The following is a 922,746-nucleotide window of genomic DNA, read 5'->3' on the forward strand; positions in this document are numbered from 1 at the left end:
CCGGGGCTCCACGCAGGCACAACACGAGCCGCCGGTCCGGCTCGGCGACGCCGAGGCCACGCACGTACACCCGGGCCCGGCTGCGGCCGGTGGCAATCTCGGCGAGGCGCTCCAGCTCCGGCCAGGTGCAGGGCAGCAGAACGTCCTCCAGCACCGCGTGCGGGGCTGGCCGCCAGGACGCCGCCCGCGGGCTGTGGTCCTCGCGGCGTACCCGTACGCCGATCACCGGCCAGAGCGCGCCGGTCAGCGCCGGGTGCCGGATCTCGTCCCTCGCCACGTGTTCCTCAGCGCCACTCGGATCGTCTCACCGCAGTATCGCCACGAGGTCCGGCCCGGCGGCGCGGTTGGCGAACACCCGCTGTGTGGACGGGCGCAGGGGTTCGCGCTCCCCCGGCGGGGGTTGCAGGTCAGGTGGGGGCGGGCGGCGCGGTCTGGGTCGATGCGGTGTAGTCGTCGGCTGCCTTGACGTCCTCGGGGGCGGCCCACCCGTCGTAGCGGGTGCCCAGGGCGGTGGTGAGCGTTCTGGGGACGAGGCGGCCGTTGAGGACATCGGCGACGAACTCCGTCAGGTCCCGTTCCGCACCGTGGTCCCAGCCGGCGTGGACGGGACCGTGCCAGAAGGGGCTGGGGTCGCAGACTTCCGCGCAGGCCACGATGCTGAAACGGCTGACGAGCGGATGCAGACGGCTCCACGGCCCGTCAGGTGCCGCGGGCCGGTACAGGCGAGCGGCGGGCACGTGATCGAGCCAGCGCGCAGCGCGGTGCGTGAACCAGACGACGCCGACCTTGTCGTCCTGGTAGCGGCGGGTGCGCGCGAGGACGTCGTCGAGGGGTGCGGAGGACAGCTGCGCCTCCAGAACGGTCCGGCGGCCTCCCGCGGCTGTAACGAGGACGTCGGCCCGCCAGCCGCCGTGGGCGGCACCGGCCTCCAGCTGGACCTGGTGGCCGGCCTGGCGTGCGGCAGCGGCCAGGGCCCGCTTCAGGCTGCGGTGCTCTTCCGTCTCGCCGGCGCCCGCACAGGCCGGGGAGCGGCGGTCGTGCGCGAAGAAGCGGCCGCCGCGTGCGGACACCTTCGCGTGCATCGGCCCATCGCACCAGGTGCAGGCCAGAGCGGGGCGTGGCCGCACTCGGTAGACGGCCTCCCAGGCCAGGCCGCACCCCAGAGGGTCGAGGGTCGCATCCAGCGTCCCGTGCTCATGCAGGCGCGCGGTCAGTGGCATCGGCTCGCTCCCCCTTGGCTGTTCGGCCACCCACGTCCCTCCAGCGTGCAGGCCCAGGAGCGGCACAGTCGTTGCGCGCCGACCCGGGAACCGAAAGACGACCAAAAACAGGTGCCGCGCGTCGGCCTGGGCGCCCTTTCCCGCGCGGGCAGCGCGAAATCCACCACCCGGCAAGTCGGCATCCCGTACCCTGGTCAGGCCGACGCGGGGTGGAGCAGCTCGGTAGCTCGCTGGGCTCATAACCCAGAGGTCGCGTGGTTCAAATCCCGCCCCCGCTACCAACACCAATGTCCGGTCCCCTCCAATGCCAGTGGAGGGGCCGGACTTGTGTGCAGTCCCGGCGCAGGTCCGGCGGTCACCGCTCGGCGACCAGGCCGTGGAGCAGGTCGGCCCGGTACGACACCCGCGGTGCGAGCGGGCGCACCAGGTGCCGCATCGACGGATGCGCCGGATACCGGAGCCGGCCGATGGGCAGCTGCAGGTAGAGCGGGGGCCCTGGGACAAGGCCCGCGAGGGCACTGTGAAGGTCCCCAGGGGTCACGTAGAACGCCTGGACGACGGCACCGAAGTCCGGCTGGGGGTGTTCCTGTCCAACACCACACCAAGACCAGCGCGCCAAGCTCACCACCGACAAGCTCGCCGCGCTCGCCGACCTCGACTCGACTGCGTCGGTGCTTGGGCCTGTCCGGCGGATCATGCCGGGGCGGCCCACTGGCGCTGAATCGCTGTAGCGTCCCGCCGGACAAGGAGCTGGGTGGAGCAGGTTGGGTCCGTCGATAAATACCTCGACATCGGTGGCGGTGATCGGGGACGCTTCGCGCGATGACCAGAATCGACGACACCCCGCCCGCGTGGGACGAGCGCACCCAGCTCACCACGTTTCTCGACTACGCACGTGACACCGCCCGCGCCAAGTGCGATGGCGTCTCCGCGGAGAACGCACGCAAGGCGCTCCTGCCGGGCTCACCGCTGATGACCATGAGCGGACTGATCAACCACCTCCGCTGGGTCGAGTACTACTGGTTCCAAGTGGTCTTCCTCGGCGAGGAAGACCGGGGCCCCTGGACCGAGGAGGACCCCGACCGCGAGATGCGTATCGCCGTCGACTTCCCGCTCACGCAGTTGCTCGACGAATACGATGAACAAAGTGCCCGCTACCGCGAACTGGTCGCCGGGAACGGCCTGGACAAGCATGCCCAGCGAGCCGTCCGCAACGGCCTCCACGTCGACCTGCGCTGGATCCTCCTCCACCTCACCGAGGAGACGGCCCGCCACAACGGCCACCTGGACATCCTGCGCGAGATGCTCGACGGCACGACCGGCGACTAGAAGCCTCATGAAGATCTTGGTGGGGGGCTGTCCGGCCGGAGGCCGGGCAGCCCCTGTTGCTATGCGGTTGGCGGGGCGAGTTGCCAGCGGCCGCCGGTGTGGGTGAGTCCGAGGTTGATCAGTCGGCGGAGGTTGAGGGCGGCGGCTCGGGTGTGGAGCCAGGTGTTGTTGTTGATGGTTCCGCGGTAGCGCAGGCGGCGGTTGCCGTGCTGGACGAGCCAGGCGACGGCTCGTTCGACCGGTGGTCTCCAGCGCCGGTAGTCGGCTTGCCAGTCCGGGTCGGTGGCGGCTTGGTGGCGGGCCGCGGCCTGGAGGTCGTGGTGGGGGCGGATGGTCAGGATGCGGCCGGCCTTGGCCTTGGTGCACCGCTCACGCAGCGGGCATCGGGTGCACAGGTCCTTGAAGGCGGCCTTGCGCTGGTGGTGCTGTCCGCCGGGGTCCGACAGGGGGACCGTGTGCCCGGCGGGGCAGGTCACGAGGGCGGCGGTGGTGTTGATGGTGAAGTCGTCCAGGGTGAAGCCGCCGGGGACGGCGGGCCGTAGCGGGGCGGGTTTGAAGAACAGCCGGTGTCCCGCCTGGTGGAGGGCTTGGCGCGTGTCGCCGGCGGAGTAGGCGGTGTCACCGAAGGCGTCCACCGGGTTCTCCTCGTCGGCCAGCAGGTCCAGGCCGACGGTGGCCTCGTGGTGCTCGGCTCCGGCGCCGGGCCGCAGAGCCACGGCGGTGTATAAGCCGGTCTCGGGCTCGATGGCCAGGTGGGCTTTGTATCCGTCCTGCTGGTGGGTGCGGGTCTTGTGGATGTGGCGGGCTTCGGGGTCGACGGTGGACACGACGCGGCCTGGAGCGGTCCCCTGGCTGATGCGCCAGCGTCCGTCGCGGCCGTCGGAGTCCTCGGCCGGCTCGACATCCTGCCCGGCGACCAGGGCCAGCAGGCCGAGTGCGTTGGCCGCCTTCTCGCCCAGTTCCTGCTCGGGCAGGTGGCCCAGCAGCCTGAGTGCGTCGGTGACCAGAGCGTCGACGAGTGCGGCGCGGGCCTGTTCGTCGTTCCAGGCGATACGGGGCTTGCCGGGATCGGTGTAGTCATGCGCGGTGCACTGCACCGCGGCCACCTCGCCGGCCCCGGGGACCTCGCGGATCACCGCGCGGACGGCGGCGATGAGCTGGGTGACGGTGTCCTGGGTGGCGACCGCGTCGTCCAGCACGGTGGAGTCCAGAGCCCGCCGGTGCTTGCCCTTCAGCACGCCGGTGGCCTTCACGACCTCCCGCACCGCCTCGAACACCCGGTTGGGCCGGGGCGAACGCGATAGCCGGCGCCGGAAGTAGGCCAGCAACGACGGATCGAACGCCATGTCATGCAGACCGAGTCCGCAGGCGGCCTTCCATCGCAGGTCACACCGCAGTTCCTGGACCGTCTCGAAGTCCGACAGCCCGTGCAGGGCCTGCAGCGTGATCGCCGCGGCCAGGATCTGCGGCGGCATGCTCGGCCGCCCGTTCGCCGACGGGTACATGTCCGCGAACATCTCAGCCGGAAACAGCGCACCACGGTGCTCGGCCAGAAACGCGAACACACTCCCCGCCGGGATCAACTCCCGGCAGGTCTCCCACACATCCGGTCCGACCGTCTCCCCGGCCCATTCCCCCATCACCACGAAACGAGTCTGGCCCCGCCGCTCACGCGGCGGGGCCAGAACCCCAAGATCTTCATGACCCTTCTAGGGTCTGTTGCGAAAGTGGATCATGGTCGTGAAATGATCACTTGCCGTGGGGCGTGGTGATCTGACGCATGGCCAGTGGGCCCGGCTTGAACCGCTGTTGCCGACTGGTAAGAAGCCAGGACGGCCGCCGACGTGGACCCGCCGGCAGCTGATCGACGGCATACGGTGGCGGACCAGGACTGGTGCGCCGTGGCGGGATCTCCCCGAGCGGTACGGGCCGTGGGATCGGGCCTACGACCTCTTCCGGCGGTGGCAACGCGACGGCACGTGGAAGCGGATCTTCGAGCAACTGCAGGCCGAAGCCGATGCGAAGGGCCTGATCACGTGGGATGTCAGCGTGGACTCCACGATCGCCCGCGCGCACCAGCACGCCGCCGGGGCTCGCAAAAGGGGGATCTGCAGAAGGAGCGTCCTGGTGGTGTCGACGCCGAGCCTGACGACCACGGCCTCGGACGCTCGCGCGGCGGACTGACCACCAAGCTGCACCTTGCGGTCGAGCAGGGACACAAGCCTCTGTCCCTGCTCGTGACCGCCGGACAGAGGCACGACAGCCCGCAATTCCAGCCCGTGCTGGAGGGCATCCGGGTGCCCCGCATTGGCCCGGGCCGGCCCCGCACCAAGCCGGACAAGGTCCGTGCCGATAAGGCCTACGGCTCTCGAGCGAACCGCGCCTACCTACGCAGACGAGGTGTCGCGTGCACCATTCCGGAGAAGGCCGACCAAGTCCGCAACCGCAAGAAGCTCGGGTCCCGAGGCGGCCGACCGCCCAAGTTCGACACGGCCGACTACAAGGAGCGCCACGCGGTGGAATGCGGGATCAATCGGCTGAAGCGCCACCGAGCCGTCGCCACGCGATATGACAAGCTCGCCGTCCGTTACGAGGCAACCGTACTGGTCGCAGCCATCAACGAGTGGCTATGACCAGCAGCCGTACCGACACTCACAGGGCCTGTCCGGTTGATCCTCCGGACTCCCATCGAGTCGGTCACGGACCACCCGAGTCGTCGGGCTCGACCACTCGGAAGCGTTCTGCAACGACAAGAGTGTCGTCATCAATGACCGGGGTGCGTCCCAGGTACTCGCTCACGCCATCGCTCCGGAAGAACTCTTCGTGCGCTGCCCGCCACTCCGCCACGTCGGAGTAGCCGCGTCCCTCTGCTCGTGCGAAGTCGTCATCGATCTCCTTCATGGGAACGACGCGCACGTCGACGAGCTCGATCGTGACGGCCGGACGACCTTCGGAATCAAGCACCCAGAATCGCTGTCCGGTCACCGGTACTGCCTCGCCGGCGTGTTCGTAGATCTCCAGGAGACCCGTGAGCGCGGTCTTCTGGCCGCTCAGGATCGCCGCCACACCACGGTCACGTTCCGGACCCGGGAAGGCGAGTTCAAGAGTCGGAAGGTCGTCATGTCCCATCGAGCGAGGTTATGAAGCCCGGCCGCGTTGATCAAGGGCCACCGCTTCGCTCGCCCCGAACCCACAGCAAGCACTTTCACAACGTGCCCTAACGAGCTCGTGCACGGTAGGCAGTGAGGCGTCGAGGATGGCGGCGGGGCTCGGTGTTCAGACCTGCCGTGCCGACGTCAGGTCCGCGGTCTGCTGGTGGGACAGCAGGCCTGCGACGGCTTGGACGATGTCGCTCATGTGCTCGCGGCGGCCGTGGTGGCGGGCGAGTGCCCGCCAGTTCTTCAGGTGGGCGATGCCGTGCTCGACGCGGATGCGTCGTGAGGAGTGCGCTTTGCGCTGCCGCTCGTGCATTTCCTCGTACCAGTCCGGAGCGTTCTTCTTGAACTTGCGATGCGGAGGTGTGACCACACGTCCGCCGGTCTGGGCTCCCAGGCCCTGGTAGCCGGCATCGGCGAGGATCTCCACGGCGGGACCGTCGGCCAGGAGCTTGACCAGCCCTAACTGGCGGGCGTGGGTGATGTCCGCGCAGCTTCCGGGCATGGCCGGACTGCAGAACAGCACCCGGCCGTCGCCGCCCGTGACGACCATGGTCTTGACGGCGTTCTGCTTGTTCTTGCCGGAGACGAACTTGTCCCGGTCCTTGCGTCCGGCGGCCGGTCGGCGGACCCGGATCTCGGTGCCGTCGACGATGCCGGTCTTCCTGCTGGCGCCGAGATGGTCGACGACCTCGGCCAGAGTCCGCAGCCGAAGGCCAGGGCTGACCGTGCAGCCTCGCTCGGCGAGCAGCGGTCGTATCTCGCCGATGGCGCGGGTGACAGTGGAGCGGTCCACGTCGAACCAGCAGGCGAGCACGTCGTGCGTGACTCCGTGCCGCAGGTGCACGAGGGTGGCCGGGAGCCGGTCGACGAAGACCAGCCGATGCTTCGCTCCGGCGCCCACAGCCCGCTTCCGCGGCCTGGACGCAAGCTTGGCCTGGTGCCGTTCATGCCACAACGGGCCCAACTCGGCGACGAGTTCAGCAATCACGTCAGCCGACAGGCCGGTGATCCTCCGGTCGCTGATGATCGCTGCACGAGACACGTTCCCCACCACACGACCATGATCGCCGATCAGGAAGTCGACGCCTCACTGCCAACCATGCGCGAACTCGTAAACGGTGTCCCGTAAGCAGACGTTGGGGAAGGGCTGGCATGGCCCTTGGCCCAGGTGGGGCTAGCCGGCGAGGGCCAGGTTGTGTAGTCGGGCCACGCCGAGGATGGCTTGGTGAACGCCGTCTGCGCGTAAGCGGCAGTCACGGAGGATCTTGTAGGTCTTCATCCGGGAGAAGGCGCGCTCGACGCGGGCCCTGGCTCGTCGGTGGACCGCATTCTCGGCCTGCTGTTCAGGCGTGAGGGGGCTGTCTTTGCGCGGCCAGTGCGGGATGAGGGCAGGTGTGCCGCGATAGCCGCCGTCACCGAGGACAGGTGCGTTCTTCACCGCGCGGTCGACGCCGGACTCCCGGTAGGCACGGGGCGTCGTGGCGGTTGCCGGGCAGCGGCCGTCCGGCCGCCACGACCAGCCGGGTATTGGCGTCGATGACGACCTGGTGGTTGGTGGAATAGCGGTAGTTCTTGCTGGACGCGGCCACGCTCCTGTCGCGGGTCGGAACCAGAGTGCCGTCCACGATCAGGACCGTGTCGGCCGCGTGCCGGCCCCGCACGGGGGCCAGCGCCAGAAGCGGAGCGATGTGGTCGATCACCCGGTCCGCAGCCGACTCGGAGATCCCGAACAGAGGACCGAGCTGCCGCATCGTGAGGTTCGTTCGCCAGTACGCGGCCACCAGCAGTATGCGGTCCTCCAGAGGCAGAGCCCAGGGGCGGCCACCAGTGGGTACACCCCCGCCCCGACGCCGTACGAGCCCGACGAGCTTGCGGAACTGACGCTCGTTGAGCCCCGCAAACAGACCCACCCACTTCGACTCAGTCGCCGTCACTACAGCACCCACACCAAGATCATCACATGCCTGAACAGGGCTTACGGGACACCGTTTAGGCCGCAGGGTGAACCCTGGCATCTCGGGGCTTGGGAAGGGAAGCAACCGATCATGGGATCCCTTGCACATCCGCAGTTCCACATGCCGTTCGAGTCCCGCCTCAACCCCCATGTTGACCAGGCCCGCGCGCGTGCCAAGGAGTGGGCCCGGCAGATGGGCATGTTCGACGACGAGTACGTGGAATGGCCTCAAAGGTGGAGCGAGGAGAACTTCGATCAGGCCGACTTCCCGTTGTTCATCGCCTTGACCCATCCCGACGCCGATGCCGGCGAGTTGGAGCTGGTCACCGATTGGCATGTTGCTCTGTGGTTCGTTGACGACCTGTTCCTGCCGCTCTACCGGCGTGACCACGACCAGAAGTCGGCTGCAGCTCAGGTGGAACGGCTGATGCCGTTCTTGCCGTTGGACGGATTGCCGCGGCCGCTGAGCCCGGTCAATCCCGTGGAGCGGGCCTTCGCAGATCTGTGGACCGGCACGTCCGCCACCATGAGCCTGGTCTGGCGCGATCGGTTCATCAGCAGTGTGCGGCGCTTCCTCGACGGGGTGCTGTGGGAACTTGATCACGTCGACCATGCCTTGACCGACCTGATCGAATATTTGGGAGCCCGCCGTGACTTCGGCGGCTTGCAGTTCACCGCCGTGCTCATGGAGCACGCGATGGGCGAACTCCATGAGAAGGCAGTTCGATGCAGGGAGTTCCGCACCGCCGTTGACGCGTTCGTTGACGCCGTCAGCCTGCACAACGACATCGTGTCCTACGACCGGGAGGTCGATGAGGGCACGGTCGGCAACAACGGCGTGGAGCTTGCTCGCAAAGCCCTTGGGCTCAATCGGCGCGACGCTGCTGCCGTCGTCAACGATCTGCTGACCGCCAGGGTCGACACTCTGGCCGAGGCCCCGGCGGCCGTACCGCCCGAGGCGGAACAGATCGTCAAGTCGCTGCAAGAGGCTCTGGCAGGCTCGTACTTGTGGCACGAGTTGACCGGCCGCTTCGGCCAGGCAACGGCTAGAACTCTTGGGAGGCCCTGCGGTCTGGGCACATCCGCGGTATATGCCTTTTCAGGGCCGCTCCGGGGCTACTCGGGTTGAACTACGCGGAGTCCGGCGGTCTGATCGCGTCGTCGTCCATGGTCAGACCGGTGGGTGGCAGACAGCCGTCGACCAGGTGGGGCCGGTACTGGATCCATACCGTTCTGCCTGGGTTCACCCCGGTCATTCGTAGGATCGGGAGGCCCAGGGGCGCCGGGTATGGCTGTACTGGATGCGCTGTTGGTTGTGGCTGAAGAAGATTGGCCGCCCGGCGCCCGCGACGACTCGACCGCTACTGCTGGATTCCGCTTTCGGTGGGTATAGCTGCTGGTAGCGGGGCAGTTGCGGGTGCTCGGGGGCGGGTGCTGGATAGTGGTGCTGCGGGCACGGCCGGGCCGTGATGAGAGCGAGCAAGCGGTGGTCCACCGCCTGGCGTCGGCCAGGAAGGCGCCGAAGGTTGTGGTGGAGCGGTGCCGGATGGTGGAGCTGAGCTGGGGCGGGTGACTGGTCCCGCAGATAGCCAGCGAGCTGCGGTGCAGTGAGAAGACGGTGCGCCGCTGGCTGCACCGCTTCAACCGCTGCGGGCTGGAGGGACTGGAGGATCTGGGCGGGCAGGGCCGCAAGCGAAGGATCACCGAGGCCGAGCGCTCGAGGATCGTCGGCCTGGTCAGGCTGACGCCGCCAGGCCGGCTGGAGGTGCAGCCGTCGAACGAGATGTGGGCCGCGGACGAATCAGGACCCTCGGAGTGGACCTTGGACGCGCTGGCCGCAGCGGCCCGGGGCCTGGGCATCGAGGTCAGCCGCTCCCAGGTGCGCCGAATCCTGCTGGCTGAGGGAGTGCGCTGGCGGCGCACACGCTCGTGGACCCGCTCGAAGGATCCGGACTTCGAGGGAAAAGGACGCGGATCGTCGGACTCTACACCAGCCCGCCCGACGGCGCGACGGTGGTCTGCGCCGACGAACTCGGCCCGGTGATCCCCCGCACCTTCCCGCCGGCACCGGGCCGGTCGCCGGACGGACACCGCATCAAGAACGAGATCGACTACTCCCGCGGACCGGAGAAGACCTGGGTCTACGGCGCCTTACGCGTCCGGGACGGCCACGAGGTCACGATGACAGCCACCTCACGCAACAGTGCCTTCTACCAGCAGTTCCTCCAGTTGGTAGAAGACGCCAACCCCGTCGGGGACATCTACGTGATCACCGACAATCTGTCCTCCCACAACAGCGTGTCCACCCGGACCTGGCTCGAGGACCATCCCCGCATCAGGCACGTGTTCATCCCGGTCGGTGCCTGCTGGCTCAACCTTCAAGAGGGCTGGTGGCGTATCTTCCGCAAGACCGCCCTGGCCGGCCGCTCCTTCGGCGATCGCGACCACATCACCCACGCCACCCACGTCGCCACCGACCAGCTCAACACCCGCGCCAGACCCTGGATCTGGGGCAAGCCCGCACCCCCCAACCGAACCCTCAGACGCCGCTACACGTACACCGTTTGAGGAACGCTGCAGTAATAGGCTGGGCGACTGCCTTGCGGCAGCAATGAACAGTAGCGGCCATGTCATTCGCCAGAGCCTCGACCGTTCGACGGATACCGGGTCGACGCCGGGGGATCGCTGAAAATTAAGGGTACGCCCGTCCGAGCGGGCGCAGCACGCGAGTTGACGGCCTTTCCGATCCGACCGGCTGCGACCCGAGACGACACGATGGCCACGTCCACGCTGACCCTTTTCTTGCAGGAGGCACTGGCCACCCCACCCGAAGGAGACCGCGCCGCCGACCTCCTGGCCGTGACATGGAGGAACCGCTCCCCGGGCGGTGTCCAGTGCCCGCCCGGATACGCCGGCATCCCGACGAACATGCTGCCGAAATCGGCGATGGGCAGGACGAGATACCCCCTCGTCCCGCTCCCCGCCGACAGCCGGGACGCCTCGTGGGGGACGGCTGGCAAACCTTGCGTGGCGAGTAGAGTGGATCATGCTGACTGACTTGTCGTGGCCCTGACTCGACGTCACAATCCCGTATGGCTCAATTCAGCGCGCGTAGATGCGCGCGCCCTCGCGCGCCTCCGACACGGGAGTGCCAATGAAGAGATCGAAGAAGTTACTGCTGCCTGGTGTCGCCAGCCTTGCCCTGCTGTTCGGCGGGGTGGAGAGCGTGGCTCACGGCGTCGGGATCGCTGACGCCGCCCACTCCGCGTCGGGCGTCGGCTCGTGCACGCTGAAGGGGTACAACCCGGCGACGCCCCCCCCGAATGCCAAGAACCTGCCGCTCGGCAAGCGTCCGATGACGTACAAGCCGGACGACTTCGACTGCTCCGGGGCGAAGTTCGCCGCGCCCGGCGTGGAGTTCGCGAAGTTCCCGCAGCCCAAGAACTTCAAGATCACCAACAAGAGCGTCGTGCAGAGGGGCGGTGGCCATCAGACGATCATAGGGAAGCCCGCAGCGGCGGTGAACCCACTGGCGCCGTACTTCCCGCCGTTCCAGCACTTCGTGATCATCTATCGCGAGAACCACACTTTCGACGACTACCTCGGCGACTGCGCGACAACGATCGCCGCCGGTTGCAACGGCCAGGTGGAGAGCACCAACCACATGAGTTCCGTTCCGGACCTGCACCAGCTGGCCAAGACCTACTCGCTGTCCGACTCGTACAGCACCGGCGTCCAGCCGCCGTCCGGACCCAACCATTGGTTCCTGTTCTCGGGGCAGTCCTCGTCCAGCAGCCAGCAGCAGTCCTACCCGTCGAACGGCACCCAGTTCGACCGGTTCCTGCAGAGCGACCAGGGCCCCACGGACGAGGGCACCAGCGCCTGCACCGCTCCGTCCGGCACCAGCAGTGGCACCAGCCCGTACTCGATGATCGTGAACGGTGACATCTACTGGATGCTCAACAGTGGCAGCGGCTACTGGAAGAACCCGGCCGACGGCAAGATCGAGGTCCTGCCACCCAACCGTCCGGGCACGACCATCCCCGAAGAGCTGCACACTAACGAGTACACCTGCAACAACCAGAGCATCCCCGACAGCACCGTCTCCGGCGACTACCTCAACTTCGTGAACCAGTACGGGATGCCGGCCTACAACTACATCGAGCTGTTCAACGACCACCCCGGCACCTACCAGGACATCGCCGGCAACGACACCGCGACGAACAACATCGTCAGCTCCATCATGAGCAACCCGACGTACAAGAACAACACGCTGATCGTCGTCACCGAGGACGACACGCAGAACGGCAGCAACGGCCCGGACCACGTCAGCAACACCTACCGCGTGCCGCTGCTCGTCATCGGGAACCCGGCCTACGTCAAGCAGCACTACGTCTCGCACGTGGCGTACACGACGGCCAACGTGCTGGCGGCCATGGAGCGCACGATGGAGAACGTGCACTCCGGCGCCATCGACCCGAACAACAACCTGGGCTCGTCCACCTTCCCGATGACGACCGCGGACCAGGCCGCGCTCGGCGACCCGCTGGAGGACTTCTGGGTCCAGGGCGCGACCCCCCTGTCCGCGAGCGCCAAGGGCTCGCCGACCACCGGCAACGCGCCGCTGACGGAGAATTTCACCGGCTCGGCGACCGGCGGCACGGCCCCGTACACGTACAGCTGGAACTTCGGTGACGGGTCGACCAGCACCTCGCAGAACCCGAGTCACACCTACAGCACCGCGGGTACCTACACCGCGACACTGACCGTCACCGACAGCGCCTCGCCCGCCAACACCGCGACCTCGCAGGTGACGACCACGGTCAGCGCCGTCGGCAACCCGCTGGCCGCAAGCGCCTCGGCCACCCCGACCTCCGGCCAGGTGCCCCTGAACGTCGCCTTCACCGGCACCGGCACCGGTGGCACCCCGGCGTACAGCTACAGCTGGAACTTCGGTGACGGCTCGACCAGCACCTCGCAGAACCCGAGTCACACCTACAGCACCGCGGGTACCTACACCGCGACACTGACCGTCACCGACAGCGCCTCGCCCGCCAACACCGCGTCCTCGACGGTGACCGTCACAGCCTCGCCGATTGCCGCGACGGTACCAGGCGCGCCCACCGGCCTGACGGCGACAGCCGGAACCGGGCAGGTCGCGCTGACCTGGACGCCACCGGCCAGCACAGGCGGCGAGAACATCACCTCGTACAAGGTCTACCGCGGCACCTCCAGCGGCGGCGAGTCGCTGTTGACCAGCGGCGGCTGCAGCGGACTGGGCGCGGTGACCTCGTGCACCGACACCGGGCTCACCACGGGCCAGACCTACTACTACAGGGTCACCGCGGTGAACGGCGTGGGCGAGGGGGCACAGAGCAACGAGGCGTCCGCCACCCCCACCGGAAGCACCGGCTGCCAGGCGAAGCAGCTGCTGGGCAACCCCGGCTTCGAGAACGGCAGCTCCAACCCCGCTCCGTGGACCGCGTCCTCCGGCGTGATCAATAACTCCTCCTCCGAGCCGCCGCACTCCGGCAGCTGGGACGCGTGGTTGGACGGCTACGGGACCACCCACACCGACACCGTGTCGCAGACGGTGACCCTGCCGAAGGGCTGCACCTCGGAGCAGCTGAGCTTCTGGCTCCACGTGGACACGGCGGAGACCTCGACCACGACCGCCTACGACACGCTCAAGGTGCAGGTGCTGAACAGCTCCGGCACGGTGCTGGGCACCCTGCACACCTACTCCAACCTCGACCGCATCACCGGATACGCGCAGCACACCTTCGACCTCTCCCCCTACGCGGGCCAGACAGTCACGCTCAGGTTCACCGGCGCGGAGGACTACGAGTACCAGACCTCCTTCGTGCTCGACGACACCACGATCAACGTGCAGTGACCAGCGCCACTCAGTAACCGGCCCCCGTCCCCCAGCGGAACGGGGGCCCACCTGCTCGCCAGCTGAGGAAGGAACGGATGGACACGACCATCGCAGTGAGGGGCCACGGCATCACCAAGGTCTTCGGTGACGTCGTCGCGCTCGACCATGTCGATGTAAGCGTCGCGCAGGGTCAGATCCACGGCTTGGTCGGCCCGAACGGTGCCGGAAAGACCACGCTGCTGGGCCTGATGCTGGGACTGGCCGTCGCCGACGAGGGGGACCTGGAGATCCTCGGCGCTTCAGTGGGCCGTGGGCTGCCGGCGCCTGACGGTGTATCCGGGTTCGTCGACGGACCCGGCCTCTACCCCACTCTCACCGCGAAGCAGAACCTTGCGACGCTGGTCTGGCTGCAGCCCGACGACTCGCTCGCCGGTGATGTCGGCGAGGCTCTGGAGCAGGTCGGACTCACCGAGGCCGCCGATCAAAAGGTCCGCGGCTTCTCCCTGGGCATGCGCCAACGGCTGGGACTGGCCGCGGCGTTGCTGACCAAACCGCGTCTGCTGGTGCTCGACGAGCCGTCCAACGGCCTGGACCCGGCAGGCAAGAGGCAGGTGCACCAGGTCCTGCGCCGGCTCGCGGCCGAGGGCGTCACGGTCGTCCTGTCCAGCCATCGGATGGACGATCTGGAGGCGCTATGTTCCGAGGTCACCATCCTGGCCAAGGGTCGTGTGGTGTTCTCCGGCCCGCTGAAGAAGCTCACCGATGAGAAGCACGAACTCGACTACCGGCTGCGCGCCCTGGATCCGTCCGCCGCGCACGCTGTCGCGGCCGGAACGCCCGGCGTTCGCGTCGTCGAGGACTCCGACGCCGCGGCGCGATCGGACAACGACGTGGTCGTCGTACGCGCGCGGGCGGCTGCTCTGGACGAACTGGTGGCGCGGATCGTGCGCGCGAACATCCCCGTGCGCGAACTCGCGCCCGTTGTCTCGCCGTTGGAAGCAGCCTTTCTCTCCCTGACGGACCAGCTCGCCATCATCGGGCAGGAGGCCGACCAATGACCACGACTCTCACCGACGCCCCCGCCGCCGGAGCCGGGGCCGGGGGCGGGCTGGAGCCCGGGACGGCCGGCAGACGCCCGGTCCCGGTGGTCCGGATCCTGCGGATGGAGCTGGTCAAGCAGTTCTCTGCCTGGCGAGTGCGCCTGCTGGTGCTGTTGTGCTGGCTCGGTCCGGTCCTGCTGGTGTTCGTGATCGACCAGCAGAGCACCCTGCCGTCCGATACCCTCTTCGGCCGGTGGATGCACGCCACCGGCTGGGCCGGATCGTTGGTGGTGCTCGGCGTCGCCGGCACATGGGCCCTGCCGCTGGTCACGTCCGTGGTCGCCGGCGACGTCTTCGCCTCCGAGGACCGGCTGGGCACCTGGCGCCACCTGATCATCGCCGTCCGCTCGCACCGGCGGATCTTCGCGGCCAAGGCGATCGCCAGCGTCACCGTGATCGGACTGCTGGTAGCCGGCTTGGCCGTCTCCAGCGTGCTCGGCGGACTGCTCGCGGAGCCGAACCAGCCGCTGGTCGGCCTGGACGGCCACCTGCTCACCGGCGGGGACGCGGCCGGTAAGGTCCTGTTGGCGTGGGTCTGCGTGCTGGCACCGACGCTTGCCCTGGCCGCCATCGGTCTGCTCGGGTCGGTGGCCCTGGGCCGATCCCCGATGGGCCTGCTGCTGCCCGTGATGGCCGCCCTCGGGATGCAGACGGCGCAAATGCTGCCGCTGCCGGTCCCGGTGCGCCTGGCACTGCCCGGTTACGCCTTCATCTCCTGGAACGGCCTGTTCACCGATCCCCAGCAGCTGGGGCCGTTGCTGATCGGCATCGGGGTCAGCCTGATGTGGGCGGTCGTGGCGACGGCACTGGCCTGTCTGTTGTTCCTCCGCCGGGACTTCACCAACGTCAACAACGACGGCGCGGGACGCAGGGCGCTGACTTTGGGTGCCCTCCCGCTGGCGGGCGTGCTGGCCGCGACGGTCGGTGTCGTCGCCGTCGGGACCGGGGCGGGCGGTTCCGGCATCACCCAGGCCAAGGTGCAACGGTCGGTGGCCACGGTGTTCTCCCACCTCTACCCGTTCCAGCAAGCACAGATGCGCCAGCCAGCGGTCACCGCAGCGCGACTCCAGACCACAGCGGCTTGCGACAAGAGCGAGGGGCTCGGGGCGCAGGCAGGACCGGGGAATGACTGGCGCTGCACGGTCTCCTGGAACGTCCCGGGCTACAACGTTACCGCTCAGGCCGTCTACCAGGTCGATGTCACCCCGACCGGGCGCTACATCGCCGACGGGGACGGACCGGTGCAGGTGAACGGATACTTCTTGATCATCAATGCCGGCAAGCCGACGCCCAACCCACTGTGGCAGTTTGACGGCAATGTCGACCTGATCTCCGGTCACTGAGTCAGCCGGGCACTGAGTCAGCCGGGCGCGAGGGCCGACCGGGTGGCGACACCCGGTCGGCCCGCGAGCGGATGGTCGCGGTGACGTTCAACGCCGCCTGGGACGACGCCGGCCTGGACAGCGATCTCAGTGAGCTCGCCCGCCGGCAACGCCTGCCACGTGCTTCCTGACAGGCGACGTCGCCGACCGCTACCCCGAGGTGGTCAGGAGGCTTGCCACCGCAGGGTACGGGCTGGGCAACCACTCCTACAGCCATCCCCACTTCAGGGACCTGACCGCCGCCGGGAGGAGCCGGGAGGTCCGGGGAGCGGACCGGGCGCTGCGCGCGGCCGGGGCAGGACGGGCGCTGACCCCTTTCTTCCGGTTTCCCTGCAGCGAGACCAGCCCCACCCAGGTCAGGGAGGTCAACGCGCTCGGATGCGCGGATGTCGAATTCACCACCGACACCAACGGGTGGAAGGGCACCGAGGGCGGCGTGACCGTGGCCCTCGCGGTGCGCCGGGCGCTGGACGCCTTGCGTCCAGGAGCGATCGTGCAGCTGCACGTCGGCGCGTCCGAGGGCGGCACCGAGGTGATCGACGCCCAGGCCCTGCCACGCATCCTCGACGCGATCACCGCCCGCGGCTACAGCGCCATCGACCTACGCACCCTCCTCACACCTTTGGCCCGCCCGGCAGGCAGTGGGGACAAGCTCTGAACGAGCGTGCTTCCGGTCATTCGCCGAAGGTCTGCGGGCCGCTGGGGGTGGATCCGGCACTGTAGCGGTTGGTGGTGCAGCGACGACCAGCACTGCCAACCTAGATCAGCGCGAGCTCGCTCCGGATCAGCTGGCCGCACTGCGGGAGCTGGGAGTGGAGTGGGCATGACGCTCGCGTCGGCAGGTCGTTGATCCCGTCAGCACAGAGAGACCCCGGGCCGCAGAGGCCCGGGGTTTCATACTGTATCGCCGCAACGGCAAGGGGCCGCTGTCGCGGCAGGGCATCTTGGGCTCGGTCTTCTGCCCTCCAGCAGCAGTGCGGCGGCGCTCTATGGTCCGGGTGTCTCTCAGTAGCTGTTGTCGTTCCGATCTTGAGCGGTGTCCGTCGAACGGAAGTCTCGATTGGGTGGTCGCGGGGTGTTCGGCGCATACGAGCAGGGCCTCCTGAACAACTCGTTGGTGTCGAATCACCGAGCAACATCAGGAGGCCCTGGTGCCGAAGTGTTCCGTGTCGACGGCCGGGCAGTCCAGTTCTGTCACGCTGGAGTGTGACTGTCTGGCTCACCGGTTCGGAAACGCCGCCGACAACGGGTTGCGGCAGTCGCGTTATCCGACGGACATGACGGATGCGGAGTGGGCCCGGGTCCTGCCGCTGCTGCCGGTGCCGGGCTGGATGCGCGGCCGCGGAGGGCAGCCGGAGGCGTACTGCCACCGGGCGATACTCGATGCGATCCGCTACCTGGTCGACAATGGCATCAAGTGGCGGGCGATGCCCGCCGACTTCCCGCCGTGGGACCGGGTATACGCGTTCTTCCGCCGCTGGCGCGATCACGCCCTGGTCAAGGAGTGCCACGACCGGTTGCGCGCAAGGATCCGCGAGAGGCTGGGGCGGGATGCGGAGCCGTCGGCCGGGGTGATCGACTCGCAGTCGGTCAAGGCGGACGCCGTCGTCGGGTCGGAAAGCCGCGGCTTCGACGGCGGCAAGCTGATCAACGGGCGCAAGCGGCACGTCGTGGTCGATACGCTCGGCCTGCTGCTGGGCGTGATGGTCACCGCCGCGGACGTCGGCGACCGCACCGCCGCGTGCCAGTGCGGGTGCTGGACACGGGAGACGAATCGGGCGCGGGCACGGGCCGTCACACGCTCGGGCGCAGCGAGGCAGGTGTCGATGAGAGGGAGTTCGTCGTCGAAGGGTTCGACGGCAAGGTCGGTGGCGGCCTGGGCAAGGAGTCTCGTGGCCATGTCAGCGTCCGGCCTCGTGCGCGGCAGGACGACGGCGTAGTAGTTGTCCGTCAACCGGCCGATGACCTCTTGGCGACCACCACGGTACGCCAAGCGGCCAGGCGGTGGGTGCACATCTCCACCGTGTCTGTCTGCCGGGGGTGGCCGCACGAGCCGCTGAACGACGAGTCGGCGCTGCTGGAGTGTCCCGCAGACGCGGACGAGACGGTCGGGTACACGGGCCCCGACGGCAGCCCGACTCACTACGGCTTCCAGAAGGCCGGCGGCGAGCGCGCCGTGACCGACGTCTTCGGAGATGCGGCCGTGTTGCTGCGGCCCGGGGTCATCCTGGGGCCCGGCGAGGGCGGATGCCGCCGTCCTGGCCGAGCACGGCGTCACCCAGTGGACTGAACTGCCGCTGTGGCGCACGCACGGCGGTGTGTGGGCCGTCGACTACAGCCGGGCAGTAGCCGCGGTGGGTGAAGTCCTCGACGCGATCACGCAGTTCGCAGGGAACCGTTGAACCTCGGAACGTCGGTTGCGTCAGGTAGTGCTGAATCTGGCCCGCCCGTACCAGCACGCCGGTCACGCGCTGGTCGGCTGGGATGGCCCACACGGGAGCCAGGGCTTCGCAGGCTGCCTCCACGTCGTTGTCGAGCAGGCGTGCCATGGCCAGGTCGGCGGACGCGCTGCCCAGTACGTGAGCGGACCGCGTTTCTGCCGGCCGCTGTTCGATGAGGGCGAGGGCCTTCCGTGCCGCCTGCTCGGCCAGGGCCGCATCATGGATCAACAGAGCGGTGGAGCTGCTGGACATGGCGAGGCGTTCGGTGCTGAAACCGAACTCGCCGGCGACGTCGTCGTGCAGGCGGTCGCGGGCACCGCTCTCGGCTTCCTCGGACAGCCTGAGCGCACGCCGCGCAGCTTCGATGTCTCCGAGGTAGCCGTGGGCGCGTGCCTCGATGGCGAGGAGACGCCGCCGAGCCACGTCGCCGAGGCCCCCATAAGTTTGCGCACGGCGGGCCTTGGACACAGCCTCGCCGGGCATACCGGTGAAGTACGCGATGTAGGCGAGGATGCCGTCGCAGTAGGCCCGGAGAGGTTCAAAGCGTGCGGTCTCTCCGTAGAGGTCGGCGGAGCGGGCCAGTCGGCGGGCGGGCTCGAACGCCCCGAGGTTGAAGGCACTGGTGGCAAGCAGGGCTGTGGTCTGTCCCAGGAGTTCCAGCAACCGCTGTTGCTGCGCTGGCACCTGGGTACGGTCGCGCTGGTCCTGGAGCTGTAGCTGAAGCGCCTGGCCCCGCTGGAAGGCCTGAATGGGTGCGATGGACGCGTAGTCGCGTGCGAGCGTCACCGCGTCGTCGGCGAGTTGGTCGAGGTTGGTGTCGGAGATGGACGCCGCGGCTGTTGCGCCGGCGTCGTCCTGAGCGTCGCGTGCGGTCATGTCGACTTCTTGCTCCAGGTCGAACGCGGGTGCATGGGGATCGAGCAGCGGCGGCGCAAACAGGTCTGGGACTCGCCGACCGAACATGGCCTCCAGGACACGACGGGTATCCGGAGACAGCACCAAGCCGTCCGGGCCGTCCAAACCATCTCTAGCCGCAGAGGGGGCCTAGTAGGCTGGCGGCCGTCCCATTGCCTGCGAGAGTGTGACAGTGGCTGCTTTCCGCCCCCGCCCGGAACCCGTCGAGGTCGCCCGCGTGACCGCGACGGCCGGAGAGTTGCTGGAAGTCCTGTGGGGTCGGGCGTCCACAGCCCCGGCGTCCGCGTCCCAGATGCGGGTGCTGCTCATGCTGGAACATCAGGACGGTATCAATCTGCACAACCTCAGTGACGCGCTCGCCTCCACGCCCCCGTCCACCAGCCGGCTATGCGACCGCCTGGTCGCCGCCGGCCTCGTCGAGCGTGTGGTCAGTCCGGCCAACCGGCGCGAGGTGCAGCTGCACCTCAGCGGCCGGGGCCGCGCCTTCCTTGACGATCTGCGTGCTCGCAGGGAACGGGAACTGCAGGCGGTGCTGGCCCTCATGCCCGCGGGCAAGCGAACGGCGCTGCTGGAAGGACTTGAGGCGTTCTGCCGCGCGGCGGCTTTGCAGATACACGACAACGCCCGGCAGCCGGACGACCAGACCGCCTGAAGACCTGGCCACCCCACCGGACTCCCCGACGCTGCGGGGCGTCGGCGGCCAGCGCACGGAGCAGCCTCCGCCCACAGGAACATTCCACACTCTTCCCCGTGCAGCACGACACGGCTACTTTCTTGCCCTAGGGTCATTATTGTCAAATGACAACAGACACCTTTAGGGCCCTTCCTGACCCCGGATACCCCGAGACCGCGTCCTATCGGCCTGTGGGCCACGCCTCCGTGGTCGGAAGCACCTGATCGGCGGGCTGGAGATTCCCTTGCGCAAGGCGCCGCCCGTGCGATCGGCCTGAAGACACGACCGCGGGGTAAGCGGACAAAAGCACTGTTCTAGATCCAAGGAGGAAGCGATCGTGCACCCCTTCATGGAGGATGCACACCTGTCCGCGGACAGCCCGCGCACCGCTGAACACGCACGCGAGATCACACGGACCTTCCTCTCCGTGCTGGAACCCAAGGATTCAGCAGGGGCAGAGGCAATTCTCATCACGGTGTCGGAGCTGGTCACCAACGCCATCCGACATGCCGGCGGAGTCACCGGATTCGGGTTGCGAGCGGATGCGGGCACCGTGACCGTATCCGTGGACGACGCCAGCACCGCACCGCCACGGCGGCGCAACACTCCCCTGTGGGAGCCCGGCGGGTTCGGATGGCCCATGGTCCTGGAGCTGGCGGAAGAAGTCCGGGTCAGACCCCACGCGTCCGGTAAGACGGTCCAAGCGGTGCTTTCGCTGGCGCAGTGACCGGGCCTCTCACGGTCACCCATGGTTGCCATTTCTCCGTTCCGGGTCACTCCGGGTGTGCCCTCCGCTATCGGGGGTACGCGCCGAACAAGGCGGCCGACGGGAGAGCGTGCCGGGGCCGAAGGACGACCAGGGAGGGCTTGTGCCGGCGACAGGCGTCAGTGCGACCACGGAAACCGACATGGAGTTGCCCCATATCAGCGAACCGCAGAAGGTCGCACCTGAGGACGCCAGGCAGCTGTCCAAGGCGTTCTTCGACCAGCTCGCGGTCCTCGAAGAGGGCACGGAGGAGCACCAGTACGTCCGCAACACCCTCATTGAGATGAACATGTCGCTGGTGCGCTACGCGGCCAGCCGCTTCCGCACCGCCAACGCCCAGTCGATGGAGGACATCGTCCAGGTCGGCACCATCGGACTGATCAAGGCCATCGACCGTTTCGAGATCTCACGCGAGGTCCAGTTCACCAGCTTCGCGGTGCCGTACATCGTCGGGGAGATCAAGCGCTTCTTCCGCGACACCACCTGGGCGGTCCACGTGCCACGCCGCCTTCAGGAAGCCCGCGCCGAACTGTCCAAGGCCACCGAGGAACTCGCCAGCCGACTGGGCCGCTCCCCCAAGGTCTCCGAACTCGCGGCCTTGATGAACCTCACCGAGGAGGAGGTCGTCGAGGCCCAGATCGCCGCGAACGGCTACACGTCGGCGTCCCTCGACGCTCCCCTCAGCTCCTCGGACGAGGACAACGAGGCGGCGCTGTCCGAAGTCATCGGCCTCGCGGATCCAGCCCTGGAACTCGTGGAAGACTTCCGCTCTCTCGCTCCCCTTCTCGCTGATCTCAGCGAGCGCGAGCGCCTGATCATTCATCTGCGGTTCGTCGAGGAGCGGACACAGGCCGAGATCGGTAAGCGACTCGGCATCTCCCAGATGCACGTCTCCCGCCTGCTCTCCCGGCTGCTGACCCGCCTACGCAGCGGCATGCTCCCCACCACCTGACGGTGCGCCTGTCCGGCGCCAGTCACACGTGGCCGGCTATGTAGGTGCCGTACCTCTCCCGATGAGCAGCCGGTGGCGCCTGTCTGTGGTGGCTGCCTCCGCGGGCGCCACCGGCGTGGCGGAACACGTCCCGAAGCTCCGCCGAGCAGCCCGCGCCGAGGGCAGCCCCCGCCAGGCTGCACAGAGTTCCGCGCCCCACCTTCAGGACAGGGCCGGCTCCTCTCCCTGGTTCTCGCCATAAGGCGCGTCGTGTTCGGCCCGGAGACCTGGGAGTTCGACCTGACACTGCTCTTGGGTGAAGGCATGCTCGGCGAGGGCGTGGCTCGTGGTGGGCACGATGGTCAGCAGCTCGTGCAGGCCGGTGATCTCGATGACGCGGAGTACAGGAGCGGTGACGGCGGCCAAGACGAGACTCCCGCTTGCTTCACGGGTTCCGTTCCACAGCCGGACCAGGGCGTTCAACCCGGCGGAGTCACAGAAGCCGACCCCCGACAGGTCCAGGACCAGGTGACATCGCCCGTCCCGCATAAGGGTGGCCGTGTAGGCGTCCAGACCGGCTGATACGAACCGGGGTACCCAGGTCTCCGAGCTGCTCATGCGCCGACTCTTCCGGTGCATGTGCGATGCCGTCTCCGCGGATCGAGCGCACGATGGAGGAGAGTTCAGCCGCAGGAGGCCGGTGATGTTCGAGGCGGATGACATTCGGGAATGGCGCGGACACGATGTGGTGGATCCCGGCGGCCACAAGATCGGCACACTGGAGTCGGTGTACGTGGACACGGCGAGTGACAGCCCCGTCTTCGCCACGGTCTTCGTGGGACTGCCTACCCGGCGCCGTCTCGTCTTCGTCCCGCTCGACGGGGCCACCGTGGGCCCGGGCTATCTGAAAGTCACCAGCCCCAAGAGTCTGGTCAGGAAGGCGCCGTCGATCGACACAGACGGAGTGCTGCCCGCCGGCGACGAGCCCGCGCTCTTCGCGCACTACGGGCTGGACTACGCCCCCGGTGCCGGCGGCGAACGACGCCTCGCGCGCCGCTGACCTCGCGAAGCACAGGAGAACGAATGAGCCTGTTCCTGCTCCTGGTCATCGTGGCGATCGTCCTGGGCATCATCGGATTCGTCGTCCATGGCCTGTTCTACCTTCTGGTCATCGGCGTCCTCGTCCTGGTCGCCGACCTCGCCTATGGCGCAACTCGGTTCCGCCGCCGAGGTCCGCGGTCTCCGCGGGTCCGCTGAACCCTGGCGCTCCCAGTCAATGCGTCACGAACCGAAACGGATCGAAAATGAACACCAGGGAGGACGAGGACGGCTGCGAAGCCGAGTCGGTCGGCGTGCGGCAGCGCTCAGAGGTCTTGTCCGCCCTCGACGCCCTGACGGATGGGCAGGGGGCCGAATCGCCCCAGTTCCGTGCCGGGGAGGCAGTGGCATACGAGTGGGCGCTGGGCCGAGTCGGCAGTTCCCCGGTCACCGCCCGGGGTGTGCCAGGTCCACCTGACCTCGCGCTGCTGACCGCCGAGTTGGACGCGGCCGAGTATTCCTACGTCCGTAACACGCTGGTCGAACTGAACCTGGCCCTCGTGCACTTCGCGGCTCGGCAGTTCCACTCACGGGCCGAGTCGGCCGAAGACGTGCTGCAGGTGGGCACGATCGGACTGATCAAGGCGATCATCGGTTCGATCCCTCGCACGGGGTCGAATTCGTCACGTTCGCGGTGCCGACCATCTTCGGCGAGGTCAAGCGGTTCTTCCGCGACACCACCTGGGCCCTGCGGGTTCCGCGCAGGCTGAAGGAGCTGCGCCTGACGCTGGAGAAGGCGACTGCGGACCTGGAGCAGTGCCTCGGCCGTCAGCCAACCGTCGCCGAACTGGCCGCGCACCTGAATCTGGACGCCGAGGAGGTGCTGGAAGGACTGGGAGCCGCCAACAGCTACAACACCCTCTCCCTGGACGCCCCCTTCGAAGGAACCGAACCCGATGACGCTCTTGCTGACCAAGTCGGCTTCGAGGATCACGATCTGGAAGTGGTCGAGGAGCTGACCGCTCTGCAGCCGGTGATCGCAGCACTGCCGGAGCGCGATCGGAAGATCCTCGCCATAAGGTTCGGTCGCGAGATGACCCAGGGCGAGATCGCGTCCGAACTCGGTGTCTCCCAGATGCACGTCTCTCGCCTCCTCGCGCGCATCCTGGCCAGGCTCCGATCGCACTTGATCTCAGAGTGACAGGCTGGTGTCTGCACAAGCGAGCGCCTCAGCCAGACCATCCGAGAGGCCGGACGCGCGCCAAGGATCACCGCGCGGTCGGCCTCTGGTGTCAGCAGTAGACCAGGCGGCGGCCGGACGAGCGGACTGCAGGGTTCAGCAGGGCTGAAGTAGGCCCCCCATGAGTGATCCGGGGCGTGGCCACCTGTGCCGGGGGTACACGCCCGACAGGCCGTACTGGTTCGGAAGGCAGCCAGGGGTCAGTGCGTCGGGTTCGTGGGACGACCCGGCTGCGCGCCGCCGGGGGCGGGTATGCCCGCCCCCGGGCGTGGTGCCTGGGCCGGAAGCCGGAAGGCCCCGTAGGCGGAGGCCGAGTGACGCGAACCGCAGCCGGCACGGGTGCGAGACGCCCGGTGGGGTAAAGGGGTTCCATGAGTGATCGAGCCCGGCACCGCATCCGGAACCTGCTACGAGCCGCCGACCAATCGCTGTTCCAGAGCGTGGCAGCGCGCGAGTGGCCCGCGGCCGAAACGGTGCTGCCGAGGCTGAGTCGGAGCGCCAACCACGGTCTGCTGTGGGGCGGCGTCGCTCTCGGTATGTGGGCTCTCGCGGGGGCGCGCGGGCGTCGGGCCGCTGTCCGCGGGGTGACATCACTGACGTTGGCCTCCGTCACGGTGAACACCATCGGCAAACGGTCCGTCGGCCGGTCCAGGCCCGTACTGGACGCCGTGCCGGTCGTTCGGCATCTGCCTCGCCAGCCCTACACCAGCTCCTTCCCCTCCGGGCACGCCGCCTCGGCCGCGGCGTTCGTGGCGGGGGTCGCCCTGGAGTCACCGCGGTGGGGTGCCGCATTGGCGCCGCTGGCCGTATCGGTGGCCTTCTCCCGCATCTACACCGGCGTCCACTATCCAGGCGATGTCCTGGCCGGTGCGGCCCTCGGATTGGGTGCGGCCTACGCGGTGCGCGGCCTGGCGCCGTCCCGCTCGCAGATGCCTCCGCCGGCCAGGCCACGAGCGGACGTACCCGCACTCCCCGAAGGGAAGGGGCTGGTCGTCGTCGTCAACCCGTCTTCCGGGAGCCAGCCCCAATTCGCTGACCCCATCAAGCAGTTGAGGACGACGCTGCCGCAGGCCGAGGTCGTGTTCCACGACGAGGAGGCCGGCCCCCTGTCCAAGGTGCTGGCCAAGGCGGCCCGGGAGGCTGCAAACCAAGGTGGCGCACTGGGAGTGTGCGGCGGCGACGGCACCGTGAACGCAGCCGTAACAGCGGCGCTCGGGGCCGATGTGCCTATGGTGGTGCTCCCCGGCGGTACGTTCAACCACTTCGCCGCCGATCTGGGCGTGGACACGGTAGCCGACGCCTGCACCGCGGTGATGAAGGGCAGTGCCGTCCGTACCGATGTCGGCCGGATCAGACCTCTGCGCACAGCGGGTGGCGACGCCGACCCGGCCTTCTTCCTCAACACCTTCAGCATCGGTGTCTATCCAGAACTGGTGCGGCTGCGCGAGCGATGGGCTCCGAGGATCGGCGGACCACCGGCCACCCTCCTCGGGGTCGCCCGGATCCTGCGCCAGGCCGATCCCATGCAGGTCCAGGTGAACGGACACCGCCGATCACTGTGGCTGCTCTTCGCAGGAAACGGCCTGTACCGCAGCGTCGGCATCGCTCCTGTCCGGCGCCACGACCTGGCCGACGGCATGCTAGATGTACGAGTCGCTCATGCTGGCCGCTTCGCCCGCACCCGTCTGCTGGCAGCAGCATGCGTCGGCCGACTGGCCAGGACACCGTTCTACGCGGCCGCAACGCCGAAGCGTCTCGTGATCTCCGGCCTGCCCGAGGAAGCATGCATGGCCTACGACGGGGAGGTGACCGACGCGCCTCCTGCCCTCCTCATCGACAAGCTCGACGAGGCGCTGACTGTGTACCGCCCGGCAGCAGACGACCTCCCCGGCTCCCTTGCTGCACCTAGGGACACAGGCCGGTGACACCAGCGCTCCAACCGCTTTGGCGCATTCGGGCATTGGTGCACACCCTTCGTGGCCACCGCGCGGGATGACAGGACGGAGTGAGGGGGATCAGCCCGCCTCATGCGGGCTGCCAGCCACGGAGGTCGCTACGCGCGGCAGACCGTCTCCGCAGCTCGACTACCCTGCCTGCGTAGACCGGGCTCGTCCTCGCTGGAGGGCTGCAGGAGGCTGTCGGCCACTTCGAGGAGCGACAGTCCATCACGCGCACTGACCGCTTGCAGCCAGGCCAACGCCTCCGCCCTGGAGCAGTCTTCGCATGCCGCCACGAGCCCGGCAGCCTGATGGATGCGATGCCAACGTGCCGCGCGCGTATCCGACTTCCACACCGGGCGCTGGGAGTCTGAACTCGCGTGGACGCGGCGCCAGCGCAGAAGCGCGTCCAAAGCAACCCCGGCGGCACGTTGCGCCTGGCCGAGCTGGAGAACCGTCACCTGCGTCGAGCGCGTGTAGTAGAGGGACATGACGCCGATCGGCGTGCGGCGTTCGTTCAGCGGGAGCGCCAGCACCTGCTGGACGTCGGGCACCTCGTCAGCCATATGCGAGCCGGCGGTGGAACGGCGGTTCTGCAGGCCGGACACCAGGACTGGCCGCATCTCCAGCGCCGCATTGATCGACGGGCCATCAGCAAGTGTGAACTGCACTGCCTCGCCCAGCAGGGCCGACTCGTCGGTGGCATGCAGCAGTTGCCAGTGATCCAGGCTGGGCAGCAACGACAAAGCTGCCCGCTGGGCGCCCATGCCCTCCGCGAACGCGATGCAGAGTCGGCGTGGCAACGTGCCTCGCCCCACTGCTGCTGCCACCGACACGTCATGCACGATCGAAGGCGTTTCCGGTGTTTCTGACGTTTCCTCCAGCATGGTCATCATTCCTTCATTCGCGCACTGTGTGCGCGTCGGGAGCGCCCTGGGAGTGGTACGGATGGCCGTGCCGGCGCCCACAGGCCGTGAGAGTGCGTTTACCACCCGACGGCCCATCTCATGTGTCGCGCATCGACCTCAGCTGCTTTGGCGACCAAACGGGGTGCTACGTCGGTCCGGCTTCATCGCCTTCGCCACGTGGGCCGTCGACAACAGCCGTTCGGGTGAGCACGGCGTCATATCGAGCGCCGAGGGTAGGCGCGTCACTACAGACAAAAGAACAGGCATCGCTGGGACGACCCGGCGAACTATGGATGTCACACGGGCCGACGCAGCGGCGCGCGATCTCCGCGAGCCGGCCTTCACGTGGCTGACCGGACGGGAAAGAGAAGATGGACAACCTTGCACGACTGATCCAGCAGACGATGCGCCGCCGCCATTTGACGGCAGAAGCCGTCGCCGAGCAGACCGGTATTCGCACTCCTCGGGTTAAGGCGTTCGCAGAAGACGGCGCCAACGGCCCCATCCATCCTACGGACGACGAGCTGAGGGAACTCGCTCACACGCTCTCACTGCCGCTGTCGGCGGTTCTGGGCGTCGCACATCCCTCGGTCAAGTCGAAGGCGGCTTCCGAAGCGCGAAGGCTGCGACAGCACGCCGGTGCTCATAGGACACCAGCCCGGAGGTCTCACTAGCATGGCGAGCTTCCGATCTTGCGTGGCGCCTCATGCCCTAGTCCCGAACAGCGGACCTCCCCCGCGGGCGGATTGGTACGGATGGAGCGTGATGACTTCCGAAGACAACGGCGACAGCGAAGCCCCACCAGTAGGCGTACGCCGATGTGGCGACGTCGAGACCCTGCTCGAAGACATAACAGGCGGACATGGTGCTCGCTCACCGCAGTTTCAAGCGGGAGAAGTGGCCGCATTCGAGTGGGCACTGGGACGTTCCGACAGTTCCCCAGTCACTGGCCGGGGTGTTCCTTGCGCCCCGGACCTGGCGTTGCTGACCGCCGAACTGGACGCAGCGACAGTCCAGCTGGAGAACCCCAGCAACTCGCGCGGCAGCAGCGACTACCTGCGAGGGATCCACTCGGCGCTCAACTGGGTGTGCGGATACGACACCGGGCTGCTCTGACCCCCTGTTGGCTGCACTGCTGATGTAGTGCAGCCAACAGGGGGTCGTGTGCGCCGACCGGACATTCGACGGACGACCATCGCCTCGGACGCCCGCCCCAGATGGCGGCTCCCTGGCGATTGGAGGGTACGAACTCGGTGGCATTGTGGATGGCCGGTTCGGGTTGGTCGATTGCCTCCGGGGACATGGCATGGCCACGCTGCATGCCGACTGAGAGGGCCGAACGAGGGCAGGCCGCAGCTTCAAGAGGGGCCCGCGAACGGCGGGACTCGGCCAGATAGAGAGGCCGGGACACGAACCTCTAGCACGTGCGGTGGCCTGTCGTGCCGACCATGCTGCCTCAGCTCACTTGCGGCGACGCCCCTTGAGCACAGTCGGCTCCGCCTTCATGGTGAGCGCGGAGGCGATGCGGTGCCACCAATGGTGTCGCCGTGGGTGAACGGCTCGGCCGAGGCGGCGGCCCAGCAGCAGGTAGGCCAACAGGGCGCCTGAGGTATTGAGGAGTACATCGTCGATGTCGAAGGCCCGCCCGGTGATCACGGTGCCCTGTATCACCTCCACTAGGAGCATCACCATGGCCGTGACGGCTGCAACGCGGACGAGACCTCGGGCACGGGGAAACAGAACGGGCAGAAGCACGCCAAACGGCATGCCGAGAACGATGTTGCCGCCGAGTTGCTTGACCGCGTCTTGAAAGCCCGGCCGGTTGAGGTACGCGCGAATGGAGTCACCCGGTCGCAGATTGTTGTGCGTCAATGCTGCCGATGCCGGTTGCGGCTCCAGGGTCAACTTGGCCAGCATCACCGCGAAGAGAACCATTCCGGCCAGGGCGATAACCATGACCGCCGCCCGTACCCAGGGAGTAAGTAGCCTGCCTGAATTTCGATGACTTACGGATTTCGCTTTGGCATCCTTCTCGCGCGTCACAGTCCGCGCCATGTCCTACCCCAACCACTGGTCCGGAAAATCTTGACCGTGCACCGACCTGGCAGAGGGTGACGCCTGCTGCCACCCAGGTCGGTTTCGTTTAACACTCAGGCCGGATCCACGCGATCAAAGAGAGCAGCATGGCCCGGCGGAAGCTGCGTCAGGATCCTGCGGAGCAAAGCCTCATCTGCCATGTCAGCCAACGTGCTGAGCACTGCGGCCACGGCACGACGGGCCTGAATCTCGTCAGCGATGTCACGCTCGGCCACTGCCTCGACGAAGCCAGAGGGCGTCAGCGGCTCACTGGCCGGCGCGGATTGTGTCAACCACGGGACGCACTGCGACGGCAGCAGCGTTGCCAGATCGGTCCGGTCGTCACCGACGAGGTGCGAGCCCAGAACTGACAGCACACTGCGCACAGCACGTGCGGCCTCGTCCTGATCGGCGTAGGCCCCTCGTTCACTGACCCGGTCAAGCAGCACTTCCACGGGCTGGTGCATCGGCGCTCCTGTCGTTGCCTGCCGAGGATCTTCCGTCCGGGACGCCAGTCAACCCGGCACGTGAATTCATCTACCCCCATTGATGAAGCGCATTCAATTTCCTACTGATTCTTGGAAGATGGCCAGGTCTGCATAGATGCATGCTCGGGTACGGCAAGGATCCCATGCATACATCTGACGTGAACCACTTTGCGACAAGACTGGTATCTTCCCATACGTCCACGGGCTCAGAAGGACCTCCAACCGCTACGTAGTCAGACTGCACGTATAGCCCTGCCACCGCCCGCGTCTTTCATCCGCACGGCATAGGGTCACCAATTCGGATACAACCAGCTCGGCTGCGGGAAGCCTTGTCACCCATGGGCGGACCGAGCTTTCGATAGGAGACCCCGACAGAGACTGCGGACGTAGACGGGGATCTGCTGGACAGGATGGTGCCGCTCTGCCTCGCGATGCGGGCGACGCCACTGCGTCCGCCTCCACCAAACGACTGTCCAGCCGCCGTGCTCAGCCGCCGACGGCGGGGCGCGAGATGTGCATGACACTCAAGTCCTCGATGTCGACTCGGAATCCAGCCTCCTGAAGTTCCGAGTTCTGGATCACTCCCAGGTCCGAAGCCGTGGGCGATCGCAACAAGCGCGATCACGCACACCCTCAGACGGAATGGACCCGCGATGGAAGCCGAGGAAGCTGCACCCACTACGGACTGAGGTCAATAGCTCACAGTCAGTGGAACAGTTGCACTGTCACCAGCCCGCTCTCAACCGCTGCGAGGGCGTCGAACGGCTACAGCAGGCGCGATGCGGCTGTGGACACGGAAACGGGCGCTACTGTCGGCAGGCGCCGGACGGAATTGGACAGCCACGGGGCCGGCGAATGTGTAGCCGCGTTCGGCGGCATGGCGCCGGATCTGGGTCGCGAGGTGGGGCGCCACCTGTTCGGCGTCAGCCGTGAGCCTACGGTGGATGTCGGGGAGCAACTCGATGACGAACGCGTTGGGCACCAGGATGCGTCGGCGGTCGAGGATCAAGGCGTTTTCATCGCAGTGCCGGTGCAATGTGCCGATGAGCTCCACTGGATCTTTTGGGCGCCGCGGCAGTCGGTCCCACAGGGCTGACGTCCATTGCTCCATGGCGCGTTCGACGATACCGAAAGGATTCATCGTGGGCTCCTGCCCGCCCACCTCAAGACTACGTTCCCCCACACGGGTGCCGCTTCGCCGTATCGCCAGTCGTTTTCAGGTCGTTGGAGCAGGGGTACCGGTCAAGGATGGCTGTCGTGGGCGCTTGGCGGCTATCGCATCGGTGCCCCGTTCTTGCGATCGAGAAGGCGAACTGCGCAATGGCCGATGACGCTTACCTGATTCTCCTCTCTGCCCGTCATCCGCTGCTGGGGGCCGCGGTGGCCGCGGTCGGTACCCTGGAGTGCGCAGAGACTCCAGCCGTACACGGCTGGCTCTCCGCCCACGGTGTACATGCCTCCTCGGAGCTGGTCAGGATCCTGCCGGCCGGCGCGGAGACGCTCATCCCGGAGGACGCGGAGCGGCTGCCTGTGCCCCTGAGCGAGGAAGAAGCCGTGCGCGTACAGCAGGAGTGCGCGCCCCCATCCGTCACGGACATGGAACGGCAGCTTCTGGACTTCCGGGATGCCACCCACGACTGGGAAGCGCTCGTGCACCGGGCACTGACAGTTGGCATCCCTGCGCCGCGTATCGCCCAGCTCGCCGGGCTGGATCCTCAGGAGATCTGCCGCTTGACCCGGAGTTGACGACACGGCCGCAAGCCTCCTCGCCGACGGACCCTCCGGACCGGCGATCGCGGCAGCTCATCAACCTCGTGCACTGCCGGTCGCACAGGCCCGGTCATCACCGCACACCCACGCCAGAGCCGTGCGCACCCCGCGCAGGAAGTCGAGGCTGCCGGGCTGATCCTCAGGGATTTCGAGCAGAGCAGCAGCCGCGCCCAGCTCGGATGTCAGCTGGGGCAGGTCAAGGGTGCCCCGGCCGCCTCGACCGGTTACCGGAGGATTCTCGATACGCCCGAGAGCCCACTCGTATGCCGCGGCCGCTCCGATGGAGAACTGTGACGAGCGCACCCTTCCATGGACCGCCAGGGCGTCAAGTGCACGTTCAACGTCGACGTAGGGTCGCGCGCCCACTCGCGCGACACCGCCCCCGTTCATGTCTTCAGGCAATGTCACATCCTCGACATACCCCTCCACGCCTGCATCCGGTTCCGCCCTTCGGGTGGGCTAGTCCAGACGCGGCGAGTACAGGCGCAGCACCGGCCGGCGATCGGCTCGTCAGGTGCGAACCGGATGGCCGAACAACAGTCCATAGCCGGGAGGCAGTTGGGCGAGAATCTGCTGAACAAGCTGGCTGTCGACGGACTCCGCCACGGTGTTGAGGACCGCGCTGGTATCCCAACGCGCAGTCTCCTCGGTTGCACCGTCGATGAGCAGAGCCACCGCCGCGACGAACTCCGTCGGTGTCATCGGCCTGGTGGCTGGCAGCGGATCGAGCAGGAGTGGCTTACACCTCGGCGGTAGCTGCGCTCCCAAGTCCGTGCGGGCTCCGCCCTCAAGTTGAGCACCCAGCGCAGCCAGAACCGCACGGACGACCCTCTCGGCCTCCTTGTCAGTGGTGTACGCACCGCTCTCACGCACGCGGCCAAGAAAGAGATCCCACGGCTGGCTCATTCGAACGCTCCCTTCGCGCGTCATGTCCGCTGGGTGCGTCGTGTACCCCCCTCAGCCATCACGGATGCCCTGGCTGCGCCGGACGGGTGGCGGAACGATCAGGCGGGATGACCACCACACACTTCACCGTCTTCACGCTGGTGCTGCTGACCTGATCCTGCTGAGCCGGCGGATTCGGCCGGTGCGTCGCCCTGCTCTCCGTGCTCGGTGTCGGCTTCACCCGGGTCGCCCTGAGCGTGCAGCAGTTCAGCGACATTCGGGACGGCCCAACTCCTGGGCCCGGCCGTCGGCGCCCTCACCGACTCGGCCTTCCATGCCTGGCGCGCCGAGGCGGGTCAGAACCACAACCCAGGTGAGTGAGGGCCGCCTGGAGCCAGAACCGACGAGGCCATCCCCGAACGGTTACTCGCGTCCGCGCCGCCGTGAGCCCCGCGTCGAGACCGTCACTTCGCGTCGATGCCGGGAAAGACGTACTCGTCCAGCAGGATGCCGATGGCAACGGCTGCCGGTACGGCGACCAGAGCGCCGATGATGCCCAGCAGAGCGCCACCGACCAGAACCCCCACGACGGTGACCACGGGGTGCACGTCGACCGTACTTCATCGCGCGAGGCATGATCAGGTAGTCCTCGGCGAGGCGGAAGGCGACGTAGAAGCCGGCTGTGGCACCCGCGATCGGCAGGGAGACCGACAGGGCGACCAGGCTCACGGCAACGCCGGCAACCGTTGAGCCGACGACCGGGATCAGATCCATCAGCGCGACGAAGAAGCCCAGGGCGGCCGGGTACGGTACGCCGATGGCCGCGCACCAGGCGAAGGTCGCGAGCCCGGCGATGCCCGACGTCGCGAGGTTGGCCAGCATGAACCGGCCCGTCCGGGTCAGGATCTCGTTCGTCACCGCCTCGACCCGCGCGCGCTTGCTCGCGGTGACGAAGCGGAATCCGAACTGCTTGATCTCGGGCAGGGCGACCATCAGGTAGATGGTCACGACCACGACGATGACCACCGACGTGACCAGGCTGAGCACCATCTTTCCCGCTCCCAGCAGCCCGCCGAGGACACTCGAGCCGCCCGAGGCCAGAGCGCTGCGGACCTTGGAGATCAGGTGGTAGCGGTCTTCGAGGTGGCCGAGGAAGGTGTGCCGGTCGTGCAGCTGGGTCAGCCACTTGGGAATCGTCTTGACCAAGGAGTTGACCTCGTCCGTGACCGGCTGGGCGATCAGCGCGACGAACCCAGCCAGGCACAGCACAAACCCGAGGAGCACGATCAGAACCGCCCAGCCGCGACGTACGCGATGCCTGGCGAGCAGGGCGACCAGCGGCTCCAGGCCGATCGCGACGAAGACGGCCGCCAGGAACAATGACAGCAACTGTCCGATCTGCAGAACGGTGTGCACCAGCAGCCAGGCCAGAGTCGCACCGAGTCCCAGAGCAAACCCCGCTCGCAGCCACGACCCACTCCGTTCTACGGGTCGCGCCCTGTTGCTTTCGAGTCCTCTCCTCCCCTGCCCGCCGATTCTTGGCGCCCTGACAGTGGCCTGAGTTCCACGCGCCGATGTTCTCGCCGCCCGCCCACGACGGCGTACGCGGGCGGCGTAGCTGCGATCCATGAGCAGCCCTCCTCAGCGCGGGTCGGATGGTCTTGATCGACGTGCCGAGCCGCGGCCCGTGCCCGGGCAGTCTTCCCATCCTCCCCGATCCTGCGTCCCTCAAGCCGTACCCGCGCGTAGGAGGCAGGCCGTCGGGGAGGTGCCGGCAGGCGGAGATCCCTGAGAGGTCTTCAGCGTCTGCGGCCGCGGACGGTCCAGCCGCCTCCGAGGCCTGCGAGGTGCAAGGCCAGAACCGTGAGGCCAAGGAGCAGGACGTTGGTTGAGGTGAAGGTGTGGTTGGTCGAAATGTCTGCCGCGTTGATCAAAAAGGCGATGAAGAACAGGACAGCCGAAAAGATGGCCAGCATGGGTTTCAGCCTCCTCGTCGAGCGACGTCTGTGTTGCACTGCACTCCGAATTCCCGCCGCTTGGCAACTCACACCAGGCGGCATCGCACAAGTCCGCCGAGGCTCGTCGGCGATGCGGCGGTTGGGCGGGGACATTTAGGGCAGGCACAACTTCACGGTGCGACCTGCGTGCCGCGGAGAATGACGGGGAGGGCGTCTGAATGTCCAGTGTTCCTTCGGTCGCGAAGACCCGTGTCGGCCGCTGTCTGGTGGCTGCCTTCAGCGGTGACATGGATTACCTGACTGGGCCGATGTTTCGAACCGAGTTCTTGAACCTCATCGATGCCGGCGAACGGTTCATCGTGCTGGACCTCGCCGGTATCCCATTCTGCGATTCAGCGGGTCTGAACGCCCTTCTGACGCCCTTCTGGCCACCCGTCGGCGCGCACATGAGACCGGTGCGAGGTTGGCGCTGGCCAGGGTACAGGGGCAACTACGACAGCTACTGAAGCTCACCGGCGTCGATAGGATTCTTGACGTCTACGACACCACGGAAGACGCCGCGACGAACCTTGCGAGCCACCGCGGCGACAATTCGCGGAATGAGAGAAATACCGGTCCCCAAACAAGGACCGTGTCACCCGGATGACCGAGCAATTCTACATATTATTGACCTCCCGTCCCAGGTCATAGCATTTTCGAACACATAGGCGGGGCTGACGGTCCTTCGGTCGGGTAAGCGCGTACTCAACGGCATCGAGGAAAGGGGAAGCCATGTCAGTGGAACCCGAACGTGCCGAAGCGAGTCCTGCTGCGGAACACGTCGCCGAAGCGATGATCAAGTTGTGGCAGCAGGCCCATGAGGACGTCGCCCCCACGGTTTCCGCGGAGCAGATGCGCGTTCTACTCGCCCTGGGCAGCGAGCCAAACGATCCTGACCGAATCGCCGGAGACCTCTGTGTCAGCGCCTCATGCGCGACCCGGTTGCTCGGCCGCTTGGAGCAGCGCACGCTGGTACGGCGTCTCCCATCAGGCGAGTTCGCTCTCACTGGCACCGGGAAGTGCGTGCTCGAAGCGACACGTCAGCGCCGTCGGCAACTTCTGGAGCAGACACTGGTGACCGCCGCCCCACCAGATCGCCCGGTATTGCGGGACACGCTCAACGAGCTGTACGGGGTTGTGAGCCCCTTGGCGCGGGTGCCTCGTAGCCGCTCGCCGCTCTGATCCTGGTTCTGGTCCCTCAGGCTGCCCCGATGAGGTTGCGGGCAACAGCCCGAGCGCAACGAAACAGCTGTTGCCCGCAGAGACCACTCTTGCGCTGAAAGGCAAACCCCGCTACTCAGGCGCGCCCCTTGGACGCACGCCATGCACAGCCTGCTCAGCCCCAGTCTGCTGTAGCGCCCGATGAGATGCTTCGACTTCACACGCCGTCACCCGCCCCTGGCCGCGCGGGGCAGACCTGCGCGCATGCTCACCGGTGACGCGGGCAAAAGGGAACGACGGGTGCGGGCTGCCCGCCATCCTTGCTGGGGAGGCGCGTGATCATGCGTATATGGCAGGAGAGTACCGAGGTAGGCCCGCGACCGGGTCAGATGTCCCCACTGGGCGCGACGTTCGACGGTGCAGGAACGAACTTCGCGGTGTTCTCCGAGGTAGCGGAGCGCGTGGAGCTGTGTCTCTTCGACGAGGACGGCGCCGAAGAGCGGGTCACGCTGAAAGAGGTGGACGGCTTCGTCCACCACATCTATCTGCCAGACGTCGGACCGGGCCGACGGTACGGGTTCCGGGTGCGTGGACCGTACCGACCCGCGCGCGGTGTGCGCTGCAACCACAACAAGCTGCTGCTCGATCCGTACGCCAAAGCGATCGAGGGCGAGGTCAAGTGGAACGAGACGCTCTTCCCGTACCACTTCGGTGCCACTGGCCGACGGAACAGCCTGGACTCCGCCCCGTACGCACCGAAGTCAGTGGTGGTGAACCCCTTCTTCGACTGGGGCAGCGACCATCCGCCTCGGACGCCTTATCACGAGACGGTCATCTACGAGGCCCACGTGAAGGGCATGACGATGACCCATCCAGCAATACCGGAGGCGATGCGCGGTACGTACGCGGCGCTGGCGCACCCAGCCATGGTCGACTACTTCGTCACGCTGGGCGTCACCGCGGTGGAGCTGATGCCGGTCCACCAGTTCGTCCACGACCACGTGTTGATGGAGAAGGGCCTGTCGAACTACTGGGGCTACAACACCATTGGCTTCTTCGCCCCGCACAACGCCTACTGCTCGTCGGGGCAGCGGGGGGAGCAGGTGCAGGAGTTCCGTTCGATGGTCAAGACCCTGCACGAGGCGGGCATCGAGGTCATCCTCGACGTCGTCTACAACCACACCGCCGAGGGCAACCACCTCGGACCAGTGCTGTCGCTGCGCGGCCTGGACAACGCGGCGTACTACCGCCTGTCCCCGGAGGACCCGCGCTTCTACTGGGACACCACCGGCACGGGCAACAGCCTGCGGATGAACCACCCGCACACCCTGCAGCTGATCATGGACTCGCTGCGCTACTGGGTGACCGAGATGCACGTCGACGGCTTCCGCTTCGACCTGGCAGCCACCCTGGCCCGCCAGTTCCACGAGGTGGACCGGCTGTCGTCGTTCTTCGACCTCGTCCAGCAGGACCCGGTCATCTCCCAGGTAAAACTCATCGCCGAACCGTGGGACGTGGGTGACGGTGGCTACCAGGTCGGCAACTTCCCACCGCTGTGGACCGAATGGAACGGCAAGTACCGCGACACCGTGCGCGACTTCTGGCGCGGCGAGGGCGGCACACTCGGCGAGTTCGCCTCCCGTCTCACCGGCTCCTCCGACCTGTACCAGAACGACGGCCGCCGCCCCTACGCCTCCATCAACTTCGTCACCGCACACGACGGCTTCACCCTGCGCGACCTGGTCTCGTACAACGACAAGCACAACAGGGCCAACGGCGAGGACAACCGCGACGGCGAGAACCACAACCGCTCCTGGAACTGCGGCACGGAGGGCCCCACCCACGACCGCGGCGTCCTCGCCCTGCGCGCCCGCCAGCAGCGCAACCTGCTCGCCACCCTGCTGCTCTCCCAGGGCGTGCCCATGCTGCTGCACGGTGACGAACTCGGTCGCACCCAGCGCGGCAACAACAACGCCTACTGCCAGGACAACCAGCTGACCTGGATCGACTGGCCGAACGTCGCCGAGGGAAGCGAACTGCTCGATTTCACCCGTAAGTTGATCGCGCTGCGTCGCGATCATCCCGTGTTCCGTCGACGCCGGTTCTTCCGGGGACGTGCGGCGCACGCATCCGCCAACGCGACGAAGGACATCGCCTGGTTCACGCCTGCCGGGCGCGAGATGACCGACACCGACTGGGAGACAGGCTTCGCCAGGTCCCTGATGGTCCATCTCAACGGCAAGGCCATCACGGAACCGGACCTACGGGGGCTGCGGGTGGAGGACGACTCGTTCCTCCTGCTCTTCAACGCCCACAGCCAGGCGCTCGCCTTCACGCTTCCCAGAGGGCTCGGGCCGTGGTGGGCGGTGGAGGTGGACACCGCCATCCCTTACACCGAGTACCGGCCACTGATCAAGGGGGGCAGCGAGGTGGAGGTCGACGCCCGTGCCATGCTGGTCCTCCGCGCTCACCAGGACGGGTGAACTCAGCTCACGTGGACGCGCGGCCGGCGCTCCGGGTCCGGCTCGGCGCGGCGCAGTACCTCGCGGGTGACCGTGGCCACCTCGCCGTCACCGAAGACCAGGAAGCGGAGCAGACGGCCCACCGGCCCGCCTTCGGACCAGCTGAAGTACACATGCGGCACCTCGCCGGTGCGGTCCCGCAGCGCCAGCAGGATCGCCGCGATGGTGTTGGGAACCGTCGGACCCTGCACTCGTAGCTGGGCCGCTCCGTCCCTTTCGGTGCCATGGACAGTGACATCTGCAGTGAAGTCCCATGAATCACGCACGGACACTTCCAGGAAGAGGGGCGGTCCGTCGGCGGAGGCTTGGGTGAGCGCCTGCGGCATGAACTCAAAGGGCTGGACGTGCTGCTCGTGCGGCTCATGGGCGACCATGTGCAGTGGTCCGTCCGCGGCAGCTCGGTCGACGATAGGCAGCGGCCGGCTGCCGGCCCCGCGGGTGACCTTCAGCGCCGCGGGTGGCACGGTTCGGGTTGAGGTCTTTCTGGTAGACGTCCTTCGGTACGCACACGCTCACGCCACCGACCACGTCGGTCAGCTTCGCGAACGCCCGTCGGATCGGCCGCGCTCACCGTGCAGCTCAGCGCCGGTCCCGCCCGTCCCGTCAGCACGTCGGCGAGGGTCGTGGCCATGGCCTGGTGCTGTGCGTAGGCTTCTGGGTAGCCGCTGTGCTGGACCTGCTGCGCGGCTTCAGTGACCGGCAGGTTCAGGTAGTCCGGCACCTTGACCAGCGCGTCGAAGAACCTGCCCACCGCGTAGACGGGGTCGCTGATCTGTGCCGGGGTGCCCCAGCCCTGGGACGGGCGCTGCTGGAACAGGCCGAGGGAATCACGGTCGCCGTAGGTGAGATTGCGGAGTTTGGACTCCTGGATCGCGGTCGCCAGGGCGATGGTGAGGGCCCGTTCCGGCAGGCCGCGCGCGTGGGCCACGGCGGCGATGGTCGCGGCGTGGGACGCCTGGTCCAGGTCGAGCATGGCGGTCGTACCGTCCGTGTCGTGTGCCGTGCACTCGTCGGAGGTCGTCGAGCGGATGAACCGGACGGCGAGATAGCCCACGAGCGCCAGGACCACGCCCAGGCCGATGACCACCGGCCACGCCTTGCGGCGCCCCCACCTGCGCGCCCCCACGCCGAACCCTCCTCTTACCCACCCTCGGCTACAGTTCAGTTGCGCTATTGCGCAACCATATAACTCTGGCGGCTGTCTCCCTGAGCGGGTTGCACAGCGGTGTGCCCGAACGAGGACCGAGGGGGGAAGGCATGACTGGTCGGCGTGGCCCGGCGAAACTGGCCGTACGGCCGGGCCGGTCGGGGCGCCTGAGCGACCGGGGCCTGGAGCTGGTCCTGCTGTTCGGCGCCCTCCTCATCTGCTGCTACGGCTACGCCGAGACGGCCCTCGCCCTCACCGGGAAACTGCCGTCCGGCATGGCGGTGACGTGCGCGGGGGCGGCTGTACTGCCGCTGGTGTGCCACGTCGCCGTACGCAGGTTCGCGCCGCACGCCGATCCGCTGATCCTGCCACTGGCCACCCTGCTCAGCGGCCTGGGGCTCGTCCTCATCCAGCGGCTCGACATCGCGTACCAGACCCACTACCGCCACGCGACGGCTGCGGCGCCCGGGCAGCTGATGTGGTGCGCCATCGCGGTGGCGGTGTTCGCCGGGGCGGTGGTGCTGCTCAGGGACCACCGCAGGCTGCAGCGCTATCCGTACGTCACGATCGCCGTGGGCATGGTCCTGCTGATGGCGCCGGCGTTCTACCCCGGCGACGTCTACGGCGCCAAGCGGTGGATCTTCATCGGGCCACTGTCCTTCCAGCCCGGAGAGTTCGTGAAGATCGTCATCGTGGTGTTCTTCGCCGGGTATCTGACGATGCGCAGGGACGCCCTCGCGCTCGCCGGACGGCGCCTGATGGGCATGTATCTCCCGCGCGGGCGGCAGTTGGGCCCGGTCGCGGCCGTGTGGATCCTCAGCCTGCTCGTACTGATCTTCGAGCGGGACCTCGGCACCTCGCTGATCTTCTTCGGCCTGTTCGTGATCATGCTGTACGTCGCCACCGAGCGGACCAGCTGGGTGGTGTTCGGCGTCGTGATGTTCGCCGTCGGGGCCTTCGTCGTCGGCTCGTTCGAACCGCACGTCCACGGCCGTGTCGTCGCCTGGCTGCACCCCATGGACATCTTTCTGCCGCCCGACAAGCGTCCGCCGGGGCTGGTTTCGGACCAGGCGGCCCAGGCGCTGTTCAGTTTCGGCTCGGGCGGCATCTTCGGCACCGGGCTCGGCGAGGGCCATCCGGAACTCATCGGGTTCGCCGGGCGCAGCGACTTCATCCTCACCACGGTCGGCGAGGAACTCGGCCTGGTCGGGGTGACGCTCGTCATCCTGCTCTACGCGCTGCTCGCCGAGCGCGGTCTGCGCACGGCTCTGACCGTGACGGACCCGTTCGGCAAGCTGCTCGCCGGCGGCCTGGCCTCGGCGCTCGTCCTCCAGGTCTTCGTCGTCGTGGGCGGTGTCACGGGGCTGATCCCGCTCACCGGCAAGGCCCTGCCCTTCCTCGCCCAGGGCGGCTCGTCCATGGTCGCCAACTGGCTGCTGGTCGCCGTTCTGATCAAGGTCAGCGACACGGCCCGCCGGCCGGCGCCCGAACCGGCCGCGGACGTCAGTGCCGCTGAGACCCAGTTCGTACGGCTATGAGCCCGTCATCCTCTTCGGCGAAAGGGCGGACCCGCTGATGTTCTTCGACGTGAGCCCCCTGGACCTGCTCGTCCTGGGAATCATGATCATCCTGCTCTTCGGCCCGGACAAGCTGCCCGAAGTCGTACAGAAAGTGGCCGGGTTCCTACGGAAGGTCCGCGCGTTCTCCGAGGCCGCCAAGGAAGACGTCCGCTCGGAACTGGGACCGGAGTTCAAGGACCTGGAACTGGCGGACCTGCACCCGAAGACATTCGTGCGCAAGCACCTCCTCGGCGGCGACGGCCTCGGCATCGAGGAGATCCGCTCCGCCCTGGATCCGAGGGCGGAGCTGTCGGAGGTGACCGCCGCGGTGAACGGCGAGCCGAGCGAGCGGACCGAGCCGACCGGGCGGGCCGAGCAAACCGAGAGCCGGACGGCCTCGCCGCAGCAGGCCCCCGCCCACGCCTACGACCCCGACGCCACCTGAGCCGCCTCGGGTGACCAGGGGAGCCGAACGGGGTCGGAACCGGCCGGACGCGGCGGGACGAGCAACGCGCACATGTTCCTCGACGCCTGGACAGTTCACCGGGCCGATCGAAGGACGGTTGGTGGACCCGGCTCATCGCGTGGATGAAAAGCCCAGCATGAAGTAAGTAGAGGCGCAGCACTGTGCTCGCGTATGGATCGCAGCCAGCGCCCCCGCTGCACGACCGCGAGTTCGGGCGAGGCGAAGCCACCCGGTCGCAGGATGGCCCACTCCAGGCTGGACTCCCGCATTACGTTTTCCACCGCGCGTTGGGGTCTGCTGCACGATCGGGTGACATCACCCGGACGTGCAGCAGACCCCCGAGAAGCGAAACAAGGAGGCTAGGTGCAATACCGGTAACTTACGGGCAATCTCGTCGTTGTTGTTGGTGTGCCAAGAGCGGGTCAACTGAAGTCATCCGGTGAGCGACTGTCGGACCGGGTCGCGGTCGGGGTGCTGACACAGGCGTTTCCTCAGTCGCTTGTGGATGAGGTGCTGGCGGAGACGGGTCGGGTGCAGCAGCGGAACCGGCTGTTGCCGGCCCGACTGGTGGTCTACTTCGTGTTGGCGATGTGCCTGTTCTCCGGGCAGAGCTATGAGGAGGTCGCCCGGCTGCTGACCGCGGGTTTGCAGGGTGCCCGTCGCTGGCGTGGCTCGTGGGTGGTGCCGAGTACGGCAGCGGTCTGGAAAGCCAGGTCTCGGCTGGGGGTGGCGCCGCTGCGGCAACTGTTCGCGCGGGTGTGCCGTCCGGTTGCCACACCGGACACTGAGGGCGCCTTCTACCGCGACTGGCGGCTGATCGCGATCGACGGCACCACGTTTGACCTGCCTGACACGAAGGCGAACGTGGAAGCGTTCGGCCGTCCGCCCCGTTCCGGGCGCGGTGAACAGGACGTCGGCTACCCGCAGTTGTGCATGGTCGGCTTGGTGGAGTGCGGCACCCATGCCGTCTTCGATGCTGCGATCGGAACTGTGCGCACCGGAGAGCAGGCTCTGGCCCGGGCGGCCCTGGGGTCCCTGCGGCCGGGGATACTGCTGCTGGCCGACCGCGGCTTCTACAGCGTGGACCTGTGGCGCACAGCCGCGGCCACGGGGGCGGACCTGCTGTGGTGGGTCCGCAAAGACCTCGTGCTGCCGGTCGTCGAGCAACTGTCGGACGGTTCCTACCTCACCGAGATCTTCGACCGCAGCGACATCCACCACACCCGTCGCGGGGTGCCAGTACGCGCGGTGGAGTACACCATCGCCGGCCATGAGGGCGTCTACCGGCTCATCACCACGATCCTCGACCCGGACAAGGCCCCGGCCGCGGACCTGGCCGCTCTCTACGCCCAGCGATGGGAGTTCGAGTCCACCCTCGACGAAATCAAGACCCACCTCGGCGGGTCGCAGCTGGTACTGCGTTCGCAGCACCCCGTCGGGGCCGAGCAGGAACTCTATGGCTTCCTGCTCGTCCACCACGCCATCCGGCACCTGATGCACCAGGCCGCACGGCAAGCCGACCGGGACCCCGACCGGATCTCCTTCACCCGCTCACTGCGCGTCGTGCGTCGCCAGGTCACCGACCAGGCGGCATTTTCCCCCCGGCAGACTCGCACGCGCGGTCCAAGCCACCCACGCTGAACTCCTCGAACGCCTCCTGCCACGGCGCCGCCGCCGGGCCAACCCTCGCGTCATCAAACGCAAAGTCGCCAACTGGCCGCTCAAACGCGCCGCCCACCGGGCTGCAGACCACCCAGCCACCGCGGCCATCACCCTCGCTGGCGCCACCAAACCCAAACGAGTCAAACGAATACCAAAGCCCTAAGAGGTCATCTCATTTGGCGCATTCGATAGGCTCCGGGTGTGGGGATCGTTGAGCGGCTGGTGCCGGATGAGCTGTGGGAGTTGTTCCAGCGAGTGGTGCCGGAGGCGCCGAGTCGGCCTCAGGGAGGCGGCCGGCGCCGGCACGGTGACAGGGAGGTGCTGGCTGCGATCGTGTTCGTGGCCACGTCGGGCTGTACGTGGCAGCAGCTGCCGGCCGCCTCGTTCGGACCGTCGGGACCCACGGCTCACCGGCGTTTCACCGAGTGGTCGAAAGCCCGGGTGTGGGCGAAGCTCCATCGCCTGGTCCTCGACGAACTCGGCTCCCGGGGTGAACTGGACTGGTCTCGCTGTGCGATCGACTCGGTGAACGTGCGGGCCCTGAAAAGGGGGGCCTGACAGGTCCGAATCCAGTAGATCGAGGCAAGTACGGTTCGAAGATCCACTTGATCACCGAACGGACCGGATTGCCCATCTCCATCGGCATCTCCGGCGCCAACCTGCACGACAGCCAGGCCCTCGAACCGCTCGTTCGCGGCATCCCGCCCATCCGCTCCCGTCGCGGTCCGCGCCGACGACGGCCGGCCAAGCTCCACGGCGACAAGGGCTACGACTACGACCACCTGCGCCGATGGTTACGCCAGCGCGGCATCCGGCACCGCATCGCCCGTAAAGGCATCGAGTCCTCCCAGCGCCTGGGACGCCACCGCTGGACCATCGAACGCACCATGGCCTGGCTCGCCGGATGCCGCCGCCTGCACCGCCGCTATGAACGCAAGGCCGTCCACTTCTTGGCCTTCACCAGCATCGCCTGCACCCTGATCTGCTACCGCAGACTCACCAAATGAGATGACCTCTAAGTTACCGGTATTGAGCTAGGTGTCACGCAGTTGTCGAAGTCCCAGGTCTCGGCCATGGCCCGGCACCTGGACAGGCAGGCCACCGCATTTCGCAACCGGCTGCTGGACCCCGGACCGTATGCGTTCATCTGGGTGGACGCGCTGACCCGGCCGTACGGGGTGCGTTACATGCGGCGCCGCTCTGTTGGCGGCAGTAACGGTCGAAGTCACCCAGCCTGGGGCTACCGTCCGCGGACGGCGGCGCCCCGGGAGACGAAACTCCGCGCGCGCTGAGGGAGACTGGCGGCCTCCAGCGCACTGTATCTCCCGCTCGCCACGAGCTGGAACTTGACACCCTCCCGACCCTCGGGGTGCTCGTAGCCGTCGGGGAGGAACCGCCGGTAGTGCTCGCTGGCGCGTTGGAAGAACTGCGGGCGCTCGGAGCGGGAGAGACATCCCTCGAGATTGAGCAGGAAGAGGTAGTGACGGATCATACGAGTGAAGAGGAAGGGAGCCACAACCTCCAGGGCGCCGCGCTCCTCGAGCAAGTCGAAGCTGTCTTCGTATCGGCCGAAGACGTCGAAGTGGGTGCCGCCCGGTGAGCCTGCGGGGTGTTGAGTGTGCCGACGGCGGATCTGGACGCAGTTCCACTTCAGGACAGCGACCCGGTCGGCGGCGAGCATGGCACGGTGGACGACTGCGACCTCCTCGTGGAGACCGTCAGGGAACGCGAGTTCCTGCCGGATCCACAAGTCGCGGCGGACCAAACGGTCCCAGGAGTAGGCGGGAGCACCGAACAACTCGGGCTGGTCCATCGAGGCGAAGGGCTCACGTCCCTGCCGGGCAAGCAGGCCGGCGGCGGCACCGGGCCATGAGCGGCCGCGATGGAGGCGAGTGTGCCCGAAGAGAAGAACATCCGGTTCGTCTGCCGATTGCAGCCGATCGACCATCGCCTGAAGCGTTTCACCCCCGATGATGTGATCGCTGTCCAGGAACAGCAGGTAGTCACCGGCGGCGCGCTCCGCCCCTCCGTTGCGTATCCGGCCGATGCCCGCGACGCCCGTCAGCCGCACGACCGAGACCCGCCCATCCCGCCGAGCATAGTCATCCACCAAGTCCGCAGGGCATTCAGCAGACTGGTCCAGGACCGCGACAACCTCCACGTCCCGGAAGGATTGGTTCAGTATCGAATTCAGGCAGATCCCCAGCTGTCCCTGAAGGTCGTACGCGGCGACTATGACGCTGATCATCGGCGTGAACTCCGCTCTAAACGCTACGAGATGAACAAGGGGCGGGCCCGCCACGGGGGGTAAACGGGCCGCGCCCCTGTCTTGATGCCGCCCGCGTGCCTCCCCCGGAGATCAGGCGGCGTGATCCCGACCGGGGTCACTGTGTTCAGCGCGTCCCAGGTCCTGCGTGTCACAGGGGGCGACCCATCGTTACAAGATCACCAAGTTTGTGCTCGATCTCCTGCTGCTGACGAACGCGACTTCCGGCGGAGCCAGGAGCAGCCCCCGCAGTCCGCCTGAAACAAAATCACCTGACTCTACGAAAATCGGGGCAGCTCAAGGCGCGGTGAACCCGGCTCCGGTGTCGCAGCGATCCGACTTCCTGCTGTCGTCCTGCGATGTGCATGCCCCGGTCAGGGTGCAGAACGCCGCGGTGAGCGAGGCCAGTGCGTTTGCGGCAGCCGCAGAAGTTCCGCCGTTGGCGAGCGTCTGGTGGCCTGCCTGGGCTGCGGCAGCGGCAGCCACAGTGGCGACCACCTTGAACTTGGACGGGTCGATATTGGGGCTGGCACCGTCGGCTGGCCACTGGGGCGAGCGCCCGGGTTTTCACGCAGACCCATCTGCGCGGTCGGCGGCGGGGGCGGCGGTAGTGCGGGGTGGCTGATCGCGACGAGATCGCGCCCAGCAACATCAACAATATCCGCCTGAAGCTCAAGCGGCTCGCCGAGCGGGGAGTCCTGGCCGAGACCGAGCAGGGCCTGTTCGCCCTGTCACGGCCGTAGCCCTTTCAGCGAGCGCGCAACCAGCCTGCTCAGCTCGGCCGAAAAGGCAAATCGGGCATCGCCTCGTGTGCCCCACCGCCCTCTCAGGAGTGTCTGTGGTAAGCCTTGTTGGCGATACGCCAGTTGTCGTCCGTGCGGACCAGCAGGAAGATGTCGGTGAAGGTGTCCGCGCCGTGCCAGAGCGTCATGGTTGCGGTCGCGACGGTGCCGTGTACGTCGACGGCGTCGATGCGGCGGTGCCGGGTCGGCTCGTCCGGGGCGGGACAGCCGTGGAAGAGAGCGCAGTACTCGTCCAGGCGCCAGGAGACGATTGCGCCGTCCCGGATTCCCTCGATGTGGGCGGTGGGCAGGAACGCGTCGCGGAAGTGGCTGGGGTCGCCGGTGGCGTGTCCGCGGATGTAGGCACGTAGCGGATCGAGCACGGCGTCACCCACGGCGGGGACCGTGGTGGCAACGGCGATGTCGGCCTCGGGGTCGGCCAGAGTGTCGGCCAGTTCGGCCGCGCTGTGCAGAGGGGTGTTTGACGCGGCAGCCAGCAGTGCCATGTCCTTGGCCAGCGCGCCGATGGTGAACTCGGCCGTGGCAGCGGTCGGCTCGCCGGTGAGGAAGGTTCGCTTTCGGGTGACGAGCCCGCCGAGCGGGCCGAGTTCGAGTACGTCCAGCACCTGAGCACGGGGCAGCCGCAGGGCATCGGCCTGCCGCAGTGAGTCACCTAGCGCGAGAACGGCGCCGGCGAGACTGCTGTTCGCGATCAGCTTGAGTGCGGCGGCGGTGGCGGCGTCGTCGACGCGTCGTATCGTGCCAAGCGTTTCCAGGACTGGGTGGACTCGGTCAAGCGCTCCTTGGTCAGCTGCGGTGAGAATCTGGAGGGTGCCGGCGGCGGCAGCCGGCACGGAGCCGAGCACAGGCGCGTGGACGTAGGACGGGCCGAGTTGCCGGGCCAGCTCCGACGCCTCGGCGGGGGCGATGGTGCTGGTGTTCAGGAGGATCGTGTCCGGTCGCAGCGAGCCGCGGACTCGGTCGACGACCTGCTGGCAGGCCTCGCCGTCGAACAACGCCAGGAGTACTACGTCGGCCTTCGCCACAGCGTCGTTCGGATCCCTGGTCGTCTCAACAGCGCCTGCCGGGCGCCCGGAGCGTGTCCAACCCATGACGTCCCAGTCGTGGTCGGCAAGTCGTGTCGCGATCGCGGCGCCCATGCGGCCCAGGCCGAGGACGGCGATCGTGCGCGGTGTGGTCATGTGTCCCACCGTGGCGGCATCACGATGCCTACGACAAGCGCAGATCCAGCAGGCCAGCTATGCGGGACACGCATAGAGCCCAGGCATACTTGCGGCCATGGAGCTGACTGCGTGGCGGACGTTCGTGACGGTGTGCCGGCTCGGGTCGCTGTCGGCCGCGGCCGCCGAACTCGGTTACACACAGTCGGCCGTCTCCCGGCAGATCGCCGGGCTGGAGCGCCAACTCGGGATATCGTTGGTGCAGCGGCACGCGCGCGGGGTACGTCCCACGCCCGCTGGCGAGGTGTTCCGTCACCACGCCCATCTCGCGGTCAACGAAGCCGACCGCGCCGTGCGTGCCGCACGGGACGCTCGTGACGGGGCGCTCAGCCGGCCGCTGGCGGTCGGCGCTACGCCGTCTCTGGCCGCCGGGATTGTGCCCACGGCGATCCGCCGCCTGCTGGACAGAGTCGGCTCCCTCCAGTGGAGCCTGTTGCCAGGGCTGAGCGCACAACTGCACGATCGCGTGATAGCCGGCGATCTCGATGTCGCCGTCGTCACCGATGCGCCACCGGGGCTGCCTCATGACCCGCGTATCGAACGAAGGTTCCTGGGGATGGACGAGATGGTCGTCGTCCTGCCCGCCGACCATCCACGAGCCGGGCACGGGCCGGTACGCATTCAGGAACTGGCCGACCAGACCTGGGTCGAGGACAACGACGGCTCGGCAGCACTGCTGCACCAGCACGCCGCCCGCGCCGGAACCACCGCCCGCATCGACCTCACTGCGGCCGATCTGCCCGGCAAGATGGCCCTGGTCGCAACCGGCCACGCCATTGCCCTCATGCCCGGATTACTGACACGCGCGCTGCGGACCGACGTCACCACAGTGGCCCTCATAGATCCCCCCACGCGCGGCATCTACACGATCACACCACGTCGCGACCCGCACCCATCCGCAACACCCCTGCTCGACCAGCTGGCGGCAACCTTCGGCTCAGTTTGTACCGCCCAAGCCGCACACTGACCGACTGGAACGGACGATTCGCCATTGACCTGAACGCCCGCTCCACATCCAAAGAAGAAGGGACAAAAGCTTACTTTCCGCCCTCTCGTACTGTCTCGCCGCAAACGGCAAGGGCCGCTGTCGCGGCAGGGGATCTTGGGCTCGGTCTCTTGCCCTCCAGCAGCAGTGCGGCGGCGCTCTACGGTCCGGGTCTCTCTCAACGCCGTGCTGACCGATACCGAGGCTGACCGGATCATCGATGCCTGCCGTGCGGCGGTCGACGCGGGACGAGCATCCTCGCGCGCCATGCATGGCGCAGGCTCACCGGACCCAGTACTGGGCCAGGGCTCCTTGCCGGAACGGGGCGGGGCTGACACTGAGGTCGCCGGAGAAGGGGCGGTCCACTCGCGCGTTGATCATCCGTGCGCCGATCTTGAGGTCCCTCGCCCACGACGGCACCAGGCCCCAGCGCAACGGCCGCAGCTCCCTGCCCACCTCCCCGGCGTCGTCGCTGTCGCGCGGGGTGCGCTCGAGAACGGCAGGAGGCAGTCGGACTCCTGGACCATGCCGCCGCAGGCGGCCAGGGTCACGGCCCGGCCCTTGCGCACCGAGAGGATCCCGGCTGCGTCACAGCCCTCGATCAGCTTCACCGCCGATGCCGCGATCTCATCCAGCGTCGCCTGGACCGAGTCCTGGGCCAGCAGATCCCGCGCCAGCCGAGCCATCTGCTCGGCGTACTCACGCCATTCCACCCGCCACCGCCCACCTCGAACCACAGTTGGGCCACACTACCGCCGCCGATGTTCCGGCCCGCTGCCATCACGGGGCGCATGAGGCCCCGTCAGCGGTGTTCCGGCAGGCGCACGTCCGCGTAGCCCGGTATCCCGGCCCTGCGGGTCCGGCGCCACAGGCCAAGGGCACCCCAGATCCGGAAGATCCGTTCGGGACGGGCGCCCCGGCCTTAAGGTGCGCCTACCCCGATGTGCCGCTGGCACCCTGGTCACGACAAGCAGGTGGTCCGGCGGCTCCGCCGGCTGTGATCCGAATCAGGAGAGCCTGGCAAGGACAGGCGCCCGGGCATCTGGCTTTGCTGCATTCGACTGTGGGCGGCCACCAAAGATTCCCCACGTACGGCCAGTTGGAAAGTGACTCTCGGTGATCGAAGCGGCGACTCGGTGAATCTTCGGAAGTGCATTTGTACGTGTGCTCAGGGAACGCGCTGGGCGTCCCCTTCCGGGAATCCCGGAACGGTCTTGCGTCGTGGAGTGTCGCGTTCAGGTGTTGTGCGGGTGCAGGTCGAGGGTGATGTGCGGGGTCAGTGCGTACAGGAAGTTCGGGGCGTCGAAGATCTCGCCGGCGGAGGCGACGCCGACGATCTTGGTGCGGCCGGTCAGGACGCGGTCGAGGGCCTCGACGACCAGGGGCGCGGTGACGGCGTAGATGTCCTGGCCGCTGGCCGTGGCCCGGCGTTCGGCTCCGCCCGAGCGTACGACGACGTCAACGAGGAAGGTCTGGTCCGAACGCCCACTCTCGTCGCTGGCAGTTGGGGCGGGTGTGTGGGGGGAGGCGACGTCGCGGACCGCCTCAGCGGTCATGTAGGTGGTCACATCGGGGATGAACAGGTGCTGGGGGACGGTGACGACGTCCGCCATCGTGAACTCGCCGATCACTTCCCGGACTCCTGTCGGTTCCGGGAAGGTCCACTGAAGGCTGGGCGCGGCGTCGGTGCGCCGCTCCCACTGGCCGCCGCGGTACCGCAGGCGGACGTCGCCGCGCCGCTCGCGAGAGACGGCACCGGACAGGCGCGTGCCGGCGGTGGGGTGCCAGCTGCTGAGCGCGTAGGCGATGTGGGCCTCGTCGGCCTTCGTCCAGTCGCCCATTGCCGCGGTGGCCAGCAGGTCGCCGAGACCTCCGAAGAAGGCCATGGCCGGGATGATCACCGCTCCGGCTTCCTGGGCACGCTTGCGGTAGTGGGTGAAGGTGTCGAGGTTGGCCTCGAGTTCGGCAGCCACGTCCAGGTAGGGGATCTTCGCACGGAGCGCGGCTTCGATCACGGGGCCGGTGGTCGTCGCGAAGGGCCCCGCGCAGTTGATGACCGCCACCGCGCCCGCCAGGGCCCGGTCCAGCGACGTCGCATCGTCGGCCGATGCCACCCGGGCCTCAAGGCCGTGCTCGTCGGCCAGCTCCTGCACAGCCCGCGCGTTGCGGCCGGAAGGCACCGGGACGAACCCGCGCGCGGCCAGCTCAGCGACCACGAACTTCCCCGTGTGACCGTACGCGCCGAACACCGCCACCAGCTGACCTGACCCCATGAGCCTGCTCCCGTGCACTGGAACACCCGCCGCGATGTCGATCCGCCGCGGCCTGACACCCCCATCCTGGCCTCGCGCCAGCACCCCGCACGAGCGTCGGAAACGACATGCCACGTACAGTTTCGGACATGCCCACCGTCGCGCTGGCCGTCACCGACGGCATGCTCCACTACGAACTGTCCGTGGCCGTCGAGGTCTTCGGGGCCGACCTGACCCACATCGTGAACCCCTGGTACGACTTCTCCCTCTGCGGAAACGGCCCGGTACACGTCGACCGCTTCCACCTCGAACCCGACCACGGACTCGACCACCTCACTCGCGTGGACACGGTGATCGTCCCCGGCTGGGCCGACACCGACCGTGAACCGCCCACCGACCTGGTCGAGGCGGTGCGCGCCGCCCACGAGGCCGGCGCCCGCGTAGCCTCCCTGTGCACGGGCGCCTTCGTCCTGGGCGCAGCCGGGCTCCTCGACGGCAGGCGCGCCACCACCCACTGGGCCCACACCCGGGAACTGGCCCGGCGCCACCCGGCGGCCACCGTCGATCCGGACGTTCTTTACGTCGACAACGGCGACGTCCTCACCTCTGCGGGCAAGGCCGCCGCCATGGACCTGTGCCTGCACCTGGTCCGCCTCGACCACGGCTCGGCCAACGCCAACAAGATCGCCCGCCGCCTGGTCATCCCACCCCACCGCGACGGCGGCCAGGCCCAGTTCATCTCCACCCCCCTGCCCGAGCCCGACAACCACCCCCTGGGCGACCTCTTCCCCTGGGCACTGGAACGACTCGACCAGCCACTCACCGTGGAGGACCTGGCCCGTCGGGCCGGCATGAGTTCACGCCACCTCGCCCGCCACTTCAAACACCTCACCGGCACCACACCACTGCGGTGGCTCCACACCCAGCGCATCCGCCACGCCCAGGAACTCCTGGAAACCACCAACGCCACCGTCGACACCATCGCCACGGCCACCGGCATGGGCACCGCCACCACCCTGCGCCGTCACTTCCACCGCAGCGTCGCGTCCCGCCCGACACCTACCGCCGCACCTTCCGCCCCCAAGAGCCAGTCCCAAGCCCGCATCACGGAAGCTGACACTTCACGGTCAGTAGCCATCGGCGGCCAGCTAGCTCCCCACCTACTGGCCGCCGATGGGGAATTTCAACTGGCCACTGTCACTCGACGTTCGGTCCTTGCTGGGCTGGTCGAGCGGTGACATCAAAACTCAACCCGCATTTGCACGCGTCTTTCACAGTCGCCGGGTCTTTGCGCGGCCCGAATTGGCAGGGCCGCCAAGGTCACAACCGCTTGGAGGGTCCGGCTGCTGGGCCAGTTCGTCGGAAGGCGATGTTCTCAGTCGGCGAGGTCGGGCTTGCCGAACAGGAGGGCGTAGCTGGAGGGGAGCTGGCTGATGATCTGGTTCAGCTCGCCGCCGCTGACGGTGTCGGCGACGGTGGTCAGGACGGCGCTGGCGTCCCATTCGGCGGTGCGTGGCCGTGCCCCGATACGTTCCGCGACCCGGCGGTAGAACTCCTCGATCCCGAACCTTTCGGGCTGCTGCTTGGTGTCGGCGAGCATCTGTCCGAGCGGGCCGGGCAACTGGGAGGCGAGGTCGTCGACCTCTCCTGGGGTGATCCGCTGTGCCAGCACGCCCAGGACGGCTTCGGTGATCGCAGCGGCTTCGTCCTGGTCGGTGTATTCGCCGCGCTCGCGTACGCTGGCGAGGAACTCGTCGTACCTCATGGTCACCTCCGACGTGCGTGCATCCCGCGGCACCAGACCTTCTGATGTCACTGGCCCAGTACCCAGGAGAGCGGCGCATGCATCCCCGGCGCGCGCCGGGGGCAAGAGCCGGCATGCCTGTACAAGGGGGTAGCCGGGAAAAGATCGCAGGACAGGACAGCGCGCAGTGTCCGGGTGCGCAGCGGGCGGCACGACCGGCGATCATGAAGGAGGCACGCACGTGGCGGAGCCAGAGCGGACCGCGAGCATGGATCAGCGATCCCTTGAAGCGGCTGACACCACTGTGGGTGGGGCGCTGTCAGCCATCGGCGCGGGGGCGTACGTGGTGGACGAGAAGGGGTGCATCATCGCGGTCAACGCCCCAGCCGAGCAGCTGCTGGCCCGGCCCGCCAAGGACCTCGTCGGCCGTGACGCGCACGATCTGTTGCACCGCGATGCCAGCGGCCAGCCGATGCCGACCAGCCGATGCAGCATGCGGCAGGCCTTCCACGCCGGACGCACCGCCCAGGCCGAAGGAGAGTGGTTCGCCCGCGGTGACGGCACCCTGCTGCCCATCAACTGGGTGATCACTCCCTACGACACTGGTGGCCGGGAGGCCGCCACGCTCATTGTCTTCCACTGCGACCAGCAACCGCAGGAAGCGGGCCAGCGGCCGGAGCCGGTGGCTGAGGCGCTGACCGAACTCGAGCGGCTGGCGCTGCTCGCGGAGACCACGACGCAGCTGACGTCCACCCTCGACACCAACGAGACGCTGCGCCGGCTCGTGGCCTTGCTCGTGCCCCGGCTGGCGGACTGGGTGGTCATCGACCTGATCACGGAGCGCGACGAGGTGTGGCGCACCGCCGTGGTCCACCACGAAGACGGCACGCTGGTGCACCACGAAGAGCTGCAAGGACCGATGCCCCCGGTGCCGGAAGAATCCCCGATGCCCCTGTCCAGAGCGCTGCGCGGGGTCGCTTCCACCCTTGCCGGTCCCACGACCTACCAGCAGCCACCCGATTCCGGCATCGCGGTCGAACAGCGCCACCTGTTCGAGACGACCGGCATCCGCTCCGCGGCCATCGTCCCCATCCGCAGCACCCGGGAGGTCCTGGGGGCCCTGACCCTGGGCCGCGCCGAGAAGGCTGGGGACTTCACCACCGCCGACCTGCCGCTGATCGAGGACATCGCACGCCGGGCCGCCGTCGCTCTGGACAACGCCCGCCTCTACCAGCGTCAGCGCAAGGTCGCCGAGACCATGCAGAACCACCTGCTGCCCCAGCTGCCCCGCGTGCCCGGGCTGGAGATGATCGCCCGCTATCTGCCCGCACCTCACGCCTCACAGGTCGGCGGCGACTGGTACGACGCTTTCCGCCTGTCCGACGGCGCCACCGCCCTGGCCGTCGGCGACGTCGTCGGCCATGACCTGGAGGCAGCGGCCGGCATGGCGCAGGTGCGCAACGTGCTCCGTGCCTACGCCTGGTCCCAGCAGGAACCCCCCAGCCGGATCGTCCAGCGGCTCGACGAGGCGATCACGCACATCACCAACGTGCCCATGGCCACCATGATCTTCGCCCGCCTCGATCAGGCGGACAACGGCCACTGGGAACTGTCCTGGACCAACGCCGGCCACCCGCCACCCCTGCTCGTCAGCCGGGACGGCCTCACCTGCTACCTCACCGACGCCCACGGCATCCTCCTGGGCACCGACACCTGCCCACCCCGCCCCGACGCCACCGCCGTACTGCCGCCCGGATCCACCCTCCTGCTGTACACCGACGGCCTCATCGAAGCAGCCGGACACTCCCTGGACGAGGGCCTGGGCCAGCTGCGCCAGCACGCGGCCGCCCTCGCCCACCGCCCCCTCGCCTCCTTCACCGACCAGCTCCTGCGCCGGGTCCGCCCCGCCGACAACGACGACGACGTCGCCCTCCTCGCTCTGCGGACCCCAGGGAAAACACGCGCGAGATAGGCGACGGTCTGTCGCGAGGAAAGAGTTTCAAACCGCGGCGTCCAAACCTGACCAAGTGCTCCCCCGGCTGCCTGCGGACACACGAGTGCTGACTTGACGTGCTCCCTGGCCTAAAAGTCCAGGGATTCCGGCCTGGGTCGGCTGACCCTTCCGGGGGCTTCCTGCTTCACCGCGCTGGGCCGGGACTTTCGTCCTGGTCTTACCGGCGCTCCACGAGGCGTTTTGCGTCTCCACCCGTCCGGCGGCGACGATTCGGCGTCCTTCGAGGAGGACGTTACGTGCTGCGTTGTGGTCGCGGTCGTGTACGGTGCCGCATTCGCCGCACGTCCACTCGCGGACGTGCAGGGCCTTGGGGCCGTCCCGCAATCCGCAGGCCGAGCAGACCTGCGAGGACGGGAAAGCGCGGTCCACCTTGGCGAAGGTGCGGCCGTGCAGAGCCGCCTTGTACTCCAGCATGCCGACGAACGCGGACCATCCCGCGTCGTGCACGGACTTGGCGAGCCGGGTGCGCCCGAGGCCGGACACCGCGAGGTCTTCCACGTACACCGCTTGGTTGTCGCGAATCTGTGTGGAAGCCTTGTGGTGCCAGTCCCGGCGCCGGTCCGCCACCTTGGCGTGCTGGCGTGCGACCTTCACGCGGGCCTTGGCCCGGTTCTTCGATCCCTTGGCCTTGCGGGACAGCTCACGCTGAAGGCGCTTGAGTTTCTTCTCGGCCCGGCGCAGGAAGCGGGGGCTGTCGATCTTGCTGCCGTCGGAGAGGACGGCGAAGGCGGACAGGCCGAGATCGATACCGACGTCGTCGTCCAGGCCGGGGAGGATGTCCGGCTCGGTGTCCACGACGAAGCTTAGGAAGTACCGGCCGCAGCTGTCTTTGGTGACAGTCAGGGACGTGGGTGCGGCCGGAAGCCGGCGGGACCACTTGACCTTGAGGCTGCCGACCTTGGCCACGTACACCGCGCCGTCGCTGCGGAGGCAGAAGGCGTTGGTGTTCAGGCGGATCGACTGCCGGGTGTCCTTCTTCGATTTGTAGCGGGGAGGGCCGACCTTGCGGCCCTGCCGCTTGCCCTTGACCGAGTCGAAGAAATTCTTATAGGCAGTGCGCTGATCGAGTTGCCGTGGGGGGTGTCGGATGCCGTCGATGCGGGCGGTTCTGGAAGCGCGACGGAAGGCTGCGGTGGTGCGGGTGGAGGCGCTCGCAGCCGAACTCGAGCGGGTGCGGGCGGACTTGGCTGACGCCGAAGAGGTCCTCAGATGCCGGGAGATCGGGCTCGAGCAGTATCTGGAGGCACTGGCCGAGGAGGAATCGCCCGGCCATGGCGGTCGGCGGTCCGTCGGGGAGGAAGACGGCAGGGCCGCGCCGTGCGGTGCCGCATTGGGAGAACACGGCCGGGGTCGAAGACCTGTCGCTCGACTACCAGGCGGTGTGCCCAAGGGCCTCCGCGGCCTCGCTCAAGGCATCATCCGTCGCGGGAGCGCTGAACGCGATCTCGACCCCGCCAGCGTGCCGCGTGATCAACTCTTTCCACATTCGGCGATGATCGTACCGACCCCCGGATAAGGCAACCGCGAGCTATTCGCGATGCGTGCCCGACACGTGCCCGATGCGCGGTGACTCACGCGGGAAGAGCGGAGAAGTCCGGTCAGCACCCCAGGAACGCGCAGGTCAGCATCTCCCCAGCTGACCTCCGATCCGCATCCCGGGTCTTCCAAACTAGCTACGTGGGTTCGTTGCCGCCCGCACTGAACGCCGAAGGCCCAGGCAAGAGGTTGTTTCCCTCTTCCTGGGCCTTCAGCCATTCCTGGGACGGGTTCATGCCTCCGGCAGTACGCTCAGCGCTTGAAGGAGCCCTTGGTCTGCTCCTTCGTGCCCCGCATCTTGCCTCGTGCTTCGAGAGCGGCGCCTTTCGCCGCGAGGGTTTCCTTGTGCATCGCGTGGGCCGCCGTCCGCACGGTCTTTCCGACGATCTGTTCGGCCTTTGCCTTGGCCCGTTCTCCGGCGCTCATCTCGGTACCTCCGTGGGTCTCACTGGCCGTGTGCCCCTTGAGACAAGAGGTCAAGCCAACTTGTGGGGCGTGCTGGTAAGGGACGGCCGAGGTCTCACCCGTCGGGGAGACGCTCGTTGATTCGGGGTTCCAGAGGAGCATCGATTGACGCCGAACCGTGGCGGACAAGACAACGTGTCCACTTCTGCTTCGAGCGCCTCGGCCGCTGCGCTGAGCCCGAAAGTGTGATGTCGGGGTCCTTTGGCTGCCGACCGTGGGGAGAACGGAGTTTGTCCGACGAGGCTGCGGGCTGCTTCGCGCGTCGGTTTGGAGTAGCCCACGGCTGCGCTGAGTTGGCGGTGTCTTCAGGAGTCGCCGGGGAGCAGGCGCTGGTGGATCTGGCGGAAGGTCCACTTGCCGTGAGCGTGTGTAAAGACCCAGACCAGGTCGAAGCGGTCCGGCCACTCATCGGGTACCCCGGTGTCGGATGCGCCAAGGGCATCGACGATGTCCGAAATACGGGAGTGCTCCCAGCAGATCAGCACCGGTTCGGGAGCGGCGACGGCGGCCTTCGCCAGGGCGGCTTCCTGAGACTTGGCGAAGGTCATGTCGAGCTTGATGCCCATCTGCTGGGCCAGCGGTGTCACGGTCTGTCGCATACGGTGGCCACCGGCCAGCGGGCCCCTGTCGGTGGCGGCGTAAATGGTCTTGGGGCGCAGCAGGCCGGGAACCAGAGGGTGGCCCTTCGGTGGGTCGAATAGCTTTGGCAGCGCCTGAGCTCGGGCCCACCCGCGCCGGGTGAGGGAGTGCGGGTCCTGGTGGCCGTTCTCGTCGCAGCCAGGCTGGCTTCCGTTGGGCTTCTCACCATGGCGGATGATCATGATAGTGGTGTCGACCTTGGAACCCGCCAAGTGGAGGGGATCGGAGGAGCCCAGTAGGCCGCAGCCCGCGAATACCAGCGGCGATGCTGCCAGCCCGGCCAGTAGCAGACGTCGGCTCACCGCCGGCATAGGGCCTTCCGTTTCCTGCTCCGCCATGCGAAACCCTTCTCTATGCCGGAATGGCTGTCCATTGCGCGGGGAATCGTACGAGTGCTTCGTAAAAGCGCAAGTGGGGGTCGCTTTCAGCCGCGCACCCAGTGGGGCCGGCGAACGACGTCGCGGCCAACCCCGCGGGTGCGCTGGCGGCGCACGTACGACCGGTTACGGCGGGTGCTCGCGGAGTTGCAGTAGGAGCGGCTGGCTAGGCGTGCCGAAGTTCAGCGTCGGACCGCCACGGCCTCCGTGCGGGATGTCGGTATTCAGTGCCGGGCTGCCCCGGCTGCCGCGGCCGCGGCCAGGATGCGCTGCAGGACGGGGACCGGGATCGCCGGGTTGGTGACCGCTGCGCATGCCGTGTCGCGGGCGTGCAACAGCCCGGCCAGGACGCGGGCTGGCAGCCGCGGGTTGCGCAACGCGGTGCCGCGGACGTAAGCCTCCGGGTCGTTCAGCAGCCGCACCGCGTCGGCCGGTGACAGCCGGGGGTCCTCAGCCGCGCGGCGGCGCACCTCGGCTTCGGGATCCCGGGCCAGGCGTGCGACGTCGGCCGGTGTCGACTTCGGATCGTCCAGGGCCAGGCGGCGCATTCGCCCGCTGGGGTCGGCGGTGTAGCGCAGCAGGCCTGCGCGGGGGAAGTTGGGGTGGCTGTGGGGCCGGTCGGGGTGGCTGAAGCTGCCGTCCCACCAACGCCAGACCTCCAGCAGCAGGTCAGCCGGCGCGTCCTCGCACGATTCTGTGAGGAACAGGCGGACCACCCGGTCCTCGTCCCGTGCCAGGCGCGCCACGGCATCCGGCGGGAGGTGCTGTGCTCGGGCCACACTGCGGCGGACCAGCGGGTGGGACGACGCGGCGAGGCGGCGCATCGCGTCGGCGTCGCCGTGCAGGCCCTCGACCCAGGGCAGGGTGTGCGACATCGACGTCGGGTCGAAGTCGTGGCGCACCGCCGCACGTTGTTCCTCGGTGAGGTCGGGGCGCAGCGCCACCGCGGAGCGGATGTCGTCCTGCGGGTCTTCCGCAAGCATGGCGACGCCGTGCGCGCCCAGGCCCGGGTTGGCGGCCAGCGCCCGACGTACCTCCGGGTCCCTGTCCCGGACCAGCTCCGCCTCCAGCTCGGGCACGAGGCGGCACCGTTCGAGCGCCCGCCGCGGGTCGGGCAGGGCGGCGAACACTTCGCGAGGCATGGGTACGCCGGTGTGGTGGGCAAGGAGTGCAGCCGTTCGCACCGCGTAGTCGGTGTCGGCCAGCAGCCGCTTTCGCAGCGGCGCGGAGAGGTCCTCCCACCGGGCACAGGCGGCCGCCCGAACCCGGGGATCGGCGTCGGCAGCGAGGCCGGGCAGGTGCTGTGCGGGGAGCCCCGGGAGTTCGGCGGCTTGCGCGCGGGACGGGCCGGCGAGGAGGTCGTCGTAGAGGTCCTTGGGGAGTTCGGCGCCCCAGGTGCAGGCGCGCTCCGCCCAGAACACGCGGCGATTCGGCGACGGCTCGGCGCGGACCAGGTGTATCCACTGATCGGACGTGAGTTTCGGCCGGAAGGTGTCGGCGGCCCTTGACCGCACCCGCGGATCGGGGTGCGCCACGGCGGCGTCAAGGACGGCGGGCCGGTCGCATCCGTGCAGGAAGCCATCCTCCACATCCAGCAGCCGGATCAGCACTTCGTCCGTCGCGGCCGGATTGGACCCGATCCCCTCGGCCCAGTGCAGAGGCCACGCACATCGGCCGGGCACCGCCGCCCACACCTCGGCGCGCTCGGCCTCCGTCTCGCGCCCGGCGGCCGCGGCGGCCTCCTCCAGTCGCTCCGGCAGTCGGTCGAGGGCCGTCACCCGAGGCCCGCCCGCGCCGGGCACCTCCGCCAGCAACACCTGCCCGTCGAGGGAGAGCGCCACGAAACCGGGGTCGCCAGTCAACTCCGGCACGCCGCCCCCGGCGTACCGGACCCGGGTCCACCAGGAGTCGTTGCCACCGACCCGATGCTGGAGGACGGCCACCAGGAACTCGCCGTCGGCATCGCAAAGACGGCGCCACCACACGGCATCAAGCGCTTCGAGCGCCACGCCGTCCGGCGCCGCGATCCCCCGCGCGATCCGCCAGCCGGCCTCCGGCGGGAACAAACTGCCCGGGCGTACGTCCTCGACGACCGTGAGGCCGGCGCGTGCGAGTAGATCGTGGAATTTCTCTCGGTGCTGCACGCGGTCATGATCCCCGCCGACTCTCGGTGGGACAAGGCCCTCAGCCAGGCCTAACCGACCCTCACCTGCGTACACTTCATTGACTGCGACGTCGTTCGGGCTGCCTCACCCAGGCGGCTGGAATCGGCCCCCACTTGAGCATCGGCAGCTTTCTCAGACTCCGGCAGAGACCTGCCCATACCGGCACGGAGACCGCTTCGAGCCGCCATGGATCTTCACGAAACGGGGCGGCTTCGAGTCGTCATGCCGGGGCCGAATTACGACGTCGTAGCCAGCGATCTGCTCCACGCGCGTGCGGGGGTGGCGCCTACGTCGCCAAGGTGGTCATCCTTGACTTGCGCTGCTCCGGTCAGGGCAAAGGCAACTCCCCTATCGCTCGGTTTTCATCATGGTGGGCGTTCACGATGTTGGCGATCTCTGCGTTGTCGGTGAAGACAGGACCGGGCCAGTTGCTCGGGACCTTGACTGGCGTGAGGGTGACGTGGGTCCCGTAGATCCGCGCGACGTCAAGGAGGGACTGCAGGCGTTCTATGCCGGCCAGGTCCAGTGCCCCGATGCGCGTCCACCAGGTGTGGGTCTTTGGATCGTATTGGGCGAGTGAACGGAGCTTGTTCCGTTGCTCATCCCATTGTTCATCGGCGGCGCGGGCCGCGGCGATAGTTATCTCTAGAACCCAGGGCGTGGTGGCTATTGACCTCGGCGACGGCGTCATACTTTGACGGTAGGCGTTCCCACTGACGTCCGCGTGCTCCTTGCGAACTCGGACGGATACAGATGGTGGCCGAGGCGTGCTCCTGGCACATCACCGTGAGGCATAGTTCTGGTGTGGCTGCTCCCCGCGCGTGCGGGGATGGTCTCAACACGGCCGGCGGCACGCCGATGAGCCCGGCCTGCTACCCGCGCCCGCGGGGATGGTCTCGAGTCCCGACCGGGCCGCAAGGAGCCATCCCGCCGGCGGCCGGGGCGGCCATGCCGCGCTCGGTCGGCATGGCGATCGCGACGCTGAACTCGAGCGGCCCACGGCCGCCGCGTCGTCGTACGACCTGGCCGGTGCGCCGCTTCGGCTTCGCCTGGCGGGCGCCGCCGGTCTTCCTCGCCTCCTCCCAGGCCGTGGTCAGGGCCTGACGTGCGAGGTCGATGCCGCTCAGCTCGGTACTCACGCAATCACCGCCCGGCCGTGCCGTCGTCCAGCGCCGGGCGGCTGGCAAGGTCAGCCGTACCGCCGTCTGCGCACACAGCTGCTCCAGCCGCGACGCCAGCAGGTACTCGGCAATACGTTCCCGGGCGGCATCGGCGGCCTTCGTCGCCGCCGTGACGGTGTCCGCACCGGTCGGGTTGTGCCGGTACCAGCGGCGGCCCTGCGCGCGGGGGGCAAGGCCACCGGACGCCACTAAGAGGTCGTTTTAAGCTAGTTTATGTCGCTTCACATGCCACAGTTGGATACTCGCGCATCTCACGTGTCGGATTCCTGCACAGGGCGGCGGCAGTAATCGCCGATATCAACTTCCCTTGGAATGAGACAGGCTTCATGGGATGAGACCGGCAATTCGGGCTTCCCTCGCGTCCCGTCAATCGCGCCAACCCCTAAAAACTCCCAAGGGCCCCTCCGTCACGGGAACTTATTGGAATGAAACAGGCTTCACCGATGAAAACGACCTCTAAGAGGTCATCTCATTTGGTGAGTCTGCGGTAGCAGATCAGGGTGCAGGCGATGCTGGTGAAGGCCAAGAAGTGGACGGCCTTGCGTTCATAGCGGCGGTGCAGGCGGCGGCATCCGGCGAGCCAGGCCATGGTGCGTTCGATGGTCCAGCGGTGGCGTCCCAGGCGCTGGGAGGACTCGATGCCTTTACGGGCGATGCGGTGCCGGATGCCGCGCTGGCGTAACCATCGGCGCAGGTGGTCGTAGTCGTAGCCCTTGTCGCCGTGGAGCTTGGCCGGCCGTCGTCGGCGCGGACCGCGACGGGAGCGGATGGGCGGGATGCCGCGAACGAGCGGTTCGAGGGCCTGGCTGTCGTGCAGGTTGGCGCCGGAGATGCCGATGGAGATGGGCAATCCGGTCCGTTCGGTGATCAAGTGGATCTTCGAACCGTACTTGCCTCGATCTACTGGATTCGGACCTGTCAGGCCCCCCTTTTCAGGGCCCGCACGTTCACCGAGTCGATCGCACAGCGAGACCAGTCCAGTTCACCCCGGGAGCCGAGTTCGTCGAGGACCAGGCGATGGAGCTTCGCCCACACCCGGGCTTTCGACCACTCGGTGAAACGCCGGTGAGCCGTGGGTCCCGACGGTCCGAACGAGGCGGCCGGCAGCTGCTGCCACGTACAGCCCGACGTGGCCACGAACACGATCGCAGCCAGCACCTCCCTGTCACCGTGCCGGCGCCGGCCGCCTCCCTGAGGCCGACTCGGCGCCTCCGGCACCACTCGCTGGAACAACTCCCACAGCTCATCCGGCACCAGCCGCTCAACGATCCCCACACCCGGAGCCTATCGAATGCGCCAAATGAGATGACCTCTAAGACGACGTTTCTTATGGGGCTCTTGATCGGTGCCGCATGCACACTTCCGCAGGCGAAAGCCAGAGGCCCTGACGAGAGTCAGAGGGTCATGAAGGGCGAGTGCTCGATGAGCAGGAGCTTGCGCAGTGACGTGCGGATACGCGACAGCATGCTGCGACGCGGCGGTGCGGGTACAGACATGACTCCCCCAGCAGCGGTAAGGTACGTCTGGTTGCGTACCTCTAGGAAGGTACGCAACCAGGCGTACCTTGTCGAGGGGTGAAGTGATGACGGCAGGCGAGTTGGCCCACCCTCGTACTGAGGAGTTGCAGGTGGGTCCCATCCTTTTGGCGCTGGCTGACGCGAACCGGCGTCGAGTCGTGGCCGAACTGGCCGAACGGCCAGATGAAGAGCGGCTGTGCGCTTCCTTCGACCTGCCGGTGGGCAAGTCCAGTCGCACCCGTCACTGGCGAGTACTGCGCGAGGCGGGCTTGGTGTATCAACGCGACGCCGGGAACGGGCTGTACATGCGCCTCCGCAAGGGGGACTTGGACCGCCGATTCCCGGGCCTGATCGAGGCCGTAATCGCCGCAGGCTAGGCGCGTGGAACTGCGTCAACTCGCAGCAAGACGGCGGTAGCTGATGAGGGCTGCGGCTATACCGACAAAGGCGAGGAAGTGTTCGGCCTTGCGTTCGTAGCGGCGGTGCAGCCTCCGGCAGCCGGCCAACCAGGACACGGTGGAGAGTCGGCTCGGGGCGCGGTGGCCGGGTTTCCCCGGCCCCGTTTCCCCGAGCCGCTCACCGAACCGGACGTGCGACTTTCACCGCATCCGGCTCTCCACAGGTCACTCCGGCTGGGGCGATGATCTTATGCGGCCCACGGTGTCGGGATCCTCAGTCCGCGGCAGCGGTAGCGGGTGACCGTCACCGCGGCGATGTTGAACAGCTCGACCCCGTCCAGAGCAATCTGCCGCCAGCCCTGGGGGCCTTTGAACTGTCGGCGCAGGGCCGTCCACTTCATGCGTCGCCGGTATGTGACCATGTTGACCACCCGCCACCACACGAACGAACGCAGTGCGTTGAAGGTGTACTTGGCGACAGCATGCTTGAAGTAGTTGGCCCAGCCGCGAAGGATCTGGTTGATCCTCGACAGCACGGCGGCGAACGGGACCTGCGACTTCCTGTGGGTCAGTGCCCGGATCTTCCGCTTCAGCTCACGGACCGGCTTGTCCGCGATGAAGGTGTAGACGTAGCACTTGTCCGTTCCTCGCTTGCTCATCCACTTGATGTGGAAGCCGAGGAAGTCGAACCCATCGGCCATGTGCACCACGCGCGTCTTGGACTGCGACAGTCCCAGCCCGAGCGGGGCGAGAACCCCTTCGATCTCCGTTCTCAGGGCCTCGACGTGGTGACGTTCGCCCCTGACCAGCACGACGAAGTCGTCCGCATAGCGCACGATCCGCCAGTTGGGCAGTTGCTTGGCCACCCGCGTGACCCGACGAGAACTGCTGGACATCGTCCCGCCCGGCTTCCAGGGCCCCATCACGTGCTCGTCGAGCGTGGACAGGGCGATGTTGGCCAGCAGCGGGGAGAGGATTCCCCCTTGCGGGGTGCCGGTCTCGGACGGTTCCATCGCTCCGGTCTCCCGAAGGATCCCGGCCTTCAGGAACGCCTTGACCAGGGCGAGGACGCGTTTGTCCTTGACTCGTGCGCGCACCCGGTCCATCAGGGCCGTGTGGTCGATCGAGTCGAAGCACGCCTCGATGTCCGCGTCCAGAACCTGGCGGTAGCCTTGGGTGCCCCAGAAGTGGATCTCGGCGATCGCGTCGTGCGCCCTTCGGTCGGGCCGGAACCCGTAGGAAGCCGAGTCGAAGTCGGCCTCGAATATGGGCTCCAGCACCAGCTTCAGTACCGCCTGGACCACGCGATCGGCCACGGTCGGCACGGTCATCGCATAGGGCCGTATCGTCCAGTGATTCCTTGGGTTCGCTGGTGGTCACGCATCCGTTTCACCCGCTGGCGGGCCGGCGTCTGGTGGTGTTGTTCACCAAGCGGCGAGCGGGAGCCGTGGTGTTTGTCTGCGCAAGCGGCGCATCGCGGAGTGTGACCCTGCCCCGGGAGTGGACCGACCGCGCCGGGGAGCCTGTCGGGCACCGGCTCACGGCCGAGGGCCTGAGTGCCGCTCGTGCACTGGTGGATGCGCTGGTCAGCCGTCGCGCCGGTGCGGACGGAGGCGGATCCTGATGACAAGGGACCAGCACCGTGCCGCTGTTGGGCTGCGGGCAGGAACGAGGCGCCATGGCCGGAGCGAGCGGGGTGTGTCGCGAGGCTGTGATGGCGGTGGCCAACATGGTCGAGTCCGTGCTGGGAGGCGGACGTGAACGGCCAGGGGAAAATCCGCAGTTCGCATCTCGAGCGGCTGGCCGTCATTTATCTGCGGCAGTCCACGCTCGTGCAGGTCAGGGAGAACACCGAGTCCACGATGCGGCAATACGGCCTGGCCGACGAGGCGGTCAGGCTGGGCTGGGCCCGCTCGAACGTAGCCGTGATCGACGCCGATCTGGGGGCCTCGGGCCGGTTCGGCGCCGACCGGGAGGGGTTTCGCCAGGTCGTGGCGAAGGTCTGTCTCGGCGAGGCTGGAGCGATCTTCGGGCTGGGTGACGCCGCTACCCGGATTCGCGAAGGGTTCTCAGCGGTGTGCGGGGCGCAGGTACATCGGCAGGACGGTGCGCATGAGCTGTTCGCCGCGGGTGGTGATGACCTCGAAGTCGCTGCGGGCCATGGCGGCGAAGTTGGTCGGGTAGTAGGCGACGGCGCTGCGCGGCACGAGGTCGGCTGGCGGTGCGGGCAGCCGGTCGTCCTTCATGCCGAGGTACGCGAGGGCGAAGCCGTCGATGCGTCCGCTGGCGGCCCATTCGTGGAGGCGGAAGCGGGCGGAGTCCTGGGCCTTGCGGTGGACGGTGGCGAAGGAGCAGCTGAGGCGTCCAAGCATGAAGTGCCGTGCCCTCAAGGCGAGTTCGCCCAGGCCGGCGTCGCAGGAGATGATGAAGGGCACGTCGTAGACGTGCTGGGTGTGGTGCGGTGAGCGTCCGGGTTCGAGGACGGATAGGCCGAGGTTGTCATAGACGCCGCCGTCGGTGAGCAACACGGTGTGCTGCTCGTGGTGTCCGTCGCCGTGCTGGAAGGTGAAGGTGCGTTCCAGGGCCGGTAGGAAGGCGGCGACGGCGGTGGCGACGTGGATGGGTTCGGTGATGGTGCCGTGGCGGGAGCAGCCGCTGCGGGTGCTGCCGAAGCGGACGGCGTTGGTGGTGGCCAGGTCGGTGGCGGTAAGGACGATGTCGAGGCCGGGGTGCATGACGTCGGCCATGGTGGTGGTTCCGAACGCCTTGTGGGTGAGGACGGCGGCCAGGGCGTCGGTGCGGTTGGCGGGGCGGGCGACGCTGACGCCACCGCGACGTGAGAGCAGTCCGCGGGTACCAGCGCGGGCGGCCGCGGTGAGGTTGCGTGCGGCCGCGGAGGGCTTAAACGCCTGGCGTGCGATGCCCAGTTGGAGTCCGGAGCGCAGCAGGTCGGTGGTGCGGGTGTCGAAGTCGGTGAAGTCCGAGGGACCGTAGGCCCACAGGGCGGCGAGGAGGCAGCCGCCGGAGATGCCGGGGACGACACGGATGCGGTCGAGGAGATCGCGGTCGTTCAGGGCGCGCAGGCAGCCGAGGTGGAAGGCGGCCGCGCGGGAACCGCCGTCGGACAGCGCGAGACCGAGGGTGCGGGTCATGAGCGGGAGCCCTTGCGTGGGAGGGGAACAGGACCGTGGGGGCCGGTGGCGCAGCCGCCCGGCCACCACGTCACGGGGCCAAGGCGGGCGAGTGGTTGCGGCGAGGGCGGCTCAGCCGCGGCGGGCACGGTGCGGGTTGCGAGGTGGGTGTAGAGGTGGGGGCCGTCACCGGTGTCGAGCCATTTGCGCCAGACGGGGGCCGGTCCTCCGGCGATGAGAACGAGGGCGCGGGCGGGGGCGTCGTTAAGTGGCAGGGCGTCCGGCGGGATGCGTTCGCGGAAGTGTCATGCTTCCGCGAACGCATCCCGCAGGACACCCTGATGCACCAGACTCACGACCACGGCCTTCGCGCTGATCCACTCTGTGACGGAGCAAAGGATCGGACGAAGGCCGCCTTCATGTCCGCTGAACTGCGAAAACGCTGATCAAGTTCGAGTCGCGTTCGACACCGGACCATAAACGTCAAGGTCAGGGCTTGCACAGTTCGGCGGATGCCTCGTCACATCTCGTTGCTGGGCACGGCGACCAGCCCCGGGAGAAGTCGATCCGGTCCCGGTCGTCTTACGCCGGCCGACGGGGTATCGAGGGAGGACGCCTCGCGGAGGGCCTCACCGAGGGTCCCGAGCGCGCACCGCCACCGCGCACAGCGGGGTGCCTGGCAGCCCGGTCAGTTGCTCGGATGGGAGGCTACCCAGCCGTGTTCGAGCAGCGCGAAGGCTTCGTCGGCGGCTCGGCGCGGTTCGGCGTGCCGCAGGATGAGGCTGCGAGCCTCAAGGGCGAAACGGGCCAGGGCGGCGCAGCTGACGTCATCCTCGGGCGCACCCACCGCCTCGGCGACGGCCCTGGCCAGGGCCGCTTCGTGGCGCGTCCACATGCGGTGGGCGTAGTCGCGCAGTGCGGGGGTCTCCTGCACCAGGCGCGTGAAGTCGGCGAACCGCGGGTCGGTGGCGTGGACCGCGAGTTGGTCCTGTTTCAGCAGGAGGTGCTCGCGCAGCGCCTGCGGGATCGACTGGCCCGGGGTGCGTTCGCGCACGGCGGCGACGAGTTCTGCTTCCAGTTCGTCGTCCTGATCGAAGACCAGGGCTTCCTTGCCGGAGAAGTGTTTGAACAGGGTGGTCACCGAGACGTCGGCACGGTCGGCGACGTCCTTGACGCCGACCTGGTCGTAGCCGCGCTCGAGGAAGAGTTCAAGCGCGGCGTCGGCCAGGGACTGGCGGGTCTGGGCCTTCTTGCGCTCGCGGCGCCCGGTCGGTTCGGTCACTCGCCCACCGTACCTCGAAGTGCAGTCGCTGTAAAAGTTTAGTCATTGCGCTTATTTATCGAGTGTGCTTTCTTGGTCGTGCCGGGTCGCCCCGGCGGCTCACCCACCTCCCGAGGGGCACTCCCATGAACTCTGCTCGTGATCCCCGCATCGCGATCGTCGGCGCCGGCCTCGGCGGCCTCACCTGCGCCCGAGTCCTCCAGCAACACGGCCGCTCCGTCACCGTCTTCGAACGCGAGGCATCCGCCGACGCCCGCCCGCAGGGCGGCTCCCTCGACATGCATCCCGACACCGGTCAGGCCGCGCTCCGTGCTGCCGGGCTCCTCGACCGGTTCCACGCCCTCGCCCGCCCCGAAGGAGACGAGTGGCGCGTGCTCGACTTCGCCACCGCCGCCCTCCTGGCGCAGCAGGGGCCGTCCGCCAATGGCGGCCGGCCGGAGATCGACCGGGGCCAGCTGCGTGGTCTGCTCCTGGACTCGCTCACCGAGGGCACGGTGCGATGGGACCGTGCCGTCACCGGCGTCACCCCGCTGGCGGACGGCACCGGCCGGCTGCTCTTCGGTGACGGCACCGCCGAGGACTTCGACCTGGTGGTCGGTGCCGACGGCGCCTGGTCACGCGTGCGCCCGGCCCTGTCGCCCACCGTACCCGGCTACACCGGTGTCACCTTCGTCGAGACCGGGTTCGACGACTGCGACACCCGCCATCCCACGCTCGCGCGGCTGGTCGGCAACGGATCGATGCTGGCGAAGGGCGCCGGCAGGACCTTGGTCGCCCAGCGCAACAGCAACGGCCACATCCGCGCCTACATCGCGCTCCGCGCGCCCAAGGACTGGCATGAGGCCGCCGGTGTCGACCTCGGCGACCAGCGGGCCGTGCGGACATATCTGTTGAGGTTGTTCAACGACTGGGACGAGAACCTGCGCTACATTCTGCGCAACAGCGACCACGGGTTCATCCACCGGTCCCTGTTCGTCCTGCCCGCCCCGCACACCTGGGATCACGTTCCCGGCGTCACGCTGCTCGGCGACGCCGCGCACCTGATGCCACCCGTCGGGCTGGGCGCCAACCTCGCCATGCTCGACGGTGCCGACCTCGCCCACGCACTGGTCACCGAGTCCAGCGTCGACGACGCCGTCCGCGCCTACGAGAGCATCATGCTGCCGCGCTCGATCGAGGCCGCGACGGGGAGTGCGAAGGGACTCGACAACCTCGTTCCCGCGACGGCCTCCTGAAGCGACTTGTGCCCGACCGACTGTCTGAGCAGGGCAAACAGCCGCAGGCGTCGCTCCGGCCGCTCCACGGCCGGCGCAGCATGGGGGTAGGCGGCCAGGAGTCTGTCGAGACGTTCGTGTCCTGCCTTCTCGGCAGCTCGGGCTTCGCGGCCCCGTTCAGCCCGGTCGTGTACGCCTACCGGCGGGGTTGGTGCTCTGATGCGGGTGCGGACAGCGGCCGGCCGTGCGGCATCGAGGTGGTCCCCTGGACGTATGGATGAAGCGGCCGGACGGGCCGGCTACGACGACGCTCCGCCCATGGCCAGCGCGGTTCGCGCCAGCCCGCGCAGCCAGGCGTGGGCGTGGTCGGTGTCATAGCGCTGATGCCACGACAGGTATACCGGCGCCGACGGCAGTTCGAGCGGGAGAGGGAGCACGACCAGGCCGAGGTCGGCGACCGCTGACCGCGCGGTGGCTTCAGGGACGCTGATCAGGAGATCGGAGCCGCGCGCGAACTCCAGCGCGGCCGCTTCCGTGGGCGCGCTCGCCACCACGCGGCGGGTGAGGCCGAGTTGTGCGAGGGCGTCGTCGACGGCATTGCTGAGGTTTCCACGTCGCGAGACGGTGACGTGTTCAGCGGCGGCGTACCGCTTCGCGGTGACGGTCCTGACACGAGTGAGCGGGTGCCCCTGCCTCACCACGATGACGAGGCGGGTCTCGCCGACCTTCTCGGCACGGATGTCCGGTGCGCTCGGGCGGTTGGCGTTCGCCTCCAGGTCGACCTCGCCACGCCGCAACTCGGGAGTGTCGATGCTCGATTCCGCGACGAAGCGCAACCGCACGCCCGGCGCCTGTCCACGCACGGCCGCGAGCAGCGCGGGACCGCTCAAGGCGACCAGGGAATCGTGCCAGCGGAGTGTGAAGGTGCGTTCCAGCGTTGCCAGATCGAGTTCACGGCTGGGTGCCAGCACTCCTTGGACCTGGTGCAGCAGCTCGTGCACCTGTTCCCGGACGGCGATCGCGTACGGCGTGGGGGTCATCGTGCGGCCGGTGCGCACCAGGATCTGGTCCCCGGTCGTGCGCCGGATCCGCCCCAGGCTGCGGCTCATGGCAGGGGCGGTGACATGCAGGCGTGCGGCTGCCCCGGCCACGCTGCCCTCCTCCAGCAGCGCGTCGAGCGCGGCCAGCAGATTCAAATCCAATTGCATGTGAGTAATCCTAGCCGTGCTTTACATGCATTTGAAGTTAATCAAGGGGCTGTATACCTTCGAGACCAGAGCGCTGAACAGAGCGCGCCTTTCGACTCGAACAGCCTCATCACCTCCTACTCACAGGGGAGTTCACCATGTCCGAAACGCTTCAGATCGCTGACGCCGCCGCCTCCGACGCCGACCTGCTCGCCCAGACCGCGATCGCCGTGCGTGCGGCCGGTTCGGCGCTGCGCGAGCGCTTCGGCAAGGTGGTCCGCCACCAGACCCGCGAAGATCTGATGCGCGCCCTCGCCGCCAATGACGACACGGCCCTCGACATCCTGCGCCCCCGCCTCACGGGCCTGCGCCCGGACGCCGGCTGGGTGGAGGACGAGCTGGACGCCGGGGCGCTGCCGCCCGGCGAATGGTGGGTCGTGGATCCGGCCGAAGGCAACGTCAACCACCTGCACGCCCTGCCGGAGTGGGCGGTGACCGCCACCCTCGTACGCGACAACCAGCCCGTGCTCACCGCGGTCCACCTGCCGTTGACCGGCGAGACCTACACCGCGCTCACCGGCGCGGGCGCCCACCTCGACGGCCGGCCGCTGCACGTCTCCCCGACCGCGGACCTCGGCCTGAGCATCGTGGCCACCAGCCAGGCCCGCCCCGACGAGGACGAGAAGGTCGTTCGGCGCGTCGGCTCCTCGATCACCGCGATGCTCTTCGACGCGCTCGTCGTCCGCGCCGCCGTGCCCGCAACCCTGCACCTCACCAACGTGGCCGCCGGCCGCATCGACGCCTTCTGGCAGTTCGCCGGCGCCCGCGCGGACCTGCTCCCCGGCGCACTGCTCGTCACCGAGGCCGGCGGACAGATCTCCGACGCCGCCGGCCGTCCCTGGACCCCACAGAGCGAAAGCCTCCTGGCCGCCGCCCCTGGCATCCACGCCCAGGCCGTCGCCACGCTCTCACGCTGACCACGCACCACAACCCGCACCCACGAAAAGGACCACATCACCATGACCACGATCGCAGTGCTCGGAAACGGCCGCGTCGGCGGCAACCTGGCCACAGCCCTCACCCGGGCAGGGCATGAGGTGACCGTGACGGACCGCACACCGGGCGCCGCCGCTGACGCTGCCCGGACAGCCCGGATCGTCATCAACGCCACCCCGGGAGCCGGCTCGCTGGACCGGCTCGCCGCCCTACGGGAGGAACTACGCGGCAAGATCCTCGTCGACGTCTCCAACGCCACCGTCGACGGACCGGACGGACTGCCCGCCGACCTGATCTACCCCGGCTCAAGCCTCGCCGAGCAACTCCAGGACGCCCTCCCCGAAACTCGCGTCGTCAAGACCCTCAACACCATGCTCTTCCCGGTGATGACCGCACCGGCCACGCTCACCCAGACACCGACCGCGTTCCTCTCCGGCGACGACCCGCAGGCCAAGCACACTGTCGGTGCACTGCTCACCGACCTCGGCTGGCACAAGGAGTGGATCACCGACCTCGGCGGGATCCAGACCGCCCGCGCCACCGAGGCAGCGATCCTCTTCGTCCCGCACGTGATTCGGACCAGCGGATTCGCGCCCTTCGCGATCTCGATCGCCCGCTGATCCGCACCCAGTGCACCGCTCCCTGCGGGCCCACATCCACAACGGATACGACAGCGCTGCCGGGGTCGGCGATCCAGCGCCGGACGGCATCACGCTGCCGCTGCTCCACTCCTGCGACTTGCAGAGATGGGAACAGTCATTCCAATCCGTGTCGTTTCGCCAGCTCCAGGAAGGTCCTCATCATGTCCCTTGATCCCCAGATCAATGCGCTGCTCGAGAAGTTGGCCGAAGGAGGCGAACCGGCACCGGAGAGTCGAACGGTCGCGGAGAACCGCGACCTCGTGAGCAGCTTCTTAACCCTCGCGGGCGACGTCGAGCCGGTCGGCAGCGTGCACGACGCAGTGGCCGCCGCCGAAGGACTCGAGGTTCCCATCCGTATTTATGCCCCCGCCACCGTGCCGTGCTCCGGGCAGCTGCCCGTGACGGTCTTCTTCCACGGCGGCGGATGGGTGCTCGGAGACCGGAACAGCCAGGATCACATCGCCCGCATCATGGCCAACCGCTCCGGCACGATCGTGGTCTCCGTCGACTACCGGCTCGCGCCCGAACACCGCTTCCCGGCGGGGATCGAAGACGCCTACGCCGCCCTGACATGGGTCGCGGCCAATGCCGGAGGTTTCGGCGGCGACGGGCAAAGCATCGCCGTGTTCGGCGAGAGCGCCGGCGGCAACCTCGCCGCGGCCCTCGTGCAGGAAGCGCAGCGGCGCGGGGGACCTCACATCGCACTGCAGGTACTGGCGTACCCAGCGGTCGACCGGTTCGACGACAGCCCCTCCATGTACGAGAACATGGCCGGACCGCTGTTGAGCCGCAGCTGGCTCGAATGGTTCTGGGGCCTCTACCTCAACACGCCCGACGAAGGCGCCGACCCGCGCGTCTCGCCGGCGCGCTCCGACGAGCTGGCCGGGCTTCCTCCCGCCGTCATCGTCACCGCCGAACACGATCCGCTGCGGGACCAGGGCGACCGGTACGCGCAGAAGCTCGCCGACGCCGACGTGCCAGTCACGCACCTCCCGATCAAGGGTGCCACCCACGCCTTCCTCTCGTTCACCGGGTCCGTGCAGCTCTCACGGGACGTCTTGAATCAACTCGGAGACGCCGTCGCCACGGCGTTCAACAACTGACCCGCCCACCGTCGTGACGATCATCAGGCAGCGGCTGAGTGAGCTACGACGGCGTGCCTTCGCGGGGCGCACCGGTGAGATCGAGCTGTTCCGGTCGATGCTGGGCGCAGGAGGCGTGCTTTTTCTTCACGGTCCCGGCGGCATCGGCAAGAGCACGCTGTTGGATGTTCTGGCCGATGCCGCCGTGACTGCGGGCGCCGATCCGATCACGATCGACGGCCGCCACGTGCCGCCTGTCCCAAGTTCCCTATTTCTCACGCGGCACTGGTGCTCTGGCTCCTGGGATTCCTGGTGCGTGGCACGACCGGCGCCGGCGGCAGTGGGCGCTGGTATCGGTGGTGACGCCGCCGGTCAACGCTGAGCCGCCACCGGTCGTACCGGAGTCACTCACGCGGCAACAGCGGCCCCAGCGGCCCGAGGTCCAGGTTCAGGTCCTCGGGCCGCAGTCCGTAGCGGTCCCGCAGCTCGGCCATGCGGTCCTCCAGGAGCATCAGGGTGAGCCCGATCCGCTCTTCCTGCTGCTCGGTGAGGTCCCCGGTGTCGAAGCGGCGCAGCGCCTGGCGTTCCATCAGCTGGCGCAGCAACTCCACGACGGTCAGCACGAGTTTGACCAAGTCCCGTTCGACGGTGTCCGGGTCGAGGTCCAGCCGGTTGCGTCGCTCGCTCATGTCGACTCCCGCCAGGGTGCGGGCACTTGGGCGTTGACGGAGCTGATCAGCGCGTTGAGGTCGATGCGGACGAGGTCGACGTCGGCGATGCGCAGGGTGATGTCGCCGGTGATGACGACGCCGCCGGCCAGCAGCCGGTCGAGCAGGTCGGCCAGGGCGACCTCACGGCGTTCGACGACGGTCACCGTGCCTCCCCCTGCCGCGCGGGTGCCAGGGGTTCGGTGAAGGAGTAGGCCGCCCAGGGTCCGGTGAGTTCCACCCGCATCCCCGTTGCCTCGTCCTTCGTACGGTCGACCAGTGCCACGAATTCCTCGGAATCCGCGCGTCGGACGAGATAAGCCGCGTTGAGGAGATTTTGTCCGGGTTCTCCGGATAGCGTCGAATTCTGCGCAGGGTGCAGCCGGGAATCCTCGGCGCGCCGGGAAAGCCGCTCGTGCAGGGCGCGGGCGAATTCCTCGGCGGCCTGCCATTTCTCCTCGTGCTTGCGGGCGTGCGCCTGCCGACGCCGGAGATAGTCCCGCCCGCTGACGGGCCGCCCCGCAGGCGTCGTCGCCCGCTCGGGCTGCAGCGGGTCGGCGTACAGCTTGACCCCCCACTCGACCCGCCCTTCGAGCCGGTCGAGGGTGTGCCGGAAGTCGGCCTCGCGGGCCTCCATCATGACCCGTACGCCGCTGTCGTCCCGGAAGACCGTGGCGAGCCGGAGCGGCAGCGGCGTGGTGACCGTCGTGAGCGCGTCGATCACACCCTGGTGGGCGCGGGCGGTCGCGGCCAGCCAGTCCAGGTCCTCCAGATGGCCCCGCAGCGGCTCCTCGGCAAAGTCGCCCTCCGGGACCGTGCTGACGACGGCGACCAGACCGTGGTGTCTGAGCAGTTCGGGCGGGGCGCCGGCCACGCCGGTGAGCTGGGCCTGGAGGGCCGCCGCGAAGGGCCGGCAGACGGCGTACACATACCGGAGTCCGGACTGTGCGGTCATCGGTCCTCCTCGTGCTGTCCGCGACCGGTCTCCAGCGCCTCCAGCGCCGCAAGCCGCTCCCGCAGCTCGTGGTTCTCCCTGGTGAGCTGGTGGCGCCGGGCGCGGGTGGACAGCTCCGGGTCGTGCTCCCACCAGTCGATGCCCATCTCCTTCGCCCGGTCCACGGAGGCGACGATCAGCCGGAGCTTAACGGTGAGCAGCTCGATGTCGAGCAGGTTGATCCTGATGTCACCGGCGATGACGATGCCCTTGTCCAGGACGCGCTCCAGGATGTCGGCGAGGTTGGCGCCCCCGCCGTCACGTCCGTACGGCTCGGGCACTCGGCCGGGTATGGTCATCGACGGCTCCCGGACTCGGCGTACTCGTCCTCGTTCTCGTCGTCCTCGGCGTCCTCCGACTCCTCGTACTCGTCCTCGTATTCGCCCTCAGCCTCGTCCTCGTACTCCTCACCCTCCCCCTGCCCGGCGTCCTCTGCCTCGTCGTACGGCTCCTCGTACGACTCCTCGTCCTCCTCCGCCACCACGTCCTCGTGGCTGCGGACCACCTCGCCGTCGCGGATCTCGCCGCGCCAGCCGTCGTCCACCTCTCCCTTGAGGGAGATGTGGCGGGCGTAGTGCTTGAGGTCGAGGCGAGCCCGACGGCCCGAGGCACGCCAGATGTTGGCGGTCTTCTCGAAGAAACCGCTCGGGTAGTACTCGATCACCAGCAGCACGCGCGTGAGGTTGTCGTCGAGGTGGTGGAAGGTGACGACGCCCTTGTGGGTGCCCTTGGCGCCCTGCGACGACCACTGGATGCGGTAGTCCGGGATCTGCTCGACGGTCTTGCCCTTCCAGCTCCGGCTGGACCACCAGATCTTGCCCTGCCAGTCCGACGTGGTGTCGTCGCCACGGCCGGCGCTCTTCACACCCTTGGCGAAGGTGCTGAAGTCCTGGTAGCGGGTCCACTGGTCGTAGGCCGTGCGCACCGGCACACCGACGTCGACGGACTCCATGATGACGGTCGGCTTCTGGCCCCCTCCCTTTCCCTTGCCCTTCCCTTTGCCGCCCCCGAGGCTCTTCACCTGGTCCATCACGGTGTCCTTGGCGTGGGAGAGGCCGAGCTCCAGCGCGGAGCGCACCGGGCCCTTGCCCTCGGCGACCTTGCGGCCGGCGTCGAGGGCGAGCTTGCCGAAGCCCGGACTGTTGCCCTCGGCGATGTCGTTGAGCACGCCGGTGGCCTCGCCCAGCTTGCGGCCCGCGCCCGTGAGCAGGCGCTCGGTCTGGGCGGTGAGGTACTCCTGCAGCTCAGTCTTCAGGCGTTCGGCGGCCTCGGAACGGGCCGCCTCGCCGATCGGTCCGGTGTTCATCGGTCACCGCCTCCCTTCGGCCTGGCCCGTCCGGCCGTCTTCTTGGCCGCGGCCCTGCCCTGTGCGACCTTCTTGGCGGGCGCCTTCTTGGCAGGAGCCTTCTTCGCCGCCGTCTTGGCCGGTACCTTCTTCGCCGCCTTCTTCACGGGCGCCTTCCTCTGTCGTGCCTCGGCCGGATCGCGCTCGTCCCTCGCCCCTTCGTCGTCGGCACCGGCGTCCTCGGCCTCGTCGTTGTCCGCCTCGGCGTCCTCGTCGTCCCGGCCGCCGTCGAGACCGAGGCCACCAGCAGCCGGTACGACACCGGCCAGTTGATTGCGCACCTCGGCGGTACGGCCATGCAGCCGGTCTGCGAGTGCGTCCACCTGGCGCTCGACCATGGCACCGGAGGCGGCCTTGCCGACCCCGCGCAGGTCGTGGCGCAGCTGGTCGCCGATCTCCTTGAACTGCGGATTGTCGCGTAGTTGCTGGTTGGCCAGGTCCAGCAGTGCCTTCGGGCCCAGGTTCAGCCGTTTGCCCGCCACCAGCGAGCCGACGGCGAAGGCCAGTTTCAGTTTCCTGGTCCGGCCCAGGAGGTATCCGGCCCCGATCGCGAGGCCCAGTCCTATGCGATTCATAGACGTGTCCCTTTGCCGTGCCCGGCGTCGTTGCGCAGAGCGGTCTCCAGCCGGTCGAGAAGCTCGTCCTCGGCCCGGTCGAACTCCTCCTCGTCGATCTCGCCGGCTTCCAGTAGTTCTTCCAGCCGGGCCAGTTCGGCCCGGATCGCGGCGGGGTCGTAGTAGATCCGTTCCGCCTCGTGCACGACCTGCCCGAGGACCCAGGCGCTGCCGCGCACCGGTGCGAACGGCAGGAGCAGCAGCTCCTTGACCAGTCCCATGAGCCTTACTCCTGACCGTCCCCCGCACCGCCGACGGTGGTGCCCGCGGGTTCGGAGGGCCCGGGTTCGACAAAGCTGTATGGCGGGAGCGGTCCGTTGATCCGCAGGTCGAGGTGCGGATGGCTCTTGCGCAGCGCTTCGAACTCGGCGAGGAACTTCTCGGCCCCCGCACGGTCCACCAGGAACGAGACATTGGCGAGCCAGCCGGTCGACTCGGGACCCACGGCCACGGCCGCGGCCTCCCGCTCCAGCGTCTGCCGCACCTCCAGCGCGTCCTCGGCCTCACGGACCTGGACAGCCGTCACCACCAGCTCGCCGAGTTGCAGCCGGCTCTCATAACTGCCGCCTCCAGCCTGCCGGTTGGCCTCGGCCAGGGTACGCAGCGTCGGGTTCTCGGACATCACGCGATGCAGCACGGCCTCTTCCACATGGCTGGCCTTGACGTTGTACTCGACCCGGCCGTCGAGGGCACGCAGCCGCTCCAGGTAGTGGTCGGCGCGCTCGGCCAGGACGCCGGTGACAGTGTCGTCGTCCGGGGCGATGCTGCCGAACCTCATGGGCAGCACGCAGCCGCCGCCCCCGGCCTCCGCCAGCACGTTCTGGTGGGCCAGCAGATCCCGGCGCTTGGGCCGCAGCCCCTCGGGGGCCTCGCTGACCACGGCGGCCAGCTCACCCGCGGTGAGGATGCGCACCTGGCGCGGCGGATCGCCGACCCCGCCCATTCCCTCGGGCAGGGCAGGATGCGTCGCGGCCACGATGCCGTAGACGTACGTACTCACTCCTGCTCCTCCCTCTCCTTGCGGCGAGCCGTCGTCGCCCTACGCGCACGCGGCCGGGACTCGGTTTCGCCCGAGTCGGAACCGGAGTGCTCGTCGCGGGCCTGCTGGAAGGCGTCCGAGATCGTCTCCGCGGCCCCGGACAGCGCGCCCTTCGACTTGCCCCGGGCACCGGACTCCGTGACCTCGCCGACGATCTCGGGCAGGCCCGGGCTCTTGTTCGGGCCCGACTCCAGGTCGAGCCGGTTGCACGCCTCGGCGAAGCGCAGATACGTGTCGACACTGGCGACGACGATCCGTATGTCGATCTTCAGGATCTCTATGCCGACCAGGGAGACCCGCACGAACGCGTCGATGACGAGCCCCCGGTCGAGAACGAGTTCGAGCACGTCGTAGAGGCCGCTGCTGCCGCCGCCTCCGCCGGTCTGCTGTGCCGGTACAACGGTCATGCCTGTCCGACCTCCTTGTCGTGGAATCCGTCCGGGGCCTCCGGAGGGCGGCCTAGCGGCCGCCGAGCCTATGTGCGGTGTCGGCGCGCCCACGCTCGTAGCGGCGCACGCGCCGGTACCCGGTGAGCTGCCCCTCGGGATCGAGGTCGACCCGATAGCTCGCCATCAGGCTCATCGTGTCGGGCACCCTGGGGAGTTCGAGCACCTCGATCTCCAACACCCAGCCGTCCCCGGCCCGTTCGAAGGACGACACGGTCTCGGCAGCCATACCGGTGAGCTCCGCGAGCTGGGCCCGCGCCTGGCGCAGCACCTCCATGGCGCCCGGCCGGTCCTGTGCGGCCGTGTCCGGTTCGCTGCCGCGATTGCGATCCTGATGTGAATTCTGTGTCTTGGACGTGCTGTGTGTGTTCGTCATGGTCACCTCCCAGTCCGAGTGGCCGGAGGCATCACACCCAAACCTTCACACTCGGCCGTACACGTCGCGCGGTTGGACGACGCCCTTCCATGGCGTCCACCCTGGCCGGGCGGGACCAGACTCCGGCCCTGGTCGGCCGTCCCGGCCCAGGGTTTGGTGCGGGGCTGGTCGATGGCGTCGGTGACGGTTCAACGGCACGCGTCGACACAGGGGATGGCGAGCTGGTCCCAGCTGACGGGTACGACGACGGGAGCATCGGGCGTGGCCCGCACGTGTAGGGGGCTACCGCTGTCTGGGCACGGACGTTGCGCCCTACATCGAAAAAGAGCCGGTCACCGCGGCCCGTCGCGCGGCCACGGGCACCACGCCCGTAGCGCAGCCTCCGAGCCGGGCGCCGCCTCCTCCGTCGTCGCCTGCACGAAATGGCAAGGATTCTGTCAGCGAGGCCCTGGGTTTGCGGCTCACACTCAGGGGCAGGCGGAGTCCAGTGCTTCGGACCGGAGGCGCATGCTCAGCGGGAGATCACCCCAACTGTCGGCGCCCTTCTGGGTCCGGGCAGTTCTCCGCTGCGGCAGCCCCTGACAACCCTTCAGGACGTGTCCGGATGCTGATTTCCGGACTTCTGGACAGACCGCTCAGGAGCGATTCCGCATGCCCACCGACCTGTCGACCAGCCGTCCCCGCACGCCCGACCACACGACCCCGGCCGCGTCCCGGCGCAGCCACGACGACGCACCGGACACGGCAGCCCTCTTCGCGCGCCTGGCCGCCCTCGACGACGGCTCCGAGCGGCACGCCCTGCGCCACGAACTGGTCGCCGCCTGGCTGCCCATGGCTCACCGCATAGCCGGCCGTTTCCGGGACCGCGGCGAGTCCGTCGAGGACCTCCGCCAGGTCGCCGCGCTCGGCCTGGGCCAAGGCCGTCGACCGCTACGACCCCTCCCGCGGCGCCTTCGAGAGCTACGCGGTGCCCACCATCACCGGCGAGGTCAAACGCCACTTCCGGGACCGGATGTGGGCGCTGCGCGTGCCGCGCCGGGTGCAGGAACTGCGCAACCGGGTGCGGGTGGCCCGCCGGGACCTCACACAGGTCCCCGGCGCCCCCGAACCAGGCGCCCCCGAACCCGGCTTCGCCGACCTCGCCGCCCACACCGGCCTGACCGAGGAGGAGGTCACCGCCGGCCTGGAGGCACTGGAGAGCTTCAGCACCCTCTCCCTGGACGCCGAACTCGCCACGGGCGAGGAGGGCTACAGCCTCGCCGAAACCCTCGGCCAGAGCGACACCTCCTACGACGACGTCGTCGACCGGGAAGCCGCCAAGGAAGGGCTGCGCCGCCTGCCCGAACACGAACGCGCCATCCTTTACATGCGCTTCTTCGAGGACATGACGCAGAGCCGGATCGCCGACCGCCTCGGCCTTTCCCAGATGCGTGTCTCCCGCCTCATCAGCCGCAGCTGCGCGCGAGTCCGCGCCACGGCCATGGGCCGATGACACGCCCCCTCATTCCGCACGCCCTACAGCCGTTCCCGTCCGGATCCGAGGAGACAGTCCCCATGCTCATGCCCCACCCCACGACCCTGCGCAGACTCGTCAAGGAGTACGAAGCGCTCATCGCGACCAAAGCGCTCGCCGACGACGTCTCGGTGGGCACCCGCCTTCAGGATCTGGCCTACACGCTCTGTGTGTCCACCGGGACACAGGAGGTCTCACACGCTCTTCGTGTGGCACAGGACTACCTTGACCACACCATCGACAGCGTCGACGGCACAGGCGCCGCGTCCGGAACGGGCAGGGCACCGACCATCGTCAGCCCAGGCCAAGTCGCCCGAACGCCGACCCACACCCCAGCCCGCAGTGTCCTGCCGCAAGGCTGACGTGCGATCAAGCGCCGATAGACCCGGTGGAGGCGCTTGTCCTGGCCCGTCCGCTCCGACGGGCCGGGATCAGGGGCACCCCCCGCCCGTTGCCGCCGTCGTCCGCACTCACCAGCTTCTGTGTCCGCAGGACAGGACCTTGTCGTCAATGCTGCCGGCAAGCGGACCTGATCGGCGCGGTCCTCGTGTGTGCGGAGGGGGACCGCCCTGTCGGCGACGATACCGGCCTCTTCACCCTCGGAACGTCCGGGCATCCGGCTCACCTCCGGTCAGCCACCGCGTCGCCGCTATGGCATCAGGCTCAGGGCGAGCCGCTCATGCCGGTGATCATCTCGGTGACCTCCGCAACGCCGCCCCGGGCCAACGCCTGCCGTTGCCGGTCCGCGCCGGTGCCCAGTTGAAGCAGCCGGTGCGCCAGTGCCCTGCCCTCCCGCGCGTCTCCCGCATACTTCAGGGCCCGCCCGACGTGGCGCATCAGACGGCGGACCACGTCTCCGGCGCGCCGTCGTTCGCCGTCCGGGTCGATCAGGTCCCCGGAGAGTCCCTGCCGGGCGGCCTGCCACATCGCCGCATCCAGCAGTTCCGGATCGGGCTGCCATACCGGCGCGCCCTCGGTGGTGTCCCACATCGCGCGTTGCACGAGAGCCCGCACGACGCCGGCGAACATGACAGCCTCGCCGGTACGCAGCTGGACGTCGAAGCAGCGGATCTCGATGGTGGGATAGCGCTCGGACATTCTGGCCTGCCAGTAGAGCTGGCCGGTGTCGGCGATGACGCCGCTGTCCAGGAGGCGTTGGACCCGTCGGCCGTAGTCGGTGTCATCGGCGAAGTACGGTGGCACGCCGCTGACCGGCCACCGGTCGTAGACCGGGGTCCGCCAAGTGGCGAAGCCGGTGTCCTCGCCCTCCCAGAGGGGGGAATTGGCCGAAATCGCGGTCAGTACGGGAAGCCAGGGCCGGATCCGGTTGATCACCTGCACGCCGGTGGGCCGGTCGGGCACTGCGGCGTGGATGTGCATGCCGTTCACGAGTTGCTCGGCCACCAGTTGCGGAGCCTGCCGCTGCATGGCCCGGTAGCGGGGGCAGTCGGTGACCGGAATGGACCGGGTGTGCGACGGGGGGTGCCGCTGGCCAGGACCCGACAGCCGAGCGCTTCAGCCGCCGCGGTGACGGCATGCCGCAGCCGCAGCAGATGGCCACCGCGCTCGTCGAGCGTGCCGCAAACGGGAGTGACCGCTTCCACTTGGGCCTGCGACAATTCCGTGCGGAGTTCCTGGTCGGATACAAAGGGCTTCAGTCCCGCCGCTGTACGCACCTTGTCCCCCTGCGGGGCCAGCCGACCGGTGACCGCGTCGACCAGCAGATATTCCTCTTCGGCACCCAGGGTGATCACATCTGTGGCACCTTCCGTCTCTTGGCAGTGATCGCCGCCCACGACGACAGAGCGTTTTCTCCGGCGCTACCGAAGGCACCGGAGTTCCGTCGCCCCTTCGAGAGGAGACGCAGACCAAGTAGCCGCAAGTGCCGGCGTACAAACGTGGCCGACGTCGACTCGCACCCGGACATTTATGGTTTCCCTGTGGTCGAAATGAGGCATGGCCCGGCCTGTTGTCGGTACGGCGGAGGCGAGCCGCGCGGTCCCGAGGCCGGCGAGCGTCACGCAGGACGGTTGGTGCCGCCGAACAGGGGAGCACACCCGGACGCGACCACCCGCGCCGCCGACTACGCGGACACGTGGGCGGTTCAAGGGCGCATCAGCGGGTCTGGTTGAGCGTCTTGTGCGGATCGCGCCGCGAAGCGTCGGCCCATACCGTCGGCAACTCGCGTTCGCTCCTGTCGGCCTTCGCTTGCTCCTGTCCGTACAACAGGCCCCAGACGAAGGAGGGTTCGTCGGCCGCGTGGGCTGCCAGGGTCATCTTGCGCAGGGCGCCGCGTGTCATGACGCTGTCCTGATGGTCTCCGAGCACCTTCTGGACGGCTTTGACGCGCTTGCCCAGGCGTTTGGCAGGTTTGCCCAGCGTGTCGCGCGTCGGCTCCGTGGCATACCTCGTCTTCTTGGCCGCCTTACGGGCTTCGTGAAGGGCTGTGTCACGTTCTGACCCCGGCGAGAGTTCCAGTGCGTGGGAAACGCGGCCGGAGAGACGGTCGTATTCCTTGAGGATGGCCTTGGCCGTGATGTTCTCCGGCGCCCGGCCGGCCTTGTCGCGTAGCGGGGGCTGTTCCGTGAGCGTTGCCAGCGAGTCCAGGAGGGCCAGGTAACGGGGTGAGTTCAGGGCGTCGAGGGTGCCTTGGTGGGCCTCGGAGCTGTTGTTGAGGTCCCACACCTGGAGCCGGGCGGCGACGGGGCCGAAGACCAGTTCCGGAGGCAGAGCGTCGATGCTCGAACTCAGCCTCTCCAGGAGTACCTCTTGGTCACGTTCGGCGCCCAGCTCGTTTCCCAGCCACTTGAGTTCCTCGCGGACGGGATCGGTGACCTTCCGATCGAGGACGGACCGGTAGGAGCGCAGGACGCTGCGCAGCCGCCGGCATGTGACGCGCATTTTGTGGACCGAGTCGGGCACGTCGCGACGTACCGCGGGGTCCAGGCTCACCAGGGTGTGAATCCTGTCTTCGACATAGCGCAGGACCGCTTCGCCGGCGGATCCGGGCACGACGGTCTCGGCAGTCCGCTCGCCCGGCAGCCTGGGCGCTCCCGCCATCGTCTCCTCCAGAGCCCGGGCCAGCTTGGACGGCGAGTGTGCGCGGTCTACACCGCTCTTGCGCAGTTTCTTGTCCACCACGTCCAAAAGTGCCGGGTCGGTGTCCGGTGCGAGTTCGACCTCCATCTCGGTCCAGGAGGCCCGCGCGTTGGTGCCGAGGAGGGACTCGGCGCGGACCGAATCGATGCTGAGTTCGGCGAGGACGGTGCTTCCGGAACCGACGAGCTGCCGTATGCCACGGGTGGACCGGATCCGGACAACCGGACGCACCTCCGCTCCCCGGGTACGGGAAAGGGTCAGGTCGCGCAGCGTGTCCGGAAGTGCGTCGGACAGCGGGGCCTGTACCTCTTCCCGGCTGTCCGGGGACAGGGGCAGTTTGAGATGCCAGCCAGAATCAGTTCCCCCCGTCCTTCGCCTGAGCACGGCCGAGGTACCGGCCAGGCGCAGGTCGTCCGTGTCGTAGTACACGGCGTCCAAATCCTCGGTGCCCTGATCCACGACGGTCATGATCGGGCCCACACCGGTGAGGTCGGGCAGCCATGTCGTCTCGTCAGCCGACGGGGCTTCGTACTTTCGCTCTGTTTCCTGCTTCGTGTCCGTCATGTCCTCCGCGTACACCTCTGCGCCCCGTACAAACATCGCCGGCCCGGGATCAGGCGGCCCATCAGGCCATTCGCCCCAGGACGGCCTGTCCATTCAGCGCCAGCCCAGGCCAAGCCGTGCGCACACCGACCCGCCACGAGCGCGTGCAGGGCGTCCAGCAGGACCTTTCTCGATCGCGCCGTCGGCGTAGGCGACGGAGTCGCTGATGCGGCAGGTGTCGGCGCCTGCGACATCGACGTGCCGGTCTGCCCGTAGCCACTCGGCGGCGGCCTGCATACCGCTGGTGCTGAGCCGCTGCGAGAAGCTGACGGAGGTGGCGGCAGCAGCAGCCCAGGACCTGTCCCCGGACACGAAGATGATGTGGACCGCGCGGCTGGTGAAGTGCCCCCTTCTTCGCGGAACACATGCGGGGGGCTGATCCTGCACCGCTGGGACCTGACCGGCGACGACCGCACAGTGGTGCAGTCGCTCACCGAGCTGTGGATGACGCAGCACAGCGTGGTCCAGGTCGCCGCCAGCTCCTGGAGATGGGGCGCGGATCTGGGAGTCCTCCCAGCCCAGCGCGACGGCCCGGCCGCGAAGAGCGTACTGCCGCTGGGTGGACTCGCTGTTGTTGACGACCTCCTTGAGCGAAGACTGGCGCACATACAGATACACGTCCCGTCGCAGATGCTCCGCCGTGACCTTCCCACTCTGCTCGATACTCACCGCACCCTCCTTGACGGCGCGTCGCTGTGGTTATCCGCTGCGGCAGCCCCCGGCCGCCGTCCATGCCATGCGCGCCAGCACCTCCACCAACTCACCCGCTACCGCGACCGGCGCCGACGACCCGTGCCGAACGGCTGGTAATGCAACGGGGATCCGGACGACTGCCTTGATCCAGGCGGCCATGCCGCAGCGGGCCAGCACCGCCCAGCCGTGCCGGGAGCCCTCATCGACACCGCCGAGGACCGCGGCCCGCAGGTCCTCATACCTTCCAGCCACCTCGGCCGCACCCACCTTGACTGCCGCCTCGTCAGTAATGGACTTCCTCCGCAGTGCGCGGTTCACGCCGCCTGGCCAGGGCTTTCTCCACCGACCGCGGATGAACGGCGATCCCGAACCGTTCCAAGTCCGCTTCCGCCAGCTGGGCTGACCACATCGTCCGGGTCCAGGAACGCACAAGCGGCGAAATCCTCGTCGGTCACGGCTTCGGGCCGCGGATTGAGCGCCCGGAACTCCTTCAGTGCCGCCTTCTTGCCCGTCGGGTGGCTCATCGCGCCTCCCGGTCGATCCCGATGTCCTCAGAATCAGACCGCCCACCATCGGGGCCAAGAGCGCGAAGGCCGGGCAAAGAAGCAGGTCATGGACCATCCCGAGGCTCCACACGCCCCCAGCGGCACCTGAGAGCGCCCCCGGCAGCGGCCTCAATCCCACGACGATCACGGCGTCATCTCCCCGACACCGTTCCGGCCGCCAGACAGCAGCCCGGCCACCAGGTCCGCCAACTCGACCAGGTCCCCGGTCCGATACGGACAACCGCCGCGGGCCGCCGCGCCGAACGCATCCACCGGCGCCATATCCGTCCACTCCAGCGGAAACGAACACCTGCGGCCCTGGCCGTCCAGGACCAACACCACATCTGCGCGCCAAGAGTTGAGTCGCTCGAGGAACTCGAAAACCTCACCACACCGAGGATGAAACGGATGGATCAACCGCATGCATCCATCGTCAACGCGGGGAACGAGCGCATTCGACGGTGAATCCAACGCGCGCTGGCCGAGTCGTTCTTCGCCACCTTGAAGCACGAGTTGATCGGCACCCAGCCCTGGCCGAGCAGGTCCGCCGCCCACACCGCGATCTTTGAGTGGATCGAGAGCTGGTACAACTTGCACCGACTGCACAGCAGCCTTGGCTCCCGCTGTCCCGTCGACTACGAGGCCGCACTCGCCGCCTGACCACCACACCGACGGTGTCCGTCAAAGCGGAACAATCTCAGATGCACGAGGTACATCGGAGCGATCAGGGACGCATTCGCCATCGCCGGGTCTGCGAGCTGGACGGCCAGGAGGTGGCCTATCAAGACGTGGCGCGGGGCGTGGAGATGCTCGACGGCACCATGGCCGTCCTGGACGACGCCGACCTCGAGCGGCCGCCACTGCCCACACACCGCGCCATCGACGTGCTCGGGCTCGTCCCAGCCGACACGCCCCTGCCTCCTCAGCGCACCGGCCGGCCGCTCATAGCGTCGTTCTGTCCGGTGGCGGCGGGGTCACGGGCACGGGCCACCGCCGTGGACAGGGCCCGGCGCACACCGGCGGGCAGCTGCCCGCCGGACGGCCAGTGCACCAGGCAACGGGCCACCTCTCGGAGTTTGATGTTCGTGTGCTGGGAGACCTCTCTGAGGACGTCCCAGCCCTGCTCGGGCCGGAGCCCGCCAACAGAGAGGACCACTCCGATGGCCTGGTCGATCACGGCGTGCGAAACCACGGCCATGCGCGCAGCTGGGTCACCTCCTCCTGAAGCGCCGCCAGCTCGTCCGTCCTCTCCTCGCCTCCGATCATGCCGCTACCCTCGACGCGACGCCCCCGCCTGCGCCAGCCACCAAGCGAACGACTTCGCAAACATTCGGACGAAAAACGAAAATCACCTGGTCAACGCGACATGCTCGGCTGATTCGGGGACAAGCGCGAGACATGGACACACTCACCTTCGACAGCGCGGACCTGGAGGTCACGGAGGACTTCCTCAGTCGCGCCTACGCCCGGATGCGCATCGGCAGCAGCACCCCCGAAGCCGGCCGGGCCCAGATCCGGCGCACCGCCATCGCCCCGGTGAGTGTCGACGAACTCGCCCTCGACTTCGAGATGAGCTACTCGGTCACGCCGCTCGGGCGGATCTGCCTGTGCGTCGTGCACGAGGGAACCGTGCAAGAGCATCGTTTCCAGGGCGCCGAGGACACCTTCGGGCCGGGTGACGTGGTGCTGTTCGCCCCGCCCGACCTGCCGTACTCCGGGCGCATCTGCCACGCCCGCTACAACATCACCATGCTGGACCCGGAACTGCTCGCCCAGGTGGCCGCCGGCCCCGACGATGCGCGGCCGGTACGGCTGACCGGGCACCGGCCGCGCTCGGCGGCCGCGGCCGGTCACCTGAGCCGTACCATCGCCCACCTGCGGGATTCGGTGCTGGCCGAGCCCGAGACCGCTGACCAGCCGCTCATCGCTGCGACCGCCGTGCAGTACCTGGCGGCGAGTGTCCTGAACGCCTTCCCGAACACGGCCCTGCCCGAGCCGACCGCGGCCGACCGCCGCGACGCGCATCCCGTGATGCTGCGCCGCGCGCTCGCCTACATCGACGACAACGCCGACCAGCCGGTGACGGTCGCCGACATCGCCGCTGCGGCCCATGTGACCGTGCGCGCCCTGCAGTACGCCTTCCGGCGGCACCTGGACACCACCCCGCTGGCCCACCTGCGCCGGGTGCGGCTCGCCCACGCCCACCAGGACCTGGTGGCCGCCACACCGGACAGCGGGGAGAGCGTCACGGCGATCGCCGCCCGCTGGGGTTTCCATCACCCGGGACGCTTCGCCGCCCTGTACCGCGACACCTACCGGCGCACTCCCCACGCCACCCTGACCGACGGCTGAGCGCGAGCGTAGCAGCAAGCGCCGTCAGCGAATGACCATCTCATTCCCCCAAATGCAGTCGTAGCACAACACCTACCAGGCACCTAAGGCCTTCGGCATTGCCCCTACGACGGGTCAGGTCTTCCAGCGCTGCCACTCCAGGGTGAGGACGGCCGCGGAGATTTTGCGGGCTGGGGACGGTCGAGGTGCCCGGCCGCTGAAGGTGCAGGTGGTCGGCGCGACGGTAGGCCAGGGGCAGGTCTGCTCCGGAAGCGGCGGTGATGGGGTGATGGTCGTCCCGGACGGCGGGTGCAGTGTCCGCACAGCGGCGAACTGCGACCATGCAGTTGGTCGAGGCGGACGAGTACCACTCGTGCCGGCGGTCACGGGAGGTGACGGCAACTTCTCCGGCCGTGTAGTTCCCGGCATGGTATGGACTGGGCGCCTGGATGAGCGGGCGCATAACCGTTTTGGTGGAAGATTGCCGAATTGCGAAACGTAAGACAAACCGTGAACTTGCTGCGATAGATGAAGGGTTACTCTGTCGGCGCAGGACGGTCCCGGGGGCGGTCACGCATCCCGGTGGCGCGGTTTGACCTACGCGCGTCATGCACACATCAAAATGCAACTGAACAGGACTGGCGCTCAGGAAATGACAGATAAGACGTTGTCGAACGCCGAGCGAGTCCTCAGAATAGGCCGCGCACCCGACAACGACCTCGTCGTGCCGGACCCCATGGTCTCCCAGTACCATGCGGTACTGGGGCAGACGGCCGAGGGTGAGCCCGAAATAACGGACCTCACCAGCTCGAACGGCACGTACGTCAATGGTCATCGGGTTGTCCGGCACGTGCTCTGCCCGAGTGACATTGTCGCGATCGGTCATTCCAGGTTTCATCTGGCAGACGGTCGGCTGGTGCGCGCCGACGGGGGCGCAGGTTCTTTCATCGCCAGGGACCTGACAGTCCGGGTGCGCCAGCGCAGCGAAACGAAGACCCTGCTCAACCAGGTAAGCCTCGACCTTCCCGAGAAGGCCCTCGTCGGCATCGTAGGCCCGTCGGGTTGTGGTAAATCCACCCTGCTGCGGGCTCTGACGGGCTATCAGCCCGCCGATGAGGGCGAGGTGCTCTACGACGGCCTCAACCTTTATACGCACTTCGCGGAACTCCGCCAGCGCGTGGCCCTCGTCCCACAGGACGATGTCCTTCATCCGCAGCTCACCGTGCGCAAAGCGCTGAGCTACGGAGCCAAACTGCGTTTCCCGCGCGACAGCGATGCCGCCACCCGGGAAGAGCGCGTCAAGGAGGTGCTGGAGGAACTGGGGCTCTCGCACCGTATGGACACCCGGATCACCGCGCTCTCCGGCGGTCAACGCAAACGTGTCTCAGTCGCCATGGAACTGCTGACCAAACCCGCCCTGCTGTTGCTGGACGAACCGACCTCCGGCCTCGACCCGGGCCTGGACAGGCAGGTCATGCAGATGCTGCGGGGTCTCGCGGACGGTGGCCGCCGTGTTGCCGTGGTCACGCACAGCATCGCCAACCTCCATCTCTGTGACCGTCTGTTGGTCCTGGCGCCGGGTGGCCGTACCGCGTATTTCGGTCCGTCGCAGTACGCGTTGGAGTTCTTCGGATACGACGACTGGGCGGACGTCTTCCAGGCCTTCGACCTTCATCCCGACTGGGACTGGGCGGCCCGCTACCACAAATCGATTCACTATCGCACGTACACCACGGTCATGGAGGAGGCGGCGGCCCAGCGCACCGACCCACCCGCCGACGGAACACAGACCGAGAAGTCCGGCGCGGAGGGTTTGAAGAAACACAGGAAGCAGAGGAAACGGCCGAAGGCGGGCGGCGGACTGCGGGAATTCAACGGTGCCGAATCGGTTCGTCCGCCGAGCTGGCGCTCCCAGTTCACCACCCTGATGCGTCGCAACGTGTCGGTCATCGCAGCAGACCGAGGCCATGCGGGTCTGCTGCTCGCACTGCCGCTGATCATGGGGGTGCTCAGCGTGACAGTGCCTGCCCAGTACGGCTTCATGGCCGCCACACAGACCTGCGCGAAGCTGGCGTCCTGCGCTCCGAACTACAACGTCGACGCCCAACCCGTACTGCTGGTGCTGGCAGTGGGTGCCTGTCTGACCGGTACCGCGAACTCGGTGCGCGAGTTGGTCCAGGAACGCGTCGTCTACCAGCGGGAACGCGCCATAGGGCTGGCCCGGTCCGCTTACGTCCTGTCAAAGGTGATGGTCCTGGGGCTGATCACCGCAGTACAGGGATTCGTGGTGGTCGCGATCGGACTGGCCGGCCGCCGGCTGCCGCCGGTGGGACTGGTGACCACACCGTCCGAGATCGAGCTGGTTCTGGTGGTGGTGCTCCTCTCCACCACCTCGATGATGCTCGGCCTGATCATCTCCGCCCTGGTACGCACTGCCGAGAAGACGATGCCCCTGCTGGTGCTCGCCACAGTCGTCCAGGTGATGTTCAGCGGTGCAGTCTTCCCGCTCTTCAATCAGGTGGGTCTGAATCAGCTCTCCTGGCTCGTCCCCTCCCGCTGGGCGGTCGCCGCGCAGGCCGCCACCATCAACCTGAGCCGGATCGGTCCACCCGCGGACGACAGGCACCCGCACTCCGCCGACCCGCTCTGGGTCCACACCGCCCACCAGTGGTGGCTGGATGCAGGGGTGCTGGAAGGCTTGGGGCTGGTTGGCATCATCGTGGTAGTGGTGCTCCTCCGGCGCCACGAGCCGCTGGTCATGCGCCGCGGCTGACGCCAATACCTTCTGGCATCCTGCGACCCGCTGACCGGACAGCCCATCCGTACCGAACGCCGCAGTCATGCCCGCTACGAACGCGCCCGGCCTGGCGACCTCGCCTGCGGGCTGTACGCCATCGCTGCGTCCCGGGACAGCGGTAGGCGCCGCTGTCCCGGGGGCAGCCCCGCGGCCGCAGCCTGCGTACTGCCCCCCTCTTCGGGCCGGGCACTGGCTGCGCGGTGCGGCCGGGGGTGACGAGCACGCGATGCCACTGCCCGACTGGCCGCACCGCGCAGACCACGGGGAAGTACTGGTCGAACTTCTGCCCCAGCAAGGCGCGCCTCCCACGCCAGGGTTGCCATCGCCCACGAGACCTTCACACGATCACACTCACGTGCGCTGTGCTCCGACCGGCGCGGCTACGGCAGTTGACCGCCATCGGGTGGGAGGCGCCGCTGCGGACCGCGCCACGGGCCGGCCGCCCATCTCCCAACCCCACCGTCCTACCCAGCTCGTAGGAGGCGGCCTTCAGGCCCATGGGGGTGAGGTTGCCTGGGCGGGGCCGCCACGCCATTCCACCCACTGCGGGTCGTCCAGGATGGCCTCGGGGTCGGCGATGGCGGCGCCTTCGAGGAACACGACCAGGTCGTGATCGCTGTCGGCGATGCCGAGGATCTCGTCCCGGCCCTGACGGTGCACAGTGACTCTCCGGCCGCCCGTTCCGGCGGGCCGATGCACGATGATCGGTGCGCTGGCCACGCCTCCCAGCGCGCCCTTCACAGGATCGTGGGGCGAGTCGGCCGGTCAGGGAGTGTCGCCACACCAGTCCCAGCGGGTCGGGTCGCCGGGGCGCGGGTCGTACAGCGTCGGCCCGTCGGGGCCGAACTGTCCCAGCTCGGTCTGCAGGGAGACACCAGTGTCGACTTCGTCCTGCGTCCAGCCGGTGAAGTCGAGCAGCAGGCCATCCAGCGGCCCGCCGACCCGCTCGGCGTAGCACCGGTCTGGCCGCGGGCCCGGGTGGTCGTAGTCGGCGCAGACCCGGCCCCGCAGCAGCTGCTCGTCATCACGCTCCATCCGTTCAGCCTTGCAGCCACCACTGACAGCGTCGGCCTGCCCGTGTCAGCCGCGGAGGCGCGAAAGCCAGGTGCCGCCGGCCTTCTGCTCGGGGACAGCCTGGTCCTGGTTGCTCGGCCTCGGGGTGCTCGGCTTGGCGTTCGGCGGTGATGGCGCGCCGCTTGCAGTCGTCGTCGCACAGGTGCGGGTGGGTCTCCCGGGGGACGTCCCATCCGGCGGGCTCGATGGCCTTCCACCGTTCGTCGGTGAACCTGGTGCCACAGCCAGCGCACATGGGACGGCGGGCCTCCCGTTCGGCCCTCTGCTGCTCGGCCGCGCGGCGCAGCTGCTCCTTGTACTCCCGCTCGCGGGCTTCGTACTCGGCCTGCTGACGGGCGTCGTGGGCTTCGCGGCGGGGGTTGCCGATCGCCTCCAGGAGCATCTGGTTGTGCGGCCGGCCGAAGTGCGGAAGACCGCCCCGGCCGGGCCATGCTCCTTCAGCATCTTCATGCCGGTGACCACGATGGGGAGCTTGCCGTCGTACATGTGGAAGCCGTCGTGCGCCTCGCCTTGCCAGTGCTGATGGGTCAGTTCGGCCAGCTGCGCGATGACGGTGTTGGGGTTGCGGAGGCCGACGCGGTTGAAGACGAGCAGCAGCGGCGGGTGCGGCTGATCGCCGTACCGTCCGTCGGGCACCCACCAGCGGGTGCGCCACATCGGCCGCTCGCTGCCGTCGGCGTCCTTCACCTTCACTTCACGGGGCCTGATCATGATCACTGGGCTTCTTCGTGGCCTGAGTGTGGCCGTCGCTCACCGCGCCCAGTAACGCCAGCAGCCGGCGGGCGGAGAGGGGCCTGTGACTATGCGGCTGGCTGCCCCGCCTGCCCGGCCTCGGCGCGCAGCTTGGCGGCCCGCTCGGCAGGGTGGTAGTCCGGTCCGACGCCCTCGATCAGCAGCAGATCGCCCTCAATGTGATCGGTACGCAGCCGCAGGATGTCTCGGTAAGCGGGCGAGTCGTACCAGGCACGGGCCTCGGTCAGGCTGGGGAACTCGATCAGCACCATGGTGCCGGGCCATGTGCCCTCCACCACCTCGGTCGGCGGACCGTGGATGAGGAAGCGGCCTGCGAAGGGGTCGAGGGTGGCCTGGATGCGCTCCAGATACTCGAAGATGTCGGTGTGCTGGCGGCGGCTACGGAGATGGGCGAAGCCATAAGCGGACATGGTCGGGCTCCTTCGTTCCGTTCGTCCCAGGGCGGGGCGCCGACCAGAACGTAGCCGGGGGCGAGGAAGAAGGCGACTACCTCGCAGGTCATTGCCGCCGCCTGCGGTAAGGCCGGCGGGTGACTCCCCAGGTCATGAACACCGACTTCACAGCCGTGGGGGTGCCTCCCACTCTCATCGACAAACGACGTCGCAGCAACTCGCGCGTACAGAGCCAGCCCGCTTGCAGCGCGGGCAGTACGGACGAAACCACCCGCGCCGGGGTCAATGGCTTGCCCAGCCGCACGGTGGGCGACCACGGGCGGCCGCCCCCAGGATCCGGGGTTGTCCCTGCTGCGAGGCAGCGCGCTGACCTGCAGCGGTCGGGGTCGTGGTCGGGGTGCCCCGCGTCGTGGTCGGGCCTGCCGCTCATGCAGGCGGCGGCACGGTCGTCGCCACCGTGCCGCCGCGGGTTCACCTACGCGCGCTGCCTTCGTATGCCCGAAATCAGCCGGGCTCACGCGCCTGTCCTGGGCGCGTGACCTGCGTGGTCGAGGGTCGTTGAGTACGGCGTCGCGCCATGAACATCCGACCCCCCGCGGATGCGCGAGCCCTCGTGAGGGCCCGGACCAGCCCGCCCGGCCCCGGGCCCTCACGCCGGGCACCGAGAGGTGCGGCCGGCCCGGCAGCCGCCCAGGGCGGGCTGGGTCAGCGGTCCTCCTGCCCATGCGTGGATCTGCGCACGAGCCGAGGCCACCGCGAGGAAGTACCCCTTGTCCAGCGTCTGTTCAGTCCTCCCACCGACCGCCACGACAGCTCTTACAGGCCGAACGCGGTGAGGACCACTTCGTGCAACGTCTCGCCGACGAGTTGACGCAGTTCTGGCGCGCGGCACTGGCACCGTCCTGGCCTGGCATCCGGGCCCGTTTGGAGGCCGACGTCACCGCCCGGGCCTCCGCGACAGCACACCACGGGATCGCAGACACCCTCAACCATCTTGCCCGAACCTGGAATGGCACGATGCCGGACTGACCGTCCACCTCCCTCCCGGCAGCCCCCATCGTCTGAATCTGGACGCTGAGGCCGCAAGGTGCCGAGCGTCTTCACCCACCGGGCTGTCTTCTGCGCCGCCGAACCGCCCGCCGCCTCCTACCACTTGCAGATCCTGCACCGCGCTGGTCTCGTCGCTCGCACACGCCGATCCCGCCACGTCCTCTACCAGCGGCTCGGGTCAAGCCCCGAGAGCAGCCCCGCCCCAGCCTGACGCCGGCTGGCTACCGGCTAGGGGCGTGTCTCAACAACCGCCAACCCTCCTACGTTTCGCGATCATTTCCCACCAGGCGACCAAGCAGTAACGGAAGTCTTCCGCGGTACAGGCTCAAGAGCGAGTATCGGACGGCCGATGACGGTGGCATGGAAGCGCGCTCTCTCGCCGCACGCCGTCCTGTCTCCCGCCGTCTGGTGGCCGCCGGACTGCTCGCCGGGGCGTGGGGGGCGGTGGCCGGGCCTCTGGCCGGGACGTCGAGGGCTGCTTCGATTCGCCCGGGAGTAGCAGACGGCCTGCGGGCGCTGTTCGGGTCGGAGAACCGTGTGATCCGTACGCGCGAACGGGTGGTCGCGGTGACGTTCAACGCGGCCTGGAACGACGCCGGCCTGGACAGCATCCGCGGTGCCCTCGCCCGCCGGCACACGCCTGCCACGTTCTGCCTGACAGGCGACCCCACCGGCCGCTACCCCGAGAATGAAGGAGATTGCCTGCCGGCTCCGGTCCCCCGAACACTGGTCGTGGTGCTGTTGCAGAAGGCTTCCCACGGAAGTAGTCGGTGTGCCGGGAGTTCGCCGAAGAGCCCCTTGTCTTGCGGGTCAGAGCCCTGCGTACGGTCGTGCCGGAGGGCGGTCCGCTGCGATCCGAGGCGGGACCAGAGGTGTGACCGGAGCCGCGCCCAGACGCGCGACCGGAAGTGCGACCAGAGGTGCGACCCGGTGGCGCTTCCGCCCCGTCTCGTGGGAGGCGGGGCCGCCGCTGATAATCATTAGCGCACCCGGACACCGCACCTACCCGCAGTCGCTGGTGCGACCGCCGCACTCTTCGCGGTCGACGCCTGGTTCGACATGATGTCGCGCTCGCCGGAACAGACTTGTACACCGCGCTGTCGTTCTGATCGCCGAGGTACCACTCGCTGCCACCCTCCGCCACCATTTCAATCCGCGCCACACGCCGCACCTGAAAGAGGCAGGATCAGGGGCAGTACATGTCCCCGTCGGGTCGTTGACCGGTGGCCAGGAAGCGGGAGACGGCGCGGTCGCCGCAGGCGTTGCCGTTGGCGAGGTAGGCGTTGTGTCCAGTGGAGTCGACGGTGACCATGACGGCGCGTGCGCCGAGGGCCCGGCGGAGTCTCAGGGCGCCGCTGAGCGGAGTGGCCACATCACGGGCGTTCTGCACGAGCAGGATGCCGGACGGCCCTTGGCCGGTGATTCGTACCGGCTGCCGCGGCGGCGGGTACGGCCAGGCGGCGCAGACCATCGCGTTGCGGGGCATGCCCGCGGTGAGCGGATGCAGGCGGCGGCTGTCGGCTACGGCCCTGCGGTAGTCGGCCGTTGACGTCGGCCAGGCCACGTCGTTGCAGATCGTGCCGATGCTGACCGCGGCGAGGTTTTGCAGCGCCTGGTCCGGCGGCTGCATCGGCGCGGGAGGCACCGTGCCGTGCCGGGCGGCCAGCATCAGCTCGGCCAGGACGGGGAAGCGGCTGGGTGCGTAGAGGCTGTCCAGCATGGTCTGGCGCAGCGTGTTGCCGTTCAGCTCCGGGGGGTTGGCGCCCGGCCAGGGCAGCGGTACCCGGTCGAGGCGGGCGGCGAGGCGTAGGAACAGCGGCCGTACCTCGTCTGCGGTCGTCGCCACTCGGTCCGGATTGCCGGCGCTCGCGGCCCACCGGGCGAACTCGGGGAAGGTGTCCTCCACCCCGCTCTCGTAGGCGTGCAGCCAGCCGCGCTCGACCAGGGCGGGATCCGGGTCGTCGTTGCTGTCCAGCACGATGCGGTCGGTGTGCTGCGGGAACAGCTGGCTGTAGACAGCGCCCACGTACGTGCCGTACGAGACGCCCCAGGCGGCGAGCCGGTGCTCGCCGAGCGCGGCCCGGATGCGGTCGATGTCGTAGACCTCGTCAACGGTGCTGATGTGCTGGATCAGCTCGCCCCCGTTGCGTGTACAGGCCTGCGACAGCCGGCGGGCGGTGGCCAGGTTCCCGTTGATCGAACCGTCCGGGGCCGGCCAGGGCCGCAACGTCGACGTGGCAAGGTCGGGGTGCCGGAGGGCGCAGCTGACGGTGGTGGACGGAGCGAGCCCACGCGGGGCGAAGCCGATCAGGTCGTACTGGTCCCGCACGGCCTGCGGCAGCTTCTGACCCTTCCCGGAAGGGTCGGTGAGGCTTGTGTTGCCCGGCCCGCCCGGAATCAGTAGCAGCGCCCCGCGCCGGATGGCCGGTTTCTCGGCGGGGATCCGGGAGACGGCGATGTCGATGGTGCGGCCGCCGGGGTCGGCGTAGTCCATCGGCACCTTGAGCGAGGCGCACTGCTGACGCGCATCGAGCACGTCGCCCGCGCACCGGGTCCATTGGAGGGCGGGCGAAGAGGGTACCGCTGTCGCGGGAGGGGCGACGCTCAGCGGAGTGGCGAGGCCGAGGAGCGCCGCGGAGACGGTGAGCCAGGCGGCTCGTAGACTTCTGCTCTGCTTCATGAGGACGAGCCTCGCGGATCCGGCGGGCCGCTCACATCCGGTGAACCCCCGCGCTGGCAAGGGGGCTTACCTGCTTGCCGAGAGGCCGTCATGAAGTCCGTCCGCCGCTCCCGGCACGGAGTGAAACGAGGGGCCGGCCTCCGCCTGCGCCTGCGCCTCGATGATCTGGATCAATGGGATCCCCGGACCACTCGTTGATCACGACTCGATAGGCAGGCTGGGCGCGGTGGAGCTGCGTCGCACCCGCCTGGCTAAGTGGTCGGCTCCGAAAGTCCTTCGGGGGTTGACATGAGGTCAGGCGGAGGCCGCTTGGAGGAGAGTTTCGGCTGCGGTGGTGCGGGCGTAGAGGACGGAGCGGCCGGCGCGGTGGGCGCTGACCAGGCCCGCGTTGCGTAGCGCGGTGAGGTATTGGGATACCCCGGCTGGGGAGAGTCCGGTGCGGTGGGCCAGTTGTGTGGTGGAGGCCGGGATCTCCAACTCGGTCAGCAGCAGGGTGCGTGAGCGGCCCAGTATGGCGGAGAGGGTGTCGGCTCGTGTGACGGGCCGTGTGTGCCAGAGTGAGCCGATACCGCGTGCCTGATAGGCGAGTTGGGGTGGATCCGGCGGTGTCGTTCGGGTGCGCAGCCCTGGTCCGGTGAAGGCCGAGGGGATCAGCAGTAGTCCCGTGCCTGCCGTCGTGCGGGTCAGTGGCTGCTTTCGGCGGGCCATCCGCAGCACGTTGTTGTCCCAGCTCAGCGACGTGTGCAGGTCGTTGAGGAGGTGGCCGGTGCCGTGCTCGGCGGCCAGACGGGCCCGGTAGAGGATGTCTGCGTCCAGGACTGCCCGAACGCGTGCCCAGTAGGGGGCGAGTGCCAGTTCCCAGTAGGTTTCTATTTCCTCTGTGACCTTGGCCAGGAGGCCCTGTGGGTCGTTGTGCAGGGCTCGTAGCCGGCGACCGAGGGTTCCCTGGTGGCGGGCCAGGTGGTCGAGGTCCTGGCGGACCCGGTCGGCGGGCGCGGCCCGGATCGCGTCCCGCTCTGCCGCCAGGGTGGGGGCCGGGCCGGCGGGGGCCGTGTTGAGGAAGTCGGGGACGTAGCCGCCGGTGGGCGGGATCAACTCGCAGAGCCATCCCCGGTCCAGCCCGGCGGCCACCAGGCGCGGCCGTACCTGGTCGGCCCAGGCCCGGTGGACCGGATGCGTAGTGCCGGACCTCAGCAATCGGAAGCTGGGCGCGACCTCCCACATCGGTGAGACGGCGAACCGCACTTGCGCCAGATCGCTCGTCGAGAACGCCAGCTCCGCCAGGACAACCACTCCTCAATCGATTCAGACATGTATGAATCAATGGCGGGCCAGCCTACCGTGCGGAGATCATCCCGCCATGACCTCACAGACGATCACCGCAGCGGCATCTGGCACCTGGAAGCTCGGCGACCTGACGGTCAACCGTCTCGGTTTCGGCGCGATGCGCCTGCCGCAGCACGGCGAGGCATTCGCGGACGATGCCGTCCCACGCGACCGCGACCAGGCGGTCCGTGTGCTTCGCCGCGCGGCCGAGCTCGGTGTGAACCACATCGACACCGCCGCGTTCTACTTCTCATCGCTGCGCTCGGCCAACGAGCTGATCAACCAGGCGCTGGCCCCCTACCCGGACGACCTCGTCATCACCACCAAGGTCGGGCCGGGCCGCGATCCCTCGGGTCAGTGGCTGCCGCACGCCACTCCCGAGCAGCTGCGCGGCCAGGTCGAGGAGAACCTGCGTCAGCTCGGCCGTGACCACCTCGACGTGGTGAACCTGCGCATCGTCGGCACCGACTCGATCGCCGAACGCTTCGGCGCACTCGCCGAACTGCGCAAGGCCGGACTCATCCGTCACCTGGGCCTGTCCAACGTCCACCTTCACCACCTCACCGAGGCCCAGGCCATCGCGCCGGTGGTCTGCGTCCAGAACATGTACGGCATCGGCTCATCGCGCGAGCAGAAGGAGTTCCTGGACCTCTGCGGTGAACAGCGCATCGCGTTCGTGCCGTTCTACTCGATCGCCGGCACCGGACGCACCGCCGGCGCGAGCACCGACCACAACCCGGAGGTGCACACCATCGCCCGCGCCCACGGCGTCAGCGCAGCCCAGATCCGGCTGGCGTGGACGCTGCACCAGGGCGCCCACGTCCTGGCCATCCCCGGCACCGGCGACCTCGACCACCTCGCCCAGAACGTCGCCGTCGGCTTCCTGCGCCTGTCGGAGGAAGAACTCACCGCCCTGGCCCCCCCACCACGAGACGGCATGAGCAAGACCCCCATGGCATTGTGATCCACTTCTGCTGATCGGTCTGTCTGCCTTGCCTGTTCCTGCCGCCCTCCCCATAACCCTGACGGCCGCCGAGCGGCAACGGCTGAAGAAGGCGGCCTACGATCATAAGACTCCGCACCAAGCCAGGGTCCGGTCGCAGATCGTGCTCATGGCGAGTCGGGGCAGGTCCAACGCACGGATCGCTGTCGAGGTGGGGGTGCACGTGGACACCATGCGCACCTGGCGGCGCCGGTTCGCCGACGGCGGCCTGCCGGCTCTGGCCGACTGCAGGCGCGGCGGGCGCCCGGCCCGCTTGACTCCCGTGCAGGTCGCCGAGGCCAAGGCCCTGGCCTGCCAGCTCCCGGCCGAGACTGGGGTGCCGCTGGCGCGCTGGTCGTGCCCGGAACTGGCCGCCGAACTGACCGCACGCGGCGTCACCGACACCGTCTCGGCGTCCACCGTGCGCCGCTGGCTTCGTCAGGACGCACTCAAGCCCTGGCAGCACCAGTCCTGGATCTTCATCCGGGACCCGGACTTCCGTGCCAAGGCCCAGCGCGTCCTTGGCCTATACGCCCGAACCTACGAGGGCGAACCCCTCGGCCCAGACGAATACGTGGTCTCCAGCGACGAGAAGACCTCGATCCAGGCCCGCTGCCGCTGCCACCCGACCCTCGCACGTAGGAGCGCAGCGGGCTGATGCCCGTGTGGAGGAAGGCTTCCAGCACGAACGAGCTGTAGGCGAGCGCGCCGATCAACCCGAGGACGGCGCCGAGCCCGAAGCCGTAGGTCCGGGCGTGAAGTCCTGGCGTGGTTCCCATGGCTCACCCACCCAAGTCCTGGGGTTGGGGTGCGAGCAGGGGCACGGACACCGGGAGGTGGCCGGCGAGCCAGTCGAACGCGGCTGGGCATGCCTTGGACCACACGGTGAAGTTGTGTCCGCCATCCGGGGACTCACCTGTGGTGATGGCCACGCGGCCCCGTGCAGCGGCCTTCAGATGGTCGATGGCGCGCTGTGCCTCGGGGTCGGCCCGTCCCGCCACGACGTACAGGGGCAGGCCGACGTGCCGGTGTGCGGCCTGCCACTGCGGGTTGTTCCACTGCCGCACACTGTGCCTGCCCCGGTACAGGTCGCCGGTGGAGGCGTCGGTGACCGGGGCGAAGTATCCGGACAGGGCAGCGGCGGCCGCGTACCGTGCCGGGTGGTGGAAGGCGATGTTGACGGCACAGAACCCGCCGGTGGAGTACCCCATCGCCGCCCAGCTGCGGGGCGCGGTAGAGACCCGGTAGCGTGCCGCGAGCTGCGCTGGTACGTCCACCGCCAGGTAGGTCTCGTTGCGTCGGCCGTCCACCGCGTCCACGCACTCGCCGTCGTGGCCCGGCTCGCTGTCCGTCGGAACGACGACGATCACCGGCGGCATGCAGCGCGCGGCGATCTCCCGGTCCAGCACGGCGGTCATGCCCAGGTGGTGCTGCCAGGCGCCTGGTCCGCCCGGGTAACCGTGGAACAGTTCGATCACCGGGAAGTGGCTGTGGGTCGCAGCCGGTGACGCGTAGACGGCCGGGAGGTAGACCAACGCATCGCGTGAGATGCCGGAGACGGAACCGGTCAGCCGAACGTGCTCGATGCGTCCGTGCGCGGGCGCCACGGGCGGCCCGCCGGTGCCGGCGGAGCAGGGCGTCGCGGTGACGGGCGGCAGCCGGCCGAGGAGGTCATCGAACGAGGTGTAGAAGCCAAACTCGCGGTTGACGACATCGGCCGTCACCACGGCGCCCGCCGCCATCAGCAGCAACAGGCACCCCAGTCGCAGCACCGGAGCCCATCCCGTCGGCCAGCGGTTCCACATCACCATCGTCACGGTGATCAGTGCGATCGAGAGCGCGCACAGCAGGGCCAGGAACGGCCAGCCGGTCAGCGCCATCAGCCCGGCGGTGCGGAATGGCCCGGCTGTGGTCATGACGCCGCCGCGGCCGGATGCCGGACCGCGTTCAGCCTCGGCCTGGCAGGAGGGCGGGTCCGCCCCGATGCCGTGGTGGCCGGGCGCCTGTCACGACGGTCGACGACGAGAGGCCGGGGGTCATTCACCAGCAGGCGGGTGGGGCACGCCCCAGCAGCGCCCGCTGGATCCAGGAACAGCTGGTTCCTCACGGCGCCCCCCTTTCCGACCGTAGGGCCTCGCGGGTGGAGCCATACGCTCGTGAGCGCAAGCGGTCGGCCGGGCGATCGCTGGCCGGGTTCGCACCGGCGTGGACCGCTCGGACCGCCGCCACCTGTACCGATACTCCAGTGTGCCTCGGGAAGGGGCAGGAGACGTGCGGTCGTCCTCCAGCGTGCGGAGTGCCTCCTTCACGGGCACCGGCCTGTTTGCCGAGGTCAGCGGCGCAGCAGGCGACTGCTGAACCCGCCGTCGGCCAACCCGATCAGGGGCTGCCGCACGAACTCCGAGACGTCCTGCGGGATCATCAAGCCCTGCTCCGGGGTACTCCATCCCACTCTGCAGCGCGCCCGCCTCATGTCGATGACACACCACGTCCACCTCGGGGCCACGCCTTCTGGAACAGCGTACGCACGACGCTCCTCGTACGGCTTGCCCACCACCAGCACCGGCTCGGGCACGATCCCGGCCTCGGTCGGCACCTGCTGGGACAACGGCGTTCTGCCCGGTGCTCGCCGCCTGCTCCACGACCGCCGCCTGCGCCACGCCGAACTCCGGCACGTACTCGTGGCAGTGCACCGCCTCGCGGCGCGTGAGGCGCGCACCGGTTCGCCGGACGCGGCCGTAGCTCGTGGTGCATCTGGCGGCAGTCCATGATCAGCGCCCCTTTGTCAACGGAAGATGCCTGAGTGACCCAGTGAAGGCAGGGGCGGGCCGTAGTACCGCCGAACTCGTGGCCGACCTGCGTAGTGCCGCCGCCCGGTTCGCCATGGAGTACCGCAGGGTTGTGCGAGGTGCTGATTCATCACGTCGACCTGAACGCCGACTACACGCCTGCCCAGTGGCCAACCGGCTTCGTCCGGGACATGCTCGGCCGGGTAGTGGCGTCCTTCACTGCTCGCGTCGACGCTCCCGCGATGCGGCCGCACACCACCGACACCGAGATCAGCACCGGTCGACGAGTCCATTGCCACAGCGTCATCGCGTGCACTCCGACGTCGGCCCACGTGCTCGACACCGGCGCTGTCCGGCTGAAGCCCGCACTACCAGCTAGCGGTCACCCGCCAGGCGCCGCAGACGTCCTTCCTCCGGTCACCAGGACGGCGCCGGCGTCCTCGTCCTGCATCAGCCGGGCTTATGGGTCACCGACGCCTGCGGTTCGACGCCACGAGGTCGCTCGTCATGATGTCGCGCACATGCTGGGCCAGTGCGGTCCCCTTCTCACTGTTCGCCGGTCTGTGCGGTCGGTGATGGCCGGGTATCCCTGGCACTCGGTGCTTCGCCGGGCTGACGCGAATCCAGGGAGTAGATGTGGAATGCCCGCCCGATGACGGGCTGTGCGACGTTGCGCACCTTCACGCCGCCGCCTGTCATGCCGTGTTCCGTGCCGGCGTGCGCGTGTTCGTGGACGGCGAGGTCGGCGCCGGCGGTGTCGATGGCCTCGGCGAGGAGGTAGCTGCCGAGAAACGGGTAGATCTCCATCGGTTCTCCGGCGAGAGTGTCGGCCACGGGGGCGAAGTGGGTCAGGGCGATCCGCGCGTCGCACTCGTACCGGTGGAGTTCCTCCAGAGCCGCGCGCAGACCGTCGGCGCGATGGCGTGAATACCGTACGAACTCCTTCATGACGGGCTCGACGAACTCGCCGGCGCACCGGCCCACGAACCCGCCGCCGAACCCCTTGGTGCCGGCCACGCCGATCCGTAGACCGCCGTGGCTCACCACGGTCGCCTCGCCCTCCAGGACGTGTGCTCCGCCCTCCCGCAAGATGGCCGTGACCTCGTCTGGGTGGCCGTCGTGATGGTCGTGGTTACCGAGCACGGCGACGACCGGGACGCCGAGGTCCTTGATCTCTCGTGCGACCACCCGGGCCTCCTCGGGCGTGCCGTGCCGGGTGAGGTCGCCGGCCAGCAGGAGGATGTCGGCGCAGTCGGGCAGGGTCTCGAAAGCCGGGCGGAGCACGCCCTGGCTGTCGAGACCCATGTGGATGTCACCGACGGCTGCGACCCGGATCATGCCAGCTCCTCGCAGTGGTCGGGCGGGCGGCTCTCGGCGATGACGAGGTCGCAGTGGACCGGCACACCCGGCAGTTCCTCGTGGGCAACGCGCCGGATGTCCTCGCGGCATCTGGCGGACGGCACCGTGCCCGTCAGCAGGACCGTCTCGCCGCGGATCTCGGCCCGCACCCCAAGCTCGCTGCAGGGCCCCTCCGCGAGCCGCTCGGTGACGTGGGCCACGCGGTATTCGAGGTTCATCGCTGCTCCTGTTCCTGGTCGGGGCCGATGACGTGCAGCCGCTCCAGAAGGTAGAGGAAGGCGGCGGGCATCGGCTCGTCCCCGCAACTGCGGCGCACCTCCTGCCAGTCGACGTGTCACCGGCCGGTGGGCGAACTAGGCCGACGAGGAGGGCACCACCCTGCGTGAGGTCGCACTGGATTCCGGCTCCATCAGCGCCGAGGACTTCGACCGCATCGCCAACCCAGCCGCCATGGCCCGCCCGCCTCATCGATCGCCGTAGGGGAACAGGATCGACCTCAGGACGGCCGGGGGACGGGCCGGAGTCCGTCCATCAGCAGGTTCAGCAGGCGATCGGCCTGGGCTTTCCGATCAGGCCGGGGGGCCACGGTGAAGGTGCCGATGAGAGCGGCGGCGATGTCTTCGGCCGCGATATCGGCGCGGAGGTCGCCCTCCGTACGGCCTGCATCGAGAATGGTGGAGATGGCCGTCAGTAGCTCGGTCCGGGTCTGCGCATGGGCGACCTGGCCCGAGTCGATCATCGCTCGCAGCGTGTCGAGCATGCCGTTCTTGGCCGCTATCCAATCCCCGAACAAATCCATCCAGCGCCGCAGCGACGCCGCGGGGGGCAAATGGTCGAGCAGTTCGCGGGCGCCGCTCGTCAGACGCACGACCTGGTCCTTGTAGACCGCGTCGACCAGCGACTCGCGGGTTGGGAAGTGACGGTAGAGGGTACCGATGCCGACCCCGGCCTCGCGGGCGATCGCGCGCATCGAGGGCTCAGCGTCGGCCGACATGAACACGCGGGTCGCCACCGAGAGCAGCTGGTCGCGGTTGCGTGCTGCGTCCGCCCGTGGCGTGCGGGTTTCCATCTCGCCAGAAACGGAACATGCTCCGTTTGTGTTACGGTCGTTCATGCAAACGGAGCATAGTCCGCTTCGTTGCTACCTTCGCCGTCGAGGAGAGAGGTGCCATGCAGACACAGAACGACCCATCACCCGCAGCCAGTGGCAGGGCGGTACGGATGCACTCCTTCGGCGGCCCTGAAAACCTGGACATCCGGAACGTCCTGGAACCGCAGGCCGGGCCAGGGCAGGTCCGAGTGCGGGTCACTGCGGCCGGTCTGAACCCGATGGACTGGGTCATGACCGCCGATGCAGACACCGCGGCCACGTTCGGCCTGACGCTGCCGGCCGGGTTCGGGACCGACTACGCGGGTGTGATCGACCAGATCGGCGACGGAGTGAGCGGCTTCGCGATCGGCGACCGGGTGTTCGGCGGTGCCCTGTCTCGCGCGGTTTCCGACTTCGTGGTGGTCGACTCGTCCGGTAAGTTCGCGGCGAACGAGGCCCACCACACGCCTGACGGTGTCGACGACCGCACCGCCGCCACCCTCACGATCGCGGGCCGCACGGCATCCGCAGCCCTCGACGCGGTCTCCCCCGGTCCGGACGACACGATCCTGATCGGCGGCGCTGGCGGCGGGGTCGGCGTGTTCGCCGTCCAGCTGGCCCGCATCGCAGGAGCGCGCGTGATCGGGACGGGATCGGCGACGTCAGCCGACCATCTGCGTGACCTCGGAGCTGAGCCGGTCACTTACGGCGACGGCCTGGCTGAGCGGGTTCGAGCCCTCGCCCCTGACGGCATCACCGCCGCCATCGACCTCCACGGAACCGACACAGTAGACGTGGCGAGAGAACTCGAGGTCCCGGACAGTCGCATCTGCACCATCGCCGCGCAGGTCGAGGGAGTGGTGGCCGCCAACGGCGCGAACGCCGCCCCCGGCGCCCTGGAAGAGATCGCCCGCCTGGTCGCGGAAGGCCGGCTGAGGGTGCCCGTCGCGGCGACCTTCCCGATCGATCAGATCCAGGCCGCGGTCGGGCTACAGGCCGGCCGGCACGTGAAGGGCAAGGTCGTCATCGACCTCTGAGGCCGGCTGCGCACGCAGGCAGTACGACTGCGTCAGGGGGCAAACCATCGTGACCAGGATGGCGGCCGATCAGCCCCGGCTCCGCCCGCCCAGGATGAACGGGTTTCCCCGCGCTGCAGCGGTCAGCGCGGCAGCCGCGTGCTCATTGGACATGGCTGTGAGGAGTCCTTCCAGGGGTACCGGTCGGGGGTGATGAGAGGGCCGGAATCCGTGTCGTGCCGGCCCTCCCACTCCCTTTTGCGCGTCAGCCGGGCCAGATTCCGGTCAGATTACGGGTGGCGGTGGCTCCGGCGCGGTCGACAGCCGCCTTGACCGCGGCGAAGATCGCGCCTTGCAGCGTGGCGGCCAGCAGCACCTCAGTCCAGGAGCGCTCTTCGTCGGTGGCGTCCGGGGCGTCATCATCATGGCCGAGCACCTTCCATGTCTGCTTGAACAACGCTCCCGCAGCCATGCCGCTGACGGCGCCGAGCGCGAGCCCGACCGGTTTGTAGGCGATTTTCGATGCCTTCACCAAATTCACCCCTTCCGGTGGCGGCAGGCCAGCCACAGCACGACGGCCACGCCCGCTGCCGCCAGCAACAGGTTGCGGTTGTCCCGCGCCAGCTGCGCCCCCTGGGCCGTCTTGTGCCGCACCGGCTCGGGCGCCTTCTCCTGCCACAACTGACCGGCCTGAGCCGCCTTCGCCCGGGACTGCTCGGCGGCCTGGGCGGCCTTCTCCTTGACCGGGTCGGGCAGCCGGTCCTGCGCCTGGTGGGCCAAATCGGCGCCCTTCGCCTTCAGCTCCCCCGCCTTCAGGGCAACTTGCTCCTTCAGCTCGCCGGCTTTCGCGGCGGCCTGTTCCTTGGCCTCAGCGGCCTTCTCGTGGGCGCGTGCCCTGACATCGGTCTTCGCCGCGATCGCCTCGACCGTCTCACCGAGCTCCTCGCGAGTCTGCTCGACCTGCTCACGCAATTCCTCGGTGCTGGCGGCGGTGGGCTCGTCATGGGGCGGCTGGGTCATCGGTGCGCACTCTCCTTGATCTCGGCCACGTCGGCCTTCACGTTCTCGACCGTCTGCTCCGGCGCGGGCGGCGCGGCCTGGCCGACCTGCTTCTTTCCACTCATGGCCATCACCGCGGCGATCACACCCAGCACCGCCGTAACGATCAGCGCCGCCGCCCACACCGGCAACGGCACCGCCAGCGCCGCGATCACGGTGGCTACCAGCGCCTGCAGCATCAGGAAACCGACGACACCGGCACCGCCGAACAGGCCACCGCCCCTGCCGTAGTGCTTGCCCTTTTCCTTCATCTCCGCCTGCGCCAGCCTCAGTTCGCCGCGCACCAGCTCGGTCAGCTGCTGCGAGGCCCGCTGCACCAGCTCGCCCACCGGGTCCTGGCCGAAGCGGCCCGTGCTGTGGCCGGATCCGGCAGAGTGCGGCTGCGTGCTCGACACGGCGGTCACCTCCCGTCTCTCTCAACATCCTGCAGGCCGGGCCTGCGTCATGCGCCCGACCATCCGATGAACGCGCGAGTACCCCGAACGGGCGAGTTCAGGGCGGCTATGGCCCACTTGCGGCAACGGCCAGGAGGTGGGCCTGCGGGGTTTGACCGCGGATGCATGGGTTAGCCGCATGGTGCGGCTGACAGGTTGCGGCGGCGGCCTGTCCGGCTTGTCCCCGGTGTGCCTGACGGCTCGCCCGCCGGGCACACAGCCGGCCCGCTCGAGCAGGTTCCGAGCGGGCCGGCGCGCCTCTTGCGAGGTGGGCGCGGTCAGGTGCCGCGCCGTTCTTCGTCGTTCACGCCCTCGGCGTCGGCGGCTACCTCGCTGGGATAGTGAGCGCCGCTTTGCACCCGCTCGAGCGCCTCCATGGCGGCCGACGGCGCACACGCAGCGCCGGCGGCTGGCCACGTGGGTGCGACGGCGGCGTGAAGGCCACCGCGGCGGCGGTGTGCCCGGAGGGGAAGAAGGAGGAGCCGGGGCGGTCGTCGACCTCGTCGTGGGGAACCAGTTCTTCGTCGGCCGGGGGCGGTCGGCCAGCTGTTTGCACAGGCCGTGGCAGATGAGCTGGGCCATGACCAGGGAGGCCAGGCCGACCGCCGCTGCCTTGCGGACGCCCAACCCTCCCAGCGATGCCATTGCGGCCGCGGCGGCGGCACCACAGCTTCGTGCTCTCTGCGGCCGACGCGGCGGGATGCGGGAGGCCGCCTGTTCGGTCAGCGACCGATCAGCGTCACGCAACGTGCCAGAAGCCTCATGGTAGGCAAGTATCCCGAGGTCACCGCCCTACACCCGAGATCATCGGGGGGCGGGTCACACGTCGCCCAGGCGGCGTCGGTCCTCCTCGTCCCACTTCCGGGTGTCACGGGGCTGGGTGTACGGCTCCGCCTCGGGCGGCAGGCCGCCCGTGACGGCCCGCTGGCGTACGGTCTCCGCGTCGAATTCCAGGCCCATCAGGATGGCCAGGTTGGTGATCCACAACCAGAGGAGGAAGACGATGACGCCGGCCATGGTGCCGTAAGTCTTGTTGTACGAGGCGAAGTTCGCCACGTAGAACGCGAAGGCGGCGGACGCGAACATCCAGATCACGAGGGCCAGGAAGCTGCCCGGGGTGATCCACCGAAAGCCGTTCACCCTGGCGTTCGGACTGGCCCAGTACAGGATCGCGATCATGACGGTGACCAGGATGACCAGGACGGGCCACTTGGCGATCGACCACACCGTCAGCGCCGTGTTCCCGATCCCGAGCGCGGTACCGGCGTGACGGGCCAGGCCGCCGGTGAACGCCACGATCAGCGCACTAACCACCGCGAGCACCATCAGCACGACCGTCACGCCGATGCGCACCGGAAGGATCTTCCACACCGGGCGGCCCTCCGGCATGTCGTAGACGGCGTTCGCCGCGCGGATGAACGCCGCCACATAGCCGGAGGCCGACCACACCGCCAGCACAATGCCGACAAGCGCCATGACGGAGCCGACCCCGGCGTTGCTCTGCAGCTGCTCCACAGCCCGGGTGATGATGTCCCGGGCCGAGCCAGGAGCGAACTTCTTGATGTTGGCCAGCACCGCGCCGGTCGCCGACTTGCCGGTGATGCCCAGCAGCGACACGAGCACCAGCAGCGCCGGGAACAGCGACAGCACCCCGTAGTAGGTCAGGGCCGCTGCGCGGTCGGTCAGCTCATCGTCCTTGAACTCCCGCAGCGCACCCCTGAGCACGGCACCCCAGGCCCCTTTGGGCAGCTTCGTCGGCGCGTGCGGTGCCCGACGCTCCACCTCAGGCCCGGGCCCGACCTCCTCGGGCCCCGGCACCTCGCGTTCCCGGGCCTCATCGCTGCCGTGGTGCGCATTCCGCCCTGGCAGATGCAGCTTCGCCATAACCCCCGGGTAACCCACCAGGGCCCCGCCTAAAGAAACTCTCCACACTTCGACGGGATTGACAGAGGCGCAACGGGAGCCGGTCGGTAAACGCATCACCGCCCGTATCGCACTACTGGACCAGTCGGGCGGCAGCCTGATCGGCCGCTGCCCCGCCTGACCCCGCCCCGGCTTGGTCCCGCACGCCCGACCTGGTCACCTTCTGCGGGCGAAGGCAGCGTGGAGTTCGGCCAGGATCATCCCGGGCAAGGCGGCAGCCTGCGTGCACGTGATGATCTGCTCGGCGATCAAGGACAGCTTGGTGTTCGTGTGCTGTGAGACCTCACGCAGCACGGTGAATCCGGCACGCGGACTGATCCTCCCTATCGCCACAAGGACCCCGATGGCGTGATCGACAACCGCGTGGGAGACGACCGCCCGCTGCAGCTGCTCGTTTTCCGCCCGCAGCTGTACGACGTCCTGCGCGAGGCCGTCGACGCGGGGACGAGCGCCGGGTTGTCGGGCAGAGACCGCGGCGGAAGTTATGCGTATCACCGTAAGTGTCAGCGGAGCGGGGGACGCATGTTCGCCTGCCCCGCTTCCCCGTGCGCAACCCCGTGACCCTGGAACGTCACGGGACATTGACTGGAACGTGCTGAACTCCCCGAGCCTGACTCGGAGAACTCGAGAGGCTGGCTTCCGAACCCCGCACATGGCGGGTAGCCCGGTGGTCAGCTGTCATGTCGACATGCTCAGGCCGAGTCAAGGTGCCGCGGACCACGTCCGGCCGGACCCCGGTCGGCGGACAGCCGGCCCATGCTGTGGACCAGACGCAGATGAGCGCCCCGGGCATGGTGCGCCACCCGCGGCCGACCCCGCAGCCCCTCCTCAATGCGGTCCATTGCGTACAGCAGCAGGCCCAGCATGGGCAGCAACAACACGGCGACGGCGATCACAGCGCGCATCCCTCCGGCCGGCAACGCCTGACCGGGTTCCCACCCATACCCTGGCCAGCAGCCGTCCCGTGTGAAGGTCTGGTGACCACTCAGGGCGCGGACAGCTGCAGACGGTGGGCCTCCGTCCTCCCGGGGATCATGAAATGCGGCGGTGGAAGCATCCCATAACGGTGACCGAGCGCGGATCTCGGGCCCCCTTCGCCGCGAGCATCCGGCGAGATTCGGCAGGGTCCGACGTCCGCCTCCCTCCGCCGACTGCCCCCGCGGGTTGCGTTCATGCAGGGCCAGGGCGGGAGCCCGCGTGCGGCAGAGGGCGCCGACGGCGCACCCCGTGTGAGCACCTGGGGCACACGGTAAAGCGCGCGGGGTGGGGTACCCGACGGGGAGCGCGGTGACAGCGCCGGGCCCGGGCCTGGAACGGGGGCCGCAATGTGGTGATGGCAGACGGCGAGCTGATCGGCCTGGTCAGCGACTACGATCTGGTCGGTGCCTTCGCGAACGGAGCCGACGCCCGGCGGGGGCCCGTGGCCGAGGCGGTATCCCAGGAGCCGGTCACGGTCCACGTGGACGAAGACATCGACCGCGCCGCGCGGAGGATGCGCGCCTGGTCGGCGCGGTACGCGGCCGTGATCGCCGACGGTGAACCAGCGGGTCTCGTCCGTGCCGATGACGCTGCCGTCGAGGCGCCCTCGGCACCCTCCGGTGGCGCCGACGCCGAATCTCCACGCCAGTGCCGGACCCAGCATGTGACGGCGCCATCGCGACAACCGAAGAACGAGGACGGGAGACATCGGGAAGGAGAGTCGACCGATCATGCGTATCGCGTTTCTGACAGCGCCCGAGGGCGTCGAACAGGTGGAGCTGACCGAGCCCTGGCAGGCGTGTCTTGCGGCCGGGCACGATCCGGTGCTGGTGTCGACCGGTCCCGGCCAGGTCCAGGCCTTCCACCACCTCGACAAGGCGGACACGTTCACCGTGAACGAGGTCGTCGGTGATGTGTCCGCGGAGTCCTTCGGTGGCCTGGTGCTGCCCGGCGGGGTGGCCAATCCGGACTTCTTGCGGATGAACGAGAAGGCCATCGCGTTCGTGAAGGACTTCTTCGACCAGGGGCGTCCGGTCGCCGCGATCTGTCACGCGCCGTGGACGCTCATTGAGGCAGATGTAGTGCGGGGCCGGGAGCTGACCTCGTGGCCGAGCCTGCGCACCGACATCCGTAACGCCGGCGGCACCTGGGGGGACGAGCAGGTGAAGATCTGCGGCCACGGGCCCAACAAGCTCGTCACCAGCCGGAAGCCGGACGACCTGAAGGCGTTCTGCGCGGCCTGTCTGGACGTGTTCGAGCAGGAGGGAGCGAGCCGATGAGCGCGACCCCCGACCGCAAGGACGAACAGCTCGATGCCTTCCGCGCCCCCGACCCCGCTTCCGGGCCGCTGACCACGGACCAGGCCGTGCAGGTCGACCACACGGACGACTCGCTGGCCGCCGGCGAACGCGGGCCGACGCTGATGGAGGACTTCCACGCCCGGGAGAAACTCACCCGCTTCGACCATGAACGGATCCCGGAGCGGGTCGTCCACGCACGCGGCGCGGGCGCGTACGGATACTTCGAACCGTACGAATCCTGCGCCGAGTTCACCCGCGCGGCCTTTCTCCAGGACCCCTCCGTGCGCACGCCGGTCTTCGTACGGTTCTCGACCGTGCAGGGGCCCCGTGGCTCCGCCGACACGGTGCGCGATGTACGTGGCTTCGCCACTAAATTCTATACGACGGAGGGGAATTATGATCTCGTCGGGAACAACTTCCCAGTGTTCTTCATCCAGGACGGCATCAAGTTCCCGGACTTCGTGCACGCGGTGAAACCGGAACCGCAGAACGAGATCCCGACCGGCGCCTCGGCCCACGACACCTTCTGGGACTTCGTCTCACTCCAGCCGGAATCCCTGCACGCTGTCATGTGGCTGATGTCGGACCGGGCGATCCCGCGCAGTTATCGCATGATGCAGGGCTTCGGGGTGCACACCTTCCGCTTCGTGAACGCCGAGGGTCGTGGCACGTTCGTGAAGTTCCACTGGAAGCCGCGGCTCGGCGTGCACTCGCTGGTGTGGGACGAGGCGCAGGAGTGCCAGGGCCGTGACCCGGACTTCAACCGGCGCGACCTGTGGGAGGCTATCGCGGCCGGGGCGTACCCGGAATGGGAGCTGGGAGTCCAACTCGTGCCGGAGGAAGACGAGTTCGCCTTCGACTTCGACCTGCTGGACGCCACGAAGATCATCCCGGAGGAGCAGGTCCCGGTCCGGCCGATCGGCCGTATGGCCCTGAACCGCAACCCGGAGAACTTCTTCGCGGAGACCGAGCAGGTCGCCTTCCACACCGCCAATCTCGTGCCCGGGATCGACTTCACCAACGACCCCCTGCTCCAGGCCCGCAACTTCTCGTATCTGGACACCCAGCTGATCCGGCTGGGCGGGCCCAACTTCAGCGAGCTGCCGGTGAACCGCCCAGTGGTCCCCGTGAACAACAACCAGCGCGACGGCTATCACCAGAGCACGATCCATCGCGGCACGAGTTACTTCCCCAACTCCCTCGGCGGCGGCTGTCCGGCCCCGGCAGGCATGGACAGCACGGCCTACACGCACTACGCGGAGCGCATCGACGGCGCCAAGGTCCGCCGCCGCAGTGCGAGCTTCCAGGACCACTACAGCCAGCCGTCGCTGTTCTGGAACAGCATGGCCGGCTGGGAGAAGCAGCACATCGTGCAGGCGTTCCGGTTCGAACTCGGCAAGGTCGGGCCACAGAACGTGCGAGCCCGGACCATCGGTCAACTGTCCCAGGTGGATGCCGAGTTGGCGAGCCAGGTTGCGCGGGGCATCGGGGTGCCCGAGCCGCAGGACGGTACCGGAGCGGCGTCCAAGCAGTCCTCACCCGCCCTCAGCATCGAGGCGCTGTCTACGGAGGGGTCGATCCGCACCCGCCGGATCGCCGTACCGGCCGCCGACGGAGTGGACGACCGCCAGGTCGCCTCGATACGTGAGTCGCTGGGCCACGAGGGCGCGATCGTGGAGGTGCTGGCCGCGACAGACGGCACCGTGCTGGCAGCCGACGGCGAACCGTGCCCGGTCGACCGTGCGCTGCCCACCGTGGCCTCCGTGCTGTACGACGCCGTCGTGCTCCCCGGCCATGCCATGGACACCTCACCGCTCACCGGCGATCAGGACGTGATGCGTTTCGTACGGGACGCCTACCGCCACGGCAAGCCGGTGGCCGCGCTCGGCAACGGAGTGGACGTACTGACGGTCCTGGAGCCGGAGGGCGTCCGCCTGTCCACGCAGTCCCATCAGTTGGTGGCCGACCAGGGCGTGGTGACCGACGCCGGACCGCACCCCGCGAGTGCCGAGTTCGCACGGGCGCTCGTCGCCGCCATCGGGGCACACCGCCATTGGGGCCGGCCGCCGGCACGCTGCTGAAGCCGACGCGCCAGGTGCCCCTTCGCGCGGCGGACTGCGGGTACTCGCGAAGCGGGGTATAGGAGCGGACGTCCCCCGGTCCTTGTCGTGAGGGAGAAAACCCAGCAGGTTCGCGAGATCATGACGACGGGCATCGTCACGGTGGGCCTCATGACATCGGTGGTCGACGTCGCCCAGCTGATGCGTCGTGGGACGTCGGCGACGTGCTGGTGGTCGACGAGGGCCGGCTGCGCGGAGTGGTGATCGACCGGGACCTGGTCGTCCGGGTCATGGCCGAGGGGACACCGGGGCCAATACCCAGGGTTGACTCAACCGGCCGGGCTGAGGCTCTTCGCCGAAGACCCAGGGCGCCAGTACGACCTGCCAGCCATACGGGTCCTCCAAGAGAACGGCGCTGTGTTCCGGCCAGTAGGGGTTCGCGGCGGGAACCGGGCTGTACCCGAACTCGGCGAGCCGCCGGGTGGCGACCTCGACGGCTTCGGGGCCGCGAAGGTAGAGCACCAATTGGTTCTCCGGGTGCGGCTCGGGGATGCGGGGTGGGTCGCCGTGCTGCAGCAGTTCCATATGCCTCTTCGCCAGTGCATAATCAGCCACACGAGCGGCCTGCTGTCCCCCCGTCGGCGGGCCGCTTCGGCCATGTCCCAGGACACCCGCATCCGCCGTCACCGCTATCCCCCGGATACCGGGAGCGCCGAGTGGACCTCGAACGAACCGCTGCTGCCACGGTCGCCTGCGAGACCACCACAGGCGGCAGGCCGAACAATCGTCCCCGCCGCGAGATCGTCGACGCCCTTCACATGTCACGTCGGCACCGGCTGTAACCGGCCGCTGCCTGCGGACTTCACGCCGTGCGGTGAAGCGAGCCCAGGCAGGCGCAAGACTCTGGGACTCGATCGTCTGCCATGGCAGGCCCAGAGCCCCCCGCCTTCTCGCGGCCCCTGATCCCGAGGCCGGTACACGGTCAGGGGCCGCTGACACGCGTGCGCCGTGTCGCAGCCTTCAACGCCACCACGACGGGCAGGACACGCCAGAGTCAACAGCGGGGGCCTCCCGCAGGAGGCCCCCGCCACCGAGTCAGGCGGTGGCGAAGTCAGGGGCGATACGCGCCGCTGCGGCCGCCGCGTGGCGCTTGACCTGCTTGTCGTCCAGGTAATCCAGGCCGAGGTCGGTCATGAGCCGGTCGGCCTGCTGGCGCGCCAGCGCCTCCAGGGTGTTGGTCAGGTTCTGGCTATCGATCGGCTGCCCGGACTCCTTCAGCTTCCGGGTGGCTTCCCAGGCTGCCGCGTGGCCGGCCTGCTCCTCGGTGACGTTGCGGTCCAGGACGGTGCCGCCGTAGATGACGGTGTGGGCGTCCTTGTACTGCCTGATGCTGTGCTGGGGCACGGTTTCTCCTCGTATAGGGCCCGGCCGATCTCTTGCCTGCCGGCCGGACACCACCCCAGACAAACCCGAATCGACCGGCCCACGCCCGGCGAAGACCTCCGAACGAGTGGCCTCCGGAGTCGGCACGCACCGTGGGTAGGCGATTCTACTGACCGACCTGCCGCCGAAGGGATGACGAGTTCCCTCGCGGCGGGGGCCGCCGGGCACGGTTCGACGTTGATCCGGGCATGGGCAATGCGAACGACCGGGCAACCGTGGCGGGCTTCTCTGAGCGGACTGAGCTGCGTCGTCCCGTGCACAACCGAGCGGCTCCAAATCCCTACGCCGCCGTCCGTGCGGTGCGGACTGGCAGACGCCGAAGCTTCGATCTGGGACTACGTGATCAGGAGGTCGACCGTCCCGGCGACCCCTCACCGATCGCTCTCTGTAACGGAATTACGCCAATTCAGTGACAAGCGCTAGGGGCGAGACAGCCACGGCTGGCGGGAGATCGCGTGGCGCGACCTGCGACTTCGTCGAAGGCGACAGACGTTTCAACGGCTCCCGCCCGACATGCCGCTCCGCCGCTCTCGGGCCAGCCTGAATTCGCGAGCCGCCCGAATGGCCGACTCGCTCCCAGGGAGCAACTCCGACGAATCCAGGAGACCCACAATGAGCATCACCCGAAGGCGCCACGCCCGTGCGCTCGCCGCCGGTGCCATGTCCGCCGCCCTGCTGTCGACCGGTACGGCCGGAGCCGTCGCCGCGACCGGGACGCCGAGCCCCAAGCCCTCCGCGACCCGTACCGGCATGCCGAGCACGAAGCCGACGCGGACGCCGACAGCGATGGGCTCGATCACCGTCGCTGCCAACCGCAAGGCCGTCAAGGTGGGCAACACCGTGGTGTTCACGGGCCGGGTCAGGGGCATCAAGGCCGGTTCCACACTGGTGCTCCAGCACATGCACAACGGCAAGTGGACCACGCTGAAGACCACGGCGGTCGTCAACAAGAACGGCACCTACACGATCAAGCGGACGTTCACCAACAAGGGCACCGAGCGGGTGCGGGTGGCGACCAAGTCCGGCACGTTCCACTCCTCGCCGGTCACCGTGCAGGTCAGCTGACGGTGAACTGAAGCGGTTCTGCAGCCGATCGCAGCGCTTTCGGACCCGCAGCGGGGCTGGACAGGGTCTGTTCCTGTCCAGCCCCGCTGCGGCGTCAGCCGAAGTGAGCTGTCCTGCGGCGACCCAGGAGCGGAGCCGGTTGGCGGCGGCGCAGAAGGGCAACGCACGCAGAAGCGCGGAGCGCCTACCGGCGCTTTCGGTGCTGCTGTTCCGCGGGCGTTGACGCCGCCACTGAGGTCTGGGACCTCCTGTTCTGCTGGGGGAGGATCGGGGCTGCGATGGTGGAGCGTCGGTGGTCGGCTTCGGCGCGGCGGTTGGGTGCTGGGTTTCGGCCGGTGTGCTGGATACGGGTGATCAGCACACGGGCAGGTTGCCGAGCGGTGTCCAGCTCGCGCTGTGCAGCGGCCTCCTCGAGGAGCCGGTGGGGTAGGTGGCCGCGGGCTTCGGCGTCGGCGAGGACGGCGGCGAGCGCGGGCCAGGCCGGATCGGCGAGGATCTGATCGGCGTGGTCGGGGACTGCTGCTCGCACATCACTGGCCAGAAGGTGGCGGGCTTCCTCCCTGGGCGGTCGAGCGGCGAGTTCGGTGAGTGTCGGGGCAAGGGCGTGATCGGCGGCCGACTGGAGGTGCTGGACGGCTTGACGGGCGGCGTCGGCCTGGTGGGCCTGGTTCTTCGTGCCAGCGCCGGGCGACGACGGCAGCCCAGACAAGGGCAGCGAGCAGAGTGGCGAGCGCGCTGCCGTCGGGGCCGGTGGCGGTGTGGACGGTGTCACGGGCCGCGCTGCGCAGCGCCTGGGCGGCTCGGTCTTCGGTCCGGATCTGGGAGCGCTGGGCTCGGGCGAACACCTTGGATGCGGCTTGGAGTTCGGCACGCAGGTTGCCAGTGGCCTTCTGGGCGGTGGCTTCGAGCAGTTCGCCAAGGGCAGCGACGTGGGCCTGGACGTGTGTTTCGTCGGCGAGGTCGGTGTGGAGGATGTCGAGCGTGTCGGTGGCTTTATGCCAGCGGGTGCTGGGGCGGTCGCGGCGGGCGGCGGGGTGCTCTTCGGACCTGCCGGATTCAAGGCGAGCCCTGATCTTGGGCAGGGAGAGATCGGCGATCTTGCCTCCCGGGGGGAAGATCTGCTCATCGTCCTCGTTGAGGTCGCCGGGGCGGCCGACGGCGTAACCGAGGAGATCTCCTGAAGGGCCGCGCCGGACCTTGACCTCGATGCCGGCGGGCGCGATACCGGCCGCTCCCACCGGACTGCCTTCCTTCTCCCCATGCGCCACCGATTCCCGGCCGTGTCCAGGACACAAGAGTAGACAGCCGCCGTCGGCTCGGTCCGAGTGAGCCGAGGCCGCCCATTGCCCGGGCGGCCCCTGCGCCTCCTGCTCGGCGCCGCCTCACTCGCCCAGCACACCGCCCACGGCACCGTCCCGACCGCCGTGCGCGGCAACTTCGAGGGCACCGAGACCCGGATCGGGATCCCCGGCAGCACCCTGTTCGGCGTCTCCGCCACCGCCGACGGCGCGAACGGCGCCACCTACGGCAGCTTCTCCGGCATCGGCGGCGGCGTCCTGCTGCTGGCCATGATGCTAGGTGTCCCCGGGCTTGTGGTCCATCAGGCGAGAGATGCCCTCCGAGTGCACCGAGGCCGAAGGGTGCATGACATCCACGGTCCCTGGCCTCCGAGGGGGAAGAGCCAGGGGCCGTCTGCCATGACAGCACGTCACCGGACCACGAATCCAGCAGCCCCAGCCCAACGCCGGAGTGCACATGGGACCGCTGAACCCTCCGATAGACGCATGTCACCTGCCTCAACTCGTACGTCCGGCTGTGGTTACGGAGTCGTCAACCTCCCCGCCCCGCCCGCGCGTCGACGGACGCGTATAGACCTCGCCTCCTGGCACAATGCCCTGGTGCAACCGCTGCCGGTTCCCTGCCCCGCCCACCTCATCCCGGACGTCACCGGCACCGACGCCTTCCACGACGTCTACCGGAACGCCATGGCGCACAACGCCGTATTCGTCGCTATCGAATCCGAGAAACGTCAGCGGTGGACCGTGAAGGCGGACACGCTCACCGTCGGCTCCGGCCACGCTGTCACCGACGCCGTCAACGAAGCGATCCGGACCACGATCACCCGTCTGATCCAGAGCCACGAAGTCGATCTGGACGCCTACACGGGACCGATCTATTTCATGATGCACGGCGTGGGAAGCGAAGAACGGGCCCGCGAACTCGCCGCCGCACTCCACGCCGCCCTGTACGGAGACCTGGAACCCCTGACCCGCGCCGTCCCTCCCGCCTCCTGACCGCACGCAGCTACCCAGCACCACGCCGTCGAACAGGAGACGACGCAGGGCCGATCCGGGGCGGGCGCCGAAGCCGGCAGCGTGCCGGTCCTAACGCGGCGGCCGCCCTAAGGTGCCCCGATCGCGAGCTTCCGTGCCGTCCTCATCCCCGAAGTGAGCCCAGCACCGCGTCTGTCGGCAAGATCTTCCAGAACCCGTGCGACGACGGGAGAACAGTGCGGCGGATTCGGCATCGACTGGGCCCAACGGGCCATGACGCTTCCCGTACGGCCTATGGCCGCACTATGAGTCGACGCGGATGGTGGAGAAACTGGCATCGGACCCGTATAGATCGATGGAGGGCCTTCCACCATGACTGAGCCGGTTGGCGGCCGCGCCACCCTCCGGGCGGACGACTCTCCGACCGGGTCCGGGGCGTTGCCCGCTGCGATGGGGGCCGGTTCGGTCCGCACCCTGGGAGGACTTCAGCGGACTGGTTCAGTGCCTGGCACTCGTCCCACTCAGTGGTTACTTTCAGTGAGAGGTCTCCGGTGCTCTCCTTGGTTGGACAGTAGTAGCGCGCACTGTGGCGATCCGGCCGCTTACCGCACTCGCTTGGCTGCGCAGCGGCACGAGGGAGGCCGTGATGCGGAATCTGTCTTACCCGCAGTACGGCAGTCACACGGTGGCTTTTCTGTCGCCGATCTGGACCAGACTTCCGGCCGCCGATCGTGTTGGCGTGGCCGCGGCCGTGCTTGCCGTAGCCTTTCTCGCCCTGGTCGTCGGGGTAAGGGTGCGCCAGGCCCTCGACCGGCCACCGAAGCGGCGTACAGAAGCGCAGGACGTCGTGCGGATGGACGCGTCGTGGTTTACCGCGCGCTCCTTGGACGGGCTATCCCGCGGAGGCGGTCCGCACGACTCTGAAGGGGCCGGACGCACCACCTCTTCCGGCACTGGATCTGCCGCCCATGCGGTACGCGTGTAACCGTTCGCCCCCAGGCCCCGGTCGCTGTCCCCCTGCCGGCCGGGAACTCAGGGGCCGAGCACGACCGCCGGTACCTCGCGCTCCACCACGGCGAGCGCCTTGGCGTGGCTCCCCACGGCGTCGTAGTCGAAGGTAAGGGTCACCTCCCGGACCTGGTCGGCCAGCGGCTGGAGCAGCTCCCACTGCCGTATCCGCCGGGCGGGGCAGTTCGGCAGGGGTGCCTCGGTGTCCGTGCTGCGCAGGGTGGTGACGGGGGCGTTGACGTTGTTGTCGGCGACGTTGGCCAGCGCAACCTACAGGTCGTTCAGCTGGGTGCCGTCGGGAGGTGACCCGGTGGCCTCAGGACCAAGTGCCGCTGTACCGATATCCCGAGGCCGAACCCCCACACACTGGGCCTATGCCGGTCCTGCTGGAGGGGCCGGCGGATGCACAGGACCGCCACCAGGGAGAGCAGGAAGCTCAGCGCGTTGTCGGCGAAGGGCAGCGCCCGGCCGATCCCGAACAGCAGGCCGCCCAGCGGCGGTCCGGCCAGCGACACACCATAGGTGCGCGCCTCGTTGCGGGCGACGGCGGTGGTGAGCCGGTCGAGCGATACGAGGTTGCGGACCGCGGCGTGCTCTGCGGTGCTGAACACGGCCGTGGCGGCGGCGCCGGAGACGACCACTGCGAGGATCACCGGCAGCGACGCCGCGCCCGCCACGACGGCCCAGCCGAGCAGGGCCTACCCGGCGAGCCTGAGCACGTCGCACAGAACCATCACTCGGCGCCGGTCGAACCGGTCCACGAGGACCCCGGCCGGCAACCGGCACACCATGGTGGTGACGAGCCCGGCCTGCGCGGCGGACCCCCAGGTCGGACAGGCACTGCCCGGTCCCCAGCAGGTTGAAGTCGCGGTTGCGCGACAGGTCGAGTGAGCCGTCAGCGGTCGGCCCGGCCACGTCCTCGGTGAGCGGCGGCCAGCTCACACCGGGTTCTTGGCGCTCGCCGGGCTGCCGCCGGGCGGCTCGGAGCCGGGCACCGGGCCGGCGGAGGGCTCGGGGCGGGCTGGGGCCGGGGCGGGCACGGTAGCGGCCGGAGCCGCATCCGCCGCTCCGGCGGCCAACGGAGCACGGTCCGCCGCTACGGCCCGGGAGGGCGCCCGGTCCGCTGGCCCGGTGCCCGACCCGGCGTCGGCGGGCAGGGTGGGTACGACCAGCATCTTCGTCACGGAGCCGTCCTCGTCGACGACGTCCCGGACGTGCCGGAAGCCCAGTCGGCGGCACATGGCGAGGCTGGCGGTGTTGTCGGCGCCGACCATGCCGTACGCCTCGGTGAGCCCGAGGTCGTCGGCGGCGTGCCGGAGCAGGCCGCGCACCACCTCGGCCCCCAGTCCGCGGCCCCAGTGGGCGGGGGCGAGCGCGGTGACGAGTTCGTGGCCGTCGACGTTGCCGGTCGGCTTGATCTCGGCGTGGCCGACGTAGGTGTCCGCCAGCCACAGGCCCCACACGTCGAAGCGGCGCTGGGGGTAGACGTCGGTGAGGATGGCGCGGAACAGGGTGCGCAGGTCCACTTCGGGCACCAGATCCTGGCCCATCCAGCGGCACACCTCCTCGTTGCGCAGGAGGGCGACGAAGTGGTCCTCGTCCTCGGCTCTGTAGGGGAGAAACTCCAGGCGTTCGGTGTGGAGTACGGGGATCATGGCGGGCTCCTCGGGATGGTGCGGCACGGTGCTGGGTGGCCGAGGGCGGTGGGGCGCCCGGAGGTGGTGCGGTCGGGGGGCGACGGTGCCGGGCCGGCGGCGGGCCGGCCCGGCGTGCCGTGGTGCGGGCCGGTCAGGCGCCGGCGTTCTCCATGCGCTCGCGCAGGCTCTTGGGCCGCATGTCGGTCCAGACCTCGTCTACGTAGGCGGAGCACTCGGCCTCGGTGCCCTCCTTGCCGACGGGCTGCCAGCCGGCGGGCACCTCGATGTCGGCGGGCCACAGGGAGTACTGCTCCTCGTCGTTGCGCAGCACCTGGTAACGGGTGTTCTCGTCCATGTCGGGCTCCTTCGTCCTGTGGGTGTCGTCAGTACGGGCGTCGTCGTGCAGGTGTCGTCGGGTGGAGGTCGTCCTGTCGCGGAGGGGCGCGGGAGGGGTGCGGGCCGTGCCGGGCGGTGGCCCGGCACGGTGCCCCGCGGCCCGGCAGGGCCGTCACCGGCCTCCCCGGGCGTGCCGGGCCAGCTGCCGCAGGGCCCCGGCGAACTCCTCGGCCACCCGGCGCACGGCCGCCGTGTCGTGGACGCCGGGGCGGTGGTGCCATGTGAAGGCGAGCCGGCCGTGCTGGACCGCGCCCACCACCTCCACCGGGTGCGAGCCGGGGTCCCGCGGGTCGTGGTCCTGTCCGAAGGAACCGTGCTCGGCGCGGACCAGCCCGCCGCCCGCGGTCTCCGGACGGGCGTCCCACTGGCCGAGGTAGTTGAACACCACCTGGCTGTGCGCGCTGCCACCGAGGCGCTCGCGGACCTCGGGCGGACCGAAGGTGCGCAGGGCGCCGAAGCCGATGCCGTTGCCGGGCACCGCGCGCAGCTGGCGGCGCACGGACTTCACCAGGGCCCGCCAGTCGCGGTCGGGGCCCAGGTCGCCGGGGTCGGGGACCTGGACGGCGACCGGGTAGACGGTGGTGAACCAGCCGACCGTGCGGGACAGGTCCACCCCGTCGAGCAGGTCCTCACGGCCGTGGCCCTCCAGGTCCAGGCGGACCCGGTCGTGGCCGGTCCAGCGGGCCAGGGCCAGGGTGAGGGCGGCGAGCAGGACGTCGTCGACGCGGGTTCGGTAGGCGGTGGGCGCGGCCCGCAGCAGGGCGGCGGTGTCGTCCTCGTCCAGTTCCACGCCGACCACGGCGGCCGGTGCCGTCCCGGCCTGCGGTGCGGGGGCGGCCGGGGCCGGCTCGGCGCGCACCGCCTCCTCCCAGTACGGCAGTTCGTGGTCGAGGCCGCCCTCGGCGACGTGCGCGGCCAGCCGTCGCGACCAGGTGCGGAAGCTGGTGCTGCGCTCGCCCAGGCTGACCGGGCCGCCCTCGAGCGCCTGCCGGTACGCGGTCTCCAGGTCGTCGCGCAGGATGCGCCAGGAGACCGCGTCCACGACGAGGTGGTGGGCGACGAGCAGCAGGAACGCCGGCCGGTCCGGGCCCCCGGTGAACAGCGCCGCCCGCAGCTGGGGGCCGCGGGCCAGGTCGAACCCGGCGTGCAGTTCGTCCGCGGTCTTCTCCATGGCCGTGTCGGCCTCCTCGGCGGACAGGCCGGTGAGGTCGTGGCACACCAGGACATCGTGGGCGGCGGGCGGCGGGTTGAACTGGCGCCAGCCGGTGCCGTGGCCATCCGTGCCGGCGGACCGGGTGAACTGCATGCGCAGGGCGTCGTGGTGCTCCAGCAGCGCGTCGAGCGCGGCCCGCAGCGCCCGCTGGTCAGGCGTGCCGTCGAGTTCCAGCAGCGCCGACTGGTTGAAGTGGTGGTGGGCGGCGCGCGGGCTGGTGAGGAACCACTGCTGGATCGGCGTGAGCGGCACCTCGCCGGTCACCGGGCCCTCCCCCGTCCGCTCGGGCGCGCTGCGCACGACGGTGGCGAGTTCGGCGACGGTCTGGTGCGTGAACAGGTCCCGGGTGGCCACGTGCAGGCCGTCGCGGCGCAGCCGGGAGACGACCTGCATGGTCAGGATGGAGTCACCGCCCAGCGCGAAGAAGTTGTCGTCGGCGCCGACCTCCTCGATGCCCAGCACGTCGGCCCAGATGCGGGCGATGCGGCGCTCGGTGTCGGTGCGCGGCGCGGTGCGCGGCGTGTCCCCGGCCTGGGCCGGCCCGGGTGCGGGCAGCGCCCGCCGGTCCAGCTTGCCGTTCGGGGTGAGCGGCAACCGGTCGAGCGGCACGAAGACGGACGGCACCATGTGCGGCGGCAGCAGCTCGGCCAGATGCAGCCGCAGCTCGCCGACGGGCAGCGGTCCCCCGGCCGGCCCGGTGGGCACGACGTAGGCGACGAGCCGGGCCGGGGCGCCCTCGCCCGCGCCCTCGCGGACGGCGACGGCCGCGTCCCGCACCAGGGGGCTGCGGCGCAGCGCGCCCTCGATCTCCCCCGGCTCGATGCGAAAGCCGCGCAGCTTGACCTGGTCGTCGGCGCGTCCGGCGAACCGGAGCAGGCCGTCGGCGGTCCAGCGGACCAGGTCGCCGGTGCGGTACATCCGCTCCCCCGGCGCGCCGAACGGGTCGGCGACGAACCGCTGGGCGGTGAGTCCGGGCCGGCCGAGGTAGCCGCGGGCCAGTCCCGGTCCGGCGACGTACAGCTCGCCGGTGACGCCGGGCGGGACGAGGCGCAGGGCGGTGTCCAGGACGAGGACGCGGGTGTGGCCGGCGGGGCGGCCGATGGGCGGGGCTCCGGTGCCGGGGGTGAGCGGGCCGGTCCAGGTGGCGACCACGGTGGCCTCGGTGGGCCCGTAGGAGTTGATCATCCGGCGGCCGGGTGCCCAGGTGGCCACCAGGTCGGCCGGGCAGGCCTCCGCGCCGACGATGAGCGTGCGCAGCGCGGGCAGGGCGGCGGCCGTCTCCGGCGGGACGGTGGCCAGCGCGGCCGGCGGGATCAGCGTGTGGCTGATGCGCCGTCCGGCGAGCACCTCCGCAAGGCGTTCCCCGATCAGCGGCCCTTCCTCGCCGGTCACCAGCGTGGCGCCGCTCAGCAGGGAGACGCACAGTTCCAGCACGGAGGCGTCGAAGCTGGGCGAGGCGAACTGGAGGACCCGGTCACCGGGGCCGGCGGCGTACCGGTCGGCGGCGGCCGCGGCGAACGAGGCGAGGCCCCGGTGGGTGACGGTGACGCCCTTGGGGGTGCCGGTGGATCCCGAGGTGTAGATGACGTAGGCGGGGTGGTCGGGGGTGAGCGGCGCGGTGCGGTCGGCGTCGGTGGGGGCGGTCTGCGGGCCGTCGGCGGCCCACACCTCGGCCGGGTCGCTGACGACCAGCCGGGCGCCGGCGTCGCGGAGCATGAACTCCCGCCGCTGCGGCGGGTAGTCGGGGTCGACGGGCAGGAAGGCGCCGCCGGCCTTGGCGACGGCGAGCTGGGCCACCACGGTCGCCGCCGAGCGGGGCAGGGCGAGGGCCACCACCTGCTCGGGCCCGGCGCCGTCCCGGATCAGCCGGTGGGCGAGCCGGTTGGCCGCCCGGTCGACCTCGGCGTAGGTGAGCTCGCGGTCGCCGTCGGCGAGGGCCACCGCGTCCGGGGTGCGGGCCGCCTGCCGTTCGAACAGGGCGGGCAGGGTCTCCTCCGGTACCGGGTGGAAGGTTCCCCGGCCCTGGTCGAGCAGGCCCTTCAGCTCGGTGTCGGTGGTCAGCGGCAGCGCGCCGAGCGGGCGGTCGGGGTCCTCGGCGACCGCGCCCAGCAGGGTGGCGAGCTGGCCGGCCATGCGTTCGGCCGTGGCCGCGTCGAACAGGTCGGTGTTGTAGGTGAGCAGGCCGTGCAGGGCCCCCGAGCCGGCCTCGGCGAACTCGAAGGTGAGGTCGAAGGCGGCCTGTTCCGACTCCGGCGGCACGTCGGTGACGTCGAGGCCGGGCAGGTCGAGACCGCTCGCCGGGGTGTTCTGGAGGACGACCATGACCTGGAAGAGCGGGCTGCGGCTGGTGTCGCGGACGGGCTGCACCTCGTCGACGACGCGCTCGAACGGCACGTCCTGGTGGGCGAAGGCGTCGAGGACCGTGCGGCGGACCGTGGTGAGGAAGTCGCTGAAGGACTGTCCGGTCCGCGCGGTCGAGCGCAGCACCAGAGTGTTGACGAAGAAGCCGACCAGGGCCTGCGTCTCGGCGCGGTCGCGGCCGGAGGTGACGGTGCCGACGGCGATGTCCTCGGCGCCGGACAGCCGGGCCAGGTAGGCCTGGGCGGCGGCGACGAGGGTGGTGAACAGGGTGGTGCCCCGGTCCCGGGCGAGCCGGGTCAGCCGCCGGGCGGTCCGGGCGGGCACCACCACGCGGGTGGTCGCGCCGGCGCTGGTGCGCACCGGCGGCCGGGGCCGGGCGGTGGGCAGGTCCAGCGGTGCGGTGCCGGCCAGGTGCTCCTTCCAGTAGGCGAGGTGCTCGTCGTCGCCGGCGCCGGCCGCGGCGCGCTGCCAGTGCGCGTAGTCGGTGTACTGGACCGGCAGCGGTGGCAGGTCCTCCTGCACGACGCCGTGTTCGGCCCGGTAGAAGTGGGCGAGGTCGCCGAGCAGGACCGAGGTGGACCAGCCGTCGGTGACGATGTGGTGCAGGGTGAGGCCGAGCACGTGGTCGTCGTCGGCCAGCCGGACCAGCAGGGTGCGCAGCAGCGGTCCGCGGCGCAGGTCGAAGGGGCGGGTGCGTTCCTCGGCGAGGAGGCGGCGCAGTGCCCGCTGCTGTTCGTCCCCGGCCTCCCCGGTCAGGTCCCGGACGTCCAGCGGCATGTCGTCCTGCGGCGGGTGGACGCGCTGCACGCCGTGCCCGTCGACGCTGTCGAAGGTGGTGCGCAGCGACTCGTGCCGGGCCACGACGGCGGCCAGGGCCGCGCGCAGGGCCCGCAGGTCGAGCGTGCCGCGCAGGCGCAGGGCGAGCGCGGTGACGTACTCGGCGCCGCCCGGCGCGAACTCCTCCAGGAACCACAGGCGTTGCTGGGCGTACGACATCGGGGCGAGCCCGTCGCGGCGGACCGGGACGATCTCCGGCCGGCCGGAGCCCTGGCGCGCGCCGAGCAGCGCGGCCAGCCCGGCCGGGGTCGGGTGGGTGAACACCGCGCGCGGGGTGACGTCGGTGTCGAAGGCCGCGGCGAGGCGGGCGGCGAGCCGGATGCTGAGGATCGAGTCGCCGCCGAGCTGGAAGAAGTCGTCCTGCACGCCGGGCGGTTCGGTGCCGAGCACCTCGCCGAAGACCTCCGCCGTGCGGCGCTCCGCCTCGGTCTGCGGTGCCACCCGCGCGGCCGGTTCGGGCGTCCGGGGCGCGGGCAGGGCGGCCCGGTCGACCTTGCCGTTGCCGCTGAGCGGGAGGGCGGCGAGCGGGACGAAGGCGGTGGGCACCAGGTACTCGGGCAGGCTGCGGGCGGCGCGGGCCCGCAGTTCCTCCTCGTCCTCGCCGGCCGGGCCGACGACGTAGGCCACGAGCCGTTTGGCGCCCGGCCGGTCCTCGCGGGCCAGCACGGCCACGTCGAGGACGCCCGGGTGGGCGGCGAGGACGGCCTCGACCTCGCCGGGCTCCACCCGGAAGCCGCGGATCTTCACCTGGTCGTCGGCGCGGCCGAGGAACTCCACGGCGCCGTCCGGCCGCCGCCGGGCGAGGTCGCCGGTGCGGTACATGCGGGCTCCGGGCGGGCCGGCGGGGTCGGCGAGGAACCGCGCCGCGGTGTCACCCGGCCGGCCCAGGTAGCCGCGGGCCACGCCCTCCCCGGACAAGTACAGCTCGCCCGCGCAGCCGGGCGGCACGGACCGCAGCCGGGCGTCGAGGACCTGGACGCGCATGTCGTCCAGGGGGTGGCCGACGGGGATGGTGTCCGGTACGGCCGCCGGGTCCGTCAGGGCGTAGGAGGTGGCAAACGTGGTGGTCTCGGTGGGACCGTAGCCGTCCACGACGGTCAGGCCGGGGCAGGCGGCCAGGACCCGGCGCACGGACTGGGCGGGGACGACGTCACCGCCGGTCCACACCTGGCCGAGGCCGCGGAAGCAGTCGGGGGCGTCCTGCGCGAGCAGCCGGAACAGCCCCGCGGTCAGCCAGAGCGCGGTCAGTCCGCCGTCGGCGGCGAGCCGGCGCAGCAGGGCCGCGTCCACCCCGCCGGCGGGGGCGACGACGACGCAGCCGCCGTTGAGGAGGGGCGCCCACACCTCGAAGGTGGCCGCGTCGAAGGCGACCGGCGAGTGCAGCAGCACCCGTGCGCACGCCCCGCCGGTGAACCGGCTGTCGGTGGCCAGGGCGGCCACGTCGCGGTGGCGGACGACGACCGCCTTGGGCCGGCCGGTGGAGCCGGAGGTGAACATCACGTACGCCGCCCGGTCGGGGTCGGCGGCCGGCAGCGGGCCGTCCGCGCCGGCGGTGCGGGCGGCGGCGACGTCGGCCGCGGTGAGCCGGACCGCGGCGCCGGCCTGGCCGAGCAGGAGGCGGCGGCGTTCCCCGGGGGCCCGGGTGTCGACGGGCAGGTAGGCGCCGCCCGCCATGAGCACCGCGAGCTGGGCGACGACGAGTTCGGCCGAGCGGTCCATCAGCAGCGCCACCCGGTCCTCGGCGGCGAGCCCGTCCGCCACCAGCCGCGCCGCGAGCCGCCCCGCCCAGTCGGCCAGGTCCCGGTAGGTCAGGTCGCGGTCGCCGTCGCGCACGGCGGTCGCGTCCGGGGTGCGGCGCACCTGTGCGGCGAACAGGGCGACGGGGCTGTGCGGCCGGGCCGGGCGTGCGGTGGTGTTCCAGGCGGCCAGCAGCTCACGGTCGGCGTGGGTGAGCAGGTCCAGCTCGTCCAGGCCGGTGCCGAACCCGTCGGCGAGGGCGGTGAGAAGGGCGGTCAGGCGGTCCGCGGCGCGCTCGACGGTGGCCGGGTCGAACAGGGCGGGGTCGTAGGCCAGGTCGAAGGCGAGCCGGTCGGCGAGGTGGGCGCGCAGGCACCAGGGGAAGGTGGTCGCGTCGTCGGCGCGGACCTCCTCGACGCGGACGCCGGTGCGGGCGGTGGCGGCCTCGTCCACGGGGTAGTTCTCGAAGACCACCATGCTGTCGAACAGCGGCTCGCCGGCCGGGACGCCGGTGACCGCCTGGATGCGCGGCAGCGCGAGGTGGTCGAACCGGCGGGCCTCGCTCTGCCGTTCCTGGAGGCCGCGCAGCCAGGGCAGCACGGGCCCGGACGGGATGCGCACCCGGGTGGGGACGGTGTTGATGAACATGCCGATCATGCCCTCGACGCCGGGCAGTTCGGCCGGGCGGCCGGAGACGGTGGTGCCGAACACCACGTCGTCCCGGCCGCTGGTGCGGGCCAGCAGCAGCGCCCAGGCGCCCTCCACCACGGTGTTGACGGTGAGCCCGGCGCGGGCGGCGGTCTCCCGCAGCCGCTGCGAAGTGGGGGCGTCCAGCTCCTGGTGGACGGCCGCGGCGGACCGGGTGCGGTGCGCCTCGGCGGGGGTGCGGTCGTAGGGCAGGGGGGTGCGGGCGGTGACCCCGTCCAGGGCGTCGGCCCAGTGCCGTTCGGCCGCCGTCTCGTCCTGCGTGGCCAGCCAGTGCAGGAAGTCGGCGAAGGGCCGCCGTGCCGGCGGCGGGGTGTGCGGGCCGCCGGTGAGCTCGGCGTAGCGTGCGCAGACCTCGGTGAGGAGCTGCCCGGTGCTCCAGCCGTCGAGCGCGATGTGGTGGGTGGACCACAGCATCAGCACCTCGTCGTCCGGCAGGGCGGCCAGGGTGAGGCGGGTCAGCGGCGCGGTGGTGAGGTCCATGCCCGCCGCGCGGTCCTCGGCGAGCAGCCGCTCGGTGGCCGCGGCCCGCTCGGCCGGGGCGAGGGTGCGCCAGTCGAGGTGGGTGACGGGCAGTTCGGCGCGGTGGTGGACGACCTGGACGGGGTGGGGCAGGTTCTGCCAGTGGACGCTGGTGCGCAGCGCCGGGGTGCGGTCGGCGACCTGCTGCCCGGCGACGGCGAAGGCGCGCGGGTCGGCCACCCCGGACAGCCGGACGGCCGTGCGGTCGAAGTAGGCGTGCTCGGTGTCGACCAGGCCGTGGAAGAGCATGCCGGACTGCAGCGGGGTGAGCGGCAGCACGTCGGCGACGTGCCGGCCGTCGCCGACGAGCCGGTCCAGCTGGTCCTGGCCGAGGCCGGCCAGCGGGAAGTCGGACGGGGTGCGGCCGCCGGCGGTGGGCGTCGCGCAGTGCCGCACGATGTCGCGCAGGGCGGCGATCGTGTCGTCCGCGAGCCGCCGGACGGTGTCCTCGTCGTAGACGCCCGGCGGGTAGGTCCAGCCCAGTTCCAGCTGTCCCTGCTGGACCACGCCGGTGACGTCCAGGAGGTAGGGGCGGGGTGCGTCGGGGTCGGTGTCCCGGCCGGCCGGGGGCAGCGGGCCGCGGACCGGGCCGTCGCCGTCGGGGGCGCCCGCGTCCCACTGCCCGTGGTAGTTGAAGCCGATCTGCGGGGCCGGGGCGCCGGCGAGCGGGCTGCCGGGCCGCAGGTGGCGCAGGGCGCCGTGGCTGAGACCGTGCAGCGGCACGGCGCGCAGCTGCTCCTTCACCGAGCGGAGGGTGTCGTGCCAGCCGGCGTCCGGGGCGACGCGCAGGGCGAGCGGGAACTCGGCGGTGAACCAGCCCACGGTCCGCGACAGGTCCACGGCCTCGAAGAGGTCCTCGCGACCGTGGCCCTCCACGCCGAGCAGGACGGTGTCGCGGCCGCACCAGCGGGCCAGGGTGCGGCCGAGGGCGCTGAGCAGGACGTCGTTGACCTGGGTGCGGTAGACCTCCGGGACGTGCCGCAGCAGGGCGTCGGTGGTCGCGGCGTCCAGCGTGACGGTGAGCGTGGCGGCCGTGCCGTGGGTGTTCAGGCCGGGCCGGCCCGCGGGCAGCGCGGCCGGGGCGGCGGCGGTGCGCGTCCAGTACGGCAGGTCCGCGTCCAAGGCGCCGGAGCGGGTGTGCCGCTCCAGCCGGTCCGCCCAGTGGCCGTACGGCGTGCTCGCGGCCGGCGGTTCGGCCGGGCGGCCGGCGGCGGCCGCCCGGTAGGCGCTCTCCAGGTCCGCCAGGACGATGCGCCAGGACACGCCGTCGATCACCAGGTGGTGCGCGGTGACGACGAGCTGGCCGGGCAGCTGCGGGCCGCGGTCGAAGAGCAGGACGCGCACCACCCGGCCCGCGGTGGGGTCGAGGCCGGCCTGTGCCTGCTCGGTGCACCGCTGGACCGCCGCCTCCGCCGCCGGGCCGTCGGCGCCGGTCAGGTCGTGGCGGGTGAAGACGGTGTCCGGCGCCTCGGGCAGCACCTGCTGGCGCCAGGTCTCGCCGGTGCGCTGGAAGCGGGTGCGCAGGGCCGGGTGCCGGCGCACGAGGGCGTCGGCTGCCTGCCGCCAGGCGGAGGCGTCGGTGCCGGGGGCGAGTTCGAGGCGCTGGGTCATGGTGAACCGCAGTCGCTCGCCGGGTTCGCGGCCGTCGAGGTACCAGTGCTGGATCGGGGTGAGGGGTGCCTCGGCCGGCCCGGTGGCGTCGCCGGCCGCCGGGCGTGGCGCCGACTCGGTGACCTGCAGGGCGAGTTCGGCGACGGTCTGGTGGCGGAAGACGTCCTTGGTGGTGAGTGCGAGGCCGCACTGCCGGGCGCGGGAGACGATCTGGATGCTGAGGATCGAGTCGCCGCCGAGCGCGAAGAAGTTGTCCCGGGCGCCGACCCGTTCGACGCCGAGGACGTCGGCCCAGATGGCGGCGAGGCGTTCCTCGGTGCCGTTGCGCGGGGCGACGTACGGGGTGCCGCTGTCGGGCTGCTCGGGCGGGGCGGGCAGGGCGTTCCGGTCGGTCTTGCCGCTGGTGGTGCGTGGGATGCGGGCCAGCGGCACGAACGCGGCGGGCACCATGTGGTCGGGCAGGGTGCGGCGCAGCGCGACGCGCAGTGCGTCGGCGCCGGGGCTGCGGCCGGGGGCGGGCACGACGTAGCCGACGAGCAGGAGGCGGCCGGCGTGTTCGCGTGCGGTCACCGCCGCGTCGGCGACGTCGGGGTGGGCAAGCAGGGCGGCCTCGACCTCGCCGGGTTCGATGCGGAACCCGCGTATCTTGACCTGCTCGTCCACCCGGCCGAGGAACTCCAGCAGCCCGCCCCGGTCCCAGCGGGCCCGGTCCCCGGTGCGGTACATGCGCTCGCCCGGCGCGCCGAACGGGTCGGCCGGGAAGCGGGTGGCGGTCAGGCCGGGCCGGCCGAGATAGCCGCGGGCCACCTGCGCTCCGGCGAGGTACAGCTCGCCGGGCACGCCGGGCGGGACCGGGCGCAGGGCGCCGTCGAGCACGTAGGCCCGCAGGTTGCCGCCGGGACGGCCGATGACCGGGCGGTCGGGGCGGTCGGTGGTGCGGGCGTAGGCCGCGTCGACGGTGCACTCGGTGGGCCCGTACATGTTGTACACGGCGATGCCCAGGTCCCGTTCCACCGCGGCGAGTTCGCGCCAGGTGGCGGTGGGCACCGCCTCGCCGCCGACGAGCAGCAGGCGCGGGTGGTGGCGGCCGGGGGCGAGCAGGCCGGCGGCGGTGAGCTCGCGCAGAAACGACGGGGTGACGTTGACCAGGTCGAGACGGTGCTCGGCGACCTGGGCGCAGAACGCCTCGGGGTCGAGCCGCACGTCCTCGTCGACGAGGTGGACCTCGTGGCCGCGGGCGAGGAGCAGGGCGCCCTCCCAGGAGGTGTCGAAGGAGAACGAGGCGCTGAGCGCGGCCCGCAGCCGGCGTCCGTCCGCGGTGTGCGGGGCGAGCAGGTTCTCGCGGTGGTCGTGGCAGAGGTTGACCAGGTGCCGGTGCTCGACGGCGACGCCCTTGGGGCGGCCGGTGGAACCGGAGGTGTAGACGACGTAGGCGGTGTGCCCGGGCAGCAGCGGCCGGACGCGGTCCGCGTCGGACGGGTCGTGGTCGGGCAGCCGGTCCCAGGGCACGTCGTCGAGGCCGGTCAGCACGGTGTGCGGCCGGGCGTCGTCGAGGAGGTACCGCACGCGGTCCTCGGGGAGTCCGGGGTCGAGGCAGAGCAGGGTGGCGCCCGCCTTGAGGACCGCGAGCAGCGCCACCGGCAGCCCGGAGGTGCGGGGCAGCCGTACGGCGACCACGTCCTCGGGGCCGGCGCCTTGGGCGATCAGGTGGTGGGCGAGCCGGTTGGCCCGCCGGTTGAGGGCGGCGAAGTCGAGGGTGGTGTCCCGGGCGACCAGCGCGGTCGCGTGCGGGGTGCGCGCGGCCTGGGCCTCGAACAGGGCGCAGAACGTGGTGTCCGGCCCGGGCAACGGGGTGCCCCGGCCCTGGGCGAGCACCTGCCGGCGTTCACCGTCGGTCATCATCGGCAGGGCGCCCACGGTCTGCCGCGGGTCGGCGGCGGCGGCCTCCAGCACGATGCGCAGCCGCTCGGCCAGCCATGCGGCGGTGCCGGCGTCGAAGAGCCCGGTGTTGTACTCCAGGTGGCCGGTGAGGCCGCCGTCCGTCTCGACGAAGTCGAAGGCGAGGTCGAAGGTGGCGTTGCGGACCGGCGGGGTGACCGGCTCGGCCGTGAGCCCGGGCAGCCGGGGTGCCCGGGCGCCGAGGTTGTGCAGGGCCACCATGACCTGGAACAGCGGGGTGCGGCTGGTGTCCCGCTCGGGCTGGAGGGCGTCCACCACGCGTTCGAAGGGCACGTCCTGGTGGGCGAAGGCGTCCAGGACGGTGCCCCGCACCTCGGTGAGCAGGGCGTGGAAGGACAGCTCGGGGCGGACGCGGGTGCGCAGCACCAGGGTGTTGACGAACATGCCGACCACGTCGTGCAGTTCGGGCCGGTCGCGGCCGGCGGTGACGGTGCCGACGGTGAGGTCCTGCTGGCCGGCCCAGCGGGCGAGCAGCACCTGGCAGGCCGTCACCAGGGTCATGTACAAGGTGGCGTCGGACTCCCGGCCGCGCTCGCGCAGCCGCTCGGTCAGCGCGGCGGGCAGGGTGAAGGTGACCAGGGCGCCGTCGCGGGTGCGCACGGCCGGGCGCGGCCGGTCGGTGGGCAGTTCCAGCGCGGGTACGCCGTCCAGGGCGCGGCGCCAGTACGCGAGGCCGGCCTCGACGCGGTCGGCGCGGCCGCGCTGCCAGGCGGCGTGGTCGGCGTAGCGGACGGGCAGGCCGGGCAGGTCGGGGCGGCGGCCGTCGAGGGCCGCCGCGTACAGCTCGCCGAGGTCCCGGCCGAGCACGCCGACGGACCAGCCGTCGGTGACGATGTGGTGCACGGCCAGGACGAGGACGTGCTCGTCGGGAGCCTGCCGGGCCAGGCGGGCGCGCAGCAGCGGCCCGGTGGCCAGGTCGAAGGGGGTGCCGGCCTCCCGCTCCAGCAGGGCGTCCAGGGCGGCCCGGTCCTGGAGGTCCTCCACCGGCAGGTCGACGGGCCGCGGCGGGTGCACGACCTGCCGGGCCTCGCCGCCGTCCTCGGTGAACGTGGTGCGCAGGGCCTCGTGCCGGGCGACCAGGCCGTCCAGGGCGGTGCGCAGGGCGGCGAGGTCGAGCCGTCCGCGCAGCCGCAGCACGGACAGGGTGGTGTACTCGGTGCTGCCCGGTTCGAACCGGTCGAGGAACCACAGCCGCTGCTGGGCGTACGACAGCGGTGCGGGCGTGTCCGGGTCGGTCGCCGGGATGGCGTCGGCGGCCTCGCCGCGGCCGGCGCCGGTCCCCTCCCGCGGCTCGCCGAGCGCGGCCGCGAGCGCGGAGAGCGTGCGGTGCGTGAACAGCAGCCGGGGCGAGACGTCGGTGCCGAAGGCGGCGCGCAGCCGGGAGGTGACCCGGACGGCGAGGATGGAGTCGCCGCCGAGTGCGAAGAAGTTGTCGTCGGCGCCGACCTCGTCGGTGTCCAGGACGTCCATCCAGGCGGCGGCGACGAGCCGTTCGGCGTCGGTGCGCAGGGGGGTGCGCGGTCCGTCGGCCGCGAAGCCGTCGGGTCCGGGCGCGGGCAGGGCGCGCCGGTCCAGCTTGCCGTTGACGGTCAGCGGCAGGGCGGCCATCGGGACGTAGGCCGCGGGCACCATGTGCGCGGGCAGCAGTCCTTCGAGGTGGGCGCGGAGGGCGGCGGCGGGGGGCGGGGGCGCGGCGCGGTTTCCGGTGCCGGTACCGACGACATGGGCCACCAGCCTGCGGGTGCCGGCGGAGTCCTCGTACACGCCGACGGCGGCCGCGCCCACGTCCGGGTGGGTGTGCAGCGCGGCCTCGATCTCGCCGGGCTCGATGCGGTAGCCGCGGATCTTGACCTGCTGATCGGCGCGGCCCAGGTACTCCAGGGTGCCGTCGGCCCGCCGGCGGGCCCGGTCGCCCGTGCGGTACATGCGGGTGCCGGGGCGTCCGAACGGGTCGGCGAGGAAGCGGGTCGCGGTGAGGCCGGGCCGGTTCAGGTAGCCGCGGGCCAGGCCCGCGCCGGCGACGAACAACTCCCCCACCGCGCCCGGCGGTACGGGGTTCAGGGCGTCGTCGAGGACGTGGACGCGCAGGTCGGGGATGCCGGTGCCGATGGGGCTCGCGGTGCCGCCGCGCGTGCCGCGGTCCAGCGGGGCGTAGGTGACGTGCACGGTAGTCTCGGTGATGCCGTACATGTTGACCAGGCGGGGCGCGTCGTCCGGGTGGCGGGCGTACCAGTCGGCGAGCCGGGTGACGTCCAGTGCCTCGCCGCCGAAGACGATCGTGCGCAGGGCCAGCCGTGCGCCGACGCCGGGGTGTTCGGCGTCCGCGCGGATGAGCGGGTAGAACGCGGACGGCGTCTGGTTGAGGACGGTGACCTGTTCGTCGGCGAGCAGGCGCAGGAAGTCCTCCGGGGAGCGTGCGGTGTCCTCGGGCACGATCACCAGCCGGCCGCCGTGCAGCAGCGGGCCCCACAGCTCCCACACCGAGAAGTCGAAGGCGTAGGAGTGGAACAGTGTCCACACGTCGTCGGGGCCGAAGCCGAACCACTGCCGGGTGCGGGTGAACAGCCGGACGACGGCTGCGTGCGGCACGACGACGCCCTTGGGCCGGCCGGTGGAGCCGGAGGTGTAGATGGCGTAGGCGGGGCTCTCCGGCAGCGCGGGGTCGGCGGGGCCGGTGGCCGGGCGCCGGGCCAGGTCGGCGCGTACGTCCGGGTCGTCCAGCAGCAGAGCGGGCACGGCGGTGCCGGCCGCGGTGCCCGCGGTGGCGCCCGCGGTGGTCACGAGCGCCACCGGCCGGGCGTCGTCGAGCAGGTGCCGGACGCGTTCGGCGGGCAGCGCGGGATCGACGGGCAGGTAGGCCGCGCCGGTCTTCAGCACGGCGAGGACGGCCACGACGAGGTCGGTGGAGCGGGGCAGGGCGAGCGCCACGAACGTCTCGGGGCGGGCGCCGAGTTCGGCGAGGCGGTGGGCGAGCCGGCCGGCCCGGGCGTCCAGGGTGGCGTAGTCGAGGCGGTCGTCGCCGCAGGTGACGGCCTCGGCGTGCGGGGTGCGGGCGGCCTGCGCGGCGAACAGGCCGGTCAGGGTGTCGGCGGGCCGGCCCTCGGCGGTGCCGTTCCACTCGGTCAGCATCCGGTGCCGTTCGGCGGCGGTGGTCCAGGGCAGGGCGCGCAGCGCGCGGTCGGGGTCGTCGGCGAGCCCGGTCAGCAGCAGGCACAGCCGGCCGGCGAGGTCCGCGGCGGTGGCGGCGTCGAACAGGCCGGGGTCGTAGGCCAGGTCGAAGCCGACGTGCGCGCCCTGGTACGCCCGCAGCACCAGCGGGTAGTTGGTGGCGTCCCGGGAGGAGACGTCGGCGAGGCGGATGCCGGTGGCGGCCGAACGGGCTTCGTCGAAGGGGTAGTTCTCGAAGGCGACCATGCTGTCGAACAGGGGGCTGCCCGCGGGCACGTCGCTCAGCCCGGTCAGCTCGGCCAGGGACACCGCGGCGAACCGCCGTGCCTCGGCCTGCGCCTCCTGAAGCTCGCGCAGCCAGTCGGCGGCCCTGCGCCCGCCGTCCACCCGGATGCGGGTGGGCAGGGTGTTGATGAACAGGCCCACCATGGACTCGGCGCCGGGCAGGTCGTCGGGGCGGCCGGAGACGGTGGTGCCGAACAGCACCTCCCGTTCGCCGCTGTAGCGGGCCAGCAGCAGCGCCCAGGCGCCCTGCACCACGGTGCCCAGGGTGAGTCCGGCCGACCGTGCGGTCGCGGCCAGCCGGGCGGAGACCTCTTCGGACAGGGCGGCCGTGTGCACCGCCGCGGAGCGGGTCTCGTGCCCGGGGCGCCGGACGCGGTCGGCGGGCAGCGGGGTGGGGGTGGCCCACCCGTCGAGGACGGCCCGCCAGTGGGCGCGGGCCGCCTCGCCGTCCTGGCCGGCCAGCCAGCGCACGTAGTCGCCGAACGGCCGCCGCGCCGGGGGCCGGTACTCGGTGCCGGCGGTGAGCGCCCGGTACTCCTCGAACACCTCGGTGAGGACCTGGGCCAGGCTCCAGCCGTCCAGGATCAGGTGGTGGGAGGTCCACAGCAGGTGCAGCCGGGCGTCCGGGAGCCGGACGAACGTCAGCCGCATCAGGGGCGCCGCGGTGAGGTCGAGTCCGCGCGCGAGGTCGTCGGCGCGCAGCCGGTCCCAGCGCTCGGCCCGCTCCCCGGCGTCCAGGTCGCGCCAGTCGAGCTGTTCGACGGGGACGGTGACGCGGTGGTGGACGACCTGGAGCGGTACCGGGACGCCCTCCCACACGACGGAGGTGCGCAGGGCCGGGGTGCGGTCAGCGACCCGCTGCCAGGCCACGGCGAGCGCGGTGGGGTCGCTCACGCCCTCCAGCAGCAGGGCGGCCTGGTCGACGTACACGTCGTCGCTCCCGCCGACCAGCCGGTGGAAGAGCATGCCCTCCTGGAGCGGGGTGAGCGGCAGCAGGTCCGCCACGTCCCGGCCGTCGCCGGCGAGCCGGTCCACACCGGCCTGGTCCAGCCGGGCGAGCGGGAAGTCGGAGGGGGTGCGGCCGCCCGCGCCGGGCCGGGCGCAGTGGTCGGCGACGGCGCCGAGCGCCTCCACCATCGCGTCGGCCAGCCGCCGCACGGTGGACGGCCGGTGCACCTGCTCGCTGTAGTGCCAGGTGATCTCCAGCTCGCCGTCGGACACCACGGCGGAGACGTCGAGCAGGTGGTCCAGGGGCTGGGCGGGGTCGGTGTCGCGGCCGGGCACGTCGGCGGCGGGTGCGAAGTCCCCGCCGGCGGCGGCCTCCCACTGGCCGTGGTAGGTGAAGCAGACCTCGGGCAGCGGCAGTCCGGCGAGCGCGGCCGCCTGCGGGCTGGGCGAGCCGAGGTGGCCCAGGGCCTGGTAGCTCAGGCCGCGGCGGGGCACCGCCCGCAGCCGCTCCTTGACGGCCTTCAGGGTCGCGCCCCAGTCGGCTCCGTCCGCTGCGTCCGCGACGGGGAGGGTGACCGGGTACTGGGTGGTGAACCAGCCGACGGTGCGGGACAGGTCGGCGCCCTCCGCGAGGTCCTCCTCGCGGCCGTGGCCCTCCAGGGCGACGGTGACCCGGTCGGTGCCCGCCCAGTCGGCGAGCACCCGGCCCAGGGCGCTCAGCAGCACGTCGTTGACCTGGGTGCGGTACACGCCCGGCACCCGCCGCAGCAGCGCCTCGGTGGTCGTCCGGTCCACGCGGGTGCGCACGGTGCGCACGGAGCCGGCGAGCGGGGTGCCGGGCAGGTCGACGGGGAGCGGGGTGCGCGGCTGTGCGGTCTCCTCGGTCCAGTACGGCAGGTCGTCGTCCAGGTCGCCGGCCCGCACCCGTTCGGCGAGCCGGCGCGCCCAGTCGGCGAACGGGGTGTGCTCGGGCTCCAGCCGGGGCTCCTCGCCGGCCGCGGCCTGCCGGTAGGCCAGCTCCAGGTCGGCGAGCAGGACCCGCCAGGAGACGCTGTCGACGGCCAGGTGGTGCACGGCGAGGAACAGCCGCGGCCGTGCGCCGCCGGTCAGCAGGGCCGCCCGCAGCAGCGCGCCGGTGGCCGGGTCCAGGGCCGCGCGGGCGGCGTCGGCGGCCTCGGCGGGCGGGGTGTCAGGGGCGTGGCGGGTCAGCGGTGCGCCGGCCGGGCCCGTGCCGGGCTCCTGCCGCCAGGTCCCGTCGTCCGTGCGGGTGAAGCGGGCGCGCAGCGCCGGGTGGTGGCCGGTCAGGGCCGCCAGCGCCCGTTCCAGGGCCGCCTCGTCGAGGTCGTGCGGCAGGTCGAGCAGCATCGGCATGCTGAAGTGCCGCAGCGGCCCGTGGGTGGCGAAGAACCACTCCTGGACCGGGGTGAGCGGGGCGGGGCCGTCCTCGTGCGCGCGCCGGGGCGCGGGCACGGCGGCGGTGCGGCGCGCGGCGGCGGCGAGGTCGGCGACCGTCTGGTGCCGGAAGACGTCCTGGGAGCCGATCCGCAGGCCCGCCGCGCGGGCCCGGGAGACGGCCTGGATGCTCAGGATCGAGTCGCCGCCCAGTTCGAAGAAGTTGTCCGTGGCGCCGACCCGGGCCACGCCGAGCACCTCGGCCCAGATGGCGGCGAGCGTCTCCTCGTCCGGGGTGCGCGGGGCGGTGAACTCGCGGTCGCCCTCGGCCGTGTCGGGCGCGGGCAGGGCGCGGCGGTCCAGTTTGCCGCTGGTGGTCAGCGGCAGGGCGTCCAGGGCGGTGAAGGAGGACGGCACCAGGGCGTCGGGCAGGGTGCGGCGCAGGGCCGCGCGCAGGTCGGCGGGGGCCGGCCGGGCCGCGCCGGGCGCGGGCACGACGTGGGCGGCCAGGCGGGTGTGGCCGTGCGCGTCGGGGACGGCGACGACCGCGGCGGCGGCGATCGCGGGCAGGTCCAGCAGGGCCGCCTCGATCTCCCCGGGTTCGATGCGGTGGCCGCGCACCTTGATCTGGTCGTCGGCCCGCCCGAGGTAGTCCAGGCGGCCGTCGGCCGTCCAGCGGGCCAGGTCGCCCGTGCGGTACATCCGGGTGCCGGGCGGCCCGTACGGGTCGGGCAGGAAGCGGGCCGCGGTCAGCCCCGGGCGGCCGGTGTAGCCGCGGGCCAGTTGCGGGCCGGCGAGGTACAGTTCGCCGCCGACGCCGGGCGGCACCGGCTGGAGCCGGCCGTCCAGCACGTAGGCGCGGACACCGGGCAGCGGGCGGCCCACCAGCGGGCGGTCGCCGCCGTCGATGCGGCAGGACAGCGCGTCGACCGTGCACTCGGTGGGGCCGTAGAAGTTGTGCGCGGTCACGTCGGGGTGGGCGGCCAGCTCGCGCCACAGGGCGGGGCCGACCGCCTCGCCGCCGAGCATGAGGACCCGGGGGCGGTGCCCGGGGCCGGTGAGCAGTCCGGCGGGCAGCAGCTGCCGCAGGTAGGACGGGGTGACGTCGAGGAAGTCGATGCGGTGTTCGGCGACGTGGGCGACCAGCGCGGCCGGGTCCATCCGGGTCACCTCGTCGACCAGGTGCAGCGGGTGGCCGTCGGCCATCAGCAGCACGCCTTCGAGGGAGGTGTCGAAGGAGAACGACGCGGTGAGGGCCACCCGCAGCGGGCCGCCGCCGGCCTCGGCGACGAAGCCCGCCCGGTGCGCGGCCAGCAGGTGCACCGCGGAGCGGTGGGCGACGGCGACGCCCTTGGGGCGGCCGGTGGACCCGGAGGTGTAGATGACGTAGGCGGTGTGCAGCGGGTGCAGCGGGGCGCGCCGGTCGGCGTCGGTGGGGTCGGTGTCCGGTGCGGTGGCGGGCACGGCGCGCAGGGCGGCCTCGTCCAGGACGAGCGCGGGGCGGGCGTCGTCCAGCAGGTAGCGGACGCGTTCCTCGGGCAGGGCCCGGTCCAGCGGGAGGTAGCCGGCGCCGGACTTCCAGGTGGCGAGGATCGCCGTGATCATGTCGGCGGTGCGCGGCAGGCGCAGGGCGACCAGCCGTTCGGGGCCGGCCCCGAGGGAGATGAGGTGGTGCGCGAGCCGGTTGGCGCGGGCGTTGAGGGTCGCGTAGTCGAGCCGTTCGCCGCCGGCGACGAGGGCGAGTGCGTCGGGGGTGTGGGCGGCGCGGGCCTCGAACAGGGCGGGGTAGGTGGTGTCGGGGACCGGGTGCGGGGCGGGGTTCCAGTCGTGCAGGACCTGCCGCGCCTCCTCGGCGGACAGCAGGGGTGCGCTGCCCAGGGGCCGGTCGGGCGTGTCGGCGGCGGCCCGCAGCAGGCGCAGCAGCTGGTCGGCGAGGCGGGCGGCCGTGGCCGCCTCGAACAGGTCGGTGCGGTACTCCAGCAGACCGGTCAGGCCCGCGCCGTCGGGCACGAACTCCACGCTCAGGTCGAAGGTGGCCGCCTGCCGGGGCACGGTGACCGGCTCGGTGCCCAGGCCGTGCGGGGCGCGGGCGGCGGGCGGCTCGGGGTGCAGCAGGACCATCACGTCGAACATCGGGTTGCGGCCCGCCTCGCGGGCGGCGCCGGCCGCCTCGACGACCCGCTCGAACGGCGTGTCGCCGTACGCGAAGGCGTCGTTGACCGTGTCGGCGGTCCCGGCGAGCAGGTCCCGGAAGGAGGCGGAGGTGTCCACCGTGGTGCGCAGCGCGACCGTGTTCACGAAGAACCCGACGGCGCGCTCCAGGTCGGTGCGGGAGCGGCCGGGTGTCAGGGAGCCGACGGTGACGTCGTCCTGGCCGGACCAGCGGGCCAGCAGGGCCTGCGTGGCGGCGACCAGGGCGGTGTACAGGGTGGTGTGCTGCTCCCTGGCGAGGTCGCGCAGCCGGTCCGTGACGGCGGCGGGCACGGTGAAGGTGTGCACGGCGCCCGCGCCGGACTCCTCGCCGCTGCGCGGCCGGTCCAGCGGCAGTCCGGGTGCCACCGCCCCGGACAGCCGGTCCTTCCAGTGGGCCAGCTGGCGTTCGAGGCCGGGGCCGGAGAGCCGTTCGCGCTGCCACACCGCGAAGTCCGGGTACTGGGCCGCCACCGCGGGCAGGTCCGGGGCCGCGCCCCGGGCCAGCGCGTCGTAGGCGGTGCACAGTTCGTCCAGGACCACGCCCATGGACCAGCCGTCGGTGACGATGTGATGGGCGGTGAGCAGCAGCACGTGCGCGGTGCCGGACTCTCTCAGCAGCACGGCGCGCAGCAGCGGCCCCCGGCGCAGGTCGAACGGGCGGGCGTACTCCGCGCGCAGGGCCGCGTCGAGGTCCTGCACGTCGCGCACCGGCAGCGGCACCGGCCCGGCCGGGTGGACCTGCTGCACGGGGCGGCCGTCGTGCTCGGCGAACGTGGTGCGCAGGGCATCGTGGCGGGCGACGACGGCGGTCAGCGCCTGCGCCAGCACCTGCCGGTCCAGTGCGCCGGTGAAGCGGACGGCGACCGCGCTGTTGTAGCGGGGGTCGCCCGGCCGCAGCCGGTCCAGGAACCACAGGCGCTGCTGGGCGAACGACAGCGGCAGCGGGCGGTCCCGGTCGGCGCGCGGGATGCCGGTGCGCGCCCCGGGGGCGGCCGCAGGACCGGCGCGTCCGGCCAGCCGTCGGCGCAGCGCCTCGCGCAGGTCGGCGGGCAGGGCCTGGGCGCGGTCGCGCGGGGTGGGGGACCCGGTGCCGGGGCGGTCGTCGGAGTGCGACGGGGTCGAAGACGTCATGGTCGTCGGATCCTCACCGTTCGTCGTGGTCGGGGCCGCCGTGCGCGGCGTCTTCGTCGTGGCCCGCGAGTGCCGCGGCTTCCAGTTCGCTCAGCACCTGCTCCTCCACGCGCTCGGCGAGGGCGGCCACGGTCCGCGCGACCAGCACGTCGCGGGGGGTGAGCGTGACGCCGAACGCGTCGTTGGCGCGGGAGGCGATGAGCAGGGCGCGCAGGGAGTCGCCGCCCAGCAGGAAGTAGTCGTCCTCGGCGCCGACCCTCTGGTGCAGGGTCTCCTCCCAGATCGCGGCCACCGCCTCCTCGGTGGGGGTGCGCGGTGCCACGTACGCGGCCCGCTCGCCGCTCCGCTCGCGTTCCCCGGGGGCGTCGGGGGCCGGGGCGGGCAGGGCGGCCCGGTCGGTCTTGCCGTTCTCGGTCAGCGGGAAGCGGTCCATCGGCACGAACGCCGAGGGGACCATGTAGCCGGGCAGCGAACGGGCGGCCAGGGCGCGCAGGTCCGCCGCGGTGGGCGGTTCGGCACCGGGCGCGGTGAGCAGGTGGGCGACCAGGCGGGGCAGCCCCGGCTCGTCCTCGCGCACGCTCACCACAGCGTCCAGGACGCCCGGGTGCCGTGCGAGGACCGCCTCGACCTCGCCCGCCTCGATGCGGTGGCCGTGCAGCTTGAGCTGGTGGTCGGTGCGGCCCAGGTAGTGCAGTTCGCCGTGGGCGTCGCGGCGCACCAGGTCGCCGGTGCGGTACATGCGGGTGCCGGGCGGCCCGAACGGGTCGGCAACGAACCGGGCCGCGGTCAGCCCGGGCCGGCCGAGGTAGCCGCGGGCCAGGGCCGGTCCGCTGAGCCACAGTTCGCCGGGGACGCCGTCGGGGACCGGGCGCAGCCGGGCGTCGAGGACGTAGGCGCCGGTGGTGGGCAGCGGGCGGCCGATGGGCGGGGCCACGCCGTCCGGCCGCAGCGGGGCGGACCAGGTGGCGACGACAGTGGCCTCGGTGGGCCCGTAGGAGTTGACCATGCGGTGGTGCGGTGCCCAGCGGGCGACGAGTTCCGGGCCGCAGGCGTCGGCGCCGACGGTCAGCGTCTTCAGGTCCGGCAGCGTGCCGGGCGTGTCGGGCGGCAGGGTGGCCAGCGCGGCCGGCGGCAGCAGGGTGTGGGTGATGCGCTCGTCGCGGAGCACGCCGGCCAGGTGGCTGCCGAGCAGCGGGCCGGGCGGGGGGACGACCAGCCGGGCGCCGTGCGGCAGCGACATGCACAGTTCGAGCACGGAGGCGTCGAAGCTGGGCGTGGCGAAGGCCAGCACCCGGTCACCCGCCGTGACCTGGTACTGGGCCGCCTCGGCGGCGGCGAAGGCGGCCAGGCCGCGGTGGGTGACGACGACTCCCTTGGGGGTGCCGGTGGAGCCGGACGTGTAGATGACGTAGGCCGGGTCGTCCAGGTCGAGCGGCCGGGTGCGGTCCGCGTCGGTGGGCCGGCGGCCGGGCACGCCGTCCGGCGGTGCGGCGAGCAGGTCGGCCACCTCTTTCGCGTCGAGGGTGAGGGCGGGGGCCGCGTCGCGCAGCATCAGGGCGGTCCGCTCCTCCGGGTAGGCGGGGTCGACGGGCAGGAACGCGGCGCCCGTCTTCGCCACGGCCAGCTGGGCGAGCACCATGTCCGCCGAGCGGGGCAGCAGCAGGGCGACCAGGTCGCCGGGTCCGGCGCCGCGGGCGATGAGCCGGTGCGCCAGCCGGTTGGCCCGCGCCTCGGCCTCGGCGTAGCTGAGCAGCGTGCCCGGTGCGGCGAGGGCGGGGGCGTCGGGCCACCGGTCGACGGCGGCCTCGACGAGGGCGGGCAGGGTGGCGGGCGGCACCGGGCCGAGCTGCGGGCGGGCCGCGCCGTGCAGCAGCCGGTGCCGCAGCGCGGACGGCAGCACGTCGACGGCGTCGAGGGGGACGGTGCCGTCCGTGCCGGCCAGGGCGTCCAGGGTGTGCAGCAGCTGCCCGGCCAGCGACTCGGCGGTGGCCTCGTCGAAGTACCGGGGGTCGTAGCCGAGTTCGACGGCGAGGTCGTCCCCGGGGGAGACGACGACGGTGAGCGGGTAGTTGGTGGCCTCCCGGGCGTCCAGGTCCCGCACGGTCAGACCGTGTGCACCGGCCGTCGCGTCCCCGACCGGGTAGTTCTCGAACACCAGCAGGCTGTCGAACAGGGCGGTCCCCGACGGCAGTCCGGTCAGGGCGTGCAGCTCGTTGAGGGGCACGTGGTCGTGCCGACGGTCCTCGGCGCGGGCCTCCTGCACGGCCCGCAGCCAATCGGCGCACGGGGCGCCGCCGTCGACGCCGATCCGGGCGGGCAGGGTGGTGATGAACAGGCCGGTGATGGTGTCGGCGCCGGGCAGATCGGCGGGGCGGCCGGACACGGTGGTGCCGAAACAGACCTCGTCCTGCCCGCTCCACCGGGCCAGCAGCAGCGCCCAGGCGCCCTGCACCAGCGTGTTGAGGGTGAGGCGGTGGCGGCGGGCGAACTCGGCCAGCCGCCGCGTGCGTCCGGCGCCGATCCGCTGCGACAGCCAGGTGCCGGAGCGGGCCGTGGCACCGGGCGCGGGCCTGCGGTCGTACGGCAGCGGGGTCGGACCGGTCAGGCCGTCCAGGACGGTGCGCCAGTGCTCCGCGGCCGGGCCGGTGTCGCGGCCGGCCAGCCAGGCGGCGTAGTCGGCGAACGGCCGGCGCTCGGGCAGCCGCGGCTGCTCGCCGCCGGCCAGCGCGGCGTGCGCGGCCATGACGTCGGACAGCACGTGGAAGACGCTCCAGCCGTCCAGCAGGACGTGGTGGAAGGTCCACACGACCCGCACCGCGTCCGGTCCGAGCCGGACCAGCGCCAGCCGCAGCAGCGGGGCCCGGTCCAGGGCGAGGCCGCGGGCCCGCTCGTCGGCGAGCAGCCGTTCCAGCTCGCCCTGGTGCCGGTCGGCCGGCAGCGTGCTCCAGTCGTGCTCGGTGACCGGCAGGGTGACCTCGCGGTGGACGAGCTGGAGCGGTACGGGCACGTCGGTCAGGGCGACGGAGGTGCGCAGGACCGGGGTGCGCGCCACGACGTACCGCCAGGCGTCGGCCAGCAGCCCCGGGTCGCGGGCGCCGTCGGCGACGAAGGTGATCTGCTCGACGTACAGGCCGTGTTCGGCCTCGTCCAGCCCGTGCATCACCATGCCGGTCTGGGTGGGCGTGAGCGGGTACACGTCCACGACGTCCCTCCCGGTGCCGACCAGCCGGTCGACGGCGGCCTGGTCCAGGCCGGCCAGCGGGAAGTCGGAGGGGGTGCGGCCGCCGGCGCCGGGTGCGGCGCAGTGGCGCTCGATCGCGCGGAGTTCGTCGGTCAGCTCGGCCGCCAGGCGGGCCACGGTCTCGCGCCGGTGCACCTCGCCGGAGTACGACCAGGTGAACTCCAGCCGCCCGTCGGTGACCCGCCCGAGCACGTCCAGGAGGTACGGCCGCCGGGCCGCGCGGTCCATGCCGCCGGTGAGGCCGCCGTGCGGGGCGTGCAGCAGGCCGCCCGGCGTGGGCGTCCGGTCCTGCCGGCCTAGGTAGTTGAAGCAGATCTGCGGCAGCGCGGGCAGCTCCCGGCCGGCGCCCGGGTGCAGGTGGCGCAGGGCCCCGTAACCCAGTCCGCCGTGCGGTACGGCCCGCAGGTTCTCCTTGACGGACTTCAGCACGGTGCCGGTGTCCGCGTCCCGGGGGACGTCCAGGGCGACCGGGTACATGGTGGTGAACCAGCCGACGGTGCGGGCGAGGTCGGTGCCGTCGAACAGGTCCTCGCGGCCGTGTCCTTCGAGGGTCACCGCCACCCGGTCCCGGCCCGTCCAGCGGGCCAGGACCCGGCCCAGCGCGGTGAGCAGGACGTCGTTGACCCGGGTGCGGTACACGTCCGGCACGTCCTGGAGGAGCCGGCGGGTCTCCTCGGCGCAGAGCCGGACGGTCACCGTCTCCTCGGCGGCGGTGGTGTTGGCGCCGCCGGGGTGGTCGGCCGGCAGGGCGGGTCCGGTGTCCAGGGCGCTCCAGTGGGCGAGTTCGCCGTCGAAGCCGCCCGCCGCGGTGTGCGCGGCCAGCCGCCGGGCCCAGGTCCGGAAGGAGGTGCTCTTCGCGCCGAGATCGGGCCGCTCGCCGCTGCTCAGGGCGCGGTGGGCGGTGTCCAGGTCCTCCAGCAGCAGCTGCCAGGACACGGCGTCGACGACCAGGTGGTGGGCGGACAGCAGCAGCACCGGGCGCGCGTCGCCGCCGGGGCGGCACAGCGCGGCGCGCAGCAGCGGCCCGTGCGCCAGGTCGAAGCCGGCGCCGAGCGCGTCGGCCACCTCGGGTCCGGCGGGGCCGTCGTGGACCTCCAGGTGCACGGGGGTGTCGCCGGGCGCGGTGCCGTGCTGCCGCCGGCGGCCGTCCCCGTCCGGCCCGAAGCGCAGCCGGAGCGCGTCGTGGTGGTCGAGTACGGCGGCCAGCGCGGCCCGCAGCAGGTCCTCGTCGGGGTCCGCAGCCAGCTCGTAGGACACGGTCTGGCTGAAGTGGGCCGGGTCGCCGTCCAGGGTGTCGAACAGCCAGTGCTGTACGGGGGTGATCGGGGCGTCGCCGGTCACCGGCTCGTCTTCGGGGGCGGCGGTGGGCGCCGCGGCGGACTTCGCGGCCGCCGCGAGGTCCGCGAGGGTCTGGTGGGTGAACAGGTGGCGGGGGGTGAGGGCGAGACCGGCCCGGCGGGCGGCCGAGACGATCTGGATGCCGAGGACGGAGTCGCCGCCCAGGGTGAAGTAGTTGTCGTCCGGGCCTGCTGCGGGCACGCCCAGCACCTCGCACCAGATCGCCGCGAGGATCCGCTCGGCCTCGGTGCGCGGCTCGCGCCCGGCCGTGCCGCCGGCGGACGCGCTCCACTCGGGGTCGGGCAGCGCCCGCCGGTCCAGTTTGCCGGTGGCGCCCAGCGGGAGCCGCTCCAACGGTACGACGAGGGCGGGGACCAGGTGGTCGGGGAGGCTGCGGGCGAGGAAGGCGCGCAGCTCCGCGGGGTCGGGCAGACCGGAGGCGCGGGGCACCGCATAGCCGACCAGCCGGCGGTGGCCGGCGTGGTCCACCACCCGGGCCGCCGCCGCGGCCACGGCCGGGTGCCGGGCCAGCGCGGCCTCGACCTCGCCGAGTTCGATGCGGAAGCCGCGCACCTTCACCTGGTCGTCGCCGCGCCCGAGGTAGACGAGGTCGCCGTCGGCGCTCCAGCGGACCAGGTCGCCGGTGCGGTACATACGGGTGCCGGGCGGCCCGAACGGGTCGGGCAGGAAGCGGGCGGCGGTCAGGCCGGGGCGGCGCAGGTAGCCGCGGGCCACGCCGGTTCCGGCCAGGTACAGCTCGCCGGGCGCGCCGATGGGGACCGGGCGCATCGACCGGTCGAGCACGTAGGCACGGGCGCCGCCGAGCGGGCGTCCGATCGGCGGGTCGCGGTCGGGGTCGGCGGGGTCGCAGGTGAACGCGGTGGCGTAGACGGTGGCCTCGGTGGGGCCGTAGATGTTCATGACCCGGCAGCCGGGGATCGCCTCGCGGACCTGGCGCACGGTGCGGGCGGGCAGCCCCTCCCCCGCGAGGACGACCGTGTCCGCGGTGACGTGCACGGCGTCCTCGGCCAGGAGCCGGTCCAGCGCCGAGGGCACGGCGCTGAGCAGTCCGGCCCGCCAGGGCCCGGGGCGCTCGGCCAGGGCGAGCAGGTCGCGGACGATCTCCACGCAGCCGCCGGACAGCAGCGGCGAGAAGATCTCGAACACCGACACGTCGAAGTTGAGCGAGGTGGAGGCCACCACGTGCGCCAGGGACGGGCCGGCGAACTCGGCGGCGGCCCAGTCGGCCAGCGCCAGCACCGAGGCGTGGCTGACGACGACGCCCTTGGGCCGGCCGGTGGAGCCGGAGGTGTGGATGACGTAGGCCGGGTGGCCGGGCAGCAGGGCGGTGTGCCGCTCGTCGTCGCCGACGGGCGTGTCGGGCCGGCCGGCGGCGGGGTCCTCGTCCAGCAGGATGCGTGTGAAGGGGCCGTCGGGCAGCCGGCCGGCGGTCGCGGCGGTGGTGATCACCGCGTCCGGCCGTACGTCCTCGAACAGGAACGCGACGCGCTCGGCCGGGTACTGCGGGTCGACCGGGAGGTAGGCGGCGCCGCTCTTGAGCACCGCCAGCAGCGCCACCACGAGGTCGGCGGTGCGGGGCAGGCACAGCGCGACGAAGCGCTCGGGCCCGGCGCCGGCCGCCACCAGCAGCCGCGCCAGCCGGTTGGAACGGGCGTCGAGTTCGCGGTAGGTCAGGCTGTCGTCGCCGCTTCGCACGGCCGTGGCACCGGGCGTGCGCAGGGCCTGCCGGCGGAACGCCTCCGGCAGCGTGTCGTGCGGTGCCCGTGCCCCGGTCCCGCCGAACCGGGCGACCAGGTCGCGGCCCTGGGCGGGGTCCAGCAGCGGCAGGTCGGCGAGGCGGCGGTCCGGGTCGGCCGCCATCGCGGTGAGCAGGGTGCGCAGGCTCTCGCCGAGCGCCTCCACGGTCGGGGCGTCGAACGCGGCCGGGTCGTAGTCGAGGTTGACGGCGAGCCGGTCGCCGGGCGCGACGACCACGCTGAGGGGGTAGTTCGTCGGCTCCAGGTCCCGTTCCTGCTCCATGGCCAGGCCGTGGCGGGCCAGCGACCCCTCGTCGAAGGGGTAGTTCTCGAACACGACGATGGAGTCGAACAGGTTGGTCCCGCCGGGCACCTCGCTCCAGGACTGCACCTGGGCCAGCGAGACGAAGTCGTGGCGCCGGGCCTCCGACTGGGCGGCCTGGAGTTCGCGCAGCCAGTCCAGCAGCGGGCGCCGGCCGTCGACTCGGGCCCGGGTGGGCAGGGTGTTGATGAACAGGCCGACCATCGAGGTGACGCCCGGCAGGTCGGCGGGCCGCCCGGAGACGGTCGTGCCGAACACCACGTCGTCCCCGCCGCCGTAGCGGGACAGCAGCAGCGCCCAGGCGCCCTGGAGGACGGTGTTGACGGTCAGCCCGGCAGTCTGGGCCGTCTCCCGCAGCCGGGCCGAGACGTCCCGGCCGAGGGTCACCCGCACCGAGCCGGAGGAGGCGCTGCGGTGGGCCTCGGCGGACCGCCGGTCGCGGGGCAGCTCGGTGGGCGCGGGGAAGCCGGCGAGCATCTCGCGCCAGTACCGCTCCGCCCGGCCGGTGTCCTGCCCGGCCAGGTGGCGCAGGTAGTCGGCGAAGGGCCTGCGCTGCGGCACCTGCGGGCGGCGCCCGGTGGTCAGGGCCGCGTACCGCTCGCACACCTCGTCGAAGACCTGGGCGGCGCTCCAGCCGTCGAGCAGCACGTGGTGGAACGTCCACACCATGCGGACGCGGTCGGCGGACAGCCGGATGAAGGTCAGCCGCATCAGGGGCGCGGTGCCCAGGTCGATGCCCCGCTGCCGGTCCTCGGCCAGCAGCCGTTCGAGGTCGGGCGCGCACGTGTCGTCGGGCCGGCCGGTCCAGTCGTGGTGGGTGACGGGCACGGTGGCCCGGTGCCGGACGACCTGGAGCGGTTCGGCGGTCTCCTGCCAGACCAGGCCGGTGCGCAGGACGGGGTTGGCGTCCGCGGTGTGCTGCCACGCCTCGGCGAGGGCCTGCGGGTCGGTGACGCCCGACAGCACCAGCTGGACCTGGTTGACGTAGGTGCGGCCGTCCGGGTCGAGCAGGCTGTGGAAGAGCATGCCCGCCTGCATCGGGGTCAGCGGCAGCACGTCCGCCACCTCGCGCCCGTCGCCGGCGATCCGGTCGACCGCCGCCTGGTCCAGGCGGGCCAGCGGGAAGTCGGTCGGGGTCCGGCCGCCCGCGTCCGGGCGCGCGCAGTGGGCCAGGATGTCGCCGAGCGCCCGGAGCATCCCCTCGGCGAGGGCGGTGACGGTGTCCTCGCGGTGCCGTCCGGCGCCGTAGTACCAGGTGATCTCCAGTTCGTCGTCCTCGACGCGGGCGACGACGTCCAGCAGGTGCGGCCGTTCGGTGCCGGGTGCCTCCGCGCCGCCGAGTCCGCCGGGCACCGCGCCGACCAGGGTGCCGCCGCCGGGCGACCAGTCGAAGCGGCCCAGGTAGTTGAAGCTGATGCCGGGCATCGGGGTGCCGGTCAGCGCCTCCTCGCGGGCGAGGTGGCGCAGGACGCCGTAGCCGAGGCCCCGGTCGGGGACGGCGCGCAGCTGCTCCTTCACCGCCTTCAGGGCGGTGCCCCAGTCCCCCGCCGGGACGTGCAGGGCGACCGGGAAGAGAGAGGTGAACCAGCCGACCGTGCGGGAGAGGTCGACGTCGTCGAACAGCGCGTCCTCGCGGCCGTGGCCCTCCAGGCCGACGGCGACGGTGTCCCGTCCGGTCCAGTCGGCGAGGACCCGGCCGAGCGCGGTGAGCAGGACGTCGTCGATGCGGGTGCGGTAGACGCCGGGGACCGTGCGCAGCAGGCTGTCGGTGCGCTCCCGGTCCAGCCGTACGGTGACCCCGCGGACGTCGGCCGTGGTGGTGCCGCCGGGGCCGTCCACCGGCAACGGGACGGCGCACGCCCGGGCCGCCTCGGCCCAGTGGTCGCCCCCGCTCGCGAAGGTGCCGGCGCGGTCGCGGAGCCTGCGGGCCCACTCCCGGACGGAGGTGGTGCGGGCGGGCAGCCGTACGGGCTCCTGGGTCACGGCCTGCCGGTAGGCGGTCTCCAGGTCCTCCAGCAGGATCCGCCAGGACACGCCGTCGACCACGAGGTGGTGGACGACCAGCAGCAGCCGGGCGGGCCGGGTGCCGTCGGCGGTGAACAGGCGGGCGGTGAGCAGCGGGCCGGTGTCAAGCCGGAAGCCGGCGTGGGCCGCGGCCGTGACCTGCTCCTCCTCCTGCGGGCCGTGGACCGTCAGCAGCTCGGGGACCGGACCGTCGGCGGGCGGCACGTCCTGGTGCCAGGTACCGTCGGCGTCGCGGGTGAACCGGGCGCGCAGGGCGTCGTGGTGGGTCCACAGGGCGGCGAGGGCGCGGCGCAGGGCGTCCTCGTCCACCGGTCCGGCGGCCTCGACGACGACGCACTGGTCGAAGAAGGCGGCGTGTTCGGGCTGCGGGTCGAGGAACCAGTGCTGGATGGGGGTGAGTTCGCTGGCGCCGCTGACCGGTTCGGTGCCGGCGACGGCGGCCGCGGCGCCGCCCGCGGCGGCCAGCTCGGCCACGGTGGGGTGTTTGAACAGGTCGCGCGGGGTGAGGGCGAGGCCCGCGGCGCGGGCCCGGGAGACCACCTGGATGCTGAGGATCGAGTCGCCGCCCAGCATGAAGAAGTTGTCGTCCAGGCCGACGCGTTCCACGCCGAGCAGCTCGGCCCAGATGTCGGCGAGCAGCCGTTCGGTCTCGGTGCGCGGCGCCCGGTGGGCCTGCTGGGCGCCGGCCGACCAGTCGGGGGCGGGCAGCCGGCGCCGGTCGACCTTTCCGTTGCCGGTGAGCGGCAGTTCGGGTACGGCCACGAAGGCGGCGGGCAGCATGTAGTCGGGCAGCCCGGCCGCCAGGTGGGCGCGCAGTTCGGCGGCGGGCGGCACCGTGGCGCCGCCGGCCGGCACGAGGTGCGCGGCGAGCCGCTTGCGTCCGCCGTCCTGGTAGAGGGAGACGACGGCCTCGGCGACGGCCGGGTGGCCGGTGAGGCGGGCCTCGATCTCGGCGGGCTCGACCCGGAAGCCGCGGATCTTGATCTGGTCGTCCGCGCGCCCGACGAAGTGCAGTTCCCCGTCGGCGCTCCAGCGCACGATGTCGCCGGTGCGGTACATCCGTTGCCCGGGCGGGCCGAACGGGTCGGCGACGTACCGGGCGGCGGTCGCCCCCGGCCGGCCCGCGTACCCCCGGGCCAGCCCGGCGCCGGCGATGTACAGCTCGCCGGGTATGCCCGGCGGCTGCGGCTGGAGCGCGGCGTCCAGGACGTAGACGCGCGTGTTGTCCAGCGGGCGGCCGATGGGCAGGACCGCGGGCAGCGGGTCGCCGGCGCGGAAGACGCGCCGGGTGGCGAACGTGGTGGTCTCGGTGGGGCCGTAACCGTCGACGACGGTCAGGCCGGGGCAGGCGTCCAGCACCCGGCGCACGACGGCGCCCGGCACCGCCTCGCCGCCCGTCCACACCTCGCGGGCACCGCGCAGGCAGCCGGGGTCCTCCTGGGCGAGCAGCCGGAACAGACCCGCGGTCAGCCACAGGCAGCGCACGCCCTGCTCGCCGATGGCGCGGCGTACGGCGGCGGCGTCCAGGTCGGCCGGCGGGGCGAGGACGGCGGTGCCGCCGCGCAGCAGCGGCACCCACACCTCGTAGGTGGCGGCGTCGAAGGCGTGCGGGGAGTGCACGAGCACCCGGTCGTGCCCGGCGAAGGCCCGGTCCAGCGCCAGGGCGACGACGTCCCGCTGGCGCACCGCGACGCCCTTGGGGACGCCGGTGGAGCCGGAGGTGAACATCAGGTACTGGACGTGGTCGGGGTGGACCGCGTCGGCCCGGACGGCGTCGGCGGGGGCCGCGTCGGGGTGTGCGGTGCCGGCCGCCGGGGGTGCGTCGGCGCGCAGGACGCCGTCGCCGGGCAGGAGTTCGCGGGCCGTCTCCTCCCAGGCCGCGTCGGTCAGCAGCAGCCGCGCTCCGGCCTCGGTGAGGATCCGGTGCAACCGCTCGCGCGGTGCCCGGCCGTCCAGCGGCACGTACACCCCGCCGGTGCGGACGAGGGCCAGCTGGGCGACGACCAGGTGCACGGAGCGGTCCATCAGCACGGCGACCGGTCGTTCCGGCCCGATGCCGAGCCCGGCCAGCCGGGCGGCCAGCCGGGCCGACCCGTCGTCCAGTTCGCGGTAGCTGACGCGTTCTCCGCCGGCCTCCAGGGCCACGGCGTCGGGGGTGCGGGCGGCCTGGGCGGCGAACAGCGCGGCCACCGTGGTGTCCGGCAGCTCGGTGCGCGTGTCGTTCCAGGCGTGCAGCACCTGTGCGCGGCGGCCGGGGGTGAGCAGCGGCACCCGGGCGGGCGGCAGTCCGGGACCGGAGGCCATGCCCGTGAGCAGGACGGTCAGGTACTCGGCGGTCCGCTCGGCGGTGGCGGCGTCGAACAGCTGGGGGTCGTAGCCGATGCGCAGGGCCAGCTCGGGACCCGGGTAGGCGGTGAGACTGAGCGGGTAGTTGGTGGTCTCCACGCCGTCGAGGCCGCTCAGGCGCAGTCCGTGCACGGCGGCACTGTCGTCGTCCACGGGGTAGTTCTCGAAGACGACGATGCTGTCGAACAGGCCGGTGCGCTCGGGGAGATCGGTGAAGGAGCGCATCCGGGTGAGCGGCGTGTGGTCGAAGCGCCGGTCCTCGCTCTGCTCGCGTTGGAGGGTGCGCAGCCAGTCGAGCAGGGTGCCGTGGGCGGGCACGGTGACCCGGGTGGGCAGGGTGGTGATGAACAGGCCGGTCATGGCGTCGGCGCCGGGCAGCTCGGGTGGCCGGCCGGACACCGTCGTGCCGAACACCACCTCGTCGCGGCAGGCCTGACGGGCCAGCAGCATCGCCCAGGCGCCCTGCACCAGGGTGTTCAGGGTCAGGCCGGCGCCGCGCGCCAGCTCCTCCAGGGCCCGGGTGGTACCCACGGGAACGGTGACCCGGACGGCGTGCGTGGACTCGGCGCGGTGGCTCTCGCGCGGCTCCCGGTCGTACGGCAGGGGCGTGGCCTCGGTGAGGCCGGTCAGGCGCCGCCGCCAGTGCCGTTCGCCCTCGGCGGTGTCGCGTGTGCGCAGCCAGGCGACGTAGTCGCGGTAGGGCGGGCGCTCCGGTACGGCCCGCGGGTCCGCGGCGGCGTGGCAGGCGAACACGTCGGACAGCACCTGGAACAGGCTCCAGCCGTCCAGCAGGAGGTGGTGGAAGGACCACACCACGCGCACCGCGGTGCCGGAGACGCGGGCGAGCAGCAGGCGCTGAAGCGGGGCGCGGGCCAGGTCGATGCCGTCCGCGCGGTCGCGGGCCAGGACGTCGTCCAGGCGCTGCCGGCGTTCGGCGTCGGTCAGGCCGCGCCAGTCGAGGTGGGTGACCGGCACGGGCGCACGGCGCTGCACCACCAGCAGCGGTTCGGCCACGTCCTGCCAGACGACCCGGCCGCGCAGCACGTCCGTGCGGTCGGTCACGTGTTGCCAGGCCGCGGCGAGCGTCTCCGGGTCCGGCACGCCGTCCAGGACGAAGGTCAGCTGCTGGAAGTAGGCACCGCGGCCGTCCTCGGACAGGCCGTGGAACAGCATGCCCGCCTGGGTCGGCGTCAGCGGCAGGATGTCCTCGACCGCCGCCGGGTCGGCGCCGGTGATCCGGTCCACCGCGCCCTGGTCGAGCCGGGCCAGCGGGAAGTCGGACGGGGTGCGGCCGGCGGCACCGGGCCGGGCGGCGTATCGGGCGAGGTCCGCGAGCGCGTCCCGGTAGCGCTCCGACAGGGCCTGCACCGTCTCCCGCCGGTGCAGCCGGTCGGAGTAGAACCAGGTGAACTCCAGGCAGTCGTCGACGAGCTGCCCGACGACCTCCAGGGCGTGCGGGCGCCGGGCGGCCGGGTCGGCGTCCAGCTCCAGCGGCCGTACGGTGCCCCGGTACAGGCCGTCCGCGCCGTCCTCGCCGTCGGCGAGGCCCATCCGGCCCAGGTAGTTGAAGCTGATCTGCGCGGGGGCGGTGCGCGGTGCCGCGTCCGGTCCGGCCAGGTGGCGCAGCGCGTCGTGGCCGAGGCCGTGCCGGGGTACGGCGCGCAGCTGCTCCTTGACCTGCTTCAGCACGGCGTCCCAGCCGGCGTCATGGGAGACGGCGAGGGCGACGGGGTGGCGGGTGGTGAACCAGCCGACGGTGCGGCTGAGGTCCAGCTCCGCGAAGAGCTCCTCGCGGCCGTGCCCCTCGACGTCGACCACCACCCGCTCCTGCCCGGTCCCGGCGCACAGCGCGCGCCCGAGGGCGCCCAGCAGCACGTCGTTGGCCCGGGTGCGGTAGGTCTCGGGCAGCGTGCGCAGCAGCGCGGCGGTGTCCTGCGCGTCCAGCCGTACGGTGACCGCGCACTGCGACGCGTAGGTGTTGGCGCCGTCGGGCGGGTCGGCGGGCAGGGCGCCGCCGGTGGCGGGCACCGCGCGGGCCCAGTACTCCCGCTCGTCGTCGAAACCGCCGTCCGCCGCGTAGGCGTTCAGCCGGCGCGCCCACGCGCGCACGGGCGAGGACTTGGCGGGCAGGGCGCTGCGGCCGTCCCGGCCGGCGCGGCGGGCCCGGTAGGCGCGGTCGAGGTCCTCCAGCAGCACCCGCCAGGAGACGCCGTCGACCACCAGGTGGTGCACGGCGAGGTGCAGCACGGGGGGCCGGCCGGGGCCGCGGTCGTGCAGGACGGCCCGCAGCAGCAGCCCTTCCGACAGGTCGAAGGGGCCGAAGTGGGGGGTGTCCCCGTCCGGACCGGTGTGCCGGGCGAGCGTGGGCCGGGGCGCCCGGTCCTGGACGGACCAGGTGACCTCGCCGGCCGGGCCGCCGGTGGCGAAACGGGAGCGCAGGGCGTCGTGGTGGGCGACCAGGTCGCCCAGCGCGGCCTCGAGCGCCGCCACGTCCAGGTCGTCGGGCAGCCGGACGGACAGCGCCTGGGCGAAGTGCCCGGCGCGCTCGCCGGCGCTGTCGAACAGCCAGTGCTGGATGGGCGTCAGGGGGGTCTCGCCGGTGGCCGGCCCGGTCTGCGGTGCGGCCGGGTGCGGGACGGCGGCGGCGTCCGCGCAGCGGGCGAGGGCGGCGACCGTCTGGTGCCCGTACAGGTCCCGCGAGGTCAGGCCCAGGCCCTCCTGCCGGGCGCGGGCCACCACCTGGATGCTCAGGATCGAGTCGCCGCCGAGCTCGAAGAAGTTGTCGTCGACGCCGATCCGCTCCACGTGCAGCACGTCGGCCCAGATCGCGGCGAGGGTTCGCTCGGTGGGGGTGCGCGGGGCGACGTGCCGCACGGCGCGCACGGCGGGGCCCGGGTCGGGCAGGCGGCCGCGGTCTATCTTGCCGTTGGGGCTGAGCGGCAGGGCGTCCAGCACGACGACGGCCGACGGGACCATGTAGTCGGGCAGCGTGCGGCCCATCTCCCGGCGCACGGTCTCGGGCACCGGCCGCGCCGCGGGGGCCGGGACGACGTATCCGACCAGGCGGCGGTGGCCGTCGTCCTCGGCGACGGTGGCCGCCGCCTCGGCCACGCCCGGGCAGCGGCGCAGCGCCTCCTCGACCTCGCCCAGCTCGATCCGGAAGCCGCGGACCTTGACCTGCTGGTCGACCCGGCCGATGTACTCCAGCTGCCCGTCGGCGCGGCGGCGCACCAGGTCGCCGGTGCGGTACATGCGCTCCCCCGGCGCGCCGTACGGGTCGGCGACGAAGCGGGAGGCGGTCAGGCCCGGCCGGCCGAGGTAGCCGCGGGCCAGTCCGGCGCCGCCGAGGTACAGCTCGCCGGTCACCCCGTGCGGCTGGGGCCGCAGGGCGCGGTCCAGGACGTAGGCGCGCGTGAGCGCGACCGGACCGCCGATGGGCGGGGCCTGCTCGGGCAGCGGATCGCCGGCGATCCAGGCGGTGGCGTACACGGTGGCCTCGGTGGGGCCGTAGAGGTTGGCGACCCGGCATCCGGGCAGGGCGGCGCGCACGTCGTGCAGCGTCTGCGCGGGCAGGGCCTCGCCGGCCAGGACGACGGTGTCCGCGGTGAGCGGTGCCGTGCCGCCCGCGACGAGGCGGGAGACAACGGACGGCACCCCGCTGAGCAGTCCGGCCTGCCGTCCCGGAGCGTCGGCGAGGGCCGGCAGGTCGGCGACGACCTCGACGGTGCCCCCGGTCACCAGCGGGCACAGCAGCTCGAAGACCGAGACGTCGAAGTTGAGGGAGGTCGAGGCGATCACCGGGCGGTCCGGGCCGGCGGGCGGGAAGTGCGCCCCGGCCCAGGCGGCGAGCGCGGCGACGCTGCGGTGGGTGACCAGGACGCCCTTGGGACGCCCGGTGGATCCCGAGGTGTGGATCACGTAGGCGGGGTGGTCCGGGAGCAGCGGCCGCAGGCGGTCGGCGTCGGTGAGGGCGGTGTCGGGCGTGCCCGGGGCGGCGCAGTCCTCCAGGAGCAGCGGGGTGCAGTCGGCGGGCAGGGCGGAGGCGGTGTCCCGGGTGGCGACGACGAGGGCGGGCCGGGCGTCGGCGAGCATGAGGCGGATCCGCTCGGCCGGGTAGGCCGGGTCCACCGGCAGGTAGGCCGCGCCCGCGGTGAGCACCCCCCACAGCGCGGGCAGGAGGTCGGCGGTGCGCGGCAGGCACAGCGCGACCAGGGTCTCCGGGCCCGCTCCGCGTGCGGCGAACTGCCGGGCCAGGCGGTTGGCGCGCCGGGCCACCTCGGCGTAGTCCAGCCGGACGTCCCCGCAGACGACGGCCGTCCGGTCGGGGGTGCGGGCGGTCTGGTCCCGGAACAGCGCGGGCAGCGTGGCGGCCGCGGTGTCCCGGCCGCGGCGGGCGGGCGGGTTCCCGGCGTCCACCAGCGCGCGCTGCTCCGCCGGGGACAGCATGGGCAGTTCGGCCAGGGGGCGGCCGGGACCGTCCGCCATGCCCTCCAGGAGGCGGTGCAGGTGGCCGGTCAGGCGGGCCACGGTGGCCGCCTCGAACAGGTCGGTGTTGAACTCGACGGTCAGCGCGCAGCCGCCGTCCGCGTCCGGGGTGAACTCCAGCACGAGGTCGAACCGGGCGGCGGGCCGGGGCAGCGGGTGCTCCTCCAGGCGCAGGCCGGCGGCGGTCGGCGGCACCCCGAGGGGGGTCTGCTGGACGACGAGCGCCTGCACCAGCGGGGTGCGGCTGGGGTCCCGGGGCGGTGCCAGCTCCTCCACCACCCGGTCGAACGGCACTCCGTCGTGGGAGAAGGCGTCGAGGACGGTGGTGCGCACGTCCTCCACGAAGCGGTCGACGCTCCTGCGCTCGTCCACCTCGGTGCGCAGCACCAGGGTGTTGGCGAAGAAGCCGGGCACGTCCTCCAGCTCGCGGCGCGCGCGGCCGTTGGTGACGGTGCCGAACGCCACCTCCCGCTGGCCGGAGTACCGGGAGAACAGCAGCGCGGAGGCCCCCGCGAACAGGGTGAACAGGGTCGTGCCGCGCCCGGCGGCCAGGTGCCGCAGCCGGGTCACCAGCGGCGCGGGCAGGTGGTGCCGGTGGGCCGCGCCGGAGGTGGTGCGCACCGCCGGGCGCGGCCGGTCGGTGGGCAGTTCCAGGTGCTGGATCCCGCTCAGGTGCCGCTTCCAGTAGGCCAGGTCGTCGGCGTCGGTGCCGGCGTCGCGGTGTCCGCGTTCCCACACCGCGAAGTCGGGGTACTGCACGGCGGGCCGGGGCAGGCCGTCGGGCGTGCCGGTGGCCTCCGCGCGGTAGAGGGCGGCGAGTTCGCGGGTCAGGACGCCCACCGACCAGCCGTCGGTGACGATGTGGTGCTGGGCCAGCAGCAGCAGGTGGTCCTCGGCGGCCAGCCGGACCAGCAGGGCGCGGGTGAGCGGGCCGGCCGTCAGGTCGTAGGGGCGGCTCAGTTCCTCGGTGAGCAGGTCCTCGGCGGCCGCGGCCCGGCGCGGCGCGGGCACGTCCCCGAGGTCGGCCGTGCGCAGCGGCAGGTCGGGTTCGGCGGCGACGTGCTGGACGGCCTCGCCGTCGACCGTGGGGAACGTGGTACGCAGCGTGTCGTGGCGGGCCGCGAGCCGGTGCAGGGCCCGGCGCAGCGCGTCCTCGTCGAGGGTGCCGCGCAGCCGCAGCGACACGCCGGTGTTGTACTCGGTGCCGCCTGCGGTCAGGTCGTCCAGGAACCACAGCCGCCGCTGCGCGCTGGACAGCGGGAGCGGACCCGTCCGCGGGGCGGGTGCGACGGGCTCGGCCGGGGTGGCGTCGCCGGGGTCGCCGAGCAGCTCGGCCAGGGCGGCGACCGTGCGTGCCGTGAACACGTCGCGGACCGTCAGCCGTGCGCCGAACTCGTCCCGGATCCGGGACAGGGTCCGGGCGGCGAGGATGGAGTCGCCGCCCAGGTCGAAGAAGTCGTCCGTGACCCCGACGGCGTCGTCGCCCAGGACCTCCGCCCAGATCGCGGCGAGGGCCCGTTCCCGGGGCGTGCGCGGCGGCACCCGGCCGGCCGTGGACACCCGTTCCGGGGCGGGCAGCGCCCGCCGGTCGATCTTGTGCTGCGGGGTGAGCGGCATCCGGTCCAGGACCACGATCGCGGCCGGCACCATGTGGGCGGGGAGCACCGCGGCGAGGGCGGTGCGCAGGGCGGCCGGGTCGGGAGCGCGGCCGGGTCCGCCCGCGTCCGCGCCGGAGCCGGCCGGGGTGACGTAGCCGACCAGGCGGCGGTGGCCGGGCTCGTCCTCGCGGACCACGACCACGGCCTCGCCGACCGCGTCGGCACCGGCGCGGCGCAGGGCCGTCTCGATCTCGCCCGGTTCGACCCGGAAGCCGCGGATCTTCACCTGGCGGTCCAGGCGGCCCAGGTACTCCAGTTCCCCGTCGGCGGTCCACCGGGCCCGGTCGCCGGTGCGGTACAGCCGGGCGCCGGACGGGTCGAAGGGGTCGGCCACGAAGCGCGCGGCGGTCAGGCCGGGTCGGCCCAGGTAGCCGCGGGCCACCGCGTCGCCGCCCACGAACAGCTCGCCGTCCGCGCCGGGCGGTACCGGGCGCATCGCGGCGTCCAGGACGTACACCCGGGTGTGCGGCAGGGCTGCGCCGATGGTGGGGGTGCCGCGGCCCGCGGTGAGCGGCCCGGTCCAGGTGGCGACGATGGTGGCTTCGGTCGGGCCGTAGGAGTTGATCATCCGGCGGCCGGGCGCCCAGCGGTCGACCAGCGCGGCCGGGCATGCCTCGGCGCCCACGATCAGGGTGCGCAGGTGGCGTGCGGTCCCCTCCCGCGGGTCGGGCAGGGTGGCCAGCGCGGCCGGCGGGATGAGCGCGTGGGTGATGCGCTGCTCCTCCAGGACGGCGGCGAGTTCGTCGCCGAGCCACGGGCCCTGCGGCGGCACGACCAGCGTGGCGCCGGACAGCACCGAGATGCACAGCTCCAGCACGGAGGCGTCGAAGCTGGGCGAGGAGAACTGCAGCACCCGGTCGCCGGGGCCGACGGCGTAGCGCTCGGCGGCGGCCGCGGTGAAGCCGCCCAGGCCGCGGTGGGTGACCGTCACGCCCTTGGGGGTGCCGGTGGAGCCGGACGTGTAGATGACGTAGGCCGCGTGGTCGTCACCGGCCGCGCCGGGGTTCCCGGCATCGGTGGCCCGGAAGCCGTCCGCGCCGTCGGTCCCGGTGAGCAGCAGGGCGGTCCGCTCGGGGTCGTCCAGGGTGACCGCGGGCGCGGCGTCGGCGAGCATCAGCGCCCGGCGCTCGGCGGGGTAGGTGGGGTCCACGGGGAGGAAGGCGGCGCCCGCCCGGGCGACGGCCAGTTCCGCGGCGATCAGCTCCATGGAGCGCGGCAGGACCAGCGCGACCACCCGGTCCGGGCCCGCTCCCCGGCGCACCAGGTGCCGTGCCAGCCGGTCGGCGCGCGCGGCGAGTTCGCGGTAGGTCCAGGTCCGTCGGCCGTCGGTCAGGGCGGGGGCGTCGGGGGTGCGGGCCACCCACGCGGCGAACAGCTCCGCGAGCGTCGGGTGCGCCGGCGCGCCCGCGCCGTCCGGCGTGCCGCCGGTGCGGCCGGCCTGCGGTAGGGAGGGCGCCGGTGCGGGCTTGTCGTGCAGGTCCGTCATGGGTGTAGTCCTCTGGAGAGCGGTACGGGCGCGTGCTGCGTGGCCGGACGCGGCAGCCTCCGGCTCGGCGGGGAGCGGTGCGGTGCGGTGCGGTGGAACGGCGCCGGACGCGGGGCGGGCGCGCCGGTGCCGGTGGACGGATGACGGCCCCGGGCCGGGGCCGGGGCGACGGGACCACCCAGGAGCGCGGTCGCGCGGCGCGGCCGGCGACGCGGGGGACGGCTCGGGCGGGTGGTCCGGCGGCGCCCGCGGCTCAGCCGTCGTCGGTGCGGCGTGCCGTGCGTCCGGAGATCTGCAGCCGGTCGAACCGGCCGGTGGCCGGATCGCGGTGGAAGCGTCCGCCGGGTTCCAGGCGGCCGGTGGCCGGATCGCGCAGGGCGCACGACAGGTCGTCGTAGCAGACCAGCGGGATGGGCAGGTCGCCGTCGACGGACAGGTGCGGTGCGCCGTCCGGTCCGGGTGCGACGCGGTACGTCGTGGTGCCGTTGCGATAGACACCCAGGCACTCGGGCAGCGGCACGGGGCTGCCGTGGTCGGCATCCTGGGCGGTGGCCGGCACGCGGACGCCGGTGAGCCGGGCGATCTCCTCGGTCAGCTCGCGCCACAGCGCGGTGGCGCCGGAGGCGTTGCCCGTGAACGCGATCACCGTTCCGCTCTCCGGATCGGCGCGCAGGTGGCAGGAGGTGCCCTGGGCGTTGCCGTCGTGACCGCACCAGACGCGGTCGTCCTGACGGTACAGGGCGAGTCCGGCGCCCCAGCCGTCGGCCAGCGCGCCCGGGCGGGCGGCGGTCTCGGGGCGGCGCATCTCCTTGGCGACGGCGGGCGGCAGGACGTCCGACCGGCCGGTCAGCGCGATCCCGAACGCGGCCAGGTCCAGGGCGCTCGCCAGCAGGGCGCCGGCCGGGGCCTCCAGCGGGGCCAGGTTCTGCCGGGCCGGACGGGCCTGTCCGGTGGCGGTGTTGACGGCGTGCCCGGCGGCGACGGGCCGGGCGGGCGTGGCCTCGCCGATGAACGCCGGCCCCGCGCCGAGAGGGTGCAGGAGCAGCGCATCGACCGCCTCGTGCCACGGCATGCCGGTCACCGTCTCCACCAGCCGGCCGGCGGCGACGTAGCCGGCGTTGGAGTAGGAGAAGTCGGTGCCCGGCGCGAACAGCAGGTCGCGGGCGGTGCAGACGGTCGTGAGGTAGCGGGTGGCGGTGGTCGCGGCCGCGGTGTCGGAGTCCGGGCCGGTGGGCAGGCCCCCGGTGTGGCTGAGCAGCTGACGCATCGTCAGCTCTGGTAACGCGCTCAGCTCCGGCAGGTGGTCGGCGACCGGTTCGTCGAGGTCGAGGTCGCCGTCGTCGGCCAGCAGCATGACGAGCGCGGCCGTGTAGGGCTTGGTGAGCGACCCGAGGGGGACGGCCGTCTCGGGGGTGAAGGGCGCACCGGTCGCCGTGTCGGCCGTACCGGTGTGCAGGCCGAGGGTCTCGGTGGCGGTGGCCAGTGCGAGTTGGGCGCCGGGCACCCGGTGGGTGCGGGCGAGGGTGTCGAGCCGGTCCTGTAGTTCCCGGTGCAACTGCGCCGGCGTCCAGGGAAGGGCCAGAGCGGTGGGGACGGTGTACGGCATGGCTGGGGGACTCCCGTTGGGTGGGTCTCGCGTGCGGGTGTGCCGGTCCGGCCCGTGGGTGAGCGGTACGGGGGCCGGTCGGTGTGCGAGCGCCGTGCGCGGTTACGGCCGGGTGACCTCGACGGGCAGGTGCCGTACGCCGATGATCACGGCCGGGTTCTGGAAGACCACGTCGTCGTAGGACGGGACGGCCAGCAAGCGGAATCGTTTATGCAACATCCGCAGGGCGATCCGGGCCTCCAGCCGGGCGAGCGGTGCGCCGATACAGAAGTGGATGCCGTGCCCGAACGTCAGGTGCGGGTTGGGGGACCGCGTCACGTCGAAGACGTCGGGCGCCGGGAAACGCGCCGGGTCCCGGTTCGCGGTCCCCAGGTGAGCCATGAGCAGGGCGTCCTGCGGGAGTTCGTGTCCGCCGAGGACCACGGGGTGGGTGACCCGGCGGCCCAGTTCGGGGAAGGGGGGCAGCCAGCGCAGCACCTCCTCGACGGCAGCCGGGATCCCGGCCGGGTCGGCGCGCAGCGCGGCGTCCGTGCCTGGGCGGCGGTCGAAGGTGACGACGGCGTTGCCCAGCAGGGCGGTGGTGGTGATGTGCCCGGCGACCAGCAGCAGGGCCACGAACCCGACCATCTCCTGGTCGGCGAGGCGCACGCCGTCGACCTCCGCGGCGATGAGTCTGCTGGTGAGGTCGTCACCGGGGCGGGAGCGGCGGGTGCGTATGTGCTCCAGCATGTAGCCGTTCATCTCGCGCACGGTGGGGGCGATGGCCTCCAGCGCCCGCTCCAGATCGGCCATGTCGGGCGCGTCGCCGAGCTGGTCCCCGCTGAACAGGACGCTCGCCCACTCCTGGAAGAGCCGGTGCTCCTCGGCCGGGATGCCGAGGAGTTCGGCGATCACGATGATCGGGAGCGGATAGGCGAGCGCGTCGACCAGGTCGAACCGGTCGCGGTCGGCCACCTCGTCCAGCAGCCGTGCGCAGACCGCCTCGATGCGGGGCTCCAGCCCCCGCACGACCCGCGGGGTGAACGCCTGGCTCACCAGGGTGCGCAGCTTGCGGTGTTCGGGCGGGTCCATGGCCACGAAGTTGCCGCGGGTGAAGGTCTCGAAGTCGGACTGGGTCGGGGCGAGCGCGGAGAGGTCCGAGGAGTACGTCGCCGGGTCGGCGAGCACGGCGCCGACCGTGTCGTGGTCGAGGACCTGCCAGACCTTCTGCGTGTCGTCGAAACGGACGGGCCCGGACTCGCGCAGCTCCTGCCAGTGGTCGGGTAACTGCTCCAACAGGAGCCGGTCGCCCGTCAGTTCCTTACTGATCACCTGTTCTCCTTGGTAACGGTGGGCAGGGCACGCGAGGCGGGAAGCGGAAGGAGGCACGGCAGTCCGGTCGACTCGGGCGGGGCGGCCCCGGGCACGTCACCGGCACCGCACCGGCACGCAACCTGCACCACCGGAACGCGGTCGGGCGGGGTACACACCCGTCGCACGCGCTCCCCTTGGTGCGGCGGGCGGCGCGCCGCCCGCCGGCGGCCATCGCCGCGGGTGCCGTCCGGCGGGGTGTGCCGTCCACTGTCAGGCTCGGGCCGAAGCGGGCGGGAGACTCCTCGGCGTCTCCGCCACAGGACACGGCGGCTGCGCGTCCGGCCACGACCCCACGGCACATCCCGGCGTGTCGGCGAACCCCGCCATCACTCGTCCCCCTTTTGGCGACACCGGCCGCGCGGCGATCTCACGGCCCCTCCCGGCTCGTTGACGGACAGCGGGATTCCGGTTCCCGGCTGTCTGAACTGCGGTGTGAGAATACGCATTAGCTCTCCATGCCGCCCCACGATTGGCCTGATGCGTGGTCCCCAACACCTTCGTTTCGATGGAACTCGGCCGACAGTCTTCACGGTGAGTCACCTGATAGCAACCCCCTGAAGTTGAACGCAGAGTATCTTGGCGATGATCTGGCGTCGATTTTCGGCAACTCGGCGGAGGCCGCCCGCACCTGACGGCACGGCCGGATCGCCGCCCCCGCGGGTGCCCGGCAGTCCGGGCCGCAAACCCCCTTGGAGAGAAAAAACCTGCCGCTGGCCGCCGCCCGTTCCGGCCTGCGCCACCGCCCATCCCCGGTGCGGCGCGCCGGGGGCCGTGGTCCGCGGATGGCCGGACTCGCCCGCTGCCATGGACCGACGATTCGGCCACCGGGCGGAGGACCGCCTCGTCGCCGCCGTCGAGATTCAGCCATCCGGATGTGCGGGGCCCACGTCGTGGAACCTGGGGCCCCAGCAGGAACGGAACAGAGAACCGGCGTAGCTGTCAAAACTTCTGACAGGGTGCGAGCAGGGCTGCCAGGGTAGGGCGGGTGAGTGACGACCCGACGATCGGCTTCCTGAAGGCGGACGTGGCGCGGTTCTGCGCCGGCCTGGATGAATTGGCCCCTGCGATCCGGCTGCGGCTGGTCGTCCAGTTGCGTGCCGCACTGGACGAGGTGACGGATGCGGCCCTGGATGAGGGGACGGCCGCCGCGAAGGCGGAGGGCTGGGGGCTGCGGCAGATCGGTGGCCAGGTGGGTCGGTCGCATGAGAAGGTCCGCTACCGGCTCGCCCAGCGCGCGGGCAGGGACGAGCCGGCCGGGGGCCTCCTGGATCGTGGCGGGCCGTCTCGGCCTTGGCGGTGGATCGGAGCTGTCCGCCCTGGACCTCGACTGGCAGGGCGAAGCTGTAGCGGCCGGCGCGATCAACCTGGAGATCGCGCTGACCAACTTCTTCAACCGGATCAACCGCACCATCAAGGAACCGGCCGGCAAGACCTGGGGCTGAGCCCAGCGTGGCTCTCACCCACTGAGGCGTCGCCAGCGAAATGATCTTCGGGTGAGGCCGCGAAGCAGGGCAGGCGTGAAGCCCTGGTAGGACTGGTTTACCGAGATCATGTCCGCTCGAACCAGAGGCTTCACGTTGGTTACCTATGCTGCCGTACTCGACGTCCCACGCCACATCGTGGAGTTCCGCGCCCGGTTGCTGGCCGCCGAAGCTCCTGATCTGCACGAGGTGTTGGACCTCTGCCGCGCCCAGGGGAGGACACACGTGGTGCCGGACGGCACGCTGATCGCCTGCGACCGGCTGGCCGGGGTCCGGGAGAACGGCAACGACCTGTGGTTCTCCCAGAAACACAAGAGCTTCGGCGGCAACATTCAGTTCCTGGCCGCACCAGACGGCACCCCGTTGTGGGTCTCCGATGTCGAGCCGGGCTCCACCCCGGACATCACCGCGGCCCGTACCCACGTGTTGCCCGCGCTGTACAAAGCCGCCGCCGACGGGCTTCCCACGCTCACCGACAAGGGCTACATCGGCGCCACATCGGCATTCACGTCCCCGTACGCCGCCCCAGAGGCCACTCCGAGACCGCCTTGGACCGAGGAACCCGCGCCACGAATGCGCTGTTCAGACACGTGAGAGCGCGCGGCGAGCGGACCGCGGCGGAACTCAAGGAACGCTGGCGAACCCTCAAGCACGTCACCCTCAACCCCGGCAGAATCGGCGACATAGCCCGCGCCGCACCCGTTCTCAACGGGCACTGGAAATGATCTTCACTGAGAAAACCCCACTGACCGGGGATGCAGCGTTAACTCCTTTCTACATCACTGATTCACAAGCGACTTCACGTCTCACAACCGGTAGTGACAGCTGCCCTCGGGCGGCTGCTCCTGCACCGTGTACGTCTTCTGAGGCCCGCACCCACCGGGATCTCCCCCACCGAACTCGCCACTGGAGCCGAGCCCGACGGCTGACGGCCGACGCACCGTTCTTCCCCGCCGCCCCTCCACCGGAATGCGTCCTGGACGACGGACACCCCCCGCCAGCACAAGGCAGGACAGCACCACCAGCGGAACGGCGCGACGAACTCATGACGACCCCTCACGGACGAGCAGCAGCTGAGCGAATGCTCCCCCACCCCTGCACCCGACTACTCCCCGAGGGCCGGGCGCACAGGCGCGCAACCCTTCATGCGGTCGAGTTCGCAGGGCCACAGGGCCGCGAAGCGCTGTCGCCTGCTCCGGGGTACATGCCAGTCTTGTCCGCCACCAACTGCCACCCCAAGGCTTCCGGTTGGATCCTGTTGGTGGAGCCGTTTCGTCCGCCCCAGCCATTCTGCACACTGGAGCCCTCGCCCCCAGAGAACGGGATAGTCATGAAGCATTCGACGCTGTTCCGGCGCATGGTCGCCGCAGTCGCGCTGGCCGGGTTCGCGGTCGCCGGGCTCGGGTTCACGCACGTCATCCAGCGAGCCCCCGGCGACGTCACCGTCAGCCTGGCCCAGCCTGCCGCAGTGCACGGACCGGGCGACTTCACCGGCGGCTGACCGCTGCACGCAGAAGGCCTCGCCGCCCGACCTCGGCAGCCGGGCTTGCGACGCGGAGGAACCGGCGAAGCCGCACCGCTGTCATCCGTCAGACGATCAAGACTGCCGACTCTTGCTTACGACCAGCTCGAGCACCCCGACGCACGCCACACCAGCCCCTCCGACCAGCGCGTTCGAAGATGGCGAAGGCTCAGAGATTGGTTCTCATTCGCGGTGTCACACGGCTGGTCAGCCGCGGTGTCAGCGGCTGCTGCTCGTCAGATCACGTCTTCGACTGCCAGTTCACGGGGTTCCCACGCCCTCGGTGGCCATTGCCAGCAGGACCAGGGAATCATGCTCGGCCGTGCCAGGCGGGGCCTGGTAGATCAGCATGCGCTGGCCGCCGCCAGCGGGGCTGAGCACCTCGTTGGCGAGGGTGATCGGGCCGATCACCGGGTGCCGGAACGCGGTCTCACCGGCCCGCTTGACCCATACCTCGTGCCGGCGCCACAGAGCGGCGAACTCGCCACTGGCCGCTGCCAGTTCGGCGACCAGCGCGGCGGTCCGCTCCGGGGCGGTCAGTTCGGGTGTGCAGGTGCGCGACGCTGTTGCGTGCCACCCGGTCCCAGTCGGCGAAAAGGGCGCGCGCGGCCGCATGCAGGAAGGTGTACCGGATCGTGTTGCGCCGTGCGGGCGGCCAGTCGCTGAGCCCGGGCATCAGCGCAAGGCCCTCCGGGTTCGCGGCCAGCACGTCGTTGACGTCGTCGAACACATACGCCGGGCTGGGCCGGACCGACTCCAGCAGCAGCCGCAAGCCAGGGCTGGCCGGTCGCGGGTCGGCTGGCCAGCGGCGTGGTGTCCGCCCGGCGGCCTGGTCGGCGAGGCCGAGCAGGTGGGCGTGCTCGTCGGTGGTGAGCCGCAGGGCCCGGGCCAACGCGCCCAGTACCGCGTCGCTGGGCGCTGTCTCCCGCCCCTGCTCGATCCGGATGTAGTAGTCCACGCTCACGCCGGCCAGCGCGGCCAACTCCTCGCGGCGCAGTCCGGGTGTGCGCCGGGCGCCCGGCCCGGTGGGCAGCCCGACGTCGGCCGGGCCGATCCGCCCGCGCCGTATCCGAAGGAACTCGGCCATCGCGTTCACGGCGTCGAGTCTGCCACCGGCCGATTAGCTCCTGGGTGGCCGTGTCACACCCAGGAATCACACGGCCTTCCCGGAACCGGCCCGGCGGCGCAGCCTCGCAACATGACTGACGCGATCATCATCGGTGGCGGCTCCGGCATGGGCCTTGCCCTGGCCCGGACTCTGCTCGCCGAGGACATGAATGTCACGATCGTCGGCCGATCCACGGACCGGCTCACGACAGCCCGGGCGGAACTGGAACGTCCCGGTCACGGGAAGATCAGCACGATCACGGCCGACATGGGGCGGGAGGAGGAGGTGGCCGAACTGTTCGCACAGGTGGAGCGAGTGGAGCACGTGGCGGTCACCGCTGCGGACGCGACCGGCGTGTACGGCCGGACCTCCGACGTCGCCACCGCGACCGCACGTGCCATCATGGATACCAAGTTGCTCGGTGCCTGGCTGGTCGGCAAGCACGCGGCCGGGCGAGTCACCGGCTCGATCACCTATACCTCGGGCATCAACGCGTACCGGCCGAACGGGTCGAACACCATCATGGCCGCGGCCAACGGCGCGCTCGCGTCACTGGCGTGCGGGCTGGCGATCGAACTGGCGCCCGTGCGAGTCAACGTCATCTCCCCCGGCTGGGTGGACACCCCCATCTGGGACCAACTCGGCATGGACAAACAGGCAGCCTTCACCGAGCTGGCCGCGCGACTCCCAGCCCGCCGCGTCGGCACCCCCGACGACATCGCCCAGGCATTCTTGTCGGTGATACACAACGGATTCATCACCGGAACCGTCCTGCACGTCGATGGAGGACACCGCATCACCTGATCCGGTACCCAGACGCCAAGCACCCGCGCCACTCACCCGCTCCTCACGCGCAACGATCTCCACCAACGTGGGAATCCCGCCGCCGCCAAAGACCAACACCCGTGGGTGAAGGCGTTTCGTCGGTGCCCCAGAACCTCACCCGACATCGGCGCGTGGTGCGCGAGGTATGGGACCGATCAACGAGGTACATGTGGCGGAGCCGGGGTGCGATCGAAACATCTCGCGGGCTGCTGGTCGCGGTCCTGCGGACCGGCAAGCGGAAGGTGTTCGCGATCAACCCGCCGGCCGCGGCCCGGTACCGCGACCGGTACTCCGTCTCGCGCAAGAAGTCCGACCCAGGAGACTGACGTCACCCGCGGCGCCGGCTCCCGCGCCGCTGCGCTCGCGATGGTCTTCAAGCTCGTCGAGTCTGCCCAGGCCCGCTGGCGGGCCGTGAACGCACCCCACCTCGTCGCCCTCGTCCGGCCGGAGCCCGCTTCGAACGCGGCCGGCTCGTCGAACGTGCCGAGGCGGGGGCCGCATGAGCCGGCCGTCGCACGGCACGCTGCATCACGTCGAGCTGTGGGTGCCGGACCTCCATCGCGCGCTCGCCTCGCTCGGCAGGCCGCTGGAGGCGCTGACTTTGTTCTGCCTGCGCCAGTACGTGATGGAGTCGGGCACACTGGCCGGGGTCGCGTCCCGCCGTTCTATCTCCAACCTGTGTTGTTCCTAGAATGGCCGGGTGGAGGACATCGACGCGATTGCGGCGTTGCAGGATCCGGTGCGGCGCCGTCTGTACGAGTACGTGGCGGCGCAGGGCCGCGAGGTCGGCCGCAACGAGGCCGCCGAGGCGGCCGGGGTGGCGCGCACGCTCGCTGCGCACCATCTGGACAGGCTGGCCGAGGCCGGGCTGCTGGAGAGCGGCAGCCGCCGCCTGACGGGCCGCTCGGGGCCGGGGGCGGGCCGTCCCGCCAAGGTGTATACGCGGGCGCGGGCCGAGCGGTCGGTTTCGCTGCCCGCCCGCGATTACCGCACCGCCGCCGAGCTGCTGGCCGCGGCCGCCGAGCAAGCCGGGCTGGACGCCGAACTCTGCGCGGCAGCGCGGCGCCGGGGCGAGGCCCTGCGCGGCTCGGCTGCGCCCTGCGGCGGCCTCGAACAGGCCGTGGAGATACTGGCCGCCCGCGGCTACGAACCGCGCCTGGAAGGCGCCGAGGGGGCGACCGGGGCAGCCGCACGCGTTGTCCGTATGCGCAACTGCCCCTTCCATGCAGTCGCCGAACGCTTCCCACCGCTCGTCTGCGGCATGAATCTCGCGCTGCTGGAGGGGTTGCTCGGCATGGACGGTCCCGTCCACGCTCGCATGGACGCCCGGCCGGGTGACTGCTGCGTGGTGGTCGAGACTTCTAAAAACAATGTCGATTGACATAGAAAAGTCGGCCGTGCTGGGATGAGACCATGACCGCATCCACGCATGCCGCCCATCTCGCCCACCTCAACGTCGCCACGCTCCGCCACCCCCTCGACGATCCGCGCACGGCGCCGTTCGTCGAGATGCTCGGCCCGGTCAACGCCTCCGCCGACGCCGCGCCCGGCTTCGTGTGGCGACTCGTGGAGGAGGGGGCGGCCGACGCCACCGGCCTGCGCCCCGCGGGCGAGAACGTCATCGTCACCCTGTCGGTGTGGGAGACCCAGGAAGCCCTATGGCACTTCACCTACCGCAGCGGGCACCTAGGGGCGATGCAGCGGCGCCGCGAATGGTTTGAACGGCACGTCGAGGCGCACCTGGTGCTCTGGTGGGTCCCCGCCGGTCACCTCCCGACCGTCGACGAGGCCCTGGAGCGGCTGGCGGACCTGCGGGCGCACGGGCCGTCCCCCCGCGCGTTCACCTTCGCCTCCCCCTACACCGCGGCCGAGGCCGTCCAGCACCTTCAGGCCGCGCCGCCCACGCAGCCTGAAGCAATCAACTGATCCACAGGTCTTGACGACTACTCGCGTCGTTTGGCGGCGGCGAACAACGGGGGACGGATGTTCGCCGGCTCACCGGTTGCGGTCATGCTTTAATCGCCGGATGACGAAGATCGAATCAGGGCTAATACGACGTTGGCTGGACGGCTGGACCGTCGCCCGCTCTCTGCCCGAGGCCGAGCCTGTCGAGCCCGCCGGGGACGGCCTACGGTCCAAGTGCGACCAACCGGGCCGCGAGGTAGAGGTGTTCGCGCTGCGTGCGGACGAGGAACCCGAGTCCGTAGCACGGCTGGCGGCAGCCGTCGCCGCCGCACGGCAGATCACCTGGCTCACTGTGCCTACGCTGCGCCCAGGCACAGTCGAAGCCATCGTCGGCGCCGCCGGACTGGAGTTGCTCAAGCGGTCAGAGTGGTTCATGACGACCGATCTGATCGGGCACCCGCAGCACGCGCCTGCCGCGCCGTACGAGCGCGAGGTGCGCACGGAGGGACCAGTCACGGTCGTCTCCCTCCATGCCCCCTCCGGAGAGGTGGCAGCGCGCGGCTCCATTGCCGTGGTCGGCGGCGATGCGATCGCCGATCGCATCGAGACGGACACAGCGCACCGCCGACGCGGCCTGGGTCGCGCGATGATGAGCGCTCTGGCGGAGGCGGCCGTGTCCCAGGGTGCCCGTACTGGTCTTCTCATTGCCAGCGAGGAAGGACAGCGTCTCTACCTTTCCCTCGGCTGGCACCACAAAGCCGACGTCCTGATCGCCCGGGGGCCGGTGGTTCCCTCCACCTGGTAGAACGTGTCTCGTTGTGCGGAGGCCCACGTATGACCGGCCGGAATTGGATCACTGAGGCGTCGGGGGGTGGGGCGGCCGTCCCAGCGGCAGCGGCTCGTTGCCCGGCGGATCAGCATGCGGAGCGTGATGAGAGCGGCGGCGAGGTAGACGTAGAGGTCCACGACGCTGCCGCTCTTCCCCCCTGTGCAGCGCCGGAGCTTGCCGTAGCCGTTCATCCACGAGTGCGTGCGCTCGACGACCCAGCGCTTGCTGGCCTGAATCGGGGCTGGCGCTCCCTTACCCGCGATCTCGGCCGTGAGCCCCAACTCGGCTATCAGGGCACGGGTCTTAGAGGTCATCTCATTTGGTGAGTCTGCGGTAGCAGATCAGGGTGCAGGCGATGCTGGTGAAGGCCAAGAAGTGGACGGCCTTGCGTTCATAGCGGCGGTGCAGGCGGCGGCATCCGGCGAGCCAGGCCATGGTGCGTTCGATGGTCCAGCGGTGGCGTCCCAGGCGCTGGGAGGACTCGATGCCTTTACGGGCGATGCGGTGCCGGATGCCGCGCTGGCGTAACCATCGGCGCAGGTGGTCGTAGTCGTAGCCCTTGTCGCCGTGGAGCTTGGCCGGCCGTCGTCGGCGCGGACCGCGACGGGAGCGGATGGGCGGGATGCCGCGAACGAGCGGTTCGAGGGCCTGGCTGTCGTGCAGGTTGGCGCCGGAGATGCCGATGGAGATGGGCAATCCGGTCCGTTCGGTGATCAAGTGGATCTTCGAACCGTACTTGCCTCGATCTACTGGATTCGGACCTGTCAGGCCCCCCTTTTCAGGGCCCGCACGTTCACCGAGTCGATCGCACAGCGAGACCAGTCCAGTTCACCCCGGGAGCCGAGTTCGTCGAGGACCAGGCGATGGAGCTTCGCCCACACCCGGGCTTTCGACCACTCGGTGAAACGCCGGTGAGCCGTGGGTCCCGACGGTCCGAACGAGGCGGCCGGCAGCTGCTGCCACGTACAGCCCGACGTGGCCACGAACACGATCGCAGCCAGCACCTCCCTGTCACCGTGCCGGCGCCGGCCGCCTCCCTGAGGCCGACTCGGCGCCTCCGGCACCACTCGCTGGAACAACTCCCACAGCTCATCCGGCACCAGCCGCTCAACGATCCCCACACCCGGAGCCTATCGAATGCGCCAAATGAGATGACCTCTTAGCACTGTCGTATCCGGGGTCGAGGTTGACATTGACCGTTTCCGGCAGCGGGCCGAGCTGCGCCTTCGCCGCTTGCAGGGTTGGCCCGAGCAGGGGTGAGTCGTTCCGGTTGGCTCCGTCGGAGACGATTCCGAGCGGAATACCGTAGGCGTCGGAGGCGACGGAGCGCTTCCGTCCCTGCTTACCCCGGTCGACCGGCGATCACCCCGCCTTCTCTCCGCCGGTGGGGGCCTGGGTGATGCAGCCATCCACCAAGATCTCATACAGTCCGAGGCCGACCAAACGGTCGCACGCTTTCAGGGCGAGGGCGTGGACCTGTTCCGAAAACCCCTGGCAGACCACTCCTTGACACGACGTCGAATGGTCCGGTCGCGAAGTTTCGGGTGGATCATGATGCACCGCCGCCTCGCCCGTGACTACGAGACCAAACCCGCTCACTCCGAGAGCATGATCCGCCTCGCTATGATCTCCAACCTCGCGAAACGAGCAACCGGCGAAACACCCATAACTTGGCACAGCCAATGAACTATCCTGTCTTCAAACGGAACATCCTCTTAGCTTGTCGTTTAACCTCGTCTCCGTTGGGGGTGGGGATGGAGCAGGCGGTTTTCGAATCTGTCAGGTACTCCGCGGTGTGTCAGGACTGCGGTGCAGCGCTGGAGTGTTGGGGGACTCAGGCCCTCGTGGATGGCCGCTTGCGGTGGGACGTTGAGTCAACGTGTTCTGCCTGTGGATATGCAGTAGCCGTGTGCGGGGGTGACGTGCCGGCGGAACGGCGGGATCAGATGCTCTCCGAGCATGGTCCCGCGAGGCTGCAGGTGAGCAGTCCGTCGGCCAAGGGCGTCGCCATCATGCGGGTGCTGCGGGCTGAGCTCGGTATCGACCTGACGAGCGCCAAGGCCGTGCTGCGCCGCGTGGTGAACGGTGACTACTCAGGAACGCTTCCGGAGATGGAACGCCTGGCCCGCAAGCTGAGAGAGTCCGGCATCACTGCTGTATCGACGCGCCCTTAGACGTCTGATCTGACAGTCCAGTGACGGTCCGCCTGGGCTTGGTGCCCTTCTTGTGGTGGGCGGGGCGGCTGTATGCCTCGCCGGTGGTGAGGACTCTGCCCACGTCATGGCGGGTGGCCGTGCGACGGTTCATCGAACCTGGCGGTCGGCCGGGCCCGGGCCGGCATGGTTTTGGTGCGCCCGCCGGGGAGCCGGTCTTCGTGCGCAGGTTCCTGAACCCGAGCCGGACGCGGGCGGGAGTGAGTCTGTTCGGCGGAGCCGGCTTCTCCCAGGGGCGCCGGAGGTCGGTGGCCAGCGGTCGGGCGAGCCGGAGTTGGGCATAGGCGGCGATCACCAGCCATGTCCACCGGTCGGCCGCTTCCGAACTGCGAAGCCGGGGCTTGGTCCACCCAAGTGTCTGCTTGAACAGGCGAAACGTGTGTTCCAAGTCGAAACGTCGGAGGAAGGACTGCCAGCAGCGGTCGACGTCCGCAGTGCTGGCACCGGTGCCCGACCACCACAGCCAGACCGGCTTGTTCACCCCGCCGGAGGGTAGCTTCTCCACGGCCAGGCGGATGACGGTGCCCTCGATGATGGGCAGCGGTCCGTCGTACTCGATCCAGGCCGCCCGCCGGGTCAGCCTCGGGTGCAGCCGGTCCCACGCCTGCGCGGTCGCCTTCCCGTAGAGGCGGGTGTCCGTGACCGTCACGGCCTGCTCGGTGCCCCAGGTGCTGGGGTCGCCGAAGACGAACTCGCCGCCATGCTTGGGCGGTCGGCCGCCCCTGGGGTCGTAGACCCGCGGCGGTGTCGGTCGCCGCATCACGCGATCGGAACGGAGCCGGCCGAGGATCTCGACGGGCAGGTCACCCAGCAGGTGAGCGATGCGTGGTGCGTCATATCCGGCGTCCAGCACCACCAGGACCTCCGGGTCGCCTGGCTTCCACTGGCCGGCCGCGACGAGCCGCTCGACGACCTCGCGGAGCTGGACCGTGGTCACCGCGGCGACGTCCGCGCCGGGCTCCAGACGGACCGCGTCCAGCACTGCCGTCCACGACGTCCGGCCCGTCTCCAGCGCGGCCACGATCGAATACGGCCAGCCGGGCACCATCTGGTGCTTACCCTCGCCCCGGCCGAACGTGTAACAAAAGGCCCGGTCAGGGCAAGTGTTGGCGTCCGGCCGCAGCCATGGCGAGACGTCCGCAGCCAGCACAATCCGACCGTCCGCCGCCCTCGGCAACGGCATCGAGCCCAGCGCGCGACGCAGCCGAGCCACGTCGATCCGGCCCCGATTGAGACCGCCGTACAGGGCCCCGTGCCCGCGGCGGTGCTCCGGCGCGAGTGCCAGATCGACCAGCGTTCGCACCGGCCCATCCGTACACAGCAGCGCGTCGCACAGCTCGAACAGCGCGTCGCCCCGCGCGGTCAGACACCCGTACAACTCCGTCCGGAAGCGTGACACTTCCGCGAACGCATCCCGCAGGACGTCCTGATGCCCCAAACTCACGACCACGGCCTTCGTGCTGGTTCCTCTGCCTCTGTGACGGAGCACAGGATCAGACGGAGGCCGCCTTCATGTCCGCTGAACTGCGAAAACGCTGATCAAGTTCGAGTCACGTTCGACCCCGGACCTAAAATGACAAGCTTAGAACTCCCAACGAAATGATCTTTGTGGTGGTTGGAACCCTCCAGTGCTTGGGTGCTGGGTTGAGGGCGCCCGGTGCCATCTACTGCAAGGACGTTGGCCAGCGCGGCCAGATCATCCGCTTGGGCACTGAGCGTTGGGTGATGTGGTTGCGGTGAGCCCGGTGGGAGGGGCGATGATGCAGAGGTGCGTGCTGAAGCGGATGAGGTGGAAGAGGCGGTCAGGGGCGAGCTGCGGCCCATGGATCCCAGCGTGCGAACGTCGCGGGCGGAGGCCAGGCAACTGCTGGACCCGGAGTTCGTGGGGGTCGGCGCCTCGGGCCGGCGGTGGTCGTACGAGGAGATGCTGGCCGAGTTGCCGGATCTGCCCGGCAACTCCGAGGAGGGTCCTCGGTATGTGCCTTCAGGTATGACGGGTGTCGTGCTGGCTCCCGGTGTGGTGCACCTGACGTACGAGACCACAATCGGGGGCCGGCGGGCGCTCCGGAACTCGCTGTGGCGCAGGCTGGGCAAGGAGATGGGTTGGCGGATGTACTACCACCAGGCCACGCCTGTCCCGTCCCAGGACGGGGACTACCGGTGGTTTGTTAGCTCGGGCAGTAGAGGTCAAGAGGTCTGCCGCTGCCGACGGTGGTGATCAGTTCCTGGAGTGCTGCGGGCGGGGGCTTCGCCGACCATGCTCGCCAGTAGCGTTGCAGCGTGGACCAGGGCGTCAGCCAGCCACGGACGGCTCGCAGTGCCTGGGGCCAGCAGGCCGGCCGGGGCTGCTGGGACTCGGGTTCTCCCCCTCTCTAACGGGCCTGGCAGGGTGTCAGGCCCGAGTGGCTGCTGGGTTGGTGAGGGCGGGGGCGGAGCGAACCAGGTGTTCCAGCAGAAGCTGAACGCGCAGTTCACGAGGGCCTGGTGGCGGCGGATCGCAGTGTCGGAGCGGACTTGGAAGTCGGCCCAGCCGAGTTCGTCCTTGACTTGTTTGTAGCTCTGCTCGACCCAGTGCCGCAGCCCGTAGATCCGCACCACTTCGGTGAGGTCGGCGGCCGGGTGCCGGCTGCGCTGCTCGCGGGGTGAGCCGGGGCGGGGCAGGTTGGTGGCCAGGTACCAGGTGGAGTTCTCGGGCAGGGTGGCCGGGTCGGTGGTGGCCACGACCAGCCGGATCGCGCCGTCGGGTCCCCACCAGCCCAAGGAAGCATCGGCGGCCCACCAGGTGGTGGTGCGGCCGTCGCGGAAAGCGCGGGTGACCGGCTGCCAGTCGCCGGGCTGCTCGGGACCCCACCAGGCCAGTTCGCGGGCGGCATCCACCGGCCGGAAGGCGTCTTTGTACTGCCAGCTGCCGTGGCCTCGTTTGAGGGCCATCACGAACGGCAGGTGGGCGGCGGACAGTTCGCGGCGGAAGCTGTCGTGGTCGCCGTAGGCACAGTCGGCTGCCACCGCTCTGAAAGACACCCCTGCCTCTGCGGCCTGACGGGCCAGGACTGCCCCGATCTGCAGTTTCGTATGGAACTGGGGATCACTCTCGCCGTGCGGGAAGTGGTGGGCGGGGGTGTAGGGGACGGCGTGCAGTGGGTAGTAGACGCGCTCGTCCGCCCAGCAGGTGGTCACCGTGACCACGCCGCGGTCGATCTTCCCGACCGAGCCGAGGTACTGCTTGCCCACGTGCGCGGTCGCGCTGCCGTCCTTGCGGTCTCCGGAGTCGTCGACGACCAGCACCCCGCCCGGGTGCGGGGCAGTGGCCGGGTCGGCCAGTAGCAGCTCCAGCCGACGGGCGTTGACCGCGTCCTGGTCCCAGGTCGACTCGGAGAGGAAGAACTGCAGCCGCTGGGCTGCCGCATGCTGGGCGCCGACCACGGGTTCCGTACCTGCCAGGCAGGTCAATGTCTTGTTCCGGTCCCGCGGCAGCAGCAGCCCGGCCAGGTACTCGCGAAACCCCCGGCGCTGAGCCAACGTGGAGAAAAGATCGTCAAAGCGGGCGGCGTACGCTTCCAACGGACCCGGCGCGGGCGGACACGGCAACCGCTTCGTCATCTCAAGCCCCCCAGAGCGTAGTTGAGGCCCCTGTCTACGACCTACTCCCACACCCACCCGCCGTCAACAAACCACCGCTAGCACCCGCAGACCGGTCGGCTCTGCGGCATGGGAAAACGTGATGATGCCGTCGGCAACCGGGGTGGCCGGCCGAGACCGCGGCGGGCTGCGGCTGCCGAACGTCGGCGGGCACGATCAGGGCGTGCAACCGCCGGACGGTGCGTCGTGACACAAAAGAGGGCCAACGGGCCTCGACCACCGGCTGCGCGCAGTGAAACGCCCTGGCTGCCATCAGCTACCGACATCATGTCGACAACACAGACTCAAAGCCGGTAAATGCCGTACAGCTTCGCCGTTTCGGTGGCGACTTCCTGCCGGTTGGCAGAAGTACGCCACCCTGCTCATCTTGTGGCGGCTTTGCCAGGTTGAAAGATTCCCCGCAGCGTGGGCGCTGTTCGGGGGCAGCGCCGTGTCTTTGCTTTCCCCGAGTTCGCTTGTAAGAAGTGGAGTGCCCATGAAACGGCGGAGACGAGCGTTGGCTCGCGGCCTCGCCATAGCCAGTGCGGCCGTACTGCTCGCCGCACCCGAGCAGTACGCGTCGGCCACCGGAGCGAAGACTTCTGCGATCGATTCCGGTGCGAAAGGTACGGCTTCGAGGGGCGCGTTGCCCGGCATACCCGGGTCCTCGGCGCTCGGTCCGTGGCGCTCGTTCCAGCAGCCCATGCCCGCACAGTCGGCGAAGAACGGCCCGCACCAGGTCCTTGTGGTGCTCGGCTCGGCCACTCACGTGACCGGCAAGTCGCTGGGCAGGCAGCGCAGTCTGCAGATCCGCACCCCGCTGACCTCGGACACCGCGGTCAACTCCGCACTCCACCGGACTCACGCCGTCTCCATGCGGCCGCTGGTGCCGGGTCTCACCGCCGCCCAGGCCCGGCAGCTGCACTCAGCCGCCCGGGCGAAGCTGGGATCCGCGGCGATCGACCTGTCCAAGGTCCAGGTCGTCCAGCTGGCCGGCGGCGACGCCTCGGCTGCCGCTCATACGCTGGCCGCCGCACCCGGGGTCGTCTACGCCGAGCCCGACCGGACCGTCTCCCCCATGAACACCGGCGCCGTGCCGCTTCCCTCCTCAGTGGGCGCCACCGCAGGGAAGGCCGACTCGTCGGCGAGGGAGCAGGACAGCGGTGCGACCGGCACCGACGGTGTGCCCGGCAACGCGGCTCTCGGCACCTCGCTGCAGAGCTTCCTCAACGCCGGCGGCGTCGACGCGACAGGCGCCTACAGCCTGCTGAAGCAGCAGTTCCAGCAACTGCCCGGCGCCGGTGAGACCATCACCAACGTCTCGGTGGGCGACCTCACAGACGCGTCGACGCCGAACCTCGGCCCCGCGGGGCCGACAACCGTCGTCCAGAACGGCCGGCGATACCTGGACATCCCCACGATGCCCTTGATCCCCACCTACACCGCGGACGCGACCGGCGCGCTCGACCCGACCGGCTCGACCCGGGGGCAGGACTCAGCGCTGGGTGAGGTGCTGCTGGACTTCTCCGTGATGGCGCCGCTTCCGCACGACCTGCAGCGTCCGGGCATGCAGGGCAGCGGGAACTCGGACCTGCTGGGCATCGCCCCGGGGGCCGACTACCGGCTCGTCGTCCCGCAGCAGCCGACGTTCAGTCAGATCGCGGTGGCTCTGCTGGCTGCCGCCCGGCAGCAGCCGCGGCCCGATGTGATCACCGCCAGCCTGGGCTACGGCACCGACGCTTTCGGGTTCGCCGGACGCTACCTGGAGGACGACCCGGTCCAGCAGTCCGTGATCGCGTCGATCGTGCAGCAGTACGGCATCACCATGGTGGTCTCGTCGAACGACGGGACCCGGCTGTTCACCAACGCGGCCGTCGGCCCCGACGGCGGCAGCACCCCGACCGACGTGACGCGCAAGGCCGCCGACACCACCAGGATCGACGACGACCAGCTGTCAACCACACCCAGCAAGGTCCTGGACTCCGGCGCGATCGCCGCGGGCGGCACCACGACCGACGACACACTGGCCGTGCCCCCGCAGAACGGCGCAGCCGCGTCGGGCAACGGGACCTGGGCGACCACCAGGCTCAACGGCTCCGGGATCTTTTCCTCGGGATTCGGCACCCGGATCGACGTCTCGGCGCCCAGTGACGGCATCCCCGCCTTCGAGCATCGAGGCCAGACCGCGCAGTCGGTGACGGAGGTCCTCAGCGGAGGCACTTCGGCCTCCGCACCCGAGATCGCGGCTGCCGCGGCCGTCGTGCTGCAGGCCTCCCGGCTGACCGGGCAGCACCCGTCGACCCAGGACGTCCGCTCGCTGCTGGAGCACACCGGCCGGGCCGTACCGACTGCGCCGCAGATCGACCAGCCGCTGCACGTCGGTCCGCAGCTCGACGTCACCGCCGCGGTGCAGGCGGTCCTGGCGAAGGCGCACGGCAGCCATGTGACCACGGGCACGCCCCGGATCGTCCGGCTCTCCGTGGCGCATCGCCAGACCATCGGCGGGCTCGGTGGCTCCTACCTGGAGGCCACCGACCCCGGGTACATCGACCTGGCCGGACCGGGCACGGGCGCCGGCGCCACCGGTGAGGGCCTGGTGGGACCGGTGACCACCGGCGCCGACGTCACCGGCCTGAGTGACCGGGACGGCGTGAGCTACGCGCTGGGCATCAAGAACCATGTGTTCACCTCCGCTGTGCCGGCGATCCGACTCACCCCCACGCAGATGCTGGCCGCCGCCGGACTTCCGGTCGTCTCCGCGACGGACCGTCAGGTCCCGCTCACCTTCGAGGTGCGCCACGGCAACGAGGTGCTGGCCTCCACCACTCACCAGCTGACCTTCGGCCCCACCGACGGCGGCTACGCCGAAGCACTCGCCCCGGTGGTCCAGCCTGTGGTCGAGGCGGGGCACTCCGTACAGGTGCGCTACGACCTGACCGGCGTGCGGAACGTCAGCTCGCCCCAACTGGTCGTGTCGCAGGTCGGCCACTGGAACCCCGCGTCGGCACCCATCTTCTCCGCCGTCCACACCGTTCCACTGGCGGGACTGCGCGGCACCGTCACCGTCCCGGCCGACGCCTTCTCCGCCGGCGGCGGCATCTACGGCATCGGTGTCCTCCAGAACCCCGCAGGTGGCGCCAAGCGCGGCCCGGTGTACGGCGAGTTCGCCTCGGTCCGGGTCGACGGCGGTGACCCGTCGCAACGCCCGGCGGCGCCGCCCCTGGCTGCGAAGGGATCCCAGGAGTTCGGTCACCTGCTGGAGGTGAACCGGGCTGCGCCGCGATTCTCGGTGCGCTACGACGTGTCGCGGGTCAAGGGCGCCACCGGCACGCTGCTGGAGTTCTCCGCACCCGGACCGAACATGTACAACTCCTACAACATGGTCAGCAACCAGAACGGCACCACCCTCGACCACAACGGAGTGGACAGCCCGGCCACGCTCGACCGCTCACTCACGGGCACGCGAGGCACGGCGGACCTCGACGCCCTCGCGCTCAAGCTCCCTTCCTCGATCGCCTACGACCTGCGGGTGTTCGCCGTCAACCAGCACGGCAAGACAGTCGGGCAGGCTTCGCCGACGTCCCTGCTGGCCTACGACGACGGAACTGCCCCAGACGGCACAAACCTGACCGACTTCGCGATCGTCCCCGGCGGCACGTCCGTCGCGGCGGTCGAAAGCCCCACCGGTGAAGGCTCGGTGTACGACTACGACGCCGCCACCGGAACCTATGGCCGCAACCTGACGAGCGACGCCGCGTACGGCTCCATCTACGAGGTGTTCGGCGTCGACTCCGCCCACCACGCGTTGGTCCTGCACAAGCAGACGACCACCGGCGAGCAGTGGCTCGAGATGTATGACACGAGCACCGGCGACGCGGTCGGCAGCCCCGTCCGGGTCGATGACCAGTACGTCGTGACGGGCGGGCGGGTGGACGCCAAGCGCCACCGCGCAGCGGTACTCGCCCACCGTTCGAGCGACCGGGCAGGCTTCGTCCTGCCCGTGGACACGGCAACCGGCGCAATGGGCACACCGCTCCAGCTCGATCCCACTCCGGACGGGAGAACGTCGTACGGCCTGCTGGACGTGGACGAGTCGACCGGCCTCTTTTCCGCGCAGAAGACTGGCACCACCGTCAACTGCGTGGCATCGATCGGCTCCGGCACGGTGGCAGCGGTCGACCTGGACACCGGGACGGTCACCCAGAGCCAAGGCGGTATCCCCTGCGCCGGGGACCTCGCCGCCGACCAGAAGGGCAACCTCTACGAGACGTGGTACCACTCCTACAGCGTCAACTTCGCCGGCACCGGATACCTCGGGCAGCTCGGCGGCGGTGACCCAGTGAACGTCGGAACGGCTCAGACGCCCCTCGCGCTCGCCGTCGACGGGGAGCACCAGCTGGCGTTGATCGCCTTCCGGTTCCCGGACCTGAGGCCCATGGGCGGCTTCCAGCAGTACGGTTTCACCGACAACAACGCCACCGGACGCATGGCCGTCGTCGACCTGAAGACAGGCAACACGGTGGGTACGGTGACCGGCGTCGAGTACCCCCTGTACGGCTCCTGGAACGGCCGGCTCGAAACACACCGCGAGCGCGTCATGCAGCTCGACCCGGCGACCCGGACGGGCTGGACGTACGCAGGCGACGGAAGCCAGATCCAGCAGTTCTCCTACTGAACCGATCCGCTTGCTCGACACCCGGGTCCGCAGGCGCCAAAGCGCCCGCGGACCCGCGGGCCTTACGGTAACCGGCCACGCCCCCTGGCCCCCGGACCAGGCCCTCCTTGACGACATGGAAAATGTCGACGGGACAGCTGTGGCGCAGGAACAAAGGTGGCCGACATCCGCCAGCCGGCGGGCAGGCGACATGAAGGCGGAAAAGCCATGACATTCAACGTGCTGGGACTGGCAGAGGAGACTGAGCGCGTCTACGCCGTGCTGGTCCATACGCCCCACGCGACGGCTTCGGAGCTCGCCGGCGCCTGTGAACTGTCGGTTCCCTCCACCACGCGGCAGCTGGCCGATCTGGTCAAGGAGGGCCTGGCGACGCGGGCCACCGGCCGACCGCCCCGGTTTACCGCGGTGGCCCCCGACATCGCTGTCACCGCGCTGATCCGCCGCCGTGAGAAGCAGCTCGATGAGGCCCGGTCGCAGGTGCACCGGCTGATGGAGGCACACCGGGAGGCGTCCCGGATCAGCAGCCCGGACCTCGCGGTGGAACTCCTCACCGAACGCGCCGATGTCAGTACCGCGGTGCAGTGCATGACCACCCAGGCACAGCGTGAGATACGGGCCTTCGACCGGCCCCCCTACGTCGACCGGCCTGGCAGCAACCTCGATGAGCAGATCAAGCGGCAGCGCCGGGGCGTCGCCCACCGCGTGATCTACGACCGCGCCGCAGTCGCCTGGCCGGGCCGCCTCGCAGACGACATCCTGCCCAGTGTCCGGGCCGGTGAACAGGCGCGTGTCCGTACCGAGCTGCCACTCAAACTCGTGATCTGCGACAGCCGGGTCGCGATCATCCCCATCAGTTCGGCGCCGGGCGGTCAGTTGGCGGCGTATCTCGTGAAGAGCTCACCGATGCTGGTGGCCCTGGAGGCGCTCTTCGAGGTGGAGTGGGAGCGGGCGGTTCCCCTGCCCCTGACGCACCGCACAGCTACCGAAGGGGGCTTCGAGAGCGGCACCGGCGAACCCGACCAGGAGACCCGGTCACTGGTGTCGCTGCTCGCGGCAGGGCTCACCGACGCCGCGATCGCCCGAGCCCAGGGCTGGAGCGAACGCACCACTCAACGCCGCATCCACCGGCTGATGAGTCAACTCGGGGTGAACACCCGGTTCCAGGCCGGGCTGACCGCCGCCCAGCGCGGCTGGCTGTGACTTTACGCCGGATGGTGGCTGACTCGGGAGTCTCGGAGAGCCAGTTGACGTCGGTCAGCGAGGCGTTGTACGTGTAGCCGGGCAGCCGGGACACGGTCCAAGATCCGGACCATGTGTGAACCAACTCGCCGCCATCGATGAACGCGGGCGCGAACTCGGCAGCCACACCACCGGCACCACCAGCGCGGGCCACCTGCGTCTACTCGCCTGGGCACATCGCTTCGACGAGCACCACGTCCAGAAGCCGGTGCAGGTCATCGATCCTCACCGGGTGGGAGCGGGCGGAAGCTCACCCAGCGCACGCATGAGGGCGATCTGCGCCTGGTCCCGCTGAGTTGCGAGTTCCTCGATGGGTCGGTCTCCGAGGTAGGCCTCTGCCTGCTCGCTCAGGAGTTTGACGGTGGCCTCGTCGAAGGTCGGGCTTCCCAGGAACTTCCAACTCTGTTCCATCGCGGGAGCGAAATGCGAGAGGAAGTGAGCAAATCCGCCGGAACCGCCGCCGAGATGGAAACTCTGGAAGGGCCCCGCAACCGCCCAACGCGGGCCGATCGAAGAAGTGACGAGTTCGTCGAGTTCCTGCTCGGTCACCACTCCCTCGGCCACCAGATGGACGCACTCGCGGAAGAAGGCCGCCTGCAGGCGGTTCGCGACGAAACCCGGAACTTCCTTGTGCAGGACCTGGGGCTTCTTGCCCAGGGCGCTGTAGAAGGCGCGTGCCTGCTCAACGGTCTCCTCCGAGGTGAGCCTGCCCGGAACGATCTCGACAAGAGGCACCAGGTGCGGCGGGTTGAAGGGGTGGCCGACGATCAGGCGCTCGGGCTGCCTGAGGACCGTGGCGATCTCGCTGGCCGGAAGACCCGAGGTCGAGGTGGCGAATAGCGCATGGGCAGGAGCGTTCTCCTCGATGGTGGCCCACATCCGGTGCTTGATCTCCAGGCGCTCCGGGCCGTTTTCCTGCACCACGTCGGCGTGGGCCACCGCGGCGGCCAGATCGGCCTCGAAACGCAGCCGGGCCGTCAGGTCGTCCGTCCGCATGCCCAGCTCTTCCAGCGTGGGGGCGATGTCTGCCAGACCTGCGCGGACCTGGCTCTCCGTCGTGGGAGCCGGGTCGCTGATGGTGACCTCACAACCGTGGGCGAGGCACAGGGCTGCCCACGACATGCCGATGACGCCGGCGCCGACGATGGTGACGTTACGGAACGATTCCGCGTTCGCAGTGTTCATGGTGTGCGATTCCTTACGGGTGGTGAGCGTCGCACCGCGACATTGCATGAAGTGTTTGAGGGCTGCCCGCGGGCCTGCCATGCTGACTGAGGGTGGGCTTGATCTGTGTTGCCGAGAAATCGCAGGCAAAGTATGCATGGCGAAATTTTCCAAGTTCCACGCCTGCCCCTCTCGCGCTTCTCGGGGGTGTCGGCCCCGTACGGGCCGACACCGTCACGTCACTGCGCCGGTACCTGCATGCGCCGGCTCGCGTCGATCACGGCATCACCATGGTCTTTCTCGACCTCGACATCGAGAACGGTGCAGACCCGTCCGAAGGACCAGTAGAACCCGGTCACCTGCATGATCTCGAGGATCTCGCGTGGAGTGAGGCGCTCCTTCACCGCGGAGAAGATCTCGTCGGAAACGGTCGGGGCGGCTATGACCGCGGCCACGAAGCGGATGATTGCGCGGTCGTCGCCGGGGAGTTCCGGGGCGTTGAAGTCCTTGCGCTTGATCGCGTCCCGTACGGCGTCCGACACACCGACAGACGCTGAGATCGGCACGTGCTGGGTGAACTCGTATGCGCAGTCCGTGGCGCTGGCCGTGGTCAGGATGGTCAGTTCACGGTCTCGCGGGGAAAGCGCCAGCTGGGTGAACTGCGCCTGGCCCTGCCGAAGGAAGATCTCGACGGTGGCCTGCGAGTGCGACAGCATGTCGAATGCCGCGTGCTGCGGCAGCTGGTCGAGGAACTCACGCAGTTTCTTGGGAAAGTCCTGCCGGTCGGGGTAGGTAAGACGGGACACAACGGCTCCTTCTGGGAATTCGGCGGTGAAGTGCTGCTCTGCTGCGGCAGTGGATGGGACTCGGTATGCCGGGCCGTCAGGCCGCATGCCATACCGTCTCCGCGTCTTCGAGGTCCACACCATTTCGAATGGTTGGCTGCCCTCGCCGGACTGCGGGGCGATTGCCTGCATTTGCCAATCTAGGCTTGCGTGACCGCGACGCACCGAAGCTCGACTACAAATTCTCGTAGTGCTTACGCCAATCGGCATGGAGTCGCATTCCGGTCAGAGTGCTACCGCGACCGGGCGCGGGCGAGGCTGTTCGGCTCGATGGAATATTCGTGCCGACCCGCCGTTGACCCTCGCCGTGATTGTCGTGAGCGTTCCCTGCGGGCATTACCTGCTGTCAGGTCGGCACCTGTGCGCTCGGTCCGCCCGCATGTCTCGGTCCACATGTGGCGCGCACCCCACGGCAGACAGGGGTGAAGGAATCCTCCGTCACGTCTGATAGAGACGGAGCGCGACCAGGGACGCGACGAGTCCGTCGCCGCTGCGCGGATCGAATCCGGTGAGTTCGTGCCATCGGCCGAGCCGGTATGCCAGCGAGTTCGGGTGCAGGTGCAACCCGCGGGCCGCGGCGGCCACCGACAGGCCGTGGTCTGCGAATGCGACCACGGCCTGGGCCAGGTGGGGGTCCGTGCGCGCCATGGCCACGGCCTTGGTGAACAGCGGAGCCAAGCGGGTGGCCTGCCCGCCGAGGCCGGCGGCGAGCCAGGCGTCGGCGAAGTACACGACACGGCACTGTTCGCCCGTCCGGGACAGCGCCTGGGTCGCGTCGGTGATGCTGTCCGCCGCCCCGGCCAGGCCGGGGCGGGACAGGCCGACGCCGATCGCGGTGGCGTCCCGCCGCGGCGGGATGGCCGCGGCGGCTGCGGCCACGGCGTCCGGGTCGTGCCGCTGCCCCAGGACCAGGAGCCGGGCGCCGGCGGTGGCGCAGTGGAGTTCGCCGGTCAGGGCGGTCAGCCGAAGGCGCAGCTGTTCGGTGCGGTCGTCCTGCCAGTCCTCGGCGGGCAGGCACAGCGCCTGGAACTCGCCGTCGACTCGGTAGCCGAGCGCTTGGGCCAGGGGGGCCGCCGCCTCCACCTGGACGGGGTCGGCGGTGAGCGCGGCGAACAGCCGGTGGGCGAGCGTGACCCGGGTGACCTGAGCGCGCCGGACTTCCTCGCCGTAGGCCTCGGATGCGTTGCCGGTGAGGACCCGGATCCAGGTCCAGATGAGCGTGACCAGATGCGTCAGGTCGCCGACGTGCTCGGGGTGGTCGGCCGTGGCCCGCCGCAGGATCAAGTTCCACGCCTCGCGAAAGGTGACGTGATAGGCCCCGAGCATGAGTTCGATGGGCAGGCCCTGCTCGGCGCGCCGCCGCCCCAGCTCCCGGGCGTGGGCAATCTGCTCCTCCCCCGGCGGCCGCTGCTCGGCGATGCCGGCGAACAGCATGCGGCCCTGGTACAGCACGAAGTCCCGGTGTTCCTCCGTAGGCACGACGGCGTAGTCGGGGATCTCGGCCCGGATTCGCCGGACGACCTCGAGACTGATCGCCGGCAGGTCGTCGGTGATGTGCGCGCAGATCTGAGCAACGGCGTTCCGGGCCGCGCCCGTGAGGGGCGTCGACAGTGCCGGGTTCTCGGATTCCACGAACTCGACCCTAGCATTTCTGGCTTTTCACCGTAGATCCAGAGCGCCGAGTGGTGAAAATCTCAAATCTCGGACAGAAGATCGGCCGGCGGGGAGGTGCCGACACGTGGAACCGTGAGGTCGAAGGGTGAGCGGCGAACGGTTGGCCCGACAGCGCCCAGGCTCGTGGATTCCACAAATCCTGGCTCAGCATCTCCAGGTTTTCGCCGTAGTTTTGTCCGTTATGTAGTGAAATGCTCGAACCGTTAGCGAAAAACCCGTGGAACAGGCGCATCTGCCGGAAACCGAGGTCAGACATGACAGGCGACTACACCGTTGGCGACCACCTTCTTGCCAGGCTCGACGAGATCGGTGTCCAGCACGTGTTCGGCGTGCCGGGCGACTACAACATGGCCTTCCTCGATCGCATCGTCGAGCACGACCGCATCAGCTGGGTCGGCAACGCCAACGAGCTCAACGCCGCCTACGCAGCCGACGGCTACGCCCGCGTCAACGGGGCCGGCGCCTTGCTGACCACCTACGGTGTGGGCGAGCTCAGCGCGATCAACGGGATCGCCGGCGCCTACGCCGAATACGTCCCGGTCATCCACATCGTGGGCGCACCGTCCACGGCGGCACAACAGGCCGGCGCGCTGCTCCACCACACCCTCGGTGACGGCGACTACCGGCACTTCGCCCGGGCACACGCCGAGGTCACCGTGGCCCAGGCCTACCTGAGCGAGGGCAACGCGACCGCCGAGATCGACCGGGTGCTGGCCACCAGCCAACGGGAACGGCGTCCTGGCTACCTCGTACTGCCCACCGACGTGGCCGCGAGCCCGGCCGAGCCGCCGAAGCAGCCGCTTCTCGTACCCGCGCCAGAGGCATCGGCCCGGGTGCTGGAGGAGTTCACCGCCGCCGCACGCACCATGCTGGCCGAGGCCGACACACTGGGTCTTCTCGCCGACTTCCTGGCCGACCGGTTCGGTGTCCGGGCCGAGGTGGCCGAGCTGGCCGCTGCCGGCCGGATCCCGAACGCGACGCTGTCCATGGGCAAAAGCGTGCTCGACGAGAGCGCCCCCTTCTTCACCGGCACCTACTGCGGCGCCGCCAGCGACAAGTCTGTGCTCGCCGCCATCGAGCAGGCCGACGTACTGCTGTCGGTCGGTGTGCGGTTCAGCGACAGCACCACTGCATTCAGCCACCGTATCGACGCGGAGCGGACCATCGACATACAGCCCTGCGCCACCCACGTCGGCGACCGGGTGTTCGCTCCCCTGCCGATGCGCGACGCCGTGCGTGCGCTGACCGTGGTGCTGGCCGAGTCGGGCCGGTCGTGGGCGCGCCCGGATCTTCCGCCGGCCTCAGCCGATGACCTGGCCGACGAGACGCCCTCCGACAGCGCGGAAGCCTTGCGTCACGCGACGTTCTGGCCGGCGATCCAGAGCTTCCTGAGGCCGGGCGACATAGTGGTCGCCGAGCTGGGCACCTCGCTCTTCGGAGCGCAGGCGATGCGGCTGCCGGCCGGGGCGACTTTCATCGGTCAGCCGTTGTGGGCCTCCATCGGGTACACCCTCCCGGCGACCCTCGGCGCACAGCTCGCGGCGCCCGGGCGGCGCACGGTCCTGCTCATCGGGGACGGCTCCGCACAGGTGACCGCTCAGGAGTTCGGCACCCATCTGCGGGAAGGCTGCACGCCGATCGTGCTGCTGATCAACAACGGCCGCTACACCATCGAGAACGTACTCCACGGTGGGGAGCGTCGCTACAACGACATTCCCCGATGGAACTGGAGCCTGCTCCCGGCGGCCATGGGAGGCGAGTCGGCGGCCACCATGCGGGCGAGTACACCGGCCGAGCTGAGCGCGGCACTGGCCGGCGCCGCCGATCCGGCCGACCTGGTGCTGCTGGAGGCCGTACTGCCCCCGTCGGACGTCCCGGAGGTGCTCGTGCGGGCCACGGAGCAGGCGCTCGCCGCTGCCCACGATGCCGACGCGGGCCGCTGAACACCGATGACACCCAGACCGACCATCGAGACACCCCATCGGCGGAAACAGCACTATGGATCATTTTCTCCCCGGCACGCGGCATGGAAGCACGGCGGTAATGCCGCGGGCCTGGACGGCCGCGCTGCGAATGATCAGTACGGTCCGTGCGAGAGAGAGTGAGTACGTCCTGCGCCATGGCGTGAAGAGCCTGGCCGCAGCGGTGCTCGCGTGGCAGCTCATCGCCTTGTGGCTACCGGGGCAGCAACAGTTCCTCGGCGTCGGCACGGCGTTGGTCATGGCCAATGCGTCCACGGTGTACAGCTCGGTGGTCCATGCCGCGCGCCGGGTGGCGATCCAGGTGGCAGGTGTCTCCCTGGCTGTCGCCGCCGCCTGGTTGCTGGGGGCCACCGCCGGAGCCATAGTGGCCGTCCTGATCGTGGTGCTGCTCACCGGTGGACGTCGTAACGGTGAGGACCGGCTTCAAGTCGCTTCGACTGCGGTGATCAGCCTGACGGCCGCCGCAGCGGCTCCGGTCGGGCATGTGGTCGTCCCCGCGGTCTCCACCCTTGCAGGCGCCACGGTGGGAGTCGCGGTCAATGCCTTGGTCTTCCCACCGACGTATCTCAGCCAGTCCGACGCCGCCGTGCGCGGCCTGGCCCGCTGCACGGGCACGTTGCTGCGGGACATGGGCCGTGACGTGAGGGAAGGACGGTCTGCGAGTCACGCGCACCTCTGGCTGGAGAGGGCAGGAGAGCTGGAGCGGCAGGTCTCGGACGCTCGCGACGAGGTGCAGAAGGCTGCTGAGAGCCTGCGCTGGAACGCCCGCGCAGCCGCGCACCGACAGCACATGTCCGCAGTCTGCGAATACACCTTCGAAGCTCTCCACAGGGCGTCGTTCCAGGTGCGAGGCATCGCCAGGACTCTGGCCGACAGCCTCGACCAGGACAGCACCGACCACGGCCTGAAGCAGGGATTCGCAGTGCGATACGGGGAGGCCCTCGAGTTGGCAGGGCAGGTCTTCCTCACATATGCCGCTCTCGGTGTGGCGGCCGACGTACGTCAGGGCGATGCCCGGAGGCAGTTGCGGACAGTGATCGATCGCATGCTGACCTGGCATGCGACGGTGACCGATCTGCTCGAGCGCGGCGCACTGACCGATCTGAACGCGTGGCAGGTCTACGGTTCGCTCGTCGCCGACGTGGAGCGACTCCTCACTGATCTGGACGGCATAGAGCCACCCGAAGAAGCAGATGCGGCTGAAGTTGTCAGCGTTCGTGGCGTACTGAGTCGACGATCGGATCGAGCATATGTCTCGAACGTCTGTCGTGAGCATCTGTCGTGAGACACGGAGAGTAGACATGTCACGTGAGCCGAGAGCGAGGCGCGCAATGTCAGCTGCTGGGTCAACCGATGGCGTCGAAGCCTGGTGGTCAGGGGGCGAGTACGTCTCTCTCCGCCTGCGCGGCGTCGAGCACATGATCTTCGTACGCCGGATGGGCAGCGGGCCCCCGCTCACACTCCTGCACGGATACCCGGCGTCGTCGCACCAGTGGGCCAAGATCGCACCCGAGCTGGCCCGCAACCACACCCTGGTGATGCCGGACTTCCTCGGCTTCGGCGCGTCCGCCAAGCCGCACGAGCACGACTACTCCCTGATGGAGCAGGCCGATCTGGTGGAGGCACTGTGGGCGCACGACGGCTTGAGTGCCACCCGGGTCGTCGCTCACGACTACGGCAGCTCGGTCGGGCAGGAGCTGCTCGCACGACGTTCGGAGGGCTCGCTGTCTGTGGCCCTGGTCGACATGACTCTGATGAACGGCGGCATCTACCCCGAACTGCACCGGCGTACCGACGCGCAAAGCCGGCTCCTGGACCCCCAGTTCGGCCCCGTGCTGAGCGCGCAGGTCGACCTGGACCGATTCATCACCGACCTCGCCGTCACGTTCGCAACCGCCTACGACGCGCTGACCGACAGCGTGGATATGTGGCGGACGTACAGCCGTGACGACGGACATCTGAACTCCCATCTGCTGCTGCGTTATGTCCGCGACCGTGAGACGTACCGCGATCGCTGGGTCGAGGCGCTCGAGGGGACAGACCTTCCGCTTCAGTTCGTGTGGGGTCTTCAGGACCCGGTCTCCGGCGCGCACATCGCCGAGCGGATCCGCGACTGCGTGCCCGGGGCACGGCTGCTCGAGCTGCCGGACGTGGGCCATTGGCCGTCGCTGGAGGCGCCGGAGCGAGTGATCTCGGCACATGAGGACAAGCGCTATTGATCGCGTATCGCGTTACAGGAGGCGACTGGTCCATGATCAATGAACCGGAGGAATGGACCGGCCTCCGACAGGAGATGGCAGTCTGGCGGAACCGGTTCCTGCGGCTGCTCGACCGGTCGCCGGCACCCACTGCGATCAGCCGGCCCGATGGATTGCTGGTGATCACCAATCCCGCATTTTCTGCCCTGTGGGGCCTGACGCCGGGACATATGCGTGATCTCAACCTGCTCGATCTGCTGGTCTCCCCGGACGAGGAGTCACTGCTCAAGATCTCGGAGGGGCTTCGATTCGGGCGTCGTTTCCGCTACCCGATTCGAGTCGAGTGGGACGCCATGGGCGTGACGAGAACCGGCCAACTCACCGTGGAACCGGTCAGCGACGAAGTCATCACTCCGACGCTGCTCATGGTGTTCCTGCACGTCGACCCGACGGCGCACGGGGCAGAACCAAATCTGGTGCAGGAGTTGTCACCGAAAGAAGAACGCATCCTGGCGTTGGTCGCGTCCGGAGCCACCTCCGCGTTGATCGCCCGGGCGGTCGGCCTCACGGCGGACGGCGTCAACTACCATCTCTCCCGGATGTGCCGCCTGCTGAAAGTGCCGAACAGGACCGCACTGGTCGCCAAGGCGTATGTCCTCGGAATTCTGAGCCCCACGTCCTGGCCCCCCGGCTCCGAAGAAGGCAAGTGACGTCTGGCGGCGCCGCCCACTCTGACCGAGCGAAACGGCGGAGGCGCCGGACCATCGCTCGTCATGCCGGAACCGTCCCGCTCAGTCCGCTCAGTACGACGTCGTGGCATCGCGACCTGTCGCCGATCTGAACGATGGCGGCGTGGGGCTGGTGGTCGTCCGCCGTAGCAAGAAGGAGGCAGGCTCCGGATGCCGGCGCATCAATTTCGTAAGAGCCATCGGATTGCGTGCCGATCCGGCCCAGTTGGCTCCCGTTCAGCGAGAGAAGGGTGACGGTGGCCAGGGGCACAACGTCTCCGTAGGAGTTCCGTACCCGGCCGAAGACGCGGGGTGCTGCCTGCGAGGGAGGGGTCGGCTCGGTGGCGTTGCGCCGGTCGGGCGCAGCGGCTCTGGGAGCGGGCTTTCCACCGGATTCGTGCTGCGTACCGCCGGCTGGGGCCACGAGGGAGGCCGTGGAGCGGAAGTGTGCATGTGCGGCGGTGATCTGATGGCTCGTGAGCCGCTGGTGACCGCCGTGATCACGGATCCACGCGACGATCAGGCCCAGGGCCAGGCCGACGAAACACCCCACGGCGATCATGATCCAGCCACGCGTCAGGCCGGCATCGCCCCGGGCGTCGAAGTAGAGGATTGCGCGAACGCCGTCGTCGATCTGCCGCATGGGTTCGAACTGGGCGAGCCACCGGTAGGGGCTGGGAACGGTCTGGAGGGGGAAGCTCCCCCCGGACGAGGGCACCGCCAAAGCGACGAAGAAGAGCATGCCCACCAGCGACCCGAGTCCTCCGACCAGCGAAATGATGGTCTGAGCCGTCACCCCGACGGCGATCGAGGCGCATACGGAGTAGATCCATAGCTGACCGAAGTGGGGTGTATCCATGTGAAGGACGAATTTACACGTGAGCAAAATTGCTGTCGCGGTGACCGGTGACAGGACGGCCGACATGGCGGTCTTGGCCACCAGTGTTTGGGTGCGGGTGATCGGGACGGGCAGTTTGCTGGACCAGCGACGTCCGCGCTCGGCTGACTGATATCCCAGAGCAAAATCGACCGAACTGCTGACGACACCCGCACCCAGATAGGCACCAAGAGTGAGGACGAGGCTGACGTAAAAAGCGCTGAGGCCGAATCCGGAATGGTTGCCGAGAGGGCGATGCTCGCTCGTGTGCAACGTGACGGGGTCGGCCAGCAACATCCTCTCGGCGGTCGGGATCGCCCGGCGGCTCGTGTGGTGCGCGGCCTTCAGGTGCGCAGCCAGCGTCGCGGCGATACGACTCGATACGGTGTGGGTCGTTCGCTCTCCGACGGCTTGAACCGAGGAGGTGGCCACACTGCCGGAACGGGGGTTGGTGAGCAGGTGGACACTCGGCTGCCGCGGAGCCGTCACATGGGGCGCGACGGGGCCGGTCAAGGACAGGACGCCGCTGCTGAAATCCGCCGGAATGATCAAGGCACCGTAGACTGCGTCTTTGTCCATCTCGGCTTCTGCCTCGCGCAGACTCAGCGTCCGCCATTCCACACGTTGGCGGGAATCCGACGCGGTCGTGATGCCCCGGACGATCTGCGGACCGAGGTGCACCTTCCGGCCGTCGACGTGCACCGCCTGGTCCTCGTCGACGATCGCGATCGGGAGGTGGTGGAGGTTGCCCGTGGGGTTGATGATGCCTCCGATGTAGGACAGCGACACCACCACGCTGACCGCGATCATGACGAGCGTCGGGAAGTACCAGAGGTTCGGTCGGCGCAGCAGATGTCGGGCGGTGGCCTTCGGCACGCCGGGAACATTGATCCTCATGGGTGTCGGGTGCCTTTCGGGTTCCAGGTGGAGCTGCGGGACGAGACCTGAATGACGGTCTGCGGCTCGGTTTACGGCGCGGCCTGAGCGACGTCCGTGCGAGCCGATGCCTGTGCGGAAGTGCCGCGTGCGGTCGCCTACCGATGCGTTGCGGTCCGTCTCCGCGAATTGCCGCGCAGCGACTCGATGCGGATCAGGACCGGATTTCGATGATGACGTGCGAAGGGGCCCGATTCGCCGGCACGGCCTACAGGAATTCGTAGTCGAGGGCGCGGAGCGGTCCGCCGCCGCGTTCCCCGGCAGCTGCTCCTCGGGGGCACGGCAGGCGCCGCGTCCGGTCGGAGAGGACGCGGAACGGGAGCGTGGAATCCGGTGTGGTGGACCTCTGCGACGACGTGGTGTCAGTTCTGTGGTTCGGCCCAGATGTCGGGCGTGACGACGCCCGTGGAGCGGCCGTAGGGGTCGAGCAGGCGGCCGAGGAGCTTGTCGTGGCGCAGGGTGATCACACAGTCGACGATGTCGAGGCCGGGGTGGGTGGTGGCGAGCTGGGTCTCAAGGCGTAGGGCGTCGTCCACGGAGTGCAGGCTGGCCTGCACGATGAGGTTGTGGGGGCCGGTGACGGCGGCGCAGTTGCGTGTTTCGGGCAGGCGGATCAGGACGTGTCCGACGGTGGGCAGGTCGGCGGGCGGCACCTTGGCCCAGAAGGTGATGGCGACGGGCCAGCCCCCGAGGGGGCGGGCGAAGTCACAACGGAAACGCAGGACGTCGAGCCTGGTCAGTTGCTCGACGCGGCGCTTGGCGGTGGACAGGCTGACGCCCAGGTCGGTGGACAGGGCCTGGTAGGAGGCGCGGCCATCGTGTGCCAGGCGGGCGAGAAGAGCGCGGTCGAAGGCGGTGATGTCTCCGCCGCCGTGCCGGGCCGGCTGGGGCGCGGCCGGTGCGGTGAGCTGAGCGCGTTGGTCGGGAGCGAGCGCCGCGATGCGCCATCGGCCGCCCTCGGTGAACATGTGGGTGACGATCCGGACGTCGACGGCGGTGATGCCGGGAACGTGCGGGAGCAGGTCGAGGGTGTAGCGGGACAGCGCGGGAAGGTCGATGGTGGCGACGGTGGCGAGGATGTCGTGCCCACCGGCGGAGCGTTCGATGGTGAGCATGTGCGGATGACCGCTGAGGGCCTGGGCGACGGAGGCGGTCGCGCCGGGGGCACAGTCGATCTGGGCGAAGGAGAGGCACATCTGGTCGAACATGCGGGGGCCTGGTGACAGGCCGACCCAGGCCGTGCCGTGCTCAGCGAGGCGGTTGAAGCGACGGGCGACGGTGACCGGATCCACCCCGAGGACCCGGCCGAGCTCGGACCACGAGGCCCTCGGCCGGAGTTGCAGCGCGTGGATCAGCGCGAGGTCGTCCTCGCTCAGCAGCTTGCCATCTTCCTGCATCAGCACTGGCCTCATGGCGAGAATCCTGCGTTCTCCTTGTTCCTGCTGACCAGTCTCGCACTGTGGGCCAATGAGCTCGCATCTGGCGGGCGGGAGCGGGAGGACCGGATCATGGCGTTCGCCGACTATCAGAACGAGATCTACTTCGCCGCACCCGACCTGTGCCCCGCGCCAAAACTTCTGCTGTGGCTGTGCACCCGCCTGGTGCAGCGTCGCCACCCCGTAGGCGCGCAGGGCACTGCCTCGCCATAAGCACCACGGAGGGTGGGAGGCGGGCCGTCCCTCGCTGGCTGTGCGTCCGGTGTGCGACCCCAACTCGGCAGTCCGTGTCGAGACCATCCGCCGTCATCTGATCGTGGGCCTTCTGCGGCTGGGTGATGTCGCGCCCGACCGGCAACGCCCCGCCTCCTTTCACTCTGGTGAGCCAGAGCGCTCGACAACAGCGGGCCGAGGCCGCACGGCGGCAGCACGTCCGACAACTCTCGCAATGTGAGGGAGCGCCACACAGACGCCGGGAGCAGGCTGGATGGTGGAGGTGGGTTGCCATGGCGCAAGACGAAGCCATCTCGCCCGTCGAGGGTGCCGCGGTACTGGAAGCACTGTTCCACCAGTCCCCTACAGGGCTGCTGATCCTGGACACGGAGCTGCGAATCCTACGGATCAACATCACCAGGCCGGTTCTGCACGCCGCGCCCCCTGAACAGATCATGGGCCGACACGTCACCGAGGTGTATGACCTTTCCGCGCCCGGTGAGGTGGAGGCGATGCTGTACGGCGTGCTGGAGAACGGCGCACCCGCGCGGGGGCGCCTTGTGGGGGTGCGCCCGAAGGGCGGCGCACCGGGGCCGGAGTACCTGTTCTCCGTCTCGGCATCTCGCCTGGAGGACGCGCAGGGGAGGATCTTGGGGCTGCTGACGGAGATGCTGGATGTCACCGAACGCGAAAGGTTGGACGCCCGCCTGCGTGTCCTCGGCTCCGTGCGCGAGCACGTGGGACAGACCCTCGACGTGGTGGCCACTTGTGAGGAACTGGTGCAGGCAGTGGTGCCGGACCTCGCTGACATCGCCGTGGTGGAAGTCGTGGACGCAGTGGTACGTGGCGAGGAACCTCCGCTGAGCCCTCTGGGACCGGTGCCCCTGCGCCGTGCCGCCTACGGCCACCGCGACGGCGGCGATCAGATTCAGGCGCATCCCGTGGGCGATGTGCGCGCTCTGCCCTTTCCGACGCCTTACGCACAGACGCTGACCGACCTCAAGCCCCGCCTCGTCGCCCTGAGCCCCGACGCGCCGTGGCTGGCAGCCAACCCGCCCCGCGCCGAGGCGATCCGTGCATCCGGTGCCCGCTTTCTCATCACAGCACCCTTGACGCTGCGGGGAACCGTGCTCGGGCTGCTGAGCCTGTACCGCACCGACCAGGCCGACGCCTACGACGAGGACGATGTCGCCCTCGCCCTCGCAGTGGCCGCACACACCGCGCTGTGCATCGACAACGCCCGCCGCTACACCCGCGAACACGCCATCGCCTCGACCGTCCAGCGCCACCTGCTGCCTCCACACCCTGCGCCCCGGACCACCGTTGAAACAGCGCACGTGCACGTGCCCGCCCTGGTGGGCGGAGGCGGCGGGTTCGACACTCTCGCCCTGCCCGGCGCCCGCACCGCACTGGTGGTCGGCGAAGTCGCCGGCCAAGGCATCTACGCGGCCACCACCATGGGACAGATACGGACCGCCATCCACTCCCTGGCCGCCCTCGACCTGGAGCCCGACGAACTACTCGCCCGCCTCAACGACACCGCCATCAGCCTGGCCCAGGAACGCGCAGCCCTGCCGCCCGACGACCCCATGCCGCTCACGGGGAGCTGCGCGTACGCGGTCTACGACCCGCTCGCCCAGACCTGCACCCTCGCCCTGGCCGGCCATCCCCCACCCGTCATCACCCATCCCGACGGGACCACCGAGATCCCCGACCTGCCTGCCGGACCTCCTCTGGGCACTGCAGAGGGACTTCCTTTCGCCGCCACCACGATCTCCGTCACCGACGGCAGCGTCCTCGCCTTCTACACCGCGTCCCTGTTGCACTCCTCAGCGTCTCCGGACACCCTCCAACGGGTGCTGGCCCATCCTGAGCGGCCACTTCAGGATCTGTGCGATGACGTGCTCTACCGGCTGCGGAACGACATCCGCCACGGCGACGTGATCCTCCTCCTCGCCCGCACCCACCCGTTCCCCGCCGACCAGGTCGCCACGTGGCATCTCGACGACGACCCCAAAACCGTCGCCACGGCCCGCGCCCACGCCCGCCACCAGCTCGTCCTTTGGAGAGCCGATGAGGAAACCACCTACACCACCGAGATGATCGTCAGCGAACTGGTCACCAACGCCGTCCGCTACGGCACCCCGCCTGTCCGGTTGCGGCTCATCAAGGACCGCACACTCACCTGCGAAGTCCACGACAGCAATTCCCTCGCGCCACGGCTGCGCCACGCGAAGACGATCGACGAAGGCGGGCGCGGCTTGTTCATCATCGCCCAACTCGCACAGAACTGGGGTGTCCGCTACACGCTCGACGGCAAGACCGTCTGGGCCGAGCAGACTCTCCCGCCCGCAACCACGGCCCGCCCCCAACAGCGGGCATAGGTTTGTCACGAGGCGCATCACTCCGCGCCCGCCCGGAGTTCCCGCCGGACCGCGCCATTGAGATGCCGGGCTACCCGCACCCGCCAAGCCCACCCGTCGCCGGCTACTCCAGCCTTTGGCCGGGCCTACTATGAGGTGTGGAGCCTGGCGAACGGCATGTGGCTGAGGAACGACACGAGCAACGGTCCGTTCGGTCCCCCGCACAGTCCCAGATTCATCTACGGCCTGCGCGCAGAGCTTGCCAAGGTCGTCACCGAACTCCTCGACGCCTTCGAAGACAAGGATCAGGTCGACATCGTCAGGGCCCTTTATACCCTTCCTGTCGCCCCCGGCTGAACTACCGGCCTCCGCAGTTTCGCGTCGCTGGAAAGTCAGGCCGGCCTGAGCTGTGCGTTGTTGCGGTGCTGGGGGCCGCGAGGCCCGTAGTCGATGTCCGCGCCGGTGTTGCTGCTGGTCATGACCGCGGCGGGAGCGTCGTAGGGATCCATGACCGCTTCGATGAAGATCAGCGTGTCGTTGGGCGCGCTGAGGGCCTCCGCCAGGTCCGCGGTGGTCTTGACGACGAACGATCGCGCCGTGGTGTCCGGGCGGAGCACTCTCGGTAGATCCGCGTAGGCCCAGGTCGCGATGTCGTTGTACTGCTCGGTTTTGCCGAGGTAACCGCGTTCGATGGTGTATCCGCCGTTGTTGATCAGGAAGATCACCGGCTTGTGGTCGTGCCGCAGGATGGTCGACAGCTCCTGCGCGGTCAGCTGAAATGAGCCGTCGCCCAGGAACAGCAGGTGGCGACGGTCTGGCGCTGCGGTCAGCGTGCCGAGCAGGGCTGCGACCGAGTAGCCGATCGAGCCCCAGTTGATGGATCCGACGAAGGTGCAGTCCGGTGGCAGCTGCAGGCCGAGGAGGGCGTACGAGGTGCCGTTGTCGAGGAGGAGCACGTCCCCGGACCGGAGGTAGCCCTGGACTGCCTGCCAGTACGCGGCCTGCGTCAGGTTGGTGGAGCCGCCTGCGGGGGCTCCTGTCGCCGTAGCCCCTCGCTCTGTAGCCCCCCGCTGTGGTGCAGCGCGGCTCGTGACGTCCGGAACGGCGTCCAGTACGCCGCGGATGACTTCCTGGAGCGTCACCGCCTGATAGTTGTCATCGCCGATGTCCACCGAGTGGCTGCGGGCTCGGATCGTGTCGGCGGGCAGCGAAGCCGTGAAGTCGCCCGTCGTCACCTCGATCGGCCGGTAGCCGATGGAGAGCAGACAGTCGCTGGTCTCGATCGCCGCGCGCACGTGCGGCTCGCTTGCCCGGCCGTTGTAGATGCCGACGTAATAAGGAAAAGTCTCGTCGATGACCGCCTTGGCTGTGCTGATCACTGCTACGGGGAGCCGCATCTTCTCGGCCAGACCCATGACGTCGGCTGCCACGCTGAAGCGGTCCGCGTCCAGATCCACCAGGACCGCCGGTGACTTGGCGGCGGACAGGTGGTCTGCGATTGCGGTGATGCACGACCGCAGCCGTTCCGGGTCGCTGGGCGGCTGCGCGAGCACCAGCGGGGCCTCGGGAACCTCGATGTCGAGATAGGCGATGTCGGAAGGCAGTTCCAGATACACCGGGAGCTTTTCCCGCCACGCGGTGAGGATCAGCCTGTCGATCTCGGTGACCGCGTTGTGCGGGGTCAGTCGCGCCTGCGCGGCGGTCACCTGTGCGTAGGCGCCGAGGAAGCGGTCCCAGGTGCCGTCGGCCATCGTGTGGTGCATCCCCAGGCCGCGATCGATGGACTTGAGCGGTATCGACCCGCAGATACAGATCACCGGCACGTGCTCGCTGTAGGAGCCGGCGACCCCGTTGATCGCGCTCAGGGCGCCGACGGCGTTCGTCACGAGGAGCGCGCCCATGCCGTTCAGCCGGGCATAGCCGTCCGCTGCGTACGACGCGTTCAGCTCACTGCAGTTACCGACCCATTTCAGCGTGCCCGCGTCCTGGAGCTGCTGCAGCAGTTCGAGGTTGAAGTCACCAGGGACGCCGAAGAGGTGGCCGACGCCGGCCTCCTTCAGACGCCGGAGCAGGAAGTCGCCGATCGTCATCCATCGGCTCGGGCTGGTGGACATCACCTGTGCCTCCGAATCGCCGATATCGTCTCCGCCGGGAGCGGGAGCGGCTCATATCCATTTTGCGCGCCTCTGTGCGCATTCGTGCTCCCTCTCACGGGCGGATCGACCAGGGAGTTGCGGGCGGTCTCGTACGCAGGTCCCTGTGGTGGCGCAAAGACACGCTGCAACGGCAAGATCGTCGGCAGAGTCTCCTATCGAGCGGGGACGGGTGGAAGCTCACCCAGCGCACACATGACGGCTCGGGCGGCGATCTGGTCGCGGGTCCAGGCCATCAGAAACGTACCGTCAGCCAGGCCGGTGGACCTGCGGGCACCGCACGGTGCCACTGATCTCGCCGGAGTCGCGGGGCACGGGGTGATGCCGCCGCGGCCGGCGAGGCGGTCGTCGGTGCCGCTGACCGAGTTCTTCGCTGCTCCGGGTGACACGTCAGCAGCTCTGGCTCTTCAGACAGGGCCGCGACGCGCATTCGAGTCGCTCTCCTTCGGCAACTTCGATCCCGAAGAAGCTGTGGTCAAGTGGGAGTGCCTGCTTGCCGGCGGCAGCTAAGAGGAACTCGTCGAAGCTGGTGAGCCTCGTCTCGTCGCTGGCCAGGACGATCACGGGGGCGTCGTGTTCGCGATCTCGCCTCGCCTGTCCGCCGCACTCGCCGAGGCCAAGCGGTCCGATTTGAAGGATGCCGCTTCCGGGTGGTCCTTGCAGCGGGCGGAGGACGGCGGCGAGGTCGTCGACACGGAGATCGCCGAAGTGATCGTGAGTGATCTGGCCGCTCTCGTCAGCAGCGCCCGACGCCAGGGCCAAGACGTCTACTGCTGGTTCGCATAGTGATTCACGTTCGGAGCCAGATGGCGATGGACGCCGCGGTCACGGTGCCGAGGAAGACGTAGCCGCGCTTGTCGTAGCGCGCGGCAACCGACCGGGACTGTTTCAGCTGGTTGATCGCCCGTTCGACGGTGTCGCGTTTCTTGTAGCGGTCCGCGTCGAACCCGGGCGGCCGTCCGCCGCGTGAGCCTTTCCGCAGGCGGGCGGCCTGGCTGTCGGTCCTTTCCGGGATCGTGCGGCGGATACTCCGCCGTCTGAGGTATTCACGAACGGGACCGTTGCTGTATGCCTTAGCGGCCGCGAGGCTGTCGGGCTTCACGCGTGGCCTTCCTGGCCCGGATCGGGGGACACGGATCTTCTCCAACACGGCGATGAACTGGGTGCAGTCCGCCCGCTGACCTGGGGTGACGATCAGGGACAGGGGGCGGCAATGGCCGTCCGCACTCAGGTGGAGCCTGCTGGTGAACCCGCCCCGCGAACGGCCCAGGCCCTCACCTCCAGCACCACCAGGCGGGCGACCAGGCTCTGCCACGGTGTCTCGCCCTGGTGTTCCCTTTCTTCGGCCCCCTTTGATGCGGGTGCCGGCGGTGGATCCGTACGGGCGCCGGCCGCATGTTGGTGCGCGCGGACGATAGTGGAGTCGACCGAGACGTCCCAGTCGATCTCGCCCGCCTTGTCGGCTGCGGCCTGGACCTGCTGGAGCAGACGTTCCCAGGTGGTTTTCCATGGGCCGAACCGTTCGGGCAGGTCACGCCACTGCACCCCGGTCCGCACCCGGTGCAGAATCCCGTCGATCACCTGCCGGTGATCCCGCCACCGGCCACAACGCCCGTTGCTGACCGGCAGGAACGGCCGCAGCCGTTCCCACTTGGCATCTGTCAGATCGCCCCGCCCCATCTCCACATCAACGTTGGATTGGGTGGTGGGCCTGCCGACTGGCCCGGGCCGGCGCGTTGCGCTGGCGAAGCACAGGGGCAGGGTCAGGCCGCGCAGGAAGGCGTCAGCGACGACGTCCGCCGCTTGTGGGATCCCCCACGGGAACTGGTGGGCGATGCTGTTCCGCCATGGGACTGTTTTCGGGGTCCTGCCCATCCCACAGGGACGTTACGCGCGCGGCGGCGTCGCGGACCAGGATGCCGTACTGATCGCGGAGTTCGTCGGAGAGCCGGTAGGTCGGCACAGAGATGCTGAGGGATGCGGCCGGCACCCCGGTCGGATCCAGGATCGCCGCAGCGACGGCGCTCACATCGTCGCGCCACATCCCGGTGTTGATGGCGTAACCGCGCTTGCGGACCGTGGCGAGAGTGGCACCCAGCGCCTCGGCATCCGTCACGGTCTGCCTGGTGTACTTGGTCAGCGGGTGGCGGGTGATCGCGTCCGCCGGCAGGTGGGCGAGGATCGCCAGCCCGGAGGCCGACGCGTGGAGGGGAGCGCGACCGCCGACCCAGGAGACGTTGCGGACGGTGTGCGTGCTGTCGATCTTGTCCAGCAGGATCACGCTGTCACCGTCCACGATCGTCAGGTGGATCGTTTCGCGGGTCTGCCGGGCGAGGTCCGCCATCGCGGGCGCTGCGGCCTCACGGAGTAGGCGCTCGTGGCGCAGTACGTGCCCGGCCAACTTCAGGGGCCTGGCCGTCAGTATCCACCGTGTGTGGCCGCTGCTGTCCAGCGGGCGGATCCACCCCACCTCGGCCAGCGTGGTCAGACTCCGTTGCACGGTGCTCTTGGGCAGGTCCAGCTCCCGTGCCAGTGCGCCCACACCGACCGGCTGAGCCTCGGCGAGCGCTTCGAGCACGGAGAAAGTCGTGAAAACGCTACGCATCCGTTGACGCCTCCTGACTGCCCACCTACTTTTGTGTCGCATAGTAGCACAGGCGTGCCGTAATGCGGCACAAATTCACGGCGAGTCCTCAGGAGATGCGATGGCGGGCCCCCTCGACGGCGTGCGGGTTCTGGATGTCAGCCAAGTGATGGCTGGTGCCTATTGCGCGGCGCTCCTCGCCGACGTGGGCGCCGATGTGATCAAAGTCGAACGTCCGGTCGGCGACGAGCTACGTGGCTGGGGAGCCCACTTCCCCGGCGGCCAGTCGCCGGCATACATGGCGGTGAATCGGAACAAGCGCGGGATCGCCCTGGACTTGCGGGACGAGCGGGGAGCCGCCGCGCTGCGCAGACTCAGCGCGGGAGTCGACGTCCTCGTCGAGAACTTCAGGCCGGGCGCCATGGAGCGGCTCGGCTGCGACTATCCCAGACTCGCCACACGGAACCCGGCGCTGGTCTACTGCTCGATCTCGGGATTCGGCCAGGACGGCCCGCTGGCCGGCCGGGGCGGGTACGACCTCGTCGCCCAGGGCATGTCCGGGATCATGAGCGTCACCGGGGAGCCCGGTGGCGCGCTGGTCAAGGCGGGCGTGCCGATCTGTGACCTCACCGCGGGGCTCCTGGCCGCCAACGGTGTACTCGCCGCCTATGTCCACCGTCTGCGTACCGGCGAGGGACAGTACGTGGACACATCTCTGCTGGAGGCCGGTATCTCCCTGATGGTCTGGGAGAGCGCCGTCCTGTTCGCCACCGGGCAGGTAGCCGGCCCGCTCGGCTCGCAGATGCGGCTCGCGGCCCCCTACGAGGCGTTCCGGACTGCCGACGGCTGGCTGACCGTCGGCACACCCAATCAGCGGATGTGGGAACGTCTCGTGGAGGCCTTGGCATGGCCGGGGCTGGGGACGGATCCGCGGTTTGCCGATCCCATGTCCCGCATGACCAACCGCCCGTCGCTGACTGAGGAACTACAGAAGAGGTTCCTGCAGCACACCACCGAGCAGTGGATGGACATCCTCCTCCCGCACGGCATCCCCGCCGGACCTGTGTACGACATCGCTCAGGTCTATTCCGACCCCCAGGTCCGGGCCAGGCGGATGCTCGTCGAGGTGGGACACCCCACGGCGGGGTTGGTGAAGCACATCGGCGTGCCCGTCAAGTTCTCCCGCACTCCGGCCGTCATCGATCGTCCGGCCCCGCTGCTGGGCGAGCACACCACCGACGTGCTGACCGAAGCCGGCTTCGGCCCATCCGAGATCGAGACCCTGCTCGCCGCGGGCGTGGCCAAGGAGGAGAAGTGAGCGCAGTCCAGCTGAGGCACCACACCCCGCACATCGTGGTGATCACGCTCAGCAATCCGCCCGTCAACACGCTCTCATGGGAGAGTCGGGCGCACCTGAAGACGGCCATCGACCGGCTGGAGGAAGAGCCGGAGATTCGTGCGGTCGTCCTCACCGGGGCCGGAGGTGTGTTCACCGCAGGCGCGGACCTGGCCCAGGACCAGCGGATGACCCGGACCGAACTGCCCGCTCTCGTGGCGGACTTCGAGCGGATCGTCGACGGCCTGGAGAGGTTCCGCGCTCCAGTGATCGCCGCAGTCAACGGCCCGGCCGTCGGCGGCGGGTTCGAGCTGGCCTTGGCCTGCGACATTCGTGTCGCGTCGAGCGAGGCGTCCTTCGTCGCGGCCGGTGTCAACGTGGGCCTGATGGCCAACTTCTGGCGCCTCGCCAGGATAGTGGGACTCGGACCGGCCAAGGAGATCCTCCTCACCGGCGAGCGCTACGGAGCCGAGCGGGCCGCGGCCTGGGGACTGGTCACCGAGGTATGCGCACCCGAGGCGCTCATGCACGTAGCGCTGGCGAAGGCGGAGCGGATCGCGACCCGCGCCCCCCTGTCGGTCGAGGCCACCAAGCGGTGCGTGAACGACGCCCTGGAGATGAGCCGGGACGAGGCGCGCCAGCGACAGGTCGACGAGCTGGCCGAGTTGTTCATGAAGGACGACCACAAGGAGGCACTGCGGGCCTTCTTCGGCCGGTCGGTCGGCGAATACCACCGGCACTGATCCTGAGGAGTGACGTTGCACAGCTCTGTCCTGACCACCGTGCTGCTGCCGATCGCCCTGGCGGTCATCATGCTCGGCCTGGGTCTTTCTCTCACCTTCGCCGACTTCGCCCGCGTGATCGGTGCGCCGCGCGCAGTGGGCACGGCACTGGCCTGCCAGCTGGTGTTGATGCCCGCGCTCTGTCTGGCGCTGCTTGCCCTGACCGGAGCCGACCCCGACACCGCGGTCGGGATGCTGCTCCTGGCCGCATCACCCGGCGGAACGCTCGCAGCCGTCTACAGCCACCTCGCCCGCGGTGACATCGCGCTGAACATCACCCTCACCGCGGTCAACTCGCTGATCTCCGTCGTCACACTGCCGCTCGTCATGTGGGGCGTGACCCGCCACTACGTCGGCCACGCCCACAACATCGGACTGCAACCGCAGGGCGTCGTCACACTGATCGCCACCGTCGTGCTGCCGGTGGCTCTGGGAATGGCGCTGCGGCGCCTGCGCCCGGGCCTTGCGCGGACTCTCGGCCAGGCGGTACGGATCGTCTCGCTCATCGTGTTGGTGGTGGTCGTCGTCGGTGCGATCCTGCAGAACGCCGAGCAGCTGGGCCGGTCCCTCGGCTCCGTCCTTCCGCTCACGGCGGCGTTCAGCGTCCTGAACCTGGTCATCGGCTACTGGGTTCCCCGCCTGGCGCGCGTCGAGCGGACCCAGGCAGTCGCCTCGTCCATGGAGATCGGCATCCATAACGGTGCGCTCGCCGTCACCATCGCCCTCAGCCCCGCATTGCTGAACATGCCGGGCGCCGCGGTGACACCCGCGATCTACAGTCTTGTCGCCTTCATCACCGCGGCGGTGGCAGCCTCCCTGCTCGCCCGGCGGTCCCGCACACTGCCCGTAATGGAACCGGCGAGCAGCACCTGACCGCCGCGTGAGGGCCGTGGAGGTGTCCGGCGCAACGGTGGTGTTCTCCTGCATCAGGGACCGCCACTCGCCTCCGAACCGGGTGATCACGGCCCGTGGGCTTCCGGCGCATCGGGCAGTCTGTGGACCTGATCGACACGGGACGGTTCGGAGGAAGGCGCGCATCACTGGTCCGCGCGCGCCGACTGCAACGTTGAAACTCCGCGCCATGGTCCGCCGACGCGGAGTCACCGATCCCAAGTGCTTCCAAGCCGCAACCGTGAACAACGGCAGAATGGGGTTCCGCACCTCGGCCGCGACAGAGATCATTCCCTAACCACCTTGCAGCCGGGCAGAATTGGGCAACCAAGTCCTACGCCATCAGGCCCCGGGCCCCGTATTCATCACGAACGTCACGCCTTCGGCGGGCAACTCGTGGCCGTCGTCGTCGAGGAACCCGACCCGCACGGCCTGACCCGTGGAACGCATTCGCCGCAGAGAGGAGGGTCCAGACGGGCGAGGGCGGTGGTGGTCGCCCCACTGCTGGAGAGCCGCCAGCACGAGTTGCAGCTCCTGCCCAGCCGGAGTCAGGTGGTAGCTCAGCCGATGCCGACTGCCCGGCTCCTGGTACGTCCGCGTGCGCAACACACCGGCCTCGCTGAGAAGCTTGAGCCTGTCACTGAGCAGGTTCGGCGCGATGCCGAGGGACGACTGGATTTCGGCGAACCTGTGCTTGCCCGCGAAGATGTCGCGTAGGACCAGCAGAGTCCAACGCTCGCCAAGCACTTGCAGGCTGCGCTCGATGGAGCAGGCCGGCGAATCGTCCGTGGGACCGGACACCTTCCTCATCGATGGCACTGCCACCCCACCTTCCACATCTCTGCCGGATCCTCACGCATGCCACGCGACCGCATGGCATGACCGAATTGTACACCTGAGTATCGGATCACTATCCAGTATGCCGCTTGAGTGTCCAGAACAACCACTGGCCTGAGACCGGCGTGACGGCGGGACGACGCGCAGGGTGAGTCCGGCTCCGCCCGCACAATGATCGCGGCCCACGCGGCCGGTGGCCACCTCCCCCGCGGGACCGGGGGCGCCCCGCTGCCGTCACCGAGCGGGACACCTCACCACATACGGAACGTCGCTCGTGACGCACTCGTCACCGCGTTCCAGGACGCACAGTCGTGAGCCTGATGCCGACCAGGCGACGGCCCGGTGAAGCCAACCCCCTCGCCTTCCCGATACGCCCGCCCCTGCCCTCCTGGCTGTGCGAGGAGGCGCAATGACCGCATTGTCCACGACCTCGGGCGTGAAGCGCGGCACCATCACCGTCTTCGCCACCGCCACCGCCATCACCGTCTCCAACATCTACTTCACCCAGCCGCCTCTCGAATGGATCGCACAGGGGCTGGGCGCCTCCTCCGCTGCGGCGGGCATCGTCGCCACGGCGGGGCAGGTCGGCTACGCGCTGGGCGTCATGATCGTCCCTCTCGCCGACCGCGCACGACTGCGCAGGATCTCGAGCGTTCTGCCGCCATCACCGCACTGGCGCTGCTCGCAGGAGCACTGGCCCCCTCGATAGCGGTGCTGAGTACGGCGACCTTCGTCCTGTCGGTCACCACCGTGCTCCCGCAGCTCATCATGCCGACCGTCTCCTCGATGGCCGCGCGCGGCCAGGCGGGCCGGGCCCTGGGAGCCGTCGGTACCGGCCTGCCCCTGGGAGCGCTGCTCTCCCGTACCGTCTCCGGGGCCCTCGCCGAAGCAACCGGGACGTGGCGCGCCGGCTACTTCGCCGCCGCGGCCGCCACCGCCCTGCTCTTGCTCGTCCTGCCCCGGTACATGCCGGAACAGAGCCCGCACGGCGGCCAGGACAGGATCAGCTACCTGAAGCTGCTGGCGTCCCTGCCGCGGCCCATCGTCGGGCATGCTTCCCTGCGCCTGTCCGCAGTCCTCGGCCCGACGGGATTCGCTGCCTTTCCGCGTTCTGGGCGACGCTGGCCTTCCATCTGTCCTAGAAGCCCATCGAACTCGGACCGGCCGCGGCAGGCCTTTTCAGTCTCGGCAGCGTGCCCGGCGCACTGGCCGCCCGCTACTCCGGTCGGCTCACCGACCGCTACGGCCCCGACACCGTCAACATCGTCGGCTTGGCGTCCGCCGGCATCGCCTTCGTCGTCTTCGTGTTCGCCGGCGACTCCGTGGTGGCCCTCGTGATCGGTTGCAACCTGCTTGGCTACGGCACCACCAGTGCGCAGATAGTCAACCAGACCCGGATCTTCACCGGGCCCGCCGCCCTACGCGCCAGGCTCAACACCGTCTACATCTTCGCCTTGTTCGCCAGCGGCGCGATCGGCTCCAGCATCGGCTTGGCGCTCCTCGAAGCACACGGCTGGACAGTGATGGTCTGGGAGAAAATGGCCTTCCTCGCCGTCGAAGCGCTGTCCCTGACGGTCCATTCCGTCAGGCAACGCCGCACATCCGGGGTGCAGAACTCCGCAGAAACAGGCCCGTGTGTCGCCGTCGGCCGCCCCGTCGGCAAGGGCGGCTGAAGCCCGTGGCGACGGACGCCGGCCTGCTGGACAACCATCTCGCCGGACCGCGGGAAGCATCCTTGACTTTAAGAAGAAAAGTCAGGTGGAATTGCTACCGCCGACGCCAGACCTCGGCCCACGTGCAACACCGAACGGATAGGACATAGACATGCAGATTCAAGGCAAGGCCGCCTTGGTGACGGGCGCCAACCGGGGGATCGGCCAGGCGTTCGCCCGAGTGCTCGCCGAGCACGGCGCCACGGTCTACGCCGCCGCACGCCGCCCCGAACAGATCACCGATCCCGGGGTGGTGCCGATCCAACTGGACGTCACGGACCCTGCCACCATCGCCAGCGCGGTCGAGGAGATCGGCGACCTCTCCATCCTGGTCAACAACGCCGGCACCGCCTTCGCGGCGTCGCCGCTCACCGCGTCGCTGGACGACGCCAGGCGCGAGTTGGAGGTCAACTACCTCGGCACCTGGGCTGTGACCCAGGCCTTCGCTCCGACGCTGTCCCACAACGGCGGCGGCGCCGTCATCAACATGCTGTCCGCCGCATCCTGGCTGGCCCTGGAGTAGGCGCCCGGATATGCAGCGAGCAAGGCAGCGCAGTGGTCGCTGTCCAACGCGATGCGGTTGGCCCTGCGCTCGCAGGGCACCCGCGTGCTCGGTGTGCACGCCGGGTATGTCGACACCGACCTGTCCGCCAATGTCGACCAGCCCAAGATCAGTCCCGAGGAGGTCGCACGAGCCGCGATCAGGGGACTCCTCACCGGCCAGGAGGAAGTGCTCGTCGACGAATTCAGCCGCCAGATCAAGTCCGCGCTGCCCAACGACATCGCCGCGCTGTACTCGCCCCGGTGACGGACGGCTGACTCACGAGCGACCTATGATCAAGGCTGTTGGCGGCGCCAACGGTTGTGGCACGCTACCGTGCCGCCACCAGTGGCGTAGCGACCGGTGCGCATCATGGGAGTGCGGCTTCACCCCGAATCCCACGTTTACGGCGCGGGAGACCGTCCCGAGAGGTTTTGCACGCATCTCCGTTGTCATCGCCCGCCTGATCCCCGCGCCGGGCAAGACCCAAGAGGTGCTCGACGTGTACCGCGAGCTCGCCCCGCTGGTCCATCAGGAACCGGGATGCAAGCTCTTCGCACTACATACCGATGGCAAGGACGTCTTCATCGTCGAGCACTGGCTCACCTCCGAGGACTTCCAGGCGCACCTGGCCAGCTCGAATCTTCAGCGGATCAGGGACGCGACAAAGCCCCTACTGACCGAACCCAGCGAGATCTGGCCGGTGCAAAGCGTCCCCCTCGGCGACCCCGACAAGGGCGTGATCCACTAGCGACGCACTGTCTGAGCCGTCACAACAGCGTGTCGATGCAATACCGGCGCGAGACTCCATGCGGCCCCACATGGACCTCCTCGTACACGGCCAGACAAGTCTTCCACCAGATTCAGAGGCACCCGCCGGCTGTGGCTCAGTGCTGCGTTACAACGTTCTCCAGTAGCCCTCCGTCGGCGAAGCGGCCAATCTGGGAACACAGCAGCCGCTTTACTCTCGGCAGGAAGGCGGAGGTCTTGTTGCCCATGTGGGGGCTGATGAGCGCCCCCGGAGCATGACATAGCGGGTGGCCCGCGGGCACCGGTTCGGGGTCGGTGACGTCTACCGCTGCACGCAGCCGTCCAGCTTCGGCTCGATGAGCAACGCCTCGGTGTCGACGACGCGGCCGCGCGCGATGTTCACCAGCAGGCTGCCGTTCCACATGCGTGCCAGGAAAGCGTGAGGGGCGTGGCCAGGTTCACCGCGTCGGCGCGTGGGGGCAGGTCGGGTAGGTCAGCAAGGGCCTGAACGGGGCCCAGCGGTGCACTTCGAACGGTTCGTGCGACCCTCAGCACGTCGCACTCGAACGGCGTGAGTACGTGAGTATCTGGACCACATCTCGCCTACCCGACCGACCGCATCCGCCGCTTCGGCGAGTACTCCACCCACCTACTCGGCATCCCACCCGAGGCGTACGACCCGTCACTAGATGTCGACTTCAGCCCGCTGCGCGGCGACGGTCCCGGCGCGAACGACTGTGGCCAGGCGGCCTGACCACGCCGCACCCGGCCACTTCTCCAGCGCCACGCTTACGCACGGTCACCAACACGGCCGACTGGATGTGCTTCTCGCCGTACTCGCGTGGCCTTCGCAGCTGGGGCACTCGGAAGTGCAGCCGGAGGTCGAGCAAGTCGGCGCATTTCATCCGGCTGCACTTCTCGCGCAAGGTGAGGAGGCAACTACCTATCAGGCTGGGCGCTTTGGATTGATGGTCTTGTTGACGATCTCAAGTCGGTTGCCGTCGAGGTCAGTGACATTCGCGGCGTAGTATCCGGGTCCGAAGTGCGGACGCGGACCCGCTCCACCGTCATCCTGGCCGCCGGCGGCCAGGGCGGCAGAATACGCAGCGTCTACTTCGGCCGGACTGTCGGCGACGAGGCCGAGGTAGAGGCCGGTCTCACCTGGCTGCCGCTCACGCAGCCAGATGCTGGCACCGACAGCTTTACCCGATCCATAGACTTGATCGCAGAGTCCGAAGAGGCTGGGGACACCCGGAGTGTCCGATTCGTAGGAACCGATCTCTTTCCACCCAAGCGGCTTGAGCGCCGCGAGATAGAAAGCGCTTGAGCGCTTGAGATCGCTCACCGCGATGTACACGTGATCAATCATTGTGGTGTCTCCTTCGGATGCGTCCCGCAGTCAGCGGGCTTGCTTCGTCTCTCGTGCCACCGGGGCGGCGCCGGGCCCTTGCGAGATCCAGACGTCGGCGTTGCGCTCGGCGAACTCGCGGAACGTGGTGGCCGGCCACCCCGTGACCTTCTCGATGTCGCCGGTGGGCGTGGCTCCGCTGCCCGCGATGATGGCGCCGGTGAGCCAGCGCATCATCACCGCGAAGTCGGCGGGGACACCCGCGGCGAGCGCACCGGAGATCCATGCCTCCTGGTCAATGTCGTGGTAGACGACGGGGTGGCCACTCACGGCAGCAATAGTGCCCGCGACCTCGCGGAAGGTGAGGGCCTGCGGGCCGGTGAGCGAGTAGGTGGCGCCGGCGTGGGTTTCGGGTGCCAACAGCGTCTCGGCCGCGACCGCCGCGATGTCGGCCGCATCGACGAAGGCCTCCCTGCCGCCGGTGCTCGGGGCCGTGATCACTCCGCCGATGACCGGGAGGTGGTCGTCGGTGAAGTTCTGCATCACCCATGCGGGGCGCAGGACCGTGTGGGTGATGCCAGGCCGGGAGGCCAGGTCGGCCTCGACGGCCGCGATGTCGATCCCGGCCGGCGCCTGGTCGGCGTTGTGAACGCTCAGATAGGTGACGTGGCGCACGCCGGCCGCCTCGGCGAGGTCCAGGAAGGCGCCGACCTGGTCGGCGTAGCTGACTCGCATGGTAGGTGTCACCAGGTACAGGCGGTCGACGCCGACCAGGGCGCCGGAGTGGGTGGCCGGGTCGTCCCAGTCGAACCGAACGTCCGCTCCGGTGCGTGCCGCGGTACGGGGAGCGACCCCTCGCTGGGCGAGGCCCTCGGCCAGCAGCGAACCAGTCCGGCCCGTACCGCCCAGAACGAGTGCGGTGGGGCGTGTTTCGTTGTTCATGACTCCACGCTAGAAGTCCTGAGCAAGACACTCCATGCGCGTTCCGCTCGATTCTTTACTTGATGCTCTCGCGTCTTGACCCTGATACTCCTACTGGCCAAGCTGACCCCATGGACCTGCTGTCTGACCACCTGGTGCGGGCGCGCGCCACCGGCGCGGTGTTCGCGCGGACGGTCACCGAACCACCGTGGGGACTGCATCTTGGCGGTTCGACACAGCTGTCGGTGCACACCGTCGTCCGTGGCCGCGGCTACCTCTGGCTGGACACCCCCGGCAGCGCCGTGGAACTCATACCGGGAAGCGTCACGCTGGTGCGCGGCGGGCCGCACCACTACATCGGGAATGAGCCGGGCGCCACATGCCTGGAGCCGGAGGAGTTCCGGGCCCGTCACGCCCGGACGAGCCCCGAGGACAACCCACAGGCCACGGTGTTCCTGTGCGGCGCGTACCAGTTCTCCGGCGAGGTCGGCAGCGGGCTGCTGGACGCACTGCCCCAGGTTCTGACCCTATCGGCGGCCGACGACGATCCCCTGCGGGACGTGATCACTTTGCTGTCCCGCGAACTGGTCCGGACCGAACTCGCCCAGCAGATCGTCCTGGATCGCCTCCTGGACCTGCTTCTCGTCCTGGCCATACGCAGCGAATTCCGCCGCAGCACGACCGCGCCCCGCTGGTACCGGGCATCCGCGGACCCCCGCCTTGCCGCCGCGCTACAGGCCATGCACGAGAATGCGGCCCACCCGTGGACGGTCCCCGAACTGGCCGCGATCAGCGGCCTGTCCCGCGCCGCCTTCGCGCGGGTGTTCCGGGAGGCACTCGGTCAGGCCCCCATGCAGTACCTGACCGAATGGCGCATGACCATCGCCCGCGACCACCTGCGCGCCGACGATCTCACACTGCCCCAGATCGCCGACGCCGTCGGCTACGGCTCACCCTTCGCCTTCGCCGCCGCCTTCCGCCGCCACCACGGAGAACCACCCGGAACCTGGCGGCAGAGGGAACGAGGGACCGCAGAGACACGACTGCTCACCAACACCCACCCCGGCCCATGAGCGTCGCCGGAATTTCCGGTCCTGACAGGCGGCGCCCTGCGACCGCCTCCCGGCCCTTCGGCCCGAGTTCGTGGACGCCGTCAGTCTCTGCCCACCCACTTGGGCTGGTGCCTCGCTGCCCAGGCGAGGTCGACGTACCCCGTCCGCATGCCGCGCCGTGCCTCCGGGTCTCTGCACGCCAGTCGCATGTGCCCGACCACGACGAGACCAATCGTCAACGCCACCCAGTCGTGTACGAAGATCGCGTTTGTGCGCGGGATCGGTGGCAGGAGGTTGGTGAACCACATCAGCAGGCCGATGATCATCATGACCGGTACGGCCCCGGCGATCCACCCGGCGTAGAGCTTCTGCCCGGCGTTGAACTTGCCGGCCGGGCGGGAGCGGGCGCCCGACGAGTTCGGAGAGGGGCGGGAAGTACAGACAGGCTGCGGTTGCCACGCAGAGCAGCATCAGCCAGCTGGTAGCGCGGTGGGCCAGACGCTGCGCACGACCGAACCGGTGGATGCGGCCAGGGGGCTCAGACCGTGGATGCGCCGCTTCTCTTGTCGGCTCCGGGGAGCCAGCCGTCGACGTCATATCCGTTCACCTCCCAGTAGCCGGGTATCACCCGGTCGGCGACGGTGATTTTGGAGAGCCACTTCGCGGACTTGTAGAAGTACATCGGGGCAACGTAGAGGCGTACCGGACCACCATGCTCGTAGGTGACGGGCATATCCTGCATCTTCAGTGCCACGAGCACATCAGGACGGCGTGCCTGTTCAAGGGTGAGGCTTTCGCTGTACACACCGTCGAAGCAGGTGAAGCGGATCGCCTTGCCTTCGGCACGAACCCCGGCAGCGTCAAGGATGGGGGAGAGCTGGGGGCTTCCCAGGGGGTGTCGGGCACCCCCAGCCGTCGGTGCACTGCACGTCGTGCACCACCCTGGTGTGCGGAAGGGCCTGCAGCTCGTCAAGTGCGTAGATTCTGGGGCGGTCGACGACGCCGTCGACGGTCAACCGGTAGTTCGTCGCGTCCTTGTGCGGCACCGAGTCGGCGACGCTGTAGTAGCGGAAGCCGCCCGGGCTGAGCAGCAGTTCGGTGAGTTTGGTGGGGTCGTACTGCGATGCCGCACCGAGCGCGCTGTCCCAGCCCCTTTGAAGGGAGGGCGCGGCGGCGATGCCGGCTGCGCCGATACCGAACGTCGCGAGCATCACGCGTCTGGCTATGGGTGCGCCGGCATCCGGTTCACTGTGCTGGTCAGTCATTTCAGTCATTCCTGTTGGAATACTCGCGGCCCAAGGAAAACAGGCGACGAGCTGGTCGGCAGAGTTCACTGCGGTTAGCCCGCAACGAGTAGCGCGGGCCCTGCCGGTACCCGTCATGGAATAGCACCTGCGTTTCATCGAACGCACGCGACTGCGGGACTGTGGGAGCATTTCGCTTAAGACGTGTCTTGCTCTGCTGCGGGTTGAAAGTTGGTTACGGACAAAAGCCTTGGGGTTCAGGTCGCACGCGGTTGCGATCGGGACGTCCGAGGTGCCCGGGCCGGGGAAGTGCACGTGGCCGGCGGGGCCGAGCGGGTCGAGGGCGCGCCCCGCTCGGCCCCGCTGGACGGGGTCATGTGCAGAGGGGCCCGAACCGGTCCTTTACCCCGGATCAGGCGGCGGTGTGCGCTGCGCGGTAGGGGACCAGAAACGGGGTCAGCGCCGCCAGCATCTGCTCGGGTGCCTCTTCGGCGACCCAATGGCCGGTGTCGGGGATGACCACGGTCTGCACGTCGTGTGCAGCAGCCTTCATGGTGACCCCGGCTCCGTCGGCAATGCTGAGCGCTCCGCCGATTGCCAGGACGGGCATGGTGAGCAAGCCGGACTTCTGGCGTTCCAGGTTCTGCGCGAGCGTGGTGTCGAACGCGCGGTAGAAGCTGAAGCTGCCGCGCAGCGCGTCGCGGTCGGAGGCAGTGCTGATGTAGTAGTCGACGGCGTAGTCGGGTAGCTTCTTCGCAGCGTTGATGTCGAACTCGAAGCCGAAGAAGATCCCTTCCCGTCCTCTGACGAGCAGCTCGTTTATCGTGGCGAGGCGGTTGAAGCCGATGTGCCAGATCCGGTCGTTGAGCCACTCGGGGCCGAAGGCCGGCGGCGAGATGCTGATGCCCGGGAGGGGCGCCTCGGCGACGACCAGGCGGTCGACCCGCCCCGGGTGGTCGGCGGCAAGGGCGTAGGCGATCGGCATTCCGGTGTCGTGGCCGACGACGGCGAACCGCTGGTGGCCGAGCTCGTCCATCAGGGCGGCCAGGTCGTCGGCGAGGGTGGCCGTGTCGTAGCCGTCCTGGGGCTTGTCGGTCAGGCCGATGCCGCGTTGGTCGACGGCGATGACGGTGAAGTCCTTGGCCAGGGTGGGCATCAGCAGGCGCCAGGCGTACCAGGTCTCGGGCCAGCCGTGCACGAGCAGCAGCGCCGGCCCGCTGCCGCCGACGACCACGTGCTGGCGCAGTCCATTGGCGTGGACGAACCGGCTGGTGAACGTCTCGGTGAACCCTGCGGGCAGGTGCGGCGCCTGGGAGACGGTGCCGAAGCCTTCCGCACTCGCGCCCGCCAGCGGTCCGCGGCCGGTTCCTCCTTCGGCTGCTACGGCCGACTGGGCGTGGAGCACACCGAGGGATCCGGCGGTCACTGCAGCCGCCGCTGCGGCCGACGTGGCGAGGAACTTCCGCCGAGAATGCGACGGAATCATGTCAGACACAGTAGATCTTGGTGCTCCCGTTTTCGCGGGACAGCCGGGGGCGCCGGCGATAGAAGAGGGAGCCGGTCAGAGCGTCAACGTGGCCGTCAGCAGGGCGTTGGCCGCGGCGATGTCACCGCTGATCCATTCCGGGTTTGCGGGCTGCCGCTTCCACAGGGCGAGCAGCAACTCGGCGGCGGGGGCCTGCACCGTGGCCGCCGCGGCCTCCGAGTCAACCGGCAAGGCCTGCGGCATGTCGCCCGGCTGGATCAGCCAGCTGTGTCCGGTGTCGGTGGTGTGAAGTGCCACGGGCGCCGGCAGCGGCTTCTGCTCGCCGTTCTGCCAGACCCTGGGGACCATCACGGCGAACACCTCGTCCACGCCGTCAGCCGCGATCAGCGGATCGACATGCACGTCGGCCCCGGTGGCCAGTTGGGCATCGACCAGGTGGACCGCGGTGTCCTGGGCCACGCGGCGGAACCAGAGCGCCGCCACCGCGCCTTCGTAGCCGAACGCCCAGGTCGGTGTGGTGGGGTCGGTCTCCTCCAGGGTGGCCAGGATTGCGGCCGCGCCCCCGGCGTACCAGTCGGCAATCTCCTGCCCGGCCGTCGGGGCGAAGTGCTCGCGGGGCACCTGCCCGGTCTGCAGCAGGGCTGCCGCGAAGCGGGACGCCTGGCCCAGATGGATGCCCAGGTCGTACATGCTCCAACTGCCACAGGTGGCCACCGGGGTGGCCGGGTCCGCGATGCGCAGCAGCTGCTCGAGCGCCGCCGCCTCCTCACGCAGGGTGGCCAGATACCCGTCGGTGGCGAGCGGCAAGGGAGCGGGGACTGATTCAAAGTGACCTCCGGTACGACGGGGGACCTGATGACAGCGGTTGCCTCGGCCGCCAGATGACTAGGCCTGCATGCAGGACGCGATCGGGTGAACGCCGCCTCTGGGGCTGGAGGGAAGCATGCACGGCAGACTTGCACTTTATAAGTCAGACTGCTCGACCAGGCATGACGGCATACAGGGAAGGCAACCCCGCCTCCCCCATTCGGCCAGGCCGGGGTTTCGTTCCGCCATGCCGACGCCGACAGGCCACGTCCGCACGATGCGGCCGATGGGACCAGAAGCAGCCACGCAAGTGCCGTATCGCGGCCGCCAGGTGGACAGTTCGACCGATCAGTCAACGGCGGCGGGCGGCATCGAGGCCTCATGAGCACGTAACCCACAAGGATTGACCTTCAGAATTATAGCCAGCCACTCTGCGGCGCATGCCAAGCGCACCGCAGTTCCACGTGTCCGAAGTGTCGTCGTCCTACTGGAACGTGACCTTCTCCAACGGCCCGATCAACCTCATGGACGTGGACACCATCGAGCAGCTCGCCGACCTGGTGGACCGCATGGAGCAGGCTCCCGACCTGACCGTGGTCGTCTTCCGGAGCGACAACCCCGACTTCTTCATGGCGCACTTCGACTTCCTGGCGGATAAATCGCGCATAGTGTCCCCGTACTCGTGTGAGTGCACCGCCAAGTACGGGGATACGTGCACCACTCAGGCCACGTCGGTGTCACGCTCGATGGCCTGGAGCCGGTTCTTGAGCCGGTAGCTGTTGCCGTTGATGGGAACGACCTCGCAGTGGTGCAGGAGGCGGTCGAGGATGGCGGTGGCGAGGACCTCGTCGCCGAAGACCTGACCCCACTCGCTGAAGGCCTTGTTCGAGGTCAGGATGATCGAGCCCTTCTCGTAACGCTTGGAGATCACCTGGAAGACCAGGTTCGCCTCCGCTCGCTCGAGGGGCTGGTATCCCACCTCATCGACCACGAGCACGCCCGGCCGCAGATACGTGCCGAGCTTGCTGGTCAGCCGACCTGCCGCCTCGGCGGCTTTGAGGTTGCGGACCATGTCGTCGAGGCTGGTGAAGTAGATCGAGTAGCCGGCCCGACAGGCCGCGACGGCCAGGGCGACGGCGATGTGCGTCTTACCGACGCCGGGCGGGCCGAGCAGGGCAACATTGGCCTTCTCCTCGACGAAGGAGAGGCTGGCGAGGTCCTTGACCTTGCGGGGGTCGAGCTCGGGCTGGAAGGAGAAGTCGTAGTCGTCCAGCGTCTTGTGGTGCGGCAGCTTCGACAGCCGCAGGCCCTGACGAAAACGCCGGTCGTCCTTGACGGCGAGTTCCTCGGACAGCACCAGGTCGAGGAAGTCGAGATAGCCCATCTTGTCCTCGTCAGCCCGCTGGATGTACTGGTTCAGGACATCGGCCAGGTGAGGCAGGCCGAGCTTGACGGCCGTGGTGCGGATGCGGGTGCCGGTCAGCTCGCTCAACGGGCTTCCTTCGTCGAAGTGTTGGACTTGAACGGGCGGGTGCCGGTCAGCTCGTCATAGACCGACAGCGGACGGCGGCCGACCTCGACGCGGGCAGCAGCGGCCCGGCTCAGCAGGGCCTGCAGCGGGCCGGCCTCCGGCCCAGATGAGAGCTCTCGGCGGGGCGAAGGCGGGCTGTCGCCGGTGGTGACGCGGCGGCCGGCGCCGGTAGGCAGACCGTCCCAGTGCCTGTCGTCGACGATGCGGGCGCCGCGGCCCACAGCCCTCGGATGGGCGGCCAGCAGAGTCTCACCGTCCGAGCCGGGAACCGTCGAGTGCAGCGTGACCTGGGACTTCGTGGCACGGATCTCGACCAGCTGGCGGGGCGGACCCTGCGGGCGGGCACCGAGTAGAGGTTCGCGTCGAAAGCGACCAGGCAATCCTTGCCAACGTGCCGCAGATGCCGTTGGGCGACCACATACGGAGTCTCGGGCAACGGACGCAGAGCCATGTGGTCACGCACCGCCCGATGGCCGATGACCTCGCCATGAGTGCCATGCACCTTCGCACGCCGCAGCGGCACCCAGGCCGCGAAAGCGGCGTTCATCTCCTCGATGGACGCAAAGGCCCGTCCGGCCAGCACGTGATCGCGGACGATGCCGACCTGCCGCTCGACGCGACCCTTGCCCTGCGGCCGGTAGGCGGCCAGCACGTCGATATCGAAGTCGTAGTGCCCGGCGAACGCGACCGCCTCCGGATGCAGCGGGACCGCCTCGCCCGGGGCGACGTGCCGGCGCACGACGGTCTTGGTCCGGTCGTAGACGATCGTCATCGGCACCCCGCCGAAGTGCACGAACGCCTGCCGGTGGCAGTCGAAGAAGGTCGCCAGGTCCTGGCTGGTGGTGAAGCAGCAGAACGGGTCGCGCGAGTACGACAACGTCATGTGGAACGAGTAGACCTTCGGAATGCCGACATGAGCGAGGACCTTGCCCTCATCACCCCAGTCCACCTGAGCCTGAGCCCCAGGCACCACCTCGAACCGGCGGTGCAGACCGGCCAGTTCACCCGGGCTGATCCCGAGTTCCTCGGCGATCCGGGGCCTGGCCTCCTGCAGGTAGAGCTTCACCCGCTGGTAGTTGATCGTGACCCCGTACTCCTGGACCAGGCGCTCGTGGATCACCGCCCCTTTGAGCAGGATCTCCGCCCTGAGCATCGCGTCGATCAGCGGGGCAACCTCGTCCACCACCCGCCGCCGTGGCCGTCCGTTCGGCTCCCGCTGCGGCGGCGCAGCCGACACCTCACCCGACAGGTACTTCGCGACCGTGCGGCGGTTCAGCCCGGTCTCCTTCGCGATCTCCCGCAGGCTCATCGCGCCGGACTCATACAAACCGCGAAACCGCCGAAGCTCCAGCCAGCGATGCGGATCCAAGACCACCGTCAGCCGCCCCTCTGCCACCCCTAACCGACAGCAGCAGACTCGCGACCCTTGCCCCTCACCGCATCAAGAACGGTGCACTCTCATCCGTACGAGGTGGTGCACGTTCACTTGTACGCGGACACATAGCCGCCATGAAGCCCGGCCCCACAGGGCTCCACCCCTACTCGGACAACTTCATCCGCCTCGGCAGGGTCCCAGCCGTCACGATCTCCGCACTCAAGGGCCGCACCCGCGGAGCGGGAAGTGAGTTCGCGCTGGCCACGGACATCCGTTTCGCCGGACTCCGCGCGGTCCTGGGGCAGTTCGGTGTCGGGGCCGTGCCCGGCGGCAACGCGACGGGACACCTGGGCAGGCTGGTGGGCCGGGGCCGCGCGATGGAGATCCTGCTGGGGGCCGACGACTTCCCAGCGAAACTGGCGGCAGAATACGGCTACGTCAACCGCGTCCTCCCCGAGGACGAACTGGATGATTTCGCCGACGCCTTCGCCCACCGTATCGCAGGGTTCGACAAGGTCGCCGTGGCCGGAACCAAGGCCCTCATCGACGAGAGCATCCCGATTTTGGATGAAGAGTTCGGATCCGCCCTGACCACCTACTTCCAAACGGTAGGACGGCCCGTGAACGAACACCGCGTCCGGCGCCGCTTCGAAGGAGGCCTGCAGAAGCCGGACGGCATCGAACTCGACCTCGGCAAGCAGGTCGCAGAGAGCAACCGGAGCTGACGCCTGCGACACAGGGCCCAGAGCGGGACCTGGCCCTCACCGAAGCCGGCGAAAGTCCGGCATGAGTGAGCACGCCGGGCGGCGTGGAAACCACAGCCGGGACGGCACCTCTCCGAGATCGCCGTAACCCGTCCCAGCCGGACTCTGGGCAGCCTCCCACCCGGGGTTCGGTCGGCCGGCGGGACCACCACCGCCCGCGTCCATCCGGACCCACCGTCCTACGCTGACAACGCTCGTCCGGACTCTCCGGGCACATTGGCCTCATCTGCGACGCCCGTGGCCATGAAGTGCCCGTCGTGGCGCCGCCGGGCGGCCCCACGACGGCCTGAGCAGCGAGTCGGAACCCGGCCGCAACTTGCTCGATGCAGCCTGCTCGGTTCGAAGAGCGTCCCCGGGCGTGGATACCGCCGTCGCGGGCCTTGCGTCAACGCCAGTCTCACTCGATAATGGTCCCTATCAGATAGGAATCCATATCCGATAGGGACACCTATCTGGCTTCCGGCATCGTCAAGCGCCTTGACAAAAACAGGTGGGATGCATGACACAGCGCGTGACCAAGAGACGACGTGAGACGAACGAGCGCCTGCTCGACGCGGCCGAGCAGGCGTTCGCCGAGTGCGGGTTTCAGGGTGTCTCGATCGCGGAGCTGTGCGCACGGGCCGGCTACACGACCGGCGCGTTCTATTCGAACTACGACTCCAAGGACGAACTCTTCCTCGCGCTGTTCACTCGACGCTCCGAGATCGTCCTGAAACAGCTGAGTGAGGCGGTGGACCAAGCCCTCGTCTCCGAGCAACCGGTCGCCACGTTCATCGAGCTGGCGAGCGTCGTGGACGAGCAGACGCGAACCTGGTTCCTCATCTCCACCGAGTTCACTCTCCACGCCATCCGCAACCCCGAGGCGGCCCAAGCCCTCGCCCGCCACGACGCGGCGATCCGGGCGGCAATCGCGGAGCTGCTCGCACCACTCCTCGCGACCACACAGCGCCAGGTGACCGAGACGGATCTCGACATGCTGCTGCGCCTCGTCGTCGCCGTCCGGGAAGGCGGACTGGCCCAAAGCCTGGTGGAACCGGCAGCGCTCCCGCACGGCGAGCTGGAACGCCGGTTCCTGCCCGCACTGTTCGGAGGGCTCCGATGACGGTCAGTATCGAGCAATGGTGGTCCGAAGGCGAACTGCTCCCGCTCACCGTCGCGGGAGTCCCGCGCCAGGTGTTCGTCCGCCGCATCGGCAGCGGCCCCGTGATGACCCTGCTCCACGGGTTCCCCAGTTCGTCGCACGACTGGGCCCGGGCGGTACCTGCTCTCGCCGCTCGACACACTCTCCTCATACCGGACTTCCTCGGCTTCGGCGCGAGCGAGAAGCCGGCCGATCACGACTACTCGATCCACGAGCAGGCCGACCTGGTGGTCGCGTTGTGGCAGCACGAGGCGGTGACCTCGACGCATCTGGTGGCACACGACTATGGGGCCACCGTGGCGCAGGAGCTGCTCGCGCGCAGCGCCGACGGGTCATTGAGGAGTCGGATCACGAGCCTGACGCTGCTGAACGGCGGCATCTACCCGGAACTCCACCGGCCGGAAGCGGCCCAGACAGCGCTGCTCGACCCGGAGATCGGCCCCCGGCTCAGCGCATCGCTGACCGGCGAACTCATGGCCACCGCCCTCGCACCGACCTTCGCCGAGCACTACGACTCAAGCGCCGACACAGCCGCGATGTGGAAGTGCATGAGCCACGGTGACGGCCATCTGAACTCCCACCGGCTGATCCACTACATCACCGACCGCACTGCCCACCGCGACCGATGGGTGGAAGCCATGGAGACCAGCGATCTGCCCAAGACGTTCATCTGGGGCCTGCTTGACCCCATCTCGGGTGCCCACATCGCCGAGCGGATCGCCGAACGCATGCCGAACGCGACACTCCACGCCCTTGCGGACGTCGGCCACTGGCCCCTGCTGGAGACGCCGCAACGTGTCGCCTCACTGATCCTCACCACGGGGGGAAGCGGCTGAAGTCCGCACGGCCCCTGTCACCACGCTCACGGCTCGACCACGTCTGCACACATCGAGAGGACCAAAAGGACAATGACGCTCACGCAGCGCCACGCCCCCGAGATGCTTGACCTGATCCGAGCCAACATCGGCCCGATCCCCGACGACTTCGATCTCCCGCTCCCGCCCACGGGGCTTTCGGTCGAGGAGGAGCGCGACGTACGCAAGCAGGAACTCGCCGCCGCCTTCCGGGTCTTCGGGAAGCTGGGCTTCTCCGAGGGAGTCGCCGGGCACATCACTGCCCGTGACCCCGAATTCCCCGACACGTTCTGGGTCAACCCGTTCGGGATGAGTTTCCATCAGATCAAGGTCTCCGACCTGGTCCGGGTCGACCACGAAGGCAATCTGCTGCACGGCAAGCGCCCGGTGAACCGTGCCGCCCTCTGCATCCACGCCGAGGTACACAAGGCCCGCCCCGACGCCGTCGCGGCCGCACACGCGCACTCCCTCCACGGCAAGGCGTTCTCAGCACTCGGGATCCCGCTGGCACCACTCACCCAGGACGCCTGCGCCTTCTTCGAGGACCAGGGCCTCTACGCCGACTATCGCGGAGTCGTGAGCGACTCCGACGAGGGGCGCCGCATCGGCGAGGCGCTCGGCTCGTCGAAGGCCGTCATCCTGAAGAACCACGGCCTGCTGACCGTCGGACAGTCGGTTGCCGCCGCCGCGTGGTGGTTCATCACGATGGAACGATCGTGCCAGGCACAGCTTCTGGCCATGGCCGCGGGCACCCCGCACGAGATCGACCGGGAGACCGCGGAGCAGGTCCGCACGCAGATCGGCGGGCCGCTCGCAGGCTGGTTCCAGTTCCGTCCGCTGTGGGACCAGATCATCGCATCCTCGCCGGACCTGTTCGGCTGAGGCTGCCGACCGAGCCAGACCGGCCCGCCGGGCCACAACCGACCGGGAGCAGGTGGAAAATCACGTGTCGAACTTTGGCGACTACCAGTTCGATATCTACCTCAACGGACTCTCCGGCATCATGCCGAAGTTGCCGATGACCTTCGCAGAGTTGGAGGAGCGAGGATCCAAGGCGTTGGACCCCGGGCTCCTGTCCTACGTCGCCGGCGGGGCCGGCGACGAACGCACCCAGGACCTCAACGTCTCGGTGTTCGACGACTGGGGGCTCATCCCGAGGATGCTCGTCGACGGGGCCCAGCGCGACCTGTCCGTCGAGCTGTGTGGGCTGTCCCTTCCGTCCCCGCTGTTGATGGCGCCCGTGGGTGTGATCGGCCTGTGCGCACAGGACGGCCACGGCGACCTGGCTGTGGCACGAGCCTCGGCGAGGACCGGCGTGCCGATGATCGCCTCCACTCTCTCGGTCGATCCGATGGAGGAGGTCGCCGCGCGGTTCGGTGACACCCCGGGCTTTTTCCAGCTGTACACCCCGAACGACCGGGAGCTAGCCGAAAGCCTGGTGCACCGGGCTGAGCAGGCGGGTTTCAAGGGGATCGTCGTCACACTGGACACCTGGATCCCGGGGTGGCGGCCTCGCGACCTCAGCCGCTCGAACTTTCCCCAGCTGCGAGGGCTGGCCCTGGAGAACTACTTCAGCGACCCGGTCTTCAGGTCCCGGTTGGCCAAGCCCCCGGAAGAGGACCTCCAGGCCGCAGTGGGAGCCTGGGCGACGACCTTCGGCGACCCGCACCTGACGTGGGACGATCTCGCCTGGTTCCGTTCCATGACCGACCTGCCGCTGATCCTCAAGGGAATCATGCATCCCGAGGACGTCCAACGGGCCGTCGACGGCGGTGTCGATGCGATCTACTGCTCGAACCACGGTGGACGCCAGGCCAACGGTGGCCTCGCCTCACTCGACATGCTGCCGGACGTCGTCAATGCGGCAGGCGAAACTCCGGTGATCTTCGATTCGGGTGTGCGTTCCGGCGACCATGTGGTGAAAGCCCTGGCGCTGGGCGCGCGAGCGGTAGCGGTGGGGCGGCCCTATGTCTACGGTTTGGCGCTGGGAGGCGAGGACGGCATCGTTCACGTGTTGCGTTCCCTCCTTGCGGAGGCTGACCTCCTCATGGCGGTCGACGGCTACCCCATGATCGCAGACCTAAGCCCCTCGGCCTTGCGGCGACGGCCGTGACCCGGCGGTTCAGCCTGCGCCGAACACATGCACGCGGGTTTCCCGTTCGAGCCCACTCACTCGTGTTACTGAAGAGCGTTACGAGGCAGATGCACGGCCGCACTGGGTCCGCGCCGACGCGTGATCCACCAGCAAGCCTCGCGGTGGAATCCCAACAGCGCCTGCGGGGCGCCAAGCACAACGAATCTAGTGATCGGGCTTGGGCAGCCGGCTCGCCGGGGCGGACGTGCTGTCCAGCGCGTCAGGCTGCGGGAACCGCTTCGCGGACGGAAGGCACCTGCGGTGTTCACCTTGATGCGACGCAGACCGGCTACGGTGGAGAGCGCGTTGAAATCCCACATTTCCCCGATCCCTGCCATCGTCGTGTCGAGCATGTTCAGTAAGCTGCCGCCAACTCGAAGTCGCAGGTCAAAGGTCTGGCATGACCGGCTTTCGAGGTGCTCGCGCTGATCGCGGGCGGGAACCTGTGGAGTAGATCGACTGGCAGGACATCGTGCGGTGGAATAGACCCTACGGCCAATCCCCCTCTCGCAAGAATCGGATCGCGCTCTGTTCACCTGATGCGTCGTCACCGCGCATCCGTCGGGTTGGCAGGGGGGGTGGCTGTCGTTGTCGTCAGCATCTTTGTGGTTCTGGGACCACTGCGCTGGTGACACGGTGGAGGACCTTCACGGCAAGGACCGGGCCGACGCGCTGAACGCTGTGCGTCAGATGGTCCTGGCCGGGTTCGCTGGAGCCTCCGTACTGCTCGAGCTGAGGTACACGGCTCGCATCTACCAGCTTTCGAGGCGTGGGAAGGTGACCGAACGGTTCAGCAGGGCTGTCGGACAGTTGGCCTCCGAGAGGCTCGAAGAACGACTGGGCGGTACGGGTGTCGTAGCCGTCCCTGAGCTTGTTGGACAGCCGGTGACCGGGCTGGTCGACGGCGAGGACCATAAAGTGCCTGGCCAGCGTCGGCATCATTGGGCGCCAGACGTACCAAGTCTCGAGGTCTCGGGCCAGCCGTGCACCAGGAGCAGTGCCAACCCGCGTGAACGTCCTGGTGAGCCCCTACGAGCGGGGCACCCACTGGACGGCGCCGACGCCTTCGGACGCCGGGGCGGGCGTGGCGCTCGGTGACCCGCCACGAGGTGTCACGGCACCGGTCAGCGTGACACCTCGCCCGCCACGGCCGCGCGCAGCACGTCCCGGCGGGGCATTCGGGCGCCGAACCCGTCCATGGGGTTCTCGTTCGCAGGTTCCTGAGACTCCCATTCGCATCTGGCGGTCGCCTACCCGGTGAGGCACCGATGGCGTCCCACTTTGTGGTGTAGCCGATCAAGGCTAGGGCGTACGCCCCGGGGCGTGTGGTGATGGGGATTCCGCTCCCTGCCCAGCAGGCGGGCCACCTGCAACTCTCCTTGGTGAACGGCCAGTTCAACCCGGGAGGTGCACGGTGGCCCTGTCTCAGTCTGACCTACTCCGCCTGCTGGAGTCACTACGTTCGGCGGACGGGCTCGAACTCGTCCGTTCGGTGGCCGAGCGGATGCTCCAGGAATTGATCGAGGCCGAGGCGAGCGCGAGGATCGGCGCGGAGTGGAACGAACACACCGACACCCGCACCGCGCTGCGCAACGGGCACCGGGACAAGACACTGACCACGCAGGCCGGCGACCTGGACCTGGGCATACCCAAGCTGCGCTCGGGCAGCTTCTTCCCCAGCCTGCTGGAGCGCCGCCGGCGCATCGACCAGGCCCTGTTCGCCGTCGTGATGGAGGCGTACGTCCACGGGGTGTCCACCCGCTCGGTCGACGAGCTGGTCAAGGCCCTCGGTGCGGACAGCGGGATCTCCAAGAGCGAGGTCTCGCGGATCTGTGCCGACCTGGACACCCAGCTGACCGCGTTCCGCACCCGGTCGCTGGACCATGTCCGCTTCCCCTACATGTATCTGGATGCGACGTACTGCAAGGCCAGGGTCGCCCACCAGATCGTCTCCCGGGCCGTGGTGATCGCCACCGGTATCACCGAGGACGGCGGCCGCGAGGTGCTGGGAGTGATGGTCGGCGACAGCGAGACCGAGGTGTTCTGGACCCAGTTCCTTCGCTCCTTGCGCGAACGCGGCCTGAACGGGGTCCGGCTCGTGCTCGGCGACCACCACTCGGGCCTGGTCAAGGCGATCCGCAAGGTGATCATCGGTGCGGCCTACCAGCGGTGCAGGGTGCACTTCCTGCGCAACGTCTTCGGCGTGATCCCCAAGGACGCCGCCGAGATGGTCGCCGCCACCATCCGCACCATCTTCGCCCAGCCCGACCAGGCCGCCGTTCGCCGCCAGCTCGACACGGTCGCCGACATGCTCGGCGCGCAGTTCCCGCAGGTCAAACAGATGCTCCTGGAAGCCAAGGACGACCTGACGGCATTCGCAGCCTTCCCCGAACGACATTGGAAGAAGATCCAGTCCACGAACCCGCTGGAGCGGGTCAACCGAGAGATCAAGCGTCGCATCGATGTCGTCCAGGTCTTCCCCAACGACGACGCGCTGCTGCGGCTGGTCACCGCCGTGCTCTTCGAGATGCACGACGAGTGGATCGCCTTCCCCCGCCGCTATCTCCCCGAGGGCAGCATGGACCAGATCTACCCCGCCGAGCTCCCCGAAAGCGCCCCCGAGCTACCCAACACCACCAACACAACCGCCGATTGATCGGCTACACCACGACAAGGGACACAACCGAGGCACCGGGACCGATCACCTCGTCCGAGGCCGCGCCCACCCGGCGCATGGCCCGGGGTGCCCCCACGGGATGCGTCCACAAGCCCGACGGGCGGATGTGCACCTGGGACGTCCGGCCCATGCTGCGGCGCATACGGCGCTGTCCCATGCCGACGATCGGCCTCGGTGGCATTCCTCCGTGCGGGCCGCTGTACTGAAGGCCCGACGTGGACCTGCACCTCACGACGCGTGTCATCCAGCGCTTCTCGGAAGACCTCAGGGAGACGACGGCTGTTCGGCATGTGCCCGGTTCGCGGGGGGGTGACCGAGCACCTCGGCTGTGACTGCGATGTCGTCCTGCTGATGAGCCTCGTCAGCATCGCGCTGCAGGCCCATCAGGCGGTGTGTCCGTTCGTGGACGCACCGCCCGCGGTGTGCAATTTCCGCCGCGTCACGGTGGTGGACCGCGACAATGAAGCCGTCGTGGCCGGTGCCTGTGCCGCGTTCAGGGACCGGCCTGTACGTGACTTCGTTCCGATCCTCGTCGAGCGCAGGGCGCGGCGGATCCTGGATGGGGCTTCCGAGTGATGCGACGGCTCTGTCCGGCGCCGACGGTCTTACACGGTGATCGACGCCTTCTTCGGCCTCGCCGACACGATCATCACCATCTGTAGCCTGATCGGCCGGGTCTGGACCACCCACCGCCGGGACACACGCCCACAACACCAACCATGACCGGCCGCCTACCTGCGCGGCCCCCTTAGATCGGTGGCCGTCCGGTCGGCCATGTGGGTGTGCGGTCAACTGATGCCGACGATGCCGGTCAGCGGGTGGGGGAGGGACACGATGTCGCGTTCCCCTCGCCCGTCGGCCGGTCCGCCGGGCAGCGGGACGGCGCGGATGTGTCCACCGAGGTCGGACACGTAGGCGGTGTCCGCGTCGGCGTCGACGGCCAGGCCGATCGTCTCGGCGAACCCGCTCGCCAGGATCTGCGGTGTACCGCCGGGGGCGCCCGCGGCCGGAACCGGTGCCCGGTTGAGGGTGTTGCCGGCCGGCGGAGCGCCGCGGTCGGTCCAGTAGAGCCAGTCGCCGTCGAGGTGCAGGTCGATCGGCTCGGGCAGGCCCGTCCAGAGCACTTCGATGTCGCTGCGCCGCTCGGGGCTCTCCCCGGCGAGGAGCTCGAGGCCGCAGCGGAAGATTCGGCCCTGGCCGCCCTTGGCCGGGCCCTTTTGCGTCCAGTAGAGGTGCCCGCGTACGGGGTCCACGGCCACGCCCACGCATTCCTGCGAGATGTCACCGGGCGGGTTGACCACCAGGTCGGACAGGCCGCTGCCGTCCGTCTGGACTCGGCTCACCCGGCAGCCCTCACGGTCGCCCCAGTACAGGAACCCGGCGCCGTCCGACGCCAGTTGCTTACCGGTGGTGATCGCTCCGGGCTCGACCACGTCCCGGCGGCCGCTGCCGTCCAGACGTACCGCGTGTACGCCGCCGTTGCGCCTGGAGAAGTCCTGGGCCGCCTCCCCCGAGCCCTTGGCCGGATCGTGCGTCGCCGTGCCCATGGTGGTCCAGTAGACGACACCGGCCTCGACGACGATCCCGTCCGGGGCGGAACCCGCGTCCTGGACCAGGGTTTCCACCTGGCCGTCCGCGATGCCGACCCGCAGCACGCTCCCCGGTACGGCCGTCAGGGCCAGCAGTTCGTCCCACACCTGGCTCTCCTCGTGTCTCTCGGCATGGCCAGCGGGCGTGCCTTCCATGGCAGTGGGCTCCGCCCGGCGGTGCGACTGCAGATGGGCCGATCGGCGGAACGGATGGATGACACGGGAGAGGCTGTATGCCACCGAGTCCGGCCGCAGCTGAACTCTGCCTCGAACGGTCTTCCCCGGTTTCCGACTGCATGGCGCGCGCTGAGACTGAGGTTCCGAGGCGATTCACCATCGCAGCAATCGCAGCTGCCGCCACGAGAGCAGGAACCAGCATGTCCTTCGCGCTCCCCACGAACATCGAGAGCCGTCCGGTCGCGGTGATCGGCGCAGGCACCCTCGGCCGCAGGATCGCGCTGATGTTCGCCGATCGCGGCGGGCTCGTCCGGATCTACGACAAGTCCGCGCAGGCCGGCGAAGCGGCGCGCGCCTATGTCGAGAAGAACCTGCCCAAGGTCGTCGCGAAGATCCAGGGCGGCAAGCCGGGCTCGGTGGCCGTCACCAGGTCCAGTCCGGTGAGATCGGCAAGCCGGAGATCACCGAGGAGTGGGTGACCGTCCAGGGCGGCCCCACCGGATCAGTGCGGGCCCGCATCGTCCGCCCGGCCGACGCCGACGGACGCTGCCGGTGATCGTCTACCTGCACGGCGCCGGCTGGGTCTTCGGCAACGCCCACACCCACGACCGCCTGGTACGCGAACTGGCCGTCGGCGCCCGCGCGGCCGTCGTCTTCCCCGAGTACGACCTCTCCCCGAGGCCCGCTACCCGGTCGCCATCGAGCAGAACTACGCCGTCGCCCGCTGGATCGTCACCGACGGCGCCTCCAAGGGCCTGGACGCCGGCCGCATCGCGGTGGCCGGCGACTCGGTCGGCGGCAACATGTCCGCCGCGCTGACCCTGATGGCCAAGGAGCGTGGCGACGTCCCCCTGGTGCAGCAGGTGCTCTTCTACCCGGTCACCGACGCCGCCTTCGACACGCCCTCGTACCACCAGTTCGCCACCGGCTACTTCCTGCGCCGGGATGCCATGCAGTGGTTCTGGGACCAGTACACGACCGACGAGCGGCAGCGCGCCGAGATCACGGCCTCCCCGCTGCGTGCCACCACCGAGCAGCTCACCGGCCTGCCCCCGGCCCTGGTCATCACCGGCGAGGCCGACGTCCTGCGGGACGAGGGCGAGGCGTACGCGAACAAGCTGCGCCAGGCCGGTGTCCCCGTCACCGCCGTTCGCTACCAGGGCATCATCCACGACTTCGTGATGCTCAACGCCCTGCGCGAGACCCACGCGGCCGAAGGCGCCATCAGCCAGGCCGTCGCCACCCTGCGCACCGCCTTCGGCACCGTCTGAGCGCGCTCACCTCACCGCACCCGCATTCAGTCCGCCCCCCCCCTCTCACCTCACCTCACCTCACCTCAGCGATCTGGTAGCGCGTACCAGGCGCCACCGGGCCAGGAGCTTCCCCATGCGCACCGTCCCCGTCCGCATCAACCGCAAGATCGCCGTCGCCGCGGCCGTCGCCCTCGTCGCCGGTGCGACGATCGCCGCCGCCGACGCCGACGCCTCGGCCTCCCCCGCCGCGCCCTCCGCCACCACGACCGCCCCGATCCTGGAGAAGGACGCCCGGACGTTCGCCGCCGCGGCGGCGAAGAACCCGCCGATCTACACGCTGTCCTACAACGACGCCCGGAAGGCGCTCGACAGCGCGCAGTCCGGGCCCGTCGACAAGCTGCCGGCCGATGTCAGTCACCGCACGCTCAAGGTGGGACCCACCGGTGAGGTGACCATTCGGATCGTCCGCCCCGCCGGTGTGAGCGGCAAGCTCCCGGCCGTCATGTACTTCCACGGCGGCGGCTGGGTCCTCGGCAACGAGAACACCCATGACCGGCTGGTGCGCCAGATCGCCAACGGCGCCCGTGCCGCGGTCATCTTCGTCGACTACACGCCCTCCCCCGAGGCCCGCTACCCCATCGCCATCGAGCAGGCGTACGCGGCCACCAAGTGGGTCGCCGAGCACGGTGACGAGATCAACGTCGACGGCTCCCGCATCGCCGTCGCCGGCGACAGCGTCGGCGGCAACATGACGGCCGCCGTCACCCTCATGGCCAAGCAGCGCGGCGGCCCCGCCCTGCGCGAGCAGGTGCTCTTCTACCCCGTCACCGACGCCAACTTCGAAACCGCCTCCTACCGGCAGTTCGCCGACGGCCCCTGGCTGACCCGCAAGGCCATGAACCCGCAAGGCCATGAAGTGGTTCTGGGACGCCTACGCCCCCAATGCCAAGGACCGCAAGCAGATCCTGGCCTCCCCGCTGCGCGCGAGCCTCAACCAGCTCAAGGACCTGCCCAAGGCCCTGCTCATCACCGACGAAGCCGACGTCCTGCGGGACGAGGGCGAGGCGTACGCCGCCAAGCTCCGCGCCGCGGGTAACGACATCACCACCGTCCGCTACCCCGGCATCTTCCACGACTTCGCCATGCTCAACGCCCTCGCCAACACCAACGCCAGCACTGCCCGAGCCTGTTCTCGGCATCGAGTGGGTCCGACTTGCCGCGCCGCCGGCGGTCGGCCCGGTCGAACCGGTTCACATCGAAAACGTCCACACCCTGGGCCAGCAGGTAGCGGGACAGGGCTGCCCCGAAGGAACCGGTACCTTCCACTCCGGCCCACCGGACCATAGGACCACCTCCCCCGGCGGCCGACGCCGACGAGGACGCGAAGCGGAGGACGTGCCGGTCATGCTCGTTCCCTTTCAGACCCGACGGCTTGTCCCCTAGCCGGCGCGGGCCGTGCGGACGGTCAGAATCGTGATGACGCCATTCCGGCAAGCCCCTATCGAGACACGTCCATCAACCCGAGATCAACAGTGCACTGTCCCCTGGCCGGCGGTCGACACGGTGTGATCAGGACACCTCGGTCAGAGATCTCAGGAGTCAGACCCCGCCGTAGGACAGGCACCCACCTACGGTTCTCGGCCCAACCGGCCTCCAGCCACGTCAGCCCGCTCGTTCGAGCGAATTGACTCGAAGCACCGGTCGTCTACCACCGGAACTGGCACCCTGCCGCCGTCGTGCGTCACTTCGAGTCGAAGGCGGACCATTGGAACGGCGGGTCAATGAGCGGCAGCTGTCGGTGTTGCAGTGGGTGGGAGCCGGGTGCCCTGCGGGCGTATGGGACACCAGCTCCTACAAGACCACCTGCCAGGCACTCCACAACCGTGGCCTGGTGGCGGTCTCCCGGAAGAGCGGGCAGTGGAGCGTCGCCCTGACAAGCGCCGGTCGGCACTACCTGGCACACGGCACTTACCCTTCCCACGGATCACGCCCGCGGGAGACCCAAGCCACCGCTCCACAACCCCGGTCCACCCGAGCGCAGGAAAAGTCGGCCACCCAGCGGAAGCCAAGCCCTCCCTCACAGCCTCGCGTAACGTTCACAGAGCAGCTGTTACAGGAACTCGCGAAGGCCGGCGGCGGGATCGTCAAGAGTGGCAGCGGTCCCGACTTGGAGAAGTGGCCGTCCCGCGTCGCCGCCGCACGCAGATCCGGAAGGATTCCGGCAACGAAGGAGTTGTACGGAAACTGGTGCAGCGGCGGGTACGAGATCAAGCTCGTCGACATCCCCGCCTGGCGCCTTGCCGTCCTCGACCCCGTCCCCGTGCCCTCGCGGCTCACTCAGCCGCACGCCGTTATCCGGGCCATGCAGAACGAACGCCAGCCGCTCGGCCTGACCAAACCCGTCCAAGGACGCGCTCTCCGCCTCATCCAGGCACTGATCACCACCGCCGAGGCCGAAGGACACACCTGCTCGGCCGGGCAAAGCGGCTTCGCACCCCCGTCTCATCGCCGCCGCAGGGCACATCCCCACTTCACCATCACCGCACAGGGCCAGCCAGTGGGATTTCTCGTCCTCCAGGAACAGGACCGCACCGAGCACGTCGCCACCGAGAAGGAACTCGCCGACGCCAAGAAGAACTCCTGGGGCAGAATCCCCCGCTTCGACTACACCCCGTCCGAACGCCTCCGTATCGTCCTCAGCGGCGGCCAGCCACACCGGGCGAGCGAATGGGCCGACGTTCCCGGCCGCGCCCTCGAAGAGCAGCTCGCCGAGATCGCACAGGAGGTCACGCTTCGCGGCGAAGCCGCCGAACGCAGACGCCAGGACGAGGCCGAAGCGGCACGCCAGAAGCGCATCCGCTGGGAAACCGCCATGGAACAAGCCCGCATCCAGTACGCGGAGGCGTACCGCGTCCGTCACCTAGAAGCTCAGGAAGCGGCATGGCGCCACGCCACCCGACTGACCCAATACGTGAGCGCCGTACGCACGCGAGTCGAGGCCATGCCTCCGGGCCAGGCCAGAACCGAAGCCGAGGAATGGATCAGCTGGGCAGCAGCCAACGTGGAGCGCCTCGACCCATTGAACACACCGCCCCGGCTGCCCGACATTCCTAACCCACGGGCCGACGACCTGAAACCCTTCCTCGGGCACTGGAGCCCCTACGGCCCCACCTACTGAACGCCCGCTCCACGAAAGCGTCCGGCCCGCCGAAGTATCGGCGCGACAGCCACCGCCCTCAGCGGCGCCGGAACCCGGCTGCTTCTCCTTCAGCTCCCGCAAGGACAGCCTGCGGGGGTGCGTCCCTCACCTGGCATGACCTGGGCGACCAGCCAGGTGATGCCCTGTCAGAACGCGCGTCAAGTAAGCGTCATTTCAGTGATCCTCATGCCGCTGCCATGCCAGGCCGGACGTACCGCACAAGGCCGCCGCCGGGGTGCAGCTCGCGACGTACCAGGCCGAACACCATCGGGACCTCAGCAGGGCCGGTCGTGCGTTCCGGTCAGCGTGTACCGGGAGGTAGGCGAGCGCTTCCCTGCACGGCCCGGGCGGCGCGGTCGGCATGGTGAGGGAAGACCGACCCGCCCGGGAGTCATCTGGGCTACAGGCACACGTCGCGGCTGCGGATGTCCTCCAGGGATTCGCGGCGTACGAGAAGGCGGGCGGATCCGTCGCGCACGGCGACCACCGGCGGGCGGCCGACCAGGTTGTAACCGGAGGCCATGGACAGGTGGTAGGCGCCGGACACCGGTACGGCGAGCAGATCACCGAGGCGGACGTCAGCGGGAAGTGCTACATGTGCGGCCAGCACGTCGCCCGCCTCGCAGTGCCGGCCGACCACAGTGACCGGGGCAGTGTCCGCGGCGCTGTGGCCCACCAGTCTGGGCGCGTATCGGACGCCGTACAGGGCCGGGCGCGGGTTGTCGCTCATGCCGCCATCGACGGCTACGAAGACGTGGTCGCCCGTGTGCTTCACGGGCAGGACGCGGTACAGGGCGACCCCTGCTGGGCCCACGATGCCCGGCCCGGTTCGATGATCAGGCGCGGTACCGGAAGTCCTGCGGTGGAGCAGGCGTCGGCGAGTTCCGCGCGGACCTTGCGGGCCAGTGCCGTCAGGTCCAGGGCGTCCTCGCCGGGGCGGTAAGCGATGCCGTGGCCGCCGCCGAGGTCGAGTTCCGGCAGGACCAGGCCGTGCTGCTCGTGCAGACGGGCCATCAGGCCGACCATGCGGCGTACGGCGACCAGGTACGGCTTGACGCTGGTGATCTGGGAACCCAAATGGCAGTGCAGGCCAGTGAGTTCAAGCTGCGGCTGGTCGAGGATGCGGATGATGGCGTGCTGGGCGTAGCCGTCGGAGATGGACAGGCCGAACTTCTGGTCGTCCGTGCCGGTGCGGACCTTCTCGTGACCGCCCGCGCTCATACCGGGCACCACCCGGACCATCACCTTCTGGTGCCCGTCAGAGCCGACGGCGGCGGCCAGCCGCGCGATCTCCGAGGGGCTGTCGATGACGATCCGGCCGACGCCCAGGCGCAGGGCGGTGTCCAGGTCGCGCGGTGACTTGGCGTTGCCGTGCAGCACGATCCGCTCGGGCGGGAAGCCGGCGGTGACGGCGAGTTCGAGTTCGCCGGCGGAGCAGACGTCGAGGCCGAGGCCCTCCTCATCCATCCAGCGGGCCATGGACCGGCACATGAACGCCTTGGCCGCGTATACGACTTCGGCGTCGGGGAACGCGTCCTGGTAGGTGCGGCAGCGGTCGCGGACCTCGGCCTCGTCCAGGACGTAGACGGGCGTACCGAAGCGGTCGGCCAGTTCGGCGAGCGGTACGCCGCCGACGGTGAGGTCGCCGTGGGCGGACTCGGTGGTCGAGGCGGGCCACACCGACAGATCGGTGAACCTGCTGGTCGCGGTGGGTTCGTGAACCGTGGTCATCGTGGCTTTCTCTCTCAGGCGATCCTTGCGATCCGCAGCGCGGGAATCTCGTGGGCGACCGGCGTGGGGGCCGGGGCGGTGAACTGCGGGTCCACCGTGACGGTGGTGACACCGAGTGGGACGGTCAGGGCACGGAGGGCGGGCTCGGCGAGCCGGATCCACGCCTGATCGGGGCCGAGAGTGGCGGTCAGCTGGCACTCGGAGGTGAAGCCGACAGCGGTCCGCTCGCCGAGTGGGGTTCGGAAGAGCCGGGCAGCACATCCGCGGAGACCCGGCCGGACCGGGACGTACAGGGGCCCGGCCGGGAAGCGATCGGAGGGCTCGGGGTCTTCGCCGTACAGAAGTTGTGCCATGGGGTGCCTCCCGAAAGGCAGGGAGTGAGGGATGTGATTACCGCGGACGCGGGAAGGCGGACCGCGACTCGCCCTCGACGTTATGCCCGGTGCCCGCGGGTCCTGGGCATGCCCTGACGGGACGCTGACGACGATCGGTGCGACCTTGACGCAATGCTGATGTCCCAGGTCAGAGGGCGCGGAAAGGGTCGTCAGAAGGGCGTCAGGAACTGGCGTACGGACTGTTCGAATCGCCGGTGCCAGGGTGAGATGGAAGCGGTTCGAAGGAGGATCGCCGGCCGTGAGACCTTCCGTCGGCGTGTGTAGAACGGTGAGAGAGATGTCCGAGTACCGCCCGTCCTCAGCCGCCCGCGTCGTGGTGGGAGTGAGCGGCTCGCTGGGCAGTCTCACCGCGCTGAGCCGGGCGGCCGGGGAGGCCCGGCGCCGAGAGGCCGAGCTGTGGCCGGTGCTGGCGTGGGAGCCGCCGGGCGGGGACCCGGCCACCCTCAGGTCACCGGCCGCGACCGCCATGGTTCCGGAATGGGAACGGCTGGCGCGGGAGAGGCTCGTGGGGGCGCTGCGTGAGGTGTTCGGCGGCGTGGACACCGGTCTGCCCGGTCAGGCGTTCGTCGCGCGGGGCGCCCCGGGGCCGGTGCTCGTGCGGATCGCCGACCGGGAGGACGACCTCCTGGTGGTCGGTGCCGGACGGCGGGGTCGGCTGCACCGGGCGCTGTGGCCGTCGGTCGGCCGCTACTGCCTGGCCCGCGCCGCCTGTCCTGTCCTGGCGGTGCCGCCGTCCCCGCTGCAGGCCGCGCTGGCGGCCGTGCACCGCCGCAACATCTGGCGGCTGCGGCTGGACACCAGGGACATGCGCAGGGAGTTCGAGACGGTGCCGCCCGACGCCTGATCTCCTCAATGGGCAGCGGTGGCCGGCAGGCCCGGCCGTTCCGGTCGTGGCTCCGTTGCCGTCGGTAGGACGAGCACCATGGTGAGGCCGCCGCCGGGTGTGTCCTCGGCGTGCAGCGTGCCGCCGAGGGCTTCGGTGAAGCCGCGGGCGACCGCGAGACCGAGGCCGACGCCGACCCCGCGGGGCGCGTCGCCGTACCGCTGGAAGGGTTCGAAGATGCGGTCCTTGGCCTCGTCCGGGACGCCGGGGCCGCGGTCGACGACCCGTACTTCGACCCGGTCGGCGAGGGCGCTCGCGGAGATCAGGACCCGCTCGTCCGGTGGGCTGTACTTGACGGCGTTCTCGACGACGTTGGCGACGGCCCGCTCCAGCAGTCCCCGGTCGACGTGGACCATGGGCAGGGTCTCGGGGATGTCCAGTTCCACGCACTCCTCCGGGTTGGGGACCCCGCCGAGCGCCATGGGTATTACCTCGTCGAGGTCGGTCTCGCGGATGATCGGAGTGACCGTGCCGGTCTGCAGACGGGACATGTCGAGCAGGTTGCCGACCAGGTGGTCGAGACGGTCGGAGCCCTCCTCGATGGCCTCCAGCAGTTCCGCACGGTCCTGTTCGGACCATTCGACGTCGTCGGACCTGAGCGAGGTCACCGCGGCCTTGATGCCGGCGAGCGGCGTACGCAGGTCGTGGCTGACGGCGGCGAGCAGGGCCGTGCGGATGCGGTTGCCCTCGGCGAGCTCCTTGGCCCGGTCGGCCTCGCTCTGCAGGCGCTGGCGGTCCAGGACCACGGCGGCCTGTGCGGCGAACGCGGCGAGCACCCTGCGGTCGGCGGCGGGCAGCACCCGGCCGCGCAGGGACAGCGCCATGTGATCGCCCACGGGGACGTCGACGTCCGCGTCCTCCGGGACCTCGGCCGGCCTCGGTCCCACGCTGCCCGCGCAGGTCCAGGGAGCGGTCTCGCCGGAGCGCTCCAGCAGGGCCACCGACTCCATGCCGAAGGTCTCGCGGACCCTTTCCAGCAGCGCCTCCAGAGTGGTCTCGCCGCGCAGGACGTTGCCCGCGAGGAAGGAGAGGATCTCGGACTCGGCGCGCAGCCGGGATGCCTGGTGGGTGCGCCGGGCGGCAAGGTCCACCACCGAGGCCACGGACACCGCGACCCCGACGAAGATTGCGATGGCGACGATGTTCTTCGGGTCGGCGATCGTCAGGGTGTGGACGGGCGGGGTGAAGTACCAGTTGAGGAGGAGGGAGCCCACGACCGCCGAGGCCAGCGCCGGGAAGAGGCCGCCGAGCAGGGCCGCCGCCACCGTCAGGGTGAGGAACAGCAGCATGTCGTTGGCGAGGCCGACGTCAGGGGTGGCGCTGGTGAGCAGCCAAGTGAGCAAGGCTGGGCCGAGCACGCCGACAGCCCAGCCCCAGATGACTCGGGAGCGTCCGAGCCGGGCGCCGCGCGCCACCGGCAGTCCCCGTCCCTTGCCCGCCTCGTCGTGGGTGATGAGGTGGACGTCGAGGTCGGGGCCGGAGTCCCGGGCGACGGTGGCGCCGACGCCGGGTCCGAAGACGTACTGCCAGCTGCGGCGGCGGGAGACGCCGAGGACGATCTGGGTGGCGTTGACGCCGCGCGCGAAGTCCAGCAGCGCGACGGGTATGTCGTCGCCGACGACGTGGTGGAAGGTGCCGCCGAGGTCCTCGACGAGGGTGCGCTGGTCGGCGAGTTCCTTCGGTGAGGCTGCGGTGAGGCCGTCGCTGCGGGAGATGTAGACGGCGAGCACCTCGCCGCCGGCGCCCTTCTCGGCGAGCCGGGCCGCACGCCGTATCAGGGTGCGCCCCTCGGGGCCGCCGGTCAGCCCGACCACGATCCGCTCGCGCGAACCCCAGATGGTCGAGACGCGGTGCTCACGGCGGTACTCGTTCAGATACTCGTCGACCCGGTCGGCCACCCAGAGCAGGGCCAGCTCCCGCAGCGCCGTCAGATTGCCGGGCCGGAAGTAGTTGGACAGGGCCGCGTCGACCTTGTCCGACTTGTAGATGTTTCCGTGCGCCATGCGGCGGCGCAGGGCCTGCGGGGACATGTCGACCAGTTCGATCTGGTCGGCGCGCCGTACGACTTCGTCCGGAACGGTCTCCTGCTGGCGGATGCCGGTGATCGACTCGACCACGTCGCCCAGTGACTCCAGGTGCTGGATGTTGACCGTGGAGATGACGTCGATGCCGGCGGCGAGCAGTTCCTCGATGTCCTGCCAGCGCTTGGCATTGCGCGAGCCGGGGATGTTGGTGTGCGCCAGTTCGTCCACGAGGACGACGGCCGGGGCGCGCCGCAGTACGGCGTCGACGTCCATCTCGGTGAAGACGGCGTCCCGGTACTCGATCTCCTTGCGCGGGATCTGTTCCAGGCCGTGCAGCATCACCTCGGTGCGCGGCCGGTGATGATGTTCCACGAAGGCCACGACACAGTCGGTGCCCCGCTCGATACGGCGGTGTGCCTCCGACAGCATCGCGTAGGTCTTGCCGACGCCGGGTGCCGCGCCGAGGTAGATCCGGAGCTTGCCGCGTGCCATGTCATCCTTCGAAGCGATAGCCCATGCCGGGCTCGGTGATCAGATAGCGGGGGTGGGAGGGGTCCGTCTCCAATTTGCGGCGGAGTTGGGCCATGTAGACGCGCAGGTAGTTGGTCTTGTTGCGCTGCGAGACGCCCCAGACCTCCTGCAACAGCTGCTTCTGCGTGATGAGCCGACCGGGGTTGGTCACCAGGATCTCCAGCAGGTGCCATTCGGTCGGCGTCAGCCGGATGTCCTTCCCGTCCCGGAGGACCTTCTTGGCGAGAAGGTCGATGCTGAAGTGCTCCGTCTCGACCAACGTCGTCTCGGGGACGAGCGGGGTGTCCTCGGTACGGCGTACGGCGGCCCGCAGCCGGGCCAGGAGCTCGTCCATGCTGAACGGCTTGGTGACGTAGTCGTCGGCGCCGGCATCGAGGGCGGCGACCTTCTCGTCGGACGCCTGGCGGGCGGACAGGACCATGATCGGCACGCGGGTCCAGCCGCGCAGCGCCTTGATGACGTCGACGCCGTCCATGTCGGGCAGGCCGAGGTCGAGCAGGACGACATCGGGCTGGCGCGCGGCGGCGAGCCGGAGGGCCGTGGCACCGTCGGGGGCGGCGTCCACGCCGTAGTGGCGTGCCTGCAAGTTGATGACGAGGGCCCGTACGAGCTGCGGGTCGTCCTCCACCACGAGCACCCTGGTCATGGGTGTGTGCCTCTCCTGTCATGCGTCGAGCCGTGGGCGCGGGAAGCAGGGCGGCCGACTTCACGGCTGCGGGAGCCGGCGGAACCGGGATGCCTCCCGGGCCGCCGACTCCCGTGTGAATCGCGTAAGGCCGTCACTTCTTGGCCACGAGGTCCTTGAGCGCGATGTTGAGTTCGAGGACGTTCACCTGCGGCTCACCGATGAAGCCGAGGGTGCGTCCCTGGGTGTGGTCCTTGACGAGCTTGTCCACCGCGGCGACGGACAGTCCGTTCTTCGCGGCGACCCGGTGGACCTGGAGTTCGGCGTACTCCGGGGAGATGGCCGGGTCCAGTCCGGAGCCGGACGAGGTGACGGCGTCGGCGGGGACGTCGGCCGGCCTGACCGTGTAGCCGGGGACCGAGTTGTCCTTGACCACGGCGTCCCTGGCGGCGAGCACCTGGGCGCAGAGCGTCTTGTCCGCCGGCTGGGCCGGGCAGACGCCCTTCACCGCGCCGCTGTCCGCGGACAGGTTGGTGGCGCCGGACAGGATCAACGAGTACCGCGTGTTGACGGTGTTCGGGCCGAGGCCGTTCTGCGGGCGGCCCTGGAACCACTTCAGGTCCGGGTCCGCGCTGGTCTGCCCCTTCTTCAGCGGCAGGTTGTACGACTGCCCGATCAGGGACGACCCGACGACCCTGCCGTCCGCCTTGATCTCCGAGCCGTTCGCCTTGTTGCTGAACAGGGCCTGGGCGACACCGGTGACGACCAGCGGGTAGACGACGCCCGTCACCAGGGACAGCACGAGCAGGGCGCGCAGGCCCGCCCCGAGCAACCGGACGGTGTTGGTAACCGAGTTGTTCATGGCGATCAGCCGATTCCGGGGATGAGGGAGATGAGCAGGTCGATGAGCTTGATGCCGATGAACGGCGCGATCAGGCCGCCGATGCCGTAGATCCCGAGGTTGCGGCGGAGCATCTTGTCGGCGCTCATCGGCCGGTAGCGCACGCCCTTCAGGGACAGCGGCACCAGCGCGATGATGATCAGCGCGTTGAAGATGACGGCCGACAGGATCGCGGAGTTCGGCGAGGCCAGGTGCATGATGTTCAGCTTGTCCAGGCCCGGGTAGACCGCCGCGAACAGCGCCGGGATGATCGCGAAGTACTTCGCGACGTCGTTGGCGATGGAGAACGTCGTCAACGCGCCCCGGGTGATGAGGAGTTGCTTGCCGATCTCGACGATCTCGATCAGCTTGGTCGGGTTGGAGTCGAGGTCGACCATGTTGCCGGCCTCCTTGGCGGCCGACGTACCGGTGTTCATCGCCACGCCGACGTCCGCCTGGGCGAGCGCGGGCGCGTCGTTCGTACCGTCACCCGTCATGGCGACGAGCTTGCCGCCGGCCTGCTCCCGCTTGATGAGGGCCATCTTGTCCTCGGGAGTGGCCTCGGCGAGGAAGTCGTCGACGCCCGCCTCCTCGGCGATCGCCTTCGCGGTCAGCGGGTTGTCACCCGTGATCATGACCGTCTTGATGCCCATGCGGCGCAGCTCCTCGAACCGCTCCCGCATGCCCTCCTTGACGACGTCCTTCAGGTGGATGACGCCCAGCACCCGGGCGCCCTGCTCGTCCTTGACCGCGACGAGCAGCGGGGTGCCGCCCGCCTCGGAGATCCGGTTGGCGATGGCGTCGGCGTCCTCGGCGACGGTGCCGCCCTGCTCCTCGACCCAGGCGATCACCGAGGCGGTGGCACCCTTGCGGATCTTGCGGCCGTCGACGTCCACGCCCGACATCCGGGTCTGGGCGGTGAACTCGATCCACTCCGCGCCGGTCAGCTCGCCCTGGTGCCGCTCGCGCAGCCCGTACTTCTCCTTGGCGAGGACGACGACGGAGCGGCCCTCGGGGGTCTCGTCGGCCAGCGAGGACAGCTGGGCCGCGTCCGCGACCTCGGCCTCGGTGGTGCCCCTGACCGGCGCGAACTCGGCGGCCTGCCGGTTGCCGAGGGTGATGGTGCCGGTCTTGTCCAGCAGCAGCGTGGAGACGTCACCGGCGGCCTCGACCGCGCGGCCCGACATCGCCAGCACGTTGCGCTGCACCAGCCGGTCCATACCGGCGATACCGATCGCGGACAGCAGCGCGCCGATCGTGGTGGGGATGAGGCAGACCAGCAGGGCGACCAGCACGACCATGGTCAGGTGGGTGCCCGCGTACGTGGCGAACGGCGGGAGCGTGGCGCAGGCCAGCAGGAAGACGATGGTCAGCGAGGCCAGCAGGATGTTCAGCGCGATCTCGTTCGGCGTCTTCTGCCGGGCGGCGCCCTCGACCAGGCTGATCATCCGGTCGATGAAGGTCTCGCCCGGCTTCGTCGTGATCTTGATGACGATCCGGTCGGACAGCACCTTCGTACCGCCCGTGACGGCGCACCGGTCACCGCCGGACTCGCGGATCACCGGAGCGGACTCACCGGTGATCGCCGACTCGTCCACCGAGGCGACGCCCTCGACGACGTCTCCGTCACCGGGGATGACGTCCCCGGCCTCGCAGACCACCAGGTCCCCGATGGTCAGCGCGGTGCCCGGAACCTCCTCCTCACCGGTGCCGTCCGCGAGCAGCCGGCGCGCGACGGTGTCGGACTTGGCCTTGCGCAGGGTGTCGGCCTGCGCCTTGCCACGGCCCTCGGCGACCGCCTCCGCCAGGTTGGCGAACAGCACGGTCAGCCACAGCCAGGCGCTGATGGTCCAGCCGAACCAGTCGCCCGGGTGCTGGAAGGAGAAGACCGTGGTCAGGATCGAGCCGACCCACACCACGAACATCACGGGCGACTTGACCATCACCCGCGGATCGAGCTTGCGGATCGCCTCCGGCAAGGACTTGACCAGTGCCTTGGGGTCGAAGAGGCCCGCGCCGACACGGCCCTCGGCGGGCTGGTGCCCGGTGGGGACGTCGCTGTGCGGCGCCCGGGTGGGAGTGGCTGTGGACATCGAGTCCTCTTGCTTGTCTATGCCAGTGGTCATGACGCCAGTCCCTCCGCGAGCGGACCCAGGGCCAGGGCCGGGAAGTAGGTCAGACCGGTGATGATCAGGATCGCGCCCACCAGCAGGCCGGTGAACAGCGGCTTCTCGGTGCGCAGGGTGCCCGCGGTGACCGGGACCGGCGTCTGCTCGGCGAGCGAGCCGGCCAGCGCCAGGACGAAGATCATGGGCAGGAAGCGGCCGAGGAGCATCGCGAGCCCGGTCATGGTGTTGTACCAGTCGGTGTTCGCGTTCAGGCCGGCGAAGGCCGAGCCGTTGTTGTTCGACGCCGAGGTGAACGCGTACAGCACCTCGGAGAACCCGTGCGCGCCGGAGTTCAGCATCGAGTGCGGCGGGGTCGGCAGCGCCATCGAGGCCGCCGTGAAGACCAGCACCAGGGCGGGGGTGATCAGGATGTAGCAGGCGGCGAGCTTCATCTCGCGGCCGCCGATCTTCTTGCCCAGGTACTCCGGGGTTCGGCCGACCATCAGACCCGCGATGAACACCGCGATCACGGCCATGATCAGCATGCCGTAGAGGCCGGAGCCGGTGCCGCCGGGCGCGATCTCGCCCAGCATCATGCTCAGCATGGTGATGCCGCCGCCGAGGCCGGTGAAGGAGGAGTGGAAGGAGTCCACCGCACCGGTCGAGGTGAGCGTGGTCGACACCGCGAAGATAGACGACGAGCCGACCCCGAAGCGGACCTCCTTGCCCTCCATCGCCCCGCCCGCGGCCTGCAGCGCCGCGCCGTGGTGCGCGAACTCGCTCCACATCATCAGGAGGACGAAGCCGAACCAGATGGTGAACATCGTGGCGAGGATCGCGTACCCCTGCTTCACGTTCCCGACCATCACACCGAACGTGCGGGTCAGCGAGAACGGGATCACCAGGAGCAGGAAGATCTCGAAGAGGTTCGTGAAGGGCGTCGGGTTCTCGAAGGGGTGGGCGGAGTTGGCGTTGAAGTAGCCGCCGCCGTTCGTCCCCAGCTCCTTGATGGCCTCCTGGGAGGCGACCGCGCCGCCGTTCCACTGCTGCGAGCCGCCCATGAACTGACCGACCTCGTGGATGCCGGAGAAGTTCTGGATCGCACCGCAGGCGACCAGGATCACCGCGGCGACGACCGACAGCGGCACCAGGATCCGCAGCGTGCCACGCACCAGGTCGGCCCAGAAGTTGCCCAGCTCACCGGTGCGCGAGCGCGCGAAACCGCGCACGAGCGCCACGGCGACGGCGATGCCCACGGCGGCGGAGACGAAGTTCTGCACGGCCAGACCGGCGGTCTGCACGACGTGCCCCATGGTCTGCTCGCCGTAGTACGACTGCCAGTTCGTGTTGGTCACGAAGGACACGGCCGTGTTGAACGACTGCGCCGGGTTGACCGACGAGAAGTGCAGCGAACCCGGCAGCACACCCTGCAGCCGCTGGAGCAGGTAGAGGAAGAGGACGCTGACCGCGGAGAAGGCGAGGATGCCGCGCAGATACGCGGGCCAGGTCATCTCGGCGTCGGGGTCGGCACCGATGGCCTTGTAGATCCACTTCTCGACGCGCAGGTGCGTGCGCGATTCGTAGACCCTGGCCATGTAGTTGCCGACGGGGACGTAGACGAGCGCCAGCGCGCCTATCAGGGCGAGCAACTGGAGCACGGCTGCGAGTACGGGACCCATGTCTGTTCTCAGAACCTCTCCGGGAAGATCAGGGCGAGGACGAGATAGCCCAGCAGGGCGACGGCCACGACCAGGCCGACAATGTTCTCGACGGTCACAGCTTCGTCACCCCCTTGGCGACGAGAGCCACCAGCGCGAAACCCGCGAGCACGGCGACGACGAAGGCCAGATCGGCCATCGTGAACTCCTGGAGTGAGGTTCGGTTGAAACGGACGCTTAGAGGAAAGCGCCTCTCTGGCCGGTTCTGGTCGCCCGTTGACGGCCCTCTTACGGCGGGCCCGGCACCTTTGACGGGACTCTTACGGCTCCTGACTCGTACCGGTCAGTAGGCGGTTGTGACAGTCGGTGACCTGGCTCACAGTCGGAAGCGCAGTCGGCAGATCACGGCGTCCGTCTCCCGGCGCACGGCGTGCGCGACGACGGCGCCCCGCTGGTTCTGCAGCAGCCGCTGCCACAACCGCTCCGGCTCGGCCTCCGGGATCAGCACCGTGACCCGGGTGGCCGGTTCTGCGGCGGTGACCTCACGGACGTAGGCGGCTATGGGACGGCCGAGACTGCGCCGCTCGCACGCCAGCCGCACCAGCTCCACACCCGGCTCCCACTCCGCCCAGGAACGCTCCAGGACGTGTAGCTGCGACCGGTCCTCGGGGTCCGGATAGCACACGGTCACCGCGCGGACCTCGTCCCCGAGGGAGGCAGCCGCGGTCAGCGCCTCCGAGGTCAGCAGGGACAGCGTGGACACCGGGACGACCACCAGCGACCGCTGGCGGTGCGGGACCTCCGGGACACGGCCGAGGCCGAGCCGCTCGCCGATCCTGCAGTAGGCGCGGTGCACGATCTCGAAAGCGGCCACCAGCAGCGGCAGAGCGATGACTATCAGCCAGGCGCCGTCCATGAATTTACTCGCGGTGACGACGACGGTCGCGACACCCGTGAGCACGGCCCCGAAGCCGTTCAGCAGCGCCTTCCCGCGCCAGCCGGGGCTCCGCTCGAGCCGCCAGTGCCGGACCATGCCCACCTGGGCGATCGTGAAGCCGACGAAGACGCGCGTAATTGTCACGGGCCATCAGCTTCAGCAGCACCGGCAGCCCGCCGAACGAGGTGTTCGCGGAGAGCGCCAGCAACAGCATCGTCGCGAACGAGGGCGCGCGGATGGCGGCGGACGACGGACTGCTGCTGTGCGGCCAGACCGCGCTGCGCCGCCTTTCGATCCGCATGGACCGCGAGACGGCACGGGCCGTGTTCAAGGCGTCCGGCCTGGACTAGGACGACTCAGTCCCTGCGGTTTGCCGTATGCGGCTGTCCGCCCGTCATGGGTCAGGCAATCCGGCGCGCCCGGCTTCATCGCCTCCGTACTGTTTCCGCGATGTCCGGCCTCATCCACCGCGTACTGGTCCCGCCGTGTCCAGTGCGGCACCCGTCTGGTCGGCCAGGGTGACGGCGACCAGCCGGGCCTGGAGCGGGGGCACCGGTCCCGGGCCGGGGGTAAGCATGAAGCGGCCGAGGTAGTGGCCGTTGCCGTACGCGCGCAGCTCGATCTCGCCCTCCGGCCACCCGTCGGTGTCCGGGTTCCAGGTGCGGCGGCCCACCGTCACGCCGCCGTCCTTCTCCAGACGCGGCGGGCGGCCCAGGAGCGCGCCGTACTCGAAGCGGCAGCCGCGCAGTCCGAGCAGGCCGGTCAGCTCGCCGCGGACGTGGTCAACCACGATGTCCGCCGAGTTGGCGGACTGCACGAGGTCGGCCGTCCGATGGATCCGCGCGAGGTGGTCCGCGTCGGTCACCGTCATGACCTCCAGCCGACGGGCCCAGGCCGCGAGCTGGGCGACGATCACGCCGACGACCAGCAACAGCACCGCCGTTTCGATATCCGCTGAGGCGGTGATGTCGAAGGTCTCGTACGGCCGGGTGAGGAAGAAGTCGAACCAGGCCGCCGCCGACAGTGCCGCGACCGCACCCGCCGTACGGCTGCCCAGGGCAGCCACGGCGACGACCAAGACGACGAGGACAAGGGCAGCGTTCGTGTGCGTGAGGCTCGTACGGAACGGGACGAGCGCCAGGGCCACGAGGAACGGGGCGGCCAGGCCGGCCGTCAGGGCGAGCCGGTCCCGGAGCGGCAAGGGCCGCGCAGACTGGCTTCCTCGCGTGCGGTGCATCTTCCAGGTGCCGGGCACAGTGCTCATCACGCACCTCCTACGCTCTGCTCGGTCGGTTCGGCACCCGCCGTCCGTGCCGCGAACGGCAGCGAGACGACCATGGTCAGGCCGCCGCCAGGGGTGTCCTCGGGGCTCAGGGTGCCGTTCATCGCCTCGGTCAGTCCCCGCGCGAGGGCCAGCCCAAGGCCGAGTCCTGTGGTGTTGTCGGTGTCGCCGAGTCGCTGGAAGGGCTCGAAGAGCCGCTCCCGGCCCTCGGGCGGAAGCCCCGGCCCCCGGTCCACCACCCGCAGCTCCACCCGGCCCGCCAGGGCACTGGCGGTGACCAGCACCCTCTTCCCGGGCGGGCTGTGGCGGGCGGCGTTGCCGACCAGGTTGGCGATCACCCGCTCCAGCAGCGGCGGGTCGGCCAGCACCGCCGGGATGTACTCCACGTCCGCCACCTCGACATCCGACACATCCGCCAGCGCCATCGGCAGCACCTCCTCCAAGGAGGTCTCTCGCAGGTTCAGCGTAAGGGCGCCGGCCTCCAGCCGACTGAGGTCGAGAAGGTTCTCCACCAGCCGGTTGAGCTTGGCCATGGACTCGTCGGCGGTGGCAAGAAGTTCCTCACGGTCCTCCAGGGAGAACTCGACGTCCCGGCTCCGCAGGGAGGTGACCGCGGCCCAGCCGGCGGCGAGCGGGGTGCGCAGGTCGTGGCCGACGGCCCGCAGCAGGGCCGTACGCAGCCGGTCGGCGGCCCTGACCGGCTCCACCTCAGCCGCCGCCTCAGCGAGGCGGGCCCGCTCCACCGCGGAGCCGACGTGCGCGGCGAACGCGGCCAGCACCCGCCGCTCGGAGGCGGAGAGGGTACGGCCGCGCAACACCAGGTACGCGCCGGGGCCCGCTGGTACGGCCATCACCCCGGCCGTCGCGTCCGGTGGCTCGTCCACCAGGTCCGCCGATTCCATGCCGAAGGTCTCGCGGGTCCGCTCCAGCAGGGCCGGGATGGTCGCTTCCCCGCGCACGATGCTGCCGGCCAGGGACGACATGGTCTCAGCCTCGGCGGTCGCCCGGGCGGAACGGCGGCCCAGGCGCAGGGAACGGTCGACGACCGCGGCGACAGTGGCCGCGACGACCGCGAACACCGCCAGGGCCAGCAATGCGTTCGGATCGTCCAGCGTGAAGGCGCCGATGGGCGGGATGAACCAGTAGTTGAGCAGCAGGGACGCCGTCACCGACGCGATCACCGCGGAAGCGACCCCGCCTATGCAGGCCACGCCTACCACGGCCAGCAGGAACAGCAGGGCCTCACTGGTCAGGTTCAGCGTGCCCCGCAATTGAGCCAGGACCGTGGTGAGGAGGACCGGCAGCACCAGTCCGGCCACCGGGCCCGCGATCAGCCGGGCCGTCGACAGCGTGCGACGGCGGGACGGCAGCAGGGTGCCGCGCCCGGCCCGCTCGTGGGTGACCCGGTGCACGTCGATGTCCCCGGACAACTCGGTCACTGTCTCCCCCGTGCCGGGCCCGGTCAGGAACCGCGCCAGGCGTCCCCGTCTGCTGGTGCCGAGCACCAGCTGGGTGGCGTTCTCGGCGCGCGCGAACTCGACGAGGGTGGTGGCCACGTCGTCGCCGACCACGGAGTGGTAGCTGCCGCCGAGGTCCTCCACCAGCCGGCGCTGCCGGGCCAGCGAGGCCGCCGAAACCCCACCGGCCAGGCCGTCGCTGCGGGCCACGTGCACGGCGAGCAGGTCTCCGCCCGCCGACCGGTCGGCGATGCGGGCGGCCCGCCGGACCAGGGTGTCCCCCTCCGGGCCACCGGTCAGGGCGACGACGACCCGCTCCCGGGTCTCCCACACCCCGCCGATGCCGTGCTGCGAGCGGTACTCCTGCAGGGCCTCGTCCACCCGGTCGGCCACCCACAGCAGCGCGAGCTGCCGCAAGGCGGTGAGGTTGCCGGGCCGGAAGTAGTTGGCGAGCGCGGCGTCGATCTTCTCGGGGGCGTAGATGTTGCCGTGTGCCATGCGGCGGCGCAGGCCCTCGGGAGGCATGTCCACCAGCTCGATCTGCCAGGCCCGCCGGACCACCTCGTCCGGCACGGTCTCGTGCTGCGGCACCCCGGTGATCTTCTCGACCACGTCGTTCAGGGACTCCAGATGCTGGATGTTCACCGCGGTGATCACGTCGATCCCGGAGTCGAGCAGGGCCTCGATGTCCTGCCAGCGCTTGGCGTTGCGGCCGTCGCCGGGGACGTTGCTGTGGGCGAACTCGTCCACGATCGCCACCTGCGGGCGGCGGCCCAGGACCGCGGCCAGGTCCATCTCCTGGAAGTCTCCGCCGCGGTAGGTGCAGGACGTGCGAGGGACGACCTCAAGGCCGTCGACCATCGCCTGCGTGTGCGGGCGCCCGTGGCACTCCACGAAGCCCACCACCACGTCCGCACCGCGGGCGGCGCGGCGCCGCCCCTCATCGAGCATCCGGTAGGTCTTGCCGACGCCCGGGGCCGCCCCGAGGTAGACCTTCAGCCGCCCGGGCCGTACGTCACTCATCGCCGTCGACGCGCTCCGCTCACTGATCCAACTCCCCTTCTCGGGAAAGTTCCTCCTCCAAGAAAGCCGCTTCACGGAGCGTTCGGCGTGAGTGTTAGCGATTTCTTGGCGGCGGTGCCGGGGACCTTGACACCGCCTTGACGTGCCCTGGCCCGATGGGGTGAGGGCAGCTGCCCTATGACAGCTCAGCGGAACTCGGCCAGCCGTGGCCGCAGCCCCAGCACGGCCAGGAGCCTCGCCGCGCCCAGCAGGCCGCCCGCCCAGAGCAGCAGGCCGTTCAGCGCTGAGCGGCCCCCGTCGACGGAGGACGTGAAGTGGGCCCGGTTGATGCCCGCCACCCGGTCCAGGGCAGCCATCCACGCGCCGAAGTGGGCGTTGGACGAGCCCGGCGCCCAGTCCATGCAGAACTCGACCGCCTCGCGCTCCTTGCCGGCCGCGAGCAGCGCGCGGATCTTCCGGTCGTCGCGCTGGTAGACGGCGTAGGTGTCCACCGTCTTCTCAGCGGCGGCCCGCTCGCCGGGGAAGGTGATGTTGTCCAGCTCGCGGCGGAACTCGCCGGTGAAGCGCAGGTCGTGGTGGTCGGCCCGGTACGCCCGCCAGGTGGTGGCCAGTTCGTCGTCGTACGTGGACAGCGTGGCGCCCTTCAGACCGTACAGCGCTTGGGACTTGGCGAGGAACGAGTCCTCGTACTGGATGCGGCGCTGCGGGTCGAGCAGGTAGCGGCTCTCGTCGGCGTTGGCGTCGTAGGCGATGGCGCGGGCGCGGGAGAGGGCGACGACGGAGTCGAAGGCGTCGTGCCTGGCCGCGCGCAGGTGATCGGCGGAGGCGGACAGCACCTTGGAGCCGAGTGCCACCGCGAGCAGGGTACAGACGGTGGCGGCCAGCACACCGGGGTTGAGGATGCGCCGGAAGCTGCGCGCGAGGTACCACTGCAGGACGCCGAGCACGGCCAGCAGCAGCACACCCAGGGCGAGCACGGCGGCGAGCTGCGCGGAGAGGGTGGAGCGCGCCGAGGAGTACTCGGCTTCGAAGGCCGCATCGTTGGAGGACACCAAACTGCTTGCAGCTGGCAGGAGTTGGGTGCGCAGCAGGTCCGTGGCGCGCCGGTAGTCGGCGAGGGCGGCCGGTTTGCCGCCGTGGTGGCCGTCGTTCTCCAGGGCCCGGCCGATCAGCTCCTGGTACTCGGCGAAGTCGTCTGTCAGCGACTCCACGGTCTTCTCGTCGGCCTTGCTGCCCTGCGCGGCGACGGCGAGGGCGCGCAGATCATGGCCGATCTCGCGTCGGGCGTCGCCGTAGAAGCCGACGGCCTTGGTGTACGGCGTCTGCAGCCGCCCCTTCCCCGCGTCGCCGTTCGACAGCAGGATATTGGCGGCCTGGGCGTCCATGTCGTTCATGGCCAGGTCGAGGTCGGCGGCGCTGGTGGTGCGGGGCGCGTCGCGGTCGGTCACGCTGCTCCAGGTGCCGAGGGCGGCGAGCCCGGCAACCAGCAGGAGTGTGGCGAGGCCGGCGGTGAGCAGGACCGTGGCCGCGCGCAGAAGGCGCAGCCGTGCGGGCACGGTGGCCCAGTAGCGGCGGCGCAGAGCGGCCCGCGCGGCCTCGGTCCGCTGCCACAGGCGCAGCCCCGGACCCGGTCCGGCCGTCCGCGAACCCCCTCGCTGGCCCGGTCCGGGGCTGCCCCCGGGCTGGACGACCACCTCTTTCCGTGGCGGTGCTCCTTGCTCGGTCCGAGGACCCTGCGCTGATCCGGCCGTGAGAGTCACGGTCCCTCCAACGTCACTGCCACGGACGGTCGCCCGTCCCCCGTTGGTGATCAGTCTGCGGCGGGATTCGGCCATCGACGGCTGACGTTGACGGGTCCCTGATGGTTTCTCGGCTTTGTTTGACGGCACTTTGACGGCGCCGCCGCACGGGCCGTATGAGTGCCGCAAATTCCTCGCCGAGCAGGGCGGTGGCGACGGGGAACGGGGCTAGATTCGCTGTCGGCCGCCGACGGGGGCCGCGGACGTCAGCGGCCGCCACGACTGAAGGAGTCCCCACTCCGAAGCGGCGCGAAGGCGGTCCGGTGCGTGTCCGAGGGGCAAGCACCCGCGCACGGCGTCTGTCGTCGTCCCATCGCCGGCGTCCGTGCGCCGCCGTGCGGTGCCGGGGCCTCGGCACCGCACGGTCCCATGGCCCCGTCCCCGCCGCCGCGTTGTCCCTGTCCCCCGTCGAGACACGAAGGTGTCCATGCTTCCCGCTGCCCCCGAGAAGGCCCCACCGTCACACCCCGAGCGCGGAGCCCGGACCGGACCGGCGCGAAGGCCGAGGCGGCGCGCCCCGAGCGGGCTGTTCGAGCCCGCCCAGCTCCTCCGTTCCTTCCCGGAGGCACTGCGCAAACTGCATCCGCGCGTCCTGGTGAAGAACCCGGTGCTGTTCGTCGTGTCCGTGGGCGCGGTCCTGACCACGCTGTCGGCGTTACTGCACCCGGCGGTCTTCACCTGGGTCATCAGTCTCTGGCTGTGGCTGACGGTCGTCTTCGCCAACCTGGCCGAGGCGGTCGCCGAGGGCCGTGGCAAGGCGCAGGCCGAGTCGCTGCGCAGGGCCCGAACGGACACGGTGGCGCTGCGGCTGGAGCACTGGAGCTACGGCACGAACCTCGCCGCCGCCCGCACCGAGGCCGTCGCCGCCACCGAACTGAAGCCGCTGGACGTCGTGGTGGTGGAGGCGGGCGAGATGATCCCGGCGGACGGCGATGTCATCGACGGGGTCGCCACCGTGGACGAGTCCGCTGTGACAGGTGAGTCGGCGCCTGTGATCCGGGACGCGGGCGGGGACCGCAGCGGGGTCACGGGCGGCACCACGGTCCTGTCCGACCGGATCGTCGTCCGGGTCAGCGCACGCCCCGGGCACAGCTTCCTGGACCGGATGATCGCGCTCGTGGAGGGCGCCTCCCGGCAGAAGACCCCGAACGAGATAGCGCTGAACATCCTGCTGGCCTCGCTCACGATCATCTTTCTGCTGGTCGTGGTGACCCTGCAGCCGATGGGCGAGTACGCGGGCGCCGCCCAGTCCACGACCGTGCTGGTCGCGCTCCTCGTCACGCTCATCCCTACCACCATCGGCGCCCTGCTGTCCGCGATCGGCATCGCCGGCATGGACCGGCTGGTCCAGCGCAACGTGCTCGCCATGTCCGGCCGTGCTGTGGAGGCGGCGGGCGACGTGAACACCCTGCTGCTCGACAAGACCGGCACCATCACCCTCGGCAACCGGGAAGCCGCCGCCTTCGTCCCACTGCCCGGCATCGATGAACGGCAACTCGCCGACGCGGCCCAGCTGTCGTCCCTGGCCGACGAGACACCGGAGGGCCGCTCCGTCGTCGTCCTCGCCAAGAACCGGTACGGGCTACGGGCGCCGGCGGACGGCGAGTTGGCGAACGCCCGCTGGGTCGCCTTCAGCGCGCAGACCCGGATGAGCGGGGTCGACCTGCGCTGGCCGAACGGCGCTGTGTGCGCCATCCGCAAGGGCGCCGCCCAGCAGGTGATCGAGTGGGTACAGATGTACGGCGGCCACGTGCCGTCCGAGGCTCGGCGGCACGCCGATGCCGTGGCCGCCTCCGGAGGAACACCGCTGCTGGTCGCAGTCCACGACTGGGACGGACCGCGAGTCCTCGGCCTGATCCATCTCAAGGACGTCGTCAAGGACGGCATCCGCGAACGCTTCGCAGAACTGCGCCGCATGGGCATCCGCACAGTGATGATCACCGGAGACAACCCACTGACCGCCAAGGCCATCGCCGAAGAGGCGGGCGTGGATGACTACTTGGCTGAGGCGACGCCCGAGGACAAGCTTGCGCTGATCAAACGTGAGCAGGAGGGCGGCAAGCTGGTCGCGATGACCGGCGACGGCACCAACGACGCGCCCGCGCTGGCACAGGCAGACGTCGGCGTGGCGATGAACACCGCTACGTCGGCCGCCAAGGAGGCCGGCAACATGGTCGACCTCGACTCCAACCCGACCAAGCTCATCGAGATTGTCGAGATCGGCAAGCAACTGCTCATCACTCGCGGCGCATTGACGACGTTCTCCATCACCAACGACGTCGCGAAGTACTTCGCGATCATCCCGGCGATGTTCGCGGGTACGTACCCGGGCCTGGGATCGCTGAACGTCATGGGCCTGCACAGCCCGACCTCCGCGATCACCTCCGCGATCATCTTCAACGCCCTGATCATCGTCGCCCTGATCCCGCTCGCCCTGCGCGGCGTGCGCTACACCCCTGCCTCGGCCCACGACCTGCTCCGCCGCAACCTGCTCCTCTACGGCCTCGGCGGCCTCGTACTGCCCTTCGTGGGCATCAAGCTGATCGACCTGCTGATCTCGGAGGTGCCCGGCCTTGGGTGAGCCGCCTCCGGTGTCCTGGCTCGCCCGTCAAGGTCCCGTATGCGCACGTCAGAGCCCCGTCAGAGAACGCGGTTCCGGCTTGCCCAGGATGTGCGGGACGGCTTCCATGGACCTCGTGAACAGCGCCTGGCTCCTCTTCGACCGGCCGCCGAGTCCCGCTCGGCCGTCGCGTCGCGAGCAGCGCTGACCGGAAGCGCCCGCGCCACGCCGGCATCGCGTCCCGCCGACGCCATGCCGCGCTGACGCCGCGTCCCGCCGACGCCGCTTGCCGTGACTCGAGGGGCGCCGTGACCGGCTCCGGCGCCCCTCGTTCCACCTTCCTCACCGCATGCCCACCGCCCTTCGCCGGGCGGCGTCGGCGTGCCCGCAACCCCGGATGGGATCATGTCCGACTCAGCTCTTTCCTCTCGTACCGTCCTGGTCACCGGCGCCACCTCCGGCATCGGGCACGAGACGGCCCGGCAGCTCGCCGAGCGTGGCGCCACCGTGCTGCTGCACGGCCGTACCGCCGAGGAGGCGCAGGCGGCGGCAGACCGCCTGGTCGCCACGTCAGGCATCCAGCCCGCCCAACTGCGGCCGTACGGAGCGGACTTCTCCCGATTGGAGGAGGTCGAGTCACTCGCCCGCACGGTGGTCGCCGAGCGCCCGCACCTCGACGTTCTCGTCAACAACGCCGGCATGGCCGCCCCGGAACGGCACACCGTCACCGCCGACGGCAACGAGATCGCCTTCCAGGTCAACTTCCTCGCCCACTACCTGCTGACCTGCCTGCTGGAGCCGTCGCTCACCAGCGAGCCGGGCGGACGGGTCGTCAACGTCTCCTCCTCCCTGCACCGGACCGGGTCGATCCAGTGGGCCGACCCCCATCGCGCCCGCCGCTATTCCCGCCTCGCCGCCTACGCCCAGTCCCAGCTGGCGCTGACCGTGTTCGCGGCCGACCCGCGCGTCACCGCTGTCTCCGTCCACCCGGGCGTCTGCGACACCGCCCTGCTGCCGCTCTACGCCTACGCGGGCGTCTCCGCCGCCGAGGGCGCCGCGCATGTGGTCCGACTGTGCGACCCGGCCGTCGAGGTCGTCAACGGTGCCTACTTCGACCGCGACGAGTGCGTCGAACCGGCCCCGGCCGCCACCGAGGGCCGCACGATCAACCGCCTCAACAAGCTGGCTGACCTGCTGGTCCGCCGCGCCGCCTGAAGAACGCTCAGCGTAGAGGGAATTGTCCATGTCCAAGCGCGCCCGCAAGAAGAAGACCCGCCGCACGAAGAAGGTCAACCACGGCCACAAGGCCGGCCAGAGCTGAACCAGCCACCAGCGAGGGGGGTGACCGGGAGCAGTGCCCCCTTGGCCGCCCACCCGGTCCCCGTCCCATCCCCTACCTGCGAGGCATTGATGATCCAGATATCGCCGCCGGACCCCAGGGCGCTCGCCCGCTGGATTCCGACCGGCTCACCCGGCTTCGCCACGATCGGCGAACACGTGCTGGCGACGGGCATCGGGCGCTGGTGGGGCGACCGGCCGGTGCAGCCGAGCGCGGTCGCCCACAAGTGCGCGGGCCACGCCGTGCTGCGGGGCACTCCTCAGGAGCTGACGCCGGACCTCCTCGCCCCGCCCGCCGGCAACCGGGTGCAGGCTCCGGCCCGCTTCCTGCCCGCCCTCGGGGCCGCCTTCGACCGGCTCACCCCGTGGGAGCGCATGATCCGCCCACTACGCCGTCGGCAACCCAGTGGGGAGCAGGCGCAACCTCAGCGCCTAACGTGCCCCCTCCCCTATAGGGCGAAGTCGCTCTCCGGGCAAGGGGCAGCCTCAGACCTTGATGTGCGGGCAGCGTTCACCCCACCGGTCTTAACGGAAGATTGACGCCCTCCGGCAAGATGATCCGTGGGCTCAGCTGTCACTCTCCGCTTACGCTGGTGCGGCCGTCCGTGTGATGGCCGAAACCCCACGCTGAGCCGCACATCAGGAGAGCGCGTCGATGGCCACCACCGAACACCCTCCCAGTACCAGCCGCCTGCGGACGTGGATGCTGGAGGGCCTGTCCGACATGGGCAAGAACGGCGGCCACCCGGGGCCCCACGCCCAACCCGAACGCCCCCACCAGGGGCAGCGCTGGTGGCGGGTGATGTGCCTGACGGGTGTCGACTACTTCTCCACCCTCGGCTACCAGCCGGGCATCGCGGCGCTCGCGGCCGGCCTGCTCGGGCCGATCGCGACCATCGTCCTCGTCATCGTCACCCTGGCCGGCGCGCTTCCCGTGTACCGCCGGGTCGCAGTGGAGAGCCCGCACGGCGAGGGATCGATCGCCATGCTGGAGCGGCTGCTGTCCTTCTGGCAGGGCAAACTCTTCGTGCTCACCCTGCTCGGCTTCGCGGCCACCGACTTCCTGATCACCATCACCCTCTCGGCCGCCGACGCCTCCACCCACCTGGTGGAGAACCCGCATCTGACGAACGCTTTGCACGGCCAGCAGATGCTGATCACCCTGATACTGGTGGCGCTGCTCGGCGCGGTCTTCCTCAAAGGCTTCCTGGAGGCGATCGGCGTCGCGACGGCACTGGTCGGCATCTACCTGGCCCTTAACGTCGTCGTGGTGATCGTCGGCCTGTACCACGTGATCACCGCAGGCCATGTGATCACCGACTGGTCCAGCGCGCTGACCGCGCAGCACGGCAACATCTTCGTCATGATCGGCCTGGCGCTGATCGTCTTCCCCAAACTCGCCCTCGGCCTGTCCGGCTTCGAGACCGGCGTCGCCGTCATGCCCCACGTCCAGGGCGACCCGGACGACACCGAGGAGAAGCCGACCGGCCGCATCCGGGACACCAAGAAGCTGCTCACCACGGCCGCGATCATCATGAGCGGCTTCCTGATCACGTCCAGCTTCATCACCACACTGCTCATCCCGGAGAACGACTTCAAGACCGGCGGCCCAGCCAACGGACGTGCCCTCGCCTACCTCGCGCACCAGTACCTGGGCGGCGCCTTCGGCACCGTCTACGACATCTCGACCATCGCCATCCTGTGGTTCGCCGGCGCCTCCGCGATGGCCGGCCTGCTGAACCTGATGCCGCGCTACCTGCCCCGCTACGGCATGGCCCCGCACTGGGCCCGCGCCGTGCGCCCCATGGTCATCGTCTTCACGCTCATCGCCTTCCTGGTCACCTGGCTGTTCGACGCCAACGTCGACGCGCAGGGCGGCGCCTACGCCACCGGCGTGCTGGTGCTGATCAGTTCCGCGGCGATCGCGGTGACGATCGCGGCGCGCAAGGCCGGGCAGCGCAACTGGACCATCGGCTTCGGCGTGATCTCCGTGGTGTTCCTCTACACCACGGTCGTGAACGTCATCGAGCGCCCGGACGGTGTGAAGATCGGCGCCTGCTTCATCGCCGGCATCATCCTCGTCTCGCTGCTGTCCCGCCTCGCCCGCGCCTTCGAACTGCGCGTGACCAGCGTGACGCTCGACCCCTTGGCAGAACGATTCATCCGCGACATGGCCAGCCGCAAGATGCGCTTCATCGCCAACGAGCCCGGGCACCGCGACAAGGCCCAGTACCGCGACAAGATCGAGCAGATCCGCGCCGACAACGACATGCCGGAACAGGAGGACTTCGTCTTCGTCGAGGTCACCGTCACCGACCCCTCCGAGTTCGAGGCGGGCCTGACCGTGCGCGGCGAGGTGCTGCACGGCCGCTACCGGGTACTGACCCTGGAGTCCGCCTCCATCCCCAACGCCCTGGCGGCCCTCCTCCTGCACGCCCGCGACATGACGGGCTGCACGCCGCACATCTACTTCGAATGGACCGAGGGCGGCCCCTTCGCCAACTTCCTGCGCTTCTTCCTCTTCGGCCAGGGCGAGGTTGCCCCGGTCACCCGAGAGGTCCTGCGCGAGGCGGAACCGAACCGCGCCCGACGCCCCCGCGTACACACCGGCTGAGAACGCGGCCAGTCCGCCGCCCGCGTTAGGAATCCGTCAGGATCCACCCGTTCGGCGCTAGGAGCCCGTAAGCAGCGGTCGTCGCACCCCGCACGGCCGCCTAGCGTCGGCGTCATGCGACGGAGCGGACCGCCAGGCTCGGCCGGCGACCGCCACTGGAGTGGCAGCGCTCGGCTCGCGCTGAGCTGCGCTCTGCTGTTCTGCGTCCTGAGCCTTCTCGTCGATTGGGACGCGGGAAGCCTGGACCCCCTGCGCGCCCTGCTCTGGATCACCCTCTCGGCTGCGGTGGGCACCGTCCTGCTTCCCCACCGGGTGAGCGCGGGGCCTGGCTGGCTCGCGGTCCGCACACCTTGGCGTCGGCACTTGGTCCGCACGGACGCACTGGCAGCCGTACGTCAGTACGACGGCCCCTCCTCACACCTTGTCCTACGCGACGTCTACGGCCACCGCCTGGAACTCGACCCACGCATCCTCACCGCCAATCCCCTGCTGTGGCACGAACTCGAAACAGGCGTCCACCGCTCACTGGAGCATGGCACGCTGCGTCAGGGGGCGGAGGTCCTCGAGCGGCTCGGCCACGACATCGACCAGGAGACGGTGCAGGCGGTGCTCCGGGCGTCGGGGCTTACTTGACCTCACGCGAGCGCAGGGCCCGGTCATGCCAGACCGTGCGGCGTCATACCCGCGGCGACAGGTAGCAAGGCCGTCCCAGTGGAGACTCCCGGTTGTTGCGACGACCACTGGAACGGAAGGGCACGGCATCGGTCGGGCCCAAGAGCATCACGCGGATCGGGACGAGGCAGGGGCCTCGGCCGGCCCCAGGACCACGAGCCACCGTGGAAGCCCACACGCAGACACCCTTGAGTCGAAGCGACCCGGCCCCACCTACCGGTATTCGCGCTGATGATCGGTATCGTCCCACGCGCATGGCCTTCAGCACAGCGGCCCGCGAGGAGGAGGACCAGATGGCCGATCACCGGCAGGGTGCCGCACCGGACGACGGGGTCCCATCGCAGTCGCCGGAGGCTCGTCGCGCGAGCGCTCAGGACGCGGCACGTCTCGCACTGGTGATCGGCGCCCTGGGGGTGGTCTTCGGTGACATCGGGACCAGCCCGATCTACACCCTCCAGACCGTGTTCAACCCGAGCGACCCGCACCCCGTCCCGGTCACCACACAGAACGTGTACGGCGTGGTGTCGCTGGTGTTCTGGTCGGTCGTGATCATCGTCCTGGTCACCTATGTGCTGCTGGCGATGCGCGCCGACAACGACGGCGAGGGCGGCATCATGGCACTGATCACCCTGGTACGGCGATGGACCTCGCGGCCGGCCGGACGGACCGCTGCCGTACTGGCCGCGCTGGGCATCTTCGGCGCGTCCCTGTTCTTCGGCGACAGCATGATCACCCCGGCGATCTCGGTGCTGTCCGCGGTCGAGGGACTCAAGGTCGTCCAGCCCTCGCTGGAAAGCGCGGTCGTGCCCATCACCGCGGTCATCATCGTCCTGCTGTTCCTCGTCCAACGCAGGGGAACAGCGGCGGTGGGCCGGGTGTTCGGCCCCGTCATGATCGCCTGGTTCACCGCCATCGGCGCCTGCGGCATCGCCGGCATCGCCGACCATCCGGCCATCCTCAGGGCGCTGTCGCCGACCTACGCCCTGGGCTTCCTGTTCGGCCATTTCGGCACGGCCTTCTTCGCCCTGGCCGCGGTCGTGCTGGCGGTCACCGGCGCCGAGGCGCTGTACGCCGACATGGGGCACTTCGGCCGCCGGGCGATCACCCGCGCCTGGATGTTCCTCGTCTTCCCCGCCTGCATCCTGAGCTACCTCGGGCAGGGCGCGCTGATCCTCGCCGACCCGCACAACACCAGCAGCCCGTTCTTCCTGCTCACACCCGGCTGGGGACGGCTACCGATGGTCGTGCTGGCCACGGCTGCCACCGTGATCGCCTCCCAGGCCGTGATCACCGGCGCGTACTCGGTCACCTCCCAGGCCGCCCAGCTCGGCTACTTGCCGAGGCTGCGCATCGCGCACACCTCCGAATCCACCATCGGACAGATCTACGTCCCCTGGATCAACTGGCTGCTGATGGTCTCGGTCCTCACCCTGGTCTTCGCCTTCCGCAGCTCCGCGGCCCTGGCCTTCGCGTTCGGCATGGCGGTCACCGGCACCATCACCATCACCACCCTGCTGTTCTTCTACGTCGCCCGCGCGAAATGGGGCACTCCCAGGTGGCTGGTCGCCACCGGCGCCACCGTATTGCTCTTCGTGGACCTGCTGTTCGTGGCGGCCAACATGACCAAGCTCGTCCACGGCGCGTGGCTGCCGCTGCTGATCGGCATCACCGCGTTCACCGTCATGACGACCTGGCAACGCGGCCGCGAGATCGTCACCGCTGAACGGGCGCAACTCGAGGGACCGCTCCCCGAGTTCATCGAAGACCTCCGATCGGAGAAGGTGTCTACGCTCCGGATCCCGGGCACGGCCGTGTTCCTCAACCGGGGCAAGCAGACCGCGCCCCTGGCCATGCGGGCCAACGTGGAGCACAACCACGTGCGCCACGACCAGGTCGTGATCCTCTCGCTCGAGACAGAGCCCGTGCCCCGCGTCCCGGCCGACCAGCGACTCGTCGTCGACGACCTCGGCTACACCGACGACGGGATCATCCACGTCACCGCCCGGTTCGGCTACATGGAGACCCCGGACGTACCCAGCACCCTGGCCATGCTCACCCCGGCGCAGACCGAAGGACCGTTGCAGCTCGACCAGGCGTCCTACTTCCTGTCGAAGATCGATCTCCGGCGCGGCAAGTCACCGACGATGGCGCCCTGGCGCAAGCGGCTGTTCATCGCCACCTCCTACATCACGGCCGACGCCGCCGAGTACTTCGGCCTCCCCCGCGACCGCACGGTCATCATGGGTTCGCTCATCGAGGTGTAGACGCGCTCCGGCCGCTGATCATTACGGACGAGTGGCGGGTGCGATCACAAATCAGGCATTCCCAGATCGTCGCAGAAACCCAGACTGCGTGAGGCGCCGACTGCATCGTCCGCGCCAGCGCAGCCGATCTCACGGCGCAGGCGCACCGGACCGATCCGGTGCGCCTGCGCCGTCTCAGGGCTCCGCGGAGAGTCCCGACAGGAAGGACCCCGGCGGGGCCTCGCCGTATCACCCGCCTATCACACTGCCCCTGTGACGAGGGTTGCGGCTGCACAGGTCTGACGAGGTGGAAGACCTCCCGGGCCGCGTAGCGCTTGAGGCTGCGGACTATCTCGCGCCGGGTCTTGCCCTCCTTGCTGCGGCGTTCGTAGTAGTCCTGGGTGCGCGGGTCGACGCGCAGTCGGGTCTGCACGATCCGGTGCAGGGCCGCGTTCGCTTGCCGGTCGCCGCCGCGGTTGAGGCGCCGGAACTGCCGGCGTCCCGAGGAGCGCTCGACAGGACTGGCCCCGCACAGAGCAGCGAAGGACGCCTCAGTGTCCAGGCGTTCCGGGTTGTCCCCCACCGTGATCAGCAACGTGACCGCCGTGTCCGGACCGATCCCCTGACCGATCCGGTGAGCCGGCCAGCCCAACGTGATCCGAGTCGCCTGCAGCACCGACTTCTCACCGGCCTCCTCGTGACCGCTCACTTGCGCGAACCGCGCACAGGTACGGCAGAGTTCTGCATTGCCCAGACCCGACAGTTCCTCCCGCAAGGCGGGGTCAGCAGTAATGAGGACGGACTTGAGCTGGTTGATGGCCTGCGTGCGGGCTTTGACGGCCGACGTCTTCGTGAGTTTGTACATTCTCGCGATCTGCACCGGCCCGTCGCCCGTTTTGGCCCGGGCGCGGGCTCGCCCGCTCAACACGGCTCGCGCGATGGTGTTGTTGTGATGCCCCGGTAGAGGGCGAGTGCCTGGTCGTCGGTGCGGGTCTCGGCGCGGAGAGCCTCCGGGGTGGGGGCGTAGCGGTCGTGGATGTGGGTGCGTTTCGTGTCGTGCGGGAGGTCGCGGAGATCGAAGACGGACAGCCGGGCTCGGCCTGCAGATGCGCCTCACCCGGGCAGCGTGTGCCGGAAGCCGTTACGGCCTCACTGTGGTGAGTGAAGTGGATACGCGGTGGCTGCTGGTGTCGGTGACGACGGCCGGGGCCGCATCGTCCTTGCGAATGCAGGTGTGGCGGAAGCTGAAGGGGCTGGGGGCGCTGTCTGCAGCAGTCCGTGTGTTTGTTGCCGGACCCGCCCGCCGTAGCCACTGCCTTGGACGAGCCGCGGGAACGTGTGCGTACGGACGGTGGGCGAATGCGGGTCGTGCACGTCGAGGTCGGCGACGAGGAGGAGCGCCGGGAACTCGCCGAGGAGATGACCGCAGCCGTCGATGAGGAGTAGGCGGAGGTGCTTGAGCGGCTTCCGTCGTTCTTCGCCGAGCTGGAGATGGAGTCCGGGCGCGGCCGGGCGGTCTTCGCGGAGGTGGAGGAGTCGGAGGCCGATCTGGAGCGGTTCCGGTCCTGGGTGGCGAAGATCGAGGCCCGGGACTACTTCCGGGGGCCGCTGGGCGAGCAGGTGCGCGCTGAGCTGGATCGTGCTGCTGCGACGCTGGCCGCGTTCGAGTCGGCGGCGCTCGAGGGCGAGGGCGCGCACGGCTTCGAGGGATAGCTGCCGTCGCGTATGCGTCAGGGGTCGGTCGACCGGTCCCCTGTCGGCTGGGCTGACGCGAGGGGTGTGCTGGTTACGGAGGCCGCTGCTGTGATGCGGGTACGTCGTTCGACTCGGCCGGTGATCAAGGCGGAGAGCGCGAGCGCGGAGGACGCCGAGATGACGCCGCCCAGGAGCAAGGTGGAGCGGGCGCCGAAGGCGTCCGACAGCAAGCCGACCAGCGGGGCTCCGACGGGGGTGCCGCCGAGGAGGACCAGGAAGTAGACGGACATGACGCGGCCCCGCAGGTGTTGGTCGGCGTGGAGCTGCGTTAGCGCGTTGGCGGTGGTGGTCACGATCACCGCGGCGAATCCGGTGGGAATCAGCAGGCCCATGAACGTGCCGTAGCCGGGCATCAGGCTCTGCGCTGCTTCCAGTGTCCCGAAGACGACCGTGGTGGTGATCAGACGACGTGCGGTGGGGGGCTTGCCGCGGCTCGCCCCGTGGATCGCGCCGATGAGGCTGCCCAGGGCGTATGCGGCGGAGAGGTAGCCGAAGGCGGCGGCGCCCGTGTGGAAGGCCGTGATGGCCACGAGGGAGATGGTGACCTGGAAGTTGAGGCCGAAGGTGCCGACGAAGGCGATGAGGCTGATCGGCAGGAGCAGTTCAGGGGTGGTGGCGATGTGGCGGAAGGCGTCGCTCAGTCGCGTACGGCCCGGTCGGGGCCGGCCAGGGTCCGGCAGGCCGTCTGTATGGATGGTGATCAGGCCATAGAGGACGGCCAGGTACGAGGTCGCGTTCACGAGGAACACCGGTCCCGTGCCGAAGGCGGCGACGGTCAGGCCGGCGAGGGCGGGGCCGAGGGTGCGGGCCACGTTGAACTGGGCGGAGTTCAGGCTGACCGCGGTGGCCACGCGATCGCGGGCGACGAGTTCGGAGATGTAGGCGTTGCGGGCGGGGCTGTCGACGGCGGTGGCGGTGCCGAGGGCGAAGGCCAGCGCGTAGACGGCCCACAGGTTCACCGCGCCGGTGACGGTCAGCAGTCCAAGCAGGAGTGACTGCACTCCCATGGCCGTCTGGGTCAGAAGCAGGATCCGTCGCTTGGGATACCGGTCGGCGAGGATGCCTCCGGTCAGGCCGAACAGGGTCTGCGGCAGGAACTGCAGTGCGGTCACGATGCCGACCGCACTGCCGCTGTTGCCGGTGAGGTGGAGGACGAGCAGGTCCTGGGCGGCGCGCTGCATCCACGTGCCGATGTTGGAGGCCAGCTGCCCGAGCAGGTATCGACGGAAGTTCCGGACGGTGAGCACGGCCTTCACCGGCATGCGGGAGCCCTCGCTCATGACAGCTGATAGGCGCACGCGTCGCCGGTGACGGACACCTCGGCGTCGTCGACGTGGTGGAAGGTCGGGTGGGGGTGCATGAGGAAGGCGTGGTGGGAGATGTTCCAGGCGTAGGCGCCGGCCATGGCGAAGGCGACCCGGTCGCCGACGCGCAGCCGTTTCACCATGACGCGGCGTGCCAGGACGTCCTTGGGCGTGCACAGCTGTCCGACCAGCGTCACAGGCTCGTCGCGGGCCTCCGGTCGGTCCCAGGGCCACGGCCAGTTGTCGTCGGGGATCACCTCGAAGGGCTGATCGTGCTGTTTCGCGGCCGGAGTGCGCAGATGGTGGGTGCCTCCCCGCAGTACGGCGAACGCCTGGCCGCGGCTGACCTTGATGTCCAGCACCTGGGTGATGTACCAGCCGCAGTAGGCGGTGATCGAGCGGCCGGGTTCGATCCGCAGCGTGAGGTGCGGGTGGCGGGCCAGGAGCGGGCGGAGTCCGGCGCCGAAGGCGGCCCAGTCGAACATCTTGTGGGGGTGGGTGTAGTCGACGCCCATGCCCCCGCCGACGTTCACCTCCGGCAGGTTGATGCCGCGATGGTACGCCCAGTCCTCGGCCCAGGTCAGGACCTCCTCGATGAGCGCCAGTTGGGCCGGGGCCGTAAGGCCGCTGGCCAGGTGGAGGTGGAGTCCGCGCAGTCGGATGCGTGCGTTGGCGGCGATCAGGTCCAGGCAGTGGTCCAGTTGCGCGGGGTCCATCCCGAAGGGGCTGGGGTGCCCACCCATGGCGAGGGCGACCTGGCCGAGGTCGACGGGGAGGTTGACGCGTAGGAGGACATTGACCGTCCGGTCGCCCAACAAGCTGGTGAGCAGCAGCAGTTCGTGTTCGCTTTCGATGTGCAGGCGCTCCACCTCGGCATCCAGTGCCCGGGCCAGCTCTGGCGGAGTCTTGCCCGGGCCTCCGAAGGCGAGCGGCGCATCGAGGGCGAGGCCCCGGACGTGACTCAGTTCGCCGCCTGAGGCCACCTCGAAGCCGTCGACGTGCCCGGCCAGTGTCCGCAGGATCCGGGGCTCGGAGTTGGCCTTGGCCGCGTACAGCAACTCGACGCGGTCCGGTAGTGCGGCCCGGATGGCGTGGACGTGCTCGCGCAGGGCCGGGAGGTCGTAGACGTACGCGGGCAGGTCGTCGTCGGTCAGCCGGCCGACGAGGTCGAACAGTGCCGGCCTCACCTGATCACCTCGCGGGGGAAGTCCGCGCCGAGCGGGCTGGGCAGGGGGACGTACGTGGCGTGCCGGTCGGCCTTGCGGGACCAGCGCAGCAGGAGGTTGGCCTTCGCGGGCAGCGGGACGCCGGACAGAAGGGCGCGCAGCCGCGGCGGATGGCCGGCGGTGCGGGCATAGGCGTCGAGGTGATCGCGGACCAGGCCCCACAGGGCGGGTTCCAGGGTCGGGTTGAGGTCGGCCAGGGCGCTGAGCACTTCGGCGGCGTGGTTGACCAGGAGGCAGTACGCGACCCGGTTCCAGCCGCGTTCGGGATCATAGGTGAGGGGACCGCGGACGTCCTCGGGCAGATCGGCGAGGGTGCGCTGGTGATGGCCAGGCAAGAGCTTGGTGCCCTCCAGATCGCGGAAGAGCACCTGTGCCGGCGTGCCGTCGGCGTTCACACCGACGACGACGTTCTGCAGGTGCGGTTCCAGGACGACGCCGTGTTCGAAGTAGGCAGCCAGCACCGGCGGCACCAGCAGCCGCAGGTACGCGTCCCACCAGGCCAGGACGTCCCCGTCGCCCCGGGCTAGCAGGTAGGAGACGTGGGCTGTGCTGATGGGGTACTCGTCCGCGACCGCGGCGGCGAGCAGGGGCGTCACCCCGGGACGCAGGTGCTGGCGCAGGCCGGAGCGGACGATGACGCCGAGGCCCTCCAGGAGGGCGGTGTCGCCGGCGGTGTCGAGGGTGCGATAGCCGGGCTCAGCCAGGAGCGCGCATCCAGGGAAGCGGCCGGCGAACTCGGCGAAGACAGGCTGGAGCAGCCGGTTGAGGGCGACGGCGCCGGGTAGTTCGTAACTGGCGTGTCTGCGCACACAGTTGGTGAGACGGACGTTCAGGCTGAACTTCAGGAACGTATCGGTGTCGGGGTGATACAGCGTGCGCACCGATGCGGTCGGCACCAGCTCCGGTCCACTCACCCCCGTGTCGACGACATCGCCGGCAGCCATCGCCTGGCGGAGCCGGTCATGGCCCTGGAGCAGCCGGTACTGCCACGGATGCACCGGCAGTATGGCGAATCCGGGATCAGCCGTCGGGCACAGGGCCTCCATCTCATCCAGCTCGCCCTCTTCACGCACGAGGTGCCGGCGCACGGCCAGGTAGGGCAGGGGGAAGCGTGCGCCGGTCTCCGGTCCGTACGCCAGCCAGTCCGCCGGATCGCCGGAGCGGGACTTGGGAGTGGGGTGGAAGCGATGACCGAACACCAGGGACTGCTCCGACACCAGGTACGGGTCCGCATGCGGCGAGGCGCCCGCCCGCTCTTCCAGCGCCGTGCGGATCGTCTCCCGGCTGTCGGCGACCTGGGTGAGGAACTCCTCGTTGACGACACCTGTGCGCAGTGCCAGTTCGTCGTGGATGTAACCGGCCAGCTCGTTCCAGCCCACCGCCACCCAGGCGTCGTTTTCGAGCCGCTGCACCGGGCCCTGGAAGCGGTGCGCTCCGATCAGCGAGGCCCGGCGCAGCCGGGCACGCAGCAGGAGGCCCCGGCGTGGCAGACGTAGCAGGAGGTGGTCATCGTCGACCGTCACCTGGTGCTCGGGAGCGGACACCTCGCGGATCATGCAGTTGAGCAGCGTGTGAGCTGTGACGGCGTCGGCTGCCCGCCTCGGTTCGGCGGGCCATGCGGTGACGGTCGCGGCGGGGAGGCGGGTGTGGGGGGCGGTGCCGGTGGTCATACGGTCACTCCAGTGGGACAACGATCGGTGTCGGATGTCAGCGGCACAGGGCCAACGGGCTGGGAATGGAAGTCCATTGCGCTTTGCCCGGGTTCTCGGCCAGGCGCATGGCGACGGTTGCCTTCAGCGGCATCGTTTCGCCGAAGAACGCCGCCGCGTCCTCCTCGTTCGGCAGGCCGGCGTACACCCGGCGGCCGACCTCGGCCACCGCACCCCACAACGCGCGGGGATCAGCCTGATGCGTCTGGCTGAGGGCGGCGACCAGCTCGCTGAAGACTCCGCTGATCAGACCGCCGAACAGCTTGGTGTGCAGCGCCCCCACGTCGTCTCCCGCGCGGGTGCCGAGCAGCGGTGGCAGCGTGAAGCCGCATTGAGCCAGGCGGCGCGGGCTGACGCGTACGCCGTCCAGGTCCCGGTACAGCACCCGCACCGGCCGCCCGTCCCGCAGCACGACCAGGGTGTTCTGGCCATGAGCCTCCAGCGCCACCCCCATGGACAGCAGCGTCAGCGCGGGCGGCAGCACGAGCTGGGCGAACTCCGCCAGCCAGCGCACCGGGTCACCCGACACCACAGCGGCTCCGGTCGCATGGACGGCGGTCAGGGGAACCGCGATCTCCCCGGCGTCGAGGTAACACTCGGTGGACTCCCGGATCATTGCCGCGAGGCTCGCGGAGGGCTGTCCGTCCACGCACACGGCGCCGCCGCCCAGCTCCCGCAGGACGCGCAGGCTGCCGCTGTATCCGGCCTTGTCGATGACGGCCGCGACCAGGTCGGACAGCGGGGGCCCGTCGGCGATCTCAGCTGGGGAGATGGTGCGTCGGTAGTTGGTGACCTGCACGTCGAGGGCGGTCTTGATGTGGCAGCCCGCAAGGACGCCCATCGGTGCGAGGGTGCGCATCGACAGCAGCGGCCGGGCCGGGATCGTCTCCTCTACGACGGCCAGGTCCGGGTGGTGCGCAAGCACGTGGTCACGCTGCCAGGGGTGCAGCGGGAGGAGGATCGTGTCGCCGTCACGCAGTCGCCGCGGCCAGTCGCCGGCCTCCTGCCAGCGGTCGGCCGGGACACGGAGCAGCGCCAGCTGCACGACGGGGTGGTGCTCGGGGGCGTAGGCGAGTACGTCGGCGATCGACATGCCGGTACGTGTCCGGCAGCAGGGATGCTGCGGGTGACCGTCGATGACCGCCTGCTCGGCGTCCGCCGAGTCGTTCGGCGGGACCGCCCGGCCTGCGTTCGCGGCCCTGGCCAGAGCCAGATTGGCCACGCTGTTGTCCAGCTCGGCCGCCAGTCGCTCCGCAGCGGGGGTACGCAGAGCCAGTTGCGCCAGGAGGTGTGCCGGCCCGCTGATCGGCCCCTGCGGCCCGGATACGGAGAAGTCGTCGGGCACCTCGGCGAACGGCTGCGCGCAGGACTGGGGCGCCGAGAGTGCGCCGCCCCGCTGCAACTCGACCACCAGCGTGTCGGACTCCCGGCGGTGCCCGGTCACGCCGGGCAGAGGTTCTCGTACGAAGGCTCCCCACAGTCGGCCCAGTACGGTGGCTCGTGCTCCCGGGAACGCGGTCGTGAAGGGCTCCACCAGGTCCGGGCGCGTGCGGCGTAGTTCATCAAGGGGCATGGGGCATCCCAGGTGCTTGTGGGGGCGCTTGACACGCGGTGCTTCAGTGGCACCGGCCGTGCGACCGAAGCTACGGGAAGACGATCAAGCGGATTGCCAGAGCAGATACAGCAGGGATCCGGGATTCTTCGGATGAAGCGTTTTTCCTCCCCTCCTCTCCAGCCGATTCCGCCGGGAGGGTCTTCATGACACGCGGCCTGGCCTCCAAGCAGGTTCCGGCCCGTCACCTGGGGGGATGGAACACCAGCGCCCTCGGTCTTAACTCTGGGCTTACTCCACGCTGTCAATCTCCTGGATCTCGCCATCGCACCGCACCTACGGGGTTACGCCGACCGTGGAAGATCACCGGCTCGGGGGAGGCTGCGGCGTTTGCGCCACGTCCCCGGGCGGAGGTCTGTGAGCCTTTCGCCATGCGTGTACTGCTGATCGAGGACGACGACCGGGTGGCCGGCCCATTGACGGAGGGGTTGCACCGTTTCGGGTTCACCGTGGAGCACGCCAGAACCGGGGCCGACGGACTCGCCGCGCCGGAGGCGGCGATGGTGCTGCTGGACCTCGGGCTGCCCGACATGGACGGCATCGACGTCTGCCGGGCCATCCGGTCCCGCTCGTCCGTGCCGATCATCATGATCACTGCCAGAGACGACGAGGTCGACCGGGTGCTTGGTCTTGAGCTGGGCGCGGACGACTACGTCTCCAAGCCGTTCGGTGTGCGGGAACTCGTCGCCCGGATCCGTGCCGTCACCCGCCGCGCCCGCCCCGCAGTGCTGGACACGCCATGCATGGAGCCGGACACCTCGGATGACCCGGCACAACCTGCGGGGGCCGACGTCCAGCGAATCGGCCCGCTGACCATCGACCGACGCACCCGGCAGGTGCATCTGCAGCAGGCGCCCATCGCCCTCGCGCCCAAGGAGTTCGATCTGCTCGCCTGCCTCGCCGAAGACCCCGGAGCCGTGTGCTCCCGCCGGCAGATTCTCGACACCGCTTGGGAACCGAACTTCTTCGGCCCCACAAAGACGCTCGACGTGCACATCGCCGCGCTGCGCCGCAAACTCGGCGACTCCTCCTGGATCGAGAACATCCGCGGAATTGGCTTCCGCCTCGTAGTCCCAGCACCCTTCGCTACCACGTCCACCGCAGCGTCGGCGCGCGGCGGAGGGACCCGGTGACACGTCGCATCCTGCTCAGCCATCTGAGCCTCATGCTGCTCGTCCTGCTCGCACTCGAGGTGCCGTTCGGCATCTTCTACGCCCGCAGCGAGCTGTCCCGCTTCTCCCATGCTGCGCAGCAAGGAGCGATGACGCTCGCCGAGGTCTGCGAGGACAAGATGGAGAACGGGCTGACGGCCGACCTGCCCGAACTGGCCCGCGCATACGGGCAGCGCACCGACAGCCGCGTAATCGTCGCAACCCGGAAGGGCACCGTCCTCACCGACACCGCTGCCCGTTCCCTGGTCGGGAGAGACCTGTCCGCCGAGCCGGACATCGCGACCGCGCTCCGCGACCGCCCCTCCGTAGGCGCCGACAGCGACCCGTCCACAGGCGACGAAGTCCTCTTCGTCACCGTGCCGGGCGGCTCCAACGCCACCGTCGCCTGCGTGGTGCGAACGGTGTATGCACTGGGCCCACTGAAGTCCAAGGTCCACGCCACCTGGCTGGTCCTCGCCGTCGTCGGGCTCGGGGTCCTGGCCGCCGTCTCCCTGATCGGCTTCGCACTCGCCCATTCGATCACCCGTCCCGTCCAGGCCCTGGAACGCGCCACCGCGCAACTCGCCGAAGGCCGGATCACCGACCCGCCGGCCACCGATCACGGGCCGCCGGAACTACGTCGGCTCGCCGCGTCGTTCACGCGCACCGCGACCCGCCTCCAGCACCTGCTCCAGGCTCAGCAGGCGTTCGCCTCCGAAGCGTCCCACCAGTTGAAGACTCCCCTGACCTCACTGCGCCTGCGGCTGGAGAATTTCGAGCCGCACCTGGCCCCCTGTGCCCAGGACAGTCTCGACAAGGCACTCGGGGAGCTGGAGCGGCTCGATCGTATGGTGCAGGGGCTGCTCGCGCTCGCCAGGCTGGAGAACTCCGCGATCAAGCCGGAGGCGGCCGACCTGAACGCCGTCGTCGCCGATCGCTCGGCCATCTGGACGGCCTTCGCCGACGAACAGCAGGTCGACATCATGGTCTCCGGAGCCGCATCCTCCAGGGTCTGGGCGGTCCCGGGCGCCTTGGAGCAGATCATTGACAACCTGCTCTCCAATGCGCTGCGCGTGTCCCCGCCAAGAACCGCTATCACGCTGGCGATCATGACCACCCTCAGGGAAGGCAGCCGCACGCCACCCTTGGTCGAGTTGCATGTGATCGACCAGGGACCCGGTATGACCGAGGCCGAACGGCGCAGAGCCTTCGACCGGTTCTGGCGGGGCCCTGATGCCGACCACGACGGCACCGGCCTCGGTCTGCCGATGGTCCGCCAACTCACCCGCGCCTGCGGTGGCGAGGTCACCCTTGAGGCGGCCGCCGGCGGTGGGCTCGATGCCGTCGTGCGCCTCCAATGCGCCGAGAGCCGCACTCACCGGGAACTCCTACCCACTTCTGCCGACGCCGACTTCGCAGGCCGCGCCCGTCGCCGCACCGCCCAAAGCAGCCTGGCAGCGGGGCGTGGATCTTCCTCTGGCTGATCCTGGCGATCGTAGACTGCAGAGGGACGAGTCCGGTGGTGCCGTCTCCTCGATCGCCGCCTCGACATCGGGGTCCGTGATGTACCGGCGTCCTGCGCACCTGGAAGTTCCGTGACCGGCTGTCCGAGGTGCAGTTCGCCAGGCTAGTGGCGATGGTACGGCGCCGTGGCAACGCCGTTCAGCGGCCGCCCCTGGCTACTGCCGCTGCAGGACCGGGTGCTGCTGGTAGCGAAGTACTGGCGCACGAACCTTACGTCGCTGCAGGTGACACCGGTGTTCGGAGTCTCGCGGTCTGCGGCCGACCGCATCCTCGATCACCTCGCACGCTCTTGGCCATCTCGCCGTGCCACCGACCGCGCAAGGACACCGTGTAGATCGTCGACAGCACACTGGTGCCCACCCGCGATCGCAGCATCGCCGCTTCGAGCAAGACGTAGCGGCAGTCGACCAACCTTGGGGTTGTCATCGACGCCAACAGCCGCCTGGTCGTGGCCATCGGCGTGCCTCTTCCCGCAGCCGCAACGACTGCCGGGCCTTCACCGAGTTCGGCGTCGACCGGGTCTGAAGCGGAGATCGCCGATGGCGGCTACCAGGGCACTGGCCTGCTACCGACAGCTCACACCCAAACGGGACGAACTCCACAGCAGGTGGCCGTGATGACGCTCGCGCCACGTCAGCCTGTCCACGCCGAGCACCAGCTCCTGCTTCACTCCGAGCCGCGCACCCGCCTTCACCGACTGGGCGTTCACGTGCCAGTTCGATGCCACCAGCACCACCACATGATCTCCGTCATCCGGCTGCAGCTCGATGCGGCTCCTCGGCACACCGAGCTTCTCCGGCTGGTCCTCGGCGTCCTCGGCGTTCTCGGCGTTCTTCCCGACCAGATTGGGCATGGTCACCGGGCCCGTCGCAACCGGCGTGGGCGCGCCCTTCCCGAAAGCGCCGCACCGGGCCAGCGCCGGCGCCACCGCGAGTACGAGCGCCGCCCAGCAGAAAGGCTCCCGCAAGGATCTGCCTTGCGGGAGCCTTTCGTTGTACCGCCTGCCGACGTGAAGGGCGAGAAGACGATCACGAGGCAGGACGCTCGGGTTGCCTACGCCGTCACGGGTTGAGCAGCAGGCTGTCGCCGCGCTCCTTGGCGGCGGCGTAGCGCCTGGCCACGTCCTGCCAGTTGACGACGGCCCACATGGCCTCCATGAAGTCGACCTTCTGGTTCTTGTACTGCAGGTAGAAGGCGTGCTCCCAGGCGTCGAAGACCAGGATCGGGGTGGAGCCCCGGCCGACGTTGCCCTGGTGGTCGTAGACCTGCTCCACGATCAGCCGTGCGCTCAGCGGCTCGTAGGCGAGCACGCCCCAGCCGGAGCCCTGCGCGGTGGCCGCCGCCTTGGACAGCTGGGCCTTGAAGCCCGCGAAGGAGCCGAACGACTCGGTGATCGCGTCCGCCAGGTCACCTACGCCGTCCTGGGCCAAGGGCTCGCCGCCGCCGTCCTTCGGGCCGGTCATGTTCTGCCAGTAGATGCTGTGCAGGATGTGGCTGGAGAGGTGGAAGGCCAGGTTCTTCTCCAGGCCGTTGATCGAGCCCCACGACCCCTTGTCCCGTGCCTCGGCCAGCTGCTCCAGGGTGTCGTTCGCACCCTTCACGTACGCCGCGTGGTGCTTGTCGTGGTGCAGCTCGATGATCTCCGGGCTGATGACCGGGGCGAACGCCGAGTAGTCTTACGGAAGTTCCGGGAGCGTGTAAAGCGCCATGTCCAACGCCCTCCGACGTTATTGCGAGTCCTGCGCTGAGCTGCGGCAACTGGGCTTGCCGTTCGATCGCGCGACCGTCTACCGGACTCTGGAGACCTTCACGGACGTGGGTCTGGCGCACACCGTGAACGGCCCCGGCCCAAAGCGCTACGGCGTCAGTTCCGAACCGCACCACCACACGGTGTGAGGTGAGTCCCTGTCACGGGTGCGGGACGCCGCCGTTGGAACGGACGCTGTCAAAGGCGTGACGGCGCCCCGCAGGCCAACCGGCGGCTGGTGCTGCTTCGGACGGGGCCCCCTGCGGCAGCTCCGGCATGTCCGCAGACTCCCGTGGGGCGGTCGCTGACCGGATAGCGTCGACCGAATGAGTTCAGACCCTACCGCGCGAACAGGCGCGGGCCAGTCAACTCTTCGTCCCGGCCCCATCACTCCAGCCGCGGCGCTCGAGGCGATAGCCATGCCCCCGGAGCGTGGTGATGTGAGGCAACCGGCACGGGCGGGCGGACTCCTCGGCGGCCTGGGTGAGACGTCGGCGCAGGCCGGCCATGGTGACGTCGAGGGTCTTGGTGGGGCCGAACCAGTTCTCGTCCCACACCTGTGCCATCAGCGTTTCTCGCGAGACGGCGGTGCCGGGGTTCCTGGCGAGCAGGGCGAGGAGGTCGAACTCCTTCGGCCGCAAGGCGATCTCCGTGTCGTGAAGGGTGCAGCGGCGGGACGTGGTGTCGATGACCAGGTCGCCGAGCCGTAGTGGCGGCTGCGGCTGCGACGTGATGGTCTGGCGGCGCAGGTGGGCGCGGAGACGGGCCAGCAGGACGGTGAGGCTGAAAGGCTTGACCAGGTAGTCGTCGGCGCCTGCATCCAGGCCGGCGATGACGTCGATGTCGTCGGTACGGGCGGTGAGGATGACGATCAGCTGGTCGGGGAAGCGGGCGCGCAGGGTGCGGGCGAGGTCCAGTCCGTCGAGGTCGGGCAGGCCGAGATCCAGGAGAACGGCGTCGTAGGCGGTGCGGTCCGTCTCCTCCAGGGCCGAGGCGCCGGTGCGGCTCCAGGTGGGGGCGTAGCCGTTGACACGCAGGCCGGTCTCCAGGTGGCGACCGATGGTGTCGTCGTCCTCGACGACCAGGATGCGCAGATGGTTGCGGTCCGGTGCGGCAGGCGTGCCCATGGCAACAGAGTAGGCAGGCCGCTTCCCTGCAGACGTGCTCACAGGTCGCGGAGTTCCTCCACCGCGGGGCGCCGGGCACCGCGGATGCCGTTCAGGGCTGCGGCCAGTACGGCGATCAAGGCCGCCAGTCCGGTCAGGGTCAGGTAGACGCCGGGCACCGCCAGGGCGGCGGGCAGCGGGTCGAACACGCCGGTAAGTACCTTGACCAGCATCTCCGACAGCGCCCATCCGATGACGGCACCCCCGGCCAGGCCGCCTGCGGCCAGCAGGAGGGCCTCGGTGAGGACCATGCCGCGCAGCTGGCGTGTGCGTGCGCCGAGGACGGTGGCGATGGCGAAGGTCCGGCGGCGTTCGGCGAGGCCAAGGGCGAGGACCAGTCCTCCGGCTCCGGCTGCGAGCAGGACGGCGAAGGCGAGTTCGATGCGGGTGAGTCCGGCCAGGTCGACGGAGGTCAGGCTGGTGCCGACGGTGCCGCGGGTCTGGGTGAGGTCGCTGACGGTGGCGCTGGTGCCGAGCTGCGAGCGCAGGCGCGTGGCGATCTGCTTCTGGTGGGTGCCGCCGGTGTCGAGGAGGAAGGCGCCGACCGCGTCGCTGCCGGTCGCCTTGGCGATGTATGAGGCGTTGGCGACGAAGAAGCTGTCCTTCGGTGCCGTGGGGAACTCCTTGGCGATGCCCGCGTAGTGGAAGGGGACGGTGCGCAGGGCCTTGGTGCGGGCGTCCTGGATGCGCAGGTTGACGGTGTCGCCGGGCGCGAGCTGGAAGTCGTTGACGGTTTCGACGCTGACCAGCAGGTTGTCCGGGCGCTGGGCCAGCTTGTGCATGAGCTGCTGGGTGGTACCGCCGGCGAAGTAGGCGTCCTGGAGTGAGGTGGCCTGGGCGATGGTGTCGGGGCGGACGCCGTAGAGGTCCTGCAGGTCGGAGCCGACGTAGGCGAAGCGGTGCTGGAGGGGTTCGACGTGCCGTACGCCGGAGACTTTCAGCGATCCGGCTGCACTGGGTGAGACTCGGGCGCCGGGTGGTTCGGTGACGGTGACGTCGGCGCCGTTGGTCAGGCGGGCATCGACCTCGGCCTGCTGCCGGTAGGTGGCGTTGAAGACGGCGGTGGAGAGCGCGAAGGACACGGCGAGGGCGAGCAGCACCACCGAGCGGGCCAGGGGGCGGCGGCGCCGGGAGAGGGTGGCGGCGGTGGTGCCGGCGAGGGTCGCGGTCAGCGGGCGGGCCAGCCGGGCCAGGGCGGGGCGGCCGTGGGTGAGGGCGAGGAGCGTGAGCCGCCACAGCAACAGGGCGGCGCCGATCCACAGCAGAGCGGGGCCGAGGAAGGCCCAGTACGACACGGAGATGCTGGGCACGCCCTCCGGGGCGAGGACGAGGGCGTACTGGTTGCCGGAGGAGGCGCGGAAGACCAGCCAGGAGCCGATCAGGAGGGCGAAGTCCAGGCCGTACCGCATCCACCACGGGTTCCTGGTGCTGCGGGCACCGGACTCCTTGCGGGTTTCCGCGACGGTCACCGTGCGCAGGTCACGCAGGGCCGGGACGAGGACGGCTCCCGCGGCGACGGCGGCGCCGAGGACGAATGCGATGCCGTACCAGGCGGCCCAGGTACCCGCGCCCGCTCCGAAGGAAGCGGCACCGAAGGCGAGGCGGCCGCTCAGCGCGGCGACGCCCAGTCCGGCCAGGCCGCCGAGGAGACCGATCAGCGCCGCTTCCAGCCCGGCGAGGGCGGTGATCTGGCGCGGGCGCAGGCCGCGCAGCCGCAGCAGGCCCTGCTCCTGGCGGCGCCGTTCGCTGCCGGCCGAGGCGACCGCGGCGGTCAGGGCGGCGGCCAGGACCGCGCCGGGGACGCCGAGGAAGAGGAAGAGGATCTGGGCGTACAGGGCGTCCTGGCGGGCGGAGTCGACGGCGGCGCCGATGTTGTTGCCGACCAGTGCGGCGCCCGCGGAGCGGGCCTCCAGGTTGTGAGCGGCGCCGGTGACGGCGGTGTAGGCGGCAGCCGGATCGGAGGGCAGGCGGGCGTCGTCGCGCGCCACGTGGATCTGGGTGGTGACCGCAGAGGCGCCCCGAGTCAGCGCGGCGAACCTGGCGGCGGGCAGCAGGACGACGTTGTCCGGGGGTGCGGTCGGCTGGGACTGGCTGGGTGCGCCGACGGTCTGGAAGAGGGAGTCGGCCTGGGGCAGGTCGATCACGCCGTCCACCTTCACCTGTCGCACTCCGATGCCGGGAAACTGGACGCCGATGGTGTCGCCGGGAGCGGCGTGCAGGTTCGAGGCGGTCTGCTGGGCCAGCAGGACGCCGGTCGGGGAGCCGGAGAGGGTGCGGATGGCGTCGGGGAAGAGGGCGCGGTAGCCGTCAGGCAGGCCGAGGGCCATGCCGGGGCCTGTGGTCTGGGTGCTGCCCTGGACGCGCGCGGTGAAGCCGGAGGTGTGGGCGAAACCGACGGGCAGGGCGGCGCGGGTTCCCGGCGCCTTGCGGACCAGGGACATCACCGCGCCGGGGTCGGCGCCTGGCTGTACCTGGACCTGCCAGTCGACGGCGACCGAGCGCACGGCACGCTGGGTCATCGTCGCCTTCGACGCCGTGAGGAACGAGCCCAGCGCGGCGACCAGGGCGACCGCGAGGGCGATCCCTGCCAGCGCGGCCAGCAGGCGTCCGGTGCGGTGGCGGGCCAGGCCGGCCGTCCACGAGCCGATCACGGCACCTCCTCGGGTGCGAGCAGCCGGCCGTCGCGCATGGCGCGCCGGGTGGTGAGGCGGGCGGCCACGGCGGGATCGTGGGTGGTGACGACGAGGGCCGCACCCGTGTCGTCGGCGGCGGTGAGGAGGGCGTCGAGGACACGGCCGCCGGTGGCGTGGTCGAGGCGGCCGGTGGGCTCGTCGGCGAGGATCAGGCGCGGGGACTGGGCCAGTACCCGGGCGACGGCCACCCGCTGGGCCTGACCACCGGAGATCTCCTCGGGCAGCCGGTCCGCCAGGTCGGCCGCGTCGACCAGCGTGAGCGCCGCGAGGGCGGCCTGTTGGGCCTCGCTTTCCGGGCGGTCGGCGAGGACCAGCGGGAGAGCGGTGTTCTCGACGACGTTCAGGGCCGGGATCAGACTGTCGCCCTGGAAGACCAGCCCGATGTCGTACGGCCCCAGAAAGGTGGCCCGCCGCACGGTGCCGCTGGTGGCCTGTTCGAGCCCGGCCAACAGGTGTAGCAGCGAGCTCTTGCCCGACCCGGAGGGGCCGACGACGGCGAGCCGATCGCCGGACCCGATCTCCAGGTCGGCACCGTGTACGGCCACGACCGCCGCTGTGCCCCTGCCGAAGGTGAGAGCCGCGTCGGTGCAGGTCACGAGCGCTTCATCCCGTGACATCGGGCACCCCCTGCGCCGCAGGACAGGAGGCGTCGGTTGCCCTGCCGTCCTCCAGCGTGATCACCCGGTCCGCGCTCCGGACGACTTCCGCGCTGTGCGTCACGATCAGCACCGCGCACCCCTGTGCGGCCCGCTCCCGCAGCATGGCGAGGACCACCCGCTCGGTCTCTCCGTCGAGTTCGCCGGTCGGCTCGTCGGCCAGCAGGACAGCGGGCGCGTTGGCCAGCGCCACGGCCAGCCCGGCCCGCGCCAGCTCCCCTCCGGACAGCTGCCGGGGCAGCGCGTGCATCCGTTCACCGAGACCCACCTGGGTCAGCAGTTCCCTGGCCGAGGCGGCCGGCTTACGGCCCGCGGCGCGCTGCGGCAGGCGGACGTTGTCCCGCACGCTCAGATGGGGCAGCAGATTGCGGGTCTGCAGCAGCACGCCGATGTGCCGGGCGCGCAGCCGTGCCCTCTCGGTCTCGGGCCGGTGGCTGATGCGCACGCCGTCCACGCGGACCTCCCCACCGGAGGGCTCGTCGAGCCCGGCCAGACAGGCCAGCAGGGTGGACTTGCCGGATCCCGAGGGACCCACGACCGCCACCGTCTCGCCTCGCCCGACCCGCAGTGACACCCCGCGCAACGCGAGCGTCTCCTCCTCGCCGGCCCGGTAGAAGCGGTACAGCTCACGGGCAGCCAGCACCGGCTCGGACGCCATGGTGCTCACCGCCAGGCGAAGGAGTCGCTGATGATCCGCCACGGGTCGACGTTGTCGGCGTTGACCGGGCCGGACAAGGTCAGATCCACCTCGTGGCCCGACTTGTAGAAGGCGTACCGCTCGAACCCGTCGCGCACCACCTTGCCCGTGACCGGGTCCTTCGCCGAGTCACCCTGATAGGTCACCCGGACGACACGGCCCGCGTGCCGAGACACCTCCGACACCTTCGGCGCGGCGAACTTCGGCACCTGGGAGCGCAGCTTGGGGACTACCGTCTTGGTGACCGAGTCGACCGTGGGGGCGGTGGACGCCGAGACGGCCGCGATCCTCACGGTGTTCAGCTTGTCGGTGAACACCGTGCTGCCGCCCTGCTCGGTACGGGCCCAGCCCTCAGGCACCTTCACCGTGAATCCGGAGAAGGACCCACCGGCCGGCCGATAGACGACGTACACCTGGTTGTCAGGGATGTCACCGGGCGGATTGGACTCGGTGGGAGCGGGTGCCGGGTTGTTCTGCCCGTTTCCGACACGCGCCGAGGAAGCCGGCGGTGACGACGTCGTCGAACCAGAACCGGAGTGCGAGCCGGAGCCGGAACAGCCCGCGGTCACCACTGCGACGAGCACCAGCCCGACTGTCGCGGACCTCCGTGCGTGTGCTGCCATCACCACTGCCCTCCAAGGGATCCCCCGGACCGGACGGTCATGGCACCCACGCTAGGAAGCGGCAGGTTAACGCCCTGCTCGCCGAGGGTTAGACGACGGCAAAAGCGTGAGTTCAGTCCCGCGCGCCCCGCCGAACCGCCGCATGATGAGGGCATGAGACAGCGCGTGGTGCGAGTCGCCCTCACCGCCGCGTTGGTCGCCGTGGTCCTGCTCGCCGTCCCCCTGGCCCTGGCCATCAGGTCCTCCCTGTACGCCGGGCAGCGGGACACCCTGGAACGCGCGGCCCTCGCCGCGGCCGTACGGGTGAGTCCGGACTATGCGACCGGTGACCCGGTGGAACTGCCCAGGGCGCCGACAGGGGGGCATCTGGGCCTGTACGACCCGCAGCAGGCCAAGCGGGCGGGCAGCGGCCCTGGGACGGCGGACGCGCCGGTCCACCGCGCCTTTGGCGGAGAGGTGGTCCGGGGGCAGTCGGGCGGTGATCTGGTCGCCGCCGTACCGGTCTCCCACGCCGAGCGGGTGATCGGCGTGGTCCGCGCGTCCTCCCCCGCCGGCGCCGTACGCGACCGGGTCCTGGCCGCGTGGGGCGTACTACTCGGCGTGACCGTAGTCGCGCTGACCATCGCGGTACTGGTCGCCCGCCGGCAGGCTCGGGCGCTGGCCGCCCCGCTGGAGGACCTCTCCCGCCACTGCCGGGCCGTCGCCGAAGGGGACCTGAACGCAAGGGCGGCCCCCAGCAGCATCGCCGAGATCGATCAGGTGGCCCGCACGCACAACGCGATGCTTCGCAGCCTGTCCGAACTTCTGCGCCGCGAACGCGACTTCGCCACCAACGCCTCCCACCAGCTGCGCACCCCGCTCACCGGCCTGCAACTCACTCTGGAGGCGGGGCTCGCCCAGGACGACGACACCCGACTACGCCCCGTGCTGACCGAGGCACTGGACACCACCCATCGCCTCCACCACACCGTGGAGGAAGTGCTACGCCTGTCCCGCTCCCCGGACCGGCCCCGCCCGGCCGCCGGGGACATCGCGGTGGCACACCTCCTTCTGGAGACGCAGGAGCACTGGCACGGCCTGTTCGCCGCCGACGGCAGACGCCTGGAGTGCGGCACACATGACGCACCCGCGGATGTCCTGGTCCCCAGCGGCCCCGTTTCGGAGGTGCTCGGCGTCCTGCTGGACAATGCACGGGTGCACGGACGCGGAACCGCGCGACTGGTGGTGCGGGACCTGAACGACGCCCTCGCCTTCGACGTGAGCGACGAGGGAGCCGCGGAGGGCGAGCCGGCGCAGCTGTTCGACCGGGGACACACCGGCGGCGGCCAGGGGACAGGCATCGGACTCGCCCTCGCTTCCGAACTGGCCCAATCCATCGGCGGCCGACTCTCCCTCACCAGAAGGGCTCCGGCCACGTTCACCCTCCTCGTCCCGGTCCGCGGGGCCGGCTCCGAAGGCAACCGGGATCAGCCGTATCGAGGACGGACTTGAGCTGATTGATGGCCTGGGTACGGGCTTTGACCGCCGACGCCTTCGCGAGCTTGTACATTCTCGCGATCTGCACCGGCCCGTCGCCCGCCTTGGCCCGGGCACTCGCCCGCCCGCTCAGTACGGCTCGCGCCGCGTTCTGGGCATCGAGCGGATCCGACTTGCCGCGCCGACGGCGATCTGCCCGGTCCATCCAATTCACGTCAAACACGTCCACGCCCTGGGCCAGCAGACAGCGCGACAAAGACGCCCCGTAAGAGCCGGTCCCTTCCACTCCGGCTCGCCTGACGGCTCCGACTTCATGGCACACTTCAGCAGATCGCGGTATCCCGCCGCGGTGGCCGGGAACTCGCCGGTGGCCAGCACCGTCCCCATCACGGAGAGCACCGCACCCACATGGGCATCCCGGTGCGTGTCCACTCCCAAAACCATCTCCCCCGCAGGGCGGTGACGGCGGGTCTGCACAGCAGGCGGCGTGCTGGACATGGTCAGAATCGTGAGGACGCCACAACGATCGGCAGGCCCCTGACTTGTTGAATCGACTCCAGACGCACGGTCTGCAGCCGTAGTGTCCAGGGTGCCGGTCGGCACGGGCCCGCAGGCTCCTTGCCGCCCCTTCGCGGGCTGGCTCACCGATAGCGTGCCGCCGCCGGCCGGCACCCGCGCGGTGTGGCTCGACAGAGGCATGACGGTGACACGGTGACTTCAAGTCAGGATGCCCACCGCACTCCCTTCCCGATCTCAGCGAGTGCGAGGCCAGCCTGTGATCCTTATCGGTGTCGATCCCCACAAGTCGTCCCACACTGCCGTCGCCGTCGACGCCGCAGGCCACCACGTGGCCCAGCGCCGGTTCGTCGTCAACGCCGGAACCTTCCGCCAGCTGATGCGCTGGTGCGAGCAGTGGCCCGAACGCCGCTTCGCCATCGAAGGCGCCCGCGGCCTGGGTCGAACCCTCGCCCAGCAGCTGGCAGCCACGGGCGAGAACGTAGTCGACGTGCCCTCCACTCTCTCTGCCCGGGCTCGGCTGCTGGCCACCGGAGGCGACCGCAAGACCGACGCCAACGACGCCCGCCACGTGGCCCAAGTCGCACTGTTCCGACAGGACTTGCGGCCCGTCGAACCCGAGGACCAGACCACGATCCTGCGGCTGCTGACCGAACGGCACGACGACCTGGTCCACGAACGCACCCGCGTCCTGAACCGACTGCACGCCGTCCTGCGCGACCTCCTGCCTGGAGGTGCCCCCACGGGGCTGTCCGCCGACAAGGCCGCCGCCGCCATGAAGGGCATCCGCCCCCTGACCGCCACCGATGCCTGCCGCCGGGACATAGCACGCGACCTGCTCGCCGACCTGCGCCGCCTGGACCGGCAGGTCAAGGACAACGAAGCCGAGATGCGTGACGCCCTCGCCGCGACCCACACCACACTCACCACCCTGCCGGGCCTGGGCACCGTCCTGGCCGCCAAGACCATCGGCCACGTCGGCGACATCACCCGCTTCCCCACCGAACACCACTTCGCCAGCTACACCGGCAGCGCGCCCCTGGACGCCTCCAGCAGCAACAACGTCCGCCACCGGCTCAACACCGGCGGCAACCGCGCGCTGAACTCCGTACTGCATGTCATCGCCGTCTGCCAGATCCGTGACGGCGGCGGACGCGGACAGGAGTACTACCTGCGCAAGATCGCGGAAGGCACGACGCCTGCGGAAGCCCGCAGCGCCCTGAAACGGCGGCTGTCCAACGTGGTCTACCGGATCATGAAACGCGATCAACGGAACCGCCTCGCTCAGGCCGCTTGACACACAGAGGCGCTATGGGGACACGCCCTGTGGCTCGGTACCGGCAGTCGCCATCCCGCAACGACAGTCGACAAGCCTGTGACTGGACACTTTGGTCATAGATCTCACGAGTCAGACCCCCGCCCGGGACGGCACTGCGCAACCGTCCCATCGATCCCGGTACAGCGGTGTGACTCGATCACTGCCGGATGACTTCGGCCGAACCGATGCTCAACCTGACTGAGCGGGCTGACAAAGCGTTGACTCTCATCCACTCCTGACCGGTATGGGCAGAGAGACGTCATGCAAGGAGGTGGTGCTCACCGGCTGCGACAGCTGCCGCTCGTCCCCGTGATCAGCACCCCGATGGCCAACTCACCGAAAGAGGACTCCTGGATCTGCTTCGACTGCGGATTGGCTCTGTTCACGTCTTCCGGTTCTGGCGCAACTTCTGTGGTGTCGAGCCGACTCTCAGTGCCCGAGGTCGGAGCACGCCGGGAACCGGCGGGTCAGCGGCTTGTTCTGACGCAGACACGAGCCGGGTCGGCGTAGCTCCACAGAAGTTTTGCCAGAACCGAAACTGCTGCACATAGCCACAGCCCCTCGTTCACTGGTTTGAGCAGCGTCCGCGGTGGGCTGCGATTCGAACAGTGCAGGAGTCTGGGCTGCGTCGCGGCAGCCGATGACGACTGAGGGTCCTGGTGCCGAGGCACTCACACCGTGGCGGCTTGCTGCCTGGACACCGTTCTTGAGTACCAGCCTGCTGACTGACTCCATGCGCCCGACGGCGCGGACCGTCCGAGGAGGGACGTGGCCGCGGGGCGGGGGCTTACTTGGATTCGAGTCGTCCTATCGGATCGGGGTCGGTCGTCAGTGCCTCGCACTCGGCCTGCCACGTGGGGGCACTCGGGCGAAGCCGGGTGTGGAGGTAGGCCGCGGTGAGCCGGGCGAGGGCGGCGACTCGTTCGGGGTTCTCGTCGGTGGTCTCGGCGGCGTCGTATCCGGCGATCCCGCCGAGCCCGTGCTCCGCGCCGAACAGGGTGAGCAGGGTCTTGGGTCCGGGAGCGAGGGTGTAGGGGTCGGCGTGCCAGTCCGGCCCCATGTCCGTGAAGTGCCGGGAGTCGTCCTCGTCGCCGGCGACGACCAGCGTGGGTGTGGTCATGGTGGAGAAGTCGATGGTCCGCAGGACCGGCAGCGCGTCGGCCATCGGTCCGTTGAGGACGTCACCCCTGCCGGGCGCGGCGAGCAGCACGCCCGCCTTGATCCGCGGTTCGAGAAGGCTCACCACTTCCCCCTCGTCGGGGTCGGTGACCCGGGCACCGAGCAGGAGGCTGGAGGTGAAGCCGCCGAACGAGTGCCCGGCAACGGCGACCTTGGTGTGGTCGATCCGCCCGGAGAGCCACGGCACGGCCTTCTCGATCATGTCGAGTCGATCGAGGATGTGCGACATGTCCTCGGAGCGCGAGCGCCAGAAGAACGGCGCCCCGGGGGCGTCGGCGACCAGGTGACTCAGCGTCCTGGAGGAGAGGTGGGTTGGCTGGATGACCACGAATCCGTGGGCCGCCCAGAAGTTGGCGAGCGGCGCGTAGCCGTTGAGCGAGGAGAGGTTGTTCGAGGGGCCGTGGCCGTGAGAGAGGAGGATGACGGCAAGGCCGGTTCCGCTCGCGGGTGCGGAGACGCATACCTGGAGGTCCACGGGACGTCCGGGCACGGAGAGGACTACGGGGCTGAAGGACAAGACCGGGACGGGTGTGCCGAAGGGGTCGGCGCTGGTGACAGTGGATGTGCTCACGGTGTGGGTTCCCTCTCGGTGGCAACCTGCTGTCCGCCGGTCTCCTGCGACCGACGACGGACAAGGTGGGCAGGAGCATCCTGCTTCGGCTAACCTGAAGCGGAGCATCGCTCCACTTAGTATCCGGAGCGACGCTCCGTTTTGTCAATCGGTGTGGAAGGAGTGCGCGATGGCCACCGACAACCCCGCAGGGCAGTCGCCGTCCCGAGGCAAGCGGGCCGACGCACAGCGCAACCGGCAGGCGGTGCTCACTGCCGCCGCCGAGGTGTTCGTCACCTCCGGCGTCGACGCACCGATCCGCCAGATCGCGGCCCAGGCGGGCGTCGGGATGGGCACGATCTATCGCCACTTCCCGACCCGGGCGGATCTCGTCACGGCCGTCTACCGCCATCAGATCGAGGCATGCGCCGAGGCCGGCCCGAACCTGCTGGCCAGTGCCGAATCCCCGCTCGACGCGCTGCGCCGGTGGATTGACCTTTTCGTCGACTTCCTCGTCACCAAGCATGGGCTCGCCGACGCCCTGCAGTCCGACCACGACCGCTTCGCCGCGCTGCACGCCTACTTCCTCGACCGTCTGCTGCCCGTCTGCGCCCAACTGCTCGACGCTGCGGTCGAGGCCGGTGACATCAGGCCCGGTACGCAGCCGTATGAGTTGATGCGCGGCATCGGCAACCTCTGCATCGGACGCGACAACGACCCCCGCTACGACCCCCGACGCTTGATCGCTCTCCTTCTCCAGGGGCTGCAGGGACCTCACGCGTCCTGATACCGACGAGCGGCATCGCGACCTGGTCCCTCCGCGCTTCCATGCGATCCGGTGATCTGTTACCGCCTGTAGCGGAGGGGCTGTAGCAGTGCCGTACGAGCGGGGCCTGGACGCAAGCCTTATCTGCGCCACAAGTTCAACCAGCAACCGCGCACAGAACCGCGCAGCGCCGACGAGGTACTTGGCCCGACCAGCCACCGCAGCGACGCGTCATCTGCCACCCGGAGCGGGGACTCCGGCTATGACGCCGTAGGTTGAGTCCTGCCTATGGGCGGCCAAGCATAGGAAGACTTCCACAGGATGCGCCGCCGGCCAGCGCCCATGGCTGATGGGACCGACGCCTCCGGAGCCGTGTGCGCAGGTGATGAGGATGGCTTGTGCGCCGGGCTGTCGTTGCTGGCCAGATAGAGGGCGAAGCCCCAGGTATGCAGTACGCCGGTGAAACGCAGTCGGCACAGCGGCAGGCTCATTTCGCCGGGCAACTCGGCTGCTACGTAGGCGAATCCGGTGCGGAAGCGGACCGTGATGGCGTCCACGTGGGGCCAGCATGCGCGGGCGTGGCGGTTCAGGCGCTGGCGCAGGTGGTGCTGCATCGATTCCGGGGGGGTTCTTCGGCACGGGCCCATCCTGCCGGGTGCGGCAGCGACCCGCCATGATCGTTGGCCGTGGAGGGTGGGCGACGGGCGGGGACAGCGGTGGCGGTGGCGATCGATTCGCGGGTCCGCGAGCGGCTGGTGCGGACGGTGGCCTCGGCGAAGTCCGAGGTGCGGGCGGTGCTGCGGGCCCGGATCGTCCTCGCGGCGGCGGACGGAATCGCCAATGGTGCGATCGCCAGGGAACTCGAGGTCAGCGTGAACACGGTACGCAAGTGGCGCGGGCGGTTCGCCGCACTGGGCCCGGACGGCTTGCGGGACGCCGAACGGTCGGGGCGGCCGAAGATCTACGGGCCCGAGGTCCGCGTGGCGATCGTGGCCACAGCAGCCAGCATGCCGCGGCATCCGGAGGCGACCTGGTCGCACCGTGCCGTCGCCCAGCACGTGGCCGGTGCCTGCCTGGTGTCGGTCTCCGCCTCCCAGGTCGGCCGGATCCTGGCCGGTCTGGGCCTGAAGCCGCACAAGGTCCGTGGCTGGCTCACCCGCCGGGACACCCCCGACTTCTGGCAGCGAGCGTCCGCGGTGTGCGCCCTCTACCTTGATCCGCCGGAGGGAGCGGTGGTGCTCTCCATCGACGAGAAGACCGCGATCGCCGCCCGTTCACGCCGCCATCCTGGTCGTCCCCCACGCCCCGGTGAACCCGCCCGGCAGGAGTTCGAGTACCGGCGTCACGGCACCGCCTCCCTCGTCGCCGCTCTCGACGTGCGCACCGGTGAGGTCCTCACAGAGGTGATCGCCCGCAACAACGCGGCGACCTTCACCGCCTTCCTGGACCAGCTCGACCAGGCGATCGCTCCTGGCAAGGCGATCCACGTCGTGCTCGACAACGGCTCCTCCCACACCGCCAAGCACACCAAGGCATGTTACGCAGTTCCGCCCCCAGCCTGGTGACCTGCTGCTGGAGCAGATCGCGCTCCTCAAGGAGCTGGGAGGCGTTGGGGTGTGCGGCGGCGAGTTCGTCCTCGCGGCCGCGTTCGGCCTTCCAGTCCGCCTCCAGCTGCGACAGGCGGACTTCCAGGTCGTGGATCCCGTTCGTCCGCTCCAGCAGCGCATCACCCAGGACGTCACCCTGCACGCTGGAGCGCCGGGATCGGCGGTCCGCGTGAGCGAGCTACTCCTCGATCACTTCCATCGCGTGATGCTGCGAGGAGCCGCAGTCGACTGCGGCCCGGTACAGCGCGCGGACCATCCCGACCGCATCTGGCGTGACCGCCGCGCCCCAGTGCTCCCCGAGATCGGCCAGCAGCTCCTGCACGGACTTCCACGGTGGGATCCGGTTGCCGTTGAGGTACCGGGAGAGAATGCCGCGATCCCACTGCCGGCGGGCGGCGTAGCGGCGAACCGAGATGTCCAATCCCTCGAACAGCTCCCTGAGGGCCTGGGTGAGGGCACGCGAAGCCGCGGGTAGATCATTGCCGAGCGGCCTGAACTCACCCACGTCGCTCTCCTCCTTCTTCCCGCTCCGGCACGTGCCGGCAGGAACGCACCGGCTCGTGCTCGATTAGCCGGTTGAAGAACGGCACCGCCAGTGCGGCAGCCCCCAGCCCCGCGAGGGCACTACGGGCTGTGCCCTCGCTGGCCGACAGGGACAGAGCCGTCGCGACGCCACCGGCGAACAGGAGCACGAGAGCAGATCGAGCTGTTGACAAGGGCTTGTCCCTGGTCTCCCCCGCTTTGGTCTCCCCGCTCAGAGCGAGGAAGCCTGTCATCGGCACAACGGCGGCTTGCCGCCCGGGACACAAAGCATGGGGCGTTGCACACCGTGATCCGCAGTGCAGCACCCGCAGCACCATGTTGCAGGCATCAACTCCACTCCCTGGCATAGTGTTTGGCCAGGCCAGGGCACCACACCGGGACACCGTTGCCAGTTGTGTTGCATGCAACGTGGGCTCCTCCCCCGGCGGCCGAGCGGAACAGCTCGGCCTTGTTACTGACGTTGTTGTCGTGATGTCGTCAACGTGAGTCCGGTTCCGGCGAGACATCCATCGATGAGGTTGCTGCGGTACTGGATCTGGCGGAGACCACGTCGGAGCGTGCTGATGAGGTGGTCGGGGTCGGTGAAGGCGATGTTCACCTGGCTGCTGCGCCGCAGCAGTGACCAGATGCCCTCGACAGGGTTGAGGTCCGGTGCGTAGGCCGGCAGGAAATAGCAGGTGATCCAGTCGCGGGTGTGGATGAACTCCCGCAGTCGGCGGTCCTTGTGGACGTTGAGGTTGTCCCACACGAGCACAATGGGTGCGCCGAGCTGCTGGTGTGCGGCGATGAGCAGGTCGCGGTAGTCGGTCCAGGTGAAACTGCGTCTGCCGCCCCGCTTGTGATCGACATGCCGCTTGGGCCGGTAGATCAGCCGTGAGCGTTCACCCTGCTTGTAGCAGGCCAGAGCAGCGATGGAGAAGCGGCGCTGGGAGCGTCCCCTCACCCGGGTGAGGGGTGTGCGTCCGCGCCGGGCCCAGGTCCGTGCGGTGGGCGGCGTCATCGAGAAGCCGGCTTCGTCTTCGAAGCACAGCCAGGCGTCGAGCGCCGCCACGGACCTTCCACCTGCGGCCAGGTCTCCTTCACCCAGCCCGCCACGGCCTCCTCGTCGCGCTCGGTGGCCCGGCGGGCCGGGACCTGGTGGCTGAAGCCGTGCCGGTGCAGCATCCGCGCGATCGCCGACAGCGTCATGCCCTTGTGGAAGCGGCGCCCGATCAGCGTCTTGATCCGCGCCAGCGTCCACGTCTGGTCCGGCCAACCGTGTGCGACCGGCCCCTTGGCGAGCTCCTGCTCGAGCATGGTGACCAGGGCTTCACTCAGCTTGGGCCGTGACACGGGCCCGGCAGAGCGCAGCCCCTCGGTCCCGACGTCGTGCCAGGCTCGGCGCCAGCGCTGCACCGAGCGCACACTCACCCGTAAGTCCTTGGCGACCTCGGCGTTGGAGGCACCCGCAGCGAACCGCTCCGCAGCCTCCAGCCGGATCCGCTCGCGAAACGCCTGCCGTTCAGGCGTCAGCCCACCACCCTGCGGATATCTCACACAACCGGCATACCGCGACGATCACACATCGTCAGCCCCCAACGACAACACGCCGCAAAGGTCAGTAGTGGTCGGATGGCAGGGTGCGGGGTAGGCCGAAGCGGGGTAGGTGGCTGTTTTCGAAGCGGGTCACTGCGGAGATGCGCTCTGCCGCGAGGGTGAGGACCAGCAAGCCGGTGGCGCGCCAAGTGACCGTCTGGCGGTCCAGCAGGTAAACGCCGAAGGCCGGCTGACTGTTGGCCCGGGTCGCGACCAGGCGGTAACTGGTGATCCGGTGGAAGACGGCGGCCAGTAGACGGGCGACCGCTTCGCGGCCGAGGTATTCGACCGGCAGCGGCGGCATCGTGAGGCGGACGTCGTCGGCGAGTAGCGCGACCACGCCGTCGACGTCGCCGGATTCGAAGGCCCGGGTGAGGCCGTCAACGAGCTGCCGCTCACATGGCGAGTCGGGCGGAGGTGGTGGTTGCGTGGCGCCGAATCGGGACGTCTGTGCTCGGACGCCGGCGCGGGCCCGTTTGAGGGCACTGGTGACGGATTCTTCAGTGGTGACAAGGAATTCGGCGACCTCGGCGGCACGGTAGCCGAGTACGTCCCGCAGGATGAGCACGGCGCGCTGACGCGGTGGCAGCAGCTGGACGGCGGTCACGAACGCCAGCGATATCGCCTGTTTCGATTCGTAGCGCGCCTCGGGTCCGGGCGCGCTGTCGGGAACCCCGTCGAGCAGCATGTCGGGATAGGGCTCGAGCCAGACCACCTCGCCGTGGGCAGACGGCTCGGGCAGCTCCAACCCAGCTGCGCTGGTACCGGGGATCGCCATTCGCGGCCTCCTGCTGGCGGCCCGCAACACCTTGAGGCAGCGGTTCGTCGCGACGCGGTAAAGCCAGGTTCGTACCGCCGACCGCGCCTCGAACGCGCTGAGCCCCCGCCAGGCGTCGAACAACGTCTCCTGCAGGGCGTCCTCGGCGTCGTGCATCGAACCGAGGAACCGGTAGCAGTGCACCAGCAGCTCCCGGCGGAACGGTTCAACGAGTTCGCGAAACGCGTCGGCGTCGCCGGCCCGGCACCGGGCGATCAGCTCTGCGGTCACCGCATCGTCCTCTCCTCGGGCCGGTCGAGCGCCGAGGGTTTCGGCTAGCGGATCCGGCCGGACAAGCCGTCAACCAAACCGACCCCGCGCCCCGGAGAAACTGGGCGGCGCGCACCGCCCAGTTTTCGCCGCGACCCGGATCTACCTCGGTGACCTCGAACAATAGGAGCACCCAATGGGACAGATCGCCGTCTTCGAAAACATCACTCTCGACGGTGTCATGCAGGACCCGATCGGCGAAGAGAGCGTCAGCGCCTTCGACTGGCGCAACAACCTGTCGGCGGCCGCCAACGAAGAATGGATCCAACGCATCGTCCACGACACGCGTGGCGTGCAGGCATTGCTGTTCGGCCGCCGCACCTACGAATTCTTTGCCCCCCGCTACGCCGACGGCACCACCCCCGTCGCGGAACTCACCAGGAGCATCCCGAAGTACGTCCTGTCCAGCACATTGACCGACCCGTCCTGGACCAACACCACCGTGCTGAACGGTAGCGCCGCCACCGAAGTGGCCAAGCTCAAGGCCAACGTCGACGGAACGATCATGATCTGGGCCAGCTCCCTGCTGGTGCGTGAACTGGTCGAGCACGACCTGATCGACGAGCTTCGCCTGGTCGTCTTTCCGCTGGTAATCGGCCAAGGTACCCACCTCTTCAGCGACACCGCCGACGCCAAACACTGGCACCTCGCTGCAACCGACACCATCGAAGACCTCGTCTATCTCACCTATCGGCGTTGACCCGAATCTTTCGTCGCGGGGGCGGAGGTCCAGGCTGGCCGAATACCGTCCGCCCGACCTCGGCGTTGACGCCGCCGAGGTCGGGCGGAAGGTCTGGCCCGCGTCCTCGACGAGGTCGCCGCCACCCGCCAGGTGGTGGTCTTCACCCACGACGACCGGCTCGCCGATGCCGTCGGACGATTCAAGCTGCCCGAAGCGATCCGGGAAGCCACCGCAGCGAACGGTGCCACCCCGCCGCCCGGCCAGATGAGAGGCACCGGCAGGATCATCAGGCGCTTTGGTACGGGACGTGGCGGGCCCACCACAGGCGCAGCGCCGTCGGCGGATGGCTCCGTAGCGCCAGGAAAGCACCCAAGACTCGTCGGGGCAGAGGGATCTCGTGACTGTCGGCCAGATCTTGCTTCCAGGAAGTGACCGCGACATGGCGGCCGCAGTACCGTGCGGCGTCGCGATCACAGGCCAGCTCAACCCACCATTGGTAGCCGATGCCGACCGCGGCGAAGACGGCCAGGGCGAGGACAGCGTGAGCGAGCGTGAGGAGCCCGGCGCACAGTACGAGCAGGGCCGCGCGGAACGTCGTGATGCCCAGGTGAGTCCGCGCGTCATTCTGGCGCAGATGGGCGAGTTCGTGTTCCAAGGTGTAGGGCAGAGCGGTGCTGCGGTCGGGCCACAGCCAGAAGTACCCGAGGGCCACGTGCCCGCTGCGTCCTGAGCGGGTCGAGGCTGCTTGGTGCCACAGGCCGATCCGGCCGCCGGTCACAGCCAGCGAGACGTGCTCCAGGTCCGATTCGCGGATGAACTCGTGGACGCGGTCTTCGACCCGCTGCATCTGCCCGATCATGAACTCGTTGTCCTGGTCGAGCGGGCCGTCCCGCCGCACCGGCCCATCAGGGCGCAGGAAGGCGCACCAGGTCATGTCGTGACTCGCCTGGGCCGCCCCCCCCCAGATCGCATTGCTCAGGGGCAGGCCGGTCAGGGCCCATCAGATCACGGCGATTAGGGCCTGTGTCGAAAGTGGATCTTGATGGTGCGATGATCTTGGTTCGTGGCACGTGGAGATCTGACGGACGCGCAATGGGCAGTACTGGAACCGCTGTTGCCGAAAGGCAAGAAGCCCGGACGGCCGCCGGCGTGGGCCAGGAGGCAGCTGATCGACGGCATACGGTTCCGGGTCCGCACCGGCATCCCGTGGCGGGACCTGCCCGCCGAGTACGGGCCGTGGAGCCGGGCTTACGACCTGTTCCGCCGGTGGCAACGGGACGGCACCTGGCATCGAATCTTCACGGCGCTCCAGGCCCGGGCCGACGCGAAAGAGCTGATCACCTGGGACATCAACGTCGACTCCACGGTGTGCCGGGCCCACCAGCACGCCGCCGGCGCGAGGAAAAAGGGGAGCTGCAGAAGGAGCCACCTGGCGGCGTCAGCATCGAACCGGACGACCATGGTCTCGGGCGCTCGCGCGGCGGCCTGACCACGAAACTGCACCTGGCCGTCGAACAGGGTCAGAAGCCCATGTCCATCGTGATCACGGCCGGGCAGCGGGGCGACTCCCCGCAGTTCGAGCCCGTCCTGAACAAGGTCCGTGTCCCGCGTCCCGGACCGGGCAGGCCGCGCACCCGGCCCGATCGGGTGCGCGCCGACAAAGCGTACGCATCCCGGAAGAACCGCGCTTACCTGAGGCGGCGCGGGATCCTCTGCACCATCCCGGACAAGGCCGACCAGGCCCGTAACCGCAAGAAACTCGGCTTCCGCGGCGGCCGGCCGCCGAAGTTCGACCCGCAGGACTACAAGGCCCGGCACGCGGTCGAGTGTGGCATCAATCGTCTCAAGAGGCACCGCGCCGTGGCCACCCGGTACGACAAGCTCGCGGTCCGCTACGAAGCGACCGTCCTCGTCGCTGCCATCAACGAGTGGCTATGACCGGCCACGTCACGATGGCGCTGCGTAACAGAGGATGGCCACAGTCTGGTGCGGGCTCCACTGCTGCTCGACTGTAGCCATCAGCTTCCAGCCCAGCCGCTCATACAGGGCTGCCGCGGCAGTATCGGATGCGACGACGTCGAGCACCGGATGCAGGCCACGACGCCGCGCTTCCTCCACTGCTCGGCCGATCAGCAGCGCACCGATCCCATGTCCCCTCGCCTGCGGGGCAACGAACAGTCTGCCGACCACGGCGGTCATACCCCGCGTCGCCCCGTTCCGCTCACTCCACAACATCGGGGCCAGATCACCTTCGCCGCCTTGCGACAAACTGACATGCCCAATCAGGCGGCCTGCGAACTCGGCAACCCAGGAGCCCAGCACGGGACCGCGTGACAGCCACTCGCCCGGCCGATCAGGCCAGTTCACCGGATAGCCGTCAAGCTGATGGACCTCCGCGAGGACCCGCACACACTCCTCAACATCACCATCAGCCCTCTGCCGGACGCAGAGGCTCGGCCTCTCATCAGGCACCCCGGAGCTCTCGATGTTCACTCCGGAATAGAAACACAGGCCACAGAGTCACGGCCAGCCACTTTCGACACAGGCCCTAGAACGGCGGCCGCAACGACGCCGACGACGGCCAGCGGATGCTGCCAGCGCACAACCACCACCCCGCATACAAGTATGGACTGGAGCAGCAGGTGAAGCGGCTGGTCAATCGTGCCTGCGGCCACGACGATGTGCCAGCGGATCTGAGGGCAAAGGTCTTGATGGGTCTGCACGGGATGCTACGCGGCGGTCATACAGGAAACGACGCCCTTTGCGTGAGCTGCAAAAACGCTAACTACCCGGCCTTGGGGAAGCGTCACCGGTGAGGTTGCTCCCCATCACGCTCTTCCGTCCATTCGTCCTCGCGAGGCTGATGCCCCTGCGACGCGTCGCCACGGCGGGCATCCCGAACACGCCGGAAGACGTGCCGTAGCCCGCTGTGATCAACGCCGACGGCGGGCGGCAGGGCTCGCTCGGTCGCGCCTGAGGTTGGGTACCATGTGGCTGACGTGACTGATTGCCGGGTTTGTCAGCGGCCAAGATCCTTTCCCCGAGTACGGCCAGTTACCGCTCCCCATGAACGACCAGTTCAATGGGCACACGGGGAAGCTGTGTCACAGATCGTGACGTCACCGGCTCGGGCTCGATTTGCTGGTACGGGGTGTGTCGCTTCCGATCGGTACGAGCTTGCCTTGCGCGCCCGGCATGCCGCGGAGGCGGAGGCCCGGGACGGACGTCGCGCCGACGAGCTTATGAATCCTTCGTGAACGCGCTGGCATGGTCGCCGGCCCACTGGCGAAACGTTCGCGGCGCCGTCCCGAGGATGTCGCGCACCGCGGTGGTGACGTAGGCGGGCTGTCCGACCGCCGCGCTCCAAGCGGCGAGCAGCATGTCGACGACCGAGCTGGGCGCCGTGCCCTGCGACAGATCACGGAACTCGTCTGGTGTCATCTCCTCGAATGCGATCCGGCGTCCCAGGGCGTCGCCGATGACGCCCACCTGCGCGGCCTGGGTCAGGGATTCCGGCCCCGTCAGGACGTAGTCCCCTGCGATGTACCCGTCCTGACAGAGCGTCCGTGCCACGACGGCTGCGACGTCGCGGTCATCGACCGGTGCCGTCTCGGCAGCGCCGTAGGGCCAACGGACGGCTTCGCCCGCGCGGATCGCGGGGGCCCACCAGGCCAGCGAGTTCGAGGCGAGCATCCCCGGCCGGATGATCGTCGACTCGAGTCCGGTTGCCGCGATGAGCCGCTCGATATCGGCGTGCAGGGCCGCCATTGGATTGGGCTGCTGGAAGAAGGGGTGCGGGGTCCGGTGCGGGGAGGAGAGGAAGACGACCCGAGGCACGTGGGCTGCCAGGCGCGCCACGACGTCGGCACAGGTCTGGGGCGGAGCGGTCCAGACGAGGAAGACCGCACCGGCGCCGTTCAATGCCGCGTCGAGCGAATCGGGCGCGGTGAGGTCGCCGGTGAAGACCTCGGCCGTCGCCGGCAGCGTCGCAGCCGCCTCCTCAGGACGACGGGCGAGGGCGCGGACCGGCACGCCCGCGTCCAGGAGTTGGTCGATGACGGCGCGGCCGATCCGGCCCGTCGCTCCGGTCACGAGCACGGGAGGACTGTCTGTCTGACTCATGCCGCCCATAAAAACGTTACTCGGTTAAAAAAGCAACCTGGTAATGATTGATGTTACGGTAGTCAGATGAGCGAGCCGACGGGACTGAGGGCCCGCAAGAAGGAGCGGACGCGCGACGCCATTGCCGACGCGGCCGTATCGCTGTTCCTGGAGCACGGCTTCGACCGCGTCTCGGTCAACGACATCGCCGCGGCAGCCGAGATCTCCAAGCCGACCCTCTTTAGGTACTTCCCCGCCAAGGAAGACCTGGTACTGCACCGGTTCACGGACCACCAGGGCGAGGCGGCGCGGGTCGTACGTGACCGCGAGGCCGGTATCAAGCCGGTGACGGCGCTGCACAGGCACTTCCGGGCCGCCCTCGACCGCTACGACCCCGTCACCGGTCTCAACGACCATCCACAGGTGGTGGCGTTCCATCGGCTGGTGTTCACCACGCCGAGCCTGGCGGGACGACTCACGCGGTACCAGCTCGAGGACGAAGAGGCTCTGGCGGCCGTCCTCGGCGAAGGCATCCAGGCACACGTGCGGGCCGCTCAGGTGCTCGCGATACAGCGGGTGCTCGCCCGGGCCAACTGGCAGAAGATCGCTGAAGGGCGGACTGCCAGCGACGTTCACCCTGAGGCCGTGGCCGACGCCGACGAGGCATTCAACCAACTGCAGTGACAGGCGAAGCAGGCCCTGGTCGGTGCTTCCCTCCAGTGTTGACCCCCGATCCATTGATCACGGAAGGTGACGGAGGCGCAGCCAGACGGCTCCCCGTCAGGGGGCCACCGGCGGGGAATGGGCGCAGGCGTTTGTCGTCCGGGTCCAGGGCGGCGGGCGGGGCGACGGTGCCGGTGCCGGTGATCAGGCGGCGGCCCTCGGTGAGCAGCACGTGCACTCGCCAGATCGCTTCCGCGTGATCGCGTGCCGCATCGCCCCGGCGCTGGGACCGGGGCACGGCTACTCGCCTCGCAGCAGTTTCGCCAGTTCCTCGTCCACGTCGACCTCGCCCGTGTCCACGGCCGTGGTGATCCACTCACAGGTGGCCCGTACGCGGTCGACGTTGCGGTGCACGGCTTCCCGCTCGTCCTCGGACAACCGCCGCTCCCGCAGCGACGGCATGATCCGGCCCGCGGCCGCGACGAACCGCTGACAGGCCCCGGCCAGGTCCAAGAACTCCAGCGCGTGGTTGATCCGCCGCACGTCAGGTTCGAACGGGCCCACCGGGCCGGTGAGTTGCTGCTCGTCCGCCTCACGTAGCCGGCGCGCCTGCTCGACCTGGGCGTGGTTGACCTGATGCCGAGCCGTGTGGTCGGTCATGGCCTTGAAGGCGACCGAGGGACGTCGCAGAAGGTCGGTCGCCACCTGGGCCGCGACCTGCTCGTCAACGACCAGGTCGTGCACGGCCTCGATCTTCTCCTGCACCGTCCGGGTCCCGGCCCGTGGTGGCCCCCACCCTTTGCCGGGCCGTCTCCGGCGTCCACCGCCGCTTGCCAGTCCGCACGTCCAGCGGGGGGTTCTTGATCGCTGCCCAGCGCTCCTCGGGATCCGAGATGGCGGCGAGTAACTGGTGGGGTGCCGGCCACCCCTGGGCACCGGTGCTGCTCGGGCCCGTCCCCGGCCCGGGCAAGCCCACGGAATAGAGGAGCACCCGAGCCGGGCCGAGGCGTCCGCCTGCGGTCCCGGCGAGATCGCCGTCGGCGCCGGGTGACAGCGGCACGGACGCGGACGGCCTGCCCTTCGCGTGGCAGCCCACCTGCCGGGCGGAGAGACTGGGAGACCACGGCGCCTGGAGATGGGTGGGCCATGCATACCATCGAGGAAACGATCGAGATCGCGGTGCCAGTGCGCACCGCGTACGACCAGTGGACGCAGTTCAAGAGCTTTCCGCGGTTCATGACCGTGGTGAAACGGGTCCAGCAGGTCAAGCCCAACGTCACCACGTGGGTCGTCGGCATGGGACCGGTGTGCCGTGAGTTCGAGGCGGAGATCGTCGAGCAGGAGCCCGACTCCCATCTCGCCTGGCGCAGCCTGGAGCGGCGTCCCTCCCACCGCGGAGAGGTGTCGTTCCGGTCCACCGAGGAGGGGCGCACGTCGGTCAGCGTGCGGCTGGAGGTCGAGCCGGGCGGCGTGGCCGGCGCGCTCCTCGTCGTACCCGCGCTGACCAGACGCGTCGTGCGAACGCAGCTCGGACACTTCAAGGAGTACATCGAGGGTCTCGGGGAGGCGGGCGGGTCCTGGCGGGGAACGATCCGCAACGGACGTGTACGGCCCGTGGAGCCGGAACCGCCGAGGAGCCGGGTGCCCTGCTGGCCGGTCGGCTGACTTCGTGCGGGACGACGACGAGCGAGAGGCAACCCGATGACCAAGCCCCCCGGCGAACGGCCGAAGGACGAACTCACCGTAACGCCGCCCAAGAAATGGGCCGCGGGCGTACCCGCCGTGGTGCACGCTCTGGAGTACTCCCTGCAGCAGACCTCCCCGCTGAAGACGGGGGTGGACCTGCTGACCATGAACCAGGTGGATGGCATCGACTGCCCCGGCTGTGCCTGGGCGGACCCCTCTCCGGGGCACCGCCATCGCAACGAGTACTGCGAGAACGGCGCCAAGCACATCAACGACGAGGCCACGACGCGCCGCGTCACTGCGGACTTCTTCCGCGAGCACAGCGTCTCGTACCTGAGCCGGCAGTCCGACATGTGGTTGAACCATCAAGGACGGCTCACGGAACCGATGGTGAAGCGGCCCGGGTCCGACCACTACGAGCCGATCAGCTGGAGCGACGCCTTCGGACTGCTCTCCGCCGAGCTGACCTCCCTGGACACCCCCGACGAGGCCGTCTTCTACACCTCGGGGCGGGCCAGTAACGAGGCCGCGTTCGTGCTGCAGCTCTTCGCCAGGGCGCTGGGCACCAACAACCTGCCCGACTGCAGCAACATGTGTCACGAGTCCAGCGGCTTCGCCCTGTACGAGACGCTGGGCACGGGAAAGGGCACCGTCAGCCTGCACGACCTGCACCACGCCGACGTGATCTTCCTGGTGGGGCAGAACCCCGGAACCAATCACCCGCGGCAGCTGTCCGCGCTGGAACAGGCCAAGCTCAACGGCGCTCGCATCATCGCCGTGAACACCCTGCCCGAAGCCGGGCTGCTGAGGTTCAAGAACCCGCAGAAGGCGCGCGGGGTGATCGGGCGCGGAGTGCAGATCGCCGACCGGTTCCTGCACATCCGCGCCGGGGGCGACCTGGCGCTGTTCCAGGCACTCAACAGGCTGCTGCTGGAGGCCGAGGACGCCCGGCCCGGGCAGGTCCTGGACCACGACTTCATCCGCTCCAACACCAGCGGCTTCGAAGGCTTCGCCGCCCACGTCCGAGCGCTGTCCTGGGACGACGTGCTCGCGGCGACCGGGCTGACGCGGAGGGAGATCGAGAAGGTCCGTGACGACGTACTGCGCAGCGAACGGGTCGTTGTCTGCTGGGCCATGGGAGTCACGCAGCACAAGCACGGTGTCCCCACCATCCGGGAGATCGTCAACTTCCTGATGCTGCGCGGAAACCTCGGCAGGGCCGGAACCGGCGCGTGCCCGGTGCGCGGCCACAGCAATGTGCAGGGCGACCGCACCATGGGCATCTGGGAGCAGATGCCCGACTCCTTCCTGGACGCGCTGCAGCGGGAGTTCGGCTTCGACCCGCCGCGCGCCCACGGACTGGACTCTGTGAACTCGATCAGGGCGATGCGTGAGGGCCGTGTCAAGTTCTTCCTCGCGCTGGCCGGCAATTTCGTGCGGGCCGCGCCCGACAGCGAGGTCACCGAGGCCGCCATGCGCAACTGCCGCCTGACCGCGCACATTTCCACCAAACTGAACAGGTCCCACACCGTCTGCGGGCGGACCGCACTGATCCTCCCCACGCTCGGCCGCACCGAACGGGACGTCCAAGCGGGCGGGGAGCAGTTCGTGACCGTGGAGAACTCGATGAGCGAGGTGCACACCTCCCGTGGGCGGCTGAGGCCGGCTTCCAAGCTCCTGCTCAGCGAAGTCGCCATCCTGTGCCGGCTGGCCCGCCGCACCCTGAACGGCAAGCCCGACATCCCCTGGGAGCAGTTCGAGGCCGACTACGGCACGATCCGTGACCGGATCTCCCGCATCGTGCCGGGACTGCACGACTTCAACCGGCGCGTGGCCCGCCCCGGCGGCATCCAGTTGCCGAACCCCGTCAACGAGGGCGTGTTCCCCACCGCCGTGGGCAAGGCGCTGTTCACCCGGAACGCCTGCGAGGCGCCGCACCTTCCCGAGGGGCACCTGCTGCTGCAGACGCTGCGCTCCCACGACCAGTGGAACACCATCCCCTACACGCCCAACGACCGTTACCGGGGCATCCACGGCGGCCGCCGGGTGGTGCTCGTCAACCCCGCCGACCTCGGCGAACTCGGCCTGATCGAAGGACAGCACGTCGACCTGGTCGGCGTGTGGAGCGACGAGGCCGAGCGCCGCGCCGAGGACTTCGAGGTGGTCCCGTACCCGACCAGCCGGGGCTGCGCCGCCGCGTACTATCCGGAGACCCAGGTCCTGGTGCCCCTGGACAGCGTGGCCGACATCAGCAACCAACCGACGTCCAAGGGCGTCGTGGTCCGCCTGGAACCCACGGCACCACGGCCGAGCACCACCCCGCGCTGACCGGGCGCCCGGCACCGGCCTGCCGCCGCGCGTAGCATGTCAGAGGCCGGACGGGAATGGTCATGGGTGATCGAAGCCGCACAGACGGGACCGGCCGGGCACGCCGCGCCGCGCTCACCGGACTGGTCGCCTGGGCCGGACAGCAGCTGCCCGAGCTGATCGACGACGTGTGAGCGGCCGTGTGCGAACGCATCGATCTCTACCGCGAGGACGACGTCGTACCGCGCGACGACCTGCACCGCTCGATCGCCCTCAACCTGAGGTTCATGATCAGCGGCCTCGGCGATCCGCATGTCACACCGGACCTGGCCGCACCCTCGGAGACCGGCCCGCGCCGGGCGCACCAGCGGGCACCGCTGCCCGAGGTGCTGCAGGTCTACCGGATCGGTTGCTCGATGCTCTTCGACGCGCTCGTGGCACACGCACGCCACGACGGCAGGCCGGACCCCATGGATGCGCTGCTGGACGCGGCAAGCACACTGTGGCGGCTCGCGGACGAGCAGGCGCTGGTGCTCATGGAGGCCTACCGGCCGGCGACCGCCGAACTCATGGCCGTGCAGCAACGGCGGCGCTCGGCACTGGTGGAGGCCCTGTTCACCGGCCGGCCGGCGGGGGAGGCCGGGCCGTGGGAAGTGGGCAAGCTGCTCGGTCTGCCCCTGGACTCCAAGCTGGTCGTGGTGGCCGCGGAGACCTGTGGTCTGGCCGAGGAGAGCCTGATCGGGGTGGAGCGGCTCCTCGCCGAGCGCGGCATCGTGTCAGCGTGGCAGCTCACCCCCACCACACAGGCCGGCATCGTGGCGATGCGCGACGAGCAGAGCGCCACCGTGCTGGAGGTCATTCGCGCCGCGCCCGGCGCGCGGACCGGCATGAGCCCCTCGTACGTCTCGCTCACCGAGACACCGCGTGCCCTGCATCTGGCCCGGACGGCGCTCGCCGAGATCCCGGCCGGCAAGGCCGACGTACGCGTGTTCAGCCCCAGCCCGCTGGCCGCCCTCATAGCCCACGACCCGGGCGAGGGACGGCGGTTGGCGCAGCAGGTGCTCGGCACGGTGGTCGACCTGCCGCCGGAGGACCGCGACGCGCTGCTGGACACCCTCGACGCGTTCCTGCACCACGGCGGCTCGGCCGACCGTGCCGCGCGCATCCTGCACTGCCATCCCAACACGGTCCGGTACCGGCTGAACCGGATCCGGGAGCTGACCGGCCGGTCGCTGAACGAGCCGCTCCCCCCTCGCCGAACTGGCGACCGCGGCACAGGCGGTGCGCCTGAACGCCGGCCGGTCGTGACCGGGGCGGCCTGAACGTGGCCTGCTCACGCGGTGAGAAAGAGATGTGCTCACGAGGTGAGGGCGACCACGGCCTCGTCGGTGTACACCAGAAACGTCAGCGTCTGCCGGAAGTACAGCTCGATCTCGTTCGCGTCGTGCGCGGTGTAGCCGATCGCGAGATCCTCGCCCAGACGCAGCTCGAAGTCGCCGCCCCGGGTGGAGAGCAGGAAGGCGCCGTCGAGTGCGGGCGCCCAGATCGGCGGCCCGTCCAGCAGCCGGCCGAGATGTTCCGCGAGGGGATACCCGTGGTCGGACGTCTCGCTCACCGCGGTGTACGCGTCGGCGCCCAGCAGCAGCGCGTACGGGCCGGCCACTCCGGCCAGCCGCAGCGTCGTCAGGGCCCGGCTGACCGCGTCCGGATAGTCGCGTGGCTCCGGCGGCAGGGCTATCACCGGGTTGGAGGTGCGCCCGCGCAGTCCGTCGATGCCCGCTGCCGCGTATCCCCCGAAGACGGCTCGGTCTTCGGCGAACGCCATGGTGCGCGCCGCGTCCTTCACGGGCTGCCAGTCCGAGTCCTGCGCGCCGCGCTCCACGTCGTCCACCGCGTCCCGGCCGACCTTGAACGGCACCCGCAGCTCGACCAGCGGCTGCACCTGGCGCAGCCGCGCGGTGACACCCTGCGCGGGAGGGTCGATGCCGGTGAGGTGACCGGTGCCCACCGCCGCCAGCGCGGGTCCGTCGGGCCCCGTCACGTCCACGACACGACGGCCCCCCAGATTGCGCAGGAAGGTGCGACGGGCCTCGTCCTCGATCTGCTCCCACGCCGCAGGCGTGATCGGGGCGAGATCGCGGTGCAGGTTGTTGCTCTCGGTGGGCGTGGACATGTGATCAGGCTCCTTTGAGGCTGCCGATGCCCAGCGAACCCTCCACCACGCGGGTGCTCACGGGCGGGCCGGGCGGATCGTCGAGGAAGTCGGCGGTCGGCACGTGGAAGAGGGAGCCGGTGACCGCGGTGGAGAAGTCCAGGATCCGGTCGTGGACGTTCGGGCGGTCGCCGAGGAACATGTTGCGCAGCATGTGCTCGATCACCTCGGGCGTGCGGGCGTAGCCGATGAAGTACGTGCCGAACTCCCCGTCCCCGATGCGGCCGAACGGCATGTTGTCCCGCACGATCTTGCGCTCGTTGCCGTCCTCGTCGGTGACCGTGTTGAGGGCGACATGGGAGTCGGCAGGTTTGACGTCGTCGGGCAGCTCCACGTTGTTCAGCTTCGTCCGGCCGATGACCCTCTCCTGTTCCTCGATCGGCAACGCCTTCCAGGCGGTGAGATCGTGCAGGTACTTCTGCACGATGACGTAGCTGCCACCGGCGAACTCCGGGTCCTCGTCGCCGACGAACACCGCGTCGTCGGCGAGTCGGCCCTCGGGGTTCTCGGTGCCGTCGACGAAGCCGAGGAGGTCGCGTTCGTCGAAGGACTTGAACCCGTGCACCTCGTCGACCACGGTGGCCGCCCCGCGCAGCCGTTCGGCGATCAGCTGGGCCAGCTCGAAGCAGAGGTCCATGCGGCGGGCCCGCAGATGGAACAGGAGATCGCCCGGGGTGGACGGCGCGTGGTGGCGGGTGCCCGTCAGCGGCACGAAGGTGTGCAGGTCGCGCGGGCGCGGCCCGGCGAAGAGCCGGTCCCAGGCGGTGGAGCCGATCCCGGCGACGCACGTGAGGCCGGCGTCTGGAGAGCGGAACCCCACCGACCGCCGCAGTCCCGCCAGGTCCGGAAGCAGGTCGCGTACGACGGCCTCGCCCCCGGACGCGATGGTGAAGACGAGGAACACGGCGGACTTGGCCGGCGGGGCGATCACGGTCTGCGACTCGACCACAGGGCCTGCCTCTCCTGGTTGTGCGGAACGTGACGGATCAGTGGAATGAAGCAGTACGAAGAGCGCATGGTCAGGCATGCTGCTCTTCGCTGTGGTTCAGCCAGTCGGCGAGGACGGCGGCTTCGCTGTGGTCGACGTCCTTGGTCGCCGTGAGGAGCGTGACCTTGCCGTGCGCCGCCAGGTGGTGCAGAAGCTCGACGGCCGGCCGGTGATCGCGGTCGTTCAGCTCTGCTGTGTAACGGCGCCGGAACTCATCGAAGAGTCCGGGGTCGTGGTGGTACCAGTGCCGCAGCTCGGTCGACGGCGCGACATCCCGCAGCCACTCGTCCAGATGGGCTTCCTCTTTGCTCACGCCGCGCGGCCACAACCGGTCTACGAGTACCCGCTTGCCGTCCTGCGGCGAGGCGTCTTCGTAAATCCTGCGGTATCCGATCACTCCAGCCATGACAGCCCCTTCGTCAATACGCTGGGCAAGTCTAGATTTTCGTCAGCGCCCCGCCCTTATGCATCGTGACGTGATCCGCCTTGTCGCTCTTGATCTCGTATTGCGGGCCATTTTCCGTGCAGTGACGGACATGTCCTTTGAACTCCACATCGCGGGTGTGTCTCCTGATGATGACTCCCCCGACATATACGGCTTCGGAATTCCATCGCACATGATTTCCGACAGCGAATTGTTTCGTCATCGCGCTCCTGTTGACACCGACGCCCTCTTCGTCACACAGGGAGCAGACGGACACGACGAGTGGCATCGTGGGCATTCGATGCATTCATGGTCCCATGCGGCCGGAGCCCCGGCCACCGCGCACCTGGCCGGAGTAAACAGGCAGAAAGGACCATGCGCCATGACGCACACCGACCGCATCGCGGACCTCTGGGGCCCTCACACCCCGCACTCCGGCGGCACACCGTGGCCCCGGCAGGTCGATCAGTTCCTGGCCGACGCAACCACCGAAGCGGAAGTTCAGGCCTGGGTGCGGGACGCCTGTCTGCTGTGCTCGAACGGATGCGGACTGGAGGTCGCGGTCCGTGACGGTCGGATGGTCGGGGTGCGGGGCCGGGCCGAAGTCTCGGTCGAACGCGTCGGACCCGGCCACGGGCCCGCCCCGGCCCCCACGACCACGGCCTCCTCGCCGGTACGGCCCCTCGGCAGCACCGGGCATGAGTGAGGACGCCATGCACCTGGTCCCCTATGTGGATTCCTCCGGACAGCGGAAGACACCCTTGGCCGCAGCTACCACCTGGTCTCGGACGGTCACGCCGCCGACGCGGACGTGCACTGGACCACCGCCCGCTCCGCCCGCCAGTGCGCCGCGCACTCCGAGGCACTGCGGCCCGTCCTCGCCCGCCTCGGACCGCCGGACGCACCCGCACCCGCACGCCCAAGGACTCACCTCGGCCAGAACCGGCCCGGCCGGTCTGCTGCGTGACCTGCTGGACCTCTACCAGCTCGTCAGCCTCGTCGACGTCACCTGGGCACTGCTCGGCCAAGCCGCCTGCGCCACCCGCGACCGGGAGCTGCTCCACAACGTCGACGACGGCGGCCGCCGAGATCGCCGCCCAGTAGCCGTGCCCCAGGCCCAGCAGAAGTGCCAGTCCACCGGCCACCCCGGTGCCCACGGTCATCCGCAGCGCCGGAATCACCCGGACCGAGTTGTGGCCGGACCCGGCGAGGCGCCGACCCAGCATCAGCTCGGAGGCGCGCCGGACGGCCGTGTCCGCATGCAGCGCGGCCGGCCCCAGGGCGCTGCGGTCCCGGTCACCCGAAGCCGCACAGGACTCCAGCTCGGGCAGCAGCGGCACCGCCCGGCGGCGTCGGTCCGCGAGCAGAAGGGCCTGCCGGCGTAGGTGCTCCGGCGCCACGGGAAGGTCGTCGGGCGTCCGCCGTACGGAGCCGATCAGCAGGAACCACGACATGTCCGTCAGACGCGCGCAGATCTCCTCGTGCCCGCTGTGCCGCAGCTCCATCGGCGGTGCGAGGCCGAGGGAGTGGTACGCATGCAGCACGGCCACCGTCGCCCGGTGCCGCAACCGTCCCGTGGCCTTGGTGCCGGCCCCGTGCAGCAGGTCTGCGAGCGCGCGCAGTGCCGCGGCGACGGCGATGCGCTGGGGGCGGTCCGGATGGACGAGCCAGCCCGCCACGGCCAGCACCCAGGCCACCGCCGACGCCGCCGCGGCCAGCCCGGTTCTCGGGAGGACATCGGCGAGAGCGGTGGAGGTGTTGGCGGCCACCGCGAAGGAGAAGAGCAGCAGCACCGCGCCCAGTCCGCCCAGCCGGGTGGCATCGCAGGCGAACTTGGCCAGCCCGGCGACCACGGCCGTCGCCGCCCCCACCGCGACGGCACCGGCTCCGCCCGCCCGTGGCTGGGCCAGCGCGCCCAGGGCCGCACCGAATCCCACGCACGCCGTCATGGCCACCGCGACCAGCGAGAGCACCCGAGCACGGCGCCCGTACGGCAGATTGCGCCCGAACGTGGTGGTGAAGGAGCCCAGCATGGCGTACACCGCCAGATCGGGCCGCCCGGCCAGCACGATCGGCAGCGCGACGATGGCCATGGCCAGAGCCGCGCGCAGGGCGAAGAGAAAGGCTCCGTCCACCTGGTGCACGGCCAGTGCACCGCGCGGGGAGAGCACCCGCGTGACCCCGGCGAGCGAACGTGGCCGGCCACCCCTGATGACGACGGGGAAACCCCTACGCGAAAGCGGCATAGCCCGTGTATATCCCCTCCTCCGCCCTTCCGTAATCGCCGTATGGGCCCAATGGTCCGAATAGGGGCGGAGCCCCGCGCTGAGCGGAGGGAATGCCGCTAGTGTGATGGCGCATGAGCACCTGCTTGCCGCGCTCCGGAATCCCGCGGCTTGCTTGCGCGGTGATCGTGGGTGCGGTGATCGGCACTACCGTCGCCTTTCCGACCGACATCCCGATGGGCGTCCTGTCGGGCATCGCTGCGATGGAAACCTTTTTCGTGGTGGTGGGCTGGATGGTGCTGTGGCCGATGGATGCGACCGCGACACACCACCATGCCCGGCGCGAGGACCTGCGGCCCGTGGCCGAGGAACTCGTCGTGATCGCGGCCGCCTGCTGCGGACTGCTCGGCATCGTGGTGCTGGTGCTGAGCAACTCGGACCCCGGTCATGCCGCGACGGCGCTCTGCGGCGTGTTCATGGCCTGGTCGGCACTGCATCTGATGTACGCCACGCGCTATGCGTACCTTTACTACCGGACCTCCGAGGGCGGGATCGATTTCAATTCCGAGATCCCGCCCTCGTACCGGGACTTCTTCTATTTCAGCTACAACCTCGGCATGACGTACCAGGTCTCGGACACCAACATCTCGCGTTCGGTGATCCGCGCCATGGTGTTGCGGCACTGTCTCCTCTCCTACGTTTTCGGCACCAGCATTCTGGCAACCGCGATCAACCTGGTCGCGGGTATCCTCTCGCGGTGAGCATCGGCTTCGCCTGCGAGCCTCCGTGTCCGCGCCGTTGCCGTTCGGGGACGGATCCAAACCCGGTCGGCGACAGGCCGGCATTCACCGCGCCCGCCCATGTCGTCTGTGCGAAGCTGAGGCTATGACCACGACTCCGAGAAATACCACGGGCGCCCACGGCACCACACTCTATTACGGGAACCCGGAAACCCGGCACGCGCTCCACGTGTTCCTCGAATTGCGCGACCGGGCGAGCCACCGAATGGCCGACAGCCTCCTCGGCACCATGCGTGAGGTAGCCGACGAGGGCAAGTTCGTCGTGAACTTCCATTTCGCCGCACTGCAGCCCAGAGGAGTTTCTGACCCAGCTCCAGCAGCATTGACGTGCCGGAACCGGGCCACTTACAGGCGGGTCCTGGATGGGCTGGGAATGCCGTCACTCGAAGCACCGTCCACCGCGAAGGGCTGCGAGTACTTCTACCTGTAGTTCGTTAAATCCGGCGGTGGTGTGGGTTGACGGGCAGGTCGGTTGGTCGTGGGCCGGTGGCAGGAGTCAACTACCTTGCTGGGGGCTGAGGATGACCGCTCACCGTCCGTGTCCGCCTGCGCCGGGGCCATTGGAGGACTACGCGGCCCGGTTCGACGACCACTTCTTAAGTCTCGCCCAGCGGCGGGGCTTTCGCGAGTATCCGACCGGGCTGCTGGCGCCGCGGGAGCGGAACAAGACGATCACCTGTCCCGCTGGGACGGAACCGGTGGCCGGTGCGGGGACGCCGGGGGTGCAGCGGCTGCAGTTCTTCCTGTCCGAGTCGCCCTGCGAGGTCGAGCAGGTCAACGACCGGCGGCTCGAGCTGCTGCGCGAGCAGCCGGCGACGGCTCCGCACGACGGTGGGGTCATCGTGATCGACGACTCCGGGGACCGCAAGGACGGCCACGTAACCGCGCACGTGGGCCGGCAGTGGCTGGGCCGGCTGGCCAAGACGGACAACGGCATCGTCACGGTGACCCGGTGCGGACCGACGGCCGCGTGTACCACCCGCTGCAGGCGACTCCCTACACCCCTGCCCACCTGGCCAACTCCCACCACCGCAGCCACCCCGCGCAAACCCAGGCACTGCACCGCTACCTGCGCCGGCGCGATACCAACGACCGCCACCCCGACGTACTCACCGCCCAACGCAAGGAACGCGCCCGCGTCCGTAGCGAGAAGGGCATCCGCTGGGGCGGACACCCCCTCAACACCGCGGCCTGACCAACCGCGAACCGCAGCCCCCGAACGCCGAAGGGAGCAAATTCAGGAGAAGGACAGCGACAGAAGGACGACTCAGGAGGCGGACGGTTCGATCTCCCCCGCAAAGACGATGACCTGGTCGATGAGGCTCCGCCGCAGATGGACGACGTCCGTTCCTGCCAGGCGGGGACCTCCATCCGGCGTGGTGAAGACCCACTGGTACCGGGCCCACTCGTCAGGCATGTCGACCGCTGAGCAGCGCACCATCGTGCCGGTCCCCGCCGGGTGGCGCCGGATGTCCAGCACGAACCGCTCGACCGCCGCGATTCCTTCGCTGCGACCCAACGGCCCCCAGAAGACCACGTCTGAGGTCAGAGCCTGGGAGAGCAGAGCAGTCACATAGCTGTCGTCCGAGGCGTTGAACGCGGAGATGAACGTGTCGATCGCGGAGCGTGCAATCTCTTCCTGCATGCCCCCAGTAATACCAGCTGTTTCGCGTGCGCTCGTCCCGCGAGCCGCCTTCCGATCACGGTGAACCATCCCGGTCACGGCACTAGCATTGCAGGGGTGACGGCGAGAACCAGTGACATCGAGAAGGCGGTCGGGGTGCTGCGTGCCGGAGGGCTGGTGGCCCCTCCCGACCGAGACCGTTTACGGTCTGGGCGCCAACGCCGAGGATCCCGCCGCGGTCTCGCGCATCTTCCAGGTCAAGGGACGTCCGCCCTCCCACCCGCTGATCGTCCACATCGGCGGCGCGGAGTATCTGGACGACTGGGTCCAGGACGTGCCCGGAACCGCGCGCGTGCTGGCCGAACACTTCTGGCCGGGCCCGCTCACGCTAGTCCTGCGGCGCGGTCCCCGCGTGCCTCTGGAAGCGACGGGTGGCTTGGAGACGGTCGCCGTGCGCGTGCCCGACCACCCTGTTGCACTTGCGCTGCTGTCGGCCTTCGGCGGGGGTGTCACGGCGCCGTCCGCCAACCGCTTCGGCTCGGTCAGCCCCACCAAGGCAGACCACGTCCGTACCGAGCTTGGCGATGCTGTCGACTTCGTGCTGGACGGCGGCTCCTGCGAGGTCGGAGTGGAGTCGACCATCGTCGACGTCACGGGCGAGGTCCCGAGCGTTCTGCGGCCGGGCGGCGTGACGCGCGAGGACCTCGAAGCGGTACTGGGGTGCCCGCTTGCGGTTCCTTCGACGAGCCGGGTCCGGGTGCCGGGCCAGCATCCGTCGCACTACGCGCCGCGGGCGCGGGTCGTCCTGGTCGAGCCGGAGAAGGTCTTCGCCGAAGCAGAAGGTGCGCAGGAGTTGGGGCACCGGGTGGGTGTGTTCCTTCCTCCCGCCTTCGTCGGCACTGCGGTGAAGGCGCATGCCGTGGTGCCGGTTCCCGACTCTCTCGCCGCCTACGCGCGCGGGCTGTATGGGTTCCTGCGCGAGTTCGACCAGCAGGGGTGCGACCTCATCGTCGCCTCCTTGCCGGTGGAGGAGGGGCTGGGGCTGGCGATCGCCAACCGGCTCCGCCGCGCTGCGGGGCCCCGGTCCACGGTGTGACCAGCACCGGCACCGTACGGACCGGCTCCGGCCGGGGTGGTCACGATGCGGCAGGGACCGTTGCGTCGAGGCCGCGGGCTGCGACGAGTTGTGCGCTGCCGTCGGCCAGGCGGTAGTGCAGGCCCACCACGGCGGCCTGCCCGGCGGTGACCTTGTCGGCGAGGACTCGGGAGCGGTCCAGCAGCAGGTCGGCGGTGTGCCTTATGTGCTCGGCGAGGATCTGATCGGGCTCGACCTGTCCGGCGGCCCGTGCGGCCAGCACGCTGGGGGTCACTCGCTCCACGACGTCCCGGACATATCCGGCCGGTGTCATGCCGTCCTCCAGCGCGGCGCACGCCGCGCCGACCGCGCCGCACGAGTCGTGACCGAGGACCACGACCAGCGGGCAGCCCAGCACGTCCACGCCGAACTCGATGCTGCCCAGCACCTCCGGGCCCATGACGTGGCCGGCGGTGCGCACCACGAACAGGTCGCCCAGTCCGCGGTCGAAGATGATCTCGGCGGCCAGCCGGGAGTCGGAGCATCCGAACAGCACGGCGAAGGGCTGCTGGGACGGTGCAATCTCGGCGCGGCGGGTAGCGTCCTGGTTCGGGTGCTCGGGGGAGCCCGCGACGAAGCGCTGGTTACCGGCCAGCAGCAGCTCGAAGGCGTCACGGGGCGTCGGGGTCTTGATCTCTGTCATGGCCGAAGCCTACGAGTCGGATCATTCGTCGGCGGTGCGTGGATGCTCACAACGCTGGTGCGGAGCCCTTTGCGGCAGTGCCGACATGCATGAACGCACGGCGAAGCGGCCGTCGTCGTGGAACGGACGCCCGGTGATAGCCGCCATCACGGTGGCCACCGTGATCCTCGCGGTGGTGTCCGCCGTGGTACGTGACCTGCCCAGGTGAGCGCCCATGGGCTGTTTGGAGAACTGGTAGTGCGGAGCCGGCGTGCCGCAGTCGGCCGGTCACCGTCGTCGGCGCCGTGCCCGGACATCCTGACAGCGCCTCCCGGCAGCAGATCCCTCTCGGCGCCGACAGCTGTACCGGTCAAAGCACCGGGTCAGTCGGCGGCGGCGGAGGCGGTGTCGGTGAGGGCGTCGAGCCGGGCGGCGAGGTCGGGGTGGAGGTGGGTCAGGTAGGGGCGAGTGGCGTTCAGCGGGCGGACGAGGGCGGCGGGATCGTCCTGGGCGAGGGCCGCGTCGAGCTGGCTGACGGGGCCGCGGGCGGCGGCGGGGAGCTGGGTGAGGGCGGTGATCTGGCCGGCGATGCGGCGCAGGTCGGCGGCGTTGTTCCGGGCCCAGGCGGTGAGGGCGCGGTCGGCGGCGCGGCGTTCGCGGGTGGCCTGGACGCGTTGTTCGCCGGTGGCGCCGATGGGGCCGGGCCGGCCTCGCAGGTAGCGGCGTTCGGCGGCCTGGCGGCTGGCGACGCCGAGCGGGTGGGCGAGGTCGGCCCAGCTGGCTCCCGCGTCGCGGGCGGTTTCGATCAGGCCGGTCTCCCAGCCGGCGAGCTGCTCGCGAATCTGCCGCAGCAGCAGCAGCGAGGCCAGGGCCTGCTCCGGGCCGGGGCCGGCGTCCGGGGCGTCGCGGGTCTCTTGCCGGGCAGCGTGCAGAGCGTCGTCTATGGCGTGCAGGGCCGCGGCGGCGGCGAGGAACGAGGCCGGGCTGCGGCCGTCGGTGCCGGAAGAGGCCGGGTGGTCGGCTGCTGCCATGGGCACCCCCTTCAGCGTGTCGTCCGTTCGATGACATCGTGTTTGTCATCCATTGGATGACATGTTACAACGGTTCAGTGAGGCGCATTGGCAGCAACTGCCCGAACCTTCTGGAGGTGTTTCACGATGTTGATGCGCACCGATCCCTTCCGTGAGCTCGACCGGCTGGCTCAGCAGATGATGGGTCCGGGCACCTGGTCACGGCCGTCCGCGATGGCGATGGACGCCTACCGCGAAGGTGACCAGTACGTGGTGGCCTTCGACCTGCCGGGCGTCAGCCCCGAGGCGATCGACATCGACGTCGAGCGGAACATGCTGACCGTCAAGGCCGAGCGCCGCCCCGTCGCCAAGGGCGACGACGTGCAGATGGAACTCTCCGAGCGGCCCCTGGGCGTCTTCTCCCGCCAGATCGTGCTCGCCGACACCCTCGACACCGAGCACATCACGGCCGACTACGACGCCGGAGTGCTCACCCTGCGCATCCCGATCGCCGAGCGCGCCAAGCCCCGCAAGATCTCCATCGGCCTCGGATCCGGCCGCAAGGAGATCTCCGGCTGACCGCAGGCGACAGAGGCCGATCAGCAGCGGAGGGCGGGCATCCCCCCACTCCCGCCCTCCGCACACACCGCAGCACAGAAGCCGAAGACAAGGTCCGCCACGAAGGCGCCTACCCCACCCGGGAACAGGCCGAGGAAGCCGTACGTCTCGTCGTTTCCGGACTCGGACGCCAGCTGACCGGCGAGGAACGCGTCGAACTGGCCGCACGCCTGCCCCGGGAGGCCGCACGCATCCTCGCCGAACAGATCCCCGACACCCAGCCACTGACCGGCTGGGCCTTCGTCAAGGACCTCGCCGCCCGCAGCGGCGCCAGCCTGGCCACCACCCGCTGGGACACCGGCTCCGTCCTCGCCGCCGTCGCCGCCTCGTTCGGCCCCGAACTACTCACCCGCATCCTGCGCCAACTCCCCACCGGCTACGCGCTGTTGTTCGGCCGCGCCGAACTCACCCAGGCAGCCTGAACACGCGCCTCGAAGCCTTGATGCCGGTCGGCTTCCCTCGCCGGCGGTCAGTGTTGTCCGCCTGCCGACCGGCGTTGCGATCAGGCCGTGGTCTTCGGCTGTGATTCGCCGCTCTGTGCGCGCAGCTGCTCGTTGATGCGCCGGGCTTCTTCGAGCTGGTCTTCGAGGATGACGATGCGGCAGGCGGCCTCGACGGGAGTGCCCTGGTCGACGAGTTCGCGGGCACGGGCGGCGATGCGCAACTGGTAGCGGGAATAGCGGCGGTGCCCGCCTTCGGAGCGCAGCGGGGTGATCAAGCGGTGTTCGCCCAGGGTGCGGAGAAAGGCGGGGGTGGTGCCGAGCATCTCGGCGGCCCGGCCCATCGTGTAGGCGGGGTAGTCGTCGTCATCGAGATTGTCGACGGGACGGGAACTGCCAGGGGGCATAGACCTCTTCTTTCAGGGGACGCGTCGGGGGGCCCGGGCGCCAGTACCGGCGCCCGGGCCCCGAGCTTTCAACACCATCTACCGGCAACTCGTGCCGGCCTTCTTTGTCCGCAGGTTCCGCCTGGGAGGGCGGGGCTGCGGGGATCGTGATGCGTGACCGGGGACCACCTTCCAATCCGGGGCCTGCAGTACCCGGGCCGACTTCTTCCTCGCCCGGGCGATCCTGATGGCGCTCTGCTCCTTACCTTCGGTTACTTGGTTGTACTGCTGGATACCGCGGGTACTGCCCGCGACCCCTGCGGGCCGCGTCCTGCTTGACCTGTATGCACGGCAGTTCGTGTCTGCCGCACCCTCATCGACTTCCGGGGTACGGCAATACGGTAACCCCGCGACGAGCCAATGTCTACTATTGCCACGACAGATTTTCTTGCAAGTCCATGCATGGAGTTCTACTCCAGATACACCCGGAAGAGTGCTGTCCTGGGTTGAACCCCCGCCGGGCGGGCACACGCTGAGCCTGGCGGCACAGCCGATCCCGGGGCGAGGTGACAGGCCGGCCCACGGTCCGCCGCCTCACCAGCAACGTGACCACCGCGCAGAACCTCCGGCTACCCCAGGAAAGGGCCTCTCACCTGCGCGGTCGATATTCAAGGCTGGCAGCAGGTTGACGACGACGGCCCCCTCGCCGGGCGAGATCAAAGCGCCGTCACCACACGGCTTCCGGCGCGGCCGGAAGGTGCGCGTGTCGCATTCCCCGACTCGCCTCCAAAACTGACGATCATCGTTGACACCTGGGTCTCCGATCACCACGGAGATGCCCATGCCGAAGTCCACGCCCATCACCCCGCCGCTTGACCGTGAGGCCAAGCGGCGCCTGGCCGTCATACGCCACGTCGAAGAGGTCAGCGGGAACGTCGCGATGTCCTGCCGGTACTTCGGGATCAGCCGGCAGGCGTACTACACCTGCTACCGCCGCTACCAGGCCGAGGGCATCGAGGGCCTGCGCACCCGCTCCAAGGCCCCGGAGACGTCCCCGAACGCGACCCACGTCGAAGTGGTCGGGAGGATCCGGTGGTCCCCGCGCCCGCGAGGGTGGTCCCCTGGCGCGGTGCGCCCTATCCGAAGCCTCTCGGTGGTCACCGCCGCTGACGCGACGGCGTCGGAGCAACTGGTCGTAGGGCGTCACCGAGGGCAGTGGCCTGGCGTCCGGCGGAAGGTGGTTCAGCTTCCACTGGTGCCAGAAATGAGCTGGAGTTTCTCCTTCGTCCAGGTGACCAGGCAACCGGTGTAGCCGCCGTCGGCCCACACCAGCGTGATCTTGTGGAACTGTGCCCGCAGGCGGGGCAGCATGACGCGGGCGGCCTGGCGGTCGGTGACGTCGGCGGCATACACCAGCACCATCAGCAGCAGGCCCAAGCAGTCCGTGCGGAAGAAGGCATACACCCGGTCCCAGGCAGGGAAGTCGGCGGGCATAGAACGCCACTTGATGCCGTTGTCGGTGACGTACCGGATCGCATCCAGCATCACGCGGTGGCAGTAGCCCGAACGGGATACTTAGCCTGACCCCGTCCCGTCCAGTCTCTGAAGCGGCGCTGCGCGTGACGTCCGTCGGTGCAGGTGGTGGTGGCGGGCGTCGGACGACCGCAGACCCCGTGCCAGCAGCATGCCGGTGGACAGTGCTGTCACGTGGCCGACGGGGGTGACTGCCAGCGTGGTCAGGCCGCTCGTGATGTGCGGTGCGCGCGCCGTGAGCGCGGCGAGCGCGGTCCACCGGTGCCACCGCCGGGCCCCTGCTGCCACCACGGCGGCCAGGGCCGAGACGATCACGTAGGACGGGCCGACGTCCAGCGTCGCACGCAGCGCCGGGTCTGCTTGGCCCGCCGCGATCCGCGCTGCCAGCAGCCCTTCGCTCACCAGTGTGCCGAGGAGTTGGCCGGCCGCGATCAGCGCGAGGGCCCGCATGTTGCCGAACCGGATGACGAGAAGCGCCAGTATGGCCCCGGCCAGGGCGATGCTGCGCAGACAGGCCCAGGGATCGGCGCCGAACAGGAGGGCGGAGGCGATGAGTGACTCCGCAGGGTGATCTCCCATATTGGCCAGGTTGGTCTATGCCCAGGCGTTCACCGCGTGATCACCGCCGTACGTCAGGGACGCCGCGGCGGCGAGCAGGGCGAAGCCCCAGGGCACGGGGGAAAGCCATCGGCGGGCGGGGGTCCGGGACAGATCCATGTGGCCGACCCTGGCAGAGGGTGCCCGGCCTGCGGATCTGGCCACGGAATGACCCGCTGATCTCTGTCTCTGGACAGAGGCGGATGATCGCCCTCACTGGCTAGGGTCGGATGCGTGCGAGTCATGAGGGTGAGGCATGACGCGGCGTCCTTTGCCCGGAGGCTGACACTGATTCAGCTGGTCGGGCTGGATGTGCTTTTGGCCGTGGTCCTGATGGCGTCGAACGTGTTGTGGTGGACGCTTGACACGCGCCGCGAGGGCTGGCCGGCATGGCAGACCGTGCTGACGTGCTCGTTGGGCGTGGCCGTCGCCGTCCGGCGGTTGCTGCCACTGCCTGCGCTGGCGGTGGGGTCGGTGGTGATGGCTACCGACGGCGGGCTCAGCCTGACGGGGGTGGTGGCGACTGCTTTGCTGGTGTACGGGGTGGCGGTCGCCCGACCCGCGCGTGTCGCGGCGTACGCGGGCGCGGTGGCAGGCGCCGCGCAAATCGCCTTGATGATCCCTATGCAGGGCATAACAGGCCGCCGTCGGCGCACGGCGCGAAGGCGTCAGCCACCCCATCGCCCGCGTCATGCTGGCCGCCGCACCCACCTCCGCTCAGGCCACCCGGCTGACCCGCACCCAGCTGCGGTCGCTGCTGAGAAAGGCCGGCCGCAGGAATACCATCGACGCCGAGGCGGAACGGCTCCAGACCGCGCTCCGCGCCCCGCAGATGCGCCAACTTCCGCTGGTTGAAGAGGCCATGGGCCGTCAGACCCTTGCGCTCCTACGACAACTCGACGCCGCCTGCAGCTTGGGTGGTGTCGGTCAGGGATTCGTCCAGGCCTCGGGGTCCTCCGCAAGGCTCACAACCTCGTCGGGCAGCTTGGCCGCGGCCACGTGGGCCAGGGTGACCTCGCCGAGGATCTTGCGGACGTTGGCGCGTACGGCGATCCACAGCGGCAGCAGCGACTCCGCGGGACCGCAGTACGAGAGTTCGGGTGGGCGCACTCCCCGCACCGAGACCAGGGGGCCGTCCGCGACGCGGATGACGTCTGCGATGGCGATCGACTCCGCCGGGCGGGCGAGCCGGTAGCCGCCCTTGCCGCCCCGCTGACTGACCACAAGACCGCCCCGGCGCAGGTCGCCGAGGATGCCCTCAAGGAATTTGTGCGGGATGCCCTGCGCCGCGGCGATCGCCTCGGCCTTGAGCGAGGCCTCGCTTCCTGCTGCAGCCAGCTCCAGTGCCGCCCGCACCGCATAGTCCGCCCGCGCCGAGATACGCATGCCGAGATTATCCATCAGTGTCGTATCGGCCCCCTGCACGGGTCGCCTTCCCCATCAGGCGGGGAGGACGAAGGGTGGGTGCGCGCCGTTGAGGAAGTAGTCGCCCACCTCGCGCAGTCTGTGGGCGACCGGCTCGCGCAGGGTGTGTGTCCGGGCGTTGCGCCAGAAGCGGTCGAAGCCGTGCCGCGCGGAGGCGGCGTCGGCGCCGATGACGTCCAGGGCACGGGTGGTGATCTCCTGCGCGGCCCGGGAGGCGGCGGACTCGGCCACGCTGGCGAGGACGGCGATCTCCGCGCACTCCTCGTCGTCGACATCCTCGCCCTGTACGAGGCCGCGCACCAGGGCATCCACCGCCTGCTCGGCCAGGGCGGACGCGGCACGTGCGACGACGGTGAGCTCGCCGTACACGGTCAGCGCGTACGGACCTTGCGACGGGCTGTCCGGCCAGGGCTGAGGCGACAAGGGCTGCCGGGGGGACCTCATGCCCCTTCCGCACTCGCGAACCTCGGCCAGCAGGCCCTCTGCCACGCCAAGACAGAACTGGACGGAGACCAGACGCGCGGTCGGCGCGGCCAGAGAGGCGAACGGTGACAGGACGCTCTCGTCCGGCGAGAGGGAGCCGAGCACATCGCCGGCCGCGACCGGCACGGAATCGAACTCCACGCCGCCACCGGCCGCCAGCCGCTGGCCGAAGGCGTCCCCGCTGCTGCCGCTCACGACGCCCGAGCGGGCGGGGTCGACCAGGACGGCCCACGGCTCACCGGTGCCGTACTTGGCGGCTCGAACCACCAGCCGGTCGGCGATCCCGACCCCGGTGGCATACCTCTGGTAGCCGTTGAGGAGATAGCCGCGCGACGTGGGGGTCAGGATGAGTGGTGGTTCATGTGAGGCGATACCGCCTCCCCAGAACCACTGGCCCGCCGTCGACTCCCGCTCGATGCGGGCGGCACGCGTGCGGTCGGCGAAGAACCGGGCGCTGCAGGACAGGAAGTAGTGGTTGCCCAGCAGGTGGCCGATGGCACCGTCGGCCGCGGCGACGGTCCGGATGACCGCGTAGGCCGTGCGCCAGTCCCCGCCGCCGCCCCCGAGTTCGGCCGGGGCCGGCAGTGTCAGCAGTCCCGATTCACGCAACCGCTCCACCTCGTCGAGCGGTGCCTTGCCGGCCTGTTCGCGCTCGACGGCGTCCGTGGCCAGGTCGTCGGCCAACTCACGGGCTATGTGCAGCCAGTCGGCCTGCCCGGCTCCCGCGTCGGTCGCCTCACCCGCCGTCACCGTCATGCCCTCACCCGCTTCATGCGACTGCGACCGTCGCTACAGCTCAGTGCTGTGGTCATGGCGTCTTCCTTCAGGGGACCGAGGACGACGCGGTGCCCGGCGAGGCGATCTGGGAGTACAGCGGTGCGCAGTGACGCGTCGGCTTCATCATCCTCACGCTCCTCTTCGACCACCGTCAACACTTTCCTAGTAATTCGATAGGAAAACTAGGAAAGCCCGGGGTCTTCCGGCTGATTCGCGCTCCCGGATGGCGAGTTCGCGATGGCGGGCGGCCGGGTGGTCGTCCTTGACCCCGGGGGCTGCCGACCGGACCGTGGAGGCGTTCGCGGAGCGTGACGCCGCCGGACGGAGCCGGGATCCTGCCGCGGCTGCGCCGGGACGACGAGGTCGAGGAAGTCGGCGAAGGTGCCGAGGGTGGCGGTGTAGGCGAATTGAAGCCGTCGAACCTCGGCATCGTCGGCGATCACCTAGGTCATCACGCGGTCCCAGCACCGGCGAAGGGGACCTCGGCGGCGGGGGCCACCTGCTGCCCGTACGGGTGCCGCCACAGACCCTGCGCCTGAAGCTTCGGCAGCACGCCCTCGCCGAACCAGTACGCCTCCTCCAGATGCGGATACCCGGAGAAGATGAACTCCTCGATGCCCAGGGCCGCGTACTCCTTGATCCGCTCGGCGACCTCCTCGTGGCTGCCGACCAGAGCCGTGCCCGCGCCGCCGCGCACCAGGCCGATGCCCGCCCACAAGTTGGGGTGGATCTCCAGCCCGTCCCCGCTCCCGCCCCCGTGCAGGGCCAGCATCCGCTGCTGGCCCTCCGACTCACTGCGGGCAAGCCCGGCCTGGACCTGCCGCACGGTCTCCGCGTCGAAGCCCGCCAGCAGCCGCTCCGCCTCGGCCCAGGCCTGCTCGGAGGTATCGCGGGTGATGACGTGCAGCCGGATGCCGAAGCGGACGCTGCGACCCTCCTGCGCGGCGAGCTTTCTGATCCAGGCGATCTTCTCGGCGACCTGGGCCGGCGGCTCGCCCCAGGTGAGGTAGACGTCGACATGCCTGGCGGCGACCTCTCCCGCGATGGGCGAGGAGCCCCCGAAGTACACCTCGGGAACGGGGTCGGGCAGCCGGGCGAGCCTGGCGTCCTCGACCTGGAGGTGCTCGCCGTGCAGATCGACGGTCTTGCCCTGCCACAGCCCCCGGACGATTTCCAGGAATTCGCCGGTACGGCGATACCGCGCGTCCTTGTCCAGGAAGTCGCCGTAGGCCCGCTGTTCGTGGCTCTCGCCGCCGGTTACGACGTTGAGCAGGAGCCGTCCGCCGGTCTGCCGCTGGAAGGTGGAGGCCATCTGGGCCGCGAGCGTCGGCGAGACGAAGCCGGGGCGGAAGGCGACGAGGAACTTCAGGCGCTCGGTGTTCTGGCTGACCATGGCGGTGGTCAGCCACGCGTCCTCGCACCACGCGCCGGTCGGCGTGAGCGCGCCGACGAAACCCAGGTCTTCGGCGGCGCGGGCGATCTGGCTCAGGTAGGCGACCGTCGGCGGCCGGTCCCGCCCGGACTCCGTGGCGGGGGTGCCGTGGCCGCCGCCGACGACGTGGCGGCTGTCGCCGTTGGTGGGCAGGAACCAGTGGAAGGTGAGGGACACGTGGGGGCTCCGATCGGATTTCGTCAGCGTTCGTCAGAGGAGGCCGTGGCGGGGCGGCCTGGTGCCGCCCAGCACATAGCGGCCGATGTGCTGGACCTTCCAGCGGGCCGGGTCGTGCAGGGTGTGGGTGCGCGCGTCGCGCCAATGGCGGTGCAGGCCCAGGGAGTCGAGCGCCGAGCGGGTGCCGGAGACCTCGAACAGGGCGCTGGCGACCTCCACGGCGGCCTCGGCCGCCGTCACTTTCGCGGTGGCCACCGCGATCGAGGCCTCGGCGGCCGAGTCGTCGGTCAAATCGGCGCGGGCGTCGTCCACCGCGCGGGCGGCCTCGCGGAGCAACGCTTGGGCAGCCCGTTGTCTGATCGCCAGTTCGCCGAACCGCTGGATCAGCAGCGGATCCTCCGCGGCGGTCGCGTGCCCTTCGGCGGCGCTCTCGAACCAGGGGCGGCTCTTCGTACGGACGAACTCCACCGCCTCGGCCAGCGCCCCGGAGGTGATCCCGGCATCGATGGCCGCGTGCAGCAACTGAGCTACCGCACCGTGGAGTTGGGGTCCTTGGAAGGTGAGGTGGTGGGGCACCACGCGGTCGGCGGGCACGGGCACCGACTCCAGGCGGACGGTTCCGCTGGCGGTGGTGCGCTGTCCCATGCCGTCCCAGTCGTCCACGACCGTGAGGCCGGGCGCGTCGCGCGGTACGTACGCCACCTGCAGGGTGTCGTCCTCGGTGCGGGCGAGGACGGGGATCCAGTGGGCGAACAGCGCGCCCGTGGAGTAATGCTTGACGCCGTCGAGGACGTACGACCCGTCCGGGCGCCGGGCGAGGCGGGTGCGGATGTCCTGGACGTGTTGGGTGCCCGCCTCGGACTGGGCGTTGCCGAACCGCCTGCCCGCCAGGACCTCGCCGAAGAAGAACTCCTGCTGTTCGTCGGTTCCCTGCCGGCGCAGCACGCCCACGTACACGAAGTGGCTCTGCGGGATCTGGGCCAGGCTGGCGTCGGCGGCGGCCAGCAGTCGGAAGATCTCGGCGAGCGTGTCCGCACGGATGTCCGCGCCGCCGAACCGGGTGGGCACGGTCACGGCGAGCAGCCCGGAGGCGGACAGCCGCTCCAGCTCCGCGTGCGGGAGCCTGCGCCGCGCGTCCCGCTCGGCGGCGCCCTTGCGGAAGTCCCCGGCCAGCTCCGCGGCCACGGCGAGGGCCTCGGCGTCGTCCGCGATGACGTGCGCGGCGCTCATCCGGCGGCCGCCAGCAGTGTCGTCCGGCCGCCCAGCGCGGCCGAGAACTGGTCCGTGACCTGCGCCAGCGCCTCGGCCGATCCCGGCGCGACGGTCAGCGTGCCGTCCTCGCCCACCGTGACGTCCTTGTCGAGGGTGAACCAGCCCGGCGTGATGTGCGCAGGCCCCATGGAGGACAGGACCGGACGCAGGGCGTAGTCGATGGCCAGGACGTGGGCGGTGGTGCCGCCGGTGGCCAGCGGCAGGACCGTCTTGCCCGCCAGGGCGTACTGCGGCAGCAGGTCGAGCAGGGACTTCAGCAGCCCGGAGTAGGCGGCCTTGTAGACGGGAGTACCGATCACCACCCCGTCCGCCTGCTCGAACAGGGCGGTGGCCCGGACGATCGCCGGGTGACCGAAGTCGGCCCCGAGCAGCGCCTCGGCAGGCAGGGTACGAACGTCCAGCGCGATCACCTCGTGTCCCTGCGCGATGAGCCGCTCGTCCAGGTGGCGCAGCAGCCGAGCGGTGCGGGAGGTGGCGGAGGGGCTTCCGGAGACGGACAGGATGGTGGCCATGGGAGGACCTTTCGGTTCGTCGTTTCGTGTGCGGGCCACGGTCAGGCGTGGGCGGCGGCGGGCTCGGACTCGGCTTCCTGTGCCTCCAGTTCGCGCACCAGGGGCAGCACCCGCCTGCCGAAGTACTCGACCTCCTCCAGGTAGTGCAGGAAGCCGAGGAGGAAGAGGTCGACGCCCAGCCGCTTGTAGGCGACGATCCGCTCGGCGATCTGCTCGGGGGTGCCGATCAGACCCGTGCGGAAGCCGTCGTTGTACTGGACGAGGTCCTCGAACGTGGAGTCCTGCCACATGCCCTTGCCGTCGCCGGTGGACGGACCGGCCTGCTGGACGGCGTCGCGGAAGCCGTGCACGGCCTGGGTGTCGGCCTTGGCCACGATTTCGCGGAGAGTCTCACGGGCCTCGGCCTCGGTGTCGCGAGCGATGAGGAAGCCGTTGAGGCCGAACTTCGGCGGGGTACGGCCCGCTTGGGCGGCGGAGGCACGGACGTCCTGGATCTGCTCGGTGACGCCGTCGAAGTCCCTGCCGTTGGAGAAGTACCAGTCGGAGACGCGGCCGGCCATGGCACGGGCGGCGGTGGAGTTGCCGCCCTGGAAGACCTCCGGGTGCGGGCGCTCGGGGGTGTTCAGCGGCTTGGGCTTGAGGGAGAAGTCGCGCAACCGGTAGAAGTCACCGGCGAGTTCGGCGTGGTCCTCGGTCCAGATCTTGCGCAGAGCGCGGATGAACTCCTCGGAGCGCCGGTAGCGCTCGTCGTGCTCCAGCCAGGGCTCGCCAAGAGCGGTGAACTCGCCCTTGAACCAGCCACTGACCACGTTGACGGCGAAGCGGCCGTGCGACAAGTGGTCGGCGGTGGCGCCGAGCTTGGCGAGGACGCCCGGGTGCCACAGGCCTGGATGCACGGCGGCGATGACCTTGAGCCGCTGGGTGGCGAGCAGCAGGGCCAGACTGAAAGTGGTCGACTCGTGCTGGTACTCGGCGCCGTAGCTGGCCATGTAGCGGACCTGGCTGAGCGCGTAGTCGAAGCCGTTGTTCTCGGCGAGGACGGCGAGTTCGCGGTTGTAGTCGTAGCCCCAGTCGGTGCGCTGCTCGATCTTGCTGGTGACCAGACCGCCGCTGACGTTCGGCACCCAGTAGGCGAAGCGGACGGGATCGGATCCGGGGTATGCGGAGGATGCGGGCATGGGAACTCCTGGCAGGGAATGCTGCGCGGGCAGGACGAACGAACTCCGCGGAATTCAGGCACGCTGGAGCGGCGTTTACGAGAAAGCCGTCGTCACGACGGAAATGAGCCGGGACCGGAATTCCCGGAAGGAAGCCACAGAGGGAGCGAGTGGGAGGGTTTCCCTCGGGTGCGCTCAGACCCGACAGCGACAGAAGGCGCTGGAAACACGCGCAAGGTCGACGTGGCGCCGCCGCGTGAGGTCCTGTCGCTTCATGCCACCGATCGAACCAGGTGGGAGTCCGGCCGGTCAAGAATGCCCGGATGTGATTCCACATGGTGAGAGTCGGTATTCACGAGGTTGTGACAGGGATTCCCTTGAACCCGGTCCCGGGAGGGCGCAGTCTCCTGTTCGTGCGTATCGAACAGCTCGAATACATCGCTGCCGTCACACGGCTCGGTTCGCTGCGGCGTGCCGCCGAGGAACTGCACCTGTCCCAGCCGGCGCTCAGCGAGACCGTACGCAATCTGGAGCGCGAACTCGGCGTGGACCTGCTGGAGCGCAAGCGGTCCGGCGCGAAGATGAGCGACGAGGGACGCGAGCTGCTGCCGCACATCATGAGCGTGCTGGACGCGGTCGACCGGCTGCGCGGCGCTGCCGGCGACCAGCACCGCATCAGCCGCATGGTCCGGCTCGGGACGGTGAACACAGCCACCGTCCCGCTGGTCATCCCGACCGTGCGCGAGTTCCGGGCCTCGCACCCGGTCACCCAGGTGGAGTTGGTCGGCGCGCAGCAGGCCGACATCCACCTCGGGCTGTTGGAGGGCGCATTCGACCTGGGACTGGTGAACTACCTCCGGGGCGACGACATGCCGCCCGGCTTCGAGACGACGGAGTTGCTCTGCGGCCGGCCGGTGGTGTGCGTGCGTCCGGACAGTCCGCTGGCGGCCATGGATGCGGTGGACGCGGACAGTCTCCTGGCCGAGCCGCTGGTCGTGATGCGGTCCGGCTATGTGATGCACCGTTTCGTGCACCGGCTGCTGCGCGGCCGGACTCCGTCCTTCTCGTACTCCACCGACGGCGCGGAGATGGGCAAACTGATGGTGGCCGAGGGGCTGGGGGCCACAGTGCTGCCGGACTTCAGCGTCGTCGGCGACCCGCTGGAACGACGGGGCGCGATCACTGTGCGGCCACTCGCGGGGGATGCGACCGACGTACTGCTGGTACTGCAGCGCCGCCATTCCGGCTCCGTTCCGCGGGCGGTCCGCGACCTGCACGAACTCTTCGTGCGCAACGCTCAGGCGCACGGCGCTTCTTCGCGACGGCTGACGGAGGGGTGATCCTGTGCTCATCGTCATGGGTGGCCCGCCCGGCACCGTCTCGGCGTCGGGGCCTTTGGTGACGGCAGGCGCTTTGAGGCTGAGTTCCGTCATGCGGCCACCGCCAGTACGCTGCTGTAGTGCGAGGCATCGCCGACGAGCTGCTCGCTGCAGCGGCCGTCGACACCGGCCGGCACCTCTCCGGCGACCGTCACCCGGTTGAGGCGGCGCGGGTGGTCGTCGTAGTTGTCCACCCCGTAGTGCTGGGTGATCCGGTTGTCGAAGATCAGCAGCTGGTTCGGGGACCAGGTCCAGCGCAGGATGTTCTCCGGACGCGTCACGTACGACTGGAGGAGGCGCAGCAGATCGACCGACTCGCCGCTCGACAGGCCGACGATCCGCTTCGCGAACCCGCCGATGAACAGCCCGCGTTCGCCCGTCAGCGGATGCACCCGCACGACGGAGTGCTCCGCCTCGTACGGCGTCGACACGAAGATGCGGTCGTACTCCTGCCGTTGTGCCGTCGTGGCCGAAGAGCGGGCGTAGTCGTACTGGTTGGTGTGCACGACGCGCAGCGTGTCCCCGAGGGCGCGCAGCGGTTCGGGCAGGTCGCGGTAGGCCGCGGCGGCGTTGGCGATGAGCGTCTCGCCGCCGTACGGCGTGGTCACGATCGACCGGAGCGTGGTGAGCTGAGGCGGGTTGACCACGAAGGTGACGTCCGTGTGCCACTCGTTGGCCTTGGACGTCTCGCTGTCGACGGCGAGCACGTTCGTCGTGCCGTCGGCGGCCGGCACGTTGGGGTGGGCGGTGGTGAGTTCGCCGAACCACCGGCCCACGCGCTCCTGGCCGGCGTTGTCGAGGTTGACGTCATCGAAGACGATCGATCGCCTTGCGCTCGTTGAGGGAGTCACGGAGCGCCGTGACCGTCGAGAGATCGGGGGTCGCCGTGAGGTCGACGCCCTCCACGACCGCGCCGATGCGGCCGGTGAGCTTACGGATGGACACAGGCATGAGGGAGTCCTTCTCGGGAGGAAGTGGGCGCACAGCTGAGAGCTGGGTGCTCCGTGCGGCGATCGGAGAGCGGAGAGCGTGAGTGAACGGCCGACGCGCGAGCCGATCGACGGGAGATCGGGCAGTCGGCGCGATGGCAACGCAGGGGAGACCGAACCTCAGTCTGTGCGGAGCGCGCGGAAGAGGTGAGGCTGGAGGAGCGGTCGCTCAGGAGGCGGACACCGCGATCCCACAGGACGGCGCTGCATTACGGGCGGTTTCGGACCGCCTCCGCACGACGCGCACCGTCGGTGCGCACCGGTTCCCGCCGGGGACCACTTACCGGGTCAGCGACAACAAAACGCGCTGGAGACGTGCGCCAGATCGATGTGGCGCCGCCGAGTGAGCTCCACGCGCGGGTTCACGGCACGGGAGTTCAGCAGAGGTCCACCACGTTGGTCAATAACTTTCCGGACAGGTCTTGCATAGCGGACACGGGACCGGCGTGAACGCTGCGGGCAGCCGTACTTGCCTTTGACGCGCACCTCAGGGGCTATCGTCTGCGCGCCCGCACCGGCCGGTCGTCCCGCTCGGACCGCTTCACTTCTCCCGAACAGGAGCCCCCCATGGCCACTCCCCTGCCGTCCGCCACCCGCGAGATCCGGCTTGTCACTGCCCCTGAGGGGCTGCCCGGCCCCGAGCATTTCGCCGTCGTCACAGCCACTGCCCACGCCCGGCCCCGGTCAAGTCCTCGTCCTCAACCGGTACTTCCTTGTATTCCCTGTGCTGCGCACCCTGTATTCCCTGTGCTGCGCACCCTGATCGGAGGCGCACTCGAGGGAGTACCGCTGCCGCCGGTCAACGCCGGTGACGTGCTTTTCGGCCCCGCTGTCGGCGAGGTCGTCGGCGCGGGCCCGGGCAGTCCGCTGCAGCCGGGAGACACCGTCACGCACCTGCTCGGGTGGCGCGAGCACGCGCTGGTGGCCGCAGGCGACTGCGCCCCGGTCGGCGATGTGCTGTCGGAGGCGGTCGCCCACCTGTCGTCGGGTCGGCCGCCTACGGTGCGCTCACCCGGCTCGCCGACGTCCGTCCCGGCGACACCGTCCTGGTCACGGGGGCGGCGGGCGCGGTCGGGACCCTGACCGGTCCGGTCGCCGGGCTGCTGGGCGCCGGGAAGGTCATCGGCAGTACCCGCTCCCCGGCCAAGGCCGAGCGGCTGCGCACCGAACTGGGCTACGGCTCGGTGGTGGTGTCCGGTGACACGATCTTCACGGGCACGGCCGCCTCGTCGTCGAACCACTGGTCGAAGCAGCCCTCGTCCTGTCCGAGGGCCGCCGCGAGCGCCCGCAGCACCTCACGGCTCACCCGCAGCGCTTGCGCCTGCCAGCGCGACACGATGTCCTTCAGCTCCGGCAGCGTGAAGAAGTGGCGTGCCGCGCTCAGCACCTCCTCCCGCAGTGCTGCGGGGACGCCGTTCCCGGTGACGTAGGACAAGCCCACCTCATGTGCGGCGGAGCGGAGTTCGGCGCGGAAGGCGTCGCGGTCGGCGTCCGGGGCGTGGAAGCGAGAGATGTCGATGACAGACAGGGCTGTGGACTGGGCCATGGGGGTTTCATTCGCGGCAGGGCGGACGCGTGCGCCCCACAACTGCGCCCGGAGAGCGGCTGTCTGAGGGCAAGAGAAAGCTGCAGGCAGAGAGAAGAAGAGCTTGATCGCGAGCCGTCGAACCGCGATCAGCAACAGACCTCGTCGAACTGATCGGCGCGGCGGCTCACCCAGAACGGGTCGAGCAGCACCGTGTGCGCCGGGCCAGTGGTCGTCATGGCCGGATAAAAGCACAACGGGAGAGGTGCGTCCACCACGCGTCCCAGCGCATGAGATGCCCCTCCGCCATGGTCGACCTTGACACTCACAGGGGCGGGCGACGTACGTTGAAGGGGAAAGTTCCTGACAGGTGGAGGCTTTGATGCACGTACTGGGCGCGGCACCGCGCGGTGCGTGCACCGGTGCGCGGCTCATCACCCGGCGGCATGTCGACTACTGCCGTACCTCCTCCGCCGCCTGTCCTTCCGTACACGCCTGACCCCTGCCGGCCGTCCCGTCGGCTGTCTCGTCGTGGCCCTGTGGCCGCGGGTTTCTCGTGTTTCCCGGAAGGAACTCCCATTGTCCGGCCCTGCCCTGCACCTCGCCGTCGAGATCGACGGCGACGGCGCCCACCCCGCGGCCTGGCGCCGCGCCGCCCACTCCCCCGATCAACTGCTCACACCGCGCCGCGTGGCCCAGGTCGCCACCATCGCCGAGAACGCCGGGTTCACGCTGATCACGCTGGACGACGGCGTGCTGCCGCCCGGCGCCTCACCGGATCCGGTGGGCCGTATCGGCGCGGTGGAGCGGGCAGCCTTCATCGCGGCGTCCACGAGCACCATCGGGATCGCGCCCGTCGTCCCGGTCACGTATGCCGAACCCTTCCATGTCTCCGGCCAGCTGGCGTCCCTGGACCACATTTCCGCCGGTCGCGCCGGGTGGGTGGTGACGGAGGAGGAGCGTGCCGAGGCGGCGCGTGCCTGGGGGCGGCAGCTGATCGCCGACGCCGCCGCACGGGCCCGGGAGTCCCGTGACGGCGTGGAGGTGGCCCGCGCCCTGTGGGACTCGTGGGAGGACGACGCGGTCATCCGGTCCGTGGCCACCAGCCGCTACCTCGACCGCGAGCGGCTGCACTACATCGACTTCACGGGCGAGGCGTATGCCGTCAAGGGCCCGGCGATCGTGCCGCGCCCGCCTCAGGGGCAGCTTGTCGTCCTGGGCAGGCCGGACCGGGTTCCCGCCGCACAGCTCGACGTCGCTCTCGTCGAAGGGCGCGAACTCGCGGAAGTCGCCGCGGCCGCTGCCGCCGCCGGTACGCCCCGCGTCTTCGCCGAGGTCGACGTGGCGCTGGACACCCCGCAGGCCTCGGCCGCCGAGCGCGTCGCCGACCTGGAACGGCACGCGTCGTGGACCGACCGGAGGTGGCTGCGTCACGTCGGCTCGGCGGACCAATTGGTCTCACTGCTGGCTGAGTTGAGCCGTCACGTCGACGGCGTACGGCTGCACCCGCTGGTGCTGGACGAGGACCTGCCCGTCCTCTCCCGCCTCGTCCTGCCGGCCCTGTCCGAGCGACGCCTCGTCGCCCGCCCGCTGCCCGGTACGTCCCTGCGCTCGACCCTGGGTCTGGAGCGCCCCGCCAATCGCTTCGCAGCCATGGCCGCGGCCGCCCAGGAGGATGCCCGATGACCCGCACCGACCCCCTCGACGTCCCCCGGCCACACGCCCAGCTGCACTTCGGAGTGTTCTTCCAGGGCGTCAACCACTGGACCATCTGGTCCGCCCCCGACAGCGGCTCCCAGATCGACCCTGCCTCCTTCCGCCGGGTCGCCCAGACCGCCGAACGGGGCCTGTTCGACGCGTTCTTCCTCGGCGAGGGACTGCGGCTGCGCGAGGTCGACGGCAGAATCCATGACCTCGACGTGGCCGGACGGCCGGACGCCATCACCCAGCTCGCGGCGCTGGCCGCGGTCACCCACCAGATCGGCCTGGTCTCCACCTCCAACTCCACCTTCAACGAACCCGCCGATCTGGCCCGCCGCCTCTCCGGACTCGACCTGCTCTCCGAGGGCCGCGCCGGCTGGAACGTGGTGACCACGGACAACGCCTGGACCGGCGCGAACTTCCGCCGCGGCGGCTACCTCGACCACGCCGACCGCTATCGGCGCGCCGAGGAGTTCCTCACCGTCGCCCGCGCGTTGTGGGACGGCTGGGGGGACGGAGCAATCGCCGACTCCGCGGGTGCACGGGAATGGTCGGTGCCCGGTGCCGTACACCGAGTACGGCACCGCGGAGCGCAGTTCGACGTCGACCTCGCCCCGACCCTGCCGCGCAGCGCCCAGGGCCACCCGGTGATCTTCCAGGCCGGTGACTCCGGCGAGGGACGCGACTTCGCCGCCCGCAACGCCGACGTCATCTTCTCCGCGCACGGCAACGTCTTCGACGACGCACTCGCCTTTGCCGAGGACATACGCACCCGTCTGCGCGCCGTCGGCCGACCCGACGACGACCTGCGGATCCTGCCCGGCACCGAGATCATCATCGGCGCCACCGAGGAGGAGGCCCAGGAGAAGAAGCGCTGGATCCGGCTCCAGCAGGTCACACCCGCCACGGCGCTGGGGATCGCCGGACTGCTGTGGGGCATCGACCTGTCCGACCGCGACGCCGACGGCCCGCTGCCCAACGAGGATCCGGTCGTCACCGAGAACGACGGCTCCTTCGGCGCCCGGCGCATCACCGACCCGCGCGCGGTTGTGGCCGAATGGCGGGCGAAGGCGGAGGCGCACGGCTGGTCGCTGCGCGAGACCGTCATCGCGCTCGGCCCACAGCGCGGGCACGTCGGCACCCCGTCCGGCCTGGCCGACAAGTTCGCCCACTTCGTGCGGCACGGCGCGATCGACGGCTTCAACGTCACGCCCTACCTCATCCCAGACGGCCTCGACGACATCGTCGACCTGCTCGTCCCGGAGCTGCAGGACCGCGGGATCTACCGCACCGAGTACAGCGGCACCACCCTGCGCGAGCACCTCGGCCTGCGCGCACCCCTCACCCACAGGTCCGCACCGGACCGACGACAGGCGGGCTGAGCCTCCGAGCCGGCCCTTGTACACATGACTGACAAGAAGCTGTCACACGCCGACCGGAATGCGGGTTCGGACGACGCCCGTTCTGACTGACATGACTGTTGGAGTAGCGCTCAACGCGTCCGACGCGCCGAACCAGGTCGACGCCACCGTCCAACTGGCCCGGGAAGCCGCCGAGTTCGGTGTCACGTCGGCCTGGTTCGGGCAGACCTTCGGCGCGGACTCACCCCAGCTCGCGGGGATCGTCGGGCGCGAGGTGCCCGGACTGCAGGTCGGCACCTCCGCTATCCCCGTCTTCGGTCGACACCCGCTGCTCGTCTCCAGCCAGGCCCAGACCGCCCAGGCCGCGACCCACGGCCGCTATCACCTCGGTCTGGCTCTGGGCACGAAACTGCTGACGGAGACGGGCTTCGGCCTGCCTTTCGAACGACCCATCGCCCGGCTGCGCGAATTCCTCACCGCCCTGCGGCAGTTGACCAAGACCGGTACGGCCGACTTCCACGGCGAGCTGCTCACCGCCACCACACCGATCCCGGCGCGGGTACCAGGTGCCGAGAACGGCGTCCCCCTGCTCGTCGCCGCGATGGGGCCGCAGGCTCTGCGGGCCAGCGGCGAGCTTGCCGACGGAATCCTGCCCTATCTGGCAGGACCGCGCGCCCTGGCGGACCACATCGTGCCCGCCCTGAACGCCGCGGCCGAGGCCGCAGGCCGCCCCGCGCCCAGGATCGTGGCCCTGGTGCCCGGCGTGGTCACGGACGATGTCGACGCGGTGCGGGCCAAGGCCACCCAGAACCTCGCCTTCTACGAACAGATCCCCTCCTACGCGCGAGTCATCGAACTCTCCGGCGGCGGGCGGGCCGCCGACCTGGCCGTGATCGGCGACGAGAAGACGGTCGAGGCCGAGGTACGCCGTTACCGCGACGCCGGCGCCACCGAGGTCGTGTTCTCGGGCACCGAGATCGCGGGAGAAGCCGATCGCCGACGCACCTGGCGACTCCTCGGCGAACTGGCCGGCTGAGTACACCCGTCCGCTCGACAACCCCCTGTATCCCCTGCCCGAAGGCCCCCCGGCACAAAGGAGATTCCCCATGACCACCGAGGCCGCCACCACGGACCTCCACGCCTTCACCGAGACCTGGCTGGAGTGGTACCGAGCCCAGGAGGCCCGGCTCGCCGCCCCTCACGGGTTCCTGGCGATCACCGGCCTGCACTGGCTCGACGACCGACCCCAGCGCTTCCCGGACGCGCCCGGCGCGTGGCGCACCGGCCCCGAAGGCGTCGTCGTAGACCTCGACGACGCCGAGGAATTGGTCGTCGACGGGGCGCCGGTGCGCGGCGAGCACCGCTTCGGCGTGCTTCCCGAGCGCGGCGGCGTCGACGCCCTCTGGGGAGACGCCGTCATCGAGGTCGCCAGGCGCGGCGGCCAGGACATCGTGCGCCCCCGGCACCCGGACGCGCCGCTGCGCACGGCTTTCACCGGAACGCCTGCCTACGCCCCCGACCCGCGCTGGGCCGTGACGGGCCGCTACATCCCCTTCGACACTCCGCGGCCGACCACCGTGGGCGCTGCGGTCGAGGGCCTTGAGCATGTCTACGACGCCCCGGGCAGAGTCGAGTTCGAACTCGACGGGCGCCCGCTGTCGCTGACCGTGTTCCCCGGCCACGGTGCGGGACGGCTGATGGTGCTGTTCACCGACGAGACCTCCGGGGTCACCACCTACGCCGCCAACCGGGCCCTGGCCCTCGATCCGCCCGCCGCCGACGGTACGGTCGTCCTGGACTTCAACCGTGCCACCAACCTGCCGTGCGCCTACACGGACCTGGCCACCTGCCCGCTGCCCCCAGCCGAGAACCGGCTGCCGGTGGCGATCGAAGCCGGCCAGAAGATCCCCCGCGAGCGCGGCGGCTCCTGAGCTGGGCGCACTCTCGCCCCGACTCCCCGTACAAGGCGTCCTTTTGCGCCATTGACGTACCGACAAGACCGCTCCGTACGATCACGAACGGCATTGAGTGTCAGCGTCAAGCCCTGGCTCGCTGACCGGCAACCCTCCCACGCGGTGGGGTGCTCCAGGTGAAAGCCCGGCGGGATCACCGATGATGTCCGCAAGCGCGTGACCCGTGACCGGGGCCGGATATATGGAGGACCGATATGCGGCACGGTGGTGACCTCAGCGCCCGCTTCGCCGGCACCACCGTGTTCTCCCGGCTCTCGCGCCGGCGTCACATCGACCTCAAGCGCTCGACGAGCTGTCTCTGTCAGGCCTGACGGGCCTTCCCGCCGCTGGTCGCAGTACGGCACCTGTCGTCGCCGCACCCGCCTGCGCCTGATCTCCGTCTGTCTTTGATCCCCCCTTTCGCTCTGATCCCCCCTCTGCACAGCGCTCCCCCGGCACCGGCGTCGCGCCGGCCGGGGCCGCACGCCCACGCACGGCCGTGCCCTGCACCACATCCGTGCCTGGTGACACGAGCAGGAGAAGCCCTCCGTGACTGCACTTTCCGATGTCAGAACCTCCCGGTGGGCGGCACTGACCGCCGTCGTGACCACCAGTGTTCTGCTGACCGCCTGCGGCTCCGGCGGCGGCGGTTCCGGCAGCGGCGCCGGGCAGCCCAAGTCCGGCGGCACCCTGACCTTCGCGGTGGGTTCGGACGCCGGCTGCGTGGATCCGCAGCAGGTCGCCAGCAACGAGACCATCTACTCGGTGCGCCAGATCGTGGACTCCCTGACGGACCAGGACCCGAAGACCGCCAAGATCGTGCCGTGGCTGGCGAAGAGCTGGAAGGTCAGTTCCGACGCCACGACGTTCACGTTCCATCTGAGGTCGGGTGTCACCTTCAGCGACGGCTCGAAGCTGACCGCGCAGGCCGTCAAGGACAACTTCGACGCGGTGCCGAAGCTCGGCGCCCTGGGGACTCTCGCCGAGGGCTACCTGAGCGGCGTCAAGAGCACCACGGCAGTCGACCCGCTCACCGTCAAGGTGACGTTCAGCCAGCCCAACTCCCAGTTCCTGCAGGCCACTTCGACCCATTCGCTGGGGATCGAGTCGTCGGCGAGCGTGAGGGAGACCCCGCAGCGTACGGGCCGGAGGCCTCCAGTCCGGCCAGGTCGACGCGATCAGCAGCGTCGGCAAGGCCAACGAGACGGCGCTCAAGGGCGGTCAGGTCACCCTGCAGCGACGGGCCAACCCCGGCGTCGTGTTCGGTCTCGGCCTCAACAACTCACGGCCGGTCCTGAAGGACGCGCGAGTGCGCCAGGCGACCCTGTACGCCGTCGACCGGCAGCAGATCGCGGACACCGTGTTCCCGACCGGCACCCAGCCGGCGACCAGCGTCCTCGCCCACACCACACCCGACTACACCAGCCTCGCCTCCGACCTGGCGTCCGACGCGGCCAAAGCCAAGTCGCTGCTGGACGCGGCCGGCTGGAAGACCGGCAGCGACGGCATCCGCACCAAGGACGGCAAGAAGCTGAGCCTGACCATCGACTGGATACCCAACTCGGCCACCAACCAGCCCGCGTTGGAACTGATCCAGCAGCAGCTCAAGGCCGTCGGTGTCGACGTGTCCCTCAAGCAGCTCCAGGTCACCCAGCTGGCGCCGACGCTCCAGTCCGGCGTCTGCGACGCGGCCTGGGGGAACGTCACCCGTGGCGACCCGGACATAGCACCGGCTTGTCGAAGCCGTACTCGTGCCGCAGGGCGTGGCGTACCTGTTCATCTCGCACGACCTGGCCGTCGTACGGCAGATCGCACACCAGGTCGCCGTCATGCGGGCCGGCCGCGTCGTCGAGACAGGCCCGCCGGAGAAACTGTTCACCAGCCCCCGCCACGAGTACACCCGACAGCTGCTCGCGGCCATCCCCGGCGGCCGCGTCCCCACCCCCGGCGCCGAGACCACCACGAGCTGAGGACCAAGGTCGCATGAGCACACCCACCATCACCTCACTAGCCCTTCTCACCCCGGGCAACTTCGCCGACGACGACCCGTACATCGGCCTGGAGGAGACACTCCAGCTCTTCGAGTACGGCGAACGGCTCGGCTACGACGGCGCCTGGATCCGCCAGCGCCACCTCGAACACGGCGTCGGCTCAGCTGCCGTATTCCTCGCCGCGGCCGGACAGCGCACCGAGCGGATCGAGCTGGGCACCGCGGTCATCCCGATCGGCTACGAGAGCCCCTTCCGCCTGGCCGAAGACCTGGCGCTTGCCGATGTCCTGTCCCGCGGCCGCCTCCAGGTCGGCTTCAGCACCGGCATGCCACACGCCGAACTGCTCGGCGACCTGGTGTACGACGGCGACTGGCGAGGCTTCGACCTGTCGTACGGCAGGATCGCCCGCCTCGTCGACAACCTGCGCGGCGACTATCTCGGCGGCCCGGACACGGTGATCCACTCGCCGGGCAACATCCAGCGGCCGCGGCTGCAGCCGCACAACCCGGGTCTGGTGGAGCGGGTCTGGTACGGCGGAGGCAGCGTGCGCTCGGTCCGCTGGGCCGCCGAGAACGGTCTCAACCTGCTCTCCGGCAACATCGTCTCCGGCGAGAACACCGACGACTTCACCACCGCCCAGCTGAACCTGCTCTCCGAGTACCGGCGCGGCCTGGGCGACGACCGGCCGACGGCGCGCCTAGCGCTCGGACGGGTGATCGTGCCGTTCGACAGCGCCGACGCGGCCACCCGGGCCCGTTACCGGGACTACGCGGCCAGTCGGCACGAGCGCACCCTGAAACCGCAGACCCTGGCGCCACTGGGCCCGAAGCGGTTCCTGTTCGCCCCGGACGTGGTCGGCACCGCGGAACAGATCCTGGAACAGCTGGCGGCCGATCCCGTCCTCACGCAGGTGTCCGAGCTGCGCTTGGAGCTGCCCTACGAGTTCCATCGCGAGGAGTACGAACAGATCCTGCACGACGTACGCCACCTGATCGCACCGGAGTTGGGCTGGCGCTCCGCTTCCCCGACGGTTCACAAGGCGGGCCGGTGAGTCCTGTCCCGGAGCGCCCGGTCCGGCTCGAGGTGCACACCCGCGAGCCGTTCGCCGCAGGCCACCGCTTCCCCGGCACCGGGGCGTACGAAGTGCTCACCACCACCGCCCACTACGCCGTGGACCCGAAGGCAGCCACCAACCGCGCGATCCCCGACCTCGACCTCGTGCCGCCCGACGTCACCGGCAAGGTGTGCTTCAGCGGGGACGTCGAGATCCTACGTCCGGTCGACGGCGGGCGCAGGCGGCTGTTCCTCGACTGGGGCGCTTCGGGATCGTCCGCGCCGACTACGACACGCAGCGGCGCACTCCCAAGGACAGCTACCACTGGTACAGGGCGCTGATCGCGGCACAGAAGGGATGATCGCCAGCCTGTACTTTTCTTGTGCGGCCCGTCCAGTTTTCGTGATCGGCGTCCGCCTCCAACCGTCTTACCGGGACTCCGGCGACCGCACACAGGCGACGTGGAAGTCCTCTTCGACGAGGGCGATCCACCGGGGCTGGTCGACGGCGGCGACCCGCACGCCGTGCGGACGAGGAGGTGCGTCCGGCGGCCGGACAGAACGCTCTCCCATGGCGCGGTACGGGACAAGGCCACGGCCGACTGGTGCACCGGGGAGGACAGGGGTTCTGTCGAGTCGGACGAACGTCAGCTCCGACCGGTACGGCGACCCACGTGTCCCAAGCCCTGGACTGGTTCGCGGCCACTGATCGGCTCCAGGCACCTCGCCTTTCCTCGGCGGCCTCCGGAATTCCGGGCTGCTCTCCCCCGACAGGCCCGCCGAAGGAACACGGGACGCGCCTGACCGCCGTGGCCGTGGCCTCCCCCAGCACGCATCCCAGTATCATCAACGTCCCCTGAGCATGCGAAAGCACGAACAGGTCGAACGAAGCGTGCAACTTCACCCTCGGCCCGTTCCACCGGTCTGTGGGTCGACCTTCGCGCTCGGGGCCTGATGGATGTACCGGCGCGGGCCGGTCGCGGGAGGAGTGCGCGGTGTCTTTGACCGACAAGGCCATCGAACACATCCGTGAGCTGATCCGCAGCGGTGCGCTGCCTCCGGGTTCGAAGCTGCCACCGGAGGCGGACCTCGCCGCCCAGCTGGGTCTGTCCCGCAACCTCGCCCGCGAGGCCGTCAAGGCACTGGCCGTCGCACGCGTGCTGGACGTCCGGCGAGGCGACGGAACGTACGTGACCAGTCTGGAGCCCAGCCTGCTGTTCGAGGGCCTCGTCGGAGCCGTGGAACTCCTCCAGAGCGACTCGGCCGCGCTGCTGGACTTGATGGAGGTCCGCAGGCTGCTGGAGCCGGCGGCGACCGCGCTGGCCGCCACCCGGATCTCCGACGAGCAGCTTGCCGAGGTCAAGCAACACCTGGACGCCATGCGCGAGGCCCGCGACGACGTCGAGCAGCTCAACGCCCACGACGCGGCCTTCCACCGGGCCGTGATCTCCGCGACGGGCAACAGCTCGCTGCTCACGCTCCTGGAAGGCATATCGGGCCGTATGCTGCGTGCCCGGATCTGGCGCGGGCTGGTCGACGATCAGGCCGCGGGCCGCACGCTCGGCGAACACGAGTCGATCTTCACCGCCCTCGCGGCCCGCGACGCCTTCATGAGCCAGGCAGCCGCCCTCCTGCACGTCAACAACACAGAGCAGTGGCTGCGGAAACACCTGCGCTCCTCGGAGTCACCCGTCACCGGCTCAGCGGGACGTCGACGGGGTGCTCCGGCGAAGGCCCGTCATCGCGAGGAGTGAGGAACCCCCAGGGGCCCACCTGTGGACTCCCTACCCAGCCGAAGACGGTCCCCGCCGTTCCCCGGCCAGAACTACACGAGTCGCCCAGGCAGGTGCGACCTCGACGACGCCGCCGTCGAAGGAGCCGCCGACACCGCGGAGTTGGGACCCTCACCGGTGGCACCTCGGCATCGCCGGAGGCGCAGTACTGGTACCGGCGCAGTCTGCCAGGTCAGCCAGTGGGCGCGATCGTCTGACAACAGGTGGATCTTGCTGGTCAGCCCGCCCCGTGAGCGCCCCAGTGCCTGCCGCCCATCCGCTTCCACACGTGCACCACACCCATTTTGCTGCTCGTCGTGTTCAAGACACACTCCGTCACAGAGTCGCAATGGCCCCAGGGCTCGCGCTACGCGACCGGAGCGATGCGTCACGTGCTTTCGAAATTTCGAAGGCGCCGACGCTCAGTGGCGGGGGGCCGGGCTGTGCTGCTGCGCTCGACCAGGCTGGTGGCCAGGTCCACACGCAGCGCGGACGGTGGGTTGCCGCGGGCGAGGTCGATCACCATGCGCGCGGCGACTTCGGCCATCTCGGTCAGCGGCTGGCGGACGGTGGTCAGGGGTGGGCCGACCCAGCGGGCGATGGGCAGGTCGTCGAAGCCGACCACGCTGAGATCCTCCGGGATTCGTAGGCCCAGCTCCCGTGCGGCCTCGTAGAGGCCGAGCGCCTGCAGGTCGTTGCCGGTGAAGATCGCTGTGGGCCGGTCCTTGCGGCGCAGCAGCTCCAGGCCCTCCCGGTAGCCGGTTTCGTGGTGGAAGTCGCCCTCGCGGATCAGTGCGGGATCGAAGGCGACGCCGGTCGTCTCCAGCGCGGCCCGATAGCCGTCGATCCGGGCGCGGCTGCACATCATCCGCCGTGGTCCGGCGACCATGCCGATGCGCCGGTGGCCCAGGTCGAGCAGGTGGCGGGTGGCGGCGAGGCCGCCGTTCCAGTTGGTCGTCCCGACCGCCGGCATGCCCTGACCGGGATCCCCTGCCGGGTCCATCACCACGAACGGGATGTCACGACTGGTCAGTTGCGCTTGCTGGGCCTTGTCGAGCCCGGACAGCACCAGGAGCACGCCCGTGGGGCGGCGGGCGAGCACCCCGTCCAGCCAGGGCTGCCCAAGGCTGAGCTGGCCCGAAGACTCCGACAGGACGACGCTCATTCCCTCCTCGCGGACGACGTTCTCGACCCCGCGGATGACTTCCATCGCCCAGGCACTCTCCAGCTCGTGGAACACCAGCTCCAGCAATGGGCTGGACGGGGCGCTGTTGCCGCGGCGCCGCTGGTAGCCGTACTGGTGCAGCAGTTCCTCCACCCGCTCCCGGGTGGAGGAGGCGACGTCCGGGCGGCCGTTGAGGACTTTCGAAACAGTCGGTGTGGACACTCCCGCCTCGCGCGCGATTTCGGCGAGTGTCGCCGCTCTGGTCACGATCCCTCCTGTGCTGCCCTGGTGCGCGACGTACGAAGTCCTTGCGACTGTACGGGACGAATGCCAGCTGGTCAGGGCATCGCCGTTACGCCCGTATCGAGATGGGCCTGCCAGCTCCTTGACGGCGGTCGATGTGACGCCTAGGTTTCCCGCATCATTCGGAACTTGCTTCGAAACTATCGACGGATGGCGAGCACATGGGTTCTCTTCGCGTGACCGTTCACAACAGTGCAACCCGGAACAGATTCGCCGCGGTAGCGGCAGCGACCGCGCTGGTGCTCGGTCTGACCGCCGCGTGCGGGTCCAGCGGCGGCTCCAACTCCGGGACGATCCACGTCCTCGTCTACGGGGACGCCGCGAACAAGGTCGAGAAGCAGATCGTCGACACGTTCAACAAGACCTCGAAGGTCAAGGCGGTGCTGGACACCATCCCGGGCGCCGACTACCAGCAGAAGCTCAACACGATCATCAACACCCCGCAGGCCCCGGACGTCTTCTTCAACTGGGGCGGCGGCAGCATCGCGCCCTTCGCCAAGAAGAACCTCCTGCTCCCCCTGGACGACATGATCGCCAAGGACCCGGGGCTCAAGTCCAACTTCCTCCCCTCGGTGTTCAACACCGCGGTGGTCGACGGCAAGTCCTACGGTGTCCCGATGCGGGGAACGCAGCCCGTGCTGCTCTTCAACAACAAGAAGGTCCTGGCGAGCGCCGGCCTGAGCGTTCCGCGGACCTGGGACGACCTGATCAACGACGTCAAGGTGCTCAAGGCCAAGGGCCTGACTCCGATCGCGCTCGGCGGCGGCGACCAGTGGCCCAGTCTCATGTGGTTCGAGTACGTCTTCGACCGGGTCGCCGGACCGGGCCTGTTCCAGAAGGCGCTCGCAGGTGACAAGAGCGCGTGGGCCGGCCCGGACAGCCAGAAGGCTCTGGGCATGCTGAAGCAGCTGATCGACGCCGGCGCATTCGGGAACCACTTCGACTCGGTGAAGTTCACCGACGGCGGGTCCCCGGCGCTGCTGGCCAAGGGCAAGGCCGCCTTCGAGCTGATGGGCTCCTGGGAGTACTCCACCCAGCAGTCCAACAACCCCGACTTCGCCAAGAACGACCTCGGCTACAGCGCCTTCCCGACAGTCAGCGGCGGCAAGGGCGACCCGAAGGACGTCGTCGGCAACACCAACAACTTCTATTCCGTCGTGAAGAAGACCCGGCACCCCGATGCCGTGGCGGCCTTCCTCAAGCTCATGTACTCCGACGAGTTCGTGAAGGCACAGCTCGGCATAGGCAACCTGCCGACCACCACCAACACGGCCAACTTCCTGTCCACCTCGGCCAGCCCGGACTACTCGCAGTTCCAGTTCGACCTGGTCAAGGCGGCACCGTCGTTCCAGCTGTCCTGGGACCAGGCCTACCCGCCGGCGGCGGCCACGCCGCTCCACACGGCCGTTCAGAAGTTCTTCGACGGCAAGAGCGACGCCAACGGCTTCATCCAGGCGATGCAGTCGCTGTCCAATTCCTGAGTAGGACCGATGAGTTCACTTTCTCTCGCAGCCGTGTCCGGCCGCCGCTTCAAGGCACGCCCGGCCGGCGTCGGGGTGACCCGCCCGGGCTTCGCCTGGGCGATACCCGCGACCCTCTTCTTCCTGCTGTTCGCGATCCTCCCGCTGGTGCTGGTCGCGGTGCTGTCCTTCACCAGCTGGGACGGCGTCACCGCGCCGCACTTCAACGGCCTTGCGAACTGGACCAAGCTGATCCACGACCCGGTGATGACCCAGAGCGTCTGGCTCACCCTCGTGCTCACCGTGCTCGGGATCGTGACGCAGACGCCCATCAGCATCCTGCTGGGCGTCTGGGCGGCCGGACCCCAGCGCAACCGGGCCGTGCTGTCCGCGATCTTCTTCGTCCCCCTGCTGCTCTCGGCGACCGCGGTTTCAGTCCTGTGGCGCGCCCTGCTCGACCCCAACTTCGGCATCCCGGGCCAGCTTCCCTCCCTGTTCGGCAACGGCAACCTGCTCGGCAGCCAGTCCGGTTCGATCGCGGTGCTGACCTTCGTCGGAATGTGGCAGTTCACCCCCCTGCACGCACTGCTCTACCAGGGCGGCGCCCGCGCGGTTCCGCAGGTGCTCTACCAGGCCGCGGCGATCGACGGGGCCGGCACCGTGCGGCAGTTCTTCCACATCACCCTGCCGCAACTGCGCAACACCATGATCACCTCGATGATCCTCATGGTCGTCGGCGGGCTCACCACCTTCGACACGGTCCTGATCCTCACCCAGGGCGGCCCCGGCACGGACACCACGGTCAGCGCCTACTACATGTACGAGCAAGGCTTCAAGGAATACGACTTCGGCGCCGGCTCGGCCATCGCACTGGTCCTGGTCGTGGTCGCCACCCTCATCTCCCTGGCCGTGGTCCGGCTCTCCGGCTACGACAAGATGCGCAGCACGGCGGAGGGGATCTGATGCGACAGCGCCCCAACTACCTTGCGGGGCTGGGCTCCCTGATATGGCTCGCCCTGGTCGGTCTGCCGCTCTACGTGCTGCTGATCGCGACCCTGCGCACCACCTCCAACTACTCCAGCCAGGGCCCGCTGAGCTTTCCGTCGCAGCTGACCCTGAGCAACTATTTCAACGCGTTCTCCAACGGCTTCGGCCAGGACTTCCTCAACACCCTGATCGTCACCGTCAGCGTCGTCGGCATCGTGCTGGTGGTGGTGCCGCCGCTCGCCTACGCCATCGTGCGCGCCCAGGGCCGGACCATCACCGTCGTCTTCCGGTTCTTCCTGCTGGGACTCGCGATCCCCGCGCAGGCGGTGATCGTTCCGATGTTCTACGTGATCAGCCAGGCCGGGCTCTATGACCACCTGATCGGCGTCATCCTGCCCACCGCCGCGTTCTCGCTGCCGGTATGCACCCTGGTACTGACCGGGGCGATGCGCGACATCACCCCCGACCTGTACGAAGCCATGGCGATGGACGGAGCCTCCCCGCGGCGGGTCTTCAGGCAGCTGGTCCTGCCGCTGTCGAAAGGCGGGCTCTCCTCCATCGTCGTCTTCTCGGCCCTGCAGGCCTGGAACGGCTTCCTCTTCCCGCTGATCCTCACCCAGTCGGACTCGACCAAGGTGATCACCCTCGGTCTGTACAACTTCCAGACCGAACACGGCGTCGACGTCCCCGGACTGCTCAGTGCCGTGGTGCTGTCCATGCTCCCCATCTTCGTCGTCTACCTGTTCGCCCGCCGCGCCCTGGTCCAGGGGCTCATGGGGGTCGGAGGAAAGTGACCGGCAACATGAACCCCGCCGCCGAACTCGCCACCCCCGCGTGGCGGGACGTCTCGCTCGACCCCGCGATCAGGGCCGACGCCCTGATCGCGGCGATGACCCTGCGGGAGAAGACAGCGCAGCTGGTCGGCGTCTGGGTGGGCGCCTCCGACGAGGGCGGCGAGGTCGCCCCGCACCAGCACGAGATGGAGGAGCCGCCGGACCTGGACGAGTTGCTGCCGCACGGTCTGGGCCAGCTGACCCGGCCGTTCGGCACCGTTCCCGTGGACGCCGCCGTCGGTGCGCTCTCGCTCGCCCGCTCCCAGCAGCGCATCGCCGCCGCCAACCGCTTCGGCATCCCGGCGATCGCCCACGACGAATGCCTGGCCGGGTTCGCGGCCTGGGGGGCGACCGCCTACCCGGTCCCACTGTCCTGGGGAGCGACCTTCAACCCCGAGCTGGTGCGCACCATGGCCACCGCCATCGGGACCGACATGCGCGCCGTCGGCGTCCACCAGGGCCTCGCCCCCGTACTCGACGTGGTGCGCGACGCCCGCTGGGGCCGCGTCGAGGAGACCATCGGCGAGGACCCGTACCTGGTCGGCACCATCGCCACCGCCTATGTGCAGGGCCTGGAGTCCGCCGGGATCGTCGCCACGCTCAAGCACTTCGCCGGCTACTCCGCCTCGCGGGCCGGCCGCAACCTCGCGCCGGTCACGATGGGCGCCCGCGAGCGTGCCGACGTCATCCTTCCCCCGTTCGAGATGGCGCTGCGCGAGGGCCGACCACGCTCGGTCATGCACGCCTACACCGACACCGACGGCATCCCCTCGGCCGCCGACCAGGAACTGCTCACCGGTCTGCTCCGGGACACCTGGGGCTTCGACGGGACGGTGGTGGCGGACTACTTCGGCATCGCCTTCCTCAAGCTCCTGCACGGCGTCGCCGGAAGCTGGGACGAGGCGGCCGGGCTCGCCCTCGCCAGCGGCGTCGACGTCGAGCTGCCGACGGTCAAGACGTTCGGACAGCCGCTGCTCGACGCGGTCGAGGCCGGCACCGTCCCCGAGGAACTGATCGATCGTGCCCTGCGCCGGGTCCTCGTCCAGAAGGCACAGCTCGGCCTGCTCGACCCTGACTGGAACCCGATTCCGCAGGCGATCTCCGGGGCGAATCCCGCCGTTCCCGAAGCGCTGCGCGGCAGCGTCGACCTCGACCCCCCGGCCAACCGGCGGCTGGCACGCGAGCTGGCGGAGCAGGCCGTCGTGCTGCTGCGCAACGACGGCACGCTGCCGCTCGGCCGCCCCCGCCGGATCGCGCTGATCGGCCCCAACGCCGACACCCCGACGGCCGTGCTGGGCTGCTACTCCTTCCCTGTGCACGTCGGCTCACAACACCCCGAGGTTCCGACCGGTATCGCGCTGCCCACCCTGCGCGAGACCTTGGCGGCCGAGTTCCCCGACGCCGAGATCTTCTCCGCACCCGGTGCGGCAGTCGACGGCGACAGCACGGCCGGCTTCACCGAGGCGGTCACGGCGGCCCGTGCGGCCGACGTCGTGGTGCTCGCCCTCGGGGACCGCGCCGGCCTGTTCGGCCGCGGCACCAGCGGCGAGGGATGTGATGTCGAGTCGATGCAACTGCCCGGCGTGCAGGAGCAGCTGCTCGACGTCCTGCTGGATGCCGGCACACCTGTGGTGCTCGTCATGCTGGCGGGCCGCCCCTACACACTGGGGCGCGCCGAGACGGAGGCGGCGGCGATCCTGCAGTCCTTCTTCCCCGGGGAGGCGGGCACCGAGGCGATCGCCGGCGTGCTCAGCGGGCGGGTGAACCCCTCGGGACGGTTGCCCGTGAGTGTGCCGCGGCACAAGGGCGTCCAGCCCTCCACCTACCTGGCCGCCCGGCTGGCCCAGGACAGCGACGTGTCCAGCACCAGTACCAGCGCTGCCTACGCGTTCGGCCACGGGCTCGGCTACACGGAATTCGAGTGGTCCGCGCTCGACGTCGGCGTCGCGGAGACCGGCACCGACGGCAGCTTCCGCATCGCCTTCGAGGTCCTCAACACCGGCGGACGCTCAGGCTGCGAGGTGGTGCAGTTCTACCTGCACGACCCGGTGGCCTCGGTGGTCCAGCCGGTGCAGCGCCTCGTCGGCTACCGGCGCCTACCGCTCGAATCCGGGGAAGTCTGCCGGGTCCTCCTGGAACTGCCCGCGGACCTGGCCTCCTTCACCGGCCGCGGGGGCCGTCGCATCGTCGAGCCAGGCGAGCTGGAGCTGCGGATCTCCGCCAGCAGCACCGACCACCGCATCAGGGTCCCGCTGCACCTGACCGGCCCGGTCCGGGAGGTCGACCACACCCGCATGCTGCACCCCGTGGTCACCGTCGAGAGCCTCTGACGCAACGAGAGGCCGCGCGTACGTCGGTTATGGCCGTGGACGAGGGCATGTGCTGGAGAACCCGCTCGGGGGGCCGCCGAGTACGCCCACCAGTCACAGCACCTCCTGGACTCGCTCCACGACGCCAGGCGGCCCGAAAGGAACATATTCTGTGCCTACGTACGACAACCCTGTGATCAGCGGGTTCCACCCCGATCCGAGCGTGTGTCGGGTCGGTGACGACTACTACCTGGTGTGCTCCAGCTTCGAGTACTTCCCCGGGCTGCCGCTCTTCCACAGCAAGGACCTCGTGCACTGGGAGCGCATCGGCAACGTGCTCGACCGGCCCGAGCAACTGCCGCTGCCTCTCCCGGGTGCGAAGGCGTCCGGCGGCCTCTACGCCCCCACGATCCGTCACCACGACGGCCGTTACTGGGTCATCAACACCAACATCGACGGCGGCGGCAACTTCGTCGTCTCGGCCGAGCGGCCCGAGGGGCCGTGGAGCGACCCGGTGTGGATCGACCTGACCGGGATCGACCCCGATCTGGCCTGGGAGGAGGACGGCACCTGCTGGTGCGCCTTCTCCGGGCCCGAAGGCGGCATCAACTTGGCGAGGATCGACCCGGCCAAGGGGGAGGTGCTGGAGGGGCCCTTTGCCACGTGGTCGGGCAGCGGTCTCAAGTACCCCGAGGCGCCACACCTCTACCGCATCGGCGACTGGTGGTACCTGCTGATCGCGGAAGGCGGCACCGAACGCGGCCACAGCGTGTCCATCGCCCGCGGCCGCTCGCCGCGCGGCCCCTGGGAAGGCGCACCCACCAACCCCCTGCTGTCCCACAGCGGTACCGGCCGCTCCATCCAGAACACCGGCCACGCCGACCTGGTGGAGGCTACCGACGGCAGTTGGTGGATGGTGCTGCTCGGCGTCCGGCCCCGCGGCTTCACGCCCGACGTGCACGTGCTCGGTCGCGAGACGTTCCTGACCCCCGTGGAGTGGGACGAGGACGGCTGGCCCGTCGTCGCGCCCGTTCCCGAGAGCCACACGGCCCCGGGCGGGGTCTGGCGCCCCGTTCCGACCCTGCCCGCCCGCGACGACTTCGACAAGTCCGCTCTCGCCCCGCACTGGATCTCGCCATTCACCCGCCCAGAGGGCTCCTGGTCGCTGACCGAGCGCCCTGGTTGGCTGACCCTCAGAGCCACCGGCACCACCCTCGACCGCCCCGGGTACACCTTCGTCGGCCGCCGCCAGCAACACCACGACTGCCGCGTCACCGCTGCGATCGACCCGGGTACGGGACGCGGCGGCCTCAGTGTACGCATGGACGAAGCCCACCACTACGAACTGGAGGTCGGGGACGGACAGGCCGGCGTCGTCGCCCGGATCGGTCCGCTGCGTCAGACCGTGACCAGCCGACCGGTCCCGTCCGGACCGCTGACCCTCACCATCGCGATCCGCACGTCCGACCTCGTGCCCGCGTCGCCCGAACTCACCGGTGCCGGGCCCACCGGCCCTGACACCGTCGCCTTCTGGCTCGGCGACCCCGACGCCCCGGACGCCCAGCCACTCGTCGAACTGGACGGGCGCTACCTGTCCACCGAGGTCGCCTGCGGCTTCACCGGCCGCGTTATCGGCATGTACGCCATCGAGGGCGCGGTCGCCTTCGACTGGTTCGAGTACATCCCGGCATCGGAGCCCCCCGCTTGACGCTCGGCCTTCGGCCACGTGCGACACCTGCGTCCCGTCAAAGGAAGTCGCCGACGCACTCCGCGACCCCGCCGTCGGACGGCCTCGCCGCACTCACCACCCCGCCGCTGTCAGCCGTATCCGGAACGCCCCCGGTGCACCAGCTCCCGCGAGAGCGCCCGCAACCCCCGGCATGTCAGTTCTCCAGGTGCCAGTGCTGGTTCGCACCGCCCGTGCAATTCCACAGCTGGGCTTTCGTCCCGTGCGCGGTCCCCTGGCCGTTGGGGTCCAGGCAGCGCCCCGACTGCTGACCGACGATCTCCTGGTTGCCGGAGGGTGGCGGCGACGGATTCGAGCCGAACCGGGTGAAGAACTGCCACACTGCTGCCGACGTCCAGGTGCGCCAGCCGTCACCGGTTGACCCGTCGATCGGACCGGGGTCGTGGCCCGCCCCGTCGAACGCGGCCCAGACCACCGGGTATCCGGACTTGCATCCGGAGTAGGTGGTGATGATGTGCGTCAGGCTTCCGTACGCCGGCTCGGGCGGGTTCTGCGGGGTGCAGCCGTTCGTCCGGACAAAGGTGTCGCGCAGTTCCCGTCCTGACGAGATGGGCAGCACGTTGTCCCTGATGCCGTGCAGACCCATGTAGGCGATGGGCTGGTTGCCGCCGTTGCATCCGCTGAGGTTCGCGCCGGAGTACACGGCGACCGCGCGGAAGACCGTCGCCCGGGAGCAGGCGAGGGCGTACGACATCGCTCCGCCGTAGCTGAAGCCGGCGGAGAACACCTGGGTGGTGTCGACGCACAGACCTGTTTCGATCTGGCTGACCATGGCGTCGACGAAGGCCACGTCCTGGCCGCCGGAGTTGGCCCAGCCGTTGCCGATGCCCTGGGGAGCGACGAAGATCGTACCGTTGTTCGCATTGTCCGCCAGGCGCCGGAGGCCGTAGTAGGACCAGTTGTATCCGTCCGTTCCGCCCGAGTCGACGTCGCCCGCCGTGCCGCCCCGCCAGTGGAAGCCGAAGATCAGCCGGTAGGGGTGGTTGCTGTCGTAGCCGGCGGGGACCCGCAGTATGTAACTCCGAGTCTGGCCGCCGCGCAGAATCGTGTGTGTACCACTTGTCAGTGTCGGGGCCTTGCCGCAGCCAGCGGTCGCCCGGGCGACGCCGATGGTGGCCGACGCGGGCGCGCCGAGGCCGCTACCGAACGAGGTGCCCGCAGCTGACAGGACGAGAAGTATCGCGGCCGCAATGGACGTCAAGAGCGGTTTGCGTTTCATGCACTCCTTCTTCCCTGGTCGAGGGATGGGGACGGAGCGTCGGTCGCCGGGGGTCACACGCCAGCGATCAGCCACTCGTTGTTGGTGCTGGAGTTCGGAGTCCACATCACCGTCGTCGAGCCCACCGTGGTGCTGCCGCTGCCGTCGAGGGCGGTGCCGGTGCCGCGGTTGACGATCTGGTAGCGGTTGCCCCCGAGGCTGCTCAGCGACCACTGCTGGTTGTTGCCGCCGTTCCAGGCCGCCTGCCGGGCGGGGGCGCCGTTGGCGGAGTCGCCCCAGCTGTCGGCGGCCATGCCGTTGGTGCGGTTCATGATGCGGTAGTAACCATTGCCGAGGTCGATCAGCTGCCATGGCAGGTTGGCGCTGCCGTCGTAGTTCCACTGCTTGAGGTTGGAGCCGGAGGCGACGTCGCCTCCGCCGTCGAGCACCAGTCCGCTGGTCACGTTGGCGATCTTCACCCAGGTCGTGGAGCCGCCCGGTGCGCCCAGGACGGGAATCTCACCGGAGAAGGTCAGTTTGACCGTGTACGCCAGGGCGCTGAACGGTGGGTTCGACGACGGCATGGCCAGGTGCAGACCGGAGGCGTCCTGGGTCGGTGCGGGCAGGTCGACGTAGGTGCCGGCGGCGTTGTCGAGCAGTCGGGCGCCTGCCAGGCTGCTGAGGTTGATCTGGTTCGAGTTCAGCGTGGTGACCGTCATGGTGCCGCCCTGCCATCCCAGCGCGGTGACGTAGAGGACCTTGTTGTCCTGGCTTCGGGTGAACCGGATGTCCTGCGGTTTGCCGGCCACCGGTCCGCTGAACGCGCCTCCCCCCATCTTGGTGGGGCCCTCCCCGTAACTCGTCCAGGAGCGGGTGCCGTAGACCGCCTCTCCGAAGCGGCCGAGCCAGTCGCCCATGCCGAGCAGTATGGACCGCTGCCCGGAGGGGATGGTGCCGTCGGCCATCGGGGCGATGTTCAGCAGCATGGTGCCGCCCTTGCTGACCCGGTCGATCAGTGAGTGGAGCAGTGCCTGGGTGGAGTAGTAGCCAATGCCCACCGTGTAGCACCAGCTGGAGGACGAGATGCTGTCGTCGGTCAGCCAGTAGGGGGTGAGCAGTCCTGCCGGGCCGCCGCGCTCGAAGTCGAACACCTCGCCCTTGTTGTCGAATCCGTCCTTGTAGGTCGCGACGACGTCCTTGTTCCAGGAGACGGCCCGGTTGTAGTAGTACGCGAGGAACTGGAGCCGGTCCGATTCCTGCACCAGGTTGAGGTCGAAGTCCTGCCAGATCAGGTCCGGTTGGTAGCCGTCGACGACCTCGGCCAGCTTGTCGTACCAGAGCTGGTTCTCGGCGGCCGAGCCCTGCTGGCCGAAGAGGATGCGCAGTGTCGGGTCCGACTGGTTCGGCACATGGTCGTAGTAGCCGTTGAAGTGGTAGGCGTGGTGGAGGGAGGCCATGAACTTCAGTCCCTGCCCGCGGATGGCCTGCGCGTGCAGCCCCACGAGGTCGAGCATGGGGCCGTGCCGAACCGAGTTCCACGGGTTGGAGCGGCTGTTCCACATGGAGAAGCCGTCGTGGTGCTCGGCGACCGGGCCGGCGAACCTCGCGCCCGCGGCCTTGAACAGCTGCGCCCAGGCGTCGGGGTCCCAGTTGCCGCCCCGGGAGGCGAGTTTGGGCGCGAACTGCACGTGGTTGCCGGCCTTGTCGCGGGCTCCGTCGATGAAGTTGTTGTACGGCCATACCGAGGGGTCGCCGTAGGTGGCGATGTGGTGCTGGTTCTCGGCCGAGCCGCTGATGTACATGTTGCGCGGATACCACTCGTTGCCGAACGCGGGGACGCTGAAGACGCCCCAGTGGTAGTAGATGCCGAACTTGGCGTCCTGGAACCAGGCCGGGGCGGGGGGGTGCTGGTCCACGGAGGACCAGCTCGCGGTGTAGCTCGCGGGGCCGTCGGTCGCGGCGGCCTCGGGGGCGAAGCGCAGCATGCCGAAGGCTGTGGCCGCGCCGGCCGCCGCCAGCAGCCGGCGCCGGCTGATCGGGAGAGGTGAGGAAGTCATGCGAAGCCTCTCAACGTCGTCGACAGGGTGGGATACTCGGCCGTCACCGGATCAGTTGAACGTCCACTTCTGGTTGCTGCCGCCGTTGCAGGTCCACAGCTGGGCGAGGGTTCCGTCAGCCGAGGCCCCTCCGGTGACGTCCAGGCACAGGCCGGACTGGACGCCGGTGATCGTGCCGTTGGAGTTGAGCGACCACTGCTGGTTGGTCTGGCCGTTGCACGGCCAGATCTCCACCTTGGTCCCCGGCGCGGACTGGTTGTCGTAGGCGTCCAGGCACATCTGGCCGCTGCCGGAGTAGACGGTGAGCTGGTCGGAGGCGGTATGCGTCCAGGTCTGGTTCGCGCCGCCATTGCAGCTCCAGATCTCCACCTGGGTACCTGCGGTCGTGGTGGAGTTCGGTACGTCCAGGCACTTGCCCGCACCCACCGCGTGCAGCTCACCGGTCGCGCCGGTGCCACCGCCGCTGGTGCCGCCCGCGACCCGGTACATCACCGTGCCGTGCGCGGGTACCGAGGCGCTGATCGTGCCGGAGGTGGTCGAGGACGCGCCCGACCACAGGTCGGTCAGGGTGTAGGTGGACGCCCCGGTCTTCCCGACCGTGGCCGCGGTGGTGGTGATGGTCGCCGTCGAGTCCGTCTCGTTGAACAGCGCCACCGACACGTCCCCGCCCGCCAGCGGCTTGGCCAGCACGTCCAGGCCGCCCGAGGACGACACCATGGTCCCCTGCTTGCCGAGGGGGTCCTGGTCGACCGCGATCACGCGGGAGTTGGTCAGCGTGGACAGGGTGTCCGCACTGGCCGAGGCTATGTTGGTGCCCGCGATCAGCGGCGCGGCCATCTCCGCCCACAGACTGAACTCGCTGCGGCTCTCGGTGGCCGTCAGCGAGCCGTTGCCGACCTCCAGCATGTCCGGGTCGTTCCAGTGGCCGGGGCCCGCGTAGGAGGCAAGTCCCACGTTGCTGTGGAAGATCGACAGCATGCTGGAGTACGTGGGGGTGATGTCCCCGGTGGTGCGCCAGCTGTTGCCCACCCCCGCGCCCCAGGTCCACACGTTCTCCTGGCCCCAGTTGCACAGACTGAACAGGATCGGCCGGCCGGTGGCCGCCAGGGCGTCCCGCATTGCGGTGTACCGGTTCTGCGCCGGTGCACCGGTGTTGTTGCAGTTGTCGTACTTCAGGTAGTCCACACCCCACGACGCGAACGACTGCGCGTCCGTGGTCTCGTGCCCCAGGCTGCCCGGGTATCCCGCGCAGGTCTCGGTGCCCGCATCCTCGTAGATCCCGAGCTTCAGCCCCAGCGCGTGCACGTAGTCCGCGGTGCCCTTGATGCCGTCGGGGAACTTGGCCGGGTCCGGCACCAGGTGGCCCCCGGAGTCGCGGCTGTGGGTCATCCAGCAGTCGTCGATGTTGACGTACGAGTAGCCCGCCGCCTGCATGCCATTGGTGTGCATCGCCTGCGCGGTGGACTTGATCAGCGACTCGGAGACGTCGCAGCCGTACGCGTTCCAGTCATTGAAGCCCATCTGCGGGGTCGCCGCGAGCCCGTTGCCGAGCGCTGCGGCGGGATGCGCCGTACCGAGCGAGAGCAGGGGGGTGGCCGCCGTGAGCAGCACGGCCGAGAACGTGAGTGCCAGGGTTCTGCGCAGGGACAGCAGTTGGGGCAGCGGCCGCAGGCGCCTGGCTGTCATGATGGTCGTGGGCATAAGACATCGGCTCCTGTGGCGAGTTGGAAAGCTGACGTAAGCTCAGCGGGAGTCAGCGGAAGTGCCGTCGGCCTGGACCGCGTTGTCGGTCGCGTCGGAGGGGTGGCCGACGACGACTCCCTCGTAGAAGGTGCCGGCGCTCAGGTCGGCGCCGCCGCCGGTCCTGCAGCCGTCGCCGCCGCCCAGGACGGCGGAGCGGATGGAGGCTGCATTCTGTGTGCTCGGATATGCGGGGGAAGGGGACGGAGAGTGCCGAGCCTGTCGGAAAGGGCTCCGATGGGCGCCGAGCGCTCCCGCCAGCGTGGCCGAGAGCCTGCACAGGGAACACTCAGACATCCCATGTCACATAGTGATCCCACAGGAGACAACGCCCTGTCAATAGAAGCAACTTAGCGATTGAAAGCCCATACATCCCATGTCTAGCCTCCGATGAGGCCGCAAGGACGGCATGCCGAAACCCGCGTCCGGATACGGCCGCCGTGCCGGACGCGGATGTTCGTGCCCAAGGTCCCGACCGGTGTGCTTCTCAGCAGCCCGGGGAGCAGGTGCGCGCTGGGCGCCGACTACGTCACCTGAGGGTCCAGTGCTGGTTGGCGCCGCCGCTGGAGTCCCAGACCTGCGTGGGCGACGCCTGCGCGATGTCCAGTTCGGTGATCTGTACGTCCACGCCGAGCGAGGCGAAGTTCGACAACGTGGTCTGGAAGCCGGCGGGCGGTCCGCCGGTGCCGAAGTGGGACTCCGGTGACCGAGGCCAGGACTTTGCCCAGACGGGGCCCTTCGTTGAACCAGGACATGATGGATCGATCTCCTCGTGTGGGGGAAGACGCCGATCACGACACAGCGACTTGTGGAGTCGGTTCACGAGGCTCAGGAGACCGGCAGAGCGGTCCACCGCTGGTTGGCACTGCCGTTGCAGTCCCACAGGATCAGTTGCGTACCGTCGGTCACGGACGCACCGGGGTCGTCGAGGCAGCGGCCGGAGACCGGGTTGCGGTAACCGCCGTTGTACGCCTGCCATTGCTGGTTGGTGCCGCCGTTGCAGTCCCAGATCTCGATCTTCGTCCCGTTGGCGGTACCACCGCCCGTGGCGTCGAGGCACTTCCCGAGCGCCCGCAAGGTGCCGTCCGAGTGCGCGGACCACCACTGCGCGTCGGCGCCGTTGCAGGACCAGATCTGCGCGGCGGTCCCGTTGGCGCTGTTGCCGCCGTTGACGTCCAGGCACTTCCCCGCGACCCCGGAGTGCACAGGCCCGCCCGCGGCGACCGGCGGCTTGATCCAGCCTGCCGCGTCCGCGGCCTGGACCCCGGCGTTGAAGGCGTCCGCCATCTTGGTGTAGCCGTTGTCGTTGGGGTGCAATGGGTCGGACAGGTCCGCGGTGGTCAGCGCGCCCATGTCCACCAGGCGCACATGCCTGCCGGCGTCCTGCTCGGCCTGGACGATGCCGGGCAGCTTGGCGTTGAACGCGGGGCGGGTGGCTTCCTCAGTGCTGTTGGTGGAGACGATCACGGTGCCGACGAGGACGGTCGCGTCAGGGGCGTCGGCCGTGATCTGGTCGATGAGCGCGTGGAGCCGTTCGGCGGCGGGCTCAGCCTGAGAGCCGCCGTTCAGATCATTGGTGCCGATCTCCAGTGTGATCACGTTGGGCCGGTACCGGGCGAGCACGGAGTCCGCGATGCCGGCTATCTGGTCGATGTGCCAGCCGGAGTGACCTTCGTTGTCCGGGTCGGACATCGTGCCGTTACGGCCCGACCCCACGAAGTCCAGGGCATGCCCCTCGGCCGCCAGCCGGTTCCACAGGAAGCCTCGGTAGCCGTCCCCGGACGGGCTGCCGACGCCCCAGGTGATCGAGTCGCCCAACGGCATCAGCCGCAAGGGGGCGGGCGCGGCAGCCGTTACGGCGGACGGCGGCGCCCCGGTGTCGGTGGCAGCCGCGGCGGGCACTGCGGCGCTCACGCCGAGCGCGGCCGTCAGCACTGCGGCCAGAGCTACCGAGTACTTCTTCATGTGCGTTCCTCACGAGTGGGGGAAATAGCGGGGGGTTGAACAAGCTGCCGGTTGCTGCAGTCAGCGGGGAACGAAGTTCCGGTTGGTCCCGGCGGCGTCCTTGCGGGGCCACTCGTCGAGCTGCCGGCCGGGGTCGCGGCCGCCGCCGTGGACGTCCAGACACAAGCCGCTGCCCTGGTTCCGGATGGCGTACGAGCCGTCGGACTGCTGCAGCGGCAGCCGCAGACTGTTGGCCGCTCCGCCCGGAGCCTGCTGCACGATCTCGGGGGTGCCGGCGGCGGTGGAGCTGCCCGACAAGGCAACCAGCTGCCCGGAGTTCCGCGCCCGCAACTGCCCGTGGCCTCCCGCGGCCCGCACGAACTGGAACTGCTGGTTGCTCTGCTCGTTGCAGGTCCACTGGTCGGTCGCGGCGTCGCGCTGCCGCAGTCGCCGTGCACGTCCAGGCACAGGCTGCCGCTGCCGATCACCAACTGGTGGGGATCGGCCGGGAGGCCGTCACCGCCCGACGGCTGGACGCCTGCCTGCTGGATGACCTGCCTCGCGCCATGCGGCCAATGGGTGGCGCTTACCTGGACGTTGCCGGTGAGCACGTTGTTGTGCGGAGGCCCGGTGGCCACGTATGTGTTGCCGCCGTCGTACCAGTTGCCCGAGAAGGTGCTGTCGTCGGTGCGGTTGTTCGCGTTGGCGTTGGTGAACGCCCAGGTACCGGCATCCTGCACCACGTTGTCCGACACCGTCAGGTACCGGGAGCCCTCGTCGAGGTAGAGCGCGGTGGTGTGGTTGTTGTCGTACATGTAGTTGTCGGAGATCACCGAGCCGGGACTCGCGGACAGGTTGTAGATGCTGCCGCCGTCGAACATCGCGTTCTTGGTGTCGTAGATCAGGTTGTGCGCGACGGTGTTGTTCTTCAGCGTCGTGGGGGTGCTGTAGACGGGCTGATAGGTGTACGTGCCCCGGTTGACGTAGTCCTGGCTGCCTCCCGGGTCGTTGACGCCCCAGCCCCAGCCGATGTCGATCCCGTCGTAGGGCAGGTGGTCGCACTGGTTGTGGGTGATCGTCGCGTTGGTGACATAGGTGGACAGAATGGCCGGGGTTTCCTTGTAGTCGTCACCCACCCCGCTGACCTTGTTGTTGCTGACGGTGATGTTCTGGTTGGTCATCTGCGGGTTGCCGGGGTGGTGCGCGTCCGGCTGGATCCCGCCGACCTGGATGCCGCTGCCGGCATCGTCGTTGAAGGTGTTGCCGGTGATGGTGATGCCGTCCGCGCCGAGCCCCGTGCCGGAGGCCGTGGCGGCGCCGTCGTTGCCCACACCCAGTCCGGCCTGGCCGAGTTGGGAGAACGCATCACCGGCGAAGGCGACGTCGGTGGCGGCGGAGACCTGGACGGCTGCGGGCATCTGAGCCCAGTGGTTACGGGTGGCCTCGAACTGTGTGCATCCGGACTTGCAGGTGCTCAGCCAGTTGGCGGGCATCGCGTAGGTACCGGTGATGTGCGCGCCGCTCTGCTGGTCCGCGTAGCCGTCGGGTCCGCTCGGGCCGAGCCAGGAGGTTCCCGTGAAGCGGATGCCGGTGAAGCCCAGACCGGCAGCCGGTGAGCCGTAGCTCCCACTGATGCCGAGCAGGCTCTGCAGCCGGGGCAGTTCGACGTCGAGGCTGTTCGGGTTCTGCCCCGGCTGGGCCCGGTAGTACAGGTCGCCGGTGGAGGAGTCGAGATACCACTGTCCGGCCTGCTGCAGGAACGCGTAGTTGTTCTCCAGGTACATCGTCCCACCAGCGAACGGCGCGTTGATGGTGTCGTAGCCCCAGGAGTTGTTGTTCCACGCGGGCTGCTGCATGGTGATGGTCCTGCCGCTGATCGACCGGACCGGCGCGTAGCGGTCGGTGAAGGAATTGATGCTCTCGACTTCGATGTGGTTCTGGTCCGAAAGGCCGGCCAGGTAGTCGAGGGAGGAATCCGTGATGTTCAGGCCGGTCTGGGTGAAGGTGAAGCCGGAACGGGGCACCTGAATCGCCGCCCGTGGCGCTTCCTTGCCGTTCACGTACAACTGGCGCGTGTTCACGCCGGTGCCGACGTGGACCGACCAGATGCCCTTGCTCCGATCATGCACCTGCCAACCCGATATCTGTTGGGCGCCGGACACGACCGGCTGCTGACCGGACGCGGCCTCGTAGGTGATGGAGTGGCCGTTCTGGCCGCCGTCGCCGGAGCCGAAGGTCAGTGGCTTGGACAGCCGGTACGTGCCGCCGGTGAGATGGACGACGACGTTCGAGTCGGCCGAGAGCCGGTGCGCGGGCTGCTGCGCCTGGTCGATAGAGGCGTACGGCTGCTCGGCCGTGCCCTTCCCGCCGGGGGCCGCATCGGGCGCCACGTACAGGTCGGCGGCCGCCGCTCGGCGCTCCACCGGCCCCCCGTAGCTGACCCCGGCCACGGCGGGACTGCCGGCCAGTAGGGCGAGCAGAGCTGCAGGGGCTGCCCACAGGCCACGGAGCGCTCTGGCTCTGGACATGCTCATCCTCCGGTGCCGGCCGGTGTTGTCCCGTGGTGTCGAGGCCTGGTGGCGAGCGGTTCGTGACCGGCGGTGAGCCGGCCACGAAACCGGAGCCGTCAGGTCAGTTGAGGTTCCATCGCTGGTTGGATCCGCCGTTGCACGGCCACAGTTCCGCGAGGGCGCCGTTGGCCGTGGAGGCACCGGTGACGTCGAGGCAGAGTCCGGACTGGGTGCCGGTGACAGAGCCGTCGGAGTTCAGCTGCCATTGCTGGTTGGCGCCGCCGTTGCAGGGCCAGGTCTCCACCTTGGTGCCGGCGGACGTCTGGTTGTCGTACGCGTCCAGGCACATTTGGCTGCTGCCGCTGTAGACGGTCAGCTGGTTGGACGAGGTGCGGGTCCAGGCCTGGTTGGTGCCACCGCTGCAGTCCCAGATCTGCAGCTGTGTGCCGGCCGCGGTGGACGAATTCGGCACGTCCAGGCACTTGCCCGCGCCCACCGCGTGCAGCGCGCCGGTGCTCGTCCCGCCTCCGGAAGACGAATCGCTGTATCCGGCCGCGGTGATGTTGGCCTGGACGGCGTTCTCGGTCGCGTCCGACGGGTAGCCGGAGGTCATCACCCCTTCGTAGAAGGTACCTTGGGCACCCTTGCTGTTGTCGCCGCCGGTGCCCAGGATGATGGCCCCCTGCTTGCGCATCGGGTTGTAGCCCGAGACGTTGGGACGGGGCCCGTCGTAGAAGGTGGACAGCCCCCCGGACTGCGCGTTGCCGCCACGGATCGCCCAGTGGTTCGCCCCGCCCTTGATGATGGCGGTCGTGTACCGGTGGTTGATGGTCGGATCGCCCGCGTTGTAGTGCTGGTTGACTCCGGAGAACAGCCCGTTCTCCAGGTCGGCCATGATCCACGGGCCGTTGCCGGAACCGTAGCCCCACACCCTGATGTTGCCGAAGTAGATGGCCTCCATGGTGCCGTTGCCGTCGTCGTTGCTGTTCGTCTCGGCGTTGCCGTAGTCGAAGCAGCAGCCGCCGTTGTAGTGCGTGCCGTCGAAGATCGCGTACATGCCCTCGGGGCTGTCCCCGGTGGCGATGCCGTTGGTGTGGTTGTTCCGGTAACCGGTGCCGGGCGCCACGAAGACGCCGTAGGCCTTGTGGCCGCCCACCGTGGTGGGCGCGGCGGTCGCGTTCGCGAGGTTGTCGGGCCCGCCCGCGGCGCCGCCCGCGGGCGCCTGCGTGAGGTTGTTGCCGCGGCCGGACTGGTCGTAGACGATCGTGATCAGGCACGTCGTCCCCGAGCAGAACGAGTCCTGGGCAGCGGCGTCGGCATACCCGCCCGCGCTCAGGACGCCGATGTCCCGGGTGGTGTTGTCCGAGCCGCGCCGGACCTGGTAAAGCGGCCCGTCGTACGAGGCGTACAGCGCTCGCGTCGTGCTGTGTGCCGCCACACAGGGCGTGCCGCCCGCCGCGTAGATGTCGCACGGCCCGGAGGTGGCGGCGCGCGCTGTGCCAGCCGCGGCTGTGGCGCCGACCAGCGTTCCGGCGACGAGCGCGGCCGCGGCCCCCACCCGGGCGACCATGGTCCGCCGAGGGCGTCGAGAGCGGGGCGAGCCTGCGGGCGCAGGGACGTGTGCCTGGTCCGGCACGCCCTCCGGCCTGCCACGGCGTCGTACCGCCGCGAGTAACAGCCGGACGCCACCACGGCCGGACAGCAGCTGACGTCTTGCACGTACGGTGCCCATCTGATCTCCCCACCGTGCCGACGCAACCCGGTCAGGTTTGGTGCTGGTGGCGTCGGCGAATCCGGAAGCGCTTGAATGTGCTGTCTTTGCAGCGAGATTGCAGAGAGGTTTCGGGGGGAGACGGTGCTCCCGACCTCGCGGCGCTGTCAAGCGTGTTGGAGCCTCTCTCACAAACCTTGTCGCGGAATCGATTCGACGGCTGGATTCCAGCGGGTCAGGGTAGGCCGACGCGTCCGCGCGCGCTCCGTATCGTGGCCGGCAGGCGGTGGCGTGTCCGTGGGCCGCGCGGGCAGGAGGGGCGCGCGGGTACCCCCGCCAACGGTCCCAGATGACCTGCCATACCGTCGGTGAACAGGAACGCGGCCAACAGACTCGGATGCCGGGCGACCGGCTCCGGCAGGACCGGCCGAAGCGGCGCAGCGCCGCTCCGCCGTCGGCACGCGGCATCGCCTCGCGGCACGCCATTGACCCCGTACTCCTCCGGTCGTAGTCTCCTTCGTCGAAGCGCTTGCGTGGAACCGGTTCGCACACAGCCTGCGCAAGACGTGAAACGCGTAACCACGGGACGGCCCCGGCCCGACGTCATTCCCCGCGGGCTCATGGCACTCGGACAGTCTTCGTCCACCTGTGCCTTCACGATGCCCGGACGGCTGTGAGGCAACCGCCCGCGCCAGGGTGAAGGGGACGAGTGGGACCTCAACGCGAATGGCACCGTCACCAGCGCCCCGTCCGGCCTGTGCCTGGACGTGACGGGCGCCGCCACCGCCACCGGCAGCCTCGTACAACTGTGGTCCTGCAACGGCGGATCCAACCACCCATGGATGCTCGGATGACGACCGCGCCAGCACATCCGCGGTGCGGTAGCGCGGGCCTCGGCTGATCGAAGAGCCGACAGCGATCCCCGACGGCCACAGCACCGGCCGCAACTCCACCCCCACGCAGGTGGTGAGCGGCGGATCGGCGACCTGGGCTACGGCCAGGTCGCCGAAGCCGACCACCACGACGTCGTCGGGGACCAGCCGCCCGGCCGCGCAAGGCGCGCGGCGCTCCCGCCCCCATGTTGTCGTTGGCGGCGAACACTCCGTCCGCTTCAGGATGTTCGGCCAGCATCGCGGCCATGGCGGCGGCTCCACCGGGCTCGGTGAAGTCCCCTTCACGCGGCGGGTACGGGTCCAGGCCGGCCGCCGGCACGGCGTCCCGGTATCCGCGGTACCGGGCGCGCCCGACCTCGGTGTCCAGACGCCCGCAGACCGCCGCCACACGAGTCCGGCCAAGCGAGAGCAGGTGCTCGGTGGCCTCGCGCGCTCCGCCGACGTGGTCGACGTCGACGTACCACCGGGGAGCCGAACCGACCGGGCGTCCACCGAAGACGACGGGCATCTCCGCCTCCTCGGCCATACGGGCCAGCGGATCGTCCTCGCGCATTGCCATCAGCATGACGCCGTCGGCTCCCTTGGACCGAAGGAGGCCCTCCACCCGCTTGCGGCCCCGGTCGGAGGCCGTCAGGCACAGCATCAGGTGCAGGTCGGCCTCCTCCAGAGCGGCCGACGCCCCCACGATCACCTGGGCGAAGAACGGATCCGCGAAGATGGACGGCTCCTCCCCCGCGACGACCAGGGCGGCCGCTCCCGTCCGGCGGGTGGCCAGCGCGCGGGCGGTCGGATTGCGTACGTAACCGAGCTGCCGGACGGCCCGTTCGACCGACTCGCGTTTGGCGCGGCTGACATGCGGGGCGTTGTTGAGGACGCGGGAGGCCACCGAGCGGGAGACGCCGGCAAGTTCCGCCACCTCGTCGAGCGTCGACTGCCGGCGTGGCGCATCTCCTGCCATGAACCGTGTGCCACTCCCTCTCGGCCGGAATGGCAAGTGGACTGGTGCCGCTGCCAGTTATGAGACTCAGAGCCTCTTTTCCGCCATGTGAAGGGAGGATTGCACCACTCCCTTGACAGCAGGAACAGCTCATCACACGATACCGGCCACATCCCAACTCCTCCGAGCAGTTGGGAGCGCTTCCAAATGGGAGCGCTCCCATAGATACCACCGCACTTCCTCAGCGCGTCGCACGTTCCGGACGAGAGCGAGCGGCGCATCCCTGCCAGGAAAGCCGAGGTACAGCCATGCGCCGCAGACTCCGCGCCTCCGTGGCCGCGTTCTTCGCCCTGCCGCTGGTGCTCGCCGTCGCACCGTCCGCCCACGCCGCCGGCCCGACCACCATGACCAGCGGGTTCTATGTGGACCCCGATTCCAGCGCGAAACGGTGGGTCGCCGCCAACCCCGGCGACGGCCGAGCGTCCGCGATCAACGCCTCCATCGCCGACACTCCGATGGCCCACTGGTTCGGCTCCTGGAGCGGCACCATCGGCACCGCCACGAGCGCCTACGCGGGCGCGGCGGCCTCCCAGCACAAGCTGCCCCTCCTCGTCGCGTACAACATCTACAACCGCGACTACTGCGGCGGGCACTCCGCCGGCGGAGCCGCCTCGCCGTCCGCCTACGCGAGCTGGATAGCCCAATTCGCGGGCGGTATCGCCGACCGCCCGGCAGTCGTCCTCCTCGAACCGGACTCCCTCGCGGACTACGGCTGCATGACCCAGGCTCAGATATCCGAACGCGAAGGCATGATCACCGGCGCCCTCACGCAGTTCAACCGCCAGGCGCCCGACACTTGGGTCTACCTCGACGCCGGCAATCCGGGCTGGGCGAGCCCGGCGACCATGGCCCAGCGCCTCCACGAAACCGGCCTCCGCCAGGCCCACGGCTTCTCGCTCAACATCTCGAACTACTACACCACGGCCGAGAACATCGCCTACGGCAACGCCGTCAACAGCGAGTTGCGGACCCGCTACGGCTACACCAAGCCGTTCGTCGTGGACACCAGCCGCAACGGCAACGGCTCCAACGGCCAGTGGTGCAACCCCTCGAGCCGCCGCATCGGCACCCCGACCCAGCAGGGCGGAGGTGCCGAGATGCTCCTGTGGATCAAGACCCCCGGCGAGTCCGACGGCAACTGCGGCGTCGGAACCGGCTCCTCGGCCGGACAGTTCCTCCCTGAGGTCGCCTACAAGATGATCTACGGCTACTGACCCCGGATCCACGCGACCGACCTGGCGCGCTCCTGCCCCGCCACCGGGCCACGGGCAGCCTCCGCCACAGCCCCGCCGGGCCACCGCTCGTCGTCTTCCGCACAGGCGGCCCAGGGACCGTCCCGGGGCAGACCTGCCCTCGTCCATCCACCGCCCAGGAGCAGTCATGACACCACGCAGCCCACGGCGCCGCGCGGCCTCCGCCATCGCGGCGCTCACCGTCTGCGCCGCCCTCACCGCGACGCAGGCTCAGGCCACGCCCACGTCCACGTCCAGGCAGGACGTGATCACCCCGGCCACGAAGTTCTATGTGGATCCGCACAGCAAGGCGGCGAAGCAAGCACTCGTCGACTTCAGGAACGGCGACATCGAGGACGCCACGAACATGGCCAGACTCGCGAGCTGGCCGCAGGCCGAATGGTTCACCGAGGGTACGCCCGACGCGGTACGCGTCAAGGTGCACAAGCTCGTCCACCGGGCCCGGGCCGTCGGACGGACCCCCGTCCTGGTCGCCTACGACATACCCGGCCGGGACTGTTCCCAGTACTCGAGCGGCGGAGCCGCATCCTCCGCCGCCTACCGCCAGTGGATCGACGCCTTCGCCGCCGGCGTCGGCGACGACAAGGCGGTGATCGTCGTCGAACCCGACGGCCTGGCCAACCTTCCCAGGGACTGCGGGCCCACCACCGACCCGACCGGCGAACTCACCGCCGCCCGCATCGCCGACCTCGCCTACGCCGTCAAGACCCTGAAACTCCGACCGCGCACCGCGGTCTACCTGGACGCCGGCAACGTACAGTGGCGGTCCGTCGGTGACATCGCCCAGCGGCTGCAGGACGCCGGGGTGCAGTACGGCGACGGATTCGCCCTGAACGTGTCCAACAACCACCCCACCGACCACAACGCCAGATACGGCACCTGGATCGCCAAGTGTCTCTGGTACGCCACCGAAGGCCCCGAGCAGGCCCGCGGGCACACCGACTGGTGCGCCAGCCAGTACTACTCGTCCGCCGCCCCCAACGACGGCGCCCCCGGCGACGCCGTCTCCCCCATGGACCCCACCACCTGGCGGTGGACCGACGCCTGGTTCGACCAGAACGTGGGCAACCCGCCGGCCGCCGAGCTGCGTCACTTCGTGATCGACACCAGCCGCAACGGCCGGGGCGCCTGGACCCCGCCACCGGGCAAGTACGGCGGGGACCCGGAGGTCTGGTGCAACGCGCCCGGCCGCGGTCTCGGCCCACGCCCCACGGCCGACACCGGAATCCCGCTCGTCGACGCCTATCTGTGGATCAAGACGCCCGGTGAATCCGACGGCAGCTGCACGCGCAGCACCGGCGGCGCGATCGACCCCGAGTACGGCATCGTCGACCCGCCGGCCGGTGCCTGGTGGCCCGACCAGGCCCACGCACTGGCCCGCAACGCGGTGCCGCGCCTGACGTTCGACCACTGAGCCCGGTCGGACGCCCCGTACGCGCCGGACCGCCGAGCCCGCTTCCTCTCCGAGTCGCCGGTCACCGAGCCGGCGTAGGTGGGAATCGGCTGCTCGTGCTGCTCGCGTACGGGATCACGGCGGGTGAACGGGGGTACGGGGCGGCCTGCGGCCGAGCTGCCGACGTGGGAGGCACAGCGACGGGCGGTGAGAGCCGAGCAACGGCGCGAATCGGAGACAGGACTGGTGAAAACTCGACGGCAACGCTTTCGCTTCCCGCGGCCACTGAGCAGTGCGCCATCGGCTCCATCCTCGAACGGACCGGCATGACGACAAAGACCATGGCAGCGAGGCAGGCCGCGCGACAGCGCCGGCGTGGACACAGGCTGATGCTGGGCACATCCGAGGCGTCGACCGCCGCGGGGGTTCCGGCCGCTCTGGCCGGCGCGGCGGCGAAGCCGGCGGCCACAGACACCCCGCGGCCCTCCGCCTCCCGCACCTGCGCGCCGCACATGTCCGCGCGGACCCGCTCTCCCTGCACCAGCCGGGCCACCACCACCCGGCACCCGGACCCCGGCGACCTCACCCCGACCACCACGCCCTCCACCGTGGTGTTCCGGGTCAGCCGACCGACCCGACCGCCCGCCGAAAGCAACGACGGGTGACGGAGATACGCCTCCCGCACACCACCGCAGTCGCGGGCCCGGGAGCCTGGCCGCCCTGCCCTGAGCCCTGGTTGCCCGCCCCAGCGCCGGGTGACGTCCGTTGATTCATCCGATGTCCCGGAAGAACGACCGAAAAGGAGGGACTACGTTGCCGGAATCCACGTCACGCAGATCGGTACTCGCCACCATGGCGGCCATGACGGTGGCCACCGCGGTCGGTCCCATCACGGTGACGGCACCCGCGTATGCCGCGCCCGACGCACCGCTGCCGCTGCCGGGTTGATGGGCATGGTCCGCAAGCACCAGCCCGGCATCGTCGCCACCTCACCCTCGGGCTGGACGGGCGACTCCGCCAGCGACGATGGCCCTTCTGTCCCGAGCGGGGCGATCCGCACCGGCCTCGTCGAGAAGGTGTTCACCGTCGACGGCACCTGGGGATACAACTCCGGTGCCACTGCGATGGGTTACGTCACCGCCATGGACATCCTGGTCAACTGCTGGGTGCGGAACATGACCGCGATGGTCAACGTCGGCCCGGACCGGCACGGCACGGTGTCCGACGCCCGGGCCGGGCTGCTGCGGCGGATCGGCACCTTCATGGCGTCCTGCGGCCGGTCGGTCTACGGGATTCGCGGCGGCCCATGACACCCGGTCGACGGCCAGTACGGCTTCACCTGCAAGGACGACACGTTCTTCGTGCACCTGCTGCCCGGCTACGGCGGAACCTCGTTCACCACACCGCCGCTCGGCGACGCCAGGATCGTGCGGGCCTTCGATGTGCGCACCGGTGCCGCCCTGGCGTACTCGGCCGGCGGCGACGGCCGGGTGACGATCACCGGCATCGACCGCACCACCCATCCCGAGGACAGCGTCGTCGGCGTCACGCCGGATCGGCCCGTGCACCCTGCCGGCATCGCCGTCGGCCGGACGGCGACGGCCAGCGCCCGGGCCGCCTGCCGCCACGAGCCGTCGTCGGTCCCCCATCTCGGTAGCCGTTCGCGACACCAGCACACCCCAAGGGGCTCTGCAGCGCCAGAGTCAGAGTCAGGGTGTTCGGGCTGCGGCGCTGTCGCGGAGGAGTCCGGCGAAAGTCAGGGCGGCGGGGGTGAGAGGGTGGTCGGCCATGCGGACCAGGAGGATGCGGCGGACGGGGGCCGGCGGCTGGAGCGGCAGTACATGGACGCCGGGTCGAATGCCCTCCAGGGCCAGGGTGGGAGCGAGGGCGACGCCGATGCCGGCGGCGACCATGGCCTGGGCTTCCTGGTAGTCGTGGGCCTCGTAGGCGATGTGGGGTTCGAAGCCGACGGCGCGGCAGCCGCGGACGAGGGCTTCGGCCACCGGGTGGTGGTCGGCGCGGGTGATCCAGGGGTCGTGTGCGAAGTCGGCGAGTGAGGCGGCGTCGCGGCCGGCGAGTGGATGGTGGTCGCTGACGAGAAGGGCCGGCGGGTCGTCGAGGAGTGGGGTGACGACGATGTCCTCCCGGTCGATCCGGTTCCAGTCGTAGTCCCACATGAGCGACATCTCGATCTCCCGGTTCTCCAGCATGGTCCAGAGTCCGGCGATGCGGGCGCTGCGGACGGTCAGCCGTACGTCGGGGTGGGCGTCGCGGAAGGCGATCACGGCCTGCGGGAGGAGCGAGGCGCCGACGGTGGGGAAAGTGCCGATGCGCAGTGTGCCCGCGCGCAGGCCGGCGTAGTCGGCGAGTTCGTTTTCCGCGGCCTGCAGTTCGCGTTCGATCCGTTGCCCTCGTTCGGCCAGCGCCCGTCCGGCGTCGGTGAGGGTGACGCCCCGGGCGTGGCGTTCCAGCAGGGGCTGGCCTGCCTCCGTTTCCAGGCGGCTGATCTGCTGCGATACCGCTGACGGGGTGTAGTTGAGGGCGCGGGCCGTCGCCGTCACCGAGCCGCGCCGGGCGACCTCCGTGAACAGCAGGATGCGCCGGACGTCGAGCATGCCGCCACCTCCAGCGTTCACTTCAGCTTAATAGCCATGCAGATTTTCGAGATTGTACTTCACGCTGCCGTAACCCACCGTGGAGGACACCACGCACGGCGAGACCGTCGGTGGGCTTCCCCTTCCATGGCTGTGAGGAGTCAGTTGTGCTGCGTCTGCAAGGCGAGATGATCCGCGGAGGGACCAGCAAGTGCTGGATCTTCGACCACCGCGACGTGGCCGCCACGGGCGTGGACGTCGACGCCCTGCTGCTCGCCGCCTTCAACGCCGCCGACCCCCGTCAGATCGACGGCGTGGGCGGCGCCTCCTCCACCACCTCCAAGGCCGCCGTCGTACAGGCGTCGACCGAACCCGGTGTGGATGTCGAGTACGCCTTCGCGCAGGTCGGAATCGGCGACGAGCGCGTGGAGTGGGCCAGCAACTGCGGCAACTGCGCCACCGCCGTGGCCCTGTACGCCGTCCACCACTCTCTCGTGCCGATCGCGCCGGACACCACCACCGTCCGCATGCTCAACATCAACACCGGGGCCCGCCTCACCGGCACGATCCCCACCCCCGCGGGCGTGGCCCCGGAGGAGGGCACGGCCATGGTGCCGGGTACCTCGGCACCTGGCGTGCCGGTCCTGCTCGGGTTCCAGGACCCTGCGGGCTCGACGACCGGCCGCGCTCTGCCGACCGGCCGGGCACTGGACGAGCTGACCGGCCCGGACGGCCCCGTCGAGGCGTCCCTGGTCGACGCCGGCGCGCCGGCCGCTTTGTTCGAGGCCAAGGCGTTCGGCCTCGACGGCACGGAATCCCCCACCGCGTTCGCCGCCGCGGTGCCCGCGCTGACGCTGCTGCGCCGCCAGGCAGCGCTGGCCATGGGCCTGGCCCGCGAGGGCGATCCGGTCAGCCACGCGGTGCCGAAAGTCGGCATCGTGGCCCGCCCCGCCCCCTATCGCACCACACAGGGCGTCCTCGTCGACCAGGACGAGTACGACCTGGCCGTGCGCATGGTCTCCATGCACGCGCCGCACCCGGCGATCGGCCTGACCTCCGCCGTGGCCCTGGCCACGGCCGCCGCCACCCCTGGCACCCTCGCCCACCGCGTCGCCCGGCAGACCGCCGACGGCACGCTGCGCCTGGGCACCCCCGCCGGCGTGGTCACCACCCAAGCCGTCCCCGTACCGGACAGCGCGTCCCCCACGGTGCTGCTGCACCGCGCCGCCCGGCGTATCGCCCGAGCCGAACTCCTCGTTCCCGTCCTGGAAGGACGCCCCGCATGAGCCGCAACGACGCCGCCCCGGGTACCGTCACCGCGCCACCGGGCCGCATCCGCCGGATGCTGTCCCACCTCTATGTCCAGTGCCTGATCGCCGTCCTCCTCGGCGCCGCTGTGGGCGGGCTGTGGCCGTCCGTCGGCGCTGACCTCAAGCCGCTCGGCGACGGCTTCATCGCGCTGGTGAAGATGTTCGTCGCGCCGATCATCTTCTGCACGGTCGTCCACGGCATCGCCTCCATGGGCAACGCCCGAGCGGTCGGCCGCGTGAGCCTGAAGGCCCTGGTCTACTTCGAGGTGCTGACCACCGTGGCCATGGTGATCGGCCTGGTCGTCGTCAACGTCGTCCAGCCGGGCAGCGGTCTGCACATCGACCTTTCGACCCTGTCCGCCAAGGGCCTGCCGCCGGAGGCGACCACGACCCACGGGGGCTTCGCCGCCTTCCTCCTCGCCATCATCCCGGCCACCTTGGTCAGCGCCCTGACCGGCAACGAGATCCTGCCGGTGCTGCTGGTGTCCGTGCTGTTCGGCTTCGGCCTGCACGCCAGCGGAGAGGCCGGCCTGGGCATCGCCCGGGGCATCGAGAAGGTCTCCGCTGTCCTGTTCACGCTCATCCGCTGGATCATGCGGCTGGCCCCCATCGGCGCGTTCGGCTCGATGGCCTTCACCATCGGCAACTACGGCCTGGGTACCCTGCGCCACCTGTCGCTTCTGGTCGGCTCGTTCTGGCTGACCGCCCTCTTCTTCGTCCTGGTCGTCCTCGGGACCGTGATGCGCCTGAACGGACTGCGGCTGCTGCCCTTCTTGCGCTACATCAAGGAGGAACTGCTGATCGTCCTGGGCACCTCCTCCACCGAGTCCGTCCTGCCGCGCATGATGGCCAAGCTCCAGCACGCGGGGGCCTCGAAACCGGTCGTCGGCATCACGCTGCCCGCCGGGTATTCCTTCAACCTCGACGGCACGGCCATCTACCTCACCATGGGCTCGGTCTTCCTCGCCCAGGCCCTCGGCATCGACCTCAGCCTCACCCAGCAGCTGACCATGCTCGCTGTCATGCTGCTCACGTCCAAGGGCGCCGCAGGCGTCACCGGCTCCGGCTTCATCGCCCTGGCCGCCACACTCAGCGCCGTCCCGCACGTCCCGGCCGCCGCCCTCGCGTTGATCTTCGGCGTCGACCGGTTCATGTCCGAAGCCCGCGCCCTGACCAGCCTGGTCGGCAACGGCGTCGCCACCCTGGCCGTCGCGCGCTGGGAGGGCGAGCTGGACGAGGAGCGCGCCAAGGCCGTCCTGCGCGGCGACATTCCCTACGCCCCTGCCTCCGCTCCCTCTTCAGTGGCAGTCGAGCCCGATCCGAAGCAGACGCCCGCACCCGACGCGAAGATGCCCGAACCAACCCGCGCCCCCGTCCCCGCCACACGTTGACGCCGCATGGGCGGGTCGGTCCGGAGCAGACGCTCCGGGCCGACCTGCCTGCGGCTCGACGGGACGTCGCACCACTCGCCAGGAGCGCCCGCGGCGACGGGCGGACCACGACCACTGCCTACAACGGGGCCACGGAACGCCCGATGAGCACCTCGGTGACCACCCGCGGTGGGGGGCGGCACCCGTCAGGAAAGACTCCACTGCTGGCTCGTCGAACCGGTGCCCGCTTCCTGGTCCACGGCCGCCCCGCTGGTGGCCGAGGCGCTCGCGACACCGACGTCGAGGTCGCTGCCCACGCCGGCGAGCATGTAGGTGCTGCCGGTGTAGCTACCGACGAGGTCGAGGAACCATTCCTGGTTGGTCCCGCCGTTGCAGGTCCACTGCTCCAGTTGCAGGCCGGCGGCGGTCGACTGGTTCGGCACGTCCAGGCACAGCCCGCTCTTCACGCTCTTCAGCGTGTAGATGTTGTCCGCCACCCGGGTGAGCGTCCACTGCTGGTTCGTGCCGCCGTTGGACGGCCACTGGATGATCCTGGCACCGTCCGCCGGGGAGCCGCTCGACACGTCCATCAGCATGGAGCTGCTGACGTTCTTCAGGGTGTGGACGCCCTCAGCGGGGATCCCGCTGCCGGCTGTCCAGGTTCCCGCTGCGGTGTCGAGTGACCAGGTGGGGTACTGGCCGAGGTTCACGGTCGTTCCCCTGATGGTCAGGGGCAGCCAGATCAGTTTCGACGCGCCGAGGTCGGAGGTGTTCCAGCGGTCGCCGGCGTAGATGTAGGTGGTCCCGGAGGAGCCCTGGACGGTGATGACGTTCGCCGTCTGGCTGCCGTAGGTGTGGGTGCCGGGCGCGGCCAGGTCACGGAACGACGACCAGGGGCCGCCCAGTGACGTGGCGGTGGCGTAGATGTTGTCGTTGAGGCCCCAGCCCGTCAGGTGCGAGCCGAAGACGTAGTAGGTGCCGCCCACCTTGACCATGGCGGGCGCCTCGACGCTGCCGCTGCTGCCGCTGCTGCCGAGCACCGCCACAGCGCTGTCCACGGACAGGTAGTCGGCGGACAGCTTGTCGATGCGCAGGCCGTTGTTGCGGTCCTCGCTCAGCAGATAGGCGGTGCCGTCGGTGTCCTGGAACAGGCCGAGGTCACGGCTGAGGTTGCCCAGCGGCCGGAAGCTTCCCCGGTAGGTGTAGGGACCGCACGGAGTACTGCTGGTCGCCACACCGACCTTGGCCTCCGAGTAGTTGGTGCTGTCGATGTGCATGTACATCACGTAGGTGCTGGTCGAGGCGTTGTAGATGACCTTGGGCCGCTCCACGACGCGGCTCGGCCCCAGGTCGCCGCTGCTCTGCCTGGCCAGGGCGACGCCCCGGTAGGTCCAGTTGGCCAGGTCGGTCGAGGTGTAGCACGGGATGTCCTGGAACGACGTGTCCGACGATGTCTCGCCGGTCTTGTCCTCCCCGAAGCCGTACCAGGTGCCGCCCACCTTGATGATGCCGAGGCCGTGCAGTTGGAGCGCGTTCCCGTTCTGGTCGGTGCGTACGGCGCCCGTGGTGAACGACACCGAGGCCGCGTGCGCCTCGGTCGCCGGAAGCAGAAACGTCGCAAGGGCTCCCAGCAGGGTCAGGAACGCAGCGGCTCTGCGCCGCCATCGGCTGGCAGGCGTCCGAGGAACTCCCTTGAACATGTGCGTCCCTCTCTGTCGAGGTTGACGATCCCTTGATGCCGACGGGGACCAATGAGAGTCGTGACATGTTCGCGGCGTCAAGAATGGCGTTCGAATTTGTTTAATCTTGACCGGCTTGCGATGCACCCAGTTGGGCTCATCAGGGTCGCAAGTAGGCGGGACTGTCCGGGATTTCGGACATGCGAGTGGCGGACACGAGGGGTTGACCCGTGGAACGGGGCGGGCGTAGAAATCCTTGCGACAGTCAGAATCTGTTACTTGATGGTTGAGTTTGTTGGAAACCATACCCAGCGAGGTGGGCCGACTGTGAATATGACGGAGCGCCAGGAACCCTCTCGCCGTAGGGTGCTCAAGGGCGCGGCTGTCGCCGCCGCAACGGCCGCTCTGGGCATCGGCGGCACATATCCGGCCGAGGCCTCCGACGCCTCGGTCACCGCGACGTCGCTCGACGGCACCACCAGCATCACCATGTCGCTGACGGGTGGCTCGCTCCAGTGGTCGGCCCGTCGCAACGGCGCGACAGCCTTCGCCGGCTCGGCCATGGGCCTACGGCTGAGCGACGGAACCACCCTCGGCACCGACGCCGTTCTCACGAACCACCAGCACTGGCACGTCGACAGCGCATGGCAGCCGGTGTACGGCCGCAACGCGACCGTCCTGGACACCTACCAGGAGATGCGCTGGAACCTCCGGGACAACCGCACCTCCATCAACTTCGGTGTCCAGATCCGCGCCTACGCGACCGGCGTCGCGTTCCGCTACGTCCTGCTGGACCCGGGAACCGCCGCCATCGCCGGCGAACTGACGACGTTCGTCTTCCCGGACGGCACACTCGTCTACAGCGCGCGTGACGAAGACGACTACCACCCGGTGGCGCCCGGCTCCATCCCGCTTACCGGGACCTCCTCCACCGACAGCGGACCTCTGACCGACCTCCCTCTCACCGCGACATACAACGGCGAGCTCATCGCATGCGTCTGCGAGTCGGGCCGCGTCAACTACCCGCGCATGATGCTCAGTTCGGTCCCGGGACAGCCCAACGCCCTCGCGGCGTACCTCATGCGGCACACGGCTCGCGGATCTGGATCAGTCCAGACGACCTCCACCGTCACGACGCCGTTCGCCACCCCCTGGCGCGCGGTTGTCATCGGGTCCACTCACGCCGAACTGATCGACAACGCGGAGCTGGTGCTCAACCTGGCCCCGGCCGGCGCCCTCACCGACACGTCGTGGATCAAGCCGGGCAAGGTCTTCCGGTGCAATCTGACCACCGCGGACGGGCTGGCGGGCGCCGACTTCGCCGCCGCCCGCGGCCTGCAGTACATCGAGTACGACTCGGGGTGGTACGGCCCGGAGCACACCTCGACCGACGCAACTCAGCCGATCTCCGCCATCGACCTGCCCAAGGTCATCTCCTACGCCACCGGCAAGGGGATCGGCGTCCTCCTCTACGTCAACCCCATGGCCCTGAGCAGTCCGGACAGCCTGTTCGCCCGGTACCGGAGATGGGGCGTCGCCGGGGTCAAGCTGGGCTTCATCAACGACGGCACACAGGCCATGACGAACCAGATCACCGCCTGGGCCAGGACAGCGGCCAGGCACAGGCTGCTGCTGGACACGCACGACGACGTACGGCCGTTCGGCTATGAGCGCACCTACCCCAACTGGATCAGCCTGGAGGGCGTGCGGGGCAACGAGCACTTCCCGACCGCCACCCACAACGTCACCCTTCCCTTCACCCGCAACATCGGGGGCCCGATGGACTACACCATCTGCTACGGCCAGTCCCGCGACCGGACGACCAACGCCCACCAGATGGCGATGGCCGCGGTGTACTACCAGCCCCTGGACTTCCTGTACTGGTACGGAACCCCCTCGATGTACTCCACCCCGTCCAAGTGGCCCGGGCTGCCCTGGTTCGACGCCATCCCCACCGTCTGGGACCGGAGCAGGACCCTCGCCGGTTCGATCGGCGAGTACGTCGCCGTCGCCCGGCGCAGCGGCACCACCTGGTACCTGGGGGCGATGACCAACGAGACCGCCCGCACCCTTTCGATCCCGCTGTCCTTCCTCGGCGGCGGCACCTACACCGCGACGATCTACGCCGACGGAACACCGGGAAGCAGCCCCTACCAGACCCCCGTCGCGGTGAGCACACAGACCGTGACCTCGTCGACCACTCTGAACGTCGCGATGGCCCCCGCGGGCGGCCAGGCAGTCGTCCTGAGCCATGGATGAGCGGCCGGGACCGGGGATGGTTCGTCTCGGCCCCAGCTCTCCCCCACCACCCATGAACAGATCGGGCTGCCGGGCCCGGGTGGAGGTGTTCCGGGCCTGGGTCGCGTACGTCACCTGTCGTGACGGGGCTTCGCGGCCGTACTGCCCGCTCAGCCCGCCTACGCGGCCACGACCAACTTCTACGTGGACCCCGTCAACGGCAGTGACAGCAACTCAGGAACCAGCACCGTCTCAGCCTTCAAGACCATCCAGGCCGCCCAGACCGCGGCCCGGGCCGTCAACGCGAACATGTCCGACGACATCGTCGTGAACCTGCGCGGAGGCACCTACCCCCTCACCACCCCGATCACCTTCGGCACCAGCGACTCGGGCACAAACGGCCACACGGTCGTCTACCAGGCGTACAACGGTCGAGCCGACCAGCGGTGGGTACGTCATCCGCAACTTCGAGAGCAGGCAGGTCCTGGAGGTCGGCGGCGGATCGACGGCCGACGGAGCCGCCATCAGTCAGTGGATGCCGCTGAACCAGTCCAACCAGGCCTGGACGATCCAGTGACAGGGTGGCCCGACGCGTCGGCGGATCCGCTCGCCCGGACGCATCCGCCCGCCGTCACCACCCCTCAACCCGCCCCCAGCCCCACGACGAACCCGGTTGGGGGCGCGGCTCGCTGTCCCCGTAACGATGAACAAGGGAGTACATGGTGCCTGAACTGCTCATCTTCCGAAGACTGCGCCGGGGGGTGGCTGTCTGCCTGGCTGCGGTGGCGCTCGCCCTCACCGGCCTTGTCGCCTTCACCGGCGCCTCACAGGCCGCTGCACAAGGGCCCTGCGACATCTATGCGGCGGGCGGCACGCCGTGCGTCGCGGCGCACAGCACCACCCGCGCGCTGCTCGCCTCCTACAACGGCCCGCTCTACCAGGTGCAGCGGGCTTCGGACAACACGTTGCAGAACATCGGGGTGCTGTCCGCCGGGGGCGTTGCCAACGCAGCGGCCCAGGACTCGTTCTGCGCGGGCACCACCTGCACCATCACCCGCCTCTATGACCAGACCGGCGGCGGCAACACCCTGGTCTACCAGGGCCCCGGCGGTACCGGCGGCGTCGACACCGCGGCCACCGCGACCACCGAAGCGATCGGCGTGGGCGGCCAGAAGGCGTACGCGCTCTACGTCAACCCCGGCAACAGCTACTTCGCGTACAACTCCGCCGGGGGCGTGCCGACCGGCAGCTCGCCCGAAGGCGAGTACATGGTCACCAGCGGCACCCACGCCAACAACGGGTGCTGCTTCGACTACGGCAACACGGAGATTGACCACAAGGCCGACGGCAACGGCGCCATGGATGCGATCAACTTCGGCACGGAATGCTGGTTCGGCGGCTGCAGCGGAACAGGGCCGTGGGTGCAGGCGGACCTGGAGAACGGCCTGTTCACCGGCGGCGGCAAGGCGTGGAACCCCAACCAGGTCTCCGAGACCAGCCGCTTCGTCACCGCGATGCTCAAGAACAACGGCACCACCCAGATGGCGCTCAAGGGCGCGAACGCCCAGTCCGGGAGCCTGACCCAGCTCTACAGCGGCGCACTGCCCAGCGGATGGAACCCGATGCACAAGCAGGGGGCCATCATCCTCGGCAGCGGCGGCGACTGCTGCCAGACCAACCACAACGCGAGCGCGGGCACCTTCTACGAGGGCGCCATGGTCAAGGGCTACCCCTCCGAGGCCACCGACGCCGCCGTCCAGGCCAATATCGCCGCGGCCGGCTACAGCACCGGCACCTCCAGCCCCTTCGCCCCGGGCGCGAAGGTGTCACTGCAGGCCACCACCTCCTGCTGCACCGGGGACTACCTGCAGCACGACACGAGCGACGACAAGGTCGTGATCGCGCCGGTGACCTCGAGCAGCTCCGTCACCGACAAGGGCAACGCCACCTGGATCGTCCGCGCCGGCCTGGCCGACAGCAACTGCGTCTCCTTCGAGTCGGCCAACGCTTCCGGCAAGTACCTCAGGCACTACGCCTTCCAGCTTCACCTGCAGCCCAATGACGGCTCCAGCCAGTTCGCCGCCGATGCCACCTTCTGCTCCAAGCCGGGCAACAGCGGCACCGGTTACTCCCTGCAGTCCTTCAACTATCCGGCCAAGTACATCCGCCACTACCGATTCACCGGCTACGTGGCAAGCAACGGCGGCCCCAACGCCTGGGACGCCACGTCGTCGTGGGCCCAGGACACCAGCTGGCTCGCCGCAGCCCCCTGGAGCTGACGAACAACGAACGTGTCGACGCACCCCACTCTGTTCACAGAGGCGGACAGTGTCCGAAAAGCCGAACACCGGGGGTTCTTCGATACATCACCGCACAACCCATCTCGTGAAGGAGCATTTCATGATCAAGCCACCGTGGATACGCAGCGTCAGACGCGCGCTCCTCTCGGCCGGTGCCACCGCCGCGCTCGCCGCCGGCCTGCTCACCGCCACGCCCACGACCTCGCAGGCGGCCACCCGGCAGCCATGCGACATCTACGCGGCGGGCGGCACTCCCTGCGTTGCCGCACACAGCACCACCCGCGCCCTGTACGCGACGTACAACGGCCCGCTGTACCAGATCAAGCGTGCCTCCGACAACGCGACCAAGGACATCGGTCTGCTGAGCGCCGGCGGATACGCCAACGCCGCCGCACAGGACTCCTTCTGCGCCGGCACCAGCTGCGTCATCACCGTCCTCTACGACCAGTCCGGCAAGGGCAACAACCTCACCCAGGCACCGGCGGGCGGAGCCGCAAGCGGGCCGGACAGCCTCGCCAACGCCTTCGAAGCGCCGGTCACCGTCGGCGGGCACGAGGCATACGGCGTCTACGTCGCCCCCGGCACCGGCTACCGGAACAACAACACCAACGGCATCGCCACCGGCGACCAGCCGGAGGGCATGTACGCGATCTTCGACGGCACGCACTTCAACGGCGGCTGCTGCTTCGACTACGGCAACGCCGAGACCAACAGCCACGACACCGGCAACGGCCACATGGAGGCCATCTACTTCGGCAACAACAAGATCTGGGGCTCCGGCAGCGGCAACGGCCCCTGGGTCATGGCCGACCTGGAGAACGGCCTGTTCTCCGGCGTGAACCAGCACCTCAACGCGGGCGACCCCACCGTCAACAACCGGTTCCTGACCGCCATCGTGAAGGGCGGCCCGAACCAGTGGGCCATCCGCGGCGGTGACGCGCAGTCGGGCAGCCTGTCCACCTACTACAGCGGCGTGCGCCCCAACGTCTCCGGCTACAACCCGATGCACAAGGAAGGCGCGATCATCCTGGGCATCGGCGGTGACAACAGCAAGGGCGCCCAAGGCACCTTCTACGAAGGCGTCATGACCTCCGGCTACCCCTCGGACGCCACCGAGAACGCCGTCCAGGCCAACATCACCGCCGCCGGCTACAACAGCGGCTCGACCAGCACCGGAACCCTCACCCCCGGCTCCCGGATCTCCCTGCAGGCCACCACCGCCCCCTGCTGCACCTCGCACTACCTCCGCCACGACGACGCCGACACCAAGGTCGTCATCTCCTCCATCAACTCCTCCAGCCCGGCAACCGACAAGGCCGACGCCACCTGGATCGTCCGCGCCGGCCTGGCCAACACCTCCTGCCTGTCCTTCGAGTCCGCCAACAACCCCGGCCAGTTCCTGCGCCACTTCAACTACCAGCTCTACCTGAACACCGACAACGGCGGCAGCTCGTTCGCGCAGGACGCCACCTTCTGCCCCACCGCGGGCAACAGCGGGGTCGGCAAGTCCTTCCGGTCCGTCAACTTCCCGACCAAGTACATTCGCCACTACAACTTCACGGCCTACATAGCCAGTAATGGCGGCTCCAACGCCTGGGACTCCACGTCGTCGTGGGCCCAGGACACCAGCTGGCTCACCCCATCTCCCTGGAGCTGACGAGCAAACCGGCGCGCGCAGCCACCCGGCCTGGCCGGCGGTCCGGCCGGGTGGCTGCGCGCGACTAGCCGGTGTCGCGGTGGAAGGTCCACCGCTGGTTGGAGCCGCCGGTGTCGCGGTACTGGATGAGCGCGGCGCCGTCGGCCGTAGTGCCTCCGCCGACGTCGAGCACCTTGCCGCTGCGCAGGCAGGTGATGGTGTAGTAGCCGTCCGCTGTGGACTGAAAGGCCCAGTGCTGGTTCGGTCTGCCGGTGTCGGGCCACTGCAGCACGGTGGCGCCGTCCGCGAACGAGGCGCCGGAGACGTGGGCGACCTTGCCACTGCGCACGCTGACGCACGTGTAGGCCCTGGTGGGCGCGATGGTGTACTGCACCGAGTCCACGTCGACGTAACCGGCGCCGTTGGGGTTGTAGGTGTAGAGGCCGACCCGGTCACCGCGGTAACCGCCCCAGGTGAGCTGGTAGGTGCCGCCGAACGAGGTGAACGGGCTTCCGTCGGGGCTGTAGGAGAAGCGGCTGACCCCGTTCACATCCCATGAGGTGCGCAGCCACACGGCGTTCTGATTGATCGCCGGACCGTAGGTCAAGCTGCCGCCGACGCTGTAGGCGATCGTGGTGGTTGGTGCCGGAGCGCCGCACGCCCAGTCCGGCGTAGGTGGCCGCGTAGTGGCACAGCCCTGCGTGGTGGCCGTCGGCGAGGCCGGCCAGCACGAGGCGGACGGTCACCGTCGCGCCGCCCGCCGTGCGCAGCACCCGTTGGGTGACGGTCTCGAAGGGGCCGGTGAGGCTGGAGCCGCGGTTCATCATCAGTACCCGGCCCTCGGACTTCACCTCGCTGTACAGCTGGTAGTAGAGACCGTTGATCTTGTACAGCTAGTTGGCCTCGCTGCCCGGCGACTGGTGGATGACCGTGGACGGGCCGACCAGCGACTTGCCGTCCTCGGACAGCTTGAACAGGTGGATCTTGTAGCCGCCCGCGTAGTGCGTGGTGACCAGGTAGCCCTGGCCGTCGTCGTCCCAGAAGGGGCACGGGTCGTCCTGGCCGGAGGTCCGCCACACGCCGTCAGCGGATCCCACGGCCCGCTCGGCGAGGGGGCCGACGTCATGAAGAAACCCTCGTCGGGCTGTTGAAGTACACCCAGTACCGGCCCGCATGGTAACGGATGGCGCCGGCCCACACACCGCGGCCGTAGCGGTTCATCTGGTCCCAGTTCAGCGCTGGTCCGATGCTGGTGAGATCACCCATCGCGCCGCCCAGTGGCGCCAGTTGACCAGGCCCTTCAAGTGCAGAACGGCCACGCCGGGCGAGTACCCGAACGTGCTGGTGATGCCGTAGTAGTCGGCGCCGACCCGGATGCAGTCCCAGTCGCTGAAGTCGCCCGGGAGGACGGGGTTGACGTAGGTGCCGTCGCCCTGATCGCCCCACGTACCGGCGAAAGGTGTGGCTGCCGCCGCCGTGCTGGGGGGGGCAGCAAGCCCGGCAGCAGGAACGCCCCGGTGCCGAACGCGGCGAGCGTTGAGGGGCTGAGCGAGGTGTGCCGATCCCGGCGGCCGGCAGGTCAGTCCACGTTCACCGCCTGCCACAGCTGGCTGTCGACGTTCGTGTCCGTCGTCTGCACAAGCTGAGTCGACGAGCCGGACACCGCGAGCAGCATGCCGCTGTTCACATTCTTGATCTTGTAGTAGCCGTTTCCGGCAGCGGTCAGTTTCCAGTGCTGGCTGTCAGCGTTGTCGTCGGCCTGCTGGATTACGGTCGCGCCGTCCGCGGTGGATGCGCTGGTGACATCCAGCAGCAGGCCGCTGTTCTGGTTGACGATCTCGTAGCTGCCGTCACCCACCGCGACGAACCGCCAGCCCTGGTTCTGCGCGCCGGTGTCGTCCCACTGGATGACGTTCGCCCCGGCGGTCAACGATGCGCCCGAGACGTCGGCCGCCTTGCCGCTGCTCTTGTTGAGAACCTTGTAGAACGCGTTCTTGGCGGGGAAGGGGATGGAGGCGAACGCGTCCAGGGCGCAGACGGTGTTGGACGAGGCCGCGTTCTTCGTTCCGTCGCAGACGACCTTGATGGTGTGCGGACCCGCGGGGAGATCCGTCTTCTCGAACAGCGGCACCTGTTTCGTCACCGTCGGGGCGTAGGCGTCGATGCCCGACTGCGCCAGGGTGCCGTCGATGTAGACGTCGACCTTCCCCATGTTCGGCTGCTTCATGCTGAGATACCGGACGCCCGAGCCGGTGAGCGAGTACTGGGCGTAGTCGCCGGTCTTGTTGGTGTACCTCTCGGATCCGTTGAAGTCCTTCGAGTCGTTCCAGTTCGACCAGGTGGAGGAGTAGGTCAGACCCGAGTCCTTGTCGTCGACGTAGGCCCATCGCTGCCGTACGAGGGACTTTGACGCGGCGGACGCGTTCCCCTGGGCGTCCACGACGTAGAGGCGGTAGTCGCCGACCGTCGGCGGGACACTGATGGTCGTCGCCGTGCCGGACGCCTTGGTCATGGTGGGGCCAGCGGCGAACGTCGTCGTACCCGAAGGAGCCAGCCAGAGCGTCTTCGTCGCGTCGCCGAGGCTGCGGACGGGGATGGACGACACGCCCTTGCCGGTGAAGGTGCTCGCGGGCAGGGCGTAGTCCTGCAGGGCCAGGTTGCTCTGGGGGACGAGGTCTTTGTAGGCGTCCTCCAGACCGGAGTTCACGGCGATGCTGTACGCCTGCGACGGCCACACGTCGTCCGCGTACGCGTGTACGTCCTGGATGGTGCTGTTCGGGACGCTCTTGCTGAAGATCTTGTTGATCGTGCTGTAGGTGTTGGTGATGCTGAGGTCGTGCTGGCGGCCCCATGTGCCGGAGTTGATGGTGTAGGCGACGCCCGGGTCGATGTCGAGCACGTTGTCGTGGAAGTCGAGGTAGGCGGACCCCTCATCGGGGTGCAGTCCGTACTTGTGGCCGGCCGGCACGCCCTGGATGTAGTTGTTGCTGATCACGGTGCCCGGCTGGCTCCCCAGGTCGTAGATGGGAGCGGAGTCGCCCAGCACCTGCATCGTGTCGACGATCTGGTTGTAGCTGATGGTGTTGTTCTTCGCCGTGGTGGTCGGTGTCCCGGGGTTGATGGAGTTCGCCGAACCGTCGAAGTTCCACCATCCCCAGCCGAGGGTGATGCCCGCCCACGGGGACTTCTCGATCCGGTTGTGCTGCACGGACAGCGTGTCGGTGAAGTACGCCGACACGGGGCTGGACCCCTGGAACAACACCGCACTGTCGTAGAGGTAGTTGTCCGTGATCGAGATGTTCTTGCAGAGACCCTCGACGTCCACCGGATACTTCTCGTGGTTGGTCGAGGTGTAGTCCCCGATGTACACGTGCTGCGGGTGCCCCACGGTGATGGCCGATCCGGCTATGTCGTTCGTGACGTTGCCGGTCAACTGCGAGTTCGTCACGTCGTTGGCCATGGTGATTCCGTCGGCGCCGGTGTGCTGCACCGTGTTGCGCTGCAGGACGATCCCGTCGGCGTTCTGGATCTGGATGGCAGCCGGCGGCAGGTCGACGTTGCGGTAGGTGTACGCGTGGAAGTTCTGCCTCGCGTACACGGTCGAGCCGGCGTTGCCCTGTTGTCCCTGCCGGACGACGGAGCCCGCGACATTGACCAGGTTCCAGTCGGAGTGCTCGACCGTGAGCCCGGAGAACGTGATGTTCCGCGCGTGGTCGGTTGTGGACGTACCGGCGATCCTGATGAGGGTGGACACGTTGTTCGGCGCGAAGACCTGCGCCGACGTCATGTCTTCGGAGCCGGACTTGTAGTAGTAGAGCGTGTGGCTCGTCTTGTCGAAGTAGAACTCGCCGGGCTGATCCAGGAATTCGTAAGCGTTCATGATGGTGTGGCTGCCGCTGCCGGCTTTGAAGTTGCCGTTCGGCGGTCCCTGGGCGATGGCCGCGCCCGGCTCCTGGAACAGGGCCACCCGGTTGGCGCCGTCCGAACTCGTGGTGATCTGGCGGACGCCCACGATGGCCGTGGTCCAGGTCGTCGCCGACTGGATCTCCACGTCGTCCTGGTTGGAGGCGATGGCGGGCAGATCGGAGAGGCTGTACTTGGTCCCGTCGCACTGCGAACCCGACTCCCACGCCCAGGAAGCCTGGCCGGCCGTAACGGCGTAGGACCCGTAGCATCCCGCCGAGTTGATCGTCTTGGAGGCCATCTTGGCGCGCTTGCCGTTGACGTAGAGCGAGCGGAGCTTGATGTTGCGGTTGAGTGTGGCCTTCCAGATGTTTCCGCTGTGCTGTGTCCAGCCGGTCACCTGAACGCCTCCGTCCAGCACCGGCTTCTCGTTCTGGTAGGCGGCGTACACGACATGGTGGCCGTTCGTTCCGGAGTCGGCCGGCGTGAAGTCGATGGTGCTGCTCACCGGGTAGTTGCCGCCGCGGAGATAGACGTTGATGTCTCCGGTCATGTTGCTGTCGACCGTGCGCACGACGTCCCGTGCGTGCTGCAGGGTCCTGAACGGCGCGGTGATCGTCCCGGCGTTGGCGTCGTCGCCGTCGGGGGCCACGTAGTAGGTCGCCTGGGTCGCGGCGGAGGCTGGGGCCGGCGTCGTGAGGGATGTCGGCAGCAGCGCGGACAGAGCCACCGAAAGCACTGCTGACACCGTGCGGATGGTGGAGGTGACGGGCTTCATCGTCTGCCCCTCCTGCTGCTGCGGACGGTCCGGATTGCGTTCATGCGGCGGCTCCGGGGTTGTTGTCGGTGCGGTTGACACGGCCTTCAGCACGAGCGCCGACGGTCAGCTGCAGGCGGGAAGGCGGTAGAAGGCGGTCGCGGTGCCGGCGAGGACCGCGTGGATCTCGTTGGCGGAACAGCCGTCGAGCAGTTCGTCCACGGTGGCGGCCCAGCCGTTCCAGCCGCCCGCGAGGTTCGCGACCGGCCAGTCGGATCCGAACATCAGGCGGTCGGGGCCGAAGGCAGTGAGCAGGATGTCCCAGACCGGGCGGATGTCGGCGGTGGTCCACCTCTCGTGGTCCGCCTCGGTGATCAGCCCCGACACCTTGCAGACCACGTGCGGGTGTGCGGCCAGCAGAGACATCTGGCGTTCCCAGTCGGCCAGGTCACCGTCGGCGATCGGCGGCTTGCCTGCGTGGTCGAGTACCTGGGGCAGGTCGGGGAAGCGTTCGGCCAGCCGGATCGCCTGGCCGAGCTGGTGGCTGCGGACGAGCACGTCGTAGCGGAGCCCGCGGTCCCGCATGGCCGCCAACCCGCGTTCGACGTCGGGGCGTTGCAGCCAGTCCGGGTCCGTCTCCCCCTGGACGAGATGACGCAGGGACCGCAGATGTGTCCCGCCCGGCCCGGCGAGCAGTCGGTCCAGCACCTCGCCGATCGTCGGCGACGTCAGGTCGGCCCAGCCGACCACGGCCCCGATCAGCGGTTCCCGCTCCGCGAGCGCGAGCAGGTCCTCCGTCTCAGGCACGTCCGGTATGCACTGCACGGCCACCGTGCTGTGCAGACGGCGGCCCGCGACGGTCCGGGTGGCGGTGGTACGCAGGTCGTCGGGGGTGAAGGTGCGGCGGATCGTTGTCAGGGCGGGGTCGTCGAGCCAGGGTTGCGGACGCTCGTCGAGGTCCCACAGGTGGTGGTGGGCGTCGACGAGGGGCAGATCTGAGGTCACTGGGGGATCCAAGTCGGGTCGGTCCGGTGCGGGCGGGTCAGGCCGCGGCGTCGTCGCCGAGCGGACTCAGGTGCCAGATCTCGGTGAGTTCCGTCCACTGGCGCGCGTCACCCCGGTCGGGCCACGGCTGCTGGCAGGGGTCGGTGAGCTTCCACCACTCCCGGGTTTCGGGGTCGGCTTCGAGGACGGCCATGTCGGCCTGGAAGTCGTCGCCGTGGTACTCGAAGTAGGCGAACAGCACCTCGCCGTGGAGGAAGATGCTGTAGTTGTGGATGCTCGACTGGTGCAGGGCGGCTTCGACGCCGGGCCAGACGGCCGAGTGAAGTTCGAGGTACTCCTCGCGGTGCTCGGGTCGGAGCCTGATGGTCTGGGCGATGCGTTTCATCACGCACCCTCCGGAGAGGTGAAGGGCGTCCGGTAGCTGGGGGTGTTGGCGCGCAGCCGGAGGCACAGGGCGAGCCGGATGCGGGTGGAGGCGGGCAGCCGGACCGTCAGGAAGGTGCTGTCGCAGACCTGCTCCGACTCGGTGACGACCGGCTCCGTGTGGCCGTAGTCGTACATGTCGCCGACCCATCCGTCGTCATGGCAGGTGGTGTACCGGACGCCGGTGATGGTGTGCTCGGCGAAGGCTCCCGCCTGGACGATCACCGTGCGCTCGGCCTCGGGAGAGAGGTTCACCAGCTCGACGGTGGTCTCCTCGGGGTCGATGGAGGTGATCAGCGCGGCCACGTCCGGCGGCAGGCCGGCACGGCGGGCCTCGGTGTCGTGGTAGCGCAGCCGGGCCTGCTGCAGGCCGCCGTTGTAGAGCACCTGGGGGCCACCCCAAGTCAGCTGGACGAGGGCTTCGGTGACCACGGGGTTGCACTGCTGCCAGACGTGGATGTCGGCCTCGGCCACGTCCAGGTCGCGGTAGCGGTCGATGCGCCGCAGGCGGTGGCGGACCTGGGCCTGGGCGGCGGCGAGGATCCGCTCGGGGTAGTCGGGGTCGTCGCCGACGAGGAAGGCGAACCAGGCCTTCTCGTGTCCGGACTCCTCCTTGGCGCGGAACGGCCGGACGGTGCGCCAGTCGACGCCGTCGGCTTCGCGCAGCTTCTCCAGCCGGGCTCGGTCGGTGTCGGAGGCCGTGTGGTGCCACAGGGCCACCGGGACCGGCGAGGTGGCCGGATTGTAGTCGAACCAGCCCGAGTCGTTGTGGCGGAACGGAAGGTGGAGCGTCGGCATGTCGATGTCGGGGCCGAGTTCGACCGCCCACTTGGAGGGGAGGCTGGAGTCCGCCTCCGTGTGGGGCATCACCTTCCCGTGGCCGATGAGGGTGTCGAGGGAGGTAGCGATCATCGAGAGGTAGTCGTCGTCCCCGGTGACCGTGGCTGCCGCGAGTGCCGCCACACAGGCAGCGTGGCCCACGCTGTGCCAGCCGTGCGGCCAGGACCAGCCGTAGTGACCGCCGTACCAGCGGCCTTCCAGGAGGCTGCCGACGACGCCGTCCGGGCCGGCGTTGTCCGGGACGAGACCGCCGTTCGCCTCGGTGCGCTCCCGCCACGCGTCGACGTACTCGACGATCCAGTCGCGGTAGCGCTCCTCGCCGGAAAGGAGCCAGGCGTTGAGGACCAGCCCGGCCGCGGCGAGGTTGACCGCGGTGTCGCCGACGCCCGTCCGGTCCCGCATCTGCGCGCCGAGACGCGGGTCCGCGGAGAGCGGGTAGGGGCCGCCGTCGGCCTCGGGGATCCAGTCGAGCGGGAAGCCGTAGGTCTGCGCTTCCTTGAGCAGCCAGGGATAGACGTCACCGTCGAACAGACCCGTGCGGTCGGGGTCGCTGCCGTTGTGGGGACGGGTGATGACGCGGTGCTCGGAGTCGTAGTTGCCCTTGGCCGGGTCGACGTACAACTCGGCGAAGCGCAGGGCGCGTTCGGACCAGCGGTCGGGAGCGGCCATGCACAGGAAGTAGAGCAGCAGCAGGCTCTCGCCCTGGTGGAACCAGTCGTAGCCGCGCTCGAACTCGTCATGGAGCATGCCGAGTTCGGTGAGCTGCCGGGTCACGCCCTCCCAGTGCTTCTCACTGGCGGGCAGCAGGTCGTCGGCGCCGCCGAGAAGGAACAGCTGGGGCCAGTTGAAGAACGCCTCGTAGAAGTCGTCCACGCCGTCACGGGTGGTCAGCTGGCCGGTGTACTTCAGCCGTCCGTCCGGGCCGGTGAAATCGCGGGCGAAGCGGCGCCAGGCCTGGTCGAGGAGGTCGAACAGCGACCGCTGGGCCACGGCCCAGCCGGGCGGTTCGAGCAGCGGAACCCTCGCCTCGATCTCGGGTGACGCGTCCGGGTGGTCGCAGGGGGCGTCCTCGGCCGGGGTGCGGCCGGCAGGGCTGGAGGACATGGGGATCTCCGTTCGGGGCGGGGGCGGAACGGCGCACGCCGGGGACGACGGCCGCGCGGTCGGGACGGGCCGCTATTCCTTGGTGGCGCCGGCGAGCATCCCGCTGACCAGGAAGCGCTGGGCGAAGAGGAAGACGATCAGCACGGGGGTGATGGCCACGAGCGTCGCCAGGGCCAGCTGCGGCCGCTGGATCGCCAGGTCGCCGACGGTCGGGTTGAACGACGGCACGTTGCTGAGCAGGGTTGCGACCCCCACCTGGATGGGCATCTGGTCGCTCTCGGGGAGCATGACGTAGGGCAGGAAGTAGTTGGTCCAGTTGGCGACGAAGCTGAAGAAGCCCACGAGCGCAATGACCGGGGTCGCCAGCGGCAGCGCTACGTGCCAGAAGACGCGGAACTCCGAGCAGCCGTCCATCCGTGCCGCCGCCAGTAGGTCCTTCGGTACGGAGGTGGTGAAGTAGATGTAGGTCAGGTACACGCCGAAGGGGTAGAACGAGTACGGCAGGATGATCGACCACATCGTGCCGATCAGGTGCACCGCGTTGATCTCCAGGAACAGCGGCACCACCAGGGTGGCGTTCGGCATGAGCATCACGACCAGCGTCGCGACCAGCAGGGTGTGCCGCCCGCGGAACTCGGTCATGGCCAGGGCGTAACCCGCGGGAATGGCGACACCCAGGGTGATGACCAGCGAGATCACCGCGTAGAGGGCCGAGTTGCCCAGCCAATGCATGACGGCGTTGTCCTGGAACGCCGTGAGCGCCTGCCAGTTGGCGTTCAGCGCGTGCCACGACCCGAAGGAGAGCGGGTTGTCGTGGACCAGCTGCTGGTCGGTCTTGGTCGCCGCGAGGACGAGCCACAGCACCGGCAGCACGAAGAAGGCGAGGAACGCGGCCAGTACGGTGCCGGTCAGCAGTTGTGACGCCATGTGCCGCTGGGGACGGGGACGCCGTCGCTGCGGAGCCCGGTGCCGCGTTCGGCTCATGACGCTTGGTTCCCCTTCCGCGTGCGGAGCGGCGGCGACCGGGATGGCAATGGGCTCATTCGGCATCGAAGAACCCCGACCGTGCGACGAAGACGGCGGCGGCGGACACGCTGACGACCAGGAGTTCCACGGAGACCGCGGCGGCGCCGTTCACGTTGTTCATCTGGAAGGCGAAGTCGTACGTCAACTGGTTGAGTGAGTAGTCGCGTCCGGCCACGCCCACGCTGGCGAGGGAGAGCAACTGCGGCTCGACGAAGAGCTGGGCGCCGCCCGCGAAAGCCAGGATCACCATGTACACGATCCACTTGCGGAGCATCGGGACCTGCACGTGCCAGGCGGTCTGCCAAGCACCCGCGCCATCGATGCGCGCGGCCTCCATCACGTCCGTGGGGATGTTGTTGAGTGCGCCGTTCATGACGACGATCCAGCCGCCCGCGCCGGTCCAGAACGCGATGATCGTGAACAGCAGGGGGAGGTTGCCGGGTGCGATCACCTCACCGAAGGTGTGGTATCCCAGCGCACCCAGCAACGAACTGACCGGGCTGACGGTCGGGTCGAGCATGAACAGCCACACCAGCACACTCGCGGCGCCGGCGAGCGCTCCGGGGATGTAGTAGAGGAAGCGCAACGCCCTGCTGGCGGATCCCGAGGCCAGGCGGTGCAGCAGCAGCGCCAGGGCCACCACGAACATCACCAGGGACGCGAGCCAGAAAGCGAGATAGACGGCGACATGGCTCACGGCGTCCAGGAAGCGGAAGTCCCGCGCCGTGATGGTGAAGTTGGCGAAGCCGGTGACCGTGCCCCCGGCGTCGGTGAAGGCGAAGTAGACCGCGTAAGCGGTCGGAAGGACGCCGAAGGCGACCAGCAGGACCACGTAGACGGCGACGAAGGCCATACCGGCCCGGCTCTGCCGGGCGGTGCCGCGACGGCGCCGGGCGGCATAGCCTGCCGGTGAGTGGTTGAGGGTCACTGGGAGACCTTGTATCCGTTGGACTTGGCGTACTTGACGATGGAGTCCTGCCAGGCCGGCAGCATCGCGACGACACTCTTGCCCTGGATCAGACCGGGCTTCACGGTGGCGGCCCAGATCGCCTCCTGGCTGAACTGTCCCGACCCCCAGCCGGGCCAGACCTGGGAGGAGGCTGCCTTGAGGACACTCAGGTCACCGTTGAAGTAGCCGGAGGCGTCCTGCCTCTTCAGCCAGGTGTCGGCGGCGGGCGCGTACGCGGGAAAGCCCGGCGCCTTCTCGCCCTGGTAGGCGTTGTCGGTGGTGACCCACTTCAGGAAGTCGGTGGCGGCCTTGATGTGTGCGGAGTGCTGGGACAGCAGCCAGGTGCCGCCGCCGACGTTACCGGTGGACGGCGAGGTATCCCCCTTCCACTGCGGGATGGGCGCCGCCGCGATCTGCTTGGCCGGCGTCTTGAAGGTGCCCTCGAACAACGCGCCGCCGTACCAGGCCGGACCCGGCATGAGCAGGACCTTGTCGGCCTCGTTCTTGCCGAAGTCAGTGCTGAAGACACCGCTGATGGACATGGACTTGTTCTTGATCAGCACGTCCATGAGCCTGCCCATCTTGGTGCAGGCCTCGCTGGAGGTGTTCACCGACACAGCCTTCGGGCCGGTGACGTGGTTGGCGCCGCACTTGCTCGCCCACAGGTAGATCTCAGGGGTGAAGGAGTCGCCCGCGTCGCCCACCAGGTAGCCGGGGTGCTCCTTGGCCACCTTCTCGCCGAGCTGCTGGTACTCCTCCCATGTGGTGGGCACCGTGTAGCCGAACTTCTTCAACAGCGGCGCGTTGTACCAGAGCACCGCCTGGGAGAGGTCGTTGCGCAGACAGTAGACGGTGCCGTCCGCCGTGCAGACGTCGTTGGCGCCGCCGGCGAAGCCGGTCAGGGTCGCGGTGGGGATCAGGCCCTTGTTGAGCGGAGCGGCGAAGCCCACGTCGACCGCCCAGGTCACCTCGTTGTTCTGGGAACTGAACACGACGTCCGGCCAGCCCTTGCCAGTGCGGTTGAACAGCTGGACCTTGGTCTGGAGGTAGTTCGAGCCGTTGGCATCGCCGTCGTAGGTGACGATGTCCATCTTCGCGTCCGGGTGCTGCCGCTGGTACAGCTTCGCGGCCTCCACGCGGGTCGCGTCCACCCAGACCGTCAACGCACCGTCCTTCTGAGGCACCTGAGCGAAGCCGTCCTTGGTCGTCGTACCCGTGACGCCGCCGCCGCAGGCGGTCAGGGTCAACGCCACGGTGGCCGCGCAGCCGGCCAACGACACCGCACACCTCTTGCGGGGCGCTCTCTCCCGGCCGGACGAAGGCTTGTCGACGGTCATGTGCCACTCCTCTGGTTTCACAAGGCCCCCCGAGCAGATGGGCAGGTGGCGCGAGGATGGGCGACGCCAGGCCGTTCCAGCCCGGGCGTCGGGGACCGCGAACGGCCATCCCGCTTGCCGTCGCGGAAGAAATTAGGCGCCTTATCGAAGGATCCGTCAAGGGTGTAAGCAGTCTTTATGGCCACGATCTGCGATGAGCGCCCTGCAATTAATGGGCGTGAAATCCACATAAACTTCCCATTTAGGTCATTGCGACCACAACTCCTCGACGTAGATATTCCACCTGATGAGTACGACTCATTAGGGGTTGAGAGGTGACCTGGGCGTACGATGAGCGCAGTTCCACAGCGATCAACCGCCCTCGTAGCAGTCATCCCGAAGGCAGGACAGATGAACGACACGCCCGCGACCGATGACGCCTTGCCGGCGCAGGCCTCTCCCACTGCGGCAACAGCGGTGAACGGCTCATACGAGCGGCGTGACTACCGCCCCGGCTACGAAGTCGTGGCGGAGCGCATTCTCGAGTTCATCGCCGAGGCCCGTCTGGCGGCGGGCGATCGCCTGCCCACGGAGAACGACCTGGCCCAGAGGCTGAACACCAGCAGGGCCGTCGTACGGGAGGCCGTGAAGATCCTTTCGGCGCTCGGCCGGGTTAGGGCGCACAAGGGGCGTGGACTGTTCGTCGCGGACGACGAGGGCATGCTCATCACCAGCCGCTGGGGCGGATTCTTCCGCCCCGTCGACCTCGACCATGTACTCATGCTCTTCGAGTTCCGCAGGGTTCAGGAGATGGCCGCGAGCAGTCTGGCCGCCACCCGTGCCACGCCCGCCGAGCTGCGAACCATCGAGGTGGCCGTGGAGCAGTGCCGGCACGGATTCGTCCACGGCCGGGTCGACGAGTTCAACCAGGCGGACGACGACTTCCACGAGGCCGTGGCTACGGCCTCGCACAACGCCTTCCTCGTCAGCGCCGTGCGTGACGCCCGACGTCTGCAGCGGCAGTCCAGCGCGATCGGGATCCATGACATGCTCGGCGATGGCACCGAGTCCGCGGTCCTTGAGCACGAGGTGATCTACCGCGCCATTCGCGACGGCCGGCCGGACGAGGCGGCCGAGGCTACGGCGGCACATCTGGACAGGACACTCGAGGACTACCGGCGGGAGATCCAGCGGCGCCTGTTCGGATAGCGTCGTGTTCGGATCCCACCTGACCGGCTGGAGCCTGGACGGCAATGCGCCACTCGACCGAAAGGGTGCCGGCCGCGTACATCTCCCGAGGCATCGAGGTTTCGGCCCGGAGCCCTCCTCGGCTCTGGCACCTACGGGCACCGGGGGGCCTCGCCGAGTTCTTGGGCCGCCGGGGGGCTGGATCTGCCTCGACCCGAGCCGTCGCGGTGACCGACCGGAAGAGCACGGCCCCGATCCGACCCGGATCCACCAGGCCGAGCCGGATCTCGAAGTCTGCCATCCGCACCCCGCGCGTCACTAGTAGGGCTTGGTCAGCTTCATTCGTGAGTGGCGTGTCTGTTGGGCTCGGGTGTCGTTGTGGTGGTGTGACACCTGGGGAGATGGCCGAGGTCCGGGAGGACCTGGAGGCGTTCACGGCGGAGTTGTTCGACGGGTTCTTCCGTGCTGACCAGCGGCGGTGGGGGCAGGTGTATGTGCGCGGGCTGCTGCTGGACGGGCGGCGCAAGTCGGTGGAGCCGATGGCGGCCCGGCTGGGCGAGGACGGCAACCGGCAGGCACTGGCCCACTTCGTGACAACGAGCCCATGGAATCCGGCGCACGTGCGGGCCCGCCTGGCCTGGAAGATGCAGGACGCGATCAGGCCGGAAGCGCTGATCGTCGACGACACCGGTTTCCTCAAGGACGGGGACGCCTCGGCGTGTGTGTCGCGGCAGTACACCGGGACCGCGGGCAAGGTCACCAACTGCCAGGTGGGAGTGTCGCTGCACCTGGCTACCGACCGTGCCTCGGCCGCGATCGACTGGCGGCTGTTTGTGCCCGCTTCCTGGGATCCGGCCTCGCCGGAGGCGGATGCGGCCAAGGTCGCCCGCCGTAAACGGTGCCAGATCCCCGCCGAGGCCGGTCATGTGGAGAAGTGGCAGCTGGCCCTGGACATGATCGACGAGGCCCGCAGCTGGGGCGTCGACGTCCCCTTGGTCGTCGCGGACGCCGGATACGGCGACGCCACCGCCTTCCGCCTGGGGTTGGAGGAACGGAAGCTGGCCTACGCCGTCGGTATCTCCTCCCGGCTCACCGCTCATCCCGGACATGCGCGGCCGATCACCCCGCCTACCAGGGCATTGGCCGCCCGCCGGTGGCGACGTATCCGGACAAGCCGATGACGGTGAAGGAACTGGTCATCCAGGCTGGCCAGCAGGCGGCCCGGCCGGTGTCCTGGCGCGAGGGCTCCCGGCCGGGAACGGGCCGCAGCGGCTTCAAGCGCATGTACTCGCGTTTCGTCGCCCTGCGCATCCGGCCCGCCGGACGCGAGATCCGCCAGGCCACCAAGGGTGCGGAACTGTCCGAGCGCTGGCTGCTGGCCGAATGGCCCGCCACCGAGCCGGAGCCGGTGCAGTTCTGGCTGTCCAGCCTGCCTTCCGGCATGCCCCTGGCCACACTGGTGCGGCTGGCCAAGCTCCGCTGGCGCATCGAACACGACTACCGCGAGATGAAACAGGCCCTGGGACTTGCCCACTTCGAGGGCCGCACCTGGAACGGCTGGCACCACCACGTCACCCTCGTCTCCGCCGCCCACGCCTTCTGCACCCTCCGACGCCTGGCAGGCGCCCCAAAAGACACGGCGCAGGACTGAGCCTCTACCAAGCAGTCCGCGAGCTGCAGACACTCCTCGCCCTCTGGGCCGGCACCTGCCCCACCTGCCACCGAGACATACCCACCCCAATACGAACCTGACCAAGCCCTACTAGAGGGTCCTCACTCATCGCCGTGTTGTTGTGGATAAAGGGGGTGGGGTGGGTGTGGACCGCGGCGGGGGCGGTCAGGACCGCATGACTGAGGTCCACGGCCGCGTATCGCACCGTCAGGATCGCCGTCGATTTCCACCGCGTCCGCTGACACGCCAGCCTCCGCGCCGCTATCTCCAACGTCACCGGCATCACAAAGACCGCCCCAGATAGCGTCACCCACTCCGCGCATACCAACGGCCCCAACACCGACACACCCTCAAACCGCGCCCCGTCGAACCGGGCGGCGTCGGAGAACTGCGCCCCGCCGAACCAGGCGCTGGAGAACTGCGCCCCGTCGAACCGGGCGGCGCCGAGGGTCGATCCGGCCGAAGGATGGTTGTTCGTGTGGGCGACGCGCCCAGCTGGACAGGACCCCGACGACGCCGAGAAGAGCCTCCGTGTGCCTTCCAAAGGCCCATCGCGCCGTCGCCGACCACCAGTTCGGGGTCGCGCATGCCTCGGCGGCGGCAGCCGTGCAGCAGGTCGGCCCAGGAGTCGGTGGACTCCCGCAGTCCTTCCGCGAGCGCGATCAGCTCCTTGGTGCCGTCCAGTCGGACCCCGAGCAGCACCAGCAGGCAGGAGTGGGCCTGTCCGAGGCGGACCTTAGGGTGCACGCTGCCAGCCCATACGTAGACGAAGTCGCGGTCCGACAGGTCGCGTTGCTGGAAGGCGGCGTGGTCGTCCTGCCATTGCCTGGTCAGCCGGGGCACCGTGGCCGGCGACAGCCCAGCAGCCGATCCGAGGAACTGCTCCAGCGCGGGCACGAAGTCACCCGAGGACAGTCCGTGCAGGTAGGGCAGGGGCAGGACCTCGGAGACCTTCGGGGACTTGCGGCACCACGGGGCCAGGATCCGAGAGGAGAACCGCTTGCGCTCCCCGGTGGCCTCATCCATGCGGCGGTCGTTCACCCGGGGCGCGGTGACCTCGACCGGCCCGGCAGCGGTCGCGACGGTGCGGGGCCGGTGGTGGCCGTTGCGGACCACCAGGCGGCGTCCGCGCTCGTCCCGCTCGCCAGCCAACTCGGCTATGTACTGGTTGACTTCCGCCTCCAAAGCGGCGGCCAGCATCCGCCGGGCGCACGACGATTCGCCTCTCGCCACCCCGTACGCCTGCGGGTCTCTCGCGCTCATCCGTGTCACGGAAGACCTGGGCTGCTTCAGCTCGGCCGGTCTGGACGCGTACGCGGCTACGCTCATGCGGGATGGGCGATGTCACCTGGTCCTGGCCCTGTCGGGGGTCGGCTTCTGTGTCTCTGCCGGGTTGAACGCCCTGGTCCGGCTATGGCACGGAACCCGTGAAGCCAACGGGAGTCTCACCCTGGCCGCTGTCACCGCGCCCGTGCTCCGCGTCATCGAGATCACTGGCCTGCACGAGTTGCTGGCCATCGTGCCCACTGCGGGCGACGCCGTCGACAAGCGCGCCTTCGCCCAAGAGCAGTGTCAGGTTGAACTCCCAGGTCCCCGTGCCGAACACGACGCACCTCATGGCGAGAACCATGGAGAGGTGTCTGCCTTGTCTTGAAGGCTGAGGCGCGATGTGCTCTGCGACGCTGGTGGCGCCCGCGGAGGCAGCCGACGACAGGCGGGCGCCACCGGCTGCTCATCGGGAGAGGCGCAGGACCGACGTCGCCAGCCATCTTGACCGCCTCCGGACAGGCGCACCGTCAGGTGGTAGAGAGCATGCCGCTACGTAGGCGGGCCAGAAGTCGGGAGAGCAGGCGGGACACGTGCATCTGGGAGATGCTGAGCCGCTTGCCGATCTCGGCCTGTGTCCGCTCCTCGACGAACCGCAGATGAATGATCAGGCGCTCCCGCTCGCTGAGATCGGCGAGAAGGGGAGCGAGAGAGCGGAAGTCCTCCACGAGTTCCAGGGCCTGATCCTCAAGGCCGATGACTTCGGACAGCGCCGCCTCGTTGTCCTCGTCCGAGGAGCTGAGGGGAGCATCGAGCGACGCCGACGTGTAGCCGTTCGCGGCGATCTGGGCCTCGACGACCTCCTCCTCGGTGAGGTTCATCAAGGCCGCGAGTTCGGAGACCTTGGGTGAGCGACCCAGCCGACTCGCGAGTTCCTCCGTGGCCTTCGAGAGTTCGGCCCGTGCTTCCTGAAGCCGGCGTGGGACGTGTACCGCCCAAGTGGTGTCGCGGAAGAACCGCTTGATCTCCCCTACGATGTACGGCACCGCGAAGCTGGTGAACTGGACCTCACGTGCGATCTCGAAGCGATCGATGGCCTTGATCAGGCCGATGATGCCGACCTGGACGATGTCCTCCATCGACTGGCCGTTGGCGGTGCGGAAGCGGCTGGCCGCGTAGCGCACCAGCGACATGTTCATCTCGATGAGGGTGTTGCGGACGTACTGGTGCTCCTCGGTGCCCTCTTCGAGGACCGCGAGCTTGTCGAAGAACGCCTTGGACAGTTGCCTGGCATCCTCAGGTGCGACCTTCTGTGGCTCGCTGATCCGGGGCAGCTCCATGGCGGTCTCCGTGGTCGCACTGGCGCCTGTCGCCGTCACAAGCCCTCCCTGGTCGTCCTCGGCCCCGGCACAGTCTCCCGTCGGCCCTTGTCCGGCGCTTACCCCCCATAGCCGAGAGCACACCATCTGTGGTGGTTGTCCGTGCGCGTACGCGGTCGCTTGCTCCCGCACCGTGTACTGGCTGCGGGATGCCGATGACCGCGCCCGTCAGCTCAGGGTCACCGCCAGCGTCGATGCTTCCCCGGACGAGGACACGACTGCGGACGCGGATGCGGTGTGTGTCCAGCCCTGGTCTGACGCGGTGCTGCTCCAGCGCCGGCCGGCGAACGTCACGGAGGTGGCGTGCAGTTCGGTGGCGTGGCAGACCAGCCACAGGGCGAGGGACCAGCCCGTGGCCGTCCGATCGGCCGCGATCGGGTAGCTCACATTGCCGCCGCCGGTCGCGGGCAGGGCAGCCGGCACCCGGCCGAACTCGCGCCGGACGGCCGCCGCGACACCGGCGTGGCCCTGCGGCACCGAGCCCCCCGCGTCCACCGAACCAGCCGCGCCGTTCCCCCCAGCGGGGGCGCTCTCCTCGCTCGAGGCACTCGATTCGGTTCCGGCCGCCGTAGCTCCGTCCGCCATCGCCCCGCTCACCGTGCAGCTCAGCGCCGGCCCGTCCCGCCCCGTCAGCACGTCGGCCAGCGTCGCCGCCATGTCCTCGTGCTGGGCGTACGCCTCCGGGTAGTCGCTGTGCTGGACCTTCTGTGCGGCTACGGTGACCGGAAGACCGAGATAGTCCGGCACCTTGACCAGCGCGTCGAAGAACCGGCCCGACGCGTAGACGGGGTCAGTGATCTGGGCGGGGCTTCCCCAGCCCTGGGACGGGCGCTGCTGGAACAGACCTAGGGAATCCCGGTCACCGTAGGAGAGATTGCGGAGCTTGGACTCCTGGATCGCGGTCGCCAGGCCGATGGTGACGGCACGCTCCGGCAAGCCGCGCGCGTGGGCCACTGCGGCGATGGTCGCGGCGTGGGATGCCTGGTCCGGATCGAGCGTGACCGTCGTACCGTCCGGGCCGTTCGCCCTACACTCGTCGGGAGTCGGCGAGTGGATGTAGCGAACAGCGAGATAGCTCACGAGCGAGAGCACCACACCCAGCCCGATCACCACCGGCCACGCCTTGCGACGCCCCCACCTGCGTGCCGCCACGCCGACCCTCCTCTTACCTGGCCTCGGCTACAGTTCGTTTGCATTGTTGCGCAACCATATAACTCTGTTGGCCGTGTCCCTAATCGGGATTCAAGGCGATGGACCCGATCGAGGGGGAAGGCATGAGGGGTCGGCATGGACCGGCGAAACTGATCGTGCGGCCGGACCGGTCAGGGCGCCTTAGCGACCGGGGGCTAGAACTGGTCCTGCTGATAGGCGCCATCCTCATCTGCATATACGGCTATGCCGAGACGTCCCTCGCCGTCGCCGGGAATCTGCCGCCGGGCATGGCGACGACGTGCGCGGGGGCGGCCGTACTGCCGCTGGTGTGCCACGTCGTCGTACGCCGGTTCGCGCCGCAGGCCGATCCGCTGATCCTGCCGCTGGCCACGCTGCTCAGTGGTCTGGGGCTCGTCCTCATCCACCGGCTGGACATCGCGTACGGGACGCACTACCACCACTCGACGCCCGCGGCACCGGGGCAGTTGATGTGGTGCGGGATAGCCGTGGTGGTGTTCGCCGCAGCGGTGGTGCTGCTGCGGGACCACCGCAGGCTGCAGCGGTATCCGTACGTCACGATCGCCGTGGGCATGGTCCTGCTGATGGCGCCGGCGTTCTACCCCGGTGACGTCTACGGCGCCAAGCGGTGGATCTTCATCGGCCCGCTGTCCTTCCAGCCCGGAGAGTTCGTGAAGATCGTCATCGTGGTCTTCTTCGCCGGGTATCTGACGATGCGCAGGGACGCCCTCGCTCTCGCCGGACGGCGGCTCATGGGCATGTATCTGCCGCGCGGGCGGCAGTTGGGCCCGGTCGCGGCCGTGTGGATCCTGAGCCTGCTCGTCCTGATCTTCGAGCGGGACCTCGGTACCTCGCTGATCTTCTTCGGCCTGTTCGTGATCATGCTGTACGTCGCCACCGAGCGGACCAGCTGGGTGGTGTTCGGCGTCGTGATGTTCGCCGTCGGAGCCTTCGTCGTCGGCTCGTTCGAACCGCACGTCCACGGCCGTGTCGTCGCCTGGCTGCACCCCATGGACATCTTCCTCCCGCCCGACAAACGGCCGCCTGGGCTGGTCTCGGACCAGGCCGCGCAGGCCCTGTTCAGTTTCGGCTCGGGCGGCATCTTCGGCAGCGGCCTCGGCGAGGGCCACCCGGAACTCATCGGCTTCGCCGGGCGCAGCGACTTCATCCTCACCACGGTCGGCGAGGAACTCGGCCTGACCGGGGTGACGCTCGTCATCCTGCTCTACGCGCTGCTCGCCGAGCGTGGACTACGGACGGCCCTCACCGTCACCGACCCGTTCGGCAAGCTGCTCGCCGGCGGCCTGGCCTCGGCGCTCGTCCTCCAGGTCTTCGTCGTCGTAGGCGGAGTCACCGGGCTCATCCCACTCACCGGCAAGGCCCTGCCCTTCCTCGCCCAGGGCGGCTCGTCCATGGTCGCCAACTGGCTGCTGGTCGCCGTTCTGATCAAGGTCAGCGACACGGCCCGCCGGCCCCCGCCCGTCCCGGCCGTCGACGTCAGCGCCGCCGAGACCCAGTTCGTCCGGCCGTGAGCCCCTCATCACTTCCGACGAGAGAGCGGAGCCGCTCATGCCCCTCAACATACGGCTGTCCGGCATGGTGACTCCGCGCTGGGCCCTCTTCGGCCCTGACCGCAATATGCTGCGAGACCAGAGCGGAACGTAGACCGTCCGTCAAACGACGTGCCCGGATCAACGAATCCCCGACGCCGCCGTACGGGCCACTGTGCACGTGGTGTGCGAGCGGCAGTCCGAGACCCACGTGCGGGCCCAGCTGCTGCAGGCCCTCACCACCAGCGCCCTGGCACCAACCGGGCTGCGCGCCCGCCGCGAGGACGACGACCAGGCCACCAGCCTGCGCGCCACCGTCACCATCAGCGGCCAGGTCGCCCCCCGCGCTGGAGCAGGTCATCGCCCGGCTGTCACTGGAGCCGGGAGTGCGTGACCTGCACTGGCACCTGGAGGACGAGGAAACCGAGCACGACCGGCGCCGGGCACTGGCCTGATCACCTGGGCCGGAGCGCGTACGGATTCCGTAAGGGGACGGTCGGCCCCAGGACACGCGGCCCGTGCACAGACCACGATGGAAGACGGAGCAAGGAGGGAGACGGCGATGAGGCACCTGCCCCTCCCGCAGACCGGAGAGGGCGCCGCCTTTCTCGGCGTCCTGCTGCTGACTGCGCTGGAGATGACCGCGCTGGCCACGGCCCTGCGTGCCGACCGGCCGACCCTACGGTCTCCCGCCTCATCGACACACTCGCAGCCTCCGGGGAGAAGGCCCTGCGGGCCATCCGTGCCGCGCGGGCTGAAGTCCGCCAGCGTGTCTGGCGGTTGGCCGACCGGGAAGCGCCTGATGCGGGCGGGACGGTGCCCGTGGACCTCGACGGGGTGCTGGTGATCGCGCACTCGGACAAGGAGGATGCCGCACCCACGTGAAGCGGACCTACGGCCAACATGCGGGCCCTCGCGCTGATCGCGGCCGGCCAACTCCTCGGCACACTGGTGAGCGAAGGGCTGCTGGCAGCGCGGATCGCGGCGGGCCAAGCAGACCCGGCGCTGCGTGCGACGCTGGACGTCGGCCCGTCCTACGTGATCGTCTCGGCCCTGGCCGCCGTGGTGGCAGCAGGGGCCCGGCGGTGGCACCGGCGGACCGCGCTCGCCGCGCTCACGGTGCGCGCACCGCACATCACGAGCGGCCTGACCACGCTGGCAGTCACCCCCGTCGGCCACGTGACAGCACTGTCCACCGGCATGCTGCTGGCACGGGGTCTGCGGTCGTCCGACGCCCGCCACCACCACCTGCACCGACGGACGTCACGCGCAGCGCCGCTTCAGGCCGAGGGGCGTACCAATGGCCGCGTACCTTCTCTCATCCGGCCACCAGCACGGCGTCGGGTCACACCCCACGACAGACTGGACGGGACGGGGGCCAAGCCAATTCTGAGCGGCGTCAGTCGCCGCCGGCGATGAAGCCGGCTATGGCGGCAGCGACGGCTTCGGGCTGCTCATCGGGGATGAAGTGCCCGGCGTCGGGCACGATGACTCCGGTGGTGTTGTCGGCCCACGGGCTGATGGAGGCCGCCATGTCCGGGATGGAGCCGTGGCTGCTGGAGATCCCGAGGATGGGCACGGTCAGGTGCTGCCGCTCGAGCGCCTGGTGGTTCTTGCGCGCCGACTCGGCGGCGTCTCGGTAGTAGGCGAGGGAGGCGCGGAGGCCGCCGTCGGCGGCGAGGGCCGCTGCGTAGTGGTCGAGGTCGGCATCGTCGAATGCTCCGGGAGCGAGGGTTTTCGCCTTCAGGAACCAGCCGACGTACTCCCGTTCGCGGCCGGCCAGCAGCGTCTCGGGCAGGCCGGGCACGAGGTGGAACGCGAAATGCCAGGTCTTCCACGCCCGGTCCGGGTCGGTGGGAATCGTTTCCGGGAGGGTGATGCCGGGAATTCCGGCGTCGAGCAGGGCGACCCCGCGCAGATGGCTTTCGTAGTTGAGGGCGAGCGAGAAGGCGACCCAGGCGCCGATGTCGTGGGCGGCCAGCCAGTAGGCCGGCACTCCGAGAGCGTTCACGGCGGCGTGGACGTGGGCGGCGACCGTGTGGGTGTCGTAGCTGATCTCCGGGCGCTCGGAGTGGCCCTGGCCCGGCAGGTCGATCGCGATGACGCGGAACCGGCCGGCGAGGCTGGGCATGACCTTTCGCCAGGCCCGCCAGGTTTGCGGGAACCCGGCGAGCAGGACGACAGCCGGGCCGTCCGGCTGTCCGCCTTCGACGGCATGCAGGCGGACGCCGTCTGCGCCGACCCAGCAGTGGGTGAATCCGGCCAGGTCGTGCAAGGGCAGGTCGCGGACGGGGTTACTTTCGGAGTCAGCCATGGGATCCTCCATCGGTGTTGGGGTGTGCTGGTCCGGCGGTTCGCCCGAGGGCCAGGCCCGCGAGGGCGATGCAGATGACGAGGGCAGCCAGCGTGGTGCTCGAGATCCGGGTCCCGACGGCCTGATCGACAAGGCCCAGTAGCAGGACGGGGACGACGAGCCCGGAATAGATGAACAGGAAATACGTGGCGCTGAACTCAGCGCGGTTGCCGGGATCGCAGAGTGCGTCCGTGACGCCCAGGCCGTGGCGGAACAGAGTCCCGACAGCTGCCCCGGCGAAGACGGTGCCCACGATGAAGACCGGCGCGGAGCGGATCCAGAGCGCCGCCTCGATGACGATCATTCCGATGGCCAGCAGGGCTGTCCCGGTGCTGCGTCGCAGGATGGCCGGCGGTGCGACGACCTGAGCCAGCAGTGCGCTGATGAACAGGATTCCGACGCCTGCGCCGATGACGGCCAGGTTCGATATGTTCAGGTCGTCGCGTAGGAACGCGGGGGCCAGAGACGAGAAGAAGCCGTTCACGCCGGAGGCGGCAGCGGCGAGCACGCCGCTGGCGAGAAACGAGCGGGCCCGGCCCGCGCCGCGGGGAAGTGCCGGCCGACGAACCCGAGGCTGCCAGCGGGTCCTTCGGACTGAAGTCTCCGGCACTTTCAGCCAGGCAATGCCGGCCGCGGCACAGACGGCCAGGTAGCACCAGAACACGGTGCGGGTCGGTGCCGGGGGCGAACTGCGCGAGCAGACCCGCAGCGATGATGCCGAGGCTCAGGCCGCCGACGTTGGCGGCCGTGGCCAGCACGGATGCGGCCTTGCGGCCGGGCACGATTTCCGCGATTGAGGAGGTCGCTGCTGCGGTGATGAGGCCGGTTGCCGTGCCGCTGAGGACCCGTGAGGCCAGCAGGACGGCCAGGCCGTCGGCGAGCGCGAATCCGAGGGTGCTGAGCGCTGCGAGCGCGAGCGCCAGCGCGAGGACGGGACGGCGCCCGATCGCGTCGGACAGCGAGCCGGCCACGAGCAGCGTGCCGGCGACTCCTATCACGTAGGCGATGAAGACGAGGGTGGTGGTGACGAGCCCGAAGCCGAACTGCGACGCCCACAGGTCGTAAAGCGGGATGGTGAGGTTCCCGCCGGCCATGACGACGGTGTAGACGAGCACGACGGCGGTGGCCGGGGCTGCGTGGTGCGCCTGCCGCGACGTGTCGATGTCAGGGGGACGCCTGGCCTTGATCATGCCCGAAGGCTAGCACATCTTGAACTGATCAGTTCAGGATAGAATGATGGGCAGCATCCGGAACACCGACACATCGGCAAGGAAGTGCCACGTGGCAGGCAAGAAGCAGTTCGACATGGACAAGGCGCTCGATGCCGCGATGACCCAGTTCTGGCGCGCCGGCTACGCCGACACCTCCATCGACGACTTGTCCCGGGCAACCGGCCTGAACCGCAGCTCCATCTACTCCTCGCTCGGCGACAAGGACACGCTGTTCCTGCGCTGCCTGGATCGCTATGCCGCGCGCTACGGCGAAAAGTACGACGCCGCCCTATCGTGTGCGGCCTCCGAGCCCCTTGCCGCTGTCCGCGCGTTCTTCGATGTCACCCTTGAGCGCATCGCCGATCCCGACCTGCCCGATGGCTGTCTGATCGCCCAGTCGGCCATGGCGATTCCGGTGCTGAGCCCGGCCGTCGCGGCGCACGCCAAAGAGGCGCTCGGCTTCCAGCTCATGCGCCTGCGCGCCGCGCTGAAGGCCGGCCGATTGACCGACCAGGACGCCGAGGCTTTCGCCGTGCACGTGGCAGCCGTGAACCAGTCTCTCGCCGTCATGAGCAGAGCCGGGGCGAGTCCAGCACAGCTCCTGGCCGTAGTGGACGTGACCGTCAACGCGCTCTCGCAGACGTTGCGCGCGCACCTGTAGCCAGCCGGACACCCGCGGACCGGACGAGTGCGCCAGCACTACGACCATCGGGTCGAGGACCGCCAGGCAGATGAGCATGGAGACATCCACCCCGTTGTGCGAAGCGGCATTTCGTGCCCTCTTCGACAGGCCCATATGGTCGGATTCATGGAGTGGAACTTTCCGACGGCCGAACAACTCGCGGCTGCCTTGCGTGCCGGTGACGTGACCTCGGCGGAGCTGACCGACGAGGCGATCGCCCGTATCAAGCAGCACGACGATGCGGTCAACGCGATCTGTGTGCCGGACTTCGACCGTGCACGGGCCGCCGCGCGCGATGCCGACCAGGCGCGTGCCCGCGGTGAGGACCGGCCGCTGCTCGGCATTCCAGTGACGGTCAAAGAGTCCTACAACATCGCCGGACTGCCAACGACTTGGGGTATGCCGCCGCACCGGGACTACATGCCGGCCGAGGACGCGGTGCAGGTATCGCGGCTCAAGGCCGCAGGCGCGGTGGTGCTCGGTAAGACCAATGTGCCCTTGGGGCTGCAAGATATACAGAGCTTCAACGAGATCTACGGCACCACCAACAACCCCTGGGACCACCGTCGTACGTCGGGCGGATCCTCCGGCGGCTCAGCGGCGGCCCTGGCGTGCGGATTCGGCGCGCTGTCCATCGGCTCCGACATCGCCGGTTCGTTGCGCACCCCCGCGCATTTCTGCGGCATCTACGCGCACAAGCCGACACTCGGGCTGGCGGCGATCCGCGGCATGGTCCCGCCGCCCGGTCCGGCCCTGCCGGTCGAGCACGACCTCGCCGTCGTCGGTCCGATGGCGCGCACCGCTCGCGACCTCACGCTCCTGCTCGACGTCATGGCCGGACCCGACCCCCTGACGCTCGGTGTGGCGTACCACTTGACGCTGCCGCCCGCGCGCCACGAACGGCTCCGTGACTTCCGGGTCCTGGTCCTCGACGAGCATCCGCTCATTCCGACCGGGTCCGCCGTGCGGGCGGGCGTGGGCCGGGTGGCCGACGCGCTTGTCGACGGCGGTGCCCGCGTCGAGCGGGACAGTCCGCTGCTGCCCGATCTGACCGAAGCCGCGATGCTCTACAGGCAGTTGCTGTTTTCGGGCTCCGTTGCGCGTTTTCCCGTCGAAGCATACGAGCAGCTGCAGGCCCGCGCCGCCGGACTGAGCGCGGACGACCAGAGCCTCGATGCGGCACTGCTGCGCGGCATGGTGTTCAGCCACCGCGACTGGGTCGAGGCGAACAGCCGTCGCGAGCGCCACCGCCACGGCTGGCGGCAGCTCTTCGCCGAGTTCGACGCGGTGGTGTGTCCCATCACGCCCACTCCCGCGTTCCCGCACGACCACAACCCCGATCCGAGGGAGCGCCGGATCGACATCGACGGCGTCGAGTACCCGTACTTCGACCAGCTCGTCTGGGCCGGTCTGGCCACTATGCCCGGCCTGCCCGCCACCGCTATACCAGCGGGCCGGTCGCCCGAGGGTCTGCCGGTGGGAGTGCAACTCATCGGTCCGATGTTCGAGGACCGCACCCCGCTGCGGCTGGCCGAACTGCTTGAGCAGAAGATCGGCGGCTTCCAGGCACCGAAGTAGAGCGTACTACCTGGGTGTCCGTCGAGGACCACCCCGCCACCGCCGAATCACCGATGCACAGGGCCATCACCGATGTGATGGCCCGTCGGCTGACCGGCACCTCGACCCCGGCCCGGCGCGGCTCCTGGAACTGCCCGACACTGGCGCGGAATCCGGCCTACAGGCAGATCATGGCCGTGTTCGCCGAACCCGACCATCCGCTGCGGACACGGAGCGTGTGCGAGGCGATGGAGCTGGAGCTGGAGCTGGAGCTGGAGCGTACCGTCGCTCGGCGCTACCGTGGAATTCTCAGAACCGGCGCGGGCCCGGTAGGGGCGCCAGCGAGTGCAGCGGGGTACGCATGGATGCCAGTCTGACCGCGGCGGAGATCACGCTCTAAAACTGACGTTCATCGTTGACACCTGGGTCTCCGATCACTACGGAGATCCACATGCCGAAGTCCACCCCGCGAGGCCAGGCGGCGCCTGGCGGTGATACGCCACGTCGAAGAGGTCACCGGGAACGTCGCAATGTCCTGCCGGTACTTCGGGATCAGCCGGCAGGCCTACTACACCTGGTACCGCCGCTACCAAGCCAAGGGCATCAAAGGCCTGCGGACCCGGTCCAAAGCCCCGAAAACGTCCCCGAACGCGACCCACGTCGAGGTAGTCGGAAAGATCATCCATCTCCGGCAGAACTACCACTTCGGGCCCGAGAAGATCGCCATGTACCTCAAGCGGTACCACGACGTCACCATCAGCAAGTCCGGCGTCTGGCGCATCCTCAACCGTCTCGACATGGGCCGCCTGCCGGCCTCCCAGCGTTACAAGCGCCACGACCGCAGATGGAAGCGATACGAGAAGCAGCTGCCCGGCCACCGCGTGCAGATCGACGTGAAGTTCATCGAGCCGCTCGCCTCGATGCCACAGGGCCGCCGCGGCGGCCGCAACAAGTACTTCCAGTTCACCGCGATCGACGACTGCACCCGCCTGCGCGTCCTACGGATCTACCCCCAGCTGAACCAGGCCACCGCCATCCAGTTCCTCGACTACGTGATCCAACGCCTGCCGTTCCAGGTGGAAGTGATCCAGACCGACAACGGCGCCGAGTTCCAGTCGGCGTTCCACTGGCACGTGCTCGACAAGGGCATCGCCCACACGTACATCAAGCCGCGTACTCCGCGGCTGAACGGGAAGGTCGAACGCTCCCACCGCATCGACGCCTAGGAGTTCTACCGGCTCCTCGACGGTGTCGTCATCGACGACGCCGAGGTCTTCAACGACAAACTGCGCGAGTGGGAGGACTACTACAACTACCATCGCCCCCACGGCGGCCTCGGCGGCCAGACCCCCTACGAACGCCTCAAGCAGAAGACCACGGCCCAGGCGTAATCGGTGATCGTCAGTGGCACACCGACAGAGCAACCCAGGCAGTCGGGCGGGAAGCCGACTGTGGCCTACTCGGGTTGAGGCGCCGCGGCAATCGGCGCCACCAATAGCACGGGGAGAAACCAGACGATGACCATCCATAAGCGCATCGGCGCGCTGGCAGTGACCGCCGCCCTCACCGGACTCGCGGGCCTGGGACTGACAGTCCCCGCAAACGCCGCAGCCGGCCCCGATTCCAACGCCATGGCCCCGCAGAGCTGGAAGTGCCGTGACACCAGCGCATCCATGACCGGAGCCACGGTGTACGCATCTATCTGCTGGAGCGGCCACACAGCCAAAGCCGCCGGACAGATCTACGACACCAAAGCCGACAGGCACAGCGCCTGCGTCCTCATCATTCACAACACCACGTCCCAAATCACCCGCTGCGACCGCAAGGGCGCGGGTACTTCAACGCACTTCGTCACTGGCTCGTTCCACTTCAGCCACCCCGTTTGGATCAGGGCCTGCACCTTGTACGGGCCCAAGGCCGGACGAGGAGACTGCTCCGGCTGGCACTGACCCGCTCGGCGGGCACTCAGATCTCCAAGACTGAGCCTCCGCCCAAGGTCCTCGGGGCAAGTGGGTCGTGCCATTCACGTGCCAGATCCTGCGGGAAAGCACGACGAAGCTTCCCAAGCCAAGGGCTCAGGCACCGTCATCAGATGCCGGCCGTCGTAGCGGACTGTCGTCGGCTGAGGTTCGTGCCACAACCGTGCCAGCTGCAGGGGTCAGCCGCGGTCAGCACCGGTGCCCTGCGGTCGAGTGGTCGGCCGCTTTCTCGGTCGGCGAAATCGCAGTTGATGCCGCACGGCTGCGAGCATGATGTCCGCGGCGGCGTCTGCATCGGCACCTGCCTGGTGATGCACATGCACTGTGCTCCAGACCGAGCCGAGGCACCCCGCCCTGACGCGTCGGGCCGGCTTCCGGGCGGCCGCCGCGCCGAGCTGGTCGACCGCTGTCACTGTCTACTACCGCGACTGTGACCTCCCGCCCGTTCTTCGCGAAGTTCGAGGATTGGGCCTACACGGTGCACGAGTGCGTTCCGGCCACCGAGTGGAGAGTCCGCCAGGCCGCGGCGGGCAGGCCGGTGCGCCGCTGATCTGGTCCCTGGTCGCGGCTGAAGGCGTTCGTCAAACCAGTGGCCGGTGACGAACCGCCCCGGTACCTACAACGCGCCAACCACCCTATGCGAAAGCCACCATGCCGCTCAGCTCACTGCGCAACACATTCAGCCGGCTCAGCCCACACACACCACCCGCTGTCCCCTCGGCCCCGCAAGACTTCCCCTCAGCAACGAAAACGCGGCCCAGTTCGGCTGAGCGACAGCAGGCCACGAACCGGTTGCGGTGCAACTGCGTGATTACGCCCTTGTCGGGAAGGCGGCGATGCGCTGGAATGCGTGAGCTTGTCGGGACGGGTGTTCCAGCAGCATGCACGTGTCCGGCAACCGAACGCGTGTGTCTGGTGCGCCCCCTGACGTCTTACCAGACGAAAGGATGTCGATGTTCGGCTGGCGGAATCCGCAGCTGGCAGGCGTCACACTGGCCGCCGCGTCCATGGTCCTGGCCTTCGGGACCACCGCGAACGGCACACCGTTGACTTCTGCACCGAACGCACAGGCGCTCTCGGACACCAGAGCGCCGGCACCTGTGATCGTTGTTCTCAAGGACCAGATACCCACCACCCCCGCCGACTCCGGGCACTTGAAGGCCCGGGCCAAGGCGGCCACCGCCGCCCAGGCCCCGCTGCTGGCGAAGGTCAGGGCGAACGGCGGCACGCACATCAAAAGCTTCGTGGTCGGCAACGCCTTCGCAGCAACGGTAAGTCCGGCGCTGCGCGCGGCCCTGACCGCCGACCCCGCGGTCGCCTCGGTCGTCCCGGACGAGACGGTGCGCGTGACCCCGCCGGTCGCCACCGAACCCGGCACGCAGGGCGGTGCCAAGGGACCGAAGTCCGTCACGCCCAGCGCCCGCGGCGACGGCAACGGGAAGAACCCGTACGCCATCTGCCCCAGCGACCCGTCCAAGCCGCTGCTGGAGCCCGAGGCGCTCTACTCGACGCACGTCGAGGGCACCCCGGGTTCGCCCGGCGCCCATCAGATCGCCACCGGCAAGGGAGTGAAGGTCGCCTACATCGCGGACGGCCTCGACCCCGACAACCCGGACTTCATACGCCCCGACGGCACACACGCGGTCGTGGACCATCAGGACTTCTCGGGCGACGGCTGGGACGCGCCGAGCGGCGCCGCGGAGGCGTTCGGTGACGCCTCGGCGATGATTGCGCAGGGCCGGCAGAGCTACGACCTGTCGAAGTTCGTCAACCCCACCCACCCGCTGCCCGCCGGATGCAACATCCGGATCGAGGGTTTCGCGCCCGACGCGTCCCTGGTCGCGCTCAAGGCCGGTGGCACCACGTTCCCCAACTCGGCGATCCTCCAGTCCATCGACTACGCCGTCTCGGTCGCCCATGTCGACGTGCTCAACGAATCGTTCGGCAGCAACGTCACCCCGGACAGCGGTGCCCACGACACCATCTCGCTGTTCAACGACGAGGCGGTGGCCGCCGGTGTCACGGTGACCGTCTCCAGCGGTGACGCCGGCATCAACAGCACCATCGGCACCCCGTCCACCGACCCGCACGTGATCTCCACGGGCGCCTCGACGGACAACCAGAGCTATCTGCAAACCGGCTACGCAGCATCCCAGTTCTCCAACGGCACCTGGGCCGACAACCGCATCTCGGCGCTGTCCTCCGGCGGCTTCACCCAGGCCGGACGCACCGTCGACCTGGTCGCGCCGGGTGAGGCGGACTGGGCACTGTGCTCGCCGAAGACCAGCGAGTACACCGAGTGCACCAACTACAACGGCACCGGCAGCCCGGTCCAGCCGTTCGGCGGCACCAGCCAGGCCGCTCCGCTGACCGCCGGTGCGGCCGCCCTGGTGATCCAGGCGTACCGGGACAGCCACCACGGCCAGTCGCCAACTCCCGCGCTGGTGAAGCAGTTCCTGACCGGCAGCGCCCAGGACCTCGGCCTGCCCGCCCAGGAGCAGGGCGCCGGTCTGCTGAACGTGCGCGGCGCGGTGGAGGCCGCCCGCGGCTACCACAGCCCCTCGGGCGCCACGCAGAGCGACACCCTCGCTGTCACCACCGGCCAGCAGGACATCTCCGGCAACCCGGGATCCAGCCACACCGCCAACGTCACCGTGGTCAACACCGGCCACACCACCCAGACGGTGACCGGCGCCACCCGCACCTTCGCGCCACTGGCGAACTCCCGGCAGACCGTGCGGCTGAACTCCTCCACCGACCCGCAGTTCGCGTACGCCACCAACGGCGCGGCCTGGGCGCACCACGAGGTGAAGTTCACGGTGCCGCCGGGCGCCGACCGGCTGGCCGCCTCGATCGCATGGCAGGGCAAACCGCAGAAGTCGGGCTCGGCCACCGTGACCCCGGTGGTCCGGCTCACCCTGCTCGATCCGTCCGGGCGGCTGGAGACCAACACCCGCCCGCAAGGGGGCCCGGTGTCCGCCGACTTCGGCATCGTGGACGTACCGCACCCGGTTGCGGGCCAGTGGACCGGCATCCTGTACACCCCGGCCGGCAGCAACGGCTTCACCGGTCCGGTGCTGCTGGATACCGCCACCCAGCGCGCGGTGCAGGCCGGTTCGGTCAGCCCGCAGGTGACCAGGCTGGCGCCGGGGCGCAGCACCACCTTGCACGTCCGCCTCACCACCCCGAAGACCAGCGGTGACAGCGCCGAGTCGATCACCGTGGCCGGGTCCAACGGCCACACGACCAGCGTTCCGGTGATCCTGCGCAGCGTGGTCCCGCTCTCCGGCCGGGGCGGTGCCTTCACTGGCACCATCACCGGCGGCAACGCCCGTGACGCCTCGCCCGCGCAGTCGTTCAGCTACGCTTTCGACGTCCCGTCCGGTCACCGCGACATCCGCGCCGGGGTGACCCTCAGCGACCCGAACGTGCTGGTGCAGGGAGCGCTGATCAGCCCCGACGGCACTCCGGTCGACATCGAGAGCAATGCGCTGCTCGGCACCTCCGGTGCGCCGGCCGGTACCGCGCCCGGCGTGTCGGCCACCGCGGTCAACCCGGCGGCCGGGCGCTGGCGGTTCGTGCTGAACGTCCTCAACCCGGTCAGCGGCGCCGAGCTGAACGAGCCGTTCCGCGGCACCGTCGGCCTGGACCTGGACCGCGCGACCGCCACCGGCCTGCCGAACAGCACCAGCGCCAAGCTGGCGGCGGACAAGCCCACCACGATGCGCGTGACGTACACGAACAACACCGCGGCCACCCAGTTGGTGCAGGCCGACGGTCGGCTCACCAAGATGGTGGACGTCCCGCTGGTGCCGCAGGGCGCCTCGGCCACTGTCGCGCTGCCGCTGCACCCGACGTCGACCACCCCCGGCTTCCTGGTGCCCCCGGGCACCGACAGGCTGACCTCGGTCGCGGCCTCCTCGACGCCCGCGCAACTGGAGTTGAGCGCCACCGCCGGTTCCCCGGACTCCTTCGGTGACCTGAGGCAGGCGCAGCACGGTTCCACCGTCTCGGTCGTCAACGCACAGGGCAGCGCCGCGCAGCCGGTGGTCCCGGGCTTCTGGAGCAGCTACGTCCAGCAGATCGGCCCGTTCCCGGCCGCCGGTGCTCCGGCCGGTACGTCGACCATCACCACCAGCGCCCACACCCAGGCATTCGACCCAGCGCTGACCTCCAGCACCAACGACCCGTTCGCGCACGCGGTGAACGCCTCGGCTCCGACGCTCAGCCCGGTCACCGTCAAGCCGGGCGCCACCGGCTCGCTCGAGGTCACCATCACCCCGCGCGGCGCGAAGGGCAGCACCGTGCGCGGCGTGCTGTATCTGGTGACCGCTCCGGGTGGCGTGGCCACCGCCAACAACCAGATCGGCACCACCGGTTCGGTGCTGGCGGCGATCCCCTACAGCTACACCGTCAACTGACCCTCACCAGCCGTACCGCCGAGGCCGCCCCCGAACAGGGGCGGCCTCGGCTGCTGTTCAGGGCAGCGAGAACTGCTGCGCGGTCGCCCCGTATGCCGGCGGCCAGGGTGCGCGGTTCTCGTTGTCCGTCGGGGCGGACATCGGCGAGCCAGACCTCGAGGGCCAGGTGCTCGCTGCGGCGCTCGCGCACCATCGCGGCCAGGTGTCGGGCGTATTCGGTGGTCGTGGCCAGGGCGGGACTGCGTTCGCACAGCTCGCCGAGGCACTCGTGCTCGTTCTGTGACGGCTCCGGGCGGCGCGAAGGACCTGTATGCACCGTGCAGCGGTCCCTCCGGTGTCGGTCTCCACAGCGAGCCTTGTTGTGCCCCTGCCAGCAGCTGCCTACTCTGCGACCGAACCGACTTGCGAGTCTCTCGAGGGGCGATATGCACGGTGATCTGCGTGCGGGCACGGCGGCTGCCGGACGGATTCAACGGGCCGACGACGTGCTGGATATGCAGCGTGCCGCCCGCAAGGGCGGCACCAGGCCGGTGCTTCGCTGGCTGGCGGACCGCATCGGCGCCACCGTCTTTCTGATGGACTCTGCGGGTACTCCGGCCCACCTGCCCTACCCGCCTCACGCTCCCCTCGGCGACGCCGAGCGCGATCTCGCCCTGCGCGGTGCACGAGAGTTGGCTGAGCGGCGCCTGGGATCCGTTGCCATCGACCAGGACGGACTCACCTGCATCGTCCTTCCCCTCGACGGATCGCGGGGTGCCGCCGCGCCCCTTCTCGCTGCCGTCGTGCCCCGGCCGGCACCACATGAACTTCCGCTCCTGCTTGCGGATGCCACGTCCGTGCTGAGTCTGAGCTGGCTGGCGGAACACACCCGGCGCAAGCAGCATCGCCTGAGGATCGCCGAAGCCGGGACGCGCGAAGCAGTCCTGCAATTGCTCCTCAACGGCCATACGTCCACTGCGCGCCAGATCGCGAGGGCGTTGCGCCCGGCCCTGCCCGCGATGGTGCGGGTGTACGTCATCGAGGGCTCGCCGAGGGCTCGCGGCCAACTGCTCAGGGACCTGACCGATGCGGCCGAAGACGCATGGATCGTGACGTGCCCGGTGTACGTCGACCACCTCTTCATGCTTACGCCCGATGACGGCGCCCCGGCACGGGTCTGGTCCTCCGAGCTGGCAGCCACCTGCTGTATCGGAGAGAGCAGTGCCGTGCCCCTGCGGGAAACCGCCACCGGCTACGCCCAGGCCTTCCACGCTCTCGCCGCCGCACGCGGCCGCCCCGAACGGAAGGCCTCGTTCGCGGCCAACCCCGAGCTGGCACCGACCATCGGGCCTGCCGCGGCGGCCTGGGCCGAGGCTTTCCTCTCACCGATCCGTACCCACCGCGCCAGGCGGGCCCAGGACCCCGACAGCGCGGAACTGCTGGCCACCGCCGCGTCATGGCTCAGCTTCTCCTCCCGTGCGACGGCCCACCTGGATATCCACCGCAACACCCTGAGCGCGCGCCTGACATGCATCCAAGAACTGCTCGGCTTAGACCTGCATCGGCTGGCCGACCAAGCCGCGCTGGCACTCGCTCTGCGCACCGTCGCCGCAGACATGCCGCCCCCGCCAGAGGCGGACAGCGCACGGGCGGGGAACATGTTGCCCACCTTGGACGAACTCCTGTCGCTGCCCCGCGTCGCGGTGTGGGCCCAACAACAGTTCCGCCCTGTCACCTCGCCCGACGTCCCTGCATGCATCGCGGAGACCCTCACCACATGGCTGCGCCTCGACGCACGCATCGGCCCCACCGCGACCGCAATGTCCATCTCGACATCCGCCGTACGCAAGCGCCTGACACGCAGCGAAGCACTGCTCAAACGCTCGCTCCTACGATCCCCCAGCGCCATCCATGACCAGTGGCTCGCACTACGCGCCCTCGACCTGGCCGAACCGAGCGAAGTGCCGCGCCACTTCGCCGGCCTCTCCAGGAACACATGATGAGGCTGATGGGGGGCCGAGGCTCGTGCCCTCGCTGCCCCCGGTCCGAGGCTACGCATGGGCGCTGATCACGCCGCCGGCGCTGAGCACGATGTAGACGCGGTCGAGTTCGACACCGGCGTCGTGCCCGTTCGCGTCCAGCGTGGCGGACACGCCGCCTGCATCGCCGAGGATCCGCGCGCGGCAGTGGTCCTCACCGACCTTGGTGACCTTGGTCGTCCAGCCGCCCATGAGCTTGAAGGTGCCCGGTCCCTGGTGTCCTCCGCCCATCCAGGACTGGACCCGGCCGTCCTGCGTGAGCACGATGAACATGTCGTTGGCGTCGAGCCCGGCGGCCCGGTGGTTCGCGTCCATGGTGCCCAGGACGTCACCGCGGTGGACGATCTTGAGGAAGTAGTGCTGGCCACCGACCTTGTAGATCTCGGCCTTGCTGCCGTCGGGCAGGGTCTGGGTGCGGACAGGGGATGTCGTCTTGGGTGCGGTGGCAGGAGAGGTGGTGCGGTGCACGGCGGTCGTCTGCGTCTGCATGCCGGTCCGGGCCCTGTCCCCGCTGGCCTTGGCCCTGTCCTCGCCGGCTTTGGCCCCGGAGAGCCCGCCACCGTCACCTGTGGATGCGGACGCGGAGACGGAGACCTTCTTCCCCGAGCCGGCGGCGGCGTCCTTGCCCCCGCTCTGGCACGCGGTCAACGACAGTGCCGCCGCGGCGGCGACGGCCACCAGGCCGGCACAACGGGCAGTACGGGCAGTACGGCAGGCACGGTGCGCGGTCATGATGAAAACTCCCCCATGGACTGTCAGGCGGCACCTCCCCCTGCTCCCGCAGAGCGACCGACCGCATCGGCTGTTTCACTGCACCCCATGAGATGACGCCGAGGCGGGCATCGTTCACCCGGGTCTGTCCGCATTCGGTAACAAGAATCGCATCGGTGACCGCGCCGCAGGCGGTGGCCCATCTGGTCGGCTGGTCGGCCGGTCGCGGGATGACGACTGGTCCCAGGCCGCATCCGAGACGGGCGGGGTGAGGGCGCAACGAGCCGGACGACCCGCACATTGGGGTCCTGCGGCACGGAGCCGCCACCGCTGCCCGGGACCGTGTGTGCTTCGGATGCGGAGGCAGCGAACGGCGCCCGTTCGGCAGGCGGCGGCACTCGCTGCCGCCAATGTGTGCACAAGGTCGGCTTGTGGTGGCAGCCGGCGGCGTACGGTGCGCCCGGGGTCGGCTCGGGGTGAGTTCGGGGTCGGATCAGGGTTGGTCCCGATGCCTGGCCGGTCGGTTGCCGAGCAGGATTGATCACGTGGATACAGACCCTTCACACAACGCATCTCGGGGAGTCTCATATGAAATCGCTGGCCCGCCACGTCGCCGCCCTCGGCCTCGTCGGCTCCGCTGTCATCGGCATGGGTGCCGGTTCGGCCGCGCAGGCCTTCGCCGTGGGTGACGCCCGTCCCGGCGCTGCGAAGGTCTTCCCGCGGCTGGACCCGGCCGCGCTCCAATCCGCCATCGAGAGCCGGCCAACCGACGGTGCCTCCGGCGCGATCGCCCGGGTCGGCGAGCCGGGCCAGTTGTGGAAGGGGTCCACCGTCGACAGCCAGACCGGACGGAAGATCCCGACGAACGCGCACTTCCACATCGGCAGCATCTCGAAAGTCTTCGAGACCACCGTCGTCCTGCAACTCGCCGCCGAGGGCCGGATCAACCTCGACCGGACCGTTCAGCAGTACATGCCCGGTCTGCTCCCGGACACCTTCCAGCCGATCACCATCCGCGAACTCATCAACTACACCAGCGGGCTTCCGGACGTGGACGAGGGCAAACCCGCGCAGGGAGCCGACGAGACGATCGCCAACCGCTACGAGTACCGCACCTTCGACGACATCATCAGGACCACCCTGCGCCCCGCCGACCGCCTTTGGCCCGGTCCGCACTTCGCGCCAGGGACCGAGCAGGAGTACAACTCCCTCGGTTTCCGGATCGCGGGCAGACTCATCGAGCAGATCACCGGCCACTCGTTCAAGGAGGAGGTCACCGAACGCATCCTGAAGCCTCTGCAACTCGAACAGACCTCGGTGCCCGAGGACGACGCCGTAATGCCCCGGCCCTACCTCCACGGATACGTGACCGACAGTCACGGCCAGGCGGTGGACGTCAGCGAGCAGGGCGGTGATCCCTCCAACATGATCTCCACCCCGGCCGACCTGGACCGCTTCATCACTGCCCTGTTCCAGGGCCGCCTGCTGCCCCCCGCTCAGCTCGAAGAGATGTTCACCCTGCCCAGGGACAACGAGGCAAGGCTCGTCCCGTTCATCGGCACCAGTTGCAACAAGGTGGCTTGCTTCGGCGCCGCCCTGATGTCGACCCCGCTGCCCGGCGGGGGCGTGCTCTGGGGCAAGACCGGCCACGACTTCGGCTACGCCAACGGCATGTTCGCGACCCGCGACCTGTCCCTGCGCGGCATCTACTCGGTCTCCAACCTGAGCCTCGACTTCGGGACGAAGACCCCGCTGGCCAACCGCCTGCTGACGGCGGTCGTAGCACCCGCAGCCGGGCCGCGCTGAGCTGGGCAGAACTGGGTCCACGAGGGGATTCGGGGCTGGTCTTGGCCCCTGGCGTGGTTTGCGAAGCCGGCCACGCGTGTCCCGATCCGCCTCTGCCGGACAGGCTCGGCTGCGACCTGGTGCCGGGCGACGCCATGGTCAGTCCTCACTGTCAGGCGAGGCCGCGCAGCATGAGGTTCCAGTAGAGGAACGGCAGCCCGTACCGCTTGAGGTACCACATGTACCGGCGCTCATGGGTCGTGTCGAGGAGGGGGAAGGTGGGGCGGGGCCGCAGGGTGTAGTCGAACTCGGCGAGCAGCATGCTGTGCCGTGACGTGGTGATCGGGCAGGACGAGTATCCGTCGTACGACGCGGGCAGCGGGCCGGTGCCCGCCAGGCTCACGGCGATGTTGCGCGCGACGACCGGCGCCTGCTTGCGGATGGCGGCCCCGGTCTTGGAGTTGGGCGAGGAACCGGCGTCACCGAGGGCGAAGATCTCGGGGTGGCGCACATGGCGCATGGTGTGCTTGTCGATCTCCACGTAGCCCGCGGGATCGGCCGGATCGGCCAGCGGCGTCGCCTTGAGCCAGTCGGGCGCCGACTGCGGCGGCACCAGGTGCATCATGTCGAACCGGATCGAGTCCTTGGCGCCGGAGGCGTGGTCGACGACGACGGCGGCCCGGCTGTCCGGATCCACCTCGACCAGTTCGCTGTTCGTGCGCACCTCGATGCCGTAGCGGGCCGCGACCCGCTCCAGCTCCTTCGCGAACACGGGAACCCCGAACATGCCCGGCGTGGGCAGCACGAGCACCACCCGTATGTCCTTCAGGACCCCCTGCTCGCGCCAGTGGTCCGCGGCGAGGTAGGCGATCTTCTGCGGCGCTCCGCCACACTTGATCGAGCCCGCCGGCATAGTGAACACGGCGGTGCCCGAGCGCATCGAGCGAATCAACTCCCAGGTCTTGGGCGCCAGTTCAAAGGTGTAGTTGCTGGAGGTGTGTTGTGCGGTGACGGCCTCGGCCATGCCGGGCACCCGGTCCCAGTCGAGCTGGATGCCGGGGCAGACGACGAGCCGGTCGTAGCCGAGGGTCCTGCCGTCGGCGGTGCCGATCGTCCGCTCCCCGGGATCCACACTCTCCACGCGGTCGCGGATCCAGGAGACGCCTCGCGGCAGCACGGACCGCTGCGGGCGGGCGCTCGCCCGGGCGCCCGCCCGGCCGCCGCCGACCAGTGTCCACAGGGGCTGGTAGTAGTGCGTCGCCGACGGCTCGACGAGCCCGATGCCGCCGATGCCGCTGCGTCGCAGGCGGGCCGCGACGCTGATGCCGGCGCTTCCGCCGCCCACGATCAGGACCCTGTGGTGAGCGTCGATCGTCATGTGCGCCTTCCCCCTCGCGTCCATCCGAGTTAATGTACGCACATTAGCTTTCCAAATGTACGTACACAAGAATGATCGCGGGTGAGGGGCATGAGTGAGGAACCCACTCTCTCGGGGGGCCGGAGTGCGGACGCCCGGGCGGGCCGGGGCGGGACTCCGCTGTGGCGGCATGTTCGGGACGACCTCCGGGGCCGCCTGGCGCAAGGGGAGTTCGTCGACTCCTTCCCCGGCGAGAACGAGCTGGCCGCGCGGTACGGGGTGAGCCGGCACACCATTCGCGCGGCGCTGCGCGAGCTGCGGGAGGAAGGCCTGGTCACCGCCGCGCGAGGACGACGGCAGCGACCGGTGGGCGAGGCCGGCATCGAGCAGCCCCTCGGTGCCCTCTACAGCCTGTTCGCCTCCGTCGAGGCGGCCGGGCTCGATCAGCGCAGCATCGTCCGCACCCTCGACATCCGCGCCGACGCCCATGTGGCGGTGCGGCTGGGCATGGAGGAGTCGACGCCCCTGCTCTACCTGGAACGCATCCGCCTCGCCGACGGGGAACCGCTGGCCCACGACAAGGTCTGGCTGCTCGCCTCGGACGCCCGCGCGCTCCTCGACACCGACTTCGGACACACGGGGCTCTACGACGAACTCGCCGACCGGTGCGGCATCCGACTCGTCGGCGGCGAGGAGCACATCCACGCGGTCGTCCCGACTCCCGCCGAGCGGCGGCTGCTCGATCTTCCCGAGGGCGTGGCCGCGTTCTCCATCCAGCGGCTCGGCCGCACCCACGGCCGCACCGTCGAGTGGCGCACCACGCTGATCCGCGCCGACCGCTTCAGCGTCCTCGCGCAGTTCGACGCCCGGGCAGGCTACCGCCTCGACCCGGCGGGATCCCGGTTCACCCGCCCGGCCCGGAGCGTACGGCGACGCGATGCGGTGCGGTGACCGGACCGTGCCGCGCGGCGGATCCGCCGTCGCCGCGACCCTGCGGAAGCTGTGTCCGACTGGAGGGAGTGCCTGACGTGTACTTCGTCGACACGATCGAGGTGGCCGGACTCGGCAACCGCAGCTATCTGGCGGGCGGCCGGCGCATGGCCGTGGCCGTCGACCCGCCGCGCGACGCCGACCGTGTGCTGGCGGCCGCGGCCCGCAGGGGCGTGCGGATCTCCCATGTGGTCGAGACCCACCTCCACAACGACTACGTCTCCGGCGGCCTGCAACTCGCCCGGCTCACCGGCGCCGCCTATCTCGTGCCCGCTGGGGCCGGTGTGTCCTTCTCGCGCATACCCGTGCAGGACGGCGACCGTGCGGTCCTCGACACAGACCTCACCCTGCGGGCCCTCGCGACCCCGGGACACACCCCTCACCACACCGCCTACGTCCTCGAGGAACGCGGCACGGCGGTCGCGGTGTTCACGGGAGGCTCGCTGCTGATCGGCACCGTCGGCCGTCCCGACCTGGTCGAGCCCCGCCTCACCGAGCAACTGGCCCGCGCCCAGCACGCCTCCGCCCACCGCCTCGCCGCCGAACTGCCCGACAGCACCGCTGTGTTGCCGACACACGGATTCGGCAGCTTCTGCTCCGCCGGCCGGGCCGAGGGGACGGAGACCACCATCGGCAAGGAAAAGGCGTCCAACGAGGCACTCACCGAGGGCGCCGACACCTTCGTCTCCCGCATGCTCGCGGGGCTCGACGACGTCCCCGCGTACTACGTGCACATGGGCCCCGCCAACTCCGCCGGACCGGCACCCGTCGACCTCACCCCGCCCGCCGTCGCCGACGCCGGGGAGATCGCGGCACGGCTGGCCGCCGGTGAGTGGGTGGTCGATCTGCGCAACCGCGTCGCGTTCGCCGAAGGGCATGTCACCGGCACCTACAACTTCGAGGCCGAGGGCCAACTCGCCACCTACCTGGCCTGGTTGATCCCTTGGGGCAGGCCGGTCACGCTCCTGGCGGAGTCGCCCGAGCAACTGGCCTGCGCCCAGCGCGAGTTGGTGCGCGTCGGCATCGACCGCCCGGCCGCCGCCGCCACCGGAGACCCGTCCGCCTGGACGACCGGGGACGAGGCCCTGGCCGCCTTCCCCCGCGCCGGCTTCGCGGACCTCGCCGAACGGCAGCCGGCCGAGGGCATGGTCGTACTGGACGTCCGCCGTGACCGGGAACGGGCCGCCGGATTCATCGAGGGCTCGGTCCACATCCCGCTGCACACCCTGCACCGCCGCCTCGGCGAGGTGCCGGCCGGCGAGGTCTGGGTGCACTGCGCGGGCGGCATGCGCGCCGCCATCGCCGCCTCGCTGCTCGACGCGGCGGGCCGGGCCGTCGTCGCGGTCGACGACACCTTCGCCGCGGCCGAGGCGAGCGGGCTCCCCGTCCGCACCGCCTGAGTCCGCCCGGCATCCCGATCCGCACGAGAGGCGAGGAGCGCCCATGGAGTCATCCCCTTCCGGTACAGGCCGGATCACCGTGCAGGAAGCGGCCGAACGCACCGGACACGCCGCGCGGGACACGGCGAGCGGCACAGCCGGCGCGCCCGTCCTGCTGGACGTCCGGGAACCGGACGAATGGAACGCGGGCCACGTCCCCGGAGCCGTCCACCTGTCCCTCGCCACACTCTACGAAGGCATGCCGCTGCCGTTCGAGGTCCAGGGACGGTGCCTGATCGTCATCTGCCGCTCGGGCAACCGCTCCCGGCGGGCCGCCGAACTGCTGGGCGCCCACGGCGTCGAGGCCGTCGACGTGATCGGCGGCATGCGGGCCTGGGCGGAGGCCGGCCTTCCGGTCGTGGACGCGCGGGGCCTGCGTGGCACGGTCGCATGAGCGCCCTGATCCTCGCCGTCGTGGCCGGTGCCGTGATCGGGCTGGCCCTGGGTGCGCTCGGCGGCGGTGGCAGTGTCCTGGCCGTACCCGCCCTGATCTACCTGCTCGGCTTCACTCCGGTGGCGGCCACCACCGCCGCACTGGTGATCGTGGCCCTGACCTCGGGCACCGCACTGACCGCGCACGCCCGGGACGGTCATGTCCGCTGGGGCACGGGGCTGCTCTTCGCGGCAGCGGGCATCGGCCCGGCGATGCTGGGCTCCGCGCTCGCCGGACACCTCCCAACAGGTGCCCTGTCGGCCGGCTTCGCGCTGGTCGCGGCCGCCGCGGCGGTGCGCATGCTACGGCCCCGGGCGGAGGACGGCGCCGTACGGGAGGTACGGCCCGGGCGCGCGGCGGCGGTCGGCGCCGGGCTCGGCGCGGTGACCGGTGTCCTCGGGGTCGGCGGAGGCTTCCTCGCCGTACCGGCGCTCGTGGGAGTGCTCGGCCTGCGCATGCGTGAGGCCGTGGGCACCAGCCTGTTGGTCATAACCGTCAACTCCCTGGCTGCGCTCGGCCTGCGCGGCGGCACCATGGACCACCTCGACTGGGCGGTCGCCGGTCCCTTCGCCGGCGCCGCGATCCTCGGGGCGTGGGACGGCAGACGGCTGGGGGCGAAGGTGAAGGGCGGGACCCTGCGGCAGGTCTTCGCCGTGGTGCTGCTGGCGGTTGCCGCCTTCATGTTCGCCGACGCGGTGATCTGACGTCCCGTCCCCGACACGGTCCCGTGTGGAGGTACTGCCACACGGTGACTGCCTTCGAGCCGGCCGTGAGGTGGACGAGGAGTGGGATTTGCAGGCCTCTGGGACGCGGCATTGTTGTCAACGAACCACCGCCAGGAGTCCCCTGGGCCGGGGCCCAGGGGACTTCGTGGTCAGCGCCGGTAGTACGGCAGCGACGAGCCGGACGCGGTCGCGAGTACGGCTTCCGTGCCGAGGCTGTTGCCGCTGTCCTGGTACATGGACAGTTGGCCGTCGGACCAGCGCACGAGGTAGTCGTTGGACCGACTGTCGGTGCTGGTGAAGTTGCCCGCCGTGGTGAGCGTGGCGTGGGTCCACAGCGTGCTCGGGGCCCGCATGCGCACCTCTCCGTGGAAGCCGTACTGGTCGATGTCCGGGTACTGGGTCAGTTCGCCGTCGGACCAGCGGACCACGAGGTCCGACTCGTTGGTTCCGGCGAGGTCGGCGGACGTGAGGGATGTGGCGTGCATCCAGGTGGAGTTGGCAGGGTTGAGCCGGACCTCGCTGTGGATGCCGGTGGAGTTGAGGTTCTTGTAGAGAGTGGTCTCGCCGTCGGACCAGCGCACGATCAGGTCGTCGGGCCAGTGGTCGTCGGTGGTGTAGCGGCCCGCGGTCATGGCGACCTCGTGCTGCCACAGCGTGCCCGGCTTGACGAGTGTGATCTGGCTGTGCAGGCCGCGCGCGTCGACGTCGGGGAAGAGGGTGAGGCTGCCGTCGCTCCAGCGCACCAGCAGGTCGTAGGTGTTGGTGCCCGTGAAGTCGCCGGCCGTGATGGAGACGGCCTTCGTCCAGGTGGTGTTGGCCGCGACGAGCCGTATTTCCTTGTCGAACCGTCCGTTGCCCCCACCCCGGTACAGCGTCAGCTCGCCGTCCGACCAGCGCACGATCAGATCGCTCTTGTCCGGATCGGGCGAAGGCGAGGGCGTGAAGGAGCCGGAGGTGACGAGGGAGGCATGGGTGAGCGTGGAGGCGCCGGGCAGCACGTTGGGACGCGCGGGGGCGGAGCCGGCGACCGCTGCGTTGTACAGGTTCTGGACGTCGGAGCCGTAGGCGGAGCTGTAGGAGACGTCGTCGGTCGGTCCGCCGGTGTCCCAGCCGCCGATGCTGCCGACCACATCGCCGGTGCCGGTGGTCGGGTCGAAGTTCTCCAGGAACGGGCTGCCGCTGGTGCCGGACGCGAAGCCGTTGCAGGCGATCCGGAGGTACGAGCCGGGGGTGCCGTCGGTCGGGGTGTACTGCGTGGTGTTGTTGTCGCAGGTCAGGGGCTGCGTGGCGGTGCCAGGGTAGCCGACCAGCCGAATGCTGGGGAAGGTGTAGCCGCGACCGGTGGCCAGGTTGTTGCCGCCCACCACGTCCTGCACCTGCTTGCCGTCGCTGCGCGTGCCGACCTGGGCGAACGCCACGTCCCACGGGGCGCCCTGGACATGTCCGCGGTCGTAGTAGCGGGGATCGATCCAGACCCGGCTGCGGCCTTCGGAGTCAGTGGCGACGGGGAAGACACCGTACGGCTGGGGATTGGCCGCGGTCCACTGGGGGACGAACGCGAGCGAGCCGCCGCCTGCCCGCCCGTCCATGCAGTGCCCGGCGGTGAGCACGATGTTGTGGTGCGGGCTGTTGATGACGCTCGCGGTGCAGAAGTACGAGCCGCTGCTGGTCTGCATGTACATCCGGCCGACCATCGGCAGCCCGCCGAAGTAGGAACTGACGGGACCTGTCCCGCCCGTGCTCGAGGGGGACGGGCTGGGCGAGGCGGTGGGGCTCGCCGAGTCCGACGCGCTGGGAGAGGTACTCGGGGAGGCGGACGAGGTGTCCGTCGGCGCGGCGGTCGGGGTGTCCGTGGCGGTGGCGGAGGGGTCGGGGCTCAAGGTGCCGGTGGGTGTGTCCGTCGGGCCGGCGGTGTCGGTCGGCGTGGCGTCCATCGGGCCCTCGCGCAGGTCCTGGGCGTTCAGGCCACCGGACACCGGCGGCTTGGGGAGCCCCTGGAGCGTGGGGTGGGCGGCCTTGCCCGCGGTCCGCGGTTTGGCGTCCGGAAGCGGCTTTGCTTCTGCCATGCGCTGCGCGGTCCAGAACCGCTTGGCCGCAAGGGCTGTCCAGTGCGGCGCGGCCGCTGGGGCACGCGGGGCGGTGTCCGGTATCGCGGACGTGTACGCCGGAGGGGCGTTCGTGGCGCCTGCCGTATCGACCGAGACGACGAGAGTTCCGGCCAGCGCGGTGATCGCGCCGACGGCGGCCACGAGAAGGGCACCGCGTCGACTCGCGCGGTGCCCGGCAGTTCTGCTCACTTTTGGGCTGAATTCCCCCCACTTGGCGTGGCTCTCCGCCACGCAGGCGATAGGACTAGCAGAGAGTACGGCACTGTTGCTCGGTGATCGAACCATAGGGCGAATTCGCCTCGGTGATGAGCCGACGGCCGGCGCCGACTCCCGGACGCACACCGGGATCGGGGTGAGGCGCCGCGCGCGAAGCCTGATCAGCTGCCGCCTGGCCCACGTCGACGGCCGTCCGGGCTTCTCGCCCTTCGGCAACAGCGGTTCCAGAACCGCCGATTGGGCGTCCGTCAGATCTCCACGTGCGCCGAATCGAGGTCACCTCACGTTCAAGATCCACTCTCGACACACGCCCTAAGGTTCGGGAGGTCATGTCTGCCCGTGATGAGGCGAACTGTGCTTCGTCACACGATGAGGACGCCTACCGCCCCTCCGCCTCGCCCCTGCGGGGCCGATCGCAGCGTTCACCGCCTCCTTCACCCTGACGCCATCGACCTGACCGCCACTGCACCGCCGCGCACATCGGCATGGTGCGCCGTGTCCGCGTTCACCTGCCGGGGCAAGGTGGTGGACCCGGGCTTCTTACCAAGGCGCCCTATGGTGCGCTGCCATGACTCGCACACGGCTGTACCGCAACGGCTCCCTGGTCCTGGAGGACTTTCCGACCGCCGACATCTCGGAATACGTGAACGATCCGGACGTTGCTGTCTGGCTCGACCTGTGCGATCCGTGCTCCGCCGACTTCGCGATGATCAGCGAGGAGTTCGGTCTCCATGAACTCGCGGTGGAGGACGCGCGTCATGAGCACCAGCGGCCCAAGCTGGACCGCTACCGAACCCACGCCTTCCTCAGCGCCTACGCCATCAGCACGGACACGACCAGCGGACAGTTCACCACAAGCGAATTGTCGGTATTCATCACACCTACGGCATTGATAACCATCCGCCCCGATCACCGGTTCGACATCGAGAAGGTCGTCGAACGCTGGGACAACAACAGCGATCTCGCCAAGTACGGAGTGGGATTCCTGCTGCACGGACTGCTCGACCACATAGTCGACGGGCACTTCGCCGCAGTGCAGGACCTCGACGATCGTATCGAAGCGGTGGAGGACCTGCTCTTCGACGAGGGGCGCGAGCAGATGGACTCCGTCCAGAGGGACTCCTACGCGCTACGCAAGAACCTGACCAGGCTGCGCCGCGTGGTGTTGCCGATGCGGGAGGTCGTCAACAGCCTTCTCCGGCGGGACCTGCACGTCGTCGCCGAGCCCTTGCTCCCCTATTACCAGGACGTGTACGACCACGTCCTCAGGGCCACCGAGTGGACCGAGTCACTGCGGGACATGGTCACGTCCATCATGGAGACCAATCTCACCGTTCAGGGCAATCGTATGAACCTGATCATGAAGAAGGTCACCAGCTGGGCATCGATCGTGGCCGTACCCACGGCCGTCACCGGTTTCTACGGACAAAATGTTCCGTATCCGGGTGTCAACACCCAAGTCGGCTTCCTTACTTCCACCGGTGTCATGGTCGTCGCATCCGCGCTGCTCTACTGGGTCTTCAAGCGCAAAGACTGGATCTGACGAGAACGCCACAGAACCGGCGGCCACGACGACCTCCCCGACGCTCACGACTCCGTACAGCAGGTGGCCGCCCGCGCCAGGGGTGCACCGGCAGGCCTACGGGTACGGTGCCGGGACCGGCCGCCGGCCTCTCGTCCGGCCGGTTCACGTGCGAAGGAGGACCTCTCATGACGATGGGTGCCGCGGAACCTGCCCCGGACAACGAGCAGGCCACACTGCCCGGACGGGCCGCAGCCCTGGTCGAGTTACTTCGGCGCAATGCCGCCCGCACCGAACAGGACCGCTGTGTCGCTGCGGAGAACATCACGGCACTCGATGAGGCCGGCCTGTTCAGCCTCGCCGTTCCCCGGCGGCTCGGCGGCCACCAGGAGAGCATCCGCACGCTGGTCGAAGTGAGTTCCGAACTCGGCCGAGGCTGCGGATCGACTGCCTGGACCACCAGCTTGATCAACATCTCGGGCTGGCTCATCGGTCTCTATCCCCAACGCGCGCAGCGTGAGGTCTACGCGCAGGATCCCGGCACGCGCGCCTGTGCGGTCCTGCCACCCCATGGCACCGGCGAGACAGCCGACGCAGGCAGCATCGTCACCGGACGGTGGGGCTTCGCCTCCGGCTGTCTCCACGCCCGATGGGCGCTGCTCGGCATGACAGTCACGGGCGAGCGAGGCGACCGCCTGGACCAGGCACTGGCCCTGGTCCCGGTGGACGAGCTGACGATCGAGGACACCTGGCACGTCGCCGGGATGCGCGGTACCGGCAGCAACACCCTCATCGCAGACGGCGTGTTTGTTCCGGCCCACCGCATTCTGTCGGTCACCCATGCGCTCCAGGGCACTTATGCGACCGAGTTCAAGGACGAGACCCTGTACCGCGCGGCGTTCGTCCCCACGCTCGCCCTGTCGCTCGCCGGCCCGCTGCTGGGCCTGGCCCGCGGCGCGATGGAGCTGGTGCTGGCCTCCCTCGCCACGGGCCGGGGCATTTCGCATACGCACTACACACAGGCGCGCCAGGCACCCTCCACCCAGATGCAGCTCGCCGAGGCAGCATCATTGATCGACACTGCCACCCTGCACCTGATGCGTGCCGCGGACGATGTCGACAGCTGGGCGGCGAGCGGCCAGTGCATGCCCGTGGTCAACCGGACCCGGGCGCGCATGGATATCGGCACAGTCGCCCGCTGCTCACGAGATGCACTGGACCTGCTCCTGAGCGCTCAAGGGGCCCGGGGTTTCGCCGACGACAGTCCACTGCAGCGCATCTGGCGGGATCTGGAGACTGGTACGCGGCATGCCATGGTCAACCCCGCCATCGCCACCGAGATGTACGGCCGGGCCCTGCTCGGTATCGAGGACCAGATCACCCCGCTGATCTGAACGGGCGGCGCCCGACGACGGAGGATGGTCAGTGAGGATTTCCAGTCACCGCCGACGGTGCACCTGGCCACGACAGCTCATGGGCACAAGTCAGCCTGCGAGCAGGGTGTCGAGCCAGTCGAAGGTGCGCTGGTGGAACAGGGAGAGCGCGCCCTCGTGGCAGTGCTCGCCCGCGCCCTCGTCCTCCCGGAAGGTGATCAGCTCCTTCTGGCAGGTCAGCTCGTCGAACAGGCGCTGCGGCTGCCCCTTGAAGAACTGGTCGTTCTCGGCGTCGAGTACGAGTGTCGGACAGGTGATGTGGTCGGCGACACCCGCCATGGTGTACGCCTCGGTCGCCTTGACCATCTCGTCGAGACCGGACACGCCGAGGGTCCAGCGGCCGTTGCGCACGATCCACCGCACCTGGGTGTTGTGCGCCATCAACGCCTCGATACCGCCGGGCATCGAGGCTGCGCGACTGGCGAGTGCGGCGATGACCTCGTGGAAGTCCCAGATGCCGTCGTGCAGCACGCACGCAGCCAGGCGGTGCTCGAAGGCGGCCGCCCTCGCGGCGAGGTAGCCGCCCAGGCTCGTGCCGACCAGCACGAGCCGCTCGGAATCCGCCTCGGGCAGGGTGAGGGCGAAGTCGACGACGGGGGTGACCACGGCCTCCCAGTCCGGCCTGAAGTGCAGGCCCTGTTCACGGACGGTGCTGCCCTGGCCGGGGCCGTCGAAGGCGATGACGTTGTAGCCGCGGCGCAGCGCACCTGCGGCCAGCGCCAGGTAGTTCTCCTCCAGTGTGGAGTCGTATCCGCCGTGGTAGAGCAGGGTCGGGCGCGGGGTGCCCGAATCGTCGACGAGGAAAAGGTAGCCAGGAAGCGTGGTGTCCTCGTAGGGGATGCGCAGGGCGCGGGCCGGAGTGTCGAGCAGGGCGGCGGCGTCGGCGAAGGTCTGCTGGGAGGCCTTGGCGAGCCGCGCCGACTCGGCGTCGGCTGCGGGATTCTCGCGGCGGTAGAAGTCGGCGGTGCGGTAGTAGTTGGACGCGCGCAGCAGCGCCTCCCGGGCGCTGACTCGGTGACCGGCGGCCAGTGCGTCCCGGCCGATGCGTTCGATGCGCGCCGCCGTCGCGGCCCACTGGGCCGACCAGGCCTCCTCGTCCGCCTCCGGGATCTGCCGGCAGGTGACCAGGACCTCGCCGAGGTCGGCGCCGCCGTAGGCGGCGTAGCCCGCGGCGCGCAGTGCCTCGAAGGAGAAGGATTCGTCGTCGTAGAGGAATTTCATGATCGGCTCCCTTCCATCAATGGAACGGAACGGTAACGTTCCGTCTCGCTCAAAGCTAACACATGGAACGGGACCGTTCCGTTCGTTATGCTCGGGAGCATGACAGTGCAGGAGAAGAAGGGCCGGTCGGCGACCGGCGGGGCGGTCCTGCGGCAGCAGGTGACCGAGGCGATCACCGACGCAGCCTTCGCCGAACTCGCCGAGGCCGGGTACGCGCGGATGTCGATGGAGTCGGTGGCCCGGCGCGCCGGCGTGGGCAAGGCCGCGCTCTACCGGCGCTGGCCCTCGAAGCAGGCGATGGTCACCGAGCTGGTCCGCAGCAAGGTCACCGACGCGCTCCCGCCCACACCGGCCACCGGCGCCCTGCACACCGACCTGCGCGAGCTGCTCGCCACCTTCCGTGACCAACTGGCTCATCCGCTGCTCGCCCGGATCGCGGCCGGACTGCTCGCCGAAGCCAGTCACGACGGTGCTCTGGCGGAGGGGCTCTACACCGGAGTGACCGCACCGCGGCGGGCGGCGGCTCGCGCGATACTGCAGGGCGCGATGGACCGCGGCGAACTCCCCCCGGCGTTGGATCTGGATCTCGGCACGGACCTGCTGATCGCACCGCTCGCATTCCGCGTACTGGTCATACAGGGCCTCAGTGACGACGAGTATCTGGAAACGCTGACCAACGCGATTGAGGCAGCGCTGAAGGCAGCCGTCCGCTAGTGCCCCGGCCAGTGCCGCCGTGTTCGCGACGATGTCGCCGAACCCGGGTTCTCCGAGCTTTGCCGGCTTCGGCGAGGCAGGTGGTGCAGGTGGCCGGTGTCAGCGTCGGGCGCGCGGGTGCAGCGAGCGATCGGCGACAGTCACGGTGATCAGGGCGGCGCTGATGCCGACCATGATCCAGGCCATCAGGTGGAGGCCGTGATCGGTGACGTGCGTGTGGAACACGATGCCAGTGATGGCCGAGGAGGCGATGGAGCCCATGTAGGCGAAGGTACGCAGCAGACCCGAGGCGGTGCCGAGTTGTTGATGGGGAGCCTGGTCGTACAGGACGGTCTGGTTGCCGGCCGAAGCGGCGCCCATCGAGATGCCGAACACAACGGTCAGGACAACGACCAGGCCGATCCAGGTCGATGAGGTCAACAGGAGAGCGCCCGCCGACCCCGCCACGCACGTCAGCGCGGCGGCGATCAGCGGTCCTCGTACGAGATTGCGTCGCGACACCGGCGAGATGACCACCGCGGACACCAGGGTCATGGGCAGCAGGAGCAGCCCGGATTCGGTCTCGGACAGGCCGCGTACGGCCTCAGTCCATTGCGTGAGTCCGTAGAGCACGATGTAGACGCACAGCATCACCAGGCCGAAACGCAGATAGGTTCGGGTCAGAGCCCGGTTGGCCGCGAGCAGGCGCACGTCGAGGAATGGGGTGGCGGCACGCAACTCCCACAGGGCGAGCGCCGCTCCCGCTGCCACCGCGACGCCCAGCAGGTACCAGTGCACGACGGGCAGGTCGTAGAGGAACACCAGCAGTGCGATCATCGTCGCACCGAAACCGAGGATGCCCGTCACGTCGAGGGCGGAGGCGACGCCACGCGGGGTGCGGCCACGCTCGACGAGGTTGTCACGGGGGATCCAGGCCAGTGTCGAGGCCAGGGCGATCAGTGCTACCGGCACGTTGAGGAAGAACACCGATCGCCAGGTCAATGCGCCGACCAGGACGCCGCCGACGGGTAGTCCCAGCGACGCCGTGGCGGTGCCGGCTATCTGCAGTGCGCCGAGGACGTTGCCCGGTGGTTCGTCGAGGCCGGCGTCGTGGGCTCGGCCGCGGATCAGCACCATCGCTGTCGGGTAAGCACAGGAAGTGCCGAGCCCGATCAGGACTCTGCTGAGGAGCAGGGTGGTCAGGTCCTGCGCGAGGCCGCCCACAGTGCCGCCGACGGCCACCAGCGCAATTCCGGTCAGAAAGACCCGTCGCGGACCGAACACCTGGGCCGCCTTGCCGGCCGTGGGCTGGGCGATGGCGCTGGCCAGATACAGTCCGGTCACCAAGGCTGCGGTCTGCCCGACTCGGACGTGCAGACCGGCGGCGATCGGTACCAGCGCGGTAGCGATCAGTGAGCTGTTGATCGGGTTCAGCGCAGAGCCGATCAACAACGGCGCAGTGAACCGCCAAGAGAACGGACGCGCAGCACCGCCCGCCTCGCTCCGGGCACTTGCGACGACGTCGGACTCCGGCTCAGGCATGGCACACCCTCCGTCCCTTCGGGCCGGGCTCGATGATCACGGTCGCCGATCAGAACAGGTCGGCCAGCCGCTCGATCAGCGGCGCCGCCGCTTCGAGAGTCGCGACTTCTTCGGAAGTGAAGGACGCCGCCATCGCCGCGGCCATCCTGTCGGCGACGGCGCTGCGCTCGGAACTCAGCACGGCCCGGCCGCCATCGGTGACCGTGAGCAGCCAGCGACGCCCGTCAGCGGGATCAGCGGTACGGGCCACCAGCCCACGGCCTTCCAGAACCGCGACCGTGGCACCTATCGCCTGGGGAGTGATCTGCTCACGCCTGGCCAGTTCCGCAGTGGTGACCGGACCCAGCCGTTCGAGCCGCGAGAGGGCCGTCAGCTGCGGGCCCGTCAAGTCTCCTTCGCTCAGCGCTTCGTGACTGCGGCGCCTGAACGCGCTGATGCTGATCCGCAACCGCGTGGCAACCCCGATCAGCGCGGGGTTCGACTCGAGGGTTTCGGCGCGGACGTCCGATGCTCGTGAAACCATATTGGAAGGCTAAGCTTGCAAAGTTCACTTTGCAAGGCTGACCTTCCAATAGAGTCAGCTGTCCGCTGCGGCGTCGTCCGCATCAAGCGGATCCAACAATCACGGAAGCGATGTGGGATGACCCGGTCTGCCGTCGGCGCATCAGAGCGACGCATCAGGTGGTGCGGAAAGCGGCGGCCATCCGGGAGCGACCGACGTCGATCATGCAGCTTCTCGAGGTCACCGTCCGGTCGGGCCGAGGATTCCTGCCACGAGCCCGCGGGCGTACGCGGCGTCGAGCCCGTCCGGGCGGAAGAGGATGCGGTACATCAGCGGAGAGACGACGCGGTCCATGACCGTCTCGACGCCGGGTGTCTCCTCGCCGCGTTCGGTCGCGCGGGTCAGGATGATGTCGATCTGTTCGGCGGCGTAGGCGGAGCACTGGCCGGCGTTGCCGCCGTCCGGGTCGCCGAGCAGGGCGTCCCGGATGTAGGCGCGGCCGGCGGGAGAGGACATCTCGTCGAGGAACTGCTCGGCCCAGGCCGTCAGATCAGGTGTCAGGGCGCCGTGGTCCCTGGGCGCGGTGTCGGGTCGCAGGCGCTCGACCGCCACGTCCGACAACAGCTCCTGCAGGTCTCCCCATCGGCGGTAGATCGTCGAGGGGGTCACGCCCGCGCGTTGGGCGATCATAGGTACGGTCAGGGCGTCCCGGCCCACTTCCGAGACGAGTTCGCGTACGGCGGTGTGCACCGAGGCCTGGACCCGGGCGCTGCGCCCGCCGGGGCGCACCATCTGCCTGCTCATGGAACCCCACCTTAATGCAAATTCGTTGCGTCTAGCGATCCGTCCACCTCCGCGTGACCCACTGGCCGGGCCGGTCGCCCGTCTGCGGGGCGAGATCTGCGGTGCGGTCTGTCCGCTCCATGACTTTGGTGCCGTCACTGCTCGGGCACTCTTGGGAGCCGAGGCGGAGCCGGGCGGCGTCTTCGGCCCGGCCGGAGTGATGCGGCCGCATTCCCGTCATTCGTTCACGCCGCGCGCGCGAGGTCACGGGCGGGCTGGGTCTGCTCGTAGGCGTGGCCGACCCGCAGGAGCACGCTCTCGCCGAAGGGCATTCCGAGGAGTTGCATGCCGATCGGCAGGCCGGCCGCGTCGTGACCGACCGGCAGGGACAGGGACGGCACTCCGGTGATGTTGGCGGGGGACGACAGGCGCACATAGGCGTCGGAGACGCCCTCGATGGTGCCGTCGGCCCAGGTGATGGTGTCCTGGCCGGCTTCGACGGCGGTCGCGGGGACGGTGGGTGCGGCGATCACGTCGACCTCCTGCAGCATGCGGGCCCATTCCTGCCGCATGAGGGCGCGGGAGCGCTGGGCGCGAAGGTAGTCACCGGCGGGCATCAGTTCGCCGGCCTCGAGGAGGATGCGGACGTCGTCCTGGTAGAGCTCGGGGACCGTGCGCAGGGTGCCCTGATGGTAGGCGGTGGCCTCGGGCACCATCAGGCCCCACTGGGTGGCCTGGATGTAGCGGGCCATGGGAACCTCGACCTCGACGAGGCGTGCGCCGAGGGCCTGGAGGCGGTCGATGGCACGTCGGACGGCGGCTTCGATCTCCGGGTCGATGTGGTCGAAGTAGTAGGTGCGCGGCACGCCGACCCGCAGCCCTGTCAGGTCCGTGTCGGCGATCGGCCGGTAGTCCGTGGCGGATGTGGGCAGGGAGGCGGGATCGCGCGGGTCGTGTCCGGCCAGGGCGGTCAGGACCACACCTGCGTCCTCGACGGTGCGGGTGATCGGGCCGACGTGGTCCAGCGACCAGGACAGGGACGTGACGCCGTGGCGGGGTACGAGGCCGTAGGTCGGCTTGAGGCCGACGACCCCGTTGAGCGCGGTGGGTACCCGGATCGATCCGCCCGTGTCCGTGCCCAGGGCGAAGGTCGCCATGCCCGAGGCGACAGCGACGGCTGATCCGCCGCTGGAACCGCCGGCGACCCTGCTCCGGTCCCAGGCATTGCGGGTCTGCGGGGTGGTCAGTCCATAGGCGAACTCGTGGGTGTGGGTCTTGCCGACGAGGACGGCCCCTGCCTCCCTCAGGCGTGCGGCGACGGTGCTGTCGGCCGGCGCGCGGTGGCCGGCGCGGACCCGGGAGCTTGCCGAGGTCGCCGTGCCGGCGACGTCGATCAGGTCCTTCAGGCCCATGGGGATGCCGTGCAGCGGACCGCGGTAGCGGCCGGCCGCGATGTCGCGTTCGGCTTCCTCGGCGGCCCGGCGGGCGTGCTCGGCGACGACGGTCACGTAGGCCTGAAGGTGTGGCTCCAGGTGGGCAATGCACTGAAGGACGGAGTCCGTCAGCTCGACGGAGGACAACTGCCGTTCCCTGATCGCGTCGGCGGCTGCGGTCAGGGACAGTTCATACGGCTGCATCGCGCTTCTCCTCTCCCGCGCGGTAGGCGGAGGCGGGCGGGGTGTCCCCGAAGTCCAGCTCCCGCAGGACCGCGACGACGGAGTGGATGTGATTGGCAACGGCCGCGACCGAGGCGTGGCGATCGGCAGGCAGCGGGAGCCCGGCGCGGGCAGCCCAGCGGGCCGCTTCTGACGTGGTGAGTTCTGCGGCGGACATGGACGTTCTCTCCTCGGGGCTGGAGCGGCGAAGCAAACCCATGACGTCAAAAGCTAAGAGTTTGCGTTAGTCGACTGTAGGGCCTACGGTGACTTAAAGCAAACCCGTTGCGTTTAGCGCCAAGGAGTTCCATGCCCACCGCCACACCACGAGCACCCGCGCAATGTCCCCGCCAAGTCGTCCACAGCCGCACGACCAACCGCGCGGCGCCCTTCGCCCTGAACGCCTCGGTCCTGGCCGCCCTCCTCGCGGCATCCAGCGCACCCACACCGCTCTACCCCCGCTACCAGGACGCCTGGGACCTGTCCGCGCTCACCATCACCGTGGTCTTCAGCGCCTACTCCCTGACCCTGCTGCTGGCCCTGCTCACCACCGGAGCGCTCTCCGACCACCTGGGTCGACGCCCCGTACTGGTGGGCGCCCTGCTGGTGGAGGCCGCCGCCATGGTGCTGCTGGCCTCGGCGGACGGCGCCGGTGCGCTGATCGCCGCCCGTGTCCTGCAGGGAGCGGCCACCGGCACGGCCACCAGCGCCGCGGGCGCGGCCCTCCTCGACCTGGAGAACCCCTGGCGCCCGGGCCGGTCCGCCCTGACGAACAGCATTGCTCCAGTGACGGGCATGGCCGCCGGCGTCCTGGCCTCCACCCTCCTCGTCCATTTCGCACCCGCCCCCACGGTGACTGTGTACGTCGTGCTGGCGGTCCTCTTCGCAGTCCAGGCGGCCGTGATCCCGTTCACCGCGGAGACGGCCCGCCCGCACGCCGGTGCCCTGCGGTCGCTGCGCCCCGCACTCGCCGTGCCACTGTCGGCACGCCGCGCCCTGCTGGCGGCCGGCGCCGGTGTCGTCGCCATCTGGGCCCTGGGCGGCTTCTACTCCTCTCTCGGGCCGGCGCTCGTGCGCCTCGTGGCTCCCGGCGCCCCGCAGGCGGTCGGCGGAATGGTCTTCTTCACGCTCACCGCCGCGGCGGCACTCACGGTGTGGACACTGAGGCGCACTGCGCCGCACGTCGCCGCCACCGGCGGAAGCCTGGCCGTCATCCTGGCCACGGCCTTGACGCTGAGCGGTCTGCACGGAGCAGGCCTGCCCGCCGTCTACGGCGGCGCCGCCCTGGCCGGAATCGCCTTCGGCGCCGTCTCCCAAGCGGCGCTGCGCATGACACTCGCCTCACTCCACGCGCAGGACCGTGCCGCGACCCTGGCCGCCTACTACATCCTCAGCTACCTCTCCATGAGCCTGCCCGCCATCGCCGCGGGCGCCGCCACCCAGCACTACGGGCTGCGCACGACCGCCCACGCCTACGCCATGGCCGCCGCCCTGCTCGCCGTCGCGGCTCTGGCAGCACTGGCCGCGTCGCGGCGCAGAGCAGCCCACAGCACACACAACGACCTTCCGTAACGAGACCAGGAAAGACGACTGATCATGAGCACTCCACCGGCCACCGACCCCACCGCCATCCCCTCCTGGACCGTGGGCGGCATCACTGTCCACCGCATCGACGAGGTTCTCCTGCCGCCCGCGACCGGAGCGTGGCTGCTGCCCGGCGCCACCCCGGGCCTCGTCGCCGAACAGGACTGGCTGCGCCCCCACTTCGCCGACGACGAGGGCGTCCTGCGCCTCGACAGTCACAGTTTCGCGTTCACCGTCGGCGGGCTGCGCGTCCTGGTGGACACCGGCATCGGCAACGGCAAGCAGCGCGCCAACCCCGCCTGGCACGACCTGGACACCGACTACCTTCAGCGTCTCACCGCCGCCGGATTCCCCCCGGACTCGGTCGACCTCGTGATCCTCACCCATCTGCACGCCGACCATGTCGGCTGGAACACGCAGCAGGTGAACGGTGAGTGGGTTCCCACCTTCCCCAAGGCCCGTTACCTGACCTCCCGCACCGAGCGGGAGTTCTGGGCCGGGTACGACATGGAGGAGGCACGCGCGCAGATGTTCCGGGACTCCGTGATCCCGGTGGAGGAGGCAGGGCTGCTCGATCTTCTCGACGTCCCCGCCCGGGGCGCCGACGTCGCCCCGGGCCTGCGCCTGCTCCCCACCCCCGGCCACACTCCCGGCCACATCGCCGTCGAGCTGACCAGCCACGGCCGGACGGCTCTGATCACCGGCGACTGCATCCACCACCCCGTCCAGCTCGCCCACCCCGCCATCGGTGCCTGCGTCGACATCGACCCGCAACAGTCCAAGACCTCGCGTCGCACACTGCTCGCCTCACTCGCCGACACGGACACTCTCGTCCTGGGCACCCATTTCGCACCGCCCACAGCCGGCCATGTCGTCACCCATCAGGGCGCCTACCGGCTCTCGCCCGTCCCCGCCGACTCGCACTGAGCCGACGACGGTCCGGACCGTGCCAGGACAGTGCTCCCGCGCGAGCTGAACTGCTCGCGCTGGGCTCTCTTGGGCCCAGCGGTGTTCTCATCCCCTGGTCTCGCTGTCGGCCTTCACGCCTGCTCCAGGTCCGCGCTTCTGGTCAGTGTCTCGTTGGCATCGATCTCGCCTCGCAACCGGTCCAGGCGAGCGCGGGCGCCGGCGAGCGCATCCGAGCCGAGGAGGAGCCGCAGCGGCGGCCTCTCGGTATCCACGACGGCGGCGATCGCTGCTGCGGCGCGGACGGGGTCGCCGGGTTGGCGGCCGGAGACCGCCAGGGTGGAGGACCGGCGCTTGCCCGCCGTCTCCTCGTAGTCCGGCAGCCGCGTCTTCGACTGCCGCATCGAGGTTCCGGCCCACTGGGTGCGCAGGCCGCCGGGCTCGGCGATGGTGACCGCGATGCCGAGGGGGGCGACTTCCGCGGCCAGCGACTCGGACAGCCCTTCAAGGGCGAACTTGGTGGCGTGGTAGTACCCGGTCGCGGCGAAAGCCGCGAGACCGCCGAACGAGGAGATGTTCACGATCCGCCCCGAACGACGGGCCCGCATGCCGGGCAGCACCGCCTTCAGGACCGTGACCACGCCGTGCACGTTGGTGTCGTACAGGTCCCGGACAGCGGCGTCTTCGCCTTCCTCGATGGCGGCGAGGTAGCCGTAGCCGGCGTTGTTGACCAGGACGCCGATGCGCCCGAACTCCTTCTCGCACGCCTCGACGGCCGCCGTCACCGACTCGGGGTCGGTGACGTCCAGCCGGAGGACGAGCGCGGTCGCCGTAGGGGGCGGCGAGTCCGGTCACGCTCGCCGCGTCGCGGGCGGTGACCGCGACCCGGTCGCCGCGCTTGAGGGCATGCTCGGCCAAGGCCCCGCCCAGCCGCTCGAACATCCGGTGATCAGCCACACCGGCGCCCCCTCGGTGGCGCCGGCGGCAGGGGTCGATGCATCGGGTATTGCAATGGCTCCGTTCGTCATGTCCTGATTGCAGCAGGGCTTCGGTGCGGGTGCCACGCCCCCTTGAGGGTGGCTCTCGGAGGGTCAGGTTCGGCGGTGTCGGCCGCGAGCGGCACGGCACGGGGTGGCATCCGGCGCCGGTAAAGTCCAGCTGGATGGCTCATGACGACAACCAGGACGACAACCGCCTCGGCTCCTTCCTGCGCAGCCGCCGAGAGCGGATCGACGCCTCCTCCGCCGGCGTTGTCAGCCACACACGGCGCCGGGTCAAGGGACTGCGCCGTGAGGATTTGGCGCTGCTCGCGGGCGTGAGTCCCTCCTACTGCACCCGCATTGAGCAGGGCCGCGACCGGCACCCCTCCCGCGAGATCCTCGAAGCACTGGCCCGCGTGCTGCGCCTGGACGACACCGAGCGGAGCTACCTCTGGTCCCTGGTGGCGCCGTACTCGCACCGGCGGCTGGCAGCGGCCCGGCCCCGGTCGACACCCTGCGGCCGGGAGTATCGGTGTTGCTGGAGCGGTGGGTCGACCTGCCCGCCATCGTCGTCGGTCCCCGTCGCGACGTACTGGCCGGCACCGCCCTCGCGGCCCGGGTCAACCCGGCCTGGAGCCCGGGGCACAACCTGATCGAGTTCACCTTCCTCGACCCGCGCGCCCGGGTCGTGTACCTCGACTGGGAGGACATCGCCATTCAGGCCGTCGCCGGTCTGCGCACCACCGCAGCGGGCCGGCCCGCAGAACTCGCTGGATTCGTGGCGAGCATGCGCGAACGCAGCGAGATGTTCCGCGCCATGTGGGACTCGCACGACGTGTACGACCGCGTCGCCGGCCAGAAACGGCTCGCGGTCGAAGACGTCGGTGTCCTCTCCCTCGATTTCGAGACGTTCGCCCTCGCCGGCCCGGAGGGGCACGTGCTGTACGTGTACTTCCCGCGCCCCGGCAGCAAGGACGACGCGGCACTGCGGCTCCTTGCGGCAGAGAGGCGTGCGGCGAAGGAAGACGAGAGTCGGCCGTAGCGCCCGGTCGCCGGGTGTCGGTCATGCCGGCGGCCGCGGTCCGCTCCCACCCGCACCGTTCGTTGATCTTGTCGTAGACCGATCCCGGCTCCGGCCCGCACCCACAACGGACGGCTGAGGCCGGTCCCCTGCCGACCCAGGTAGACGGCCTCCAGCCGCAGCCACGGCCCGGCTGGCGTACGCGCGAGACTTCCCACCAGACGACGGGCAGGGCGCCGTTGGCCTCGGCGTGTGCGGCCGACACCAGACGGCAGCGGATGATGGCACACCGGAGCGGGGCCGGCCTGGGCGTGGTGAGCCGGGCGCTGCCTGCTTCTTCCGTCGAGGACGCCAAGGTCCGGTGCGGATGGGGATACGGCGCGCACAGTGCGGCGCGTGGGCGGGGCAATGGTGGGGCCGGTGACGTTCGGTGCCGCCTGTGCGCGGCACGGCGGTGCGGGGCCGGAGGCGGGTCGTGCGCTGTGCGCCGCGGTGGGATCGGGTGTGCGCGGCATGCGAAGTGGCAACTGGACTCGGACGCCGACCAACCGGCAGTCGTCCGCGACGCTGAGGAGCAGCTGGCTCAGCCGCGCGGGGTACGGACCGGCCCAACCGCCGACATCGGCCCAGGCGCTTGTACGCAACCTCGGGCACGTGCGGGACCGTCAGACAGGCCTGGCAGCGGACCGTTGTGGTGACGGTGAACGCGGGGGTCCCTGGAAGGAGTGGCCCGCAGCTCCCAGTTGACGGTGCCGGCGTCCATCTCGTCCACGCGCGGCGGCGAGTTCGGCCAGCACCTCCGGCAGGCCGGGGTCGTCGATCACGGAGACGGGAGGGGGACGGCTGACCTGGCACTAGGACGAATCTAGGACGGCCGACGGACCCGCGTCCGTAGCGTCACCGTAGCGGTGCTCACCGAAGCCCAGTGGGCGGGCGATGTGTGCGGAGCGTGCCTTCGGATCGCCCCCCTGCGGTCTTGACGCCCTCACCAGGGCGTTTGCACCTGCACGACGAAGCTACCCCTATGCGGGCGTGACCAAGCCCGACCATCGAAGGGACTCAAGACGGTGACCATACGTAGAACGCTGGCAGCGGCGGCAGTCGCCACGGCCGCCCTCTCCACCCTGGCGCTCGGCGCCGGCAGCGCCGATGCGGCGACCTCCGGCACGTACTGCGGCGCGACCCAGCAGTTCGACGGGGACGTCTATGCGCAGGCTTGCCTCACCATCAGCGGCTACTCCGTCTTCCCCTCGCTGCACGTCACCAACCACGGCGGCCACACGATCACCGGCGTCGTCTGGGTGAACCACAACGGCAACTACGAGGACTACACCACCTGCTACGGCATGACCGCGAGCGATCCGGGGTCCTGGTGCAGCTCGGGGTGGGACGGGATCGGTGCGGGCGGCTATGCCCAGGCACAGGCGCAGCTGGTCATCGACGGCAGCTGGTCCGGCAAGATCTACTCGCCCTCCGAGTACATCGGCTAGCCAGGACTTGTCCGGCCGATCACGTGACTGTCTGTTGTTCGGCTCATTGATGCGTGCGTGAGGCGGGGCGGTTCGACGGATACGGAGTGGGCTCGGCCGCGGCTGTTCCTGCCGGTCAGCAACGGGCGTTGTGGCCGGTGGCGGCATCATCGGCGGGTGATCGACGGGATCCTGCCCCGGATGCGGACCGGGGTGCGATGGCGCGATCTGCCGGAGCGGTTCGGTCCGTGGAAGATGGCCATGCAATCAATCGCGGTGAGCCGGCAGGGGCCGACCGGCGAGTACGGGCTTGTGTGGGAAACGAGACTCCATACGGCCCACCCGAGGCAGCCCGATCGGGCCGCTCCGCGCGAAGCCGGCCCAAGCGGCGCACACAACGGGAACCAGCGGCCCCATCACGGGCCGCGACCACACTCAGGGGGAACACATGCTCAAGCCCGGTACGGCCCGACGCGCCATCGCCCGCACCGCCGCCACCGTCGCACTCGTCGGCGGTACCGCACTCACCGGGACCAGCACGGCGCACGCGGCAAGCAACCCCTTCGCCTGGTACATGGGTTACTCGTACACGTTCGCGTCGTGGTACGACCAAGGTTGCCTCGATGACTCGGACGCCTACGGTCTCCGCAGCTACCCATGCAACACTCCCAGCATCGAGAACGGCTACCAGAAGTGGAAGGTGATCAACTGGAGCAGCGGCTACGCCCAGCTCCAGAACCAAGCAACTGGTCGATGCCTGGACTGGTCCCCGGGTGCCGGGCTGCGGACGTTCCCCTGTTACGCCGACAGCTTCACCGGCGGCTGGCAGGAGTGGAAGTGGGTCAACCGGACCACAGCCGACGGCAGGCAGGAGGAGGTGCTGCAAAACGGCCGCTGGCAGGACGGTGAAGCGTGGCAGTGCCTGGACGACTCCGCCTACGGGGTTCGCGGTTACCCGTGCAATGGCCCGTCGCAGGACAACGGGTATCAGGGCTGGAACATCTCCAACTCGACCTGGGCGTGAAGCAAACTGGTGCAGCCTGGTCGTGCTTGCAGCCCACGCCAGAGGTCACCGGCGGCGGCACCAAGAACACCGACGACACCACGGACATCGTGACCGAGGCGCAAGCAGTCGAGGACCAGTCGACCGCCGAGGAGCCACCCGCGGCGGAGACCAGCGAAGTCGAGGCGCCGAGCGAGTGACGTGACAGCTCGCGGGAGGCTGGTGACTACTGCCTCCCCTGCATGCGTGCGACAAGGGAAGTGCCTGCCCGACCTGCCCGGCGTTCGTCACCGACGCTTCCCACCAATCCGCTCCGGAACGGCACGATCACACGCTCTCTTCCCGACGGACGCAGAAGGCACCCGCGGCAGCCGCCAGGACTGCCGCCTCCGCGGCCCGTTTCGGGAGTTGCGGCTCCGGATCGGCACGCAGGAGCACTAGCTGGTGGTAGAGCGGCGCCGTGGCGGCGATCAGCAGGCTCCGCGCGTCCGTGTGCTGTGCGGGGAGTTCACCGCGCTCGATGGCGCGCTCGACGAGGATCTCGCACTGGGCGTACCGGTCCGTCCACAACCGCGTCTGGGCCCGCGCGGCCTCTTCGGAGTGGAACGAGGCGGCCATCAGGGCGATGGCGAACGACGGCTGCAGGACCAGGGATTCCTGGATCTCCTGATTGAGGGCCGTAAGATCGCCGCGCAGCGAGCCGGTGTCCGGCGGCTGCCAGTCGATCTCGCCGGCGGCGTCGATGACGTCGACGAGCAGGCCGCCGACATCGCGCCAACGCCGGTAGACCGTGGCGCGGTGCACTCCGGCCCGCGCCGCGACACGCTCCATCGTGAGTCCTTCGTGACCGCCTTCAGCGAGTTCGGCGCGCACCGCATCGAGAACCTGGGCGCGGATGCGGGCGGTGCGACCGCCCGGACGGCGGTCCGACGTCGTGTCCAGTGGGTCTGTCATCGGCAATCAGTATCCGGTTGATCAAGGCGGCAGGGCTGTGCCAGCATCTTAATGCGACAGTTGTCGCTCTAGGCTCATCCGAGAGGAACCGTCTCCACGATGCCGCCCGCTACCGCCGACCCCACCGTGCTCCACCCGATGCCCGAGCACCCGCGCGTGGTTCTGCTCAAGCCGCTGGTGAAGTCGCCCCTGATCGAGGTCGGTGACTTCTCCTACTACGACGATCCGGAGGACCCGACCGCGTTCGAGACGCGCAACGTCCTGTACCACTGCGGGCCCGAGCGGCTTGTCATCGGCAAGTACTGCGCGCTGGGGACGGGCACCCGGTTCATCATGAACGGCGCCAACCACCGCATGGACGGTCCTTCCACCTTCCCGTTCCCCGTCATGGGGGGCTCCTGGGCGGAGCACTTCGACCTGATCACCGACCTGCCCGGCCGGGGCGACACGGTCGTCGGCAACGACGTGTGGTTCGGCCACGGCGCCACGGTCATGCCCGGCGTACGCATCGGTCACGGCGCGATCATCTCCGCCGGCGCCGTGGTCACCGGCGACGTCCCCGATTACGGCATCGTCGGCGGCAACCCCGCTCGGCTCATCCGCACCCGCTACGACGCTGCGGACATCGCCCGGCTCCTGGCCGTGGCGTGGTGGGACTGGCCCGTGCAGTACATCACCAGGCATGTACGGACGATCATGTCGGGAACCGTCGCGGACCTGGAGGAGGCCGCCGCGCAGATCGACCAGCCCTGACACCGCGGCCACGCATGTCCGGGACTTCGCCAAGCACGACAGCGAACCCTCGCCCGCTCGAGGTCCTCACCAGGAGACTGCTGCTGGACCGGCTGGAGCGCCGGCGAAACCGGTGGCCGAACACCGCGAACCTCCACCTACTGATCAACAACCAGACCGCCACCAGGACCAGCCGCGCCAGCAACCACTGGATCAGCGCCTCGATGCGCGGCAGGCTGGGACGCTGGCGCGGCCCTGTGTCGACCGGCAACTCGAAGAGTCCCTGCCCCGCGGGCCCGACGCGCGCCACCTCGCCGACGTGTTCGGGCTCGGTGAAAGGTCGCACCGTCCTCCGTGCTGCAGTACAGGGCGATCGCCACTCTGTGACGCAGGGCTCCTGTGACTCCGCGCACTCTCCCTTGACCGTAAGGGGGTATTTATCTAATTTCCCACGACATGACCCCCCATGATCCGACCCCTGAGACGCCGCACCGGAACGAGCCCGCTCGCACGCCGGACGCCACCGAGCCGCCCTCGCTCGCCTGCTTCGACCTCGACTTCACCGCCCACGAGATCGAGCGGCGCGCCCAGGTTCTCGCCGCCCTCGGCCCGGACTGGGACCCCGTCGAGGCGCTGCGCGGTGAGGAGCAGGCGTACGACCTGCTGTACGCCGGTCTGAATGCCGAGCAGCAGCGCCTGTACGACGACCTGGTCACGGCGGGGGTGCTGCCGCGGCGCGCGGGCAGCGACGGGCGTGGCGGCAGTGACGGCGATGACCGTGCTGCCGCTTGATCCACAGGCCGATCCCGGCCGCCGCGCGTGGGCGGCCTGCCCGAACTGCGCCGACGAGCGCGGCTGCGAGCCCTGCGCGGCACGCCGCAACTGCGCCGCACACTGGCGCTACCTGCTGTCGAGCACCGGCAGGCTGCTTTGCCTCCAGTGCCCGGCCTGCACCCACGTCTGGGTGCACGACAGCGGCTTCGGCGCGACTTCCTCGTCACTCTAGACCGTGTCGGGCAATCGTTCCCGAGTGGGTTGGTTCTCCAGACACTTGACGTTGTCTCATCCGAGTGACGTCGCGCCGTCTCCCCGCACGCCTCCGAACGGCACCGGAAGACTGCACCAGGAGCCCTCGGAAAGTCCGCGGTGTGGCGTCACATGATGTGACGCCAGCTGCATGGTGCCGACCACACCTGGTGCAGCGGCGGATGCCACGGGACCTGCCGCTGCACCAGTTGACGTTCAGGCGAACTGGCCGCCGAGGTCGTGCCAGCCGGACCAGCCGCTCCTCGTGTCCCACACCTTCTGGTCCGCGTGACCGTTCGAGCCGCGTCCGAAGACCTGGACCTGTTCCCCGTACTGGATGGCGGAGAGGTCGCCGACGATGTAACCGCCGAGGTCGTTCCAGCCGGACCAGCCGGTCCTCGTGTCCCACACCTTCTGGTAGGCGTGGTGGTTCGGGCCGGTGCCGAAGACCTGGACCTGTTCCCCGTACTGGATCACGGACAAGTCGGTGATGAACTGGCCGCCGAGGTTGTTCCAGCCGGACCACCCGGTTCCGGTGTCCCACACCTTCTGGTAGGCGCGGTTGTCCGGGCCGGTACCGAAGACCTGGACCTGTTCCCCGTACTGGATCGCGGAGAGGTCGCCGACGAAGCTTCCGCCGAGGTCATTCCAGCCGGACCACCCGGTCTGCGGATCCCACACCTTCTGGTAGGCGTGGTTGTTGTCGCCCACCCCGAAGACTTGCGCCTGTCCTCCGTACTGGATCGCGGTGACGTCGCCGGCGAAGCTTCCCCCGAGGTCGTTCCACCCGGACCAGCCGGTGCCCGGGTCCCATACCTTCTGGTAGGCGTGGTGGTTGGGGCCGCGTCCGAAGACCTGGACCTGATGGCCGAAGGAGATCGCGGACAGGTCCCCGATCAGGTTGCCACCCAGATCCTTCCAGCCGGACCAGCCGTTCCCCGCCGTCCATACCTTCTGGTAGGCGTGCAGGTTCGGGCCGTGCCCGAAGACCTCCACGTTCCCGTCGACAGCGACCGCGGAGGAGTCGCCGACGATGTATCCGCCGAGATCGTTCCAGCCGGACCAGCCGTGTCCCGTCACGTACCGGTCGGCGGACTCGTGCCGGTTCGTGGCGTCGCCGAAGACGTCCATATCCTGCCCGGCCTGCACGGGAGTGAGACGGCCGATCGGGGCGGTGCCGGGCGAGCCTTCGACGGGGATGAAGAACGGGTCGCCGTCCAGGATGCGGTCATTGGTGTACCAACGGCCGAGCCGCCTTCCCGCTTCGCCGTTGTCTCCGTTCTGGCCGCCGGTGACCCAAGCGGCTGACCACCAGTTCTTGTACTTCAGTGCGTCGTAGCGGTAGCGGGCGGAACCTTCGTAAGTGGAGGCGAAGGGGTATTCGTCGCACTCCCACACGCCCCTCGACGGTTTCGGCTCCATCCACTGGCTCTTGCAGAAGCTGCTGGTCTCGGAACGGTTCGCTCTGGAGCGGTCATTCTGGTACTGCCCCGATCCCGGCGCCAAGCGATGGACAGGGTCGCTGGGCACGGCTCCGGCCAGGTGCTTTTGGGGAGCGTAGGGGTCGGTTGCGGCCGGGTTCGCGCGGGCGCCGCGGATGTGCTCGGCGACATCGTGGATGGCGTTGTCGTCCTCGTTGTAGGACATGCCGGGACGGGCGCGGTCGAAGACCGAACCGAGCTGTTCGGTCGGCGAGTTCGGTGCGAGGTACCAGGCGCTGTCGAACCGCATGCCGCCCTCGGGGCCGTCGGCCTGGCTGACCGGTTCGAAGCCGGGGAGGTCGACGTTGATGTGGATCTGGAAGACGCCGGAGGCGATCTGCGGACCTGCGAACGGGCCTGGGGTGTACGCGTCGGACACCAGGTCCATATGGAACTCGTCGTCCTGCTTCAGCAGGGGGATGAAGGCGGTGCGGCCATTGCCGTCACCGATGTGGCAGGCGCTGTCGTCACGCTCGTGTTTTATGTAGCCCTTGCAGCTCATGGTGATGGTCAGGAAGCCGTCGAAGGTGTAGACGCCGGTGACCTTCAGCGGGGTGAAGTGGATGCTGAAGTGGGCCCATCGGTCGCTTGTGCCCTGATACCCGCCGATCTTGCCGTTGCCGTAGATCCAGGGGGTCGCGACCAGGTGGCCGACGACGTGGCAGCCGCTCAGGTCGTCGCATTCATGGGCGAACCGGACGTAGGCGAAACTGTTGCAGTACGAGTAGCGGTTCTTGATCCACCCGATGGACCGTGTGGCGTCGAAGATGTGGGCCTGGCACTCGGCCGGGGTCGCGTAGTCGTACGGATCGGCAGGCTTTTGTCCGTTGGGGAAGCGGGAGCTGCTGACGACGTACGAGGGGTCTGGTCCGTTGGCCCTGGCTCGAGGTGTGGCGGCAGCACCGGGTTCGCCGACGGCCCGGTAGCCCATCTTCCTCAGCGTGGCCTCCGAGTCGGTGGCGGCGATGAGGTGTTGGGGTGAGCGCAGCAGGCTCGGGTCGGTGATGATGTAGGTACTGACGACCTTGCGGACCTTGTGCACCGTATGCCCGGTGGATGCCGACGCAGCGGTGGGCCAGGCCAGCAGCAGCACCGCGACGAAGATCAATAAGGGTCTCGCGAAGCGGGAACGTAACAAGACTCTCCCCAGTCTGTGTCGGTGTCGTGGCTGGGGCAGGGAGAAAGCAGAAACCCCCAGGCGCCCGGACTCGGGAGGAATTACCGGTGGGGCATGTCCCGCGCGCCATCGTGGGCAGACCGTCAACCCACCACCAGTTGTACCTGTGCGCCGACAAGTATGACCGGGACGATAACCTCCGGCAGAGAACTACCAGGTTCTTTACAAACGGAACCGGGCGATAGGCCCTGGGATCGCACAACCAGTACGATTCTCCATCCGCCCGCGGTTACCGTGATGCTCGTATGTGAGCTTGCACCCACCCGGTGGGTGCAAGCCGATACGTCAGCGGTTGTCGATCCAAAAATCGACCAGCGTCGCGCCGTAGTCAGCGCAATTCCAGCCGAAGGCCCAGTACCCTTGTCCGACCCATGCGCCGTGGTAGATAACACCGTTGGAGCATTCGGTCACGGCCTGGGATTGGCCGTAGTCGACCAGTACATTTGCGCTCCACTTGTAGTCGTCCCAGTAATACGTGGGGACGTTACCCACATGTGCCGAGGCGGACGGCGCGGAAAGCGCAAAGCTCGCAGCGATCAAAGCTGCGCCGACAACCGGCGCTCTGAAGCGCCTGGCATTCGCTGCCATCCTTCGTTTGAGCTGGTGCATTGAGATCCCCTCTCGTCAAGGGCGCGTCGCGGTGAGCCCCGCTACTGTGACGCTACGGACGCGGGTCCGTCGGCCGTCCTGGATTCGTCCTAGTGCCAGGTCAGCCGGAGGATCGGCGCTGATCGCGGCGGCAGGTCGTGCGGAAGCAAGTCCTGCGGAAACAGGTCGTGCGGATGCAGGTCCCGCTGGCAGCCGGTGCGGCCTTGACGGACGAGCGCGTTGACGACCTCCCGCGTCTCGTAGCGGCCCTGGTGGCCGCTGACCCGGACGGTGTGCGGCTTTCCACGCAGCGATCGCCGGGGCGGTGAGTGCTCCTCAGCACATGAGGGCGGCGGAGTACGTGGCGCCGTCCAGCCGGGCGAGTGTGCCCGCGGCCGCGGCGGCCAGGAATGCGACCACGACGACCAGGGCGGCGGCGAGCAGGACGATGGCGATGCGGTTCACGGCGATCTCCCAGGTGATTGCGGGATGTTGACGTGATCGAAGGTCGCGGAAACGGTGTTCACCATGGTCCGGCCGAACGATGATGAACACCGTTGAACACAGGGCTGGGGGTCCATGTGAGCAGGGAAGAAGACGAACGCGCGGCCGCCCTCGTCGAACTGCGCAGGCGGCTGGATGACGGACTGGCTCACAGGAGGCTGACCAAGACCCAGCTCGCCGCCCGGACGGGGCTGGGGCGCACGACCCTCCAGGCGGCTTTCCAGCCCGGCGGGCCCGTTCCGTCCGCCGCGACTGTCGCGGCACTGGCCGGCAAACTGGGCCTGCCGGTGGAGGAGTTGCTGGAGCTGCGACGGGCTGCGGCTGGTGAGGCCGGTCGGGTGCGTGCTGGGCAGGAGGCGCCGGGCAGGCCGATCGGGCAGTGGGATCCTCACGATCTGGAGGTTCATCCCGCCGCGACCGTCAGCGCCACAGCCGGCTCCGGTTCGCGCCCGCAACGGGCGCTGCCCGGTTATGTGTGCCGCGCCCACGACCAGGTCCTGGCGGCGGCGGTGCGGGAGGCTTCGGAGGGCCGCAGCCGCATGCTGGTCCTGGTCGGATCGTCTTCGACCGGCAAGACGCGGGCATGCTGGGAGGCTGTCCAGCCGCTGGCCGCCGAAGGGTGGCGGCTGTGGCACCCCCACGATCCCAGCAGGGCCGCGGCCGCACTCGCCGACCTCGACCGTGTGGCGCCCCGCACGGTGGTCTGGCTCAACGAAGCCCAGCACTACCTCGGCAGCCCCCGGACCGGCGAGCGCATCGCGGCCGCCGTCCACACCCTTCTCACCCACCCCGACCGCCGGCCGGTCCTCGTCCTGGGCACCCTGTGGCCCGAGTACGCCGACTCCTACACGGTCCTGCCCCGACCCGGTGAGCCCGACCCGCACAGCCGGGTCCGCGAGCTCCTGGCCGGACACACCGTTACCGTCCCCGACGCTTTCGGCCAGGAAGCGCTCCGCGCCGCCACCGCCCTCGCTCAAGGAGGCGACCGGTTCATCACGGACGCCCTCACTCGCGCCCACGCCCACGGGCGGCTCACCCAGGAACTCGCCGGGGCACCCGAACTCCTGCGCCGCTACGAACACGGCACCCCGGCCGCCAGAGCCCTGCTGGAGGTCGCGATGGACGCCCGCCGCCTCGGCGTCGGACTCCGCCTCCCGCAGTCCTTCCTCATCGACGCCGCCACCGACTACTTCACCGACCACGACTACGACCAGCTCACCGAGGACTGGGCCGAAGCCGCCTTCGCCCACCTCGCCCGCCCCGTCCACGGCACACAAGCCCCCTTGCGCCGCAGCACCACCCGCCCCGCGCGCCGTCCCCCGGGCGCTCCGGCAGGGGCCGCCACGCCCGTCCCGGTGACAGGACCGGGCTTCCGCCTCGCAGACTACCTCGAACAACACGGCCGCGGCGGGCGCCACAGGCTCTGCCCGCCCGCCTCGTTCTGGCACGCCGCCCACGCCCATCTCACCCACCCCGACGACCTGAATAACCTCGCCACCGCGGCCAACGGCAGACACCGCTTGCAATGGGCCCATCACCTGCGGCACAAGGCCGCCGACGCCGGCCATCCGGATGTCCTGTTCAAGCTGGCGTTGATGAAGGAGGAGGCCGGAGACCGGGAGGGGGCCGAAACCCTCTACCGGCGGGCCGCCGACGCCGGTTTTCCCGAAGGCCTGGCCGAACTGGCGCAGTCGCGGGAGGTGGCCGGCGACCTGGAGGGTGCCGAAACCGTGGCCTGGCAGGCTGCCGAAGCCGGCTACGCCAAGGCCCTGACCGACCTGGCGCGGCTTCGGCATGAACTCGGGGACCGGGAAGGCGGCGAGATCCTGGCCCGGCAGGCTGCCGAAGCCGGCCATACCAAGGCCCTGACCGACCTCGCCCACTTGCGGCAGTTGGCCGGGGACCCGGAAGGCGCCGAAAGCCTCTACCGGCAGGCCGCCGGAACAGGGGACCCGGGCGCTCTGGCCGACCTGGCACAATTCCGGCGCGAAACCGGTGACCTGGACGGCGCCGAAAACCTCTACCGACAGGCCGCTGACGCCTGCGGCCCCGGCGCTCTGGCCGACCTGGCCCGAGTGCGGCACGGGGCCGGGGACTGGGAAGGCGCCTACCTCCTCGCGTTGCAGGCTGTCGACGACGGCTGTCTGGATGCGCTGGACACCCTGGCGCGGATACGGGAGACGGCCGGGGACCAGGAGGGCGCGGAGATCCTGGCCCAAGAGGCTGCCGAAGTCGGCTACCCCAGCGTCTTGTTCGACCTGGCGCGGATCCGGGAGGAGGCCGGGGACCGGGAAAGCGCCGAAGCCCTCTTCCAGCAGGCAGCCGACGCCGGCCGCCTGGATGCGCTGGACACCCTGGCGCGGATACGGGAGACGGCCGGGGACCAGGAGGGCGCCGAGACCCTGGCCCGGCGGGCTGCCGGAGCCGGCCGCTTCGGCGCCTTGTTCGACCTGGTGCGGATCAGGGAAGAGGCCGGGGACCGAGAGGGCGCCGAGCGCCTGGCGAGGCAGGCATTCGAAGCCGGCCGCTCCAGCGCCTTGCTCAACCTGGCGCGGATCAGGGAGACGGCCGGGGACCGGGAAAGCGCCGAAACCCTCTACCAGCAGGCAGCCGACGCCGGCGACCCGGGCGCGCTCGCCGGCCTGGCAAGGATGCGGGAGATGACCGGCGACCTGGCAGGCGCCGAATCCCTCTACCGGCAGGCTGTCGGCGCCGGATATCTGCCTGCCCTGGACATCCTGGCGCGGATACGGGAGGCGGCCGGGGACCCGGCAGGAGCCGAAGCCCTCAACCGGCAGGCAGCCGACGCCGGTCGGCCTCCTCACGACATCAAGAAGAGATGGCCCTACGGACTGGACCCGGACGGTACGCCCACTCCCCCCTGGCCCTGAATGCGAGGTGACGTCGGGGTGTCAACTCTCCCGGTGCTCGCTCAGAAGAGTGCCAGGCCCTCGCCGCTGGTGTCCGCGATGACTGGCCGGGACTGGGCAGGGAGCCCGTCCAGGCGGTCAGGACCGGCTGCGGCGGCCACGGCAGGGGCCGTCTCGGCCAACCAGGCACGAAACCGCTCGGCGGCTTCCCGGTAGGGGACTTGCGCCAGGACACGGTGCTCGCCGGAGGGGCAGAAGTCGACGGCGACAGTGAGCAGGCAGGAACGGGGCGCGTTCTGACTCCCCGTCCAGGACACGCGCAGGACACCGCAGGGCTTGCGCCCACGGGGGGCGCGGTGGGTCGGGCGCAGCGATCGGCAGGCTATGTGGGCGGTCCACGCGGCGAGGTGCGGCAGGGGCAGGGTGGTGCGTGCGCGACAGCCGGGGCAGCGGTGCCAGTGGCGAAGCCAGTGGCCGGTGTCGGTGTCGAAGAGGCGTGTGTAGCGGTTCGCCACGCGGATGTCGTTGCTGTACAGATGGTCGGGGCGTTCCTGTGTGTTGCAGGACTGGCAGACGGGGGCGCGGACGTAGCCGTGTTCGTGGCAGTGGTCGAGGACTGCGGCGGGCGCGGTGCGGCAGACGGCGCACGACCACCCGGCCACCTTGCGGGAGGTACCGGGCTTCCTGCTGAGCACCGAGTACAGCTGGCCTGCCAGCTCTCCGTTGTACGGGCGCGGTGAGGCGGTGGGGCCCTCGGGGTTCGTCGTCCGCCGACTGTCGGTGTCTTGGGCCCGTGGGGGGTGGGAGGGCGGTTCGGTGGCGGCTGCGCTTGCCCGGCGGGTCCGCGCGGCTTGCACCCACTGCGTCTCGGTGTGCTCGGCCGCGTCGAGCAGCCTGACCACAGCGCGCGGCAGCCACCACGTCCGCTGCGTATCGTCGCGGGTCCGCTCCACGAGCATCTGTCGCCAGTCGATCCCCGCCAGGTGGTACGGTCGGCCGGCTTCAGGTCGTGCAGCGCGCTCGGGGCCGCTCAGCCCCTGCAGTTCCCCCATGACGCGCCGGCGCCAACGCAGCAGCGTTTCCTCGCTGCACTCCCCCGTCGGCGCCCCACGAAACGGACCGATGCGGACCAGGTCCTGCCGATCCATCCCCACCGCGTTCAGTTCCGCGGCCGCCCGGCGCACCTCATCCTCCGGAACACTCCACTGACCGCCGCTCGCCCTCACCGTCGCCACCACATGGGCGCCGAGCAGGACGTGCCCCACCCGGGCGACGGCAGGAGAGCAGGTCAACGCCCGGGAAACCGTCGGCACAGCGCTGTCGGCCGTCAAATCGGCCCACAAAGCGTCCGCAGCACCCAGGGGCATCAGGCCGTCCGTACGACCAGGCATGGCACGCTCTGACATACCGACAGGCTAACGGCTACGTAGCCGTGCCTGCCCTGCTCGTGGTAACCAGGGAAGCTGTGCAAGCGAACTCGCCCGCCGGGCCGTCGAACTGCGGCAGATGACCGCGTCGTGAACTCACCGAGGAGTGGCGCCACCGCCAGGCGTGGCTTCAGGCGATCCGGCCGTCCCGCGTCCGGTGCTGAGAACGCGGGCGCGGGCCCGCCGTCGCTCCGCCGGTCCTTGTGTCGTGCCGTGGAGTGTCCGTGCTCGGTGGTGCGCCTATACGGCCATGGCCTCCTGCAGCCAACGCGATACGCGGTAGGGCAGCCACCAGGCGAGGTCGTCGGTCCGCAGGACGAGGTGTTCGGCGGTGAGTTCCTCGAGGATGTCGTGGGGGATGTCGGCGGGGCGGGCGCCCCGGTCGAGCCGCGCGATCGCCGCGGGGTAGCGGGGGTCGTCCGCAGTGAAGCGGCGCAGGTCGCCCCAGCGCCGATCGCGGATCTGCACGAAGCCCGGCCCCTGACGCCAGAGCAGTTTGCACAGGTAGTGGCGTGTGCGCCAGGCGTGGAGGGCGGTCTCAGCGTCGGCGGGGCCGGCGACGGTCCGGGGCGGGTGCAGATGGGACAGTACTTTCCACAGATGATCGGCCTGGTCCGGCGGCAGGCGCAGGTCCCAGTCGATCTGGACGGCTCGGGCCGTGAGGTCGCGGATCAGGCAAAGCCGGTCGATCGCCGATCGGGCGGCCGACGGTCCCGGCGCGGCGAGGTCGACCGGAGCGTCGATCTCGGCCCGCCGTACCCCAAGGTCCCACAGCCGGGGGGCGTCGCTCGCATCGGAGACGAGCGGTATGTGTCCCAGTGACATGCCGGGCAGTGTCCGAATGTGTTCGTCATGGTCGCGCCAGCCCTGGACGGTCGCGCGAGGCGTGGTGAATGGCATGGTCGGTTCCTTGTCGGTGGCCGGAGCAGGTCCGTGGGCCGAGGTCAGGGCAGCGCGGGTGCCGGTACGGCCCGGTCCTCCACGGCCCGTTCCTCCACGGCCCGTTCCTCGGCGGGGTCGGGCAAGGGGCGTGCGTGCACGTGACGCATGTAGTCCAGGCGGAGCAGCTCCTGGTTGACTGCGGCCGGAGCGATGTGGACGTACTGACCGGCGTCGGTGAAGGTCACGCCGAGCGTCGTCCATTCGTCCAGCAGGGCCTGCACGTCCTGCAGGGTGTGATGGGCCGACGCCAGGTCCGCGGTCGCCTTGCGGTGCAGGGCCGTGGGAGAGTGCGGCTGGTCCAGCAGACGGAACACGGCGACGGCGAAGGGGTCCGTCAGGCACAGGGTGTGCCAGGCGAACGAGCGGCGCCGGCTGACCAGCATGATGCGGTCTCCGAGGTCGGCGTGGGTGAGCCTGGCATCGGTGTGGTGCTTCTTCCATGCGGCGATGCCCTCGTTCAGCTGGGTCACCGTGGGTTCGCCGATGCCGCGTTCCGGTGCTTGGAAGACGTAGGCCAGGTCGTGGAGTTCCTCCTCGGGCAGGTCGTAGGTGAACAGGTAGTGCTCCTCGGGGCGTAGCCCGGTGAAGCCCAGTTCCGGCCGGTTGAAGTACGGGCTGAAGCGTTCGATGGCGATCCGGGCGGACAGGTCGACCGGCGGGTTGAGGTGCTCCAGCGCGGGCAGTTGGCGGATCACCGGGGCATAGTCGTCGGCGGTCTCACCGGGGAAGCCGTGCAGGTAGTTCCAGGAGACGGACAGTCCTGTCTCGGCCGCGTCCCGGAGCATCCGCACGTTCTGGCACCCGCTGACGCCCTTGTCCATCAGATCGAGTACTCGGCTGTTGAGGCTCTCGATACCCGGCTGGACGTAGATCAGACCGGCATCGGCGAGGATCTGCAGCTGCGGGCGGCGCATGTTCGCCTTGATTTCGATGTGCATGCGCAGGTCGTAACCGCTGTCGATGATCCGCGGCAGCACGGTGGACAGGTAGCGCATGTCGAGGATGTTGTCGACCACGTACATGTCCAGGACGCGGTGACGCTCCGCCAGGTCCATGATTTCCTGGTAGAAGGTGTCGGGGCTTTTGCTGCGGAATTCCATGAACGAGCCGTTCAGCCCGCAGAACGTGCAGTGGTGCTTCTCCCCCCACCAGCAGCCGCGGGCGCCCTCGACGACCAGTTTCGGCTCGACCCAGTTGCGCGCCACGGAACCGGCGAGGCGTTCGAAGTACCCGCTGTAGTCGGGAGGGAGGATCGCCGTCGGCGGCAAGGGGCCCGCCGGCATCGGGTTCGCGACCGAGGAAGTCCCGTGGGCGCGGTGGCACAGCCCCGCGATGTCGGTGAGGGCAGCGCTCGGCGACCCGTCCCGCAGCGCTTCGAGCAGGCGGGGGAAGGCGTCCTCGCCCTCACCGCGTATCACGAAGTCGACGAAGGGGAAGTTGCGGTGGACGGCTGCCCCCTGCTCGGCGTCGCAGTTGGCGCCGCCCATGACCGTCACGATGTGCGGGGCGAGCCGCTTGATGTGCCGGGCGGCGGCCAGAGCGGCGGTGTTCTGCTGGAAGGTGGACGTCAGCCCCACGACGTCGGGGGCCAGGTCCACCACCCGCCTCGCGACTTCTTCCACGAACTGCGGGACCATCGCGTGCAGTTCACGGGTCACCTGCATCCGCTTGGAACGCAGCTTGCCGGACATCGCCCGGGTGAACTCGGCGTCCTTCCAGGCCGGATCGTCGTACAGCGCGCTGGAGAACACCCAGTCGCCGCAGCCGAGGAAATAGGAGGAGAGCGCGTAGTACTCGTAGTCCTCGGCGGAGAACTCGGTGCGCCGGGTGATCCAGTCGGTGAAGTCCAGGTTGGCGTGCAGCACGTCGCACGTCGCCCCGGCGACGCGCTCGTCGACGCTGCGTTTGAGGATGCCCAGGGCGAGGGAGGGCAGGTCGATCGGCGACCAGGGCATGTTGAGCAGGAGAACGCGCACGGTGGGCTCCTTGTGGCGCGGCGGGGCAAGGTAGTGGCAGGACGGTGGACGGGGGCCCGGCCGGCCCGCGTGCTCGGCGGGCCGGCCGGGCCGTCGGTCACTCCTCGTCGCCGCCCTCGTCGGCGTTGCGGAACGGCACGGTGATGGTGATGCCGATGCCCGGCTTGCGGTTCTCCTCGTCGCCCGCGAGCGGGTCGTTGTGGATGATGTCCTTCTGCACGGTGCTCCTCCTTCTGCGAGTGGGATGGTGCTGTGCCGCCGGTCCCGCTGTTGCCTCAGCGGGACCGGGGTCCTCCCGTCGACGCGGGAGGACGTGTGAGGGCGCCGGGTGCCGGGGCGGGCAGCCGGTCGCGCAGGAAGCGCAGGGACCGACGCAGGACGGCGACGTGCGCCGCGCCGTCGTAACCGTCGTGTCCCGTCTCGAGCCACATGGCCTCGTGCGGTACCTCCGCCGCGGCCAGCGCGGCGAGGTAGCCGCGGATCTGCCCGGGCGGGCACTTGACGTCGCGGGTCGCGCCGACGACGAGGAGCGGTGCCCTGACCGCGGCCGCGTAGGTGTGGGGCGAGCTACTGGCGTAACGTTCCGGCAGCTCGTCCGGGGTACCGCCGAACAGCCGGACGTCCAAGGCGCGCAGCGCCGGGGTGGTGGCGCGGTGGGCGGCGGCCCAGTCGGCGACCGGCTTGACGGCGATACCGGCCTGCCACAGCCAGGGGCGGGTGCCCAGAGCCAGCAGGACCAGGTAGGCGCCCCAGGACACACCCCACAGGGCGCTCGCGGTACGGGCGACGAGGCCGCGGGCGACGAGGTCGGCGCGGACCGCGGCCAGGTCCTCGACCTGCGTGTGGCCGACTCCGGCGGGGAACTCCCGCTGCCAGCGCGGCCCGTAACCGGTGGAGCCCCGGTAGTTGACGCGCGCGACGGCGTATCCGGAGGCCACCAGCGAGTGCACCGTGGCGTCGTAGGCGTCACGGTCGTGATCGGCAGGTCCGCCGTGGATCAGGAAGACGGCGGGTGGCGGCTCGGACCCCGGCCGCTCCGGCAGGCTCAGCAGGGTGTGCACCCGTCCCGAGGACGAGGGCGTCCACAGGTCGGTGTGCCGTCCGGGCACCACGGTCGCGGAACCGCACGGAGGCAGCTCGATGCCGTCCGTGGCGCGCAGAACCGGGGCATGGGCGGTGTCGGTCCACAGGTAGTCGACGGCTCCCACGGCCCGGGGCGCAGCATCCAGCACGCTGCCCGCGGGGGTGGGCACGAGGACCCGTTTGCGCGCGTCCAGATCCACGTGATGCAGCAGGGAGCGGCCCTGCCGGTCCTGACGCACCAGCACCGCGCGTGTCTCCGGGTACCAGCGAGCGCTGATCTCCGTGTCGAAGGGGCACCAGTGATGCGTGCACAGGCCCTCCTCCGGCGTCCACGTCTGGAGGACGTAGCCGTCCATGAGGTCGCGCACCATGAGCAACTCGCGCCGCCCGGGCCGGGGCGAGAAACCCTGACACCACAGCCTGGTGCCGGCCGGCGCCGGGCCCGCCGGGCCCTGGGGCCCTCCCCCGCCGGCGCCGGGTGCGGCGGGTCCGGGCAGGGCGAGAACCGTTCGGCCCTCACGTGACAAGATCCTCACGGCGACAGGGTCGTCGGCGGCGGCCGCCAGGGCGATCAACGTGCCGTCCGGCGTGATGCCACCCAACCGGAGCGACCCCGGAGAGCACCACACCTGTCGCGGCGTCTGACCGCGCCGGCCCACCACGACCGTGGTGCCCTCGGCGTGGGCGATGGCCGCGGCGGCCGTGCCGTCCGCGGTCACCGCCAGTCCGCGCGGCCGTCCGGCCGGCGCTCCGGGCAGGCCCGGCAGGCGGGGGCCGCCGTCGAAGTGCTGAAACCACCAGTGGCCGCTCTCGGTCGCGTCCTCCGCGAACCACCACACGTAGCCGTCGGCGTCGATCGCCCGGTGTGCCGTGCCCTCGGCGCTGTCGGTGACCTGCCGGGTCCGCCGGGCTGCGGCGTCCCACGTGAAGACCTCGCAGCGGCCGCCGGAGTCCGCCGTGAACACCATGCGGCGAGGGTCGGCCGGGCAGGTGTCGGGCAGTGTGGTCACGAACACTCGATAGGAGTTGGTCATCGTGCGCCCCCTGCACGGCTGCTGGTGCGGCCCGTGTCCTGGTCTGCGTGGGCGGGCGTGAGCGGTCGCAGCACGGTGTTCGCCGTGTGCTGCGTGTGGACGGCCAGCAGAGCCAGGATGACGGTGCAGGCCACCGCAGGAGCACCGGGACCGCCCCACGCCATCAAGAGGGCCGCACCTGCCGGCCCGCCGGCGGCGGTCAAGGCGCCCGCCGATCCCAGTACGGCACCGGACCGGGACTGCAGCTCCGCGGGTACCGCGCGCACCGCCGCCGCGCCCAGGACGACCGTGACCACCGGCAGCACCAGGCACAGTCCGCAGAAGCACAAAGTCCACGACCACGGTTCACGGGCCACCGACAGCGCGGCACACGGCGGCAGGAGCAGCCAGGTCGCCACGGTCAGCGACCGGTGGGCACCGAGCCGGCGCACCGCACGCGCCGCCACCAGAGAACCGGCCAGGCCCGCCGCACCGGAGGCCGCGAGTACCCCTCCGGTGGCGATGCTGCCCGCCTCGGTGCCCAGAACGAACAGAGCGTTGTAGAACAACAGGGCCACGGCTCCGCTCGCTGCGGAGGACCACAGCAGGACCAGCCGCAGCACGGGGGAACCGACCACCGCGGCGACGCCGGCCCGCAGGGCTCCGGAACGGACCGTGCCGACGGGCGGGTCCGAGGAGGAGCGGGGCGAGTCCGGGACCATGGCCGAGGTCGCCGGCGGAACGTCTGCGGGATTCCCCGGGGCGTCCGGTCCGTGGGGAGGGCCGGCAGGTGTGCCGTCGAGGGGAGTCCGTACGGCCCTGACGCCGAATGCCGCCGCCGCGTAGGAGCCGGCGTCCACGGCGAACGGCAGGAGAGGGCTCACGCTGAACAGGACCCCGCCGAGCGCCGGCCCCAGCACCAGTGCTGCCTGATCGCCCGCCTGGACTCCGGCCACAGCCCGGGGCAGATCGGCGGCGCCCGCCAGCCGCGACAGGGCACCACGTGCTGCGGCCTCGTACGCCGTCGCGCACAGACGCTCGGTGAGCGCGAGGCCCAGCAGGACCCACAGGGGAGGGTGTCCGAGGCAGCAGGCGGCCAGCCCGGCCATCGCCAGGGACGCCGACACCGATGTGCCGGTCATGAGAGTACGCCGGCGGCCTCGGTCGGCCGGCAGGGCGACGAACGGGCTCAGGACTACCCCGGCGAGGGCGGCGGCGCTGGCGAACGCGCCTGCGGTACCGCGTCCGTGGCCCAGATCGAGGAGCAGCAGGGGGAACACGAGACCGGAGGCCTGGCTGCCGAGTCCGTCGATGAAATTGATCCCCCAGAGAACGGTCAGATCACGTCCGCCCGCCGTGCGGATCCCGGTGTCCGCCGGGGGCGGCGCGGCACCAGGTGTGGTCGACGCCTTGCCGGAGCGCCGCGGTAATCGAGACCTGCCGATGTCCTCCACCCCTCCCTCGTCGTCCGGCGGACCTTGTAGATCCCCGGCGTGATATGCCGCAACGACTGATGAACCGGTGATTCCGGTCTTCGTGTGCAGAAAATGTGTGGGACGTGCGAAAGCGAGCCGGAGCCTAGTCACCGCACGGCGGCCGGAACAAGGGCCCCAGCCCGTCCCGTCGCCCGTGGTCCGAGCCTTGAATGGCCGACGCACGTCTGGCCCGGCAGCAGCCGATGGCCCTATGCGACGCGTCCTGGCTGCGGCCGACTACGCCATGCTGTCGTCGCCGTTCGCGGCCGTGTACGAGCCCGACGAGGAAGGCCCTTGGCCCCGCTGCCGTCAACCGCGCGAAGTGGCGCGAGGCGTCACTGGCACCGGCGCGGTGCAGACGGTAACGTGCCGCCGGGTCCTGCTTTCCGGGCGTTGCGCCACGAAACCGAGGCGCCTCCGGCACGCGGTGCGCACTGCCGCATCCACCGGGTCATGTCCGGCGAGCCGTGAGGCGAGCCGGCCACCGGCCGCCGAGGCGGGCGCGGCAATTGGCTGATAACGCCCCCCGCCCGACCGTCAAAGAGCAGTCAGCTTCGATCGGCCGGAGCGGATCCGCGGACTCCGGTCCGGACCCCACGCAGTTGCGTCCGCGCGGTGTCCGATGTGCCGGTCTCCCCAGGGGTGACTGCCCTGGCGGCGCCCTCAGCCGGGCCGCGTCAGCGCGCATCGAGGACGTCGAGGTCTTCCTTTGTCAGATGCAGCGAGCCTGCCGCCAGGTTGTCGATGAGGTGGTCCGGGCTGCCCGTTCCTGGTATGGCCAGGACATGTCTGCCCTGTCGCAGGATCCATGCCAGACGTACCTGCGCCGACGACACTCCGTGCGCACGGGCGACAGCGAGGATCTGTTCCTGCTCAGCGTGGACGGCGCCTGCTTCGCGTCCCTCGCCGGCGATGGAGAAGAAGGGCACGAACGCGATGCCGTGTGCGGCGCACGTCTGGAGCATCTCGGTGCTGGCGCGTGCGTCGATGCCGTAGCGGTTCTGGACGCACACGACGGGCGCGATCGCTTGGGCTTGGGCCAGGTGAACGGGGCGTGCGCCGGAGATGCCGAGGTGACGGACCAGTCCGGCATCACGCAGCTCGGCGAGGACCCCGAAGTGCTCGCTGATCGAGTCCTGGCCCATGAGGCGCAGGTTGACCACGTCGAGGTGGTCGCGGCCGAGCTGACGCAGATTCTCCTCGACCTGACCACGCAGCTGATCGGGCCGCGCCGGGGCCGTCCACTCACCGGACGCGTCCCGTGCGGGGCCGACCTTGGTGGCGATCACCAGGTCGTCCGGTACGGAGCCAACGCCGAGTTGATCAGCTCGTTGGCGGAGCGCAGCCGCGAGAAGTAGAACGCAGCGGTGTCGATGTGGTTGACGCCGAGTTGCACCGCACGGCGCAGTACGCCTATCACCCGGCTGCGGTCGCGCGCGATGCCCTGGTGGAAGGCGGCACTGCCGGTCAATCGCATGGCACCGAATCCGATCCGGTTGACCGTGAGGTCCCCCAGCAGCCAGGTGCCTGCGGTCCCCGCAGAGACTGTCTCCCACGTCATCTCTTCCATCAGTCCCTTCGCAACAGCCCACGCCCATCGATGATTTGAGGCGGAATAGGCGTGGAGTATGCCCAGGTGAGAGCCGTGACGAGAAGGCGCCTGATGGCGGAGGAATGTCACAGCCGAGACGGGAATCCACGCAGAGAACGCACGGTTGTTACTGGTGTCGCTTTCGCCCCGTGAACTCGGCTCACGAGCGCAGCCCGATGGGGAGAGCGGCGGCGGTGACAGCCGTGCTTGCCCCTGGCGCGCGCTCACTCGTCCGCTCCGGGCCGTGCCGGGCGGCCCGGCCGGCATCGGGAAGGCCCGCGGCCCAGTGGGCGGGGTTGCCGAACGCCGGCGCCGGGTGGGCGCGCGGACATGGTGCCGCCCAACAGCTGGCCCTCGGCGGCGTGGTCGCCGTTCACGGTCAGCAGGACGCGGGCGTATCCGTAGGGCCAGCCCGACAGGGTGAGAAGGATCTTCCCGCCCGGCCGAGCCTGCGCCAGCAGCGCGGGCGGCACGGCCCGGAAGGAGCACGAGGCCACAATCCGGTCGAACGTGGCCTCGTGAAGATGATGTGGGGGACGGCCGGAATTCGCTCGGCCCGCTGCGCCGTCCGGGTGCGAGTACGGAATGCTGGCGCTCCCCTGCTCGGGGGTGATCCCACACCTGCTCAGTGGATCTCGCCCCCCTACGGCACCTGATCTGCGAACGGACGTCACCGTCGCAGTCCGGCCAGCCAGCGGCCGGGGAAGCTGCCTCGCATGCCCTGCCCAGCGGGCACGTGGCCTCTTTGGCTGCTTCGATGGTGGAAGTGTGAAGGGAGACGCCGGTGTCTGTGGCCCGGGCGTTGTCGCCCGAGAGTGTGACCGAGCTGACCAGGGCGCTGGACCTGAGCGGAGTGTTCGCCAACGGCACGCTCGGCGGGGTGCTGGCCCGGGCCCGACGTCTGGACCTGTTCGGCTTCCTGGTCATCGGCATCGTCTCGGGCCTGGGCGGCGGAATCCTGCGCGACACCCTGTTGCAGCACGGCACACCCGTGGCCTTGACCGACTACACGTATCTCACGGTCGCCGTCGCCGGCACCCTGCTGGCCTTCCTGGCCGACCTGAGCCGCCACACCTCCGGTTGGGCCTTCACCCTCCTGGATGCCTCGGCACTCAGCGTATGGGCGGTCGCCGGCGCGCAGAAGACATTCGCTGTCGGCCTGGGCTGGCTGCCGGCCGTGCTGCTGGGCACCATCACAGCGGTCGGCGGCGGGGCCATCCGGGACCTGCTTCTGGCTCGCACGCCTTCCATCTTCGGTGGCACCCCGTTGTACGCGACCGTCGCGGTGCTGGTGAGCGTGGTGATGGTTGTCTGCAGCCGGCTCGGCGCACCCACCGTAGGTGTCCTGGCCGGGATCGCGGTCGGCATCGCGTTGCGTCTGGCCGCGTTCCACTGGGGCTGGAGGCTGCCGGGCAGCCGCGACTGGCGGCCGGGGCCGGTCAAGCGCCGGGGGCCCTGACATGAACCGGCGCTGGGACCACCCGCCGAGAGGGAGGAGTGCACAGCCATGACGCTCAAGGACTCCGCAGATGCTGTGCTGGCCGGGCTCGGTGCTGTCCGGTCCGAACTCGAAGAGGTCTACAAGGACTTGCACGCCCACCCCGAGTTGGGACACCAGGAGCACCGCACCGCGGCCGGTGTGGCGGAACGCCTGAGAAACTGCGGCTACCGGGTGCACGAGGGGATCGGCGGCACCGGTGTGATCGGTGTGCTGGCCAACGGCGAGGGGCCGACCGTTTTGCTGCGGGCCGACATGGACGCGCTACCGGTCCGTGAGGAGACCGGTCTGCACTACGCCAGCACGGCCGAAGCCGCGGACGCCTCCGGGCGGCGGGTGCCCGTGGCGCATGCCTGCGGTCACGACATGCACGTCACCTGCCTGCTGGGAGCGGCACGGCTCATGGCCGCCGCGCCGGAGGCGTGGCAGGGCACGCTGCTGGCCTTGTTCCAGCCTGCCGAAGAGCCCGGGGACGGCGCCGACCGGATGCTCACCGACGGGCTCACCGATCGTGTTCCCCGCCCGGACGTCGCATTCGCCCAGCATGTGCTTCCCTATCCGGCCGGGCAGGTCGGCACCCGCGCCGGGTCCTTTCTCTCCGCGGCGGACAATGTCAAGATCACCGTCCATGGCCGGGGCGCTCACGGCTCGGCACCGCAGGCCGCCATCGACCCGGTGGTGATCGCCTCGATGATCGTCGTCCGGCTCCAGACGATCGTCTCGCGCGAGCTCGCTGCCGCCCAGCCGGCCGTGGTCACCGTGGGCTCCGTCCAGGCGGGCACGAGCGGCAACGTGATTCCGGAGTCGGCGGAACTGCTGGTGAACGTGCGCACGTACGACGAAGAGACCCGCAGGGCGGTCCTGTCCGCCGTGCGGCGCATCGTCCACGCCGAGTGCGACGCCTCCGGGACGACCCGCGAGCCGCAGATCGAGGAGGGCACCCGCTTTCCGCCGACCGTCAACGACGACGCGGTCACCCGCGAGGTCTCCGCCGCTTTCGCCGCAATGTTCGGGGAGCACGCGGTCACTGCCGAACTGCAGAGCGCCAGCGAGGACTTCAGCCGGATCCCGGACGCCTTCGGCACCCCGTATACCTACTGGGCCCTGGGCTGCGTCGATCCGGACTCCTACCAGGCGGCCCGGCAACGCGGCACCGTGGCCCAGGAGATCCCGGTCAACCACAGCCCCCGCTTCGCACCGGTCCTGCAGCCCACCCTGGACACCGGCGTCCAGGCCCTGGTCACAGCCGCACTCACCCACCTCGGGAAACCGGGCCGTACGAGCCGATGAGCCTTCCGGCGCGGGTTCGCCTCTGATGCCGCAGCACAGGGCAATCGACCGCCTCGGCGGCAGTCTGCGCAGCCGGTGCGGCTTCGGTTCTCAGCGCCGCGCTTCACACCTCCGTTAAGGAATGCGGGTGGGCGGTGGTGGACGCACGCGGTCACCTGGACGGATCTGCCGGCACGCGCTCCGCTCCCGGCCGTGGTTTCGTTCCTTGCGGAACTCCCTGCCCGTCGGAGCGCGCGGGACGCAAAAACGGACCTTTGCGCGAGCAAGATCAGAAACGGGCCGCCAGACCTCCGCCGGACCCGGATTCGTTCGCAGAACCCGTTCTCACTCAAAAGTGAAACGGTCCCCCTTCTGAGACTTGCATTGTGCGAAAATCCGGGCTCATGGCGGACCCTCAGCAGCCCTCCCCAACCGACCGGTCGGACGCGGACGACGTCGAACAGCACGCCTGTCCGAAGTGTGACGCTCAGCCCGGCTCGCCGTGCCGCTCACGCGGCGGCGCCGTCGCCTCCGCCTACCACACCCGCCGCTTCACGAAGGTGCCCCGGCTGAAGAAGGCGCTGCGGGTGCCCATCCCGGCCGACCGCGGACCGGGACGGCCGTGGCGGCCGGGCACCCCGCCGCCGGCGCCGATCGACCCGGACCTGCCGAGCGCGGACATTCGCATCGGCTACGCGCGGTGCTCGACCCTCGGGCAGGAACTCGACTCTCAGCTCGACGCGCTCAGCAAGCACGGCATCCCGAGAGACAAGATCTTCAGTGAGAAGATCAGCACCCGGGTGCGGGTCCGCCCGAAGTTCGAGGAGGCACTGAGGACGGCGCGGGAGGTCAAGGCACACGCCCCGCACTGCCAGGTCATCTTCACCGTGTACGAGATGAAGCGGCTCGGTCGCGACGCTGCCGAACTCACCGCACTCGCCGACCACCTAACAGCCCACGGCCTGGTCTTGGAGATGCTCGCCGGGCCCCTGCCCGGCATCTACGACCCCACCGGCCCGGGGAAGCTGCTGTTCGCATTCTTCGCGGCGATGGCGGAGACCGAGCGGGAGAACATCCGCGAGTCGACCCTGGAAGGGCTCGACACCGCGGCACGCAAGGGCAAGCACGGCGGCCGGCCCCCGGTCATCACCGACGACATGCTCCACACCGTGCTCCGGCGCCGCGCGGGCGGCGAGTCCGTCGAGCAGATTCAGCCCGACCTGATCATCCCCACCGGCAAACGCAAGGGCCAGAACCCTTCGGTGGCGAGCATCTATCGGGCGCTGGCCGAGCACGCCAAGCGCGAGGCGTACCCCGAAGCCGTCGAACAGGCCCACGCCGACTTCACCGCCCTCAAGGTCGGCGAAGTCCCCGGACCTCGCCCCGATACCCCTGACCGAGCGTTACTCTGAGTTGCAGAGAGCTACTTGTCACTTCGCCGTAGCTTCGGGAGGACAGGGCCGAGTTATTCACCCTGGGAGACGACAATGCCGCCATCGCCAAGCAGTTACGTGTCAGCGTGCGGTCGGTCCAGCGGTGGCACCAGGCATGAGAGCACGGCGGGGCACCGGCCCTGGAGTCGAAGGGGCAGGCGTCCAGGCCCAAGCTGAGTGAGGCGCTGTTCGCGGTGCTCGAGCAGGAGTTGGCCAGAGGGCCGGTAGCGCATGGCTGGCCGGACCAGACCTGGACGCTGGCTCGGATCAAGACGCTGATCGGGCGCCGGTTCCACAAGAGCATGACGCTGTCGGCCATCGCGCAGATGCTGCACCGGCACGGCTTCAGCCACCAGGTCCCCGCGCGCCGCGCGAGCGAGCGCAGCGAGGAAGCTGTCACCGGGTGGGTGAAGGAGACATGGCCCCAGGTCACTGCTGCGACGCAGCAGCCAGGCCAACACCGCCTTCACCGACCCCAACCACCTCATGAGCGCGCTACGACGCGGCCTCCGCCAGATCCAGTACCGCAGCAACCTCATCGACGGATGTCTCGCCGAAACCGGCCTCACCTTGACGACATCACGGCAACAACTTCAGTAATCCCAGGGTTCGCCCGTGGTGGGGTCCAGGCCCGCCTCCAAGTGACGCTTCTGCTCACGCCAGTTGACGAAAGTGTGCTCCTTCGGAAGGACGACACTGATCGTCTCCTCCTGGAATTCACCATCGGTGAGCAGTCTGCGCAGGAACTCCGCCATCCCGAAAGGATGGACCTGGAAGGTGGGATTCGTGTGCCGACCGCATACAAGCACGGGCCATCGGTCGGGATCGTCGGCAGTGGTCAGCCAGCAGTAGATGTCTGCGCCGCTCGTGACACCCCACGCCACGATGGAATCGAGGTCCACGTCCAGGGCCGTTCTACCACCGAGCATTTCCCATGTGCCGCGGGCGTTGGCTGTCTCCTGCCGCAGGCCGGACCCGTCCGAATAAGCATCGGATCGCGGAACCGGCAACAGTATTCCAACTTCCCTGCTGACGCTGCCTGCCCCGTACGCCTCCATGAAGGCCACATAGTCCGCCGGAAACCCGGTCCCCCAGATCTCCTCGACCGCGCTCCAGTCGATCCGCTCATCCACGCCGTGCGTCGTTGGCAGAACCTTCGCGAGCGCTGTCACCTGGGAATTTTCGCCCACTGTCACTCCTTCTCGCGCATCTTCGAGGAGCCACAACATATGTGATCGCACTCCGTGTCAAGACGGATGGCCTCGGTTGACGTGGACGTCAACCCGGCAAACCATCCCGGTCACGGCACTAGACGGCAGTGTGGCTCGGCGAGGCCGAAGGTCACCAGGTCAGCGTGGCTGGCGCCGAGGAGAAGCTCAGCGGCTCGATCGGAGCCACGGGCAGCATACGGCCGTGGACCTGCCGCATGGCCCTCGACCAAGATCGAGAACAAGTTCAAAGAAGCGTGCGTCAAACACCCTTCAGAACACGATCAAGTGCCGCCCGACCTGCAGGCCCCCAGTTCGGCTTGCCGCCGGGAAGACCCCGGTCTCCGGCCTGCCCCATGAGCATCAGGAAGAGGCTCTTCAAAGCGGCCAGCCCGCGGGCGCGCCGGATCGCCGCCTCGTCCGCATGCGCGTAGACGTCGAAGAACCGTGCGGCCGTGCCCGCGGGTAGCAGCACCCATGCGGCGGCGAGGTCCCAGGCCGGATCGCCGGCGAACATGTCGCCGAAGTCGACGATGCCCGAGAGCGTTCCGTCCGAGACGACGACGTTGGCGGGATGGAGGTCGCCGTGCACCCACACCGGCGGACCCTCCCACGCGGGGGCCGCAACGGCATCGTCCCAGACGGCCCGGACGTCGGCAGCGATGTCGTCGAGGGCAACGGCCTGCAAGAAGTTCTCGAAGCCGTCCGTGCAGTTCCTGGGATGGGCACCGCGGTCCGTAGCGACCGGCGCCTCGGCGGGCGCCTCCACGTGAAGCGCCTGGAGGAAGCCCGCCAGCGTGTCGGCCGCGTGGTCGCCGCGGCTGATCGAGCCGTGGTCCAGCGGCTCGCCGGGAACCCACGTCATCACGGTCCAGTGCTTGGGGAAGCGCGCGGACGGTTCGCCGCACCGAACCGGGACCGGCACCGGGAGCGGCAGGCGCGGGGCCAGCACGGGGAGCCACCGCCGCTCCTTGAGCTGGAGTTCCGGGGTGGGGTCCATGCGCTGCATGCGCACGGCCAACTCGTCCCCGAGGCGCCACATTTGGTTGCCCCAGCCGCCCGCCACCTTGCGGATGGCCAGCCCTGCGAGGTCTGGATGTTGCTCCTGCAGCAGGGCGCGGACCAGGTCTGCGGTGATCTCGAAATCAGTGTCGGTCATGCGAAGTCACAGTACTGAGGCGGCAGGCGGAGCGGTTCACGATCTCCGGAGCATCTCGCTGTGATCCCTCTGACGTCACCAATTCGCTTTTCCGCACTCCTGGCCATGGGCAGGCCCGGGACAGCAGTCGGTCCGCCGGACCGAATCACCCGTCAAGGCCGCGTGACGAGCCATTTTTCATTGCAGACGTGCGGCAAGGAACGCCCGAGCGCGATCGCGTGGAGCATGTCCAGCCGCATCGTACGGTCGGTGTTGAGGTATGCGGCCAGCAGCCGACCTCCGCACCGGGGGCTGGTACGGGGTGCGTCGGTGTCCGCGATGGCCTGAACGAGTTCGCCGCTGACGCGGTTGATCTCGACGCGAATCACCGACAGATCGGGGCTGCCGGTCGGCGCCTTCGACGGATCCGTGTCCCAGATGCGGAACAGCCCGCGCTGGACGATCTTGCTCGCCTCGATCTGGTCCCGGAAGACGGCCACCACCTCATCCGGGTCGGTGCCAAGTGCCCTGGCCTGGGCGGCCACGTCGTCGAGTACCTGCTGCTCGCGGGCGGGATCGTCGATGGGCTGCCCGGTACGGTACTTGGCCGCGGCCACTTGGTCGGCGATCAGGACCCGCTCGGCGGACAGCCGGGTCAGCGGTTCCAGGGACGGACGGGCGGGGGGTTCGGCGGCCGCCGCGGGAGCGACGGCGATAGCCAGGGTGGCCGTCGTGAGCGCTGCAATGATCGTCTGACGCAAAATTCCTCCTCGGTCGAGCCGATCCTACGACCACCCGGAAAACGCGATCGCACCGGAAAGGCATCCCCAATTCCCGTGCATGGCCAGCGACTTGAAAACCCTACGAAGCGCCACCCAACGCGACACCCTCCCACTCGCACGTCCGCGCGTGCGGCCGGGGCCGATTTCAAGGCTCTGAAATCGGCCGGCGATGCTCGCCGTTCCCCAGGTGGTTGCCTTGTCCAATAGGGATGGAATCGCCCGCCGGTGCAGGCTTCGGGTCTACTCAGCTCCGTCGAGGACATCTTCGGTGTCACAAGCGGCGGGCTGCGGCGGCCCTGGACGACTCGCCGTGGCCCGAAGCCCCGCCGGAATGGCTCCAGGCTTGAACGGTTCAGGGGGCGCGAGGGGGTTGTCAGAGGTCAGGCCGCTGAGCTTGTCGGGGTTGACCTGGAATCGGAGGTTGTGGATACGGCCAGCACCTAGGTCGAAGGAGAGAGCACCGATGCTGTGCCCGTCGACGGTTGCCAGGATGCCGAGTTCGCCGTTGATGACGGCCGGCTCCATGGTCAGAGCGGCCAGTTCGGGCTTGGCCAGGAAACCCAGGAGCCAGCGCGCGACATGGTCGATGCCGTGGAGCGGGCGACGGGCCGCGGTGACCTTCCCGCCGCCGTCGGACCAGGCGGTCACGTCGGGGGCGAGCAGTTCCATCACGGCGTTCAGGTCGCCGCCCGCGCAGGCTTCCAAGAACTGAGCGGTGATCTGCCGGCGCCGGTCGGGGTCGGCGTCGAAGCGAGGGCGGCGGGCCTGGACATGCGCCCGGGCGCGATGGGCGATCTGACGGATCGTCGGCTCGGGGCGTTCGAGCGTCTCGGCGATCTCGCTGTGCGAGTAGCCAAAGACCTCGCGGAGCAGGAAGACGGCGCGTTCCACGGGACTGAGGGTTTCCAGCACGACCAGCATGGCAGTGGAGACGGAATCGGCCAATTCCGCCTCCGAGGCGATGTCCGGGGACGTCAGCAGGGGTTCGGGCAGCCACGGGCCGACGTAGGTTTCGCGGGTGGCCCGCGCAGAGGTGAGGCGGTTCAGGGAAAGGTTGGTGACCGTGCGTACCAGGTAGGCCTTGGGGTGGCTGATCGCGTCGTGGTCCGTGGCGCTCCACTTCAGCCAGGCGTCCTGCAGGACGTCCTCCGCGTCGGTGACACTGCCCAGCATGCGGTAGGCGGTGGCGAACAGCAGCCTGCGGTGTATGAGGTACGGGTCCTGCCCGGCGCCGGTGTCGATCACCGGCTCATGCTGCCAGCCTCGCGAAGCGGACGGCAAGGCGTGGATCACGGCGCCGGGAGCGGGTGTGGCGGTCATGCCGCGGGCCTGCGGGTGGCGCGGCCGCCCTTGGAGACGATGGTGGAGACGTTCATGCGCCTGCTGAACCGGTACGTCATGAGCGGGCTGCCGCTGACCATCTCCTTGTACGCGACGGCACCGCGGCCGGCGAGGTGCAGGCGGCGGGGAGTGAAGTCGGTCCTGGTGAACTGGATGACGGCGTCACGGCGGCCGAGGCTGACCGGCTGGTGGTAGTAACCGAAGCGGAACGGCTTGACGGCCTTGCCGCGTACCAGCCGCGCGACGGTGTCGGCGGTGTACTGAGCAGTGGGCAGTCCGCTCTGGCAGGAGCCATGGAGCTGTCCCCAGGCCAGGCGGACGGCCGCCGCGTCACCGATGGCGTGGATCTCCGGGTGGGACACCGACCGCAGCGTGGCGTCGACCAGAATCCGACCGCGGTCGTCCGTGGCGATCCCGGCGTCGGCGGCGAGCGGCGGCACCTTGACGCCGGCGGTCCACAGGCAGGCGTCGGAGCGGATGATCCGGCCGTCGGCCAGCTCGACGGCCTCGGGCAGCACCTTGGTGACGCGGGCACCGGTCTCCCGAGTGACACCGAGGCGGTCCAGCGCGCGGTGGAGGTGGGCGCGGGCCTTGGCGCCCATCATGCCTCCGGGCTCGTCCGGGCTGATCAGCGTGACGTCCAGACCCGGGTGGCTCTCGGCGATCTCGGTTACCGCCTCGATACCGGTCAGGCCCGCGCCGCAGACGGTGACCGCGCCGCCGGCCGCGGCGACTTCGGTGAGCCGCGCGGCGAACCGGCCGGCGATCTCCGGGCTGTTGAGGGTGAACGCATGGAGATCGGCGCCGGGGACGTTGCCGGTGTCGGTCGAGCTGCCCAGCGCGTAAACGAGCGTGTCGTAGCCGAGCGGCTCGGCACCATCAAGGGTGACGCGCCTGGTCTCGGGAGCGATGGCAGTGACGGTGCCCCGGACGAACGCGACGCCCGTACCGGCGAGCAGGTCGGGGATCCTGTGGTCGGCCAGCTGCTGCCCGGCGGCGATCTGGTGCATCCGCAGCCGTTCGACGAACCGGCTCGACGGGTTGACCAGGGTGATCTTCACGCCGGTCCGGCGGGTGCGGTGGGCCAGCCGGATGGCGCTGAACATACCCGTGTAGCCGGCGCCGAGTACGACGACGTGGTGGCCGTTGGTCATCTCGATCTCCCAAGGTCGAGCACCGGCCTCGGTGCCGGTGACACCCGTGGGACAAGCGACCCCCACCGGACGTGACAGGTCGCCGATGTGACCCACACCATACCGAGTGTCATTGTTGGCGAGCCGGCCACGCTGCCCCTTGAGGCCGCCTTCAGTGACGATGTACCCATCGCCGTCGCCGGCAAGGAATCCGATGGCTGCGGCGGGGTAGCCGGGCTGCATCTCCTCGTCCGATGCCTCACGGATCTCCGGCTTGATGTCGACGGCCAGGGTGAGGCGAGTGCCGTCGACGGCGATGTCGAGGTTCATGGCGTCGATCTCGTAGCGGCCGACTACCTGTCGGGCCTGGTCCTCGTCGTACGGGACCGGCTCCGTTTCCTGCTCGACGACGCCGAGGTAGTGCTCCAGCGCCCACTTCACGACGGACTGGTTGAAGGGGTGGCCGTCCGGCCCGGCGTTGGCCAGGCAGACCACGGCGAAGTTGCGTTCCGGCGCGATGAGGAGTTCGGCGAACTGGCCGTTGCCCGAGCCGCCGTGCCCGATCCCGAGGACGCCGTCCCGGTCGTGCAGGAACCAACAGATACCCCAGCCGTCGCCGAGCGTGCTGGCGCGCAGGCCGGCCGGCCGCTCCCGCATGCGGTGCAGCTCCGCGGCGGGCAGCACACCCTCCCCGTTGCCGAGTTGGAACCGTGCCCAGCGCAGCAGATCGCTCACCGAGGAGGCGGGGCCGCCGCCGGGGTTGTCTGCGCGCGCCCTCCTTGCCGGATCGTCCACGCGGCCATCGATCTGCTGGACGACGAGGGACTCGACGGCCTCAACATGCGCAGCCTGGCCAAACGGCTCGGCTCGGCCGCCACAGCCGTCTACTGGCACATCAATACCAAGGACGAGCTGATCCGGCTCGCCGGCGACGCGATCTGGTACGAGATCGGGCAGCCCGATCTCGACGCCACCGGCTGGCGTACGGCCGCCACCATCCAGGCCACCGGCATGCACGCCATGCTCACCCGGCACCCCTGGCTCGGCCAGGCGTTCGACAGCCACCTCATGCATGGCCCCGGCCAGGCCCGCCACGACGATCTCAGCCTCGCCATCTACGAAAACGCGGGCTTCACCGCCGCCGACGCAGACCGGGCAGCCGCCACCGTCTTCCTCTTCGTCCTCGGCAGCTCGCTCGGCCCCGCCGCGGAAGTGTCACTGACGCGGAGGTGTCACTGAAGCGCCGGCTGAACAGGAACGGCGCAGACGCCGAGCAACTGATGACCGACGCCATGGCACGCGCCACCGAGACCGCCCAGATACCCGCGACTGCGCGAACGCCTCGGCACCCCGACGGTGGCCGGGGCGGCACCCAGGACGTCGTTGGAGACGCGTTCCACGATCGTGTGCCGGAGCGGGATCTGTCGAGGTTGGCCGTTCCTCGGTGGGGTCGCCTGGGCAATACGAACGTAACCGGCTCGAGCTGCCTGTGATCCCGTGAGCCCAATCGAGGAGAGCCAGTGATCGTCCCGTTCAGTGTTTCCGACTTCATCGACCGGGCCGTGCAGGTCTACGGCCGGCGCACCGGTGTCATCGACGAGCCGACCCAGCCGGCACACCCTCTTGGCGAGTTGAGCTATGCCGGACTCGGGGCGCTGGCCCGGAGGCAGGCGGCCTTCCTCGAAAACCTGGGAGTCGGGTTCGGCGAGCGGGTCGCGGTGGTCAGCCACAACAGCGCACGGTTGCTGACCTCGTTCTTCGGGGTGTCCGGGTTCGGGCGCGTGTTGGTGCCGGTGAACTTCCGGCTCCGGGCCGACGAGGTGCGCTACATAGTCGAACAATCCGGCGCCCGGGTGCTCTACGTCGACCCCGAACTCGACGAGGCCCTGAAGGACGTGACCGCCGAGCATCGGTTCGTCCTGGGCGATGACACGAACCTCTTCGCCGCCCCGGGCGCCGAGCCCCTGCCGTGGGAACCCGATGAGAACGCCACCGCCACGATCAACTACACCTCGGGTACGACCGCGCGGCCCAAGGGCGTCGAGATCACCCACCGCAACATCTGGACCAACGCGGTGACATTCGCCCTGCACGCAGGCGTGACCGACCGCGATGTGTACCTGCACACCCTTCCGCAGTTTCATGCCAACGGCTGGGGCATGCCGTTCGCGATGACGGGCCTCGGCGTGCCGCACGTCATACTGCGCAAAATCGACGGCGCGGAGATCCTGCGGCGCGTGGAGCGGTACGGCGTCACGGTCATGTGCGCGGCGCCCGCCGTCGTGTCCGCCGTGCTGGACGCCGCACAGACGTGGGACGGCGAGATCCCCGGCCGCGACCGGGTACGGATCATCGTCGCTGGTGCGCCGCCCCCGACGAAGACGGTCATGCGGGTGGAGGAGGAACTCGGGTGGGAGTTCATCCAGATCTACGGGCTGACCGAGACGTCACCGCTGCTGACCGTCAACCGTGTCCGCGCAGAGTGGGACGGCCTCTCGGCCGGGGACCGCGCCGCCAAGCTGGTGCGTGCCGGCGCCCCCGCGCTCGGTGTTCGGCTGAGGGTCGAGAGCCCCGGACAGGAGGAACACCCGACGGGTGAGGTGCTGGCCCGGTCGAACGTCGTCCTCAAGGGCTATTGGGAACAGCCCGAGGAAAGCGCGACGGCCCTCAAGGACGGCTGGTTCCATACCGGTGACGGCGGTGAGATCGGCGACGACGGCTACCTCACCATCAGCGACCGCAAGAAGGACGTGATCATCACCGGAGGCGAGAACGTCTCGTCCATCGAAGTCGAGGACGTTCTCTTCTCTCACCCTGCCGTCGCCGAGGTCGCCGTCATCGGCGTCCCCGACGAGAAATGGGGCGAGACCATCAAGGCTCTCGTCGTCCTGGTACCCGGCCAAGAGGCCACGGAAGCTGACCTGATCCGCTGGTGCAAGGAAAAAGCCGCCGGCTACAAGGCGCCGACCTCCGTGGAGTTCCGCGACGAGCTGGCCCGGACCGCGACCGGGAAGCTGCAGAAGTTCAAGCTCCGCGCACCGTACTGGGAGGGACGCGACCGCGGCGTCAACTGACCCCCGTGCACGTCCTTCTCGCCGTCGGCATGGCGTGGTCATCGGGTTCGCCTGCCGGGGCCCCCTTTTGCGGGCCCCAGCCGCGTGCTGGTGAGCGCGCACGATCGTGGAGTCCACCGAGATTGGCCAGTTGAGGTCCTCGTCGGCTTCGGCCTGGGCCATCAGCGCAGTGAACACCCGCTCCCAGGTGCCGTCGACTGCCCATATCAGCCCACTGCGCATCACTCAACGGCACACCCGGACCAGCGACCAGCTGATCCAAACGAAACCGCCTTGCGGTGCCGCCTCATGGCATTGGTCCCTCGCTGTCAGGCTTGGCGGGCGTAGGACGCGAGGCGATCGGCGAGTTCGATGACGAGGTCGCGCAGTTCATCGGGGCGCTCGATGACGAACGGCCGGCCGAGTGAGGCGAGCACCGGAGGCAACCAGTCGAGCCGCTCCACCCGCAGCTCGACGCGCAGCCAGCGCTCGGTTGCCCGGTCCTCGCCTGCCGCGGGCTCGTGCTCCACCAGGCTCGCGACACTGGCGGGAAGGTGGGCACGGATCTGCTCGACTGTCCCGTGGACCCGCAAGGTCACCTCATGCTGGTACTCGGCCGTGGCGAACCCTGACAACACGCGCTGTGCCGGACCGGGACCCGCCGGTGTTTCGAACGAGCCGGGCAGGGTCCGCGCGTCTGCGATGCGGTCGAGCCTGAAGGTTCGGTCCTCGCCGATCCGGGCGTCCTTGCCCGTGACGTACCACCGGCCCGAGTGGGTGACGATCCCGTACGCGTGCAGTGTGCGCTCGCTGCGCCGTCCGTCGCGGTCGGTGTACCGGATCGAGACCGGTCGGTGGTGGCGCACCGCATCGGCGATGGCGAGCAGGACGCCGGCGTCCGGGGTGTCGAACTCTCCGGGCTTTTCCGTGAAGGCGAGGGATTCCAGGAGCGTGTCGAGCCGTCGGGCGATGTGCTTGGGCAGCACCCGCCGGATCTTGGCCGATGCCGTCTCGTTCGCCGTGTGCTGCGTCGTCGTCAGCCCTGCCCGGCGGCCGGTGAGCAGGCCAAGCAGCACGGCCAGCGCCTCGTCGTCGCTGAGCATGAGCGGAGGCAAGCGGTACCCGGGAGCGAGCCGGTACCCGCCGTAGCGGCCGCGCACGGATTCCACGGGCACGTCGAGGTCGATCAGCTGGTCCACGTACCGCCGCACGGTGCGCCCTTCGACGCCGAGCCGGCCGGCGAGTTCGGCCACCGTCCGGGTGCCGCCCGACTGCAGCAGCTCCAGGAGTGTCAGCACGCGGCCAGTGGGTCGAGACATGTTCGCAGCCTAACGCGAATACAGGACCGATTCTGTCCACTATTTCTCCTAGCCTGCGACGTGCACGCCTCCAGCACAGCCAAGGAGAGTCCCATGGACTTCGTCTCGATCCGCATCATCACCAGCGACGTCGCGCGCCTCGTCGAGTTCTACGAGCGAGCCACGGGGGCGCGTGCGACGTGGGCCACCGAAGACTTCGCCGAACTCAAGACCGCGGGCGCCACCCTCGCGATCGCCGGCACCCGCACCGTCCCGCTGTTCGCCCCGGGCTCTGCCCGCCCGGCGGACAACCACAGCGTGATCACCGAGTTCCTCGTCGACGACGTGGACCGCGTTCACCAGAACCTGACCGGCTTCGTCACCGACATCGTCGCCGGGCCCACCACGATGCCCTGGGGCAACCGGTCACTGCTGTTCCGCGACCCCGACGGCAACCTCGTCAATTTCTTCACCCCCGTCACCCCCGCGGCCATCGCAAAGTTCGCACGCTGACGCCACGCACAGCCGCTCACCGGGAACCCTGAGACCCAGGGCCCCGGTGAACGCGGTCGCCACGTGCTCGGACCCGCTGAGCCATCAGATCCACCTGGCTGCGGACAACCGCTGCCGACCCTTGTGTTCCTCCCTGACTCCCGGCACGGCCTGCACCCCGTGCGACTTTGCCGATCCTTTACAACCTGTGCTGATCCTGTCTCGTCTCTCCGCTCGATCCATCACACAGCCTGCCCGGCCGCCCGCCGGGCCGGCCGACGAAAGAGAGCGATTCATGCGCCGAACAGTCCTCAGCGCCACCGCGGCCGCGTGCGTCGCCGTGCTGGCGAGCACGGTGCCCGCGTTCGCCCACGGGACGAGCGCGCCCGCGACCCCCCGTCCCTCCGCCACTTCCGAGCCGTCGGCCCGGCCGAGCGTGCCGGCGAGCGCGGAACCGAGCGCGGTCCCCACCCGGGCGCCGAGCCGGGCGGCCACCCCCGTGCCGAGTGAGGCGCGGGGCCAGGTCGGCGTCGTACCGAGTGGTGCTCCCAACACCGGCGTGACCACCGGCTCCAACGGCTCCAGCTCGGACGGCATGCTGGTCGGCGGCGGTGCCGCCGGCGCCCTCGCGGTGGGCGGCGCGGCGGTCTTCCTCGTGCGCCGCCGACGGGCGACCGGGGCATGACCCACCTCTCCAGGCGCGCGTTCGTCACCGCGGCGCTGGCCTCGCTGCTCGTGAGCTGCGCCGGCCATGGCGGCGACGGGGCGTCGACCACCCGCCCCAGCGGCACGCACGTCTCCGCCCGGTCCTCCGCAGACCCGGCCAACGAGCCGTACGCGCTGGGCCGTTCGGTCCCGGCACGGCTGCGGATCCCCAGGATCGGCGTCGACACGCCGGTCATGCGACTCGGGCTGGCGCAGGACGGCAGCGTGGAGGTTCCCCCGATCACCGCGCACGACCAGGCGGGCTGGTACCAGCACTCTCCGACGCCGGGCCAGACGGGTCCGTCGGTGATCCTCGGCCATGTCACGGTCGGAGCCTATGGGGACGGCGTCTTCCGCCACCTCGACCGGCTGCGCCAGGGTGACGGGATCACGGTGCGCCTGGAGAACGGCAGATCGGCCGAGTTCACCGTCACCTCCGTACGGACGGTCGCCAAGGCCGACTTTCCGACGAAGGCGGTCTACGGCGACGTCGACCGGCCCGAACTGCGGCTCATCACCTGCGGCGGACCCCGTACCGGCAACGGCTATCTCGACAACGTGATCGTCTTCGCCACGTTGAGCGCCGCGAACCACTGACCGGCCGCCGCCCGCCCCGATCCCGGATCGATGGAACGTACGCCGTCGATCCGGGATCTTTCCCACGGGTGCCCCGCACGCCCGGGGCGCGAAAAGTGCCCCCATCCCCCATGGAGAGCGTTGAAACGGTCCCGCGAGAAGGCGGCAGCAGAGCTGTTCGCCGCTCTCTACCCGCGCCTGGCCGGCTGGTGCCGCCGCCTGGTCGACGACGACGAGACCGCCCACGAGATCGCCTCGGAGGCGTTCACCCGCCTCTGGGCCCGCTGGACGTCCGTGTCAGAGCCCCGGGGCTTCCTCTACGTCACGGCCGCCAACATCGTCCGGGACCACTGGCGCCAGCTGGAGCGCGAACGCAAGGCCATGCGTCGCGCCACCGTGGAGGCGTCCGTCCGCCCGCCCACCGAGCAGACCGATCCCTCGGTCCGCCTGCTCGTCCAGGCGCTCCCCGAACGACTGCGCATACCGACCCTCCTGCACTACTACGCTGACATGCCGATCCGGGAGGTGGCCGTGCTGACCGGGCGCAAGGAAGGAACCGTCAAGGCCGACCTGCACGCGGCCCGCGAACTGCTCCGCGCCCACCTGAGGAGAAGCCTTGATCACATACAATGACGACGGTCCGGACTTCGAACCCGACGACCCCGTCGCCGTCATCATGCGGCCGCCCTCCAAGCTCCTCGCCCCGCCCCCCGGCCGGTACGAGGAGATCCGCCGTGGCGCGGCTCGCCGCCGCATCCTGCGCGCCGCCGCCGCAGCCGGCGCGACCTGCACGGTGGCTGCCCTCTTCGCCGTACCACTGCTGCGCACCACCCACCAGGCCCCCGCCTCCCCGACGGTGCCCCTCGCCCCGCCCCCCGCGAGCAGCCCCACGGCCCCGCCGACCCCGGCCGAGTCGGCTCCCGCGAGTGTCACCGCTCGCCCCAGCGCCCGCCCCTCGACGGGTACGACGACCGTTCCCACCCGCCCTCCGGCCACCGCCGCCGCACCCTCCGCCGTCCCCTCGACAACCCCGACAGGACCCCAGCCCCCCACCCCCACACGCTCGCGCACGGTGGAGCCGTCGACGCACCCGACGCGCTCCGCGCCCCCGTCCGCCGCCGGTACCCGCCCATGACCCCTGGGGCCCGCCACTGCGGAAGGCGGCCGTCCTCACTCGCCTGTTTGAGAGCGTGCACCGCACACGTGCGCACAAGATGTACCGGTCCGCCGGTAATTCGTTGGCCGTTTGGGGGATTCAGGCCCAGGTGGTGTATTTGTCATGGATTCGTAACGGCGTCAGAAGGGGCGCAACGGGCAGCAGCGTCGGCTCATCTGAATGATCAGCCGGGGGCGCAACCGGGCGCCGTCGCGTAGGAGGGTCTCGCATGTGGCGGAGATCCACGGGAGGGAAGTCCATGACCAGGACGAAGAAGACCGGGATGAAGGCGCGGGGCGGTCGGGCGGCCGTGATCGGTGCGCTGGGCGTGGCCGCGGTGACTCTGGCCGCCGTGCCGGCGTTCGCCAAGGGCGATGTGGGCATCACGGCGCCCCACACGGCGCACGTCGGAAGGACCATAACGGTCACGGCGCACGGCGACGACGACAGCGCCGGCTACCTGCACCAGCTGTGCGTGGAGGAGCGCAGCGGCAAGCAGCCGTGGCACCAGGAGACCTGCAGCGCCGCGGTCGAGGCCGACGCGCGGGTCACCGCACACGGCACGGCCGCGCACCGCGGCGACCTGGAATTCCGCGCGGTGCTGTACGGCCTGACCAGCAAGCACGACCACCATCCTGTGCGCCTGCACGCCTCCGACGTGGTGACGGTCCACGTCCGCTGATCCACCGGCCCGGCCGCGGACAGCCGGCACGACCGCTGCCCGCGGGCACTGGCACACGAGGTGCTGAAAGCGCAGGACCGCCGCACCACACTGGTGCGGCGGTCCTGCGGTGCCTCGAAGTTCCAAGTTCCGGGGAGCAGCCTGAGTGCCAGGTCGGGCCTGCACCTGCCGGCGCACCCGGTCAGGGCCTGCCGGACGGCCTCCGGCAGGATGCGGGTGTGGGCGATCTCGGCCAGGACCTCATCCGCCGTGTCGGCTCCTGCAGCACGGCGGTCGAGGCCGACGCGCGGGTCACCGCACACGGCACGGCCGCGCACCGCGGCGACCTGGAACTCGGCGGCGCCCTGCTTCAGGCGAGCCGACGGCACAGCAGGGCAGCGGGCCCCGGGCGGCTGCCCACCCTGGTGGTGAAGGCGATGCCGAAGGCGTACTCGTCGTCGGCGCACTGGCCCTTGTAGTCGCCGTACGCGAAGTCGCCGCCGGAGGCGTCGGCGGGCCGGCTGTCGGACCGGTCGAACCACACGGTGCGACCGGCTCCCGCCAGCGGGATACGCGCGGGCGCGCACAGGGCCGCCGACACGCGCTCGCCGCGCACGCTGTAGCCGATGAGGTAACTGCCGGCGGGACACTGCAACTTGGTGTATCCGGACGCCCAGTCGCCGCCCGCTGGGACATAGCGCTCGTCGGTGACCACCGTCTGGCCGTCGGAGGCCGCGCGCAGGTCGGCCGGGCCGCTGCCGGTGGTGTCGGTGCACAGCCCGCGCCCGCTGGTGTGGCCGAGGCCGATCAGTCGCAGCCCGTCGGGACAGGCGGCCTTGTACGCCCCGGAGTCCCAGTCGCCCGTGGCCCGCACTCGCAGGGACTCCACCGCGTCGCCGTGGTCGACGGCGAGCATCCGCCACGCGGGGACGGGCGCCACCGCGCCGGTGTCGCTCGGCGCCGACATCAGGTGCCGCCACGCGGTCGCGCGCCAGTCGCCGGAGTCGAGGATGCCGGAGCGGTGCCCGGACTCGTCGTAGCTGAGCAGCGCCCAGTCGTCGTGGCCCGCGAAGCCGACCAGCGGCCAGAAGGCGAAGTCGACGTCGTGGTCGGCGAAGTAGTCGGTGATGTTGGTGAACCAGGTGCGGGCGGCCGGGTTCGTCTCGTTCGCGCCGATGCCGAACTCGCTGACCCAGACCGGTGTGGTGTAGTGCCGGCCCGACTCCTCGACGAAGAACGCCTCGTCCTCGAGGGCCGCGTACAGATCGTCACGGCTCAGGTCCTGGTAGCGGGGGTCGTGCGTCTCGCCGATGCCGGTCGCGCCGCTGTGGTGCGGGCCGGTGTACCCGTAGAAGTGCGCGGAGTAGACCAGCTTGTGGGCGTCGACGAGGGTGTGGGACAGGGTGCCTGCGGGCGTGAGCACCGGTCGGCCGTGCGGGAGGCCGTCCGCCGGTATGCCGGTCCAGTTGATGCCCTCGATGACGATGAGGAGCCGGGGGTTGGCCTCGGTGAGGATTCGGTCGGCGGCGAGCTGGGCGGCGGCGTACCAGTCGTGGTTGTCGCCCATGCCCCAGTTCGGATCGTCCAGTACGTCGCGGCGGACCTCGTTGTAGAGGTCGGCTCCCACGACGCGCGGGACACCGGCGTAGCGGCGGGCCATGAACACCCAGTCGTCGGCCCACGCCTGCGTCGACTGCGAGCTGTTCCAGCGCTCGTTGCCGTCGACGCCGCAGCACCAGCGGGAGGTGTTGGTGTGGTTGTTGAGGATCACGGCGAACCCGCTCCCGCTGAGTGCGTCGACCACCGTGTCGTACACCTCCAGCGGTGTCTTTCCGCGCAGTTGCGGATTGGCGGTGACCGCGGTGTCGGGGACGGGGGTCGTGCTGTGGATCATCTCGTCGGAGAACGGCAGCCGTATGGTGTTGATTCCCAACTGATGGAAGTCTGCGAGGAGTTGGGCCATCGGGACGCGGTCCAGGCCGAGCGGGATTCCGTGGGAATCCTGGCCGGCGTGGTGGTTGGCGGGGTCGGTGACGCTGCCGTTGCCCAGCCAGGAGCCCTGCGCGCCATCCCAGTTGGCGCCCTTGAGGCGGAACCTCCTGCCCTGGCTGTCGACAACGTAACGGCCTTCCGTCGACAGGGGAGCTGACCAGGAGGCCGTCTCGGCAGCTCCGGCTGGAGTACTCGCATGGACTGTGGCCGTGGGAGGGGCGGCGGATGCCGCCGTGGTCGGGGCGGCGACGAGCAGGAGGCCTGCGGCTGCGACGGCGAGCCGTAAGGCGACAGGTGCGAACGGCATCTGGGAAGCCCTTGCGTGAAGAGGAGTGGAGGAGAACCGTGCGACCGAGGTGACGACGTCGGCCCGGTGGGCGAGTGTCCACCACAGGACGCGCACAGGGAAGGGGCCCGGCCCCAAAGCCCGAGGGAGCGGACCGACCGGCCCCGCCGAATCCGGGGAACAGCTCCGGCGGCGGTGAGATCGGCGACGCGTGCGTGAACCCGGACGCCTACGAGACCTTGCCGACCGTCACTCGCCGCATCCGCCCCCTCGGCGCAGACCGCCGTGCCGCGTTCGAAAGGATCCTCGCCGCCCAACTCGCCCACATCGAGGCCCGGATCCCCCCGACGTGCCGGATCACGTGTTCGAGGTGTGCTGATCGCGCGGCGGCCGGAGGCCGATGCACGAATACCACCAGCCTCTCCACGGCGGCCCGCTTCCTGAAGGCCGGCTCAGCGGGGCTCGCCGAACCAGCGTCCGAGCGCCGGTTCCAGGTCATCCGCGCCTGCCCAGCACACGTAGCCGTCCGGCCGGATGAGCATCGGCTCGGTCTCGGCGCCCTGGCCCACCCGGTCCACCCGGTCGACCCGGTCCGACCAGGGGCCGGCGACCCTGGCGAATGTGCCGGCCGGGTCCAGGAGGATGCCGTGCCCGGACCGCAGCAGTTCGTGCACCCGGACCGGGCCGAGGTCCAGGTCCGGTACGGGCCGGCCGACTAGCGGATGGGTTTCGGTGCCCGGCATCGGGTAGCGGATGGCCATCCCGGACATCAGGTCGGCGAGATAGTGCTGGACGTCCGGCAGTTGGGCCATGGCCGTGAAGATCTCCCGGGCGGCCAGCACGTCCGGATCACGGGTGCCGGACCAGTCCATCAGCAGACTCTGTGCCCGAACGTTGCGCAATACCGCGGCCCCGGCCGGATGCCGTTCCGCGTGATACGTGTCGAGCAGGTTGTCCGGTGCCCAGCCGTGCACCGCGGCACCGAGCTTCCAACCGAGGTTGAGCGCGTCCTGCATCCCGGTGTTCATGCCCTGCGCGCCGAGCGGAAGGTGGACATGGGCGGCATCGCCCGCCAGGAACACCCGCCCGTGCCGGTACTGCTCGACCTGCCGTGACGCGTTGGTGATACGGCGGGCGTAGCGCAGTTCGAGCAGGTGCACCCGCGTTCCGAACACGGTGCGCAGGCCATGGCGGATTTCGTCCTCGGTGACCGGGATCTCCCTCGGCAGTGACCGGCCCGGCCCGCCGAGGACCAGTCGGCGCAGTTGCCTGCCCTGCGGATCGGTGCCGAGCGGGAACAGGGCCGCCCAGTGCCCGTCCTCGGTCCAGGTGTGCGACGTGGACGGATCGACGCCGCCCAGCCGCACGTCGGCGGCGGTGATCGTCAACGTACCCGGCTGACCGGGAAACTCGGCCCGCAGCAGGGACCGTACGGTGCTGTGGGCTCCGTCGGCGGCGACGAGGTAACGGGAGCGGAGGGCGGCGCCGTTGGCGAAGGTGGCGCTGACCCCGCTGTCGTCCTGGGCGAGGCCGACCAGTTCGTGGTCCCTGCGGGCGTGGAGGCCGTGCGCGGCGAGGTGCTGCTCGAAGAATCCCTCGATCACCACCTGCGGCACGGACCGCCACGGCAGACGGTGCCGGTTGGAGTGGGGCGGGAGTGGGATGCCCGCGAAGTGACCGGTGGTGACGCGGTGATCCCCGGTGGCCAGCAAGGGCTCCAGCAGCCCTCGTTGGTCGAGCGCCTCCAGCGTGCGGGTCTGCACGCCGCCGGCCTTGGACAGGTCGCTGCGCTGCGACAGCCTGTCGACCAGCACGGTCGACACCCCCGCCATCAGCAGTTCGTTGGCCAGCGTCATTCCGGTCGGGCCGGCGCCGACGATGAGCACATCGGTGTCCACGGACTCCCCTTTGGCTGTGTCGATCGGGACAGAGGCAACGCTGCGTCGGCCGAGCCGCCCGGGCCAGAGACCGGCTCGATTGCGTTGATATCTGACACCGAATAACCTCGGCTCGGTGGAATCCGACTACGACGAGCTGGATCGTCGGCTCGTGCACGCTCTGCAGATCGACGGCCGTGCCCCGTTCAGCACCATCGCCGAGGTTCTCGGCGTGTCGGATCGCACCATCGCCCGCCGGTACGCCCGGTTGCGTTCGGCCGGGGCGGTACGGGTGCTGGGCGGGGTCGACCCAACCGTGCTGGGCGCCGTCCTGTGGCTTCTGCGGGTGCGATGTGCGCCCGCCGCGTCGCTCCCGGTCGCCGAGGCACTGGCCAGGCGCCCCGACACGTCCTGGGTGAGCCTCAGCTCCGGCGGCACCGAGATCACCTGCGTGGTCCGGACCGAGAGCGAGGCGGACAGCGAGGCACTGCTGCTGGCCAAACTCCCCGGCACCCCGCGCGTGGAGGGCGTGACCGCGCACTCCGTGCTGCACGCCTTCTACGGCGGCCCGGACAACCTGGTCGGAAAACTCGGGTCTCTGGACGCGGAGGCGATCGAGCGACTGCGCCCGCCTGCGATGCCGCATCGACCAGGACCGGTGCGGCTCGACGACAGTGATCGCAAGCTCCTCGCCCTGCTCGCCACCGACGGCCGGGCCGGCTTCGAGCAGTTGGCCGCGGCGACCGGCTGGTCGCCGACGACGGTCCGGCGCCGGATGACGGAGCTGCGCGAACACGGCCTGCTCTATCTCGACATCGACGTCGACTGGCGCATGTTCGGCGTGAACGCCCGAACCCTGCTCTGGCTCTCGGTCGCCCCCGCACACCTGGAGGAGGCCGGTCAGGCACTGGCCGGGCATCCGGAGATCGCGTTCGCCGCCGCCACGACCGGCCCGACCAACCTGTACGCGAGCGTGGTGTGCACGAACCAACGGGAGCTGTACCGGTACCTGACCACCCGGGTCGCCGCACTCCCAGCCATCGCACACCTCGAAACGGCACCAGTGATCAGGACCGTCAAGCAGGCAGCGAACCAGACATAGCAACCGACCAGCCCCAGTGGCGACTACACAGCCCACAGGAGCTTGCGAAGAAGGCTGTGGAGGCCGCAGACGGTCGCCTCAACGAGACCGCCGCGCCTCAGCCCACCGGTTGGTCCGGGCGATCATCCGACCGCGACAACCAGCGGAGGGCATCGGGAAGCAGGACCCCGCCGTGGTTGGGACTGTGGCCGCCATCGCCCAGGACGAGGCGGAAGTCGTAGCCGGCCTCCGCGAGCGCGGCCGCGACGCGCAGGTTGTCGGCGAGCCAGTTCGCCGTGGACTCGTTCCAGCGCAGATCACGGTGGCCCGCTTGCATGAAGATCCGCAGCGGCTTGCGAGGGACACGGGAGATGAGTTCCGGGTATGGGTTGCCGCCTGGCATCTGCGTGAAGCTGGACAAGTACCCGATCACCCGGCGGAACTTGTCCGGGCACAGCCAGGCTGCGGTAAAGGCGCAGTTCCCGCCACTACTGCCACCGCAGATACCCCAACGGTCGGGGTCCTCGGTGATCGAGTAGTGCTTCGTGACCTCAGGGATGATCTCGGTCAGGAGAAAACGGACGTACCGATCGTCGTAGGCGTCGTACTCGGCATTGCGGTTCTTCGGATCCACAGCATCCGGGAAGACACCCGGGTCGACGAACACGCCGATGGTGACCGGGATGTCACCGCGGTGGACGAGATTGTCCAGAACGATCGCGCCGCGGATCTCCCCTTCAGGGTCCAGGTACCACCATCCGTCCTGGAACACCATCAGCGACGCAGGCTCCGAGGGGTCGTGCCGCGCGGGCACATGCACCCAGAATTTCCGTGACGTTCCCGGGTAGATCGCGCTGTCGCTCCAGTCGAACTCGATCGTCTCGCCGACGGGTACGCCCGGCTGCACGCTTGAGTCGGGCCCATGGGCATAGCGCACGTCTGACTGGTGAATCGGAAGCGGCTGGTAGGGCACCTCGATCGTCACGCGGGCCAACCTAGGAGAGATCACCAACGGTCTCAACGGGGTTTAATACTCGACGGTTCCCGACGCCCACGGCAAGACTCTGCCGGCCACCCATCCGTGGGTGCGGTCAGCAGAGGCGTCCGCGTCGTCCTCGCTGCGGAACGCCGGCAGGGTTTCCACCGCGGTCCGCTCGTCCCGGCGGCGCGTGGCAGTGCTGAGCACGAGGTCGTAATCCACCTCTTCGGCCGCAGTGTGGAGGTACTCGACCAGCTCGGCCTGAAGTGGATCCGGCTTCGTCCACCTGCACCTCCCGCGGCGAATCTCCTCGTGCAACACCCTTGACACCCTGGCGAAACGCGGCCGATAGTACCAGCACTTAAAGCGCTTCAAATTGTCCTGACGTTCCAACGAACAGCGAACCAACGCCCTCGAAAGCGCGATCAGCCACCTCTACTGCCCGCGTGGACGACACCCTCAGGCGCCACCCGCTCCTGAACCCGGCCGCACCCGCCTCCGTCCCCCCGCCTCAGTGGAGCAGCGGCCAGAACCCCTCCTGTCCGCCCACCCCCGCCGCGGCGGCAGTCATCCCCTCCCCTATGCCCAGCGAGGTACGCGCAACATGAACCGCACATCCCTCAGCCGCCCCCGCAGATCCCTCCCCGTGGTGGCCGTCGCCGCCGCGGCCGCACTCACCCTCGCGGGCTGCTCCAGCGCCCACGGCGGGAAGAAGGCCGAGGAGAACGCGGCCGGTGTCTCCGCGGGCAAGGCCACCACTCCCCGCATGACAGTCGCGATGGTGACCCACGCGCCCTCCGGGGACACCTTCTGGGACGCCATCCGCAAGGGCGCCGAGGCCGCCGCCGCCAAGGACAACATCAAGCTCATCTACTCCAACGACGAGAACGCCGGCAGCCAGGCCAACCTGGTCCAGAACGCGATCGACCAGAAGGTCGACGGCATCGCCGTCACCCTCGCCAAGCCCGACGCCCTGAAGGCCTCGGTCGCCAAGGCGGAACAGGCCGGCATCCCGGTGGTCGGCCTCAACGCTGGCCTCGCCGTCTGGAAGCAACAGGGCCTGCTGTCGTTCTTCGGGCAGGACGAGTCCGTCTCCGGCCAGGCCCTCGGCACCAAGATCAACGGCACCGGTGCCAAGCACGCCCTGTGCGTCATCCAGGCCCAGGGAGACGTCAACCTCGAAGAGCGCTGCGCCGGCGTGAAGAAGACATTCAGCGGCACGATGGACATCCTCTACGTCAACGGCACCGACATGCCGTCCGTGAAGTCCACGATCACCGCCAAGCTCAAGCAGGACTCCTCGATCGACGAGGTGGTCACGCTCGCCGCCCCCGTCGCGCTGACCGCCGGGCAGGCGGTGTCCGAGTCGGGCTCCAAGGCGAAGATCGCCACCTTCGACCTCAACAAGGACCTCGTCTCCGCCATCAGGAACGGCACCATCCAGTTCGCCGTCGACCAGCAGCCCTACCTCCAGGGCTACCTCGCCGTCGACGCCCTGTGGCTCTACAAGAACAACGGCAACTTCAGCGGCGGCGGCCAGCAGCCGGTGCTCACCGGCCCGGCCTTCGTCGACAAGTCCAACGTCGACAAGGTCGCCGGGTTCGCCGCGAAGGGCACCCGGTGATGAGCATGACCCAGCAGGCCGCGCCGGCGGTGACCACACCGCCGGCCTCCGGCCCGAAGGACAGGGACGGCCGCACCACCCAGCGCCCCCTGGCCCTCCGGCTGCTCGCCCGCCCCGAGGTGGGGGTCCTCCTCGGTGCCGTCGCCGTGTTCGTCTTCTTCCTGGTCTCGGCCCCGGCGGTCCGCGACGGCGCGTCGATGGCGAACGTCCTGTACCAGTCCTCGACCATCGGGATCATGGCCCTTCCGGTGGCCCTGCTGATGATCGGCGGCGAGTTCGACCTCTCCGCGGGCGTCGGTGTGATCACCTCGGCACTGACCGCCAGCATGCTGAGCTACCAGCTGAGCATGAACATCTGGGTCGGCGTGATCGCCGCTCTGGTCTTGTCACTGGCGATCGGATTCCTCAACGGCTGGCTGCTGGTGAAGACCGGACTGCCCAGCTTCTTGATCACTCTGGGCACGTTCCTGATCCTGCAGGGTGTGAACCTCGCGGTGACCAAGCTGGTCACGGGCAACGTCGCCACCGACGACATCGGCGACATGGACGGCTTCGACCAGGCCAAAGCCCTCTTCGCGTCCTCCTTCGACGTCGGCGGCGTGACCGTGAAGATCACGGTCGTGTGGTGGCTGGTCTTCGCGGCTCTGGCCACGTGGGTGCTGCTGCGCACCAGGTACGGCAACTGGATCTTCGCCGTCGGCGGCACCAAGGAGAGCGCGCGGGCCGTCGGCGTCCCGGTGAACTTCACCAAGATCTCGCTGTTCATGCTGGTCGGCTTCGGTGCCTGGTTCATCGGCATGCACCAGCTCTTCTCCTTCAACACCGTGCAGTCCGGCGAGGGCGTCGGCCAGGAACTGATCTACATAGCGGCAGCCGTCATCGGCGGCTGTCTGCTCACCGGCGGCTCCGGCTCCGCGATCGGCCCCGTCTTCGGCGCCTTCATGTTCGGCATGGTCCAGCAGGGCATCGTCTACGCCGGCTGGAACCCCGACTGGTTCAAGGCCTTCCTCGGCGTGATGCTGCTCGGCGCCACCCTGATCAATCTGTGGGTCAGCCGCACGGCGACCCGGAGGTGACCCACCCCGTGACAACCACCCCGAAGGCCTCCTCGCCCGGCGCCGTCCTCGCCGACACCCCGCCCGACACCCCGCCCGACACGGACGCGGCGATCGTCGAGCTGCGCGGCGCGGGCAAGTCCTACGGCAACATCCGCGCCCTGCACGACGTCGGCCTCACCGTCCACCCGGGCAAGGTGACCTGTGTGCTCGGTGACAACGGCGCGGGCAAGTCCACCCTGATCAAGATCATCTCGGGGCTGCACCAGCACACCGAGGGAGACTTCCTCGTCGACGGCACCCCGGTGCGCTTCTCCACCCCGCGTGAGGCCCTGGGCCGCGGTATCGCCACCGTCTACCAGGACCTGGCCACGGTCCCGCTGATGCCGGTGTGGCGCAACTTCTTCCTCGGCTCGGAGATGACCAAGGGCCCCTGGCCCCTGCGCCGCCTGGACATCGCCCGCATGAAGGAGACCGCGGACCAGGAGCTGCGGAACATGGGCATCGTCCTGGACGACCTGGAACAGCCCATCGGCACCCTGTCCGGCGGCCAGCGCCAGTGCGTCGCCATCGCCCGCGCCGTCTACTTCGGCGCCCGCGTCCTCATCCTCGACGAGCCGACCGCCGCGCTCGGCGTCAAGCAGTCCGGCGTGGTCCTGAAGTACATCGCCGCAGCCCGCGACCGCGGCCTCGGCGTCATCTTCATCACCCACAACCCCCACCACGCCTACATGGTCGGCGACCACTTCAGCGTCCTGCGCCTCGGCACCCTCGAACTCTCCGCCTCCCGCAGCGAGGTCAGCCTCGAGGAACTGACCAACCACATGGCCGGCGGCGCCGAACTCGCCGCACTCAAACACGAACTCGCCCAGGTACGAGGCGTCGACACCGAGGAGCTGCCCGAGGAGGACGACCTCACCGCACCCGTGGCGACCTCTCCGGAAGACACCGCCTGACAACAACGGCTTCCGGCCCCCCGCACGTCCAGCTACCGACCGGAAGGCATTCCCCCCTATGAAGATCGCGCTCGATCCCTACATGATCCGCAACGTCCCGCTGCTCGAACTCCCCGCGGTGGTGGCCGAGTTGGGCTACGAGTGGATCGAACTCTCCCCCCGGGAGGACTTCATCCCCTTCTTCCGGCACCCGCGCGTCGACGACGCCACGGTGCGGAAGTTCCGCAAGGCGCTGGACGCGGCCGGCGTCGGCATCTCCTCCATTCTGCCCCTGTTCCGCTGGTCCGGCCCGGACGAGGACGCCCGGCAGGCAGCGGTCCGCTACTGGAAGCGGTCCATCCAGATCGCCGCCGGCCTCGGCGTGGACAGCATGATCTCCGAGTTCAACGGCCGCCCCGAGGACTGCGACCGCAGCGAAGCGCAGTTCTGGAAGTCGATGGACGAACTGCTCCCCCTCTTCGAGCAGGAGGGCATCAAGCTCGCCCTGGAACCCCACCCGGACGACTTCATCGAGAACGGCTACGACGCGATCAACATGATCCGGGGCATCAACCACCCGGGCGTCAGCTTCCTCTACTGCGCCCCGCACACCTTCCACATCGGCAACGACGCCCCCGGCATCATCAAGTACGCGGGCGATCTGCTCACACACGTCCACCTCGCGGACGCCTTCGACCACACCGCGTCGTCCGGCAACCGCTACATCCTCAACCCGCCCGGCACACCGGCCCGCGTCCATCAGCACCTGGACATCGGACAGGGCGAGGTCGACTTCGCCGAACTCTTCCGTGAGCTGCGTGCGAACGGCTTCGACGGCACGCTCACCGCGTGCGTGTTCGCCTGGGAGGAACGCGCCAGGGAGTCGTCCGTCTTCATGCGGAGGAAGATCGACGAGTACCTGGCCGTCCATTCCTGACTGACCGGTACCGCCGCCGAGTCGCGTCGGACCGGGGGCGGCGCAGGGGCCCTGTGGCCAGCCCCTGCCAGGACCGTTCCCGAGACCCGGGGCCGCTCGATGGAGGACATCGAGTCCCACTTCCGACGGCAGTACGCCGCCTGATCACCTCCCTCCCCCCCTCCTCGTGCAAGACGCTTTGAAAGGCACTGCCATGACCACGTCCGCCAAGCCCCTGTCCGTCGCGGTGATCGGGGCCGGTATGGCCGGCCGCAGTCACGCCGCCGGGTACCGCAACGTCAACACCGTCTTCGGGGCCGGACTGCCGCCCGTCCGGCTGGCCGCGATCGCCGACGCCAACGTCGCCCTCGGGGAGGACGCCGCCCGCCGCTACGGCTTCGAGAAGGCGCTGCCGAGCTGGGAGGCCGTCGTCGAGGACCCGACGATCGACGCCGTCAGCATCGTCGTCGGCAACGCCCTGCACCGGCCGATCGCCGAGGCGTTGGTCGCCGCGGGCAAGCACGTGCTGTGTGAGAAGCCGCTCGCCGGATCGCTCGAAGACGCCCGCGCCATGGCCGAGTTGGAGCGCGGCACCGACCTGGTCACCGCTGTCGGCTACACCTTCCGGCGGGCTCCCGGCATCGCCGCGATCCGCGAGCACGTGCAGCGCGGCGAGCTGGGTGACCTCACCCTGTTCAGCGGCCGGTACTGGTGCGACTACGCGACCGACCCGAAGGGGCCGCTGAGCTGGCGGTTCAAGGGCGGTCCGGGTTCCGGTGCGCTCGGTGACGTCGGCTCCCACGTGATCGACGCGGCCGAGTACGTCGCCGGGCCCATCGCCTCGGTGTCCGGAGCCTCGCTGTCGACGCAGATCGCCAAGCGTCCGCTGCCGCTGGGCGCGGTCGCCGGGCACAACGCCGCTCCGGTGTCGGACGAGTTCGGCGAGGTCGAGAACGAGGACACCGCCTCCTTCACCATCCGCTTCCAGTCCGGACTCGTCGGCACCATCTCCGTCACCCGCACCGGCTTCGGGCTGCCCAACGGGCTCGCCTTCGACGTCCTGGGCGTCGGCGGCCGGGCCGCGTTCGACCAGCACCGGCCCGCCGAGTACCTCTTCGACGACGACCAGCCCGAGGCCCGTACCCGCGGCGCCCGGCAGGTCATCGCCGGACCCCAACTGCCGTACTTCGCGGGTGGCGTCCCGATGGAGGCGCCGGGCGTGGGCGCCAGCAACGCCGACAACTTCACCTACCAGACCCGCGCATTCCTCGACCAGGTCGCAGGCGTCGCCGAGCCGCTGCCGGCCTGCGCCACCTTCGCCGACGCGCTGCGCACGATGGAGATCATCCAGGCCGTCGTCCACTCCTCCCGGAGCGGCGGCGCCGTCGTCGACGTGCCGCCCGCCGCCTGACCAGTCGTCACGCCGGACCCGTAGAGAAAGCAGAGAACCATGGCCCTCAAGCTCGGCGCCTACACCGCCTGTCTGCACGACCGTACGCTCACCGACGCCCTCGACATCCTCAAGGCGAACGGGCTGACCTCCGTCGAGGTCAACACCGGCGGCTTCATCCCCTCGCCGCACTGCCCGGTCGACCTGCTGCTGTCCTGCGCCAAGGCCCGCGAGGAGTACCTCGCCACCTTCGCCGACCGCGGCATGGAACTGACCGGCCTCAACTGCAACGGCAACCCGCTCAACCCGCTGCCGGGAGTCGGCCCCAAGCACGCCGACGACCTGCGCCGCACCATCCGCCTCGCCGGCCTGCTCGGCGTCAAGCACGTGGTCACCATGTCCGGCACGCCGGGCTCCGACCCCGACGCCAAGTACCCGTCGTGGGTCGTCAACCCCTGGGACGGCGTCTACATGGACGTCCTCGACTACCAGTGGGGCGTGGCCCTCGCGTTCTGGAAGGAGATCGACGCGCTCGCCCGCGAGAACGACGTCAAGGTGGCCATCGAGATGCACCCGCACAACCTCGTCTTCTCCCCCGTCACGCTCAAGCGGCTGGTCGACGAGGGCGGTCTGACGAACGTCGGTGCCGAGATGGACCCCTCCCACCTGATGTGGCAGGGCATGGACGTCATCAAGTCCATCAAGTGGCTCGGCCCGCTGGTCTTCCACGCCGCCGCGAAAGACGCGACGCTCTGCCCCGGCGCCGACATCCGCGGCGTACTGGACACCTCGTTCACGCGGGTGCCCGCCGACGCCGAGGGCAAGGTGCCGACAGGGTACGGCTTCTGGTGCAACGCATGGCCGCAGAACCCCGCCTGGAAGTTCGTCGCCGTCGGCCTCGGCAACGACGTCCCCTTCTGGACCGAGTTCCTGGGCGCGCTCGCCGAGATCGACCCCGACATGGCCGTCAACATCGAGCACGAGGACGCCGCCTACTCACAGACCGAGGGACTCGCCCTGGCCGCCAAGAACCTCCACAGCGCCGCGGCGGGCCTGTGATCCATACCCCGGGTGCGGTGATCCGCCGGACGGGCCCCAAGCACCTGATCACCTGGGTCGTGCGACTGCCGTCGGCAACGGATCAGTGACTCATACCGCTGTGCGCTCGTCGCGTTCCATCGCCGCCGGGGCGCGCATCATCAAAGGAAGGGAGACCATCGACGAGGAGTGGCGATGAGGTTGTCGTTCCTTGAGCCCCTCTACGCGGAGCCGGGACCGTTCGCCTCCGTGTACCTGGACACCTCCCGGGACGTCGAGCATCCCGAGCGGGCGATCGCGCTGCGCTGGCGGCGGCTGCGCGAGAGTCTGTCCCGGCAGGGCTCGGACCGGGCGCTGCTGAACGTACTGGAGGAGGTGGTCGGCGCCGACACAGACGTGCCGGGGGTGCACGGTCAGGCCGTCTTCGCCGCCCACGGCGCGCTCGTCCTGGACGGTGAGCTGCCCAGGCCGCCCAAGCACGACTCCGCGCGCTACAGCACCCTGCCGGACGCGATGCCCCTGGTCACCCAGCACGTTCCGGAGATCCCCTACATGGCCGTGGTCGTCCACTACGGCGGCCGTCCGACCGCCGAGACCCATGGTTGGGTGACTCTGGAGGCGGAGACCGGCACCTGGCCCGCGTCCACCGTCACTCCGGGTGAGCGGCTGCAGCGCAGGGTCGCGGTGGCGACCTGGCACCACGCCTCCGTCCGGCTCGGTCACCGGCTGGACGAACGGGCGCGGCGCGCCCATGCCGACGCCGTCGTCGTGGGTGGGGACGAGTGGGCGTGCAACGTACTGATCCGCCGCCTGCCGCGCACCCTGCGGGACAAGGTCGTACGCGTGGGCGGCCGGACCCCCACCGACACCGGACGCGCCCTGTTGGAGCCGCAGCTCGACGGCGTCTTCCGCGGCCGCATGGCCGCGCACGACCGGGACCTCGTGGACATCTTCATCGGCCGGCGTGCCCTGGACGGACCCGTGACGGACGGGCTGGCCGCCACTGTCGCCGCCCTCCAGCGCGGCCAGGTCGCGGCACTGCTGCTGAACCGACCGCCAGAGTCTTCGCTGCGGCTCTGGGCGGGCTCCCAGCCCACCCAGCTCGCCCTGACCGAGGCGGAGCTGAAGTCCTTCGGCGTGCGGGCCCCGCGCGAGGAACGCGCCGCCGAGGCCCTCGTCCGGGCGCTCGTCGGCACCGGTGCCGAGCTGGTCGTCGTACCGGAGAGCGAGGTGAGGCTCTACGAGGGCGTGGGTGCCCTGCTGCGGTACACCGACCCGGGGACCCCGTCCTGACGCCGACGCGCCGTGCCTCCCGGATCACGGGTCGCCCCTTGCGCCCCGTCCGCCCCGGATCGCGCGGCGCGCGGGACACGCCGACACTGGGCTGAAGCGGCGGCGCGGCGTAGGAGCGGCGGAGGGGGCACATGGACAGAAGCAGGAGCGGCGCGGAGGAGACAGGCGTTTCGATCACCCCGTCGTCGGGCGGCGAGCACGATCACGCCGTGCGGCTTCTGGAGCGCACCAGGACCGGGGCCGCTGGTGCCACCCCTACGGCCCCACGGTCCGATGGCCCATGAAGGGACCCCCGAGGACCTGGTCCGCGCGGCCCACGCCGTGGGGGTGACCGACGCCCGTCTCCTGGAGGCCGTACGGAGCATCCCCCGGGCGGAATTCGTCCCCGCGGACGAGGTGGCATCCGCGTACCGGGACGCGCCCGTTCCGCTCCCCCACGGGCAGGTGACCACCCAGCCCTCGCTGATCGCCATGATGGTCTCCGCCCTCGGCCTGACCGGAGACGAACAGGTCCTGGAGGTCGGGACCGGATACGGCTGGCAGACCGCGCTGCTGGCCCGCTTGGCCGCGTACGTCGTCAGCGTCGAGCGCTGGCCCGACCTGGTCGACGAGGGCCGCCTGCGGCTGGCCGGGCGCGGCGTCGGCAATGCCGAGATCGTGCTCGGCGACGGGACCCTCGGGATGCCGGCCCGTGCCCCGTACGACGCCGTCGTCGTCTGTGCGGCCTTCCCGCGAGTGCCTGAGCCGCTCGTGGACCAGCTCCGCACCGGTGGCCGGCTCGTGCAGCCGGTCGGGCAGGGCGGACAGGAGCGCGTCGAGCTGTACGAGCGGGGTGCCCGGGGCCTGGTGCACCGCAGGACGGTCACCTGCGCCCGGTTCGTCCGGCTGTACGGCGCCCATGGCTACGACCAGCGGTGACGCGCTCAGCGCTGATAGGTCCCGACCAGGGTGCCGGAGGCCAGCTCCCTGCCCTTCAGGGCACGGTGCACGTCCTCGACGCCCGGGTGGTCGTGCAGCGGCAGCGGCTCGGACAGGGCGTACAGGCGGAAGAAGTAGCGGTGCGGCCCGTGTCCCGGTGGAGGCATCGGCCCTCCCCAGCCCACGCGGCCGAAGCCGTTGGGCCACGGCAGGCCTCCCTGCGGCTTCTGGCCCTCCGGCGTCCCGGTGGTCCCCGGATCGATGCCGGTGACCAGCCAGTGCAGGAAGGTCGTCCCCGGCGCGTCCGGGTCCTCGCACAGGAGCACCAACTCTGTGGCCTCGTGGGGCACCCCCGACCAGGTCAGGGGCGGTGAGATGTCCTCGCCCTCCCCGCTGTACCGACGGGGGATCACTGTTTTGTCGTCGAAGGCGGTGCTGCTGAGTTCAATTCCGCTCATGCGCGCCGCCATACCCGCAACGGCGACACCGGCACCGGTCCGCACCCCAAAACCCCCGTTCAGCCGAGCCCGCCCGGGCCGCCTCCGGAAGCGGGGGGGGTGAAGATGGCGGTGTGCCGACAAGGATCCTTCTCGAGAGCCGCCCCGGCGCGGGCAAGACGACCGCCCTGCGTCGGCTGGCCGCGCTGCTGCCCACCGATGTGGCCACCGGTTTCACCACCGAGGAGATCCGGCAATCCGGCGCCCGCGTCGGTTTCGCCCTGGAGACCCTGGCAGGCCGGCGGGAGGTGCTCGCCCATGTCGACCTGCCCGGTCCGCCGCGGGTCGGGAAATACGGCGTCGACCTGGGCGTCATGGAACGGCTGGCGCTGCCGTCGCTTCGGGCGGCAGCAACCGAGGCGGCCACAGGACGGCTGGTGCTCATCGACGAGCTGGGGCGGATGGAACTGGCATGTACGGCGTTCCGGCACGCGGTCGACGCGCTGTTCGCCGCAGAGGTCGACATCGTCGCCACGGTCCACCTGCACCGCGATCCGTTCACCGACGCCCTCAAGCGGCGCGCCGACATCGAGGTCGTCCAGCTCACTCCGGCAAACCGGGACGTCCTGCCGGGGGAACTCGCGGCACGGCTGCAGCAGTCCCACTGAGCATCGTCACCCTCTGCCACCGGACCACTTTGACAGGCGGGACCAGCCCACTGAACTGCTGCGCGCGGACAATGACTCATCATTTCACATGGCGGCGGTCAGAAATCGGCCTGCGGCGGCCAAGGCCCCGATGGCAAAATGCCACGATGGAATTGATCTTGCGCGCCGCCAGTGAACTGCTGGATGTCGAGCTGTCCGGTCCGGTCGACCTGGGTGGCAGCTCGCGCAGCACCGTGTTGCGTTGCGAGACGGCCGACGGTGGCACTGTCATCGTCAAGGCGTTCAGCGATGAACCGGAGTCCCTGCGCTGCTTCACGGCTGAGGCTGCCGGGCTGTCTCTCGGGATCGCCGGTCCCGAGGTTCTGGCTGTAGACGCCGACGTTCCCTTGCTGGTGATGGCGGATCTCGGGAACGCTCCTACCCTGGCGGACGTTCTGCTCGGCAGCGATCCGACCGTCGCGGAAGACGGGTTGCTGGCCTGGGCCAGTGGACTCGGGCGGCTGGCCGCCGAATCGCTGCACCGGCGCGCCGATCTGACGCGGCTGTGGTCCCGGTACGACAAGGGCGTGCCGTCCTGGGAGGACGAGCCGTGGATCGCGCAGAACGCCGCTGCTCTGCTTGCGCTGCTCGACAGTGCCGGAATCGCAGCTCCGCCGGGCCTTGCCGAGGAGTTGGCCCGGATCGGGACAGCGGGCGGGGAGGAGTATCCAGCCTTTACCCCGGGTGACACCTGTCCCGACAACAACCTGCTCACTTCGGAGGGGCTGCGGCTGATCGACTTCGAGGCGGCCTGCTACCAGTCGGTGTTCCTGACGGCAGCGTACTGCCGGATGCCGTTCTCCAGTTGCTGGTGCGTCTTCGCCCTGCCGGCCGAGATGGCCGCGGAGATCGAGCAGGCCTATCGCGCGGAGGTCGTCGGTGTGTATCCGGCACTGGCCGAGGACGAGGTGTGGCAGGCCGGCATGCGGCAGGCCATAGCGGTCTGGACGGTGGACGCGACGGTGCGGCTGCTGCCTCGCACCGTGGAGGATGGGCCGCTCCACCCGACTCGTCGACCGGCCCCGACGAGGCGCCAGGTGCTGAGGCATCGCTGGGAGATGGCAAGCAGGCTGGAGGAGTTCCCGGCCTTCGCGGAGACAATGCAGTTGCTGTTGCGTGATGTCGGCGGCGGCTGGGAGGAGGCCCCGCTGCCGGGGTATCCGGCTTTCGGGAACCGAGGGGCGAGTGGTTCGTCTCAGGCACCGGTTGATGGAACCCGGCACACGAGCGGGTCCCACAGGTCGGCAACGTGCTCACTCGGTGCGTGACACCCGCTCCAGGCGTCACCGCTCGAACAAGGTGCGAGTTCGAACGAGCTGTCGGTGGCAGGGCCGGGTGGCCGGAGAGACTGACTCTCCGGCCACCCGGCAGGCTCGTGTTCGCCTTCGGTTGGGTCACTGACAGCGGTAGGTGACCTCGGGGCTCTTGATCTTGACGTCGCCGGGCCCGTCGGTTTCGGAGATGACCCGGTACTGGCTGTTCGGTTCGCAGCCGTAGCTCGGGTGCAGGTCGATCTGGCGTCCGGTGCCCCGCTGTTGGTCCAGAACGCGGTCCGGGATGGGGAAGTGGTGCATCTCGATGAGCTTGACGATGATGGTGGCCGTCGGGCTGCAGTCCCAGCGTCGGCCGTAGCCGGTGATGGTGTGGTTGGCGTAGGTGGGAGTGTCGGCGGTCAGGTGGCAGTCCCCGGAGGGCGCGGCCGGGGGCTTGGCGGCGGCGTGGGCGCCGCTTGACATGTGTCGTTGACTGACGCCCAAGATTGGTCACGATGCGGTCCGCGCCCTGGAGCCGCCCCGAATACGGCAACGACCTCCGGGAGTCCTCATGGCCTGACATGGCTGATCGGGCACGGCCGGTTTCAGGACCAGGCGATATCGCCGTGGCGGGCGACGAAACGCCCGGTGCCGGCACCGGGCTCCTCGACGGCAAGAGCGACGACCGCGTCCGTGCCCTCAGCGACGGTCTGGTGGCCGCTGTGACCGTTGAGGTCGGTCGCGGTGTAGCCGGGGTCCACGGCGTTGACGCGGATGCCCTTGAGCCCCTTGGCGTACTGCGTGGTCAACATCGTCAGCGCCGCCTTCGAGGAAGCGTACAGCGGCGCGATCACACGCGACTCGGGCCGGCCGGGGTCGTGGGTGAGGGCGAGGGAGCCCATGCCGCTGCTGACGTTGAGGATCACGGGGTCGTCCGAGCGTCGCAGCAGCGGCAAGAACGCGGTGGTGGTGCGGACGACGCCGATGACGTTGACGTCGAGGACGGCGAGGGCGTCAGCGGCGGTGAGGTCACCGGGATCGCCGACGGGGCCGTGCACACCGGCGTTGTTGATCAGGACGTCGATCCTGCCCTCGTGTTCGGCGACGTTCGCGGCCGCGGCGGCCACGGACGCGTCGTCGGTCACGTCGATGGGGACATAGCGTGCGCCGAGCGCGGCGGCGGCCTCCTCGCCCTGCTCGCGGTTGCGGGCTCCGACGAGCACGGCGTGGCCACACTCGATCAGGCGGCGGGCGGTCTCGCGGCCGAGGCCCTTGTTGGCTCCGGTGATGAAGGTGATCGTCATGCTTCGATGCTGGACCCGACGGTGGGGGCGGACCAGGGAAGTTTCGACGGTAGGAAGACCAGTACCACCCTCGCGCCCACACGCACGAGCGGGGGTGCAGGAGGATGGAGATCATGTCGAGGACACCCGGAACGGGACTGGGCGCGATGATCCGCACATGGCGGGATCGGCTGCCCCCGTCGGCCGCCGGGCTGCCAGTGGCACGCGGGCGCCGGGCGGCCGGACTGCGGCGTGAGGAACTGGCTGACCTGGCCGGGGTATCGGTCGACTACATCGTGCGTCTGGAGCAGGGGCGAGCCACGACACCCTCGGCGTCGGTGGTGGCGTCCCTGGCGCGCGCCCTGCAGCTGTCCACCGCCGAGCGGGACCATCTGTTCCGGCTGGCCCAGCTCGCCCCGCCGGGGGTCGGCGCGATCTCCGACCATCTTCCGCCCGGCATGCAGCGGGTGCTCGCCCGCCTCGGGGACGTGGCGGTCGCCGTGTTCGCGGCGGACTGGCACCTGGTGTGGTGGAACCACGGGTGGGCCGCCCTGCTGGGCGACCCCTCCGTCTCGCCGCCGCGACTGCGCAATTTCGCCCGCGACAGGTTCCCGGTGGACGCCGGCCCCGCCCGCCTCGCGCTGTGGCCGGTGACCGAGGCGGACCGTGCCGCCACCGACGCCGCCGTCGTCTCCGACCTGCGCCGCGCCACCGGCCGGTTCCCCCAGGACAGCCGCTTGTCCGCGCTTGTCCGCGATCTGAACGCGGGCAACAGGAGATTCGCCGAGCTGTGGGCGACCGGAGCGGTGGCCGCACACCGCGAGGACCACAAGACGATCGACCACCCGTCGGTGGGCCCGGTCACGGTGGACTGCGACGTCCTGAACGACGGCGACTCCGAACTCAAAATCGTGATCATGACCGCCGTGCCCGGTAGTGAGGACGAGACCAAGCTCCGGCTCATCGCCATCGCCGGCCCACCGGCCACCACGCCCGACTGAAGTGGGCGTCTCTTCGGACTTCGGCAGTAAGCCGCCCCTCGGCGGCTGTAGTCGGGACCGCTCGTCCGATGGCCGGCACCCATGACTGGCCATCCGGTGCAGCTCCAGCTCAGGGCGTTACGTGCGACCGCGCCTCCGACATCGTTGTCGAAAGCGCGGCCTGCCCGGCGCGCGGGCCTACGGGATGCAGCAAGCCCCGAGAGGGCACCGGATGCCTGGGAGTGCGGTCGGCCTATGGCGTGTAGACGGCGTCACTGCCGTACAGCTCCCTGGTGAACGCGGAGACATCGGCGCTGCGATCGGCGCCGTCCAGGTTGTATGTCAGATAGACGCCGTACCCCTCACCGACCGTGCGGCGAGCGAGGTCGGCGGCCGTGCTCTGCGGGGTCCCGCCGATCTCGACGGCCGCCGGCGACAGCTTCGACTTGGGCAGTGCGATGCCGGGGACCTGCCAGGTGCCGTAGTACGGGTTCCAGGCGTAGTCGAACTTGGACGAGACGTCGACGCCGCCGTAGGACAGGCGCGACGCGGCCGGGCCGATGTCGTAGAGGCTGATGATCTTGTCCGGCATGTCGGCGCGCAGTGCCGACACCAGGTACACGAACGAGCTGCCGTTGGGCTGGCCGGTGCCGTTGTTGCCGTACTCGGCGTACTCGTCGTCGAAGTCGATGCCGTCGAGGCCGTACTTGGCCACGGTGTCCGACAGTTGTTTCGCGAACGTCGAAGCCGCCCGCCGGGACGGGAAGTTGGCGAAGCCCGCGCCCTGGTGGTTGCCGAGCACCGAGAGGACGACCTTGATGCCCTTCTGCTGCAGCGGCCGTATCTGCGTGGCGGCGTTGTCGAGGACGCGCTGCACGTTGTCGTTGAAGTACAGGTACGCCGACTTCGTGCTCGTGTCGTAGTTGATGTTCGCCGCGAAGATCACAGCGACGTCGAAGACGTTGCCGCCACCGCTCGCGAGGGTGTACTTGCCGACGTTCAGCATGCTGTTGTTGTTCACCTCGACATACGCCACCGAGGTTGGTCCTTGTTTCGCGGGAGCGGGGGCCGCTGCCGCGTCGGTCGTGGCGGTCGCGCCGAAGGCGAGGGCCGTGACGGCCGAGAACGCGAGCGCGGTCTGCCGCACTCTGCTCCGCATCAGGGTGAACATCGTTGATCGGTCTCCCCTCGCATGGATCGGCGCCCGGCCTGTTCGCAAGCGCCGAGTGAGCCCCCGATCTTTCCGCTCCCGTGACCAAATCCCCAGAACCATGCGAGAACTCTTCACGACTCCCACGCACGTCACGACGTCCCGACGGCCTTACGAATGACCGCCTCAGGGCCACGCCTGGAAGGCAGGACAAGCTCAGCCGAAGCGAACGCTTCGCGCAACGAACGAGGCACCGTTCACAGCCGAACCGCTCGGCAGAGTGATCGCCGTGCCGACGCAGCCGGGCTCCGGGAAGACAGTGGCCCTCTTGTCCGTGTAGTTGATCACCGTGTGCGCAGCACTGTGCAGTAGGTAGCACTCGCCGTCATTCGGGCTCTGGAGTGTGAACTCTTCCCCGTTCACGTTCGCGTAGGTGAAGTTGCCCGTGGTGGCCTGAGCTGTGGCGGGCAGTCCCAGAGACAGGGTGAGAGCGGCGCCGGCCGCCAAGGCCGCCCGTTGCATACGACCGAGTGTTCCCATGGCTTCTCCCAAGATATTTCAGGGATGTTCTGGGTCCACACCGTAGAGTCCGGCGCCCTCGGAACTCCGGACCGACCGCAGCCGCCTCACCCCGACGGGGGGCCAGATTCACCTGGCGCCGGTTCCGCAACGTGCCTTCGTCCGAGACACACCGCCTGGACCGCGGGATCGTCGCGATCGGCGTCAACCCGGATGTCGTGATTTCGCATTAAAGACCTGCTGGACGGCTGGATGAAGCAACCTCCGGCCCGGCACGCCCATCAAACGGGACGGAACTGACCTTCTTGCCCCCTTTGGGGCAGTACCAGCCGGAGCCGCAAGATGAGTAACCGATCCGCCGGGGTCCACCGGTCCCGTGGCCGACGCCGTGCGTCCCGTGCCCGTCGCTGGATCGTCGGGGCGGTGTCCGTGGCCACGCTCGGACTGGTCGCCTGGCAGGTGATGAGCCACTACGAGATCCCGCCGTTCACGGACAAGGGCGACCCTGTCAACTACGACCAGGCCGGCGGCGCGCAGCACGGGAAGAGCGCGAAGGCCGCCGACTCGCGCACGTCGATGCCCACGGGCCCCAAGGCCGAGTTCAGGAACGTCAAGACCCTGAGCGACGGCACCCACGTCAGCGTCGTCACCCTGGACGGACCCAAGTCCGGGTTCAGGGGCAAGGTGTGGGTCTGGGCGCCCAAGGAGTACCAGGACGCGAAGTTCGCCGCGAGCGGCTTCCCTGTGATGATCGCCTTGCCCGGAGGTCCCGGCAACGACAGCAACTACTGGTCGGTGGGTGAGTTCGGCCCAAACCGGCTCTCGCTGGAGAAGAGCATCTCCAAGTGGTACGAGCAGGGCCGGAGCAAGCCCTTCCTGCTGGCCATGCCGATCCTCAATCCTGGGCCGGACACACACGGCATCTACTGGGACGCCAGTGACATCCCTGACCAGCCGAAGATGGGCACATGGCTGACAGAGGACGTCCCGGACCTGATGAAGGCCAACTTCCGCACCATCAAAGACCGTGCGGGCTGGAGCTACATGGGTTCCTCCACCGGTGGCTTCGCAAGCCTGAAGGCCGTCCTGAAGCACCCCGACAAGTTCAAGACCGCCATCGCCAACGGCCCCGACATCGTCCCCGACTCCCCGCTGTGGCGGGGCCACGAGACGGAGATGCGGGAGAACAATCCCAAGGTGCTGGCCAAGCAACTGGCGGCCGCCAAGGGGCCGGACGTCTACGTCGCGTTCCAGGTCGGCACGAGGGAGAACCTCGCGACCATCAACGCCGTCAAGAACTTCATGGCCGCCTACGGCAAGGGCCCGGTCCACACGAGGCTGTGGGAGATACCCGGCGGCACCCACAACGGCGCCACCTACCTGAAGGAGATGGAAGGACCCACGCAATGGATCAGCGAGCAGATGGAGGGCCCCATTCCGTCCTCCTGAGTCCGAGGTGGGGGGGCCGGCGGAGATGAAGCCACCGAGCCCGTGGCCACCGGCCAAGGCTCGGAACGTGGCGTTGAGCAGCCGACCAGCACTGCCGTCAGCAAGGTTGCGGGGCGTCAGCGGTCCTGCGCCATCTCGTCATCACGGCCGGTGTCGCTCGGGCACAGCCGCACGCAGCACTCCCCGGGCTCGGGAGCCAGGACCGCATGTACTCCGTTGACCTCAAGGCCGCCCAGGTAACCGGAGAGGAAGGCCTGGTTCATGCCGCACACCAGGTCCGGAGCCTTCGCGGCCAGAAGCCTCAACGACGCACTCAGAGCCAGGCGCCGGCCTTGACGACCAGGCCGGCACCCGCGTTGAACAGGACACCGGGCGCGCGTCGCTTCGGCTGCTCTACGGCAGAAAGGGTCAGCCGGTACAGGTGCACGTATTCGTCTTCGGAGAAGCGGGTGCTCCCGTCCAGGCCCTCGGCCATGACGAAGCCGTCGCGGTCAGCGGCGAACGGGCGGGACGCCTCGGTGACCGCGGCGGTCCGCTCGGACAGAGCGCCCATGCGCCAGAAGCCTGTCACGGTCGTGCGGCTGATGGCGGTTTCCGCGCCGCCCGCCACGGCCACGTCGCACAGGTCGGCGGCAAGCAGGTCACGGGCCAAAGCGATCGCGGTGGCTCCGGAGGCGCAGGCGGTTGCTGGTGCGATGCTGACACCGTGGGCGCGCAGGTCGATGGAGACCTCGCCGGTGGCCATGTTCGGGATGACCATGGGCATGGCGAGGGGGAGGTGCGGTCGGGGCCGTGCTCGTTGAGGCGCGCGTACTGTTCTTCCCACTTCTCGGTGCCGCCCATGCCGCAGCCGATCACCGTGGCCACGCGAGCCCCCTGCCAGGCCGCCGGATCCAGGCCGGCGTCGCGCACCGCCTCCCGGGCGGCGAGGACACCCAGCTTGGTGAACCGGCCCATGCGCCAGGACTTACGGCCGACCCTCCGGTCGATGTCTTCCTCTCCGAGCGGGAGACGGCAGGAGAAGTCCACAGGCAGACCGTCCAGGGTGGGGTCGCGGGTGGCGAGGGAGCGTCCCGCGCAGACCGCGTCCCAGGTGGCCTCGGCCCCTTCGCCGCCCGGCGTGACCAGGCCGAGGCCGGTGATCGCGATCGGCGGCTTCACCCGGGTCATCGGGCCGCTGCCCCGGCCGTGCGCAGCTCGTCGAGGTAGGCGGCCACCTCGGCGAGCGTCGTGGTCCGAGTGGCACGCCCGCTGTCGGCCTTCACGCCGAGGCGTTCCTCCAGGACCAGGACGAATTCGGCCAGCGCGAGGGAATCCAGCTCAAGTTGTTCCAGGGTGATGTCCGGGGACAGCTCGTCCTGGGGGATGCGGAAGGTGAGAGTGAGGGCGGCGCATACGTGGTCGTAGGTGTCGGTGGCGGCGTTCATGCGGCGTTCGTTCCTTGCGTGGTCGTCGTGCTGGGGCTGCGCCGTCAAGCCGGGCCGGGGTGCCACTCCATGAGGAGCAGTCCGGCGGAGGCTCCGCTGGCAAGACCGAGAAAGCCGACCAGAGCGCCGGGGCGCAGCCGGCCTTCACGGGCGGCCATGACGAGTTGCAGAGGCAGACTCGCGGTCGCGACGTTGCCGTAGTGGGGGAAGGCACTCACGGCCCTTTCCTCGGCGACGCCTATGGAGTCCAGGATGGCGCGGGTGAAGTAGGCGGATGCCTGATGCAGGCAGACGAGATCGAGATCGTCGGGCTTGACGCCCCACTCGCGCAGCACGTCCACAGCCTCCTTCTCCATCCCCGAGAAGGAGACGGCCAGAGCCCGGGAGTCGAAGCGGGCGGAGAGAACCGGCGCATCCGATGAGTAGTACGGGTTGGAGACGGTGGCCGCCCGCCAGCCGGCCGAGTTGGTGCGGAAGCCGATGCCGAGCAGGCCGGGGTGGTCGCTCGCCTCCAGCAGCAGCGCCGCCCCCAGATCGCCGAGCGTGAGGGCGGGCAACAGCAGGGCGAGTTCATCGCGGTCACCCACCGGCAGACGGGAGAGCACGCTGCCGCGCTCGCCGGTGACGATGAGCACCCGGCGCTGACGGCCGACCCGGATCAGCGCGTCGGCGATCTCCAGGGCGTTGAGGAGGCAATTGCAGGCATTCTGGATGTCGAACACATGTGCCGTGACCCCAAGTTTGTCGGCCACGACGTGGGCGGTGGCGGGCTCCTCCAGATCCTTGCTCGTGGCGGCGAAGATGAGCAGGTCCACGGCGTCGGAGCGCAGGTCGCTCCCGTCGATGAGCTGCCGGGCGGCTGCCGCCGCCAGATCGGAGGGCAAGGTGTCCGCGGGCGCCACACGACGCTCCTCCATGCCGAACGTCTGTCGCAACAGTCCAGGCATCGGGCGGACGCCGGGGTGTCGGGAGCGGAACTCGTCCTCGATCTCCTCGCCGGTCTGACGGTCCGCGGGCACATGGACGGCGACCCGGCGGATCGTGCTGTAGCGGGGCTCTGTCATGGAATGGGGTTGTTGTCTCCGCGGCGCGGGCCGCAGTCGTCGAGGGCTGTAGGCGTCGAGGGCCGTCGGGGACGGCCCGGGCCAATGAAATGAGATGACGGCGCTGCCCGCAAACGGATGCCGACCCCGATACGCCCGCTGGAGTGATCATGAACAAGCGCCCCACTCCTTGGAGTTACGCGCGCCACGGGGAGCGTCCCGCAGCGCCGACGATGCTCCGGTGTCGCTGACCGAGCCAGAACTCCCCCACACCGACTACGACTTCACCCCGCACTGGTTCGAGCACGCAGGCGTGCGCCAGCACTACCTCGACGAGGGGGCGGGCGAACCGCTGCTCATGCTGCACGGCAACCCCACCTGGAGCTACATGTGGCGGCACCTGGTGCGGGACCTGCGCGCCGACCACCGGTGCATCGTCCCCGACCACATCGGCATGGGCCTGTCCGACCGCCCTGCCGAGTCCGTCTACACGTACACCGCCGCCAGCCGCCTGGCGGATCTGGAACGTCTGGTGCGGCACCTGCTGACCGAACGGGGCCTGCCCGACCGCGGCTGGACGCTGGTGGGGCACGACTGGGGCGGCATCATCGGCATGGCCTGGGCGCGCCGCCGGCCCGACTGGGTCTCCCGCATCGTCATGCTCAACTCCACAGCCTTCACCATGCCGGACGGCTACCGCCTGCCGTGGTTCTTGCGGCTGATCCGCAGCGGGGGCCGCCTTCCGGCATGGTTCGTGCACCGCACCAATGCCTTCGCCCTGGCCGCCTCCCGCCTCGGGGTGACCTCACCGCCGCCCGTGCGGGTGCGCCGTGCCTACACGGCTCCCTACCGAGTCGAGCAACAGCGGCTTGCGGTGGTGCGTTTCGTCCAGGACATTCCGCTGGCTCCGGTCGATCCGGCGTGGCCGCTGATCGACGTGGGCCCCGTCGAGACACCGGAGATGGCCTCGCTGCCCATGCTCGTGTGCTGGGGCGGCCGTGACCCGGTCTTCGACCACCGCTTCCTCGCCGAGTGGGTGCGCCGCTTCCCCGCCGCCGACGTGCACCTGTTTCCCCACGCCGGCCACTTCGTCCAGGAGGACGCCCGCGACGAAGTCATCGCCTGCGTACGGGAATTCCTCGGCCGCCACACGGAAGGGCGGAGCTGAGCCGTGTCCCCCTCCACGACCGCCACGGCCGGAACACGGAGCGGGCTGTTGGGCCGGCTGTCACATTGGCAGCACATCCAGCCCACCACGGTCGCACTCGACACGTTCCGCGGCCGGCGCCGGCAACGGATCACCTGCGCCGGCTTGTACGCCCGGTGCCTGCGCACCGCGGACGCGTTGGCCATCGCGGGCATCGGTCCGGGCACGCGGGCGGTGGTGATGACCCGCCGCCCGTTTGACCTGCTCACCACGGTCTACGCGTTGTCCGCGCGCGGGGCCTGCGCCGTGCTGATCGATCCCGGCCTGCCCCGTGCTGCGCTGCGCCGGTGCCTGCGGGAGGCCGCCCCGCAGGCATTCGTGGGAGAACCGCTCGCACACGCGGCACGCGTGCTGCGTGGTTGGGCCCCCAGCGTTGGTCGACGCCGGCGACGACCGGTATGCCCTAGATCGAGAGAAGCGTGCTCGGCCAGTGGGCACGACGCCGTCTGGCAGCGGACACCCTCGCCTCGAAGGCGGCCGAGAATCACGTCGGAACGGATGATGACGCATGAAGATCCTCGTCACCGGCGGCAGCGGATTCCTCGGCGCGGAGATCTGCCGGCACCTCGCGGCCCGCGGTCACCAGGTACGTTCCCTGCAACGCGGCCACCGGCCACTGCCGGCGAACGGGGCCGAGGCCGTGTTGGGTGACATCCGCGACGCCAAGACGGTCGCCGACGCCGTACGCGGGTGTGACGCCGTCGTGCACACGGCCGCGCTGGCCGGCCTATGGGGACCGCGACGCGACTTCGCGTCCACCAACACCGCGGGAACCGCGGCCGTGCTCGACGCCTGCCGGCGCCATGGAGTACCCCGGTTGGTCCACTGCTCCAGCGCCAGCGTGGTCTTCGCCGGAAAGGACCTGGAGGGCGTCGACGAGTCCGCCCCGTACCCCAGGCGGTTCCTCGCCCCGTACCCCTGGTCCAAGGCCCGGGCCGAGAAGATGGTGCTGGCCGCCAATAGCCCACGACTGGCCACCGTGTCCCTGCGCCCCCACTTGGTCTGGGGTGAGGGCGATCCGCACCTGCTGCCCGGGCTGCGCGCCGCGATCCGGCGGGGGCAACTGCTCCTGCCCGGAACGGGTTCCAACCTCGTGGACAACGTCCACGTCGCCGACGCCGCCCGGGCACACGTCCTCGCCGTGGAAGGACTCGCGGCACACTCCCCACTGGCAGGAGCCAGTTACTTCATCACCCAGGGCCGTCCCTGCTCCCTCGCAGCCACCATCCGCGGCCTGCTCGCACACCATGGCATCACCGCAGAGATCCGCAAGGTCCCCGCCACAGCCGCACGCGCCGCCGCCGTACTCCTCGAAGCCACGGCGAAAGCAAGGCGCAACCGGCACCGCCTACGGCTGACGCGCTTCCTGGCCGCCGAACTCACCCACGCCCGGTGATCGCCTGGGTGGCCGACCACCGCAAGCACCACCAGTTCGCCGATGCCCCCGGAGACCCGCATTCACCCTGGAAGTTCGGCACCAGCCCGTGGGCCCTGACCCGGGGCATGCTCCACGCCCACCTCGGATGGCTGTTCCACGAGCACGCGCCCTTCGTACGCTACGCCCCGGACCTGCTCAGAGACCCGGTGGCGATGCGGGCATCACGCGCGTACTGGAAGCTGGTGGCAGTCTCCGTGCTGCTGCCGCCGCTCCTGGGCGGGATTCTGATCTGGTCGTGGGCCGGTGCCCTGTCGGCGTTCTTCTGGGGCTCCCTGGTGCGGACGGCACTGGTCCATCATGTGGAATGGTCCATCAACTCCATCTGCCACATCGCGGGCGAGCGTCCCTTCCACTCCCGTGACCGCTCGGGCAACGTCTCGTGGCTGGCGCTGCTGACCTTCGGGGACGCCTGGCACAACCTCCACCACGCTGACCCGACCCTGGCCCGCCACGGCGCACTGCGCGGCCAGATCGACATCGCAGCCCGCATCATCAGGTGGTGCGAACTGGCAGGCTGGGTCTGGGACGTGCACTGGCCCGACACCACCCGCCTCGAGCGGCGAAAGGCACACCACTCGCAGCGTGAACCTCACTTGCCCACCACGCCCTGAGTTGCGGTCGGCTGTCCTGTGGTGATCGGCGGCTCGGGCGGTTCATGCCTGGAACTCGGTGAGATCGATGGCGTGAACGCGCAGCGGGTAGCCGAACACCGGGTGTGCCGTCTCCCGCTCGGGCACCATGCCGAGCTTGCGGATGACGTTCTCGGAGGCGTTGTCCCCCACCCGATTGATACTGATGACGCGGTCCAGGCCACGGTCCTGGAGAGCGAACTCCAGCGTGGCGTGGGCGGCTTCGGACGCGTATCCCTGGCCCCAGAACTGCGAGCCGATCCGCCAGCTGATCGCCACGGCGGGCATCACCTCCGGCAGGAACTCGGGTACGGACAGTCCCGTGAAGCCGATCAGTTCGCCCGAGGCCAGCAGCTCGACGGCGAAGAGCCCGAAGCCCTCCTCGTCCCACTCCTCCTCCCACCGCTCGATGTCTTCGGCGGTGTGGTCCAGGTCGCGCACCGAGCCATCGTCGATCCAGCGCATGACCCGGGGGTCCGCGTTGATGTCCGCCATCGGCGCGAGGTCGTCGTCGTGCCAGCCACGGAGGAGGAGGCGGGGTGTGCGAATCTCGGTCATGCACCCATCCTGCCGAAGGCACCGGCCTCATCGGTAATCCGCCGCTCGCTGTTGAGGCGGGTCGACCCGGACGGACGGTGGCGACTTGGGGCGACCTACTGGACGGCCGTGGCCGCGGCTCCCGCCGGAGCAGCGGCGCTGACGGCCGTGACGGCTCCGCCGGTGACGTCTACGGCCATGACGTGTCCTCCTGTCGGTTGGCGTGGACGAGCTGGTGGTTGTCTGCGTCGTCGCACAGCGGCACCGGGCGGCCGTCACTGCAGTTGATGGCGGAACGATTCATCGCTGTTCCTCTCGTTGCGCGGGAACGGCTGAGTGCCCCACGGTGACGCTATGGACACGGGTCCGTCGGCCGTCCTAGATTCGTCCTAGTGCCAGGTCAGCCAGGGGATCGGCGCCGATCGTCAAGTGCCGGGGGGAACATGAGATTTGGCGTGCTGGGGCCGTTACACGCCCAGATCACCGGGCGCGAGGTCCGGCTCGACGGACCGCGCCAGGCCAAGATGCTGGCCGCGCTTCTGGTCGACGCCAACAGCGTCGTCGCCATGGAACGGCTCGTCGCCGTGATGTGGGACGGGAAAGCACCCGCCACCGCGGTCCGTCAGGTCCAGGACGCTCTCTCCGGGCTGCGCCGCAACCTCGCCGCGTGCGGAGCATCCCGCTCCTTGATCAGCACCCGTCGCGGCGGCTACCAGATCCACCTGACTCCAGATCAGCTCGACCTGCTGGAGTTCGACCACGAGCGGCATCTCGCCGAAGGGCACACGAACCCGTTCGAGACAGCTGTCGCACTGCGGCGCGCGCTGGCCTGCTGGCGCGGTAACGCGCTGGTCGACATCTCCAGCCGGGTCCTGGAACTCGATGCGGCACGGCTGGACGAGAAGCGCGCGGCCACGCACAAACTGTGCCTGAGCATCGAACTCGACCTGGGGCGTCATCGTGAGGTCATCGAGGAGCTGACCGCCCTGCTGCGCGAGCACCCCTACGACGAGCAGGTCGCCGAGCACTTGATGGTCGCCCTCTACCGGTGCCGGCGACAGGGCGAGGCGCTGCAGGTGTACGAGCGGCTGCGCCGGACACTGGCAGGCGAACTCGGCGTCGACCCCACCCCGCCGATCCAGGCACTGCATCGGCGCATCCTGGTCGCCGATCCCGCCCTGGCGGCCCCTGCCCCTGCCTCCGCCCCCGCGAGTGGCCCCTCGGGCACACGGCCGGACAGTCCGGGCGCGGCGGCCGGCGAACCGGTCATGGCGATGCCGGTGCGCCAACTGCCGCTCGATGTACCCGACTTCGTGGGACGAGCCGACGCACTGGCCGAGGTCGCCCGATTACTCGACGCGTCGGCGCCGGACCGGGCCCCGGTCGCCGTCATCGTGGGCGGTCCCGGCGTCGGCAAGTCCTGTCTGGTGACGCACGCCGCGCGGCTGGCGAGCCCCACCTTCCCCGACGGCCAGCTCTACCTGAACCTCGCCGGGACATCGGACGCGCCGCGAGACCCGGCGCTGATGCTGGCCGAGGCGCTGCGCGCCCTCTCGATCGCCGGCAGCGCGATCCCGAACGGCCTGTCCGAACGGGCCGCGCTCTACCGGTCGTTGCTGGCGGACCGCCGGATGCTGGTGGTGCTGGACGATGCCGGTCACGCCGATCAAGTACTGCCGTTGCTGCCGGGGGCCGACGGCTGTGCCGTGTTGATCACCAGCCGCACTCTGCTGACGCAACTTCCCGGCGCCCGGCACATCGACCTGGACGTGCTGAGCCCGGCAGAGGCACGGGAGTTGTTCACCGGCATCGTCGGGCGGCGGCGGGTCGAGCGGGAACCGGCGGAGGCCGACGCGATCCTCGACTGCTGCGGCAACCTGCCGCTGGCGATCCGGATCGCCAGCGCCAAGCTCACCGGCCGCCCGGCCTGGTCGCTGCGGGTGCTGCGGGAACGGATCGAGGACGAGTCCCGGCGGCTGGCCGAGCTGAGGATCGGCGATCTCAGCGTGCGAGCCAGCGTCGAACTGAGCTTACGGCTGCTGCCGGCCGACGCGGTGCGCGCGCTGAGCCTGCTGGGTCTGCTCGGCGCCTACACCCTGCCCGGCTGGGTGGTCGGCCCGCTGCTGGACCGGTCGGACGCCGAGGAGGTGCTGGACACCCTCGTCGACGCCAGCCTGGTGCGGCTCACCGCCACCGACGCCATCGGCCAGCCGCGCTACCGGCTGCACGACCTGATCAGGACCTGTGCCGTGGAGACCGCCGCGCAGTTGCCGGCGGCGGACAAGCGTGGCGCGATTGTCCGGGTGCTGTCCGCCTGGCTCGACCTGGCCGGGCGCGGCACCGATCGGCTGCCGGCCGGGCTGCTGGCCGCCCCGCCCGGTTCGGCGCCGCGCCTCTCGCTGCCCGACGCGGTCGTGGACCGCTTGTTGGCCGACCCGGTCGGCTGGTTCGACGTGGAACGCGACACCCTGCTCGGCGCGGTGAAACTGGCCGTGGACTGGGGACTGGACGAGTTGGCCTGGGAGCTGGCGGCCAGCCCGGTGACCTACTACGACCACCGGTGCCTGTATCAGGACTGGGAACACGGGCATCGGCTCGCGCTGGACGCGGCCGAGGCCGCCGGCAACGCGCGCGGCGCATCGGTGCTCCTGCGCGGACTTGGCCAACTGCACATCTACCGCGACGAGTTCGACGGGGCGACCCGCGCCCTGGCGTCCTCCGTCGAACTGTGCCAGAACGGCGAGGACAAGCGTGGCGAGGCGTTGTCGATGGCGATGCTGGGCACGGTCAGCCGGGTGCAGGGCCGTTACGGCGAAGCCGCCGAACGTGTCGAGCAGGCGCTGGCCGTCGCGTCCGGTGAGGGCGACCGGCACCTCGAAGCGCAACTGTCCTGTTCGATGGCCGTGATGCGGCTCATGCAAGGCGAACTCGACGAGGCGGAGTCCTGGTTCGGCGAGGCCTTGCGTCAGGCCAGGGCGCTCGACGACGGGCACCGGGTGGCGGTCGTCCTGCGCCGGTTCAGCCGGCTGCACGATCAGCGCGGTGATCCGGACGAGGCACTGTCCTGCCTGTGGCAGGCGTTGGCCACCTTCGAGGAACTGGCCGACGAGCGGTGCGCCGCGTACACGCTGCTGGAAGTCGGCCGCGTCTATGCCGGTCAGCACGACCGGGACCGGGCGACCCCGGCGTTGGAACGCGCGGCGCACCTGTTCCACCGGCACGGCGACCGCCAGGACGAGGCCGCCTGCTGGCAGCTGATCGGCGACCTGGACGCCGCCGCCGGCGTCCACGACCTGGCGCGCCGGCACCACGGACGGGCGCTGCGGCTGTGGCAGACGATCGGTGACATGCAGCAGACGAAAGCTCCAGCGCCACCGTCGTCGCCGTGACCTGATCGACACCGTGCATCGAGGCTGAGTGGGAAACGTCCCCCTGGGCCAGCGGCGGAAGTGGTCATGGCTCTGCTTCCCTCCGATCGTCGTAACGGTCAGAGCGACCGAGACTCAATGCGGTGGCGGTGCCCGTGTCACGAAGCGGATAGCCATGCCACCCCGCGCTGGGGTGGCACGTCGGCGAACGAAGCCTCCCGCTCACTTCGTGGGCCTGTAAATTCCCTTCTGGTGATTCAGAGCGAACTCATAGGATTCGCGAACCCATTTCCCGCAATGCCACTGGCCCGCTTGCGAAGTGACGCCCTGCGGCCATGCCCCTCGGGGCAGGGAAGGGGGTCGAGGCCACCTTCCGAGAGAGCGACGGCCGTCTTGTGAGAAGGCCGCACTCCACCATTGACCTGAACCCGTCAAGTCTGCTTTGCTTCTCCGCGTCTGACAGGGCATCACCATTCCGACCAGCAAGAAGCCGCAGTGCGAAACCCTTCTCACTGCCTTTTTCATTCGTCCGGTCCAGGTCGAGAGTTTCTCCGCGGATCACAACACCGTGCATGAGTTCCCCAGCTGCCGAGCACATCGCCCGTGCAGTCACCCGGTGCCGCTCGGACCTCTCCTCCTGCTCTGCGACGAAACCGGCGTCAACGCCGGTGGCCGAATTCGGCGTGCCGAGTGATGCGCCTCGTCGACGGTCCCATGCAGTTGACCTCCGCCGGACCGACGGCGGAGGCCCGTGCGAAGGAAGGGCCCCAACACCCATGGGCATACCCCACATACGCGGCGCAGCCCGAGTGACCCTGACCGGTCTTGCGTCGTTGTCCCTCGTCACCGGTGTGGCACTCGCCTCCGTCCCCCAGGCGGCAGCCGCCACCCAGGCCACGGCTCACACAACGAGACCCAACCCCTACAGCCCGGCCTACCAGCACCCGTACCGGCACGGTGTCATCCCGACCATCCAGCAGAACGCCAAGATGAAGTCCTGGGCGTCCAACCAGCCGGCCGCCACCACGGCGACCGGACCGGAGACGTTGTCCTACGGCGGCGGCGTCGACGGCATCGGCGTCCAGAGCGGCCATTCCAAGGTCTACCTGGTCTTCTACGGCTCGCAGTGGGGCACGCAGAGCACCAACGGCAACGGCGACGCCACGTTCTCGGGCGACCCGGACGGCGCGGCCCCGGTCACCCAGGAGATGTTCAAGGGCATCGGCACCGGAAACGAGCGGTGGTCCGCGGACCTCACCCAGTGGTGTGACGGTCCCAACGTGTCGGCGGGTGCCACCAGTTGCCCGTCCAACGCGAACTTCATCCCGTACCAGAGCGGCGGCGTGCTGTCCGGCGTGTGGTACGACAACTCGGCGGCCTCACCGAGCGCCGCGACCGGGCACCAACTCGGCGCCGAAGCGGTGAAGGCAGCCGGACACTTCGGCAACACCACCGCCGCGTCCAACCGGGATGCCTACTACGTCATCCTCTCTCCGCACAACACCAATCCGGACAACTACCAGGGTCAGTACTGCGCCTGGCACGACTACAACGGCGACAGCACGCTCACCGGCGGGCCGGTGTCCTCCTCCTACGGGGACATCGCGTTCAGCAACCAGCCGTACAACATGGACTCGGGCTCGGGTTGCGGCGTCGGATTCGTCAACTCGCCCGGGACACTTGACGGCTGGACCATGACCCTCGGCCACGAATGGCACGAGATGATGTCCGATCAGAACCCGGCCGGCGGCTGGACCAACCAGACCGGAAGCTCGTACAACGGCCAGGAGAACTCCGACGAGTGCGCCTGGATCTCGCCCGGCACCACGGGTGGGGCGGCCAACGTCTCGATGGGCACCGGTACCTTCGCCGAGCAGGCGAGCTGGTCCAACGACACCAACAACTGCGCCATCTCCCATGCCATCGTCGGGGGCGGCGGTGGCGGCACCGGCGGCACCCTCACCAACGGCACCTTCGAGACCGGCAGCCTGTCGAGCTGGACGACCAGCGGCACCACCTCCGCCACCACCTCGGCGGCGCACAGCGGCAGTTACGGTGCGATGGTCGGCTCCACCAACCCGACGAACACCTCCTCGGTCTCCCAGTCCTTCACCGCCCCGTCCGGCAGCAGCAAGGTCTCCTTCTGGTACAACGTCACCTGCCCGGACACCGTGAGCTACGACTGGGCGACGGCTACCCTCCAGGACACCACGGCGGGCACCACCACAACGCTGCTCGGCAAGACCTGCACCCAGGGGGCGGGCTGGAAGCAGGTCTCCGGCACCGTGACCGCGGGGCACAACTACACGCTCACCCTCACCAACAATGACGACAACTACGTGGGTGACGCGACCTACACCTACTACGACGACGTGACTGTCTCCTGACCCTCGCACCGCACGGTGGGGGCGGGCCGACGGCCCGCCCCCACCCCCGTCCAAGCGCCCACGCCGGGCGGCATCCACCGGAGGGTCCATGTTTCCTTCGCCGGTCCGCACGATCCTCGCCCGGCGCGCGCTGCACGCCGGGCTCGCCGCCGCGGCCGTGGCAGCCGCGACCGGCGCCCTGGGCGGCTGTTCGTCCAGCCCCGCCGGATCGCCGATTCCCCCGCCGCCGTCGCATGGTCCCGCGTCTTCCGCATCCGCCAACCGGTCGGTCGTCCTCGACGAACGGGCCCGCGGAACCACGGTCCGGGTGACCGCCGGCACGCTCATCGTGGTGCGCCTGCACGGCGCCTACTGGTCGACCCCCGCCAGCTCGAACCCGCGGGTGCTCAGCCCCGTCGGCGGCGGAACCACGGCCACCGCCACCTGCCCGCCCGGCCGCGGCTGCAGCACATCCTCCGCGCAGTTCACCGCCCTGCGGCCCAGCACGGTTCACATCACCGCCCGACGCGAATCGTGCGGCGAGGCGATGCGCTGCCCGCCGGGCCAAGGACGCTACGACGTCACCGTGACCGTCACCCGATAGCACAAGGCAGCTGCGCGCAGGGTAGACCGTGTTGCCGGTCTGCTCGGGCAGGGCAGACAGCCATCCGTCGACGGCATGACCAGTGGCTGGCGGAAGGCGCATGCTGGAGGTGGCGCCACGGATGCTCAGGTCTGTGATCCCCACACGGCAGAGCTTCCGCGTACCGCCTGCCGCAGGAAGTGCGGGCACATGTCCTCGCCGCCGACGTCCGCTGCAGGGACCGCCACCCGGCCTCGGGGGCCCTCTGAATGTCCGGCCGGCGGCGGCCACAGCCGGAAGGAGGCGGAGAGCCGATGACGACACTCGAGATCCATGACGTGCACTGCTCTGTACAAACCGAGGCCGGCCCCCGAGAGATCCTGCACGGAGTGGACCTGACCGTGCGCCAAGGGGAAACACACGCGATCATGGGCCCCAACGGCTCAGGCAAAACCACTCTGGCGTACTCGCTCGCCGGGCACCCCAAGTACCACGTCACCTCTGGCACCGTCACGCTGGACGGCGAGGACGTACTGGCCATGAAGGTCGACGAGCGCGCGCGTGCCGGGATGTTCCTCGCCATGCAGTACCCGGTCGAGGTCCCGGGTGTGTCCATGTCGAACTTTCTCCGCACCGCGGCCACCGCCGTGCGCGGTGAAGCCCCCAAGCTGCGCACCTGGATGAAAGAGGTACGGGAGGCGATGGAGCGGCTTCAGATCGACCCTTCCTTCGCCGAGCGGAACGTCAACGAGGGCTTCTCCGGCGGCGAGAAGAAGCGCCACGAGATCCTTCAGTTGGAACTCCTCCAGCCCAAGATCGCCATCCTGGACGAGACCGACTCCGGGCTGGACATCGACGCTCTGCGCATCGTCTCGGAAGGCGTCAACCGCGTTCGCGCCACCGGCCGGGTCGCCACCCTGCTGATCACTCACTACACGCGCATCCTGCGCTACATCCGCCCCGATCACGTCCATGTCTTCGCCGACGGCCACATCGTCGACTCCGGCGGCCCCGAACTCGCCGAACGCCTGGAGGAAGAGGGCTACGAGACCTACGTGAAGGGCGCCACGGCCAACCGCTGACATTGCAGACCGCGTGCGGGTCCCGCCCGTGGGTCAGCGGCTGACCGCGGGCCGGACGTGGTCGGGCCGCCATGTCCGGCCGCCCGCGTCCGCGCCTTGTGAGAGCAGGGACGAGTGGGACAGGTGAGCGGGATAATGGTCATCTGGCCCACGCCGGGATGTGGCGCCTGTGCTCCGGCTGCAGCGACGGCGGGGGCCGAATACCCCGGGCGTGCGCAAGGGCAGACTCTCGCGGCGGATACTGGTCGCCTTGCTGGTGATCCTCACCGTCACGAGCGTGATCGGCTTCGCCTTGTTCGCCCTGGCCCAGCGCGACGCGCTGGATCGCCTCTACGAACAGCGGGCGGCGTCGACCGCCCAGGTCGCCGCGAGCGATCCGCGGATCGTCGACGCGATGGCCGCCGGCGCCCCGCCCAGCCCGAGCGGTGTGGTGCAGACCGAGGCGCAGCGCAGCGCCAACGCCTCCGGCGCCTCGTACGTCGTCGTGATCGATCCGCACCGCATCCGCCACTCCCATCCCCGTCGGCGACGTGGTCGGCCACGGCCTGCACGCGGCGGCGACCATGGGCCGCCTGCGCACGGCCGTCCGCAACTTCTCCGCCCTCGACCTACCGCCCGACGAACTCCTGTGGCACCTGGACGACCTGTTGGCCCGGATCGACCAGGACGAGGCGGTCGACGGCGGCCCAGCGGCGATCACCGGGGCCACCTGCCTCTACGCGATCTACGACCCGACCCGACGCCTGTGCGTGATGGCCCGGGCAGCTCATCCTCCGCCCGCCCTCGCGCTGCCCGACGGGACGGTCCACTTCCCCGACGTCCCCGCCGGACCGCCGCTCGGCCTGGTCTCCCTCCCCTTCGAGACCTCGGAAGTCGAACCGCCGGAAGGCAGCCGCATCGTGCTCTACACGGACGGGCTGATCGAACACCGCGACGGCGACATCGACGACAGCCTGACGCGGCTACGGCGCGCCCTCGCCGGCATCGGCGCAGATCGCACACCGGACGAGGCGTGCACCGCGGTACTCGACGCCGTACTGCCCGCCCGGCCCACCGACGACGTCGCCCTGCTGATCGCCCGGACCCGCGCTCTGGCCGCCGACAACATCGCCGAATGGGGGGTACCGTCCGACCCGGCGGCCGTGTCCGACGCACGGGAGCGGGTCAGCCGGCACCTCACACGCTGGGGCCTGGAGGAGGCCGGCTTCACCACCGAACTCATCCTCAGCGAACTGGTCACCAACGCCATCCGCTACGCCACCGGCCCGATCCGGGTCCACATGCTGCGCGACCGGAGCCTGATCTGTGAGGTCTCCGACTCCAGCAGTACGGCCCCGCACCTTCGCCACGCGGCCACCCCCGACGAAGGCGGCCGTGGGCTCTTCCTCGTCGCCCAACTCGCCCACCGCTGGTGCACCCGCCACCTGCCCGACGGCAACATCATCTGGGCCGAACAGGTCCTCGCCGGCCCGCCGGACGCTCAAGGCTGAGGTGACTGAAGTCCGATCCGGTCACGCGGCCGACGGCGACGCGTGCGCCGCGGCGGTCCGGCACGTTCCAGCGCCCGTGCCCCTATCCGTTGATCTATCCGATGATCTCCTTGAAGAACAACACGGCCGTGGCCGCGGTGCCGCAGCCGACACTCACGGCGACCGGCCACACGTCGCCGGCCAGGGCCGCCAGCACGGTGGCGCCGGCACCGGCCAGTGCGGCCAGCAGGAATACGATCGCAGCACGCTGGGTCAGGAGTGGCCCGTCCCTGTCGGGCCGCTCGCGTTCGCTCCGGCTCACCCTCGCCCCCTACCGGGCGTCGCGGGCCGGCACGGCCACCGGTTCGAGGCCTGCTGCCGCCACACCGTCGTACCCGGGCACGTCCCACGGATCCTGCGCCGGACGCAGGAGCGTGAACCGGATCCGCCCGTCCGGGTCCACCCGGACGCCGTGCACCGCGGGTTCGGGAAGGCTGTTGTAGTGGAACGGCGTCGAGAAGTAGTAGGCGCCGGTGTCCGGTACGACGACGAGGTCGCCGGGCTGGAGCAAAGGCAGCGCGCGGTCGCCGGCCAGCAGGTCCCCGGCGAAGCAGGCGGGGCCCGCGACGTCCTGGCGTACGAGCGGCCCCCGCTTGGCCCTGCCGGACGCGTCATGCGCCTCGATCCGCAGCGGCCAGGCGTCCGGCGCGAACACGGTCCGGGTGGCCACCTGGACACCGGCGTGGGTAAGGGCGATCGGCCGGTCACCGGAGGTCTTGGTGTACTCGACGTACGCGGCCATGAACCCGTTCTTCGCCAGCACGGACCGCCCGAACTCGGTGACGATCCGGTAGCGCCGGTCCACGAAGAGCTGCGGCGCGGCCTTCTTGAGGTGCCCGACATATGCGGCGAACGACGGCGTGACCTCATCTCCGGCGAAGTTGACCGGGAGTCCGCCGCCGATGTCGATGCCGGCGATCCGGCCGGCTCCGTACACCGCGTCCACCTGCTCGGCGAACCCGACCGCCTGCGCCACCCCCTCCGCGATCAGGGGGAGCGGGCAGCCCTGCGATCCGGTGTGCGCGTGCACCCAGGTCAGCCACGGGTGCTCGCCGAACGCCCGCACCAGCCGTTCGCGGCTGCCGGGGTCGGCCAGCGGCACACCGAACTTGGAGGTGTGTGTGGCCGTACTCATCGCGGCGATGCTTCCACCACCCACCTGCGGGTTCACCCGCACACCGATCTGCGAGCGGGAAGGACGGCCTTCGAGGATCCGGTCGATCCGCTCCAGTTCCTGGAAGCTGTCCACGTTGACGGTCACGCCCAGCGCCAACGCTCGCCGAAGCTCGTCGTTCGTCTTGGCCGGAGAGTCGAACACGATCCGCTCGGGCCGGAATCCGGCCGCCAGCGCCCGGGCCAGCTCTCCGGCGGTGGCGACCTCGCAGCCCATACCGAGACCCTTCAGTTCCCGCAGCACCGGCACCAGGCAGTTGGCCTTCGCGGCGAAGGCGTGCAGGGCGCCGGGCGCGTCGGCGAAGGCGTCGTACAAGTCCGCGACAGTCGCGGCGACACCGTCGAGGTCGACGAACGCGACAAGCCGGGACGTCTCGGGGTCCAGCAGCCCCTGTGCCACGGCCTGCTGGAGGATGCGTTCGCGCCGTGCGGCGGCGGGGGACACAGCGGTCATGATGAGCCTCCGGAGTCGGTTACGGAGTCCGGGCCAAGCCCCGGCTGTTGTCCAGGCTGCTCGTCGCGCACCGGCCGTGTCTTCGTCGCGTCGGCAGGAACAGGGCCGCCGCCAGGGCGGCCGGGCCGGGCGATCGCGCACCCCGGGCCGCGCCGTTGTGCGCGTTCACCAAAACGGCGCCCCACGATGGTGCACGCGCACGAAAGCGGCCTCCGCCATGGTGCACGCGCGCGCAGTCAGCGGCGGGGCGCCGCCTTCACCCCTTGCCTGTACCGTGCTCCCGCAGCCGTAACTCCAGCTGTGCCAGCAGACGGGCGTCCGCGCTGCCCAGGTCGAGCCCGCAGACCTGGGTGATCCGGCGCAGCCGGTAGCGCAAGCTGTTGGGGTGGATGACGAGCGCACGCGAGGCAGCGCTGACGTCGCCGAAGTGGTCCAGGTAGGCGCGGAGCGTCTCCAGCAGCCGCCCGCCACTGTCCGCGTCGTGCGCGGCCAGCCGCGCCACCGACGTCCCCGGCGCCAGCGCCACATCCCGCAGCGCCTCCATGACCTGCATGACACCGACCGTGTCCGCAACGTCCGCGGACCGGCCAACGGCGCGCGGCCCCCCTTCGTACATCAAGGCCTTCAGCGCCAGCTCGGCCGACCGACGGGACTCGGCCACCCGCGCCAGCCCCGGCACCACTTCTCCGAGCCCCACGCGCAGTTGCATGCCGGTGGCCGTCGAGGCCCGCGCGACCAGCGACTCCCCCAACCGCTTCACCTCGCCGGCGGCCCGCTCCGGATCGCGGTCGAGCGAGCTGACCAGCACCAGCAGTCTGCCGCCCGCCGACACCACCACGGCCCGGTGCCCGAAGGCGGCGCAGTGCAGCCCGAGCAGCGCGTGCCACCGGGACGGGTCGCCGTCCGCGGCCGCAGCGGCCACGGCCAGGGCGGCGCAGGGCGCCTGGGCCGTCAGCCCGGCCCGCTCCGCCAGCACTTCGGGCGATCCGCGGCCCTCCAGCAGGGCGCGCGCCGCGTCCTCCACCAAGCGGCTGTCCCCACCGCGGGTGCGTTGGTGGAGCAAGTGCGCGGCAGCCGTCCGGGCAGCCGCGCTCAGCACCTCGGACGCGTCCGGCGCCAGGGGCCGGCCCATTACCGCGGCCACCCACAAAGACCCCAGGACCTCACCGCCCGCCCGCACGGCGCACACCAGGCGCTCGGGATCCTCCCCCTGGGCCCGTCGGTACAGAACGTCGTCCGTCCCCCAAAGGGCGGCGAAGAACCCCGCCTCCCGCATCGCCGCGACACGCCAGGGCGGCACGCGGCGCCCGAGGATGGTCAGCCGGCGGATGTCGTCCACGTCCTCCTCGGTCGAGGAGTACGCCAGCACGCGTGACTCGGTGTCCTCGACGGTCACCGCGCCACCGGTGAGGGCGGCCACCGCATCGGCCAGCCCGTTGAGGTCACCCGGGGCGAGGTCCGGGGCGGCGGGCAGCGGCGGCACCCCGGCCGAGGCGAGCCCGGCCCGCAGCACGCCGACCAGCTGGGACCAGGAGCACCAGGGGGTGCGGAACAGCACCGCAGTCCCGGTCTGCCCGGCCGCCGCGCGCAGCGCCTCCGCGGCCCCGCCGGTCCGGTCCGGCCCGAACACCACCCCCGCGGCGCCCGCATCACCGGCCCGGCGCAGCACGTCCACCGCGTGGGCGGTACCCGCGTCCACACCGACGGCGAGCAGCAGTTCGCGCGGCCGGATGCCGGGGTCGCGCACGTCCAGTACGGCGACGCCCGTGACGGCCGCCGCGAGACCGCCGGGTGCCGTGTCCAGTTCCAGGGCGCCGGAGCCGACAACGGACAGCAACTGCTCCAACGACACCCGGGACTCGGCGGCGGTGCTCCACCCCGAGAGTGCCCGAAGATCCGGCATGGTCCCCCTCCCGCACGCGTCCGCGCACACGCCCGGCACGCACTGTCCAGAGGTACGACACCACATACCGGGCACGCGCTCAACGGCACCCGCAGGAACGGGCAGGCAAAGCGGCGATTGCCGCAAACGGATGAACGTGCCTGCCTCTGTTGAACGGGGTGAACCACGCCTTGAACCCCAGGGGCGCGACTCGAAAGGCCTCTCCCACAAGACCTTCATGGACCCCAAGCCCGGCGGCCGTACGGGGTTTCACGGGAAAATCTCAGTTAAGTCGGAGCGCGCGTCTCACTTTCGTGAGTCAGAGTGATCACTGATGGACCGCATCTCACGCATCTTGGTCACCTCGCGTCCCGCGTTGCTCGGCGCCGTGGTGATGCTCACCCTGACCTCGTCCGTGGCGGCCGCCAAGATCGGGCCCCGGCCCTCAGGGTATGTGTCGGAAATCCCGTCGTCCGCCCGGGGGGCAGGCCCCGCGGCGTCCGGTGCGTGCGATCGCGAGGCGCAGGGTCGCCGGACGACGCGGCTGGGGGTGCCCCCTCTGACGGAATGCGTGCCGGGCATCGCCGGGCAGGCGGGACCTCCAGCACAGGCCCTGGGAGCCACCGCCGACGTCGTCGCCAGCCCGCAGACGGCGCGAATCGGCGCGCTGTTCGGCGCGGACCGGGCCGACAACCTGGCCGGCGGGCACCTCTGCACGGCCTCGGTCGTGCACAGCCCCCGGGGCAACCTCATCGCCACCGCCGCGCACTGTGTGAGCGGCACCGGTTCCGACCTGGTGTTCGTACCGGGCTACCGGGACGGGCACGCCCCGTACGGAGTGTGGAAGCTGGGGCACCGCTATCTGCCCGACGGATGGACCAAGGACCAGGACGAGGACAGCGACCTGGCCTTCGCCGCCGTCGACGACCAGGACGGCAAGGCGATCGAGGGCGTCGTCGGTGCCAACCGGTTCACACCCGGCACAGCCACCGGCGCCACCCCCGTGACCGTCATCGGCTACCCCGACTCCCGCGAGGCGCCCATCAGCTGCACCAACAAGCCGACCGCGCACAGCAGCACCCAGCAGCGCATCGACTGCCCCTCCTTCACCATTGGCACCAGCGGCAGCCCCTGGATCAATGGCGACGGCCAGGTCGTCGGGATCCTCGGCGGCTATGACGAGGGGGGCGACACCGACGACGTGTCCTACAGCGTGACACTGGGCAGCCAGGCGGCCGACCTGTACAAGGCCGCCATCAGCAATCCGTGATCCCGCTCGCTCTACTGCGCAGCCGCCGTGCAGCAGACACAGCAGTCGCGCGACAGGTGCCGGGCACCGGACCCGCAACCTCTCCGGTCAGCGCGGGGTCCGACGCCGGCCGGGCAACGACCCGTTATGCGCCGGTCGGCCGCAACGAGGTGAGGCGGGCCATCTCCTCCTTCGAGAGCCGCAGCGCGCCGGCCGCCACGTTCTGTGCGAGGTGGTCCGGATCACCGGTCCCCGGGATCGCCAGCACGTGCGGCCCTTGCTGCAAGGTCCAGGCCAGCCGGACCTGCGCGGGGGACACGCCGTGCGCGCGAGCCACGGCGCACACCTCCTCGCTGTCACCGCCTGCCGGACCCGGCTCACGGCCGGGACCGGCGATCGCGAAGAACGGAACGAAGGCGATGCCGCGTTCACCGCAGAGCTGCAGGAGAGCCCGATCCTCGCTCGCCGCACCGATCCCGTACGGGTTCTGCACGCAGACGACCGGGGCGATGGCCTGGGCCTCGGTCAGTTGCTCGGACGTGACATTGGAGATGCCGAGGTGGCGGATCAGCCCCGCGTCGCGCAGCTCGGCCAACGCTGCGAAGTGCTCGCCGATCGATCCGGTCCGTCGGCTCGGTGGCACGCGCAGGTTCACCACGTCCAGGTGATCGCGGCCGAGTTGACGCAGGTTCTCCTCGACCTGGCCGCGCAACTGCTCCGGAGCGGCCCACCACCACGCGCCCGAGGGATCGCGTCCCGGCCAGACCTTGGTGGCGATGACCAGGTCGTCCGGGTACGGCGCCAGTGCCCGGTTGATCAGCTCGTTGGCCGAGCGCGTCGCGGAGAAGTAGAACGCGGCGGTGTCGATGTGGTTCACGCCGAGTTCGACCGCCCGCCGTAGCACGCGGATCGACTGCTCGCGGTCACGCGGCACGCCGCAGTCGAAGGGCGCGCTACCCGTCAGGCGCATCGCGCCGAACCCGACGCGGTTGACGCTCAGGTCACCGAGTTGCCAAGTTCCGGTGGCTGCTGTGGTGTTCGTCTGTGGGCTCATGACATGGCTCTCCTCTTGCGGGTCGGGAAACGAGGTACCGGCGGGTGGATGCGGCGGGTTCAGGCCGCTCGGCGGGGCGAACGCCTCGAAGCGGGCCCACCGGTGCCGGGGCGGGGGCCGGGCATGAAAAAAGCCTCCCCGGCGGATCGGAATCCGCGCCGAGAAGGCTCTACTGCTGTTGGGCATTCTAACATCTTCTCGCTGTCCGTCACGTTCCGTCCGCCGGATCACACGGATCACACGGACACGGGTGCCAACGCGCCGGTTCTGGCGGCGAACTCGTCTCCTGGCGCGAGTACGACGCGGGGCCGGCTGCGGTCACCGCCTCGGGATGCCTGTCGCCGCGGCTCGCAGTACGGTGAAAGCACAGCATGCGGACCGGAACGGCCAAGTTCAAGCCGCGCCCCGGAGCGGGCATGGATGGCTGGATGATCCATCATGACTGTGCGCTCTGTGATAGAGCCATATGCCGCATTCGTGGAGCGGGCCGCGCGGCGGTACGAGGAGCTGGCCGGCAGGCAGGTTGACTTCACCCGCGCCGGGCCAGCATGACCGTCACCAGAATCCGAAGCGCATAAATCAAGTGTTCCGGATGGAAGCAGCGCTGGCGGGCCTTCAGGGGCGGGATGTTCGGCTCATTCCAGGGACAGGGGTTTGAAGTGATCAATGCGTTTCGGTTCAAAGGTGAGCCAGATCTAGAGGCTTGCTTGGCCGGCACGATCATGCAGATGAACGCCGCGGGCACGGCCGTCCGGAAGATCCAGGTGTCTCTCATGTCCCTTGGCTTCAATATCCCGGACGGCGCGACCGGGTTCTTCGGCTCGCAGACGGACACGGCCGTGAAAAACTATCAGACGGCACGCTCCCTGCAAGTGGACGGCCAGATAGGTCCCGAAACGATGACGGCGCTGGACAACGACTTCGTCAACGAACTGCGGCCGTTCCCGGGATGGTTCTCCAACCCCGTAGGCCTGGGCACCCAGACCGACGGCAACTCGGTCAAGGTGTACGTCGGCGGTGACGAGGCATTCCCCGACCTCGCGGCAGCTCTCCAATTGGTCGGCAGCGGCGACTTCATCTACATCGCCGGATGGTTCGTCGACCTGGACTGCCCGCTCGACGTGCAGGCCGACGGCACCGGCGATCCCAATCTCACCCCGCGGCGCCTGTTGCAGACGGCGAGTGACAACGGTGCCGACGTTCGTGCATTGCTGGCCAAGAATCCCAGCACGGGCAGCGGCGGTCCATTTGGCTTCTACAACAATGCCGCCACCGTGACATTCATCAACAGCCTCGCCACCGGAGCGGCCGTCGAGGACGACCGGGTCCTCGACGCGGGGACGCACCACCAAAAGGTCATCGTTGTGCGCGCGGGCCAGGCTCTCCTCGCGTTCGCCGGCGGAATGGACCTGAACCGGGACCGCGTGACTTGGGGCAACCCCTCCGCCCCGCCCCTCCACGATGTCCACTGCCGGATCACCGGTCCCGCGGCCGGCGACCTCTACCAGAACTTCCTTCGAAGGTGGGGGGATTCACCGACGGCAAGCGCTCTGGCCTCGGTCAACTCCTCGGCCGGGGTCTCCGGTCCCGTAGGTGACATCCAATGCCAGACCGCCTGGACGTTCGGAAACGGCACGGCTCACTCCGGCAACTTCGACGGCGGTTCCGGCTACGCCTTCGCGCCCACGGGGGAACGCTCTGCCAAGTCCCTGATCCTGCATTCGATCGCGTCCGCCGTCCAGTTCATCTACCTGGAGGACCAGTATCTCGTCGACATGGACATCAGCGCCGCCCTGCTGGCAGCAGTCCCCAACATCGTCTCACTGATCATCCTGACCGAGGACACGAACACGGTGAACGCCGAGACCGCCGATGGCGGCCAGTACTGGGCGAGGCGCAAGCAGTTCCTCGACCCGCTGCTGTCGGCGGGACCGGGCAAGGTCATCGCCTGTACCCATGCCCGCAACTACGTTCACTCCAAGACATGGATCATGGACGATGAGTTCGCCATCATCGGATCGGCCAACGTGAATCGCCGCGGCATGACCCACGACAGCGAGCAGGTCGTCGGCCTCTTCGAGCCGGTCTACGGGTTCCTCGTGAAAGACCTGAGGACACGCCTCTGGGCCCAGCACCTCAACCGTCCTGCCGGCACGCTCACCAACGCGTTCACCGCCTCGCAACTGTGGTTCGGCGACCTCAGCGGCACAAACGTGGTGAAGTTCGATCCCAGTTCGGGAACGGATCCAGGCCCGCCCAGCGACCCCGCATGGAACATCATCCTCGATCCGGACGGCACATAAGAGGCCGTATCCACCCAGCGTTTCATCCCGTGATGCGGATGTGATCCGGCTCCATTGGGGGCCCGGATGCTAACTTCCTTGCCCGTGATGGAGCACCAGGTCGAGACCAGGGCGGCCTACGACGGGGTCGTCGAACTGTATGCGTCGATGTTCGCCAACCGGTTGGAGGAGCAGCCGTTCTCGCGGAACATGATCGGCACCTTCGCCGAGCTGGTGCGCGCGATGGGGAACCCTCGGGCCGTCGACGTCGGGTGCGGGCCCGGACATCTGACGGCCATGCTGCACGAGCTGGGGCTGGACGCCTTCGGGCTCGACCTCTCCCCGGGCATGGTCGACCACGCCCGGCGGGCCCATCCGGCGCTGCGGTTTCACGAGGCGCGGATGGAGGCCCTGCCGGTCGAGGACGGCGCGCTCGGCGGCGTACTGGCCCACTACTCGATGATCCATACCCCGCCTGGGGAGTTGCCCGCGCTGCTCGCCGAGCAGGTACGTGTACTGGCACCGGGCGGCCTGCTCCTGGTCTCGTTCTTCGCGACCGACGGACCGGAGCCGGTGCGCTTCGACCACAAAGTGACGCCAGCCTACAGCTGGCCGGTGGACCGGTTCGCCGACTTGCTGGCCCGGGCCGGTCTCGTCCCGTTCGCCCGGCTGTGCCACGACCCGGCCTCCGAGCGGGGCTTCCTCGACGCCCACTTGCTGGCCCGCCTGCCCGTCACATGATCACCCGGCCGCCAGGAACGACGTGTTCGTCGGGCTCGGCGCTGCCTGGCCCATCGGAAGGGCGGCGGACTCATGGACATCACATGGCGTCGGATCGAGGAACGGGACTTCCCCCTGCTGCGGTTGTGGCTCCAGCAGCCCCATGTGAAGCGCTGGTGGAATCACCAGACCACGGCGGAAGCGGTGGCACGCGACTTCGGCCCCGCTGCCCGGGGCGAGGAGCCCTCGGAGGACCTCCTCGCCTTCCTCGACGGTCGACCGGTCGGCCTCGTACAGCGTTCGCGCCTGCGCGACTACCCCGAGTACCTCGCCGAGTTGGCCGCCATCGTCCCCGTACCTGACCGCGCGATGACCATCGACTACCTGATCGGCGATCCCCGCCAGACCGGTCAGGGCATCGGGACGGCGATGATCCACTCCGTCATCGTGCGAACCTGGGCCGAACACCCGGCTGCCCCGTGTGTCCTCGTCCCGGTGGTGGCGGCCAATCGCCGTTCGTGGCGGGCGCTCGAGCGGGCAGGGCTGCGCCGGATCGGGGTCGGAGACCTGGAGCCGGACAACCCGGTCGATGACCGGACCCACTACCTCTACCGCGTCGAACGACCCGGGACCGGCGACTGACCGTCGCACGGGCGGGCTGCGCAGGCGGGTGGCAGGGGCGATGTGACGTGACGCAGCCCCATGCAGCCTCGGCCGTGTCCTGCCGCCCCATTGTGTTGAGCCTTGTGGCCCCCTACTGTTCGACTTTGCCTGAGTCTGTTCGATGTTGATTGCTCAGGCAGTATGGAGGCCGCAGTGCGGAGATATCGGATCGATTCAGAAGCTGCGAGACCCGGTCGCCGCCGGTGGTCGAGGGCAGTCCTCGCGACGGCCGCGACCATCGCCCTGGCCACGGGAATGACCGCGCCCGCAGTGGCGCGGGACGGCGGCGGGCAGGCAGCCACCGCCGTGTCCGTCGGCAGACCGCAGGCGCAGGCGCAGGCGCAGGCGCAGGCGCACACGGTGAGTATCGACGGCTACTCGTTCCTCGTCGACGGCAAGCGCACCTACTTGTGGTCCGGCGAGTTCCACTACTTTCGGCTCCCGAGTCCAGACCTGTGGCGCGACATCTTCCAGAAGATGAAGGCCGCCGGGTTCAACTCCACCTCGCTGTACTTCGACTGGGGATACCACTCGCCGAAGCCTGGTGTGTACGACTTCAGCGGGGTGCGTGACGTCGACAAGCTGCTCGACATGGCCCAGGAGGCCGGGCTCTACGTGATCGCGCGCCCGGCACCGTACATCAACGCGGAGGTCGACAGCGGCGGCCTGCCCGGCTGGATGACCACCAAGGCCGGTCACAACCGCAGTGACGACCCGCAGTTCCTGAAGTACGCGGACGAGTGGCTGACGCAGATCGACCGGATCATCGCCCGGCATCAACTGACCAACGGCACCGGCTCGGTCATCGCCTACCAGGTCGAGAACGAGTACTACACCGGCTCGGACGCCGGCCGCTCCTACATGAAGCACCTGGAGGACAAGGCTCGCGCCGACGGCATCACGGTTCCGCTGACCGGCAACAACAACGGCACCTTCAACTCCGGTACCGGCGCCCTGGACGTCGACGGACCGGATTCCTATCCGCAGGGCTTCAACTGCTCGAACCCGTCGAAGTGGAACGGCGTACCCGACATCAGCTACGACCACCCGGACGGCAAGCCGCTGTACTCGCCGGAGTTCCAGGGTGGCGCCTTCGACCCCTGGGGCGGTCCGGGCTACGACAAGTGCGCCCAGCTCATCAACGACCAGTTCGCCAACGTCTTCTACAAGCAGAACATAGCCGTCGGCGCCACCGCTCAGAGCTTCTACATGACCTACGGCGGCACCAACTGGGGCTGGCTGGGCATGCCGGAGAACTACACCTCCTACGACTACGGGGCCGCGATCCGCGAGAACCGGCAACTCGATCCCAAGTACTACGAGGACAAGCTGATCGGGTACTTCACCCAGTCGGTCGCCCCGCTGACCAAGACCGCCGCGATCAAGGCCACGCCGCCGGACGACTCCGCGGTCGTCGACACCGCCCGCATGAACCCCGACACCAAGACGCAGTTCCACGTCCTGCGGCACGGGAACTCCACGTCCACGGCGGTCGACAAGACCCACATCTCGCTGGACTTCAACGCCCAGCCGTCCGCGGACACCACCTACACCTGGGACGACCCCGACTCCGCGCTGCAGTACGCCGGTTCGTGGTCGCACGTGGCCGACCAGAGCTACACCGGCGGCGACTACAAGCACACCGAGTCGTTCTCCAACAAGGCCGGTGACTCCGTCACCATCCCCTTCGACGGCACCGCGATCCGCTGGATCGGCTCGAAGACCAACAACCACGGCTACGCCGACGTCTACCTCGACGGCACCAAGGCGGCGACGGTCGACGACTCCGGCGGCGAGAGCCAGGCGACGGTCTTCCAGAAGACCGGCCTCACGCCTGGGGCGCACACGCTGAAGATCGTCGTCGACGGCAACCACGGCTCGGGGTCGACGGACAACTACGTGTCCATCGACGCCATCGACGTGCCTACAGCCGCCACCGCGACGCCGACCTACCCGGTCGTTCCGCAGCAGCCGGGCACCGCCATCACCCTCGACGGGCGCGACTCGCACGTGATCGTGGCGAACTACCGGCTCGGGGACACGCAATTGCAGTACTCGACCTCGGAGTTCATGACCCACGCGACCCTCGGCAGCCGGGACGTCGCCGTGCTCTACGGCGACCCGGGCAGCGACGGCGAGACCGTGCTGCGCTACTCCTCCAGGCCCACCGTGACCAGCAGCGGCGGCACGGTCACGACCACCTGGGACGAGACCACCGGTGACCTGCGCCTGAACTACACGCACAAGGGCCTGATCCGCATCGGCATCAGCGGCGGCGGACCGCGCCCGCTGCTGCTGCTCGTCGGCGACAAGGCGACCGCGGAGACCTTCTGGCGTCAGGACACGGCCACCGGCCCGGTGCTCGTGCGCGGCACCCACCTGCTGCGGACGGCGACCGGCCTGGACGGCGGCCACACCGTGGCGCTCACCGGCGACAACGCCGACGACAAGAACATCGAGGTGTTCACCTCCGCCGACCACGTCACCTGGAACGGCAGCGCATTGAAGACCCGGGCCACCGCCACTGGAAGCCTCACCGGGGAGATCCCGGTGGCTGCCCCGGTGCACCTGCCGGCGCTGACGAACTGGAAGCATGCCGACGAGTCCCCCGAAGCAGCGCCAGGTTTCGACGACTCCAGCTGGCAGGTGGCCGACAGGGCGACCACCAACAGCGTCTCCGGCGTCAACTCGCTGCCGGTGCTCTACGCGGACGACTACGGGTTCCACACCGGCAGCACGTGGTACCGCGGCCGCTTCCGCGCCACCGGCAAGGAGACCGGTATCCACCTGGTCTCGGACTCCGGCGGCAAGGCGCAGGCGTTCTCCGCCTGGCTCAACGGCACCTTCCTGGGCAGCTCCACCTCAGGCAGCGCGGACTTCACCTTCCCGGCCGGTTCGGTCAAGCCGGAGGGCGACAACGTCATCTCCGTGCTCACCGTGAACATGGGGCACGAGGAGGACTACGACGCGACCAACGGCAACAAGGCCGCGCGCGGCCTGACCAGCGCCTCCCTCGTCGGGGCCCCGCTGACCTCGGTCACCTGGCGGCTGCAGGGCGTCCGGGGCGGCGAGGACCTGCAGGACACGGTGCGCGGCCCGCTCTCGACGGGCGGCCTGTACGGCGAGCGGGCCGGCTGGTCCCTGCCGGGCTACCCTGACGGCGACTGGAAACAGGTGTCCCTGCCGACGACCGACACCCGTCCCGGGGTCTCCTGGTACCGCACCGACGTCAACCTGGACCTGCCGCACGGCCAGGACACCTCGCTCGGGCTGACGTTCACGGACGACCCGTCACGCAAGTACCGTGCCACGATCTTCGTGAACGGCTGGCAGGTCGGCAACTACGTCAACTACCTCGGCCCGCAGCGCACCTTCCCGGTCCCGAACGGGATCCTGAATCCGAACGGCCGGAACAGCATCGCCCTCGCCGTGTGGAACCTGGACGGCAGCACCGGCGGGCTGGGCAAGGTCTCGCTCACCAACTACGGCAGCTACGCCTCGTCCCTGCGCGTCGCACAGAACGACAGCCCCCGCTACGACCACCGGAAGTACGCGATGCCGAAGCGTCCGGGAGCGGACGTCACGCTGAACGTGCCGGACACCGCTCAGTCAGCTCAGGCCTTCACCGCCGAGACGACCGTACGGCTGCCGAAGGACGGACCGTCCGCCTCGCGGCTGACGGCCTCGCTCTCCGCGCCCGATGGCTGGGGCGTGAGTGCCACGAGCCCCATGTCGGTCAAGCGCCTGCAACCCGGCAGCATGGCCACCTTCACCTGGAAGGTCCAGCCGGCGTCCGGGAAGCTGCCCTCCGCCTCGGCACTCACCGCCACGGTGCACTACCTGCAGAACGGACGGCAGGCTGCCGGCGGTGACGAGCGCATCATCGGCGGGATCCCGCCGGCTCCGCCGGCCGGGAAGAGCGCCGTGAGCGACCTGCCGTTCTTGTCGTCCACCAACGGGTGGGGCCCGGTCGAGCGTGACACCAGCGTCGGCGAACAGGCGGCCGGCGACGGCCGTCCGATCAGTATCGCCGGCACCGGTTACACCAAGGGCCTGGGCACCAACTCGGTCAGCGACGTCGAGTTCTACCTCGCCGGAAAGTGCTCGCGGTTGACGGCGGACGTCGGTGTCGACGACGAGACAGGCGGTGCGGGGACGGTGACGTTCTCCGTGATCGCCGACGGCAAGACCTTGGTGACCACGCCGACGCTCCACGGCAAACAGGCCGCGCTGCCGATCGACGTCGACGTCAGCGGCGCCCAGGTGATGGACCTCCGGGTCGGAGACGCCGGGGACGGCAACGGCAACGACCACGGGGACTGGGCGATGCCGACGCTGACGTGCGGCTAGATGTGCAGCTGACGGACGCCTGTGACAGTGGGTCCTGCATCTTCTGGCACAGGCGTCGACCGGGGGCCGGCCGGCGGCCGCCACAGGCTCGACGGCCCGGCCGGCCCCTGCCACCGCGGCGCGAGCGCGAACCGCAATGGCTCGCTCCAGCGCCTCCCGTCTCCGGCTCAGGGCCGCTGACAGGTCCCGCACGACAGACCGGCTCCTGACGTCTTCCTCGAGGCTGCCTGGCCTGCGTCGCCGGTGGATCGACGGTTCGCGGCTCCGGCCGGATGGCACGCCCCGGTCATGGCCGCCGGGAGGGTAGTGGCTGCAGCGCTGGCCAGCGGGAGAGCATTGCGTCGCGCATGGCCAGGGCGAGCTGTCCTAGATTCTCAAGCTCGCCGCCGCTCGTGGTCATCTGGCCGACGGTCCCAAGACGGTGGACAAGCCGCTGCCGGGCCGTCGCAGTGCCCCACCGCCAGTCCCGGTTGGGGACCTTGGACAGGTGATCAGCGGTCCCCCGGTGAGCCCGCTCCACCAGCGCATCGCCTCTAAGCAGCCAGCCCGCGCACGCGTCAGTGAGATCGCCCTGGACATCGGCGCCAGTCGCATGCCGCCAGGCCGCGCGGTAGGCGGCCTCCGCCGCGTCCAGCAGCACCTGAGGCGGCGCTGTGACACACCAGCAGGTCGGGAAGCCGATGCGAAGGTAGGCGAGTTCCACCAGCCCATTGCCCAGCGAGGCCTGTTCGAAGTCGATGAACCTGACCCCATTGCTGGTGTGCATGTCGTTGCCGGGGCAGGGGTCGCCGTGCAGCAAGGCATGCCCGGACACGTGGGTCAGGCGGTTCACCAGTTCGTCCAGCTCGGTCCGCACGGCGGACGGCACCGTACGGCCCAGCGTCCGAGCGAGCCCGAGAAAGTACCCGATGTCACCTCGGGTGGGACCGGACCAGGCCGGGAGAAGACCGACGTCGTCAGTATGGGTGGCTGCGTGGAGACGGCCCAGCGCCTCGGCATAACCAACCACCCAGTCGTCGGCCAACGGTTGATCGTCCACGTACTCCAGAACCAGCACCCGCTCCATGGGATCAGTGCCCAGGAGCCGTGGCACGACGGGCGGCTCGACCCGGGACGCGAGCCGCAACGCAGCCACCTCGCGGGCGTATCTCTCAGCTGCCTCCGGGCTCTTGATGAGCTGCTTGACCACCACCGGTGTGCCGGACAACTCGGCCCGCCATACCCGTGATCGCGGGCTGCTCCCCAACCTGCGAACCCGGCGAGGCGAACCCAGCTCAGCGCGCAGCCTCTCCCCGAACGGCACTCGTGACCACATGGCCTCATCCTCCCAAGCGGCGGGTGAACGCCCCTCCAGCGTGCGCTCCAGACTGCCCCCGAGCGACTCTGCCATGACCTGTCACTCCCGTTCCTGCTGCGTCGTGCAGCAAGCAGGCACCGTCAGTGACGACACGTCCCAGAATCGACGGCCGTCCAGCCGGACGAGGTCGCCGCAATCAAGCAGCTAGATCATCCGTACGAGCATGAGACCCCCCTCACGGCCGAGGCCGCCTGGCCGGGTGGCTCAGCCCAGCTCGGCGGCGGTGCATCGGTTTCGCAGCGATACGGCCTTCAGCTCGCGCGCCGCCAGGGCCCAGTTGAGTTCCACCGCGGTGTCCGGAGCGTCCAGGCTCGTGCCGGTCAGCTCCTCGAAACGGCGCAGCCGATAGCGGACGGTGTTGACATGGACGTGAGCGGCGCGGGCGACTTCGCGGACGTGCCGCCCCTTCTCCAGGTATCCCCGCACCGACTCCTCGATGAGCGCACCGAACTCCCCCTCCGCCTCCAGTGGGCGCAGATAGCGGTCGAGCAGCAACTCGGCGAGTTCCGGTTCGGCGACGACGGCCACCCGCCAGGACAGGTCGCTCAGGTCGTACACGCCGCGCAGAGCGTACGCACGGGCGGCTTCCAGCAGCCTGCCGGCGGCGCGGAAGGACCGGTGCGCCGCGGCCAGGTCCGTCGGCGGGCCGAGCCCCGCTGTCACCTCCAGTCCACCGGTCTCCGGCTTCTTCTCGACGACTCCGACGACGACGTCGTCCAGCACGGTGAACAGCGCGACTCGGCCGTCCCCGCGACCGCGGGACTGCAGGGAGCGTTCCAGCGCGTCCGGGCCCACGTCGCCGTTGGGAACGGCCCTGAGGGCCCGGTACGGCCGCGTCAGGTCCAGTCCGTAGATCGCCGCACCGCTGTGGATCTCCGCCGCACTCAGCGTCCCGTAGAGCAGTCCGCGCAGGAAGTCGGCGCGGCGGCGGGCGTCGAGCAGGGCGGAGGCGACCTCTGCCTGCCGGTGGACGGCGGCGATCTGCAGGCTCGCGACGTCCGCCAGGTCCCACAGGCGCTTGGTGCGGTCGACGATGAGGCCGGGATCCAGCCCGCGTCCGGTCGCCTCGGCGAGGAAGAGATCCCGTATCGCGCTCAGCGCTCGGCGGAAGGCGCGGAGCCCGTCACTGAGCGGCACGCCTCGGGCGACCCGGTCCCAGGCGACATCGGCTTCGTCGAAGTCCTCCGGGGCGGGCACCTTCCCCTCTCGTACGACCGCGAGAGCCCGCTGGAAGTGCCGGTGCCAGATCTGGTCCAGGAGTTCCCGTGGGACCGCGCGGTAGGACGGGACGTGTTCCGTCAGATCCGCGTGCAAGCGCCCGCCCAGGCACCCCTGTTGCGTGGCCATGGCAGAGATGACCCGATCGAGAGGCACCGCCGCACCCGGCTCTCCAGGCATGGACCTCACCTCCCCAGCTCCGGTACCAGCCGTTGTACACCTGAACAATATGCCGACCTCCGGCCTTGGCCGGAGAGCCGTCGACAGCCCCCCTCCCCCGCAAGCACAGTGGCATGGCGGCGTAAGGAGCGCATCGACGCGCACCCGGCGAGGTGCTGGTCGACCGTGCTCGGATCGCGCCCGAGACACCCACCCACCCTGACGAACAGTGCGGAGACCGCGATGACCCACGAGTACGTCCAGCGACCCCACGGCGCAGCCGGCACCGGCCCGCGCCTCGCGCCACTCCCCGAGGACGACTGGGACCCGTTCGCCCGGGAACTGCTCGCCCCGATTCCCCGGGACACCGACGGCCGCCTCGCCAACGTCTTCACCACCTTGGTGCGGCACCCTGGCCTCGTCCGGCACTTCCTGTCGTTCGGCAGCCATCTGCTGCGTGACGGCCTTCTTCCGGACCGGACGCGGGAACTGCTGATCCTGCGCACCGCGTACAACACCCGGGCCGGTTACGAATGGGGGCGGCACGTACCGCTGGCCAGGGCCGCCGGTGTCACCGAAGAGGAGATCCGTCGGGTCGGGGCGGGCCCGGACGCCCAGGGATGGCCGCCGGCCGACGTCCATCTGCTGCGTGCCGCCGACGAACTGCACCGGGACGCACGCTTGTCCGCAGCCACCTGGTCCGCACTCGCCGATGGCCACGACGAGGCACAGCTCATCGAAATCACCATGCTCGTCGGTCAGTACCACATGGTTGCGTTCTTCCTGAACTCCGCCGGTACACAGCTCGAGCCCGCCTACGAATCGGAGACCCTGCCGGCGCCCACCGGGACCGGCGCGGACTCGACGGAAGGGGCACACCGCGATGTCTGAGCCCCGGCCCCACGCGACCCACCCGGCCGGCCACCTGAGCGGCCGGAGCGTACTGGTCATCGGCGCGGGCACCCGGCCCAGCGACGATCCGAGGGCGCCGGTGGGCAACGGGCGGGCGGTGGCCGTACTCGCCGCCCGCGAGGGAGCGTCCGTCGCCTGCGCCGACATCTCCCCCTCCGCCGCGGCGACCACCGCCGCCCTGGTCGGTGAGGAGGGCGCTCGCGGCCTCCCCTTGGTCGGCGACGCCACGGATCCCGGTCAGTCCGCGGCCATGGTCGCCGAAGCCCTTCGTGAACTCGGGGCCCTCGACGCGATCGTGGTCAACGTCGGCATCGGCCTCGGTGCGGGCCTGGCGGACACTTCACCGCAGCAGTGGGAGCGTGTGCTCTCGCTCAACCTGAGCGCCCCCTTCCTCGCCGCCAAGCACGGACTGCCCGCGATCGCCGACGGAGGATCGATCGTCTTCGTCGGTTCCGTGGCCGGGTTGCGCGCGGCCACCGACTCGCCCGCCTACGACAGTTCCAAGGCGGGCCTGTTCGGTCTCACCCGGCATGTCGCCAAGGAGGGTGGGGCGCGCGGGATCCGCGCCAACCTGGTCGTCCCGGGCCTGATCGACACTCCGATGGGCCGCGAGGCCTCGACCCGGCGGGCCTCGCGTGCCGCCGCGTTCAGCCGCATACCGCTCGGGCGACAGGGAACCGCCTGGGAGGTGGCCGAAGCCGTCACCTTCCTGCTCTCCGACCGCGCCTCCTACATCACCGGGCAGAGCCTGGTGGTGGACGGGGGGTTGAACGCCGTCTGAGCACTGCGGTCGCCAGTGACGGGCAAGGGCCGTCCCTGGCTCTGACAGCGGCCGGGCCACCAGGAGGAGCGCCCGGCGGCCCGGCCCGGGGTCACTGCCAGGCCGCTGGTCAGGCGGTCTCCGGGGGCGCGCAGTCGGCCATGGTCCGGTCAACGCAGTGGCAGCACCAGACGGGACTGGTCGGCCTGCGGGGAGCTGAACGAGACGTCGCTGCCGAGCGGGGTGCTGCCGCCGTACGCAGGGTCCTTGGTGTCGAGGACGAGGGCCAGCCGGTGGCCCGTCGGCAGGTCGTAGGCCGTGGCGAAGAGTGCGATGTCGAGCGGGAAGGCCTGCCCCGGAGCGCGGCCGGACCAGCTCTGTGGCGCGTGTGTGATGAGTTTGCCCACGCCGAGGGCGTTCACGTCGTAGAGGTAGGCGAAGACAGTGCCCTGCGAGGCGGAGGAGGTGATGGTGGTGTGCAGCCTGACCACACCGCGGACGCGCTGGACGGACGGGTAGGGCGCCGACTGCCAGACGGCGGCGGCGAACCGGGGCAGCAGCGGAACCTCGACGGCCGGCGGCAACGCGGCGGTCTGATCGAGCAGACCGGACAGTTCGGTGGTCCCCGCGTCCGCTCCGGAATCGATGCCACCGGTGATCGAGGTGTGCCATCCGGTGTCGGCCGGACCGTCCAGCGCACCGGTGCCGAAAGCGTCCGCACGGCCGAGCCGCAGTGCCAGGGTCCGCGAACTCACGGCCTTCCAACTGGGATGGTCTTCCTCGCCGCCGCCAGGCCTGACGTGCAGTTCCACGGGTGCGCCGGGGGCGCCCGAAGTGCCGCCGCCTTTCAGTTGCTGGTCGAACCACTCACGTGCGCTCGCCCAGGTCTCGTTGTCCACGCCGAGGAATCCGGTGAGTTCCTGGGTGGCGTGGTCTCCGGGGCGCATGATCAGGCGTTTGGGGACGGTCAGCTTCTGGTAGAAGTCCGTGATCTGGCTGGAGTTGAAGATGCTGTCGCTCCAGGCGTTGGACAAGAGGACCGCCGTACCGTGGGCGTTGATGCCCTCCACGTAGGTGCCGGGGGACCGCTTCCTGGCCCAGTTGACGACATCCGGCATGTCGCGGTCGGCGTAGAGGTCGGCCAGGGTCCGCGTGTACTCCGTACCCGGACGGCCGGTTGGCACCTGCAGGGTGTTGAGCAGTTCCGCCGCCTGCAGATGCCGGGTCTGACCGCTGTAGAGGGAGTCGACCAGGTCACCCCAAGCACTCAGCGCGGCCACCGCCTTGACCCGCGGATCGAAGGCGGCACCCAGCAACGACATGCCCGCACCCAGTGACAGGCCGAGCATGCCGACGCGCCGTGGGTCGGCCTCGGTGTGGACGAGAGCCCAGTCGATGACGGAGGAGATGTCGGCGACGTCTGCGGGCCCGCCGACGTCTATCCGTCCGCCGGAGAGCCAGAATCCGCGCACCGTGTACGTGACCACCACATAGCCGTCGGCAGCCAGCTTCCTGCCCTGCGCGACGTACTCCAGGTCGTTCTGCCCCCAGGAAGCGGGCTGCACGATCAGCGGACGGCGTCCGCGTGAGTCGGCGCCCGGTGTTCCGGGGGCGGGTGTCAGGACGTCGGCCTTGAGAACGACACCGTCCTTCATGGGAATGTCAGCCAGCCGGAAGGACGGCATGCCGGCGACGGCGGTCGCCGAACGCGCCGGAGGCGTGGTGGCCCAGGCGGGAGCCGTGCCGATGCTCGCGCACAGGGCGATCGAGATCAGTGCGGCCGCGCTCGCCGGCCAACCCCGGACCATGTGCGCACGGATACGGCCGAAACGCGTCATCGGTGTCCCCATCAGCCTCGGATCGGACCGTGATGCCCCGGCGGCATCCGTCCAGCGTGGCGATCGGAGCCTAGAGAGACTCAAGTGGTTGCGAGGAGTGGCTGATCAGCCAAATCTACTGGCCGGTAACCGACTCTGCCGAACGTCACGCCTTCCCGGACGCACTCACAGCCGACTGAGGCTCGAGCCCTGCCCGACACAGGCCCACGGTCGAGTGTGGCGAACTGGGCGCCGATGGCGAGCCGATCGAGCGATCCGTGTACGGCGGACACGACTGGACGGCGTGCTCCAGGCCGGTATGCCGACGGCCCGCACTTGGCCGCCGGTCGTGGTCTCAGCGGCGCTCCGGTGCGCGCGAGCGCGCTCGAGGTGGAGCAACAGGCCCGGCAGAGCACGTGGTTCCACTTCGAAGCCGACGCAGAGTGGTTCCGCAACGACATCGGCTCCGACTATGGCATAGCCGCGCTCTCCCCCGACCGCCGCCGGATAGCCGTGCCGGCGCAGACGTCATTGTTACCGGGACTCTTGCAGAAAGCCCCGGTGTTCACGCCGGGGATGAATGCATCTCAAGGCTGCTCTGACGTGCACGTTAGAGCGGACGTTTTTGCTGTTCGATGTAGTGGCGGACGATTGCCAAGGGTGCTCCGCCGCACGACGCCGAGAAATACGAGGGCGACCACAGGTGTCCGTGCATGGTGGCGCGGTTGATCCGGCCGGTGAACTCCTGCCGTATCCGGCGGGCGGATACACCCTTGAGGCTGTTGACCAGCTTCGAGACGGCGACCTTGCGCGGGTGGTGCACCAGGAGGTGGACATGATCGCGTTCACCGTTGAACTCCTTCAGTTCCGCTTCGAAGTCCTCGCACACCTTGCGCATGATCTCTTCGCAGCGTGTCAGCATCTCGTCGTTGAACACCCCGCGCCGGTACTTCGTCACGAAGACCAAGTGCACATGCATCGCCGAAACAACGTGTCTGCCACGCCTGTAATCGTTCTGCCCATCCATAAGACCAATCGCAGTAGGATCTTGGGTGTGCAGCTCCGCTACAACTACCGGGCCTACCCGGACGCCTCCCAGCGTCGCGCGCTGGCAAGTGCGTTCGGCTGCGCCCGCGTGGTGTGGAACGACTGCCTGCGCGACCGCAAAGAAGCGCACGCGGCAGGACTGCCGTACGTAAAGTCGGCAGAACTGTCCCGGCTTCGCATCACCCAGGCCAAACACACCGAGGAACGCGCCTGGCTCGCCGACGTATCAGCCGTCGTCCTGCAACAGTCCCTTCGGGACCTCGACACTGCCTATAAGAATTTCTTCGACTCGGTCAAGGGCAAGCGGCAGGGCCGCAAGGTCGGCCCTCCCCGATACAAATCGAAGAAGGACACCCGGCAGTCGATCCGCCTGAACACCAACGCCTTCTGCCTCCGCAGCGACGGCGGGGTGTACGTGGCCAAGGTCGGCAGCCTCAAGGTCAAGTGGTCCCGCCGGCTTCCGGCCGCACCCACGTCCCTGACTGTCACCAAAGACAGCTGCGGCCGGTACTTCCTCAGCTTCGTCGTGGACACCGAGCCGGACATCCTCCCCGGCCTGGACGTCGACGTCGGTATCGATCTCGGCCTGTCCGCCTTCGCCGTCCTCTCCGACGGAAGCAAGATCGACAGCCCCCGCTTCCTGCGCCGGGCCGAGAAGAAACTCAAGCGCCTTCAGTGTGAGCTGTCCCGCAAGGCCAAGGGATCGAAGAACCGGGCCAAGGCCCGCATGAAGGTCGCACGCCAGCACGCCAAGGTGGCGGACCGGCGCCGGGACTGGCACCACAAGGCTTCCACACAGATCATTCGCGACAACCAAGCGGTGTACGTGGAAGACCTCGCGGTGTCCGGCCTCGGGCGCACCCGGCTCGCCAAGTCCGTGCACGACGCGGGATGGTCCGCGTTCGTCGGCATGCTGGAGTACAAGGCGGCTCTGCACGGCCGCACCTTCGCCAAGGTGGACCGCGCTTTCCCGTCCTCGCAGGTCTGCTCGGCCTGCGGATTGCGGGACGGCCCCAAGGCCCTGCACGTCCGCGAGTGGACGTGCGGCGAATGCGGCACCGTACACGACCGCGACCACAACGCAGCACGTAACGTCCTCTTCGAAGGACGCCGAATCGTCGCCGCCGGACGGGTGGAGACGCAAAACGCCTCGTGGAGCGCCGGTAAGACCAGGACGAAAGTCCCGGCCCAGCGCGGTGAAGCAGGAAGCCCCCGGAAGGGTCAGCCGACCCAGGCCGGAACCCCTGGACTTTAGGCCAGGGAGCACGTCAAAGTCGCTGGATGGCGAGTTGGGACGAGGACGGCGTACGCGCACGGATACGGGAGATGGCAGCCCAGGACCCGGGGTGGGAGCGCTTCGGGGCGGACACGCACCGGTACGAGCTGGCGCCTCGGTTGCCGGAGGCGGAGATCCGGGCATTCGAGGAGTCCCACGGCATCGGTCTGCCGATGGAGTACCGATCCTTCGTCGCAGAGGTGGGCAATGGTCCCGCCGGTCCGTGCCACGGATTGATGCCGTTGACCGTCCCCCGTCCGGAGGCCGACGAGGAGTGGGCCGTGGACGGCGCGTGGGAGGAAGACCGACTGCCGGGCCGACTCGCCGAGCCGTTCCCTCTCAGCGAACCCCTGCCCGGTCGGATCAGCGCACCGGCCGAGGCACTGACCCCGGGCACGCTCATGCTGGCCGAACGGGGCTGCGGCATGTTCATCCGGCTGATCCTCAACGGCCCCCGTGCCGGCGAGGTCTGGCAGATCGATCCGGACTGGGGCGGCTTCGTACCGGTTAGCCCCGATTTTCGTGCCTGGTACACCGATTGGCTGGAGAGCCCGTAATCGCGCGTCACGCCGTCCGGACCGGACACCATGATCACACCAGCCACACCGAGGCCATCATGGTGATGCCCCGTGCCGGCGGACAGGTTCAGGCCACGGCGTCGACGAAGGATCCGGACGCGAAGGCCAGGATGTGCGGGACTGCCTGGCGCAAGCTCTCGAAGTGGCGGTGCACGCCCTGCACCGGGGCAGCGGCGTTCACACCCCACACCGTCATACCGGCACGCAGTCCGGACTGCACTCCGGACGGGGCATCCTCAATGACCAGGCACTCTCCCGGCTCGGCACCCAGTCGCGCAGCGGCCCGCAGATACGGAACGGGAGAGGGCTTGCCCTCCTCAACAGCGGCCGCATCGACGATCAGACCCGGCACCGGTAGGCCCGTCCGCAGGAAACGGGGCCGCGTAGAGGCCGGACCGGACGTCCTCGTCCTCCAGTTCGTGCAGCCTGGCCAGGAACTCGTGCGGATCGTAGCGCGCGGCGACCTGCGCGAACGTTTCGGTGGGCCTGGTCCGCAGGGCCACCCTGTAGACCTCGTCCGGGTCCAGTCCGTAGTGCTCCGCCCACGCTCGCCATACCTGGCGCTGGTTGTCCAGGGCGTCGATCAACGTGCCGTCGACATCGAACAGGACGTACCTCCTCCGGCCGGGCTGCCCAGATTCGCTCATCACACATTGATCATGCCAGACGCCGGGCAACCGATTGGTGGCGCGGCAGAAGGGAGTTGACGTCCGAGGCGTACTCGGGTCTGCTACTGCGATGTCTGATCTTCACTTCCGGCAGCCCGACGATGACGCCACGCTCAGGGACTGGCAATATGTCCACAACGAGATCATTCCTGCGCACGTCCTGTCCATGGACGAGATACGGGAACGCGCACAGCGCTACCACCTCGAGGTTGCGTACCTCGATGACGTCCTCGTGGGCTGCAGCACCGTGCGCCCTCCCACGGACGACACGTTGACGGCCACGGTGATCGCCCGCGTCCTCGCTCCTCACCGTGGGCAGGGGTTCGGCGAGGAACTCTATGCGCGCGGGCTCACCCAGGCACGGGAGTTGGGCGCGAAGGTGATCGAAACGGTGGTCCTGTCCTGCAACGAGGACGGATTGCGGTTCGCATGCAAGCACGGGTTCGCCGAGATCGACCGGTACCTGCTGCCGGGAGAATCCATTCCTTGGATCGATCTGCGCCTTGCCTGACCCGAGTCGCTGGGGGGACTGGTTGCTCTGGGCGTGGCACGGGCCGGGCGCCTGAAAAGCGTTCGTCGTTCGTCGTCCTCGGAGCTAGCCTCGCTGATCATGGGAGCGCGAGCGCAATACGTGGTGGTCGAGAACGGCGCCTGGCAGCGGTACTACTCGCACTGGGCCGCCAACCGGGTGGTCGACGATCTGCTGCCCGGTCCGGTCGCGGCGACACGCTGCTTCCGCGCGAACCGGGAGATCGACGAATGGCTCGACGACGTGTGGTGCGAGGGCGCCGCGCTCGTCGACCACGACCGCCGGGTCCTCCTCTGGTTCGCCTTCGCGGACAGCTGGGCCGACCACATCGCCGCCCGCGTCGTACTGGCCCGGACATGGCCCGGCTGGGACGTTCGCTTCGCACACGACGGGATGGGTGATCTGACCCACCACCTGGGCCTCGGCAGAGACCTGACCCGTGCGCCGGGCTGGTTCGAGACCTTCGAGCCTTCCGGCTTCGCGGACACCGAGTACACCGATCCCTGCTCCGTCGCCTCCCTGCGCCTGCCCGACGGAAGCGTTCGCGCGTGGGGCAGCGGCTGGGAGCCCATCGAGCACCTCGCTGCCGGCCCCGGCCTGATCGACCTGCTCGTTGCGTCGCCGGCCACCCCTGCGCTCACCGACATGCCGCACGGCGGCGTCCATTTCGACCCGCAGGCCCGCACCGTATCGCTCTGGGCGGTTCAGACCGTGGCCGGCATACACGACTGGCCGTTGCCGCGCTGGGAGAACTGGGTCCTGGACTTCCGCAGCGACGACCACACCCAGCAGGCCGGGCTGCTCCCCGCAGATTTTCCCTTCCCTCAGCGCCCGCTCACGGCCGCCCTGCGCCGGCTCAGCGACGGCCTCGGCACCCCGCCGCCCGACATCGGCGCGCTCCTTGCCCCCGCCACGGATGTGCCTGGTCCTGAGGGCACCGTCCCCGTGGTCAACCCCGCTGCGCTGACACCGCACGAGCCGGGCGATCCCACCCCGGCCGAACTGGCCGCGCTGCGTGCGGCGCTCGATGAGCTGATCGTAGGCGCGGAGGCTGACTGACCACCACCTCGGCCGGAACCCGGCGCATCGGGTACCGGGCCGCAAGGGGGGGCTCGCCGTCAACGTGCTGGGCCCGGCCATCGCGGTCATCGTCCAGGCACCGCTTGGCCGACCCGGATAATGACGAACGAACGGAATCCGGAAATCCGGGTTCGCACGGCCCCGAAGCCTCCCCCGCGGGAAGCAATCGCCGTGCCCCAAACCCGTGAAGAGCAATCCTTTGATTTCCCGAAGTGTCCGCAGGGCCAGATGTAGGAGCCGGGCAGCACGCGAGAGTCGACCTTGACGCGCGTGAATCCGCCACCTACCGTAAGGGAAGCCATTGATCACTTGGCGTACATGCGCTGACCAGCGTGTCCGCTATGGGTTTACCGTACCGTTTTGCTGCAATGTGACATGACGAGGGGGCAGCGCTGAATGCGTATCGGTTGTCTTGAATTTCTGATTGTTCGCAGAACGTCGACCTGATTCCAACCCCTACGCTCCTGAGCTGGTCGGCATTGCCCTGCGCCAAGAGCGTTGCCCGCTGTTTCTCCATGTGCTCGCGGTGACTGGCAAGGGTGAGGTGCTCGAGGTGCGCACGGCATGAATCCGGTAGGCGAAGACGCGCGTCGCTGGTTCACATGCTTCCGGCAGGACGTCGCTCGTGGACGCGCAGCTGGAGGCGGTACGGCCCGCTCCAGGACCGGCCGTACGCCTGCTGCGGCGCCGGCCGGGGGCACGGGTGGGCCGGCGGTCACTCACGTATGCCCTGTGCGACCGGGACCTGCCGCCGCCGCGCCGGGTGTTCGTCGCGCACAGTGCGGCCCCGAGCGGGGGCCGGGAGATCCGCGGCCGGAATACTCCGCCCGTGCCGTCCCCGCCGTCCTCGACGCGGTTCTGACCACGCTCGATGCCGATCTGACCGCGCTGAGCACCCGCACCTTCCAGCCGGCCTCGCCGCTCCACACCCCTGTCCGGAGCTTTCACGAGAACCGACAACCCCGGAGCCCCGGCGGTGCCGATGGCCCCGTGGGCCGGCGAACGGCCGCCGGTTTCAGCCCGGATATCCCCGCCGTCGGCCTCTTCCCGGCCCCGGAGCGACCGCGCCGGATGGCCAGGGCCGGTGCCGAGGACCTCGCGGCGCAGATCCCGGCCGACCGGACGGACGCCATGTCCTCCGGGACCCGTTGACCCCCTTCCCCCACACCTCTTCTCGGCGAGGGCGCCGAGCCTCTTCCCATTTCCTCCCTCTTATCCAGCCTATTTCCAGTGATTGCTGCAGCCGTCCGGCTGTGCCTCAAAAGAAAGGCAGGCGGAATGCGTACGCAGACGAGTCCGGACTCGGATCCGCTCCGCGTCGGGATTATCGGAACCGGAAACATAGGAACGGACCTCCTGCTCAAGGTTCTCCGTTCTCCCGCGCTGCGGTGCGACATGTTCGCCGGCCGACGTGCGGAGTCTCCGGGTATCGAATTGGCCAAGTCCCGCGGTGTGCCCACGAGTGCGGACGGTATCGACGCGATCGTCGCCTTGGCGGACCAACTTGATGTCGTCATGGATGCGACCTCCGCGAACGACGCGGTACGTCACTGGTCGCTGATCGAACCCCTCGGGCTGAAATTCATCGACCTCACCCCGGCAAACCAGGGCAAGTTCTGCGTACCGGCACTGAATCTCGAGGAATGCCTGGACGAGCAGTACGTCGGCATGGTCACCTGCGGCGGTCAGGCTGCGGTCCCCATGGCCTCCTGCCTCGACCAGGCGTCCGAGGGCCTGTCCTATCTGGAAATCGTCACGGCCAGTTCATCGCGCAGCGTCGGCCCGGCCTCGCGGGCGAACCTGGACGAATATGTGCTCACCACGCAGACGGCCACCCGCCGGTTCTGCGATGTCGAGGACACCAAGACGATCCTCATCATCAATCCCGCCGACCCGCCGATCGTCATGCGCAACTCCATCACGGTGAACGCGTCCGAACAGGTCGACATGCACGTCCTGCGCGCGGCGGTCGACACCATGGAGAAGACGATCCGGTCCTACGTTCCCGGGTACCGCGTCGTCGTTCCCCCGGTACGCGCTTCCGGCCGCATCATGATCACGGTGGAAGTGGAGGGCCGCGGCGACTGGTTGCCGCCCTCCGCCGGCAACCTGGACATCATCACGTGCGCGGCCGTCGCCGTCGCCGAGGCCCGAGCGGAGAGGTGAACATGACTACGACAGCCACGTCCCGTCTGTCGATCTGCGACACGACGCTCAGGGACGGCAATCACGCGGTGGCCCATCAGCTCGGTCACGCCGACATCCGCGCCTATGCCAGGGCGGCCGAGGCGGCTGGGGCGGACGTGGTGGAGGTCGGGCACGGCAACGGACTGGGGGCCTCCTCCATCCAGGTCGGGCTGGCCGCGCTGAGCGACACGGAGATGCTCACCGTTGCCAAGGCCGAACTGCGCGGGGCGCGGCTCGGCGCGCTGTCCATTCCCGGCTTCGCGAGCGTCGAGAAGCACCTCAAGCCCGCGCTGGACTGCGGGGTCGACGAGGTCCGGGTGGGTGCGCACTGCACCGAGGCGGATGTCACCCAGCAGCAGATCGGGATGCTGCGGGCCATGGGCGTCACGGTCAAGGGGATGCTCCTGATGAGCCACATGGCACCCGCGGACAAGCTCCTCGAACAGGCCAGGCTCATGCAGGGCTACGGCGCCGAGGCGGTCATCCTCATGGATTCCGCGGGCGCCTACACCCCGAAGGACGTCAAGGAGAAGGTCAGCACCCTCGTCGAACACCTCGACATCGAGATCGGTTTCCACGCCCACAACAACCTCGGCCTGTCGGTGATGAACAGCCTCACCGCCGTCGAGTCCGGCGCCACCATCATCGACGTGACGGCGCGCGGCTTCGGTGCCGGAGCGGGCAACGCGCCGCTCGAACTGCTGGCCGCGAACCTGCACGTCCAGGAGATCGCGTCCCGGGTACGGCTCTTCGAGGCGCTGGACGCGGCGGATCTCGCCGAGGAGATGTTCGTCAAGCACGTGCCGACCAACGACAGCATCACCATCGCCAGCGGAATCGCCGGCGTGTTCTCCGGGTTCGCCGCCCCGGTGCGCCGGGCCGCCGAGCGCTTCCAGGTGGATCCGCGGGAAATCCTCATGGAACTCGGCCGCAGGCGCGTGGTGGCCGGCCAGGAGGACGCCATCATCGAGGTCGCGATGGCCCTGGCTGCCTCGGGCGGGCCGCAGTCGGACCCCATGTGAGAAGCCGCGGGCCGTCCGGCGGCAGTCCTCGTGAACTGCCGCCGGACGGCCTTGAGTTGTGCCCGGTGTTTTCAACTGCACGTGTGTACACAGGAGGCCGAGAATGAATCACCAGTCCGCCGCCGAAGTCGCGGCGGTCGCCGCGCTGTTGCAGATCGGTGCCGAACTCCGTATCGATCACGTCCTGGATTCGGCGGACGCTTTCAGCGTCGCCGAACTGGCCGGGGTGGCGAATGTCCCCGAGGGCGGGGCCGCGGAATTCGTGCGCGCCCTCGCCGCCGCCGGCCTGGTGGCCGAGACGGAGACCGCGGGCCGGTTCCGGGTGTCCGAGGACTACGCGCAGTGGAAGCACGCCGCCGGCTATCTGTCCTGGTCGCTGAACGCGAACCGGCCGTTCATCGAACATGCGCGGGAGTTCCTCACCGACCGGGAGGCCACGGCGCGCCTCCACCAGCGCGACGGGCGGCGGGTCGCCGTCAGCTCGCGCTGGATCGGCGAGCCCACCTTCTACCCGGCCGTCATCGACCGGGTACAGGCCGCCGGCGCCAGGCGCGTCGCCGACCTGGGAGCGGGCGCCGCCGGACTGCTCATCAAACTCCTCCAGCAGGAGCCGCAGCGCACCGGCCTGGCCCTCGACATCAGCGCCGCGGCCTGTGCCGCTGCCCGCGAGGCTGCTGACCGGGCCGGCGTCGGCGACCGGCTGGAGGTGGTGGAACGGCCCATCGAGTCACTGCTGGAGGACTCCGGCGTGCTCGAGGGCGCGGACGCCATCGTCGCCTGCTTCGTCATGCACGACATCGTCCGGGACGACACGCTGTCCGGCGGCGTGCTGCGCACTTGCCGCTCCGCGCTCGCCCCCGGCGGCCGGCTGCTGGTCGCCGACGCCGTCTCCTACGCGCAGGACGAGCGGGAGCGCAAGTTCAGCGCCCTCTTCACCTATCTGCACGCGAACTTCATGGACGTACCGCTGCCCAGCGAGAAGGAATGGGAGGACAAGTTCCACGCCGCAGGCTTCTCGCAGGTGGAGACCGTCACCGAGATCCTGCCCGGCGCACGCGTCTTCGTGGCGGCCAAGTGACCCGCGCACAGGAGACGTCGAGCGAGACCAGGGCCCGGGTCGGGGTCTTCCGGTACGCGCCGCCGGAGCCGACCGCGCTCCATCGCGAGCTGGCCGGGGAGCTGTGGACCGCGGGCCGTGACCTTCGGCCCGTGCCGCCGCTCTCCGTCCGTCACCCGGACCTCACACTGGCCGACGCCTACGCCGTCCAGCACCTGGTCAAGGCGCGGGAAGTGGCCGACGGCGCCACGATCGTGGGCTGCAAGATCGGCGCCACGAGCAAAGCCATCCAGCAGATGTTCGACATCGACCACCCCGACTCCGGCTTCCTGACCGACCGGATGATCCTGGCGGACAAGACCCGCCTGGACGTGAGCCGGTTCATCAGCCCCAAGGTCGAGGGCGAGATCGCTTTCCGGATCGGTGAGGACCTGGCCGGCGCCGACGTGACGGCGCAGGACGTGCTGGACGCGTCCGCCGAGGTGTATCCCGTGCTGGAGGTGCTGGACAGCCGGTTCAGAAACTGGCGGATCAAACTGGTCGACACCGTCGCCGACAACGCGTCCACGGCCGGGGCCGTGCTGGGCGCCCCCGCCCCGCACCAGGGGGTCGACCTGGCCGCGGAGTGGATGACGTTCGAAGCGGGCGGGCAGGTCCAGCGCGCTCAGGGCTCGGCCGTGATGGGCCACCCTGCGGAGTCCGTCGCCTGTCTGGTGCGCATCCTCTCCGCCCAGCAGGAAGGCATCCGGGCCGGGGAGATCGTTCTCGCCGGTTCCTGGGCCGGTGCTGTGGACCTCGTGCCGGGCACCGTGGTCAGCGCGTCGTTCCCCTCTCTGGGTTCCGTCTCGCTGACCGTGGACGGGCCGGACACGGCCGCAGACTGAGCGGGCCCGGCGCGCCGCGCCCCGGGTGCAGCAGGGCGCGGGTGCGCAGGTCCGTCCGGATGCGGTCGGCGGTCGCCCGCAGTTCGGGGCGGCAGGTACCGCACACGGTCCGCCACAAAGCGGCGGGCCGCGTGCGTGGCCGCGTTCACCGCGGCCACCGCCCGGCCCGCCCGGTCACGCACGGGCACGGCGAACGCCCGCGGCCCCGGCTTCCGTTCATCGTCCGCCGGCGCATACCCCCGTCGTGGACACCGCAGGCGAGGAGCCACTGCTCGAGGTCGCCGAGGTCCGGGCCAAGCAGCAATCGGTCCGAGGGACGTCGCCGCAGCCGGGCAGCCGCGTACTGACGGTGACGTCCACGGTCACCACCAGGCCCGTGCCCGCCCACGCCGTGTACTGGATCTCGGAGCCGCCCCGAGCTGCTCGGCGACGTACGCCACAGACGAACCCGGCGCCCCGGCCGGCCGGGATGCAGCACGAAAGCAGCGCTGCTCCGTCCCGCACGGCGTGTGGGCGGAGGCCCCGCGTCAGCGGCCGTGCAGCACGTCGTCGCAGATCGGCGTCTCGCGGGCGAAGTCGGCAGCGTGGAAGCCCGGCAGGTGGGTGAGGAAAGGCGCGTCGTCGCCGGGGTCGAAATCGGGTTCGAGCTGGCAGGTCGCGACATCGACGACATCGCTCCTGTGCACCACCACGATCCCACCGCCCGGGCGCAGCAGGGTCTCCTCCACCATGTCGCTGTCGATGACGTACGCGATGAACGCGACCCGGCCGTGCTCGCGGCGCAGCACCGGATCGTACGAGGAACGGTGACCGGGTTCCGCGGTGACCACCGCCCCGTCGCTGTCCCGCATGCCGGCGGGCTCACTGCTGAGGGTCACGACCTCGGCGGGCAGCCACATGCGGTCGTTGGTCACCAGATAGGCCCAGAAGAGCAGCAGGACGGCCGGGGCCACGAGGAAGAACTCCGGCTTGTACAGCCGCAGTACGTTGTCGGACAACCCGGCAGCGGCGTTGACGCAGCGGCGTAATGTGTCACGCCCGCGCGCGGCGACCCTGGTGCGCGTGCTCTGCTGTGCGTCGTCCTCGGCAGCGGTGCGCCACAGCCGGTCGGACGTTCGCTGCAGGATCTGGAAGCCGCCGAGAAGGACCAGATAGACGCCGACCGTCCAGCCGACCGCCCGGGCCAGATCAACGGGTCCGGCACTGGGGCTGGTGATGTCGAGCAGCTGCTCCGGATAGAGGCAGCCGACCGAGGCAAGGAAGATCAACGCCAGCAACCCGAAGCCGGAGGATCCCCAGCGCCTGCCGACGCGAGCGTCCTGGCCGGCCGGCCCGGCGGGAGCACGTCCGTGCCTGATACGTGGCCAGAAGACCCGGCTGAACACATAGACCGTGGTGGTCACGCCGAACAGACCGATGAACCGGGCGAAGGTGCCGAGCACCAGTGATCGCAGATCGAGAGTCTGAATCAGCGTCAGGATCGTTCCGCTGTCGCCTTGCGCCATCAGGTAGACCCGCATGACGGCGATCGCGGTCGGCACGAGTCCGAGGAAGAAGATCAGGTGTTCCCGCACGACCCCCGTCGGCGGCTCCGCTCGGGCGTCATGAGTGGCCGTCTGCGCCTGAGGTGGAGGCCCCTCCCCCGCGCCGTTCGACGTACGTTGGTGTGGCATAGGCCCCCGTGTCATGGCGCCCCCCTGGCTCCCATGGCTACCTCGTGCTCTACCGCGGATCAGGCTAACGGGTCGCGCTGTGCCGCACCCTCGGTATCCCCGATGGGGGTTGTTGAAAACGGTTCTGACCGCGTTTCCGTGAAGCCGCGGGCCAGTGGTTGGTACGCGGGATCGTTCCGCCGGCGTCTGCTTGGCCATGGCGGGTGCCGAAACCGCAGTCGGCCGGCCGGTTGATGGGCTGACGCCGTGCTGCCCGGTCTCCTGGCTCAGCGCCGGCGGGTGCGGAAGCCGCCGGGGGTGTCGCCGGTTTCGCGGGTGAAGAACTTCCCGAAGTTGGCGGGTTCGGAGAATCCGAGCACCCGGCCGATCGCGGCGACGGGCAGGTCGGTGTGCACGAGCAGGCGCTGCGCCTCCAGGGCGGCGCGGGCGTCGATGAGTTCTTTGGCGGTGCGGCCGGTGGCGGCTTGGCAGGCCCGGGTCAGAGTGCGTGGTGAGTAGCCGAGTTGGGCGGCGTACTTCTGCACGGAGCGGGTGGCGGCGAAGGAGCGCTCCAGCTCGTACCGGAAGGCACGGAAGACCTCGCCGCCGGCCATCGCCGAGGCGGCACGGTCCGAATGGGGCAGCCGGGCCAGGCGCAGCAACAGCATGCCGAGGAGCTGGCGCAGCAGTGGGACGGTGAGGTCGGCGTCCGTGTCCTCCCGGCGGTCCTCCAGGGTGTGGTACTCGGCCGTGATCTCGGCCAGGGTCCGGTCGAGAACCTGGTGGTCGCCCGGGGACAGCGTCCAGCCGGCCGGCCCGAAGCCGTCGAGGAGGGACGCGAGCTGAGGCAGGCGCGGTGGGAAGGCGGCGGTGAACAGCACCAGCACGGCATCCAGTTCGGCCAGGCGGCCCTCCGCATCGGTCGGGAACCGCTGGACCTGCCCGGGCCGCAGATGCAGCAGTCTGCCCGGTGCGCAGGGCTGGGGGACGAAATCGACCATCATGGTTGCCTCACCGCCCCGTACGAGGAGCAGTTGGTGGAAGTCCGGCCGGCTCGCGGTGCGGGTGACCGCCCTTTTCATGCGGCGGCGCAGGACGTCGAACGTCAGGACCTCGATGCCCAGCCGCGGGCGGTCGGGATTGTGGTAGGCGATGTCGATGACGTCGCGTTGTCCAACTTTGACCATGGTGGGTCCCGACTCTACCTCGTCGCGGGAGCGCCTTGACGGGGATCGTGGAGGCATCGCCGCGTGCTGCCGGTCCGCGTCCCCGGGACCCGCGGCGCGTTCGTACATCCCTGTCCCAACGGGCACACACCAGGTAAGGACCCACCACTGTGAAGACTGCGATCACCGACCCCGCACTGCTGCCCGGCGCGTTCGAGGATGCCCTGAACGGCGGTGACGTCGAGGGCGTGCTGGCGCTGTTCGCCCCTGGCGCCACCATGCGCACGCCGACCGGCGAGGTCATCACCGGTCACGAGGCGCTGCGCCGGGAGATCAGCGGGACCGTCGCCGCCCGTGGACGGCTCACCAACATCCCCCGGCACACCCTGGTCGGCGCCGAAGCCGCGCTGCTGGTCACCGACTGGACCCTCGAAGTCACCGCCCCCGACGGCCAGCGTGTCGCCCCGACCGGCACCACCGCCAATGTCGCGTGCCGAGGCGTCGACGGCTGCTGGCGGTTCGCCGTGCTCAATCCGCTCGGCACGGCCTGAGCGACGGCCTGAGCGCGAAACGTACCGGACTCCACCGGCCCGACGGTGGTCCGTCCCGCCGGCAGCGGCCGGACGGACCACCGGGGCTCCGCGGCACCGCTGGGACTGCCGGGTACCGCAAGGTCAGGACTGCGCAGCCCGGAACGCGAGATACCGGCTGAAGGCTTCGTGGCTGTCGGGGGTGAAGCGCCACTCCAGCAGGGCCGACCGCAGCTCCGGCTCCGTCAGCCAGCCATGCCAGGCGACCTCATCGGGATCGGGGACCACGGCGTCCGGCACCACGGCTTCGTGCACGCCGAGCCAGTGAGGGCTCAAACCGCTGCGGTTGATGAACGTGAACAGCAAGCGCGGCAGCACACGAGTGCCCAGCTCTTCAGCCAGCTCCCGCGCAGCGGCCTGTTCATAGGACTCACCGACATCCACCGCGCCACCGACCAGGACCTCGTAGAACCCGGGGAAGCGCGACAGCCGCTCCGACCGCCGGTGGACGAGGATCCGGCCACGCTCATCACGACACACCGTCACGGCGACCCGGTGCAGCCAACCCTCCCGGATGGCCTGCCGGCGGCTGACCACCACCCCCAGCACACGATCTTGATCGTCGACACGCTCCACCAGTTCATCCACGACGCACACCCTGGCAGAGCCCACTGACAACGCCGCTTCACGGCGACTCGTGGAGGGCGTCCCGAGAGCACCTGCACCAAGAGGTCGGACGCGGATGACGACAGCTTGTGCCAATCTCCCCGGAAACGTCGGGGTGTTGACGTAGCCGAGGGATCCGGAATCGGTGTTCGCCACGGTTCGGCGGTAGGAAGATGAACACCGGCGAACACAGCACCACCCCGGGGGACGAGTACGTGCACGACGACGAGCGGAGCGAGCGCAACCGGGCACTCGCCACACTGCACAACAGACTGAGCGACGGGCTGGCCCGTGCCCGGCTGGCCAAGACCCAACTGGCCCGCCGGTCGGGCCTCGGGCGGACCACCGTGCAGCAGGCCTTCCGACTCGATGGGCCCGTTCCGTCGGCGGAGACAGTGGTGGCGTTGGCCGGCGTGCTGAAGCTGCCGCAGGAGGAGCTGCTGGAGTTGCGGCGCACCGCAGCGGGCTCGGCCTCCAGGCCGGTTCTGCAGGGTGGGTGGGAGCCAGGTAAGCCGATCGTCGAGTGGGACCCGCACGACCTGGAGGTCCACCCTGCCGGACCCGCACCGGGGCACGGGCCGGGGCCGCTGCGGCACCGGGTGCTGCCGGGCTATGTGCGGCGAGCGCATGACGATGAACTGGCGCAGGCGGTGCGGGACGTCCAAGTGGGCCAGAGCCGGATGGTGGTCCTGGTCGGCACCTCGTCGACGGGAAAGACGCGAGCTTGCTGGGAGGCCGTGCAGCCGCTCGCGGAGCTGGGGTGGCGGCTGTGGCATCCCGTCGACCCGACACGCGCCGACGCCGCTCTGGACGACCTGAAACGTGTCCAGCGGCAGACGGTGGTGTGGCTGAATGAGGCCCAGCACTATCTCGGTGACGTCCAGGCGGGCGAGCGGATCGCCGCCGCGGTGCACGCGCTGCTCACCGATGACGGACGGACACCGGTCCTGGTGCTGGGCACCCTATGGCCCGAGTACCAACGCCAGTACACCGCACTGCTCTCGCCTGGCAAACCGGACCCGCACAGCCGGGTACGCGTGCTCTTGGCCGGACGCACACTCTCCGTGCCGGACAGCTTCGACAAGGCGGCTCTTCGTGTCGCGTCCAGCCTTGCCGAGCGCGGAGACCGGCTGTTGGCCGATGCCCTCACCAGGGCCCACGCCCAAGGGCGGGTGACACAGGACCTGGCTGGTGCTCCCGAACTCCTGCACACCTACGAATACGGCACCCCACCGGCGCGGGCCCTGCTGGAGGCAGCGATGGATGCACGCCGTCTCGGCGTGGGCCTGCACCTGCCGCAGACATTCCTCACCGACGCCGCACCCGACTACCTCAACGACATCGACGGTGACCTCGCCGGAGACTGGGCGGAAGCCGCGTTCGCCGAACTCGCCCGGCCCGTACACGGCCGGCAGGCGTCTCTGCGACGCATGGCCGACCGGCCTGCTCGCCGCCCGCCAGGAGCACCACCCCCCGCAGCGATGCCGGCGGGGCCGGCGTTCCAGCTGGCCGACTACCTCGAACAGCATGGGCGCATCACCCGAAGGCGGTTGTGCCCGCCCGCCTCCTTCTGGCACTCCGCCTACACCCACCTCACCCGCCCGGACGACCTGGCCAACCTCGCCCAAGCAGCCGAGCACCGGCATCGTCTCCAGTGGGCCCACCACCTCCGCCACCGCGCCGCCGGCGCCGGGCACATCGGTGCCGTGATGCTCTTGGCCGCCATGCGAGAGAGGGCGGGAGACTGGGAGGGCGCCGAGGTCCTCTACCAACAGGCCGTCGACGCCGGCAACGCCCGTGCCGTGTGCCGCCTCGTTGAACTGCGGGAGAAGGCGGGGGACACGGAGGGCGCCGAAGTGCTGGCCCGTGCGGCCGCCGACGCGGGCGACGACGGCGCTCTGTTCTGCCTGGCTGAGATGCGGAACGCGGTGGGGAACATTGAGGGCGCCATGGCCCTCTACCAACAGATCATCGACATTTTCTCCCGGCAGACGACGGCCCGGTCGCCTGATGAGCCGGGTGCCGGAAAGGGCACCAATTGCCTGGCCCGTCCGGCTGACGGCGCCGAACACACTGACGCCCCTTTCCGCCCGGCCGAGGTGCAGCAGGAGGCAGAGGACTGGAAGGGTGCCACGGTCCCCCACTCCCGGGCCGACGACGCCGGCGCCCTGTCTCTCCTCGCCGTGCGGCACGAGGAGGCGGGGGACACGGAACGCGCCGAAGCCCTGGCCCGCCAGGCTGCCGACGCCGGCAACTTCATCGCCCTGCTGATCCTGGCCGTGCGGCGGGAGAAGGCGGGGGACGGGGAGAGCGCCGAGGCCCTGGCCTGTCATGGCGCCGACGCCGGCGGCACCAACGCCCTGCTGTTGCTGGCCGAGCTGCGCGAGAAGGCGGGGGACGGGGAGAGCGCCGAGGCCCTGGCCCGCCAAGCCGCCGACGCCGGGCATGCCGACGGTCGGCTTCGGTACCCGGCGGTGATCTGGGGAGCGTTGCACCGCGCCGACACGCGCTGGCCTTATGGACTGGACCCCGATGGCACCCCGGCATCACCCTGGCAATAGCCCCCACCACCTGTCGGCCTTCGCGGGCTGCCCCAGCCGACGGCCCGTGCCAGCCCCGACCCGCCGAAAGGAACTCGGAGTCCGACCGCCGGCCCCAGCGCCCCGGCCATCCCGTCCTCTTGTGTGACGTTGCCGCTTCGACGGCACCAAGGTCGTACAAGAATGCCGCCAAATGGCGCCCGAATCAGGGATATGGAGTTGTCGGCGTACGCATGAACGTGTTCCCGGGCCGTCAGCTTGGGGCGTCGTAGGCCGGGTTGCCGACGTCCTCCCGCTCGAGCGTGCGGCCGAGGCGCACGATCGGCTCGCGACGGGTGGGAAACGTGGGCGACTCGTGCTGGTTCCGCGGCCGCCTCAGCTCGTGGCCTCGGGGCCGGTGAGGACGTCGTTCATGCGCTCGTCGTACCCGGTGGCGGGGTTGACGACGCGGCCGGCGGCCCACCAGTTCTCCCTGGCTGTTTCGTTGATCGTCATCAGGATGTCCTCTTGGGGGACGTCGGCGAAAAGCCGGAGGTTGTCGACGATCGACTGGAACAGCTCGGCCTTCTGCTCGGCGGTGCGGTGGTTGAAGGACAGCTGGATGAACATGGCACGCTCGCTTCGCCGCAGGCCGAACACGACTGGCTGCATCTGGAAGTTGTCGGGCGTGACCTCGTGGAAGACATGGAACTGGTCGTCCTGGGGGACCTTCAGCACGTCGACCATGGCCTTGTGGATACCGAGGGACACATTCCGGCGGTACTCGGGCGTGGTCCCCTGGCGCAGGTAGACGTTGATCAGAGGCATGATCTCTTGCCCTTCTTTTCGCGCGCAGTGCGCGCTGTGCTTCATCGAGAGCGTCGGGAGGAAGGAGGGGCACCAGCCGCCCAGTCCGGAGGTTCCGCTGGTGGGGTGCTCGTTCATGCCCTCCACGCTAGGAACGCGAGGGGCATTCCGCCAGCGAATGTTCGGCATAATGGATATGCCGATTACTCATGGAGACCTCATGGAGATGACGCTGGTCGGGCTGCGGGTGCTGCGTGAGGTGGCGCAGCGGGGCACCTTCACGGCCGCAGCAGACGCGCTCGGGTACACGCAGTCGGCCGTCTCCCGGCAGATGGCCGCGCTGGAACAGGCGACCGGCGCCCGGCTCTTCGACCGCTACCCCGGCGGTGTCCGGCTGACCGGCTCAGGCCGTGCCCTGCTGCGGCACGCCGTGGTCGCCCTGGACGCCCTGGAGGCTGCCGACCGGGAGTTGCACGGAGCGCAGGAGGTCGAGAGGGGCCGCGTCCGGCTCGGCTTCTTCCCCACCGCCGGAGCGGTGATCGTGCCCCGTGCCCTGGCGTTCCTGCGCCAGGAGCACCCGCACATCCAGGTGACGACGCGTGAGGGAACCACTCCCTCGCTGGTGCGCGCGCTGCGCGCCGGCACCCTGGATCTCGCCCTCCTCTCCTCCCGGCCACCGCACCGCTCGCCCGACACGGACGATCCGCCCCTGAGTGTCGAGTCGCTGCTGGAAACCCACCTGGCCGTGGCGGTGCCGGCAGGCGGCCCGTTCGCCGAACGGGGCAGCGTCGGCGTCGAGGAGATCGCGCGAGAGCCGTGGATCGCCAGTCCCGGCACCGCGGACGAGCCACTGCTCGGCGTCTGGCCAGGTCTGCCCGGGCGGCCCACGGTCCGCCACACTGCCCGGGACTGGCTGACCAAGCTCCACCTGGTCGCGGCCGGCGCCGGCATCACCACGGCCACGCCGACGCTGCTGCCCGTCGTCCCGCCCGGCGTACGCCTCGTGCCCGTCGAAGGCGTCGCGGAGGAGATACGACGCATCAGCCTGGTGCGCATGCCGGGTCCCCTCAGCGCACCCGCGCAGGCGCTGGCACGCGCCCTACGCCGACAAGCCGCCGACCTCGCCGACTGACCGTCCGCGTCCCCGTCCCCGTCCCGCAGCATCTCTGCCCATACAGCCTCGCCCAGCCCGTGAGTCTGGTAGGGAGCGACAGGACAGACGCCTGGCGCAAGCGGCCGACCCGGACCTCTGAGGTCAGAGCGTGGCCTTGACCAGCCGCTTCATGCCGGGCTGGTCGGTCACGCAGCCCACCAGGCCGAGTGTCCGGGCCAGCGCCAGGTCGCGCTCGTCGTTGACGGTCCAGGCCATCACGTCGATGCCGGCGGCGGCGCACTTCTCCACGATGGCCCGGTTCAGCTGGCGCAACTCCACGCTGACCAGGGTCGAACCGACCTTCTGGGCGCGGCCGACGAAGGTGTCGCGGTGCGCGCTGGGGCCTGCCACGAGCACGGTGCGGGCCTGCGGCAGCAGATTGTGGATCTCGATGAGCGCCACGTCGTGGAACGACAGCACCGAGACCCGGTCCAGCAGGCCGCGGTCGGTGAGCACCCTGGCCAGCGAACGGGCGGCGGCCACGTCCTTGATCTCCGCCTGGATCGGCAGCGTCGGCCCGACAGCGTCGAGTACCTCCCCGAACGTGGGGATGCGCTCGCCGAGGCCGGCGTCGAGCTTCTTGAGCTGCCGCAACTTCTGGTCGGCGATCGGACCGGAGCCGTTCGTCGTGCGGTCCAGGGTCTCGTCGTGCATGACGACCAGCTGGCCGTCCTTGCTCAGGTGCAGGTCCAGTTCGATGCCGTCCAGCCCCTCGCGTTCGGCCCGCAGGAAGGAACGCAGGGTGTTCTCCGGCTCGGCGGCCATGACACCGCGGTGGCCGATGGTGAAGAAAGACACTCGGTTGCTCTCCTCGGGTGTGATGGTGCGGGGCAGCCGCATGAGTGCCGTACCCCCACCGGGCGGCTGGCGACCGCCCGTCGGCGCGCCCAAGCCTAATGGGCCCGTCCGGCCGGGCGCTCAGCCGGCCCCAGCCCCTGTCACGGGCCTGGAAGACCACCCGCGAGGACCCTGTTCAGCACACCGCCGTCACGGGATACCTTCCGGGCCCTTCTGATTGTCACCAGGCCGAGTCAGTGATCTGGGCCGCCCCACCCCTGCTGGGCGCGATCACTGTCACCGACTGTGCGCTTCGGGCGACGGCCAGGGCCGTGGCTATGAGCCGTCCGATCAGCCGGTCGCTGCCGCGCCACTACCCCGCTCTGCGGGACATGACCGAAGGAAGGGCGGTTCGCGGCCCGTCAGTCGATGCAGAACTCATTGCCCTCGATGTCCAACATCGGGATGCACGCATCATTGCCGTCGTACAGCGTTCGCACGTGTACCGCGCCGAGCGGGACCAGCCGTGCGCACTCGGCCTCAAGTGCGGCAAGGCGCTCTTCACCCACGAGTCCGGTGCCGACCCGCACATCAAGATGCACCCGGTTCTTGGCGGCCTTGCCTTCAGGTACGCGCTGGAAGTAAAGCCGCGGGCCCACGCCTGAGGGGTCGATGCAGGCAAACCATGCGTCCTGCTGCTCAGGTGGCTGGACGCGCTTGAAATCGTCCCAAGTGGCAAACCCCTCCGGTGGCGGCGGTACGACGTACCCCAACACCTCGCACCAGAAACGGGCGAGGCGCTCAGGTTCTGCGCAGTCGAAGGTGACTTGGAACTTCTTGATCGGCATCACCGGACCACCGTATGGGCGGGTGCGCTCCAGCGAAACCCCCGAGCTGTCATCGCCACGCAGGTCACTCTGGCCCGGCGGGAGCACGATCGGGCTAGGCTCAGCCACAGTCAGTCTCGGTCTCACCAAGCCGCAGGAGAGGCGTACTTGGGAGAGGGCTCTCAGTGGCGGACGCTTGCCCCACGGGTCACGTTGCCTTCGTGGTTCTTTGTGGCCGAGCGTCAGCAGCCGGTGTAACGTCATGATCAGCAGTCGTGGTTCCGAAGTCCCGTTCGCCCGTGATCGCAATCGCGGGCGTTCATGCTGTTCAACACCGCTCCGGACCAGGGCGATCACCTCCGGGTCCCGCACCGTGCGGGACCTGATACAAATCCCCTCGAAGGAGACAGACACATGGCACGGGGCACTGTGAAGTGGTTCAACTCGGAAAAGGGCTTCGGCTTCATCGAGCAGGATGGCGGCGGCCCGGACGTCTTCGCCCACTACTCGAACATCGCCGCCCAGGGCTTCCGTGAACTCCTGGAGGGCCAGAAGGTCGAGTTCGACATCACGCAGGGTCAGAAGGGCCCGCAGGCAGAGAACATCCGCGCCCTGTAACGCCGAACGCGAAAGAAGCCCACGCGGGATGCACCCACCGGCTGGAGCCTCATCGGGTCCAGCCGTCTCCGCGGGCAGGAGGATCACGGTCCTCCAACAGGGGTGTTTTGAGCGGCCGTCCCCGTCGAGTACGACGGGGACGGCCGCTTTACACGGGCACGCGGTCCGCTTCACCGCAACCGGCGGCCGGCAGATCCGCGCCTGCGCACCGGATCAGTCTTCGGACAACTGCTCGCGCAGCACCGTGCCCAGGGTGATGGGCTCGCGGCCGAGCAGGGTGGCCAGCGTCGGGTCGACGGTGGCGAACTCGCCGGCACGGCTCGCGGCGAAGATGCCGAGCAACTGATCCGCCACCTCTATGGGGACGCCTCCGCCCGCCACCTGCTCCCGGAACTGATCGTCGGGGGTGGTGACCCTCGTGATGGTACGACCCGTGCACTCGGTGGCGATGGCGGCGATGTCGTCGAAGGCGAGTGCCTGTCCCCCCGTGAGCGGCGGCGTGGGGCCGTCGAAGCGGCCTTCGTCGGCCAGGATGGCGGCGGCCGCGTCGGCGAGGTCGGCGTGCGCGGTCCAGGCGACCGGCCCGTCCGCGGGGAGCGCGAGCCGGCCGGACTCCGCCGCGTGGCCGAGGAAGTGCACCGCGCTGGTGGCGTAGAAGCCGTTGCGCAGCGAGGTGAACGGCACGCCACAGGCGCGCAGTACCTGCTCGGTGACGGCATGGTCGCGGCAGGCCTGGAAGTGTGACGTTGCGCTGGCCCCCATCTGACTGGTGTAGAGGATGCGACGGGCGCCCGCCGCGACAGCCGCTTCGATCGCGGTGCGGTGCTGCCTGACGCACTCTTCGCCCATTTTGTCGACGGAGACGATGAGCACCTGCGAGGCACCCTCGAAGGCGTGCGCGAGGCCGGTGGCGTCGGTGAAACTGCCCTGTCGCACCCGCACTCCCTGGTCGGCGAACTTCTGCGCCTTCTGCGGGTCGCGGACGCTGACGCCTACTCGGTCCGGCGGCACGCGCGTGAGCAGCCTCTCGACGATCTGGCGCCCCAGCTGTCCGGTGGCTCCGGTCACGATGATCACTATGCGCTCCAGTGTTACGACGACGTGGTTCCAATGGAAACAGATTCAAGATACCATCGATAATAACGTTGGAACCAATGGTGCAGTATCATTGATTCATGCCATCACATTCACGCGACGGAGACGGCACCACCGCCGTCAAGTCCGACACCGCGTCCCCGGGCCGGGAGCAGACCCGGCAGCGCGTCATCGAGGCCGCCATAGGCCTGCTGACGCGCGGGGGTCGCGACGCGGTCACCACCCGCGCGGTCGCTGATGCGGCGGGCCTGCAGCCGCCGGCCATCTACCGGCTGTTCGGCGACAAGGACGGACTGCTCGACGCGGTGGCCGAGCACGGCTTCGCCGCGTTTCTCGCCACCAAGCACATCGACCCCGACCCTGAGGACCCCATCGAGGACCTGAGAGCCGGCTGGGACGTCGCGATCGAGTTCGGTCTGGCCAATCCCGCGTTGTTCACGCTGATGTACACCGAACCCACCCGGACCACCTCGGCCGCCTTCAAGGCCGGCATGGAGATCCTGATGGGCCGCGTCCGGCGCCTTGCCGCCGGCGGCTGGCTCCGCGTCGACGAGGAACTCGCAGCCCAGATCATCCACGCCACGGCGCGCGGCGCGGTGCTCACCTGGCTGTCCCTGCCCCAGGACGGGCGCAACCCGGCCCTGTTGACCACGCTCCGGGAGTCCATGGTCGCCGCTGTCACCAACCAGCAGCCGGCCGTGAAGGACTCGGGGGCGGCCGGCGCCGCCCGCGCCCTGCGCGCCGCACTGCCCGAGCAGACGAACCTCAGCCGCGCCGAGCAGCTTCTGCTGAGGGAGTGGCTGAACCGTCTTGCCGCCGACGGTTGACAGCCTCCGGTTCGTGCCTTCTCGCCCGGGTGCGGCGGCCGCGGAGATCCTGCGTCAGCCCACACATCCGACATACCACGGCGGGCCCTTCGACGTACTGAGCGCGAGCCGACCGGCGACCACCCTCCTCGGCCACTCTTTGCCTGGCCTGGTGGGCCGCACGCCCAGGTCGCGAAGGGAGTCCGCTCCGACGCGGTCCGGGCCCCGGGTCCGGGGCACGCCCGGTCACCCGATACTGGGGTGAGCGCTCATACGCCTGCCGCGGACTCGGACCGAGGCCTTTCTCACAGGAGGACTGTTTCATGAATGACTGGCCCTTGACGCTCATGGCGGTGCACGCCCACCCCGACGACGAGGCCACCGGAACGGGAGGAGTCCTCGCGCGGTACGCGGCGGAGGGCATCCGCACGGTCCTCGTGACGTGCACCGACGGCAGTTGCGGCGACGGACCGGGGGGCATCAAGCCGGGCGATCCCGGGCACGATCCGGCAGCCGTCGCCTTGATGCGGCGGCAGGAACTTGAGGCAAGCTGCGACATCCTGAAGGTCAGTCACCTGGAGATGCTGGGCTACACCGACTCCGGGATGATGGGCTGGCCGGCCAACGACGCCCCCGGATCCTTCTGGCAGGTACCCGTGGAGGAGGGCGCTGCCCGACTCGCGGAACTCATGCGCCGCTACCAACCCGATGTGGTCGTGACCTACGACGAGAACGGCTTCTACGGCCACCCCGACCACATCCAGGCAAACCGCATCACGATGGCGGCGCTGGCGATGACCGAGCCGACGCCGAAGGTGTACTGGACGACGGCGCCCCGGTCGATGATGCAGCGGTTCGGGGAGGTCATGCGCGAGTTCGGTGCGGACTGGCAGGAGCCGGACCCCGCCGAGGCCGCCGCCATGGCCGAGATCGGACTCCCCGACGAGGAGATCACCACCTGGGTGGACACCACCGCGTTCGGCGGCCAGAAGTTCGACGCGCTGGCCGCGCACGCCAGCCAGGGCGAGAACATCTTCTTCCTCAAGATGGGCCAGAAAAGGTTCACCGAGCTGATGGGCGTCGAGACTTTCGTACGCGTCCAGGACACCACCGGCGCGGCCGTGCCCGAGAACGACCTCTTCGCCGGGCTGCGCTGATCCATCCGCCTTCCCGGGGCGACATCAGGGTGGGCCCTGCTCGGTAGCGTGGCGGTTGCGAGGACGCCAGTCCCCTACCCGGGCAGGGCCATTGAGCAAGAACCCTCCTCAGGCGCATAAACGCGCGCTCCCTCACACGGCCGAGTGCGACCGCGCCCGGCACCTGGGGAGGTCATCGGCCGGCACATCGCGGCCTCGTCACAGGCGCCGGACGGGATGGGCGCGGGACGTACTTCCGGTGAGTCCGGCGAGCAGGGTCGCCGCCTCCATGCGGTAGGTCTCGGCTTTCACGGTCTCGCCCAGTCCCGTATGCAGGTCGGCCAGCGCACCGAGCGTGTACGCCTGCCATTGCAGGTCGCCGAGTTGGCGAAAGGCCGTGAGGCTGACCTCATATTGGGTCACGGCGTCCCGGGTCTGCCCCATCCGCTGGCGGAGGGCACCGATGGCGCCCAGGATGCGGGCAATTCCACGCCTGTCGTCGAAGGCCGACATGATCTCCGCGGCGGCCTCGTATTGCGCGAGTGCCTGGTCGTACCGTTCCTGCTCGCGGTAGGCGTCCCCCATGATGCGCAACGTCCAGCCCAGGCCGCGGCGTTCGCCGATGTCTTCGAAGACCTCCTGCGACTGCCGGAGCAGGGCCAAGGCTGTATCCATTGCGCCGGTGTCGATTTCCAGATCGGCGCGCATCTGGAGGATCCAGCCGCGAGTGCGTCGGATTCGGCAGTCCTCCGCCACGGTCAGTGCCCGCTCCAGGTAGACGCGGGCCTGGTCCTGTTCACCGCGTACCCGGTACAGCCAGCCAAGGTTGGAAAGGCAGTCGGCGGTGGCCGCCCGCTCGCAGAGGCGGTCGAAGATCGCCAGGGCGTCGAGTCCGTGCTGCTCGGCCTCGGACAGCCGGCCCTGGAGCCGCCGTAGCACGGCCAGGTCACGAAGGCAGACGGCCATCCCGAGTTCGTCGCCTTCGGACCGACACGCTTCGAGGACCGGGCCCTGGGTTCGCTCCCAGTCGTTCCACAGCGCGCGGGTGTCCTGGTACGCAACGAGTAGGCTCGCCAGCTCCGATGCCGCTGTGATCAGGCCGGCGTCCAGCGCATCGCGGACCGCGCACATCAGGAACTCGTACTCCGCCACAAGTTGTTGGAGGGCGTCTGGCTCCGCGTCGGCACAGTCGTCGTCGGGCAACGCCGACCAACGAGGGAACCGGGCGGTCAGACGGTGGCTGCCCGGCGTCAGACGCCGCTCGGCGTCCTCCGCCAGGCGCAGGCAGTGCCCGACGACCCGCTCAAGAGCGGCGCGCCGCTCCTCCGCGGCCAATCCGTCGCCGGTGAGCAACTCGACGGCGTAGTCCCGTACGAGGTCGTGGTAGCGGTATACGGACCTACCGGCGCCGTCATGCCCCAACCACTCCAACATCTGCGCCTCGACGAGGTCTTCCATGCTTTGCTCGGCCTGCTCCCGCGTACAGTCCATCGCCGCCTGCAGCGGGAGGACGGAGAACGTCGGCGCGTCGCACAGGGCGAGAAGTACGAACGCCCGCTGGTTGAAGGCGGACTGAGCGTTGTAGCCGACCGTGATGCCGGTGCGCACGTCGAGGCTGCCGACCCGCAATTCCCCGAGCCGGCGGTGCTGGTTGGCCAGTCGGCGGGCGAAGTTCTCCAGGGACCAGCCTGGCCGCCCCGCCAGACGGGCGCCGGCGATCCGTATGGCCAGGGGCAGCAGGCCGCAGGCACGTACAATCTCTGAGGCCGCCTCCGGCTCCGCGGCCACCCTGGTGAATCCCGCGATCTTACCCAACAGCTCTACGGCCCCGTCGGGCTCGAGCGCACCAAGCTCGAAGGACGTGCCGCCCTCCAGCCCGGACAGCCGTGCCCTGCTGGTCACGATGACCAGCGATGTCGACGTCCCGGGGAGCAGAGGCTGCACCTGGGCCTCGTCGCGGGCGTTGTCGAGCACGATCAGCAGCCGAAGGCCTGCTGTGCGCGACCGGAACAGCCGTGCCCGGTCGTCGATTTCCTCCGGGATCGCAGCGGGGTCGACGCCCAGGTCACGCAGGAGCATGGCCAGGACGTCGGCAGGCGCACGTGGACTCGTCCCCGACGCGCCACGCAGGTCCACGTACATCTGCCCGTCGGGAAAGTCACCGGCAAGTTCTTGCCCGAGCCGCACGGCCAGCGCGGTCTTGCCGACACCTCCGCGGCCCCACAGCATCACCAGCCGCAGCCGGCCCGACCGTCCTGGACGGTGTCGCGCGGCACGGCTCCCCCACCGCTGCAGCAGCCCGGGCCCCCGGACCAGCTCTCGAATGTGCTTGATCAGATCGGCTCTTCCGGTGAAGTAGGCCGTCACTGCGGGAAGTTCGCGTATCGCGGTGGGCGCGACGTGGTCAAAGGTCCCTGCGACGGCTCCATCGCCTTTGAGTACAGTGGTCGCCCGCAGGCTGAGCGCGGAGCCCAGGGTGCCCACCGCAGCGCTTACCGCGATCGCCCAGGGCTGCGGCGAGTGCACCTCCTTGAGCACCGCGGCGCAGGAAGCCGCACTCACCCATGCGCCGATGAGCCCGACGGTTCGTGCCCGGCGTGAAGTCCCTCGTGCGGTCATCGCTTCCCCCTACGAGCCGGGCGGCGGCCATCATCTGCGTACGGGCACGCTTCCGGCAGGTCCCAGCGAGCGGTGCCCGGTAAGTCGGCGTCGCCCCTGCAGAGCGGGCCCCCGGTCTCGACGCCCTGTCCCGTCATGGGCTGTCCCCCGATCACCGTGCCACGAACACGGTCCATCCCTTCGCGTCCCGCCACGGGCCCCGGCCGCCGGCGAAGGCCCGCGACGCTTCCTCTTCCAGCGCCGCAACCATCCGGGCGTGCCGGGCTGTACCGCGTTCCACACCGTAGAACACGAGTAGCGAGGCGGCGAGTGCGGCGAGCGGCTCGGGCTCATGGAATACCAACTCCCCGCGGTAGTCGGTCTCCTCGACCTCGGCGAAGGCATGTTTCAGCAGCGGGCGCAGGTTCTCGGAGTCGACGCGTGGTGAACGCGGTACGGACGTGCCGTCGCTGCCGACGCAGCGGTGCATCAGTCCGGCCAGCCGGGGCGTTGTGTTCATCATGTTGACCACGGCGACATAGGCTCCGCCCGGGCGCAGCACCCGCCGTGCCTCGGCCAGCGCCAGCCCGAGGTCGGCCACGTGGTAGAGCATGTGCCGCTCCAGCAGGCAGTCCGCCGAGTTGTCGCTGAACGGCAGCGCGCACGCGTCCCCGCGCACCACCCCAACGCCTGCCTCGCGCGTCCCATCCACTGCCGCCGCAGACCGGTCCACCCCTACCAGCTTCCCGGCGTGTCCCTCCATGGCCCACCGTCGCAGCAGGTCGCCGGTGCCGCAGCCGACATCCACCACCGTCGCCCGTGCTCCGGCGCACCGGCGTGCCATCGCCAGCGTCGTCTCCTCGACGTCGTCGGCTGGTTCGCTGTAGCACCGGTGTATGTCGCGCCGGACCCGCAATGGCCCCAGATCCGCGTACTCCTGCTCGACGAGATTCACGGACTCTCCCCAGACGACTCTGACATCCCCGCACCCGACCGCTCGCCGACCCACGACCGCAGGGAATCATGATGCCCATCCAAACGCTCCCGCACGCCCCCATCACTGGATCGGAACGGCACAGGGGAGGCTACGCTGCGGTCCCGTAGAGGAACAGCAGGCCCTGTCACAAAGCGATCGGAGCCTTCACTGTGCGCGGCAGACCAGTGCGATCCGGTGCGACCAGTTTGATGTGGGTGGCCGTCTTGGCCATGGGTGCGGTTGCGGGGTGTGCGTCACCGCGAGTGTGCAACGGGCCCAATGAGCCCGCTCCGGACGTGCTGCTGGATGTCGCGCCGTGGGCGGCATCGCATCAACAAGCCACCGTGCGGGCCTGCGTCAACGGCCGGTGCCAGACGATATCGGGCACGTCTTCCTCCGCGCACTCCCTGTTCCTGCCGACACCGGCAGGGCCGGATGCCGGACGTATCGTCACGGTGACCGTCACGGCGGACGAGGGCGGCAGGCAGGTTCTCCGGGTCAGCAGAAGGGTCCGGCCGGTGCATCAGACCGAGGATGGGCCGTGCGGCAGGGTCGGGTGGTGGCAGACCCCGATGACACTGACGGCTGCCGGAGAGCTTCAGGTGCGCTCATCGCCGACAGCCACTGACCTGCAGAGCCGGGACACCGAGGCACGGTAGCTGTCACCGGACCGGCGCCACGAGAACGAGCACGTCCTGGGCGCCCTGCTCATCATGGGAACGGGCAACGAGTTCGAACCGAGCCCGGCACGGTCGACCGGCTGCCCCGATGACTGACGGCGCGGGTCAGTACTGCCGCAGTGACGGCCAGAGCACGGACCAGCGCTGGTGCGCGCCTTGGCACAGCACGACAGCTGCGTACTGCTCCTGGTTGCTGATGCCGTGGCCGTTGTCGATCCGGCCTACGGTGCGGCAGTTGGTGAAGGGCCGTTCCAGTCGGTGCTGACCGTCGGCCTGTTCGACCAGCAGGACGGGGCCGTCGTAGCTGTCCGGGGGCGGGCCCCAGTCGTACAGGCTCATGTGACCGGAGTAGGCGGTGGGGAGCCCGTAGGAGGGCCCGTAGCGGGCGAGGGCGCCCGCCTCGCCGTAGTTCGAGGTGAGCAGGACGGCGTGGGTGCGCTGTGCTGCGGGGATCGCGGACCAGGCGGCCGCGGTGGCACGCGTGAACTGGGGCCAGCCGACCTGCTCGCCCTGGTCGACGTCGAGGGCGTTGGTCACGGCGACCGCCGAGACCGGCAGCACCGGCAGGGCGGCCAGGGCGCTGGTGACCCCCGCCAGGAGAAGGAGGCATGTGAGGGTCCGCCAGGACCGGCGGGCACGGCGGACGACGGGTTCGCAGCCGGCCGCCGTCACGGTGAGCAGCAGCGGGAGCGGGTAGTACGGCTTTCCTCCGCCGAGGAGCACCAGGGTGCAGAGTACGGGGTATGCGATCGCCAGCGGCCGGGCCCAGCGCAGCTCGTCATCGCGGAGCAACCGGCGCAGGCCCACTATCGCGACGGGCACGAGGACCGGGGAGAACTGGAGCAACTGGAGCGGCAGGAACAGCAGCCGTCCCGACACGCCTTGGACGTGGCTGAGAACCCGGGCCACCTTCAGCTCGGGCCAGCCGTGCGTGGCCTGCCACCAGAGCGTGGGTGCGCAGATGAGGAGCGCGAGGGACAGCGCGAGCAGCGGTCCGAGCAGCAGCCCTGCACTGCCGAGCCGGGGGCGCCGCGCGTACTCCCGCCAGGGGCGGGCCACCAAGAGGCCGAGCGGCAGTGCGAGGAGCAATGCGAGGAGCAGCGACAGGACCAGCTGCTTGTTCAGCAATGTCACCCCGATCGCCGCGCCCAGCGGCGGCCACCAGCGGGGGTCTTGGGTCCGCAGCAGCCGGAGCGTCAGGAGCAGGACGCCCAGCTCGGCGGTCAGGTCGAAGGTGCTGGTGGACAGCAAGTGGCCGATGGCCATGACATACCCGGAGCAGGCACAGCACCCGGCCGCGAAGACCTGTCCGCCACGACCGGCTCCCAGCTCCCGGGCCAGCAGGGCGGTGAGTGTCACGGAGCATGCCGAGAGCAGTGCGGGCATGACCCGCAGGCCTGTCGGGCTCGCACCGAATACGGCGGCGCCGGCCCGGGCGAGCATGGGGGTCAGCGGCGGCTCGTCGACGTAGCCCCAGGCCGGATGCCGGCCGGCGAGCAGGAAGTAGAGTTCGTCGCGATGAAAGCCGTACCGCCCTGACAGCGTGACCAACGCTGCGGCGAGAACGGCCGCCACCAACGCGACCGGCCGTGACGCGAACGGTTGCGGACCGATCGGCCCATCCCCCCGAATGTTCACCGCGGCAGTCTGGCAGCCACGACCGGCGCGGCCAAGGGGCCCTGGCGGCGACTTCGCACCCGCGGCGTGTTGGCCATGGCAAGACGCCGAGAAGATCGTTTACTCGAGGCATGAACCACACACGTACCGCCGCCGGCGTCCTGACCGGGGTGCTCGCCGCCATCGCCTTCCTGCCCCTCGCCGGAGCCGCCCACGCGGCCGAGGCCCCCAAGCCCAATCCAGCCCACCACACAGACACGCAGGCCATGCCGAGAGACGGCAGGAACGCCGCGGCCGGAAGGTCACGGCACTTGGACGAGGGCACTTCAGAGGACACTTCAGACGGGGAGGGAGCCCTCGAGTCACTGCTCGGCAAACTGACCGGTGACGAGGAGTAGACCTCCCGCACGCCTCACGGCCCCGGAAAGCTCGGGCGGCGGAGTCGACGTGGCGACCACCATCCTGGTCGCCACCGCCGACAGCCCCTGCCTGCGGCGGGCACGGACCTGAGCGTGGAGGGGGCTCGCGGTCGCGGCGGTCAAATGCCGTCGCGACCGCGAGCTGCCGAGCGCCCCGGGGCGCCAATTCCCTGTCAGTAGGGTCCGTTGACGTTGTCGATGGATCCGTAGCGGTGGTAGGCGTAGTTGCAGGCGGCGGTGATATTGGCAACGGGGTCGTAGATGCTCGACGAGGTGCCCGGCACGTGATACGCGGCGAAGGTGGACTGGATCACCTGGAGCAGGCCGATGGAGGGATGGCCGGCGGCGGCGTTGGAGTCCCAGAGATTGATGGCGTTGGGGTTGCCGGAGGATTCCCGCATCACGTTGCGGTAGATCCCGTTGTAGCTGCCGGGGATGCCGTTCTGGGCCATGATCGCCAGGGAGTGCTTGATCCAGCCGTCCAGGTTGTTGGTGTAGCCCTGGCTGCCGGCGGTGGTCGTGGTGGACGTGGACGCGGCCTTCGTGGCGGTTGCCGGCTTCGTGGCGGGGGTCGATCCGGCGGGCAGGGTCAGGACCTGTCCCGGCTGGAGGGCGTAGGGGCTGGCGATGTGGTTGGCAGTCGCGATGGCCGACCAGCCGCCGGGCACGTGCTGGGCGCGGGCTATGGAGGCCAGGTGGTCACCAGGCTGAACGGTGTAGGTGGTCGTCGCGGCGGAGGCGGCGGGGGCGGCCTGGGCCGTACCCAGTGCGGCGGTGGAGACCAGGGCGAAGGTGCCGACGGTGACGGCGCCACCGGCGATGAGTCGGCGCGCCCGGGAGGGGCGCTTGCGGGCGTGAAGGGGCATGGAGCGGTCCTCTTCCAGAATTTGCATGACCCGCAGTTGCCGGTTCCCTCGGCAAGCTGCACCACATTTCATTGAGCGGTGCGCTGCGGCGGGCCACATTCTTAGGCCGCCGGGAATGAATCGACAATTCCCATATTTACTAACCAGCTTCGTTGCCCGGTCTGCTTCGGGCGCCACGAGGCCCTGGGCATTAAGGGAGGTAAGATGGATTTAAAGCACTAAGATGCGTCGTAAGTGAATTGAGTCACCCATCCCGAACGGGACACCCCAATGGTTTGAACAGTGACACATCGACCTTTTATTATTTATCGGACCAAATAGGACATTCCCGCGCGAATCTCAGTCCGCAGGTGGGCGCAGACCCGTGTCAGCCCGTCGTCCAGGGGCGGAGCTTTTCGGGGTTGAGTACGGCCCAGATGCGGGTGATCCGATCGCCCGCGATGCCGAACGCGTACACCGCCACGGTTCGGCCGTCTTGCTGAGCGACCAGGCCGGGCCGGCCGTTGACCGTGCGCTCCACGACGGTCAGGGTGCCGGGTGCCCTGGCGAAGAGGTCGGTCAGGTAGTGCGCGATCCGCTCGCTGCCGTCGATGGGGTGGAGTGAGGCTCTGGTCAGGCCGCCGCCGTCGGCGATCACCGTGGCGTCGGGGTCGAGGAGGCCGATGAGGGCGCTGATGTCCTTGGCCTGCCATGCCTGTCTGAAATCCCGGACGATGCCGGCCTGGTGGGCCGCCGGGGTCGCAGGCGTCTGGGAGGCGCGGATGCGGCGGCGGGCGGAGGAGGCCAGCTGACGGCAGGCCGCGGGTGTGCGGCCGACGATCTCGGCGACTTCGGCGAAGGAGTAGCGGAAGACGTCGTGCAGGATGAACGCGACGCGTTCGGCCGGGGTCATCGATTCCAGCACGACGAGAAAGGCCATGTTGACCGACTCGTCGAGGGTCACCCGGTCGGCCGGGTCGGCCGTGGCGCCGCCTGCCGGCCCGGTGGTCCACTGGCTGGGTTCGGGCAGCGGCTCGGGGATCCATTCACCTACGTAGCGCTCGCGCCGGGCCCGTGCCGAGCCGAGCAGGTCCAGGCAGATGCGGCCCGCCACCTTCGTCAGCCAGGCGCCGGGAGACTCGATGGCGTCCTGCTGCCGGCGGGACATGGCGTACCAGCGGGCGTACGTCTCCTGGACTGCGTCCTCGGCTTCGGCCAGGGAGCCCAGCAGCCGGTAGGCGAGATTGATCAGCTGACGCCGCTCGCTCATGATCGCGCTCAGGCTCTGATCGTCTCCGGTGGTCACGGTTCTCCCCTTGCCCTGTGTCGGCCCGATCTGCACTCACCGGTTCGACGAGACAGCGCAGCGGAATGTGAGGTCGGCGTCTCGCCTGACATTTCGGGGAGCCGCGCCGTCGTACTGCTGGCACCGGCACAACATCCCCCGCGGATGTGACAGGGAGGCAACGATGAGCGACTTGCAGGCGATCGCGGACCGGGTCGAGATCGAGGCGCTGCGAGGTGAGTTCACCGACGCGGTGATGATGCGCGACTACGACCGGGTCGCATCGCTGTTCACACGGGACGGCGTGTGGCGGATGCCCGACATCCCCGCCGAGATGTCCGGACAGGAGCAGATCCGCGCCTGGGGCCGACGGGTACCGGATTTCCTGGACTTCCTGGTGCAGAACACCCATCCGGGAGTGATCCGGCTCGCCGGCGACACCGCGTCCGGCCGCGCGTACATGTCCGAGGTCGGGCGCGGTCTCGACGGCCGCTCCGCGGTGAACTACGCCATCTACCACGACCGCTACCAGCGCACCCCGGACGGCTGGAAGTTCACCGAACGCGTCTACGAGATCCGCTACCTCGATGAAAGTCCCCTGACGGGCTCCGTGCCCCCGCGCGGCGCGGACGCCCGCTGACAGATTCGTCGCACCACAAACAGGACAGGAGAATCGGACATGATCAGGGTCGGCATCATCCTCGGCAGCACTCGCCCTGACCGCAACGGCGAACAGGTCGCCACGTGGGTCCATGACACCGCATCGCGCCGCACCGACGCCGAGTTCGAGCTGATCGACCTGCGTGACCACCCGCTCCCCCACCTGGACGAGCCGCTGGGGGCCATGCACGGCCACTATCAGCACGCGCACACGCGGGCCTGGGCGGCCAAGATCGCTTCGTTCGACGGGTTCGTCATGGTCACTCCCGAGTACAACCACTCCACCTCCGGGGTGCTCAAGAACGCCCTCGACTACCTCTATGCGGAATGGAACAACAAGGCGGCCGGGTTCGTGTCCTACGGAGTCGTCGGCGGCGCCCGGGCGGCCGAACAGCTACGGCTGATCTGTGGCGCGCTGCAGATGGCCGACGTGAGCCAGCAGGTCACGCTGTCACTGATGGCCGAGTTCGAGAACTACACCACCCTCAAGCCGTCCGACCACAGCGCCGCCGCGCTGGACACACTGCTGGGCCAGGTCGTCTCCTGGAGCACCGCGCTCGCGCCGCTGCGCGCCGCTTCCCGGGCCGCCGCCTGAACAACGCTCAGGAGACCCGCAGTACGACCCATGTCCACTCGGGGCAGGTCGGCACCTGCACGTCGAGGCTGGGCGCGGAGGAAGCGGCGGCCCGGAACGCGACCGACCGTTCGTCGGTCAGCCGCAACAGGACGGGGAACTCAAGTACCTTTGCCACGCTGGTTGTTTGCCATCATGCCCGGCCAACCGCCGTCCATTTCGACGGCGGGCACGGCAGGCACGGCGGGCGTGCGACACGGGCCGCGTGACCTCGGACGGCGCGGCGCCCTGCCGTGGCGTTCAGTCATGCCTTCGGCTCTGCGGAGGCCCTTCGCCACCGGAGATCCGTTGATCATCCTTCCCACCACGGCTCCATGCCCGCCTCCATGACGAACTCGTGGAAGTCCATGTTGGCGATCTCCAGGTTGCACGCCATCGATCCGACCATGCGGCAGGGCAGTACGGCGGGCTGCCCCGGGGTGTCATACAGGTCGACGGCGGTCAGCGGCCGGTCGGGCTCGGCAAAGGTCCGGGCGTCGGCGAGCGCGACCAGCGTGGTGTGTTCCCCCGGCGGGACCAACGCCGGGACCTGGCCCGGCAGGAGGCCCTCGAAGGTCCGGTCGTCGATGACCAGCGCCGTCAACGGATAGTGCTCCACGTCGACCTCATCCGGGTCCAGATCCGCACCGACCCAGCCGTCCTCGTCGGTCCCGCCCAGTTCGTCGAGCAGGGCGCGCCAGCCGTCCTCGTCGTCGAAGCACGTGCGGACCAGCACGGCCGCGGAGATGGAGGGCAGTGCCGGAAAGGACCGGCGCGGCAGCATCGTCGGGGCTGGGAAGGCCGGCCGGCCACCGTCCCCCTGGTACATGCCGTACTTGTCCATGTCGCGGACCAGGTCGTCGAACGCGAGCGCGCCGCCCAGCAGCGCAGACAGAACCTCACCGAGCCGGGCCGACGGGACCCGCACGCCGCGTCCGGGTATCGCCGCCAGGTCCACCAGCAACGGCCCAGCCCCGCCGTACACCACAGAGGTGTCCGCCAAGACGACGACCGGCGGCACGACGCCGCCGCCCGGGACAAGCGCCGGCACGTTACCGCCGAGCAGGTGGTCCCATCCGCGGTCTTCGACCAGGTCAAGCCGCACCCCACTGCCCCCGAGGACGAACACGTCGCCTTCTCGGCGGCCCCCGAGTTCGTTGAGCAGTCCACCCCACAGAGCCTTGCCGTCTTCGTAGCACGTGCAGACCAACAGCGCTTCACCAGAGGCCGGCTGGGGAAGCTGGGGCAAGGCCATGACTCTCCTTCGAAGAACTGCCGCGGGTATCAGGACTCTAGCCCACCACTCCGTTGGCTGGTTGAAGATCGATTCGAGTGCGCATGTTCAAGGACCTCGGCGAATCCATGAGCGCCGACCCGGCATTTACCACTGTCCACGACGGTCAACTCCTGTGGGACGACACGCGGGACATCAGAGCATTAAGTGCGGTATTTACGCATAGCATTGTGTGAACGATTGGTTGCCGTCTTCAAGTTGTAGAAGTCGAGAGAAATGATCGGACGAAGAGACCTGCTCACAGCCGGGTCCGTTGCTGGAGTGGCCGCGTTCCTTCCGGAACCCAGCGGGGCGGTGGCACTCCCGAATGGAACCGCAGCGGTCCGCAGAACTGGGGCAGATGGCCAATTCCCGGTACCCGCCCTGGACCCCACGACCATCCCGAAATACGTCACCGACCTGGTGATCCCGCCGGTGATGCCACAGGTTCGCCACCCGAAGGGGCACGGGATCGACACATATGTCATCGGCGTCCGGCAGTTCGACCAACAGGTCTTGCCGCCCACCCTGCCGTCCACCACTGTGTGGGGATACGGCTCGCTCGGGGACGAAAGGACCTTCAGCTACCCATCGTTCACCATGGAGGCCAAGGTCGGCCGACCTGTTCGCGTCACCTGGGTGAACGATCTCGTCGACGGTGAGGGCCGTTTCCGCCCGCACATGCTGGCAGCCGATCCCACCCTGCACTGGGCGAACCCGCCGGGCGGCAAGACCCGGCGTGATTCCCGGCCGACATTCACATCGACGCCGGGCCCGTACACCGGTCCTGTGCCGATCGTCACCCACCTGCACGGCGGGCATTCCACCGAGGAGAGCGACGGCTACACCGAGGCGTGGTATTTGCCTCACGCGAACAACACTCCTCCCGGATTCGCCACCGTGGGCTCGTACTACGACGAGTTCCGGGGGAAGTTCGCCCATGCGCACGGTGTGAAATGGGAGCCGGGCACCGCGATCTTCCAGTACGCCAACGACCAACGGGCGGCGACCCTCTGGTTCCACGATCACGCCCTCGGCATGACCCGGCTCAACGTCTACGCCGGGCTCGCCGGCTTCTATCTGTTGCGCGGCGGGGAGTGTGACCTGCCCAAGGGGGTCTTGCCTGAACCGGCTCCCGCCCACGGTGATCCACCGGACACCCGGTACCACGAGATCCCCCTGGCCATCCAGGACCGCTCGTTCAACTCGGACGGCTCGTTGTTCTACCCCACGAGCCGGGAATTCTTCGACGGGTTCGCGGGACCGTACATGCCCACTACAGATGTGTCCCCCATCTGGAACCCCGAGTTCTTCGCCAACACGATGGTGGTCAACGGCCGTACCTGGCCGAAGCTCGAGGTCGAACCTCGTCGCTACAGGCTGCGCTTCCTCAACGGATGCAACGCCCGGTTCCTGATCCTGAAGATCGCGGACAGCCCGACGGCCCGGCCGGCACAGTCGGCCGTACCGTTCTGGCAGATCGGCAACGAGGGAGGTTTCCTGCCCGGGCCGGTACGGCTGGAGCGGCTGCTGTTGGCCAACGCGGAGCGGGCCGACGTCGTCGTCGACTTCACCGGGATCCCGGAAGGCACCGAGCTGTACCTGGTCAACGAGGGAGCGGACCAGCCCTTCGGCCGGGGTGAACCAGGCGTGGACTTCCCAGTGGCGGATCCGGACACCACCGGGCAGGTGATGAAGCTCGTGGTCGGCCCACTGATGAGCAGGGACAAGAGCGTCCCGCCCGACCAGCTGACGCTGCCCGGGACCCGGCCGCTCGGTTCCGCGAGCGTCACACGGAGGCTCTCCCTCAACGAGGCGGCATCCAACAGCCCCCTGGCGCCGCCGGACACGCCGGTCCAGAACCTGCTCGGCACGGTGGACGCCGTCGGCAATCCGGTGCTGCTCGGCTGGGCCGACCCGGTCACGGAGAACCCGAGGCTGAACGCGACCGAGATCTGGGAGCTGCACAACTTCACGGTGGACGCCCACCCGATCCACATCCACCAGGTGGCGTTCGAGGTGGTGAACCGGCAACCGTTCAACGGATCTCCGGCTCCGCCGGAGATCTGGGAGCGCGGCTCCAAGGACACCGTGATCGCCTATCCGGGAGAAATCACCCGAGTGAAGGCTCGGTTCGATCACCCCGGTCGCTTCGTGTGGCACTGCCACATCGTCGAGCACGAGGACAACGAGATGATGCGGTCGTTCCACGTCGGAGGCACGCGCCCGAAGCATCACTGACAACGGCTGACACCATGAGGTGGATGGGTACTGATCGCCGCGTCCGAGGCGGGAGTTGAGCCGGTCGACCGGGGCCGGGCCGGCTCGAAGCACCACTGATCACGGCTGGCCGCAGTGCTCCGCTTGCGGTCCCGCTGACCGGCGGCAACCGCAACGACGTCACCTCACTCCTGACTCTGCTCGACGCGATCCCGCCGGTCCGCGGCCGGGTGGGCCGTCCGCGCCGCAAGCCGCCTCGATCGCGGACCTGGTCGCGGTCAATGTCGTGGTCGTAGCCGCGGTCGGCGAAGGGCGAGCCGGCGATCGCCCGGCGCGGCACTCGCCACGGCACCGGACTGGGCACCGGTGACCGCCGGGCCCGATCGAGAAGCCGTCAGGCCGAGGGTGGGCGCTGGCCCAGCATCGGGATCGGGTGGTGCCCGGCCCGGTCATGCCCGGGTGAGCACGATCTTCTTACCGCCGGCCCGTCCGGTGACCACCCGGGCGAACGCATCCGGTCCCTCGCTCAGCGGCAGGGGTTCCGGTGCGAGTTTCAAGGTTCCCACGGCGACCTGCTCCGCCAGCCGGACGAGCTGCGCGGCGTCGGGCTCGACGTAGAGGTCCCAACTCGTGATGCCTCGTTGCTCCGGAGGCGCGTCCGAGGTCAGGGAGCACAGGCGGCCGCCGTCCCGCACCAAGGGCAGGGCGGCGTCCGCCGTGCTGGTGGCGATGGTGAGGGCGGCGTCGAACCCGCCGCGTACCTTGGCCGGCCAGTTCGGGTCGTGGTAGTCGACGACCTCCGTCGCTCCCAGACCGAGCAGGCGCTCTGCGGCGGCAGCGGACGCGGTCGCGGTCACCTCGATGCCCTCGGCCGCGGCGAGCTGGACGGCCAGGGCTCCGGTGGCCCCGCCTCCGTTGGTGATCAGGAGCCGCTGTCCTCGGCTGAGGTCCAGCTTCTCCAGGGCCTGCACCGCGGTGAGTCCGTTGACCGGCAGCGCCGCCGCGTGCACGGCGTCCAGCCCGGGTGGGCAGGCTGCCGTGTGGTCCGCGTTGATCAGAACGCGTTCGGCCCAGAAGCCGCTTCCTCCAGGCAGCGGGGCCTCGTGTGCGAGCACCCGGTCGCCCACGGCAAACCCGGTGACACCCGCGCCGACGGCCAGCACCTTGCCCGCGCCCTCCACTCCCAGCGCCGCCGGCGGGCGCAGCCCCACGTCCCAGCCGGCGCCGTTGAGCAGTTCGTCCCACGGGCCGACCCCGGCCGCCTCAACCTCCACCAGGATCTGACCGGGCCCGGGAGATGACGGTTCGGGCAGCTCCAACAGGGCGACTTCCTTCTCGGCCCCGGACACTCCGCACGCCTTCACAGCAGATCTTTGTCCTCTCACTCAGCCCGGCCGACCGGGAGGTACGGGCCGGAAATCCGCAGCAGGCACCAGTGTCGACCTCGGAATCCCCTACAGGGTCGTTTGTGGCCTCAGCCGCGTTGGTGTCGAGCCTATGCAGCCAGTGGCCCAGAAATGTGGTCCATTCGAAGAGTGACCAGATGGGCCAATCGGGGAACGGATCTGCGCCTGGATGTGACCTCGGCGTCCCAGCCGCCGTGGACCACCGGCGGAAGCCTCCCGGATTCCGCACGCCGACCAGTATCCGCGCGCGTATCAGCCCACTCGCTCCTCCACCAGCTGCTCCTCGATCAGATCCGCGGCCCGGCGGGTGCCGCCCTCGGCGCGCACCTCGGACCACAGCCATGCCGAGCGCGCGGCGACCTGTGGATCGCCGATGAGTTCCATCAAAGCAGTACGCAGCGCCGCTCCCGTGACGTCCGCGGCGTCGATCCGGCGAGCGACACCCAGTTCGACGAGCCGGTCCGCGTGAAGGCACTGGTCGGCCCCGTACGGTACAGCGATCATCGGCACACCGGCGTACAGGCCCTGACCGCTGCTGCCCAACCCGGAGTGCGTCACCCACACATCCGCCTGCTCGAGCATCGCCAACGGCGCCCCCCACGGCTGCACTTCGAAGTTGCGCGGAACCCGCTCGGCCGCCTCCCCGCCACTGCCCGCCTGCAGCACCACATGCCACCCCGGGAGATCCGCGAACGCCGCCACACACTGGTGGTAGATCTCCTGCGGCCCGAGATACGCCGAGCCCTCCAGCGACACCAGCAACACCTTCTCCGCACCCGCCGGACGCACCCAGCCCTCCTGCCCCTGCCTCTGCCCCTGCCCGGCGCCGAAACACGGACCCACGAACGTCACCGCCGCGCTGTCGACACGATCCGCATGCGGCTGCATGGCACGCGGAATCATGGCCAGCACTCGCCGTGGAAAGCCGGTGAACTCCTCCACCTCCCCGCTCACCCCCCTGCACCCGGCCAGCCAGGCAGCGAAGCGCGCCCGGTACGCACGCCCTCCGGGCAGCTCGGCGAATGCCGCACCAACCTCTTCCCCGGCACCCTCCCAGGCCACCTGCGACGCGGACAACTGGACAAGGCCTCGCCCCTGGGCCTCGGCCAGCGCGCGGCCCGCATACGCACCGGCATCGTAGAGATACAAATCCGCGGGATCGTCGTCGTACACCGCGTGCAGCTGTGGCAGAACAGCCATCGCCTCATCGAGGAACAGAGAGGCGGACACGATGGGATCCTGCGGCCAGTCACGGCCGGCGACCGGCAAGGTGGACGCGACACCGACCAGCTCAGCGCCGGTCGAAGTGACCAACTCGCCGGCCGGACCGGCATTGGCATACGTCACCCGATGGCCACGGGCCACCAGCTCGCGGATGATCTCCAGGCCGGGCAGCACATGACCCGCCAAAGGCGTGCCGACCATAGCGATATGAGCAGAACGAGGCATAACCGGACTTCCTTGGATAGAGGTCTACGGAAGGCAAACGCCGAGAAGTCCGACCGGGCAACGCAGTACGCAGCGCCCGCGCACCTCTGCGCGGGGGCGCGCGGGAGCACGTGAAAGCGCTCCCCCAGTACGGCTGGATCATGGCGCCGCTCCCCCTGCGTTTGACGGGCTTTCAGTGACGTGTCGCGGCCCGCACGAGTCCGGCGACTGCCCGGGACCGGCTGTGGGGCGGCCATGCGATGACCGTCGTGACCGCCGGCGCGTCCAGCACCGGCACGGCGGCGAGGCCGTCGCGCAGTTGGGCCCGGCACGACTCGGGCGCGACCCAGCAAGCGCGGCCGAGCGCAATCAGCTGGAGCAGTTGTGCATGGTCGTGAGCCCGCGGGCCGGGGCCCTCCGGGTACACGCCGTCGGGACCGGGCCAGCGCGGCAGCGGCAGACCCGGCAGCCCGGTGACTTCGGCCATGCGCACATGGGTCCGGCCGGCGAGGGGATGCCCGGCCGGCAGGACCACCACCTGTCCCTCCGTGAGGAGATCCTCGGTGTCCAACCCGGCCGTGGTGTCGAATGGCCGGTGCAGCAAAGCCACGTCGGCCCGGCCGTTGCGCAGCAGTCGTTCCTGCTCGCCTATCCCGCACAGGAGCAGATCGACGGTGACCGCGTCGGGCTCGGCGGCGTAGGCGTCGAGCAGTTTCGCCAGCAGTTCGCTGGAAGCCCCGGCCTTCGTGGCGAGGACCACGGCGGCTTGGCCCGTCGCGGCCAGGGCAGCGCGGCGAGTGCGGCGCTCGGCGGCCTCGACCGCGTCCAGCGCCGCCCGGGCCTCCCGCAGGAGCACCGATCCGGCCTGGGTCAGGGTGACCGAACGGCTGCTGCGTTCCAGCAGCGTCGTGCCGAGCCGCCGTTCGAGCTGGCGGATCGCCCGCGACAGCGGAGGCTGCGCCATCCCGAGCCGCTGCGCGGCACGCCCGAAATGCAGCTCCTCGGCGACGGCGACGAAGTACCGCAACTCCCGTGTCTCCACACGCCGATGCTACTCGGCCCCCGACCAGGATCGATACCCGTGAGGTATTGCTGCCCACCCAATCGGTGTTGGCCCGGCCCCGCCGCGCCCGCAGAGGATCGGCCGTATGAACGAACAGACGATCGCGCTGGTGACCGGCGCGAACAAGGGGATCGGATACGAGATCGCGGCCGGTCTGGGCGCCCTCGGCTGGAGGGTCGCGGTAGGCGCCCGGGACGAGGAGCGGCGCGAGGCTGCCGTGGCGCAGCTGCAGGCGGCCGGCGTCGACGCGTTCGGCGTACCGCTCGACGTGACCGACGACGCAAGCGTGGCTGCCGCCGCCAGGCTGATCGAGGGCCGCGCGGGACGCCTCGACGTGCTCGTCAACAACGCCGGGATCACCGGCAGCGCGCCACAGATGCCCACCACGGTCGACGTCGCGACGGTGCGAGCGGCCGTGGAGACCAACGTGATCGGTGTCATCCGCGTCACCAACGCGATGCTGCCGTTGCTGCGCCGCTCCTCCTCGCCGCGGATCGTGAACATCTCCAGCAGCGTCGGCTCCCTCACCCTGCAGACCACTCCCGGCGCCGAAACAGGTCCGATCGCCGTCGCTTACGCGCCGTCGAAGACGTTCCTCAACGCCGTCACCGTCCAGTACGCCAAGGAACTGCGCGACACACACATCCTGATCAACGCCGCCTGCCCCGGCTACTGCGCGACCGACCTCAACGGCTTCCGCGGCGTCCGCACCCCGCAGCAGGGCGCGGCGACCGCCATCCGGCTCGCCACCCTGCCCGACGACGGCCCGACCGGCAGCTTCTTCGACGATGCAGGGAACGTACCCTGGTGACCTGGATCCGAGGATCCGTAGGCTGCAGATGACGTGCGCACCGCTGAGGCGGTGGCGGCCTCGATCAAGTGGGCGCGCACCGACACCCTCGAGCGGTGCATCAACCGACTGAAGCAGTGGCGCGGCGTCGCCACCCGCGACGTGAAGGCCGCGACGATCTACCTGGCCGGACTCCACATCGCAGGCCTTCGGCCTGCCTGGGGCGGGATGACCTGTGAAGGGCGATCATGAGTGCGAGGGATCCGAACGGCGGGCACGCGGAAGCTGCGGATCAGAGCGTCGCGGCGGTGGCAGGCGCCGGCGTCGCCGGTGGCGATGCGCCATTGGCGGGATGTGCGGCGCTGGTGACCGGTTCGTCCAGCGGCATCGGTGCGGCCACCGCGTTGTCGCTGGCGCGGCAGGGCGCCGCTGTGGCATTGGTCGCCCGCCGTACGGGGCGGCTCGAGGAACTGGCCGCGGTGATCCGTGATCGGGGTGGCTCATGCAGTGTCCTCACCGCTGACCTCGGCGACGCGGTGCAGGCACGCCGGGCCGTCGAGGACGCCGTGGACTGCTTCGCCCGGCTGGACGTGCTCGTGAACAACGCCGGATACGTAGCCATGGGCACCATCGAGGATGGCGACCCCGCAGACTGGGAACGGATGGTCGACCTCAACTTCAACGCCGTCCTGCACCTGTCACAGGCAGCGTTGCCCCACCTGCTCCGTGCGGCAGCAGACGGCCCGCGCGGGGCCGCCGATCTCGTGAACGTCAGCTCGGTCGGGGGCCGGGTGGTGCGCAGGAACAACGGTATCTATTCGGCGACGAAGCACGCGGTGGGCGCGTTCAGCGAGGCGCTGCGTCAGGAGGTAACCGGAAGAGGCCTTCGCGTGGGGCTGATCGAGCCGGGTATGACGGTGACCGAGATGGCGACCGGCCCCGGATCCGCTGCCGCCCGTGGCATGCCGCAGAACGCTTGGCTGCGTGCCGAAGACATCGCACGTGCCATCACCTTCATGGTCACTCAGCCTCCGCATGTCGCGATCAACGAAATCATGGTGCGCCCTACGGCCCAGGAACACTGACCGTCTGCGAGAGAGACGTACCCGAGCGAGCAGGAGCACAGATTCGGCCCCACCCATCCGACTCCCGCACGGAACTGACCCGGCGTCAGCCGGTCCCGATCCGCGGCACCCGACTGCTGCGCTCCGGCCACTGCCGTCGGCGCCCGAGCGGTCGCCCTGGGCACCTCCTACGACGGGCCGGCCTGACCGCCGACCGTGCCGACGGCCTGCCGGGGCCCGGCCGGAGCGGCGGCGAGGTTCGACAGCCGTACCAGGCTGGCTCGTCGCTGCACCATGCTCAGCCCGGTGACCACCGTGCCGAGCGCCAACCAGCCCGCCGGACCGGCGGTCATCACGCCGCCGGTCAGCAGTAGCGGCCCCACCGACTTCTGCACCGACTGGGACATCCCGGCCACGCCGAGGTAGGAGGCCCTGGCGCGCGGCGGGGCCAGGCTGACCGCCAGCTCCCAGGAACTGACCGAGCGCACCAACTCGGCGAAGGTGACCAGAATCGCGGCCGCCAGCATGGCGAATGTGGCCGACCAGACCCCGCCGCCCGTGGCGCTCGCAAGGATCAGGCAGCAGGCGAGAAGCGTCACGCCGTACCAGCCCACCGCTCCAGCCGCCCTGCGCGGGCCCTCGGCCCAGGCCGAGACGCGAAGCTGGAGGATCACGACCAACACGGTGTTGACCACCAGGAAGCCAGGGACGACAGCGTGCGGCGCCCTGGTGTGGTGCACCAGCCACAGTGGCAGACCGACGTTGAGTACCGAGTCGTCCAGGTTCATCGGTATGTCGAGCAGCACGAAGAACAGGTAGCCGCGGTCTCGCCAGGGACTTGGTGCGGTCGGCGGTTGGTCAGCGGCGCCGGTGTCGCCGCGCGCCACGACCAAGCCGTGGCCGGCCGGCTCCCGCGTCCGCCGGACCAGTGCCGCGGCCAGGGCGAAGGAGAGCGCGTTGGCCAGGATCAGGGCACGGTAGGCACTGATGGTGCCCACAGCGAGCCCGAGTGCCGCGATACCCGCGCCGAGTGCGTATCCGGCATTGGCCACGCTGCGGAACAACGCCTGGTAGGTCGCTCGCCGTTCACCCGCGACCCGGGTGGCGAAGAGCATCTCCAGCGTCTTGGCCGCCCGCTCCCCCAGGCAGATCAGGGCGACCACGAACAACAGGCTCGTGAAGCCGTTGACGACCAGCAGCAGACCCATCATGCCCAGTCGCAGCAGGTGACAGCCGATCAACAGGCCGCGCACCGGCAGCCGTTCGGCGGCCCGTCCTGCCAACGGCGACCCAGCGATCCCCGCAACCGCCGCTACGCCCAGCAGCAGCCCGAGTTGACGCGCGTCCAGCCGGCTCACGAAGGTGAAGTACAGCACGGAGACTGCGGCCCACATCCCTGTCCCGGTCCGGTCCACGCACTGCGCGAGCAGCATGAGCCTCGCGTCCCGGCCCCCTGGCGGCCGTCGAAGCTGCCCTATCAGCCCATCCCCTGCCCACCGCATGGCGAGGCCCCCGTTCCATCGTCCCATCAATCTCGACGTCAAGATACTTGATGTCGATAGACTTTGTCAGCGGGCGTCGCAGCCGACTGTGTACGGCACTGACGCACCAGTCCGGAGCCAACATGCCGCACATCGGCCTAATGACCCGCTCGGGTGTGCCGACCAGGTCATCTTGTGGCAGAGGCGGTGGTCGGGGTGGTGACAGAAAGGATGTGGCGAACCGGGCCATGAGCGAGGAGAGCGTGGACCGGTCGGAGGGCTTCGGCGAGCGGCTCCTGGGCCTGCTGCTGGACAGGGCGCGACTGATGCCGCCGCAGCTGATCGCTCCGCTGATCGCGGAGGAGGTGGCCAGGTTCGGCGGTCGTGACGTTTCCATCCTGCTGCAGGACTACGCGCAGGAGTTGCTGGTGCCGCTGCCGGGCAGGCAGCTGCACGTCAGCCAGCCCGAGCCGGTGGACGCCTCCCCCGCAGGCCGGGCCTTCCTGCGTGCGGAGATCGTCGAGGTGCCGCAGGCCCATGGCGTACGGATGTACCTGCCACTACTGGACGGCAGCGACCAGGTGGGGGTGATGACCCTCACGTTGGACACAGTCGGCGACGACGACCGGCGCCTTTTGGGCAGGCTGGCCGGCCTGGTCGCCGACATGCTCGTCACCAAGAACGCCTACACCGACCAGTTCTTCCTGGCCCGGCGCCGGGAGCCGATGAGCGTGTCCGCGGAGATCCAGTGGAGCCTGCTGCCGCCACTGACGATGTCCATTCCACAGGTCTCGGTCGCCGGCATCCTGGAACCGGCCTACCGCGTCGCCGGCGACAGCTTCGACTACGCCCTCAACGACGACATCCTGCACATCGCCGTGATCGACGCGATGGGCCACGGCCTGGACGCCGCAGTGATGGCGACCGTGGCCATCGGCGCCTACCGGCATGCCCGGCGCGTGTTCGTCAGCCTGGCCGAGAAGTACGCGTTCATGGACGATGCCGTCTCCCGGCAGTTCGGGCCCGACCACTTCGTCACGGCGCAGTTGATGCACCTGAACACCGCCACCGGTGAGTTGGAGCTGGTCAACGCCGGCCACCCCGCGCCGCTGCTGATCCGCGACGGCCAGGTCCTGCAACAACTGGAGAGCGCGACGACACTGCCCGTCGGCTTCGGCGGTGAGGCGCCCCGGATCAGACAGCACATGCTCCAGCGGGGCGACCGGGTGCTGTGCTACACCGACGGCATCATCGACGAGCACGTCAACGGCGGGGAACCCTTCGGCGAGGAACGCCTAATCCGCTGCGTCAACCGCCTGGGAGAGGACCCGTCCGAAGGGGCGCGGGCCGATCTGCGCCGGCTCTCCCACACCCTGAAGAGGGAACGAGGCGGGCGCACCAGCGACGATGCCACCCTTTTCATGATCGAGTGGCGCGGGGGTGCCGCCGACCACCTCGCCGTTCTCGACTGAGCACCCCGACGCCAACCGAGTCCGGACCGGACAGGGGCGCCCACACGGACGACGACCACCCCGCCCTGCCCGTGCTCCCGCCGTCGCCGTCGCCGTCGCCGTCGCCGTCGCCGTCGCCAGAGGATCGCTGCACATGAGCCTCGGCTGCGTGATCGCCGGACGCGACTCGCGTCCGGCAGTTGCGAACTTGGCGACGTACTCGTCGAAGGGCTCGATGCCGGCTTGCGCACCCTTCGTCGACAAGTGCGCGGTCGCGCAGAAAGGCCAACTCTCCTCGGTGCGGACGCCGGAGAACGGGGTGGCTGCTCAGTCCGCCGTAGCCAGCTCCACCGCCAGCTCCACCGCCGACACCACGTCGGCCCGGGTGGGCGCCCCGGAGGAGCGCCGTACGACGCGACCGGTGCGGTCGAGGACGAGCACGGTCGGCGTGCGCATCACCTCGACGCGACGGACCAGGTCGAGCCGCGTCTCGGCGTCGATCTCCACATGGCGCACGCCGGGCGTCCCGGCCGCCACGCCGGCAAGCAGTCGCCGGGTGCCGGGGCAGGTCGCACAGAGGGCTGTCGAGAACTGCACCAGCGTCGCCCGCTCGCCGAGTGCCACACCCAGCTCGCCGGAGGACAACCGCAGCGCGTCGCCCCGGCCACCCTCGCGCAGCCTGCCGCCGCGACGGGCACGGACGAGCCCGAAGACGGTCGCGGCCGCCGGCACGACGACGGCCACGATCAGCCCGGTCGGATCGCTCACGGCCGCCTCACCCGCGGCTCAGCCGGGCCCGGCCGCGGACCGCGAGCAGGTACAGCTCGCAACCCAGGCAGTAGCCGAAGGCGGCGTTCAGAAAGGCCGCCGCGAGCGCCGCCGCGCTCGCGGCGATGCCGAGCCAGGTGGCACCGGACAGGTAACCTGCCGCCCCGACGACCGCGAAGGCCAGGCCGACCGCCTGCGCGAACCGCGGCGGCCGCTCGTCCTCGAGTTCCTGCGGCGGCCCGAGACGGGGACGCACCAGCCGACGGTAGAGCCAGCCGTACGGGGACCAGCGCAGGCCCAGAACCACGCCCAGGGCGAACACGACGGCCTGCGCCGCGAGCAGCACGCCGCTGTCGGTGACCAAAACCAGAATCAGAACGAGGGTCGTGAGCACGGCGGCGAAGCGCGGCCCACGCGGGTCCACGCGGACGGGCACACCGAGGCTGCGATCGGGCATGACGGACTCCGGGACGGTAGGGACGGCAATGGCGAATCGGGCGCGCGGTCAGCGACACGCGGCGGACCACACCCGACCGAAGTCGATGTGTGCTCTGATCACCAGGAACGTCGCGGAGAACATCCCGTCATTGCAGCAGCCACCCCCGCCACGGTCAATCACCGCCCACCTGCCGGACACGCGGGCCGATCGAACGCCGGCGCTCGCCGCCGCTCAGCGCGGCCGGCCTCGTTGATCCGGCCCAGATCCTCGCCCAGTGCGATCGCGGCCGAGGTCGTTCGTGTATGAGGAACCACATGCCCGAGAGGTCAACGGCGCGCTTCCACCCGTAGGTTGACTGAAGAACGCCGATCGCGATCCCATCAAGGCCGCCTGCGAAGACGGGGTCAGGACGCGCACCACGACGCGCGGTTCACCGGCGAGCGACAGCGGTATGTGCAACGGCTGGCCAGGAGCCACACTGCGGTCTCGTTGCCGGGCGATGCGGTGAGCCGGCTTTGACTCGGCCGCCGCCGTAACACGTTTCATCTCGCGCCATTCGCAGCGACACGCGTCGACGAAGGGTGAGCAGGCGTCACCAGATCCCCCGTACGGGCTAATAGTGTGTCAATATGCATGCATTTCTGGCGTATTTGGCACCTGGATCAAGCGGCAACGAGGGCCGAATATGCCCCGATTGGCGTCATGGCGCACGCTTTCCGATATGACCGATATGACAGCCGTGGGTACGTTTGGTCGCAGTCGGCTGACGAGCCGGCATCTCCGAGACAGCAGACAGGAGAAGCGACATGAAGCTCGCTCGTTCCACCATGGTGACCGCCGCTACCGGGGCCGCCGCGGCACTTGCCGTGACCGGCATCACCTACGCCTCGGCCGCCTCCGCCCCCGCCTCGGCACCGCAGGCGGCCCCGGCCGCGGCGGCACCCTTCGACAGCGGCACCCAGGGCAACGGAAACAACAACGGAAACAACAACGGCAACAACAACGGCAACGGTAACGGCAACAACAACGAAAGCAAGGGCAACGAGGGCAAGGGCAACGAAGGCCGCGGCAACGAGCGCCGGGGCCACGAGGAGCGCCGCCACGAGGAGGGCCGGATCTTCGTCAACGAGCGGTCCTACTCCGCTCACCCGGGTGACTGCATCACCGTGGTCAGCGGCCTGGGCGCCAAGACCCTCAACGTCCGCAACGAGAGCCACAAGCGCGTCGAGGTCTTCCGCGGCGCGGTCTGCGACAACGGCGCCCCCATCGCCACCGTCGGCCCCCACAGCTCCAGCTTCGGCGTCGACGACCTCCACATCAAGGACATCCACGTCAAGAACGGCATCGTGGCCAGCTTCCGCGTGACCTGCGGTCACGGCCGCGGAGGCGAGGGCGGCGGCGAGGAGGGCGGCGGCGAAGGCGGCGGAGGCGAGGGCGGCGGCTGGGACTGACCCGAAACCGACAACACCATATGAGGCCCCGGCCCGCCGGAATCGGGCCGGGGGCCCAGTTCCCACCATTGTCCGACACCTCACCCGCCATGCACGCATCAACAGGCCCGGACACCAGGCATCACGCCTTGGTGTCCGGGCCTGTTGGTACGTGCATGGAGAACCGCGGGCGCGGCTCAGCGTGCCGCGGGGTTGCCCTGGTGAGTGAAGGCGGCCCAGAGGTGGGTCTCGTGCAGGTCTGCACGGGCGGCCTCGCGGTGCAGCGGATCACGCAGGCCGGGCGGGGGCCGGCGGTCCGGGTTGAGCATCCACAGCTGGGCGGCGCGCAGCGCGTCGGCGGGAGCGAGGTCCTCGCTGGTGAGGAAGTGGTGGAAGACGGCCATCATCAGCGCGGTGGCGCTGTCGTTGACGGCCCAGCGGGAGCCGACCACGTCGGCCGCGCCCCGGGCTACCAGGGCGGTGGAGAGGGTCAGTGCCTCGTCGTGGTCGCCGGTGCTCAGGTCGGTCTCGCAGGCGCTGAGCACGACCAGCGGGCCGTCCGGGCCGGGCGCCGCGGCGTGGTCCAGGATCCGGGCGACGGTCAGCTCGCCGTCGGCCAGCGACAGCGCCGATCGCGTAGGACTCGGACCGGCCACACCGTGGCAGGACACATGCACGACCGCCGCCGGCTGACCGCCGCCCGGCAGCACCGCCAGCAGGTCCTCGCAGCTCCCCGGGGCATCCGGCACGCCCTCGGCCGCCACGAACTCGCCGTAGCGCCGGGCGTCCGGGTAGCACGCCGAACGCAACGCCTCCGTCTCGATCTCGGCCCACACCAGGCTGAGCCGCGGGTCGGTGACCAGCACCCTGCGCCCGGTCGCGGGCAGCCGGTCGCGGGCGGCGGCCCGCAGGAACTGCGCCCCGGACGGGGCGTAGCTGAACACCGCGTCCTGACAGGCGTACGAGTAGCCCCCCAGCGGAATGTGCTTGCGCGCCGCATGCCAGGGGACGACGCCGAGCGGCCCACAGGGGATCAGTACGATCCGGGGTGGCCGGCCGAGGGGTTCCAGCGAGTCGAGGACCGGTCCCACGGCAGCGGGCCAGGCCCAGTCGCACAGCTCGCTCAGCGTCGCCTTCCATTCCGTCTCGGCGGCCTCCCGCGCCGCACGCGACGCGTCCGGGGCGGCCGCCTTGCGGGAACGGTCGGCGGCGGCGGCGAGGTAGCGCTCCAGCTGGTGGCTGCCGGGGGAAAGCAACAGAGGCAGGGCGAGCACGGCGGGCTCGGCCCCGCCGGGGCGCAGGATCAGCGCGCGTCCCGGGATGTGGGGGCGGAAGCCCTCGCCGGGGAGCAGGTAGACCAGCGCGTCGGCCCCCGAGGCGGCCAGCGCGGCGGTCAGTGCGGCGGTGTCCGGAGTGCCGAGCAACTCCCGCGCGCCGGTGCCGTTTCCCGCCCCCAGTGCGGCGAGCGCCTTGCGTCGCAGGCTGCTCGGCAGCTCAGCGCCGAGGGCCGAGGTCACGACGGCCGCTCTCCTCGGCCGGAGCGGATCCCCCTCAGCCTGATCCCCCTCAACCGGATCCCACTCGCCCGCGTCCCCCTCAGTCCGAGCCCCCTCGGTCCGATCCCCCTCGCCCGGACCTCCCTGGAGTGGATGCCGTGGTGCCTGCGCCCGCCACCGCTCGGCCAGGTCGGAGTGACCACGGTCCGCCAGCAGCCCGGGCACGCCGTGTGCGGCCGCGGCCGTCTGGAGCACCAGGGCCCGACCCAGCTCCAGCGCCTCCACGGCCTCGGCGGGGCGGCGGTCCTCGGCGCACCGCAGAGCCAGCCACAGCACGTGGCCGGTCGCGGCCCGTGCCACCGACAGGGAGTGTTCGGCCCCGAGTTGAAGGAGGACATCGGCGGCCATCAGCTCCAGGGCCTCGCGGCGAGTGTCCAGACTCGCCTTCCGGTCCTCACTCGCGCGCGGGCCACCGGTCACCGCGCTCATCCAGTGGGCCGCGGACAGCTCCGTCAGAACCTCGACGTTCAACGGCGGGCCATGGCCTTCGGCGGCCAGGGCGCGGACCCGGCTCAGCTCGGCGATACACGGGTCGAGCAGGCTCAGGTCGCTGCGGTGGGTTGTCGCGCGGAGCATGGCCTGGCCGAGGGCGAGCCGCAGCCGGGCTTCGTCCCAGGGCGACGTACGCGATTCCTCGATCACCCGGTGGACCTCCGCGATGGCGCGGTCGATGACCTCTCGGCGAGGGTCGGCCCTGGCCAGCTCGGTCATCAACTGGGCCCGCGTAGCAGGGAAGTACGGTGCGAACAGCGGCGGGACCGTGGCCGGATCGATCTCCACCGCCTCCCGCAGGTACCGGGCGGCGGCACGGAGGTCGGCCTGATCTCCGGTGCGGGCGGCACGTTCGCCGTGGGCCAGGCCCAGCGTGCCGGTGATGACGAAGCGTGTGCCCGCGTCGGGCGCAGGGGAGGCGTACCGGTCGCTCAGCGTCTGGATCAGGTCCTCCGTCGCACGGGCCAGCGCAGCCTGGTCCCGGCTGCGGTGGGCCAGTTGGAACCCGGTGAGGAGGCTGAACAGCGCCTGGACGTCGTCGTGTTCATCGCTGGCAGACAGCCCCTTGGCCATCGACAGCGCGGCCACGCCGTCCTGGAGGCTGCCTCCGAGCCTGGCAGCGGTGGCGACGCGATGGGCGAGGAGGGCGGTCAGGAACCGCCGGGTGGCCGCGGCCGTCTTCCCGTCCGCGGGAAGGGCGTCGATCCACTCCCGCAGCCATGCCACGCTCCGCTCCACGCGCGCGATCTCGCCGTTCGATACCCACAAGTTGTCGATCGAGGTGGACAGGATCAGTTCCAGGCTCAGCTCTCGCCGCCAGGCCGAACGCGCCGCGGGGTCGGGGTCCGGCCGCATCGCGGCCGCGTCCACCTCGCCGAAGTCCAGTGTTTCGGGCATCCGGAGGTTTCCCGCCACCAGCAGGGCCGCATGGAACTTGGCGACGCGGATCCGCTCGGGTGCGTCCGCAGGCAAGGCGTGCAACACCTTTCCGGCCGCCTGCGCCGCGCCGTGGACGCGTCCGACGAGCGACGGGAGATCCTGCCCGCCCGATCTGAGTGCGGCGAGCAGGTCGCGCAGCGGCGTGAACTCCGGCTGGTCCAGGCCCAGAGCCGCCAGTTCCCGGCTGGCGTCCGCCATGGACACCCGGAAATCGTTCACGGTGACGCACATCCATTCCAGCAGGTGCGCGAAACCCACCGCGTCCCGGCGCGCCCAGTCCGCCGCCCCCTGGAGAGCGTCCGCCAGCGCCTCCTCCACGGGCTCCCCACAGGGCAGCGCACTGGCCGGCCCCGCCGCCTCCTCACCGTCGTTGCCCTCCTGAGGCGGGGACGGCGAACTTCCCCCGGGCCGGCCGGGGAGCGAGGACAGCATCGTCGCCACGCTCTCCATGACGGCCACCATGCTCTCCCGCGTCGTCAAGTCCCCGGCGACGATGCGGGCGAGAACGTTCAGGGCCTCGGTCAACTGCTCCCGCAGGGATTCGGCCAGGGCGGGCGGTCCCGAGCCGTCGCGCACCTCCGGAGGAATGCCCGGTGGGATGAGCAGTTCGGCCAGGTTGCCGCGGGCCATCATGGCGAGCCGGTCGTTCAGCGGTCTGGCGCGGTCGGTCCACCGCAGATGGCTCAGGGCGGCCGCCCGCTCCCGCGGATCGGCGTGCGGCCGGCCCTTGAGCTGCGCCTTCATCAACAGCCCGAGCCAGGGCACAACGGCCGCACGTGCCGGGTCCTCCGCTGGCAACAGCTTCTCCACGGTGGCCAGATGCTCGGTCACGAGCCGCAACGCGGCCGACTGTGGATCCTTCCGCGCGTGGGGCCACAGCTCGTGCGCCTGACGGACGGCGACGGCGGCCCAGGCCCGAAGCCCCGCGAGGTCTGACTCGCCGTGGTCCGGCTGCTTCTCTTCGGTCATGCATCCCCCCGGCGACCGACGATCCCAGCCCGCTCCCCCGCAACGGTCCTCGACCGGGCCGGGGCGGTCACTGGCCGAGGACAGGTTAGTGCCCTGGTGGCCTGGCTGGGGTCGGGATACGGTGCCTCGTTCCCCGAAGGACTGGCCAAACTGGCTGCAGACGCGATGGGCGGCGCGGGTGCGGTCAGTCGCTCTTCCGGTAGTTCATGAACCAGTGGGTGTCGAAATAGCGGGCCATCGTGAACGGATGGTGCGGGTCGACGAGGATGCGGCAGACGAACTCCGCGGCCTGGCAGTCGAAGGGGACGTCCTCGTTGTCGAAGGTCCGGACGACGACGGGCCAGCGGTCGGGATCGTCGCCCTCGGTCCTCCAGCAGTACTGGTCCTCGTGCTCCGTGCCGGCCCAGATGAGCAGCCCGTCCTCCCTGAGATGCGTCCACGGCTCCTGGTTCAGGTCCAGGTATGCGTCGAAGGCGCCCACGCCGAACGTTTCGACCATACGCTTGTAGTCGCCCGGGAATGCGGTGCCCAGGCGCGACTCCACCTCGGCCCAGTCCATGTCCGGCCGCTGGGCGGGCTGCGTCCAGCCGGTGATCTGTATGAGCCGCTCCATCCAGTCGACGTCCTCGTCCTCGTCCGGAGCGACCGCCACAGGTTCTGGCACGTCCCTGTGAGCGACCACCAGGACCGGCCGCTCGACCCCTTCGGCATCTCGCGCCGTACCCGTGCCGACCCACTGATCGCCGTACGCCCACGCCTGCATCTTCACGGCCCGGTCCTCGAAGGGGACGAGGAGACCGGCGCCGCTGGAATCGTCCACCGTCGGATCGGTGAAACCGTCGAGGACGAGGGTGCGCGGAGCGCCGTACCTGTTGGCGAGCAGGTCGGTCAGACCCTGCGGGTCCAGATCGGTGGACAGGTACATGTAGCCGTCCCCCAGGCCGAGCTGGGCCAGCAGGTCGTCGACGGTCGCTTGCGTGAGTTCCATGGTGGACAGTGAAGCGCAGCGCACTGACAACGGATGTGCTGAGAAACGCATCCCCTGGGGCGGCTGCCGCACGGCGCCTTGGCCGGGGCACACGGCAATCACACTCAGCCAGCGGGAACAGTTTCGCGCAGGAAGCCGGCCAGGAGGTCCGTCACGGCGGCAGGCCGCTCCAGGCTGGGGAGATGGCCGGCCCAGGGCAGTTCGAGGTGCCGGGTGTCGCCGAACAGCGTCGGCAGCTGGGCCGCGATCTCACGAAAATCCGGCAGATCGTGGCTGCCCGAGAGTGCGAGACAGGGCGCTTTGATCGCTGACAGGTCGATCTCCGTCTCGGTCCGCCCAGCTCCGCCAGGGGCGGCCAGTTGCACCTCGAAGGCATGCCGTTGCATCACGCGCACCTTCTCCCGGACAGCCTCCTCGGCGTCCGGCCCCAGCCAGGTGTCCACGTTCAGTTCCACAGCCCCCGCGACATCGCCCGCCTCGAGCAGTGCGTCCTCTCGCTCACCGAACGCGCGGAGTTCGTCGCTGGGTTCATGTCCCGGCAGCCCGGCGCACAGCAGTGCCATGGCGGATACCCGGTCCGGACGGAGTGCGGCGATCTCCACGGCAACTCGTCCGCCGTACGAGGAGGCGATCAGCGCGGCTTGCTCGATGCCGAGGGCGTCCAGCAGGTCCAACACGTCCTCTGCATCGTTGTGGCGCCGGTCCGGCAAAGGAGATTGGCCGAAGCCCCGGAAGTCGCAACGCACGACCCGGTATCCGGCATCAACCAGGGCCGACCACTGCGGATCCCACATCCTTCGGTCACACACCGCGGAGTGCAGCAATACCAGCGCGGGGCCTTCCCCGTTTGCATCGTGAGCGAGAGTCATGGGCAGACCCTAAGCGGCAACCAATAGAAGCACACATGGATTTCACCGTCGGCCGTCTCGCTCACGGGGCAGTTCTCTCAACCCGGTGGGACATGCCCCGTCCCCCGTGAGGCTCAGCGACCTTGACGTCGATGTGCGTCGAACCGACGCAACACCAGCACCAGGCGCCAGATCCCCGCCGCCGCGCCGACAGTGAGCCCTCCCATCAGCGTGGCCCTGCCCGCTGGTTCAGACACACCAAGAAGAAACGCCGGGATCAAGGCGACCGCAAACACGACCGCGGCCAGCAGGGCGCCCGTCACAAGGGCGAAGACGATCTCCACCGTCATGGCGTCCTTCTCCCGGCGCGATTCCCGACCCATGTCCATCACACACGTCTCACACGCCGCCCGTCCGCCTCGTTCACCCGACGGCGACGATCTTCCTCGCGTTGTCGACCCACGTCCGGAAGATGCGAAGCGACAGGTCCAGGTTCTGCTTGTTCGCGTTGATGTACTGCTGTTCGTAGCTCGCCTCCAACGCCTTGTAGAGGCCGACGAGATTGATCTTCTGTTGGCAGCGGGAATCGGCGTAGGCGACCCGCTTTTCTTCCTCACTCGCCGCCGACGACGACGGACGCCGACCCCATCGGGCGTCGTTCTGCGCGCTGAGCGGGTCGGTGTAGCGCAGGCCCCCCTGAGCCATGCAAGCGCTCCAAGTGGCCACGGCCTTTCGCATCCGGCTGTCGTGCAGCGCGGCTCCCTTTGCCTGCGCGCTGAGTAGCCGCGGGTCGGCGGGCAGTTCTGTTGTCGTGCCCTCGACTCTCCGCTCGCCTTCCCGCAGGCACCCGCCACGAGGGATGGAAGCTCCGGTCGCAGTCCGGGAGGCGCTGCCAAGGAAGGCGTGGAGCGCATTCGGTGTGATGTTGGATGCTTTGGATCGAGGGGCGGACGAGGCCTGCTTGACGGTGAGCGTGTTCGGGTACCCGGAATGTCTCACTGTTGTGGGGTCGAGGTAGTCCAACAGGTCGGATTCCTTGCCCTTGTCCGGGTCCGACGTGGTGAGGGTGCTCGTGGTCCAGCTTCGGTATCCGAGGGATCGCATGCAGTCGTGGGCTGCCTCGTCGCTGGCTGACCCGATGAGCGCGATGTCCTTCGTCGACGTCTGATACGCGTCGATGGGCATCGTCAGGTGCTGGCCGCGCTTGCTGATCTGGGGGATCCGCCGGAGCGCCGGCTCGGACACCTGACGCGGTGCGGGAGTGCCGACGAAGGACCCTGGACTCGAGGCGAACGGGTGCTTGAGGTGCGCGGCGGCCGAAGGCTTGCCCGAGCCGGCCGCAGCACTGCCGCAGATGACAATCGTCGCACCCAGTGCCGTGATCAGGCCCGTAGCCGCAGCACGCCTGCCCCTGGGGAATTGATTGAACTGCACCATAACCGTGACTCCTTGTCGTGACGAGGGAACTGCTCTCAGTGCCAGATCGGGTCAACCGATCCGTCGCTCTCCTTCGCCAGGTACACGTTGTAGTACTGCCAGCTCGGATAGAGCATGTCCTGGTACGGATCGCCGCTGCAGCCGGCATGGTTGATCAGCATCCAATTCCCGCTGCCTGTGTTGAGTTCCTTCCACTGCTGCGTCGTGTACGCCGTGTTTCCGCTGCCCAGCGGCCACTGCGTGACGCCTTGGGAGCAGTCGTTGTATGCGGTGAGCGGAAGCCAACTGTTGTAGTTGTATTCCACGTAGTAGTTGTTGCTCAGTTTCTGGTCGTACCAGTACTGCGTATTGCTGCCGTTCCACGGCCACTGGCCGGCCGGAGCGCCGGCGTCGGTGGACGAGTGGTAAATTTCGAGGTAGTAGCCGTTCTGGTCGCTCTTCCAGGTCACCTTTCCGTCCGCATGCGCGGGCGAGGCGGGGATCAGCATCACAGCCGCCGCGATGGGAGCCAGTGCTGCGCGCAGGAGCGAGCGATGTCTCATCGATCATCCTTTCTGCGGTTGTCCGACGTCGTCGGCGTCACGGCGTCACTACAGTGGTTGTTCTGCGGTTGGCGAGACGGACAATGCCCCGGCAAACGCGGAGGTCAGTGAGCGTACGGGTTCCCGAACTCGGCACTCGTGTCGCAGAATGCTCCGGTTTTCGGCCGTGCGTCCGGTGCCGAAGGAACGGGAACGACCTCGAAGTTCCACGGATTGCCGCCGGCACCTCGTCCCGCGATGTCGCACCAGCCGTAGGGATCGCCATTGACGCTGGTCACGCCGGGGATGTTGGCGAATTCGGCGAAGTTTCCCTTGTGTACGTACGTCGTGCCCGGGCCGCCCGCATTGTCGATCATGTGATCGTCGAAGTACAGGTAGAGGTTGGGCATGTAGCTTTGATCGGCGATGGTGCGCCGGGGCGTCTCGTCGGCATTGTCGACGACTGCGGCGCTCGCGATCGTGCCGTCGGCACATACTTTGGCGTGGATCTGCTGCCAGATCGGTGGTGCCTTGAGGAACAATGTGCCGCCGAGAGTGGCCTGGGAGAAGAAGAAGTTGTTCAGCTCGGCTGCCATGTCGGCGACGGGCGGTGCCACGCGCGCGTCACTCCGCAATGTACTGACCCATGCACTCACCGACTGCGCGACCGGTGTCTGGGCAGCCAGCGGGCGCCAGCCGATCGACCCGCCCATGATTGTCCGAACGAGGACACAGCTCTGGTCACTTGAGACGCTGGGCTCGTCGGCGTGCCACACGTAATCACGGCCCGGGGCCTGCCTCGACGAGAGGGGGTCGACGTGAGTGGAGTCCCCGCTGAAGAAGTTGGCGTCCGTCTCGTTGTAGGAGAGATTCGGTGCGGTGATGCCGTAGTCGGTCTGCACCGCCTGCATGAAGTCGCCGACGAAGTCCGGTATGTGAGTGGTGCCGGTGCGTTCCCGGAAGTGCAGGTCTTCTGAGCCGGGGACTATTTTCCCGCCGGCGATCACGAAGCTGACGTCCAGGTGTGACTTGATCTTGTAGGAGAGGTCGTCGGAAAAGGTGGATGAGGTGAGAGTTGTGGGCGGTGGCACATCGGTGTTGGAGTAACCCAGCCACTTCGGCTCGGTCATGCTGGTACTGGAGTGTCCTGAGGTACTCGTGCCTGCTGCGGTGGCGTCGTCCGCCCACTTCTTGCCGATGTTCCATACGTCCTGCGGCACGCACGAGTTGCTCAGCACGGGGCCGGCGGCGAGTGTGCCGGTCGGGCAGACCGGATAGGAAGCGACGCCGCTGTGCACGCCGGTGCCGGTGTTCCAGTCCGGCCCGTAGCTCCCGTACTCGACCGCCCAGTCGTGAAGTGTGGTCATCGTGCGGCTCGGTGTCGTGAAGCTCGACGGCACGTTCGTGTTGAGGTCTTGGTTCCAGTCGAACAGCGATACGGCATCGAGGGTGTGGCTGACCAGTGTGCCGTCGATCGGCACGAACGCGATGGCGTCGAAGGCGACGTCATGAGCCGACAGGGCCCCGTCGTCGGTCGTGTTGGTCAAGGACACCGTGGCGTTGCTGCCGAGGGAGAAGAACCCGATGCCTGCCCACTGGTCCTGCTGCTGGTACTGGTCGACCGTTCGGTCGTGGGTGGTGCCGTCGGCTGCGGTGACCACGTAGTGCGCTGAACGTGTCGTGCCGCCGGTGCTCGGGACATGCGCCAGCACGTGGTAGACCTTCGTCGGCAGTGAGATCGTCCAGGTGCCGGTCACCTTGTGCGCGGTGTCCGACGCAGCGTAGTTGTGCGTGAAGAACAGGTGCCCGCCGAACCCGGCGCCGAGTTGGTGAGTGTCGATTTCCGAGATCGGATAGCCCGCCGAGTCTTTGCCCTGGGTGAGCGTGAAGGAGCCTTTGGAGGTCCAGTCGGCCGGCTCGCAGCCCACGACGTTGTACTCGCTCGGCAGGTCATCGACGATGTAGGTGTTCGACGGCAGGGACGACGAGCAGTCCGGCGGATGCGGATTGTCGCTCGCGGGCTCGGGTGACCCGACGGTGCCGTAGGTGAAGGTGCCGATATTGCACTTGCTGCTGCAGTCCGTCCAGCTCACCGCCCAGTTCCACCAGCAGTGGTACCGATAGGCAGGGTCGGTGGACAGTCCGCAGTGGTCCGGATTGGAGAGGCTGCAGTGGTCCGCTGCGGTACAGAACGTCGGGAACGGCGGGATCGCCGGGTCGGTGGAGATTCCGGTGTAGGACGGGTTGCCCTTGTAGTCCAGGATCGGTGTTCTGGCCCAGCCGAGGATCTTTTCCTGGTAGGGCCAGTCGGCCGGGTGCGCCGCGTCGGCATACGAGGCTTTGAGGAAGATGTCCCGGTTCGGTTTGTAGTCGGTGTTCTCCGGGTTGTTGGTCCACCCGAGTCCCGAGTTTCCGGCGCCGTCAGCGGTGTGGATGCCGGAGTTGTAGGCCCACAGCGCCATGTACCAGTTTTCGACGTAGCGCGGATCGCCGCCGTTCGCGCGGATACCCAGATCGTAGAGCTGGTTCCACTTGTCGGTGAGGATCTGGATGGAGGCGGCGATATTCTCGGCGTAGTCCACGGCGATCTTCGCCTGAGTGGCGGCCGAATACTGTGTGTCGCCCACGTGCATTCCCGTGGTGATCTGCCCGAGCCCGTAACCGCAGTCGGCGTTCGGATAGTTGATCACGTTGAAGTTGCCGGCACCACCGTAGTAGTCGGCGACGAGGGGGTTACCGGCGACGCCGGGGAGCGCGTGCCATGACGCCTGGTCGTTGGCGCTCTCCTGAGCGAAGATGGCCAGCTCGATCTGTGGCGGCACGACGGTGCCGCTGGATCCGTGGATGGACGGCGGGGGAAGGTCGTCGCTCGGGTTGTACGCGCTCAGACCCATGTCCGCGTAGTCATCGGGACGCGTGGGCAGGCCGCTGCGGACCGCCTGGTCAACACCCCACTCGATCTGGTGCGCGACAGGTTGCCGCACCTGCCGCCGTGGATCATTGCGAGGCACGGCGCACAGCGGCGGTGTGGTCGGACTGTTCGTCGCGGCTCTGGGCGTGGCCGAGCGGCTGGTACCGGGCAGCACATCGAGCGGTGTGGGGAGCGCCCGGCTGGCCGGCGCCGCGCTGTCGGGCGCCGGGGTGTCCAGTGCTCGGCCACTGACGCTGGACACGAGCGTCGGCAGGCTGTGCGGAACTCTGCCGCGCGTCTTGGTCACCGATGTCCGCTTGTCCGGGAAACCCACCGCGTGTCCCTGCCGGGACATGACGTCGGGGATCGAGCGGGCCTGGACCCGGTGCAGTGCGGCGCCGGACGTGGTGGTCTTCGTGGCCCCGCTCAGCAGATTGTGCCCCCTTGACCCCGGGAAGACAGCGAGGACCGTACGGGCGCCGGATGCCACGAGAGTGGCCTTCCCGCCTGTGAGGTGCCAAGCCTGGCTGGTCGTTCGGAAGTCGGTGGTGAGGTAGTCGAAGCCTCCGTCCGACGCCGGCATCAGGTCGTAAGCAGGGCCTGGGGTCCGTACCAGCGGGGTCGGACGGGAATGCCTGTCGATGCGGACGACCTCCGCGCCGTGGGCGGCCACGATGTCGCCCTGCGCGAGTGGCACCGCCGATGTGTACTGACCGGCGAGCGTGTGGCGGGCCGAGATCCTGCCTGTTGCCAGGTTCACGGTGAGGAGTTCGGTGCGTTCCTGGTCCGTTCCCAGGTAGCGTGCCAGCACACCCGTGTCGCCGGTGCCGCATCCGGGGGTGTGGTAGTACATCGCCACGCCCGCGGTGACCGGCCGGACTTTCCCTGTGCGCAAGTCGATGGTGTAGGCGAGGGCGCCGCGGTCGAGCATCACAGGCCGGTTGGTGGCGAGGGTCGGCTCGATGGTGGCGAGCAGGTACCGGTCTGTCCCGGACGTGCAGGCATAGCCTGTCCAGGAGGCCGTGTCGACGCCGGCCGGGGCAATGGTGGCGAGCGGTCGCCATGCGAAGCCCTCGGACTCCCGCCCGATGTAGTAGTGCATGCCTGTGGCGTCGCCGACGCTGCTGACGATGAAGTCGCTACTGCGGTACCAGCCGTCACCGAGCTGCGCGGTCAGTTGTGCGGCGCGGTCCGCACGCGTGGGGGCTTTCGCAGGGACGCCGCCCGCCTGGCGGCCGGTGGCCGCTGCGGCGGGGAGGGTCACCGCCAGTCCGATGACCACCAGCATCGCTGTCACCAGCGCCGTCAGGCCTCGCCGGAAGCGACGGGTTTCGGCACGGGCAGATCGGAGGGCACGTCTGGGCAGCCGCAACGGCCCCGCCCGACGTACACAGATGTGTGCAGTCATCTTCACCGTCCATCTCCGGCCAGCGGTTACCTTCGGTCGTCCAGGCCACAGGACCAGGCTCCTTCGGGCGCGCCGTGGCCACGGAAGGGTCCGCAGGTGTCTGCCTTCCGCTCACGCCCAAAGCCGGGCTGAAGGGCCCAGTGTGGTCCGAGGGACGATGGCAGCGCATTGACAATGCGCGCACAGAGCTTGACGGGGCGTGCACATCGGGGCCGAAGTCCGTCCCGGACCGGTGGCCGGCGCCCTCGGGCACCCACCCCTCGCACCCGGAGGTGAACTCCCTCTTCGAGCAGATGGGCGGAGTGCTCCCCGTTCCGGACGAGGCCTAGGCAAAGGGACACGCGGTCGCCCGCAGTTCACCGCGCATGCGGGCGTGTTGGCGGGAATCCCGGCGTTCGTGAGTGTCCGACGCTCGGCGCGGACCCTGCCTGTCAGTGGTGCCCCGTACGGTCCTCACATGGGTATCACCTCGGCCTGGTCCATCAGCGCCCACGACGACGGCTTCATCAGCACTCTGGCTCCGCGGCTGCTCCCGCTGATCGCCGCGGAGCGGGACGGCCCGTTCGCAAGAGAACGCTGGGACCGCTGGTGTCGGGAGCCGCTGCCGGACTTCCGGACTTGGTGGAGGCCGTTCGGCCAGTCCTGCCGTAGGGAGGCGGATGCGCTGAACTCCTTCCACGAGCTGACCGCTTCCGGCGAGCACATGCAGAAGATGTACGACGGCCTGTCCCCCGACGACGACTTCTCACTGCTCACGGACGTGTGGGATCTGGTGACCGGCGCGGAGGAGATCTTCGTTTCGGTCCAGAGCAAGGAGTTCGCGCTGAGATCCTTCTTTCATGCCATAGGCCCCGACCGCGCCGCCCTCCTGCCCGGCTGGTGCGGCAACTTCCTGCTCACCTCCGCCGAGGTGCGCGAGACGCTGCCCGCTGTCGAGCGGGCACTGGGCTTCACCCCGAAAGAACGCGCGGAGGCCGAGGACCAGGACTGGCTGAGCTACCACGCCGATGAGGAGAGCGTCCTGGACGGGCCGCTGCGGATGTGGCGGCAGGCCGCGGCGGACGCACGTGGCCTGTGCGGGGTGTCCGTGACCATCTACTGAGCAGGATCGGGCGGACGACGGCCGAAGTCACTCCGCGCGCCACCGGACTCGTACTCCCCCGCGAGATGATCCTCCTCAGTACCCCCTCCGCGACCACTCCCCACCTGTGTCTGCGCCGTGCGTGAGCTGGACGTGACCCGCCCGGCGGGCCGGCCCCCGCGGCTCTCGCCCCGGGAACCGGCCCGCCGTCACCAGTGTCCGACGGGTCGTCTCACTGCCCGAAGCCGTAGGCGAACAGGTGGTCGGTGCCCGTCGAGCCCGTCACGGGAAGGGTGATCGACGCCACCTGCTTGGACGCGTCCAGCGGGACCTTCGTGGCGAAGACATAGGTCTTCACGCCGTCGCGGCCCCCGCTGCCGGTGTTCCGGTAGCCCGTCGTGACGGCCGTGGTGTCCCCCGCGACCGGCTTGCTCGAACCGGCGTTGAGCGTCCAGTCCGAGAAGCCGACCGTCGCCTTCGACGTGGTGCCGTCGGTGTAGGTGACAGTCATCGTGCCCGAGACCCCGCTGCCGTCGGTCGGTGCGTTGGCCGCCGTGCCCAGCAGGCCCAGCGACGCACCCGACGTGCCGGCCGGCATCGGGATGGTCTGGCCGGCCATCTCCAGGTTGTCCAGGTGACCGGACGTCACTGTCGGCCAGGTGTAGGAGATGCCGTCGACCGTGACGGTGGAGCCACTGGTGACGCCGGCCGCCGCCAGCGCGTTCTGCGAGAACGCCCAGCCGCCGCTGTCGAAGCCGCCCGAGAAGCTCGTGCCGTCGGGGTAGATGCCTTCGTTGGTGTCGTAGGGCCACAGCTCGCCGGCCTTGGCCACGGCCACCCGGAGGGCCGCCCCGCTGAGTGCCGCCCCGGTGCTGTGGTCGGTCAGGGAGAAGGTGACCGGGAACGTTCCTTCGCTCCCGCCCGCTGTCACATGGACTTTCGCCTCGGCGCTTCCCGAGGCGGGCACCTGCACCGAGCCGGACGTGGCATCGAGCGTGACGCCGGAGGGCACCGTCGCCTTCCAGTCCACGGTGACGTCCTTGCCGCCGAGGTTGGTCAGGTCGAGCGTGGCGTCACCGGAAGCGCCCGGCTGGAGCACCAGGCCGTCGCTGGAGGGGCCGGTGGCGGCCAGGACGCGGTCGCCGCCCGTGGTGTCCGACGGCGGCACCGCCGACGCGTCGGAGGCCCACGACTTGTTCGGCTGCGTGCCGAGGCTGAAGTCGACCGTGCCCGCGCCCTTGAACTGCTGGTACGTCAGCCAGGAGGTCTTCCACTCCTTGCCCTTGACGTCCAGGGACTGCACGTAGGGCGCATCAGGTGCCGCCTGCGGCGCGTTGATCTGCACCGTCTTTCCGCCCGCGAAGGTCACCTTGGCCACCGGGAACGCCGGGCTGCCGAGCGCCAGGGTGTCCGTGCCCGGGGGCACGGGGTACATGCCCAGCTCGGACCAGACGTACCAGGAACTCATCGCGCCGAGGTCGTCGTTGCCGAACGAGCCGACCGGCGCGTTGAAGTACAGCTTCTGCTGGGCCTCGCGGACGGCCTGCTGGGTCTTCCACGGCTGGCCCGTGTAGTTGTACTCCCAGGGGATCTCCACGCTCGGCTCATTGCTCAGATTGGCGTTGGTGTTGCCGGGGTCGGTGATGTTGTCGAGCAGGCTGTCCAGGAAGGACGAGTACGCCTTGTCGCCGCCGCGCGCCTGGATGAGCTGCCGCAGGTTGAACGGGACCATCGGCGTGTACTGGGCCGACGTGCCCTCCACGAATCCGTTGGAGGTTCCGGGGGTGAAACCGCCCGCGAACTGACCGTCCTTGTTCTTCGCCTGCAGGTAACCGGTCTGCGGGTTGAAGACGTTCATCCAGTCCTGGGCACGGGTGGCGAACTTCTGGTAGACATCCGTCCTGCCCAGCGACTTCGCGAAGGCGGCGACAGCGTAGTCGGCGGAGTCGTACTCCAGCTGTGTGGAGACCGGGCCGTAGAAGTTGCAGCAGCCGTAGTCGTTCTCGTCCAGCGGGAGGTAGCCCTTGGTGTCCCGCACCGACTCGCCGGGGCGGTCGTTGTTCGGGACGGTGGCCTCGTGCTGCAGGGCGGCGAGCGCCTTGTCCGTGTCGAAGCTCCGGGCCCCGAAGGCGTACGCGTCGGCGATGATGCCGGCGGCCGGGTCACCGACCATGACGTAGCTCTCACCGTTGTTCGAGGCCCACTTGGGCAGCAGGCCCGTCTGGTCGTAACCGTTGAGCATCGAGGTGACGACGTCACTGGTGACCTTGGGCTCGGCCATCGCCATCAGCTGGGTCTGGGAACGGTAGGTGTCCCAGCCCGAGTAGTTGGCGTACTGGGCCTGCTGGCCCTTGGCCAGCTTGTGGATCTGGTTGTCCATGCCCATGTACTGGCCGTTGTCGTCCGAGAAGACGTTCGGGTGCAGCAGTGCGTGGTACAGCGCGGTGTAGAACTGCACCTGCTGGTCCGAGGAACCGCCGCCGATCTGGATCTTGTTCAGCACCGTGTTCCAGGCGTCGTGGTTCGCCTGCTCGACGGCGTCCAGGTTCCAGTTCCTGATCTCGGTGGAGAGGTTGTCGGCCGCGCCCGCGTCACTGGTGTAGGAGATGCCGACCTTTGCCTTCACCGTCGGGTTGGACGAGGTGTCGAAGGTCAGGTACATCCCGTTCGCGCCCGTCGTGGGGGGCTCGGCGGCCTTGCTCGCGGCCGTCTTGCCCGCGGCCGGCGTCCCTGGCGTCGCGCCGGCGCTCGCGGCCGGGGACGGGGACGGGGTGCCGGAGGACCTGCTGGCGCTCCCGTGCAGAGTCGGGGACGGGGCCGCGGGAACGGTGAAGTGCCTTTCCTTCAGCGGCTTTGACGGATGTGCCTGCGGGTTCTGCCGGGCTCTGCCCGCTTTCAGTGACGTCGCGTCGCGGTTGATGGTGCTGCCGACCCACGTGCCGCTCGTGGTGAACGGCTGGTCGAACTTGATGTCGAAGTGCAGCGTGTAGCGGTTGTTCGCGCCACAGAAGTGACCGCTGTCGATCGAGCCGCTGATCTCCTGCTTGTTCACCACCTGGACGCGGGTGCCGTCCACCTGTGTAGCGCCGCCGCTCAGCTTGAACAGCAGGTTCGCCTGCTGGCCCGCGGGGAAGGTGAAGGAGCCCAGGCCGGCACGGGTGGTGTCGCTCAGCTGCGTCGTGACCCCGCCCGCATCGGTGACTTTGTAGCGCCCGACGCCGGTCTGCTCGTCGTTGTGATTGAAACCGACCGATGTGTTGCCGAGGTCGCCCGACAGCGTGCCGGTCACCGGCAGGATGGGCAGGTCGCCGGCCACGCCGCAGCCGGGTCCGGAGACGTGGGTGAGGCTGAAGCCGGAAATCTTGCCGTCGTTGTATTCGTAGCCGCCGCCGGACGGGCGGTCGGGCGTCGTGTCGGGACCCCACTGCACCATGCCGGCCGGCATATCGGGGCCCGGGAAGGTGTCCACCTCCCCGGAGGTACCGATGAGGGGGTTGACGAGGGACGCGGGATCTTTCACCAAGGCCGGTGCCGCCGCACTCGCGGCATAGGCGTTCCCGATCGCTGGGAGCGGGAGTGCGGCGATACTCAGGACAGAGATCACGGCCAGGCGTTGACTAAGTCTTTTTCGGTTACGTGGCGCAGCTGAACGTCGGGGTCGGACCATCGGTTGCCTCCGCAGCGGTTCGTGCCTCGCACAGGTGCTGACGTGCCGAAGGGCGGGGACGTCAGTGGCAGGCAACGGTGCCGGTCGCCTCGGAAACGGCCTGACAACGTTGCCATACACGAGTGTCGAGTGAAACGTGTGGGGTTACGGCATGTCAACGAGGCCAACAGCAGTTTCTGAGCGCGAAGTTTGCAGTCGACGCCTTCGGCATCACCACGCTGCTGCGACAGGCCGATGATCCCGCCCCCTGACGAATCAGGGGTCAACTCCGGCCCTACTGCACACGGTCCCCTGCGGTCGAGGAAAGAGAGTCGCCACCCTTGGACAGACCGGGCCAAACCAGCCCGCAGCCGGGCCGAGTTGTGGATGCCTCGACGGAAGACCCCCGGCTCGCGCCATCGCCATGGCCGTTCAACACCGGATCGGGTGCGAAGGACAACTGCCCGGCCGGGAAGGTCTTCTGCGTCGCAAAAGCGACGGCCAACGACACGGGGGCAGTTGGTGATCTGCACCGGCAGAGCCCATCGGACCATGCCGGCTACGACGTGCCGGATGCCGCTACAGACCGGTACATCCGGGTGGCCGTCCACCTGCTCGACGGAGGCTGTACGGACGGCCGGTAGCACGCACGCCACCGTCCAGTGCACCGGGCGCCGACGACTGGTACGCCCTCACCGGCAGCAATCCGCCCCCTCCCGGACGGTGCCTCCCGGACGGCGCGCCCCGCCACCTCAGCCGACGTGAAGGATACGAAAGCGATCAGGGTCCGCCGGATCTCGATCAACGACCTGGATCGGCGCCCAAGCCCATTGCCAGACGCTGATGCCTGGCGTGCGGGAGAACTGGATCTTCCCGCGGGTACCTTCGACGACAACGCGCGGCCAGGATTCGGCAGTGCGCGCCCGGTCCACGCCGTGAGAACGCAGCACTTCGGCGAGTACGGCGACCGTGTCGTAGCCCTCGAAGGCGACGAAGGAAGGCGTTTCGGCCAGCCGCTCGCGCAGAGACGTCTCGACTCGTGCACCAAGTGGGCTGAGGCGCTCGGGCAGGTAGCGCAGGAACGGGATCGCGGCGCTGTCGTCACCCAGCAACGTCGCCCATTCGGCGAACTCCGGTTGCCCGGCCGGAGCACCAATCATGATCTCGGCGAGGCGCTGGTCGCGGCGGACGGACTTGACGATCGACACTGCCGGCTCCGGGTGGCCCACCAGCAGAAGGAGCGCGGTCGCGCGATGGCCGACGAGCGCGTCGCACACGGCCGTGGGGGAGAGTGTGCGCATGTCGAGTTCGATGACGGTCCCGCCGCGTGGAGCGAGGTGGTCCCGCAGAATGCGGGCCCCAGATGCCCAGTAGACGCTCGGCTGGGCTGCTACGACGATCCGGCTGTGGCCCGCGCCGAGGAGGAAGTCTGCGTAGGTCTGCCAGCCACGGGACTGCGCCGGGGCGAGGCGCGCGACCCATTCCGTCGGCTGTTCGGTGAGCGCGTCGAGAACAGCCGACGAGCACAGGAACGGCAGGCCGAGGGCGTCGGCCCGGCCTGCAGCGGCGCGAGCGACGACGCTGTGATACTCCCCCGCCAAGGCAGCCACGCCCAGGCGAGCCAATTCATCTACGGCCGCCGCGGCCCTCTGTGGATCAGCCGCGGTGTCTCGGACCACCAGCTCGAGTGGTCTTCCGACGATCCCGCCGGTGTCATTGACTTCGCGAACGGCCAGCTCGAGTCCAGCGAGCAAGTGGTGGCCCGCCTCGACCCAGCCAGGCCGCGTCAGTGGAACGAGAGCGCCGATCTGGACGGATGATCCGTCAGTCCGCGCCGCCGCAGGCGACAAGGGTGGCGTATTCATGCGTTGGCGTCTCCCGTGGGACGATTCGGCCGCGGTCTGCCCGGATCGCAGAGTGGCGAGGCCCGGTGGTACGCGTTCATCCCATCACACTCACATCAGGGCCAACGGTGTGACACCGGCCTGGTGCCGAATGGTACGAGGCCCTGCATGCAGAACGGCGCCTGCCGACCAGGCGTGCGGACGCCCGGCCGGATGCAACCGTACTCGAGGTGGCCGGCCCAGTGTCGGACGGCGGGCCGCCCCTGGGCGAACCGGGGACGGCCCCGTCGGGGTCAGGCGCGGCAACGCAGCATCGTCAGCGGGGGGTTGGCGACGTAGTCGTCCCAGAACTCCTTGCCGTACTCGCGCACGCCGGCGGCAGAGACCTCCAGGGGAACCCAGGTGATCTCGTTGAATCCGGCCGCCCGCAGACACTTCTCGTAGACCTCACGGCAGGGCGGGTTCGCGACGAACGAGATCGGCGGGTCGAGGAGCGCGGTGATCCTCACGCGCGGACCGATCTCGGATTCCTCGCCCGTCGATTCGCACAGGAAACCGTACTTGGCCAGGGACGGCCCGTCGAGACGAAAGTCCGGGTTCTGCGCGAAGACGAAGAACTCGGCCCCGTCCACGAGGCTGCGGTGGATATTGCTGCACATCCGCTCGATGGTGGCGATGTCCTCGGCGTAGTTGAACAGCTGGACCGCAACCCCGATGTCGAAGCGCTGCTCAAAGGTGCGCAACTCGGCGACGTCGCCGACCTCGTAGTGCACGCCCAGGGGGTCGCGGTCCTCCAGGGCCTGGGCCGCGGCGACCATCGCGCCGGAGATGTCGACGCCGAGGACGTGGGATGCGCCGCGGCGCTTGAACTCCCGGCTGTAGAAGCCGGTTCCGGAGGCCAGGTCGAGGATCGACTTGCCGTTCACGTCGCCGACGAGGGCGAGGAAGCCGGGCACTTCCGCGTAGCGCGTGATCGGGAGGGTCTTGAAGCCCTCGAACGCCTCGCCGATCCCGTCGTAAAGCTGTCCGCTCATCGTGCTGTTCCCCCATTTCCTCGGCGTCGGCCTTCGGAACAGGCCGACGCTTCTGGCGGGAAGTCTCCCCTTCGTCGGCGGAGCGTCGTACTGGCAAAAGCCACAAATATGGCGTGGCTGTTTGGTGTTCACATTGGACGACTTGGGCGATCGGCGGCCCGGCGCTGGAGGCGTCGGAGACGTCGGCACCGATAGGACGACTTTCCTCAAGGACCCTTCACTTACTGATCTTGTTCAGGATGCGGTCGCCGGACGAGCACCGCTCCATGAGGTGGCGGTTGCGGCGCCGGCCTCTGCCGGCGCCGCAACCTGTGAGGGGCGCGGCTATGCGCCACGCAGGAACCCGTCCCCGTGCGCGGCGATGTGAGCCTCCAGGGCGGTGAGTGCGTCCTGGGTGGTCTGCGGCGTGCCTGATCCACGCCGTTCTGCGTAGTAGGCCGCACCGAGCTTCTTCAGCAGCTCGCCCCCGGCGCGCTGTGCCTGTACCTCCTCCACCTTCTCCTTGCCCTGCGCGAGTGCCTGCTGGGCCTGTTCCTTGGCCCGGTCGAAAAATCCAGTCATGCCAACCTCCCTTGTGGTTCTTTCAGTGGCTACCCCAGCTCAGTCAACATGATCTGCCGACGGCGCACGCGATCTCGGGTTGGGGTTCAACTCGCAACCACCGACAGTCCCCGCGCTCAGATCGGCGAGGCCGGCGTCACGTCTGCCGCGGTCGCCGGGGCAGGCTTCGTCACGGGCGACGGAGCCTGACGGCCAGGAAGTGGGGCTCTCGGTGAGTCTTGTCATATCGGCGGAGATCGACCAGCCGGGCCTCCTGGGTGGCGCGCGGTTCCGTCAGCTCTTCCAGCACGAATCCCGCACCGAGTAGTTCGCCGAGGAACTGCTCCAGCGTCATCCGCCAGTAGCTGATTACGAATCCATCGCCGAAGGGAAGCTCCACCCGCTCACCGGCGAAGTAGGAACCGCCGAAGTAGGTCCAATCGCTGGTGGGGTGGGTGGTGGAGACGAGGAGTGTTCCGCCTGGCCGCAGAACGCGACGGAGTTCTGCGAGCAGCTGGCCACGCGCGTCGATGTGGTGATAGACGAGGGCCATCACGGCCAGGTCGAACGACTCGTCTGCCAAGAAGGACAGCGGCGCCTCCAGGTCGTGGTGGTGCAGGACGGCTCTGTCTTCGAGCCGCTCCTGCGCGGCCCGCAACAGGGATTCGCTGCCCTCGACGCCGACCACGTGCCCCGCCCCCCTCCGCAGCAGTTCGGCGGAGTAGTGTCCGGCCCCGCATCCGAGATCCAAGACGCGCAGGCCGCTCACGTCACCGGCGAGTCTGAGCATGGCCGGCCGGTCGGTGTGGGCGTTGTAGGCGCTGTTCGTGGCCTGGAGAGCGAACTGCCTGCCCATCTCGCCGTGATATGCGGTATCAGCTGTCATCGAAGAATCCTCGCAGCAGCCATGGCTGCCGACCACGCAATCTGGAGCAGGGCCACGGGCCGGTCGGACCGGCCGGCAGTGGGCCAGGGATCAGCAGCCGCGGCTGCGGTGCGGCTTGGCGACAACGCCCGGCTGGAGTTCCTGATCGACGCTTAGGAGGCCCGCTTCAAGGGGCCGTAGAGCACGGGGAGTTGAATCGGTGCCCTGCGATCTCCCCTCGTGTAGCCGCCGGCCGGCGCTCGTCCGGCCCATGCTCGCCCGCGGCATCCGTGTCAACAGGTGTCCACGAGCTGTTCGATCTGGTCGGCGAGGCGGCGGTCGGGGTGGTGGAACTCACCGGCGGCTTCCTCGACCCTGAGACGGTCCACCGCTTTGCGCAGGACACCGCAGGTGTCGAAGTTGAGATGCATCCATACCGGCGGCGGGACGAAGGCGTCTCCCCCGGGGCCCAGAGCGAGGTGCTGGTGCCACCAGTGGCCGGCGTCCCTGAGGTCGCCCCTGCGTGTGTGGAACAGGTACAGGCAGTATCCGGCGGTCGCGTTGCCCGCTCCCGCAGCGAACTGCCACCACCACAGGGCCCCATCGTGTTTCCCGGCGAGATCGAGCAGGCAGCCGAAGTGCAGGGCGCCTTCGGAGTCGACGGGGCTGTCGGCGATCCGGGCCAGGTGCTCGGAGACCTCGTCGCCACACAGCAGTTCCCGGCACACTGCCTGCAGGATGAGGCCGGCGCGCTCGAGTCTGACCGGGTGGTGGCGCAACGGGGTGGGCCGTTCGCCGAACATGAGGGCTGCGGCTACATCCCGGACGATCTCTTGTTTGAGGTACTCCAGTTCCGCATCGGTGACCGTGTCGCCGACGGCCGCCTGGGCGAGGACGTGGTCCAGCTTGCGCGGCACGGCTACTCCTTGTCCTCGTCGTCCAGGGCGATGCCGAGCTTGGCGGCGATGTGCCTGCGGGCCGAGCGCCGGTGTGTGCGGACGGTGGCCGCGGTGATGCCCATGATGTCGGCGACACGGCTGGAGGGATAGCCCAGGACGTAGTGCAGGATGACCACGTCGAACTGCCGGATCGGCAGGGCGGCTATGGCCGTGTAGAGGCCGAGCGGGGATTCCGCGGCGGCCAGCTGCGAGCGCATCATCCCCAAGGTGGCTCGCACCGCGTCATGGACGGCCGTGGTGCGGTCGTTCGCCGACGCACTGGTGCTGCAGCCGTCGGTGGTGGGGACGATCGCCATCCGGGCGTGGGTCTCCACCCGCAGCTTCAGCGCCCGCCACGCATACGCTTCCGGGCCGCCCTTCTGGAACAGGACCGCGTCCCAGTTCTGCGCCAGATGGGTGTAGAGCGTGCGGACGACTGCCTTTGCGGCCTCCTTGTCGCCCAGAACGGTAGCGGCGTACTCCACCTGCGGCCGGGCGTACCTGCGGTAGAAGGCGTCCAGGGTCGCCGGCATCTCGTACTGGATGCCCTGCAGTCCGTCCAGTTCGTTCAACGAGGCGCCCAGCCGGTGGTGGCCGCTGTTCTCCGTGCCGGTCATCGGCCGAGCCTCCGCACACCGGGAAGGAACCACGACAGACCGGTCGGCCCGGGCACCGACCTGCTCCAGGCAGGCGTTCTCGTCCTCGCATCGGGGAGGAGGTCACGCGCAGCGGTGGCCACCACCAGCAGCGCGAGGAGATCATTCACGGTCACAGGAGCTGAGTCCTTCCTGCCGACACAGCGTCAACCCGCTGGGTGCAGACGGCAGATCACGCTGGAGGACACCACGGCGGGCCCTCGATTGGCAGCATCGCGGACACAGGGGCCCAAACGCGCATGACCACCGCGATCAATTACTGACCCAAAGTGATCACGTCATCATTCACAGAGAAACACCCATCCGGGAAGCTACTTCTCGGTCCCCCAGTACGACGTGCAGGGACGCCCCGGCAAGGCCGCATGACGAGCCGCCGTACGGCACCACACGTTCCGCTCCGCGCAAGGGAGTTGTGGCGCACACCACAACACGGCGCAGCACAGCACACGGGTGCGGTGACGCGACGTCGACGGCGGCATCGCCTCCTCGGACCCGGCGCGGCGGGATGGCGCGGTGCCACATCGGTGTGGACGTCCCGCAGGCGGTACCACGCGGAGGACGGCGACGAGGTCACCGCCGCCGCCAGGGCGCCGGGTCCGGACGGAGGGAAGGCGGGCTCCGGTGCGGTCACCGATCGGGTGTCGTCCTCCCTCTGACCGGCCGTGGGTGCCCCGACCGTCCCGGTCGGGGCACCCACGTGTGGCTCCACGCCAGCGCGGGTCGCCTCTCAGTAGCGGATGACGGCCGGCCGTTCGGCGGGCGCGTGCGGCGCACGGGTGACGCCGCTCGGCGTCATGGAGAAGAAGCCGCCGGACAGCGGTCCGGGCGCGTAGCCGCCGCTGGCGAGCGCCTGCGGATGCGTCGCGTCGAACGGCTGGCCGTCCACCGTCACACCGGAGAAGTCCAGTTTGCTGAAGGACGGATAGCTCTGGGTGGGGGACTCGATGACCGCTTCGGCGCTGGCGTTGTACGCGCCGAGGTTCCGGTCGGCGTGTTCGGTCCAGCGCCTGGTGTTGTCGGTGAGCGTCAGCGTGTAACTGCCGCCGCCGTTGGAGACCACTGAGGCGGTGATGCTGTCGCCCTCGGAGACCGGGTCGTTCCAGTACACCGGGGCGGCGGGGTACATCTCGTACCAGGCGGAGAAGACCGGCGATCCGCTCGAGCAGTCGGCCTGCACACCGGCCTGTTCCACCGTCTGCGAACCGTAGCCGTCCAGGCCGATCCAGGGGGCGAACAGGTCGTTGCGGCTGGTGCAGGTGACATGTGGTTCGGTCCAGGAGCCGGTGATGGTGCCGAAGCTTCCGGTGGCGACGTAACCGCCCCAGTTACTGTCCTGGAATCCTCCCGCATGCGGGCCGAAGCCCGTACTGGCGGCGGCCGCTGACGATCCGGCGTACGCCGGGACGAGAGCGGCGGCGGCGAGCAGCAGACCCGCGGCTGCCGCTCGGCCGGTGAAACGATTGCGTCTGGTTCCTGCATTCGTGCCCATGTACCGGTCTCCTGTGGGGGATGGAGTCGATGTTCGGGGGCCTGTCAGACCGGGGTTCATCGTGGGTGGGGCCTGCGTGAAACTCAAGAATCACGCGCCAACCGTCACCCTCCATGCCGCCAACCGTGACTCGTCATGGCGAGAACATGACACCAGCGGGCAGGTGGATCGCCGAATGCCAGGAGTCCCGGCAGCGTCCCGCCCACCCCACCGCGCCTGACGCTGACTCAGCGCGTCCCGATCCGCATCCTTCTACGGGCCGTTTCCGCTTGTGCCGGCCTTCGGCTCGAGTGGTCGCGATATCGTCAAGGCGTCCGGTGACAGCGAGACGGACGTCACCGCCGTCGCCGCACTCATCGAAACGGACCTGAACCCGAGTAGGAATGAGTACGCACGCCATGCCCGCCTCAAACGGTAGCGACAACCTGGCTGACTCCCGCGAAACACCCATGCTCCACAAGGGATTCGGGCTGAAGCAGAGGTTGCGCCCCGAGGACATGACGTCGTTCCTGACCCCGGAGTCCGACCTGTTCTCGGTCTGGCATCTGGGCATTCCCGACGTCGCCACCGACACCTGGTCCCTGACGATCGGCGGAAGAGTCAGGCGGCGGCTGGTCCTGTCCCTCGACGACCTGCACAACCTGCCGCAGACGGAGATCACGTCGGTCCACGAATGCGCCGGCAGTCCTCTCGCTCCCGCCGTCCCCCAGCGGCGGGTGGGCAACGTCCGCTGGAGAGGCGTGGCGCTCAGCGAACTGCTGGGGCGTGCGGGGATCGAGGAGGGCTCGGCCTTCATCATCTCCACCGGATGCGACCACGGTGTGTTCGACTCCACGTACCACGAGCGCTACGAAAAGGACCTTCCGCTGGCCAAGGCGCTGGACGGTGACACCCTGGTCGCCCTGACCATCAACGGATCCGCGGTGCCCGTACGGCGCGGAGGGCCCGTTCGTCTCGTCGTGCCCGGCTACTACGGAACCAACTCGACCAAGTGGCTCACCTCACTGACGGCTTCGGACCGGCGCAGCGCTGGGGCCTTCACCACGAAGTACTACATGGACCCGCCTCAAGAGGGCTCCTCGGCTCCCACACCCGTGTGGGACCTGGCGCCCAACTCGTGCATCGTGGCCCCCGTCGACGGACACGTGCGGGTCCGCCGGCCAGTGACTGTGTGGGGATGGGCCTGGGGCTCCGAGCCGGTCACCGCAGTGGACGTGTCCGTCGACGGGGGTCACACCTGGGCGCCTGCCGAGGTCGAACCACGCACGGGACATGCCTGGCAGAAGTTCACCCTCACCTGGGCTCCCTCCGCGGTCGGAGAGCATGTCCTCGCCTGCCGCGCGACGACAGGCACAGGCGCGACGCAGCCCTCGACGCCGCGCCGTAACCGCATCCATCAGCGCGTCATCTTCGTCACGCAAGAGGAGTGATGTACTCGGCGGTCGCTCAGGCCGCCCGAAAGGGCTCAGGGCCCCACATTAGTATCAAGTGATACCGTATCGAATGAATAGACAGCGGTAATATGCCTTCATGACCTCCGACGCTCAGCCCACCGCCCCACGTGCGACCGATCGCCCTGGGGACACCTCGCCATTCGCTCTCGGCTTGCTGCTGCGCCGGGCGCATTGGCGCGCAGCCGCGGTGATGGGGGAGGCGCTTCGGCCGCTGGGCGTCGAGTTGCGGCATTTTGCCGTACTGATCGAGCTGGTCAACCATGGGCCCATGGTCCAGCGGGACTTGGCGGCGGCGACGGGGTCGGACAAGGCGGGAATCATGCGGGTCGTCGACGACCTCGAACGCAAGGGGCTGGCCGTACGCAAGGCCGTTCCAGGGGACCGGCGGGCGCGGGCAGTGGAGATCACACCTCAGGGCCTCGAGCTTTTCGATGCAGCCCACGTGGCAGCGGAGCCACTGGCGGAGCGTCTGACTGCCGAGCTGGGGGCAGGCGAACCCGAACGGCTGACGGACCTGCTGACCCGACTCGCCCATCCCCCAAGCGATGACCTGTCCCACAAGCGATGAAGCGTAAGCACGCCCACCCAATCGTCGCCTGCCGCGTGGGCGCAGTTCGTCCCGTACGGCTTCGGCGGCGACTCCGGACAGGACAGCGTCCGCCTGCTCCAGCTCCTTGATCAGCTTCACGCGCCGGCCAGCGGCGGATCACTGGCAGTGGTGTCGCGCGAGATAGTATTAAGTGATACCATCTCGAATGTAACGACGATGATGTCCTCAGCATCCGGGAGGCAGACGATGTTGGACGTCTATGAGGCGGTCGCGAGCCGTCGAGCGGTGCGCGGCTTCGCCGACGAGCCAGTTCCCAGGGAGACGCTGGAGCGGGTGCTGTCCGCCGCGGCTCGGGCGCCGTCCGGATCGAATCTCCAGCCATGGCACGCCTATGTCGTGACCGGCGCACCGCTGGCCGAGATCAAGAAGCGCGCCGGCGAGCGCATAGCCGCGAACGATCCCTGGGACGAGCCGGAGTACGAGCAGTACCCGCCCGCCCTGAAGTCGCCGTACCGTGAGCGCCGATCCGCCTTCGGTGCGGAGCGCTACGGCGCACTCGGCATTGCGCGCGAGGACTGGGAGGCGCGCCAGAGGGCCGCTGCCGCGAACTGGGACTGCTTCGGCGCGCCCGCCGCCCTGTTCTGCTACGTCGACCGCGACCTGGGCCGACCCCAGTGGTCCGACGTCGGCATGTACCTGCAGACCGTCATGCTGCTGCTCCGCGCCGAAGGACTGCACAGCTGCCCACAGATGGCCTGGGCGAAGTTCCACAAGACCGTCGCAGAGGTGCTGTCGCCCCCCGACGACCTCGTGCTCTTCTGCGGCATGTCGATCGGATTCGAGGACACCACCGTCCCCCACACCCGTACGGGCCGGGCACCGCTCGACGAGACGGTCACCTTCGTCGACGGCCCCTGACACCCCCTCCTCGATCGATCAAGGCCTCGTGTCTTGCCGTGATCACAGAGTGGTTCATATGTCATATTGCCTGCACAATCCTACGAAAGGTACATCATGAAGATCGCAGTCATCGGCGGTTCCGGGTTGATCGGATCCCAGGTCGTCAAGATCCTGAAGGCGGCAGGGCACGAGGCAGTGCCGCACTCGAAGTCCACGGGCGTCGACGTCATCAGCGGTCAAGGAGTGGACCAAGCGGTGGCGGGAGCCGACGCGGTCGTCAACCTGACGAACTCCCCGACCTTCGACGAGGCCTCACCGCAGTTCTTCCAGACCTCGATGGACACCCTTCTGGCCGCAGCCCAGAAGGCCGGCGTGGGCCACTTCGTCATCCTGTCGATCGTCGGTGTGGACCAGGTACCGGAGCTGGACTACTACCGCGCCAAGACGCTCCAGGAGAACATCCTCACGGCCGGGTCGGTCCCCTACTCGATCGTCCGGGCGACGCAGTTCATGGAGTTCATGGACGCCGTCATGTCCTGGACCTCCGACAGCGACACCGTCCGGTTGCCCGCGACACCGATCCAGCCGATCGCCTCCAGGGACGTGGCCGCCGCGGTGGCGGAGGTCGCCGCGGGCGCCCCGCTCAATGGCATCCGCAACATCGCCGGCCCCGAGGTCTTCTCCCTGGACGAACTGGGCCGCATCACCCTGTCCCACAAGGGCGACAACCGTACCGTCGTCACCGACCCCACCGCCGGCATGTTCGCCGTGGTCAAGGGTGACGTCCTCACCGACAAGAACGCCCAGCTGGCCCCCACCCACTACACCGACTGGCTCTCCTGACCCACTCGTGCCCTCTCAGGCATGCAGAGACACCCGTCCGAGCAATGCCGGCCGGATGAAGGCTGCGGCGCCCACGCAGCAGTGAAGGGTAGTTCGCCGTGGGTACGGGGAGTCCATTTCACTGCCCGGCGGGACGGCACCCCTGGGTCGTCGGTGCCAGAATGGCCGGCCTGGTCAGCAGCGGGTTCGCGGTGACCGACGCGCTCCTGGCGCCCAACTGGCCCGACTCGTGGACCGGTTCGGGCAGACCGTCGGTGGGCTACCTCCTGGGCCCGACCTTGTCAGCGCACTCGCTGCGGCCGGACATTCCGTGGTCGGTACGGCACTGGCTGCCTCCTGCCTCCTTGCCGATGATCGGCGGCCTGGCCTTCGCGGCACAGCGTGGCAGCGCGCCCTCGCTGACGATCGACAGCGCCGCGCCCGCCCGTGCGGACCGGTCGTTGCCTCGGGTCAGTCGCGTAGTGACCGGCGGCCACCGCGCGCGCACGCTACGCCGTCGGTGGTGAAGAAGGCCGGGGCGTAGTTGGAATTTCCGCGCAGGAAATCCCGTGGTCACGGAACGAGTCGGTCATAAAGCTGTACCGGCGGAAGTTGTGGCGAGCGATCAGCGGGAGTCGGCGGTCAGCACCATGTGACCAGCGCCGCCTTGTCCTTGAAGTTCCCGAGATCCTGGTCCACGGGTTGGTCGGTGTACTGGTGGAAGAGCCAGGGATCCTTGATGTCGGGCTTGCCAGGACGGCCGTTGTATTCGGCGATCCACAGGCCGTCACCGGCGAACGAGGTCGTGTCATGGTGCAGCCAGAAGTCACGGTCGCAGTAGAGGATCACCTTGTGGCCGGGCGCTTTCTGCTGGACCCGTTTGATCCATGCGTCCTTCCATTCTCCCGATATTCCGGGGTCCTCCCAGTCCAGGGCGAGGATGTCACCGTCCGCGAGATTGATCTTCGACAGGAAATAGTCGGCCTGAACCTCGTACGGCCCGGGGCGGGCGAAGTGATAGAAGCCGGTGACCAGTCCGGCGCTGCGAGCGGTCTGCCTCTGGGCGACCCACTTGGGGTTCGTATAGCTGTGGCCCTCCGTGACCTTTATGAACACGAAGTCGAGCCCTGAGACGTCGTATCTGTCCGGCTGCATCGACGAGACGTCGATGCCTTTGGTGCTCATCGAAAAACTCCTTCGTTCGGGCCGGAGATTTCGCATTTCCAGAATACGCTGGTCGGCCAAGTGCCGCTCGGGCAGGCGATAGTTGAGCAGGCAATCTGTCCTGATCACCCGTCACCATCCACGACGCCGGAACCGCACTCCCAGCCCGTATCCGCTTTGCTTGCCCGCGTGCGGTACCGGCAGATCGTCGTACGCGACTGTCTGCCGCACAGCCTGTGGGCACCCCGTGCCCACGGGCCGCTGCTGCTGTCGACGGTGGTGATCGCGGTGGGGCTGTGGTCGGGTACGGGTGGCCGGCGAATGGCCGCGGAGACGGGGACAGGGACGAAGCGACGACAGCCCCCGGTTCGCCGGGTGTGCGAACTCCCCGATGTCCTGGGGCACTTCGCCGCGAGCGCCCACGAGTGGGGAGCCCGGGCGTGCCGGGGCGGGCCGCGGCTGCACCGCTACCGGGTGGTTTGCCAGCTGCTGCGCTCACGCACATGCAGGTGGCCGTCGAGGGGATACGCCGGTGGCGCCGCGGGCAGGAGTCTGGTCGGTTCGTAGCGGCACTTCTGCGCCACACGGCAGGACGCCAGGTTGTCGGCCTGGTGCAGGAGTTCCAGCCGCGCCAATCCTTCACCGGCGGTTGAAGTGAATGACTCGAAGGCCCAGTCGGTCAGCGCCTGCAGTGCGCGCGGAGCCACTCCCCGGCCACGTGCATGCGCCGCGGTCCAGTAGCCGACCCCGGCGGAGCCGGTGCCAAGCGCAACGTCCTTGAGGACCACGTGCCCCAGCAGTTGCCCCTCGTCCCCGCGCGTCCGGGGCTCCACGACGGCGAACGCGAATCGGTCGCCGGCTTCCCATGCACGTTGCTGGACCCGAATCCACCGGGTCGCGCCCGCCTCGTCGTCCACGGTTGAGGTCGCCCAGCGGCGAAGAGCGCCGTCCCGATACAACGTGACCAGATCAGCGGCGTCCGACAGCCTCCACTGACGCAGAAGCAATGCGGGAGCCGACGGCGTGGCGCCCACCTCGATCCCTGCAACATGTTCACCCATCAGGCGAGGGTATGTCGCCGGGCGAGCTTCGGTGACACGTCTGCGAGACGCCACGCCCGCGCGCCTCGGCCGAGTCTGCGAGGCCACCGCCCCGCACCTGAAGGCAGCCGCCGCCATGACATCCGAGGGCGCCAGACTGTCGTACGCGCCCGGCCAACGCCACCGGCGTCTCGCACGGGTACAGCTCGACATCGCCTGAGAATCGGGCGGAGCGCCCGCTCGGGTCCGTCCCGCACCGCCGACGAGACCGGTGCAGTTGCCTGCGGAACGGGCGGATGACCAGAGCGCTCGGGGGCACTCGGTGCATCGAGGAGGGCGATCTCGTCCGAGGAGAGTCATGGCTGAGCAGAAATCGTCGTCCGCCCTCACGGCGCCCCGCCGAGGCGCCGCCGCGGTGCTGGGCAAAGTGCCCGGCGCCGGGATGGTGAAGAGGGCCGCGGAGGACACGCTGGACAAGGTCGGTGCGGTCTCGCCCCGTAGCCGGCGCATGGCGGTGTACGCCGGGGCCGGACTCCTCGGCGTGGCAGGTGTGGTCGAGTGGCCGGTCGCGCTCACCGGTGCGGCGGTGGCCTGGCTCACCCAGCAACGGCCCGATCTTCCGGCGGACAGTGAGAAAGGCGCGGGGGCGACGGGCTCGACCGAGGGCACCGGGCTCGCGGCGGGCGACCGCGAGGCCGACGAGCCGCCGGGTCCGGTGGCCGTCGGGGAACGGGCGGACGAGGAAAGGGCGGCCATGCGGCGTGCTGGTCGTGCGGAGCCTGAGATCCCGCACGGCCTCGGCAGCGCAGCGCTCACGTCCGCCCCCCGGGGCGGAGCGGGGAGACCTGCCTCGCCGACCGCGACGGAGGCCGAAGGCCAGGGCGGTGAGGCCCGGAGCGCCGAGGGAGCCAGTCGTACAAGGGGTTCCCGTGACAGCGAAGCAGCCGACACCGCTGGTACGGAAGCATCCGGCGAGGCCGGAGACACCACGCCCCCCGGCACGGCCGGCACAGCCGGGCGCCACGGCACCGCCGCCCCCCACAGCGGCCGGGCAGCGCGGCACCACGGGGACACCGGTCGGCTCGGCCCCACGGCGCGGCCCGGCCGTACCACGTTGTAAGGGGGTTCTCGTGCCCGCTCTGCTGACCGTTCCGGCGGCCGCCGCCCGCCTGCTGACCGCTCCCCCTCGACTGCTTGCGTCGGCTGCCGCGCCGGCGGTCGGGATGACCGCCGGCGCGGCTGCGGGTACGGCTCGCGCGGGGGTGCGAGGCCTGGACTCCGCCCTGCGAGTCGCCCGTGTCGCCCGTAACGCGCTGCCCGGCTCCGGTGATCACTGGCGCTCAGGTGCTCGCGTCCACCTCGCCCTGCGCCCCGTCGAGGGAACGCGGGTGCGCGTAGCAGGCGGCTTTGCGCGGTCGGCCCGTCAGGTGGCCAAGAAACTGGCCGAGCGGCCCGATGTGCTCGTCGCCTACTGGGACCAGGGGCTGGCGCGGCTGGTGGTCACCGCCGCCGAGGAGGAGGCCGCCGACCGCGTGGTGGAGCACGCCGCCGGGCTGGCCAAGCGCCACGGGTTGGCCCTGGCCAGCGGAGACGTGGAGGACACCACGCATCCGGCCGACCCGGCCGGGGTGCGCGCGGCAGCGGCCGCGCTCGCGGCGGACGGTGTCGGAATCGGTGTCGCACTCACCGCCTACGCACTGCGCCTGCCGCCTTCGCCCCGGACGGTGACCGCGCTGGTGACCCTGGTGCGGGAGAACCCGCGCTGTCGCTCCTGGCTGCTCGACCGGATCGGCGACTCCCGGATGGACCTCGCCCTGGCCTGTGCGAACGCCGTCGCGCACGGCACCGGCCAGACCCCCGTCGCCCTCGTCCTCGACGGCACTCTGCGGGCGTGCCAGCTCGCCGAGACGGTGGCCCGGGCCGCTGCCTTCGACTCGGTGCACGACCGGCTCTGCGCGCCGGACAGGGTCACGTTCGTCGCGGACGGCATCCCGCGCCCGCCGCTGCGAGAGACCCCGGCCCAGGAGTACGCGACCCACGCCGAAGCCGGCAGCGTGCTGGGCGCGGTGGCCACTTTGCTGGTCAAGCACAATGGCGCCGAGGCCGCCGAGGCAGTGCTCGCCGGCTCGCCCAAGGCCGCACGGTACGGCCCCGCCGCCTTCCACGCCGTACTCAGCGCGGCGCTCGCGCGAACCGGTGTGCTGGTCCGCGACCCGGTCCGGCTGCGCAGGCTGGAGCTGACGGGCACGCTCGTGTTGCATCCGAGCGCCCTGCTCAACGAGGAAGGTGAGGCCGACGCGTGGGCCGAACCCGTGCTGGACGCGGCCCGCCGGGCCGGCCTCCGGGTCGTGATCGTGGACGATCCCGCCCTGGAGGACGTCACGGGACTCGCCGACCGCGTCGTCGACGCCCGCCGGCCACTGGACGAGGTCGTGTACGAAGCGCGTGGCGAACCGGGGGCCGTGCTCACGGTCGCCAGGGTGCGGGCGCCCGACGACGACGTGTCTTCCGCGCTCCGCGGCAGCGACATCGCCGTATCCCTCACGGACCGCGACGCCGCGGTCACGTGGGACGCGGACATCCTGGCCCTGCACGGGCTGCCCGACGTGTGGCGGCTGCTGACCGCGATCCCGGCCGCCCGTACCGTCGGCAGGCGGTCCCAGACCCTCGCCCGCTCCGGCGCGGCCCTGTCCGGGCTGCTCGTGGCGGTCGGCGAGTCCGGAGGCGGACGCGGGCGGCGCGCGGTGCTGCCGGGTCTGCGCCACGCGCCGGTCGACGCCGGCGCCGCCTCGGCACTGCTGTCCGGCCTGTGGGCCGCGCTCGGCGTGGCGGCGGCCCGTGCCCCGCGGCCGCGCCCCCGCGTCCACTGGCACGAACTGGACCCGGACGAGGCCCGGGCTCGGCTGGAGCAGGAACCCGTCGCCGAGGCGACACCGTGGCAGCAGCTGACGGGCCGCGTGGGCGAGGTTGCCGCCGGGATCTCCCGGCACCCGCTGGCGGCACCCGCGAGCGGGTCCTACCGGCTCGGCCAGGCCGTACTGGGCGAGCTGCGGGACCCGCTGACCCCGGTCCTCGCCGTCGGCTCGGCCGCGTCGGCGATCCTGGGCTCGGCCGCGGACGCGCTGCTCGTGGTCGGCGCCCTCGATCTGAACGCGCTGATCGGCGGCATCCAACGGCTGCGCGCCGAGCAAGCGCTGTCCGGACTGGTCGCCGAGCAGAAGCGGAAGGCCAGGCTCGTCCCACCGCGGAGCGAGGCGCCGACGGGCGGGACCCGTACCGTGGAGGCAGGCGGACTCCGGCCGGGCGACGTGATCGAACTGAGAGTGGACGAAGTGGTGCCCGCCGACGCCCGGCTGCTGCGGCAGGACGGCCTGGAGGTCGACGAGTCCGCGCTGACCGGTGAGTCGCTGCCGGTGGAGAAGCAGACGGACCCCACCCCGCATGCCCCGGTCGCCGACCGGCGCTGCATGGTCTTCGAAGGTACGACCGTGGTGGCGGGGCAGGCCCGGGCCATGGTGGTCGACACCGGCGAGCGCACCGAGGCCGCCCGCGCGGTCCACCTCGCCGCCCGGACGCCTCCGGCGGGCGGTGTGCAGGCCAGGCTCCAGGAACTCACCCGTAAGGCGCTGCCGTTGACACTGGCCGGCGGCGCCGGGGTGACCGGCCTCGCGCTGCTGCGCGGAACCTCGATCCGGGACGCGGTCAGCGGGGGTGTGGCGGTGGCCGTCGCCGCCGTCCCCGAGGGACTGCCGCTGGTGGCCACGGTCGCACAGCGGGCGGCGGCCCGGCGGCTGAGCCGTGCCGGTGTCCTCGTCCGCACCCCGCGCGCGCTGGAGGCGCTGGGTCGTATGGACACCATCTGCTTCGACAAGACCGGCACACTCACCGAGAACCGGCTGCGCCTGGTGCGGACTTGTGACGCCGAGGGCAACGCCCACCGGGCGGACGACGCCGGGGCCGCAGAGACGATCCGGGCGGCGGCCCGTGCCTGTCCGCGGGCCGACGGCGGCTCCGACCGGCCGGTGCACGCCACCGATGAGGCCGTCCTCGACGCAGCCGGACCCGACCCCGGCTGGACGGAGCTGGCAGCAGTGCCGTTCGAGGCCGCGCGTGGTTACGCGGCGGCCGTCGGCCGCACCGAGGACGACGACCGCGTGCTCGTGGTCAAGGGCGCCCCGGAGATCGTGCTGCCCGCCTGCGCCGGCCTGCCGCCGGACGCCTCCGAGGCGGCGCAGGCGCTCGCCGGGGACGGTCTGCGGGTCCTGGCGGTGGCCGGCCGACCGCTCGGCACGGACGAAGAGGAGTCCACGGTGCTGGACGAGCCGTTGCACCGGCTGCGGTTCGCCGGACTGCTCGCGCTGTCCGACGTACCGCGCGGGACGTCCGAGGCGCTGGTCGCGGGCCTGTACAAGGCCGGCGTACGACCGGTCATGCTCACCGGCGACCACCCACAGACCGCGCGGGCGATCGCCGCCGACCTCGGCTGGCCCGAGGACACCGTGGTGGTCACCGGGGACAACCTGGCCGCGGCGGACCGGTCCGCCCGGGCCCGGCTGCTGCGCGACGCCGGCGTGGTGGCGCGGGTGGCGCCCGAACAGAAGCTGCAGGTCGTGGAGGCGTTGCGGGACGCGGGCCGGGTGGTCGCCATGGTGGGCGACGGTGCCAATGATGCGGCAGCCATCCGCGCCGCCGACATCGGCGTCGGCATCAACACGCGGGGCTCGGCCGCCGCACGCAACGCGGCCGACATCGTCCTGACCGACGACGACCTTACGGTGCTGGTCGACGCGGTCGGCGAGGGCCGTGCCCTGTGGCACAGCGTCGCGGACGCCATCGCGATCCTGATCGGCGGCAACGCCGGCGAGATCGGCTTCGGCCTCCTCGGCACCCTGCTGTCCGGCCGGGCACCGCTGTCCACTCGCCAGATGCTGATGGTGAACCTGTTCACCGACTTGTTCCCGTCGATGGCGGTCGCGGTGACCGAGAAGGCGGACGCACCGGGGAACGGCGAGAAGGAGGCCTCACCCGGCGGCGTACGGTCCGGCAACAGGTCGCCGGAGGAAGCGTCAGCGGTTCTCGGCGCGTCCTTGCTGCGGCAGATCCGCCACCGGGCCCTCATCACGTGTCTGGGCGCCGCTACGGCTTGGCTGTTCGGCCGCTTCACGCCGGGCACCGTACGCCGCTCCAGCACGATGGCGCTGTGCGGCCTGGTCGGTACGCAACTGGTGCAGACCCTGCTCGACCGGCGCGACAGCCGACTGGTGCGCTTGACCTCGCTGGGCTCCGCGGCGGCGCTGGTCGCCGTGGTCCAGACGCCGGGCGTCAGCCGAGCCTTCGGCTGCACCCCGTTGGGCCCTCTCGCCTGGGCAGGGGTGCTCGCCGCGATCGCCCTGTCGCTGGCCGGGCAGCGGTCCTTGCCCCGCCTGGAGGAGACGGTACGACGGCTGAGCGCCGTTCCGGGCGGTGTGCGGGGACCGCACTGAGCGCCCACGGCAGCGGGACCGGGTGTCAGGTGTCGCCTCGGGCCTGTTCGACAACGCCTTGGCGCTCGATCTCGTCCCTGACCAGCATCGACAGCAGGGAGGCCACGGTCAGGCCGGCCTCCGCCGGGTGGCGGAGGACCTTGCTCGGGTCGACCTGGTAGTGGTTGGCACGACCGTTACGGGTGTGGGAGAGGTAACCCTCCCGCTCCAGGTCCGAGATGATCTTCTGGACGGCACGTTCCGTCAGCCGACAGCGCGCCGCGATGTCACGGATCCGCGCGTTGCGGTTGTCGGCGATGCTGGCCAGCACGCGCGCGTGGTTGGTCAGGAACGTCCATCCGCTATGCGGTTCGGGCACTCCGTCGACTCCCACCATTCCCACCATGGCCTCATGGTACGACCGCACGTACGCGTTCCTAGAAACACGAAATCCGATTCGCGTATGACTTGACGTGCCGCGGGGGGCGTATGAGCCTGGAGGAAGACCAAGCGGAGGAGGCGATATGCCGGAACCGCCTTACGAGGAGCCGTTGACGAGCGAGGACGGCACCGAGCAACCGCCACTGCGGCTCCTCAGAGACCTACTGCTGCAGGCCGGGCCGAACGGCCGCCGTGTGACCGTCGTCGTGAGCGGAGAGTTCTGCCTCGACGACAGCCAAAGCCTCCGGCACGGGCTCCACGAAGCCCTCGTGCGGTCGGGCGAGGGAGTGGACCTGGACCTCAGCGGACTTGCCCTCGCGGACTGCTCGGCTCTCAACGTGCTGCTGGCCCTTCGCCGTGAGGCGGTCGCCGCGGGAAAGACGATCACCGTCACGGCCGCCAGCCCCGCCGCAGAACACCTCCTGACCTTCACGGACACCTACGCCCTCTTCTCGGCCACACACGGCGGCGCCGTCGCCTGCGCTGGAGATCCCGGGCCGCCGTGCGAGGACGCCGACGAGGGCCTCCTGCGGACCGAACTCATCCAGCTGCGGCGTGCGCTGCGCACCCGGCCGGACATCGACCTGGCCCGCGGCATCCTCATGGCCTCCTTCAATCTGAGCCCCGACGAGGCCTGGGAGGTACTGGTCTCGGCGTCACAGAACACCAACACCAAACTGCACCGGCTGGCCAAGGACGTGGTCACCACCGTCCAGGGCGCGTCTCTGCCGGTTCCGCTGCGGAGGCAGCTCACGAGAGCCGTGGCCAGGGCACGCAAAGCCGACGGTCATCCGCAGGTCCATACCGGTGCCTGCACGACACCCGCCCGGCAGACGGTGTGTCAGGGACCGGAACGCGCATAGGTGCTGGACGTTCGCCACGACCAGGAGTAATTCGGGCAAATTGGGAACCTGATGGATATCACCCATCCATGAGGAGGTCGGTTCGATGTCTACCGGCACGCTCCTGGCGATCATCATTCCCGTCGCAGTGGTCGTCGTACTGATCGCCGCCGCCCTGGTTCTCTACCTGCGGCGCCGGGCCCTGCGCGAGCGCTTCGGCCCCGAGTACGAACGGGCTGTCGGCGGCTCCGACAGCCGGCTCGCCGCCGAGCGCGAACTCAGCTCGCGCGAGAAGCGGCACGACAAGCTCGACATCCAACCCCTGCCGGACCGTCTCCGCGAGCACTACGCCCGGGACTGGGGCAACGTGCAGCACGAGTTCGTCGACCGGCCCGAGGCCGCCGTGCACGACGCGGACCAGCTGGTGACCTCACTGATGCAGGCCCGCGGCTACCCCACCGAGAGCTACGACCAGCAGCTCAAGGACCTCTCCGTCGACCATGGGCGCACGCTCGAGCACTACCGGGCCGCTCACGAGATCGACACGCTCAGCAGTAGCCACAAGGCCACCACCGAACAGCTGCGCAGCGCGATGGTGCACTACCGGGCGCTGTTCGACGAGCTTCTCTCCGACGGCGGCCAGACCCGCCACGCCCCGGCCTGACAGTGAGCGGCCGGGCCCAACCGACACGGAGCAGACATGCCACACGACGACGCACCACACAGTGCTGACAGGGGACTGTCCACGGAGGACCTCGCCCAGCCACGCGAGACCGACGCGGCGCCGAGCAGCGCCCCGCCGCCCCCGGTGTACCCGAGCGAGGGAGACGACAGCGCGGCCGCGGCCGACGAGCGCGCAGCCCGCGAACAGGCAACCCCTGCGGCGGACGAGGCGGCGGACGTACAGACCGGAGACGCGGACGAGATGCCGCAGTTGCTGACGGCTCAGGACGAGGAAGGCTTCCGTAAGGACTGGGAGAAGATCCAGGGCACCTTCGTGGACGATCCTCGCCAGGCGGTGCAGTCCGCGGACAGCCTGGTCGCCAAGGTCATGCAGACGCTCGCCACGACGTTCGACGAGCACAAGAAGACGCTCGAAGAGCAATGGAGCCGAGGCGAGCAGGTCGACACCGAAGCCCTGCGCACGGCATTGCGCCACTACCGCTCGTTCTTCAACCGCCTGCTCACCACCTGACCATCCCGCAGGCCTCCGGGCCGGCCCCGGATCAGACGTGGGCGGCGAGCACCGTGTCCGGGGGCAAGGCGCGCCGGACGAGGGCGTGCGCGACGTGGGTGAGCCGGCCGTCGGTGCGCACGGCTTATGCCCGAAGGGCCACGTGGGCCTGGGCCGCGCTCAGGCCGCCGTGCTCCGCGAGCATGCCGCCGGCGATCTCGACCGTCGCCTTGGCCGCGATCGCGGCCTGTACCCGTGTGCTGATGTCGTCGGGGCGGATGGGGTACGGGTTCCAGCTGACCAGGGCCACGGCTGTGACGTCGGCGAGGGCCTGGGCCAGGTTCAGGTCGAGTTCCGGCAGCCCGCCGGGGCCGGTGAGCAGGAGGTTCACGGCACCGATGGTCTGGTGATGGACACGCAGCGGCAGTGCGTGCCCAGCCCGGAATCCCGCTGCCCGGGCGAACGGGGCCACCTGCGGCCAGCGGTTCGTGCTGCTACCTCGGTTTGCAGCTGGAAGAGTTCCAGCAGGGCGGCCCGGTCGTCGGTGACGGCCATGATGCGCAGTCCGCCGCGCAACGGCGCCACCATGACCCCGACCTCGTCGGCGCCCGTGATCTCCCTGCAGTTCGTCGCGAGGCGGTCGAGGAGTACGACCGGGTCGACGTCGTCCGCGAAGGAGCCGGCCAGCCCGACGAGCGCCTCGGCGAGCTGCTGTTCGCGGTTCATGACTGTTCACCGTTCAGTCCGCCGTCGCCGGTGTCAGGCAGGCCGTGCTGCTCGTCCGGGCCGCCTCACGGTCCTCACTGAGGCCGGAAGTGAAGGGTGCGAGTGATCACATCACGGGCCACTTCCGTGACCGTACGACCCTCGACGAAGGCGCGCGCCCGCATCCGGTCGAGTGCCTCCTCGGGGTCCACACCGAGCTGCACCATCACTATGCCCATGGCCTGATAGACCTCGCTGTGCTCGGCCTCCGAAGCCTCCACCCATGACGCTGCCTCGTCCTCCGGCGCCGGTTCGATGCCGTGGTGCCGAGGATGCAGGTTCATGACCGCGAACGTGACCGCGTCCCGCGCCCACAGCGCGATGCTCAGCTCGCTCACCGACAGCCCACCGGGCCGGTCGCGATAGAGGTCGAGGGTGCCGATCGCCACTCCCCCGACCCCCAGCGGCAGCGAGAACAGCGCCCGCACGCCCAGTGCGAGGGCCTGATGGGCGAAGAGTGGCCACCGCCTGCTGTCCGGCTCCTTGGCGAGGTCCACGGCCAGCACCGGTGCCGCCACGTCGAGCGCGGTCTGACAGGGCCCGTCACCCAGGGTGAACTGCGCTTCCGCCAGCCAGGCCGCGACACGGTCACTGGCGCACAAGGTGGCTCGCACCGTGGCGCCGCCGGAGATCGACACAGAGGCACCAGTGACCGGCAGGAGACCTACGCAGGCGCGGCACAGGGCCTCCGGGGCCTGCTGGGCGTCGACGCCTCTGGCGGCAGTTGCGAGCGCCTCGATCACGCGCAGCCGCTCATCCGCCTCCGACGGTTCGTACCCGCCCGCGGAGTGCGCCGAGGAGCCGGACGGCATGGTCATCACCTCCCGGTCGGCGAACTCGGCCAGCAAGCATGACGAGCCCACCGGCATGGTCTTGGTCCCCTCACCGCCGGGTGGACGCCTGTCGGGTACCCCTGCGAGGGCGGCGCAAGCAGACCGGCGCCGGCATGCGCAGTCGCCTTCTTCCGCACCTGCGGAAGCTCGCTGTCCTCAAGACCGGCCGTGCCGACTCAGGCACCGAGATGACGCGATCGCCCGGTCAGTCGTGCCCGTGGTCCTATTCGGTGCCGTACTGCGGCGCGGAGTACGGAGCCGGCTGCGGGACGTACTGCGGTTGGCCGTACTGGTAACTGCCCGCCGTTGCCACGGCGGTGGCCTGCGACTTGGCCACCGCGGTGCCGCCCCCCACTGCCGTGGCGGTGGCCCGTGAGCTGGCCACGGCGGTGACCTGCGGGGGCCCGTCGTAGCCGTCGGCGAAGCTGACGCCGACGCCGAGGGCGGACAGCCCCGCGACCGCTGCGGCTACGACCGCGGCACGCTGAAACATGCGCATGATGTGACCCTTTCTTACGGGGCATGAAGCCCAGATCAGCTACCTCGGTGTGAGCATATATGCGCGATTTACGGCACTTTGAGATGGAGGGCTTTTCTGTACTCCGTGTCGATGCACGCCAAAGACGCCGTCAATAAATCAGAACTCCGGATCAGTTGAATATCGCGGATTGGCCAACCCATTGCCCACAGGCGTGAGCACCTGGACGAGCCGACTTCAGGCGGCTGTGGGCTCTCGACGGCCGGCGGAGAAGTCGAGGGCGAGTTGGATGACCAGACATCCAAGTGTCCATGCGATCAGCACCAGGACGGCACTCGTCACATGGGCGGAATGGAAGTATCCCGCGGTGCGCAGCGCGCGTACCGCGGCGGCCGGCGGCATGACGTGGGACAGGGGGGACAGCCACGGAGGCAGGAACTCCGGGGGCAGGATCCCTCCGGAGGTGGCGTTGCCGAAGATCAGCAGGACCACCGACGCGACCGGCATGCCGAGCGGGCCGCATATCCGTAGCAGCACTCCGGCCGCTGCCGCGGTGACCATCGCCAGCAGGCTGACGATCGCGGCAACGGTGACGAACGAGGCGGGCAGCGCGTCCAGCATCTGGTGACCGATCAACGCGACCATCACTCCGGAGGCAGCCGCGAAGACCGCCATGGACGCCATCCGGGCGGTGAGAGCAAGACGCGGCGCGATCTGGTAGGAGGCCACGGAGAACAGGAAGCCCGCCAGGACCACACCGAAGGAGGCGTAGAACACGGACAGTCCGCGGGCGTCACCGGGCACCAGGGGCACCACGTCCTCAACGGCCACGGGTCGGCCGACGGCGTGGGTGGCTGCGGCTTGCAGGCTGGAGACGGTGGACGGCCCCTGGGCGCCGGCCGCGAGCAGTACCAGGCGGTGGCCGTGGGCGATCAGGGCAGCGGGCACCTGGTCGTGGGCGATGGCGTCGCGGGCGGCGTCGGCGCTGGGGTAACGGTGGAAGACATAGGCGTCCGACGCCATGGTGTTCAGGGCGAGTTCCGTGCGGGCGGCCACCTGGTCGTCGGCGGATATGCCCAAGGGCTGGTGATGTGGTGTGGGTGCGTGGAAGGCGGCCAGGTAGACCGCGACGAACACGGTTCCGATCGCCATTGCGGTCACCACGGGCACGATCATGGCCTTGCGGATTCCGGCGGCTGCGGCAAGCACCGGGGCGGGGATGTGGGGCTCGGTGTCGGTCAGCGTGTGACGGGCGTGCCGTCCTGGCCCTGGCGGGCCAAAGGCGGCAGTCTCCTGGTCATATGCTCGTGGCTCCTGGGGAGTTGCCGGCCAGGCGGATGCGGCGTCGGCCGCGTGGGGGTGTGTGGGCGTGGTGTTGCGCATGGGTTGGTCTGCCGCTGACGCGCGGCGTGCGATAGGACGTCTGGACTGTGCGGAGTGAGCGGGACAGCGGCCCGCCGGGCGACGGCTCGTGCTCGGCGCAGTCGCCTCAGCCGCTCCCGGGTGGGGACCGGCCGGTGGCCGGCCACCGTCTCACAGTGAGACGGCACCAGCCTGCCGTGGGGCGCGTCGTCGGCTGGAGGAACATCCGACGCCTGTGCGGCCCGTCTTCCTGGGGCGCTCGGTCGGCGGCGAGGGCCGGCTGTCAGAAGAAGCCGCCGTCCACGGGCAGGGTGCGGCCGGTCATGTAGGCGGCGTCGTCGCTGGCGAGGAAGGCATAGCCTGCCGCGACCTCCTCCGGCCGGGCCAGACGCCCGAGCGCGCCGTGCACCGACAGCCACTGCTCCATCGGCATCGTGCCGCGGAGTTGGGGGTGCTGGTAGCGGGCTCCGTGTTCCGCGGCCATGTCGGTGGCCGTACCGCCGGGGGCGATGGCGTTGATGGTGATCCCGCGACGGCCGAGTTCGGCGGAGAGATTGAGAACCATCGATTCCACTGCGGCCTTGGACGCGGCGTACAGGGTGTGGTGGAAGACCGCACGCGAGGCGCTGACCGAGGAAGTGAGCACAATCCTGCTGCCCGCCCGCATATGGGCGGCAGCATGCTGGACCGCGAACAGTTGGCCGCGCGTGTTCACGGTGAAGACACGGTCGAAGTCGGCCGGCGCGATGTTCTCCAGAGCATCGAAGTGCTCCACGCCCGCGCAGGAGGCGAGGACGTCGAGCTGCCCGAACTCGGAGACGGCACGGTCGATCAGGGCCCCGGTCTGATCGGGGTCGGCCACGTCCGCACGGAGCGCCAGGGCCCTGCCGCCGTCGGCCACCACTGCCGAGACCAGCTCATCGGCCGCCCTCTGGTTATCGCGGTAGCCGATCACAACTGCCGCTCCCTCGGCCGCGAGACGTGTGGCGACCGCGGCTCCGATGCCTCGGCTGCCTCCGGTCACCACCGCCACCTTGCCCACGAAACGCCTGCTGTCCGCCGTTGCCATGAGGGGTCCTCCTCTCGAAGTGTCCGGCCGGCCCTCGGGCTCCGGAAGGATCGGCCAACCGCTGCGCCGGGCGGCCGACGCCGACGAGACTAACACTAACCGCAGGAAATCCTTCACTTAATCTGGAGACGTACCCTCGGCACACACGCAGGCGACGAGAACAGCAGAGGTAGACCCCCGTGACTGCCAGCACCCCGAGCGGACGCACGACCCCGCGGCTGCGCGCCGATGCCGAACGCAACCGCGCGCAGATCCTGGCCGCGGCCCGAGCCGCCTTCCGCGAGTCCGGCACCGCGGTCCCCCTGGACGAGATCGCCCGCCGCGCAGGCGTGAACATCGCCACCCTCTACCGGCGCTTCCCTGATCGCGACGCCCTCATCACCCAGGTGGTCGTGGACGGCTTCACCCTCGTACTCGACATCGCCCGTGCCGCGGCCAAGACGGCGCAGACCGATCCGCTCGCGGCCGTGGAGTCGTTCCTGCAGGGCACGATCGACCATCGCGAGCAACTGTCCCTGCCGCTGATCGGCGGACCCATGACGAACGACCCCTACGCCCGTGACCTGCAACAGCAGATCGCCGCCTGCCTGGAAGGCATCCTGGCCGGCGGACGACGGAGCACGGTTCTCCGGCGTGACCTCACCGCCGTGGATCTGATCGCCACCGCCGCGCTGATCTGCCGTCCCCTGCCCCACCTGCCACCCGAGCAGGGGGCCACGCTCGCCGCACGCCACCTCGGTGTCTTCCTCGACGGTCTGGGTCCGGAACACACCCGCACCCTTCCGGCACCACCCACCCACGAAGAGATGACGGCCCACCTCGTCGCCGGGGACACACCCACCCCCTAGATCTACGACATGCCAGGCCGCGCGCCAGGCCGCCCCCGAAGCGGAACATGTCCACCGCCGGCAGGGGCTACTGCGCGGCCCGTGTCGCCGAGGGCCTCTCGGGCAGATCACGCCACTGCACGCCGGTCCGTGCCCTGCGCAGAATCCCGTTGGTCTGCTGCCGACGGTCACGTCAACGGCCGCCCGCCACACGGCAGCGGGCCGTTCACGTACGACCGGTTCGCCGACGAGGTGGGTGCCGTGGCCGACACCCTCGGCAGCTCATGTCGTGGCGGTGCCGCCTGCACCACACACGCCGCCTGCTTCGGTGACGGCCTTGCCGTCCATGGGCGCAACCGTGAAGTCGAGGGCCAGGCCTCCCGGTGTGGCATCGGCTCCCGTGACGCTCACCCCCCGAGGAAACTCGGGCAGAGGGAAGGAGCGGGGGGCGAGCTTGCCGGCGACCGCACCCCCCAGCATTGCGGTCAGGGAGGAGACAGGGGCGTCACGGCCGAGGATGGACACGTCGGCGGGCGTCACGGTCAGCTTCCCGTGGCTGACCGTGACGGTGTTGTACACGGTCACGGGAACGTTCATCGTGCCGACGGTTTCCGTGAGGGCGAGGCCACGGTCGCTGCCCGCGACCTCGAAGTCGTGTCCGCCCTGTCGGTCGAGGCGCTTCTGGAGTTCCGCGTAGGGGATGGTCGCGGTCGCCGACCCACCGCTCGTGGTACCCGCGGGGGTGATGTGCTGGAGTGTGGCCGCCACGTCCACCCGGGTGCCGGCGCGGCGGACGCCCTTCGCCGTGATGTGAGCGGAGCCGAGGTTCCCCTTGATCGCGCCCAACACCGCAAACCGTTCCGTCAGCTCGGCGTGGACAGGTCCGGACGGCCGAAGGCGGCAGGCGACCGCGGTGTCCAACCGGCTCTCGACCGTCGAGCGGATCACATGGTCCCCGACACCCACGGCTGCCACAACGACGACGCCGACCGCCACGGGGACCCAGACTCGCTTGCCCCGCGCGTTCACGAGGTGTCTCCGATCCGGGACAGCAACTCGAAGGCCTCCGACAGGGGTTGTCCGGTGGCCGCCGGGGAGGGACGTTCGGAGCCGGTCCGACGGTGCTTGCGAAGGGTACGCAGGACCGCACGGACGGCGGACAGGGCGGCGCCCGCGATCACCGCGGCACGCAGGTCGACGCCGAAGTCCCCCGACTCCCCGGACGCGGACAGGCGTTGACGGACCAATTCGGTCAACCGGTCCTCGAAGTCCGCGAAGGCGCGTCCCAGCCGGGCGGCGATCAGGGCTTCGGTTCCCTCCAGCGGCTGGGTGAGTGCGGCGAGGCTGCTCGCCGCGAAGGGCTGGGCCGCGGCCAGCAGCGCCTGGCAGACCGCGGTGAGCGGATCCTCACCGGCGGGGCGCTTCAGCAGCTCGGCCTCCACGTGGGCGAAAAGCTCCACCATGTCGGGGAGGAGCAGGTCCTCCTTGCTGTCGAAGTACCGGAAGAACGTGCGCTCCGACACGTTCGCGCACGCGACCACGTCCGCGATGGTCGTCCCCGCGAAGCCCTGCTCGGCGAACAGTCTGGCGGCGCAGGCACGCAGCGCGGCGCGGGTCTGCTCCTTCTTGCGCCGGCGCAGGCCGGCGTCGTCGGACGGTCCAGTCATGACCGCAGTCTAGTCCATGTGTGACAGCACTGACATTTGTCAGGACTGCCACTTCACGGCTACGGTCCTGGCAGTCCTGCCACATTTCTCCAGGAGCGGCCATGCCCTCGTCATCGCTGTCGCCGAGCACGCACGACCCCGGCTCCCCTCCCGATGCCGGACGCCATCAGGAGCCCATCGCCGCGCGAGGCGCCCTGGCACGCCTGGGTGAGTTCTGCGCCCGCCACCCCGTACTGGTCCTGCTCGTCTGGTTGCTCCTACTGCTCGGCGCGTTCGCCGCACGGCATGTGGTCGGCGCGTCGTACAGCGACCAGGTGTCACTGCCGGGCAGCCAGTCCGACACGGGCTCCGTCGTGCTGTCCGCATCCGATGCGACAGCGGGCCGGTATTCGGGCCGAATCGTCCTGCACGCCGCTCACGGCAGGATCGCGGACGACGAGAAGGCCGAACACGACACGGTCACGGCCCTTGGCAAGCTCCCCCACGTGAAAGCCGCGTCCCCCGTGGTCATCAGCGCCGACGGCCGAACGGCGTACTCCACGCTCACCTTCGACGTCCAGCCCAGGACTCTCGGGGCGTCGTACGTCCACCGGCTCGACGAGGCGACCAGGCCCGCCCGGGAGGCCGGTCTCGAGGTCGCTTACGGTGGCGACCTCGACCAGGTGACCAGGCCTGCCGGGAGTGACCGCAGCAGTGAACTCGTCGGCCTGGCCGTCGCGTTGGTGGTTCTGCTGGCCGCCTTCGGCAGCGTCGCGGCTGCCGTGCTGCCGCTGTTCACCGCGATGATGGGCGTCGGAGTCGGGCTGGCCGTCGTCGGCGTCGTCGCCGCGGCGGTCACCTTCGCCACCTCGGCTCCCACACTCGCCACGATGATCGGACTGGGTGTCGGCGTCGACTACGCCCTGTTTCTGACCACCCGCTACCGCCAGGACCTCGTCGACGGCCACGACCCGATCACCGCCGCAGGCCGGGCGGTGGCCTCCAGCGGGCGCGCGATCCTGGTCGCCGCCGTCACGGTCGCTGTCGCATTGCTGAGCCTGTACACCTGCGGCCTGGCCTTCATCGGCAACCTCGGTCTGGCCTCCACCCTCACCGTCGCCATCGCTGCCGGCGGCGCGCTGACCCTGGTTCCCGCCGGACTGGGCCTCCTCGGCCGCCGCGTCGACACGGTCTCCTTGCGCAAGCCGGTTGCCGAATCCTCCGGCGACCGGGACGGATGGCATCGCTATGCCGCCTCGGTGGCGCGTCGGCCCTGGCAGTTCCTGGCAGCCGGAACCGCCGTCCTGGCCCTGCTCGCCGTGCCCATGTTCGCGATGCGCCTGGGCCATGTCGACGCGGGCGCAGACCCGGCCGGCTCCACCTCCCGCAGGGCCTACGATCTCATCGCCGACGCCGGCGGACCGGGCTTCGGGCCCGGTGCCAACGGCCCCCTGACCATCGTGGTCGATGTGCGCCACGCCACTGTCCCCACCGGTCGGATCAGCTCCGGCCTGGAGCACGCCCTGGCAGACACCCGCGACGTGGCCCGTGTGACTCCTCCCCGCGCCACCCCCGACGGTGCCGTCCTCGTCACGACGGTCACCCCGGCCGGTGGGCCCCAAGATGCCTCCACCAGCGCCCTGTTCAGCACGCTCACCACGGACACGCTCCCGCACGCCCTGGCCGGCACCGCTGCCCACGGCTACGTCACCGGCAGCATCGCGGGCCAGCTCGACTTCCGCGACACCATCACCCAGCGACTGCCCGTCATCATCGGCGTCGTCCTGCTCGCCGCCTTCCTCCTCCTGATGACGGTGTTCCGGAGCCTGCTCATCCCCCTCAAAGCCGTTGTGCTCAACGGGCTCACGACCGCCGCCGCCTACGGCGTGCTGGTCGCGGTCTTCCAGTGGGGGTGGGGAAGCGGCCTGCTCGGCGTCACCGAACCCGTCCCGATCGAGTCGTACGTCCCGATGATGATGTTCGCGATCGTCTTCGGCCTGTCCATGGACTACGAGATCTTCCTGCTCTCGCGGATCGCCGACGCGTGGCACGACGGGCTCGGCAACACCCGAGCGGTCGGCAGCGGACTCGCCCGCACCGGCCGGATCATCAGTAGTGCCGCGCTCATCATGACGGCGGTCTTCGTCTCCTTCATCGCCTCGCCCACCGTGGTCATCAAGATGCTCTCGGTCGGCCTCGCCGCCAGCGTCGTCATCGACGCCACTGTTGTCCGGCTCGTCCTGGTTCCCGCGGCGATGGTCCTCATGGGCAGGGCCAACTGGTGGATCCCGAGGTGGCTGGACCGCGCCCTGCCCGACATACGAGCCTGACCGGACAGGCCGTGTCCATGGGGCAAGGGCGCTGCCAGGAATACACGTGGCCACCAACTCCGAAGCATCGCCGCCGGGCCCGCCGCCGCACACGCAGCCGCGCAACCCGGCCGGCCGACGTGACAGCCGCTTCAGCCGATGCGAACTCCCGTGCCGCTGACACGAATGCGCGGGTCACCGGCGCGCAGCGTCACTGTCAGCACGCCAGGTCGGCCCAGGTCGTCGCCCTGGTGCAGGGTGAGAACAGCGTCTTCGGGAACCAGGCCGACCTCACGGGCGTACGCGCCGAACGCGGCGGCAGCGGCGCCGGTTGCGGGGTCCTCGACGACACCACCGACGGGGAAGGGGTCACGGACGTGGAAGACGGTCGCCGACTCACGCCATACCAACTGGAGCGTGGTCAGGTCCAAGCGGTGCATCAGGGCTTCGAGGCGCGCAAAGTCGTACGCGAGATCTGCGAGGCGCGCGCGTGTCGCGGCCGCCAGAACGAGGTGACGGGCTCCGGCGAACGCGATGTGAGGCGGGAAGGCCGGGTCGAGGTCGGTGACCGGCCAGCCGAGCGCGGCCAGCGCCTCCGCGAAGTCGGCGTGGGCGATCTCTTCGATGTGCGGCTCGACGCTGGTGAGTGTGGCCGTGACCGTCCCGCCCTCCTTGGTCACCTCCACCGGCACGGTACCGGCGCGTGTCACGAACGTCAGCTCCCCTGGCCCTGTCCGGTCGGCGAGCGCGATGGCGGTGGCAACGGTGGCGTGTCCGCAGAACGGCACCTCGGCCTTGGGGCTGAAGTAACGGATGCTGTACGCCCGTCCCTCCTGGCCGTCGAAGCCCTGCGGGGCCGGGGTCAGAAACGCGGACTCCGAGTATCCAAGGTCGGCGGCGATGGCCAGCATGTCGTCGTCGCTCAGGGCAGTGGCGTCCAGAACGACTCCGGCGGGGTTTCCGCCGTCGGGGATGCTGGAGAAGGCGGTGTATCGCAGTACCTCTGGGCGCGGAGCATTCGTCGTCATGCTGGCGGCAACGCGAGCGGACTCGTGGCTATTCCTGGACGTGAGTGGAGTTGGGGGAGCATCAGTTCCTCGCCGCGCCGGCCCGGCGAGGTCGGCCAGGCCGGCGGAGCAGTAGTACTGCAGCGGTGGCACTCGGTCGTGGCACCGGCTGCCGCCGGTGTTCGGGCCGGCGCGGCCCACGGACCACCGGCGCTCCGCCCGCTGGAGCCGTCGGCCTCCGCGCACTCCCGGACTCGTCAACTACCGCCGATTCACCCGGTGATACGGCGTCTCAGCCGGGCGGGGCGGTGCTCTGCCTGATCACCAGGCGGGCCGGGACGAGGTCGGTGCCCGGCAGTGAGCCGTTGCGGGTGCGGATCTGGCGCAGGGCTCCCTGGACACAGCGGCGTCCCACTTCCGCGAAGTCCTGGTGGACCGTCGTGAGGGGCGGGATGAAGAACGCGGCGTCAGGGGTGTCGTCGAAGCCGACGACGCTGATGTCCGAGGGGACGGACCGGCCACGTTCATGGAAGGCGCGCAACAGCCCGAGAGCCATCTGGTCGTTGGCGGCGAACACGGCGGTGCAGCCGGGTTCTTGGGCGAGGGCGAGACCGGCCGCGTAGCCGGACTCGGCCGACCAGTCGCCGTGCAGGGGGGCGGGGACCGGGCACCCCGCCTCCGCCAGGACCGTGCGCCAGGCCTCGGTGCGTCGTTGGCCGGCGTAGGACGTCTCGGGACCGGACACATGCCATACGGTCCGGTGGCCCAGGTCGAGCAGGTGCCTGACCGCCTGGCGGGCGCCGTCGGCCTGGTCGGTGTCGACCACGCTGTACCGGTCACCGGCATCTGAGTCCACGACGACGACGTGAACGCCCGGGGGCAGTTGCACGGTGCCGGTGTCGAGCAGATGGCTCTCCATGATGACGATGACGGCGTCGACGGCCAGCTCGCCCATGCGTGTGAAGGCGCCCAGCACATTGTCCTGCGTGGGTACGTCGATGGGGATCAGAGTGATGGCGTACCCCTCGGCCGCGGCGTGGGTGGCAACCGCCTCGACGGTACGGCTGTTGCCGGTGGTGGACAGGTTGAACAAGATCACGCCGATGGTGTTGAACTGGCCGTACCGAAGGGCGCGTGCGGCGCTGTTGGGCCGGTAGCCCAGCTGCCGCATCGCGGCGAGCACCTGTTCGCGGGTGGAGCTGATCACCCCGGCGTGGCCGTTGGCGACCCGGGAGACCGTCTGCGACGAGACACCCGCCAGCTTGGCCACGTCCGCCATGGAGACCCGCTGCCTGCGGCGTCCGCCGGGCACGCCGGAACCGCCTCGCGGCACACCGCCCGTCGGCGGCGAGACCCGCTGCTCCGGCTCATCGGGGTTCATCGCGCCACCACTCCAACCTCTTTCACGCAACGGGATGTTACGCGTGGGAGACCTTGACGACCGCTGGAGCGGGTGCCACGATTCCGACGCCTTCATGTTTACGTAAACATCCCTCCGTTTACCAGTGCCCCCGCGCCCGTCCCCCGAGCCGCCTTCTCCCGAAAGGGCACGTCCGATGCGCAAGCCTCCCGCCGGATCCCGTATCGCCCCCCGTCTGCGCGCCGTCTTCGCCTCGGTCGCGATCGCCGCCGTCAGCGGTACGACGCTCCTCGGCGCTCCCGCCGCCGCCGAGCCAGGCACCAGCACCGGCACGACGCAGTTCAAAGGCGTCAACTGGGCCGACCCCCGTGACAACTACGCCGACGACTACCTGCACCTGTCCGGTCTGTCGCTCTCCGACGACTACGCACACACCTACGCGAAGGCGAGCCGGATCATCGAGGCCTTCCGCGCGAACCTCGGCGCCAACACCGTACGGCTGCCGATCAACCCGTACACGGTCAACGGCTCCTACTGGAAGTCGTACCGAGCGGTCATCGACGCGGCGACGGCCCGGGGCTTCAAAGTGATCCTTTCCTACTGGGAGGGCACGGGCGCCCAGAAGGACGGGTTCATCGACGATCCCGCCACCTTCTGGCCCATGTGGGACACGGTGGTGAAGACGTACACGCCCAACCGGCTTGTCCACTTCGAACCGATGAACGAACCGCACGGATACACCGACAGTCAGTGGGCCGACATCGCCGCGAAGTGGCTGTCGACCTATCCCTCGGTCCCGCGCAACCGCGTCTTCGTCAGCGGCGCGGGCTACAACGACCACGTCACCTCGGTGTGCGCCGACCCACGCCTGAAGGGCACCTATCTGTCGCTGCACCACTACGGGTTCTGGAAGGACTACGCCACCTACGACCAGTGGGCCGCCGACCTCAAGGAACGCATCGGCACCTGCGCGAGCCGCACGGTCGCCGACGAGTTCGGCGCCCCGATGACCACGGGCCTCGACTACAACAAGCCGACTCCCGACAACAACTCCGTCAACTTCATCCAGGCCGACACCGACATCTTCCGCAAGCTCGGGATGGGCTCCGTGTACTGGCCCGGCCTGCGCACCGACGACACCTACTCGATCCAGACCCTGACCGGCACCACAGCCCGCCCCTGGCTCGCCACCACCAATCGGTCCGGCGCCGACCGGCTCGCCTGGGCCTGGGGGCGCGGCAAGCCCGTGGGCCGCTGACCGAGCCTCGTACGTAAGGGGGCTTGCGTTCCTCCGGCACGAGCCGGGAGCCGGCCCCTGGTGCTCGCGAGGGCGGCCAGGGACCGGCGGTCTGCCGCCCGGACAACCCGCCACGGCGGGGACAGCGGTGTCCGGGCGAGGCCGCTGCGGCGGGGACAGCGATGCTCGGCATCCGGCCTCCCTCCATGTCACGGCGGCACGGCTGCCACCATGTGGGCGCGAGCTACGTCAACTGCCGCTTTCCTGGCTTCCCTTCACATATCACGCTTCCGGTGATCAGTCGTACGGTCCGCATCCAGAAAGCCGTATGTCTCTCTCCCCCACTCATCGGAGCTGCCCCATGCACTCCCCCACCGGACGCAGACTCTTCAGGCGCGCCGCTGTGACCACGGCACTTGGTGCCTTGGCCGCGGGCCTGAGCCTGATCGGCCCCCTCGCACCTGCCACCCCGGCCGCCGCAGCCTCTGGCACTTTTCAGCAGGTCACGGACTTCGGCTCCAACCCGGGCAATCTGGCGATGTACGAGTACGCGCCTACGGACCTTCCCTCGAACGCCCCGCTGGTCGTCGCTCTGCACGGCTGCACCCAGTCGGCGAGCGACTATCACGCACACTCCGGCTGGCAGAAGTTCGCCGACGAGTGGGGTTTCGCCGTGGTCTATCCGCAAACCAGCACGGCCAACAACAGCCTGTCCTGCTTCAGCTGGTTCGACTCCACCACGGACGCCCGGGGCAAGGGCGAGGCAGCCTCGGTCAAGCAGATGGTCGACACCGCCGTGGCGCAGTACGGCTCGGACCGCAGCCGTGTCTTCGTCACCGGCCTGTCCGCCGGCGGTGGCATGACCGCGGATCTGCTCGCCGACTATCCGGACGTGTTCGCCGGCGGCGCCGTCGACTCCGGGCTTCCCGCGCAGTGTGCCACCACCTTGAGCGCGGCCTCCGGATGCCAGTACAGCGACCAGAACCTCACCCCTCGGCAGTGGGGCGACAAGGTCCGCAACTCCTACCCGGGACACGCCGGGCCGTGGCCGCGATTGGCGATCTGGCAGGGAACCTCGGACACCACAGTCGTCCCGGTCAACGGCGCCGAGCTGCGCGATCAGTGGACCGACGTCTGGGGCATCGGTCAGACCGCCTCCAGCACCCAGGACCTCACCGGCGGCACCACCGAGAGCATCTACGACGACTCCGCCGACGAGCCCGCCGTCGCCCTCTTCTCGGTCTCCGGCATGGCCCACGGCCTCGCCGTGAGTCCCGGTTCGGGAGCCGACCAGTGCGGAAGCACCGGAACCTACTACCTCGACTACATATGCTCCAGCTACTACACCGCGAAGTTCTGGGGACTGGACGGCTCCGGCGGCGGCTCCGGCAGCAGCCTGCCGGCGCCGTCCGGCGTGACGGTCACCGGCACCACGGACACCGGCGCATCGCTGTCCTGGACCGCCGTCAGCGGCGCCGCGTCGTACGACGTCCACCGCGCCGGTGCCAAGGCCGGCTCCACCACGAGCACTTCGTACAGCGACACCGGCCTGTCCCCCGGCACCTCCTACCAGTACACCGTCGCCGCGGTCGACTCCACCGGCGCCGTCGGCACCTCCTCGGCGCCGGTCACGGCGACCACGACCGGTGCCGGGCCCCGGTGCTACACCGACAACAACTACAACCAGGTGGTGGCCGGCCGCGCCCACCAGAGCGGCGGTTACACCTACGCCGACGGCTCCGACCAGAACATGGGCCTGTACAACGTCGCCGTCACCCATACGCTGAAGGAGACCTCCCCGGGCTACTTCGTCATCGCCGATACCGGCTGCTGACCAGGTGAGGCGTTCGCGCTCGCTCAGGAGTCCGCCGGGGAAACGAGATGATCGAGTGCTTCGGCACAGTCCTGGGCCGGACGGATGCGCGACCAGGCGCCGTCGGCGCCGACCACCAGGTCGGCGTCCTCGGCGGTGCCGTCGTCGAGGAGCAGGCGCCAGGTGCCGTCCCCGAGCGGGACGGCCCCGGCGTCCAGCCCGGATGTCCGAACGCCAGCGGAGCGCCACCGCAGCTCGCATGGGGTTCCCGGCGGCGTCCGTCGCATTCCAGGCGGCTCAGCGGCTCGGCTTGCCCCGGGGAACCGCTATCCGCGCTGTCGTGCCGGGCTCGATCGCCGACGGCGAGGTCACGCCCGAGAACGGCGAGCCCGAAGTCGTCCTCCACATGGCCGAGTTCGGCCCGCTCGGCCTCAGGCCCCGCCCTGGCCGGCAGCGGGCCGCGCACGGCGGCCGCCCCGGCCTTCGGAGCTGCGGGCGCCCCGGCTCCGCCGCCCGCCGCCCGTCGGCCGGATCCGCGGACGTTCTTGCCCGAGGCAGTGCCGCTCGCCGTACCGGCCGCGGGCTGGCGGGCGGAACCGCGGCCGCCCGCGCCTGCTGTCCCGCCCGTGGCCGCGCCGGATCCCGCCCGGTGAGCGGAACCGCGCCCGCCGGCTGCCGAAGTGCCGTCGGACGCCGTCGTCCCGGCCGCGGCCCGGCGGCCGGAGCCCCGGCTCCCCGTCCGGGCGGCAGCGCCCGTCGCCGCTTCGGCCCCGCCGTCGTTCCGGCGCCGACGGCCCGATCGCCCGCCGGGCTTGGTGCCGGACTTCCGGTCCGTGCGCGGCGCCGTCGGTGTCGCCGGCTGGGGGACCTCGATGGTGACGGCCACGCCGGAAGGCTCGCGGGCGCCGGTGATGGTGGCCAGTTCCGCGTCGCTCGACGTGATGCGGGCCGTGCGGGGTCGGATGCCCGCGTCCGACATGAGCCGGGTGACGTCCCGCTTCTGGTCGGGCAGGACCAGCGTGACCACGCTGCCGGAGCCGCCGGCCCGGGCCGTACGGCCGCCCCGGTGCAGGTAGTCCTTGTGGTCGGTGGGGGGATCGACGTTCACGACGAGGTCGAGGTCGTCGATGTGTATGCCCCGGGCCGCGACGTTCGTCGCCACCAGAGCGGTGACCTGGCCGCTCTTGAACTGTTCCAGGGTGCGGTTGCGCTGCGGCTGGGAGCGGCCCCCGTGCAGTGCCGCCGCACGGACACCGGCGGCCAGGAGCCGCTTGGCGAGCCGGTCGGCGGACCTCTTGGTGTCGAGGAAGAGGATGACTCTGCCGTCGCGGGCCGCGATGCGTGTGGTGACGGCCTTCTTGTCGGTCTCGTCCTGGATGTGGAGTACGTGGTGCTCCATGGTGGTCACCGCTCCGGCGGAGGGGTCCACGGAGTGCACCACGGGGTCGGTCAGGAACCGCTGCACCAGGCTGTCGATGTTGCGGTCCAGGGTGGCCGAGAAGAGCATGCGCTGTCCGTCGGGCCGTACCTGCTGGATCAGCTTGGTGATCTGCGGCAGGAAGCCCATGTCGGTCATCTGGTCGGCTTCGTCCAGCACCGTGATGCGTACGTGGTCGAGCACGCAGTCTCCGCGTTCCACCAGGTCGTTCAGCCTGCCGGGACTCGCCACGACCACCTCGGCGCCGCGCCGGAGCGTGCCGGCCTGCTTGGTGATGGACAGCCCGCCGACCACGGTGGCCAGCCGGAGGTTCACCGCCGTCGCGTAGGGGGTGAGCGCGTCCGTCACCTGCTGGGCGAGTTCACGGGTGGGCACCAGCACGAGAGCGAGGGGAGCCTTGGGTTCCGCACGGAGCCCGGCCGTGCGGGCCAGGAGCGCCAGCCCGAACGCGAGGGTCTTGCCGGAGCCGGTACGTCCCCGTCCCAGCAGGTCACGGCCGGCGAGTGAGTTGGGCAGCGTGGCGGCCTGGATGGGGAAGGGGGTGGTCACGCCCTGCGCGGTGAGCGTCTTCAGCAGCCCCGCCGGCAGGTCCATGCCGGCGAAGTCCTCGACGGCGGGAAGTGCGGGTGTCGTGCTTTCCGGCAGCCGGAAGTCCCTCGGTGACGACGCGGACGGCCGGGGCGACGAGGTGCGCCGGTTCGGCTTCTGGGACCTGCGGGACATGCGGCTATCTGCCTTCCTGGAAACAGCACAAACTGGGGTCCGCACCGTGATGGTGCGGACCCCGGTGAGCGGATACGCGTCCGGCGATCAGGCGGGGAGGATGTTCTCCGCCTGCGGGCCCTTCTGGCCCGGCGTGACGTCGAAGGAGACCCGCTGGCCCTCCTGAAGCTCACGGAAGCCCTGGGTCGCGATGTTCGAGTAGTGGGCGAAGACGTCGGGACCGCCGCCGTCCTGCTGAATGAAGCCGAACCCCTTTTCGGAGTTGAACCACTTCACGGTTCCCTGTGCCATGACTTTCTCCTTCTGTAGGCAGAGGCCCCATCCGGAGATGCCGGAAAACAAATAGTGCGCCTGCAGGAGAACATTCCCGTCAGGCGCACATAGGTTCATGGGTACCAAAACTGCAACGCCGAAACCTTAGCACAGCTCGGTGCCCCGCGGCGGATCACCGAGGCGGGCCGGCCGCCCTCCGGCTCGGCCTGGACATCCGCCCAGATGTCGAACGTCACCCGTGCGCGACCGTCCGTCGCGTGCGGAGCCGCCACCTGGAGCGCGGCCGGCTCCGCGCGGCCGTCGGCGACGGCGTCGGCACCGATGGCCCCGCCGGGGAGGAAGCACCGGTACCGCTCACCGCCCGGCATGTCGACGATCGGCTCGTCGGCGGCCGGCACGTCGGCGGCCGGCACGTCGGCGGCCGGCACGTCGACGGTCGGCTCCAGCACCTGCTGCACCTGGCCCCCTTCCCGGACGGCGACAACCCAACTGCGCACCGCCAGCCGCCAATTGACTGCACGACTCCGATCGGGGTCCCATCCGGTCGGTCTGCGAAGACCCGGGGCAGGAGGGCAACACGGCACAGGTTCACCAGCCGACGACTCCGACTCCCTAACACGATTCCTGTCATGACATTCGCAGCGACACGCTGCCGGTGGGAGGCGTGCAGGCGTCATAGATCATCCGGACGGGCTAATAGTCTTTCAATATGCCTTCATTTCCTGGCATTTGAAATCTTTGCCCGGTACCGAACGAGGCTGCATATACCCCGATCGGCTCCCTGCGCCAGTCTTTCAATATGACCGATATGACAGCCATAGGTACGTTTGGTCGCAGTCGGCTGACGAGCCGGCATCTCCGAGACAGCAGACAGGAGAAGCGACATGAAGCTCGCTCGTTCCACCATGGTGACCGCCGCTACCGGGGCCGCCGCGGCACTTGCCGTGACCGGCATCACCTACGCCTCGGCCGCCTCCGCCCCCGCCTCGGCACCGCAGGCGGCCCCGGCCGCAGCGGCCGCGGAACCCTTCGACGGCGGCACCCAGAGCAACGGAAACAACAACGGCAACGGTAACGAAGGCAAGGGCAACGAGGGCAAGGGCAACGAAGGCCGCGGCAACGAGCGCCGGGGCCACGAGGAGCGCCGCCACGAGGAGGGCCGGATCCTGGTCAACGAGCGGTCCTACTCCGCTCACCCGGGTGACTGCATCACCGTGATCAGCGGCCTCGGCGCCAAGACCCTCAACGTCCGCAACGAGAGCCACAAGCGCGTCGAGGTCTTCCGCGGCGCGGTCTGCGACAACGGCGCTCCGATCGCCACCGTCGGCCCCCACAGCTCCAGCTTCGGCGTCGACGACCTCCACGTCAAAGACGGCGTCCACGTCAAGGACGGCATCGTGGCCAGCTTCCGCGTGACCTGCGGCGAGGACGAGGACGAGGACTAGTCCAAAACCGGGAGCACGACACGGGGCCCCGGCCCGCCGGAATCGGGCCGGGGACCCCAGTCGCCACCATTGTCCGACAACCCACCCGCCGTACACACACCTCCAGGCCCGGACACCAGGCATCACACCCTGGCGTCCGGGCACGGTCCTTTCCTCCGCCGGGCGGCCCACCTGGGGATTTCCCGCCCCGAACCCCTCCCACAGGAACCCGCCTCCCCCACGACCTCGCCGTCAGACTTCCGCCTGCCGCCTTCCGCAAGACCGCCAGAACCCCCGGTGACCGATCTCCGACGGGGCCCACGCAACAGCCGCGGCCGGGCGATCCGCCTCGCCGCGGTGCGCATCCATGGCCCCGCTGACACCGTCATCGTCTCGGGCCAGGCACGCCGTAGGACCCATGCGTCGTGTACGAAGCTGGTCCCATCCTCTTTGCGCAGGTCACCGGGCTGTGACGCGTGGTATTGATCCGCGTGCCGTTCGGTTGGGAGTCGACGGGCGGCCGCCCGAGCGACAGTGGAAGGATCTTCAGGGGCCGCGCATGGGACCGACTGTCACAAAGGGATAAACTTACCCAAATCGGCGGCCTGGCTTCCGGACCTGGGCTGCCGCTCTACCTGTGCGACCTTGGGGAGCGGCACGGTGGCGAGGTCTCCTGAGGAACTCGGAGTCACGCGCAGCGCTGGTGTGCGGGGCAAGTTGCTGCCCGTGCTGCCTGCCCTGCTGCTGCTCATCGGCCTGCTCGTCGGCCTCTTCACACCCCGCGATGTCAGGCCGGATGCCTTTCTCGCCACGGCCATGGTTTCCGCCGCCGCACTACTGCCCCTGTGGGGGACCGTGCTCATCGGCGTGGGAGGGTGCGCCATCTTCGTCGGCCTGATGGTGGACTTCAACGGGCTTCAGGATCCGACCGCCTATTCCGAGCTGGCCAGCCTCGTGGCGATTGCGGCGTTCGCCGTCTTCTTCAACCGCCTTCTCGGCCGGCACGCCCATCAGCTGGTCCAGGTCCGCTCAGTGGCCGAGATCGCCCAGCTGGCCGTGCTGCATCCGGTACCGCGACACCTCGGGCACGTCTCGCTCGAGAGCCTGTACGTGGCCGCCGCGGCGGAAGCCCGGATCGGCGGCGATCTCTACGAGGCGATCCGCACCCCGTACGGCGTACGACTGCTCATCGGCGATGTACGCGGCAAGGGCCTGTTCGCGATCCAGACGGCCGCGACGCTGCTCAGCGCCTTTCGCGAGGCCGCTCACGACGCGCCCGACCTGCCGCACCTCGCGTGCCGCCTGGAGACGAGCATCAGCCGCCACGCGTCCCAATACCCCGGGGCCCCGGGTTCGGAGATCGCTGAACGTTTCATCACGGCTCTCCTCGCCGAGATCCCGGACGACGAACCGGTTGTCCGGACCGTCACGTGCGGCCACCCGCCCCCGCTGCTGCTGCACCACGGCGAGGTCCGGGAACTGGAGCCCGCCGCTCCCTCGCCGCCGCTCAACCTGGGCATGCTGGCGGGCGACGGATACCACGTCGACCTCGCCCCCTTCCACCCCGGAGACCAGCTCCTGCTGTACACCGACGGCGTCACCGAGACCCGCGACCGCTCCGGCGCCTTCTACCCCCTCACCGAACGCATCCGCTCATGGAGCGGCGAGGCGCCCCACCACCTCCTCGACCATCTCCACCACGATCTGATCGCCTACAGCGGCGGGGCTCTCGACGACGACATCGCCGCCCTCGTCGCCAGGCGGCGCGCGAGCCGCTGAGACCGGGGTGAGGCCGCGCGCTGAAACCCGCCAGGCTCCGACGCCCACCCGTCTGCCCGCCCGCCCGCCTTTGGTACAGCCGCGGCAGGTCGGCGGCAACGTCGACGTCAACAGCACATCGCCACCAGCAAGTTGACGGAGCAAAGCCGACGCGATCCCGCCCGATCAGCCAGCGAAGGCCAGGGGCAAGACACTCAATGGCCGCCGATCGGCTATCACGAATGAACTCATGGCCTTCACAGCGACACGCCGCAGGCGAGGAATGACGGAGCGTCAGCAGATCATCCGGACGGGCTAACAGACCATCAATAGCCTTTCCTATCAGGGAAGTTGAGATCCGGTCCAAGTCGCGAGGGGGGTTGCACATACCCCGATCGGCGCCCTGGACCAGTCTTCCAATATGACCGATATGACTGCCGTGTGTACGTTGGTTCGCAGTCGGCTGACGGGCCGACAGCTCGCAGACATACGACAGGAGAAGCGCCATGAAGGTCGCCCGTTCCACGATGGTCACCGCCGCTGTTTCGGCCGCCGCAGCCCTGGCCGCGAGCGGCCTCACCTACGCTGCGGCCGTCCCCAGCTCGGTCCCGCAGGCAGCCCCGGCCTCTGCCTTCGACGCCCCCCTCGGCGGCGACTCCGGCCAGGGCAAGGGCAACGAAGGCAGAGGCAACGAAGGCAGAGGCAACGGGGGCCGCGGCCACGAGGATCACGAGGAGGAGGGCAGGATCCAGATCAACGAGCGGTCCTACTCCTCCCACCCGGGTGACTGCATCACCGTGATCAGCGGCCTCGGCGCCAAGACCCTCAACATCCGCAACGAGAGCCACAAGAGCGTCGAGATCTTCCGCGGAGCGGTCTGCGACAATGGCGCTCCCATCGCCACCGTCGGCCCCCACAGCTCCAGCTTCGGCGTCAACGCGCCCCACGTCGACGGCATCGACATCGAGGACGGCGTGGTGGCCAGCTTCCGCGTGATCCACCACCACGACGAGGACTAGAGCCAGGACCACCAGCATGACCCGGAGTCCCCGGCCCGCCGGAATCGGGCCGGGGACTCCACTCCCGGCCATCGCCCGGCAGCACTCTTGAGGTGGCGCTTCGTCGCCGGGTCAGGCTCGCGCCACAGCAGCAAGGTCCGTATCGGCGACACGAACAGCATCAGGCTCGGCCCGCAGATCGGCCGCGGAGACGGCCTGTCGGAGCTGGGGCGAAACACAGACTCACGGCGCATCCGCATCGAGCACGGCACCGCACACCCGAAGATCCGAAGGCGCGCCGGCCCATCGGTGCAGGGCGGCCTCGAGGCCGGTGACAGCGCCGATGCCGGTGGTGTCGGAGGCCCAGGCGACCACGCCGTCCGGGCGTACCAGCACCCCGGTCGGCGTCGCGTGGTCGTCGCTCACGCTGCTCACGCGCCCGGGCCAGGCCGCGGCGAGGCGGGCGAACGCGCCGTCCGGAGTGCGGTCGAGCAGCAGGAACCCGCCGCCGTGACCGTGATCGACCAGACGCGAGCCGTCCCTCAGCCACAGGTCGGGGACGAACCGGCCGACCAGCGGGTGGTCACCGGGCAGGTCGATGCGCTGTGCGACACCGGAGATCTTCTTGACCGCGTAGGTCGTGCCCGCCCGAGTGCTCAGCAAATCGGCGACGACCTCCCGGAGCGCGGCCGACTTGGCGTCCCCGCGCATCACACCGATCTGGGCCCGCGTCCAGTCCAGCACCCAGGCGCCCAGGGGACGACGCTCGGCGTCATAGGTGTCGAGCAGCCCGTCGGGTGCCCACCCCGCGACCACGGCACCGAGCTTCCAACCGAGGTTCATCGCGTCGCCGACCCCGAGATTGAGCCCCTGGCCGCCGAACGGCGCGTGCACGTGCGCTGCGTCGCCGGCCAGCAGCACCCGCCCCGACCAGTAGGCCGCGGCCTGGCGTGCGTTGTCGGACCATCGGGTAGCGGCGCCGCGCAGCGCGGTCAGCGTGACGTCGGTGTCCGAGACCCGGCGCAGACTGGTCTGCAACTCCTCCAGGGTGACGGGCGTCGAGCGGTCGGCGGGAGCGGCGCCGAACTCCACGGTGACCACGCGCCCGGGCTGTGGCCCGTAGCGGTACGCGCCCCGGGTCGACCACGCCCATCCGTTCGCGAGCTTCTCCGGGTCTGCGATGTCCACGACCGCCAGGTGTCCGGTGAGTTCGGGGTCGGTGCCGGGGAAGTCGATGCCCGCGAGGCGGCGCACGGCGCTGTGTCCGCCGTCGCACCCGACCAGCCAGCCGGTGCGCACCATTCCGGCCGTGGTGCCGACGAGCACGCCGTCGCCGGTGTCTTCGAGCGCGGTGACTTCCACCCCGCGACGCACCGGCACGCCGAGTCGCGCGACATGGTCTGCCAGCAGCTCCTCCAGCTCGCGCTGCGGCACCATCCTGGCTCCGGCGACCGCGGTGTGGGCGGCGAGGTCGGGATCGGACCAGTCCACGAGGTCGGCGTCGAGGATCATTCCGGCGAAATGCCCGGTGAACCGCGACTCGCTGGCTCGTCGGCCGCCGCCGGGCTGCCGGTCGTCGGCCCTGTGACCGAACGACCCCACCCGCTCGAGCATCTCTCGCTGCACCCGTTCGGCGGCAGGCAGCAGGCCGCGGCGGTCGAGCGCCTGGGCCGTCGGTACGTTGATCGCCCCCGCCTTCATCGCCTCGTCCGGCTCGGCCCGTCGCTCGAGCACCTGCACCGTCGCCCCGGAGAGCGCCAGCTCCGCGGCGAGCACGAGGCCCACCGGCCCGGCACCGACCACGGTCACGTCCACATCCTGCTTCACATGTCTCGTCACGAACAGTGTTCTATGTACGAACAATGTTCGTGTCAAGTTATGATGGCCGGGTGAACCCGAGAGAGCGACGCGCGGCGCGCCACCAGCCGCCGAACCCCGAGGCCGAAGCCGCCCCCACATCGCGGCGCCGCAGGGCCCCGATCACCGTGGAGCAGGTCATCGACACCGCGCTGGGCGTCATCGCCACAGAGGGCTACGAGGCACTGACCATGCGCCGGCTGGCCGGCGCGCTCGACACGGGACCCGCCTCGCTCTACGCCCACGTGGTCAACAAGGCCGACCTCGACGAGCTGCTCATCGGGCGGCTGTGCTCCGAACTCGTACTGCCCGAACCCGACCCTACGGCCTGGCGGGAGCAGATCCGCGGCGTGTGCACCCAGATTCGGGACCAGTACCTGAAATACCCCGGAATCTCCCGCGCCGCGCTCGCCATGGCGCCCTCCGACCTCGAGACCGTGCGTGTCACCGAAGGAATGCTGGCGATCCTGCTCGCCGGCGGCGTCACCCCGCAGGCCGCCGCCTGGGCCATCGACGCCCTCTTGCTGTACGTGGCCGCCTACTGCCTTGAGACATCGATCGCGCGCCGGCGATCAGCGCACGATGACGCCGCTTGGGTCCTCGACCGCGACGAACTGCAACGCCGGTTCACCGCTCTCCCCGTCGAGTCCTTCCCCCACACCACCCGCCACGCCGCCGAACTCACCGCCGGCGAAGGCCACGACCGGTTCGACTTCACCCTCGCCCTGATGATCGACGGCCTCGCCCACCACTGACGACCTCGCGCACGGTGGCGGTCATGTGTGTCCGGTGTGCCGCGACGAGTGCGCCGTGCGCGGCAGTTCGCAACTGGCGCCACGACGACGCCATTACCGCAGTACGGGGCGCGGCACCGCGGTTCTGCATGCCGCGTGGGCTGATGGCCCGCACAAGGGCTGTTCCATGCCCCCCGTTCGTCTGTGCCTGGGTCAGTAGGCGGAGTTGACGTTGTCGATGGAGCCGTAGCGGTGGGCGGCGTAGTTGGCGGCCGCGGTGATGTTGGCCACCGGGTCGGTGACGCTGCTGGCGGTGCCGTTGACGTGGTAGGCGTGGAAGGTGGGGTCGATGACCTGGAGCAGGCCCTTGGAGGGGGTGCCCTTCTGGGCGTTGACGTCCCAGTTGTTCTGGGCGGTGGGGTTGCCGCCGGACTCGCGCATGATGTTGCGCTTGAGGCCGTCGTAGCTGCCGGGGATGCCCTTGGCCTTCATGATCTGCAGGGACTGCTTGATCCAGCCGTCGAGGTTGTTGGCGTTGCCGGTCGTGTGCTGGGTGGTAGTGCGGCTGTGCGTCCCCGTGGTCGTGACCGCGTGGGAGGTGTGCATCTGCGTCGCTTCGGCGGCCTGTGCGGTGGTCGGCATCAGGGTGAGGACGGCGGCTGCGGCGCCGGTGGTGGTGATGCCGGTGAGGGCGAGGGTGCGCAGGCGGGCGATGCGGGTGCGAGCGGTCATGGTCATGCGTGGGGGAACCCTTCGGTGGGGGACATCGTGGGTGCCGGTGGTGTCGAGGGCCGCGTGGGGCGGGTCTCGTTCTGCTGGTGCCAGTGGGCGGATCCGGCGGGTGTCCGTTCGGTCCGTCGCCTGGCTCCCGGCGACGAGAGCAATAGTTAGCGGCGGGCGGGGCGGGGCGCAATGATGTGACGTACTACCCTAGATCGGAGCTATGCCCGGTATGGCAGCTTTTGGAGGTTTTATTCCCTGTTCAGGGCGTTCTGGGGCTACGAGGCCGGATAGGATGTGATCTGGGTCCTATGGGTGGCATCACTCCCCCAGACCCCCTCAAGGCGCGAACGGGACCAATCCGCTCGAACAGGGGCACTGGGCAAGCTGGACGCCTGGCACGTCCATGGATCACTCGTCGCCGACATCAGCCAGCCGCGGCAGCCGTCAAGATGATCACCCGCGGCCGATGCGATGGGGAGCCGGTCCCCGCCGTTGCGACGCCCGCCGGCGCGCAGCATGGATCACCGAGCTGTGCACCGCGGGTTCATTGCCCATAGCTCACGCCGCTGCGCGGCTGCTGCGCGGTCACCTGTGTTCCCGCAGCACCGTGAGGCGGCGCTTGATGATCACTCTTAGCATTTAAATCGACACTGAATGTAAGCGGCCCGGGAAGGGAGCAGCACGATGCCGGTTTCTCGTCGCGGCGTCCTGAAACTGGGCGGGATGGCCCTGGCCTCGGGGGCCGGCGCCGGTGCGGCCGCCGCCTGTGGCTCCATCGCGCCGTTCATGCAGGCCGATGCCCCGGGGAAGGCGGACTACACACTGCGGATCGCGACCGGGCGGGTGGAGGTTGCGCCGGGCACGGTCGTCTCGACGACGACGTACAACGGGCAGTTTCCCGGACCGCTGCTCCGGTTCACCGAAGGCCGCCCGGTCGTGGTCGACGTCCACAACGACACCGGCACCCCCGAGCTGCTGCACTGGCACGGGCAGCGGGTTCCGGCCGAGGTGGACGGGGCTGCGGAAGAGGGGACCCCGTACATTCCTGCGCACGGGACGCGCCGCCTGTCGTTCACCCCTGGACCGGCCGGCTTCCGCTTCTACCACACCCATGTGGCAGCCCTCAGTGACCTGGCCCGCGGCACCTATACCGGTCAGGCCGGCCCGGTCTACATCGAGCCGAAGGCCGACCCGGGCGCCTACGACCAGGAAGTGTTCCTGACACTGAAGGAGTTCGAGCCGTCCCTCAGCCACGGCGGGGACGTCGTGCAGACCTTCCTGGCCGGCTCCCCCGTGCCGGACCTGAAACGCAGGGGCGAGAAGGCCATGACCGACTCGCTCGCCCGGGGCATGCCGCGCGGCTACGAAGTCGGCTACCGCGTCTTCGGCATCAACGGCCGCGCCTTGGGCCACGGCCAGCCGATCCAGGTCAGGGCCGGGCAGCGCGTGCTGCTCCACGTCCTCAACGCCAGCGCCACCGAGATCCGCAGCCTCGCCCTGCCCGGCCACACCTTCAAAGTGCTCGCGCTCGACGGCAACCCGGTACCCCGCCGGACCGACGTGCCGGTGCTGTGGATCGGCACCGCCGAACGCGTCTCGGCCCTGGTCGAGATGAATCACCCGGGCGTGTGGGTGCTCGGGGACCTGTCCGACGACGACCGGAACGCGGGCATGGGCACCGTGGTGGAGTACGCCGGCCACAGCGGCTCCCCCCAGTGGATCACCCCACCCGCGTTCACCTGGGACTACCGGACCTTCACGGACTCCGGCTCCACCACCCAGCGCCCCGACCGCACCATCGACCTGCTGGTGGAGAAACACAACGCCGCAGACAAGGGGTTCAACATCTGGCCCCTCAACGGCGTCCCCTTCTCCCTGGACACCGACAAGCCGGTACTGGACGTCCAGCGCGGCAAGCGATACCGCATCCGGTTCCGCAACGCCAGCGACGACATCCACCCCCTGCACCTGCACCGCCACACCTTCGAGGTCACCCACATCGCCGGCACCCCGACCCACGGCCTGCACAAGGACGTCGTCATGCTCGGCGGCTACCAGACCGTTGCCGTCGACTTCACCGCCGACCAGCCGGGACTGTCCCTGTTCCACTGCCACCAGCAACTCCACATGGACTACGGATTCATGATCCTTCTGCGCTGCTCCTGATCCTCCATTGCCGTGGAGACGGCACCCCATCATCAGAGTTCGCCAGCCCGCATTCTCGACAAATTCACTGTTCGGCTTTTTGGAATCATGCACTGGAAAACACGGGCGGCAGCGAAATCCTCGTATTATTGTCGAACCATCCTCGTTACCCGATACCCGAGGCCTGCCAGGCAGGCGCTGCACAGGCGCGCACGGCAGTGCGATAGGTCATTTGGGCGGCTTCACACATGAACGGCGGTGCCGGGCTTGCGGAGTGTTCTGGAGTGTCCGATGCTCGAGCCATCGTCGTCCAGTGGAGCGGATGGGAAATTCGGCAGGTAATTCAGAACGATCGCTGATATGAAACACGAATATCGTCGAGCCGTGAAGCGACGGGCCGGAGACGACGTTTCCTGTGCGGGTTCGTTCCCTGCGCGAGGTCCTGCCGAACAAGGAGTGGGAAAATGCGAAGGACGCGATGGAAGCGTTTCGCCGCCATCCTGACCCCGAGTGTCGCCGGCGCCACCCTCCTGGCCGTGAGCGTGGCCCAGGGCGCTCTCGCGGCGTCGTTCTTCATCTCCGGTGACACATTCAAGATCGCCGCGAACTCCCTGACCGGCAAGGGCATGAGTATCTACGGCATGGTGGATGTGACACGCAGGGGCAAACTCGTGCCGGTCACCGTCACGGGAGTGAGGACCGCGAAGATCGACGCGCTGTGCCTGTCAGTCCTCTTTCCGATCCCCGTGCTGGGCCCCTACACCATGCGGCTGACCGGCGGCGACCACGGTCGTCCCGCCAGGGCACGGAACTTGTTCTTCGACGTCAGCACGCTCAGGGCCAGCGAAACGGACGTGAACAACCTGGACATCGGCGTCGCGGCAGGATCGCTCACCTCGGGCGAGGTTTCCCCCGGTGACCGGGGCTCGAAATTCTTCGATCCGAACAGCATCGCGATGCAGAGTACGTCCATCACCCTGGACAACCTCCGCGTCAATGCCGTTGCGGCTTCCTTGGGCTCTCTCAACCTGCCCGGATCCAAGCTGTCGTTGAGGTCGGGCGCCCAGGAATGCTTCTGAACCATCCCGATGTCTCTGAGTCCGAAGAGTAGCGAGCCCTCATTCATGAGCAACCTGACCGTCCCGGCCGAGTGGCATGACGCTCTCTCCCGTACGAGGCGCAGATTTCGAATCTGGCGCGACACACGTCCCTTCTGGGCCGGACTGATGACGCTGTCAGCGGGTCTGCCCATCATGTATTTTCCCTACGCGCACCTGACTTGGGGCAGCGTCACCCTGGCACTGTCCACGACTGCCGGTGCCGCATCGCTGGTCATCGGCGTCCTCCTCGCCGTTCTCGGTCTCCTTCTGTGGTTTGAGCAGAACACGCGCATCTTCGCGGGAATCGCCGCGATCCTGCTGTCCTTGATCGCCTTGCCGCTCGCCAACTTCGGGGGCCTGCTGCTCGGTACGCTGCCCGGCCTCATCGGCGGCTCCCTCGCCTGTGCCTGGCTGGCGCCCGACGACACCACCGTGCCCGGGGATTCCGTGGACACCAGTCACGAGCCCACCAGGGCCGAGAACGACGACCCGACCGTCATCTCGGCGACACCGGCGGACGGTGGACATCATGCTCAGTGACCGCTCCAGCGCCTCGCCCCAGGACAACATGCCGGTCGCGGTACACGCGCCCGAGCCGCACGTCCCGGGAGCACGGGCCGCACTTCCCAGAGGTCCCAGACCAGTTGGGCACCTGCTGTTGCTGGGCTCGCTGCCGGCCGCTCTCCTGGCGGTCGCGGCCGTGCCACCGAAGACGGGGCCGGTGACGGCGGACCGCTCCGTGCCGAGCGCGCGTCAGGCCCTCGCCGCCGGAGACGGCCCCAGCCACGCCCCCTGCGAGTCTCGGAGCCGTCCCACAGCCGGCGCCGCACAGCAGCCGGCAACGACACCCCGCCTTCCGGAGCCCGAACCGGACGCCCCTCGACCGGAGAACCCATCACTCCTGCCCGGCCAGCGAGACGATGACCCGCCTTTGCAGGCACAGGCTTCGCCCACCGCCGATCAGCTCCCGACACATCTGCTGGGCGACCTCTACGAGACAGCCGCTCCGGCTGCCGGCAATCCTTCCTGCCTCGCCGCCTGTTGCCGCACAGAGCCGCCGCACGAGCGGGACCGGGTCTCCGCCTCCCCCAGGCAGTCGGCTTCCCCTCGACACAGCCGCGGCACCCCCCACACCCCCATCCCCGTGGCGTCGACCGACCGCACTCCGGTCGTTCCGGCCAACGACACCTGGACGCTCAGATCTCGCCGACTCGTGCTCCGCGACGCGGAGTTCGCGGGCGTGGTCACCGTCAGGACCGCGACAGGGAGGAAGCGCCTGCTCAAGTTCACCGCCCGCTCGCTGAGAGCAGCCGACCTCGACCTGGCGGTCCGAAGGGGTGCCACCACATGGCACCTGACGGCCGGCGCCGGCACCATCGCCACCGCCGGGGGCCCGACGACGTTGTACGCGGAAGAAGTGGTCGGCCAAGCCCTCAGACTCGGCGGGAGGACGGTCGCACCCCGAGGACGAGTCGTGATCAGCCCGAACTCCGTTCCGCAGTGGCTCTCCCCTGCGGTTCCGGCCGCCCGGAACGCTCGCCACCGAACGATCACCATCGAGGGAGCAGCCCTCTACCGGATCCGCCTGACCGGCGGAAACCTGAAGGTGCCCAGGCCGCACATCCGGACAACGTAGTCCCCCACGAGGCCTGCTGCCCTCGCGCGCCGGGTACCGCAGGCACCTGCAGGCATGGAGGGAGGCCCTGCGGACGGGACTGCCGACTGCTCGGCCCCGGGTCATGTCACGTCGACTCCCGTACGACCAGTCGGCAGGCGACCGTCCGCACCCCCGGTGTCGCCTCGCCCGCATCGATCGCTTCCAGCAGGCGCAGGGCCGCTATCCGGCCGATCTCCGAGAGGTCCATGTCGATGGTGGTGAGCGGGGGGCGGCTGGCGAGGGCCATGGTGTCCCAGTTGTCGTAGCCGACCACCGCGATGTCCCCGGGGACACCGACGCCCCGTTCGCGCAGCGCGTCGGTGACTCCGCGGGCGATCTGGTCGTTGCCGCAGAAAAAGGCGTCGGTGCCGGGGGCGGTGCGCAGGACGGCGTCCGTCGCGCGGCGGCCCCATGCCTCGCTCCACTCGCCGAAGTGGACACGGTGAGTGGACAGGCCGAGGCCGGCGCCCTCCAGGTGCCGCACGGCGTGGCCTGCGCGGTCGCGAGCGGCCGCATGGTGTTCGGGGCCGGTGACATGGGCGATGCGGGTGCGGCCCGTGGACAGCAGGTGCTCCACGGCCAGCTCGGCGCCGCCCTTGTCGTCCGTGACGACGGACATGTCACCGGGGTCCGTGGACGGTGAGAGTGCGTAGACCACGGGGACCGACTCCAGGCCGGTGATGCCGGTCAGTGGTGGGCGCGGGTCCGTGCGGCGACCGGTGACGATGATGCCGTCGACGCGGCGGTCCATGAGATTGCGCAGGTGGTGCTGTTCGCGGATGGTGTCGCCGCGTGTGTCGCACAGCAGTACCGATATCTTGCCGGCGCCAAGGGCGTCCTCGGCGCCGAGGAGGACCGGGGTGCTGAAGCGTCCGATGCCGTCGGTGGTCATCAGGCCGACGGTCCAGCTGCGGCCGGCGTGCAGGCTCTGGGCGTGCTGGTTGGGGCGGAAGCCGAGGGCCTCCACCGCGTCCAGCACGCGTTGACGGGTCTCCGGGCGCATCCGGCCCGCGCCGCTGAGCGCCTTGGAGGCGGTGCCCACGCTGACGCCGGCGAACGCGGCGACGTCGGCGAGCCTGGCCCGGCCGGTGGGAGGAGAGCCTGGAGCACCAGCGGGAGCGGTCACGAGCAAACCTTTTCCTCGAGTACGACGACGCTGCCCATCGTGACAGGCACGGCCGTTCCCTGCCAGTCCCTGAGCAAACGGGAGAATCCCTTGCCGCTCCCCTTGACCGAGGTGTGCCGCTGCTCTCTACTTCTCGATCAGGAAAACGGTTGCTCACATGTTTGCCCGTTGCTCGTACCCGCTTCCCTCTCGGAGAGCCATGCCCAGCACACGCTCCGCCCCGCCCTCCCCCACCGGTGCCGTGGGTCCGGTCCGTCTCGGTCCGGCCGCCCGTGCCGCGCTGCGTCCCGCCGTCGGCGGCATCGACGCGGGCTTCTGGCACAGCCGGCGCGAGGTCAACGCCGGCACCTCCATCCCGCAGGGCCCCGAACTGCTGGAGTCCGCCGGCAATCTGCACAACCTGCGGATCGCGGCGGGCACCACCGAGGGCGAATTCCGGGGGGCGTACCCCTTCGTCGACACGGACGTCTACAAATGGCTGGAGGCCGCGGCCTGGCAGCTCGCGCAGGAGGCCGACGGCGAGCTGGAGGCGCACGTCGACCGCATCGCCGCACTTGTCGCCGCCGCCCAGCAGCCCGACGGATACCTCAACACCTGGTTCCAGCTGGCCAAGGGCGGCGAGCGGTACCAGGACCTGCGCTGGGGGCACGAGCTGTACTGCGCGGGACACCTCATCCAGGCCGCCGTCGCACACCACCGGGCCACCGGCCGCACCGAACTCCTGGACGTCGCCGTGCGCTTCGCCGACCACATCGACTCCGTCTTCGGGCCACCCGGCAGCGGCAAGCCCCTCGACGGCATCGACGGGCACCCCGAGATCGAGACCGCACTCGCCGAGCTGTACCGGGAGACCGGCGAGCGCCGCTATCTCGACCTGGCCGCCTACTTCGTCGACCGGCACGGCCACGGCCTGCTCGGCGGCGACGCCTACTGCCAGGACCGCGTCCCGCTCAGGGAGGCGACCGACGTCGAGGGCCACGCCGTACGCCAGTTGTATCTGCTGGCAGCGGCCGCCGATCTCGCCGCCGAGACCGGGGACCGCGAACTGCGCACCGCCGCCGAGCGGTTGTGGCACGCCATGACCGCCACGAAGACCCACCTGACCGGTGGCCTCGGTGCCCACCACGACAAGGAGGACTTCGGTGACCCGTACGAACTGCCCAACGAGCGTGCCTACTGCGAGACCTGCGCCGCCATCGCCTGCGTCCAGTGGAGCTGGCGCATGGCCCTGCTCACCGGCGAGGCCCGCTACAGCGACCTGATCGAGCGCACCCTGTACAACGGCTTCCTGGCCGGAGTGTCGCTGGACGGCGAGCGCTGGCTGTACGTCAACCCGCTCCAGGTCCGCGACGGTCACACCGATACCGGCGGCGATCAGTCCGCCCGCCGCACCCGCTGGTTCCGCTGCGCCTGCTGCCCGCCCAACGTGATGCGCCTGCTGGCCTCCCTGGAGCACTACCTGGCGAGCACCGACGACGGCGGACTCCAGATCCACCAGTACGTCACCGGCCGCTACCGTGGCGGGGGAATCGCCGTGCGCTGCGTGACCGAGTACCCCTGGCACGGCACGATCGCCCTCACCGTCGAGGAGAGCCCGGGCGAGGACCCCTGGACGCTGTCCCTGCGCATTCCGCAGTGGTGCCGTGACGTGCGCGTGCGGTGCGGCGAGGAGTCGTACGACGCTCCGGTGGCCGACGGCTGGCTGCGGCTGGAACGGACCTGGGCCGTCGGTGACCGGGTGGTCCTGGAGCTGGCGCTGGAGCCCCGCTTCACCGCGGCCGACCCGCGGGTGGACGCCGTACGGGGCTGTGTGGCGATCGAACGCGGCCCGCTCGTGTACTGCCTGGAGCAGGCGGACCATCCCGGTGGCGGCCTGGACGACATCGTCGTCGACCCGTCGCGCCCGCTCGCCGTCAAGCAGCGCCCGGACCTGCTCGGCGGCGTGACCACGCTGGTGGCCGCGGGCCACCGGCGCCGGATCCCCGACGCGGGCTGGTGGCCGTACACCCCGCTCCACGCTCAGGGCCCCTCGCCCACGGACCCGGCACAGGGTCCGGCCGAGGGCGAGCCGCTCGAGCTGACCGCCGTCCCCTACTACGCCTGGGCCAACCGCGAAGACGGCAGCATGCGCGTCTGGCTGCCCACCTCCTGACTCCCTCGCCCTACGAACATCGAGGTCAGCCCCGTGATACCCACCCGCCGCACACTCCTTGCCGCACTCACCGCCGTCGCGCTCGCCTCCCTCACCGCCTGCGGGAGCGGCTCCGGCTCCTCGGGTGCCGGCCACGCCTCCTCGGGCACGTACACCTTCTGGGACCCGTATCCGCAGTTCGACGCCTCCTCGCCGTGGGGCAAGCGCGTCGCCGAGTGCGGGACGATGGCCGGGGTGAAGGTCAAGCGCACCGCGTACGACACCACGGACCTCGGGAACAAGGCGCTGCTGGCCGCCCAGCAGGGCAACGCACCGGACGTGATGCTCGTCGACAACCCGGTCGTCTCCACGCTGGTGGAAGCGGGGATCCTCAACAAGACCGGCGATCTCGGCCTGGCCACGGGGTCGATACAGAAGAACATCATCGGCGCCGGCACCATCGACGGCTCCGCGTACGGCGTGCCCATCGGCGCCAACACACTCGCCCTCTACTACAACAAGAAGATCCTGTCCGCCGCGGGCGTGGACCCGGCCTCCGTCAAGGACTGGAACTCCCTCACCACCGCGCTGAAGAAGGTCAAGGCGGCCGGGAAGAAGGGCATCACGTTCTCCGCGATCAACACCGAGGAGGGCAGTTTCCAGTTCCTGCCCTGGTTCTGGGGCGCGGGCGGCGACCTGACGAGGCTGAACTCGGCCCGGGGCGTGGCCGCGCTGTCGCTGTGGAAGCAGTGGGTGGACGCGGGGTACGCCCCCAAGGACGTCCTGCAGAACACGCAGACCACCAGCTGGCAGGAGTTCGCCACCGGCACTTACGCGTTCGGCGAGAACGGCACCTGGCAGCTCGGCAACGCGGGCAAGACCGGATTCGGCTACGGGATCATCAACATCCCTGCCCAGAACGGGGGTTCGGCCCCCGTGCCGACCGGCGGCGAGTTCGTCACCGTGCCCGTGCAGAAGGACACCGCGCGCTACGGCGTCAGCAAGAAGATCGTCGAGTGCCTGACCAGTGACGCCAGCCTGCTGCCGACGGACACCACGCTGATGTACGTGGCGCCGACCGCGGCGGTGCAGGCGGCACAGGTCAAGCAGGACCCGCAGCTGAAGCCGTGGGTGGACGCGGTGGCCGCGGCGCGCGGCCGCACCAGCGGCGGACTGGGCACCAAGTACCCGGCCATCTCGCAGCCGATGTGGACCGCCGTCCAGGCGGCCCTCTCGGGCGGCAAGAGCCCGCAGGCGGCCCTTGACACCGCCCAGGCAAGCGCAGGGAAGAACTGAGGCCGGGCCATGACCATCGCCCGCGTCGACCGGCCACGGCGGACACCGGGGGTGACGGAGGTGAGCGGGTCCGGTCCGCTGTCGCCGCAGCGCAGACTGAGGCGCCGGAGCCGGCTGACCGCGTTCGCCTTCGTCGCCCCGCTGATCGCCTACCTCGCCGCCTTCTACCTCTACCCCCTCTACCGCAACCTCGACCTGAGCCTGCGCGACTACACCGTCCGCTCCTTCGTGGCCGGCGACGCGCCCTTCTCCGGCTGGGGCAACTTCCGCAAGGTCCTGGACGATCCGGCCTTCGCTCCGGCACTGCGCCACACGATGGTCTTCACCTTCGTGTCCATCGCCTTCCAGTACGTCATCGGCCTCGCCCTCGCGGTCTTCTTCAACCGGCACTTCCGCCTCTCGGGCGTACTGCGGGCGCTGTTCCTCATCCCGTGGCTGCTCCCGCTGATCGTGTCGGCGTCCACCTGGTCGTGGATGTTCAACAGCGAGTCCGGCGTGGTGAATTACTTTCTGCACTTCTTCGGGGTCGATCCGGTGGGCTGGCTCACCTCGCCCGACTGGGCGCTGACCTCCGTGATCGTCGCCAACATCTGGATCGGCATCCCGTTCAACCTGGTCATCCTCTACAGCGGGCTGCAGAACATCCCCGCGGAGCTGTACGAGGCGGCGGCCCTGGACGGGGCGAGCGCCTGGCAGGTGTTCCGCCGGATCACCTTTCCGCTGCTGCGGCCCGTGTCGGCGATCACCCTGCTCCTCGGTCTCGTCTACACCCTCAAGGTGTTCGACCTGATCTGGATCATGACCAAGGGCGGTCCCGGCGACTCCTCCTCCACCCTGGCGACCTGGTCGTACCAGCTCGGGTTCGGCACGCTGCTGCCCAAGTTCGGCCCGGGCGCCGCGGTCGGCAACCTCCTCATCCTCATCGCGCTCGTCTTCGGCCTGCTCCACATCCGCGTCCAGAGGAGGCAAGAGGCGTGAACTCCCGCTCCAGGGGCCCCCGTTACACGATCATCGGTCTCCTGCTCACCGCGCTGATGCTGTTCCCGGTGTACTGGATGCTCAACGTGTCCCTCACCCCTCAGCAGGACATGCGCAAGAACCCGCCCGGCCTCTTCCCGCTGCACCCGACCTTCGAGGGCTACCGCTCGGTCCTGGACGACCAGTTGCCCTACCTCGGCACCAGCCTGCTCATCGGCCTCGGCACGGTCGCCCTCACCCTGCTGCTCGCCGCCCCGGCCGGCTACTCCCTGGCCAAACTGCGCCCGCGCGGCGGCGGAACCCTCGGCCTGGTCCTGCTGATCGCCCAGATGGTCCCCGGCATCGTCATGGCGATGGGCTTCTACGGCATCTTTCTCGACTTCGGCCTGCTGAACTCCTGGTGGGGTCTGATCATCGCCGATTCCACCATCGCCGTGCCCTTCGGCGTCATGATCTTCACGGCGTTCATGTCGGGCATCCCCGGCGAGCTGATCGCCGCCTCGCGCATCGACGGCGCGGGCGCCTTCCGCACGTTCTGGTCGATCGTGCTGCCGGTGAGCCGCAACGCGCTCGTCACCGTCTCGCTCTTCAGCTTCCTGTGGGCCTGGTCCGACTTCGTCTTCGCCAACACCCTTGACGGCGGCGGCGATCTGAGGCCGATCACCCTCGGCATCTACAAGTACATCGGCAACAACAACCAGGAGTGGAACGCGATCATGGCCACCGCCGTCGTCGCCTCCGTTCCCGCGGCAGTCCTGCTGGTCCTCGCGCAGCGCTACGTGGCCGCGGGCGTCACCGCGGGCGCGGTCAAGGACTGACCGTCCTTCCGGTCACGGACCGGCCTGCTCCCCCATCCCCTCCGTCGAGGAGAACCCCTCCATGAGCCGCACAAGACCCCTCACCTCACTGCTGGGCGTCTGCGCCCTGGCCGCCACCGCCGTACTCGCCACCGACCCGCCGGCCCAGGCGGCCCCCACCTCGTCCACCACACTGGTGGTCAACGCGAACCAGACGCTCCGCCCGGTCACCCATGTCGCCACCGGCAGCCTCTACGGTCTCGCCGACGGCAGCACGCCCGCCGACAGTCTCGTCACCCCGCTCAGGCCGAACACGTTCGTGCAGATGGCTCCGGGCGGCTCCCAACTCCCCAACGGCGAGCCCGAGCCGGCCGGTGACGCACTGGTCGTCGCTCCGAAGGCCGCCCGGGCCGGCGCCAAGGTGGTCGTCCGGATGCCGGACTTGTACCCCAACTTCCCGTACAAATGGGTGAGCTGGAGCGACTGGCTGTCCGCGGTCGACAAGCAGGTCGCCTCCGTACGGTCCTCGGGCGCGGGCGACATCGCCGCGTACGAGCTGTGGAACGAGCCCGACTGGACCTGGGACACCACCCATGCCGGTGCCTTCGACGACGGCTGGGCCCGCACCTACAAGGAGGTCCGCTCCAAGGACACCAAGGCCCCGGTCCAGGGCCCCAGTTACTCCGCCTGGAATCAGTCCTGGATGAGCACCTTCCTCACCGACGCCAAGGCGAGCGGCACCGTCCCCGACATCATCTCCTGGCACGAGCTGCAGGGCAGCAAGGACATCGCCGCGCACGTCGCCGCCTACCGCACGCTGGAGGCCGCGCTCGGCATCAGCCCGCGGCCCATCGCCATCGAGGAGTACGCCGAGCCGTCCGAAGTGGGCGTCCCGGGCGCACTCATCGGCTATGTCGCCAAGTTCGAACGGGCAGGTGTGCACGACGCCGAACTCGCCTTCTGGAACCACTACGGCACCCTCGGCGACACCCTCACCGACACCGGCGGCGCACCCAACGGCTCGTACTGGATGTACAAGTGGTACGGCGACATGTCGGGCTCCATGCTGGTCACCACGCCCCCGGCGCAGACAGGCATCGACGGCATCGCGTCCCTGAACGGCTCGGGCAACCGGATCAGCGTCGTGGCGGGCGGCTGCACCGGCTCCTGCGCGGTGACCGTGGGCGGCCTGTCCTCGCTGCCGGCCTTCGGCAACACGGTCCATGTGAAGCTGGAGTACACACCCAGCACCGGCCGTACGACCGCCTCTCCGGGCCCGGTCACCGTCTCCGACGCCGACTACACCGTCTCCGGCGGCTCCATCACCGTACCGGTGACCATGAACGCCTCCGACGGCTACCACCTGGTGATCACACCGGCCGGCACCTCCACCTCACTGGCCGGGCGTTACCAGATCACCAACAAGAACAGCGGCCTCGCCCTGGACACCCTGAACGCGGGCACCGCTCAGGGCACTTCGGTCGTCCAGGCCACGTCCACCACCGACAGCGACAAGAACTGGAGCCTGGTGGCGGCGGGTTCGGGCCTGTACAAGATCGTCAACCAGAGGAGCGGCCTGCCACTCGGCATCCAGAACATGAGCACCGCCGACGGCGGCCCTGCCCTGATCTGGGGCGACAACGGCACCGCCGACCACCTCTGGCAGGTCATCCCCGCCCGCGACGGCTACTACAAGATCGCCAACTACAACAGCGGACTGCTCCTGGGCGTGGACCAGATGAGCACGTCCTCCGGCGCCCAGGTCCTGCAGTGGTCCGACAACGGCACCGCCGACCACCTCTGGAAGCTGACCGCGCGCTGACAAGTCCCCCGCGCCGCTCGGCACCGAAGAAGACACCTGTGTCCCTGGCCGATGTCGGCGGCCGGGGACACAGGCCGGGGATGACCCGCACGGGTGGTGACAGGACCGCCGCCCCGGTCAGGGAATGAACTGCACCTCCGGGAAGGCCGCGGACACGGTGGCTCCTCGTGAGTCGCTCGCGGCGTCAGGTCAGCCCCGCCCCGGCAGGTCACGAAAGGCAATTGAGGGCAGGGCAGACCTCGTACTCCCGGGGACGGCCTTCGCCCAGCCGCGGGTGACGGTCTCCTTCGCCTTCGCCAGTTGCGCGTCCGTCGGGAACTGCGGCGTCCCCTCAACCGTCGGCAGTCGTTCGGCGGCGGCCTTGTCGAGGGTGCCGTCCTGCCGCATGACCTCCATCAGCACCGGGCGGGCGTAGCTGCGCAGCCGGAGGTTCTGGCCCTGTGGGCTGAAGAGGTACTCCTGCCACAGGCGGGCAGCCGCGGGGTGCGGGGCGTTCTTGTTGACCGCCAGCGCGAAGTACTGGGCGAAGCTGCCGTCGAAGGGGATCGCGACCTGCCAGTTCACACCCTTGGCCCGAAGCTGGTCGGCGTAGTGCAGGTTGATGTAGTCCCAGTTGATGCTGATGGGGGTCCGGCCGTCCTCGACCGTCGCCAGATTGGACCTGAGCGGGTTGAGGTTGCCCTTCTCGTTGAGCTTGGCGAAGAAGTCGAGACCGGGCTGGACGTCCGCGAACGAACCGTTGTTCGCCAGCGCGGCTGCGTAGACGCTGGCGAAGGCGGTGGCCGACCGGGGCGGGTCGCCTTCGAGGGCGACCTTGCCTCTGTAGGCGGGTTTCAGCAGGTCGGCGAACGTCTCCGGACAGTGCTTGACCCGGTTGGCGTCACAGCCGATGGAGATGTAGCCCCCGTAGTTGTTCGACCAGCGGGCTTGGGAGTCCTTCTGATTGTCGGGGATCGAGTCGAAGGCGGCGACCTTGTACGGCGCGAGCAGATTCTGTGCCGCTGCGTTGCGCGCGAACGTGTCGCCCACGTCGATCACGTCGGGGGCCGTCGGACGGTTCCCCCTCTTCCGGACGGCGTCGATCTCGTCCTCGCTGTGGCCCAGCGGATTCTCGACCTTGACGGGGATGCCGTACTTCTTCTCGAAGCCGTCGATCAGGCCGCCGTAGTCGGCCCAGTCGCGCGGCAGCGCGATCGCCCTGAGCGTGCCCTCCCGTTTCGCCGCGGCGATCAGCGCGCGCATGCCGCCCGCGTTCTCGGCGGAAGTGGCAACCGACGGCTTCGCGAGTCCGGTGGTCGGTGTGGTCTCGCAGGCGCTCAGGCCCAGTGCCGCGAGAGCGAGGCAGCCGAGGACGGCTGCTGCTCGGGCACGGCGTGTGGTCACGACTGCTCCAGGACCTGGGGGATGAGGTTGTCACCGGGTGACATGTGCTTGGTGCGGGGCGCGGCGGACCTCCGGAGGAACGCCCGGTGCCGCCGTAGCCGGTCTGGAGTTCCGGTGGCTCTGGCCGGCCGAGGGTCCACGGGCCGGGGAAGTGGTCGTCGAGGCCAGGGTACCCGTGCGCCCCGGTGACGGAATCCCGTCCGGGGAAGCCCGTGACCGCCTCCGCGGTCCGCGGGATGCTGCCTGCGCGGGCCCCAGGTCCCTGCCACAGGCCCCGGGCCCGCCTCGCGCGATGCCCGCACACGGCGTGCACGAGCCGTGCCGGAAAGGGGCGTGCACGCGCCCCTCACAGTGCTGTGTCGTCCCATTGGCCGAGCAGGATCTCGCCGAGTTCTTCCGTCTCGGGCGTGGTGCCGTGGCGAAGGGACTGTTCCGCCCAGATGACCTTGCCGGTGGGCGTATAGCGGGTCCCCCAGCGTTCGGCGAACCGGGCGACCAGGAAGAGTCCGCGCCCGCCCTCGTCGGTGACTTTCGCCCGGCGCAGGCGGGGCGAGGTGCTGCTGCCGTCGGAGACCTCGAGGATCAGGGTGCCTGCGGCGGGGCTCTCGGCCGGCATCGTGCGGAGCAGCCGGACGGCGATGGGTTCGGTGCCGTAGCGGATGGCGTTGGTGATCAGTTCGCTGAGGATGAGTTCGGCGGTGAAGGCCACCTGCTCCAGGCCCCACTCCGTCAGCCTGCGGGCGCAGGCGGTGCGCACCGGGGCCACCGCCGCCGGGTCACGGGGCACGTCCCACGTGGCGACCTGCGTGGGTCCGAGCCGGCGCGTGCGGGCCACCAGCAGCGCGATGTCATCCCTGGGCCGGTCCGACAGCATGGCCTCCATCACCGCCGCACAGGTGTCCTCCGGCGTTCGCTCGTGCCCTGTCAGAGCGCCACGCAGGGCCTTCAGACCGGCGTCCAGGTCTCGGGTGCGGTCCTCGATCAGTCCGTCGGTGTAGAGCACCAGCCGGGAACCCTCGGGCACGGTGAGTTCGGCGGCCTCGACCGGCAGGCCGGCGCCGATCCCCAGTGGCGGGGAGACGGGCAGCCGAGGGAAGTCGACGGTCCCGTCGGGCCGGACCACCGCCGGACCGGGATGACCTGCGGTGGCGAGAACCAGCCGCCCGGAGGTGGGGTCGTAGACGGCGTACTGGCAGGTCGCACCCGTGATCATCCCCTGCCCGTCCTCCGCGGTGGCGGCCTCTTCGGCGTCGATCTGGGCCACCAGCTCGTCCAGCCGGCCCAGCAGTTCCTCCACGGGCATGTCCAAGCCGGCGAAGTTGTGTACGGATGTGCGCAGCCGGCCCATGGTCGCCGCGGCGTGCAGACCATGGCCGACGACATCGCCGACGACCAGCGCCACCCGGGTGCCGGACAGCGGGATCACGTCGAACCAGTCGCCGCCCACCCCGGCCTGGGCCGGCAGGTAGCGGTAGGCCACGTCGAGGGCGGACTGCTCGGGCAGCGCGCGTGGCAGCAGGCTGTGCTGCAGGGTGACGGCCGTGGCGTGTTCGCGGGTGTAACGGCGGGCGTTGTCGATGCACACCGCTGCCCGGGCGGCCAGCTCCTCGGCGAAGGACACGTCCTCTTCCTCGAACGGCGGAGAGTCCTTTGCCCGCCAGAAGTTCACCACTCCCATCACCACGCCGCGGGCCCGCAGCGGAACCACGAGCAGGCAGTGGATGCCGTGGTCGAGGATTCGCCGGGTGCGTTCGCGGTGCTGGGCCCGCCATACGTCGGAGGTTCTGAGGTCCTCGACCAGCACCGGTCGGCCCTCGCCCATCGCCACGGCGTCGGTGTGGGCGGGGACGAGCCGGATCAGCTCGCCGACGGGGAGGAGGAGATCGTCCGCGTACAGGCCGGCGACGGCGCTGCGGCGCAACTGGGTGAACTCGGTGGTCGCACCTGGGGACTCCTCGCCGTGCAGGACCGGCTCCAGCAGTTCGACGGTGACGATGTCGGCGAACCGGGGCACCGCCACCTCGGCCAGTTCCTCGGCTGTGCGCTTCACGTCCAGCGTGGTGCCGATCCGCAGTCCGGCGTCGTAGAGCAACTTCAACCGTTCGCGCGCCGCGTCGGCCCGGCCGGTGAGGGCCCGCAGCTCGGTGGTGTCCCGCAGCGTCACCACACTGCCGACCGGTCCGTGAGGTGCGGTGAGCCGCTTGTTGACGGCGAGCATCCGGGCGCCCGCCGGGTGCACCTCGTCGCTGGCCGGGCGGTCGGAGGCCAGCAGCCCGGCGAGGTCCCCCTCCAGCCCCAGCGCGGTGACGTACCGCCGCTCCGCGTCCGTCGGCAGGTCCAGCAGCCGCCGTGCCTCGTCGTTGGCCAGCAGCAGCCGGCCGTCACCGCCGACGATCAGCACTCCTTCCCGCACCGCGTGCAGCACCGCGTCGTGGTGCTCGTACATCCGGATCATCTCGGTCGCCCCCAGCCCATGGGTCTGGCGCCGCAACCGCCGGCTGACCAGGCCCGAGCCGCCTGCCGCGACGGCGAGGGCTGCGGCGGCGCCGCCGAGGAGGACCGGCAGCTGCCGGTTCACCCTGTGCTGCACGGTCTCGACCTTGAGGGGCACGGAGACGATGGCGACGACCGAGCCGTCAGGAGCCCTGACGGGAACGGCCGAGATCACGGAGAGGCCCAGGGAGCCCTTGAAGGTACTCGTGAACGGTTTGCCGCTCGCCGCCTGTCCGTAAGGCCCGATGACGCGTTTCCCGATCTGGTGCGGGTCGCTGTGGGTGAGGGTGATCCCGTCCAGCCCGTACACGATGATGGCGTCGACGCCTGCGGCCTTCCGGGCCGCCTCCGCGTGCGGCTGCAGCACGGCGGTCGGGTGCGCGCTCTCCAGCGCCGCCACGGTCCCCGGGGAGTTCGCGAACGCCTGCGCCGTGGCGAGCGTCCGCTGCCGGGCGTCCGACATGACGTCGCGTCGCGCCTGCACGACGAGCGCCACGAGGGTGGCCGCGACGAGCAGCATCACGACCGCCAGCTGCAGGAGGAAGACCTGGCCGGCGAGACTGTGCACGCTCAGCAGCGAGCCGGACCGCCGCCCCTCTCCCCCCTGACGGAGCCGATCGGGGCGAGGAGTCCTGCTGGACTCATGGGGCATGTCGCGCCCGGAATGATCCGAAACTCCACACACAGTCTATTTTTATCGTTTTTGAGCGGTCGGCCACTGTGCGACCCGGACGGGGTACTGCCAGGGCGTGACCGTGCCCGGTGACTCCACCGGACCAGTGGTGAGGGGCCGGGTGGCCACCCTCGCGCCACCGAGGACAACGGCCGCGTTCCCGTCCTTGTCGTCGCCCCCGCCCCCCCAGGTCGGCTTCAGGAGGTAACCGCCGGCCGATGACCGGGGCTGACGTGACGGGGGTGCCCCGGGCGGGCCGGCCCTCGTACAGGACCTGCTCAACACACTGTCCGCCGGCCGGCCGCGCCGGCCCGAGCTGCTGGAATCCGTCGAGGGCGCCGGTGCGTGATCCTCGCTCCGGCCGTCGTGCGGGTCGTGTCCCGGCGACCTGCCACGTTCACACATCCTCATCAGCGGCGGGAATCGCCTTCTCAGCGGCGGGAATTGCCTTCAAGATCGTGCGCGCCCAGTCGGCGGGGGCCGGGGTGGTCAGGCAGGCCGCGAGGCGGGCGGTGTGGAGGCGGCGCTGCTCAGGGGTCATGGTCAGGGCCTGGTGGAGGGTGTCGACCAGGTCGTGCGGTGTGTCCGGATCGGTGAGGAGTGCGGCCCTGCCCAGGTGTTCGGCCACGCCGGCATGCCGGGACAGTACGAGGATGCCGCTGCGTCCGGCCGCTGCCGAGCAGGCGACGTATTCCTGTGCGGTGAGGTTCATCCCGTCGGCCAGCGAGGTCACCCAGAAGACGTCCGCCGCAAGGTAGTTGTCCACGATGCGCGGGAAGGGCAGGGTCCGGGGCACGTAGTCGACTGGTTGCCAGGTCGGGGACCCCCAGTGGGAGTTGAGGTCGGCGATGGCCTGCTCGAGCTGGGTCCGGGTGGTCTCGTAGGCGCTGACGCCCGGTTCGGGGGGCGGGCAGATCAGCCGGAAGCACACCCGGCCGCGAAACTCCGGCGCCCGCTCGAACAGGGTGGCCAGGGCACGGATCTTGTGCACGGGTGCCTTGGCGTAGTCGAGGCGTTCGACGGAGAGCACCAGTTGCGTGCCGGCTCGGGGACGGTGCCGCCGTGAGCGGGCGCGGGTGCGGGCCTGGGACTGCACGGCCTGGAGGTCGATGCCCAGCGGGTGTACTCCGGTGCGCGGCGGGCGGGCGGTGCCTGCAAGGAGTCGCTGGAAGTTGTCGGCGTCGGCGGTGGTGTGGAAGCCGGCCCAGTCCAGATGCGTGAGTGAGGTGCGCAGCTGGCCGGCCGTGGGGAGCCGGCGGAAGGTGTCCGGCGTGGGGAAGGGCGTGTGGTGGAAGATGCCGATGGTCACGTCGGGGCGGCGTGGTTTGAGCAGGCCGGGGACGAGCCAGAGGTTGTAGTCGTGGAGCCAGATGGTCGCCCCGTGGGCCGCGTGGGCGTCGATGTGGTCACTGAAGGCGGCGTTGACCTGTTCGAAGTCGGCCCAGTGGCGTGGATCGTGGCGGATCAGGTCGGGTGCGGACACCAGGGCCGGCCACAGGGTCTCCTTGCAGGCGCCGTGGAAATAGCCCGCCCAGGTCGCTGACGCGACGGGCAGCAGCGCCAGTGAGAGCACGGTGGGGGGCGCCGGACAAGCGCAGCGTGTGAAAGGAGTGTCCCGGGCGGGAGCGGGGGCGGCGTCCTGGTCGGTGACCAGTGCGGCCGCCCATACGGCGTCCTGGTCGCAGGCGCGCGGGTCCAGGGCGGAGGTGAGCGTGGGCAGGATGCCGTTGGGGCTGACCGGAGACTGCCATCTGCCTTCCGACCAGCGCAGCGGCGGGCGGTGGTACCCGACCACCACGCGTGAGGGGCGGCTGATCCAGCCGAGGTCCTCCAGCGCCGACAGGATCGCCGCCGCACCGTCGAGTGGCGGGCGGTGGACGCGTTCGCCGGGTGGCACCCGCGCGGCCAGGCCGGGTTCGGCATTGCCCATGACCACGCCGTGGGCGCCCAGGTCGAACAGCGACAGGTCGTTCAGGGAGTCGCCGGCCACGAGCAGGGCGCACACCGGCCAGCCCAGCATGCGGGCGAGTTCCCGGAGAGCCGCTCCCTTGCCCGCATTCACGGGCAGGACGTCGAAGTAGCGGCCGGCGGAGTACGTCCACGAGCAGCCGAGTTCGGCCACCGCCGCCTTCAGGTCTGCGGTCAGGTGCTCGGGAGGCAGGTAGAAGGAGCACCGTCCCTCCTGGACGACTCCGTCCTGGTGGGCGAGGCCGGTGAAGCCCTCCAGCGCGGAGCGCACCCGGTCCGCGCCGGGCCAGCCGGCCCGCAGTCGTGTCTCCAGGGCATCGAGGTGGCTGCCCGCGACGGCGTCGACGACGCTGGCCCCGACGTCGGCGATGATCCAGCGCGGCACGGGCACCAGCGGGTCGGCGGCCAGCACCGACCGCACGGAGTGCACCGAGCGGCCGGTGGCGAAGACCACGGTGATGCACGGGTGCAGGTCCAGCAGATGGCGCAGCCTGCGGCGTGCTCGGTCGTCACCGGCCAGGAGGGTGCCGTCAAGGTCGGTGACCAGCACCCGGGCGGCGTCGTGTGAGGGCCGCACGGCTGCGGGGCGAGCGGTCCGACGGTGGGCGATGTACGGGGCGTTGACCACCACTCCTCCTGGAAGCAACTTTCTGTAATGGGTCGATGCCTTACAGTGATATTCTCAGTGCTGGTGCACCCCAGCCACCCAGCACAGGAGCCCCGGAGGCGCCATGCACGACGCCGATCCCGCATGCGCGGAGCTGGTGTCCGCCGCACGCAACACACCAGCCGACGTGGTCACCCACCTGCTGCACAGCGACGATCCACGCACCGTCCGGCTCGGGCGGGCGGTCCAGGCGGTGCAGGCGGTCCCGGGCAGCAGCCAGGCCCCGCCACCGGTGGAACCCGCCGACGGGGCCCGCATCATCGACCCGATCACTCACGACCCTGCCTGGTGAACAGACGGCAGCGGGCAGACGCCAGAAGGCCTGGGCATGAACTCGCCCTGGACTGCGGGAGGTTGGAGGTGCCTGGAGGAGGCGTACACCCCGGCCGGGCCCGACGGGCGGTCGCCCCTCCGCAGTCACCATGGTCAACCGCGGCCCCAGGACGGCCAGTTCCGTCCTGGCGCCTTCGCGGCTGACGCCGGCCGGACGTTCTCCGTCGGCGGCTCACCGGCCCGCAGCTGTACGAGCCGTGCCGGCCGTCGTCCGTCCCGCTTTCTGTGCGCACGGTGGGCTCTTCGGCCATCTGCCGGTCCGTTCGCGGCGGTTTGCCGCCCGCGAGGGGAGACATGCGGCCCGCCGGTGAAGGATCCTGTCCGTGGAGAGACGACTGTCCCGTGACGGGAGCACGCCCGAACCCGAGCAGGCAGAGGGCGGACGGAGATGACAGGGCCGTTGTTGACGGTAGGCGTGGAGGAGGAGTTCCTCCTCGTCGATCCGCACTCGCGCTTGCTGGTGCCGATGGCCGTGCCGGTCATCGCAGCCGCCCAGGACAAGCTCGGCGACCTGGTCGCCCCGGAGCTGACCTGCTACCAGGTCGAGACGCGCACCGAGCCCCACCGGGACCTGCGCGCGCTTGCCGAACAGCTCTACGCCAACCGTCTGTGCCTGTCGCGCGCGGCCGCCGCACACGGGGCCGGACTGGTCTCCAGCGGCACCCCGGTCCTGGCCCCCGCTGGTGCCCCGCCGCTCATGCCGGGTCGCCGCTACGAACGCAGTGCGCGGTCTTTCGGGGCGCTGGACGAGGAGCAGGTCTGCTGCGCCTGTCACGTTCACGTCGGTATGGACAGCCGGGAAGAGGCCGTCCAGGTCAGCAATCACCTGCGGCGCTGGATCGCGGTGCTGATCGCGGTCGCGGCGAACTCACCGCTGTGGGGCGGACGGGACACCGGCCACGCCAGCTGGCGCACCGTGTGCTGGGCACGCTGGCCGGCTGCCGGTCCTCCACCGCACTTCGAGTCCGCCGGGCACTACGACGACCTGGTCGCCACCCTCATCGGCACCGGCGTCGTACTCGACGCCGGCGGGATCTACTGGGACATCCGGCCCTCCCATCACCTGCCCACCCTCGAGGTGCGCCTCGCGGATGCGGGCCTGACCGTCGACGACACCCTGCTGATCACCGCTCTGGTACGGGCGGCGGCCGCCGTCGCGCTGGCCGAGGTCCGCGCGGGCCGTACCGCCCCGCAGCCCGAGCCTCACCTGCTCCGCGCGGCGTCGTGGCGTTCCGCGCACGACGGCCTCACCGGAACAGTCCTCGACCCGCTCTCGCGCGAGCCGGCCCCCTCCTCACGGCAGATACGCAGCCTCCTGGCCTGGCTCCGCCCCGCCCTCGCCTGGAACGGCGACACCACCCTGGTCGACTCGCTGCTGTCCCGGCTCCATCTCCACGGCACCGGAGCAGTCCGCCAGCGCGCCGCCCTGCGGCGCCGGCAGCGCCCGGCCGACACCGTCGACTACCTCTTGGCCCGCACCCTGACCGCCCCCGGCAGCCACCACCACTGACACCAGGCAATGCCTGCCTTGCCGTTGCCAGGTGCCCAGCGCAGTCTGGTCCTATGGGCGCTCAGGACGGCCCCACGCTCATCACGTCCGTGCAGCGGGCCTTCCGGTTGCTGGAGGCGGTGAGCGCGCACGAGAACGGCGCGCCGGCGAAACTGCTGGCACGCGAGACCGAGCTGCCCCTGGCCACCGCCTATCACCTGCTGCGCACCCTGGTGCACGACGGATACGTGCGCAAGCTGCCCGACGGCGGCTTCGTCCTGGGCGACAAGCTGGTTTCCCTGCACTCGGCGGGCCGCACACAGACACTGCTCAGCCGCGTCCGCCCGGCGCTCGCCGCCCTGCGGGACGAGCTGTCCACGGCCACCTACCTCACGTTCTACGAGGACGGTGAGATCCGGGTCGCCGAGATCGTCGACAGCCCCCGTACCCCGCGGGTGGATCTGTGGGTGGGGTTCGAGGATGCCGGCCATGCCACCGCACTGGGCAAGACCGTGCTGCGCGAGATGGACGAGGCCGCTCGCCGGGACTACCTGTCCAGGCACCACCTCGCGGATCTCACGCCGCGGACGATCACCAGCGTTCCGGAGCTGCTGCGCAGGATCGAGTCCTCCGCCCTGGCGCCGGCGGTCACGGATCTGGAGGAGTACGCGCTCGGCACGGTGTGCGTCGCCGTGCCCGTGTACAGCGGTGACACCCTCGGCTCGCTCGGTGTCTCTTTGCCGGTGGAACGGCAGGCCCTGCTGCAGGAGATCCGCGCACGCCTGCTCCCGATCGCGAGCCGGGTGACCAGGAGTCTCTCGCTCACTATCTGAAAATCCGCTCCTTGTGGCTGCCCCCGGCCAGCCCGTTTCCTTGACGAAAGGGACATTTCGGGTGCGCACCCCAGACCGGCGAGGACAGCGGACGAAACATGAGTCAGGCCCGACACCATGGCGGCGACCACACGCGGTTGCGGCTGTTCAGGAAACGTACGGCCGCTGCCCGGGGATGGGTCCGCCGGTGTGCCGGGGGGCATCTGGCCGCCGGGATGTGCGTGCTGCCGGTTGTGGTCCTCGCCGTCGTCGTGTTCCTCGACATCGTCGGAGGGAGCTGGCTGCCCCTGCTGGCGGCCGGACCCGCGCTGGCCGCCGCCACCAACGGGCCGCGCGGCGTGCTGGGCGTCGGGCTCCTGGCCGCGACACTGGGTGCGCTGCTGGGGCACGTGAGCGGGGCCCCGACCGGTGAGCCCGCGGCCGTACTGACCGCCCTGCTGGCCGTCACCGCGGCCAGCGGCCTGGCCAGCGCGCTGCGCGGCCGTCGGGAACGGGTGCTCGCCGCCGTCCGCTCGGTCGCCGAGACCGCCCAGCACGCGCTGCTCCAGCCCGTCCCGGAGACCGTCGGCCCGTTCCAGGTGGCCGTCCGCTACAGCGCGGCGGCGGCCGAGGCCCGGATCGGCGGGGACCTGTACGCCTTGGTGCCCACCCCGCACGGAGTCAGGCTGATCGTCGGAGATGTCCGTGGCAAGGGGCTGCCGGCCGTGGAGACGGCCGCACTCGTGCTCGGGGTGTTCCGCGAGGCCGCCTATGACGAGCCCGACCTGCTCGCCGTCGTCGGCAGGATCGAGCGGAGCCTTGCCCGCAACCTCGGCGCGGACGACTTCGTCACCGCGGTGGTCGCCGGATATCCCCGGTCAGGGCACTTGGAGGTCGTGAACTGCGGACACGCGCCCCCGCTGCTGATATCCGCCCGCGGAGACGTCACGGCGGTGGAGGCCACTCATCCGGCCCCGCCCCTCGGACTGCGTTCCCTCGCCGGTCAGGCCCCCCGCCTCCAGCATCTGCCCTTCGCCGTGGGAGACCAGCTGCTGCTCTACACCGACGGGGTCACCGAGGCCCGCGATCACGCCCGCGAGTTCTATCCGCTGGCCGCGGGCGTGGCCCGGCACGTGTCCGACGACCCGGCACGCACGCTCAGCGCGGTCCATGAAGAGCTGCTGGCGCATGTGGGGGGCCGGCTGCACGACGACGCCGCCCTGCTCCTGCTCCGCAAGCAGACCGCGGACGAGCAGGTCCCCGCGCTGCCCCGGATGGAGGCCGCGCTCTAGACCGCTCTAGACCCTGTCGTCACATTCCCGTCTGCCCCACGACGGGAACTCGACGACAGGGTCTAGTCGGCCGCGAGATCGGCCCACCGGGTGACCCCGCCGGCGTGGACGCGTATGCCATGACGCGTCGCCAGGGCATGGACGATCGTCTGGCCCCGGCCGTGCTCGTCCGGGTCGGTCCCGGCCAGGAGCTGGCCCACCGGGAGCGCGGGTCCCGCGTCGGTGACCTCGATGCGGGCGCCGTCGCCCGGTACCCAGGAAAGCCGCAGCACAGCCGGTGGGCAGGCGTGCATGATCGCGTTGGTGACCAGCTCGGACACCACGAGGAGCGCGTCCTCGACGATTGCCGGAGACACGCTCCACTCGGCGAGGACCGCTGCCACACTTCGGCGTACGGCCGAGACGGCGCCGGCGACCGGCGCCACGGGACACACGTGTTCGTATGCCGCCCGAAGCAGCGTGTTGAGCTGTGCCGCCATGGTCTCTCCCGGTGATGTGTGCGGCCGGTCCGGCGCCGTGTCTCGGCACATACCGGCTGTGCAGCAAGCTACGGAGACAATTCGGGCGGGTCAATGAACGTCGGTCGGCATTACCGAACGGTGGGCCGCCGTGCGGCTCCGCAGGGACCGCACGCCCGTACGGCGAAGCGTCCCCGGCGGTAATAGGCTCGCTTCATGACCGGCCCAGTCCAGTCGATCGAACGGGCGGCGGCGATTCTGCGCCTGCTCGCCGGCGGGCCCCGTCGCCTCGGGCTCGGCGAGGTCGCTGCCTCACTGGGGCTGGCCAAGGGCACCGCCCACGGCATCCTGCGCACGCTCCAGCACGTGGACTTCGTGGAACAGGACGCGGCGACCGGGAAATACCAGCTCGGAGCCGCTCTGCTGCACCTCGGCACCAGCTACCTGGACGTCAACGAACTGCGCTCGCGCTCCCTCAACTGGGCCGATGCCCTCGCCGCCCGCAGCGGAGAGGCGGTTCGCCTGGGCACGCCCCTGGAGGGCAGCGTGCTCATCGTGCACCACGTCTTCCGGCCGGACGACACCTTCCAGACCCTGGACGTGGGCTCGCTGCTGCCTCTGCACGCCTCCTCGCTCGGCAAGGTGCTGCTCGCCTACGGGACGGCGACGATCGAGCCCGGCAAGGAGCCGGGGCTGGAGGCGTACACCCGGCACACCCTCGTCGATCGCGATCAGCTCGACCGAGCGCTCGCCCAGGTCCGGGAACTCGGCTGGGCCGCCGAGACCCAGGAAATGAGCATGGGCGAGGCGGGGCTCGCCGCGCCGATCCGAGGGCACGGCGGCCTCGTCGTCGGCGCCATCGGGCTGTCCGGGCCGGTCGAGCGGATCTGCGACAGCCAGGGCCGCCCACGCCCGAGTCTGATCACCCTGATCCGTGAGGCCGCGCGGGCGATCTCCAGAGACCTGGGAGCCGCCCGCTGGTAGGCCAGGCCGGCCGCCCCCTCGCACCTTCGGAAGGCAGACCCGATCATGGCTGAACGGTATGTAATGTCCATCGATCAGGGCACCAACTCGACCCGGTGCATTCTGTTCGATCACCGTGGGCGCCTGGTCTCGGTGGCGCAGAAGGAGCATCAGCAGTACTTTCCCGAGCCCGGCTGGGTCGAGCACGACGCCGTCGAGATATGGCAGAGCCTGCGGCGCGTGGTGCCCGAGGCCCTGTCCGTCGCCGGTGTCGAGGCCGGACAGGTCGCCGCCATCGGTCTGGCCAACCAGCGCGAGACGACCGTGCTCTGGGACCGGCGCACCGGCGCCCCCCTCGGCCGGGCGATCGTCTGGCAGGACACCCGCACGGCGCCACTCGTCGAGGAACTCACACGGCACCCCGGCGAGGAGTTCTTCCAGCAACGGTGCGCTCTGCCGCCCTCGACCTACTTCTCGGCGCTGCGGATCCGCTGGCTGTTCGACCACGTCAAGGGGCTCCGGCAGCGCGCCGACGACGGCGAGGTGCTGTTCGGAACCATCGAGAGCTGGCTGATCTGGAACCTCACCGGAGGCCCCGACGGCGGCCTGCACATCACCGACGCCACGAACGCCAGCCGCACGATGCTGATGAACATCCGGACGCTCACTTGGGACGACGAGCTGCTGGCCTTCTTCGCAGTGCCCCGCCCGATGCTGCCCGAGATCCGGTCGTCCGCCGAGACATACGGCGACGCCCGCTCGCTGCTGCCGGGTGTAGCCATCACGGCCGCGCTCGGCGACCAGCAGGCCGCGCTCTTCGGCCAGACCTGCTTCTCCCCCGGCGAGGCGAAGTGCACCTACGGAACGGGCAGCTTCCTGCTGCTCAACACCGGCAGCGACATCGTGCGCTCCCGGCACGGGCTCCTGACCACCGTCGCCTACAAGATCGGGGACCAGCAGCCGGTGTACGCCCTGGAAGGGTCGATCGCCGTCACCGGAGCACTCGTCCAGTGGTTCCGGGACCGCCTGGGACTGATCAGCAGCGCCCCGGAGATCGAGACCCTCGCCCGCACGGTCGAGGACAACGGCGGCTGCTACATCGTCCCCGCCTTCTCGGGCCTGTTCGCCCCTCGCTGGCGCAGCGACGCACGCGGGGTCATCGTCGGCCTCACCTCGTACATCACCAAGGGACACCTGGCGCGTGCGGTCCTGGAGGCCACCGGATGGCAGACCCGAGAGGTCGTCGACGCCATGAACGCCGATTCCTCGGTCTCCCTCCAGCAGCTCAAGGTGGACGGGGGCATGACCGCGGACAACCTGCTCATGCAGTTCGTGGCCGACGTGCTCGACGTACCCGTGGTGCGGCCCATGGTCGCCGAGACGGTCTCCCTCGGCGCCGCCTACGCCGCAGGGCTCGCCGCCGGCTACTGGCCGGGTCTGGAGGTGCTGCGCCGCAACTGGCACCGGGCCGGGCAGTGGCTGCCCGACATGGACCCCGAACTGCGCGAGGCGGAGTACGACAACTGGCAGCGGGCCGTCGAGCGCTCTCTGGGGTGGGCCAGACCTTCCCGGTCCGCCGACTCGGGACGGTGATCCGCGTCGGCGGGGGCCAACTCGACCGGGCCGTACCGGAAGAGGTGCTCAACTCCGGGACGGCGGCCGAGACGCCGTACACCGTGGGGCCGGCGGGACCGGGAGTTGCCGGTCGGCCCGGAACTGCGGCTGCGGGTGGTCGCGTTGACCCCGTGTTGTGCCGTCCCGGCCCTGGCGCACGGCGAACTGCCGCCGGATCCCGAGGCGTTGCGGGTGGCAGGAGAATCGGGCCGGGCCGCTGCCGGGGGCCTCAGTGCGCCGGGCGGCGCGCGGCCATCAGCTCGGCTGTGGGGGCCTGCACGACCTGCAGTCCCGCGGCTTCGAGTTCCGCGCCGATCCGGGAGGGGCTGGCCGGCCACACGGCGAACGACTCCCGCTCCCGGCGCCGGATGTGCCCGTTCCGTTCGACGCAGTAAGTGAAGACGGTACGCACGATCCCGCGGTCCGGTTCCTGGGTGATGTCGGCCGTGTACAGGTCCGGGCCGATCCTGACCGGCCCGAGTCGTCCGGCCTCCGTGCGCCGGGTCGGCAGCTGAGCGGGTGGCGGGTCGAAGAGCAGCAGTCCGCCTGGCAGAAGTGCCCGGCCGATGGCCTGCCAGGCCGCGCGGCGGGTGGCGGGGGAAAGACACGCGACGACGTTGGCGGCGATCGCCAGGTCCGCCGCCCCTTCAAGGGCGACCGCTTCGATGGGTTCGGTGTCGAGGGTGAGGCGGGCGCGCTGGTCGGCACCCAGGGCGGCCAGCCGGGTCAGCAGGGCGGAGCGCATCGCGGTGGCCGGTTCGATGGCGTGGACGGGCGTGGCGGAGGCGGCGAGCAGGACCTCGGTGACGATCCCGGTGCCCGCGCCGACGTCGAGGATCGCATGCCGGGCGCGGCGGGCTGCCTCGGTGAAGCGACGCTCAGCTCGTCGACGTTCCGTCTCAGCCTGCAACAGGTCGTAGAACTCGGCCGTGACCACATATTCGGAGTTGCACACTTCACTCACGTTGTCACGGCTACCCGGGTCCGGGCGCGTATCGAGCAGGCCGCGCGAGCGCGGCGTCGTCCAAGTGGGCGAGCGGGGTCCGGCCTCCCGTCCGCGCATCGGGTTCGAGCGTCGGCGAGGCACCGGGGCCGTGGCCGGGTTCAGAGTTCGCGCAGTACGGGCAGCAGCGTCTTCTCCGCCCAGTCCAGGTAGGGCAGCTGTGCGGCACCGCCGACCTGGACAAGTGCGATCTCGGTGAATCCTGCCTTGACATAAGGGAGCACGGCCTCGGCGAACACCTCCGGGTCGTCCCCGCAGGGGATCTGGTCCGTGACATCCGTCTCGCGGACGTGAGCGGCGGCGGAGGCAAAGGCCGTGGTCCCGGGCAGCTCAGCGTTCACCTTCCAGCCGCCGCTGAACCAGCGGAACTGTTCGTGGGCCCGCCGTGCCGCCTCATGGCGGTCCGGGTCGTGGCAGACCGGCACCTGCCCCACCCGCGGCTTGCCCGTTCCGCCGTTCCCCTCGAAGGCAGTGACGAGGTTCGCGTCCGGCTCGACGGCGATCATCAGGTCGGCGAGGCGGCCTGCCAGCCGGCAGGACTGCTGTCCGGAGACCGCCACACCGATGGGCGGCGGGGTGGCGGGCAAGTCCCAGAGCCTGGCGGATTCCACGTCGAAGTACGATCCGTGGTGGTTGACGTACCCCCCGCCGAACAGGGCCCGGATGATCTCGATCGCTTCCGCGAGCATCTCCTGGCGTACGTCGGCTGGGGGCCAGCTCCCGCCCACCACATGCTCGTTGAGGTTCTCACCGGAACCCAGTCCCAGTCTGAAGCGGCCGCCGGACAGCAGCTGCATCGTCGCGGCCTTCTGCGCGACGACCGCCGGGTGATATCGCATCGTCGGGCACGTCACGTACGTCATCAGCGGGATTCGCGAGGTTGCCTGTGCGGCTGCGCCGAGGACGCTCCAGGCGTACGGGGAGTGCCCCTGCTCGTCCAACCACGGAGAGTAGTGGTCTGATGTCACCGAAAAGTCGAAGCCTGCCTTTTCAGCCCGCACGACATGTGCCACCAGATCTCTTGGACCGGCCTGCTCCCCCATCATTGTGTATCCGAATTTCACCATGCCCACCGAGTCTCCCGGCCGGTCCCCGTGAAACGGCGCAGGGACGGCCGCCGGGCACAGGCCGAGATATCCGATCCACCGCTTCAGGGAGTGCGCCGCCCTCGAGCGGGAACCCGGTGCGGGGAAGAAGGCAGGTGAGGCGAAGGAAACCGCTCCTTCGCGTCCCCGTCCTGCGGCACGCGGGTGGCCACCTGCGGCGATGAGCATGTCGCGGCGATCACCCTTGGACCAAGGAGCTGCATGATGCCTGCAGGTTCGAGCAAGAAGCGCGAGCGGCAGTACGAGCACATCAAGGAGAGCGCGGAACAGCGCGGCGCGTCAGAAAAGCGCGCGAAGGAAATCGCCGCGCGCACCGTGAACAAGGAACGGGCCCGATCCGGAGAGGCGGAGACGGCCGGCAAGGTCTCCACGCAGGACCCGAAGTCCGCCTCGGAGCGAGGCGGCGAGCGCAGCCACCGCGGCGCGCAAGGTCCGACGAAGGACCAGCTGTACGAGGAGGCCAAGAGGAAGAACGTCGAGGGACGTTCGCACATGAACAAGGAGCAGCTGCGCAGAGCCGTTGGCCGATGAGCCCCCGCCCTGCCGTGAATGACCGGCGCTGATCGTTCGGCTCTACCGGAATCCCCCGAACGCCACACACCGGTCAGGACGGGTGCGCATCCGGACCGGTACGGCGGGACGCCTCGGCCGCTCCGTGGAAACGGCTGCCGTATCGTTGCGGCACATGTGGCCAGGAGAGCAGTCGTCGACAGGCGGACCGAATCCCCAACAACCGCCGGTCGGCGGCCCGTCGAACCCGTACCAGCACCCCGCTCCTGGTCAGTCGAACCCCTACCAGCAGCCCGCTCCTGGTCAGTCGAACCCGTACCAGCAGTCCGCTCCCGGCCCGTTCCAGCCTGGCCCCTATGCACCGCCTCAGTCTCAGCCCTGGCAGCCGCCGGTGCAGCCGGCCGGCGGCGCACCGGTGGCGCCACCGACGGGCGGCGGCCGCAACCGGACCGCATTCGCAGCCGTCGTCGCGGCAGCGGCCGTCGTGCTCGCGACGGGCGTCACCGGATTCTTTGTGCTGGGCGGCCACAAGCATGACGGTCCTGGCCCGAGGCCGACCAACACCGCAGCGCCGTCGCAGAGTTCCGCCGACCCCCGAGGGTCCGACACGCAGACCGCCACGATCAAGGGCTGGAACGTCCTCACGAACCCGACCCAGGGAATCGCGTTCGACGTCCCGCCCCGATGGGAGATCCAGTCCGCCGGGTGGGTCAGCTATGTCTCCAAGGACGGGGACCCGGACGACAAGCCGCTCATCGCGATACGCAATGTGGCGATGCTGCAGAAGACGTGGTGTTCCTCGGACGAGAACCGCGACGGCACGCTGGAGGACACACCACTGGCCCAGGTGGGTACGAGGGGGAACAACGGTTACCGAAGCACTGAGGAGATCGCCGGTTCCGACCCGGAGACCTGGGTGTACGGGGCGTTCGCCCAGCCGGACAGGACGAAGGTGAAGACCGGCAGCGTCGAGGCGTTCACCACGAACTCCGGCCTCAAGGGCACTCTGGGCACTGCCTGGTCCGTGGGCGTGAAGAAGTCCAAGAAGTGTGCCACGGACGGCCAGGCATGGACCTTCGCCTTCAAGAACTCCGCAGGGGATCTGGTCTCCTGGTCCTTCGTCGGCGCCAGGGGCGTATCCGGCCAGGTACCGGAAGCGACGATACGGAAGATCGCCGCTACGGTACGGCTCTGCAAGGCTCCGTCGGACTCCTGACTCCACCCGTCAGGGCGTCAGGATGACCTTGCCGGTGACGGTGCCGGACTCTGCCAGACGCAGTGCCTCGGCCGCCCTGGTGAGCGGGAGTTGGGCCGCGACGGGGGCGGTGATATCGCCGCGGCCCAGAGCGGTGAAGACCTCCGTGAGGTCGGTGCGCAGCCGGGCGCGGAAGCGGTCCTTGTTCAGTTTCCGGCCGGCCCAGATGTTGTAGAAGTGAGCGCGGCGGCCGTTGGGCAGGGTGTTCCACAGCCAGGTACGGGCAAGGATCTTCAGCACGGGCCACTGCTTGGAACCGGTGTCGTCGCGGGTGGAGGCACTGCCGTAGGAGACGAGGGTGCCGCCGGGGGCCAGCAGGTGCCAGGAGTCGATGACGCTGCGCCCGCCGACGTGGTCGAAGACGGCGTCCACTCCCCCGGGGGCCAGCTCTCGGACCCGAGCCGGTACGTCTCCGGAGCGGTAGTCGACCGGGGTGACGTCCAGGTCCCGCAGCGCGTCGTGATGGCGGACGGAGGCCGTACCGATCACCTTCACACCGGCCGCGCGTGCCAGCTGGACCAGGATCAGACCCACACCGCCGCCGGCACCGTGCACCAGAACCCTCTGCCCGGCCCGCACGCGGGCCGTGCGGTGCAGCATCTGCCAGGCGGTGATGCCGTTGACCACCACGGTCTCGGCCTCGGCCGCGCTCAGCCCCTCGGGGACCTCGACGGCGTCCTGCGCGTCGACGAGCACGTGGCTGGCCCAGCCGCCGACCTTGACCAGCGCGGCCACCCGCCGTCCGACCAGACCCGGGGCGACTTGCTGACCGGCCGAGAGCACCCGGCCCACCAGGTCGTAGCCGGGCACGAACGGGAACGGCGGCTGGTCGTAGTACCGCCCGCGGCGCATCTGCTGCTCGGCGAAGGAGACCCCGGTCGCCTCCATGGCGACCACGATCTGCCCCGGACCGGGCTCCGGCACGGCCGCACTCCTGACCTGCAGGCCTTCCGGGGCTACGACGCCCGGCAGTACGACCTCGACAAAGGGGTGGCTGCTCATGACCACCCTCCCTCCTCTAGTGGGTGTCGCGTTCGTTAGAGGTTCTAACACGCAGCCTCCGTGATGGTCAATCGCGTCCGTGATACCTTCTAACCAAGTTGACCGGGAGAACGGGAGAACGGGTCGTGAGCAAAGCGGATGCGGCAACCCCCCGGGAGCGCTATCGCACCCAGGTACGGGAAGAGGTCAAGAAACACGCCTGGGCACAGATCGCCTCCGCCGGGGCCTCCGCGCTCTCCCTGAACGCCATCGCCAAGCAGATCGGCATGAGCGGGCCGGCCCTCTACCGCTACTTCGCCAACCGCGACGAACTGATCACCGAACTCATCAGGGACGCCTACCGCAGCCTGGCCGACGCCTTCCGCGCCCGCGCCGAAGCCGGCACCGACCTCGACGACCTCGCGCACACCATGCGCAGCTGGGCCCTCGCGGACCCCCAGCGGTACTTCCTGCTCTACGGCACCCCCGTGCCCGGCTACCGCGCCCCCGAGGACACCACCCGGCTGGCCTCCCAGATCATGTCCGTCCTCCTCGACGCCTGCACCGCCGAAGAACCCTCCGCCGCACCCTCGTCACCGCTCCACACGCACCTGGAAAGGCACCGGACCTGGGCCGCAGAGCACCCCGCGCCGCCCTCGGCACTGCACCGCGCCCTCACCTTCTGGACCCGCCTCCACGGCGTACTCTCCCTCGAACTCGCAGGCCACTTCACCGGCATGGGATTCGACCCCGCCCAGCTCTACGCCGCCGAGACACAGACGATCACGCACCACTGACCACTCGCTGGTGCGGATGCCGGTGCGGGCCATTGCCGTACGGCGGGCTGAGGCGGGCGAAGCCTTCCTGACGCTCGTAGGGGAAGTACGGGTAGGGCGCCGGCTTGCTGCTGGCCGCGTCGAGCCGCGCCATCTGGTCGGGGGTCAGCGACCAGCCGACGGCACCGAGGTTCTGGCGCAACTGCTCCTCATTGCGGGCGCCGACGATGACGGAGGACACGGTCGGCCGCTGCAGCAGCCAGTTGATGGCGATCTGCGGGACAGCCTTGCCGGTCTCCTGCGCGATCTCCTCGAGCGCGTCGACCACACGGTAGAGATGCTCGTCGTCCACCGGCGGGCCGTAGTCGGCGGTACGGTGCAGACGGCTGCCGGCGGGCAGCGGCCGGCCGCGGCGGATCTTGCCGGTGAGCCGCCCCCAGCCGAGCGGGCTCCACACCAGCGCCCCCAGTCCCTGGTCGAGCCCGAGAGGCATCAGCTCCCACTCGTAGTCGCGGCCGACGAGGGAGTAGTAGACCTGATGCGCGACGTAGCGCGGGTGGCCGTACTTCTCCGCGATCGCCAGCGACTTCATCGCCTGCCAGCCGGAGAAGTTGGAGACCCCCACATAGCGGATCTTTCCCGCGCGGACGAGATCATCGAGCGTGGACAGGACTTCCTCGATCGGCGTACCCGCGTCGAAGGCATGCAACTGGAACAGGTCGATGTAGTCGGTGCCGAGCCGCCGCAACGCGTCCTCGCACGCGGTGATCAGGCGCGATCGGGAGGAACCCGCATCCCCCGGGCCCTCCCCCATCGGCAGGCCGGCCTTGGTGGAGACGATCACCTTCTCCCTGCGGCCCTTGACCGCCTCGCCCAGCACCTTCTCGGACGCGCCGGCGGAATAGACGTCGGCGGTGTCGAACATTGTGATCCCTGCATCCAGGCAGATGTCCACCAGGCGGCGTGCCTCGCGCACATCGGTGGCGCCCCAGGCGCCGAACAGCGGTCCCTGCCCCCCGAAGGTGCCGGCCCCGAAACTCAGCGCGGGAACCTTCAGCCCGGACGCACCCAGCCGCCTGTATTCCATAGCCGCTCCCCTTGTCTCCACGACGTGTCTCCACGACCGAACCAGCTAACGGTTCTTGAGTTCCGTTAGGATGGCCTCAAGGTAACACGCACAGGCGATTAACGAAACTGGAGTCCCGTTATGAGTTCGATGGGTGCCGAGCCGGGAACCGTCCGGCCAGGAGGACGCACCGCGCGGGTGCGGGCAGCCGTCCTGCAGGCAGCCGGGGACACCCTGGCCGAACACGGCTTCGCCCACCTCGACCTCGCCGACATCGCCCGTCGCGCGGAAGTCGGCAAGACCACCGTCTACCGCCGCTGGGGAAACGTCACCAGCCTGGTGGCCGACCTGCTCGCCGACATGGCCGAGCAGTCACTGCCGCGTACCGAGACCGGCTCGCTGCTCGGCGACCTCACCGCCAACGCCCGGCTTGTGCAGCGCACTTTGGCCGACCCACGCCAGGGAGCGCTGTTCAAGGCCGTCATCGCGGCCGCCACCTGTGACACGAGGACAGCCGAGTCCCTGCACCGCTTCTACGACACCCGCGTCGACGAATGGGTCCCCTGCGTCCAACAAGCCATCGACCGCGGCGAACTACCCGGGAACACCGACCCCCACGAAGTCGTCCGTGCCGTCTCCGCCCCCCTCTACTACCGCCTCCTCACCACCAACAGCCCGCCCGACGAAGCCGCCGCCGACCGGGCCGCCGAGGCCGCAGCGGCTGCCGCGCGCGCCGGAGCGTACCTGCGGAGCAACGGACCCGCCTGACCGCAGCGACATCACCGGCACCCCAGCGACACCACGGCGCATCGGCTCCGCTCACGATCCGCCGCCTGGAGCCGGACGGGCGTGCAGGGCGCAGTCGAGCACCGTGACGGCCTTTCCGGTGAGATGCACGCGGTCGCCGTGCACGGCAGTGCGGACCAGGCCGGGCCGGGCGGATGCCTGGAGCCCGGTGAGTTCGTCGCGGCCCAGCCGCGCCGACCAGTAAGGGGCGAGTACGGTGTGGGCGCTGCCTGTGACCGGGTCTTCGGGAATGCCTCTGGCCGGTGCGAAGAAGCGGGACACGAAGTCGTGTTCCAGGCCGGTCCCCGCCGCCGGGGCGGTGATGATGACACCGCGCAGGCCTTCGCGGTGCGTCAGGGCGGCCAGCGCATTCATGTCAGGGCTCGCGCCCCGGACGGTGGCCTCGTCGGGCAGGACAGCCAGCAGATCACCGAGCCCGTCGGAGCGGAACGTGTCCTCGGGCGCGCTCCCCAGTGCCTGGGACAGTCCGTCCGGTACGGGCACCGCGGTGCTGGGTGCTGCGGGAAAGTCCATGGTGATCCCACCCTCCTCGTCGGCGTGGGTGACGAGGACGCCGTACCACCGGGTCATGAAGCGCACGGTGCCGACAAGTCCTCGCTCAGCGCGCAGCACATGCGCCGTGGCCAACGTCGCATGACCGCAGAGCCGGGACTCCACGAGCGGAGTGAACCAACGGATCGCCCAATCGGCCTCTGCCCCGGCGGGCGTCGGGAGGGCGAACGCGGTCTCGGAATGGTTCATCTCGGCTGCGATCCGAAGCATCCAGGCATCTTCCGGCCACTGTCCCGGTGGCAGGAGACACACGGCCGCCGGGTTCCCGGTGAACGGACGATCAGTGAAGGCGTCGACGACGTGAATACGCATGCCCGGACCCTAGAAGAGCCAAAGCGAGCCCCGCCAAGGCCAATTCTGCACCCGTGGACCGACCGGGGAGCGCCCCGCGGGACCCGGCGGAACGGCGTGGCCGGCCGTCCCCTCGGCACGGCGCGCGTGTCCACGACCGTCAGGCCGGTGCTGGCGTCCAGCGCGTCGAACCGGTCGGAATCAGCTGAAGGTCCCGGTGAGCGTGCCCGTCACCGCGCCGGCATGACCGGCGGCGGCCCTGGCCGCGTCGATCACGATCGCTCGCGGAAGCGGTCGTCGTCCCCGGCGCCGAGGCGGTCGCGAGGCCGCACGTGGCGGACAGCGCGTACGCGGCGCTCACCAGCGCCGCAGCCAACTCCTGCGCCGCGCGAAGCCGTTCACCGCACTCCTGCTCGAAGGGCGGGGCGTTCGGGCTCTCGCGCAGGGGCCGCACGGCAAAGGCCCCGGACCTGTGACGGTCCGGGGCCTTTGGCATCCACTGGAGACGAACACGAGCAGCTACTGAAGGGCGGGCGGGCGCAGGGCTGATGGCCCCGGCACCGCGACCCCGTTTCGGTGAACTACCTGACGCGGCTATCAGCGATCGCAGTCGGTACCCATGTCAGTGAACTGCCCACCTGGAGAACCCTCGCCGTTGATCAGGTTGCCGGCCAGTCCGTTGAGGACCCCTACCTCACCGAGGATGTCGATGTTCAGGTTGTGGGTCCTGCACCCGCCGCCGTGATGCAAACCTTGCGCGGCCTGGGCGGTGGCGGGGCCGGCGGCCATCATGCTGATTCCGGCGATGACGGCGGCCGCAGCAGCGGCGGTGGATATCTTGCGCATTTCTCCTCCTTGGGCCGGGTAGAGCGCACATCAAAAGATCCACTTGGCGCTCATTTCGGAGGCTATTTCGATCTCTCCCGCGGCGCTCATCGGGAAAGCCATCCGGGGGCACCGAGGCCCAACCGGTCGCGGTGGATTCTTCCGCGGCGGCATGAGCAGGGCTCGCGTTCCGTGCCTCCGGCAGGTACGAGGGACGTGTGCGGGCATGCCGGGCGACGTGCTGCGTGGAGTCATCTCCCAGGACGCGACGGCGACTTGGGAGGCAGCCGGCATCGAGGTCAGGACAGGTGGCCGGGCCCGCCACCGCGGATCCGTGCCGGAGGGGTCGGCCATCTGGTCCAGAACCAGCGCGTCGGGACCGTACTCCGATCGAAGTCCTGCTGCGGTGGTCGGGCCGCCTTGGCCCATCCGTGGGCAGGACTCACGGTGCCCCTGGTGTGCGGCTTCCGCTCGTCAGTTTCCCCGGCCCGGTGCAGTGTGGAATACATGGATGTCCGGCGGGGCTGGGGCGGCCTGCGGCAGCCGTGGCAGTCGAGTCATGCGCTGCTGGTCATTCCGATCGCACTCATCGTCGTGATCACGGTGGTGGACCAGCTCGTCCCGGGAGACATCCACCTCGGTCCGCTTCTGGTGGTCGCTCCGGCGATCACCGTCGCCTTCGCGGGCCGCTGGCTGACCATACTGGTCGGCTTCCTGGCCGTAGGAGCGCAGGCGTACATCGGCTGGCATTTCGGTGTGCTCTTCAGCCGCAACGTGCTGGTCCAGATCCTCGCCCTGGCCGTGCTGTCCTCCCTGGCGGTGCTCTTCTGCATCGTGCGCGAGCGCCACAGACGCCAGCTGGCCCAGGTGCGCACAGTCGCCGAAGCGACGCAGCACGTGTTGCTGTGGCCGCTGCCCGACCAGCTCGGCCCGGTGCAGGTCGCCGTGCTCTATCTGGCCGCCGAGGACGAGGCCCAGATCGGCGGTGACCTGTATGCGGCCACGCCTACCGAGACCGGCGTCAGGGTCATGATCGGCGATGTGCGCGGCAAAGGCCTGTCGGCCATCGGCGAGGCCGCCCTGCTCATCGGAGCCTTCCGGGAGGCCGCCCACCAACACGCCGACCTGCCGACGCTGGCCGCCGCCCTGGAATGCAGCGTCGCCCGGAACCTGGCCCACCTGGAGCCGGCCGGGGAAACCGCGGAACGGTTCGCCACCGCGCTCCTCATGGAGGTCCCGGAGGGCGAAAGTGTCAGCCAGATCATCAGCTGCGGGCACCCGCCACCGCTCCTGCTCAGCTCGGACAGCGCCGCCGTGGTTCCCGTGCACCCGGCACCCCCGCTGGGACTCGGCGAGCTGGGCCCGACGGAGTACACCGTCGACGTCGTCTCCTTCGAACCCGGTGACACACTCCTGCTCTACACCGACGGCGTCATCGAGGCCCGTGACGCCTCCGGCGCCTTCTACCCACTCGCGCAGCGGGCCGCCCTGTGGACCGACAGCAGCCCCGAGAAACTGGTGCACGCTCTTCGGCGCGATCTTCTCGCGCACGTGGGCGGCCGCCTCGACGACGACGCCGCGGTCATCGCGCTGTGCCGCACGCCCATCGCACACCGTGGCCACCACCGGGCGTCGTGAAGTCGACCTGGCCCCGGAGTTCGCCGAGTGCGCCTTCCTACGTCGTCATCGCCGCACCGCCGTCGCAGTCGCCGAGGGCCGGCGTTCAGGAGGCCTCACGGAGCCTCTCCCACGGCTCCGGGGCGGGCAGCAATGTCATCCGTGGAGTTGTCGCCGCCGCACAGACCGCCCAACCCCACCGTGCACTGGAGGTCGTTGACCTCCTTGAAGACGGTGTCGCCGGATTCCGCGCCAAGGGCTCCGCCGCCTTCGTCCAGATACGTGGCGAGGGGTGCAGCAGGGCCCGCCGCGGGCGCGGGCTTCGCGTGCGCCGGGCCGCACGCCAGGAAGGCGACAGTGGACAGGCCGAGCACCATCGCCGAACGGGTCATGATCTTGATCATGCCGGTCCAACGAGGTGATTCGGGCCCGGTCACGGATCGTCACCCGTGTGTCGGATCGTCGTCGCCAGGCGGTGGCAGGTACTGCTCCAGCGCGCGCAGTGCGTCGAGCGTCCAGGTCAGCGGAGCCCGCCCGGCGCGGGCCTGGGCGCCAGCGCCGACAGCAACTCCCGTATGTCCTCCGGGCGTTCGCGCAGCGCGGGCAGGGCTACCGAGCGGGCGGCCAGGACTGGCGCTCGATGCCGGCCCGCGGGATCGCGGTGGTGGGCCCGACGGTCCAGCTGGAACTGGACGTACAGGCGATGTACCGGACCCACCACACGCCCACGCCTCCGAAGTAGGCAGCCCTTGTGCGATGTCCTCCGGCGGCAGAGCCGTCTCAGCCGCGGTCAGCCGGTCTCGGAGGTGAGGGTGAGCACGGCGATGTCGTCCTCGTGCAGGCTGCCGGCGACCACCGTGCCGTTGTGCTCGGCGACACTGGTCACGAAGCCGTAGGAGCCGTCGTGCGTACGGAGGTCGTGGACGACGTTGCCGGAGAGGTCGAAGGCCATGACCCAGGCGACCGGTGCGGGCTTGGGGCGTACGGCTTCGGGCAGGTTCCACATCAGGACCCGGAGGAATCCCGGCAGGGGGAGCAGCTTGTCGAGGAGCGCGTTGCGGGGCGCGGCGATCGACACCCACACCAGCCCGTCGCTGCCGAGACTCATGTTGTCGGGCAGGCCGGCGAGGTTCTCGACGAAGGGCTCGACGGTGTCGGACTTCGGGCCGGTGAGCCAGTAGCGGCTCACCCGGTACCCGGCGCTCTCGGCCACGAGCAGGTGCGAGGCGTCCGGGGCGAGCACGAGCCCGTTGGCGAACTTGAGACCGTCGCGCAGGACGGTGACCGTGCCGTCGGGGTCGCGTCGGACGAGCATGCCGGTGCAGGAGTGCTCGACGATGTCGCCGAGATGGTGTTCCAGGTCCCAGCGGCGGGTGGACACGGTGAACCAGATGGTTCCGTCCCGGCCCTCGACCGCGTTGCTGGCGAAGGTGAGCCGGCGGCCCGCGACGGTGTCGACGAGTACCTCGACCGGTCCGTCGGCGGACATGCGCAGCAGTCCGCGGTCGTGGTCGCAGACCAGGACGCTGCCGTCGGCACACGGCTCGAGTCCCAACGGCCGTCCGCCGGTGTTGCCCACGACCGTGCGGGCGCCGCCGGCGGGGCCGAGGCGTACGACGCTGCCGTCGTCGAGACCGGCGAGCACCTGGCCCTCCCGGTCGAAGACGACGTCCTCGGGGCCGTGCCCCCCGGTCGTGAGCCGGCGGGCAACGGTGAAGCGGCCCGTGACGGGAGTGCGCCCCTCATCGGCCGGGGCCGGGGGCGGGGTCCAGCGGCGGGGCGAGATGAGCCGACGCGTCAAAGTCACGGCGACAGTGTGGCACCGTGCCGCCGATCCTTGGAGAGTGCCGGAAATCGCCGATGCCCAGGCGCTGGAACTCGGCGTCGGCACCGGTCGGTTCGCCTATCCGCCGGTCCGCCGGCACGAGCCGGCATGTACGGCATCGGCTCATACGGGTTCGGGTTGCGGTTCCGGTCGCCGCACCGGCGCGGCCTTCGGCTCCCACAGTTTGGTGGTCCGCGCATAACCGCGGACCACCGAGAGCATCGCCCCGATGAGAAGTGGTCCGAAAACCCACGGATATCTCGCCATCTCCACCGGCAGACAGCGGTACGCCACCAGGAGCACGGTGAAGACCGTTGCGCCGTGGGCGACCAACTGGATTCCCGACCGGTCCCAGCCACGGGCGAGTGAGCGCAGAGCCGCCTCGATCGTGATCGTGAACACCACGCCGGCCACGAGATCCACGCCGTAGTGGTAACCGAATCCCAGCGTTGCGCCGAGCGTCGCGATCAGCCAGAACGCGCCTGCGAACCTCAGAGCCCGTGGGCCCTTGCGGGAATGGATGAAGATCGCGGTGGCCCACGCCGTGTGGAGGCTGGGCATGCAATTCCGTGGGGTGATCTCGTCGAATGGAATCGGATGCGGGGTATGGACCGGCGGTGGCGTGTCGGGCCACATATCGGCCACCGCCCAGTGCCCGCCAGCGGTGCCGTAGGCGAAGACCGGTCCGACCACCGGGAAGATCATGTAGACGGCAGGCCCGAGGAGGCCGATGACCAGAAACGTGCGCACCAGATGATGGTTCGGGAAGCGACGCTCGACCGCCACGTCACGCAGCTGGTACGCCGCGACGATGACCGCGGCCACGGCGAGCTGGATGTAGACGTAGTCGAGCACGTGGGCGCCGATCGGACCGGTGGCCCTGACCAAGCGGCCCGCCAGCCATGACGGGTTGCCCAGCGCGTGGTCGGCGGTGGCCGCGTACTGGTCGAGGACTGCCGGGCGGGTCTTCGACGTGATGAGCAGCCAGGTGTCACCCGCCTTGCGCCCGGCCACCAGCAGCAGGCCCAGCCCGACACCCTTCAGCAGCAGGAGATCCCGCCCCGCGCGGCGTGTGACAGCGAAGACCCCACAGCCCAGGATCACCCACAACGCGCCGTTGCCGAAAGGGTGTCCGTCGGTCACCGTGACGCCGAGCGCCCACCGCACCAAGAAGAAGGCGATGTCGATGCCGATAGCGGCACCGAAGGCGATGAGGCGCTGCCGCCGGGTGAGCACCACCATCGTCAACGCCAAACTGGCATACGACAGGAAACCCGACTTGGGAGGGAATATCACCTCGCGGGCCTGGTTGGTGATCGGCCCCGACAGGCCGTAGCGACGCGCGGCGATCTCCAGCGAGATGAGGAATCCGAGAGCCACCACACCCGCCGCGGCCCACAGTACCGCCCGCGGTCGACGCCACGTGGCGAATTCAATTCCGCAACTTATTCGCGAAAGCACCCGCGACACTCTAGATATCAATTGTTCGGCCAATTTATTAGATTGATTGTTGAACAGTCACGCGGCACGCCGGACAGCACGGCTTTCCGGTGAAGGACGGCCGACGAGGGTGCCCGGCGTGGGATCGATCATGCTATCGGAGCGGTACGGGTCGTCGCGTCCGTTCTTGTCGCGTCTTGTCGCGCCCACCGACGAACGGCCGGTCACGGAGCCGGCCGAGCATGCGGTCGAACCTGTTCCGCTCCAGCCGCCGCTAGGGCCGCAGCGCACTTACCCGCCGGCCGACGGCGGTGCTACACAAAAAGGGTTGTATCGGACCACCGCGTTGCCCTGCACGGATTCGAGGAGGGTTCATGAATGCCTCGACCGACACCGTGGCCGACCCGGCCGCACCTGTTGATCGCCGGGACGAACCGACCGTACACATTCTGTGGATCAACGCCGGCCTGAGCTGCGACGGGGACTCGGTCTCCCTCACCGCCGCGAGCCAGCCGAGCATCGAGGAACTCGCGCTCGGAGCACTGCCCGGGCTCCCGAAGGTGGCGGTGCACTGGCCGCTGATCGACTTCGAGTGCGGGCCGGTTCAGGGGGCGGACAATTTCGTCGACTGGTTCTTCAAGGGCGAGCGGGGCGAGATCGACCCGTTCGTGCTGGTCGTGGAGGGATCCATTCCGAACGAGCGGGTCAAGGCCGAGGGCTACTGGTGCGGCTTCGGCGACGATCCGGAGACCGGCCAGCCGATCACCACCAGCGAGTGGCTCGACCGGCTCACCCCCAGGGCACTCGCCGTGGTGGCCATCGGCACCTGCGCGACGTACGGCGGCATCCACGCGATGTCGGGCAACCCGACCGGGGCGATGGGTGTGCCCGACTACCTGGGCTGGGACTGGAAGTCCCGGGCGGGCATTCCGATCGTGTGCATCCCCGGCTGCCCGGTGCACCCGGACAACGCCTCCGAGACGCTGCTCTACCTGCTCTACCAGGCCGCCGGGGCCGCACCCATGATCCCGCTGGACGCGGAGCTGCGGCCGACCTGGCTGTTCGGCGCCACCGTGCATGAGGGCTGTGACCGGGCCGGCTACTACGAGCAGGGGCAGTTCGCCGAGGAGTACGGCTCCCCGCAGTGCCTGGTGAAGCTGGGGTGCTGGGGTCCCGTGGTGAAGTGCAACGTGCCCAAGCGTGGCTGGATCAACGGGGTGGGCGGCTGCCCGAACGTCGGCGGCATCTGCATCGCCTGCACGATGCCCGGCTTCCCGGACAAGTTCATGCCCTTCATGGACGAGCCGCCCGGAGCGCAGGTCTCGTCGACGGCGAGCAGTGTCTACGGCTCGGTGGTGCGGCGGCTGCGGCACTTCACGGAGCACACCGTGGACAGGGAACCGAAATGGCGGACCAAGGGCGAGAAGCTCACCACGGGCTATCGGGCGCCCTGGTGACAGGAATCGGAGCGGCATCATGGCGACGGTGACGGACAAGTCGGCCGGCGGCAGCCTGGTGGAGATGTCCTGGGACCCCATCACACGCATCGTGGGCAGCCTCGGCATCCACACGAAGATCGACTTCAAGGCCAAGCGGGTCGCCGAGTGCTACAGCACGTCCTCGGTCTTCCGTGGCTACAGCGTCTTCATGCGCGGCAAGGACCCGCGTGACGCACACTTCATCACCAGCCGTATCTGCGGCATCTGCGGCGACAACCACTGCACCTGCTCGGTGTACACGCAGAACATGGCGTACGGCGTCGCACCCCCGCCCCTCGGCGAGTGGATCATCAACCTCGGCGAGGCCGCGGAGTACATGTTCGACCACAACATCTTCCAGGAGAACCTGGTCGGGGTCGACTACTGCGAGAAGATGGTCCGGGAGACCAACCCGGGCGTGCTGGACCTGGCCGAGCGCACCGAGGCCCCGCACGCCGCCGAGCACGGCTACCGCACCATCGCCGACATCATGCGCTCGCTCAACCCGCTCGAGGGCGAGTTCTACCGCGAGGCGCTCCAGGTCAGCCGCTACACCCGGGAGATGTTCTGCCTGATGGAGGGCCGCCATGTGCACCCCTCCACGCTCTACCCGGGCGGGGTCGGCACGGTCGCCACGGTGCAGCTGTTCACGGACTACCTCACCCGTCTCACCCGCTACGTGGAGTTCATGAAGCGTGTCGTCCCGCTGCACGACGACCTCTTCGACTTCTTCTACGAGGCTCTGCCGGGGTACGAGGACGTCGGCCGGCGCCGGGTCATGCTGGGCTGCTGGGGCGCGCTCAACGATCCGGCGCACTGCGACTTCAGCTACGCCCGGATGTCCGACTGGGGCCGGCACATGTTCGTCACCCCGGGTGTGGTGGTCGACGGCAAGCTGGTCACCAACGACCTCGTCGACATCAACCTCGGCATCCGCATCCTGCTGGGCAGTTCGTACTACGAGGACTGGGCCGGGATGGAGAAGTTCGTCGAGTACGACCCACTGGGCAACGAGGTCGACGAGCGCCATCCCTGGAACCAGCACACCATCCCCGCCCCGCAGAAGCGCGACTTCGAGGACAAGTACAGCTGGGTGATGTCCCCGCGCTGGTTCGACGGCAAGCAGCATCTCGCCCTGGACACCGGCGGCGGCCCCATCGCCCGCCTGTGGTCCACGGCTCTGTCCGGGCTGGTCGACATCGGGTACGTGCAGGCCACCGGAGACAGCGTCAAGATCAATCTGCCGCGCACCATGACCAAGCCGGAGACCACCCTGGAGTGGCACATCCCGAAGTGGAGCAACGCCATCGAACGCAACCGGGCCCGCACCTACTTCCAGGCGTACGCGGCCGCCGCCGCACTGCACTTCGCCGAGCAGGCGATGGACGAGGTCCGGTCCGGGCACACCCAGACGTGGGAGAAGTTCGACGTGCCGGACGAGTCGATCGGCTGCGGCTTCACCGAGGCCGTCCGCGGTGTGCTGAGCCACCACATGGTCATCCGCGACGGCAAGATCGCCAACTACCACCCGTACCCGCCGACGCCCTGGAACGCCAGTGTCCGCGACACCTACGGCACACCGGGCCCGTACGAGGACGCGGTGCAGAACACGCCGATCTTCGAGGAGAACCCTCCGGAGAACTTCAAGGGCATCGACATCATGCGCGCCGTGCGCAGCTTCGACCCCTGTCTGCCGTGCGGCGTCCACATGTACGTCGGCGGCGGCCGGACCGTCGAACTCACGCACATGCCCACCGGCCTGAGCGGACTGGCCGCCTGACCCGGCGGGAGAAGGAAGGGGCGGTCGATGGCCGGACCGGACGTGGGCGAGCGGGTCGCCGCTCTCCTCGACGAACTCGGGCGCACCGCCGACCCGGAGGTCCGCGCCAGAGCCGATGAACTGGTGCGCACGCTCGTCGAGTTCTACGGCGAAGGGCTCACCCGCGTCGTCCGGCTGCTGCGCAACGCCCCGCCCGGCGCGGACCCGGTCGACGTACTCGTCGCCGACGAACTCGTCGCCGATCTGCTGGTCCTGCACGATCTGCATCCGGACGACACCCTGACCCGGGTCGAGCGGGCCCTGGACAAGGTCCGCCCCTACCTCGGCTCGCACGCCGGGGATGTCGAGGTCGCCGGTCTCGACAGTGCCGCCGCGGAAGGGCCGGTCCTGCGGCTGCGGCTGCGCGGCAGCTGTGACGGCTGCCCGTCATCCGCCCAGACCGTGCGCTGGACCATCGAGGAGGCCGTCGCCCGGCTCGCCCCGGAGATCGCGCGGATCGACGTCGAGAGCACGGGCGCCACCGCCGACGCCGGGCCGCCGCTCCTGCAGATCCTGTCCCGTCCGCCCGACGACGCACCCGGCCGGAACGTCTCCGGCGATTCGGCGCCGGGCCCCGCGCACTGGCACACCGTCGTCCCCGCCCGTCTCCCGCACCGGGCGGAAACCCTGGTCACGGCGCAGGTGGACGGCGCCCGGCTGCTGCTCGTACGCCTTCCGGACGGCCTGTACGCCTACCGCGACCGCTGTCCGGCCTGCGGCGCCCGGCTCGGTGACGCCGTGCTCGCCGGGGACCTGCTGCGCTGCGCCGGCTGCGGTGCCGAATACGACGTACGGCACGCGGGCCGCGGAGCCGGTGGACACCTCGACCCGCTGCCGCTGTTGCAGGAGGACGACTCGGTGCGCATCGCGCTGCCCGACCCGCAGGGGGCGGCGCCGTGACCAGCGACGTCCTGCGGCAGTTCACCCGCCGGCCCCCACCCCCCGGCGAACGGTGCGAGCTGTGCGGTGAGCCCCTTCCCGCCGAGCACCGGCACCTGGTCGACACCCGGGCGCGCAGCCTCAAGTGCGTCTGCCCCTCCTGCCATCTCCTGCTGGACAGGCCCGGCGCCGGAGGCGGCCGGTTCCGGGCCGTGCCCAGCCGCTATCTCGTCGACCCCGCCTTCCAGCTGGACGAACAGGACCGCGCCCGGCTGCAGATCCCCGTCGGGCTCGCCTTCTTCTTCCGGAACTCCGCACTGGACCGGCTCTGCGCCTTCTACCCCAGCCCGGCCGGTGCCACCGAGAGCGAACTCGATCCGCAGACCTGGGACGAGGTTCTCGGCCGCTCCCGGCTGACGGCACTGCTCGAACCCGACGTCGAGGCACTCCTCGTCCAGCAGGACGACCACGGGCCCGGCCTGTGCGCGCTGGTCCCGGTCGACGTCTGCTACGAGCTGGTCGGCCGGATGCGCCTGCACTGGAAGGGCTTCGACGGCGGCTGCGAGGCGCGAGCCGACCTCGCGGCGTTCTTCGAGCGCGTCCGGGCGGCCGCCCGCCCCCTCGGCCCTGGGGACGCGCCATGACCGACCTCCTGTTCGAGTGCACCGGAGTACGGCCGGAGCCCTACGGCTCGGGGCCCACGCTCCTGTTCGGGCTGCGGATCGAGGAGAGCGACCACCAGCCGGTGCACGCCGTCGCCCTGCGCTGCCAGATCCGTATCGAGCCCGCCCGCCGCACCTACGACCCGGAGGAGGCCGGCATGCTCGCCGACCTCTTCGGGGAACCCGGACGCTGGAGCACCACGCTCAAACCGCTGCAGTTCGCGCACGCGTCGCTCACGGTGCCGGCCTTCACCGGCGCGACCGAGGTCGACCTGCCCGTGCCCTGCACCTACGACACGGAGGTGGCGTCCGCGTCGTACTTCCGGGCGCTCACCCAGGGTGAGATACCGCTCCTGCTGCTGTACTCGGGCACCGTCTTCACGGGCCGGCAGGGCTTTCGTGCCGAGCCCATTCCCTGGCACAAGGAGTCCGCGTACCGGATGCCCGTCCAGGTGTGGCGGGACATGATCGAGGCCTACTTTCCCGGCACCGGCTGGCTTCGCGTGCGCAACGACTGTCTGGAGGCGCTGCGGCGCTACCGTTCCCGGCACGCCCTGCCGTCCTGGGAGCGGGTCTTCACCGACCTTCTCGAGGCCGCCGACGCACAAGGGGGGCCGGGGACATGACCGGTTCCGTGCACACCGAGGAGACCCTCGCCCACGCCCGCGCGGTCGCCGACGCGGTCCTCTACGAGGGGTACGTGCTCTACCCGTACCGCGCGTCGGCGGCGAAGAACCGGCTGCGCTGGCAGTTCGGTGTCCTGAGCCCGCCGGCCCTGGCGGGCGAGGGCGAGACCTGCGAACTGCGGGCCCAGTGCCTGCTCGAGCCGCGCAGGACAGCCACAGTGGATGTCGAACTCCGCTTCCTGCGGGTCCGGCGCCGCACCGTCGAACGCCTCGCCGCCGACGGCACCGCGGCCGAAGTGCCCGAACTGGAGCTGCCCGACCGCATCCTCGTGCCGTGGGACGAAGGCGAGGAGGAGCAGATCCGCATCCATCTGCCCGCCCGCGTCCCGGCGCCGGACGGCGAGGACCTGGCCGTCGCCTTCGACCTGCCCGCTGCCACCGGCCGGGAGCCCGTCACCGACGCGTCCGGGCGGACCGTGGGCCGGCTCGTGCGCCGGACCGCGCGCGTCACCGGCACCTTGGTCCCGGCCCTGGAGGAGCTGCCCGGCCCGTACCGTGCGCTGCGGCTCACCGTCACGGTGCGCAACACCACGCCCGTCCCCCCGGCCGAGACCGGCCGTTCCGCTGCGCTCGCGCACGCCATGATCGGCACCCATCTGCTGCTCTCCGCGCCGGGCGGTCACTTCCTGTCGATGACGGACCCGCCGGAATGGGCCCGCGCCCATGTCGCCGCGTGCCACAACGACCACACCTGGCCCGTCCTGGCCGGCGAGGGCCGCGAGGACGACGTCGTGCTCTCGGCGCCGATCATCCTGCAGGACCACCCCGCGCTCGCCGAGGAGAGCCCCGGGCCGCTCTACGACGCCACGGAGATCGACGAGATCCTCTCCCTGCGCACGGCGGCCCTCACCGACCGGGAGAAACGCGAGGCGCGAGGGACCGATCCGCGCGCCGCCGAGGTCATCGACCTCGTCGACAGCATGCCCCCGGCCGTACGCGAGCGGCTGCACGGCACGATCCGCGCGCTGCAGGACAGCACCGCGCAGGCAGCGCCGCCGCCGGGCCGGGGGCTGCAGCTGCCCGGCGGGACCGGGCACCCCTGGTGGGATCCGCAGCAGGACCCGCAGGCCGCCGAGGCGGCCGCGACCGTGGTGGTCGACGGTGTCCCGCTCGGCGCGGGAAGCGTCGTCGTACTCGCCCCGGGCGCCCGCCGGACGGACGCTCAGGACGCCTTCCTGCGCGGGCGGCACGCCACCGTCGAGGCCGTGGTGACCGACCTGGACGGCGAGACACACCTCGCGGTGGTGCTGCGGGACGATCCCGGCACCGACGTGCGACGCGCCCAGGGCCGGTTCCTGTACTTCCGGCCCGACGAGGTCAGGCCGCTCACCGGGGAGGGGCCATGACCGCGGCGCCGAAGCCGGGCGGCCCGGCCGTCCTCGTGGCCGGCATCGGCAACATCTTCCAGCGGGACGACGGCTTCGGCGTGGCGACCGTCCAGCACCTGGCCCGCCGCGGTCCCGGCGCACTGCCTGCGGAAACCGAGTTGATGGACGTCGGCATCCGCGGGCTGCACCTCGCCTACCGGCTGCTGGACGGCTGGGACACGCTCGTCCTGGTCGACGCCGTGCACCGGGACGGTCCCCCCGGCACCCTGTACACGATCGACGCGGGCCGGCCGTCCGGACACGACGACGAGGGGGCCGGCCCGGCCGGTCCGCTGGACGGCCACGCAATGGATCCGGCGGCCGTACTGCGGCTGGTGCGGGGCCTGCACGCCTCCGTGGGCGGCACCCTGCCGGACCACCTCTACATCGTCGGCTGCGAACCCGGCGACGTCGGCGACGGCCTCGGCCTCAGCCCGCCCGTGGCCGCGGCGGTGGACCCCGCCGCCGATCTCGTCGCGGACCTGGCACGACGGGCGGCACACACAGCAACGAGGAGTTGACCCATGAACGAACATCCGGGTCTGGCCTGGTTCGGCCTCGCGGTCGGTCTGGTGCTCGCCTACGAGATGGCAAGGAACCTGGCGGACGTCCAGCGCTATTTGCGCATGCGGCGCATGTGATCGGTGGGCAGGGGCGTCGCCGGGCGGTCGTCACCGAGGGCGACGGCATCCGTCAGCTGAACGTAGCGCTCCAGGAAGACATGGAGGGTGCCGTGCAGCTCCCCCAGGCGCACGAACCACAGCGCCAGCTCCATCGCACCCTGGTGGGTCAGCGTGTACACGCGCCGCGCCGGTCCGTGGTCGGAGGCGTCCCAGTGCGAGGTCACCGCACCGCAGGTCTCCAGGCCCCGCAGCACGCGGTACACGTGCGCCGACTCCGCCTCCGGCCAGCCCATGCCGACCAGCCTGTGCACCAGTTCGTAGCCGTGCCCCCGGCGCTCGGCCAGCAGCAGAAGCAGAACGGGCGTGAGGAGCGTGCGGCGCTCGGTCTCGTACGGGTTCATCGCTCCTTCAGCCTAGCCAATCCGCCTCGCACGCCCCATCCGAAAGCCGGGGCGCAAGGGAACCAGGAGGTGCCGGACATGCACGAGCTGTCCCTCGCCACAGCCGTCGTCGACGAGGTGAACCCACTGGCCGGTACCGACGTCGTACGCTCGGTCACCCTGCGCATCGGTGAACTCGCAGCAGTCGTCCCCGAAGCGCTGGAATTCGCGTTCGCCCTGGCCGCCGAGGGCACCGCGCTGGCGGGCGCCGAGCTGCTGATCGACACTGTTGAAGGACGAGCCCGCTGCGACGGCTGCGGCCGTGAGGGCCCCACCGGGATGCCCCCGGTGCTCTGGTGCGACAACTGCGCCCAGCCGCTCGTCCTGCTCTCCGGCCGCGAGCTGGAGATCGTCCGGCTGGTCACGGGCCCCGGTCCCGCGGCCCCCGCCGCCCCTGCCGCCTCGGACAAGGAGCACTCCCCCACCCGGAGGTAGCCCATGTGCCGCTCGGTCGACCTGCACCGGGCCGTACTCGCGAGGAACGACGAGAACGCCGCCGCGCTCCGCCGCTACCTCGACGGGCACGGCACGATCGCCGTCAACCTGATGTCCAGCCCCGGCAGCGGCAAGACCGAACTGCTGGAGGCGCTGCTCACGCGCGCCCGCGAGCGGGGCACACCGGTCGCGGCCGTCACCGCCGACCTCGCCACCGAGAACGACGCCCGGCGCCTGGCCCGCTCCCGTGCCCCCGTCCAGCAGATCCTCACCGACGGCCTGTGCCACCTGGAGGCGGCGATGCTCCAGGCCCGGCTGGAGCCCTGGCTCCCCGAGGGCACCCGGCTGCTGTTCGTGGAGAACGTCGGCAACCTGGTCTGCCCCGCCTCCTACGACCTCGGGGAAACCCTGCGCATCGTGCTGGTCTCGGTCACCGAGGGCGAGGACAAGCCCCTGAAGTACCCGGCCGCGTTCGGCTTGGCGCAGGTCGTCGTGGTCACCAAGTACGACCTCGCCGACGCCGTCGGTTTCGACCGGTCCACGTTCCTCGACGGCCTCCGGCAGGTCAACCCCCGCGTCCCCGTCTTCGAGACCTCCGCCAGGACCGGCGCCGGCGTCGACGGCCTGCTCGCCCATGTCATGGCATGTGCGAACGGCCGGGCACCGCACACGCCCGTCCTCGCGCGGCAGCATGAGTCCCACCTCCACCAGCACCCGCCTGTGGCCGGTACCGCGACCGTACCGGGAGCTGTGCCATGACCACGCCACGCGCACGCCGGCACGTCACGGTGCGGGGCGTCGTCCAGGGCGTCGGCTTCCGCCCGTTCGTCCACGCGCTCGCGGCCGAGCACGGGCTCACCGGCTGGGTCGCCAACGACGCGCGCGGTGTGGACACCGAGGTCGAAGGGCCGGTCGCGGCCGTGGAGGCGTTCTGCGAGGAGATCGGCACCCGGGCACCGCCGCTCGCCGTCGTCGAGTGCGTGGAGCATCATGCCGTTGCCCTCGGCCACGACAGCGGCTTCACCATCCGCCCGTCCGGCAGCGGCCCGGGCCGCACCCTGGTCCCGCCGGACACCGCCACCTGCGACGCCTGCCTGTCCGAACTCGCCGACCCGGGCGACCGCCGCCACCGGCACCCGTTCATCACCTGCACCCACTGCGGGCCCCGCTTCACGATCATCACCGGGCTTCCGTACGACCGGGCCACCACCACCATGGCCGGCTTCCCGCTCTGCCCGGACTGCGCCCGCGAGTACGCCGACCCCGCCGACCGGCGTTTCCACGCCCAGCCGATCGCCTGCCCGCGCTGCGGCCCGCGGCTCGCCCTCCTGCACGCGCCCGGCACCGCCCACACCCTGCCCGGCGCGGTGGACGCGCCCGGTGTCGCGCGGGACGACGAGGCGCTCGCCGAGGCCCGCCGGATGCTGGCGGACGGAGCCGTCGTCGCCGTCAAGGGCATCGGCGGCTACCACCTGGCCTGCGACGCGTCCGACCAGCTGGCCGTACGCACCTTGCGCAAGCGCAAGAACCGCGGCTCGAAGCCGTTCGCCGTCCTCGCCGACGGCATGGCGACGGTGGAGCGCATCGCCCGGGTCGACGGCGCCGAGCGTGCCCTGCTGCTCGGCCCGCGCAAGCCGATCGTCCTGCTGCGCCGCCGTGAGCCGGCATCTGCGGAGGTGACGGCGGATGTGGCCCCCGGCAGTCCCGATCTCGGTGTGATGCTGCCGTACTCCCCGCTGCACCGGCTGCTGCTGGGGCTGCCCGGTGACCCGCCCGGCCCGAGCGTGCTCGTGCTGACCAGCGGTAACAGGGCCGGCGAGCCGATCGCCACCGACGACGCGGACGCGCTGCGGCGGCTGGACGGCCTCGCCGACGCCTGGCTGCTGCACGACCGGCCCGTCCATGTGCCCTGCGACGACTCCGTGGTCCGCATCTGCGACGGCGCGGAACTTCCCGTCCGCCGCTCCCGGGGCTATGCCCCCTTCCCCGTCGCCCTGCCCGCACCGGTCGTTCCCGCGCTCGCCGCCGGCGGCGACCTGAAGAACACCTTCTGTGTGGGCGACGACCAGTACGCCTGGCTGTCCGCGCACGTCGGCGACATGGACGACCTGGCCACCCTGACCGCGTTCGAGAGGGCCACGGCCCACCTGGCGGACCTCACCTCCGTCACCCCCCGGCTGCTGGTGGCCGACCTGCACCCCGGCTACCGGTCCTCCCAGTGGGCCGTACGCACGGGACGGGAGCGTGGCCTGCCGGTCGCCCGCGTGCAGCACCACCACGCGCACATCGCCTCGGCGATGGCCGAACACGGTCTCGACGGCACCGCGCCGGTGATCGGCGTGGCCTTCGACGGCACGGGCTACGGCGACGACGGCACCGTCTGGGGCGGTGAGGTGCTGCTCGCCGACTACCACGGGTACCGGCGCCTCGCCCATCTCGGATGCGTGCCGCTGCCCGGCGGCGACGCGGCCGTACGCAACCCCTATCGGATGGCATTGGCACACCTGCGGTCCGCAGGCCTGCCCTGGAACCCGGCGCTGCCGAGCATCCGCGTCACCACTCCCGGTGAACGGGCTTTGCTGGAGCGGCAGTTGGAGCGCGGTCTCAACTGCGTGCCCACCTCCAGCATGGGGCGCCTCTTCGACGCGGTGTCCTCGCTCACCGGAGTCTGCCACCGGGTCGCCTACGAGGCGCAGGCCGCGATGGAGCTGGAGTGCGCGGCGCTGGCGGAGCCGGACGACGGCGCGGACGGCCGGCCCTACCGGTTCGCGCTGCACCCGGCGTCCGAGGAGCCCGGCGCCGTGCTGGTGGCCGACGCCGCACCGGTGCTGGCCGCCGTGGTCGTGGAGGTGCTCGCGGGAATCCCGGCAGGCCGGATCGCCCGCCGGTTCCACGAGGCCGTCGTCGCGCTCGTCCTCGACGTGTGCCGCGCGGCCCGGCGGCGCACGGGAATCGAGACGGCGGCCCTGTCCGGCGGGGTGTTCTGCAACACCCTGCTCACCACGGGGTGCCGCAGCGCACTGGAACGGGACGGGTTCGCCGTCCTCGCGCACCACAAGGTGCCCCCCAACGACGGCGGCCTGGCCCTCGGGCAGTTGATCGTCGCCGCCCGGACCGGAAGGTGAGGAGCGCATCATGTGCCTGGCCGTTCCCGGCCGCGTGCTGGAGATCGAGGAACGGGACGCGACGCGCATGGCGAAGGTCGACTTCGGCGGCGTCATCAAGGACGTGTGCCTGGAGTACGTACCCGACATGCAGGTGGGTGACTACGCGATCGTGCATGTGGGGTTCGCCCTGCAGCGACTGGACGAGGAGTCCGCGAAACAGACCCTGGAACTCTTCGAGAATCTCGGGGTCCTGGAGGAGGAGTTCGGCGACGCCTGGGCGAAAGCGGCCCGCGACGCCGGTGCGGAGCGACCCGCGGGCACCCCGCCCCCGAAGGGCCCCGGGCAGGACGCCGACGAGGAGGGCCGGCCATGAAGTACCTCGACGAATTCAACGACCCGGTGCTCGCCCGGCACCTCTTCGACGACATCAGGGCGCTCACCACGCAGCCCTGGTCGCTCATGGAGGTGTGCGGCGGGCAGACGCACTCGATCATCCGGCACGGCATCGACCAGTTGCTGCCGGAGGAGATCCAGCTCATCCACGGGCCCGGATGTCCCGTCTGTGTCACCCCGCTGGAGATCATCGACAAGGCGCTGGAGATCGCCTCCCGTCCCGAGGTCGTCTTCTGCTCCTTCGGTGACATGCTGCGCGTGCCCGGCAGCGGGCGGGACCTGTTCCAGGTCAAGAGCGAGGGCGGCGACGTCAGGGTGGTCTACTCACCCCTGGACGCGCTGCGCATCGCCCAGGACAACCCCGACCGGCAGGTGGTGTTCTTCGGGATCGGGTTCGAGACCACCGCGCCGCCCAACGCCATGACCGTGTACCAGGCGAAGAAGCTGGGCATCACCAACTTCAGCCTGCTCGTCTCCCATGTGCGGGTGCCGCCCGCGATCGACGCCATCATGAACTCCCCCGACTGCCGGGTGCAGGCGTTCCTCGCGGCCGGTCACGTGTGCACGGTGATGGGCACCGCCGAGTACCCCGAACTCGCCGAGCGCCACAAGGTCCCCATCGTGGTGACCGGGTTCGAGCCGCTGGACATCCTGGAGGGGATCCGCCGCGCGGTACGGCAGTTGGAGGCGGGCCGGCACGTCGTCGAGAACGCCTACCCGCGCGCCGTGCAGCCCGGCGGCAGCCCGGCCGCCAAGGCCATGCTCGCCGACGTCTTCGAGGTGACCGACCGGTCCTGGCGCGGGATCGGCATGATTCCGCGGAGCGGCTGGCGGCTGTCGTCCAGGTACCGCGACTACGACGCCGAGCACCGCTTCTCGGTCTCCGGCATCGACACCCAGGAGTCCACGGTGTGCCGCAGCGGCGAGGTCCTGCAAGGGCTGATCAAGCCGCATGAGTGCGCCGCCTTCGGCAAGCAGTGCACCCCGCGCAACCCGCTCGGCGCCACCATGGTCTCCAGCGAGGGCGCCTGCGCGGCCTACTACCTCTACCGCAGGCTTCAGGTGCCGTCGACGCAGGAGGCGAGTTCCGTTGGCTGACGCACCCGACGCGACCGGCTCGACGCACCCGCCGGCCGACTTCTCCGGCTGGACCTGCCCCGCTCCGCTGCGCGACCACGAGCGCATCGTCATGGGCCACGGCGGCGGGGGAACCCTCTCGGCCGAGCTGGTGGAGCACCTCTTCGCGCCCGCCTTCGGCAACGACGTGCTGGCCGAGCTGGGAGACTCCGCGCGGTTGCCCGCCTCCGGGGAACGGCTCGCGTTCTCCACGGACTCCTTCGTGGTGCGTCCGCTGTTCTTCCCCGGCGGGAGCATCGGTGACCTGGCGGTCAACGGCACGGTCAACGACCTCGCCATGTCCGGGGCCCGGCCGTTGTTCCTGTCCTGCGGGTTCATCCTCGAGGAGGGCGTCGAACTGGCCGTGGTGGGCAAGGTGGCCGAGGCGTTCGGTGCGGCGGCGCGCAGGGCCGGGGTGAGCGTGGTCACCGGTGACACGAAGGTGGTCGAAGCGGGCCACGGGGACGGCGTGTTCATCAACACCGCTGGTATCGGCCGCATCCCCGACGGCGTCGACATCCATCCGCGCCGGGCCCGGCCGGGCGATGTGGTCCTGGTCAGCGGCGCCATCGGAGTGCACGGAGTGGCCATCATGAGCGTGCGCGAGGGCCTGGAGTTCGGTGTGGAGACGGAAAGTGACACCGCCCCGCTGGGGGACCTGGTCGCGGATCTGCTCGCCGCCTGCCCGGACGTCCATGTGCTGCGCGACCCCACCCGAGGCGGTCTCGCCGCGACCCTCAACGAGATCGCTTCCGCGTCGGGCGTGGGAGTGGCCCTGGAGGAGCACGCCCTCCCGGTGCCGGACACGGTCGCCAACGCCTGCGCCTTCCTCGGCCTCGACCCCCTCTACGTCGCCAACGAGGGCAAGCTGGTCGCGTTCGTGCCCCCGGACCGGGCGGACGTCTGCCTGGCCGCCCTCAGGGCCCATCCGCTGGGCAAGGAGGCCGTGGCCATCGGTCACTGCGTGCCCGACCATCCGGGCATGGTCGTCTCGGCCACGGGCCTGGGCGGCACCCGCGTGGTGGACATGCCACTGGGCGAACAACTGCCCCGGATCTGCTGAGTCCTTTGCAGTCGTACGGCTTCATGTCACGCTCCCCCACCCGCCACCTTCTCCAGGTCGTCCACCGCTGCCTGAATCGGTGGCAGGCAGAGCATCCGCCGCTGGGCGTGACGGGTCCGTGCGGTCACCTCGGGGTCGTTCAGCACCTGGTGACATACCGCGGCGGTCTCCTCCGGTGACGGGATGCGCCGGCCGAGGCCGAGTTCCTGCACCCGGTCGGCGTTGTCGGGCTGGTCCCCGAAGCAGGGCAGCACGGCCATCGGCACCCCGGCCCCGACGGCTTCCCTGATGCTGTTGTATCCGCCGTGGGTGACGAGGAGTTGGGTGCAGCGCAGGAGCAGCGGCTGCGGTACGGAGTCCACCACGTGCACGCGGCCCGCCGCCCGCGGGCGGTCCACCGCAACGCCTCCGGTTGCCACCACGGCCTGGCAGTCGAGTTCGGCCAGTGCGGTGACGATCGCGTTGACCAGGCCCGGCGCGTCGGCCACCGCGGACGGGACGGAGGGCAGCACGGTGCCGATCGTCGCGAGTACCAGCGGCCGGCCGGAGGGGAGTTCGGCCACCCAGTCCGGCAGTACGTCGCCGGGATGGATCTCGGAGGGCTGCCGGTAGCGGTAGAGCGTTCCGGTGCGGTGGCGGGCGAAGGAGAACTCCGCGGGCATGCAGTCCAGCCGGCCGTGCCGGTGGATGGCGTCCGGGTCGTCCTCGGCCCGCAGTCCGAGCGCGGCGCGCCGCTGGTTGAGCTGGGGCTGCAGGACCACCGGGTCCAGGTGGTTGGCCGCTCCCGAGGGCGCGGCCAGGTGCGGCAGCCCGAGAGTCTCCGCCACCAGGTATCCGGTGAACTCGCCGCCGTCCCGGATCACCAGTGCGGGTGCGAACGCGCGGGCCGCGGGCAGCAGTGCGCGGTAGCTGTCGATGAGGTGGGCTCCGGCGAACAGGTCGAGTGCGCGCCGTTCGGGCGGTCCGTCGGCCTGCGGCGAGAAGCGGGCGAGCGGGTCGGTGAGGAGTGGTTCCCGTTGCAACGGCAGGCCGTCGAAGAGTGCGAGCAGTCGGGCCGGCGCCGCGACGAGCACTTGGTGGTGCACTGTCGCGAGCGCCGAGACCAGGGGCAGCACGGCATTGACGTGAGAGGGCGATCCGGTGACGGTGACAAGGACGCGCATGGCGATGCCTCTTCCTGATGGGGTGTCGATCGGTGCAGCCGTGCAGGCGTGCGGGCTGCGACAGGCTGGTGCCCTCGTCAGCGTGAACGGGACCCGGCGAACCCCGAAGGCACGCGCCGGTCCCTCGAGTCCGGGCAGGTCGGGGGCCTCCAACTCCCGCCGTACGCCGCTGTGTTCCATGCCACGGGCGAGTTCCGTCCGCGCTGCCAACGCGCGCCGCTGCTGCTCGTAGCGCGGACCCCCGCCAAAGTTACTGCACCATCAGCTGAACCAAGAGCGGACATGAGGGGTTGAACAGTTGCGGGATGGTGCGCGACCGGCGCAGTCACCTGGTCGCGCGCCGAGATCCTGCACGGCACGTTCGCCTGCGGCCCGACATCCGACGGCGGCTACCGGGTGAGCGCCCGGATCCCGGCACAGCCGAAGTAGGTCCGGCAGGCGGGGGCGCGGGCCGGCTCAGCTCAGCTCAGCTGCAGGCGCATGAGTGTCAGGTCGAGCCAGCGGCCGAACTTGGTGCCGACCTCCGCCACCGTGCCCACGTGCTGGAACCCGAACCGTTCGTGCAGCCGGACCGAGGAGGCGTTCTCGGCTTCGATACCGGCGATCATGACGTGGTGGCCCGCCTCGCGCGCGGCGCCGATCAGGGTGTCCAGCAGTGCGGAGCCGATGCCGAGCCCGTGCCGGGCTTCGCGGACGTAGACCGAGTCCTCGACCGTGTGACGGTATCCGTCGAATGCCCGCCACGGGCCGTAGACCGCGAACCCGGCCACTTCGCCGTGGGCCTCGGCCACGAACGCCGAGCCGCGCTCCAGGTGGGCGGCCAGCCAGGTGACGGCCTCCTCGGGGGACTGCGGGGTGCTGGTCCACAGGGCCGTCGAGTGCTCGATCGCGTGATTGCGGATCGCGCGGATGGCCGCGACGTCGCCGGGCCGGGCGGGCCGCACCGTCACGGCTGCAGGGTCTCTTGCATATATTGAAGTCATGTCCAATATAGTAGATCCCCTGGTGGGGCAGATCGCCGCGCGCATCGGCACCGAACGGGAGCGACGCCGGTGGACCCTGGCCCAGCTCGCCGACGCCTCCGGTGTGTCGCAGGCCATGATCAGCCGGATCGAGCGCGCCGAGAGCAGCCCGACCGCCGTCGTCCTCGGCAAGCTGTCCGCGGCCTTCCAGCTCAGCGTCGCCTCCCTTCTCGCGCTGGCCGAAGGGGCGCCGGAGGACACCGAGGGCGTGCCGGGTGTGCGCCGCCCCGCGGACACGCCCGAGTGGCGCGACCCCGCGACCGGTTACCGGCGCCGCCAGATCACCGGCCCGCACTTCCCCGCCGAGATCGCCGAGATCCGCCTGCCCGCCGGCGCCCAAGTGCCGTATCCGGCCGCCGCCTTCGCCTTCGTACGACAGGTCGTCTGGGTCCTGGAGGGACGTCTGACCTTCCACGACGGCGACACGGTCCACGAACTGGACGCGGGCGACACCCTCGAACTGGGCGAGCCCGCCGAGCGGGTCTTCGCCAACACCACCGACGCCGAATGCCGGTACGCCGTCGTCCTCACCCGCGGCACGACACCGTGACCCACCCGCTCCCCCGCGGCGGCACCCTCCTGCTGGCCTCCATAGCCGGCACGGCGATCGCGAACAACTACGCCATCCAGCCCGAACTCACCACGGTCGCTGCCGACTTGGGTGTCCCGCTGGCCGTGGCGGGTCTGGTGCCGACAGCCGCGCTCGCCGGCTGCATGACCGGCTTCGCGCTCCTGCTGCCCCTCACCGACCACCTCGCCCCCAACCGTCTGATCGGCGTTCAGCTCACCGCTCTGGCCGCCGCTCTCGCCCTCGCCGCGGCCGCACCCGGCGCGGGCGTGCTGCTGGCCGCCTACCTGCTCATCGGCGCGGCCGCCAGCGTCGCGGCCCAGGCCGGCACCATCGCCGGCCGCCACGCCCCGGCGGGGCGCCGGGGCACCGGCGTGGCCACGGTCGCGGCCGGGATGTCGGCCGGCATCCTGCTCAGCCGCCTGGCGGGAGGCGCACTCGCCGAGATCCTCGGGTGGCGGCGGATGCTCCTCGTCTTCGCCGCCCTGGCCCTCGTCGGCGCGCCGGCCGCCGCCGCGCTCCTGCCCCGGCAACGACCGCACCGCGACCGCGGCTACCGTGCCGCGCTCACCTCTCTTCCGCCGTTGCTGCGCCGGTTCCCGGAGCTGCGCCGCGCGGTGGCGACCGGCGGGCTGTGGTACTTCGCCTTCAATCTCATCTGGGTCGCCCTCGCCCTGGCCCTCGCCCAGCCGCCCCATTCCCTCGGCCCGAGCGCCATCGGCCTGTACGGCCTGGCAGGGCTCCTCGGCTTCGCGGCGCTCCCGTTCACCGGACGCCTCACCGACCGGTACGCCCCCGCCACGGTGATCACAGCCTGCGTGCTGGCCACCTCGGCCGGCACCGCACTGCTCGCCACCGGCCTCGGCACCCCGCTCGTCACCGGTCTCGGGCTCGCCGTCTTCGACGCCGGCTGCTTCGCGGCCCAGGCCGCCAACCAGAGCCGTGTCATCGCCCTCGACCCGCAGCGCTCCGGCAGCCTCAGCAGCGTCTACCTGGTGCTGTACTTCACCAGCGGCGCCATCGGCACCGCCCTCGCCGCGCCCCTGCTCGACGCGTGGGGCTGGCGCGGCATCACCTCGACCGCCCTGGCGGCGCTGCTCCTCGCCGCCGCGCTCGCACCGGGCCCAGGGCTCGTACATCGGGCCGGCTCGGCGAAGCAGCTCCGCTCGGGGCGGCCGCTCACCTGCCGTCGAGGGTGGTGCGGGCGGACTCGCCGGCGTGGAGGGTGAGGGCGCCGGGGCGCACGGTGGCGGCCACCCCCGGACCTGGGACATCCCGACGCGGATGGCCGCGTCGGCCACGACCGTCCTGCTCGCCATGACCGCCGCGAACGCCCTCTGCTCACCTCTTTCAGGTCAACGGCGCCTGGTCCGCCGCGTGTTGGAACGGCGGGGGCACGTGGGCGGCGAGGTGGGCGGCGGGGCCAACAGGGTGCTTCCAGGTGGTGTCGGTCCCTCGGCACGCGCCTGTTTGGCCATGCTGGGCCAGGAACGGCACTCGCCCTTCCCTACGACAAGGAGCACGGTATGGCGGCGGACTCGGTCGAGCGATTCCTGGCGGCCCTGGACCCGGATCACCGGGAGGCGATCGACGCCAGGCCCCGCCAGGAGCAGGAACGGCTGGCGGCGGCCTGGGAACGGGAGCTGGAAGCGGACGACGAGCTGGACACCCTCGACGAACTCTCCCCGCCGGCGGCGGAGGCCGAGGCGGCCCGGCGGGTGCTGGAGCGCGAAACCGACTAGGGAACGGCCTGCTCAAGACCCGGGCGCCGGGGCGGGCTCGGCCCGCAGCACCTGCTCCAGCGGGGTGGCCGGGTGGCCGGTCAGGTCCTGGACGGCGGTGCTCACCCCGGCGAGGGAGCCGTCGCCGATCGCCGTGTAGGTGGAGACCCAGGCGTCGAGCTGCCAGTCGGGGGCGCCGTAGCCCGCGCGGGAGGCGTAGGCCTCCTCGAGCGTCTCCGGCACGTACGTGACGGGGCGTCCGGTGACCTTGGTGATCGCGGTCGCCACGTCGGTGAGGGTGAGCGCCTCGGGGCCGGTCAGTTCGTGGACGCGACCGGCGTGCGGGGCCGGATCACGCAGGACGGCGACCGCGGCGTCCGCGATGTCGTCCTGGGCAACCACGGCGGCCCGGCCGTCCCCGGCGGGCCCGCGGATGACTCCGTCGTCGCCGACGAGTCCGGTCATGAAGTCGGCGTAGAGGTTGTCCCGCAGGAAGGTGAACGGCACACCGCTGGCCCGGATGTGCTGTTCGGTGTGCCAGTGGTCACGGGCCAGGGTGAAGGTCGCATCGGGCGCGGCACCGCAGAAGGAGATGTACACCAGGTGTGCGACACCGGCCCGGGCCGCGGCGTCGATGAAGGTGCGGTGCTGCTGGACCCGGTCGGGCGACTCCGAGGCGGAGACCATCAGGACACGGTCGGTACCGCGCAGGGAGCGCACGAGGGCCTCGTGGTCGCCGTAGGCGCCGGGTACGGCGGTGGCGCCGGGCAGCTCGGGTGCGCGGGCCGGGGTGCGGGCCAGGAGGGTCTGCTCGATGCCGGCGGCGGCGAGGCGGCGGGCGATGCGTCCACCCAGGCGGCCGGTTGCACCGGTGACGGCGTAGGTGACCTCGGGGGGAGCCATCGTGGTTCTCCTTGCTGGGGTGCCGGTTGTGCTGCTGGGTGCCTGCCGGCACGGTAGCCGCCCGGTCCGCGCGGGCCTGTCCCGGCGCTCCCGCGATCCGGCGGTCTGGGGCGGTCAGCGGTTCAGGGCTCCTCGGGCGCCGGCGGAAGCATGCGCAGCGCGTGGAGGGCCACCGAGAGATCGGCGACCGCGCGGGGGTCCTGCAGGGAGCGGCCGGTGAGTTCCTCGAGCCGGCGCAGCCGGTAGCGGACGGTGTTGCGGTGGCAGTACAGCTGCCGTGCCGCGCCGGCCGCCGAACCCCCGGCCGCGTACCACTGCTCCAAGGTCTCCAGCAGCCGGATCCGTTCCTCGCAGGGCAGTTCCAGCACGCGGGCGAAGACGGTGTCCGCGATCCGGCCGGCCTCGTCCACCGAGGCGGCCACCAGCATGGCGACTGGACTGTCGTCGAACCGTACGACGCCGGTCGTCTGGCTGGGCACGCGGGCCATGGCGAGGCGGGCCAGCCGCAGGGCCCTCGGGGTCTCGCGCAGGGCGCGGTAAGCGGGGCTGACCCCTACCCGGGCCGTGGCGCAGCCACCGAGGAGGCTCAGTGTGACGTCCTCGGCGTCCGGGCCGCGGGCCGCCACGACGCCGATCTGCAGGTCGGGCAGCAGCCGCCAGGCCGAGTGGATCCGCTCGGCCAGCAACCGGGCTTCGATGCCGGGCAGCGCCTCCCGCCCCGGCACGGGGACACCGGCGGCCACCACGACGAAGGGCCCCTCGGTCGGCAGGCCGAGCGCGTCGGCGGCTTCCCACAGGGTGGTGCGGTCGGTGAGCACGCCCGTGAACAGGGCCTCGACCAGGACGGACCGCTCACGATCGCGTTGCAGCAGCAGTTCCGAAGCCGTCTCGCGGTAGGCGTCGCTGGCCGCCGCCGCGAGGCCCTCGTTCACCCACCACGCCGCCAGCGCGACAATGGTGTCGGCGGTGACGGCGTCCGCGGCGCGGGCGGCGGCCGCCAGCTCGGACCACAGGAACTCCGAGCCGACGCGGTAGGCGTGCAGCAGCTCCCCCAGGGGTGCCCCTTCACGTGCCGCTCTGCGCCCCGCCTCCTGGGCCGGCTCCATGCCGGCCACACAGCCGTCGGCCAGCTGCCCGAAGACCAGCTCGGTGTTGCGCCGGCAACTGGCGGTCAACTCCTCGATGCCGACGGGCCCTTCGCCGCCGTAGTAGGCGACCTCGGCGCGGATACGGCGGGCCATGCGGGCGCCCAGATCGGGCGCGCGGCCGCGCAGGGCGGCCGCGACAGGGGCGATCTCGGCGGGAGGCGGCGGGGTGCGGCTCATGACCGGCAGGTTACAAAGGGGCACGCGGCGCACCAGAAGGTTGTGCACGGGGACAACGGGGCCGCCGAAGGGCTGTGTGCGCGTACATGGCCCGTGGGGCGGGTGGCCCACGACGATGTCCGCAACGTTACCGGCCGGTACCGGAATTGCGCTTCCGTCGTCACACCTCCCCAGGAGCAACCGTGCCCAGAGCCGCATCGATGAGCACGCACCACAGCCACCGAGCACCGCAGAAACCGAAGGCCGAGGACCCGCACCGGGCATCGACCGACCGCAGCGCGAAAGCGTTCTTGAAATGGACGTCCGCCCTCGCCGGCGGCGTACTGCTGGCGACCGTCTCCACCACCGCCGTCCACGCGGCGCCCTCGGCAACCGGCCAAGCCGGCGCGGCGGCCGGCACCTATGTGGCACTCGGGGACTCGTACGCCGCCGGGGCCGGTGTCCCGGCCCAGTCCGCGGGTCTGTGCATGCGCTCCGACCACGACTACGGCCGTCTCGTCGCCGAGTCGCTGGCCTCGGGTACCTACCGGGACGTGACCTGCGCCGGTGCGAAGGTCAACGCCCTCACCACGGCACAGACGGACGCCGGGGCCGTCGTGAACGGTCCGCAACTCGACGCCGTCACACCGGACACCACCCTGGTCACGCTCACCGTGACGGGCGACAACCTCGGCACGTCGGACTTCGGGTTCGGCGACGTCGCGGTCACCTGCTCGGCCCTCTCCGTGACCGATCCGCTCGGCACACCCTGCCGCGACTACTACGGGAACACCCTCGACGAGCGACTCGGCTCCGCCGCGGCGCAGCTCGACAGCGCCCTCCGGCTGGTCCGGGCGCGCGCCCCGCGGGCCAGGGTCCTCGTCGTCGGCTATCCGGCGGTGCTCCCCGACGATCCCGCGCAGTGTCTGGGCAAGATGCCGGTCACGGCCGGGGACCTCGCGTTCCTGCGCTCCATCCTCGGCCGTCTCAACGACACGGTCGCCACCACCGCCGGTGCCGACGGCGCCACTTATGTGGACACGCTGACCCCGACCCGGGGCCACGACAGCTGCTCCTCCTCGCCCTGGATCGAGGGGCTGTTCCCCGCCTCGCCCGCGCTGCCGCTGCATCCGAACGCCACGGGTGAACGTGCCATGGCGGACGCCGTGCTGGGCGCGCTCGGCGGCTGATCCCGTCCCGGTCCCGGTCCCGTCCTGCTCCTGTCCTACTCCTGCCCTGGTCCTGTTCTGTCCGGCCCGTGCCGTGCGGGCCGGACACCCGGGATGGTCCGGCGGGGCCACGCCTCGTGGCGGGCGTGGCGGGGGCCGTGGCCGGACAGAGTCGTGGGGCCGGGGTCCCTGCCCCGACCGGCCCCACCGCTGAGTCCGGGTCGCTTGCGCCCTCGCGGTCACTTCTCCCGGTGCTGGCTGCGGATCCTGGCGGCCACGTCGTTCTGTTCGGTCTCCCACCAGGGCCGTACCCGCTCGGCGGACGGGGCCTGCGGTGCCTGTTCCGAGGCGGGCGCGGGCACGACGGCGGGAGCGAGTTCCTCGTCCAGGCGCCGGTCGAGGGCGGCGTTCTGGACCCGTTCCGCGCGTGCCCACTGGTATAGGAGGGCCAGCAGGAAGGGCAGCGCGACCAGCTCGGCGATGCTGAGCATCGCGCCGCCGCCGATCTGCTGGTCGTGCCGCACGTCCGGGGACCAGGACGGCGCGTGGTGCAGGTACCAGGCGCCCGCGATCAGGGTGCCGTGCGTCATCACCACCACGCCGGGGACCGCGTCGACGATGCCGTCCAGGAAGACCAGGGCCGCCCGGACCGGGTGGGTGCACCAGCGGGGCAGCGCCTCCTCGTGGGTCAGCATCGGTACGACGAAGAGGCAGCCGGCCACGAGCAGGTGCAGATACATCAGCTCGTGCAGCCAGCCCACGCGCAGGGCGGTGGCGAAGTACGGCGTGAAGTACACCGTCAGCTCCGTGGCGAGCACGAGTGCCGTACTGACCAGGGGGAACGTCAGCACGCGTACCAGGCGGCCGGACATCAGGCGGCGCACACGCCGGGTGGAGTTCTCCGGCAGGGCTTCCACGGCGAGCCGCAGCGGGTCACCGAGGGCAAGGCCCAGGGGGACGACGAGGTCCAGCAGGACGTTCTGCACGGCGGCCGGCCAGAACAGCACATGGTCGTAGACGGCCAGCGCGGACATCGTGGCCACCACCAGCCCGCCCAGGCCGAGCAGCGCGAAGGCGGCTGCGCGGACGGGCGGCCAGGGCTCGCCCCGCCGGCGCAGCCGCGCCACACCCCGGCCGTAGAGCGCGCCCAGGGCGATGACCAGCAGCAACGCGGGGACGTCCAGCTGCCAGGTGGACAGCAGACGTCCTGTGGTCAGCTCGGGCAGCTGGCCGGCCGACAGTGCGGTCAGCGCGTGGCCGTCCATGGGGATCGTCCTCCTTCGGCTCGGTACGGGGGCCTCGGCGCGGAAGAGTCCGGCTCGGGTCCACCACGGGACGGTAGTCCCCGGCGTGCCGCGGCCCGGCATCGGGGTACGGCACGCCGGGGTGAAAAGCGCGGATCAGCCAAGACCGAACCAGTCCGCGACCGTCTGGACGAGGAGGATCGTCGACATGGCGGCGACGCCCACGACCACGGCGGTGGCGGCGACGCGGTAGCGCGGGCCGTTGGCGGCCGGGCCGAGGACCGAGCGGCGGTTGGTCAGGACCAGGAGGTAGACCAGCACGATGGGGCTGATCAGACCCTGGAGGACCTGGGTGCCGATGAGCAGCTGGATGACGTCGACCGGGGTCATCGCGACCGTGGCGCCCAGCACGATCTGGGCGGTGAACAGGCCCAGGAAGAGGGGGGCGTCACGGAAGCTGCGGGAGACGGAGCGTTCCACGCCGGCGGCCTCTCCTATGGCGTAGCTGGCCGAGAGCGGGACGACGGCGCCGGCCAGGGCGGAGGCCCCGAGCAGGCCGAGCGCGAACAGCAGCTCCGCGTTGCGGCCTGCGACCGGCTTGAGGGCCTCGGCGGCCTGGGCGGCGGAGTCCAGCGGGCCGGTGCCGCCGATGGCCGAGGCCGTGGCGATGATGATGGTCAGGCTGATGACACAGGCGAAGACGGCGCCGAGGATGGCGTCGGCACGGATGAGCGGGTAGTCGGCGGGCTTGGCGCCCCGGTCCACGACGCCCGCGGCGGCGTAGAACTGCATGTACGGGCTGACCGTCGTACCGATCAACGCGACCGCGAGCAGGATGAAGCTCTTGTTCGGCTCGATGTGCGGGACGACGAGGTGGTGGCCGACCGCGCCCCAGTCGGGGTGGCCGAGGATCATCGCGATCGGGTAGGCGAAGAAGGCCAGCGACATGATCAGGAAGATGCGTTCGGCCCAGTGGTAGGAGCCGAACAGGACCAGTGCCCACAGCAGGACCGCGGCAGGCGGGATGACCGCCCACTTCGGCACGCCGAGCAGTTCGAAGGCGGCGCCGATGCCCGCGAACTCGGACACGACGAGGCCGGTGTTGGCGAGCAGCAGGCAGGAGACGGCGAGCGCGGTCAGGCGCAGGCTGAACTGTTCGCGGATCAGGGCGCCGAGGCCCTTGCCCGTGTGAGCACCGAGGCGTACGGCCATCTCCTGCACCATCACCAGGGCGATGGTGACCAGCACCATGAAGAACAGGGTGCCGTAGGTGAACTGGGAGCCCGCCGAGGCGTAGGTGGCGATGCCGGCGGCGTCGTTGCCGGCGTTCGCGGCGACCAGTCCGGGTCCGGCGACCGCCGCGATCATGGTGAGGCGCCGCCAGCCGGTCCGGCGGGCGGGCGCGGGGGCCTGCGGTGCCGCGGTGGCGGTGTCGAGGTCGCGGGTCACTGCAGGAACCTCCGGAAGTGCAGCCGCCCGCGTTCGGGCAGCATCGCGTCGAGCAGGTCGTCGGCCAGGATCCGGCCGATCGGGCGGTCGGTGTCGTCGACCACCAGGAGTGAGGAGGCGCGGGCCGCGACCAGTTGGTCGGCGGCCTCGGAAAGGGAGGTGTCGGCGCGGACGGTGTCCGGCGGGCCGAACTGGGCGCGCCAGGCGACCAGGTCGGCGATCGGGGTCGCGTCCTCGGCCACCGCCAGGTCGAACAGCGCGATGTCGCACAGCAGCCGGTCCTCGCCGTCCACGACGGCGACGGCGTCGATCTCGGTGCGGTGCTCGGCCTGTTCGGCCAGCCGGGCGCGCACCTCGGCGACGGTCTCGTCCTGGCCGGCGGTGATCAGCAGCGTGGTCATGGCGCCGCCCGCGGTGCCCTCCCGGTGGGCCAGCAGCCGGCGCAGTTCCGCCGCCTCGCCCTTCGGCATCCGGCTGAGCAGGGCCTCACGCTCCTCGCCGGTGAGGTCGCGCAGGGCGTCGGTGGCCTCGTCGGGCTCCATCTCGTCCACCAGGCGGGCGGCGTGTTCCGGCTGGGCCTCGCGCAGCAGGTTCTGCAGCTCGGCCGGCTCCATCTCCTCCAGGGCGTCGGCGGCCTGCTCCGGTTCCAGCCAGCCCAGCAGCTGCTGGCGTTCGGCACGGCCGAGGTCTTCGAGGATGTCGGCGAGGTCGGCCGGGCGCAGCCGGTGCAGCGCCGCCCGGGAGGCGCGCAGCCGTACCTCGGCCGGGCCCTCGGTGGCCTGCTCGGCGAAGGGTGCTATGGCCTGCCAGTCCAGCACCCGCTCCGGGGTGGGGCGGGCCTGCCAGCGGCGCGGGCCGAGCCGGCGCAGCAGGGTGGGCAGCGAGACGTCGACCCCGACCAGGACGACCTGGTCGACCAGGGGTGCCAGGTACAGGTCGGCGGCGCGGGTGACCTGGACGCCGTCGACGTCGACCAGCTGATGGTCGAGCACGTCCTTGGCGAGCAGGACCTCGCCGGGGCGGCGGACGAAGTCGCGCAGGTCGACCCGGGCGGTGCGCAGCCGTATGTGGCCGGCGTGCACCTTGCCGACGGCGGTGGCCGGAAGGAAGGTGTGGCGGCGGCCGATGCGCAGGATGAGCCCGGTGACCGGCGGGTAGGAGTCGGTGCCGTAGAGCCGGGCGACGACGTCGACGACGCGGCCGACCTCGTCGCCCGACTGGTTGGTGGCCGGGCCGCCGATCAGCCCGGCGAGGGAGACCAGCGAGGTGCGGACAGCCTTGGAGGCGGTGGCGCGGCGCTCCAGATGGACCCGGCGGTCACGCAGCCGGGCCGAAGTGGACATGAGCAGAGTGTGGGCAGCCAAGATGAACACCCCCTTGCCCCGGTGTGACGGGGCGACGGGCGGCCCGTGGCAGCGCGCGTCCTCCCCGGGCCGGGGCACCGGGCACACCGGGCGCGCACAGGGCGCAGCCCGGCACACGGCCTGTCGGGCCGGGCCGGTGGCTGGGCGGGGGTCAGGGAAGGAAGGGCTGCTCCGGGCCACGGAAGGACGGCGCGGACAACACGAAGAGGGGCCGACTATGGCCCGGACTACTGTCCATGTCGCCTCCTCCCGGTCACGGCCGCGCAGAGAGTGTCGCGGTCCTGTGGCGGAGGGCAGCCGGAACCGGTTCGGTCCGGCGCACCCCTACTCGTCAGAGCTTTGGCACTCCACGGCGTGATCCCCTCGCGGGGAAGCCACCTGGGGTCACCCCTTGGGCCGGGGAGACCTGTCCTGATCCGGAGCGTCTCTCGACGGGTGGGATCAGTGGCCTGTGTCCGTGAAGACGCCTCACCGAACGAGGTGCCTTTCCTTTTCCGCACCTACGATACGCCCGCCGCGCGCCGCCTTTGCCCTGCATGACCGGCCCTTGACCTGCACACTACGGAACAGAGACAGAGTAACAACAGGGAGCTGCGCGTGGCCCCCGGCGGCCTTCCCGTCCCTGGCGGGCGACCGGAATCGCGAACTGCTTGGTGGGACACGGGTGTTCGGACGTAGGTTGTGCCGTGACCGATCCATGCCCTGGCCGAAAGATGGACTCGACTCATGACCGACCCCGTGGCGTCGCCCCAAGCAGCGATGCGCCAGAAGATCGACACGACGGTGCCGCACTCCGCCCGGATCTGGAACTACTGGCTCGGCGGCAAGGACAACTACCCCGTCGACGAGGCGGCGGGCGACGCGTACACCGCCGTCTTCCCCGGCATCGTCACGATCGCCCGCGGCAGCCGTGCCTTCCTGCGCCGCAGCATCACCCATCTGGTCGCCGAGGCGGGCATCCGGCAGTTCCTGGACATCGGCACCGGCCTGCCGACCGCGCAGAACACCCATGAGGTCGCGCAGGGGATCGCTCCCGAGACGCGGATCGTCTACGTCGACAACGACCCGATGGTCCTGGCCCACGCCCGCGCCCTGCTCTACTCGACCCCCGAGGGCGCCACCGCCTACATCGACGCCGATGTGACGGAACCGGACCGCATCCTCGCGGCCGCCGCCGACACGCTGGACCTCAGCCGCCCCACCGGACTCATCCTCAGCAACATCCTGGGCCACGTCGCCGACTACGGCCAGGCCCGCTCGATCGTCGCCCGGCTGCTGGACGCCCTGCCGTCGGGCAGCTACCTGGCCGTCAACGACGGCTCGCGCGGCATCGACCCCGTCTTCGAGCAGGCGCAGGACGCGTACAACAGCAGCGGCGCCGTGCCGTACAACCTGCGTACCGTGGACGAGATCACCGCGTTCTTCGACGGCCTCGAACTCGTCGAGCCCGGCGTCGTGTCGGTCACGCGGTGGCGTCCGGAGCCGGGTTCGTCCGCCCCGGAGATCGTCGCCGAGCACGGCGGCCTCGCCCGCAAGCCGTAACGCGGCGACAGCGCCGGCCGCCGCGCCTCCCGTACGGAGGCGCGGCGAAGCGGGCGTTGTCCGTGTGACGCCGCCCCCGTCAGTACACGTCCCGCACATAGCGCTTGTCGGCGGCGAGTTGCTTGATGTACGCGGCCGCCTCCGTCTCGTCCAGGCCACCGTGCACGGTGGCGATCTCGCGCAGGACCCGGTCGACGTCCTTGGCCATGCGGGAGGCGTCGCCGCAGACGTAGAAGTGGGCGCCGTCCTGGAGCCATGACCACAGCAGCGGGCCGTGTTCGCGCATCCGGTCCTGGACGTAGACCTTGGCGCGACGGTCGCGGGAGAAGGCGGTGTCCAGGCGGGTGAGCGTGCCCTCGCTCAGGAAGGCGGCCAGCTCCTGCTCGTAGTAGAAGTCGGTCGCCCGGTGCTGTTCGCCGAAGAACAGCCAGTTCGGGGCGCGGTGGCCGCGGGCCCGGCGGTCCTCGAGGAAGCCGATGAAGGGCGCGACGCCCGTGCCGGGGCCCACCATCACCGCCGGGGTGGCGGGGTCGGCCGGCGGGCGGAAGTGCGGCGCCCGCTGGACACGGACCGGCACCGGGGTGCCGGGCTCGGCGTCGGCGAGGAAGGGGGAGCACACGCCCTGGCGGGGGCGGCCGGCCAGGTTCTCGTAGCGGACGACGGAGACCGTCAGGGAGACCAGGTGGGGGTCGGTCAGGGGGCTGGACGATATGGAGTACAGCCGGGGTTGCAGCCGCCCCAGCACATCGGCCCACTCCTGCGCCCCGGCCCGGATGCCGAACTCGGCGACGACGTCGACGGCTTGGCGTCCCCAGGACCACTGCGCCAACTCGCCCTTGTTGTCCGGCCGGAGCAGCTTGCGCAGCTCGCGCGGGTCGCGGGTGCGGTCGGCGGCGAAGCGCAGCAGGTCGGGGGTGACCCGCGTGATGTCCAGGTGCCGTAGCAGTGCCTCGGCGAACGCCACCTCTCCGGCGCTCTTCAGCTGTACGGCCGCGTCCGCGGCGATGCCGGTGACGGCCAGCCATTCCGTCACCAGCTCCGGCTGGTTGACCGGGTGGACGGCCAGGGCGTCCCCGGCCTCGTAGACCAGGGGCATGTCGCCGTCGCGGCTGTCGAAGGTGAAGCGCCGGACCTCCTTGCCGGCGCCGGGCAGGCTCAGCAGGCGGTTGCCGGTGAGACGGGCGGTGACGGGGGCGGGACGGCCGGGCCGCGCGGAAGCAGCGGACGCCGAGGCCGCCGGGGTTGCGCGAACCGGATCAGGAGCCGGTGCGGGGGCTGTGGCGAGAGCCGGCCGGTCGGCGGGCCGCAACGCGGTGAGCACCTGGTCGAGCCAGGCCCCGGCCGCTGCCTCGTAGTCCGGTTCGCAGTCGGTGCGCGGGGCCAGCCGTGTCGCGTCCAGCTCCTCCATGCGCCGGTCCAGGCGGCGGCCGTGACCGCAGAAGTCGTCGTAGGAGGAGTCGCCGAAGGCGAGGACGGCGTAGCGCCTGCCGCTGAGGGGCGGGGCGTCGGGCGAAGCGAGGGCGTCCCAGAACCCGGCCCCGTTGTCCGGGGCGTCGCCGTCCCCGAACGTGCTCGTGATCAGCAGCAGATCGGCGTCGGACGGCAGCGCCGCGGGATCCGCGTCCGCCATGGGGAGAAGGGCGGCGGGATGCCCGTCGGTGGTGAGCCGCTCCGCCACGGCGCCCGCGAAGTCCTCGGCGTTCCCGGTCTGCGACGCCCAGAGGATGAGGACCTGACGGCGGGGGGTGTCCGCGGTCGGGGCCGGCGACTGCGGGGAACCCCCCGCGCCCAGCGTGGGCGCCGCCGCGGTCCTGGAGTACATCCCGGCCAGCGCGCCGTTGACCCACAGGGCGTGCTCGGGGCTGAACGGGGCGTCCGGGGGCAGGACCGGCACGCCCGGGGCGCCGGACGGGATGCCGGCGAGGAAGCCCGTCAGATACCGGCGTTCATGGGCGGAGAGGACGGGCGGCGGCGCGGGGTCCAGCCCGAACGCGGCGGACACGCTCACCGCGGGGAGGACGGCGGCGGCCGGAACCGTGGTCTGGGCGGCTGCAGGTGGCGGGGCCTGCACCATCACGGGCGTGGCCACCTTGGTCAGCGACACGGCGCACACCTTGAACTCGGGCTGGAAGGACAGCGGGTCGACGGCGTCGCTGGTCACGGCGTTGACGCTCAGATACTCGCCGAACAGGTCGTTCCAGTGGAACGGCGCGAAGCAGCAGCCCGGCCGCACCCGGTCGGTGACGACCGCGGGCAGCACGGCCCGGCCGCGCCGCGAGGCGACCTCCACCGAATCGCCCTCGGCGACGCCCAGCCGGGCCGCGTCCTGCGGGTGCACCTCCACGAAGGGGCCGGGGTCGAGCTTGTTCAGCTTGGCCACCTTGGCCGTCTTGGTCAGCGTGTGCCACTGGTGCTGGAGCCGGCCGGTGTTGAGGACGTACGGGTAGTCGTCGTCGGGCATCTCCGCCGCGCAGATGTGCGGGCGGGCGTGGAAGACCGCCCGCCCGCTCGCGGTCGGGAAGGCCGGCGTGCCGTCCGTGCCGAGGTACCGGATCGGATTGCGGTCGGGGCCGTCGGCGCCGGCCGCCGGCCACTGCACGGGTGTCTGCCGCAGCCGCTCGTAGCTGACCCCGCGCAGGTCCCAGCCTGTCACCGGGTTCCGGGCGCGCTTGATCTCCTCGAAGACCTCTTCCGCGCTGTCGTACGCGAAGCCCTTCTCGTACCCCATCTCACGGGCCACGGCGGCGATGATCCGCCAGTCCGCGGTCGCCTCGCCGGGCGGATCGGCGGCCGGGCGGGCGAGGGTGAGGTTGCGCTCGCTGTTGATCAGGACGCCCTCGGTCTCGGTCCACAGCGCGCCGGGCAGCACGACATCGGCGTACGCGTTGGTCTCCGTGTCGGTGAACACGTCCTGGGTGACGACGAATTCGGCCGCTTCCAGGCCCTCGATGACCGTCTTGCGGTTGGCGACGGAGGCGACCGGGTTGGTGCAGATGATCCAGCACGCCTTGATGTCCCCGTCGGCCATCTTCCGGAACATCTCGACCGTGCCCTTGCCGACCCCGTCGGCGCGCAGGGCGCCCGGTTCCAGCTCCCACAGCTCCTCGACGAAGGCCCGGTCGGCGTCGGCGAGGACGGAGCGCTGCCCGGGCAGGCCGGGCCCCATGTAGCCCATCTCGCGGCCGCCCATGGCGTTGGGCTGGCCGGTCAGCGAGAAGGGGCCGGAGCCCGGACGGCAGATGGCGCCGGTGGCGAGGTGCAAGTTGACCAGTGCGTTGGTGTTCCAGGTGCCGTGCGTGGACTGGTTCAGCCCCATCGTCCAGCAGCTCGTCCACTCCCCCGCCTCGCCGATCAGCCGGGCCGCCTCGCGTATGCGGTCCTCCGGTATGCCGGTGATCTCCGCGACGGTGGCGGGCGGGTAGTCGGCGAGGAACTCGGGCATCGCCTCCCAGCCCTCGGTGTGCGCGGCGATGAAGCCGGGGTCGGTGTGGCCGTTCGCGTGCAGCAGGTGCAGCAGCCCGTTGAGCAGGGCGAGGTCGGTGCCCGGCCTGATCTGCAGGAACAGGTCGGCCTTGGCCGCGGTGGCGGTACGCCGCGGGTCCACGACGATCAGCTTGGCGCCCGCCGACTTCACCCGGTCCATCATGCGCAGGAAGAGGACGGGGTGGCAGTCGGCCATGTTGGAGCCGATGACGAGGAACACATCGGCCTGGTCCAGGTCCTGGTACGACCCGGGCGGCCCGTCCGCGCCCAGCGACAGCTTGTAGCCGGTTCCGGCACTGGCCATGCACAACCGGGAGTTCGACTCGATCTGGTTGGTACGGATGAAGCCCTTGGCGAGCTTGTTCGCCAGGTACTGCGCCTCCAGGCTCATCTGCCCGGAGACATAGAGGGCGACCGCGTCGGGGCCGTGCTCGTCGATGATCGCGCGCAGGCGGCGGGCGGTCTCGGCGACGGCGGCCGGCAGTGGCGCGGGATGCGGCTCCTCACCGCGCTCGGGCCGGACGAGGGCGGTGCTCAGACGGCCCGGGGCGGCGAGCATGTCCGCGGTGGTCGCGCCCTTGGTGCACAGCCGTCCGAAGTTCGCCGGATGTTCCTTGTCCCCGCTCGCCTTCAGGACGGTACGACGCCCGTCCGGTCCCCTGCCGACGTCGAGGACCATGCCGCAGCCCACTCCGCAGTACGAGCAGACCGTCCGCACCTTCGTCGTGCCCTCGCTCAGCGAGCCCGGCGCGGCCACGGGCGCCTCCCTCTCCTGTGCTCGTCCTGATCCCACGCTTCGTGACGGTACGAACCGCTCATTACGCCGGTGTCTCCGCACCTGATCATCAGGGGTTACACCCACCGCACAGGGGCCGGCAGGCGTGTGTGAGCCCGGATCAATCTGCTGGCAGCCGCTTGAGCCGTGGCGGAGGGAGGCTCTCACCACGTCGTGCGGCTCGTCCCGCCCGGGGCTGCCGGCCGGGGCATGCGGCGGCCCCGGCCGGCGAGGACGCCGGCCGGGGCCGAGGGGCAAAGGGGTCAGCGGCGGTGGTCGCCGCGGTGGTGGCCGGCGTCGGGGTGACGGAGGCTGCCGTGGTGCCACCCGGCGCCGTCCCGGCGGTGCTCACGGACACCCCAGGAGACGGTGTCCACCACACGGCCGCGGTCGTTGCGCAGGGTCGCGATGTCGGCGTTGCGGTCCCACACGCGCATGCGGCGGTCCTGGTACAGGTCGGTCCGGGTGTCCTTGCCGACACCGGTGTGGACGCGGACGGTGGCCCCGCCCGCGAGCCGTACGTGGTGGAAGGTGTAGGTGTGGCCGTTCGGGTCGGACAGCGTCCAGTGGTCCAGGTTCACGACCCGGCGCGAGCCGTTCGTGACGTCCACCCACTCCTTGTTGAGGGTGCGGTTGGAGTGGTCGGCCCGGCTCGCTTCGTGCCGCACACCACTGATGTACACCACGCCGTGGTGCAGACGGACCGGGTGCTGACCGGCGGCCGCGGCCGGGAGCGAGGCGGCGCCCACCATGACGGCGGCCACGGCGGTGGCGGCGGTCACACGACGGGCGGAAGAAGAAACGGACACAAGGTCCCCCTTCGCGAGGAAGCGCGTTTGGTGCGGGTGCGCGGCCGTTCGGCCGCGCACCCACACCTTGCAACCTCCGTCCGGTTTTGTACGGGAAACCCACATGGCATTACAGATCCAGCAGAAATCCATAACTCTCGGATGCAATGACCATTTATGTTCTGAAAGTGGATTTTTGATGGCCTGTCGGGCCCGTACGTCCCGAAGCGCTCAGGCGGCCACCCGAAAGTGGGTAACGAGCCGGTACGCCAACTGGGGCAACCCTGCCCGGCACGAAGGTCAGCGCACGGGAAGGACCCGGGTGTGCTCGATGCGGACGGCCTCCAGCTTCCGCGGGTCGAGGCCGAGAAGCCGCAGGATGGTGGGGGCGATCTGCGTGGTGTGCACCGGGCCGTCGACGCGCACGCCGCGCGGGGTGCCGGCGCCGGCGACGACCAGCGGGACGTCGAGGTCGTCGGCATGGGCGCCGCCGTGCTCCGCGATCTTGCCCTTGCCGCCGGTGTAGACGACGCCGTACTGGCTGATGCCGACCAGGTCGGGCACTCGGGAGTCGCCCGGGCGGGTGTGGAAGTAGCGTGCGGCGGACGCGCCCGCGTAGAGCGTCTTCAGGCCGCTCGCGGTGAACGGCCGGGCCTTGCCGTCGATGCCGTTGCCCGTGCCGGACCGGGCGAGCAGGTAGGCCTTGGCGAAGTCGGCGGCGGCCTGGGAGCGGTCGGTGAGCCAGAGCAGCATGGCGTCGTCGTCCACCGCGTGGGCGACGAGGTCCGCGGCGCCCGGGTGCGCGGACTTCCAGGCGGCGTTGAGGCCGTCGAGCAGCGGGCCGTCGTCGATGCGGGTCAGCGCCTTGGGGTCGGTGGGCGACTGGCCGTGCTTGGCGGACAGGACGACCGTGGTGCTGCCGTCGAGGTGCCGCTTGCGCAGTTCGGTGAGGAGGGCGCCGACCTGCTGGTCCACGAAGTCGAGGCTCTTCGCCAGGAGCGGGCCGGGTACGCCCTTCGCCTGGTAACCGCCCGTCAGACCGTCGGAGGCGGGCAGCTTCTGGGCGGTCGAGACGGACTGGAAGTTCATGCCGAAGACGGCCGGGGTGCCCACCTCGTGGGTACGGCTGTGGTCGTAGCCGTCGATCTCGTTGAGGACGGCCCGCACCTTGTAGCCGTCGTACTGCTGGGTCGCGGCGTTGTCCTTCGTCCAGTCCTCGCCCGCGGCGTAGCCGGTGGCCGCGCTGTTGATCTCGGGCGCGAACAGGTCCTGGATGCCCTTGCCGGAGGGGCCGTCGAGAATGTCGTAGGCGGCGTGCTTGTCGGACCAGGCGGTGCGCAGGCCTGCCGTGCGGGCCACCTCGAAGACGGTGTTCACGCGCAGGTAGGAGTGGGGGTAGAGCGGTCTGCAGGTCTTCGGGTCGACCGGGAGCTTCGACGGGTCGATGAGGCGGGTGGGGTCACCGGTCATCTGCAGGATGCTGCCGGGAAGTCCACTCAGTCCCTGTCCCGCGTCGATGGAGTCCTTGTTCTTGTCGAGGTCCTCGGTGAGGTCGACCTCCACGCCGGGCTTGACACCGGCGCAGTGCGTGGTGCCGGCGGGCAGGAGGGCGGAGCTGTAGGTGTCGTCGTAGTAGACGCCCGTGGTGCCCGGGTCGCCGCCGGTGAGCTGGCCGACCATGCCCGGGAAGGAGTCGGAGGGGTTGGTGGTCGCCGCGTGGGTGTACTCCACGCCGCCGCCGGCGAGCCGGGCGAGCGCCGAGTGCGGGTGCCGGGCGGTGTACCAGGCGAGGTCGGACTGGTGCAGCCCGTCGACGGACAGCAGCAGGACATGGTGGGCGCCCGGGTGCGCGGGGGCGTGCGCCGAGGCGGGCGTGGCCGCCGCGGTGAGGCCGCCGACGGCGGCCAGCGCGGCCGCCGCCGCCGCGATGGTGCGTACGGGGTGGGACGGGCGTCGGGACAAGGGTTCTCCTCGGGCTGTGCTGAGCATGCGAACCGTGCACCGACATCCGAGAGGAGGAACGTGTACGGAAGCGGACCGCCATGTCCTGATCAGCCCAAGAAACCCATCGGCGCACGCAAAGACACGCCATAGGTGTGGTCACCTGTCTGAACCCGCGGCGGTGACCGCACTGTAGGTGGGTGCTCGACGGGGAGGACCGTGGCCCGGTCGCCACGGGTTCGGGTTCACCCGTCGGGTTGGGTGTGCGGTTTCACCAGGCCGCTCTGATAGGCGATGACGACGAGCTGGGCGCGGTCCCGTGCGTCGAGTTTGGTCATGGCCCGCTGGATGTGGCTGCGTACGGTGAGCGGGCTCAGGACGAGTTGCTCGGCGATGTCGGCGTTGGACCTGCCGTGCGCGGCCAGCGCCGTGACCTCGCGTTCGCGGTCGGTCAGGGTCTTGACGGCGTCCGGCAGGGCGTGGAAGTCGTCGGTGGCCGGGGCCGCCAGGAAGCGGGCGATGAGGGTCCGGGTGGCGCCGGGCGAGAGCAGGGCGTCGCCGGCGGCCACGGTGCCGATGCCGGACAGCAGGTCGTCGGGGCTGACGCCCTTGCCGAGGAATCCGCTCGCGCCGGCGCGCAGGGCCTTGGCGACGTTCTCGTCGTTCTCGAAGGTGGTCAGGACGAGGACGTGGGTGCCCGTCAGTTCCGGCCGGGAGCAGATGGCGGCGGTGGCGGACACGCCGTCGAGGTTCGGCATGCGGATGTCCATGAGGACGACGTCGGGCCGGTGGGCGGCGGCGAGGTCGACGGCTTCCTGCCCGTCGGCAGCCTCCGCGACCACGGTCAGGTCCTCGGCCGAGTCGATGAGGATGCGGAAGGTCGCTCGCAGCAGGGCCTGGTCGTCGGCGAGCAGGACACGGATCGTCATGGGGCGGGACTTTCGTCGTGGTCGCCGTCTGGGCTGTCGGAGGTGTCGGCGGTGTTGCTACGGCGGCGCAGCCCGCGCGGGCCGGGTGCTCAGCCCGCGTCGCCGTCCCCGCGGAGCAGGAGGTCGAGCAGCCCGGGGAAGCGGGCCTCGAACTCCTCGCGGCGCAGCCGGTTGACCCGCCTCGGGCCCTCGTCGCGCTGCTCGACGAGGCCGGCGTCGCGCAGCACCGAGAAGTGGTGGCTGAGTGCGGCCTTGCCGACGGGTACGTCGAAGCTGCCGCAGCTGCGCGTCCAGTCCGCCGAGCCCGCCAGCTCGCGGATCAGCGTCAGGCGTACGGGATCGGCGACCGCGGACAGCGCGGTCAGGACGGAGACGTCCCGGGGATCCGTGTGGACCGGCGCCGCGCGGTGCCGTGCGCCGGTGGCCTGCTTCGGCATGCCCCTCTCCTTCCGTGCGTTCCCTTGCGGGTCATCCCGCCGGGCGGCCCGGACCCCTTGCCGAGTGTTCGATGAGTATCTTACAGTCCCAGTGTTCGCTTTCCGTTGAACACTCCTTCCGGTACACATGACACACCTTGCAGAAAGGCGGTCACCGCCGATGCGCGCGGTCGAATTCCAGGAGTACGGCGGCCCCGAGGTACTGAAGGTCGTGCAGGCCGAGGTCCCCGAACCGGGACCGGGCCAGGTGACCATCGACGCCGCCTACACCGGCGTGAACTTCGCGGACCTCAAGGCGCGTGCCGAGGGGTACCGGGTGCCGTCGCTGCCGTTCCGTCCCGGCCTGGACGTCTCCGGCCGGGTCCGGGCGGTCGGCCCGGGCGTCGAGGGGCTGCGGCCGGGTCAGGAAGTCGTCGCGTTCGTCAACGGCGGCGCGTACGCGGAGGTGGTGGCCGCCGGGGCCGCCACCGTCCTCCCGCTGCCCGCGGGCCTGGACCTGCGGACCGCGGCCACGCTGCCCACCGTCCTGCCGACCGCGCACGCCCTGCTGCACGAGGTGGGGCGGCTGCGCGCCGGGGAGAGCGTGCTGGTGCACGGAGCGGCGGGAGGGGTCGGCACGGCGGTCGGACAGCTGGCCCGGGCGGCCGGCGCCGGTGCCGTGTACGGGGTGGTGTCCTCCCGCGACAAAGCCGGACACGCCCTCAAGTACGGCTACGACGAGGTGTTCACCACCGGCACCTTCGCCGACGACGTCCGCCGCGTCACCGGCGGCCGGGGTGTCGACCTGATCCTCGACCCGGTGGGCGGCGACACCCTGCGCCGCGGCCTCGACACCCTGGCCGTCTTCGGCCGGCTGGTGTCCTTCGGCAACGCGAGCGGGGCGCCGCCGTGGCAGGCCGGGCAGGCGGAGCTGTCCGCACAGGGCCGCGCCGTCGCCGGCCTCTCCGTCCTGGGCCTCGCGCAGACCGCGCCCGAGGCGCTGCGCGCGCTCGCCGAGCGTGCCTTCCACAAGGTCGTCGACGGCACCGTGACCCTGCCCGTCACCGCGGAGTTCGCGCTGTCGGACGCCGCGAAGGCGCACCGGCTGATGGGCGGGCGCACCTCGACGGGCAAGCTGCTGCTGCGCACGGCACAGTGAGCACGGACCGCTCGGAGAACAGGACTTGAGCAAGGAATGAGCAGGGACGGCATGACCCGGGCGTACACAGGGGTCGTCGGGAAGATACCCGCACCGGGGCTGGTGCTGGGCGGCGTGTGCGGCGTCCAGTTCGGCGCGGCCCTCGCACCCCGGGTCTATCCGCAGGTCGGCGCGGCCGGTGTGGTGCTCCTGCGGCTGCTGATCGCGGGCGTGCTGCTGTGCCTGGTGTGGCGCCCGCGCCGGGGGACCTCGGGTTCGGTGCGGGATGCCCGGGGGACGGTGCTCGGCGCCGGGGCCCTGCTCGCGGGACACCATCTCGCCTTCTACGCGGCCGTCGAGCGCATCCCGCTGGGTGCTGTCGCCACGATCGAGTTCCTCGGCCCGTTCGTCATCGCGCTGGCCGGGTCGCGACGGGTCGGCGACCTGTTGCCCGCCTGTCTGGCGGCCGGTGGCGTCCTGCTGCTCGGCGGGGGCGGCGTCCCCCTGAACCCGGGCGGACTCGCCCTGGCCTTCGCGGCGGCGTGCTGCTGGGCCGGCTACATCCTCGTCTCCGCACGCATGGCACGGCGCATCAGCGGCGGTCAGGGGCTGGCGCTCGCGGTCCTGTGGGCCGCGCTGCTGAGCGCCCCCTACGGCATCGCGCACGCCGGGAGCGCGCTCCTGTCACCGCATGTGCTGGGCGTCGCCGTGGTGGTGGCCGTGGCGTCCAGCGTGCTGCCGTACTCGCTCAACCTGGAGGCGCTGCGCCGGATCCCCCCTCGGGTGTTCGGTGTCCTGACGAGCCTCGAGCCGGCCGTCGGCGCCCTGTTCGGGCTCCTGATCCTCGGTCAGCACCTCGCCCGGCCGCAGTGGCTCGGTATCGCCACGGTCGCCTGCGCCTCCGTCACGGCCACGCTCCTGGGAGCCGGTGAGCGACGCGGGACCCAACGCGAGGAGAGCCCGGGGTGTCCGCGCACCGTACGGGGCACGACATCCGGCGACAAACCCAACTCCCGTGCCTCACACGTTACTTCACCACTTGACGAAAATGGTCCACACCTCTAGGTTCTCGGCGCGGCCACCCCGCCGAACACCCCCTCGGCCGAGGGGAGTTCGGGGCGGCGCGGTTCACACCAGGCCCTCCTCGAAGCCCTGTCGCCAGGACGGATAGCGCGGTTGCCAGCCCAGTTCCCGCTTGGCCTTGGCGTTGGAGAAGCCGCGTCCCTCGGTCATGATCGTCACCATCATGTCTCCGGCCAGCAGCCGGACCAGCCACTTCGGCATCCGCAGCGGCGGTTTCGCGCCCGCGCACCGCGCCAGATGGGGCAACCACTCGCTCGCCGGGGCCGGTTCGTCGTCGACGATGTTGAACACACCCCGCACCTTCTGTTCCACGGCCAGGACGGTGGCGCTCGCCGCGTCGTCGACGTGCACCCACGAGCCGTAGCCGGTGCCGTTCCCGACGAGCGGGAACTGCCGCTTGCGTACGAGCGCCAGGGCTTCGTCGGTGGCGCCGGGGCCGTAGAACCCGCCGTAGCGCAGTACCGCGCCGTCGGCCCTGCCGACCGCTTCCTCGAGGTAGCGCAGCGCCGCCAGCAGCTTGTGCGCCGCCGTTCCCTCGTGCAGGTCCAGCGGGTCCTCCTCGGTCGCCCCGCTGCCGTCGGCACGGCTCCCGTTCCAGTTGGCGAATCCCTGCGCGACGAAGTGCGGTACGCCGTTCGCCTCGGCGGCGGCCAGCAGATGGTCCGTCCCCTCGGTGCGCAGTCTGGTGGTCGGCAGGAACCACCGGTCCATGTGCTTGGGGTCGGGCTTGCCGGCGTGTGCGGAGCTGATCGCGGTCATCTGGTGCACGATCACGTCCGGCCGGGCCGCGGCCACCGCCGCGCCGACGGATGCGGCGTCCAGTCCGTCCATCACGACGCCGTCCGCGCCCAGTTGCGCCACCAGGCCGAGCTTGGCCTCGCTCGTCGTCGTGGCCGTCACCTGGTGGCCACGGGCCACGAGCTGCGGCACCAGCCGCCGCCCCAAGATTCCGGCGCCGCCCGCCACGAACACCCGCACGGCCATCACCTCCCTGTCCCGAAGTCCGTTCCGAGATCTAGACGAAAGAGTCCCGCCGTTTGTGACATCGAAGGTCGAGCGCGGCCGGAGCCGGCCGGCGATCCGTCGTTCCGGCGGCGTTTCGGCCGGGAGGTCAAGGCCGCCCGGCAGGGTGCGGCGTGAGCTTCGTGACCGCGGACATGACGCTCTGGCGGGCGGAGCGGGATGTGTCTACTGTGGCGCGGTGACAACGCAGGTGATCGTGCTCAATGGTGGTTCCAGCTCGGGCAAGTCCGGGATCGTCCGGTGTCTGCAGGCGGTGCTGCCGGATCCGTGGCTGGCCCTCGGGACGGACACGCTGGTGGAGGCGATGCCGGCGTCCCTGCGGGCGTCGGATGCCGGGATCGGGTTCGCGCCGGACGGCGAGGTCACCGTCGGGCCGGAGTTCCGGACGCTCGAAGCGGCCTGGATCGAGGGAGTCGCCGCGATGGCCCGCGCGGGTGCACGGGTGATCGTGGACGAGGTCTTCCTCGGCGGAGCGTACTCGCAGCAGCGATGGCAGAAGGCGCTGGCCGATCTGCGGGTGCTGTGGGTCGGCGTCCGGTGTGACGGTGCGGTAGCCGCGGGCCGGGAGGTCGCCCGGGGCGACCGGGCCGTCGGAATGGCCGTCTCCCAGGCGGAGATCGTCCACCAGGGCGTGACCTACGACCTGGAGGTGGACACCATGCACACCGAGTCGATGGAGTGCGCACGGGCCATCGCCGCGCACGCCAGCTGAGCGGCCGGCTCGGCGGTCCCCCCGGGAGGGGACACATGGGTCCCCTCGGGAGCTGACGCCGTTCGCCGCCCGCCCGTCGCCGGCGTCCGAGAGTGAGGGGCACCGGGTTACTTCAGGATGTTGACGGCTCGGGCGACCACGAGGACCACGGTCACCAGGGAGACCGTCGACTGGAGCATCATCAGCATCTTCGACCAGCGGGACATCGGCATGACGTCGGTCGGGCTGAAGGCGGTGGCGTTGGTGAAGGACAGGTACAGGTAGTCCAGGAACGCCGGTTCCCAGTCCGGCGGCGCGAACTGCGGGCTCTGCATCTGGACGAAGAGGAAGTCGGCGAACTGGTGCTGTCCCTGGACCCGGGCCATCGGGCCGCCCCGGTCCCACTCCCAGTACCACAGGGCGAACACGATGACGTTCGTGACCCAGATGACGCCACCGGTGAGCAGCAGCGGAACCGCCTGGTCTCCTCCGGTGCCGTTCACCAGGTCCGCCACCAGCCGGACCGCGGACCAGCCGTTGGTCAGGCTGATGACGCAGATCAGGACCAGGCCGAGCCAGCGCAGCCACCGGGTGCGGGGCTCGACCCGGCGGGGGTTGGCGGCGACCAGGCCGGCCAGCAGGAACAGCTCCAGTGCGGGCATGGCCCAGAACGGGTGCAGGAGGATGAGCCGGTGCGGCAGGGTGAGCTGCAGGGCGACGGCCGTGAGGATCACGGCCGTCACCGTCCAGCGCGGCTCGCCGCGGGTCGCCCGGCGCCAGGCGGGGACCAGTTCCCGCTCCCCGCTCTCCAGCAGCCGCTCGATCCGGGCCAGGCGGCTCTCGGCGTCATCCATGTCGTCGTTCATGACGAGGATTGTCGCGGGTGATTCCCTCCCGGCGGGCACCGGGGCGACGGCGCGAGCGCGCCGCGACAGCGCGGACCTACGGCAGATCCGCCACGGCCGCCGCCCTGTGGCCCGAGCCGGTCAGGCCTCGGGCGGGATGCTCGACACACGTGCCGGGGCCGGGCCGGTATGGCGCGGGCCCACGGGCAGGAGGGTACGGCCGTGTGTCTCGTTGATGACGGTCGCCGCCGAGGCGTACCAGGCGACGAGTCCCGTGGCGATGCCGAACCACCCGCCCACCTGGGTCAGCGCATGCGGCTCGGCCCCGGTCTGGAACGCTCCGACGGCGAGGAAGATGTAGGTGAGGGTGAGCAGTACGAGTACCGCCAGCATGGCGAGGCTGACCCGCAGCGCGGCAACGGCCATGTAGGCGGTGAAGATGCCCCACCCGAGCAGGAACAGGCCGAGCGCGTTGTGCACGTCGCCGGCGAACACCAGACGCGGCACGATCCACCAGTAGGACAGCCAGAAGGCGGCGTACGAGACGAACACCGTCGCGCCGAACGTGTTGCCGCGCCGAAATTCGAACAGGCCTGCGGCGAACTGGGCGAGGCCGCCGTAGAACACGGCCAGGCCCAGGACGGGCACGATGGCGCCGGTCTCCTTGACCAGGTTGGTGTTGACGATGGAGAGAAGCAGGGTGGTGAGGGCGAAGCCGGCCAGGCCCAGCGGGGCCGGGTCGCCCCAGGTAACCGACCGCGGGCCTTCCGCGGCCGGCTGCTCCGGGGGCAGACTCCTCGTGTCCTCGTTCATGACCGGCATCCCTTCGAGCAGAGCCGGACCAGCAGCCGACGCTTGGCTAGCCCACGAACGTGCTGGCTGGAACCCCGAGGCGGGCCGGCGGCACTGGTGTGCCGCCTGCGTCTACCTTTACGGAAGGTACCCGTTCGTCGTATGCGTTAGCCGTGTTCCTGCCCGGCAATACGCGGTCGCCGCGGATGAGGGCGGGCGTCCGGCGGGCGCGGGGCCAGCCGGCCGTGGTGGCGACGACGAGACCGACGCCGATCAGCACGACGCCTGTCACCCGGCCCAGCACACGGCGCAGCCGGGGCGTGCACAGCAGCGGCCCGGCCTTGGCCAGCAGCAGCGTGCAGCCGCCCAGCCAGGCCGCGGTCAGGCCGATGTGCAGCACTACGAGCAGTTTCATGCCCCAGGCGGCCGGCAGCCGCAGCGGGGCCAGCGTGGGCAGCAGCCCGGTGTAGCAGACGGCGATCTTGGGGTTGAGGACGTTGCTGATCAGCCCGGTCCGCCAGGGGCTTCCGGGGCGGGAGGGAGTAGAGCAGCAGCCCCGTCGCGATGCCGGCCACGGTCCGCAGCGCGTCCCCGGTGCCGGCCACCAGGGCCCGGCGGGTCACGACGGCCATGTCGGGGCCGGGCACGACGGTCAGCAGGCCGAGGACGCCGATCGCGACGGCGAAATGGGTCAGCATGGGGATCAACGAAGGCATCCTTCTGATGTCGTGTGTCCGGTGAACGGCGCCGGAGCGCTCACGATCAGGGTCGGATGCCTTCCTGTCATCGCTCCAGCGAATGTTTCCAACCGGTGATCGTCGGAAATGCCGAACGATCGGGCTGGGGAGGAAGCCCGCGGTTCACGGCTCGCGGTGTTCGTGTGCCGCCTGTTCCAGTGCCGCCGCCTCCGCCTCGGCCAGGCGGGTCTCGGCCGCCACGTCGATCGAGCGGGTCAGCCACCAGTACAGCAGCGCGGAGACCGGCAGTCCGATGAACAGGGAGATGTCGGCTCCGCCGAGGGCCTTGGCGGCCGGGCCGACGTACAGGGTGCCGACGGAGAAGAAGGGGATCATCGCGGCGAAGCCGACGAGGTAGGCGGTGATGCCGTGCCAGCCCCAACGGCCGTAGATGCCGTTGGGGTTGAAGATCTCGGCGATCGCGTAGTGCCCGCGCCGCACGACGTAGTAGTCCATGAGGTTGACCGCGGTCCACGGGATGAACAGGTAGAGCACCAGGAGCAGGAAGTTGTTGAAGTTCTCGAGGAAGTTGGCGGTCGCGGCCAGCGCGCCGATCAGGGAGAGGGCCGCGGTCAGGCCGATGGTCAGCAGGCGTACGCCCAGCGTCGGCCGTACCCGTTTGAACGAGTCGATGCCGCTGATGAGGGTCAGCGAACCCCCGTACATGTTCAGGGCGGTGACGGACACCAGGCCCAGAGCGGCGAAGAGCAGCACGATCGCGCCGAAGCCGTTGAACACCTTGTCGCCCGCCGCGTTGATCGACTTGATCGTGTCGAAGCCCTTGCCCGCCCAGGCGGCCAGCAGGGTGCCGAGCACCATCAGCCAGATGCCGCCGAGCGCGGATCCGAAGTACGTCCAGTAGAAGGTCTTGCGGACCGTGACGTCCGGCGGGAGGTAGCGCGAGTAGTCGGAGACGTAGATGGCCCAGCTGATCTGGTAGCCGGCGACCACGCCGAACTGCGCCAGGAACGGTGTCCACTTGAAGGCGCCGAGGTCGAAGGAGCCCGAGGGGTAGTGCAGGGTGACGAGGACGCCGACGGTGAAGATCCCGAAGATGACCAGGAAGGTGTACGTCAGGATCCGCTCGGCCTTGTGGATGATGTCGTAGCCGACCAGTGCGATGACGAGCGCGACCACGGTGACCACGACGACCCACAGTTTCACGCTGCCGTGCAGGGTGGTGTGCAGGGAGTCGGCGGCGAGGATGCTGTTGAAGACGTTGAACCCCGCGTACTGCACATAGGCGAAGAGCCACACCAGCAGGGCGCCGACGTAACCGAACTGGGGGCGGGACTGGATCATCTGCGGCAGCCCCAGCTGCGGGCCCTGCGCCGAGTGGAAGGCCATGAAGAACGTGCCGATGACGGTTCCGGCGACGATGGCCAGCAGCGACCAGATCAGGTTGCCGCCCGAGGTGATGCTGATGAGCCCCACGGCCAGGGTGGCGATCTGGGCGTTGGACATGAACCACAGGGGGCCCAGATGCCAGAGTTTGCCGTGCCGCTCGTCCAAGGGGACGTAGTCGATGGACCGGACCTCAAGTCCGGACACTCTCGGCTCTGCTGATGTGCTCATGACGCCTCCCGCACCCGAACCGCCTCTGGGGCACATTGTTCTCCCATACAGGCGCGGTGACGAGTGGTGAGGTGCGGGTTTGGGTTCGAGTTTGGGTGCGGGTGCTGGTGCGGATTCGGGTGCGGGTGCGGATTCGGGTGCGGATTCGGGTGAGGACCGAACAGGCCGTCCACGGGCGGACGGCTCCCGGCGTCAGGCGTGCAGGGCGTCCGAGAGGCGGACGAAGCGGTGGCCGGTGGCCAGCAGGTGCGGGACGGCGCTCGCGATGCCCTCGGCGGTGCCGCCCTCGGGGTGGTTCATGTGGCACAGCACGATGGAACCGCCCGGAGCGGCCGCGACGGTCTCGTGGACCTGCTCGTGGGTGAAGGTCGCGCCGCCGTCCCCGTTGACGGAGAAACTGACGAAACGCTCCCCGAGGTCACGGACGATGTGTGCCGCGACGTCGTCGCAGTACGCGGTGCCGGACCGGAAGTAGCGGGGCGGGGCGCCCAGCAACCGGGTCAGTTTGGCCCGGTTGCCGGCGATCTCGTCGTACACCTCGCCGGGGCTGCGGGTGCCGGGGATGCCGTACGCGGAACGGCCGCTGACGGACAGCGGGCGGTGCCGGGTGCCGTGGTTGGCGATCTCGAACTGCGGCTCGGCGGCCAGTCGGTGGAACTCCGCCGGGTTGGCGTCGATCCAGCGGGAGTTGAGGAACAGCGTCGCCGGGATGTGCCGGGTGCGCAGGAAATCGATCAGCGCGCGGTCGTAGCCGCTGCCGCCCGGGCCGCCGCACGCGTCGAAGGTCAGCGCGATCTCCTTCTTCGCGCCCGGCAGGGAGTGGACCACCCCCGGTGCGTCGAAGCCCCAGGAGTGCGGCACGCTGTGGCCGTAACGGCCCACGACCTGGGCGCGGGTGACGTCGGGCCGGTTCGGGGCCGCCGTCGCCACCGGGCCGGAGCCGGAGGCCTGCGGGGGCGCCGCCGGGCCTGTCTCCACCGCGCCGGAGGGTGAAGCGGAGGCGTCCGCGCTCTTCTTCTGTCCCGCACACCCGGCGAGCAGACCTCCCGCCATGACGGCGAGCACTGCGCGGCGACCGGCTGCCATCCGTCCGCTCCTCCACACCCGATCGACCACGTCTGATCGAAGGCACCTGATCAGACACACGTACTTGACGGCCACCGCCACCCGACGACGGCCACACCGGCAACCGTACGCACCGGATCGGCCCCGGCCGTGAAGACACCGGTAAGAGATCACCCAGAATCGCTCGGACCACCGTACCGGAGGGCCCACGCCACCATCGGCCGACATGACCGCTCACCTGCGAAGCCTCGCCACCGGCCCGGACGGTGAAAGCCAGTTGAGACGTCGCCCGCGCTGGGACAGAGTCTGGGGTCATGGAGTTCTTCTGCTACCACCGTGACCGGCCAGGCTCCGCGCCGCTGCGCGACGAGTTGCTGGAGGAGCACTGGTCCTACATGGACCGGTACGCCAAGGAGATGATCGCCCGCGGCCCGACCCTCACCGGCGACGGTGAGACGGCCACCGGCAGCGTGCACATCATCGATCTGCCCGATCCCGCCGCCGCGCGCGCGTTCGCCTTCGACGAGCCCGGCCACCAGGCCGGGGTGTACCGCGACGTGCTGCTGCGCCGATGGCGCAACGTGCTGGGGCGCACCATGTGGGACTTCCCCGGCGGCCGGACCGGCGGCAACCGCTACCTGGTGCTCGGCCTAGGCTCCGCGCACGCCGTCGAGCCTCCCGTCCCGGCCGACCGGGACGAGCTGATCGCGTACGGGCCGCTCCTGTCCGACGACGGCACGCTCTGGCTGGGCACGGCGGCGCTGGTCCGGGCACCGGACCGGGACACGGCACGAGCCGTCCTGGCCGCGGGGCGGTACGCGGACATCGAGGTCCACGACTGGGAGTTCGGCGGACGGCGGACCTGACCCGGTCACCGCGGGAACGGCGGCCCTTGCCCGCCGACATCGACCTGGCCGCCTACCGGATCGTGCAGGAGGCGCTGACCAACGTGGTACGCCACGCGGGCACCGGGCACTGCAGGGCGACCGTCGGCTACGGGGACGAGGAACTGTCCATGGAGGTCGTGGACGACGGGCGCGGCGCTTTTGGGCCCGGCCCGGGTCACAGCTTCGGCATCATCGGGATGCGGGATGCGGGATGCGGGAGCGGGCCGGGCTGCTGCACGGCCGGCTCAGCGCCGGGCCGCGGCCCGGGGGCGGTTTCCGGGTGGTGGCACGGCTACCCCTTCCCGAGACCGCGGCAGCCGCGGGGGCGGGCCGGTGAGCGCTGAGCGGCGGACGGCGTTCCTGGCTCCATTCCCGGAAACAGCGAGGTCAGGAGGCGTGTGGTGGTGACACCACCCGGGGCGGTGTAGGGGCAGCCCCCGGTCCGGTCCGGTGACTGGCAGGCTGTTTCGGCAAGGCCGCCGTTCCCAGACTCGTCTGCATGACGATTTCCACCGACACCTCCGTCACGGCGGGAGCGCCTGCCGCCCGTGCCCGTACGTCCGGCGCGGGAGCGTCCGGCTCCGAAGCCGGCAGCGACTTCGCCCGGCTGTCCCGGCGTATCACCGAAGCGGGTCTGCTCGAGCGGTGCACCGGCCACTACAGGGCACGGCTCGGTCTGGTGATCGCGCTGCTGGCCGCGGGCTGGGGCGCCTTCCTCGCGCTCGGCGACAGCTGGTGGCAGCTGGCGGTGGCCGCCTTCCTTGCGCTCATGTTCGGCCAAATGGCCCTGGTGTCCCACGACTTGGCACACCGTCAGGTCTTCCGGAGCGCCCGGAGGAGCGAGACCTGGGGCCGGCTCTTCGGCAATCTGGGGATCGGCATGAGCTACGGCTGGTGGATGAACAAGCACACCCGCCATCACGCCAACCCCAACCACGAGGAACTCGACCCCGATGTCTCCCCGGACATCCTGGTGTGGTCCACCGAGCAGGCCCGCAGCAGCCGGGGCCTGGCCCGGCTCATCGGCGGCCACCAGGCCCTGCTGTTCTTCCCGCTGCTGACGCTCGAGGGGTTCAACCTGCATGTCGCGAGCGTCCGGGCGCTGCGCTCACCGTCGATGAAGAAGCGGCTGCTGGAGGGCGCCCTGCTCATCCTGCACATCGCGGCCTATGTGTCCGTGCTGTTTCTGGTGCTCTCCCCCGGCAAGGCGCTGGCGTTCCTCGCCGTGCACCAGTGTCTCTTCGGTGTCTACCTCGGCTGCACCTTCGCTCCGAACCACAAGGGCATGCCCACGCTCAGCGGTGACGAGCGGCCCGACTTCCTGCGCCGCCAGGTGCTCACCTCCCGCAACGTGCGCGGCGGCCGGCTCACCGACGTACTGCTCGGCGGGCTCAACTACCAGATCGAGCACCACCTGTTCCCGAGCATGCCCACCCCTCATCTGCGCCGGGCCCAGGTCGTCGTGCGCGCCTACTGCGCGGAGATCGGTGTGCCGTACCACGAGACGGGACTCATCCAGTCGTACCGCGAGGCCCTCGCCCATATGCACCGCGTGGGGGAACCCATCAGGCGGCAGCGCAAGGCGGTCTGACGAGCGTCCAGCGCACCACCCTCGCCCGCCCCGCGCCCGCTACGCCGCCGTACTCGTCAGGCAGGTGCGGCCGTGGTGCCGCGTACGACGAGGTGCGGGGTGAGGACGACCTCGCGAGGCTCGGTGCGGTCCTGGTCGAGGCGCTCCACGGCCGCGGTCACCGCGTGCCGGGCCTGCTCCCGGGCGCCCTGGCTGACGGTGGTGAGGTTGAAGCAGCTCAGCCGGGCGAGCGTATCGTCGTCGTAGCCGGCCACGGACACCTGGCCGGGGACGGCGACACCGGCGCGGGTCAGCGCCGCCAGCACACCGATGGCGCACTGGTCGTTGAACGCGACCACGGCGGTGGGCAGTCGGGAGCCGTCGAGCAGGTGCCGGGCCGCACGCTCACCGCTCGCCTCGGTGTTGTCTCCGGTGAGGATCCTGACCTGGTCGGCCAGGCCGTGACGGCGCATGGCCGTGCGATAGCCGCGGCGCCGGTCGGTGGCGATGACCCCCTTGCCGCCGTCGACGTAGGCGATCTCGCGGTGTCCGAGCCCGACGAGGTGATCGGTCACCTGGCCCACGCCGTCGTCGTCCGCTGTCCGCACGACGTCCAGCGCGGCGCCGGCGATCCGGCTGCCGACGGCGATCACGGGAGCCTTGCCGTCGAGCGCGGTGAGCGCGTCGGCCGGCATGGTCGGGCCGAGCAGGATCAGTGCCTCACTGCGGAAGGCCAGCAGGGTCTCCACCGCGGTCTGCTCGTCGCGGGTGCGGGTGAGCGTGCTCAGGACGAGGTCGTAGCCGACCTCCTCGGCCGCTGTGTGCAGATGCTCGACCAGGTCGGCATGGAAGGGGCTGTGGATGTCGACCATGACGCCGAGCAGCCGGCTGCGCCTGCTGGCCAGCGTGCTGGCGGTGCGGTCCACCTGGTAGCCGAGATCCGCGGCGGCCTTGAGGACACGCTGACGGGTCCGCTCACTGGGGCCGGGGACACCGCGCAGCACCAGGGACACCGATGCCGTGGACACGCCGACCCGGGCGGCGACGTCCTCGAGCCTGGGGCGTTTGCGCGCGCCGTTGCGGTGACGCACGGAAGCGTCGTCGTCCACTTGTGCCTCCCCGCGGCGGATTCTCCTGTTGCAACACCCATGACGCCCTCGTGAAAACAAGGCCGATGGTACCAGCACTTAAATCGCTTTAAGTCGTTTTACACCGTGCCTTCGGGACGGCTTGCGCAGAAGCGGGACGGTGGCATGCCGAAGGCCCGGGTGAAGGCGGCCGTCAGTGCGGCGGGCGAGGCGTAGCCGAGGCGGCCGGAGACCTCGGTGACCGATGCCGTGCGCAGCAGCGGGACGGCGGCGAGCAGCCGCGCCCGGGTGCGCCACACCGCCGGGCTCTCGCCGGTCTGCGCACGGAATCGCCGGGTGAAGGCCCGTTCGCTCATGGCCGTCCGCGCGGCCCAGTCGGCGTTGGTGACGCCGGCGTCCGGGGCGGCCAGGTAGGCGCGGCACAGCTCCGCGAGGTCGGGGGTGGCGGGGATCGCCACGTGGAACGGGAGCGGGGCGCGTGCCGCTATCTCGTGCAGCAGGAGCGCGACGAGGCAGCCGTCGCGGCCGGAGAGGCTGTAGTCGGCCTCGAACTCGACGGCGGCCAGGAGCAGTTCGCGCAGCAGCGGGGGAACGTCGACGACCATGCAGGTGGCGGGCCACCAGGGCACGGCACCGGGTTCGATGTACAGGCTGCGGGTGCTCACCCCGTCCATGCGGACCCGGTGCCGGGTGGCGGCCGGGATCAGCACGGCCCGCTCGGGCGGCACGGTCCAGGTGCCCCCGGGAGTGTCGACGACCATGACGCCGGTGGCGCCGTGGAGGAACTGTGCCCGCCGGTGCTCGTGCCAGTCGAGGAGCCGTCCGGTCGGGTAGTCGGTGCCGATCGGCAGGACGGCTCGGTCGACGTGGTCGTAGTCGGCCAGGGAGACGTGCTTCACCCGGTCCACTCTATGGCCGTCTCTCGAAGGAATCGTGCCGACCATCGCATGCGGGAAGCCCGGTCCGGCTGGTGGAGTGGCTGCCGTGAACGTGATGGCACTTCTTGGTATCGGGCTGGTCACCGGGGCGACGACCGTGTTGTTCGGATTCGGCGGCGGGTTCGTCGCGGTTCCGGTCGTGGTGTGGGCGAACGCCGCCCTCGGCGCGGACGCGATCCGGGTGGCCACGGCCACCTCGGCCCTGGTGATGCTGGTGAACGCGGGGTTCGCCACGGCCGTCACTGCGCGTCGTGCGCTGTCCGCGCTGCGCGGCAGCGGGGCGCTGCTGCTTCTGCTGGCGGCCGGCGGCGCGGCCGGTGCGCTCGCCACCCGCCACGCCCCCGCCGGTTCCGCCCGCTGGGGGTTCGTCGCGTACGTCGCCCTCACCATCGGTGATCTGCTGCTGCGCCCCGGTTTCCTGCGTCCGCGCGCGCAGCCGGGGACGGCCGGCGGGGTACGGCGTCCGCTGCCGCCCGTGCTCGGGGCTCCGATCGGCGCGGTGGCCGCCTTCCTCGGTGTGGGCGGCAGTGTCATGACCGTGCCCGCGCTGCGCCGGGCCGGTCACCCGATGCGGGTGGCGACCACGCTGGCCAACCCGCTCACCCTCGCCATCGCGCTGCCGGCCACCGTGCTCTGCCTGTGCGGCAGCGCGGGCGTGGCCGCCGGGCGGACGGACCCGCACCTGGTGGGTCTGGTCGACGTCCGCGCGGCGGCAGCACTGCTCCTCGGTGCCCTGCCCGTCATCGTGGTCCTGCGCCGACGCCCGCCGCGCATCCCCGACCGCACCCACGCCTGGGCGTATCTCGGGCTGCTCGGCGTCGTGGAGGCGGCGATGCTGCTGGCGGGCTGAGTGTGCGGGGCGTCCGGTCAGCGGGCGGCGAGGAGTTCGAGGGTGTCGATCACCCGGTTCGAGAAGCCCCACTCGTTGTCGTACCAGGCGACCACCTTGACGTGCCGGCCGTCCACACGGGTGAGGGCCGAGTCGAAGATCGAGGAGGCCGGGTTGCCCGTGATGTCGGACGACACGAGCGGGTCGTCCGAGTACTCGAGGATGCCGGCCAGCGGCCCCTGTGCCGCGGTGCGGTAGGCCTCCAGCACGTCGTCACGGGTGACGTCGCGGCCGACGGTGGTGTTGAGTTCCACGATCGAGCCCACCGGAACGGGCACGCGGATGGAGTCGCCGGACAGCTTGCCGTCGAGGTTCGGCAGTACGTGGCCGATCGCCTTGGCGGCGCCCGTCGTGGTCGGCACGATGTTGACCGCGGCGGCACGGGCACGCCGGGCGTCGCGGTGCGGGCCGTCCTGGAGGTTCTGTTCCTGGGTGTAGGCGTGCACCGTGGTCATGAACCCATGCTCGATTCCTGCGAGTTCGTCCAGGACCGCGGCGAGCGGTGCGAGGGCGTTGGTGGTGCAGGAGGCGTTCGAGACGATCGTGTGCAGGGCCGGGTCGTAGGCGTCGGTGTTGACCCCGAAGGCGAGGGTGACGTCGGCGCCGTCCGACGGGGCGCTGACGAGCACCTTCCGGGCGCCCGCGTCGAGGTGCGCGCGGGCGGCCTTGGCCGAGGTGAAGCGGCCGGTGGCCTCCAGCACGATCTCCACGCCGAGTTCGGCCCAGGGCAGCCGCTCCGGTTCGCGTTCGGCGAGCACCTTGATACGGCGGCCGTCCACGACGAGGTCGTCGCCGTCGGCGGCCACCGGGCGGCCGAGCCGGCCGGCCGTGCTGTCGTAGGCGAGGAGCCGGGCCAAAGCCGCGGGCTCGGCGAGGTCGTTGACGGCGACGACCTCGAGTTCGCTGTCGCGTTCCAGCAGCGCGCGCAGCACGTTGCGTCCGATGCGGCCGAATCCGTTGATGGCGATGCGCGTCACGAGTGGTGTCCCTCCGGGTGTTCACTGCGGGTCACCAACAGCGTCGCGTGTCGCGTGCAGGCCTGGCCGTGTCCGGAGCGCCATGGTTCGCAAGGATCGCGCCAGCCCCGCTGCTACTCGCCCCGGGTGAAGGTGCGCCGGTACTCGCTCGGGGTGGTCCCGAGGATCTGCTGGAAGTGCATCCGCAGGTTCGCGCCGGTGCCGAGGCCGACGTCGACGGCGATCTGCTCGACGCTGCGCTCCGAGCGCTCCAGCAGCTCACGGGCCAGGTCGACGCGGGCTCGCATGACCCACTGCATCGGTGTGTATCCGGTGTCCTCGACGAAGCGCCGGGAGAACGTGCGCGGGGAGACCGCCGCGTGCCGGGCGAGCGCGGCGAGGGTCAGGGGTTCGCCGAGCCGGTGCAGGGCCCATTCGCGGGTCGCGGCGAACCGTTCGCCGAGCGGCTCGGGGACGCTGCGGGGTACGTACTGGGCCTGGCCGCCGCTGCGGTAGGGGGCGGCGACCAGGCGCCGGGCGGCGTGGTTCGACGCGGCGACGCCGAGGTCACCGCGCAGGATGTGCAGGCACAGGTCGATGCCGGAGGCGGCGCCGGCCGAGGTCAAGACGCTGCCCTCGTCGACGAACAGCACGTTCTCGTCCACCTGGATCAGCGGATGCTTGGCTGCGAGCGCCCGTGTGTAGTGCCAGTGGGTCGTCGCGCGTCTGCCGTCGAGCAGGCCGGTGGCGGCGAGGGCGAAGGCGCCCGTGGAGATGGCGGCGAGCCGCGCTCCCCGGGCGTGGGCGGCGAGCAGCGCGTCGATCACGGCCCGCGGCGGGTCGTCCCGGTCCGGGGAGCGGTAGCCGGGGATGAAGACGATGTCGGCCCAGACGAGCGCGTCGAGACCGTGGGCGACGTGGTACGACAGTCCGTCGCCGCCGGTCACGAGTCCGGGCGCCGCGCCGCACACCCGCACCTCGTACGGCATGCTCGCCCGGGTGGTGAACACCTGCGCGGGGATGCCGACGTCGAGCGGCTTCGCGCCGTCGAGGACGAGGACGGCGACGCGGCGCAGGCGGGAGGCGGGCACGGCGACCAGGGTACGAGAGGCGCGGGCGAGGCCGGCCGCCGCGTCCGGGTGGGGTCAGTCGCCCGTCCTGCGCAGGACGAGGCAGACGAAGCCGAAGACGTCGCGGTAGCCGCGCAGCCATTCCTCGCGGTGGTCCGCGGCCGTCGCGAGCGCCTCCTCGGCGTCCGGGTCGTCCGGGTGGTCGAGGGCCCAGGACGCCAGTGATCCGGTCCAGGACCACTCGTAGTCGTCCAGTTCCTGACGTGTGCTCACATGCCCGTACACCGGGGTCCAGCCAGCGGCGGCCACCCGGTCCACGGTCGTGCGCAGGTCGGCGAAGTCGCCGAGCATCTTGATCGCTTCCTGGCTGGGTTCGCGCTCCCAGATGCCCTCGCCGACGAGGACACGGCCGCCGGGGGCCAGCTGGGTGCGCACCGCAGCCAGGGTGGGCAGCAGCCCGCCGAAGGCATGTGCCGCGCCCACGCTGAGTACGAGGTCGAAGGAGTGCGCGGAGCGGAAGACCGCGGCGTCCTTGCGGTGCAGGGTGAGGCGGTCCTGTACGCCGAGTTCCGCGGCGCGTGCACCGGCCCGTGCCAGGGCGCCGTCGGAGAGGTCCACTCCGTCGGCGCGCACGCCCGGGTAGGTGCTCAGGGCGCGGACCAGCCATTCGCCGGTTCCGCAGCCGAGGTCGAGGAGCCGGGCGTCGGGGCGGTGGATGCTGCGCCGGAGCAGCCGGTGCACGGACTCGTCGCAGACGGGGGCGGCGATCGGGTGGTCGCCATGGGCGAGGCGGGAGATCAGGTCACGGTCCACCCTGTGAGCATGCCAGCCGGGCCCGCCGTTTCCGTGACGTGGTTTCGGCGCGTCGGGTGACACACAGCCGTCGCCGCCCGTCGCGGCAGTGTGCCCCGCCGGTGGAGGACCGACGGGGCACACTGCTCGGGGCGTACGACCGCTGAGCGGGATCAGTCCGTGCCGGCCTCCATCGCGGCGCGGTCGAGCAGCACGTCCTCTTCCTCCGGGGCCTCGCCGCGCGAGGCGATCGCCTCGGCGCCGCCGTGGGCCATCGCGCCGATCAGACCCGTCGAGGCCGCCTGGGCCGCCCCGATCAGCGCCGGGTGCTCGCTGCCGACCATGCCCAGGCCCGCGTACTGCTCCAGGCGTGCGCGGGAGTCGGCGATGTCGAGGTTGCGCATGGTGAGCTGGCCGATGCGGTCGGACGGGCCGAACGCCGAGTCCTCGGTGCGCTCCATGGACAGCTTGTCCGGGTGGTAGCTGAACGCCGGGCCCGTGGTGTCCAGGATCGAGTAGTCCTCGCCGCGCCGCAGCCGCAGCGTCACCTCGCCGGTGACCGCCACGCCGACCCAGCGCTGCAGCGACTCACGGATCATCAGCGCCTGCGGGTCCAGCCAGCGGCCCTCGTACATCAGGCGGCCGAGCTTGCGGCCCTCGCTGTGGTACTGGGCGAGGGTGTCCTCGTTGTGGATCGCGTTGACCAGCCGCTCGTAGGCCGCGTGCAGCAGGGCCATGCCGGGGGCCTCGTAGATGCCGCGGCTCTTGGCCTCGATGATCCGGTTCTCGATCTGGTCCGACATGCCGAGGCCGTGCCGGCCGCCGATGGCGTTGGCCTCCATCACCAGCTCGACCGGGGAGGCGAACTCCTTGCCGTTGATCGTCACCGGGCGGCCCTGGTCGAAGCCGATCGTCACGTCCTCGGCGAGGATCTCGACCGTGGGGTCCCAGAACCGCACGCCCATGATCGGCTCAACGGTCTCCACGCCGTTGTCCAGGTGCTCCAGGGTCTTCGCCTCGTGGGTGGCGCCCCAGATGTTCGCGTCCGTCGAGTAGGCCTTCTCCGTGCTGTCGCGGTACGGCAGACCGTGCGCGAGCAGCCACTCCGACATCTCCTTGCGGCCACCCAGTTCGGTCACGAAGTCCGCGTCCAGCCAGGGCTTGTAGATCCGCAGATGCGGGTTGGCGAGCAGGCCGTAGCGGTAGAACCGCTCGATGTCGTTGCCCTTGAAGGTGGAGCCGTCGCCCCAGATCTGCACGTCGTCCTCGAGCATCGCCCGCACCAGCAGGGTGCCGGTGACGGCGCGGCCGAGGGGCGTGGTGTTGAAGTAGGCACGCCCGCCGGAGCGGATGTGGAACGCACCGCACGCGAGCGCGGCCAGCCCCTCCTCGACCAGGGCCGCGCGGCAGTCGACCAGGCGCGAGATCTCCGCACCGTAGGTCGCCGCACGGCCCGGCACCGAGGCGATGTCGGGCTCGTCGTACTGGCCGATGTCGGCGGTGTAGGTGCACGGGACGGCACCCTTGTCGCGCATCCACGCGACGGCGACCGAGGTGTCGAGGCCGCCGGAGAAGGCGATGCCGACGCGCTCGCCGACCGGAAGGGAGGTGAGGACCTTGGACATAGGAAGAGTATGCACTATTCCGTATGGCCATGCATAGCCCAGATGCCGATCGGTGTCGAACCGGCCCCCTCTCAGTCACCCGGCCCCCTCTCGGCCCCTTCGGCCTTCCAGCCGGACAGCTCGATGACGCGCGCAGGAGCAGACCGGCCGTCGCGCCGTCACACCGGTTCCGGCGCACCGGGCCCGGTCATGCGGAAGGGCTCCCGGCGACGGCAGCGGCGAGGGCCAGCGCCTGCGTCACGGCTGCGGGGATGTCGGTGACCGGGAAGAGGGCGTGCCGTACCGTCCGGTCGGGTCCTACGACGAGGAGGAGACGTTTGATGCGCAGGTGCTGTCCGGCCCGGAAGGTCGGCAGGCGCAGGGCCGCGGTGAGCTGGAGCTGGGCGTCGGACAGCAGCGGGAAGGGCAGGTCCTCGGCCCGGGCGAAGGTGGCCTGTTCCTCGGGTGTCTGGGTGCTCACGCCGTGCACGGCGATCCCCGCGGCCTCGAACTGCGGCCAGGCGGCGCGGAATTGGCGGTTCTCCAGGGTACAGCCGCCGCTGCCCGGGACCGGGGGTCCGGCCAGGTCGGCCGGGACACCGGGGATGCCGGCCGCCGGGTAGGCGAACAGCACCGTCGGGCGGGGTCCGGCGGCCACCGGGTCGTGGGCGCGGCCGTCGGTCCCGGGCAGGCACAGACCGGCGGGGACGCTCTCACCGACGAGCGACGCGACCCGCTGGGCCTCGGCCCCGCCACCGGGGACCTCGCCGGTGAGCGTGCCGTCGCCGAGCAGCCAGCGGTCGGCCCAGTCCTGGAGCGCCACCAGCACGGGCACCAGGCCGCGGCCCTGTTCGGTCAGGACGTACTCGTAACGGGGCGGCCGGTCCTGGTACCGGCGTCGCTCCAGCACCTGATGTTCGGTCAGGGTGCGCAGCCGCTCGGTGAGGATCTTGCGGGAGACGCCCAGTTCACCGGCGAGCCGGTCGAAGCGCACATGGCCGCGGGCGATCTCCCGCAGGACGAGCAGGCTCCACCAGTCCCCCACCACCGCCGCGGCCTGTGCGATGCCGCAGGCGTCGTCGGCCACCCGCCGTGCACTCATCCTCGCGCTCCCCAGGCACACCACGAAATCCATTGACAGGCTGTTGAACACCCATAGTAGGTTCCCATTCGAAACCCAGTGAGTATCGAAAGGGAACTGACTTGTCCCAGCAGACGTGGACCGCCGTCGACGACTACTTCAACGGTCTGCTCGTACCGGAGGACGACGCCCTGCTCTCGGCCGCCGGTGACGGCGACTCGGCAGGGCTGCCGCCGATCCAGGTGGCCCCGAACCAGGGCAAGCTGCTGAACCTGCTCGCCAGGATCAGGGGCGCCCGCAGGATCCTGGAGATCGGCACCCTGGGCGGTTACAGCACCATCTGGCTCGCCCGGGCCCTGCCGGACGACGGCCGCCTGGTCACGCTCGAGAGCGACCCGCACTACGCCGCCGTCGCCGCGGCCAACATCGCCCGTGCCGGGCTGGACCATGTCGTCGACATCCGTGTCGGCAGGGCGCAGGACTCGCTGCCCCTGCTCGCCGCCGAAGAGGCCGGACCGTTCGACCTGGTCTTCATCGATGCCGACAAGCCCGCCAACCCGGAGTACCTGAAGTGGTCCCTCGAGCTGACCCGGCCGGGGAGCGTCATCGTCGGCGACAACGTCGTCCGCGACGGCGCGGTCACCGACGCGGCGAGCGACGACCCGCGCGTCCAGGGCGTGCGCCGGTTCACCGAACTCATCGCCGAGCACCCCAAGCTGGCCGCGACCACGCTCCAGACGGTCGGCAGCAAGGGCTACGACGGCTTCACCCTCGCGCTTGTGACGGAGTGACCGGGGAGCCGGGCGACAAGCGCGACGGCCGACCGCGTGGGCGAGTGACCGGCGGGACGGCGGCGTCTCCCCGTCCCGCCCAGAAGTCCGGTGTCAGCTGCCGGTCAGCAGCCGTCGGACGACGTATCCGGCGGAGTCCACGCCGGAGCTTCCCCCTTCGACCAGCGCCGCGACCGAGACGCGGGAGCCGTAGGCGGTCAGCCAGCCGTTGGTGTGGTCGCCTTCCTCCGCGGTGCCTGTCTTGGCGCCGACGCCGGCCAGCCCGCCGAGGCGCGGAGCCGCCGTACCGCTGGTGGCGACGTCGCGCATCATCGACTGGAGACGGCCGGCCGTGCGGGCGGACAGGGGCCGTGGCGCGTTGTCCTGGTGCTGTCCGGGCAGGATGACCGGCTGTTCGAAGCCGGCGTTGCGGACGGTCGCCGCCACGGAGGCCATGAACAGCGGGGTGGCCGTGACCTTGCCCTGGCCGATGAACTGGGCCGCCTGGTCGCCGCCCTGCACGTCCGCCGGGATGCTCGGGTCGGTGGTGGCGACCCCGCCGCCGATGGACCAGCTGCCCATGCCGAAGACGTTCACGGCCTCGTCGTGCAGGGCGGAGGCGTCGCCGTCGTGCACCAGCTCGTGGAACCCGTCCTTGATGAAGGCGGTGTTGCACGACACGGTGAACGCCTGGGCGAGGGAGGAGCCGGGGTCGGCCCGCACTCCGGGGTCGTTGTGGAACAGCTGACTGTTGGCGACCACCGAGTCCGTGCAGGGTGCCGGGCTGCTCGGGGTGAGTCCCGCCCGGTCGAAGAGGGCCGCCGCGGTGATGATCTTCATGGTGGAGCCGGGCGACTTGATGCCGTTGATGGCGATGTCCCCGTCCCCGCCCGTGTGCGCGATCGCCAGGATGTGACCGTTGCGCCAGTCGAGCGCGACGGTTCCTGCGGGCTTGCCCTGGAGGTGGGCGTCCTTCACCGCGTCCTCGGCCACCGCCTGGAGCCCGGCGTCGATGGTCGTCCGGATCACCGGAGCCCGTCCCTTGGTGAAGACCTGCAGCGTCTGTACGGCCGCACCGCCGCCGTCGACCACGGCCACACCCGTGTCGGCGCTGCCGCCGGCGGGCTCCGCGTTCTTGCGGATCGTCGCCGTGATGTCCCGCAGGGACGCGAAGGCGGACAGATCGGTCTTGCCGTCGTCGGCGACCACCTTCGTCGCGCCGGGGTCGGCGGGCAGCTTGCCCGCGATCAGCGACTGGCCGTCGCCCATGCCCGGGTAGAGCACCGAGTTGTTCCAGTGCACCGCCAGCGGGCCGTGCGTGCCCTTCAGCACCGCGACCGCGCTGGGGTAGGTCCAGGTGCCGCCCGCCACCTGGGCGGTGACCGCGAAGGTGACCTTCGTGGCGCCCGGCGTCACCGCCGAGGGCCCCGCGGAGAGGATGCGGTCGAACGACAGCTTCTTCAGGTGGAGGCCGTCGGCGTAGTCCCGCAGCGCCTGCGAGGCGGCGTCCGGCGCGTCGGTGTCGCTCGCCGCGCCGTCGAGGTGACTGCGGGACCAGCTGTCCAGGAACGCGCGGGTGAGCTTCACCGCCTCGGCGCCCGACGGCGGCGCGCTCGACAGTTCCGCCGCGTCGAAGGTGCTCCCCTGCGCGGGCTTGGCGTCACCCGCGGAGCCCGAGGTCAGGCCCTGGACCAGGTTGTAGGTACCGATTCCCCCGAGAGCGAGCAGCGCGGTGCAGGTACCGGCAAGGCCGATCTTCACAGCTCTGTTCATACGCAGAATCGTATGTACATTCCATGGAGATACCTGCCGGTCTTCGGCGGATCGTTATCGGACCGACAAGCAGCGGCTTCCCCAAGTTCCGTCGGACTCCGGGGATTTGGGCCGTCTGCCCGCTGCTGCCGCCCGCCGTGGAGTCGGCGGCCGGCAGTCCGCCGGGTGCGGTGGGCGCGGCCACGTCCGCTGAGGAGTAGACGACCCTAGAGACATCGGAGGTGTCTGGGCAGCAAGCACCGCTGCAGTCATTGACAGTTCCACAAGGCGTCCCTACGTTCCCCGATACACCCGATGTTTCGATGAACCGTCAGGTTTGGGAGAGCAACGATGACCTCGCAGCCGGAGAAACGTTCGCCGGTCCCCCGCAGATCCGTGCTCGGCACCGCACTCGGCGGAGCGGCGGTGGCGGCACTGCCCGGAACCGCCCACGCCGGACAGCCGGTTCAGCCAGGCCGGTCGGTCCAGTCGGCGCGAAAAGTGCGGTCGGGAGCACCCTCGGGGCGGCCCTGGCGACTGCGCGACACCATGACCACCGACAGCTCGTGGCAGCGTTTCCTGCGCGGCCAGGACCTGTTGTGGACCAAACTGCCGACGCTCTGGTACGAGGGCCCGTTCCTCGGCGACGGGCTGCTCGGCAGCATGGTCTACCAGGAGCCCGGCGCCAACCGGATCCGTTTCACCGTTCAGCACGGCCGCGTCCAGGACCACCGCCCCGAGTTCGGCAGCGGCTGGGGCACCTGCCGGTTGCCGGTGGGGCACCTGACACTCGATCCGGTCGGCACCATCACCGCCGTCGACTGGCGCCTGAGTCTGTACGACGCCGAGCTGACCGGCACCGTCACCACGACCGCCGGCACGCTCACCCTCTCCGCGCTCATCCACGACGAGGTCTTCGCCACCCGCGTCACGGCCTCCGCCGGCGAGGAGGTCACCTGGACCTTCCACCCCGAGGAGGCACTCAGCCCCCGGCACCTCAGCGAGGCCCCGCCCACCGGGTACACCGCCAACCCGCCCTGGACCACACGGACCACCGCCGACGGCACGGAGCAGGTGCTCCAGCCCCTGACCGGCGGCGGCGGAACCGCGACCGCGTACCGCCGCTCCGGCGACGCACTCCTGCTCAGCGTCGGACACGGCTTTCCCTCCGGCACGGCCGCCGAGGCCGACTCGCTGCAAAACCTCCGGCGCGCCCCGTCGTACGAAGTGCTCCGGCAGCGGCACACGAACTGGTGGCACGCGTTCTACCGGAAGAGCTTCGTGTCGTTCCCCGACCAGAGGCTGCAGAGCTTCCACTGGATCCAGCTCTACAAGGTGGCCTCCGCCAGCCGCGCGGGCGGCCCGGTGATGGCCACGTCCGGACCGTGGCTGGAGCCCACACCCTGGCCCGCCGTCTGGTGGAACCTCAACGTCCAGCTGGAGTACTGGCTCATCCAGGGCTTCAACCACCCCGAACTCGACTCGCTCGCCACCACGTTGCGGCAGAACCAGGAACAGCTTGCCGCCAACGTGCCCGCCGCCTACCGCACGGACAGCTCAGGCGTCGGCCGCAGCTCCGACATGTTCGCCGACCGTGCGGTGGGGCAGCCGGGCACCGGCGCCGAGACCGGCGACCTCACCTGGGCGCTGCACAACGTGTGGCTGTCGTACCGGCACTCGATGGACTCGTCCCTGCTGCGCGACACGATCTACCCGGTGCTGCGCCGGGCGATCAGCTATTACCTTCACTTCCTCGCTCCGGGCAGCGACGGCAAGCTGCACCTGCCGAGCACGCTCTCGCCCGAGTACCCCATCGTGCCGCCGCAGGACACCAACTACGACCTGGCCCTGATCCGCTGGGGCTGCCAGACTCTCATCGAGTCAGCCCAACTCCTGGGCATCGACGATGAGTTGAAGCCGCGCTGGCAGGAGGTGCTGGCCCGGCTCACGCCGTACCCGACCGACGACGACGGCTTCATGATCGGCGCCGGCACCCCCTACAGCCAGTCCCACCGGCACTACTCGCACCTTCTGATGGTGTACCCGCTGTACCTCGTCAACTGGGACCAGCCCGAGCACCGGGACCTGATCACCAAGTCGGTGGCGCACTGGCACGCACTGACCGGCGCGCACCGGGGCTACAGCTACACCGGCGCCGCCTCGATGTACGCGATGACCGGCGACGGCGACACGGCGATCGCGTACCTGCGGAAGTTCTTCGACCCCGCCACCCGCTACCCCTGCCGCGCCAACACGCACTACACGGAGGCGGGCCCGGTCATCGAGACACCGCTGTCCGCCTCGCAGTCCCTGCACGACATGTTCTGCCAGAGCTGGGGCGGCACCGTCCGCGTCTTCCCGGCCGTGCCGTCCGCGTGGGCGGACGTGACCCTGCACAACTTCCGTACCCAGGGCGCCTTTCTGGTCAGCGCCGTCAGGTCGGCCGGGGCCACCCGGTTCATCCGGGTCAAGAGCCTGGCGGGCGAGCCGCTCAAGCTCCGGCACGGCCTCGGCGGGACCGTCACGACCGTGCTGGACGACGGGACACCAGCCCGCACCCAGGACCTCGGCGACGGCACCCTCGCCATCGACCTGCCCAAAGGCCGCGAGGTGCTCGTCCACTCCGGCTCCCGGCCCGACCTCGTCATCGCGCCCGTGGCCATCAGCGAGCCGGGCCCGGCGTGGGGCCTGCCGTAGTCCCATGTCGCATGGAGGGAGGTTCCAGCCGGTCAGGGCCGCGCTCACCGCTCTCCGCCTGGGGCCGGCAATCGGGTGTCCCGGTGCAACTACACCGGGATGCCCGGCAGTTCGACGGGACTTAGCCCCCGGACGAGCGCCCGGCTGCCTGACCGCCCGCGGTGACCGCCTTCAGTTCGGCGAGCGACTCCCGCGTCAGTTCCGCCAACACGCGTTCCTCGCCCGCCGCGATCCAGCGTTCGAAGGCGATCTTGAAGACGGCGACACCCGCCTCGGCAGCCAGGCTCGCGGTCGGCTCCGGCACGTCCCGGCGGCGCAGGGCGTCCGCGAGCGCGGCCGACAGGGAGGCGAGCTTGATCAGTTCGCGCTCCTGGAGTTCGGCGTTCGCCGTGATGACCGCATGCCGTTCGCGTGCGAAGTCGCGTCGGTCGGTGAACAGTTCGGCGACGGCGTACAGCCCTCGTGCCAGGGCATCGATCGGCGCCGCGGACTCCGGGGCCCCCGCGACCGCGCCGACGAACAGTTGCTCCAGCTCACCGGCCCCGGAGAACAGCACCTCGCGCTTGTCGGTGTAGTGCCGGAAGAACGTCCGTTCCGTGAGCCCGGCCCGCTTGGCGATCTCCGCCACGGTGGTCAGCTCGTACCCGCGCTCGCCGTACAGCTCCAGTGCTGCCTTCGCGAGGCGTCCGCGCGCGTCCGGCTCCCATCTACCCATGCGCCGCATCCTACGTGATGACAGCGACTGCCATCAGGTGTACCGTCTATGACAGTCACTGACATCGACTTTCTGGGGCTTCTCATGCGCATCTTCGTCACCGGCGCCTCCGGCTGGATCGGATCCGCCCTCGTTCCCGACCTCCTCGACGCCGGACACCAGGTCGTCGGGCTCGCCCGCTCCGAGGCCTCGGCCGCCGCGCTCGTCGAGGCCGGCGCCGAGGTGGTCCGAGGCACCGTCGACGACCTCGACGTCCTGCGCGAGGCGGCCGCCGCCTCGGACGGCGTGATCCACCTCGCCTTCAAGCACGACATCGCCTTCTCCGGCGACTTCCGGGGCGCCGCCGAGGCCGACCGCCGCGCCGTCGACGCCCTCGGTGAGGTGCTCGCCGGCACCGACCGCCCCCTCGTCCTCGCCTCCGGCGTGGCCGGCCTCGCGCCCGGCCGCCTGGCGACCGAGCGGGACATGCCGGTGATGGACGGCTCGCCGATCTCCGTCCGTGCGGCCACCTCCGTGGCGACGCTCGAACTCGCCCCGCGCGGCATCCGTTCCTGCGTGGTGCGGCTCTCCCCGACCTGTCACGGCGAGGGGGACAACGGATTCATGACGAGCCTGATCGCCGTCGCGCGTGACAAGGGCGTCTCCGGCTACATCGGCGACGGCTCCAACCGCTGGCCCGCCGTCCACCGCTTCGACGCCGCCCGGCTGTTCCGTCTGGCGGCCGAGAAGGCGCCCGCCGGCTCGGTGCTGCACGGCTGTGCCGAGGAAGGCGTCCCGCTGCGCGAGATCGCCGAAGTGATCGGCCGTCACCTCGGTGTGCCGGTGACATCGGTCGCCCCGGAGGCCGCGGCCGGGCACTTCGGCTGGCTGAGCGGCTTCGTCGGACTCGACGCCCCGATGTCGAGCACCTTCACGCGTGAGCTGCTGGACTGGCAGCCGACCCACCTCGGCCTGCTCGACGACCTCGACAAGGGCCACTACTTCCGCACGCCGGCCACCGCCGCCTGACCGGCCGCCCGGAGGGTCCGCCGTCGGTCGGACCCTCCGGGCAGGCCCAGGCGCTCCAGCCCGCCGGCCAGGCCGCCGCTCCGGGCCAACGCCCGGCAAGCGTGGGCAAGTAGACGGGCGGGGGTCATCGGCGGCGCGCCGTCCATGGACATCCCGGCGGTCCCGAAGAGCGCGCCCCTGGCACCCCGGTCGTCCACCCGGCCATCACGGCTCCTTGTGCAGGTGGCCTTCCGCCGAGGGGCTCAGATGTGCAGGGGCGGCAGGGAGGACAAGCCCGTGTCGCACATGATGTGGTCGATCGTCTCCGCGAGGGAACTCCCGGCTCCGATGACGGTCTCCACTCCCCCGGGCAGCACATCGCACGCCCGGTACCAGTCCCGGAGGTCGGCCTCACCGACCTGGCCGGCGAGCGGCTTGGTCACGTGGCGGGCGAGGGTCTCCTCGAACGGCACGTCGAGGTAGTAGCCATGGGTCGGCCCCCGGTGGTCGGCGCCCAGCCGGGTCAGCATGGCGCCGTAGCGGTCGGCGCTCAGGATGCCCTCCACGATCACGTGATAACCCGCGTCCAGGGCGTAGCGGGCGACGGTGTCGATCAGGCCGATGTTCGCCGCATCCGGCCGGTCCCGCTCGCGCAGTACGATCCGGCGCAGGTTGTCCTGCCCGACCAGGGCCAGACCGCGGCCGAACCGGTCTCGGACGCCTTCCGCGACGGACGACTTGCCCGAGGCGCTGTTGCCGCGCAGCACGATCAGCCTGGTGTGCTCGGTACCGACTCGCATGCGCCGCAGGCTACCGCTGCGCACGGACAGGGCCCATGACGTCCGCGAAGGCGATGTTGACGCAGGATCAATACCCGCCGATATTCGGTAAGTTGGCAGGCCGCCGGGCCGGCCGCTCCAGCGTCGGCGCAGGGACGGGTGGGAGGATCGGTGAGCGTGGTCGAGCTGATACTGGCGCTCGTGGTCGTCGGCGTGGCCGGCGTGGGGTGGCGGCTTGCCCGGTACCCCGGCGGCTGGCGTTACGCCTTCTCCGATGTCCATCGCGCCGACCGTCAGGACCTGGCCCGCACCCGCGCCGCCGTCCGTACGCTCCGGGGCACCGCGCGCCAGGAGGAGTCGGAGGCGCGGTCCCGGGTCGCGCAGGCCGAGCGGGCGTACGACCGCAGAATCGACACGCTGGAGCGGAAGCTGGCACAGCTCGAGCGGCCCGGCCGGGGGGCCTACGACTCCGGCCTCGGCGAGCTGACCCTGTACCGGCACGTCCTGCTGTTCAAGGGCAAGGAGATCCCCCTGGCGGGTCTGGGAGTGCGCTTCGAACTCGCAAGGAACACCGACACGATGTACATCCACCTCAAGCGGCCGGACGGGCGGGCGGAACTGTCCGAATTCGCACACGAGACGTTCCCCGAGGACCAGGTGCGGCGCTTCGGTGTCCGGATCGAGAACGCCGTCGCGGCGGAGAACACGTTGCGCGACCGGCGCCCGGAGACGATCCGCAGGACGAAGTCCGAGCTGCAGGACGCCCGGGCCGACACCGCTGACAAGGACCACGCCCGTGAGGCGCTGGAGCGGGTCAGGGCCCGGCACAGCGACAACCCGCGGCTGACGAAGGCCCTGGCCGAGCTGGAGGCGGCCCGCGACCGCTGGCGGCACCTGACCGGGCACCGCCCCCGCTGAGGTGCGGCTCACCCAGGCCGCTGCCGGTGCCGGTGCCGGTGCCCCGTGAACGGCTGCGGCGCGGTGGGGTTCAGCAGACGCAGGTACGTGTCGAGGTGCGCGGCCGCGCGCAGCATGGCGAGGCCCTGCGCGGTGAGTCTGCGCTGCCAGTCGTCGAGGGAGGCGGCCAGCGCGTCCGTGCCGCCCGCGGCCCGGATCTGCTGGACGACCGTGGCGATGTGGTCCAGCAGGTGGCCCCCGCGCCTGAGGAGGTGCGCCAGCTCGGCGTCGCGGACGTCGGCGGCGTCGTAGACGCGGTATCCGGTGGCCGGATCCCGGGAGGGGCTGAGGATGCCGGCCTCTTCCCAGCTGCGTACGGTCGCCGGGGTGACACCGAGCCGATGGGCGAGTTCGCCGACGGTCCGGGTGCCGGGTTCTGGTGCGGGCGCCGCAGCGGCGCCGGACTTCGCCGTCAGGTGGTCCACCGCCGTGCGCACCGCGCCGAGGGTGTCCCGGTCACGGAGCAGCCGGCTGTGGCCGCGGTCGATGATCGTCAGGGCGTCGTCGACGTCGTCCCGGTGCAGCGCGTTCATGATCTGGCCGCCGGCCGCGTGTCCGTACGCCGGGACGAGCGCGAGGAAGGTGCGGAGCGCGGCCGCGTGCACCTCGGTGTAGATCCGGTAGCCGCTCGGTGTGCGCTCGGCGGGAGGGAGGAACCCGTCGCGTTCGTAGTTGCGGACCGCCTGGGTCGAGATGCCGTGCTCGCGTGCGAGGTCGGCAGGTCGCATGGTGCTCACCGGTTGAGACTTTACAGCAGGGCCTGCCACAGGGAGCAGTACCAGTCTCTCTCCAAGTCTCAACTGAACTTTCAAGGATACGATTGAGGTCCATGACTCAGGACATCAACGACTTCGTCACCCCGTCATGCGACCTGTTGGCCCTCGGTGAGCCGACACACCAGGAACCGGCCTTCGGGTGGGTGCGCAACGAACTGTTCGCCCGGCTCGTCGAGCGCGGCTTCCGGTCCATCGCCCTGGAGACCGACCGGGTGGCCGCGCTCGCCGTGAACGACTACGTCCAGGGGGGAGCCGGCGACCTCGACACGGTGATGAACGAGGGCTTCTCGCACGACGTCGGGGCGCCGGCCCCCAACCGGCGGCTGATCACCTGGATGCGGGCCCACAACGAGCACCGGCCGCCAAAGGAGCGGCTGGCCTTCCATGGCTTCGACACCCCGGGCGAGAACTACAGCACACCCAGCCCTCGCGGCTACCTCGAACACGCCCGCGCCTACCTGGAGTTGGACGTGGACATCAGCGGCCTCACCGGTGCCGACGAACGGTGGAGCCGCGCGGAGGCGGTCATGGACCCGGCCATGTCACCCGGGGCCACGGCCGAGGCCGAGAAGCTGCGCCTGATCGCGGACGACATGCTCACCTCGCTCTGGACGCGCGCTCCCGAACTGATCGCGGCCACCTCGCCCGAGCGGTGGCTCCGGGCCAGGACACACCTCGTCGCCGGCATCGGCCTGCTGCGCTACCACCATCAGTCGGCGACACAACCCGCCGACCCCAGCCCCCGGGTCACGGCACTGCTGGCCGCCCGGGACGCCCTCATGGCCCAGAACCTGCTGGACATCCGGAACATCGAGGCGGAACGGGGTGCCACCCTGGTCTTCTCGCACAACCTCCATCTGCAACGCTGCCTGAGCAGCTGGCGCCTGGACGACGTGGTCGCCGACTGGTGGGGCGCCGGCACCATCGTGGCGCCCCTGCTGGGCGGGCGGTACCGCTTCGTGGCGGGCAGCCTGGGCCGCAGCGCGGCCATCGGCCTCCAGGATCCGGACCCGGACACCTACGAGGGCCAGCTGCAGGGCCGCATCCCCACCTGGGGTCTGGCAGCGGCCACCACACTCTCCCCCGCCCGCACCCGCACCGACACCACCCCGCGGCAGGGCTACTTCCCGCTGGACCGGGCGATGCTCGACGGGGCCGACGCGATCCTGCACGTCGCGGACGGCAGCGCTGCCGCATGCCCGTGACGCCCACTCAGGTCTGTACTGCGGGTCGGGCCAGAACTGCAGGCCGGTCCCGTACTGTGGGTGCGTGACCGGCGAGACTGATCTGCGCAGACTGCTCAGCGGCATGCGCCCGGAGCTGAATCCGGGCCGCTACGTCTTCACCTGGGCCGAGGGCGGTGTGCCGTCCGGTGTCACCGCGGTGGTGACGGTCACCGAGCAGGAGGGCCTCACCCTCGTGGTGCACCAGGCGGAGGCGGACGCGGCAGGGCTGGCGTACGACTATGTGGCCGGGTGGATCACCTTGCGCGTGCACTCCGCGCTGGCCGCGGTCGGCCTGACCGCGGCCGTCTCCCGCGCACTCGCCGACGCGGACCTGAGCTGCAACGTCGTCGCCGGCTTCCACCACGACCACCTCTTCGTGCCGTACGAACACGCCGAGCGGGCGCTGGAGGTCCTGCGGCGGCTGGCGCACGACACGCCCTGAGCAGCACCGCCTCCCAGCACAGCCCGAGACAGGGCCAACGGGGCTGTCGCCCGGGCCGACGACGGTGCATGATCGGTCCGCGCACTGATCAAGTGCGACACAAGGCAGAGACAAACGGGGTGGGGTCGGCATGCAACGTCGATGGGTGAAGGTCCTGGCGATCACGGTCGCCGTGCTGGCAGTGCTGTTCACGGTCGCCGACCGCGTGGCCCTGCACTACGCGAACAAGGAGGTCGCACGGCTCGCCGAGGAGAAGTACGGCTACGCCAACACCACCGACGGCCACATGGACGTGTCCATCGAGGGCTTCCCGTTCCTGACACAGGCGTTCAGCCAGAGCTTCGGCCATGTCAGGCTCTCGGCAGGCCAGTTCACCATCGACACCACGACCAACGCACAGGGCGACTATCTGAACGTCAAGCAGTTCCACCTCGACCTGCACGATGTGACGGTGACGTCCCTGACGGCCCGCAGCGCCGAGGCGAACCTCGCCACCGGCACCCTGACGCTGTCGTACGACGAACTGTCCGACGTGGTGACGCGGTTGGCCGGCAGCGGCGGACCCCTGCGTGTGTCGCAGGCCCCCGGCTCGGCGGAACAGGCCGCGAAGCTCAGGATCACAGGCACGGTCGCCGGAAGGACTCTGGACAGCACGGGCACGCTCCTCGCCCAGGGCAACGAACTCTCCCTGACCGTTCCGGGCGCGGGACGCTCCTCGTTCGCATGGCGCGTGCTGCTCCCGGACGGCGTCGGCTTCACCACGGCGCGCTCGACCGCGGACGGCGTCGAGATCGGCATGGTCGGCCACCAGGTCACCCTGGGCAGATCCCGCTTCGAGAGATGAGCGCCGGCAGTTCCCCGAGCGCCCGGGCGACCTGGATCACGATGGCCGCACTCCACGGCGCGGCCATCGTGATCCGGGCTCGCGAACGGCCGGACAGCCGGACAACCAGACGGCCGGGCGGTCGCAGGGACGGCGCCCGGCCTCAGACTCCGAGGGCCTCGGCGGCCAGGGCGGTGCCCTCGACACGGGCGTGGATCTTGGCGAAGGCCGTCGCACGTGACGTGGAGGTGTCGTCGGCGAACGGGGCGAAGCCCGCGTCGTCGCAGGTGCCCAGCCGGTCCACGGGGATGTACCTGGCGGCCCGCAGTACGCGGTCGCGGACTTCCTCCGCCGTCTCGACACGCGGGTCGACCGGGTCGGTCACGCCGACGAAGACCCGGGCTCCGGGGCGCAGGTGCTCGGCGATCACGCTCAGGACCCGGTCCGGGTCGGGCTCGCTCGCCAGCTGCAGATAGAAGTTGCCGGCCGTGAGGTGGAAGAGCCGGGGCAGCAGCTCGGCGTAGTCGACGTCGAGACTGTGCGTGGCGTCGTGGTCCGCGCCCGGCCCGCTGTAGACGCCGATCCTCGTCCGCTCCCTCTCGGTGAAGCGGGCGAGCACCTGGTTGTTCAGGGAGACCAGATCGGCCAGCAGCCCTCCGCTGGGGTCCAGCTTGAGGGAGAGACGTGCCTCGTCGAAGTCGAGTTGGACGACATGAGCGTCCGCGTCCAGGCAGGCCCGGATCTCCGCCTCCGCCTCGTCGGCCAGCTGGTGGAGGAACTCCTCGCGCGGGAACCCCGGGATGCCTGCGGCGGGGTAGAGCAGGCTCAGCATCGACGGCGCGACGACGGCCTGCTTGACCGGTGTCCTGGTGTGCTGCTGGGCGGTCCGCAGGTACTGGTCGGCGGACACCTTGTAGCGGAAGGGCCCGGCGGTCAGGGCGGGCAGCCGGCGCTGGTGTCCGTCGGCGAAGGGGATGACCACGCCGTCGGCGGACACGCCCGGCGTGCCCGCGATGGGGTAGGTGACGAAGTCGGGCTTGGCCTGCTCTCCGTCGGTGACGACCGGGGATCCGGCCGCCTCCAGCGCCGCAATGGTCTCGCGTACGGCCTGTTCCTGGGCCGTCTTGAAAGCCCCGGCGTCCAGCCGGCCACCATGGAACTCGGCCATGGCGCTGAGCAGCTCGGGAGGGCGGGGAAGGCTGCCGATGGGTTCGGTGGGGATCTTCATGGCTGCAGACTAGGAAGCGCACCGGCACGGACCCGCCCCGAACGCCCCCCGTACCCGCATGTCCACCCGCTCAGGGCACACCCCGTCGCCCGAGTTGACCGCGGTCGGCGGCAGTGCGGTACTGCGAGTCGCTGGGGTTGATCACTCCCGAGCGGCTCGCCGACGGCTACCGGGACCACGACGAGGACGACGTACGTCTCGTGCGCACCCGGCTGTTCCTCGAGTGCCTGGCCGCCGCACGCGCCTGCGCGGACGACTGCCCCGCCGCGTACGGCACAGCCGCTACGCCGGCGCGCCCTGACCGCGCGGAGCCGGCTCGCGGACCATGAACACGTCCACCGGGTCCTCGGACTCGACCGTGAAACCGTGCCGCTCGTACAGCAGCCGGGCCTGGCTGCCCTGAAGCACGTTCAGCCGGATGCGGGCCCGGTCGCGGTCACAGCGCTCCATGAGCATCCTCAGCACGGCCGATCCGACGCCCCTGCCCTGGAGCCCCGGGTCCAGGTAGAAGTGCTCCAGCCAGTGGGCGTCCTGCGCCGGCCGCAGCGCCACGCAGCCGGCCAGGGCACCGGCCGCCTCGATCACCCATGTGTGCGCCGGCGTGAATCCGTCGCGCAGCCGCTGCCGGACGCGATGCTCGTCGTAGCGGCCCAGGCGCTCCAGATCCGCCCGCAGCACCACGGCCCGCAGCTCGGCCACTGCCTCGACGTCCGTGGCCGACGCCTGCCGCACCTCCCAGTCCGCTACCATGATCGCGATGCTACAGCTCGTCGCTCGTGGTCAGGCCGGCGGCCCGGCCGCCAGTGACGGTTCCCCCGGCGGGCCTTTCGGGGACCGCTTGGCACATCGGCCATCGGCTGTGCCGCGTCGCCGCGTGGCACGCGGATTCACCCCTGGGCGGGAACTGCAGGACACATGAATGACCTGAACGGCACCTGCGGCACATCTTGTCGGCGCGCAACGCACAGGGTTCACTCAGCAGAAAACATGCCGACCCACCCGTATCATCCATGTGTTGTGCGCTGCTGAAGCGCAACTTCCGCTTCCCGCCTGCCGTGAGCAGCCGCGAGGGGGCGGCACATCACCGTCACGAACGGAGGCACAGATGTCTGAGAACACCACACCCGTCACCGAGTTGACCTCGCAGTACGTCAGCCAGGTGTCCAGCGACCTCGAACGCAACGTCAAGGAGCAGGACCGCATCACGGCCGAAATCGCCGCTCTGCAGGAGCAGTTGACCGGTCTCCAGCACGATCACACCGTTCTGGTGAGCATGCAGCAGGCGCTCGGTGTCGCGGCCCGGTCCGGCGCACCTGCTGTCGCCGAGGGCGCCGTGGTGCCCGCGCCGCGCAAGAAGACCACCGACGTCATCGGGGCGGAGCCGGCGCCGAAGAAGGTGACCGAACAAGAGCCCGAGGCCAAGAAGCGGTCCGCCAAGAAGCCCGCCGCGAAGCCTGCCGCGAAGCCCGTGGTGAAGAAGGCCGTCGCGAAGAAGCCCGCGGCGAAGAAGGCGGCCCCGCAGACGGCTCAGCCCACCCTCGTCGAACTCGTCCGGCGCCACCTGGCGGAGCAGCAGGAGCCCCGCTCCGCCGCGGAGGTCTCCGAGGCGCTCGGCAAGGCGCACCCCGAGCGGGAGATCCAGACCAAGGTCATTCGCACCACGCTGGAGAACCTCGTGGCCAGGAACAACGCCCAGCGCACCAAGCAGGGCACGTCCGTCTTCTACACGGTTCCCACTGCTTCCGTGGAGCCGACGCCGGCACCCGCTGCCGCTGTCGAGGAGGAGACCGCGCCTGACGCCGCAAAGTAGGCCATGGCCCCGGCGCCGCCGTTCCGACCGTGCCGCCGGGGCGTCGATGGACGTCTCAGGCTGCTTCAGGGCCGGCCGGTTCCGGCGGACGGCGGCGGATGCCCGCGGGTGTCCGGTAGAGAACGGCACGGCACCGGCTCCGGCGGTAATGTGCCGGCGGCGGCCCGCTCCCCCAGAGACCGCCACCGGCTGCTTTTGTGCGGACCTATCCGCCGTACGCGCTAACGCACATCGGGTATTCGAGGAACTCGGTCTCCCGCGGTGTACCCCCACCCGTCGACCTTAGCGGCCGCCGCCGTGGAGAAATGATTCCGCCGCCCTATTTCATATAGGCCGACTAACGGCTCTCGCACACGGTCCGGCGCGGGCGCGGCGGGCCAGAACTGCAGGAGATGGCAGTCCAGTTGGGGCTCGTCCTTCAGCCGGGTGTCCTCGTCGTGGGCCGCGTCCATGCCCTTGGCGCAGTGCCGCACCCGGTGGTCGGTCTCTTCCAGGTCCAGCTCCGGCGGGGCCTCGTCGTGTATTTCCACGGTGAATCCGACGTGGCCCGTGTGCAGCCCGGTCGTCAGCCACAGGTCGAGGTCCGTTCGCCGCCAGCGTGCCTCGCACCCCGCCGGTGAGATGGACACATGACTTCTCAATCACCCCTGAACGGAAAGAAGGCACTGGTCACCGGCGGCAGCCGCGGCATCGGTGCGGCGACGGCACGGCGCCTTGCACAGGCGGGCGCGGACGTGGCCGTGACCTATGTCCACGGCAAGGAAGCGGCGGAGGAGGTGGTACGGGACATCGAGGCGCTGGGACGGCGGGCGGTGGCCCTGCGGGCGGACGCCGAGGACGCCGAGGAGACGACGGAGGCGGTGCGCCGTGCGGCGCAGACACTGGGGAGACTGGACGTGCTGGTGAACAACGCGGCCCTCGGGCTGATGCGACCGCTGGAGGAGCTGTCGCTCGCCGACGTGGACCGGCTCATCGCCGTGAACATCCGCGGGGTGTTCCTCGCCTCCCAGGCCGCTGCGGCGCTCATGACGTCCGGCGGACGGATCATCACGGTCGGCAGTTGTGTCACCCGGCACGTCCCGGGGCCCGGGGCCACGTTGTACACAATGAGCAAGGCGGCCGTCACAGGGCTGTCGAACGCGCTGGCCCGGGAACTGGGCGGGCGCGGGATCACTGCGAACGTCGTCCACCCGGGCCCGATCGACACCGATATGAACCCCGCTGACGGGCCCTCCGCGTCCGGCCAGGCGGCCATGACATCGCTGGGCCGCTACGGTACGGCCGAGGAGGTGGCGTCCGCGGTCGCCTATCTCGCGGGGCCGGAAGCGGTGTACCTGACGGGTGCGGAGCTGTCGGTCGACGGCGGCTACGCGGCATGAACGGGAGGGGCGCACCGCGGCCCCGGCCCGGCGCGCCCCGGTCCGGCGCGCCCCGTCCGGGAGGCGCGCGTTCTTCGCCACCCTGGAGAGCCGCAACCGGATGACGCACTTGCTTAAAGCGCACTTGAACCTTCTAGCGTGATCCACATGACGGTGATCGACAGCACCCCTGTGAACTCCCCGCGCGGGGACGCCTGCTCCGCCACCCGGTCCGAGCGGCCTGCGCCCGACGGCCAGGGCCGATACACGATCAGCGAGGTCGCGGCGTTCACGGGGCTCCGCGCGCACACGCTGCGCTGGTACGAGCAGATCGGGCTGATGCGGCAGGTGGAGCGTTCGCACGCCGGACAGCGCCGCTTCGACGACCAGGACCTGGAGTGGCTCTCCTGCGTGACCAAGCTGCGGCTGACCGGGATGCCGGTCGCCGACATGGTGCGCTTCGCGGAGCTGGTCCGGCAGGGCACGGAGACCTACGGGGAACAGCGGCGGATGCTGGAGCGCACCCGCGGCGAGGTCCTCGCGCGGATCGCCGAGCTGCACGACACCCTCACCTACATCGACGCCAAGATCGATTCGTACGCGGACGCCCAGCGGGCGTCGGAAGGGGCCTGAGCGCCATCATGGGCAACACCATCGAGCAGATCCGCAAGGTCGAACTGGGCACCGGCGGCCCCCTCGTCGGCGTCCAGGGTTTCGGCGCCATGGGCATCAGCGCCGCCTACGGCCAGACCGACGACACGGCCGCCCGCGACACCCTGGAGGCGGCCGTCGAGGCGGGCGTCACCCTCATCGACACCGCCGACATGTACGGCATCGGCGCCAACGAGGAGTTCCTCGCGCCGTTCGTCGCCGCGCACCGAGACACCCTCACCGTGGCCACCAAGTTCGGCATCGAATACCGCACCGACGACCCCTCCTACCGGGCCATCCGCAACGATCCCGCCTACATCAGGAAGGCCGCCGAGGCGAGCCTGCGCCGGCTGGGTGTCGAGGTCATCGACCTGTACTACATGCACCGCCGGGACCCTGCCGTCCCGCTCGCCGAGTCGGTCGGCGCCATGGCCGAACTCGTACAGGAGGGCAAGGTCAGGCACCTCGGTCTGAGCGAGGTCACCGGTGCCGAGCTGCGCGAGGCGCACGCCGTGCACCCGATCACCGCCGTACAGACGGAGTGGTCGCTGTTCAGCCGGGACGTCGAGCGCAGCGTGGTGGGCGCGGCCGCCGAGCTGGGAATCGCCTTCGTGCCGTACTCGCCGCTCGGCCGGGGCTTTTTGACCGGTGCCTTCTCGGACGCGGGCAAGGAGCTGTCCGGCGGTGACTTCCGGCAGCTGATGCCGCGGTTCAGCGGCGACAACGCGAAGGCGAACGCGGCGCTCCTCGCGCCCGTGCACGAGATCGCGGCCGGCCATGGGGCGACCACCGCGCAGATCGCCCTGGCGTGGGTGCAGCAGCGGGCGCAGGTGCACGGTCTCACCGTGGTGCCGATCCCTGGGACCCGCAAGCGCAGCCGGCTGCTCGAGAACGCCGGGGCCACCCGGATCACGCTGAGCGCGCAGGAGCTGGCGCTGCTGGAGCCGATCGCGGGCCGCGTGGCGGGCGAGCGCTACGCGGACATGTCGCTCACGTCGGCGGCCCGGGAGTCCTAGGGCCTGGCGCGTCCCCATCGGATCCGGTCGCCGCCGCGAGGACCCGGACGTCCCACGGGTCGAGTTCGACCGTGGTTCCGGCCGGCAGGTCCGCGCCGTCGAGTACGTCGGTCAGGTGCGCCGGCGCCTCTGCTCCGGCGGAGTCCCAGCTCCAGTTGTGGACGACATGGACCCGCCGGCCGTCGGAGGACCGTGGTGGCCGTGACGGACGGCGGCAGGTGCTGCCAGCCGCTGCGTGGTTCGGGCGTCAGCCAGTGGGCCAGGGCCCGGGCGAGGTCGCGGCCGGGCACCGTGCCGTCCGTCCCGAGGCCAGCGCCCGAGCCGCGCCGTTCGGCCGGAAGCCGAGTTGCCCGGCCGCCTCGAGGACACGGCGGCGCACGTCGGCGGAGACGTACCGCTCGCCGTTGAAGACCCGGGACACCGTCTTCAGCCGGTCCCGGCTCCCAGGTGGCGCAAGGCGGCCGTCGCGGCTCCGGCTCCGCACAGGCCGTGGGCGCCCGGGCCCGGAGGGGTGGCCGCCGAGCACAGGAACACACCGGGCACGCCGGTCGCGTACGGGTCGAGGGCCGGGCGGGGGCCGAGGAGAAGCTGCGGGGTCGTCTTCGCTCCGGTGATGATGTCGCCGCCCGCGAAGTTGGGGTTGCCGGCGGCGAACCGGGCGGGCGGGGTGGCTTGTTGGGCCACGATCCGGTCGCGGACACCGGGGGCGAACCGCTCCAGCCGGCGCAGTATCGCTTCGCTCGCGTCCGCGTCGTAGCCGTACGGGACATGGGCGTAGGTGTACACGGGGTGGACGTCGCCGGCGGAGCGGGAGGGGTCGGCCAGGTACTGCTGGCCGACCAGTACGAAGGGTTGCTCGGGCATGCGTCCGGCCACCACGTCACGCTCCGCCCGCGCCACCTCGGCGAGCGGGCCGCCGAGGTGCACGGTCGCGGCCCGGCGCGCGTGTTCGTTGGTCCAGGGCACGCCCTGCTCGACGGCCAGATCGAGCTTGAAGACGCCGGGGGCACGACGGAAGCGCCGGTAGGCGGCGCGCACCCGGGGCGGCAGCCGGTCGCCGTAGAGGGCCAGGACCTGGCCGGGGTCGAGGTCGAGGAGGGTGACGTCGGCGGGCGGCAGCTGCCGGCGGTCGGTGACGCGGACGCCGGTGTGGACGGTGCCCCCGTGCCCGCGCAGCACGCTCTCCATGCTGCGCGCGATGGACCGTGAACCGCCCTCGGCCACGGCCCAGCCGGCCGCATGGCCCGCGGTGAGGATGCCGAGTCCGATGGCCGAGGTGAACGGACGCGACAGCGGGCGCAGGGCGTGTGCCGCGACTCCGGCCCACAGGGCCCGCGCCTGCGGGGTGCGGAAGAAGCGGGCGAGGACGGTCGCGGGCAGCGTGGTCGGCGGGCCGAAGCGGGCGAGCAGCAGCGGGTGGGCGGGGATGCGCAGGAGCGGGCCCAGCGCATCGTGTACCAAGGCGTCCCAGTGCCGTACCGGAGCGGCGAGAAGGGCCCGGTATCGGCCGCCGTCGGGTCCGAGCAGGCGTGCGGTGTCCTCGACGGAGCGCAGCAGTACCCCGGCGCTGCCGTCGTACAGCGGGTGGACGCAGTCGATGTCCGCCAACCGCCAGCGCAGGCCGTGCTGTTCGAGTCCGAGTGCGCGCAGCGCCGGGGAGGTGACGGCCGTGGGGTGGACGGCCGAGCAGTGGTCGTGGAGCAGGCCGGGCAGGAGGGCCTCGGAGCTGCGGGTGCCGCCGCCGGTCTCGTCCGCGGCTTCCAGGACGGTCACTTCGAGCCCCGCCCTGGCGAGGAGGGCCGCGGCGGCGAGCCCGTTGGGCCCGGCGCCGACGACGACCGCGGATGTCATGCCGTCCCCCCGGGCTCCGGCCCTTCCTCGGCCGGGTTCAGGACTGGGGCCGCTTCCCGTGGTTGGCGGCGTGGTTGCGCCGCGACTTCTTCTTCCTGCGCCGCTTCGAGGACATGGCAGCCTCCTGACGAGAGCGATGGGACATACCCTACGGAAAATATCGTCCTGCCACTGTCTCCCGCATCTTGGATCATTCACCGCGGTCGCTGGTCTTCCTCACCGAGCAGTGCAGCGAATCGTCCACCACGTCCGCGACGATCGTGTCCCCGGGCTCGGCCTCGCCGCTCAGCAGCAGGGTCGCGATGCGGTTGTCGAGTTCCGCCTGGATGGTGCGGCGCAGCGGACGGGCGCCGAACTCCGGCTGGTGGCCGTGTGCGATGAGCAGCTTCTTCGCGGACTCGGTGACCTCGAGCTTCATGCCCTGCGCATGCACCCGGCGCTTGCTGTGGTCCAGCAGATGGTCCACGATCCGGCTCAGGTCGTCCTCGGTCAGGCCGTGGAAGATGATGATGTCGTCGATGCGGTTGAGGAACTCCGGCAGGAACCTCGTCCGCAGGTCGTCCATCAACTCGTCCTTCAGCTCAGACACATCGCCCTTGTGGTCGAGGATGCGGTGGGCGCCGATGTTGGACGTCATGATGACGACACAGTGCCGGAAGTCGACGGTACGGCCCTGCCCGTCGGTCAGCCGTCCGTCGTCCAGGATCTGCAGCAGGGTGTTGAACACATCGGGGTGGGCCTTTTCCACCTCGTCGAACAGCACCACGCTGTACGGCCGGCGGCGCACCTTCTCGGTCAGCTGGCCCGCCTCCTCGTAGCCGACGTATCCGGGAGGGGCGCCGACGAGCCGGGCGACGGTGTGCTTCTCCTGGTACTCGCTCATGTCGAAGCGGATCATGCGGTCCTCTTCGCCGAAGAGCAGGGCGGCGAGGGTCTTGGCGAGTTCGGTCTTGCCGACTCCGGTGGGCCCGAGGAAGAGGAACGATCCCACGGGCCGGTTCGGGTCGCCCATGCCCGCGCGGTTGCGGCGCACGGCCTGGGAGACGGCGGTGACCGCCTCGTCCTGGCCCACGATCCGGGCGTGCATCTCCTCCTCGAGCCTGAGGAGCTTCTCCTTCTCGCCGGCGGTGAGCTGGGCGACCGGGATGCCGGTGCGACGGGAGACGACGTCGGCGATGTCGGCGGCCGTGACGGACACGACGCCCTCGCGGCGCTCCTCGATCCCGGCCAGTTCGCCCTCCGCCTCGGAGATCTCCCGTTTCAGCTCGGCGGCCTTCTCGAAGTCCTCGGCGGATACCGCCTGTTCGAGTTCCCGGCGCAGCTTGGCGATACGGTCCTCGCGGCTGACGACCTCGGTGGAGCGGCCCGCGCTGCGCAGCCGCACCCGGGCGCCGGCCTGGTCCATCACGTCGATGGCCTTGTCGGGCAGGAAACGGTCGGTGATGTAGCGGTCGGACATCTCGGCGGCGGCCACCAACGCCGCGTCGTCGAAGCGGACTTGGTGGTGGGCCTCGTAGGAGTCGCGCAGGCCCTCGAGGATCTGCACGGTCTCCTCGACGGTGGGCTCCGGGATCATCACCGGCTGGAAGCGGCGCTCCAACGCGGCGTCCTTCTCGACGTACTTGCGGTACTCGTCCACGGTCGTGGCGCCCACGACGCGCAGTTCGCCGCGCGCGAGTGCGGGCTTGAGCATGTTGCCCGCGTCCATGGAGCCCTCGCCCGTGGCTCCGGCGCCGACGACGGTGTGCAACTCGTCGATGAACAGGATGATCCGGCCCTTGGCGGCCTGCACGTCCTCGATGACCTTCTTCAGCCGCTCCTCGAACTGGCCCCGGTACTGCGCGCCCGCCACCAGGCCCGACAGGTCGAGGGAGACGACCCTCTTGTCCTTGAGGGTGTCCGGGACCTCGCCCGCCACGATGCGCTGCGCCAGCCCCTCCACGATGGCGGTCTTGCCGACGCCCGGCTCACCGATGAGGACCGGGTTGTTCTTGGAGCGCCGGGAGAGGATCTCGACGGTCTGCTCGATCTCCTCGGCGCGCCCCACCACCGGGTCGAGCCTGCCCGCCTTGGCCTCTTCGGTCAGATCGCGGCCGAACTCGTCCAGGGTGGTGGCCGGCTGCTTGCGCTCGGCGGGCAGTGCGTCACTGCGGGCGGCCTGTTCGGCCAGGCCCGACAGTTTCTGCGTGTCCGTGCCCTCGGCGCGCAACAGCTTGGCGGCACCGGTGTCGCTGTCGCCGAGCAGGGCGCTGAGAATGTGCTCCGGGCCGATGTACGACACACCGGCCGCCTGCGACCGTGCGTAGGCGGCGCCGAGCGTGCGCTTGGCCGCGGGGGTCAGGCCGGGTTGTGCGGACGGCTCGCCGGACTCGCGCGGGAGGATCCGGGCGATCTCGGCACCCAGCGCGTCGGGGTCGACGCCCACCTGGGAGAGCAGCCGCCGGGACGGGTCGACCTTGGTGGCCGCCCAGAGCAGGTGCTCGGTGTCGAGGTCGGAGGTGCCGTCCTCGACGGCCCGCTGCGCGGCGAGATTGAGCAGTTCCTGTGACGACTCGGTCAGCAGCCGTCCGATGGGCACACGCTGCACCGCGGGCGGCGAGGACGCCGGTGACATCCCGAAGAACCGGTTGAACAACTCACTGAACGGATCCGACGACCCGAAGGGTGCACCGAACGACATCGACATGACAGCTCCTGGGCGCGCGAGGCCGGTGATCCGCAGGGGCGGCGATCCGGGGGCCAGTCATCGCCGAACCCCGGTAATCACTGAACCCCGCTGTGCACCGCACCGCAAACGGAGGACAGGTCCGGGGCGCTCACGGCCCGGTCCCCGCCGCCGCCCGCCGCCCGCCGCTGGGTGCCGCTCGGAGCGGCGGGGAGGTCGTCCAGGAAGCCGATGGCCGGCACGTGGCAGAGCCGGCGGAAATTGGCGTTCCGGCAGGCCGTCGGGTACACCCGTGCCCTGCTCTTTCGTCAGCTCGAATACCTCGTCGCGCTCTCCCGGGAGCGGCATTTCGCCCATGCCGCCCAGGCCTGCCACGTCTCCCAGCCCGCTCTGTCGGAGGCGCTGCGCAAGCTGGAGGAGGAACTCGACGTGCCGCTGGTGCGGCGCGGCCGCAAGTACGAGGGCCTCACCCCGGAGGGAGAGCGCATCGTGGTGTGGGCGCGGCGCATCCTGGCCGACCGCGATGCCCTCAAGGACGAGGTCGACGTCCTGCGCAGCGGGTTGAGCGGCAGGATCCGGACCGGTTCGGTGCCGACCGCCTCGGGCGCCGTCGCCCAGCTGACCGGCCCGTTCTGCGCGGCGCACCCGCTGGTCACGGTGGAGGTCATGGCGGACATGCAGTCCGTGGACATCCTGCGGCAGCTGCAGAACTTCGAGCTGGACGCGGCGGTGACGTATCTGCGCGAGGATCTGCCGGAGCACTTCCACTCGGTTCCGCTGTACGAGGAGCGGTACGTGCTGCTGATCACGGCCGCCGACAGTCTGGCCCGGCGTACGACGGCCACGTGGGCGCAGGCGGCGCAGTTGCCGTTGTGCATGCTGACCCGGGCGATGCAGGGGCGGCGGGTGCTGGACGAGCTGTTCGCCCGGGCGGGGGCGCAGCCCTCGCCCCGGCTCGAGACCGATTCCGTGGCGGCACTGTTCGCCCATGTCAGGACGGGCCCATGGGCGAGCATCGTGCCGCAAGCCTGGCTGCATGTGTTCGGTGTGCCGCCCGGGATGCGCGCGGTCCCGCTGGTCGAGCCCGCCGCCGCGGTGCCGGTGGGCCTGGTGATCGCCGCCAGGGAGCCGGAGTCGGTCATGGCCCGGGCCCTGACGGACCTGGCCCGTAGCACCGACGTTGCCACGGCCCTGGACCGCATCCCCAGCGATCCGGGCCGCTGACCTGCCAGACCCCGGTCAGGACGGTGAGTCCACCGGCTGGACCGCGAGGCGTTCGGCGCCGGTGTAGACGTTCATCGACGTGCCGCGCAGGAAGCCGACCAGGGTCAGCCCGCTCTCGGCGGCCAGGTCCACGGCGAGCGAGGAGGGCGCCGAGACCGCCGCGAGCAGCGGGATCCCGGCCAGCACCGCCCGTCTGCTCCAGGGAGTAGGCCAGCGCGTGGGTCACCGCCGGCACGCCGGTGGCCCAGCGCTTGGGCGGGGTCACCGACAGATCGTCTGCGGGGTCCTCGATACCGCTCATGATCCGGCAGCATCCGCCCCTTTCCCGGGGGAAGTCAAAGAGGTCTCTTCAATGAGCTGATAAGCGCCGGTTATCAGAAAGGCGGCGCTTATCGGCAGACAAACAGCCCCTCTTTGACTTCGCCGGACGGCTGGCCGACGATGACCGGCATGACCGCTTCCCGGACGGACACGGCCGACGGCCCGGCACCGCAGGGGCCGGATGCCCGGCCGGGCCTGATGCGGCCCGCCCGGGACTGGGAGCGGGCCCGCTCGATCGCCCGGTCGTGCGCCGGCCGCTGCCGCCCGCCCCGCACGCTCGCCGACGCGCTCGGCCACGCGCTGGCCGAACCGCTCGTCGCGCTCACCGATCTGCCGCCGTTCGACACCGCCGCGATGGACGGCTGGGCCGTGGCCGGAGCGGGGCCGTGGCGGCTCGGCGGCGCGGGCGTCCTCGCGGGCGGGGAGGCCGGGCCGCTCGGCCGGGACGCCGCCGTCCCCATCGCCACCGGCGCCCCGGTACCGCCGGGCGCCACCGCCGTACTGCGCCGCGAGCACGGCGAGGCGGACCCCGGGCGGGACATGCTGTACGAGCGCTCGCCGGGGCCGGTGTGCGCGGGGCAGGACATCAGGCCGCGCGGCCAGGAGTGCCGCTCCGGTGAGCCGCTGCTGCCCTCCGGCACCACGGTGACCGAACGTGTGCTGGGCCTCGCGGCGGCGGCCGGGTACGACCGGCTGACCGTGCATCGCCGGCCGAGCGTGGAACTGCTCGTCCTCGGCGACGAGTTGCTCGAGCAGGGCGTGCCGCGCGGCGGCCGGGTGCGGGACGCGCTCGGCCCGCTGCTGCCGCCCTGGCTGCGGGCCCGCGGCGCCGAGCTGATCGGCCACCGCCGGGTCGCGGACGACCCCGGCCCGCTCCGGGAGGCCGTGCGCCGCTCGCCCGCCGACATCGTGGTCACCACCGGGAGCACGGCCGCGGGCCCGGTGGACTTCCTGCACGACACGCTGCGGGCGGTGGGTGCCCGGCTGCTGGTCGACTCGGTGGCCGTACGGCCCGGCCATCCCATGCTGCTCGCCGAACTGCCGGCCACCACCGACGGCCGGGCGCGCCGGCTGGTCGGGCTGCCCGGCAATCCGCTGGCCGCGGTCGCCGGCATGGTCACGCTGGCCGAGCCGTTGCTGCGCCGCCTCGGCGGCCACCGGGACACCGGCCCGCTCCGGCCGACGGCCGCCGCCGCGCTGCCGGGCCATCCGCGGGACACCCGGCTGCTTCCGGTGTTCCTGGCGGGCCGGGAAGCGACGCCGCTGCCGTTCGACGGCCCGGCGATGCTGCGCGGCCTGGCCCTGGCGGACGGCCTCGCGGTGGTCCCCCCGGGCGGTGTGCCGGCCGGCGCCACCGTCGAGGTGGTGGAACTGCCCGGCAGGTAGGCGCCGGACCATCGGCGCGGTGCCGACGACGCAGACGGTCGGCGCGAACGACCACAGCGGCCGTGGCGGACGACGAAGACGGAGGCGGGCCGCACCCGTACGGCGGTTCGGTTGCGTCGGCGCTAGCGTGAGGGCATGCACCACGAGGTGACGGATGCCGACACCGCGACGGTGATGGGCAGCGGTGACGTGCCCGTTCTGGCCACGCCCCGGCTGATCGCGTGGCTGGAGGCGGCCACCGTGCGGGCCGCCGCCCCGTTCACCGGGGCGGGCGAGACCACCGTGGGGACCGAGGTCCGGGTCCGGCATCTGCGGGCCACGCGGGTGGGCCGCCGGGTGGAGGTGAGCGCCGAACCGGTGCCCGCCGCCGCGCCCCGGCGGCTGACCTTCGTGGTGCGGGCCGTGGACGGCTCGGGACGGCTCGTCGCGACGGGCGAGATCGACCGTGCCGTCGTCGACCGGCAGCGCTTCCTGGCGCGCACGCCCGACCCGGCGGCGGAGCGCTGACCCGCGGGTGCGGCGCCCGTCACAGGGGGGTGTGCCCCTCGAGGTAGGTACGGACGACGGCCGGGAGGTCGGCGTCGGCGGTCTCGGCGAGCGGAGCCCAGCGCAGTCGTTCCGGCGTGAGGCTCGCCCCGTCGGACGGGGACTCGCTCAGCAGCTGGCACACCACCGCCGCCGCCCCGCCGTCCGGGGTCAGGTTCTCGGTGCCGTCCACGAGGTAGCCGGTGAGTTCGTAGACGACGCGCGCCGCGGTGGCCTCTGCCGACTCGGCCGGTTCCGCAGTGCCCGACGGCAGTCTCCACCCGTCGTCCTGCCGCGCCAGCAGCAGCCGTCCGTCGTACAGGACGACGGCCCGCACCACGCCTTCGGCGGGCTCCAGCGTCATGGCCGACCAACCCCTCCCCCGGCGCGCTCGGCCAGGTTCTCCTTCCCTACCCGCCACCGGGCGTTCATGCACCGATGCCGTGCCGATTCCCGGTCGGAGCCGGTCCCACCGGGCGCCCGGGAGCCGTGGTCAGTACAGCACCGGCAGGTCCGCGGGCCGTACCCGCACCGTCACCGGCAAGGTGGCGTCGACCTCGCCGTCAGCGCCGTAGGGGACGGGCCGGGCCGCCTCGATGCGCAGTTCCCTGCCCCGCAGGACGCGCACCTCGGGGCGGTGGACGTGGCCGCCGGTCTTCAGTTCGTTCATGAGGGTGAAGAACAGCCGGCGCGGTGCCTCGCGGATCATCACGATGTCCAGCAGTCCGTCGTCGACCCGTGCGTCGGGGGCGATCAGCCTGCCGGAGCCGTAGTAGGGGGAGTTGGCCGCGACGACGGTGTAGCCGCGGTGGGTGTGCTCCTCGCCGTCGACGGTGACGCGGTAGTCGGCCGCGCGCCAGCTGGTGACGGCGCGCAGGCCGCCCGCGTAGTAGGAGACGGAGCCGCGCAGCAGCCGGGCGTTGTTGGCGTGCCGGTTGGCCACGGCGTCCACTCCGGCGTACACGCTGCCGAGGACCACGGTGCGGGCGTGGACGGCCGACTCCACCTCGATGGTGTCGACCGGCCGTGGCTCGGCGTGCAGCAGGATGCCGGCGAGTGCTGCGGGGTCGGCGGGCAGGTTCAGGGCGCGGGCGAAGTCGTTGCCTCGTCCGGCAGGGACCAGGCCGAGGACGGTGCCGGTACCGCTCAGCGCGCCGCCGATGCCGCCGGCGATGCCGTCGCCGCCGACGGCCAGGACGATCCGGCCGCGCTCGCCGGCGCGTTTGGCGATGTCCTGGGCGTGGGCGAGGCTGTGGCTGTACTCCGTCTCCAGCCCGGCCCCGGCCTCGCGCAGCAGCCGGGCCAGGTGCAGCAGGCTCGCCGCCCCGGTGGAGCCGCCCGCGGTGGGGTTGACGACGGCGGTGAACTGTCGCATCGGTGTGCCTCCGAAGCAGGCGGGTCGGGCGGGGTCAGTCGGTGGGCAGCAGGACGCCGGGGTTGAGCAGGCCCTCGGGGTCGAGACGGCGCTTGACGGCGCGCAGGGCCGAGATGCCGAGCCGTCCGGCCTCACGGACGTACCAGTCGCGGTGGTCGGTGCCGACCCCGTGGTGGTGCGAGATGGTACCGCCGGCGGCGAGCACGGCCTCGTTGGCCGCGTGCTTGGCGGGCTCCCAGTGGACCACCGGGTCCTCGCCCTGAGCGCTGACGACCGTGAAGTAGAGCGAGGCACCGTTCTCGTAGACGTGCGAGATGTGGCACATCACCAGGGGTGGGGTGCCTGCGCCGGTGAGGGTGTCGGTGAGCGCGGTGCGCACGGCGGCGTAGAGATCGGGGATGCGGGACCAGAAGGCCGCGGTCTCCAGGGTCTCCGCGAAGGCGCCGACGTCGAGCAGCGCGTCGCGCAGGTACGGCGCCGAGAAGCGGCCGTGGGCCCAGCGCTCGCCCGGCTCCGCGCCGACGAGGGTGCCGCCGCAGGCGGTGAGGACGGCCGCCGCCTGCTGCCGGCGCTGTGCGGTGTCCTCGGCCGTGCCCTCGTAGCCGGTGATGGCGAGACAGCCGGCCGCGCTCCGGCTCAAGTCACCGCCGATGGACTCGGGTTGGGCCAGACCGATGAGGGTCTCGGTCTCGTCGGACAGCCGCAGCACGGTCGGCCGGGGGCCGTCCTGGGCGAGGCGGCGCAGGGCGGCGGCACCCTCCTCGAACGAGGCGAACCGCCAGCCCTCGTAGACGCGCACCTCGGGCAGGGGGCGGATGCGTACGGTGACGGAGGTGATGACGCCGAAGGCGCCCTCGGAGCCGAGGATCAGCTGGCGCAGATCGGGTCCGGCGGCGGAACGCGGGGCACGGCCGGTCTCGATCGTGCCCTCGGGGGTGGCGAGGGTCAGGCCGAGGACCATCTCGTCGAAGCGGCCGTAGCCGGCGGAGGCCTGGCCGCTGGAGCGGGCCGCGGCGAAGCCGCCGATGGTGGCCCACTCGAAGGACTGCGGGAAGTGTCCGAGGGTGAAGCCGTGCTCGGCGAGCAGGGCCTCGGCCTCGGGAGCGCGCAGGCCGGGCTGGAGGACGGCGGTGCGCGAGACGGGGTCGAGGCCGAGCAGGCCGTTCATCCGGCGCAGGTCCAGGGCGATGAACGCGCTGCGCTGCGGGGCGAGTCCGCCGACGACCGAGGTGCCGCCGCCGAACGGGACGACGGCGAGGCCGTGTGCGGCGCAGGCGCGCAGGACGGCGAGTACCTCGTCGTGGGAGCCGGGCAGTACGACGGCCTGCGGGACGTCCGTGACGTCTGCGGCGCGGATGCGCAGCAGGTCGGGCGTGGACTTGCCGCGGGTGTGCCGGATGCGGCTCTCGCCGTCGGTGCGGACGTGCTCCGCGCCGCCGGCGGCCTCGGCGAGCGCCTCGAGCGCGGCCGGGGCGGCCGTGGTCGCGGGCGGGCGGATGTCCTCGAGGGCGAGGGCGGGGGTGGTACGGGGCTTGACGCCGAGCAGGTCGCGCAGCAGTCCGGTCACCGAGTCGGGCAGGGGTGCCGCCTTGGCCGGGTCGCCCCAGCCGTTCCACAGCATGTCCATTGAACGGTCGTCCTCACAGGTCGGTGTGCTCGGTTCGCGCGACGGCGCGGCGGCCGTTGCCCGGGAGGTCTTCTCCTGGCGGACCCCCGAGGCGTTACACTGTGACACATGACGCCTATTCGTCACAACGGTTCGGACAATGATCATGTGCTCGACGCGGTACGCGACTGCGTGCTGGCCGTCGGAGTCCGCCGCACCACCCTCGCCGACGTGGCCCGCCGCGCCGGCGTCTCCCGGATGACGCTGTACCGGCGCTGGCCGGACCTGCGGACCCTGGTGGGCGATCTGATGACCCGTGAGTGGATCGACGTGGCCACCCGGGCGATCCCCGACCCCGCCGACGGCGCGGACACCCGCACCCGGATCGTGGACGGACTGGTGGCGGGCGTCGAGGCGTTCCGGGCACACCCTCTCTTCCGCAAGATCGTCGACGTCGATCCCGAGCTGCTGCTGCCTTATGTGCTCGACCGGCGCGGGGCGAGCCAGGAGGCGCTGCTGGCGCTGCTGGCCGACGCCCTGCGCGAGGGCCACGCGGACGGCTCCGTGCGCGCCGGGCACGTCGAACGGCAGGCCCGCGCGCTGCTGTTGACCGTGCAGTCCTTCACCCTGTCCCTGCGCACGATGACCGACGAGGACGATCCGGAGCTGGACTCCGCCGCCTTCCTCGGCGAGCTGCGCACCCTCCTGGAGAGGATCCTCACGCCATGAGCCACACCAGGACCGGCGCCGGCTCGTCCCTCAGCGCCCGCCGGCGGACCCGGGAACTGACCGAGGCCACGGACGGCAGGGTGGTGGACGTCCTGGTCGTCGGGCTCGGCGCCACCGGAGCCGGAGCCGCGCTGGACGCGGCGGCCCGCGGGCTGGACGTCGTCGCCGTGGACGCCCACGACCTGGCCTTCGGAACCTCCCGCTGGAGTTCGAAGCTCATCCACGGCGGGCTGCGCTATCTGGCCTCGGCGCAGTTCGACGTCGCGCACGAGAGCGCGGTCGAGCGCGGGGTGCTGATGACGCGCACGGCCCCGCACCTGGTCGCCGCCCAGCCGTTCGTCCTGCCGCTGACCCCGCTGGTGTCCCGCTCCCAGGCCTCGCTGGCGTGGGCCGGTTTCCGCGCCGGGGACATGCTGCGGCTGGCCGCCCGGACCCCGCGGCAGGTGCTCCCCGCGCCGCGCCGGCTCTCGGCGACGGAGGCCCGGCACCTGGCACCCTCGGTCCGCCCGGCCGGGCTGCGCGGCGGACTGCTGTCCTGGGACGGCAAGGTGACCGACGACGCCCGGCTGGTCACCGCCCTGGCCCGGACGGCCGCCGCGCACGGTGCACGGGTGCTGACCCGGATCCGCGCGCTGGAGCTGACCGGCGCCGGTGCCCGGATCCGCGACGAACTCACCGGCGAGGAGGGCGAGATCAGGGCCCGCGCCGTCATCAACGCGAGCGGGGTGTGGGCGGGCGGCCTTGTCGAGGGCATCCGGATCCGGCCGTCCCGCGGCACCCATCTGGTCCTGCGCTCGGAGCGGCTCGGCGCCCTGCCGGCCGGCCTGCACATCCCGATCCCCGGCGAGACCAACCGCTTCGTCCTGGTCCTGCCCCAGGGCGACGGCCGGGTGTACGTCGGCCTCACCGACGAGCCGGTCGAGGGCGGGATCCCGGACGTCCCGGAGGTGCCCGAGACCGACATCGGCTTCCTGCTGGACGTCCTGGGCTCGGCCCTGGACACGCCGGTGACCCGCGACGAGGTCGTCGGCGCCTTCGCCGGGCTGCGCCCGCTGCTCGACACCTCGGGCGATGACGGCCGGGCCGGCGAGCCGGCGCGCACCTCCGACATCTCCCGCCGGCACGCGGTGCTGACCTCCCCCGACGGTGTCACGACGATCGTCGGCGGCAAGCTCACCACCTACCGGCGGATGGCCCAGGACGCCGTGGACGCCGCGACCGCCGCCCGGGGCCTGCCCGCCGCCCCCTCCCCCACCGCCGCGCTGCCGCTGGTCGGCGCCGCCGCACCGGCCCGGCTGGGCGCCCTTGCCGCACCGCCGCGTCTCGTCCGTCGCTATGGCACGGAGGCCGGGGCCGTGCACGCCCTCGCGGCCGAGGACCCCGCCCTGGCCGAGCCGGTGCTGCCGGGCCATCCGGTCACCCGGGCCGAACTGCTGTGGGCGGTCCGGCACGAGGGCGCCCTGGACGAGTCGGACCTGCTCGACCGCCGCACCCGCATCGGCCTGGTCCCGGAGGACCGCGCCGAGGCGCTCACCGCGGCACGGGAGGCGCTGACGCGGGAGGCGGCCGCACGCCCCTGAAGCACCGGTCGGAGAAGGGCAGTTGCGGGGGACGGCCTCACAGCAGGCGGCGGATGTCACCGCGGACGCGGTAGAAGCCGCCTGCCGCGGGGTGCAGGGCGTCCACGACGTAGCGGGCGCCCGGTTCCCGTATCGCGCGCGGGAACTGGACGTTCCAGGAGGTGTCGTAGCCCTCGGACACCACGTGCACCCGCATCCGGCCGCCCTGCTGGACACACTCGACGACGACCGCTCCGGTGGGCGCCTGGGCGACGGTGGCCACCGCGGCCACCGCCGTGGCGGGCGCGTAGGTCGGCAGGGCGGCGGCGAGCTTGACGTCCCGCGCCACCGGCACCGTGCCCTGCTGGGCCGCGGCGATGGCCGTCTCGCTCGCGTCGACACACACCAGCGAGCCGTCGGTGGTCACCAAGTACAGCCGCTCGTCGCTGTATTGCATCGACAGCGCCGAGCCGCCGCCCGTGCCGAGCTTCCACAGCCGAGTGCCGTCCTGGTCGAAGCAGTAGACGGACGAGGAGGCGTCCCCGGCGAAGACGAACCGTCCGCCCGGGGACGTGGCGCACGAGTACACCGCGCTGTCGCAGGCGTACGTCGCCTCGATCCGGCCCGTCGCCTTCGACAGCCGCTGGACCACGCGGTGCCCGGTGCCCGCGTAGACGGCGTCGTCCTCCTGCCAGCCGAAGAGCACGCTGCCCCTGGTGGTCGTGTGCCACAACTCGCCGCCGCCGTCCGGGGCGTAGGCGGTGACGCCCCTGTGGTGACCGTGGTACACGGCCCGGTCGTCGGCCCGCACCATCCAGGCGTGCTCGCCCTGGCTGCGGCGGGACCACTGGTGCTCGTCCTCGTGGTCGATGACGGTCAGCCGGCCGGCGCGGTCCGAGACGTTGAGCACGCCCTCGTGGATGTCCAGCCAGAAGATGTCGACGTCGGCGGCGATGTCGTACGCGGCGAACGGCAGCTTGGAGGACAGGTCGTAGACCTTCCCGTCGTCGCAGCCCGCGTAGATCCAGAAGTCGTCGGCGACCAGGCACTTGACGCCGTCCGGCAGGCTGAACCGGGCCAGGACCGCGCCCTCGTGGTCCAGGGTGTAGACGTCACCCGCCTGGTTGCCCACCCAGCAGCGCTCGTCGTCGACGTGGATGCCGAACGCGGCGGAGCCGGTGCGAAAGCGCCACAGCACCGGCGCCACCGCCCGCGCGGTCGACGGGGCCGAGCTGACCTGACGCCGGGTCACCGCGCGCGGGGCACGCTGTCCCTGGACCGCCGGGGCGTATCCCTTGCGGACCTTCTCCCCCACCTTCTTCGCGGCGGCCGCCTTCGCCTTCTCGGCGGTCGGGAAGGTCGTGGTCTGGGTCTGTCCGGCCGCGCCGATCCTGCCGTAGCGCACCGTCACCACGAGGCCGTCGACGCTCACTTCGTAGAACTTGTGGGCACCGCCGCCCTCCTGCGACAGCTCCAGGTACGTCGTCGACACCGCGGACGCCGTGGACATGGCAGACCCCTCCCCAGGACGGACCCGCGGCCGTTCCGGCAGGCCCTCTCACTGATCACACCGTAAGGGCGACCACTGACAACGGCCCGGGCATGCCCGCCCCGCCGCTGCCGTGCCCGAGTCCGGCCGCAGGGCTCGCCGGCGTTACCCCTCGCCGCCGCCGTCCGGCGTCAACGCGCCCATTCCGCCCAGCAGTTGACACAGACAGTCGATCGCGAGGGCGGCCGGGGAGCCCTCGCCCGTGACGCCGGCCTCCGTGTCGGCCCAGGTCTCCAGCGCGATCCGGATCGCATCCGTGGCCGCCGCCGCGACCAGGCGCACCTGCACCGGCTCCAGGCGCCCGCCCGCGAGCCGGGCGACGACCGGCACGAGGCGTTCCTCGGACTCCTGGTTCACGCGGTACCACACCGCCCGCAGCGCGGGGTCGTCGGCGGCGGCCCGCAGCAGGCCCCGGGTCCGCAGCAGCGCCTGGACGGCGTTCTCGTCCGGTGCCGCGAGCGACTGCTCCACCGCCGCCTGGAGCGCCCGGGCCAGCCCGGTGCCGGGCTCGGCCGCCTCCAGGAGCGCCCGCCACCGGTCGGCTCCGGCGGCGAGCAGCGGGCTCACCGCGTCCTGCTTCGAGCGGAAGTAGCGGTAGAAGGTCCGCAGCGCGACCCCCGCTCGCCGGGCGATCTCCTCGGCCGTCGTCGCGTGCGGGCCCTGCACGGCGAACAGCTCGGCCGCCGCGTGCGCGATCTCGAGCTGGGTGGCGGCCTTGCGGCGCGCGGTCAAGGAGGGCGGCGTGCCGCTCGCCCCGGACGGCTTGGTGCTCACCCCAGAAGGGTACGGCCCGGCACCCACCTGTGGCACTCAATGCCGTAATGGCAAAACGTGTCACTTAGGCGTACCGTGAAGTTCATGGGCACGCCGGCCGGCAAGAGACCCGGCGTCGCGAGAGCCCTGCCGCACACCGGCAGGGCGGGCAGGAGAAGGACATGAACCGCTACGAAGGCCGCCGCGCGCTGATCACCGGGGGCGGCTCGGGCATCGGCCAGGCCACCGTGCTGCGCCTCCTCGCCGAGGGCGGCACCGTCGTGGCCGCCGATGTGAGCGAGCGGGGCCTGAAGGACACGGTGGAGAAGGCGGGGGCGTACGCGGACCGTCTCATCACGCTCGTCGTGGACATCGCCGACGAGACCTCCGTACGCGAGGGCGTTGCCGCCGCGACGGCCGCCCTCGGCGGGCTTGACGTACTGGTCAACGCGGCCGGGATCCTGCGCTCCTCGCACACCCACGAGACGAGCCTCGCGGACTTCACCCGGATCCTGCAGGTCAACCTGGTCGGCACCTTCCTCGTCATCCGCGAGGCCATACCGGCGCTGCTGGAGGGCCGGGACGCGGCGGTCGTCAACTTCAGCTCCACCTCGGCCGTGTTCGCGCACCCCTACATGGCGGCGTACGCGGCGAGCAAGGGCGGGATCCAGGCCATGACCCACGCCCTCGCCGCCGAGTACGCGCGGCAGGGCATCCGCTTCACCGCCGTCCAGCCCGGCTCCATCTCCTCCGGCATGACCGACGGCAGCGGTGCCAGCGGGCAGAGCGCCGGGCCGGGGCTGCCCGCGGACGCCGACCTGACCCTGTTCGCCAAGCTCTCCCCGGCGCTGGGCCAGGGCTTCGCCGGCCCGGAGACGGTGGCCTCCGTCGTCGCCATGCTCGGCTGCGAGGACGGGAAGTTCATCACCGGCACCGAGGTCCGCATCGACGGCGGCACCCACTTCTGAGCACGGGCACCCGGGTCCGGCCACGCGAGGGCGACCGGCTCGCGGTGGTCCTCGCTCGGCACCTCCTCGGCCGCGTCCGGCAGGAGTAGGGCACTGTCCGGGCGGAGCAGGACACGGTCCGGGCGGAGCGGCCGGTCAGTCCGGCGCCGGTGAGCGGGTGTCGTACCCATCGGGCGGCCACGACCACACCGTGACCGGGTACGTCACGGCTCTCAGGCGCCGAGGAGCTGGACGAAGCGCTCGGTGTCGATGTTGCCGCCGGAGGCGATGACGCCGATGCGGGACGGGAGGGTGTCGACGCGGCCCGCGAGGAGTGCGGCCAGGCCGGTGGCGCCGCTGGGCTCGAGCACGATCTTCAGGCGCTCGAAGGCGAACCGCATGGCGGCGATGATCTCCGCGTCGCTGACGAGGGAGATCCCGTCGACCAGGCGCTGGTTGACGGGGAAGGTGATCGCGCCGGGCGTGGGCAGGGCCTGTCCGTCGGCGATGGTCCGGGGCACGGGCAGGGTGACGCGGGCGCCGCTCTCCAGGGACCGCTTGGTGTCGTCGCCCGCTTCGGGCTCCACGCCCACGATCCGGATACCGGGGTGCAGGGCCTTGGCGGCGGTGGCACTGCCCGCGATGAGTCCGCCGCCTCCTACGGGCACCACGAGGGCGTCCAACGGGCCGGTTTCTTCGAGGAGTTCGAGGGCGGCGGTGCCCTGGCCGGCGATGACAAGCGGATGGTCGTAGGGCGGGATGAGGGACAGGCCGCGCTCTTCGGCCAGCGCCTCGCCGAGTGCGGTGCGGTCCTGGGTGTAGCGGTCGTAGGTGACGATCTCGGCCCCGTACCCGGCGGTCGCCTCGCGTTTGGAACGCGGCGCGTCCTCGGGCATCAGGATGACGGCGCTGGTGCCGAGTTCGCGGGCGGCGAGGGCGGTGGCCTGGGCGTGGTTGCCGGAGGAGTAGGCGGCGACGCCCTTGGCCAATTGCTCCGGGGAGAGCTGGGCGACCGCGTTGTAGGCGCCGCGGAACTTGAAGGCGCCGACCCGCTGGAAGTTCTCGCACTTGACGAATACCTCGGCGCCGACGAGGGAGTTCAGCGTGTGCGAGGTGAGGACGGGGGTGCAGTGGGCGACGCCTTCGAGGCGTGCGGCGGCGGCACGGACGTCGTCGAACGTGACGGGCGAAGCGGCGGCCATGTCGAGATCCTCTCCCGGTGTCCCATGCAGTTGGACTGAATTTCCAACTCTGTACAGCGAGTCTAAAATGAGGGACGCCCGTCCGTCCAGGTCCCGGGCGGACGGGCGTCACAGGGCCGCCGGGCTCAGTGGCCGCTGATCCCACGGGGCGTGTACGGCTCCTCCAACTGCCGGACCTCTTCGTCGGTGAAGCGGAGGTCGAGCGCGGCGAGCGCGTCCTCGAGGTGCAGGGGCTTGGTGGCGCCGACGATGGGGGCGGTGACACCCGGCCGGGAGGCCACCCAGGCCAGGGCCACCTGGGCCCGCGGGACGCCACGGCGTTCGGCGATCGCCGCGACCGTGTCGACGATGCGCTTGTCGTCCGGCTGGTAGAGACTGCGCAGGACGGCGTCCGACTCGCTGCGGGCGCTGCCCGCGTCCCAGTCGCGGGTGAGCCGGCCGCGGGCGAGCGGGCTCCACGGGATCACACCGACGCCCTGGTCGGCGCAGAGCGGCAGCATCTCGCGCTCCTCCTCGCGGTAGAGGAGGTTGTAGTGGTTCTGCATGCTGACGAACTTCGTCCAGCCGTGCAGCTCCGCGGTGTGCTGGAGCTTGGCGAACTGCCAGGCGTACATCGAACTCGCCCCGATGTAGCGGGCCTTGCCCGCCCTGACGACGTCGTGCAGCGCCTCCATCGTCTCCTCGACCGGGGTGTGGGCGTCGAAGCGGTGGATCTGGTAGAGGTCCACGTAGTCGGTGCCGAGGCGGCGCAGGCTGTGGTCGATCTCGGTCATGATCGCCTTGCGGGACAGTCCAGAGCGGTTGGGCCGGTCGCTGCGCGCCGCGCCGTTCTCCACCGCGAAGTAGACCTTGGTGGCGATCACGACGTCCTCACGCCGGACCATCTCCCCGAGCGCCCTGCCGACGATCTCCTCGCTGGTACCGGCGGAGTAGCTGTTGGCGGTGTCGAAGAAGGTGATTCCCGCGTCCAGCGCCTGGCGGATCAGCGGGCGGGCGGCGTCCTCGGGCAGGGTCCACGGGTGCGGGCCCCGGTCGGGAACGCCGTAGCTCATACAGCCCAGCGCCAGCCGGGAGACTTCCAGGCCGCTCGTGCCGAGCTTGACGTACTCCATGGTTCAGTTCCCCTCGTCGGTGTGGTCCCGCCGGCGCACCCGGGCACGCGTCCGGGCACGGGGCGGGCCTGCTCCGTCAGCACGATCATGATCGTATCGAGGGTCGTACGGTGGCCGGTTCAGCGGATTGCCACGGGGGCGCCGGGCCGCCGCACCGCCGGGGGCGTTTCGCTAGTTGGCCAGCTCCGGATACAGCGCCGCCAGGTCTCCGGAGAGTCCCGCCTTCACGTTCCGGGTGACGTCGTCCGCCAGTACCTCGAACGCCCCGGTCTCGATGCCCTCGAGGGCGAGTGCGGCCACCTCGTGCGGCGTGGACTTGGGCGCGTCGATGGCCGCGGCCATGTCCGTGTCGATGTAGCCGACGTGCAGTCCGGTGACCCCGATTCCCCGTGAACGCAGTTCCAGCCGCAGGGAGTTGGTCTGCGACCACAATGCGGCCTTGGTGGCGCTGTAGGAGCCGGCGACGCCGAGCCAGGAGAGCACGGAGTGGACGTTGAGGAGGTGTCCGCCGCCGTTGCGCTCGATCACCGGGGCGAAGGCCCGGGTGACCAGCAGCGGGCCGTAGAAGTTGGCCTCGAACTCCCGCCGTACGACGTCGAGATCGGCGTCGAGGAAGGAGCGCGCGCCGAGCGAGACACCGGCGTTGTTGATCAGGACGGTGACGTCCTGCGCCCGCGCCGCCGCGGCCGCGACCGAGGCGGGGTCGGTGACTTCCAGGGCAAGCGCTTCGGCGTCCGGGTGGGACACGGTGCGCGGGTCCCGGGCGGTGGCGTACACCTTCGCGGCGCCGCGCGCGTACAGCTCCTCCACCAGCGCCTTGCCGAGGCCACGGCTGCCGCCGGTGACCAGTGCGACGGAGTCCTTGATCGAGGTCATGTTCGTCTCCGGGAGATCGAGAGCTGGAAACCGATCGGTTTTCATCGGGCTGCCCACACGGTAAACCGATCGGTTTCCAACTTCAAGCGACTCCTGAACCCGCGGCGCCACCCGCTCGCCCGCACGAGGTCTCCGGCGGCCGGTGGCCTGCGAGGACACGCCCCGCGGGCCCGGCCGACCCGTGCCGGGCGCCGGGCCCGTCACCCGGCCGGCCCGTCTCCGTTGGCCTCCGCGCGGCCGGCGACGGAGGGTCTGAAACAAGATCGGTGAGTCGATGCTTCGTCCGACCGGTCGGCGAGTCGTCCCTCCGTGTCCGTGACGAGGCGGGCCGACCCACCCGGGGGGCGGGGAACAGTGTCCATGCGCTCGGGTCGTTCCCCGCCCCGCCGCCCCACGCCGGACCATCGGGGCCCCGCCCGTCCCACGGCCGACTGAGCCGACGGGTGCCCGGGCCGTCGTACCGGCGCTGGCGCGCATGGCGGCATCAGCAGCCCTTCGGCAGGGCTCAGCACGGTGCCGGTGTGCTCCACGGCGGAGGCCGCCGGGCGCCGCGGCGCCGGAACCGCATCACCGGGTGCCCGCTGCGGGGGAACTGCCGTCATCGACGAGGAAGTTGATATGGGAAGCTTTGGCCAACCGTTTGCGGGACCGAGGCCGTGACGGTCGGGGAGAGGAGCCCAGCGTGACTCAGGACGGCGGCCAGGCCGTGCAGCACATCGACACCAGCAAGCCGCATCCGGCACGGATCTACGACTATCTCCTGGGCGGCAAGGACAACTACGAGGTGGACCAGCAGGCAGGTGACCAGCTCGCCGCCCTCGCGCCCGAGGTGTGGATCTCCGTACGGGCCAACCGCGCCTTTCTGCAGCGTGCGGTCCGCTACGTCATCGACAGCGGCGTCCGTCAGATCCTCGACATCGGCACCGGGCTGCCCACCTCGCCGAATGTGCACGAGGTCGCCCAAGCGCTGGCCCCGGACGTGCGCGTCGCCTACGTGGACAACGACCCCATCGTGAAGGCGCACGCCGACGCGCTGCTCAGCCGGGCCGGCACGACCAGCATCGTCCTCGCCGACCTGCGCGATCCGCAGTCCATCGTGGATCATCCCGAGGTCCGCCGGGTCATCGACTTCGGCCGGCCGGTCGCGCTGTTCCTCGTCGCCATCCTCCACTTCATCCGCGACGCGGACGAACCCGAGCGGATCATGGCCACCCTGCGCGACGCGCTTCCGGAAGGCAGCTTCCTGGTGCTCTCGCACGCCACGGGCGACTTCGCGGACGACCGCAGCGAGGCCGAGGCCGTCTACAAGAGTGCAACCGCCACCATGAACCTGCGCTCCCGCGACCGGGTCGAGCGGTTCTTCGACGGCTTCGAACTGGTCGAACCCGGCCTGACCCAGGTGCCGTTCTGGCGCCCTGACACCACCCCGCCGCCCGGCTCCGAGGAGATCGGCTTCTACGGTGCGGTGGCCCGCAAGACGTCATGAGTCCGGCGTAGGGCGAGCCCTTGCCCGGCATCGTCGCCCTCGGGATGCAGGTGCCGTGCTTCGTGCCCGCCGAGGTTCACCACGCGCCTTCAGCCGCACGCCGGCGGCAGCGCGCAGCTCACCGGCCGGACCGGTCGCACCGGCCGCGACCACGCTCTGTGCACGCCTGTCGACGCGGATTCCGGTCCCGCCTCGGCCGAGGAGGCGGGCCGCTACCGCCTGGCCCCCACCGTCGGCCGGGTCCGAGGGCCACACGTCCGGTCGGGACGGGAACCGCCCGCTTGGTGGGCGTCGTGCGATGGTGCGACGCTGGGTGGAGAGGTGTCCGACCAGGGGCTCCTGGAGGGCCGATGGGACGCGACGTCCCGGCGCTCGTCTTCACCCGCGAGGACCGCCGCCGGTACCGGATCAAGATGCACACGTGCCTCGACACGCTGGCGCAGATGCTGCGCGAGTCACGGTTCGAGTCCGAACGACCGCAGGTGGGCCTGGAGATAGAACTGAACCTGGTGGGCGAGGACGCCGAGCCCGCGATGCGCAACAGTGACGTGCTGGAGGCCATCTCCGACCCGGCCTGGTCCACCGAACTGGGGCGTTTCAACCTCGAGATCAACGTCCCGCCCCGGCGGTTGACGGCGGGCGGTCCCGACGCCTGGGAGGGCGAGATCCGCGCCGCGCTGAACCACGCCGACGAGCGGGCCCGGTCCACCGGCACCCGGCTGATCATGATCGGGATCCTGCCCACGCTGCGGCAGGAGCACATCGGCGAGGGCGCGCTGTCGGAGAACCCCCGCTACCACCTGCTCAACGACCAGATCTTCGCGGCCCGGGGCGAGGACCTGCGCATCGAGGTGGACGGCGTCGACCGGCTCCGGACCTACGCCGACACCATCACCCCGGAGGCCGCGTGCACCAGCACCCAGTTCCATCTCCAGGTCTCCCCGGAGGAGTTCGCCGCCTACTGGAACGCGGCCCAGGCGATCGCCGGCGTCCAGGTGGCCCTGGCCGCGAACTCACCCTTCCTGTTCGGCAAGGAGCTGTGGCACGAGACCCGTATCCCGCTGTTCGAGCAGGCCACCGACACCCGCCCGGAGGAGATCAAGGTGCAGGGCGTACGGCCCCGGGTGTGGTTCGGGGAGCGGTGGATCAACAGCGTCTTCGACCTGTTCGAGGAGAACCTGCGCTACTTCCCCGCCCTCCTCCCGCTGTGCGAGGAACAGGACCCGGCGGAGACCCTGGACAGCGGCGACATCCCGGAACTCGGCGAACTGACCCTGCACAACGGCACGATCTACCGCTGGAACCGTCCCGTGTACGCCGTCTCCCACGACGTTCCGCACATCCGGGTGGAGAACCGGGTGCTGCCCGCCGGACCGACCGTCGCCGACACGCTCGCCAACGGCGCCTTCTACTACGGGCTCACCCGGGCCCTGGTGGAGGAGGACCGGCCCGTGTGGTCGCGGATGTCGTTCGCGGCGGCCGAGGACAACCTGCACAGCGCCGCCCGCAACGGCATCGAGGCCCTGCTGTACTGGCCCGGCATGGGTGAGGTGCCGGTGCCGGAGCTGGTCCTGCGGCGGCTGCTGCCGCTGGCGCACCGGGGCCTCGCCCTCTCCGGCATGGACGAGGCGTGGCGCGAGCCGCTCCTCGGGATCATCGAGCAGCGGTGCGTGACGACGCGCAACGGCGCGGTGTGGCAGAAGGAGATGCTGCACCACCTCGACGCCACCACGCACGCCGGCCGCCATGAGGCGCTGCGCCGGATGACCCAGCTGTACATCGACTACATGCACCTCAACGCCCCGGCGCACACCTGGCCGGTGGACTGATCCGGGCCAGCCTCGACCGCCCAGCAGGTTGACCGCCCAGCAGGTTGACGGCCCAGCAGGCCGACCGCCCGGTCCAAGGCCGAGTCCCGGAGGACCGGTACGCCTACGCCGACGCCCCGGCCGACCGCTCCCCCGCCGCCCCGGGGCACCCCGACGCGTCCGGCAGATGGACCTTCGCCCACTCCCCCAGCTCCCGGAGCGCGGGCTCCAGGGCGGCCCCGGCCTCGGTCAGCCGGTAGGACACGCGCAGCGGCGGGCCCTCGTCGACCTCACGCACGACGAGGCCGGCCCCGCCGAGTTCGGCGAGCCGGTCGGACAGCATGCGTTCGCTGATGCCGGGGACGGCCCGGCGCAGATCGGCGAAGTGTGCGGGCTGTTCCACCAGGACGGCCACGATCGGACCGCTCCACCGCTTTCCCAGCAGCTGGAAGACACGGGAGATGCCTTCGTCCACCCGCTTGCACGTCGCGCTGTCGAGGTTCCCGTCCGCCGCCATGCGATCAGGGTACTACCTCACCGTATGGGGATGAAAAAAAGTAAGCCCCTGTGTTATCCATAGTTGTGTACGAAACTTCAGCTCGCACCCCGGTGCCGGGCTGCCCTTTCCGTTTCCTGGAGTCACCCATGGCCACCCTGCTGCACATCGACTCATCCCTCTTCCCCGCCGAGGCCTCTGCCTCGCGCGCCGTGACCGCGGCCTTCCGCGAGCGCTGGGAGGAGCAGCACCCCGGGGGCACGGTCGTCTACCGCGACCTGAACGCCGAGCCCGTCCCGCACCTCACATCCGCCGCGCACACCGCCGGATTCGTGGACCCCGCCTCCCACACGCCGGAGCAGGCCGCCGCGTTCGCCGCTCGCGTCCGGCTGATCGAGGAGCTGGAGCAGGCGGACGCGGTGCTGATCGGCGCCCCGATGTACAACTTCACGGTGCCCTCGACCCTCAAGGCCTGGCTGGACAACGTGATCCTGATGGGCCGCACCGCGGGCGAGACCCAGTCCGCCAAGGGCACCCCGGTGACCGTCGTCGCGAGCCGGGGCGGCTCCTACGAGCCGGGCACCCCGCGCGAGGAGTTCGAGTACGTGCGCAACTACCTCGGCGCCGTCCTCGGCTCCGGCCTCGGTCTGGACGTCGACTTCATCGTCCCGGAGCTGACGATGGCCCCGCAGAACCCGGCGATGGCCGAGCTGGTCCCGCTGTACGAGGCCTCCCGCGACCGCGCCCTCGAGCAGGCCGCCGCGAAGGCCGAGCAACTGGTGGAGCGGCTGGCCGCCTGAGCGATCCCGCCCGGCCCGGGTACCGCCGACGCGGCGGAGCCCGGGCCGACGTGGGTCAGTGCGTGAAGACCGTGCTGGCCAGCGCGACGTTGACCGCGGTGCCGGCCAGGATGCTCAGCGGGGCGCTGCGGCGCCACAGGTGGACGCCGACGGTGACGGTCAGCGCGGCGAGCGGGGCCAGTACGGCGGCGCGGGTGACCGGCAGGTCGCGCAGGCAGTAGACGACCAGGATCACCATGATCCCGGCGGGCATCCGGGACTGGAGGTACCGCACGGTCCGGCTCGCCCGCAGCGGGCCGAGCGCGGCGAACGGCAGGGCGCGCAGCGCCCAGGTCACGGCGGCGGCGACGAGGACCGCCGCGACGAGATACGACGTGTCAGGCATGACGCGGACTCCCTGGGGTGGTCAGGTGGCGGACGAGCAGTCCGGCCGCGAACAGGGCGAAGGCGGCGAGGAGCAGGCTGCCCGGGAGGAGCAGCCGGGCGGCGAGCGCGCTCAGCAGAGCCAGCGCCGGTGTCGGCAGATCGCCGCGCCGGTCGCGGACGGCGTCCAGCGCCAGCACGGTGAACAGGGCGGTGAGCGCGAAGTCCAGGCCCTGGACGCTGCCGGGGACGAGCGAGCCGAGCAGCGCCCCGGCGGTGGCGCCGCCGGCCCAGTACAGCTGCATGAAGAGCTGGAGCCACAGGATCCGGCGCCCGGACCAGGCGCGGGCCCGCTTCCCGGCGGTCAGCGCGAAGGCCTCGTCACACAGCGCGAACGTGCTGTACGCCTTGCCGAGCCGCCCCTCCACGCGGTCCAGCGGGAACGTCAGGGCGTAGAAGACGTGCCGGACGTTCACCAGGAACGCGGAGACGGCGATCGAGGCCAGCGGCACGGCGGCGGTGACCAGGCCGATGAGCAGGAACTCGAAGGACCCGCCGTAGACCAGCGCGCTGGACAGGCTCGCCCACCACCACTCGACGCCGGAGTGGGCGACGAGCACGCCGAAGGCGACTCCGAGCGGGACGAAGCCCAGCCCCACCGAGGCCGAGTCCCGCAGGGCGGACCGCGCCTCGGAGGGGGCCGGCGGCGATGGCGCGGCCATGGACGGGGGCGCGTCGCCTGCGATGGCAGGAGGTATTCGCATGGAGAAATTTTAGGAGAAATCCGATGGCATATGGTTGCCAATAATGTCCGTACGATAGCGTCATGCGCAATGAAGTTGCTCTGGATGCGATCGATCAGGACATTCTGTTTCACCTCCGCAGGGACGGACGCCTGACCAACGTCGAGCTGGCCCAGCGGGTGGGTCTGACCCCGCCGCCGTGTCTGCGCCGGGTCAAGCGGCTGGAGGAGGCCGGTGTCATCTCCGGATACCGGGCCGTCGTGGATCCCGAGGCCCTCGGCCAGGGGCTGGAGGTGCTCGTCGACGTCGAGGTCAGCGCCAACGACCGCACCACGTTCCTGGAGTTCGAGAACATCGTGGCCGGCTACGACGAGGTCATCGAGTTCCGCCGCATGTACGGCCGGCCCGACTACTTCGTCCGCGTCGCCGTCGCCGACCACGCCGCGTACGAGGCCTTCCTGGTGGACAAGCTAAGCGGGCTGCCCTGCGTGCTGCGCATCGACTCCCACCTGACGATGAAGACGATCAAGTCGGGCCCGTGAGCCCGCGACGGGCAGGATGTACCGTGCAACTACCTGCTCGACGCCCTGTGCCCATGTGCCCATGGACACTTTGAGGAGAGACGCCCGTTGTCCGCCAGCTATTTCGACCGCATCGACCGGCACCGCTACAAGCCCACCGCGCATGCGAGCGGCGCGTGGGACACCGACGAGATGCACTTCAGCCCGCTCGCCGGACTCGTCGTCCACGCGATCGACGGGTATCTCGCCGAGCGGCCGCCGAGCGGGCTGCTGCTGTCCCGGATCAGCTTCGACATCCTCGGGCGGCTCGCCCTGGAGGAGTGCGAGATCCGGGTGGAGTCGATCCGGCCCGGCCGCACCATCGAACTCCTCGAAGCGGTCGTGGACATCGCGGGGCGCACGGTCGTGCGGGCCCGCGCCTGGCTGCTCACCGAGCTGGACACCGGCGCCGTGGCGGGCGGCGGCGACGCCCGTCTCACCCCGCCCGACGCGGTCCCCTCCCAGTCGCTGGCCTTCTGGCCCGGCGGCCACTGCGCGTCCATCGACTTCAGGCCTCTCACACCCCCGCGGCCGGGCCGCACCACGGCCTGGATCTCCACCCACCTCGGCCTCGTCGCCGGCGTGCCGTGCAGCCCGCTCGCGTCCTACGTCGCCCTGGTCGACACGGCCAACGGCATAGCCGTACGCCGCCCGCCCACCGAGTGGATGTTCCCCAACGTCGACCTGACGATCCACCTGCACCGCCGGCCCGAAGGCCGCTGGGCCGGAATGGACACCACGGTCGTCTTCGGCCCCACCGGCCAGGGCCTGACCAGCACCGTCCTGCACGACGTGCACGGGCCGATCGGTCAGGCCCAGCAGACCCTCACGGTACGGCCGCTGCCGCCCCGGCCCTGACCCCGGCCCGAGCCCAACGGCCGCGCCACCGGCACGGGCTGGACGTCCAACGGGAACTGGCACCTCCGGCTGGAGTCCGCTGACCGTCGCCGCGCCGGTCCGCCTCAGGCCAGCACCAGCACCAGGGGCACGCCCCCGCACGGCACCAGCCGCATGCCGTCGTACGTACCGGGCCGCCCACCGGTGAGCAGGGCTCCGAATTCCGGGCCCTTCGTCAGGGAGCCCGCCAGGTGGGCCGGGTCGGCGGAGGCGGCGACCCGGCCGCGGGCGTTCACCAGATGGGCCGGGCGGTCAAGGCGTCGCAGCAGCGGCAGGACGGCCGTCTCGAAGTGCCGCAGATACACGTCGGCGGCGGCCACTCCGGCGAACCGGCCCCGGATCCGGACCGGTTCGGACAGGGTGAGGCTGTATTCGTCGGAGCAGAGGTAGTCGACGTAGGGTCCGGCCACCGCCCGGCGCCCGGTGTCACGGGGCAGCGCGAACCAGTCCCAGTGGGTGTAGTCGGCGTACGCGGACTGTCCGGGGTCGAGGTCGAGCAGCAGCGGGCGGATCTCGCCCTCGCCGCCCGACTGCCACCACTCCAGCCACGCGGGTACGTCGCTGAGCAGTCCTGGGGCCGCGACGAAACCGGCGCCGGAGACGAGGTCCTCCCGGGTCAGGTGCCCGTGCAGTCCGGGGCGCAGGGCGGCGAGGTCGGCGCTGGCGGGCCGCCGGTCCTGCGCGGTGACCCGGTGCAGCAGGGCCGCCGTCTCGGCGCGGATGGCGGCGACCGTCGCGAAGACGGCCTCCAGCGCGCCGCCCGCCTGTGCGGCCACCCAGGTCTGCGGGTCCGTGTCCAGGGTGGCGAGCGCGGGGCTCCAGCCCATGGTGTCCTCCAGCGGACGGGAAACGGACGCGGCGCGGTCAGAGGGTGAGGCGTACGGCGACGAGCCGCGCCGTCGACTCTCTGACGCACCGCTCGGCCAGCGTGCCGGCCGTTTCGTGGGACCCATCCTGCACGGCGGAGATCACGGCGCGATGACGGTCCGCAACTTCTTCACGATATGTGCCGCCGGACAGGACGAGGCAGAGCAGCGCGCCGATCTCGCCCTGCAGGGCGACCTGTTCGCGGGTGAGCCGGGCGGACTGGGCGGCCGCCGCGAGTTCGACGTGGAAGCGGCCGTACAGCCTGCCGCGTGCCGCCGCGTCCTCGGCCTTCGTCAACTCCTCGGCGGTACGGCGCAGTTGACGCAGGTCCTCGGGTTCGGTGCGCTGAGCGGCGAGGCGGGCGGCGGCGCCGGACAGGGCGGCCCAGTGGTCGCCGAGGTCGCGCAGTTCCTCGGTGCTCCAGCCGCGCAGGCGCGCCTTGAGCCGGTCCTCGGCGGGGACTTCGGGCAGAGAGACGAAGCTGCCGCCGCCCCGTCCGCGACGGGTGGTGACCAGGCCCTGCTGTCGCAGGGCCATCAGCGCCTCGCGCAGCGTGACCGTGGAGACGCCGAGCTGTCCGGCCAGTTCGCTCTCGCCGGGCAGTTGCTCGCCGTCGGCGAAGAGGCCCAGCTCTATCGCGTCGCCGATGCGGTGCACGACCGCGTCGACCCGGGCCCGGTTGTCCACCGGGCTGAACACGGCCTTGCGGGCGGCGCCCTCGACCTCGTATTGCTTCACGGTCACCACCTTGTGCGCTGACTCAAGTTTTACCCTAACGGGATCTTGAGCTTTGAACTATGGCTTCATATGTTTACGGTCAACGTAGAGCGCGCCAGAAAGGTTCCCGCATGGAGGGAATTGCTGTCCGGCTGCAGGACCTGCGGAAGTCGTTCGGCGAGACGACCGCCGTGGACGGGGTCGACCTGGAGATCCGGGACGGGGAGTTCTTCTCGATGCTCGGTCCGTCCGGGTCCGGCAAGACGACGGTCCTCAGGCTCCTCGCCGGTTTCGAGACGCCGGACCGGGGCCGCATCGAACTCGCCGGACAGGAGGTCACCGGCCTCGCCCCGTTCGAACGGGACGTGCACACCGTGTTCCAGGACTACGCCCTGTTCCCGCACATGACGGTGGAACAGAACGTCGCCTATGGGCTCAGGATCCGCAGGACACCGAAGGCCGAACGCCTGGTCCGCGCCCGCAAGGCCCTCGCCGAGGTCCGCCTGGAGGGCTACGGCCAGCGCCGCCCGGCCCAGCTCTCCGGCGGCCAGCGGCAACGCGTCGCGCTCGCCCGCGCACTCGTCGGCCGGCCCCGGGTGCTGCTGCTGGACGAGCCCCTCGGCGCGCTCGACCTGAAGCTGCGCGAGCAGATGCAGGTCGAACTCAAGGCACTCCAGCGGGAGGTCGGGATCACCTTCGTCTTCGTCACCCACGACCAGGAGGAGGCCCTGACCATGAGCGACCGCATCGCCGTGTTCGACCAGGGCCGCATCGCCCAGGTCGGCACACCCGCGGAGATCTACGAACGCCCGGCGACCGCCTTCGTCGCGTCCTTCGTCGGCACCTCGAACCTGCTCGACGGCGAGGCGGCCCACCGGATCGTCGGCGTCCCGGGCATGTTCAACATCCGGCCCGAGAAGATCCGCGTGCTGAAGGAGTCCGCCGAGACCGACGAGCCGGGACACGCCACCGCCACCGGCACCGTCGCCGAGGTCGTCTACCTCGGGGACGCCACCCGGTTCCTGGTCGATCTCGACGGCGGTGGCCGGCTCACCGCGCTCCAGCAGAACCTGGAGACCTCCTCCGAGGACGTGGCCGCCTACCGCGGCACCCGGGTACGCCTGACCTGGCACCGCCGGCACGCCGTACGGATGCCCTCCTGACCTCTCCCCACCGCTACGTCCCCCTGGAGATCGTCGTGCGTCTCAACCGCATCCCCCGGGCCGCCGCCGCGGCCGCCGCACTGCTGCTCGCCGCCGCGTGCAGTTCCTCCGGCTCCGGCGGCTCGTCCGCCACGGGACTCAACCCGCCGCACCTCAAGGCCCCGACGAAGCTCGGCGCGTCCGAGGGCCAGGTCAATCTGATCGCCTGGGCCGGTTACGTCGAGGACGGGTCCAACGACCCCAAGGCCGACTGGGTGCACGGCTTCGAGAAGCAGACCGGCTGCCAGGTCCGTTCCAAGGTCGCCGCCAGCTCGGACGAGATGGTCAAGCTGATGAAGACCGGCGAGTACGACGCCGTCTCCGCCTCCGGCGACGCCTCCCTGCGTCTGATCGCCTCCGGTGACGCCGCGCCCGTCAACACCGCTCTGGTCCCCAACTACAAGGACATCTTCCCGGGGTTGAAGAACGGCGCCTGGAACTCGGTGAAGGGACAGATGTACGGCATCCCGCACGGGCGCGGGGCCAACCTGCTGATGTACAACACCCAGAAGGTCACTCCCGCGCCCACCTCCTGGTCGGCCGTCTTCGACGACGCGGCGCGGTACAAGGGGCACGTCACCGCCTACGACTCGCCGATCTACATCGCCGACGCGGCCCTCTATCTCAAGGCCGCCAAGCCGGAGTTGAAGATCACCAACCCGTACGCGCTCGACCAGAAGCAGTTCGACGCGGCCGTGGCCCTGCTCAAACAGCAGAACAAGAACGTCGGCGAGTACTGGAGCGACTATCTGAAGGAGGTCTCCGCCTTCAAGAGCGGCGACTCGGTGGTCGGCACCACCTGGCAGGTCATCGCCAACCTCACCGCCTCCGAGGGCGCGAAGGTCAAGGCGCTCGTACCGAAGGAGGGGTCGACCGGCTGGTCCGACACCTGGATGGTCTCCAGCAAGGCCAAGCACCCCGACTGTGCCTACCAATGGCTGAACTGGATCGTGTCGCCCAAGGTCAACGCCCAGGTCGCCGAGTACTTCGGCGAGGCCCCGGCCAACTCCAGGGCCTGCGCCGAGACCAGCGACAAGAACTTCTGCACGGTCTACCACGCCGCCGACGAGAACTACTGGAAGAAGATCGCCTTCTGGAACACGCCCATCGCGCAGTGCCTCGACGGCCGCAAGGACGTGAAGTGCGTGCCGTACGACCAGTGGGTGCAGGCCTGGACCGAGATCAAGGGCTGAGCCATGGCGACCGACGCGACGACCGACGCCGGCCGGGACACCGTCCGGCGGCTCGCCGGAAGCCTGCACCGCAGACCCCGGCTGCGGCTGACCCTCCTGCTCACCGCCCCGCTGCTGTGGCTCGCCGTCCTCTACCTCGGCTCGCTGGCGGTCCTGTTCGTCTCGGCGTTCTGGACGACGAACTCCTTCACCTCACAGGTGGTGAAGGTCTGGTCGACGGACAACTTCCACGAGCTGTTCACCACGCCCGTCTTCCGCGAGGTGATCCTGCGCAGTGTCGGCGTGGCGCTCGCGGTCACCGCCCTGTGCGTGGTGATCGCCTTCCCGGTCGCCTTCTACACCGCGCGGGTGGCGAGGCCCAGGTGGCGTCCCCTGCTCGTGGTGGCCATCCTCACTCCGCTGTGGGCGAGTTACCTGGTGAAGGTCTACGCCTGGCGGCTCATCCTGTCCCAGGGCGGCCTCGCCGACTGGACGCTCTCGCCGTTCGGGCTGAACGGCCCCGGCTTCGGCCTGCCCGCCACGGTCCTGACCCTGACGTACCTGTGGCTGCCGTACATGATCCTGCCGATCCACACGGCCCTCGTACAGCTCCCGGCCGGCCTGCTCGAGGCCTCGGCCGACCTCGGGGCCCGGGCCGGGCGGACCTTTCGCTCGGTGGTCCTGCCGATGGTGCTGCCGTCGGTCGCGGCCGGCTCGGTGTTCACCTTCTCGCTCAGCCTCGGCGACTACATCACCGTGCAGATCGTCGGCGGCAAGACGCAGCTGATCGGCAATCTCGTGTACTCCAACATCGAACTCAACCTGCCCATGGCCGCCGCGCTCGGCACCGTCCCCGTCGTCGTGATCGTCCTGTACCTGCTGGCGATCCGCCGCACGGGCGCCCTCAACAGCCTGTAGGAGAAGAGCGCCATGCATCTCAGCCGCACCGCGCGCATCGCCCTGCGCGCCGGCGCCGGGCTCGGCTTCGCGGTGATCTACGTGCCGCTGCTGCTCGTCCTCGTCAACTCCCTCAGCCCCGACCGCAGCGCGAGCTGGCCGCCGCCGGGCCTCACCGGGCACTGGTGGTCGGTGGCCGTGCACAACTCCGGTGCGCGGCAGGCGCTGTGGGTCTCGGTGAAGGCGGGTCTCGGAGCCACCGGGATCGCGCTCGTGCTCGGCACACTCATCGCGTTCGCCGTGGCCCGGCACCGCTTCTTCGGGCGGGACACGGTCTCGTTCGTCGTCGTCCTGCCGATCGCGCTGCCCGGCATCGTCACGGGCATCGCCCTCAACTCGGCCTTCAGCACGGTCCTTCAGCCGCTCGGCGTGGGCCTCGGACTGTTCACGGTGGTCATCGGCCACGCCACGTTCTGCATCGTGGTGGTCTTCAACAACGTGGTGGCCCGGCTGCGCCGTACGACGGCCTCGTACGAGGAGGCGGCCATGGACCTCGGCGCGACCAGCTTCCGCGCCTTCGTCGACATCACCTTCCCACTGGTCCGCTCGGCGCTGCTGGCGGGCGCCCTGCTCGCCTTCGCCCTGTCCTTCGACGAGATCGTGGTCACCACCTTCACGGCGGGCCCGGGCATCGAGACCCTGCCCATCTGGATCTTCGACAACATGACCCGGCCGCAGCAGGCCCCGGTGGTCAACGTGGTGGCCGCGGTGCTCGTCCTGCTGTCGGTGCTCCCGGTCTACGTCGCCCAGCGCCTGTCGGGGGACACGGCGACGTCGAGCCGGGTGTGACACCCTGGACGCCGGACGAACAGGACGAACAGGACGGTCAGGACGGTCAGGACGGTCAGGGGGACTCATGAGCACCGAGGCACGGGCGTTGCGCGCCGCGTACGGGGCCGCGTCCGAGGTCGTCGCGGGTCTGGGCGACGAGGAGTCGTGGCTGCCGAGCGGCTGCACCGGCTGGGCGGTACGCGATCTCGTCTTCCACTGCCTGGGGGACGCCCAGCGCGGTCTGGTGGCCCTGCACACGCCGTCGCCGAAGCGGGTGGACCGAGACGCGGTGACGTACTGGCAGGACTGGCGGCCGAACCCCGTCGGGGCGGCGAACGGCCGCCGCTGGGCGCGGGTGAACGGGAGCATGTTCCTGGACTTCGGTCAGCTGAGGGGCCTGTACCTGGAGACCCTGGCAGCGGCCGGGCACGCCGCGGAGGCGGCCGACCCCGCCCGTCGTGTCGCCACCCAGGGCCATGTGCTGACGGCCGGGGACCTGCTGACCACCCTCGCGGTGGAGGCGACCGTGCACCACCTGGATCTGACCGTCGCCCTGCCGCACGCCCCGGGACCGGCGTCCGAGGGGCTGGCCGCGGTGCGCGCCACTCTGGACGGCCTGCTCGGCCGGCCCGCGCTCCCGCAGTGGAGCGACGCGCACTACGCGCGCGTGGGCACCGGCCGCTCTCCCCTCACCGAGGCCGAGCGCGCCGCCCTGGGCCCGGCGGCGGACCGGTTCCCGCTGTTCGGCTGAGACACACGGGCGCTCGGGCCGACACACCCTCGCGGCGGCGCACGCACGGGCCGGGTTGATGGAAACCTGCGAGCCATGAACAACCCGCCCAGCATCAACAGTTACGTCGACCGCGTCACCGCGGGCCCCGGTGGAGCGCTGACCGACGAGGCCGGCGTCCTCACCGGTGAGCTGACCGTCGCGACGATCCTGCTGTCCGACGGCCACAGCGCGCGCGTCGCAGTCCAGCCCTTCGGCGCCGACACCTGGTACACCCTCACCGGCAGCCCGGCACCCGTACCCGCCGGACAGCTCGCCGCCTATCACCGGGATCTCCTGGGCCGCATCCGGCGCGGCGGCGGCACCCGGGCCAGCTGAGCGTGACTCCGGCGCCACTGATGTAACACACCGTCAATATTCATACGAAGTCGGACGGTTGACTCCCTCATGAACACGCAAAAGGCGACCCCCACACCTTGACCGGCGTTTGGTCCAGACCAATCATGGCCTAGACCAATAGCCCGGCCGGGCTGCTCGACCCCGTTCGACCGCCTGTCGTTCGCTATCCGGGAGTACCCGATGACACGTCCGAGATCCCTACGCGCCCTGCTCGCCGGCGTGGCCACCCTGGCCGCGTCCGCGGGGCTGGCCCTGGGGGCCACCGGCACCGCGCAAGCGGCGACCGCCCTGCCCACGCACGTCTTCGCACCCTACTTCGAGGCCTACAGCAGCGACAGCCCCGCCGCGCTCTCCCAGGCCTCCGGCGCCAAGTACCTCACCATGGCCTTCCTCCAGGCCGACAAGAAGGGCTCCTGCACCCCGTACTGGAACGGCAACACCAGCACGCCGGTCGACTCCTCCGTCTTCGGCTCCGACTTCAGCACCATCCGCTCGCGCGGCGGCGACGTGATCCCGTCCCTCGGCGGCTACGGCGCCGACAACGCCGGCACCGAGATCGCCGACAGCTGCACGAACGTCGACTCCATCGCCGCCGCCTACGAGAAGATCATCACTACCTACGACGTCTCGCGGCTCGACATGGACGTCGAGGACAACTCCCTCACGAACACCGCCGGCATCGACCGCCGCAACCAGGCCATCAAGAAGGTCCAGGACTGGGCCGCCGCGAACGGCCGCTCGGTGCAGTTCTCGTACACCCTGCCGACCACGACGACCGGACTCGCCGACAGCGGGCTCGCCGTGCTGCGCAGCGCGAAGAGCGCGGGCGCCAAGGTGGACGTCGTCAACATCATGACGTTCGACTACTACGACGGCGCCACGCACCACATGGCGACCGACACCGAGACGGCAGCGAGCGGACTGCACGACCAACTCGCGTCGCTGTACCCGAATCTGTCGGACAGTCAATTGTGGAACTCGATCGGCGTCACCGAGATGCCCGGCGTGGACGACTACGGCCCGGCGGAGACCTTCACCACCGCCGACGCGACGACCGTGTACAACTGGGCGGTCGCCAAGGGCATCAACACCCTGTCCTTCTGGGCCCTCCAGCGCGACAACGGCGGCTGCCCCGGCGGCAGCGCCTCCGACACATGCTCCGGCATCGCCCAGGACACGTGGTACTTCAGCCACACGTTCGCGCCCTTCACCGGCGGCACGACGACCCCGCCGGCCAACGACTTCAGCGTCTCCCTCTCCCCCGCCACCGCATCGGTCGACCCGGGCGGCTCGACGACGGCGTCCGTGAAGACGTCGGTCACCTCGGGCAGCGCCCAGAGCGTGGACCTGGCGGTGAGCGGCGCGCCGAGCGGCGTGACCGCCTCCCTCAGCCCCGCCTCCGTCACCGCGGGCGGCACGTCCACCCTCACCGTGAAGACCAGCGCCTCGACGGCACCGGGCACCTACACCCTGACCGTCACCGGCACGGCCGGCCCGGTCAAGCACAGCTCCACGCTCGCCCTGACCGTGAACGGCTCCGGCGGCGGCACGACGCAACTCGCCAACGGTGACTTCGAGACCGGCTCGCTCACGCCCTGGACCTGCGACAGCGGGGCGACGGTGGTCACCTCGCCCGTGCACGGCGGCTCCCACGCGCTGAAGACCGCGCCCTCCGCCTCGCAGACCGGCCAGTGCGCCCAGACCCTCACCCTGAAGCCCAACACCTCCTACACGCTGAGCGGCTGGGTGCAGGGTCCGTACGCCTACCTCGGAGTCAGCGGCGGCGCGACGGCCAGCACCTGGGCCTCGTCCTCGTCGTGGTCGAAACTGACGGTGCCGTTCACCACCGGCGCCTCGGGCACGGTCACGGTCTACGTCCACGGCTGGTACGCACAGGACGCGGTGTACGCCGACGACCTGTCCGTCAGCTGACCCGCCGAAGCCCTCCCGGCCCCGCTCGGCACGTACCGGGCGGGGCCGGACCCGGCAGGCCTGGACCGGCAGGCGGGCGAGGGGTTCCGTAGGCTGAAGAAGTCAGGAAGCCCCGAACCCCGCAGTCATCGCAAACTCTGTCGGCAGGCCTCCCGCAGGCAGGAGTCGGTCGTGATCGAACTGGCCGCGGCGTTCGCCGTCGCGGGAGCGGCGAGCAACGCCGTGGGCACCGCCTTCCAGCGAAAGGTGGCGTCCACGTCCCACCGGAGCGGGATCCGCCTGGTCGCGGAGCTGGCGCGGCAGCCGTTGTGGGTGATCGGCATGGGCGGCGTGGTCTGCGCCGCGCTCTTCCAGAGCCTCGCCCTGGTCAACGGCCCGCTCGCGCTGGTCCAGCCGCTGTTCATCCTGGAACTGCCCTTCGCGCTGCTCGTCGCCGCCCCGCTGATGCACAAGCGGATGCCCCGCTCTGGCTGGTGGGGCGTGGGCGGGTGTGTGGCGGGCCTCGCCGTCCTGCTCACCGCCGCCGCCCCGCACGGCGCCACCGACCACGCGCCACTCATCCGCTGGATCCCGGTCCTGGGCCTGTGCCTGGGCGGCATGGCCGCGGCCGTCGTGGTGTCCGGCCGCGGCCATGCCCCGGCCCGGCGCGCCGCGCTGCTCGCGGCCGCCTCCGCGACCGGCAACGCCCTGACCGCCGCCCTGCTCAAGTCGGCCAGCGGCACCTTCGCCGACCACGGCTTCACAGCGTTCCTGCGGTCCTGGCAGACGTACGGCTTCGCGCTCACCGGCGTCGCGGCCGTGGTCCTGCTGGAGAACGCGCTCCAGGCCGGCCCGCTCGTCGCGGCGCAGCCGGCGCTCACCGTCGGCGACGCGGTGGTGAGCCTGACGCTCGGCATGACCCTGTTCGGCGAACGCATCCGCACCGGCTGGTGGCTCGTACCGGAGGTGTGCGGTGCCCTGCTGATCGTCGTCGGCGTGGTGGTCCTCAGCCGGGCCGTCCAGCACATCACCACGCTGCCGGCCGCGGCGGCACAGCGCCAGGCGGCGTCCTGACCTGCAGCCGTCCGACCCGGCCGTCCCGGTGCAGTCGGCCCGGTACGGCCGACCCGGCGAGGTCCCTTGCCGGCGGCGCCGCCTACCGGCGCGCGATCCCGGTGATCCAGGACCGCAGACGCTCCCCCTGGGTCGCCATCAGGCCGGGGTCGCGCAGGGCGTTGGTGAGGACGGACATGCCCTGGTAGGCGGCGACGAGTTCGACGGCGAGCGCGGCGGCATCGGCGCGGCCGAGCTGGACGAACTGGGACTCCACCCAGTCGAGCAGGGCCCGCATGACCTTCGCCGCGGCCCGGTCCAGGCCGTCGTCGCGCTTGTCGAGTTCGGTCACGAGAGTGCCGAAGGGGCAGCCGAAGCGGGCCGCGGTCTCGCGCTGGTCGACCCAGCCGGCGACCAGCGCCCGCAGCCGGTCGGCCGGGTCCGGCAGGGTGTCCAACTGGGCGGTGAGCGCGTCGAGCTGGGCACAGTGGGCGGCCACTGCGGCCTCGACCAGCTGATCCTTGGTCTTGAAGTAGTAGTAGACGTTGCCGAGCGGCACCTCGGCCGCATGGGCGATGTCACCGAGGGTGGTCTTCTCCACGCCCTGCTCGTGGAAGACCTGCACGGCAGCCCTGACCAGGCGCTCGCGCTTGCCGCCCCGGCCCGCTCGCGCGGCTTTCGTCCGTGTGCCGGATTCTGAGTCAGTCACCTGACTAACGATAGACAACGGGCCGGGCACAGGCTAACGTCTCGACCTAGTTAGTTAGTCAGCTGACTCACACGGGAGAGATGCCATGATCGTTGTCACGGGAGCCACCGGGAACGTCGGCCGCGCGCTGGTCGCCGAGCTGACCGGGGCGGGCGAGACGGTGACGGCCGTCGCCCGGCACATCGGCGCCGAGGACGTGCCGCCGGGGGTGCGGGCCATAGCCGCCGACCTCGGCGAGCCGGAGAGCCTCGCACCCGCCCTCGCCGGCGCCGATGCCCTGTTCCTGCTGGTGGCCGGCGAGGATCCGGACGGCATCCTGCGCCGGGCCGCCGATGCCGGGATCGCGAAGGTGGTACTGGTGTCCTCACAGGGCGTGGACACCCGGCCCGGCGCGTACACGCACGCGGCGGGTTTCGAGACGGCCGTGGCCGGGTCCGGCCTGGCGTTCACCGTCCTGCGTTCGGGCGGACTGGCCTCCAACGCGCTCGCCTGGGCGGAGCCGGTCCGCCGGTACCGTACGGCGGCGGCGCCGTACGCCGATGTGGCGTTGCCGTTCGTCGACCCGTCCGATGTCGCGGCCGTGGCCGCGGCCGTGCTGCGCGAGGACGGGCACGCCGGTGCCACCTACACGCTGACCGGCCCGGAGCCCACCACCCCACGGCAGCGGGCCGCCGCCATCGCCGGGGCGCTCGGCGAGCCGGTGACCTTCGTGGAGCAGAGCCCCGAGGAGGCCCGCGCACAGATGCTGCGGTTCATGCCGCCCGCGGTCGCCGACGGCACGCTCGCCATCCTCGGCGCACCCACCCCACAGGAGCGGGCGGTCACCGAGGACGTGGCGCGCCTGCTCGGGCGGCCCGCGGCTCCCTTCGCCGCCTGGGCGGCACGCAATGCGGCGGCGTTCCGCTGACGGGACCGCCTTGGCACCCCCAGCCCCGCCACGCCGAGCCAATAGACCCTCTTGTCCGCTTATCTGATTTATAGTCCGAGATATTCCGATACAGGGTTTCTGAACGCACGGCTTCCGGACGCACGACTGCAGGACGCAGGACTTCCGGACGCACGGCTTCCGGACGGCCGAGGAGGCGCACAACGCGTCACGGCGGGAGGCGGGTTGGGATGGCGATGAGGGACATCAGCCGCCGGAGCATGGCACGCCTCGGCCTCGGCGCCGGCCTCGGTGCGGCCACCGCCCAGCTGACCGGATGCGCGGGCCGGTACGGGGCGGAAGGGCAGGAAGGGCCGGGGTGGTCGACAGGCCGGCTGATCGGGGACGGCTCGACGTCGTACACCGGACGGCAGCCGAACCAGCCCGCGCCGCCCACCGCGCTCGAACCCGGCCAGAGCCCGCCGCAGTTCGTGGTGTTCTCCTGGGACGGTGCCGGCGAGCTGGGCACCGGCCTGTTCCCGCGCTTCCTGCAACTCGCCCGGGACCACGGCGCGCACATGACGTTCTTCCTGTCCGGCCTCTATCTGCTGCCGGAGGACAAGAAGCGGCTGTACGAGCCGCCGAACAACCCGGTCGGCGCCTCGGACATCGGCTATCTCACCGACCGGCACCTCAAGGAGACGCTGTCGTACGTGCGTCAGGCATGGCTCGACGGGCACGAGATCGGCACGCACTTCAACGGGCACTTCTGCACCGGCCCCGGCACGGTGGCCGACTGGACGCCGGAACAGTGGCGCTGGGAGATCGAGCAGGCCCGCTCGTTCGTCAAGTCCTGGCGCACGCACACCGGTTGGCACGACGAACCGCCGCTCCCCTTCGATTACGACAGGGAGCTGGTGGGCGGCCGCACCCCCTGCCTGCTCGGGCAGGCAAGTCTGCTGCCGGCCGTGCGGGAACTGGGCTGGCGCTACGACGCCTCCTCACCGGGCGGGCTGCAACGCTGGCCGAGGAGGCGGGGTGGCATCTGGGACCTGCCGCTGCAGAGCATCCCGTTTCCCGGCCACACGTTCGAAGTGCTGTCCATGGACTACAACATGCTGGCGAACCAGTCCAAGAACACGACACGGGCTCCGTCGTACAACTACCCCTACTGGCGCGCCCAGGCGACGCAGGCGTACGTGGCCGGGTTCCAGCGGGCCTACGAGACCAACCGGGCACCGCTGTTCATCGGCAACCACTTCGAGGAGTGGAACGGGGGCATCTACATGGATGCCGCAGAGGAGGCGCTCAAGCAGATCGCCGGGCGCGACGACGTACGGCTGGTCTCCTTCCGGCAGTTCGTCGACTGGCTCGACGCCCAGGACCCGTTGACCCTCGCGAGGCTGCGCAGTCTCCAGGTCGGCGAGCCGCCGGAGGGCGGCTGGGCAACGTTCCTGACCCCGGCCGGGCACTCCCGGGCCGCGGCGTGACCACTGCGCCCGAGCAAGGCCACCTTTCCCCGATTGGGCTTTGCCTGGGCGAGGTTGGTCCCGGCGCGGGCCGGGTGCGAGGTGCCCGCCCTGTCGCGGTCAGCCGGCGCTGCGGCGGGCGTACACCTCGATCTCGATCTTCATACGGGGGTCGGCGAGGCCGCATTGCAGCATGGTGGCGGCCGGCCGGATGTCGCCGAAGCAGCGCCGCAGCACCGGCCAGCAGGGCTCGAAGTCCTCGCGGTGGGGCAGCAGATAGCGCACGCGTACCACATCGGCGAAGGTGCACCCGGCCTCGGCGAGCGCGGCCTCGATGTTGCGCAGGCACTGCTCGGCCTGCGCCACCACGTCGTCCGCGATCGTCATCGTCGTGTAGTCGAACCCGGTGGTCCCGGACACATGCACCCAGTCGCCGTCGACCACGGCACGGGCGTAACCGATCTGTTCCTCGAAGGTCGAGCCGCTGAGGATCGCACGTCGCTCTGTCATGCGCCGAACGCTAAGTGACCAGGAGCGATACGTCTAATACAGGCAGCGGCATGGACTGATATCTCTAGGGATATGCACCGCAGGCGCTCCGGGAACCGGTCCTCGGGGACATACCTGGGGACATGGACCGCCCCGAACTCCCCCTGCCACAGCTGCACGCCTTCGTCGTGCTCGCCGAGGAACTGCACTTCGGTCGCGCGGCCGCCCGCCTGGGCATCGCCCAGCCCCCGCTGAGCCAGCAGATCCGCCGGCTGGAGGAGAAGGTCGGGTATCCGCTGTTCGACCGGGGCGCGGGGCGGGTCGCGCTGACCTCGGCCGGGCGTGCCCTGCTGCCGTCCGCCCGGCGGGCGCTGACCGGGCTCGCCGACGGGCTGGCCACGGCGCGAGCTGTCGGCAGCGGCCGGGCCGGGCGGCTGCGCATCGGTTTCGCCGCCTCCCTGGCGCTGACCGTGCTGCCGGGGCTGCTGCGTGAGTTCCGGCAGCGGTTCCCGCAGGCACATCTCGACATCCAGGAGATGACGACGGCGCCGCAGCTCGACGCCCTGCGCGACCGGACGATCGACATGGGCCTGCTGCGCGAACCCCCGGCGGACCGGTCCGAGCTGGGCTTCAGAACCGTACTGCGCGAGCCGTTCGTGGCCGTCCTGCCGGCCACCCACCCGCTGGCGGCCCAACGCACCGTGCCGCTGGGCCAGTTGGCTGGCGAGCCGTTCGTTCTGCTGCCGCGCGCGGCCGGCCCGCAGCTGTACGACCGGATCACCGGCCTGTGCGAGGCGGCGGGGTTCACGCCCCGCATCGCCCAGCACGCGGTCGAGTGGCAGACCGTGTGCGCCCTGGTGGAAACGGGGCTCGGGGTGTCCGTGGCACCGGCGAGCATCCGCCGCATCCGCCTCAAGGGCGTCGCGTTCCGCCGGATCGAGCCGGCCGCCGCCCGCACCCGGGCCGTCGTCGCCTGGCGCGAGGGCGACAGCAATCCGCTGGTCGGCGAGTTGCTGGCGACGATCGGCCAGGTCCTGCCGCACCGGGCCGCTCGAGGCGCGGTCAGTGCTCCCGCCGCACCGGATGCCCGCTCATGATCGACACCCGGTTGAACGCGTTGATGGTGACGGCCAACCTCGCCGAGGGGGCGCGGGGCCGGTCTCGGGGACAGGATCGCACAAATTTGTTGAATGTGAAATTAATATGGGCGGAGGCGGGGCGCCGGCAATTCATCAGGTCGTGAAAGCGCTCGGCCCCTGGGGCGTGAAGTCGCCACCGTGGCACCCCGGGTGGGCGGATCGGCCGGCCGCGGCGGCGGTACGGTGTGCGGCAGTCGATCGCCCGTTCTGCGATCGCTGACCAACAAGGGGGTTCCATGAAACACCGCCGCCCGCGCCACCGTCGCAGAGTGATCGCCAGAGCGTTCGGTACGGCGGGTGCGCTCGCCGTCGCCCTGGGTGCGGGGATGACCCCGGCGATGGCCGCCGGGAAGACGTCCGACAAGCCTGCGGCCAACGGGTTCTCGCCCGACCAGAACGCGCCCTGGGCACCCGAGAACGACGAGGCGCCGCTGCACCACAAGCCCGTACACCCCGATGCCCTCACGTCCGGCCGCACGGGTCCGTCCGGTCTCCAGCTCAACATGCCCGCGCCGACCGGACCGTACAGCGTGGGCATGGTCGGACTGCACCTCGTCGACAAGTCCCGTACGGATCCGTACATACCCGGCAGCACCCCGCGCGAGTTGATGGTGTCGCTCTGGTATCCGGCCACCGCCACGTCGGGGCACTACCAGGCGCCGTGGATGCCGTCGATCTCCGGCGCCCACTTCCTCGCCTCGCGCGGGCTGTCACCGCAGCAGGTGACCCTGCCGACGACCGCGGGCCATGTCCTCGCCCCGGTGAACACCAAGCTCGGCAAGCTGCCCGTCCTGCTCTACTCGACCGGGCTGCACTCGGACCGCGCCATGGGCACCGCCCTCGCCCAGGATCTCGCCAGCCGCGGCTACCTCGTCGTCACCGTCGACCACACCCACGACGCCAACGAGGTGCAGTTCCCCGGCAACCGGCTCGAGGTCAACACCATGCCGGCGGGCGCGCACTCCTCCGACACCCTCAACGTACGCGCGCACGACATCCGGTTCGTCATCAACCAGCTCTCCACGATCAGCAAGGGCGGCAACCCGGACCCCGGCCACCCCACGCTCCCCTCCGGGCTGTCGGGCGCCGTGGACATGTCCCGGATCGGGATGTTCGGCTGGTCGCTGGGCGGCGCGGCGGTCGACACCTCCATGCAGCTCGACCACCGTATCGCCGCCGGTGCCGACCTGGACGGCCAGTTCTTCGGTACGGCGCCGAGCAAGGACCTGGACCGCCCGTTCATGCTCTTCAGCTCCGGCACCCACAACCGCAACAACGACGGCTCGTGGCGCACGCTGTGGTCGCACCTGAAGGGATACCGGGTCGACATCCAGCTCCACGGCGCGGCGCACCTGTCGTTCAGCGACAACGAGTGGATGGTGCCGCAGGAGGCGGGCCTGCTCGGGCTCTCCCAGGCTCAGCTCCAGCAGCAGTTCGGCACGATCGACCCGAACCGCGCGGTCGCGGTCCAGCGCGCCTACCTCGCGGCCTTCTTCGACCAGGAGCTGCGCCACCAGCACAGCACCCTGCTGGACGGACCCGCCAAGAGCTACCCGGAGATCTCTTTCGTCCGCTGATCGGACAGCCGACCGGTGAGCCGACCGAACGTCCGAAGGGCGGGTCCCGTTCGCGGGTCCGCCCTTCGGCGCGCCGGGGGCGGTGGCCCCGTACGCACCGGCCGCCGCCCAGCGCCTCCGTTCGCACGTACGACACAGGGACGAAAGTGTGATGGTTATGTGATCGCATGAAGCTAGAGTGTTCGCGCAATCGAACATTTCGGCGCTCGACGCCAATTGAGGAAGGACCAGCTGCCCTGCCCTCCGCACCCCGGGCGCCGCGCCGACACCGCGTCCGTCGCCGCGCCGATATGCCGATGCTCGGCGGGGTGCGCCCGCCGATCGCCTCCCTCGTCGTCCTGCTGCTGGTGGTCGCCGCCCTGACCGTGATCGGCCTCGGCGGCATCCACGCCGAGCGAATACCGCAGGCCGTACCGAACGGCGAGCAGCAGATCGCCGCGGACACCGCGCAGTCGGTGCGCACCACGATCGACGTCGAGGCGAGCACGGTCCGCCGGACGGCCACCGCGTACCAGGCGACGGGCGCGTCGACCCCCGCGACCGCCCTCAAGGCGCTGACCTCTGCCAGGAAGGCGGTCCTCGGCGGTGCGCTGCTCGACCCGCACACCGGCAAACTGCTGTCGGCGGGCGGCAAGCCGGTGCCGCTGGCCGGGCTGGACGTCGCCACGACGGCGGCCGGGCACGGCGCGATCCCGCCCCGGCTGGTGACGTCGGGCGGCACGCGGCAACTGCTGTACTTCGCCAGGGTCACGCTGCCCGCGCAGCAGGAGGACGCCAACCAGGACCAGTTCCAGGCCCCGAGCCGGACCGAGCGGCAATGGCTGCTGGTGGTCTCCGAAGCGCTCCCCGCCCTCACGACGTTCGGCGACGGACGCACCGCCGAAGTACTGGACGCGAGCGGTGCGGCACTCGCCACCACAGCCCGCGGCACGGCGTCGCCGGCCGCCGCCGACGGCACTCTGCCCGCGGCGGCGGCCCGCGCGGCGAACGCGTCGGGCAGTGACACCGACGCCTCGGGAAGCATGCTGGGGGCCGCCACCGGCAGCCGGCGCACGGTGGCCGGCTGGGCCCAGGTCGCCTCGGCGACCGGTCCGGGCGACACCGACCACCTGGGTCTGGTGGTGCTCACCTTCCGCGCGGTGCCCGCCACGACCACCGGCGCCGACTACTCGCGCTTCGCGCTCGAGGCCGCGGGGGCGCTGGCCGGGCTCGCGCTGCTGCTCGGGCTCGCGCTGCACTTCTTCGTGCAGCGGCCACTGCTGCGGCTGTACCTGTCCGCCGGCCGCCTGGCCCGGGGCGCGACCGAGGGCGGGCCCACCGCGCGGGAGGAACTGTTCCGCCCCGTTCCGGTGCACGGCTTCGGGGAACTGGCCCGGATCGGGCGGGCCCTGGAGTCACTGCGCCGGCAACTGCTCGGCGAGAGCGGCCCCGAGGAGTTCCCGGCCCGGCGCGGACCGGGCTACCGGGCGCTGGCCGTGGCCGGCGTGCTGGTGGTGGCCTGCTGGGCGGTGCCGATGATCTTCGTGCTGAACCGGGCGGACACCGCGACCGCGGTTCCGGCTCCGGTCCTCGCCGCCCAGCAGGCGCGCACCGAGATCGCGACCAACCGGATCCGGCAGTCGCTCGACCAGTCGTACACCGACCTGAGCGACGTGGCCGCGGGTCTGCCGGGCAGGAGCCGGGCCGCCCAGAGCGAGGTGCTGCGGCGCACCCTCGCCGACCACAAGCAGTACCGCTCGCTGTATCTCCTGGACCGTTCCGGCGGCATCACGCTGAGGGTGGGCGGCACACCGCTGCGCACTCTCGTCCACGTGCCCGACGGCGGCGGGATCACCACCGTCAACACCTCGGGCCGGATCCCTGCGATCGCCGCCTACACCCAGGTCCGGGCCGTCAACGGCAAGACCCCGGCGGCCGGGGTGGTCCTGTTCGGCGAGATCGATGTGAACGCGCTCAACTCCCTTCTGCCCAGGCCGAAGCTGGGCAGCGTCTGGGTGACGGACGACCACAACAAGGTGCTGGCGGCGAGCGTGGGCTACCGCGCCTTCCAGTCGCTGCCCGAATCCGGCCTGACCCGTCTTGCCCGTGCCACCCAGGGCGCCCCGGGTACTGCGGGCACCGCGACCTCGGCGGTGCTCCGCACGTCCTCCGGCCCGTCGGTCGACGCCGCCGCTCCGCTGGCGCAGAGCGGCCCGACGGCCCGCCTCGGCTGGCACGTGGTGACCGCGGAGCCCGCGGCGGCCCTCCAGATCCCCGCGGTGCAGGCCGAGCAGCGCACCATGCTCGCCGGGATCCTGGGCCTCACCCTGGGCGCGGCCTGCCTGGGCTGGCTGCACGTCGTGGTGATCCGGCCGCTGCGCGCGGTCGCCGTGCTCGTCGAGCGGCTCGCCGGCGGAGACCGCCGTACGGTGCTGCACCCGGTCAACCACGACGAGATCGGATCGGTCACCCGCGGTCTGGAACTGATGCGCCAGGCCCTGGCGGAACGCGACCGGGCGGCCAGATCCGGCCGCGCCGCCGGGCCCTCCCGGTCCTCGCGTGAGACCACCCTCCAGCGGTAGAAGGACGAAATCGCGTGCTCTTCCTCTATGTCATCGTCCTGCTGTGCTGCGCCGCGCTGTGGATCGCCGGAATCCTGGAGCAGCGGCGGCATTTCGCCTCGCTGGCGCAGATACCGACGCGGGTGCTGGTCAACGGCATCCGCGGCAAGAGTTCCATCACCCGGCTGTGCGCGGGCGCGCTGCGTGGTGGCGGCCTGGTCACGGTGGCCAAGACCACCGGCACCGCGGCCCGGTTCATCCATCCGGACGCCACCGAGGAGCCGGTGTACCGCAAGTTCGGGCTGTCCAACATCGTCGAGCAGATCGGCATCGTGCGGCGCGCGGCGACCTACCGGCCGGACGCGCTGGTGATCGAGTGCATGGCGGTGATGCCCGCGCTGCAGGAGATCAACCAGGAGAAGCTGATCCGCTCCACGATCGGCGTGCTGTGCAATGTCCGCGAGGACCACCTGGAGGAGATGGGGCCGACGCTGGACGACGTCGCCCGCTCCCTGTCCCGCTCGATGCCGGTCGGCGGGGTGTGCGTGACGGCGGAGAAGGACCGCTTCCACATCCTCCAGGAGGAGGCGGACGCCCGTAATTGCCGACTTGTCTATGCGGATCCGGAGACGGTCACCGACGAGGAGCTGCGCGGCTTCAGCTGGTTCACGTTCAAGGAGAACGTGGCGATCGCGCTCACCGTCGCCGAACTGCTCGGCGTGGACCGGCAGACCGCGATGCAGGGCATGTGGGACGCGCCGCCCGACCCGGGCGTGCTGTCGGTGGAGCGCTACGTCACCCCCGAGGGGGGACGGCTGCGGTTCGCCAACGTCTTCGCCGCCAACGACCCCGAGTCGACGCTGATGAACGTCAAGCAGCTGGAGGACCTGGGCGCGATCAGACGGCCGCTCAACGTGGTCATCAACTGCCGCCCGGACCGGGTGGAGCGCAACGGCCAGATGGGCGCGATCGTCCCCGGCCTCGCCGCCGAGACGGTGTTCCTGATCGGCCACCCGACCAAGAGCGCCCGCGACGCGATTCCGGCCGGCTTCACCGGGCGGGTGGTGGATCTCGGCGGCGACCGCCGGGACCCCGAGGAACTGACCGCGGCGATGCTCGCGGAACTCGGCCCGGCCTCCTCGCTGGTGGCGATCGGCAACATCCACGGTCAGGGCGAGCTGTTCCTGGAATGCCTCGCCGAGCTGCCGCTGGACGAGTCCGAGGACCCGGTGTTCGACGGCGTACCCGAAGGCGACGGCCTGGACCAGGAGACCATGCAGATCCGGGTGGCCCGGCCGCGGATCGCGGTGGCCCGGCCGCCCGAGCCGGAGCCGTACAGCTGGGTGGCACCGCTGGAGACACCGGCGTACGGCTTCCACGTCCCGGAACAGCGCGAACTCGCCCGCCGGTTCGCCGCCCGCGAGGACCGCGCCGATGGCGGGCGCGCCCAAGACAACCCGCACCAGTCCTACGACCCGTCCCAGTCCACGAGGAACCCGTGATCCCCGCCCACCTCACCGCACAGACCGCCGCGCTCGGGATCGCCCTCGGGCTGGTCTTCTCGCTCGTCTGCTACCTGACCACCAACCTCTCCCCCGGAGGAATGATCACCCCGGGCTGGATCGCCCTCACGCTCGTCACCGACGTGCAGATGGCCGGCCTGATGGTCGCCGTGGCGGCGGTCACGTACTTCCTGACGAAGCTGCTGCAGCGCACCGTGATCCTCTACGGCAAGCGGCTGTTCGCCGCCGTGGTGCTGTGCGCGGTGCTGGCGCAGACCACCGTGATGCTCGCCCTCAACCACGAGTTCCCGCTGCTGTACACGTCGCAGACCCTTGGCTTCATCGTCCCCGGCCTGGTCTCCTACCAGATGGTCCGCCAGCCGATGGCGGCCACGCTCATCTCGACCACGGCGGTGACGCTGGCCACGTACGTGGTGCTGGTCTCCGGTCTGCTGATCGGCGCCCTGCCCACCGGCTGACCCGTCCACCACCCTCTCACCTCGCACTTCCAGGAGGAACGGCAATGCACTCCGAACCCGTCGGCAGGCGCGGCCGCCCGACTCGCCGCGCCGTGCTCGGGACGATCGCGGGCGTGGCGGCCGCCGGAGCAGCGGGCGCCTACGCCTGGGACCGCCTCGGGCACGGCAGCGGCGGCAGCGACGACCGCGGCGCTGCGGCCGCCGGCGGCACGGGCACCGGCCCGGGCGCCCGGACCGCCGGGCCCCACACCTTCGAGCGGCTGACCGCACCCGAGCGCACCGTGGTCCGTGCCGCCGACGGCGGCACGCTCGCCACGTTCACGGACGGCGCCCGTACGGCCGTACTCACCGGGCCCACCCGCAGCTTCAGCGAGCCGCGGACCACCGAGGCCAAGGTGACCACGGACGCCTGGGTGCGGGTGCTGCCGCACGAGTGGCAGCGGGGCATGGAGAAGTCGGCCTGGTTCAAGGGCTGGTTCCGCAAGGCGCTCGGCGACACCAGCCCGGACGTCTTCGCGGTGGCGTTCGAGTACAGCAGCGCCGGGGCGCCCGACAAGCACAACGCCGCCGGCGTGCGCTACGCGGGCACCGCCCACTTCGGCCCGCGCAACGCCAAGGTCAACAACCCGCTGGACTTCGCCTACCACGACGAACAGTCCGACTTCTACGACTACCTGGGCATCGACTGGACCTTCCCGGACGGCACCCGCGTGCAGCCGGAGCAGGCCCGCTACGGCGACGTCGACTGCTCCGGCTTCCAGCGTCTGGTGTGGGGCTACCGCATGGGCATCCCCCTGCACAACACCAACACCCGGGGCAGCGGCCTGCCGCGCCGCGCCTTCGCCATCGCCGCCTACGGTCCCGGCCGCCTGGTGATCCCCGACACCGGCGAGCAGCCCACCGGTCTGGACGTCCTGCAACCCGGCGACCTCGTCTTCTTCGCCATCATCAAGGACCGGCCGAACTTCATCGACCACTGCGGCATGTACATGGGCCTCGACGACCAGGGCCGGCACCGCTTCTACTCCAGCCGCTCCGCCGCCAACGGCCCCACCCTGGGCGACCTGTCGGGCCGCTCGCTGCTGGACGGCACCGGCTTCTACGCCCGCGGCTTCCGGGCGGTCCGCCGCCTGTGAACCCGCCGCCCGTGCACCGCCGCCTCACCTGACCTGCTGATCCGAGGACCACTGCCATGACCGCCATCCCCGCCGCCAAGCCCACCGGCGCGCACCGAGGCCGCCGGGCGGCGAACCGCCGCTCCGGCCGACCGGAAGACGCCCCGCGCTGGGAGCGCCCGGCGCTCGCCTCGGTCCTGGTCGTCGCCACGGTGCTGTACTCCTGGGGCATCGGGCACGCCGCGCTCCACCCCTACTACGGCGCGGCGATACGGTCGATGGCCGGCAGCTGGCGTGCCTTCCTCTTCGGCGGGCTCGACGCCGGCGGCACGATCAGCATCGACAAGCTGCCCGGCGCCTTCTGGCCCGATGCCGTCTGCGTCTGGCTCTTCGGCCCGCACACCTGGGCGGCCGCGCTTCCGCAGGTCGTCGAAGGCGTGCTCACCGTATGGCTGGTGCACCGGATCGTACGGGCCTGGGCCGGTGCGTTCGCCGCGCTGATCGCCGCGCTGACGCTCACCCTCACCCCGGTCACCGCGGTCCTCGCCCGGGCCACCATCCCGGACACCGCGCTCACCCTGCTCCTGGTGGCAGCCGCCGGAGCACTGCAGAAGGCGGTGCGCACCGAGCGGCTGCTGCCGCTGATCACCTGCGGGATCTGGGTCGGGCTCGCCTTCCAGACGAAGATGCTGCAGGCATGGCTGGTGCTGCCCGTCTTCGCCGCCGTGTACCAACTCGTCGCGCCCGGCACGCCGTTGAAGCGGGCTCTGCGCGTCCTGCTGGGCGGTGCGGTCGCGCTGGCGGTCTCCTGCTCCTGGGTGCTGATCGCCTGGGCGACACCGGCCGCGGACCGCCCGTACCTCGACGGCACGTCCAACAACGATCCGTTCACCCTGGTATTCGGCTACAACGGCATGAGCCGCTTCAGCAGCGATTCCACCGCGTTCGGCGCCGTCGCGGGCACCGCCACCAGCCGCACCACCGGCAACACCGGCTGGAACATGCTGATCAACCACACGGTCGGCCCGCAGATCGCCTGGCTGCTGCCGCTCGCCGTGCTCGCCGCGGTCCTCGGCGTCCTCTGGCGCACCGGGCAGCCGCGAACCGACCTGCCGCGCGCGGGATTTGTGATGTGGGGCGGCTGGCTGGCCATCCACGCCCTGGCGTTCAGCACCTCCAACGGCAACCACGCCTACTACACGGCCGTCATCGCCCCGGCGCTCGCCGCGCTGACCGGCGGCGGACTCGCGCTCTTCCGCGCGGAGTACGACTCGGAGCACGAGTCGGGGCACGCTTCGGGGTACGAGTCGGGGTACGCGGCGGTGCACGGGCCGGGGCAGGCGGCGGAGCGCAAGGCGGGCGGCCGACGGCACATGGCACTGCCGGCAGCGATCGTGCTGACGGTGGCGTGGGCGCTGGTGCTCGACTGGCCGACCCGGTTCGTCTCCTGGCTGCTGCCGGTCGCCGTGATGCTCGCGCTGTGCGGCGTGGTGGGCCTGTGGACCCGCGGGCCGCGCACGTCCCCGCGGATGGTCCACAGCGCCCTCGCCGCCGGGATCGCGGCCACCCTGGTCGTACCGGCCGGCTGGGCCCTCTCCAGCCTCGACCCGCTCTACGCGGGCGCCACCACCTCGCCGATGACCGGTCCGGTCGGCACCGCGTACCACGACGGCGCCCATCCCCGGCACGCTCCGCGCAGGCCAGGGCTCGACCAGCCCAGCGCCCGTGACACCGCCCTGCTCGACTACCTCACCACGCACCGCCACGGCGAGAAGTACCTGCTCGCCACCCAGGCCGCCTACACCGCCGAGCCCCTGCTGCGCGCGAAGTCCGAGCCCGTCCTCGTCATGGGCGGCTTCACCGGCAACACCCCCTTCCCCACCGCCCCGCAGCTCGGCAGCCTCGTCACCGCCCACCAGCTGCGCTACGCGCTGCTCACCACCCAGCGCCCCACCACGCCCGCCACCACCTGGGTGAAGTCCCACTGCACCCGCATCCGCCCCACCGCCTACGGCCGCCGCACCGACGGCAGCTTCACCCTCTACGACTGCAGCCCCCGGGGGTGAGGCGGCGATGCGCCACACCGGCACCGAGTCAGTGGAGGCAGAGGCAGAACGGGTGGCCGGCCGGGTCCGCGTAGACCCGCCAGTTGGCCCCCGGGCGGAGCTGGTCCGTCCGCTCCAGCACGGTCGCGCCGAGAGCGAGCGCCCGCTTCTCCTCCCCGTCGAGATCGTCCACGTCGAAGTCCAGGTGGAGTTGCTGCGGACGCTGCTGACCGGGCCATTCGGGCGGTCGGTACCCGTCCGCCCGCTGGCAGGCCAGCGGCGTCCCCTCGAACCCGTGCACCTCGACCCAGTCGGAATCCTCCGGGTCCGCGACCACGCGGCCGCCGAGCAGATCCGCGTAGAACTCCGCGAGTCGTACCGGATCGGCGCAGTCCAGCGCGATCGCCTGCAGCTTTCGAATCACTTCCGGCACTCCTCGCTCTTCGGCCGCTTCCGCGACACCCCCGTACGCGAAGGGTCGTACCCACCTCCGCGGCGGGCATGCGCGGCGGCACGCCGGCGGCAACCGGCTGCTCGGGCAGTCTGTCCCGCACCGCTCCCAGGTGCGGCCGGCTTTAAATGAGTTGGGCCGGCCGGCCCCCGCTGGTACCGTCTGGGCAGCCGTGAGAGAACGCGAGGAGGTGAGAGACCCATGAAGGCGGTATGTGTGTGGGTGCTCCCCCTTTTCGTCACGGTGGGCGATTGACTCAGGTGTCGCCGGGAGCGCCTCCGACAAGGCACTCCTGAGAGGCAACACCTATGAACTTTGCGCATTCCACTTCGGGCACGGGCAACCACGCGGTCGCGGTCACGCGGGTGTCGGACATGCAGTGGCACGCCGTGGAGGACGACCTGACGGTCGGCCGCGGCGTCGCTTCGCGCCGGCCCGACGGACGGCTCTTCATCAGCATCGACGCGTGGCACGGCGCGGTCTTCGACCGCATCGCCGACGCGATGCTGACGGACCTTCCGACACCGCTGTACACCGTGATCGACGAGGCCGACCACGACTCGAGGTCCGCCTGGGAGCGGGCCGGCTTCGTCACCGCACGCCGCGAGTGGGGCTATCTCGTGCCCACCGACCCGCAGGTCACCGGGCTCGGCTCGGTGCGGCCCCCGTCAGGCGTGACGATCGTGCCCGCCGGTGCGGCGGAAGAGGGTCCGTTGCGCGCCCTGGACCGGGTCATCCGCGACGAGGTCGAGGCCTCCGTCGGATGGCATACGATGCCGGCCGAGGTGCTGCCCCGCCCGGCGGGAACCACCCTGCTCGACCCGTCGAAGTACGCGGTGGCACGGCATGTGGACCAGTACGTGGGGCTCATCCGGGTGGCGCCGCTGACCCGGCGGCCACGGATCGGGCTGATCGCCGTCCGGGCTGACAGACACCGCCGGGGCATCGCCCGTGCGCTGCTGGCCCACGCGCTGGGTTCGCTGCACCGCTCCGGGACCGCAACGGCATGGGCCGAGGTGAACGAGTCCAACGCGGCGGCCATCGCCCTGTTCGAGAGCAGCGGTGCCCGGCGCGCGGACAGCACCCTGGAACTCGTCCGCCGCTGACGCCCCGTCACACCACACCCGGGACTAAGTTCCCAACCGAACACACCGTCACAGAACGGGAGAAGTGAGAGACCATGACGAAATCAGCAGGGGGCGTGGAAGTCGAAGGCACCGTCATCGAGTGCCTGCGCAACGCCACCTTCCATGTGGAACTGCAGAACGGGCACACGGTGCTCGCCCACATCAGTGGGAAGATCCGGAAGAACCACATCAGGATCCTCCCGTACGACCGGGTGCTCGTGGAACTCAGCCCCTACGACCTCACCCGCGGCCGGATCCGCTACCGGTACCGGGCGTAGCGGCAGGAACCGGCCGGGTCAACCCGGTGAGTTCCAGCCCGCTAGGCGTTTCAATAGCCCGGAAGTCGGTGGGCAGTGCCGTAATGCGCCATCCCGGAAGGGCAGTTTCATTGCCTTCACCGGAAAGCCACGCTGGCTCGAACTATCAGTTCCCCGTGGACACCCCCCAACCCCCCAAATATAGTCTGGGGAATGCGGACAGCGAGGCTTCACGGAACCGCGGACCTGCGGGTCGGGGACGAGCCGGCGCCGGAGGCCGGCGAGGGTGAGACCCTGGTGCGGGTGACCGCGGTAGGGATTTGCGGGTCGGACCTGCATTGGTACGAAGACGGCGCGATCGGCGACGCGAAGCTGGAACGGCCGCTGGTGCCCGGGCACGAGGGCGCCGGCGAGATCGTGGCCGGGCCGCGGCGCGGGGAGCGGGTCGCGATCGACCCGGCGATCCCGTGCGAGACGTGCCAGGCGTGCCGGGACGGGCGCCGGAACCTGTGCTACAGCATCCTGTTCTCCGGGCACGGGGTGACGGACGGGATGATGCGCGAGGTCATGCCGTGGCCGTCACATCGGCTGCACCCGCTGCCCGACACGGTGTCCGACGCGAGCGGCGCGATGCTGGAGCCCCTGGGCGTCGCGCTGTGGGCACTTGACCTGGGACAGGTGCCGTTCGGCGGCACGGTGGCAGTTGTGGGCTGTGGCCCCGTCGGCCTGCTGCTGATCCAACTGCTGCGTGCCGCCGGGGTGTCCCGCCTGATCGCGGTCGAGCCGCTCCCCCACCGGCGTGAAGCCGCCGCCAAGTGGGGCGCCGACGAGGTCCTCGCCCCGTCTCCCGTCTCCGCGTCCGCCCTTGCCCCCGCGGCGGCGCTTCCCGACTTTTCCTCCTACGGCGTTGACGTCGCCTTCGAGATGGCCGGGAACGACGACGCGGTACACATCGCCATGGAGTCCGTACGACCGGGCGGGCGCGTGGTGCTCGGCGGCATCCCGGGCTCGGACACGACGACGTTCCGCGCCTCGCTCGCGCGCGGCAAGGAACTGACCATCGCGATGGTGCGCCGGATGAACGAGGTCTACCCGCGCGCCATCGACCTCGCCGCGCGCGGCGTGGTGGCGCTCGACCCCCTGGTGACGTCCCGGGTCCCGCTGGCCGACGCGCCCGCCGCGTTTGCCGCCGCCCAGCGCCGCACTGGCCTGAAAGTCATCATCACGCCGTAACCGTCGTCGGCCGTCCGGTTCTCGATGGCCGTAGCCTGCCTGGCCTCGAACCTCGTGCATGCAGGGCGCCGTCCCGGGGCCCGGATTTCGGCGCGGACCAGCGTCCCTCGCCCGCGTCGGCGCATCTTCGGCAGCTGGGCCAGGGCGAGGCGGGCTGTTCCGAGCCGGCCGACGGCGGTGTCACTGCCCCCGTTTTCCCGGCCGCAACAGGGCCCGCGACCGGTTCGCAGGGCCCCCGATCCGTGGTCCGCACACGGGACCGGCCGATGATGGCCGAAGGTCTTCTTCCAGGTCGCGGCGGCATCCTGCTTCTCGGAGTGCACCAGCACCCGTACGCCGTCGACGGGACGCCAACCCGGCGCGGAAGGTTAGGGGTTGACCCCCAGGAGCGCGTCTGCTTAGCCTGAATTCGCTACGCCGAATGATGTAGTCGGCAGCCCTGTTGCAATTGACCTCGGGCTTGAGGGGGACGATGTCCGATTTAGCGGCGAGCGGCATACTGACGGAGCCGATCGCAATCATCGGGATGGCATGCCGGTACCCCGGGGGTTTGGCATCTCCCGAAGAACTGTGGGAATTCCTCACAGCCGGCTCCGAGGCCATATCCGATTTTCCCGCCGACCGGGGGTGGGACCTCGACCGTCTCCACTCGGATTCCGATCAGCCCGGTTCCAGCTCTGTGAACCGGGGCGGGTTCCTCGACGCCGCCGAATTTGACGCCGCGTTTTTCAGCGTATCGCCGCGAGAGGCGGTCGCCATGCACCCCGAACAGCGTATCCTGCTCGAGGTCTCATGGGAGGCATGTGAACGCGCCATGCTGGACCCGCTATCGGTGAGCGGGATGAACATGGGCGTGTTCGCGGCGCGGCTGTCGACCGAATACGGTCCGCCGATGCATCTGGCACCGGACGGCTCCGCCGGGCTGATGCTCACCGGGAACATACCCAGCGCGATCAGCGGCCGGATCGCCTACACGCTGGGGGTCGTCGGGCCGGCGATCACGATAGACACCGCCTCTTCCGGTTCTCTGGTCGCGATCCACCTCGCGGTGCAGTCGCTCCGGGCCGGGGAATGCGACCTCGCACTGGCCGGGGGCGTCTCGGTCATGCCGGCGCCGGGGCTCTTCACCGAGTTCACCAGGCAGCAGGGGCTCGCGCCGGACGGCCGGCCGAAGCCTTTCGCCGCTGACGCGGACGGCACCGTCTGGTCCGAGGGGGCGGGCATGGTCATGCTCGCCCGGCTGTCGGATGCCCGGGCGAAAGGTCATCCGGTGCTCGCGGTGATCCGGGGCTCCGCCGTCAACTCCGATGGCGCGACCGAGGGCCTGGCCGTGCCGAGCGCTGCCGCGCAGGAACGGCTGATCGTCCGGGCGCTGGCCAACGCCGGTCTGTCGCCCGCCGATGTGGACGCGGTGGAGGCACACGGCTCGGGGACCAGGGCCGGTGACCGGGCAGAGGCACTGGCCCTGATCGCGGCCTATGGGGTCGAGCGTCCGGCGGAGCGGCCGTTATGGGTGGGGAGTGTGAAGTCGAACATCGGTCACTCCCAGGCAGCCGCCGGTGTGGCAGGCGTGATCAAGACAGTGATGGCCCTGCAGCACGAAGTGCTGCCGAGCCTGGTCCACTTCTCCTCCCCGTCACCTCACGTGGACTGGGAAGGCAGCAACGTGGTCCCGCTGGCGAAGGCAGTGGAGTGGCCACGAACACAACGGCCGCGGCGCTGCGGAGTGTCGTCGTTCGGGATCAGCGGCACCAACGCCCACGTCATCGTAGAAGAAGCACCCCAGGAAACATCCCAGCAAACGCCGGACGATGTGCCGCAGACCGGCGGTCCCGGTGGCGCGGACACGGCACAGCCGAGCGTGGTGCCCTGGGTCGTGTCCGCGCGAAGTGAGGCGGCACTGCGGGCACAGGCGGCGGGACTGCTCACGGTGGCACAGGCCGAACGGCCCCAGGACGTCGGGTTCTCACTCGCGGTCACCCGCTCCCGCTTCGACCACCGGGCCGTGGTCCTCGGCTCCACACGCGAGGAACTGACGTCAGCACTGGCATCGTTGTCGCGCGGGGAACCGACACCCCACGTGGTACGCGCAACCGCATGGACGGACCCACGACCGGTCTTCGTCTTCCCCGGACAGGGAGGACAGTGGCCGGGCATGGCCACAGCCCTCGCCCAATCCTCACCCGTCTTCGCCACATCCCTGGCCGAATGCGGCGAAGCACTGCGACACCATGTGCCCTGGTCCCTCGAAGAGGTACTGAAAGGCACGGCCGGAGCACCCGGTCTCGACCGCGTCGACGTCGTACAACCGGTCCTGTGGGCAGTGATGGTCTCACTGGCCAAGGTGTGGCGGGCGTACGGAGTGGAACCGGCCGCCGTGGTCGGCCACTCCCAGGGAGAGATCGCCGCGGCATGCGTCGCCGGCGCCCTGTCACTGGACGACGCAGCACGAGTGGTAGCGCGTCGCAGCCAGCTCGTCGTACCGCTTTCCGGCAGCGGAGCCATGCTGTCGCTGGGGCTGGGGGCCGCGGAGGCGCGGGAGCGGACGGCCCGGTGGGGCACGCGACTGTCGGTGGCCGCGGTGAACGGCCCGGGATCGGTGGCGGTGAGCGGCGACGCCGAAGCGGTCGCGGAACTGCAGGCCGAATGCGAGGCCGCCGGCATCCGTGCGCGCACCATCAACGCGGATTACGCGTCACACAGCAACCACGTCGAGCCGGTCAGGCAAGAGTTGCTGGACGCGCTGGCGGGGGTGCGGCCGCGGACGGGATCAGTACCGATGATCTCGACGGTGACCGGCGAACCGATCGGCCACGACGAACTCGACGCCGAGTACTGGTGGCGCAACCTGCGCCGGACCGTGGAATTCGAGACCGCCTCACACCACCTCCTCACAACAGGCCACCACCTGTTCATCGAGATCAGCCCCCACCCCGTACTCGCATTCGGCCTGGAAGGCACCATCGAAGCCGCACAAGCCGACGCCACGGTCATCGGCACACTGCGCCGCGACGACGGCGGACCGCACCGCATGACCACCTCCCTCGCCCAGGCCCACACCCACGGCGCCCCCGTCGACTGGAACACCTACTTCACCCCGGCCCGCCCCCACCGCATCCCCCTGCCCACCTACCCCTTCCAACGCCAGCGCTACTGGCTCACCGCGCCCGGTCTGCCCGTGGCCGACGGGTATCCGGCCGCCGGCGCCGGCCCCGCCACGGCGCCCGCCGAACAGGAGCCGCCGGCCGCCGCCGGCGGCGGACCGGTCACCACCCCGGGCGATGTACAGGACCTGCTGGCGGGCGAGATCGCCGCCGTGCTCGGCCTGGAAGCGTCGGCCCAGGTGACGACCGGCCTCTCGTTCAAGGCGCTGGGGTTCGAGTCGATGACCGGCGTGGAACTCCGCAACCGGCTGTGCGCCGCGACGGGGCTCAGGCTGCCGACCACCCTCATCTACGACTACCCGTCACCGCGCCAGCTGGCCGACCACCTGCTCGCCGAACTCGGCCCGGGCAGCCCCGACGACGCCGGCGACAACGCCGTCCCGGTACCCGTCGGACACGACGCCGCCCAGGTACCCGCCGGTCGCAACGCCACGCCCGTGCCCGCTGCCCGCGTCGAGCGCGCGCTCGACGACATGGACGGCGACGAACTCGTGCGGCTGGCGCTGCGCAGACAGCCCCCACATGACATCGGCTGATCAGCCATCAGCTGTCTGTTCCGGTATCGCTCATGCTTGAGGAGGCACGTTGAACACGTCCGTTGACGAATTGGTCGAAGCACTGCGCGAGTCGTTGAAGGAGAACGAGCGGCTCAAGGCGAGGATCACCGAGCCGATCGCGATCATCGGGATGTCGTGCAGGTTCCCCGGCGGTGTGATGTCGCCGGAGGACTTGTGGGAACTCGTGGCGGCTGACGGCGACGCGATCGCGCCGTTCCCCACCGACCGCGGCTGGGACACCGACGGCCTCCATCACCCCGACGCGGATCACCCTGGTACGACCCCCGTGCGCGAGGGCGGGTTCCTGCGGGACGCCGCCTACTTCGACGCGGGGTTCTTCGGGATCACGCCGCGGGAGGCCGCTGCCATCAACCCGCAGCAGCGGCTCCTGCTCGAATGCGCGTGGGAGTCCTTCGAGCGGGCCGGCATCGACCCGGCCACCCTCGTCGGCAGCCGCACCGGCGTCTTCACCGGTGTGATCTACCAGGACTACAGCGTCCCACTGCAGTCCCCGCCCCATGACGCGGAGGGGTACCTGCTGACCGGTGAGCTGGCGAGTGTGGCCTCTGGCCGGATCGCCTACACGATGGGCCTGCAGGGGCCGGCGATCACGCTCGATACGGCGTGCTCCTCGTCGCTCGTCGCACTGCACGCGGCGGCCGAATCGCTGCGCCGCGGCGAGTGCTCGCTCGCGCTGGCGGGCGGCGCGACGGTGATGTGCCATCCGCGCGTGATCACCGAGATGTCCAGGCAGGGCGCGCTCTCGCCCGACGGCCGGTCCAAGCCGTTCTCCGACAGCGCGGACGGGGCGGGGTGGGGCGAGGGCGCCGGACTTCTCCTCCTGGAGCGGCTGTCGGACGCCCAGGCGAACGGCCATCGGGTGCTCGCGGTGATCCGCGGCTCCGCCGTCAACTCCGATGGCGCGAGCAACGGCCTGACCGCGCCGAACGGGCCGTCGCAGCAACGGGTCATCCGCGACGCCCTGCGGGCCTCGGGCCTGTCGCCCGCCGATGTGGACGCGGTGGAGGCACATGGAACCGGCACCACGCTCGGAGACCCGATCGAGGCAGGCGCCCTGATCGCGGCCTATGGGGTCGAGCGTCCGGCGGAGCGGCCGTTATGGGTGGGGAGTGTGAAGTCGAACATCGGTCACTCCCAGGCAGCCGCCGGTGTGGCAGGCGTGATCAAGACAGTGATGGCCCTGCAGCACGAAGTGCTGCCGAGCCTGGTCCACTTCTCCTCCCCGTCACCTCACGTGGACTGGGAAGGCAGCAACGTGGTCCCGCTGGCGAAGGCAGTGGAGTGGCCACGAACACAACGGCCGCGGCGCTGCGGAGTGTCGTCGTTCGGGATCAGCGGCACCAACGCCCACGTCATCGTAGAAGAAGCACCCCAGGAAACATCCCAGCAAACGCCGGACGATGTGCCGCAGACCGGCGGTCCCGGTGGCGCGGACACGGCACAGCCGAGCGTGGTGCCCTGGGTCGTGTCCGCGCGAAGTGAGGCGGCACTGCGGGCACAGGCGGCGGGACTGCTCACGGTGGCACAGGCCGAACGGCCCCAGGACGTCGGGTTCTCACTCGCGGTCACCCGCTCCCGCTTCGACCACCGGGCCGTGGTCCTCGGCTCCACACGCGAGGAACTGACGTCAGCACTGGCATCGTTGTCGCGCGGGGAACCGACACCCCACGTGGTACGCGCAACCGCATGGACGGACCCACGACCGGTCTTCGTCTTCCCCGGACAGGGAGGACAGTGGCCGGGCATGGCCACAGCCCTCGCCCAATCCTCACCCGTCTTCGCCACATCCCTGGCCGAATGCGGCGAAGCACTGCGACACCATGTGCCCTGGTCCCTCGAAGAAGTACTGAAAGGCACGGCCGGAGCACCCGGTCTCGACCGCGTCGACGTCGTACAACCGGTCCTGTGGGCAGTGATGGTCTCACTGGCCAAGGTGTGGCGGGCGTACGGAGTGGAACCGGCCGCCGTGGTCGGCCACTCCCAGGGAGAGATCGCCGCGGCATGCGTCGCCGGCGCCCTGTCACTGGACGACGCAGCACGAGTGGTCGCCCTGCGCAGCCGTGCGCTGGTGCCGCTGTTGGGAAACGGGGCGATGCTGTCGCTGGGGCTGGGGGCCGCGGAGGCGCGGGAGCGGACGGCCCGGTGGGGCACACGACTGTCGGTGGCCGCGGTGAACGGCCCGGAGTCGGTGGCGGTGAGCGGCGACGCCGAAGCGGTCGCGGAACTGCAGGCCGAATGCGAGGCCGCCGGTATCGTCGCCCGCACCATCAACGTCGACTACGCGTCGCACAGTGGTCATGTCGAGCCGGTCAGGCAAGAGTTGCTGGACGCGCTGGCGGGGGTGCGGCCGCGGACGGGATCAGTACCGATGATCTCGACAGTGACCGGCGAACCGATCGGCCACGACGAACTCGACGCCGAGTACTGGTGGCGCAACCTGCGCCGGACCGTGGAATTCGAGACCGCCTCACACCACCTGCTCACAACAGGCCACCACCTGTTCATCGAGATCAGCCCCCACCCCGTACTCGCATTCGGCCTGGAAGGCACCATCGAAGCCGCACAAGCCGACGCCACGGTCATCGGCACACTGCGCCGCGACGACGGCGGCCCGCACCGCATGACCACCTCCCTCGCCCAGGCCCACACCCACGGCGCCCCCGTCGACTGGAACACCTACTTCACCCCGGCCCGCCCCCACCGCATCCCCCTGCCCACCTACCCCTTCCAACGCCAGCGCTACTGGCTGAGCGAATCGCCGCCCGCCGGGCTGACCGATCTCGCCGCCGCCGGGCTCGAGCGTCCCGCGCACCCGCTCATCGGTGCCGGTGTGCAACTCGCGGACACGGACGGGCACTTGTTCACCGCCCGCCTGTCGCTCGACAGCCATCCGTGGCTGGCGGACCACGCTGTCGGACAGGACGTGGTCCTCCCTGGCACCGCCATCCTGGAACTCGCTTTGCGGGCAGGGGAACAGGTGGGTGCCGAATGGGTGGATGAGCTGGTCCTCGAGGCCCCGCTGGTGCTGCCCGACGATGACACCGTCCAAGTCCAGCTCACCGTCAGCGCCGTTGACGAGGAGGGGAGGCGTCGTGTCAGCGTGCACTCCCGGCGCGGTGGCATCGGTGAGTGGGTCCGCCATGCGACCGGTGTGGTGTCCCCGTCGTGGGAGCCGCCGTACGACGGGTTCGCCGAGTGGCCGCCGGCCGGTGCCGAGCCGATGGCTGTGGACGCCGTGTACGACCTGGCAGACCGGGCCGGGATGTCATACGGCCCCGTCTTCCGCGGCCTGAAGCGCCTGTGGCGGCGCGGCGACGAGTTCTTCGCGGAATCTCGCCTGCCTGCGGAGATCGCCCCGGACGCCGAGCGGTACGGCCTGCATCCGGCACTGGCCGACGCGGTGCTGCACGGCTGCCTGGCGGCGATGGACGGCAAGAACGCGCTCAAGAAGGAAGCGGTCCTGCCGTTCACCTGGACGGGCGCCGGCCTGTACGCGTTCGGGGCCGCCGCGGTCCGCGCACGCATCAGGACGACGGGCGACGCCGAATTCAGCGTCGATCTCGCCGACGACGCGGGAAACCCCGTCGGCCGGATCGCGACGCTGGCCTTCCGGCCCGCCGGGCCCCTGCTGCGGGGCACGGCGCAGGCGCTGTCCGCGGTCCGGTGGACCTCGCTGGCCACCCCTCCGGTCGACGCCCTGCCCGACGGGGGGCTCTGGGTGCTCGCCACCGGCGGCGATGCCCTGGGCCGCCTGTTCTCCGACGCCGACGTCGAGTTCGGCACCTGTGAGGATGCCGCGTCGGCGGCTCGCCGGTCCGGTCCGGTGCTGCTCGATGTCTCCCCCACCGCCGGCATCGGCGACACCACCGGCGACGACCCCGGCGCCGACGGCCGTGCTGCGGCCGGCCGCTTGGCCCGTGCGGCCGTCGACGACGTACGGCAGGTGCTCTCCGGGATGCGCGAGTGGCTGGCCGCCACCGGGGACTCCCCGGCCCGGCTCGCGGTGATCACGCACCGCGCGGTCGGGACGGTGCCCGAGGAGGACGTGGCCGATCTCGCAGGCGCCGCGGTATGGGGCCTGGTCAGAACGGCTCAGGCCGAGTATCCCGGCCGGTTCGTCCTGGTGGACGTCGACGACGAGCCGTCGTCCGCCAAAGCGCTGCTGCCGGCCTTGCGGACCGCGGAGGAACAGATCGCGATCCGCGGCGGTCACCTGAGCACGCCGCGGATCGGTCCGCTGCGCAGCGAGTCGGCGGCCCCGCCGCTGGCCGGCCCGGATCGGACCGTGCTGATCACGGGGGGAACCGGCGGACTCGGCGGGCTGCTCGCGCGGCATCTGGCGGCAGAGCACGGAATCCGGCACCTGGTGCTGGCCGGCCGACGCGGCGAAGCCTCCCCCGGGGCCCGCGAACTCGTCGCGGAGCTGGCCGAACTCGGGGCGTCCGCCCGGATCGCGGCCTGCGACGTCGCCGACTACGACGCGGTGTCCGAGCTGCTCAACTCCATCCCCGCCGACCGGCCGCTCGGGGCGGTGATCCACGCGGCCGGAGTCCTCGACGACGGGACCGTCGAGACGCTCACCGACGCCCAGATCGAGCGCGTCATGCGCGCCAAGGTGGACGGCGCCGTGAACCTGCATCTGCTGACCAGGGACTGCGAGCTGGCCAGCTTCATCATGTACTCATCGGTGGCGGGTGTCCTCGGCACGCCGGGGCAGGCCAACTACGCGGCGGGCAACGCCCTCCTCGACGCCCTGGTGCACCACCGCCGGGCGCGAGGGCTGCCGGGCGTCTCGATGGCCTGGGGGCCGTGGGAACGCGACACCGGCATGACCGGGGGCCTGACCGAGGCGGACCACGCCCGGCTCGCCCGGTGGGGACTGCTGCCCCTGGACGCCCAGGACGGCTGTGCGCTGTTCGACGCGGCCCGCGCCGCCGACAGCCCGCTCGCCGTCCCCTGCCGTATCCAGTTGACCAGGGCTCTTGACGCCCAGCTCATCCCGGCGATGCTCCGGGACATGGTCCGGGACGCGCCGCGGCTCCGCCAGGCCAAGAGCGCGGTGAAGGTGGACACCAGCGCGGGAGAACGTGAGCGGCTCCGCGCATTCCTCACCGGCCTGCCCGCCACGCGGCGGCACGCCGAACTGGTCCGGATCGTCGCCCAGCACGCCGCCGAGGTCGCGAACCTCCCCTCGGCCGACGATGTCGCCACCGACCTGCCGCTGATGGCGATCGGGTTCGATTCCCTGGCGTCTCTCGAACTCCGCAACCGGCTCGTGCACTTGCTCGGGCTGACCGGACACCTGTCGGCCAACGCCGTCTTCCAGACTCCGACGCCCGACGGGCTCGCGGCACGCATCGCCGCGATCTTGGCCGACGAGGACGAGACGCCCCCGGCGCCGGCTCAGGAGGCACCCCAGGCGCACGTGCGGCTGGCGGACGATGTCGTTCCCGCCGCGGACCTCGCCCCCGCCTCCCTGGCAGGCGCCCAGCACCTGTTCGTCACCGGGGGAACGGGATTCCTCGGCGCCTTCGTGCTGCGCGAACTGCTCGACCGGACATCGGCCACCCTGCACTGCCTGGTGAATGCGGCCGACGCCGACGAGGGCGCGGCACGGTTGCGGGACACGATGCGCCGGTACCGGCTCCGGGACGATGACGTGTCCGACCGGCTGGTTCCGGTGCCCGGGGATCTCGCCAGGCCTCTTCTCGGCCTGACGGAGGACGAGTTCGACGCGCTGGCCAAGACGGCCGACGGCGTCTTCCACTGCGACACCGTCGGCGACGAGCTGGACGTTTTTGAGGATCCCGAGCCCGGGCCCGCGAACGCGGCCGCGACCGCGACCGAGGATGTGCTGCGGCTGGCCGCGCGGCACCGGACGGTGCCGGTGCACCACGTCTCGACGCTCGCCGTCTTCGGGCAGCCGGGTGCCGACGGGCAGCCGCTGGCGGAGGACTCGCTCACCGGCCCGTCCTCGGCCCTGTCGCATGGTCATGAGCGGAGCATGTGGGTCGCGGAGGGGCTGGTCGCCATCGCGCGCGAACGCGGGCTGCCCGTCTCGGTGTACCGGCTGTCCCGGGCGTTCGGCCACCACGAGACAGGGGCATGCCGGGCGGAGGACCTGCTCTGGCGTGTCGTGAAAGGCTGCGTCCAGGCGGGCGCGGCCCCCATGACCGAGCTGGCCGGCGACATCATCCCCGTCGACTACGCGGCGGCGGCCGTTGCCGCGCTGGCCTGCGACGGGCAGTCGCTCGGCGGGACATTCCACCTGTCCAACCCGGACCGGGTGCCCTTCGCCTCGGTCATCGCCGCCCTCACCGCCCGCGGCTACCCCCTGGCGGAGCTTCCGCCGGGACTGTGGGCCGAGATAGTGGGCGGCGATCCGGACAACGCCGCCTACCCGGTGCTCGAGGCCTTCTCCGAGATCGCGCTGAACCCCGATGGCCGCGGCGACCTGACATTCGAGTCCGCCGCCACGCGCGCCACGCTCGCTTCTGTCGGCGTGTCCTGCCCCCCGGTGACCACCGGGACACTGGCCGCGACCATCGACTACTTCATCGAGACGGGATACCTGCCGACCCCCCAGGAGGCTTCCAGGCGATGAGCGGCTCCTACCACATCGCCCAGGCGAACATCCTCTACGCGGTCGACTCGCTGAAGTCGGAGACCCTCGCCGACTTCCATGAGCTGGCCCTGACCGTGGACGCCCTTGCCCGCAAGGCGCCGGGGTTCGTCTTCCGGCTTGAATCCCTGTTCGATCTCCCCGAAGACCCGTACATGGTGAACATCTCGGTATGGGAGACGCTGGAGGCGCTGCGGGACTTCACCTACGGGGGCGAGCACGCCGACTCCCTCCGGATACGCCGGAAATGGTTCAAGCCGCCGCGGGGTGCTCCGTCGGTCCTGTGGTGGCTGCCCGCGGGCAGCCTGCCCGACGTCGATGAGAGCATGGCCCGGCTCGGGATGCTCAACGCCAAGGGACCGACCCCGGAAGCCTTCACCTTCCGGCGCTCCTTCCCGCCGCCCCTGTCCTGAAAGGACGAAGCGATGCATCCTGAGAACCAAGCGCCGACGTCGTCGCCGCAAGAAGTGCTGCGGGCGTTCCGTGAGTTCGCGCGCACCACTCTTCTCGGGCACGACGCGGAGTTCGACTCGGGCGCGGAGCCGCCCCTGGAGCTTTACCAGCCGCTGCACAAGATGGGGCTGCTGAACTGGTGGCTGCCCACGGAGTACGGTGGCGCGGGCCTCGGCCTGGCCGACAGTGTCGACATCGTGTCGGAACTGGCCTACGCCGACGCGGGATCGGCGTTCACACTCCTGATCTCCATCCTCAGCAGCTCGATGGTTTCGCTGTACGGATCGCCGGAGCTGAAAGAGGAGTTCCTCACGGCGATGACGCGCGACGGCGGCTACTCGGCCGCCCTGGGCAGCGAGCGGGAGGCCGGGAGCGAGCTGATCAACCTCACGACCACGCTGACCAGGCGCGGCGACAACGTGGTGCTCAACGGCGAGAAGATGTTCTCGACCAACTCCGGCTTCGCGGACTACCTCGTCGTGTTCGCCAAGTCCGCCGGGGAAAGGGAAAAGGCCGCCTCCTACCATGCGGTCCTGGTGCCCCGCGGCACCCCGGGTGCCCAGGTGGTCAAACGATGGGACATGATCGGCCTCCGGTCCGCAGGCACCTACCAGGTGTCGTTCGCCGACTGCGTCGTGCCGCGCGGCAACGTCCTGAACGGCCCCGGACTCAAGATCATCGAGGTCGGCCTCAACTCCAGCAGGATCTTGATCGGGGCCATCGCGCTCGGCGTGGCCAGGAGAATCCGCGATGTCTGCCTGGACTACGCGATCACGAAACCGCTGGCCGGCCACACGCTCATCGAGAACGCCGTCTTCGCGAGCAAGCTGGGGCAGATGGAGATGCAGATCGAGGTCATGCGCAACCAGTGCCTCACGGCCGCGCGTGAGTACGACGACGTCATGGCGATGGCCGACCCGCCGGCCGAATTCCTCCGCCGCGGCGCCCTGCGGTCCGCGTTGACCACCAAGATGTTCTGCGGCCAGACCGGCTGGCAGATCGCCACCGTGGGATCGGAGATGTTCGGCGGCCTGGGCTACACGACGGACCTGCCCATATCCAAGTACCTCCGGGACATCAGGGCGGTGACCATCGTCGAGGCCGGGGACGACGTGTTGCGTGAACTCGTCTTCCGGCGGTTCGTGCTCCCTCCCAATCGTCGGATCTGAGGTATCGATCATGGTTCAGAGGTCACTGAAGAAGCCGTCGCCGTGGCTGCAGCATGTGGTCTCCGGCACCCGGCCGGGCGATGTCTGTCTGGTGTGCGTTCCGCCGGCCGGCGGCGCCGCCGGCGCGTACTGGACCTGGACGCAATGGCTGCCGCCACAGGTGGACCTGCTCATCGTGCAGCCGCCGGGGCGGGAGGACCGCGACGCGGAGCCAGCGGGGTGGACGCTCGATCAACTGCGCCATGAGTTCACGCAGGCGTTGGCCGGCCTGCCGGACGTGCCGTATTGCGTGCTGGGCCACAGCATGGGCGCGCTGGTGGGCACGCACATCGCGACCTGGCTGGCGCCTGCCAGGGATGTGCGAAGGGTGATCGTCAGCTCGTACCGGCCGGACCCGAGCGAGAGCCGCTTTTCCCGCGTGTTTCCAGGCGGGAACATCGATGAGATCGACCTGGCGCAGCTGGAGGTGGTGAGCGGGATCGGCGCTGAAGAATGGCGCCGTCTGCCCGCGGAGTTCCGGGTGTCACTGACGCGGCGATATTACGCGGACCTGGCGTTGTCCGCACAGTTGCCGGTGCCTTCGGAACCGGTCCTGGACTGCCCGGTGACCGCGTGGCTCGGCGACCGCGATTTTATGACCGACGGCGAGATGACGGCCTGGTCGAAACTCACTACGGGTACCTACGAGGTTCAGTCCTGGCCGGGAGGCCACGACTACATCTTCGCCCGGCCCTCGCCGGTACGGGAGCGGCTCGTCGAACTCATCGGCCCCGGCCCGCGCGGCTGAGCAGCGGTGCGGGGTGCCCGGCGGGGTACCGAAGGCCTGGCACGCGATCGTGACCTCGATCGCGGCCCGCTGATCCAGGAGGAGGACCACCAGAGTGCCCGGACCTGTGGCCATGTCGCGAAAGCATCGGACGATGGCAAACACGCCGCTCGTGATGACCAAGGCGGCTCTGTACGGTGCCGAAGCGTGACAGTTCACAACACGGAGTCTCCTGCCGTCACGTCGGCCGGCATCCGGCGGTGGCGGATCCTGGCGATCGCGTCGGCCGCGCAGTACCTCGCCATCCTGGACCTGTTCGCGGTCAGCGTCGCCTTCCCGGCGCTGGAGCGAACGTTCCACGGCGCCGGCCTGGCCGAGGTGTCCTGGGTGCTCAACGCCTACACGATCGTGCTCGCGGCCATGCTGGTGCCGGCGGGGAGACTGGCGGACGACATCGGCCGCAAACCCGCGTTCTTGCTGGGGATGACCTTGTTCGGGGTGGCTTCGCTGGGCTGCGCCGTTGCACCGGTGCTTCCCGCGTTGGTGGCAGCGCGTGTCGTGCAGGCCGTGGCGGCTGCGATTCTGATTCCGACCTCGCTCGGCCTCGCGCTTCCCGCGTTCCCCCCGAGTGAACACGCCAAGGTGATGGGCATCTGGACGGCGGTGGCCGCGGCCGGTGCCGGAAGCGGCCCCGTGGCCGGGGGATTGCTCCTGGCCGCTGGGTGGCGGTGGATCTTCCTGATCAACATTCCCGTCGTGGCGGTCGCGGTGCTGGCCGGACGCCGACAACTGCCGGCATCTCCGCGGGGCGTCCGCAAGCGCCTGGACCTGGCGGGTGCGGCACTGGTCCTGGCCACCGTGGCCGGCCTGACGACCGTGTTCACACAGGGTCCCGTCTGGGGATACGGTTCCGGGGCCATTGCCGGATTCGCCGTGGCGACCGTCGTGTTGGGGGCGCTGACCGTACGCCACCTTCGCCGGGCCCCCGATCCGGTGATCAGCTTCGGTCTTTTCCGGCACCGGCTGTTCACTGTCGCCGTCAGCGGCGTGTTCCTGTACTACCTGGCGTTCGCCGCGATGATCCTCGCAGCCACGCTCTTCCTCACCGGCCGCTGGCACTACTCCGTCGTGGCCGCGGCGCTGGCCATCGCGCCGATGCCTGCCAGCACCATGGCGACGGCACCGCTCTCCGGCCGTATCGTGGCACGCTTCGGCGCGCGGACCTCGGCGGTGCTGGGCGGGCTGACCCTCGCGGCGGGCTGCGGCTGGTGGGCACTGACCGCGACTGACCGGCCGGAGTACCTCGTCGTGTTCCTGCCCGGCGCGATGCTCGCCGGCGTCAGCACCGCGCTGTTGCAGCCACCGCTGTTCGGTTCGGCGGCCACATTGCCGCCGAACCGGATCTCACTGGCCACCGCGGTGCTCATGATGTCCCGGCAGATCTCGTCGGCCCTCGGTGTCGCGGCCCTCACCGCGATCCTCGGGCACCAGGCGCTGCACGGTTTCCGCACCGCCTGGCTGGCCATGTGCGCGGCCGCACTGGCGTCAGCGATCGCCGGCACCCGGTTCCGCGACGATCGCGGCGCGCGGGCACATGCCCGTACGGAATGAGACGCAAGCAAGGACCAGATGACGGTGCGTCAGATCTCGTCAGCGCCGACGTCGTCCAGAACACCTGAAGGAGCAGCGTGCCCATGACCGGAGCGTCCGGGGACGTCGTCCCGTTCCGGGTCGGCATCCCGGAAACCGTCGCGGCTGATGTGCGGGACCGGCTGCGCCGGACCCGATGGCCCGAGCCCGAGACCGTCGGCGACTGGTCGCAGGGCACACGGCTCCCCTACATCCGCGAGTTGTGCCGGTACTGGCTGGAGGAATACGACTGGCAGGCGGCGGAAGCACGGCTGAACCGGTTCCCGCAGTTCATTACCGAGATCGACGGGCTGCCCATCCATTTCGTCCATGTCCGTTCGCCGCACCCGGACGCGGTCCCGCTGCTGTTGACACACGGCTGGCCCAGCTCGGTCGCCGAATTCCACAAGGTCATCGCTCCGCTTGCCGATCCGGTCGCGTTCGGCGGCAGCGCGGACGACGCGTTCCACGTCGTGTGCCCCTCCCTGCCAGGTTTCGGGTTCAGCGGCAAGCCGTCCCGGACCGGATGGGGCGCCGAACGGATCGCTGACGCGTGGGATCAGCTGATGAGCAGGCTCGGCCACCCGCGCTACGGTGCCCAGGGCGGCGACTGGGGTGCCCGGATAACGATGACGCTCGGCAGACGGCATCCGGACAACGTCATCGGCATCCACCTGAACATGGTTCCGTTCCCCGAGCCGGAGAGCACCGACGACCTCACTGAGAAGGAGCGTTCGGCGCTGGACGCGCTCGCCCGGCACCGTGCCCAGGGGTCGGCGTACGCGGCCGTGATGGCGACCCGCCCGCAGAGCATCGGCTACGGCCTGACCGACTCGCCCGCCGCACTCGCCGCCTGGATCATCGACAAGTTCGAGGCGTGGAGCGACTGTGACGGCGACCCCGGTACCGTCTTCACGAACGATGAGCTTCTCGACAACATCTTGTTGTACTGGGTGCCCGCCACCGGGGCGTCGGCCGCCCGCATCTACTGGGAGAGCTTCGCGACCGCCACCAGCGACGAGGGGCCCGTCCCGGTGCCGACCGGATGCTCCGTCTTCCCGGCGGACATCTACCGGCCCTCCCGCCGTCTGGCTCAGCCCCAGTTCCCCGGCCTGCGGTACTGGAACGAACTCGACAAGGGCGGGCACTTCGCCGCCCTTGAACAGCCGGCTGCGTTCATCAGCGAGGTCCGAACCGCCTTCCGCCTGTTCCACTGACACGATCAGACCCGAATCCAGCCGGTGGATTCGGGCGCGGTCCTAAACTGCCGGCATGGCTACTCCATCCACTCCGACCCTCCGTCCCCGCCGCTTACGGGGAACGCCGGCGATACGCCGGCCCGACCGCCGCAGCTCCTACTGGGCCGTCGAACCCGCTGTGAGGCTGATCGAACGATGACAACGACAAGCAACGAGACCCAGTTCGCCCGGGCGCAGAGGGTCATCTCGGGCGGGGTCAACTCCCCGGTGCGCGCGTTCAGGTCGGTGGGCGGTGCGCCCCGCTTCATCGTGTCCGCCTCCGGCCCGTACGTCACCGACGTCGAGGGCCGCGAGTACGTCGACCTCGTCGCCTCCTGGGGACCGGCGATCCTCGGTCACGCTCACCCGGAGGTCGTCACCGCGGTTCAGGACGCCGCGTCCCGGGGCCTCTCGTTCGGTGCCACGACCCCGGCCGAGACGGAGCTGGCCGAGCTTGTCGTCGAACGGCTCGGCGGCACGCGCGCGCACGGCGGCCTCATCGACGAGCTGCGTCTCGTCTCCACCGGCACCGAGGCGACCATGACCGCGATCCGTCTGGCGCGCGGCTTCACCGGCAAGCCGCTGTTCGTGAAGTTCGCCGGCCACTACCACGGCCACTCGGACGGTCTCCTGGCCGCCGCGGGCTCCGGCGTGGCCACCTTCGGGCTGCCCGCCTCGGCCGGTGTCCCCGAGCCGATCGCCTCACAGACCATCGTCCTGCCCTACAACGACCTCGACGCGCTGCGGGCTGCTTTCGCGGCCCACCCGGGACGCATCGCAGCGGTCATCGTCGAAGCGGCGGCCGCGAACATGGGCGTCGTCGCACCCGACCGCGGATACAACGCCGCTCTCGCCTCGATCGCCCACGAGAACGACGCCTTGCTGATCCTCGATGAAGTCCTCACCGGGTTCAGAGTCGCACCGGACGGCTACTGGGGGCTGGAAACGTCGCGCTCCGCCGAGCGCTACGACGTCGACCTGGTCACCTTCGGCAAGGTGATCGGCGGTGGCATGCCCGTGGCCGCGGTCGGCGGCAGGAGCGACATCATGGGACACCTCGCCCCGAACGGCCCCGTGTACCAAGCCGGCACCCTGTCCGGGAATCCGCTGGCCGTCGCAGCCGGCCTCGCCACGCTCCGGCTCGCAGACCAGAAGACCTACGCCCAGCTCGACCAAGCGAGCAGCACGGTCCAGGCAGCGGTGTCCGACGCCCTCACGGCAGCCGGTGTGGCCCACACGCTCCAGTCCGCCGGCAACTTGTTCTCCATCCTGTTCGCTCCAGAGCCGGCCCGGGACTACGAAGCCGTACAGGCGCAGGAGACCTTCCGGTTCCCACCGTTCTTCCACGCCATGCTGGAACAGGGAGTCGCTCTTCCGCCGAGCGTCTACGAAGCCTGGTTCGTCACGGCCGCCCACGACGACCGCGCGCTGGCCAAGATCATCGACGCGCTTCCACACGCCGCTCGCGCCGCGGCCGAAGCGCGCCCGGACTGACAGGTTCTCCGGCTCCAGCAGGCATCGGCCGGGCGAGGTGCGGTGCGCCTCGCCCGGCTGTGTCGCGGCCTGTGCGACCGCGGTCGTCAGGATGCCGAGCCGGCGGTGGTCGTCGTCGGTGCGGTGAGGTCGCTCTCCTCGGGGAGTTCCTCGGTGTCGACGCCTCGTACCTGGGCGAGTTCGTGTTTGAGTGCGGCGAGTTCGGCGCCGCCGGCCATGTGGTTGGTCAGTTCCTCGAGGCTGACCTCGCTGCGGGAGGCGGACAACTCCAGGGTGCCCAGGCGCAGCACGCTGAAGTGGTCGCCGACCGGGAGGAGTCCTGCTTGAGCTTGGCAGTGATGGTCGACTTCACCGACGGCATGTCGGTGCCGTTGACGTAGATGGTGTCCGTCTTCCCGCTGAAGCCCTTCTTCAGACCGGCGCAGCGGGCCTCCAGGGCAACCTGGCCCTGCTCCTGGATGACGCAGAGGGCGTGCCTGGCGCCGAGTTGGCCGAGGCGCTGCCCGAAGGCCTGGCCGGCGATGTTCTCGTCCTGGCCGAAGTACTCCAGCATGCCGAGCTTCTTCCAGTCGCCGACACCGGAGTTGAAGCCGACGACCGGGATACCGGCCGCCTCTGCCTTGGCGACGACGTCCTTCATCGCCTCGGGCTTGGCCGCGGTGACCGCGATGCCGTCCACCTTCTGGTCGATCGCGTTCTGCACCAGGCTGGCCTGGTTGCCCGCGTTCGGGTCGGACGAATAGACGAGCTTGATGTTGTCCTTCGCGGCCGCGGCCTGGGCGCCCTTGCGGATCAGGTCCCAGAAGGTGTCACCGGGAGAGGCATGGGTGACCATGGCCACGGTCATGCGCGGGGTCGTGGCCCTGCCCGCGGAGACCGCCGCGCCGCCTTCCTCGGACTTCTTGCCGCCATGGCTGCTGGAACAGCCCGCGGCGAACAGGGCGCCGGCGAGAACGTGGCGGTCAAAGCGGCGGCTCGGTGGTGTCTGTGCATGTCCCTTGCACCTCACTGTCGTGACAAGGAGGCCGGTTCGGCCCGGCGTGACGAGCGAGTGATGGGGAACGCCGGGTGCGGCGGAGGGGTCTGGTCGGCGGCAGCCTGGGGTGTGCGCTGCTTCTCGGGAATACTGGAGCGCGCCACTAGCGCGCTCTAGTGCCCGTACTGTGAAGCGCCCCCGTGGTGGTGTCAATAGCTTTGTCAGGACGTCCCAACAAGGCAGGTGGCGGCGGCGTCGGACGGGGCCCGGACGAGGCCTCGGCCTCAGGCGTTCTCGACGCCCTCCTGGAGTCCGGCGCCGGCCGGATTCGTCCGGAGTGTCTTCTCGCTGCGCGGTAGCAGCAGCGGGGTGGCCAGGAGGAGGACGCCGTCTGCGGCGATCGCGGTGCGCGGACTGGTGACGGCGGCCAGCAGGCCCCACACGGCGGTCAGGGCCGCGATGGCCGCGCTGGTGCTGACGGACCACGCGGACAGGGTGCGGGCGACCCGGTCGGGAGCGGTGTGCTCGAGCCGGTAGGTGGCCAGCAGCGGGTTGAACAGGCCGAGGCAGGTCACCAGGCCGAGCTGGACCGCGATGACGAGAACGATCCCGGGGACACCCGGCCGGACGAAGGCCAGCCCGAGCGGCCAGCACACGCGCAGCACCCCGGTGACGAGCAGCACCCGCCGCGCCCCGAACCGCGCGGCGAGCGGCCGCGCGAGGCGTGAGCCGACAAGGCCGCCGACACAGGGGAGCGCGAACGCGAGACCGTACTGCCACGGTGCGAACCCGAGGTGGCCCAGCAGGAGGACGGCGAGCAGCGGCTCGGAGGCCATGATCAGGCCGCTGACGACGAGCACGTTGAAGAACAGCGGGCGCAGCCCCGGATGGGTGAGGATGTGACGCCACCCCGCGAGCAGGTCGGCTGACCGCAGCCGCGCCGTACCGGTACGCGCGGGGCGCGGCTCGCCCCCGCCGATGGCGCGGATGCCCAGCGCCGAGAGCAGATAGCTGACCGCGTCGGCCAGCACGGTCGTCACCGGCCCGAAGATCCCGATCGCGGCTCCGCCGAGGGGCGGTCCGATCACCGTCGCGGTCCATGTCGTGGACTCGAAGCGGCTGTTCGCGACGAGCAGGTCCTGCGGCGGTACGAGCGCCTTGAGGTATGCGCCACTGGCCGCTTTGAAGGCGATGTCGGCCGCGGCGACGACGACGCAGACGACGAGGAGTTGTGCGAAGCCGAGCAGACCGAGCGCATACGCGGCGGGGACGCTGAGCATCGCCGCGCACCGCGTCAGGTCCGCCGCCATCATGACCGGGCGCTTGCGACGGAACTCCACCCACGGGCCGAGCGGCACCGCGACCGCGGCCCCCACGGCCCGGCCGACGGCGGCCAGCGCCGCGACCTGGGCCGGTCCACAGTGCAGCACGAGTACCGCGAGCAGCGGAAACGCGCCGAGTCCGAGCCCGCTGCCGTAGGCGCTGACCGCGTACGCCGCCCACAACCACCCGAAGCGCCGCCCCAACGCCCGCCTGCCCGCCATCTCCCACGCACCCCGCATCCGACCGAACGACCACCTGCCGACCCCGCTCATCCAAGCGAGTCGGGGGCGGCTGGATCAAACAACCGATCGGCCATGGCCGCACAACCATCCGTTGTGTGGTTAGCATGCTCGGCGTGGATCTCGACGCTGTGCGCACCTTCGTCGCCGCCGCCGACGCCGGACGGTTCCAGGACGCCGCGGCCGAGTTGTCGATCAGCCAGCAGGCCGCGTCCAAACGTGTCGCCGCGCTGGAGAAGACCCTCGGCGTACGGCTGTTCACCCGTACCGGGCGAGGCGCGCAGCTCACCGTCGACGGCCAGGCGTTCCTGCCCCACGCCCGTGATGTGCTGCGGGCCGAGGAACGGGCGGTCGCCTCGGTCCGTCCAGGCCGGCGCGTGCTGCGCGTCGACGTGATCGGACGCCGGCTCGGCCCGGCCGACGTGCTGCGCGACTTCCACCGCGCGCGCCCCGCGGCCGAGCTGGACGTGGTGACCCTCCCGGACGTCGACACGGCCCTCGAGGCCATCCGGTCCGGCGCCGTCGACGTGTCCTTCCGCGCCGTCACGATGCCCGGCCGGCGGCTCCCGGACGACATCGGCGCCGTCCGGGTCTTCGACGAGCCCGTCCAGCTGCTCACGGGACCGGCCCACCCCTTCGCCGCGGCCCGCGCGGTCAGGCCCGCCGAGCTGGCCGGGCACCGGATCTGGATGCCGGGCCTCGTGCCCGGGAGCGAGTCGACCGCCTACTACGACGCCCTGGCCGCCGCGTTCGGGCTCACCATCGAGATCACCGGTCCCGACTTCGGCGCCGAGCCCCTGCTGGACGCCGTCGCCCGCTCCCGGTCCCTGGTCACCTTCGTCGGCGACCGCACCCGTCTCGTCTGGCCCGCCGACCACGGGCTGCGCCGCATCGCCCTGCACGATCCGGAACCGGTCTACCCGCACTCGCTGCTGTGGCACCGCGACAACCCGCACCCGGCACTCACCGCGCTCCGCGACCACCTGCGCTCCGGGCGGTTCACCCGCTCCGGCGGCGAGACCTGGACCCCGGCCTGGGCACACTGATCCCGAGGCCCGCGACCTCACACACGAGCACCGTACGACCACGAGGACCGTACGACCACGTCTCGGCACCCACACCCAGCACCCCCTCGGCCCCCCGTGCCCGGCGTCCGTATGCTCCGGGCATGAGACTCTTCCGGCCGCGTGGCCGAAACAACGCGGGAGCGCCCGCGTCTCCGCTGGCCCGGGCCATAGGCCTGCTCAAGGCCGGCCGGTACGCCGAGGCGGAGGCCGAGGCCCGTGAGGTGGCGTCGGCCCGCTCCGCGCTGCGCCGCGACGATCCGTACGCGGCACAGGCATGGAGCATCGCCGCGGTCACGATGGGCTTCCAGGGCCGCCATGCCGAGTCCCTCGCCGTGTACGACGAGTTGCTGCCGGTGTTCGGCAGCGGATTCGGCGCCGAACATTGGCAGACCCTGAAACTCCGCTCGGACCGCGCCCAGACCCTGATCGCCCTCGACCGGCACGCCGAGGGCGAGGCGGAGTGCCGGGCCGTCGCCCGCATCGCCGACCGCGGCACCGGTCCACAGCTGCCGCTCATCGCCGTCGCCGCCCGCAACGGACTGGTCTTCGCCCTCAACGCACAGGGCCGTCACGCGGAAGCCGAGACACTGGCCCGCGACGTGCTCGCCCGTGACACGCTCAACTGTGACACGCTCGCCGGCCACCCCGTCGAGGGGCGGCTGACGCTGGTCCTGCGTCTCGGTCTGGCCCGCAGCCTCAGTGGCCAGGGTCGCCACGAGGAGGCGCTCGCCGAGGCCGAGCGGATCGCCGCGCTCGCCCGGGACTTGCCCGAGGAAGCCACCCGCCCGGAGACGGGCGCCGTGGAACTCGTCGTCGCCACCGCTGAGTTGGGCCTGGGCCGCGCTGCCGAGGCCCGCGCCCGGGCCGCCGCCGCCCACGACGCCTGCCGGGCCGTCCTGGGCCCGGACCATCGCCGCACCGCCGAGGCCCGGTCGCTGCTCGACCGTATCGACGGCCACTGCCCCGACACCCGCTAGATGGGTTCCGGGGCCCGGGTTCCGGGGCGTCAGGCGTAGTGCCGGTACACCGCCTGGGCCACGCAGGCCGGCTTGTCGCTGCCCTCGACCTCGACGGTGAAGGTCAGCAGCATCTGGACGCCGTTGCCGCTGACCTCCGCCACGGAGTCGACGGCGCCGTGCAGCCGGATCTTCGCGCCGACCGGTACGGGACTGGGGAAACGGACCTTCTCCAGGCCGTAGTTGACGCTCATGGACGTGCCGGTGATGTGCAGCAGGTCGCCGAAGAGCGGGATGATCAGGGAGAGGGTGAGATATCCGTGGGCGATGGGACCGCCGAAGGGGCCCGACCTGGCCCGCTGCGGATCGGTGTGGATCCACTGGTGGTCGTCGGTGGCGTCGGCGAAGGTGTTGACGCGCTCCTGGGTGATCTCCAGCCAGTCGGTACGGCCGAGGTCGCGGCCGGAGAGGGCGAGGAGGCCGTCGAGGCCGTCGGCGTGCAGGGGCATGGGGGTTCCGCCTTTCGTGCTTTCGTGAGGGGGCCGGGGAGTCGTCCGGCCGGGTGCCGGGTCAGGGGTGGGCGTAGGACGCGCGCACGGCGGCCTTGACGATCTTTCCCGAGGCCGTGCGGGGCAGGCTGTCGGCGAACGCCAGGGTCCTCGGGATCTTGTACTTGGCCAGCCGGGTCCGTACGTGCGCGAGGATCTCCTCGCCACCGGCCCGCACTCCGGGCTCCAGGACGAGGACCGCGTGGCCGACCTCGCCCCAGACCTCGTGCGGCACACCGACGACGGCACATTCACGGACCGCGGGATGGGTCAGCAGGGCGGCCTCGACCTCGGCCGGGTACACGTTCTCGCCGCCCGAGACGAACATGTCCTTGACCCGGTCGACTATGTAGGCGTAGCCGTCCTGGTCGGTCCGCGCCACGTCACCGGTGCGCAGCCAGCCGTCGTCGGTCATGGCGGCCCGGGTGTCCGCGGGCCGGTTCCAGTAGCCGGCCATGACGTTCGGGCCGCTGACGAGGATCTCGCCCCGCTCTCCCGGGGCTGCTTCACGGCCGTCGGGGTGCACCACGCGGGTGTCGGTGAAGAAGTGCGGCACGCCCGCGGAGCCCGCCTTCGCCGAGGTCTGCTCCCGGTCCAGGAAGAGGACTCCGGGCGCGGCCTCGGTCATCCCGTAGCCCTGGCTGAAGGCCAGTCCGCGCGCGAGGTAGGTTTCGATCGTGCGAGCGGGCACGGGTGCCCCGCCGCAGGTGAGAGTGCGCAGGCTGGACAGGTCCGTCGTCGCCCACCGGGGGCGGGCGGCGAGGGCGTCGTACATGGTGGGCACCCCGAACATGTACGTCACCCGCCGGCGCTCGATGATCTCCAGTACCCGTTCGGCGTCGAAGGCGCCGAGCAGGATCGCGCGGCCGCCCTTGAGGAAGGTGGGCAGACACGTCATGTTGAGCGCGGCGGTGTGGAACAGCGGGGCGACGACCAGCGTGACCTCGTCGCCCGCCAGGTCGGTGTCGACCAGGACGTTGACGCTGTTCCAGACGATGTTGGCGTGGGACAGGACGGCACCCTTGGGGCGGCCCGTGGTCCCCGAGGTGTACATGATCATGCAGGGGTCGTCCGGGGCGACCGGCTCGTCCAGCGGCTCGGCCTCGGCGCCGGCGAGCAGGTCGTCGTAGCCGGGGGTGTCACCCGGAGCCGGGGCGAGGGCGATGCGGTGACGTACGCCGGCGTCCGCCGCCGCGGTCGTGGCCGGCCGGGCGTGCTCGGGGCCGTGCACCAGGACGGTGCTGCCCGAGTCGATGAGATTGTACGTCAACTCCCCTTCCGTGAGGCGGGTGTTGAGCGGTACGAAGACGGCGCCGAGCGTGCCGGTGGCGAACAGGGTCTCCAGGAAGGCAGGATGGTTGGGGCCGAGGTAGGCGACGCGGTCGCCGCGGGCGACTCCCAGGGCGCGCAGGGCGTGGGCGAGGCGCAGTACCCGCTGGTGCAGTGCCCCGTAGGTGATCTCCTGGTCCTGGTGCACGAGCGCGATCCGGTGCGGGGTCTTGCGGGCCCGGCGGGCGGGCCAGGAGCCGAGGCCTTGGTTCAGCACGGCGTCTCCCTCCGTCAGTCCTTGCGCAGGCCGAGCAGGCGGGCGGCGTTGTCCTTGAGGATCCTCGGCCTGACCTCGGGTTTGATGTCGAGGCCTGCGAAGTCGGCGAGCCAGCGGTCGGGCGTGATGACCGGGTAGTCGGAGCCGAAGAGCACCTTGTCCTTCAGCAGCGTATTGGCGTACCGGACCAGCTGGGGCGGGAAGTACTTCGGCGACCAGCCCGACAGGTCGATGTGGACGTACGGTTTGTGCGTGGCGACGGCCAGGGCCTCGTCCTGCCAGGGGAACGACGGGTGCGCGAGGATGATGCGCAGTTCGGGGAAGTCCACGGCCACGTCGTCGACGAGCATGGGGTCGGAGTACCTGAGCCGGATGCCGCCGCCACCGGGGACGCCGGCGCCGATGCCGGTCTGGCCGGTGTGGAACAGCGCGGGGACGCCGAGTTCCTCGATGGCCTCGTACAGCGGATAGGCCATCCGGTCGTCCGGCGAGAACCCCTGCAGGCTGGGGTGGAACTTGAAACCGCGCACCCCGTACTCCGTCACCAGGCGCCGGGCCTCTCGTACACCCGCGCGGCCCTTGTGCGGGTCGACGCTCGCGAACGGGATGAGGGCGTCGGCGTGGGCCGCGCAGCTCTCGGCGATCTCCTCGTTGGGGATGCGGGGATGACCGGTGGCGTGCTCGGCGTCCACGGTGAACACCACAGCGGCCATGCGGCGTTCACGGTAGTGGGCGGCCATCTCCTCGATGGTGGGCTGCCGGTGGCCGTGCGCCTTGAAGTACTCGGCGGAGGCGCCGAGGAGTTCGGGGCTCAGCGAGGCGTGGCCGTCCCTGGAGATCTCGGCGTGGGTGTGGACGTCGATGGCGGTCAGCGCGCTGACATCGATCGCCGGGGCGGCCATGTCATGCCTCCGGTGCCTGGGGAGCGGGGATGCCGTAGGTCTCGGGCTCGGCGCCCACACCGGTGTGCCAGTGCCCGGCGATGGCGTCGGCGCTCCAGCCTCCGGCGGCGAAGGCGACGGCCTTCTCCCGCGGGTGTGCCCACAGGGCCAGCCGGTCGCCGCCGATGCCGATGGCCTGGCCGGTGATGTCCTTGGCGGCGTCCGAGGCGAGGAAGGTGATCAGGCCCGCGACATCCTCCACGGTGCCGAGCCCCTCGTCCCGGCGCAGCCAGTCCGGCAGGGGGGCGCCGGTGCGTTCGGACTCGGCGATGAGGGGCGCGAAGGCGGGGATGGTCCTGGTCATCTCGGTGGCCGCGACCGGGACGACGGCGTTGACGGTGATGCCGGCCCTGGCCAGCTCCATCGCCCAGGTCCGGGCCATGGCCACGATCCCGGCCTTGGCGGCCGCGTAGTTGGTCTGGCCGAAGTTGCCGCGCTGGCCGGCCGGGGAGGAGATCAGCACGATACGGCCGCCGGTCCCCTGCTCGCGCATCCGCACGGCCGCGGCACGGGCACAGGTGAAGGTGCCGCGCAGGTGCACCTTGACGACGGCGTCGAAGTCGTCGTCCGTCATCTTCCACAGCACCCGGTCGCGCAGGATGCCCGCGTTGGTGACGAGGACGTCGAGCCGTCCGAACTCCCGTACCGCGGTCTCGACGAGTTGCCCGGCCGCCGCGCTGTCGCCCACCGCGGCCACGGCACCGACGGCCCTGCCGCCCGCGGCGGTGATGGTGCCGACGGCGGTGTCGACGGCGCCGGGATCGACGTCGTTGACGACGACGGCGGCGCCGGCCGCGGCGAGGGCCTGGGCGTACGCCAGACCGAGCCCGCGGCCGCTGCCGGTGACGACGGCGACCTTGCCGTGCAGATCCATGAGTGCGCCTCTTCCTGGGGTCCAGGTCGACAGATCGACAGGAATCCTGTTGGTTGCGCCAGTGTTCTCTTCCGACAGGATTCCTGTCAATGGCTTAGGCTGGCCGACGTGACCGAGATCGGCATCGGGGAAGGCACGGCATGACACAACCGGCGAAGTCCGCGGCGGCACGAGGTACGGAGACGGGCCCTTCCCTGCTCTACCTGCTCAAACGCACCGAACTCGTCGTGCGCGCGCGCCTGGAGGAGCTGGTCAGGCCGGCCGGCATCACGGCCCTGCAGTACACCGCCCTCACGGTGCTGGAACGGCACGACGGAATCTCCGCCGCCCAGCTGGCCAGGGACTCCTTCGTCACGGCCCAGTCCATGGCCGACATGGTCCGCGCCCTCGAGGCCCGCGACCTCATCCGCCGCGAACCGAACCCCGGCAACCGCCGCGAGAAGATCATCCTCCTCACCGGCACGGGCCGCCGCCTCCTGGCCGACTACGCCGAAGCGGCCCGCCACCTCGAACACCGCATGGTCCAGGACCTGACCCCCCAGGAGGTGACCCGCTTCCGCGACGCCCTCAAGAGCGCACACCGGGCGCTGTCCTGAGAGGAGGAGACGGCCCTGGAGGACCTCGCCGGCGCCGGCGAGGTGCCGGCCGTTCCCCCGCCGCGCGGCACCACCTGAACGGGTTCACGGCTCGTACACCCCACGGCACGACGGAAGTTGACCGCTCGTCGGCCGGCCGACACCCCGCTTAGCCGGAATCGGCCGTGGACGCTGTGACTGCCGGGGCCGCGGGCTTATGGTGAGCCGTCACCTGCGGCCGCCCTGAGGGGAACTGATGTTGCTCGGGACCAGAATCGCCCGTTACGCCACCGGCTGCGCGGCAGCCCTTCTGTTCAGTGCCGGACTCACCACGACGGCATCCGCCGACAGCACCACGGCCGACCCGAACCCGGTCGCCGAACAGCTCGACGCCTTCTGGACCCCGGCCCGGATGGCCGCCGCCCTGCCCGCCGACGTCCTCAAGGGCGCCGAGACGGGTACGGCAGCCCCTTCCCCCACGGCGTCCCCCGCGGTCGACGGTCCGCGGCCGGGCGAGTACATCCCGCCGAGCCGGAGCTTCGACGGCATCCCGCAGGCCGGCACCTTCTTCTGGACCGACGCCACCGGTACCGGCCGCACCTGCAGCGGATCCGTCGTCCGCAGCCCGGGCCACAACCTGGTGCTGAGCGCCGGGCACTGCCTCAAGGGGTACGCGGGCACCTCCCCGAAACGGCATCTGGCCTTCGTCCCGCAGTACCACGACGCGCTCAAGCCCTTCGGTATCTTCCCGGTGCGGACCGACGGCGTCTACGTCCCGCAGGAGTACTACGACCTGGGCGAGCACGCCGGGGCCGAGTACGACTTCGCCTTCGCGGTCACCGAGCCCAATGAGGACGGCACCCTGCTCCAGGACGCGGTCGGCGGGGCGCGGTTGCTCACCGGGACCGGCTACTACCACGCCCCCGTGCGGATGATCGGCTACCCGTCGGGGGCCGACAAGCCGCTGGAGTGCTGGAGCTGGACCACCCGCTGGGACAGCGACGACCCGGCCGACCCGGGTACGTTCCCGCGGATCGCCTGCGACGCCTTCGTGGGCGGTACCAGCGGCGGCCCCATGCTCCTGCCCTGGCCCGGCGGCTGGGCCGTCATCGGGGTGATCGGCGGCTACCACACGGGCGGCAACACTCCCCAGATCTCCTACAGCGCCTACTTCGGCGCGGCCACCCGGGCCCTGTACGACGCGGCGGTCAGCGGCGCCGCGCCGGCCGGTCCGCACCTCACGGCCGGCTGACCGGCGGGCCCGGGCCTGACCGGAAATCGGTGCTTGCACGTCCACTGCCAAAAGCCCGTCACCGTGGCACGATGATGGTGAACATCGCCCTATTTGAGGGGGTGCGCGCCATGGCCGTATCAGAGGCGACGCCCGGTCCGAACACCCGGAAACCGGGGCTGCGGCGTGAGATCGGGTTCGTAGGGCTGATCTGGGCCTCGGAGGGCTCGATCATCGGGTCCGGCTGGTTGTTCGGCGCCCAGGGGGCGTTGGCGGCGGCCGGTCCGGCGGCGATCATCTCCTGGGCCATCGGCGGCGTCGCGATCCTGATCCTGGCGCTGGTGCACGCGGAGCTGGGCGGGATGTATCCGGTGTCGGGCGGCACCGCCCGCTTCCCGCACTACGCCTTCGGCGGCGCCGCCGGCGCGTCCTTCGGCTGGTTCTCCTGGCTGCAGGCGGCCACGGTGGCGCCCATCGAGGTGCTCGCCATGATCACGTACGCCCAGCACTACTCCTGGGCGGACGGCTGGGAGAAGGTGAGGAGCGGGGAGCACGTCCTGACCCCGCCCGGCATCGCCGTGGCGGTGGGGCTGATGGCCGTCATCACGGCCATCAACTTCCTGAGCATCCGTCTGCTGGCCCACACCAACAGCGTCGCGACCTGGTGGAAGGTCGGCATCCCGCTGCTGACGATCTTCGTGTTCGCCATCGCCCAGTTCCACACGGCCAACTTCACGGCGGCCGACGGCTTCGACCCGTACGGGGCCAAGGGCATCCTGTCCGCCGTGTCCACCAGCGGCATCATCTTCGCCCTGCTGGGCTTCGAGCAGGCCGACCAGCTCGCCGGCGAGAGCGCCAACCCCAAGCGGGACATTCCGCGGGCGGTCATCGGATCGATCGTCCTCGGCATCCTCATCTACATCCTGCTGCAGGTCGTCTTCCTCGCCGCGCTGCCCGCCTCCCAGATCGGCAGCCACTGGGCCACCTCCGCGTTCACCGCGCTCAGCGGACCCTTCGCCCAGGTCGCCACGCTCATCAGCCTGGGCTGGCTGGCCACCGTCCTGTACCTGGACGCCGTGATCTCCCCCGCGGGCACCGGCCTGATCTACATCACCGGTTCCTCGCGGGTCTCCTACGGCCTGAGCCGCAACGGCTATGTGCCCTCCGCCTTCGAGGCCACCGATCGGCGTGGTGTCCCCTGGGTCGGTCTGATCACCGCCTTCGTGATCGGCTGCATCTGCTTCCTGCCCTTCCCGAGCTGGCGTTCCCTGGTCGGGCTGATCACCAGCGCGAGCGTGCTCATGTACGCCGGTGCGCCGCTGTCCTTCGGGGTGTTCCGCAACCGGCTGCCCGAGGCGCACCGTCCCTACCGGCTGCCCGGTGGCGGCTGGATGTCGCCGCTCGCCTTCATCGTCGCCAACCTGCTCATCCTGTGGTCGGGTTGGACCACCGACTGGAAGCTGGGCGTCGCCATCCTCATCGGCTACGTCATCCTGGTCGCCAACCGCGTCTTCAAGATGAACCCCATCACGCCCCAACTCGACCTGCGTGCCGCCCAGTGGCTGCCGGTCTACCTGGTCGGCATGGGCCTGATCGTCTACCTCAGCGACTTCGGTCCGCTCAAGCACCCCTGGTTCCCGCTGTGGTGGGACATCGGGGTCACCGCCGTCTTCAGCCTCGTCATCTACTACTGGGCGATGGCGGTGGCACTGCCGACCGAGCAGATCCAGCGCATGATCGACAAGGTCGTGGTCCCGGAGGAAGAGGAGATCCTCTGACCGCCCGGGCTCAGCCCAGCCGGAACTTCTGCGCGGCCGAGCCGTTGCAGTCCCAGATCCGCAACCGGGTGCCATCGGCCGTCGCACCACTGGGCGAGTCCAGACACCGCCCCGACTGAGGATTCAGCAGCGAACCATCAGCCTGCTGCACCCACTTCTGCCCACCCACACCATTGCAGTCCCACAACTCCACCTCGGTCCCGTTCGCCGTCCCGTCGCCATTGATGTCCAGGCACCGGCCGATGGTGCTCAGGCTGCCGTCGGCGCGGTGGGTCCAGTGCTGGTCGACCGCCCAGGACTGGCAGCCCCACAGCTGTACGGCGGTGCCGTCGGTGCCGGTGTCGTCGCCCGCCACGTCGACGCACGTGCCGCCGGGGCCGGCGACGGGAGCGCCCCCGTCGACCGAGAACTTCTGCGCGGCCGAGCCGTTGCAGTCCCAGATCCGCAACCGGGTGCCATCGGCCGTCGCACCACTGGGCGAGTCCAGACACCGCCCCGACTGAGGATTCAGCAGCGAACCATCAGCCTGCTGCACCCACTTCTGCCCACCCACACCATTGCAGTCCCACAACTCCACCTCGGTCCCGTTCGCCGTCCCGTCGCCATTGATGTCGAGACACCGGCCCAGCGTGCTCAGGCTGCCGTCGGCGCGGTGGGTCCAGTGCTGGTCGACCGCCCAGGACTGGCAGCCCCACAGCTGTACGGCGGTGCCGTCGGTGCCGGTGTCGTCGCCCGCCACGTCGACGCACGTGCCGCCGGGGCCGGTGATGGTGCCCTGGGGGCCGTTCGGGACGTTCGTCTCGCCGGAGTAGCCGACCGAAATGATGTTCGCCTGGACCGCGTTCTCGGCGGCGTCGGTCGGGTAGCCGGAGACCATCACTCCCTCGAAGAACGTGCCCATGTTCCAGTTGCTGTTGTCGCCGCCGGTCCCGAGGATGATGCCGCCCTCCTGCTGCATGGGCCGGTAGCCGCCGCGGGTGGGCAGGGCGCCGTCCCACCAGGTGGTGAGCCCGCCGGACTGGGCGTCGCCGCCCTTGAGCGCGTACCGCGTCTGCCCGTCGTTCTTCAGCACGGCGGTGACGTAGGTGCTGTTGTTGCCCCGGTTGGCGGTGTTGGACCCGTTGTCGCCCTGGAACATGCCGTTCTCCAGGTCGGCCTCGACCCAGGGCCCCGACCCGGTGCAGGGCGCGAAGTAGCAGGTCGTCGCGAGACTCACCGCGTCCATGTGACCGTTGCCGGTGTCGGCCGGGGTGCTCTCGGCATTGCCGTAGTCGAAGCAGCACGCCGAGCCCACGTGGGTACCGCTGGCCACCATGTAGGCGCCCTCCGCCTGGCCGCCGGCGGCGGCACCGGAGGCGGCGCCGGTGTACCGGTAGCCGACGCCGGGTGAGATCCACACGCCGTACGCCTTGTGTCCGCCGGCGTTGACGGCGATCTCGGCGGCGTCCGCGCCCCGGTCCGCACCCATCCCCGAGGTGCCCGCCGGGCCCGGGGTCAGGTCGTTGTGCCGGGTGGTCTGGTCGTAGATCTTCGTGATCGCGCACGTGGTGTCGGCGCAGAACCTGTCCTGCCGGCCGGCGTCGGCGTAGCCGCCCGGGGCGAGCAGGCCGATGTCAGTGCCGGCCCCGTCGGAGGCGCGGGTGACGCGGTACAGCGGGCCGTCGTAGGAGGCGAAGAGCGCGCGTACGGTGCTGTGCGCGGCGACGCAGGGTGTGCCGGCGCCGCCGTAGATGTCGCAGGGCAGCTGTGCCGCGGCGGCCCGGGACGGTCCGGGCAGACCGAGCACGGCACCCAGGAGGAGGCCGACGACGGTCAGGAACGAAGCGAGCGGTCTGTGGCCTGCGCGCATGCTGGGCTCCTCGATGCGATGGGGGAGTGATTCCGGTTCGGGACGGTCGAGTTGGAGCGCTGGGCAGCCGATGCGGAAGGTACGCACGCCGACGAACGACGTCAAGATTTGTTGCCTTTTGACTTATGGAAAGTACTGGGCGTGAGGCAATGTGAGTGATTCCTGGGTGATATGACGTCACGTCAGGTGATTTTCGGCTTGTGTCGGCGGCCGGGCGGCTGGTTCTTCTTCGCGCGTCCTTGACAGCGGGGGCGCAAGGGTCCAGCTTCGGGACAACGTTGTCGAAGGGACGGTCACGATGACACGATCCACACGACTCAGAAGACACGGCAGAACTCGCTTGTTCCCGGCCCGGTTTCTGCCCCCCTTCCGACTCCCGTCCGTACTGGCCGCCGGCGCCCTGATGGTGGGTGCGGCGGCCGCCCCCGCGTTCGCGGCCGGCGCCCGGCCCGCCCTGGTCACCGACCCCACCTCCCTCGTGAACCCGTTCATCGGGACCACGCACGCGGCGGACGACTTCCCCGGCACCGACATGCCGTTCGGGATGGTCCAGTGGAGCCCCGACACCCCGCACAAGCCGGACGGCGGCGGCTACGAGTACGACGACTCGTCCATCACCGGCTTCGGCCTGACCCATATCGCCGGACCGGGCTGCCGGGCCGGCGGTGACATCCCGGTGCTGCCGACCGTCGGCACGGTGAACACGAGCGCCACGGACGGCTTCTCGCACGCCCAGGAGTCCGCCTCCCCCGGCGCGTACACGGTGTCGCTGGACAACGGCGTCAAGACGGAGCTGACCGCGACCACCCGCAGCGGCATGGCGCGCTTCACCTTCCCGGCCACCCGGCAGGCGAACCTGCTGTTCAAGCTGACGAACAGTCAGAATGGCGACACGGCCACCCAGTTCCACGTGGTCAACAGCAAAGAGGTGCGCGGAAGCGTCACCAGCGGGAACTTCTGCGGCGAGGGTAACTCCTACACCGTCTACTTCGACATGGTGTTCGACCAGCCGTTCCAGCACAGCGGTACCGCGCTGGCCACCGCCACGCCCACCACGCCGAGGACCGACGTCTCGCCCAGCACCCCCGAGGCGCCGAACAAGCCCGTGCTGCACGGCACAGTACCCGGTGCGGCGCGTCCCTTCGCCACCAGGGCGAACGGCTCCGACGGCTATGTCACCTTCGACACCACCACCCATCGCACCGTTCAGGCCAAGGTCGGCATCTCGTACGTGTCGGCCGCCGGCGCGGTGGGCAACCGCACGGCGGAGAACGCCGGCTGGGACTTCACCAAGGTGCGCGGGGCGGCGCGGAACGCCTGGAAGTCCCTCCTCGGCCGGGTCCGGATCGCGGGCGGGACCGCCGCCCAGCAGACCGTCTTCTACACGGCGCTCTACCACGCGCTGCTGCACCCGAACGTCATCAGTGACACGGACGGCCACTACCCCGGCTTCGACGGCAAGGCGCACACCGTGGACAAGGGACACGGCGCCGCCTACGCCAACTACTCGGGCTGGGACGTCTACCGCTCACAGGCACAGCTCGAAGCGCTCCTCGCCCCGAAGGTGGCCTCCGACACCGCCCAGTCGATGGTCGACGACTACCGTCAGACCGGGCTGTTCCCCAAGTGGTCGGAGAACAACGGCGAGACCTACGTCATGGTCGGCGACCCCGCGGACGAGATCATCGCCGACTACTACGCCTTCGGCGCCAGGAACTTCGACACCGCCACCGCCCTCAAGGGCCTGATCGCGGAGGCCACCGCCACCAACAACAACCGGCCCGGCCTCAACTACCTCGAGCAGATCGGCCGGCTGCCCAGCAACGGCAAGTACGGCTGCTGCAACTACTACGGCCCCGCCTCCACCACACTCGAGTACGACTCGGCGGACTTCGCCCTGTCGGCATTCGCCGGAGCCCTCGGTCACACCGCCGACCAGCACCGGTTCGCGGACCGGGCGCAGGACTGGCGGAACCTGTTCGACTACGGCAGCGGCTTCATCCAGCCCCGCGACGCCTCGGGCACCTGGACCTCGGGCTTCTCCCCGACCTCGGGCAGGAACTTCGTCGAGGGCGACTCCTGGCAGTACACCCCGATGGTGCCGTTCAACGTGCACGGACTGGCCACCGCCATGGGCGGCGACGCCGCCCTCGCCAAGTTCCTGGACACCGACCTGTCCTCGCTGACCGGCGCCGGCGGCTACACCAACCTGGGCAACGAACCCAGTCTCAACATCCCATGGGAGTACGACTACATCGGCCTGCCGTACAAGACACAGCAGGTCGTCCGGCAGGTCCAGGACCAGATCTGGACCGACAGCCCGTCGGGTCTCGCCGGCAACGACGACCTGGGCGAGATGAGTTCGTGGTACGTGTGGTCCGCCCTCGGCATGTATCCGGAGACCCCGGGCACCGCAGATCTGGCGCTGGGCAGCCCGCTGTTCACCCAGGCGTCGATCACCCTGCCCTCCGGCCGCACCCTCACGGTCGACGGCAACGGCGCCGCCGATGACGCGCCGTACGTACAGTCGGCGACCTGGAACGGCACCGCATGGAACAAGGCGCACGTGCCCGACGGCGCCCTCACCGGCGGCGGCACCCTCGCTTACGTCCTCGGCAGCTCCGCCAGCACCTCCTGGGCGTCGGACTCCTCCGCCGCGCCGCGCTCCTACCCGGGCTCGCCCGGGTACACCGACGTCGGCACGTCCGGTGACACCGCCGCCGCCTCGGCGAACTTCGACGGCGCGGGATACAGCTACTCCGCACACGCCCTCGCCACCGAGGGCGTCACCGCGGGCGCGAAGGTCACGGCCGGCGGGGTCTCGTTCACCTGGCCCAAGGTGGCGGCCGGCGCCGCGGACAACTACGTGGCGAACGGACAGACGGTACCGGCGTCCGGGTCCGGCAGCATCTCCTTCCTGGGCGCCGCCAACAACGGCCCCTCCTCCGGCACCGCGACCGTCACCTACACCGACGGCACGACCCAGTCGGTCGCCCTCGCCCTGTCCGACTGGACGCTCGGCGGGGGCGCCGCCTCGCCGCTGGCCGACAACACGATCGCGGTGACCACGTCGTACCGCAACGAGGCCGGTACGGCGCACGACAACACCACGACCTACGTGTTCGCCACCAAACCGGTGGCGCTGGCCCCCGGCAAGACGGTCAGCAGCGTGCGCCTGCCGTCCGACGTCGCCTCCGGCGGCCTGCATGTGTTCGCGATCGGCTTCGGCACCGGTTGAGCCGTTCGGAACATGCCGCCCGGTGGAGCAATGACCGGGATTCCGGGGCGCGGCCCGCCAGGCTGGACGGCTGTCGAGGTCGTGTGACAGGAGTCCCGGGTGCGAAGACCACGTAGGCCGAACCGTCAGGTGTGCCGTCCCGCCGCAGGGACGGCACACCGCGCGGCCAGGGCCGGTGTGCCGGCCCCCGGGAGCGACGGGTGAGCCGGATCCGTACCAGCCGGGAGCCGGAACGCGGCGGCACGGGCCCGCAGATCAGGCTGCCGGCGCCGCCGGCGTGGCTGCGCTGGCTGCCGGCCCTGTACGTCGCGGGCGTACTGGCCCTGGAGCCGCTGACGCCGGTGCAGTGGCCGGTGAGCTTCGTACTGATCGGCGTTCCGCTGGTGACCGCCTTCGCCCACGGGCCCGTCGCCACCGCCTGTGCCACGGCCTTCGCCGTCGGCCTCGAAGCGGTGCTGGCCGGCACCCCGTGCTGCGCGGGCCGCTCCGCCGGCTACCTGTGGGAACGCCATTACATCGCGTCCTACATCTGTACGGCCCTGGTGGGCGCCCTCGGCACGATCCTGGCCGCCCACCGCGTCCGGCGTGAGCGCACCCTCGCCGACGTCCGGTTCGTCGCCGAGATGGCGCAGCGCGTCCTGCTGCGGCCGGTACCGCACCGGATCGGCCGTCTGCTCCTGGAGAGCCTGTACCTCTCCGCCGCCGCGGAGGCCCGGATCGGCGGCGACCTCTTCGAGGTCGTCCCCACCGGGTTCGGGGTCCGGCTGCTCATCGGCGATGTGCGCGGCAAGGGGCTGCTCGCGGTGGAGACCGCCGCCACCCTGCTCGGCGCGTTCCGTGAGACGGCGTACGAGGAACCGGATCTGACCGTGCTCGCCGCCCGGATGGAGACGAGCATGAGCCGCCGGGCGGCGCAGCTGGGCGGACGCGAGACGGTCGAGCGGTTCGTCACGGCCGTGTTCGCCGAGATCCCGGACGACGCCGAGGTCGTCCGGGTCGTCAACTGCGGCCATCCGCCGCCGATCTGCCTGCGTGCGGGACAGGTGCTCGAGCTGGACAACGGACGGTCGGCTCCGCCGCTGAACCTGAGCATGCTGGTCGAGGACCCGTACCACCTCGACAGCTACCCGTTCCTGCCCGGCGATCAGCTGCTGCTGTACACGGACGGGGTCACGGAGACGCGGGACGCGGCCGGCACCTTCTACCCCCTGGTCCAGCGCCTGCGCTCCTGGGGGCCGCTGTCGCCGAAGGAACTGCTCGCCCGGCTCCACGACGACCTGCTGGCCTACAGCCACCAGGGCCTGCAGGACGACACCGCGGCGCTCGCGGTGTGCCTGCTTCCCGGCGGGCCGCCCGGCCCGGCGCCGGCTCCGGGCTCGGCCGAGTAAGGGCCGGGCGGGTCAGAAGGCCGTGTGGGCGAACCAGTTGTCGAGCAGCGCGGTGCGTCCCGAGACCTCGTGGCCGGGGTCCTGGTACGACCGCCGCCCGTACAGGAGCAGCAGGAGGTCCGCCGCCCGTGCGTGCACGGCCGCCGCGGGTTCGCCGCCCGTGATTTCCGCCAGGCGGAAGCCGTCCGGGTCCAGGCGCACCCGCCACTCCTCGGCGGTGTCCGTGCAGTGGAACGCGAGGGTCTCGCCGTCACCGCGCAGCTTGGTCACCCCGGGGGCGAAGAGGCCCGCGTGGGGCAGGTTGACGAGGAACTCGTCCACGCCGTCCGCCGCGAGAGCGGGGTCGATGTCCGCCGCCCGGCCGACGGCGTGCTCCGCGTCGACGCGGTGCACCAGCGTCTCGAAGAGCATCCGGCGGGCCCAGAACCGCGCGTGCCGGTCCTCGCCCCAGGCCCACATCGACGCCTCGGGGTCCGTGTCCCGCAGCACGGCCGCGACGGCGGGTTCCCCGGCCGCCACCCAGCCGGGATAGTCCCGCGGGTCCTGCGGCAGCCCCAGCTCCACGTCGCGGCTGCGCGGCGGCTCCTGCACCCGCTGGGTCAGCAGTGTGGCGAACCAGCGCTGCAGCGCGCCCACATGCCGGGTGAGGTCGGCCAGGGTCCAGCCGGGGCAGGAGGGGACGGCGCTCGTGGGGTCGGCGCCCTCCACCGCCTCGGCGAAGCGCAGGGTCTCGCGGGCGATGGCCTCGCGGTAGGTGTCGTACGGCAGGGGGTGCCCCGCCTTGTTCGTCGCTGCCATCGGCCGCCGCCTTTTCTGTGCTGTCCCGGGCGTACCGCCCGGGGGGCTGTGTTCTCGGTGTTCTCGGTGTTCTCGGTACCGATGACCCGTCGGCGCCAGTCTGGCTGCTGGAGTCCGCTCGAAGGCAAATCCGGGCTCAGGGGATCTCCTGCTCGGCCCAGATGATCTTGCCCTGGTCCGTGTACCGGGCGCCCCAGCGATGGGCGAGCTGGGCGACCAGGAAGAGTCCGCGTCCGCCCTCGTCGGTGCTCCGGGCGTGCCGCAGCCGGGGGGCGGTGCTGCTGGCGTCGGCGACCTCGCAGGTGAGGCGGGCGTCGCGAAGGAGGCGGAGCCCGATGGGCGGTGCGGCGTAGCGAATGGCGTTCGTGACGAGTTCACTCACGATGAGTTCCGTCGTCAGGGCCAGCTCCGCCAGGCCCCAGTCGCATACCTGGCGAGTGGCCCGGGCGCGCAGGTCGCCGACGGCGGCCGGGTCGGGGGGCACGTCCCAGGAGACGACCTGGTCGGCGCCGAGGGCGTGGGTGCGGGTCAGCAGAAGGGCGATGTCGTCGGGCTGGGGCACGGGCACGAGCTGCCGCACCGCGGAGGTGCACAGCGCGTCCAGGTTCTCCCCGGTGTGCGCGAGGACCTCGCCGAGCCGGGCCATGCCCCGCTCCACGTCGTGGTCGCGGCCCTCGATGAGGCCGTCGGTGTAGAGGCCGAAGAGGCTGTTCTCGGCCAGTTCGATCTCGGTCGCCTCGAAGGACATGCCGCCCAGCCCGAGCGGGGGTCCGGCGGGGATCTCGGGGAACCCGGCATGTCCGCCCGGCGCGACGACGACGGGCGGCGGGTGTCCGGCGCGGGCCATCGTGCACCGCCGATCGACCGGGTCGTAGACGGCGTAGAGGCAGGTCGCGCCGATGAAGGTGGCCGTGGAACGCCCGGCGGCGGTCTCCTCGTCGCTCAGCCGGAGCACGAGGTCGTCGAGGTGGGCGAGGAGTTCGTCAGGAGGCATCTCCATCTCGGCGAGGGTCTGCACCGCCGTGCGCAGCCGGCCCATGCTGGCCGCCGCGGTGATGCCGTGGCCCACGACGTCGCCGATGACGAGGCCGACGCGTGCGCCGGACAGCGGGATCACGTCGAACCAGTCGCCGCCGACGCCACCGGTCGGGTCCGCCGGGAGATAGGAGGAGGCGACCTCCAGGGCGGTGCCGCCGGTTACGGCGGGGGGCAGCAGGCTGCGCTGCAGGGTGACCGCCGCCGTGTGTTCCCTGGTGTAGCGGCGGGCGTTGTCGACGCACACGGCCGCTCGTGCCACCAGTTCGCGGGCGACCAGGACCTCGTCGGGGCCGAAGGAGACCGGGTTGAGCGAGCGGGCGAAGGTGGTCAGGCCCAGGACGGTGTTGCGGGCCCGCATGGGCGCGGCGATCAGCGAGTGCAGGCCGTACTCCCGGATCCGCCGTGCACGCAGCGGTGACCGGGCGGCCCACAGGTCGTCCGGTTCGCCGGAGGGGTCGAGGACCGGGATGAGCAGCGGCTCGCCGTCGACGAGCAGGCCGGCGTCGTGGGGCGGCGGGACGAAGTGGACGGCCTCGCCGACCTGGACGACGGACTCGGGCGCCCCTTCGCGCACCGTGCGCACCGCGGCGCGGTACATCACCGGCCGGGCGGGCGCGGGTCCGGCGTCGGGCAGCCAGGCTCCGTGGCCCTCGGTGCTGAGCACGGGTTCCAGCAGGTCGACGACGACGAAGTCCGCGAAGCGGGGGACGGCGAAGTCGGCGAGTTCCTGAGCGGTCCGCATCACGTCCAGCGTCCGGCCGATGCTGGTGCCGGCCTCGTTGACCAGGGTCAGGAGCTGACGGGCGTGCCAGCGCTCGGTGACGTCCTGGACCATGTAACACACGCCGGTGATGGTGCCGTCGGCGTCCACCAGGGGGAAGAACGAGGTCGAGTAGGCGTGCCGGCGGTGCGGGTCGGCCCAGCTCCAGCCCTCGTACTCGTAGTCGGTCACCGGCAGCCCCGTCGCGACCACCTTGCGCATCAGCGTCTCCAGGGCCTCCGCCTGCAGGCCCGGCAGCAGCTCGCTCAGGCGCCGGCCGAGCCGTTGCTCGCGGGGCACTCCGCCGAAGCGTTCCAGGGTGTCGTTCATCCAGACGTAGCGCAGCTGCGGATCCATGACGGCCATGCCGACCGGTGCGCGGGTGAGGAATCCGTCGAGGACGGACTCGCCCATGGTCCACCGCGGGCACTGTGCGCGCGCCGACACCAGGAAGCACTCGTGCGCCGCGATGCGGAAGGAGGCGGAGACGCGCAGTTCCACGTCGAGGGCGTGGCCGTCCGCGTGGCGTACGGCGATCCGCCCGCTCCAGCCGTTGCCGGCGCGGCACCGCTCCACGATGCCGGCGAGCCGTGCGGGGTCCTCGGGCATGGCCAGCAGGCGCGCGCCGGAGCGGCCGACGACCTCCGCCGCCGGATGGCCGAGCAGTGCCGCGGCGCTGCGGGTCCAGCCGATGACGACGCCTCGCGCGGAGATCACCGCGGCCGCGTCGCTGGACGCGTCGAGGAGATCCCCCGGTCCCGCGGACGGGGAGGCGTCGCTGCCTTCTGACGCTGAATCCATTGATTCCACCCTTACGCCACCATCGTCCCGATTGTCCGCCGCCGTGCGGACATCCGCCGGACGGAGGGCGCGAGGAGGCGGCCGCGGCCCGCCAGGACCGGGCGCACTACCGAGCCGCCGGCCCTCCGGAAGGGGCCGGGACCGGCTGACCGGCGGGCCCCTGGACGAGGAGCAGGAGGGCGTCGGCCAGGTCGTCCGCGGGGCTGCCCGTGGCCAGGCGGCGCAGTTGCAGGCCCATCACCAGGGCGACCGCCGTGGCGGCCAGGCGCTCGGCGTCCGCAACGCCCAGCGCGGTGAGGATCTGGATGGCGAGCCGGTCGTAGGCCCGGAACGCCTCCGCGGCCGCCTCGCGCAGCCGCTCGTCACGCCCGGCGTGCAGATACAGCTCGAAGGGCGCGAGGTGGGCGCTGTCCAGCGCCGAGCCGCGGGCGACCTGCCCGGCCAGGGACGCCGCGTCCTCGACGTCGATGCCCTCGGTACGGCACTGGTCGGCCAGCTCGGTGAAGTGCCGTGCCTCCTCGCGCACGAAGTGCAGCAGGCTCTCCCGCAACAGCTCGTGCTGGGTCTCGAAGTGGTACGTGATCGAGCCGAGCGAGACACCGGCTTCCTTGGCGATCCGGCGGTTGGTGACCGCGGCGACCCCGTCCTCTCCGATGATCCGCAGCACGGCGGTGATGATGCGCTGGCGTGTCGGGGCGGAGGGGGCGGCATGCGACATGTCCCGCATTCTTCCACCACCCGGTGGACAGGCCTGTTCCGCCTCCCCTACTGTTCGTTCGAACGAACAGTAGGGGAGGCAGTCATGGACATCACCGGATCAACCGTTCTGCTCACCGGCGTCACCGGGGGCATCGGAGGCGCGCTCGCCGCCGGGATGTCCGCTCGCGGCGCCCGCCTCGTCCTCACCGGGCGGCGGCGCGAGGCGCTGGAACCCCTCGCGGAGCGGTACGGCGCCCGGACGATCCTCGCGGACCTGGCCGACCCCGACGACGTGGCACGGCTCGCCGAGGAAGCGGCCGGCACGGACATCCTCGTCGCCAACGCGGCCCTGCCCTCCAGCGGCGACGTCCTCGACTACACCCCGGAGCAGATCGACCGGGCCCTCGCGGTGAACCTGCGGGCCCCCGCAATGCTCGCCCGGCTGCTCGCCCCCGGCATGGTGGCCGCCGGACGCGGGCACATCTGCTTCCTCGGATCACTGTCCGGCGTGGCGGCCACCAAGTCGTCGTCGCTGTACAACGCGACGAAGTTCGGGCTGCGCGGCTTCTCACTGGCCTTCCGCCAGGATCTGCACGGCACGGGCGTCGGCGTCTCGATCGTCCAGCCGGGCTTCGTCCGCGACGTGGGAATGTTCGCGAGCACCGGCTCCGCCACGCCCGGCGGTGTCCGCACCGTGTCGCCGGAGCAGGTCGTCAAGGGCGTGCTGCGGGCGATCACCCGGGATGTCGCCGAGATCAACGTGGCCCCGCCCGAGCTGCGGTTCCTGACCAGGATCGCGTCGCAGTTCCCGGGATTCGCCGAGCGCGTGCAGCGGCGGGCGGGGGCGGGGCCGGCCACGGACACGATCGTGGCCGCGCAGCGCTCGAGCCGCTGAGCCGCGGCCCGCGGACCCAGCGCCGACTCGCCGGAGCGCGGGCGTGGGTACCGTCCCCGCGTACCGGGCCGGGGGTCACCGCCGCGGTCACCCCGTGCCTGACCGCGACGACGTTCGGCCGTGGCACGCGGTCCGTGTGGCCGGAGTACTCGGGCTAGGGGGTGCGCCGCGTCCACGGGCGGGGCGGGTTCCGGCCCGCCCGGTCAGCTCGGCCGGCCGCCGGCCCGGTAGAGGTCCCGGAGCAAGGCGATCTCGGCGCCGTGGTGCAGGACTTCCTGGTTGACCCACCACACGATGTCGAGGAACGGCTCCTCCGCGTCGCTGCCGTACGGGTAGGCGCAGTGGCCCACCGTGTCCAGCGCCGTGTCGTCCGCGCCCAGCAGTGCCTCCCGCCAGGCGGCGGCACCGGCCTCGAAGGCGGCGATCGCCCCGGCGGCGTCCCCGCTGACGGGGTACTCCTCCCGGGTCGCCGAGCGGCTCCCGCAGGTGTGGTCCGCGCGCAGGGCGAGCATCTCGGAGAGATGGCTCAGCCGCCAGGCGAGGGTGGTGACGGGCGGCGGCCAGGGATGCGGGTACGGCGCCGCGTCCCGGCCCCACGCACCGCCGCCCGCCAGGTGGGTCGCACGCGGACCGGGCCCGTCCTCGCGCCGCCTGACGGACCAGCAGCCCGGGACGGGTTCCCAGAAGTACTCGTCGTCGGTCAGCGGCTCGACCTTGGTGTCCGTGCCGTCGCCGCTGTTCATGACGGGCCCGGCCAGCCGGCCGAGCAGCCGCTCCCGGGCGAAGTCGAACTGGTCCAGCAGCGGCAGCAGCCGGGGCGGTGCGGTCACCAAGGACTCCTTGTCATCGAAGCTTGTGGTCGTCACGTGCGTACCGGTCGGTGGCCGCCACCAGCGCCCGCGCCATGCCCGGTGCGCCGCCGTTGTGCCCGGCGCCGCCCACCGTCACCAACTCGCAGTCCGGCCACGCATGGTGGAGCCGCCAGACGATGCCGAGCAGGTTGCCGAAGTCGAGGCTTCCCTGGACGAGCGTGCCGGGAATGCCCTTGAGCAGGTGCGCGTCGCGCAGCACCACTCCGTCGTCGCCGCCCTCGCCGAGGAAGTGGCCGTTGCCCCAGTAGTGCGTGACCGTGCGGGCGAAGCCCATGCGGAAGACGGGGTCCTCGTAGCGGGCGACCGAGCGTGGCGGCGCGGGGATCGTAGCCGTCTCCCAGTCGGTCCAGGCCCGCGCGGCCGGCTGGCGCACCTCGGGGTCGGGGGATTCGAGCAGCCTGCTGTAGGCGGCGGCGAGGTTGCCGTCGCGCTCGCCGGCGGGGACCTGGGAGCGGAACCGTTCGAAGGCGTCCGGGAAGACGCGGCCGAGCCCGCGGGTCAGCAGCTCGACCTCGGCGTCCGACCCCGTGGCGACGCCGGTCAGCACCAGCTCGGAGACGACGCCCGGGTGGGTCTCGGCATAGCGCAGCGCGAGCACCGATCCCCAGGACACGCCCCACACCAGCCACCGTTCGATGCCCAGTTGCCGGCGCAGCAGTTCCAGGTCGGCCATCAGATGAGCCGTCGTGTTCGCGCTCATGTCGGTGTCGTGGCGGCTCGCGTGCGGGGTGGAACGGCCGCTGCCGCGCTGGTCGAGCTGGACGATCCGGTAGGCGGCCGGGTCGAACAGCCGCCGGGTGTAAGGGGTGCAGCCGGAGCCCGGTCCGCCGTGCAGCACGACGGCGGGCTTGCCGTCGGGGTTCCCGCAGGTCTCCCAGTGGATGTGGTTGCCGTCCCCCACGTCGAGCATGCCGTTGTCGTACGGCTCGATCTCCGGGTACAGAGGCATCCGGGCACCGTACCGCAGGCCGGGTGGCCGGCGCGTCGGAGAAAGGCGTCAGGGGCGTCTGTCGCGGAAGCGCCCCGGAATTGTCCGTGATCGGTAACAGACGGATCCCGTGATCAACCCTGCCCGTCCTGACAGGTGCACAGGAACACGGCGGTACATCACGGAACAGGGGCGGGGACATGGCGCGGCACAACGGGCGGGGCTGGTACGGCCGGATGGTCGCGGCGGCGGTAGGCGTCACGGCGGTCGCCGCCGCCACCTCGGTATGGACCGCGCAGGCCGGCCAGTCCGGCGGCGGCGCCTCGTCCGGCGCCACGGCGCGGCACACCGCGCCGAAAACGGTGACCGTGTCCCCGGTCATCGCCCATGCCTCGGACGGCGGCGCGCACGCGGTCAACATCACCATCGACGACGGGCCGAACCCGGTGTGGACCCCGCAGGTGCTCCAAGTGCTGCGCGACAACGGTGTGAAGGCGACGTTCTGCATGATCGGCCCGCAGGCCGAGGCGCACCCGGACCTGGTCCGGCAGGTGGTGGCGGCCGGGCACCGGCTGTGCGACCACACCGTGTCGCACGACACCACGATGGACAAGAAGTCCGAGGCCTACCAGTCGCAGCAGATCCTGGAGGCCGAGCAGCAGATCACCAAGGCGTCCGGTGGCACACCGCCGATGTACTACCGCGCCCCGGGTGGTGCGTTCACTCCGTACAGCCGCACGCTCGCGGCCTCGCACGGGATGCGGCCGCTGGGCTGGAACGTGGACTCCAAGGACTTCGAGCGGCCGGGCGCGAGCGCCATCGTGGCCACCGTCCAGCGCGAGCTGTCCAACGGGCCGACGATCCTGTTCCACGACGCGGGCGGTGACCGCTCGCAGACCGTGGCCGCGCTGCGCACCCTGCTGCCGTGGCTGAAGCAGCAGGGCTACTCCTTCGGCTTCCCGGTGCGCTGACGCCGGCCTCCCCGGCGGGGCCGGCCGGAGCAGGTCGGCGACGTGGTGGGAGGTCCAGGGGCGTGCGGCGGCCAAGAGCTGGTTAACCCCGGGGGAATTCTTGGCCATCGAAGCCTTTGGACAGGTGTTCGGACCTGACGGGCGCCTACCATGAGGCCGCTGCGTACGTCGTCCCGGAAAGGCTCGCCATGCCGTTGCCTCGCCTCGGCACGCGGTCCGTTCGTCTCCGGACGGCACCCGCCGTGTTCGTCGTCCTCGCCGTGGCTCTCGCGGGCACGGTCCTGGCGCTGTCCCCGGGCGACGGGCGCGCGGGCCACCCCGCCGACGACAAGCCCGGGCACATCGTCATCGACGTGTCGCAGGGCCACTGTGGCCAGGGCTGGACCCGGCCCGAGTCCGGGCTGCGCACCTTCGACCTGCACAACTCCTCCGACGGCGCCGCCGAGGTCTATCTCGAGGACCCCGGCAGCCAGGCGGTGTACGGCGAGGTGGAGGGCATCGGGCCCGGTACGACACGCCAGTTGACGGTCCGGCTCGGGAAGGGGACGTACGCCTTCAAGTGCGTGCCCGACGACGCCGACGCGGTGACCGGGCCGGCGGTGCGCATCACTTCGGGGCAGCCCGGTCCCGGCGCGTCCCCGGTCACCGAGCACGACCTGATCCCGCCGGCGCTCGCCTACCAGAAGTGGATCGGCGGCGGGCTCGACGGCGTCGTACGGCTGACGACGACGCTCAGGGACGCGGTCGACCGCGGTGACCTGGCCGCCGCCCGCTCCGACTGGCTGCCCGCGCATCTGGAGTACGAGCGGCTCGGGGCCGCGTACGACGCCTTCGGCGACGCGGACGCGCAGATCAACGGCACGGACGCGGGGCTGCCCGACGGGGTGCACGACCAGGGCTTCGCCGGGTTCCACCGCATCGAGTACGGGCTGTGGCACGGCGAGTCGGCCGACGGGCTGCGCGCCCCGGCGGCGGCGCTGGTCAAGGCCGTGACCGGGCTGCGTGACAATTGGTCCCAGACCCGGATGGACCCGGCCCAGCTGGGGCTGCGCGCGCACGAGATCCTGGAGAACACCGTGCAGTTCGAGCTGACCGGCCGCACCGACTACGGCAGCGGCAGCAACCTCGCCACCGCCCGCGCCAACCTCGACGGCACCCGCGAGGTGCTCTCCCGGCTGCGTCCCCTGCTCATCACCCGGTACGCCGATCTGCCGGGCCTGGCCCAGCAGTTGGACCGCGCCCAGCGCACCCTCGACGGCTTCCGGCACGGCGACGGCTGGCTGCCGCTCGGCCGGCTGAGCCGCGCACAGCGGGAGCAGACCGACTCCGTGCTCGGCGACCTGGTGGAGCGGCTGGCGTCGGTGGCCACCCTGTGCGACCCGCGGAGGACCGTGTGAGCAGCTACGGACGACCCGACGGCCTGGGCCGGCGCGGCTTTCTGCGGGGTGCCGCGCTGGCGGGCGCCGGACTCACCACGAGCGCCGCCGCGGCACCGGAGACCACCGCCGCCGCGACAGCCACCGCGACGAACGCCGTGGCCCCCTTCCACGGGGTCCATCAGGCCTCCGCGATCGCGGCGCCCCGTCGGACCAGCGTCTTCGCCTCCCTCGACGTGACCGCCGAGACCCGTGCGGAACTCACCGACGTGCTGCGCACGTTGACCGAGCGAGCCCGCTTCCTCACCTCCGGCGGGACGCCGTCCCCGGTCGGCATCACCGGCCCGCCCGCCGACTCGGGCGTGCTCGGCGGCCAACTGCCCGCCGGCCAACTGGCCGTCACCGTGGGCGTGGGCGCCTCGCTCTTCGACGACCGGTACGGGCTCACGGCGCACAAGCCCAGGCGGCTGACCGCGATGCCCGCCTTCCCCGACGACGATCTGCAGGCCGACTGGTGCCACGGCGACCTCAGCCTCCACCTGCACGCCGACGAGCCGGACACCACGCTGCACGCGCTGCGTGACATCGCCCGGCACACCAGGGGCGCGCTTCAGGTCCGCTGGCGGCTGGACGGCTTCAGCAGCCCGCCCCGCCCGTCGGGCACCCCGCGCAACCTGCTCGGCTTCAAGGACGGCACCGCCAACCCGGACACCGCCAGCGCCCGCGAGATGGACCGCCTGATCTGGGTGGGCAAGGACGCGGGCGAGCCGGACTGGACGGCCGGCGGCAGCTACCAGGTGGTGCGGCTCATCCGCATGCTGGTGGAGTTCTGGGACCGGGTCTCGCTCAGCGAGCAGGAACGGATGTTCGGCCGCGCCCGGGTCTCCGGCGCACCGCTGGACGGCGACCACGAGCACGACACACCGAAGTACGCCGACGACCCCAAGGGTGACGTCATCCCGCTCGACTCGCACATACGCCGGGCCAACCCGCGCACACCCGCCACCGCCGACCAGCGCCTCCTGCGCCGCGCCTACAACTACGACCGGGGCATGGACGCCAACGGCAACCTCGACATGGGCCTGCTGTTCTGCTGCTACCAGCAGGATCTGAAGCGGCAGTTCGAGACCGTGCAGCACCGGCTGGCGGGTGAACCGCTGACGGACTACATCACTCCGTTCGGCGGCGGCTACTTCTTCGCGCTGCCCGGTGTACGGGATGCCGCGGACTGGTACGGGCGCGCACTTCTCGCCTGAACCTGTCCGGACAACTTGGCCGCCCGCCGGGTCAACACACAGTCAAGTTTTACCCCAGCATCCATGACTCGGTGTTCACTCAGAGGCCATCATGGCTCCGCCGTCGCGCCGCGCGGCGGGCACAGCATCCGTGCTCGTACGTACGCACAGACGTTCTGTCCGGAGGGGTTGACCATCATGGCCAGCAGAGGAAGACGAGCCGCTATGCGGAGCCTGGGAGCGCTCGCGGGCGCCGCCGCGCTCACCGTGCTCGGCAGCAACGCGCCCGGTTGGGCCGCGGCGCCCGAGGCGCACGGCGGGCATTCCTCGACCGCCACACCGATCAAGCACGTCGTCGTGCTGTTCGACGAGAACATCTCGTTCGACCACTACTTCGCGACCTACCCGAAGGCCGCCAACACCGACGGCACGAAGTTCACGGCGTCGAAGAACACCCCCAAGGACATCGACACCCTCGCCCACGCGGGTCTGCTGCAGCACAACCCGAACCAGTACGCGCCCAAGCGGCTCTCCTCGTCCCAGGCGATGACCTGCGACCAGAACCACTCCTACGGGGCGGAGCAGTACGCGTACGACGGCGGCAAGGCCGACCAGTTCGTGCAGAACACCGAGGTCGACAAGTGCAGCGGCGGCCTGTTCGGCGAGCCGGGCCTGGCGATGGACTACTACGACGGCAACACCGTCACCGCGCTGTGGAACTACGCCCAGCACTACACCCTGGGCGACCGCGCCTACAGCTCGAACTACGGCCCGTCCACGCCCGGTGCGCTGAACCTGGTCTCCGGCAACACGCACGGTGCGATCTCCGTGGACCCGGCCACCGGCAAGCAGACCTCGAAGCCGGACTCGTACGCGATCCAGTCGCCCGACGCCAAGGGTGTCGGCACGGTGATCAACGACCCCGACCCGGCCTTCGACGACTGCTCCGGCAAGGACCACACCAGCACCAACGCGCTGGCCGCGCTGCAGGGCAAGAACATCGGTGACCTGCTCAACGCCAAGAAGGTGAGCTGGGGTTGGTTCCAGGGCGGCTTCCGCCCGTCGACCGCCTGGAACGGCCAGTCGGGCGCGTACGCCAAGTGCGACACCACGCACACCAACGTGGGCGGCGCGGCCGTGGCGGACTACAGCCCGCACCACAACCCGTTCTCGTACTACAGGTCGACGGCCAACCCGCACCACCTGGCGCCCAAGTCCGTCTCGGAGATCGGCCACAGCGGTCAGGCCAACCACAACTACGACCTGACCGACTTCTCCGCCGCGCTCAAGGCGGGCAAGCTCCCGGCCGTCAGCTTCCTCAAGGCCGGCGCGTACCAGGACGGCCACGCCGGCTACTCGGACCCGACCGACGAGCAGCACTTCCTGGTGAACGAGATCAACGCGATCCAGAGTTCGCCGCAGTGGAAGTCCACCGCGATCGTGGTCGCCTACGACGACTCCGACGGCTGGTACGACCACGCCTTCGTCGCCCCGAAGAACGGCTCGACGGACTCCGCGGTCGGCTCCAACGGCAAGGCGACCGACAGCCCCGCCTGCCAGAAGGGCCCGAAGGCGGCCGGCGGCTACGCCGACCGCTGCGGCCCGGGCACCCGCCAGCCGCTGCTCGTCATCTCGCCGTTCAGCAAGGTGAACAAGGTCGACCACACGCTGACCAACCAGGCGTCCATCACCCGGTTCATCGAGGACAACTGGCACACCGCGCGTATCGGTGACCACTCCTTCGACGCCACGGCGGGCTCCCTGTCCGGCATGTTCGACTTCCGGCACCCGAACGGCAAGCAGGTGCTGCTGAACACGGACGGCTCGGTCAAGTCCGTCGGCCCGATCAAGTACGTCGCCCCGGTGAGCACGGACATCACCCCGGGCCCGGACATGCAGAACACGGCCGCGACGACCGACGCCTCCGGCTTCCCGGCCCTGCCGGTCGGCCTCGGCGTGGGCGCCCTGCTGGCCGCGGGCGCGACCGGCACGTACCTGACGATGCGCCGCAAGCAGCGCGTCTGATTCCCCGCGCACGGCGACGCGCCCCCGGTCGGTGACCGGGGGCGCGCTCGTGTGTACGCGGCCAGGCCTGTGCACGCGGCCCGGAGATCGAAAAGGACTGGCCACGGGGCGTTCGTGCTGGTGGGATGGCAGCATGCGGCATCAGTGTTCGATCACCGTCGACCGGGGCGCCTACGCGGACGCGGTGACCCCGTGGGAGCAGGAGTCCTGGCGGGCCTCGGCGCTCGGCTGGGTCGAGGAGCAGCTCGCCCTGCGCGGGCTGCGGGCGAGCGGTGACCTCGGGGTGCGGCTGCGGCCGTGGTCGGTGCTGGTACGGGTGCCCGTCGAGGGGCGAGGTGCCGTCTGGTTCAAGGCGAACCCGCCGGCCAGCGCGTTCGAGGGCCCGCTGACCGCCGCGCTCGCCCGCTGGGTGCCGGAGCATGTGCTGCGGCCACTGGCCGTCGACGCCGGACGGGCGTGGGTGCTGCTGCCCGACGGAGGCGATCTGTTCCGGACCGTGCTCGCCCAGGAACCGGTCGAACTGCACACCTGGGAAGCCTTGTTGGGACAGTACGCGCGCATGCAGCGGGCGCTGGTCCCGCACACGCACGAGATCGAGCGGCTGGGCGTGCCCGCCGCCCGGACCCTCGACCTGCCCGAGGTGTTCGACACCCTGCTCGACGGCAGCACCGCACCGCCCCCGGAGACACGCGTCCGGCTGGAGCGGCTGCGGCCCCGGCTCACGGACTGGTGCGCCGAACTCGCCTCCCTCGGCGTCCAGGACACCCTCGACCACGCGGACCTGCACGACGGCCAGCTGTTCCGTCCCGCGCCGGACCGGTTCACCTTCTTCGACTGGGGCGACGCCGCCGTCTCGCACCCCTTCTGCAGCCTGCGGATCCCCGCCGACAAGGCTCTCGCCCGGTACGGGCCGCAGGCCCTGCCCCGGCTGCTGGACGCCTATCTGGAGCCGTGGACGGAGCCGGGCCGCACCCCGGCGGACCTACGACGCGCCGCCCGCCTCGGCTGGCGCCTGAGCGCCCTGAGCCGCGCCGCTTCCTGGGGCCGCACGTTCCCCGGCCCGTCCGGCACACCCCCGCTCTCCACCCAGGGCACCGAGTCCCTCCTCGGACTCCTCGACGAGCCGCCGTTCTGAGCGAAGGGCGGCTACAGCCCGAAGCGACAGCCTCGCCGGCTTCTTCACCGGCCACGGACAGGCCGGGTGACCCACGGCCGCTCCGGCACGGTCCCACCAGCCGGAAGCCGCCTGCATCCCTGATGCGTCGGGCGGCGACCACCGCTCACACGCACGGACGCCGTCGACAAGGAACCGGAACCCCGCCACTCGCCCGCCCCGTGCCCCACGGCGGACACTGGGCCCTATGACCCGCACTCCCGCGCCCGCGGCTCCCCCGCCCGGCCGCCGGGCCGTGCTCGCGTCCCTGGCCGGCCTCGCGATCGGTGCCGCGGGCTGTTCCAGCGGCGCATCGGGCCCGGCCAAACCCTCCTCGTCCAAACCCTCCCCGTCCAAGTCCTCCCCGTCCCCGTCTCCCCCGTCCCGCTCCGCCGCCTCGGCCGCGCCCTCCTCCGGTCTGCCGCGCACCACGCCCTGCCGTCCGACCTCCGCCGAGGTGCAGCCCGCCGCGAAGCTGCGTGCCGTGCAGGTGGTTGAGGCGATCGGTGACTGGCCCGCAGGGCAGGGCGGAGCGGCGGCGGCGCGGGCGCGGGTCGCGGCGCTCCGGTTGCCGACCGGGCTCGTCGGGCAGGCCGGGCCCTTGCTGCCGACGGCCGACCAGGCGGTCCTGCAGGTCGTGGACGCGCAGTACGGCGGGATCCTCGCAGGGTCGGCCAGTGTGCTGGTGGTCTGCCGGCAGTGGACCCGGCGCGGCGGCACGGTCGATGCCGGCGGGACGACGGTCGACGTGCGGCTCTCCCGCTCGGGAAGCGGCTGGACGGTCGACGCCCTGCACCCGGCGCGGCCCGGGCCTGCCGTGAAATCACTGGCCGCGGACGTGCGCGCGGCGCTGGCCGACGACCGGATCGTGCTGCCGCCCGCCGCCACGGCGGACCTGCGCAGCGGCCAGGTGCACACCAGCGTGGCGCGGGCGATGCTCGCGCTGGCGCGGACGTACCGGCTGGAGGTGAGCGTCGTCCGCTCCGGGCATCCGCACGACGTGTTCGGCACCAGCCGGCCCAGCGACCATCCGCGCGGCCGGGCCTTCGACGTATGGCGGATCGACGGCCACGCGGTCGTCGATCCGGCGACCCCGCGCAGCCTGATCGAACGGTTCATGCGGGACGCGGCGGCGGCCGGGTCGTACAACGTGGGCGGCCCGGTGCTGCTGCCGGGCGGCGGCGCCGGCCAGTTCTTCAGCGACGCGACCCATCACGACCACGTGCACGCCGGCTTTCGCACCTGACCGCACCTGACGCCGTCACCCGTTCGGCGGTAGCCCCGGCGGCCGCGCTCCCGCGCCGTCGCCGCCCTCCGGTCACGCCGGACGACGACGGCCGTACCCCCGTGCCACCGCCGCCCCGCGGTTGCGCCGGACGAGTGGCCGTCGGGACGCTGGAGTCCACCTGCACCCGGGAGGTGACGTGGCTCCGCTGCCCGAACCCACGCCCGCTCACGACGGCCCCGGTCTCGAGCGCCGGCACTTCCTCACCGTGTGCGCCGGCCTGAGCCTCGGTACGGCCGCCGCGTGCACGGCCGCGCCGCAGCATCCGCACTCCGCGGCCGCACACGACGGGCGGCTGCGCCCGGAGTCGGAACGGGACGCACCGGGCAGTGCCGACTGGCGGCTGGGCCCGACCGGCCCGGCGGACGCGGTGGCCGGGTACGCGGGCCGGGTGAGCGTAGCCCCCGGCGAGGAGTTCGGGCTGCATGTGTCGACCACGGCCGCGTCGTTCCGGGTGTCCGCGTTCCGGGTCGGCTGGTACGGCGGCCGGCAGGCCCGCCGGATCTGGACCTCGCGGCGCATACCCGGCCGCGCCCGGCCGGCCCCGCGCGTCCTGCCCGCCACCCGCACCGTGCGCGCCGACTGGCCGGTGACACTGGCCGTGGACAGCCGCGGGTGGCCGGAGGGCGCCTATCTGCTGCGGCTGGAGGCGGACACCGGCCACCAGCGGTACCTGCCGCTGATCGTCCGCTCCGCCGAGGGCGCGGGCCGTACGGTGCTGCTGCACGCCCCGGCGACCTGGCAGGCGTACAACCGCTGGGGCGGCAGCAGTCTGTACGCCGGCGCGTCCGGGGCGTACGCCACGCGTTCCCTCGCGGTGAGCTTCGACCGGCCCTACGACGGCGTGGGCGCCGAGAAGTTCCTGGTGTACGAGTGGGCGCTGGTGGTGCTGGCCGAGCGCCTGGGCATCCCCCTCGCCTACAGCACGGGCCTCGACGTCCACCGGGATCCGGCGGTGCTGCGGGGCGCCCACGCGGTCGTCTGCCTGGGGCACGACGAGTACTGGACGCCGCAGCAGCGCGCCCATGTGACCGCGGCCCGGGACGCCGGGACGAACATCGCCTTCCTCGGCGCGAACACCTGCTTCCGGCGGGTCCGGCTGGAGGCCGGCGAGGGAGCCGACGACCGTACCGTGATCTGCTACAAGTCCGACTGTCATGCCGACCCCTACTACGGCTCACACCCGGCCCTGGTCACCACCGACTACCGGCTGCCGCCCGCGCCCGATCCCGAGTCCGCGCTGACCGGTGTGCTCTACGAGGGCTATCCGGTCGATGCGCCCTATGCGGTCCGGGCCGCCGATCACTGGCTGTACGAGGGCACGGGCGTACGCTCCGGCGAGAGCTTCGCGCATCTCGTCGGCGTCGAGTACGACCGGGTGACGCCCGGTTCCCCCACCCCCGGCGAGCTGGAGATCACCGCGCACTCCCCGCTGGTGTGCGGCGGGCGGCCCAGTCACAGCGACTCGGCGTACTACACGGCCTCGGCCGGGTCGGGCGTGTTCGCGACCGGGACCATGCGCTGGGTGGAGGGCCTGGTGGCCGGGACGGGCGTGCTCGGCCGGGATCACGGGATGGACGGCCGCACCCGGGCCTTCGTCACCCGCACCACCGAGAACCTCCTGCGGACCTTCGCGCGGGGCCCGGCGGCCCGGCACGCACCGGCACCGCGCCCCAACGTCCGTGCGGTGTACGACGCCTGACGGCACATCACATCACGTCAGCCCATCGTCGTGCCCTGTCCCTGCGACCGCATGTACTCCCTGCGGGCGTTGTTGTAGGCCCGCAGGTGAATCTTGGCCACGGCGCAGGCCGCGCCGTCGGCATGACACTGACGGCACGTCCGCACGTGCTGCTCGTAGGTGAGGCGCGCGTTTTCCAGCGCTTCGTTGGCAGAGGACGCAGAGGACGCAGAGGACATGGACATCTCCGGGCAGGGCGCGCGTCACCGGGACGGCGCCGAGTTGACTGACTGGTACACCCGGAGCCAAGGTCATCATGTTACTGGCGGTACTGGGAAACTCACCGGTAACCGTCCCCCCGGAGCGCCCTAAGAGGTCATCTCATTTGGTGAGTCTGCGGTAGCAGATCAGGGTGCAGGCGATGCTGGTGAAGGCCAAGAAGTGGACGGCCTTGCGTTCATAGCGGCGGTGCAGGCGGCGGCATCCGGCGAGCCAGGCCATGGTGCGTTCGATGGTCCAGCGGTGGCGTCCCAGGCGCTGGGAGGACTCGATGCCTTTACGGGCGATGCGGTGCCGGATGCCGCGCTGGCGTAACCATCGGCGCAGGTGGTCGTAGTCGTAGCCCTTGTCGCCGTGGAGCTTGGCCGGCCGTCGTCGGCGCGGACCGCGACGGGAGCGGATGGGCGGGATGCCGCGAACGAGCGGTTCGAGGGCCTGGCTGTCGTGCAGGTTGGCGCCGGAGATGCCGATGGAGATGGGCAATCCGGTCCGTTCGGTGATCAAGTGGATCTTCGAACCGTACTTGCCTCGATCTACTGGATTCGGACCTGTCAGGCCCCCCTTTTCAGGGCCCGCACGTTCACCGAGTCGATCGCACAGCGAGACCAGTCCAGTTCACCCCGGGAGCCGAGTTCGTCGAGGACCAGGCGATGGAGCTTCGCCCACACCCGGGCTTTCGACCACTCGGTGAAACGCCGGTGAGCCGTGGGTCCCGACGGTCCGAACGAGGCGGCCGGCAGCTGCTGCCACGTACAGCCCGACGTGGCCACGAACACGATCGCAGCCAGCACCTCCCTGTCACCGTGCCGGCGCCGGCCGCCTCCCTGAGGCCGACTCGGCGCCTCCGGCACCACTCGCTGGAACAACTCCCACAGCTCATCCGGCACCAGCCGCTCAACGATCCCCACACCCGGAGCCTATCGAATGCGCCAAATGAGATGACCTCTAAGTGGGGTCGCCAGCTGGAGGCGCACCTCGTGGCCGAATCCGGCACGGTCGGCGGAGCCGTTCGCGGTCCGCCGGACTAAGATCGGGATCGGCATCGCGTGCCGGTCACCGCCCGGGTGAGGCATGGAGGTGTCAGGACATGCCCTGGAGGCATTCCTTGTCAGTCGAGTTGAACCACACCATCGTCCACGCCCGGGACAACCGGGAGTCCGCCGAGTTCTTCGCGGAGCTGCTCGGTCTGGAGATCGCCGGCGAGTGGGGTCCGTTCGTCGCGGTCGCCCTGAGCAACGGAGTCACGCTGGACTTCGCCACCGCCCCCGCGGAGCGGATCACGCCCCAGCACTACGCGTTCCTGGTCTCCGAGGAGGAGTTCGGGGCCGCGTACACGAAGATCCAGGAGCGCGGTATCGAGCACTGGGCCGACCCCCACCGGAAGCAGCCCGGCACGATCAACCGCAACGACGGCGGCCGCGGGGTGTACTTCCTGGACCCGGCGGGTCACGCCATGGAGCTGATCACCGTCCCCTACGGCGGCTGGCCGGCGTGACAGTCCGGATCACTTGCCGAACGCCTCCTTCCTGATCAGGTCGGTCAGGCTCGGGGTGCCCTCGGTGGTGCGCACGTCGAGAAACGTGCGCGGATGCCCATGGCCGACGGCCTCGCGCACCAGCGCGTGCGCGAGGTCGGCCCGGGCGGTGAAGCGTCCGGGCAGCCGGGCCGGTGCCGTCCGGTAGTCGCTCACCTCGCCGGTGTCGAAGAGGCCGGCGGGCCGCAGCACCGTCCAGTCGTGGCCGCTCGCGCGGACGATGTCCTCCATGCGGCGCATGTCGTCGTAGACCGTTCGTCCGACGATCCGCGCGAAGAAGGGCTCGAGGATCTTCCGGAAGAAGACGCCCTCGCCGGGTGCCGGCACGTCGAACAGGATGGTCGAGGACACGCACACCAGGCGCCGGATGCCGTGGTGGGTCATGGCCCGGGTGATGTGGGTGAGGCCCGTCGAGTACACCGTGACCGGATTACGGCCGTACGGGACGCCGAGGGCGGAGATCACCGCGTCGTGCCCGGCGACGGCGCGTTCCACCGCCGGCCCGTCCAGGACGTCGGCCCGTTCGACCCGCAGCTGGGGCCCGCCGGGCGGGAAGGCGTCGGGGTGCCGGGTCACGGCCGTGACGGTGTGACCGGCGGCGGTCGCCTGCTCGGTGACCTGCCGCCCGGTCGGCCCGTTCGCGCCGAAGACGACGAGTCGCATGGGTTTCTCCTTCGCTGCGAGGTGCTGCTGCCGTGGACCGAGAGGGCCCGGACCGCGGCGGGTGTGACAACGTCGGCGCGGGATGAGACGTACGGCACACGCCCGCCCCCCGATGTCACACTCCGGGGGCCTCGGCCCCTCTGGGTGGGCAGACGTCGTTGAGGAGATGCCATGACCGACCACCGGACGCCCGCGGGGGCGGACGCCGCCACACAGGCGTTCCTCCACCACCGCGAGCTGCTGTTCGCGGTGGCGTACAACATGCTGGGCAGCGTCGCCGACGCCGAGGACGTACTGCAGGAGACCTGGCTGTCCTGGGCGGGCCGGACGAACGCCGAGGGCGTGGGGCAACCGCCGCAGATCGGCCATCCGCGGGCCTACCTGGTGCGGATCACCGTGCGGCAGGCGCTCGCGCGGCGGGCGCGGATCGCCCGGCAGCGCGAGACGTACATCGGCCCGTGGCTGCCCGAACCCCTTGTCACGGACGGCCCCGACGGCCCGGCGGGAGGCGAGGATGCCGCCGAGCAGGCGGCACGCACCGAGTCCGTGTCGCTGGCGATGCTGGTCGTCCTGGAGACCCTGACCCCGCTGGAGCGTGCGGTGTTCGTGCTGCACGAGGTGTTCGGCTACGCGCACACCGAGATCGCGGACATCCTCGGCCGCACCCCGGCGGCCGTACGGCAGCTCGCGCACCGCGCCCGTGCCCATGTGCGCGCCCGGCGCCCCCGCTACCAGGCCCATCCCCGGGTCCGGCGGCAGGCGACGCAGCGGTTCGTGGCCGCGGCGCTCGGCGGGGACCTCGGGGCGCTGCTGGAGATCCTGGCGCCGCGGGCGACACTGTGGACGGACGGCGGCGGCAAGGCTCAGGCGGCGCTGCGGCCGATCCGCGGCCGGGACAAGGTGGCCCGGGCGCTGACCGGCTACGCGGCGCGCTCGGCGGCGGGCTTGCGGTTCGAGCACCGGGACGTCAACGGCGACGCGGCCGTGGTCGTGTTCGAGGACGGCGCCCCGCACGCGGTGATGGTCATGGACCTCGACCCGGGCGGCGAGCAGGTCCGCGAGGTCTACCTCGTCACGAACCCTGACAAGCTCTCGTCCGTGGAGCCGGACGGGACACGTCCGCAGGCCTGATGGCACGCACGAGCGGGACGCCGCCGTGCGGCGACGGCCCGCGAGGCCGTGCTCCGGACGGTGGCGCGGCTACGGCGTCACGACCTTGCCGCCGAAGGTCACCACGAGGTGTCCGTCCGAGGCGAAGGACCAGCCGAGGGCCCCGGAGTACGCGGAGCAGCGGGAGCCGTTCGTGCCGGAGTAGAACTGGTCGGACCTGTCGGAGTCGCCGGAGATCTTGTCGTTCGAGCCACTGGCGGAGAAGCGACAGGAGGTGTCGCTCCGGAACACCGAAGTGCCCTTGTCGAAGGAGAAGTTGCGCTCGGTGTTGTCGATGCTCACATTGCTGGAGACGGTCATCGTGCCCGGGTTGCTGTTGCAGGTGAACCCGTGGTGGCCGTTCTTGTAGGCGATCTCGTGCCGCACGATGTGGTCGACCGCGATGTCGTCGCCGCCGAGCTTGTAGCCGTTGCGGTCTCCGTTGACGTTCGTGGTGCCGTCGGTGAGCGTTCCGTTGCCGTACGACAGGGAGTACTCGATGGTCACCGGGCCGATGGCGCCGGTGTCGGTCTTGGTGTAGAGGTCCCAGCCGTCGTCGATGCTGTTGTGGGAGACGTCGTAGCGGAAGGCGTTCCCGGTGCCCGTGGTGAACTTGGAGGCGAAGCCGTCGGCGTTCTCGCCGGTGGAGCCCATGTTGTCGTGCGACTCCGAGCTGACGATGAGGTTGTTCGACGGCCACTGGCTGCTCGGGGTGCTGGAGGCGATCCGGCCGAGTTGCAGGCCCGTGTCCCGGTTGAGGTGCCAGTAGTCGGCGTTGAGCTGGATGCCCCGGTTGGAGGAACTCTCGCTCTGGGCCGAGAAGTTGAGCACCGGAGTCTCGCCCGGGTAGGCGGACAGCGTGGTGCGGGCGCCGGCAGTGCCGTTGCTGCCGGCCGGGATCGTGACCGTGGAGGAGTAGTTGTACGTCCCGCCGCGCAGATAGATCGTGCCGCCCGCGGCGATACGGCTGATGGCCGAGGTGAGCGTGGTCGGCGCCGACTGGGTGCCGGCCGCGCCGTCGGTGCCGCTCGGCGACACGTACAGCACGGAGGCCGCCGCGGCCTCGGACGCCGTGGTCGCCGCCTGCGCCGTGGTGCCGGAGAACGCGGCGAGCGTGCCGGCGACGTTAGAGAGCCGCCACGTATGCGTCAACGGTCATGTACATGATTTACATTCACATGACAGAATCGCCGGGACCGGCCGGACGGCTACTCGCCGGGGGCGAGCGCCTGGGCCAGGATGCGCGCCGCCTCCGCCACGAGCGCGTCGTCCGCCGCCGCGTCCTGGGCGCTCTTGGCCGACAGCACGGTCAGCAGCAGCGGGGTCCCGCGGGTCGTCCAGGCCACTGCCGTGTCGTTGGCGGTGCCGTAGTCGCCGGTGCCGGTCTTGTCCGCGAGCACCCAGTCGCGCGGCAGTCCCGCACCGAACCGGGCGGCGCTGGTGGTGTTGCCCTTCAGCCAGCCGACGAGCCGTGCGCGGTCGGCACCGGACAGCGCCCGGCCCAGGGTCAGCCGCTCGAAGCTGCGCCCGAGGGCCTCGGGGGTCGTGGTGTCGCGCAGATCGCCCGGGATCGCGCTGCCGAGGTCCGTCTCCCAGCGGTCGAGCCGGCTCACCTCGTCGCCGAGTGAGCGGAAGAACCGGGTGAGTCCGGCCGGCCCGCCGATCTGGCGCAGCAGCAGGTTGCCCGCCGCGTTGTCGCTGTACTGGATGGCCGCCGCGCACAGGTCCGCGACCGTCATGCCGGTGTCCACGTGCTCCGCGGTGCGCGGCGAGTTGGACAGGATGTCGTGCGGCGGAAAGTGGATCACCTTGTCCAGCGGGGCACAGCCGCCGTGATCGCGCAGCACCGCCGCGGCGGCGAAGGCCTTGAACGTCGAGCACATCGCGAACCGCTCCCCCGCCCGGTGCGCCACGGTCCGTCCGGTGCGCAGGTTGCGCGCGAACACGCCGAGCCGGGCGCCGTGCCGCCGCTCCAGTGCACTCAACTCCCCCGCCGCTGCGGACTTTTGATCACCGGCTGCCGCGGACGCGGCGGGCGCGGAGAGGGCACCGGCGGCCATGGCCGCGGTGGTGACGGCGAGGCCCGCCTTGAGCAGGCCGCGTCGGGCCAGGGGGTCGGGGCTGGTCATGAGCACGGTCCTTCCGGTCGAGCCGTCGCCGGCTTCCTGGATCTTCGACGCGGACAGCGAAACAGCAGAGGACCACTCATGTCCAAGAGGGAACTTTGAAGATCCCATGCCTTATTGATATACGAAGCCGCCACTACGGCTGCGAGAACACCGGAGCATGCCGTCTTGAGTCAGCACCACATCGGCACGGTGCCGGGTCGGCGCCGGATCCAGCACCTTTCGCGGCCACAGGTGCTGGTTGCTCCGGCCCTGGCGCATCGCGTCGAAGTCGGCGCGGCCGACGCGACGGGGTGCTGCGCGCCCTTTGCGCGGAGGCAAGCCCGGTGGGTCAGGTGGTGGAAACGGGCGGCTGGAGGGCCTCGCTGGACTCGACCGCCTTGGGTGGCTGGTGCTTGGCGAGGGCCGGGATCGCGGCGGCGAACTGCCGCAGTGCGGCGTCGAGATCGGCCAGCGGTGCCGTCGGAGCGGGTTCCGGCAGGTCGGGCAGCGGGTCGGCCGGGGCCGACAGCGCGCGGCGCAGCAGCCCGACGGTCTTGGCGGTGGCGCGTTCGCGCGGGCCGGGCTCGCTTGCGGCCAGGGCGTGCACCGGGCGGCGGGTTGCGAGCAGCGCCTCGCCGGCGTCGGCCGGGGTGGTGCCGTACCCTGTGCCCAGCTTCTGTGCGGCCGCCCGGTGCAGCCGGTGCGAACGCGCGCTGGAGTCCAGGCGGTTGGCCGCGTCGTCGAACGCGGCGAGCGCCTTGGCAGTGGAAGCCCCGTTGTGGCGGGCTTCGAGCAGCGAGCCGAGGGCGCCGAGTGTCATGACCAGCCGGGCGCGCAGCGCGTCGCTCGCCCGCACCGGCACGAGGAACCACCCCACGGCCACCGCCACCACAGCCCCCAGGACCAACGCCTGCAGGCGGATGAGCAGCAGGTGCTGGGCGGACTCGCCGAAGTACCCGTAGAGCAGGGACAGCGTCGTCGTGATGCCCGCGGCGTAGTAGGCGTAGCTGTAGGAGCGCAGGACCGAGGCCAGTGCCAGCACCACGAAGATCAAGACGATGCTGGTCGTGCCGTGTGGTGCGGCCACCACGGTGATGAGGGTCGCGACCAGTGTGCCCGCCATCGCGCCCAGTCCGCGCTCGACGCCCTTGAGGGCCAGATCCCCGCGGCCGACCGTGCCGAGGCTGACGACCATCGCGCTGATCACACACCACTGCCAGTGCTCACCGAACAGCAGGTGCCCGAACGAGAACGCGGCGGTCAGCGCCACCGCCATCTGCAGTGCCATCCGCGTGCTCGTCGACATCCCCGGGCGCTGGGGCGACCGCTTGGCAGGGGCCTGCGGCGACTGCGGACCCGCGACGCCGGTCAGCTTCTCGGCGACCCAGCGCACCACGCGGACCCACACGAAGGCGCTCAGCCCCACCAGCGCCATCCATCCGCAGATCGGCCACCACGACACGTGCCCCGTACCGGACCCGGCGGTCAGCAGGCAGGCGATCAGCGCCAGCGGAACCATCGCCCCGAGCCGCGTGACCACCGCTCCGAACCGCCTGGCCCAGATCGAACCCGCCATCAGCACGACGAACACCGCCCCGCCGATCACGGGGTGCCCGGCCATCTGCGAACCGATCCACACGCTCGCCCCCGCAAAGACCGAGAGCGCGGCGGCCGACCCGAGCTTCTCCAGTACCGGCTCACCGCCAGGGCGGCGCGACAGCATGAACGCGAAGATCACGCCCGGCACCCCGAGCACCGCCGCCGGGTATCCCGCGGCGAGGCGCGCGATCTCCACCGCCGTGAAGAAGGAGCCCAGCACAGCGATCATCGCCACTACCGAATGGTAGATTCTGCTTAACATTCTTACCTCGCTTGGACGACTCATCGCCCTATTGGAGCCACACACACTCCTCTAATACTACATGTCTGTTTAGTATTGAACTCATGGACACCGATGACTGCGCCCATGCCCTGCTCCAAGGTCTGCTCCGGCTGGGCTCCCGGCTGCGCCACGAGCGCCCGCCCGGCGCCCTGAGCGCGAACAAGATCATCGTGTTGGGCCACCTGCGCCGGAACGGGCCCTGCACCCCGAGCGCGGTGGCCCTCGCCGAGCATCAGCAACTCCAGGCCCTGACCCGGACATTCGGCGAGCTGGAGGCTGACGGCCTGATCACAAGGGAGCGCTCGGAAGCCGACAGGCGCGCCTCGATCCTCTCGATCGCCGACGCCGGCGCCCAGGCGCTGTCCGACGATCTCGCGCAGCGGGCCGAATGGCTCGGCAGCGCCCTCGGCGTGCTCAGTCCGGTCGAGCAGCAACTGCTCGTCCTGGCCGCTCAGCTGCTCAACCAACTGGCCGACGCCCCCGCCGCAGCCGGCCCGGGGCGGCGGTCGGCCTGAGACGGGTGAGGGCGCGTACACCACGACGAGGCCCGGACGTCGGGGCGGGCACGGCCTGCACGGGTTGAGGTTCCCGCCGCCCGGCACGACCCGGCGAACGTCTTATACGGGCGGCAAAAGGCTTTCCACTGGGCGGAGTTGAGGTGCTCGCGGCCCACGGGACAGCGGTGACGGCGGTACACGAAATGTGCCAAGGCTTTGCTGAACGTAGACCAGGTGTGGGCCAATCGTGATCCGACCCGACACTTCAGGGGCACATTGCGGACACCCCGTGATGTGATTCACGCCTCAATCGCTTCGCGGGGATCAAGGTTTTTGAGGGATGCAGATGGGGATGTAGGTAGGGGTGCAGTAGAGGGTTGCAAGGAGATCGGCAAGGAACAGATACCCCCCGCCTTCGCGTCACATTCGTGGGACCCCAGCGGCTGGTGAGGGGACGACAGAGATGAGCATGGGATCGATGCCGGACCGGCCACAGATGATGTTCTCCGCACAGGCCACGGCCCGCACTGTCGCCCGCCGCGGCCTCGCCGTCCCCGGCGATTCCGGCGGCTTCCGGTCTATGTCCGGACCATCGAGGCGTGCGGCAGGGTACAGTGCCCGTGCGTGCTGTCCCGATCCCGAATTGCCTTCGGCGTCAGCGCCGGTGAGTGCGGGATCAGGAAGCCGAAGAACCACATCAAGATCCCCGGTGGGACGGATGGCCGGCACAGTGCGCGACTTCGCCACAGTCCGTTCCCACACCGGTGTCGCCCTCTGACACAGGGTCGTACACGCTCATGCGCGGCGCCAACGGCGTCCGCAAGGGCCGCGGGATGACCGCCGCGCGCCCCTGAACCAAACCGGCAGTCCATCAATTCCGGCAGTCCTTCAATTCCTGCCCCTATACAGACCTTCCCACAGTGGACGAACTGCGTCGCGGATGACGGGAGGCCGACATGCAGTTCAATATCTTGGGCCCGCTGGAAGTCGTTGCCCAGGACAGAGTCGTACCGCTCGGCGGGATCAAGCAGCGCGCGATGCTGGGCATGCTGCTGCTGAAAGCCAACCGGATAGTGCCGTCGAGCAAACTGCTGGATTCCCTCTGGGCCGACGGTGTTCCGCCGACGGCCCGGAAGATGCTGCAGAATGCGGCGTCTGCTCTGCGTGGCATGCTGGCCTGCGACGGCGGCAGCGCCGACCCGCCCGTGCTTCTCACCCACACGCCCGGGTACTTGTTGCACGTCGAACCCAGCACCATCGACCTGAACCTGTTCACGCTCCACACCGAACGGGGCCGTTCGTACGCCGCCCAAGCCGACTGGGAATCCGCGCGCCGAGCGCTCCGCGACGCGCTCGACGTCTGGCGGGGCCCGGTCCTCTCCGATCTGACCGAGACCTGTGGCACGTGGCCCGAGGCCGCCGCGGTCCAGAACACGCACCTCGTCGCCGTCGAGGAGCTGTTCGACGCCGAACTCGCCTGCGGGCGGCACCGCGAGGTGGTCGCGGAACTCGAACTCGTCGCCGGACGAGAGCTGTCCCACGAACGCCTCGTGGCGCAGCTGATGCTCGCGATGTACCGGTGCGGACGGCAGTTGGACGCGCTCGACATCTACCGCCGCGCCCGCGTGTCGCTGATCGAGACCCATGGTCTGGAGCCGAGCCGTGAACTCCAGGAACTCGAACACCTGATCCTCAACCAGGACGTGCGACTGGACTGGCACGGCGGTGCCATGCCCGCGCTTGGCGACAGTGGCATCGCGGGGGTGCCATGGCCGACCGCCACCCTGGCCGACAAGGCCGTGCAGGCCGCCGCGTTATCCGAGGACGTGACGGCCGGGCCCCGCCGCCCGGAGCCCGCGCCCAAGGATGACAACGTTGTGCCCCTGGCCCAGGGGCAGTTGGCCACCTTGATGGCCGTCGTCGGTGAGGTGGAGCGCAGGCCCGGGGCGGACCTCGCCGAGACGGCGAACGCGTTAGGCATGGTGGCCGCGACGGTGGACCGTGAGGTCAGCCGGTACGGCGGAGTGGTCATCAGCAGGGTTGCGTCCGTGAGTTGGATCGTGTTCGACGACGCCGACCACGCCCCCGACCGGGCCGTCGATGCCGGCCTGGCGATCCGTGACGCGCTCGAGCAGGCCCGGTCCGTCCACGACGCCGCCGACAGTGGGGCACCGCAGGTGGTGGTCAAGGTCGCCGTCGTGTCCACCGATGCGATCCTCAGCTACCACCCCGGCGACGGCACACTGCGCGGCCTCGACAGCGCCGTCGTCGGCCGGTGCCTCCAACTGGCCAGCGCCGCCCCCGCGGGACGGGTCTGGGTCGGCGAGGAGACCAAACGCGCCACCGAGTGCTGCGTCCGGTACGAGCGGGTCGGCGACGGCGCGTGGGACGCGGTCGAACTCCTTCCGGAGCCACACCGGCCGGACCGGGTGAAAATGGTCATCGGAGGTCCGGGCAAGATCCAGAAGCTGCGCGGGCTGCTCGCCGGCATGGGCGGGCAGCACACGTCGCCGCTGATCGAGAGGATCAGCCGCCGCGGGGGCGGCATTCCGGAGAACGCGGTGGTCGAGGTCACGGTCAGCGTGCTGCTGCCCGCGGACGACGTGCACGGCTGGGCGGCGCTCCCGGAGGGCACGTGAACCGGAACGACCGGTGGATCCGTCATGGGGTGGCATGTCGCTCCGGGGCTCGCCGAACAGCCCGCCGATGAGCGGCGCAGCGCACGTCCGCCTGTTCTCAGGACCGGACATTGACCGAAAACGCCAGGAGGGACCGCATGGGTATCGACGACGTATCGAGCGATGTAAGCCTGTGGCTCAGGCGATTTGAGCCTGCCGACAACGCGGGGAGCCGCCTGGTCTGTTTCCCGCACGCGGGCGGCTCCGCCGCCTTCTACCTTCCGATGGCGCGGGCGCTGGCTCCGGCCGTGGACGTTCTCGCGGTGCAGTATCCCGGACGCCAGGACCGGCGGGCCGAGCCCTGCATCGACGACATACCCTCCCTGGCGGACCATGTCGCCCGCGCACTGGCCGGGTCGCTGGACCGTCCGCTGGCCCTGTTCGGTCACAGCATGGGCGCCCTCATCGCCTTCGAGGTGGCCCGGCGGCTTCAGCGGGACCGTCCGGGCCAGCCTGCGCACCTGTTCGTGTCCGGCCGACGCGCCCCCACCCGCTACCACGAGGAAACGTACCACCTGCTTGACGACGACGGGATCGTCGCGGAGATCCGGTCGCGGGGCGGCACGGAGGCCCGGGTGCTGGAGGACAAGGAACTGCTGGAAATGGTGTTGCCGACGATCCGCGGCGACTACAGGGCCGTCGGGCGGTACCGCTACGTCGCAGGCGACCCACTGCGTTGCCCCGTGACTGCGATCGTCGGGGACCGGGATCAGCAGGCCAGTGTGGAGGAGGTCATGGACTGGGAGAAGCAGGCGCCGGAAGGCGGCTTCGAGTTCAAGCTCTTCCCCGGCGGGCATTTCTTTCTCGTCAAGGAGATCGCCGAGGTCCTGGCGGTGGTGTCCGACCGCATCGGCCCGGCCACAGGAACTGGCCTGCGCCGTTGAGTCGTTCGCGTTGCCGGGTGGGCCCGTGCCGGTCGGTTCACGACTGTGCGGGCCCACCGGCACTCCGCCCTGCGGTGGAAGCGGCCGCCGGGCCGCCTTCGTCCCAGCTTCCCAGCGGCTCAACGGCCGGACGGACCACTGGGATTGACGGACCGTCGGACGGGCCGCTCCTCCGGTCTACTTTTCTGGCTCCGCGGGCGCATCCGACCCCGCGGTATCCTCAGCCTTCGTCGCGACGTCCTGTGCCGGAGCCGCATTGCTGCCGGCTTCAAGGGCGGCAGGTCCGGCCGCATCGGCAGGTCCGGCCGATGCTGCTTCGTCCTGGCCCGAACTGCCATGTGACTGCGGTGGAACGGTGAGGCTCGGCGCACTCAGGTCGGGCACGGTGGTCACCGCGTCGAGGGCAGCCTGGATCGCCTCCGCGAGTGATGTCGCCGCCTCTGTATCGATGTCCAACTGCGTCACCAGGGAGTCGGCATTGGTCGGGTGCGTGGTGGTCGTGATCGCCGCTTCAGCGCAACCAGCCTTTAGCAGGCTCTCGGACTCGTCGTCCGTTATCTCCCGGTTGAGAACCAGCGTAAACCTGTAACCCATGTCGTCGTTACCTCTCCATGTTTCCCGGCACCGCGGGTCGCGTAAAGGGCCGGCAGCCATCGCCCGGCCATTGCGGGGTAACTCCGGCGCAGACCCGTACGGGCCGCCGGCAGGCGGATTCGTCGTCAGAGGACCGTGCTCTCGTACCCGGCCGGCCGCCCCTCCAGGATCACCGTCTTGGTCTCGAGGAAGGGCAGCAGTCCCTCGCGACCACCTTCGCGGCCGATGCCGGACTGCTTGAACCCGCCGAACGCGATGCCGAAGTCGTTACGGACCGCGTTGTGGCCGACGGTGCCGGACCGCAGCTGTCGCGCGACCTCACGGGCCCGGTTGACGTCGTTGGTGAACACGGACGCGTTCAGACCGTAGATGGTGTCGTTGGCGATGCGGATCGCGTCCTGCTCGTCGGCTGCCGGGATGACGGACAGTACGGGGCCGAAGATCTCTTCCTGGGCGATGACCGAGCGGTTGTCGACGTTGCCGAACACGGTGGGCTCGACGTACCAGCCGCGGTCCATGCCCTTCGGGCGGCCGCCGCCCGTGGCCAGCGTGGCCCCGTCCGCGACGCCCCTGGCGATGTACCCCTCGACCCGGTCCCTCTGCCGGCTGGCCGCCAGCGGCCCCATCTGCGACTGCGGGTCGAACGGATCCCCCACGCGCACCTGGGAGAACATGCCGGCGAGAGCCTCGACCAGCTCGTCGTGCCGCGAGCGGGTGACCACGATCCGGGTCAGCGACGAACAGACCTGCCCGGAAAGGATGCACTCGGCCCGGGAGAGGCTGCGTGCGGCCGTCTCGAGATCCATGTCGTCGAGGATCACAGCGGCGGACTTGCCGCCGAGTTCCAGCGTGCAGCGGGCCACGCGCTCGCCGCAGATCGAGGCGATACGCCGTCCCGCGGCCGTCGACCCCGTGAACGTGATCTTGTCCACCCGCGGGTCGCGCACCAGCAGTTCGGACACCTCGCGGTCCGCGGTGACGACATTGAGCACGCCGGCCGGCAGCCCGGCCGCCGCGGCGGCCTCGGCGATCAGGTAGCCCTCCCCCGGCGCCTCGGGCGACGACTTCAGGACCACGGTGCACCCGGCCAGCAGCGCGGGGGCGACCTTGTTGCTGATCAGCCCCATCGGGGCGTTCCAGGGGATGATTGCGCCGACCACGCCGGCCGGCTCGCGGACGATCATGCCGAACTGCCCGCCGGCCGTCGGCTTGACCGGCTCCTCGAACGGGAACGTACCGGCCATCGCGGCGTATCGCTTGAAGGTGGCATCCGCTCCAGCGCCGGCGTACGCGGCGAAGGCGTGCAGGACACCGGACTCACGCGGCCAGACCTGACCGATGTCCTCGCCGCGCAGCCTGAGTTCCGCGCCGATCGCTCGCAGGTACCCGGCCCGCTCCGCCGGCGTCAGCCGCGGCCACGGGCCGTCGTCGAAGGCTTCCCGCGCCGCCGCGACGGCCCGTGAGATGTCGGCGGCCTGCGCCTCCGCGACCCTGAAGTAGAGTTCCTCGGTCGCGGAGTCGATCACGTCGATCGTGGCATCGGACGACGGCACCACCCACTGCCCGCCGATGAAGAAGCGGTCCGCCCGACTGATCGGCGCCTTCGCTTCGTCCGCCAGGCTCATCCGGTCACCCTCCCGATCGCCGCCTCTTCGTCGTTGCCGGGCCCGTCGCGCCCTTCGCCCGGCTCCATGTCGCGGCACGTCGCGATCACGGGGTTCGCACCAGGCGGGTGCGGCGCCCGGCGGGCGGGATGTTCGCAGGCAGTCTTCTCGGCGTGGGGGTCTGCCGCATGCCGACGGTGTTCATGCTTCCCGGCGCCGGGCGGCCGCGTAAAGGGCGGCCGGCCTTCGGCCGGCCACTGCGGGGTAACTGGGTCTTCCATTCCGACGCCATTGGCCGTCCGCGGTCGTCACTGCTGGCCTGAAGACCGGGGGCCGGAGGTCGAGGGGTCTGGGGCCGGGGGCCGGAGCCCCGGAGGCCGGGGGCCCGAGGCCCGGCGGTCGGGGGCCGGAGCCCCGGGGGCCCGGCGACCCGAAGACCGGGGGGCGGCCCGGCGGCCCGGGGGCCCTGGCGGCGAGCACCGCGCGCTCTGTCCGGCGCCGTTTCCGCCGGGGTTCTTCCGTCCCGGCACGGCGCGGTCTCCCCCAGTGACGAATCGCAGCCCCGCCAAGTCCCCCGCAGTGAGCCGTCAGAGGTCCGCCGACCGGCGTGGAAGCAGGGCCTGTCACCGCGCGAGGCGGTCGAAGGCCACGGACAGCCGGTTGGGACCGCGGAGGATCGCGTTGTCCCGGTAGGGAGGCGGGTCCGCCACCAGACGGGGACCGTCCAGGCGCCGGGCGAGCGCGGTGAGCGCCACCTGCGCCTCGGTCCGGGCCAGTGCGGCCCCGACGCAGTAGTGCAGGCCGCCCCCGAAGGTGATGTGGGCGTTCCCGGCCCGCTCGGGTCGGAACTCCCCGGGATCGGCGAAGCGGCGGGGATCGCGGTTGCCCGCGGCGAGCAGGAGCCGCATCCGGGAGCCGCGGGGGATGACGGCGCCGCCGACCTCGATGTCGGTCAGCGCGCTGCGACCCACCATCTGGACCGGCGGGTCGTAGCGGAGGACCTCCTCCACCAGGAGGGTGGCGGTACGGGGCTCGTCCCGCAGCCGGCCGAGCACGTCCGGGTGCCTGAGCAGGGCGAGCGTACCGTTGGCGATGAGATTCACAGTGGTCTCGTGTCCGGCGACGAGCAGCTGTCCGAGGTTGGAGATCAGGTCGGGGACAGCCATCGGGCCGTCGTCCCCGCCCCCTTCCAGCAGGGCGGACACAAGGTCGTCGCGGGCACTGTCCCGGCGTTTCCGGACCAGGTCCACCATGTAGTCGCGCATCCGCAGGCGGGTGCCGAGCAGTTCGTCGAGTTGCTGCTCGGTCAGGCTCTCCGCGGGGTCGAGTCCCCGGGTGAGCCGGCGGGCGAACTCGCTGAAGACGGGCTCGTCCTCGTGGGGGACGCCCAGCAGTTCGCAGATGACCGTGACGGGCAGCGGATAGGCGAGGTCCGCGACCACGTCCAGCTGCCCGGGGCCGTCGGTGGCGTGCGCGTCGAGCAGGCCGGCGACGAGGGACTCGATGTGGTCACGCAGCCCCGTGATCCTGGGCATCAGGTGACGCATGATCTGCCGCCGCAGCTTGTCGTGAAGGGGCGGATCCTGGGTCAGCAACCGCCTGCCGACGGGCTTGCCGTCCTCGCCCCTCGCCACGGTGCGCCCCTTGGGCGTCTGCTCGACGTGCCGGTTGGAGCTGACACGGGGATCGCGCAGCAACTGCGTGATGTCGTGATAGCCGCTGACGAGGTAGGTGCCGTCCGCGGTGTGCGCGACCGGATGCCGGGCCAGACGCTCCCACAACGGATACGGATCCGGGCGGTTGCGCGGCTGCAACAGCCACGAGAACAGCTCGGTGGCGTCGGGAACCGCGGCCGTCGTCATGTCGGTCTCCTCACTGCAGCGGGGACGAGGGCACCAGGGGCCGTGGTGCGCCGCCCGCGGCACCGGAGAATCCCGCATCCTGCGGAATCAGCTCGGGCGGGCTGTCGCCCGCATTGATCCGGGGCGGGAACGGGGCGCGGGCCCGGATGAGCGCCGCGTAACCGTCCAGGACGCGCGGCGAGTTGACCGCGGCCGCCGCGACCAGCCGCCCGTGGAGCCCGTATGCGACGACGAATCGGCCGTCCGCAAGGCTGCCCTGGGTCAGGACCGTGCTGTCGGCGAGCGAGGGTACGCCGACCACCTTGATGTTCGCGCCGAACTGGTCGGACCAGAACGCCGGGAGCGGCGCGTAGTCGCGGCGGTTCGACGGTGCGCACGTCATGTTGTGTGCGGCCGCCTGCGCCTGCGCCACCGCATTGCCCCAGTGACCCAGCGAGATCAGCCGCCCGTCGTACAGCGGGTGCGGCCAGCGGGTCACGTCGCCCGCCGCGAAGATCTCCTCGTCGGCCGACCCGTCGCTCCTGAGCACCCGGCACTTGGCGTCACAGACCACGCCGCGCGGCCCCGCCTCCAGCCCCGCCCCACGCAGCCATTCCACGTTGGCGACCGCGCCCAGGGAGATCACGGCGACATCGGTGTCGACGCCGCTGCCGGCCGACAGCCGGGCACGCCGCAGCCTCCCTCGCCCGTCCGTCTCCAGCGCCGTGACCGTGCTCTCCAGCCTGAGGTCGACGCCGGCGTCCCGCTGGAGGCCGGCGGCGTGGCCGCCGACGATGGTGCCCAGCGCGCCCGACAGCGGCGACGGGCCGCGGTGCACCAGGGTCACCGGGAGCCCCAGGCTCCGGCACGCCCCCGCGACCTCCGAACCGATGAGACCGCCCCCGACGATCAGGACCCGCCGCGGCCCGGCGGCCAGGTCGGCCCGCAGTCGTTCGGCATCGTCCCTGCCGCGCAGCCGGTGAACCCCGCGAACTGCCGGGTCCTGCCCGGGCAGTTCCCGGGCACGGACGCCGGTGGCGATCAGCAGCCGGTCGTACGGCACCACCCGGCCGTCGGCCAGCATCACCCGGCGGCCGGGCGCGTCCAGCCCCGCGGCGGTGCCGAGCAGCCAGCGGACGCCGGCGTCGCGGGGGCGGGCCATCAGCACGTGTTCGATGTCCAGCCGCCCGGTCAGTACCGCCTTGGACAACGGCGGCCGGTCGTACGGCTCGTGCGGCTCGTCACCGATGACGGTGATGTCCCCGGTGAAGCCCTCGTCGCGGAGCGCCTCGACGGCTCGCAGCCCTGCGAGGGAGGCCCCGACCACGACAATGCGGCGCGGCCCCCCGCCCTGGCCCGCGGCCACCGGGCCTCCCCGTCTGCGCACCCCGGCGAGGGCGCTCGGCTGCCCGACGGTGATGGCCTGGACGGGGCAGGCAGCCACCGCGCGCGCGACGTTCTCGTCCTCGGCGGCGGGCGGTACGTGATCGTATTCCAGTGACTCCTCGCCGCTGAAACGGAAGACGTCCGGGGCCATCATCGTGCACTGGCCGTAGCTCTGGCACCGGTTGAGGTCGACGGTCACTGTCATGCGCCATGCTCCTCTGCGATTCACGCGTGCGGTGACCGGGCGGGCTGCGCCGGGTCGACGCGGCTGTGGCGCGGTTCCCTCCAGGAGCCCGACGCCATCCGGCCGCGATCCTGCGGGGCCTGCGCCTGCGTCGCTCGGCACTGCTGTCGCCGGACATTGGAGCCCGCTGCCTGCTGCCTGCTGCCCACTGCTCGCTGCCCGCTGTTGGGGTCGGCCGGTGGGCGTCGGTACGCCGCGGCGGGCGGTACGACGCAACGGACGTCGGTACGACGCAGCAGAGCGGTCCGGCACGGCAGGCGTCGGTTCGGCGCAGCGGGCGGTACGACGCAGCGGACGCCGGTACCCGGCGCAGCAGGCGTCAGCCTGGCGCAGCAGGCGTCGGTCCGGGCTCGGCGGGCGCGGAAGACAGGTCGTTGTACGCACGCGGTCGGCGCGGGCGAGGGCTCTTGGGCTCGTCATCCAGAACCTGTCCCGGGTGGACAGCTGGGCGCCGGTGAACCGAGGGGCCGGGGCAACTCGCGTACTCGGACGGCGAGATGGCCCCGGACCTGGCGATCCGGAGGCAGGCGCCGGGCGTCGGCCTGACGGAACTTCCCGATACGCGCTCGGAGATCGTCGAGACGGTCATGGCGGCGGCTGCCGCGGCTTCGGCCGAGGACGGCCGCAGTGACCACCAACAGCGCCGCAGTGACCCCCGGCAGCTCTGAGGCGCACTGCCCGGGAACCGCACCGGCCGCAAGGGAGCCGGAGCGACGTCGGAGGCGGCGACGCAACAACGCGCGATGACACGTCAACCCGCCCGGACACGTTGTGCGCAACCAGCGTCCACCAGATCCGTCAACGGATGCGAAGGGGAAGAGTGTGTGGTCCTCGAGTCTGTTTCCCGCCCCAGACCACCGCCGACTCGTCCTGGAGGCTGAACTTCGGGATCCGCTCCAGCCAGACCTCCAGCGCGACCCTGAGTTCCATGCGGGCCAGGTGCGAACCCAAACAGCGATGGATGCCCAGGCCGAACGTGGCGTGCCGGTTGGCTTCGCGGTCGATGATGACCTCACCGGCCCGGTCGAACTGCGCCGGGTCGCGGTTGGCGGACGGGAACGACAGCAGGACCCAGTCGTCCGCCTTCATGTCGACGCCGCGCCAGTGCATGTCCTCCTTCACCAGCCGGGCCATGGTGACGGGCGCGTAGGCGCGGAGGAACTCCTCCATCGCGGTCGGCAGCAACCCGGGCTCGGCGAGGAGCCGTTCACGGTCCTGCGGGTTTCCGGCGAGATGCCACAAGGACGCGCCGATCGCGGCATAGGTCGTGGCGACACCGGCCGCGAACAGCAGGGCCATCATCCCGATGACGTGATTCGGATCGAGTTTGCGGCCGTTCAGTTCCGCGTTGAGAAGGTACGTGGTGAGGTCGTCACGCGGGTGTTCAATGTGGTCGTTGACCTGCGCGAGCAGGTAGACGAATATCTTGCCCCTGTACTCGATGCGCTTGTCACGCGCCGACAGGTCGTTCTGCGGGTCCCCGAAGAGATCACGGAACTGCTCTCGGTCCTCCGGCGGGAAGCCGAGCATGTCGCCAATGACCCGACTCGGAATCTGGCTTGCGTAGTCACGGGCGGCGTCGACTACGTCCCGTCCCTCGAATTCGTCGATGAGGGAGTGGCAGAACGCCCTTGTACCCGACTCCAGCCTGCCGACCGCGGTCTTGGTGAACGCGGGGAGCAGCAGCTTGCGCGCGGTGTGGTGGAACGGCGGGTCGGAGGAAAGAGGCGGCGTCTCACCGACGGGCGCCACATCACGCGCCGGGCGGAAATCATCCGGGGTGACCGACCGCGAGGAGAAGCGCTCGGTGTCGTAGGCGATCGCCGCGATGTCCTCGTACAGGGTCGGCAGCCACGCACCCCCGAACCGGTCGGTGTGCGCGATCGGGCACCTCTCCCGCAGGTCGTCCATGATGGGGTAGGGATCGGCGAGCCACTCTGGGTCGAGATGGGAGAAGTCAGTCCCCCAGTCCGTAACCGGGCCCGTGATGATCTCACTGCGCTGAATGTGGTGCCGATCCCTGTCCGGGTCCCGGAAGTCCTTGCTGAAGCGATCGTCGTCGGTCATCTCACGCTTCCTCAGCCAGGGTTATCGCCCGCTCCGGGCAACTGGCGGCCGCGAGGCGGGTCGCACGCTCATGGCCCGCCGGCACTTGGCCGTCTCCCAGGACCTTTCCGTACCCCTCGGCGTCGTCGCCGAAAGCCTCGGGATCGATGTCATAGCAACGGCCGTGCCCTTGGCAGCGCCCGGAATCGATCTGCACTTTCACCGTGAACCATCCCTCCGGCATGGGGTGCTCGTCCGGCGGGTGCAAGGGCAACAGGAACTCGCCGAACCCAGCGAGTTCGGCGGGCGAACGGGCGGAATGACCACGGGCGGCCTCCTCAGCATGCGGCTGGCCGGGTTCATGTTTCCTGGCATCGCAGGGTCACGTAAGAGCCGACAGCCATCGTCCAGCAACTGCGGGGTAACTCTGCCCCCATTCCGGGTCCGGCCCAGCCGGGGACAGGGCGCCCGTGAGCCCGTGACCTGCGCGGCGCCGGATCGAGCCACGTTCGGCTGTGCCGACCGCGCCGGCGGGCAGCGCGGAGCGGCCCGTGGAACCTCGTCGGCAATGAGGGCCCCGCAACCGCACGCGAGGCCGGGAACGGCACGGATGAGTACGAAACCGCCCGCGCTGAGGCCGGGGGCAACTCCCCCGAAGACGCCCGCGGCGGCACAGCCGTGACGCCCGCCGCGGCACAGCCGTGACGGCCACGGCAGCACAGCCGTGACGGCCACGGCAGTACGGTCGTGACGGCCGCGGCGAGGCCCACGATGACGTCGGTATTGGACGGCTCAGTCGCTGCAGAACTGAGCTGTCACGTGCGCAGCGAGCGCGGCGGCACTGCGGTGGTCGAAGATCAGGGTGGCGGGCAGTCGGAGTCCGGTTGCGGTGGCGAGTCGGTTGCGCAGTTCGAGTGCGGTCAGGGAGTCGAAGCCCATGTCCCGGAACGCCTGCTGCGGCTCAACCACCTCGGGCCGGGCATGTCCAAGGACTGCCGCAGCATGGGCTCGTACGATCTGCAGGACAGCCTGCTCCCGGTCAACCGTGTCAAGTGCCGCCAGCCGGGCGGCCAGGCCCTGGGCCGTTGCGGCGGCGGTCGGCCGTTTTCCGGTGCCTGTGGCCAGGTTGCGCAGCAGCGGGGGCAGCGCGCCCCTGGTGCGGGAGAGCCTGGCCGGTTCCAGTCGGGCCGGGACGAGCAGTGGTGTGGTCAGTCGGGCTGCTGCATCGAACAGGGCCAGCCCTTGTGCGGTGGTCATCGGTCGGATGCCGCCGCGGGTCAGCCGGGACATCCCGGCGTCATCGAGATGCGCAGTAATTGTTGAGCGTTCGGCCCACAACCCCCACGCCAGCGACTGACCCACCAACCCACGATCACGACGGTGGGCGGCGAGTGCGTCCAGGAACGCGTTGGCCGCCGCGTAATTGCCCTGCCCGGGGCTGCCGAGGATCGCGGCAGCCGAGGAGTACAGGACGAACCCGGCCAGGTCCATCCCTTCGGTCAACTCGTGGAGATTCCACGCCGCGTCCGCCTTCGCCGCCAGCACCGTCGCCATCCGCTGCGCGGTGAGCGACTCGACCGTGGCGTCGTCCAGCACGCCGGCAGCATGCACCACCGCCGTCAACGGGTGCTTGACCTCTATCCCGCCCAACACCTCGGCCAGCACACTGCGGTCCGCTGCGTCCCCTGCCACGATGTGTACCGCAGCACCCAGTTCCGCCAGATCCGCGACCAACTCGGCCGCACCCGGTGCAGCGGGCCCCTGGCGCGAGAGGAGTGTCAGGTGGCGCATCCCGCGGGTCGTGACCAGGTGCCGGGCCAGCTGCCTGCCGAGTGTCCCGGTGCCACCGGTGATCAGCACCGTGCCGTCCGGATCCCAGTCGACGGGCACCTGCTGTGCGTCGCCCGTCCCGGCCCGCGCCAGCCGCCGCCCGAACGCCACCGGGGCCCCGGTATCGGCTGCCGGACGAATCCAGGTCTCAGGCTCACCGGCGCCCAACACTGCAGCCAGCACAGTCTCCACATCGGCATCCCGGCCGGCGTCCAACCCCGTGGCGGGGTCGACATCAACCAGTAGGAGACGACCGGGGTGTTCGGACTGCGCGGAGCGAATCAGACCGGACACCGCCGCTGCCGACAGATCCTGCCCATTGGCCGCACCCTGGGTGCATATCAGCAACTGGGCGTCAGCGGTGGCGGGATCGGCCAGCCACTCCTGCACCCACCCGAGCACCAGCTCGCTCACCGCCCGGGCCGCGGCGGGCGCCTCCTGCCCGACCGCAGCAGAAGGCACCACCGCGACGACCACCGGCGGGTACTCCGACCCGGCTGCCTGTCCGTGGCGGGCCCACTGCGGCACGACCAGCTCGTGCGAGGTCGGCAGGGGAACCCAGTCCACCCTGAACAGTGATCGACGCACTTCCCGCTCGCCGGGACGCGTCATGTGGCCTGCCGGAATCTCCCGCAACACCAGAGACTGGGCCTCCAGCACCGGCTGCCCCGCCCCGTCGAACGCACTCACCGAGATCGACCCGTCCGACCCCTGGGCCAGAACGCTCCGCAGATGACGGGCACCGTCAGCGAGCAACCGAACCCCGGACCATGCAAACGGCAAACCACCAGGCCTACCTGATCCGCCACCAGAGCCAACGAGCTTGGCTGCAAGTAGGCCGTGCAGAGCGGCGTCCAGCAGCGCAGGGTGCAGCCCGAACCCGCCAGCCTCAGCCTCAGCCTCAGCCCCGGGCGATTCAGCTCCGGCTGTTTCGGGGAGTTCGGTTTCGGCTGTTTCGGGGAGTTCGGCTTCGGTGTAGATCGTGTCCCCGATGCGCCAGGCACGGTGGAGTCCCTGGAACGCCGGCCCGTACCCGTACCCACGCTCAGCCAACTGACCGTAGACGCCATCGAGCGGAACCGGTTCGGCCCCGGACGGCGGCCACTGCACCAACGGCGCCGGAACCGGCCCACTGGCGGCAGACAGCACCCCGACCGCATGCCGCACCCACTGGCCCTCCGCGTCCCGCGAAGAAACCGTCACCGACCGACGACCCTCACCGATGCCGTCACCACTACCGCCGTCACCGCCGTCATCGCTGCCGGTGACGTGTACCTGTATCTGCACGCCGCCCTGGCCGGGCAGCAGCAACGGCTCCTGCAAGGCGAGTTCCTCGAGCACCCCGCAGCCGACCAGGTCGCCGGCGTGGACGGCCAGGTCGACGAACGCGGTACCGGCCAGCAACACCGTCCCGTGCACGGCGTGATCGGCCAGCCACGGCGCCGCCGCCACCGACAGGCGGCCGGTCAGCACCAGTCCGTCACCCTCCGACAGCCACACCGCCGCCGCCAGCAACGGATGCCCCGACGACTGCAGACCCACCGAAGACACATCGCCCCGCTGGCCCAGCGCACGCGGCCAGTACCGCCGCCGCTGGAACGCATACGTCGGCAGACCCACCCTGCGAGCCCGACCACCCGCCCGGCCATCCGGACCAGTGACCTGCGCCCAGTCCACTTCACCCCCTGCCACATACACACCCGCCAGCGCCTTCAACGCACTCGCGGGCTCGTCCTGCCCGGCCCGCAGCACCGGCACCCACACCCCAGAGTCCGGATCCGCCATCGCCGACAACGCCCCGTCCGGACCCAGCTCCGCAAAAATGTTCACACCCGCATCACGCATCGCCACGACCGTGTCGTGATACCGCACCGTCTCCCGCACATGCGCCACCCAATACCCCGGATCCGTCACCTGCGCCCCCGGCTTGCCCGTCACCAGAGCAATCCGCGGCTCGTGAAACTCCACCCCCGCCAAAACCCGCCCGAACTCCTCCAACATCGGATCCATCAACGGCGAATGAAACGCATGGCTCACCCGCAACCGACGCGCACGCCCACCCCGCTCCCGCCACACCCCAGCCAACCGCTCCACCACCGACTCCACCCCCGACACCACCGTCTGCCCAGGCCCATTCACCGCAGCGACCCCCACCCCCTCCTGCCCGGCAACCAACTCCCCCGCCTGCTCCGGCGACGCATCCAACGCCACCATCGCCCCACCCACAGGCAACTCCTGCATCAACCGGCCACGCGCAGCCACCACCGCACACGCACCCCGCAGATCCCACACCCCCGCCACAAACGCCGCCGACACCTCACCAACCGAATGCCCCGCCACACACACCGGCTCCACACCCCACGACGACACCAACCGGAACAACCCCACCTGCACCGCAAACAACCCCGCCTGCGCAAACACCGTCTCATCCAACTCCGGCCCACCCCGCCCGATCACCTCCCGCAACGAACCAGGCAACAACCCCTCAAACGCATCACACACCTCATCAAACGCCTCAGCAAACACCGGAAACGCCGCATACAAACCCCCACCCATCCCCACCCGCTGACTCCCCTGACCCGAAAACACCAGACCCACCCGGCCCTCACCCGCACGCCCCACCACCACACCCGACCCACCACCACCCGACACACCAACCCCCAACCCATCCAACAACTCACCACGCTCCCCACCCACCACCACCAACCGATACGGAAACCCAACCGACCGCGTCGAAGCCAACGAAAACGCCACATCCCCCACAGCCAACTCCGGCCGCGCCACCACAAACTCCCGCAACCGACCCGCCTGCTCCACCAACGCCGCCTCCGACCGCGCAGAAACCACCCACGCAACCGCACCCCCATCCGGTTCAGGAGCCGGATCCTCCTCACACAGCTCACCCTGCTCCAGAATCAGATGCACATTCGTACCACTGATCCCGAACCCCGACACACCCGCCCGCCGCGGCCTGACATCAGCGGCCCACTCCCGCGCCTCGGTCAACAACTCCACCGACCCCGCCGACCAATCCACATGCGAAGACGGCGCATCCACATGCAACGTCCTGGGCAGCACACCATGCTGCATCGCCAACACCATCTTGATCACCCCGGCCACACCCGCCGCCGCCTGGGTGTGACCGATGTTCGACTTCACCGAGCCCAGCCACAACGGCCGGCCCTCCGGCCGATCCTGCCCATACGTCGCGATCAGCGCCTGGGCTTCGATCGGGTCGCCCAGCGCCGTACCCGTGCCATGCGCCTCGACCACATCCACATCCCGCGCCGACAACCCCGCACTCGCCAGCGCCTGCCGGATCACCCGCTGCTGCGACGGACCATTCGGCGCCGTCAAACCATTCGACGCACCATCCTGATTCACCGCACTACCACGTATCACCGCCAACACCCGATGCCCACGCGCACGCGCATCAGACAACCGCTCCAACACCAGCACCCCGACACCCTCACCCCACCCCGTACCATCCGCGGCATCCGCAAACGGCTTGCACCGGCCATCCCCAGCCAACCCCCGCTGCCGCGCAAACTCAGTGAACGTGCCCGGCGTCGCCATCACCGTCACACCACCCGCCAACGCCATCCCACACTCACCCGACCGCAACGCCTGCGCCGCCAGATGCATCGCCGTCAACGACGACGAACACGCCGTATCCACCGACACCGCAGGACCCTGCAACCCCAAGCAATACGCAACCCGACCCGACGCCACGCTGGCTGTGGTCCCGGTCATTCCGAACCCACTCGCACCGTCGCGATCCCCGGCCCGGTAGCTCGATGCGATGATCCCGGCATACACACCGACATCGGAACCCCGCAACGACGCCGGGTCGATTCCCGCGTCCTCCAACGCCTCCCAGCACGTCTCCAGCAGCAACCGCTGCTGCGGATCCATCGCCACAGCCTCACGCGGACTGATCCCGAAGAACTCCGCGTCGAACAGGCCCGCTCCGGGTATGAACCCACCCGCTCGGGTGTAGCCCCCTTCCCGCTCGCTGGACCCGTTGGTGTCCCAGCCGCGGTCGGCAGGGAACCCCGAGATCGCATCCGTTCCGTCCGCCAGCAGCCCCCAGAATCCCTCCGGGTTCTGGGCCCCGCCAGGGAACCGGCAGCCCATCCCCACAATCGCAATCGGCTCATCCAGACCAGCGCGGACCGTCGGCCCCACAGCCGCAGCCGCAGCGTCTGTCTCCTGGCCGGCGTCGGCCAGTTGAGGTAGCAGCTGGTCGTGCAGGTATCGGGTCAGTTCGAGCGGCGCCGGGTGGTCGAAGACCAGAGTGGCGGGCAGTCGAAGTGCAGTTGCAGTCGCGAGTCGGTTGCGCAGTTCGAGCGCGGTCAGGGAATCGAAGCCCATGTCACGGAACGCTTGTTGTGGGTCGACGTTCTCTGGCCGAGCATGTCCAAGTACGGCCGCGGCATGGGTTCGTACGATCTGCAGGACGGCCTGCTCCCGCTCGGCCGCACTGAGCGCAGCCAACTGGGCAGCCAAGCCCTCCCCCGGCACGGTCGCCGCGGCGGCGGTGGGTCGTGTTCCTGTCCCCGTGGCCAACTCCCGCAACACGGCGGGCAGCGGTCCGGTGCGCGAGAGCCCGGCCAGCTCCAGCCGTGCCGGGACCACCAGCGGTGCGGTCACTCGCGCTGCCATGTCGAACAGAGCCAGGCCCTGTTCCGTGGTCATCGCCCGAATGCCGCCGCGGGTCAGCCGGGACCTTCCGGATTCACCCAGCTGCGCCGTCATGGCCGAGCGTTCGGCCCACAGCCCCCACGCCAACGACTGTCCCACCAACCCCCGTTCACGACGGTGAGCCGCCAGCGCATCCAGGAACGCGTTGGCCGCCGCGTAACTGCCCTGTCCCGGGCTGCCGAGCGCCGCGGCAGCCGAGGAGTACAGGACGAACCCGGCCAGGTCCATCTCCTCGGTCAACTCGTGCAGATTCCAAGCGGCGTCCGCCTTCGCCGCAAGCACAGTCGCGATCCTCTGTGCGTTCAGCGACTCAACCGTCGCATCGTCGAGCACCCCGGCTGCGTGCACCACCGCAGTCAGCGGATGCTCGGCCTCAATTCCCTCCAACACGTCGGCCAGCACGGCACGGTCGGCTGCATCGCCAGCCACTATCCGCACCGCAGCGCCCAGTTCCGCCAGCTCCGCAACCAACTCAGCGGCACCCGGCGCCCCCGGCCCCTGCCGCGAGACCAGCAGCAGATGCCGCATACCCCGGGCCGTCACCAGATGCCGGGCCAACTCCCGCCCCAACGTCCCGGTACCGCCCGTGATCAGCACCGTGCCATCCGGGTCCCATTCAGCCGGCACACGCAGGACCACCTTGCCCACATGCCGGGCCGCCTGCAGGTAACGCAACGCCGAGACCGCCTGCGACAGACCGAACCCGGTCACCGGCAGCAACCGCAACGACCCCGCCTCGAACATCCCCATGATCTCCGCAAGCATCACCGCGATACGCGGCACACCCGCATCCATCAGATCAAACGCCTGATACACCACCCCGGGATACGACCGGGCCACCTCATCGGCCCGACGGACGTCCGTCTTACCCATCTCCACGAACCGCCCACCCCGAGGCAGCAACGCCAGCGACGCCTCGACGAACTCCCCCGTCAACGAGTTCAGAACGACATCCACACCCTCACCGCCCGTGACCGCGAGGAACCGCTCACCGAACTCCAGATCACGCGACGAAGCAATGTGGTCGTCCGCGATACCCATAGCCCGCAGCGTGTCCTGCTTGGCCGCACTCGCCGTCGCAAACACCTCCAACCCCCACGCCCGGGCCAACTGCACCGCAGCCATCCCCACACCACCAGTACCCGCATGAATCAACACCCGCTGACCCGCACGCACCCCCGCCAAATCCCGCAAACCATAAAACGCCGTCAGGAACACCACCGGCACCGCCGCAGCCTCCTCGAACGACCACCCCCGCGGCACACCCGTCACCAACCGATGATCAACAACCGAAACCGGCCCCCACCCAGGCATCAAGCCAGTCACCGCCTGCCCCACGACAAGACCCTCCACCCCCGGGCCCACCTCCAGCACGACCCCGGCGCCCTCACCACCCAGAGCCCTCCCGTCAGCGACCATCCCCAAGCCCGTCACCACGTCGCGGAAGTTGACCCCTGCGGCACGTACCGCCACCCGAACATGGCCCGCCAGCAACCTCGCACCGTTCTCAGGGGCGTCGACAACGCCGACGCTGTCCAGATCGCCCGGCGCGCCCACCGCCAGTCGCCAACCCGACCCCGGAGACAGGACCACCTCTCGCTCGCCCACCCGCACCAACCGCCGCCCGAAAGCCTCCGGCGCCGCAGTATCCGTGCCCGGACGGATCCAGGTCTCCGGCTCGCCGGCACTCGACACCGCAGCCAGCACTGTCTCCACGTCGGCATCGCGGCCGGCATCCAACCCCGTTGCAGGGTCGACGTCGACCAGCAAGAGCCGACCGGGGTGCTCGCTCTGCGCAGAGCGGACGAGGCCGCACACCGCCGCAGCAGACAGGTCCTGCCCGCTGGCCGCGCCCCGGGTCCACAGGACCAACTGCGCGTCCTCGGTGCCGGGATCAGCCAACCACTCCTGCACCCACCCCAGCACCAGCGCCGTAGCGTCCCGAGCCACGGCCGGTGCCTCCTGCCCTGGCCCGGCAGAAGGCACCGCTGCCACGACCATCGACGGGTACTCCGACCCGGCTACCTGCCCATACCTCGCCCACTGCCGCACGGCCCGACGTTGCTGTGCCGGGAGCGGCACCCAATCCACAGTGAACAGCGAACGGCGCGCATCGCGCTCCCCAGGACGGGAGAGTTGGTCTGCCGGGATCTCCCGCAAAACCAGTGACTTCGCCTGCAGGACCGGCTGCCCGGTCCCGTCGAACGCACTGACGGCGATCGAGCCGTCCGCCCCCGGGGCAAGGACGGTCCGCAGATGACGGGCACCGGCGGCAAGCAGCCGCACCCCGGACCACATGAACGGCAAGCCCACGCCACCGCCAGACCTGCCGGACCTGCCTTCCCCTTCAGACCTCTCGGACCTGCCGACGAGCAGACCGTGCAGGGCAGCGTCCAACAGCGCCGGGTGCAGCCCGAATCCGCCAACCGCAGCCCCCGACCCGGGCGATGCGGGTCCTCCGGCGGTTTCAGGGAGTTCGGTTTCCGCTGTCCTGGGGAGTTCGGCCTCGGTATAGATCCTGTCGCCGATGCGCCAGGCACGGTGGAGTCCCTGGAACGCCGGGCCGTACCCGTAACCACGCTCCGCCAGTTGCTCGTAGACACCATCGAGCGAGACCGGTTCGGCCCCGGACGGCGGCCATTGCACGAGCGGCGCCGGAGCCGACTGGGTCGTGGCCGACAGCACGCCGACCGCGTGCCGGACCCAGGCGCCTTCCGCGTCCCGCGAAGAAACCGTCACCGACCGACGGCCCCCGCCAACGCCATCACCATCGGCACCGTCCTCGCTGTCGCCCACGTGCACCTGTATCTGCACGCCGCCCTGGCCGGGCAGCAGCAACGGCTCCTGCAAGGCGAGTTCCTCGAGCACCCCGCAGCCGACCAGGTCGCCGGCGTGGACGGCCAGGTCGACGAACGCGGTCCCGGCCAGCAGCGCCCTCCCGTGCACGGCGTGATCGGCCAGCCACGGCGCCGCCGCCACCGACAGGCGGCCGGTCAGCACCAGCCCGTCACCCTCCGACAGCCACACCGCCGCCGCCAGCAACGGATGCCCCGACGACTGCAGACCCACCGAAGACACATCGCCCCGCTGGCCCAGCGCACGCGGCCAGTACCGCCGCCGCTGGAACGCATACGTCGGCAGACCCACCCTGCGAGCCCGACCACCCGCCCGGCCATCCGGACCAGTGACCTGCGCCCAGTCCACTTCACCCCCCGCCACATACACACCCGCAAGAGCCTTCAACGCACTCGCGGGCTCGTCCTGCCCGGCCCGCAGCACCGGCACCCACACCCCAGAGTCCGGATCCGCCATCGCCGACAACGCCCCGTCCGGACCCAGCTCCGCAAAAATGTTCACACCCGCATCACGCATCGCCACAACCGTGTCGTGATACCGCACCGTCTCCCGCACATGCGCCACCCAATACCCCGGATCCGTCACCTGCGCCCCCGGCTTGCCCGTCACCAGAGCAATCCGCGACTCGTGAAACTCCACCCCCGCCAAAACCCGCCCGAACTCCTCCAACATCGGATCCATCAACGGCGAATGAAACGCATGACTCACCCGCAACCGACGCGCACGCCCACCCCGCTCCCGCCACACCCCAGCCAACCGCTCCACCACCGACTCCACCCCCGACACCACCGTCTGCCCAGGCCCATTCACCGCAGCGACCCCCACCCCCTCCTGCCCGGCAACCAACTCCCCCGCCTGCTCCGGCGACGCATCCAACGCCACCATCGCCCCACCCACAGGCAACTCCTGCATCAACCGGCCACGCGCAGCCACCACCGCACACGCACCCCGCAGATCCCACACCCCCGCCACAAACGCCGCCGACACCTCACCAACCGAATGCCCCGCCACACACACCGGCTCCACACCCCACGACGACACCAACCGGAACAACCCCACCTGCACCGCAAACAACCCCGCCTGCGCAAACACCGTCTCATCCAACTCCGGCCCACCCCGCCCGATCACCTCCCGCAACGAACCAGGCAACAACCCCTCAAACGCATCACACACCTCATCAAACGCCTCAGCAAACACCGGAAACGCCGCATACAAACCCCCACCCATCCCCACCCGCTGACTCCCCTGACCCGAAAACACCAGACCCACCCGGCCCTCACCCCCACGCCCCACCACCACACCCGACCCACCACCACCCGACACACCAACCCCCAACCCATCCAACAACTCACCACGCTCCCCACCCACCACCACCAACCGATACGGAAACCCAACCGACCGCGACGAAGCCAACGAAAACGCCACATCCCCCACAGCCAACTCCGGCCGCGCCACAACAAACTCCCGCAACCGACCCGCCTGCTCCACCAACGCACCCGACGACCGCGCAGAAACCACCCACGCAACCGCACCCCCATCCGGTTCAGGAGCCGGATCCTCCTCACACAGCTCACCCTGCTCCAGAATCAGATGCACATTCGTACCACTGATCCCGAACCCGGACACACCCGCCCGCCGCGGCCCGGCGCCCGCAGGCCACTCCCGCGCCTCCGTCAGCAGCTCCACCGACCCCGCCGACCAATCCACATGCGAAGACGGCGCATCCACATGCAACGTCCTGGGCAGCACACCATGCTGCATCGCCAACACCATCTTGATCACACCAGCCACACCCGCCGCCGCCTGGGTGTGACCGATGTTCGACTTCACCGAGCCCAGCCACAACGGCCGGCCCTCCGGCCGATCCTGCCCATACGTCGCGATCAGCGCCTGGGCTTCGATCGGGTCGCCCAGCGCCGTACCCGTGCCATGCGCCTCGACCACATCCACATCCCGCGCCGACAACCCCGCACTCGCCAGCGCCTGCCGGATCACCCGCTGCTGCGACGGACCATTCGGCGCCGTCAGCCCGTTCGACGCACCATCCTGATTCACCGCACTACCACGTATCACCGCCAACACCCGATGCCCACGCGCACGCGCATCAGACAACCGCTCCAACACCAGCACCCCGACACCCTCACCCCACCCCGTACCATCCGCGGCATCCGCAAACGGCTTGCACCGGCCGTCCCCAGCCAACCCCCGCTGCCGCGCAAACTCGGTGAACGTGCCCGGCGTCGCCATCACCGTCACACCACCCGCCAACGCCATCCCACACTCACCCGACCGCAACGCCTGCGCCGCCAGATGCATCGCCGTCAACGACGACGAACACGCCGTATCCACCGACACCGCAGGACCCTGCAACCCCAAGCAATACGCAACCCGACCCGACGCCACACTCACCGGAGTCCCGGTCACCCCATAGCCCGCACCGTCCCTCTCACCGGCGCGGTAACTCGACGCGATGATCCCGGCATACACACCGACATCGGTACCCTCCAGCGAAGCCGGGTCGATTCCCGCGTCCTCCAACGCCTCCCAGCACGTCTCCAGCAGCAACCGCTGCTGCGGATCCATCGCCACAGCCTCACGCGGACTGATCCCGAAGAACTCCGCGTCAAAGTCACCGGCACCGGACAGGAAGCCACCCACACGGGCATACGCGGTCTCCGGGTCGCCCGACGCTCCCGTGTCCCAGCCCCGGTCCATGGGAAAGTTCGAGATCGCGTCGGTCTCGCCCGCAACCAGTCGCCAAAAGCCCTCCGGATCCGCCGCCCCACCGGGGAACCGGCAGCCCATCCCCACAATCGCGATCGGTTCCCGCGACGCGGAAACGAGTTCACGATTGTGCTGCCGCAGCCGTTCGGTCTCTTTGAGAGATGCACGCAGCGCGTCAAGTATCTTGTCGGCGGGCATGTTCATCGCGGCCTCCGCTCATTGAGTATGGTCACAAGTCAGCGCTTCCGTCGCCCAAGGCCAGGCGGACAAGACTTTCGGCGTCCATCGCATCGATCTGTTCGGCCTGAGTGCTCTGCTGCGACGCAAGTGCGTCATCGCGGAAGTCAGCGAGCTGAAGCAGCCCTTCCATGAGGCCCGCCTCGCGGAACCTGGACAGCGGAACCGACGCCAGGATTTTCCTGAGCATGGCCTCGGCCGGCTCCGTCTGCCCCTCGGTGTCGGGGCAAATCTGTTCCCGCAGGTATGCGGCAAGCTTGGCGGCGCTGGGCTGGTCGAAGACCAACGTGGCAGGCAGTCGTAGCCCGGTCGCGGCGCCGAGCCGGTTGCGCAGCTCCAGCGCGGTCAGGGAGTCGAAGCCCATCTCGCGGAACGCCTGCTGCGGCTCGACGCTTTCGGGCCTGGCATGCCCGAGTACCGCTGCGGCATGAGTTCGTACGATCTGCAGGACGGCCTGCTCCCGTTCGACCGCGCTGAGCGCGCCCAGTTGGGCGGCCAGGCCCCCGGCGTCCGTCGCGGCCGTCGGCCGCGTTCCGGAGCTTGTCGCCAGGTCCTGCAGCAGTGCGGGCAGCGGACCGCCACTGCGGGAGAAGCCGGCCACCTCCAGCCGCGCCGGAACCACCAACGGTGCGGTCAGCCGGGCAGCCGCGTCGAACAGGGCCAAGCCCTGTTCTGTCGTCATCGCCCGAATCCCGCCGCGGGTCAGCCGGGACATGCCGGCGTCGTCGAGATGCGCGGTCATGGCCGAGCGTTCGGCCCACAGCCCCCACGCCAGCGACTGCGCCACCAAACCGCATTCACGACGGTGAGCCGCCAGCGCATCCAGGAACGCGTTGGCCGCCGCATAGTTGCCCTGCCCCGGGCTGCCGAGAATGGCAGCGGCCGATGAGTAGACCACGAACCCCGCCAGGTTCATTCCGACGGTCAGCTCGTGGAGGTTCCACGCCGCGTCCGCCTTCGCCGCAAGCACCGTCGCAATCCGCTGCGCGGTGAGCGACTCGACCGTGGCATCGTCGAGCACCCCGGCGGCATGCACCACCGCAGTCAGAGGATGCTCGACCGCCACCCCCTCCAACGCCCGGGCCAGCACCCCGTGGTCTGCCGCGTCCCCGGCTACGATCCGTGCCGCAGCGCCCAGTTCGGCCAGTTCCGCGACCAACTCGGCGGCCCCTGGCGCCCCCGGCCCCTGCCGCGAGATCAGCAGCAGATGCCGCATCCCGCGGCTCGCCACCAGATGCCGGGCCAACTGCCGCCCCAGCGCGCCGGTGCCACCGGTTATCAAGACCGTCCCCCGCGGATCCCACTCGGCAGGCCCAGGCTTCGCGTCGCCCGCCGTGGCTCGCACCAACCGACGTCCGAATGCCACCGGAACCCCGCCGTCGGCTGCAGCGCGGATCCAGGTCTCTGGCTCACCGGCGCTCAACACGGAACCCAGCACGGCCTCCATGTCTTCATCCCGGCCGGTGTCCAACCCCGTCGCCGGATCGACGTCGACCAGCAGGAACCGGCCGGGGTGTTCGGACTGCGCAGAGCGCATCAGGCCGCACACTGCCGCTGCCGAGAGGTCCTGCCCGTCGGCCGCACCCCGGGTACATATCACCAACTGGGCGTCATCCGCGGCGGGATCGGCCAACCACTCCTGCACCCACCCCAGCACCAGGGCCGCCGCCTGCTTGGCCGCAGCCGGCGCCTCCTGCCCCGCCGCAGCGGCAGGCACCGCCGCGACAACCACGGATGGGTATTCCGAACCGGCGATCTCCTCATGCCTCGCCCATTGCGGCACGGTCCGGCTCTCCGGTGCAGCCAGCGGCACCCAGTCCACGGTGAACAGCGAGCGGCGTGCCTCGCGATCGCCGGCACCCGCGATGTGCCCTGCCGGAATCGCCCGCAGCACCAGGGACTTGGCCTCCAGTACGGGCTGCCCGGCCCCGTCGAACGCGCTCACCGCGATCGACCCGTCCGGCCCGGGAACCAGAACGGTCCGCAGATGACGGGCACCTCCGGCGAGCAACCGAACCCCGGACCACGCAAACGGGAGCCCGACGCCGCCACCGGACCTGCCGGATCCACCTCCAGAGCTGAGCCTGCCGGCCAGCAGGCCGTGCAACGAAGCGTCCAGAAGCGCCGGGTGCAGCCCGAACCCGTCGGCCCCGACCCCAGCTCCAGTTCCGACTTCGGCCGATTCGGGGAGTTCCGTCTCTGCGTAGATCGTCTGTCCGACGCGCCATGCCCGGTGGAGTCCCTGGAACGCAGGCCCGTACTCGTAGCCCCGCTCAGCCAGTTGGCCGTAAACGTCATCGAGCGGCACCGGCTCCGCCCCGGCAGGCGGCCACTGCATCAACGGTGCAGGAGCCGGCTCACTCCCGGTCGACAGCTCCCCGACCGCGTGCCGCACCCAGCCGCCTTCCGCGTCCCGCGAGGACACCGTCACCGATCGGCGGCCCTCGCCGTCCTCGTCACTGCCGCTGACCTGTACCTGTATCTGCACGCCACCGCCCTGGGCGGGCAGCACCAGCGGCTCCTGCAGGGCGAGTTCCTCAAGCGTCCCGCAGCCCACCAGGTCACCGGCATGGATCGCCAGGTCCACGAAGGCGGTACCGGCCAGCAGCACCGTCCCGTGCACGGCATGGTCCGCCAGCCACGGCGCCGCCGCCACCGACAACCGCCCGGTCAGCACCAGGCCGTCGCCCTCGGACAGCCACACAGCCGCCGCGAGCAACGGATGCCCGGCCGGCTGCTGGCCCGCCGAAGTCGCATCACCACGCCTGCCCACAGTCCGCGGCCAGAACCGCTGCCGCTGGAACGGATACGTCGGCAGGCTCACCCTGCGTGCCGTGCCACCCCGACCAGTCACCGCAGCCCAGTCCACTGCCCCGCCGGCGACGTATGCTGCGGCCAGGGCCCGCAACCACCGTTCCCGGCCGCCCTCGCCACGCCGCAGGCTCGGCGCGACCACCAAGTCCTCGCCCGCCTGCGCGATCGCCATTCCCAGCAGCGGATGCGCGCTGATCTCGACGAAATTGCGATGCCCCTCCGCTGCCAGTCCCGCGATCACGTCGCCGAACCTCACGGTCTCACGCAGGTTGCGGTACCAGTAGCCGCCGTCCAGCTCGGCCGTGTCCACCACCCTGCCCTCGACCGTCGAGTAGAACGGCACCATGCTGCTGACGGGCGCCATCCCTGCCAGGTCTTCGGCCATAAGGTCCTTCACGACCTCGACCTGCGCGGTGTGGCCCGCGACGTCTGCCGCGATCTGCCGAGCGCCCTGCCCGGCATAGGCAGCCGCGAACTCGGCGCACGCCGCGGCCTGTCCGGCCACCACCACCTGCCGCGGACCGTTGACGGCAGCGATCGACAACGCCGGTCCCCAACCCGCAATCCACTGCTGCGCCTCGTCGAGCCCGGCCGGTACAGACACCATCCCGCCCGTGCCCGCCAACTGCGCCAGCGCCTGGCTGCGCAACGCCACAACCCGCGCGCCATCGAGCAGACTCAAGCCGCCCACCGCACAGGCCGCGGCGATCTCGCCCTGGCTGTGCCCCACCACCGCCGCAGGCTCCACACCGTAAGCCCGCCACAACTCGGCCAGGCTCACCATCACCGCCCACGACACGGGCTGCACGACCTCTATCCGCAGCATCATTTCCGTGTCGCTCAGCGCATCGCGCAACTGCCAGTCCACGAACGGCGCCAACGCCTGCGCGCAACGCTCCATCGACGCGGCGAAAGCGGGCTCCTCTTCCCACAACTCCAGGCCCATCCCGGCCCACTGCGCACCCTGACCCGCAAAAGCGAACACCGGCCGCACCACTGCCCCGGCCACCCCGGTGACAAGCCCGGGCACCCGACCACCGATGTCCGTGGCCGCGGCTGCCAGGCCATCGAGCAACTGCTTGCGTTCCTCGCCCACAACCACCAGCCGGTGCGGGAAGTCCACCGACCGGGTGGTGGCCAAAGAGAAGGCCACATCATCCGCGGACAGCTCAGGCCGGGCCACGGCAAACTCCCGCAACCGCCCGGCCTGTTCCGCCAGCGCGGCCTTCGACCGCGCCGAGACCACCCACGCCACCGAGCCGGACAAACCGTCCGAACTCTCATGGGGGAACTCGTCCCGCCGCCCCTGTTCGGGAATCTGGTCCTGCACGGGCTGTTCGAGAATGACGTGGACGTTGGTGCCGCTGATCCCGAACCCGGACACCCCGGCGCGTCGCGGCCCGGGGCCTGCAGGCCACTCCCGCGCCTCCGTCAGCAGTTCCACCGACCCCGAGGACCAGTCCACATGTGTCGACGGCGCATCCACGTGCAGGGTCCTCGGCAGCACTCCGTGCTGCATCCCCAGCACCATCTTCATCACCCCGGCGACACCCGCCGCGGCCTGGGTGTGACCGATATTGGACTTCACCGAGCCCAGCCACAACGGCCGGCCCTCCGGCCGATCCTGCCCGTAGGTCGCTATCAGTGCCTGCGCCTCGATCGGATCACCCAACTCCGTACCCGTGCCATGCGCCTCCACCACGTCCACATCCCGCGCGGACAGCCCCGCGCTGGCCAGTGCCTGCCGGATCACCCGCTGCTGCGACGGACCATTCGGCGCCGTGAGCCCGTTCGACGCACCGTCCTGGTTCACCGCGCTGCCACGTATCACCGCCAGCACCCGGTGCCCACGCGCACGCGCATCAGACAACCGCTCCAGGACCAGCATCCCGACGCCTTCGCCAAATCCGGTGCCGTCCGCGGCCTCGGCGAAGGGTTTGCATCGACCATCCGCGGCCAGGCCCCGTTGGCGGGAGAACTCGGTGAACGTGCCCGATGTCGCCATCACCGTGACGCCACCAGCCAGCGCCATTCCGCACTCACCGGAGCGCAGGGCCTGGGCCGCCAGATGCATCGCGGTCAGCGACGAAGAGCACGCCGTATCCACCGACACGGCTGGCCCCTGCAACCCGAGGCAATAGGCCACCCGGCCGGATGCCACGCTCGCCGTGGTCCCGGTCATCCCGTAGCCGCCCGCACCGTCGCGTTCCCCGGCCCGGTAACTCGACGTGATGACCCCTGCGTACACCCCCGCGTCGGAACCGCGCAGGGAAGCCGGGTCGATTCCTGCGCCTTCAAGGGCCTCCCAGCAGGTTTCCAACAGCAGCCGCTGCTGCGGATCCATCGACAGTGCCTCACGCGGACTGATCCCGAAAAACTCCGCGTCGAAGTCCCCGGCCCCGTACACGAATCCGCCGAGAGCCGCATAGCCCGCACCCTCTCGGCCGGATTCACGATCAGGGCCGCCCGCTCCCTCCATGTCCCAACCCCGGTCGACGGGGAAGGGCGACATCGCGTCCGTGCCGTCCACCAGCAGGCGCCAGAAGCCCTCCGGGTCCTCGACGCCGCCCGGGAACCGGCACCCCATGCCCACGATCGCGATCGGCTCGTCCGCACCGACAGGGACCACAGTCGCCGGGGTCTCGGCGACGGCATCGGCCAGCTGGGGCAGCAGCTCGTCGAGCAGGAATCGGGTCAGTTCGAGCGGCGCCGGGTGGTCGAAGACCAGGGTCGCGGGCAGCCGCAGTCCGGTGGCGGTGGCGAGTCGGTTGCGCAGTTCGAGCGCCGTCAGGGAGTCGAAGCCCATGTCACGGAACGCCTGTTGCGGCTCAATGTTCTCTGGCCGAGCATGTCCAAGTACGGCTGCCGCATGGGTTCGTACGATCTGCAGGACGGCCTGCTTCCGGTCAGCCGCACTCAGAGCGGCCAACTGGGCGGCCAAACCTTGCTCTTGCCCTGCCTCCTTCGCCGTCGCAGCGGACCGTCGTGCTCCGCTGCCGCTTGCATCCAATTCTCCCAGAAGTGCGGGCAGCGGGCCATCACCACGAGAGAGTCCGGCCAACTCCAGTCGAGCCGGAACCAACAGCGGTGCGGTCAGCCGGCCGACGGCATCGAACAGCGCCAGCCCCTGTTCCGTGGTCATCGGCCGGATGCCGCTCCGAGCCAGCCGGGACACGCCGGCATCACTCAAGTGAGACGTCATCGCGGAGCGTTCGGCCCACAGCCCCCACGCCAGCGACTGCCCAACCAACCCACGCTCACGACGGTAGGCAGCAAGAGCGTCAAGGAAGGCGTTGGCGGCGGCATACCCGCTCTGCCCAGGACTGCCCAGCACCGCAGCAGCCGAGGAGTACAGGACGAACCCGGCCAGGTCCATCCCCTCGGTCAACTCGTGCAGATTCCAGGCCGCGTCCGCCTTCGCCGCCAACACCCGCCCAATACGCTGCGGAGTAAGCGACTCGACCGTGGCGTCATCGAGCACCCCGGCAGCATGCACCACCGCAGTCAGCGGATGCTCAGCCGCTACCTCATGCAACACCCCGGCCAGAGCGTCACGATCCGAGGTATCAGCGGCCACTACCTCTACCGCAGCACCGAGTCCGGTCAACTCCGCAACCAACTCCGCCGCCCCCGGCGCCTCCGGCCCCTGCCGCGAGACCAGCAGCAGATGCCGCATACCCCGGGCCGTCACCAGATGCCGGGCCAACTCCCGCCCCAACGTCCCAGTACCGCCCGTGATCAGCACCGTGCCATCCGGGTCCCATTCAGCCGGCACACGCAGGACCACCTTGCCCACATGCCGGGCCGCCTGCAGGTAACGCAACGCCGAGACCGCCTGCGACAGACCGAACCCGGTCACCGGCAGCAACCGCAACGACCCCGCCTCGAACATCCCCATAATCTCCGCAAGCATCACCGCGATACGCGGCACACCCGCATCCATCAGATCAAACGCCTGATACACCACCCCGGGATACGACCGGGCCACCTCATCGGCCCGACGGACGTCCGTCTTACCCATCTCCACGAACCGCCCACCCCGAGGCAGCAGGGACAGCGACGCCTCGACGAACTCCCCCGTCAACGAGTTCAGAACGACATCCACACCCTCACCGCCCGTGACCGCGAGGAACCGCTCACCGAACTCCAGATCACGCGACGAAGCAATGTGGTCGTCCGCGATGCCCATAGCCCGCAGCGTGTCCTGCTTGGCCGCACTCGCCGTCGCAAACACCTCCAACCCCCACGCCCGGGCCAACTGCACCGCAGCCATCCCCACACCACCAGTACCCGCATGAATCAACACCCGCTGACCCGCACGCACCCCCGCCAAATCCCGCAAACCATAAAACGCCGTCAGGAACACCACCGGCACCGCCGCAGCCTCCTCGAACGACCACCCCCGCGGCACACCCGTCACCAACCGGTGATCAACAACCGAAACCGGCCCCCACCCAGGCACCAGACCCATCACCGCCTGCCCCACAACAAGACCCTCAACCCCCGGGCCCACCTCCAGCACAACCCCGGCCCCCTCACCACCCAGAACCCTCCCATCAGCCACCAACCCCAACCCCGACACCACATCATGAAAGTTCAACCCGGCAGCACGCACCCCCACCCGCACCTGCCCAGGCAACAACCCCGCACCCGACTCAGGAGCATCAACAACACCGACACTGCCCAGATCACCCGGCTCACCCACCTCCAGACGCCACCCCGCCCCGGCAGGCAGCAACACCTCCCGCTCCCCCACCCGCACCAACCGCCGCCCGAACACCTCCGGCGCCCCGGCGTCCGCGCCCGGACGGATCCAGGTCTCCGGCTCGCCGGCACTCGACACCGCAGCCAGCACTGTCTCCACGTCGGCGTCCCGATCGGCATCCAGACCGGTGGCGGGGTCGACATCCACCAACACAAACCGCCCCGGATGCTCAGACTGCGCAGAACGCACCAGCCCGCAGACCGTCGCGGCAGACAAGTCCCGCGCACCGGCCGCGCCCTGGGTCCAAATCACCAGTTGCGCGTCAGCTGTCCCGGGATCAGCCAACCACTCCTGCACCCACCCCAGCACCAACCCCGTAACCTGCCCAGCAACCGCCGACACCTCCTGCCCACCCGCAGCACAAGGCACCACGGCCACAACCACCTGCGGGTACCCCGACCCACCTACCTGCCCATACCTCCCCCACCGCGGAACCACCAGCCCGTCCGAGACCGGAAGCGGAGCCCAGTCCACCGTGAACAACGAACGACGCACCTCACGCTCACCCGGACGCGTGAAGTGCTCCGCCGGCATCTCCCGCAACGCTAGAGACTGGGCCTGGAACACCGGCTGCCCCGCACCGTCATACGCACTCACCGCAACCGACCCGTCCGCCCCCGGCACGAGAACAGCCCGCAAATGACGGGCGCCACCAGCCAGCAACCGAACACCCGACCACGCAAACGGCAAACCGCCGGGCCTGCCGGACCGACCACCGGAGCCACCGAGCCTGCCGGCTAGGAGGCCGTGCAGGGCAGCATCCAGCAGCGCCGGGTGCAACCCGAATCCACCGAGCCCCGCCCCGGCGCCAGCTTCAGTTCCAGCGGTTTCGGGGAGTTCGGCCTCGGTGTAGACCGTGTCTCCGACGCGCCATGCGCGGTGAAGCCCCTGGAACGCGGGTCCGTAGCCGTACCCACGCTCGGCCAACTGACCGTAGACGTCATCCAGCGGGATCGGCTCAGCGCCAGCCGGAGGCCACTGCAGCAAGGGAGCCGGTGCAGGCGCACTGGTGGCCGACAGCACTCCGACCGCGTGCCGGATCCACTGCCCCTCCGCGTCTCGCGAAGAAACAGTTACGGACCGACGTCCGTCGCCCCTGTCACCGCCGTCGCTGTCACCGACGTGCACCTGGATCTGAACGCCGCTGCCCTCGCCGGGCAGCACCAAGGGTTCCTGCAGGGCAAGCTCCTCCAGCACCCCGCAGCCCACCAGGTCGCCGGCGTGGATGGCCAGATCCACGAACGCGGTACCAGCCAGCAGCACCGTCCCGTGCACGGCATGGTCAGCCAGCCACGGTGCCGCCGACAGCGACAGGCGTCCCGTGAGGGCCAACCCGTCACCCTCGGACAACCACACCACCGCCGCCAGCAACGGATGGCCCGATGCCTGCTGACCGGCCGAAGAGGCATCTCCGCTACGGGCCACCGCGCGCGGCCAGAACCGCCGCCGCTGGAACGGATACGTCGGCAGGCTCAGGCTCACCCTGCGAGCCGGGCCACCCTCACCAGTCACCAATGCCCAATTCACCGCCGCGCCGGCGACATACGCCGAGGCCAACGCCCGCAACCACCGCTCCCGGCCACCCTGCCCCCGTTGCAGGCTGGCAGTCACCACCAAATCCTCACCCGCCTGCGCAACCGCCATCCCCAACACCGGATGCGCACTGATCTCCACAAAAGTACGGTGTCCCTCCTCCACCAGCCCGGCAATCACCTCACCGAAACGCACCGTCTCACGCAGATTCCGGAACCAGTACCCCCCATCCAGGCAAGCCGTATCCACCACCCCGGCCTCAACCGTCGAATAGAACGGAACGGCACTGCTCACCGGCTCCAACCCCGCCAGATCCTCCACCACCCGCTCCTCGACCGCCTCCACCTGCCCCGTGTGCGAGGCATAATCCACCGCGATCCGCCGCGCACCCCGCCCCGCAAACGCAGCCGCGAACCCCTCACACGCCGCAGCCTCACCAGCCACCACCACCTGCCGCGGACCATTCACCGCAGCCACCGACAACCCCCCACCCCACCCAGAAACCCACTCCCGCACCTCATCCAACCCAGCCGGCACCGACACCATCCCACCCAAACCCGCCAACTCCGCCAACGCCCGACTCCGCAACGCCACCACCCGCGCACCATCCCCCAGACTCAACCCACCCACCACACACGCCGCCGCAATCTCACCCTGACTATGCCCCACCACCCCCGACGGCTCCACACCATGAGCCCGCCACAACCCCGCCAAACTCACCATCACCGCCCACGACACAGGCTGCACCACATCCACCCGCCCCAACAACTCCCCATCCCCCAAAGCATCACGCAACCCCCACTCCACAAACGGCGCCAACGCCTCCCCACACCGCTCCATCCACGCACCAAACACCGGCTCCTGCTCCCACAACTCCAAACCCATCCCCACCCACTGCGCCCCCTGCCCCGCAAACACAAACACCGGACGCACCACCGAACCCACCACACCAGACACCACCCCAGACGCCTCACCACCCCCAGACACAACCGCCAGACCATCCAACAACTCACCACGCTCCCCACCCACCACCACCAACCGATGCGGAAACCCAACCGACCGCGTCGAAGCCAACGAAAACGCCACATCCCCCACAGCCAACTCCGGCCGCGCCACAACAAACTCCCGCAACCGCCCCGCCTGCTCCACCAACGCACCCGACGACCGCGCCGACAACACCCACGCCACCGCACCCGAATCTCGAATCTCGTCCGGTTCGGGGACTTGGTGGTCCTCAGGCAGTTCGTCCTGCTCCAGAATCAGATGCACGTTCGTACCACTGATCCCGAACCCCGACACACCCGCCCGCCGCGGCCCCGGACCTGCAGGCCACTCCATTGCCTCACTGAGCAGTTGGACCGACCCCGCCGACCAATCCACATGCGAAGACGGCGCATCCACATGCAACGTCCTGGGCAGCACACCGTGCTGCATCGCCAGCACCATCTTGATCACCCCGGCCACACCCGCCGCAGCCTGGGTGTGACCGATGTTCGACTTCACCGAACCCAGCCACAACGGCCGGCCCTCCGGCCGATCCTGCCCATACGTCGCGATCAGCGCCTGAGCCTCGATCGGGTCGCCCAGCGCCGTCCCCGTACCATGCGCCTCGACCACATCCACATCCCGCGCCGACAACCCCGCACTCGCCAGCGCCTGCCGGATCACCCGCTGCTGCGACGGACCATTCGGCGCCGTCAAACCATTCGACGCACCGTCCTGATTCACCGCACTACCACGTATCACCGCCAACACCCGATGCCCACGCGCACGCGCATCAGACAACCGCTCCAACACCAGCACCCCCACACCCTCACCCCACCCCGTACCATCCGCAGCATCCGCAAACGGCTTGCACCGGCCATCCCCAGCCAACCCCCGCTGCCGCGCAAACTCGGTGAACGTGCCCGGCGTCGCCATCACCGTCACACCACCCGCCAACGCCATCCCACACTCACCCGACCGCAACGCCTGCGCCGCCAAATGCATCGCCGTCAACGACGACGAACACGCCGTATCCACCGACACCGCAGGCCCCTGCAAACCCAAGCAATACGCAACCCGACCCGAAACCACACTCCCGGTGCTGCCGGTCCCCCGGGATCCTTCGCCCTCCCCACCCAGAAGGGTGCCGTAATCGTGGTACATCACCCCGGCATAAACCCCGGTGTTGCTTCCCCGCAGCGAGAGCGGGTCGATTCCCGCGTCCTCCAACGCCTCCCAGGACGTCTCCAACAGCAGTCGCTGCTGCGGATCCATCGCCAAAGCCTCACGCGGACTGATGCCAAAGAACTCCGCGTCGAATTCCCCAGCCCCGTACAGGAACCCGCCCATGGGCTGGTACGCCACACCTTCACGACCGCCGCCGTGATCGAAGTCGTCAAGACTTTCCAGATCCCATCCCCGGTCGGCGGGGAACCGCGAGATCGCATCCGTTCCGCCCGCCACCAGCTGCCAGAAGCCTTCCGGGTCCTCGACCCCGCCCGGGAACCGGCACCCCATTCCCACGATGGCAATTGGTTCGCGACTGCTCGCCTCGATCCTGCGCAGTCGGCTCTGGAGTCGCTGACCCTCGTTGATGGCCCGCTTCAGATGGTCGCGAAGCTTTTCTTCCTCAGACATGTGTCAGCTACTCCTTGCTCTTCGGCAGGTCAATCAGGCGCGTTTCAAATCCCTGTTCGACGAGATTGAACAGATCTTCATTGCTTGCCGCATCGAGGTCGTCCGCGTCACTCTCTTCTTCTGTTTCTGCGCCCTGTGACCGCCAGTCCGCCATCAGCGCGTTCAACTGTTCTGTGATTCGGCCACGACCGGCATCGTCGATGGGCACGGCTGACAGCACAGCGCGCAGACCGTCGAGATCTGCCAGGGCGATCTCAAGGGCCCCGGCTTGCTGCGGCACCAGCTGGTCGTGCAGAAAACGGGTGAGGTCGAGGGGTACCGGATGGTCGAAGATGAGTGTGGCGGGCAGTCGGAGTCCGGTTGCGGTGGCGAGCCGGTTGCGCAATTCGAGTGCGGTCAGGGAGTCGAAACCCATGTCACGGAATGCCTGTTCGGGCTGAATGTTTGCCGGCCTGGCATGACCGAGCGCTGCCGCCGCGTGGGTTCGCACGATCTGCAGGACGGCCTGCTCTCCGTCGGCAGCACTCATCGCTGCCAGGCGGGCGGCCAGGTCCTCGACCGTTGCGGCGGCAGCCGGTCGTGTTCCGGTGTCCACGGCCAACCCGCTCAGCAGTGCGGGCAGTGGGCCGCTGCGGGAGAACCCTGCCAACTCCAGGCGGGCCGGGACGAGTAGGGGCGTGGTCAGTCGGACCGCGACGTCCAGCAGCGCCAGACCTTGTGCGGTGGACATCGGCTGGATCCCTCCGCGGGTCAGCCGTGACATACCGGCATCGTCGAGGCGTGCGGTCATGGCCGAGCGTTCAGCCCACACGCCCCATGCCAGCGACTGCCCCACCAACCCGCGTTCACGGCGATAGGCCGCCAGCGCGTCGAGGAACGCATTTGCCGCCGAGTAACTCCCCTGCCCGGGGCTGCCGAGCACTGCGGCGGCCGACGAATAGAGAACGAACCCGGCCAGGTTCATCCCGTCGGTCAGCTCATGCAGGTTCCAGGCCGCGTCCGCCTTCGCCGCAAGCACGGTCGCGATCCGCTGCGGGTTGAGCGACTCGACCGTGGCGTCGTCCAGCACCCCGGCGGCGTGCACCACCGCCGTCAACGGATGTTCGCCGGGCACGGCCTCCAACACCGCGGTCAGCGCATCACGGTTCGCGGCATCCGCAGCCGCTGTCTGGACCACTGCGCCCAGTTCGGTCAACTCCGCGACCAACTCGGCCGTGCCCGGAGCACTCGCTCCCTGCCGCGAGACCAGCAACAGATGGCCCATTCCGCGGTTTACGACCAGATGGCGGGCCAACTGCCGCCCCAGAGTTCCGGTACCTCCGGTGATCAGCACCGTCCCCTGGGGATCCCACTCGGCAGGCACCTGCTGCGGGTCACCCGCCTCAACGCGAGCCAGCCGCCGTCCGAACGGCACCGGGACCCCAGTATCGGCTGCCGGACGGATCCAGGTCTCGGCCTCGCCACCGCTCAACGCCGCGGCCAGCACACCTTCCACGTCGTCATCGCTGCCGACATCCACGCCAGAAGCGGGGTCGATGTCGACCAGCAGAAGCCGGCCAGGGTGTTCGGACTGCGCGGAGCGCAACAGACCGCAGACCGCCGCGGCCGACAGATCTCGCCCCCCGACCGCACCCTGAGTGCATATCACCAACTGTGCGTCGTCCGCGGCGGGATCAGCCAGCCACTCCTGCACCCACCCGAGCACCAGCCCCGTAGCCTGCGCGGCGGCGGCCGGCGCCTCCTGCCCAGGCGGAGCAGACGGTACGAACGCCACAACCACCGGCGGGTAGTCCGACCCGGCTACCTGCCCATGCCTGGCCCACCGTGGCAGATCCGGACTTTCCGGAGCCGACAGGGGCACCCAGTCCACGGTGAACAACGAGCGACGCGCTTCACGCTCGCCGGAACCCGCAATGTTGTCCGCCGAGATCTCCCTCAGCATCAGCGAACGGACGTCCAATACCGGCTGCCCGGCACCGTCGAAGGCACTCACCGCGATCGAGCCGTCCGCCCCCGGAGCCAGAACGGCCCGGAGATGACGGGCACCGCCGGCGAGCAGCCGAACCCCCGACCACGCAAACGGCAGTCCGACCCCATCACCCCCAGCCCTGCCGAGACCGCCTGCCATGAGGCCGTGCAAGACGGCGTCAAGCAGAGCCGGGTGCAATCCGAATCCGTCGGTGCCAACTCCGCTTTCGATTCCGTCCTCGGTGAACTCAGCTGCGGCTTCGGTCACTGCTGTTTCGGGGAGTTCGGCCTCGACGTAGATCCTGTCCTCGATGCGCCAGGCACGGTGGAGTCCCTGGAACGCCGGGCCGTACCCGTAACCACGCTCCGCCAGTTGCTCGTAGACGTCGTCGAGTGGAACCGGTTCGGCTCCCGAGGGCGGCCACTGCAGCAACGGCGCCGGAGCCGGCCCGCTGGTCGCCGAGAGGATCCCGACCGCGTGCCGGACCCAGGCGCCTTCCGCGTCCCGCGAAGAAACCGTCACCGACCGACGGCCCCCGCCAACGCCATCACCATCGGCACCGCCCTCGCTGTCGCCCACGTGCACCTGTATCTGCACGCCACCCTGGCCGGGCAGCAGCAACGGCTCCTGCAAGGCGAGTTCCTCGAGCACCCCGCAGCCGACCAGGTCGCCGGCATGGACGGCCAGGTCCACAAACGCGGTACCGGCCAGCAACACCGTCCCGCGCACGGCGTGATCGGCCAGCCACGGCGCCGCCGCCACCGACAGGCGGCCGGTCAGCACCAGCCCGTCACCCTCCGACAGCCACACCGCCGCCGCCAGCAACGGATGCCCCGACGACTGCAGACCCACCGAAGACACATCGCCCCGCTGGCCCAGCGCACGCGGCCAGTACCGCCGCCGCTGGAACGCATACGTCGGCAGACCCACCCTGCGAGCCCGACCACCCGCCCGGCCATCCGGACCAGTGACCTGCGCCCAGTCCACTTCACCCCCTGCCACATACACACCCGCAAGAGCCTTCAACGCACTCGCGGGCTCGTCCTGCCCGGCCCGCAGCACCGGCACCCACACCCCAGAGTCCGGATCCGCCATCGCCGACAACGCCCCGTCCGGACCCAGCTCCGCAAAAATGTTCACACCCGCATCACGCATCGCCACGACCGTGTCGTGATACCGCACCGTCTCCCGCACATGCGCCACCCAATACCCCGGATCCGTCACCTGCGCCCCCGGCTTGCCCGTCACCAGAGCAATCCGCGGCTCGTGAAACTCCACCCCCGCCAAAACCCGCCCGAACTCCTCCAACATCGGATCCATCAACGGCGAATGAAACGCATGACTCACCCGCAACCGACGCGCACGCCCACCCCGCTCCCGCCACACCCCAGCCAACCGCTCCACCACCGACTCCACCCCCGACACCACCGTCTGCCCAGGCCCATTCACCGCAGCGACCCCCACCCCCTCCTGCCCGGCAACCAACTCCCCCGCCTGCTCCGGCGACGCATCCAACGCCACCATCGCCCCACCCACAGGCAACTCCTGCATCAACCGGCCACGCGCAGCCACCACCGCACACGCACCCCGCAGATCCCACACCCCCGCCACAAACGCCGCCGACACCTCACCAACCGAATGCCCCGCCACACACACCGGCTCCACACCCCACGACGACACCAACCGGAACAACCCCACCTGCACCGCAAACAACCCCGCCTGCGCAAACACCGTCTCATCCAACTCCGGCCCACCCCGCCCGATCACCTCCCGCAACGAACCAGGCAACAACCCCTCAAACGCATCACACACCTCATCAAACGCCTCAGCAAACACCGGAAACGCCGCATACAAACCCCCACCCATCCCCACCCGCTGACTCCCCTGACCCGAAAACACCAGACCCACCCGGCCCTCACCCGCACGCCCCACCACCACACCCGACCCACCACCACCCGACACACCAACCCCCAACCCATCCAACAACTCACCACGCTCCCCACCCACCACCACCAACCGATACGGAAACCCAACCGACCGCGACGAAGCCAACGAAAACGCCACATCCCCCACAGCCAACTCCGGCCGCGCCACCACAAACTCCCGCAACCGCCCCGCCTGCTCCACCAACGCACCCGACGACCGCGCCGACAACACCCACGCCACCGCACCCGAATCTCGAATCTCGTCCGGTTCGGGGACTTGGTGGTCCTCAGGCAGTTCGTCCTGCTCCAGAATCAGATGCACATTCGTCCCACTGATCCCGAACCCCGACACACCCGCCCGCCGCGGCCCCGGACCTGCAGGCCACTCCATTGCCTCACTGAGCAGTTGGACCGACCCCGCCGACCAATCCACATGCGAAGACGGCGCATCCACATGCAACGTCCTGGGCAGCACACCGTGCTGCATCGCCAGCACCATCTTGATCACCCCGGCCACACCCGCCGCAGCCTGGGTGTGACCGATGTTCGACTTCACCGAGCCCAGCCACAACGGCCGGCCCTCCGGCCGATCCTGCCCGTACGTCGCGATCAGCGCCTGGGCTTCGATCGGGTCGCCCAGCGCCGTACCCGTACCATGCGCCTCGACCACATCCACATCCCGCGCCGACAACCCCGCGCTGGCCAGTGCCTGCCGGATCACCCGCTGCTGCGACGGACCGTTCGGCGCCGTGAGCCCGTTCGACGCACCGTCCTGGTTCACCGCGCTACCACGTATCACCGCCAACACCCGATGCCCACGCGCACGCGCATCAGACAACCGCTCCAACACCAGCACCCCCACACCCTCACCCCACCCCGTACCATCCGCGGCATCCGCAAACGGCTTGCACCGGCCGTCCCCAGCCAACCCCCGCTGCCGCGCAAACTCGGTGAACGTGCCCGGCGTCGCCATCACCGTCACACCACCCGCCAACGCCATCCCACACTCACCCGACCGCAACGCCTGCGCCGCCAAATGCATCGCCGTCAACGACGACGAACACGCCGTATCCACCGACACCGCAGGACCCTGCAACCCCAAGCAATACGCAACCCGACCCGACGCCACACTCACCGTCGTCCCGGTCATCCCATAGCCACCGGCACCATCCCTCTCACCGGCTTGATAGCCAGAGGTGATGATCCCCGCATAAACCCCCGCGTCAGAACCCCGCAACGACGCCGGGTCGATTCCCGCGTCCTCCAACGCCTCCCAGCACGTCTCCAGCAGCAACCGCTGCTGCGGATCCATCGCCACAGCCTCACGCGGACTGATCCCGAAGAACTCCGCATCAAAATCACCAGCCCCGTACACGAACCCACCCACCTGGGCGAACGAAGCGTCCTCACCACCGAACACGTCCCTGTCCCAGCCCCGGTCGACGGGGAACCCTGAGATCGCGTCCGTCTCACCCGCAACCAACCGCCAGAAGCCCTCCGGGTTCTCGACCCCGCCCGGGAACCGGCACCCCATGCCCACAATCGCCACCGGCTCATCCGCACCAGGGCGAATCACCGGCGCCGCGGCCTGGACGTCGGCATCGGCCAGCTGAGGCACCAACTGATCGTGCAGGTATCCCGAAAGCGCTGCCAGTGTCGGATAGTCGAAGACCAAGGTGGCCGGCAGTCGGAGTCCTGTTACGCTGGCGAGTCGGTTGCGCAGTTCGAGCGCGGTCAGGGAATCGAAGCCCATGTCACGGAACGCCTGCTGCGGCTCGACATGCTCTGGCCGGGCATGACCAAGTACGGCCGCGGCATGGGTCCGCACGATCTGCAGAACAGCCTGCTCCCGCTCGGCCGGACCCAGCACGGCCAACTGGGCGCCCAGCCCGTCGGCAGCCGCTGCGGCGGTAGCAGTCGGCCGCATTCCGGTCCCCGTAGCCAACCCCCGCAACAGCGCAGGCATCGGACCGGTACGCGACAGCCCGGCCAACTCAAGACGCGCCGGAACCACCAGCGGCGCAGACAGCCGAGCGGCCGCGTCGAACAGAGCCAACCCCTGCCCGGTGGTCATCGGCCGAATGCCGCCGCGGGTCAGCCGCGACAGGCCGGCATCGTCAATGTGTGCGGTCATGGTCGAGCGTTCGGCCCACAGCCCCCACGCGAGCGACTGCGCCACCAACCCACGGTCGCGACGATATGCCGCCAACGCATCCAAGAAGGCATTAGCCGCGGAATAGCCGCTCTGCCCAGGGCTGCCCAGCACGGCCGCGGCCGAGGAATAGAGAACGAACCCGGCCAGGTCCATCCCCTCGGTCAACTCGTGCAGATTCCAGGCCGCGTCCGCCTTCGCCGCCAGCACCCGCCCAATACGCTGCGGAGTAAGCGACTCGACCGTGGCGTCGTCAAGCACCCCGGCAGCGTGCACCACCGCAGTCAGCGGATGCTCGGCCTCAATTCCCCCCAACACCCCGGCCAGCGAGGCACGATCGGCTGCATCCCCGGCCACGACATCCACCACGGCACCCAGTTCGGCCAGCTCCGCAACCAACTCGGCCGCACCCGGCACCCCCGGTCCCTGCCGCGAGACCAGCAGCAGATGCCGCATACCCCGGCTCGTCACCAGATGCCGGGCCAACTCCCGCCCCAACGTCCCGGTACCGCCGGTGATCAGCACTGTCCCCTGCGGGTCCCACTCGGCGGGCATACGCAGTACCACTTTGCCCACATGACGGGCCGCTTGCAGGTAGCGCAGCGCCGACACCGTCTGCGACAATCCGAACCCCGTGACCGGCAGCAACTTCAACGTGCCTGCCTCAAACATCCCCTTGATCTCTGCGAGCATCTCCGCGATCCGCGGCATCCCCGCGTCCATCACGTCAAATGCCTGATACACCACCCCAGGCCAGGAGCGGGCCACTTCATCGGCCTGACGGATGTCCGTCTTGCCCATCTCCACGAACCGCCCACCCCGAGGCAGCAGGGACAGCGAGACGTCGTTGAACTCCCCGGCCAATGAGTTGAGGACCACGTCCACGCCCTCACCCCCCGTGGCAGCAAGGAACCGCTCGCCGAACTCCAGATCACGCGACGAAGCAATGTGGTCGTCGTCAATACCCATAGCCCGCAGCGTGTCCTGCTTGACCGGACTCGCCGTGGCAAACACTTCCAGCCCCCACGCCCGGGCCAACTGCACCGCAGCCATCCCCACACCACCAGTACCCGCATGAATCAACACCCGCTGACCCGCACGCACCCCCGCCAAATCCCGCAACCCGTAAAGGGCCGTGAGAAACACCACCGGGATCGCCGCGGCCTCCTCGAACGACCACCCCCGCGGGACCGCTGTCACCAACCGTTGATCGACAACCGAAACCGGCCCCCACCCGGGCACCAGCCCCATCACCGCCTGCCCCACCGCAAGGCCCTCTACCCCCGGGCCCACTTCCAGCACGACCCCGGCACCCTCACCACCCAACACTCTCCCATCGGCCACCATCCCCAAACCGACCAGCACGTCACGGAAGTTAACCCCGGAGGCACGCAGGCCAACCCGCACCTGCCCCGCAAGCAATCCCGCACCGGACTCCGGGGCATCAACAACACCCACACTGTCGAGATCGCCCGACTCACCCACCTCCAGACGCCACCCTGGCCCGGCAGGCAGCAGCACCTCTCGCTCGCCCGCCCGCACCAGCCGCCGCCCGAACGCCTCCGGGGCCCCGGTGTCCGTGCCCGGACGGATCCAGGTCTCCGGTTCCCCGGCGCCCGTCACGGCAGCCAGCACGGTCTCCACATCGGCGTCCCGATCGGCATCCAGACCGGTGGTGGGGTCGACATCAACCAGCAGCAGGCGACCGGGGTGTTCAGACTGCGCGGAGCGAACCAGCCCGCAGACCGCGGAAGCAGACAGGTCCTGCCCGCTGGCCCCACCTCGAGTCCACATCACCAACTGCGCACCGGCAGCAGCAGGATCGGCCAGCCACTCCTGCAGCCAGCCGAGCACCAGCGCGCTCGCCGCCCGTGCCGCGGCCGGTGCCTCCTGCCCGTCCGCGGCAGAGGGCACTGCCGCCACAACGATCGGTGGGTATTCCGACCCGGCCGCTTGCCCATGCCTCGCCCACTGCGGCACGGCCGAACTCTCCGTGATCGGGAGCGGCGCCCATTCCACTGTGAACAGCGAGGAGCGCAACTCCCGCTCGCCGGGTCGCGTGAAGTGGTCCGCCGGGATGTCCCGCAACGCCAGCGAACGGGCCTCCAACACCGGCTGCCCCGCACTGTCGAACGCGCTCACCGCGATCGAGCCGTCCGGCCCCGGAGTGAGAACAGTGCGGAGATGACGGGCGCCGCCAGCCAGTAGCCGAACACCCGACCACGCAAACGGTAGACCCACCCCACCGCGAGACCCGCCAGGGCCACCGGGGTTGCCCGCCAGGAGACCCTGCAGGGCCCCGTCCAGAAGCGCCGGGTGCAAACCGAAGCCGCCAACGCCGGCCCCGGTTCCGACTGCGGCTGCTTCGGGAAGCTCCGCTTCGGTGTAGATCGTTTGCCCGACGCGCCATGCCTTCTGAAGTCCCTGGAACGCAGGCCCGTACCCGTATCCACGCTCGGCCAACTGGCCGTAGACGTCGTCGAGCGGAATGGGCTCAGCACCGGCCGGTGGCCACTGCATCAGGGGCGCGGGCGCCGACACACTGCCGGTCGACAAGACTCCGACCGCGTGCCGGATCCATTGGCCGTCCGCGTCCCGCGAGGAAACCGTCACCGACCGACGACCTTCTTCACCAGCCTCACCACTGCTGCTGACGTGTACCTGGATCTGCACGCCGGCGCCCCGGCCGGGCAGCACCAGCGGCTCCTGCAGCGCAAGTTCCTCAAGTACCCCGCAGCCCACCAAGTCGCCGGCGTGGATGGCGAGATCAACGAACGCGGTCCCTGCCAGCAGCACGGTCCCGTGCACGGCATGGTCAGCCAGCCACGGTGCCGCCGACAGCGACAGGCGTCCCGTGAGGGCCAACCCGTCACCCTCGGACAACCACACCACCGCCGCCAGCAACGGATGGCCCGATGCCTGCTGTCCGGCCGAAGAGGCATCTCCGCTACGGGCCACCGCGCGCGGCCAGAACCGCCGCCGCTGGAACGGATACGTCGGCAGGCTCAGGCTCACCCTGCGAGCCGGGCCACCCTCACCAGTCACCAATGCCCAATTCACCGCCGCGCCGGCGACATACGCCGAGGCCAACGCCCGCAACCACCGCTCCCGGCCACCCTGCCCCCGTTGCAGGCTGGCAGTCACCACCAAATCCTCACCCGCCTGCGCAACCGCCATCCCCAACACCGGATGCGCACTGATCTCGACGAAGGTGCGGTGTCCCTCCTCCACCAGCCCGGCAATCACCTCACCGAAACGCACCGTCTCACGCAGATTCCGGAACCAGTACCCCCCATCCAGGGACGCCGTATCCACCACCCCGGCCTCAACCGTCGAATAGAACGGAACGGCACTGCTCACCGGCTCCAACCCCGCCAGATCCTCCACCACCCGCTCCTCGACCGCCTCCACCTGCCCCGTGTGCGAGGCATAATCCACCGCGATCCGCCGCGCACCCCGCCCCGCAAACGCAGCCGCGAACCCCTCACACGCCGCAGCCTCACCAGCCACCACCACCTGCCGCGGACCATTCACCGCAGCCACCGACAACCCCCCACCCCACCCAGAAACCCACTCCCGCACCTCATCCAACCCAGCCGGCACCGACACCATCCCACCCAAACCCGCCAACTCCGCCAACGCCCGACTCCGCAACGCCACCACCCGCGCACCATCCCCCAGACTCAACCCACCCACCACACACGCCGCCGCAATCTCACCCTGACTATGCCCCACCACCCCCGACGGCTCCACACCATGAGCCCGCCACAACCCCGCCAAACTCACCATCACCGCCCACGACACAGGCTGCACCACATCCACCCGCCCCAACAACTCCCCATCCCCCAAAGCATCACGCAACCCCCACTCCACAAACGGCGCCAACGCCTCCCCACACCGCTCCATCCACGCACCAAACACCGGCTCCTGCTCCCACAACTCCAAACCCATCCCCACCCACTGCGCCCCCTGCCCCGCAAACACAAACACCGGCCGCACCACCGAACCCACCACACCAGACACCACCCCAGACGCCTCACCACCCCCAGACACGGCCCCCAGACCATCCACCAACTCACCACGCTCCCCACCCACCACCACCAACCGATGCGGAAACCCAACCGACCGCGTCGAAGCCAACGAAAACGCCACATCGGCCGCCGACACCTCCGGCCGCGCCACCACAAACTCCCGCAACCGACCCGCCTGCTCCACCAACGCCGCCTCCGACCGCGCAGAAACCACCCACGCCACCGGTCCGGACGATCCCTCCGGATCTTCATCCACCTCATCGGTCTTGTCCTGCTGACTATCCTGCTGGCTGTCGCGCTGGCCCGCGTCCGCCTCGTCGTCCTGCGGGCCCTGTTCAAGGGCCTGGTCCTGCCAGTCTTCTTCCAGGATCAGGTGGACGTTGGTGCCACTGATCCCGAACCCGGACACACCCGCCCGTCGCGGCCCGGCGCCCGCAGGCCACTCCCGCGCCTCCGTCAGCAGCTCCACCGACCCCGCCGACCAATCCACATGCGAAGACGGCGCATCCACATGCAACGTCCTGGGCAGCACACCATGCTGCATCGCCAACACCATCTTGATCACACCAGCCACACCCGCCGCAGCCTGGGTATGACCGATGTTCGACTTCACCGAACCCAGCCACAACGGCCGGCCCTCCGGCCGATCCTGCCCATACGTCGCGATCAGCGCCTGGGCTTCGATCGGGTCACCCAGCGCCGTCCCCGTACCATGCGCCTCGACCACATCCACATCCCGCGCCGACAACCCCGCACTCGCCAAAGCCTGCCGGATCACCCGCTGCTGCGACGGACCATTCGGCGCCGTCAAACCATTCGACGCACCATCCTGATTCACCGCACTACCCCGCACCACCGCCAACACCCGATGCCCACGCGCACGCGCATCAGACAACCGCTCCAACACCACCATCCCCACACCCTCACCCCACCCCGTACCATCCGCGGCATCCGCGAAAGGCTTGCACCGGCCGTCCCCAGCCAACCCCCGCTGCCGCGCAAACTCGGTGAACGTGCCCGGCGTCGCCATCACCGTCACACCACCCGCCAACGCCATCCCACACTCACCCGACCGCAACGCCTGCGCCGCCAAATGCATCGCCGTCAACGACGACGAACACGCGGTGTCCAACGACACCGCAGGCCCCTGCAAACCCAAGCAATACGCAACCCGACCCGAGACCACACTCCCGGCGCTGCCAGTGCCTCCGGCACCCTCAACCTCATCGCCAAGAATGGTCCCGTAATCGTGATACATCACTCCCGCATAAACCCCGACATCAGAGCCGCGCAGTGAAGCAGGGTCGATTCCCGCGTCCTCCAACGCCTCCCAGGACGTCTCCAGCAGCAACCGCTGCTGCGGATCCATCGCCAAAGCCTCACGCGGACTGATCCCGAAGAATTCCGCATCAAAATCACCAGCACCGTGAAGGAACCCACCCTCATGGGCATACGAAGACTCCGGGTCACCGGACCCTTCGTCGTCCCAGCCCCGGTCGGCAGGGAACCGAGAAATCGCATCCGTCTCGCCTGCCACCAACCGCCAGAAGCCCTCCGGATCCTCAACCCCACCCGGGAACCGGCAGCTCATCCCGACAATCGCCACCGGCTCATCCACACCGGACTCGAACTTCTGCAGTCGGCTTCGCGTCTCGTACAGTTCAGCAACGACCTGCTTCAGAACGTTTCGCAACTTGTCGTCACTCATCAGATTCCTCTCGGAAGAAATGAGATGCAGCGGAAGGGCACGGAATTCAGCGAAAGCCGACGGTCATGAAATGCCGAACTCTTTGCCGACGAAGTCGATGATCTCTTCGTCGGACGCCGTACTGATGCGATTTCTGACCGAGTCAGAATCTTCGACTTGCGCCGTTTTCATCCATTCCGTCAACAAGCTTTGAAGCCGGTTCGTAATGGCTGCACGTTCGCCCTCCTCGGCAACGAGATGAGACAGCGCCGTCGTCAAGAGATCGAGATCCCTGAAGATCTGATCAGGCGCATACGCGGTGGGCTTGTCCACGGCCAGCAGACTGCCCAATTGCCGGCTGAGTTCGAGGGGTGCCGGATGGTCGAAGATGAGGGTGGCGGGCAGTCGGAGTCCCGTGGCAGTGGCGAGACGGTTACGCAGTTCGAGAGCGGTCAGGGAATCGAAGCCCATCTCCCGGAACGCCTGCTGCGGCTCGACGTTCTCAGGCCGATCGTGTCCAAGGACAGCCGCGGCGTGCGTCTGCACGATCTGCAGAACGGCCTGCTCGCGGTCGGCCTCGCTCAGGACAGCCAGCTGGGCCGCCAGGCCCTCGACCTGCGTCGCCGCCGCGGCAGTCGGCCGTGTACCCATACTGGTGGCCAGGTCCTGCAACACTGCGGGCAACTGCGCACCGGCGCGGGCGAAGCCGGCCAACTCCAGGCGGGCAGGGACCACCAGTGGCGCGGCCAGCTGGACCGCGGCGTCGAACAGGGCCAGGCCGTGCTCCGTGGTCATCGGTTGGATGCCGCCGCGGGTCAGCCGTGACATGCTGGCGTCGTCAAGGTGCGCGGTCATGGTCGAGCGTTCGGCCCACAGCCCCCACGCCAGCGACTGCGCCACCAACCCACGCTCACGACGGTGAGCCGCCAGCGCATCCAGGAACGCGTTGGCCGCCGCATAGTTGCCCTGCCCCGGGCTGCCGAGAATGGCAGCGGCCGAGGAGAAGACCACGAACCCGGCCAGGTCCATCCCCTTGGTCAGCTCATGCAGGTTCCAGGCCACATCCGCCTTCGCCGCAAGCACCGTCGCAATCCGCTGCGCAGTGAGCGACTCAACCGTGGCGTCATCGAGGACCCCAGCAGCATGGACCACCGCCGTCAGCGGATGCTCGACCGGTATCCCCTCAATGGCCGTGCCCAGCAAGCCGCGTTCTGCCGCGTCTCCGGCCACTATCTTTACGGCGGCGCCCAGCTCGGCGAGATCCGCGACCAACTCGGCGGCGCCGGGAGCGCCCGGCCCCTGCCGCGAGACCAGCAACAGGTTTCGCATTCCCCGAGTTACGACCAGATGCCGGGCCAACTGCCGCCCTAGCGCGCCGGTGCCACCAAGTATCAGCACCGTCCCGTGCGGATCCCACTTGGCATGCCCAGCCTGCGCGTCGCCCGTCCCGGTCCGCACCAACCTTCGCCCGAAGGCCAACGGGGCCCCTGTGTCGGCCGCAGGACGGATCCAGGTCTCGGCTTCGCCGCCGCTCAACACTGCGGCCAGCACAGTTTCCACATCGGCATCCAGGTTGGCGTCCAACCCCGTCGCCGGGTCGATGTCGGCCAGCAGGAGCCGGCCTGGGTGTTCGGATTGCGCGGAGCGCATCAGACCGCAGACCGCGGCGGCCGACAGATCCTGCCCCCCGGCAGCACCCCGGGTGCATATCAGCAACTGGGCGTCAGCGGTGGCGGGATCGGCCAACCACTCCTGCGCCCACGCCAGCACCAACGCCGCAGCCTGGGCGGCCGCGGCCGGCGCCTCCTCCCCGGCAGGAGCAGACGGCACGACCGCGACAACCACCGACGGACATTCAGCCCCTGCCATCCGCCCATACCTGGCCCACCGCGGCACGGCAGAACGTTCCGGAGCCGTTAGCGGGACCCAGTCCACCGTGTACAGCGATCGGCGCACTTCGCGCTCGCCGAAAGCACTGATGTGGTCCGCCGGGATCTCCCGGAACGTCAGAGACTGGGCCTGCAGAACTGGTTGGCCAGCCCCGTCGAAGGCACTCACCGCGATCGAGCCGTCCGCCCCCGGAGCCAGAACGGCCCGGAGGTGACGGGCACCGCCGGCGAGCAGCCGAACGCCCGACCACGCAAAGGGCAGGCCGCCAGGCCTACCGTGCCCACCTTCATGCCCATCGGGACCACCGGCCATGAGCCCGTGCAAGACGGCGTCCAGCAGAGCCGGGTGCAACGCGAACCCACCAGCCCCCGTCGCGGCCCCGAGCGAATCCGCGCCGGCGGCTTCAGGAATTTCGATCTCGGCTGCGTCGGGGAGTTCAGCCTCCGTGTAGATCGTGTCCCCTATGCGCCAGGCACGGTGGAGTCCCTGGAACGCCGGGCCGTACCCGTAACCACGCTCGGCCAGTTGTTCGTAGACGTCGTCGAGTGGAACCGGTTCGGCTCCCGAGGGCGGCCACTGCACCAACGGCGCCGGAGCCGGGCCATCGGCGGTGGAAAGCACCCCGACCGCGTGCCGGACCCAGGCGCCTTCCGCGTCCCGCGAAGAAACCGTCACCGACCGACGGCCCCCGCCAACGCCATCACCATCGGCACCGCCCTCGCTGTCGCCCACGTGCACCTGTATCTGCACGCCACCCTGGCCGGGCAGCACCAACGGCTCCTGCAGAGCGAGTTCATCAAGCGTCCCGCAGCCGACCAGGTCGCCGGCATGGACGGCCAGGTCCACAAACGCGGTACCGGCCAGCAACACCGTCCCGCGCACAGCGTGATCGGCCAGCCACGGCGCCGCCGCCACCGACAGGCGGCCGGTCAGCACCAGCCCGTCACCCTCCGACAGCCACACCGCCGCCGCCAGCAACGGATGCCCCGACGACTGCAGACCCACCGAAGACACATCGCCCCGCTGGCCCAGCGCACGCGGCCAGTACCGCCGCCGCTGGAACGCATACGTCGGCAGACCCACCCTGCGAGCCCGACCACCCGCCCGGCCATCCGGACCAGTGACCTGTGCCCAGTCCACTTCACCCCCTGCCACATACACACCCGCCAGCGCCTTCAACGCACTCGCGGGCTCGTCCTGCCCGGCCCGCAGCACCGGCACCCACACCCCAGAGTCCGGATCCGCCATCGCCGACAACGCCCCGTCCGGACCCAGCTCCGCAAAAATGTTCACACCCGCATCACGCATCGCCACGACCGTGTCGTGATACCGCACCGTCTCCCGCACATGCGCCACCCAATACCCCGGATCCGTCACCTGCGCCCCCGGCTTGCCCGTCACCAGAGCAATCCGCGGCTCGTGAAACTCCACCCCCGCCAAAACCCGCCCGAACTCCTCCAACATCGGATCCATCAACGGCGAATGAAAAGCATGACTCACCCGCAACCGACGCGCACGCCCACCCCGCTCCCGCCACACCCCAGCCAACCGCTCCACCACCGACTCCACCCCCGACACCACCGTCTGCCCAGGCCCATTCACCACAGCGACCCCCACCCCCTCCTGCCCGGCAACCAACTCCCCCGCCTGCTCCGGCGACGCATCCAACGCCACCATCGCCCCACCCACAGGCAACTCCTGCATCAACCGGCCACGCGCAGCCACCACCGCACACGCACCCCGCAGATCCCACACCCCCGCCACAAACGCCGCCGACACCTCACCAACCGAATGCCCCGCCACACACACCGGCTCCACACCCCACGACGACACCAACCGGAACAACCCCACCTGCACCGCAAACAACCCCGCCTGCGCAAACACCGTCTCATCCAACTCCGGCCCACCCCGCCCGATCACCTCCCGCAACGAACCAGGCAACAACCCCTCAAACGCATCACACACCTCATCAAACGCCTCAGCAAACACCGGAAACGCCGCATACAAACCCCCACCCATCCCCACCCGCTGACTCCCCTGACCCGAAAACACCAGACCCACCCGGCCCTCACCCCCACGCCCCACCACCACACCCGACCCACCACCACCCGACACACCAACCCCCAACCCATCCAACAACTCACCACGCTCCCCACCCACCACCACCAACCGATACGGAAACCCAACCGACCGCGACGAAGCCAACGAAAACGCCACATCCCCCAAAGCCAACTCCGGCCGCGCCACCACAAACTCCCGCAACCGACCCGCCTGCTCCACCAACGCAGCCTCCGACCGCGCAGAAACCACCCACGCAACCGCACCCGAATCCGGTTCAGGAGCCGGATCCTCCTCACACAGCTCACCCTGCTCCAGAATCAGATGCACGTTCGTACCACTGATCCCGAACCCGGACACACCCGCCCGCCGCGGCCCGGCGCCGGCAGGCCACTCCATTTCCTCACTGAGCAGTTGGACCGACCCCGCCGCCCAATCCACATGGCTGGATGGATCGTCGATGTGAAGTGTCTTAGGCAGCACACCATGTTCCATGGCCAGGACCATCTTGATGACCCCGGCCACACCTGCCGCGGCCTGGGTATGACCAATGTTCGACTTCACCGAACCCAGCCACAACGGCCGACCCTCCGGCCGATCCTGCCCATACGTCGCGATGAGCGCCTGAGCCTCGATCGGGTCACCCAGCGCCGTCCCCGTACCATGCGCCTCCACCACATCCACATCCCGCGCCGACAACCCCGCGCTGGCCAGTGCCTGCCGGATCACCCGCTGCTGCGACGGACCATTCGGCGCCGTGAGCCCGTTCGACGCACCGTCCTGGTTCACCGCGCTACCACGTATCACCGCCAACACCCGGTGCCCACGCGCACGCGCATCAGACAACCGCTCCAACACCACCATCCCGACGCCCTCACCAAAACCGGTGCCGTCCGCGGCATCCGCGAAAGGTTTGCACCGGCCGTCCGCAGCCAACCCCCGCTGCCGCGCAAACTCGGTGAACGTGGCGGGTGTCGCCATCACCGTCACACCACCCGCCAACGCCATCCCACACTCACCCGACCGCAACGCCTGCGCCGCCAAATGCATCGCCGTCAACGACGACGAACACGCCGTATCCACCGACACCGCAGGACCCTGCAACCCCAAGCAATACGCCACCCGACCCGACGCCACACTCACCGTCGTCCCGGTCATCCCATAGCCACCGGCACCATCCCTCTCACCGGCTTGATAGCCAGAGGTGATGATCCCCGCATAAACCCCCGCGTCAGAACCCCGCAACGACGCCGGATCGATCCCCGCGTCCTCCAAAGCCTCCCAGCACGTCTCCAACAGCAACCGCTGCTGCGGATCCATCGCCAAAGCCTCACGCGGACTGATCCCGAAGAACTCCGCATCAAAATCACCAGCCCCGTACACGAACCCACCCACCTGGGCGAACGAAGCGTCCTCACCACCGAACACGTCCCTGTCCCAGCCCCGGTCAACGGGAAATGCCGAGATCGCGTCCGTCTCACCCGCAACCAACCGCCAGAAGCCCTCCGGATCCTCAACCCCGCCCGGGAACCGGCAGCCCATGCCCACGATCGCAATCGGCTCGTCCAGAGCAGCACGGACCGCGGGCGCCGCAGCCTGGGCATTGGCCTCGGCCAGTTGAGGCACCAGCTGGTCATGCAGGTGGCTCGAGAGCGCGACAGCGCTCGGATGGTCGAAGACCAGCGTGGCTGGCAGCCGGAGCCCTGTGGCGGTGGCGAGTCGGTTGCGCAGTTCGAGCGCGGTCAGGGAGTCAAAGCCCATGTCACGGAACGCATGTTGTGGGTCGACGTTCTCTGGCCGAGCATGTCCAAGTACGGCCGCGGCATGGGTTCGTACCATCTGCAGGACGGCCTGCTCCCGCTCGGCCGCACTGAGCGCAGCCAACTGGGCGCCCAGGCCTTCGGCCGCCGTTGCGGCAGTAGCAGTCGGCCGCATTCCGGTGCCCTTGGCCAACTCCCGCAGCAGGGCGGGCAACGGACCGGTGCGCGAGAGTCCGGCCAACTCCATACGAGCCGGAACCACCAACGAGGCAGACAACCGAGCTGCGGCATCGAACAGAGCCAAACCCTGCCCAGTGGACATCGGCCGAACACCACCACGAGCCAGCCGAGACACCCCAACATCGTCGAGATGCGCAGTCATCGTCGAGCGCTCCGCCCACAGCCCCCACGCCAGCGACTGCGCCACCAAGCCACGCTCACGACGGTAGGCAGCAAGAGCGTCAAGGAAGGCGTTGGCGGCGGCATACCCGCTCTGCCCAGGACTGCCCAGCACCGCAGCAGCCGAGGAGTACAGGACGAACCCGGCCAGGTCCATCCCCTCGGTCAACTCGTGCAGATTCCAGGCCGCGTCCGCCTTCGCCGCCAGCACCCGCCCAATACGCTGCGGAGTAAGCGACTCGACCGTGGCGTCATCGAGCACCCCGGCAGCATGCACCACCGCAGTCAGCGGATGCTCAGCCGCTACCTCATGCAACACCCCGGCCAGAGCGTCACGATCCGAGGTATCAGCGGCCACTACCTCTACCGCAGCACCGAGTCCGGTCAACTCCGCAACCAACTCCGCCGCCCCCGGCGCCCCCGCCCCCTGCCGCGAGACCAGCAGCAAATGCCGCATACCCCGGGCCGTCACCAGATGCCGGGCCAACTCCCGCCCCAACGTCCCAGTACCGCCCGTGATCAGCACCGTGCCATCCGGGTCCCATTCAGCCGGCACACGCAGGACCACCTTGCCCACATGCCGGGCCGCCTGCAGGTAACGCAACGCCGAGACCGCCTGCGACAGACCGAACCCGGTCACCGGCAGCAACCGCAACGACCCCGCCTCGAACATCCCCATGATCTCCGCAAGCATCACCGCGATACGCGGCACACCCGCATCCATCAGATCAAACGCCTGATACACCACCCCGGGATACGACCGGGCCACCTCATCGGCCCGACGGACGTCCGTCTTACCCATCTCCACGAACCGCCCACCCCGAGGCAGCAACGCCAGCGACGCCTCGACGAACTCCCCCGTCAACGAGTTCAGAACGACATCCACACCCTCACCGCCCGTGACCGCGAGGAACCGCTCACCGAACTCCAGATCACGCGACGAAGCAATGTGGTCGTCCGCGATGCCCATAGCCCGCAGCGTGTCCTGCTTGACCGGACTCGCCGTGGCAAACACTTCCAGCCCCCACGCCCGGGCCAACTGCACCGCAGCCATCCCCACACCACCAGTACCCGCATGAATCAACACCCGCTGACCCGCACGCACCCCAGCCAAATCCCGCAAACCATAAAACGCCGTCAGGAACACCACCGGCACCGCCGCAGCCTCCTCGAACGACCACCCCCGCGGCACACCCGTCACCAACCGGTGATCAACAACCGAAACCGGCCCCCACCCAGGCACCAGACCCATCACCGCCTGCCCCACAACAAGACCCTCCACCCCCGGGCCCACCTCCAGCACAACCCCGGCCCCCTCACCACCCAGAACCCTCCCATCAGCCACCAACCCCAACCCCGACACCACATCATGAAAATTCAACCCGGCAGCACGCACCCCCACCCGCACCTGCCCAGGCAACAACCCCGCACCCGACTCAGGAGCATCAACAACACCCACACTGCCCAGATCACCCCGCTCACCCACCTCCAGACGCCACCCCGCCCCGGCAGGCAGCAACACCTCCCGCTCCCCCACCCGCACCAACCGCCGCCCGAACACCGCCGGCGCCCCGGCGTCCGCGCCCGGACGGATCCAGGTCTCCGGCTCACCGGCACTCGACACCGCAGCCAGCACTGTCTCCACGTCGGCGTCCCGATCGGCATCCAGACCGGTGGCGGGGTCGACATCCACCAACACAAACCGCCCCGGATGCTCAGACTGCGCAGAACGCACCAGCCCGCAGACCGCGGAAGCAGACAGGTCCTCCCCGCTGACCCCACCTCGAGTCCACATCACCAACTGCGCATCGGCAGCAGCAGGATCTGCCAGCCACTCCTGCAGCCACCCGAGCACCAGCGCGCTCGCCGCCCGTGCCGCGGCCGGTGCCTCCTGCCCGTCCGCGGCAGAGGGCACTGCCGCCACAACGATTGGCGGGTATTCCGACCCGGCTACCTGCCCATACCTCCCCCACCGCGGTACGACCAGCTCGTCCGAGACCGGAAGCGGAGCCCAGTCCACCGTGAACAACGAACGACGCACCTCACGCTCACCCGGACGCGTGAAGTGCTCCGCCGGGATCTCCCGCAACGCTAGAGACTGGGCCTGGAACACCGGCTGCCCCGCACCGTCATACGCACTCACCGCAACCGACCCGTCCGCCCCCGGCACGAGAACAGCCCGCAAATGACGGGCGCCACCAGCCAGCAACCGAACACCCGACCACGCAAACGGCAAACCCGTTCCACCACCAGACCCGCCAAAACCACCGACCAGCAGACCATGCAGGGCAGCATCCAACAACGCAGGATGCAACCCAAACCCGCTGCCCCCAGCCCCAGCCGCCCCAGCAAACTCAGCTCCACCTGTCTCAGGGAGCTCAGCCTCCGTATAGATAGCCTCCCCATCACGCCACGCCCTGCGAAGCCCCTGGAACGCCGGCCCGTACCCGTACCCACGCTCCGCCAACTGACCGTAAACGTCATCCAGCGCAATCGGCTCAGCCCCGACCGGCGGCCACTGCACCAACGGCATCGGAGCCGGACCGCTGGCGGCCGACAGCACCCCGACCGCATGCCGGACCCAAACACCCTCCGCATCCCTCGAGGAAACCGTCACCGACCGACGCCCCTCGCCAGCACCCCCGCCTCCGTCACCGCTGTCACTTTCGCTGACGTGTACCTGGATCTGCACGCCGGCGCCCCGGCCGGGCAGCACCAGCGGCTCCTGCAGCGCAAGTTCCTCAAGTACCCCGCAGCCCACCAAGTCGCCGGCGTGGATGGCGAGATCAACGAACGCGGTCCCTGCCAGCAGCACGGTCCCGTGCACGGCATGGTCAGCCAACCACGGTGCCGCCGACAGCGACAGGCGTCCCGTGAGGGCCAACCCGTCACCCTCGGACAACCACACCACCGCCGCCAGCAACGGATGGCCCGATGCCTGCTGTCCGGCCGAAGAGGCATCTCCGCTACGGGCCACCGCGCGCGGCCAGAACCGCCGCCGCTGGAACGGATACGTCGGCAGGCTCAGGCTCACCCTGCGAGCCGGGCCACCCTCACCAGTCACCAATGCCCAATTCACCGCCGCGCCGGCGACATACGCCGCGGCCAACGCCCGCAACCACCGCTCCCGGCCACCCTGCCCCCGTTGCAGGCTGGCAGTCACCACCAAATCCTCACCCGCCTGCGCAACCGCCATCCCCAACACCGGATGCGCACTGATCTCCACAAAAGTACGGTGTCCCTCCTCCACCAGCCCGGCAATCACCTCACCGAAACGCACCGTCTCACGCAGATTCCGGAACCAGTACCCCCCATCCAGGGACGCCGTATCCACCACCCCCGCCTCAACCGTCGAATAGAACGGAACGGCACTGCTCACCGGCTCCAACCCCGCCAGATCCTCCACCACCCGCTCCTCAACCGCCTCCACCTGCCCCGTGTGCGAGGCATAATCCACCGCGATCCGCCGCGCACCCCGCCCCGCAAACGCAGCCGCGAACCCCTCACACGCCGCAGCCTCACCAGCCACCACCACCTGCCGCGGACCATTCACCGCAGCCACCGACAACCCCCCACCCCACCCAGAAACCCACTCCCGCACCTCATCCAACCCAACCGGCACCGACACCATCCCACCCAAACCCGCCAACTCCGCCAACGCCCGACTCCGCAACGCCACCACCCGCGCACCATCCCCCAAACTCAACCCACCCACCACACACGCCGCCGCAATCTCACCCTGACTATGCCCCACCACCCCCGACGGCTCCACACCATGAGCCCGCCACAACCCCGCCAAACTCACCATCACCGCCCACGACACAGGCTGCACCACATCCACCCGCCCCAACAACTCCCCATCCCCCAAAGCATCACGCAACCCCCACTCCACAAACGGCGCCAACGCCTCCCCACACCGCTCCATCCACGCACCAAACACCGGCTCCTGCTCCCACAACTCCAAACCCATCCCCACCCACTGCGCCCCCTGACCCGCAAACACAAACACCGGCCGCACCACCGAACCCACCACACCAGACACCACCCCAGACGCCTCACCACCCCCAGACACGGCCCCCAGACCATCCAACAACCGCCCACGCTCCGCACCCACCACCACCAACCGATACGGAAACCCAACCGACCGCGTCGAAGCCAAAGACAACCCCACATCAGCCACAGACAACTCCGGCCGCGCCACAACAAACTCCCGCAACCGACCCGCCTGCTCCACCAACGCACCCGACGACCGCGCCGACAACACCCACGCCACCGCACCCGAATCAGGAGTCCGCTCCTGCTCAACAACCTGAGCCTGCTGATCTTCCTCCAGAATCAGATGCACATTGGTCCCACTGATCCCGAACCCCGACACACCCGCCCGCCGCGGCCCGGCGCCCGCAGGCCACTCCCGCGCCTCCGTCAGCAGCTCCACCGACCCCGCCGACCAATCCACATGGCTGGAGGGATCGTCGATGTGGAGCGTCCTGGGCAGCACACCATGCTGCATCGCCAACACCATCTTGATCACACCAGCCACACCCGCCGCAGCCTGGGTATGACCGATGTTCGACTTCACCGAGCCCAGCCACAACGGCCGGCCCTCCGGCCGATCCTGCCCGTACGTCGCGATCAGCGCCTGAGCCTCGATCGGGTCACCCAACGCCGTCCCCGTACCATGCGCCTCCACCACATCCACATCCCGCGCCGACAACCCCGCACTCGCCAAAGCCTGCCGGATCACCCGCTGCTGCGACGGACCATTCGGCGCCGTCAAACCATTCGACGCACCATCCTGATTCACCGCACTACCACGTATCACCGCCAACACCCGATGCCCACGCACACGCGCATCAGACAACCGCTCCAACACCAGCACCCCCACACCCTCACCCCACCCCGTACCATCCGCGGCATCCGCAAACGGCTTGCACCGGCCATCCCCAGCCAACCCCCGCTGCCGCGCAAACTCAGTGAACGTGCCCGGCGTCGCCATCACCGTCACACCACCCGCCAACGCCATCCCACACTCACCCGACCGCAACGCCTGCGCCGCCAAATGCATCGCCGTCAACGACGACGAACACGCCGTATCCACCGACACCGCAGGACCCTGCAACCCCAAGCAATACGCCACCCGACCCGAAACCACACTCCCGGCACTGCCGGTCCCCTCGGATGCCTCTGCCTCGCCATCAACAATGGTGCCGTAGTCGTGATACATCACCCCGGCATACACACCGACGTCAGAACCCCGCAGCGACGCCGGGTCGATTCCCGCGTCCTCCAACGCCTCCCAGGACGTCTCCAACAGCAACCGCTGCTGCGGATCCATCGCCACAGCCTCACGCGGACTGATCCCGAAGAACTCCGCGTCGAATTCCCCAGCGTCATATACGAACCCGCCCACAGCCGCGAATGCCGCACCCTCACGACCGGAATCACGGACAACGCCGTCGAGAGCCTCCAGGTCCCAGCCGCGGTCATCAGGGAAGCGCGAGATCGCGTCCGTCTCGCTCGCCACCAGCCGCCAGAAGCTCTCCGGGTTCTCGACCCCGCCCGGGAACCGGCAGCCCATTCCCACGATCGCAATCGGCTCATCCAGACCGACACGGACCACCGGCGCCGCAGCCTGGCTGCTGTGATCAGCCAACTGGGGCAGCAGCTGATCATGCAGGTATCCCGAAAGCGCGGCGGCGTTGGGATGGTCGAAGACCAGAGTGGCCGGCAGCCGGAGTCCAGTCGCGGTCGTAAGTCGATTACGCATCTCGAGTGCGGTCAGGGAATCAAAGCCCATATCCCTGAATGCCTGCTGTGGCTCGACCGCCTCGGAACCCGCATGACCGAGCGCCGCCGCGGCGTGGGTCTGCACGATCTGCAGGACGGCCTGCTGCCGGTCAGCCGTGTTGAGCGCGGCCAGTTGGGCGGCCAGGCCCTCGGCCGCTGCGGCGGCGACGGCGGTCGGCCGTGTACCGACACTGGTGGCCAACTCGTGCAGAAGCGCGGGCAGTGGCCCACCAGTTCGGAAGAAGCCGGCCACATCAAGCCGGGCCGGGACGAGCAAGGGTACGGCCAGCCGGACCGCGGCATCGAACAGGGCCAAGCCCTGTTCTGTCGTCATCGGCCGAATACCACCACGAGTCAGCCGGGACATACCCGCGTCATCGAGATGTGCGGTCATGGTCGAACGCTCGGCCCACAGCCCCCACGCCAGCGACTGCCCCACCAACCCACGTTCATGACGATGAGCCGCCAACGCATCCAGGAACGCATTGGCAGCCGCGTAGTTACCCTGTCCAGAACTGCCGAGGATGGCTGCGGCCGAGGAATAGACGACGAACCCGGCCAGGTCCATCCCTTCGGTCAACTCGTGCAGATTCCAGGCTGCGTCCGCCTTCGCCCCCAGTACCGTCGCGAATCGCTCCGCGGTCAGCGTCTCAATGGTGGCATCATCGAGCACCCCGGCAGCGTGCACCACCGCCGTCAACGGGCGCTCGCCCGCAATCCTCTCCAACACCCTCGCCAGCGCAACACGGTCCGCCGCATCTCCGGCCACCACGCTTACGTCAGCCCCCAGTTCGGCCAGTTCCGTGACCAGCTCAACGACACCCGGGGCACCCGCGCCCTGCCTCGAGAGGAGCGCCAAGTGCCGCATCCCCTGAGCCTTCACCAGGTGTAGGGCCAGCTGTTTGCCGAGCGTGCCGGTGCCACCGGTGATCAGCACGGTGCCGTCCGGATCCCACGCCATAGGCATGGTCTGCGAATCGCCCACCCCAGCCCGTACCAACCGCCGCCCGAACGCCACCGGTCCTCCGGTATCAGCTGCCGGGCGTATCCAAGCTTCGGGCTCACCGGTGCTCAACACCGCACTCAGCACGGTCTCCACGTCGGCATCCCGGGCAGCGTCCAACCCGCTCGCGGGGTCGATGTCGACCAGCAGAAACCGCCCGGGGTGTTCCGACTGCGCGGAGCGAATCAGACCGCACACCGCCGCGGCCGACAGATCCTGTCCACCGGCCGCGCCCTCAGTGCATACCACCAACTGCGCGCCAGCGGTGGCGGGATCGGCCAGCCACTCCTGCACCCACCCGAGCACCAGAGCGCTCGCCACCCGAACTGCGGCCGGCGGCTCCTGCCCAACTGCAGCAGAGGGCACCATCGCCACCACCACCGACGGATACTCCGCCCCAGCTACCTGCCCATACCTGGCCCACTGAGGCACGGCTG

The 922,746-nt window shown here is 70.1% G+C and carries 723 protein-coding genes, 1 tRNA gene, 79 pseudogenes and 2 riboswitches (2 of these 805 only partly in view); of the genes and pseudogenes, 408 read left to right on the forward strand and 395 right to left on the reverse strand.

All coding sequences use genetic code 11. The features are described from left to right. Positions 1-277, reverse strand: partial view of a hypothetical protein gene (locus A6P39_RS02345; RefSeq protein WP_067039867.1) — the 5' portion only. The gene continues 233 nt to the left of window position 1, outside the view; 277 of the gene's 510 nt are visible here — the first part of the coding sequence; the start codon lies at positions 275-277; its stop codon lies off the left edge, out of view. A 130-nt stretch (positions 278-407) separates the two neighbouring features. Beyond that, a complete protein-coding gene (locus A6P39_RS02350; RefSeq protein ID WP_067039871.1) occupies positions 408-1,220 on the reverse strand; it encodes a competence protein CoiA family protein in 813 nt (270 codons plus the stop codon). A 203-nt stretch (positions 1,221-1,423) separates the two neighbouring features. Here A6P39_RS02350 and A6P39_RS02355 point away from each other — a divergent pair. Then, positions 1,424-1,501, forward strand: a tRNA-Met gene (locus A6P39_RS02355). Positions 1,502-1,575: 74 nt separating this feature from the next. Here the strand turns inward: A6P39_RS02355 and A6P39_RS02360 are convergent. Continuing rightward, positions 1,576-1,761, reverse strand: a complete 186-nt coding sequence (locus A6P39_RS02360) for a hypothetical protein (protein ID WP_199840680.1) — start codon at positions 1,759-1,761, stop codon at positions 1,576-1,578. 281 nt (positions 1,762-2,042) lie between these two features. Between A6P39_RS02360 and A6P39_RS02365 the strand changes: the two genes are divergently transcribed. Next, a complete protein-coding gene (locus A6P39_RS02365) occupies positions 2,043-2,549 on the forward strand; it encodes a DinB family protein (protein ID WP_067039878.1) in 507 nt (168 codons plus the stop codon). Between the two features lie 59 nt (positions 2,550-2,608). Here A6P39_RS02365 and A6P39_RS02370 read toward each other — a convergent pair whose 3' ends face one another. Then, a complete protein-coding gene (locus A6P39_RS02370) occupies positions 2,609-4,189 on the reverse strand; it encodes an IS1182 family transposase (RefSeq protein WP_275883976.1) in 1,581 nt (526 codons plus the stop codon). Between the two features lie 118 nt (positions 4,190-4,307). On the opposite strand from A6P39_RS02370, the gene A6P39_RS02375 reads away from it, so the two are divergent. Then, a protein-coding gene (locus A6P39_RS02375; protein ID WP_107304222.1) for an IS5 family transposase occupies positions 4,308-5,182 on the forward strand; the annotation gives its coding sequence in 2 pieces (ribosomal slippage) (positions 4,308-4,652 and positions 4,655-5,182; 873 coding nt in all). Positions 5,183-5,246: 64 nt separating this feature from the next. On the opposite strand, the gene A6P39_RS02380 is transcribed toward A6P39_RS02375, so the two are convergent. The 3 genes and pseudogenes from A6P39_RS02380 to A6P39_RS02390 form a co-directional block, all read right to left on the reverse strand. Further along, positions 5,247-5,678 carry an ASCH domain-containing protein gene (locus tag A6P39_RS02380; protein WP_031173986.1) on the reverse strand — a complete coding sequence of 144 codons (432 nt, stop codon included), beginning with the start codon at positions 5,676-5,678 and terminating at the stop codon, positions 5,247-5,249. Between the two features lie 147 nt (positions 5,679-5,825). Then, positions 5,826-6,749, reverse strand: a complete 924-nt coding sequence (locus A6P39_RS02385; RefSeq protein WP_275883781.1) for a transposase — start codon at positions 6,747-6,749, stop codon at positions 5,826-5,828. A 132-nt stretch (positions 6,750-6,881) separates the two neighbouring features. Then, positions 6,882-7,653: pseudogene (locus A6P39_RS02390) on the reverse strand (transposase). Between the two features lie 99 nt (positions 7,654-7,752). Between A6P39_RS02390 and A6P39_RS02395 the strand changes: the two are divergent. The 8 genes and pseudogenes from A6P39_RS02395 (at position 7,753) to A6P39_RS02430 (ending at position 17,961) form a co-directional block, all read left to right on the forward strand. Then, on the forward strand, positions 7,753-8,790 hold the full coding sequence (locus tag A6P39_RS02395) for a terpene synthase family protein (RefSeq protein WP_067039839.1): 1,038 nt from the start codon (positions 7,753-7,755) through the stop codon (positions 8,788-8,790). A 456-nt stretch (positions 8,791-9,246) separates the two neighbouring features. Beyond that, complete coding sequence (locus A6P39_RS02400; protein WP_267893285.1) at positions 9,247-9,705, forward strand: helix-turn-helix domain-containing protein; 459 nt, start codon at positions 9,247-9,249, stop codon at positions 9,703-9,705. After that, positions 9,675-10,229, forward strand: coding sequence for a transposase (locus tag A6P39_RS02405; protein WP_159395940.1), 555 nt, complete (start codon positions 9,675-9,677; stop codon positions 10,227-10,229). The genes A6P39_RS02400 and A6P39_RS02405 overlap by 31 nt, the downstream gene beginning before the upstream one ends. 586 nt (positions 10,230-10,815) lie before the next feature. Further along, complete coding sequence (locus A6P39_RS02410) at positions 10,816-13,557, forward strand: PKD domain-containing protein (RefSeq protein WP_275883782.1); 2,742 nt, start codon at positions 10,816-10,818, stop codon at positions 13,555-13,557. A 77-nt stretch (positions 13,558-13,634) separates the two neighbouring features. After that, positions 13,635-14,597, forward strand: coding sequence for an ABC transporter ATP-binding protein (locus tag A6P39_RS02415; protein WP_067051029.1), 963 nt, complete (start codon positions 13,635-13,637; stop codon positions 14,595-14,597). After that, positions 14,594-15,982, forward strand: a complete 1,389-nt coding sequence (locus A6P39_RS02420; RefSeq protein ID WP_079133581.1) for an ABC transporter permease — start codon at positions 14,594-14,596, stop codon at positions 15,980-15,982. The genes A6P39_RS02415 and A6P39_RS02420 overlap by 4 nt, the downstream gene beginning before the upstream one ends. Positions 15,983-16,145: 163 nt before the next feature. Beyond that, positions 16,146-16,679 (forward strand): annotated as a pseudogene (locus A6P39_RS02425) (polysaccharide deacetylase family protein); the annotation flags it as partial. Between the two features lie 619 nt (positions 16,680-17,298). Then, a complete protein-coding gene (locus A6P39_RS02430) occupies positions 17,299-17,961 on the forward strand; it encodes an IS5 family transposase (RefSeq protein ID WP_159396125.1) in 663 nt (220 codons plus the stop codon). A 282-nt stretch (positions 17,962-18,243) separates the two neighbouring features. On the opposite strand, the gene A6P39_RS02435 is transcribed toward A6P39_RS02430, so the two are convergent. Then, positions 18,244-19,482, reverse strand: coding sequence for a DNA-binding protein (locus A6P39_RS02435; RefSeq protein WP_199840900.1), 1,239 nt, complete (start codon positions 19,480-19,482; stop codon positions 18,244-18,246). Between the two features lie 61 nt (positions 19,483-19,543). Between A6P39_RS02435 and A6P39_RS02440 the strand changes: the two genes are divergently transcribed. The 3 genes from A6P39_RS02440 to A6P39_RS02450 all read left to right on the forward strand — a co-directional run bounded on the left by A6P39_RS02440 (position 19,544) and on the right by A6P39_RS02450 (position 21,768). Beyond that, on the forward strand, positions 19,544-20,029 hold the full coding sequence (locus A6P39_RS02440) for a MarR family winged helix-turn-helix transcriptional regulator (protein ID WP_275883783.1): 486 nt from the start codon (positions 19,544-19,546) through the stop codon (positions 20,027-20,029). A 358-nt stretch (positions 20,030-20,387) separates the two neighbouring features. Next, positions 20,388-20,777 carry an ATP-binding protein gene (locus A6P39_RS02445; RefSeq protein WP_234379054.1) on the forward strand — a complete coding sequence of 130 codons (390 nt, stop codon included), beginning with the start codon at positions 20,388-20,390 and terminating at the stop codon, positions 20,775-20,777. 181 nt (positions 20,778-20,958) lie between these two features. Beyond that, a complete protein-coding gene (locus A6P39_RS02450) occupies positions 20,959-21,768 on the forward strand; it encodes a SigB/SigF/SigG family RNA polymerase sigma factor (protein WP_067051041.1) in 810 nt (269 codons plus the stop codon). 201 nt (positions 21,769-21,969) lie between these two features. Here the strand turns inward: A6P39_RS02450 and A6P39_RS02455 are convergent, their stop codons facing one another. Then, complete coding sequence (locus tag A6P39_RS02455) at positions 21,970-22,470, reverse strand: STAS domain-containing protein (RefSeq protein WP_079133587.1); 501 nt, start codon at positions 22,468-22,470, stop codon at positions 21,970-21,972. Here A6P39_RS02455 and A6P39_RS02460 point away from each other — a divergent pair. The 4 genes from A6P39_RS02460 to A6P39_RS02475 all read left to right on the forward strand — a co-directional run bounded on the left by A6P39_RS02460 (position 22,451) and on the right by A6P39_RS02475 (position 25,950). Continuing rightward, positions 22,451-22,807, forward strand: coding sequence for a PRC-barrel domain-containing protein (locus tag A6P39_RS02460; protein WP_067051048.1), 357 nt, complete (start codon positions 22,451-22,453; stop codon positions 22,805-22,807). The genes A6P39_RS02455 and A6P39_RS02460 overlap by 20 nt on opposite strands. 23 nt (positions 22,808-22,830) lie before the next feature. Next, the gene (locus tag A6P39_RS02465) at positions 22,831-23,004 is read left to right on the forward strand and encodes a hypothetical protein (RefSeq protein WP_199840901.1); all 174 of its coding nucleotides are present in this window, start codon (positions 22,831-22,833) and stop codon (positions 23,002-23,004) included. Positions 23,005-23,479: 475 nt separating this feature from the next. Further along, positions 23,480-23,986 carry a sigma-70 family RNA polymerase sigma factor gene (locus A6P39_RS02470; RefSeq protein ID WP_067051054.1) on the forward strand — a complete coding sequence of 169 codons (507 nt, stop codon included), beginning with the start codon at positions 23,480-23,482 and terminating at the stop codon, positions 23,984-23,986. Positions 23,987-24,396: 410 nt separating this feature from the next. Further along, on the forward strand, positions 24,397-25,950 hold the full coding sequence (locus tag A6P39_RS02475; protein ID WP_067051057.1) for a bifunctional phosphatase PAP2/diacylglycerol kinase family protein: 1,554 nt from the start codon (positions 24,397-24,399) through the stop codon (positions 25,948-25,950). 128 nt (positions 25,951-26,078) lie between these two features. On the opposite strand, the gene A6P39_RS02480 is transcribed toward A6P39_RS02475, so the two are convergent. Beyond that, positions 26,079-26,849, reverse strand: a complete 771-nt coding sequence (locus A6P39_RS02480) for a GAF and ANTAR domain-containing protein (RefSeq protein WP_107304441.1) — start codon at positions 26,847-26,849, stop codon at positions 26,079-26,081. 1,002 nt (positions 26,850-27,851) lie between these two features. On the opposite strand from A6P39_RS02480, the gene A6P39_RS02485 reads away from it, so the two are divergent. After that, the gene (locus A6P39_RS02485) at positions 27,852-27,986 is read left to right on the forward strand and encodes a hypothetical protein (RefSeq protein ID WP_267893353.1); all 135 of its coding nucleotides are present in this window, start codon (positions 27,852-27,854) and stop codon (positions 27,984-27,986) included. A gap of 345 nt (positions 27,987-28,331) precedes the next feature. Here A6P39_RS02485 and A6P39_RS02490 read toward each other — a convergent pair whose 3' ends face one another. The 3 genes from A6P39_RS02490 to A6P39_RS02500 all read right to left on the reverse strand — a co-directional run bounded on the left by A6P39_RS02490 (position 28,332) and on the right by A6P39_RS02500 (position 30,575). Beyond that, the gene (locus A6P39_RS02490) at positions 28,332-28,913 is read right to left on the reverse strand and encodes a VanZ family protein (protein WP_234379056.1); all 582 of its coding nucleotides are present in this window, start codon (positions 28,911-28,913) and stop codon (positions 28,332-28,334) included. 107 nt (positions 28,914-29,020) lie between these two features. Beyond that, on the reverse strand, positions 29,021-29,413 hold the full coding sequence (locus tag A6P39_RS02495; protein WP_067051066.1) for a DUF2267 domain-containing protein: 393 nt from the start codon (positions 29,411-29,413) through the stop codon (positions 29,021-29,023). 760 nt (positions 29,414-30,173) lie between these two features. Then, the gene (locus A6P39_RS02500) at positions 30,174-30,575 is read right to left on the reverse strand and encodes an FhaA domain-containing protein (RefSeq protein ID WP_079133584.1); all 402 of its coding nucleotides are present in this window, start codon (positions 30,573-30,575) and stop codon (positions 30,174-30,176) included. Between the two features lie 179 nt (positions 30,576-30,754). Between A6P39_RS02500 and A6P39_RS02505 the strand changes: the two genes are divergently transcribed. After that, positions 30,755-31,180 (forward strand): DUF6003 family protein, encoded by a 426-nt coding sequence (locus A6P39_RS02505; RefSeq protein ID WP_067051072.1) that lies wholly within the window; start codon positions 30,755-30,757, stop codon positions 31,178-31,180. Positions 31,181-31,714: 534 nt separating this feature from the next. On the opposite strand, the gene A6P39_RS02510 is transcribed toward A6P39_RS02505, so the two are convergent. From A6P39_RS02510 to A6P39_RS02520, 3 genes are all read right to left on the reverse strand, one after another. Beyond that, on the reverse strand, positions 31,715-32,110 hold the full coding sequence (locus tag A6P39_RS02510; protein WP_067051075.1) for a DUF2267 domain-containing protein: 396 nt from the start codon (positions 32,108-32,110) through the stop codon (positions 31,715-31,717). Positions 32,111-32,512: 402 nt separating this feature from the next. Beyond that, positions 32,513-33,718 (reverse strand): AI-2E family transporter, encoded by a 1,206-nt coding sequence (locus A6P39_RS02515; protein ID WP_275883784.1) that lies wholly within the window; start codon positions 33,716-33,718, stop codon positions 32,513-32,515. A 170-nt stretch (positions 33,719-33,888) separates the two neighbouring features. Continuing rightward, positions 33,889-34,065, reverse strand: a complete 177-nt coding sequence (locus A6P39_RS02520; protein ID WP_199840902.1) for a hypothetical protein — start codon at positions 34,063-34,065, stop codon at positions 33,889-33,891. A gap of 200 nt (positions 34,066-34,265) precedes the next feature. Here A6P39_RS02520 and A6P39_RS02525 point away from each other — a divergent pair, with 200 nt between their 5' ends. The 4 genes from A6P39_RS02525 to glgX all read left to right on the forward strand — a co-directional run bounded on the left by A6P39_RS02525 (position 34,266) and on the right by glgX (position 37,730). Beyond that, positions 34,266-34,553: an STAS domain-containing protein gene (locus A6P39_RS02525; RefSeq protein ID WP_067051078.1), complete on the forward strand. Its 288-nt coding sequence runs from the start codon at positions 34,266-34,268 to the stop codon at positions 34,551-34,553. After that, the gene (locus A6P39_RS45320; protein WP_443052802.1) at positions 34,511-34,693 is read left to right on the forward strand and encodes a hypothetical protein; all 183 of its coding nucleotides are present in this window, start codon (positions 34,511-34,513) and stop codon (positions 34,691-34,693) included. The genes A6P39_RS02525 and A6P39_RS45320 overlap by 43 nt, the downstream gene beginning before the upstream one ends. Positions 34,694-34,818: 125 nt before the next feature. Further along, the gene (locus A6P39_RS02530) at positions 34,819-35,268 is read left to right on the forward strand and encodes a hypothetical protein (protein WP_159396126.1); all 450 of its coding nucleotides are present in this window, start codon (positions 34,819-34,821) and stop codon (positions 35,266-35,268) included. A 320-nt stretch (positions 35,269-35,588) separates the two neighbouring features. Then, complete coding sequence (gene glgX, locus A6P39_RS02535; RefSeq protein WP_067051102.1) at positions 35,589-37,730, forward strand: glycogen debranching protein GlgX; 2,142 nt, start codon at positions 35,589-35,591, stop codon at positions 37,728-37,730. A 2-nt stretch (positions 37,731-37,732) separates the two neighbouring features. Here the strand turns inward: glgX and A6P39_RS02540 are convergent. Both A6P39_RS02540 and A6P39_RS02545 read right to left on the reverse strand, forming a co-directional pair. Continuing rightward, positions 37,733-38,062, reverse strand: a pseudogene (locus A6P39_RS02540) (amino acid transporter); the annotation flags it as partial. Between the two features lie 152 nt (positions 38,063-38,214). Then, positions 38,215-38,895 carry a hypothetical protein gene (locus A6P39_RS02545; protein ID WP_067051087.1) on the reverse strand — a complete coding sequence of 227 codons (681 nt, stop codon included), beginning with the start codon at positions 38,893-38,895 and terminating at the stop codon, positions 38,215-38,217. Positions 38,896-39,026: 131 nt separating this feature from the next. Here A6P39_RS02545 and A6P39_RS02550 point away from each other — a divergent pair, with 131 nt between their 5' ends. The 5 genes and pseudogenes from A6P39_RS02550 to A6P39_RS02570 form a co-directional block, all read left to right on the forward strand. Continuing rightward, the gene (locus A6P39_RS02550; RefSeq protein WP_079133586.1) at positions 39,027-40,454 is read left to right on the forward strand and encodes an FtsW/RodA/SpoVE family cell cycle protein; all 1,428 of its coding nucleotides are present in this window, start codon (positions 39,027-39,029) and stop codon (positions 40,452-40,454) included. Further along, positions 40,423-40,920, forward strand: a complete 498-nt coding sequence (locus A6P39_RS02555) for a sec-independent translocase (protein ID WP_331454082.1) — start codon at positions 40,423-40,425, stop codon at positions 40,918-40,920. Before A6P39_RS02550 ends, A6P39_RS02555 begins: the two co-directional genes overlap by 32 nt. Before the next feature lie 429 nt (positions 40,921-41,349). Then, positions 41,350-42,582 carry an IS4 family transposase gene (locus tag A6P39_RS02560; RefSeq protein WP_275883785.1) on the forward strand — a complete coding sequence of 411 codons (1,233 nt, stop codon included), beginning with the start codon at positions 41,350-41,352 and terminating at the stop codon, positions 42,580-42,582. 228 nt (positions 42,583-42,810) lie between these two features. Beyond that, positions 42,811-43,610, forward strand: a protein-coding gene (locus A6P39_RS02565) for an IS5 family transposase (RefSeq protein ID WP_275883977.1) whose coding sequence is annotated in 2 segments (ribosomal slippage) — positions 42,811-43,146 and positions 43,149-43,610 — 798 coding nt in all. Because the reading frame shifts where the segments join, the coding sequence is not laid out codon by codon here. 27 nt (positions 43,611-43,637) lie between these two features. Beyond that, positions 43,638-43,766, forward strand: a pseudogene (locus A6P39_RS02570) (transposase); the annotation flags it as partial. A gap of 77 nt (positions 43,767-43,843) precedes the next feature. Here the strand turns inward: A6P39_RS02570 and A6P39_RS02575 are convergent. Next, on the reverse strand, positions 43,844-44,851 hold the full coding sequence (locus A6P39_RS02575) for a glycosyltransferase family 2 protein (RefSeq protein WP_067050435.1): 1,008 nt from the start codon (positions 44,849-44,851) through the stop codon (positions 43,844-43,846). Between the two features lie 635 nt (positions 44,852-45,486). Here A6P39_RS02575 and A6P39_RS02580 point away from each other — a divergent pair. Then, the gene (locus tag A6P39_RS02580) at positions 45,487-45,612 is read left to right on the forward strand and encodes a hypothetical protein (RefSeq protein ID WP_267893348.1); all 126 of its coding nucleotides are present in this window, start codon (positions 45,487-45,489) and stop codon (positions 45,610-45,612) included. Between the two features lie 83 nt (positions 45,613-45,695). Here A6P39_RS02580 and A6P39_RS02585 read toward each other — a convergent pair whose 3' ends face one another. Next, positions 45,696-46,898 carry a nuclear transport factor 2 family protein gene (locus A6P39_RS02585; protein ID WP_267893349.1) on the reverse strand — a complete coding sequence of 401 codons (1,203 nt, stop codon included), beginning with the start codon at positions 46,896-46,898 and terminating at the stop codon, positions 45,696-45,698. A gap of 52 nt (positions 46,899-46,950) precedes the next feature. Here A6P39_RS02585 and A6P39_RS02590 point away from each other — a divergent pair, with 52 nt between their 5' ends. Beyond that, on the forward strand, positions 46,951-47,859 hold the full coding sequence (locus tag A6P39_RS02590) for a LysR family transcriptional regulator (RefSeq protein ID WP_067050441.1): 909 nt from the start codon (positions 46,951-46,953) through the stop codon (positions 47,857-47,859). Between the two features lie 378 nt (positions 47,860-48,237). On the opposite strand, the pseudogene A6P39_RS02595 reads toward A6P39_RS02590, so the two are convergent. From A6P39_RS02595 to A6P39_RS02605, 3 genes and pseudogenes are all read right to left on the reverse strand, one after another. Next, positions 48,238-48,378: pseudogene (locus A6P39_RS02595) on the reverse strand (SOS response-associated peptidase family protein); the annotation flags it as partial. A gap of 2 nt (positions 48,379-48,380) precedes the next feature. Then, positions 48,381-48,563 (reverse strand): annotated as a pseudogene (locus A6P39_RS02600) (antitermination regulator); the annotation flags it as partial. 549 nt (positions 48,564-49,112) lie between these two features. Then, complete coding sequence (locus A6P39_RS02605) at positions 49,113-50,150, reverse strand: saccharopine dehydrogenase family protein (RefSeq protein ID WP_199840889.1); 1,038 nt, start codon at positions 50,148-50,150, stop codon at positions 49,113-49,115. 128 nt (positions 50,151-50,278) lie between these two features. On the opposite strand from A6P39_RS02605, the pseudogene A6P39_RS02610 reads away from it, so the two are divergent. Then, positions 50,279-51,246, forward strand: a pseudogene (locus A6P39_RS02610) (helix-turn-helix domain-containing protein). A 258-nt stretch (positions 51,247-51,504) separates the two neighbouring features. On the opposite strand, the gene A6P39_RS02615 reads toward A6P39_RS02610, so the two are convergent. After that, complete coding sequence (locus A6P39_RS02615) at positions 51,505-51,894, reverse strand: DUF2267 domain-containing protein (protein WP_067050444.1); 390 nt, start codon at positions 51,892-51,894, stop codon at positions 51,505-51,507. Between the two features lie 247 nt (positions 51,895-52,141). On the opposite strand from A6P39_RS02615, the gene A6P39_RS02620 reads away from it, so the two are divergent. Next, positions 52,142-53,845 carry a SpoIIE family protein phosphatase gene (locus A6P39_RS02620; RefSeq protein ID WP_067050460.1) on the forward strand — a complete coding sequence of 568 codons (1,704 nt, stop codon included), beginning with the start codon at positions 52,142-52,144 and terminating at the stop codon, positions 53,843-53,845. A 27-nt stretch (positions 53,846-53,872) separates the two neighbouring features. Here the strand turns inward: A6P39_RS02620 and A6P39_RS02625 are convergent, their stop codons facing one another. The 7 genes from A6P39_RS02625 to A6P39_RS02655 form a co-directional block, all read right to left on the reverse strand. Next, positions 53,873-54,985 carry an RNA-guided endonuclease InsQ/TnpB family protein gene (locus A6P39_RS02625; RefSeq protein WP_443053051.1) on the reverse strand — a complete coding sequence of 371 codons (1,113 nt, stop codon included), beginning with the start codon at positions 54,983-54,985 and terminating at the stop codon, positions 53,873-53,875. Positions 54,986-55,675: 690 nt separating this feature from the next. Continuing rightward, positions 55,676-55,849 (reverse strand): hypothetical protein, encoded by a 174-nt coding sequence (locus A6P39_RS02630; RefSeq protein ID WP_199840890.1) that lies wholly within the window; start codon positions 55,847-55,849, stop codon positions 55,676-55,678. A gap of 344 nt (positions 55,850-56,193) precedes the next feature. Next, positions 56,194-56,865 carry a hypothetical protein gene (locus A6P39_RS02635; protein ID WP_079133565.1) on the reverse strand — a complete coding sequence of 224 codons (672 nt, stop codon included), beginning with the start codon at positions 56,863-56,865 and terminating at the stop codon, positions 56,194-56,196. Between the two features lie 263 nt (positions 56,866-57,128). Next, positions 57,129-59,048: a hypothetical protein gene (locus tag A6P39_RS02640; protein WP_067050447.1), complete on the reverse strand. Its 1,920-nt coding sequence runs from the start codon at positions 59,046-59,048 to the stop codon at positions 57,129-57,131. 349 nt (positions 59,049-59,397) lie between these two features. Then, a complete protein-coding gene (locus A6P39_RS02645) occupies positions 59,398-59,760 on the reverse strand; it encodes a hypothetical protein (protein WP_067050450.1) in 363 nt (120 codons plus the stop codon). Between the two features lie 181 nt (positions 59,761-59,941). Beyond that, positions 59,942-60,439 carry a hypothetical protein gene (locus A6P39_RS02650; RefSeq protein WP_067050453.1) on the reverse strand — a complete coding sequence of 166 codons (498 nt, stop codon included), beginning with the start codon at positions 60,437-60,439 and terminating at the stop codon, positions 59,942-59,944. A gap of 280 nt (positions 60,440-60,719) precedes the next feature. Then, positions 60,720-61,519 (reverse strand): IS5 family transposase gene (locus A6P39_RS02655; RefSeq protein ID WP_275883977.1). Its coding sequence is split into 2 segments (ribosomal slippage): positions 60,720-61,181 and positions 61,184-61,519, totalling 798 coding nucleotides; the frame shifts between segments, so codons are not numbered across the junction. Between the two features lie 358 nt (positions 61,520-61,877). Between A6P39_RS02655 and A6P39_RS02660 the strand changes: the two genes are divergently transcribed. Beyond that, positions 61,878-62,144 (forward strand): ArsR/SmtB family transcription factor, encoded by a 267-nt coding sequence (locus A6P39_RS02660; protein WP_443052803.1) that lies wholly within the window; start codon positions 61,878-61,880, stop codon positions 62,142-62,144. Between the two features lie 15 nt (positions 62,145-62,159). Here A6P39_RS02660 and A6P39_RS02665 read toward each other — a convergent pair. Beyond that, positions 62,160-62,285, reverse strand: a pseudogene (locus A6P39_RS02665) (IS5/IS1182 family transposase); the annotation flags it as partial. A gap of 128 nt (positions 62,286-62,413) precedes the next feature. Beyond that, entirely contained in the window at positions 62,414-63,496 is a 1,083-nt protein-coding gene (ltrA, locus tag A6P39_RS02670; protein WP_275883786.1) for a group II intron reverse transcriptase/maturase, read from the reverse strand. A 29-nt stretch (positions 63,497-63,525) separates the two neighbouring features. Between ltrA and A6P39_RS02675 the strand changes: the two genes are divergently transcribed. Then, positions 63,526-63,789 (forward strand): DUF5372 family protein, encoded by a 264-nt coding sequence (locus A6P39_RS02675; RefSeq protein ID WP_275883787.1) that lies wholly within the window; start codon positions 63,526-63,528, stop codon positions 63,787-63,789. Positions 63,790-64,234: 445 nt separating this feature from the next. On the opposite strand, the gene A6P39_RS02680 is transcribed toward A6P39_RS02675, so the two are convergent. Together A6P39_RS02680 and A6P39_RS02685 are read right to left on the reverse strand one after the other, a co-directional pair. Further along, positions 64,235-65,317: a patatin-like phospholipase family protein gene (locus tag A6P39_RS02680; RefSeq protein ID WP_067045882.1), complete on the reverse strand. Its 1,083-nt coding sequence runs from the start codon at positions 65,315-65,317 to the stop codon at positions 64,235-64,237. Positions 65,318-65,984: 667 nt separating this feature from the next. Then, a complete protein-coding gene (locus A6P39_RS02685) occupies positions 65,985-66,578 on the reverse strand; it encodes a TetR/AcrR family transcriptional regulator (protein WP_067045884.1) in 594 nt (197 codons plus the stop codon). A gap of 125 nt (positions 66,579-66,703) precedes the next feature. Here A6P39_RS02685 and A6P39_RS02690 point away from each other — a divergent pair, with 125 nt between their 5' ends. Then, positions 66,704-67,813, forward strand: coding sequence for an FAD-dependent oxidoreductase (locus A6P39_RS02690; protein ID WP_275883788.1), 1,110 nt, complete (start codon positions 66,704-66,706; stop codon positions 67,811-67,813). 278 nt (positions 67,814-68,091) lie between these two features. On the opposite strand, the gene A6P39_RS02695 is transcribed toward A6P39_RS02690, so the two are convergent. After that, positions 68,092-69,000, reverse strand: coding sequence for a LysR family transcriptional regulator (locus A6P39_RS02695; protein WP_067044928.1), 909 nt, complete (start codon positions 68,998-69,000; stop codon positions 68,092-68,094). A gap of 137 nt (positions 69,001-69,137) precedes the next feature. Between A6P39_RS02695 and A6P39_RS02700 the strand changes: the two genes are divergently transcribed. The 4 genes and pseudogenes from A6P39_RS02700 to A6P39_RS02715 form a co-directional block, all read left to right on the forward strand. After that, on the forward strand, positions 69,138-69,956 hold the full coding sequence (locus tag A6P39_RS02700; RefSeq protein WP_067044931.1) for an inositol monophosphatase family protein: 819 nt from the start codon (positions 69,138-69,140) through the stop codon (positions 69,954-69,956). Positions 69,957-69,998: 42 nt separating this feature from the next. After that, on the forward strand, positions 69,999-70,595 hold the full coding sequence (locus A6P39_RS02705) for an NADPH-dependent F420 reductase (RefSeq protein WP_067044933.1): 597 nt from the start codon (positions 69,999-70,001) through the stop codon (positions 70,593-70,595). Positions 70,596-70,777: 182 nt separating this feature from the next. Next, positions 70,778-71,719 carry an alpha/beta hydrolase gene (locus tag A6P39_RS02710; RefSeq protein WP_067044936.1) on the forward strand — a complete coding sequence of 314 codons (942 nt, stop codon included), beginning with the start codon at positions 70,778-70,780 and terminating at the stop codon, positions 71,717-71,719. A 249-nt stretch (positions 71,720-71,968) separates the two neighbouring features. Beyond that, a pseudogene (locus tag A6P39_RS02715) lies at positions 71,969-72,061 on the forward strand (hydrophobic protein); the annotation flags it as partial. A gap of 41 nt (positions 72,062-72,102) precedes the next feature. Here A6P39_RS02715 and A6P39_RS02720 read toward each other — a convergent pair. From A6P39_RS02720 to A6P39_RS02765, 10 genes are read right to left on the reverse strand one after another with little or no spacing between them, the layout of a single operon-like run. Continuing rightward, complete coding sequence (locus A6P39_RS02720; RefSeq protein ID WP_067044941.1) at positions 72,103-72,387, reverse strand: gas vesicle protein K; 285 nt, start codon at positions 72,385-72,387, stop codon at positions 72,103-72,105. After that, positions 72,384-72,572: a gas vesicle protein GvpJ gene (gvpJ, locus tag A6P39_RS02725; RefSeq protein WP_067044944.1), complete on the reverse strand. Its 189-nt coding sequence runs from the start codon at positions 72,570-72,572 to the stop codon at positions 72,384-72,386. Before gvpJ ends, A6P39_RS02720 begins: the two co-directional genes overlap by 4 nt. Continuing rightward, positions 72,569-73,360, reverse strand: coding sequence for a GvpL/GvpF family gas vesicle protein (locus A6P39_RS02730; protein WP_067044947.1), 792 nt, complete (start codon positions 73,358-73,360; stop codon positions 72,569-72,571). The genes gvpJ and A6P39_RS02730 overlap by 4 nt, the downstream gene beginning before the upstream one ends. Then, positions 73,357-73,698, reverse strand: a complete 342-nt coding sequence (locus tag A6P39_RS02735; protein WP_067044950.1) for a gas vesicle protein — start codon at positions 73,696-73,698, stop codon at positions 73,357-73,359. Before A6P39_RS02735 ends, A6P39_RS02730 begins: the two co-directional genes overlap by 4 nt. Next, positions 73,695-74,705: an SRPBCC family protein gene (locus A6P39_RS02740; protein ID WP_067044953.1), complete on the reverse strand. Its 1,011-nt coding sequence runs from the start codon at positions 74,703-74,705 to the stop codon at positions 73,695-73,697. The genes A6P39_RS02735 and A6P39_RS02740 overlap by 4 nt, the downstream gene beginning before the upstream one ends. Then, entirely contained in the window at positions 74,702-75,319 is a 618-nt protein-coding gene (locus tag A6P39_RS02745) for a DNA primase (RefSeq protein ID WP_067044957.1), read from the reverse strand. The genes A6P39_RS02740 and A6P39_RS02745 overlap by 4 nt, the downstream gene beginning before the upstream one ends. Beyond that, complete coding sequence (locus A6P39_RS02750) at positions 75,316-75,579, reverse strand: gas vesicle protein GvpG (protein WP_067044959.1); 264 nt, start codon at positions 75,577-75,579, stop codon at positions 75,316-75,318. Before A6P39_RS02750 ends, A6P39_RS02745 begins: the two co-directional genes overlap by 4 nt. Positions 75,580-75,584: 5 nt before the next feature. Further along, on the reverse strand, positions 75,585-76,358 hold the full coding sequence (locus A6P39_RS02755; protein WP_067044962.1) for a GvpL/GvpF family gas vesicle protein: 774 nt from the start codon (positions 76,356-76,358) through the stop codon (positions 75,585-75,587). Then, positions 76,355-76,804 carry a gas vesicle structural protein GvpA gene (locus tag A6P39_RS02760; RefSeq protein WP_067044966.1) on the reverse strand — a complete coding sequence of 150 codons (450 nt, stop codon included), beginning with the start codon at positions 76,802-76,804 and terminating at the stop codon, positions 76,355-76,357. The genes A6P39_RS02755 and A6P39_RS02760 overlap by 4 nt, the downstream gene beginning before the upstream one ends. Before the next feature lie 52 nt (positions 76,805-76,856). Continuing rightward, the gene (locus A6P39_RS02765) at positions 76,857-77,219 is read right to left on the reverse strand and encodes a gas vesicle protein GvpO (protein WP_079133323.1); all 363 of its coding nucleotides are present in this window, start codon (positions 77,217-77,219) and stop codon (positions 76,857-76,859) included. A gap of 651 nt (positions 77,220-77,870) precedes the next feature. On the opposite strand from A6P39_RS02765, the pseudogene A6P39_RS02770 reads away from it, so the two are divergent. Both A6P39_RS02770 and A6P39_RS02775 read left to right on the forward strand, forming a co-directional pair. Then, positions 77,871-78,711: pseudogene (locus A6P39_RS02770) on the forward strand (SigB/SigF/SigG family RNA polymerase sigma factor). A gap of 62 nt (positions 78,712-78,773) precedes the next feature. Beyond that, positions 78,774-79,094, forward strand: a complete 321-nt coding sequence (locus A6P39_RS02775; protein ID WP_067044972.1) for a DUF5133 domain-containing protein — start codon at positions 78,774-78,776, stop codon at positions 79,092-79,094. Between the two features lie 301 nt (positions 79,095-79,395). Here the strand turns inward: A6P39_RS02775 and A6P39_RS02780 are convergent. From A6P39_RS02780 to A6P39_RS02805, 6 genes and pseudogenes are all read right to left on the reverse strand, one after another. Continuing rightward, positions 79,396-80,528, reverse strand: a pseudogene (locus A6P39_RS02780) (carboxylate-amine ligase). 319 nt (positions 80,529-80,847) lie between these two features. Next, the gene (locus tag A6P39_RS02785; protein WP_067044998.1) at positions 80,848-82,395 is read right to left on the reverse strand and encodes a CYTH and CHAD domain-containing protein; all 1,548 of its coding nucleotides are present in this window, start codon (positions 82,393-82,395) and stop codon (positions 80,848-80,850) included. A 93-nt stretch (positions 82,396-82,488) separates the two neighbouring features. Next, positions 82,489-83,103, reverse strand: coding sequence for a hypothetical protein (locus tag A6P39_RS02790; protein ID WP_067044975.1), 615 nt, complete (start codon positions 83,101-83,103; stop codon positions 82,489-82,491). A 30-nt stretch (positions 83,104-83,133) separates the two neighbouring features. Next, complete coding sequence (locus A6P39_RS02795; RefSeq protein WP_159396014.1) at positions 83,134-83,379, reverse strand: hypothetical protein; 246 nt, start codon at positions 83,377-83,379, stop codon at positions 83,134-83,136. Positions 83,380-83,441: 62 nt separating this feature from the next. Continuing rightward, the gene (locus tag A6P39_RS02800) at positions 83,442-83,651 is read right to left on the reverse strand and encodes a hypothetical protein (protein WP_159396015.1); all 210 of its coding nucleotides are present in this window, start codon (positions 83,649-83,651) and stop codon (positions 83,442-83,444) included. A 165-nt stretch (positions 83,652-83,816) separates the two neighbouring features. Next, on the reverse strand, positions 83,817-84,095 hold the full coding sequence (locus A6P39_RS02805; RefSeq protein WP_079133325.1) for a DUF5372 family protein: 279 nt from the start codon (positions 84,093-84,095) through the stop codon (positions 83,817-83,819). Positions 84,096-84,149: 54 nt separating this feature from the next. Here A6P39_RS02805 and A6P39_RS02810 point away from each other — a divergent pair, with 54 nt between their 5' ends. Further along, on the forward strand, positions 84,150-84,332 hold the full coding sequence (locus A6P39_RS02810; RefSeq protein ID WP_079133326.1) for an IS3 family transposase: 183 nt from the start codon (positions 84,150-84,152) through the stop codon (positions 84,330-84,332). Positions 84,333-84,346: 14 nt separating this feature from the next. After that, positions 84,347-84,583 (forward strand): annotated as a pseudogene (locus A6P39_RS45325) (Ku protein); the annotation flags it as partial. A gap of 11 nt (positions 84,584-84,594) precedes the next feature. Here the strand turns inward: A6P39_RS45325 and A6P39_RS02815 are convergent. Continuing rightward, positions 84,595-84,870, reverse strand: a complete 276-nt coding sequence (locus A6P39_RS02815; protein ID WP_107304329.1) for an ANTAR domain-containing protein — start codon at positions 84,868-84,870, stop codon at positions 84,595-84,597. A gap of 200 nt (positions 84,871-85,070) precedes the next feature. Between A6P39_RS02815 and A6P39_RS02820 the strand changes: the two genes are divergently transcribed. Then, complete coding sequence (locus tag A6P39_RS02820; protein ID WP_067044984.1) at positions 85,071-86,024, forward strand: helix-turn-helix transcriptional regulator; 954 nt, start codon at positions 85,071-85,073, stop codon at positions 86,022-86,024. 571 nt (positions 86,025-86,595) lie between these two features. Then, the gene (locus tag A6P39_RS02825; protein WP_275883789.1) at positions 86,596-88,776 is read left to right on the forward strand and encodes an ATP-binding cassette domain-containing protein; all 2,181 of its coding nucleotides are present in this window, start codon (positions 86,596-86,598) and stop codon (positions 88,774-88,776) included. Between the two features lie 513 nt (positions 88,777-89,289). Here the strand turns inward: A6P39_RS02825 and A6P39_RS02830 are convergent. The 4 genes from A6P39_RS02830 to A6P39_RS02845 all read right to left on the reverse strand — a co-directional run bounded on the left by A6P39_RS02830 (position 89,290) and on the right by A6P39_RS02845 (position 91,037). Beyond that, positions 89,290-89,520: a hypothetical protein gene (locus tag A6P39_RS02830; protein WP_067045003.1), complete on the reverse strand. Its 231-nt coding sequence runs from the start codon at positions 89,518-89,520 to the stop codon at positions 89,290-89,292. A gap of 45 nt (positions 89,521-89,565) precedes the next feature. After that, the gene (locus tag A6P39_RS02835) at positions 89,566-89,835 is read right to left on the reverse strand and encodes a hypothetical protein (RefSeq protein WP_067044990.1); all 270 of its coding nucleotides are present in this window, start codon (positions 89,833-89,835) and stop codon (positions 89,566-89,568) included. A gap of 4 nt (positions 89,836-89,839) precedes the next feature. Next, a complete protein-coding gene (locus A6P39_RS02840) occupies positions 89,840-90,256 on the reverse strand; it encodes a hypothetical protein (protein ID WP_159396017.1) in 417 nt (138 codons plus the stop codon). A gap of 418 nt (positions 90,257-90,674) precedes the next feature. Beyond that, on the reverse strand, positions 90,675-91,037 hold the full coding sequence (locus tag A6P39_RS02845; RefSeq protein WP_067044996.1) for a DUF1330 domain-containing protein: 363 nt from the start codon (positions 91,035-91,037) through the stop codon (positions 90,675-90,677). 828 nt (positions 91,038-91,865) lie between these two features. Between A6P39_RS02845 and A6P39_RS02850 the strand changes: the two genes are divergently transcribed. Then, positions 91,866-92,048 (forward strand): hypothetical protein, encoded by a 183-nt coding sequence (locus A6P39_RS02850; RefSeq protein WP_159396018.1) that lies wholly within the window; start codon positions 91,866-91,868, stop codon positions 92,046-92,048. Positions 92,049-93,255: 1,207 nt separating this feature from the next. On the opposite strand, the gene A6P39_RS02855 is transcribed toward A6P39_RS02850, so the two are convergent. After that, positions 93,256-94,749, reverse strand: a complete 1,494-nt coding sequence (locus A6P39_RS02855) for an alpha/beta hydrolase (RefSeq protein WP_067045007.1) — start codon at positions 94,747-94,749, stop codon at positions 93,256-93,258. A gap of 294 nt (positions 94,750-95,043) precedes the next feature. After that, on the reverse strand, positions 95,044-96,042 hold the full coding sequence (locus tag A6P39_RS02860; protein WP_234378858.1) for an ArsR/SmtB family transcription factor: 999 nt from the start codon (positions 96,040-96,042) through the stop codon (positions 95,044-95,046). A 67-nt stretch (positions 96,043-96,109) separates the two neighbouring features. Between A6P39_RS02860 and A6P39_RS02865 the strand changes: the two genes are divergently transcribed. After that, the gene (locus A6P39_RS02865; RefSeq protein WP_067045010.1) at positions 96,110-97,039 is read left to right on the forward strand and encodes an aldo/keto reductase; all 930 of its coding nucleotides are present in this window, start codon (positions 96,110-96,112) and stop codon (positions 97,037-97,039) included. A gap of 28 nt (positions 97,040-97,067) precedes the next feature. After that, positions 97,068-97,715: a helix-turn-helix domain-containing protein gene (locus A6P39_RS02870; RefSeq protein WP_267893307.1), complete on the forward strand. Its 648-nt coding sequence runs from the start codon at positions 97,068-97,070 to the stop codon at positions 97,713-97,715. A 124-nt stretch (positions 97,716-97,839) separates the two neighbouring features. On the opposite strand, the gene A6P39_RS02875 is transcribed toward A6P39_RS02870, so the two are convergent. Continuing rightward, complete coding sequence (locus A6P39_RS02875; RefSeq protein WP_067045012.1) at positions 97,840-98,973, reverse strand: alpha/beta hydrolase; 1,134 nt, start codon at positions 98,971-98,973, stop codon at positions 97,840-97,842. A 630-nt stretch (positions 98,974-99,603) separates the two neighbouring features. Here A6P39_RS02875 and A6P39_RS02880 point away from each other — a divergent pair. Continuing rightward, positions 99,604-99,828 carry a hypothetical protein gene (locus A6P39_RS02880; protein ID WP_275883790.1) on the forward strand — a complete coding sequence of 75 codons (225 nt, stop codon included), beginning with the start codon at positions 99,604-99,606 and terminating at the stop codon, positions 99,826-99,828. Positions 99,829-100,392: 564 nt separating this feature from the next. Here A6P39_RS02880 and A6P39_RS02885 read toward each other — a convergent pair. Both A6P39_RS02885 and A6P39_RS02890 read right to left on the reverse strand, forming a co-directional pair. Next, positions 100,393-101,184: a metallophosphoesterase family protein gene (locus tag A6P39_RS02885; protein WP_067045018.1), complete on the reverse strand. Its 792-nt coding sequence runs from the start codon at positions 101,182-101,184 to the stop codon at positions 100,393-100,395. Next, a complete protein-coding gene (locus tag A6P39_RS02890; RefSeq protein WP_067045021.1) occupies positions 101,181-101,423 on the reverse strand; it encodes a BON domain-containing protein in 243 nt (80 codons plus the stop codon). The genes A6P39_RS02885 and A6P39_RS02890 overlap by 4 nt, the downstream gene beginning before the upstream one ends. Positions 101,424-101,574: 151 nt before the next feature. Between A6P39_RS02890 and A6P39_RS45330 the strand changes: the two are divergent. Then, positions 101,575-101,685, forward strand: a pseudogene (locus tag A6P39_RS45330) (hypothetical protein); the annotation flags it as partial. 16 nt (positions 101,686-101,701) lie between these two features. Here the strand turns inward: A6P39_RS45330 and A6P39_RS02895 are convergent. After that, entirely contained in the window at positions 101,702-102,319 is a 618-nt protein-coding gene (locus tag A6P39_RS02895) for a TetR/AcrR family transcriptional regulator (RefSeq protein WP_067045023.1), read from the reverse strand. Between the two features lie 56 nt (positions 102,320-102,375). On the opposite strand from A6P39_RS02895, the gene A6P39_RS02900 reads away from it, so the two are divergent. Further along, positions 102,376-103,332: an NADP-dependent oxidoreductase gene (locus A6P39_RS02900; RefSeq protein ID WP_067045026.1), complete on the forward strand. Its 957-nt coding sequence runs from the start codon at positions 102,376-102,378 to the stop codon at positions 103,330-103,332. 244 nt (positions 103,333-103,576) lie between these two features. Here A6P39_RS02900 and A6P39_RS02905 read toward each other — a convergent pair whose 3' ends face one another. From A6P39_RS02905 to A6P39_RS02930, 6 genes are all read right to left on the reverse strand, one after another. Then, the gene (locus tag A6P39_RS02905; RefSeq protein ID WP_067045067.1) at positions 103,577-103,843 is read right to left on the reverse strand and encodes a DUF4235 domain-containing protein; all 267 of its coding nucleotides are present in this window, start codon (positions 103,841-103,843) and stop codon (positions 103,577-103,579) included. 5 nt (positions 103,844-103,848) lie between these two features. After that, complete coding sequence (locus A6P39_RS02910; protein ID WP_067045029.1) at positions 103,849-104,331, reverse strand: DUF3618 domain-containing protein; 483 nt, start codon at positions 104,329-104,331, stop codon at positions 103,849-103,851. Beyond that, on the reverse strand, positions 104,328-104,699 hold the full coding sequence (locus A6P39_RS02915) for a phage holin family protein (RefSeq protein WP_067045064.1): 372 nt from the start codon (positions 104,697-104,699) through the stop codon (positions 104,328-104,330). The genes A6P39_RS02910 and A6P39_RS02915 overlap by 4 nt, the downstream gene beginning before the upstream one ends. A 924-nt stretch (positions 104,700-105,623) precedes the next feature. Continuing rightward, positions 105,624-106,688 carry a YihY/virulence factor BrkB family protein gene (locus tag A6P39_RS02920; RefSeq protein ID WP_067045032.1) on the reverse strand — a complete coding sequence of 355 codons (1,065 nt, stop codon included), beginning with the start codon at positions 106,686-106,688 and terminating at the stop codon, positions 105,624-105,626. 195 nt (positions 106,689-106,883) lie between these two features. Beyond that, a complete protein-coding gene (locus A6P39_RS02925) occupies positions 106,884-107,222 on the reverse strand; it encodes an ANTAR domain-containing protein (RefSeq protein WP_331454083.1) in 339 nt (112 codons plus the stop codon). A gap of 197 nt (positions 107,223-107,419) precedes the next feature. After that, complete coding sequence (locus A6P39_RS02930) at positions 107,420-107,632, reverse strand: hypothetical protein (protein ID WP_067045035.1); 213 nt, start codon at positions 107,630-107,632, stop codon at positions 107,420-107,422. Between the two features lie 428 nt (positions 107,633-108,060). On the opposite strand from A6P39_RS02930, the pseudogene A6P39_RS45335 reads away from it, so the two are divergent. From A6P39_RS45335 to A6P39_RS02945, 4 genes and pseudogenes are all read left to right on the forward strand, one after another. Continuing rightward, a pseudogene (locus A6P39_RS45335) lies at positions 108,061-108,282 on the forward strand (CBS domain-containing protein); the annotation flags it as partial. Positions 108,283-108,436: 154 nt separating this feature from the next. Beyond that, complete coding sequence (locus tag A6P39_RS02935) at positions 108,437-108,985, forward strand: type 1 glutamine amidotransferase domain-containing protein (RefSeq protein WP_067045038.1); 549 nt, start codon at positions 108,437-108,439, stop codon at positions 108,983-108,985. After that, positions 108,982-111,087: a catalase gene (locus tag A6P39_RS02940; RefSeq protein ID WP_067045041.1), complete on the forward strand. Its 2,106-nt coding sequence runs from the start codon at positions 108,982-108,984 to the stop codon at positions 111,085-111,087. The genes A6P39_RS02935 and A6P39_RS02940 overlap by 4 nt, the downstream gene beginning before the upstream one ends. Positions 111,088-111,174: 87 nt before the next feature. Continuing rightward, complete coding sequence (locus A6P39_RS02945) at positions 111,175-111,330, forward strand: hypothetical protein (protein ID WP_159396020.1); 156 nt, start codon at positions 111,175-111,177, stop codon at positions 111,328-111,330. Between the two features lie 24 nt (positions 111,331-111,354). Here A6P39_RS02945 and A6P39_RS02950 read toward each other — a convergent pair whose 3' ends face one another. Together A6P39_RS02950 and A6P39_RS02955 are read right to left on the reverse strand one after the other, a co-directional pair. Then, the gene (locus tag A6P39_RS02950) at positions 111,355-111,651 is read right to left on the reverse strand and encodes a hypothetical protein (protein ID WP_234378860.1); all 297 of its coding nucleotides are present in this window, start codon (positions 111,649-111,651) and stop codon (positions 111,355-111,357) included. Between the two features lie 510 nt (positions 111,652-112,161). Continuing rightward, a complete protein-coding gene (locus A6P39_RS02955) occupies positions 112,162-112,470 on the reverse strand; it encodes a DUF3759 domain-containing protein (protein ID WP_067045044.1) in 309 nt (102 codons plus the stop codon). A 651-nt stretch (positions 112,471-113,121) separates the two neighbouring features. Here A6P39_RS02955 and A6P39_RS02960 point away from each other — a divergent pair. Next, a complete protein-coding gene (locus A6P39_RS02960; protein WP_067045047.1) occupies positions 113,122-113,574 on the forward strand; it encodes a hypothetical protein in 453 nt (150 codons plus the stop codon). Between the two features lie 184 nt (positions 113,575-113,758). On the opposite strand, the pseudogene A6P39_RS02965 reads toward A6P39_RS02960, so the two are convergent. Next, a pseudogene (locus A6P39_RS02965) lies at positions 113,759-114,785 on the reverse strand (mobilization protein); the annotation flags it as partial. A 114-nt stretch (positions 114,786-114,899) separates the two neighbouring features. Between A6P39_RS02965 and A6P39_RS45340 the strand changes: the two are divergent. Both A6P39_RS45340 and A6P39_RS02970 read left to right on the forward strand, forming a co-directional pair. Then, positions 114,900-115,142, forward strand: a pseudogene (locus A6P39_RS45340) (potassium-transporting ATPase subunit KdpA); the annotation flags it as partial. Between the two features lie 330 nt (positions 115,143-115,472). Further along, on the forward strand, positions 115,473-115,868 hold the full coding sequence (locus A6P39_RS02970; protein ID WP_067045053.1) for a hypothetical protein: 396 nt from the start codon (positions 115,473-115,475) through the stop codon (positions 115,866-115,868). Positions 115,869-117,136: 1,268 nt separating this feature from the next. Here A6P39_RS02970 and A6P39_RS02975 read toward each other — a convergent pair. From A6P39_RS02975 to A6P39_RS03005, 7 genes are all read right to left on the reverse strand, one after another. Continuing rightward, the gene (locus A6P39_RS02975; protein ID WP_067045056.1) at positions 117,137-117,532 is read right to left on the reverse strand and encodes an MFS transporter; all 396 of its coding nucleotides are present in this window, start codon (positions 117,530-117,532) and stop codon (positions 117,137-117,139) included. Positions 117,533-117,793: 261 nt separating this feature from the next. Next, positions 117,794-118,510 carry a GNAT family N-acetyltransferase gene (locus tag A6P39_RS02980; RefSeq protein ID WP_234378861.1) on the reverse strand — a complete coding sequence of 239 codons (717 nt, stop codon included), beginning with the start codon at positions 118,508-118,510 and terminating at the stop codon, positions 117,794-117,796. A 133-nt stretch (positions 118,511-118,643) separates the two neighbouring features. Continuing rightward, a complete protein-coding gene (locus A6P39_RS02985; RefSeq protein ID WP_067045059.1) occupies positions 118,644-118,847 on the reverse strand; it encodes an MbtH family protein in 204 nt (67 codons plus the stop codon). Positions 118,848-119,000: 153 nt separating this feature from the next. Next, positions 119,001-138,950 carry a non-ribosomal peptide synthase/polyketide synthase gene (locus A6P39_RS02990; RefSeq protein WP_275883791.1) on the reverse strand — a complete coding sequence of 6,650 codons (19,950 nt, stop codon included), beginning with the start codon at positions 138,948-138,950 and terminating at the stop codon, positions 119,001-119,003. A 13-nt stretch (positions 138,951-138,963) separates the two neighbouring features. Continuing rightward, a complete protein-coding gene (locus A6P39_RS02995; RefSeq protein WP_275883792.1) occupies positions 138,964-157,608 on the reverse strand; it encodes a non-ribosomal peptide synthetase in 18,645 nt (6,214 codons plus the stop codon). 253 nt (positions 157,609-157,861) lie between these two features. Beyond that, positions 157,862-159,214 (reverse strand): serine hydrolase domain-containing protein, encoded by a 1,353-nt coding sequence (locus A6P39_RS03000; RefSeq protein ID WP_067046215.1) that lies wholly within the window; start codon positions 159,212-159,214, stop codon positions 157,862-157,864. A 102-nt stretch (positions 159,215-159,316) separates the two neighbouring features. After that, a complete protein-coding gene (locus A6P39_RS03005) occupies positions 159,317-160,525 on the reverse strand; it encodes a cytochrome P450 (RefSeq protein WP_067046213.1) in 1,209 nt (402 codons plus the stop codon). A 1,394-nt stretch (positions 160,526-161,919) separates the two neighbouring features. Here A6P39_RS03005 and A6P39_RS03010 point away from each other — a divergent pair. The 3 genes and pseudogenes from A6P39_RS03010 to A6P39_RS03020 all read left to right on the forward strand — a co-directional run. Beyond that, positions 161,920-162,009 (forward strand): annotated as a pseudogene (locus A6P39_RS03010) (carboxymuconolactone decarboxylase family protein); the annotation flags it as partial. A 135-nt stretch (positions 162,010-162,144) separates the two neighbouring features. Then, positions 162,145-162,642 (forward strand): transposase family protein, encoded by a 498-nt coding sequence (locus tag A6P39_RS03015; protein ID WP_275883793.1) that lies wholly within the window; start codon positions 162,145-162,147, stop codon positions 162,640-162,642. A gap of 736 nt (positions 162,643-163,378) precedes the next feature. Then, positions 163,379-163,549, forward strand: coding sequence for a hypothetical protein (locus A6P39_RS03020; protein ID WP_159396062.1), 171 nt, complete (start codon positions 163,379-163,381; stop codon positions 163,547-163,549). A 282-nt stretch (positions 163,550-163,831) separates the two neighbouring features. Here A6P39_RS03020 and A6P39_RS03030 read toward each other — a convergent pair. Continuing rightward, positions 163,832-164,657, reverse strand: a pseudogene (locus A6P39_RS03030) (helix-turn-helix domain-containing protein). Positions 164,658-164,768: 111 nt separating this feature from the next. On the opposite strand from A6P39_RS03030, the gene A6P39_RS03035 reads away from it, so the two are divergent. From A6P39_RS03035 to A6P39_RS03065, 7 genes and pseudogenes are all read left to right on the forward strand, one after another. After that, positions 164,769-165,482 (forward strand): SDR family oxidoreductase, encoded by a 714-nt coding sequence (locus A6P39_RS03035; RefSeq protein ID WP_067046211.1) that lies wholly within the window; start codon positions 164,769-164,771, stop codon positions 165,480-165,482. A gap of 209 nt (positions 165,483-165,691) precedes the next feature. Then, positions 165,692-165,826 (forward strand): annotated as a pseudogene (locus tag A6P39_RS03040) (IS110 family transposase); the annotation flags it as partial. After that, a pseudogene (locus tag A6P39_RS03045) lies at positions 165,825-166,006 on the forward strand (IS256 family transposase); the annotation flags it as partial. The pseudogenes A6P39_RS03040 and A6P39_RS03045, both read left to right, overlap by 2 nt. Beyond that, positions 166,003-166,194 (forward strand): hypothetical protein, encoded by a 192-nt coding sequence (locus tag A6P39_RS03050; RefSeq protein ID WP_067046209.1) that lies wholly within the window; start codon positions 166,003-166,005, stop codon positions 166,192-166,194. The pseudogene A6P39_RS03045 and the gene A6P39_RS03050, both read left to right, overlap by 4 nt. A 9-nt stretch (positions 166,195-166,203) precedes the next feature. After that, positions 166,204-166,884 carry a helix-turn-helix transcriptional regulator gene (locus A6P39_RS03055; RefSeq protein ID WP_067046207.1) on the forward strand — a complete coding sequence of 227 codons (681 nt, stop codon included), beginning with the start codon at positions 166,204-166,206 and terminating at the stop codon, positions 166,882-166,884. A 32-nt stretch (positions 166,885-166,916) separates the two neighbouring features. After that, on the forward strand, positions 166,917-167,429 hold the full coding sequence (locus tag A6P39_RS03060; RefSeq protein ID WP_067046205.1) for a DUF3291 domain-containing protein: 513 nt from the start codon (positions 166,917-166,919) through the stop codon (positions 167,427-167,429). Between the two features lie 100 nt (positions 167,430-167,529). Further along, positions 167,530-168,213: a GNAT family N-acetyltransferase gene (locus A6P39_RS03065; RefSeq protein ID WP_067046203.1), complete on the forward strand. Its 684-nt coding sequence runs from the start codon at positions 167,530-167,532 to the stop codon at positions 168,211-168,213. Positions 168,214-168,266: 53 nt separating this feature from the next. Here A6P39_RS03065 and A6P39_RS03070 read toward each other — a convergent pair. The 3 genes and pseudogenes from A6P39_RS03070 to A6P39_RS03080 all read right to left on the reverse strand — a co-directional run. Next, a pseudogene (locus A6P39_RS03070) lies at positions 168,267-168,548 on the reverse strand (IS5/IS1182 family transposase); the annotation flags it as partial. 4 nt (positions 168,549-168,552) lie between these two features. After that, positions 168,553-169,352, reverse strand: a protein-coding gene (locus A6P39_RS03075) for an IS5 family transposase (protein WP_275883977.1) whose coding sequence is annotated in 2 segments (ribosomal slippage) — positions 168,553-169,014 and positions 169,017-169,352 — 798 coding nt in all. Because the reading frame shifts where the segments join, the coding sequence is not laid out codon by codon here. A 28-nt stretch (positions 169,353-169,380) separates the two neighbouring features. After that, a pseudogene (locus tag A6P39_RS03080) lies at positions 169,381-169,781 on the reverse strand (IS5/IS1182 family transposase); the annotation flags it as partial. Here A6P39_RS03080 and A6P39_RS03085 point away from each other — a divergent pair. Then, positions 169,744-169,923 (forward strand): annotated as a pseudogene (locus A6P39_RS03085) (IS5 family transposase); the annotation flags it as partial. The pseudogenes A6P39_RS03080 and A6P39_RS03085 overlap by 38 nt on opposite strands. A 260-nt stretch (positions 169,924-170,183) precedes the next feature. Then, a complete protein-coding gene (locus A6P39_RS03090) occupies positions 170,184-170,411 on the forward strand; it encodes a hypothetical protein (protein ID WP_234378715.1) in 228 nt (75 codons plus the stop codon). On the opposite strand, the gene A6P39_RS03095 is transcribed toward A6P39_RS03090, so the two are convergent. Further along, on the reverse strand, positions 170,386-171,894 hold the full coding sequence (locus A6P39_RS03095; protein ID WP_067039416.1) for an NF041680 family putative transposase: 1,509 nt from the start codon (positions 171,892-171,894) through the stop codon (positions 170,386-170,388). The two genes, A6P39_RS03090 and A6P39_RS03095, sit on opposite strands and share 26 nt — an antisense overlap. A 378-nt stretch (positions 171,895-172,272) precedes the next feature. On the opposite strand from A6P39_RS03095, the gene A6P39_RS03100 reads away from it, so the two are divergent. Next, positions 172,273-172,668 (forward strand): nuclear transport factor 2 family protein, encoded by a 396-nt coding sequence (locus A6P39_RS03100; protein ID WP_199840668.1) that lies wholly within the window; start codon positions 172,273-172,275, stop codon positions 172,666-172,668. On the opposite strand, the gene A6P39_RS03105 is transcribed toward A6P39_RS03100, so the two are convergent. After that, complete coding sequence (locus A6P39_RS03105; RefSeq protein WP_067039411.1) at positions 172,638-174,050, reverse strand: IS701 family transposase; 1,413 nt, start codon at positions 174,048-174,050, stop codon at positions 172,638-172,640. The genes A6P39_RS03100 and A6P39_RS03105 overlap by 31 nt on opposite strands. Before the next feature lie 514 nt (positions 174,051-174,564). Here A6P39_RS03105 and A6P39_RS03110 point away from each other — a divergent pair. Continuing rightward, complete coding sequence (locus A6P39_RS03110) at positions 174,565-178,743, forward strand: S8 family serine peptidase (protein WP_107304208.1); 4,179 nt, start codon at positions 174,565-174,567, stop codon at positions 178,741-178,743. A 207-nt stretch (positions 178,744-178,950) separates the two neighbouring features. Further along, on the forward strand, positions 178,951-179,943 hold the full coding sequence (locus A6P39_RS03115; RefSeq protein ID WP_067039413.1) for a helix-turn-helix domain-containing protein: 993 nt from the start codon (positions 178,951-178,953) through the stop codon (positions 179,941-179,943). Positions 179,944-180,207: 264 nt separating this feature from the next. Here A6P39_RS03115 and A6P39_RS03120 read toward each other — a convergent pair whose 3' ends face one another. From A6P39_RS03120 to A6P39_RS03130, 3 genes are all read right to left on the reverse strand, one after another. After that, a complete protein-coding gene (locus A6P39_RS03120) occupies positions 180,208-181,320 on the reverse strand; it encodes a 3-hydroxyacyl-CoA dehydrogenase NAD-binding domain-containing protein (RefSeq protein WP_331454084.1) in 1,113 nt (370 codons plus the stop codon). 65 nt (positions 181,321-181,385) lie between these two features. Then, a complete protein-coding gene (locus A6P39_RS03125) occupies positions 181,386-182,123 on the reverse strand; it encodes a carboxymuconolactone decarboxylase family protein (protein ID WP_159396189.1) in 738 nt (245 codons plus the stop codon). A gap of 306 nt (positions 182,124-182,429) precedes the next feature. Further along, positions 182,430-183,623, reverse strand: a complete 1,194-nt coding sequence (locus tag A6P39_RS03130) for a PucR family transcriptional regulator (protein WP_067054485.1) — start codon at positions 183,621-183,623, stop codon at positions 182,430-182,432. Between the two features lie 296 nt (positions 183,624-183,919). Here A6P39_RS03130 and A6P39_RS03135 point away from each other — a divergent pair, with 296 nt between their 5' ends. The 4 genes from A6P39_RS03135 to A6P39_RS03150 all read left to right on the forward strand — a co-directional run bounded on the left by A6P39_RS03135 (position 183,920) and on the right by A6P39_RS03150 (position 188,555). Then, positions 183,920-185,608: an alpha-keto acid decarboxylase family protein gene (locus A6P39_RS03135; protein ID WP_067054481.1), complete on the forward strand. Its 1,689-nt coding sequence runs from the start codon at positions 183,920-183,922 to the stop codon at positions 185,606-185,608. Positions 185,609-185,663: 55 nt separating this feature from the next. Beyond that, the gene (locus A6P39_RS03140) at positions 185,664-186,932 is read left to right on the forward strand and encodes an FUSC family protein (protein ID WP_159396188.1); all 1,269 of its coding nucleotides are present in this window, start codon (positions 185,664-185,666) and stop codon (positions 186,930-186,932) included. Positions 186,933-187,065: 133 nt separating this feature from the next. Further along, positions 187,066-187,866 carry an alpha/beta fold hydrolase gene (locus A6P39_RS03145; protein ID WP_159396187.1) on the forward strand — a complete coding sequence of 267 codons (801 nt, stop codon included), beginning with the start codon at positions 187,066-187,068 and terminating at the stop codon, positions 187,864-187,866. Positions 187,867-187,898: 32 nt separating this feature from the next. After that, positions 187,899-188,555, forward strand: a complete 657-nt coding sequence (locus A6P39_RS03150; RefSeq protein WP_067054475.1) for a helix-turn-helix transcriptional regulator — start codon at positions 187,899-187,901, stop codon at positions 188,553-188,555. Positions 188,556-188,616: 61 nt separating this feature from the next. Here A6P39_RS03150 and A6P39_RS03155 read toward each other — a convergent pair whose 3' ends face one another. After that, positions 188,617-190,347: a DUF3533 domain-containing protein gene (locus A6P39_RS03155; protein WP_079133764.1), complete on the reverse strand. Its 1,731-nt coding sequence runs from the start codon at positions 190,345-190,347 to the stop codon at positions 188,617-188,619. 401 nt (positions 190,348-190,748) lie between these two features. After that, positions 190,749-191,798 carry an Lrp/AsnC family transcriptional regulator gene (locus A6P39_RS03160; protein WP_067054470.1) on the reverse strand — a complete coding sequence of 350 codons (1,050 nt, stop codon included), beginning with the start codon at positions 191,796-191,798 and terminating at the stop codon, positions 190,749-190,751. Positions 191,799-191,819: 21 nt separating this feature from the next. Between A6P39_RS03160 and A6P39_RS03165 the strand changes: the two genes are divergently transcribed. The 3 genes from A6P39_RS03165 to A6P39_RS03175 all read left to right on the forward strand — a co-directional run bounded on the left by A6P39_RS03165 (position 191,820) and on the right by A6P39_RS03175 (position 194,755). Beyond that, positions 191,820-192,035 carry a hypothetical protein gene (locus A6P39_RS03165; RefSeq protein ID WP_159396186.1) on the forward strand — a complete coding sequence of 72 codons (216 nt, stop codon included), beginning with the start codon at positions 191,820-191,822 and terminating at the stop codon, positions 192,033-192,035. Positions 192,036-192,328: 293 nt separating this feature from the next. Beyond that, on the forward strand, positions 192,329-194,419 hold the full coding sequence (locus A6P39_RS03170; RefSeq protein WP_275883794.1) for a SpoIIE family protein phosphatase: 2,091 nt from the start codon (positions 192,329-192,331) through the stop codon (positions 194,417-194,419). A gap of 156 nt (positions 194,420-194,575) precedes the next feature. Further along, complete coding sequence (locus A6P39_RS03175) at positions 194,576-194,755, forward strand: hypothetical protein (protein ID WP_199841002.1); 180 nt, start codon at positions 194,576-194,578, stop codon at positions 194,753-194,755. Positions 194,756-194,790: 35 nt separating this feature from the next. On the opposite strand, the gene A6P39_RS03180 is transcribed toward A6P39_RS03175, so the two are convergent. Further along, the gene (locus A6P39_RS03180; RefSeq protein ID WP_067054466.1) at positions 194,791-196,512 is read right to left on the reverse strand and encodes an alpha-keto acid decarboxylase family protein; all 1,722 of its coding nucleotides are present in this window, start codon (positions 196,510-196,512) and stop codon (positions 194,791-194,793) included. A 429-nt stretch (positions 196,513-196,941) separates the two neighbouring features. Beyond that, a complete protein-coding gene (locus A6P39_RS03185; RefSeq protein ID WP_234379210.1) occupies positions 196,942-197,115 on the reverse strand; it encodes a hypothetical protein in 174 nt (57 codons plus the stop codon). Positions 197,116-197,124: 9 nt separating this feature from the next. Here A6P39_RS03185 and A6P39_RS03190 point away from each other — a divergent pair, with 9 nt between their 5' ends. Beyond that, positions 197,125-197,337, forward strand: coding sequence for a hypothetical protein (locus A6P39_RS03190; protein WP_234379208.1), 213 nt, complete (start codon positions 197,125-197,127; stop codon positions 197,335-197,337). 4 nt (positions 197,338-197,341) lie between these two features. On the opposite strand, the pseudogene A6P39_RS03195 reads toward A6P39_RS03190, so the two are convergent. Both A6P39_RS03195 and A6P39_RS03200 read right to left on the reverse strand, forming a co-directional pair. Beyond that, positions 197,342-198,231: pseudogene (locus A6P39_RS03195) on the reverse strand (IS5 family transposase). Between the two features lie 103 nt (positions 198,232-198,334). After that, entirely contained in the window at positions 198,335-199,156 is an 822-nt protein-coding gene (locus A6P39_RS03200) for an IclR family transcriptional regulator (RefSeq protein ID WP_067054460.1), read from the reverse strand. A 100-nt stretch (positions 199,157-199,256) separates the two neighbouring features. On the opposite strand from A6P39_RS03200, the gene A6P39_RS03205 reads away from it, so the two are divergent. From A6P39_RS03205 to A6P39_RS03215, 3 genes are read left to right on the forward strand one after another with little or no spacing between them, the layout of a single operon-like run. Next, positions 199,257-200,453, forward strand: a complete 1,197-nt coding sequence (locus A6P39_RS03205) for a CaiB/BaiF CoA transferase family protein (protein WP_067054458.1) — start codon at positions 199,257-199,259, stop codon at positions 200,451-200,453. Continuing rightward, the gene (locus A6P39_RS03210; RefSeq protein ID WP_079133762.1) at positions 200,450-201,214 is read left to right on the forward strand and encodes an enoyl-CoA hydratase/isomerase family protein; all 765 of its coding nucleotides are present in this window, start codon (positions 200,450-200,452) and stop codon (positions 201,212-201,214) included. Before A6P39_RS03205 ends, A6P39_RS03210 begins: the two co-directional genes overlap by 4 nt. Positions 201,215-201,229: 15 nt before the next feature. Further along, on the forward strand, positions 201,230-202,126 hold the full coding sequence (locus tag A6P39_RS03215; RefSeq protein ID WP_079133761.1) for a bile acid:sodium symporter family protein: 897 nt from the start codon (positions 201,230-201,232) through the stop codon (positions 202,124-202,126). A 360-nt stretch (positions 202,127-202,486) separates the two neighbouring features. On the opposite strand, the gene A6P39_RS03220 is transcribed toward A6P39_RS03215, so the two are convergent. Further along, entirely contained in the window at positions 202,487-202,954 is a 468-nt protein-coding gene (locus A6P39_RS03220) for a winged helix-turn-helix transcriptional regulator (protein WP_067054456.1), read from the reverse strand. Between the two features lie 436 nt (positions 202,955-203,390). On the opposite strand from A6P39_RS03220, the gene A6P39_RS03225 reads away from it, so the two are divergent. The 5 genes and pseudogenes from A6P39_RS03225 to A6P39_RS03240 all read left to right on the forward strand — a co-directional run bounded on the left by A6P39_RS03225 (position 203,391) and on the right by A6P39_RS03240 (position 205,985). Then, positions 203,391-203,690: a hypothetical protein gene (locus tag A6P39_RS03225; protein WP_067054454.1), complete on the forward strand. Its 300-nt coding sequence runs from the start codon at positions 203,391-203,393 to the stop codon at positions 203,688-203,690. 2 nt (positions 203,691-203,692) lie between these two features. Next, a pseudogene (locus tag A6P39_RS45345) lies at positions 203,693-203,923 on the forward strand (MFS transporter); the annotation flags it as partial. A 251-nt stretch (positions 203,924-204,174) separates the two neighbouring features. Next, complete coding sequence (locus tag A6P39_RS03230) at positions 204,175-204,654, forward strand: hypothetical protein (protein WP_067054452.1); 480 nt, start codon at positions 204,175-204,177, stop codon at positions 204,652-204,654. Between the two features lie 151 nt (positions 204,655-204,805). Continuing rightward, positions 204,806-205,501 (forward strand): annotated as a pseudogene (locus A6P39_RS03235) (SDR family oxidoreductase). A 25-nt stretch (positions 205,502-205,526) separates the two neighbouring features. Then, positions 205,527-205,985: a putative quinol monooxygenase gene (locus A6P39_RS03240; protein WP_079133760.1), complete on the forward strand. Its 459-nt coding sequence runs from the start codon at positions 205,527-205,529 to the stop codon at positions 205,983-205,985. Positions 205,986-206,121: 136 nt separating this feature from the next. On the opposite strand, the pseudogene A6P39_RS03245 reads toward A6P39_RS03240, so the two are convergent. From A6P39_RS03245 to A6P39_RS03255, 3 genes and pseudogenes are all read right to left on the reverse strand, one after another. After that, positions 206,122-206,560, reverse strand: a pseudogene (locus A6P39_RS03245) (NAD(P)-dependent oxidoreductase); the annotation flags it as partial. 370 nt (positions 206,561-206,930) lie between these two features. Continuing rightward, a complete protein-coding gene (locus tag A6P39_RS03250; protein WP_079133759.1) occupies positions 206,931-207,353 on the reverse strand; it encodes a VOC family protein in 423 nt (140 codons plus the stop codon). Between the two features lie 30 nt (positions 207,354-207,383). Then, positions 207,384-208,274 (reverse strand): NmrA family NAD(P)-binding protein, encoded by an 891-nt coding sequence (locus tag A6P39_RS03255; RefSeq protein ID WP_067054446.1) that lies wholly within the window; start codon positions 208,272-208,274, stop codon positions 207,384-207,386. Positions 208,275-208,384: 110 nt separating this feature from the next. Here A6P39_RS03255 and A6P39_RS03260 point away from each other — a divergent pair, with 110 nt between their 5' ends. Then, positions 208,385-209,326, forward strand: coding sequence for an AraC family transcriptional regulator (locus tag A6P39_RS03260; RefSeq protein WP_067054444.1), 942 nt, complete (start codon positions 208,385-208,387; stop codon positions 209,324-209,326). A gap of 80 nt (positions 209,327-209,406) precedes the next feature. Here A6P39_RS03260 and A6P39_RS03265 read toward each other — a convergent pair. The 4 genes and pseudogenes from A6P39_RS03265 to A6P39_RS03280 form a co-directional block, all read right to left on the reverse strand. Next, a pseudogene (locus A6P39_RS03265) lies at positions 209,407-209,902 on the reverse strand (cytochrome b/b6 domain-containing protein). After that, a pseudogene (locus A6P39_RS03270) lies at positions 209,844-210,516 on the reverse strand (molybdopterin-dependent oxidoreductase). Before A6P39_RS03270 ends, A6P39_RS03265 begins: the two co-directional pseudogenes overlap by 59 nt. Positions 210,517-210,961: 445 nt before the next feature. Beyond that, on the reverse strand, positions 210,962-212,035 hold the full coding sequence (locus tag A6P39_RS03275; protein ID WP_079133758.1) for an alpha/beta fold hydrolase: 1,074 nt from the start codon (positions 212,033-212,035) through the stop codon (positions 210,962-210,964). Between the two features lie 75 nt (positions 212,036-212,110). Continuing rightward, a complete protein-coding gene (locus tag A6P39_RS03280) occupies positions 212,111-212,842 on the reverse strand; it encodes a maleylpyruvate isomerase family mycothiol-dependent enzyme (protein ID WP_067054442.1) in 732 nt (243 codons plus the stop codon). A 440-nt stretch (positions 212,843-213,282) separates the two neighbouring features. Here A6P39_RS03280 and A6P39_RS03285 point away from each other — a divergent pair, with 440 nt between their 5' ends. Further along, complete coding sequence (locus tag A6P39_RS03285; RefSeq protein ID WP_275883795.1) at positions 213,283-213,618, forward strand: hypothetical protein; 336 nt, start codon at positions 213,283-213,285, stop codon at positions 213,616-213,618. On the opposite strand, the gene istB is transcribed toward A6P39_RS03285, so the two are convergent. Together istB and istA are read right to left on the reverse strand one after the other, a co-directional pair. Continuing rightward, complete coding sequence (gene istB / locus A6P39_RS03290; protein ID WP_067040196.1) at positions 213,564-214,334, reverse strand: IS21-like element helper ATPase IstB; 771 nt, start codon at positions 214,332-214,334, stop codon at positions 213,564-213,566. The two genes, A6P39_RS03285 and istB, sit on opposite strands and share 55 nt — an antisense overlap. 109 nt (positions 214,335-214,443) lie before the next feature. After that, a complete protein-coding gene (istA, locus tag A6P39_RS03295) occupies positions 214,444-215,682 on the reverse strand; it encodes an IS21 family transposase (RefSeq protein WP_443052806.1) in 1,239 nt (412 codons plus the stop codon). Positions 215,683-215,882: 200 nt separating this feature from the next. Here istA and A6P39_RS03300 point away from each other — a divergent pair, with 200 nt between their 5' ends. The 6 genes from A6P39_RS03300 (at position 215,883) to A6P39_RS03325 (ending at position 223,297) form a co-directional block, all read left to right on the forward strand. Continuing rightward, on the forward strand, positions 215,883-216,473 hold the full coding sequence (locus A6P39_RS03300) for an enoyl-CoA hydratase/isomerase family protein (RefSeq protein WP_067040184.1): 591 nt from the start codon (positions 215,883-215,885) through the stop codon (positions 216,471-216,473). Between the two features lie 538 nt (positions 216,474-217,011). Then, on the forward strand, positions 217,012-217,614 hold the full coding sequence (locus A6P39_RS03305) for a TetR/AcrR family transcriptional regulator (protein WP_067040181.1): 603 nt from the start codon (positions 217,012-217,014) through the stop codon (positions 217,612-217,614). Beyond that, the gene (locus tag A6P39_RS03310) at positions 217,611-218,489 is read left to right on the forward strand and encodes an alpha/beta fold hydrolase (RefSeq protein WP_079133161.1); all 879 of its coding nucleotides are present in this window, start codon (positions 217,611-217,613) and stop codon (positions 218,487-218,489) included. Before A6P39_RS03305 ends, A6P39_RS03310 begins: the two co-directional genes overlap by 4 nt. A 72-nt stretch (positions 218,490-218,561) precedes the next feature. After that, positions 218,562-219,389, forward strand: coding sequence for a class II aldolase/adducin family protein (locus tag A6P39_RS03315; protein ID WP_079133160.1), 828 nt, complete (start codon positions 218,562-218,564; stop codon positions 219,387-219,389). A 121-nt stretch (positions 219,390-219,510) separates the two neighbouring features. After that, positions 219,511-220,620: an alpha-hydroxy-acid oxidizing protein gene (locus tag A6P39_RS03320; RefSeq protein ID WP_067040187.1), complete on the forward strand. Its 1,110-nt coding sequence runs from the start codon at positions 219,511-219,513 to the stop codon at positions 220,618-220,620. Positions 220,621-222,055: 1,435 nt separating this feature from the next. Further along, positions 222,056-223,297 (forward strand): IS256 family transposase, encoded by a 1,242-nt coding sequence (locus A6P39_RS03325; protein ID WP_067049883.1) that lies wholly within the window; start codon positions 222,056-222,058, stop codon positions 223,295-223,297. A 4-nt stretch (positions 223,298-223,301) separates the two neighbouring features. Here A6P39_RS03325 and A6P39_RS03330 read toward each other — a convergent pair whose 3' ends face one another. Beyond that, positions 223,302-223,475 (reverse strand): hypothetical protein, encoded by a 174-nt coding sequence (locus A6P39_RS03330; RefSeq protein WP_331454085.1) that lies wholly within the window; start codon positions 223,473-223,475, stop codon positions 223,302-223,304. Positions 223,476-223,627: 152 nt separating this feature from the next. Between A6P39_RS03330 and A6P39_RS03335 the strand changes: the two genes are divergently transcribed. After that, entirely contained in the window at positions 223,628-223,894 is a 267-nt protein-coding gene (locus A6P39_RS03335) for a three-helix bundle dimerization domain-containing protein (protein ID WP_067057342.1), read from the forward strand. Between the two features lie 212 nt (positions 223,895-224,106). Here A6P39_RS03335 and A6P39_RS03340 read toward each other — a convergent pair whose 3' ends face one another. Next, entirely contained in the window at positions 224,107-225,063 is a 957-nt protein-coding gene (locus tag A6P39_RS03340) for a hypothetical protein (RefSeq protein WP_067057345.1), read from the reverse strand. A 305-nt stretch (positions 225,064-225,368) separates the two neighbouring features. Here A6P39_RS03340 and A6P39_RS03345 point away from each other — a divergent pair, with 305 nt between their 5' ends. The 4 genes and pseudogenes from A6P39_RS03345 to A6P39_RS03360 all read left to right on the forward strand — a co-directional run bounded on the left by A6P39_RS03345 (position 225,369) and on the right by A6P39_RS03360 (position 229,515). Continuing rightward, positions 225,369-225,563: a hypothetical protein gene (locus A6P39_RS03345; RefSeq protein ID WP_234379329.1), complete on the forward strand. Its 195-nt coding sequence runs from the start codon at positions 225,369-225,371 to the stop codon at positions 225,561-225,563. Then, a pseudogene (locus A6P39_RS03350) lies at positions 225,512-226,355 on the forward strand (alpha/beta hydrolase); the annotation flags it as partial. The gene A6P39_RS03345 and the pseudogene A6P39_RS03350, both read left to right, overlap by 52 nt. A 256-nt stretch (positions 226,356-226,611) precedes the next feature. Then, positions 226,612-227,518: pseudogene (locus A6P39_RS03355) on the forward strand (alpha/beta hydrolase); the annotation flags it as partial. 1,052 nt (positions 227,519-228,570) lie between these two features. Next, a complete protein-coding gene (locus A6P39_RS03360) occupies positions 228,571-229,515 on the forward strand; it encodes a hypothetical protein (protein WP_234379320.1) in 945 nt (314 codons plus the stop codon). A 421-nt stretch (positions 229,516-229,936) separates the two neighbouring features. Here A6P39_RS03360 and lysA read toward each other — a convergent pair. Further along, a pseudogene (gene lysA / locus A6P39_RS03365) lies at positions 229,937-231,267 on the reverse strand (diaminopimelate decarboxylase). A gap of 14 nt (positions 231,268-231,281) precedes the next feature. Then, positions 231,282-231,620 (reverse strand): SAV_915 family protein, encoded by a 339-nt coding sequence (locus A6P39_RS03370; RefSeq protein ID WP_067057355.1) that lies wholly within the window; start codon positions 231,618-231,620, stop codon positions 231,282-231,284. A gap of 319 nt (positions 231,621-231,939) precedes the next feature. Between A6P39_RS03370 and A6P39_RS03375 the strand changes: the two genes are divergently transcribed. Beyond that, positions 231,940-232,506 carry a universal stress protein gene (locus tag A6P39_RS03375; RefSeq protein ID WP_067057358.1) on the forward strand — a complete coding sequence of 189 codons (567 nt, stop codon included), beginning with the start codon at positions 231,940-231,942 and terminating at the stop codon, positions 232,504-232,506. Between the two features lie 5 nt (positions 232,507-232,511). Here the strand turns inward: A6P39_RS03375 and A6P39_RS03380 are convergent, their stop codons facing one another. The 7 genes and pseudogenes from A6P39_RS03380 to A6P39_RS03410 all read right to left on the reverse strand — a co-directional run. Then, on the reverse strand, positions 232,512-235,061 hold the full coding sequence (locus A6P39_RS03380) for a sensor histidine kinase (RefSeq protein WP_067057361.1): 2,550 nt from the start codon (positions 235,059-235,061) through the stop codon (positions 232,512-232,514). A gap of 1 nt (position 235,062) precedes the next feature. Further along, positions 235,063-235,746: a response regulator gene (locus A6P39_RS03385; RefSeq protein ID WP_067057364.1), complete on the reverse strand. Its 684-nt coding sequence runs from the start codon at positions 235,744-235,746 to the stop codon at positions 235,063-235,065. A gap of 133 nt (positions 235,747-235,879) precedes the next feature. Further along, entirely contained in the window at positions 235,880-236,587 is a 708-nt protein-coding gene (locus tag A6P39_RS03390; RefSeq protein WP_067057367.1) for a potassium-transporting ATPase subunit C, read from the reverse strand. 5 nt (positions 236,588-236,592) lie between these two features. Next, the gene (gene kdpB, locus A6P39_RS03395) at positions 236,593-238,698 is read right to left on the reverse strand and encodes a potassium-transporting ATPase subunit KdpB (protein ID WP_067057370.1); all 2,106 of its coding nucleotides are present in this window, start codon (positions 238,696-238,698) and stop codon (positions 236,593-236,595) included. Positions 238,699-238,727: 29 nt separating this feature from the next. After that, positions 238,728-240,392 (reverse strand): potassium-transporting ATPase subunit KdpA, encoded by a 1,665-nt coding sequence (kdpA, locus tag A6P39_RS03400; RefSeq protein WP_067057372.1) that lies wholly within the window; start codon positions 240,390-240,392, stop codon positions 238,728-238,730. 8 nt (positions 240,393-240,400) lie between these two features. Beyond that, on the reverse strand, positions 240,401-240,490 hold the full coding sequence (gene kdpF / locus A6P39_RS03405; protein WP_067057375.1) for a K(+)-transporting ATPase subunit F: 90 nt from the start codon (positions 240,488-240,490) through the stop codon (positions 240,401-240,403). 257 nt (positions 240,491-240,747) lie between these two features. Continuing rightward, a pseudogene (locus tag A6P39_RS03410) lies at positions 240,748-241,531 on the reverse strand (amino acid permease); the annotation flags it as partial. On the opposite strand from A6P39_RS03410, the gene A6P39_RS03415 reads away from it, so the two are divergent. After that, positions 241,446-241,658, forward strand: a complete 213-nt coding sequence (locus A6P39_RS03415) for a hypothetical protein (RefSeq protein ID WP_079133878.1) — start codon at positions 241,446-241,448, stop codon at positions 241,656-241,658. The pseudogene A6P39_RS03410 and the gene A6P39_RS03415 sit on opposite strands and share 86 nt — an antisense overlap. A 110-nt stretch (positions 241,659-241,768) precedes the next feature. Here the strand turns inward: A6P39_RS03415 and A6P39_RS03420 are convergent, their stop codons facing one another. From A6P39_RS03420 to A6P39_RS03430, 3 genes are all read right to left on the reverse strand, one after another. Next, entirely contained in the window at positions 241,769-242,545 is a 777-nt protein-coding gene (locus A6P39_RS03420) for a DUF4118 domain-containing protein (protein WP_067057506.1), read from the reverse strand. Between the two features lie 26 nt (positions 242,546-242,571). Beyond that, a complete protein-coding gene (locus A6P39_RS03425) occupies positions 242,572-245,070 on the reverse strand; it encodes a sensor histidine kinase (RefSeq protein ID WP_067057378.1) in 2,499 nt (832 codons plus the stop codon). Positions 245,071-245,255: 185 nt separating this feature from the next. Beyond that, positions 245,256-246,764 carry a hypothetical protein gene (locus A6P39_RS03430; RefSeq protein WP_067057380.1) on the reverse strand — a complete coding sequence of 503 codons (1,509 nt, stop codon included), beginning with the start codon at positions 246,762-246,764 and terminating at the stop codon, positions 245,256-245,258. Positions 246,765-247,296: 532 nt separating this feature from the next. On the opposite strand from A6P39_RS03430, the gene kdpB (A6P39_RS03435) reads away from it, so the two are divergent. The 6 genes from kdpB (A6P39_RS03435) (at position 247,297) to A6P39_RS03460 (ending at position 256,317) form a co-directional block, all read left to right on the forward strand. Beyond that, on the forward strand, positions 247,297-249,450 hold the full coding sequence (gene kdpB, locus A6P39_RS03435) for a potassium-transporting ATPase subunit KdpB (protein ID WP_067057383.1): 2,154 nt from the start codon (positions 247,297-247,299) through the stop codon (positions 249,448-249,450). Positions 249,451-249,834: 384 nt separating this feature from the next. After that, positions 249,835-250,644, forward strand: a complete 810-nt coding sequence (locus tag A6P39_RS03440; protein WP_067057386.1) for an SDR family NAD(P)-dependent oxidoreductase — start codon at positions 249,835-249,837, stop codon at positions 250,642-250,644. A gap of 195 nt (positions 250,645-250,839) precedes the next feature. Beyond that, positions 250,840-251,307: a hypothetical protein gene (locus tag A6P39_RS03445; RefSeq protein WP_067057390.1), complete on the forward strand. Its 468-nt coding sequence runs from the start codon at positions 250,840-250,842 to the stop codon at positions 251,305-251,307. A gap of 115 nt (positions 251,308-251,422) precedes the next feature. Further along, positions 251,423-253,381: an APC family permease gene (locus A6P39_RS03450; RefSeq protein ID WP_067057393.1), complete on the forward strand. Its 1,959-nt coding sequence runs from the start codon at positions 251,423-251,425 to the stop codon at positions 253,379-253,381. A gap of 114 nt (positions 253,382-253,495) precedes the next feature. Next, positions 253,496-254,014: a hypothetical protein gene (locus A6P39_RS03455; protein ID WP_067057396.1), complete on the forward strand. Its 519-nt coding sequence runs from the start codon at positions 253,496-253,498 to the stop codon at positions 254,012-254,014. 293 nt (positions 254,015-254,307) lie between these two features. Then, on the forward strand, positions 254,308-256,317 hold the full coding sequence (locus tag A6P39_RS03460; RefSeq protein WP_234379322.1) for a potassium transporter Kup: 2,010 nt from the start codon (positions 254,308-254,310) through the stop codon (positions 256,315-256,317). A gap of 268 nt (positions 256,318-256,585) precedes the next feature. Here the strand turns inward: A6P39_RS03460 and A6P39_RS03465 are convergent. Next, positions 256,586-257,233: pseudogene (locus tag A6P39_RS03465) on the reverse strand (transposase); the annotation flags it as partial. A gap of 515 nt (positions 257,234-257,748) precedes the next feature. Between A6P39_RS03465 and A6P39_RS03470 the strand changes: the two are divergent. Beyond that, positions 257,749-258,009, forward strand: coding sequence for a Chromate resistance protein ChrB (locus A6P39_RS03470; protein ID WP_199841071.1), 261 nt, complete (start codon positions 257,749-257,751; stop codon positions 258,007-258,009). A gap of 17 nt (positions 258,010-258,026) precedes the next feature. On the opposite strand, the gene A6P39_RS03475 is transcribed toward A6P39_RS03470, so the two are convergent. Genes A6P39_RS03475 through A6P39_RS03490 form a run of 4 tightly spaced genes read right to left on the reverse strand, consistent with a single transcriptional unit; the run spans position 258,027 to position 263,863 of the window. Beyond that, on the reverse strand, positions 258,027-259,331 hold the full coding sequence (locus A6P39_RS03475) for an MFS transporter (protein ID WP_234379325.1): 1,305 nt from the start codon (positions 259,329-259,331) through the stop codon (positions 258,027-258,029). Beyond that, the gene (locus A6P39_RS03480) at positions 259,328-260,542 is read right to left on the reverse strand and encodes a type III PLP-dependent enzyme (RefSeq protein ID WP_067057399.1); all 1,215 of its coding nucleotides are present in this window, start codon (positions 260,540-260,542) and stop codon (positions 259,328-259,330) included. Before A6P39_RS03480 ends, A6P39_RS03475 begins: the two co-directional genes overlap by 4 nt. Continuing rightward, on the reverse strand, positions 260,539-262,251 hold the full coding sequence (locus tag A6P39_RS03485; RefSeq protein WP_067057402.1) for an IucA/IucC family protein: 1,713 nt from the start codon (positions 262,249-262,251) through the stop codon (positions 260,539-260,541). The genes A6P39_RS03480 and A6P39_RS03485 overlap by 4 nt, the downstream gene beginning before the upstream one ends. Before the next feature lie 37 nt (positions 262,252-262,288). Continuing rightward, positions 262,289-263,863: an IucA/IucC family protein gene (locus tag A6P39_RS03490; RefSeq protein WP_067057405.1), complete on the reverse strand. Its 1,575-nt coding sequence runs from the start codon at positions 263,861-263,863 to the stop codon at positions 262,289-262,291. A 410-nt stretch (positions 263,864-264,273) separates the two neighbouring features. On the opposite strand from A6P39_RS03490, the gene A6P39_RS03495 reads away from it, so the two are divergent. The 3 genes and pseudogenes from A6P39_RS03495 to A6P39_RS03505 all read left to right on the forward strand — a co-directional run. Then, a complete protein-coding gene (locus A6P39_RS03495) occupies positions 264,274-265,035 on the forward strand; it encodes a response regulator transcription factor (RefSeq protein WP_067057408.1) in 762 nt (253 codons plus the stop codon). Further along, the gene (locus tag A6P39_RS03500; protein WP_067057411.1) at positions 265,032-266,537 is read left to right on the forward strand and encodes a sensor histidine kinase; all 1,506 of its coding nucleotides are present in this window, start codon (positions 265,032-265,034) and stop codon (positions 266,535-266,537) included. The genes A6P39_RS03495 and A6P39_RS03500 overlap by 4 nt, the downstream gene beginning before the upstream one ends. Positions 266,538-266,629: 92 nt before the next feature. After that, positions 266,630-267,149 (forward strand): annotated as a pseudogene (locus A6P39_RS03505) (transposase family protein); the annotation flags it as partial. Here A6P39_RS03505 and A6P39_RS03510 read toward each other — a convergent pair. Together A6P39_RS03510 and A6P39_RS03515 are read right to left on the reverse strand one after the other, a co-directional pair. Beyond that, entirely contained in the window at positions 267,143-267,436 is a 294-nt protein-coding gene (locus tag A6P39_RS03510) for a PASTA domain-containing protein (RefSeq protein ID WP_067057414.1), read from the reverse strand. The pseudogene A6P39_RS03505 and the gene A6P39_RS03510 overlap by 7 nt on opposite strands. 202 nt (positions 267,437-267,638) lie before the next feature. Further along, positions 267,639-268,286 (reverse strand): annotated as a pseudogene (locus tag A6P39_RS03515) (superoxide dismutase). Here A6P39_RS03515 and A6P39_RS03520 point away from each other — a divergent pair. Beyond that, positions 268,285-268,473 carry a transcriptional repressor gene (locus A6P39_RS03520; RefSeq protein WP_107304559.1) on the forward strand — a complete coding sequence of 63 codons (189 nt, stop codon included), beginning with the start codon at positions 268,285-268,287 and terminating at the stop codon, positions 268,471-268,473. The pseudogene A6P39_RS03515 and the gene A6P39_RS03520 sit on opposite strands and share 2 nt — an antisense overlap. A 216-nt stretch (positions 268,474-268,689) precedes the next feature. Here the strand turns inward: A6P39_RS03520 and A6P39_RS03525 are convergent, their stop codons facing one another. The 5 genes from A6P39_RS03525 to A6P39_RS03545 are packed head-to-tail and all read right to left on the reverse strand — an operon-like array spanning position 268,690 to position 274,120. After that, positions 268,690-269,451, reverse strand: coding sequence for a response regulator transcription factor (locus A6P39_RS03525; protein WP_067057417.1), 762 nt, complete (start codon positions 269,449-269,451; stop codon positions 268,690-268,692). Positions 269,452-269,489: 38 nt separating this feature from the next. Then, the gene (locus A6P39_RS03530; RefSeq protein WP_067057420.1) at positions 269,490-272,141 is read right to left on the reverse strand and encodes an FtsX-like permease family protein; all 2,652 of its coding nucleotides are present in this window, start codon (positions 272,139-272,141) and stop codon (positions 269,490-269,492) included. Next, a complete protein-coding gene (locus tag A6P39_RS03535; RefSeq protein ID WP_067057423.1) occupies positions 272,138-272,800 on the reverse strand; it encodes an ABC transporter ATP-binding protein in 663 nt (220 codons plus the stop codon). Before A6P39_RS03535 ends, A6P39_RS03530 begins: the two co-directional genes overlap by 4 nt. After that, entirely contained in the window at positions 272,787-273,497 is a 711-nt protein-coding gene (locus tag A6P39_RS03540; RefSeq protein WP_067057515.1) for an ABC transporter ATP-binding protein, read from the reverse strand. Before A6P39_RS03540 ends, A6P39_RS03535 begins: the two co-directional genes overlap by 14 nt. A 5-nt stretch (positions 273,498-273,502) precedes the next feature. Further along, positions 273,503-274,120, reverse strand: a complete 618-nt coding sequence (locus A6P39_RS03545) for a hypothetical protein (RefSeq protein WP_331454086.1) — start codon at positions 274,118-274,120, stop codon at positions 273,503-273,505. A 192-nt stretch (positions 274,121-274,312) separates the two neighbouring features. Here A6P39_RS03545 and A6P39_RS03550 point away from each other — a divergent pair, with 192 nt between their 5' ends. After that, a complete protein-coding gene (locus A6P39_RS03550; protein ID WP_067057425.1) occupies positions 274,313-275,650 on the forward strand; it encodes a sensor histidine kinase in 1,338 nt (445 codons plus the stop codon). Here A6P39_RS03550 and A6P39_RS03555 read toward each other — a convergent pair. Next, the gene (locus A6P39_RS03555; protein WP_234379326.1) at positions 275,577-276,482 is read right to left on the reverse strand and encodes an IS110 family transposase; all 906 of its coding nucleotides are present in this window, start codon (positions 276,480-276,482) and stop codon (positions 275,577-275,579) included. The two genes, A6P39_RS03550 and A6P39_RS03555, sit on opposite strands and share 74 nt — an antisense overlap. Between A6P39_RS03555 and A6P39_RS03560 the strand changes: the two genes are divergently transcribed. Continuing rightward, the gene (locus tag A6P39_RS03560) at positions 276,411-277,448 is read left to right on the forward strand and encodes an IS110 family transposase (RefSeq protein ID WP_067057428.1); all 1,038 of its coding nucleotides are present in this window, start codon (positions 276,411-276,413) and stop codon (positions 277,446-277,448) included. The genes A6P39_RS03555 and A6P39_RS03560 overlap by 72 nt on opposite strands. 808 nt (positions 277,449-278,256) lie before the next feature. Here the strand turns inward: A6P39_RS03560 and A6P39_RS03565 are convergent. Beyond that, complete coding sequence (locus tag A6P39_RS03565) at positions 278,257-279,219, reverse strand: alpha/beta hydrolase family protein (protein ID WP_067057431.1); 963 nt, start codon at positions 279,217-279,219, stop codon at positions 278,257-278,259. Positions 279,220-279,388: 169 nt separating this feature from the next. On the opposite strand from A6P39_RS03565, the gene A6P39_RS03570 reads away from it, so the two are divergent. Both A6P39_RS03570 and A6P39_RS03575 read left to right on the forward strand, forming a co-directional pair. After that, on the forward strand, positions 279,389-279,985 hold the full coding sequence (locus tag A6P39_RS03570) for a TetR/AcrR family transcriptional regulator (protein WP_067057434.1): 597 nt from the start codon (positions 279,389-279,391) through the stop codon (positions 279,983-279,985). A gap of 701 nt (positions 279,986-280,686) precedes the next feature. Further along, on the forward strand, positions 280,687-281,529 hold the full coding sequence (locus tag A6P39_RS03575; protein ID WP_159396226.1) for an IS630 family transposase: 843 nt from the start codon (positions 280,687-280,689) through the stop codon (positions 281,527-281,529). A gap of 220 nt (positions 281,530-281,749) precedes the next feature. Here the strand turns inward: A6P39_RS03575 and A6P39_RS03580 are convergent, their stop codons facing one another. From A6P39_RS03580 to A6P39_RS03595, 3 genes are all read right to left on the reverse strand, one after another. Further along, positions 281,750-282,076: a hypothetical protein gene (locus A6P39_RS03580; RefSeq protein ID WP_067057440.1), complete on the reverse strand. Its 327-nt coding sequence runs from the start codon at positions 282,074-282,076 to the stop codon at positions 281,750-281,752. 489 nt (positions 282,077-282,565) lie between these two features. Continuing rightward, a protein-coding gene (locus tag A6P39_RS45350; protein WP_443052809.1) for an IS630 family transposase occupies positions 282,566-283,650 on the reverse strand; the annotation gives its coding sequence in 2 pieces (ribosomal slippage) (positions 282,566-283,125 and positions 283,125-283,650; 1,086 coding nt in all). Positions 283,651-283,711: 61 nt separating this feature from the next. Then, positions 283,712-284,737 carry a sigma-70 family RNA polymerase sigma factor gene (locus A6P39_RS03595; RefSeq protein WP_067057445.1) on the reverse strand — a complete coding sequence of 342 codons (1,026 nt, stop codon included), beginning with the start codon at positions 284,735-284,737 and terminating at the stop codon, positions 283,712-283,714. Positions 284,738-284,912: 175 nt separating this feature from the next. Here A6P39_RS03595 and A6P39_RS03600 point away from each other — a divergent pair, with 175 nt between their 5' ends. Further along, entirely contained in the window at positions 284,913-285,476 is a 564-nt protein-coding gene (locus tag A6P39_RS03600) for a dihydrofolate reductase family protein (RefSeq protein WP_067057448.1), read from the forward strand. Positions 285,477-285,744: 268 nt separating this feature from the next. On the opposite strand, the gene A6P39_RS03605 is transcribed toward A6P39_RS03600, so the two are convergent. Then, complete coding sequence (locus A6P39_RS03605) at positions 285,745-286,392, reverse strand: M48 family metalloprotease (RefSeq protein ID WP_275883796.1); 648 nt, start codon at positions 286,390-286,392, stop codon at positions 285,745-285,747. Between the two features lie 129 nt (positions 286,393-286,521). Here A6P39_RS03605 and A6P39_RS03610 point away from each other — a divergent pair. Continuing rightward, a pseudogene (locus tag A6P39_RS03610) lies at positions 286,522-287,396 on the forward strand (IS5 family transposase). Between the two features lie 9 nt (positions 287,397-287,405). On the opposite strand, the gene A6P39_RS03615 reads toward A6P39_RS03610, so the two are convergent. Next, positions 287,406-287,867 carry a GNAT family N-acetyltransferase gene (locus A6P39_RS03615; protein ID WP_067057460.1) on the reverse strand — a complete coding sequence of 154 codons (462 nt, stop codon included), beginning with the start codon at positions 287,865-287,867 and terminating at the stop codon, positions 287,406-287,408. A gap of 212 nt (positions 287,868-288,079) precedes the next feature. Here A6P39_RS03615 and A6P39_RS03620 point away from each other — a divergent pair. After that, positions 288,080-288,274, forward strand: a pseudogene (locus A6P39_RS03620) (hypothetical protein); the annotation flags it as partial. Positions 288,275-288,698: 424 nt separating this feature from the next. On the opposite strand, the gene A6P39_RS03625 reads toward A6P39_RS03620, so the two are convergent. Further along, positions 288,699-289,580 carry an NAD(P)H-binding protein gene (locus tag A6P39_RS03625; RefSeq protein WP_234379327.1) on the reverse strand — a complete coding sequence of 294 codons (882 nt, stop codon included), beginning with the start codon at positions 289,578-289,580 and terminating at the stop codon, positions 288,699-288,701. A gap of 66 nt (positions 289,581-289,646) precedes the next feature. On the opposite strand from A6P39_RS03625, the gene A6P39_RS03630 reads away from it, so the two are divergent. Next, a complete protein-coding gene (locus A6P39_RS03630; RefSeq protein ID WP_067057466.1) occupies positions 289,647-290,243 on the forward strand; it encodes a TetR/AcrR family transcriptional regulator in 597 nt (198 codons plus the stop codon). 279 nt (positions 290,244-290,522) lie between these two features. Here A6P39_RS03630 and A6P39_RS03635 read toward each other — a convergent pair whose 3' ends face one another. Continuing rightward, positions 290,523-290,987 carry a DUF6192 family protein gene (locus A6P39_RS03635; protein ID WP_067057469.1) on the reverse strand — a complete coding sequence of 155 codons (465 nt, stop codon included), beginning with the start codon at positions 290,985-290,987 and terminating at the stop codon, positions 290,523-290,525. After that, positions 290,947-291,318 (reverse strand): DUF6192 family protein, encoded by a 372-nt coding sequence (locus A6P39_RS03640; protein ID WP_331454087.1) that lies wholly within the window; start codon positions 291,316-291,318, stop codon positions 290,947-290,949. Before A6P39_RS03640 ends, A6P39_RS03635 begins: the two co-directional genes overlap by 41 nt. A gap of 50 nt (positions 291,319-291,368) precedes the next feature. Here A6P39_RS03640 and A6P39_RS03645 point away from each other — a divergent pair, with 50 nt between their 5' ends. From A6P39_RS03645 to A6P39_RS03655, 3 genes are all read left to right on the forward strand, one after another. Next, positions 291,369-291,887: an SRPBCC family protein gene (locus A6P39_RS03645; RefSeq protein ID WP_067057472.1), complete on the forward strand. Its 519-nt coding sequence runs from the start codon at positions 291,369-291,371 to the stop codon at positions 291,885-291,887. A gap of 36 nt (positions 291,888-291,923) precedes the next feature. Continuing rightward, a complete protein-coding gene (locus A6P39_RS03650; protein ID WP_067057476.1) occupies positions 291,924-294,236 on the forward strand; it encodes an FdhF/YdeP family oxidoreductase in 2,313 nt (770 codons plus the stop codon). Between the two features lie 179 nt (positions 294,237-294,415). After that, on the forward strand, positions 294,416-295,537 hold the full coding sequence (locus A6P39_RS03655) for a PucR family transcriptional regulator (protein WP_234379328.1): 1,122 nt from the start codon (positions 294,416-294,418) through the stop codon (positions 295,535-295,537). Positions 295,538-295,572: 35 nt separating this feature from the next. Here A6P39_RS03655 and A6P39_RS03660 read toward each other — a convergent pair whose 3' ends face one another. The 4 genes from A6P39_RS03660 to A6P39_RS03675 all read right to left on the reverse strand — a co-directional run bounded on the left by A6P39_RS03660 (position 295,573) and on the right by A6P39_RS03675 (position 298,062). Further along, positions 295,573-296,388, reverse strand: coding sequence for a family 1 encapsulin nanocompartment shell protein (locus A6P39_RS03660; protein ID WP_067057479.1), 816 nt, complete (start codon positions 296,386-296,388; stop codon positions 295,573-295,575). 4 nt (positions 296,389-296,392) lie between these two features. Continuing rightward, positions 296,393-297,376, reverse strand: coding sequence for a Dyp-type peroxidase (locus tag A6P39_RS03665; protein WP_067057482.1), 984 nt, complete (start codon positions 297,374-297,376; stop codon positions 296,393-296,395). Between the two features lie 70 nt (positions 297,377-297,446). Next, positions 297,447-297,821: a DUF488 domain-containing protein gene (locus tag A6P39_RS03670; protein WP_067057485.1), complete on the reverse strand. Its 375-nt coding sequence runs from the start codon at positions 297,819-297,821 to the stop codon at positions 297,447-297,449. 31 nt (positions 297,822-297,852) lie between these two features. Next, positions 297,853-298,062 carry a DUF2945 domain-containing protein gene (locus A6P39_RS03675; RefSeq protein ID WP_079133886.1) on the reverse strand — a complete coding sequence of 70 codons (210 nt, stop codon included), beginning with the start codon at positions 298,060-298,062 and terminating at the stop codon, positions 297,853-297,855. A 159-nt stretch (positions 298,063-298,221) separates the two neighbouring features. Here A6P39_RS03675 and A6P39_RS03680 point away from each other — a divergent pair, with 159 nt between their 5' ends. From A6P39_RS03680 to A6P39_RS03705, 6 genes and pseudogenes are all read left to right on the forward strand, one after another. After that, entirely contained in the window at positions 298,222-298,545 is a 324-nt protein-coding gene (locus A6P39_RS03680) for a hypothetical protein (protein WP_067057488.1), read from the forward strand. Beyond that, positions 298,538-299,224: a hypothetical protein gene (locus tag A6P39_RS03685; RefSeq protein ID WP_159396227.1), complete on the forward strand. Its 687-nt coding sequence runs from the start codon at positions 298,538-298,540 to the stop codon at positions 299,222-299,224. Before A6P39_RS03680 ends, A6P39_RS03685 begins: the two co-directional genes overlap by 8 nt. A 974-nt stretch (positions 299,225-300,198) precedes the next feature. Continuing rightward, on the forward strand, positions 300,199-300,825 hold the full coding sequence (locus A6P39_RS03690) for a DUF1345 domain-containing protein (protein WP_067057496.1): 627 nt from the start codon (positions 300,199-300,201) through the stop codon (positions 300,823-300,825). A gap of 124 nt (positions 300,826-300,949) precedes the next feature. After that, positions 300,950-301,294 (forward strand): hypothetical protein, encoded by a 345-nt coding sequence (locus A6P39_RS03695; RefSeq protein WP_159396228.1) that lies wholly within the window; start codon positions 300,950-300,952, stop codon positions 301,292-301,294. Between the two features lie 91 nt (positions 301,295-301,385). Further along, positions 301,386-301,876: pseudogene (locus tag A6P39_RS03700) on the forward strand (transposase); the annotation flags it as partial. Next, positions 301,874-302,059, forward strand: a pseudogene (locus A6P39_RS03705) (IS630 family transposase); the annotation flags it as partial. The pseudogenes A6P39_RS03700 and A6P39_RS03705, both read left to right, overlap by 3 nt. 72 nt (positions 302,060-302,131) lie before the next feature. Here the strand turns inward: A6P39_RS03705 and A6P39_RS03710 are convergent. Next, positions 302,132-302,509, reverse strand: coding sequence for a hypothetical protein (locus A6P39_RS03710; protein ID WP_030825962.1), 378 nt, complete (start codon positions 302,507-302,509; stop codon positions 302,132-302,134). A 96-nt stretch (positions 302,510-302,605) separates the two neighbouring features. Between A6P39_RS03710 and A6P39_RS03715 the strand changes: the two are divergent. Continuing rightward, positions 302,606-303,584, forward strand: a pseudogene (locus tag A6P39_RS03715) (L-threonylcarbamoyladenylate synthase). A gap of 40 nt (positions 303,585-303,624) precedes the next feature. On the opposite strand, the gene A6P39_RS03720 reads toward A6P39_RS03715, so the two are convergent. Further along, positions 303,625-304,266 carry a carbonic anhydrase gene (locus A6P39_RS03720; RefSeq protein WP_067057500.1) on the reverse strand — a complete coding sequence of 214 codons (642 nt, stop codon included), beginning with the start codon at positions 304,264-304,266 and terminating at the stop codon, positions 303,625-303,627. Between the two features lie 85 nt (positions 304,267-304,351). On the opposite strand from A6P39_RS03720, the gene A6P39_RS03725 reads away from it, so the two are divergent. Next, positions 304,352-304,474 (forward strand): hypothetical protein, encoded by a 123-nt coding sequence (locus A6P39_RS03725; RefSeq protein ID WP_267893406.1) that lies wholly within the window; start codon positions 304,352-304,354, stop codon positions 304,472-304,474. Positions 304,475-304,628: 154 nt separating this feature from the next. Here A6P39_RS03725 and A6P39_RS03730 read toward each other — a convergent pair whose 3' ends face one another. Continuing rightward, complete coding sequence (locus A6P39_RS03730; RefSeq protein ID WP_275883798.1) at positions 304,629-305,276, reverse strand: type III effector protein; 648 nt, start codon at positions 305,274-305,276, stop codon at positions 304,629-304,631. 126 nt (positions 305,277-305,402) lie between these two features. Between A6P39_RS03730 and A6P39_RS03735 the strand changes: the two genes are divergently transcribed. Both A6P39_RS03735 and A6P39_RS03740 read left to right on the forward strand, forming a co-directional pair. After that, a complete protein-coding gene (locus tag A6P39_RS03735; RefSeq protein ID WP_067057306.1) occupies positions 305,403-305,834 on the forward strand; it encodes an Hsp20/alpha crystallin family protein in 432 nt (143 codons plus the stop codon). Between the two features lie 86 nt (positions 305,835-305,920). Then, positions 305,921-306,295, forward strand: a pseudogene (locus A6P39_RS03740) (DUF2267 domain-containing protein); the annotation flags it as partial. Positions 306,296-306,375: 80 nt separating this feature from the next. Here the strand turns inward: A6P39_RS03740 and A6P39_RS03745 are convergent. Next, the gene (locus tag A6P39_RS03745; protein ID WP_067039105.1) at positions 306,376-306,720 is read right to left on the reverse strand and encodes a MerR family transcriptional regulator; all 345 of its coding nucleotides are present in this window, start codon (positions 306,718-306,720) and stop codon (positions 306,376-306,378) included. 820 nt (positions 306,721-307,540) lie between these two features. On the opposite strand from A6P39_RS03745, the pseudogene A6P39_RS45355 reads away from it, so the two are divergent. Next, positions 307,541-307,789 (forward strand): annotated as a pseudogene (locus tag A6P39_RS45355) (helix-turn-helix domain-containing protein); the annotation flags it as partial. A gap of 152 nt (positions 307,790-307,941) precedes the next feature. On the opposite strand, the gene A6P39_RS03755 reads toward A6P39_RS45355, so the two are convergent. The 10 genes from A6P39_RS03755 to A6P39_RS45360 form a co-directional block, all read right to left on the reverse strand. After that, positions 307,942-308,244 carry a transposase gene (locus tag A6P39_RS03755; protein ID WP_234378685.1) on the reverse strand — a complete coding sequence of 101 codons (303 nt, stop codon included), beginning with the start codon at positions 308,242-308,244 and terminating at the stop codon, positions 307,942-307,944. A gap of 30 nt (positions 308,245-308,274) precedes the next feature. Then, positions 308,275-308,820, reverse strand: a complete 546-nt coding sequence (locus A6P39_RS03760; RefSeq protein ID WP_331454197.1) for a rhomboid-like protein — start codon at positions 308,818-308,820, stop codon at positions 308,275-308,277. A gap of 6 nt (positions 308,821-308,826) precedes the next feature. Beyond that, complete coding sequence (locus A6P39_RS03765) at positions 308,827-308,949, reverse strand: hypothetical protein (protein ID WP_267893279.1); 123 nt, start codon at positions 308,947-308,949, stop codon at positions 308,827-308,829. An 807-nt stretch (positions 308,950-309,756) separates the two neighbouring features. Continuing rightward, positions 309,757-310,215, reverse strand: a complete 459-nt coding sequence (locus tag A6P39_RS03770) for an RrF2 family transcriptional regulator (protein ID WP_067039102.1) — start codon at positions 310,213-310,215, stop codon at positions 309,757-309,759. 54 nt (positions 310,216-310,269) lie between these two features. Beyond that, on the reverse strand, positions 310,270-311,493 hold the full coding sequence (locus A6P39_RS03775) for an acyl-CoA dehydrogenase family protein (protein WP_067039101.1): 1,224 nt from the start codon (positions 311,491-311,493) through the stop codon (positions 310,270-310,272). 472 nt (positions 311,494-311,965) lie between these two features. Then, complete coding sequence (locus A6P39_RS03780; RefSeq protein WP_067039100.1) at positions 311,966-313,123, reverse strand: LLM class flavin-dependent oxidoreductase; 1,158 nt, start codon at positions 313,121-313,123, stop codon at positions 311,966-311,968. Between the two features lie 33 nt (positions 313,124-313,156). After that, positions 313,157-314,353, reverse strand: a complete 1,197-nt coding sequence (locus A6P39_RS03785) for an SfnB family sulfur acquisition oxidoreductase (protein ID WP_067039099.1) — start codon at positions 314,351-314,353, stop codon at positions 313,157-313,159. Continuing rightward, a complete protein-coding gene (gene ssuE / locus A6P39_RS03790; protein ID WP_067039098.1) occupies positions 314,350-314,907 on the reverse strand; it encodes an NADPH-dependent FMN reductase in 558 nt (185 codons plus the stop codon). Before ssuE ends, A6P39_RS03785 begins: the two co-directional genes overlap by 4 nt. A gap of 41 nt (positions 314,908-314,948) precedes the next feature. Further along, on the reverse strand, positions 314,949-316,085 hold the full coding sequence (gene sfnG / locus A6P39_RS03795; RefSeq protein ID WP_067039097.1) for a dimethylsulfone monooxygenase SfnG: 1,137 nt from the start codon (positions 316,083-316,085) through the stop codon (positions 314,949-314,951). Positions 316,086-316,259: 174 nt separating this feature from the next. Next, on the reverse strand, positions 316,260-316,340 hold the full coding sequence (locus tag A6P39_RS45360; protein WP_351225063.1) for a putative leader peptide: 81 nt from the start codon (positions 316,338-316,340) through the stop codon (positions 316,260-316,262). A gap of 137 nt (positions 316,341-316,477) precedes the next feature. Here A6P39_RS45360 and A6P39_RS03800 point away from each other — a divergent pair, with 137 nt between their 5' ends. After that, entirely contained in the window at positions 316,478-317,404 is a 927-nt protein-coding gene (locus A6P39_RS03800; protein ID WP_067039096.1) for a LysR family transcriptional regulator, read from the forward strand. An 89-nt stretch (positions 317,405-317,493) separates the two neighbouring features. Here the strand turns inward: A6P39_RS03800 and A6P39_RS03805 are convergent. Next, positions 317,494-318,394: pseudogene (locus tag A6P39_RS03805) on the reverse strand (TauD/TfdA dioxygenase family protein). A 605-nt stretch (positions 318,395-318,999) separates the two neighbouring features. Between A6P39_RS03805 and A6P39_RS03810 the strand changes: the two are divergent. Then, the gene (locus A6P39_RS03810; protein WP_331454088.1) at positions 319,000-319,515 is read left to right on the forward strand and encodes a hypothetical protein; all 516 of its coding nucleotides are present in this window, start codon (positions 319,000-319,002) and stop codon (positions 319,513-319,515) included. A gap of 91 nt (positions 319,516-319,606) precedes the next feature. On the opposite strand, the gene A6P39_RS03815 is transcribed toward A6P39_RS03810, so the two are convergent. Beyond that, positions 319,607-319,978 carry a 2-oxoglutarate and iron-dependent oxygenase domain-containing protein gene (locus tag A6P39_RS03815; protein WP_067039094.1) on the reverse strand — a complete coding sequence of 124 codons (372 nt, stop codon included), beginning with the start codon at positions 319,976-319,978 and terminating at the stop codon, positions 319,607-319,609. A 558-nt stretch (positions 319,979-320,536) separates the two neighbouring features. Between A6P39_RS03815 and A6P39_RS03820 the strand changes: the two genes are divergently transcribed. The 9 genes and pseudogenes from A6P39_RS03820 to A6P39_RS03860 all read left to right on the forward strand — a co-directional run. After that, a complete protein-coding gene (locus tag A6P39_RS03820; RefSeq protein ID WP_067039093.1) occupies positions 320,537-321,643 on the forward strand; it encodes an LLM class flavin-dependent oxidoreductase in 1,107 nt (368 codons plus the stop codon). Further along, positions 321,640-323,040, forward strand: a complete 1,401-nt coding sequence (locus A6P39_RS03825) for an NtaA/DmoA family FMN-dependent monooxygenase (protein WP_067039092.1) — start codon at positions 321,640-321,642, stop codon at positions 323,038-323,040. The genes A6P39_RS03820 and A6P39_RS03825 overlap by 4 nt, the downstream gene beginning before the upstream one ends. Positions 323,041-323,131: 91 nt before the next feature. After that, a complete protein-coding gene (locus A6P39_RS03830; protein WP_067039091.1) occupies positions 323,132-324,055 on the forward strand; it encodes an LLM class F420-dependent oxidoreductase in 924 nt (307 codons plus the stop codon). Between the two features lie 70 nt (positions 324,056-324,125). Then, on the forward strand, positions 324,126-324,950 hold the full coding sequence (locus A6P39_RS03835) for a DUF1684 domain-containing protein (RefSeq protein WP_067039090.1): 825 nt from the start codon (positions 324,126-324,128) through the stop codon (positions 324,948-324,950). Between the two features lie 89 nt (positions 324,951-325,039). Continuing rightward, positions 325,040-325,153, forward strand: a riboswitch (SAM riboswitch). 33 nt (positions 325,154-325,186) lie between these two features. Beyond that, positions 325,187-325,303: a putative leader peptide gene (locus A6P39_RS03840; protein ID WP_331454089.1), complete on the forward strand. Its 117-nt coding sequence runs from the start codon at positions 325,187-325,189 to the stop codon at positions 325,301-325,303. A 217-nt stretch (positions 325,304-325,520) separates the two neighbouring features. Then, positions 325,521-326,697 (forward strand): annotated as a pseudogene (locus A6P39_RS03845) (ABC transporter substrate-binding protein); the annotation flags it as partial. Between the two features lie 34 nt (positions 326,698-326,731). After that, positions 326,732-326,941, forward strand: a pseudogene (locus tag A6P39_RS03850) (ABC transporter ATP-binding protein); the annotation flags it as partial. A gap of 13 nt (positions 326,942-326,954) precedes the next feature. Then, complete coding sequence (locus A6P39_RS03855; protein WP_067039087.1) at positions 326,955-328,013, forward strand: LLM class flavin-dependent oxidoreductase; 1,059 nt, start codon at positions 326,955-326,957, stop codon at positions 328,011-328,013. A gap of 265 nt (positions 328,014-328,278) precedes the next feature. After that, positions 328,279-328,377: pseudogene (locus A6P39_RS03860) on the forward strand (family 1 glycosylhydrolase); the annotation flags it as partial. Positions 328,378-328,444: 67 nt separating this feature from the next. Here the strand turns inward: A6P39_RS03860 and A6P39_RS03865 are convergent. Further along, positions 328,445-328,588 carry a hypothetical protein gene (locus tag A6P39_RS03865; RefSeq protein ID WP_159395913.1) on the reverse strand — a complete coding sequence of 48 codons (144 nt, stop codon included), beginning with the start codon at positions 328,586-328,588 and terminating at the stop codon, positions 328,445-328,447. 422 nt (positions 328,589-329,010) lie between these two features. On the opposite strand from A6P39_RS03865, the gene A6P39_RS03870 reads away from it, so the two are divergent. Further along, complete coding sequence (locus A6P39_RS03870) at positions 329,011-329,769, forward strand: FadR/GntR family transcriptional regulator (RefSeq protein WP_067039085.1); 759 nt, start codon at positions 329,011-329,013, stop codon at positions 329,767-329,769. Between the two features lie 406 nt (positions 329,770-330,175). On the opposite strand, the gene A6P39_RS03875 is transcribed toward A6P39_RS03870, so the two are convergent. Beyond that, positions 330,176-331,219, reverse strand: a complete 1,044-nt coding sequence (locus A6P39_RS03875) for a LacI family DNA-binding transcriptional regulator (RefSeq protein ID WP_443052813.1) — start codon at positions 331,217-331,219, stop codon at positions 330,176-330,178. 212 nt (positions 331,220-331,431) lie between these two features. Between A6P39_RS03875 and A6P39_RS03880 the strand changes: the two genes are divergently transcribed. From A6P39_RS03880 to A6P39_RS03900, 5 genes are all read left to right on the forward strand, one after another. Then, entirely contained in the window at positions 331,432-332,736 is a 1,305-nt protein-coding gene (locus A6P39_RS03880; protein WP_443052814.1) for an ABC transporter substrate-binding protein, read from the forward strand. Positions 332,737-332,745: 9 nt separating this feature from the next. Then, entirely contained in the window at positions 332,746-333,678 is a 933-nt protein-coding gene (locus A6P39_RS03885; RefSeq protein ID WP_079133078.1) for a carbohydrate ABC transporter permease, read from the forward strand. Next, a complete protein-coding gene (locus A6P39_RS03890; protein WP_053659069.1) occupies positions 333,678-334,496 on the forward strand; it encodes a carbohydrate ABC transporter permease in 819 nt (272 codons plus the stop codon). Before A6P39_RS03885 ends, A6P39_RS03890 begins: the two co-directional genes overlap by 1 nt. An 8-nt stretch (positions 334,497-334,504) precedes the next feature. Continuing rightward, positions 334,505-336,865 (forward strand): glycoside hydrolase family 3 N-terminal domain-containing protein, encoded by a 2,361-nt coding sequence (locus A6P39_RS03895; RefSeq protein WP_067039109.1) that lies wholly within the window; start codon positions 334,505-334,507, stop codon positions 336,863-336,865. Between the two features lie 151 nt (positions 336,866-337,016). Further along, the gene (locus tag A6P39_RS03900; RefSeq protein ID WP_067039083.1) at positions 337,017-338,552 is read left to right on the forward strand and encodes a glycoside hydrolase family 43 protein; all 1,536 of its coding nucleotides are present in this window, start codon (positions 337,017-337,019) and stop codon (positions 338,550-338,552) included. A gap of 190 nt (positions 338,553-338,742) precedes the next feature. Here the strand turns inward: A6P39_RS03900 and A6P39_RS03905 are convergent. The 8 genes and pseudogenes from A6P39_RS03905 to A6P39_RS03940 all read right to left on the reverse strand — a co-directional run. Further along, positions 338,743-339,810: pseudogene (locus tag A6P39_RS03905) on the reverse strand (RICIN domain-containing protein); the annotation flags it as partial. Between the two features lie 53 nt (positions 339,811-339,863). Continuing rightward, complete coding sequence (locus A6P39_RS03910) at positions 339,864-341,846, reverse strand: alpha-L-fucosidase (RefSeq protein WP_067039082.1); 1,983 nt, start codon at positions 341,844-341,846, stop codon at positions 339,864-339,866. Between the two features lie 51 nt (positions 341,847-341,897). Further along, positions 341,898-343,547 carry a glycoside hydrolase family 27 protein gene (locus tag A6P39_RS03915; RefSeq protein WP_079133076.1) on the reverse strand — a complete coding sequence of 550 codons (1,650 nt, stop codon included), beginning with the start codon at positions 343,545-343,547 and terminating at the stop codon, positions 341,898-341,900. Positions 343,548-343,589: 42 nt separating this feature from the next. Then, a pseudogene (locus A6P39_RS03920) lies at positions 343,590-343,781 on the reverse strand (arabinofuranosidase catalytic domain-containing protein); the annotation flags it as partial. 385 nt (positions 343,782-344,166) lie between these two features. Continuing rightward, positions 344,167-344,286: pseudogene (locus A6P39_RS45365) on the reverse strand (endo-1,4-beta-xylanase); the annotation flags it as partial. Positions 344,287-344,414: 128 nt separating this feature from the next. Continuing rightward, positions 344,415-345,551, reverse strand: a complete 1,137-nt coding sequence (locus A6P39_RS03930) for an SGNH/GDSL hydrolase family protein (RefSeq protein WP_067039080.1) — start codon at positions 345,549-345,551, stop codon at positions 344,415-344,417. Continuing rightward, complete coding sequence (locus tag A6P39_RS45370) at positions 345,548-348,058, reverse strand: right-handed parallel beta-helix repeat-containing protein (protein WP_443052815.1); 2,511 nt, start codon at positions 348,056-348,058, stop codon at positions 345,548-345,550. Before A6P39_RS45370 ends, A6P39_RS03930 begins: the two co-directional genes overlap by 4 nt. 103 nt (positions 348,059-348,161) lie before the next feature. Further along, positions 348,162-349,610: an arabinofuranosidase catalytic domain-containing protein gene (locus A6P39_RS03940; RefSeq protein ID WP_067039079.1), complete on the reverse strand. Its 1,449-nt coding sequence runs from the start codon at positions 349,608-349,610 to the stop codon at positions 348,162-348,164. Positions 349,611-350,458: 848 nt separating this feature from the next. On the opposite strand from A6P39_RS03940, the pseudogene A6P39_RS03945 reads away from it, so the two are divergent. Then, a pseudogene (locus A6P39_RS03945) lies at positions 350,459-350,605 on the forward strand (RICIN domain-containing protein); the annotation flags it as partial. A gap of 108 nt (positions 350,606-350,713) precedes the next feature. Here the strand turns inward: A6P39_RS03945 and A6P39_RS03950 are convergent. Beyond that, positions 350,714-351,602, reverse strand: a pseudogene (locus tag A6P39_RS03950) (LacI family DNA-binding transcriptional regulator); the annotation flags it as partial. A 287-nt stretch (positions 351,603-351,889) separates the two neighbouring features. Between A6P39_RS03950 and A6P39_RS03955 the strand changes: the two are divergent. From A6P39_RS03955 to A6P39_RS03975, 5 genes are all read left to right on the forward strand, one after another. Further along, on the forward strand, positions 351,890-352,855 hold the full coding sequence (locus tag A6P39_RS03955; RefSeq protein ID WP_067039078.1) for a glycoside hydrolase family 6 protein: 966 nt from the start codon (positions 351,890-351,892) through the stop codon (positions 352,853-352,855). A gap of 166 nt (positions 352,856-353,021) precedes the next feature. After that, positions 353,022-354,308 carry a glycoside hydrolase family 6 protein gene (locus A6P39_RS03960; protein WP_067039077.1) on the forward strand — a complete coding sequence of 429 codons (1,287 nt, stop codon included), beginning with the start codon at positions 353,022-353,024 and terminating at the stop codon, positions 354,306-354,308. A 368-nt stretch (positions 354,309-354,676) separates the two neighbouring features. After that, positions 354,677-354,952 (forward strand): hypothetical protein, encoded by a 276-nt coding sequence (locus A6P39_RS03965; RefSeq protein WP_067039076.1) that lies wholly within the window; start codon positions 354,677-354,679, stop codon positions 354,950-354,952. Between the two features lie 148 nt (positions 354,953-355,100). Beyond that, positions 355,101-355,235 (forward strand): hypothetical protein, encoded by a 135-nt coding sequence (locus tag A6P39_RS03970; protein ID WP_267893277.1) that lies wholly within the window; start codon positions 355,101-355,103, stop codon positions 355,233-355,235. A gap of 5 nt (positions 355,236-355,240) precedes the next feature. After that, positions 355,241-355,597, forward strand: coding sequence for an alpha-L-fucosidase (locus tag A6P39_RS03975; RefSeq protein WP_067039075.1), 357 nt, complete (start codon positions 355,241-355,243; stop codon positions 355,595-355,597). Positions 355,598-355,665: 68 nt separating this feature from the next. Here the strand turns inward: A6P39_RS03975 and A6P39_RS03980 are convergent, their stop codons facing one another. Further along, positions 355,666-355,836 (reverse strand): hypothetical protein, encoded by a 171-nt coding sequence (locus A6P39_RS03980; protein WP_234378683.1) that lies wholly within the window; start codon positions 355,834-355,836, stop codon positions 355,666-355,668. A 160-nt stretch (positions 355,837-355,996) separates the two neighbouring features. Then, entirely contained in the window at positions 355,997-356,902 is a 906-nt protein-coding gene (locus A6P39_RS03985) for a LysR family transcriptional regulator (RefSeq protein ID WP_067039074.1), read from the reverse strand. 146 nt (positions 356,903-357,048) lie between these two features. Between A6P39_RS03985 and A6P39_RS03990 the strand changes: the two genes are divergently transcribed. Together A6P39_RS03990 and dctA are read left to right on the forward strand one after the other, a co-directional pair. Further along, positions 357,049-358,167: a PrpF domain-containing protein gene (locus tag A6P39_RS03990; protein ID WP_067039073.1), complete on the forward strand. Its 1,119-nt coding sequence runs from the start codon at positions 357,049-357,051 to the stop codon at positions 358,165-358,167. Then, positions 358,164-359,582 carry a C4-dicarboxylate transporter DctA gene (gene dctA, locus A6P39_RS03995; RefSeq protein WP_067039072.1) on the forward strand — a complete coding sequence of 473 codons (1,419 nt, stop codon included), beginning with the start codon at positions 358,164-358,166 and terminating at the stop codon, positions 359,580-359,582. Before A6P39_RS03990 ends, dctA begins: the two co-directional genes overlap by 4 nt. Positions 359,583-359,767: 185 nt before the next feature. Here dctA and A6P39_RS04000 read toward each other — a convergent pair whose 3' ends face one another. After that, a complete protein-coding gene (locus tag A6P39_RS04000; RefSeq protein ID WP_067039071.1) occupies positions 359,768-361,261 on the reverse strand; it encodes an RICIN domain-containing protein in 1,494 nt (497 codons plus the stop codon). 312 nt (positions 361,262-361,573) lie between these two features. On the opposite strand from A6P39_RS04000, the gene A6P39_RS04005 reads away from it, so the two are divergent. From A6P39_RS04005 to A6P39_RS04015, 4 genes are all read left to right on the forward strand, one after another. After that, positions 361,574-363,499 (forward strand): glycoside hydrolase family 97 protein, encoded by a 1,926-nt coding sequence (locus tag A6P39_RS04005; RefSeq protein ID WP_067039070.1) that lies wholly within the window; start codon positions 361,574-361,576, stop codon positions 363,497-363,499. Positions 363,500-363,962: 463 nt separating this feature from the next. Continuing rightward, positions 363,963-364,055, forward strand: a complete 93-nt coding sequence (locus tag A6P39_RS45375; RefSeq protein ID WP_443053052.1) for a hypothetical protein — start codon at positions 363,963-363,965, stop codon at positions 364,053-364,055. 142 nt (positions 364,056-364,197) lie between these two features. Beyond that, positions 364,198-365,757 carry an alpha-L-arabinofuranosidase B gene (locus A6P39_RS04010; RefSeq protein ID WP_199840650.1) on the forward strand — a complete coding sequence of 520 codons (1,560 nt, stop codon included), beginning with the start codon at positions 364,198-364,200 and terminating at the stop codon, positions 365,755-365,757. Between the two features lie 121 nt (positions 365,758-365,878). Then, the gene (locus A6P39_RS04015) at positions 365,879-367,435 is read left to right on the forward strand and encodes an alpha-L-arabinofuranosidase B (protein ID WP_067039069.1); all 1,557 of its coding nucleotides are present in this window, start codon (positions 365,879-365,881) and stop codon (positions 367,433-367,435) included. 64 nt (positions 367,436-367,499) lie between these two features. Here the strand turns inward: A6P39_RS04015 and A6P39_RS04020 are convergent, their stop codons facing one another. The 10 genes from A6P39_RS04020 to A6P39_RS04065 form a co-directional block, all read right to left on the reverse strand. Further along, positions 367,500-368,021, reverse strand: a complete 522-nt coding sequence (locus A6P39_RS04020) for an RICIN domain-containing protein (protein ID WP_067039068.1) — start codon at positions 368,019-368,021, stop codon at positions 367,500-367,502. A 286-nt stretch (positions 368,022-368,307) separates the two neighbouring features. After that, positions 368,308-368,511 (reverse strand): hypothetical protein, encoded by a 204-nt coding sequence (locus tag A6P39_RS04025; RefSeq protein WP_067039067.1) that lies wholly within the window; start codon positions 368,509-368,511, stop codon positions 368,308-368,310. 135 nt (positions 368,512-368,646) lie between these two features. Then, positions 368,647-369,018, reverse strand: a complete 372-nt coding sequence (locus tag A6P39_RS04030; RefSeq protein ID WP_234378681.1) for a family 43 glycosylhydrolase — start codon at positions 369,016-369,018, stop codon at positions 368,647-368,649. Beyond that, entirely contained in the window at positions 368,994-372,065 is a 3,072-nt protein-coding gene (locus A6P39_RS04035; protein ID WP_234378680.1) for an RICIN domain-containing protein, read from the reverse strand. Before A6P39_RS04035 ends, A6P39_RS04030 begins: the two co-directional genes overlap by 25 nt. A gap of 135 nt (positions 372,066-372,200) precedes the next feature. Beyond that, entirely contained in the window at positions 372,201-373,079 is an 879-nt protein-coding gene (locus A6P39_RS04040; protein WP_107304196.1) for an amidohydrolase family protein, read from the reverse strand. A 37-nt stretch (positions 373,080-373,116) separates the two neighbouring features. After that, positions 373,117-373,464 carry an L-rhamnose mutarotase gene (locus A6P39_RS04045; protein WP_079133074.1) on the reverse strand — a complete coding sequence of 116 codons (348 nt, stop codon included), beginning with the start codon at positions 373,462-373,464 and terminating at the stop codon, positions 373,117-373,119. Then, on the reverse strand, positions 373,464-375,446 hold the full coding sequence (locus tag A6P39_RS04050; RefSeq protein ID WP_067039063.1) for a hypothetical protein: 1,983 nt from the start codon (positions 375,444-375,446) through the stop codon (positions 373,464-373,466). The genes A6P39_RS04045 and A6P39_RS04050 overlap by 1 nt, the downstream gene beginning before the upstream one ends. 72 nt (positions 375,447-375,518) lie before the next feature. Continuing rightward, positions 375,519-376,373: a carbohydrate ABC transporter permease gene (locus A6P39_RS04055; protein ID WP_067039062.1), complete on the reverse strand. Its 855-nt coding sequence runs from the start codon at positions 376,371-376,373 to the stop codon at positions 375,519-375,521. Positions 376,374-376,485: 112 nt separating this feature from the next. Next, positions 376,486-377,400 carry a carbohydrate ABC transporter permease gene (locus tag A6P39_RS04060; protein ID WP_067039061.1) on the reverse strand — a complete coding sequence of 305 codons (915 nt, stop codon included), beginning with the start codon at positions 377,398-377,400 and terminating at the stop codon, positions 376,486-376,488. After that, the gene (locus tag A6P39_RS04065; RefSeq protein WP_067039060.1) at positions 377,397-378,758 is read right to left on the reverse strand and encodes an ABC transporter substrate-binding protein; all 1,362 of its coding nucleotides are present in this window, start codon (positions 378,756-378,758) and stop codon (positions 377,397-377,399) included. The genes A6P39_RS04060 and A6P39_RS04065 overlap by 4 nt, the downstream gene beginning before the upstream one ends. A gap of 390 nt (positions 378,759-379,148) precedes the next feature. Here A6P39_RS04065 and A6P39_RS04070 point away from each other — a divergent pair, with 390 nt between their 5' ends. Then, the gene (locus tag A6P39_RS04070) at positions 379,149-379,946 is read left to right on the forward strand and encodes a FadR/GntR family transcriptional regulator (RefSeq protein WP_067039059.1); all 798 of its coding nucleotides are present in this window, start codon (positions 379,149-379,151) and stop codon (positions 379,944-379,946) included. 380 nt (positions 379,947-380,326) lie between these two features. Then, positions 380,327-381,576, forward strand: a pseudogene (locus tag A6P39_RS04075) (IS701 family transposase). Between the two features lie 4 nt (positions 381,577-381,580). Here the strand turns inward: A6P39_RS04075 and A6P39_RS04080 are convergent. After that, positions 381,581-382,141: a pentapeptide repeat-containing protein gene (locus A6P39_RS04080; RefSeq protein ID WP_275883800.1), complete on the reverse strand. Its 561-nt coding sequence runs from the start codon at positions 382,139-382,141 to the stop codon at positions 381,581-381,583. Beyond that, positions 382,132-382,806: pseudogene (locus A6P39_RS04085) on the reverse strand (transposase); the annotation flags it as partial. The gene A6P39_RS04080 and the pseudogene A6P39_RS04085, both read right to left, overlap by 10 nt. Here A6P39_RS04085 and A6P39_RS04090 point away from each other — a divergent pair. Beyond that, the gene (locus A6P39_RS04090) at positions 382,757-383,251 is read left to right on the forward strand and encodes an STAS domain-containing protein (protein WP_079133100.1); all 495 of its coding nucleotides are present in this window, start codon (positions 382,757-382,759) and stop codon (positions 383,249-383,251) included. The pseudogene A6P39_RS04085 and the gene A6P39_RS04090 sit on opposite strands and share 50 nt — an antisense overlap. A 142-nt stretch (positions 383,252-383,393) precedes the next feature. Here the strand turns inward: A6P39_RS04090 and A6P39_RS04095 are convergent, their stop codons facing one another. Beyond that, entirely contained in the window at positions 383,394-384,242 is an 849-nt protein-coding gene (locus A6P39_RS04095; RefSeq protein ID WP_443052816.1) for a SigB/SigF/SigG family RNA polymerase sigma factor, read from the reverse strand. Positions 384,243-384,410: 168 nt separating this feature from the next. Next, entirely contained in the window at positions 384,411-385,394 is a 984-nt protein-coding gene (locus A6P39_RS04100; protein ID WP_199840658.1) for a heavy metal transporter, read from the reverse strand. Positions 385,395-385,516: 122 nt separating this feature from the next. Here A6P39_RS04100 and A6P39_RS04105 point away from each other — a divergent pair, with 122 nt between their 5' ends. From A6P39_RS04105 to A6P39_RS04120, 4 genes and pseudogenes are all read left to right on the forward strand, one after another. Then, on the forward strand, positions 385,517-386,944 hold the full coding sequence (locus A6P39_RS04105) for an FtsW/RodA/SpoVE family cell cycle protein (protein WP_079133103.1): 1,428 nt from the start codon (positions 385,517-385,519) through the stop codon (positions 386,942-386,944). 202 nt (positions 386,945-387,146) lie between these two features. Next, positions 387,147-387,356 (forward strand): hypothetical protein, encoded by a 210-nt coding sequence (locus A6P39_RS04110; protein ID WP_199840657.1) that lies wholly within the window; start codon positions 387,147-387,149, stop codon positions 387,354-387,356. 230 nt (positions 387,357-387,586) lie between these two features. Beyond that, positions 387,587-387,930, forward strand: a pseudogene (locus A6P39_RS04115) (IS1380 family transposase); the annotation flags it as partial. Continuing rightward, on the forward strand, positions 387,866-388,381 hold the full coding sequence (locus A6P39_RS04120; RefSeq protein ID WP_067039308.1) for a rhomboid-like protein: 516 nt from the start codon (positions 387,866-387,868) through the stop codon (positions 388,379-388,381). The pseudogene A6P39_RS04115 and the gene A6P39_RS04120, both read left to right, overlap by 65 nt. Here the strand turns inward: A6P39_RS04120 and A6P39_RS04125 are convergent. The 3 genes and pseudogenes from A6P39_RS04125 to A6P39_RS04135 form a co-directional block, all read right to left on the reverse strand. After that, a complete protein-coding gene (locus tag A6P39_RS04125) occupies positions 388,362-389,288 on the reverse strand; it encodes an alpha/beta fold hydrolase (RefSeq protein ID WP_067039307.1) in 927 nt (308 codons plus the stop codon). The two genes, A6P39_RS04120 and A6P39_RS04125, sit on opposite strands and share 20 nt — an antisense overlap. Continuing rightward, on the reverse strand, positions 389,269-389,979 hold the full coding sequence (locus A6P39_RS04130) for a hypothetical protein (protein ID WP_234378702.1): 711 nt from the start codon (positions 389,977-389,979) through the stop codon (positions 389,269-389,271). Before A6P39_RS04130 ends, A6P39_RS04125 begins: the two co-directional genes overlap by 20 nt. A gap of 82 nt (positions 389,980-390,061) precedes the next feature. Next, a pseudogene (locus tag A6P39_RS04135) lies at positions 390,062-390,505 on the reverse strand (MFS transporter); the annotation flags it as partial. A gap of 91 nt (positions 390,506-390,596) precedes the next feature. Here A6P39_RS04135 and A6P39_RS04140 point away from each other — a divergent pair. From A6P39_RS04140 to A6P39_RS04165, 6 genes and pseudogenes are all read left to right on the forward strand, one after another. After that, positions 390,597-391,187 (forward strand): TetR/AcrR family transcriptional regulator, encoded by a 591-nt coding sequence (locus A6P39_RS04140; RefSeq protein ID WP_067039319.1) that lies wholly within the window; start codon positions 390,597-390,599, stop codon positions 391,185-391,187. A gap of 147 nt (positions 391,188-391,334) precedes the next feature. Continuing rightward, positions 391,335-392,786 (forward strand): amidase, encoded by a 1,452-nt coding sequence (locus tag A6P39_RS04145; RefSeq protein WP_067039318.1) that lies wholly within the window; start codon positions 391,335-391,337, stop codon positions 392,784-392,786. Between the two features lie 14 nt (positions 392,787-392,800). After that, positions 392,801-393,142: a hypothetical protein gene (locus A6P39_RS04150; protein ID WP_067039306.1), complete on the forward strand. Its 342-nt coding sequence runs from the start codon at positions 392,801-392,803 to the stop codon at positions 393,140-393,142. Positions 393,143-393,187: 45 nt separating this feature from the next. Further along, a pseudogene (locus tag A6P39_RS04155) lies at positions 393,188-394,156 on the forward strand (IS481 family transposase). Positions 394,157-394,282: 126 nt separating this feature from the next. After that, complete coding sequence (locus A6P39_RS04160) at positions 394,283-394,714, forward strand: hypothetical protein (protein ID WP_159395922.1); 432 nt, start codon at positions 394,283-394,285, stop codon at positions 394,712-394,714. Between the two features lie 983 nt (positions 394,715-395,697). Next, positions 395,698-399,165 carry a S8 family serine peptidase gene (locus tag A6P39_RS04165; RefSeq protein WP_067039304.1) on the forward strand — a complete coding sequence of 1,156 codons (3,468 nt, stop codon included), beginning with the start codon at positions 395,698-395,700 and terminating at the stop codon, positions 399,163-399,165. Here A6P39_RS04165 and A6P39_RS04170 read toward each other — a convergent pair. Continuing rightward, positions 399,158-399,481, reverse strand: a complete 324-nt coding sequence (locus A6P39_RS04170) for a hypothetical protein (RefSeq protein WP_159395921.1) — start codon at positions 399,479-399,481, stop codon at positions 399,158-399,160. The genes A6P39_RS04165 and A6P39_RS04170 overlap by 8 nt on opposite strands. Positions 399,482-399,590: 109 nt before the next feature. On the opposite strand from A6P39_RS04170, the gene A6P39_RS04175 reads away from it, so the two are divergent. Further along, entirely contained in the window at positions 399,591-401,144 is a 1,554-nt protein-coding gene (locus A6P39_RS04175) for a helix-turn-helix domain-containing protein (RefSeq protein WP_079133099.1), read from the forward strand. Positions 401,145-401,195: 51 nt separating this feature from the next. On the opposite strand, the gene A6P39_RS04180 is transcribed toward A6P39_RS04175, so the two are convergent. Further along, entirely contained in the window at positions 401,196-401,915 is a 720-nt protein-coding gene (locus A6P39_RS04180; protein ID WP_067039303.1) for a hypothetical protein, read from the reverse strand. A gap of 567 nt (positions 401,916-402,482) precedes the next feature. On the opposite strand from A6P39_RS04180, the gene A6P39_RS04185 reads away from it, so the two are divergent. Further along, complete coding sequence (locus A6P39_RS04185; RefSeq protein WP_067039302.1) at positions 402,483-403,700, forward strand: serine hydrolase domain-containing protein; 1,218 nt, start codon at positions 402,483-402,485, stop codon at positions 403,698-403,700. A 151-nt stretch (positions 403,701-403,851) separates the two neighbouring features. Here A6P39_RS04185 and A6P39_RS04190 read toward each other — a convergent pair whose 3' ends face one another. Beyond that, complete coding sequence (locus tag A6P39_RS04190) at positions 403,852-405,057, reverse strand: NAD(P)/FAD-dependent oxidoreductase (protein ID WP_067039301.1); 1,206 nt, start codon at positions 405,055-405,057, stop codon at positions 403,852-403,854. A gap of 90 nt (positions 405,058-405,147) precedes the next feature. Between A6P39_RS04190 and A6P39_RS04195 the strand changes: the two genes are divergently transcribed. The 4 genes from A6P39_RS04195 to A6P39_RS04210 all read left to right on the forward strand — a co-directional run bounded on the left by A6P39_RS04195 (position 405,148) and on the right by A6P39_RS04210 (position 408,602). Beyond that, entirely contained in the window at positions 405,148-405,987 is an 840-nt protein-coding gene (locus A6P39_RS04195; RefSeq protein WP_079133098.1) for a GntR family transcriptional regulator, read from the forward strand. 77 nt (positions 405,988-406,064) lie between these two features. After that, positions 406,065-407,426, forward strand: coding sequence for an MBL fold metallo-hydrolase (locus tag A6P39_RS04200; protein WP_067039300.1), 1,362 nt, complete (start codon positions 406,065-406,067; stop codon positions 407,424-407,426). A gap of 43 nt (positions 407,427-407,469) precedes the next feature. Next, positions 407,470-407,859, forward strand: coding sequence for a rhodanese-like domain-containing protein (locus A6P39_RS04205; RefSeq protein WP_067039299.1), 390 nt, complete (start codon positions 407,470-407,472; stop codon positions 407,857-407,859). Beyond that, positions 407,856-408,602 carry a sulfite exporter TauE/SafE family protein gene (locus A6P39_RS04210; protein ID WP_067039298.1) on the forward strand — a complete coding sequence of 249 codons (747 nt, stop codon included), beginning with the start codon at positions 407,856-407,858 and terminating at the stop codon, positions 408,600-408,602. Before A6P39_RS04205 ends, A6P39_RS04210 begins: the two co-directional genes overlap by 4 nt. Before the next feature lie 170 nt (positions 408,603-408,772). On the opposite strand, the gene A6P39_RS04215 is transcribed toward A6P39_RS04210, so the two are convergent. Continuing rightward, complete coding sequence (locus A6P39_RS04215; RefSeq protein WP_275883801.1) at positions 408,773-410,872, reverse strand: trypsin-like serine peptidase; 2,100 nt, start codon at positions 410,870-410,872, stop codon at positions 408,773-408,775. Positions 410,873-411,515: 643 nt separating this feature from the next. On the opposite strand from A6P39_RS04215, the gene A6P39_RS04220 reads away from it, so the two are divergent. Beyond that, entirely contained in the window at positions 411,516-412,490 is a 975-nt protein-coding gene (locus tag A6P39_RS04220) for a magnesium transporter CorA family protein (RefSeq protein ID WP_067039296.1), read from the forward strand. A 167-nt stretch (positions 412,491-412,657) separates the two neighbouring features. Next, positions 412,658-413,863, forward strand: coding sequence for an acyl-CoA dehydrogenase family protein (locus tag A6P39_RS04225; protein ID WP_067039295.1), 1,206 nt, complete (start codon positions 412,658-412,660; stop codon positions 413,861-413,863). A gap of 90 nt (positions 413,864-413,953) precedes the next feature. On the opposite strand, the gene A6P39_RS04230 is transcribed toward A6P39_RS04225, so the two are convergent. After that, the gene (locus A6P39_RS04230) at positions 413,954-415,123 is read right to left on the reverse strand and encodes an alpha/beta hydrolase family protein (RefSeq protein ID WP_067039294.1); all 1,170 of its coding nucleotides are present in this window, start codon (positions 415,121-415,123) and stop codon (positions 413,954-413,956) included. A gap of 99 nt (positions 415,124-415,222) precedes the next feature. Here A6P39_RS04230 and A6P39_RS04235 point away from each other — a divergent pair, with 99 nt between their 5' ends. After that, complete coding sequence (locus A6P39_RS04235) at positions 415,223-415,837, forward strand: TetR/AcrR family transcriptional regulator (RefSeq protein ID WP_067039293.1); 615 nt, start codon at positions 415,223-415,225, stop codon at positions 415,835-415,837. A 99-nt stretch (positions 415,838-415,936) separates the two neighbouring features. On the opposite strand, the gene A6P39_RS04240 is transcribed toward A6P39_RS04235, so the two are convergent. The 5 genes from A6P39_RS04240 to A6P39_RS04260 all read right to left on the reverse strand — a co-directional run bounded on the left by A6P39_RS04240 (position 415,937) and on the right by A6P39_RS04260 (position 420,476). Further along, the gene (locus tag A6P39_RS04240) at positions 415,937-417,268 is read right to left on the reverse strand and encodes an MFS transporter (protein WP_067039292.1); all 1,332 of its coding nucleotides are present in this window, start codon (positions 417,266-417,268) and stop codon (positions 415,937-415,939) included. A 139-nt stretch (positions 417,269-417,407) separates the two neighbouring features. Beyond that, positions 417,408-417,746, reverse strand: coding sequence for a MarR family transcriptional regulator (locus A6P39_RS04245; RefSeq protein WP_275883802.1), 339 nt, complete (start codon positions 417,744-417,746; stop codon positions 417,408-417,410). 354 nt (positions 417,747-418,100) lie between these two features. After that, positions 418,101-418,664, reverse strand: coding sequence for a TetR/AcrR family transcriptional regulator (locus A6P39_RS04250; RefSeq protein WP_079133096.1), 564 nt, complete (start codon positions 418,662-418,664; stop codon positions 418,101-418,103). A gap of 224 nt (positions 418,665-418,888) precedes the next feature. Next, on the reverse strand, positions 418,889-420,280 hold the full coding sequence (locus tag A6P39_RS04255; RefSeq protein WP_067039288.1) for an Asp-tRNA(Asn)/Glu-tRNA(Gln) amidotransferase GatCAB subunit A: 1,392 nt from the start codon (positions 420,278-420,280) through the stop codon (positions 418,889-418,891). After that, positions 420,267-420,476 carry a hypothetical protein gene (locus A6P39_RS04260; RefSeq protein ID WP_067039287.1) on the reverse strand — a complete coding sequence of 70 codons (210 nt, stop codon included), beginning with the start codon at positions 420,474-420,476 and terminating at the stop codon, positions 420,267-420,269. Before A6P39_RS04260 ends, A6P39_RS04255 begins: the two co-directional genes overlap by 14 nt. Positions 420,477-420,607: 131 nt before the next feature. Between A6P39_RS04260 and A6P39_RS04265 the strand changes: the two genes are divergently transcribed. Together A6P39_RS04265 and A6P39_RS04270 are read left to right on the forward strand one after the other, a co-directional pair. Continuing rightward, positions 420,608-421,870 (forward strand): MFS transporter, encoded by a 1,263-nt coding sequence (locus A6P39_RS04265; protein WP_067039286.1) that lies wholly within the window; start codon positions 420,608-420,610, stop codon positions 421,868-421,870. A 24-nt stretch (positions 421,871-421,894) separates the two neighbouring features. Then, positions 421,895-422,809 carry an MBL fold metallo-hydrolase gene (locus A6P39_RS04270; protein WP_067039285.1) on the forward strand — a complete coding sequence of 305 codons (915 nt, stop codon included), beginning with the start codon at positions 421,895-421,897 and terminating at the stop codon, positions 422,807-422,809. A gap of 113 nt (positions 422,810-422,922) precedes the next feature. On the opposite strand, the pseudogene A6P39_RS04275 reads toward A6P39_RS04270, so the two are convergent. Continuing rightward, positions 422,923-423,603, reverse strand: a pseudogene (locus A6P39_RS04275) (oxidoreductase); the annotation flags it as partial. A gap of 347 nt (positions 423,604-423,950) precedes the next feature. On the opposite strand from A6P39_RS04275, the gene A6P39_RS04280 reads away from it, so the two are divergent. From A6P39_RS04280 to A6P39_RS04305, 6 genes and pseudogenes are all read left to right on the forward strand, one after another. After that, positions 423,951-424,421 (forward strand): helix-turn-helix domain-containing protein, encoded by a 471-nt coding sequence (locus A6P39_RS04280; RefSeq protein WP_234378695.1) that lies wholly within the window; start codon positions 423,951-423,953, stop codon positions 424,419-424,421. Next, entirely contained in the window at positions 424,304-424,810 is a 507-nt protein-coding gene (locus A6P39_RS04285) for an MmyB family transcriptional regulator (protein ID WP_234378694.1), read from the forward strand. The genes A6P39_RS04280 and A6P39_RS04285 overlap by 118 nt, the downstream gene beginning before the upstream one ends. A 1,046-nt stretch (positions 424,811-425,856) precedes the next feature. Then, positions 425,857-426,279 carry a hypothetical protein gene (locus A6P39_RS04290; RefSeq protein WP_067039284.1) on the forward strand — a complete coding sequence of 141 codons (423 nt, stop codon included), beginning with the start codon at positions 425,857-425,859 and terminating at the stop codon, positions 426,277-426,279. A 57-nt stretch (positions 426,280-426,336) separates the two neighbouring features. Next, a pseudogene (locus A6P39_RS04295) lies at positions 426,337-426,513 on the forward strand (transposase); the annotation flags it as partial. A 193-nt stretch (positions 426,514-426,706) separates the two neighbouring features. Further along, positions 426,707-427,282 (forward strand): RICIN domain-containing protein, encoded by a 576-nt coding sequence (locus A6P39_RS04300; protein WP_067039283.1) that lies wholly within the window; start codon positions 426,707-426,709, stop codon positions 427,280-427,282. Positions 427,283-427,308: 26 nt separating this feature from the next. Then, positions 427,309-427,461 (forward strand): hypothetical protein, encoded by a 153-nt coding sequence (locus tag A6P39_RS04305; protein ID WP_159395920.1) that lies wholly within the window; start codon positions 427,309-427,311, stop codon positions 427,459-427,461. A gap of 127 nt (positions 427,462-427,588) precedes the next feature. Here the strand turns inward: A6P39_RS04305 and A6P39_RS04310 are convergent, their stop codons facing one another. Continuing rightward, complete coding sequence (locus tag A6P39_RS04310; protein ID WP_067039282.1) at positions 427,589-428,215, reverse strand: TetR/AcrR family transcriptional regulator; 627 nt, start codon at positions 428,213-428,215, stop codon at positions 427,589-427,591. 99 nt (positions 428,216-428,314) lie between these two features. On the opposite strand from A6P39_RS04310, the gene A6P39_RS04315 reads away from it, so the two are divergent. From A6P39_RS04315 to A6P39_RS04325, 3 genes are all read left to right on the forward strand, one after another. Beyond that, positions 428,315-428,968 carry a CatB-related O-acetyltransferase gene (locus A6P39_RS04315; protein ID WP_067039281.1) on the forward strand — a complete coding sequence of 218 codons (654 nt, stop codon included), beginning with the start codon at positions 428,315-428,317 and terminating at the stop codon, positions 428,966-428,968. A gap of 435 nt (positions 428,969-429,403) precedes the next feature. After that, on the forward strand, positions 429,404-429,739 hold the full coding sequence (locus tag A6P39_RS04320) for a DUF6400 family protein (protein ID WP_067039280.1): 336 nt from the start codon (positions 429,404-429,406) through the stop codon (positions 429,737-429,739). After that, the gene (locus A6P39_RS04325; RefSeq protein WP_067039279.1) at positions 429,720-429,953 is read left to right on the forward strand and encodes a hypothetical protein; all 234 of its coding nucleotides are present in this window, start codon (positions 429,720-429,722) and stop codon (positions 429,951-429,953) included. The genes A6P39_RS04320 and A6P39_RS04325 overlap by 20 nt, the downstream gene beginning before the upstream one ends. 236 nt (positions 429,954-430,189) lie before the next feature. Here A6P39_RS04325 and A6P39_RS04330 read toward each other — a convergent pair whose 3' ends face one another. The 3 genes from A6P39_RS04330 to A6P39_RS04340 all read right to left on the reverse strand — a co-directional run bounded on the left by A6P39_RS04330 (position 430,190) and on the right by A6P39_RS04340 (position 433,684). Continuing rightward, positions 430,190-432,562, reverse strand: a complete 2,373-nt coding sequence (locus A6P39_RS04330) for a NucA/NucB deoxyribonuclease domain-containing protein (RefSeq protein ID WP_067039278.1) — start codon at positions 432,560-432,562, stop codon at positions 430,190-430,192. 354 nt (positions 432,563-432,916) lie between these two features. Next, the gene (locus A6P39_RS04335) at positions 432,917-433,240 is read right to left on the reverse strand and encodes a hypothetical protein (RefSeq protein ID WP_159395919.1); all 324 of its coding nucleotides are present in this window, start codon (positions 433,238-433,240) and stop codon (positions 432,917-432,919) included. Between the two features lie 315 nt (positions 433,241-433,555). Then, entirely contained in the window at positions 433,556-433,684 is a 129-nt protein-coding gene (locus A6P39_RS04340; protein ID WP_267893282.1) for a hypothetical protein, read from the reverse strand. Positions 433,685-433,800: 116 nt separating this feature from the next. Here A6P39_RS04340 and A6P39_RS04345 point away from each other — a divergent pair, with 116 nt between their 5' ends. After that, on the forward strand, positions 433,801-436,614 hold the full coding sequence (locus A6P39_RS04345; RefSeq protein WP_067039276.1) for a tetratricopeptide repeat protein: 2,814 nt from the start codon (positions 433,801-433,803) through the stop codon (positions 436,612-436,614). A gap of 41 nt (positions 436,615-436,655) precedes the next feature. Here A6P39_RS04345 and A6P39_RS04350 read toward each other — a convergent pair whose 3' ends face one another. The 8 genes and pseudogenes from A6P39_RS04350 to A6P39_RS04385 form a co-directional block, all read right to left on the reverse strand. Then, the gene (locus tag A6P39_RS04350; RefSeq protein ID WP_067039275.1) at positions 436,656-437,999 is read right to left on the reverse strand and encodes an endonuclease domain-containing protein; all 1,344 of its coding nucleotides are present in this window, start codon (positions 437,997-437,999) and stop codon (positions 436,656-436,658) included. Positions 438,000-438,260: 261 nt separating this feature from the next. After that, the gene (locus tag A6P39_RS04355; protein WP_067039274.1) at positions 438,261-438,920 is read right to left on the reverse strand and encodes a DUF5825 family protein; all 660 of its coding nucleotides are present in this window, start codon (positions 438,918-438,920) and stop codon (positions 438,261-438,263) included. A 44-nt stretch (positions 438,921-438,964) separates the two neighbouring features. Continuing rightward, the gene (locus A6P39_RS04360) at positions 438,965-440,938 is read right to left on the reverse strand and encodes a RiPP maturation radical SAM C-methyltransferase (protein ID WP_067039273.1); all 1,974 of its coding nucleotides are present in this window, start codon (positions 440,936-440,938) and stop codon (positions 438,965-438,967) included. A 97-nt stretch (positions 440,939-441,035) separates the two neighbouring features. Further along, positions 441,036-441,158 (reverse strand): hypothetical protein, encoded by a 123-nt coding sequence (locus A6P39_RS04365; RefSeq protein WP_256257095.1) that lies wholly within the window; start codon positions 441,156-441,158, stop codon positions 441,036-441,038. Positions 441,159-441,213: 55 nt separating this feature from the next. Next, on the reverse strand, positions 441,214-443,055 hold the full coding sequence (locus A6P39_RS04370) for a S9 family peptidase (protein WP_067039272.1): 1,842 nt from the start codon (positions 443,053-443,055) through the stop codon (positions 441,214-441,216). Next, on the reverse strand, positions 443,052-444,488 hold the full coding sequence (locus A6P39_RS04375; RefSeq protein ID WP_067039271.1) for an MFS transporter: 1,437 nt from the start codon (positions 444,486-444,488) through the stop codon (positions 443,052-443,054). The genes A6P39_RS04370 and A6P39_RS04375 overlap by 4 nt, the downstream gene beginning before the upstream one ends. Positions 444,489-445,186: 698 nt before the next feature. Beyond that, positions 445,187-446,070: pseudogene (locus A6P39_RS04380) on the reverse strand (aldo/keto reductase). A gap of 262 nt (positions 446,071-446,332) precedes the next feature. Continuing rightward, positions 446,333-446,618, reverse strand: a pseudogene (locus tag A6P39_RS04385) (ATP-grasp peptide maturase system methyltransferase); the annotation flags it as partial. Positions 446,619-446,884: 266 nt separating this feature from the next. Here A6P39_RS04385 and A6P39_RS04390 point away from each other — a divergent pair. From A6P39_RS04390 to A6P39_RS45380, 4 genes and pseudogenes are all read left to right on the forward strand, one after another. Further along, complete coding sequence (locus A6P39_RS04390; RefSeq protein ID WP_067039269.1) at positions 446,885-447,559, forward strand: trimeric intracellular cation channel family protein; 675 nt, start codon at positions 446,885-446,887, stop codon at positions 447,557-447,559. A gap of 48 nt (positions 447,560-447,607) precedes the next feature. Further along, a complete protein-coding gene (locus A6P39_RS04395; RefSeq protein WP_067039268.1) occupies positions 447,608-448,888 on the forward strand; it encodes an amidohydrolase in 1,281 nt (426 codons plus the stop codon). Positions 448,889-449,271: 383 nt separating this feature from the next. Beyond that, on the forward strand, positions 449,272-450,279 hold the full coding sequence (locus tag A6P39_RS04400) for a recombinase family protein (RefSeq protein WP_067039267.1): 1,008 nt from the start codon (positions 449,272-449,274) through the stop codon (positions 450,277-450,279). 32 nt (positions 450,280-450,311) lie between these two features. Beyond that, a pseudogene (locus tag A6P39_RS45380) lies at positions 450,312-450,900 on the forward strand (helix-turn-helix domain-containing protein); the annotation flags it as partial. Here the strand turns inward: A6P39_RS45380 and A6P39_RS04415 are convergent. From A6P39_RS04415 to A6P39_RS04440, 6 genes and pseudogenes are all read right to left on the reverse strand, one after another. Then, complete coding sequence (locus A6P39_RS04415; protein WP_331454091.1) at positions 450,894-451,472, reverse strand: SMI1/KNR4 family protein; 579 nt, start codon at positions 451,470-451,472, stop codon at positions 450,894-450,896. The pseudogene A6P39_RS45380 and the gene A6P39_RS04415 overlap by 7 nt on opposite strands. 298 nt (positions 451,473-451,770) lie before the next feature. Then, the gene (locus A6P39_RS04420; protein WP_067039265.1) at positions 451,771-452,667 is read right to left on the reverse strand and encodes an aminoglycoside phosphotransferase family protein; all 897 of its coding nucleotides are present in this window, start codon (positions 452,665-452,667) and stop codon (positions 451,771-451,773) included. A 152-nt stretch (positions 452,668-452,819) separates the two neighbouring features. After that, complete coding sequence (locus A6P39_RS04425) at positions 452,820-453,407, reverse strand: chorismate mutase (protein WP_079133093.1); 588 nt, start codon at positions 453,405-453,407, stop codon at positions 452,820-452,822. Positions 453,408-453,668: 261 nt separating this feature from the next. After that, complete coding sequence (locus tag A6P39_RS04430) at positions 453,669-454,748, reverse strand: RNA polymerase sigma-70 factor (protein WP_199840655.1); 1,080 nt, start codon at positions 454,746-454,748, stop codon at positions 453,669-453,671. Further along, positions 454,745-455,923: an NAD(P)/FAD-dependent oxidoreductase gene (locus A6P39_RS04435; RefSeq protein ID WP_067039314.1), complete on the reverse strand. Its 1,179-nt coding sequence runs from the start codon at positions 455,921-455,923 to the stop codon at positions 454,745-454,747. The genes A6P39_RS04430 and A6P39_RS04435 overlap by 4 nt, the downstream gene beginning before the upstream one ends. A 504-nt stretch (positions 455,924-456,427) precedes the next feature. Next, positions 456,428-456,796, reverse strand: a pseudogene (locus A6P39_RS04440) (serine hydrolase); the annotation flags it as partial. Between A6P39_RS04440 and A6P39_RS04445 the strand changes: the two are divergent. After that, entirely contained in the window at positions 456,743-457,141 is a 399-nt protein-coding gene (locus A6P39_RS04445) for a TetR/AcrR family transcriptional regulator C-terminal domain-containing protein (RefSeq protein ID WP_159395918.1), read from the forward strand. The pseudogene A6P39_RS04440 and the gene A6P39_RS04445 overlap by 54 nt on opposite strands. Before the next feature lie 281 nt (positions 457,142-457,422). After that, positions 457,423-458,976, forward strand: coding sequence for an AMP-binding protein (locus tag A6P39_RS04450; RefSeq protein WP_067039264.1), 1,554 nt, complete (start codon positions 457,423-457,425; stop codon positions 458,974-458,976). A gap of 308 nt (positions 458,977-459,284) precedes the next feature. Here the strand turns inward: A6P39_RS04450 and A6P39_RS04460 are convergent, their stop codons facing one another. Then, positions 459,285-460,274: a helix-turn-helix transcriptional regulator gene (locus A6P39_RS04460; RefSeq protein WP_067039263.1), complete on the reverse strand. Its 990-nt coding sequence runs from the start codon at positions 460,272-460,274 to the stop codon at positions 459,285-459,287. Positions 460,275-460,367: 93 nt separating this feature from the next. On the opposite strand from A6P39_RS04460, the gene A6P39_RS04465 reads away from it, so the two are divergent. From A6P39_RS04465 to A6P39_RS04490, 6 genes are all read left to right on the forward strand, one after another. Then, the gene (locus A6P39_RS04465; RefSeq protein ID WP_067039262.1) at positions 460,368-460,766 is read left to right on the forward strand and encodes a VOC family protein; all 399 of its coding nucleotides are present in this window, start codon (positions 460,368-460,370) and stop codon (positions 460,764-460,766) included. 274 nt (positions 460,767-461,040) lie between these two features. Further along, complete coding sequence (locus A6P39_RS04470) at positions 461,041-461,430, forward strand: Tat pathway signal sequence domain protein (protein WP_067039261.1); 390 nt, start codon at positions 461,041-461,043, stop codon at positions 461,428-461,430. Next, a complete protein-coding gene (locus tag A6P39_RS04475; RefSeq protein WP_067039260.1) occupies positions 461,427-462,047 on the forward strand; it encodes a class F sortase in 621 nt (206 codons plus the stop codon). Before A6P39_RS04470 ends, A6P39_RS04475 begins: the two co-directional genes overlap by 4 nt. Before the next feature lie 120 nt (positions 462,048-462,167). Further along, positions 462,168-462,659 (forward strand): RNA polymerase sigma factor, encoded by a 492-nt coding sequence (locus A6P39_RS04480; RefSeq protein WP_067039259.1) that lies wholly within the window; start codon positions 462,168-462,170, stop codon positions 462,657-462,659. Further along, positions 462,643-463,161: a hypothetical protein gene (locus tag A6P39_RS04485; RefSeq protein ID WP_067039258.1), complete on the forward strand. Its 519-nt coding sequence runs from the start codon at positions 462,643-462,645 to the stop codon at positions 463,159-463,161. The genes A6P39_RS04480 and A6P39_RS04485 overlap by 17 nt, the downstream gene beginning before the upstream one ends. Positions 463,162-463,441: 280 nt before the next feature. Next, positions 463,442-463,864 (forward strand): hypothetical protein, encoded by a 423-nt coding sequence (locus A6P39_RS04490; RefSeq protein ID WP_067039257.1) that lies wholly within the window; start codon positions 463,442-463,444, stop codon positions 463,862-463,864. 349 nt (positions 463,865-464,213) lie between these two features. Here A6P39_RS04490 and A6P39_RS04495 read toward each other — a convergent pair whose 3' ends face one another. After that, positions 464,214-466,142: a glycoside hydrolase family 5 protein gene (locus A6P39_RS04495; RefSeq protein WP_067039256.1), complete on the reverse strand. Its 1,929-nt coding sequence runs from the start codon at positions 466,140-466,142 to the stop codon at positions 464,214-464,216. Between the two features lie 233 nt (positions 466,143-466,375). Between A6P39_RS04495 and A6P39_RS04500 the strand changes: the two are divergent. Beyond that, positions 466,376-466,465, forward strand: a pseudogene (locus tag A6P39_RS04500) (TetR/AcrR family transcriptional regulator); the annotation flags it as partial. A gap of 108 nt (positions 466,466-466,573) precedes the next feature. On the opposite strand, the gene A6P39_RS04505 reads toward A6P39_RS04500, so the two are convergent. Beyond that, positions 466,574-468,019, reverse strand: a complete 1,446-nt coding sequence (locus tag A6P39_RS04505; protein WP_067039255.1) for an FAD-dependent monooxygenase — start codon at positions 468,017-468,019, stop codon at positions 466,574-466,576. A 115-nt stretch (positions 468,020-468,134) separates the two neighbouring features. Between A6P39_RS04505 and A6P39_RS04510 the strand changes: the two genes are divergently transcribed. Next, positions 468,135-469,100, forward strand: a complete 966-nt coding sequence (locus A6P39_RS04510; protein WP_067039254.1) for an Lrp/AsnC family transcriptional regulator — start codon at positions 468,135-468,137, stop codon at positions 469,098-469,100. A gap of 97 nt (positions 469,101-469,197) precedes the next feature. On the opposite strand, the gene A6P39_RS04515 is transcribed toward A6P39_RS04510, so the two are convergent. Beyond that, positions 469,198-470,064, reverse strand: a complete 867-nt coding sequence (locus tag A6P39_RS04515) for an alpha/beta hydrolase (RefSeq protein WP_067039253.1) — start codon at positions 470,062-470,064, stop codon at positions 469,198-469,200. 42 nt (positions 470,065-470,106) lie between these two features. Then, a complete protein-coding gene (locus tag A6P39_RS45385) occupies positions 470,107-470,379 on the reverse strand; it encodes a hypothetical protein (RefSeq protein WP_067039252.1) in 273 nt (90 codons plus the stop codon). Positions 470,380-470,662: 283 nt separating this feature from the next. Here A6P39_RS45385 and A6P39_RS04525 point away from each other — a divergent pair, with 283 nt between their 5' ends. The 8 genes from A6P39_RS04525 to A6P39_RS04560 all read left to right on the forward strand — a co-directional run bounded on the left by A6P39_RS04525 (position 470,663) and on the right by A6P39_RS04560 (position 479,227). Then, positions 470,663-471,682 (forward strand): sugar ABC transporter substrate-binding protein, encoded by a 1,020-nt coding sequence (locus tag A6P39_RS04525; protein WP_067039251.1) that lies wholly within the window; start codon positions 470,663-470,665, stop codon positions 471,680-471,682. Beyond that, on the forward strand, positions 471,682-472,758 hold the full coding sequence (locus tag A6P39_RS04530; RefSeq protein WP_067039250.1) for an ABC transporter permease: 1,077 nt from the start codon (positions 471,682-471,684) through the stop codon (positions 472,756-472,758). Before A6P39_RS04525 ends, A6P39_RS04530 begins: the two co-directional genes overlap by 1 nt. Positions 472,759-472,766: 8 nt before the next feature. Next, positions 472,767-473,693 (forward strand): ATP-binding cassette domain-containing protein, encoded by a 927-nt coding sequence (locus A6P39_RS04535; protein WP_067039313.1) that lies wholly within the window; start codon positions 472,767-472,769, stop codon positions 473,691-473,693. A gap of 58 nt (positions 473,694-473,751) precedes the next feature. Beyond that, positions 473,752-474,609 (forward strand): sugar phosphate isomerase/epimerase family protein, encoded by an 858-nt coding sequence (locus tag A6P39_RS04540; protein ID WP_067039249.1) that lies wholly within the window; start codon positions 473,752-473,754, stop codon positions 474,607-474,609. Between the two features lie 193 nt (positions 474,610-474,802). Continuing rightward, on the forward strand, positions 474,803-475,999 hold the full coding sequence (locus A6P39_RS04545) for a Gfo/Idh/MocA family protein (protein ID WP_067039248.1): 1,197 nt from the start codon (positions 474,803-474,805) through the stop codon (positions 475,997-475,999). Positions 476,000-476,038: 39 nt separating this feature from the next. Further along, complete coding sequence (locus tag A6P39_RS04550) at positions 476,039-477,037, forward strand: sugar phosphate isomerase/epimerase family protein (protein WP_067039247.1); 999 nt, start codon at positions 476,039-476,041, stop codon at positions 477,035-477,037. A 174-nt stretch (positions 477,038-477,211) separates the two neighbouring features. Beyond that, positions 477,212-478,309 carry a baeRF2 domain-containing protein gene (locus A6P39_RS04555; RefSeq protein WP_275883803.1) on the forward strand — a complete coding sequence of 366 codons (1,098 nt, stop codon included), beginning with the start codon at positions 477,212-477,214 and terminating at the stop codon, positions 478,307-478,309. Positions 478,310-478,582: 273 nt separating this feature from the next. Next, complete coding sequence (locus tag A6P39_RS04560; protein ID WP_067047279.1) at positions 478,583-479,227, forward strand: protein-L-isoaspartate O-methyltransferase family protein; 645 nt, start codon at positions 478,583-478,585, stop codon at positions 479,225-479,227. Positions 479,228-479,232: 5 nt separating this feature from the next. Here A6P39_RS04560 and A6P39_RS04565 read toward each other — a convergent pair whose 3' ends face one another. Next, a complete protein-coding gene (locus A6P39_RS04565) occupies positions 479,233-479,685 on the reverse strand; it encodes a YbhB/YbcL family Raf kinase inhibitor-like protein (RefSeq protein WP_067047348.1) in 453 nt (150 codons plus the stop codon). Positions 479,686-479,798: 113 nt separating this feature from the next. On the opposite strand from A6P39_RS04565, the gene A6P39_RS04570 reads away from it, so the two are divergent. After that, positions 479,799-480,332 (forward strand): nucleoside-triphosphatase, encoded by a 534-nt coding sequence (locus A6P39_RS04570; RefSeq protein WP_067047276.1) that lies wholly within the window; start codon positions 479,799-479,801, stop codon positions 480,330-480,332. 158 nt (positions 480,333-480,490) lie between these two features. Further along, complete coding sequence (locus A6P39_RS04575; RefSeq protein ID WP_331454093.1) at positions 480,491-481,639, forward strand: hypothetical protein; 1,149 nt, start codon at positions 480,491-480,493, stop codon at positions 481,637-481,639. Between the two features lie 126 nt (positions 481,640-481,765). Here A6P39_RS04575 and A6P39_RS04580 read toward each other — a convergent pair whose 3' ends face one another. Together A6P39_RS04580 and A6P39_RS04585 are read right to left on the reverse strand one after the other, a co-directional pair. Continuing rightward, positions 481,766-482,107, reverse strand: a complete 342-nt coding sequence (locus tag A6P39_RS04580; RefSeq protein ID WP_067047270.1) for a hypothetical protein — start codon at positions 482,105-482,107, stop codon at positions 481,766-481,768. A 122-nt stretch (positions 482,108-482,229) separates the two neighbouring features. Next, positions 482,230-482,928, reverse strand: a complete 699-nt coding sequence (locus A6P39_RS04585; RefSeq protein ID WP_067047267.1) for an SDR family NAD(P)-dependent oxidoreductase — start codon at positions 482,926-482,928, stop codon at positions 482,230-482,232. A 104-nt stretch (positions 482,929-483,032) separates the two neighbouring features. On the opposite strand from A6P39_RS04585, the gene A6P39_RS04590 reads away from it, so the two are divergent. Further along, a complete protein-coding gene (locus A6P39_RS04590; protein WP_067047264.1) occupies positions 483,033-483,908 on the forward strand; it encodes a helix-turn-helix transcriptional regulator in 876 nt (291 codons plus the stop codon). 232 nt (positions 483,909-484,140) lie between these two features. Here A6P39_RS04590 and A6P39_RS04595 read toward each other — a convergent pair whose 3' ends face one another. Beyond that, complete coding sequence (locus A6P39_RS04595; protein WP_067047261.1) at positions 484,141-485,058, reverse strand: endo-beta-N-acetylglucosaminidase H; 918 nt, start codon at positions 485,056-485,058, stop codon at positions 484,141-484,143. 195 nt (positions 485,059-485,253) lie between these two features. After that, complete coding sequence (locus tag A6P39_RS04600) at positions 485,254-485,559, reverse strand: hypothetical protein (RefSeq protein ID WP_067047258.1); 306 nt, start codon at positions 485,557-485,559, stop codon at positions 485,254-485,256. Between the two features lie 420 nt (positions 485,560-485,979). On the opposite strand from A6P39_RS04600, the gene A6P39_RS04605 reads away from it, so the two are divergent. Next, the gene (locus tag A6P39_RS04605) at positions 485,980-487,005 is read left to right on the forward strand and encodes an alpha/beta hydrolase (protein ID WP_331454094.1); all 1,026 of its coding nucleotides are present in this window, start codon (positions 485,980-485,982) and stop codon (positions 487,003-487,005) included. Positions 487,006-487,121: 116 nt separating this feature from the next. On the opposite strand, the gene A6P39_RS04610 is transcribed toward A6P39_RS04605, so the two are convergent. The 4 genes and pseudogenes from A6P39_RS04610 to A6P39_RS04630 form a co-directional block, all read right to left on the reverse strand. Further along, positions 487,122-487,268 carry a hypothetical protein gene (locus A6P39_RS04610; protein WP_275883805.1) on the reverse strand — a complete coding sequence of 49 codons (147 nt, stop codon included), beginning with the start codon at positions 487,266-487,268 and terminating at the stop codon, positions 487,122-487,124. 50 nt (positions 487,269-487,318) lie between these two features. Then, a pseudogene (locus A6P39_RS45390) lies at positions 487,319-488,175 on the reverse strand (beta-ketoacyl-[acyl-carrier-protein] synthase family protein). After that, positions 488,172-488,432, reverse strand: coding sequence for an acyl carrier protein (locus tag A6P39_RS04625; RefSeq protein ID WP_067047252.1), 261 nt, complete (start codon positions 488,430-488,432; stop codon positions 488,172-488,174). Before A6P39_RS04625 ends, A6P39_RS45390 begins: the two are co-directional and overlap by 4 nt. A gap of 44 nt (positions 488,433-488,476) precedes the next feature. Next, entirely contained in the window at positions 488,477-489,496 is a 1,020-nt protein-coding gene (locus tag A6P39_RS04630; protein WP_067047249.1) for a 3-oxoacyl-ACP synthase III family protein, read from the reverse strand. A 220-nt stretch (positions 489,497-489,716) separates the two neighbouring features. On the opposite strand from A6P39_RS04630, the gene A6P39_RS04635 reads away from it, so the two are divergent. From A6P39_RS04635 to A6P39_RS04645, 4 genes and pseudogenes are all read left to right on the forward strand, one after another. Further along, entirely contained in the window at positions 489,717-490,643 is a 927-nt protein-coding gene (locus tag A6P39_RS04635) for an alpha/beta fold hydrolase (protein ID WP_199840825.1), read from the forward strand. A 3-nt stretch (positions 490,644-490,646) separates the two neighbouring features. Beyond that, positions 490,647-491,006: pseudogene (locus tag A6P39_RS45395) on the forward strand (AMP-binding protein); the annotation flags it as partial. A 184-nt stretch (positions 491,007-491,190) separates the two neighbouring features. Next, positions 491,191-492,078: an NAD-dependent epimerase/dehydratase family protein gene (locus tag A6P39_RS04640; RefSeq protein WP_067047246.1), complete on the forward strand. Its 888-nt coding sequence runs from the start codon at positions 491,191-491,193 to the stop codon at positions 492,076-492,078. Then, entirely contained in the window at positions 492,075-492,731 is a 657-nt protein-coding gene (locus A6P39_RS04645; RefSeq protein ID WP_067047242.1) for an acyl-CoA desaturase, read from the forward strand. The genes A6P39_RS04640 and A6P39_RS04645 overlap by 4 nt, the downstream gene beginning before the upstream one ends. A gap of 42 nt (positions 492,732-492,773) precedes the next feature. Here the strand turns inward: A6P39_RS04645 and A6P39_RS04650 are convergent, their stop codons facing one another. Then, a complete protein-coding gene (locus A6P39_RS04650; protein WP_067047239.1) occupies positions 492,774-493,307 on the reverse strand; it encodes a GNAT family N-acetyltransferase in 534 nt (177 codons plus the stop codon). Positions 493,308-493,741: 434 nt separating this feature from the next. Here A6P39_RS04650 and A6P39_RS04655 point away from each other — a divergent pair, with 434 nt between their 5' ends. The 4 genes from A6P39_RS04655 to sufC all read left to right on the forward strand — a co-directional run bounded on the left by A6P39_RS04655 (position 493,742) and on the right by sufC (position 500,685). Continuing rightward, on the forward strand, positions 493,742-496,675 hold the full coding sequence (locus A6P39_RS04655) for an AfsR/SARP family transcriptional regulator (protein WP_159396094.1): 2,934 nt from the start codon (positions 493,742-493,744) through the stop codon (positions 496,673-496,675). A 755-nt stretch (positions 496,676-497,430) separates the two neighbouring features. Further along, positions 497,431-499,041 (forward strand): hypothetical protein, encoded by a 1,611-nt coding sequence (locus tag A6P39_RS04660; protein ID WP_067047234.1) that lies wholly within the window; start codon positions 497,431-497,433, stop codon positions 499,039-499,041. A gap of 88 nt (positions 499,042-499,129) precedes the next feature. Then, positions 499,130-499,624: a hypothetical protein gene (locus tag A6P39_RS04665; protein ID WP_067047231.1), complete on the forward strand. Its 495-nt coding sequence runs from the start codon at positions 499,130-499,132 to the stop codon at positions 499,622-499,624. Positions 499,625-499,917: 293 nt separating this feature from the next. Further along, on the forward strand, positions 499,918-500,685 hold the full coding sequence (gene sufC / locus A6P39_RS04670; RefSeq protein ID WP_067047228.1) for a Fe-S cluster assembly ATPase SufC: 768 nt from the start codon (positions 499,918-499,920) through the stop codon (positions 500,683-500,685). A 330-nt stretch (positions 500,686-501,015) separates the two neighbouring features. Here the strand turns inward: sufC and A6P39_RS04675 are convergent, their stop codons facing one another. After that, on the reverse strand, positions 501,016-501,189 hold the full coding sequence (locus tag A6P39_RS04675; protein WP_159396093.1) for a hypothetical protein: 174 nt from the start codon (positions 501,187-501,189) through the stop codon (positions 501,016-501,018). A gap of 17 nt (positions 501,190-501,206) precedes the next feature. Between A6P39_RS04675 and A6P39_RS04680 the strand changes: the two are divergent. Continuing rightward, positions 501,207-502,175: pseudogene (locus tag A6P39_RS04680) on the forward strand (SpoIIE family protein phosphatase); the annotation flags it as partial. 94 nt (positions 502,176-502,269) lie between these two features. Here the strand turns inward: A6P39_RS04680 and A6P39_RS04685 are convergent. The 3 genes from A6P39_RS04685 to A6P39_RS04695 all read right to left on the reverse strand — a co-directional run bounded on the left by A6P39_RS04685 (position 502,270) and on the right by A6P39_RS04695 (position 505,744). Continuing rightward, a complete protein-coding gene (locus tag A6P39_RS04685; protein ID WP_067047225.1) occupies positions 502,270-502,476 on the reverse strand; it encodes a hypothetical protein in 207 nt (68 codons plus the stop codon). A 9-nt stretch (positions 502,477-502,485) separates the two neighbouring features. Continuing rightward, on the reverse strand, positions 502,486-503,841 hold the full coding sequence (locus A6P39_RS04690) for a diaminopimelate decarboxylase (protein WP_067047222.1): 1,356 nt from the start codon (positions 503,839-503,841) through the stop codon (positions 502,486-502,488). Between the two features lie 256 nt (positions 503,842-504,097). Beyond that, the gene (locus A6P39_RS04695) at positions 504,098-505,744 is read right to left on the reverse strand and encodes a PucR family transcriptional regulator (protein WP_079133460.1); all 1,647 of its coding nucleotides are present in this window, start codon (positions 505,742-505,744) and stop codon (positions 504,098-504,100) included. A 313-nt stretch (positions 505,745-506,057) separates the two neighbouring features. Here A6P39_RS04695 and A6P39_RS04700 point away from each other — a divergent pair, with 313 nt between their 5' ends. Further along, positions 506,058-506,993 carry a trypsin-like serine peptidase gene (locus A6P39_RS04700; protein WP_275883806.1) on the forward strand — a complete coding sequence of 312 codons (936 nt, stop codon included), beginning with the start codon at positions 506,058-506,060 and terminating at the stop codon, positions 506,991-506,993. Positions 506,994-507,117: 124 nt separating this feature from the next. Here A6P39_RS04700 and A6P39_RS04705 read toward each other — a convergent pair whose 3' ends face one another. Next, entirely contained in the window at positions 507,118-508,026 is a 909-nt protein-coding gene (locus A6P39_RS04705) for an oxidoreductase (RefSeq protein WP_067047220.1), read from the reverse strand. A gap of 707 nt (positions 508,027-508,733) precedes the next feature. On the opposite strand from A6P39_RS04705, the gene A6P39_RS04710 reads away from it, so the two are divergent. The 4 genes from A6P39_RS04710 (at position 508,734) to A6P39_RS04725 (ending at position 516,041) form a co-directional block, all read left to right on the forward strand. Further along, positions 508,734-510,329 carry a peptidoglycan-binding protein gene (locus A6P39_RS04710; protein WP_067047217.1) on the forward strand — a complete coding sequence of 532 codons (1,596 nt, stop codon included), beginning with the start codon at positions 508,734-508,736 and terminating at the stop codon, positions 510,327-510,329. An 84-nt stretch (positions 510,330-510,413) separates the two neighbouring features. Beyond that, entirely contained in the window at positions 510,414-511,049 is a 636-nt protein-coding gene (locus A6P39_RS04715) for a class I SAM-dependent methyltransferase (protein ID WP_067047214.1), read from the forward strand. A 72-nt stretch (positions 511,050-511,121) separates the two neighbouring features. Next, complete coding sequence (locus tag A6P39_RS04720) at positions 511,122-511,670, forward strand: GNAT family N-acetyltransferase (RefSeq protein WP_067047212.1); 549 nt, start codon at positions 511,122-511,124, stop codon at positions 511,668-511,670. Positions 511,671-511,946: 276 nt separating this feature from the next. Next, complete coding sequence (locus A6P39_RS04725) at positions 511,947-516,041, forward strand: beta-galactosidase (RefSeq protein ID WP_079133458.1); 4,095 nt, start codon at positions 511,947-511,949, stop codon at positions 516,039-516,041. 286 nt (positions 516,042-516,327) lie between these two features. Here A6P39_RS04725 and A6P39_RS04730 read toward each other — a convergent pair whose 3' ends face one another. Together A6P39_RS04730 and A6P39_RS04735 are read right to left on the reverse strand one after the other, a co-directional pair. Further along, entirely contained in the window at positions 516,328-517,356 is a 1,029-nt protein-coding gene (locus A6P39_RS04730) for an aminoglycoside phosphotransferase family protein (RefSeq protein ID WP_067047329.1), read from the reverse strand. A gap of 246 nt (positions 517,357-517,602) precedes the next feature. Next, positions 517,603-518,745, reverse strand: a complete 1,143-nt coding sequence (locus tag A6P39_RS04735; protein WP_159396092.1) for a PucR family transcriptional regulator — start codon at positions 518,743-518,745, stop codon at positions 517,603-517,605. 273 nt (positions 518,746-519,018) lie between these two features. On the opposite strand from A6P39_RS04735, the gene A6P39_RS04740 reads away from it, so the two are divergent. Further along, positions 519,019-519,666 (forward strand): carboxymuconolactone decarboxylase family protein, encoded by a 648-nt coding sequence (locus A6P39_RS04740; RefSeq protein WP_067047206.1) that lies wholly within the window; start codon positions 519,019-519,021, stop codon positions 519,664-519,666. Continuing rightward, a complete protein-coding gene (locus tag A6P39_RS04745) occupies positions 519,659-520,468 on the forward strand; it encodes an SDR family NAD(P)-dependent oxidoreductase (RefSeq protein WP_067047203.1) in 810 nt (269 codons plus the stop codon). Before A6P39_RS04740 ends, A6P39_RS04745 begins: the two co-directional genes overlap by 8 nt. A 149-nt stretch (positions 520,469-520,617) precedes the next feature. Here A6P39_RS04745 and A6P39_RS04750 read toward each other — a convergent pair whose 3' ends face one another. Then, positions 520,618-522,285, reverse strand: a complete 1,668-nt coding sequence (locus A6P39_RS04750) for a CocE/NonD family hydrolase (RefSeq protein ID WP_107304372.1) — start codon at positions 522,283-522,285, stop codon at positions 520,618-520,620. Positions 522,286-522,519: 234 nt separating this feature from the next. On the opposite strand from A6P39_RS04750, the gene A6P39_RS04755 reads away from it, so the two are divergent. Next, complete coding sequence (locus tag A6P39_RS04755) at positions 522,520-522,993, forward strand: DUF6183 family protein (RefSeq protein WP_234378949.1); 474 nt, start codon at positions 522,520-522,522, stop codon at positions 522,991-522,993. Here A6P39_RS04755 and tnpA read toward each other — a convergent pair. Beyond that, entirely contained in the window at positions 522,875-523,291 is a 417-nt protein-coding gene (gene tnpA, locus A6P39_RS04760) for an IS200/IS605 family transposase (RefSeq protein ID WP_079133456.1), read from the reverse strand. The genes A6P39_RS04755 and tnpA overlap by 119 nt on opposite strands. Positions 523,292-523,318: 27 nt before the next feature. Between tnpA and A6P39_RS04765 the strand changes: the two genes are divergently transcribed. Together A6P39_RS04765 and A6P39_RS04770 are read left to right on the forward strand one after the other, a co-directional pair. After that, positions 523,319-524,566 carry an RNA-guided endonuclease InsQ/TnpB family protein gene (locus A6P39_RS04765; RefSeq protein ID WP_067047196.1) on the forward strand — a complete coding sequence of 416 codons (1,248 nt, stop codon included), beginning with the start codon at positions 523,319-523,321 and terminating at the stop codon, positions 524,564-524,566. A 26-nt stretch (positions 524,567-524,592) separates the two neighbouring features. Next, entirely contained in the window at positions 524,593-525,144 is a 552-nt protein-coding gene (locus A6P39_RS04770; RefSeq protein ID WP_067047192.1) for an SMI1/KNR4 family protein, read from the forward strand. Positions 525,145-525,232: 88 nt separating this feature from the next. On the opposite strand, the pseudogene A6P39_RS04775 reads toward A6P39_RS04770, so the two are convergent. Beyond that, positions 525,233-525,815, reverse strand: a pseudogene (locus tag A6P39_RS04775) (HAD family hydrolase). Positions 525,816-525,903: 88 nt separating this feature from the next. On the opposite strand from A6P39_RS04775, the gene A6P39_RS04780 reads away from it, so the two are divergent. The 8 genes from A6P39_RS04780 (at position 525,904) to A6P39_RS04815 (ending at position 532,592) form a co-directional block, all read left to right on the forward strand. Next, a complete protein-coding gene (locus A6P39_RS04780; RefSeq protein WP_067047189.1) occupies positions 525,904-526,344 on the forward strand; it encodes a GNAT family N-acetyltransferase in 441 nt (146 codons plus the stop codon). A gap of 99 nt (positions 526,345-526,443) precedes the next feature. Continuing rightward, entirely contained in the window at positions 526,444-527,421 is a 978-nt protein-coding gene (locus A6P39_RS04785; protein ID WP_159396091.1) for a hypothetical protein, read from the forward strand. Positions 527,422-528,067: 646 nt separating this feature from the next. Then, entirely contained in the window at positions 528,068-528,304 is a 237-nt protein-coding gene (locus tag A6P39_RS04790; protein WP_159396090.1) for a hypothetical protein, read from the forward strand. A 128-nt stretch (positions 528,305-528,432) separates the two neighbouring features. Then, the gene (locus tag A6P39_RS04795) at positions 528,433-528,594 is read left to right on the forward strand and encodes a hypothetical protein (protein WP_159396089.1); all 162 of its coding nucleotides are present in this window, start codon (positions 528,433-528,435) and stop codon (positions 528,592-528,594) included. 126 nt (positions 528,595-528,720) lie between these two features. Then, positions 528,721-529,608, forward strand: a complete 888-nt coding sequence (locus A6P39_RS04800; RefSeq protein WP_067047185.1) for an acetaldehyde dehydrogenase (acetylating) — start codon at positions 528,721-528,723, stop codon at positions 529,606-529,608. Between the two features lie 2 nt (positions 529,609-529,610). Continuing rightward, positions 529,611-530,651: a 4-hydroxy-2-oxovalerate aldolase gene (dmpG, locus tag A6P39_RS04805; protein ID WP_067047181.1), complete on the forward strand. Its 1,041-nt coding sequence runs from the start codon at positions 529,611-529,613 to the stop codon at positions 530,649-530,651. 103 nt (positions 530,652-530,754) lie between these two features. After that, positions 530,755-531,729 carry a class I SAM-dependent methyltransferase gene (locus A6P39_RS04810; RefSeq protein WP_067047178.1) on the forward strand — a complete coding sequence of 325 codons (975 nt, stop codon included), beginning with the start codon at positions 530,755-530,757 and terminating at the stop codon, positions 531,727-531,729. Continuing rightward, entirely contained in the window at positions 531,726-532,592 is an 867-nt protein-coding gene (locus A6P39_RS04815; protein WP_159396088.1) for a 2-keto-4-pentenoate hydratase, read from the forward strand. The genes A6P39_RS04810 and A6P39_RS04815 overlap by 4 nt, the downstream gene beginning before the upstream one ends. Before the next feature lie 527 nt (positions 532,593-533,119). Here A6P39_RS04815 and A6P39_RS04820 read toward each other — a convergent pair. Together A6P39_RS04820 and A6P39_RS04825 are read right to left on the reverse strand one after the other, a co-directional pair. Continuing rightward, the gene (locus tag A6P39_RS04820) at positions 533,120-534,166 is read right to left on the reverse strand and encodes a hypothetical protein (RefSeq protein WP_067047175.1); all 1,047 of its coding nucleotides are present in this window, start codon (positions 534,164-534,166) and stop codon (positions 533,120-533,122) included. Between the two features lie 365 nt (positions 534,167-534,531). Further along, positions 534,532-535,431 carry a helix-turn-helix domain-containing protein gene (locus A6P39_RS04825; protein WP_067047172.1) on the reverse strand — a complete coding sequence of 300 codons (900 nt, stop codon included), beginning with the start codon at positions 535,429-535,431 and terminating at the stop codon, positions 534,532-534,534. Positions 535,432-535,580: 149 nt separating this feature from the next. Between A6P39_RS04825 and A6P39_RS04830 the strand changes: the two genes are divergently transcribed. After that, positions 535,581-535,961, forward strand: coding sequence for a YybH family protein (locus A6P39_RS04830; RefSeq protein ID WP_067047169.1), 381 nt, complete (start codon positions 535,581-535,583; stop codon positions 535,959-535,961). A 123-nt stretch (positions 535,962-536,084) separates the two neighbouring features. Here A6P39_RS04830 and A6P39_RS04835 read toward each other — a convergent pair whose 3' ends face one another. After that, positions 536,085-536,588 (reverse strand): NUDIX hydrolase, encoded by a 504-nt coding sequence (locus A6P39_RS04835; protein WP_443052819.1) that lies wholly within the window; start codon positions 536,586-536,588, stop codon positions 536,085-536,087. Between the two features lie 191 nt (positions 536,589-536,779). Between A6P39_RS04835 and A6P39_RS04840 the strand changes: the two genes are divergently transcribed. Then, positions 536,780-539,167, forward strand: coding sequence for a hypothetical protein (locus tag A6P39_RS04840; RefSeq protein WP_234378947.1), 2,388 nt, complete (start codon positions 536,780-536,782; stop codon positions 539,165-539,167). 354 nt (positions 539,168-539,521) lie between these two features. On the opposite strand, the gene A6P39_RS04845 is transcribed toward A6P39_RS04840, so the two are convergent. Continuing rightward, positions 539,522-540,070: a tautomerase family protein gene (locus A6P39_RS04845; protein WP_234378946.1), complete on the reverse strand. Its 549-nt coding sequence runs from the start codon at positions 540,068-540,070 to the stop codon at positions 539,522-539,524. A gap of 82 nt (positions 540,071-540,152) precedes the next feature. Here A6P39_RS04845 and A6P39_RS04850 point away from each other — a divergent pair, with 82 nt between their 5' ends. Then, on the forward strand, positions 540,153-541,064 hold the full coding sequence (locus tag A6P39_RS04850; RefSeq protein WP_067047163.1) for a LysR family transcriptional regulator: 912 nt from the start codon (positions 540,153-540,155) through the stop codon (positions 541,062-541,064). A 123-nt stretch (positions 541,065-541,187) separates the two neighbouring features. Here A6P39_RS04850 and A6P39_RS04855 read toward each other — a convergent pair whose 3' ends face one another. Both A6P39_RS04855 and A6P39_RS04860 read right to left on the reverse strand, forming a co-directional pair. Then, positions 541,188-541,883: a glycerophosphodiester phosphodiesterase gene (locus A6P39_RS04855; RefSeq protein ID WP_067047314.1), complete on the reverse strand. Its 696-nt coding sequence runs from the start codon at positions 541,881-541,883 to the stop codon at positions 541,188-541,190. A 401-nt stretch (positions 541,884-542,284) separates the two neighbouring features. After that, positions 542,285-542,710, reverse strand: coding sequence for a VOC family protein (locus A6P39_RS04860; RefSeq protein WP_067047311.1), 426 nt, complete (start codon positions 542,708-542,710; stop codon positions 542,285-542,287). A gap of 393 nt (positions 542,711-543,103) precedes the next feature. Here A6P39_RS04860 and A6P39_RS04865 point away from each other — a divergent pair, with 393 nt between their 5' ends. Then, the gene (locus A6P39_RS04865; protein ID WP_067047160.1) at positions 543,104-543,307 is read left to right on the forward strand and encodes a cold-shock protein; all 204 of its coding nucleotides are present in this window, start codon (positions 543,104-543,106) and stop codon (positions 543,305-543,307) included. 213 nt (positions 543,308-543,520) lie between these two features. On the opposite strand, the gene A6P39_RS04870 is transcribed toward A6P39_RS04865, so the two are convergent. Continuing rightward, positions 543,521-544,384: an NmrA family NAD(P)-binding protein gene (locus A6P39_RS04870; RefSeq protein WP_067047157.1), complete on the reverse strand. Its 864-nt coding sequence runs from the start codon at positions 544,382-544,384 to the stop codon at positions 543,521-543,523. A 98-nt stretch (positions 544,385-544,482) separates the two neighbouring features. Here A6P39_RS04870 and A6P39_RS04875 point away from each other — a divergent pair, with 98 nt between their 5' ends. Together A6P39_RS04875 and A6P39_RS04880 are read left to right on the forward strand one after the other, a co-directional pair. Then, positions 544,483-545,229 carry a TetR/AcrR family transcriptional regulator gene (locus A6P39_RS04875; RefSeq protein ID WP_079133452.1) on the forward strand — a complete coding sequence of 249 codons (747 nt, stop codon included), beginning with the start codon at positions 544,483-544,485 and terminating at the stop codon, positions 545,227-545,229. Between the two features lie 302 nt (positions 545,230-545,531). After that, positions 545,532-546,365 (forward strand): PIG-L family deacetylase, encoded by an 834-nt coding sequence (locus A6P39_RS04880; RefSeq protein WP_067047154.1) that lies wholly within the window; start codon positions 545,532-545,534, stop codon positions 546,363-546,365. Positions 546,366-546,563: 198 nt separating this feature from the next. On the opposite strand, the gene A6P39_RS04885 is transcribed toward A6P39_RS04880, so the two are convergent. The 3 genes from A6P39_RS04885 to A6P39_RS04895 form a co-directional block, all read right to left on the reverse strand. Further along, the gene (locus tag A6P39_RS04885; RefSeq protein ID WP_275883807.1) at positions 546,564-548,906 is read right to left on the reverse strand and encodes an ATP-binding protein; all 2,343 of its coding nucleotides are present in this window, start codon (positions 548,904-548,906) and stop codon (positions 546,564-546,566) included. Between the two features lie 208 nt (positions 548,907-549,114). Further along, positions 549,115-549,897, reverse strand: a complete 783-nt coding sequence (locus tag A6P39_RS04890; protein ID WP_067047147.1) for a class I SAM-dependent methyltransferase — start codon at positions 549,895-549,897, stop codon at positions 549,115-549,117. An 806-nt stretch (positions 549,898-550,703) separates the two neighbouring features. Beyond that, the gene (locus tag A6P39_RS04895; RefSeq protein WP_234378945.1) at positions 550,704-552,173 is read right to left on the reverse strand and encodes an ArnT family glycosyltransferase; all 1,470 of its coding nucleotides are present in this window, start codon (positions 552,171-552,173) and stop codon (positions 550,704-550,706) included. 173 nt (positions 552,174-552,346) lie between these two features. Between A6P39_RS04895 and A6P39_RS04900 the strand changes: the two genes are divergently transcribed. Beyond that, positions 552,347-552,613 (forward strand): hypothetical protein, encoded by a 267-nt coding sequence (locus tag A6P39_RS04900; protein ID WP_067047142.1) that lies wholly within the window; start codon positions 552,347-552,349, stop codon positions 552,611-552,613. 194 nt (positions 552,614-552,807) lie between these two features. Here A6P39_RS04900 and A6P39_RS04905 read toward each other — a convergent pair whose 3' ends face one another. Together A6P39_RS04905 and sigJ (A6P39_RS04910) are read right to left on the reverse strand one after the other, a co-directional pair. Next, on the reverse strand, positions 552,808-553,500 hold the full coding sequence (locus A6P39_RS04905; protein ID WP_067047139.1) for a LysM peptidoglycan-binding domain-containing protein: 693 nt from the start codon (positions 553,498-553,500) through the stop codon (positions 552,808-552,810). A 367-nt stretch (positions 553,501-553,867) separates the two neighbouring features. Continuing rightward, positions 553,868-554,749 (reverse strand): RNA polymerase sigma factor SigJ, encoded by an 882-nt coding sequence (gene sigJ, locus A6P39_RS04910; RefSeq protein WP_067047303.1) that lies wholly within the window; start codon positions 554,747-554,749, stop codon positions 553,868-553,870. Between the two features lie 199 nt (positions 554,750-554,948). Here sigJ (A6P39_RS04910) and A6P39_RS04915 point away from each other — a divergent pair, with 199 nt between their 5' ends. Both A6P39_RS04915 and A6P39_RS04920 read left to right on the forward strand, forming a co-directional pair. Continuing rightward, positions 554,949-555,404 (forward strand): nuclear transport factor 2 family protein, encoded by a 456-nt coding sequence (locus A6P39_RS04915; RefSeq protein WP_067047136.1) that lies wholly within the window; start codon positions 554,949-554,951, stop codon positions 555,402-555,404. A gap of 39 nt (positions 555,405-555,443) precedes the next feature. Beyond that, positions 555,444-556,019: an NADPH-dependent FMN reductase gene (locus A6P39_RS04920; protein ID WP_067047133.1), complete on the forward strand. Its 576-nt coding sequence runs from the start codon at positions 555,444-555,446 to the stop codon at positions 556,017-556,019. Between the two features lie 7 nt (positions 556,020-556,026). Here the strand turns inward: A6P39_RS04920 and A6P39_RS04925 are convergent, their stop codons facing one another. Together A6P39_RS04925 and A6P39_RS04930 are read right to left on the reverse strand one after the other, a co-directional pair. Continuing rightward, positions 556,027-556,176, reverse strand: a complete 150-nt coding sequence (locus tag A6P39_RS04925; RefSeq protein WP_159396087.1) for a hypothetical protein — start codon at positions 556,174-556,176, stop codon at positions 556,027-556,029. A 174-nt stretch (positions 556,177-556,350) separates the two neighbouring features. Beyond that, the gene (locus tag A6P39_RS04930) at positions 556,351-557,292 is read right to left on the reverse strand and encodes a DUF6924 domain-containing protein (RefSeq protein ID WP_067047130.1); all 942 of its coding nucleotides are present in this window, start codon (positions 557,290-557,292) and stop codon (positions 556,351-556,353) included. Positions 557,293-557,748: 456 nt separating this feature from the next. Here A6P39_RS04930 and A6P39_RS04935 point away from each other — a divergent pair, with 456 nt between their 5' ends. Together A6P39_RS04935 and A6P39_RS04940 are read left to right on the forward strand one after the other, a co-directional pair. Continuing rightward, positions 557,749-559,551: a multicopper oxidase family protein gene (locus A6P39_RS04935; RefSeq protein ID WP_199840824.1), complete on the forward strand. Its 1,803-nt coding sequence runs from the start codon at positions 557,749-557,751 to the stop codon at positions 559,549-559,551. A gap of 45 nt (positions 559,552-559,596) precedes the next feature. Next, positions 559,597-559,892, forward strand: a pseudogene (locus A6P39_RS04940) (transposase); the annotation flags it as partial. A gap of 87 nt (positions 559,893-559,979) precedes the next feature. Here the strand turns inward: A6P39_RS04940 and A6P39_RS04945 are convergent. From A6P39_RS04945 to A6P39_RS04955, 3 genes are all read right to left on the reverse strand, one after another. Then, positions 559,980-560,879: an NADP-dependent oxidoreductase gene (locus A6P39_RS04945; RefSeq protein ID WP_159396086.1), complete on the reverse strand. Its 900-nt coding sequence runs from the start codon at positions 560,877-560,879 to the stop codon at positions 559,980-559,982. A 309-nt stretch (positions 560,880-561,188) separates the two neighbouring features. Further along, positions 561,189-562,361 carry a macrolide family glycosyltransferase gene (locus A6P39_RS04950; RefSeq protein WP_067047121.1) on the reverse strand — a complete coding sequence of 391 codons (1,173 nt, stop codon included), beginning with the start codon at positions 562,359-562,361 and terminating at the stop codon, positions 561,189-561,191. Positions 562,362-562,557: 196 nt separating this feature from the next. Further along, positions 562,558-563,406: a LysR family transcriptional regulator gene (locus A6P39_RS04955; protein WP_067047118.1), complete on the reverse strand. Its 849-nt coding sequence runs from the start codon at positions 563,404-563,406 to the stop codon at positions 562,558-562,560. A gap of 106 nt (positions 563,407-563,512) precedes the next feature. Between A6P39_RS04955 and A6P39_RS04960 the strand changes: the two genes are divergently transcribed. Genes A6P39_RS04960 through A6P39_RS04970 form a run of 3 tightly spaced genes read left to right on the forward strand, consistent with a single transcriptional unit; the run spans position 563,513 to position 565,302 of the window. Next, positions 563,513-564,238 (forward strand): SDR family oxidoreductase, encoded by a 726-nt coding sequence (locus A6P39_RS04960; protein ID WP_067047115.1) that lies wholly within the window; start codon positions 563,513-563,515, stop codon positions 564,236-564,238. Between the two features lie 33 nt (positions 564,239-564,271). Then, positions 564,272-564,469, forward strand: coding sequence for a hypothetical protein (locus A6P39_RS04965; protein WP_067047112.1), 198 nt, complete (start codon positions 564,272-564,274; stop codon positions 564,467-564,469). Then, positions 564,466-565,302, forward strand: a complete 837-nt coding sequence (locus A6P39_RS04970; protein WP_079133449.1) for an SDR family NAD(P)-dependent oxidoreductase — start codon at positions 564,466-564,468, stop codon at positions 565,300-565,302. The genes A6P39_RS04965 and A6P39_RS04970 overlap by 4 nt, the downstream gene beginning before the upstream one ends. Before the next feature lie 167 nt (positions 565,303-565,469). On the opposite strand, the gene A6P39_RS04975 is transcribed toward A6P39_RS04970, so the two are convergent. Beyond that, on the reverse strand, positions 565,470-566,714 hold the full coding sequence (locus tag A6P39_RS04975) for an MFS transporter (protein ID WP_067047106.1): 1,245 nt from the start codon (positions 566,712-566,714) through the stop codon (positions 565,470-565,472). A gap of 296 nt (positions 566,715-567,010) precedes the next feature. Here A6P39_RS04975 and A6P39_RS04980 point away from each other — a divergent pair, with 296 nt between their 5' ends. Further along, positions 567,011-568,234, forward strand: a complete 1,224-nt coding sequence (locus A6P39_RS04980; protein WP_067047102.1) for a PP2C family protein-serine/threonine phosphatase — start codon at positions 567,011-567,013, stop codon at positions 568,232-568,234. A gap of 306 nt (positions 568,235-568,540) precedes the next feature. Here the strand turns inward: A6P39_RS04980 and A6P39_RS04985 are convergent, their stop codons facing one another. Together A6P39_RS04985 and A6P39_RS04990 are read right to left on the reverse strand one after the other, a co-directional pair. Next, positions 568,541-568,981 (reverse strand): thioredoxin family protein, encoded by a 441-nt coding sequence (locus A6P39_RS04985; protein WP_067047098.1) that lies wholly within the window; start codon positions 568,979-568,981, stop codon positions 568,541-568,543. A gap of 7 nt (positions 568,982-568,988) precedes the next feature. Further along, the gene (locus tag A6P39_RS04990) at positions 568,989-569,438 is read right to left on the reverse strand and encodes a DUF4395 domain-containing protein (RefSeq protein WP_067047095.1); all 450 of its coding nucleotides are present in this window, start codon (positions 569,436-569,438) and stop codon (positions 568,989-568,991) included. 788 nt (positions 569,439-570,226) lie between these two features. Between A6P39_RS04990 and A6P39_RS04995 the strand changes: the two genes are divergently transcribed. Continuing rightward, positions 570,227-570,871, forward strand: coding sequence for a hypothetical protein (locus A6P39_RS04995; RefSeq protein ID WP_067047092.1), 645 nt, complete (start codon positions 570,227-570,229; stop codon positions 570,869-570,871). Positions 570,872-571,047: 176 nt separating this feature from the next. On the opposite strand, the gene A6P39_RS05000 is transcribed toward A6P39_RS04995, so the two are convergent. From A6P39_RS05000 to A6P39_RS05030, 7 genes are all read right to left on the reverse strand, one after another. Then, complete coding sequence (locus tag A6P39_RS05000; RefSeq protein WP_067047089.1) at positions 571,048-574,806, reverse strand: CHAT domain-containing protein; 3,759 nt, start codon at positions 574,804-574,806, stop codon at positions 571,048-571,050. Positions 574,807-574,990: 184 nt separating this feature from the next. Further along, positions 574,991-575,794 carry a hypothetical protein gene (locus tag A6P39_RS05005; RefSeq protein WP_067047086.1) on the reverse strand — a complete coding sequence of 268 codons (804 nt, stop codon included), beginning with the start codon at positions 575,792-575,794 and terminating at the stop codon, positions 574,991-574,993. 104 nt (positions 575,795-575,898) lie between these two features. Continuing rightward, the gene (locus A6P39_RS05010) at positions 575,899-576,663 is read right to left on the reverse strand and encodes an alpha/beta fold hydrolase (protein WP_067047083.1); all 765 of its coding nucleotides are present in this window, start codon (positions 576,661-576,663) and stop codon (positions 575,899-575,901) included. A 113-nt stretch (positions 576,664-576,776) separates the two neighbouring features. After that, on the reverse strand, positions 576,777-577,031 hold the full coding sequence (locus A6P39_RS05015; RefSeq protein ID WP_079133448.1) for a DUF6332 family protein: 255 nt from the start codon (positions 577,029-577,031) through the stop codon (positions 576,777-576,779). Between the two features lie 34 nt (positions 577,032-577,065). Beyond that, positions 577,066-578,079 carry a hypothetical protein gene (locus tag A6P39_RS05020; RefSeq protein WP_067047081.1) on the reverse strand — a complete coding sequence of 338 codons (1,014 nt, stop codon included), beginning with the start codon at positions 578,077-578,079 and terminating at the stop codon, positions 577,066-577,068. Positions 578,080-578,114: 35 nt separating this feature from the next. Further along, positions 578,115-578,621 (reverse strand): RICIN domain-containing protein, encoded by a 507-nt coding sequence (locus A6P39_RS05025; protein ID WP_067047078.1) that lies wholly within the window; start codon positions 578,619-578,621, stop codon positions 578,115-578,117. A gap of 104 nt (positions 578,622-578,725) precedes the next feature. Beyond that, positions 578,726-582,799 carry a golvesin C-terminal-like domain-containing protein gene (locus tag A6P39_RS05030; RefSeq protein ID WP_067047076.1) on the reverse strand — a complete coding sequence of 1,358 codons (4,074 nt, stop codon included), beginning with the start codon at positions 582,797-582,799 and terminating at the stop codon, positions 578,726-578,728. 577 nt (positions 582,800-583,376) lie between these two features. On the opposite strand from A6P39_RS05030, the gene A6P39_RS05035 reads away from it, so the two are divergent. Then, complete coding sequence (locus tag A6P39_RS05035; RefSeq protein WP_067047073.1) at positions 583,377-584,021, forward strand: hypothetical protein; 645 nt, start codon at positions 583,377-583,379, stop codon at positions 584,019-584,021. A 211-nt stretch (positions 584,022-584,232) separates the two neighbouring features. Here A6P39_RS05035 and A6P39_RS05040 read toward each other — a convergent pair whose 3' ends face one another. From A6P39_RS05040 to A6P39_RS05075, 8 genes are all read right to left on the reverse strand, one after another. Beyond that, positions 584,233-587,604 (reverse strand): GH92 family glycosyl hydrolase, encoded by a 3,372-nt coding sequence (locus A6P39_RS05040; RefSeq protein WP_275883808.1) that lies wholly within the window; start codon positions 587,602-587,604, stop codon positions 584,233-584,235. Between the two features lie 794 nt (positions 587,605-588,398). Next, a complete protein-coding gene (locus tag A6P39_RS05045; RefSeq protein ID WP_067047066.1) occupies positions 588,399-589,511 on the reverse strand; it encodes an ABC transporter substrate-binding protein in 1,113 nt (370 codons plus the stop codon). 272 nt (positions 589,512-589,783) lie between these two features. After that, positions 589,784-590,524, reverse strand: coding sequence for a class I SAM-dependent methyltransferase (locus tag A6P39_RS05050; protein WP_067047063.1), 741 nt, complete (start codon positions 590,522-590,524; stop codon positions 589,784-589,786). Positions 590,525-590,848: 324 nt separating this feature from the next. After that, positions 590,849-591,085 carry a hypothetical protein gene (locus tag A6P39_RS05055; RefSeq protein WP_067047060.1) on the reverse strand — a complete coding sequence of 79 codons (237 nt, stop codon included), beginning with the start codon at positions 591,083-591,085 and terminating at the stop codon, positions 590,849-590,851. A gap of 169 nt (positions 591,086-591,254) precedes the next feature. Continuing rightward, complete coding sequence (locus tag A6P39_RS05060; protein ID WP_067047057.1) at positions 591,255-591,950, reverse strand: class I SAM-dependent methyltransferase; 696 nt, start codon at positions 591,948-591,950, stop codon at positions 591,255-591,257. A gap of 272 nt (positions 591,951-592,222) precedes the next feature. After that, a complete protein-coding gene (locus A6P39_RS05065; protein WP_067047055.1) occupies positions 592,223-592,846 on the reverse strand; it encodes a hypothetical protein in 624 nt (207 codons plus the stop codon). Positions 592,847-592,848: 2 nt separating this feature from the next. Beyond that, positions 592,849-593,484 carry a sigma-70 family RNA polymerase sigma factor gene (locus A6P39_RS05070; RefSeq protein ID WP_067047052.1) on the reverse strand — a complete coding sequence of 212 codons (636 nt, stop codon included), beginning with the start codon at positions 593,482-593,484 and terminating at the stop codon, positions 592,849-592,851. A gap of 766 nt (positions 593,485-594,250) precedes the next feature. Further along, the gene (locus tag A6P39_RS05075) at positions 594,251-595,012 is read right to left on the reverse strand and encodes a G1 family glutamic endopeptidase (protein WP_067047049.1); all 762 of its coding nucleotides are present in this window, start codon (positions 595,010-595,012) and stop codon (positions 594,251-594,253) included. Positions 595,013-595,410: 398 nt separating this feature from the next. Here A6P39_RS05075 and A6P39_RS05080 point away from each other — a divergent pair, with 398 nt between their 5' ends. The 5 genes from A6P39_RS05080 to A6P39_RS05100 all read left to right on the forward strand — a co-directional run bounded on the left by A6P39_RS05080 (position 595,411) and on the right by A6P39_RS05100 (position 599,265). Further along, the gene (locus A6P39_RS05080) at positions 595,411-596,442 is read left to right on the forward strand and encodes a molybdopterin-dependent oxidoreductase (protein ID WP_159396084.1); all 1,032 of its coding nucleotides are present in this window, start codon (positions 595,411-595,413) and stop codon (positions 596,440-596,442) included. 100 nt (positions 596,443-596,542) lie between these two features. Further along, complete coding sequence (locus A6P39_RS05085) at positions 596,543-597,034, forward strand: MarR family winged helix-turn-helix transcriptional regulator (RefSeq protein ID WP_067047043.1); 492 nt, start codon at positions 596,543-596,545, stop codon at positions 597,032-597,034. A 231-nt stretch (positions 597,035-597,265) separates the two neighbouring features. Next, positions 597,266-597,934, forward strand: coding sequence for a nitroreductase (locus A6P39_RS05090; protein WP_067047297.1), 669 nt, complete (start codon positions 597,266-597,268; stop codon positions 597,932-597,934). A 96-nt stretch (positions 597,935-598,030) separates the two neighbouring features. Further along, the gene (locus A6P39_RS05095; protein ID WP_067047039.1) at positions 598,031-598,759 is read left to right on the forward strand and encodes an SDR family oxidoreductase; all 729 of its coding nucleotides are present in this window, start codon (positions 598,031-598,033) and stop codon (positions 598,757-598,759) included. Positions 598,760-598,920: 161 nt separating this feature from the next. After that, positions 598,921-599,265, forward strand: a complete 345-nt coding sequence (locus tag A6P39_RS05100) for a hypothetical protein (RefSeq protein WP_067047036.1) — start codon at positions 598,921-598,923, stop codon at positions 599,263-599,265. Between the two features lie 115 nt (positions 599,266-599,380). Here A6P39_RS05100 and A6P39_RS05105 read toward each other — a convergent pair whose 3' ends face one another. Further along, a complete protein-coding gene (locus tag A6P39_RS05105) occupies positions 599,381-599,923 on the reverse strand; it encodes a glycoside hydrolase family 25 protein (RefSeq protein WP_067047033.1) in 543 nt (180 codons plus the stop codon). Positions 599,924-600,369: 446 nt separating this feature from the next. Further along, a complete protein-coding gene (locus A6P39_RS05110; RefSeq protein ID WP_079133446.1) occupies positions 600,370-600,963 on the reverse strand; it encodes a GNAT family N-acetyltransferase in 594 nt (197 codons plus the stop codon). A gap of 31 nt (positions 600,964-600,994) precedes the next feature. Here A6P39_RS05110 and A6P39_RS05115 point away from each other — a divergent pair, with 31 nt between their 5' ends. From A6P39_RS05115 to A6P39_RS05125, 3 genes are all read left to right on the forward strand, one after another. Then, on the forward strand, positions 600,995-601,162 hold the full coding sequence (locus A6P39_RS05115; RefSeq protein WP_159396083.1) for a hypothetical protein: 168 nt from the start codon (positions 600,995-600,997) through the stop codon (positions 601,160-601,162). A gap of 138 nt (positions 601,163-601,300) precedes the next feature. Further along, positions 601,301-602,062 (forward strand): hypothetical protein, encoded by a 762-nt coding sequence (locus A6P39_RS05120; RefSeq protein ID WP_331454095.1) that lies wholly within the window; start codon positions 601,301-601,303, stop codon positions 602,060-602,062. 10 nt (positions 602,063-602,072) lie between these two features. After that, positions 602,073-606,425 (forward strand): cation-translocating P-type ATPase, encoded by a 4,353-nt coding sequence (locus A6P39_RS05125; RefSeq protein ID WP_067047030.1) that lies wholly within the window; start codon positions 602,073-602,075, stop codon positions 606,423-606,425. Between the two features lie 25 nt (positions 606,426-606,450). Here the strand turns inward: A6P39_RS05125 and A6P39_RS05130 are convergent, their stop codons facing one another. Then, complete coding sequence (locus A6P39_RS05130) at positions 606,451-606,801, reverse strand: MarR family transcriptional regulator (protein ID WP_067047027.1); 351 nt, start codon at positions 606,799-606,801, stop codon at positions 606,451-606,453. Between the two features lie 127 nt (positions 606,802-606,928). On the opposite strand from A6P39_RS05130, the gene A6P39_RS05135 reads away from it, so the two are divergent. The 3 genes from A6P39_RS05135 (at position 606,929) to A6P39_RS05145 (ending at position 608,882) form a co-directional block, all read left to right on the forward strand. Further along, positions 606,929-607,708, forward strand: a complete 780-nt coding sequence (locus A6P39_RS05135; RefSeq protein WP_067047024.1) for an ANTAR domain-containing protein — start codon at positions 606,929-606,931, stop codon at positions 607,706-607,708. 85 nt (positions 607,709-607,793) lie between these two features. Continuing rightward, complete coding sequence (locus A6P39_RS05140) at positions 607,794-608,351, forward strand: hypothetical protein (protein WP_067047021.1); 558 nt, start codon at positions 607,794-607,796, stop codon at positions 608,349-608,351. A gap of 36 nt (positions 608,352-608,387) precedes the next feature. Further along, on the forward strand, positions 608,388-608,882 hold the full coding sequence (locus tag A6P39_RS05145) for a hypothetical protein (RefSeq protein WP_067047017.1): 495 nt from the start codon (positions 608,388-608,390) through the stop codon (positions 608,880-608,882). A 124-nt stretch (positions 608,883-609,006) separates the two neighbouring features. On the opposite strand, the gene A6P39_RS05150 is transcribed toward A6P39_RS05145, so the two are convergent. The 6 genes from A6P39_RS05150 to A6P39_RS05175 all read right to left on the reverse strand — a co-directional run bounded on the left by A6P39_RS05150 (position 609,007) and on the right by A6P39_RS05175 (position 613,368). Further along, positions 609,007-609,333: a hypothetical protein gene (locus tag A6P39_RS05150; RefSeq protein ID WP_331454096.1), complete on the reverse strand. Its 327-nt coding sequence runs from the start codon at positions 609,331-609,333 to the stop codon at positions 609,007-609,009. Beyond that, the gene (locus A6P39_RS05155) at positions 609,249-609,587 is read right to left on the reverse strand and encodes a hypothetical protein (protein WP_067047011.1); all 339 of its coding nucleotides are present in this window, start codon (positions 609,585-609,587) and stop codon (positions 609,249-609,251) included. The genes A6P39_RS05150 and A6P39_RS05155 overlap by 85 nt, the downstream gene beginning before the upstream one ends. A gap of 74 nt (positions 609,588-609,661) precedes the next feature. Further along, complete coding sequence (locus A6P39_RS05160; RefSeq protein WP_234378943.1) at positions 609,662-610,474, reverse strand: GAF and ANTAR domain-containing protein; 813 nt, start codon at positions 610,472-610,474, stop codon at positions 609,662-609,664. A gap of 208 nt (positions 610,475-610,682) precedes the next feature. After that, the gene (locus tag A6P39_RS05165; RefSeq protein ID WP_067047008.1) at positions 610,683-610,958 is read right to left on the reverse strand and encodes a hypothetical protein; all 276 of its coding nucleotides are present in this window, start codon (positions 610,956-610,958) and stop codon (positions 610,683-610,685) included. 216 nt (positions 610,959-611,174) lie between these two features. Further along, positions 611,175-612,089, reverse strand: a complete 915-nt coding sequence (locus A6P39_RS05170; protein WP_159396082.1) for an ABC transporter permease — start codon at positions 612,087-612,089, stop codon at positions 611,175-611,177. A 493-nt stretch (positions 612,090-612,582) separates the two neighbouring features. Beyond that, positions 612,583-613,368, reverse strand: a complete 786-nt coding sequence (locus A6P39_RS05175; protein ID WP_067047002.1) for an SDR family NAD(P)-dependent oxidoreductase — start codon at positions 613,366-613,368, stop codon at positions 612,583-612,585. 179 nt (positions 613,369-613,547) lie between these two features. Here A6P39_RS05175 and A6P39_RS05180 point away from each other — a divergent pair, with 179 nt between their 5' ends. Next, positions 613,548-614,216 (forward strand): TetR/AcrR family transcriptional regulator, encoded by a 669-nt coding sequence (locus tag A6P39_RS05180; protein ID WP_067046999.1) that lies wholly within the window; start codon positions 613,548-613,550, stop codon positions 614,214-614,216. 261 nt (positions 614,217-614,477) lie between these two features. Here A6P39_RS05180 and A6P39_RS05185 read toward each other — a convergent pair whose 3' ends face one another. Further along, positions 614,478-615,224 (reverse strand): LmeA family phospholipid-binding protein, encoded by a 747-nt coding sequence (locus tag A6P39_RS05185; protein ID WP_067046997.1) that lies wholly within the window; start codon positions 615,222-615,224, stop codon positions 614,478-614,480. Next, positions 615,221-615,862, reverse strand: a complete 642-nt coding sequence (locus tag A6P39_RS05190; RefSeq protein ID WP_067046993.1) for a TetR/AcrR family transcriptional regulator — start codon at positions 615,860-615,862, stop codon at positions 615,221-615,223. The genes A6P39_RS05185 and A6P39_RS05190 overlap by 4 nt, the downstream gene beginning before the upstream one ends. A 101-nt stretch (positions 615,863-615,963) precedes the next feature. Here A6P39_RS05190 and A6P39_RS05195 point away from each other — a divergent pair, with 101 nt between their 5' ends. Continuing rightward, positions 615,964-618,171: an MMPL family transporter gene (locus A6P39_RS05195; protein WP_079133445.1), complete on the forward strand. Its 2,208-nt coding sequence runs from the start codon at positions 615,964-615,966 to the stop codon at positions 618,169-618,171. A gap of 131 nt (positions 618,172-618,302) precedes the next feature. On the opposite strand, the gene A6P39_RS05200 is transcribed toward A6P39_RS05195, so the two are convergent. Both A6P39_RS05200 and A6P39_RS05205 read right to left on the reverse strand, forming a co-directional pair. After that, on the reverse strand, positions 618,303-619,178 hold the full coding sequence (locus A6P39_RS05200) for a PhzF family phenazine biosynthesis protein (RefSeq protein ID WP_067046990.1): 876 nt from the start codon (positions 619,176-619,178) through the stop codon (positions 618,303-618,305). 271 nt (positions 619,179-619,449) lie between these two features. Further along, positions 619,450-620,538, reverse strand: a complete 1,089-nt coding sequence (locus A6P39_RS05205; RefSeq protein WP_079133444.1) for a LacI family DNA-binding transcriptional regulator — start codon at positions 620,536-620,538, stop codon at positions 619,450-619,452. Between the two features lie 175 nt (positions 620,539-620,713). Here A6P39_RS05205 and A6P39_RS05210 point away from each other — a divergent pair, with 175 nt between their 5' ends. Together A6P39_RS05210 and A6P39_RS05215 are read left to right on the forward strand one after the other, a co-directional pair. Continuing rightward, entirely contained in the window at positions 620,714-621,775 is a 1,062-nt protein-coding gene (locus tag A6P39_RS05210) for a glycoside hydrolase family 5 protein (RefSeq protein WP_067046987.1), read from the forward strand. A 340-nt stretch (positions 621,776-622,115) separates the two neighbouring features. Then, positions 622,116-623,588, forward strand: a complete 1,473-nt coding sequence (locus A6P39_RS05215) for an extracellular catalytic domain type 1 short-chain-length polyhydroxyalkanoate depolymerase (RefSeq protein WP_067046984.1) — start codon at positions 622,116-622,118, stop codon at positions 623,586-623,588. A 493-nt stretch (positions 623,589-624,081) separates the two neighbouring features. Here the strand turns inward: A6P39_RS05215 and A6P39_RS05225 are convergent. The 3 genes and pseudogenes from A6P39_RS05225 to A6P39_RS05235 form a co-directional block, all read right to left on the reverse strand. Then, a pseudogene (locus tag A6P39_RS05225) lies at positions 624,082-625,728 on the reverse strand (DEAD/DEAH box helicase); the annotation flags it as partial. 87 nt (positions 625,729-625,815) lie between these two features. Further along, positions 625,816-626,019: a cold-shock protein gene (locus tag A6P39_RS05230; RefSeq protein WP_067046975.1), complete on the reverse strand. Its 204-nt coding sequence runs from the start codon at positions 626,017-626,019 to the stop codon at positions 625,816-625,818. 95 nt (positions 626,020-626,114) lie between these two features. Next, positions 626,115-626,459 carry a hypothetical protein gene (locus tag A6P39_RS05235; protein WP_067046972.1) on the reverse strand — a complete coding sequence of 115 codons (345 nt, stop codon included), beginning with the start codon at positions 626,457-626,459 and terminating at the stop codon, positions 626,115-626,117. A 426-nt stretch (positions 626,460-626,885) separates the two neighbouring features. Between A6P39_RS05235 and A6P39_RS05240 the strand changes: the two genes are divergently transcribed. The 3 genes from A6P39_RS05240 (at position 626,886) to A6P39_RS05250 (ending at position 630,202) form a co-directional block, all read left to right on the forward strand. After that, entirely contained in the window at positions 626,886-627,446 is a 561-nt protein-coding gene (locus A6P39_RS05240; protein WP_067046969.1) for a hypothetical protein, read from the forward strand. Positions 627,447-628,085: 639 nt separating this feature from the next. Next, a complete protein-coding gene (locus tag A6P39_RS05245; protein WP_234378942.1) occupies positions 628,086-629,204 on the forward strand; it encodes a PP2C family protein-serine/threonine phosphatase in 1,119 nt (372 codons plus the stop codon). Positions 629,205-629,689: 485 nt separating this feature from the next. Beyond that, positions 629,690-630,202, forward strand: coding sequence for a hypothetical protein (locus tag A6P39_RS05250; protein ID WP_067046963.1), 513 nt, complete (start codon positions 629,690-629,692; stop codon positions 630,200-630,202). Between the two features lie 222 nt (positions 630,203-630,424). On the opposite strand, the gene A6P39_RS05255 is transcribed toward A6P39_RS05250, so the two are convergent. Continuing rightward, the gene (locus A6P39_RS05255; protein ID WP_234378941.1) at positions 630,425-632,020 is read right to left on the reverse strand and encodes an FAD-dependent oxidoreductase; all 1,596 of its coding nucleotides are present in this window, start codon (positions 632,018-632,020) and stop codon (positions 630,425-630,427) included. A gap of 50 nt (positions 632,021-632,070) precedes the next feature. On the opposite strand from A6P39_RS05255, the gene A6P39_RS05260 reads away from it, so the two are divergent. Continuing rightward, positions 632,071-632,793, forward strand: coding sequence for a TetR/AcrR family transcriptional regulator (locus A6P39_RS05260; protein WP_234378940.1), 723 nt, complete (start codon positions 632,071-632,073; stop codon positions 632,791-632,793). A gap of 192 nt (positions 632,794-632,985) precedes the next feature. Here the strand turns inward: A6P39_RS05260 and A6P39_RS05265 are convergent, their stop codons facing one another. Continuing rightward, on the reverse strand, positions 632,986-633,504 hold the full coding sequence (locus A6P39_RS05265) for a transglycosylase SLT domain-containing protein (RefSeq protein ID WP_443053053.1): 519 nt from the start codon (positions 633,502-633,504) through the stop codon (positions 632,986-632,988). Positions 633,505-634,179: 675 nt separating this feature from the next. Between A6P39_RS05265 and A6P39_RS05270 the strand changes: the two genes are divergently transcribed. The 4 genes from A6P39_RS05270 to A6P39_RS05285 all read left to right on the forward strand — a co-directional run bounded on the left by A6P39_RS05270 (position 634,180) and on the right by A6P39_RS05285 (position 638,376). Continuing rightward, positions 634,180-635,661, forward strand: a complete 1,482-nt coding sequence (locus tag A6P39_RS05270; RefSeq protein ID WP_079133588.1) for a multicopper oxidase family protein — start codon at positions 634,180-634,182, stop codon at positions 635,659-635,661. Between the two features lie 515 nt (positions 635,662-636,176). Next, a complete protein-coding gene (locus A6P39_RS05275) occupies positions 636,177-636,719 on the forward strand; it encodes a DUF6230 family protein (RefSeq protein WP_275883811.1) in 543 nt (180 codons plus the stop codon). Positions 636,720-636,764: 45 nt separating this feature from the next. Further along, positions 636,765-637,280 (forward strand): DUF6114 domain-containing protein, encoded by a 516-nt coding sequence (locus tag A6P39_RS05280; RefSeq protein ID WP_067051418.1) that lies wholly within the window; start codon positions 636,765-636,767, stop codon positions 637,278-637,280. A 604-nt stretch (positions 637,281-637,884) separates the two neighbouring features. Further along, positions 637,885-638,376 carry a hypothetical protein gene (locus tag A6P39_RS05285; RefSeq protein ID WP_159396127.1) on the forward strand — a complete coding sequence of 164 codons (492 nt, stop codon included), beginning with the start codon at positions 637,885-637,887 and terminating at the stop codon, positions 638,374-638,376. Positions 638,377-638,482: 106 nt separating this feature from the next. On the opposite strand, the gene A6P39_RS05290 is transcribed toward A6P39_RS05285, so the two are convergent. Next, a complete protein-coding gene (locus tag A6P39_RS05290) occupies positions 638,483-639,523 on the reverse strand; it encodes a LacI family DNA-binding transcriptional regulator (protein ID WP_079133599.1) in 1,041 nt (346 codons plus the stop codon). Between the two features lie 199 nt (positions 639,524-639,722). Between A6P39_RS05290 and A6P39_RS05295 the strand changes: the two genes are divergently transcribed. From A6P39_RS05295 to A6P39_RS05315, 5 genes are all read left to right on the forward strand, one after another. After that, positions 639,723-641,675, forward strand: coding sequence for a glycoside hydrolase family 127 protein (locus tag A6P39_RS05295; protein WP_067051115.1), 1,953 nt, complete (start codon positions 639,723-639,725; stop codon positions 641,673-641,675). A 33-nt stretch (positions 641,676-641,708) separates the two neighbouring features. Then, entirely contained in the window at positions 641,709-642,950 is a 1,242-nt protein-coding gene (locus A6P39_RS05300; RefSeq protein WP_067051118.1) for a sugar ABC transporter substrate-binding protein, read from the forward strand. A 9-nt stretch (positions 642,951-642,959) separates the two neighbouring features. Then, entirely contained in the window at positions 642,960-643,928 is a 969-nt protein-coding gene (locus A6P39_RS05305) for a carbohydrate ABC transporter permease (RefSeq protein ID WP_067051122.1), read from the forward strand. Positions 643,929-643,984: 56 nt separating this feature from the next. Next, positions 643,985-644,746 carry a carbohydrate ABC transporter permease gene (locus tag A6P39_RS05310; protein WP_067051422.1) on the forward strand — a complete coding sequence of 254 codons (762 nt, stop codon included), beginning with the start codon at positions 643,985-643,987 and terminating at the stop codon, positions 644,744-644,746. A gap of 61 nt (positions 644,747-644,807) precedes the next feature. Then, positions 644,808-646,547 carry an RICIN domain-containing protein gene (locus A6P39_RS05315; RefSeq protein WP_067051125.1) on the forward strand — a complete coding sequence of 580 codons (1,740 nt, stop codon included), beginning with the start codon at positions 644,808-644,810 and terminating at the stop codon, positions 646,545-646,547. Between the two features lie 189 nt (positions 646,548-646,736). Here A6P39_RS05315 and A6P39_RS05320 read toward each other — a convergent pair whose 3' ends face one another. The 3 genes from A6P39_RS05320 to A6P39_RS05330 all read right to left on the reverse strand — a co-directional run bounded on the left by A6P39_RS05320 (position 646,737) and on the right by A6P39_RS05330 (position 653,692). Then, positions 646,737-647,930, reverse strand: a complete 1,194-nt coding sequence (locus A6P39_RS05320; RefSeq protein WP_067051128.1) for an ABC transporter substrate-binding protein — start codon at positions 647,928-647,930, stop codon at positions 646,737-646,739. Positions 647,931-648,276: 346 nt separating this feature from the next. Further along, positions 648,277-651,075: a SpoIIE family protein phosphatase gene (locus tag A6P39_RS05325; RefSeq protein WP_079133589.1), complete on the reverse strand. Its 2,799-nt coding sequence runs from the start codon at positions 651,073-651,075 to the stop codon at positions 648,277-648,279. 418 nt (positions 651,076-651,493) lie between these two features. Then, positions 651,494-653,692, reverse strand: a complete 2,199-nt coding sequence (locus A6P39_RS05330; protein ID WP_234379061.1) for a trehalose-6-phosphate synthase — start codon at positions 653,690-653,692, stop codon at positions 651,494-651,496. A gap of 103 nt (positions 653,693-653,795) precedes the next feature. Between A6P39_RS05330 and A6P39_RS05335 the strand changes: the two genes are divergently transcribed. From A6P39_RS05335 to A6P39_RS05350, 4 genes are all read left to right on the forward strand, one after another. Continuing rightward, positions 653,796-654,023, forward strand: a complete 228-nt coding sequence (locus A6P39_RS05335; RefSeq protein ID WP_067051131.1) for a hypothetical protein — start codon at positions 653,796-653,798, stop codon at positions 654,021-654,023. 429 nt (positions 654,024-654,452) lie between these two features. Beyond that, the gene (locus A6P39_RS05340) at positions 654,453-655,574 is read left to right on the forward strand and encodes a carboxylate-amine ligase (protein WP_067051134.1); all 1,122 of its coding nucleotides are present in this window, start codon (positions 654,453-654,455) and stop codon (positions 655,572-655,574) included. A 53-nt stretch (positions 655,575-655,627) separates the two neighbouring features. Continuing rightward, positions 655,628-656,386: an IclR family transcriptional regulator gene (locus A6P39_RS05345; protein ID WP_067051138.1), complete on the forward strand. Its 759-nt coding sequence runs from the start codon at positions 655,628-655,630 to the stop codon at positions 656,384-656,386. A gap of 215 nt (positions 656,387-656,601) precedes the next feature. Then, positions 656,602-657,657, forward strand: coding sequence for a PP2C family protein-serine/threonine phosphatase (locus tag A6P39_RS05350; protein ID WP_067051140.1), 1,056 nt, complete (start codon positions 656,602-656,604; stop codon positions 657,655-657,657). Between the two features lie 62 nt (positions 657,658-657,719). Here the strand turns inward: A6P39_RS05350 and A6P39_RS05355 are convergent, their stop codons facing one another. Beyond that, positions 657,720-658,136 carry an ATP-binding protein gene (locus tag A6P39_RS05355; RefSeq protein ID WP_067051143.1) on the reverse strand — a complete coding sequence of 139 codons (417 nt, stop codon included), beginning with the start codon at positions 658,134-658,136 and terminating at the stop codon, positions 657,720-657,722. Between the two features lie 195 nt (positions 658,137-658,331). Between A6P39_RS05355 and A6P39_RS05360 the strand changes: the two genes are divergently transcribed. Both A6P39_RS05360 and glpK read left to right on the forward strand, forming a co-directional pair. Next, positions 658,332-659,099 (forward strand): IclR family transcriptional regulator, encoded by a 768-nt coding sequence (locus A6P39_RS05360; RefSeq protein ID WP_067051146.1) that lies wholly within the window; start codon positions 658,332-658,334, stop codon positions 659,097-659,099. Between the two features lie 63 nt (positions 659,100-659,162). Beyond that, positions 659,163-660,671 carry a glycerol kinase GlpK gene (gene glpK, locus A6P39_RS05365; RefSeq protein ID WP_234379064.1) on the forward strand — a complete coding sequence of 503 codons (1,509 nt, stop codon included), beginning with the start codon at positions 659,163-659,165 and terminating at the stop codon, positions 660,669-660,671. A gap of 250 nt (positions 660,672-660,921) precedes the next feature. Here the strand turns inward: glpK and A6P39_RS05370 are convergent, their stop codons facing one another. Continuing rightward, a complete protein-coding gene (locus A6P39_RS05370) occupies positions 660,922-661,647 on the reverse strand; it encodes a class I SAM-dependent methyltransferase (protein WP_159396128.1) in 726 nt (241 codons plus the stop codon). Between the two features lie 149 nt (positions 661,648-661,796). After that, positions 661,797-662,762, reverse strand: coding sequence for an LLM class F420-dependent oxidoreductase (locus A6P39_RS05375; protein WP_067051428.1), 966 nt, complete (start codon positions 662,760-662,762; stop codon positions 661,797-661,799). A gap of 243 nt (positions 662,763-663,005) precedes the next feature. Here A6P39_RS05375 and A6P39_RS05380 point away from each other — a divergent pair, with 243 nt between their 5' ends. After that, positions 663,006-663,332, forward strand: a complete 327-nt coding sequence (locus A6P39_RS05380) for a plasmid stabilization protein (RefSeq protein ID WP_067051430.1) — start codon at positions 663,006-663,008, stop codon at positions 663,330-663,332. 394 nt (positions 663,333-663,726) lie between these two features. Further along, positions 663,727-664,527 (forward strand): hypothetical protein, encoded by an 801-nt coding sequence (locus A6P39_RS05385; protein WP_234379067.1) that lies wholly within the window; start codon positions 663,727-663,729, stop codon positions 664,525-664,527. 9 nt (positions 664,528-664,536) lie between these two features. On the opposite strand, the gene A6P39_RS05390 is transcribed toward A6P39_RS05385, so the two are convergent. After that, positions 664,537-665,568 carry a medium chain dehydrogenase/reductase family protein gene (locus A6P39_RS05390; RefSeq protein ID WP_067051432.1) on the reverse strand — a complete coding sequence of 344 codons (1,032 nt, stop codon included), beginning with the start codon at positions 665,566-665,568 and terminating at the stop codon, positions 664,537-664,539. 125 nt (positions 665,569-665,693) lie between these two features. On the opposite strand from A6P39_RS05390, the gene A6P39_RS05395 reads away from it, so the two are divergent. After that, positions 665,694-666,344 (forward strand): TetR/AcrR family transcriptional regulator, encoded by a 651-nt coding sequence (locus A6P39_RS05395; protein WP_067051158.1) that lies wholly within the window; start codon positions 665,694-665,696, stop codon positions 666,342-666,344. On the opposite strand, the gene A6P39_RS05400 is transcribed toward A6P39_RS05395, so the two are convergent. After that, on the reverse strand, positions 666,331-667,410 hold the full coding sequence (locus tag A6P39_RS05400) for an aldo/keto reductase (protein ID WP_067051162.1): 1,080 nt from the start codon (positions 667,408-667,410) through the stop codon (positions 666,331-666,333). The two genes, A6P39_RS05395 and A6P39_RS05400, sit on opposite strands and share 14 nt — an antisense overlap. 120 nt (positions 667,411-667,530) lie before the next feature. Between A6P39_RS05400 and A6P39_RS05405 the strand changes: the two genes are divergently transcribed. Continuing rightward, positions 667,531-668,157 carry a TetR/AcrR family transcriptional regulator gene (locus A6P39_RS05405; protein WP_067051165.1) on the forward strand — a complete coding sequence of 209 codons (627 nt, stop codon included), beginning with the start codon at positions 667,531-667,533 and terminating at the stop codon, positions 668,155-668,157. 51 nt (positions 668,158-668,208) lie between these two features. Here the strand turns inward: A6P39_RS05405 and A6P39_RS05410 are convergent, their stop codons facing one another. Both A6P39_RS05410 and A6P39_RS05415 read right to left on the reverse strand, forming a co-directional pair. After that, the gene (locus A6P39_RS05410; RefSeq protein ID WP_067051167.1) at positions 668,209-669,060 is read right to left on the reverse strand and encodes a PhzF family phenazine biosynthesis protein; all 852 of its coding nucleotides are present in this window, start codon (positions 669,058-669,060) and stop codon (positions 668,209-668,211) included. A 576-nt stretch (positions 669,061-669,636) separates the two neighbouring features. Beyond that, complete coding sequence (locus A6P39_RS05415) at positions 669,637-669,885, reverse strand: hypothetical protein (protein ID WP_067051169.1); 249 nt, start codon at positions 669,883-669,885, stop codon at positions 669,637-669,639. A 486-nt stretch (positions 669,886-670,371) separates the two neighbouring features. Between A6P39_RS05415 and A6P39_RS05420 the strand changes: the two genes are divergently transcribed. Continuing rightward, positions 670,372-671,502 (forward strand): PP2C family protein-serine/threonine phosphatase, encoded by a 1,131-nt coding sequence (locus tag A6P39_RS05420; protein ID WP_067051175.1) that lies wholly within the window; start codon positions 670,372-670,374, stop codon positions 671,500-671,502. Between the two features lie 95 nt (positions 671,503-671,597). Here the strand turns inward: A6P39_RS05420 and A6P39_RS05425 are convergent, their stop codons facing one another. Beyond that, positions 671,598-671,873, reverse strand: a complete 276-nt coding sequence (locus A6P39_RS05425) for a hypothetical protein (RefSeq protein ID WP_159396129.1) — start codon at positions 671,871-671,873, stop codon at positions 671,598-671,600. A 236-nt stretch (positions 671,874-672,109) separates the two neighbouring features. Between A6P39_RS05425 and A6P39_RS45400 the strand changes: the two are divergent. Beyond that, positions 672,110-672,223, forward strand: a pseudogene (locus A6P39_RS45400) (YceI family protein); the annotation flags it as partial. 48 nt (positions 672,224-672,271) lie between these two features. Here the strand turns inward: A6P39_RS45400 and A6P39_RS05435 are convergent. Next, entirely contained in the window at positions 672,272-673,288 is a 1,017-nt protein-coding gene (locus tag A6P39_RS05435; RefSeq protein ID WP_234379068.1) for an SMP-30/gluconolactonase/LRE family protein, read from the reverse strand. 141 nt (positions 673,289-673,429) lie between these two features. Next, positions 673,430-674,743 carry a phosphatase PAP2 family protein gene (locus A6P39_RS05440; RefSeq protein ID WP_234379078.1) on the reverse strand — a complete coding sequence of 438 codons (1,314 nt, stop codon included), beginning with the start codon at positions 674,741-674,743 and terminating at the stop codon, positions 673,430-673,432. 377 nt (positions 674,744-675,120) lie between these two features. Between A6P39_RS05440 and A6P39_RS05445 the strand changes: the two genes are divergently transcribed. The 8 genes from A6P39_RS05445 to A6P39_RS45405 are packed head-to-tail and all read left to right on the forward strand — an operon-like array spanning position 675,121 to position 682,278. Continuing rightward, positions 675,121-676,203, forward strand: coding sequence for a hydrogenase expression protein HypE (locus A6P39_RS05445; protein ID WP_067051182.1), 1,083 nt, complete (start codon positions 675,121-675,123; stop codon positions 676,201-676,203). A gap of 19 nt (positions 676,204-676,222) precedes the next feature. Beyond that, a complete protein-coding gene (locus tag A6P39_RS05450) occupies positions 676,223-678,004 on the forward strand; it encodes a nickel-dependent hydrogenase large subunit (RefSeq protein WP_067051185.1) in 1,782 nt (593 codons plus the stop codon). A gap of 27 nt (positions 678,005-678,031) precedes the next feature. After that, the gene (locus A6P39_RS05455) at positions 678,032-678,943 is read left to right on the forward strand and encodes a NifU family protein (protein WP_067051188.1); all 912 of its coding nucleotides are present in this window, start codon (positions 678,032-678,034) and stop codon (positions 678,941-678,943) included. Continuing rightward, on the forward strand, positions 678,940-679,566 hold the full coding sequence (locus tag A6P39_RS05460) for a DUF5947 family protein (protein ID WP_067051191.1): 627 nt from the start codon (positions 678,940-678,942) through the stop codon (positions 679,564-679,566). The genes A6P39_RS05455 and A6P39_RS05460 overlap by 4 nt, the downstream gene beginning before the upstream one ends. Then, complete coding sequence (locus tag A6P39_RS05465; RefSeq protein ID WP_067051195.1) at positions 679,563-680,210, forward strand: DUF6084 family protein; 648 nt, start codon at positions 679,563-679,565, stop codon at positions 680,208-680,210. Before A6P39_RS05460 ends, A6P39_RS05465 begins: the two co-directional genes overlap by 4 nt. After that, entirely contained in the window at positions 680,207-681,616 is a 1,410-nt protein-coding gene (locus A6P39_RS05470) for a hypothetical protein (RefSeq protein WP_067051199.1), read from the forward strand. Before A6P39_RS05465 ends, A6P39_RS05470 begins: the two co-directional genes overlap by 4 nt. Further along, complete coding sequence (locus A6P39_RS05475; RefSeq protein ID WP_067051202.1) at positions 681,613-682,158, forward strand: hydrogenase maturation protease; 546 nt, start codon at positions 681,613-681,615, stop codon at positions 682,156-682,158. The genes A6P39_RS05470 and A6P39_RS05475 overlap by 4 nt, the downstream gene beginning before the upstream one ends. Positions 682,159-682,161: 3 nt before the next feature. Further along, positions 682,162-682,278 carry a DUF6893 family small protein gene (locus A6P39_RS45405; protein ID WP_443052820.1) on the forward strand — a complete coding sequence of 39 codons (117 nt, stop codon included), beginning with the start codon at positions 682,162-682,164 and terminating at the stop codon, positions 682,276-682,278. Here A6P39_RS45405 and A6P39_RS05480 read toward each other — a convergent pair. Further along, on the reverse strand, positions 682,254-682,661 hold the full coding sequence (locus A6P39_RS05480; protein ID WP_067051205.1) for a helix-turn-helix transcriptional regulator: 408 nt from the start codon (positions 682,659-682,661) through the stop codon (positions 682,254-682,256). The two genes, A6P39_RS45405 and A6P39_RS05480, sit on opposite strands and share 25 nt — an antisense overlap. Positions 682,662-682,739: 78 nt before the next feature. Between A6P39_RS05480 and A6P39_RS05485 the strand changes: the two genes are divergently transcribed. The 6 genes from A6P39_RS05485 to hypE all read left to right on the forward strand — a co-directional run bounded on the left by A6P39_RS05485 (position 682,740) and on the right by hypE (position 688,814). Then, positions 682,740-683,135 (forward strand): hydrogenase maturation nickel metallochaperone HypA/HybF, encoded by a 396-nt coding sequence (locus A6P39_RS05485; RefSeq protein WP_067051209.1) that lies wholly within the window; start codon positions 682,740-682,742, stop codon positions 683,133-683,135. 3 nt (positions 683,136-683,138) lie between these two features. Further along, entirely contained in the window at positions 683,139-683,894 is a 756-nt protein-coding gene (hypB, locus tag A6P39_RS05490) for a hydrogenase nickel incorporation protein HypB (RefSeq protein WP_067051212.1), read from the forward strand. Continuing rightward, a complete protein-coding gene (gene hypF / locus A6P39_RS05495) occupies positions 683,891-686,260 on the forward strand; it encodes a carbamoyltransferase HypF (protein WP_067051215.1) in 2,370 nt (789 codons plus the stop codon). The genes hypB and hypF overlap by 4 nt, the downstream gene beginning before the upstream one ends. Positions 686,261-686,270: 10 nt before the next feature. Continuing rightward, on the forward strand, positions 686,271-686,615 hold the full coding sequence (locus A6P39_RS05500; protein ID WP_067051218.1) for a HypC/HybG/HupF family hydrogenase formation chaperone: 345 nt from the start codon (positions 686,271-686,273) through the stop codon (positions 686,613-686,615). Then, positions 686,612-687,733, forward strand: a complete 1,122-nt coding sequence (gene hypD, locus A6P39_RS05505) for a hydrogenase formation protein HypD (RefSeq protein WP_067051221.1) — start codon at positions 686,612-686,614, stop codon at positions 687,731-687,733. The genes A6P39_RS05500 and hypD overlap by 4 nt, the downstream gene beginning before the upstream one ends. Positions 687,734-687,824: 91 nt before the next feature. After that, the gene (gene hypE / locus A6P39_RS05510) at positions 687,825-688,814 is read left to right on the forward strand and encodes a hydrogenase expression/formation protein HypE (RefSeq protein ID WP_079133600.1); all 990 of its coding nucleotides are present in this window, start codon (positions 687,825-687,827) and stop codon (positions 688,812-688,814) included. 26 nt (positions 688,815-688,840) lie between these two features. On the opposite strand, the gene A6P39_RS05515 is transcribed toward hypE, so the two are convergent. Together A6P39_RS05515 and A6P39_RS05520 are read right to left on the reverse strand one after the other, a co-directional pair. Then, positions 688,841-689,977, reverse strand: a complete 1,137-nt coding sequence (locus A6P39_RS05515; protein WP_067051227.1) for a glycosyltransferase — start codon at positions 689,975-689,977, stop codon at positions 688,841-688,843. Between the two features lie 461 nt (positions 689,978-690,438). Further along, positions 690,439-690,960: a GNAT family N-acetyltransferase gene (locus tag A6P39_RS05520; RefSeq protein WP_067051230.1), complete on the reverse strand. Its 522-nt coding sequence runs from the start codon at positions 690,958-690,960 to the stop codon at positions 690,439-690,441. On the opposite strand from A6P39_RS05520, the gene A6P39_RS05525 reads away from it, so the two are divergent. The 3 genes from A6P39_RS05525 (at position 690,959) to A6P39_RS05535 (ending at position 693,309) form a co-directional block, all read left to right on the forward strand. Continuing rightward, on the forward strand, positions 690,959-691,549 hold the full coding sequence (locus A6P39_RS05525) for a helix-turn-helix domain-containing protein (RefSeq protein ID WP_067051233.1): 591 nt from the start codon (positions 690,959-690,961) through the stop codon (positions 691,547-691,549). The two genes, A6P39_RS05520 and A6P39_RS05525, sit on opposite strands and share 2 nt — an antisense overlap. Continuing rightward, complete coding sequence (locus A6P39_RS05530; RefSeq protein WP_079133592.1) at positions 691,546-692,796, forward strand: MFS transporter; 1,251 nt, start codon at positions 691,546-691,548, stop codon at positions 692,794-692,796. Before A6P39_RS05525 ends, A6P39_RS05530 begins: the two co-directional genes overlap by 4 nt. A 297-nt stretch (positions 692,797-693,093) precedes the next feature. Further along, positions 693,094-693,309, forward strand: coding sequence for a hypothetical protein (locus A6P39_RS05535; protein WP_067051239.1), 216 nt, complete (start codon positions 693,094-693,096; stop codon positions 693,307-693,309). Between the two features lie 12 nt (positions 693,310-693,321). On the opposite strand, the gene A6P39_RS05540 is transcribed toward A6P39_RS05535, so the two are convergent. Both A6P39_RS05540 and A6P39_RS05545 read right to left on the reverse strand, forming a co-directional pair. Next, positions 693,322-694,191: an SDR family oxidoreductase gene (locus A6P39_RS05540; protein WP_067051242.1), complete on the reverse strand. Its 870-nt coding sequence runs from the start codon at positions 694,189-694,191 to the stop codon at positions 693,322-693,324. A gap of 122 nt (positions 694,192-694,313) precedes the next feature. Further along, the gene (locus tag A6P39_RS05545) at positions 694,314-695,516 is read right to left on the reverse strand and encodes a PucR family transcriptional regulator (RefSeq protein WP_067051246.1); all 1,203 of its coding nucleotides are present in this window, start codon (positions 695,514-695,516) and stop codon (positions 694,314-694,316) included. 182 nt (positions 695,517-695,698) lie between these two features. Here A6P39_RS05545 and A6P39_RS05550 point away from each other — a divergent pair, with 182 nt between their 5' ends. Then, positions 695,699-696,685, forward strand: a complete 987-nt coding sequence (locus A6P39_RS05550; RefSeq protein ID WP_234379071.1) for an SGNH/GDSL hydrolase family protein — start codon at positions 695,699-695,701, stop codon at positions 696,683-696,685. 218 nt (positions 696,686-696,903) lie between these two features. On the opposite strand, the gene A6P39_RS05555 is transcribed toward A6P39_RS05550, so the two are convergent. From A6P39_RS05555 to A6P39_RS05565, 3 genes are all read right to left on the reverse strand, one after another. After that, positions 696,904-697,929: a cytochrome c oxidase assembly protein gene (locus tag A6P39_RS05555; RefSeq protein ID WP_067051249.1), complete on the reverse strand. Its 1,026-nt coding sequence runs from the start codon at positions 697,927-697,929 to the stop codon at positions 696,904-696,906. Between the two features lie 135 nt (positions 697,930-698,064). After that, complete coding sequence (locus A6P39_RS05560; RefSeq protein ID WP_234379072.1) at positions 698,065-699,357, reverse strand: NRAMP family divalent metal transporter; 1,293 nt, start codon at positions 699,355-699,357, stop codon at positions 698,065-698,067. After that, entirely contained in the window at positions 699,354-700,700 is a 1,347-nt protein-coding gene (locus A6P39_RS05565; protein ID WP_067051252.1) for a magnesium transporter MgtE N-terminal domain-containing protein, read from the reverse strand. The genes A6P39_RS05560 and A6P39_RS05565 overlap by 4 nt, the downstream gene beginning before the upstream one ends. A gap of 336 nt (positions 700,701-701,036) precedes the next feature. Beyond that, positions 701,037-701,208, reverse strand: a riboswitch (M-box (ykoK) riboswitch). Between the two features lie 239 nt (positions 701,209-701,447). Here A6P39_RS05565 and A6P39_RS05570 point away from each other — a divergent pair. Further along, positions 701,448-702,263: an SAM-dependent methyltransferase gene (locus A6P39_RS05570; protein WP_067051256.1), complete on the forward strand. Its 816-nt coding sequence runs from the start codon at positions 701,448-701,450 to the stop codon at positions 702,261-702,263. Between the two features lie 79 nt (positions 702,264-702,342). Here A6P39_RS05570 and A6P39_RS05575 read toward each other — a convergent pair whose 3' ends face one another. From A6P39_RS05575 to A6P39_RS05595, 5 genes are all read right to left on the reverse strand, one after another. Beyond that, positions 702,343-706,503, reverse strand: coding sequence for a bifunctional nitrate reductase/sulfite reductase flavoprotein subunit alpha (locus A6P39_RS05575; RefSeq protein WP_067051259.1), 4,161 nt, complete (start codon positions 706,501-706,503; stop codon positions 702,343-702,345). 281 nt (positions 706,504-706,784) lie between these two features. Continuing rightward, positions 706,785-707,303: a lamin tail domain-containing protein gene (locus A6P39_RS05580; protein ID WP_443052821.1), complete on the reverse strand. Its 519-nt coding sequence runs from the start codon at positions 707,301-707,303 to the stop codon at positions 706,785-706,787. Positions 707,304-707,609: 306 nt separating this feature from the next. Beyond that, the gene (locus A6P39_RS05585) at positions 707,610-709,271 is read right to left on the reverse strand and encodes an alkaline phosphatase family protein (RefSeq protein ID WP_234379073.1); all 1,662 of its coding nucleotides are present in this window, start codon (positions 709,269-709,271) and stop codon (positions 707,610-707,612) included. Positions 709,272-709,495: 224 nt separating this feature from the next. Then, a complete protein-coding gene (locus A6P39_RS05590; protein WP_067051262.1) occupies positions 709,496-710,179 on the reverse strand; it encodes a response regulator transcription factor in 684 nt (227 codons plus the stop codon). Between the two features lie 89 nt (positions 710,180-710,268). Further along, on the reverse strand, positions 710,269-710,616 hold the full coding sequence (locus A6P39_RS05595; protein WP_067051265.1) for an ArsR/SmtB family transcription factor: 348 nt from the start codon (positions 710,614-710,616) through the stop codon (positions 710,269-710,271). 160 nt (positions 710,617-710,776) lie between these two features. On the opposite strand from A6P39_RS05595, the gene A6P39_RS05600 reads away from it, so the two are divergent. Together A6P39_RS05600 and A6P39_RS05605 are read left to right on the forward strand one after the other, a co-directional pair. After that, entirely contained in the window at positions 710,777-711,754 is a 978-nt protein-coding gene (locus A6P39_RS05600) for a quinone oxidoreductase family protein (RefSeq protein WP_067051267.1), read from the forward strand. 36 nt (positions 711,755-711,790) lie between these two features. Then, positions 711,791-712,798: an EamA family transporter gene (locus tag A6P39_RS05605; protein ID WP_079133595.1), complete on the forward strand. Its 1,008-nt coding sequence runs from the start codon at positions 711,791-711,793 to the stop codon at positions 712,796-712,798. A 63-nt stretch (positions 712,799-712,861) separates the two neighbouring features. Here the strand turns inward: A6P39_RS05605 and A6P39_RS05610 are convergent, their stop codons facing one another. Further along, a complete protein-coding gene (locus A6P39_RS05610) occupies positions 712,862-713,800 on the reverse strand; it encodes an NAD-dependent epimerase/dehydratase family protein (protein WP_067051269.1) in 939 nt (312 codons plus the stop codon). A gap of 217 nt (positions 713,801-714,017) precedes the next feature. Here A6P39_RS05610 and cpt point away from each other — a divergent pair, with 217 nt between their 5' ends. After that, a complete protein-coding gene (gene cpt, locus A6P39_RS05615) occupies positions 714,018-714,551 on the forward strand; it encodes a chloramphenicol phosphotransferase CPT (RefSeq protein ID WP_067051271.1) in 534 nt (177 codons plus the stop codon). A gap of 107 nt (positions 714,552-714,658) precedes the next feature. On the opposite strand, the gene A6P39_RS05620 is transcribed toward cpt, so the two are convergent. The 5 genes and pseudogenes from A6P39_RS05620 to A6P39_RS05640 all read right to left on the reverse strand — a co-directional run bounded on the left by A6P39_RS05620 (position 714,659) and on the right by A6P39_RS05640 (position 719,565). Further along, positions 714,659-715,396, reverse strand: a complete 738-nt coding sequence (locus tag A6P39_RS05620) for a DUF1345 domain-containing protein (protein WP_067051272.1) — start codon at positions 715,394-715,396, stop codon at positions 714,659-714,661. A 120-nt stretch (positions 715,397-715,516) separates the two neighbouring features. After that, a complete protein-coding gene (locus A6P39_RS05625) occupies positions 715,517-716,188 on the reverse strand; it encodes an acetate uptake transporter (RefSeq protein ID WP_067051274.1) in 672 nt (223 codons plus the stop codon). Positions 716,189-716,405: 217 nt separating this feature from the next. Continuing rightward, positions 716,406-716,865: pseudogene (locus tag A6P39_RS05630) on the reverse strand (LysE family translocator); the annotation flags it as partial. A gap of 162 nt (positions 716,866-717,027) precedes the next feature. Beyond that, complete coding sequence (locus A6P39_RS05635) at positions 717,028-718,479, reverse strand: purine-cytosine permease family protein (RefSeq protein WP_199840904.1); 1,452 nt, start codon at positions 718,477-718,479, stop codon at positions 717,028-717,030. Positions 718,480-718,671: 192 nt separating this feature from the next. Beyond that, positions 718,672-719,565, reverse strand: a complete 894-nt coding sequence (locus A6P39_RS05640; protein ID WP_067051280.1) for a polysaccharide deacetylase family protein — start codon at positions 719,563-719,565, stop codon at positions 718,672-718,674. A gap of 293 nt (positions 719,566-719,858) precedes the next feature. Here A6P39_RS05640 and A6P39_RS05645 point away from each other — a divergent pair, with 293 nt between their 5' ends. The 3 genes from A6P39_RS05645 (at position 719,859) to A6P39_RS05655 (ending at position 722,022) form a co-directional block, all read left to right on the forward strand. After that, a complete protein-coding gene (locus A6P39_RS05645; protein ID WP_067051282.1) occupies positions 719,859-720,410 on the forward strand; it encodes a YciI family protein in 552 nt (183 codons plus the stop codon). A 26-nt stretch (positions 720,411-720,436) separates the two neighbouring features. Continuing rightward, entirely contained in the window at positions 720,437-720,775 is a 339-nt protein-coding gene (locus A6P39_RS05650) for a sensor histidine kinase (RefSeq protein WP_067051285.1), read from the forward strand. A gap of 155 nt (positions 720,776-720,930) precedes the next feature. After that, positions 720,931-722,022, forward strand: a complete 1,092-nt coding sequence (locus A6P39_RS05655) for a fatty acid desaturase family protein (RefSeq protein ID WP_067051287.1) — start codon at positions 720,931-720,933, stop codon at positions 722,020-722,022. A gap of 56 nt (positions 722,023-722,078) precedes the next feature. Here A6P39_RS05655 and A6P39_RS05660 read toward each other — a convergent pair whose 3' ends face one another. Both A6P39_RS05660 and A6P39_RS05665 read right to left on the reverse strand, forming a co-directional pair. Then, positions 722,079-723,110, reverse strand: coding sequence for a LacI family DNA-binding transcriptional regulator (locus A6P39_RS05660; protein ID WP_067051289.1), 1,032 nt, complete (start codon positions 723,108-723,110; stop codon positions 722,079-722,081). 98 nt (positions 723,111-723,208) lie between these two features. After that, on the reverse strand, positions 723,209-723,988 hold the full coding sequence (locus A6P39_RS05665; protein ID WP_067051442.1) for an AraC family transcriptional regulator: 780 nt from the start codon (positions 723,986-723,988) through the stop codon (positions 723,209-723,211). A gap of 85 nt (positions 723,989-724,073) precedes the next feature. Here A6P39_RS05665 and A6P39_RS05670 point away from each other — a divergent pair, with 85 nt between their 5' ends. Next, positions 724,074-724,877, forward strand: a complete 804-nt coding sequence (locus tag A6P39_RS05670) for a TSUP family transporter (protein WP_199840905.1) — start codon at positions 724,074-724,076, stop codon at positions 724,875-724,877. Positions 724,878-724,894: 17 nt separating this feature from the next. On the opposite strand, the gene gap is transcribed toward A6P39_RS05670, so the two are convergent. The 5 genes from gap to A6P39_RS05695 form a co-directional block, all read right to left on the reverse strand. Further along, a complete protein-coding gene (gene gap / locus A6P39_RS05675; protein ID WP_067051291.1) occupies positions 724,895-725,893 on the reverse strand; it encodes a type I glyceraldehyde-3-phosphate dehydrogenase in 999 nt (332 codons plus the stop codon). Positions 725,894-726,006: 113 nt separating this feature from the next. After that, positions 726,007-726,963, reverse strand: a complete 957-nt coding sequence (locus A6P39_RS05680) for a GlxA family transcriptional regulator (RefSeq protein WP_067051293.1) — start codon at positions 726,961-726,963, stop codon at positions 726,007-726,009. 54 nt (positions 726,964-727,017) lie between these two features. After that, positions 727,018-727,755 carry an SAM-dependent methyltransferase gene (locus A6P39_RS05685; RefSeq protein WP_067051296.1) on the reverse strand — a complete coding sequence of 246 codons (738 nt, stop codon included), beginning with the start codon at positions 727,753-727,755 and terminating at the stop codon, positions 727,018-727,020. 152 nt (positions 727,756-727,907) lie between these two features. Further along, positions 727,908-729,359 carry an argininosuccinate synthase gene (gene argG / locus A6P39_RS05690; protein ID WP_067051298.1) on the reverse strand — a complete coding sequence of 484 codons (1,452 nt, stop codon included), beginning with the start codon at positions 729,357-729,359 and terminating at the stop codon, positions 727,908-727,910. A 187-nt stretch (positions 729,360-729,546) separates the two neighbouring features. Further along, on the reverse strand, positions 729,547-730,440 hold the full coding sequence (locus tag A6P39_RS05695; RefSeq protein WP_067051300.1) for a winged helix-turn-helix transcriptional regulator: 894 nt from the start codon (positions 730,438-730,440) through the stop codon (positions 729,547-729,549). Between the two features lie 101 nt (positions 730,441-730,541). On the opposite strand from A6P39_RS05695, the gene A6P39_RS05700 reads away from it, so the two are divergent. After that, complete coding sequence (locus tag A6P39_RS05700; protein WP_067051302.1) at positions 730,542-731,210, forward strand: O-methyltransferase; 669 nt, start codon at positions 730,542-730,544, stop codon at positions 731,208-731,210. Between the two features lie 93 nt (positions 731,211-731,303). On the opposite strand, the gene A6P39_RS05705 is transcribed toward A6P39_RS05700, so the two are convergent. Continuing rightward, positions 731,304-732,962 (reverse strand): penicillin-binding transpeptidase domain-containing protein, encoded by a 1,659-nt coding sequence (locus tag A6P39_RS05705; protein WP_067051304.1) that lies wholly within the window; start codon positions 732,960-732,962, stop codon positions 731,304-731,306. A gap of 330 nt (positions 732,963-733,292) precedes the next feature. Here A6P39_RS05705 and A6P39_RS05710 point away from each other — a divergent pair, with 330 nt between their 5' ends. Next, the gene (locus A6P39_RS05710) at positions 733,293-735,638 is read left to right on the forward strand and encodes a glycosyl hydrolase family 95 catalytic domain-containing protein (RefSeq protein ID WP_199840906.1); all 2,346 of its coding nucleotides are present in this window, start codon (positions 733,293-733,295) and stop codon (positions 735,636-735,638) included. A gap of 121 nt (positions 735,639-735,759) precedes the next feature. On the opposite strand, the gene A6P39_RS05715 is transcribed toward A6P39_RS05710, so the two are convergent. After that, complete coding sequence (locus tag A6P39_RS05715) at positions 735,760-736,353, reverse strand: TetR/AcrR family transcriptional regulator (RefSeq protein WP_067051306.1); 594 nt, start codon at positions 736,351-736,353, stop codon at positions 735,760-735,762. Between the two features lie 84 nt (positions 736,354-736,437). Between A6P39_RS05715 and A6P39_RS05720 the strand changes: the two genes are divergently transcribed. Beyond that, positions 736,438-737,361 (forward strand): SDR family oxidoreductase, encoded by a 924-nt coding sequence (locus A6P39_RS05720; protein ID WP_067051448.1) that lies wholly within the window; start codon positions 736,438-736,440, stop codon positions 737,359-737,361. A gap of 242 nt (positions 737,362-737,603) precedes the next feature. Here A6P39_RS05720 and A6P39_RS05725 read toward each other — a convergent pair whose 3' ends face one another. Beyond that, positions 737,604-738,140, reverse strand: a complete 537-nt coding sequence (locus A6P39_RS05725; protein WP_067051310.1) for an AAA family ATPase — start codon at positions 738,138-738,140, stop codon at positions 737,604-737,606. A gap of 156 nt (positions 738,141-738,296) precedes the next feature. Here A6P39_RS05725 and A6P39_RS05730 point away from each other — a divergent pair, with 156 nt between their 5' ends. After that, the gene (locus A6P39_RS05730; protein WP_067051312.1) at positions 738,297-739,037 is read left to right on the forward strand and encodes a hypothetical protein; all 741 of its coding nucleotides are present in this window, start codon (positions 738,297-738,299) and stop codon (positions 739,035-739,037) included. An 8-nt stretch (positions 739,038-739,045) separates the two neighbouring features. Here A6P39_RS05730 and A6P39_RS05735 read toward each other — a convergent pair whose 3' ends face one another. Next, a complete protein-coding gene (locus A6P39_RS05735; RefSeq protein WP_199840910.1) occupies positions 739,046-739,804 on the reverse strand; it encodes a TioE family transcriptional regulator in 759 nt (252 codons plus the stop codon). 101 nt (positions 739,805-739,905) lie between these two features. On the opposite strand from A6P39_RS05735, the gene A6P39_RS05740 reads away from it, so the two are divergent. The 3 genes from A6P39_RS05740 to A6P39_RS05750 all read left to right on the forward strand — a co-directional run bounded on the left by A6P39_RS05740 (position 739,906) and on the right by A6P39_RS05750 (position 742,364). Beyond that, a complete protein-coding gene (locus A6P39_RS05740; protein WP_067051316.1) occupies positions 739,906-741,057 on the forward strand; it encodes an erythromycin esterase family protein in 1,152 nt (383 codons plus the stop codon). 64 nt (positions 741,058-741,121) lie between these two features. Continuing rightward, positions 741,122-741,520, forward strand: a complete 399-nt coding sequence (locus tag A6P39_RS05745) for an ACT domain-containing protein (RefSeq protein ID WP_067051318.1) — start codon at positions 741,122-741,124, stop codon at positions 741,518-741,520. A 130-nt stretch (positions 741,521-741,650) separates the two neighbouring features. Beyond that, the gene (locus A6P39_RS05750; protein ID WP_067051320.1) at positions 741,651-742,364 is read left to right on the forward strand and encodes an LmeA family phospholipid-binding protein; all 714 of its coding nucleotides are present in this window, start codon (positions 741,651-741,653) and stop codon (positions 742,362-742,364) included. 142 nt (positions 742,365-742,506) lie between these two features. Here A6P39_RS05750 and A6P39_RS05755 read toward each other — a convergent pair whose 3' ends face one another. Together A6P39_RS05755 and A6P39_RS05760 are read right to left on the reverse strand one after the other, a co-directional pair. Further along, entirely contained in the window at positions 742,507-743,571 is a 1,065-nt protein-coding gene (locus A6P39_RS05755; protein ID WP_067051322.1) for a cobalamin-independent methionine synthase II family protein, read from the reverse strand. Positions 743,572-743,853: 282 nt separating this feature from the next. Further along, complete coding sequence (locus tag A6P39_RS05760) at positions 743,854-744,321, reverse strand: GNAT family N-acetyltransferase (protein WP_067051325.1); 468 nt, start codon at positions 744,319-744,321, stop codon at positions 743,854-743,856. 355 nt (positions 744,322-744,676) lie between these two features. Here A6P39_RS05760 and A6P39_RS05765 point away from each other — a divergent pair, with 355 nt between their 5' ends. Then, the gene (locus A6P39_RS05765) at positions 744,677-745,381 is read left to right on the forward strand and encodes a hypothetical protein (RefSeq protein WP_067051326.1); all 705 of its coding nucleotides are present in this window, start codon (positions 744,677-744,679) and stop codon (positions 745,379-745,381) included. A gap of 221 nt (positions 745,382-745,602) precedes the next feature. On the opposite strand, the gene A6P39_RS05770 is transcribed toward A6P39_RS05765, so the two are convergent. Beyond that, positions 745,603-746,010 carry a hypothetical protein gene (locus A6P39_RS05770; protein WP_067051328.1) on the reverse strand — a complete coding sequence of 136 codons (408 nt, stop codon included), beginning with the start codon at positions 746,008-746,010 and terminating at the stop codon, positions 745,603-745,605. Between A6P39_RS05770 and A6P39_RS05775 the strand changes: the two genes are divergently transcribed. From A6P39_RS05775 to A6P39_RS05785, 3 genes are all read left to right on the forward strand, one after another. Continuing rightward, positions 746,011-746,760, forward strand: coding sequence for a 3-oxoacyl-ACP reductase family protein (locus A6P39_RS05775; protein WP_067051330.1), 750 nt, complete (start codon positions 746,011-746,013; stop codon positions 746,758-746,760). Between the two features lie 147 nt (positions 746,761-746,907). Next, positions 746,908-747,372, forward strand: coding sequence for a MerR family transcriptional regulator (locus A6P39_RS05780; protein ID WP_067051450.1), 465 nt, complete (start codon positions 746,908-746,910; stop codon positions 747,370-747,372). 8 nt (positions 747,373-747,380) lie between these two features. Next, positions 747,381-748,406, forward strand: a complete 1,026-nt coding sequence (locus tag A6P39_RS05785) for an aldo/keto reductase (protein WP_067051333.1) — start codon at positions 747,381-747,383, stop codon at positions 748,404-748,406. A gap of 295 nt (positions 748,407-748,701) precedes the next feature. Here the strand turns inward: A6P39_RS05785 and A6P39_RS05790 are convergent. From A6P39_RS05790 to A6P39_RS05800, 3 genes and pseudogenes are all read right to left on the reverse strand, one after another. Further along, positions 748,702-748,890: pseudogene (locus A6P39_RS05790) on the reverse strand (LacI family DNA-binding transcriptional regulator); the annotation flags it as partial. Further along, a complete protein-coding gene (locus A6P39_RS05795) occupies positions 748,833-750,257 on the reverse strand; it encodes a phytoene desaturase family protein (protein WP_067051335.1) in 1,425 nt (474 codons plus the stop codon). The gene A6P39_RS05795 and the pseudogene A6P39_RS05790, both read right to left, overlap by 58 nt. 190 nt (positions 750,258-750,447) lie before the next feature. Then, positions 750,448-752,943, reverse strand: coding sequence for an ATP-dependent Clp protease ATP-binding subunit (locus A6P39_RS05800; protein WP_067051337.1), 2,496 nt, complete (start codon positions 752,941-752,943; stop codon positions 750,448-750,450). Positions 752,944-753,219: 276 nt separating this feature from the next. Between A6P39_RS05800 and A6P39_RS05805 the strand changes: the two genes are divergently transcribed. After that, positions 753,220-754,146, forward strand: a complete 927-nt coding sequence (locus A6P39_RS05805) for a LysR family transcriptional regulator (protein ID WP_067051452.1) — start codon at positions 753,220-753,222, stop codon at positions 754,144-754,146. Between the two features lie 15 nt (positions 754,147-754,161). On the opposite strand, the pseudogene A6P39_RS05810 reads toward A6P39_RS05805, so the two are convergent. Further along, a pseudogene (locus A6P39_RS05810) lies at positions 754,162-754,341 on the reverse strand (formate dehydrogenase accessory sulfurtransferase FdhD); the annotation flags it as partial. A gap of 324 nt (positions 754,342-754,665) precedes the next feature. On the opposite strand from A6P39_RS05810, the gene A6P39_RS05815 reads away from it, so the two are divergent. Then, positions 754,666-755,853, forward strand: coding sequence for a molybdopterin molybdotransferase MoeA (locus A6P39_RS05815; protein ID WP_275883980.1), 1,188 nt, complete (start codon positions 754,666-754,668; stop codon positions 755,851-755,853). A 135-nt stretch (positions 755,854-755,988) separates the two neighbouring features. Then, positions 755,989-756,360 carry a thioesterase family protein gene (locus A6P39_RS05820; protein ID WP_067051340.1) on the forward strand — a complete coding sequence of 124 codons (372 nt, stop codon included), beginning with the start codon at positions 755,989-755,991 and terminating at the stop codon, positions 756,358-756,360. Positions 756,361-756,379: 19 nt separating this feature from the next. Here A6P39_RS05820 and A6P39_RS05825 read toward each other — a convergent pair whose 3' ends face one another. The 3 genes from A6P39_RS05825 to A6P39_RS05835 form a co-directional block, all read right to left on the reverse strand. Continuing rightward, the gene (locus A6P39_RS05825; protein WP_067051341.1) at positions 756,380-756,742 is read right to left on the reverse strand and encodes an NUDIX hydrolase; all 363 of its coding nucleotides are present in this window, start codon (positions 756,740-756,742) and stop codon (positions 756,380-756,382) included. Positions 756,743-756,871: 129 nt separating this feature from the next. Next, a complete protein-coding gene (locus A6P39_RS05830; RefSeq protein WP_067051343.1) occupies positions 756,872-757,753 on the reverse strand; it encodes a diacylglycerol kinase family protein in 882 nt (293 codons plus the stop codon). Positions 757,754-757,787: 34 nt separating this feature from the next. After that, a complete protein-coding gene (locus A6P39_RS05835) occupies positions 757,788-759,380 on the reverse strand; it encodes an FAD-binding oxidoreductase (protein ID WP_067051344.1) in 1,593 nt (530 codons plus the stop codon). Between the two features lie 108 nt (positions 759,381-759,488). On the opposite strand from A6P39_RS05835, the gene A6P39_RS05840 reads away from it, so the two are divergent. Together A6P39_RS05840 and A6P39_RS05845 are read left to right on the forward strand one after the other, a co-directional pair. After that, positions 759,489-760,088: a TetR/AcrR family transcriptional regulator gene (locus A6P39_RS05840; protein WP_067051346.1), complete on the forward strand. Its 600-nt coding sequence runs from the start codon at positions 759,489-759,491 to the stop codon at positions 760,086-760,088. Next, positions 760,085-761,668 carry a glycerol-3-phosphate dehydrogenase/oxidase gene (locus A6P39_RS05845; RefSeq protein ID WP_067051347.1) on the forward strand — a complete coding sequence of 528 codons (1,584 nt, stop codon included), beginning with the start codon at positions 760,085-760,087 and terminating at the stop codon, positions 761,666-761,668. Before A6P39_RS05840 ends, A6P39_RS05845 begins: the two co-directional genes overlap by 4 nt. Positions 761,669-761,705: 37 nt before the next feature. On the opposite strand, the gene A6P39_RS05850 is transcribed toward A6P39_RS05845, so the two are convergent. Further along, on the reverse strand, positions 761,706-763,157 hold the full coding sequence (locus tag A6P39_RS05850) for a WGR domain-containing protein (RefSeq protein WP_067051349.1): 1,452 nt from the start codon (positions 763,155-763,157) through the stop codon (positions 761,706-761,708). A 144-nt stretch (positions 763,158-763,301) separates the two neighbouring features. Further along, complete coding sequence (locus tag A6P39_RS05855) at positions 763,302-763,970, reverse strand: TetR/AcrR family transcriptional regulator (RefSeq protein ID WP_067051352.1); 669 nt, start codon at positions 763,968-763,970, stop codon at positions 763,302-763,304. Between the two features lie 161 nt (positions 763,971-764,131). On the opposite strand from A6P39_RS05855, the gene A6P39_RS05860 reads away from it, so the two are divergent. After that, positions 764,132-764,917 (forward strand): SDR family NAD(P)-dependent oxidoreductase, encoded by a 786-nt coding sequence (locus A6P39_RS05860; RefSeq protein WP_067051354.1) that lies wholly within the window; start codon positions 764,132-764,134, stop codon positions 764,915-764,917. Between the two features lie 212 nt (positions 764,918-765,129). Here the strand turns inward: A6P39_RS05860 and A6P39_RS05865 are convergent, their stop codons facing one another. The 3 genes from A6P39_RS05865 to A6P39_RS05875 form a co-directional block, all read right to left on the reverse strand. After that, complete coding sequence (locus A6P39_RS05865) at positions 765,130-766,098, reverse strand: threo-3-hydroxy-L-aspartate ammonia-lyase (RefSeq protein WP_067051356.1); 969 nt, start codon at positions 766,096-766,098, stop codon at positions 765,130-765,132. A gap of 125 nt (positions 766,099-766,223) precedes the next feature. After that, positions 766,224-767,210 carry an aldo/keto reductase gene (locus tag A6P39_RS05870; protein WP_067051358.1) on the reverse strand — a complete coding sequence of 329 codons (987 nt, stop codon included), beginning with the start codon at positions 767,208-767,210 and terminating at the stop codon, positions 766,224-766,226. Positions 767,211-767,381: 171 nt separating this feature from the next. Then, positions 767,382-768,086 carry an SDR family oxidoreductase gene (locus A6P39_RS05875; protein WP_067051360.1) on the reverse strand — a complete coding sequence of 235 codons (705 nt, stop codon included), beginning with the start codon at positions 768,084-768,086 and terminating at the stop codon, positions 767,382-767,384. A 682-nt stretch (positions 768,087-768,768) separates the two neighbouring features. Between A6P39_RS05875 and A6P39_RS05880 the strand changes: the two genes are divergently transcribed. Next, positions 768,769-769,572 (forward strand): SAM-dependent methyltransferase, encoded by an 804-nt coding sequence (locus tag A6P39_RS05880; RefSeq protein ID WP_067051362.1) that lies wholly within the window; start codon positions 768,769-768,771, stop codon positions 769,570-769,572. Between the two features lie 350 nt (positions 769,573-769,922). After that, on the forward strand, positions 769,923-771,401 hold the full coding sequence (locus A6P39_RS05885; RefSeq protein ID WP_067051364.1) for a glutamate-cysteine ligase family protein: 1,479 nt from the start codon (positions 769,923-769,925) through the stop codon (positions 771,399-771,401). A 103-nt stretch (positions 771,402-771,504) separates the two neighbouring features. Here A6P39_RS05885 and A6P39_RS05890 read toward each other — a convergent pair whose 3' ends face one another. Next, the gene (locus A6P39_RS05890; protein ID WP_067051367.1) at positions 771,505-771,897 is read right to left on the reverse strand and encodes a winged helix-turn-helix transcriptional regulator; all 393 of its coding nucleotides are present in this window, start codon (positions 771,895-771,897) and stop codon (positions 771,505-771,507) included. A 128-nt stretch (positions 771,898-772,025) separates the two neighbouring features. Here A6P39_RS05890 and A6P39_RS05895 point away from each other — a divergent pair, with 128 nt between their 5' ends. Further along, positions 772,026-772,676 carry an FMN-dependent NADH-azoreductase gene (locus tag A6P39_RS05895; protein WP_067051369.1) on the forward strand — a complete coding sequence of 217 codons (651 nt, stop codon included), beginning with the start codon at positions 772,026-772,028 and terminating at the stop codon, positions 772,674-772,676. Positions 772,677-772,731: 55 nt separating this feature from the next. Here A6P39_RS05895 and A6P39_RS05900 read toward each other — a convergent pair whose 3' ends face one another. Together A6P39_RS05900 and A6P39_RS05905 are read right to left on the reverse strand one after the other, a co-directional pair. Beyond that, entirely contained in the window at positions 772,732-773,061 is a 330-nt protein-coding gene (locus A6P39_RS05900) for a branched-chain amino acid transporter permease (protein WP_067051371.1), read from the reverse strand. Further along, positions 773,054-773,803, reverse strand: coding sequence for an AzlC family ABC transporter permease (locus A6P39_RS05905; RefSeq protein ID WP_079133596.1), 750 nt, complete (start codon positions 773,801-773,803; stop codon positions 773,054-773,056). The genes A6P39_RS05900 and A6P39_RS05905 overlap by 8 nt, the downstream gene beginning before the upstream one ends. A 62-nt stretch (positions 773,804-773,865) precedes the next feature. Here A6P39_RS05905 and A6P39_RS05910 point away from each other — a divergent pair, with 62 nt between their 5' ends. Continuing rightward, positions 773,866-774,324, forward strand: a complete 459-nt coding sequence (locus A6P39_RS05910) for an Lrp/AsnC family transcriptional regulator (RefSeq protein ID WP_067051375.1) — start codon at positions 773,866-773,868, stop codon at positions 774,322-774,324. 87 nt (positions 774,325-774,411) lie between these two features. Next, positions 774,412-775,200: a thioesterase family protein gene (locus tag A6P39_RS05915; protein ID WP_067051377.1), complete on the forward strand. Its 789-nt coding sequence runs from the start codon at positions 774,412-774,414 to the stop codon at positions 775,198-775,200. Between the two features lie 104 nt (positions 775,201-775,304). On the opposite strand, the gene A6P39_RS05920 is transcribed toward A6P39_RS05915, so the two are convergent. Both A6P39_RS05920 and A6P39_RS05925 read right to left on the reverse strand, forming a co-directional pair. Continuing rightward, positions 775,305-776,066, reverse strand: a complete 762-nt coding sequence (locus tag A6P39_RS05920) for a cache domain-containing protein (RefSeq protein ID WP_067051378.1) — start codon at positions 776,064-776,066, stop codon at positions 775,305-775,307. Between the two features lie 37 nt (positions 776,067-776,103). Further along, positions 776,104-776,853 carry a FadR/GntR family transcriptional regulator gene (locus A6P39_RS05925; protein WP_443052823.1) on the reverse strand — a complete coding sequence of 250 codons (750 nt, stop codon included), beginning with the start codon at positions 776,851-776,853 and terminating at the stop codon, positions 776,104-776,106. Positions 776,854-776,954: 101 nt separating this feature from the next. On the opposite strand from A6P39_RS05925, the gene A6P39_RS05930 reads away from it, so the two are divergent. The 8 genes from A6P39_RS05930 to A6P39_RS05965 all read left to right on the forward strand — a co-directional run bounded on the left by A6P39_RS05930 (position 776,955) and on the right by A6P39_RS05965 (position 785,039). Then, positions 776,955-777,986, forward strand: a complete 1,032-nt coding sequence (locus A6P39_RS05930) for an ABC transporter ATP-binding protein (RefSeq protein ID WP_067051380.1) — start codon at positions 776,955-776,957, stop codon at positions 777,984-777,986. Between the two features lie 35 nt (positions 777,987-778,021). Further along, on the forward strand, positions 778,022-779,218 hold the full coding sequence (locus tag A6P39_RS05935; RefSeq protein WP_067051382.1) for an ABC transporter substrate-binding protein: 1,197 nt from the start codon (positions 778,022-778,024) through the stop codon (positions 779,216-779,218). 3 nt (positions 779,219-779,221) lie between these two features. Then, a complete protein-coding gene (locus tag A6P39_RS05940; protein WP_067051384.1) occupies positions 779,222-780,115 on the forward strand; it encodes an ABC transporter permease in 894 nt (297 codons plus the stop codon). A gap of 12 nt (positions 780,116-780,127) precedes the next feature. Next, entirely contained in the window at positions 780,128-780,943 is an 816-nt protein-coding gene (locus tag A6P39_RS05945) for an ABC transporter permease (protein ID WP_067051386.1), read from the forward strand. Between the two features lie 67 nt (positions 780,944-781,010). Beyond that, positions 781,011-781,676, forward strand: a complete 666-nt coding sequence (locus tag A6P39_RS05950; RefSeq protein WP_067051387.1) for a maleylpyruvate isomerase N-terminal domain-containing protein — start codon at positions 781,011-781,013, stop codon at positions 781,674-781,676. A 75-nt stretch (positions 781,677-781,751) separates the two neighbouring features. Next, entirely contained in the window at positions 781,752-782,033 is a 282-nt protein-coding gene (locus A6P39_RS05955) for a hypothetical protein (RefSeq protein ID WP_067051389.1), read from the forward strand. Between the two features lie 201 nt (positions 782,034-782,234). Further along, positions 782,235-783,986, forward strand: coding sequence for a carbohydrate binding domain-containing protein (locus A6P39_RS05960; protein WP_067051391.1), 1,752 nt, complete (start codon positions 782,235-782,237; stop codon positions 783,984-783,986). A gap of 171 nt (positions 783,987-784,157) precedes the next feature. Next, positions 784,158-785,039 carry a DMT family transporter gene (locus tag A6P39_RS05965; protein ID WP_067051393.1) on the forward strand — a complete coding sequence of 294 codons (882 nt, stop codon included), beginning with the start codon at positions 784,158-784,160 and terminating at the stop codon, positions 785,037-785,039. 82 nt (positions 785,040-785,121) lie between these two features. Here the strand turns inward: A6P39_RS05965 and A6P39_RS05970 are convergent, their stop codons facing one another. Next, positions 785,122-785,727 carry a TetR/AcrR family transcriptional regulator gene (locus A6P39_RS05970; RefSeq protein WP_079133598.1) on the reverse strand — a complete coding sequence of 202 codons (606 nt, stop codon included), beginning with the start codon at positions 785,725-785,727 and terminating at the stop codon, positions 785,122-785,124. Positions 785,728-785,812: 85 nt separating this feature from the next. Here A6P39_RS05970 and A6P39_RS05975 point away from each other — a divergent pair, with 85 nt between their 5' ends. Then, positions 785,813-786,634, forward strand: a complete 822-nt coding sequence (locus A6P39_RS05975) for an SDR family oxidoreductase (RefSeq protein WP_067051394.1) — start codon at positions 785,813-785,815, stop codon at positions 786,632-786,634. A 215-nt stretch (positions 786,635-786,849) separates the two neighbouring features. Further along, positions 786,850-788,082: a hypothetical protein gene (locus A6P39_RS05980; protein ID WP_067051460.1), complete on the forward strand. Its 1,233-nt coding sequence runs from the start codon at positions 786,850-786,852 to the stop codon at positions 788,080-788,082. Positions 788,083-788,181: 99 nt separating this feature from the next. On the opposite strand, the gene A6P39_RS05985 is transcribed toward A6P39_RS05980, so the two are convergent. After that, positions 788,182-788,571, reverse strand: coding sequence for a RidA family protein (locus A6P39_RS05985; RefSeq protein WP_067051396.1), 390 nt, complete (start codon positions 788,569-788,571; stop codon positions 788,182-788,184). A gap of 122 nt (positions 788,572-788,693) precedes the next feature. Between A6P39_RS05985 and A6P39_RS05990 the strand changes: the two genes are divergently transcribed. The 7 genes from A6P39_RS05990 to A6P39_RS06020 all read left to right on the forward strand — a co-directional run bounded on the left by A6P39_RS05990 (position 788,694) and on the right by A6P39_RS06020 (position 798,968). Then, the gene (locus A6P39_RS05990) at positions 788,694-789,647 is read left to right on the forward strand and encodes a LysR family transcriptional regulator (protein WP_067051398.1); all 954 of its coding nucleotides are present in this window, start codon (positions 788,694-788,696) and stop codon (positions 789,645-789,647) included. 311 nt (positions 789,648-789,958) lie between these two features. Then, positions 789,959-791,266: an alpha/beta hydrolase family protein gene (locus A6P39_RS05995; RefSeq protein WP_234379074.1), complete on the forward strand. Its 1,308-nt coding sequence runs from the start codon at positions 789,959-789,961 to the stop codon at positions 791,264-791,266. 308 nt (positions 791,267-791,574) lie between these two features. Then, a complete protein-coding gene (locus A6P39_RS06000) occupies positions 791,575-793,827 on the forward strand; it encodes a HAMP domain-containing protein (protein ID WP_234379076.1) in 2,253 nt (750 codons plus the stop codon). Positions 793,828-793,841: 14 nt separating this feature from the next. Further along, entirely contained in the window at positions 793,842-795,308 is a 1,467-nt protein-coding gene (gene pgsB, locus A6P39_RS06005) for a poly-gamma-glutamate synthase PgsB (protein WP_067051401.1), read from the forward strand. Then, positions 795,305-795,787 carry a poly-gamma-glutamate biosynthesis protein PgsC/CapC gene (locus tag A6P39_RS06010; RefSeq protein WP_067051403.1) on the forward strand — a complete coding sequence of 161 codons (483 nt, stop codon included), beginning with the start codon at positions 795,305-795,307 and terminating at the stop codon, positions 795,785-795,787. The genes pgsB and A6P39_RS06010 overlap by 4 nt, the downstream gene beginning before the upstream one ends. Positions 795,788-795,831: 44 nt before the next feature. Continuing rightward, complete coding sequence (locus A6P39_RS06015) at positions 795,832-796,923, forward strand: NlpC/P60 family protein (RefSeq protein ID WP_067051405.1); 1,092 nt, start codon at positions 795,832-795,834, stop codon at positions 796,921-796,923. Between the two features lie 56 nt (positions 796,924-796,979). Next, on the forward strand, positions 796,980-798,968 hold the full coding sequence (locus A6P39_RS06020) for an ArnT family glycosyltransferase (protein ID WP_067051406.1): 1,989 nt from the start codon (positions 796,980-796,982) through the stop codon (positions 798,966-798,968). A gap of 28 nt (positions 798,969-798,996) precedes the next feature. Here the strand turns inward: A6P39_RS06020 and A6P39_RS06025 are convergent, their stop codons facing one another. Next, positions 798,997-799,371: a VOC family protein gene (locus A6P39_RS06025; protein ID WP_067051408.1), complete on the reverse strand. Its 375-nt coding sequence runs from the start codon at positions 799,369-799,371 to the stop codon at positions 798,997-798,999. 335 nt (positions 799,372-799,706) lie between these two features. Between A6P39_RS06025 and A6P39_RS06030 the strand changes: the two genes are divergently transcribed. The 3 genes from A6P39_RS06030 to A6P39_RS06040 all read left to right on the forward strand — a co-directional run bounded on the left by A6P39_RS06030 (position 799,707) and on the right by A6P39_RS06040 (position 802,015). Further along, positions 799,707-800,504: a GNAT family N-acetyltransferase gene (locus A6P39_RS06030; RefSeq protein ID WP_067051410.1), complete on the forward strand. Its 798-nt coding sequence runs from the start codon at positions 799,707-799,709 to the stop codon at positions 800,502-800,504. Positions 800,505-800,578: 74 nt separating this feature from the next. Continuing rightward, complete coding sequence (gene infA / locus A6P39_RS06035) at positions 800,579-800,803, forward strand: translation initiation factor IF-1 (protein ID WP_067051412.1); 225 nt, start codon at positions 800,579-800,581, stop codon at positions 800,801-800,803. A gap of 192 nt (positions 800,804-800,995) precedes the next feature. Continuing rightward, a complete protein-coding gene (locus tag A6P39_RS06040) occupies positions 800,996-802,015 on the forward strand; it encodes a zinc-dependent alcohol dehydrogenase (RefSeq protein ID WP_067051413.1) in 1,020 nt (339 codons plus the stop codon). Positions 802,016-802,101: 86 nt separating this feature from the next. On the opposite strand, the pseudogene A6P39_RS45410 reads toward A6P39_RS06040, so the two are convergent. Continuing rightward, positions 802,102-802,359: pseudogene (locus A6P39_RS45410) on the reverse strand (IS1380 family transposase); the annotation flags it as partial. A gap of 98 nt (positions 802,360-802,457) precedes the next feature. Between A6P39_RS45410 and A6P39_RS06045 the strand changes: the two are divergent. The 8 genes from A6P39_RS06045 (at position 802,458) to hemL (ending at position 819,128) form a co-directional block, all read left to right on the forward strand. Next, on the forward strand, positions 802,458-805,715 hold the full coding sequence (locus A6P39_RS06045; protein WP_275883812.1) for a type I polyketide synthase: 3,258 nt from the start codon (positions 802,458-802,460) through the stop codon (positions 805,713-805,715). 49 nt (positions 805,716-805,764) lie between these two features. Beyond that, positions 805,765-812,361, forward strand: a complete 6,597-nt coding sequence (locus tag A6P39_RS06050; protein ID WP_275883813.1) for a type I polyketide synthase — start codon at positions 805,765-805,767, stop codon at positions 812,359-812,361. Next, complete coding sequence (locus A6P39_RS06055; protein WP_067044805.1) at positions 812,358-812,792, forward strand: DUF3291 domain-containing protein; 435 nt, start codon at positions 812,358-812,360, stop codon at positions 812,790-812,792. The genes A6P39_RS06050 and A6P39_RS06055 overlap by 4 nt, the downstream gene beginning before the upstream one ends. Before the next feature lie 12 nt (positions 812,793-812,804). Beyond that, a complete protein-coding gene (locus A6P39_RS06060) occupies positions 812,805-814,001 on the forward strand; it encodes an acyl-CoA dehydrogenase family protein (RefSeq protein WP_067044802.1) in 1,197 nt (398 codons plus the stop codon). A gap of 55 nt (positions 814,002-814,056) precedes the next feature. Beyond that, positions 814,057-814,788, forward strand: coding sequence for a thioesterase II family protein (locus A6P39_RS06065; RefSeq protein WP_331454097.1), 732 nt, complete (start codon positions 814,057-814,059; stop codon positions 814,786-814,788). Between the two features lie 186 nt (positions 814,789-814,974). Continuing rightward, positions 814,975-816,378 carry an MFS transporter gene (locus A6P39_RS06070; RefSeq protein WP_067044796.1) on the forward strand — a complete coding sequence of 468 codons (1,404 nt, stop codon included), beginning with the start codon at positions 814,975-814,977 and terminating at the stop codon, positions 816,376-816,378. Between the two features lie 83 nt (positions 816,379-816,461). After that, positions 816,462-817,613, forward strand: coding sequence for an epoxide hydrolase family protein (locus A6P39_RS06075; protein ID WP_067044793.1), 1,152 nt, complete (start codon positions 816,462-816,464; stop codon positions 817,611-817,613). 177 nt (positions 817,614-817,790) lie between these two features. Beyond that, complete coding sequence (gene hemL / locus A6P39_RS06080) at positions 817,791-819,128, forward strand: glutamate-1-semialdehyde 2,1-aminomutase (protein WP_067044791.1); 1,338 nt, start codon at positions 817,791-817,793, stop codon at positions 819,126-819,128. 86 nt (positions 819,129-819,214) lie between these two features. Here the strand turns inward: hemL and A6P39_RS45415 are convergent. The 3 genes and pseudogenes from A6P39_RS45415 to A6P39_RS06090 all read right to left on the reverse strand — a co-directional run. Continuing rightward, a pseudogene (locus tag A6P39_RS45415) lies at positions 819,215-819,436 on the reverse strand (sugar ABC transporter ATP-binding protein); the annotation flags it as partial. A 2-nt stretch (positions 819,437-819,438) separates the two neighbouring features. Further along, positions 819,439-820,121 (reverse strand): annotated as a pseudogene (locus tag A6P39_RS06085) (substrate-binding domain-containing protein); the annotation flags it as partial. A gap of 267 nt (positions 820,122-820,388) precedes the next feature. Beyond that, positions 820,389-821,648, reverse strand: a complete 1,260-nt coding sequence (locus tag A6P39_RS06090) for an MFS transporter (RefSeq protein ID WP_067044829.1) — start codon at positions 821,646-821,648, stop codon at positions 820,389-820,391. Between the two features lie 125 nt (positions 821,649-821,773). On the opposite strand from A6P39_RS06090, the gene A6P39_RS06095 reads away from it, so the two are divergent. Beyond that, the gene (locus A6P39_RS06095) at positions 821,774-822,712 is read left to right on the forward strand and encodes a LysR family transcriptional regulator (RefSeq protein WP_067044788.1); all 939 of its coding nucleotides are present in this window, start codon (positions 821,774-821,776) and stop codon (positions 822,710-822,712) included. Between the two features lie 122 nt (positions 822,713-822,834). Beyond that, complete coding sequence (locus A6P39_RS06100; RefSeq protein ID WP_067044785.1) at positions 822,835-823,710, forward strand: tetratricopeptide repeat protein; 876 nt, start codon at positions 822,835-822,837, stop codon at positions 823,708-823,710. A gap of 29 nt (positions 823,711-823,739) precedes the next feature. Here the strand turns inward: A6P39_RS06100 and A6P39_RS06105 are convergent, their stop codons facing one another. The 4 genes from A6P39_RS06105 to A6P39_RS06120 form a co-directional block, all read right to left on the reverse strand. Beyond that, the gene (locus tag A6P39_RS06105) at positions 823,740-824,198 is read right to left on the reverse strand and encodes a MaoC family dehydratase (protein WP_067044782.1); all 459 of its coding nucleotides are present in this window, start codon (positions 824,196-824,198) and stop codon (positions 823,740-823,742) included. Between the two features lie 61 nt (positions 824,199-824,259). Beyond that, positions 824,260-825,783, reverse strand: a complete 1,524-nt coding sequence (locus A6P39_RS06110; RefSeq protein WP_067044780.1) for an acyl-CoA synthetase — start codon at positions 825,781-825,783, stop codon at positions 824,260-824,262. Positions 825,784-825,797: 14 nt separating this feature from the next. Continuing rightward, positions 825,798-826,670 (reverse strand): amidohydrolase family protein, encoded by an 873-nt coding sequence (locus tag A6P39_RS06115; protein WP_159396012.1) that lies wholly within the window; start codon positions 826,668-826,670, stop codon positions 825,798-825,800. Between the two features lie 16 nt (positions 826,671-826,686). Continuing rightward, positions 826,687-827,598 carry an SDR family oxidoreductase gene (locus tag A6P39_RS06120; protein ID WP_067044774.1) on the reverse strand — a complete coding sequence of 304 codons (912 nt, stop codon included), beginning with the start codon at positions 827,596-827,598 and terminating at the stop codon, positions 826,687-826,689. Between the two features lie 140 nt (positions 827,599-827,738). Between A6P39_RS06120 and A6P39_RS06125 the strand changes: the two genes are divergently transcribed. The 3 genes from A6P39_RS06125 to A6P39_RS06135 all read left to right on the forward strand — a co-directional run bounded on the left by A6P39_RS06125 (position 827,739) and on the right by A6P39_RS06135 (position 831,182). After that, positions 827,739-828,194 (forward strand): MarR family winged helix-turn-helix transcriptional regulator, encoded by a 456-nt coding sequence (locus A6P39_RS06125; protein ID WP_067044771.1) that lies wholly within the window; start codon positions 827,739-827,741, stop codon positions 828,192-828,194. Between the two features lie 235 nt (positions 828,195-828,429). Beyond that, positions 828,430-829,425 (forward strand): trypsin-like serine peptidase, encoded by a 996-nt coding sequence (locus tag A6P39_RS06130; protein WP_067044768.1) that lies wholly within the window; start codon positions 828,430-828,432, stop codon positions 829,423-829,425. 110 nt (positions 829,426-829,535) lie between these two features. Continuing rightward, positions 829,536-831,182: an APC family permease gene (locus A6P39_RS06135; RefSeq protein ID WP_067044765.1), complete on the forward strand. Its 1,647-nt coding sequence runs from the start codon at positions 829,536-829,538 to the stop codon at positions 831,180-831,182. A gap of 10 nt (positions 831,183-831,192) precedes the next feature. On the opposite strand, the gene A6P39_RS06140 is transcribed toward A6P39_RS06135, so the two are convergent. Further along, positions 831,193-833,031 carry an arabinofuranosidase catalytic domain-containing protein gene (locus tag A6P39_RS06140; protein WP_275883814.1) on the reverse strand — a complete coding sequence of 613 codons (1,839 nt, stop codon included), beginning with the start codon at positions 833,029-833,031 and terminating at the stop codon, positions 831,193-831,195. Positions 833,032-833,434: 403 nt separating this feature from the next. On the opposite strand from A6P39_RS06140, the gene A6P39_RS06145 reads away from it, so the two are divergent. Together A6P39_RS06145 and A6P39_RS06150 are read left to right on the forward strand one after the other, a co-directional pair. Continuing rightward, positions 833,435-836,269 (forward strand): lectin, encoded by a 2,835-nt coding sequence (locus A6P39_RS06145; RefSeq protein ID WP_079133318.1) that lies wholly within the window; start codon positions 833,435-833,437, stop codon positions 836,267-836,269. Between the two features lie 200 nt (positions 836,270-836,469). Beyond that, positions 836,470-837,657, forward strand: coding sequence for a PP2C family protein-serine/threonine phosphatase (locus tag A6P39_RS06150; protein ID WP_234378853.1), 1,188 nt, complete (start codon positions 836,470-836,472; stop codon positions 837,655-837,657). Positions 837,658-837,669: 12 nt separating this feature from the next. On the opposite strand, the gene A6P39_RS06155 is transcribed toward A6P39_RS06150, so the two are convergent. The 3 genes from A6P39_RS06155 to A6P39_RS06165 all read right to left on the reverse strand — a co-directional run bounded on the left by A6P39_RS06155 (position 837,670) and on the right by A6P39_RS06165 (position 841,772). Further along, positions 837,670-838,455 (reverse strand): maleylpyruvate isomerase family mycothiol-dependent enzyme, encoded by a 786-nt coding sequence (locus A6P39_RS06155; RefSeq protein ID WP_067044759.1) that lies wholly within the window; start codon positions 838,453-838,455, stop codon positions 837,670-837,672. A gap of 136 nt (positions 838,456-838,591) precedes the next feature. Beyond that, positions 838,592-841,054, reverse strand: coding sequence for a SpoIIE family protein phosphatase (locus A6P39_RS06160; protein WP_067044756.1), 2,463 nt, complete (start codon positions 841,052-841,054; stop codon positions 838,592-838,594). 106 nt (positions 841,055-841,160) lie between these two features. Next, positions 841,161-841,772 carry a TetR/AcrR family transcriptional regulator gene (locus tag A6P39_RS06165; RefSeq protein ID WP_067044753.1) on the reverse strand — a complete coding sequence of 204 codons (612 nt, stop codon included), beginning with the start codon at positions 841,770-841,772 and terminating at the stop codon, positions 841,161-841,163. 84 nt (positions 841,773-841,856) lie between these two features. On the opposite strand from A6P39_RS06165, the gene A6P39_RS06170 reads away from it, so the two are divergent. Next, positions 841,857-842,648, forward strand: coding sequence for an SDR family NAD(P)-dependent oxidoreductase (locus A6P39_RS06170; protein WP_067044750.1), 792 nt, complete (start codon positions 841,857-841,859; stop codon positions 842,646-842,648). A 203-nt stretch (positions 842,649-842,851) separates the two neighbouring features. On the opposite strand, the gene A6P39_RS06175 is transcribed toward A6P39_RS06170, so the two are convergent. Next, the gene (locus A6P39_RS06175) at positions 842,852-843,478 is read right to left on the reverse strand and encodes a DinB family protein (protein WP_067044747.1); all 627 of its coding nucleotides are present in this window, start codon (positions 843,476-843,478) and stop codon (positions 842,852-842,854) included. Between the two features lie 13 nt (positions 843,479-843,491). After that, the gene (gene pip / locus A6P39_RS06180) at positions 843,492-844,469 is read right to left on the reverse strand and encodes a prolyl aminopeptidase (RefSeq protein ID WP_067044744.1); all 978 of its coding nucleotides are present in this window, start codon (positions 844,467-844,469) and stop codon (positions 843,492-843,494) included. A gap of 179 nt (positions 844,470-844,648) precedes the next feature. Here pip and A6P39_RS06185 point away from each other — a divergent pair, with 179 nt between their 5' ends. The 7 genes from A6P39_RS06185 (at position 844,649) to A6P39_RS06215 (ending at position 854,195) form a co-directional block, all read left to right on the forward strand. Beyond that, the gene (locus A6P39_RS06185; protein WP_067044741.1) at positions 844,649-845,419 is read left to right on the forward strand and encodes a polysaccharide deacetylase family protein; all 771 of its coding nucleotides are present in this window, start codon (positions 844,649-844,651) and stop codon (positions 845,417-845,419) included. 188 nt (positions 845,420-845,607) lie between these two features. Then, positions 845,608-846,816: an EfeM/EfeO family lipoprotein gene (locus A6P39_RS06190; protein ID WP_067044738.1), complete on the forward strand. Its 1,209-nt coding sequence runs from the start codon at positions 845,608-845,610 to the stop codon at positions 846,814-846,816. Next, positions 846,813-848,051 (forward strand): iron uptake transporter deferrochelatase/peroxidase subunit, encoded by a 1,239-nt coding sequence (gene efeB, locus A6P39_RS06195; protein WP_107304328.1) that lies wholly within the window; start codon positions 846,813-846,815, stop codon positions 848,049-848,051. Before A6P39_RS06190 ends, efeB begins: the two co-directional genes overlap by 4 nt. A gap of 204 nt (positions 848,052-848,255) precedes the next feature. Then, positions 848,256-850,055 carry a phospholipase C gene (locus A6P39_RS06200; protein WP_234378852.1) on the forward strand — a complete coding sequence of 600 codons (1,800 nt, stop codon included), beginning with the start codon at positions 848,256-848,258 and terminating at the stop codon, positions 850,053-850,055. 133 nt (positions 850,056-850,188) lie between these two features. Then, positions 850,189-851,190: a phosphotransferase gene (locus A6P39_RS06205; protein ID WP_067044732.1), complete on the forward strand. Its 1,002-nt coding sequence runs from the start codon at positions 850,189-850,191 to the stop codon at positions 851,188-851,190. Between the two features lie 226 nt (positions 851,191-851,416). Then, positions 851,417-852,454 carry a hypothetical protein gene (locus A6P39_RS06210; protein WP_107304326.1) on the forward strand — a complete coding sequence of 346 codons (1,038 nt, stop codon included), beginning with the start codon at positions 851,417-851,419 and terminating at the stop codon, positions 852,452-852,454. 178 nt (positions 852,455-852,632) lie between these two features. Continuing rightward, positions 852,633-854,195, forward strand: a complete 1,563-nt coding sequence (locus A6P39_RS06215; protein ID WP_234378851.1) for a N,N-dimethylformamidase beta subunit family domain-containing protein — start codon at positions 852,633-852,635, stop codon at positions 854,193-854,195. Positions 854,196-854,212: 17 nt separating this feature from the next. Here the strand turns inward: A6P39_RS06215 and A6P39_RS06220 are convergent, their stop codons facing one another. Together A6P39_RS06220 and A6P39_RS06225 are read right to left on the reverse strand one after the other, a co-directional pair. Next, a complete protein-coding gene (locus A6P39_RS06220) occupies positions 854,213-854,413 on the reverse strand; it encodes a hypothetical protein (RefSeq protein ID WP_067044811.1) in 201 nt (66 codons plus the stop codon). 142 nt (positions 854,414-854,555) lie between these two features. Continuing rightward, positions 854,556-855,355, reverse strand: a protein-coding gene (locus A6P39_RS06225; protein WP_275883977.1) for an IS5 family transposase whose coding sequence is annotated in 2 segments (ribosomal slippage) — positions 854,556-855,017 and positions 855,020-855,355 — 798 coding nt in all. Because the reading frame shifts where the segments join, the coding sequence is not laid out codon by codon here. 203 nt (positions 855,356-855,558) lie between these two features. On the opposite strand from A6P39_RS06225, the gene A6P39_RS06230 reads away from it, so the two are divergent. Then, on the forward strand, positions 855,559-855,948 hold the full coding sequence (locus tag A6P39_RS06230) for a VOC family protein (RefSeq protein WP_067052347.1): 390 nt from the start codon (positions 855,559-855,561) through the stop codon (positions 855,946-855,948). Between the two features lie 9 nt (positions 855,949-855,957). Here the strand turns inward: A6P39_RS06230 and A6P39_RS06235 are convergent, their stop codons facing one another. After that, positions 855,958-856,650 carry an NAD(P)-dependent oxidoreductase gene (locus A6P39_RS06235; protein WP_067052346.1) on the reverse strand — a complete coding sequence of 231 codons (693 nt, stop codon included), beginning with the start codon at positions 856,648-856,650 and terminating at the stop codon, positions 855,958-855,960. A 171-nt stretch (positions 856,651-856,821) separates the two neighbouring features. On the opposite strand from A6P39_RS06235, the gene sigJ (A6P39_RS06240) reads away from it, so the two are divergent. Beyond that, positions 856,822-857,781 (forward strand): RNA polymerase sigma factor SigJ, encoded by a 960-nt coding sequence (gene sigJ, locus A6P39_RS06240; RefSeq protein ID WP_067052345.1) that lies wholly within the window; start codon positions 856,822-856,824, stop codon positions 857,779-857,781. Positions 857,782-857,850: 69 nt separating this feature from the next. On the opposite strand, the pseudogene A6P39_RS06245 reads toward sigJ (A6P39_RS06240), so the two are convergent. The 3 genes and pseudogenes from A6P39_RS06245 to A6P39_RS06255 all read right to left on the reverse strand — a co-directional run. Continuing rightward, positions 857,851-858,882: pseudogene (locus A6P39_RS06245) on the reverse strand (silent information regulator protein Sir2); the annotation flags it as partial. A 125-nt stretch (positions 858,883-859,007) separates the two neighbouring features. Then, the gene (gene bla, locus A6P39_RS06250; protein WP_443053054.1) at positions 859,008-859,859 is read right to left on the reverse strand and encodes a class A beta-lactamase; all 852 of its coding nucleotides are present in this window, start codon (positions 859,857-859,859) and stop codon (positions 859,008-859,010) included. Between the two features lie 397 nt (positions 859,860-860,256). Continuing rightward, the gene (locus tag A6P39_RS06255; RefSeq protein ID WP_234379133.1) at positions 860,257-861,735 is read right to left on the reverse strand and encodes an FUSC family protein; all 1,479 of its coding nucleotides are present in this window, start codon (positions 861,733-861,735) and stop codon (positions 860,257-860,259) included. A 116-nt stretch (positions 861,736-861,851) separates the two neighbouring features. Here A6P39_RS06255 and A6P39_RS06260 point away from each other — a divergent pair, with 116 nt between their 5' ends. The 3 genes from A6P39_RS06260 to A6P39_RS06270 all read left to right on the forward strand — a co-directional run bounded on the left by A6P39_RS06260 (position 861,852) and on the right by A6P39_RS06270 (position 865,848). Further along, complete coding sequence (locus tag A6P39_RS06260) at positions 861,852-862,304, forward strand: MarR family winged helix-turn-helix transcriptional regulator (RefSeq protein WP_067052340.1); 453 nt, start codon at positions 861,852-861,854, stop codon at positions 862,302-862,304. A gap of 938 nt (positions 862,305-863,242) precedes the next feature. After that, complete coding sequence (locus A6P39_RS06265) at positions 863,243-864,925, forward strand: AfsR/SARP family transcriptional regulator (protein WP_067052338.1); 1,683 nt, start codon at positions 863,243-863,245, stop codon at positions 864,923-864,925. 137 nt (positions 864,926-865,062) lie between these two features. Beyond that, entirely contained in the window at positions 865,063-865,848 is a 786-nt protein-coding gene (locus A6P39_RS06270; protein ID WP_067052336.1) for a thioesterase II family protein, read from the forward strand. 177 nt (positions 865,849-866,025) lie between these two features. Here A6P39_RS06270 and A6P39_RS06275 read toward each other — a convergent pair whose 3' ends face one another. The 4 genes from A6P39_RS06275 to A6P39_RS06290 all read right to left on the reverse strand — a co-directional run bounded on the left by A6P39_RS06275 (position 866,026) and on the right by A6P39_RS06290 (position 871,478). Continuing rightward, complete coding sequence (locus A6P39_RS06275) at positions 866,026-866,442, reverse strand: hypothetical protein (protein ID WP_067052334.1); 417 nt, start codon at positions 866,440-866,442, stop codon at positions 866,026-866,028. 125 nt (positions 866,443-866,567) lie between these two features. Continuing rightward, positions 866,568-868,067, reverse strand: coding sequence for an aldehyde dehydrogenase (locus tag A6P39_RS06280; RefSeq protein ID WP_067052332.1), 1,500 nt, complete (start codon positions 868,065-868,067; stop codon positions 866,568-866,570). A gap of 602 nt (positions 868,068-868,669) precedes the next feature. After that, positions 868,670-869,908 carry a cytochrome P450 gene (locus A6P39_RS06285; RefSeq protein WP_067052330.1) on the reverse strand — a complete coding sequence of 413 codons (1,239 nt, stop codon included), beginning with the start codon at positions 869,906-869,908 and terminating at the stop codon, positions 868,670-868,672. Between the two features lie 10 nt (positions 869,909-869,918). Continuing rightward, on the reverse strand, positions 869,919-871,478 hold the full coding sequence (locus A6P39_RS06290; protein WP_067052328.1) for an FAD-dependent oxidoreductase: 1,560 nt from the start codon (positions 871,476-871,478) through the stop codon (positions 869,919-869,921). 536 nt (positions 871,479-872,014) lie between these two features. On the opposite strand from A6P39_RS06290, the gene A6P39_RS06295 reads away from it, so the two are divergent. After that, complete coding sequence (locus tag A6P39_RS06295) at positions 872,015-872,185, forward strand: hypothetical protein (protein WP_159396154.1); 171 nt, start codon at positions 872,015-872,017, stop codon at positions 872,183-872,185. 130 nt (positions 872,186-872,315) lie between these two features. Here the strand turns inward: A6P39_RS06295 and A6P39_RS06300 are convergent, their stop codons facing one another. The 6 genes and pseudogenes from A6P39_RS06300 to A6P39_RS06325 all read right to left on the reverse strand — a co-directional run. Then, complete coding sequence (locus tag A6P39_RS06300; RefSeq protein ID WP_079133658.1) at positions 872,316-873,584, reverse strand: cytochrome P450; 1,269 nt, start codon at positions 873,582-873,584, stop codon at positions 872,316-872,318. Between the two features lies 1 nt (position 873,585). Beyond that, the gene (locus A6P39_RS06305) at positions 873,586-873,807 is read right to left on the reverse strand and encodes a ferredoxin (RefSeq protein WP_234379131.1); all 222 of its coding nucleotides are present in this window, start codon (positions 873,805-873,807) and stop codon (positions 873,586-873,588) included. A 572-nt stretch (positions 873,808-874,379) separates the two neighbouring features. Next, positions 874,380-885,881, reverse strand: a pseudogene (locus A6P39_RS06310) (SDR family NAD(P)-dependent oxidoreductase); the annotation flags it as partial. A gap of 25 nt (positions 885,882-885,906) precedes the next feature. Beyond that, a complete protein-coding gene (locus A6P39_RS06315; protein WP_275883817.1) occupies positions 885,907-897,648 on the reverse strand; it encodes a type I polyketide synthase in 11,742 nt (3,913 codons plus the stop codon). Between the two features lie 7 nt (positions 897,649-897,655). Beyond that, complete coding sequence (locus tag A6P39_RS06320) at positions 897,656-909,433, reverse strand: SDR family NAD(P)-dependent oxidoreductase (protein ID WP_331454100.1); 11,778 nt, start codon at positions 909,431-909,433, stop codon at positions 897,656-897,658. Between the two features lie 63 nt (positions 909,434-909,496). Further along, positions 909,497-922,746: the 3' portion of an SDR family NAD(P)-dependent oxidoreductase gene (locus A6P39_RS06325; protein WP_331454101.1), read on the reverse strand. 19,297 nt of this gene lie beyond the right edge of the window; 13,250 of the gene's 32,547 nt are visible here — the last part of the coding sequence; its start codon lies beyond the right edge, outside the window; the stop codon is at positions 909,497-909,499.

It is taken from the genome of Streptomyces sp. FXJ1.172, assembly GCF_001636945.3.
Classification (GTDB): Bacteria; Actinomycetota; Actinomycetes; order Streptomycetales; family Streptomycetaceae; genus Streptomyces.

Coding starts and splice junctions, on each gene's coding strand:
- A6P39_RS02350 (WP_067039871.1), bottom strand. CDS start 1,220: ATGCCACTGACCGCGCGCCTGCATGAGCACGGGACGCTGGATGCGACC.
- A6P39_RS02365 (WP_067039878.1), top strand. CDS start 2,043: ATGACCAGAATCGACGACACCCCGCCCGCGTGGGACGAGCGCACCCAG.
- A6P39_RS02370 (WP_275883976.1), bottom strand. CDS start 4,189: ATGGGGGAATGGGCCGGGGAGACGGTCGGACCGGATGTGTGGGAGACC.
- A6P39_RS02380 (WP_031173986.1), bottom strand. CDS start 5,678: ATGGGACATGACGACCTTCCGACTCTTGAACTCGCCTTCCCGGGTCCG.
- A6P39_RS02395 (WP_067039839.1), top strand. CDS start 7,753: ATGGGATCCCTTGCACATCCGCAGTTCCACATGCCGTTCGAGTCCCGC.
- A6P39_RS02410 (WP_275883782.1), top strand. CDS start 10,816: ATGAAGAGATCGAAGAAGTTACTGCTGCCTGGTGTCGCCAGCCTTGCC.
- A6P39_RS02415 (WP_067051029.1), top strand. CDS start 13,635: ATGGACACGACCATCGCAGTGAGGGGCCACGGCATCACCAAGGTCTTC.
- A6P39_RS02420 (WP_079133581.1), top strand. CDS start 14,594: ATGACCACGACTCTCACCGACGCCCCCGCCGCCGGAGCCGGGGCCGGG.
- A6P39_RS02430 (WP_159396125.1), top strand. CDS start 17,299: ATGACGGATGCGGAGTGGGCCCGGGTCCTGCCGCTGCTGCCGGTGCCG.
- A6P39_RS02450 (WP_067051041.1), top strand. CDS start 20,959: ATGGAGTTGCCCCATATCAGCGAACCGCAGAAGGTCGCACCTGAGGAC.
- A6P39_RS02460 (WP_067051048.1), top strand. CDS start 22,451: ATGTTCGAGGCGGATGACATTCGGGAATGGCGCGGACACGATGTGGTG.
- A6P39_RS02455 (WP_079133587.1), bottom strand. CDS start 22,470: ATGTCATCCGCCTCGAACATCACCGGCCTCCTGCGGCTGAACTCTCCT.
- A6P39_RS02465 (WP_199840901.1), top strand. CDS start 22,831: ATGAGCCTGTTCCTGCTCCTGGTCATCGTGGCGATCGTCCTGGGCATC.
- A6P39_RS02475 (WP_067051057.1), top strand. CDS start 24,397: ATGAGTGATCGAGCCCGGCACCGCATCCGGAACCTGCTACGAGCCGCC.
- A6P39_RS02480 (WP_107304441.1), bottom strand. CDS start 26,849: ATGCTGGAGGAAACGTCAGAAACACCGGAAACGCCTTCGATCGTGCAT.
- A6P39_RS02495 (WP_067051066.1), bottom strand. CDS start 29,413: ATGCACCAGCCCGTGGAAGTGCTGCTTGACCGGGTCAGTGAACGAGGG.
- A6P39_RS02500 (WP_079133584.1), bottom strand. CDS start 30,575: ATGAATCCTTTCGGTATCGTCGAACGCGCCATGGAGCAATGGACGTCA.
- A6P39_RS02505 (WP_067051072.1), top strand. CDS start 30,755: ATGGCCGATGACGCTTACCTGATTCTCCTCTCTGCCCGTCATCCGCTG.
- A6P39_RS02510 (WP_067051075.1), bottom strand. CDS start 32,110: ATGAGCCAGCCGTGGGATCTCTTTCTTGGCCGCGTGCGTGAGAGCGGT.
- A6P39_RS02515 (WP_275883784.1), bottom strand. CDS start 33,718: ATGGATCGCAGCTACGCCGCCCGCGTACGCCGTCGTGGGCGGGCGGCG.
- A6P39_RS02520 (WP_199840902.1), bottom strand. CDS start 34,065: ATGCTGGCCATCTTTTCGGCTGTCCTGTTCTTCATCGCCTTTTTGATC.
- A6P39_RS02525 (WP_067051078.1), top strand. CDS start 34,266: ATGTCCAGTGTTCCTTCGGTCGCGAAGACCCGTGTCGGCCGCTGTCTG.
- A6P39_RS02530 (WP_159396126.1), top strand. CDS start 34,819: ATGTCAGTGGAACCCGAACGTGCCGAAGCGAGTCCTGCTGCGGAACAC.
- glgX (WP_067051102.1), top strand. CDS start 35,589: ATGCGTATATGGCAGGAGAGTACCGAGGTAGGCCCGCGACCGGGTCAG.
- A6P39_RS02550 (WP_079133586.1), top strand. CDS start 39,027: ATGACTGGTCGGCGTGGCCCGGCGAAACTGGCCGTACGGCCGGGCCGG.
- A6P39_RS02575 (WP_067050435.1), bottom strand. CDS start 44,851: ATGATCAGCGTCATAGTCGCCGCGTACGACCTTCAGGGACAGCTGGGG.
- A6P39_RS02590 (WP_067050441.1), top strand. CDS start 46,951: ATGGAGCTGACTGCGTGGCGGACGTTCGTGACGGTGTGCCGGCTCGGG.
- A6P39_RS02605 (WP_199840889.1), bottom strand. CDS start 50,150: ATGGGGTCAGGTCAGCTGGTGGCGGTGTTCGGCGCGTACGGTCACACG.
- A6P39_RS02615 (WP_067050444.1), bottom strand. CDS start 51,894: ATGAGGTACGACGAGTTCCTCGCCAGCGTACGCGAGCGCGGCGAATAC.
- A6P39_RS02620 (WP_067050460.1), top strand. CDS start 52,142: ATGGATCAGCGATCCCTTGAAGCGGCTGACACCACTGTGGGTGGGGCG.
- A6P39_RS02630 (WP_199840890.1), bottom strand. CDS start 55,849: ATGAGCGCCGGAGAACGGGCCAAGGCAAAGGCCGAACAGATCGTCGGA.
- A6P39_RS02635 (WP_079133565.1), bottom strand. CDS start 56,865: ATGGCGGAGCAGGAAACGGAAGGCCCTATGCCGGCGGTGAGCCGACGT.
- A6P39_RS02645 (WP_067050450.1), bottom strand. CDS start 59,760: ATGACGCCGTCGCCGAGGTCAATAGCCACCACGCCCTGGGTTCTAGAG.
- ltrA (WP_275883786.1), bottom strand. CDS start 63,496: ATGACCGTGCCGACCGTGGCCGATCGCGTGGTCCAGGCGGTACTGAAG.
- A6P39_RS02680 (WP_067045882.1), bottom strand. CDS start 65,317: ATGACCCGCACCCTCGGTCTCGCGCTGTCCGACGGCGGTTCCCGCGCG.
- A6P39_RS02690 (WP_275883788.1), top strand. CDS start 66,704: ATGAACTCTGCTCGTGATCCCCGCATCGCGATCGTCGGCGCCGGCCTC.
- A6P39_RS02695 (WP_067044928.1), bottom strand. CDS start 69,000: ATGCAATTGGATTTGAATCTGCTGGCCGCGCTCGACGCGCTGCTGGAG.
- A6P39_RS02700 (WP_067044931.1), top strand. CDS start 69,138: ATGTCCGAAACGCTTCAGATCGCTGACGCCGCCGCCTCCGACGCCGAC.
- A6P39_RS02705 (WP_067044933.1), top strand. CDS start 69,999: ATGACCACGATCGCAGTGCTCGGAAACGGCCGCGTCGGCGGCAACCTG.
- A6P39_RS02710 (WP_067044936.1), top strand. CDS start 70,778: ATGTCCCTTGATCCCCAGATCAATGCGCTGCTCGAGAAGTTGGCCGAA.
- A6P39_RS02720 (WP_067044941.1), bottom strand. CDS start 72,387: ATGAGCGAGCGACGCAACCGGCTGGACCTCGACCCGGACACCGTCGAA.
- A6P39_RS02730 (WP_067044947.1), bottom strand. CDS start 73,360: ATGACCGCACAGTCCGGACTCCGGTATGTGTACGCCGTCTGCCGGCCC.
- A6P39_RS02735 (WP_067044950.1), bottom strand. CDS start 73,698: ATGACCATACCCGGCCGAGTGCCCGAGCCGTACGGACGTGACGGCGGG.
- A6P39_RS02740 (WP_067044953.1), bottom strand. CDS start 74,705: ATGAACACCGGACCGATCGGCGAGGCGGCCCGTTCCGAGGCCGCCGAA.
- A6P39_RS02745 (WP_067044957.1), bottom strand. CDS start 75,319: ATGAATCGCATAGGACTGGGCCTCGCGATCGGGGCCGGATACCTCCTG.
- A6P39_RS02750 (WP_067044959.1), bottom strand. CDS start 75,579: ATGGGACTGGTCAAGGAGCTGCTGCTCCTGCCGTTCGCACCGGTGCGC.
- A6P39_RS02760 (WP_067044966.1), bottom strand. CDS start 76,804: ATGACCGTTGTACCGGCACAGCAGACCGGCGGAGGCGGCGGCAGCAGC.
- A6P39_RS02765 (WP_079133323.1), bottom strand. CDS start 77,219: ATGACGAACACACACAGCACGTCCAAGACACAGAATTCACATCAGGAT.
- A6P39_RS02775 (WP_067044972.1), top strand. CDS start 78,774: ATGCTCATGCCCCACCCCACGACCCTGCGCAGACTCGTCAAGGAGTAC.
- A6P39_RS02785 (WP_067044998.1), bottom strand. CDS start 82,395: ATGACGGACACGAAGCAGGAAACAGAGCGAAAGTACGAAGCCCCGTCG.
- A6P39_RS02800 (WP_159396015.1), bottom strand. CDS start 83,651: ATGAGCCACCCGACGGGCAAGAAGGCGGCACTGAAGGAGTTCCGGGCG.
- A6P39_RS02805 (WP_079133325.1), bottom strand. CDS start 84,095: ATGCGGTTGATCCATCCGTTTCATCCTCGGTGTGGTGAGGTTTTCGAG.
- A6P39_RS02815 (WP_107304329.1), bottom strand. CDS start 84,870: ATGGCCGTGGTTTCGCACGCCGTGATCGACCAGGCCATCGGAGTGGTC.
- A6P39_RS02820 (WP_067044984.1), top strand. CDS start 85,071: ATGGACACACTCACCTTCGACAGCGCGGACCTGGAGGTCACGGAGGAC.
- A6P39_RS02835 (WP_067044990.1), bottom strand. CDS start 89,835: ATGGAGCGTGATGACGAGCAGCTGCTGCGGGGCCGGGTCTGCGCCGAC.
- A6P39_RS02840 (WP_159396017.1), bottom strand. CDS start 90,256: ATGCTCCTGGAGGCGATCGGCAACCCCCGCCGCGAAGCCCACGACGCC.
- A6P39_RS02845 (WP_067044996.1), bottom strand. CDS start 91,037: ATGTCCGCTTATGGCTTCGCCCATCTCCGTAGCCGCCGCCAGCACACC.
- A6P39_RS02855 (WP_067045007.1), bottom strand. CDS start 94,749: ATGAAGCAGAGCAGAAGTCTACGAGCCGCCTGGCTCACCGTCTCCGCG.
- A6P39_RS02865 (WP_067045010.1), top strand. CDS start 96,110: ATGACCTCACAGACGATCACCGCAGCGGCATCTGGCACCTGGAAGCTC.
- A6P39_RS02875 (WP_067045012.1), bottom strand. CDS start 98,973: ATGACCACAGCCGGGCCATTCCGCACCGCCGGGCTGATGGCGCTGACC.
- A6P39_RS02885 (WP_067045018.1), bottom strand. CDS start 101,184: ATGATCCGGGTCGCAGCCGTCGGTGACATCCACATGGGTCTCGACAGC.
- A6P39_RS02890 (WP_067045021.1), bottom strand. CDS start 101,423: ATGAACCTCGAATACCGCGTGGCCCACGTCACCGAGCGGCTCGCGGAG.
- A6P39_RS02895 (WP_067045023.1), bottom strand. CDS start 102,319: ATGAACGACCGTAACACAAACGGAGCATGTTCCGTTTCTGGCGAGATG.
- A6P39_RS02900 (WP_067045026.1), top strand. CDS start 102,376: ATGCAGACACAGAACGACCCATCACCCGCAGCCAGTGGCAGGGCGGTA.
- A6P39_RS02910 (WP_067045029.1), bottom strand. CDS start 104,331: ATGACCCAGCCGCCCCATGACGAGCCCACCGCCGCCAGCACCGAGGAA.
- A6P39_RS02920 (WP_067045032.1), bottom strand. CDS start 106,688: ATGGCGAAGCTGCATCTGCCAGGGCGGAATGCGCACCACGGCAGCGAT.
- A6P39_RS02930 (WP_067045035.1), bottom strand. CDS start 107,632: ATGCGCGCTGTGATCGCCGTCGCCGTGTTGTTGCTGCCCATGCTGGGC.
- A6P39_RS02935 (WP_067045038.1), top strand. CDS start 108,437: ATGCGTATCGCGTTTCTGACAGCGCCCGAGGGCGTCGAACAGGTGGAG.
- A6P39_RS02940 (WP_067045041.1), top strand. CDS start 108,982: ATGAGCGCGACCCCCGACCGCAAGGACGAACAGCTCGATGCCTTCCGC.
- A6P39_RS02950 (WP_234378860.1), bottom strand. CDS start 111,651: ATGGAACTGCTGCAGCACGGCGACCCACCCCGCATCCCCGAGCCGCAC.
- A6P39_RS02960 (WP_067045047.1), top strand. CDS start 113,122: ATGAGCATCACCCGAAGGCGCCACGCCCGTGCGCTCGCCGCCGGTGCC.
- A6P39_RS02980 (WP_234378861.1), bottom strand. CDS start 118,510: ATGATCCCCGTACTCCACACCGAACGCCTGGAGTTTCTCCCCTACAGA.
- A6P39_RS02985 (WP_067045059.1), bottom strand. CDS start 118,847: ATGGACGAGAACACCCGTTACCAGGTGCTGCGCAACGACGAGGAGCAG.
- A6P39_RS02990 (WP_275883791.1), bottom strand. CDS start 138,950: ATGACGTCTTCGACCCCGTCGCACTCCGACGACCGCCCCGGCACCGGG.
- A6P39_RS02995 (WP_275883792.1), bottom strand. CDS start 157,608: ATGACGGACCTGCACGACAAGCCCGCACCGGCGCCCTCCCTACCGCAG.
- A6P39_RS03000 (WP_067046215.1), bottom strand. CDS start 159,214: ATGCCGTACACCGTCCCCACCGCTCTGGCCCTTCCCTGGACGCCGGCG.
- A6P39_RS03020 (WP_159396062.1), top strand. CDS start 163,379: ATGAAGCATTCGACGCTGTTCCGGCGCATGGTCGCCGCAGTCGCGCTG.
- A6P39_RS03035 (WP_067046211.1), top strand. CDS start 164,769: ATGACTGACGCGATCATCATCGGTGGCGGCTCCGGCATGGGCCTTGCC.
- A6P39_RS03050 (WP_067046209.1), top strand. CDS start 166,003: ATGAGCCGGCCGTCGCACGGCACGCTGCATCACGTCGAGCTGTGGGTG.
- A6P39_RS03060 (WP_067046205.1), top strand. CDS start 166,917: ATGACCGCATCCACGCATGCCGCCCATCTCGCCCACCTCAACGTCGCC.
- A6P39_RS03065 (WP_067046203.1), top strand. CDS start 167,530: ATGACGAAGATCGAATCAGGGCTAATACGACGTTGGCTGGACGGCTGG.
- A6P39_RS03090 (WP_234378715.1), top strand. CDS start 170,184: ATGCTCTCCGAGCATGGTCCCGCGAGGCTGCAGGTGAGCAGTCCGTCG.
- A6P39_RS03100 (WP_199840668.1), top strand. CDS start 172,273: ATGGATCCCAGCGTGCGAACGTCGCGGGCGGAGGCCAGGCAACTGCTG.
- A6P39_RS03105 (WP_067039411.1), bottom strand. CDS start 174,050: ATGACGAAGCGGTTGCCGTGTCCGCCCGCGCCGGGTCCGTTGGAAGCG.
- A6P39_RS03110 (WP_107304208.1), top strand. CDS start 174,565: ATGAAACGGCGGAGACGAGCGTTGGCTCGCGGCCTCGCCATAGCCAGT.
- A6P39_RS03115 (WP_067039413.1), top strand. CDS start 178,951: ATGACATTCAACGTGCTGGGACTGGCAGAGGAGACTGAGCGCGTCTAC.
- A6P39_RS03125 (WP_159396189.1), bottom strand. CDS start 182,123: ATGCAGGCAATCGCCCCGCAGTCCGGCGAGGGCAGCCAACCATTCGAA.
- A6P39_RS03135 (WP_067054481.1), top strand. CDS start 183,920: ATGACAGGCGACTACACCGTTGGCGACCACCTTCTTGCCAGGCTCGAC.
- A6P39_RS03140 (WP_159396188.1), top strand. CDS start 185,664: ATGGATCATTTTCTCCCCGGCACGCGGCATGGAAGCACGGCGGTAATG.
- A6P39_RS03145 (WP_159396187.1), top strand. CDS start 187,066: ATGATCTTCGTACGCCGGATGGGCAGCGGGCCCCCGCTCACACTCCTG.
- A6P39_RS03150 (WP_067054475.1), top strand. CDS start 187,899: ATGATCAATGAACCGGAGGAATGGACCGGCCTCCGACAGGAGATGGCA.
- A6P39_RS03155 (WP_079133764.1), bottom strand. CDS start 190,347: ATGAGGATCAATGTTCCCGGCGTGCCGAAGGCCACCGCCCGACATCTG.
- A6P39_RS03160 (WP_067054470.1), bottom strand. CDS start 191,798: ATGAGGCCAGTGCTGATGCAGGAAGATGGCAAGCTGCTGAGCGAGGAC.
- A6P39_RS03170 (WP_275883794.1), top strand. CDS start 192,329: ATGGCGCAAGACGAAGCCATCTCGCCCGTCGAGGGTGCCGCGGTACTG.
- A6P39_RS03175 (WP_199841002.1), top strand. CDS start 194,576: ATGTGGCTGAGGAACGACACGAGCAACGGTCCGTTCGGTCCCCCGCAC.
- A6P39_RS03180 (WP_067054466.1), bottom strand. CDS start 196,512: ATGTCCACCAGCCCGAGCCGATGGATGACGATCGGCGACTTCCTGCTC.
- A6P39_RS03200 (WP_067054460.1), bottom strand. CDS start 199,156: ATGCGTAGCGTTTTCACGACTTTCTCCGTGCTCGAAGCGCTCGCCGAG.
- A6P39_RS03205 (WP_067054458.1), top strand. CDS start 199,257: ATGGCGGGCCCCCTCGACGGCGTGCGGGTTCTGGATGTCAGCCAAGTG.
- A6P39_RS03220 (WP_067054456.1), bottom strand. CDS start 202,954: ATGAGGAAGGTGTCCGGTCCCACGGACGATTCGCCGGCCTGCTCCATC.
- A6P39_RS03225 (WP_067054454.1), top strand. CDS start 203,391: ATGACCGCATTGTCCACGACCTCGGGCGTGAAGCGCGGCACCATCACC.
- A6P39_RS03240 (WP_079133760.1), top strand. CDS start 205,527: ATGATCAAGGCTGTTGGCGGCGCCAACGGTTGTGGCACGCTACCGTGC.
- A6P39_RS03250 (WP_079133759.1), bottom strand. CDS start 207,353: ATGATTGATCACGTGTACATCGCGGTGAGCGATCTCAAGCGCTCAAGC.
- A6P39_RS03255 (WP_067054446.1), bottom strand. CDS start 208,274: ATGAACAACGAAACACGCCCCACCGCACTCGTTCTGGGCGGTACGGGC.
- A6P39_RS03260 (WP_067054444.1), top strand. CDS start 208,385: ATGGACCTGCTGTCTGACCACCTGGTGCGGGCGCGCGCCACCGGCGCG.
- A6P39_RS03275 (WP_079133758.1), bottom strand. CDS start 212,035: ATGATTCCGTCGCATTCTCGGCGGAAGTTCCTCGCCACGTCGGCCGCA.
- A6P39_RS03285 (WP_275883795.1), top strand. CDS start 213,283: ATGCCAAGCGCACCGCAGTTCCACGTGTCCGAAGTGTCGTCGTCCTAC.
- istA (WP_443052806.1), bottom strand. CDS start 215,682: ATGAGCCTGCGGGAGATCGCGAAGGAGACCGGGCTGAACCGCCGCACG.
- A6P39_RS03300 (WP_067040184.1), top strand. CDS start 215,883: ATGAAGCCCGGCCCCACAGGGCTCCACCCCTACTCGGACAACTTCATC.
- A6P39_RS03305 (WP_067040181.1), top strand. CDS start 217,012: ATGACACAGCGCGTGACCAAGAGACGACGTGAGACGAACGAGCGCCTG.
- A6P39_RS03310 (WP_079133161.1), top strand. CDS start 217,611: ATGACGGTCAGTATCGAGCAATGGTGGTCCGAAGGCGAACTGCTCCCG.
- A6P39_RS03315 (WP_079133160.1), top strand. CDS start 218,562: ATGACGCTCACGCAGCGCCACGCCCCCGAGATGCTTGACCTGATCCGA.
- A6P39_RS03320 (WP_067040187.1), top strand. CDS start 219,511: ATGCCGAAGTTGCCGATGACCTTCGCAGAGTTGGAGGAGCGAGGATCC.
- A6P39_RS03330 (WP_331454085.1), bottom strand. CDS start 223,475: ATGGGACAGCGCCGTATGCGCCGCAGCATGGGCCGGACGTCCCAGGTG.
- A6P39_RS03340 (WP_067057345.1), bottom strand. CDS start 225,063: ATGGAAGGCACGCCCGCTGGCCATGCCGAGAGACACGAGGAGAGCCAG.
- A6P39_RS03345 (WP_234379329.1), top strand. CDS start 225,369: ATGTTCGCCGATCGCGGCGGGCTCGTCCGGATCTACGACAAGTCCGCG.
- A6P39_RS03370 (WP_067057355.1), bottom strand. CDS start 231,620: ATGGCACAACTTCTGTACGGCGAAGACCCCGAGCCCTCCGATCGCTTC.
- A6P39_RS03375 (WP_067057358.1), top strand. CDS start 231,940: ATGTCCGAGTACCGCCCGTCCTCAGCCGCCCGCGTCGTGGTGGGAGTG.
- A6P39_RS03380 (WP_067057361.1), bottom strand. CDS start 235,061: ATGGCACGCGGCAAGCTCCGGATCTACCTCGGCGCGGCACCCGGCGTC.
- A6P39_RS03385 (WP_067057364.1), bottom strand. CDS start 235,746: ATGACCAGGGTGCTCGTGGTGGAGGACGACCCGCAGCTCGTACGGGCC.
- A6P39_RS03390 (WP_067057367.1), bottom strand. CDS start 236,587: ATGAACAACTCGGTTACCAACACCGTCCGGTTGCTCGGGGCGGGCCTG.
- kdpB (WP_067057370.1), bottom strand. CDS start 238,698: ATGTCCACAGCCACTCCCACCCGGGCGCCGCACAGCGACGTCCCCACC.
- kdpA (WP_067057372.1), bottom strand. CDS start 240,392: ATGGGTCCCGTACTCGCAGCCGTGCTCCAGTTGCTCGCCCTGATAGGC.
- A6P39_RS03420 (WP_067057506.1), bottom strand. CDS start 242,545: ATGCACCGCACGCGAGGAAGCCAGTCTGCGCGGCCCTTGCCGCTCCGG.
- A6P39_RS03425 (WP_067057378.1), bottom strand. CDS start 245,070: ATGAGTGACGTACGGCCCGGGCGGCTGAAGGTCTACCTCGGGGCGGCC.
- kdpB (WP_067057383.1), top strand. CDS start 247,297: ATGCTTCCCGCTGCCCCCGAGAAGGCCCCACCGTCACACCCCGAGCGC.
- A6P39_RS03440 (WP_067057386.1), top strand. CDS start 249,835: ATGTCCGACTCAGCTCTTTCCTCTCGTACCGTCCTGGTCACCGGCGCC.
- A6P39_RS03445 (WP_067057390.1), top strand. CDS start 250,840: ATGATCCAGATATCGCCGCCGGACCCCAGGGCGCTCGCCCGCTGGATT.
- A6P39_RS03450 (WP_067057393.1), top strand. CDS start 251,423: ATGGCCACCACCGAACACCCTCCCAGTACCAGCCGCCTGCGGACGTGG.
- A6P39_RS03455 (WP_067057396.1), top strand. CDS start 253,496: ATGCGACGGAGCGGACCGCCAGGCTCGGCCGGCGACCGCCACTGGAGT.
- A6P39_RS03460 (WP_234379322.1), top strand. CDS start 254,308: ATGGCCTTCAGCACAGCGGCCCGCGAGGAGGAGGACCAGATGGCCGAT.
- A6P39_RS03475 (WP_234379325.1), bottom strand. CDS start 259,331: ATGAGCGAGGGCTCCCGCATGCCGGTGAAGGCCGTGCTCACCGTCCGG.
- A6P39_RS03485 (WP_067057402.1), bottom strand. CDS start 262,251: ATGACCACCGGCACCGCCCCCCACACCCGCCTCCCCGCCGCGACCGTC.
- A6P39_RS03490 (WP_067057405.1), bottom strand. CDS start 263,863: ATGCCCCTTGATGAACTACGCCGCACGCGCCCGGACCTGGTGGAGCCC.
- A6P39_RS03495 (WP_067057408.1), top strand. CDS start 264,274: ATGCGTGTACTGCTGATCGAGGACGACGACCGGGTGGCCGGCCCATTG.
- A6P39_RS03520 (WP_107304559.1), top strand. CDS start 268,285: ATGTCCAACGCCCTCCGACGTTATTGCGAGTCCTGCGCTGAGCTGCGG.
- A6P39_RS03525 (WP_067057417.1), bottom strand. CDS start 269,451: ATGGGCACGCCTGCCGCACCGGACCGCAACCATCTGCGCATCCTGGTC.
- A6P39_RS03535 (WP_067057423.1), bottom strand. CDS start 272,800: ATGTCACGGGATGAAGCGCTCGTGACCTGCACCGACGCGGCTCTCACC.
- A6P39_RS03540 (WP_067057515.1), bottom strand. CDS start 273,497: ATGGCGTCCGAGCCGGTGCTGGCTGCCCGTGAGCTGTACCGCTTCTAC.
- A6P39_RS03550 (WP_067057425.1), top strand. CDS start 274,313: ATGAGACAGCGCGTGGTGCGAGTCGCCCTCACCGCCGCGTTGGTCGCC.
- A6P39_RS03570 (WP_067057434.1), top strand. CDS start 279,389: ATGGCCACCGACAACCCCGCAGGGCAGTCGCCGTCCCGAGGCAAGCGG.
- A6P39_RS03600 (WP_067057448.1), top strand. CDS start 284,913: ATGGGACAGATCGCCGTCTTCGAAAACATCACTCTCGACGGTGTCATG.
- A6P39_RS03605 (WP_275883796.1), bottom strand. CDS start 286,392: ATGACCTGGTGCGCCTTCCTGCGCCCTGATGGGCCGGTGCGGCGGGAC.
- A6P39_RS03625 (WP_234379327.1), bottom strand. CDS start 289,580: ATGAGTCAGACAGACAGTCCTCCCGTGCTCGTGACCGGAGCGACGGGC.
- A6P39_RS03630 (WP_067057466.1), top strand. CDS start 289,647: ATGAGCGAGCCGACGGGACTGAGGGCCCGCAAGAAGGAGCGGACGCGC.
- A6P39_RS03645 (WP_067057472.1), top strand. CDS start 291,369: ATGCATACCATCGAGGAAACGATCGAGATCGCGGTGCCAGTGCGCACC.
- A6P39_RS03650 (WP_067057476.1), top strand. CDS start 291,924: ATGACCAAGCCCCCCGGCGAACGGCCGAAGGACGAACTCACCGTAACG.
- A6P39_RS03660 (WP_067057479.1), bottom strand. CDS start 296,388: ATGTCCACGCCCACCGAGAGCAACAACCTGCACCGCGATCTCGCCCCG.
- A6P39_RS03670 (WP_067057485.1), bottom strand. CDS start 297,821: ATGGCTGGAGTGATCGGATACCGCAGGATTTACGAAGACGCCTCGCCG.
- A6P39_RS03675 (WP_079133886.1), bottom strand. CDS start 298,062: ATGACGAAACAATTCGCTGTCGGAAATCATGTGCGATGGAATTCCGAA.
- A6P39_RS03680 (WP_067057488.1), top strand. CDS start 298,222: ATGACGCACACCGACCGCATCGCGGACCTCTGGGGCCCTCACACCCCG.
- A6P39_RS03685 (WP_159396227.1), top strand. CDS start 298,538: ATGAGTGAGGACGCCATGCACCTGGTCCCCTATGTGGATTCCTCCGGA.
- A6P39_RS03690 (WP_067057496.1), top strand. CDS start 300,199: ATGAGCACCTGCTTGCCGCGCTCCGGAATCCCGCGGCTTGCTTGCGCG.
- A6P39_RS03695 (WP_159396228.1), top strand. CDS start 300,950: ATGACCACGACTCCGAGAAATACCACGGGCGCCCACGGCACCACACTC.
- A6P39_RS03710 (WP_030825962.1), bottom strand. CDS start 302,509: ATGCAGGAAGAGATTGCACGCTCCGCGATCGACACGTTCATCTCCGCG.
- A6P39_RS03720 (WP_067057500.1), bottom strand. CDS start 304,266: ATGACAGAGATCAAGACCCCGACGCCCCGTGACGCCTTCGAGCTGCTG.
- A6P39_RS03725 (WP_267893406.1), top strand. CDS start 304,352: ATGCATGAACGCACGGCGAAGCGGCCGTCGTCGTGGAACGGACGCCCG.
- A6P39_RS03730 (WP_275883798.1), bottom strand. CDS start 305,276: ATGGCAGCAGCCGACCACCCGGCCTCTTCCGGCACCGACGGCCGCAGC.
- A6P39_RS03735 (WP_067057306.1), top strand. CDS start 305,403: ATGTTGATGCGCACCGATCCCTTCCGTGAGCTCGACCGGCTGGCTCAG.
- A6P39_RS03745 (WP_067039105.1), bottom strand. CDS start 306,720: ATGCCCCCTGGCAGTTCCCGTCCCGTCGACAATCTCGATGACGACGAC.
- A6P39_RS03755 (WP_234378685.1), bottom strand. CDS start 308,244: ATGCTGGATGCGATCCGGTACGTCACCGACAACGGCATCAAGTGGCGT.
- A6P39_RS03765 (WP_267893279.1), bottom strand. CDS start 308,949: ATGGATCTGTCCCGGACCCCCGCCCGCCGATGGCTTTCCCCCGTGCCC.
- A6P39_RS03770 (WP_067039102.1), bottom strand. CDS start 310,215: ATGCGTATCTCGGCGCGGGCGGACTATGCGGTGCGGGCGGCACTGGAG.
- A6P39_RS03775 (WP_067039101.1), bottom strand. CDS start 311,493: ATGACGGTGACGGCGGGTGAGGCGACCGACGCGGGAGCCGGGCAGGCC.
- A6P39_RS03785 (WP_067039099.1), bottom strand. CDS start 314,353: ATGAGCGCCGCGCACGTCATCGCGGACGACGCCGAGGCCCTCGCCGTG.
- ssuE (WP_067039098.1), bottom strand. CDS start 314,907: ATGGCCACCATCCTGTCCGTCTCCGGAAGCCCCTCCGCCACCTCCCGC.
- sfnG (WP_067039097.1), bottom strand. CDS start 316,085: ATGCCCGCATCCTCCGCATACCCCGGATCCGATCCCGTCCGCTTCGCC.
- A6P39_RS45360 (WP_351225063.1), bottom strand. CDS start 316,340: ATGAAGCGACAGGACCTCACGCGGCGGCGCCACGTCGACCTTGCGCGT.
- A6P39_RS03810 (WP_331454088.1), top strand. CDS start 319,000: ATGGCCACTCCCCTGCCGTCCGCCACCCGCGAGATCCGGCTTGTCACT.
- A6P39_RS03815 (WP_067039094.1), bottom strand. CDS start 319,978: ATGGCCCAGTCCACAGCCCTGTCTGTCATCGACATCTCTCGCTTCCAC.
- A6P39_RS03825 (WP_067039092.1), top strand. CDS start 321,640: ATGACCCGCACCGACCCCCTCGACGTCCCCCGGCCACACGCCCAGCTG.
- A6P39_RS03830 (WP_067039091.1), top strand. CDS start 323,132: ATGACTGTTGGAGTAGCGCTCAACGCGTCCGACGCGCCGAACCAGGTC.
- A6P39_RS03835 (WP_067039090.1), top strand. CDS start 324,126: ATGACCACCGAGGCCGCCACCACGGACCTCCACGCCTTCACCGAGACC.
- A6P39_RS03840 (WP_331454089.1), top strand. CDS start 325,187: ATGCGGCACGGTGGTGACCTCAGCGCCCGCTTCGCCGGCACCACCGTG.
- A6P39_RS03855 (WP_067039087.1), top strand. CDS start 326,955: ATGAGCACACCCACCATCACCTCACTAGCCCTTCTCACCCCGGGCAAC.
- A6P39_RS03865 (WP_159395913.1), bottom strand. CDS start 328,588: ATGGGAGAGCGTTCTGTCCGGCCGCCGGACGCACCTCCTCGTCCGCAC.
- A6P39_RS03885 (WP_079133078.1), top strand. CDS start 332,746: ATGAGTTCACTTTCTCTCGCAGCCGTGTCCGGCCGCCGCTTCAAGGCA.
- A6P39_RS03890 (WP_053659069.1), top strand. CDS start 333,678: ATGCGACAGCGCCCCAACTACCTTGCGGGGCTGGGCTCCCTGATATGG.
- A6P39_RS03895 (WP_067039109.1), top strand. CDS start 334,505: ATGAACCCCGCCGCCGAACTCGCCACCCCCGCGTGGCGGGACGTCTCG.
- A6P39_RS03910 (WP_067039082.1), bottom strand. CDS start 341,846: ATGACTTCCTCACCTCTCCCGATCAGCCGGCGCCGGCTGCTGGCGGCG.
- A6P39_RS03915 (WP_079133076.1), bottom strand. CDS start 343,547: ATGCCCACGACCATCATGACAGCCAGGCGCCTGCGGCCGCTGCCCCAA.
- A6P39_RS03930 (WP_067039080.1), bottom strand. CDS start 345,551: ATGAAGAAGTACTCGGTAGCTCTGGCCGCAGTGCTGACGGCCGCGCTC.
- A6P39_RS45370 (WP_443052815.1), bottom strand. CDS start 348,058: ATGTCCAGAGCCAGAGCGCTCCGTGGCCTGTGGGCAGCCCCTGCAGCT.
- A6P39_RS03940 (WP_067039079.1), bottom strand. CDS start 349,610: ATGGTCGCCCGGGTGGGGGCCGCGGCCGCGCTCGTCGCCGGAACGCTG.
- A6P39_RS03955 (WP_067039078.1), top strand. CDS start 351,890: ATGCGCCGCAGACTCCGCGCCTCCGTGGCCGCGTTCTTCGCCCTGCCG.
- A6P39_RS03960 (WP_067039077.1), top strand. CDS start 353,022: ATGACACCACGCAGCCCACGGCGCCGCGCGGCCTCCGCCATCGCGGCG.
- A6P39_RS03965 (WP_067039076.1), top strand. CDS start 354,677: ATGCTGGGCACATCCGAGGCGTCGACCGCCGCGGGGGTTCCGGCCGCT.
- A6P39_RS03975 (WP_067039075.1), top strand. CDS start 355,241: ATGGTCCGCAAGCACCAGCCCGGCATCGTCGCCACCTCACCCTCGGGC.
- A6P39_RS03985 (WP_067039074.1), bottom strand. CDS start 356,902: ATGCTCGACGTCCGGCGCATCCTGCTGTTCACGGAGGTCGCCCGGCGC.
- dctA (WP_067039072.1), top strand. CDS start 358,164: ATGAGCCGCAACGACGCCGCCCCGGGTACCGTCACCGCGCCACCGGGC.
- A6P39_RS04000 (WP_067039071.1), bottom strand. CDS start 361,261: ATGTTCAAGGGAGTTCCTCGGACGCCTGCCAGCCGATGGCGGCGCAGA.
- A6P39_RS04005 (WP_067039070.1), top strand. CDS start 361,574: ATGACGGAGCGCCAGGAACCCTCTCGCCGTAGGGTGCTCAAGGGCGCG.
- A6P39_RS04010 (WP_199840650.1), top strand. CDS start 364,198: ATGGTGCCTGAACTGCTCATCTTCCGAAGACTGCGCCGGGGGGTGGCT.
- A6P39_RS04015 (WP_067039069.1), top strand. CDS start 365,879: ATGATCAAGCCACCGTGGATACGCAGCGTCAGACGCGCGCTCCTCTCG.
- A6P39_RS04045 (WP_079133074.1), bottom strand. CDS start 373,464: ATGAAACGCATCGCCCAGACCATCAGGCTCCGACCCGAGCACCGCGAG.
- A6P39_RS04050 (WP_067039063.1), bottom strand. CDS start 375,446: ATGTCCTCCAGCCCTGCCGGCCGCACCCCGGCCGAGGACGCCCCCTGC.
- A6P39_RS04055 (WP_067039062.1), bottom strand. CDS start 376,373: ATGGCGTCACAACTGCTGACCGGCACCGTACTGGCCGCGTTCCTCGCC.
- A6P39_RS04065 (WP_067039060.1), bottom strand. CDS start 378,758: ATGACCGTCGACAAGCCTTCGTCCGGCCGGGAGAGAGCGCCCCGCAAG.
- A6P39_RS04070 (WP_067039059.1), top strand. CDS start 379,149: ATGAACGACACGCCCGCGACCGATGACGCCTTGCCGGCGCAGGCCTCT.
- A6P39_RS04090 (WP_079133100.1), top strand. CDS start 382,757: ATGTACTGGTTGACTTCCGCCTCCAAAGCGGCGGCCAGCATCCGCCGG.
- A6P39_RS04105 (WP_079133103.1), top strand. CDS start 385,517: ATGAGGGGTCGGCATGGACCGGCGAAACTGATCGTGCGGCCGGACCGG.
- A6P39_RS04120 (WP_067039308.1), top strand. CDS start 387,866: ATGCGGGCCCTCGCGCTGATCGCGGCCGGCCAACTCCTCGGCACACTG.
- A6P39_RS04125 (WP_067039307.1), bottom strand. CDS start 389,288: ATGGAGGATCCCATGGCTGACTCCGAAAGTAACCCCGTCCGCGACCTG.
- A6P39_RS04145 (WP_067039318.1), top strand. CDS start 391,335: ATGGAGTGGAACTTTCCGACGGCCGAACAACTCGCGGCTGCCTTGCGT.
- A6P39_RS04160 (WP_159395922.1), top strand. CDS start 394,283: ATGACCATCCATAAGCGCATCGGCGCGCTGGCAGTGACCGCCGCCCTC.
- A6P39_RS04165 (WP_067039304.1), top strand. CDS start 395,698: ATGTTCGGCTGGCGGAATCCGCAGCTGGCAGGCGTCACACTGGCCGCC.
- A6P39_RS04175 (WP_079133099.1), top strand. CDS start 399,591: ATGCACGGTGATCTGCGTGCGGGCACGGCGGCTGCCGGACGGATTCAA.
- A6P39_RS04180 (WP_067039303.1), bottom strand. CDS start 401,915: ATGACCGCGCACCGTGCCTGCCGTACTGCCCGTACTGCCCGTTGTGCC.
- A6P39_RS04185 (WP_067039302.1), top strand. CDS start 402,483: ATGAAATCGCTGGCCCGCCACGTCGCCGCCCTCGGCCTCGTCGGCTCC.
- A6P39_RS04190 (WP_067039301.1), bottom strand. CDS start 405,057: ATGACGATCGACGCTCACCACAGGGTCCTGATCGTGGGCGGCGGAAGC.
- A6P39_RS04195 (WP_079133098.1), top strand. CDS start 405,148: ATGAGTGAGGAACCCACTCTCTCGGGGGGCCGGAGTGCGGACGCCCGG.
- A6P39_RS04205 (WP_067039299.1), top strand. CDS start 407,470: ATGGAGTCATCCCCTTCCGGTACAGGCCGGATCACCGTGCAGGAAGCG.
- A6P39_RS04210 (WP_067039298.1), top strand. CDS start 407,856: ATGAGCGCCCTGATCCTCGCCGTCGTGGCCGGTGCCGTGATCGGGCTG.
- A6P39_RS04220 (WP_067039296.1), top strand. CDS start 411,516: ATGACTCGCACACGGCTGTACCGCAACGGCTCCCTGGTCCTGGAGGAC.
- A6P39_RS04225 (WP_067039295.1), top strand. CDS start 412,658: ATGACGATGGGTGCCGCGGAACCTGCCCCGGACAACGAGCAGGCCACA.
- A6P39_RS04230 (WP_067039294.1), bottom strand. CDS start 415,123: ATGAAATTCCTCTACGACGACGAATCCTTCTCCTTCGAGGCACTGCGC.
- A6P39_RS04235 (WP_067039293.1), top strand. CDS start 415,223: ATGACAGTGCAGGAGAAGAAGGGCCGGTCGGCGACCGGCGGGGCGGTC.
- A6P39_RS04250 (WP_079133096.1), bottom strand. CDS start 418,664: ATGAGCAGGCAGATGGTGCGCCCCGGCGGGCGCAGCGCCCGGGTCCAG.
- A6P39_RS04255 (WP_067039288.1), bottom strand. CDS start 420,280: ATGCAGCCGTATGAACTGTCCCTGACCGCAGCCGCCGACGCGATCAGG.
- A6P39_RS04260 (WP_067039287.1), bottom strand. CDS start 420,476: ATGTCCGCCGCAGAACTCACCACGTCAGAAGCGGCCCGCTGGGCTGCC.
- A6P39_RS04265 (WP_067039286.1), top strand. CDS start 420,608: ATGCCCACCGCCACACCACGAGCACCCGCGCAATGTCCCCGCCAAGTC.
- A6P39_RS04270 (WP_067039285.1), top strand. CDS start 421,895: ATGAGCACTCCACCGGCCACCGACCCCACCGCCATCCCCTCCTGGACC.
- A6P39_RS04280 (WP_234378695.1), top strand. CDS start 423,951: ATGGCTCATGACGACAACCAGGACGACAACCGCCTCGGCTCCTTCCTG.
- A6P39_RS04300 (WP_067039283.1), top strand. CDS start 426,707: ATGCTCAAGCCCGGTACGGCCCGACGCGCCATCGCCCGCACCGCCGCC.
- A6P39_RS04310 (WP_067039282.1), bottom strand. CDS start 428,215: ATGACAGACCCACTGGACACGACGTCGGACCGCCGTCCGGGCGGTCGC.
- A6P39_RS04315 (WP_067039281.1), top strand. CDS start 428,315: ATGCCGCCCGCTACCGCCGACCCCACCGTGCTCCACCCGATGCCCGAG.
- A6P39_RS04320 (WP_067039280.1), top strand. CDS start 429,404: ATGACCCCCCATGATCCGACCCCTGAGACGCCGCACCGGAACGAGCCC.
- A6P39_RS04325 (WP_067039279.1), top strand. CDS start 429,720: ATGACCGTGCTGCCGCTTGATCCACAGGCCGATCCCGGCCGCCGCGCG.
- A6P39_RS04335 (WP_159395919.1), bottom strand. CDS start 433,240: ATGCACCAGCTCAAACGAAGGATGGCAGCGAATGCCAGGCGCTTCAGA.
- A6P39_RS04350 (WP_067039275.1), bottom strand. CDS start 437,999: ATGTCAGAGCGTGCCATGCCTGGTCGTACGGACGGCCTGATGCCCCTG.
- A6P39_RS04355 (WP_067039274.1), bottom strand. CDS start 438,920: ATGCCATTCACCACGCCTCGCGCGACCGTCCAGGGCTGGCGCGACCAT.
- A6P39_RS04370 (WP_067039272.1), bottom strand. CDS start 443,055: ATGACCAACTCCTATCGAGTGTTCGTGACCACACTGCCCGACACCTGC.
- A6P39_RS04395 (WP_067039268.1), top strand. CDS start 447,608: ATGACGCTCAAGGACTCCGCAGATGCTGTGCTGGCCGGGCTCGGTGCT.
- A6P39_RS04400 (WP_067039267.1), top strand. CDS start 449,272: ATGGCGGACCCTCAGCAGCCCTCCCCAACCGACCGGTCGGACGCGGAC.
- A6P39_RS04420 (WP_067039265.1), bottom strand. CDS start 452,667: ATGACCGACACTGATTTCGAGATCACCGCAGACCTGGTCCGCGCCCTG.
- A6P39_RS04430 (WP_199840655.1), bottom strand. CDS start 454,748: ATGACCGCCACACCCGCTCCCGGCGCCGTGATCCACGCCTTGCCGTCC.
- A6P39_RS04435 (WP_067039314.1), bottom strand. CDS start 455,923: ATGACCAACGGCCACCACGTCGTCGTACTCGGCGCCGGCTACACGGGT.
- A6P39_RS04445 (WP_159395918.1), top strand. CDS start 456,743: ATGCGCAGCCTGGCCAAACGGCTCGGCTCGGCCGCCACAGCCGTCTAC.
- A6P39_RS04460 (WP_067039263.1), bottom strand. CDS start 460,274: ATGTCTCGACCCACTGGCCGCGTGCTGACACTCCTGGAGCTGCTGCAG.
- A6P39_RS04465 (WP_067039262.1), top strand. CDS start 460,368: ATGGACTTCGTCTCGATCCGCATCATCACCAGCGACGTCGCGCGCCTC.
- A6P39_RS04470 (WP_067039261.1), top strand. CDS start 461,041: ATGCGCCGAACAGTCCTCAGCGCCACCGCGGCCGCGTGCGTCGCCGTG.
- A6P39_RS04475 (WP_067039260.1), top strand. CDS start 461,427: ATGACCCACCTCTCCAGGCGCGCGTTCGTCACCGCGGCGCTGGCCTCG.
- A6P39_RS04490 (WP_067039257.1), top strand. CDS start 463,442: ATGACCAGGACGAAGAAGACCGGGATGAAGGCGCGGGGCGGTCGGGCG.
- A6P39_RS04495 (WP_067039256.1), bottom strand. CDS start 466,142: ATGCCGTTCGCACCTGTCGCCTTACGGCTCGCCGTCGCAGCCGCAGGC.
- A6P39_RS04525 (WP_067039251.1), top strand. CDS start 470,663: ATGAACCGCACATCCCTCAGCCGCCCCCGCAGATCCCTCCCCGTGGTG.
- A6P39_RS04530 (WP_067039250.1), top strand. CDS start 471,682: ATGAGCATGACCCAGCAGGCCGCGCCGGCGGTGACCACACCGCCGGCC.
- A6P39_RS04540 (WP_067039249.1), top strand. CDS start 473,752: ATGAAGATCGCGCTCGATCCCTACATGATCCGCAACGTCCCGCTGCTC.
- A6P39_RS04545 (WP_067039248.1), top strand. CDS start 474,803: ATGACCACGTCCGCCAAGCCCCTGTCCGTCGCGGTGATCGGGGCCGGT.
- A6P39_RS04550 (WP_067039247.1), top strand. CDS start 476,039: ATGGCCCTCAAGCTCGGCGCCTACACCGCCTGTCTGCACGACCGTACG.
- A6P39_RS04555 (WP_275883803.1), top strand. CDS start 477,212: ATGAGGTTGTCGTTCCTTGAGCCCCTCTACGCGGAGCCGGGACCGTTC.
- A6P39_RS04560 (WP_067047279.1), top strand. CDS start 478,583: ATGGCCCATGAAGGGACCCCCGAGGACCTGGTCCGCGCGGCCCACGCC.
- A6P39_RS04565 (WP_067047348.1), bottom strand. CDS start 479,685: ATGAGCGGAATTGAACTCAGCAGCACCGCCTTCGACGACAAAACAGTG.
- A6P39_RS04580 (WP_067047270.1), bottom strand. CDS start 482,107: ATGTCAAGCGGCGCCCACGCCGCCGCCAAGCCCCCGGCCGCGCCCTCC.
- A6P39_RS04585 (WP_067047267.1), bottom strand. CDS start 482,928: ATGACGATCACCTTCATCACCGGAGCCAACAAGGGCCTCGGCCGCGAG.
- A6P39_RS04590 (WP_067047264.1), top strand. CDS start 483,033: ATGGAGATCATGTCGAGGACACCCGGAACGGGACTGGGCGCGATGATC.
- A6P39_RS04595 (WP_067047261.1), bottom strand. CDS start 485,058: ATGTTCACCCTGATGCGGAGCAGAGTGCGGCAGACCGCGCTCGCGTTC.
- A6P39_RS04600 (WP_067047258.1), bottom strand. CDS start 485,559: ATGCAACGGGCGGCCTTGGCGGCCGGCGCCGCTCTCACCCTGTCTCTG.
- A6P39_RS04610 (WP_275883805.1), bottom strand. CDS start 487,268: ATGAACCAGGCCTTCCTCTCCGGTTACCTGGGCGGCCTTGAGGTCAAC.
- A6P39_RS04625 (WP_067047252.1), bottom strand. CDS start 488,432: ATGAACGCCGCCACCGACACCTACGACCACGTATGCGCCGCCCTCACT.
- A6P39_RS04630 (WP_067047249.1), bottom strand. CDS start 489,496: ATGACAGAGCCCCGCTACAGCACGATCCGCCGGGTCGCCGTCCATGTG.
- A6P39_RS04640 (WP_067047246.1), top strand. CDS start 491,191: ATGAAGATCCTCGTCACCGGCGGCAGCGGATTCCTCGGCGCGGAGATC.
- A6P39_RS04650 (WP_067047239.1), bottom strand. CDS start 493,307: ATGACCGAGATTCGCACACCCCGCCTCCTCCTCCGTGGCTGGCACGAC.
- A6P39_RS04660 (WP_067047234.1), top strand. CDS start 497,431: ATGGGCATACCCCACATACGCGGCGCAGCCCGAGTGACCCTGACCGGT.
- A6P39_RS04665 (WP_067047231.1), top strand. CDS start 499,130: ATGTTTCCTTCGCCGGTCCGCACGATCCTCGCCCGGCGCGCGCTGCAC.
- sufC (WP_067047228.1), top strand. CDS start 499,918: ATGACGACACTCGAGATCCATGACGTGCACTGCTCTGTACAAACCGAG.
- A6P39_RS04675 (WP_159396093.1), bottom strand. CDS start 501,189: ATGCGGTGCGGATCGATCACGACGACGTACGAGGCGCCGGAGGCGTTG.
- A6P39_RS04690 (WP_067047222.1), bottom strand. CDS start 503,841: ATGACCGCTGTGTCCCCCGCCGCCGCACGGCGCGAACGCATCCTCCAG.
- A6P39_RS04695 (WP_079133460.1), bottom strand. CDS start 505,744: ATGCCGGATCTTCGGGCACTCTCGGGGTGGAGCACCGCCGCCGAGTCC.
- A6P39_RS04700 (WP_275883806.1), top strand. CDS start 506,058: ATGGACCGCATCTCACGCATCTTGGTCACCTCGCGTCCCGCGTTGCTC.
- A6P39_RS04705 (WP_067047220.1), bottom strand. CDS start 508,026: ATGAGCCCACAGACGAACACCACAGCAGCCACCGGAACTTGGCAACTC.
- A6P39_RS04720 (WP_067047212.1), top strand. CDS start 511,122: ATGGACATCACATGGCGTCGGATCGAGGAACGGGACTTCCCCCTGCTG.
- A6P39_RS04725 (WP_079133458.1), top strand. CDS start 511,947: ATGACCGCGCCCGCAGTGGCGCGGGACGGCGGCGGGCAGGCAGCCACC.
- A6P39_RS04730 (WP_067047329.1), bottom strand. CDS start 517,356: ATGTGGTCACGAGTGCCGTTCGGGGAGAGGCTGCGCGCTGAGCTGGGT.
- A6P39_RS04735 (WP_159396092.1), bottom strand. CDS start 518,745: ATGGCCACGCAACAGGGGTGCCTGGGCGGGCGCTTGCACGCGGATCTG.
- A6P39_RS04740 (WP_067047206.1), top strand. CDS start 519,019: ATGACCCACGAGTACGTCCAGCGACCCCACGGCGCAGCCGGCACCGGC.
- A6P39_RS04745 (WP_067047203.1), top strand. CDS start 519,659: ATGTCTGAGCCCCGGCCCCACGCGACCCACCCGGCCGGCCACCTGAGC.
- A6P39_RS04750 (WP_107304372.1), bottom strand. CDS start 522,285: ATGACGCGTTTCGGCCGTATCCGTGCGCACATGGTCCGGGGTTGGCCG.
- A6P39_RS04755 (WP_234378949.1), top strand. CDS start 522,520: ATGGCGAGCCGATCGAGCGATCCGTGTACGGCGGACACGACTGGACGG.
- tnpA (WP_079133456.1), bottom strand. CDS start 523,291: ATGGATGGGCAGAACGATTACAGGCGTGGCAGACACGTTGTTTCGGCG.
- A6P39_RS04770 (WP_067047192.1), top strand. CDS start 524,593: ATGGCGAGTTGGGACGAGGACGGCGTACGCGCACGGATACGGGAGATG.
- A6P39_RS04780 (WP_067047189.1), top strand. CDS start 525,904: ATGTCTGATCTTCACTTCCGGCAGCCCGACGATGACGCCACGCTCAGG.
- A6P39_RS04785 (WP_159396091.1), top strand. CDS start 526,444: ATGGGAGCGCGAGCGCAATACGTGGTGGTCGAGAACGGCGCCTGGCAG.
- A6P39_RS04800 (WP_067047185.1), top strand. CDS start 528,721: ATGCGTACGCAGACGAGTCCGGACTCGGATCCGCTCCGCGTCGGGATT.
- dmpG (WP_067047181.1), top strand. CDS start 529,611: ATGACTACGACAGCCACGTCCCGTCTGTCGATCTGCGACACGACGCTC.
- A6P39_RS04810 (WP_067047178.1), top strand. CDS start 530,755: ATGAATCACCAGTCCGCCGCCGAAGTCGCGGCGGTCGCCGCGCTGTTG.
- A6P39_RS04825 (WP_067047172.1), bottom strand. CDS start 535,431: ATGGTCAAAGTTGGACAACGCGACGTCATCGACATCGCCTACCACAAT.
- A6P39_RS04840 (WP_234378947.1), top strand. CDS start 536,780: ATGAACACCGGCGAACACAGCACCACCCCGGGGGACGAGTACGTGCAC.
- A6P39_RS04845 (WP_234378946.1), bottom strand. CDS start 540,070: ATGAACGAGCACCCCACCAGCGGAACCTCCGGACTGGGCGGCTGGTGC.
- A6P39_RS04850 (WP_067047163.1), top strand. CDS start 540,153: ATGGAGATGACGCTGGTCGGGCTGCGGGTGCTGCGTGAGGTGGCGCAG.
- A6P39_RS04860 (WP_067047311.1), bottom strand. CDS start 542,710: ATGCCGATCAAGAAGTTCCAAGTCACCTTCGACTGCGCAGAACCTGAG.
- A6P39_RS04865 (WP_067047160.1), top strand. CDS start 543,104: ATGGCACGGGGCACTGTGAAGTGGTTCAACTCGGAAAAGGGCTTCGGC.
- A6P39_RS04875 (WP_079133452.1), top strand. CDS start 544,483: ATGCCATCACATTCACGCGACGGAGACGGCACCACCGCCGTCAAGTCC.
- A6P39_RS04880 (WP_067047154.1), top strand. CDS start 545,532: ATGAATGACTGGCCCTTGACGCTCATGGCGGTGCACGCCCACCCCGAC.
- A6P39_RS04900 (WP_067047142.1), top strand. CDS start 552,347: ATGAACCACACACGTACCGCCGCCGGCGTCCTGACCGGGGTGCTCGCC.
- A6P39_RS04905 (WP_067047139.1), bottom strand. CDS start 553,500: ATGCCCCTTCACGCCCGCAAGCGCCCCTCCCGGGCGCGCCGACTCATC.
- sigJ (WP_067047303.1), bottom strand. CDS start 554,749: ATGAGCGAGCGGCGTCAGCTGATCAATCTCGCCTACCGGCTGCTGGGC.
- A6P39_RS04915 (WP_067047136.1), top strand. CDS start 554,949: ATGAGCGACTTGCAGGCGATCGCGGACCGGGTCGAGATCGAGGCGCTG.
- A6P39_RS04920 (WP_067047133.1), top strand. CDS start 555,444: ATGATCAGGGTCGGCATCATCCTCGGCAGCACTCGCCCTGACCGCAAC.
- A6P39_RS04930 (WP_067047130.1), bottom strand. CDS start 557,292: ATGGCCTTGCCCCAGCTTCCCCAGCCGGCCTCTGGTGAAGCGCTGTTG.
- A6P39_RS04935 (WP_199840824.1), top strand. CDS start 557,749: ATGCCACAGGTTCGCCACCCGAAGGGGCACGGGATCGACACATATGTC.
- A6P39_RS04950 (WP_067047121.1), bottom strand. CDS start 562,361: ATGGTCGGCACGCCTTTGGCGGGTCATGTGCTGCCCGGCCTGGAGATC.
- A6P39_RS04960 (WP_067047115.1), top strand. CDS start 563,513: ATGAACGAACAGACGATCGCGCTGGTGACCGGCGCGAACAAGGGGATC.
- A6P39_RS04970 (WP_079133449.1), top strand. CDS start 564,466: ATGAGTGCGAGGGATCCGAACGGCGGGCACGCGGAAGCTGCGGATCAG.
- A6P39_RS04975 (WP_067047106.1), bottom strand. CDS start 566,714: ATGCTGCTCGCGCAGTGCGTGGACCGGACCGGGACAGGGATGTGGGCC.
- A6P39_RS04980 (WP_067047102.1), top strand. CDS start 567,011: ATGAGCGAGGAGAGCGTGGACCGGTCGGAGGGCTTCGGCGAGCGGCTC.
- A6P39_RS04990 (WP_067047095.1), bottom strand. CDS start 569,438: ATGCCCGATCGCAGCCTCGGTGTGCCCGTCCGCGTGGACCCGCGTGGG.
- A6P39_RS04995 (WP_067047092.1), top strand. CDS start 570,227: ATGAAGCTCGCTCGTTCCACCATGGTGACCGCCGCTACCGGGGCCGCC.
- A6P39_RS05000 (WP_067047089.1), bottom strand. CDS start 574,806: ATGACCGAAGAGAAGCAGCCGGACCACGGCGAGTCAGACCTCGCGGGG.
- A6P39_RS05005 (WP_067047086.1), bottom strand. CDS start 575,794: ATGGAACTCACGCAAGCGACCGTCGACGACCTGCTGGCCCAGCTCGGC.
- A6P39_RS05010 (WP_067047083.1), bottom strand. CDS start 576,663: ATGACTCTCGCTCACGATGCAAACGGGGAAGGCCCCGCGCTGGTATTG.
- A6P39_RS05015 (WP_079133448.1), bottom strand. CDS start 577,031: ATGGACATGGGTCGGGAATCGCGCCGGGAGAAGGACGCCATGACGGTG.
- A6P39_RS05020 (WP_067047081.1), bottom strand. CDS start 578,079: ATGGTGCAGTTCAATCAATTCCCCAGGGGCAGGCGTGCTGCGGCTACG.
- A6P39_RS05025 (WP_067047078.1), bottom strand. CDS start 578,621: ATGAGACATCGCTCGCTCCTGCGCGCAGCACTGGCTCCCATCGCGGCG.
- A6P39_RS05030 (WP_067047076.1), bottom strand. CDS start 582,799: ATGCTGGTGGTCATCGGACTGGCGGTGACCCTCCCCGCCGCAGCGGCC.
- A6P39_RS05035 (WP_067047073.1), top strand. CDS start 583,377: ATGGGTATCACCTCGGCCTGGTCCATCAGCGCCCACGACGACGGCTTC.
- A6P39_RS05045 (WP_067047066.1), bottom strand. CDS start 589,511: ATGAATACGCCACCCTTGTCGCCTGCGGCGGCGCGGACTGACGGATCA.
- A6P39_RS05050 (WP_067047063.1), bottom strand. CDS start 590,524: ATGAGCGGACAGCTTTACGACGGGATCGGCGAGGCGTTCGAGGGCTTC.
- A6P39_RS05055 (WP_067047060.1), bottom strand. CDS start 591,085: ATGACTGGATTTTTCGACCGGGCCAAGGAACAGGCCCAGCAGGCACTC.
- A6P39_RS05060 (WP_067047057.1), bottom strand. CDS start 591,950: ATGACAGCTGATACCGCATATCACGGCGAGATGGGCAGGCAGTTCGCT.
- A6P39_RS05070 (WP_067047052.1), bottom strand. CDS start 593,484: ATGACCGGCACGGAGAACAGCGGCCACCACCGGCTGGGCGCCTCGTTG.
- A6P39_RS05075 (WP_067047049.1), bottom strand. CDS start 595,012: ATGGGCACGAATGCAGGAACCAGACGCAATCGTTTCACCGGCCGAGCG.
- A6P39_RS05080 (WP_159396084.1), top strand. CDS start 595,411: ATGCCCGCCTCAAACGGTAGCGACAACCTGGCTGACTCCCGCGAAACA.
- A6P39_RS05085 (WP_067047043.1), top strand. CDS start 596,543: ATGACCTCCGACGCTCAGCCCACCGCCCCACGTGCGACCGATCGCCCT.
- A6P39_RS05095 (WP_067047039.1), top strand. CDS start 598,031: ATGAAGATCGCAGTCATCGGCGGTTCCGGGTTGATCGGATCCCAGGTC.
- A6P39_RS05100 (WP_067047036.1), top strand. CDS start 598,921: ATGGCCGGCCTGGTCAGCAGCGGGTTCGCGGTGACCGACGCGCTCCTG.
- A6P39_RS05105 (WP_067047033.1), bottom strand. CDS start 599,923: ATGAGCACCAAAGGCATCGACGTCTCGTCGATGCAGCCGGACAGATAC.
- A6P39_RS05110 (WP_079133446.1), bottom strand. CDS start 600,963: ATGGGTGAACATGTTGCAGGGATCGAGGTGGGCGCCACGCCGTCGGCT.
- A6P39_RS05120 (WP_331454095.1), top strand. CDS start 601,301: ATGGCTGAGCAGAAATCGTCGTCCGCCCTCACGGCGCCCCGCCGAGGC.
- A6P39_RS05130 (WP_067047027.1), bottom strand. CDS start 606,801: ATGGTGGGAGTCGACGGAGTGCCCGAACCGCATAGCGGATGGACGTTC.
- A6P39_RS05135 (WP_067047024.1), top strand. CDS start 606,929: ATGCCGGAACCGCCTTACGAGGAGCCGTTGACGAGCGAGGACGGCACC.
- A6P39_RS05140 (WP_067047021.1), top strand. CDS start 607,794: ATGTCTACCGGCACGCTCCTGGCGATCATCATTCCCGTCGCAGTGGTC.
- A6P39_RS05145 (WP_067047017.1), top strand. CDS start 608,388: ATGCCACACGACGACGCACCACACAGTGCTGACAGGGGACTGTCCACG.
- A6P39_RS05155 (WP_067047011.1), bottom strand. CDS start 609,587: ATGAACCGCGAACAGCAGCTCGCCGAGGCGCTCGTCGGGCTGGCCGGC.
- A6P39_RS05165 (WP_067047008.1), bottom strand. CDS start 610,958: ATGCGCATGTTTCAGCGTGCCGCGGTCGTAGCCGCAGCGGTCGCGGGG.
- A6P39_RS05170 (WP_159396082.1), bottom strand. CDS start 612,089: ATGGCGATCGGAACCGTGTTCGTCGCGGTCTACCTGGCCGCCTTCCAC.
- A6P39_RS05175 (WP_067047002.1), bottom strand. CDS start 613,368: ATGGCAACGGCGGACAGCAGGCGTTTCGTGGGCAAGGTGGCGGTGGTG.
- A6P39_RS05190 (WP_067046993.1), bottom strand. CDS start 615,862: ATGACTGGACCGTCCGACGACGCCGGCCTGCGCCGGCGCAAGAAGGAG.
- A6P39_RS05195 (WP_079133445.1), top strand. CDS start 615,964: ATGCCCTCGTCATCGCTGTCGCCGAGCACGCACGACCCCGGCTCCCCT.
- A6P39_RS05200 (WP_067046990.1), bottom strand. CDS start 619,178: ATGACGACGAATGCTCCGCGCCCAGAGGTACTGCGATACACCGCCTTC.
- A6P39_RS05205 (WP_079133444.1), bottom strand. CDS start 620,538: ATGAACCCCGATGAGCCGGAGCAGCGGGTCTCGCCGCCGACGGGCGGT.
- A6P39_RS05210 (WP_067046987.1), top strand. CDS start 620,714: ATGCGCAAGCCTCCCGCCGGATCCCGTATCGCCCCCCGTCTGCGCGCC.
- A6P39_RS05215 (WP_067046984.1), top strand. CDS start 622,116: ATGCACTCCCCCACCGGACGCAGACTCTTCAGGCGCGCCGCTGTGACC.
- A6P39_RS05230 (WP_067046975.1), bottom strand. CDS start 626,019: ATGGCACAGGGAACCGTGAAGTGGTTCAACTCCGAAAAGGGGTTCGGC.
- A6P39_RS05240 (WP_067046969.1), top strand. CDS start 626,886: ATGAAGCTCGCTCGTTCCACCATGGTGACCGCCGCTACCGGGGCCGCC.
- A6P39_RS05250 (WP_067046963.1), top strand. CDS start 629,690: ATGAAGGTCGCCCGTTCCACGATGGTCACCGCCGCTGTTTCGGCCGCC.
- A6P39_RS05265 (WP_443053053.1), bottom strand. CDS start 633,504: ATGACCGCTCGCACCCGCATCGCCCGCCTGCGCACCCTCGCCCTCACC.
- A6P39_RS05270 (WP_079133588.1), top strand. CDS start 634,180: ATGCCGGTTTCTCGTCGCGGCGTCCTGAAACTGGGCGGGATGGCCCTG.
- A6P39_RS05280 (WP_067051418.1), top strand. CDS start 636,765: ATGAGCAACCTGACCGTCCCGGCCGAGTGGCATGACGCTCTCTCCCGT.
- A6P39_RS05295 (WP_067051115.1), top strand. CDS start 639,723: ATGCCCAGCACACGCTCCGCCCCGCCCTCCCCCACCGGTGCCGTGGGT.
- A6P39_RS05305 (WP_067051122.1), top strand. CDS start 642,960: ATGACCATCGCCCGCGTCGACCGGCCACGGCGGACACCGGGGGTGACG.
- A6P39_RS05310 (WP_067051422.1), top strand. CDS start 643,985: ATGCTGTTCCCGGTGTACTGGATGCTCAACGTGTCCCTCACCCCTCAG.
- A6P39_RS05315 (WP_067051125.1), top strand. CDS start 644,808: ATGAGCCGCACAAGACCCCTCACCTCACTGCTGGGCGTCTGCGCCCTG.
- A6P39_RS05325 (WP_079133589.1), bottom strand. CDS start 651,075: ATGCCCCATGAGTCCAGCAGGACTCCTCGCCCCGATCGGCTCCGTCAG.
- A6P39_RS05335 (WP_067051131.1), top strand. CDS start 653,796: ATGCACGACGCCGATCCCGCATGCGCGGAGCTGGTGTCCGCCGCACGC.
- A6P39_RS05340 (WP_067051134.1), top strand. CDS start 654,453: ATGACAGGGCCGTTGTTGACGGTAGGCGTGGAGGAGGAGTTCCTCCTC.
- A6P39_RS05345 (WP_067051138.1), top strand. CDS start 655,628: ATGGGCGCTCAGGACGGCCCCACGCTCATCACGTCCGTGCAGCGGGCC.
- A6P39_RS05350 (WP_067051140.1), top strand. CDS start 656,602: ATGTGCGTGCTGCCGGTTGTGGTCCTCGCCGTCGTCGTGTTCCTCGAC.
- A6P39_RS05355 (WP_067051143.1), bottom strand. CDS start 658,136: ATGGCGGCACAGCTCAACACGCTGCTTCGGGCGGCATACGAACACGTG.
- A6P39_RS05360 (WP_067051146.1), top strand. CDS start 658,332: ATGACCGGCCCAGTCCAGTCGATCGAACGGGCGGCGGCGATTCTGCGC.
- glpK (WP_234379064.1), top strand. CDS start 659,163: ATGTCCATCGATCAGGGCACCAACTCGACCCGGTGCATTCTGTTCGAT.
- A6P39_RS05375 (WP_067051428.1), bottom strand. CDS start 662,762: ATGGTGAAATTCGGATACACAATGATGGGGGAGCAGGCCGGTCCAAGA.
- A6P39_RS05380 (WP_067051430.1), top strand. CDS start 663,006: ATGCCTGCAGGTTCGAGCAAGAAGCGCGAGCGGCAGTACGAGCACATC.
- A6P39_RS05390 (WP_067051432.1), bottom strand. CDS start 665,568: ATGAGCAGCCACCCCTTTGTCGAGGTCGTACTGCCGGGCGTCGTAGCC.
- A6P39_RS05400 (WP_067051162.1), bottom strand. CDS start 667,410: ATGGAATACAGGCGGCTGGGTGCGTCCGGGCTGAAGGTTCCCGCGCTG.
- A6P39_RS05405 (WP_067051165.1), top strand. CDS start 667,531: ATGAGTTCGATGGGTGCCGAGCCGGGAACCGTCCGGCCAGGAGGACGC.
- A6P39_RS05410 (WP_067051167.1), bottom strand. CDS start 669,060: ATGCGTATTCACGTCGTCGACGCCTTCACTGATCGTCCGTTCACCGGG.
- A6P39_RS05415 (WP_067051169.1), bottom strand. CDS start 669,885: ATGCGCAAGATATCCACCGCCGCTGCTGCGGCCGCCGTCATCGCCGGA.
- A6P39_RS05420 (WP_067051175.1), top strand. CDS start 670,372: ATGGATGTCCGGCGGGGCTGGGGCGGCCTGCGGCAGCCGTGGCAGTCG.
- A6P39_RS05425 (WP_159396129.1), bottom strand. CDS start 671,873: ATGACCCGTTCGGCGATGGTGCTCGGCCTGTCCACTGTCGCCTTCCTG.
- A6P39_RS05445 (WP_067051182.1), top strand. CDS start 675,121: ATGAATGCCTCGACCGACACCGTGGCCGACCCGGCCGCACCTGTTGAT.
- A6P39_RS05450 (WP_067051185.1), top strand. CDS start 676,223: ATGGCGACGGTGACGGACAAGTCGGCCGGCGGCAGCCTGGTGGAGATG.
- A6P39_RS05455 (WP_067051188.1), top strand. CDS start 678,032: ATGGCCGGACCGGACGTGGGCGAGCGGGTCGCCGCTCTCCTCGACGAA.
- A6P39_RS05465 (WP_067051195.1), top strand. CDS start 679,563: ATGACCGACCTCCTGTTCGAGTGCACCGGAGTACGGCCGGAGCCCTAC.
- A6P39_RS05470 (WP_067051199.1), top strand. CDS start 680,207: ATGACCGGTTCCGTGCACACCGAGGAGACCCTCGCCCACGCCCGCGCG.
- A6P39_RS05475 (WP_067051202.1), top strand. CDS start 681,613: ATGACCGCGGCGCCGAAGCCGGGCGGCCCGGCCGTCCTCGTGGCCGGC.
- A6P39_RS45405 (WP_443052820.1), top strand. CDS start 682,162: ATGAACGAACATCCGGGTCTGGCCTGGTTCGGCCTCGCGGTCGGTCTG.
- A6P39_RS05480 (WP_067051205.1), bottom strand. CDS start 682,661: ATGAACCCGTACGAGACCGAGCGCCGCACGCTCCTCACGCCCGTTCTG.
- A6P39_RS05485 (WP_067051209.1), top strand. CDS start 682,740: ATGCACGAGCTGTCCCTCGCCACAGCCGTCGTCGACGAGGTGAACCCA.
- hypB (WP_067051212.1), top strand. CDS start 683,139: ATGTGCCGCTCGGTCGACCTGCACCGGGCCGTACTCGCGAGGAACGAC.
- hypF (WP_067051215.1), top strand. CDS start 683,891: ATGACCACGCCACGCGCACGCCGGCACGTCACGGTGCGGGGCGTCGTC.
- A6P39_RS05500 (WP_067051218.1), top strand. CDS start 686,271: ATGTGCCTGGCCGTTCCCGGCCGCGTGCTGGAGATCGAGGAACGGGAC.
- hypD (WP_067051221.1), top strand. CDS start 686,612: ATGAAGTACCTCGACGAATTCAACGACCCGGTGCTCGCCCGGCACCTC.
- hypE (WP_079133600.1), top strand. CDS start 687,825: ATGGGCCACGGCGGCGGGGGAACCCTCTCGGCCGAGCTGGTGGAGCAC.
- A6P39_RS05515 (WP_067051227.1), bottom strand. CDS start 689,977: ATGCGCGTCCTTGTCACCGTCACCGGATCGCCCTCTCACGTCAATGCC.
- A6P39_RS05525 (WP_067051233.1), top strand. CDS start 690,959: ATGTCCAATATAGTAGATCCCCTGGTGGGGCAGATCGCCGCGCGCATC.
- A6P39_RS05520 (WP_067051230.1), bottom strand. CDS start 690,960: ATGACTTCAATATATGCAAGAGACCCTGCAGCCGTGACGGTGCGGCCC.
- A6P39_RS05535 (WP_067051239.1), top strand. CDS start 693,094: ATGGCGGCGGACTCGGTCGAGCGATTCCTGGCGGCCCTGGACCCGGAT.
- A6P39_RS05540 (WP_067051242.1), bottom strand. CDS start 694,191: ATGGCTCCCCCCGAGGTCACCTACGCCGTCACCGGTGCAACCGGCCGC.
- A6P39_RS05545 (WP_067051246.1), bottom strand. CDS start 695,516: ATGAGCCGCACCCCGCCGCCTCCCGCCGAGATCGCCCCTGTCGCGGCC.
- A6P39_RS05555 (WP_067051249.1), bottom strand. CDS start 697,929: ATGGACGGCCACGCGCTGACCGCACTGTCGGCCGGCCAGCTGCCCGAG.
- A6P39_RS05565 (WP_067051252.1), bottom strand. CDS start 700,700: ATGTCCACTTCGGCCCGGCTGCGTGACCGCCGGGTCCATCTGGAGCGC.
- A6P39_RS05570 (WP_067051256.1), top strand. CDS start 701,448: ATGACCGACCCCGTGGCGTCGCCCCAAGCAGCGATGCGCCAGAAGATC.
- A6P39_RS05590 (WP_067051262.1), bottom strand. CDS start 710,179: ATGACGATCCGTGTCCTGCTCGCCGACGACCAGGCCCTGCTGCGAGCG.
- A6P39_RS05595 (WP_067051265.1), bottom strand. CDS start 710,616: ATGCCGAAGCAGGCCACCGGCGCACGGCACCGCGCGGCGCCGGTCCAC.
- A6P39_RS05600 (WP_067051267.1), top strand. CDS start 710,777: ATGCGCGCGGTCGAATTCCAGGAGTACGGCGGCCCCGAGGTACTGAAG.
- A6P39_RS05605 (WP_079133595.1), top strand. CDS start 711,791: ATGAGCAGGGACGGCATGACCCGGGCGTACACAGGGGTCGTCGGGAAG.
- A6P39_RS05610 (WP_067051269.1), bottom strand. CDS start 713,800: ATGGCCGTGCGGGTGTTCGTGGCGGGCGGCGCCGGAATCTTGGGGCGG.
- A6P39_RS05620 (WP_067051272.1), bottom strand. CDS start 715,396: ATGAACGACGACATGGATGACGCCGAGAGCCGCCTGGCCCGGATCGAG.
- A6P39_RS05625 (WP_067051274.1), bottom strand. CDS start 716,188: ATGAACGAGGACACGAGGAGTCTGCCCCCGGAGCAGCCGGCCGCGGAA.
- A6P39_RS05635 (WP_199840904.1), bottom strand. CDS start 718,479: ATGAGCACATCAGCAGAGCCGAGAGTGTCCGGACTTGAGGTCCGGTCC.
- A6P39_RS05640 (WP_067051280.1), bottom strand. CDS start 719,565: ATGGCAGCCGGTCGCCGCGCAGTGCTCGCCGTCATGGCGGGAGGTCTG.
- A6P39_RS05645 (WP_067051282.1), top strand. CDS start 719,859: ATGGAGTTCTTCTGCTACCACCGTGACCGGCCAGGCTCCGCGCCGCTG.
- A6P39_RS05655 (WP_067051287.1), top strand. CDS start 720,931: ATGACGATTTCCACCGACACCTCCGTCACGGCGGGAGCGCCTGCCGCC.
- argG (WP_067051298.1), bottom strand. CDS start 729,359: ATGTCCAAGGTCCTCACCTCCCTTCCGGTCGGCGAGCGCGTCGGCATC.
- A6P39_RS05695 (WP_067051300.1), bottom strand. CDS start 730,440: ATGAGTGCACGGCGGGTGGCCGACGACGCCTGCGGCATCGCACAGGCC.
- A6P39_RS05705 (WP_067051304.1), bottom strand. CDS start 732,962: ATGAACAGAGCTGTGAAGATCGGCCTTGCCGGTACCTGCACCGCGCTG.
- A6P39_RS05710 (WP_199840906.1), top strand. CDS start 733,293: ATGACCTCGCAGCCGGAGAAACGTTCGCCGGTCCCCCGCAGATCCGTG.
- A6P39_RS05715 (WP_067051306.1), bottom strand. CDS start 736,353: ATGGGTAGATGGGAGCCGGACGCGCGCGGACGCCTCGCGAAGGCAGCA.
- A6P39_RS05720 (WP_067051448.1), top strand. CDS start 736,438: ATGCGCATCTTCGTCACCGGCGCCTCCGGCTGGATCGGATCCGCCCTC.
- A6P39_RS05725 (WP_067051310.1), bottom strand. CDS start 738,140: ATGCGAGTCGGTACCGAGCACACCAGGCTGATCGTGCTGCGCGGCAAC.
- A6P39_RS05735 (WP_199840910.1), bottom strand. CDS start 739,804: ATGCGACCTGCCGACCTCGCACGCGAGCACGGCATCTCGACCCAGGCG.
- A6P39_RS05740 (WP_067051316.1), top strand. CDS start 739,906: ATGACTCAGGACATCAACGACTTCGTCACCCCGTCATGCGACCTGTTG.
- A6P39_RS05750 (WP_067051320.1), top strand. CDS start 741,651: ATGCAACGTCGATGGGTGAAGGTCCTGGCGATCACGGTCGCCGTGCTG.
- A6P39_RS05755 (WP_067051322.1), bottom strand. CDS start 743,571: ATGAAGATCCCCACCGAACCCATCGGCAGCCTTCCCCGCCCTCCCGAG.
- A6P39_RS05760 (WP_067051325.1), bottom strand. CDS start 744,321: ATGGTAGCGGACTGGGAGGTGCGGCAGGCGTCGGCCACGGACGTCGAG.
- A6P39_RS05765 (WP_067051326.1), top strand. CDS start 744,677: ATGTCTGAGAACACCACACCCGTCACCGAGTTGACCTCGCAGTACGTC.
- A6P39_RS05775 (WP_067051330.1), top strand. CDS start 746,011: ATGACTTCTCAATCACCCCTGAACGGAAAGAAGGCACTGGTCACCGGC.
- A6P39_RS05780 (WP_067051450.1), top strand. CDS start 746,908: ATGACGGTGATCGACAGCACCCCTGTGAACTCCCCGCGCGGGGACGCC.
- A6P39_RS05785 (WP_067051333.1), top strand. CDS start 747,381: ATGGGCAACACCATCGAGCAGATCCGCAAGGTCGAACTGGGCACCGGC.
- A6P39_RS05795 (WP_067051335.1), bottom strand. CDS start 750,257: ATGACATCCGCGGTCGTCGTCGGCGCCGGGCCCAACGGGCTCGCCGCC.
- A6P39_RS05800 (WP_067051337.1), bottom strand. CDS start 752,943: ATGTCGATGTCGTTCGGTGCACCCTTCGGGTCGTCGGATCCGTTCAGT.
- A6P39_RS05815 (WP_275883980.1), top strand. CDS start 754,666: ATGCGGCCCGCCCGGGACTGGGAGCGGGCCCGCTCGATCGCCCGGTCG.
- A6P39_RS05820 (WP_067051340.1), top strand. CDS start 755,989: ATGCACCACGAGGTGACGGATGCCGACACCGCGACGGTGATGGGCAGC.
- A6P39_RS05825 (WP_067051341.1), bottom strand. CDS start 756,742: ATGACGCTGGAGCCCGCCGAAGGCGTGGTGCGGGCCGTCGTCCTGTAC.
- A6P39_RS05830 (WP_067051343.1), bottom strand. CDS start 757,753: ATGCGACAGTTCACCGCCGTCGTCAACCCCACCGCGGGCGGCTCCACC.
- A6P39_RS05835 (WP_067051344.1), bottom strand. CDS start 759,380: ATGGACATGCTGTGGAACGGCTGGGGCGACCCGGCCAAGGCGGCACCC.
- A6P39_RS05840 (WP_067051346.1), top strand. CDS start 759,489: ATGACGCCTATTCGTCACAACGGTTCGGACAATGATCATGTGCTCGAC.
- A6P39_RS05845 (WP_067051347.1), top strand. CDS start 760,085: ATGAGCCACACCAGGACCGGCGCCGGCTCGTCCCTCAGCGCCCGCCGG.
- A6P39_RS05850 (WP_067051349.1), bottom strand. CDS start 763,157: ATGTCCACGGCGTCCGCGGTGTCGACGACGTACCTGGAGCTGTCGCAG.
- A6P39_RS05860 (WP_067051354.1), top strand. CDS start 764,132: ATGAACCGCTACGAAGGCCGCCGCGCGCTGATCACCGGGGGCGGCTCG.
- A6P39_RS05865 (WP_067051356.1), bottom strand. CDS start 766,098: ATGGCCGCCGCTTCGCCCGTCACGTTCGACGACGTCCGTGCCGCCGCC.
- A6P39_RS05870 (WP_067051358.1), bottom strand. CDS start 767,210: ATGGAGTACGTCAAGCTCGGCACGAGCGGCCTGGAAGTCTCCCGGCTG.
- A6P39_RS05875 (WP_067051360.1), bottom strand. CDS start 768,086: ATGACCTCGATCAAGGACTCCGTCGCACTGGTCACCGGCGGCAGCCGT.
- A6P39_RS05885 (WP_067051364.1), top strand. CDS start 769,923: ATGGGACGCGACGTCCCGGCGCTCGTCTTCACCCGCGAGGACCGCCGC.
- A6P39_RS05890 (WP_067051367.1), bottom strand. CDS start 771,897: ATGGCGGCGGACGGGAACCTCGACAGCGCGACGTGCAAGCGGGTGGAC.
- A6P39_RS05895 (WP_067051369.1), top strand. CDS start 772,026: ATGGCCACCCTGCTGCACATCGACTCATCCCTCTTCCCCGCCGAGGCC.
- A6P39_RS05900 (WP_067051371.1), bottom strand. CDS start 773,061: ATGCCTGACACGTCGTATCTCGTCGCGGCGGTCCTCGTCGCCGCCGCC.
- A6P39_RS05905 (WP_079133596.1), bottom strand. CDS start 773,803: ATGCGAATACCTCCTGCCATCGCAGGCGACGCGCCCCCGTCCATGGCC.
- A6P39_RS05910 (WP_067051375.1), top strand. CDS start 773,866: ATGCGCAATGAAGTTGCTCTGGATGCGATCGATCAGGACATTCTGTTT.
- A6P39_RS05920 (WP_067051378.1), bottom strand. CDS start 776,066: ATGGGCTGGAGCCCCGCGCTCGCCACCCTGGACACGGACCCGCAGACC.
- A6P39_RS05930 (WP_067051380.1), top strand. CDS start 776,955: ATGGAGGGAATTGCTGTCCGGCTGCAGGACCTGCGGAAGTCGTTCGGC.
- A6P39_RS05940 (WP_067051384.1), top strand. CDS start 779,222: ATGGCGACCGACGCGACGACCGACGCCGGCCGGGACACCGTCCGGCGG.
- A6P39_RS05945 (WP_067051386.1), top strand. CDS start 780,128: ATGCATCTCAGCCGCACCGCGCGCATCGCCCTGCGCGCCGGCGCCGGG.
- A6P39_RS05950 (WP_067051387.1), top strand. CDS start 781,011: ATGAGCACCGAGGCACGGGCGTTGCGCGCCGCGTACGGGGCCGCGTCC.
- A6P39_RS05955 (WP_067051389.1), top strand. CDS start 781,752: ATGAACAACCCGCCCAGCATCAACAGTTACGTCGACCGCGTCACCGCG.
- A6P39_RS05960 (WP_067051391.1), top strand. CDS start 782,235: ATGACACGTCCGAGATCCCTACGCGCCCTGCTCGCCGGCGTGGCCACC.
- A6P39_RS05975 (WP_067051394.1), top strand. CDS start 785,813: ATGATCGTTGTCACGGGAGCCACCGGGAACGTCGGCCGCGCGCTGGTC.
- A6P39_RS05980 (WP_067051460.1), top strand. CDS start 786,850: ATGAGGGACATCAGCCGCCGGAGCATGGCACGCCTCGGCCTCGGCGCC.
- A6P39_RS05985 (WP_067051396.1), bottom strand. CDS start 788,571: ATGACAGAGCGACGTGCGATCCTCAGCGGCTCGACCTTCGAGGAACAG.
- A6P39_RS05990 (WP_067051398.1), top strand. CDS start 788,694: ATGGACCGCCCCGAACTCCCCCTGCCACAGCTGCACGCCTTCGTCGTG.
- A6P39_RS06015 (WP_067051405.1), top strand. CDS start 795,832: ATGCACTCCGAACCCGTCGGCAGGCGCGGCCGCCCGACTCGCCGCGCC.
- A6P39_RS06020 (WP_067051406.1), top strand. CDS start 796,980: ATGACCGCCATCCCCGCCGCCAAGCCCACCGGCGCGCACCGAGGCCGC.
- A6P39_RS06030 (WP_067051410.1), top strand. CDS start 799,707: ATGAACTTTGCGCATTCCACTTCGGGCACGGGCAACCACGCGGTCGCG.
- infA (WP_067051412.1), top strand. CDS start 800,579: ATGACGAAATCAGCAGGGGGCGTGGAAGTCGAAGGCACCGTCATCGAG.
- A6P39_RS06040 (WP_067051413.1), top strand. CDS start 800,996: ATGCGGACAGCGAGGCTTCACGGAACCGCGGACCTGCGGGTCGGGGAC.
- A6P39_RS06055 (WP_067044805.1), top strand. CDS start 812,358: ATGAGCGGCTCCTACCACATCGCCCAGGCGAACATCCTCTACGCGGTC.
- A6P39_RS06060 (WP_067044802.1), top strand. CDS start 812,805: ATGCATCCTGAGAACCAAGCGCCGACGTCGTCGCCGCAAGAAGTGCTG.
- A6P39_RS06075 (WP_067044793.1), top strand. CDS start 816,462: ATGACCGGAGCGTCCGGGGACGTCGTCCCGTTCCGGGTCGGCATCCCG.
- hemL (WP_067044791.1), top strand. CDS start 817,791: ATGACAACGACAAGCAACGAGACCCAGTTCGCCCGGGCGCAGAGGGTC.
- A6P39_RS06090 (WP_067044829.1), bottom strand. CDS start 821,648: ATGGCGGGCAGGCGGGCGTTGGGGCGGCGCTTCGGGTGGTTGTGGGCG.
- A6P39_RS06095 (WP_067044788.1), top strand. CDS start 821,774: ATGCTCGGCGTGGATCTCGACGCTGTGCGCACCTTCGTCGCCGCCGCC.
- A6P39_RS06100 (WP_067044785.1), top strand. CDS start 822,835: ATGAGACTCTTCCGGCCGCGTGGCCGAAACAACGCGGGAGCGCCCGCG.
- A6P39_RS06105 (WP_067044782.1), bottom strand. CDS start 824,198: ATGCCCCTGCACGCCGACGGCCTCGACGGCCTCCTCGCCCTCTCCGGC.
- A6P39_RS06120 (WP_067044774.1), bottom strand. CDS start 827,598: ATGGATCTGCACGGCAAGGTCGCCGTCGTCACCGGCAGCGGCCGCGGG.
- A6P39_RS06125 (WP_067044771.1), top strand. CDS start 827,739: ATGACACAACCGGCGAAGTCCGCGGCGGCACGAGGTACGGAGACGGGC.
- A6P39_RS06130 (WP_067044768.1), top strand. CDS start 828,430: ATGTTGCTCGGGACCAGAATCGCCCGTTACGCCACCGGCTGCGCGGCA.
- A6P39_RS06135 (WP_067044765.1), top strand. CDS start 829,536: ATGGCCGTATCAGAGGCGACGCCCGGTCCGAACACCCGGAAACCGGGG.
- A6P39_RS06140 (WP_275883814.1), bottom strand. CDS start 833,031: ATGCGCGCAGGCCACAGACCGCTCGCTTCGTTCCTGACCGTCGTCGGC.
- A6P39_RS06145 (WP_079133318.1), top strand. CDS start 833,435: ATGGTGGGTGCGGCGGCCGCCCCCGCGTTCGCGGCCGGCGCCCGGCCC.
- A6P39_RS06155 (WP_067044759.1), bottom strand. CDS start 838,455: ATGGCAGCGACGAACAAGGCGGGGCACCCCCTGCCGTACGACACCTAC.
- A6P39_RS06160 (WP_067044756.1), bottom strand. CDS start 841,054: ATGGATTCAGCGTCAGAAGGCAGCGACGCCTCCCCGTCCGCGGGACCG.
- A6P39_RS06165 (WP_067044753.1), bottom strand. CDS start 841,772: ATGTCGCATGCCGCCCCCTCCGCCCCGACACGCCAGCGCATCATCACC.
- A6P39_RS06170 (WP_067044750.1), top strand. CDS start 841,857: ATGGACATCACCGGATCAACCGTTCTGCTCACCGGCGTCACCGGGGGC.
- pip (WP_067044744.1), bottom strand. CDS start 844,469: ATGCCTCTGTACCCGGAGATCGAGCCGTACGACAACGGCATGCTCGAC.
- A6P39_RS06185 (WP_067044741.1), top strand. CDS start 844,649: ATGGCGCGGCACAACGGGCGGGGCTGGTACGGCCGGATGGTCGCGGCG.
- A6P39_RS06190 (WP_067044738.1), top strand. CDS start 845,608: ATGCCGTTGCCTCGCCTCGGCACGCGGTCCGTTCGTCTCCGGACGGCA.
- A6P39_RS06200 (WP_234378852.1), top strand. CDS start 848,256: ATGCGGAGCCTGGGAGCGCTCGCGGGCGCCGCCGCGCTCACCGTGCTC.
- A6P39_RS06205 (WP_067044732.1), top strand. CDS start 850,189: ATGCGGCATCAGTGTTCGATCACCGTCGACCGGGGCGCCTACGCGGAC.
- A6P39_RS06210 (WP_107304326.1), top strand. CDS start 851,417: ATGACCCGCACTCCCGCGCCCGCGGCTCCCCCGCCCGGCCGCCGGGCC.
- A6P39_RS06220 (WP_067044811.1), bottom strand. CDS start 854,413: ATGTCCTCTGCGTCCTCTGCGTCCTCTGCCAACGAAGCGCTGGAAAAC.
- A6P39_RS06235 (WP_067052346.1), bottom strand. CDS start 856,650: ATGCGACTCGTCGTCTTCGGCGCGAACGGGCCGACCGGGCGGCAGGTC.
- sigJ (WP_067052345.1), top strand. CDS start 856,822: ATGACCGACCACCGGACGCCCGCGGGGGCGGACGCCGCCACACAGGCG.
- bla (WP_443053054.1), bottom strand. CDS start 859,859: ATGGCCGCCGGTGCCCTCTCCGCGCCCGCCGCGTCCGCGGCAGCCGGT.
- A6P39_RS06255 (WP_234379133.1), bottom strand. CDS start 861,735: ATGATCGCTGTGCTGGGCTCCTTCTTCACGGCGGTGGAGATCGCGCGC.
- A6P39_RS06260 (WP_067052340.1), top strand. CDS start 861,852: ATGGACACCGATGACTGCGCCCATGCCCTGCTCCAAGGTCTGCTCCGG.
- A6P39_RS06265 (WP_067052338.1), top strand. CDS start 863,243: ATGCAGTTCAATATCTTGGGCCCGCTGGAAGTCGTTGCCCAGGACAGA.
- A6P39_RS06270 (WP_067052336.1), top strand. CDS start 865,063: ATGGGTATCGACGACGTATCGAGCGATGTAAGCCTGTGGCTCAGGCGA.
- A6P39_RS06275 (WP_067052334.1), bottom strand. CDS start 866,442: ATGGGTTACAGGTTTACGCTGGTTCTCAACCGGGAGATAACGGACGAC.
- A6P39_RS06280 (WP_067052332.1), bottom strand. CDS start 868,067: ATGAGCCTGGCGGACGAAGCGAAGGCGCCGATCAGTCGGGCGGACCGC.
- A6P39_RS06285 (WP_067052330.1), bottom strand. CDS start 869,908: ATGACGACGGCCGCGGTTCCCGACGCCACCGAGCTGTTCTCGTGGCTG.
- A6P39_RS06290 (WP_067052328.1), bottom strand. CDS start 871,478: ATGACAGTGACCGTCGACCTCAACCGGTGCCAGAGCTACGGCCAGTGC.
- A6P39_RS06295 (WP_159396154.1), top strand. CDS start 872,015: ATGGCCCCGGACCTGGCGATCCGGAGGCAGGCGCCGGGCGTCGGCCTG.
- A6P39_RS06300 (WP_079133658.1), bottom strand. CDS start 873,584: ATGACCGACGACGATCGCTTCAGCAAGGACTTCCGGGACCCGGACAGG.
- A6P39_RS06305 (WP_234379131.1), bottom strand. CDS start 873,807: ATGCCGGAGGGATGGTTCACGGTGAAAGTGCAGATCGATTCCGGGCGC.
- A6P39_RS06315 (WP_275883817.1), bottom strand. CDS start 897,648: ATGTCTGAGGAAGAAAAGCTTCGCGACCATCTGAAGCGGGCCATCAAC.
- A6P39_RS06320 (WP_331454100.1), bottom strand. CDS start 909,433: ATGAGTGACGACAAGTTGCGAAACGTTCTGAAGCAGGTCGTTGCTGAA.